A 913,453-nucleotide genomic window follows, 5' to 3' on the forward strand; every position below is an offset into this window, starting at 1 on the left:
AGCAACGTCTTCATCGTGTTCAACAGCGTGGAGAACGCGGCGGTGGAGCCCTTCGCGGCCCCGGTCCGCCGCCCGGAGTTCATCGGCGCGAGGGACTTCACGCCGGTGCGGTGACCCGCCGTCCGACGCTCACGGGCCCGCCTCCGCACGACGCGGGGCGGGCCCGTCGGCGTGCCGCGCGCCCGGGCGGGCCCGGCGCACCGCGTCCGCGCCCGCGGCCGTTCCGTTCCCCCCGGACGGTCAGACCGCGCAGGCGCCGTCCGCCTCGCAGCCGGGTGCCGGGCCGGCCGCCGCGGGCTCCACGGCGCGGCCCTGCCACGCCTGCTCCAGGGCGCGGGTGAACACCTCGGCGGGCTGCCCGCCGGACACGCCGTAGCGGCGGTCGAAGACGAAGAAGGGCACCCCCGTCGCGCCGAGTTCGGCGGCCTCCCGCTCGTCGGCCCGCACCCGGTCCGCGTACGCGGCGCCGTCCGCGAGCACGGCGCGCGCCTCGGCCTCGTCGAGCCCCGCCTCGACGGCGAGCCGGACGAGGTCGCCGTGGTCGTACACGGAGCGCTCCTCCGCGAAGTTGGCCCGGTAGGCCAGGTCGAGCAGGGCCTCCTGGCGGCCCCGGTCCGCGGCGAGGTGGAGGAGCCGGTGGACGTCGAAGGTGCTGCCGTGCAGGCGCCCCTCCACCCGGTACGGCAGGCCCTGCCCGTGCGCGACGGAGGCGACGTGCTCCTCCATGGCGGCGGCCTCCTCGCGGGTGCGCCCGTACTTGGCGGCCAGCATGTCCACGACGGGCGCGACCTCGCCGCGGGGGCGCTCCGGGTCGAGCTCGAAGGACCGGTACACCACCTCGACCCGGTCCCGGTGCGGGAACGCGGCCAGCCCCTCCTCGAAGCGGGCCTTCCCGATGTAGCACCAGGGGCAGGCGATGTCGCTCCAGATCTCGACGCGCATGACGGGGTCTCTCCAGGTCGTGGGGGTACGGAAGGCGAACGGGTGCGGAGGGCCCCTCCGCACCACCGGCTCCCAACACCGCCGACCCCCGCCGCATTCCCGTCCCCCGCAACCGCCCGGCGCCCCGGGCCGGGGCCCGACCGGCGCCCGGGCGGAGACGCAGGGCCCCCGCGGCGGCGGTGGTCAGGGGTGATCGAGCCGGATCCGGGCCGCGGCGGTCGCCGCACGGGGCCGGACCGGTGCTCAGCCGCGCCCGGCCAGTGCGGTGAGGACGTCCAGCGCGCGGTCCACGTCGGCGGCCGAGTTGTAGAGGTGGAACGACGCCCGCAGGTTCCCGGCGCGCCCCGCCGTGACGACGCCGGCCTCGGCGAGCCGCGGCACCAGGTGGCCCAGCCCCCGGACGCTGACGATCGGCGACTCGCCGCCCACGGCCTCGTACCCGGACGCGACCACTCCGTCGAGGAAGCGCCTCGCCAGCGTCGTGACGTGCGCGTGCACGGTGTCGACGCCGATCTCCCGGAGCAGGGCCAGCGACTGCTCGGCGCCGTGGTAGGCGAGGAAGGCCGGGGGTTCGTCGTAGCGCCGCACGTCGCCGGCGAGGTGCTCGACGGGGCCGTAGGTGCTGGCGTACGGGTCCTCGCCCGCGCACCAGCCCGCGTGGAGGGGGATCAGGGAATCCTGCGCCTCCTCGGTGACGGTCAGGAAGGACGCGCCGCGCGGGCACAGCAGGTACTTGAAGCCACCGGTGACGGTGTAGTCGTGGGCTCCGGCGTCCAGCGGCAGCCAGCCCGCCGACTGGGTCGCGTCGGCCAGCGTGCGCGCCCCGTGCGCGGCGGCGGCCTCGCGGATCGCGGCCAGGTCGGCGACCCGCCCGTCGGCCGACTGGACGGACGAGAACGCGACGAGGGCGGTGCCGGGCCGCACGGCGTCGGCCAGCCGCTCCAGGGGCGCGGACCGCGTCCTCAGGTCGCCGCGCACCGCGAACGGAGTCATGACCGAGCTGAACTCGCCCTCGGGGTAGAGGACTTCCGCCTCGGCCGGAAGCGATGCCGCGATCAGGCCGACGTGCACGGAGACGGAGCCGCCGACGGCGACCCGGTCCGCTCCGACCCCGGCGAGCCGGGCGAAGCCGGCGCGCGCGGCGGCCACCGCCTCGAAACTGCCGGAGCCGTCGGGTCGCCCGCTCGCGTTCTGCTCGGCGAGGAGCTTCACCGCCTCGACGGTCCTGCGGGGCAGCAGCCCACAGGTGGACGTGTTCAGATACGTCTGCGCGGGCGCGAACTCGGCGCCTCCCAGGGTGTCCATGCACTCACCCTGGGACACCCCCCGCCATAAGTCAATCAAGGGTTGATTCATTAATGACCCAAGCATCACTTATGAGTCACAGGGGTTCGTCGGGCTGGATGAGGTCCCAGCGGTTGCCGTACAGGTCGCGGAAGACGGCGACCGTGCCGTACGGCTCGCGGCGCGGGGCCTCCTCGAAGACGACCCCGGCGGCGCGCATCCGCTCGTGGTCGCGGTCGAAGTCGCCGGTGTGGAGGAAGAAGCCGACGCGCCCCCCGGTCTGGTCCCCCACCCGGTCCTCCTGGGCCGGGCCTGCGGCCCTCGCCAGGAGCAGGCCGGTCTCGCGGGAGCCGGGCGGCGCGACCACCACCCAGCGCTTCCCGCCGCCGAGGGGGGTGTCCTCCCTCAGCTCGAACCCGAGGTCCCGCGTGTAGTGGGCGATCGCCTCGTCGTAGTCGCGTACGACCACGGTGACCAGTCCGAGGTGGGGCATGGACCGATCATGCCGCGCCTCGGACGGGGGCGTGCCGGGGCCCGGGTGGCCGGGGGCCCGGGTGGCCAAAGGCCCGGGTGGCCGGGCGGGTCAGCGCTCCAGGACGCCGTCCACGCGGCGGGGGAGCTTCAGGGGGTTGTCGTCGCGCAGTTCCGCGGGGAGGAGGGCGTGGGGGGTCGACTGGTAGGCGACCGGGCGGAGCCAGCGGTCGATCGCCGTGCCGCCCACCGACGTGGACGGGGACGTCGCCGCCGGGTACGGGCCGCCGTGCTGCTGGGCGTACGCCACCGCGACGCCCGTGGGCCAGCCGTTGACGACGAGGCGGCCCGCGAGGGGGGTGAGCGCCGCGAGGAGCGCCGCGCCGGGGCCCTCGCCCGCCGCCTCCCCGGACGAGACGTGCAGCGTCGCCGTGAGGTTGCCGGGCAGGCGGGACAGCACGCGCGCGACCTCGTCCTCCGACGCGTACCGGGCGAGGACCGTGACCGGGCCGAAGCACTCCTCCAGCAGCAGGTCGTGCGGCCCCTCCTCGGTGAGGCGGGCGGCCGGGACGGTGAGGAAGCCCGCCGCCACGGTGCGCTCGCCGGCCGCACCGGGGGCGACGGGCGCCCCGACGTCCGGGAGCGCGGCCCGCTCGGCGACCCCGGCGACGAAGCCGTCCCGCATCCGCCCGTCGAGGAGGACGCCCTCGGGCACGGCCGCCACCGCCTCGGCGAGGGCGCCGGCCAGCCGGTCGCCCGCCGGGCCCGCCGGGGCGAGCACCAGGCCCGGCTTGACGCAGAACTGGCCGGTGCCCAGCGTCATCGAGCCGGCCAGACCGGTGCCGATCTCCTCGGCCCGCTCGGCGGCGGCGGCGCCGGTCACCACGACCGGGTTGAGGGAGCCCAGTTCGCCGTGGAACGGGATGGGCACCGGCCGGGCCGCCGCCGCGTCGAAGAGCGCCCGGCCGCCCCGTACGGAGCCGGTGAACCCGGCCGCGGCGACCAGCGGGTGGCGGACCAGCCCGACCCCGGCGTCGAAGCCGTGGACCAGGCCGACGACCGCCTCGGGCAGGCCGTGCGCGGCGGCGGCGTCGCGCAGCGCCGCGGCGGCCAGCTCGGAGGTGGCCGGGTGGTCGGGGTGCGCCTTGACCACGACGGGGCAGCCGGCCGCCAGGGCGCTGGCCGTGTCCCCGCCGGGCACGGAGAAGGCGAAGGGGAAGTTCGACGCGGCGTACACGGCGACGACACCGAGCGGCACCTTGTAGCGGCGCAGGTCGGGGACGGGCGGGGTCGCCGACGCGTCCGGGTGGTCGATGATCACGTCCAGGAACGCGCCCTCGTCGACGATGGCCGCGAAGGCGCGCAACTGGTAGCAGGTGCGGGCGAGTTCGCCGGTGAGGCGGGGCGCGCCGAGGGCGGTCTCGGCGTCCGCGGTCTCGACCAGCCGGTCCCGCGCCGCTTCGAGCCGGTCGGCCGCCGTGTGCAGGAAGGCCGCGCGGACGGCGCGGTCGGCCAGCGCGGCGCGCGCGTCGTGGGCGGCGCGGACGGCGCGGTCGACGTCGCGGGCGGACGCCTCCGCCGCGACGCGCTCCCGGCGCTCACCGGTGCGGGGGTCGAGACTCCAGACTTCTGCTGCGGACACTGCGGACGTCCTCTCCGGCTGTGCGCTTCCCGCCTGTTCGGTACTCTGAACGGCGTTCCTGATCGTGAATGCCCGGGAACTCTATTGACGCGCGTCCGAAGGGGTCAAGAGCCGATGTCCGCTGCCGAAACCGGCGGGGCGCAGGTCAAGTCGGCCGTGCGCACCGTGGAGTTGCTGGAGTTCTTCGCCGGGAGTCCGGGCATGCACACCCTGGCCGCCGTGCAGGAGGCGGTCGGCTACCCCAAGTCGAGCCTGTACATGCTGCTGCGGACGCTGGTGGAGCTCGGCTGGGTGGAGACGGACGCGACCGGCACGCGGTACGGCATCGGGGTGCGCGCGCTGCTCGTCGGCACCTCGTACGTCGACGGGGACGAGGTCGTCGCCGCCGCCCGCCCCGCCCTCGACCGGCTCTCCGGGGACACCGCCGAGACCGTCCACCTCGCCCGCCTCGACGGCACCGACGTCGTCCACCTGGCGACCCGCCGCTCCCCGCACCACCTGCGCCCCGCCACCCGCGTCGGGCGCCGGGTGCCCGCGCACGCCACCGCGCTCGGCAAGGCGCTGCTCGCCACGTACGACGACGAGCGGGTGCGGCGGATGCTGCCGAGGACCCTGCCCGCGCTCACCGAACGGACCATCACCGACCGCGAGGAGCTCATCGCGGAGCTCGGCGCGGTCCGCGCGCGCGGCTGGGCCGCCGACCGGGAGGAGAGCACGGTCGGCCTGCGCTGCTTCGCCGTGGCCCTCCCGTACCGCGTGCCCGCCCGCGACGCGGTGAGCTGCTCGGTGCCGGCCGCCCGGCTGACCCCCGCCCACGAACAGGCCGTCAGGGACGCGCTGCTCGACGCCCGCGAGCGACTCGCCCTCGCCACCAGGAGGCTCTGATGACCCCTGCCGCCGTGTCGCTGCGGCCCCTGCGCGCCGCCGACCTCGACTACCTGTTCGCCCTGATGCGGGAGCCGGAGGGGCGCCGCATGGCGGCCTTCGTCCCGGCGGACCCGGACGACAGGGCCGCGTTCGACGCGCACTGGTCGCGGCTGCTCGACTCGCCGGACGTCAACCGGATCGTGCTGGTGGACGGCGTACCGGCCGGGCACGCCGCCGTGTACGGGCCGCCCGGCGAGCGGGAGGTGACCTACTGGATCGACCGCGCGCACCGGGGCCGCGGGGTCGCCCGCGCCGCGCTGGCGGCCCTGCTGGACCTGGTGCCGGAACGCCCGCTGCACGCCCGCGCGGCGGCGGACAACACCGCGTCGTGCCGCGTGCTCACCGCCTGCGGCTTCACGGCGACCGGCACCGACCGCGGCTGGGCCCACGGGCGGGGGGCCGAGGTCGAGGAAGTGGTGTTCACGCTGCGGTGAGCTTGTCGGGCCGGTGCCGGGACCGCGCCGTGGCCGGTCTGCGGAGCCGGGCGTGCCGCGTGCGCGGGGGTGGGCGGAGCCGGGGCCGCGTCCACCGGGCGGAGCGGGGTCTCCCCCGTGCGGGGGAGGGGGATCGTCGGGGGGCAGGAGGTGCGGGGGCCGGACGGGCGGGAGGGTGGACGGCATGACCACGTCCACGACCACGCTCCCCGTGTCCGGGCCGCCCGGCGCCGCCGTACGCGTCCTGCGCGCCGCCGCGATCCTCGCCTGCCTGCCGTATCTGGGCCTCAAGTCCGCCTGGCTGGCCGGGAGCCGGGTCGGGATACCCGACGGGAGCGTGCTGCTGGAGCAGCCCCGGCTGATGGCCGTCGCCAACGCCGTGACGCTGCTGATGGACCTGTTCGTGATCGTGCTGGCGCTCCTTCTGACCCAGCGGTGGGGGCTCCGGGTGCGCGCCTGGCTCCTGGCCCTCCCCCTGTGGGTGGCGACCGGGCTGCTGGTCCCGGTCATGCTCGGCTTCCCGGTCGGCGCGGTGGCCGGGCTCCTGGGGGACGACGGGCACACGACCGCCGCCGGCTCCGTGCCGTTCCTGGACCCGTGGGTGTTCACGCTCGTGTACGGCGGGTTCATCGTGCAGGGTCTGTGTCTGGGCGCGCTGTTCGTCCGGTACGCCACCGGGCGGTGGGGCCGCCTGTGGCGGGGCACCGTGGGGGACCTGCCCGCGGGCGGGTCCGGGCCCGGGGTGCGGGCCGTCGCCGTGGCCGCCTCGCTGGCGCTGCTGCCGGCCGCCGCGCCGCACCTCGGCTGGGCGCTGGGGATGGCGGAGTGGCTGTCCCCGTCGCGGCCGGGCGCCCCGACGGTGGCCTTCCGGGCCCAGGAGGCGCTGCGGGTCCTGTACGCGGCGGCCGCCGTGACCGGGGTGGGGCTGCTGGTGTTCCGGCGCGGGCGGGCGCTGCCCGTACGGGTCCCGCTCGCGCTCGCCTGGACCGGGTCGGGCGCCGTGGGCTGCTGGGGCGGCTGGCAGTTCCTCACCGCCCTGGCGCCCGCCGCCGATCCGTCCATGGAGCCGACCGGCCTTCTCACGCCGGCCTACGCCGGCGAGATGCTCACGGGGATGGCGCTGGCCGGGTGCCTGGCCGTGTTCCTGCGCGGGCGTGCCGGATGAGCGCGCGGGGCGAGCGGGGCGGCGGGCGGCCGGGATGGGACCGGGCCGGGGGCCGGGCAGGGGGCCGGGCAGGGGGCCGGACTGGTGGGCGGCCCAGGTGGGCGCGGCCCGGTGAACGGACCGGCGCGGCCCGGCCCGGTGGGTGGCCGCGGGCGGCCCGGGCCGGTGGGTGGCCGCGGCGGGCCGCCGCCGCGCTGCTGGGGCGCCGGGCGCGGCTGCGCTGGACCCACCTCGTCCTGGGCGGCGCCCTGCTCATGCCGTACTGGCTGCTCTCGACGGTCGTCCTGTCGCCGTTCGCCGACGGCGCGGGCCCCTTCGCCGGAGGTTCCCCGTGGCCGCAGTTGGGGGCGTACCTGCTGGCGCTGCCCCTGGCGGCGGTCACCGGCCTCGTCCCGCTGGCCCGGCCGATGTCGGTGGCGGCGGCGCGGGCGCTGTGCGGCGTCGGGGCGGAGCGGTTCGCCGACGCCCCGTCGGCGTCCCGCGCCGCCCGGGCCCGCACGGCCGCCTGGTACACCCTGCACGTGGGGCTCGGCGGCCTGGTCGCCGGGGCCTCCCTGGCGCTGCCGCCGTTCGCGCTGACGACGATGGCGCTGCCCTTCTCGCGGGCCCTGCGCGAGGCGGAGCCGGTCCGCGCCTGGGGGCTGGACCACCGGTGGTGGCAGCTCCTCGGCGTACCCGCCGGGGCGCTCATGCTGCTCGCCCTCGCCGCGGCGGCCGCCGGAGCGGGGGCCCTGCTGGCGCGGTGGGCGCCGGTACTGCTCGGCCCCACCCCGGCGGACCGGCTGGCCGCCGCCGAGCGGCGGGCCGCCGAACTCGCCGTGCGCAACCGCCTCGCCCGCGAACTGCACGACTCCGTCGGCCACGCGCTGAGCGCCGTCACCCTCCAGGCGGGCGCCGCGCGCCGCGTCGCGTCCGCACCCGAGCCCGACCTGGCCTTCGTCCGGGAGGCGCTGACGGCCATCGAGGAGACGGCGCGGCGCACGGTCGGTGAACTCGACTCGGTCCTGGGCCTGCTGCGGCGGGGCGAGGACGACGGGGAACCGCCCGGACCCGGTCTGGAGGCGCTGGACACCCTGCTGGCGCACTGCGGGCTCACGGTCGCCTGCACGCTGGAGGGCCGACCGGTCGCGGACGTGCCGCCGCGGGTCTCGCGCGAGGCGTACCGGATCGTGCAGGAGGGGCTCAGCAACGCGCTGCGCCACGGAGGGGCCGCGCCGGTCGTCCTGCGCCTGCGCGCGGCCGAGGGAGAACTGGAGGTCACCATGGACAGTCCGCTCACCGGCCGCGCGCCGGTGGTGCGGCCGGGCGGCGGCCGGGGGCTGCGCGGCATCGCCGAGCGGGCCGCGCTGCTGGGCGGCCACGCGACGGCGGGCCCGGCCGAGGGGGGCGCGGCCGGCGGGGCCTGTACGGACGGGGCCTGCGTGGACGGGGCCTGCATGGGCGGGGCCTGCGCGGACGGGGCTGCGGTGTGGCGGCTGTCCGTGCGGCTCCCGACGGCGGGGGGCCGGCGGTGATCCGCGTCGTGCTCGCCGACGACGAGCGGATGGTCCGCACCGCCCTGCGGGCCATCCTCTCCGCCGAGCCCGACCTGGAGGTCGTCGGGGAGGCCGCGGACGGCGCCGAGGCCGTGTCCGTGGTGCGGGAGGCGCGGCCCGACGTGGTGCTGATGGACGTGCGGATGCCCGGCGTCGACGGCATCCGCGCGACCGAGCGGCTGCTGGCGGGCATGCCGGACCCGCCGCGGATCGTGGTCGTCACCACCTTCGAGAACGACCAGTACGTGTACGAGGCGCTGCGGGTCGGCGCGGCCGGGTTCCTGCTGAAGCGGGCCGGTGCGGAGGACCTCGTCGCGGCGGTGCGGCTGGTGGCGCGCAGCGACTCGCTGCTGTACCCGGCGGCGCTGCGCGGCCTGGCCGCCGCGTTCGGGCGGCGGGGACCCGCGGCGCCGCCCGCGCCGTGGGTGGCGCGGCTGACCGAGCGGGAGGCGGACGTGCTGCGGCTGATGGCGACGGGCCTGGCCAACGCCGAGATCGCCGCCCGGCTGGGGGTGGGCCCGGCGACGGTCAAGACCCATGTGGCGTCCGTGCTCGCCAAGGCGGGCGCGCGGGACCGGACGCAGGCGGTGATCGCCGCGTACGAGTCGGGGTTCGTCACGCCGGGGTGAGCGGGGTCGGTCGGGCGGCCGGGGCGGGTGCGCGGGCGCGGAGCGGCTGAGGCGGGAGGGCAGGCGCGGGGCGGCCGGGAGGCGGGCGGGCAGACGCGGGGCGGCCGGGAGGCGGGCGGGCCGGGCGGCGGGTGGGCAGACGCGGGGCGCGGGGCGGCCGGGGCGGGTGCGCGGGCGGCGGGGCGGCCGGGGCGGGTGCGCGGGCGGCGGGGCGGCCGGGGCGGGTGCGCGGGCGGCGGGTGGGGAGCGGGGGGAAGGCGGGGGCGGCCGGGAGCGGGCGGGTGGGGACTGCGAGCATCGACTCCCCTGCCGTTCGCGCTACTTGGAGGCTTCGTGCGCCGCCTGTCGTCCCGACCCCGTTCCCTGTCCGGCTGGACCATGGCCGTCTTCGGGCTGCTGGCCGCGGCGCTCGGCGCGGTGGGCCTGGCGGCCCCGGACGCCCTGCTGGCGGTGATGGGCTTCGCGCCGGTGCCGGACGGGGCGCGCGCGGAGGGTGACCACACCCTGCTGTTCCTGACCGCGTCGTCCATGGCGGCGGTCAACATGGGCGCGTACTACGTGCTCGCCGCCCTCTCCGACTGGCGGGCCTTCTACGGCTGGACGGTGCCGTTCCGGCTGCTGACGTGCACCGTGTTCACGGCGGCCGTCCTGGCTGGCCGCGCCCCGGCCGGGTTCCTGGGCGTGGGCCTCTGGGAGGGCGCGGGCGCGGCGGCGACCTGGGCGGCGCTGCGGTACGAGCGCCGGACCGGCCGCTCGGCCTGAGGGCCGGTTGGGGGGCGGGAGCGTGGCGCCCCGGTCGGGGGCGTCGTGCGGACGCTCCCGCCCCCGGCTCGTGGGGGCCGGTGAGCCGTGATGTCGGCGGCCCGGCGGGCGGGTCAGCGCAGGCGGCCCGCGCCCGCGTGGTGGGCGAGGAGGGCGGGCAGCACGCCCGGGTGGTCGACCCGGGTGCGCAGCGTCGGCCGCCAGCCCGCGTCGGCGCGCAGCGCCTCGTCGGGGAACCGCGCGTTGTGCGCCGCCAGCAGGTCCACCGGACGGCCGTTGACGTGGTTGCCCGCGACGGTGACCGGCGCGTCCTTCCACTTCTTGAGGATCCGCCCGGCCGGTACGCCCTCCGGCAGCCGGAACGAGTTCTTCTCCGCCACCAGCTGCGACTCGGCACCGATGCCGAAGCTGTAGGCGTACCCGTCGCGGGACACCACGTAGTGGTTGTTGTACACGTCGACCCTGCCGAACCGGACGCGGGGCGCCCGCTCGACCACGTGGGTGAAGAGGTTGTGGTGGAGGGTGACCCGCAGCCGGCCGCGGTCGGTGGGGCCCGCGCTGTCGCTGTTGCCGATCATCAGGGTCTTGTCGTGGTCGGCGAAGACGTTCCAGGAGGCCGTCACCAGGTCCGCGCCGCGCACGATGTCGAGTTCGCCGTCGTGCCGCTGGTACAGCTCGCCGTAGTGGCGGGGCAGGGTGCTGTCCGGGTGGCGCCCGTCGGTGAACGTGTTGTGGTCGATCCACACGTGCGTGGAGTTGTACACGACCATCGAGTCGTACTCGGAGTTCCACGCGCCGGTCGCCCCGTCCGTGGGGTCCCACTGCGGGAAGCAGTCGAGGGGGCTCTCCAGGGTGAGGTTGCGGACGATGACGTTGTCGGCGTCCTTGATCTGGAGGCTGCCGCCGGTGATCCCGGCGCCGCGGCCGACGCCGACGATGGTCGTGTCGGAGGGGACGTACGCCTTGACGGCCCGCTCCTGGTTCTTCGCGGAGGCGGCGCGCAGGTCCTCCTGGGGCCCGCTGACCTCCTTCTCGTACCCCCAGACGGCCGGGTCGTAGTCGGCCAGGTACCGGTCGAAGTCGTAGCCGGGGGCCTCGAAGACCTCGCAGCCGCCCTCGGTGGCGTCGAGCGTGCCGACCACGCGGATGACGCGCGGGCCGTCGCCGGCGGCGAGGGCGGCGCGGAACTGCGCCCACGTGGTGACGGTGTGGACGTGCGCCGCGTCCGCGGCGGCGCCGCCCGTGGTGCCGCCGTCGGCGGAGGCCCAGCCGTCGCCGGCGGGCAGGGTCTGCCGGTGGAGGTCGCGGCCGTGCGCCCACCCGGCGGCGAAGGCGGGTGCGCCCGCGGTGGCCGCCGGGGCGGCGCCGTCGGGGGCCGTCGGAGGCCCGGCGGGGGGTGCGGCGGGGGCGGCGGGGGCGGCGAGTCCGGTGAGGGTGAGCACCAGCGCGGTGCCGCCGGCCAGCGACACGGCTCTTCTGGTGACCTGCGCATGACACTTACGGGGCATTGCGGCTCCTGGGGAAGGGGACGGTGGTGGACGGAGGCGGTGGTGGGAAGGGGCGGTCGGGGGCGCGGTCAGGGGGCGGGCGGCCAGGTGATCCGGTCCGCCGGGACCTCGTCGTCGAGGCGGCGTACGTCACCGGGGGCCAGCACCCGCCCGGCGAGCAGGCCGCGGGCCACCATGCGGGCCACCTCCACGGCGCCCGCGGGACGGAAGTGGGTGTCGTCCCGGCGGCCGTCCGGGTGGGCGGGCGACTCGCCGGGCGCCAGCCAGGCGAAGTACGCCTTGGAGCCCTCCGGGCCCAGCCGCTGCCACTCGGCGAGCGACGCGGCCTGGACGTCCACGAGCGGCACGCCGTGCTCGGCGGCGAGGGCGCGTACGGCGGCCGGGTACTCCCCGTGGGTGGGCACCGCCCGGCCCGACGCGTCGAACCGGCGCCGCTCCACGGAGGTGAGCAGCACGGGCCGGGCACCGCGGGCGCGCGCCCCGGAGACGTACCGCAGGAGGTGCTCCCGGTAGGTGGTCCAGGGCTCGGTGTGGCGGGCCGGGTCCGCGGCCTTCTGGTCGTTGTGCCCGAACTGGACGAGCAGGACGTCGCCCGGCCGGACGGCCTCCAGGACGGGGCCGAGCCGCCCCTCGTCCAGGAAGCTCTTGGAACTGCGGCCGTTCACCGCGTGGTTGGCGACCCGCAGCCGGGGGGTGAGGAAGAGCGGCAGGGCCATGCCCCAGCCGGTCTCCGGCGCGGCGGGGGCGTACTTCTGGGCGGCCGTCGAGTCGCCCGCTATGTACAGGGTGATCCGGGGCGGCGGCGGGGCGGCCTCCGCCGCCCGGGCGGTGGCGGCCGTGCCCGCCACGGGGAGGGCGGCGAGCGCCGCCACGGTCCGTCTGCGGCTCAGGGTCACGTCGTCGTGCCTCGCTCTCGTGCGGGGTCTCGTGCGGGCGGGATCTCGTGCGGGGTCTCGTGCGGGCGGGATCTCGTGCGGGGTCTCGTGCGGGCGGGATCTCGTGCGGGGTCACGTGCGGGGCCGCACGCACCGGGGACGCACCAGGGCCGTACCGGGGGTGCGGTGCGGGGGTCACGGTGCGGGGGGTCACGGTGCGGGGGTGAGTGGCCGGCGGCGGGGCGCGACCCGGACCGCCGCCGGCCGGTCCGGGGGTCAGTCCTTGCCGAACTGCTCGTTCCACTCGGCCTGGGCCTCGTCGAGCTGCTGGGCGAGGGTGTCGAGGAACTTCTGCGCCGTCGTCGCGCCGAGCAGCAGCTTCTGGAAGTTCGGCTCGTTCTCCGACTTGCTGATCTTGTTCCAGTCGGGCAGGTAGTACGGGAGCTGGACGATCCTGGTGGAGCCGTCGGTGAGGGCCTGCGCGCCGAGCTTGGTCGCCTGCGCCTTCTCCAGCCACGGGTCGCGCGCCGCGTCCGTGTTGGCCGGTATGGCGCCGGCGGACTCGTTCCACCTGCTGTTCGCCTGGTGGGAGGCGGCGAACTCGATGAACTTCCACGCGGCGGCCTTGTTCTTGCCGGTGCGGAACAGGCTCAGCCCGTCGACCGGGTTCGACACCTGGACGCGGACCCCGCCCGGCCCGGTCGGGTTCGGGATGCCGGCGAAGCGGTCGGTGCCCAGGGCGTTCACGTGGTCCGTGTACGAGCCGAGGTTGTGGTTCATCATCGCGATGGAGCCCGCGTCGAACTGGGCGTTCATCTTCTTGAAGTCGTTGTTGACGTCCGCCTCGGGCGTCGCCTTGCGGTACAGGCCGACGTACTTCTCCAGGGCGGCGACGTTCTTCGGGTCGTTGACGGTGGTCTTGCCGTCCTTCCAGAACTCGGTGATCCCGGACTGCCCGTACATCGCGTCGAGGGCCTGCGCGATGGAGCCGGCGCCGCCGCGGATGGTGTAGCCGAACCGGTTCTTCCGGGCGTCGGTCAGCTTCTCCGCGGCCGTGTAGAAGGCGTCCCAGGTGGTGGGGGCGGGGAGGCCGGCGGCCTTGAACAGGTCGGTCCGGTAGTACAGGACGCCGTTGCTGGCGGAGGTGGGCACCGAGTACATCTCGTCGCCGCGCCCGCCCGCCGACTTCACGGACTCGACCATGCCGGGGACGAGCTTGCCCTTGAGGGACGACTCCTCGATGCGCTTCCCGACCGGGTCGAGGGCGTTCTGGGCGACCATGTTGGCGAGGTAGGCAGCGCCGACGCCGCCCACATCGGGCAGGCCGCCGCCCGCGATGGCCGTGTCGTACTTGGACTGGACGTCCTCGCTGGGGATGGGCACGTACCGGACCTCGATGCCCGGGTTCGCGGCCTCGAAGTCCTTGATGATCTCCTGCCACACGGCGGTCCGCACACCGCCGTTGTTGTCCCAGAAGGTGATGGTGCCCTTGCCCGAGCCCTCGGCCCCGGCCGCGCCGCTGCCGTCGTCGCCGCAGGCGGTGGCCGTGAGCGCGAGCACGGCGGTCAGGGCGACGGCCGTGGCGGCGCGTCCTCTCGGGCTTCCGGAGTTGGTCATGTCGGCTCTCTCTTTCGGGTGCGTGGTCGTGCGGGGTGTCGGGGTGTCCTCGGGGGAGGGCGGTGCGGGCGGCGCGGTGGGGGTGGTGCGGGCGCTGCGGCGCGGTGGCGGTGCGGTGGGGGTGGCGGCGCGGGCGGTGGAGTGGGAGGGGGCGTGCGGTGGTGGACCGGCTCGTACTCGGAGCGCGGGGCGCGGGACGCGGGTGAGGGCCGCCCCACCTGGGCGGGGCGCGGGTCCGGCCACGCCCCGGCGCCCGCCGTCAGGTGACGCGGAAGCCGGTGAACGCGGCCGTGCCCCCGCTCCCCCGCCCCGGTGGCGCGGCGGCGAACAGGCCCAGCAGCGCGCCGACCCAGCGCCAGGGCGTGGCGGCGAACACCGGGCCCGACGCCCGCCACCCGTCCCCGGTGTCCGCCTGGAACCGGCAGCGCGCCCCGGCCGACACCTCCACCCGCAGCCGTGCGCGCCCCTCGGGCGCCGTACGGGCGGGGGCCGCGTCCCGCTCGGCCCGCGCCACCGGCTCGGCGAAGCGGTGCACGAGCCGGACGGCCCCGTCGCCGCCCCGCTCCAGGCCGATCCAGGAGAAGGCGTCGCCCAGGACCGCCAGCCCGGCCCGCGCGCCCGGCTCGGTGCCCTCCAGTGCCAGGCCGACCTCGGCGGTGAACGCCTCGGCGGGCAGCCGCTGCGTCAGCACGTGCGGCAGCAGCCGCAGGTCGTGGGCGTCGGGGGTGCGGACGCAGGCCATGCGCAGCCCGTCGCCGGGGTGCTGGGCGGTCCAGCCGGGCCGGGGGTTGGCCGCCCACTGCCACTGGGGCCCGAACCGGCCGCCGGGGAAGGCGTCGTCGGTCGCGGGCGCCGCCACCGGCGGGGGCGGCCCGGCGGGCACGGCCGGTTCGCGGTGGCGCGCGACCGGCTCGCCCCGGTCGCCGATGACGGGCCAGCCGTCGCCGTCCCACGTCATCGGCTGGAGGTGGACGACGCGGCCGTAGGGGCCGCGCGACTGGAAGTGCAGGAACCAGTCCTCGCCCGCGCGGGTGCGCACCCAGCCGCCCTGGTGGGGGCCGTTGACGCCGGTGCGGCCCTGGGCGAGGACGATCCGCTCCTCGTACGGGCCGGTGAAGTCCCGCGACCGGAAGGCGCCCTGCCAGCCGGTCTCCACTCCCCCGGCGGGCGCGAGGATCCAGAACCAGCCGTCGTGCCGGTACAGCTTGGGCCCTTCGAGGGTGAACCAGCCGGGGATGCGGTCGCCGTCCACGATCGTGACGCCCTCGTCGAGGAGGGTGCGGCCGTCGCGGCTCATCCGGTGGCCGGTGAGCCGGTTCTTCACCCCGGACCGGGACCTGGCCCAGCCGTGCACCAGGTACGCCTCGCCGGTCTCGTCGTCCCACAGGGGGCAGGGGTCGATCAGGCCCTTGCCCGCCTTCACCAGGTGCGGGGCGGTCCAGGGGCCGGTGATGCGCTCGGCGCTGACCTGCTGGATGCCGTGGTCAGGGTCGCCCCAGAAGATCCAGAAGCGGCCGTCCGCACGGCGCAGGGCAGGCGCCCAGACGCCTCCGTCGTGGCGGGGCGCGGCGAACGCGTCGGCCGGTTCGAGGCGTTCGAGCGCGTGCCCGACGAGGGTCCAGTTGACCAGGTCGCGGGAGTGCAGCAGGGGCAGGCCGGGGGCGCGGCCGAAGCTGGACGCGGTCAGGTAGAAGTCGTCGCCGACCGCGATGACGTCGGGGTCTGACCAGTCGGCGGCGAGGACCGGGTTGCGGTAGGTCCCGTCGCCCTGGTCGGCCCGGTGCACGGGGGCGGCGGCACCTTCCGTACCGGCGTGGTGGACCGGGGTCGCCGCCTCTTCCGTACGGGCCCGGTGGGCTTGCGTGCAGGCCCGGTGGGCGGGGGCGGCGTCCGGCGTTCCGGTGCGGTGCGTTCCGGTCACGGCAGCGCCTTCCGTACCAGCGCGGCGGCCTCCGCCCGGTCGAGGGCGCCGTCCGCCACGACGGTGACGACACGGCGTACGGCGCTCTCCCCGGCGGGCAGGGGCAGCCGCGCGCTCCACGCGAGGGAGGAGCCGACGCCCGGGTACTCGCCGGTGCGGACGAACCACGGGTCGCGGCGGGTGTCGCCGGTCGCCCCGGCGAAGACGAGCGTCCAGCCGGCGCCGCGCAGCGCCAGCCAGCCGGCGGGGCGCCCGTGGACCGCCCCCTCCCCCTCGGCGTCGGCGGTGAACACGGCGGGCGGCCCGGCGGGGTGCTGGGGCGCGCGCCAGAAGAAGCCGCCGTAGCCGGCGCCGGGGCGGCCGTTGGTGGCCGGGGAGCCGATGGACAGGTCCTCATCGCCGGTGTTGGTGAGGGCGAAGACGGTGTCGAGCGCCCAGGCGGAGGCGGTGAGCGGGACGGCGGCGACGGTGCGGCGCTCCCGCAGCACCTCGGCGCCGCCGGCGGTCCAGACGAGGTCCTCCACGAAGCCGTCGGCGTCGCGCAGCTTCCAGCCGGTGTGCCGCTGCTCGCCGTGGTTGTCCAGCTCGACGGGGCCCCGGTCGCGGACGTAGGTGCGCCCGCCCCAGAAGTTGTGTCCGGCGACGTCGGGGACGGCGACGCTGACGCCCAGGTGGTGGAGGTGGTCGGCGGGCCGCGCCTCGGTGACGGGGGTGCCGCCGAGGGTGGTGACGGGGTGGAGGTAGGGCCGGGGGGAGAGCCGGGCGGGCAGGTCGTCCGGGTGGACGTACCGGGCGACGGGGCGGCCGTCGCAGCGCAGGACCAGCGGCTGGGGCACGGGCTGGGGCATCGGCTGGGTCATCGGGCGGTCGCCTCCAGCTCGGAGAAGAGGGAGAGAGTCTCGGCGCTCGCCCGGACGAGGTCGTCGACGCCCTTCACCACGCGGCGCCGGGCCCCGCCGGGGGTCGGTTCGGCGTACCAGGCGGAAGGGGGCAGCGGGCGGGGTTCGGGCGCGGTGCGGACCGCTTCGACGACGCGCGTGAAGGCGCCGGTCCGCTCGGGCGGTACGAGGAGTTCGTCGCCGTCCACGAGGTGGCGGACCAGGTTCTCCAGCAGGTCGGTCCGGCCGTGCTCGGTCTCGACGGGGCCGTGCCCGGCCCGCTGGAGCAGGACGCGGTCCTGCTTGTACCAGAAGGTGACGCGGCCGTGGCGGCCGTGGACGAGGACGTACGGCTCGCCGGGCCGCTCGGCGCAGAGGGTGACGGCGGCGGTGACACGGGTGCCGCGGGCGGTGGTGACGCGCAGGCAGGAGGTGTCGTCGGCCTCGATGTCGTTGGCGCGGGCCAGTTCCAGCTCGACGCCGGCGACGTCCTCGGCGAGCGTGCTGCCGTCGACGGCGAGGGCGGTGGCGACGGCGTGGGCGAGCGGGTTGGTGAGGACCCCGTCGACCACGTCGGCGCCGTCGAGGCGGCGCTTGCCGGCCCACGGGGAGCGGCGGAAGTACGCCTCGTCGCGGGCCCAGGCCCCGGCGGCGCCGATGCCGGTGACCTCCCCGATCGCGCCGTCCGCGACGAGTGCGGCGATGGCGGCCAGGGCGTGCGAGCCCAGCGACTGGAAGCCGATCTGGCAGGCGGTGCCGGCGCGGCGGACCCCTTCCGTCAGGCGCCGGAACTCGGCGAGGGAGGGCGTGGGCGGCTTCTCCAGGAGGAGGTGGACGCCGCGCCCGGCGGCGGTGAGCGCCAGGTCGGTGTGGGTGTCGATGGGGGTGCAGACGACGGCGATCCGGGCGCCGGTGGTGTCGAGGAGCGCGCCGAGGTCCGCGGACTGCGGGACGTCCGCCCCGCCCAGCTCGGCGGGGTCGAGGGGGCGCGGCTCGCAGACCCCGGCGAGGCGGACGAGTCCGGCGGCGGAGAGGCGGCGGATGTTGTCCAGGTGCCAGCGGCCGTGGCCGCGGGCACCGGCGAGGACGACGGGGAGGGGCGGCCGCGCGGCGCGGGCGGGAGCGGAGGCCGCGGCGGAAGCGGAGACGGGAGCGGAAGCGGAAGCGGGGACGGGAGCGGAAGCGGAGACGGGAGCGGAGGCGGCGGGCCGCGCGGCTTCGGGGGTGCGGTCCACGCGGGTCATCCCTTCACCGCCCCGGCGCTGAAGCCCGTGATCAGCCACTTCTGGATGAACGCGAAGACGATCACGACGGGGACGGCGGCGATGACCCCGCCCGCGGCGAGGGCGCCCAGGTCGGCGCTGTCGGCGCCGATGAGGGTGTTGAGGCCGACGGGGATCGTCTGCTTGTCCTGCTCGCTCAGGAACATCAGGGCGAAGAGGAAGTGGTTCCAGCTGTGGACGAAGGCGAAGGAGCCGACGGCGATGAGTCCGGGGCGCAGCAGCGGCAGGACGACGGCGCGGAAGGCGCGGAAGCGGGAGCAGCCGTCGACCCAGGCGGCCTCCTCCAGGGAGACGGGGACGTTCTTGATGAAGCCGCTGATCAGGATGATCGACAGGGGGAGCTGGAAGACGGTCTCGGCGAGGACGACGCTGCCCAGCGAGTTGATCATCTGGAGGTTGCGGAAGATCTCGAAGAGCGGGACCAGCATGAGCGCGCCCGGGATGAACTGCGAGCACAGCAGCGCCAGCATGAACGCGTTCTTGATCCGGAAGTCGAAGCGGGCGAGGGCGTAGCCGCCGGCGAGGGCGACGACGGTGGTGGCGACCAGCGTGGCGACGCCGACGAGCATGCTGTTCTGGAAGAAGACCCCGAAGCTGCGCTCGTTCCAGACCTTGTCGAAGTGCTCGAAGGTGACGGGCCAGGGGACGAGCGAGGTGGAGCCGGCGGGCCGCAGCGCGAACAGCAGCATCCAGTAGAACGGGACGAGCGTGAAGAGCAGGTAGAGCGCGAGCGGCAGGTAGATCTGCCAGCGCGGTACGTCGTCGAAGGCGCGTTCGCGCCCGCGGCGCCGGGGGGCGGCGGGAGGCGCCGGGGGGGCGGCGGGCACGGGCGCCGCGGCGCCCTTCTCCGCGAGTGCGGCGGTCATCGGCGGTCGCCTCCGAACTTGCTCAGGCGCAGGTAGAGGATGGAGCAGAAGAGGAGGATCACGAACGCGACGGTGGTCAGCGCGGAGGCGTAACCGAAGTCGTGGCCCTCGATGCCGGTGTTCGCGATCATGAGGGGGAGGGTGGTGGTGACACCGGCGGGGCCGCCGCCGGTGAGGGTGTAGAGCAGGTCGACGTTGTTGAACTCCCACACGGCGCGCAGCAGCGTGGAGAGGATGATGGCGTCCTTGAGGTGCGGCAGCGTGATGTGGAGGAACTGCCGGAGCCGGCTCGCGCCGTCGACGGAGGCCGCCTCGTAGAGGTCCTTCGGGATGGACTGGAGGTCGGCGAGGATGAGGATGGCGAAGAACGGGACGCCGCGCCAGAGTTCGGCGAGGACGGCCGCCCAGAAGACGGTGCCGGTGTCGGAGAGGACGGACGTGCCGTAGGTGCCGACGCCGACGTCCGCGAGGTAGCGGCTGATGCCGGTCGACGGGTTGTAGAGCAGCATCCAGATGGTCGTGGTGAGCACCCCGGAGACCGCCCAGGGCGAGAAGACCAGGGCGCGGGCGATGCCGCGGCCGACGAACGTCTGGTTCACCAGCAGGGCGAGCACGAGTCCCAGGGCGAGCTGGAGGCCGACCTGGACGACGACCCACTTGGCGCTGAAGACGAGCGTGGACCAGAAGAGGGGGTCCTCGGTGAAGGCGCGGGTGAAGTTGTCGAGGCCCGCGTAGCCGTTCTTCCAGGGCTTGGTGACGTTGTAGTGCTGGAGGCTGTAGTAGAAGACGCTGAGCACGGGGTAGGCGATGAAGCCGAGCATCAGCAGACCGGCGGGCGCGATCAGCAGGTACGGCAGGCGACGTGGATCGGCTCCCGTGCGGCGCCGACCGGCCCGGGGTTGCCTCGCCACGGCTGCGGCTTGGGCCATGACATGTCTCCGTTCATCGTGCGGTGCGGGTGGTACGGGGCGATGCGGGAGGTGCGGGGGTGCGGGGGTGCGGGTTCGTGGATGCGGGTTCGTGGATGCGGTACGCGGGGTGTGGTGCGGGGGCGGGGCGGGGTGCGGGGCGTGGATGCGGTACGCGGGGTGGTGCGGGGGCGGGGCGCCGGGGGCGGGGCGGCGGGGCCCCGTCGGCCGGGCGGAGGGTGCGGTGCGGTGCGGTGTGTGAAGCGCTTTCTTCCGCGTGTGCGGCGGCCTCGGGCGCGCGGCGGGCGCCCGCTGCGGTGGTGCGCCGGGCGGGCGGTCAGCCCGCGTACGGCTCCGGTACGGAACCGGGCCTGGACAGGAACGCGAAGTCGCAGCCCGTGTCCGCCTGGGTGACCTGCTCCTGGTAGAGGGCTCCGTAGCCCCGTTCGTAGGGGTGGACCGGGGCCGTCCACGCGGCCCGGCGCTCCGCCAGCTCCGCCTCGTCCACGTGGAGGTGGAGCGAGCGGGCGTCCACGTCGAGCGTGATGAGGTCGCCGGTCCGTACGAGGGCGAGGGGCCCGCCGACGTACGACTCGGGCGCGACGTGCAGCACGCACATGCCGTAGCTGGTGCCGCTCATCCGGGCGTCGGAGATCCGCACCATGTCCCGCACGCCCTGTTTCAGCAGGTGGTCGGGGATGGGCAGCATCCCGTACTCCGGCATGCCGGGGCCGCCCTTGGGGCCGGCGTTGCGCAGGACCAGGACGTGGTCGGCGGTGATGCCGAGGGCCGGGTCGTCGATGGTCCGCTGCATGGTGCGGTAGTCGTCGAAGACGACGGCGGGGCCGGTGTGGCGGCGCAGGTGCTGCTCGGCGGCGATGTGCTTGACGACGGCGCCGTCCGGGCAGAGGTTGCCGCGCAGGACGGCGAGCCCGCCCTCCTCGGCGAGCGGCTTGTCGCGGGGCCGGATCACCTCGGGGTCGTGGACGAGCGCCCCGGCGAGCTGCTCGCGCAGCGTGCGGTGGGCGACGGTCGGCCGGTCCAGGTGCAGCAGGTCCGTCAGCCGGGAGAGGAAGCCGGGCAGGCCGCCCGCGAAGTGGAAGTCCTCCATCAGGTACCGCCCGCCGGGGCGGAGGTTCGCGAGGACCGGCACGGTGCGGGCGATCCGGTCGAAGTCGTCCAGCGTGAGCCGTACGCCGGAGCGGCCGGCCATGGCGATGAGGTGGATGACCGCGTTGGTGGAGCCGCCGAGGCCGAGGACGGTCGTCACGGCGTCCTCGTACGCCTCGCGGGTGAGGATGCGCGACAGCCGCAGGTCCTCCCGTACGAGCTCGACGATCCGCAGTCCGGCGGCGGCGGCCATCCGGTCGTGGCCGGAGTCGACGGCCGGGATCGAGGAGGCGCCGGGCATGGTCACGCCGAGCGCCTCGGCGGCGGCCGTCAGCGTGGACGCGGTGCCCATCGTCATGCAGTGGCCGGGCGAGCGGGCGAGCCCGCTCTCCAGTTCGGCCAGCTCGCAGTCGCCGATGCGCCCGGCCCGCTTCTCGTCCCAGTACTTCCACATGTCCGTGCCCGAGCCGAGGACCTCGCCCCGCCAGTGGCCCGGCAGCATCGGCCCGGCCGGGACGAAGACGGTCGGCAGGTCGACCGAGGCGGCGCCCATGAGGAGGGCGGGCGTGGACTTGTCGCAGCCGCCGAGGAGGACCGCCCCGTCCACCGGGTAGGAGCGCAGCAGCTCCTCCGCCTCCATGGCGAGGAGGTTGCGGTAGAGCATCGGGGTGGGCTTCTGGAAGGTCTCGGACAGGGTGGAGACCGGGAACTCCAGCGGGAACCCGCCGGCCTGCCACACCCCGCGCTTCACGGCCTGCGCGCGGTCGCGGAGGTGGACGTGGCAGGGGTTGATGTCGGACCAGGTGTTGAGGATCGCGACGACCGGTTTGCCCAGGTGCTCCTCGGGGAGGTAGCCGAGCTGCCGGGTGCGGGCGCGGTGGCTGAACGAGCGCAGCCCGTCCGTGCCGTACCACTGGTGGCTGCGCAGGGCGCGGGGGCGCCCGGCGCGGTCGGGGGCGGGCGCGTCAGGGGCGGCGGGGCCGGTGCCGGTGCCGGGGGCGGTGGGGCCGGTGCCGGTGCCGGGGGCGGTGGGGCCGGTGCCGGTGCCGGGGGCGGTGGGGCCGGTGCCGGTGCCGGGGGCGGTGGGGCCGGGCGTGCCGGTACCGGGTGCTTCGGCGCTGCTCATGCGTCCCACTCCTTGACCATCTCGGCGATCTCGGCACGGCGCGGCTCGGGCAGCGGCCGGCTCGGCGGGCGGACGTCGCGGCGGCACAGGCCGAGCGCGGCCAGGGCCTCCTTGACGACGGTGACGTTGTTCGCGGACTGGTCGGCGGCGCGCAGGTCCTCGAAGCGGCGGATGCGCTCCCACACCTCCAGGGCGGCCGGGTAGTCGCCGCCGCGCAGCGAGCGGAGCATGGTGAGGGAGACCGCGGGCGAGACGTTGACCAGCCCGGAGGTGAAGCCGGTGGCGCCCATCGCCCAGTACGAGGGGGCGTACAGCTCGGCGAGCCCGGCGATCCACACGAACCGGCCGAGCCCGGCGTCGCGGGCGACGGCGGCGAAGCGGGCGGCGTCGGGGACGGCGTACTTGACGCCGATGACGTTGGGGCACAGCTCGCCGAGGCGGGCGACGGCCGCGCCGTCGAGGAGCGGGTTGCGGATGTAGGGGACGACGCCCAGTTCGGGCACGGCGTCCGCGATCTCGCGGTGGTAGTCGATCCAGCCGTCACGGGAGACGTAGGGGTGGACGGGCTGGTGGACCATGACCATCGCGGCGCCGGCGTCGCGGGCGTGCCGGGCGGCGGCCGTGGCGGTCGGCACGTCGTGGCCGACGCCGACGAGGACGGCGGCCCGCTCGCCCGCCTCCGCCACGGCCAGCTCGGTGACGAGGCGGCGCTCGTCGGGCGTGAGCGTGTAGAACTCGCCGGTGTTGCCGTTGGGGGTCACGGCCCGTACGCCGCCGTCGAGCAGCCTGCGCAGCAGGGCGCGGTACGTGTCCCGGTCGACACCGCCGTCGGCGCCGAACGGGGTCACGGGGATCGCGACGACGTCCGCGAGTGCCGCCCTCAGCGAGGAGTGGTCCATGCGTACCGGCCTTTCTGGTGACTGTCACGGGTGCGGGGGTGCCGGGGGCTCCGGGGCGCGGGGCCCGTTCCGGGGTGCGGCGGGCGGGCGGCCGGGGTTCCCGGGGGTGGGCCGGCCGGCGCTCCGGGCCGGGGCTTGAGCCCGGGGCGGCCCCGGGTGGTACGGAGGGTGCGCGCGGTGCGGGTGGTGCCGCGCGGGGGCCTTCGCGGGTGGTGCCGCGCGAGGGTCTTGCGGGTGGTGCCGCGCGGGGGCTTGCGGGTGGGGGTGCTCGGGGGTCTTGCGGGTGGGGCTGCTGCGGTGGGGCTTCGGGTGGTGCCGCCGTCGGCGCCGCTGGGTGCGTCGCCGCGGGACGGGCCGCGGGTCTACGGGTGGTGCGGTGCCTCGGCGGCCCGCTCCGGCACGGGCTCCGCCCCCGGCTCCCCGGGGAAGGCCCGCAGGACGAACCGGGCGATGTGCTCGTGCAGGGCCCGCGCCGCCGCCTCGCCGTCACCGGCCAGGGCGAGGCGCAGGATCTCGCGGTGCTCGTCGGCCTCGCGCCGCCAGGACGGGTCGGCGCTCCAGGCGACGGTGGAAACGAGCGCGGCCTGATCCCGTACCTCGTCGAGCATCCGGGCCAGCAGCGGGTTGCCGCACGGCAGGTAGAGCGCCCGGTGGAACGCGCGGTTGGCCAGGGAGCGTTCGGCCTGGTCGGCCGCCTCGTCCGCGCGTACCAGCGCCTCTCCCGCCGCCTCCAGCGAGGCGCGGCGGGCGATGGTGCGGCGCAGCGCCTCCGGCTCCAGCAGCAGCCGGACGTCGTACACCTCGCGGGCCATGGCGGCGTCGACGGTACGGACCGTGACGCCCTTGTACTGGCTCATGACGACGAGCCCGGTGCCGGCGAGCGTCTTCAGCGCCTCCCGGACGGGCGTCTTCGACACCCCGAACCGCGCCGCCAGCTCCGCCTCCACCAGCGGCCGGCCGGGCGGGAGCTGGCCGGTGAGGATGGCGTGCTTGATCGCCTCCAGCACGTACTGCGTGCGGGAGGGGACGGGACTGGGGGCGGCGAAGGTCATACGGGTCTCATATCTCGCGTATCGCGTCTCATATATGACGTACGAAGGACGACGGCGACGAACGTAAGACGGGCGCCGGGAATTCGTCAACGCTTCTGACAAAACTGGCCCGCCCCGGTCTCCCGAGGGGCGACCGGGGCGGCGGGGAGTCGGCCTGAGGGCCCGTCGGCCGCGCGCGCCGACGCGCGCAGGAGGCGACGGACCGTCAGGCGGGGGTGCGGAGCGCGGCGGCGACCGCCTCCAGGTCGGCCGCGGAGGCGAGGCCCGCGTGGTACAGGCGCAGTTCGGTGGCGCCGAGCTCGACGGCCCGCGCGGCGTCCTCGGCGAGCCTCGCGGGCGCGCCGCCCATGCCGGCGACGACGGTGAGGTTGGCCGCCAGGGTCGTGTCCGGGCGCGCGTGCGGGGCGAACGGCGGCAGCACGGCCTCGGCGCCGCCGCCCGTGCAGGGCAGGACCACCCCGTCCGCGACGCCCAGGACGTGCGCGGGGTCCACTCCGGGGTTGGCGCCCGTGCGGTACGGGGCGGGGTCGGCGTGCAGCAGGACGCGGAAGCCCGGCGGGGCGGCCGCCCGGACCGCCGCCACGGCCTCCTCCTGGAGGGCGCGGGCGGCCCGCAGGCGGTGGCCGAGGGTGGCCGCGGCGAGCGGGGCGCCCAGCAGTTCCGCGACGCCTGGCCAGCCTTCCGCGTACGCGGGCGCGTCGGGGGCCCGCCCGGACCAGAGGGGCTCCAGGGCGCGGCGCACGGCGGCGGCGACCTCGCCGGGGTCGGCGCCCTCCTCGGCGTACCCCTCCCGGCACACCCCGCAGAAGCAGAGCGACATCAGGTACTGGGCGGCGTCCCCGAGGGCGACCCCGCCGGTCTTGTCGTGGGCGTGCAGGTGCGCCGCGCCGTACCAGCCGCAGGACTCCAGTTCGGTGCCGCGCGCGCCGGGGCGGACGGCGGCCTCGGCGGCCAGCTCCACGAGGTACGCGCGCACCTCGGGCCGGCCGACGCAGGGCGCCCACGGGTAGCGGTCGCCGTAGGCGTTGACGACGCAGGTGCCGGGGTGCTCGGAGCCGAGCCGGGAGTTGTGGGCGAGGACGACCCAGCTGTGCACCTCCAGCCCGGCGCCCTCCAGCGCCTGCGCCGCCGCGCCGAACGCGTCGCCGGGGGCCCACTCCCCCGCCGGGTACGGGCGCAGGGGGCGCCCCGCCCAGCGCGCGGGGTCCGGCGGGTAGAGCACGGCGGCGTACTCGGCGGTGACGACCCGGTGGCGCGGGTGGCGGGGCGTCAGGGCGCGGGTGGAGTGGTACGCGGCGGCCAGCGTGACCTGCCGGACGCCGAGGCGGGCGACCCGTCCGGGCGCGCCGGGGTCGCCGACGACGTCCCAGGGGTAGAGGAAGGCGGACGCCCTCGGCGGTGCGGCGCAGGCGCGCGGGCCCTCGGAGGGGCGGCCCGCCGGGGGCGGCGGGGGCGAGGACGCGGTCGGGGGTGGGGGTGGGTTCACGGAAGCTCCCTGGGCGTGGCCGGCCGGGTGACGGCTGGCGGGCGGGCTGGGGGGGACGGCGGGCGGGACGGCCGGGCGGACCGGGCGGACGGCCGGCGGGGCGGCCGCCGAGGGGGCGACCGGCGGGACGGCCGTCGGCGGCCGACCGGCGAGGGCCTGTCAGCGGCAGAGCCGTCAGCGGGACCTGGGCCGAAGCACCCGCATGCCCCGCCGTCCATCCCTCCGAGTCCCGGCACGCTAGGCCCGCCCGAACGGACCGGTCAAGGCGAAGGCCACCGGCCGGCCGGGCACTTGACGCCCTCGCACCCCCTCCTTAGCGTGTCCACGCATGTGAACACCGTCCACACAGCCGACCATGAAGGGCCGGCCACCGCACGGGCCGCCCACTCCACGGCCGCCCACGCAAGCCCCCCCGCCCCGCACGGCCACCCACCCCCGGCCCCCGCCCGACCACCGCCCACCCGACCCGCCTCCGCACCAAGCCACCGCCCACCCGGCCCGCCCCGCACCAAGCCACTGCCCACCCGGCCACGGCCCGCCCGGCCCGCCCGGCCCGCCCGGCCCGCCATCCGACCTGGAGTCGCTGATGCCCGCTGCCCGCACCGTCCTGCTGACCGGCGCCGCCGGCGGCCTCGGCACCCTCATGCGCGAGCTGCTGCCCGCGTACGGGTACGAGCTGCGCCTGCTGGACATGCGCCCCGTCGAGGGCGCCCCCGACGCGCTCACCGCCGATCTCGGCGACCCGGCCCACCAGGGCGTGCTGCGCGAGGCGGTGCGCGGCGCCGACGCGGTCCTCCACCTCGCGGGCATCTCCCTGGAAGCCCCCTTCCCCCGCGTCCTGCGCGCCAACGTGGAGGGCGCGTACCACCTGTACGAGGCCGCCCGCGCGGAGGGCGTCCACCGGATCGTGGCCGCCTCCAGCAACCACGCCGTCGGCTTCACCCCGCGCCCCCGCGCCGGCGACCCGCTCGTCCCGGTCGGCACACCGCACCGCCCCGACACGTTCTACGGCCTGTCGAAGTGCTTCGGCGAGGACCTGGCGCAGCTCTACTGGGACCTGCACGGCGTGGAGACCGTCTCGGTGCGGATCGGCTCCTGCGTCCCCGAGCCCACGGACGTGCGGATGCTGTCCACGTGGCTCAGCCCCGGCGACGCGGCCCGCCTCTTCCACGCGGCGCTCACCGCCGAGGAGGTGGGGCACACCGTCGTGTACGGCTCCTCGGCCAACACGCGGCTGTGGTGGGACCTGGAACCGGCGCGCGCGCTCGGGTACGCCCCGCGGGACGACGCGGAGCGGTACGCGGAGAAGCTCGTCGGGGAGCTGGGGGAACTGGACGACGCGAATCCGGACCACGCCCACCTGGGCGGCCGCTTCTGCACCGAGCCCGCGCTCTGGCCGTACTGACGCGCGCGGGGCCCGTACGGCGCGTCCGTACCGACGGCCCCTCACCGGCCGCCGTGCGACCGGTCCGGGCAGGCACAGGCCCGGCCCGGTCTCACGGGGGGCGACCCGGGCCGGGCCTGTGCGGGGACGGGCCTACCCACGGGGGTCGGGTACGCCAGCGTCACAAAGTCACACTAAAGCCCACGCAAACCGGCACATGTCCGCGGAGCGCGGCCCCCTGTCCGCCGAACGCGGCGCACCGCGGCGCGCGGAAGCACGCCGGGGCGCACACGCGGGGCGGACCGGCGGCGCGTACGGCGGGGGCGCACCCGCCGACCCGCCGTCCGTTCAGGACCGCACCGGCGGCGGGGCGTTCAGGGTCTGCGACGGCGCCTCGCCGAACCGCTCCCGGTACCGCGCGGCGAACCGCCCCAGATGGGTGAAGCCCCAGCGCCAGGCGACCTCACTGACCGTCAGCCCGCTGCCCGGCTCGGCGTCCCGCAGCTCGTCGCGGACCCGCCCGAGGCGCACGTCCCGCACGTACCCCATCGGGGTCGTGCCCACGTGGGCCCGGAACGACTCCTGCAGCCGCCGGGGGCTCACCCGCGCGAGACCGGCCAGCTCCGTCGCGGTGTACGGGTGCTCGGGGCGCTCCCGCACCGCGTCCATCACCCGCTTCACCGGCGCCGGGCGCAGGGCGCGGGCCGGGGCCGCCAGCTCGTCGCGGTACGGGTGCGAGGCGGCCAGCAGCAGGCCGGTGAGGAGCGCGTCCTGCAGCGGCCCGGCGACCAGCGGGTGCTGGACCAGGCCCGCCGGGTCGGCCGCCTCGCGCGCGAGGCGCCGGACGAGCGCCGCCCAGTCCCGGCCCGCCCCGCGCGCCAGGTCCAGCGCCGGCTCCAGGAGGAGGGCGCGGGGCGGGGTGCGGCCCAGCAGCTCCTCCAGCCTGCGCCGCAGCGCGGCCGTCTCCACCTTGACGGCGACGACCCGGCAGTCGCCCGCCCACCGGTCCACGACGACCGGCCCGCCCGGGTTCAGCACCGTTCCGCGCTCCGGGGTGCCGGTCAGGGGGTCGCCCGCGCCCTGCCGCAGCTCCAGCCGCCCGGCCAGCGGCACGTTCACGTGGTAGGCCCCCAGGTCGCCGAAGCGCAGCCGCACGTCGGCGCCGCACCGCATGTCCCCCACCACGAGCGGCCCCAGGCGGACCGTCTCGAAACGGGCGTCGAACCGGCGTCCCCGCTCCTCGACGACGTCCATGAACGTGGAGTAGAAGCGCTCGCCGATCTCCCGGCGCGCTTCCTCCACGTCCCTTGTGCGGAAAACGGTCCCTGCGGTCACGGGGGGAGAGAATATGCCGGGCGCATGGGCGGGCCGCCGCCGCCGTCCTGTGACCGGTGTGGCGGAGGGTAAGGGAACGGTAAAGCCGACTCGCTCGTTACGGCAGTCATGACAGCTATGACCCCCGGCTCGAACATCCCCCTCTCCGCCGCCGGCGTGGCGGTGGACGTCGCCGCCCCCGTCCGGCTCGACGTCTCGGGCCTGCTGCTCACGGCCCACGGGAAGGTCCGTTCCGACGCCGACTTCGTCTTCTACAACCAGCCCGCGGGGCCCGGTGTCACCTACCGGTCCGGCGGCGGCGCGTCGCCCGACGCGATCACGGTCGACACGGCGGCGGTCCCGGCCGACATCGAGCGGATCGTCGTCACGGCCAGCCCCGACGAGGCGGGCCGGACCTTCCAGGGCGTCGAGCCGACCGCGACCGTCCGCGACGCCGCCACCGGCGCGGTCCTCGCCACCTTCACCCCGCCCCGGCTCGGTACGGAGACGGCGCTCGTCGTGGTCGAGGTGTACCGCAGGGGCGGCGCCTGGAAGGTGCGCGCGGTGGGCCAGGGGTACGCGAACGGGCTCGCGGGCATCGCCACCGACTTCGGTGTGACCGTGGAGGAGCCGCCCGCGCCCGCCGCGCCCCAGGCCGCCCCGCCGCAGCCGGCCCCGCCGCAGCCCGCCGCGCCGAGCGCCCCGCCCGCCCCGCCCGCCCCGCCGGAGCGCTCCCGTGCCGGGGCCGCCCCGGCGCCCGCGCCCGCCGCCGCTCCCCCGGCGCCCGCGCCGGCACCCGGCGCCGGGAAGATCAACCTGGACAAGGGCCGGGTGAGCCTCCAGAAGAACCAGACGGTGTCCCTGGTCAAGGGCGGCCGGCCGCTGCTGACGCAGGTCAAGATGGGCCTCGGCTGGGAGCCCGCGTACCGGGCGAAGGACATCGACCTGGACGCGTCCGTCATCGCGTACGGCCCGCAGCGCAACCACCTCGACAGCTGCTACTTCGGCAAGCTCACCGTCCTCGGCGGCGCGATCCGCCACTCCGGCGACAACCTGACCGGCGAGGGCGCGGGCGACGACGAGGTCATCACCGTCGACCTGGGGCGGCTGCCCGCCGAGGCGACGGGGCTGGTCTTCACGGTGAACTCGTTCTCGGGCCAGAAGTTCACGGAGGTCGCGAAGGCGTACTGCCGGCTGCTCGACGCGGCGACCGGCGAGGAGCTGGTCCGCTTCGACCTGACGAGCGCCGAGCCGCGGACGGGCGTCATGATGTGCAAGCTGATCCGCCAGTTCTCCGGCGAGTGGGAGATGACGGCGATGGGCTCCTTCGTCAAGGCCCGCACCGTCCGCGACATGGTCCGCCCGGCGGCGGCGGCCCTCTGAGAAGATGCAGGTCAGCCCGCTGGGTCGCCACTTCTCCCCCAGCGGGCTGACGGTGCAGCCGAGTAGCGACCGACGAACCACTCCTGCGGACCATCAGTCGCGCACTCGCTTCAGTTGGCTCTAGTTAGTCAGAGTTGAGCGCTAGTTACGCAGGAAGTTTCCCAGTTCTTTCCCACGGGAAGCCAGGGCGGGGACCACCTGGGGGGTGGATGCCCCCGCCCTGGCCCGCACCTCCGTCGCAACCCGACCGGAGGCCGAGGCTCAGCACCGCGGGGCGGGCGGCGCAGAGCCCCCACGGCGCAGCTAGGCCCCCTGAGCCCTCACTGCGCCGAGCTAGGTATACCTAGGCAAGGGCGTCACTCTTAAGTTCTGGATCAGCAGGTCACGAACGAGGCCAGGGGTCCGGATGCCAGCCGATGCGGCCTTCAGGCGCATCGCCGCCGACATCCGCCGCCGTATCGAAGCTGGCGAATGGCAAGTAGGTGACGCGCTACCATCCCGCACCCGCCTTGCAGCTGAGTACCGAGTCCACCCCGAGACGATGAGGCTCGCCTACGCCCTGCTACGCCGGTCCGGCACCCTTGAGGGGGAGAGGCGCCGGGCCGTCTACGTAGCCCATCCTCCTGCCATGCGCGTGCTCACCAACCCTGATGCAGCGTGGCCACACGGCCAGGAGATCACAGACAGCCGATCCTGTCGGGCGAGCCCCGGCCTGGCCGCCCGCCTTAGCATCGAGCCAGGGACGCGGCTCCGCTGCGAACGGGTCGAGTGCTTCGACCCGGGCGGGAGGTCGGCCATGGTCATCACTACGTGGTGGCGAGGTCGCCGTCGCCGGCACGTCCGCGCCGTCGCAGAGCTGGGAACCACCCAAGTGACGGACGAGGACGCGGCAGCACTGGGCCTCACGGTGGATACGCCTGCCTTCCTACTCATGCGGACACGCCTCGACGACCACGGCACACCCACTGAGACGGCTGACCTAGTGCTACCCATGGATCGGTGGCTAGTCAGAATCTCGCCAGGGGCATGACGCGTGTGGCGAGCATGCATCGATCAGATTCGAACATGCAACCCGCTTGCGTAACTATCTATCGCGCGTTTGACGCATGACATCGCGGGCAGCCGACCCTGTTGCGCACACCTGCGGCCCCTTGCCGTGACGTGCAGCATCGGAGCAGGTGGGCGGCTCGACGCCCTCGGCCGCCACCCCCTTGGGGCAGTCGACGGGCGCCCGCGACTACAATCGAACGCATGTCCGAGCTGCCACCCGACCTACCCCGTCTCGAGGTGCTGCGCACGTGGCTGCAGCTCACCCTCGCGCAGGTCGACGCGCGGATCACCCAGCTCCGTGCCGAGCAGGCCGCCCGGCAGCGCGCCGTCCCGGCGCCCGAGCCGGACTACCGGATCCAGCGCGGCCTCGACGCCGGCCGCACCCCCGTCAAAGTCCACCTCGGCGACTGCGGCCTCGCCCGCAAAGCGCCGGGCGTCTCGGAGGCGACAGCCCGGCAGGCGCTGGCGGAGGGTGTCGCGGCGTGCGAGGTGTGCAGGCCGGACACGGAGCTCGGCATCCTCGACGCGGGGTAGCGCTGGCGTGCTGCTGGCTAGGGCGAGGCGTGAGGGGCTTCGGAGGGTTGAGGGAACGTTCTTCGCCTCCCCCTCTTGAAACTATGCCGTACATACGGCATAGTTAGGGGTGTCGAGAGGGAGAGGAGCCCACGATGAACACCACCACCGCCGCCACCCAGGCCAAGGTCACCGTCGCCACCATCCGCACCTGGTGCCGCATCGGCGCCGTCGCCGCCGCCAAGGTCGCCGGCAAGTGGGTCATCGACACCGCCTCCCTCGCCCGCCGCATCGAGATCGGCGCCCGCCGCAAGGCCCGCAAGGCCCAGCAGGTCGCCCTCACCATCGAGACGATGACCGCGATCGGCGGCCGGCGCTGGCAGAAGAACGGCATGGACCGCGTCTACCTCAACGCATTCGAGACCGTCCCGGGACTGGAGCTGGACCACTACAAGTCCGGCAGCATCTCCGGCGCCTGGCTGGACGACGAGAAGGTCTCCAACGCCGAGGGCGGCCGGCTCGCCACGGCCGTTGACAAGGTCTACTTCGACGCCGCCGACGGCAAGGTCCACATCAAGTGGGGCTGGGGCACCCCCCGCTCCCTCGACCGCGACGAGATCGCCACGAGGATCTTCGCTGCCCTCCGTACCGCCGTCGCCGCCCTCTAACCCACCCGAAAGGACCCCACCATGACCACCACGACCACCTACGGCACCTGGTGCAACCGCGTCGCCCCCTACAGCACCAGCCCCGACGCCGACGTCATCGACTACATCAACGGCGGCGACGACGACTGGCGCCAGCTGATCCAGGACACCGGCGCGCTGGAGCAGATGCAGCGCGAGTACCGCGACGCGATCAACGAGGCCCTCCCGCCGAGCGTCTCCCTGTGCGGGGACGAGTTCATCGGCCCCGCCTACCCGGCCGACGACGAGTTCGACGGCTACCCCACCGACGAGGACGGCTACCTCGACTTCAAGGCGATGGTCGAGGACATCGACCTCGGACCGATCGTGGACCGCAACGACCCGCTCACCCTGGAATCCGTCGGCCGGTACGAGATGAAGTCCAGCGCGAAGGACCCGGCGAAGGCCGCCTCCAAGGCCATGTCCCGCCTCGGGGTCAAGCCCATGATCTACCTGAAGGACCCGGGCACCGGCCGGCCGCGGGCCTACTTCCGGGCCGGTGACGTCCGCGAGGCGCTCGCCGCCCGCCCCGGAAAGGGCGTCGGCGGCGGCCGACCGCCCAAGGACACCCCCACCGTCTGAAACACCCCACCCCCGCTCGCCCCCGACCCTCTACGGTCGGGGGCGACGCCGTACCGCAACCCGGAGGACCCCTGTGGGAAAGCCGCTCCTGACCGCCCGGCAGTTGCCGGAGATCCGCGCCGAACTCGCCCAGTGGCTCGACGACGACAGCCCCCACGGCGGGCCCGCGACCTGGGCACGCGGGTTCGACCCGGCCACCGCCGCCAGCGAACGGGCCGCCGCCCACCACTGGGCGACCGCGCTGCGCGCCGCCGAGCTGTTCTGCGTCTCCACCGACATGACCCGCCTGGCCGTCTCCGCCGGCCTGGCCCTGCCCGCCTACCGCCTCCACGCCGAGGATCTGCCCGCCCCGCACGGCCTGCTGCTGTGGGAGGAGCCGGTCACCGGCACCTACGAGAGCGACGAGACCACCGGCTGCCCGATCGTCGCCGTCACCTGGGCCGTCCACGGCGGCGCCGTCCACGTCCGGACCTGGGCGGGACGGGAGGACTGGCTGGCGTTCATGGCCCAGGGCAACCCCGACGGTGGAGTGAGGCAGCTGACCGGCGAGGAGGTACGCCTGCTGCGGATGCGTCACCCCCAGGCCCTGGTGTGCATGGCCTCGTCGCAGCTTCCGTTCGGCCATGTCCCGGGCTGGCTGGCCACCACCCCCGAGGACACCAGCACCATGACGATGGCCGAGCTGGAGGACCACACGCGTTCCTCCGACCGGCAGGAGCAGGCGGAACGGGCGCTGGTGGTCACGTGGCTGCTGATGGGCCAGACCCTGATCCGGGAGGAACGCCAGGAGGCGCCCCGCTCCGCGGTCCGGCACATCCGCCGCCTCGACCCCGGCCTGTTGACCGCGGTCCGGTACGTGCAGCTACGGCATCGGGGTGTGCCGCGGCAGGACGACGGGCCGGGCGAGGACGCCGGCCGCGGCTACCGGCACCGGTGGATCGTGCGCGGGCACTGGCGGCAGCACTGGTACCCCTCGCGCGGCGCGCACCGGCCGATCTGGATCGACAGCCACGTCAAGGGCCCGGACGGGGCGCCCCTCCTCGATCCGGGCAAGCTGGTGCACGTCCTGCGGCGGTGAACACCGGGCGCCGGGCCCGCCCGTTCGCCGTACACCGGGCGGGCCAGCAGGGGGCTTCGTTGTCTGTGCGGACGCGCGCCGTCCCTCCCGTGGGGAGGCCGGGAGGGATGGCGCGGCCCCGCCCGCGCGGCAGCACGAGGGCGGGGCCGAAGGGTCGCCCACCAAGGGGGTCGGTGGGGGCGGCGCCACACCCGAATCATGCACCCGATCCAGCCGCGAAGGTAGAGGCGTGGCCGGAATCGTTCCACCCTCCCGCCGCAGCGGCGCACAACGTTCCCTTATCGCCTACGCCACCGCGGCTGGCCGCCCTGTGGGGTGCTGATGTCGCGGTATCGGGGCCCCTTGTTCAGTTCACGTCGCTCGGCCACGAGCTCGGCATACAGCTCAAGGGCATGCCGTTGTGCCTGCTCGTGGCTCTCGGCGATATCCGTGAACCAGGTCTTTCCCGTCCCCATCTGGCTCCACAGCTCGGTGGACCAGTAGGGCTCGAGCACCGCGTCAGACGGGGTGTACCGCAGCTCGCCGATCTTCTCGTCTTCCTCGTACAGGTCGTAGCAGTGGGGCTCACCAGTGGGACGGAAGTCCATAGTCATTCCGTTTCCCCCTCAGGTCGGAGCCGTTCGGCGAGCCGGGCGGCGAGTGCGTAGGCGGGGTGGTTGTCGAGCTGGCGGCGGCGCCGGTTGTACCGCTGGGTGGTGCGCGGGTCGGAGTGGGAGACGGCGTCCTGGACGTCCTGGAGTGGGACGCCGTTGGCGAGGTTGTCGGTGATGAACTGGTGCCGCAGCGTGTGGGGCTTGATGGTGGCGGCCTGGGGGATGCCGGCGCGGCGGGCGAGGACGCGGAGATGCTTCCAGACTTCCGGCTGGGTCCAGCGCCGCCCGGCCTCGGTGGTGAAGAGGGGGCCGTCCTGGCGGTCGCCGAGGTAGGCGAGGAGCGCGTCGAGGGCGAGCGGCGGGACGGGCGCGGGTCGCTTCTTGCCGCCCTTCTGGGTGAGGGGCAGGGTGCGATGACCGCGGTCGTAGCCCAGCTGGTTGGCATTGAGGGAGAGGAGTTCATCGACGCGAGCACCGGTGAGGTAGAGGAGCGTGACGAGGGCGTTGGAGCGGGGCGCCCAGCCGCGCGCGGTCTCGATGAGCCGCATCGTCTCTTGCTCGGTCATGCCTTCGGTGGGCGAGTAGTCGGGGTCGACGTAGGGCCGGTTGACGCCGGCGAACGGGTCGGAGTCGACGGCGCCGAGCCGGGCGGCGTAGGTGTAGAAGCTCCCGGCCGCGGCGAGGGCTTGGGCCTGCGTGGTCTCGGCTGGCGGCCGTCCGTTGCGGGTGAGGGTCTTGGCGAGGTGCTTGGCGTAGGCGTCGGCGAGCGGCAGCTTGGCCTGGAGCGGGTGGATGCCGGTGGATCGGGCGTACTCCTCCCACGCCCTGAACGTCCGGACGTAGGCGCGCCGGGTGTGGCGGGACTTCTGGCGGGCGATCCATCCTCCGGCGATGGTGGGGAGCGGGTCGCGGTCGCCGTAGACGTCGGTGAGGTGGTCGGCGAGTTGGCGGGCTTCGTCCGGCCAGTCGTCGCGGGGGTCGTGCCGGTCGGTCGACAGCTCCGCCGACGGGCGTGGAACGAGGGCGGTCACCGCTGGGCGGCCTGAATTTCGTCAGCGGTAACGGTCTCGAAGTGCCACCACCGGCCGCCCTCCCACTGCATGATCTTCGCGGTGGTGGCGTCGCCACCACCGAGCTTCTCTCGCAGGAACGAGTACGCCTTGGTCTCGCTGGTGTGCGCGGTCTCGCTGGCCGATCGAATCAGGTCGGCAGGGCCACCGCTGAGGATCACGCGCCACGGCTTGCTGGGCTTGGCAGTCATGAAGACCATCCTCCTTGTATGGGATAACTGTCATTATCAACCATAGAGTTGCCCTACGTCCTGGGAATACGCAGACACGACGAAGCGCCCCACCGCATCTGCGGTGGGGCGCTGCTACTTCTCCCTCTTGCCGTGCTTGATCCAGGCGGCGATGGTGGCGACGGTGGTCTGGTCGAGCTGGGCGAGGCGCTGCACAGCATCCTGGTCGGCGGCCGTCGCGGGGATGCCCGCCTCCAGCAGGGCGCCGTCGAGCGCGAGCGTGTTCAAGGCCGCTTGCGCCGGGCTGGCCGACGCGGGCGCGGTGCCCGGCCTCGCAGCCGCGGATGGGGCCGGTGAACCGGGCGGCCGGCTGGGCGGCGGCTGCCACCCCAGCTCTACCTGTGTGCCGAGGTCCGCCAGACCAGGGTCGATGCGCTGCTCTGCGGGACGTTCCATCACACCCCCGTCCGGTTGTACTCGTCGACCAGCGGGTGCGGGTCCGGCGGTGCGCCGACTGGCTGGCGGGCCCACCGATACAGCTCGTCCACGGTCCAGGAGAACGCCCGCACCACGGACTCGAGCCGCAGCACCCTCCCCCGTAGTTGCCCGTTCTCCTCGTCCACGCGCCGCACCGTGGCCTCCAGCACGGCGAGGTTCGCCTGCTGCTGGGCCGGTGCGGCATTGGCGCGGGCGGCGGCCTCCGTCGCCGCAGCGGTGGCTTTGGCGGCGTCACGGGTGGACTTGGCGACGAACCAGCCGCCCCCTCCGAGCACGCTGCCGGCCGCGGTGATGATGGCCGCCCATTCGGCAATAGTCATGCGCCCTTGCCTCTCCGGGCAGGCCGCGCTGGAGGCACCGAGTACTCGGGCACCGTGGCCGCCCACATGATGACTCCCACGTGGGAGGTCAGGTACCAGATGGCGACCCACAGGCCACGCGAGTAGTCGCCGACGATGACGGCCGCCAGGTAGGCCACGGCCCACACGGTGGGTGGGATGAGGGCGGCGATGAATCCGATGCGGTCGCGGCCGATGCGGAGGAACGCGCTGGCGATGGTGACGAGTCCTGCCGTGATCCAGAGCCATGACCACTGCCGCAGTCCGCACATGCTGGTGAGGAGCTGTAGGCCGGTGGGCTCGGGCGGGTCGACGAGGAATGAGACGCCCCAGCACGTCTTGCCGATGCCGAGGATGAGGAGGAAGACGCCGCGGCGCCCCAGCAGCTTGAGTGCCCACCGGGACGCACGGCAGGTCATCACACCCCCGTGAGGGTGTGGGTGCGGCTGGCTGGGGCGACCTGGCCGCGGGTGATGAGGCCGAGCACCGCGAGCACGACCGCGTTGAGGGCGCCGACTGTCTCGGCGGTCACCTCGAGCCCGTAGGCGGCGAGGAGGGCGACGCCTGCGGCGACGAGTCCGGTGAACGCGCTGGGGGCGATGGGCCGGGTGACGGCGGCGGTGATCGCGGCGAACGCAGCCGAGATGGCGGCGACGATGGCGCCGGCCTGCTCGGCGGACATGCCGAACCCGAACGACACGAGGAGAGAGAGAGCGGCGCTGATGGTGGCGATGATGAGCGCCGGCTCGCGGCCGAAGATCTTCATGGATGATCACGCTTCCTGGGTGCCGGTGATGTCGACGTCGACGCGGATGACGGCGTCTCGGATGGCCTGCTGGACGGCGGCGACGACGGTGTCGGTGTCGACGTCGTCGCCGAGCTGTGCGGCGATGGCCTGGATGGCTGCGGTCTGCGCGGTGACCTGCTGGCGGAGGGCCTCGACGGTGCGGTTGGTGCTGCGCAGGATCTCGTAGGCGTCCCGCGTCTCGATCTTGGTGTTCTTGTAGGCCCAGACGTCGACTGCGGCCATGTCGTCCTCCTTGGGGGCTGTGCTGGTCTGGCCGGTGGCCCGGGCGACGATGCCGGGGAAGACGACCTCGCGGAACTGGCGGACGCGGGCATCGCCAGGGCATGCGGTGCCCGAGACAGCCCACTGGGAGTGGAGTCGGTGGTAGCCGTAGCCGGGGTCGTCGTGGGTGCGGCAGATCCGCAGCGGGAGCTTGTGCTGCTGGTGGAGCCACACGCCGAGCCGGATCAGCTGCTCGACCTGCTGTGCGGTCCACGGGTCGCTCGCGGCAGTGTTGGACGCGGTCTCGATGGACACGGCGCCGGTGCCGTCCGGCCGCCGGTTTGCTGCCGCGTTGGCGTCGGCGCGGGTCTCGGTGCCGATGTACTGGGCCAGGTCGCCGTCGTACCCGAGCCCGAAGTGCGACTCGAGGTTCGTCGAGTCGCGCCAGTACTCGTAGGTGCGGCGCGGCGACCAGGGGGCGACGATCGAGTGGACGATGAACTGCGTAGGCCGGATTGTTGGCTGTGCGTCCGACTCCGGTTGGAGCTCCATGCGCTGGGCTCCGGGGTACCAGGCCACGGCCGCCTCCGATCAGGGGTTCTTGACGATGACGTTGGCGGCGCCGGACTCGGCCCAGTCGAGGTCGGCCGGCACCGAGTGGCGGCCGATGGCGTAGGACTCGGGCGGGTGCCAGGCGCCGTAGCAGCGGCAGGCGGCCTTGGCCATCTGGCGGGCGGTCGCCGCGTAGGTGCCCGCGTCGTACTGGACGGCGCCAGCGACGGTGCCGATCTGGGAGCGGCGCACGACCCAGCGGGCGTCGGTGACCCGCCCGGCCAGCTTCAGGTTCCGCAGTGCGGTGCCGAGCGCGGCGTGGGTGGGGTCCGGGTCGGTCCAGTGCGTCGTGTAGTGGCCGGCTCCGGGGTGGAGCGCCTCGTGCTGGAGGATGAGCCGCTCGGCGTCGGCGACGGTGATGGTGGAGGACCGCTGCCCGACGCGTAGGTGGACCCGTTCGCGCGGCACGCCGAGCTGGACGGCGGCCTGGAGGAGTTCCCGGTCGCGGGCCTCGGCGAACGCGGTGTAGTCCAGCGGAGCCGGTATGCCCTCCCGCTGCGGGTAGTGGCTGCCGCCCCACCAGCCGTTCGACTCGATGCCGTTGAGGGCGTGCCGGATCGTGCTGGTGGACCCGTCCGAGCCGAGCACGATGTGGACCTCGCGGCCGACGAGGGCATGGTGGGCGAGGATCTGCCCGGCCCACAGGGACTCGTCGTCCTGGTGCGGGGTGTAGAAGAACAGCGCGCGGCCGGTGGCCAGGGGTACGGGGTCAGACAAGAGTGCTCCAGAGCATGAGAAAAGCCCCGGCCAGGCGGCTCGGGGCGTCGTAGACGGGGCAGGTCAGGTGCCGATGGCCCACCAGAAGAGTTGGATGTTGTCCCAGGTGGCGAGGGCGCCGTCCTGCCCGGACTGCAGGAACGGCCGGAACGTCGTCAGGGTGACGTCACCAGGCTTCGATGTCCATCGGGACGCTGCACCGGCGGTTGAGTGGATCTCCACTCCAACGATCGGGTTGGTGGAGTAAGGGATCGGGAAGGTCACCAAGTTCCCGAGGTGCTGGTCTTTGTTGGTGAAGCTCACGTTGACGCTGCCGTACTGCAGGAGCGGCGCGACGAGCCGCCAGGTGGAGCCTGTGTAGGTGTAGATGAGGTTGGTGTCGGCGAGGTAGGAGAGCATGCCCTCGACGGGGGCGCCCTCGCCGGCGAGGGCCGCTGTGCGGGCGGCGGCGGACGCGAAGCGCAGCACGGACCGGCTGGCGATGCCGTTGGCGATGTTCTTGGCCAGCGTCTCGGCGTCGGGCTTGTCGGTGAGGGACGAGATGCTGACGCCCTGGCCGTATGAGTCGGTGGTGGCCACGCGGCCTCCCCTCTGTCAGGTCAGCCGGTAGCGGCCGAACACGTCGAACTGGGCGTACTTGCTGCCGGTGCCGGGCAGGGCGGCATCGAAGTCCCCGAGGATGATCGTTCCGTCAGGCTGGATGGTCATGACGCCGTAGTAGCCGACCCCGGCAGCGGCAGCGACCTGCACCGTCGCCCTCACGCGGGATGCGGGCCGGGCCTCGGCGGGCAGGGTGGCGACGGTCGTGCCGGCGGCGAGGGAGCCGGACATGGACGCCATGCCGCTGAGGCTGGCGGTGCCGTCGCCGAGGAGCTGGTAGGCGGGCGTGTAGTAGCCGGCCGTCGCGGTCCAGCCGCTGGTGAGTGGAATGCCCGTCCAAGCGCCCGAGCCTGTGCCGAGGGGCCCGTCGCTGATCCAGTTGCCGGTGCTGGACTCGCCGACGCGGACGACCTGTCCCGCGGCGGCGCCGAGGTAGTCGGCGGTGCGGCGGGCGACAATTCCGTCGGTGGTGGTGATGGTGCCGTCCGTGCTGACGCTCGCCACCGTGGCGAGGCGCCAGTTCGCCCCGCGGATTGCCGGCTCCGCCGTCCCGGCATGGACGGCCTGCCCGCGGACCGCGTCGGCGAGTTGCCGGGCGAGCGACGTCATGTGCCCTCCTTCGCGGCGATCGTCTGGAGGGTGAACGCGCCGCCGAGGTCGAGGTCGATGGAGAACGACGCGACCTGGTGCAGCTCGGCGGTGCCGTCCGGGTAGACGACGCGCAGCACGTCACCGGTCTCCAGGGCCGGGTTGGCGAGCGCAGTGAGGTCTGCGGAGGCGTTGGGTGCGATGCCGGCCCGGAGCTTGAGCTGCCCGGCGAGCGTGGCCGCGGCGAGCGTGGTGATCGTCGGTGAGGAGTAGAAGCCCGGCCGGTGGCCGAATGGGCCAGACCAGTAGGTGGGTGATGTCGGGTCGGTGTCGACGACGAGGGCGCTGACCGGCGCAACGTTCGTCTCCGTGTTCTCCCCCCTGATCAGCCATCCGTTGCGGACGCCGTCGACGGACATGCCGCGGCTGGCCTGGATGTAGGCGCCGCCCTCCCCCGCTGAGATCGTCCACACCGGCAGTGCCGTCGCCAGGTCCGGCAGCGGGGCCATGGCGAACTGGCCGTCCGGGGTGGCGTACACCTCGGCGCCGACCGCGGACGCGACCTCCGCGACCGCTGTCCACGGGTCTCCCTCGACATCCCACGTGCGGGGCCCGATCGGAGCATCCGCCACAGCCGACGAGTCGAGGACGGCGTCGGGGATGGACCGTCGGAGCAGCGTCGTCACCGCGCTGACCGCGGTGCCGGTCGCCCGGTACGGGGCGGTGAACCGATCGTCGGCAACCGCGCACTCGAGCGACTTGCCGCTGATCGTCACAGGCCCTGCGTCGACATCACCGGACACCTCATCCACGCGGAACACACCGAGCGGGACCAGCTCGCGGTCGCCGTTGCCGTAGTCGACGCCGCGGCTGATGTGCAGCCTGGCTCCGTAGATCGCGAGCCTGTCGGTGGGGGTGCGCGGGATCAGGCTGGTGTCGGCGACCTGGACAGTGCAGGTGCGGTGCACGGTGCTGCCCCGGTCCACGCTGACGCTGCCGCCGATGTGCTCGAGCGTCTCCACTCCCCCGTCCGTCCGGAAGAGTTTGACCTCGGTGACAGGGGTGTGGCTCTGGAGGATGGCCTGCAGGAACCGCGGGGAGACCGGATACATCTACAGCCTCCGGTTGAACAGGACGTCCTCCCACGTGGCGTAGGAGGCGAGGACGTCAGCCCAGGTGGCATGCTCGGTGAGGATGTCCTGCCAGGTGCGGGACGCCGAGCCGGCCACCCCGATCGTGGTGGGCATGTCCACCTGCCGCAGCGGCAGCGTCCACGTCCGCCACGGGTCCGTCGCCACCCCGCCGCCGCGGGCCTCGGTGATCTGCCCGACCGCGACGTACATGTCGCTCACGCCATGACCCGGCGCCGCCTGCCACAGCAGGACGTTCCCGGAGTCGAGGAGCCAGTGCAGAGCCTCACGCTCATCGTCCGTGGCGGTGTAGATGACGAGGTCGCCCTCCAGCCCACCGCGCGTATCCGACAGGACGATGCTGTTGCGGCGCCCGCGGACGCGGTGCTCGACCTGCTGGATCGGCCGCTGCCAGTCCGGGCCCCGCGCCACCATGACCCGCGCGTTGCGCTGAGGGTTTCCGGGGTCCTTCAGCCACGCGTACTGCGGATCCCCCGGATCCAGAGTGACCGTGCCGGACTGGCGCGACGCTGACAACACGCCGGAGCCGTTGAGGGCCTCGGCGTAGTAGTAGACCGGCACGCCGAGCGGCGCCTCGTAGTCCTCGATGACCAGGACGTCCGACGTGAGGGTCGTGCCGTCGATGAGGCCGCCGGCGCCGCGGACGAGGGTGCGGGACCCGTCTGGGCCCACCCGCCACACGGTGATCGTGTGCCCGGCGGTCAGCTCCCGCAGCGTCACCGTGACGAAGGCACCGCCGTCGTCGGCGCTGATCTCCACGATGGGCAGCGACTCGAACAGAGCGACCCGGTCGACGCGCAGCACGGACGACGCCGAGGTCGCAGCCAGGGTCCACTCAATCGCCGCCTGCGTTGCCCCCGCGGGTGCCGAGCCGACGACGGTCAGGTACCACCAGTCAGGGGTCGGCACGGCCGAGGCGGGTGTCGAGATGGTGCCGATCTCCGTGTCAGCGGCGTCGTACCAGCGAATCGTCCGCGTCAGCGTCCACCCTCCCGCCGTGACCCTCATCCCGTACTCGCCGGTGAAGGTCTTGCCGGGTGCTCCGTCGCCGAGTGGGAATCTCTGGGAGCGGATGACGCTGGTCGTGGCGGTCGCCGAGGAGATCGCCAGCGCGTAGGAGCCCTCGAGCCCGTCCGTGCCCCACGGGGTGAGCCGGGCCAGGGTTGCCACGCCCGACACCACCGTCCATGCGCCGGTGTCCCGCTCGAACGACGCCTGCGAGTAGGGGACGACGGAGCCTTCGCGCAGCGGGGTGGCTGCGGCGATGACCGCCCCGTCCACCCGCACCACCTGGCCCGCGGACGCGCCGGTGATGCCCGCGGCGAGGACCGCATACGCCGTCCCAGCAGGCGCCACATCGGAGACCCTCTGCCGGTAGTAGCCGGTGCCCGGCGCCGCCAGGTTCGCCCGTGTCGCCTGCAGCTGCACATCCGACGCGTCGTAGAACCGGAGCTCCACCCACGTCGTCGACCCGCTCGTCGGGGGGTTGAGGTACGCGTAGGCCACGTACTCCACGCCCGGCGAGGCGCTCGGCTTCTCCGTCGTGCGGATCGACGCGTTGCCGGCGGCCGTGACCGTCAGGGCAGCCATGTGCCCGCCGCCCAGGTAGAAGTCGACCGACCACTGCAGCATCGGCACCTGCCGGGCCAGCGTCCCGTTCGACTCCACGGTCCAGCCGCTCAGGTCCCGCTCGAGCGACTCGGCGTCGAACGTCAGCAGGTTACCGACCGTCCTGATCGGCAGGCCGAGAAAGAAGTTCTCGAAGTTGCTGACCACCCCGGCCGAGGCCGGGGTCATCGCCGACACCACCACGTGCACGAACGCCGCCCCAGACGGGGCGACGTCCGCGACGCTGATGCGGTGCCACGACGAGGAAGCCGACGACGTGACCACCGACCACGACGTCGATATCGTCGCCCACGACGCATTCAGCCAGCGCAGCCCGATCCGCTCCGGCACCGTCGCACCGCTGGCGTCGCAGAACGCCTGATACTCCGTGCCAGACGTGATCTGGTACGGAGCAGCCGTGCGGGCCTGCATCTCCCCCGCCGCGCTGCTCGTGAGCCGCAGCGTCCCGTCGCCGTTCCGGCCGCCCGTGCCCTTGGAGAGCGTGCAGTTCGTCAGGGCCGTCCAGTTGCTGATCGCCGGATCGATCATCTCCGTCGCCAGCGACAGCATGTTGCCGGGGATCGCCACAGGTCACCTCCTTCGCGGAGTGCTGAGAGCGGAGCGGAGGGACTGCATGCCGGCAACCACGCGGCCGTCGGCCCGGTCGTCGACATAGGCGCGGAACTCCTGCCCGTCGACCACCAGCAGCAGCGAGTCCCCCGGCTGGAGGCTGCCCGCAGGGCGGGTGAGCGCGGCTTGCGCTACCTGCCACTGCCGTGCGGTGAGGACGGCTTCCGGCCGGCCTGTCGCGTTCACCGCTGCTGTCACGCCAGGCATGAGCCATCCGCCCTGGTCGTAGCCCTTCGGCGGCAAGTTGGCGTTCGCCTGCTGCACCCGCGTGATGTTCCCGTACCGGGCCACGATGTAGCGGATGGCAGCCGCCACGTTGCCAACCGGGTCGAGGATGCCGCGCGACCTGAGCGACGCCGGCACGTGCGCTGCCCACGTGGGCGGGATCGTCTGCGCCAAGCCCTGCGACGGGACGCCGTTCTTGGCGTTGATGTCCCACCGGTTGGTGGCCCGCGGGTTCCACCCCGACTCACGGGTGATCAGGGTGTTCATGCCGGCGAGCCACTGCGCCATGGTGCCCGGCGGCGGCACCCCCGCCGCGGCGAGAGCCTGCGAGATGATGGCGTGCCGTCGACCGGTCGGGATTACCCCGCCGATGTCGCCCAGCCCACTGCCGCCCTTCTCGTCGGCGCGCTTGCTGAAGCCGAAGATGCTGTCGAGGATCTTGCCTGGGATGCGGCGGATAACCCCGCCGAACCCGGTCGTCGGCAGCAGCCGCAGCAGCGGGTCCACCACCGCGTTCAGCCCCGCACGGGCAGACGCCTCGATGGTGTCCGCCAACCAGGAAGCGCCCGCCTTGACGCCGTCCCACGCCGCGCTGCCGGCTCCGGCGACCTTCTTGCCGATCCAGTCGAAGATGCCTCCGTCCGCGAAGGCCGGCAGATGCAGGGCGCGCTGCACGCCGCCCACGCCGCCGCGGCGTGCGGCTGCGTTCATCGCGTGGACGTAGCCGGGGCCGACCGCGCGCGTCCACTCCGGCCGCATCACGGCCTCACCACCAGAGAGGGCCGCCAGGTGCACGTCCCGTCCCGGCGTGTAGCCCGGCAGGACTCCGCCTGTGGCGAAGCCCTTGGGGATGCGCATCTCCCGCAGCTCGGGTGCGCCGAAAGCGCTCGCCACCTTGTTCCAGACGGGGACGATGCCCTTGTTGTAGACCGTCTCGATCAGGAACTTCACCGGCTTACGGGCGATCTCCTCCAGCTTGGACCAGGCCCGGCCGATGAAGTCCTTCGCGTCCTCGAAGGACTCGCCGACCTTCTTCACCCCGTCCATGGCGAAGTCGAAGGCCGGCTTGAGGGCCTTCTCCCACAGCCACTTCGCTTTGTCTCCGATCCAGACGAACACTGGGGATACCACGTTGGTCCACAGCCAGTTGAGCACCGTTGAGACGCCGCGGATGCCAGCGACGATACCGTCAAACGCGGGCTTGATGGCGTTGGACCACAGCCACTTTGCCTTGGCGGCGATGTTCTCGAATCCCGGCTTGACGGCGTTGTTCCAAAGCCATAGGACGACTGCGCCAGCGCCGCGGAAGATGGTCACGAGACCGTTGAAGGCCGGTGTGATGACGTTGGTCCACAGCCACATGGCGACAGCCCCGACCGCCCTGAAGATGGCCATGGCGGAATCGAATGCGGGCTTCAGAGCATTGGTCCACAGCCACATGGCAGCCGTGCCGATCGCGGAGAACACTGGCGAAAGGACGGACTGCCACAGCCATGTAGCGGTCGTCGCGATGAGCAGGAAAGCCAGATAGATCGGCCCGCCAACAACGATGGTGATAATGGTTGCCAGAATCCGGGCGGCAGTGGAGATGAATCCGAAGGCGGGCTGTATCGCATTCGTCCACAACCACATCGCCGCGTCCCCGATAGCACGCAACCCGGTCATGAAGCCGGCGAAGGCGGGCTTGAGGATGCTGTTCCAGGCGTATGAAGCAGCCACCTGGATGCCTTCCCAAGCGGCCATGACCACGTTCCGGAACGTCTCGCTGCGCTGCCAGGCGATGTACACGGCGGTACCGAGGGCGAGCAGCGCGGTGACGACGAGTCCGATGGGGTTCGCTGAGAGGACCGCGTTGAATGCGGCCTGCACGGCGATGGCGCCGCGCTGGACAGCGGCCCACGCCAGGATGGCCGCCCTGTACACACTGAACACAGCCGTGACCGCGCCGACCGCTATGGCCTGGGCCGTCATGGTCAGCGTGATGCCGGCGATGAGGATGCCCAGGGGAGCAAGCCAGATCCCCCACTCGCGGAACCAGCCAACGACTGCGCTGACAACGTCGTCGATACGCCTCACCCCGGCGATGAAGCTGTTCAGGGCGGGCAGGACCACGCTGGTGATGACCACGCCGAAGGCCCCGCTGATCTGCCGCTGCAGGACCGCCAGTTGGGTACTGGTGTTGCCTCGGATCGTGTCCCCGACCTGTTTCGCTGCGCCCGCCACCTTGCCGAGGTTGGCGGCGGCCGTGGAGGGATCCATGGCCAGCAACGCCGCGCCGAGGTCCTCTGCCTGGGTTCCGAACAGGGCCACGGCGGTCTGGCTCTGCTTGACGGGATCCTTGATGCCTCGCAGCTTCTGCAGCGTGAGGTCAAGGACACCGTTGGCCGCGGTGCCGCCCTGGGCGAACTTCTTGGCCATGTCGTCGGCGTTCAGGCCGAGTGCCTTGAATCCGTCCGAGGTCGACTCCGAACCGTCGATCGCTCGGAGGGAGAACTCCTTGATGGCGTCTGCGGCGACGTCAGCGTCACGGGCGCCGGCGCGGATCGCCTGGTTGAGCAACCCGATCGATGTGGCGCCGTCCAGGCCCGCCTTGCGGAACTGCGTGCCGTACTCGTTCATCGTGTCGACGAGGTCACCGGCCTTGTCAGCCGATGACTGAAAGCCCCGGGTCAGGAGGTCCAGCGCCTGCGCGCCGTCCTTGGCCAGGCCCGTGCGGATCATCTGCGACGCGGCGTTCGCGGTGCCCGTCAGGTCCTGATCGAAGGTGCCGGCGAGGTCGGCGACCTTCGCGGTGATCGACTCGATGGCCTTCGTCGTGGCCTTCTCCGGGATCAGGCCCGATCCCATGACCGCGCGAACCGCGGCGGCGCCATCCTCGAAGCTGTCCACCACTGCCTTCGAGTACAGGGTGCCAGCGACCTTGCCAGCATCCTTGGCGCCCTTGCCGGACAAGCCCAGCTGGGCAGACAGCCGATCGCTGATCTTCTCCTTCTCCACCGCCGAAACCGTGGCCGCGACGAGCACGGCGCCCGCCGCGGCACCGGCTGCCGCCAGGCCGGCCTTCCACCGGTCGCTGAAACGGCTCCCCGACTCCTGTCCGGCAGCCTCGGCAGCGTCAGCCGACGGCCCGACGAGCTGGCGCCGCAGCTCGTCGGAGATGCCCCGTACTGATGGGATGATCTGGATCGTTGCGTAGCCGACGTTCGGCACGGGCCACCTCCTGGTGCTAGGCGATGGCGCCGCGCCGGATGGCCTCGCGCCGCTCGTGCTGTCGTCGTCGTGCGTCCTCAATGCGGGCAACCCGCTCTGGGGACGGCGCCTTCTTACGGGCTTGCTGGTCTGCCTGCTCCCACCAGCGCGGATAGCGCTTCGGGGGTTTCGGCTTGGGCTTCTTCTCGTCGCTGTTGGCCGTCACGAAGTGCCAGTCGGCGGTGGCGACCGCGTCGAAGACATCAGCCAGGAGGATCTCCTCGCCGCTCGGCTCCGGTGTGCCGCCCCGTATCGCCGTGCGCACCGCGGCCTGCGGCGACAGGCCCGCGACCAGGCTGACTAGTTCCCGCCAGGTCAGCTCCCCGGTGAAGAGGTGCCGCAGCCTGACGCCGTACTCGCGCCTGAGGTCGGCCTCGAGCGCCCTGCCGTGCCTCCGGATCAGCTCCCGGAGGCGCCGGATTCCCCCGGCTCCAGCCCGCAGTGCTGCTGGTACGCCTCGAACAGGGCCTTCATCTTGTAGCGGGGCAGGCCGAGCTTGCGGAAGCCCTCCCACTGCTCGCCGAGGGCCTCCTCGAGGACCTTGATGATGAACTGGATGTCGCCTCGCTCGATCGACTCGGCGAGGTCCCAGACGTCGAGGGCCTCCATGTGGGTGAAGGTCCAGCGCTGACCGCCGAAGTGGACGCGGAAGGGGGAGAGGTCGACCTCGGCCTTGACAGCGTCGAGGTTGAAGTCGAAGGGCTCGTTGTCGGTCGGCTTGGTCGCGGTTCGGCTGGTCATGGCTACTCGCTCTCGGTTCGCGGTTCGGGCTTGAGTACCTGGATGCGGTCGGCCAGCAGTGTCATGCGGACGGTGCTGACGCCGTCGGGGTTGAGGTTGATCTCCATGGGCTGCTTGGCGATCAGCCAGGGGAACGGCTCACCATCCACGAGGACGGCCCCGCCCGGCTGGACGGTGATCTCTCGTGCCAGCTGCGGCCTGGCGTGCTCCTTGCCGGTGGTGCCGCTGTTCGTCTCCTGTACAAGGGCTGCTGCCGCGCGACTGCGGAGGTGTCGGGGCAGATCCTCTCCGTCCTTGATGAGGCCGAGATGGACGGCCTTGCGGCAGAGGTCGTCGTCGCTGAACTTCACGTGCACGTCGCGGCTCCTCGCGGTTCGGGATGGATGACACCGGGGCGCGGCCGAACCGCGACAGAACTCCCGCGCCCCGGCGGCTCAGGCGGTGACGGTCACGTCGCTGGTGTCGGACTGACCCAGGTAGGTGGCGGTCACGGTGGCCGAACCCGCGGCAACGCCGGTGACGAAGCCCGCCGAGACGGTCGCCGTGGCCGGGTCGGAGGACACCCAGGAAGCGGTCCCCGTGACGTCCGCGGTCGACGCGTCGTCGTAGGTGGCGGTCGCGGTCAGCGCGCCGATGGCTCCGTCGGCGACGGTCAGCGTCGCAGGGGCGACGGTGAGGGAGGCGAGGATCGGGGTGGCCTGCCGGTTGAAGAGGACGCCGGCGCCGGTCGGGAAGATGGTGGCGCTGAACGTCATGGACTCCAGGTCCGTCTCGTTCTCGCCGTGATCGCCGTCGAGGGTGACCTCCGCGTAGTTCGCGGTGATGAGGCGGCGCACCTTGTCGCCCTCGCGGGTCTCGAAGGCGACCATCACCTTCGCCGGCCGCGGGACGACGATCTGTGTGGCGGACGATCCGGGCCACAGCAGGCTGTAGGTGGTCTCGTTGTCCTCGAGCGCCGTGAACGACTTCGTGAGCTTGAAGTGGTTGCGTGAGGTGCGTACCAGCAGGCCGCCCCACGCGTACTTGTCATCGGTGTCCTCGTCGCGGGACTCGGGGAATCCCTCGTCGCCGTCGAGGAGGCCGACCAGGTCCCAGTCGACGCCGAACGGCGTGTTCGCGTCAGCGGGCAGGGTCGCGGAGAGGTTGGTGGAGATGTAGACGTCCGCGTCCGTCCACAGGTTTGCCTTCAGCGGGTCGCCGGCCACGGCGTCCTCCTCGTCTCGGGTGTAGGGGGGGCGTCGCGGTTCAGCGGGGGACGTCAGGCGGGCAGAGGCTGCGGCTTGACGTTGGCGAGCACCGTGAACGTCGACAAGTCGACGCCGGAGTCGCTGTCGATCGCAGGCAGCGGCCCGGCGCCGGGGCGCACTCCGCGGATGACGGGCCCGGAGTGGACCAGCAGCAGGCCCTGGCACAGCATCGCCAGGTCGTGCGCCTGGTCGGCGTCCTCGTGCCAGATGGTGACCCTCAGCGTGCACCGGGCGTTCGCCATCGACGGATGGGGCAGGTCACCGTCCTTGCGAACGAGGACGTAGGGCAGTGCTGGTGTCTCTGGGGACCGGTCACCTGGCACGCGCGTACCGACCACCGCCCCGAGCGCGTACTGCTCGGAGCGGCCCTGCAGAGCGGTGCGTAGCACGGCCGCCCCAGCCGCCTGCACATCACCGAACACGACGAGGGGCTTCACCGCTGCCACGCCCGCACTTCGAGGCCGGCGGAGGCTGCAGCCCGGGTGAGGATGCCGTCCCTCGCCTGCCAGGCCATGGCCTGCACGTCCGCCACCACCACCGTCGCGGCGCCGCGGTCCGTGGTGTAGCCGCGTACCTCGATGGTGGTACCAGCAGGGACTAGCGAGCGCACGTTCGCGGCGACGTCCTCGGCGAGCCCGTCGACCAGGGTCCGCACCTCGTCGCCGCGCAGGATCTCGCGCACACCCGCCGAGTCGAGCCGGAAGTCGGTCAGCATGCCGCCCCCTATCCCGTAGCTCGGTCCATCACGAACTCGATGTGGTGGACGGCATCGGTGAACAGCTCCGGCCAGACCGCGACCTCGCCGTCCACGTCGAACAGCTGGCCGCGCCACTCGATGCGGTCTGCCGCCCGAATGTCCGGCGCAGTGCCTTCAGCGGACTGCACCCGGTAGCCGGTGGTGGAGACGGTCCGCTCCTCCCCCACCGTCTCGGACTGACTGGCCGGCTGGATGTTCAGGCTCGATACGGTGAGCCGATCCGCACTCGACCAGTCCGGGATCGTGTTCCCGCCCCGGTCGACCTTCGTGCCGGCTCGCACCCGCACCGCGGTCTGGTTGAACATCATGGCCGGTCACCTCGGTTGAGCTGGTACCGCTCGACCGCAGCCGCCCACTGTGCGGTCACGCCGATCGCCGCCTGCACGCCGAACGTCACGGACTGGCCGCCGACCGTCCGGGTCTGCACTCCCGGATCGATCCGGTAGAGGGCCCTCGCCTGGTCGATGACGACCTCGGCGATGTCCTCTGGGATCGGGTCGTAGCCGTGCGTGTAGACGACGTCGATGCAGCGCAGCCGGTCCGGCCAGCAGCCGCCCAGGCGCCGCAGGTAACCGTCCGTCGACCAGTCGACATCGGATCCGACGGTCAGCACCGCGCCGTCGAGGGCGATCGAGCCGACCGCCGTGACCGGGGCTGCTGGCAGCAGCACCGACCGCTGGCCGTTGCCGTCCAGCGTGACCGTGTCGCCAGCCACCAGGGACACCGGGTGGCGGACCGCCCCGCGGAAGCGGCGGGACGCAGCGTTCAGCGCCCACAGCAGCTTCGGGTCCGTAGCGGGGACGCCCAGTGATGCGGCCAGCTCTTCCGGGTCGGCCAGAGGCTCAGGCATCGCCCTTGTCGGATGCGGTGCGGGCCTTGTTGCGGCTCGTCGTGCGGGACTTCGCCGAGGTGTCCTCGGCAGACGCCTCGCCGGCCGACTCCTGCCGGTCGCCGGAGGCCCCCTCGAGGACGCCGTACCGCTCCGCATCGGACGCGTTCAGCTTCATCGTGGTCTTCCTGCCGCCCGGCAGCGTGACCTCGTACTCCTGCAGCGGCTCGCCCACGGCGGCCACCTCCATTCGCTGGTCGAAGGGCACGGACCGCGAGGGCGGGCCGCATGCGACGTGCTCGCCGCCGCACACCGGGCACCGCCCCCGCACGCTCCGTGAGTTGATCAGGGTCACGCCGAGGTCAGATCGATCTCGACGAACGCAGACGGCTGGATGACGCCGAACGCCGCACGCATCTCGGCGAGGATCGCCACCAGGTTCCGAACGAAGAAGTCCGCGTGGGAGTCGGTGACGGTGATGGACGCCTGCTCGCGGTCCCACAGCATCGCCTTGCGGAAGTCGCCCACATAGCCCGTGCCGGCGGGGACGGCCTCGGTCTGGATGACCGGCAGACCCCACAGGGCCGTCGCCGTGCCGGCCGCGCCCGGCCCGCCGAAGTAGAAGTCGGCGTTGCCGTTCACGGACAGGTCGATCGACTCGACGTCGGACGGGTGCAGCAGGTAGGCGTTCGGCACGCTGCGACCCACCGTGTAGACCTTCGTTTTGGCCTTGCGCAGAGTGCGCAGGCGCTGCATGTCCTCACCCGTGCCGGTCGCGTCCCAGGCCTGCGTCTGGATGCCGGAGACGTTGGCCAGGCCCTCGAAGTTCTCCCCGGTGCCGTCACCGGAGATCATCTGGTCCTCGAGCTCCTCCTCCAGGCCGTAGCGCAGGAAGGAGTCGATGAGCGTGCGGATCTGCGCCGCGTCCGACAGCGCCCGCTTGGTGATCGGGATCCAGTGCGCGATCGTCCGCACCGGGGTCGTGACCTTCGCGACGGCCAGCCCGGACTCCGGCTTGTAGCCGCCGCCCGCCACCGTCTCCAGCGCGCCGGTCGTGGTGTTCGCCGTCGGCCCCGCCGACGAGGTGGCCTCCGCCACCGGGGCTGCGTTGTTCGTCGTCGAGGTGACGCGCACGTACTCGATGGTGTCCGAGCCGGTCGTGCCGTTCGCCACCACATCGCGCAGCCGCAGCGGGCGCTGGAACAGGTCCAGTCCGACCTGCAGGCCCCGCATGTCGTTGGTGACGAACGCCCCGCCGGACGTGTCGGAGGCGCCCGTCACCAGGGACTTGTAGCTGGCGGGCATCGACTGCACCCGCGACTTCGCGCCGAACCCGCCCCGCGGGGCGGTCGCCAGCAGCCCCCGGTACGCCTCCGACTTCACGAACGACTCGCCGAGGCTGCCCTTGGCGTCGGGGACGATCAGTCCGGACGGGGTGCGGCGCTCGCCGCCCTTCTCGTCCAGCTCCACGCCCTCGCCCAGGTCCGCGAGGGCCTGCCGCATCGTCGCGGACGCCTTGGCCTTCTCCAGGCCCTCCTTGGCCTCCTTGGCCTTGGCCATGTGCTCGGTGACCTGGCCGCGCTCGCTGTCGGTGAAGTCGCGGTCCTCGTCCTCGGCCTTCTTCGCAAGGGCCTGAGCCTGCAGCAGGTGGTGCTTGAGCTGTTCCTTCAGCTCCTCGATCTTGTCCATGACTCTCCTCAGTCCGTGAGCGTAGAGACCTCGACGCCCAGAGCGTTGAGGTCAGCGAGCAGACGGAGCGAGGCGGGGCTCGGGCCGGCCGGAGCTTCCTTGGCCGCAGGCTGCGGCGAGGGCGTCTCGGGCGGGTTCGGCGTGGCCTTCTCTTCGTCGTCCGTGCTGGAAGACAGGGAGTCCAGCAGCTCCTTCGCGAGGCGCGCGATCTCCTTCACACGCTCCTCGTTCTTCGCCGACAGGGTCCTGCCAGCCTTAGCCGCCATCGCCCCCGTCAGGGCCTGGCGGAGTTCGTCGGCCTGCGCGGCGGAGGCGCCTTCGACCGCGATGCGCATGGTGGCGCCGTCGCTGCTCTTGACGTCCAGCAGCTCCGTCGCCTGGTTCGCGCCGATCAGCGTAGGGCCGACCTCGTAGAGCCTGAGCTTGCGCAGCTCGTAGTAGCCCTCGCCGTCCTTCTGATCGACCCACGCGCCCTCCTCGACGTCGTAGGCGAAGCTGAACTGCGTGACCCGGCGGCCTTTGAGCAGCTTGTACACCTGAGCGGCCTTCGAGCCCGGTTCGGTGTCGATGCGGGCCTTCACCCACAGCCCCTCCGGGCGCTCCTCCGCCTCCAGGACCTCGCCGATGTGGTAGTCGGGGTCCTGCGACATGTGGGACCACAGCACCGGGATCGGGTCGCCGCGGCCCTTCCACTCGGCCAGGGTGTCCGCGAACGCTCCCGGCGTGATCTTGTCGCCGACGCTGTCCAGGTTGTACGCCGCGACGATCGCCTCGAACGTTCCCTCGTCGGTCCCCTCGTGCTCGCCCGCCGCCTTGATGCGCACGGGGCAGCTCTTGATTCGCATCGTCACTCCGTTGCGTAGTCGAGACGGCATTTGCAGTTCGCGGTTTCCTTGGCCTCGCCCTTGCCGTCGCCGGGCCACCGCAGGCCGTTGCTGAACACGTCGTCGAGGCTCACGGCCTCGCCGTCCTGGGCCCGGTGCGACGGCCGCGGGTTCGTCCCGCCCGTGCGCCAGATCTTCCGCTTCACCCCGGATGCGCCAGCCGCGTCGTGCGAGCCGAAACCGCGCGCCTCCGTCGCCGCGGTCGCGGCCCGCACCGTCGCCGCGACCGCCCACAGCCCGGCTGCATGCTCCAACCCGGCCCGCCAGTCGTCGCCCGGGTCCGCCTGCACCTCCGCGACCGCATCCCGGCCGGCCTGCTCGTGCTGAGCCGCGTGCGTCTCCGCCGCCGCCAGCAGCCAAGGCAGCATGACCTCCGGATCCCAGCCTGCAGCCTCCGGGTTGAACGCCTCCAGCACACCCCACGCGGCCAACTGGGCGATGCGATAGCCATGCCCGGCCAGCAAGGCCTGTAGCTCCGCCAGCCGGTCCTCGGCGCCCTCGTCCCACCAGGCCAGCAGATCCGGTACACCGTCCGTCTTCGCGCCCGCCCGGGACAGCAGACGCGCCGACTGCCGGGCCGTCCACCGCTCCAGCGCAGTCGTGAACGCCTCAAGCTCCTCGTCGAAGTCGCCCAAGTCGTCCGGCCTCGCTCCGGCCGCCTTCATCAGCACCAGGCGGCCCGGCCCTTTTGGGAGTGTCGCCTCCCCCGGCTGCGGCGCCGTGTCCGTGGGCGACGCCATGCCGCCGACCAGAACGTTCATCGGGGTGATGAGGTCGTTGCCGCCGTCGATCTGCGGCAGGTTCATCCGTGCCCGAGCCTCGTTCCGCGTCAGCCACGGCGCTCCGACCGCGGTCTGCAGCTGCTGTGCCTGCTCCTCGAAGGAGCCGCGGAGCTTCTCCTGCAGGTTGAACTCGACGTACACGCCTCCCGAGTCCGGCAGGTCGGGGATCAGCTGCAGCCCGATCTCCTCCTGGATCATCTGCAGCCATGGGCCGAGCGTGTCCTGATAGAGCTGCTGATGCTGCTCTCGAATGTTGGAGAACGTCGCGTTGTCGAGGATCCCGACCATGGGCAGCGGGATGTGGTAGGCCGCCGCGACCTCCTCCCGGGTGAGCTTCCGGGCCTCGATGTACTGGGCCTTCGCCGGATCGATCGCCAGCTGCTCGTACTCCATGCCGTCCTCGAGGATCGGCGTCCCGCCGACCTGCGTGTACGAGCGCCAGCCCTCCTTGAACCGGTTCCGGGCCGTCGGGTCCCACTTCGGGGCGTCCGCCGGGCGCTTCAGGACCCCGGACAGCCGGCCGCCGTTCCGCCACATCTGCTCGCGGGCCCGGTTCGCCTCGAACTCCTCCGCCAGCAGCGACCGCAGTGCGTCGATCGGCGACGAGCCATGTCGCAGATCCACCGGGTCGTAGCCGTGGAAGTGCACCACCTGGTCCGGGGTGAGTTTCAGGTCCCCCTTGGCGCCGTGGACCTTGAACATCTCCGGCTGGAGCCAGTTGTCGCCCTCGATCGTCATCCGCGACGGCGGGATCGGGATCACCCCGATCACCCCGCCGCCGTCGGCCTTGACCTTCACCCAGAACGCCACGTCGTAGATCGCGATGTCGGAGACGAGGCGCTCGATCAGCCGGTAGCGGGTCAGCTGGGCTCCTGGCGCCGCCAGGATCCGCGGCAGCGGGTGATCCGTAAGGCGCTCCCGGTCCGTGTCCGACACCCGCCGAAACGCGTGCAGGCCGAGCTGGGCGATGTTCCGGGCCAGGAAGCTGACGACGGTGCGGATCTGCGGCTGGCAACGGTACAAGTGCGCGTACTCGTGATAGATCCCGTCCGCGAGCTGGACGTAGGAGGCAGGAGCGGCCAGCGGCGCCACCGACACCGCAGACAGCTGCCCCTGGGAGACGACGAACGCCACGTCAGCCTCCCGTTGCCTGGATGAACTCCACCCGTGACCGCTCGACGATGACCTCGCCATCCATCGGGGTGTCCGCGGCGCCGTGCTGCATCAGCGTGACGTCCCGCAGGACCAGCAACGGGCCCCGCTTGGCCCACAGCACCCCCGCGAACGCCTTGTCCGCCAAGTTCACCACCACGCGCCGGCGCAGCGCGGTACGACGCCACGGAAACCAGCCCCACACGACGGCCACCCCCTCACACGACCTCCAGGCCGCCGTCCTCGTAAGCACTCTTCACGGGCTGCTCTCGCGTCATCGCCTCAGACAAGGCGGTCACGGCCGCCGAGACAGCGTCAATCTTCTCCGCGCTGCGGGCTTTGTCCGGCTTTACGTTGCCTGCGGGGTCCATCGCCACCGCGAGGTTGTCGACCATCCACGTCACCGCCGGATTGCCGCCGTGCCGGAACATTGGACGCTCCGGCGTGCCCTTCAGCAGCAGCCGCTGCAGCTCCTTCAGCGGCGGGGACATCGTCACGAAGCCTTGGCGGACCTTCACCATCGGAGCCTCGGACTCTGCCAGCTTGTTCGTCAGGGGCACCGCCGACCACGGGTCGAAGCCGATCGACCGGACATCGAAGGCATCCAAGTCCCGCTCGACCTGTAGCTGGATGTAGTCGTAGTCCGCGACGTTTCCTGGTGTCGCCACCAACAGGCCCTCGCGCACCCACACCGACGCCGCACCCGCGGTCCGCTGGTCAAGCGCATCGACGTTGTCCTCCGGCGTCCACAGGCGCCAGATCGCGTCGAAGCCGCCCCGCTCATCGTCGGGGAACAGCCAGCACAGCGCCAGCAGGTCAGAGGTGGCTGCTAGGTCGAGGCCGCCGTAAGCCTCCCGGCCGGCCAACTTCGACTCGTCCACCAACCCCGCGTTGCAATGCCACGACTCTAGCGTGATGAACTTCGTCTCCTGCTTCGTCCGGCGGCCCAGGTGCAGCCGCAGGAACTTCGCCAAGTCGGCCGGAGACTGCTTCGCCTCATCCGACTTCGACTGCAGGTACGAACGGGTCGGCGAGACCCCGTACCCGGGGTTCGCCTTCCGCCAGGTCTCCTCGACATGCGGATCGTCATCCCGATCCGCCGCCCACACCACGCCGTACACCGACGAAGCCTCAAAGACCCGGCGAGCCAGCTTCTCAACGCGTTGCCGCTTCCGGTCGTACACCGACTCCCGCTTGCCGGAGTCCGCGGTCGTGATGATGACTACGAGCGGCTGCCGGCGTGAACCGGTGCCCGTCTCGATCGTCTCCACCAACTCGGGCGTCTTATGCTCGTGCAGCTCGTCGATGATCGCGCAGTGGATGTTCGCGCCGTGCTGAGCGCCCGCCACCGACGAGATCGGCTTGAAGTACGAGCCGCTCTTCGGATGCAGAATCACACCCTTCAGCGGCTTCACGTGCCGTTTCAGAGCTGGGGCCGCCTCCGCCAGCTTCTTCACCGGCTCGAAGACAAAGCCCGCCTGCTCCTTCGTCGTCGCCGCCGTGATGCACTGCGCTCCGCTCTCCCCGTCCGCGCAGGTCATGTAGATCGCGAGACCGCCGGCCAGTGTGCTCTTGCCGTTCTTGCGGGGCACGTCCACGTACAGCTCGCGCACGATCCGGACGTAGGCGTCCGCGTCGTCGTCCCAGCGCACCCAGCCGAACACCGGCGCCAGAATGTAAGCCACCTGCCACGGGTCGGGCCGAAGCGGCTGACCCGCCCACTGCCCCTGCGTGTGCCGCAGCAAGCTGAAGGCCTTGATGACCTTGTCCACCCGGTCCGGGTCGAACACCGCGCCCGGCGCCTCACCCGGCGACGGCGTCTGGATCAGCGGCGGGCAGTCCGGCAACGGAATCCCGCGGTCCCGCAGGTACCAGGCGACCTCCGGGCTGAGCTTGAGACGCTCCAGCTCGTCGGCATCGGGCAGCTCAGCCGAACGGGTTGTCGTCCTCGTCGCCATCGTCGGCCCCCCTCGCCAGGGCCTGCTCCGTCGACGGCGTCAGCCCGAAGTGCGCCGCCCAAGACCGCATCTCCCGGCCGGCGGCCCGCGCGATCCCTACACACGGGTGCGCGAGCTTGCCCTGCCGGGCCTCGATGACCTGGCCCTCCTCCTGCACCGTCCGCGTCGCGGTGACGAACGTCGCCCACGCCTCGCAGTACGCCGCCAGCGCCGCCCGGTCCTCCGGCTTCAGCAAGTCCAGTCTCGACAAGCCGGGAACCACGCGCTTCCACTCGGCCGCCGCCTCACGCGACAACCACGAAGGCGGGTTCGGCGGCAACCGCTTGAAGGCCGGGCCGAGGTTGACCGGCCGGCCCGCGGTGTCCTTGCCCTCCCCGCGCCCCTTGATCAGCTTCAACGCGGCAGGCTGAGCAGTACGCCCCATGATCACAGACCCCCTATCGCGGATTCTGTGCAGGCGTGTCCCTCACTGACCGCGGCGGGCCCCCTGGCGATCACGTCAGCGATTCTGACTCCCCTACCCCCTGTTGGCCTGCCGGTTCTGGCTGCCGTCAGGGGCGTCGGCGGCGCAGCCTGTTCGCTGCTGCCGCTTCGGCCTTCGACTTGATGTCGTGGCAGGGCTGGCAGATCAGCCCGAGGTTCTCCATGTCGTCGGGCGAGCCGCCCTGACTGATGGGTCGCTTGTGCTCGAGGTCGAGGACTTCGTCGTCGTCTGCCTCGCGTCCGCACATGTAGCAGGTGTTGTGGTCGCGTGCGGTGACGCGCTTCTTCAGTGAGCGCATGGTGCCGGAGCTCATGCCGTAGCGGTCCTGTTTGCGTGGCCGGTTGGCCCACGGCTGGGGCTGGTGGTCGTCGCATCGGCCGCGCTTGGTGGCGAATGCGTGGCAGCCTGCGGCGCCGCATCGGGTGGGCGGGGCTGTGGGCATGGCCGCCTCCTCCCAGGGTGCCCATTGGGAGGAGGTCTACGTCCGTGGAGGGGTGCCGCTGGCTCTGGGGCCATAGGGTTGCCCCCCTGGCCTCTCCCCCACTTACTCCCCCCGGGGGCTAGTCCCCCTTGCTGACCCCGGTGGCTTCGCCGTTGATGATGGTGGCGAGGACACGTGCCGCGCCTTCCTTCGTGGCGGGGACGGGGCAGAGCATGACCTTGTCGCCGTTCTCGATGGTGATGAACAGCTGGTTCATGTCCTTCTTGATGAGCAGCGCGAAGAGCCCTGTGAGGAGGACGCGGGTGGCGGTGACGCGCTTGCCTGCTTCTTCGCCGCGTTCGATGGTGATGCGGGCGCCTTCGATGGGGACGGGTTCCTGGTTGGGGGCCCGGAACTTTCCTCCGATGACGGTGAGCCCGGCTGCTGCTGCGGCTGTGGTGATCTGCCGCTGGCGGGCTGCTGCTGCTTTCTCTTCGGGTGTCTTCTTGCTGCCGAACACTGGCCCCCCAGGTGTGGCGTGGATGGTCGCGCCATCCTGCCGTATCCCGGGTGAAGTTGCTACTTGGAGCCGTGGCCCGCTCCGGTTCGGTGAGGGACCGGAGCGGGTGTCCTGCCGCGGCGTGGGCTGGCGGGCAGGACGTTCAGGCGGCGCGCCGCGCGCGCTGCGGCATGGGCCGGTAGGTGCGGGCCTGTTCCTTGATCTCGGGGAGGGCGTACATGGTCTTGTACTCGTGCCCGTGGCCGGCGTACTGGCGGGGGTTGCCGGTGAAGCGCTGGATTTTGCCGCGGCGGGCCCATTGGCGGATGACGGGTCCGGGGACGCCGGTTGCGGCGACTGCTTCATGCTCGTAGACGAGGTCGTCGGGGTAGAGCTGGGTGGGGTGCATGGTGCCTCCCCGAGCATGCGAAAAGCCCCCGGCGGGAGCTGGGGGCTTGTTGGTCTGTGGGCACAGTTGTGTCCCGTTGGACGCACTGTGACATCTTCCGGCCAATAGTGTCAAGCGATCACGGCTTTGGCTGGGATAGGTGTGTCCTATGCGGGAGACTGCGCGCTATGGCGACGGTGTTCTCGGTGCAGGCGGATTCGCCGGAGGAGTGCGAGCGGGAGTTGGCTCGGCTGTGTGAGGTGCTGGGGTTGGTGCCGTCGCTGCGGCCGTGCCGGTCGGTGGGCACCGACCGGTGGATGGCGCGGGCGGCGGCCCCGCGGGCGGGGCTTGTGGCCGAGTGTGCGCCCGCCCCGTCGGGCGCTGTTCCGGCGGGGCGGGTCCGGTAGCCGCGTGCAGCCAGCAGCACGGATTGGGACTCGTCCACGGTACGCCTTGGGGCTGACAGTGCGGCGGCCCCGCCGCGACGGGGGGCGCGGCGGGGCCGGTCTCAGTGTGTCAGGCGTTCAGGTGGTGGGGCAGTCCTCGTCGTCGTAGGGGTTGTCGGCGGTTTCGCAGGCGGTGTTGCAGTAGGGGTACCCGCCGGGGGCTCCGCAGAGGATGCATTCGGTGGTGCAGCGGGGGTTTGTGCTGGGCTCTCCCCACGGGTTGTGTTCGGTCATCGGGTCAGCTCCAGATCCAGGTCTCGCCGCGGGTGGCGGCGGTGTGGGCGGCGGTGGCGAGGCGGTCGGCGAGGTCGACCCACTGACGGGGCATGAGCGGGTGTTGGGCGGCGGTGCGGAGGGCGGTCGCCATGCGGGCGGCGTCTCGCGGGCGGATGTGGATGGGGTCGCCGCTGGATGCCTGGAGGCACGGGGCGAGCTTCTTCCAGTCGCGGGCGGGGAGTACGTGGGCGACGTGCTGGGCGAGTTCGTCGATGGCGCCGTAGGGGCGGATGATGCGCGGGGTGCTGTGAGAGATGGTCCAGCCCATGACGGGGTCCTTTCAGAGGTGGTTGGTGGATGCGGTGCGTGCGGCGTGGGCGAGGGTGCGGAGGATGGGCCCGGCGCTGGTCTGCTGGTCGTTCCAGGCGGGGACGGTGGGGGTGTCGGGGAGTTGCTGCTGGATGACGTCGAGGAGGTAGGCGCACGCCTGGTCGGCGTGCCCGCTGCGGTCGGCGACGCGGATGGCTCCGACGGTGCAGAGGGCGCCGCGGGTGTTGCGCTGCTGGCGGGTGGTCCAGCCGTCGCGCTGGATGCGGTCGTGGGCGCGCTGCAGGAGGTCGGCGATGGGGGTGTCGTAGGTGGGGCCGGCGGCGGGTGCGGGTGCGGTGAGGGCGACCGACGTGACCGGCAGGTGGGCGGTGTTGACCTCGAAGGCGACGGCGGCCTGGTCGAGGCGGGCGGTCATGGCGGCGTCGGTGAGGGCGAGCCGGGCGTCGAGGTCGAGGGCGGCGGGCGCGCGCCGGGTGCGGGTGGTGGTTGTCATCGCGGGGCGCCGGCCTTCTGCCGCATCTCGGGGACGGCGCGGAGCGGGTCGGGCGTGTGGGTCTCGTGGCCGTGGTCGAAGAGGGGGCGGGCGCCGGCCGGGGGGTTGGTGTGGATGCCGCCCTCGTTGCTGAGGACGTACTCGGCGGATCGGCTGCTGCCGGCGGCGCACCAGCCGAGGATGCGGCGCTTCTCGAAGCGCCACTCGCGGTAGACGGTTTCGGTGCCGCCGGCGGGGTGGAGGGCCTCGGTCGCGGTGTAGTAGGTGACGCCCTCGCGGAGGTCGGCGAGGAGGCGCTTGAGGCCGGATCGGGTGGGCTCGTAGGTCGTCATGACGGGGTCTCCTTTGAGTCGGGGTCTTCTGTGACATTTAGGGCGTGACGGGGCGCGTGACGGCCCGTGACGTCGCAGGTCAGAGCGGTGGGGGTGGGCGTGACGGGGGCGTGACGCGTCACGGGCAGATCGGCCTCGTCACGCCCCCGTCACGGGGGGCGTCACGGCCTTGACCTGCGGCGTCACGCCCCCGGTTTGGCCGCTCAGGCGCCCTGAGGGGCCTCTTCGCCAGCCAGTTTGATCAAGGTGTCGAGGTAGTAGCCGCGGCCCCCGCGCCACTGCCGTGTCTTCATGTCGACCGCCGGGTCTATGGCGGCGGCGGCTTCGCGCAGGCCCTTGAGGTACCGGTCGCGGGCGGCCTCGGTCTCCTCGCCCTCCTTGGGCCCCCAGCTCTCCGGGGCGGCTGCGGCCACGTACTCGTACAGGTCATCGGTGGTCAGCCGCTCGGGGTCCCCGGCGGCGGTGAACGCGGACCGCGCCAGCTCGATCGGCTCGGGCAGCGCCTCGTGGGGCTGGACGGTGTCGAGGTCGTCGAACGAGACCCCGGCGGCCTGGAGGGAGACGGCGTCGATCCAGGGCCGCCCGGCGGCGGCGCGCTCGGCTGCACGCTGCTTGCCCTCGTTGGGGCTCATGGCGATGACCTTGTGGATCAGGGGTTCGGTGGATCCGGCGCCCATGATGTAGACCTTGCCGGCGTCCGCGGGGTCTTCGCCCTGGGCGGGGTGGAGCCGGTCGGGCCGCCATCCGTTCGCGCCGGCGCCGGCGCCGAAGACCTGCACGATGTCCTGGTGCCTGCTGGGGCCGACGATCTTCAGGGCGACGCTGTCGGCGATGGCCGCGCCGATCGCATCCTTGGTGGCCTCCTGGGCGGCCAGGCCGATCTGCACACGCGACTTGCGGCCGACGCGGAGGATCGCTACGACGAGGGCCTTGGCGCGCTGCGACAGCTGCGGGTACTCGTCGACGAGGGCGACGATCGCCGGATACTCCCGCGAGGGCACCCAGTTGTCGCCCATGCCCAGCTTCCCCAGCAGCGTGGCCCGCGCCGTCGCGATCTTCAGCAGCTTCTCGAGGACCGCTTCGATGACGTGCATCTGGTCGTGGCCGACGACCCGCACGCCGACCGCCTCGGCGAGGGGCTCGAGGCCGTTGCCGCCCGGGTCGAGGTCGATGACGACGACATCGTCGCAAGCGGTGAGGATGTCGCCGATGGTGCGCATCGTGACGGACTTGCCGCCGCCGGATGCGGCGATGTTCACGAAGTGCAGCCCCAGGAAGCTGACCTCGGTGGGGGCGCCGTCCATGCGCATGGCGATCAGGCTCTTGTCCCGCATGCGGATGCTGCGCGGCGGACGGTCGGGCAGGACGGGCATCCGCGCGAAGGGGTCGCCCTCGACGAGCCGCAGCACGACCTGGGCGCGCTTCTCCCTGCGCGGCTGGCACAGCAGCCCATCGGTCGGCAGGTCGAGGGGCGTCTCGAGCTCCGGGGCCTTGGCGATCAGCTCGGACGGGGTGCCCTTGCGCAGCCACACCGTGACCTCCCAGCCCCAGTCGTAGCGGCGCCCGGCCTCGACCTTGGCGACGGCGATGCCCTCGGAGACGAGGGCCCGGCGCACGCACTCGGCGGCCTCGGTGCGGGTGCGGGCATCGGAGATCGGGAACGGCTCGCCGTCAGCGGCGCCGATCTCGATGACCCCCGGGTCGTCCTGCTCGATGATCAGGGCGGGCCGGCCGCGCAGGGCGCCGTAGGTGATGGTGGCGAGCGCCATGACGAGGGACAGCCACAGTCCGCCCTGCGCGACGGCCACTCCCCCGGCGGTGAGGGTGGGTGTGGCGGCGGCGGCGGTCTTCGCCGCGTACATCTTTCGGTGGCTCGTGTAGTCGGCGCGGCGCCGGGCCAGCATGCGCCGGGCAGCGTCCTCGGCGGCGGCGTCGCCCGCGGCGGCGGCCAGCTCGGCGCGGGCGGTGCGGATCATCTGCGGGTGCCCGTCGCGCCAGCCGTCGGCCCAGCGGCGGGCGAGGCGTCCGTACCCGCGGAGGGTCCAGCCGATGTACAGCCGGTTGTCGACGGCGTGACGGCCGGCCTGCCGGGCGAGTTCCTGGGAGGAGAGGATCCACGCCGGCTGGGCCTTGCCGAGGTGCTCGACGATGGTGCCCTCGAGGGGCTCCTTGACGAGGGAGAGGTGCGGCCGGTCGTCGGTCGGCGTGGGGTGGGCGGCGGTGGTCATCAGGCGTCCTTCGCGGCGTCACGGGAAGCGTTCTTAGCGGTGATGGACGCCTGCTTCCGGGCAGCGGACACGTAGCGCGGGGTGTCTCCCTTACTGCGCCGTCCAGCCCTCGCAGGAGGGCTGTAGACGCGGGCCTTCGCCGAGGGGGGCATTTGCGATGCACGCTGGCCGTTTGTCGCCTTGACGGGGGTGTTTCCGGGCACTTCGGAGCGGGCTGCGGCGACACGTCGTGCGGCGGCGTTGCGGGAGCGGATGATGTCGACAGAGTCACCCGGCTCAACACCGTTGATGTCGGTGTAGGCACGCTGCCACACAGCCTCGGTGACGGCGGTCTCACCGAGCGCCGCAGCGAGCTTCTGCGCGTGCTCCCACTCTGTGGGGTACATCCCCGCGCGGTGCTCGGCGAGCTTCTGCGCGGCCTCCGCGGCAGCCTTCTCCGCTGCTTCCTTCTCGGCCTTCGCCGTGGCCTCTCGGGCTGCCTTCTCGGCGGCGGCCTTCTTCTGCGCCTTCCGCTCGGCGCGGCGCTGCCGCCACGTCTGCTTCCCGTCGCGGCGCCGGATCCGGCCGTGCTCGTGGAGGTCCCACACGCCCGGGCCGGCGAGCGACGCGAACGCCGTACCGATCGCCGTCGCCGGGTCGAACGCGGCGAGGCCGTGCGCGAGGTTGATGCCCGCAGCGATGAACGCGAGGACCCACGCGATGGTGCGGTAGTGCCAGTGCGGGCGGTGCTCGTCAACCGCCGCCGCGGCGCCCTTCAGGACGACCCACGCCCCACCCTCAAGAACGAGCGGAGCGACGAGAAGCCACGGGGCGTCCTTCGACCAGAAGGCTGACATCTGCACGGGGAGGGCGACGATCGCACACACGACCGCGAAGAACAGAGCGGCGGTGCGCCACGCCTTGGCGGACTCGCCGCGCTTCGCCTCCTCGGCCTGCGCCTGCTGCTTCTCGGCCTCGGCGGCCTTACGGGCTTCCGCCGCGGCGCGCTCGACCTCTTCGCGCTTCGCCTTCGCCTCGGCGATCTTCGCCTCTTCGACGGCCTTCTCACGGGCCAGGCGCAGGGCGGCACGCTCGTTGGCGATGCGCTGCTGCTCGGCCTCGGCCTCGGCCTTGATGCGCAGGGCGTCGGCTTCGGCCTGCGCCTTGATGCGGCGCTCCTCGACCTCGGCGGCGGCCAGGGCGCGGACCCGCTCGGCCTCGGCCTCGCTGATCGACGCCCGGGCCCACGACTCGGCCTGGGACATCAGGGGCACCTCGGTGCCGTTGACGTGGTCGGCGGTGGCAGTCATGGTCTTCCTTCCTTCACTGCAGGTGGTGGGCTAGGCGGCGGTGTCGTAGGGGCAGGGCGGGGGCTTGGCCCGGCTGGTGTGCTCGTCGACGACCGCGTCGAACAGCAAGGCGGCGAGGACGAGGACGGCGAGGGCTGCGCGGGTGGGCCAGGCGGGGACGAGACCGACGATCCACGCGAGCCCGGCGATGATCAGGGCGATGCGGGCCTTCGTCAGCCCGATCAGCAGGTCAGCAGACATGAGGAGTCCCTGCGGTTGGGGTTGGAGTTTGGTTGGGGCTGGCAAATCTCCTTGGCGCCCAGAGGCTGGGCTGGGCGCCGCGGGCATCTGTCAGGCCAGGGGGCTCAGGCGGGGCGGGGCAGGGCGCGGCAGCGCTCGGCGTGGGCCTGGGCCCAGCTGCGGGCGTCGTCCTGCGAGGCCCGCGCCCGGGCGTCGCCGCGGTAGTTGCGGTACAGGTCGTAGTCCCGCTCGTCCCGGGTCGCGCAGGCGCGGCAGGTGCTGCGGGTGGCGTAGGGGTCGTCGTAGTCGACGGTGGTCAGGGTCTCGACGTCGACGGTGAGGTCGTCGCGGCCGAGGGCGGCCCCGGCGACGGTGAGGTAGCGGGCGATGACGCCCTTGGGCCAGGCGGTGGTGAAGGCGGTGTTCTGCATGACGGGTCCTTTCGTGGTGGGTGGTCAGGCGGTGCGGCGGGCGAACTCGTAGTCGTCGATGGTGCAGCCGGCGGCCTCGGCGGCGGCCAGAGCGCGTTCGGCCAGGCGGAGGGCCTGGCGGGCCTCCTCGGAGCGCATGCCGTAGTTGAGGTAGGCGCGGTGCAGTTCCCGGTCGGCACGGATGGCGGCGACGGCGAGCTGCTGCTGCTTGGTGGTCATGTCGGGTTCTCCTTCAGGCGGGTGGTCAGTGGGTGCGGCGGGCGGCGGTGCCGTCGACGGCGGCGAGGATGTCGGCGTGGTCGAACGCCAACGGCGGCAGGTCGTCCAGGGGCCACCACTCGGCGCGGCGGGCGTCGTCGCCGGCCTTGATAGGCGTGTTGCGGATGACGGTGAGCTGGTAGGCGGCGGTGACGTACCGGCCGCGCGGGTCCCGGCCGGGGGCGTCGAACACGCCGACCAGGTCCATCTCGGCGGGCGTCGCGTAGATGCCGGTCTCCTCGGCCAGCTCGCGGACGGCCGCGGCGCGTGAGGTCTCGCCGGGGTCGACGTGCCCGCCGGGGAGCGCCCACTGGCCCTCGAACGGGGCCCAGCCGCGCTCGATCAGCAGAACGTACCCGTCGGTCCTGGTCACGATGATGTCGGCGGTGTAGCGGATCGTCTCGAACGTCTCGGTCATCTCAGCTCCTGATCAGCGGATGTGACGGGGCCGGCTTGTCTGGCTCCCCGCCCCGCCCGGGTCCGGCCCAGGCGGGACAGGCAGCCGTCAGGCCTCGGCCAGCTCGTCGAGGAGAGCGGCAGCCTCGGGGTCGCTAGTCCACTTCCGGTACTTCTCGACCAGCTCCGCCGCGTCCGCGGCCAGCCGGGTCGCGTTCGGGGCGCCGGCCTGGCGGGCCTTGACGGCCTTCACGACGACGGCGCGGGTCACCTTGCGTGCGGTCTCACGGTCCATGCGGGTCTCCTTCGGGTTCAGATGGCGTCGCGGAGTGCGGGCCACAGGTGGGTGTCGCGGGCCATCTGGTCGGGCAGCACGCGGGCGCCGATCAGGCCGCGGCCGGCGTCTTGATGGCCTCCAGCTCGTCGAGGAGCGACGAGCCGGGGTTGTGGGCGTCGTAGTCGGCGGCGAGCGCCTCCAGGCGGGCGATCTCCAGCGAGTCGCCGACGGTGAGGGCACGGGTGTAGGAGCGGATCCAGAGCTCGGGCATGACGGGTCCTTTCAGGGGCGGAGTGAAGGTGGGCTGGGGCCGGCCAGGAGGCCGCGGGGTTCAGGCGGTGGGGCCGTGCTGGTGGGCGAGGTCGGCGCCGGCGGCGAGGAGGGCGGCGATGTCGTCCCGGGTGCGGCCGACGCGCTCCGACCAGGAGTCGTGCGAGACGTAGCCGGAGCCGCCCGTGCGGGCCTTGATGAGGGCGTCCAGGACTCGCTCGGCGACCCGGTGGGTGTCGGAGTCGCTGAAGTCGCTGCGCGAGGCCTGCTTCATCGCGGACCAGAGGGTGAGGCGGGGGTCGCCGACGCTGACGAGGGTGCGGGCGATGCGCAGGACGGTGCGCAGCATGTCCTTGACGGTCATCGACTCGTCGTCGGCGATGTCCACGCCATCGCTGTCGGTGTCGCCGTAGGAGCGGACCCAGCCGTGCCTGGCGAGGAGGTCGGCGACCGTGTCGAGGTGACGGGCGACGGCCGCGCCGGTGACCGTCTCGCCGGACATGCCGGTCCAGGTGTCGGGCCGGTCGGCGAGCAGGGTAGAGGCGGCCTGGATGGTGTCGGTCCACGAGCGGCCGGCGGTGATGGTCTGCATGGCGGGTTCCTTTCGGGTGGTGGGTGGTCAGCTGGTGCGGGCTTCGCGCCGCCACTTCTGGCGCTCGGAGCGCTTCGCGCGGCGTCGGGCGGTCTTCCTGTCCCGCCCCGGCGCCTGGCCGCAGCACGGGCAGTCACGGCCGCCGGGGCCCTGCGGGCAGGCGGCACCGAGCATTCGAGGCATGACGAAACCTCCGAGAAGTACAGGCAGGTGTGAGAGGGGGTGCCGCCCCCGGCTGGGCGGGGGAATGGAATGCCGGGGGCGGCGGTAGAAGGGGCCCTCAGCGGGGCCGGGACTCGCTGCGCTTGTTCGCGTCGCGAACCTTGTCCGACAGCGCCTTGCGCTCCTCGTCGGTGAGCCTCGCCGTCACGACGCGACCCTCCCGTTGACCTCGACCGCGTAAGCGGTGGCGGAGGCCAGCAGGTCGGGCAGTTCGTCGGCCCCGGCGCCGCCCCAGCCGGCGAGGCACGCCCACAGCTTCGGCGCGTTGCTGTCCTCGAAGTCGGGGTCGGTGTCGTCGGGGGCCGGGAACCGGAAGGTGTTGACGTGGTAGCGGGCCCAGCGGCAGGCGGGCTCTTCCGTCGCGACGATGAGCACGTCACCGACACGCTGGACGTCGAGGATGCGGGCGGAGGAGGGGGTCTTGATGAAGTCGAGCGCACGGCGGGCGATCGACTCGCGCAGCGCCTGGATGCGGGTGCGGCGGATGCTCACGACAGCGCCCCCGGCTTCGTGTCGCCGGCCGGGCCGGTCGGGGTCTTGCTGCTGAGGATCTTGCCGATCAGGTAGCGGACCATCGTGTCCCGCTCCACGGCGCTCCGGCCGGAGGGGAGGACGATGCTGATCGGGCCGGACCGGTGCCGCATCACGGCACCGAGGAACGCGTCGTCCGTGATCGACGTGTCGACGATCCGGGCACCGCTCTCCGCCAGCAGCACGCGCAACGGCGCCGACGCCAGACGGGACGGGGACGGGGTCTTCGCGGCGGCGACGACGCCCGCGTTGGTACGCATGGCAAGATGGGCCATGACCACTCCTTGGGTGCAACAAGGTTTCGGTCGGCTGCCCCGAAATACCCGGTGTGTGGAAGCCCGGGTTCGGGGCAGTTTGCGTTCACCATCAGAGGCCGGTGGAAGGCGCCCCCTGGTGGAGTGCCACCACTCTGGCACAGTCGTGGACGGATGGCAATCCACCGTGCGAACATTCACCCATGCCTCACGGAGAGCACAGAATCCAAGCCCGGACCTTCCGGCCCGACCCTGCCCTCTACGCCAAAGCGCAGAAGGCCGTGAAGGCTGTCGACCCCAAGGCCACCATGAACGACTACATGGTTGCGTTCGTCCGATGGCTAGCACTCGAAACCGATGAGCTGCCTGAGCGTCCAACTCGTGAGGCACTGGACAGGGCTCTCGCTGAGGCGACGTAGCCCCTCCATGAGCCGACCGAATACTTGCGTTGCAGGTCTTGAGGCGGGCCGGTCCCGCCTTCGATGCCAGGACACCTCGAAGCGCCGATGTGAGGGCAGGCTGATCGCGGCTCACTCACACCTCACTCACACTCTCAGGGGGATGCGATGGCGGAGCGCGCCTTGATCGACGAGCGGTTCATTGCCGAGCTGAAGCGCTGGCGGGACGTGCGTGGCCTATCGCAGTCAGCGCTCGCTGCGAAGGTGGGCTACACGCCGTCCTACGTGTCGAAGGTCGAGAACGCCCAGCTGGCGCCGTCGGAGGCGTTCGCCCGCCAGGCTGACGACGTGCTGCGGGCGGGTGGGGCGCTTCGGCGCGCGTTTCGGGAGGCGGCCAGCGGCGCGCCCGCCCTCCCTGCGGCCCGGCCGGCACCAGAGCCTCAGCACGCGACGAGCTTGATCGTGGAGCACGAGGACACGGAGCTGCGCTACGACGGCCGGGCCTACCGGGCGACGCAACGCCGGCTCCTCTACAACGACAGCCCCGACCCGGTGACGAGCTACCTGATCCGGATCAGCGTCGACCGCTACCCGGGCGACCCGGAGCGGTCGAATCAGCACTACCGGCAGAACCCGCTCACCTGGGACGAGATCCAGCTCAAGGCCAGCATCGGCGGCGAGTCGATCGGGTGGCGCGTCCAGCACGACCGCGACGCGTTCAAGGAGCTGTGGCTGCTGTTCGAGAACGAGGACGGCCGCTATCCGCTCTACCCTGGCGAGTCGGCGTGGCTGGAGTACAGCTACACCGTCAGCGACGACAAGTGGGGCTCCTGGTTCCAGCGGGCAGTGCGGCTACCGACGAAGAAGCTGAGCGTTCGCCTCGACTTCCCGGCCGAGCTCGGGCCAGGGGTCTGGGGCACCGAGACGACCATGACCGCTGCGGCGTTCCCGTTCCGCCATCCGATCCGTTCCAGCGCCGAGGGGGACCGGCGCGTGTTCTCCTGGAGCACCGACGAGCCCCCTCTCCACGCCCGCTACCGACTGGAGTGGCGGTTCCGCACCAACCACACGGAGGAGACGAACCTGACCAGAACCCCCGACACGGCGAGCGGTCGCATGCAGGCCATCGGCATCGTCCAGGAGGGCGACCCGATCCTGACCACGCCGGCCCGCCTGTTCTCGCTTCCGGACGAGGCGGAAGACGCCCGCCGGGTGGTCGCCGAACTGAACTCCGCGGCGGACCGTGCCGCAACGGTGCACAACTTCGGCAAGGGCATGGGAATCGCTGCCCCGCAGATCGGCATCAACCGGTCCGCAGCGATCATCCGCACCCCGGAGGGCGAGTCGATCACGCTGTTCAACCCGCGGATCATCGAGGAGTCGGGCGGCTTCGACGAGCAGTACGAGGGCTGCTTGTCCTTCTTCGACGTGCGCGGGATGGTGCCGCGGCCCATGTCGATCAGCGTGGAGCACACCGACATCGACGGCCAGCAGCGCATCACGATCTTCGAGCGCGGTCATGCTCGGCTCGTCGCCCACGAGGTCGACCACCTGCACGGCCTGTTGTACCGGTCGAAGATGCGGCCCGGCGTTGAGCCGATCCCGGTGTCGGAGTACCGGGGAACAGGGAGCCGGTGGAGCTACTCGGAGAAGCGCCCGTAGCCCAGCCGGCCCTCGAACGCACAAAGCGCCCCCACCCATGCGGTGGGGGCGTTCTACGTCTCAACTGTGCAGGGCGTCGAGCGTGCGGATGTACACGCGTTCGATGGGTGGCCCGATGACGAGGAGGGTGACGGCGGTGTGCTGGAGGGTGAGGATCCTTTTGACGGGGCCGTCTGTGGGGTGGGCCTCGGTGGTGTTGTACGGGTCGAGGCAGACCTTGTGCAGGGCTTCGTCGAGCTCGTGTCTGGCCTGGTCGGCCAGGGAGTCCCACACGGCTTCGATCTGCGCGTTGTAGCGGAGTTTGTGCACAGGGTTAAGCGTGCCAGGTCAGGCGGCGCCGCGTGCCCGGTTCGCTGTAGCTGCGAGGCGGGCGTTGCCGTCGAGCCATTCGCCAGGGGGTTCCTCGCCGCGCTGGAGGTGGTCGATGATCTGCTGGTCGGTTTCGTCGGCGTTGAGCATGTTTTTGGCGATGCGTTCCCAGCGGGTGAAGGTGGCGAGGAGTTCGGGCGCTGGCGCTCGGTTGATCTCGGATAGGAACCGCTGGGTGAGGGTGGGGCTGCCCAGGGCTTCGCAGATGCGTTCGATGGTCCACGGTTCTGCGGTCATGCCTGCCTCCAGCACGGCTATCAGCCAGCTATCTCCCCGGTGTGTGGCCCACGGTAGCGCACCTGTGGGTGCGTGGGTTGGCGGACGCGTGAGGCGTCCGCCAACCCGGTGTCTCCCGTTGTCGGCGCCTCACTCTGTTCGAATGGTGGTGCGTTCGATGGCTCTGATGTCGAGGTAGTCGGCTTCGCTGTCGATGGCTGCGGCGGCGCCGAGGAGGTCGCAGTCGGGGTCGTCGGCGAGGTTGCGGCAGCTTTGGGCGATGGCGCGGAGGAGTGCGATGGCGGCTTCGGCGGGGATGTAGGGGTGGCCGTCGGTGCTGGTGACGATCGGGATCTTCGCGGCGGCGCGTTCCTGGGTCATGCCGCGTTCCTGGCGGCCATGGGGAGCTGGAGGACTTCGCTGTGGCTGTAGTGCTCGTGGCAGCTGGGGCAGGTCTCGCCGCGGGTGTCGAGGGTGATGCGGAGGGTGTGGCCGCAGGGGCATTGGACGGGTATGCGGCGGGGGGCGGGGTCGCCGGCGGTTTGGGTGCGGCAGGCGGTCCAGGCGCGGCGGATCTCGTGGGCGAACTCGCTGTAGGCGGGGTGCTGGGCGGCGGCCCACTGGTGGTTGAACCTGAGCGTGTTCACGGCGGCGTCGAGTTGCTGCTGGAGGGTGCCGCCGGGGACGGGGGTGGCGTGGCCGTAGGTGGCCCAGTCGTCGACCCAGGTGGCGAGGATGGTGACGATGCCGCCGCGGGCGGCGAGGGAGAGAGCTTCGAGACGGACCGGAATGGGGGCCGTGCGGCTCCCGGAGACCCTTCCGGCACTCCCAGTCCGGGCGGGGGCGAGATCGGCCGTCAGAGAGGCGTACAGGCCCTCCGGCCCGGCGAGTTCGGCGAGTTGCTGGTCGACGCGGGTGACGCAGGGCCGGCAGGTCTGGGTCTCGTCGTCGCGGAGGGTCCGGGTGCAGGCGACGCAGGTGGTCATGGCGGCTCCGATCAGGCGGGGTTACAGGTAGGTGCCGGCGGGGGCAATGTCGGTGACGCGCCGGCCGCGGGTGTAGCTGGCGCGGGGCCGGGTCGCGGGCCGAGCGTGGGCGTCGTACCGGTGCATGGGCCGCCGCCGCGGCCGGACGGTGGGGTGCCGCTGCGGTGTCTGGCGGGCGGGCGTTGTCGGCGTCGGCTCGTCCCACAGTGCGTCCTGCTGCCACGTGAGCGGGATGGCGGTCTGCCCGCGCAGGTGCACCGGTGGTGGTCCGGCGAGTTGCTGTGCTGCGGCCTGGAGGCGGCTGCGGGTGCGCGGTGTCACGAGGCTTCCTTCCTGGCGGTCAGGTGGTGCGGTGGCAGCGGCACACGCACGGGGTGCTGCAGAACTTGCAGACGGCCGGCGTCTTGGGTCCGGCTTGGCCGTGGCGGTTCTGGCAGTAGGCGTGGTCGCCGTGGAGGCAGCCGGTGGACAGGTAGTGGTGGTGGCCGGTGCGGTGGGCGAGGCGTGTGAGCGTGGTGGCGAGGCGTCCGATCACGGGATGCTCCTGGGTGGTGCGGCGCGCACGAGGTTGTGGCGGGCGTCGGCCAGCGCGTTATGTACCCCGGCCGGCTGCTCAGGCAGCTGCGTGGGCGAGGGCGGCCTCCAGCTCGGCGACGCGAGCCTTGACGGCGGCCATCTGGTCGCGCAGCTGGGCGAGGTCGTCGTCGTCGGTCATCTGGTCCGGCCGGAGGGCGGGACGGCCGGTCGGTGCCGGTCACAGGTACTCCGCGGGGGGTGTGATGGTCTCGACGGGGGCGGCCGGGATGCCGTGGAGGTCACGGAACGCCTGCTCGCCAAAGCCGTCGGGATAGGAGCGGGGCTCGCATTCGGGAGACCGCCCCGACCGGCAGATGGCGATGACGAAATCGATCTGCTCCCGGTTCTTCTCGTCGAAGTCGCGCTCGCGGGTGGCGTGGGGTGTCCTGCCGTCCATCAGGTGGAAGCGATGGGGTGTGGACATGCCGGCGGGCCACTCGCTGGGGTTGTGCCGGTCGTAGTGGTTGTCTCGCCATCGTCGGGCGAGCTCTCGGTGGGTCGGGCATAGGTCGTCGGGTATCCGGAAGGTCAGCATCAGCGGCTCCTTGGGTGGGACGGCTCGGACCGGGCGGGCCGGTCGCAGGCTCTTCAGGACGTCGTGGATGGGTCGGTCGCCGAGGGCCTGGTGGAGGTCGGTCCAGTGGAGGGCGATGTGGCGGAGGTGGTGCGCGGTGGTGGTCACGCGGGGCTCCTGGGTGGTGCGGCGGTACGGGTGCGGGGCCGGGGCGCCGGGGTGGGCGCCCCGGCAGGGGTCAGGGCTGCGGGCCGGGCCGGGCGGGCCCGTCGAGGGCGTCGCGGATGGCGAGGGCGGTCCTGAATCCGGCCTCGGTGCCGTCGGCCAGCCGGTCGGCGAGGGCGCACACGCGGTCGCGGGCGGCCTCCAGCGCGCGGGCGCGGGCCTCGGCGCGGTCGCCGCGTTCCTGCCACGCGTATCGCTCGGCGGCCATCTCCTGGCGCTGGGTGAAGAGGCGGCGGTTCACGTCCAGCTCGGCCTGCAGGTCGGCGGCGAGGCGGTCGGCGCGCTGCTCGGCGGCGGCCTCGGCGGCCTCCAACTCGGCGACGCGGGCGCGGTAGCGGGCGCAGGCCCGCAGCGCGCGGTCGAGCCGGTTGTGGGCCGCGCGCAGCGCGCCGAGGGAACCCTGGTCGCGGTGGTGTTCGAGGAGGCCGCGCAGGTTGCAGCGGCCCTGCTCCGACTTCGCGAGTCGGTAGCGGTAGCGGTCGGCGCGGTCGCGGTGCTGCTCGCCCCACTTCTGCCACTGCTCGGCGTGTGCCCGCCACTTCTGGACGGCGTCGCGGGCCTCGTTCCAGTCGGCGTCGCCCTTGGCCATGACCTGCGTGTCGATGGCGGCCTGCTGCTCCAGCTCGGCGACGCGGGCGCGGAGTTGCTGCGTCTCGGTCCGGTAGCGGGCGGCGCGCTGTCGGGCGTTGCGCCACGCGATCCGGAAGCGGGTGGCCCGGCGGGACATGCCGACCAGGCCGATGCGGTAGCGGTCAACGTAGGAACGCAGCCGCTGGATCTCGGCGTCCCCTGTGGCCAGCACCGAGTCGGCGATTTCGCAGACGGCCTGAACGGCTTCTGGGGTGTGCGTCCGGCGCGGGCGTCCGTGGAGGTCGAGGAGGGGAGGGCTGACGGCGGCGCCGAATCGGTCGCGGAGGGTGGCTTGCAGGTCGGTCATCGGGTCTTCCTTCGGGCTCGGGCGGCGGCGCGGCGGGTGGCTCGGTTCGGGCGGGGCGGGTCCGGGGTGTCGTCGTCGACGACCTCCTCGCCGGTCCAGCCGACGGTGGTGGTCCAGGTGATGCCGGGGCGCGGGGTGTGCTCGCCGCGCGGGGTGGAGGACGGGCCGGTCACAGGGTTCTCCAGATGCGGTCGGTGCAGGCGTGCGGGTCACGGCACTCGGGCTGGTTGTCCCACCAGCGGGCGCGGTCGGTGGTGAGGGGGATACGGCACCACCGGCAGACGAGCGGGCCCGCGGGCCGCGGGGCGGACGGGCCGGTCACGGCTGGGCTTTCTGGGCGTAGTCCCAGTCGAGGTGCCGCTGCTCCTGCTCGGCGGCCCAGGCGGCGGCGAAGTACGGGTCCGTCAGATCGTTCCCGGCTTCCTTCAGGGCGGCGTCGGTCTCGTACTCGGCGGCGATGGTCTCGCTGCTGAATCCGCAGTCATTCAGGTCACGGCGCGTGGTCAACGGTGTCTCCGGGTGTAGAGGTGGCGGAGGGTGGTGTAGGCGCCGGCGGTGGCGGCCGAGAGGGCCAGCCAGCCGCCAGCGACGTACAGGACGGTCGTCACCGCGGGGGCTCGGCGGTGCGGGCGGCGGCCAGGCAGGCCGCGATGATGACGGCTGAGGGCACGTCGCTCGGGAACTGGATGACGGCCCCGCCCGGGCAGTCCAGCCCCGAGTCGTCGGTGCCTCCTACGACGGCCCACACGGCGCCCGAGGGGTGGCGCAGGATGCTCAGCGGCATGTCCGCGTCGCCGATCCAGCCGTTCTCTTCCAGGGCCTCGACGACATCGAGTCGGCCCCACCAGTCGGCGGCCATCAGCGGGTCTCCTCGACGGGCCGGACGGCGGCCTGGGTGTGCGCCGGGTTCGCGGCGACCCACTCGCGGACGATCGCCTCGATCTCCAGCAGCGCGGCGTTGCCCTGCTCGATCGCCTGGTCGTTCTCCGTGCTGCCGGTCAGGGTCCGCCAGGCGCGGCGCAGGCAGCGGTTGTAGCGCACGCTGGGGTCCCTGAGCTTCTCCATGAGGCGCATGACGGCGAGGTGCTGGCTGGTGGTCATGGGGTGTCTCCTCGGGGTGGTGTGGTGGGATGGGTGCCGGGCCGCCCCGCCCTACCTGCGGGGCGGCCCTTCGCGCGTGGCCGGCCGGAACCGGATGGGCGGTCAGGCGGGTCAGATCCACTCGCCCCAGCGGCAGCCGGTGCACAACCACGCGTCGCCCTGGCGGTGGTCGGCGACGTGGTTGGAGGCGTGTTCGACGGGGGCGCCGCATTCGGGGCAGGCGTCGGGCTTGTCGGCGGGCTCGTCCGGGTCGGTGTCGTCGTCGTGGGCGGCGGGGTCGTTAACGGGGTAGTCGCTCTCCACCCAGTAGCCGCGCAGGGCGTAGCGCTCGAGGAGCTTCTCGACGTCCTGGCGGCCGCCTTCGGTGGACTCGCTGTTGCCGCCGTCGACGCGGACGGAGTAGCCGTCGGTCCAGAGGTCGATGGTGACGCGGTCGCCGGTGGGGTGGGTGAGGTTCCAGGTGTGCTGGATGTGGTCGGTGGTGTCGGTCATCGGGGTTCTCCTTCGTGCGGGGTGGGTGGGGCGGCCCTTCGCGCGTGGCCGGCCGGAACCGGATGGGCGGTCAGGCGGCGACGGCAGCCGTGGTGATCGCGGCCGCCGCGTGCTGGCCGATCCAGCGGGCGTAGGCCGGGGGAATGCACTCGCGGATCCCGTCGCGGGTCATCCACAGCACGCCGAGGTCGTCGCGGGCGGCCTGGACGCCGGAGAAGTTCCCGACGTAGTGGGCCATCTCGCCGTCCTTGCGGGGGCGGCCCATCTTGGTGATGGGCTTGTCGTGGCGGGGGTGGTGGGGCTGGGCGAGGGTGAGGCCGCCACCGGTCTCGAACCACCTGTCGCGGTAGGTGTTGAGGCCGAACATGGCGCCGCACAGCACGATCGGGTTGATGAGGTGCGGGAGGGCGCCGGGGACGTTCTCGATGACGTAGGGCCGCCCGGTGGCCTGCATGGCCTGGCGGGTGGGGGCGATGAGCATGGGGTGGGTGCGGCCCTGGATGACCTGGCAGTCGGAGTAGCCCTGGCAGGGCGGGGATCCGGCGATGAGGTCGTACTCGTGGCCGTGGGTGCGGATGTACTCCACAGCGTCGCCCTGGATGAACGGGAAGGGGTAGCGGGGCTGGGGGTGGAGGTCGACGCCGGTGACGTCGAATCCGGCGAGGTGGTAGCCCATGGAGGCGCCGCCCTGGCAGCAGAACGCGTCGAGGACGCGGAGGCCGTTGGGGGCGCGGGGCGGGAGGGTGTGCATGGGGTGCTCCTGTCGGGTGGTCGGGTCAGGTGGGTTGTCCGGTGGTCAGCAGCCGGTCGATCGTGTGGGCGACCTCGGCCGGGTGGGTGGTGTCGGTGAGGGGCTGCGGGTGGGTGGTGTGGGTGCCGTCGGCGGTGAGGCCCCAGTCGATGCCGGCGGGGTGCCAGCTGATGAGGAGGTAGGGCTGGGTGTCGGCGTGGAGGGTGCGGCGCTGCTGGGGGGTGAGGTGGATGGTGATGCCGGTAGGACGGGTCGTGTGGATGGGGTGGCCGTGGTGGGCGATGGCGTCGGCGACGGCGCGCACCCACTCGTCGGGCATCTCGTCGGCGAGCAGCTGGGCGGGCGGGGCGTTCTCGGCGGCGCGGGCGCGGGCGCGGGCGTGGCGGGCGGCCATCTGGGTGTTGTGGGTGAGGGCGGCGCCGATCGCGTCGCCGATGTGCGCGTAGTGCTCGGGCATGGGCGGGGCTCCTGTCGGGTGGTCAGGCGGCGCGGCGGCGGAGGCTGGCGGCCTGCTCGTCGGCGGCCGTCGGAGCCTGGATACGGAGTGCGGCCAGGACGGCGTTGAGGACGGTGCCGGGGTCGGCGTCGGGGTTGCCGACCGTGCCCTCGATGGCGTGCCAGGCGGAGTCGTGCTCGTTGGGAGTGAGGGTGCGGGCGGGGCGGGCGGCGGCCTGGGTGGCCTGCTGGCGTGCGTCGTCGATCCACTGGTTGATGTCGGCGCCGGCCGGGCGGGCGATGTGCTGGTCGAGCCAGTCGACGCCGTCGGTGAGGTCGGGGCCCTCGCCGAACGGGCCCTCGTACCAGGTGGTGATGTCGGCGGCCTGCTGCGGGTCGACGGCGGCCAGGGCGTGCAGGAGACGCGTCGCGAGGCCGGTGACGGCGGCGGTCTGCATCTGCCAGCCCATGACGGCCGGGTCGGCCGGCAGCGGGGAGGCGGTCGCGCGGAGGTGCAGGCGGGCCAGGTCGGTGAGGAGGGACTGCGGGGTGGTGTCCACGGTGGGCTCCTGTCGGGTGAGTGGTCAGGTAGTGGGCTGGCTGCCGCGGCAGGCCGGGCAGCGGAGGCCGGGGCTGGGGCCGCTGGGGGCGGTTCCACAGGGCCAGGCCCCGGGGCGGGCGATGTGGTAGCAAGGCGCCTCGACAGCCGACTGAGGCTGCTTCGGGACAGTCGGGGTGATGCCGGCGGCGAGGAGCAGCAGGGCGGCGAGGTCGCCCTCCTCACGGGCGGCGGCAATGTCCTCGGGCGTCAGGTCCGTCATGCGATGGCCATGTCGACGAAGCGCGCGTAGTGGCCCTGGAAGGCCACCGTGATGGTGCCGGTGGGGCCGTTGCGGTGCTTGCCGACGATCAAGTCGGCCTCGCCGGCGCGGGGTGACTCCTTCTCGTAGGCGTCCTCGCGGTGGAGGAGGATCACGATGTCGGCGTCCTGCTCGATCGATCCGGACTCGCGCAGGTCGGACACCATCGGCTTCTTGTCGGTGCGCTGCTCGGGCCCGCGGTTGAGCTGGGCGAGGACGACGACCGTGATGCCGAACTCCTTCGCGAGGAGCTTCAGCTGCCTGGACAGCTCCGACACGGCAACCTGCCGGGACTCGGCCTTGGGCGCCTGCATGAGCTGCAGGTAGTCGACGACGACGAGCCGCAGCCCGGCGGTGCGGACAAGGTTGCGGACGCGGGCACGCAGAGCAGCCACCGACAGGTTCGCACCGTCGTAGATGTGCAGCGGAGCCGGCTGGATCCGCTGGGCGTTCTTGGCGAGCCGGGCGACGGCCGCGGGATCGTCACCGAGGGAGCCCTGCTTGACGTGGTGGAGGGCGACCTGAGCTTCGGCGCAGACGATGGAGTTGCTCAGTTCGTCCTTGCCCATCTCCAGCGACTCGAAGAGGGTCGGGATGTTGTTCTTGATCGCTGCGGCGCGGGCGAGACCGAGGGCGAACGTGGTCTTGCCCATGGCGGGGCGGGCGCCGACGACGACGAGCTGCCCGGGCGCCCATCCTCCGGACATCAGCTCGTCGAGGTCGATGAATCCGGTGGGGATGCGGTCGTCGAGGGTGGGCGGGGTGACGGCGCGTTCCAGCACGCCGGCGAGGAGGTCGCCGACGAGGGCGCCGTCGTCGCTGTCGGTGGCGCGCACGACGCCGTCGAGTTCGGTCTGGGCGGCGGAGATGTCGGCGTCGGCGTCGAACGCGGCGGATCGGGCTCGGGTGATGCACGTGTGGCCGTGGGCCTCGAGGCGCCGGGCGACGGCGGTCCTGGAGATCTGCTGGGCGTGCCAGGAGGCGGAGCCGGGCTGGGCGTGGTTGTACAGGTCGGTGAGCTGGTCGAGGGTGAGCGGGATGGTGGGCATCCGCCCGTCGGCACGCCATGCCTGCAGTTGCCGGTCGACGGCGAGGTAGCGGATCTCGCCGTCGCGGAAGTGGGGGGCGAGGTGCTCGACGGCGTACCAGACCCACCGGTAGCGGTCGTCGGTGAAGTCGGCGGGGTCGAAGCCGTCGGCGTACAGCTCGTCGACCTGGGAGGGGCGGGCCATGACGGTGGCGGCGAGGATGCGTTCGGCGTCGAGGTCGGCGATGACGCTCGGCCCGGCGGGCGTCTCGTCGAGGGGGGCGTCCCACAGGTCGGTGCTCACGCGGCGGCCCCCTTGCGGCGGTCATCGCCCTCGAGGAGGAGCACTCCGCCGCGGAACATCTCTCGCATGCGGGACTGGACGCGCTCGCCGACGATGGCCTCGGTCTCGCCGGGCAGCACGTCGCAGGTGATGAGCACGGGCCGGCGGTTGATGTACCGCTCGTCGAAGATCTCGTAGAGGCGTTCCTGGGTCCAGCCGGACGGGGAGACGCGGGCCGCGGCAAGGTCGTCGATGTACAGCAGGTCGGTGCGCTGGAGCTGGGCGGTGAGGGTGCGGCCGTCGTAGTCGTGGTTGTTGGGCTGGAGCGCGTCGAAGAGGCGGGTGGAGCGCCACGTCTGGATGGTGGGCTGGCGGCCGGTGTTGGCGATCCGGCGGTCGAGCCAGAGGCGGGTGGCCTGCCAGGCGGTGTGGGTCTTGCCAACACCGATGGCCCCGGTGAGGAACAGGTTCTGGGGGGCGTCGTCGGCCTGGGCGGCCCAGTGGGCGGCAAGGGGGTGGAGCGGGATGTCGTGCTGGTAGATCACCGGGGTGCGGCCGAGGTACGCGGCGACGGCGTCCTCGCGGCGTTCGCGGTAGACGGACTCGCGCGGGTCGGGCTGGTCAGAAGTTGAGGGCACGCTGCTTCTCCTCTTCGGTCATGTGGTTCAGGTCGCGGGGGGAGGTGCGGGGGCCGGGGGTGCGCTTGCGCTGTTCGGCGACGGCTTGGCGGCGGAGGGTGTCGTACTTCTGGCGGAGCTTGGCGGGGCTGAGGATGTGCGCCTGCCAGAAGTCGTTGGTGTGGGCCCAGTCGATGGCGGCGATGGCCTGGTCGGGGGTGACGCCGTCCTTGTCGAGCAGGAGCCGGATGTCGCTTCGCCACTTCTTGGTGATGGCGGGCTTCTTGCTGCCGCCCTTCTCGATCACGGCGGCGAGGTGCCGGCAGATGCGCTCGACATCCGTCCGGGGAGGGGCATCGTCGGACGCCGAAGGCTCCGACTCCTCTTCTTTCCCTGCTCCCTGCTCCCTGCTCCCTGCTCCCTGCTCAGGGCGGATGGTTTCCGGAGTCCTCTGGAAGTCCTCCGGAGGGTTTCCGGAGTCGTCCGGAGGATTGGGGTTCTGCTGGTCAGAGGGGGTCTCGGCGTCGCGGAGCACCTGTTCGGGCCTGGGGTAGCGCGGTTTACGCGGGTGACTGACCTTCTGGTGCTCAGACCAGTTGGTGATGGCCAGCAGAGCCTTTCCGGAGGCTTCATAGAAGGTGACGAGGCGGTTCTCCTGAAGGCTCCGGAGATCCTCGCGAGTCCTCTGGAGGATGTCCGGAGCCTCTTCGAGGGGCCAGATTGCGGCCCGGATGAGGCGCGGGTCCGCCAGGCCCACGCCGTTGTCGTCGACGTAGGTCCACAGCCCGATGAAGGTGAGCCGAGCGGAGATCGGCAGGTCGGCGATCGTGAGCGAAGTGAAGAACTCCGGCTTGATCGAGCGGATGCGTGCCATGCGGCGGTCTTCTTCCTGATGGCGGTGGAGTCGGCGGGATGGTCTAGGTGGTGACGCAGGTCTGGAGGAGGTCGCAGCACGGGCCGGCGATGTCGGCGCGGATCTTCATGCGGCGGCCCGCCGTCCGTTGCCGCGCTCGGCCGCGTCCACGATGTGGTCGGGGGCCACGCACCGTTCCTGGCCACAGGTTGTGCGGATGGTTCCTGCGGCGCGCCGTCCACGCGACAGGTGGAACGCCAACTGCCACGGGGTGTAGCGCTGCCCTTGGACGTGAACCGCCGTCTTCCGGATCGTCCACCGGACGTGTCCACCCTCGAGGGACTCGGTACGGCGCTCGAACGCCTCCCTCAGCGGGTCCCGGAACAGCACCTCGTCCACCAGGTCCTCGAACGGGATGCGTTCGCGAAGCGACCGCATGTACAGGCTGTGCCGCTGCTTCGGGGTGCGCCCCGCGCGGACGCCGTGCCGGTTGCCGGTGCCGCGGCCCTGCTCGGTCTCCAGGGCGTCGAGGAGGCACATGGCCTTGACCGGGCAGGAGGCGCAGATGCCGCGTGCCAGCTCCAGATCGACGGCGTCGTTGTCGGGGAACATCGCGTTGGGGCGGGTGATGTCCGGCTTCGCGCAGACGGCGTGGTCACGCCAGGTGTCGCCGTGGCTGGTTGTGTCCGGGGCGTGGTGGTTGTGGACGATGTGGAGGGTCACGCGGCCCACCGCCGGTCGTAGTCGGTGCGGGCGGTCGCCTCGTTGGCGGCCTGGAGGGTGAGGATCTGCGCGTCGAGGCTGGCGCGGGCCCGCTCGGCCAGGCGCAGGCGGCGGCGCAGGTCGGCGAGGGTGGCCTGCTCGGGCCGCTCGGCGGCCAGGGCGCGGGCGCGGTCCTGTTCGGCGGCGAGGAGCTTCTCCAGCTCGCGGATGCGGGCGGCCTGCCCGGCGATTCGGGTGCGGGCCTCGGCGAGGCGGCGGGCGAGGAGGCGCATGTCGGGCTCCAATCAGGTTGGGGAGGCGGGGTTAGGCGGCGGCCCTGCGGGCGGCGGCGGTGCCCTTCCAGGTGCGGACGCCGGAGTGGTGGGCGGTGGGGCGGGGGGAGCAGGCCCAGCCGGCGGTGCGGATGTAGCCCTCGTCCTTGAGGAGGGTCATGAGTCGCCCCCAGTGGTGGGCCGGGTCGGGCGGCTCGGGGAGCTTGTGCTGGTCGGCGATCTCGTAGGTGGTGAAGGTGCGGCCGGTCGCGGCGGCGGCGACGAAGGCGGGCCACACGGCGTCGATCCACGTCTCGTAGTCGTCGGAGCGGGTGCGGGGCGGGGTGGGGACGGTGCCGTCGAGGGCGGGCTGTATCGCGGCCATGGGGATCGTCCTTCCGGTGTGCTGCACTGGGGTGGTGGGGCCGCCGCAGGTTCGGGCCGCGGCGGCCCCTGGGGCGCTACTGGGCGTTCTGCAGGGCGATGCCGCGGGCGCGGATGTAGTCGCCGAGAGTCGTGGCGGTGCCCGTCGAGGGGTCGAGGAGCGGGGTGGCCTGAAGGCCGCGGGAGTCGACCTCCGCGCGCAGGGCCCCCAGATGTTCGAAGGTGGCCGCGGGGTCGGTCGCACGGTCGATGTAGGTGGCCGGGTCGACACCGGCGGCGCCGTCGTTCAGCCAGTCCAGGAGCGTCGAGGCGATGGCCGCCCCATCGGGTCGCTCAACGGCCGCGCCATGCAGAGCGGGACAGCGGGACTTGATGACGGTGAGGCGGTTGTCGGTGTCCATCTGGGCGACGACGTCGAACTCGTACTCCACGCCGCGGCGCTGCTCGGGCCGGGTGCCGATCCGCTTCGGCTCCAGCTGGCCGCGGTCGTTGCGCTCCAGCGACCATTCGGTGTGGGCGCGCATCGTCGCCACCACATGCCCGGGGTACGACAGGAGGGCGTCGACCATCGCGTTCTGGAGGGGGGTGCCCTCCTTCCAACCGGCGAAGGTGTTGCCGCCGAAGCCCTTCTTCGCCGCACGGTCGACCTGCTCGAGGGTTCCCTCGGTGCCGGACCAGAAGTGCGACAGCGAGTCGACGAGGACGGCCTCGTAGCCGGCATTCGCAGCGGCGGCGAGGGCGCCGATGAGGTTCTGCGGGTGGAAGGTGTGCAACTGCAGCGTGTCGAAGGTGACGCCGTTGATGCCGGCGTACTTGGATGCGGCGCCGCGCTCGGTGTCGATGACGGCGAACCTGGCGGCAAGACCGTTGGTGAGGCGAAGGCCGGTCCAGGTCTTGCCGCTGCCGGATACCCCCATGAGGGCGACGCGGGCCTTCGCCTTCTCGCGAGTGGCCGGCGCGAACGAGTAGTCCTGCTGGGCGGCGGTGGCGGTGGTCGGGCGCTGCTGGTTGAGGTGGTCGCTGATGCGGGGCACGCGTGACTCCTATCGGGCGGGCTGGAGGGCGCGGGTCGAGCCGTCTTCGTGGGCGGTGCGGTAGGCGATGAGCCGGCCGAGGTGTCGGGCGTTGCGGCCGTTGCCGAGGGCGTCGAGGAGGAGGGCCTTGGCGTGGAGGTGCTCGGCTTCGGCGGCCTTGTACTGCTGGTGGGTGACCTCGTAGCGGGCGGCGATCGGTCCGGGGATCTCGACGTCGATGTCGTCGTAGCGGTCGGGCTGCCGGCGGATGGTCTGGTAGGTGGCGTCGCTGCTGTCGATGTCGGGCCGGTTGCCGTGGCGCACGTCGTCGAGGAACCGTTCGGCGGCTTCACGGAGGAGAGTCGCGTCGTCCTCGTCGTACTCGACGACGTACTCGCGGTAGTCCCAGCCGCCGATGAGGACGGCGACGTGGCACACCTTGAGGCCGAGGGTGTCGAGCTGCCACTGGATCTGGCAGCGGTAGTGGAGGGGGATTTCGTCGCTGCCGGACGGGCCCCATTCCTCTCCGAACGGGGAGGTCTTGATCTCCAGGAGTTGCGGGAGTTCGCCGGGGGCGATCTGCCAGCCGGTGAGGGGGGTGAAGATGCGGTCGGGGGTGGCTCGCTGCCAGTGGCGGTCGATGTGCCGCCATGTGCCGGCGTCGACGGTTTCGGTGGTGTCGGCGTGCTCGTCGTTCCACTTCTGGGCGACGGCGTCCTCGAGCCGGTTGCCCCACTCCATGGCCGGGTTCGGCTGGAAGGGCGGGGTGGGCAGGCCGGCCTTCTTGTGCCAGAGGCTGAAACGGGACTGCCAGGGAGAAAGGCCGACAACGGCGGCGATCTCGGTGGCGGTGATGCACAGTCCGCCGCGGGCCTGCTCCCACTTGGGGCTGCCGGGGGTGTAGGTGCCGAGGAGGACGCCGGTCGGTGTCTGGATGTCGTTCACGCGGCGGCCTGCTCGTCGGCGATGCGGCGGAGCTTGTCGAGGCCGTTGAGGTCGTACTTGGCGAGGCGGACGGCGGCGGCCTCGGCGGGGTAGACGATGCCGAGGCGGAGGCTGTTGGTCTCGTCGGCGCGGGCGAGGAGGCCGATGAGGGCCTCGGTGAAGCTGCCGGGCCGGTGCCCGCCGTCGCGGCCGAAGGTCCACAGGACGTGGCGGGCGGTTTCGGGCGGGATGGTCACGTTCTGGTCGGGCATTTCGGCCTCCTTGAGGGTGTGCTGAGGGGAGCCCGCGGCGGGTGGTGTGTGGCGCGGGCTGGGTGAGGGGGGTGGAGTCCCGTCGGCCGGGGGCCGGTGTCATCCGCCGGCCGACGGGCGGTCAGACGACCTTGTAGAAGTCGATGCCGGGGTCGAGCGTGATCGGCTTGGCGACCATGGCGTGGAAGGACGCGGAGATCTCGGGCAGCTCGTGCGCGTCGATCAGGTGGCCGATCATCTGGTCGACGGCCGTGTCGAGGGAGTCGGCCCGGAACGCGTGCCGGCACGTGTCCTTGGGGCAGCACAGGGCGAGCGTCACGAGGCGGGGACGGGTGGTCATCGGGTGCCTCCGGCAGCGGGGACGGCCGCGATCCAGTACTGGGTCCACGAGTAGCGCCGCTTCCCCTCGGGGCGGTGCATCAGCCGCCACTCGTTCGGCCCGTGCTCCTCCCACCTCAGCTCGCCTCGGCCCACGTACCAGTCGGCTCGCCCCTCCGTGTCGGCCTTCGCGGCGTCGAGGGACGCCGCTACCGAGAGCGGCTGGTGGCTGATGACGACGACGTAGTGCTGGCCGGTGTTCACGCGGTGGCTCCTTCGCGGGGCGGGCAGGCGGGGCAGCAGAAGCCGTCCGGGCGGCAGGCGCTGTCCGCGTCGAGGTCGAGGTACTGGTGGCGCTGCTCGGCGAGGGCGCCGTCCCGCAGCGTGAGGGCGCGCAGGTTCGCGGCCAGCCGGTCCAGCGGCACGTCCAGGCGGGCGATGTCGGCGGCGCTCATCGAGCACCCCCCTCGGGCTCGTCGGCCATGCGGCGGCCGGATCGGGTAGGCGCGGTCAGCCACGGTTGGCACCGCCCTCGATCACGTCGATGTGGGTGAGGCAGATGCCGCCCGCGTAGCCCTCGACGGACACGACCGGCTCGCCGTGGCCGAGCGTCCACGCGGGAGTGCGGGTGACGGTCGTCAGGCCCTCGCACAGCTCCACGCTGGCCGGGTCGACGTAGTGGCCGTCCCGCTGACGCTGACGGACGCGGATGGTGAGAGGGTCCTCGGGGCGGACACCGGGGTACGCCATCACGGGCGTACCGACGGGGTACTTCGCGTTGAACTCGTCGGCGGTGAGGTCAGCCACGGTCGGCACCGCCCTCGGGGAACGCCTCGTCGAGGAACTTGCGGATCTCCGCGGCGTCCCGGGCGTCCAGTTCGACGCGCAGCAGGTTGGTCGAGGAGCCGTTGTACTTGGGCCCGGCGAGCCGGTAGCCCCAGCCGCCGTCGTTCTCGTCCAGCTGGACGATGTTGAGCTGGAGCCGCTTGGTCCAGCCGTCACGGTCGACGTCGATCACGATGCGAGGACGGGTGTTCACGCGGCGTCTCCTTCGCGGCACGTCCAGGCGGGCGATGTCGGCGGCACTCATCGGGCACCTCCCGGGTGGACGACGAGGCGCGGGTCGTGGGCGGCGAGCATCTTGTTCGCGGCGGCCAGGCGGCCGAGGTTGTACTCGCGGGCCTCGCGGTACTGCTCGCCGCGGCACACGGTCACGCAGGTGGCGGCCTCCACGGCCGTCATCTCGGCGTGCAGCACGGCGACCGGCACCTGGGAGCCGATCAGCAGGGCCACCGCGTCGGGCACGGGGACGGGCACCACACTCGGGTGCATGGGTGATACTCGGATCATCGGGGTTCTCGTCTCTCTCGCAGATGGGTTGCGTGTGAGGGGTGGATCTCGGTAGGGGCGCCGGCGGAGGTCAGAGCCCGGCGGCGTCCCGCACAGCCGGCTAGGCGGCGGTCTGGAGCTGCTTCTTCGCGCTCTGGTTCATGCGGAAGTAGGTCTCGCGGACCTTCCGGTTGGTGACCAGGCGGCGTCCGGAGTAGGCGCGCAGCTTGGGGTTCTGAGCGAGCCACCGGCGGAGGTGGCTGACGCTGCACTTCAGGACGAAGGCGGACTCCTGGACGGACATGATGTCCGCGTTCGGGTCGTGGGGCGGTACCGGCCGGCCGTACAGCTCGTACTTGTCGCCGGGCATGTCACTCCTTTGTTCTGTGAGTCCTCGGTGTGGGGGCGAGGAGTCGGTCGTCGTTCACGTTCAAGGCGGTGCGGAGAGCGACGTACCGGCTCGGTCTCATGCGGTTGCGGGTTCCGTTCTCCAGGTGGGAGAGGTAGCGCCGGCTTATGTGGGCGCGCTTCGCCACCTCGGAGATTTCGAGTCCCGCACGCATGCGCTCCTCGCGGATCGCGTCCCCGTCAACCTCGAAGGTTGGGGGTTGGTGCATGCCCACAAGTTAGCCCTAGTTGGCTCCGCCTGTCTAGCTCTAGTTAGCTCTCGATGCGCACCGACCGCTCTAGATGGCGCGTTTGTGCCGGGCATCGCCGCCCTCGCATGCCTGGTGAGCTGCCGAATTAGGCTTACCTAGGTAAAGGTTTAGGCCCATCTGGGCCCCCGGCCCTGGCTGGCCCTAGCAGGCCCTGTCACCATGTCCCCATGAGCACTCGCGATCTCGACCGCCTCGCGACCGCCGTCAAAAAGCGCCGTCTCGAGCTGTACCCCTCCCGACTCGCCGCAGCGAAAGCCGCCGGCGTCTCGAAGGACACCTGGCGGAAGGTCGAGGAGGGCGACCCAGCCGTTCGCGAGACGAGCTACGCCAAGATGGACCAGGCGCTCCACTGGATGGTCGGCAGCTGTACCGCCATCCTCACCGGCGGTGAGCCCGTGGCAGTCGACCACCAGGACGGCGTCGACGTCGTCCACACACCCCAGTCGATGCTGCCCGAGGACGTGCGGATCGCCGTCACCGACGCAGCCATGGCCGTCACTCCCGGACTGACTCTCGGCGACGTCCAGGCGCTAAGCACTCAGGTCGTTGAAGAACTGCGCAGAAGAGGCATCCTGCCCCCCGCGCCACAGGGATAAGCCTTCTGCCGCACGGCTTCTCCCTTACGGTCGAACTGTTGCCCTACGGCAATAAATCTCCTTTCAACTACCTGTGGCAGTCGGGCATAGCTCCGTGTCATGGTGGTGTCACACCTGGGGGGTCTCTCGCACCACCAAGGGGGAGGCCTATGAGTACCGCCATCGCGCTCGACCTGGGTCCGGCGTTCTACTGCCACCGGGCCCAGATCAACGGCGAACCAGTGTGCGCCCTGACGCCGAGAGCCTTCGACGAGCCCGCTGTCCGGCAGCTCGTCCAGAACGCTCTCCGACAGCAGGGCATCGACTGTCGAGAGTGCCGCGGCTGCCCCGTTGGTACGGAAAGGTAGGACGATCACGTGCTGAGTCGGCGGCTGGGGCGGCCGTCGACCACGCACTCGTCGTCAAACCAGAGCCAAAGGGGAGCTCATGCCCTACGTGGAGCAGCGCGGCTACAAGTACCGGGTCAAGTGGTGGGCCGGCGAGTACCTCGACAACGGCAAGAAGAAGTATGAGAGCCAATCCGGCTTCGACGACTACGACATCGCCTACGACTACGGGCTCGACCGTGAGCACGACGTGCGGCACGCCAAGCACGTCCCCAAGAGCCGCGGCGACATCCTGTTCAAGGACTACAGCCTGCCGAAGTGGCTGCCTGATCAGGACCTGCGGCCGGAGTCCATCAAGACGTACCGCTCCATGATCCGGGCGCAGTTGGACCCGCACTGGGGACGCCGCCGGGTCGGGGAGATCACCACCGAGGACTACGTCACCTGGAAGAACAGGCTCAACAGGCGCGTTGAGGCGGGCGAACTGTCGCGCACCTACGTCGACGACGTCCTCATGGTCTTCGGGATGCTCATGTCCGACGCGGTGCAGCGCTACCGGTACCGGCAGGACGTGCCGATCCCTCCGGCCACGCCCCGCCGCGGCAAGTACGTGAAGAAGACGCAGAAGAAGAAGCGCCCCCTGACCATGGCGCCGGTCTATCAGCTGGCTGTGAACGCCTACGTGGTGTGGGGCTACACGGGGTGGGTCTACATCTGGCATGCCGCGTTCACCGGCATGCGGCCAGGTGAGATGTACGGCTTGCAGAAGTCGTTCTGCCATCCTGCGTGGCCCGCCTCGGACCCGGACCGCGATCGGCGTGAGGAATCCGAGGAGCGGTACGCGAAGATGCCAGCCGTGCGGGTCGAGCATCAGCTGCAGTGGGTGGACGGCAAGAAGCGCCTCACCGATCCGAAGTACCTGTCGCACAGGACGCTGGTCCTGCCGCCCTTCCTCAGCGACATGCACGCCCACCTGGCCGCGTCGCACGAGTCGCCCTGGGTGTTCCCCGCCATGAACGGCGGCGACCTCCTGGGCGCGCGCTTCGACCGGGACTACTGGGCTCCGATCCGGGACGGCTCGCCGGCACGGGAGGCGCGCCGTGACTACGCTCGGCCGGCCATCCCGGCGGTGGAGCAGTTCGAAGGCCTGCCCATCTACCGCTTGCGCCACTGGATGAAGGAGTGCCTGGACGAGGACGGGCACTCCGAGGTCGCGGTGGAGACGCGGATGGGCCACGAGGTGGCCGGCGTCAAGGGCCTGTACAGCAACCTGACGCCGAAGATGGAAGCTGGCATCATGGAGTCGCAGCAGGAGCGGTGGGAGTCCTTCCATCGGGCCGCGGGCGGGCTCTGGATGCCGCCGTTTCCCACTGTTTCCCCAGTCGATCATGGCAGGGCCGGGTAGCAGCAGGTCAACCGCCCCACTGGGCGCGACATCTGATGATGTGCAAGCTGATCCGCCAGTTCTCCGGCGAGTGGGAGATGACGGCGATGGGCTCCTTCGTCAAGGCCCGCACCGTCCGCGACATGGTCCGCCCGGCGGCGGCGGCCCTCTGACGACCGCGGCGACGACGCACGCCCCGCCCGGAGCCTCGGGCGGGGCGTGCGTCGAACGCGGCCACCCGCGAGGCCGGCGGCGCCCCGCGGGGCGGGGGCGCCCCGCGGGTGGCGGTTCAGCGCCGCGGGGCGCGGTGCCAGGGGCCGGTGATGGCGAGCAGCAGGCCCGGCTGCTGGATGTTGGCGTACAGCGTCCGCCCGTCCGGCGAGAAGACGACCCCGGCGAACTCGGAGTCGTTGAGGTCGTTGCGGGCGATCGGGTACGTCCGCCCGGAGTCCGTCGCGCCGAAGAGGTGCTGGATGCCGTCGCCGTCCTCGGCGATGACCAGCCCGCCGTACGGCGAGACGGTGATGTTGTCCGGCCCGTCGAAGGCGCCGTCCTGGTCGGGCGCGGCATTGACGCCGAGCAGCACCTTCAGCGTGAGGGTGCGGCGCTTGGGGTCGTAGAACCACACCTGCCCGTCGTGCGGGGCGCCCGGGCTCTCCGCACGGGCGAACGAGGAGACGAGGTAGGCGCCGCCGTCGGCCCACCACATGCCCTCCAGCTTCCGGGCCCGCGTGATGTCGCCGTCCCCGAACTGCTCGCGCACGGCCACCGTGCGGGCGTCCCGGTCGGGCACGTCCACCCAGTCGACGCCGTACACGGTGCCGGTGCGGGTCGCGCGGGAGAGGTCGTCCACGAACCGGCCGGACGCGTCGAAGCAGCGCGGCGCCTGCAGGACGCCGGCGTCGTCCGCGAGCGTGCGCAGCCGGCCCCGGCCGTGCCGGAAGCCCTGCGGCGGCACCCAGCGGTAGAACAGGCCGTTGGGCGAGGAGTCGTCCTCCGTCAGGTAGGCGTGCCCGCGCCGGGGGTCGATGACGACCGCCTCGTGGTCGAACCGGCCGAACGCCTTGATCGGCTTCGGGTCCCGGTTGGCGCGCCGGTCGTGGGGGTCGACCTCGAAGACGTAGCCGTGGTCCTTGGTCATGCCGTTCTCGCCGGCGCGGTCGGAGTTCTCCTCGCAGGTGAGCCAGGTGCCCCAGGAGGTGGCGCCGCCCGCGCAGTTGGTGGAGGTGCCCGCGATGCCCACCCATTCGGCGGTGGTCCCGTCCCGGTGCGCCTCGACGACGGTGCAGCCGCCGGCCGCCGCGGGGTCGTAGACCAGCCCCTCGGCGAGCGGCACGGGGTGGCGCCACTTGGCGCGCGGCCCCTTCAGCTCGTGGTTGTTGACCAGCAGGGTGACACCGCGCGGGCCGGGGAAGGCGGCCGTGCCGTCGTGCCGCTCCGGCGTGAACTCACCGCTCTCCAGGCGCGTGACGCCGCTGCGGGTGAGGACGCGGTACGAGAAGCCGGCCGGCAGGGCCAGCACCCCCGCCGGGTCGTCCAGCAGCGGGCCGTACCCGAAGCCGCCGCCCCGCTCCGGGGGCGCGGCGACGGCGCCGGGCGCGGTGCCGAGGGCGCCCACCGCGCCGGTGAGGGCGAGGGCGGCGCCGGTGGCGGCGGTGAACTCTCTGCGGCTGAGCGACATACGGGGGCTCCTGTGTCCGTCCTGGGTGTGCCCGCCCACGCTGGCCCCCCGGGCTGAACGGCGGCTGAACCCGGTCCGTACCTTCCGGGACACCCGCATGGCCGAAAACCGCCCTCACCCCGAGCCCGTGCGAAGAGGCCCGCAGGCTCAGCCCGTACGGGAGGCCGCAGCCCGGCACCCGTACCGGGGCGGATCGACCCGTGCGGGAGGCCCGCCGGCTCAGGCTCGGGCGCCCACCCGCGAGCGGGCCCTGAAGGCGGCCTTCCGGGCGTCCTTGGCGACCCGCCGGTCGCGGTGCAGACGCCCCACCGCCTCCAGCACCTCCGGCGTCGACGGGTGCTCCACCCGCCACACCTGGTCGAAGAACCCGCCGTGCCGCCCCGCCAGCCCCTCCACCAGGTCCCGCAGCGCGTCCGGGTCGCCGTCCGCGTCGAGGTGGGCGGCGATGGTGTCGACGGCCAGCCAGAAGACCATCGGCTCGGGCGGCGGCGGCACGTCGGCGGCGCCCCGCTCCGCCAGCCACACCCGAGCCAGGCCGCCCAGTTCGGGGTCGTCCAGCACCTCGCGCACGGCGGGCTCGGCCCCGTCGCCCACCAGGGCGAGCGCCTGCTGGCAGTGGAGGCGGCGCAGCGGCGAGCCGGAGTCGGCGCCCTTCGCCGCGGCGAGCAGCGCGCGGGCGGCGTCGAGCGGATCGCGCCCGGCGAGCCACCGCCCGGTCTCGGCGCGCGCGGCCTGCGGCGGGTAGCCGCCGACCGCCGCCAGCAGTTCACCGGCGTCCCGCCCCGCGAGGTCCCCGACCGCGGGGGCGGACACGCCCGAGGCCGACAGCCGCCGGCGCAGCCCGTACAGGCCGAGCGGGGTGAGCCGCACCATCCCGTACCGCGCCACGTCGTCCTCGTCCAGCTCGCCGGGCTCGGGCTCCTCGGGGGCCTCGTCGGCCAGCAGCGCCCGGTCGACGGGCCGGTACTCGACCAGCCCGGTCTCCGCCAGGGCCCGGAAGCAGCCGTCGAGGTGCGTCATGGCGCCCGAGACCTGCTCCAGCACGTCGTCGGTGGGCTCGCCCATGCCGTCCGGGACGATGACGGACGCGGCGAGCGCCGGCAGCGGCACCGGTCCGCCGCCGGAGCCGCCGGGGCCGTTCTCCGAGACCGTCAGCCGATAGAGGGCGGCCAGCACCTCGTCGAGGAACGCGGCCCCGGCACGCGGGTCCGGCCCGGCGGCCCCGGCACGCGGGTCCGGCCCGGCGGCCCCCGCACGCGGGACGCCGCCCCGCCCGGCCGGGGCGGGCGTCTCGGCGCACACCGCCTCCAGGGCGTCCGACCACAGACCGAGCACGTCGCGCGGACCGCCGCGGGTCACCAGCGGCAGCGCCTCCCCGGCCGCGACGACACCCCCCGCGCCCGCCCCGGGCAGCCCCCCGCGGACCTCCACCAGGCCCGCGCCGAGCGCGGCCCGCCAGGCCCGGCGCGCCCGCGCCTCGCCGTCCTCGTGCCCCGCCAGACCCAGGACCTCGACGGCCGCGGCCAGTTCGGCACCGGCCAGTTCGCCGCCCGCTCCGGCCGGACGCCCCGGGCCGGCCCAGCGGGCCAGCCGGACGGCGCGCGCCAGCACCGGGGCGGCCAGCGCGGCCCTGGCCAGCGCGGCGTCCGGGCGGAGCCGCACGGGAGGCAGGGGCGGGCGGGCTGAGGGCATCGGCGGTCTCTCCTCGGGACGGGCGGCGGCGGGCGCGCCGGACGGCCGCGCGGGCCGGGCCGCCGCGGCGCGGGTCCGGGCCGCCTCCAGCGTAGACGCACCCGCGGGCGCTCCGGACGTTCACGCGTCGGCCGGACGGCGTCCACCCGGAGGCCCTTGACAACTGCCCCGTCCACCCAAGAGATTGACGCGCGTAGAGCGGCCGTCGCAGCTTTCCGGCCACTTTCACGCACCCTCACCTCCCACCACCTCTTGGAGTTCCTCCATGGCTTCCTCCGTGCCGAGAACCGCCGCGGTCTCGGCGGTCGTCACCGCCGCACTGGCCGCCGGTCTGCTCGCCGGCGCCACCACCTCGGCGGCGGACACGACCGACGGCGTCCGCATCCACGACATCCAGGGCACCACGCGCATATCCCCGCTCGCCGGCCGGCAGGTCGCGGACGTCACCGGCGTCGTCACCGGTGTACGCGCGTACGGCTCGCGCGGCTTCTGGTTCCAGGACCCGCGGGGGGACGGCGACCCGGCCACCAGCGAGGGCCTCTTCGTCTTCACCGGCTCCGCGCCGGCCGTCTCCGTCGGCGACGCCGTCAAGGTGTCGGGCACGGTCACCGAGTACGTCCCCGGCGGGCCGAACTCCGGCAACCAGTCGCTCACCCAGATCTCCAGGCCGGCCGTCACGGTCGTCTCCTCCGGCAACCCGGTGCCCGCGCCGGTGACGATCAGCGCGGGGACCGTGCCCGGCGCGTACGCACCCGAGGGCGACCCGGCCAAGGGCGGCTCCGTCAACGACCTCCCGCTCAGGCCCGGTTCGTACGCCCTGGACTACTACGAGTCGCTGGAGGGCGCCAACGTCCGCGTCGGCCCCTCGCGGGTCGTCGGCCCCAGCACCCGGCACGCCGAGCTGTGGGTGACCGTCAAGCCGGGCGAGAACCCCAACCGCCGGGGCGGCACGGTCTACGGCTCGTACACCGCGCAGAACACCGGTCGGCTCAAGGTCAAGTCGCTCGCCCCGCTCACCGAGCGGCCCTTCCCGACCGCGAACGTCGGGGACGTGCTGACCGGCACGACCGAGGGCCCGCTCGACTTCGACCAGTACGGCGGCTACACGCTCGCCGCGCGCACCCTCGGCACCGTCCAGGACCGCGGCCTGGAGCGGGAGAAGACCCGTGCCCAGCGCCCCGGCGAGCTCGCCGTCGCCACGTACAACGTGGAGAACCTGGACCCGACCGACCCCCAGGAGAAGTTCGACGCGCTGGCCCGGGCCGTCGTGGAGAACCTGGCGTCGCCCGACATCGTGGCCCTGGAGGAGATCCAGGACGACAACGGCGCGAAGGACGACGGCACGGTCGCCGCCGGGGAGACCCTGCGGAGGTTCACGGACGCGATCGTCGCCGCGGGCGGCCCCGCGTACGACTGGCGGTCCGTGGACCCGGAGGACAAGAAGGACGGCGGGGAGCCCGGCGGCAACATCCGCCAGGTCTTCCTCTTCAACCCGCAGCGCGTGTCCTTCACCGACCGGCCGGGCGGCGACGCCACCACGGCGACCGGTGTCGTCAGGCAGCGCGGCAAGGCGGCGCTGACCCTCTCCCCCGGCCGGATCGCCCCGGCCGACGCCGCCTGGGAGAACAGCCGCAAGCCGCTGGCCGGCGAGTTCGTCTTCCGCGGCCGCACGGTCATCGTCGTCGCGAACCACTTCGGCTCCAAGGGCGGCGACGAGTCGCTCGTCTCCCACCGGCAGCCGCCGAACCGTTCCTCCGAGGTGCAGCGCCTGCGGCAGGCGAAGGTCGTCAACACCTTCGTCAAGGACGTCCTCGCCGTGCAGCGCGACGCCGACGTCGTGGTGCTCGGCGACATCAACGACTTCGAGTTCTCCGCCACGACCAGGGCGCTCACCGACGGCGGCGCCCTGCGCGCGGCCGTCACGAGCCTGCCGCGCTCCGAGCGCTACTCGTACGTCTTCCAGGGCAACAGCCAGGTGCTGGACCAGATCCTGACCAGCCCCGGCATCCGCCGCTTCGCGTACGACAGCGTGCACATCAACGCGGAGTTCGCGGACCAGGTCAGCGACCACGACCCGCAGGTCCTGCGCTTCCGCCCGTAGGGTCCCGGCGGCCGCCGCTACACGTCCGGGCCGAGGCTCAGTCCGGGCGTGTGGCGGCGCACCGTGCTGCGCACCAGCCCGGGGTACTCCCGCACCCTCCGCCACTGGGAGGTCGGCGCCCCGACGCCGTCGCCGGGCGCGGCCAGGGCGGCCTCGTGGGCGGCGGCGCTCTCCCACTCGGCGTAGTTGAGGACGCGGGCGCCGTCCAGCCCGAGGTGGAAGTGGCCGGAGACACCTCCCGGAGGTGGCGCCGGATCACTGTCGAGCGCCTCGAGCACGGCGTCCACCCAGCCGCGCCGACGCGCCGGGTCCGGCCCGTCGAACTCCACCTCGACGGTGACCACGCACCCCGGCACCCGCCCGTCGCCCTCGCCGGGCACGCGGCTGCGGTACGGCTCGTAGGAGTGGAGGGCGACCCGCTCGATGCCGGGCACCGCCGCGTCGATCTCCGCGTTCCGCGTGGCGCGCTCGGTGCGCACCAGCTCCCGGTAGTCCTCCTCGGAGCGCCACTGCGAGTAGTGCAGGAGGGTGTCGCCGTCCTCGCCCGGATGGACGGTGTACGACAGCAGGCCCTCGGTCGGCCAGGGCCGGCTCTCCCAGGTGCGGGCGATGGCGTCGAGGGCCGCCCGCTGCCGCTCGGGGGTGCCCACGCGCCAGGTGCTCGCCTTGACGAGGCCGACGCCGGGGCGGGTGAGGTCGGGGCGGGCGTGGGGCCGGGCGTACGCGCTCGGGCGGGTCGTGCGGGTCGTGCGGGTCATCAGGGTGCCTCCTCGGACGGGTGCCCGGCCGGACCCCCGTGGCCCGGCCGGGCACACCCCATCCTGGAAGCTCAAGCGGACTCGAGGTCAAGCCCCGGATCAGGAACCGCCGGGCCACGTGCCCGTGAGCCGTCGTACGCCGACGGCGCCGCCCCGGTCGACGGCGGCCCGCACCGCCGCGAAGATCGCACCCTGGAGGGCCGCGGCCAGCAGGATCTCCCGCCAGGTGCGGTCCTCGTCGAGCGCGTCGGGCGCGTCGCTGCCCCGGCCGACGGCCTTCCACGCCTGGCTGAACAGGGCGCTCGCGGCGGCGCCGCCCGCCAGGCCGAGGAGCAGCCCCACCGGCCGGTAGACGAGGCTCTGCTTCCGCTTCGACTTCGACCGGGGCATCGGCGGCTTCTTCGCGCTCATCGCTTGCTCCCTCCCGTCCGGCCGCTTCCCCGGCGCCCGCATCCCGCGCGCCCCCGCGCGAGCGCCCGTCCCCGCGCCCGGCGGGCGTGCGTGCGGGCGGCGCAGGACAGCGCGTGGGCGCGGGCCGCCCGGTCGGGGACGCGGACGTGGAGGCGGGCGCGGCGGCGGGCCGCCAGCACCACGCCGAGCACGGCCAGCGCGGCGGTGCCCGCCGACGCCGCCACCACCGGGCGCCGGTCGACGCGGGCGGCGCGGGCCCGCAGGTCCGTCTTCGCCATCAGCTGGTCGATCGTCTCGACCAGCTCCTGCCGTTTGCGCGCCGCTTCGAGGCGCAGTTCGTCCGGCCGTGTCATCGGTGGACCCTCTCCTTGATCTCGTCCAGGTCGGAGCGCATCCCGTCGATGGCCCGCTCGGGCAGCGGCGGTACGGCGCGGCGCATCTGCGCGCGCCCGGCGAGGCCCAGGACGGCGGCGACGACGAACAGCGCCCCGGTCACGATGAGGGCGGCCGCCCACACCTCCAGGACCAGGGCGAGCAGCGCCACGCAGGTCCCGGCGAGCGCCATGAGGCCGACGTAGGCGACGGCGGTGGCGCCCCCGATGAGCCCGCCGCCGACCCCGGCTCGCCTGCCCTTCTGCGCCAGCTCCGCCTGGGCGGTGCGCAGCTCGGCCTTGACCAGGTCGGTGAGTTGCTCCGAGGCGCGCTTGACCAGCTCGCCGACCGACGGTTCCGCGGTTCGGTACGCCACGGCGGTCGCCTCCCTCCTCGTTCACGTACGGGAGTCCCCCGAGTACCCAGACGGGTCGGCGCCATGCCACGTTGAAGCACGGCTTGACCGACAGCGCAAGAAGGTCTAAGTAGACCTACGACGTCCCCGAGGGCAAGACTGCCGGGCATGACGGACCACGACACGACGCCGCACCGCCCCTTCGGCCGCGCCCTGTGCGCCATGGTCACGCCGTTCACGCCCGACGGCGCCGCCCTCGACCGGGACCGGGCCGCGGCCCTCGCGGCGGGGCTGGTGGCGCGCGGCTGCGACGGGCTGGTCCTGAATGGCACCACCGGCGAGTCCCCCACCACGTCGGACGCGGAGAAGCGGGAGCTGATCGCCGCCGTCCGGGCCGCGGTCGGCCCTTCGGTACCGCTCGTCGCGGGCGTCGGCACCGCCGACACGGCGCACACGGTCGCGCTGGCCCGGCAGGCGGAGGCGGCGGGCGCCGACGGGCTGCTGGTGGCGCCGCCCTACTACAGCCGCCCGCCGCAGGCCGCCCTGGAGGCGCACTTCCGGCGGGTGGCGGACGCGACGGGGCTGCCGGTGATGCTGTACGACATCCCGGGCCGCACGGCCGTCCGGATCGAGCCGGACACGATGGCGCGGCTCGCCGAGCACCCGCGGATCGTGGCCGTGAAGGACTGCGCCTACGACGTGCTGGGCACGACCGGGCTCCTCGCCCGCACCCCGCTGGCCGTCTACTCGGGCTGCGAGGAGCTGAACCTGCCGCTGTGCGCGCTGGGCGGCGCCGGCTTCGTCAGCACGGTCGCGAACGCGGCGCCCGCCGAGGTCAGGGCGGTCGTCGACGCGTACGACGCGGGCGCCACGGCCGAGGCGGCCCGGCTGAACGGGCGTCTGCTGGCGCTGACGGAGCTGATGACGGCGTCCGGCCTGCCGGGCGCGGTCACCGCGAAGGCCCTGGTGGACGCGGGCCCCCCGCGCGAACCGCTGCAGCCCGCCGGCCGGGACGCGGTCGACGGGCTGCGCGGGGCGCTCGCGGAACTGGTCAGCCGACGATGACGTTGCGCCCGAGGACCGCCACGTGCTCCAGCACGTCCTCCATGGGGTCGTCGATCTGACCGGCGTTGATCAGCCCGACCCGCGGCCCGTTGTGCGCCTGGTTGTTGCTCTCGTCCGCGTGTGCGGCTCCGGCGCCGAACACCCCCGCCGCGGCGAGCAGCCCCACGAGCACAGCGGTCCTGGTGATCTTCATCTGAATCCCTCGCCTTGCCGTCCGATGTCACCCTGCGTCCCCCTGTCCATCGCCCGGACGGCCCAGAGGTCACGGTCTTTCACCCTTCCGCGCGGCGTGTCCCGTTGCGCGCCCGACGCCCGTGGACGCGCGCGTGCCCCGTCCCCGCCGCGTGGCGGGGACGGGGCACGCGTCGCGGCGCGGGGGCGTCAGTTGTGGCTGTGCAGGATGTCGTTGAGGCCGCCCCAGACGGCGTTGTTCGGGCGGGCCTCGACCGTGCCGGTGACCGAGTTGCGGCGGAAGAGGATGTTCGACGCGCCGGACAGCTCGCGGGCCTTCACGACCTGCCCGTCCGGCATGGTGACCCGCGTACCCGCGGTGATGTACAGGCCGGCCTCGACGACGCACTCGTCGCCCAGCGCGATGCCGACACCCGCCTCGGCGCCGATCAGGCAGCGCTCGCCGACCGAGATGACGACGTTGCCGCCGCCCGACAGGGTGCCCATGGTGGAGGCGCCGCCGCCGATGTCGGAGCCGTCGCCGATGACCACGCCGGCGGAGATGCGGCCCTCGACCATGGAGGTGCCGAGCGTGCCCGCGTTGAAGTTGACGAAGCCCTCGTGCATGACGGTCGTGCCGGCGGCGAGGTGCGCGCCGAGCCGGACGCGGTCGGCGTCCGCGATGCGCACGCCCTTCGGGACGACGTAGTCGGTCATGCGCGGGAACTTGTCCACGCTGGTGACCTGGAGGTGCAGGCCCTCCGCGCGGGCGTTGAGGCGGACCCGCTCGACGTCGTCGACGGCGACGGGGCCGAGCGAGGTCCAGGCGACGTTGGCCAGGAGGCCGAAGACGCCGTCGAGGTTCTGGCCGTGCGGCTTGACGAGCCGGTGGCTGAGCAGGTGCAGCCGCAGGTAGGCGTCGTGCGCGTCGAGCGGCTTGTCGTCCAGCGACGCGATGGACGTGCGTACGGCGACGACCTCGACGCCGCGCCGGGCGTCGACGCCGAGGGCCTTGGCGGCGCCCTCCCCCAGGAGGTTCACGGCCTGGTCGGGGGTGAGCCGCTCGGTCCCGGCGGGCCCGGCCTCCTCGGTCAGCTCGGGCGCGGGGAACCAGGTGTCCAGAACGGTGCCGTCGCCGGCGACGGTGGCGAGGCCGGCGGCCACGGCTCCGGTGGTGCGAGGTGCAGAAGTCATGCCCCGAACCTAGCCGCACGGGCGCCGCCGCCGCGAACCGGTCTCATGCGGCCGGCCGCCCCGGCCCCGGAAGGCCCCGAACCGGACGCGCGCCTGCGCACGCCTGCGGGACGCGCCCGGGAGGCCGCCGCCGAGCCGCACGCGCTTCCCGTAGGCGCCCTCCCGCGCCCCGCTCCGGCCGCGCTTCCGGCCGCGCCTCTCGTGAGCGCCGCCCCCGACCCGCCCCGGCCGCGCCCGGCACACCCGCCCGCCGAACCCGCCGGGAGCCCCGGCTACCGTGTCCCGGTTCACCCACCTGGCCTTCCCTCCGGGAGTACACCGCAGATGACGCACGACAGCGGCAGGCACGAGCCGCCCGGCGAGCCCGCCGGCCCCGGTCCCGGCGGCGGCTCCGGCCCCGGCCCCGCGCCGGGCGCCGCCCCGACCGGTCCCGCGGCCGAGCCGAACCCCCAGGCCGGCCCCACCAGCCCCACGGCCGGACCCGCCGGACCCACCGGACCCGCCGGACCCACCGGCCCGTACGCCCCGGGGGCCCTCCCGCACGTCCCGGGGGCCGTCCCGTACGGTCCCCCGGCCGGGGCCGGTGCGCCGTGGGCGGGGCCGCCCCCGGGGGGCTGGGGGTGGGGCGCGCCGCGCCCGCCGAAGCCGGGCGTGATCCCGCTGGCACCGCTGGGCGCGGGCGACGTCCTCGGCGGCGCGTTCGCCGCGCTCGGCCGCGCGTGGAAGCAGCTGCTGGGGGTGTCCCTGCTGGTCTTCGGCTTCCTGGGGCTGCTCGGCGGGGTGGTGCTGTTCACCGGCTACCAGGGCTTCGAGGAGGCCGTGCTGGAGCTGGAGGCGCGGAGCACGCCGCCCGGCACGGACACGGTGAGGTCGTTCCTCCTCGGCCTCGGCGCGCTCTGGTCGGGCATGAGCCTGCTGTTGCTGCTGGGCACGAGCCTCGTCCAGGCGGCCGCCGCGGCCGTGCTCCGGGGCGCGGTGCTGGGCCGGACCGTGCCGTTCGGCACCGTGTGGCGCCAGGCGTGGTCGCGGGTGTGGGCCGTGGCGGGCGGCAACCTCCTCGTCGCCCTGGCCACCGTCGTCCCGGTGTTCGGTCTGCTCGTCCTCGGCTGGCTGGCGCTGCTGGGCATCGCGTTCTCCTCGTCGCCCGACGCCCCCGAGCTGCCTCTCCTCCCGCCGGGCTGGCTGGCCCCGGTGGGGCTGCTGGGCGGCCTGGGCCTCGGCCTGGCGGGGATCTGGCTGTGGGTGCGGTTCAGTCTGGCCCCGGCCGCCGTGGTCTTCGAGGGGCTGGGCCCGGTGGCCGCGCTGCGCCGCTCCGCCCGGCTGGTGCGCGGCGCCTGGTGGCGGGTCTTCGGCATCGCGCTGCTGGCGGGCGTCATCGCCGCGTTCGCGACGTGGCTGCTGCAGCTGCCCTTCCAGTTCCTCGGCGCCGTGCCGGCGGCCTTCCCGTCCGACGGCCCGGACGGGACGGACCTGGCGCCCGTCCTGACCGCCGTGGCCGTCGCCCTGGCCTTCAGCCTGGTCGGGACGGTCGTGGCGCAGGCCGTGACGGCGCCGTTCTCCCCCCTGGTGCACGCCCTGCTCTACGTCGACCGGCGCATCCGCACCGAGGACCTCGCCCGGTCGCTGGCCGAGGCCGCCGCGCGCGACCCCTGGCCGCCGTACCACGGCGCACCGGCCCACCGGGCATGACCGGCCGACGCCGGTAGAGGACCGGCCGGGGAAGCGGCCGGAGAACGGCCGGCGGACACGGCGACGGCCACGCCCCGTCGGGGCGTGGCCGTTGCCGTGGGCCTGGGCCTGGGCCGGGCGGGAGCCGCCGGGCCCGGACCTCGCGGTCCTCAGACGTTGAAGCCGAGCGCGCGGAGCTGCTCGCGCCCGTCGTCCGTGATCTTGTCCGGACCCCACGGCGGCATCCAGACCCAGTTGATCTTCAGCTCGTTGACGATGCCGTCCGTCGCCGCCTTCGCCTGGTCCTCGATGACGTCGGTCAGCGGGCAGGCCGCCGACGTCAGCGTCATGTCCAGCGTGGCCACGTTGGAGTCGTCCACGTGGATGCCGTAGATGAGGCCCAGGTTGACCACGTCGATCCCCAGCTCGGGGTCGACCACGTCGTACAGCGCCTCGCGGATCTCGTCCTCGGAGGCGGGCTTCACCGTGACCGTCTCGTTCTCGCTCATGCCGTCTTTCCCTCCGCCTTCGCGGACTCCTCGCCCAGGGCCTGGGCGGTCGCGTCCTTCCACGCCATCCAGCTCAGCAGCGCGCACTTCACCCGGGCCGGGTACTTGGAGACGCCGGCGAACGCGACCGCGTCCTCCAGCAGCTCCTCCATCGCGTCGTCGGGCTCGATCCGGCCCTTGGACTGCATCAGCTCCAGGAACGTGCCCTGGATCCGCCGCGCCTCCTCCAGCTCCTTGCCCACCAGGAGCTCGTTGAGTACGGAGGCGGAGGCCTGGCTGATGGAGCAGCCCTGCCCCTCGTACGACACGTCCGCCACGCGGGAGCCGTCGTACTTCACGCGGAGCGTGATCTCGTCACCGCACGTCGGGTTGACGTGGTGCACCTCGGCGTCGCCCGGCCGCAAGCCCCGCCCGTGCGGGTGCTTGTAGTGGTCCAGGATGACGTCCTGGTACATCGAATCCAGCTTCACGAGTCGGTCAGCCCCTCATCCGAAGAAGTTGCGGACGTGCTCCAGCCCGTCCACCAGGGCGTCGACCTCGGCGGGCGTGGAGTACAGATAGAACGACGCCCGCGTGGTCGCCGGAATTCCGTACCGCAGGCAGACGGGCCGGGCGCAGTGGTGGCCGACCCGGACCGCGATGCCCTGCTCGTCGAGGACCTGGCCCACGTCGTGGGGGTGGATGTCGCCGAGCGTGAAGGAGATCGCGGCGCCCCGGTCCTCCGCCGTGGTGGGGCCGATGATCCGCACGCCGGGGACGTCCGCCAGGCGCCGGATCGCGTACTCGGTGAGCGCGTGCTCATGGGCGGCGATCCGGTCCATGCCGATGGAGGACAGGTAGTCCACCGCCGCGCCGAGGCCGACGGCCTGGGCGATCGGCGGCGTCCCCGCCTCGAACTTGTGGGGCGCGGGGGCGTACGTGGAGGAGCTCATCGAGACGGTCTCGATCATCTCGCCGCCGCCGAGGAACGGCGGGAGGTCCTCCAGCAGCTCCTGGCGGCCCCACAGCACGCCGATGCCGGTCGGGCCGCACATCTTGTGGCCGGTGAAGGCCACGAAGTCGGCCTGGAGGGCCTGCACGTCCAGCGCCATGTGCGGGGCGGCCTGGGAGGCGTCGACGCAGACCAGCGCGCCGACCTCCTGGGCGCGGCGCACGATGGCCTCGACCGGGTTGTAGGTGCCGAGGATGTTGGAGACCAGCACGAAGGAGACGATCTTCGTCTTCGGCGTGATGACCTCGTCGATCCGGGACAGGTCGAGGCGGCCGTCGTCGGTGAGCCCGAACCACTTCAGCTTCGCGCCGGTGCGCTGCGCGAGCAGCTGCCACGGCACGATGTTGGAGTGGTGCTCCATCTCCGTGATGACGATCTCGGTGTCGGCGTCCACGCGGTACGGCTCGTCGGCCCAGCCCAGCATGTTCGCCACGAGGTTCAGCGACTCCGAGGCGTTCTTGGTGAAGATCACCTCGTCGCGGCTGGGCGCGTTGACGAAGGCCGCCACCTTGTCGCGGGCACCCTCGTACAGCTCCGTGGCCTCCTCGGCGAGGACGTGCACACCACGGTGGACGTTGGCGTTGTGCTGCTCGTAGTACTCGTTGAGCACGTCGAGCACCTGGCGCGGCGTCTGGGACGTCGCCGCGTTGTCCAGGTAGACGAGCTTCTTGCCGTCGTGGAGGACGCGGTCCAGGATCGGGAAGTCCTTGCGGATCGCCTCGGTGTCGAGGAGGCCCGGAAGCTGTGTCACAGGGATGCGCCGCCCTTCGTGTACGCCTCGTAGCCCTCGGACTCCAGCTTGTCCGCCAGCTCGGGGCCGCCCGACTCGACGATCCGGCCGCCCGCGAAGACGTGCACGTGGTCGGGCTTGATGTAGCGCAGGATGCGCGTGTAGTGGGTGATCAGCAGGGTGCCGACCTCGCCGGACTCGCGGACGCGGTTGACGCCCTCGGAGACGATGCGCAGGGCGTCCACGTCGAGGCCGGAGTCGGTCTCGTCCAGCACCGCGATCTTCGGCTTGAGCAGTTCGAGCTGGAGGATCTCGTGGCGCTTCTTCTCACCGCCGGAGAAGCCCTCGTTCACGTTCCGCTCGGCGAAGGACGGGTCCATGTTGAGGCGCTCCATGGCCTCCTTGACCTCCTTCACCCAGGTGCGCAGCTTGGGGGCCTCGCCGCGGACGGCGGTGGCGGAGGTGCGCAGGAAGTTGGAGACGGAGACGCCGGGGACCTCGACCGGGTACTGCATGGCGAGGAAGACGCCGGCGCGGGCCCGCTCGTCGACGGACATCTCCAGGACGTCCTCGCCGTCGAGGGTGACGGTGCCGCCGGTGACCGTGTACTTCGGGTGGCCGGCGAGGGAGTAGGCGAGGGTGGACTTGCCGGAGCCGTTGGGGCCCATGATGGCGTGGGTCTCGCCCTGCTTCACGGTCAGGTCGACGCCCTTGAGGATTTCCTTCGTGGCGTTGTCGGCCTCGACGGAGACGTGCAGGTCGCGGATTTCAAGCGTTGCCATGGGTGACTCAGGACTCCTGGGTGACGGAGACGAGCACATCGTCCCCTTCGGTCTTTACGGGGTATACGGGGACGGGGCGCGTCGCGGGGAGGCCGGACGGCTTGCCGGTACGGAGGTCGAAGCTGGAGCCGTGCAGCCAGCACTCGATGGCGCAGCCGTCGACCTCGCCCTCGGAGAGCGAGACGTTCGCGTGCGAGCAGATGTCGTGGATCGCGAACACCTCCCCCTCGGTGAGGACGACGGAGACCGGCGTGCCGTCGATCTCCACCCGCTTGGGGGTGTCCTCCGTCAGCTCGCTCAGGCCGCAGACGCGGACGAAGGCCATCAGACCGACGCCTCCAGTTCCGCCTCGATCTTCTCGATGAGCCGCGCCTCGACGTCGGCGAGGCCGATCTGCTGGACCAGCTCGGCGAAGAAGCCGCGGACGACGAGGCGGCGGGCCTCGGTCTCCGGGATGCCGCGGGCCATCAGGTAGAACAGCTGCTCGTCGTCGAAGCGGCCGGTCGCGGAGGCGTGGCCGGCCCCGGCGATCTCGCCGGTCTCGATCTCCAGGTTCGGCACCGAGTCGACGCGGGCGCCGTCCGTGAGGACGAGGTTGCGGTTCATCTCGTAGGTGTCGGTGCCCTCGGCGGCGGCCTGGATGAGGACGTCGCCGATCCACACGGCGTGCGCCGACTCGCCCTGGAGGGCGCCCTTGTAGACGACGTTCGAGGTGCAGTGCGGGGTGTTGTGGTCGACCAGGAGGCGGTGCTCCTGGTGCTGGCCCGCGTCGGTGAAGTACAGGCCGAACAGCTCGGCCTCGCCGCCCGTGCCGGCGTACGCGACGCGCGGGTGGACGCGGACGAGGTCCCCGCCGAAGGTGACGACGACGGACTTGAAGGAGGCGTCGCGGCCGACGAGCGCGTTGTGCTGCGCCACGTGGACGGCCTTGTCGCCCCAGTCCTGGACGGAGACGACGGTCAGCTTGGCGCCGTCGCCGAGGACGTACTCGACGTTGGCGGCGAGGACGGCGTCGCCGGTGTGGTCGAGGACCACGACGGCCTCGGCGAACGCGCCGAGCTCGACGACGAGGTGACCGAAGGCGGTGCCGCCCTGCCCGTGCACGGCGATGCGGACGGGCTCGGAGAGCGCGGCCTCCTTGGGCACGGTGACGACCGTGGCCTTCTCGAACGAGGTGTACGCCTGCGCCGCGACCCGGTCGACCGGCTTGCCCGCGCGGCCGAGGCGGGTGTCGTCGCGGCCGACGGTCTCGACGGTGACGGCGTCGGGCGCCGTCACGTCGACGCGTACCCCTTCACCGGTGGCGGCGGCGGTGCCGTCGTGCAGCCCGCGCAGTCGCTCCAGCGGCGTGAACCGCCACTCCTCCTCGCGGCCGTGCGGGACGGGGAAGTCCGCGACGTCGAAGGACGGGGGGGCGCTCATGCGGGTGGCGACGGTCGACTCGGCCGCCACCGCGATGGAGCCGGCGGTGGTCGAACCCACCGGGATGTTCTCAGCCATGGCTGTCGTGGTTTCTCTTCCTACGTGCGTACGTCGTCGGGTCGTGCGGGTCCTAGCCGGGGTCAGCCGACCGAGCCCTCCATCTGCAGCTCGATCAGCCGGTTGAGCTCCAGGGCGTACTCCATCGGCAGCTCCTTGGCGATCGGCTCGACGAAGCCGCGCACGATCATCGCCATGGCCTCGTCCTCGGAGAGGCCGCGGCTCATCAGGTAGAAGAGCTGGTCCTCGGAGACCTTGGAGACCGTGGCCTCGTGGCCCATGGAGACGTCGTCCTCGCGCACGTCAACGTACGGGTACGTGTCGGAGCGGGAGATCGTGTCGACCAGCAGCGCGTCGCACAGGACGTTGGACTTGGAGCCCGGGGCGCCCTCGCCGATCTCGATGAGGCCGCGGTAGGAGGTGCGGCCGCCGCCCCGCGCCACCGACTTGGAGACGATGTTGGAGGAGGTGTTCGGCGCCATGTGGACCATCTTGGCGCCGGCGTCCTGGTGCTGGCCCTCGCCCGCGAAGGCGATGGAGAGCGTCTCGCCCTTGGCGTGCTCGCCCATCAGGTAGACGGCCGGGTACTTCATGGTGACCTTGGAGCCGATGTTGCCGTCGACCCACTCCATGGTCGCGCCCTCGTAGGCCACGGCGCGCTTGGTGACCAGGTTGTAGACGTTGTTCGACCAGTTCTGGATGGTCGTGTAGCGGCAGCGGGCGCCCTTCTTGACGATGATCTCCACGACGGCGCTGTGCAGCGAGTCGGAGGAGTAGATCGGCGCGGTGCAGCCCTCGACGTAGTGGACGTAGGCGTCCTCGTCGACGATGATCAGCGTCCGCTCGAACTGGCCCATGTTCTCGGTGTTGATCCGGAAGTATGCCTGGAGCGGGATGTCGACGTGCACGCCCTTCGGCACGTAGATGAAGGAGCCGCCGGACCACACGGCCGTGTTCAGCGAGGCGAACTTGTTGTCGCCGACCGGGATCACCGTGCCGAAGTACTCCTGGAAGAGCTCCGGGTGCTCCTTGAGGGCGGTGTCCGTGTCGAGGAAGATGACGCCCTGCGACTCCAGGTCCTCGCGGATCTGGTGGTACACGACCTCGGACTCGTACTGCGCGGCGACACCGGCGACGAGGCGCTGCTTCTCCGCCTCGGGGATGCCGAGCTTGTCGTACGTGTTCTTGATGTCCTCGGGCAGGTCCTCCCAGGAGGCGGCCTGCTTCTCGGTGGACCGGACGAAGTACTTGATGTTGTCGAAGTCGATGCCGGAGAGGTCGGAGCCCCAGGTCGGCATGGGCTTCTTGTCGAACAGGCGCAGACCCTTCAGCCGCAGCTTCAGCATCCACTCGGGCTCGTTCTTCTTCGCGGAGATGTCGCGGACGACGTCCTCGTTCAGTCCGCGCTTGGCGACGGCACCGGCCGCGTCCGGGTCGGCCCAGCCATATTCGTACCGACCCAGGCCCTCGAGCTCGGGGTGGCTGATCTCGGTGGTCATGCGGGGTTCCTCCCGGCCGTGCTTGCGGATGGTGATGAAGGGTTCTCGGGGTGTTTCGGGTGGCTGTGCGGGATGAACGTCGTGCAGACCCCGTCGCCGTGCGCGATGGTGGCCAGGCGCTGGACGTGCGTCCCGAGGAGGCGGGAGAAGATCTCCGTCTCCGCCTCGCAGAGCTGCGGGTAGCGCTCCGCGACGTGGGCGACCGGGCAGTGGTGCTGGCACAGCTGCTGGCCGACCTGCCCCACCGGCGCCTCGCGCGCCGTCGCAGCGTACCCGTCCGCGCTCAGCGCCCTGGCCAGCGCCTCGGCGCGCCGCTGGGGCGGCGCCGCCTCGACGGCCGCGCGGTACGCCTCCGCCTGCGCCTCCACCCGGTCGCGCGCGAAGGCCGCGACGGCGGCCTCTCCCCCGGCGTTCTGCTCGATCCAGCGCAGGGCGTCCACCGCGAGGGTGTCGTACGACTGGTCGAAGGCGTCCCGGCCGCAGTCGGTCAGCGCGAAGACCTTGGCGGGGCGGCCGCGGGTGCGGGCGCCGTAGACGCGCTGCTCGCGCGGGGCGACCACGTCGTCGGCGACGAGCGCGTCGAGGTGACGGCGCACGGCGGCCTGGGTGAGGCCGAGCCGCTGGGCGAGCTCCGCCACGGTGGACGGGCCGTGGTCCAGGATGGAGCGCGCGACCCGGTTGCGGGTGGACCGCTCTCCGGTCGCGAGCTCCTCTCCTGGAGCCGCGGAAGTCTCACCGACGTTTTTCACAACGCCATTGTTGCGTAATTCCGGAGAGGGTGACAAGCCGCGCCCCGAGGGCCCGCCGGTGCCGTGCGTCACTTAGGGAAACCTAACCTGACCTGCGGAAACGATCAGAGGGCCGGGCCGGGGCCGGCCGCGGGGGGCCGGACCGGCCGGTGGCCCCGCCGCCCAGGCGGGGGTTCGCGGCCCCTTGCGCGGGCCTGGCGCGTGCTTCTGCGGGACCCCGGGCGGGGCCGGGCGGGCGCCACCTCGGCAGGGCTCCGGGACGGGGCGCGGGCGGACCGGACGGTCCGGGCGGGGGGCGGTCCGCCGGGCGGAACGGGCGGCGGGGCGCGGTCCGGGGAGGCCGCGGACGGGGGCGGTCGGGGGCGGTCGGCGGGAGGGCGGTGGCGGTCGGGGGCGGTCGGCGGGAGGGTGGTGGGGCCGGGCGGGCTCGGCGCGGCCGTCGGGTGCCGGCCGTGGGGTGCCACGCTGCCGGGCCCTGGCGGTCCGCCCGGGCGGCGGCCTGTGGGGCGGTCGGGGCCGACGCGGCCGGGCCGGGCGGCGGGGGCGCCGCGGGGCGGCCAGGCGGCCGGTCCTGCCGCGCGGAGGGTCGGGCGGAGGCGGGCGGGGGAACACGGGCGGGTGCGTCCGGACGTGTCGGCGGTCCGCCGACCGGGGTACCGCGCCTTCGGCCGAGGGGGCGCCGGGGCCGGGGAGCCGGGCGGCGGGGGGCCCGCCTCGGCGGCGCCCGGTCGCGGGGGCGCCCGGTGGCGAGGGACCCGCGGCCCGTGGGCGCCCGGCGGCTGCCTAGACTTGGCTGCCATGCGAAACGAGTCCGCCGTCCGGGTACGGGGCCTGGTCAAGCGGTACGGGACCAAGACCGCCGTGGACGGGCTCGACCTCGACGTCCGCACCGGTACCGTCACCGCCGTCCTCGGCCCGAACGGGGCCGGCAAGACCACCACCGTCGAGACCTGCGAGGGATACCGCAGGCCCGACGCGGGCACCGTCCGCGTCCTGGGCCTCGACCCGGTCGCCGACGCGGCCCGGTTGCGCCCCCGCGTCGGGGTGATGCTCCAGTCGGGCGGGGTCTACTCGGGCGCCCGCGCCGACGAGATGCTCCGCCACATGGCGAAGCTGCACGCCCACCCCCTCGACGTGGACGCCCTGATCGAGCGCCTGGGCCTCGGCTCCTGCGGCCGCACGGCCTACCGGCGGCTGTCGGGCGGGCAGCAGCAGCGCCTCGCCCTGGCCATGGCCGTCGTCGGGCGGCCCGAGCTGGTCTTCCTGGACGAGCCGACCGCCGGACTCGACCCGCAGGCCCGCCGCTCCACCTGGGACCTGGTGCGCGAGCTGCGCGCCGACGGGGTGACCGTGGTCCTCACCACCCACTTCATGGACGAGGCCGAGCAGCTGGCCGACGACGTGGCGATCGTGGACGCCGGGCGGGTCGTCGCCCAGGGCAGCCCCGAGCGGCTGTGCCGCGGCGGCGCCGAGAACTCCCTGCGCTTCACCGGCCGCCCCGGCCTGGACCTCGGCGCCCTGCTGAAGGCGCTGCCGGACGGGACGGCCGCGGCCGAGACCGCGCCCGGCGCGTACCGGATCACCGGCGAGGTGGACCCGCAGCTCCTCGCCACGGTCACCAGCTGGTGCGCGCAGGCCGGGGTGATGCCGGACGGCATCGCGGTGGAGCGCCGCACGCTGGAGGACGTCTTCCTGGAGCTGACCGGCAAGGAGCTGCGCGGATGAACAGCGGTACGTACACCCCGCGGCCGGGGGCCGCGCCGGTCGGCCGGATGATCGCCGCCCAGGCGGCGCTGGAGACCCGGATGCTGCTGCGCAACGGCGAGCAGCTGCTCCTCACGGTGGTCATCCCGTCCCTGCTGCTGGTCCTCTTCTCCACCGTGGACATCGTCGACACGGGCGGCGGCGCGGCCGTGGACTTCCTCGCGCCGGGCGTCCTCGCCCTGGCCGTGATGTCGACCGCGTTCACCGGGCAGGCCATCGCCACCGGCTTCGAGCGGCGGTACGGGGTGCTGAAGCGGCTGGGCGCCTCACCCCTGCCCCGGTGGGCGCTGATGGCCGCCAAGACGCTCGCCGTGCTGGTCACGGAGGTCCTGCAGGTCCTGCTCCTGACCGCCATCGCGCTGGCGCTCGGCTGGTCGCCGCAGGGCAGCCCGTTCGCGGTGCTCCTGCTGCTGGTTGCCGGGACGGCGGCGTTCTCCGGGCTCGGGCTGCTGATGGCCGGGACGCTGCGGGCCGAGGCGACGCTGGCGGCGGCGAACCTGGTCTTCCTGCTGCTCCTGGTGGGCGGCGGGGTGGTCGTACCGCTGGACCGGTTCCCCGACGCGGCGCGGGCTGCGCTGGAGTGGCTGCCGATCACGGCGCTGTCCGGGGGGCTGCGGGACGTCCTCCAGGACGGCGCGGGCATGCCGTGGGGGGCGCTGGGCGTGCTCGCCGTGTGGGCGGCGGCCGGGCTCGGCGCGGCGGCCCGCTTCTTCCGCTGGGAGTAGCCCGGGGCGGGCCCGGCTCGTGGCGCGGGTGGTACGAGCCGGGCGGGCCGGCCGGGGGCAGCCGGGGGGCACCCCCTCGTGAAAGCGTGCACAAGCGGCGACCTACGATAGGTCCGTGTTGACCCCTCTCGCCTCTATCGCCCGGCGCTGGACGCCCTCCCCGCAGACGGTCCGGCGGGCCGCGCTCTCCGCGGTCGTCATGACCGTCGTCATCATCGTCACCGGCGGCGCCGTCCGGCTGACCGGCTCCGGCCTCGGCTGCGACACCTGGCCCAAGTGCACCGACGACAGCCTCTTCGCCACGCCCGAGCAGGGCATCCACGGCGCCATCGAGTTCGGCAACCGGCTGCTGACCTACGTCCTGTCGGCCGCCGTCGGCTGGTCGATCATCGCCACCCGGTCCACCAAGCCGTGGCGCCGCGGCCTGACCCGGCTCGGCTGGCTCCAGTTCTGGATCGTCGCGAGCAACGCCGTCCTCGGCGGGATCGCGGTGTGGACCGGGCTGAACCCGTGGACCGTCGCCGGCCACTTCATCGCCGCCAACGCTCTGCTGACCGTCACCGTGATCACCTGGGTCCGGGCCGGCGAGGGCGACGGCCCGCCGCGCCCGCGCGTCCCCGGCCCGGTGCGCAGGCTCGGCTGGGCGCTGGTCGCCGCCTCCGCCGTGCTGATCGTCGCCGGCACGGGCGTGACCGGCAGCGGCGAGCACGCGGGCGACAGCAGCGACGTCCCGCGCATGCCGTTCGACTACACGACCGTGGCGCAGGTGCACGCGCTGTTCGCGTGGGCCGTGGGCGCGGGCGCGATCGCCATGTTCGTCGTCCTGCGGGTGGTCGACGCCCCGGACGACATCCGCAGGCGCGCCCGCGACCTGCTGCTGGTCCTGGTCCTCCAGGGCGGCATCGGGTACGTGCAGTACTTCACGGGCGTCCCCGAGATCCTGGTGGGCGCCCACATGCTCGGCTCCGCCCTGATGTGGATCGCGGTGCTGCGCCTGGCCCTCAGCCTGCGCGAGCGGCCCGCGGTCCAGGCCCCGGTGCCAGCCCAGCCGGGTGACGCGGCGCTGACGGCGGCCTGAGGGCCGGCAGGGGGGACACACACGGCAGACGCCCGGGGGCGCCGCCGGTACGGACATCCGTACCGGCGGCGCCCCCGGGCGTTCGGCGGTGGGGCGGCACGGGGCGCTCAGCCACGGCCGCGAAGGGCGGGCGGAGCACCGCCGCGGGGACCATCGGGCGCCCGCCGGCCCGAGGCCGGACCGGCGGCCGCGGGCCGGGCAAGCCGCGGGCCCGCACGCCGATGCGGCCACGGACGGTACGGCCCGGCGGGTAGGGCACCGGCACGGCCCGGCGGGCACCCCGGCCGGCCGCCGGTGCAGCCCGGCGCGGGTCCGGCACCGGTGCAGCCCGGTGCGAGTACGGCACCGGTTCGGCCTGACGCGGGTACGGCACCGGTACGGCCTGGCGCGGGTACGCGCGGGCACTCGCGGGTACGGCCCGGCGCGGGCACGCGCAGGTGCGGCCGCGGGCACCCACCGCCGCCGTGAGGGCGGCCGGGGGTGCCCGACGGGGAGGAGCGGCGGGGTGCGCCCGCCACGCCACGGGGAGGCGGCGGGTGGCCGCCTCCCGTCACTTGGCGGCGCCGCCGCCGATCTGGATGCCGGCCATGCGGCTCCACTCGTAGGGGCCCGTGTGGACCTTGGCGGCGAGCTCGCCGTCGAAGGACTCCTGGAGGGTGAGGCCGGCCTTCTCGGCCGCGCCGCGCGCGATCTCGCCGTTGGGCGCGACCAGGTCGCCCCAGCCGCCGTCCTCGCCGACCAGCACGATGCGCGTGCCGGCCTGGCCGATGTAGGCGAGCTGGCCCTGGGCGCCGCCGTGCTCGGTGGCGAACGCGCGGATCTGCTTGGCGAGCTTCGCCGCCGTGCGCTCAGCCTGCTTCGTGGTGTCTGCCATGCACAGGATGCTACTGCCGGGTAGATCGACGTGCGACGGGCGGGTCGCGTGGCCTTGGCCACGCGACCCGCCCGTCAGGCGGCGCGGTCCGGCGCGGTCAGCGCAGGAAGGGGTCCACGGCGACCGCCACGAAGAGCAGCGACACGTAGGTGATGGACCAGTGGAAGAGGCGCATCTCCTTGAGCTTCGCCCCGGTCTCGCCGGCGCGGGCGCGGTGCTGGAGCGCGTGCGCCTCCCACAGCCACCAGCCGCCGGTGGCCAGGGCCACGGCCGTGTAGAACCAGCCGGTGTAGCCGAGCGGCTGGAGCAGCAGGGAGACGAGGACCATCACCCAGCTGTAGAGGACGATCTGCCGGGCCACGACCTTGTTGGAGGCGACGACCGGGAGCATCGGGACGCCGACGCGGGCGTAGTCCTCCTTCACCTTCATGGACAGCGGCCAGTAGTGCGGCGGCGTCCAGAAGAAGATGACGAGGAAGAGGATGACGGCGGCCCACGACATGGAGTCGGTGACCGAGGACCAGCCGATGAGGACCGGCATGCAGCCGGCGATGCCGCCCCACACGATGTTCTGCGCCGTGCGGCGCTTGAGGATCATCGTGTAGACGACGACGTAGAAGAGGAGCGCGCCGAGGGCGAGCCACGCCGACAGCCAGTTGACGAACAGGCCGAACCAGAGCGTGGAGACGACGGCGAGCCCGAGACCGAAGACCAGCCCCTCGCGCGGCGACACGACGCCGGTGACGAGCGGGCGCTGCGACGTGCGCTCCATGAGCGCGTCGATGTCCCGGTCGATGTACATGTTGAGCGCGTTCGCGCCGCCCGCGGAGAGGTAGCCGGCGAAGCACGTGTGGAGCACCAGCAGCAGATCCGGTACGCCCTGCTCCGCGAGGAACATCACCGGAACGGTGGTGATCAGCAGCAGCTCGATGATCCGCGGCTTGGTCAGTGCCACGAACGCCTTGGCGCGGACCCCGATCGGCCGGTGGACCGGGCTCGTACCGGGTACACCCTCCCCCAGAGCCTTGAGGGCCTGGGAGGTGTCCCCAGGACGGGATTCGACGGCCGTCACGCACACCCCTGACAGAGACATCCCTGCGAGCCCGCCCTTGACGTGATGGGCCGGTGAAGACTCGCGCGTACCACGCCACTGTAGACGTTGCCCATACTCCGCCCTTCGCGGGGGTGGGTCGTGTCCGCCCGGCCCGGTCCGGCAGGGGGGCCGCGGGGTGTCAGACGGGCGGATCCCCCTCTCGAACGAGCGCTCCGATGAGCGGCGTACGGGCGTGCGGGACACGGATGAGCGATCTGATGAGCGGCCCCGTATACAGCTGGTGCACGGGGGTGGTCGCGGGTGGCGGGACCCGGTGAAGAGCCGGAAAATCGGGCCTGGTGACGGGATAGGCTCGGCAGCGGCCGGTGCACCGTAGTCATCGGCATGCGACTTGTGGAGAGGAGCCCTGACCGAGGGTGAGCACCAAGCCGACCACCACAGACCTCGAATGGACCGCATTGGACCAGCGTGCCGTCGACACCGCCCGTGTCCTGGCCGCGGACGCCGTACAGAAGGTCGGCAACGGCCATCCTGGTACGGCCATGAGCCTGGCCCCCGCGGCGTACACGCTCTTCCAGAAGGTCATGCGCCACGACCCGGCGGACCCGGACTGGACCGGGCGCGACCGCTTCGTGCTGTCCGCGGGCCACTCCTCGCTGACGCTGTACACGCAGCTCTACCTGGCCGGCTTCGGCCTGGAGCTGGACGACCTGAAGGCGTTCCGCACCTGGGGCTCGAAGACGCCGGGCCACCCGGAGTACGGCCACACCAAGGGCGTGGAGACCACGACCGGTCCGCTGGGCCAGGGCGTGGCCAACGCCGTGGGCATGGCGATGGCCGCCCGCTACGAGCGCGGCCTGTTCGACCCCGAGGCGGCGCCCGGCACCTCGCCGTTCGACCACTTCGTGTACGTCATCGCGGGTGACGGCTGCCTCCAGGAGGGCATCGCCGCCGAGGCGTCCTCGATGGCCGGCCACCAGAAGCTCGGCAACCTGATCATGCTGTGGGACGACAACCACATCTCGATCGAGGGCGACACCGAGACGGCCGTCTCCGAGGACACGCTCAAGCGGTACGAGGCGTACGGCTGGCACGTCCAGCGCGTGGAGCAGCAGGAGAACGGCGACCTCGACCCGGCGGCGCTGTACGCGGCCCTCCAGGCGGCGAAGGCCGAGACCGGCCGCCCGTCGTTCATCGCGATGCGCTCGATCATCGCCTGGCCGGCGCCGAACGCGCAGAACACCGAGGCCTCGCACGGCTCGGCGCTGGGCGACGACGAGGTCGCGGCCACCAAGCGGGTGCTCGGCTTCGACCCGGAGCGGACCTTCGAGGTGTCCGACGAGGTCATCGCGCACACCCGCGAGGCCCTGGACCGCGGCCGCGAGGCCCGCGCCGCCTGGGAGAAGGACCTCCAGGAGTGGCGCGCGGCCAACCCGGAGCGCGCCGCCGAGTTCGACCGGATCTCCGCGGGCGAGCTGCCCAAGGGCTGGGAGGAGAAGCTCCCGGTCTTCGAGGCGGGCAAGGGCGTCGCCACGCGCGCCGCGTCCGGCAAGGTGCTCCAGGCGCTCGGCGCGGTCATCCCCGAGCTGTGGGGCGGCTCCGCCGACCTCGCGGGCTCGAACAACACGACGATCGACAAGGCGTCGTCGTTCCTTCCCGAGGGCAACCCGCTGCCGGAGGCCGACCCCTACGGGCGGACGATCCACTTCGGCATCCGCGAGCACGCGATGGCCGCCGAGATGAACGGCATCGCCCTGCACGGCAACACGCGGATCTTCGGCGGGACCTTCCTGGTCTTCTCCGACTACATGCGCAACGCGGTGCGGCTGTCCGCGCTGATGCACCTGCCGGTGACGTACGTCTGGACACACGACTCGATCGGCCTCGGCGAGGACGGCCCGACCCACCAGCCGGTGGAGCACCTGGCGTCGCTGCGCGCGATCCCGGGCCTGAACGTGGTGCGCCCCGCCGACGCCAACGAGACGGCCGTCGCCTGGCGCGAGATCCTCAGGCGCTGGACCAAGGAGTTCGGCAAGGGCGCCCCGCACGGTCTGGCGCTGACCCGCCAGGGCGTGCCGACGTACGAGTGGAACGAGGGCGCCGCCCGCGGCGGCTACGTGCTCCTGGACGCCGAGGGCGGCGAGCCGCGGGTCGTGCTGGTCGCCACGGGCTCCGAGGTGCACCTGGCCGTGGAGGCGCGCGAGCGGCTCCAGGCGGAGGGCGTGCCGACGCGGGTCGTGTCGATGCCGTGCGTCGAGTGGTTCGAGGAGCAGGACCAGGGGTACCGGGACTCGGTGCTGCCGCCGTCGGTGAAGGCGCGGGTGGCGGTGGAGGCCGGCATCGGGCTGACCTGGCACCGGTACGTGGGCGACGCGGGCCGGATCGTGTCGCTGGAGCACTTCGGTGCGTCGGCCGACGGGAAGCTGCTGTTCCGGGAGTACGGCTTCACCCCGGAGGCGATCGCCGACGCCGCGCGGGAATCGCTCGCCGCCGCGGCGCGCTGACGCCAACACAAGCACCTATAGGAGATGCAATCCTCATGACAGACGCACTCAAGCGCCTCTCCGACGAAGGCGTGGCGATCTGGCTCGACGACCTGTCCCGCAAGCGCATCACCTCCGGCAACCTGGCGGAGCTGATGGACGAGCAGCACGTGGTCGGTGTCACCACCAACCCGTCGATCTTCCAGAAGGCGATCTCCGAGGGCCACGGCTACGACGTGCAGCTGACCGACCTCGCGGCCCGCAAGGTGACCGTCGAGGAGGCCATCCGCATGATCACGACGGCGGACGTCCGGGACGCCGCCGACATCCTCCGCCCGGTCTTCGACGCGACGCAGGGCCAGGACGGCCGGGTGTCGATCGAGGTGGACCCGCGGCTCGCGCACGACACGCGGGCGACGGTCGCCGAGGCGAAGCAGCTCGCGTGGCTGGTGGACCGGCCGAACACGCTCATCAAGATCCCGGCCACCCAGGCCGGCCTGCCGGCGATCACGGAGGCGATCGGCCTGGGCATCAGCGTCAACGTCACGCTGATCTTCTCGCTGGAGCGCTACCGCCTGGTCATGGACGCGTACCTGGCGGGCCTGGAGAAGGCCAAGGAGCGCGGCCTGGACCTGTCGAAGATCCACTCGGTGGCGTCGTTCTTCGTGTCCCGGGTGGACACCGAGATCGACAAGCGGCTGGACGCGATCGGCACGCCCGAGGCGAAGGAGCTGCGCGGCAAGGCGGCCCTGGCCAACGCGCGCCTCGCCTACGAGGCGTACGAGGAGGTCTTCGGCTCCGAGCGCTGGGCGGCGCTGGACCGGGCGCAGGCCAACCGGCAGCGCCCGCTCTGGGCCTCCACGGGCGTGAAGGACCCGGCGTACAAGGACACGCTGTACGTGGACGAGCTGGTCGCGCCGGGCACCGTGAACACGATGCCGGAGGCCACGCTGGAGGCCACCGCCGCGCGCGGCGAGATCCGCGGCGACACGATCACCGGCACGTACGACCAGGCCCGTGCGGACCTGGAGGCGATCGGGAAGCTGGGCATCTCGTACGACGAGGTGGTCCAGCTCCTGGAGGACGAGGGCGTCGCCAAGTTCGAGGCGGCCTGGAACGACCTGCTGGCGTCGACCGAGGCGGAGCTCAAGCGCCTCGCCCCTTCGGAGGCGTAGACCCTTGCACAGCAGCAATCCGCTGCGTGACGCCGCGGACCGACGGCTCCCGCGTATCGCGGGGCCGTCGGGCCTGGTCATCTTCGGCGTCACGGGCGATTTGTCCCGGAAGAAGCTGATGCCGGCGGTGTACGACCTGGCGAACCGGGGGCTTCTGCCGCCGGGCTTCGCGCTGATCGGCTTCGCCCGCCGCGAGTGGGCGGACGAGGACTTCGCGCAGGTCGTCCACGACGCCGTCAAGCAGCACGCGCGCACCCCGTTCCGCGAGGAGGTCTGGCAGCAGCTCCTGCAGGGCATGCGCTTCGTCCAGGGCGACTTCGACGACGACGCCGCCTTCGAGCAGCTCAAGACCACCATGGACGAGCTGGACAAGGCGCAGGGCACGGGGGGCAACTTCGCCTTCTACCTGTCGGTGCCGCCCAAGTTCTTCCCCGTGGTCGTCCAGCAGCTCAAGCAGCACGGACTGGCCGAGCAGAAGCAGGGGTGCTGGCGGCGCGCGGTCATCGAGAAGCCGTTCGGCCACGACCTGGCGTCGGCCCAGGAGCTGAACGCGATCGTCCACGAGGTGTTCACCCCGGACCAGGTGTTCCGGATCGACCACTACCTGGGCAAGGAGACCGTCCAGAACATCCTGGCGCTGCGGTTCGCCAACACCCTCTTCGAGCCGATCTGGAACCGGTCGTACGTCGACCACGTGCAGATCACCATGGCCGAGGACATCGGCATCGGCGGCCGTGCCGGCTACTACGACGGCATCGGCGCCGCCCGCGACGTCATCCAGAACCACCTGCTCCAGCTGCTCGCGCTGACCGCGATGGAGGAGCCCGCCTCCTTCGACGCGGACGCGCTCGCCGCCGAGAAGACCAAGGTGCTGGGCGCCGTGCGGCTGCCGAAGGACCTGGGCGCCTCGACGGTGCGCGGCCAGTACGCGGCCGGGTGGCAGGGCGGCGCGCCGGCCGTCGGCTACCTGGAGGAGGAGGGCATCGACCCGGACTCCAAGACCGACACATACGCCGCGATCAAGCTGGGCATCGACAACCGCCGGTGGGCGGGCGTCCCCTTCTACCTGCGGACGGGCAAGCGCCTGGGCCGCCGGGTGACGGAGATCGCGGTCGTCTTCCAGCAGGCCCCCCACTCCCCGTTCGACCACACGGCGACGGAGGAGCTGGGCCACAACGCGCTGGTGATCCGGGTCCAGCCCGACGAGGGCGTGACCATGCGGTTCGGCTCGAAGGTGCCGGGCACCTCCATGGAGGTGCGGGACGTCTCGATGGACTTCGCCTACGGCGAGTCGTTCACCGAGTCCAGCCCCGAGGCGTACGAGCGGCTGATCCTCGACGTCCTCCTCGGCGACGCCAACCTCTTCCCGCGCGTGGAGGAGGTCGAGCTGTCCTGGCGCATCCTCGACCCGATCGAGGACTACTGGGACAAGAACGGCAGGCCCGCCCAGTACAAGGCGGGCACGTGGGGTCCGGTCGAGGCGGACGAAATGCTCGCACGAGACGGACGGAGCTGGCGCCGGCCATGAAGATCGACCTTACGGACACCACCTCCAGCAAGATCAACAAGTCGCTGGTCCTCGGGCGGCGCGCCATCGGCACCCCGGCCGTGGGCATGGTGCTGACCCTGGTCATCGTCACCGACGAGGAGAACGCGTACGACGCGCTCAAGGCCGCCAACGAGGCGTCCCGCGAGCACCCGTCCCGCAAGCTCGTCGTCATCAAGCGGGTATCCCGCTCGCCGCGCGACCGGGCGAAGGCGCGGCTGGACGCCGAGGTGCGGGTCGGTGCCGACGCCGGTACCGGCGAAACGGTCATCCTGCGGCTGCGGGGCGAGGTCATCGACCACGCCCAGTCGGTGGTGCTGCCGCTGCTGCTGCCCGACGCGCCGGTGGTGGTCTGGTGGCCGGTCAACGCGCCGACCGACCCGGCCGCCGACCCGCTGGGCGCCCTCGCCCAGCGCCGGGTGACCGACACCTACAACGCCGAGCACCCGATCCGGGAACTGGCGGATCGCGCCGAGGCGTACACGCCGGGCGACACCGACCTCGCCTGGACCCGGATCACGCCGTGGCGCTCGATGCTCGCCGCCGCGCTGGACCAGGTCGCCTGCCAGGTGATCTCCGCCGAGGTGGAGGGCGAGGAGTTCAACCCGAGCGTGGAGCTGCTGGCCATGTGGCTGGCGGGGCGGCTGGGGGTCACGGTGCGCCGTACCGCCTCCATCGGGCCGGGCCTCACCGCCGTGCGGCTGGAGACCGACTGCGGGCCCATCGTGCTGGACCGGCCGGACGGGTCGCTCGCGACCCTGTGCGTGCAGGGGCAGCCGGACCGGGCGGTCGCGCTCAAGCGGCGCGAGACGGCCGAGCTGATCGCGGAGGAGCTGCGGCGGCTGGACCCGGACGACACGTACGCGGCGGCGCTGCGGTACGGGGTGGAGCGGCTGGTCGAGGGCGGCCCCGCCTCGGACGCGGGAGGCTCGGGGGCGGGCGCCGGATCCGGCGCGGACTCCGGTGCCGGCTCCAGGGCGGACTCCGGTGCTCCGGACCCGGGCGCTGCGGACTCGGGCGCTCCGGACTCGGGCGCTCCGGACTCGGGCGACGCCGGGACAGGTGCCGCGGACAGTGCCGCGGACGGTGGTTCCGGTGCGGGCGCCGCCCCGGCGGCGAAGTCCGGCGGGAAGAAGGCCCCGGCGAAGAAGGCGGCGGCCAAGTGAACGCACCGCAGCTGATCGTCCACCGCGACAAGGAGCTGATGGCGCAGGCCGCCGCCGCCCGGCTCATCACCCGGATCGTCGACGCGCAGACCGCCCGCGGCACCGCCTCGGTGGTCCTGACCGGCGGGCGCAACGGCAACGGCCTGCTGGCCGCGCTGCGCACGGCCCCCGCCCGGGACGCGATCGACTGGTCGCGGCTCGACCTGTGGTGGGGCGACGAGCGGTTCCTGCCGGAGGGCGACCCCGACCGGAACGACACCCAGGCGCGGGAGGCGCTGCTCGACAGCGTGCCGCTGGACCCGGCGCGGGTGCACCCCATGCCGGCCGCGGGCGGCGCGCACGGTGCGGACGCCGACGCCGCGGCCGCCGCGTACGCGCGCGAGCTGGCCGAGGCGGCCCGCCCGGAGAACCGCGGGCCCGTCCCCCGGTTCGACGTGCTCATGCTGGGCGTCGGCCCGGACACCCATGTGGCGTCCCTCTTCCCGGAGCACCCGGCCGTCCGGGAGACGGAGCGGACGGTGGTGGGCGTGCACGGCGCGCCGAAGCCGCCGCCGACCCGGATCTCCCTGACCCTCCCGGCGATCCGGGCGGCGCGCGAGGTGTGGCTGCTGGCGGCGGGCGAGGACAAGGCGCAGGCCGCCGCCGTCGCCCTGTCCGGCGCCGGCGAGGTGCAGGCCCCGGCGGCGGGCGCGTACGGCACGGCCCGCACGCTCTGGCTGCTCGACGCCGCCGCGGCGGCCCGGCTGCCACGGGCGCGGCACCCGGAGGACCCCACCGCCTGACCGGTCCGCGAGGTCCGGCGGGGAACGACCGGAGGCCCGGTCCGCGAGGTGACGCGGGCCGGGCCTCCTTCGTCGGGGCCGGGCGCTGCGGGCGGCGGACCGGCGCGGGTCCGCTCCCGCCGCGGCGCGCGCCGGCCGCGGTACCTCAGAGCACGGTCTGGTCGGCGTCCGCGTGCAGCTTGGCGATGGCGGTGCGGCAGGCGCGGACGAAGTCCCAGTACGTCGCCGTGGTGCTGCCGGCCCGCCCGGCGCGGGTGTTGACGGTGAACATCGCGGCCCGCAGCTCGGTGGTGAGCTCCAGCTGGCCCCCCTTGCCGAGCATGGTGCGGTTGCAGGGATTGGCGGGGTTGACGCCGGCGAGGTCGCGCACCTCGGGGTCGTTGCCGTCCTTCCAGGCGATGCCCACCCGGTCGAACTCCGCCTTGAGCAGGGTCTTGAACCGCTCGTTGAGCCCGCCGACCACGACCGCCCGCGGGTCGGCCGTGTGCGCCTGGGCGGCGGTGCAGCCGTGCAGGCTGAGCACGTTGAGGCTGGAGCGGACCATCGACTGGCAGACGTGGTCGTCGTTGTTCTTGGCGGTGACGTGCAGCTCCCGGTTGTCGGAGCCGCGCAGCCCCTCGAACATCCAGTAGTCGTGGACGCCGAGCCCGTCGCCGAGGGGCTGGAGGTCGGCGGGGTGGTAGCCGGCTATGCCGAAGCACAGCTCGGACGTGCCCATCTCGATGCCGCCGCCGTGCATGGCGACGACCGTGGTGCGGTTGTACGGGTATCTGGCCGAGTAGCTGTGGTCGAGGAACTCGTGCCGCTTGTAGCGGCGGGCGAACTCGGTGCCCTCCTGTCCTGCGAGCGCCCGGTAGAGGTCGGTGTTGGAGGCGTAGAGGTCGCCCTCGGCGGTGGCGTGGGCCGGCGCCGCGGTCGCGGCGCCGAGCAGCGGCGCGGCGACGGTGGCGGTGGCGAGAGCGGTCAGGACGGTGCGTCGGCTGGTGTCGGTCATCCGGTCATGATCACCACCAAGGGGCGGAGGTGACCATTCCACCACCGTCGGGCCGCTCACTCCACCGGTTCGACGAACGGCTCCAGCAGGCCGGGGACGGCGGAGGCGGCGAACCGCAGGCCCTCGCCCTGGTCGGCGTCGTGCACGTCGTACGCGCCGTCGCCCGCCGCCGTGGTCGCGGTGAGCGTGACCAGGCCGGCCCGCCGCTGGGCGTACGACTGCCTGATCGTCCAGCCGATGACGCCGGCGCGCTGGAGGGCGACGGTCGACCGGCGCACCGTCCCGGACCGGGCCACCAGGTAGCCGCCGGATATGCCGTGCCCCAGATTGCGGTACGCGTCGAGCGCGAGTGCCACGGCGCACGGCACCAGCACCGCGCCGACCGCCCCGGCCGCGTACAGCAGGGCGGTGACCTCCAGGGCGGCTCCCAGCACGGTGAGCACCAGGGCGGGCAGCAGCGCCGCGCCGACCGCCCAGCGCAGCCGGCGCCCGCGGGCCGCACGGGGGTGCCGGGTGAGCGGCGCGCCGGTGGGCGCGGCGGGCTCCCGCAGGACGCGCGCGGCGACGTCCTCGGCGACCGCGCGGGGCACGACCGGCAGCAGCGACTTGTGGGTGTCGTGCTTGTCCTCGGCGCCCTGGGTGAGGCCCGTGGCGACGGCGTCTATCCGCGCGCCGCCGAGCAGCCGCACCCCGAGCGGCTCGACCAGCTCCACCCCGCGCAGCCGCCGCTCCTCGATGGACAGGGACCGGGCGGTCAGCAGCCCGCGCCGCACCCGGAGCGTGCCGCCCGGCTCGCGCTCCAGCCGGAAGCCCCACCACATCTCGACCCACAGCGCGAGCGCCCCGACCATGCCGACGAGGAGCGCCGACGCGGCCAGCGTGACGACGATCCACACCACGGGCGTCTCGCGGAACAGCTCCTCCGCCCGGTGGATGACCTCGCCCTGCAGACCGAACCACTCACTGACCTGCATCACGGCGCCGACCGCCGCGCCGCCGAGGAGCGGGGCGGCGAACGACACCGGCGCGTACCGGATCCAGGCCGGCCGGAACACGGCCAGCTCGCCGTCACGACGGGGTGCCCCGTCCGGTGAGGGGGCGCGGCGCAGCAGCTCCAGGCGCAGCCGCTCCCCCTCCGCGCGGCGCACGGCGTGCAGCTCCAGCGTCGACTCCGAGCCCCCGGTGCTCTCGCCCGTCCCTATGCTGACCTTCACCAGGCCGAGGAGGCGCAGCGGGAGAGGGGCCGTCAGGTCGACGCTGCGGATCCGCTCGCGGGGCAGTGACCTGCGCCGGTCGAGGACGAACAGCCGGGACTGCAGCTCGACCCGCTCGCCACCGACGCGGTAGCGGGTACGCCCGCAGCGGACGTACTCGAAGGCGATGCCGCACACGACGAGGAGCAGGAACGCGGCGGCGACGAGGAGCGCCGCCGCCACGGCACCGAGCGGGCCGGTCAGCCCGAGGAACGCCGGTACGGCGGCGCCCACGGCGAACCCGGCTCCGGTCGCCCCGGTCGCCACCGAGGTGCGCCGGTCGAGCCGCCTCCAGCCCTCCCCACCGCCGTCCTCCGCCCATGCGCCTCCCCGCACACCGGCCCCCGCCGAGGGGACGGCGCCCAAGACGCCGGAACCCTCCGAGGGACCAGGACCCGAGACGCCGGAACCGTCCGCAAGACCGGAACCCGCAGCGCCGGGAGCAGCCGACGAGACGGCGCCGGCCGGCGCGACGGCGGCCGCCCGGGGGCCGGGGCCCTGCGCAGGACCCGGACCCGCCGACGGGACGGCATGCGAAGGGACTCCCCCAGTGGGACCGGCCCCGGAGGGCGAGCCACCGGCCGGGGAGGCAGGGCCCGGCCCGGCGGCGGCACCGGAGGCACCGGGGCCCACGCCCGGCCGGCCCGGGGCATCCGGGGCGGGCCCTCCCGGCGCGGGCGCGGCGGACAGTCCGCGCCCTTCCGGGTGGTCCTCCTCCGGGCCGCTCGCCTCCGGGCCAAGCCCTCCCTCTCTACGCCTCTCCGGCCCGCGCGCGGCGTCCGGCCCGAGCCCGTCCGGCCCGAGCAGCTCAGGCCCGCGCAACTCAGCCCCGTCCAGCTCGGGCCCGTCCAGCCCGCGAGGTCCCGGCCCGGGCACGGCGCCGCGGCCAGGCCGGTCCCCGCCGCACCCGTCCGGCGCCCGCTCCTGCCCGTCGAGGCCCGGTACCTCGCCACCGGCGGGGCTCATGTCGCGTCCCCCGGTGTACCGCGGGTGATCAGCGTCAGACGCTCGGCGAGCTCGGCGGCCAGGCGGTGGTCCAGCCCCGCGATGGTGACCGCGCCCTTGGCGGACGCCGTCGTGACCGTCACCGTGGAGAGCCGGAACGCCTGCTCCAGCGGCCCCCGCACGGTGTCCACCGTCTGGATGCGCGACATCGGGGCGATCCGCCACTCCTGCCAGAAGAAGCCGGTCCGGACGTAGACCGCCTCCTCCGTGACCTCCCACCGGTGCACCCGGAACCACCAGCGGGGGAAGAACGCGGCGCAGCCCGCCCCCAGCACGGCCACCGCCACGGCGGCGCCGAGCAGCCAGGACCGGGCGGGCTCCAGGAACACCCCCAGCACGGCGAGGACGACCGCCGGCACGGCCGCGGTCAGCAGCCACTGCGCGCGCCACCAGGCCACCGCCCGCTCGTCCAGCGTGTTCCGCGGCGGCCTCAGCCGCACCGCGTTCTCCCCCCGCATCGGCTCACCCCGCCCGCAGCGCTCGGTAGGCGGCGGCCAGCGCGGCCGTCGACCCGTCGAGGCCCTCGCCGCCGACGCCCTGCGTCAGGACCGGCTCGATCCGCTTGGCGAGGACCTTGCCCAGCTCCACACCCCACTGGTCGAAGGAGTCGATGTTCCAGACAGCCCCCTGGACGAAGACCTTGTGCTCGTACAGGGCGACGAGCTGGCCCAGGACGGACGGGGTCAGCTCGTCGGCGAGGACCGTCGTCGTCGGGTGGTTGCCGCGGAAGGTCTTGTGCGGCACCAGCTCCTCCGGTACGCCCTCGGCCCGGACCTCGTCGGAGGTCTTGCCGAAGGCCAGGGCCTGCGTCTGGGCGAAGAAGTTGGCCATCAGCAGGTCGTGCTGGGCGGCCAGCCGCGGCGGCAGGTCGCCGACGGGCCTGGCGAAGCCGACGAAGTCGGCCGGGATGAGCTTGGTGCCCTGGTGGATCAGCTGGAAGTAGGCGTGCTGGCCGTTCGTGCCGGGCGTGCCCCAGACGACCGGGCCGGTCTGCCAGTCCACCGGCTGCCCGTCGCGGTCCACGGACTTGCCGTTGGACTCCATGTCGAGCTGCTGGAGGTACGCGGTGAACTTGGACAGGTAGTGCGAGTACGGCAGCACCGCGTGCGACTGGGCGTCGAAGAACGCGCCGTACCAGACGCCGAGGAGGCCGAGCAGCAGCGGCGCGTTCTCCTCCGGCGGGGCGGTGCGGAAGTGCTCGTCCATCAGGTGGAAGCCGTCGAGCATCTCGCGGAACCGGTCCGGGCCGATGGCGATCATCAGGGAGAGGCCGATGGCCGAGTCGTAGGAGTAGCGGCCGCCCACCCAGTCCCAGAACTCGAACATGTTGGCCGTGTCGATGCCGAAGTCCCCCACCTTGCCGGCGTTGGTCGACAGGGCCACGAAGTGGCGGGCGACCGCCTCCTGGCCGGCCTTCAGCTCGCCGAGCAGCCACTCGCGGGCGGAGGAGGCGTTGGTGATGGTCTCGATGGTGGTGAACGTCTTGGAGGCGATGACGAAGAGGGTCTCCTCGGCGTCCAGGTCGCGGACGGCCTCGTGCAGGTCGGCGCCGTCGACGTTCGAGACGAAACGGAACGTCAGGTCGCGGTGGGTGTAGGCACGCAGCGCCTCGTAGGCCATCGCGGGGCCGAGGTCGGAGCCGCCGATGCCGATGTTGACGACGTTCCTGATGGGCTTTCCGGTGTGGCCCGTCCAGGCGCCGGAGCGGACCCGCTCGGCGAAGTCGGCCATCCGGTCGAGCACGGCGTGCACGGCCGGGACCACGTTCTCCCCGTCGACCTCGACGGTGGCGTCCCGCGGCGCGCGCAGCGCTGTGTGGAGGACGGCGCGGTGCTCCGTCGTGTTGATCTTCTCGCCGCGGAACATGGCGTCCCGCAGCTCCGCGACGCCGGCGGCCTCGGCCAGCCGGCGCAGCAGTGTCAGGGTCTCGTCCGTGACGAGCTGCTTGGAGTAGTCCAGATACAGGTCGCCGACCCGCAGGGTGTAGTCGGTGCCGCGTGTCGGCTCGGCGGCGAACAGCTCGCGCAGATGGGTCGTGCCGAACCGCTCGCGGTGCTCCGCCAGGGCGGCCCACTCCGGCATCCGCGTCAGCCTCGGGCGGCTGCTTTCTGCGTTCATGTTGGACATCAGCCCACTTCTTCTCGTACCTGCCTGCTTGCCCCGCTGCCCCTCCAACCTAATTGATCTGGACCGCTGCCACCGACCTGTCCACAGGCCGGTGCCGGGCGGGTGACGGGGTTGTCCACAGGCGCATGGGAAAGGCCCTGCTCGCCGGGACCCGAGGGGGTCTCGCGTGCAGGGCCCTGTGCGGTGCCGCGGGGTGCCAGGTGTCAGATCTCGCCGCGCAGTTTGGCCAGTGCCTCGGCGAGGATCGCCTCGCCGTCCGCGTCGCTGCGCCGCTCGCGGACGTACGCCAGGTGCGTCTTGTACGGCTCGGTGCGGGGCGGGTCCGGCGGGTTGTCCCGGTCCTGGCCCGCCGGGAAGCCGCACCGGGGGCAGTCCCAGGTGTCCGGGACCTGTGCGTCGCTGGCGAAGCTCGGCTGGGTCTCGTGCCCGTTGGAGCACCAGAAGGAGATGCGGAGCCTGGGTGCGGATTCGCCGCGCTCCGCCTCCCCCATCGGCCCCGCCCCGACCCGGCTCCCCCGGATCGCGTTGCCACTTGCCACGGTCGTCACTCCCTGCGTGATGGTGCTCGAGGATGCCCCAGTCTACGTAAGGCCCAACGCGCGTCCAGTGACGGGAGTTACCCCGCCGCGCGGACGCGGCGGCCGTTACGGGGGACGGCCAGGACGCGCAACGGCGCGGTCAGCCGTCGAACTTGATGAGCAGGCCCACCACGACGATGCAGGCGACCCACAGCAGGCCGACGACGACGGTGATGCGGTCGAGGTTCCGCTCGGCGACCGAGGAGCCGCCGACGGAGGACTGCATGCCGCCGCCGAACATGTCGGACAGACCGCCGCCCTTCCCCTTGTGCATCAGCACCAGCAGCATCAGCAGCAGGCTGAACACGATCAGGGCGATCGAGAACCCCATAATCACGGCTGGACCCTACTTCCTGGCAATTCTCTGGACTGGATGGACGGCGGGGGCCCGGACGCTCCCAGAGCCCCGGGCCCCCGCAAGGGTACGACGATTCCGCCCTACCGCATACTCACTGGTCGCGGAAGCGGACGATCTTGACGAACTCCTCGGGGTCCAGCGAGGCCCCGCCGACGAGGGCGCCGTCCACGTCGGGCTGCGCCATGATCGCGGCGATGTTGCCGGACTTCACGGAGCCGCCGTACTGGATGCGGATCTTGTCGGCCACGTCCTGGGAGTACACCTCGGCGAGGCGGCCGCGGACGGCGCCGCACACCTCCTGGGCGTCCTCGGGGGTGGCGACCTCGCCGGTGCCGATGGCCCACACCGGCTCGTAGGCGATGACGATCGTCGCGGCCTGCTCGGCGGGGATGTCCTTGAGGCCCCCGTCGAGCTGGGCGAGGGTGTAGGCGACCTGGTCGCCGGCCTTGCGGACGTCGAGGCCCTCACCGACGCACAGGATGGGGGTCAGGCCGTGCCGGAAGGCGGCCTTCACCTTCTCGTTGCAGGTCGTGTCGGTCTCGCCGTGGTACTGGCGGCGCTCGGAGTGGCCCACGGTGACGTAGGCGCACTTCAGCTTGGCCAGCATGGCGCCGGAGATCTCGCCCGTGTACGCGCCGGAGTCGTGTGCCGACAGGTCCTGCGCGCCGTACTTGATCTTCAGCTTGTCGCCGTCCACCAGGGTCTGCACGGAGCGCAGGTCGGTGAAGGGCGGCAGGACGGCGACCTCGACGGCGTCGTAGTCCTTGTCGGTGAGGGCGAAGGCGAGCTTCTGGACGTGGGCGATGGCCTCAAGGTGGTTGAGGTTCATCTTCCAGTTGCCCGCCATCAGCGGGGTGCGGGTGGTCACGGTGTTCAGTCCTCCAGTGCGGCGAGGCCGGGAAGCGTCTTGCCCTCGAGGTATTCGAGGCTGGCGCCACCGCCGGTCGAGATGTGGCCGAATGCGTTCTCGTCGAAGCCCAGGGTCCGGACCGCCGCGGCGGAGTCCCCGCCGCCGACGACCGTGAAGGCCGGGGAGTCGATGAGCGCCTGGGCGACGGCCTGGGTGCCCTTGGCGTAGTCGGGGTGCTCGAAGACGCCCATCGGGCCGTTCCAGAAGACGGTCGCGGCGTCGGCGAGCTTCGCGGCGTACAGCTCGCACGTCTTCGGGCCGATGTCGAGGCCCTCCTGGTCGGCGGGGATCGCGTCGGCGTCGACCGTGGCCGGGTGGGCCGGGGCCTTCGTCTTCAGGTCCGGGAACTCGCCGGAGACCAGCACGTCGACCGGGAGGACGAACTCGACGCCGCGCTTCTCCGCGCGGGCCAGGTACTCCAGGACGGCCGGGACCTGGTCCTCCTGGAGCAGCGAGCGGCCGACCTCGTGGCCCTTGGCCTTGAGGAAGGTGTACGCCATGCCGCCGCCGATCAGGATGCGGTCGGCCTTCTCCAGCAGGTGGTCGATCACGCCGAGCTTGTCCGAGACCTTGGCGCCGCCGAGGACGACCGCGTACGGGCGCCGGACGTCGTCGGTGAGCTTCCTGAGGACGCCGAGCTCGGTGGCGATGAGGTGGCCGGCGTACGCGGGGAGCAGCTTGGGCAGGTCGAACACGGACGCGTGCTTGCGGTGCACGGCGCCGAAGCCGTCGCCCACGTACACGTCGGCGAGCGCGGCGAGGCGGGCGGCGAACTCGGCTCGCTCGGCGTCGTCCTTGGCGGTCTCGCCCGCGTTGAACCGGAGGTTCTCCAGGACGGCGACCTGGCCCGCCCGGAGGCCGCCCACCGCGTCGTGGGCCTCGCTGCCGATCGTGTCGCCGGCGAAGGCGACGGGCGCGCCGAGCAGCTCGGAGAGGCGCGCGGCGGCCGGGCGGAGCGAGAAGGCCGGGTCGGGGGCGCCCTTGGGGCGGCCGAGGTGGGAGGCGACGACGACCTTGGCGCCGGCCTCGGCGAGGGCCTTGATGGTGGGCAGGACGGCGCGGATGCGGCCGTCGTCGGTGATGGCGGTGCCGTCGAGCGGCACGTTGAGGTCGGCGCGGACGAAGACCCGCTTGCCGTCGACCCCCTGCGTGAGAAGTGTGTCGATCGTCTTCATCGGTTGCTGCTGCTCCTTGGAGAACTCGTGGCCGGGGCAAGCCTCGGGGCCCGTACAGCGCGGCGGTGCGCTGCCCGGGCCCCGTGCTCACATCGAGGTGCCCGCCCTGCTGTTTATCAGAGCCGGCTGCCCACGAAGACGGTCAGGTCCACCAGGCGGTTGGAGTAGCCCCACTCGTTGTCGTACCAGCCGACGACCTTGACCTGCTTGCCCTGGACCATCGTCAGCGACGAGTCGAAGGTGCAGGAGGCCGGCCAGTTCACGATGTCGGAGGAGACGATCGGGTCCTCGGTGTACTCCAGGATGCCCTTCAGCTGGCCCTCGGCGGCCTTCTGGAAGGCGGTGTTGATCTCGTCCTTGGTGACCTCGCGGTCGAGCTCCAGGACGAGGTCGGTGACCGAGCCGGTCGGGACCGGGACGCGCATGGCGATGCCGTCCAGCTTGCCCTTGAGCTGCGGGAGGACGAGCGCGGTGGCCTTGGCGGCACCGGTGGACGTCGGGATGATGTTCTCCGCGGCGGCGCGGGCGCGGCGGAGGTCCTTGTGCGGGAAGTCCAGGATGCGCTGGTCGTTGGTGTAGGCGTGGACCGTGGTCATCATGCCCTTGACGATGCCGAAGTGCTCGTCGAGGACCTTGGCCATCGGGGCCACGCAGTTGGTGGTGCAGGACGCGTTGGAGATGACGTGGTGGTGGGCCGCGTCGTACTTGTCCTGGTTGACACCCATGACGATGGTGATGTCCTCGTCCTTGGCCGGAGCCGAGATGAGGACCTTCTTCGCGCCGCCGGCGATGTGCTTCTCGGCGTCCGCCTTCTTGGTGAAGATGCCGGTGGACTCGATGACGATGTCGACGCCCAGCTCGCCCCAGGGGATGTCGGCCGGGTTGCGCTCGGAGAGCACCTTGATGGTGTGGCCGTCGACGGTGATGGTGTCGGCGGTGTGGGTGACCTCGGCCTTGAGGCGTCCCAGGATCGTGTCGTACTTCAGCAGATGCGCGGTGGTCGCGGTGTCACCCAGGTCGTTGACAGCCACGATCTCGATGTCTGCACCCTGCTCCAGCAGCGCGCGGAAGTAGTTACGACCGATGCGGCCGAAGCCGTTGATGCCTACGCGGATCGTCACGAACCGATCTCCTCGTCAGGTACGCCGGGGTGCGGCCCGGCGAGCTTTATTTGGGATGTCCCCGACCGCCTCCGACCCTACCTCTCCCCAGCGCCCGGAGTGACATCCAGCGCACCGTAAAGACCCGAACCGGAAAATCTACCGTCGGGTTAATCATTTGTCGGACCACTGGCCCATATGTGCAGACGACAAACCCCGCCGGGCCTGCGGAAACGGCGGCTCGGCGGGGTCACGCGGGGCAGCGGGCGGGCCGGTGGAAATCAGCCGACGAGACCGTCCGCCATCTCCTCCGTCAGATTCGATTCCGTCCCCGGAATACCCAGGTCCTGGGCCCGCTTGTCGGCCATTGCCAGAAGACGGCGGATTCGGCCCGCCACGGCGTCCTTGGTCAGCGGAGGGTCGGCGAGGGCCCCCAGCTCCTCCAGGGACGCCTGCTTGTGCTCCATGCGCAGCCGGCCGGCCGCCGCGAGGTGCTCGGGCACCTCCTCGCCGAGGATCTCCAGGGCGCGCTGCACACGGGCCCCGGCCGCGACGGCGGCGCGGGCCGAGCGGCGCAGGTTGGCGTCGTCGAAGTTGGCCAGCCGGTTGGCCGTGGCCCGGACCTCGCGGCGCATCCGCCGCTCCTCCCAGGCCAGTACGGACTCGTGGGCGCCCAGCCGGGTCAGCAGGGCGCCGATCGCGTCGCCGTCGCGGACGACGACCCGGTCCACGCCCCGCACCTCGCGGGCCTTGGCGGCGATGGAGAGCCTGCGGGCGGCCCCCACCAGCGCCAGCGCCGCCTCGGGGCCGGGGCAGGTCACCTCCAGGGAGGAGGACCGGCCCGGCTCGGTCAGCGAGCCGTGCGCCAGGAAGGCGCCGCGCCAGGCCGCCTCCGCGTCGCAGGTGGCGCCGGAGACGACCTGCGGGGGGAGGCCCCGGATCGGCCGGCCCCGTCCGTCGACCAGGCCCGTCTGGCGGGCCAGCTGGTCGCCGCCCGCCACCACCCGCACCACGAAGCGGGAGCCGCGCCGCAGCCCGCCGGGAGCCATGACGATCAGCTCCGACGCGTGGCCGAAGATCTCCGCGATGTCCCGCTTCAGGCGGCGCGCCGCCATCGCCGTGTCCAGCTCCGCCTCGATCACGATCCGGCCGCTCACCAGGTGCAGGCCGCCGGCGAACCGCAGGATCGACGAGACCTCTGCCTTTCTGCAGCAGGTGCGGGTGACGGGGAGCCGGGAGATCTCGTCCTTCACCGCTGCCGTCATCGCCATGGGCCGATCCTTCCATGCATCCGAAAAATACGGTCGTACGCGGCGGCCAGCAGCTCCGGGTCGTGCTTGGGCAGGCCGTCCTTCCTGGCCACCGGGGCCAGCTCGACCGCCGCTCCGAGCCGTTTCGCGGCATCCGCGAGCGACTCGCGGTCGGGCACGGCGGCCTCGTCGGCCAGCACCACGTCCAGGGCGAGTTTAGGGGCGTGTCGGGCCAAAACCTCCAAATGACGCTGCGGAGAGAACCCGGCGGTTTCCCCCGGCTGCGGCGCGAGGTTCAGCGACAGCACCCGCCGGGCCTTCGTCTCGACGAGCGCGTCCAGCAGCTCGGGCACCAGCAGGTGCGGGATGACGGAGGAGAACCAGGAGCCCGGACCGAGGACCACCCAGTCGGCGTCCAGCACCGCCGCGACGGCCTCCGGCACGGCCGGCGGGTCGTGCGGCACCAGGTGCACCGACTGCACCTCGCCGGGCGTGAGCGCCACGGTGGCCTGACCGCGCACGGTGTCCACGTCGTCCGGCCGGGCCGGGTCGTGGCCCTTGACCAGGGCCTGCAGCTCCAGCGGCACGGCGGACATGGGCAGCACCCGGCCCTGCGCGCCGAGCAGCCGGCCCACCAGGTCGAGCGCCTGCACGTGGTCGCCGAGCTGCTCCCACAACGCGACGATCAGCAGATTGCCCACCGCGTGCTCGTGCAGGTCGCCCCTGGACTGGAAGCGGTGCTGGATGACCCGCGCCCACGTCTGGCCCCAGTCGTCGTCGCCGCACAGCGCGGCGAGCGCCTTGCGCAGGTCGCCGGGGGGCAGAACGCCCAGCTCCTCGCGGAGCCGGCCGCTGGAGCCGCCGTCGTCGGCGACGGTGACCACGGCGGTCAGGTCGCCGGTGATCCGGCGCAGGGCGGCGAGGGAGGCGGACAGGCCCATGCCCCCGCCGAGCGCGACGACCTTCGGCTGCGCGCCGCGTCTGCGCAGCGTACGCGTGGACAGGGTGCTCACGCGCCGCCGGTACGGGCGCCTCACTCGCGCCCCATGTCCCGGTGCACGACGACGGTTTCGACCCCTTCCGAGGCGAGCCGGGCGGCGAGCTTCTCGGACATGGCGACGGAGCGGTGCTTGCCGCCCGTACAGCCGACGGCGATGGTGACGTAGCGCTTGCCCTCGCGGCGGTAGCCGGCGGCGATCAGCTGGAGCAGCTCCGTGTACCGGTCGAGGAACTCCTTGGCGCCCGGCTGGTTGAAGACGTAGCCGGACACCTCGTCGTTGAGCCCGGTGAAGGGGCGCAGCTCGGGCACCCAGTGCGGGTTGGGCAGGAAGCGGCAGTCGACCACCAGGTCGGAGTCGACCGGCAGGCCGTACTTGTAGCCGAACGACATGACCGTGGCCCGCAGCTCGGGCTCCTCGTCGCCGGCGAACTGGGCGTCCATCTTGGCGCGCAGCTCGTGCACGTTCAGGCTGGAGGTGTCGATCACCAGGTCGGCGTCGCCGCGCAGCTCGCGCAGCAGGTCCCGCTCGGCGGCGATGCCGTCGACGATGCGGCCGTCGCCCTGCAGGGGGTGGGGGCGGCGCACCGACTCGAAGCGGCGGACGAGGGCCTCGTCCGACGACTCCAGGAAGACGATCCGGCGCGTGACCTGCTTGGCGTCGAGGTCGGCGAGGGACTCCCGGAGGGCGTCGAAGAACTGCCGGCCGCGGACGTCGACCACGACGGCGATGCGGGCCACGTTCCCCTGCGAGCGGGCGCCCAGCTCCACCATGGTGGGGATCAGGGCGGGCGGCAGGTTGTCCACGACGAACCAGCCGAGGTCCTCCAGGCACTTGGCGGCGGTGCTGCGCCCCGCTCCCGACATGCCGGAGATGATCACCAGCTCGGGGATGGCCGCCTCGGCGGCCTCTCCCGCCTCCAACGTCGTGCCCGTACTCACGTCTGCTGCTCCGTCTTCTCGGTCGGCTGCGTGCGCCGTGTGGTCATTCATGTCCGGATCCCCGTCCATGCGCGGTACCCCCGTCGTCGTCTTCAATGATCTCTCCTGTCGCCGTGTTCACGGCGGGAGCGGCCGGGGCCGTCCGGGCGAGGGCGACGGCGACGGCTTCCGCGGTCTTGCGGCCGAGACCGGGGACCTCGCAGATCTGCTCGATTGTCGCCTGCCGGAGGCGTTTCACCGAACCGAAATGCTTGATCAACGCCCGTTTGCGCGCGTCTCCGAGGCCCGGCACGTCGTCCAGGGGGCTCGTCCTCAGCCGCTTGCCCCGCTTGCCCCGCTGGTAGCGGATGGCGAAGTCGTGAGCCGTGTCACGGATGCGCTGGAGGAGGTACAGGCCCTCGCTGGTGCGGGGCAGGACCACGGGGTCGTCCTCGCCGGGGAGCCAGACCTCCTCCAGGCGCTTGGCGAGGCCGCACACGGCGACGTCGTCGATGCCCAGCTCGTCCAGGGCCCTGCGGGCGGCGGCGACCTGCGGCCGACCGCCGTCGACCACGACGAGCTGCGGCGGGTAGGCGAACTTCCGGGGGCGGCCGTTCTCCTCGGCGGGGGCCGGGCCGGCCTCGCCCCCGGCGGATGGGTCCGCGCCGGCCGGCCGGGGCGACGCGGGGGCCTCGCCGCTCTCGGGCAGCCACTCCCCCGTCTGCTCCTTCTCGGCGAGGTAGCGCCGGAACCGGCGGCTGACCACCTCGTGCATGGAGCGGACGTCGTCCTGCCCCTGGCCGTGCCAGACCTGTGTGTCGCCGACGCGGCCCTTGATCTGGAAGCGGCGGTACTCGCTCTTGCGGGGCAGCCCGTCCTCGAAGACGACCATGGAGGCGACGACGTCCTCCCCCTGCAGGTGGGAGATGTCGAAGCACTCGATGCGCAGCGGGGCCGCGTCCAGCCCGAGGGCGTCGGCGATCTCCTCCAGTGCGCGGGACCGGGTGGTGAGGTCGCTGGCGCGCTTGGTCTTGTGGAGGACCAGGGACTGCTGGGCGTTGCGCCCGACGGTCTCCATCAGGTCCCTCTTGTCGCCGCGCTGCGGGACGCGCAGGGAGACCTGGGAGCCGCGGCGGCCGCTCAGCCACTGCGTGACCGCGTCGAGGTCGTCGGGGAGGGCGGGGACCAGGACCTCCCTGGGCACGGCGTCACCGCTCTCCTCGCCGTAGAGCTGCTGGAGGGCGTGCTCGACGAGGCCGGCCGTGTCCACCGCCTCGACCTTGTCGGTGACCCAGCCGCGCTGGCCCCTGACCCGTCCGCCGCGGACGTGGAAGATCTGGACGGCCGCCTCCAGCTCGTCCTCCGCCACGGCGATCAGGTCGGCGTCGGTGGCGTCGGCGAGGACGACGGCGTTCTTCTCCATGGCCCGGCGCAGCGCCTCTATGTCGTCGCGGAGGCGGGCGGCGCGCTCGTACTCCATGTCCTCGGCGGCCGCCGTCATGTCCTTCTCCAGACGGCGGATGTACGTCCCGGTCCGGCCGGCCATGAAGTCGCAGAAGTCCTCGGCCAGTTCGCGGTGCTCCTCGGGGGTGACCCGGCCGACGCAGGGGGCCGAGCACTTGCCGATGTAGCCGAGGAGGCAGGGGCGGCCGGTGCGGTGGGCGTTGCGGAAGACGCCGGACGTGCACGTGCGGACCGGGAAGACGCGCAGGAGCAGGTCGACGGTCTCGCGGATGGCCCAGGCGTGCGCGTACGGCCCGAAGTAGCGCACGCCCTTCTGCTTGTGGCCGCGCATGACCTGGACCCGGGGGAACTCGTCGCCGAGGGTGACGGCGAGGTACGGATAGCTCTTGTCGTCGCGGTACTTGACGTTGAAGCGGGGGTCGAACTCCTTGATCCAGGAGTACTCCAGCTGGAGCGCCTCGACCTCCGTGGAGACCACGGTCCACTCCACGGAGGCGGCCGTGGTCACCATGGTCCGGGTGCGCGGGTGGAGGCCCGCCAGGTCCTGGAAGTAGCTGGCGAGGCGCTGGCGCAGGGACTTGGCCTTGCCGACGTAGATGACGCGGCCGTGCTCGTCGCGGAACTTGTAGACCCCCGGCGAGTCGGGGATCTGTCCCGGCTTGGGGCGGTAGCTGGAGGGGTCTGCCATGCCTCACACCCTACTGGCGCCCACCGACAGCCCGGCCGGCCGCCGGAGGGGCCCCGACGGCCTGCCGGGTGGCCGCGGGGGCCGCGCCGGCGGGGTGTCCGGCCGGGCGCGGGTGCGCGGCGTCCGCGGGGCGCCGACCGGGGGCCGCGGGGCGGGTGGCGGGCGGCGGCTCGGTGGGCGGCGGGTGGTGGGCGGCGGCTCGGGGTGGCTGCCGGGCGGTGGGCCGCGTGTGGGGGTCCGTACGGGGCGGGGCGGGGCGCAGGGTGCGAGCGGGGCCGGGGCCGGGCGGTGGGTCCGGGGCCCGGTGCGCGGGCCCTACTGGGGGCCGGCGATCAGCTTGCCGTTCCTCACCGTGACGGGCACCTCGGGCAGCGGGACCGTCGCGGGGCCCTTGAGCGCCTTGCCGGTGGTGACGTCGAAGCGGCTGCCGTGGCAGGGGCAGTTGCCCTCCTGCTCCTCGATCTTGTCGAGGACGCACCCGGCGTGGGTGCACTGGGCGCTGAACGCCCTGTACTCGCCCTGGGCGGGGCGGTGCACGAGCAGGCGCTGCTCGCGGTAGAGCCGGGCACCGCCGACCGGCACCTCGTCGGCCGCTCCCAGGTCGACGGGCGCGGTGGGGGTGGGCGTCCGGGCGTGACCGAGCTTGGACTCGGTGGAACAGGCGGCGACCCCGAGCCCGGCGGTACCGGCGAGGGCGGCGCCTTTCAGCACGGTGCGGCGGGTGGCGGGCTGGCCGGACATGGGTGCTCCTGGATGGGCGGGTTCCGCTTGGTGTTCGGTACGGACCCGACGATACCGACGCAGACCTCCACCCCCTCCCCCGGGTCGGGCCTTTCGGCTCCGGCCGGGAGCGCGTCTCGGGGGCGGGGCTCTTCCGGGGCTTCCGGGGGCCGGGCCGGCGGGCGGTCCGGCCCGGCCCCCGAGGGAGGGGTCAGCGGCGGCGCCGCTGGCGGGCGGGCCTGACGGGCGGCGCGTCGCTGATGCGGGCGGGGTCCAGGATGTCCCGGAGGAACTTGCCCGTGTGGCTCGCGGGCACCCCCGCGACCGTCTCGGGCGTGCCCTCGGCGACCACGAGACCGCCGCCGCTGCCGCCCTCGGGACCCATGTCGACCAGCCAGTCGGCCGTCTTGATCACGTCGAGGTTGTGCTCGATGACGATGACCGTGTTGCCCTTGTCGACCAGGTCGGAGAGCACCTTGATCAGCTTGGCGATGTCCTCGAAGTGGAGGCCGGTGGTCGGCTCGTCCAGGACGTAGACCGTGCGGCCCGTGGAGCGCTTCTGGAGCTCGCTGGCGAGCTTCACGCGCTGCGCCTCGCCGCCGGAGAGGGTCGGCGCGGACTGCCCGAGCCTCACGTACCCGAGGCCGACCTCGTGGAGCGTCCGCAGGTGGCGGGAGATCGTGGGGACCGCCTCGAAGAAGTCCAGGGCCTCCTCGATGGGCATGTCCAGCACCTCGGCGATGGACTTGCCCTTGTAGTGGACCTCCAGGGTCTCCCGGTTGTAGCGGGCGCCGTGGCAGACCTCGCACGGGACGTACACGTCCGGGAGGAAGTTCATCTCGATCTTGATCGTGCCGTCGCCCGAGCAGTTCTCGCAGCGGCCGCCCTTGACGTTGAAGGAGAAGCGGCCCGGCATGTAGCCGCGCACCTTCGCCTCCGTGGTCTCGGCGAACAGCTTGCGCACGTGGTCGAAGACGCCCGTGTACGTGGCCGGGTTGGAGCGCGGGGTGCGGCCGATGGGCGACTGGTCGACGTGGACGACCTTGTCGACCAGGTCGTCGCCGTCCACGCGCGTGTGCCGTCCGGGCACGGACCTGGCGCCGTTCAGCTCGCGTGCCAGGTGGGTGTACAGGATGTCGTTGACCAGGGTCGACTTGCCGGAGCCGGAGACGCCGGTGACGGCCGTGAGCACACCGAGCGGGAAGGACACGTCGATGTCCCGCAGGTTGTTCTCGCGGGCGCCGTGCACGGTGAGCTGCCGAGCCGGGTCGACCGGGCGGCGGACGTCCGGCACGGGGATGGACTTCCGGCCGGAGAGGTACTGCCCGGTCGTCGACTGCTTGTTGCCGAGGAGCTGCTTCAGCGTGCCGGAGTGGACGACCTCGCCGCCGTGCTCGCCGGCGCCGGGGCCGATGTCCACGATCCAGTCGGCGACCTTGATGGTGTCCTCGTCGTGCTCGACGACGATGAGCGTGTTGCCCATGTCCCGCAGGCGCACGAGGGTCTCGATCAGCCGGTGGTTGTCGCGCTGGTGGAGACCGATGGACGGCTCGTCGAGCACGTACAGCACGCCCACCAGACCGGAGCCGATCTGGGTGGCGAGCCGGATGCGCTGGGCCTCGCCGCCGGAGAGCGTGCCGGCCGCGCGGTTCAGCGAGAGGTAGTCGAGGCCCACGTCGACCAGGAACCTCAGCCGCTCGTTGACCTCCTTCAGGACCCGCTCGGCGATCTTCTTGTCGCGGGCGCTGAGCGTGAGCCGGCCGAGGAACTCGGCGCACTCGCTGATCGACATGGCCGAGACGTCCGCGATGGACTTGTCCATGATCGTGACGGCGAGCACGATCGGCTTGAGGCGCGTGCCCTCGCAGGTGGGGCAGGGCACCTCGCGCATGTAGCCCTCGAAGCGCTCGCGGCTGGAGTCGCTCTCCGCCTCGCTGTGGCGGCGCTTCACGAAGGAGACGGCGCCCTCGAAGGCGGTCGTGTACGCCCGCTCCCTGCCGTAGCGGTTGCGGTACCGCACCTCGACCTGGGTCTTGTGGCCGTGCAGCAGGGCCTTCTTGGCGCGCTGGGGCAGCCCGGCCCACGGGATGTCCGTACGGAACCCGAGGGTCTCGGCGAGGCCGCCGATGAGCCGGCCGAAGTACTCCTTGGTGTGGCCGTGCGACCACGGGTGGATGGCGCCCTCGTCGAGGGAGCGCTCCTCGTCGGGGACGACCAGCTCCGGGTCGACCTCCATGCGCGTGCCGATGCCGGTGCAGTCGGGGCAGGCGCCGAACGGCGAGTTGAACGAGAAGGAGCGGGGCTCCAGCTCCTCGAAGGACAGGTCGTCGTACGGGCAGTAGAGGTGCTCCGAGTACATCCGCTCGCGCTCGGGGTCGTCCTCGGGGAGGTCGACGAAGTCGAGCACGACCATGCCGCCGGAGAGGCCGAGCGCGGTCTCCACGGAGTCGGTGAGCCGCCGCTTGGCGCTCCCCTTGACCGTGAGGCGGTCCACGACCACCTCGATCGTGTGCTTCTCCTGCTTCTTCAGCTTGGGCGGCTCGGTCAGCTGGACGGTCTCGCCGTCGACGCGGGCCCGGCTGTAGCCCTTGGTCTGGAGGTCGGCGAAGAGGTCGACGAACTCGCCCTTGCGCTCGCGGACCAATGGCGACAGGACCTGGAAGCGGCTGCCCTCGGGCAGCTCCAGGACCCTGTCCACGATGGCCTGCGGCGACTGGCGGGTGATGGGGCGGCGGCACTCGGGGCAGTGCGGCTTGCCGATGCGCGCGAAGAGGAGGCGGAGGTAGTCGTAGACCTCCGTGATCGTGCCGACCGTGGAGCGCGGGTTGCGCGAGGTCGACTTCTGGTCGATGGACACCGCCGGGGAGAGGCCCTCGATGAAGTCGACGTCCGGCTTGTCCATCTGGCCGAGGAACTGCCGGGCGTACGACGAGAGGGACTCGACGTACCGGCGCTGCCCTTCGGCGAAGATCGTGTCGAACGCGAGGGAGGACTTGCCCGACCCGGAGAGACCGGTGAAGACGATGAGCGAGTCACGGGGCAGGTCGAGCGAGACGTTCTTGAGATTGTGCTCGCGCGCGCCACGGACGATGAGACGGTCGGCCACGCCGGGTCCGCACCTTTCTTGAGAGAAGCTGGGGGCTACAGCCCCCGCCTCCGACCGCCCCGAGGCCGGGGGGCCGCCAGATGGATGACTGCCTGACTACCAAGGATGCCTCCATCGAGCGTATAGCACGCGCATTCGATTTCTGGCCGCTCCGGCCCACCTTCACCCGAACGAGTGGCGGCGCTACTGTCAGCACCATGATCGACCACACCCGTGACCTGGCCTCCGTGCACGAGGCGACCGAGCGGCTGCTCGCCGCCGCCACCACGCTCGACGACGCCGCGCTCGCCGCGCCCTCCCGGCTCCCCGGCTGGACCCGCGGCCACGTCCTGGCGCACCTCTCCCGTAACGCGGACGCCCTGGTGAACGTTCTGCGCGGGCTGCCGATGTACCCGAGCGCCCAGGCCCGCGAGGCCGACATCGAGCGGGACGCCGGCCGGCCGCTCGGCGCCCAGCTGGACGACCTGCGGGCCAGCGCCGAGCGCTTCCGGGCGGAGGGCGACGCTCCCGCCGACTGGGGCCGCACCGTCGAGCTGCGCAACGGGGTGACCGACCTGGCCGCCCGCGTCCCCTTCCGCCGCCTCGTGGAGGTCGAGCTGCACCATGTCGACCTGGGGGTCGGCTACGAGCTGGAGGACCTGCCGAAGGAGTTCACCGAGCGGGAGATCGACTTCCTGGCCGAGCGGTTCGCCGGCCGCGAGGACGTCCCCGCCACCACCGTCGTGGCCGAGGACGGCCGGACGTGGACGACCGGAGGCGGCGCGGACGGCGGCCCGGTCACCGTCCGGGGCGCCGCGGCCGACCTGCTGGGCTGGCTCGCCGGCCGCCGCGACGGCTCCGCGCTGGCCGTCCCGGACGGCACCCTTCCGGCGCTGCCCCCGCTATAGGCTGGTCCCATGACGTACAGCGGAGCGGTGAAGGTCGGCGGACCCGCGGACGTGCACGAGCTGACGGACCTGATCGTCTCGAAGGTCGCCGTCGGGCCGATGGACAACAACGCCTACCTGCTGCGCTGCCGGGCCACCGGCGAGCAGCTGCTGATCGACGCGGCCAACGAGCCGCGCACCCTGCTCCGGCTGATCGGTGACGACGGCGTCGCGGCCGTCGTCACCACCCACCGCCACCACGACCACTGGTACGCCCTGCCGGACGTGGTGGCGGCCACCGGTGCCCGCACCTACGCCGGGCGGTACGACGCCGAGGGCATCGACGTGCCGACGGACGTCCTCGTGGAGGACGGCGACACGGTCCGGGTGGGCCGGGTGGAGCTGACCGCGCGCCACATGACGGGGCACACGCCCGGCTCGATCGTGCTGGTCTACGACGACCCGCACGGCCACCCGCACGTCTTCACGGGGGACTGCCTGTTCCCGGGCGGCGTGGGCAACACCCACAAGGACCCCGAGGCGTTCGCGAGCCTGCTTCGCGACGTGGAGACCAAGCTGTTCGAGGCGCTGCCGGACGAGACCTGGGTCTATCCGGGGCACGGCCGGGACACCACCCTGGGCGACGAGCGCCCGCAGCTCCCGGAGTGGCGCGCCCGCGGCTGGTGACGCGCCCCCGGGCGGCGCGCGGGACGGCGCCCCGCGGGGGCCCGCGCGACGGGGCGGCTCGGGACCCGGCGCATCCCACGGCTCCGTGCACCCCGTGACTCCGTGCGCCCCGTGACCCTGGTGCGCCGGGTGCGGTTGGCGCGGCATGCGCCCTTTCCCGTACCGGCCTCTCCCCCGCCCGCGCGCCCGCCCCGACGGCTCGCGGAAGCACCCCGAGCGGTGCCGCGGGCGGTCCGCGGGCGGGCGCCCCATGAGGCGGCTCGCGGCGGCCTCCCTGGTCGGGACGGCCGTCGAGTTCTACGACTTCTACGTCTACGGGACCGCCGCCGCACTGGTCCTGGGCCCCCTGTTCTTCCCCACGTTCTCGCCGCTGGCGGGGACGCTCGCGGCGTTCGGGACGTTCGCCGTGGGCTTCGTCTCACGGCCGCTGGGGGCGGTGGTCTTCGGCCACGTCGGCGACCGGCGGGGACGGCGGCCCGTGCTGTTCGTGTCGCTGGCGCTGACGGGCGCGGCGACGGTCGCCGTGGGCTGCGTGCCGTCGTACGCGGCGATCGGGCCCGCGGCGCCGGCACTGCTGCTGGCGCTGCGGTTCCTGCAGGGCCTGGGGCTGGGCGGCGAGTGGGGCGGGGCGGTGCTGCTCGCCGGGGAGCACGCGCCGGAGCGGCGGCGGGCCCTGTGGGCGAGCTTCCCGCAGATCGGCCCGTCGGTGGGGTTCCTGCTGGCGAACGGGGTGATGCTGGCGCTCTCGGCAGGGCTGAGCGACGCGGCGTTCCGCTCGTGGGGGTGGCGGGTGCCGTTCTGGGCGGCCGAGCTGCCGGCCCTGTGCGGGCTGCTGCTGCGGTCGTCCCTGGCGGAGACCCCGCAGTTCCGGGAGCTGGCGGAGACCGGGGGGCGGACGAGTGCCCCGCTGCTGGAGGTGGTGCGGGCGCACTGGCGGCGGCTGCTGCTGACCGCGGGGGCGCTGTCGGTGGGGTACGCGGTCTTCTACGCGGTGTCCACCTGGGCCCTGGCGTACGGGACGGAGCGGCTCGGGGTGGGCCGTACGGCGATGCTGGGCTGTGTGATGGCGGCGGTGGCCGTCAAGGGCGCGGCGACGCCGTTCGCGGCGGTGCTGGGCGACCGGTACGGGCGGCGGCCGATGTGCCTGGCGGGGTGCGCCGCTTGCACGGTGTGGATGTTCCCGATGGTGTGGCTGCTGCACACGGGGCGGCCGGTGCTGATGTTCCTGGCGATCGTGGTGGCCCTGCTGGCGTTCGCCGCGATGTTCGCGGTGGTCGGCGCGTACCTGCCGGAGCTGTACGAGCCCCGTGTCCGGTGCACGGGGGCGGCGGTCGGCTACAACCTCGCGGGGGTGCTGGGCGGGGCGCTGACGCCCGTGGTGGCGACCGCGGCGTCGGGTGGTGCGGGGCCGCCGTGGGGTGTGGCGGCGTACCTGGCGGGGGTGTCGGTGGTGAGTCTGGGCTGCTTCGCGCTGCTCCCGGAGACCGCGCCGGGAGCGGTCGAGGCCGGGCGGCGCGCAGCAGGTGAACCCGCGCCGGTCTGAGGCCTGCGCGGCCGTGCCGGCCCGCCGTCGGTCGACGCGGCGATCCCGAGGGGCGGGCTCGCCGGCGCGGGGCGGGGCTCGCCGGACCGGGGGCGGGGGCGAGCCGCGGCCGGGAGCACGTCGCCGGCCGGGTCGTGGAACGACCCGGCCGGCGTGGGGGGGGCGGTACCCGTGGGGGGAGGTCAGATCTTCGCGGACTCCGAGTCGGCGTCCTTGCCGTCCGCCCCCTCCTCGGCCGCCTGCCGGCGGGAGGCGATGAGGCTGGTGATCGTGGTGATGATCAGAACCCCGCAGATGACGGCCAGCGAGAAGGGGATGGAGATCTCGGGGACGTGCACCCCGGACTCGTGCAGGGCGTGCAGGATGAGCTTCACACCGATGAAGCCGAGGATGACCGAGAGCCCGTAGCTGAGGTGGACCAGCTTCTTGAGCAGGCCGCCGATGAGGAAGTACAGCTGCCGCAGGCCCATCAGGGCGAAGGCGTTCGCCGTGAAGACGACGTACGGGTCCTGGGTCAGGCCGAAGATCGCGGGGATGGAGTCCAGCGCGAACAGGATGTCCGTGGTGCCGATGGCGAGCATGACCACCATCAGCGGAGTCAGCACCCGCTTGCCCGCGACCTGGATGGACAGCTTCGTGCCGTAGTAGCGGTCGGCGACGCCGAAGCGCTGCTCGATCGACTTCAGGAGGCGGTTCTCCTCGAACTCCTCCTCCGGCTCGTCGGAGGAGGCCTCCTTGATCAGCTTCCATGCCGTGAAGATCAGGAAGGCGCCGAAGATGTAGAAGACCCACGAGAAGCTGGCGATGATCGCGGCGCCCGCGGCGATGAAGATCGCGCGGAGCACCAGTGCGATGAGGACGCCGATGAGCAGCACGCGCTGCTGGAGGTGGGAGGGGACCGAGAACTTCGCCATGATCAGGACGAAGACGAAGAGGTTGTCGACGCTCAGCGACTTCTCGGTGATGTAGCCGGCGAAGAACTCCCCGGAGGCCTGCCGCTCGCCGGCGAGGAACAGACTCAGGCCGAACAGGACGGCGAGGACGACCCAGACGGCCGTCCAGATCCCGGCTTCCTTGATCGACACGTCATGGGGCTTGCGCCCGATGAGGAAGTCGACCCCGATCAGGGCGGTGAGACCGAGAACGGTCACCACCCACATGGTCATAGAAACGTCCATTGCGCCTCCGGCGTCGTACGGCTACTGATCAGCGTCGCCGCTGCCGGAGGTCTCTTCCACCCGTGCGCCACCGAGTGCTCGCGGGCGGCGTGCGGGCCGGCGCCCCGGGTCCGGTCCTCCGTCCGACCGGTCCGTACTGACGGGCACGCCGCTGTGTGGGAGTACTCCCCTCCGCGTAAAGGAACCGTACACGAAACCCCAAGAAGCGGTAAAGGGGCTGGCAAAGGCAAGCCCAAAGGCGCAGGTCACGGCCGTTGCTCCATGGTCGGCGGGACCCGCGGAGGCTTGCGCTGCGAGCGCGGCGAGCGTGGCGGCGCGCGGCGGACGGCGGGTCGGCGGAAGGAGCGGGGGCGGGTGCGGCGGACGGCGGGTCGGCGGAAGGAGCGGGGGCGGGGGGCGCGACAACGCCGTCGGCCGCGTGCGCGCGCGAGGCTTCCGTACCGCCCTGGTCAGCGGCCACGGGCGCGGCGGGCCTGCGCCACCCGCTCGAGCACCTGGTGCAGCACCTGGCTGCCGGTCGGCACCCGCGGCGGCTCGTACGTCCAGGCGTGCCCCACCCACGGGTCGGCCAGGTGGTCGTCCGGCACCGGCGTCACCCGCAGCAGCGAGCGCCACAGCGGATCGAGCAACGGCCCGTACGCGGCGGCGTCCTCGCGGTCCGCGACCATCAGCAGGTGCACGCCCACGGCCGGGCCCTCGTCGGCCAGGTACCGCAGCCGGGTGACGGCCCGGTCGTCGAAGCCGAGCGGGAAGTCGTTGACGACGAGCAGCTGTCGCGCCGTGTCCAGGTCCGGGGGCAGGGCGTCGTCGTCCGCGCCGCCGCGCAGGGCCATCTGCACGAGGTCCACGCGGCGCACCAGCCGCTCCAGGACCGCTTCCACTCCGCCCGGCCCGGCCGCCGGGGGCCCGGCCAGCACTCCGGAGGCGGTGAGCGGGGCGAACGCGGCGGCACCCGAACCGGCCGGGTCGATCACCTGGACGGTGAGGCCGCCGGGCGGGTGGGCGGCCAGGAGGCGCGCCGCGTGCGCGACGGCCGTGTCGAGGGCGAGGCGGCGCAGCCGGTCCTCGTCCATCAGGAGGGCCTGCTCCGAGCCGCCGCGGCCGGCGTCCACCCACAGGCCGCGCTCCAGGGGCAGTCTGATCAGCATCGGGATGCGCAGCTGCGGCCGCTCGGGGAGGTGGAGGTCGCCGAGGCGCAGCGCCATCGGAGGTTCGGTGGGCACGCGGTAGGCGTGCCAGACCGGGTTGTCCCAGCGGGCGAAGGCGGGCGGGAGCGCCGGCTCGACCACCTCCGACTCGGCGGTGAGCTGGGCGAGGTCCCGGTCGAGCGCCTCGCGGGCCCGGTCGGTGAGCTCCCGGCACCGGGCGCGGGCCTCGGCGCGGGCGGCGTCACCCGCCGTACCGAGGCGGCTGCGCGGGTCGGACAGGGCGCTGTCCAGCTCCTGCGCCATCCGGGACTCGGCGAAGTCGACGGCGCTGCGGTAGGCGGCCGTCGTCCGGGCCAGGTCCTCGAACATGCCCCAGACCTGGTTGTAGAGGCGCTCTTCCATGGACCAGCCGGTGGCGTCCCCGGCGACCGGCGCGGCGGGCGTTCCTGGCGGCGCGGGCGGCGCGGACGGGAGCCGTGGAGGTGGCGGGGCCGTACGGCGCCGGGGGTGGGTGTAGTCGATGGGCCCGCCGGAGGAGGCCGCCTGGGACGGCGCCTGGGACGGCGGCTGGGACGGCGGCGGGGGCACATGTTCGGCGGCCGGTGGTGCGGGAACGCCTGGGCGGGCCGGTTCCGGTGCGGCGGCGGGTGCCGCCGGCGTCCGGGGCGGGCGGGGGGCCGGGGCGCCGGCAGGCGGGGCGGGCAGGCCGGGGGCGGGCGAGGCGGCCGCTGGGGCCGTACGGCGGCCCGGGGCGTCCTGCCCGCTGCGCGGCGCGGGGGCGGGGGCGGCCTGGTCGGGGCCGGGCGCCACGGCGGCCCGTACGGCGGCGGCGAGCGCGGCGGCGCCGGGCACGCCCTGGTCCCGGAGGAGGGCGGCGAGGCCGCCTTCGTACCCCTGGCCGACGGCCCGGACCTTCCAGGCGCCCTGGCGCCGGTACAGCTCCACGGCGACGACGGCCGACTCGGTGGTGAGGCCCGTGAGGGTGTATGTGGCGATCCCGGTGCCGTCCGGCTCGGCCACGGCGACGAAGGGCGCGGCGACGGCGCCGAACCGGTCATGCCCGCCCGCGCCCTCGGGCAGCGCCAGATGGACGGCGACGCGGTGCACGTCGGCGGGGACGGCGCCGAGGTCCACGGTGAGCCGGTGCTCGGCCGCCGCCCGGCGGGGCACCTGGACACCGGGCAGGGACGGGGCGCCGGGATGGGCGACGCGGTCGGCCGCGGTGACGGTCCCGGCGGCGTCGCAGAGCGTGGCCCCCGCCGCCACCGGCACCCCGGCCGACACCCGGATCTCCAGTCGGGTGCCGGGCAGCGGGTGGTTCTGCCCCCGGACCAGCTCGGCGGTCATCGTCTGTCTCCCCCTCGGGTGGTCGCGCCGGTCGCGGACCCGGTGTCCGCGCGCCGGTGGCGGTGCGTCGCGGCGCGCGCTGGGCGCGCCGGCCGCCTGGTCGCGCTGTGCGTCCTGCCGCGCGGGTCGCCCACGCGGCAGCTCCCGGCGGCCGGGCGCCGGGAGCTGCGGTGCGTACGGGCGCGGACGCGGCGCACGAGGCGTACGGCCGCGGGCACGGGCGGACCGCCACCGCCCGCGGACGCGCAGGCCGCGCTCACGGCCGCTGCGGGCCGTGGGCGGCGCTCACGGCCCGCAGCCGTGCGCACGGCCGCCGCCCCGGGGCGGCGCGGTGTCCGGCCGCGGGCGCGCGGCGTGCGGCCGTGCCGCTACAGGTGGGGCAGGATCGCCGGCATCAGGTCCTGGAACGTCCGGCCGTTCGACGGGGCGCCGATGGCCGTCATGGTCCAGCCGCCCCCGGTGCGGTGCACCTTCGCCATGATCTGCGCGGTGTACTGCCCGCCGCCGGCCAGGGTGTAGCGGGCGAGCTCCTGGCCGTTCGTCTCGTCGACCAGGCGGCAGAAGGCGTTCTGCACCTCCTGGAACGACTGGCCGGTGAAGGAGTTGACCGTGAAGACGATCTGGTCGATGTGGACCGGTACGCGCTGGAGGTCCACGAGGACCGCCTCGTCGTCACCGCCCTGGCCGGCGCCGCCCACCAGGTTGTCGCCGGTGTGGCGGACCGAGCCGTCGTCGCTCACCAGATGGCGGAAGAAGACCACGTCGACCGGCTGCTTGCCGGCGAACAGCACCGCCGACGCGTCGAGGTCGATCTCCCGGGTGCGCGAGCCGAACAGACCGCGGCGCGGCGCCGCCTGCCACCCGAGCCCCATCCGCACCGCGGTCAGGGTCCCCCCGTCGCTCTTCTGCAGGCTGATGGCCTGGCCCTTGGTCAAGTTGACCGACACGCGCTGTCCCCTCTCGTAGCCTTCCCCGCCGCGGCCCGCCCTGTTCGAGTGGGGTGCGGTTCCCAGCACCCTATGCGGGGTCCCAGCGCCGGGATGAGGGCCGGACCCGCTTTGTATCGGTGTTGCAACACACCGCCCGGCGCCCTCCCGGCCCGGCTCCCGCCCGCCCCTGCGAGGGGCGGGCGCGGGGGCCGGCCGGACGGCGGGGGCCGGGCGTCAGGAGATGCCCGCCTCCTTCATCTGGCGCAGCTCCTTCTTCAGCTCGCTCACCTCGTCGCGCAGCCGGGCGGCGACCTCGAACTGGAGGTCGGCCGCTGCGGCCCGCATGCGCTCCGTCATCTCCTCGATGATCCCGGCCAGTTCGGCGGCCGGCCGGTCGCTCGTCACGGCGCCCGTGCGGGCCGCCGCCCTGCCCTTGGCCGGCTTGGCGGCGGGCTTGCCGCCGTCCTTGGCGGCCTTCGCGGCCGTGCCCAGGGACGGAACGGGGGTCTTGGCGCCCTTGCCGTCCTTCTGCTGGCGGTAGCCCGTGCCCAGCAGCTGCTCCGTGTCGACCTCCTCGCGCGCGATGGTGGCGACGATGTCGTTGATCTTCTTCCGGAGCGGCTGCGGGTCGATGCCGTTGGCCTCGTTGTAGGCGATCTGCTTGGCGCGGCGGCGGTTGGTCTCGTCGATGGCCTGGGCCATCGCGGGCGTGACGGTGTCCGCGTACATGTGGACCTGGCCGGAGACGTTGCGCGCGGCGCGGCCGATGGTCTGGATCAGGGAGGTGCCGGACCGCAGGAAGCCCTGCTTGTCGGCGTCGAGGATGGCGACCAGGGACACCTCGGGCAGGTCGAGGCCCTCGCGGAGCAGGTTGATGCCGACCAGCACGTCGTACTCGCCGGAGCGCAGCTCGCGCAGCAGCTCGATGCGGCGCAGCGTGTCCACGTCGCTGTGCAGGTAGCGCACCTGGATGCCGAGCTCCAGGAAGTAGTCCGTGAGGTCCTCGGCCATCTTCTTGGTGAGCGTCGTGACGAGGACGCGCTCGTCCCGCTCGGTGCGCAGGCGGATCTCGTGGACCAGGTCGTCGATCTGGCCCTCGGTGGGCTTGACGACGACCTCCGGGTCGACGAGGCCGGTGGGCCGGATGATCTGCTCGACGAACCCGTCGGAGCGGGACATCTCGTAGGCGCCGGGCGTGGCCGACAGATAGACGGTCTGCCCGATGCGCTCCTTGAACTCCTCCCACTTCAGTGGGCGGTTGTCCAGCGCCGACGGCAGCCGGAAGCCGTGGTCCACCAGGGTCCGCTTCCTCGACGCGTCGCCCTCGTACATGGCACCGATCTGCGGGACCGTGACGTGGGACTCGTCGATGACCAGCAGGAAGTCCTCGGGGAAGTAGTCGAGGAGGGTGTTGGGCGGGGAGCCCGGCTCGCGCTGGTCGAAGTGGAGCGAGTAGTTCTCGATGCCGGAGCAGGAGCCGATCTGGCGCATCATCTCGATGTCGTACGTGGTGCGCATGCGCAGCCGCTGGGCCTCCAGCAGCTTGCCCTGCCTCTCCAGCTCGGCGAGGCGCTGCTCCAGCTCCGCCTCGATGCCGGTGACGGCGCGCTCCATGCGCTCGGGGCCCGCCACGTAGTGGCTGGCGGGGAAGACGTACAGCTGCCGGTCGTCGCTGATCACCTCGCCGGTGAGGGGGTGGAGCGTGGAGAGGGCCTCGATCTCGTCGCCGAACATCTCGATGCGGACGGCGAGCTCCTCGTACACCGGGAAGATCTCGATCGTGTCGCCACGCACCCGGAAGGTGCCGCGCGTGAACGCGAGGTCGTTGCGCGTGTACTGGATGTCGACGAAGCGGCGCAGCAGCTCGTCGCGGTCCACCTCGTCGCCGACCTTGAGGGAGACCATCCGGTCGACGTACTCCTGGGGCGTGCCCAGGCCGTAGATGCAGGAGACGGAGGCGACGACGACCACGTCGCGGCGGGTCAGCAGGGAGTTCGTCGCGGAGTGGCGCAGGCGCTCCACCTCCTCGTTGATCGAGGAGTCCTTCTCGATGTACGTGTCCGACTGCGGGACGTACGCCTCGGGCTGGTAGTAGTCGTAGTACGAGACGAAGTACTCGACGGCGTTGTTCGGCAGCAGCTCGCGGAACTCGTTCGCCAGCTGGGCGGCGAGGGTCTTGTTCGGCGCCATGACGAGGGTGGGCCGCTGGAGCCGCTCGATCATCCACGCCGTGGTGGCCGACTTGCCCGTGCCGGTCGCACCGAGCAGGACGACGTCCTTCTCCCCCGCGCGGACGCGCCGCTCGAGGTCGGCGATGGCGGCGGGCTGGTCACCGCTGGGCTGGAAGGGGCTGACGACCTCGAAGGGCGCCACCGAGCGTTCGATCTGGGTTACGGGCCGCATGACTCCACCGTACGACCCGGCACTGACAGCCGGGGCCGGTCAGCGGTGGGCGTCGCGCTCGCGCTGGCGGGGCGCCGGGACGCCGGGCAGGTGGGGGCGCGGGTCGGCGGGGTGCCGGCCCGGCCCGTCGCCCGTGACGAGGGCCGGGTCGAACAGCACCGCCACGCCCGCCAGCAGCAGGAAGGCGGCCGGGCCGACGAGCAGCGGCACCAGCGCGGGCGCGCCGGCACCGCCCGCCGTCACGGCCGCGTCGAAGGCGCCGCCCACGGCGTCGGCGGCCCCCGCCCCGACGGCGTCCACGGCCTCGGCCGCGCCCGAGGCGTCGACCGCTCCGGTGAGCCCTCCGGGGACGGGCCCGGCGGTCGCGGCGGGCCCCTGCGCGGCGGTGACCCCACCGTGCAGGTGGACGTCGGCGGCGGCCATGCCGGTGTAGTGCATCCCGGTCACGGCCGCGCCGAGGACCAGGCTGGCGCCGACGGTCGCCGGGAACCCTCGCACGCTGACCGCCGCCCACAGCGCGGCTGTGGCCGCGACGACGGCTATGGCCACGGAGAGGACGACGGTCGGGGTGTCGTACTCGACCCGGCCGGGCAGCCGCATCCCGGCCATGCCCAGGTAGTGCATGGTGGCGATGCCCAGACCGGTGATCGTGCCCCCGGTGACCAGGGCCATGGCGGTCCGGCCGCGCAGGCCGACGACGTAGATCCCGACGCCGACCATGAGGACGGCCACGGCGAGGCTGGCGAAGGTGACCGTCCGGTCGTGGGTGATGGTGGCGTTCCCGACGCGGAAGCCGGTCATCGCGACGAAGTGCATGGTCCATATGCCGGCGCCGAGGGACACCGCGCCCAGCACGAGCCAGCCCATACGCGGTGGTCGGGGCGTGCGCAGGGATCTGACGGTGCAGCGCAGGCCGAGCGCGCCCCCCAGGCAGGCCATGAGGCAGGCCACCACGGGCGTGACGAGTTCGTGGCTGAATCCTTCGACTGTGCCCCGCATGTCCGTGTGCCCCTCACCCCTCGTGTTCCGCCGGGAACCTGAGCGTGGAGGGTAGTGCACCGGTGCGCCGCCGTCTCGTGCGGGCGGGGTGGGTGGTGCCGGGGGGACCAGCGGGGCTATTGGGGGTGGAGGTGCTCGCGTCCGATGTCAGTGGGGGCGCTTACGGTGGCGGCATGGACAGCGCACAGGGTGAGGGGCGGACCGTGGAGTGGGCGGTCGTCTCCGGCGGCATCGGTCCGCTGCTGCTGGCGGCCACGGCCGACGGGCTGGTCGGCGTGGTCTTCCATGCGGGCGAGGAGGTCCGGCGCGAGGCGCCCGGACGGATCGCGGCGCGGCTCGGGGCGGAGCCGGTCGAGACGGCGACGGGGCGCCTGGCGGAGCCGATACGCATGCTGGAGGCGTACTTCGCGGGACGCCTCCGGGAGTTCCGCCTGCCTCTGGACTGGTCGCTGACCAGCGGGTTCAACCGGCAGGTGCTGCGCGAACTGGCGTCGGGGGTGCCGTACGGGACGGTCGTCGGCTACGGGGAGCTGGCCGCCAGAGTCGGGCAGCCGGGCGCGGCGCAGGCGGTGGGCGCGGCCATGGGCGCCAACCCGCTGCCGGTCGTGGTGCCCTGCCACCGCGTGGTGGAGGCCGACGGCGGGCTGGGCGGGTTCGGCGGCGGGCTGGAGACCAAGCGGCGGCTGCTGGTGCTGGAGGGGGTGCTGCCGGAGCCGCTGTTCTGACCGCCGGGGAGGGCCACCGGGCGCGGGCGGGGGGTGCGCGGGGCGTACTGGACGGCGGCGGGCGGCGTACGGGTCGGGCGGGGTGCGCGGGTGCGGGCGGTGCCGGAGTCCGCGAGCGGACGGGGCGGGGTCGGGCGGGTCAGGTGCGGGCGGTCATGAGCGGCTGGAGGAAGCCGATGCTGTCCGGCTCGTGCCAGGCGATGTCGTGGAAGCCGGCCTCCGCCGCCAGGTCGGCCAGCTGCCGCCGGGTGACCGCCCAGTAGGAGGCGCGGCGGACGGTGGTCGTCCAGTGGTCCGGGGCGGGAGCCGCCCCCTCGTCGGCGGACGGGCGGAGCTGGAACAGCTCCAGGTCGTAGCGCTCGCCGTCGTCGTGCCAGTGCCAGAGCTGGAAGCTGACCGTACGCCCCCCGGGGCCGGTGCGGACGGAGGGCGGCGTGGACAGGGGTCGTTCGGCACGCAGTTCGTCGTACGGGCGGGTGCCGGCGAGCAGCAGTCCGCCCGGCCGCAGCACGCGGCGCATCCCCGCCAGCGCGGTGCGCACGTCGTCGGGGGTGAGCAGGTGGGGCAGCGAGTTGCCGGCGCACACGACCACGTCGAACGCCGCGTCCCGCAGCGGCAGGGCGCGCATGTCGGCGGCGGCCGCGGTCAGGGCGAGCCCGCGGCCGGCGGCCTCGCGGGCGGCGCGGGCGGCGGCGACGGGGCTGAGGTCCGTGCCGGTGACGCGGTGGCCGAGCGCCGCGAGGCCGAGCGCCTGGGTGCCGATGCCGCAGGCGCAGTCCAGCACGTCGTGCGGGCCGGGGCCCAGCGCGCGCGTGACGCGGTCGTCGAGCGCCGTGCCCTGGCGGGCGACGCTCGCGTCCCAGTCCGCGTACAGCAGGTCGTAGTCGGCCGCGAGGTCGTCGTAGAAGTACCGGGCGGTGGGGGTGCGCATGGGGGCAGCGTACGGGGAGGGGGCCCGTCGGGCCGGGGATGTTTGGGCGCGGGGCCGGCGCGCCAGGGATGGGTCATGTCTTCTCGGACCGCGGTGGTGGTGTCGGATGAGGTATGGGAGGCGCTGGCCGCGCGCCGCCCGGTGGTGGCCCTGGAGTCGACGATCATCGCGCACGGGCTGCCGCGCCCGCGCAATCTGGCCGTCGCCGGGGAGCTGGAGGCGCTCGTACGGGCCGGGGGCGCCGTCCCGGCCACGGTCGCCGTGCTGGACGGGGTGCCCCGGGTCGGGCTGGACGCGGCGCAGCTGGAGAGGGTGGCGACGGACCGTTCGCTGCGGAAGCTGGGCCACCGCGACCTGCCGCTGGCGGTGGCGGCCGGGACCTGCGGGGCGACGACCGTGTCGGCCACGGCGTTCCTGGCGGCGCGGGCGGGCCTGCGGGTCTTCGCGACGGGCGGCCTGGGCGGGGTGCACCGGGAGTGGGTGCGCGGGCAGGACGAGTCGGCGGATCTGCGGCTGCTGGCGCGGACGCGGATCACGGTCGTCTGCGCGGGGGTGAAGTCGATCCTCGACGTGCCGGCGACCCTCGAGCGCCTGGAGACGCTCGGCGTGGGCGTGGCCGGGTACGGGACGGACCGCTTCCCCGGCTTCTACCTGGCGTCGTCCGGCGAGCCGGTCGACTGGACGGTCGGCTCGCCCGAGGAGGTGGCGGCCGTCATGCGGGCGGGTGACGCGCTGGGCGGGCCGGACGCCGCCCTGGTCGTCGCCAACCCCGTGCCGGAGGGCGAGCAGCTGGACCCCGCGCTGCACGACCGGGTGCTGGCGCAGGGGCTCGCGGAGTGCCGGGAGCGGGGCATCGCGGGGCAGGCGGTGACGCCGTTCCTGCTGGAGTACCTGGTGCGGCACACGGACGGGGCCGCGCTGGAGGCGAACCTCGCGGCGGTGCGCGGCAACGTCCGGCTGGCGGCGCGGATCGCGGGGGCGTGGGCGGGGAGCGGGGGCGACGGTGGTGGCACTGGGGCGGGCGGGGCCGGGGGTGGGGCCGGCGTCGACGGGGGTGCGGGTGGGACCGGGGGTGGGGCCGGCGTCGACGGGGGTGCGGGTGGAGGCGGGGCCGGTTCCGGCGGCGGTGGCGGCGCGGATGGCGGAGCGGGTGCCGCCGGTGGGGTGGTGGGGCGTCACGGCGGGGATGCGGGCGGGGCCGGCGGAGTGGGCGGCAGTGGGGCGGCGGGGGTTTCGTGAGCGGCCTGCTGCTGGTGGGGGATGCGGTCACCGACGTGGTGGCCCGGTACGACGGTCCCCTCGCCCCCGGCACGGACACCGCCGCGCGCGTGCGGATCCTGCCCGGTGGCGCGGCGGCCAACGCGGCCTGCTGGGCGGCCCGCTCGGGGTGCCCGGACGTACGCCTGCTGGGGCGGGTCGGTGCGGCGGAGGCGGACTGGCACGCCGCGGCGCTGCGCCGGGCCGGGGTGCGTCCGCTGCTCGTCCGGGACGCGGAGGCGCCGACCGGGACGGTGGTGGCACTGGTGGACGGCCGGGCGGGCGGGGAGCGGACGTTCCTCACCGACAGCGGCGCGGTGCTGCGGCTGGCGCCGGCCGACTGGTCGCCGCGGCTCCTCGACGGGGTGGCTCATCTGCACCTGTCGGGATACCTGTTCTTCGCCGCGACCAGCCGGGAGACGGCCCGGCTCGCGATGGCGGCGGCGCGGGAGCGGGGTGTTGCGGTGAGCGTCGACCCCGCGTCCGCGGGGTTCGTCCGGGAGCTGGGCGCGGAGCGGTTCCTCGCCGCCGTCGACGGCACCGACGTGCTCTTCCCCAACGCCGACGAGGCGGTACTGCTGACGGGGCTCCCCGAGCCGGAGTCGGCCGCCGCCGCGCTGAGTCGCTGCCACCGGATGGTGGTGGTGACCCTGGGCGGGCGGGGGGCGCTGGTCGCACGGGCCGGCGAGGTGGTGGCGCGGATGCCCGCCCGGCCCGCGCGACCGGTCGACACGACGGGCGCGGGCGACGCCTTCGCGGGCGCCTTCCTGGCCGCGCGGCTGGCCGGGGCGACGCCGGCCGAGGCCGCGGAGGCCGGGTGCCGCGCGGGAGCCGAGGCGGTGACGGTGGTGGGCGGCCGCCCGGTGTAGGGCCGGCGGAGCGGGGCGGCGGACGGCGTACCGGGGCGTCCGCGCGGGGCGGGCGGCTGGAGGGGGCATCTGCCGGTGCCGCGTCCGCCGCGGGCCACGTCCGCCGCGGGCCACGTCCGCCGCGGGCCGCGCGCCCGGGCCGCGCGTGCCCGGCGCACGTCGGTGGTGCGGTCCCGCCGGGGGCCCCTGGGGCTCCGGCGGGTGCCCGGCCGCGCCTACGGCAGGCCGGCCCAGGCCGGGCGGCGGGGGTCGTCGGCGCGTACGACCACGTCGGCCGCGTCGGCCGGGGCGACCTCCGCCTCGTACCGCTCGAAGGCGGGCAGTGTCCAGCGCTCGGGCGTGCGCCGCGCCAGTGCGGCGCCCGACAGCCGCAGGTGCACGGTGAGGTCGAAGGGGAACCAGTGCCCCAGCAGGAACGGCCCGTGCAGCAGCAGGACACCGCCCGGTGCGAGCCTCCGGTACGGGCTGCGGGTCGCGCGGTCGGCGACCGGGTCCCACAGGTCCGGCAGGAACCGACCGGTGCCGTCCGCTTCCAGCGGCCCGAACACCTCCCGCCACAGCGCGCCGGTGTCGAACCAGCCGCCGTAGTACGCGTCGGGATCCTCCTTGCCGTACTCGAACCGCAGCGACGCCGGACGCAGGAACCCGGACGTGGCGACAGCCGCGACGTCCCGCCCCCGCAGCCGCAGTTCGGACGCCACGCGCTCGGCGAGGTCGCCGGGGCGCGCGGCGGGAGCGCCGTCCACGGCGACCTTCAGCCACGGACCCCCGTCGGCGGGGGCCAGGGCGTCCAGATGCGCCGCGAGCGCGCCGGTGAGCCGTTCCCAGGTGATCGGTTCCAGTCGCACGCCCCCATCCTGCCAAGGCGGCCCTGTCGGCGGCCGGCTCGCGAGGCGCTCTGGCGCTGCGGATCGCACGACGCCAGACTGTGCCCGACCCGGCGTAACCCACTCGTCACACTACGGAGTCGATGAGGTATGAGCATGCTGTCGGCTGATCCGCGGACCCTGGCCCGCGAGGCGTACACCTATCTCTACCCGCTGGTCATGATGGACGTCACCCGCCGACAGGCCACCTCGCCCCTCGCAGCGGGGAGGCCGGGCTACGGTCCGCCGAACGAGTTCCACCACATGCGCGAGTTCCCGTCGGCGGACTTCCGTGCCGTGGTGCGGCCGAACTTCGACACGCTGTATTCGACAGCCTGGCTCGACCTGACCGGCGGCCCGGTGGAGCTGCACGTCAGCGACACCGCCGACCGGTACTTCATGCTCCCGCTGATGGACATGTGGACCGACGTGTTCGCCACCATCGGCCAGCGCACCACCGGAACCGGCGATCAGGACTACCTCGTCGTCGGACCCCACTACTACGGCACTCCCCGGGACGGTGTGACGGTGCTCCGGGCGCCCACGCCGTACGTGTGGGTCATCGGCCGGACGCAGACCAACGGCCCCGCCGACTACGAGGCCGTCTGGAAGGTCCAGGACGGTTACACCCTGACCGCGGTTCCTCCGCGCGGGTACGACCTCGACGGCGACATCGACGTGACGGCCGACGCGCTCGCCCTGGTGAACGGGCTCAGCACGGTCGACTTCTTCCGGTGGGCCGCCGACGCGCTGGCGGTCAACCCGCCCCATGCCGCGGACTTCTCCACCCTGGCCCGCATCGCGCACCTCGGTATCGTGCCGGGCCGGCAGTTCGACCCGGGCCGGTTCACCGAGGCCGACCTGGCCGAGATCGACGCCGGCGCGCAGGAGGCGCGCGCGGCGATCCTCGGCTCGATGGCGACCTTCGGCGTCGGGGCGAACGGCTGGCGGACCTCGCTGGACACCATGGGCGTCTACGGCAACAGCTACTTCAAGCGCGCCGGGGTCGCCGCGGGCGGTCTCGGCGCCAATCCTCCCGAGGACGCCGTCTACCCCGTCCTGGCCGCCGACGCCGACGGCGAACCCGTCAACGGCGACAACGACTACCTCCTCAGGTTCGACGCCGCCGCGATGCCCCCGGCCAGCGCCTTCTGGTCGGTCACCATGTACGACGCCGAGGGCTTCCAGGTCGCGAACGAGATCAACCGCTTCGCCCTGGGCGACCGCGACGACCTGGTCTACGACGAGGAGGACGGCTCGCTCACCCTCTACATCTCGCGGCACAACCCCGGTCCGGAACGCGAGCCCAACTGGCTGCCCGCCCCGTCCGGCCCGCTGGGAATCACCATGCGCCTCTACGCCCCCGAGCCCGACGTGCTCGACGGCACCTGGAACCCGCCGGCGGTCACCAAGGCGTGACGGGTCGTTCCACGAGGAGTCGTCCCGCGGGACCGGTACCCCCGCCGACCGTCCACCGCCGGCCCCCGCCCGCCGTCACGCCCACGGATGGCCGGCGAAGGCCCTGGCGAGCGTGTCGACCGCCTACACGCGGCACATGATCGCGGCGGATGGTCATGAGGAGCGGATCAGTCGTCACCAGGAGCCGCGCCTGTCCCGGCATCGGCCTGGTGCACGACCGCGTCTGGGCCGCCGTCCAGCGAGGCGAACGTGCGGTTCCACGTACGCCTCGGCTTCCAGGTCACCGCCGAGGTCCGGCTCCCCGACGACGGTCCCCGCACGCGGCGCATGCGCAGGAATCGCCGCTGAGAGTCCGAGGATCCGGCCGGCGGGGCTCAGACCGCCTCGCCGTCCTCGCCCGGCCCCGGCGCTTCCGGATCGGGCGGCGGGCGCGGGGCGTCGCCGCCACCGGGCGTGCGGCGGACCGTTCCCACCCCCGGTGTCCCGACCGCGAACCGGCTCCGCCCCGGTGCTCGGCGACGGGCGTGCACGCGCTCAGCCCGGCCGCTGCCCCCTCGCCGGCCGCGTCCACGTCGGGCCCCTCCAGCCGTACCGATGACCCGCGGCCGGCTGCGGGGGGGGCGGGGCGCAGCCGACGGCAGTACGGCGGCCACCGGGGACTGTGGCCACCGGGGCGGCACGGCGGCCACCGGGCACCGTGGTGCCGCCCTCCCGGCCGCGATACGCCGGTCCTGGCGGCGGCCACCGGGGAGCGCGGGGCCCTCAGCCCGTCCCGGTCTCCCCCCGGAGCGCGGCGGCGAGCGGGCTCTCCCCCGCCACCTCGACACGCCCCGCCTTCACCCCGGCCGCCAGGCTCAGCCCCCCGCCGCCGACCTCGGCGCAGGTCGCCGCGTCCATGCGCAGCCGGGCGTCGGGCCCGTCGGCGGGCCCGTCCCCGTACGCCGGGGCTCCGCCGCCCAGGCGGACGTGGAACACGCCCTCGTCGAGCCGCACCTCCACCACCCCCGGCTCGCCCGCGGCCTCCAGGGCGTCGAGCAGCGGCACGGCGAACCAGTGGGCCCGCACGGCGTCCGTCGGGCGGGGACCGGCCAGCTCGGGGGCGCCCCACCGGGCGAGTGCGCGCAGCACCGGCAGCAGCCCTCGGCCCCGGTCGGTCAGCTCGTACACGTACGCGGAGGAGGGCGGCGGAAGGCGGCGGCGGGTGGCCAGGCCGTCGCGCTCCATGTCCCGCAGCCGCGTGGCCAGCATGTCGGTGCTGACGCCGGGCAGGTCGGCGTGGAGGTCGGTGTAGCGGCGGGGGCCGGCGAGGAGTTCGCGGACGATCAGCAGGGTCCAGCGGTCGCCGGCGGCGTCGAGGGCGCGGGCGGCGGCGCAGTACTGGTCGTAGCTGCGGCGGCGGTCGGCGGAACGCGTGCTCGGACGTGGCATGCGACGCAGTCTAGACGTCTTGTTGGACTTTCCAAGCTCCAGCTTGGTAAAACCAAGCAACACTCATCCCGTGGAGGTCGCCGTATGGAGTTCCGGCAGTCGAGCAAGCTGAGCGAGGTCTGCTACGAGATCCGCGGCCCGGTGATCGAACACGCCAACGCCCTGGAGGAGGCGGGCCACAGCGTCCTGCGCCTCAACACGGGCAACCCGGCGCTGTTCGGGTTCGAGGCGCCGGAGGAGATCCTCCAGGACATGATCCGGATGCTGCCCCGCGCGCACGGCTACACCGACTCACGCGGCATCCTCTCCGCCCGCCGCGCGGTCGCGCAGCGCTACCAGGGCATGGGGCTCACCGGCGTCGGCGTGGACGACGTCTACCTCGGCAACGGAGTCTCCGAACTGGTGTCCATGGCCGTCCAGGCACTGGTCGAGGACGGCGACGAAGTGCTCATCCCGGCACCGGACTTCCCGCTCTGGACGGCGGCCACCACCCTCGCCGGGGGGCGGCCCGTGCACTACCTGTGCGACGAGTCGTCCGACTGGTACCCGGACCTCGACGACATGGCCGCGAAGATCACCGACCGCACCCGCGCGGTGGTCATCATCAACCCCAACAACCCCACGGGCGCCGTCTATCCGCGCGAGGTCGTCGAGGCCATCCTCGATCTCGCGCGCCGCCACCACCTGATGGTCTTCGCCGACGAGATCTACGACCAGATCGTCTACGACGACGCCGTCCACCACCCGGCCGGCGCCCTCGCGCCGGACCTGGTCGTCCTCACCTTCGGCGGCCTGTCGAAGACCTACCGGGTGGCGGGCTTCCGGTCCGGCTGGCTGGTCGTCAGCGGCCCCCGGCAGCACGCCCGCGACTACCTGGAGGGCCTGACGATGCTGGCCTCCATGCGGCTGTGCCCCAACGCCCCGGCGCAGTACGCGATCCAGGCGGCGCTCGGCGGCCGGCAGTCCATCGGGGAGCTGACCGCGCCCGGCGGCCGGCTGTACGAGCAGCGCGACCGGGCGTGGGAGAAGCTCAACGAGATCCCCGGCGTCTCCTGCGTGAAGCCGCGCGGCGCGCTGTACGCGTTCCCGCGCCTCGACCCCAAGGTCCACCCGATCCACGACGACGAGAAGTTCGTCCTGGATCTGCTCCTGCGCGAGAAGATCCAGGTGGTGCAGGGCACCGGCTTCAACTGGCCGCGCCCCGACCACTTCCGCATCCTCACGCTGCCGTACGCCGACGACCTCGACGCGGCGATCAGCCGGATCGGCCGCTTCCTGAGCGGCTACCGGCAGTAGGGCGGGCGGCGCCCGCGCGCTCCGCCGGAGCCGGTCCGCACCGGAGCAGGTCCGCCGGAACCGGGGCGCCGGAACCGGGGCGCTGGAACCGGGGCGCTGGAACCGGGGCGGGTGGGGCGCCGGGCGGGAGCGGGCCGGGGCGTGGGACCGCGCGGGGCGGTTTCGGGGCGGGAGCGGGGCGGGGATGACCCCGACGACGTACGGCTTCCCCCAGGGAGGTGCCCCGTGGCGGTGGAACCGGAGGTGGTGGAGCCGGTCGTCGTGGTGGAGCCGCTGCGCCCGCGCGCACGCTGTGCGCGGTGCCGCACGGGCCCGCTGCGGCGCCTGGTGCTGGAGTCGTCGGCGCCGCTGTGCCTGCCGTGCGCGGGGCTGGCGCACCTGGTCTACCTGCCGCGCGGCGACGCGGCCCTCACCCGGCGCGCCCGCGAGGCGAGCGTCCTGTGGGCGGTGGTCGTACGGCACGACCGGCGCCGCACCCGGTACGAGCGCCAGGGCGTCCTCGTGGAGGAGGCGGCGCTGGCCCGTGCGGAGGCGGCGTGCCGGGCCGACGCGGCGGCGCGGGCCCGCCGCCGGGCCAGGGACGCGGAGCGGCGCGCGGCGGAGGACGTGCGGTTCACGGCCGAGCTGGAGGCGGAGATACGGCGCCTGTTCCCCGGCTGCCCGGCCGACCGGGCCGCCGGGATCGCCGCGCACGCCTCGGTGCGCGGCAGCGGACGCGTGGGCCGTACGGCGGCCGGGCGCGCCTTGGACGAGGGCGCGGTCACGGCGGCGGTGCGCGCCTCCGTACGGCATCGGGACACCCCGTACGACGCGCTCCTCGCGGACGGGGTGGCGCGCCGCCAGGCCCGTGCGCGGGTGGCCCCGGCCATCGCGGCCGTGCTCGCCTCCTGGCGCCCCGGCGGCGATGCCGGGCACCCCGCCGTGGACGGTGGTGCCGGGCACCCCGCCGGGCACCGGGCCGGGCGCGCGGCGGGTCAGGCGCGGGCGGCCGACGGGCGCGAGCGGCGGTAGAGCAGCGCGCCGGCGAGGACCAGGGCGGCGGCGGGCAGGCCGATGCCGACGAGGTCGCCGCTGCCCGTGACGGCCAGGGACGGCGCGTGCGCCGGCGCGGGCGCGGGGGCCTCCTCCGCGGGCTTCGGGGCGGCCGGCTCGGCCGGCTCGGCCGGTTCCTCGCTCTTGGGCGGTGTGGTGGGCTCGGCGGGCTTCGGCGGGGTCGTGACCGTGGGCGGCGTGCCGCCGCCGTTGACGGAGGAGTTGCCGAAGACCGGGTTGCCGATGCCGACCACGTCGACCGAGTTGCCGGAGACGTTGGCCGGCAGGTCGACCGGAAGCTGGACGCCGTTGCCGGAGATCACGCCGGGCGAGCCGACCGCGGCGCCGTCGGCGGTCGCGCCGCCGCCCCCGTTGCCGCTTCCGCTGCCGCCCGCCCCGTGACCCGAGCCGCCCTGGCCGGAGCCGTGGGGCGTACCGGGCTTGTCCTTGTGCGAACCCTGGGCGCCGCCGCCCTTGTTGGCGCACGCGTTGCCGAACGCGGGGTTCAGCAGCCCGACCACGTTCACCGTGTTGCCGCACACGTTGACCGGGACGTGCACGGGAAGCTGCACCGTGTTGCCCGAGATCACGCCGGGCGAGCCGACCGCCGCGCCGGACGCGCCGGCGTCGGCCTGCGCCGAGCCGGCGGCCAGCGCGAGGGCGCCACTCGTGGCCATCAGAATGACCAGACCATTTCGGCGACTGTGCCTCATGGCTTCCTGCCTTCCGGAGTCGTTCACGGGCGATCGCCCGCACTCCGGTTAACGCGTCGGCGGCGTACGGGTTATGACGCAGCCCGCTTTCACCCGATCGAGCGGGTTCCTCAGGCCCCCAGCAGACCGGAGAGCGCGCCGACCGGGTCCGTGTCGGGGATGCCGCGCGGCCACCAGTCCTCGCGGCCCGCGTCGGACTCGTACCCGTACCAGAGGCCGTCGCGGCCGTAGCGGAGCTGGAGCGTGGCCGTGGAGAGCCGGTTCCGCCACGGGCGGAAGTGCGGGAAGTCGGCGGCCGCCAGCGCGGGCCTGGCCCGGTCGAAGGGCCCGGCCGGCGGGTCCCACGCCTCTTCGAGGACGACGAGCCCCGCCGGGCCGCCCTGCCGCCAGGCGGCCACGGCACGGGCCAGGTCGGCGGGGGCGCGGCCCACGGCGGCGGCGAGGTCCCGGTACAGCGCGCGGGTGGAGGCGGTCAGTCCCGAGCCGGGATGGGCGGCGGCGAGCCGGACCGCGTCCTGCCACGGGGTCAGTCCGGCGACCGGGTCGCGGCCGGTGGTCAGTTGGGTGTGCGCGCGGGCGGCCGCCTCGGTGGCGAGGAGTTCCAGCGCGAGCGGGTCGGGCGCGCCGGGGGCCTCGGGACAGGCGGGTGGGCGGCCGGGGTGCGCCGGGGCGGGCAGCGGAGGGGGCAGGGCGGCCGTCGGCACGGCCGTGACGGCTTCGCGGGCCGGGACGGTCGGCACGGGCGGGGGCGGCGCCGCACCGGCCTCGGCGGCGGAGCGGGCGGCGCTGCGGTGGCCGAGCGCGGCGAGGATCTCCTGCTCGCCCCGGCCGCGCATCAGGAAGAGCGTGAACGGGTCCTCGTCGAGGAGGCGGGCCGCCTGGTAGCAGAGGGCGGCGGCGTGCTTGCAGGGGTACCCGTCGTCGGGGCACGAGCAGTCGGGGACCAGGTCCCCGGCGTGCGGGAGCAGTCCGGTGAGGTCGGCCAGCGCGTGCGGGACGTCCTTGTCGAGCAGGGCCGCCATGTGGTCGGGCCGCGCCGCGGCGGCGTCCAGGAAGGTCTCCCATTCGTCGTCGCCGAGGACGTGGAGCCGGATCTGCGTGCGGTACGGGCGCGCGCGGCTGCCGTGGACGTACGCGGTGACCCGGCCGGGCGTGACGGTGATCGCGTCCACCAGGCCACGGCCGGCGTAGGCGCGCCCTCGGGCGAGGCGGGCCGGGTCGAGGGCGGTCTCCTCCAGGGCGGCCACCCAGGCGTTGCCCCACCAGGTGGCGGCGAACGCGCCGTCGGCGGCGGTGACGGCCGGGAGCTGCGGGAAGGTGCGCCGCCGGTCGTCGTGGTGGGGCAGCCCGGAGCGTGTCCCTCCCCCGGGCCGCCGCGCGGCGGGCGGACGCGGACCGTGCCGGCGCGCGTCCCGTGATCGGCTGTCCCGGCCGTACGGGCTCGCGGGGCGGCCGTCGCCGGCGGCGTGGCTCCCGGCTGGGGCGTGGCTCCCGTCTGCCGCGCGGCCCTGGCCGGCGGGGTGGTGCGGGTCGGCGGCCGGGCGGGGGGCGGTGGGGCGGCCGTCCCGGCTGGACGGGTCGGCGGGGAGGGCGGGATCGGCGGGGCGGTGCGGGTCGGCGGGGTCGGGGATCACGACGGCCTCCTCAGGGACACGAGGTCCGCCAGTTCCCGGTCCGTCAGCTCGGTGAGAGCGGCTTCGCCGGAGCCCAGCACGGCGTCGGCGAGAGCGCGCTTGGCCGTGAGCAGCTCGGCGATGCGGTCCTCGACGGTGCCCTCGGCGATCAGCCGGTGGACCTGGACGGGCTGGGTCTGGCCGATGCGGTAGGCGCGGTCGGTGGCCTGCTCCTCGACGGCCGGGTTCCACCAGCGGTCGTAGTGGACGACGTGGCCGGCGCGGGTGAGGTTGAGGCCCGTGCCCGCCGCCTTCAGGGAGAGGACGAAGACGGGGACCCCGCCCGACTGGAAGCGGTCGACCATCCGCTCGCGCTCCGCCACCGGGGTGCCGCCGTGCAGGAGCTGGGAGGGGATGGCCCGGGCGGCCAGGTGCGCGGTGAGGAGGCGGGCCATCGACACGTACTGGGTGAAGACGAGCACCGAGCCGTCCTCGGCCAGGACCGTGTCCAGCAGCTCGTCGAGGAGGGCCAGCTTCCCGGAGCGGCCGGCGAGCCGGCGCGTGTCCTCCTTCAGGTACTGCGCCGGGTGGTTGCAGATCTGCTTGAGCGAGGTCAGGAGCTTCATGATCAGGCCGCGTCTGGCGATGCCCTCGGAGCCCTCGATGGCGGCCATCGTCTCGCGGACGACGGCCTCGTAGAGGGACGCCTGCTCGCGGGTGAGGGAGACCGGGTGGTCCGACTCGGTCTTCGGGGGCAGCTCGGGGACGATGCCGGGATCGGACTTGCGCCGCCGCAGCAGGAAGGGGCGGACCAGCCGGGCCAGCCGCTCCACCGCCTCCTCGTTCTCGATCTCCTCGCCGTTCTCGACGGCTCGCGCGTGGCGGGCGCGGAACGCCTTCAGCGGGCCGAGGAGTCCGGGCGTCGTCCAGTCGAGCAGCGCCCACAGCTCGGACAGGTTGTTCTCGACGGGTGTCCCGGTGAGCGCGACGCGCGCCGGGGCGGGGATGGCGCGCAGCGCCCTGGCGGTGGCGGAGAACGGGTTCTTCACGTGCTGCGCCTCGTCCGCGACGACCATGCCCCAGGGGTGCGCGGCGAGCTGCGCGGCGCTGGTGCGCATCGTGCCGTACGTGGTGAGGACGAATCCGCCGTCGCTCCCGCCGAGCGTGCGGGCCGTGCCGTGGAAGCGGCGGACGGGGACGCCGGGGGCGAAGCGGCGGATCTCCCGCTGCCAGTTGCCGAGGAGGGAGGCGGGACAGACCACGAGGGTCGGCTCGCGGCGGGCCCGGCGCAGGTGGAGGGCGATGAGCGTGACGGTCTTGCCCAGGCCCATGTCGTCCGCGAGGCAGCCGCCGAGACCGAGCGAGGTCATCAGGTCGAGCCAGGCGAGACCGCGCAGCTGGTAGTCGCGCAGCGTCGCGTCGAGGCCGGGCGGCGGGGCGGTCGCCGCGGGCCCGGCGACGAGCCGGTCGCGCAGCTCGGCGAGTGCTCCGACGGGCACGGCCGGAACGGTCTCGCCGTCGACCTCGGCCGCCCCGGTGAGCGCGGCGGCGAGGGCGTCGACCGGCTCCAGCAGGCCGAGCTGCCGTTTGCGGGCCTTGCGGACGAGGGCCGGGTCGACGACGACCCAGCGGTCGCGCAGCCGTACGACGGGCCGGTGGGCCTCGGCGAGGGCGTCCATCTCCCGCTCGGTCAGCGGGTCGCCGTCGAGGGCGAGCTGCCAGTCGAACCGGAGCAGGCCGGCACCGTCGAAGAAGGCCGTGCCGTCCGTCGCCGAGCCGGGGGCGGGCCGGACGACGGCGGTAGCGGTGAGGGAGCGGGCCAGCTCGCGCGGCCAGTGCACGGTGACGCCCGCGGCGTCGAGCTTGGCGGCGGCGGGACCCAGCAGCTCGTACAACTCGTCCTCACCGAGCGCCAGCACCGCGGGGACGGGAAGCTCCAGGAGACGGCCGAGCGGGGGCCACACACGGGCGGCACGGCGCAGCGCGAGGACGGCGTCGACCCGCGCGCGGGGCCCGAGGCGGTCGTCGTCCGCGCCGGCCCACAAGGCTTCGGCGTCGATGACGAGAGCGGGGTCGGCGAGGCTGTGCACCTGGACGATCGCCGCGGCGGCCCGCCGCTCCCCGGTCCGCTCGGGGTCGGTGTCGAACAGCTCGTACGAGGAGAGGTCCAGGCGCAGCGAGACGCGCACGCCCGCGTCCATCCCGGCGGCCGCCTCGGCCGCCCACGCGCGCGCGTGGGGCAGCCGCTGCGGTGCCCACGCGGCGAAGGGCGCCCCCGCCGCGTGGGCGGCGGCAGGCGTGCGGGGCAGGCTGTCGGCCACGGCGTCGAGGAAGGCCCGCACCAGCGCCTCGGGCTCGGGCAGCCGGAGCGGCCGTCCCGGCACGGGCACGGCGTGCGCCTCGAACGGCATGGCGGCGGCGATCGCGCGCAGGTGGGCGATGTCGTCGGCGTCCAGCGGGCCGGCGCGCCAGGCGTCGAGGTCGTCGCCGGTGAGGCCGGGCAGGAGCCGGCCGCGTGCGAGCAGGTGCAGCCCGTGCAGGGCGGCGGCGCCCCAGCAGGCGGCGGCGGGGTGGGCGTGCGGGTCGTGCCGTGCGGCCGCGAGCAGCGGCAGGGCGTCGGCGACGGGCAGCAGCACGGCGGGCACGCGATGGCTGCGGGCTCCGCCGCCGTGCCGCCGGACGACGGTGAGCGTGCCGGGCTCCCCGGCCGTGCCGGGCTCCCCGGGCGCGGCGGTCTCCCCGGCGGCGCCGGGCACTCTCCTCGGGCCGGGCGGCGCACCGGTCCCGACGGACGGGGCGCCCGCCACGCCGGTCCCGCGCGCGTCTCCGGGCGTCTCACCGGGCGTACGGAGCGCGTCGGACCGGGCCGGGGCGGGAGGCGGCGCCGGCAGGGGGCCGCCACCGGGCGACCAGAAGGCGACACGGCCGTCGCGGGGCAGGGCCGCCGGGAGGAACACGGCGGCGCAGCCGTGCGGCACCCGCGGGCGCTGCGGATCGTCGATCATGGCCGGTCACCTCCCTGACGTGTTCCCCGGCGGTCGGGTCCTCTGCTCACCGACCTTACGGCGGGGGTCTGACAACGGGCTCCGCGCGCCCGCGTCAGGGGGCGCTCCACGGGTACCCGCGCGCGGGAGGAGGGTGCGTATGCGCACGGGGAACGAACCGGTCACCGCCCGCAGTCCACTGCGGCTGCGGCTCGGGCTGGGTGTGTGGGGTCTGCTGTGGGCCCTCGCCGGGACCGTCGCCTTCGCCCTGGTGGGGCGGACGGGCTGGGCGATCGCCTGCGGGGTGCTGCTTCTGATCGTGGCGACGGACGTGGTGATGATCGTGCGCCACATGCGGCAGGGCGCCCGCTACCAGCCGGGGCGGGACGTGCCGCCCTTCGAGCCGTCGCGCCCCGGTCGCGACGGGCGCCCGTGGCGGCGGCGCGGCGGTCCGCCCCCGCAGCCGTGACGCCGTGACCGGCGCCGGTGCCTGCGCCGGCCGACGTGTGGCGCCGGGCAGGCGGGCAGGCGGGCGGGCTCGATGGGCGGGACGGGCGGCTGGGGCGGCTGGGCCGGCTGAGGGCAACCGGTGGGCGGGCGCTACGGAGGCTGAGGGCGCGCGGCCGGGCGGGACGCGTGGCCGGGGGCGCGTGGCTGGAGGCCCGCCGTGCGGGGCGGGACGGGTGCTGTACGCGGGGGCGGCCTGCCGCGCGGGCGGATGGTGGGGCCCCGCCGGATGCCTGAAGGCGCCGGGCATGCGACCGCAAGCCGGGCGGGCCGCGGACGGTGAGGAGACGCGGGTGAGGGCACCGGGGCGCGACGCCGGAGCCGGGGCGGGGCCGCGGGCCGGGGCGGGCGGCGCGGGCCGGGGCGGGCGGCGCGCCGGGGGTCGCTCCCTGTCAGGCACCGGCCGGCGCGCGAGGGCACGGCCTCGACCAGTGGGCGGGCGCCGCGGGCCCGGGTCGTCACCCGCCGAGGCCGTAAGCCGGCCGGCGCCGGTGAAAGGGCGTCCCGCTACGGCAGGCGGGCCCAGGCACGGGCGGGGTTCCGCCGGGACGGCGTCCGTCAGGCGGAGCCGTCGTCGAACCGGGCCGCCTCGACGTACTCGGGCTTCGGGTCGAGGGCCGCGGCCAGTCGGAAGTGCCGCTTGGCGTGCTGGGGGCGACCGGCGCGCTGGAGCGTGCGGGCGAGCCCGAAGTGGGCGAAGGCGTTGTCCGGCTCGCGCTCCAGGACGATCTCGAACTCGAGCTCGGCCGGGCGCAGCTGCGCCGCCGCGAAGAAGGCGCGGGCGCGCAGCAGGCGCGCGGCGGTGTTCTCCGGGTGGGCCGCGATCACGGAGTCGAGCAGTTTGACGGCGCCGCGCGGGTCCCGTGCGGCCAGCAGCTGCTCGGCCGCCCGGTAGTCGATGACGTGGGTTTCCGGGTTGCTTTCGGGCACGGTCGGTTCCTTCCCCTCGCTGGGGGCGTTCAACAGTCCGCGCGGCGCGCCTATTCCACCGCGGTGCGGGCCGCGCGGGCCGCCAGCTCCTCCCACACGGCCCGGACCTGCCGCTCCAGCGCTTCCAGGGGGCCGTCGTTGTCGACGACGTAGTCGGCGATGGCGCGGCGCTGCTCGGCGGTGGCCTGGGCGGCCATCCGGGCGCGGGCCTCGGACTCGGTCATGCCCCGGAGCCGTACGAGGCGGTCGAGCCGGGTCTCCTCGGACGCGTCCACGACCACCACCACGTCGTAGAGGGGCGCGAGGCCGTTCTCGGTGAGCAGCGGCACGTCGTGGACGACGACCGCGCCGGGCTCGGCGGCGGCCTGGAGCTCGGCGGAGCGGGCGCCGACGAGGGGGTGGACGATGCCGTTGAGCGTGGCGAGGCGCTCGGCGTCGCCGAAGACGATGGCGCCGAGCTTGGGCCGGTCCAGCCTGCCCTCCGCGGTCAGGACGCCGGGGCCGAACGCCTCGACGACGGCGGCCAGCCCCGGTGTGCCGGGCTCCACCACCTCGCGGGCGATCCTGTCCGCGTCGACGAGGACGGCGCCGTACGAGACGAGGAGGCGGGAGACCTCGCTTTTGCCGGCGCCGATTCCACCGGTGAGACCTACGGTCAGCATGAGCGGAAGCTTACGTACTCCGCTGCGGCCCGGCACAGGGCGGGCCCGGCCCTGGCCGGTGCGGGCCGCCCCGGAGCCGGTGGCCGGCCGGCGCGGGGCGCCCCGGAGCGCGGGGTCGCCCCGCGGTGGTGCCGGGCCGGGAGGGACGCGGCGCGTCGTCGACGGACGGCGGCCCCGGCGGTTGGAGTCGCCGGGGCCGCCGTCCGGTCCGGCTCGACGCCCGTCCTACGGCGTGTCGCCCTCGCGCTCGGCGAGGAACCGCTCGAACTCCTGGCCGATCTCCTCGGCGGACGGCAGGTCCACCGGCTCCGCGACGAGGCTGCCGCGCGTCTCGGCGCCCGCCATCGCGTCGTACTGGTGCTCAAGCCCCTTCACCAGGGCGACCAGCTCCTCGTCGCCCTCGCCGATCTGGCGCTCGATCTCCGTCTGCGTGCGCTGTGCGGCGGTGCGCAGATTGTGCGCGACGGTCGGCAGGACCAGGCCCGTCGCGGAGGTGATCGCCTCGACGGCGGTGAGCGCCGCGTCGGGGTACGTCGAGCGGGCCACGTAGTGCGGGACGTGCGCGGCGACGCCGAGGACGTCGTGCCCGGCCTCCATCAGCCGGTACTCGACCAGCGCGACGGCACTGCCCGGCACCTGTGCCTCGTCGAAGGCGGTGCGCTGCCCCGGTACGAGGTCCGCGCGGTTGCCGTGCGGGGTGAGGCCGACGGGGCGGGTGTGCGGAACGCCCATGGGGATGCCGTGGAAGTTGACGGTGAGGCGGACGCCGAGCCGCTCCACGATCTGCCGTACGGCGGCGGCGAAGCGCTCCCACTCCACGTCGGGCTCCGGCCCGGAGAGCAGGAGGAACGGGGCCCCGGTGGCGTCCTGGACGATCCGCAGCTCGATCGCCGGCGTCTCGTAGGCGGTCCAGCGGTCGCGGCGGAAGGTGAGCAGCGGGCGGCGCGCCCGGTAGTCGACCAGGCGGTCGTGGTCGAAGCGGGCCACGACCTGGTGCGGCAGGGTCTCCAGCAGGTTGTCGACGATCTGCTCGCCGGTCTCGCCCGCGTCGATGTATCCGTCGAAGTGATAGAGCATGATCAGGCCGGCCGACTCCTGGGTCATCGCCATGTCGGCGACGGCCAGGCCCTTCGGCTCCCATGCGTACAAATCCTGCGGATCAAGCACGATTACCGCTCCTCCTCGTGTTCCCAGGGAACAACGTGCCACGAGCCGCTGACATTCCCGCCGGGTGCCTCCGCCCCGCCGAACCCGGCCCCGGTCCGGCGGGGGCGGTGAGTGGGGGCGACGAGCGGATGAGCGGGGGGCGGGGGGCGGGGGGTGGCCCGTGCGAACGCATCGAGGCCCACCCCCGTCGGGGGTGGGCCTCGATGTCACCGGCTAGGAACTAGCGGGTCGGTCCTGAGCCGTTCAGCTCTGGCCGCCGGCCAGCTTCTCGCGGAGGGCGGCGAGCGCCTCGTCCGACGCCAGGGCGCCGGAGTTGTCGTCCGACTCCGAGGAGTAGGAGCCACCGGTCGGCGCACCGGCACCGGCGGGAGCGGCGGAGCCACCCTCGGCGGCGGCAGCGGCGTCGGCCTCGCGGGACTTGATGACCTGGGCCTGGTGCTGCTCGAAGCGCTGCTGCGCCTCGGCGTACTGGGTCTCCCACGCCTCGCGCTGGGCCTCGTAGCCCGGCAGCCAGTCGTTGGTCTCCGGGTCGAAGCCCTCGGGGTAGATGTAGTTCCCCTGGTCGTCGTAGGACGCGGCCATGCCGTACAGGGTCGGGTCGAACTCGACCGACGCCGGGTCGGCACCGAAGGACTCGTTGGCCTGCTTCAGCGAGAGGCTGATGCGGCGGCGCTCGAGGTCGATGTCGATGACCTTGACGAAGATCTCGTCGTTGACCTGGACGACCTGCTCCGGGATCTCCACGTGGCGCTCGGCCAGCTCGGAGATGTGGACCAGACCCTCGATGCCCTCGTCGACGCGGACGAACGCACCGAACGGAACCAGCTTCGTGACCTTACCCGGGACGACCTGGCCGATCTGGTGGGTCCGGGCGAACTGCTGCCACGGGTCCTCCTGCGTCGCCTTCAGCGACAGGGAGACGCGCTCGCGGTCCATGTCGACGTCCAGGACCTCGACCGTGACCTCCTGGCCGACCTCGACGACCTCGGACGGGTGGTCGATGTGCTTCCAGGACAGCTCGGAGACGTGGACCAGACCGTCGACGCCACCCAGGTCCACGAAGGCACCGAAGTTGACGATCGAGGACACGACGCCGGAGCGGACCTGACCCTTCTGGAGGGTCGTGAGGAACGTCTGGCGGACCTCGGACTGGGTCTGCTCCAGCCAGGCACGGCGGGACAGGACCACGTTGTTGCGGTTCTTGTCCAGCTCGATGATCTTGGCCTCGAGCTCCTTGCCGACGTACGGCTGGAGGTCGCGGACACGGCGCATCTCGACGAGGGAGGCCGGCAGGAAGCCACGGAGGCCGATGTCGAGGATGAGACCACCCTTGACGACCTCGATGACGGTGCCGGTGACGATGCCGTCCTCTTCCTTGATCTTCTCGATGGTGCCCCAGGCACGCTCGTACTGGGCGCGCTTCTTCGAGAGGATCAGGCGGCCTTCCTTGTCCTCCTTCTGGAGGACGAGGGCCTCGATCTCGTCGCCGACCTTGACGACCTCGTTCGGGTCGACGTCGTGCTTGATCGAGAGCTCGCGGCTCGGGATGACACCTTCGGTCTTGTAACCGATGTCGAGCAGGACCTCGTCCCGGTCGACCTTCACGATGACGCCGTCGACGATGTCGCCGTCGTTGAAGTACTTGATCGTCTCGTCGATCGCGGCGAGGAAGGCTTCCTCGTTACCGATGTCGTTGACCGCAACCTGCGGGGTGGTGGCGGTGGTCTCGGTGCTGCTCGTCATGTGGGAAAGGGCTCCGGTACGGACATTGAAGTCGTAGGCACTGCTACGCCGAGAGCCCGTATCGCAGCTGCAGAAGCCGGACAGCCAAGGAAGCGCCGATCCCGTGGACCGGGAGGCGCCTCGACAACCGAGGGGACATACAACAGATGCGAGCGCGGCCTGCTCCGTCTGAGGCGCGCAGGCCCGCAGCGCAACCTTTAGCATACGGGCGCCGTGGGGCAGGGTCAATGCGCGAAGGCGCCCACCGGGGGCGCAATCCCGCATACCCGGCACAACTAAGCTGGACCGAGGCCATCCTGGCCGCCGCCCGCCGGCGACACGCCGGGGCGCACGCCCCCGCGCGGCGCGGCCGTCGAGCGCCGGTCGCGGCGTCCGGGCTCGCGCTGTGCGCAAACTACAACGACGGACGAGATGATCCAAGAGTACGAGCCCGAGGCGACCCGCCGCGCGACCGGGGACGCGGAGAGCAGCCGGGCCAGCCGCGGCTGGTGGGACCGGAACGCCGACGAGTACCAGAGCGAGCACGGCGGCTTCCTGGGGGACGACCGCTTCGTGTGGGGACCCGAGGGGCTGGACGAGGCCGAGGCCCGGCTGCTGGGCCCGGACGGTTCGCTGCGCGGTCTGGACGTCCTGGAGATCGGCGCGGGGGCGGCGCAGTGCTCCCGCTGGCTGGCGGCGCAGGGCGCCCGTCCGGTGGCGCTGGACCTCTCCCACCGCCAGCTGCAGCACGCGCTGCGCATCGGCGCGGACGGGCTGCGGCCGGTGCAGGCCGACGCGGGCGCGCTGCCGTTTCGCGACGGCTCCTTCGACCTGGCCTGCTCGGCGTACGGGGCGGTGCCCTTCGTGGCCGACCCGGTGCGGGTGTTCCGGGAGGTGCGGCGGGTGCTGCGCCCCGGCGGCCGGTGGGTGTTCTCGGTGACGCACCCGATCCGCTGGGCGTTCCCGGACGAGCCGGGGCCCGAGGGGCTGACGGTGGCCGCCTCGTACTTCGACCGCACCCCGTACGTGGAGCAGGACGAGCGGGGCCGCGCGGTGTACGTGGAGCACCACCGGACGCTCGGCGACCGGGTGCGCGACGTGGTGGCGGGCGGCTTCCGGCTGGTGGACCTGGTGGAGCCGGAGTGGCCGTCCTGGAACGGCCAGGAGTGGGGCGGCTGGTCCCCGCTGCGCGGCAACCTCATCCCCGGTACGGCGGTGTTCGTGTGCGAGCGGGACGAGCGCGGCCCCCGCGGCGGGGCGGTGTGACCGGGTGATCCGCGAGGAGGAGCGGGAGCGCCTTCCCGTACGGCACGCCCTGCCCGCACTGGAGCGGGCGCTGGACGGGCACGGGGCGGCGGTGCTGTGCGCGCCGCCCGGCACGGGCAAGACCACGCTGGTGCCGCTGGCGCTGGCGGAGCGGGGCGCGCGGGTGGTCGTGGCGGAGCCCCGGCGGATCGCCGCGCGGGGAGCGGCCCGGCGCATGGCGTGGCTGCTGGGCGAGGAGGTCGGCGGCCGGGTCGGGTTCACCGTGCGGGGCGAGCGGGTGGTGTCGCGGGAGACCGCCGTCGAGGTGGTGACGACCGGCGTGCTGCTCCAGCGCCTCCAGCGGGACCAGGAGCTGTCCGGGGTGGACGTGGTCGTCCTCGACGAGTGCCATGAGCGGCATCTGGACGCGGACACGGTCGCGGCGTTCCTGCTGGACGTGCGGGCGGCGCTGCGGCCCGAGCTGCGGCTGGTGGCCGCCTCGGCGACGACGGACGCCGAGGGGTGGGCGCGGCTGCTGGGCGGCGCGCCCGTCGTGGCGGCGGCGGGTACGGCGTACCCGGTGGAGGTCGTGTGGGCCCCGCCGGGCAAGCCGGTGCGGCCGGCGCACGGGATGTTCGTGGATCCGGCGCTGCTGGCGCATGTGGCGGGGGTGGTGCGGCGGGCGCTGGGCGAGCGTGACGGTGACGTGCTGTGTTTCCTGCCGGGTGTGGGTGAGATCGCCCGTGTGGCGGGGCTGCTGTCGGACCTGGGCGGGGTGGAGGTGCTCCAGGTGCACGGCCGGGCGCCCGCCGCGGTGCAGGAGGCGGTGCTGTCGCCGGGCCGGGGGCGGCGGGTGGTCCTGGCGACGGCGGTCGCCGAGTCGTCCCTGACGGTGCCGGGGGTGCGGGTCGTGGTCGACTCGGGCCTGGCCCGTGAGCCGCGGGTGGACCACGCGCGGGGGCTCGGCTCCCTGGCGACGGTACGTGCGTCGCGCGCGTCGGCGCGGCAGCGGGCCGGGCGGGCCGGGCGTGAGGCGCCGGGCGCGGTGTACCGGTGCTGGGCCGAGGCGGAGGACGGGCGGCTCCCGGCGTATCCGGCGCCGGAGATCCGGGTGGCGGACCTGACGGGGTTCGCGTTGCAGGCCGCGGCGTGGGGCGACCCCGACGCGTCGGGGCTGGCCCTGCTGGACGCTCCCCCGGCGGGTGCGATGGCGGCGGCGCGTGCGGTGCTGGAGGCGGTCGGCGCGGTCGACGCGCGGGGCCGGGTGACCGGGCGGGGTGCCCGGATGGCCCGCCTGGGCCTGCATCCCCGGCTGGCGCGGGCCCTCCTGGACGGTGCTCCGCTGGTGGGGACGCGCCGGGCGGCGGAGCTGGTGGCGCTGCTGGGCGAGGAGCCGCCGCGCGCGTACGGCGACGACGTGGCCGCGGCGTGGCGGGCCGCCCGGCGGGGCGGGGACGCGTACGGGGCCCGCTGGCGCCGCGAAGTGGGGCGGCTGGAGCGGCAGGTGGCGGGGCGTGGCGGTGGAGCGGGTGGGGGCGGTGGGGGTGACGCGGTGGCCGGTGGTGGGGTCGGGCGCGGTGGCGATGGCGCGGTGGCCGGTGGTGGGGTCGGGCGCGGTGGCGATGGCGCGGTGGCCGGTGGTGGCGGCAGGGCCGTGGCCGGTGGGTTCGGTACCGGAGGGGCGGTGGGGGGCGGCTCGGGTGGGGCCGGTGGGGCCGGTGGTGGTGGCTCGGTGGGGGCGGGGGGTGTCGGGGACGACGTGGCCGCCGGGATCGTGGTCGCCCTCGCGTTCCCGGAGCGGGTGGCACGCGCGCGGGGCGGCGGGTCCTTCCTGATGGTGGCCGGGACCGGGGCGGAGGCGGGCCGCGAGTCGGGGCTGCGCTCGGCCGAGTGGCTGGCGGTGGCCGTGGCCGACCGGCCCGCGCACTCCGCGTCGGCGCGGGTGCGGCTCGCCGCCGTGTGCGACGAGGACACCGCACGGCTCGCGGCCGGGCACCTGCTGGAGGCGGGCGACGAGGTCCGGTGGCGGGACGGTGACGTCGTGGCCCGGTCGGTGGAGCGGCTCGGGGCGGTGGAGCTGGCCGTGCGGCCGCTGCGCGAGCCCGCGCCGGAACTCGTGCGGGAGGCCCTGCTGGAGGGTCTGCGCCGGGAGGGCACGGGGCTGCTGCGCTGGTCCCCGGACGCGGTACGGCTGCGGGAGCGGCTGGCGTTCCTGCACCGGGTCGTGGGGGCCCCGTGGCCGGACGTGTCGGACGCCGCGCTGGTCGAGCGGGCCGGGGAGTGGCTGGAGCCGGAGCTGTCGGGGGCGCGGCGGCGGGCCGGGCTGGCGCGGATCGACGCCGGTGAGTCGCTGCGGCGGCTCCTGCCGTGGGCGGGCGGCGAGGCGGCGCGGCTGGACGAGCTGGCGCCGGAGCGGATCGAGGTCCCGAGCGGCTCGCGGATCCTGGTCGGTTACGGCGGTGAGCAGCCGGTCCTCGCGGTGAAGCTGCAGGAGATGTTCGGACTGGCGCGGACGCCCCGGGTGGCCGGGGTGCCGGTGCTGGTGCACCTGCTGTCGCCCGCGGGGCGCCCGGCGGCGGTCACGGCCGATCTGGAGTCGTTCTGGCGGGACGGCTACCGGGCGGTGCGGGCGGAGCTGCGCGGGCGCTACCCGAAGCACCCGTGGCCGGAGGACCCCGCGGCGGCTCCTGCGACGCGGCGGACCAACCCCCGGCGCTGAGGCGGGGCTGCCCGGCGGGCGGCGGTCGCTCCGGGAGTCCGGTCGGTACGGCCGACGCGGCGCCCACGCGCGTCGGCGCGGTACTCCCGCCCGCGCCGACGCGTGCGCGCGCTTCCGGGAGCGGGGCAGGCCCCGGTTCAGCGGCGGCCCGTCGAGGCGCGTACGCGGCGGTGGGCGGGGCCGCGGCCCGGCGGACAGCTGTGCCCCGCCTACGCACTCGGAGGGACTCCGGCTCGGGCGGTTGTCTCGTGCCTCTCACACCCGGGGGCCGGTGCGGCGTCCCGGGCGGCTCAGACCCGGGGGCCGCTGCGGGGTGGCGTGCCGGCCCGCGCGGGGCGGCCTCGCACGGCGGCGGCCCGCCGGCCTCCGGTGGGTGAGGCGGGCGGGCCGTACGGGAGGAGCCGGCCGGGCGGGTCAGGCGGCGGCGACGGACAGGGTCACGGTGAGCGTCGCGCCGCCCCGGGTGGTGAGGCGCAGCTGCCACGTGCCGGTCAGGTCGTCCGCGTACAGGGGCGGCAGCTGGAGGACGCCGTTCTCGTCGGTCGTGAGGCCGGTGAGGGTGCGGACCGGCTCGTCCCGGACGCCCTTGAAGTACGGGCCCTCGGCGGCGGTCGTCCGCGTGCCGTCGGCGGCCTCCGCGACGACGGTGGCGGTCAGCTCGGCGCCGGGGACGGGGGCGCCCTTGCGGGTGGCCTTCACGGTGAGCCGCTGGGCGAACTCGCCGCCGGGGGCCGCCGTCAGCGGGGCCTCGCCGCTCTGCGCGGCGAGCGTGTCGGCCGCGCCGGTGGTGACCGTCGCGGTGAAGGCGAGGGGGTCGACGGCCGGGCGCCCGGCGACGACGGCGCGCACGGTGAACTCGCCGGTCCGCTCCCCGGCCCGCAGCGCGGGCGCGGTGGCGGTGCCGTCCTCGCCGGTGGTGACCGTGACGGCGGAGGCGCCGTCCGCGAAGCGGGCGTCCGTGTCCCCGGCTATCTCGAATCGGATCGCCACCCGCTCCACGGCCTTGCCCTGGGCGTCGCGGGCGACGACGGACACGCGCCCGGCGAACTCGGTGCCGGCCGGCGCGGTGAGCGCGTCGGTCCCGGCGTCCGCGAGGCGGTGGACGCGTTCGGCGGGGGTCGGCGGCTCGGACGGCTTCGTGGGCGTCGGGGTCGGGGCCGGGGTCGGCTTCGGAGCCGTCGGCTTCGGGGAGGGGGTGGGCTTCGCCGGGACGGTCTCCACGGGGGCCGGGGTGGGAGACGGGCTGCCCGCGCCGGGGCTCGGGGCGGGTGTGCCGGTGCCCGCGCCGGGCCTGGCGCCGGGCTTGGCGCCCGGCTTCGGGGCGGTGCTCGGGGACGACGGCCGGGCCGACGGGGCCGGGAGGGCACCGGGCCGGATACGGGGCCGGGTGTCGCTGCGCTCGCCGGGCTGCACACCGGTGCCGTCGGGCACCTGGTGCGTGCCGCGCTTGTAGAACTCGAACCAGGACAGGACCGTGCGGAGGTACTCGCGGGACTGGTTGTAGCTGAGGATGGCCCGGTCGAGGTCGGCCTTCACCGCGAGGTCGCGGTTGTTGGCGCACAGGTACATGCCGGCCGCCTGGGCGGCGTCGTAGATGTTGTTGGGGTCCTTGCGGCCGTCGCCGTTGGCGTCCTGGCCCCAGGAGGCCCAGGTGGACGGGATGAACTGCATGGGGCCGACGGCCCGGTCGTGGCGGGTGTCGCCGTCGTGGACACCGCCGTCGGTGTCGGTGATGTTGGCGAAGCCGTTGCCGTCGAGGACGGGCCCCAGGATGCGCGACAGGGTCGTGCCGTCGGCGTCGACGCGTCCGCCGCGGGCCTGGCCCGACTCGACCTTGCCGATGCCTGCGAGGAGTTGCCAGGGCAGGTTGCAGCCGGGCCGGGTGGTCCTCAGATGCTGCTCGGCCCGCTTGTAGGCGTCGAGGACCGTGGCGGGGATGCCCGCTTCGGCGGGGCCGGTGACGACGGGGCCGTCGCCGGGGCCCAGCGGGTTCGGGGTGTTGAGCGGCGGGAGGTCGGTGTAGTAGGGCGAGTCGCCGGTGGCGGTGGAGCCGGACGAGGTGGGCGGTGTCGCGTCGCCGGCCGGCTGCCCGCCGGCGGCGACGGGGGTGGCGCCCGGTGCCTGCGATGCCGAGAGCGCGGCCACGGCCGCGGCGGCGACCGCCGTGGTGGTGGCTCCCTTGCGCAGTCGACGGCGGATGTGCGCTGCCATGCGTCTGTCCCTCCCCGACAGGCGCCCGTCGGCGCCGAAGACCTCTGCCGCGCGCCCCGGTGCGCGGCTCAGGCGACCTTACGTCAACCGGCGGCTTGACCACACCGCGCGTTGACCGCTTTTCACGCTTTCGACACCGCTCGTCCGCGTCGTCGTTTCGGAGCTGACGGTGCCACATGTCGAGCAGCCGATGACCGATACTGACCGAGTTCGGATCAGGGGAACGTAAGGATCGAAGCCGGGGGGCCGCACGCTCATGCCGTTCACTCTCAGCCATGCCGCAGCGGTGCTGCCGGGGATACGCCGGACGGGCGCGGGCCGGGGCCCGCTGGTCGCGTCGGCGCTCGTGGCGGGGTCGATGTCGCCCGACATGACGTACTTCGCGGACAGCCTCGTACCGGGCGCCATGACGTTCGGGGACGTGACGCACGGCCTGCCGGGGGTGCTGGTCGTGGACCCGCTGATCGCCGTGCTGCTGACGGCACTGTGGCTGATGGTCCGTGAGCCCCTGGTGGCGCTGGTGCCGGGGCGGTGGCGGGGCCGGGTCTACGCGGTGGTGCGCGGCCGGCCGTGGCGAGAGTGCCGGCCCGCTGCGCTGGCGGTGTGGTTCTACCTGTCGGCGGTCGCCGGGGCGGCCACGCACGTCGTGTGGGACCTGTTCACCCATGCCGACCGGTGGGGCACGCGCGTCGTGCCGGCGCTCGGCGAGGTCGTGGCGGGCTTCCCGCTGTACGTGTACGCGCAGTACGGCGGGTCCGCCGTGGCGCTCGCGGTCCTCGTGTGGTTCGGGTACGGGGCGGTGCGCCGGGTGCCCGACGGCGAGGCCGCGGCGGCGCGGGAGGCGGCGGACGCGGTGCGGCCGGAACCGACGCGGCGGGGCCGGTGGCTGGCGGGCGGCCTGCTGGCGGGGTGCGTGGCGGCCGGGGTCGTCCACCGCTGCCTGCGGTGGTACGCGTACTGGGGGCGGATCGAGACGCCCCTGGACATCATCCCGACCGCCTGCTTCGGCGCGGGCGCCGGGCTGGCCGTGGGGGTCGTCCTGTACGGGGTCGTGGTGCGCCTGCGGTCAGGCGCCGGCGCCCGCGCCTGACAGGCCCGCGGGCCGCCGCACGGCACGGTGGGCCCGCACGGCTCGCGTGCACGGCTCGCGTGCACGGCTCACATGGACGGCTCACATGGACGGCGGGCTTCACGTGCACGTCTCGCGTGCACGTCTCGCGCGGAGGGCGGGGCCGGAGCGGCCGCCGTACGACCGCCCCGCCCCTCTCCCGCGTCCGGCGCACGCCGAACGGCCCGGCCCCGCGGCCGTGTTCGGGACGTGCCCCGTCGCGAGAGCGCGCGGTCAGTGCGCGGCGGACTCCCAGTCGCGGCCGACGCCCACGGACACGTCCAGCGGGGCCCGCAGCTCGACCGCCGACGCCATCTCGCGGCGCACGATCTCCTCGACCCGCTCCCGCTCCCCCGGCGCGAGCTCCAGCACGATCTCGTCGTGCACCTGGAGCAGCATCCGGGAGTCCAGCCGGGCCTCGGTCAGCGCCCGGTCGACGTTGAGCATGGCGACCTTCACGATGTCGGCGGCCGTGCCCTGGATCGGCGCGTTGAGCGCCATCCGCTCGGCCATCTCGCGGCGCTGCCGGTTGTCGCTGTTGAGGTCCGGCAGGTACCGGCGGCGGCCGAGCATCGTCTCGGTGTACCCGGTGGCGCGGGCCTCGTCGACGACGCGCCGCAGGTAGTCCCGTACGCCGCCGAACCGCTCGAAGTACGTGTCCATCAGGGCCCGCGCCTCGGCGGCCTCGATGTTCAGCTGCTGGGACAGACCGAACGCGGACAGCCCGTAGGCGAGCCCGTACGACATCGCCTTGATCTTGCGGCGCATCTCGGCGTCGACCGCGGACTTGTCGACGCCGAACACCTGGGAGGCGACCGTGGTGTGCAGGTCCTCGCCGGAGGTGAACGCCTCGATCAGGCCCGCGTCCTCCGACAGGTGCGCCATGACCCGCAGCTCGATCTGGCTGTAGTCCGCGGTCATCAGCGCGTCGAAGCCCTCGCCGACGACGAAGCCCCGGCGGATGGCGCGGCCCTCGTCCGTGCGGACCGGGATGTTCTGCAGGTTCGGGTCGGTGGACGACAGGCGGCCGGTCGCGGCGACCGTCTGGTTGAACGTGGTGTGGATGCGGCCGTCGCCCGCGACCGTCTTGATCAGGCCCTCCACCGTGACGCGGAGCTTCGCCTGCTCCCGGTGGCGCAGCATGAGCACGGGCAGCTCGTGCTCGGTCTGCGCGGCGAGCCAGGCCAGCGCGTCCGCGTCCGTCGTGTAGCCGGTCTTCGTCTTCTTGGTCTTCGGCAGGTTCAGCTCGCCGAAGAGGACCTCCTGGAGCTGCTTGGGCGAGCCCAGGTTGAACTCGTGGCCGACCGAGGCGTGCGCCTCCTTGACGGCCTGCTGGACCGCGCCGGCGAACTGCTGCTCCATCGCCTCCAGGTGCGGCCGGTCCGCGGCGATGCCGTACCGCTCCATGCGGGCGAGCAGCTCGGACGTGGGCAGCTCCACCTCGTGCAGCAGCCGCGTCGCCCCGACCTCCTCCAGGCGGGCCGTGAACGCCTCACCCAGGTCGAGGACCGCGCGGGCCTGGGTCATCAGCGCGTCGGCCTCCGCGGTCTCGTCCGCGCCGAAGGCGAGCTGGCCGTCGGCGGACGGCGGGGCGAGCTCCCGCCCCAGGTACTCCACGGCGAGGGCGTCCAGGGCGAAGGAGCGGCGGCCCGGCTTCACCAGGTACGCGGCGAGCGCCGTGTCCATGGTGACCCCGGCGACGTTCCAGCCGTGCTCCGGGAAGACCCGCATGGCGGCCTTCGCGTTGTGCAGGACCTTCGGGCGGGCCGGGTCCGCGACCCACGCGGCGAAGGCCCGCTCGTCGCCCTCGTCCAGCTGCGACGGGTCGAACCAGGCCGCCGCCCCGTCCGCCGTCGCGAGGGCGACCTCGGAGACGCTGCCGACGCCCAGGGCCCAGCTGTCGACCGTGGCCATGCCCAGCGGCCCGGCCCCGTGCCGCTCCAGCCAGGGCGCCAGCTCGCCGGAGCCCAGCACCGCACCGTCCAGCTCCACCCCGGCGGCCGGGGCGGGGGCGGCCTCCTCCTCGGCGCCCGGGTCCACGGCGAGCAGCCGGTCCCGCAGGCTCGGGTTGCGGATCTCCAGGACCTCCAGGAAGCCCTTCAGCGCCGTCCGGTCGTACGGGGCGCGCTCCAGCTCGGCCACCTGCTTGGGCAGCTCCACGTCCCGCACCAGCTCGGTGAGGTGGCGGTTGAGCTTCACCGCCTCCAGGTGGTCGCGCAGGGCCTGGCCGACCTTGCCCTTCACCTCGTCGGCCCGCTCGACCAGCTCCGCGAACGAACCGAACTGGGTGATCCACTTGGTGGCCGTCTTCTCGCCCACGCCGGGGATGCCCGGCAGGTTGTCCGACGGGTCGCCGCGCAGCGCGGCGAAGTCCGGGTACTGGCTCGGGGACAGCCCGTACTTCTCCTGCACCTTTTCCGGGGTGAAGCGGGTCAGCTCCGAGACGCCCTTCGTCGGGTACAGCACCGTCACGTGGTCGGTGACCAGCTGGAAGGAGTCCCGGTCGCCGGTGACGATCAGCACCTCGTAACCGGCCGCCTCGGCCTGCGTGGCGAGCGTGGCGATGATGTCGTCCGCCTCGAACCCCTCCACGGCGAAGCGCACGGCGTTCATCGTGTCCAGCAGCTCGCCGATCAGCTGCACCTGGCCCTTGAACTCGTCGGGCGTCGACGAGCGGTTCGCCTTGTACTCCGGGAAGTCCTGCGTGCGCCACGTCTTGCGGGACACGTCGAACGCCACCGCGAAGTGGGTGGGCGCCTCGTCGCGCAGCGTGTTCGCCAGCATCGACGCGAAGCCGTAGACGGCGTTGGTCGTCTGCCCGCCGGACGTCGTGAAGTTCTCCGCGGGCAGGGCGAAGAACGCCCGGTACGCCAGGGAGTGCCCGTCCATGAGGAGCAGGCGCGGACGGTCTTGCGCGGTCTTCTTCGATGCTGTCTCAGCCACGCCCCCGATCCTGCCACGCCCCACTGACAACCGCGGACGGGCCTGCCGCGCCGTGGGTGCGGCGTGACAGGATCGGATGCGTACCCGCGTACACACGCGTACGGCGAAACGAGGGAGTGCGCCATGGTCAGCAAGCCGCCCGCCGAGGACCCCGTCCAGGACGCCCCGCAGGTCACGGCCGTCCAGCACGCCGCCGCCGGCCTGCCGGGAGTCGTCCACGGGCTGCGGGCCTCCACGGCGCAGATGGGCCTGGGCCGCACGGCCCGCACGCTGCTCAGGGTGAACCAGAAGGACGGCTTCGACTGCCCCGGCTGCGCCTGGCCCGAGGGCGGCAAGCGGCACCTCGCGGAGTTCTGCGAGAACGGCGCCAAGGCCGTCGCCGAGGAGGCCACGGTGCGCCGGGTCACCCCGGAGTTCTTCGCGGCGCACCCGCTGCCGGACCTCGCCGGGCGCAGCGGCTACTGGCTGGGGCAGCAGGGCCGCATCACGCACCCCGTGTACCTGCCGGAAGGCGGCGACCGGTACGAGCCGGTCAGCTGGGAGCGCGCCTTCGCCATCATCGCCGAGGAGCTGACCGCGCTGGACACGCCCGACGAGGCGCTGTTCTACACCTCCGGCCGCACCAGCAACGAGGCGGCGTTCCTGCTCCAGCTGTTCGCGCGCGAGTTCGGCACGAACAACCTGCCGGACTGCTCCAACATGTGCCACGAGTCGTCCGGCTCCGCCCTCACCGAGACCCTCGGCGTCGGCAAGGGCAGCGTCTCCCTCGACGACCTGCACCGGGCCGACCTGATCATCGTCGCCGGGCAGAACCCGGGCACCAACCACCCCCGGATGCTGACCGCCCTGGAGAAGGCGAAGGCGGCGGGCGCCCGCATCATCTCGGTGAACCCGCTGCCGGAGGCCGGCCTGGAGCGGTTCAGGAACCCGCAGACCGCCAGGGGGCTGGTGAAGGGCTCCGCCCTCACCGATCTCTTCCTCCAGATCCGCATCGGCGGCGACCAGGCCCTGTTCCGCCTCCTGAACAAGCTGGTCCTCGACACGGAGGGCGCCGTCGACGAGGAGTTCGTCCGCACCCACACGCACGGCTTCGAGGAGTTCGCCGCGGCCGCCCGCGCCGCCGACTGGGACGAGACGCTCGCGGCGACCGGGCTGACCCGCGACGCGATCGAAAGCGCCCTGCGCATGCTCCTCGCCTCGCGCCGCACCATCGTCTGCTGGGCCATGGGCCTGACCCAGCACAAGCACTCGGTGCCCACCATCCGCGAGATCGTCAACCTGCTCCTGCTGCGCGGCGCGATCGGCCGCCCCGGCGCCGGGGTCTGCCCGGTCCGCGGCCACTCCAACGTGCAGGGCGACCGCACCATGGGCATCTTCGAGCGGCCGTCCGAGGCGTTCCTCGACGCCCTGGACGAGGAGTTCGGCATCACCTCGCCCCGCCACCACGGGTACGACGTGGTCCGCTCCATCCAGGCGCTGCGCGACGGGCGGGCGAAGGTGTTCTTCGCCATGGGCGGCAACTTCGTCGCCGCCTCCCCCGACACCCTCGTCACCGAGGCCGCGATGCGCCGCGCCCGGCTCACCGTGCACGTCTCGACCAAGCTCAACCGGTCCCACGCGGTGACCGGCACGCGCGCGCTGATCCTGCCCACCCTCGGCCGCACCGACCGCGACGTGCAGGCGTCCGGGCGCCAGTTCGTCACCGTCGAGGACTCGATGGGGCTGGTCCACGCCTCACGCGGGAACCTGCCGCCCGCCGGCCCCCACCTGCTGTCCGAGCCGGCCATCGTCGCGCGCATGGCCCGTGCCGTCCTCGGGCCCGACTCCGCCACCCCGTGGGAGGAGTTCGAGAAGGACTACGCCGCGATCCGCGACCGCATCGCGCGCGTGGTGCCCGGCTTCGAGGACTTCAACGCCCGTCTCGCGGCCGACCCGGGCGGCTTCGCCCTGCCCCACGCGCCCCGCGACGAGCGGCGCTTCCCCACGGCGACCGGCAAGGCCAACTTCACCGCCGCGCCCGTCGAGTACCCGGCGGTCCCCGAGGGCCGGCTGCTGCTGCAGACGCTCCGCTCGCACGACCAGTACAACACCACCGTCTACGGCCTCGACGACCGCTACCGGGGCATCAGGGGCGGCCGCCGCGTCGTCCTCGTCCACCCCGACGACGCCCGCGAGCGGGGCCTCGCCGACGGCTCGTACGCGGACCTGGTCGGCGAGTGGACCGACGGGGTGGAGCGCCGCGCGCCCGGATTCCGCGTCGTGCACTACCCGACCGCCCGAGGCTGCGCCGCCGCCTACTACCCCGAGACGAACGTCCTGGTCCCCCTCGACGCCACCGCCGACGTCAGCAACACCCCCGCCAGCAAGTCCGTCGTCATCCGTCTGGAACAATCACCGGCCGACTGAGCGTTCGCTCAGCAGCACCACCGCAAGCGCCACCGAAAGCGCCACCGGAAGCACCACCGACAGCTGCCGGGCCGCCGCACCGGCGGAACCCACCCGCGGATGCGCCGGCGCAGCGACCGGCGGGCCGGCGGCACGACCGGCAGCAGCAGGACAGCCGTACGACGACGAACGGAGATCCGGCCCCATGGGCGAGCAGACCGCAACGAAGTTCCCGCAAGAGGTCATCGACGAGTACGCCGCGCTCGGCGTCGACCTGCCCGCCCTGTTCTCCGCAGGCCACCTCGGCAACCGCATGGGCGTGCAGATCGTGGAGGCCGCCGCCGAGCGCGTCGTCGGCACCCTCCCCGTCGAGGGCAACACGCAGCCCTACGGCCTCCTCCACGGCGGCGCCTCCGCCGTCCTCGCCGAGACCCTCGGCTCCGTGGGCGCCATGCTCCACGGCGGCTCCGGGAAGATCGCCGTCGGCGTCGACCTGAACTGCACCCACCACCGCGGCGTCCGCTCGGGTCTCGTCACCGGCGTCGCCACCCCGGTCCACCGCGGCCGCTCCACCGCCACGTACGAGATCGTCATCACCGACGAGCAGGACCGGCGGGTCTGCACCGCGCGCCTCACCTGCATGCTCCGCGAGGCCGCCCCCAAGGACGCGGAGAACCTCCCCGGCACGGCCTGACGACGCCGGAGCGCCGGGCCCCTCGCGGGTGCCCGGCGCTCCTCGTCACGCGTGCCGGCGGGTCAGGCCGCGCCCTCGCCGAGGTACGCCGCCCTGATCCGGCTGTCCGCGAGCAGGTCGCCCGCCGGACCGGACATCGCCACGGAGCCCGTCTCCAGGACGTAGCCCCGGTCGGCGAGACCGAGCGCCTGCGTGGCGTTCTGCTCCACCAGCAGCACCGTGGTGCCCTGGTCGTTGATCTCCTTGATGATCTCGAAGATCTGCTGGACGATCAGCGGCGCCAGGCCCATCGACGGCTCGTCGAGCAGCAGCAGCTCCGGTCGGCCCATCAGCGCGCGGCCGATCGCGAGCATCTGCTGCTCGCCGCCCGACAGGGTGCCGGCCTGCTGGGAGCGCCGCTCGGCCAGCCGCGGGAAGAGCGTGAAGGCCCGGTCGAGGTCGCCGGAGTCCACGGAGGAGAACTTGTACGCCCCCATCTCCAGGTTCTCCAGCACCGTCATCGTCGCGAAGACCCGCCGCCCCTCGGGCACGTGCCCGATGCCGAAGCGGACCAGCTCGTGCGACTTGATGCCGTCGATCCGCTCGCCGCGCAGCAGTACCTCGCCGTGGCGGGGCTGGAGCATGCCGGAGACGGTGCGGAGCGTCGTCGTCTTCCCGGCGCCGTTGCTGCCGAGCAGGGCCACGATCTCGCCCTTGCCGACCGTCAGGTCGATGCCCTTCAGCGCCTCGATGGCACCGTAGAACACCCGCATGCCCCTCAGTTCGAGCAGCGGGGCGTCCGGGGTGCCGGCCTCGCCGGACTCCTCCCGCAGCTGTGCCGTCGTGCTCACTTGCCGCTCTCCTCGTCAGTCCGCGCCGCACGGCCCGCGCCGCCCGGTTCCTCGGCCTCCGCCGCGTCGGCGGTCCCGGCCGCGTCGGCGGCTTCGGGCGCGTCGGCGGCTTCGGTGGTGCCGGCCGCGTCGGCTCCTCCGTCCGTACGGGACGGCTCACCGGCTTCGGCGGCCTCGCCCGTGCCGGTGTCGTCCGCACGGGACGGCTCCTCGGCGACCGGCTCCGCGTCCGCTCCGGTGTCCGCTCCGGTGTCCGCCGCACCGGACGGCTCGGCGGCGCCCTCGGGCTCCGCGTCGGCGGCCTGCTCGGCGGTCCCGGCCTCCGGCGCCGACGGCTCCCGGGCCTCCTCGGCCTCCCCGGCCTCCTCGGCGTTCCCGGCGCTCCCGGTGTCCGCCACCGTCGCCGCCGGCCGTGCCGCCTCCGCGGCTGGTGCGGCTTCCGTACCGTCCCCGGCATCCTCGACCGCGTGCCGGACGGCCTCCGCGTCCTCCGCCGACGAGCCCAGGTACGCCTCGATCACCGCCGGGTGCTGCTGGACCTCACCGGGTGTCCCCTCGGCGATCTTCTTGCCGAAGTTCAGCACCATCACGCGGTCCGCCACCGACATCACCAGCCGCATGTCGTGCTCGATCAGCAGCACACTCACGCCCAGTTCGGAGTTGATGCGCCGGATCAGCTGCTCCAGCTCCACCTTCTCCGTCGGGTTGGTGCCCGCGGCCGGCTCGTCCAGCAGCAGCACCTGCGGATCCGTCGCCAGCGCACGGGCGATCTCCAGGCTCCGCTGGTCGCCGTAGCTGAGGCTGCCCGCGATCTCGTTGAGCTTGTCCTCCAGGCCCACGAACCGCAGCAGCCGGTGCGCCCGCTCGTCGCTCTCCCGCTCCGCGCGCCGCGCGCTCGGCAGACCGAGCATGATCGACACCGGGCCGGCCTTGAGCCGGGTCTCGGCGGCGATCTTCACGTTCTCCAGCGCGGTCAGCGCCCTGAACAGGCGGATGTTCTGGAACGTACGCGCCACGCCCACCCGGTTCACCAGGTGCGGCTTGCTGCCCAGCAGCGACTTCTCGCCACCGCCCTTCGGCAGGAACGAGATCCGTCCCTCCTGCGGCGTGTACGCGCCCGTCAGCGAGTTGAAGAAGGACGTCTTCCCGGCACCGTTCGGGCCGATCACCGCCAGAACCTCGCCCCGGCGCATCGACATGTCGACCTTGTCGAGCACCGTCAACCCGCCGAAACGCAGCGTCACATCCGTCACCCGGAGAACCAGGTCCTCCGTGGGCGCACTCGTCACTTCAGTGCTCATCAGGCCTTGCCTCCCGCCGGCTCGGACATCGCGTCCGCGTCACCGAGGCCCTCCTCCGCCATCTTCAGCTCACGCTGACGACGACGTGAGGGCCAGATGCCCTGAGGCCGGTAAATCATCATGATCACAAGCAGCGCGCCCAGGTACAGGTACCGGTCCGAGGGGTCCACGTAGTCCTTCAGTGCCTCCGGCAGCCACACCAGCGCCGCGGCGCCCAGCAGCACACCCGGGATCGAGCCCATGCCGCCGAAGATCACGTACGCCAGGATCAGGATCGACTGGAGCAGCGGGAAGACCTCGGGGTTGATGTAGCCGTACTTGCTGGTGAAGATCACCCCGGCCACGCCCGACGTGGACGCGCCGATCGCGAATGCCATCAGCTTGAACCGCACCGTGTCCACGCCGTTCGCCGCCGCGGCGATCTCGTCCTCGCGGATCGCCGTCCAGGCCCGGCCCACACGCGAGTGCTCCAGCCGGGAGAACAGCACGATCACCAGCACGATGAAGAACACCAGCAGGTACCAGTACGGCAGCGGGTCGATGGACCACTTGTACTGGATGCCGGCGAAGTCGAACGAGAAGTCCGGTATCAGCCGGGCGCCCTGCGGGCCGCCCGTCACGCCGTCCGCGTTCTTCGCGACCAGGTAGATGATCTCGTGGAAGCCCAGCGTCACGATCGCCAGGTAGTCACCGCGCAGCCGCAGCGTCGGCGCGCCCAGCAGCAGACCCGCCACGAGGCAGGTCACGACCGCGATCGGGATCACCCAGAAAGGATTCAGCACCACCGGCGGCTCGATCGGCAGGCGTCCCGTCCAGAACGCCGTCGAGTACGCGCCGACCGCGAAGAAGGCGAAGAAGCCCAGGTCCAGCAGACCCGCCCAGCCGATCACGACGTTCAGGCCGATCGCCAGCAGCGCGAAGATCGCGATCTGGTCCACCAGCACCGTCTGCCACATCCGCGGCAGCGTCGACGGCACCACGAGGGCGAGCACCAGCGCCAGGCCGATCAGGCCCCAGCGCAGTCGCGCGTCACCCTGCACCCGGTCGCGCAGCGCGCCGCCGGGCCGCCCCACGGCCGCCTTGACCTGCCCCGCGACGCCCTTGATCGGCGTCGCCGCGAACTCGCGCAGCGCCCACACGCCCACGGTCAGCGCCAGGCACACCCACAGGTTGGGGCCGAGCAGCGACCCCTCGATCGAGTAGAAGACGTCCCGGGTCGTGCCCTGCTCACCGGTCACCAGCGCCAGCAGCACACCGAGCGCCAGCATCGCCCACAGCCTCGTGTACCGGGGCTGCTGGTACCAGGCCGTTCGGCGCAGCCTGCTCGCCGCGGACGCCACGTCCTTCGTAGAAGACCGCACCGCGCTCATGCCGCCCTCCCCACTTGCTTGCCGAGGATGCCCATCGGACGGAACATCAGCACCAGGATCAGAACCACCATCGCGGAGACGCTCCGCCACTCGTCGCCGAAGATCGGCACCGTCATCGTCTCCACGACACCGATCAGCACACCGCCGGCCATCGCGCCGCGGATGTTGCCGATACCGCCCACCACGGCCGCGGCGAAGGCCGTGATGCCGGGGATGAAGCCCATCGTGTACGACACCTGGTTGAGGTTGGCGAAGAGGAAGCCGGCCACACCGCCGAGCACACCGCCGATCACGAACGTCCGGGAGATCACCCGGTCGATGTCCACGCCCATGAGCGACGCCACCTCGGCGTCCTGCGCCACCGCCCGGATGCCCTTGCCGAGCTTCGTGCGGTTCACGAGCAGGTCCAGACCGATCATCATCACCACGGCGGTCAGGAACTGCAGCATCTGCGTGATGTTCACGCCCGCGCCGAAGAGGCTGAAGACCTCGTTGTTGTCGTACATCTCCGGCAGCGTCATCGGGTCGCGCCCGAACAGCTTGCCCGCGAGGTTGTAGAGGAAGAACGACGCGCCGATCGCCGTGATCAGGAAGATCAGGCGCGGGGCGCCCCGGCGGCGCAGCGGCCGGTAGGCCACCTTCTCCAGGCCGTACGCCGTCACCCCGCCGAAGAGCGCGGAACCGGCCATGGCCATCGCCACGAAACCGATCGACGCCAGAGCGGTCGGGTTCTCGCCCGGATCGAGCAACTGCAGAACGATGAGGCTGCCGTACGCGCCCAGCATGAACACCTCGCTGTGCGCGAAGTTGATGAGCTGGAGGACGCCGTAGACAAGCGTGTAACCGATGGCGATGACGGCGTACAACGAGCCGAGCATCACGCCTAGGACGAGATAGTCCCAGAATTCCTGAAGGGACATGGAAGAGACTTCCTTGTGGGAACCGGGCGGAACCGGGCGCTCATGGCGCGGCAGCGGACCGCGGCGGAACAAGTGGATCGAAGAAGCGGGGAAGCCCGGCGGAGAAGGGGGCCCCGGTACCGGACGGGGGTCGGGAGACCAGCGTCTCCCGACCCCCGATCACCCGGCTTTCAGCCGTTCTCCGGACTCAGCCGGCCAGCTGGTTGATGTTGCCCTGGTAGGCGATCTTGCCGCCCTTCACCTGGTACAGGTACACGTCCGTACCCTTGAACTCACCGTTCTCGTCGAAGGAGAACGTCTTCGTCAGACCCTTGTAGGTGGCCTTCGCGAGGGCGTCGCGCAGCGACTCGCGCTCCACCTTGCCCTTGGCGGCCCGGATCTGCTCGATGATCATGTTGGTGATGTCGTACGACTCGGCCGAGTACGTACCCGGCGCCCGGTTGAACGCCTTCTGGTACTCGGCGGCGAACTTCTTCGTACCGGCCTCGACGTTGGCGTCGGTGCACGGGCAGGTGAGGAACCAGTTCTCCGAGGCGGCACCCGCCAGCTCGATGAACTTCATGTCGTTGGTGCCGTCACCGGAGATCGCCGCGCCCTTGTAGCCGGCTTCCTTCAGCTTCTTCGCGAACGGGGCGGCGTCCTGGTAGTAGCCGGCGTAGATCAGCGCGTCGGCCTTGGAGTTGACGACGTCCTTCGCCGTGGCGCTGTAGTCCGGCGTCTTCTGCGGGACCGACTTGCGGACCACCGCTATGCCCGCGTCCTTCAGGCCCTTCTCCGCCACACCGGCCAGGCCCGCGCCGTAGTCGGTCTTGTCGTCGATGAGGTAGACCTTCTTCGCCTTCAGCTTCTTGGCGTAGTAGGTCGCCATGCCCGCGCCCTGCATGCTGTCGTTGGGCACACCGCGCAGCAGGCTGGTGAAGTTGTTCTTCGGGTCCGTCAGCGTCGGGTTGGTCGCCGAGGGCGAGACCGTGACCAGGCCCGCCTCCGCGTAGAGCGGGGACGCCGTGTTCGTCGCACCGGAGAACGCGGGGCCGACCACCGCGACGACGCTCTCGTCGTCGATCACCTTCTGCGCCGCGGCCGTGGCCTTGTCGGGCAGGCCCTGGTCGTCCGACGCCACGTACTCCAGCTTGAAGCCCAGGTCGCCCTTGGCGTTCGCCTGGTCGATGGCCAGCTTCACGCCGTTCTGCTCGTTCTCGCCGAGGGCCACGTTGTCACCCGACAGCGGCCCCTGGAAAGCGATCTTCACCGTGTCATCGCCGCTGCCCGAGCTGCTGCAGCCCGTCAGCGCGAGAGCACCGACCACGAGCGGGACCGCAAGCCTGACGATGGATTTGTTCAGCACAAAGCACTCCCTGGAGCCGCCCGAACGATCTTGTGTGAGCAGGAAGTTCGAACAACTTCCCCACATGACACCGCTTGTCCGTGCGGTGTGCGGGGAATGTAATCGTCTGTTCCGGCCACCGGATAGGTGGCCGACAGATGTGTGATCGCCCTGTGACCTGGGTCATGTGCCGGAAACAGAACACTCCTTACCGGCCAGCGGACAACCCGGCGACACGCACATGATCTTCACAAGTGGTCATGACACGGCTGAAAACCACCCCTGAGCTGCGTCGCGACTCCATGGAAAAGCCCCCGCCCCGGCACACCGCCCCCACACAGGGGGGCGGGCACCGAGTCGGGGGCTGACCCACGGCTCACATGGCGAACACGACGCACACCGGCGCGGGGCGGCGGGGAGCCGGAGTGGCGGAGGGCGCGAGGCAGGGCGCATTCGGACGCGCCGGGCACGCGTCGGCCGGCGCGCCGACCACGACGGGCGCGGCCCACCCGGTGGCGCAGGCGGCGTGAGGCGCTGCGGGTGCGGGGGCGCGCCGGCGCGCGAGCCGGCCGCGGGGAGGGTACGCGGCGGGCGCACGGAGCTCGGCCCGCCGCCCGCGCCCCCGCCCCCGCCCCGGGGACCTCACAGGCCGGGGGTCACTGGCCCTTCGCGGCCTTCTTCTCCTCGGCGTCCTCGATGACCGCCTCGGCCACCTGCTGCATGGACATGCGCCGGTCCATCGAGGTCTTCTGGATCCACCGGAACGCCGCCGGCTCACTCAGGCCGTACTGCGTCTGCAGGATGCTCTTGGCCCGGTCCACCAGCTTCCGCGTCTCCAGCCGCTGCGCGAGGTCCGCGACCTCCTTCTCCAGCGCCCGCAGCTCGGCGAACCGCGACACGGCCATCTCGATGGCCGGCACGACGTCGCTCTTGCTGAACGGCTTCACCAGATACGCCATCGCGCCCGCGTCCCGCGCCCTCTCCACCAGCTCCCGCTGCGAGAACGCGGTCAGCATCAGCACCGGCGCGATCGACTCGCCGGCGATCCGCTCGGCGGCGGAGATGCCGTCGAGGACGGGCATCTTCACGTCCAGGATGACCAGGTCGGGCCGGTGCTCACGGGCCAGCTCGACGGCCGTGGCGCCGTCGCCCGCCTCGCCGACGACGGTGTACCCCTCCTCCTCGAGCATCTCCTTGAGGTCGAGGCGGATGAGGGCCTCGTCCTCGGCGATGACGACGCGGGTCGTCAGCGGCGGGACGTGCGACTGGTCGTCGTCGGCGACGGGCTGGGGCGACTCGGGGGCGGTCACGGAGGCTCCTCGTTGGGTCCAGGTACAGCTCCCCATGAGCCTACCTAGCTGCGGCGACCTCCGGTGAACCGATACACTCCTTGCGCGTACGCGAGCCGGGTTGATGGAATCGGCAGACATGATCGCCTCAAAAGCGATTGCCCGAAAGGGCGTGCGGGTTCAAGTCCCGCACCCGGCACTCACAGCGAGCGGAGCCTCACGTTCTCGTGAATCTCCGCTCTTTTGCTACCCAAAGTGACTTCGATCACGCAGAGTGTTCAACAGGGATCGATACCGGAGATCGGGGCATCAAGGATCCGGTATCGGAGATCCCGCATCGGAGATCCGGTATCGGAGATCGGGGTGCCAGAGATCGCGGCACCAGGGTGGCGACACCGGAAAGGCGTCCGTCGCGTCGAGGGACGCCTGGGCCGGAGCGGTCGCCCGCGGGTGGTTCAGCGGACCGCCTCACCGATGCGGTGGGCGCGGAGCATGTTGGTGGTGCCGGGCACGCCGGGAGGTGAGCCGGCGGTGATGATGACGACGTCTCCGGGGCGGCAGCGGCCGCTCCGCAGCAGGTGCTCGTCGACCTGCGCGACCATCGCGTCCGTGGAGTCGACGTGCGGGCCGAGGAAGGCCTCCACACCCCAGGTGAGGTTGAGCTGGGCGCAGGTGGCGGGGTCGGGGGTGAACGCGAGGAGGGGAATGGGTGAGCGGTAGCGGCTGAGGCGGCGGACGGTGTCGCCGGACTGGGTGAAGGCGACGAGATAGGAGGCGCCGAGGAAGTCGCCGAGCTCCGCGGCGGCGCGGGCGACGGCGCCGCCCTGGGTGCGGGGCTTGCCCCGCTCGGTGAGGGGCCGCAGGCCGTCGGCGAGGACGTCCTCCTCCGCCGCGGCGAGGATGCGGCTCATGGTGCGCACGGTCTCGACGGGGTACCGGCCGACGCTGGTCTCGCCGGAGAGCATGACGGCGTCGGTTCCGTCGATGACGGCGTTGGCGACGTCGCTGGCCTCGGCACGGGTGGGGCGACTGCTGTCGACCATGGAGTCGAGCATCTGGGTGGCGACGATGACGGGCTTGGCGTTGCGCCGGGCCAGCTTGATGGCGCGCTTCTGGACGACGGGGACGTGCTCGAGGGGCATCTCGACGCCGAGGTCGCCGCGGGCGATCATGAGGCCGTCGAAGGCGGCGACGATGGCGTCGAGGTTCTCGACGGCCTGAGGCTTCTCGATCTTGGCGATGACGGGGACGCGGCGGCCTTCCTCGTCCATGATCCGGTGGACTTCCTCGACGTCCCGGCCGCTGCGGACGAAGGAGAGGGCGACGAGGTCGGCGCCGGTGCGAAGAGCCCAGCGGAGGTCGTGGACGTCCTTGGCGGAGAGGGCGGGGACGGAGACGGCGGCGCCGGGGAGGTTGAGCCCCTTGTGGTCGGAGACGAGACCGCCCTCGACGACGCGGGTGTGGACGCGGGGCCCGTCGACCGCGGTGACGAGGAGGGCGACACGGCCGTCGTCGACGAGGACGCGGTCGCCGGGGGCGAGGTCGCCGGGGAGGTTCGGGTGGGTGGTGCCGCACCGGTGGCGGTCGCCCTCGACGGGCTCGGTGGTGATGGTGAAGTCGTCGCCGCGTTCAAGGAGTACGGGGCCCTCACGGAAGCGGCCGAGGCGGATCTTCGGGCCTTGAAGGTCCGCGAGGACGCCGATGGTGCGGCCGGCCTCGTCGGCGGCCTTGCGGACGTGGGTGTAGCGCTCCTCGTGTTCGGCGTGGGTGCCGTGGCTCAGGTTGAGGCGGGCCACGTCCATGCCGGCTTCGGCGAGGGCCTTGATCTGGTCGTACGTGGTGGTGGCGGGTCCCAGGGTGCAGACGATTCTGGCTCGGCGCATGGATCGAGCGTAGGGCTTACCGATGGGTAGGGGCCGGGGTGTGGCGGGTGGTTCAACTGCCTTTCGCCTGTTCGTTGTTGACAGGTGTTGAAGTGTGCGGAGGGGTGCTCTGATGAGCGGTCGGCAGGGGCCGGAGGCGGCCTCAGAGGGAGGGCGGGTGGAGACCGAAGCGAGCGGTGACGTAGGCGCTGGCGGTCTGGCGCTGCGGCTGGAGGTCGAGAGGAGGCGGGGCCCCTTCCGCGCTCTCGGTGGCGAAGGCCATGCGGGACGCGGGGGCGCCGAAGGGGGTGTGGTCGGGGGTGGTGGTGTCCAGCTCCAGGAGGGCGTCGAGGCGGGTCCCGAGGGCGTGGGCGTAGTCGCGGGCGCGCTGGACGGCGTCCTGGACCGCCTGGTGGCGGGCCTCGCTGTGGGCGGGGCTGGTGGGGCGGAGGCTCCACCAGGGGCCGTCGACACGGGTGAGGTCGAGGTCGGCGAGGCGGGTGGTGAGCTCGCCGAGGGCGGTGAAGTCGGTGAGCGTGGCCGTGAGGTGGACGGTGCCGTGGTGGGTGCGGACGTGTTCGCCGCGACCTCGGCGGGTCAGCTCCGGGGCGAGGGTGAGCGGGCCCGTCTCCAGGGCGTCGAGGGCGGGGCCGTACTCGCGGACGAGGGCGACGGCGGCGTCGTTGCGCCGGGCGAGGTCGGCCAGGGTGGCGCGGCGGTCGGTGCCCCGGGCGGTGAGGGTGATGCCGATCCGGGCGAGGTCGGGGGCGGTCTCGACATGGGCTTCGCCGCGGACGGTGAGGCGGGGGCGGGAGGTGTCGGGGAGGGTCATGTGGTGTCTTTGACACCGGGCCGGCGCCGTGAAACCTGCCGGGGCCGGCCCGGCTCGCCCACGCTGTGCGGGTGGCCGCGCCCGAGGCCGGGGCCGTTTCCGCGCAGGGGGCCGTTTCCGCGCAGGGGGCCGTTTCCGCGCAGGGGGGCCTGGCCATGGCCGTGGAGCGGGCCGACGGGAGCGCCCCCGGTGGCCGGGGCCGCCGGGGGCGCCTCGTCGGGGCTCGGCGGTTCAGCTCTCGCGCACACGCAGGGCGCGGCGGAGGTCGTCGAGGCGGTCGACGAGCTGGCGGCGCAGGGCGGGGGTGAGGTCCGCGGTGGCGAGGTGCTCGTCGCCGCGGCGGAGGTTGTCGCCGGTGACCGCGTAGACGGGGAACGCCTGGCGGCCGGCGGCGGTGGCGATGGCGGGCCCTCGGCGGGCGGCGAGCGCGGTGGCCTCGGGGTAGTAGCGCGCGACGTACGGGGTGAGGAGGTCTGCCTGGCCGGGCTGCCAGAAGCCCTCGGCGGTGGCGTTGAACAGGTAGTTGGAGAGGGTGTCGTCGTGGAACATGCGCTCCCAGGCGGTGGCCTTGGCCTCGGGTGTGGGGAGCGCGGCGCGGCAGCGGGCGGCGCCCTCCTGGCCGGTGGCGCTGGGGTCGCGGTCGAGTTCGGCGGCGATGGACGCCTCGTCGGTGGCGCCGAGGACGGCCAGGCGCCTGAGGACGCGCCAGCGCAGCTCGGGGTCGAGGTCGGGGCCGCCGGGGACGGCTCCGTCGGCGAGCCAGCCCTGGAGGGTGCCGGTGCGGTCGGTGCAGTCGATGAAGTGGCGCACGGCGGTGAGGCGGAGGCCGGGGCTCTGGCCGTCCTCGGTGCGGCGGATGAGGTCGCGGGTGAGGTCGGTGAGGGTGGCCCTGGCGGCGGCGCGCTCCCCGTCGGGGACGTAGCGGTCGGCGATCTGGTGGAGGGCGAAGCCGATGACGCCGTCGACGAGGGAGACGTCGGTCTCCTCGGGGAGGTGCGCGTGGGCGGCGGCGAGGTAGTCGGCGGGGGCGAGGTCGCCGTCGCGGACCATGTCGCGCAGGGTGTTCCACAGGACGGCGCGGGTGAGCGGGTCCGGGACACCGGAGAGGGCGCGCAGAGTGGTCTGCAGGGAGACGTCGTCGAGGCGGATCTTGGCGTAGGTGAGGTCGTGCTCGTTGGGGACGACCAGGGCGGGGCGGGTGCCGGGGCGGGTCTCGGGCGCCTCCTGCGGGACGTCGGTCTCGTGGCGTTCGCGCAGGACGAGGGCGCGGCCGTCGGCGAGGTCGCGGTCGTAGACGCCGACGGTGGCGCGGTGGGGGCGGCTGCCGTCGCGGTGGAGAGCGAGGGTCCAGCGGCCGGGCTCGCCCGTGACGTCGGCGGTGAGGGTGTCGATGCCGGTGGTGCGGAGCCAGGCGTCCGCCCACGCGTGGACGTCGCGGTCGGTGGCGGTGGCGAGGTTGTCGATGAAGTCGGCGAGGGTGGCGTTGCCGAAGCGGTGGCGGGCGAAGTGGTTGTTGATGCCCGCGAGGAACTCCTTCTCGCCCATCCACGCGACGAGCTGGCGGAGGGCCGAGGCGCCCTTGGCGTAGGAGATGCCGTCGAAGTTGAGGAGGGCCGAGGCGGTGTCGGGGACGGCCTCGGGGTCGGGGGCGACGGCGTGGGTGGAGGGCCGCTGGTCGGCGTCGTACCCCCAGGACTTGCGGGCGATGCCGTATCCGATCCAGGTGTCGGGGTAGCGGGCGGTCGCCTCGTTGATGGTCTGGTAGCCCATGTACTCGGCGAAGGACTCGTTCAGCCAGATGTCGTCCCACCACTTGAGGGTGACGAGGTCGCCGAACCACATGTGGGCCATCTCGTGGGCGATGACCATGGCGCGGGTCTGGCGCTCGGCGACGGTGACGGCGGAGCGGAAGACGAACTCGTCGCGGAAGGTGACGAGGCCCGGATTCTCCATGGCACCGGCGTTGAACTCGGGGACGAACGCCTGGTCGTAGGAGTCGAACGGGTAGGGCTCGGTGAACTTCTCGTGGTACCGGTCGAAGCAGCGGCGCGTGACGTCGAGGATCTCCGCGGCGTCGGCGTCGAGGTGCGGGGCGAGGGAGCGCCGGCAGTGGATGCCGAACGGCAGTCCGGCGTGCTCGGTGCGCACGGAGTGCCAGGGGCCGGCGGCGACGGCGACGAGGTACGTGGAGATGCGGGGGGTGGTGGCGGCCTTCCAGCGGCCGTCCTCCCGGCGCTCGGTGACGCCGTTGGCGAGGACGGTCCAGTGGTCGGGGGCGGTGACGGTGAGGTCGAAGACGGCCTTCAGGTCGGGCTGGTCGAAGGCGGCGATGACCCGCTGGACGTCGTCGAGGAAGAGCTGGGTGTAGGTGTACGTCTCGCCGTCGGTGGGGTCGGTGAAGCGGTGCATGCCCTCGCCGGTGCGGGAGTACCGCATGGCGGTGTCGACGCGCAGTTCGTGGCGGCCCTCGCTGAGGCCGGTGAGCGGGAGCCGGTTGTCGTCCAGGGTGGCCGGGTCGAGGGGCTGCCCGTCCAGGGTGGCGCCGCGCAGGACGGCGGGCTTCAGTTCGACGAAGGTGTCACCGGCGGCGAGGGCGGTGAACTCGATGACGGTGGTCGAGTCGAAGGTGTCGTCGCCGGTGGTGAGGTCGAGGTCGATGGCGTAGCGGTGGACGTCCAGGATCCGGGCTCGGGTCTGCGCCTCTTCGCGCGTCAGTACGGGCATGGGGGTCATGCTGCCCGATGGCGGGCGTGCGGGGGAGCCGGTTCCGCTGTAAGCGTCGGCCGGGGGGCGCGTCAGCCGCGGGGCGCGCCCGGGGCGGCGCCGCCTGTGCCGCCGGTGGGGGTGGTGCCGCCGGTGCGGCCGGGGTCGCCGGTGCCGGTGGTCGCCGCGGGGCCGGGCCGGTCGGTGAGCGTGGTGGTGGTGTGGGGGGCGCTGTGCTGGGCGGTGTCGCTGTCCACGGCCATGCGCTCGTGGTGGCGGATGACTTCCGCGATGATGAAGTTGAGCAGCTTCTCCGCGAACGCCGGGTCGAGGCGGGCGGTCTCGGCGAGCTGGCGGAGGCGGGCGATCTGCCGGGCCTCGCGGGCGGGGTCGGCCGGGGGCAGGTGGTGCCGGGCCTTGAGCAGCCCGACCTGCTGGGTGCACTTGAACCGTTCGGCCAGCATGTGGACGACCGCGGCGTCGATGTTGTCGATGCTCTCGCGCAGACGGGTCAGTTCGGCGAGGACGGCGTCGTCGACGCCGTGCGTCTCGTGCGTGTCGTGCGTGTCGCTCGGGCTCATGCCCGCGAGCTTAGACGGGAGGCGGCGGCGGGGGCGGCGGTGTTCGGGATGCGGTCAGGGCCGGGGAGGGCGACGGAGGGCGCGGTGGCTTGTCCGGGTCGGGGAGGGCGACAGGGGGGTGCGATGGCTTTCCGGGACGGGGCCCGATCGGCGGGGGTGGTGGTGCCGCCCGGTGGGCGGGGGCGGTGGCGCGGGCAGGGCGGAGGCTGACGACGGTCACGACCGGCGGGGGTGGTGCTGCGGGCGGGGGGGGGAGGCTGGGGGCGGTCGGGGGGTGGTCTGGGGGCTTGGGGGACCTTGGGGGGTGCGGTCGGGGGGCTCGGGGGGCGCGGTCGGCCGGCGGAGACGGCGTGCCGCGGTGCCTCGGGATGTGGCCGGTGGGGGGCTTGTGCAGTGCGGGCCGCGGACGGTATGGGGACGGGGCCGACGTGGCGGATGTACGCCGGGTCGATACGGCGGACGGCGGCTCGGGCGCCGGTGCCCGTCCCGCGGCCGGGGCCGCCGCGTGCGGGGGCCGGGGGATGGCCGGCGGGGGTGGCCGGCGGGGGAGGCCACCCCTTACGGGGGGCCGGACCATCCCGCGGGCCGGCTGGGGCGCCTGCGGGGGGGGCGGGGTGCACTGCGGGGAGGCGGGGGTGCGTCCCGCGGGCCGGCGGGGGTGCTCTGGTGGGAAGGCGGGGGTGGACCGTGGGCCGGCGGGGGCGCCTGCGGGGTGGCGGTGGTGCGTCCCGCGGGTCGGCGGGGGTGCCTGCGCGGGGGCGGGGTGCCCTGCGGGGGGCGTCCCGCGGGTGGGGTGCCCTGCGGGCTGGCGGTGTGCGTTTCCCGGGGTGTGGGGGTCGGGGCCCGCGATGTGCGGGAGATCGGGCCCCGTGGACGGGCGGCACGGGCCGGTACCGATGTGGCGCTGACGGGCGCCGGAGCACCGGCGGGGCCCGCGAGAGGGGCGAGGGAGGGCCGGGCACCGGGAAGGCGGGCCCGCCGTGGTGGCGGGCCCGCCTCGGGTGGGGCGCGTACGGCTCAGCGCCGCCGCGCCGCGTACACGCCGGGGGTCACAGTGTCGCGGCCGCCGACTTGATGGCGGAGGCGAAGGTGGACACCTCGGTGTAGACGCCCGGGTAGTTCGGCCGGGCGCAGCCGTAGCCCCAGCTCACGATGCCGACCTGGATCCAGGCGCCGGCCGCGTCGCGGCGGAACATGGGACCGCCGGAGTCGCCCTGGCAGGTGTCGGTGCCGCCGCTGGTGTAGCCGGCGCACATCTCCTCGGAGGGGATGAGCTCGCGGTACGACTGCTGGCAGGTCGCGTCGGACACGAACGGGACCTGGGCCTTGAGCAGGTACCGCTGCTGGCTGCCGCCCTCGCGGTTGGCACCCCAGCCGGCGACGGTGAAGGTGCCGCTGTTGTAGGCGGTGGTGGTGGCGATGTTGAGGGTGGGCAGGTTGATCGGCTGGGCGAGCTTGATCAGCGCCCAGTCCTTGCCGGAGCCGTTGTAACCGGGCGCCTGGAGGACCTTGGTGGAGCGGACCTTGATGGCGGAGCCGCTCTGCAGGTCCACGACGCCGGCGGTGGCGGTGATGCTGGTGTTGTTGCCGGAGCCGCTGACGCAGTGGGCGGCGGTCAGGACGATCTGCGGGGTGAGCAGGGAACCACCGCAGCCCATGGAGAGCCGGACCATCCAGGGGAACTCGCCCTGGGCCGCGCGCGTGCCGCCGACGACGGGGGCGGGCGCGGCGGACGCGGAGGTGGGCTGGAGGCTGACGGCGGCGAGGACGACCGCGCCGACGGCGGCGAATCTCTTGAGGGCGCGCACCAGTGTGTTCTTCAACTGCATGCCTTCCGTGGGGGGTTGACACCTCATGCAGCGCGGGACCGCATGGCGCATGACATGGGCCCGTCAAAGCATGGACGGGATTATCCGGAGGTCGGCCGTGGGGCCACAAGGCCGCTCTTTCGGCCATGCGCGGCCATGCGCGGCCATGCGAGGAGACCCGGTGCGGCCCCGGCGCGGCCCCGGCACGGCCCGTGCGCGACCGGCGGGGCAGCCCCCGACACGGCTGCCGGGCACGGCTTCCGGGCACGGCTTCCGGGTACGGCTTCCGACGGCCGCGACGCGGACGCGCGGGCCCCCTCCCCCGGACCCTGCCGGAGGGGCCGCGGGGCCTTACCGTGGAGGGGGCGTCGTGCTTGGGGGTGCGGGACATGGCGAACGGCGGCGCGGGAGCGGCGGGCGGCGACGTCGTCCACGGTTTCCCGCACCTGGAGACGGTACGGGCGGCGATCACGGCCCTGTACCGGCGGCTCTCACCCGAGGGCCTCTACGCGTACGCGTCCGCCGTCTCCCCCGCCGACGTGGCCTTCGCCGACACGGACGACCTGCATCTGGGGGCCCACCGGGTGGCAGGCGCCCTCGTACGCCAACTGCGGCTGCCCGAGGCGCGGATCATCGTCGGCTTCCGGCCCATGGAGCACGCGGCCAGCGTGGAGCTCACCGCGGGGCCGGAGTACTTCATCGAGCTGAACGACCGCTTCCGCACGCACCGGCGGGACATCGGCGCGGCCCTCGCCCACGAGATCACCCACGTGCTGCTGCACCGTCTGGACCTCGCCTTCCCCGGGACGCGGGACAACGAGATCCTCACCGACACCGCCACCGCCTATCTGGGCGCGGGCTGGCTGCTGCTGGACGCCTACCGGGAGGACGCGCTCTCCAGCCAGAAGCTGGGCTACCTCACCCCGGAGGAGTTCGGGTACGTGCTGGCCAAGCGGGCCCGGGTGTTCGGCGAGGACCCGTCGCCGTGGTTCACCAGCCCGCAGGCGTACCGGGCGTACGAGCGCGGCCGGGCGGAGGCCCTGCGCGACGAGGCGCGGCCGCCCCTGGCGGCGGCGGGGTGGGCGGGGCGGCGGCGGTACGCCAGGGACCGGCGGCGCTACGCGCAGGGCGACGCGTCGGCGGGGACGCCGCAGGCGTCGGGGTACGCCTTCGAGGGGGCCACCGGACCGGGCGGGCCCGGTGGCGGCCCCGGCGGTACGGGTCGCGCGGAAGGCGGACTGCGGGTGTCGTTCCCGTGCCCGACGTGCCGGCAGCGGGTGCGAGTCCCGGTGCGGGGCCGGGTGCGGGCGCGGTGCGGGCTGTGCCGGACGGTGCTGGAGTGCGACACGTGACCGGGTGAGGGGTGACCGGGCAAGGGCCCGGCGAGGGGTCTGTTCGGGCGTGCCCGTGCTTGCGGGTGGGCGGCGGCCGGGCGAGGGTCGGGGTATGACGATGGTGCCCGCCCCTGTTCACGAGGATCTGTTCGAGGCCGTCCGCGGAGGTGACGAGGACGCCGTGGTGCGGCTGCTCCGGTCCGGCGCGCCCGCGGAGTCGACCGACGAGGACGGCGGTACCGCGCTGTACACCGCGGCGGTGGCGGGGCACGCCGGGGTCGTGCGGCTGCTGCTGGCCGCCGGAGCCGACCCGGAGCGGGGCAGCGGCGAGGGCGGCGGCGACCTGCCGCTGTGCGGCGCCGCGTGCAACGGCCACACGGAGGCGGTGCGGGCGCTGCTGGCGGCCGGCGCGTGGCCGGACCGGCCGGAGGGGCTGGGGTTCACCGCGCTGGCGTGGGCGGTACGGCAGGGGTACGCGGACACGGTGCGGGCGCTGCTGGAGTACGGGGCCGACGCGGGCGCGGCCGGGCCGGACGGGGCGGCGCCCCTGGTGGCGGCGGCTCGGCGCGGTTCGGTGCCGGTGGTGCGGGCGCTGCTGGAGCGGAAGGCGCCGGGGCGGGCCGAGGCGCTGGCGGAGGCGCGGGGGTGGCTGGGCCGGGACGTGGCGACGGTGCTGCGGGACGCGCTGGTGGAGACGTACGGGGACGGGGTGGAGACCGTGGTGCGGCGCATCCCGGAGGACGGGGGTGTGACGGTGGCGGTCGAGGTGGTGCGCGGCGGGGTGCCCGTCGCGGGGCGGGAGCAGCAGACCGGGCACGGGGCGATCGCCACGCTGCTGGAGGAGTCGCTGGGCGAGCGTCCCCCGTTCGAGGAGACCGCGGGGCGGGCGCTGCGGTGCGCCGACCCGTCGCTGGACGACTGGACGGAGGCGGCGCAGGCGCTGGGGCGGCGCGGGGACGAGGAGACGTTCGCGGCGGCGGCCGGGTGGTGCGGCAGCGGGGAGCCGCTGCGGCAGGCGTTCGGCGCGGAGGTGCTGGCGCGGCTGACGGCGTCGGGGAGCGGAGCGGCAGGGGTGTTCGCGGCGCGGGCGGTGCCGGTGCTGCGCGAGCTGGCGCGCGAGGTGCGGGAGGCGGATGTGGTGCTGGCGGTGGTGCGGGCGCTGGGGGCGCAGGGCGACCCGTCGGTGCTGCCGGACGTGCTGCGGCACGCGGTGCACCCGGACGCGCGGGTGCGGCGCGGGGTGGCCGTGGCGGTGACGGGCCTGGTGCCGGAGGGGCACCGGGAGGCGGTGGCGGCCCTGGCGGCGCTGGCCCGCGACGGGGACGCCGGGGTGCGGGCGGCGGCGGTGCACGCGCTGGCGGTGGGCCCGGACGACTCCCCCACCGTGCGCGGCGCGCTGGCCGCCCGGCTGGAGGACCGGTCGCCCGACCCGGCGGTGGCGGCGGAGGCGGCGCGGGGGCTGGCGGTGCGGCAGGACGAGCGCGCCGTGGCCGCGCTGGAGGAGCTGCTGGTGTCGGCGGACCCGGACGGACGGGCGTACGCGCTGGCGCTGGGCGCGCTGGACCACGTCCGCGACGAGGCGGTGCGCCGCCGCCTGGAGTCCGCCCTCCCCCGCCGCCGCTGATCGCCCTGATGGCGGCCGGGCGGCTGCGCCGGGCGCCGTTCCCGCCGCCCCTCCGCGGCCGGGCGGTCAGGACGGGCGTTCGGCGATGCCGCGTTCGACGCAGAACTCGTTGCCCTCGACGTCCGCGAGGACCACCCAGCCCGTGCCGTCCGGGCGGCGGCGGTCGGCCACGAGGGTGGCGCCGAGGGCGAGGAGCCGGTCGACCTCCTCCTCGCGGGTGCGGTCCTGCGGCTGGAGGTCCAGGTGCAGCCGGTTCTTGACGGTCTTCTCGTCGGGGACCGTCACGAAGAGGAGGCTGACACCGGGCGCCAGCACGGTGGCCTCAGGGTCGCCCGGGTGGTCGTCGTCGGCGAGGGGCGCCTCCAGGACGGCGGCCCAGAACGAACCCAGCCGGTGGGCGTCGGCGCAGTCGACGGTCAGGTGGCGTATCAGTGAACTCATGCGGCCACTCTGCCACTTCAGGCCGCCGGCCGGGGCGCAGGCAGGATGCCGCGGGCCCGCGCGGCGGCGAGCCACGCCGGGAACTCCCCCACCAGCCGATCGTACAGCACGTCGTCGGGGACGCGGCGCGGGTCCTTCCCGGCGTGGAAGAAGCCGGCGTTGTCCACGGGTCGCCGCTGCGGTACCGGCAGTTCGTCGAGGCGGCGCAGGAAGTCGAACTGGCTGCTGTGCGGGTCGCCGAAGCCCACGAACTGCCAGAAGAGCGGCAGTCGCGCCGCCTTGCACACGTACTTCTCCGTCAGCGCCCGGTCGCCGGGCCCACCGTCGGTCTGGAAGACGACGAGCGCCGGGGCGTCGGCGCCGCTGTCCAGGTAGTGGTCGATGACGGCGTCCATCGCGGTGTGGTAGTTGGTCCGGCCCATGTGGCCGAGGGTCGCCGTGATCCGGTCGATCCGGCCGTGGTGGTCGGCGAGGTCGATGTCGCTGACGGCGTCCACGTCGGTGGAGAAGAAGACGACCGGGACGCGCCCGTCGTCGTCCAGCTGGGCGGCGAGGCCCAGGACCCGGTCGGCGAGGGCCTGGACACTGCCGTCCCGGTAGTACGGGCGCATGGAACCGGAGTGGTCGACCACCAGGTAGACCGCCGCCCGCTGCCCCCGCAGCCCGTGCTTGCCGAGGGAGACTCCCGCGCGCTTGTACAGGTCGACCAGCGCCGGGGCGGTCTGCTCGATCTTGCGGAGGTCGATGGCCATGAGTGCTCCCCCGGGTGCGCCCGTGCCCGCGCGCACCGTTCGCGTGGGCCGTGTGTGCCGTGTGTGCCGTGTGTGCTGTCCGCTGGCTGCGTCGTGCACCTGTGCTGCGTACACCTGTGCTGTGTGCCGCGTGCGTCGAAAGTACGGCACGGGGGCGGCGCCGGGCGACCGGGACCCGGGGAAGGGCACGGACGGACGGGCGGACGGGCGCGGGCGGACGGGCGGACGGGCGCGGGGCAGAAAGGGCGCAGCGCCCGCCTGGTGTCCGGTCGGGGACGAGGCGGGCGCTGCTGTGTTCCGTACGCCGTTGTACGGGACGCTGTGGGGCGCGGACGGTCAGACCGTCAGCGCGCGGTCGGTCGGCCGGATCGGGGCCGGCAGCTCGCTGGCGCCGGTGAGGAACCGGTCCACTCCGCGGGCGGCGGAGCGGCCCTCGGCGATGGCCCAGACGATGAGCGACTGGCCCCGCCCGGCGTCGCCGGCGACGAAGACGCCCGGCACGTTGGTCTGGAAGTCGGCGTCGCGGGCGATGTTGCCCCGCTCGTCGAGCTCCAGGCCGAACTGCTCGACCAGGCCGTTCTGCACGTCCGTGCCGGTGAAGCCCATCGCGAGGGTGACCAGCTGGGCGGGGATCCTCCGCTCGGTGCCGGCCTTCTGCGTCAGCTTGCCGTCGACGAACTCTACCTCGATCAGGTGGAGCCACTGCACGTTGCCGTCCTCGTCGCCCTCGAAGCGGGTGGTGGAGACGGAGTAGACCCGCTCGCCGCCCTCCTCGTGGGCCGAGGTGACCTTGTACAGCATCGGGAAGGTCGGCCACGGCTGGTGCGGGGCGCGCTTCTCGCCCGGCCGGGGCATGATCTCCAGCTGGGTGACGGAGAGGGCGCCCTGGCGGTGGGCGGTGCCGACGCAGTCGGCGCCGGTGTCGCCGCCGCCGATGACCACGACGTGCTTGCCCTCGGCGGTGATCGGCGGGGTGACGAAGTCGCCCTCCTGCACCTTGTTGGCGAGCGGCAGGTACTCCATCGCCTGGTAGACGCCCTTGAGTTCGCGGCCCGGCACGGGCAGGTCGCGGGCGGTGGTGGCACCCGCGGCGATCACGACGGCGTCGTACCGCCTGCGCAGGTCGGTCGCCTTGAGGTCGCGGCCGATCTCGACGCCGGTCCGGAAGCGGGTGCCCTCCGCGCGCATCTGCTCGATGCGCCGGTTGATGTGGCGCTTCTCCATCTTGAACTCGGGGATGCCGTACCGCAGGAGGCCGCCGACGCGGTCGGCGCGCTCGTACACGGCGACCGTGTGGCCGGCGCGGGTGAGCTGCTGGGCGGCGGCGAGCCCGGCCGGGCCCGAGCCGATGACGGCCACGGTCTTGCCGGAGAGCCGCTCCGGGGGCTGGGGGGCCACGTTGCCGGACTCCCACGCCTTGTCGATGATCGAGACCTCGACGTTCTTGATGGTGACGGCCGGCTGGTTGATGCCGAGCACGCACGCCGCCTCGCACGGGGCGGGGCACAGCCGCCCGGTGAACTCCGGGAAGTTGTTGGTGGCGTGCAGCCGCTCGTAGGCGGCGCCCCAGTCCTCGCGGTAGGCGAAGTCGTTCCACTCGGGGATGAGGTTTCCGAGGGGGCAGCCGTTGTGGCAGAACGGGATGCCGCAGTCCATGCAGCGGGACGCCTGCTTGCTGATGATCGGCAGCAGGGAGCCGGGGACGTAGACCTCGTTCCAGTCCTTGACGCGCTCCTCGACGGGGCGGGACGCCGCGCCCTCGCGGCCGTGGTGCAGGAAGCCCTTGGGGTCAGCCATTGGTCGCCGCCTCCATCATCTTCTCGGTGGTCTCGGTCTCGGAGAGACCGGCCCGCTCGGCGGCGTCCTTGGCGGCGAGCACTGCCTTGTACGTGGTCGGGATGATCTTGCTGAAGCGGTCCGCGGCGGCGGCCCAGTCGGCGAGGAGCTTCTCGGCGACGGTGGAGCCGGTCTCCTCGTGGTGGCGGCGCACCACGTCGTGCAGCCACGTCTTGTCGGCGTCGTCGAGGGGTTCGACGGCCGCCAGGTTGCCCGCGTTGACGTTGTCCGGGTCGAGGTCGACGACGTACGCGACACCGCCGGACATGCCGGCCGCGAAGTTGCGCCCGGTCTCGCCGAGGACGACCGCGTGGCCGCCGGTCATGTACTCGCAGCCGTGGTCGCCGACGCCCTCGGACACCACCAGGGCGCCGGAGTTGCGGACGCAGAAGCGCTCGCCGGTGCGGCCCCGCAGGAAGATCTCGCCGCCGGTCGCGCCGTACGCGATGGTGTTGCCCGCGATGGTCGAGTACTCGGCCAGGTGGTCGGCGGCCCGGTCGGGGCGCACGACGATCCGGCCGCCGGACAGGCCCTTGCCGACGTAGTCGTTGGCGTCGCCCTCCAGGCGGAGGGTCACACCGCGCGGCACGAACGCGCCGAACGACTGGCCGGCGGAGCCGGTGAAGGTGACGTCGATGGTGTCGTCGGGCAGCCCCGCGCCGCCGAACCGCTTGGTCACCTCGTGGCCGAGCATGGTGCCGACCGTGCGGTTGATGTTGCGGATGGCGAGCTGGGCGCGGACGGGCCGGGCGTCCTCGGGGCTCGCGGCGCCGAGCGCGTCGGCGGCCAGCTCGATCAGCTGGTTGTCGAGCGCCTTCTCCAGGCCGTGGTCCTGGGCGACGACCTGGTGGCGGACGGCGCCCTCGGGCAGCTCGGGCACGTGGAAGAGCGGGGCCAGGTCGAGGCCCTGGGCCTTCCAGTGGTCCACGGCGCGGTCCGTGTCGAGGAGCTCGGCGTGGCCGACCGCCTCGTCCAGGGTGCGGAAGCCCAGCTCGGCGAGGAGCTCGCGGACCTCCTCGGCGATGAACTCGAAGAAGTTCACGACGAACTCGGGCTTGCCGGAGAACCGCTCCCGCAGGACCGGGTTCTGCGTGGCGATGCCGACCGGGCAGGTGTCCAGGTGGCAGACGCGCATCATGACGCAGCCGGAGACGACGAGCGGCGCGGTCGCGAAGCCGAACTCCTCGGCGCCCAGCAGCGCGGCGATGACCACGTCGCGGCCGGTCTTGAGCTGGCCGTCGGTCTGGACGACGATCCGGTCCCGCAGCCCGTTGAGCAGCAGGGTCTGCTGGGTCTCGGCGAGGCCGAGCTCCCAGGGGCCGCCGGCGTGCTTCAGCGAGGTGAGCGGGGAGGCGCCGGTGCCGCCGTCGTGGCCGGAGATGAGCACGACGTCCGCGTGGGCCTTGGAGACGCCGGCCGCGACCGTGCCGACGCCGACCTCGGAGACCAGCTTCACGTGGATGCGGGCGGCCGGGTTGGCGTTCTTCAGGTCGTGGATCAGCTGGGCGAGGTCCTCGATGGAGTAGATGTCGTGGTGCGGCGGCGGGGAGATCAGGCCGACGCCGGGCGTGGAGTGCCGGGTCTTCGCCACCCACGGGTACACCTTGTGGCCGGGGAGCTGACCGCCCTCGCCGGGCTTGGCGCCCTGCGCCATCTTGATCTGGATGTCGTCGGCGTTGACCAGGTACTCGGAGGTCACGCCGAAGCGGCCCGAGGCGACCTGCTTGATCGCGGAGCGGCGCGCCGGGTCGTGGAGGCGGTCCGGGTCCTCGCCGCCCTCGCCGGTGTTGGACTTCGCGCCGAGCTGGTTCATGGCGATGGCGAGGGTCTCGTGCGCCTCCTTGGAGATGGAGCCGTACGACATGGCGCCGGTGGAGAACCGCTTGACGATCTCGCTCGCCGGCTCGACCTCCTCGATCGGGATCGAGGGCCGGTCGGACCGGAAGCCGAACAGGCCGCGCAGCGTCATCAGCCGCTCGGACTGCTCGTTCACCCGCTCGGTGTACTTCTTGAAGATGTCGTACCGCTTGGAGCGCGTGGCGTGCTGCAGGCGGAAGACCGTCTCGGGGTCGAACAGGTGCGGCTCGCCCTCGCGGCGCCACTGGTACTCGCCGCCGATCTCCAGGGCGCGGTGGGCCGGGGCGATGCCGCTGGCCGGGTACGCCTTGGCGTGGCGGGCGGCGACCTCCTTGGCGACGACGTCGAGCCCGGCGCCGCCGATCTTGCTGGAGGTGCCGTTGAAGTAGGTGTCGACGAAGCCCTGGTCCAGGCCGACGGCCTCGAAGACCTGGGCGCCGCGGTAGGAGGCGACGGTCGAGATGCCCATCTTCGACATGACCTTCAGCACGCCCTTGCCGAGGGCGTGGATCAGGTTGCGGATGGCCTGCTCGGGCTCGACGCCCTCGATGAACGTACCGGCGCGGACGAGGTCCTCGACGGATTCCATGGCGAGGTACGGGTTGACGGCGGCGGCGCCGTAGCCGATGAGCAGCGCCACGTGGTGGACCTCGCGGACGTCGCCGGCCTCGACCAGCAGGCCCACCTGGGTGCGCTGCTTGGTGCGGATGAGGTGGTGGTGGACGGCGGAGGTGAGCAGCAGCGAGGGGATCGGCGCGTGCTCGGCGTCGGAGTGCCGGTCGGACAGCACGATCAGGCGGGCGCCGTCCTCGATGGCGGCGTCGGCCTCGGCGCAGATCTCCTCGATCCGGGCGGCCAGCGCGTCGCCGCCCCCGGAGACCCGGTACAGGCCGGAGAGGGTGACGGCGGTCATGCCGGGCATGTCGCCGTCGGCGTTGACGTGGATGAGCTTGGCCAGCTCGTCGTTGTCGATCACCGGGAACGGCAGGGTGACGCTGCGGCAGGACGCGGCGGTCGGCTCCAGCAGGTTGCCCTGCGGGCCGAGGGAGGAGAGCAGGGAGGTGACCAGCTCCTCCCGGATGGCGTCCAGCGGCGGGTTGGTGACCTGCGCGAACAGCTGCGTGAAGTAGTCGAAGAGCAGGCGGGGCCGGTCGGAGAGCGCGGCGATCGGCGAGTCGGTGCCCATGGAGCCGATCGGCTCGGCGCCGGTGCGCGCCATCGGCGCGAGGATGACGCGCAGCTCCTCCTCGGTGTAGCCGAAGGTCTGCTGGCGGCGGGTGACCGAGGCGTGCGTGTGGACGATGTGCTCGCGCTCGGGCAGGTCGCCGAGCGTGATGATCCCGGTCTCCAGCCACTCCTGGTACGGGTGCTCGGCGGCGAGCTTCGCCTTGATCTCGTCGTCCTCGATGATGCGGTGCTCGGCCGTGTCGACGAGGAACATCCGCCCCGGCTGGAGGCGGCCCTTGCGGACGACCTTGCCGGGCTCGACGTCGAGGACGCCGACCTCGGAGGAGAGGACGACGAGGCCGTCGTCGGTGACCCAGTAGCGGCCGGGGCGCAGCCCGTTGCGGTCGAGGACGGCGCCGATCTGGGTGCCGTCGGTGAAGGTGACGCAGGCGGGGCCGTCCCAGGGCTCCATCATCGTGGAGTGGTACTGGTAGAAGGCGCGCCGGGCCGGGTCCATCGAGTCGTGGTTCTCCCACGCCTCGGGGACCATCATCAGCACCGCGTGCGGCAGCGACCGGCCGCCGAGGTGGAGGAGTTCGAGGACCTCGTCGAAGGAGGCGGAGTCGGACGCGTCCGGGGTGCAGATCGGGAAGATCCGCTCCAGCTCCCTGTCGCCGAAGAGGTCGGAGACGAGCTGGGACTCGCGGGCGCGCATCCAGTTGCGGTTGCCCTTGACCGTGTTGATCTCGCCGTTGTGGGCGACGAAGCGGTACGGGTGGGCGAGCGGCCAGCTCGGGAAGGTGTTGGTGGAGAAGCGGGAGTGGACCAGGGCGAGCGCGCTGGCGATGCGGCGGTCGGAGAGGTCCGGGAAGAACGGCTCCAGCTGCCCGGTGGTGAGCATGCCCTTGTAGACCAGGGTGCGGGCGGAGAGCGAGGCGAAGTAGACGCCCAGCTCGATCTCGGCGCGCTTGCGCAGCACGAACGCCTTGCGGTCCAGGTCGATGCCGGTGCTGGCGCCGCCGTCGGAGACGAAGAGCTGGCGGAAGGCCGGCATGGTGGCGCGGGCGGTGGCGCCGAGGAGGTCCGGCGTGACGGGGACCTCGCGCCAGCCGAGGACGGTGAGGCCCTCCTCGCCGGCGAGCGTCTCGATCCGCGAGACGGCCTCGTCCGCGGTGTCCTCGGGGAGGAAGGCGGCGCCGACGGCGTACGCGCCGGGCTCGGGGAGCGCGAATCCGGCGACCTCGCGCAGGAAGGCGTCGGGCACCTGGATGAGGATGCCCGCGCCGTCGCCGGAGTCGGGCTCGGAGCCGGTGGCACCGCGGTGCTCCAGGTTGCGCAGTACGGTCAGCGCCTGCTCGACCAGCTCGTGGCTGGGGACACCGGTGAGGGTGGCCACCAGGCCGACGCCGCACGCGTCGTGTTCGTTGCGGGGGTCGTACATCCCCTGCGGAGCGGGGCGACTGTCCATGGGCGACCAGGCGTCGGAACGCATCGGCTCTCCCGTCGTCGTCGTGGCATGTGATGTGCCGAGGGACGACGTTGGCCCTCGCGAAATTTCGTGCAGGTTACATGATGGAACGCTTCTCGGAAACCGGAAGCTTCATTCCAACATGCGGACACCACAGGGATGTACAGCCACTGTGCGAGTCTGGGGAGACAGAGCGGGAGGGACGCGGATGGGCGTCCTGCGGCCTGCCGGGGGAAGCGGGCTTCGTTGCCCGCGGCGCTCACGACTCATGCCCGAGGTGAGGGGAGTCGAAACCGCCGGGTCCGCCGGATATCGGCTACCTATGTGGTGCTCCGCATAGTGTCCCACCCGTCGGCCGATCCGGCTACCGGGACGTACGTCACAACGTCCCGGTCATCCCACGGTAACCCGCGCCCCCGCCTCCCGCACCGCGCGCGTCGGGCCCCGCGCACGTGCTGAGCACCGCGCGTCAGAGCACCGCGCCGAAGGCCGTGCCCAGCGCGTACGTCACGGCCGCCGCCGCGCCACCCAGCGCGAGCTGCCGCAGGCCGCTGTACCACCAGCCGCGCGCCGTGACCCGCGCCACGAGCGCCCCGCAGGCGAAGAGACCGGCCAGCGCCAGCGCCACGGCGGGCCACAGCGCGGTCGCCCCCAGCAGGTACGGCAGGACCGGCAGCAGCGCGCCCAGGGCGAACGAGCCGAACGACGAGGCGGCGGCGACCAGCGGCGACGGCAGGTCGTCCGGGTCGATGCCCAGCTCCTCGCGGGCGTGGATCTCCAGCGCCTGCTCCGGGTCGCGGGAGAGCTGCATGGCCACCTCGCGGGCGAGCTCCGGCTCGACGCCGCGCGCCGCGTACAGCGCGGCCAGCTCCTCCATCTCGTCCACCGGGTGCTTGCGCAGCTCCCGCCGCTCCACGTCCAGCTCCGCCTCGACCAGCTCCCGCTGCGAGGCGACGGAAGTGTACTCGCCGGCCGCCATGGAGAAGGCGCCCGCGGCGAGACCGGCCAGGCCGGTGATGACGAGGGTCTGCTGGGAGGCGGCTCCGCCCGCGACGCCGGTCATCAGCGCCAGGTTCGAGACGAGGCCGTCCATCGCCCCGAACACCGCCGGGCGCAGCCAGCCGCCGTTGACGTCGCGGTGGGTGTGGTTGTCGCGGTGGGCGACGTGCAGCGCGGCCTCGTTCTCGATGATGGACACAGAGCTCTCCCCTGACTCGCACGCGGATGGCCCGCGCCGTTCCGATCTGGCCTCGAAAGTACGCGCGATGTAAGGGTCGCGCCAGCAAGGCAGGCTTTACTTAGTAAGGGTCGCTTCACCTGGGGCGCACCGCTCGCGGCGCGTGCGCTCCCCATGCTCGCGGCGCGTGCGCGCCCCTTCGCCGGGCGTGCGCTCCCCTTCGCGGGGGAGAATCCCGGCATGACGCGCACCACCCCCGCCCCGCCCCGCATCGCCGTGCTCGGCAGCACCAACATGGACCTCGTCGCCTACGTCCCCCGGGCGCCCCGGCTCGGCGAGACCGTGACGGGGCGGGCCTTCCGCACGGTCCCGGGCGGCAAGGGCGCCAACCAGGCCGTCGCGGCGGCCCGCGCGGGCGCCCGCGTGTCGATGCTCGGCGCGGTCGGCTCCGACGACCTCGGGCCCCGCCTCCGGGCCGCCCTCGCGGAGTCCGGCGTGGACACGACCCTGCTGCGCACGGCCGACGGGCCGTCCGGCACCGCCCACATCGTGGTCGACGACGACGGGGGCAACGCCATCGTGGTGGTGCCCGGCGCCAACGCCTCGGTCACCGGCCTGACGCCCGAGGACGAGGCCCGCATCGCGGCGGCCGACGCGCTTCTGCTCCAGCTCGAACTGCCGCTCGACGCCGTGATCGCCGGCGCGCGGGCCGCCCGCCGCCACGGCGTGCGCACGGTGCTGACCCCGGCTCCCGCCCGGCCGCTGCCGCGCGAGCTGCTCGCGCTGGTCGACCTGCTGGTGCCCAACGAGCACGAGGCGAACGCCCTGAGCGGTGCCGCCGATCCGCGTGCCGCCGCCGACGGGCTGCTGCGGGACGTCCCCGAGGTCGTCGTGACGCTCGGCGCGGCCGGGTCCCTGTACGCGGCCCGCGGCGCCCGCCCGGTGACGGTGCCGTCCCGGCCGGTGCGGGCCGTGGACACGACGGCGGCCGGGGACACCTTCACCGGGGCGCTCGCGGTGGCCCTCGCGGAGGGCAGGCCCGTACCGGACGCGCTGGCGTGGGCGTCGGCCGCGGCGGCCCTGTCGGTGGGGCGGGCCGGGGCGTCGTCCTCGATGCCCTACCGCGAGGAGATCGACGCCCTCACCGGCGGGCCGGGGACGGCCTGAGTCGGCGCGGCGGCCGCCCGGACCCTCACGGTCCCGGCGGCCGCCGCTCGTATACGCCCGAGGTCAGCGCTTCGGCGACGCCTCGGCCCCGGCGTCCGCCCCGTCGGCGTCCGCCCCGGTGCCGGGCCCCTCCGAGCCCTTCCCACCGACGGCCTTCCCGTCAGCGCCCTCAGATGCCTTCCCGTCAGCACCGTCAGCGCCCTCAGCACTCTCAGCGCCCTTCCCGTCGGCACCGTTCCCGGCGGCGGGGCCGTCCGCGGTGGCCTCGCCCCCGACCGGGGCGGCCTTCCGCGCGGGCTCCACGACCGCCTCCCGGCCCGGCCGCTTCCGCGCCGACACCACGATGTAGGCCACGGCGAGCAGGAAGACGAGCATCGCGGTCCACACGTTGAGGCGCAGGCCCAGGATGTGGTGGGCGTCGTCGACGCGCATGTACTCGATCCAGCCGCGCCCCGCGCAGTACGCGGCGACGTACAGGGCGAAGGCCCGGCCGTGGCCCAGGGTGAACCGGCGGTCCGCCCACACCACCAGCAGCGCGACACCGACGCACCACAGCGACTCGTACAGGAAGGTCGGGTGGTACAGCCCGCCCTCGCGGTTCACGCCCTCGCTGATCCGCAGCGCCCACGGCAGGTCCGTGGGGCGGCCGTACAGCTCCTGGTTGAACCAGTTGCCCCAGCGGCCGATCGCCTGGGCGAGCGCGATGCCGGGGGCGATGGCGTCCGCGTACGCGGGCAGGGGGATGCCCCGGCGGCGGCAGCCGATCCAGGCCCCCACCGCGCCGAGGGCGACGGCGCCCCAGATGCCGAGGCCGCCCTCCCAGATCTTGAACGCGTCGACCCAGTTCCGGCCCTCGCTGAAGTAGAGCTGGTAGTCGGTGACGACGTGGTACAGCCGGCCGCCGACCAGGCCGAAGGGGACCGCCCAGACGGCGATGTCCGCCACCGTGCCGGCGGTGCCGCCGCGGGCGATCCAGCGCCGGTTGCCGTACCAGACGGCGACGAAGACACCGATGATGATGCAGAAGGCATAGCCGCGCAGCGGAACCGGTCCGAGATTGATCACACCGGTCGACGGGCTGGGAATGTAGGCAAGGTCCATGGCACGACCGACGCTACCGTGCCGGGCCCGGGACCGGGCCATCCGCCCGACAAAGACTGCATAACACCGGACCCGCTCCCCCGAGCGGCGGGCGGAACGGGTCCGGCGGGCGTCAGGCCGTCAGTACGCCGTGTCCGCCCCGAAGCCCGGTCCGGAGCCCGTGTCGGACTCCGCGGAGCCGCCCGGCGAGGACTCCTTCGGCCCGGTCTCCTGCCTCCTCGGCTCCCCGGACTGCTGACCGGACGCCGCGCCCGACTCGGCCCCGGGCTCCTCGCCCTGGCCGGAGCCCTGCTCCGAGCCCTGCGGGGACGCCGACGCGGAGGCGGACGGACCGGCGGACGGGGTGAGCGTGCCGGGCTTCTTGCCCTTGTTCGCCTCGGCGACCCACTCCTTCAGCTTCTCCGGGCTGATCTGCTCGTTCCCCTTCGTCGGGAAGATCGACTCGCCGTTGAGCAGCACGGTCGGCGTGCCCCGGAAGTCGCCCTCCTGGAACGCCGCGTTCGACGCGTTCACCCAGCCGTCGTGGGTGCCCTCGGCGACGCAGGAGCGGAAGGCCGGTGTGTCGAGGCCGGGCACCTTCGCCGCCAGCTCGAACAGCTTGGCGTCGTCGGCGAAGGCGTCGTCGGACTCCTGCGGCTGGTTGGCGAAGAGCACGTCGTGGTAGGCGGTGAACTTCCCCGCGTTCTGCGCGCACGCCGCGGCGTTGGCCGCGTTGAGCGAGCCGCTGCCGCCCATGTTGCCGTCGATGATCGTCGCGAGCCGGTACTCGGTCCTGAGCTGCCCGGCGGCCTCCAGCTCGTGGATGGTGTCCCGGAAGGCGTTCTCGAACATGGCGCAGGCCGGGCAGCGGAAGTCCTCCCACACGGTCAGCGTGGCGGGGGCGTCCGACGCGCCGACCGGGATGACGAGCTGGTCCTCGCCGGTCGCGCCGGTCGGCGCGGCCACCGGGCCCTTTCCGGAGGTGTCTCCCCTGCCGCCGCTGTTGGCCGCGATCACGCCGACCACGGCGGCCAGCCCCAGCACGCCGACCACGGCGGCCGACACCAGCACCATCCGGCGCCGCTTCTCCCGCGCCCGCTCGCGCTCGCGTTCCATCTGGAGCCGCTCGCGCGCGCTCCGCTTCCCTGCCCTGTTCTTCTCGTTCACGCTCAGGCAACGAACCGGGGAGGCACGTACGCGCCTCCCCGGTTCCACATCCACCCGTACGGGTTACGGGGTGCGCCGCACGCCGCGGGCCAGTTCGCCCGCCAGTTCCCGTACGGCGGCGATCCCGGCCGCCTGGTCCTCGGCGTCGAGGAGCCGCTTGACGAAGGCCGAGCCGACGATGACGCCGTCCGCGAAGGAGGCGACCTCGGCGGCCTGAGCGGCGTCCGACACGCCGAGCCCGACGCAGACCGGCAGGTCCGTGGTGGCGCGGGTGCGCCGCACCAGGTCGGCGGCCTGCCCGCCGACGGACTCGCGGGTCCCGGTGACCCCCATCAGGGAGGCGGCGTAGACGAAGCCGCTGCCCGCCGCGGTGATGGTGGCGAGCCGCTCGTCCCTGCTGCTGGGCGCGACGACGAAGACGGTGGCCAGGCCGTGCTTCTCGGCGTGCTCCCGCCACAGTCCGGACTCCTGCACCGGCAGGTCGGGCAGGATGCAGCCGGCGCCGCCCGCCTCGGCCAGCTCGGCGGTGAACCGCTCCACGCCGTAGCGGTCGACCGGGTTCCAGTACGTCATGACGAGGACCGGCTTGCCGGTGGCCTCGTACGCCTCGCGAACCGTGCGCATCACGTCGGCGATTCGGACGCCGCCGCGCAGGGCGACGTCGTCGGCGGTCTGGATGACGGGGCCGTCCAGGACGGGGTCGCTGTGCGGCAGGCCGACCTCCACGACGTCGGCGCCGCCGTCGAGCACGGCCTTGACCGCCTCGATGCCGCCCTCCACGGTGGGGAAGCCCGCCGGGAGGTACGCGACGAGCGCGGCCCGGTCCTCGGCCCTCGCGGCGGCGAGGGTGTCGCTCAGCAGCCGGATGTTCCCGCTCACTTGGCGTCCCCCTCGATCTCGGCGGCGCCGGCCCCGTCGGCGGCGACCTCGGCGTCCGTGTCGTACAGCCCGAAGTAGCGGGCGGCGGTGTCCATGTCCTTGTCGCCGCGGCCCGACAGGTTGACCACGATCAGCCCTCCCTGGCCCAGCTCGCGGCCGACCTCCAGGGCTCCGGCGAGCGCGTGCGCGGACTCGATGGCCGGGATGATGCCCTCGGTGCGCGAGAGCAGGCGCAGGGCGTGCATGGCCGCGTCGTCGGTGACCGCGCGGTACTCGGCGCGCCCGGTGTCCTTGAGGTGGGCGTGCTCGGGGCCGATGCCCGGGTAGTCCAGGCCGGCGGAGATCGAGTACGGCTCGGTGATCTGGCCCTCGTCGTCCTGGAGGACGTACGAGCGGGAGCCGTGCAGGATGCCCGGCTCGCCGGCGGTCAGGGTCGCCGCGTGCTCGCCGCTCTCCACGCCGTGCCCGGCCGGCTCGCAGCCGACCAGGCGGACGCCCTCGTCGGGGAGGAAGGCGTGGAACAGGCCGATGGCGTTGGAACCGCCGCCGACGCAGGCCACGGCGGCGTCGGGCAGCCGTCCGGCGCGCTCCAGGAGCTGGCGGCGCGCCTCGACGCCGATGACCCGGTGGAAGTCGCGGACCATGGCCGGGAACGGGTGGGGCCCGGCGACCGTGCCGAAGAGGTAGTGGGTGCTGTCGACGTTGGCGACCCAGTCGCGGAACGCCTCGTTGATGGCGTCCTTCAGGGTGCGGCTGCCGGACTTCACCGCGACGACCTCGGCTCCGAGGATGCGCATCCGGGCGACGTTGAGCGCCTGGCGGCGGGTGTCGACCTCGCCCATGTAGATGGTGCAGTCGAGGCCGAACAGGGCGCAGGCGGTGGCCGTGGCGACGCCGTGCTGCCCGGCGCCGGTCTCGGCGATGACCCGGGTCTTGCCCATGCGCCGGGTGAGCAGGGCCTGCCCCAGCACGTTGTTGATCTTGTGGGAGCCGGTGTGGTTCAGGTCCTCGCGCTTGAGGAAGATCCGGGCGCCGCCGGCGTGCTCGGCGAACCGGGGCACCTCGGTGAGGGCGCTCGGGCGGCCGGTGTAGTGGGCGAGCAGGTCGTCGAGCTCGCGGGCGAACTCGGGGTCGGACTTGGCCTTCTCGTACTCGACGGCGACCTCGTCGACGGCGGCGACGAGCGCCTCCGGGATGAACTTGCCGCCGAACGCGCCGAAGTAGCCCTCGGCGTCGGGGACGCGGCCCTCCGGATCGGGCCGGAAGAACTGGCTGGACATGCGGAAACCTCACGGTGAGTGTGGATGGACACCAGACGCCGTGGGGGCGGGGCCCGCCGCCCGGCCGGGTGGCCGGGCGCGGTGCGTCACGCGGTCGTGCTCCCCGCGCCCCGCGGGGGGCGCCATCGCATGCCGTTGACCTGGCCGGGCTCCGAGCCGATCACGTACCGCACCCGCCGTCCGTGCACCCGGCGGGCGGGCGCGCGGCAACCCCGCGGACGGCAGCCGCGGGCGAGCCGGGCGTACGCCTCGGGGGGCGTGGCCAGGACCGCGCGGGGCCGCCGGGACGCGGCGGGCCGGACGGGGGCGGTGGACTCGGGCACGGGCGGGCTTCAGTCCCTTCCGTGCCGCAGCGCCGGGTGCGCCCCGGCGGCGACCAGGTCGGCCACGGCGGCCTTCGGGTCGCGGCCGGTCACCAGCGACTCGCCGACGAGGACGGCGTCCGCGCCCGCGTTCGCGTAGGCGATCAGGTCGTGCGGGCCGCGGATGCCGGACTCGGCCACCTTGACGATGTGGTCCGGGATCTCCGGGGCGACCCGCTCGAAGGTGGAGCGGTCCACCTTGAGGGTCTTCAGGTTGCGCGCGTTGACGCCGATGACGCGGGCTCCCGCGTCGACGGCGCGCTCGGCCTCCTCCTCGTCGTGGACCTCGACGAGCGGGGTGAGGCCGATGGACTCGGCGCGCTCGATCAGCGAGACCAGCGCGGGCTGGTCCAGGGCGGCGACGATCAGCAGGGCGACGTCCGCGCCGTACGCGCGGGCCTCCCAGAGCTGGTACGCCGTGACGATGAAGTCCTTGCGCAGGACCGGCACGTCGACGCGGGCGCGGACGGCCTCCAGGTCGGCGAGGGAGCCGCCGAAGCGCCGCTGCTCGGTGAGGACGGAGATCACGGCCGCGCCGCCCGCCTCGTAGTCCGCGGCCAGCCCCGCCGGGTCGGCGATGGCGGCCAGGGCGCCCTTCGACGGGCTGGAGCGCTTGACTTCGCAGATCACCTTGACGCCCTCGCCGCGCAGGGCGGCGGCGCCGTCCCGGGCCTGGGGGGCCTTGGCGGCCCGCTCCTTGAGTTCGTCGAGGGAGACCCGCGCCTGTCGCTCTGCGAGGTCGGCGCGGACGCCTTCGATGATCTCGTCGAGCACACTCACGCGAGAGGCCCCCTTCCGGGAGGGTGATGTTTTGATCAAGCCAGTCACCCTCGATGGTATCCGCAGCCGGTGACAACGGCCGCATCCGGTTGACGATCCGGCGCGGAACCCCGGACTCAGGCCGTCCCGGGGCGTCTCCGGGCGCCTCAGGGGGCGAGCGCCGCGCCGGCCGGCAGGTTGCGCACGACGCAGAAGACCGCCCAGATCCCGCCGACCGCCCACAGCAGCGCCGGGCTCGGATTGAGCCGTACGGGGACGCCGCGCACCGCCCGGACCAGCCAGAAGACCATGAACACCGCGAAGGCGGCGTATCCGGCGACGGCCATGGCGTTGGCGCCGAGGGCGGCGGCCAGGTCGCCGTGGACGAAGGCGTGGGCGCTGCGCAGGCCGCCGCAGCCGGGGCAGTACAGGCCCGTGTACCGCAGCAGGGGGCAGACGGGGTAGTGGCCCGGCTCGTTCGGGTCGACGGCGCCGACGTACGCGAAGGCCGCGGCGGCCCCGGCGAGGGCGCCCAGCGGCGCGAGCAGCCGCCTGCGCAGCGGGGGCGGGGCGTACGGCGCGGGCGCGGGGCCCGCGGAGTGCGGCGGGGCCGCGCACAGCGCGGGGCCCTCGTGGCCCGCCCGGGCCGCGGACGACGCGGGGTCCGCGGAAGACTCGGGGCCCGCAGAGGACTCGGGGCCCGCGGAAGACGCGGGGGCCGCAGAGGACTCGGGGTCCGCGGAAGACGCGGGGGCCGCGGAAGACTGGGGCCCCGAAAGGCCCGCGTGGGGCGCGAGGGGCGGAGGGTCCGCGTACGGCGCGGGGGGCGGAGGGCTCAGGGGCGGCGCGGGGGGCGGTGTCGTGGCGTCCACGCGCCGATTGTCCCCGCTCATACGGGAAGGCGCAGCCCGGAGCGACCGGACCGCGCCTCGCGCCCGGCCGGGGGCCGGGGCCGTACGGGTGTCAGGAGGCGGCCTGCGCCCGGCCCGCGGCGGTACGCGCCTCGTGCTGCTCGCGCGACTCCTTCGGCTGGCCGAGACCGGCGGCCTTCATCGCGGCGCCGACGACGCCGCCGATCAGGACGACGGCGATTCCGGCCCAGAAGCCGAGCGGGTTGGCCGCCACCATGAAGACACCGGCGACGCAGAAGCCGATGAAGGAGATGGTGACACCGGTCCAGGCGGCCGGGGTGTGTCCGTGGGCGCTGCCCGCCATGAGTTGCTCCTCGTTGAATGTCGCAGTGTCGCGCTGTGAGGCCCCGCCGAGTGCGGACGCTCGGGACCATTGTTCCGCACCCGCACGTGCCGGGTGATCCGGGGGTGCGCCGCGCGGGTCGGAACGCGCCGGTCAGGGCCGGGGCGCCGCCGTGCCCGGCCCGTCCGTGGGGTCCTCGCCCCGGTCCAGGGCCTTCCACAGGTCCTCGGGCCGCTCGGGGTCCTCGGGGCGGCGGGCGCTGCGCGCGCGGGGGCCCCCGTCCCGCTCGTAGCGGCCCGACATGGCGGGCCAGGCGGGTCCGAAGCGCAGCGCGATCAGCCCGGCGGCGAGGATCAGCAGGGCGGCGCCGGCCGTCACGTAGGGCCACGCCGTCTGGGTGAGGCCGACGGCCCGCGCGGCGGTGTCGCCGGTGGTGAGGGCGGCCCGCTCGTCGAGGGCGGCGCCGTCCCCGGCGCCGACGAGGGCCGCCGCGGCGGCTCCGGCGCCGCTCAGCGCCAGCAGGACGGCGACGACGCGGCGGCCGGCGCCGCGGGTGGCGAGGACGGCGACGAGGGCGGCCAGCCCGACCACGGCCAGGGCGGTGGGGGCGCCGGTGACGTCACCGCCCGAGGCGCTGAGGGTGACGGTGCCGCCGACGCCGGTCACGCGCCCCTCCGTCCAGGTGCGGCCGGAGGCGAGCAGGACGACGGCGGCGCCGAGCGCGCCGAGGAGCAGGGCCGCGGCGAGGCTGCGGCGGCCGCTGCGGGCGGTCGCCGCCTCGCCCTGGCCGGCGGCGCGGGGCTGGGGTACGGATGCGGCACTCACGCACCCACTATCCCCCATGCGCCTCAGACGCGGTTCATCCGGTTGGCGGTGTGGACGGCGCGGAGCACGGCGGCCGCCTTGTTGCGGCACTCGGTGTCCTCGGCGACCGGGTCGGAGTCGGCGACGACCCCGGCGCCCGCCTGCACGTACGCCGTGCCGTCGCGCAGCAGGGCCGTGCGGATGGCGATGGCCGTGTCCGAGCCGCCCGCGAAGTCCAGGTAGCCGACGGCGCCGCCGTACAGGCCGCGGCGGCTGGGCTCCAGCTCCTCGATGATCTGCATGGCGCGCGGCTTGGGCGCCCCGGAGAGCGTCCCGGCGGGGAAGCAGGCGGTCAGCACGTCGAAGGCGGTGCGTCCTGCCGCGACGCGGCCGGTCACCGTGGAGACGATGTGCATGACGTGCGAGTACCGCTCGATGGACATGAAGTCGACCACCTCGACGGAGCCCGGTTCGCACACCCGGCCGAGGTCGTTGCGGCCGAGGTCGACGAGCATCAGGTGCTCGGCGCGCTCCTTGGGGTCGGCGATCAGCTCGTCGGCGAGGGCCTGGTCCTCCTGCGGGGTGGCGCCGCGCGGCCGGGTGCCGGCGATGGGGTGGACCATGGCGTGCCCGCCCTCGACCTTGACCAGCGCCTCCGGGCTGGAGCCGACGACGTCGAACCCGTCGAGGCGCAGCAGGTACATGTACGGGGACGGGTTGGTGGCGCGCAGGACCCGGTAGACGTCGAGGGCGCTCGCCTCGCAGGGCGTCTCGAACCGCTGGGAGGGCACGACCTGGAAGGCCTCGCCCGCGCGGATGCGCTCCTTGATGTCCTCGACGGCCTCCTGGTAGGCCGCGCCGCCCCAGCGGGCGGTGTACGGGGGCAGCTCGGAGGGGGGCAGCACGGCGGGGCCGGACTCGGCGGGCCGGGTGAGGTCGGCCTGCATGGCGTCGAGCCGGGCGACGGCGTCCGCGTACGCCTCGTCCACGCCGGTGTCGAGGTCGTTGTGGTTGATCGCGTTGGCGATCAGCAGGACCGTGCCGTCCCAGTGGTCGAGGACGGCCAGGTCGGAGGTGAGGAGCATGGTCAGCTCGGGCAGGCCCAGCTCGTCGGCGCCGTGGTCGCCGATGCGCTCCAGGCGCCGCACGATGTCGTAGCCGAGGTAGCCGACCATGCCGCCGGTGAAGGGCGGCATCCCGGAGCCCGGCTCGCCGGCGCCTGCCGGGCCGTCGGGCATGGGGGGCGTCTGGAGGGTGTCCACGGTGGCGCGCAGGGCCTGGAGCGGGTCGCCGTCGACGGGGACGCCGACGGGCGGGGTGCCCAGCCAGTGCGCCTGCCCGTCCCGTACGGTCAGGGTGGCGGCGCTGCGGACGCCCACGAAGGAGTAGCGGGACCAGGAGCGGCCGTTCTCGGCGGACTCCAGGAGGAAGGTCCCCGGCCGCTCGCCGGCCAGCTTGCGGTAGAGGCCGACCGGGGTGTCGCCGTCCGCGAGGAGGCGGCGGCTGACGGGGATCACTCGGCGGTCGGCCGCCAGCTTGCGGAAGGTCTCGAGGTCCATGGCGCCCGACCCTACTGCCCGAGCGGCAGCACGTCGGCGTCGAAGCAGGTCCTGGCCCCGGTGTGGCAGGCGGCGCCCACCTGGTCGACCTTGACGAGGAGGGTGTCCGCGTCGCAGTCGAGGGCGACCGACCTGACGTGCTGGACGTGCCCGGAGGTGTCGCCCTTGACCCAGTACTCGCGGCGGCTGCGCGACCAGTAGGTGCAGCGGCCGGTGGTGAGGGTGCGGTGCAGGGCCTCGTCGTCCATCCAGCCGAGCATCAGCACCTCGCCGGTGTCGTACTGCTGGGCGATGGCCGGGATCAGTCCGTCGGGGCTGCGCTTGAGGCGGGCGGCGATGGCCGGGTCGAGATCGCTGGTCATGACGCCATTGTGCCGCGCGCCGGGGGGCGCCTCGGGCCGTGTCCACTGGGCGGACCGGAGCCGGTCCCCGTACGCTGGCGGACATGTCCACCCATGCCAAGCGTGAACGACTGCTCCTGGCCGATCTGTTGGAGGCGGCGGGTCCCGACGCGCCGACGCTCTGCGACGGCTGGACCACCCGCGACCTCGCCGCCCACGTGGTGGTGCGGGAGCGCCGGCCGGACGCGGCGGCGGGCGTGCTCCTGGGGCCGCTGCGGGACCGGCTGGAGCGGGTGCAGGCGGAGTTCGCCGCGAAGCCGTACGAGGAGCTGGTCCAGCTCGTCCGCTCCGGGCCGCCGCGGATGTCGCCCTTCTCCATCAAGCAGGTCGACGAGGGCGCCAACACCGTCGAGTTCTACGTGCACGCCGAGGACGTGCGGCGGGCGCAGCCGGACTGGACGCCCCGCGAGATCGACCCGGTGTTCGCGAACGCCCTGTGGGCGCGGCTGGAGAAGACGGCCCGCCTGGTGGGCCGCCGCTCCCCCGGCGGCCTGGTGGTGCGCCGTCCGAACGGGCAGACCGCCGTCGCGCACCGTGGCACGCCCGTGGTGACGGTGACGGGCGAGCCCGGCGAGCTGACGCTGTTCCTGTACGGGCGGCAGGCGGCCGCCCGGGTGGAGCTGGACGGCGACGAGGGGGCCGTCGCGGCCGTCCTGAAGGCGCGGCTGGGAGTGTGAGGCCGTGATCAGGATCGCGATGACCAGCGTGTACGTGGACGACGAGGAGAGGGCGCACGCCTTCTACACGGACGTCCTGGGCTTCGAGACCCGCACCCGCATCGACCTGGGCGGGGCGCTGTTCATCACGGTCGGCGCGCCGGGGCAGGACGTGGAGCTGCTGCTGGAGCCGGGCGACAGCCCGATCGCGCGGCAGTACACCAGGGGCCTGCGGGAGGCGGGACTGCCGTGCATCGTCTTCGGCGTCGACGACCTGCGGGCCGAGTACGAGCGGCTGCGGGGGCTGGGCGTGGTGTTCCCGCAGGAGCCCACCGAGCAGGGGCCGATCCTCACGGCGGTGCTGGACGACACCGTCGGCAACCTGGTCCAGCTCGCCCAGCCGCTGGGCTGACGCCGCCCGGCCCCGGTCGCCCGGCCCCTGCCGCCCGGCCCGGTGTGCGGGTACGGGCGGCCGGGGCCGGCGCGGGTCGGCCGGTACGGCGCGGTGGCCCGGCCGGCGGGCGCCGAGGCCCGGGCGGGGCCGGCGAGGCCGACCCGGGCGGGCCGGGCGGCCGGCGGACCGGCCCTGTTTCACCCGGCCGTGGCCGGGCGGCTCCGCGGACGAGGCGGCCTCGGCTCCCGGGGCGGGCGGCACCGGCCAGGAGCCGCAGGGGGCCGGGCGGCCCCAGCGGGCCGAGTGGTCCCAGCGACCGGGTGGTCTCAGCGGACCGGGTGGCCCGCCGCGCGGAGGGTGGCCTTGACCTCGCCGATCCGCAGGTCGCCGAAGTGGAAGACGGACGCGGCCAGCACGGCGTCCGCACCGGCGTCGACGGCCGGCGGGAAGTGGTCCAGCTTCCCCGCGCCGCCCGACGCGATCACGGGCACGGAGACCTGCGCGCGGACCGCCCTGATCATCTCCGTGTCGTAGCCGTCCTTGGTGCCGTCGGCGTCCATCGAGTTCAGCAGGATCTCTCCCGCGCCCAGCTCGGCGGCGCGGTGCGCCCACTCCACGGCGTCGATGCCGGTGCCCCGGCGCCCGCCGTGCGTGGTGACCTCGAAGCCGGACGGCGTGCCGGTGCCCTCCGGGCAGCGCCGGGCGTCCACGGACAGGACGAGCACCTGGCTGCCGAACCGCTCGGAGATCTCCCGGATCAGCTCGGGCCGGGCGATGGCGGCCGTGTTGACGCCGACCTTGTCCGCACCCGCGCGCAGCAGCCGGTCCACGTCGTCGGCGCTGCGGACGCCGCCGCCGACGGTGAGCGGGATGAACACCTGCTCGGCGGTGCGCCGCACCACGTCGTAGGTGGTCTCCCGGTTGCCGGACGAGGCGGTGATGTCGAGGAACGTCAGCTCGTCGGCGCCCTCGGCGTCGTACAGCCTGGCCATCTCGACGGGGTCGCCCGCGTCGCGGAGGTTCTGGAAGTTGACGCCCTTGACGACGCGGCCGTTGTCCACGTCCAGGCAGGGGATGACTCGGACCGCGAGGCTCATGACGCGGCACCTCCGTTCGTGCGGTACGCCTCGACCTCGACCTCGACGACCAGCCGGGAGTCGACGAAGCCGGAGACGACGAGCATCGACGCGGCGGGGCGGACGGCGTCGAACAGGTCCTTGTGGGCGCGTCCGACCTCCTCCACGTCGCGGGCGTGGGTGATGTACATGCGGGTGCGGACGACGTCCGCCGGGCCGAGGCCGAGCTGCCGCAGTGCGTCGAACGCCACGTTGAAGGCGTTGACGGCCTGCTCGTACGGGCCCGCGTCCACGACGGCGCCGTCCACGACGGACGTGCAGCCGGAGACGAGGACCAGCCCGTTCGGCAGCTCCACGGCGCGGGAGTAGCCGAACTGCTCCTCCCACGGCGCCCCGGTGACGACCCTGCGGGGCGTCCCGGTCATCCGGACACCACCGCGAGCGCCTCCTCCAGGGTGAACGCCTTCGCGTACAGGGCCTTGCCGACGATGGCGCCCTCGACGCCGAGCGGGACCAGCCCCGCGATGGCGCGCAGGTCGTCCAGCGAGGACACCCCGCCGGAGGCGACGACGGGCCGGTCGGTGGCGGCGCACACGTCGCGCAGCAGGTCCAGGTTGGGGCCCTGGAGCGTGCCGTCCTTGGCGATGTCGGTGACCACGTAGCGGGCGCAGCCCTCCCGGTTCAGCCGCTCCAGCGTCTCGTACAGGTCGCCGCCGTCGCGGGTCCAGCCGCGCCCGCGCAGGGTGGTGCCGCGCACGTCGAGGCCGACGGCGATCTTGTCGCCGTGCTCGGCGATGACCTTGGCGACCCACTCGGGGGTCTCCAGGGCGGCCGTGCCGAGGTTGACGCGGGTGCAGCCGGTGGCGAGGGCGGCGGCGAGCGAGGCGTCGTCGCGGATGCCGCCGGACAGCTCGACCTTGATGTCCATGGCCCCGGTGACCTCGGCGACCAGGGCGCGGTTGTCGCCGGTGCCGAAGGCGGCGTCGAGGTCCACCAGGTGGAGCCACTCGGCGCCCGCGCGCTGCCAGGCCAGCGCCGCCTCCAGCGGGGAGCCGTAGGACGTCTCCGTGCCGGACTCGCCGTGGACGAGCCGGACGGCCTGGCCGTTCCTGACGTCGACGGCGGGGAGGAGTTCGAGCGTGGTCATCTCAGCGGTCCTGGCCTCTCAGCGGAATGGGGCGGTGGTTCAGAAGGTCTTGAGCCAGTTGGTCAGCAGCTGGGCGCCGGCGTCCCCGGACTTCTCCGGGTGGAACTGGGTCGCCCACAGGGCGCCGTTCTCGACGGCGGCGACGAACCGCTCGCCGTGCGTGGACCAGGTGACCGCCGGGGCGCGCAGGGCGGGGTTGGCGGTCTCCAGGGACCAGTCGGTCACGGCGTAGGAGTGGACGAAGTAGAACCGCTCGCCGGGGTCGACGCCGGCGAACAGCTCGGAGCCCTCGGGCGGCTCGACCGTGTTCCACCCCATGTGGGGGATGACGGGCGCCTTGAGCGGGCCGACCGTGCCGGGCCACTCGTCCAGGCCCTCGGTCTCGACGCCGTGCTCGACGCCGCGGGCGAACAGGATCTGCATGCCGACGCAGATGCCCATCACGGGCCGGCCGCCGGAGAGCCGGCGGCCGACGATCCAGTCGCCGCGGGCCTCCTTCAGCCCGGCCATGCAGGCGGAGAAGGCGCCGACGCCGGGCACGAGGAGGCCGTCGGCGTTCATGGCGGTGTCGTAGTCGCGGGTGATCTCGACGTCGGCGCCCACGCGCGCGAGGGCGCGTTCGGCCGAGCGGACGTTGCCGAAGCCGTAGTCGAGGACGACGACTTTCTTCGCGGTCTTCATGCGGGTCATTCCCAGATTCCCTGGATCCTCAGGACGCCGGCGAGGAGACACATGCCGGAGGCGACGGCGAGCAGGACGATGACGCCCTTGGGCATCTTCTGCCGGGTGAAGGAGTACACGCCGCCGGCCAGGAAGAGGCCGACGACGATCAGGATGGTCGACAGCCCGGTCACAGGGCGCCCTTCGTGGACGGCAGGATGCCGGCGGCGCGCGGGTCGCGCTCGGAGGCGTAGCGCAGGGCGCGGGCGAGGGCCTTGAACTGGCACTCCACGATGTGGTGGGCGTTGCGCCCGTACGGGACGTGGACGTGCAGCGCGATCTGGGCCTGCGCGACGAACGACTCCAGGATGTGCCGGGTCATCGTGGTGTCGTACGCGCCGATCATCGGCGCCATGTTCTCGGGCTCGGTGTGCACGAGGTAGGGGCGGCCGGAGAGGTCGACGGTGACCTGGGCGAGGGACTCGTCGAGCGGGACGGTGCAGTTGCCGAAGCGGTAGATGCCGACCTTGTCGCCGAGGGCCTGCCGGAAGGCGGCGCCGAGGGCGAGGGCGGTGTCCTCGATCGTGTGGTGCGAGTCGATGTGCAGGTCGCCGTCGGTCTTGACGGTGAGGTCGAACAGCCCGTGGCGGCCGAGCTGGTCGAGCATGTGGTCGTAGAAGCCGACGCCGGTGGAGACGTCGACCTTGCCCGTGCCGTCGAGGTCGATCTCGACGACGACGGACGTTTCCTTGGTGGTGCGCTCGACCCGTCCTACGCGGCTCATGAGCTCTGCTCCTTCCGAATGGCGCGAACCGCGTCCAGGAACGCGTCGTTCTCTTGCGGCGTGCCCGCGGTGACCCGCAGCCAGCCCGGTACGCCGTTGTCGCGGACCAGGACGCCGCGGTCGAGGATGGCCCGCCACACGGCGTGGCTGTCCTCGAAGCGTCCGAACTGGACGAAGTTGGCGTCGGAGTCGGTGACCTCGTAGCCGGTGGCGCGCAGCTCGGTGACGAGCCGGTCCCGTTCGGCCTTGAGGTGCTCGACGTACCCCAGCAGCGTATCGGTGTGCTCCAGCGCGGCGAGCGCGGTGGCCTGGGTGACGGCGGACAGGTGGTAGGGCAGGCGGACGAGCTGGACGGCGTCGACGACGGCCCGGTGGGCGGCGAGGTAGCCGAGGCGCAGCCCCGCGGCGCCGAACGCCTTCGACATGGTGCGGGAGATCACCAGGTGCGGGCGGCCCTCGATGAGGGGCAGCAGCGACGGGCGGTGGCTGAACTCGACGTACGCCTCGTCCACGACCACCAGGGACGGCTTCGCGGCCTGGGCGGCGTCGTGGAGGGCGAGCACCGTGCCGGCGTCGACGGCGGTGCCGGTGGGGTTGTTGGGGGAGGTGATGAACACCACGTCGGGGCGGTGCTCGGCGATGGCCGCCGACGCGGCCGCCACGTCGATCCCGAAGTCCTCGCGGCGGGGCCCGGAGATCCAGCCGGTGCCCGTGCCGCGGGAGATCAGGCCGTGCATCGAGTACGAGGGCTCGAAGCCGAGCGCGGTCCTGCCGGGGCCGCCGAAGGTCTGGAGCAGCTGCTGGAGGACCTCGTTGGAGCCGTTGGCCGCCCACACCTGCTCCGTGCCGACCCGGTGGCCGGTGGTGCGGGTGAGGTAGCGGGCCAGCTCGGTGCGCAGCTCCACGGCGTCGCGGTCGGGGTAGCGGTTGAGGTGCCGGGCGGCCTCGCGGACGCGCTCGGCGATGCGCTCCACCAGCGGCTCGGGCAGCGGGTAGGGGTTCTCATTGGTGTTGAGGCGCACGGGGACGTCGAGCTGGGGCGCCCCGTAGGGGGACTTGCCGCGCAGCTCGTCGCGGAGGGGCAGGTCGTCGATGCGTACGTCGGTCACGGCCGCGGCGCCTTCCCGTCGCCGTTCTCCCCGGCGAAGCGGACCCTCACGGCGGCGCCGTGCGCCGGGAGGTCCTCCGCCTCGGCGAGGGTGACCACGTGGTGGGCGACCTCGGCGAGCGCCTCGCGGGTGTAGTCCACGATGTGGATGCCGCGCAGGAAGGACTGGACGGACAGGCCCGAGGAGTGGCAGGCGCAGCCGCCGGTGGGCAGGACGTGGTTGGAGCCGGCGCAGTAGTCGCCGAGGGAGACCGGCGACCAGGGGCCGACGAAGATCGCGCCGGCGTTGCGGACGCGCTGGGCGACGGCGGCGGCGTCGGCGGTCTGGACCTCCAGGTGCTCCGCGCCGTACGCGTCGACGACCCGCAGGCCCTCCTCCACGCCGTCGACCAGGACGATGGCGGACTGCTTGCCGCGCAGGGCGGGAAGGACGCGGTCGTCCACGTGCTTGGTCGCGGCGATCTGCGGCTCCAGCTCGCGCTCCACGGCGTCGGCCAGCTCGGCGGAGTCGGTGACCAGGACGGCCGCGGCGAGCGGGTCGTGCTCGGCCTGGCTGATCAGGTCGGCCGCGACGTGCGCCGGGTCGGCGGTGGCGTCGGCGAGGACGGCGATCTCGGTCGGGCCGGCCTCCGTGTCGATCCCGATGCGGCCGGTGAAGTACCGCTTGGCGGCGGCGACCCAGATGTTGCCGGGGCCGGTGACCATGTCGGCGGGGGCGCAGCTCTCCGTGCCGTACGCGAACATGGCGACGGCCTGGGCGCCGCCGGCCGCGTACACCTCGTCGACCCCGAGCAGGGCGCAGGCGGCGAGGATCGTCGGGTGCGGCAGGCCGCCGAACTCCTTCTGCGGCGGGGAGGCGAGGGCGATGGACTCGACCCCGGCCTCCTGCGCCGGAACGGCGTTCATGACCACGGAGGAGGGGTAGACGGAGCGGCCGCCCGGCGCGTACAGGCCCACGCGCCCGACGGGGACCCACTTCTCGGTGACCGTGCCGCCGGGGGCGACCTGGGTGGTGTGCGTGGTGCGGCGCTGCTCGCGGTGGACGATCCGGGCGCGCCGGACGGACTCCTCGAGGCCGGCCCGGACGGCCGGGTCGAGCTCCTGGAGCGCGCGGGTCAGCGCGGCGGCCGGGACCCGGACCTGGTCGAGGGTGACGCCGTCGAACCGCTCCGCGTAGTCGATCAGCGCCGCGTCGCCCCGATGGTGGACGTCCTCGCAGATGGGCCGCACCTTCTCCAGGGCGGCTTCCACGTCGAACTCGGCACGGGGCAGCAGGTCGCGCAGGGCGCCGCCCGTCGGCAGGGCGTCGCCTCGCAGATCGATTCGTGAGATCACAGGTCAATTCTCTCAGACGCGTTCGCGGCCCCGGCCGTCCGTATCACTGACTGATACACGCCACATCACCCCTTGGCCGTCACACCTGACCGTCAGCGTTCAGGCCGTCACTCAGCGGGAAGAACAGCAGTACGACCAGCGGAAGCGAGGGGGGCGGCAGTGACCGAGCCGCACGACGACCGCGACGGCCAGGGCGGCCGCCGGGTGGGCCGCCAGGGCGGCCGGCGGGACGCGTTACCGGCCGTCCCGCGGGACGCCTCCCAGGACGGGCGGCGGGACGGGGACGGCGGCTCCCGGGGCGGCACCGGGGGCGGCGGCCTCGGGGGCGGCGGCCTTCCGGGCGGTGCCCAGGACGGCGCTCCCGGGGGCGGCACCGGCGACGGCGGCCTCCGGGACGGGGCCGGGGACGGGGCCCGGGGCGACGCTCTCCGGGGCGGCGCCGGGGAGGGCCCGCGGGACGCCGCCGGGGACGGCGACGACGTGCCGGGGGACCTGACGGCGTCGGAGCTGGGGATGTGGCAGGCGTTCCGGATCGGCGCCTGGTACGACCTGCGCTCCGGCCATCCGATGCTGGACGACCCCTTCGTACCGCGGGCGTGGCCGCCGGAGCGGTCCATCCGGGCGCGCGTCGTGGCGCGGCTGCTGCTGGACGGGCCGCCCGCGCTGGCGGGGCGCGTCTCGGCGCTGAAACTGCGCGGGGCGCGGATCACCGGGCGGCTGGACCTGGCCGGCGGGACGGTCGGGCCGTACGTGGAGCTCCAGGGCTGCGTCTTCGACGACGAGGTGGTGCTGCCGGAGACCCGGTTCACCACGCTGCGGATGGCGGGCTGCGCGATCCCGCGCCTGGAGGCCGCCCGGCTGCAGACGGAGGGCGACCTGCACCTGCCGCGGTGCCGGGTGGAGCGGGGGGTGCGGCTGACGGACGCGCAGATCGGCACGGACCTGCTGATCAGCCAGATCCACGTGCAGCCGGACCGGCTCGGCCGGGCGATCGTCGCGGACGGCCTGTCGGTGGGGCAGGACCTCCAGGCCGAGCTGATCGAGACGTACGGCGAGTTCAGCATGCGCGGGGGGAAGGTCGGGGTGTCGCTGAGCCTGCGCGGCAGCCGGCTGCGCGGCGCGGAGGGGCGGCGCGCGCTGAACGCCCCGCAGCTGAGCGTGGAGCGGACTCTGTACCTGACGAGCGCGTGGGTGAGCGAGACGGCGGGCGGAGCGGGCGACCACCCGGGCGCCGCGCCGCCGTACGGGCTGATCGACGTGAACACCCCGGTGCGGGGCACGCGGATGCGGCCCTTCGAGTGCCGGGGCGGGGTGCGGCTGGACGACGGGCGGTTCGGTGACGCGGTGGACCTGCACCAGGCGCGGTTCGTGATGGCGTCGGCGCGCCGGGAGGAGCTGTCGCTGCGCAGGATCGTCACGCCGGAGCTGCGCTTCGCCTGCGAGCGGCCGGAGGAGGGGCGGGTGGTGCTGAACGGCGCGAAGGTGGTGACCCTCGTCGACCAGGCGTCGAGCTGGCCGGGTCCGGGCGGCCTCGCGATCGGCGGGTTCGTCTACGAGAACCTCGTGCCGTACGGGCACTTCCCGCTGGCCCGGCGCCTGGAGTGGGTGGCGGCGGCGACCCCGGAGTACGCCCCGGAGCCGTACGAGCGGCTGGCGGCGGTGCTGCGCGGGTGCGGCGAGGACGCCGACGCGCGGGAGGTGCTGCTGGCCAAGCAGCGGCGGCGCCGGGAGACCCTGCCGCTCGCCGCCAAGCTGTGGGGCCACCTCCAGGACTGGACGGTCGCCTACGGCTACCGGCCGGGCCGCGCGGCGGTGTGGATGGCCGTGCTGTGGGCGGCGGGGGCGCTGGCGTTCTCCTTCTACGAGCCGGTGCCCATCAAGGCCGACGAGTTCCCCCGGTGGGACGCGGTGCTGTACACGCTCGACCTGCTGCTGCCCGTGATCAACCTGGGGCAGGAGGGGTACTGGCGGCTCTCCCCGCCCTGGCAGTGGCTGTCCACGGCGCTGATCCTGGTGGGGTGGATTCTGGCCACGGCGGTCGCGGCCGGCGCGTCCCGGCTGCTGCGGCGGAACTGATGGCCGCCGGGCCGGGGAGCGGGCGGCGGGGCGTCCGGCGCGGCGCCCGCGCCGCCGCTTTCTTTACCTTCTCTTGACGTTCGCCAGGACAACCTTCCCACCGCTACGAAAGCTTCACAGACTGCTACTGGCGCGGCTCCGACCTGCGGTTTTCAATGGTCGGCACGATGTCTCTGCTCCGCGCCCTGCTGGGCAACGCGCGCACGGCCCGACCCGGTCAGCCGCCTCGCGACGGGCTGCCGCCGGACGGCTCCGTGCTGCTGGACGCCCCGGACGACCGGCTCGGCCCGGCCCTGGTCGCGGCCGCGCTGGGGGATCACATTCCGGCCGCGCGGCTGCTGGCCGAGACCCGGCGGGCCGCCGAGTGGGAGTACCGCGACCGGTACGCCGTGCGGCTCGCCGCCTTCGCGCACCGCCGGGAGGACTGGCTGACGGCGTGGCGGGCCGAGGCGCCCGGCGACCCGGACGGGCTGCTGGTCGCGGCGCAGCTGGCCGTGGACCGCGCCTGGGCGTCGCCCGCCCGCGCCGAACGGCTGCGGGAGGTCGAGCCGCTCCTGCACGCGGCGGCCGAGGCGGCGCCCCGCGACCCGGTGCCGTGGCGCGTCCTGCTGGACCACGCGCGGAGCGGGGGCGCGCCGACCGCCCTGTTCGAGGCGCTCTGGGAGCAGGCCGTGCGCCGCTCCTCGCACCACCACGGCTGCCATGTGTCGGCGCTGGAGTACCTGTCGGCCCGCTGGCACGGCTCGCACCGGGTCTGCTTCGACTTCGCGGAGGCCGCCGCCTTCGACTCGCTGCCGGGCTCGCTGGTGCGGGCGCTGCCGCTGCGGGCCGCGTACGCCCAGCTCGTGAGCGGCGCGGCGGGCGACGGGGGGCCGGTGGGCGCTGCCAGGGTGGGGCCGCGCGCTTTGCGCGGCGCTCCCGCGGGTGTGCCGGGCGGCGTTCCGGGGGGCGTGCCCGGCGGCGTTCCGGGGGCCCGGGTGGACGCGGCGGCGGACCTGGCGGCCGAGCTGTCCGCGCGGTATCCGGTGGGCGACCCCTGGCCGGCGGAGGTCCGCAACCTGCTGGCGTACGTGCTGATGGCGCGGCAGCGGTGGGGGGCGGCCCTGGAGCAGTTCCGGCTGATCGGCGCGCGGGCCACGTCCTTCCCGTGGTCGGCCGCGGCGGGCGAGGGCGGCGACGCGCTGGGGCGGTTCCTGGAGGCCCGCGACCTGACGCGGCGCGCGCTCGTCCGCGGGGGGCGGTGACGGGCGGGCACCCCGCGCGAGGGCGGCGCGGCGAGGCGGTACGCCGCGGGCCGTACGCGAGGGCGGCGCGGCGAGGCGGTACGCCGCGGGCCGTACGCGAGGGCGGCGCGGCGAGGCGGACGCCTCCGTACGCCGCGGCTGGACGCCGCCGGGCGGGGTGCCGGAGACGGGTGCCGGGCGGTGTGCCGGGACCGGTGCGCGGACGGCCGGACGCGCGGGGCCCGGCGGCCATTAGGCTTGACCGCTGTGACCACCGCTCGCCTGCCCCTCTTCCCGCTGAACGCGGTGCTTTTCCCCGGCCTCGTGCTGCCGTTGAACGTCTTCGAGGAGCGGTACCGCGCCATGATGCGCGCCCTGCTCGCGACGGACGAGTCGCAGCCGCGCCGCTTCGCCGTCGTCGCGATCCGCGACGGCCACGAGGTGGCGCCGACCGCACCGGGACTGCCCGACCCGACGGCGCTTCCGGAGCGTGGTCCCGCCGCGGGCTTCGGCCCCGACCCGGCCCAGGCGTTCCACCGGGTGGGCTGCGTGGCCGACGCGGCCACCATCCGGGAGCGCCCCGACGGCACGTTCGAGGTCCTCGCCACCGGCACGACGCGGGTGCGCATCCTGTCGGTCGACGCGAGCGGCCCCTTCCTCACCGCCGAGGTGGAGGAGCTGGACGAGCCGCGGGGCGAGGGCGCCGGAGCGCTCGCCGAGGGGGTGCTGCGGGCCTTCCGCGCGTACCAGAAGCGGCTGGCCGGCGCACGGGAGCGGACGCTGGCCGCCGGCTCCGAGCTGCCCGACGAGCCGTCCGTCGTGTCGTACCTGGTCGCCGCGGCCGCCGTGCTGGACACGCCGGCGAAGCAGCGGCTGCTCCAGGCGCCCGACACGGCGACCCGGCTGCGCGAGGAGCTGCGGCTGCTGCGCTCCGAGACGGCGGTGCTGCGCCACCTGCCGTCGCTGCCGGCGGCCGAGCTGACGCGGACGCCGACGAGCCCGAACTGACGCGGAGAGGGGCGAGGGATGGCGAAGAAGACCAGGAAGCAGACGGGCGGCACGCCCGCGACGGTGGCGCTCACCGCCGCGGGCACGCCGTTCACGGTGCACGAGTACGCCCATGACCCGGCGTCCCCGTCGTACGGGGAGGAGGCCGCCGAGGCGCTCGGCGTCACGCCCGAGCGGGTCTTCAAGACGCTGGTCGCCGACGTCGACGGCGCCCTGACGGTCGCGGTGGTGCCCGTCGCGGGCCAGCTCGACCTGAAGGCGCTGGCCGCGGCGGTCGGCGGGAAGCGCGCGGCGATGGCCGACCCGGCCGCCGCCGAGCGGACGACCGGCTATGTGCGCGGCGGCATCTCGCCGCTGGGCCAGCGCAGGAGGCTGCCGACCGTGCTGGACGCCTCGGCGCGGCGGCACGAGACCATCTGCGTGTCGGCGGGGCGGCGCGGCCTGGAGGTCGAGCTGTCCCCGGCGGACCTGGCGGAGCTGACCGGCGCGGTCGTCGCGCCCATCGGCCGGGCGTAGCGCACGCGCCCCGCGGTCAGGCGCGGGGGGCGTCCCCGGGCGGTGGGGGCGGCGTGCCGTAGGCGCCGGGGTCCCACTCGGGCTCGGGGTCGCGCGGTCCGAACAGCGCGGTGAGCGCCAGGTGGGCGATCATGGCGGCGACCGGCCAGGCCAGCAGCGCGCCGTACGCGTGCAGCTCCAGCGGCGCGTCGAAGCGGACGCCCTCGCCGACCTCCCGCGCGCGGGCCACCACGTCGTGCGTCGGGCCCAGCAGCGTGCCCGTGCCCCAGCCCAGCAGGGAGCCGATCACCCCGCCCAGGGCGAGGCCCACCACGACGGCGATGCCGCCCTGCCGGTGGAACAGGAACACCCCGAGCGCGCTGACCGCGCCGAACGCCAGGCCCAGCAGGATGAAGACCCCGTCCACGCCGACCGCGTGCTCCGCCTCCGACTCCAGCAGCAGCACCGACCGGCCGTCCGAGACCAGCGGCACGCGCGGCGCCAGCCACAGCCACAGCAGGCCGAGGGCGAACCCCGCGACCCCGACCGCGAGCAGCACCACGGCGCCCCGGCGCACCTCCGCGGCCGTCTCCGGCGCGTCCTTCCCGTCCTCTCCGCCCGTGGAGTGTGCCGACGAGCGCGGCGGCCACGCGGACGCGCCCGGCGCGTCGCCGTCGGAAGGGGTGCTGGATGCGGCGGAGTCGTTCGGCACGTGCTCACTCGGGGGCTGCTGGGACGGGGGAAGGGGTGCGGTCACGGTGTCATCGTGCCAGTCCGGGCCGGGCACCGCCTCACCGGACGGCCGCGCGGCGGTACGCCCAGGTGGCCGCGGCCAGGGAGGCGACGCCGACGGCGGCGCACACCGACAGGTCCAGGGCGACGGCCGCCCAGTTCGGGCTGGCGTCGAAGGTGCGGGCCAGCGCCTCCACCCCGTACGTCGAGGGGAGCAGGTCCCGCGCCCAGCCCACGGGGCCGGGCAGCCGGTCGGCCGGCAGGACGCCGAGCAGCAGCGCCGCCGACATGCCGAGCTGGCCGAGGAGGGTCGCCAGCTCCTGGCGGGGGGCCAGCAGGCCGAGCGCGGCGCCGACTCCCGCCAGGGCGGCCCCGGAGAGCGGGACGACCGCCGCGACGATCCACAGGTGGGTGAGCGGCAGCTGGAAGAGGAGCGAACCGGTGACGGCCGTGACGACCGTGCCGGGCAGCGTGAAGGAGGCGTACGCCCCGGCCGCGCCCAGCACCACGGCGGCCGGTGGCACGGGCAGCGTCGCGTAGTGGTCGAGCCCGCCGCTGGCGCGGAGCTGCCCGAAGTACTGGGCGAGCAGGTTCAGCGCGACGAACGCCACGACGAGGACGGACGACCCGGCGACGACCGCGCGCGCCTCGGCGCCGCCGTCGACCACGCCCCGCATCAGGACCATGATCCCGATGGACTGGAAGGTCGCGACGAACAGCAGCGGGATGCGGGCGACCCGGGCGCGGGAGAGCTGCGCCCGGTACACGGCGGCGAGCGCCGGCAGCAGCCGGGCACGGGGCGCCAGGGGCGCGGCGGTCCGTTCGCCCGCCCCGGCGGGCGCCGTCCTGACGGCGCCCGCAGAGAGCGCCTCCGCAGGCAGGGTGCTCACCGTTTCCCACTCCCGTCCTCGCCGGGGACGCCGATCGGCGTGCCGCCCGACTCCACCGCACGAACCACACCGACCACGCGCACCTCGCGTACCTCACGCCTCACGTGTCCTACAGAAGCCGCGGTGCCGGGGCGAGCCGGACCGCCGCGAGCCGCAGTGCCGGGGCGAGCCGGACCACCGCGAGCCGCGGTGCCGCGGCGAGCCGGACCGCCGCCCTGAGCCGCGGTGCCGTCGCGGCCCGCCGCCCGTCCCCGGGGCGCCGCGGCCCGGCACGTGCCCCGGCTCACGACTTGACCAGCCCCTTCGCGTCCCCGCCGAGCGCCAGGTAGACGTCCTCCAGGCTCGGCGTCGCCAGCGTGAAGTCGTCCAGCGCCGCGAACGCCTCGCCGCCCGTCACCGCCGCCACCGCCGCCCGGGCCTCGTCCGGGGCGAGGCGGAGCACCCAGCGGCGGCCCGACTCGTGCGCAAAGGCCCGCAGCGCGGCCACCTCCGGCACGTCCAGCGGCGCCCGCTCCCGCCACACCAGGTCGACGCGCACCTCGCCGGCCACACGCTCCTTCAGTCCGGCCGGGGTGTCGCAGGCGATGACCCGGCCGCGCTCCAGCACGGCGACGCGGTCGAGGACGGTCTCCGCCTCTATCACGTTGTGGGTGACCAGCAGCACCGTCGCGCCCTGTTCGGCGCGACGGCGGTCGACGGCGGCCCAGACGGCCCGGCGGGCCACCGGGTCCATGCCGGTCGTGGGCTCGTCCAGCACGAGCAGCGGCCGCTCGCCCACGAGGGCGGCGGCGAAGCAGGCCAGCCGGCGCTGCCCGCCGGAGAGCTTCTTGAGGGGGCGCGCGGCGAGTTCGCCGAGGCCCAGTTCGTCGAGGACGGCGTCGCGCGCCGCGCGGGCGTCGCGCGCGGTCAGACCGCGCAGCCGGCCGGTCGTCTCGGCGGCCAGCGCGACGGTCATCTCGTCGAGCGCCGTCGACTCCTGGCCCAGGTAGCCGATGAGCCGCGCGGCGCGGTCGGGGTGGCGGACCAGGTCGTGCCCGAGGACCTCGACGGTTCCGGAGTCGGGGCGCATCAGCCCGGTGAGCTGCCGTACGAGGGTGGACTTGCCGGCGCCGTTGGGGCCGAGCAGCCCGAAGATCTCGCCGCCCCGCACGTCCAGGCTGATCCCGTCGGTGGCCCGCACCTCGGGCGTCGGGGGCCGGCCGCGCCCGCCGCGCGCGGCGGGGTACGTCTTCACCAGATCCCGCACCACGCACACCGTACTCACGAGGGATGAGCCTAAGGGGTCGCGGCCCCCGGATCGCGCCCGGGGCACCGCCGCGCGGCCCGGCACCGGCGCCGCTACTCCCCCGCCGCCGGGCTCCCGGCCGCCGCGCGGACGTCGATCTCCCGCCAGAAGCCGGCTCGGATCGCGTACCGGTCGTGCTCGTCGATCTGGTCGTCCTTGTGGGTGAGGAGGCCGAACCTCGCCGCGTAGCGGAGCAGTTCGCCGTCGATGCGGTGCGGGATGCGCGGGTACATGGCGGAGAGCCGGTCGACGTGGGCCTGCTCGGGGAGCCGCTCCATCCAGCGGCGGGCGAAGACCTGGCCGACCTCGAACGGGTCGCCGCCGACCGTGGTGATGTCCTCCTCCCGGTCCGCCCACCGCTGTTCGGCGCTGGTGAGCTGGGCGAGCGTGGGGAGCGACGCGGTCTCGGGGGGTTCGCCGACGGGGCCGCCCGGGCGGTCGATCCAGCCCCGGTCGGACGACCAGCGGAGGGTGGCGTTGGCGGGGCCGGCGGTGTGGTGGGTGTTCTGGTGGGCTGCGGCGCGCAGCCCGGCGAGGTCCTTGGGGGTGGGTACGCCGCGCGACGGGCCGGAGGGGGCGGCGGCCGGGTGGGCCGGGCCGCCGTCGCCGGGCGCGGATGCCGGCCGGGCGGTGGTGGCGGAGGCGGCGGCCGGGGCGGGGGCGGGCGCCGCACCGTCCGGAAGCGGTCCGGAGCCCGTACCGGAGGAGCGTTCGGCGGCGGCGAGGGCGGCCTCGGGCAGGGGCGCGGCGAGGATGGCGGCGATCTCGGGACGGGGGGCGGGCGGCGGGGCGCACTGCCCGGTGAGGTCCTTCGCCCGTACGGCGCGGGTGATCCAGGCGCGGTCGAGGACGCGGCGCTCGTCCGCCTCGGCCACGAGGTCCTCGGACTGGTTGTAGTCGCCGTCGGCGGCCTGGACGGCCCACAGGTGGACGGCGACACCGTGTTCCTTGGCGGACATCAGGCCGGGCAGCAGGTCGCCGTCGCCGGTGACGAGGACGATGTCGGAGCAGGCGCGGTTGCGGGCCAGTTCGGTGAGCTCGGCGTGCATGGCGGCGTCGACGCCCTTCTGCGCCCAGCGCCCGTCGCTGCGGGTCAGGGCGCCGAGCCGGACGGTCACGCGGGGCATGACGCGGAGCCTGCGGTGCTCGGGCTGCGGGACGCGGTCGGGCGCTCCGTCGAACCAGTAGATGCGCAGCAGCGGCTGGTCCGTGTCGGCCTCGGCGCGTTCGCGCAGCCCCTGGATGAGGGCGGAGTGGTCGACGGTGATCCGGGAGCGGGCGGGCTCCCCGGCCAGCAGGCTGGCGGCGGCGCCGAGCAGATAGCCGGCGTCCACGAGCACGACGCAGCGGTCCACGTGTTCCACCCTCTTTCGGGAACCTCGGGATCGGAGTTGCTTCGGGTTTCCTTGGAGTCTGCCCGACTGCCGGGTTGTTAACGGCCGGAGCGCGATCATCGGCGTGGCGCCTCACCGTAGTACCTCCGGCGCGTTCTGACCACGGGCCGTGGCGGCGGCAGGCGACTACTGTCCGCAATGATCCAACATGCGCCGTGCATACCGGTATGTGAGTCTGGTCGCGGTCCTGGCCCCCACATCCCACAGGAGGCATCCCCATGGCCAAGAACAAGAAGAGCGAGCGCCAGCAGCGGCAGGGCGAGCGCGGCGCGCAGCAGTCCCACGACACGTCGATGGAGCGGCAGGCGGAGCAGCGGGCGAGCCAGGTGACGCCGGCGGACGTGGCGCAGAAGGGCCGGCAGAAGAGGTTCGGCCACAACTGACGCGTGGCCGTGTGACCGCTCACGTCACACGGAAGGGGCGCGCCCGTGACGACGGGCGCGCCCCTTCCGTGTGGCGCCTTCCGTGTGGCGCCTTCCGTGCGCACGCCCCTCGCGGGGGGACGCGTGCGCGACCGGCGGGTGCGGCGCACGGCGGCGGGGCGTTCAGGCCCCGCCTCGCGCGCCGCGCCGCTCAGCCGGCCAGGCAGGACGGGCCGAGGAGGACCTTCAGGTCTCCGTAGAGTGCCGGGTCCGGCTGGACGCGGTGCCGGTCGAGGCGGAGCACGGTGGTCTTGCGCGGGCCCTGGAGCTTGATCCGCACCTCGGTGTTGCCCTTGTGGTGGCTGAGGATCTCGCCGAGGCGGCTGACCATGGGCGGGGTCACCTTCACCGTGGGGATGGTGAGGACGACCGGCGCGTTGGTGCCCGCCGAGGACAGGTCGGGGACCATCAGCTCCATGGCGACCAGCCGGGGCACGTCCTCGCGCTTGTCGAGGCGCCCCTTGACGAAGACGACGGTGTCCTCGACGAGCTGGGTGGAGACCAGCTGGTAGGTGGCGGGGAAGAACATGCACTCGATGGAGCCGGCCAGGTCCTCGACGGTGGCGATGGCCCAGGCGTTGCCCTGCTTGGTCATCTTCCGCTGGAGGCCGGAGATGATGCCGCCGATGGTGACGACCGCGCCGTCCCCGTGCTCCCCGCCGGTGAGCTGGGAGATGGCCGCGTCGGTCTTGTCGGACAGGACGTGCTCGATGCCGAAGAGCGGGTGGTCGGAGACGTACAGGCCGAGCATCTCCCGCTCCTGGGCGAGCAGGTAGGACTTCTCCCACTCCAGGTCGGAGAACTCGACGTCCAGCCCGAAGCCGGGCTCGTCGGCGCCCTCCTCGCCCATCCCGCCGAAGAGGTCGAACTGGCCCTCGGCCTCCTTGCGCTTGACCGCGACCACGTTGTCGATCATCGGTTCGTGGTGGGCGACGAGGCTCTTGCGGGTGTGGCCCATCTCGTCGAACGCGCCGGCCTTGATCAGCGACTCGACGGTGCGCTTGTTGCAGACGACGACCTCGACCTTGTCCAGGAAGTCGGGGAAGGAGGAGTACTTCCCCTTCGTCTTGCGGCACTTGATGATCGACTCGACCACGTTGGTGCCGACGTTCCGCACGGCGGAGAGGCCGAAGAGGATCACGTCGTCGCCCTGGGCCGCGAAGTTCGCCTCGGACTCGTTGACGTTGGGCGGGAGGACCTTGATGCCCATGCGGCGGCACTCGTTGAGGTAGACCGCCGACTTGTCCTTGTCGTCCTTGACGGAGGTCAGCAGGGCCGCCATGTACTCGGCGGGGTGGTTGGCCTTGAGGTAGGCCGTCCAGTACGAGACGAGTCCGTACGCGGCGGAGTGGGCCTTGTTGAAGGCGTAGCCGGCGAAGGGGACCAGCACGTCCCACAGCGCCTGGATGGCCTCGTCGCTGTAGCCGTTCTTCTGCGCGCCGGCCTGGAAGATGGTGAAGTTCTTCGCCAGCTCGTCGGGCTTCTTCTTGCCCATGACGCGGCGGAGGATGTCGGCCTCGCCGAGCGAGTAGCCGGCGATGATCTGGGCGGCCTTCTGCACCTGCTCCTGGTAGACGATCAGGCCGTAGGTGACGTCCAGGACCTCCTTGAGCGGCTCCTCCAGCTCGGGGTGGATCGGCGTGATCTCCTGCTGCTTGTTCTTGCGCAGCGCGTAGTTCGTGTGGGAGTTCATGCCCATCGGGCCCGGCCGGTACAGGGCCGACACGGCGGAGATGTCCTCGAAGTTGTCCGGCTTCATCAGCCGCAGCAGGGACCGCATGGGGCCGCCGTCGAACTGGAAGACGCCGAGGGTGTCGCCCCGCTGGAGCAGTTCGAACGTCGTGGGGTCGTCGAGCGGGAGGCCGAGGAGATCGATGTCGATCCCCTTGTTCGCCTTCACCATCTTGACGGCGTCGTCCATGATCGTGAGGTTGCGCAGGCCCAGGAAGTCCATCTTCAGCAGGCCGAGCGACTCGCAGCTCGGGTAGTCCCACTGGGTGATGGTGACGCCGTCGGTGTGCCTCACCCAGACGGGGACGTGCTCCGTGATGGTCTCGCTGGACATGATCACGCCGGCGGCGTGGACGCCCATCTGCCGGACCAGGCCCTCGACGCCCCGCGCGGTGTCGATGACCTTCTTCACGTCCGGCTCGTTCTCGTACATCCCCCGGACCTCGCCCGCCTCGCTGTAGCGCGGGTGGGAGGGGTCCGTGATGCCGGAGAGCGGGATGCCCTTGCCGAGGACGTCGGCGGGCATGGCCTTGGTGATCCGGTCGCCCATGGCGTACGGGTAGCCCAGCACGCGCGCGGAGTCCTTGATCGCGTTCTTGGCCTTGATGGTGCCGTACGTGCCGATCATGGCGACCTTGTCGGCGCCGTACTTCTCCGTGACGTACCGGATCACCTCGACGCGCCTGCGCTCGTCGAAGTCGATGTCGACGTCGGGCATGGAGACGCGCTCGGGGTTGAGGAACCGCTCGAAGATCAGGCCGTGCGGGATCGGGTCGAGGTCGGTGATGCCGAGCGCGTACGCCACGATCGAGCCGGCCGCGGAGCCTCGGCCGGGGCCGACCGCGATGCCCTGGTTCTTCGCCCACATGATGAAGTCGGCGACGACGAGGAAGTACCCCGGGAACCCCATCTGGATGATGACGTCCATCTCGTACTCGACCTGCCGCCGGCGGTCGTCGGGGATGCCGCCGGGGAAGCGGCGGTGCATGCCGCGCTGGACCTCCTCGCGGAACCAGCTGACCTCCGTGTGCCCCTCGGGGATGTCGAACTTGGGCATGAGGTCGCGCTTCTCGAACATGCCGGCCGGGTCGACCATGTCGGCGATCAGGCGCGTGTTGGCGCACCCCTCCTGCCAGGCGTCCGAGGAGTCGATGGCGTACATCTCCTCCGTGGACTTCAGGTAGTAGCCCGTGCCGTCGAACTTGAAGCGGTCCGGGTCGGAGAGGTTCTTGCCGGTCTGGATGCACAGCAGCGCGTCGTGCGCCCCCGCCTCGTGCGCGTAGGTGTAGTGGGAGTCGTTGGTGACCAGCGGGCGGATGCCGAGCTTCCTGCCGATCTCCAGCAGGCCGTCGCGGACCCGGCGCTCGATCTCGATGCCGTGGTCCATCAGCTCCAGGAAGTACCGCTCCTTGCCGAAGATGTCCTGGTAGTCGGAGGCCGCCTTCAGCGCCTCGTCGAAGTGGCCGAGCCGCAGCCGCGTCTGCACCTCGCCGGACGGGCAGCCGGTCGAGGCGACGAGCCCGTCCGACCACTGGGCGATCGTCTCCTTGTCCATCCGGGGCCACTTCTGCAGCCATCCCTCGGCGTACGCGTCGGAGGAGAGGCGGAAGAGGTTGTGCAGGCCGGTGCTGTTGTACGCCCAGATCGTCTTGTGGGTGTAGCCGCCGGAGCCGGAGACGTCGTCGCGCTTCTGGTGCGGCTGGCCCCACAGGACCTTGCGCTTGTTGCGCCGGGACTCGGGCGCCACGTACGCCTCGATGCCGATGATCGGCGTGACGCCCGCCTTCTTGGCGGAGTGGAAGAAGTCGTAGGCCCCGTGCAGGTTGCCGTGGTCGGACATGGCGATGTGCGTCATGCCCATCTCGTTGCACGCGTCGAACATGTCCTTGAGCCGCGCGGCACCGTCCAGCAGGGAGTACTGGGTGTGCACGTGGAGGTGCGTGAACGGCGGCTTCGACACGGTTGCGGCCTCCGGGGTCGGGAGCGTCGGGAGGGAAGGGGGTCGACTCGGAAGTCTACGGCTCCCCACTGACAACCGGGTCCGCCACAGGGCGGCGCGGCGCGGGCGCTCGCGGGGGTGGGGCGGGGGTGTCCGCGGCAGTGGCGCGGGGGGGGCGGGGCGGGCGCCCGCGCGGTGCCGGCGTGTGGGCGGCGCGGGCGGTCGGGGCGTGCGCGCCCGCGGTGCCGGCGCGCGGGCGGGGCCGCGGGCTCCCGGGTGCCGCCGCTGGGCGCGGGGCGCGGGCACTCGGGAGCGGGCTCGCACGTTGGAGCCGTCGGAAGTCCGTCCCATGTGTCATGCACGCCACGCTGTGGCGTGCGCGTGTCAGGAGGCACCCCGCGATGCCGGTCCCGCAGCCCACCCCCCAGGAGCGCGGCGAGCAGATCCTCGCCGTGTTCGACACCGCCTTCGGGCAGCTCCTGGCGGCCGACCCCGCGGCCTTCCGGGTCAAGTTCCGGAAGATGGCGCACTCCGCGTTCGCCTTCTACCGGGGCTCCGCCTGCCTCTTCTACGCCGACCTGGAGGGGGAGCGCGAGGACGGCCCGTTCCTGGACGAGCGGACCGGCCGGGTGTGGATCCACGGGGACCTGCACGCGGAGAACTTCGGCACGTACATGGACGCCAACGGACGGCTGGTGTTCAACGTCAACGACTTCGACGAGGCGTACGTCGGCCCCTTCACCTGGGATCTGAAGCGCCTCGTCGCCTCCCTGGCGCTCCTGGGGTACGCCAAGGCGCTGAGCGACGACCAGATCACCGCGCTGGTGCGGCTCTGCGGGGCGGCGTACCGGGAGCGGATACACGCCCTGGCGGCCGGCGCCCGCGACGAGGAGGTGCCGCCCTTCACGCTGGACACGGCGGAGGGGGCGCTGCTGGGCACGCTGCGGGCGGCCCGGTCCCTGACCCGGTTCGGGCTGCTCGCCTCGATGACGGAGATCCGTGCGTACGAGCGCCGCTTCACCTCGGGGGGCGGCGCCGTCGACCTGGACGCGGCGACCCGGTACAAGGTGCTGGCCGCGTTCGACGGGTACCTGGAAACGCTGCCGCCGTCCAGCAGGAGGCGCCCGGACTCGTACCGGGTCAAGGACGTGGTGGGACGGCGCGGCATCGGCATCGGCTCGGCGGGCCTCCCGTCGTACAACGTCCTGCTGGAGGGCAACAGCGACGCCCTGGAGAACGACGTGGTGATCTACATGAAGCAGGCGCAGGTCCCGGCGGTCTCCCGGCACGTGACGGACCCGGCGGTACGGGACTACTTCCGCCACGAGGGGCACCGGACGGTGATCTCGCAGCGCGCCCTGCAGGCGCACGCGGACCCGTGGCTGGGGTGGGCGGAGCTGGACGGCGCGGGTCAGCTGGTCGCGGAGATATCCCCGTACGCGGTGGACCTGGACTGGTCGGACATCGACGACCCGGAGGAGATGGCGGCGACCGTCGCGGACCTGGGCCGGGCGGCGGCCACGATGCACGCGGCGGCGGACGACGAGAGCGGTCACTCGCTGGTCCCTTTCAACACGGAGCGCGCCATCGACGCGGCCATCGCCGCCGACGAGGAGGGGTTCACGGAGATGCTGGTGGACTTCGCCCACGTGTACGGGGCGCGGGCCAGGGCGGACCACCAGATCTTCGTGGACCTGTTCCGTAACGGTCGGATTCCGGGGCTGCGCTGATCATCATCTTTTAGGGACCGCTTACGGGCGGTCATGGCACACTCTCGGACGATGGACGACATGACCGGGACCCGGCTCAGGGGGGTGCGGGCAGCGATCTTCACGGCTCTGGTCGTGACGCTGTCCGCCGCCTCCCATGTGCTGCTGTCCAGGGTGCCGCTGCCGCTGACCGCGGTCCTGGCCGTCGCGGGCGGCGTCTTCGCCGTCGCCTACGCGCTGGCCGGCCGGGAGCGGGGCTTCTGGCCGATCGCCGGCCTGCTCGTCCCGCTGGAACTGGCGGCGGACACGGTCTTCACCGCCGGCCAGCACGCCTGCTACGGGCCGTCCGGCGGCCCCGTCGCCGGGTCGCTGCGCGCGGTCGGCGTGGACGTGCTGTGCGGTGACGCGGTGGGTACGCCCCTGCCGGGCGTCGCCGTGCCGGGCGTCGCCGCGCCGCAGAGCGCGGCGGCCTCGCTGCTGCACTCCGGCGACCCCGCGGTGCCGTGGCTGCTGCTCGCCGCGCACGTCACGGTCGGCCTGGTCGCCGCCGCCTGGCTGCGGCGGGGCGAGGCCGGGCTGGCGCGGGTGCTGCGGGCGGCCGGCGCGTCCGCCTTCCGTCCGCTGCTGGTGGCGTGGGCGGCCCTGACGGCGCGGGGGCTCACCCCCCGGCTGCTGCCGCGCGCGGGCGCCCGCCGGCGCGCCGCCCACCGCGCGCGCCTCCTGGTGCACTACGTCGGCCGGAGGGGACCGCCGTGCAGGGCCGCAGCGGCCTGACCACAGCACCCTTCGAGCACTGATCACCACCGGGTGATCCCCCCATATACGACGGAGAAGCAGAACACCATGAGCGCACGCAACAGCAAGGCCAACAAGGCGGCGGCCCGCGAACGGCTCCGGGCGGAGCGCGAGCGCCAGGCCAAGCGGGACAGGATGCGGCGGCGGCTGACCGTCGGCGCGTCCGTCCTGGCCACGCTCGCCCTGGCCGGCGGCATCGGCTACGCGGTCGTCCAGGCCAACAAGCCCTCCCAGTGGGAGTCGGCTAAGGAGGTCAAGGACGTCAAGGCGCCGAAGAACACGACGGGTGAGAACGGCACCACGGTCGTCATAGGCAAGCCGACCGCGAAGAAGACGCTCCAGGTCTTCGAGGACTCCCGCTGCCCGGTCTGCGCGGTCTTCGAACAGCAGGTCGGCCCGGTGATCGAGAAGGACCTCGAGGCGGGCAAGTACAAGGTCCAGTACGTGGGCGCCACCTTCATCGACGACGTCGCCACGGGCGAGGGCTCCAAGAACGCCCTCTCCGCCCTCGGGGCGGCGCTCGACGTGAGCCCCGACGCGTTCATGAAGTTCAAGGCCGCGATGTACTCGGCCAAGTTCCACCCGGAGGAGTCCAAGGACGACCTCGCCAAGGACTCCTACATCCTGAAGATCGCCGACAGCGTCCCGGAGCTGAAGGACAACAAGGAGTTCGAGAAGAACGTCGAGGAGGGCACCTTCGACGCCTGGGCGCTGAAGATGTCGAAGACCTTCGACGAGAGCGGCGTCACCGGCACCCCGTCCCTGAAGATGGACGGCAAGCCGGTCACGGACGCGGGCGGCAAGAACGCCCCGATGACGGCACCGGAGTTCACCGCCGCCGTCGAGAAGGCCCTCAAGGGCTGACCCGCCCACCCTGGACGCCCCCGCCCCCCGCGGCCGGGGGCGTCCCCCGTTCCCGAACCGCGCAGGGGGGACATGCGCACAGGAACCCGCCGGGCAAGGGCACTGACGGCCGCCCTCACCATCCTGGCCCTGACAGCTGGCGCCCTCGCCTACACCCACTTCTTCACCAGAGGAATCGACCGCCTCCCGGACCGACCGTGTGGGGGCGCGGTCGACCGGGCGCTCGTGGCGAGCGCCCTGCCGGACGCCCGATCGGCGAGTGAGCGTGGCCTGCTGCGAGAAGGCAGCAACGGCTTCACGTTCTTCTGCTACGTGCGGACCAGCGGTGACTCCACCATCTCCGGCGAAGCGGAAACCATGGATGGCGACGCGCGGTCCTGGCGCGCGTACTTCGCACCCAAGAGCAGGGAAGGGGATGCCGTCGAAGTCTCCTCCGGAGATGTCCGGGCACTCTCCATGGCCCCTCACTACGCCACCGCCTACGTGTCGTGCACGCCGCCCAGGGGCGAGCAACGAGGCAACGCTCTGATCGTGGATGCCCGCACCATCGGCCCCACCCGCGCGAAAGGCGACGAGTTGCGGCAGGTGGTGGTGGACTTCGCGTACCAGTTGCTGCGGCACGCCTACGAGGCCGGCGGGTGCGAGGAGGCCCGTGACTTCCCCGACGCGTTGCCGCGCCTGACCGAGGGACGCGTCGTCGAGGAGCCCGTCGGCTGAAAGGCGACCACCCCGCGCACCGGCCCGCTCCCCCCGGAGCGGGCCGGTGTACGTGTCTGCGAGGAGCGACATTCTCGCCACGGTCCGTGAGAGCGGTCCGTCCTCTGCCACAAGAATGACCCGTGCGACGAGCCACACAGGTAGGGGGACCCGCATGGCGTGGGATGAATGGGAGCAGTTGAAGGCAGAGGCACGCGCAGGTTCCGCGCGCATGCGGCTGAACCAGCTCGAACCGCAGCCGTCAGGTGGCGGGACTGAGGGCGACCTGCGGGTCGACCAGCAGGACCTCGCCGCCGTGGGGGACAGTGCCTTCAGGCTCTTCGAAGACCTGAGCAGGCATGGACGCGGCGCCGACTCCAGCACGCAGACCGCGGCGAGGGACCTCACGACCCAGGAGTTCGAGCTGGGAGCCGCCCTGGCCACGGTCCAGAAGCGCTGGGAGAAGCAACTGCGCACGCTGCTGGACGCCTGCGCCCACATCTCCAACCACATGGACTACACCCAGAACGCCCACGCAGGCGACGAGTACTTCATCGCCTCGACCGTCAGCAGCATCGAGGCGCTCGACAAGGGCTTCGACAAGGGAGCGCGGTGACATGGACCTCGAAGCCCTGAGGCACGGCAACTTCGCCACACTGGGCACGGCGATCAACGACTGGTCGACCATGCACAAGCAGCTCAAACAGCTGGAGACCAGAGCACGGGACGACCTACGGGCGAAGGCGTACCGGGCGAAGTGGGCGGGGGTGAACGCCACGGTCTCCCGCGAGTTCATCGGCAAGACCGCGGACGAGTTCGGTGACGCCGTCAGTCAGGCAGCCAGCATCCTCGCCATCCTGCGCGACACGCGCGACGAATTGGCCAAGTACCGCGACGAACTCAACGAGGCCATCGACCGTGCCTGGAACAAGAAGCTGACCGTCGTCGGCGTGGCGGGGGGCGGTTTCAAGGTCTATGTCAACGCCCACCCGGAGCCGCCCGGCAGCGAGCAGGCGATGAAGGACACGGTGGACGAGCTGCAGGGCATCCTGGACAAGGCGACCACCAGCGACTCCACAGCGGCCCGAGCCCTCACAGCCCTCGCCAACCAGGCGGACCACGGCTTCTCGGGCGCCAGGTACGGCGATCGCGACGCCGCGGCGAACGCCCTGAAGAAGGCGGACGAGATGGCCGCTCTCGCCAAGGACGCCAGGAAGCTCACCCCCGAGCAGCTGGCCGACTTCAACCGGACGCTGGCGCAGTACAAGAACGACGAGCTGTTCTCGGCCCAGTTCGCCACGAGCCTGGGCGCGAAGGGCACCCTGCAGTTCTGGACGGACATGTCCAGCCTCCACCTGGGAGCGAGCGGTTCCGAACTGCAGCAACTGCGGGAGTTCCAGAAGAACCTGAGCACGACGCTCGCGACGGCGACCCTGTCCGACAGCGACGGCATGACGGCCTGGAAGCAGACGGTCATCGACGAGAGCAGCAAGGTATACAAGTCCGACAACCCTGCATACCCGATGCGGGGGCCGATGAACGCCATGGGCTTCCAGGTGATGAGCAGCCTGATGGGGCACGGCAGGTACGACACCGAGTTCCTCGACGCGTACGGGAAGAAGCTCCTCAAGGTCGACATGGCACCGGGCGGCGGACCGGGCATGAGCACCAACGACGTCTGGAAGGCCCCCAACCAGCTCACGGACCTGGTCTTCGGCGACGAGGACGGTCAGGACCCGATGGTCGGCTTCATGAAGGCCCTCTCCCACAACCCGGAGGCCGCGACCAACACTTTCGCCGACAAGCAGGTCTTCGAGCACACCCTCGAGAGCATCCGGTACACGGACCGCGACACGGCGGTGGCAAGCGCCCTTGAAGCCGCTGTCACCGGAGTTCCGGAGGGCGAGAAGCTCACGGGTCCAGTGCAACCACACAGTCAGGCACAGGTGGGAATCATGCGGAACGTGATGGCTGCCGTAGCCGACCCTGATGGTGGTGCTTCCCTGGTGACCAAGGAGACAGCGGAGTCCTTCGGCGACATGGCCGCCGCCTACATGCCAGAGATCAGCAATACCCTTGCCGGGAACGGGGCGGAGTCAATCTTTCGAACCACCAGTGAGGACCCTGGAGGCCTTGAGCGCACCGATGTGCAGCGCTTTCTGTACGAGACAGCGAGATACGCGCCCGGACGGGCCGCCATCATTCTCGGCGAGAGTATCTACACGTCGAGTGTCATGGAGGCCCACATTGCCAATCCGGACCTGTACAAGGGTAACGGACACGATAAGGACGCGCTCCTCAAGACGATCGGACACAACGCGGGCCTGATTGAAGGAATCGTTGGCCGCTCCGTCGCAGACGCTCACATCGAGGGCGAGATAAAGGGGCAAAACGACGAGAACGACGCCTTGAAAAGGAAGGGGGACCTGATGAAGTCCTTCGTCGCGGCGGGCGTCGGGGTCGGGACCGTCGCCCTCGTGGGAGCCCAGACCTCGGCTCAAGCGATGACAGGGGCCGCCGCCAGCGGGTTCTTCGGCGGTGTGGCCGGCATGGCGATCGATCGAATCACCGAGGGACGCCAGCTGAGCGGAGCGCTGGATAGCGCGCTTTACCACTCGGCTAAGGACCTGGACAACTCTCGGGATTCAGTGATCACACAAACACAGCAGGCAGCGGTCGACTCCATCAATCGACACAAGTCGAACCTGGACGTCGAGCATGCACGAAACACCGTTCGCATGGCCGTGGAGGGAGGTTGGCTACAGAGCGACGGAGACCTGGAGAGCAGCCATGTTCGACCGAGCGCCTGAATAACGAGGACGAGAAAGCAACCATGACGAAACCAACGCGAAGACACGGGATGATCGCTTTCGGCATCGTTCTCGCCTCTTTGGGAGGCGTGTTCGGGTACTCCGAGATCTTCACCAAGGGAATCGACCGGCTACCGGATCGTCCGTGCGGGGGCGCCGTGGCACGAGACCTCGTGGCGCGAGCCCTGCCGAGCTCTCGAACTGCGGAGGAGCGGGGACGGCTGGTGCCCACGTCGAAGGACCTGGCGTTCTACTGCTCCGTCAGCACCAACGACTCAACCTTGTCCGGAGAAGTCAGAGGAACCGACTCTTCGGTGAGTACGTGGCGCGATCACTTCGCCGGACCGCTCGCCGGAAGGTCGGTCGAGGTGGCTGCGGCAGACATCAGGGCCATCTCGACACCCAAGCTCGCCACCGTGTACGTCCCCTGCACGCTTCCGCAGCAGAAGAAGGGCTCGGCGGCTGAGGCGTACTCGCTGACCGCGGAAGCCCGCACCATCGGCCCCACCCGTGCGAAAGGCGACGAGTTGCGGCAGGTGGTGGTGGACTTCGCGTACCAGTTGCTGCGGCACGCCTACGAGGCCGGCGGGTGCGAGGAGGCCCGTGACTTCCCCGACGCGTTGCCGCGCCTGACCGAAGGACGCGTCGTCGAGGAGCCCGTCGGCTGAAACCCGACCACCCCGCGCACCGGCCCGCTCCCCCCGGAGCGGGCCGTTCCGTTCTCAGCGCGGGAACAGATGGCATCTTCCCGCCAAACAGCGGGACTTGCCGCTTACCAGTCGGTAACGTGATCGGTAGTCTGCTCCGCCGTGACCAGTCGAAACCTCGTTCCCACCGCGCCCAGCCGACGCACCGTCGTCAAGGCCGCCGCCGTCTCCGCCGTCGCCGGGGCCGCGCTCGTCTCGGGTGGCGCCGCCTCGGCCGCGACCACCTCCGCACCCGCTTTCCTCCACGGCGTCGCCTCCGGCGACCCGCTTCCCGACGGGGTCCTGCTCTGGACCCGTGTGACCCCCTCCCCCGACGCCCTGCCCGGCTCCGGCAAGGGCGCCGACACCGCGGTGAGATGGGAGGTGGCCGAGGACAGAGGCTTCACCCGGACCGTCGCGCACGGCTCCGTCACCGCGAGCGCCGCAACCGACCACACCGTCAAGGTGGACGTGCGCGGGCTGCGGCCGGCGACGTCCTACTGGTTCCGGTTCACCGCCGGGGCGCCCGGTGCCGAGGCGGCCTCGACGGTCGGGCGGACGCGCACGACCCCCGCGTACGACGCCGCTCCGCCCAACATCCGGTTCGGCGTGGTGTCGTGCGCCAACTGGGAGGCCGGCCACTTCGCGGCGTACCGCCACCTCGCCGCCCGCGCCGACCTGGACGCCGTACTGCACCTCGGCGACTACATATACGAGTACGGCAGCGGCGCCTACCCGGCGACCACCACCGTCCTGCGCCCCCACGAGCCGCGCCACGAGATCGTCACCCTGGCCGACTACCGCCTCCGGCACGCCACCTACAAGTCGGACGCCCACCTCCAGGCGCTGCACGCCGCGCACCCGGTCATCGCCATCTGGGACGACCACGAGTTCGCCGACGACACCTGGTCGGGCGGCGCGGACAACCACACGCCCGGCGCCGAGGGCGACTGGGCCGACCGGGTGGCGGCGGCGAAGCGCGCGTACTTCGAGTGGATGCCCGTCCGCACCTCCACCGGGGGCACGGTCTACCGGCGGCTGCGCTACGGCAGGCTCGCCGACCTGCACCTGCTCGACCTGCGTTCCTTCCGCTCCCAGCAGGCGTCCACCGGCAGCGGCGCGGTCGACGACCCGGACCGTACGATCACCGGCCGCGCCCAGCTCGACTGGCTCAAGGCGGGCCTGGCCTCCTCGGACGCGACCTGGCGGCTGGTGGGCACGTCCGTGATGATCTCGCCCGTGGCCTTCGGCTCCCTCCCGGCGCACCTGCTCAAGCCCGTGGCCGAGCTGCTCGGCCTGCCGACCGGCGGACTGGCGATCAACGTCGACCAGTGGGACGGCTACACGGACGACCGCCGCGAGCTCCTGGCCCACCTCCGGGAACGGGCGATCCGCAACACCGTCTTCCTCACCGGCGACATCCACATGGCGTGGGCCAACGACGTACCGGTGACCGCAGCCACCTATCCGAAGTCACCCTCGGCAGCGACCGAGTTCGTCGTCACCTCCGTCACCTCGGACAACCTCGACGACATCCTGAAGGTCCCCGCCAACACCGCCTCCCTGGTCGCCTCCACCGCGCTGAAGGCCGCCAACCGGCACGTGCACTGGATCGACATGGACCACCACGGATACGGCGTGCTGGACGTGACGTCCGAGCGCTCGCAGATGGACTACTTCGTGCTCTCCGACCGCACGAAGCCGGACGCCTCGGCGAAGTGGACCCGCTCGTACCGGACGCTCGACGGAACACAGAAGGTCGAGCGCGTGTACACGCCGGTCGGATGAGATGACCACACGACGACAGCATGGGTGATTTTCAGCCAAGATCATCACACTGACTGAAGGTCACGACCAGGGTGCGGGTGGCGCGTTCCACCGATCGAATCCGGACACACCACCCGCCCGCGTCACCTCGCTCGTTACGTTCGGATCTCAACCACCGGGACGGACCGAAGGATTTCGCCCGTCCGCCTCCACCTCCTCAAGGATCGATTGGGCCGGAACACTCCTCCTCGACTTCTGACATGGCCACGTAATGTCCCGGCGTGGCGAGGAAGGGCCTCCCCACCACCCTCACGAGGAGTCACATATGCGCGCTCTCGTCCGGATATCCCCGAGAACGCACCGCCGGGTGCTCGGCACCGCGATGCTGGCCGGAACCCTGGCCCTGTTCCCGTTCTCCGCCCCGACGGGTGCCGCGGCGGCGACCGCGCCGCTCGCCGCCGCAGAGGAGTGCGTCGAGGAGACGGGCGCGAGCGCCCACGCGCGGGAGTCCCGCCCCTCGGGCGGCGTCCACGAGCACGAGCCCAACGAGGTCTCCGCCGCCAAGGCGCAGGCCATGGAGGCCGACCTCCAGAAGAAGCTGAAGGCCGCCAAGAGCAGGAACCTGGACAGCGGCCGCTTCGGCGCCTCCGCCGCCTCGGTGAGCATCCCGGTCTACTTCCACGTCATCCACGACGGCGCCAAGGGCAAGCTGTCGGCGACGGACATCGGCAACCAGATGGCCGTCCTCAACTCCGCCTTCGGCGGCCAGGGCACCGGCAACACCGCCTCCGGCTTCCAGTTCACGCTGGCCGGCACCACCTACACGGACAACGCCGCCTGGTACAACCTCTCCTCCGGCTCCGCCGAGGAGAAGGCGATGAAGACCACGCTCCGGCAGGGCGGCGCGAACGCCCTGAACTTCTACACCGCCAACCTCGGCGGCGGCCTCCTCGGCTGGGCGACCTTCCCGTCCTCGTACAAGTCCAACCCATCCATGGACGGTGTCGTCGTCCTCGACGCCTCGCTGCCCGGCGGCTCCGCCGCCAACTACAACCAGGGCGACACCGGCACCCACGAGGTGGGCCACTGGATGGGCCTCTACCACACCTTCCAGGGCGGCTGCAACGGCCAGGGCGACTACGTCGCCGACACCGCCGCCGAGAAGTCCCCGGCGTACGAGTGCCCGACGGGCCGCGACTCCTGCGCCCGCCAGGCCGGCGCGGACCCGATCCACAACTTCATGGACTACACGTACGACTCCTGCATGTACCAGTTCACCGCCGGCCAGGTGCAGCGCATGCAGGACCACTGGACCGCGTACCGGGCGGGCTGACCCCCCCCGGTCCACGGGCGGCCGTGAGGGCCGCCGGCACGGAGGCGACGAGGGGCACGGTGGGGCGGAGGACGCCGGCACCGTGCCCCTCGGCACGTTCCCGCACGGCGCGCACGGCGCGCACGGCTCCCAGCCGGTCCGCGGACGGCTCCCCGGCCGGCCCGCGTCCCGCCACCCTGCCGGCCCGCGGACGGCACCCCGGCCCACCGCCCGCCGTCAGAGCCCGCCGAGGAACTCCAGCGACGCCTCCCAGGTCCGCTCCGCCGCCTCCGCGTCGTGGTCGTCCAGGTCCGGGTCGGTGTACAGGTGCCCGGCGCCCCGGTACCGGTGCACCTCCACGTCCGCTCCCACCCGGGCCATCGCCAGGTACCAGGTGTTCAGCCAGTCGTCCGGCTCGAAGGGGTCCGGGTCGGCCACGTGCAGACGCACCGGCAGACCGTCCACCGACGCGTCCTCCGGCACGTCGTACGTACCGTGCAGGAGCAGCAGGCCGCGCGCCTTCTCGTCGGCGACCGCCAGCACCTGGGCGAGCGCGGCGCCCATCGAGAAACCGGCGTACACGAGCCCCCGGCCGGAGTGCGGCGCGGCGGCGGCCACGGCCCTCCTGACCAGTTCGTCCCAGCCGATCCGGTCCTTGATCTCCCGGGCCTCCTCCACGGAGGCGGCGGTTTGCCCCTCGTAGAGGTCGGGCACGTGCACCTGGTGCCCGGCGGCACGCAGCCGGTCGGCGGCCGCGTGGACGGCCGGGCGAGGCCCGTAGACCGAGTGGAACAGAATGATCTCCATCCGGTCATCCTGCCACTCGTCCCACTGTCACACATGAGTTCGGAGCCATGGAGAACGCACTGCGCCCGTTGATCGTCCTCGGTGGGTCGGTCGTGCTCACCCTGCTCGTCGTCTGGGTGGCCGACGTCCTGCTGCGGCGCGCCGACCTCCGCCACCCCGAGACGCCCCTGTGGGGGCTGCTGCGCCGCTGCCGGGTGCCCCTCCGGCTGGTCATGCTGGCCGGGCTGCTGCGCGGCGCGTACCGGGAGACGGCCTGGCAGATCATCCAGGACCACGAGGTGGGCATAGGCCGGACGCTGACGCTCGTCCTGATCGGGGCGAGCGCCTGGCTGATCGTGCGGATCGCCTCGGCCGTCGTCGAGGCGACCTACGCGCGGTACGCCGCGACGACCCGCCACGCCGACCGGCTGCGCCGGGTCCGTACGCAGGTGACGCTCATCATGCGGATCGTCACGGCCGTCGTCGGAGTGGTGGCGGTGGCGGCGATGCTGCTGACGTTCCCCGACTTCCGGGCGGTCGGCACCTCGATGCTGGCCTCGGCGGGCCTCATCGGCATCGTCGCCGGTGTGGCGGCGCAGTCGACGCTCAGCAACATGTTCGCCGGGTTCCAGATCGCCTTCGGCGACATGGTGCGGATCGGCGACACGGTGGTGGTGGACGGCGAGTGGGGCGTGGTGGAGGAGGTCACGCTGACCTTCCTGACCGTGCGGACCTGGGACGAGCGGCGGCTGACGATGCCCGTCTCCTACTTCACCAGCAAGCCGTTCGAGAACTGGTCGCGCGGCGGCGCGCAGATCACCGGCACCGTGTACTTCCACCTCGACCACGCCGCCCCCGTCGCCCTGATGCGCGAGCGGCTGCGCGAACTGCTGGAGAAGACCTCCGCGTGGGACGGCCGCGCCTGGTCGCTGGTGGTGACGGACACGACGCCGAGCACGATGGTCGTCCGGGCCGTGGTCACCGCGCGCAACGCGGACGACGTGTGGACCCTGCGCTGCGAGGTGCGGGAGCAGCTCATCGCCTGGCTGTACGAGCACCACCCCTACGCCCTCCCCCGCGTGGCCACCACGACCGCGCCCGACCGCGACCGGGACCTGGTCCCGGAAGACGACCGCGCCCCCGTACGGGACGACGACCACCGCCCCCCGCGGAGCGACGAGCGCCCCGCCGCCCCCGGCCCCGGCGGCGGCCACCGCGCCCACGCGGACGCCCGCGCCCGTCGCGACGACGCCCCGGCCGCCGGCCGCGGCACCCCGCGCCGCTTCCCGCGCCCCCGGGGCTGAACCCGGACGGCGGCCACCGGTCGGGCCGGGCCCGGCCCGGCCGGGAACCCCGCCCCGCGGCTCCGCCCTGCGCGCCGGCCCGGGAGCCGCGCCGGCCGCCCGGTCTCAGCGCAGGCTGCGGATGTCCAGCTGGTGCAGCACCCGGTCGACGACCTCGGGGTCGGCACCCGGTTCGGCGCGGGCGGCGAGCACCTCGTGGCGGGCCGCCGACAGCATCTCCTCCTGCACCCGGTGGGCGGTCGCCATCCGCCGCGCCCGCTGCTCGTACGCCGCCCGCCGCTCCTCGTCGAGCATGTCGGGGCTGATCCGGGCGCCCAGGTCGAAGGCCAGCCGCCGCATCCGCTCCACCAGATCGTCGGGCAGCTCCTCGGTGCTCCGCAGCTCGTCCAGGCGCCGTCTCGCGGCGGACGTGGCCCGCAGGGCGAGCCGCCGCTCCAGCCGCCGTTCGGCGTCGCTGTCGGCGCGCACCCCGAGCCGCCCCACCAGCCAGGGCAGGGTGAGCCCCTGCACCACCAGCGTCGCCATGATCACGCAGAAGGCGAGGAACAGGATCTCGTCGCGCCCCGGGAACCCCTCCCCCGCGTCCGTGGTGAGCGGGATCGCCAGCGCGAGGGCCACCGAGGCGACGCCCCGCATGCCCGACCACCACATGACGACGGTCTCCCGCCAGCTCATCGGGATCTCCTCGGCCGACGAGGAGGAGCCGGGCCGGTGCAGCCGCTTCGCCAGCCAGGTGGCGGGCAGCAGCCACAGCAGCCGCACCCCGACGACGGTCGCGGCCACGAGCGCGCCCCAGCCGAGCATCCGCGCCTCGCGGCCCTCCGCGAGCCGCACCACGGCGCTCAGCTCCAGCCCGACGAGGCCGAAGGCGACACCCGTGACCAGGGTGTCGACGATCTCCCAGAAGGTGCGGCCCGTCAGCCGCCCCGTCACGTCGTCCGCGTCCAGGGTGTACCCGGACACGGCGAGCGCCGTGACGAGGACGGCGAGGACCCCCGAGCCGTGCAGTTCCTCGGCGAGGGCGTACGCGGCGAACGGCAGCAGCAGCGACAGCCCCGTCCGCAGCGTCGGGTCGTCCAGCGCCACCGCGAGCCTGCCGCCCGCCTTCCCCAGGACCAGACCGGTGGCGACGGCGACCACGGCCGACAGCAGCAGCTCGACCCCGGCGCCCGGCCACGAGAACGCCCCGGCGACGACGGCGCCGACCGCCACGTGGTAGACGACGATGGCCGTCACGTCGTTGAACAGCCCCTCGCCCTCCAGGATGGAGACCAGGCGGCGCGGCAGGCCCACGGACCCGGCGACGGCGGTCGCTGCCACCGGGTCGGGCGGGGCGACGAGCGCGCCCAGCGCGACGGCGGCGGCGACCGGCAGGCCGGGGACGACCGTGTGCGCGACGGCGGCGACGGCGGCCGTCGTCACCAGCACCAGCGCGACCGCGAGCAGCAGGATGGGCCGGACGTTCACGGTGAACTGCCGCCAGGAGGTCCGCTGCACGGTCGCGTACAGCAACGGCGGCAGCACCAGCGGCAGGATCAGCTCGGGCGGGACGTCGACGTCCGGTACGAACGGCAGCAGCGCCAGGACCGCGCCGAGGAGCGTCATCAGCACCGGCGCGGGCAGCCGCAGCCGGTCGCCGAGCGGCACGGAGAGCACGGCGCCCAGCATCAGCACGAACAGCAGGGCCAACTGGTCCACGGTGCGGCGCCCTCCGCCCCCTCACGAACACGCGACAGGGCTCCCACCCTGCCACGCGCCGCCGCGGATCAGAGGACGCGGCGCATCGCCAGGTGGGGTATTCCCGCGTCGGGGAACTCGGAGCCGTACGCCTCGTAGCCGAGCCGCTCGTAGAAGCCCAGCGCGTGGGTCTGCGCGTGCAGGTCCACGGCCTTGAGGCCGCGCGCCCGCGCCGCCTCCTCGATCGCCCGTACGAGCGCGGCGCCCACCCCGAGGCCGCGCGCGGCCTGTGCCACGGCGAGCCGGCCGAGCGCGCCCACGCCCTCGTCGCCGCCCGTGTGGCAGGCGGCGTCCGGCCCGTGCAGCAGCCGCCCCGTGCCCAGGGCCGCGCCGTCGGCGGAGCGGACGGCCAGGAGGTGCACCGCCGTCGCGTCGAGCGCGTCGTACTCGATCTCCTCCGGGACGCCCTGCTCGACCACGAAGACCTGGCGGCGGACCGCGAAGGCGGCGGCGCGGTCCTGCTCGCCCACCGCCTCCCGCACGGTGTAGGCGCTCACGCGCTCTCCGCCGCGATGGTGTCCAGCGCGTGCTGGAGGTCGGCCGGGTAGCCGCTCTCGAACTCGACCCACCGGCCGTCCGACGGGTGCTCGAAGCCGAGGCGCACGGCGTGCAGCCACTGGCGGGTGAGGCGAAGCCGCTTGGCGAGCGTGGGGTCCGCGCCGTACGTCAGGTCGCCGACGCACGGGTGCCGGTGCGCCGCCATGTGGACGCGGATCTGGTGCGTGCGCCCCGTCTCCAGCTTGATGTCCAGCAGGGACGCGGCGCGGTAGGCCTCTATCAGGTCGTAGTGCGTGACGGAGGGCTTGCCCTCGGCGGTGACCGCCCACTTGTAGTCGTGGTTCGGGTGGCGGCCGATGGGCGCGTCGATGGTGCCGCTCATCGGGTCCGGGTGGCCCTGCACCAGCGCGTGGTACCGCTTGTCGACGACCCGCTCGCGGAACTGCGCCTTCAGCAGCGTGTACGCCCGCTCCGACTTGGCGACGACCATCAGCCCGGACGTGCCCACGTCGAGGCGGTGGACGATGCCCTGGCGCTCGGCGGCGCCCGAGGTGGAGATCCGGTACCCGGCGGCGGCGAGGCCGCCGATCACGGTGGTGCCCGTCCAGCCGGGGCTGGGGTGGGCGGCGACGCCGACCGGCTTGACGATCACGACGATGTCGTCGTCGTCGTGGATGATGTCCATCCCCTCGACCGGCTCGGCCACGATCTGCACCGGCGCGGGGGCACCGGGCATCTCGACCTCGAGCCAGGCGCCGCCCGTCACCCGCTCGGACTTGCCGACGACGGCGCCGTCGACCAGGACCTTCCCGGCGGAGGCCAGCTCGGCCGCCTTGGTGCGGGAGAACCCGAACATGCGGGCGATGGCGGCGTCGACGCGCTCGCCCTCCAGGCCGTCGGGAACGGGCAGCGTGCGGATCTCGGGAATCGTGCTCACCCGTCGAGTATGCCTTGTCGGCGGCCGTCCCCGGTCGGGCCTGTGGACAACCGGGCATCCGGGGGCCGACGGGCCTGTGGACGACCGCCCCGGGAAGCGGCCCGGTGCCGGGCGCCCGGGGCCGGAGCGCCCGGGGCCGGAGCCGCCTGGGGCGAGGACCCGGCCGGGCCGGGCGGTGCGCGCTCAGTCCTTGTGGACGGTCCCGTCGGGGTCGAGCCCCTTGAAGGACAGGATCACGATGAGGAAGCCACCGCAGACGATCGCCGAGTCGGCGAGGTTGAACACCGCGAAGTGCGCCGGCGCGATGAAGTCGACCACCGCGCCCTCGAACACGCCGGGGGCGCGGAAGATCCGGTCGGTGAGGTTGCCCAGCGCGCCGCCGAGCAGCAGGCCGAGGGCGACCGCCCACGGCGCGCTGTACAGCTTGCGCGCCAGCCGGATGATCACCACGATCACGGCGGCCGCGATCACGGTGAACACCACGGTGAAGGCCTCGCCGAAGCCGAACGCCGCGCCCGGGTTCCGTACGGCCTCGAACTTCAGCACGCCCTCGATGAGCACGATGGGGTCGCGGTGCTCCAGCTTCGCCACGACCAGCATCTTGCTGCCGAGGTCCAGCAGGTAGGCGACGATCGCCACGGCCAGGAGCGCCGCGACCCTGCGCGGACCCCTGGTCCGCTCGGCGGGCGCCCCGGCCTCGTCGTCAACGTCCGGCGTACCGATGCCGTGCTCCGCCTCTGCCACGTGAGTCCCTCAACCTAGGTACCTGACTGTGACGAGGGTACGGCACACGCGTGCGGATCAGCCGCGCCGCTCCTGCTTCTGCTTGTCCTCCACGCACAGGGTGGCCCGCGGGAACGCCTGCATGCGGGCCTTGCCGATGGGCTTCCCGCAGACCTCGCACAGCCCGTACGTCCCGGCGTCCAGCCGCTGGAGCGCGTGCTCGGTCTGCTCCAGGGTCGCGCGGGCGTTCGCGGCGAGCGCCATCTCGTGCTCGCGCGTGATGTTCTTGGTGCCCGTGTCGGCCTCGTCGTGCCCGGCGCCCTCGCCGGAGTCCCGCATCAGCCCGGACAGGGCCGCCTCGGAGGCGGCGAGCTCGGCCTGCAGGCGGCTGACCTCGCCCTCCAGCTCCGCGCGGGCCTCCGCGACCTCCTGCGGCGTCCACGGTTCCTCGCCCGGCCGCACGGCGAGCTCCCCGGGCGCGGCCTCGGCGAGCCCGGGGGCCGCGGAAACGGCGGCCCCGCCCGCGTCGGCCGCCGTGGTCACGTCCGCCGTCTTCTTCGCTGCCACCGTTCTGGCTCCTGTCTGCTCGGCATCGGCCGCACGCGCGGCGGCCGTCTTCCCACCCGTACGAGCGGCCCAAGCCGCTCTACCCGCCCGAGCGCCCTCGGACACCCCGGCCGGCTCCCTCTCCGGCCCCGCCCCCTCGGGACCGGCCGCCCCGGTGGCCGCTTCCCCGGCCGCCAGCTCCTTGGGGCCCGGCTCCGCCAGGGGCGGTGCCGCCGCCTTCCGGCTCCGGACCCGCCCGGCCGGGGCGCTCCCGGACGCCATCTTCGCGACCGCCTTCTTGGCCGGGGTCTTCTTGGCCGCGGTCTTCTTGACCGGGGCCTTCTCGGCCTCCGCCTTCTTCGACGGGGCCTTCTCGGCCGCCTTCTTCGACGGGGCCCGCTTCGCCGCCTTCTCCCCGGCCGTCGCCTTCTCGGACGTCTTCTTCGCCGCCGCCTTCTTCGCGACTGACTTCTTCGCGACCGCCTTCTTGGCCGGGGCCTTCTTGACCGGCGCCTTCTTCGCGACCGCCTTCTTGGCCGCGGTCTTCCTGACCGGGGCCTTCTTGACCGGCGCCTCGCCGGCGGGCGCGCTCGACGCCCGCTTCCCGGAGGCCGCCCCGGCGACCGGCACCCTGCCGGGGCCGGGCTCCGCTGCATCCCCCACGGACTCCTCCGCGGTCGCCTCGGTGGTGGCCGTCTCGCGGGGGGACCGCTCCTGCCGGGACGCCGTCTTCCCGACGGCGGTCTTCTTCGCCACCATGCCGCGGCCCCTTCACATATCGTGACCTTGCACGCGAATCGTTCTGGGACGATAAATCGACTCCGACCCGGCGGCAACGGGGCACGCCGCCCGTACCGGCCACCCGGTACCCGACCAGGCGAGCCCGCGCGTCCGCCGGCCGGGTCCCACCCGCACCCGCGCGCCCTGCGCCCCGTACCGGACGCGGCGCGCGCCCCCGTGGCCGTTCGGGGCACCCCCGTCACGGCCGCCCGCCGGCAAACCGGTCGGCCGGTGCCGGTGCGGGCCCTTACACTGGGCGCAGCGAAAGGCGTGGATGGGGACGAGTAGCGTCGTACGCGGCCGTGAGCGACCCGGGGACGGTGAGAGCCCGGGGGCGAGCCCGACGTGAAGCATCACCCCGGAGCCGCCGGAAGAACGCCTCGGACGTGGGCCCGCCCACGGGCACGAGGTCAGTAGAACCGGCTTCGCGACCCGAATGAGGGGGCTCCGGGCCGAGTGCCCGGCGCCAAGGAGGGTGGTACCGCGGGAGCACGCGCTCTCGTCCCTCCGACGGAACGACGAACCTGTCCGCCGGAGGAACCGATGTCGCAGTACCGCCAGGTACCCGCCCAGGTCGACCTGCCCGCGCTCGAGCACGCCGTGCTCGATTTCTGGCGCGAGAGCAAGGTCTTCGCCAAGAGCCTCGAACAGTCCGAGGGCCGCCCCGAGTGGGTCTTCTACGAGGGCCCGCCCACGGCCAACGGCATGCCGGGCGCCCACCACATCGAGGCCCGCGTCTTCAAGGACGTGTTCCCCCGGTTCCGGACCATGCGCGGCTACCACGTGGCCCGCAAGGCCGGCTGGGACTGCCACGGCCTGCCGGTGGAGCTCGCCGTCGAGAAGGAGCTCGGCTTCTCCGGCAAGAAGGACATCGAGGCGTACGGCATCGCCGAGTTCAACGCCAAGTGCCGCGAGTCCGTCACCCGGCACACCGACGCGTTCGCCGAGCTGACGACCCGCATGGGCTACTGGGTCGACCTGGACGAGGCGTACCGCACGATGGACCCCGAGTACATCGAGTCCGTGTGGTGGTCCCTCAAGGAGATCTTCGGCAAGGGCCTGCTGGTCCAGGACCACCGCGTCGCCCCCTGGTGCCCGCGCTGCGGCACGGGCCTGTCGGACCACGAGCTGGCGCAGGGGTACGAGACGGTCGTCGACCCGTCCGTGTACGTCCGCTTCCCGCTGACCTCCGGGCCCCTCGCGGGCGAGGCGTCCCTCGTCGTCTGGACGACGACGCCGTGGACGCTCGTGTCCAACACGGCGGTCGCCGCGCACCCCGACGTGACGTACGCCGTCGCGACCGACGGCCGGGAGAAGCTGGTCGTCGCCCAGCCGCTGCTGGAGAAGGCCCTCGGCGAGGGCTGGGAGGCCACGGGGCAGACCTTCACCGGCGCGGAGATGGAGCGCTGGACCTACCGGCGCCCCTTCGAGCTGGTGGAGTTCCCCGAGGCCGCGCACTTCGTGGTGAACGCCGAGTACGTCACCACCGAGGACGGCACGGGCCTCGTGCACCAGGCGCCGGCCTTCGGTGAGGACGACCTCAAGGTGTGCCGCTCCTACGGCCTGCCGGTCGTCAACCCGGTCCGCCCCGACGGGACCTTCGAGGAGGGCCTGCCGCTCGTCGGCGGGGTGTTCTTCAAGAAGGCCGACGAGGCGCTCACCGCCGACCTGGACGCGCGCGGCCTGCTGTTCCGGCACATCGCGTACGAGCACAGCTACCCGCACTGCTGGCGCTGCCACACGGCGCTGCTGTACTACGCGCAGCCGTCCTGGTACATCCGCACCACGGCCGTCAAGGACCGGCTGCTGGAGGAGAACGAGGCGACCAACTGGTTCCCCGACTCCGTCAAGCACGGCCGCTTCGGCGACTGGCTGAACAACAACATCGACTGGGCGCTCTCCCGCAACCGCTACTGGGGCACGCCGCTGCCGATCTGGCGCTGCGAGGAGGGCCACCTCACGTGCGTCGGCTCCCGGGCGGAGCTGACCGAGCTGACCGGCACGGACCAGTCGGACCTGGACCCGCACCGCCCGTACATCGACGACGTCGTCTTCGGCTGCACCCACGAGGGGTGCGCGCTCACCGCGACGCGCGTGCCGGAGGTCATCGACGCCTGGTACGACTCGGGTTCCATGCCGTTCGCGCAGTGGGGCTACCCGTACAAGAACAAGGAGCTGTTCGAGAAGCGCTACCCGGCGCAGTTCATCTCCGAGGCCATCGACCAGACCCGCGGCTGGTTCTACACGCTGATGGCGGTCGGCACGCTCGTCTTCGACAAGTCGTCGTACGAGAACGTGGTGTGCCTGGGCCACATCCTGGCCGAGGACGGCCGGAAGATGTCCAAGCACCTGGGCAACATCCTCCAGCCGATCCCGCTGATGGACCAGCACGGAGCGGACGCGGTGCGCTGGTTCATGGCGGCCGGCGGCTCCCCGTGGGCGGCCCGCCGCGTCGGTCACGGCACGATCCAGGAGGTCGTCCGCAAGACGCTCCTCACGTACTGGAACACGGTCGCCTTCCAGGCGCTGTACGCGCGCACGGCGGGCTGGGCGCCGTCCGCCGCCGACCCGGCCCCGTCCGAGCGCACGGTCCTCGACCGGTGGCTGCTGAGCGAACTGCACGCGCTGACCGACCAGGTCACGCAGTCGCTGGAGGCGTACGACACGCAGCGCGCCGGCAAGCTGCTCTCCGCCTTCGTGGACGACCTGTCGAACTGGTACGTGCGCCGCTCGCGGCGCCGGTTCTGGCAGGGCGACAAGGCGGCGCTGCGCACCCTGCACGAGGTGGTCGAGACCGTCACGCGCCTGATGGCCCCGCTGACCCCGTTCATCACCGAGCGGGTCTGGCAGGACCTGGTGGTGCCGGTGACGCCGGACGCCCCCGAGTCGGTGCACCTGTCGACCTGGCCGGAGGCGGACCGGGCGGCGATCGACCCGGCGCTGTCGCAGCAGATGGCGCTCGTCCGGCGGCTGGTGGAGCTGGGCCGCGCCACGCGCGCGGAGTCCGGTGTGAAGACCCGGCAGCCGCTGTCGCGCGCGCTGGTCGCGGCGGCCGGCTTCGAGGCGCTCTCCCCCGAGCTGCGCGCGCAGATCACCGAGGAGCTGAACGTCTCGTCGCTGGCGTCGCTGTCCGAGGTGGGCGGCTCGCTGGTCGACACGACGGCGAAGGCGAACTTCCGCGCGCTGGGCAAGCGGTTCGGCAAGGGCGTGCAGGACGTCGCCAAGGCGATCGCGGGGACGGACGCGGCGGGCCTGTCGCTGGCGCTGCGCGCGGGCGAGGCGACGCTCGACGTCGGCGGCGAGACGATCACGCTCACCCCGGAGGAGGTCATCATCACGGAGACCCCGCGCGAGGGCTGGTCCGTGGCCTCCGACGCGGGAGCGACCGTCGCCCTGGACCTGGAGATCACCCCGGAGCTGCGGCTGGCCGGTCTGGCACGCGACGCGATCCGGCTCATCCAGGAGGCGCGGAAGAACAGCGGCCTGGACGTCGCGGACCGGATCGCCCTGCGCTGGGAGGCGACGGACGGAGAGGTCGCCTCCGCCCTGGAGGAGCACTCGGGGCTCATCGCGGAGGAGGTCCTGGCCACCGACTTCGCCCGCGGCGAGGGCGACGGGGCGTACGGCGAGGCGTTCACCGACGAGGCGCTGTCCCTGACCTTCCGCCTCCGCAAGGCGTAGGCCGCCGCGGGGCACCGCCCCGCCCGCCAGAAGCCCCGGCCGTACGCGGCCGGGGCTTTCCGGCGTCCCGGCCCCCGGCCCCGTCCGCGTCGCACCCGCCGACGCGCCGCTCCGGCCCGCCGGCACCCCCGTGGCGGAGGCCGCCCCGCCGAGAGCCGACGTCCCGGTGGCCGCCCCAGGCGTACGGGCCCACCGGCAGCGGCACCGGGCGGCGTCGGCCGCGGGAGCGGGGGCAGGAGCGGCGGCGGGCACGGCCCCGGCCCACCGCCGCGCGCCCGCCCGACCGCCCGCCCGGCACGGGAGGCACGGCCGTACCGCGGGGACGGCAAAGGGCCGGGCCCGGGACGTCGTGTCCCGGGCCCGGCCCTCGCCGACTGCCTTCGGCTTTAGTTGTCGTCCTCGTCGATGAGGAAACCACGCATCGGCGACGGCGCCTGCTGCATCGGCTGCGGGGCCTGGGGCCGCACCGGTGCCATCGGCTGGGTCATCGCCGGCGACATCTGCTGCTGGCCGCCGTACGACGGGCCGCCGCCCATCGACGGGGAGCCGCCCATCGGCTGGTTGCCGCCGTACGACGGGCCGTTCGCACCGGCCGACGCCATCGACGGGGACGGCGGCAGCGACGGGGCGGCGGACGGCGTGCGCGGCGGGGCCAGCGACTCGTCGCCCTGGCTCTCCAGCTGACGCAGCTGGCTCTCCAGGTACGACTTCAGACGCGTGCGGTACTCGCGCTCGAAGCCGCGCAGGTCCTCGACCTTGCGCTCCAGCGTGGCGCGGGCCGACTCCAGCGAGCCCATCGCGACGCGGTGCTTCTCCTGCGCGTCCCGCTCCAGCGCGTCGGCCTTGGCGCGGGCGTCCCGCTCCAGGCCCTCGGCGCGCGACCGGGCCTCACCGACGATCTTGTTGGCCTCGGAGCGGGCCTCCGCGATCGCCTGGTCGGCAGTCTGCTGGGCCAGCGACAGAACGCGCGCAGCGCTGTCGCCGCCGGGCCCCTGCTGGGGCATCCCCGGACCGTGACCACCCATGGGTCCGCCCATCGGGCCGCCCATGGGGCCGCCCTGCATGGGGCCGGGGCCGTGCGGACCCTGCGGTCCGCCGTGGCTGGGACCGGCCGGCAGCTGGGGAGCACCACCGGGCAGCTGGGGGGGACCCATCTGCGGGGGCTGCTGCTGGACCGGCGGACCGGATATGGCGGCGGGCACCGGGCCCCCCGGACCGCCGGGGCCGACCGGGCGCTCCTGCTGCTGCTCCGGCGGTTTGCGCATCGCCTGCTGCTGGCTCTGCGCGGCGGCACGCGTCGCGGCGGCCAGCTTCGCGCGCAGGTCCTCGTTCTCTCGGAGCAGGCGGGTCAGCTCGGCCTCGACCTCGTCGAGAAAGGCATCGACCTCGTCCTCGTCGTAGCCCTCTCGGAGACGGACGGTCGTGAACTGCTTGTTCCGCACGTCCTCGGGGGTCAGCGGCATCTCTTCTTCACCTCTACGTAGTCGTCGGCAGTCGGCAGGACCGTATCGCTCACACCCTCATCGCGAAGGTACCCACGATGTTGAGCAGGATGTAGACGATGATCATCAGAACGAAGAAGGACAGGTCGAGTGCCACGCCCCCGAGACGCAGCGGTGGGATGAACCGCTGCAGAAGCTTCAGTGGTGGATCGGTGACAGTGTAGGTGGCCTCCAGGACGACCACCATCGCCTTGCCGGGTTGCCATGAACGGGCGAACTGGAAGACGTACTGCATGACCAGCCGGAAGATCAGCAGGATCAGGAAGCACATCAGCGCGATGTAGATCACCTGTAGTGCGATACCCATCCCGCGTTCCCTCTCCCCTGGCGCTCTGTACCGGCCTGTCGGCCGGGCCGTTCCCGGTGTCGTGTCTCAGCTCTGGTTGAAGAATCCGCCCTCTGCGATGCGGGCCTTGTCCTCCGCCGTGACATCGACGTTAGCAGGCGACAACAGGAACACCTTCTGCGTCACTCGCTCAATGCTGCCATGCAGCCCGAAGACGAGACCGGCCGCGAAGTCGACAAGTCGCTTCGCGTCCGTGTCGTCCATCTCCGTGAGGTTCATGATCACGGGCGTGCCCTCGCGGAAGTGTTCCCCGATGGTACGGGCCTCGTTGTAGGTCCGCGGGTGCAGCGTCGTGATGCGGTAGGGCTCCCGCTCGGACACGACCTTGGGCATGATCACCGGTGCGCTCTTCTCCAGGCTCGGGCGTTCAGGTGTGATGGACGCCACGGGGGCGATTCGGGCGGGTCGTCCGCTTTCAGCGGGAAGCGCAACAGGCTCGCGCTGGGCTGGGGGTTGCGCCACCGGCGCACGGACCGGCTCCTCACGCTCCACCTGCCGGGGGGGCTGGTGGTGGCGCCGGTCACGCTCGGGCTCCGGCTCGAGCTCGGGCTCGAAGTCGTCATCGGGGTCGAAGCCCCGCCCGTCGTACCCATCGTCCTCCACGAGGCCGAGGTAGACCGCCATCTTGCGCATCGCGCCGGCCATTCTCCGATTCCTCCGCTCTGTGGTGGATCGGCAACGTCAGGTCGCGCCCGCGATCCACTGGGCCTGTCCGCTATTTGGCGGAAATGACCATATTTTCTGCTGTGGTCCGACTTGCTTCGCGACGTTACCCGAGCCGGGGACGGACTCCGAGCACCGCCGTACCGATGCGCACATGTGTCGCCCCGGCCGCCACGGCGTCCTCGAGGTCCGCGCTCATCCCGGCCGACACCATGGTCGCAGCCGGGCGGGTCGCGCGCAGGCGCGACGACAATTCCATCAACCGGTCGAACGCCGCGCGTTGACGGCCCGCGTACGGCCCGGCCAGCGGCGCGACCGTCATCAGCCCGCCGAGCCGCAGTCCGGGCGCGTCGTCGACGGCCGCCGCCAACTCGGCGATCCCCTCGGGCGCGACGCCCCCGCGCGCGCCCCGCCCGGTCGCGTCGGCGTCGAGCGCCACCTGGATCAGGCAGTCCAGCTCCCGCCCGGTGCGGGCGGCGGCGGCCGAGAGGGCGGAGACCAGCCTCAACCGGTCGACCGACTGCACGACCTGGGCGTAACCGGCCACGGAACGCACCTTGTTGGTCTGGAGCTGACCGACGAAGTGCCACGTCAGATCGAGGTCGGCGCAGGCGGCGGCCTTGGGTGCGGCGTCCTGGTCGCGGTTCTCCGCGACATGCCGGACGCCGAGTTCGTGGAGGATGCGGACGTCACCGGCCGGGTAGGTCTTGGTGACCACGATGAGAGTCACGTCCTCGCGCGGGCGCCCGGCCGCCGCGCAGGCCGCGGCGATACGTTCCTCCACCCGCGCGAGGTTCGCGGCGAGTTCGGCCCTGCGGCCCTCCGCGTCCGTCATACCTGTCCCGCCTGCCTCGCCTGTCCCGCCCGCCATGCCTGTCACACCCGTCACGCCTGCCCTGCCCTGTCTTTCCCGGCCTCCGGCCGGGCGGTGGTGCCGCCGTCGAGCCAGACGTATCCCGCGAGCCGCCCCGTCGTGCGGTCGCGGCGGTACGAGAAGTGGTCGCCCGACTCGCGGGTGCAGACCGCGGAGGCGTGCCGGTCCCGGACGCCCAGCCGCTCCAACTGGGCGTGCACCCCGGCGACGACGTCGATCGCCGGCGTACCCCAGGACGTCTCCGCCGCCGCGGCCGGTTCCCGTGCGGCGACCTCGTCCCGCAGGGCCGCCGGGACCTCGTAGCAGCGGCCGCACACGGCGGGGCCGGTCCGAGCGACGGTCCGGGACGGCTCCGCGCCGAGCGCGGCCATGGCCTCGACCGCGGCGGGGACGACCCCGGCGGCCATGCCGGGCCGTCCCGCGTGGACGGCGGCCACGACCCCGGCGACCGGGTCGGCCAGCAGGACGGGGACGCAGTCCGCGGTGAGGACCGCGAGCGGCAGGCCCCGCCGGGCGGTGACGACCCCGTCGCCTTCGGGGACGTCCGCCCCCGCGGGCCAGGGACCGTCGACCACGTGGACGGCGCGCCCGTGCACCTGGCGCATCCAGACGACCCGCTCCGGGTCGAGCCCCAGCCGCCCGGCCGCGATGCCCCGGTTCCGCCGTACGGCGCCGGGGTCGTCGCCCACGGCGCCGCCGAGGTTCAGCTCCTCGTACGGAACGGCGCTCACCCCGCCCCACCGGTCGGTGAAGGCGAAGTGGGCGCCGTCCTCGGTGTCGTGCCGCTCTATCACGTCAGGTTCGCTTCGCGGCCGTCACTTCAGGAAGTCCGGGACGTCCAGCTCTTCGGCCTGGCTGTCCGGGTACGGGCGCGTCGTCGGGATCGACGGCGGGGCGACCGTCGGGAGCGGGGCCTCCGCGACCGGGGCGGGCTCGGCCGGGGCGGCCGGGGCCTCCTCGCGGACCGGGACGGTGCCGAGGCCGCTGCCCGCGGGGCGGGCGGACTCGGAGGGGCGGGGCGCCGGGGCCGCGGGCTCCTCGCGCTTGGCCGCCGAGGCGCCGAGCACGTTGTCCCGGCGGGCGGGCGGCTGGCCGCCGTCGAAGCCGGCCGCGATGACCGTGACCCGCACCTCGTCGCCGAGGGCGTCGTCGATGACGGCGCCGAAGATGATGTTGGCCTCGGGGTGGGCGGCCTCGCTGACGAGCTGGGCGGCCTCGTTGATCTCGAACAGGCCGAGGTCGGAACCGCCGGAGATGGACAGCAGCACCCCCCGCGCGCCGTCGATGGACGCCTCCAGGAGCGGCGAGGAGATCGCCATCTCGGCGGCGGCCACCGCGCGGTCGTCGCCGCGCGCCGAGCCGATGCCCATGAGCGCCGAACCGGCCTCCGACATGACCGACTTGACGTCGGCGAAGTCGAGGTTGATCAGGCCCGGCGTGGTGATGAGGTCCGTGATGCCCTGGACGCCGGAGAGCAGCACCTGGTCGGCGGACTTGAACGCGTCCAGCACGCTGACCTGGCGGTCCGAGATGGACAGCAGCCGGTCGTTGGGGATGACGATGAGGGTGTCGACCTCTTCGCGGAGCTCGGCGATGCCGTCCTCCGCCTGGTTGGCGCGGCGCCGGCCCTCGAAGGTGAAGGGGCGCGTGACCACACCGATGGTCAGCGCGCCGAGGGAGCGCGCGATGTTGGCGACGACGGGCGCGCCGCCCGTTCCGGTGCCGCCGCCCTCGCCGGCGGTGACGAAGACCATGTCGGCCCCCTTGAGGACCTCCTCGATCTCCTCGCGGTGGTCCTCCGCCGCCTTGCGGCCGACCGCCGGGTTGGCGCCGGCCCCGAGGCCGCGGGTGAGTTCGCGGCCGACGTCCAGCTTGACGTCGGCGTCGCTCATCAACAGCGCTTGCGCGTCCGTGTTGATGGCGATGAACTCGACGCCCTTGAGACCGACCTCGATCATTCGGTTGATGGCATTGACACCACCGCCGCCGACACCGATGACCTTGATGACTGCGAGGTAGTTCTGCGGTGCTGCCACGTCGAAGGCCTCTCGCCTCGAGTTACGTGCCGCCGCTGCGCGCTGCGTGGCGCGCCGCGTCGGCGGATGCCGAAGGGTCGGTCCGAATCGCCGACCCGAACCCTAACGTTCAAGTTTAGGGTTACCAGTGTGCCTGCTCCCTGGACTCTTCCGAACAGGACACTAGGTCGACGAGTGGCGCGCGTTCAACGAACACGCCGAACCTCCCGTTTTTCTTTTCACCCTATGTGATCACCCACGGCGCTGACCAACCAGGGTGCTGGCCAGGGCTTATGCACGTCAACTCCGCGACGCCGCCGGGGCGGTCGGGGCGCTGACGTCGAAGTGTCCCGCTTTGGGCGCCGCCTTCATCAGCGCGAGGAGCGCGCGCCCCTTCGCCTCGCCCTCCTCGCCGCTCCCCCAGAACACCGTGCGGTCGCCCGACAGCTCCAGGGTGACGGAGTCGTACGAGCGGACGCGGACCGCCCGCAGGTCGCGGCCGATCCGTTCCGGGAGCCCGGCCGCCACGGCCACCGCCTCGCGGGCCAGCCGGTCCGCGCCGAAGCGGCGCAGGCTGGGCGAGCGCCCCGCGTCGAGGCGGAGGACCGGCACCCCGGCGGGCGCCGTGGCGACCGTGGCGTAGCGGACCCCCTCCGCGTCCACTTCGACGTACTTTCCGCCCTGCCGGGCGATCAGAACCGGTTTCCGCTCGGTCACTTCGAGACCGATTCCGTGCGGCCACGAACGGACGACGTCGACCGACTTGATCCTCGGCAGGGCCCGGCGCAGCCGCGCCTCGATGGCGCCGGTGTCGACGGAGGCGAGCGGCTCACCGAGCGGGACGGCCGCCGCCGAGCGGACCTGCGACGGCGTCAGCACCCGAGTGCCCGACACGGACACCTGCTCGACCCGCAGCCAGGAGGAGCCGTACAGCAGCCAGCCGGTCCCGGCGGCGAGCGCGAGGACGGCGAGGGCCAGGAGCAGGACGCGGGGGCGCACGCGAAGGCGCCGTACGCCCTTGTCCCGCTCCGGGCCCCTGCCGGCGGCCGGCCGGCCCGGCGACGCGCCCGCGGGCCTCCTGGCGCCGCGCTCGGCGGTCGACGGTCCGGCCATGCTCCCTGCCCTCCTGAGCCGGGCGCGCCCCTAGCGGCGTGCCGCGATCGCCTCGTGGACCATGCCGACGAGCAGCTGGTCGGCGTCCCTGCGGCCGAACTCGGCGGCGGCGCGGGACATCTCGTACAGCCGGTGCGGGTCGGCGAGGACGGGCAGGACGTTGCCCTGGACCCACTCCGGGGTCAGCTCGGCGTCGTCGACCAGCAGGCCGCCGCCGGCCTTCACCACCGGCTGGGCGTTGAGCCGCTGCTCGCCGTTGCCGATGGGCAGCGGGACGTACGCGGCGGGGAGCCCGACGGCGGAGAGTTCGGCGACGGTCATCGCGCCCGCGCGGCAGAGCATCATGTCGGCCGCCGCGTACGCGAGGTCCATCCGGTCCACATACGATACCGGGACATACGGCGGCATCCCGGGCATGTTGTCGACGCGCGGCACCTCGTTCTTCGGCCCGACCGCGTGCAGGATCTGGATGCCGGACCGCTGGAGGACCGGAGCCGCCTGCTGGACGACCTCGTTGAGGCGGCGGGCGCCCTGCGAACCGCCGGAGACCAGCAGCGTGGGCAGGTTGGGGTCGAGGCCGAACGCCGCGCGGGCCTCGGGGCGGACCCGGGCGCGGTCCAGGGTCGCGATGGAGTGGCGCAGCGGGATGCCGATGTACCGGGCGTTGCGCAGCTTGCTGTCGGGGGTCGCCACGCCGACGGCCGCCGCGTACCGGGAGCCGATCTTGTTGGCCAGGCCGGGCCGCGCGTTGGCCTCGTGGACGACGATGGGCACCCCGAGCCGCTTGGCCGCCAGATAGCCGGGCAGGGCAACGTAGCCGCCGAAGCCGACGACGCAGTCCGCCTTGGTGCGCTCCAGGACCTGCTCGGCGGCCTTGATCGTGCCGCGCAGCCGCCCTGGCACGGTGATCAGCTCGGGCGTGGGCTTGCGCGGCAGCGGTACGGCGGGGATGAGCGCCAGCTCGTAGCCCCGCTCGGGCACGAGCCGGGTCTCCAGGCCCCGCTCCGTGCCGAGGGCCGTGATCCCCACGGTCGGGTCCTGCCTGCGCAGGGCGTCCGCGAGGGCGAGCGCGGGCTCGATGTGGCCGGCGGTCCCCCCGCCGGCGAGTACGACATGCACCGAAATTCACCGCTCTCCGGACGGGCGCTTCTTGACGCGCCGTCGCATCGACTTCCAACTCACCCCGGCCCGGCCGCCGGAACGGGGCCCCCGGCCGGCCAGGGCCGCTTTCGCGGCGGGCTCGTCACGCGCGAAGGCGATCAGCAGCCCGACGGCGAACATGGTCGGCAGCAGGGCGGAGCCCCCGTAGGAGAACAGCGGGAGGGGGACACCGGCGATCGGCAGCAGGCCGAGCACCGCACCGATGTTGACCACGGCCTGGGCCGTGATCCAGGTGGTCACACCTCCCGCGGCGTACCTCACGAAGGGGTCCTCCGTGCGTCCGGCCACGCGAATACCCGCATAGCCTAGAGCCGCGAACAGGGCGAGCACCGACAGCGTCCCCGCCAGCCCCAGTTCCTCCCCGGTGATGGCGAAGATGAAGTCGGTGTGCGGTTCGGGGAGTTGACCCCATTTTTCCACACTCGCCCCCAGCCCGGATCCGAACCATCCGCCGGACGCCAGAGCATAGATGCCGTGCACGGCCTGCCAGCAGGCGTCCCCCGGGCCCGGGTCCGTGGCGCCCAGGCAGGCCACCCGGGACATGCGGTTGGGGCTGCTGCGGATCAGCACCACGCCGATCACGGCGGCGACGCCCAGGACGCCCGCGAAGAGGCGCGTGGGCGCGCCGGTCAGCCACAGCAGGCCGAACAGGATGGCCGTCAGGATGATCGCGGTGCCCATGTCGCCGCCGAGCATGATCAGGCCGAGCAGCAGCAGCGCGCCCGGCACCAGCGGCACGAGCAGGTGCTTCCACTGGGTGAGCAGCCGCTTGTCCTGCTTGCGGGCGAGCAGGTCCGCGCCCCACAGGATCAGCGCCAGCTTGCCGAACTCGCTGGGCTGGAGCTGGAAGGGGCCGCCGAGGTACAGCCAGTTCTGGTTGCCGTTGACCGCGTGCCCTATCCCCGGCACCTGCACCAGGACCATCAGGAAGACGGTGACGACGAGCAGCGGGTAGGCCAGGGCCCGGTGCAGCCGGACGGGCATGCGGGAGGCGAGCAGCAGCAGGGCGGCGCCGATGGCGGCGGCGAGGAACTGCTTGCGGAAGAAGTACGTGGCGGGCAGGGACAGCTCCAGCGCCTTGATGATCGACGCGGAGTAGACCATGACGAGGCCCAGCACGGTGATGAGCATGCTGGCGCCGAGGATGACGTAGTACGCCGTGAGGGGCCGGTCCCAGGCGCGGCGCGCCCGCTCGTACAGCCCCCGCACTCCCCCGCCGCGCGGCGGCCGGGTCGAACCGCCGGGGGTCCGGGGGCGGGGCGCCCGGCCGCGCGCGGCGGCGGCGCTCTTGCGGGGGCCGGTCGTGCGGGTGCGCAGGGCGAGGCCGGGCGGCGGGGCGGAGCCGGGCACCGGGGCGGAGCCGGGCACCGGGGCGGAGCCGGGCGGCGGGACGGAGCCGGGCGGCGGGGCGTGGGGCTCCAGCCGGGCCGCGGGGCCGGGCCGCCGCGGGGTCGGGCCCGGCAGGGGACGCGGGCCGGGGGCGGGCCTCCACGCGCCTGGTGCGGGAGGCGCGGCGCTGCGGCGCCAGGGGGCGGCGGGCGGCCGGGCGGCCGGGTGCCAGGCCGGACCGCCCGCGGGCAGTGCGGCGGCCGGCGGGGGCGGGACGGCGCGCGGGAGCAGCTCCGCGAGGCGCCGCCCCGCGGTGGCGAGCCGCGCGGCGAGCGTGTCGGCGGCGGCCCGTGCGCGGACGGGCGCCGGGCCCGCGGTGTCGTCGGCCGGCATGGTCGCTGTCCCCTCCAGTCGTGTCCGGCGCCGCCGGACCCGGCGGCTCGGTCAGGCGTCCCCGGCGGCGAGGGCGCGGACGGCTTCCTCGAACGCCTCGCCCCGCTTGTTGTAGTTGACGAACATGTCCATCGAGGCGCAGGCCGGGGCGAGGAGCACGGTGTCCCCCGGCCGGGCCAGCCGCGCCGCCTCCCGGACCGCCGCCGCCATCGCCCCAGTGTCGGTCCGGTCGAGGTCGACCACCGGCACCTGCGGGGCGTGTCGCGCGAGGGCTTCGCGGACCAGCGCGCGGTCGGCGCCGATGAGGACGGCGCCCCGCAGCCGCCCGGCGGAGCGGGCGACGAGCTCGTCGAAGGCGGCGCCCTTGGCGAGGCCGCCGGCGATCCACACGATCGGGTCGTACGCGGCGAGCGACGCCTCGGCGGCGTGGGTGTTGGTGGCCTTGGAGTCGTCCACGTACGCGACCCCGTCGACCTCCGCGACGAACGCGATGCGGTGGGCGTCGGGCCGGAAGTTCCGCAGGCCCTCGCGGACGGCCGCCGGCTCCACGCCGAAGGCGCGGGCGAGGGCCGCCGCGGCGAGCGCGTTGGCGATGTTGTGCGGGGCCGGCGGGTTCACGTCGGAGACCTGCGCGAGCTCCTGCGCCTGCTTCTGGCGGTTCGCGACGAACGCGCGGTCCACCAGGATGTCGTCGACGAGGCCGAGCTGGGAGGGGCCGGGCGTGCCGAGGGTGAAGCCGATCGCCCGGCAGCCCTCCTCCACGTCGGCCTCGCGGACCAGGTCCTCGGTGGACGGTTTGTCGGTGGCATCGGCGTTGTAGACGCAGGCGACGGTGTTGCCCTCGTAGACACGGCCCTTGTCGGCGGCGTACGCCTCCATGGAGCCGTGCCAGTCGAGGTGGTCCGGGGCCAGGTTGAGCACGGCCGCGGAGTGGGCGCGCACGCTCGGCGCCCAGTGCAGCTGGTAGCTGGAGAGCTCGACGGCGAGGACGTCGTACCGCTCGTCGCCGAGGACGGCGTCGAGCAGGGAGACGCCGATGTTGCCGACGGCGGCGGTCCGCAGGCCGGCCGCCTCCAGGATGGAGGCGAGCATGCGGACCGTCGTCGTCTTGCCGTTGGTCCCCGTGACGGCGAGCCACGGGGCGGGCGCGCGGCCGTCGAGGTCCCGCAGCCGCCAGGCGAGTTCGACGTCGCCCCAGACGGGGACGCCGGCCGCGCCGGCGGTGGCGAACAGCGGGTGGTCCGGGCGCCAGCCGGGCGCGGTGACGACCAGCTCGGCGCCCTCGGGGAGCCGGGCCGGGGAGCCGTCCTCGCCGAGGCGGACCTCGATGCCCTCGGCCTCCAGTTCGGCCGCCTGGGCGCGGGCGCGCTCGTCGGCGCCGTCGTTGACGACGGTGACGTGCGCGCCCAGGCCGTGCAGGACGCGGGCGGCGGGGATGCCGCTCACGCCCAGTCCGGCGACGGTGACCCGCCTGCCCCGCCAGTCCGCTGCGCTGCTGCTCACTTGTCGGCTGCCCATCCCGCGTAGAAGAGGCCCAGGCCCACGATGACGCACATGCCCTGGATGATCCAGAAACGGACCACGACGAGCACTTCCGACCAGCCCTTGAGCTCGAAGTGGTGCTGGAGTGGCGCCATGCGGAAGACGCGCTTGCCGGTCAGCCGGAAGGAGCCGACCTGGATGACCACGGAGAGGGTGATCAGGACGAAGAGGCCGCCGAGGATCGCGAGCAGCAGCTCCGTGCGGGAGCAGATGGCGAGACCCGCGAGGGCGCCGCCGAGCGCGAGCGAACCGGTGTCGCCCATGAAGATCTTGGCGGGCGAGGTGTTCCACCACAGGAAGCCGAAGCAGGCGCCCATGAGGGCGGAGGCCACGACGGCGAGGTCCAGCGGGTCGCGCACCTCGAAGCAGGCGTTCGGGTTGGTCAGCGTCTCGGCGTTGGCGCAGGACTCCTGGAACTGCCAGAGCCCGATGAAGGTGTACGCGCCGAAGACCATCACCGACGCGCCGGTGGCGAGGCCGTCCAGACCGTCCGTCAGGTTCACGCCGTTCGACATCGCCAGGATCATGAACAGCGCCCAGACGACGAACAGCACCGGGCCGATGGTCCAGCCGAAGTCGGTGATGAACGACAGCTTGGTCGACGCCGGGGTCAGTCCGCGCTTGTCGGAGAACTGCAGCGCGAGCACGGCGAAGGCGATGCCCACGATGAGCTGGCCGGCCATCTTGGCCTTGGCGCGCAGACCGAGCGAGCGCTGCTTGACGATCTTGATGTAGTCGTCGAGGAAGCCGACGAGGCCCATGCCGGCCATCAGGAACAGCACCAGCAGACCCGAGTACGTCGGGTCCTCGCCGGTGATGACCTTGGCCAGGGCGTACGCGATGAGCGTGGCCAGGATGAAGGAGATGCCGCCCATGGTGGGCGTGCCCTTCTTGCTGCCGTGCGTGCGCGGGCCGTCGTCCCGGATGAACTGCCCGTATCCCTTGCGGGCCAGGAGCTTGATCAGCAGCGGCGTACCGATCAGGGTCAGGAAGAGCCCGATGGCCCCCGCGAAGAGGATCTGCCTCATCGGCCGGCGACCTCGCCCTCGGTGGTGTTCCCGAGCAGTGCCTGGGCGACCCGCTCGAGCCCGACCGACCTGGAAGCCTTCACCAGCACGACGTCACCCGGACGCAGTTCACTGCGCAACAGGTCGATCGCCGCCTGCGCGTCGGACACGTGCACCGACTCCTCACCCCACGAACCCTCGTTGTATGCGCCCAGTTGCAGCCAGGACGCTTCCCTGCCCCCGACCGCGACGAGCTTGCCGACATTGAGTCGGACGGCGAGCCGTCCGACCGCGTCGTGCTCGGCGAGCGCCTCGTCGCCGAGCTCGGCCATCAGGCCGAGCACCGCCCACGTGCGGCCCCCCCTGGCCCGTGCGGCCTCGCCCATGGCGGCGAGCGCGCGCAGGGCGGCCCGCATGGACTCGGGGTTCGCGTTGTAGGCGTCGTTGACGATCGTCACACCGTCCGGACGCTCGGTGACCTCCATGCGCCAGCGGGAGAGGGAGCCCGCCTCGGAGAGCGCGGCGGCGATCTCGTGCACGGGCATGCCCAGCTCATGGGCGACGGCGGCCGCGGCGAGCGCGTTCGACACGTGGTGCTCACCGTACAGGCGCATGGTCACGTCGCTGCACCCGGTGGGTGTGTGAAGGCGGAAAGCGGGCTGTCCGGCCGGGGTGAGACGGACGTTTTCGGCGCGTACGGACGCTTCCGCGGACTCCCCGAAGAAGACCACGCGCGCCTCGGTGCGGGACGCCATGGCCTTCACCAGGGGGTCGTCGGCGTTGAGGACGGCCACCCCGCCCCGCTCCGCGGACGGCAGGGACTCGACCAGCTCGCCCTTGGCCAGCGCGATCTGCTCCCGGCCGCCGAACTCGCCGATGTGGGCGGAGCCCACGTTGAGGACGAGGCCGATGCGGGGCGGGGTCAGCTGCGCGAGGTACCGGATGTGGCCGACGCCGCGCGCGCCCATCTCCAGGACCAGGTGGCGGGTCTCCTCGGTGGCGCGCAGCGCGGTCACCGGGAGGCCGATCTCGTTGTTGAGGTTGCCGGCCGGCCAGACCGTGGGGCCCACGCGCTGGAGGAGCTGCGCGATGAGGTCCTTGGTGCTGGTCTTGCCGGCCGAGCCGGTGAGGGCGACGACGGTGGCCCCGAGCCGCTCGACGACGCTGCGCGCGAGGGCGCCGAGGGCGGCGGTCACGTCGGGCACGACGACGGCGGGGACGCCGACGGGCCGGGTGGCCAGGACGGCCACCGCTCCGGCCGCGACGGCGCCTTCGGCGTAGTCGTGCCCGTCGACGTTCTCACCGGTGAAGGCGGCGAAGAGACTGCCGGGCTCGACCTGGCGGGAGTCGTAGACCACGGAGCCGGTGACCTGTACGTCCGGATCCGGTATGTCGTACGTCCGCCCGCCGGTGATGTCGGCGATCTCGCTGAGGGAGAGGGCGATCACTTCTTCATCCCTGACTGTTCTGGATGGCTTCCCGCAGGACCCGGCGGTCGTCGAAGGGCCGTACCACGCCTGCGATGTCCTGGCCCTGCTCGTGGCCCTTGCCCGCGACGAGGACCGTGTCGCCCGGCCGGGCGCGGGCGACGGCGGCGGCGATGGCGGAGGCCCGGTCGGCGTCGACCAGGACGGTGCCCCGCTCGTGGGCGGGGACCTGGGCGGCGCCGGCGAGCATGGCGGAGAGGATCGCGAGGGGGTCCTCGGAGCGCGGGTTGTCGGAGGTGAGCACGGCCGTGTCGGCGAGGCGCGCCGCGGCGGCGCCCATCGGGCCGCGCTTGGTGACGTCGCGGTCGCCGCCGCAGCCGAGGACGAGGTGCAGGCTGCCCTCGGTCACCTTGCGCAGGGAGCGCAGCACGGACTCGACGGCGTCGGTCTTGTGGGCGTAGTCGACCACGGCGAGGTACGGCTGGCCGGCGTCGACGCGCTCCAGCCGGCCGGGCACGCCGGGGACGGCGGCGACGCCGTCGGCGGCGGTCTGCGGGTCGATCCCGGCGACGGCGAGGGTGACGACGGCGGCGAGGGTGTTGGCGACGTTGAACGGGCCGGGCAGCGGCGCCTTGGCGGCGATCCGCTCGTCCTTCGGGCCGACGATGGTGAAGGTGCTGCCGAGGGGGCCGCTGCGGACGTCCTCGGCGCGCCAGTCGGCGTCCGGGTCGCCGTCGGCGGAGAAGGTGACGACGGGCACGGTCGCCTCGGTGACCAGCCTCCTGCCGTACTCGTCGTCGAGGTTGACGACGCCCTGGCGGGAGCGGCGGGGCGTGAACAGCTGCGCCTTGGCCTGGAAGTAGTCCTCCATGCCGGAGTGGAACTCCATGTGCTCCGGGCTGAGGTTGTTGAAGACGGCGACGTCGAAGACGCAGCCGTCGACCCGGCCGAGCACCAGGGCGTGGCTGGAGACCTCCATGGCGACGGCGTCGGCGCCGCGCTCGCGCATGACGGCGAACAGGGCCTGGAGGTCGGTCGCCTCGGGCGTGGTCCGCTCGGACTTGACGCTCTCCTCGCCGATGCGCGTCTCGACGGTGCCGATCAGCCCGGAGGCGCGTCCGGCGGCCTTGAGGCCGCCCTCGACGAGGTAGGCGGTGGTGGTCTTGCCGGACGTGCCGGTGATGCCGATCTGGAGGAGGTCGGCGCCGGGGCGGCCGTAGATCTCGGCGGCGAGTTCGCCCATCCGGCCGCGCGGGTCGTCCACGGTCAGGACGGGCAGGCCGGTCGCGGCGGCGCGGTCGGCTCCGGTCGGGTCGGTGAGGATCGCGACGGCGCCGAGGCCGGCGGCCTGCGCGGCGAAGTCGGCTCCGTGGACCCGGGCGCCCGGCAGCGCGGCGTACACGTCTCCGGGGCGTACCGCCCGCGAGTCGTGGGTGATGCCGGTGACCTGCCCCTCGTACGGCCGGTGCGGCTCGTGCGGAGCGGGGGCGCCCAGGCGGGCGGCCAGTTCGCCGAGGGGCGTGGGGCGGACCTGGACCGGACGGGGCGCTCCCGGCTGTTTCGCGGGCGCGCCCTGGTCGGTTGCTGGGGACTGATCAGGGTGTGGCACGGCGGTGAGCGTACCGGGCGCACCCGTGATCGGGCTAAATGAGGCCGCCGGGGCGCGGTCGGCGCCGGATCGGTTCCCGGGGTCGGGCGTGATGGTTGTCACTGGGGGCTCCCCTCGGCTCGGTCGCCGGGTGTGAAGGTGACCGGCATGCGCGGGGGCGGTGCTCCGGTCGGCGCGATGTGCAGGGTCTTCAGGGCGAACTCCATGACCTTCTTGTAGACGGGGCCGCAGATCTGGCCGCCGAAGTAGCTGCCCTGGGTGGGGTTCTGGATGGCGCAGTAGACGGTGATGCGGGGGGCGTCGGCGGGTGCGAAGCCGGCGAAGGAGGCGGTGTACCCCTTGTAGCGGCCGAGTCGCGGGTCGACGCGGTTGGCCGTGCCGGTCTTGCCGGCGACGCGGTAGCCGGGGATGGCGGCCTTGGTGCCGGTGCCCTCCCGGTCGTCGACGACCGATTCCAGCATGGCGGCGAGGGTCTGGGCGGTCTTCTCGCTGACGACACGCGTCCTCGCCGGTTCGGGCGCGGGGGTGAAGCGGCCGTCGGGGCCGCGGGTGCCGCGCACCAGGGTGGGTTCGACGCGGACGCCGCCGTTGGCGACGGTGGAGTAGACGGAGGCGGCCTGCATGGCGTTGAGGGACATGCCCTGGCCGAAGGGGATCGTGTACTGCTGCGAGGTGTTCCAGTCCTTCGGGTCGGCGAGGATGCCGGAGGTCTCGCCGGGGTAGCCGAGGCCGGTGGGGCTGCCCATGCCGAACTTGCGCAGGTAGGAGTGGAGGACCCGGTTGGCCTCCGCCTGGTTCTTCCCCAGCTGACCGGTCGCCAGGATGGTGCCGATGTTGGACGACTTGGCGAGGACGCCGTTGAGCGTCAGGTACCAGGTGGGGTGGTCGATGTCGTCCTTGAAGAGGCGGTCGCCCCGGTGGAGGCGGTTGGGGACGACGACGTGGGTGGAGGGGGTGGCGGCGCCTTCCTCCAGGACGGCGGCGATCGACATGACCTTGGCGGTGGAGCCGGGTTCGAAGGCGTCCTGGAGCGCCGCGTTGCCCATGGCGGCGGAGTCGGCCTGGGAGAGGTCGTTGGGGTCGAAGCCGGGCGCGTTGGCCATGGCGAGGACCTCGCCGGTGCGGGTGTCCTGGACGATGACGTATCCGCGGTCGGCGCGGGAGGCGGCGACCTGCTCGCTGATGGCCTTCTGGGCGGCCCACTGGATGTCGCGGTCGATGGTCAGCTCGATGTCGGAGCCGGGGACGGCGGGGGTCTCGCGGGCCTGGGCGGTGGGCACGCGGCGGCCGCCGGAGTGGGCGTACGTGATCTTGCCGTCCCGGCCGGCCAGTTCCTCGTCGAGCATCGACTCCAGGCCGCCGGCGCCGCGGCCCTCGGCGTTGACGTAGCCGAGTATCCCGGCGCCGAGGGAGCCGTTCGGGTAGACGCGCTTGGTGCTCTTCTCGCTGAGCACCCCGGCCAGGACGCTGACGCCGGGGCCGCCCTGGGCCCGGTCCTCGCGGGCCTTCCTGGCGAAGAGCGCCTTGAGGTCCTTGATCTGGTTCCAGACCTGGGGGGTCTGCTTGCGGGCGAGGACCGCGTACCGGGGGGAGGGCGGGGACTTGAGGGTGCGCACGAGCGCGGCGGGGTCCTTGCCGAGGATGGGCGCGAGGAGGGCGGCGGCCTGCTCGGGCGCGTCGGGGACCTTGCTCTCCTGCGGGGTGAACATCTTCGGGTCGGCGGTGATGTCGTACGCGTCGACGCTGGTGGCCAGGGCGATGCCGGCGCGGTCGGTGATCTCGCCGCGCTCGGCGGCGAGCTTGTGGCTCAGGTAGCGGTTCTTCTCGGCCTTGGCCGCGTACGCGGCGGCGTCGACGGCCTGGACCTGGAGGAGGCGCACGACGAAGGCCAGCATGACCAGGGTGAGCCCGACGCTGACCAGGCGGAGCCGGGGGCGGGGGCTGCCGAGCCGGAGCGGGCGGGCGGCCGGCGGCCGGGGCGGCGCCTGGCGCGGCCGGCGGGGCGTGGGGCGGCCGGCGGCGGGGCGGGGGCGGCCGGTGGCGGTGTCGCGGGGGGCGCGGGCGCCGCGGGTGCGGCCCGCAGGGTGCCGGGCGCCGCCGGCGGGGCGGGGGACGCGGCGGTGCGGAGGTTCCTGGGAGGGCACTGCTCACCTGCCGGGGGGCGTCGGGTCGGGGGCGGGGGCGGGGGGCGCGGGGGCGGCCGGGGGCGCGGGGGCGGGGGCACCGGTTCCGGGCGCGGCGGGGGCGTGCGGGGCGGGCGGGACCTGCGCCGGGCCGCCGTTCGGGGGCTGGGCGTACGGGGGCGCGTCGTACGGGGGCGCGTCGTACGGGGTGCGGGCGTACGGGTCGGGGCCGCTCGGGGGCTGGGCGCCGCCGGGTGGGAGGGCGTGGGGTGCGGGGGCGTTCGGCGCGGCTCCGTTGCCGGGAGCCGGGGCGTTCGGTACGGAGCCGTTCGGGGCCGGGGCGTTCGGGGCCGCCGCCGGGGACGGGTCGGCGCCGTGGGGGGTCTCGCCGGGGAGGGGCTCCGGGTCCGGCTCCGGGGTGGGGGCCGGGGAGGGGAGGCCGCGGACCGTGCCGTCCGGCTCCAGGAACGCCGGGCCGCCGCCGGGGACCATGCCCAGCTCACGGGCCCTGCGCTCCAGCGCGTCGGGGGCCGACCGGGCGTCGACGTCCCGCTGGAGGGCCTGCTCCTCGTCGGTGAGCTCGGTGGTGCGCTTCCTCAGCTCGGACAGCTTGAAGGACCCCTGGCTGAGGGAGGTGTTGAGGAGCAGGAGCCCGATGAGCCCCCCGCCCAGGAGGACGACGACGAGCAGGACGAAGGGGGTCCGGGCGGCGGTGGCCGGGCCGGACGGCATGAACCGGGCGAGCCGGGCCGCGCGCCCCTTCGGGTCTCCCGCCTTCGTCACACGTCCTCCCTGATCCGTTCCGCGCCGCGCAGACGGGCCGGCGCGGCCCTGCGGTTCTCGGCGACCTCCTCCTCGGTGGGGAGTTCGGCGCCGCGCGTCAGCAGCTTGAGGCGAGGCTGGTACCGCTCGGGGACCACGGGCAGCCCCGGCGGGGCCGTGGTGGCGGCGCCCGCCGCGAAGACCTGCTTGACCAGCCGGTCCTCCAGCGAGTGGTACGAGAGGACCGCGACGCGCCCGCCGACGGCGAGGGCCTTCACCGCGGCCGGGATCGCCCGCTCCAGCACGGCCAGTTCGCCGTTGACCTCGATACGCAGCGCCTGGAAGGTGCGCTTGGCCGGGTTGCCCCCGGTGCGCTTGGCGGCCTGCGGCAGGGCGTCGCGGATCAGCTCGACCAGCCGGGCGCTGCGGGTGAACGGCTCCTTCTCCCGCTCCCGCACGATGGCGCCGACGATCCGCTTGGCCTGCTTCTCCTCGCCGTACGCGCGCAGGATGCGGACCAGCTCGCCGGGCGGGTAGGTGTTGAGGACCTCGGCGGCGCTGATGCCCGCCGTCTGGTCCATGCGCATGTCGAGCGGGGCGTCCTGGGCGTAGGCGAAGCCGCGGTCGGCCTCGTCGAGCTGCATGGAGGAGACGCCGAGGTCGAACAGGACGCCCTGGACGCGCGGCACGCCGAGCCGGGCGAGGACCTCGGGCAGCTCGTCGTAGACGGCGTGGACGAGCGTGGCGCGGTCGCCGAAGCGGGCCAGGCGCTCGCCGGAGAGGCGCAGCGCCTCGGTGTCCCGGTCCAGCGCGACGAGCCGCGCCCCGGGGAAGCGGGTGAGCAGGGCCTCGCTGTGGCCGCCCAGGCCCAGGGTGCAGTCCACGACGACCGCTCCGGGCCGCTCCAGTGCGGGTGCGAGGAGGTCCAGGCACCGCCGGAGCATCACGGGGACGTGCCGGGTGTTGCCGTCCGGCCGCTCGCCGCCGTCGTTGTCGGGGAGCCGCACCGGGTCGGTACCGGCGGCACCCCCATCGCGCCCTGTCATCTTCCCTCTCAGGTCCGGCTCGGCGCACGTACCACCGGCCTCCGGCGCCGGGGAGGGCGTCGGCCGACCGGCGAGCGGAGGGGCCGAGCCGTACGTGCCACCGCACACGCGGAGGAGAAACCGCGGAAATCGCTCGGAATTCGCTCAATGTCTCCGTGAACTTCGCGCCACTCTAGTCGACTCGCCCGCCCGGTCAATCAACCGGCCAGCGCGTCGCCCGGCCCGCGCACACCCGGGAGCAAACCGGACAGATCACCCTTCCGGGTGCCGCTCCCCTCCGCCCTGTGGGTTACCTCACAGCCCGCGTCATTGACGTTCTTTGTCCGCTCTCACGGCGAGCCTCCCGCGGGCGTGCCCGTTAACGTCATAGCCATGTCGACTTCCGCACCCCTCCCCGCCGAAGCCCAGGGCGAGACGGTCACCGACCGGCTGGTCGAGGCCAACCGCAGCTACTCCGAGCAGTTCACCGACCCCGGCATGGACGCGCGCCCCGTGCTCAAGGTGGCGGTCGTCGCCTGCATGGACGCCCGCCTCGACCTGCACGCGGCCCTCGGCCTGCACCTCGGCGACTGCCACACCATCCGCAACGCCGGCGGCGTCGTCACCGACGACGTGATCCGCTCGCTCACCATCAGCCAGCGTGCGCTCGGCACCCGCAGCATCGTGCTCGTGCACCACACGGGCTGCGGCCTGGAGACCCTCACCGAGGGCTTCCGCGACGACCTGGAGCAGGAGGTCGGGCAGCGTCCGACCTGGGCCGTGGAGGCGTTCCGCGACGTCGACCAGGACGTGCGGCAGTCGATGCAGCGGGTGCGCACCTCGCCGTTCCTCCAGCACACCGGCGACGTGCGGGGCTTCGTCTTCGACGTGACGACCGGCCTGCTCCGCGAGGTCGACCCGGCCGCCTGACCCTCCCCGCACGGCCCCCGCCGGGCACGCCGACGACCTCGCGGGGACCACCGGACGGCCGCGGGCGGGCGGGACCGACCCGCCGAAGCACTGACATATCGCCCGCGGTTGTCCGGAGCCGAGTGACACCGCGCCGCACGGCAACAAGAATGCGGGGTGACACCCCTCCCGGGCCGCAGGAGACGCTCCGCGGGCGGTGTTGCACATCTCTGGGTGGGCCGTGCCGTCCTGCATCGCACCGGCCCGCGATCGAAAGGGCCGAGGAGGGCCGGGTGACCACCTATGACGACCGAGCGAGCCTCACAGACCTGACCACCACCGCGGAGTTGGTCCGCCGGTCGGTGGAGGGTGTGATCGAGGGCAAGCCCGAGGTCGTACGGGTCTCGCTGACCGTGCTGCTGGCCGAGGGGCACCTCCTGATCGAGGACGTGCCCGGCGTCGGCAAGACGATGCTGGCGAAGGCGCTGGCCCGGTCCATCGACTGCTCCGTGCGGCGCATCCAGTTCACGCCCGACCTGCTGCCATCCGACGTCACCGGCGTGTCGGTCTACGACCAGCAGCGCCGCGAGTTCGAGTTCAAGCCGGGCGCGATCTTCGCGCAGATCGTGATCGGCGACGAGATCAACCGGGCCTCGCCCAAGACCCAGTCCGCGCTCCTGGAGTCCCTGGAGGAGCGCCAGGTCACCGTGGACGGGCAGTCGTACGAGCTGCCGTCGCCGTTCATGGTGGTGGCCACGCAGAACCCGGTGGAGATGGAAGGAACGTATCCGCTCCCCGAGGCCCAGCGGGACCGCTTCATGGCGCGCGTCTCGATCGGCTACCCGAGCGCCGACGCCGAGCTGCGGATGCTGGACACGCACGGCGGGGTGTCACCGCTGGACGACCTCCAGCCGGTGGCGCACGCCCACGACATCGTGAAGCTGATCGACGCGGTGCGCGGTGTCCACGTCGCCGACTCGGTCCGCAGGTACGCCGTCGACCTGGTCGGCGCCACCCGCGTCCACCCGGATCTGCGCCTGGGCGCCTCGCCGCGCGCGACGCTGCACCTGCTGCGCGCCGCGAAGGCCTCCGCCGCGCTGGCCGGCCGCGAGTACGCCCTCCCGGACGACGTGCAGGCGCTGGCCGTGCCCGTGCTGGCGCACCGGCTGCTGCCGACCGCGCAGGCGCAGCTGGACCGGCGCACCGCCGAGCAGGTCGTACTGGACATCCTGCAGCGCACCCCCGTGCCGGCGGTGGCGCAGCGGCCGGCCGGGGAGGCGTTCCTCGCCCAGCGGCCCGGCCTGCGGCGGCTGTGATGACGGCCGCGACTCCCGCCGCCGCGGACGGGGCGGTCCGGGGCGGGCTGCGGGGCGCCTTCGCCGGGCTCACCACGCGGGGCCGGTCCTTCCTGGCGGCCGGGGTCGCGGCGGTGGCCTGCGCGTACGTGCTCGGCCAGCCGGACCTGCTGCGCGTGGGCCTGCTGCTGGCGGTGCTGCCGCTGGTGTGCGTGGCGGTGCTGTACCGCACGCGCCACCGGGTCGCGGCGAGCCGGCGGCTGGCGCCGCAGCGGGTGGCCGCGGGCTCGGAGGCGCGGGTGCGCCTGCGGCTGGACAACGTGTCGCGGCTGCCGACGGGGCTGCTGATGCTCCAGGACCGCGTCCCGTACGTGCTGGGGCCGCGGCCCCGGTTCGTGCTGGACCGGGTGGAGCCGGGCGGGAAGCGCGAGGTGTCGTACCGGGTCCGCTCGGACCTGCGCGGGCGGTACCCGCTGGGCCCGCTCCAGCTGCGGCTGAGCGACCCGTTCGGGATGTGCGAGCTGACGCGTTCCTTCGGCGCCTACGACCTGCTGACGGTCGTGCCGCGCACGGAGCCGCTGCCGGCCGTGCGGCTGGCCGGCGAGGCGCCGGGGTACGGCGACGGGCGGCACCGGGCGCTGGCGCAGGTGGGCGAGGACGACGTCATGCCGCGCGAGTACCGGCACGGGGACGATCTGCGGCGGGTGCACTGGCGCTCCACGGCCCGGTACGGGGAGCTGATGGTGCGGCGCGAGGAGCAGCCCCGCCAGGCGCGCTGCACGGTGCTGCTGGACACCCGCGCGGAGGCGTACGGGGGCGGCGGGCCGGACGCGGCGTTCGAGTGGGCGGTGTCGGGCGCGGCGTCGGCGGTGGCGCACATGCTGGGGCGCGGGTACGCGGTGCGGCTGCTGACGGACACCGGGGACACCCTGCCGGGCGACGGCTCGGACGGGTACGTGGCGCCGGGGCACGAGGCGGGGGACGCGGCGGGGATGCTGATGGACGCCCTGGCCGTGGTGGACCACTCGGACGAGCCGGGTCTCGGCCGGGCGCTCGACGTGCTGCGCGCCGGGGGCGAGGGTCTGCTGATCGCGTTCTTCGGTGAACTGGACGGGGCGCAGGCGGAGCTGGCGGCCCGGATGCGGCGGCGCAGCGGTGCGGCCGTGGCGTTCGTCCGGGACACGGGCGGCGGGGCCTCCGGCGGCGGGGCTTCCGGGGCGGGTGGGGACGGCTCCGGTGGTGCCGGTTCCGGCTCGGGGGCCGGTGGTGCCGGTGGGGCGGCCGGTGGCTCCGGTGCGGCGGCCGACGCGGTGCGGCGGCTCCAGGAGGCGGGCTGGTCGGCGGTCCCGGTGCGGCCGGGCGACTCGCTGGCCGGGCTGTGGCGGCACGCCGCGCGGGGCGCGGGCGCGGTCGCCGGTGGTGGTACGACGGGCTTCTCGGGGGGTTGGTCATGAGCGGCGGCGGACGCCTGACGGTGTGTGCGCTGGTCGCCACCCTGGCGGCGGCGTGCGCGCTGCTGCCGCTGGTCGGCGAGGTCGGCTGGATCGTCCAGGCGGCGGCGCTGCTGGCGGCCGTGGCGGGGGCGGGCGCGGCGGCCCGGCGGGTGCCGGCGGCGCGGTCGCTGACCGTGGCGGCGCAGCTCGCGGTGGGCCTGGTGCTGCTGACGCTGCTGTTCGCGCGGGAGCAGGCGGTGGCCGGGGTGCTGCCGACGCCCGAGGTGTTCCGCCGGTTCGGGGCGCTGCTGGAGGCCGGCGTGCGGGACGTGGGGCAGTACGCCCCGCCCGCCCCGGCCACGGACGGCATCCGGCTGATGCTGGTCGGCGGGGTGCTGCTGATCGGGCTGGCCGTCGACGTGCTCGCCGTGACGCTGCGCAGCGCGGCCCCCGCGGGGCTTCCGCTGCTGGCGCTGTACTCGGTGGCGGCCGGGCTGTCCGGCGGCGGCGCGAACTGGCTGTGGTTCCTGGTGGCGGCGACCGGCTACCTGGTGCTGCTGCTCGCGGAGGGCCGCGACCGGCTCGCCCAGTGGGGCCGGGTGTTCGGCGGGCCGAAGCCCCGGCCGGGCGGCCCCGGCGCGTTCGAGGCGGCCGACGGGTCGGCGCCCGCGCCGCTGCGCACCGGGCGGCGGATCGGCGCGCTGGCGCTGGGCATCGCCCTGGTCGTGCCGAGCGTGCTGCCGTCGCTGGACGGGGGCCTGCTGGGCGGCGGCACCGGCGACGGCGCGGGCGGCGGCACGATCTCGGCGGTGAACCCGCTCGTCTCCCTGAAGGACAACCTGAACCAGGCGCGGGACCGGGAGGTGCTGCGCTACCGGACGAACGCGCCGGACGGCCCCGGCCTCTACCTGCGGCTGGTGTCGCTGGACCAGTTCGACGGCACGTCGTGGCGGACCTCCGTACGGGGCGTGGAGGACATACCGGAGCGGCTGCCGGCGCCGGTCGGGCTGGACGGGCGGACCGGTGTCACGGAGATCCGCACCAACGTCTCGGCGTCGGGCTCGTACCAGCAGAAGTGGCTGCCGATGCCGTACCCCGCGACGGACGTGGAGATCGAGGGCCGCTGGCGGTACGAGCCGGTCGGGCGGATGGTCGTCGGCGACGACGGGCAGACCACGGGCGGTGCGCAGTACTCGGTGAGCAGTCTGGTCGTCCAGCCGACGCGGGAGCAGCTCGCGGCGGCCCCGCCGGCGCCGGGCCCGCTGCTGCGGGAGTACACGCGCGTCCCGCAGTCGCTGCCGCGCGACGTGCGGACCACGGCGCTGGAGGTGACCGCGGGCGCGAAGAGCGACTACGAGCGGGCCGTCCGGCTGCAGGACTGGTTCGCCACGGAGGGCGGCTTCCGGTACGACACGGAGGTGTCGTCGGGGACGGGCGTCACAGCGATCTCCCGGTTCCTGAAGGACCGGAAGGGCTTCTGCGTCCACTTCTCGTTCGCCATGGCGGCGATGGCCCGCACGCTGAACGTGCCGGCCCGCGTCGCGGTCGGCTTCATGCCGGGCACGCCGTCCGGGGGCGGCACGGTGTCGGTGGGCATCAGGGACGCGCACGCCTGGCCCGAGCTGTACTTCGAGGGCGTGGGGTGGACCCGCTTCGAGCCGACGCCGTCGCGCGGCTCGGTGCCCGAGTACGCGATGCCGGAGGCGCCCGCCGGTGCCGACCCGGGCGCGGAGGAGCCCCTGCCGAGCCCGTCGGCGGCGCCGTCGGCCGCTCCGTCGCAGCGGGCCGACTGCGCGCCGCAGCTCGCCGGACCGGAGGGGTGCGGCGGGTCCGCGTCGCCCGCCGGGCCGTCCGCCGGCTCCGGCCCGGCGCTCTGGCCGGTAGTGGCGGCCGTGGCAGGGGGCGTGGTGGTGGTGCTCCTGCCGCTGGCGCCGATGCTGTGGCGGCGGCGGGTCCGGGCGCGGCGGCTGCGGGGCGGGGAGCCCACGGCGGTGTGGGCGGAGGTCGTGGACGCGGCCTGGGACCTGGGCGTCCCTCCGGACGAGTCGCTGACGCCGCGCCGCACGGCCGCGCGGCTGGTGCGGGAGGGCCCGCTGGAGGGCGCCGCAGCGGAGGCGGCCCACCGGCTGGCCGGCGCCGTGGAGGAGGCGCTGTACGCGCGGGCGCCGCGTCCGGTGGAGGGCCTGGCCCGGGACGCGGCTGCGGTCCGCGCGGGGCTGGTGGCGGCGTCCGGCCGCGGGGCGCGGCTGCGGGCGGCGCTGGCCCCGCGGTCGGCGGCGCGGCTGGTGTGGGCGGCGTCCCGGCGCCGCTCGGCCGCCGCGGCGCGGTGGTCCGCCCGGTGGGCCGCCCTGACGCGCCGGCGGCCCCGGCCGTCCCGCCCGCGCGGCTGACGCCGGGACGCCGCCCTGCTTTGCGGCTTGCGCGGCTGCGCGGCTGCGCGGCTGCGCGGGGAGCCGGGCGGGCGGTGCCGGGCCGGTCTGTGCCTACCGGACGGTGCCCTGGCGGGGCGGTGCCGCGCCGAGCGGGGCCCGTGCCGGGCGGGCGATGGCGTGCGGGCGGCGGTGGTGCCGGGTGGGCCGCATCCGATGGGGGCCGGGCGGTGTCCGTACCGCCGCCGGGCCGGTGGGTGCGGGCCGCGACGCGCTCCGGCGGGCGGCCGGGGCGACGCGGGGCCCCCGTGGGCCGCGGCAGGGGGATCGGTACGGGGCCGGGGCGCCCTCGCGCCGGCGCGGGGCCGGGTGCGGGGCACACGGTGCGCCGCGGGGCGCGGCCTGGCGGCGGAGCCGGGCGGGTGACGGGGCGGACGCGGGAGGCCGGCGGGGGCGAGGAGCGGTGCGTGCGGGGCCGGGCGGCACGGGGACCGCGGCGGAGGCCAGGGGCAGCGGGGGCGGGACCGGGGACGCCTAAGGGGTGACCGCTGCTGCGGTCACCCCTCCGGCGTCGTGTGTGTCAGTGGCCCTGTTCGTCCTGGCGGCGCTGCCAGCGCTGCTCGATGCGGTCCATCATCGAACGGCGCTGCTGCCGGGTGCCCCGGCCTTGCGGCGCGGCTCCTGGAAGGGGCTGCTCCCCGGGCTTGGGTGCCTTGCGCCAGCCGGTGACGGCCAGGACCGCGCAACCGAGCATGACGAGGAACCCGACCACGCTGATCCAGATCTGCTGGGCGACCATTCCGGCCATGAGGAGCGCGATACCCACCAGGAATCCTGCGATCGCCTGGTAGACCCGTCGTCGGGTGTACGTACGCAGCCCGCTTCCCTCGAGCGCTGTCGCGAACTTGGGATCTTCGGCGTACAGCGCTCGCTCCATCTGCTCGAGCATTCGCTGCTCGTGCTCCGAGAGCGGCACGGAGTCCTCCTCATCGTCGGTCGCGGGGGCGACCGGTATGCGGCCCTTTCAGGATAGGCAGGGATTCGTCCCCGTGAAACCCGCCCTCAGTGCCAATTCGCCGATCGGACCGCCATGCCGGTTCACTGGTGAGGCGTTGATTCCCCGTCCTCCGAACCGTCATGCCGGATGGTGTCCTTCGATCATACGGGGATCCTGGCGCGATCGGGGCGGCTGTGGCGTACTCCATGTGCCGCTGCGGCGCTGTTCAGGCCCCTTCGCGGGGTCACTCCCGCTTCTCGCCCAGCACGTGCAGCTGCGAGGCCACCGAGTGGAAGGCGGGCAGCTCCGCCGCGGCGGCCTCCAGCCGGTTCAGGGCGTCGAGGGCGCCGGGCTCCGCGTCGACCAGCACGCCGGGCACGAGGTCGGCGAAGACCCGTACGCCGTGCACCGCGCCGATCCGCACACCGGCCGCCCCGACGGCCTCGGTGAGCTGCTCGGCGGTGAAGCGGCGCGGCACCGGGTCGCCCTCGCCCCAGCGGCCCGCCGGGTCGGACAGCGCGTGCAGGGCCTGGCTGAAATGGCCCGCGAGCGCGCGGGCCAGGACGGCGCCGCCGAGACCGGCCGCGAGCACGCTGAGCACACCGCCCGGGCGCAGGGCCTCCACCGCGTGGCGCACGCCCTCGCCGGGGTCGTCCACGTACTCCAGGACGCCGTGGCACAGCACCGCGTCGAAGCCGCCGCGCTCCGCCACGTCGAACAGGTCGTGGATGTCGCCCTGGACGCCGTGCACGCGGTCGGCGACACCGGCCTCGGCGATCCGGCGCTCCAGGGCGAACAGGGCGTTCGGGCTGGGGTCGACGACGGTCACCCGGTGGCCGAGACGGGCGACGGGCACGGCGAAGTTGCCGCTGCCGCCTCCGGTGTCGAGCACGTCGAGGCTCTCTTTGCCGGTCGCCTCGGCCCTGCGGTTCAGGGCCTCCTCAAGGACGTCCCACACGACGGCGGTACGGAGGGAGGCACGGGGGCGCTGCGGGTCGGACACGGCACTTGACTCCTCGGTGGCGTTGCGAACGGTCCCAGCCTATGGCCTCGGGCGCCGTCCCCGACCGCCGCGTGGGCCCCGGGGCGGGCCTCCGGGCGGCCCTCGCCCCGCCGTTCGCCGTTTTGCCTCGGGCGCCGGCCGCGTTATAGCTTTTGAACTGACTGGTCAGTTCAAAAGAGTTGGGGGAGGTTCGTGAAGAGCGCGGACAACCGGACCGGCGCGGGGCGGGCAGAGACGTCCCGCCCGGGAGCGGCCGTGAGAGCGGAGGGCTTCGGCGTGAAGGGCCCGCGCGGGTGGGCTTTCCGGGGCGTCGACGTGGCGGCCGGGCCCGGCAGCCTGGTCGCCCTGGCGGGACCCTCGGGCTCGGGCCGCACCTGCCTGCTGCTGGCGCTCACCGGGCGGATGAAGGTCCGTGAGGGGCACGCCGAGGTCGGCGGGGTGCGGCTGCCGCGGAAGATGGCCGCCGTACGGCGGTTCAGCGCCCTCGCGCACGTACCCGGTGTGAGCGACCTGGACCCGGCCTTCACCGTGGCCGAGCACCTGCGGGAGGCCGCGCTGCTGCGCCGCCGCTTCGCGGGGTCGCCGCTGGCCCTGCTGCGGTCGCGCTCCACGCGTACGGCGGAGAACCGGCGCCGGGTGGACGCCGCACTGGAGGCGGCCGGGCTGGACCCGCTGACGCTGCCCAAGGGCGAGCGCACGGCCGTCCGCGACCTGGAGCGGCTGGAGGCCCTGCGGCTCACCGTGGCGATGGCCCTGCTGGGCGAGCCCCGGCTGCTCGCGGTGGACGACACCGACCTGAAGCTCGGCGACGCGGAGGCGGCGGCCGCCTGGTCGATGCTGCGCTCCGTCGCCGACGGCGGGGTGACCGTGCTGGCGGTGTGCAACGAGGTGCCGGCCGAGGCGGACGTGGTGGTCCGCACCGGCGACGCGCCCGGCGGGGGTACCGCCGCCGGGTCGGCGGGCGCCGACGGGGCTCGGGGGGCCGACCGGGCCGGTGAGCCCGACCGGGGCGGCGGGTCGGACCGGCCCGGCGGGGCGGGTGACGCCGACGGGGCCGCACCGGCCGGGGACGGCGGGGACACCGGCGGGAAGGCCGGGCCCGGCGGGACTGCCGGGGGCGCCGCGGACACCGGGAGCGCCGGGGGCGCCGCGGACACCGGGGACACCGGGAGCGCCGGGGGCGCCCGGCGGGACGTGAACCACGAGGACGACGAGGAGGGGGCGGCCGATGCGTTCGCCGAGACTGGCCGCGCTTGAGCTGAAGCGGTTCGGGCGGGGGAAGCTGCCGCGCGCCGCGCTGGTGGCGATCCTGCTGCTGCCGCTGCTGTACGGCGCGCTGTACCTGTGGTCGTTCTGGGACCCGTACAGCAGGCTCGACCGGATACCCGTCGCCCTCGTCAACGAGGACAAGGGTGCCACCGCCGACGGCAAGAAGATCAACGCCGGTGACGACATCACCGAGAACCTGCGCGAGAGCGCGGTGTTCGACTGGCACGAGGTGAGCGACGCCGAGGCGCGCGCGGGCGTGGAGGACGGCCGGTACTACCTGTCGCTGACCATGCCCGAGGACTTCAGCGCCCGCATCGCGTCCAGCTCCGGCGACGCCCCGGACACCGGTGCGCTGCGGGTGCGGACGAACGACGCCAACAACTACATCGTCGGCCAGATCTCCCGGACCGTGTTCTCCGAGGTGCGGACCGCCGCGTCGACCAAGTCGTCCCGCTCCTTCCTCGACAAGATCTTCATCTCGTTCTCCGACATCCACGACGCCACGGAGAAGGCCGCCAAGGGCGCCAACGACCTCAAGGACGGCGTGGGCGAGGCCAAGAAGGGCTCCAAGACCCTCGCGGACAGCCTCGCGAAGGCGAAGAAGGGCACCTCCGACCTCGCCTCCGGCCTGAAGAAGATCGACTCGGCCGCCGGGGAGCTGAAGGGCGGCACCCGCAAGGTCGCGGACGGCACCCAGCAGCTCGCCGACCGCGTCAACGGCGTCGCGCCCAAGGTCCGCCCGTACCTCCGCGACAACGGCAAGCAGATCGGCGACACCGCCAGGCTCGTCGCCGACACCTCCAAGGCGGCCCGCAACAGCCTGGACTCCATCGTCCGCCTCGGCCCCGGCGCGCGGACCGGCGCCCACAAGGCGTCCGAGGGCCTCGACGGCCTGTACACCAAGCGGTGCGAGGGCCAGCCGGCCCCGGACGCCGAGGTGTGCGCCGAGCTGAAGAAGGCGAAGACGGCCGCCGCCGACGTCGCGGTCATCGCGGACGACATCCACGTGCTGGCGCAGGACTCGAACGGGGACCTGAAGAAGCTGGACGCCCACCTCGCCGACCTCCAGCACAAGGCCGAGGAGCTCGGCAAGCGCGCTCCGACCCTCAGCCAGGACGTCGACTTCGCGATCTCCCGCATCAACGAGCTGAACAGCGGCGCCCAGCGCGTCGCCAAGGGCATGTCCGAGCTGCACAAGGGCATCACCAGGAGCAAGACCGGCGCCGTCGACATCGACTCCGGCCTCGGGAAGATCAAGAAGGGCGCCAACGACCTCGACGGCGGGCTGTTCAAGCTCGCCGACGGCTCCACCGAGCTGGCCACCGGCCTCGACGAGGGCGTCGGGAAGATCCCCGACTACGACAAGCAGGACCGCGACCGCCGCACCGAGGTCATGGCCGACCCCGTGAAGCTCGCCTCCCAGTCCCTGCACAAGGCGGACAACTACGGCACCGGCTTCGCGCCGTACTTCATCCCGCTGTCGCTGTGGGTGGGCGCCATGGTGGCGTACATGCTCATCCAGCCGATGAACCGGCGGGCCCTCGCCGCGGGCGCCTCCGCCTGGCGGATCGCCTTCGCCGGCTGGCTGCCGGTCGCCGCGATCGGCCTGGTGCAGGTGGCGGCGCTGATGGCGGTACTCCACTGGGGCCTCGGCCTGGAGATGGCCCGCTCCGCCGGGACTGTCGGCTTCCTGGCCCTGGTGACCTGCTGCTTCGCCGCGATCATCCAGTGGCTCAACGCCCGCTTCGGCGCGGCGGGGCGCATCCTCGTCCTCGCGCTGCTGATGCTCCAGCTCACCTCGGCCGGCGGTACGTACCCCGTGCAGACCAGCCCGGGCTTCTTCAACGCGGTCCACCCGTACCTGCCGATGACCCACGTCGTCGAGGCGCTGCGCCGGCTCATCACCGGCGGCGGGCTGGAACCGGTGTGGCTGGCGTGCGCGGTGCTGGGCGCCTTCACCGCGGGCGCGCTGGCGCTGACGGCCCTGTCGGCCCGGCGCAAGCAGGTGTGGACGTTCGACCGTCTGCATCCCGAGCTGAGCCTGTAGGCGTGGAAGGAAGGTCCGGACCTGTGAGAATCGACGCCATGGACACCCAGAGCACCCGACGGCAGGCCACCCGCACCAAGCTGTACGAGGCGGCCGTCACCCTCATCGCGGAACAGGGATTCTCGGCGACCACGGTCGACGAGATCGCGGAGCGGGCAGGGGTGGCCAAGGGCACGGTCTACTACAACTTCAAGAGCAAGACCGAGCTGTTCGAGGAGCTGCTGCGGCACGGCGTCGGACTGCTCACCGCCTCGCTGCGCGACGCCGCCGACGAGACGGCGGCGCGCGGCGGGACGCGGGTCGAGGCGCTGGACGCGATGATCCGGGCCGGCCTGGTCTTCATCGACCGGTACCCGGCCTTCACCCAGCTCTACGTGGCCGAGCTGTGGCGCACCAACCGGGCGTGGCAGTCCACGCTCCTGGTGGTGCGGCAGGAGGCGGTCGCGGTCGTCGAGACGGTGCTGCGGGACGCGGTGGCGGGCGGCGAGCTGAGCGAGGAGGTCGACATCCCGCTGACGGCGGCGGCGCTGGTCGGGATGGTGCTGGTGGCGGCGCTCGACTGGCAGGCGTTCCAGCGGGAGCGGTCCATCGACGACGTGCACTCGGCCCTGTCGCTGCTGCTCCACGGCCGGGTCAGCGGACGCTGAGGCGCGGGGCGGTCCCCAGGGGCGTCCCCGGCGGGGCGTCCTTGGCGGGGTCAGGCCCGGCGGGGCCGTGCCCGGCGGGTGGGCCCGGCGCGCGGGCGGGCGGCCCGGCGTACGGGGGCGGTCCGTGGGAGGGCCGTCCCGTACGAGGTGGTCCGCACGGGGCGCCTGTGAAGGGCGGCCCCGTACCAGGGCGGTCTCCGTGCGGGCACGGCAGAAGCGCGGGACCGGTGAGGCTCGATCCCCCCGAGCCCCACCGGTCCCGCGCGTGCACCCCCGTGCTCTCCCCCGTGGTCCCCCCGTACGTCCCCCGTACTCTCCCCCGTGCACGGGCGGGTGCGCGGCGCCGTTCCGCGGCCCCGTGTCCGCGGTGCCGGCGGCGCGCCCCCTTCCGTGGCCCCCACTCTTCCTTCCGGGGCCGCGCCGGCCCATCCGCGTGGCTACTCATCCGGCGCCCTGAGTACGCGTACTCAGAGGCCGGCGCCCGGCCCCGGCGCGCGGGGCCGGGCGGTGCCGGCACGGGGAGCCGGCGGGGCCCGGAGGGGCTGCCGGAGGGCTCGCGGAGGGGGTCCCCGAGGGCTCTCAGGGGGCTTATAGAGTCGCCGCATGGCACGGATTGCGGTACTGGGCGCGGGCATGGGCGCCATGGCGGCGGCTGCCCGGCTGGCCGTCGCGGGGCACCGGGTGACGGTGTACGAGCGGACGGAGACGTACGGCGGCGCGGTACGCCGCCTCACACGGGAGGGCTTCGGCTTCGACACCGGGCCCGGACTGCTGCACCTGCCGGCCGTCTACCGCGACCTGTTCGTCAAGACCGGCAAGGAGCCGCTGGAGCGGTCCGTCGAGCTGACCCAGGTCGACCCGGCGAGCCGGCACGTCTTCGCGGACGGCACGGCCGTGTCCCTGCCCAACGCCTCGCGGGCCGGGGTCGTCGCCGCCCTGGACGAGGCGCTCGGCCGGGGCGCGGGCGAGCGGTGGGCGGCGTTCCTGAACCGGGCGCGCGACGCCTGGGACCGCTCCCGGCGGCCGCTGCTGGAGGAGCCCCTGCCGGCCGACACGGCGCCGTTCGCCCGCGACCCGTACCCGGCGCCGAGGACCGGGCTGCTGCGCCGCACCGCGACCTCCCTCGCCGAGGTGGGCCGCCGGGAGCTGGGCGACGCGCGGCTGGCCGCGCTGCTGGACGGGTACGCGCTGGCGTACGGGCTCGACCCCGCCGCCGCTCCCCCGTCGGCCGCGGTCCTGCCGTACATGGAGCAGACCTTCGGCACCTGGTACGTCGCCGGCGGGCTGCGGGCGCTGGCGGACGCGGTGTACGAGCGGTGCCTGGCGCGGCGGGTGGAGTTCGTCTTCGGCACCCCGGTGACCGGTGTGGTGGAGCGGGACGGGCGGGCCGCCGGCGTCGAGCTGGCCGGCGGGCGGACCGCCGAGGCCGACCACGTGGTGGCCGGGGCGCCGGTGCCCGCGCTGTACCGGGACCACGTGGTGGCGTGGGAGCGGCAGGACGCGTGGCCGCGCCACCAGACGGGCGTCGCGTCGGGCCGGGTGACCGTGTGCCTGGCGCTGCGCGGCGCGCGGGAGGAGGGCGCGGCGCACCGGACGGTGGTGCACTCCGCCGACCCCGCCGGGGAGCGGGCGGCCCTCGCGGGCGGCGGGCCGCCGTGCGCCCGGCCGACCGTGGTGGTGCTGCGGCCCGGCGACCCGGCCCTGCTCCCGGACGGGGACCACGAGGCGGTCACCGTGACGGCGGCGGTCCCCGCGGGGGACGCGGGCCGGACGGGCGACCCGTGGGGCGACGCGGCGGCCGTCGAGGCGTTCGCCGACCGGATGGTGGAGGCCGCCGGGGCCGCCGTGCCGGGCCTGCGGGAGCGGCTGCTGTGGCGTGAGGTGCGGACGCCGGCGCACACCGAGGCGGAGACCGGCAGCCGGATCGTGCCCGGCCCCGCCCTGGCGGGCGCGGGCGGCGCCTTCCTGCCCGCCGCGAACCCGGCACCGCTGCCGGGCCTGTACTTCGCCGGGGGCTGGGCGCACCCGGGCGGCGGGCTCGCCCACGCCGGGATGTCGGGCGCGCTGGTGGCGGGCCTGGTCGTGGAGGGCGCGGACTTCCGCGGGTCCCGCTAGGGCGGGGTCCGGCTGGGCGGGGTCCGGCCGGGGCGCGGCCGCCCGGCCGCCGGTGTCAGTAGGGCGCGCGGCCGCTCGGGTCGTAGCCGTGGGCGGCCGGGGGCTGCTGCGGGGGCGGCGGGAACTGCGGCTCGCCGTCGCGCTGGGGCGGCACCCACACCCCGCCGGGCGGGGTGTCGGCGGCGTACTGCTGGGCGTACGGGTCCGCGGGGTACGGGTCCGCCGGGTACGGGGCGGCGGCATACGGGTCCGCCGGGTACGGGGCGGCGGGGTACGGGTCCGCGGGGTGCGGCTGCCGCCCGTGCGGCTCGTGTCCGCCGTACTCACGGCCGCCGTCGGGGTCCGCGTACGGATCGGCGTACGCGGCGTACTGGTGGCCGGGGTCCGCGGCGGGCTCGTGGCCGGGGGCGTAGGCGGCCGGGTCGTACGCCGGGTAGTCGCCGTACGCGTCCCGCGGGGCGGACGGGGCCGTACCGGCGGGGTGCCCGGCGCCGCCCGTTCCGTACGCGGCGTACCCGCCCGTGTCGTCGGGCAGCGGCAGCGGCTCGTGGACGGGCGGGGTGCCCGGCACCGGCGGGGCCTGCGGCTCCTCGTACGGCGGCTCGGCGGCCTCGTACGGCGGCTCGGCGGCCTCCTCGTACGGCTGCTCGGCGGTCTCCGGGGACGGGGCCTGCTCCCGGCCCGCCTTCCGCACGGTCCTGCGGCGGCGGCTGGCACCGGGCTTGCCGCCGAGCGCCCAGCCGGTGGAGAAGCCGCGCAGGAAGGAGAGGGTGACGAGCGCCTGGCCGACGCCGAACGCCAGCGCACCCGCGATGATCAGGGCGCGCGACGACAGGACGAAGCCGACGACGACGCCGAGGAAGCCGAAGAAGGCCAGCAGCCGCCACCGCAGCCGCGCCTTGTACTGCAGGAGCACCTCGCCGAGAAGCCAGAGCGCCACGACGCCGAACGCGATGTAGAGGACCGTCCACCAGCTCCAGTCCATGCCCGCCCCTCTCGTCGGCCGAACCTCGGGACTTGAGGGTACGGCCGGTCAGGACTGCTGATGCAGTCCGAGATTCTCGTAGATCTCGAGCGTCGCCGTGGAGTTGTTCAGCGTGATGAAGTGCAGTCCGGGCACGCCTTCGGACAGCAGCCGCGCACAGAACTCCGTCGCGAACTCGATGCCCAAGGAGCGTACAGCGGTCGCGTCGTCCTTGACCGCGAGGATCCGGTCCCGGACCGCGGCGGGGAAGTGCGCGTTGCTCAGCTGCGGCAGCCGGTCCAGCTGGCGCACCGCCGTGACGGGCATGACCTCGGGGATGATCGGCGTGTCGCAGCCCGCCGCGGCGACCCGGTCGCGCAGCCGGAGGTAGCTCTCCGGCTCGAAGAACATCTGGGTGATCGCGTAGTCGGCGCCGGCGCGGCACTTGTCGACGAAGTGGCGGACGTCGGTGTCCCAGTCCGTGGACCGGGGGTGCATCTCGGGGAACGCGGCGACGCCGACGCAGAAGTCGCCGGCCTCCTTGATCAGGCGGACCAGGTCGGCCGCGTAGTCCAGGCCCTGCGGGTGCGCCACCCACTCGGCCATCGGGTCGCCGGGCGGGTCGCCGCGCAGGGCGAGGATGTTGCGGATGCCGACGTCCGCGAACTGGCCGACCATGTTGCGCAGTTCGGCGACCGAGTGGCCCACGGCGGTCAGGTGCGCGACGGGCGTCAGCGTGGTGTCGGCGGCGATCTGCTCGGTGGCCCGCACGGTCCCGGTGCGGGTGGAGCCGCCCGCGCCGTACGTCACGGAGACGAAGCTGGGGGCCACCGCCTCCACCCGGCGCAGCGCGTTCCAGAGGTTCCGCTCGCCCTTCTCGGTCTTGGGCGCCCAGAACTCGAAGGAGTACGTGGTGCCGTTCGCGAGCAGGTCACGCACCGTGCGCGCGCGGTCCGTCCTGGTGGAGGGGGTGCCAAGGGCCATACCGGCAGGTTAGCCACCCCGGTAAGGGTCACCCAACCGGAGCGCAGCTTTTCGGGCTCTTTGTCGGAATCTTGTCCAGGGTGCGGACAGCTCTGGGGGTGAAGTGCCGATTCGTCCCGGCTTCCGTCCCAGCATGTGGACGGTGGGTGGCTGTCGGCCGGCCGGTCCGCGTCCGGCCGGTGGTCAGCGGGCCGCCGCGGCGGCGGGCCCGCGCCCGGGGGCGTCGGCGGTGGGGTCGGCGGGGGCGTCGGCGGGGGCGTCGGCCGCGACCCGCTCGCGTACGCGGCGGGCCAAGTCGGCCGTCGCGGCGGCCGGGTCGTCCGCCTCCGTGATCGCGCGGACGACGACGATCCGGCGGGCCCCCGCGTCCAGGACCTCGTCCAGGGTCCCCGCGTCGACGCCGCCGATGGCGAACCACGGGCGGTCCTGGCGCAGGGAGGCCGCGTACCGCACGAGGCCGAGGCCCGGCGCGTACCGCCCCGGCTTGGTGGGCGTCGGCCAGCACGGGCCCGTGCAGAAGTAGTCGACGCCCGGCTCGGCGGCGGCCGCGTCGACCTCGGCCTCCGCGTGCGTGGAGCGGCCGATCAGCACCCCGCCGCCGAGGATCGCCCGCGCGGCGGGGACGGGCAGGTCGCCCTGGCCCAGGTGGAGCACGTCGGAGGCGGCGGCGTGCGCCACGTCCGCCCGGTCGTTGACCGCCAGGAGCCGGCCGTGCCGCCGGCAGGCGTCGGCGAGGACGGCGAGGTGCTCCAGCTCCTCGCCCGCCTCCATGCCCTTGTCGCGCAGCTGCACGATGTCCACGCCGGCGGCGAGGACCGCGTCGAGGAACTCCGGGAGGTCCCCCTGGCGCCTGCGCGCGTCCGTGCACAGGTACAGCCGGGCGTCGGACAGGCTCGCTCGGGCGCTGGTGGGCATGCGGGGCTCCCCCGGTTCGGTGCGGCTGCGGCGCGCGGCCGGGGCTTGCCTCCCCGGTCCGCGCACCGCCGGTGTCGTACGGTCGCTCGGTGTCGTGCTCGGTCGCCGCGGTCAGACGGCGAGCGCCTGGGCGCGGCGCTTCACCTCCGTGCCGCGGTTCTCCGCCAGGGCCTGCGCGGGCGTGCCCGGCAGGGACGGGTCCGGCGTGAAGAGCCACTCGAGCATCTCCTCGTCGGTGAAGCCGTCGTCCCGCAGCAGCGTCAGGGTGCCGGAAAGGCCCTTGACGACCTTGCCGTCCTTGATGAAGGCGGCGGGCACCTGGAGCGCCCGGTTCTCACCGCGGCGCACGGCGATCAGCTGGCCCTCCCTGACGAGCTGGCGCACCCGCGTCACCTCGACGCCGAGCAGCTCGGCGATGTCCGGGAGGTAGAGCCAGTCGGGGACGAGCGCGTCGGTCTTCGTGTCAATCTCGGTCACACCCCAAGCCTGCCATCCCGCGCTGACAGTGGGTAGCCGGGCCCGCCGTACGGGCCGGTCACCCGGGTCCGGCTCAGGCGCGGACGGCGGCTTTCAGCGGCACCTCGGGGTCCGCGACCAGCGCCGGGTCGACCGGCGTGGCCGCCTCGATGAGCCGCCGCCCCTGCGCCAGGTCGCGCGGCCGGCCCACGGCGAGCACCGCCACCGGGGCGCCGTCCCGCAGCCACACGAAGGCCCACGCGGGGCCGGACGGGTCGCCGCGCCGCACGGCCGTGTCGGCGGACGTGTGGTCCCCGGCGTACTGGACGAAGCGGCCGAACTGCTCGGACCAGAAGTACGGCACCGGGTCGTACGGGCGGGACTCCGCGCCCACGACGGCCGCGGCGACCGTGCGCGGCCCCTGCAGGGCGTTGTCCCAGTGGTGGACGTGCAGCCGCGAGCCGTAGCGGGCCGACGGGAACGAGGCGCAGTCCCCGACCGCGTACACGTCCGGCACCGAGGTGCGCAGGTGGTCGTCGGCGACCACGGTGCCGTCCGGGCCGAGGGCCACGCCGGAGTCGCGCAGCCAGCCGGTGGCGGGCCGGGCGCCGATGCCGACGACGACGGCCCCGGCGGGCAGCTCGCGCCCGTCGGCGAGGACGACCCGGCCGGGCTCGACCCGCTCCACGCGCGCGCCGGTGAGCAGCCGGACGCCGCCCTCCTCGTACCAGGCGGCCATCGGCTCGGCCGCCTCGGCGGGCAGTGCCCCGGCGAGCGGCCGGTCGGCGGCCTCCACGACGGTGACCGCGCAGCCCGCCTCGCGGGCGGCGGTGGCGAACTCGGCGCCGATCCAGCCGGCGCCCACCACGACCACGTCGTGCCGCCCGGCGAGGACCGGGCGCAGCCGCTCGGCGTCGTCCAGGGTGCGCAGCAGGTGGACGCCGGGGACGCCCTCCGTGCCGGGCAGGGTCAGCGGGACCGCGCCGGTCGCGATGACCAGCACGTCGTACGGGACGGGGCCGGCCTCCGTGTCGACCTCGTGGTCGCCGGGGCGCAGGCCGGTCACCTCGACGCCGAGGCGCAACTGGACGTCGAGGGAGTCGAAGTCCACCTCGAACGCGGCGCCCTCGGCCTTGCCGAGCAGGTACGCCTTGGACAGCGGGGGCCGGTCGTACGGCTGGTGCGGCTCGGCGCCGAGCAGCAGGACCGGGCCGTTGAAGCCCTGGTCGCGCAGGGCGACGGCGGTCTGGACCCCGGCCATCCCGGCCCCGACGACGACCACGCGCCGCCCGTCCGCCGGGGCGCCCCGCTCCGCCGGACGGCCCTCGTCCGCCGGGGTGCCCTCGTCCGCCGGGGTGCCCTCGTCCGCCGGGGCGCCCGAGGGGGCCGAGCCGTCCGGCGGGGCGCCCGTGGCCGAAGGGGCGGCGGCGGAAGCGGCCGGGGCGCCCGGCGGGGCGGCGGCCGAGGGGGACGGGACGCCCGGCGGGGCGGCCGGGGCCGCGTCCTCGCGCGCGGGTGCGCGGTCCTCGCCCGCCGGGGTCCGCCGGCGGTCGGTGGGCCGGCGGCCCGCCCGGTCCTCGTGCTGCTGCTCGCTCACGCGGTCACCTTACGCAGCCGCCGCACCGTCAGGAAGCCGCCGAGCCCGCCGCCCCGGCCGCGGCGGGCTCCCTTACCGGCCATCCGGGGGTGGGGTTAGTCTGGCCACGCCAGAACATCGCGGGAGCCCGGCGCACCGGGCTGAGAGGGAGGCTGGGCGGCCTCCGACCGTACGAACCTGATCCGGGTCATGCCGGCGAAGGGAGGGGCTGGACGCCCATGTCACGGAGCACGTCGGACGTCCTCGTCGTCGGGGGCGGGATCATCGGCCTGGTCACCGCATGGCGGGCGGCGCAGCGCGGACTGCGGGTCGCCGTGGCCGACCCCGAGCCGGGCGGCGGGGCGGCCCGGGTGGCGGCGGGGATGCTGGCCGCCGTCACGGAGCTGCACTACGGGGAGGAGACGCTCCTCGGGCTCAACCTGGCGTCGGCCGCGCGCTATCCGGACTTCGCCGCCGAGCTGCGGGAGGCGACCGGCCTGGACGTCGGCTTCCGGACGTCCGGCACGCTCGCCGTGGCGCTGGACGCGGACGACCGGGCGCACCTGCGGGAGCTGCACGCGCTGCAGCTGCGGTGCGGGCTCGCCTCGGAGTGGCTGACCGGCCGGGAGTGCCGCCGCCTGGAGCCGATGCTGGCACCGGGCGTGCGGGGCGGCCTGCGCGTGGACGGCGACCACCAGGTGGACCCGCGGCGGCTGGCGGCGGCGCTGGTCGCGGCCTGCGAGCGGTCCGGGGTGGTGTTCCACCGCGCGCGGTCGGACCGGCTGGCCGTCGTACGGGGCCGGGCCGCAGGCGCGGTCCTGGAGGACGGCGCGGAGATCGCGGCGGGCCAGGTGGTGCTGGCGGCGGGCAGCCTGAGCGGCCGGCTGGGCGGCGTACCGGAGGAGGTCCTGCCGCCGGTGCGGCCGGTGAAGGGGCAGGTGGTGCGGCTGTCGGTGCCGGGGGCGTACGCGCCGTTCCTGAGCCGGTCGGTGCGGGCGGTCGTGCGCGGCGGCCATGTGTACCTGGTGCCGCGCGAGAACGGCGAGCTGGTCGTGGGCGCGACGAGCGAGGAGATGGGCTGGGACACGACGGTCACGGCCGGCGGCGTGTACGAGCTGCTGCGCGACGCCCACGAGCTGGTGCCGGGCATCACGGAGCTGCCGCTGACCGAGACGTGCGCCGGGCTGCGGCCCGGCTCCCCCGACAACGCCCCGCTGCTGGGCCCCTCCGGGCTGCCGGGGCTCCACATGGCGACCGGCCACTACCGCAACGGCGTGCTGCTGACGCCCGTCACCGGGGACGTGATGGCCGACGTCCTGACCACCGGGGAACTGCCCGAGGTCGCCCGCGCCTTCACGCCCGCCCGATTCCGTCCCGTAGGAGTGTCATGACGAACCAGCCAGGCGCAGCCGTCACCGTCTCGGTGAACGGCGAGCCGCGCGAGCTGGCCGCGCCCGTCGCCCTCGACGCGCTGGTGGCCACGTTGACCGCCGCGCCCTCCGGGGTGGCGGCGGCGGTCAACGAGACGGTCGTCCCGCGCGGCGCGTGGGCGTCCACCGTGCTCGCCGACGGCGACCGCGTCGAGGTCCTGACCGCCGTGCAGGGGGGCTGACCGGTGGCAGACGACCGCCTCACCATCGCCGGGACCTCCTTCGACTCCCGGCTGATCATGGGCACGGGCGGGGCGCCCAGCCTCGACGTGCTGGAGCGGGCGCTCACGGCGAGCGGCACGCAGCTGACGACCGTCGCGATGCGGCGGATCGACCCCACGGTGCACGGCTCGGTGCTGTCCGTCCTGGACCGGCTGGGCGTGCGCGTGCTGCCGAACACGGCCGGCTGCTTCACGGCGGGCGAGGCCGTGCTGACCGCCCGCCTCGCGCGCGAGGCGCTGGGCACGGACTGGGTGAAGCTGGAGGTCGTGGCGGACGAGCGGACGCTGCTGCCGGACCCGGTGGAGCTGCTGGACGCCGCCGAGACCCTGGTCGACGACGGCTTCACGGTGCTGCCGTACACCAACGACGACCCGGTCCTCGCGCGGCGGCTGGAGGAGGCGGGGTGCGCGGCGGTGATGCCGCTGGGCTCCCCCATCGGCTCCGGTCTCGGCATCCGCAACCCGCACAACTTCCAGCTCATCGTGGAGCAGGCGCGCGTGCCGGTGATCCTCGACGCGGGCGCGGGGACGGCGTCCGACGCGGCGCTGGCGATGGAGCTGGGGTGCGCGGCGGTGATGCTGGCGTCGGCGGTGACGCGGGCCCAGGAGCCGGTGCTGATGGCGGAGGCGATGCGGCACGCCGTGGAGGCGGGGCGGCTCGCGTACCGGGCGGGGCGCATCCCGCGCCGCCACTTCGCGCAGGCCTCGTCCCCCGCCGAGGGCCGGGCCGCCCTCGACCCGGAGCGGCCCGCCTTCTGACCGGCCCTCCCCGGGGGCGCACGCGCGGGCGCCGTACGGGGCGGGCCGCCGCCGGCCGTCTCGGACGATCGCGGAGGACGCACACGGGCCGGAGGCGCCCCCGGGCACCCGTGCCGAGGCGCACCCGGGCGCCGCGCGCCGGGGCGGGACGGGCGCCGCGCGCCGGGGCGGGACGGGCGCCGCGTGCCGGGGCGGGACGGGCGCCGCGTGCCGAGGCGGGACCGCGCGGCCCGCACCCGGGCGCCGCGTGCCGGCCCCGTACGCCGACCGGTGGCGGGCGCCCGTGGGCCCGGAGCCGGACCGGGCGGGCCGTACCCGCGCACCGCGGGGCCGTACGCGCGAGGCGCAGGTCACGCGCCGGTGCGGCGCCGGTCGGGCGGGTGTGTCACAGGTCGGCTGCACCGGTGAAGCGGTCATGTACAGGGCGACGGGCGGGCGCGGCGGGGCTCGTAGACTCGACCGCGTGGATACGACCCTGCACGACCCGCTCGTCGGCCGGCTGCTCGACGGCCGCTACCGCGTCGACGCGCGCGTCGCCGTCGGCGGCATGGCCACGGTCTACCGGGCGGTGGACACCCGCCTCGACCGCGACCTCGCCCTGAAGGTGATGCACCCGTCGCTGGCGACCGACGCGACGTTCGTGGAGCGGTTCATCCGCGAGGCCAAGTCCGTGGCGCGGCTGTCGCACCCCAACGTGGTCGGCGTCTTCGACCAGGGCGCGGACGGGCCGTACGTGTACCTGGCCATGGAGTACGTCGCCGGGTGCACCCTGCGCGACGTGCTGCGCGAGCGCGGGGCGCTCTCCCCCCGCGCGGCGCTGGACGTGCTGGAGCCGATGCTGGCGGCCCTGGGCGCCGCGCACCGGGCCGGGCTCGTCCACCGCGACATCAAGCCGGAGAACGTGCTGATCGGCGACGACGGCCGGGTCAAGGTCGCCGACTTCGGGCTGGTCCGCGCGGTCGGCACGGCCACGCAGACGACCGGCGCGGTGCTGGGCACCGTGTCGTACCTGGCGCCCGAGCAGATCGAGCACGGCACCGCCGACACCCGCACCGACGTGTACGCGTGCGGGGTCGTGCTGTACGAGATGCTGACCGGCGGCAAGCCGCACGGCGGCGACACCCCCGCGCAGGTCCTCTACCAGCACCTGAACAACGACGTCCCGGCCCCGTCGGACGCCGTCCCCGGGCTGGCGCCCGAGCTGGACGCGCTGGTGGCCGGGGCGACCGCGCGGGACGCCGGGGAGCGCCCGCGCGACGCCGTGGAGCTGCTCTCCCGGACCCGCGCCGCGCGGTCGGTCCTCGGCGACGCCGCGCTGGACCTGCTGCCGCCCGGCGCGCGCGGCGGGGCCGGGGCGGGCACGGGCGCGGCGGCGGACGGGGCGGGCGCCGGGCCGGAGGACGTGACGAGCGTCATCGCCCGCCCGGCGGCGCCCGGCCCGGCCGAGGCCGCGCCCGGCTCCGGGGACGTCGAGCACACCAGCCGCCTCGATGTGCCGCCGGACTCCGGTACGCGCCCGCAGCCGCGCCCCGAACCGCCGGCCGGGCCGGCCGGACCCGGCGGCGCCCGCCGCCGCCTGGCCGCCCTGGCGTACGGCCCCCGGCGGGGGCTCGTGGCCGCCCTGGCGGCCGTGGCTCTGGTCCTCGGGCTGGGCGCGGGGGTCTGGTACATCAACTCCGGCCAGTTCACGCGGGTGCCCACCACGGGCGTGCTCGGCAAGAGCCCGGCCGACGCGGAGCGGCGGCTCGCGGACGAGGGCCTCGCGGTGGGCGCGACGCGCGAGGAGTTCAGCGGCGCGTACGAGCGGGGCACGGTCATGGCGACGGACCCGGCGCCGGGCGAGCGCATCCGGGGCAACGGCTCCGTGGACCTGGTCATCTCGCGCGGTCCGGAGATCGTGAAGGTCCCGGACGTGCGGGGCGAGCCGCTGGAGGCCGCCCGGGAGCGGCTGCGGGAGGCGGGCCTGGCCCCCGGCGTGGTCACCCACCGGTTCGACGCCGGGGTCGAGAAGGGCTCCGTCGTCGTCAGCGACCCGCCGGCCGGCACGGAGCGGTCGCCGGACGCCGCCGTGGCGCTGGTGGTCAGCAGGGGCGCCCCGATCGAGGTGCCCACCGCGGTCGGGCGCCCGCTGGAGGAGGCCCGTGAGACGCTGACGGACGCCGGGTTCGCGGTGCGGGTCGCCGAGGAGCGCGTCCACGCGCCCCACCCGGCCGGATCGGTCGCCGCCCAGTCCCTCCCGGCGGGCGCCCGCGCGGCCCAGGGTGACACGGTGACCCTGACGCTCTCCAAGGGCCCGCGCATGGTCGCCGTACCGGACGTGACGGGCAAGAGCACCGACGAGGCCACGCGGGAGCTGGAGGCGGCGGGCTTCGAGGTGAAGGCCGAGAAGACCTTCCCGTACCTCGGGGACACCGTCGGCGGCCAGTCGGTGCCCGGCGGCGAGACGGCCCCCGAGGGCAGCACCGTCACCATCAGGATCAAGGGGATCTGACCCGCCGTGCTCCCTGCCTCCGACCCCTCCCCCACCGCGGCGGCCCCGTCCTCCACCGGAACGGCGACCCCCACCGCGGCGGCCCCGCCCTCCACCGGAGCGGCGACCCCGACCGCGGCGGCGCGGCCGGCCACCGCGGCGGCGACCGCCGCCGTGCCGGCGCCGCGGCCCGCCGGGGCGGCGCCCCGTCCCGCCCGTGCCGGCTCCGGGCGGCGCCTCGTGGGCGCCCATGTCGCGGTGGCCGGCGGGCTGGCCACCACCGGTCTGGCCGCCGCCCGGCGGCTCGGCGCCGAGGCCGTGCAGGTCTTCGTCGCCAATCCGCGCGGCTGGGCGACCCCGGCCGGCGACCCGGCGCAGGACGAGCTGTTCCGCGAGCGGTGCGCCGAGGCGGGGATCCCCGCGTACGTGCACGCCCCGTACCTGATCAACTTCGGCTCGCACACCGAGGCGACCGCGGAGCGGTCCGTGGAGTCGCTGCGGCACTCGCTGCGCCGGGCCCGCGCGATCGGCGCGCTGGGCGTGGTCGTGCACACCGGGTCGGCGACCGGCGGGCGGCCTCGCGAGGTGGCGCTCGCACAGGTGCGGGAGCGGATGCTGCCGCTGCTGGACGAGCTGACCCACCCCGGCGACCCGTTCCTGCTGCTGGAGCCGACGGCCGGGCAGGGGTCGTCGCTGTGCTCCCGGACCCGGGACCTCGGGCCGTACTTCGAGGCGCTCGACCGCCACCCGATGCTCGGCGTCTGCCTGGACACCTGCCACGTGTTCGCGGCGGGCCACGACCTGGCCGCGGCCGACGGGGTGGGCAGGACCCTGGACCTGCTGGTGGAGGCGGTCGGCGAGGGCCGGCTGAAGCTCGTCCACGCCAACGACTCGAAGGACGTGGCCGGGGCGCGCAAGGACCGGCACGCCAACATCGGCGCCGGGCACATCGGCGAGGAGCCGTTCCGGGAGCTGCTGCGGCATCCCGCGACCGAGGGCGTGCCGCTGGTCGTCGAGACGCCCGGCGGCGAGGAGCGGCACGCCGAGGACGTGGCGCGGCTGAAGCGGCTGCGGGACGAGCCGGACCGCCCGCGCCCCGCCGGCGCCCCCGCGGCGGCCACCCGGCCCGCGGGGCACCCCTGCTGAGGGGTACGGGTCAGAGCTCCGGGCCGTCGCCCGGCTCCTCCTGGTACGAGTAGCGCTGCTCGGCCCAGGGGTCGCCGATGTTGTGGTAGCCGCGCTCCTCCCAGAAGCCCCGGCGGTCGGCGGTCATGTACTCGACGCCGCGGACCCACTTGGGGCCCTTCCAGGCGTACAGGTGGGGCACGATCAGCCGGAGCGGGAAGCCGTGCTCGGCGGTGAGCAGCTCGCCGTCCTTGTGGGTGGCGAAGATCGCCTGCTCGGAGGCGAAGTCCGCCAGCCGCAGGTTCGCGCTGTAGCCGTACTCGGCCCACACCATCACATGGGTGACACCGGGCGCCGGGGGCGCGAGCTCCAGCACCGTGCGCGCGGGGACACCCCCCCATTCGGCCCCGAGCATGCTGAACTTCGTGACGCAGTGCAGATCGGCGACGACGGTCGAGAACGGGAGCGCCGTGAACTCCTCGTGGCTCCAGCAGTGCTTCCCGCCGTCCGCCGTGGCGCCGAAGACCCGGAACTCCCACCGCTCGGGCCGGAACTTCGGCACGGGCCCGTAGTGGGTGACCGGCCAGCCGCGCTGCAGACGCTGCCCCGGCGGAAGCGTGGACTCCCCTGCTGCCCGGTGTTCCGCGCTCTCCGGCTGACCCATGGCTCAATGGTGACAGACCGGGAGGGGTGGTCACGACCGGGGTGTGGGGCTAATCGGGCATGTCCTACTAAGCATTGACTTACTGGACGGCCTCCGCCGGCGGTGCGAGGATGCGCCCATCCAGCCCTTCGCCCGTGGAAGGAGCCTCTGCGATGCAGGGCGACCCCGAGGTCATCGAGTTCCTCAACGAGCAGCTGACCGCCGAGCTGACCGCGATCAACCAGTACTTCCTGCACGCCAAGATGCAGGAGAACAACGGGTGGACGAAGCTCGCGAAGTACACCCGCGCGGAGTCCTTCGACGAGATGAAGCACGCCGAGGTGCTCACCGACCGCATCCTGTTCCTGGAGGGCCTGCCGAACTACCAGCGGCTCTTCCACGTCCGCGTGGGCCAGTCGGTCACGGAGATGTTCCAGGCGGACCGCGAGATCGAGGTCGAGGCGATCGACCGGCTGCGGCGCGGCATCGAGGTGATGCGCGCCAAGGGCGACATCACCTCGGCCAACATCTTCGAGTCGATCCTCGCCGACGAGGAGCACCACATCGACTACCTGGACACGCAGCTGGAGCTGGTGCAGAGGCTCGGCGAGTCGCTGTACCTGTCCACGATCATCGAGCAGCCGGAGGGGTAGGCGGCGACGCCCCGGGCAGCCGGACCCCGCAGGACCCGCGGGACCGCCGCCGGACCACAGGGCCGCCCGGCCCTTGGGCCGGGCCTCCCTGGGGGCGCTACGCCGCTTCCGGGAGCCCGGACAGGACGGGCTCGCCCCGGCCCGCGAGGTCGTTCGCGCCCGCCAGGCCGCCCTGGAGCGCGGGCTCGCGCCGCGGGGAGGCGCCCCGGCCGAGGATGGCCTGGATGCGGCGGACGCACGAGCCGCAGTCGGTGCCCGCTTTGCAGGCCGACGCGATCTGGCGCGGGGTGCAGGCGCCCGCCTCCGCGTGTTCCTTGACCTGCGTCTCGGTGATACCGAAGCACGAGCACACGTACACGCGGGCCACCTCCCTGCAGGTCGTCGGGCCGAAGCCCCCCGCTTGGTCGGTGAGGCTAACCTAACCTTACCCACCGGGTGCGGTGCGGGAAAGGCCGGGTGGGCCGGAAGAGCGCGAAGGGGCGCGGATCACATGGATCCGCGCCCCTCCGCGCTGTGCACGGCGCCTTCCGGCCGGGATCACCCCCGGCCGGCGGCCCGGGAGGTCACTGGGACCGGTACATCTCGGCCACCAGGAACGCCAGGTCCAGCGACTGACTGCGGTTGAGCCGCGGGTCGCAGGCCGTCTCGTACCGCTGGTGCAGGTCGTCGACGAAGATCTCGTCGCCGCCGCCCACGCACTCGGTGACGTCGTCGCCGGTCAGCTCCACGTGGATGCCGCCCGGGTGGGTGCCGAGCGCCTTGTGGACCTCGAAGAAGCCCTTGACCTCGTCCAGCACGTCGTCGAAGCGGCGCGTCTTGTGGCCGGAGGCCGCCTCGAAGGTGTTGCCGTGCATCGGGTCGGTGACCCAGGCGACGGTCGCGCCGGAGGCGGTGACCTTCTCGACCAGCTCGGGCAGCTTGTCGCGGACCTTGTCGGCGCCCATGCGGACGATGAAGGTCAGCCGGCCGGGCTCGCGCTCCGGGTCCAGGCGGTCGATGTAGGTGAGCGCTTCGTCCACCGAGGTGGTCGGGCCGAGCTTGATGCCGATCGGGTTGCGGATCCGGGACGCGAACTCGATGTGGGCGTGGTCGAGCTGGCGCGTGCGCTCGCCGATCCACACCATGTGGGCCGACGTGTCGTACAGGTCGCCGGTGCGCGAGTCGACGCGGGTCAGCGCCGTCTCGTAGTCGAGCAGGAGCGCCTCGTGGGAGGCGAAGAACTCGACCGTGCGGAACTCGGCCGGGTCCGTGCCGCACGCCTTCATGAAGTTGAGGGCGTTGTCGATCTCGCGGGCCAGCTGCTCGTACCGCTGCCCGGACGGCGACGACTTCACGAAGTCCTGGTTCCAGGCGTGCACCTGGCGCAGGTCGGCGTAGCCGCCGGTGGTGAAGGCGCGGACCAGGTTCAGCGTCGAGGCGGACGCCTGGTACAAGCGCTTGAGGCGCTGCGGGTCCGGGACGCGGGCCTCCTCGGTGAACTCGAAGCCGTTGACGGAGTCGCCGCGGTACGTCGGCAGGGTCACCCCGTCGCGGGTCTCGGTGGGCTTGGAGCGCGGCTTGGAGTACTGGCCGGCGATCCGGCCCACCTTCACGACGGGCACGGAGGCGGCGTACGTCAGCACGGCGCCCATCTGGAGGAGCGTCTTCAGCTTGGCCCGGATGTCCTCGGCGCCGACGGCGTCGAAGGACTCCGCGCAGTCGCCGCCCTGGAGGAGGAACGCCTCACCCCGGGCGACGGCCCCCATGCGGGCGCGCAGCTGGTCGCACTCGCCCGCGAAGACGAGCGGCGGATACGACTCGAGGTCGGCGATCACATCGCGCAGAGCCTCGGCATCCGGGTACTCGGGCTGCTGCGCCGCGGGCAGGTCTCGCCAGGTCGCCTTGGCGGCGACGGCGTGGGTGTCAGCGTTCACGGTCACCCCGACAACATTACGCGCTCGGGACAGATGGCCACGTACACGATCAGAAAGTGAGACGGCGGGCTCCGCGGGCCGGTCGTCCGCCCCGGCCGGCCCCGCCCCGGCCGATCACCCGCCCCGGTCGCCCGCCCCGGTCACCCGCCGTCCGGCCGCCGTCCGGCCGCCCACCCGCCCGGTGGGCGGCCGGGCGCGCGCCGTCGCGGCGAGCCGGGCGAACCACTCGCACACGGGTTTGGTAACGTCACGCGTCCTTGAAGCTTGAACCGTACATGCAGCCTCCAACTGCGCATCCAGGGGTGGGACTTGAGCGTCGGCCAGCGAAGAGAACGCAAGAAGAGAAGGATCCTGGTCCACACCGTCGCCGCGGCCGTCGCCGTCGCGGCGACCGCCGGGACGGTCGCCGCGGCGCCGCCCGGCCTCGTCGGCACCGCGCGTGCGCAGGCCGCCGCACCGGCGGCGGAGCTGCAGCGGGACTTCGCCGAGGCGGCCCGCGAGTTCGACGTGCCGCAGAGCGTGCTGATGGCGGTGTCGTACCGGCAGACCCGCTGGGAGAGCCACGACGGACTGCCGAGCACCACCGGCGCGTACAACGTGATGGGGCTCACCCAGGTCGACCCGGAGGACCTGGAGGACGGCCACGACGACCACGACGGCCACGGCCACGAGGGCGAGGAGGGCGACCACCGCCTCGCGCACATGAACCGCAGCGGCGACCCGGCCGTCGAGAAGCACTTCGACGCGCGGGAGGCGCTCCGGTCGGTCCGCGAGAAGCCGGTCGACACGAGCGACCCCCGGCTCCACACGCTGGACGAGGCCGCCCGGCTGATCGGCGCCTCCCCCGACGCGGTGCGCGAGGACCCGGCGCAGAGCGTGCGCGCGGGCGCGGCGCTGCTCGCCGCGTACCAGCGGCGGGCCACCGGGAAGCTGCCGGACGACCCCGGCGCCTGGTTCCCGGCCGTCGCCCGCTACAGCCAGGCGCCCGACCGCAAGGGCGCGCGGCTCTTCGCCGACCGCGTCTTCGAGTCGATCAGGAACGGCGAGCAGCGCGTCACCTCCGACGGCCAGCGGCTGGTCCTGCCGGCCGACCCGTCCGTGCAGCCGGCCCGGTCGGCGAAGGCGCCGCTCGCGGCCGCCGCCACCGGCACCGCCGCCACCTCCGCCGCCGCCCCGGCGCCGGAGTGCCCGGCCGGCCTGAACTGCGACTTCCGCCCCGCCGCGTACAAGCAGAACAGCGGCCCGGACGACTGGGGCAACTACAACGTCGCCTCCCGCCCCTCCGGCGGCCACGACATCCGGTACATCGCCATCCACGACACCGAGGGCAGCTACGACGGGGCGCTGGCCGTCTTCCAGAACTCGAACACGTACGCCAGCGCCCACTACATGGTCCGCGCCTCCGACGGTCTGGTCACCCAGATGGTGGAGAACAAGAACGAGGCGTGGCACGCGGGCAACAAGACCCTCAACATGCACTCGATCGGCATCGAGCACGAGGGCTACGCCATCAAGGAGGGGAGCTGGTACACCGAGCCGCAGTACGAGTCCTCCGCGGCGCTGGTGAAGTACCTGGCGGGCCGGTACGGCATCCCGCTCGACCGCGAGCACATCATCGGCCATGACGAGATTCCGGGCGTCCTGGACTCCAAGGTCCGCGCCCAGCACTGGGACCCGGGCCCCTTCTGGGACTGGAACCACTACATGTCGCTGCTGGGCGCCCCCACCGGGGCCGGCGGCGCGGGCGGCCCGGTCAAGGCCGGGCAGCTGGTCCGCTTCGTCCCGCCGTTCACCTCGGCCAACCAGCCGAAGCTGACGAACAACGGTGCCCCGGTCCCGGCCCAGCCGGCGAACTTCGGCTACCTGTACACGTCCCCGTCGACCACCTCGGCCACGATCGGCGACCCCTACCTGGGCACGCAGACCTGGTCCGAGGGGTGGAACTGGGGCAACAAGCTCGTCGCGGGCGGCACCTTCGTCGTCGCCGAGGCGCGCGAGGACTGGACGGCGATCTGGTACGGCGGCCAGAAGGCGTGGTTCCACAACCCGGGCGGCCAGTACACCGTGCCCGCGTCCGCCGGGACGGCGCTGCGGGCGAAGCCGGGCGTGAGCGTGAAGGTGTACGGGCGCAGCTACCCGGCCGACGCGGCGTACGCGGGCACCGGCGTGCCGGTGCAGGACCAGAACAGCGCGTCCCTGACCAAGTACACGCTCCCGGCCGGGCAGCTGTACACGCTCGCCGGGGACGCCGTGCCGGGCACGTACTACTACGGCGGCCTGATCGACGGCTCGGGCGCCGGCTCGCGGACCCTGGTCCAGGGCGGGACCCTGTTCTACCCGATCCGCTACAACCACCGCTTCGCGTGGGTCAGCGCCGACGAGGTGGAGCAGGTCCCCGGCACCGCCCCCGATCCGGCGACCGACCGCCACAACACCCTGGCCCGCGACGGCTCGGGCGTCCTGTGGCAGTACCAGGGCACCGGTGACGCGGCCTCCCCCTACCTCACCCGCTACCGGATCGGCAGCGGCTGGGACGCGTACGACGCGATCACGTCCATGACGGCGCTGCGCGCCGACGGCACCGGCGACGCGGTGGCCCGCGACGCCTCCGGCGGCCTCTGGTACTACCAGGGCAGCGGCATCCCGTCGGCGCCCTTCAAGGCCCGGCTGTACGTCGGCCGGGGCTGGCAGATCTACGACGCGATCACCGGCGCCGGCGACCTCACCGGAGACGGCCGCGCCGACCTCGTCGCCCGCGACACCGCCGGCTACCTGTGGCTGTACGAGGGCACGGGCAACCCGGCCGCGCCCTTCGCCGCCCGCACGTCGGTCGGCCGGGGCTGGCAGATCTACGACTCCCTGACCGCCCCCGGCGACGTCACCGGCGACGGCAGGGCGGACCTCGTCGCCCGCGACACCTCCGGCGGGCTGTGGCTCTACCAGGGCACGGGCGGCGCGGCGGCTCCGTACTCCGCCCGCTCGTCCATCGGCACGAGCTGGCAGATCTACGACGCGCTCATCGGCCCGGGCGACCTGAACCGGGACGGACGCCCGGACCTGGTGGCCCGCGACGCCCACGGCCAGATGTGGCTCTACCAGGGCAGGGGCAGCGCCACGGCGCCGTTCGCCACCCGCGCGGCGGCCGGCACCGGCTGGCAGGGCTACGACCTGTTCGTCTGACCCCGCCCCCGACGCGGTACGCGCGCGGCCCGTTCCACCTTCCGGAACGGGCCGCGCGTGCGCCGGGGGATGCGCTAGGGTCGGCGCCATGTTCGCGCAGACGACCCAGATCCAGTGGTGGACCGCCCATCCGGCGGCCCACTGATCGACGCGCGCACACCACGCGAAGGCCGCCCGGGGGGCGGCCTTCTCCCGTTTCCGGCGGGCCGTCCCTCCCCACCACGGAAGGAACCCGCCGATGGACCTCCGCTCCCTGCTCGACCCGTCAGGCCCCCCGTTCGCCCTGCTCCGCCGCCGCACGCCGGGCCGCGACCACGACACCGTCGAGGTGCTCACCGGCCCCGTCCAGGAGGTGGAGCGCCTCGCCGACCTGCCCGTCGGGGAGCGCCCCGCCCTGGCGCTCGTGCCGTTCCGTCAGCTGCGGGAGCGCGGCTTCGACGTCCGCGACGACGGCACACCGCTCAGCGTCCTCGTCGCCGAGGAGGCGCACGAGCTGCCGCTGGGCGAGGCCCTGGAGCGGCTGCCCGCGCACGGCGTGAGGGTGGAGGACGGCGGCTTCGACGTCCCGGACGAGGAGTACGCGCGGATCGTGCGGCGCGTCCTGGACGACGAGATCGGGCGCGGCGAGGGCGCCAACTTCGTGATCCGCCGCACCTACCGGGGGCGGGTGCCCGGCTTCGGCCGCGCCGACGCGCTGGCGCTGTTCCGGCGGCTGCTCGCCGGGGAGCGGGGGGCCTACTGGACGTTCGTCGTCCACACCGGCGGGCGCACCCTCGTCGGGGCCAGCCCGGAGGTGCACGTGCGGATGTCGGGCGGCACGGTCGTGATGAACCCGATCAGCGGCACGTACCGCTACCCGGCCGGCGGGCCCACCCCGGAGGGGCTGCTCTCGTTCCTCGCCAGCCGCAAGGAGACCGACGAACTGTCGATGGTCGTCGACGAGGAGCTGAAGATGATGTGCGCCGTCGGCGACATGGGCGGGGTCGTCGTGGGGCCCCGGCTGCGGGAGATGGCCCACCTCGCCCACACCGAGTACGAGCTGCGCGGGCGGTCCACCTGGGACGTGCGGGACGTGCTGCGGGAGACCATGTTCGCCGCCACGGTCACCGGGTCCCCGCTGCGCAACGCCTGCCGGGTCGTCGAGCGCCACGAGCGCGGCGGGCGCGGCTACTACGCGGGCGCGCTGGCGCTGCTCGGCACCGACGCGGGCGGCGCGCAGACGCTGGACTCGCCCATCCTGATCCGTACCGCCGACATCGGCGCCGACGGGGAGCTGCGGGTGCCGGTCGGGGCGACGCTGGTGCGCCACTCCGACCCGGAGGGGGAGGTCGCGGAGACCCACGCCAAGGCGGCGGGCGTCCTGGCGGCGCTGGGGGTGCGCCCCGGACGGCCGCGCGAGGAGGCCGCGCGGGCGCCCCGGCTGGCGGACGACCCGCGGGTGCGGGCCGCCCTGGACGCGCGGCGCGCCGACCTGGCGCCGTTCTGGCTGCGGATGCGGGGGTCGGGGCCGGCGGCCGGGGCGGCGGGGGCCGGGCCGGGCGCGGGAGGGGGCGCGGCGGCCGGGGCCGTGGCAGGGTCGTCGGCGGCCGGGGCGGCGGAGCCGGCGGGGCATGCCCTGGTGGTCGACGCGGAGGACGCCTTCACCTCGATGCTGGCGCACCTGCTGCGGTCCACGGGGCTGGAGGTGACGGTCCGCCGGTACGACGAGCCGGGGCTGCGCGGGGCCGCGCTGGAGCACCCCGGCCCCGTGGTCCTCGGGCCCGGCCCGGGCGACCCGGGCGACGGCGGCGACCCGCGGATGCGGCTGCTGCGGGACCTCGCCGCGCGGCTGCTGGACGCGCACCCGCACCCGCTGCTCGGCGTGTGCCTGGGCCATGAGCTGATCGCCGCGGAGCTGGGGCTGCCCATCGTGCGCAAGCGGGTGCCGCTCCAGGGCGCGCAGCTGGACGTGGACCTCTTCGGGGCGCGCGAGCGGGTCGGCTTCTACAACAGCTTCACCGCGCGCTGCGACGACGCGGCGGCGGCGCGGCTGGCGGGCCGCGGGGTGGAGGTGAGCCGCGACCCGCTCACCGGGGAGGTGCACGCGCTGCGCGGCGACGGCTTCGCCGGGGTGCAGTTCCACCCCGAGTCGGTGCTCACGCTCAACGGGCTCGCGCTCCTGCGGGGGCTGCTGCGTCAGCCGGCCGGGACGAGGACGTTCTCGCTGCGGCGGCCCTCGGCGTAGTCGGTGACGTTGCGCAGGGTGGCCGCGACGATCTCGCCGACCGCCTCCTGGGTGTAGAAGGCCTGGTGGCTGGTGACCAGCACGTTCGGGAAGGTCATCAGCCGGGCCAGGGTGTCGTCGTCCACGCCCGTCAGGGACCGGTCGACGTGGAACAGCCCGGCCTCCGCCTCGTACACGTCGAGGCCGACACCGGCGAACCGTCCGGCGCGCAGTGCGGCGACGAGGGCGTCGGTGTCGACCAGGCCGCCCCGGCTGGAGTTGACCAGGATGGCGTCGTCCTTCATGGCGGCCAGCGCGTCGGCGTCCAGCAGGTGCCAGGTCTTCTCGGTGAGCGGCACGTGCAGGCTGACCAGGTCGGAGGCGGCGAGCAGCTCCTCCTTGCCGACGTACGCCATGCCCAGCTCGCGGCAGGCCGGGTTCTCGGCCAGGTCCCAGCCGAGCAGGCGCATCCCGAAGCCGTGCGCGATCCGGGTGAACGCCTCGCCGATCTTGCCGGTGCCGAGCACGCCGACCGTGCGGCCCTGCATGTCGCGGCCGAGGAGGCCGTCGAGGCGGAAGTCGAAGTCGCGGGTGCGGTGGGCGGCGCGCACGACGCGGCGGTTCACGGCCATGGCGAGCGTCCAGGCGAACTCGGCGACCGAGTAGGGCGAGTAGTACGAGACGCGGGCCACGGTCATGCCGAGCTCGCGGGCGACGTCGAGGTCGATGTTGTTGAAGCCGGTGGAGCGCTGGGCGACCAGCCGGGTGCCGCCGGCGGCGAGGGTGCGCAGCACGCGCGCGCCGAGGTCGGCGTTGACGCTGGTGGAGACGGCCTCGTGGCCGGCGGCGAGCGGGGCGGTGTCCTCGGTGAGGAACACGTCCAGGCAGTGGAGGCCGTGGTGCCCGGCGAAGGCCCTCTCCAGCAGCGGCTTCTCGTCGGTCTGCACGCCGAAGGCCAGGACGTCCACGGTGCCTCCCCGGTGGTCGGTGTCCCGATGGTCGAGTCTCCCCGCGCACTATACGACCGCCCGCCGCGCCCCGCCCGGCGGGCGGCACGGGGCGCCGGCGGGACGGGACGGGGCGGGCGGGACGGCGCGGGGCGTCCCGGCGGCCTGGTCACCCGGTGGGCTGGTCACCCGGTGGGCTGGGGACCAGGCGGCCTGGGGACCCGGCTGCCTGGCTGCCTGGGGACATCCGGTGACCCGGCGGCCCGGTGGCGGGGCGTCAGACGTCGTCGAGGCCCGCCTCGATGGCGTAGCGGACCAGCTCGACGCGGTTGTGCAGCTGGAGCTTGCCGAGGGTGTTCTGCACGTGGTTCTGCACCGTGCGGTGCGAGATGACCAGCCGTTCGGCGATCTGCTTGTAGCTCAGGCCCTTCGCCACCAGCCGCAGCACCTCGGTCTCGCGGTCGGTCAGGCGCGGCGCGTTCGGGTCGGCGGTGCCCCGGTCGGGCGCGGGCTCGGCGGCCAGCCGCCGGTACTCCCCCAGGACGAGGCCCGCCAGGCCGGGCGTGAACACCGCGTCCCCGGCGGCGGTGCGGCGCACCGCGTCGAGCAGCTCCGCCGTGCTGGCCGACTTCAGCAGGTACCCGGTGGCGCCGGACTTGACGGCCTCCAGCACGTCGGCGTGCTCGCCGCTGGCGGAGAGCACCAGGACCCGCACGGCCAGGTCCCCGCCGCCGACCAGCTCCTTGCACACCTGGACGCCCGGCCTGCCCGGCAGGTTCAGGTCCAGGACCAGCACGTCGGGCGCCGTCGCGCGGGCCCGGCGCACGGCCTGGTCGCCGTCCCCGGCCGTCGCCACCACGTCGAACCCGGCCTCCGCCAGGTCGCGGGCGACGGCCTCGCGCCACATCGGGTGGTCGTCCACCACCATGACCTTGACCGGCTGCTCTGTCATCGTCGTTCCGCCTTCTTCCCCCGTGGGACCTTCAACTCGACTTCCGTGCCCTGGCCGGGCACCGAGACCAGCTCCGCCGTCCCGCCCAGGTCGCGCAGCCTGCCGCGGATGGACTGGGCGACACCGAGCCGGCCCTCGCTCTCCGCCTGGGCCAGACGCCCCTCGGGGATGCCGGGCCCGTCGTCGCGCACGGTCACGACGACCTCGTCCGGCCAGTCCTCGACGAGTATCCACGCGCGGGCGCCGTCCCCGGCGTGCCGGCGCACGTTGTCCAGGGCGGCGCCCACGGCCGACGCCAGCTCGGCCGCCGCCGGGCGCGGCAGCAGGACCGGCGCGCCCGGCTCGGCGAACGTCACCCGCGCCCCGGCGTGCGGCGCCAGCAGGGTCCGCAGGTCCAGCTCGCCGTCGCCGCTCCCGGCGCCGGGGCCGTCCTCCACCTCGACCAGGCGGACCACCGCGCCCTGCGAGGCGTCCTCGCACACGTGGGAGGGGCGGTTCAGGCCCCCGGCGACCAGGGTGCGCAGCGCGACCTCCTGCTCCCCCGCCATCCGGCCCAGCTCGGCCGCCTCGCCGCCCAGCGCGGTGGCGCGCCGCTGCACCATGGCCAGCACCTGGAGGACCGAGTCGTGGATGTCGCGCGCGAGGCGCTCCCGCTCGCGCGTGGCGGCCTCGATCTCCAGGGCCCGCGCGAGGGTCCGCTCGGAGGCGCGGGCGACCTCCACCACGTACCCGATGGCGATCGACGCCACCCAGACGAGCAGCACGTTGTGGAGGGTGTCCCGGCTGGGCTCCCCGCGCTGCACGATGTTGGCGACGGCGACCAGCGAGGAGGCGAAGCCCGCCCAGCGCCAGCCGCCCTTGATCGCGTACGCGAGGACCGCGCCGGCCGTCCAGATGGTCGGCAGCGTCGGCCCGTCCTGGAGCTGGGCGTGGCTGTCGGCGTACGGGGTGAGCAGGATGCCCGCCAGCGCGAGCGCGAGGTCCACGGCGAGGAACGGCCTGGTGCAGCGGGCCGCGCCGGACACCTGCGGCAGGGTCGCCAGCGTCCAGGCGCTCATCACGGCGAGGAACGCGGCGCCGGCCCAGGGGCGTTCGTAGTCGTCGCGGTTGAACGCGAACAGCAGGTCCGCGTAGAGCATGGTGAGGACGCGGTACGCGGTGAGCGCGCGCCACAGCGGCTGCTCCACGGACATGCGGACCACCCGCTCGCGCCTGGCCATCTCCCCACCCCCCGCCCGCGCGTGCCGGACGCCCGCCGTGCGGGGCGCCGGGTGCGCGTGGTCGCCTGTTCCCGTCCCTGTCCGCGTCCGCGTTCCCGGCCGCGCCGTCGCCGTGCCGGTGCCGTGCCGGTGCCGACGCCGCCCGGCCGTCCCCGTCAGCCGGAGGTGTGCCCCGTGGTGTCGCCGGGCGTTCGCTCCTGGCCGTCCCCGCTCGCCCCGCCGGGCGTCGTGCGCTCCGGCTCGGGGGCGGGCCGCGCGGCCTCGGACCGCGCGGCCTCGGGCGTCGTGCGCTCCGGCCTGGGACCGTGGTGGCCGTGCCTGCCGGCCGCCTTCTGCTCCGCCTTGGCGGCCTTCTCCGCCTCGGCGATGCGCCGCTTGGCGACCGTGGCGTAGATGTCGACGTACTCCTGGCCCGACAGCTTCATGATCTCGTACATCACCTCGTCGGTGACCGAGCGGAGGATGAAGCGGTCGTTGTCCATGCCCTGGTAGCGGCTGAAGTCCAGCGGCTTGCCGATGCGGATGCCGGGGCGCATCAGCTTGGGGACGACCTTGCCGGGCGGCTGGATCTTCTCCGTGTCGATCATGGCGATCGGGATGACGGGCGCGCCCGTCGCCAGCGCCACGCGCGCGAGGCCGCCGGTCTTGCCCCGGTAGAGCCGCCCGTCCGGGGAGCGGGTGCCCTCCGGGTAGATGCCGAACAGCTCACCGCGCCGGATGACCTCGATCCCGCTGCGCACGGCGGCGTCGCCGGCGCCCCGGCCGCCCGAGCGGTCCACGGGGAGCTGGCCGACGCCCTTGAAGAACGCGGCGGTGAGGCGGCCCTTCACCCCGGGCGAGGTGAAGTACTCGGCCTTCGCGATGAAGGTGACCTTCCGGTCGAGGACCGCCGGGAGGAAGAAGGAGTCGGAGAAGGACAGGTGGTTGCTCGCGAGGATCGCCGGCCCCTCGGCGGGAATGTTCTCGAGGCCCTCCACCCAGGGCCTGAAGGCGAGCTTCAGCGACCCTCCGATGGAGAACTTCATAGCGCCGTAGATCAACTCGTGTTCCTCCCGTGTTCCGTCGCACAGACCTTAACCCGTGCGCCGCTCCGGGCACCCGCCCGTCCGCCGCGGACCGCGGCCGTCCGCCGCGGGCCGCCCTCCGTCCGCCGTGGCCCCCGCCATCCGCCGCGGGTCGCTCTCGGGCCGCCGTGGGACCGTCCCGGCGCCGCGCGGGCGCCCGTTGTCGTGCCGGGGGCCGGCGGGCCCGGCGGGGGCGCGACGGCCCTGGTCGGTGTCACCCCGGTCGCGTACGGTGAAGTACACGCGTGTCGTGACGCATGTCGTGACACGCGTCCGACGCTTGTCGCGTCTCACGTCGTGTCCCGCGTCGTATCCCAGTCGTATCCCACCGAATCCGAACGGGAGACCTTCCGTGCCGGTCCTTCCTGGAGCCGAGCCGTACCGCCACGAGGGCGGCGACGTCGGCGTACTCCTCTGCCACGGCTTCACCGGGTCGCCCCGGTCGATGCGCCCCTGGGGCGAGTACCTCGCGGAGCACGGCCTGACCGTGTCGGTGCCCCTGCTCCCCGGGCACGGCACCCGCTGGCAGGACATGCAGGTCACCGGCGGGGAGGACTGGTACGCGGAGGTCGACCGGGAGCTGCGCGCGCTGCGCGCGAGGTGCGCCCGCGTCTTCGTGTTCGGCATGTCCATGGGCGGCGCGCTGACGCTGCGGCTGGCCGCCCGGCACGGCGACGCGGTGTCGGGCATCGTCCTGGTGAACCCGGCGAACAAGGTGCACGGCGTGGCCGCGCACGCGCTGCCGGTCGTCCGCCACCTGGTGCCGACGACGACCGGCCTCGCCAACGACATCGCGAAGCCCGGCCAGGACGAGGTGGCCTACGACCGGGTGCCGCTGCACGCCGCGTACGAGCTGCGCCGGTTCCTGCGCCGGGTCGACGGCGAGCTGCCGCAGGTGACGCAGCCGCTCCTGCTGCTGCGCTCGCCGCAGGACCACGTCGTGCCGCCCGCCGACTCGGCGCGCATCCTCGGCCGCGTCTCCTCCACGGACGTCACGGAGATCCTGCTGGAACAGAGCTACCACGTGGCGACGTTGGACCACGACGCGGAGCGGATCTTCGAGGAGAGCCTGGCGTTCGTCGGCCGACTCGCTCCGGGGGCCGGCGGCACGGCCGTCCCCGGCGGGACCAGAGGAGGGGGCACGACCGGTGGCTGAGCAGCACGACGCGGACGCGGGCGCGGACCGCGGGGAGAGCGTGGACCGGCCGGGCGGCCGGGAGGACCGGCCGGACCCGGCGCCCGCGCCCCCGCCGGGCGGGACGCCCCTCGACGAGGAGGCGGCCTGGGCGGCGATCGTCGCGGCGTACGGGGAGGAGCCGCCGGACCCGCCGGGCGCGAAGCCGTTCCGGCCGGTGGAGGACCTGGCGCTGCCGGAGGACGGCGCGCCGGGCGGGGACGCGGTGCCGGACGGCGGTGCGGGGCGCGGGAGCGGCCTCGGCGGGGCCGCCCCGGAGCGGACCGGCGGAGAGCGGGACCGCGCCACCGGTGGCGGCGACGGCGACCGGGACGGCGGCGGTGTCCGGGACGGCGGCGGTGTCCGGGACGGCGAGCGCGAGGGCGCGGCGGGCGACGGCGCCCCCGCGCGGGAGGCCGGGGCCGGGGACGGCGGCCGGGACGGCGGCGCCGGAGGCCGGGACCGCCCCACCGGTGGCGGCGACGGCGGCCGGGAGGACGACGGGGGCGGCGGGCCGGTGGGCAAGCCGTCCGTGCTGGGCGGTTCGGTGGTCTTCGCGCCCGGTGTCGGCCCGCGTCCGCGCGGCCCGCGCGACTACGAGCTGGCGGACCCGGACGACGCCGCCGAGGACGGCACGGGCGGCGGTCCGCGCCGGGGCGGCGCCGACGACGACGGCGAGGGCCACTTCGTGCCGCCGGAGCCGCCGCCGCTGCCGGAGGCGGACCCGGCGGTGAAGTTCGGCTGGCTGGGCGTCGTCGGCGGGCCGGTGCTGATGCTGCTCGCCGTACTGCTCCAGTGGGACATGACCTGGTGGCTGACCACGCTGTGCGTCGGCGGCTTCCTGGGCGGCTTCGCGACGCTGGTGGCGCGGATGCGGCCCGGCGACGAGGAGGACGACGACGATCCGGGGCGCGGCGCGGTCGTCTGACCCGCCGGGCCACGGGCCGTCAGGCGGCGGCCGGTACGCGGAGGGCGGCGAGCACGGGCAGGTGGTCCGTCGCCGCCCTCAGGTCCGCTTCGGCGACTCCGGGCAGGCCGGCGGGTACGCCGCAGCCCAGCACCTCCACGCCCCGTGTGGCGAAGACGGCGTCGATCCGCTGGTACGGGTCGGCGGGCGTCCAGGTGTGCTCGCCGCCCCAGGGACGTACGGCCCGGCAGTCCTGGAGCGCGGCGGCGAGCCTGCTGAACGACCGGCCGCCGGGCCGTTCGTTGATGTCGCCGCCCGCCACCGCGTGCGGCACGTCGAGGGCGGCCAGTTCGTCGAGGAGCATGCCCGCCTGCGCGTACCGCTCGTCGCCGCGCAGGCTGAGGTGGCAGCTCAGGACGCCGAACCGGGCGCCCCCGACCCGGACGACGGCGGTGGCGAAGCCGCGCCGGTGCTGTCCGGGGGTGAGGGGCAGCAGGACGTCGCGGGTGCGTTCGACGGCGACGCGCAGGGAGCACAGCAGCAGCGGCCCGGCCGCGGGGGCGCCGCCGCCGAGGACGACGAGGTCGCTCTTGGCCGCCAGCCGCGCGGCGTGCTTGCGCCAGCGGAAGAAGCGGGGGGCCTCCTGGACGAGGACGACGTCGGGGGCGCAGGCGCGCACGACCCGTGCCAGGGCGTCCTCGTCGTCGCGCAGCGAGCGGACGTTGTAGGTGAGCACCCGGATCACGGCCGATCCGTCCGGCTCGGTGCGGGAGTCGGGCAGTGCGGTGAGCGCCATGCGGGCACCCTACGGCAGCGCCCGCCGCGTCCCCGGGGGGACGCGGCGGGCGAAGTCCCGCGGCCGGCGCGGGCACCGGCGGGGTGCGGCGCCGGCCGGGGGAACGGCACGGGGGCGGGGCCGGGCGAGGGCGCCGCCGCCCCGGACGGCCCGGGGGCCGGTCCGGAGTCGGCCGGGGGTCAGCCCTGGCGGGCCAGGTCGGCGGCGCCCACCAGGCCGGCCTTGCCGCCGAGCTGGGCGGCGAGGACCTGGGCGTGCGGACGGTACCGGCCGCCCACCAGCCAGCGGCGGAACGACTTGCGGATCGGGTCGAGGACCAGGTCGCCCTCGTCGGAGACGCCGCCGCCGACGATGAACGCGGACGGGTCGAACAGCGACGCCAGGTCCGCGAGGCCGGCCCCGGCCCAGCGCGCCAGCTCGCGGAAGGAGTCGACGGCCACCTTGTCGCCCCGGCGGGCGGCGTCGCTGATGTGCTTGCCCTCGATGCCCTCGGGCGTGCCGTCGCCGAGGGAGAGCAGGATCTCGGCGTTCTCCGGGGTGGCGTTGGCGCGCTGCTTCGCGTACCGGACGAGGGCGCGGCCGGAGGCGTACTGCTCCCAGCAGCCCTGGCTGCCGCAGCCGCACAGCAGGCCGTCCGGGACGACCCGGATGTGGCCGAACTCGGCGGCGACGCCGAACCGGCCGCGGCGCAGCTTGTTGCCGATGATGATGCCGCCGCCCAGGCCGGTGCCGAGCGTGATGCAGATGACGTCCTCGTGGCCCTGCCCGGCGCCGAAGCGGTACTCGCCCCAGGCGGCGGCGTTCGCGTCGTTCTCCACGACGACGGGGAGCCCGACGCGCTGCTCGACCTTGTCCTTCAGCGGCTCGTGCCGCCAGTCGATGTTGGGCGCGAACAGGACGGTCGCGCGCTTGTCGTCGACGTAGCCGGCGGCGCCGATGCCGACGGCCTCGATGTCATGGCCCTTGCCCGCCGCGGAGACCGCCGCGCAGATCGCGTCGACGATGCCCTCGGGTGTCGAAGGGGTCGGCACCTTGTGGGTGTCGAGGATGGCGCCCTCTTCGTCGACCACGCCCGCCGCGATCTTCGTGCCGCCGATGTCGACGCCGATGGTGAGTCCCATGTGTCCCTCAGTATTCGGTCGAGCCCCGCTACGCCCAACCGTACCCGAGGGCGGGCCCCCGGCCGCCCGCTCCGGCGTCAGTCGAGGTCGATGCGGTGGCTGCCCGCCGGGCCCTCGTCGTCGCCGCCCCGCTCGTGCGCGGCCGGGCCGTCCGCGGGCGGTCGCGCGGGCCCCTCGGCCGCCTCGCCGCGCGTCCAGCGCCGCTCCTGGCCCTGCACGGCGGAGCGGTAGGCGGCCAGCAGTTCACCGCCGGCGGCGGCGAGGTGGTCGAAGACCTCGGGGTTGCGCTCGACGACCGGCTCGATCGCGGACCTGGCCTGTGCGACGGCCTGCCGGACGGCGCTCTGCGCACCGGCGCCCAGCAGCGGCGTGCCGAGCGAGGAGACCTTGTCGGCGACGGCGTCCACGAGCTTGCGCAGCTCCTCGGCGGCGGAGCCGGGCGGAGGGCCGCCGTGGCCGCGGCGGCGGGCGCGCTCGGCCGCCAGGTCCTCGGCGCAGGCCCGCGCCCAGGCGTCGTCCTCGGGAGGGCCGGGGCGGTGGGTGGCATCGCTCATGCCATCGACGGTACCCGACCGGCGGCCGGGTGTTCAGGGCGTACGCGGTGGCCGTCAGGGCGTGCGGGGCCACAGCCCCGGATCGGGGGCGAAGCGTACGCGCAGCTCGCCGTCGCGCAGGGCGGCGCCGGTGACCGTGCAGCGGCGCAGCGCGGAGGGGAGCGGGACGAGGCGGCGGAACGGGCCGACGGTGAGGGCCAGTTCGTCGCCGCGCCGGACGAGCCCGAGGTCGGACTTGACGGCGCCGGGCAGGGGCACGCGCCAGACAAGGGCGCCCTCGGTGGCGCGGAGGTCCTCGACGGGCCACGGCGGCGCGGGCGCGGCGGCGTCGGCCGGGTCGGGGGCGAGCGGGCCCAGGAGGGCCAGGTCGGCGGGGGTGCGGGGGTCGCGGCCCAGGTGGGGCACCTCGCGCACGGGGGCGCCGTCCTCGTACAGCTCCTTGAGGTGGGCGCGCTGCCGGTCGGCGAGGTCGGCGAGCCAGGGGTCGGGGGACGCGGTGGGCAGCAGGCGGTTGGCGACGACCGCGTCGAGGGGGAGGCGGTGCAGGGCGAGTCCGGCGCGAGCGGTGCGCAGGGCGCCGGCCGCGGCGGGGCCGGGTTCCACGACGAGGCGGACACGGGTGGTGGGTGCGGCGAGGAGGTCCGTCACGGCGGCGAGGTCGGCGTCCTTGCGGGCGGCCGCCTCGTACAGCCCGTCGGGCGGCATGGGCACGCCCGCGAGCTGGGCCAGCATCGGGCGCAGGGCGCGGGCGGCCCGCCGCTCGGGCGGGAGCAGGCGGCGCAGGTAGCGGCGGAGCTGCTCGGGCAGGGCGAGCAGGGCGACCGCGTCGGGCAGCGCGGGCAGGTCGGCGACGACGAGGTCCCACTCCTGGCGGGCGGCGTCGCGCAGGGCCGCCAGGTACGTGAAGGGGGCGCCGCCGGGGAGGGGGGTCAGCTCGTCGTCGTCGAGCGGGGCGGCGCCCAGCAGGTCGAGGGCGGGACCGGCATGGACCTGGAGTGCGAGCAGCTCGCGGCGGAAGTGGGCGGCGGGGTCGAGGCGGCGCACGGTGAGCCCGGCCGGGGCGGGCGGGGCGTCCGTGGCGGCCGGGGAGCCGTGGGCCGGGCCGGGTCCGGGGGCGGAGCCGGGACGGGCGCCGGCGGCCGGGGCGGGGAGCGGGTCAGGGTCGGAACCGGGGCCGGGGGCGGGACCGGCGGGGAGGCCGGGGGCCGGGTCGGTGGTCAGGAGGAGGACCCTCCGGCCGTCACGGGCGGCTTCCAGGGCCGTCGCGGCGGCGATGGTGGTACGGCCGGACCCGCCGGGCCCCATGACGAGAAGGGTGCGCATCCCCGCACGGTAGCGGGCCGCGCCGACAGCTCCGAGGGCCGGGCCGCCGGGCCGGCGTGCGACGGGGCGGCCCGGCCGGGCGGCGGACCGTCCGGCGTTCCGCCGCCGCCCCGCGGGCACCTCAGGACGGGGCCAGGGGCCGACGGGTCAGGGCCCGACGGGGCCAGGGGCCGTCAGGCGCCCGGCGCGGACTCGACGCGCTTCTTCAGGCCCGCCAGCGCCCGGTCGATGATCACCTTCTCGGCCTTGCGCTTGATCATGCCCAGCATCGGGATCTTGACGTCCACGGTGAGCTGGTAGGTGACCTCCGTGCGGGCGCCGCCCGCGAGGGGGGCGAGCCGGTACGAGCCGTCGAGGGCGCGCAGCATCTGCGACTTCACCAGCGTCCAGCTCACCTCGCGGTCGCCGGTCCAGGTGTACGCCAGGGTGTGGTCGTCCTTGATGGCCCCGGCGTCCAGCAGCAGGCGGACCCGCTCGGCGCGGCCGGCGGCGTCCTCGGACAGCACCTCGGCCTCCTTGACCTCGCCCGTCCACTCCGGGTAGCGCGCGAAGTCGGCGATCACCCCCATGACCTCGGCGGGCGCCGCCTCGATCGTGATGCTCGAGCTGGTGTGTTCCGCCATCGCTGTGGCTCCTCCGGAGGGCTCGGTACGTCGGGGGAAGGCTATCGCGTGCCCACCGGTCACCACTCCAGGGCCCACGGCCGCCCCGAGGAGGCGAAGTGGCCCACGTTCACGCACTCCGTTGCGCCCACCCGCATGCGCCGCACCAGCGGCTGGTGGACGTGCCCGAAGAGCGCGTAGCGGGGCCGTACGCGGCGGATCGCGTCCAGCAGGGCGGTGGAGCCGCGCTCGAACCGGCGGGCGACCGTGTCGTACGTCAGCTCCGGCAGGTCCGGCGGGATGTGCGAGCACAGCACGTCGACCTCGCCGAGCGCCTCGACCTTCGCCGCGTACTCCTCCTCCGGGACCTCGTACGGGGTGCGCATCGGGGTGGGCAGCCCGCCGCCGACGAAGCCGAAGACGAGGCCGCCGATCTCGGCGCGCCCGCCGTCCAGCACGGTGGTGCCGGGGCGGGCGTACTCGGGCCACAGACGCGGGATGTCGACGTTGCCGTACGTCGCGTACGTCGGCGCGGGGAAGGCGGCGAACAGCTCGGCGTACTGGGCGCGGACCGCCGACTCCACCGCGGTGGCCTGGTCGACGCCCCGCTCGGCCAGCTCGGCCCACAGCCCGCGGGCGAGCACGCGGGCCTCGTCGAAGCGGCGGTCGGTGCGCAGGGCGACGTAGCGGCGGGTGTTCTCCTCGCCGAACAAGTCCGGGAAGATCCCGCGCGCGTGGTCGGCGTAGTCGAGGAAGAGCACCAGGTCGCCGAGGCAGAGCAGGGCGTCGGCGCCCTCGCCGGCCGCCGCCAGGTCGCGGGCGTTCCCGTGGACGTCGCTGACCACATGAATGCGCATGGCAGACCACCCTAGGGCCCCGGAGGGCGTCCGGGGCAGGGGTCCCGCGCGGTGCGCGGGCCGGGAGCCGGGGACCGTGGGGCCGGGGGCCGTGGGGCCGGGGGCCGCCGGGGGCGGACCTGCGGTTACTTCCAAGTCGTGACGAGAGTGGACTACTGTGCGCGAAGTAGTGCCAAAGACGTGTGACGCAGCGAACATCTGGCCAGGACCCCCTATCGGGAACCAGGTACTCGTGGGTAACGTCCGGGCAGTCCAGTCGTGCTCACCCCACTGAGCACGTGACCGTTTGGACCGCGAACCGACGCATCACACAGAGCCGTGGCGTCGGCGCCCGATGAGGAGCAGCAGTCTTGCGCGAGTTCAGCCTTCCGGCCCTGTACGAGGTCCCCGCGGACGGCAATCTGACGGACCTCGTCCGCCGCAACGCCGCTCAGCATCCAGACGTGGCCGTCATGGCCCGCAAGGTCGAGGGCGGGTGGCAGGACGTCACCGCGCGGGAGTTCCTCGCCGAGGTGCGCTCCGCCGCCAAGGGCCTGATCGCCGCCGGCGTCGGGCCGGGCGACCGGGTCGCGCTGGTCTCGCGCACCCGCTACGAGTGGGTGCGGCTGGACTTCGCGATCTGGAGCGCGGGCGCGGTCACCGTGCCGGTGTACGAGACCAGCTCGCCGGAGCAGATCCAGTGGATCCTCGGCGACTCGGGCGCGGTCGCCGTGGTGGTGGAGAGCGAGGCGCACGAGAAGGCGGTGGAGTCCGTACGGGACCGGCTGCCGGAGCTGCGCCACGTGTGGCGGATCGACGCGGGCGCCCTGGACGAGCTGGCCGAGGCCGGCCGGGACGTGCCCGACGCCACGCTCGACGAGCGCGGCGGCACCGCCGGGGCCGACGACGTGGCCACGATCGTCTACACCTCGGGCACGACCGGCCGCCCCAAGGGCTGCGTGCTCACGCACCGCAACTTCTTCGCCGAGTGCGGCAACGTCGTCGAGCGGCTGAAGCCGCTGTTCCAGACGGGCCGCTCGTCGGTGCTGCTGTTCCTGCCGGCCGCGCACGTCTTCGGCCGCATGGTCGAGGTCGCCTCGGTGCTGGCGCCGATCCGGCTCGGCTGCGTCCCCGACATCAAGAACCTCACGGACGACCTGGCGTCGTTCAGGCCGACGCTGATCCTCGGTGTGCCGCGCGTCTTCGAGAAGGTCTACAACTCGGCGCGGGCCAAGGCCCAGGCGGACGGCAAGGGCCGGATCTTCGACCGGGCGGCGCAGACCGCCATCGCCTACAGCCGGGCGAAGTCCTCGCCGGGCGGCCCCTCGCTCGGGCTGCGGCTGAAGCACAAGCTGTTCGACGTGCTGGTGTACTCCAAGCTCCGCGCGGTGCTGGGCGGCCGCTGCGAGTTCGCGATCTCGGGCGGCGCGCCGCTGGGCGAGCGGCTCGGCCACTTCTACAGCGGCATCGGCTTCACCGTGCTGGAGGGGTACGGCCTGACGGAGTCGTGCGCGGCGACCGCGTTCAACCCGTGGGACCGGCAGAAGATCGGCACGGTGGGCCAGCCGCTGCCGGGCTCCAAGGTGCGGATCGCCGACGACGGCGAGGTGCTGCTCCACGGCGAGCACGTCTTCACCGGCTACTGGGGCAACGAGGCGGCGACGGCGGAGGCGCTGTCGGACGGCTGGTTCCACACCGGCGACATCGGCACCCTCGACGAGGACGGCTACCTGGCCATCACCGGCCGCAAGAAGGAGATCCTGGTCACGGCGGGCGGCAAGAACGTCGCCCCGGCGGTGATCGAGGACCGCATCCGCGGGCACGCCCTGGTCGCGGAGTGCATGGTCGTCGGGGACGGGCGTCCCTTCGTCGGCGCGCTGGTCACCCTGGACGAGGAGTTCCTGGCCCGCTGGGCGGCCGAGCACGGCAAGCCGGCCGGTTCGACGGCGGCCCAGCTGCGGGAGGACCCGGAGCTGCTGGCGGAGGTCCAGCGGGCGGTGGACGACGGCAACGCGGCGGTGTCGAAGGCCGAGTCGGTGCGCAAGTTCCGCGTGCTGCCCTCGCAGTTCACGGAGGAGGCCGGCCACATCACGCCGTCGCTGAAGCTGAAGCGCAACGTCGTCGCGAAGGACTTCGCCGACGAGATCGAGGCCATCTACCGGGGCTGAGCCCCCCGCTGGAGCGGCGCGGTGCCCGCCGAGACCCACGCGGTCCGGCGGGCGCCGCGCGTACGAGGGTCCGGCGGGCAGACGGTCGTCCTCCAGACCACGGAGGGGGCCGGGCGCCGCACGTACGAGGGTCCGGCACACGCGCACCCCACCGCACACAGCGCAGCGCACGCACTCCGCCGCAGCGCACGCGCCGCGCCCCGCAGCAGCGCCCCACCGGGCACGTACTCCGCGGGACAGGGGGGCGCCCCGCACGGCGCACGGACTCCCGCCCGGGGGACGCGGACACGACACCCCGCAGGGGCCCAGGCCCCCGCACGGACACGACACCCCGCACGGGCCCCGCGCACCGACGCGCCCCCACCAGGCGCCGCGCCCCCACCGGGCGCCGGGCACCCCACCAGGAGCCGGCACCCCGCCGGGGCCGCCCGGCCGCCACGGGCCGCGCCCACCCGGCGAGGGCCCGCCGCCTACAGCAGGTCCCTCAGGCGATCCGCGAGGAGGTCCCAGCGCCACGTCTCCTCCACCCAGAGACGCCCCCGCTCCCCCATGCGGCGGCGCAGCTCCGGGTCCTGGAGCAGCGGCACGATCCGCTCGGCGGCCGCCGCCGGGGAGCCGCCGCGCACCACCCAGCCGGTCTCCCCGTCGAGCACCGCGTCGGGGGCGCCGCCCGAGTCGCCGGCGACCACCGGGAGGCCGGTCGCGGACGCCTCCAGGTAGACGATGCCGAGCCCCTCCACGTCGAGGCCGCCGCGCCGGGTGCGGCACGGCATGGCGAACACGTCGCCCGCCCCGTAGTGCGCGGGCAGCTCCTCCCAGGGCACGGCCCCGGTGAACCGCACGGAGCCGGCCACCCCCGTCTCGCGGGCGAGGCGGTGCAGGTCCTTCGCGTAGGGGCCGCCGCCGACGATCAGCAGCACGGCGTCCGGGACGGCGGCCAGCACCTCGGGCATGGCCCGGATCAGGGTGTCCTGGCCCTTGCGCGGCACGAGGCGGGAGACGCACACGACGACGGGCCGGTCGGCGAGGCCGAGCCGGGCGCGCACCTCGTCGCCCCCGGAGCCGGGGTGGAAGGTCTTCTCGTCGACGCCCGGCGGGAGCCGCACCATGCGCGCCGCGGCCTGCGGGGTGAGGGCGCCCGCGATCCGGGACCGGGTGTACTCGCCCAGGTACGTGAGGGTGTCGGTGTCCTCGCCGATGCGCCGCAGCAGCCGCCGCGCGGCCGGCAGCTGCGCCCAGCCCGCCTCGTGGCCGTGGGTGGTGGCGACCAGCCGGCGGGCCCCGGCGCGGCGCAGCGCGGGCGCCATCAGGCCGAGCGGGGCGGCGGCGCCGAACCAGACGGAGGTGCAGCCGTGCTCCCGCAGCAGCGCGGCGGCCCGCGCGGTCACCCGCGGGGTGGGCAGCAGCATCGTCGTACGGTCCCGCACCACCTGGAACGGCTGCTCCGCGTCGAACCGCGCGGTCGCCTCCGCGCCCTCCCGCCCGCGCTTCCACGTGGAGGCGTAGACGACGACCCGGTCCGGGTCCAGGCGCAGTGCCATGTTGTGCAGGAACGCCTGGATCCCACCGGGTCGGGGCGGGAAGTCGTTCGTTACGATCAGCGTCTTGTGCATCGTGGCCGACAGTACCGAACGGCCCGGCCGCACCGCTCGCGCCCCGTACCGCCCCACCCGCAGACCACCACGAACCCGGACGAGGTACCGATGAAGCTCACGAGCGGACCGCGGCCGACCCTGGCCGCCCTGTGGCTGCTCACCAGGGCCGTCCTGCTGCTCTACACCTTCAGGGTCGTCTTCGTGCCCGGCCCGGACGTCACCACCGACGTGTCGGTGATCTACCACGGCTGGTACGAGGTGCTGCGCGGCGGCACGTACCCGCTCGACGACGTGACGTGGCAGTACCCGCCGGCCGCCGCGTTCGCGATCCTCTCCCCCGGCCTGCTGCCGTTCCTCCAGTACGCGCACGCCTTCTTCCTGCTGGCCCTGGTGTGCGACGCGGTGGTCTTCGGGCTGCTGGTGTACGCGGGCGGGCGGCCCGGCAAGAGCCACGCGGGCGCCTGGGTGTGGCTGGCGGGGGTCCCGCTGCTGGGGCCGACGGCGTACGCCCGCTACGACATCATGGTCACCGCCGTCGCGGTCGCCGCGCTGCTGGCCGGGGCGGGCCACCCGCGCACGATGGGCGTCCTCACCGGGGTCGGCGCCCTGCTGAAGGTGTGGCCCGCGCTGCTCCTCGCGGGCACCGCGAAGGGCCGGGTCACGCGCCGGGCGTGGGCCGCCGCCGCGGCGGCGGGCGCGGCGGTGCTGGCGGCCTGCGTCTGGGCGGCGCCGGGCGCGCTGGCGTTCCTGACGTTCCAGCGGGACCGGGGCACCGAGGTGGAGTCGCTGGGGGCGATGGTCTTCCACGTGGCGCGGTTCCTCGGCGCCTGGGAGGGGGAGGTGCGGCTGAACTACGGGTCGGTCGAGTTCCTCGGCCCGTACGTGCCGCTGGTCAGCAAGGCCGCGATGGCGCTGTCGGCGCTGGCGCTGGGCTGGCTGGCGCTGTGGCGGCTGCGGGCGCGGGTGTTCGGCCCGACGGCGCTCGCCGACGCGGCGTTCGTGGCGGTGCTGCTGTTCACGACGACGAGCCGGGTGATCAGCCCGCAGTACATGCTGTGGCTGGTCGGGCTGGCGGCGGTGTGCCTGGTGTGGCGGGGCAGCCGGATGCGCCGGGCGGCGGTGATGGTGGTGGTGGCGACCGGGGTGACGCTGCTGGAGTTCCCGCTCTGGTTCTCGCACGTGGTGGCCAGCGACGGGCTGGGGCTGGCGCTGCTGTTCGTCCGCAACGGGCTGCTGGTGGCGGCGTCGCTGGAGGCGGCGCGCCAGCTGTGGCGGCGGACGGTCACCGAGCCCCGGCTGCGCGCCGGCGGGCCCGGGGCGCGGGTGCCCGCGCAGGATCAGCGCGACGGGGCGCTGCTCAGCTCCTGACGCAGCCGCTCCCGCCAGGCGCGGGTGAAGTCCTCCTCGGTGGTGCCGAGGACGTCCTGGAAGGCGCGGGGCGCGCCGGTCCCGCCGGCGGCCCGGTAGAAGGCGGCGAGCCGGTCGCCGCCCCACCGGTCGGCGATCAGCTCGCAGGCCAGCCAGGCGCCCTCGTAGGCGCGGGCCGCGGCGGCGGGGTCGCCGCCGAACGCGAAGTCCCGGTCGGCGGGCAGGGCCGCCGGGATCCGACCGGCGCGCACGGCCCGTGCCAGTGCGGGCGCCGCGTCGGCGGCGGCGCGGCCCGTGCCGGTGTGGGCGATCCGGTCGGCCAGGCCCTCGGAGAGCCACAGCGGGGTGGCGGCGGTGGTCGCGGCGCGGGTGGCGACGTGGGCGGTCTCGTGGGTGAGGACGAAGGTCCGCCCGAAGTCGCCGAGCCCCCGGTACGCCTCCGGGTTGAGCACCACGCGGTCGGCCGCCCCGCCCCCGGTGCGGCCCGTGGTGACGGCGGCGACGCCCCGGAAGGCGGCGGGCGCGTCCCCGAGGAGGGCGGCCATCGCGTCGAGCCCGGCCGGTACGAGGACGACGACGGTGCCCTGCCAGGTGGCGTCCCGCCAGGCGCCCGCCACGGCGGGGACGGCCCGGTCGGCGAGGGCGGCGACCTCGCGCAGGCGCGCCTCGGGCTGTCCGGCGCCCAGGACGAGGCTGCGGGCGCCGCGCACCGCCCGTACCGGGCCCTGGTCCCACAGTTGGGGCGGGTGGCCCTCGGCGGGCCGGTCGGCGGTGACGCTCCACCGGCCGTCGCGCAGCGCCAGGTCGAGGCGGCGGCGGGCGGTGGCCGGCGCGGTGTCGTGGCCGTCGAGGGTGTAGGCGAGTTCGGCGTCGGCCGTGGCGCGGTCGGGGCCGTCGCGGTGTACGGCGAGCGTCCGGTACGACCAGGACCGCAGCGGCGCCCCGCCGAGGAGGCCGGGCAGCAGGTCGGCGCGGGCGGCGACGGCCTCCCGGACGCCGTCCCCGGCGCCCGCGGGGCCGCCCGGCCGGGGGGCGCACCCGGCGACGGCGACCGCCACGGCCAGGGCCACGAGGGCGGCCCACCGCCCGAGTACACGCATCCGCCGATGGTAGGCGCCCGCCGCGGCCCCCGGCACGCCTCCGGTCGCGGCGGGAGGCGGCGCCCCCGGCCCGGCGCGGGTCCGGGCACCCTGCACTCCGCGGGACGCGTCCCCGGGCCGGGCCGTCGGCACTCCGCCGGACACGCCCGGAAGCCGGCCATCCGGCACACTCCCGGACACGTCGCGAAACCGGGCACCCGGCACGCTCCCGGACGTGACCCGAGGCCGGCGCCCCGCCACCGCGGCCGACCGGGCGGCCCGCGGCCCGGCAGCGGCGGGGTCGGCGGCGGGCGCCGGCACGGCCCGCGCGCCGTCCGCAGCCGGCCGGGCACCGGGCACTCCCCCGCTCACGGCTCCCCACCGGGGGCCCGCGTCCGCCCCACGCGGCGCCTCGTGGCCCCCGGGCCCCGCAGCGCCCACCGCGGGCCGGGCCCCGGGCACGGGCCGGGCACCGGCCTGGGCTGGCCCCGGGCACCGGCCGGGCCGGGCCTCAGACGCGGGTCACCGCCGAGATGGGCATCATCCCCACCGGGTCGTAGCGGACCGGGGCGCCCGGCCGGGGGGCGTGGATGACCTGGCCGCCGCCGACGTACAGGGCCACGTGGCTGGCGTCGGAGCGGTAGGTGACGAGGTCGCCGGGCCGGGCCTGCGCCAGTGGCACATGGCGTCCGGCGTTCCGCTGGGCCTGGGAGGTGCGCGGCAGCCCGACCCCGGCGCGGGCGTACGCCCACTGCACGAGTCCCGAGCAGTCGAAGGCGTCCGGCCCGTTGGCGCCCCACACATACGGCTTGCCGAGCGCCGACCGGGCGGCCCGCACGGCGGCGGCGGCGCGGGCCGAGGCGGCCCCGTCGGCGGACGGCGGCGGTGCGGCGCCGTCGCGGCCCGAGCGGTCCGCGCGGTCCGCCCGGTCGAGGGCGGCCCGCTCGGGCGACGTCAGGGAGCCCAGGAGCACCCGCGCGGCGGCGAGCCTGCGCTCCACCTCCCGCTTGTGCCGGGCCACGGCCGCGCGGCTGCGCTCCAGTTCCGCGAGGGTGCGGGTGGCCTCGGCCCGCTCCTGGGCCAGCCTCCGCTGCGCGAGGCGCAGTTCGCTCAGGGCGGCGGCCTGCCGGTCGCCGAGCCGGTCGAGGAGGGCGGCCTTGTCGAGGTACGCGTCGGGCTCCTCGGAGAGCATCAGGGCGAGGGCCGGGTCGATGCCGCCGGAGCGGTACTGGGCGCCCGCGACGGCGCCGAGGGCGCCGCGCATGCGGTTGATGCGCTCCTGGCCGCGCGCCACGCTCCTGCGGGCGGCCCCGGCGGCCGCCCGGAGGGTGTCGGTGCGCTCGTCGGCGGCGTTGAACTCCTCGGTGGCCCGCTCCGCCTCCACGTAGAGCCGGTCGACGCGGGCGCGTACGGTGTCGGCGGGGCCGGCCGGGTCGGCCCGCACCGGGGCGGCGCCGAGGGCGGCCACCGCCGTGGCCACCGCGGCGGACAGGACGGTGGCGCGGGTGGCACTCCGGGTGGGGCCCGGTACGGGGGGACGGCGGTGGGACGCCACGGGCCGCGCTCCCTTCAGCTGGTCGAGGGGTGGTGCGCGGCAGACAGTAGCCGGGCGGTCACAGCCTGACCAAAGACCTCGGGGGCGCCGGGCGGGCGGCGCCCCGCCGGGAACCACAGGTCACCGGCGGGGCGAAGCGTCAGCACGGGCGGCGGGAGTTCCCCCGAACGGGCGCGTGTGCGGGGCGGCTCGTCTTCGGCTCGCCGCGCCTCCGGACGCCCTGGACGCGCCCCCCGCTCGCGCGCCGGACCCGCGACGGGCCCGGCGCGTCGCGCCCACGAGACGCCCTGGGGCGCCGGGCGCGGCCGGGACGGGGCACGGACGCCGCGGGGCACGGACGCCACGGGACCCGGCCGGCGGGTTGCCGGAGGGGGACCCGGACGCCGGGCCGGGCGCGGGCGCCGCCGGCGCGCGGCCGGGGTGGCTCAGATGCGGACGCCGAACTGGAACGTACCGAGGTAGTTCATCGACTCGTAGCGCACGTTCGCACCCGGCTTCGGGGCGTGCAGGACGGTGTTGTTGCCCGCGTACAGGCCGACGTGCGCCAGGTTGTTGAAGAAGACGAGGTCGCCCGGCTTGAGCTGGCTGCGGCCGATCTTCACGCCGTCGTTGTGCTGCGTGAAGGTGGTGCGGGAGATCTGGACGCCGGCCTGGCGGTAGGCCCACTGCGTGAGGCCGGAGCAGTCGTAGGAGTTGGGGCCCTCGGCGCCGGAGACGTACGGCTTGCCGATCTGCGTGGCGGCGGCGCTGAGGGCGGCGGCGCCGCGCTGCGAGGCCGGGACCTCGTTGCCGAGCTCGACGCGCTCGGTGGCGTCGCGGCTGGCGCGCTGCTCCTCCTCCTGCATCTTCCGCCGCTCCTCGGCGGTGAGGGTGTTGAGCAGCTTCTGCGCCTCGGCGAGCTTGGCCTGGTACTTCTTCTTCTTCTCGCCGAGGGACTTGCGGACGTCCTCGAGGTCGGTCAGCTTCGACGTGGCCTCGGAGCGCTGCTGGGCGAGCGTGCGCTGCTTGGCCTGGATGGTGCGCAGCGTCGCGGCCTGCTTCGCGGAGAGCTGGTCGACGGCGGACGCCTTGTCCAGGTAGTCCTCCGGGTTGGAGGAGAGGAAGAGCTGGAGCGAGGGGTCCATGCCGCCGTTGCGGTACTGGGCGCTGGCGACGGCGCCGATGCTGTCGCGCAGCTCGTTCAGCTCCTCCTGGCCGCGGGCGACCTGGTCCTGGAGGGCGGTGACCTCCTGCTGGAGCTTCTCGCGGCGCTCGTCGGCGAGGTTGAACTGCTCGGTGGCCGCCTCGGCCTCGTGATGGAGCTTGTCGACCTTCTCCTTGACCTGGTCCTTGGTGGGCTGCGGCGTGGCCGAAGCGGTCTGGCTGGTCAGGGCGACGGCAGCGGCGGCGGTCGCGGTGAGCACGGTCACACGGGCGCGGCTCGGCTGCTTGGGTCGACGGTGGGACGCCACGGAGGCGAGCTCCTCTTCCTCGTTCGAGCCGCCTGCCGGGTCGACGGTCAACTGCCCCGGTTGCGCGCTGGGCGTCCGGACACTCCCCCGTGTTCCACATCCGAACAGCACGGTTCAGGCGGTGCCTTCGCTGCCGCCCCCGATGGACGGTCAACCGCGCGAAGGTTCGAGCCCAGACCCTAGTGACCACATTGTGATCAGTTCAAATCCTCATGAGAAAAATCTCGCCCGCCGGGCACTTTCTTTACCGTGATCGCACCGTGGGTCATGCGCGGTTGACGTTGCGTTCACCGGACGGACCGCCAAACCGGGCATGACGCCCAGGAGTTACGAGAGCCGCGAAAGCCGCTTCAGCAGCATCACGGACGCGACCGGCCGGGCCCCGGACCTGGCGACCCCGTCGGCCACCTCGCGGTCGCTGGAGACCACGACCACCGGCCGCCCCGGCGGCTCGGCGCGCACCAGCTGCCGGATCAGCTCGTCGGCCGTCACGCCCGGCTTGGAGAACAGCACCCGCACCCCGCGGGGCGGGGCGAGCAGCACCGGCGCGGCCAGTTCGGCGCCGTCGAAGACGCAGGTGACCTCGGCGCCGGTGCGCGCGGCGAGCGCGGAGAGCCCGCCGAGGAGCCGCAGCCGCTGCTTCTCCAGCGGCATGGTCGGATAGCCGGTCTTGGTGACGTTGTAGCCGTCGACGACCAGATGGGCCTGCGGCAGCGCGAGGAGCTGGTCGAGGAGGGCCGGGTCGGTCTCGGACAGCGCGCGGGCGGCGATGTCCTTCGGCGACATCCGGCCGGGCTCCACCGCGTCCACCGAGTCGGCGGGCCGCACGGAGACGGGCGGCAGGGCCAGCTCGCGGCGCAGCCCCTGGGCGGCCTCCAGGACCGTGTCCAGCAGCAGCCGCAGGCGTACGTCCTCCACCGAGCGGCCCTCGCGGGCGGCGCGGCGGCTGGCCTCCAGGGCGGCCTCGACCTCCCCGAGGCGGGACCTGAGGCGGCGCGTCTCGCTCTCGGCGGCCGAGGCGCGGGCGGCGCCGTCCGCCCGGACCGCGTCGATCTCCTCGCGGGCGCGGCGCAGGGCGGCCTCGCCCCGCTTGACGTCGCTCTGGGCGCTGCGCAGCTTGCGGTGAAGCGATTCGGCTTCCCTGCGGGCGGCCTCCAGCTCGGCGCGCAGCCGCTCGGTCTCGTCGCGGGTGTGCGCGCGGGCCTCGGCGAGCTCCTCGCGCAGCCGCTCCAGTTCGCGGCGGCCCGCCTCGTCGGCGCGCTCGGCGTCCGCCCGCTGCACCTCCTCGCCCGCCGCGGCGACCAGCTTGACCCACCCGGCGGGGCGCAGCACGTACGCGGCGGCCGCCACGTCCACGGGGTCGGCGGCGGCCGGCGGCGCGCCCGACTCGACGGCGGCGGCCAGCTCGGGCTGGCCGGAGCGCAGCCGGTCGCCGATGCGCCCGCGGAACGCCGCGTCCGCCTCCAGGGCGGCGGCCATCGCGTTGCCCGCGAAGCGGGCCCGCCGGGTGGGGGTGAAGCGGGCGTACTGGCGGAGCTGGGCCGGCAGCTCGGCGACGGTCAGGCCGCCGAACGCCTCCGCGACGAGCGCGACGACCCGGCGCCGTACCGCCTCGGGCAGCGGGCGGTCGAGCGCCTCGGCGGCGTCACCGGCCGCACCGGCCGACTCAGCGCCGCTTGCCGGCTGCGCCACGATCCGTCACCCCACTACCCGTCGTTCTCACTGTGCCGGGACGCCCGCCGGCCCCGGGCGGGCCTCAGGAGCCGGCGCCCGGCCTGTCCACCAGCTCGATCTGGTCCACCGCGTTGCACCAGCGGCAGCGGACCGACTCGATGGTCTCACTGACCACCTCGCGCTCCTCCACCGTGGGCTCGCCCGCGAGGTCCAGATGGACGTACTCCACGACCTTGGAGGAGCGCGTCACGTCGAAGCGCGTCAGGTTGCCGCAGAGCGCGCAGCGCCAGCGGGTCTCGGCGGTCGGCTGGGGAACCGTCGTCATGGTGCCGTCCTTGTCATGGTCCGGTTGTGCCAGTTGTTCGACCCGCGGTGCGCCCTCGGACTGCGGGTGCCCCGGGAGCGGCCCGGGCACGCCCGTTACCCTACGGCCTCCCCCCTCGCGCCCGTGCGGACGGCCGGGGAAGACCGCGGGAGGGTGCACCCGGCCCCGGCGAGGCGCTCTGCCCCGCTCGCACCCCGTACGTCATGATCTGTGCGTGATCGCTTGGCGTGGAGCGTTGCGGCGTGCCGCCACCGGGCCGACGGTGACGTACGGCGTCATCGGGGTGTGCGCGCTGGTCTTCGTGGTCGGCCCGGCGTCCGGCCTCGCGGCCTCGTACGGCACCGGGGAGGACCTGGTCGCCGCCCAGAGCGCGTACTTCCGGCGCTGGGGGGTCATCCCGGCGGACCTGCTGAGCGGCGCCCCGCCCGCGCTGCTCACCCCGCTCAGCGCCCTGTTCGTGCACGGCAACTGGCTGCACCTGCTGGGGAACATGCTGTTCCTGTTCGTCTTCGGCGCGATGGCCGAGGAGCGGATGGGACACCTTCGGTTCGGGGTGTTCTACGTGGTGTCCGGCTACCTGGCGCTGGCCGGGTACGCGATGGTGCACGCGGACAGCGCGCAGACCCTGGTGGGGGCGTCCGGCGCGATCTCCGCGGTGCTCGGGGCGTTCCTGTACCTCTTCCCCAGGGCGCGGGTGACCAGCCTCTTCCCCTTCCTGTTCTTCCTGCCGCTGCGCTTCCCGGCCTGGATCGTCCTGGTCTTCTGGTTCGTGCTCCAGTGGCTGGCCGCGCGCGGGGCGGGCAGCGGGCCGGGGGTCGCCTACCTCGCGCACCTCATCGGCTTCGCGCTGGGGTTCCTGTACGCGTGGGCGCGCTACCGGGGCATTAGAGTGAAGGCCCCAGCAGCGGCCACCGAGGGAGAGGGACAGCCGTGATCACCGCGATCGTGCTCATCAAGACCAGCGTGGACCGCATCCCGGAGATCGCGGAGGCCATCGCCGCGCTCGACAGCGTGAGCGAGGTCTTCTCCGTCACCGGGACGTACGACCTGGTCGCCATGGTCCGCGTGCCCAAGCACGAGAACCTGGCCGACATCATCCCCGGCCGCATCAGCAAGATCCCCGGCGTCGTCGCCACGGACACCCACGTCGCGTTCCGCACGTACTCGCAGCACGACCTGGAAGCGGCCTTCGCCATCGGGCTCGACGCCTGACCGACCCCCACCGATTCACCCGAACGGGGGAGGGGGATTCGGCCACGGCACGGCTCCGCCCCGCGGCCCCGGCCCTCCGCCCGGCACGCGCCGCCCTGGACGGCCCCGTCCGGTACGCGCCGGCCCTCGGCCCCGGCCGCCCCTCGGCCCCGGCCGGCCCCGGTCCGGCGCCGCCGCACCCTGGCGCTCCGGTCCGGTGCGTCCCGCCCTCAGCCCCGCTCCGGCACGCAGCGCCCGTCCTCCGTGCGGTAGCTCCACCGGGCGCCGTCCGCGACCAGCTCGCGCACGGCCCGCAGGAAGCGGTCGACGTGTTCGTCCGGGGTCCCCGCGCCGAAGCTGACCCGGACCGCGCCCGCCGCCCGCTCCCCCGAACCGGCCCGCGGCGCCCCGCACTCCGCCGGCTCCCGCTCCGACCCGCCCAGCAGGGCCCGCACCAGCGGGTGCGCGCAGAACAGCCCGTCGCGGACCCCGATGCCGTACTCGGCGGAGAGCGCCGCCGCGAGGTGCGCGCCGCTCCAGCCCTCCACCGTGAAGGACAGCACCCCCACGCGCGGGGCGTCGTCGCCGAACAGCGACAGCACCCGCACCCCCGGCACCCGCGCCAGCCCCTCGCGCACCCGCTCGACCAGCTCCCGCTCGCGGGCCACCAGCGCGTCGAACCCGGCCTCCCGCAGCGCCCGGCACGCCGACGCGACGGCGTAGGCGCCGATCACGTTGGGCGAGCCGGCCTCGTGGCGGGCCTCCGTCGTGTGCCAGAGCGCCTCCACCCCGCCGTCCGCCCGCCGCGCCACCGACCGGGACGCGCCGCCGCCCGCCAGGTAGGGCTCGGCCTCCCGCAGCCAGTCGGCCCGCCCGGCGAGCACCCCGGCGCCGAACGGGGCGTAGAGCTTGTGCCCGGAGAAGGCCACCCAGTCCACGTCCAGCTCCGCCACGTCCACCGGGTGGTGCGGCGCGAGCTGGGCGGCGTCCAGCACGATCCGCGCCCCGTGGGCGTGCGCGGCGGCCGCCAGCTCCCGTACCGGCCACAGCTCGCCGGTCACGTTCGACGCGCCCGTCACGCACACCAGCGCGGGCCCGTACGGCTCCCGGTGCACGAGCGCCCGCTCCAGCGCCTCCACGGCCGCCGCCGGGGTGCGCGGCGCCTCCAGGTACGTCACGCGGGCCCCCCGCCACGGCAGCAGCGCCGCGTGGTGCTCGGTCTCGAAGACGAAGACCTCGCAGCCGGCGGGCAGGGCGCGGGCGAGCAGGTTGAGCGAGTCGGTCGTCGAGCGGGTGAAGACCACCTGGTCGCCGGGGCGGCAGCCGAGGAACTCCGCGACCGTGCGGCGGCTGTCCTCCAGCAGCTCGGTGGAGAGCCGCGACAGGTACCCGGCGCCCCGGTGGACGCTGCCGTAGTACGGGGCGTACGCGGCGACGTCGTCCCACACCCGCTGGAGCGCGGGGGCGCTGGCCGCGTAGTCGAGCGCGGCGTAGACGGCCTCCCCGCCGGTGACGAGCGGCACGGTCACGTCCCGGCCGAGCACGGGCAGCGGCAGGACGGCGGCCGGGGCGGGGACGTGCCCCGCGGGGGCGCCGGCCGGAGCGGCGGCCGGGCTGTCGGCGCCGGCCACCACCCCCGCCGGGGAGGCGGCACGGGCGGCACCGTCGACGGCGGCGGAGGCGGCCGGGGCGGAAGGGGCAGAGGAGACGGCCGGGGCGGAGGGGGCGGCGGAGACGGCCGGGGCGGAAGGGGCGGCGGAGACGGCCGAAGGGGCCGGGGCGCAGGCGGTGTTCGGGTACGCGGGCATGGCGGAATCTCCTGGCGGGAACGCGGCGAAAGGGGTGTGCGGGCCCGCGGGGACGGCTCGACGGCCGTACCGCACGCGGGGTGACGCCTCGACGCACGGCGACGACGACGGCCGTGCGGAGGGGGGAAGGGCCCGGGGCCCTAGCGCATTCGCTTGCTCACGAGACTGCTCCCTCGGGACCAGGACCCCAGGGTGTGCAGGGGTCCGCGCTTGCCGCGGACCTCGCTGCCCGCGGCCTGGTCTTCACCCGGGGCACCCCGCCACGGACGGAGGGTTGCCGGACAGCGGGCCGGGGCCGTAATCGCTGTCACTCATGACCTTGCCGAGCATCCTGCCACACGCACCCGCCCCCCACGCAAGACGGGTGGCCCGTACGGCGGACGGACCGTACGGCGGGCGGACCGCCGGACGGGCGGGCCCGCGGCGCCGACCCCGGGAGCCGGCGCGGCGGGCCCGCCGGCTCACCTGTGGCTGGCCCGCACCCAGCGGTCCAGGACGTCGCGGGCCGCGCCCGAGTCGATGGACTCGGCGGCCTTCGCCATACCGGCCCGCAGCTGCTCGGCCAGCGGCGCGTCCGCAGGCTCCAGCGCCACCAGCGCCGCCGCCGAGTTCAGCAGCACCGCGTCCCGCACGGGCCCGGTCTCCCCGGCGAGCAGCCGCCGCGCCACGTCCGCGTTGTACGAGGCGTCGGCGCCCCGCAGCGCCTCCACCGGCACCACGTCGAGGCCGACGTCGCGCGGGTGGAACGCCTCCTCGCGGACGGTCCCGTCCCGGACGACCCACACCCGCGAACCGGCCGTCGTGGTCAGCTCGTCCAGCCCGTCGTCCCCCCGGAAGACCAGCGCCGACGAGCCGCGCTCGGCGAGCACACCGGCCAGGATCGGCGCCATCCGGGCGTCGGCCACACCCGTGGCCTGGGCCCGCACGCGGGCCGGGTTGGTCAGCGGGCCCAGGAAGTTGAACGTGGTCCGGATGCCCATCTCCTTGCGGGCGCGGGCGACATGGCGGAGCGCCGGGTGGAAGGTGACGGCGAAGCAGAAGGTGATGCCGGCCTCCTCCGCCACCTCGGCGACCCGCTCCGGGGACAGCCCCAGGTCGACGCCCAGCTTCTCCAGCACGTCCGAGGCGCCGGAGGCGGACGACGCGGCGCGGTTGCCGTGCTTGACGACCTTCGCGCCCGTACCGGCGACGACGATCGCCGACATCGTGGAGACGTTGACGGTCCTGGCGCCGTCGCCGCCCGTGCCGACGATGTCCACCGAGGGGCCCGGCACCTCGATCGTGCGGGCGTGCTCGTACATGGTGCGGACGAGGCCGGAGATCTCCTCCACGGTCTCGCCCTTGCCTCGCAGCGCCACCGCGAACCCGGCGATCTGCGCGTCGGTGGCCTCCCCGCTGAGGATGCGCTCCATCGCCCACGCGGTCGTGTCCGCGTCGAGGTCCCGCCCCGAGAGCAGGGTGTCGAGGACGGCGGGCCAGGAGCGGCCCGCCGCGGTAGAGCCTCCAGCGGGTGGCACAGCGCTCATGGTCGCTCCCGGTTCCGTGACGGATGATGACGGGTCCAGCCTAGCGAGCCGCCGGGGACGGCGAAGAGCCCCGTCCGTGGACTGGACGGGGCTCTCACCGTGGCGACTCTCAGGGCTCACCCCCCGGGGCGGGGCCCCGGGGGTGAGGGCGATCAGTGGTGGCCGTGGCCCGCGCTGATCTCCTTGTACTCCTCCACCGTGGCCTTGGGGACCTGGTTCCCCTCGCCGTAGTAGCCCTTGCTGAGCTTGGCGCGCAGCTTCTGGGCGGCGGAGGGCTTGCGCTCGACGCCGTTCTCGTCGACCGTCGGGCCGATCTCCGCCGGGACGTACTGCTCGTGCGCGGTCAGCGCGTGCAGCTGCGCCTGGCTGAGCGGCTCGTGGACCTCGACGAACTCACCGTGCGGCAGCCGCTTGATGATGCCGGTCTCGCGGCCGTGCAGCACCTTGTCGCGGTCGCGGCGCTGGAGGCCGAGGCAGATCCGCTTGGTGATGACGAAGGCGAGGACCGGTCCGGCGAAGAACGCGATGCGGACGAACCAGGTGACCGCGTTGATCGACAGGTGGAAGTAGGTGGCGACGATGTCGTTGCCACCGCCCACCAGCATCACCATGTAGCCGGTGACCCAGGCGACGCCGAGGCCCGTGCGGGTCGGGGCGTTGCGCGGGCGGTCCAGGATGTGGTGCTCGCGCTTGTCGCCGGTGATCCACGACTCGATGAACGGGTAGACCGCGATGGCGGCCAGCATCACACCGAAGATCACGAGCGGGATGAAGACGCCCAGGACCAGGGTGTGGCCCCAGAGGGTGATCTCCCAGCCGGGCATGGCGCGGATGAGACCCTCGGCGAAGCCCATGTACCAGTCGGGCTGGGCGCCGGTGGACACCATGTCCGGGCGGTACGGGCCGAGGGCCCACACCGGGTTGATGGTGAACAGCGCGGCGATGACCGCGATGACACCGAACACCAGGAAGAAGAAGCCGCCGGCCTTGGCCATGTACACCGGCAGCAGCGGCATGCCGACCACGTTCTTGTTGGTGCGGCCGGGGCCCGCGAACTGCGTGTGCTTGTGGTAGAAGACCAGGATCAGGTGCGCCACCACGAGGCCGAGCATGATGCCCGGCAGCAGCAGGATGTGGATCGAGTAGAACCGGGCGACCATGTCGTGGCCGGGGAACTCGCCTCCGAAGAGGAACATCGAGATGTACGTGCCGACGATCGGCACGGACAGGATCGCGCCCTGGGTGAAGCGGACACCGGTGCCCGACAGCAGGTCGTCCGGGAGCGAGTAGCCGGTGAAACCGGTGAACATGCCCAGGACGAGCAGCAGGAAGCCGAACAGCCAGTTGATCTCGCGCGGCTTGCGGAACGCGCCGGTGAAGAAGACGCGCATCATGTGCACGAACATGCCGGCGATGAAGATCAGCGCCGCCCAGTGGTGGATCTGCCGGATCAGCAGACCGCCGCGCACGTCGAAGCTGATGTCCAGCGTCGAGGCGTACGCCTCGGTCATCCGGACGCCCTGCATCGGCACGTACGAGCCGTGGTACACGATCTCGTTCATGCTCGGGTGGAAGAACAGCGTCAGGTACACACCCGTGAGGATGATGATGATGAAGCTGTAGAGGCAGATCTCACCCAGCATGAAGGACCAGTGGTCCGGGAAGATCTTGCGCATGTTGGCCTTGGCCAGGGAGTAGATCCCGAGCCGGCCGTCCGCCCAGTCGGCCACCCGCTCACCGGCGGGCGCCTTCCGCGTCGTGTCTTTTGCGGTGCTCATCCGCGCTCCCAGAATGCAGGCCCGACCGGCTCCTCGAAGTCGCCGAGCGCTTCGAGGTTGCCCTTGTCATTGACGCCGATCCGCAGCTGCGGGAGGGCGTGACCGGCAGGGCCGAAGATGACGCGGGCGCCGTCGGAGAGGTCGAAGGTGGACTGGTGGCACGGGCAGAGGACGTGGTGGGTCTGCTGCTCGTACAGGGAGATCGGGCAGCCCACGTGGGTGCAGATCTTGGAGAAGGCGACGATGCCCTGGTGCGACCACTCCAGCTCGCGCTTGTCCTTGATGTCCTCCGGCTGGAGCCGGACGATCATCAGGGCGTCCTTGGCGATCTTGGTGTTGAAGTCGTGGTCCTCCTCGCTCAGGCCCTCCGGCATGGCGAAGGTGAGCGAACCGACCGTGACGTCCTCGGGACGCAGCGGCTCCATCGTGTTCATGTTGATGAGCTGCTTGCCCTTGGCCCACGAGGTGTGGAAGAGCTTCTTCTCCGGCAGCGGGCCCAGCTCGCGCAGGAGCACGATGCCGGAGAGCGGCACCATGGCCAGCGCGCCGAACATCGTGTTGCGGATGAGCTTGCGCCGGCCGAGCGCGGACTCCTCGGCGCCCGCCGCGAAGTCGGCCATGACCTTGGCCTTGACGTCCGGCGCCGCCTCGATCGGGTGGCGGTCGTCGGCGACCTCCTCGTCCGACATCAGCGTGCGGGCCCAGTGGACCGCGCCGGCGCCGATGCAGAAGAGGGCGATGCCCAGCGTGAGGCCGAGCGACAGGTTGGTCGCGCTCACGTGGCCGAGCGGCCACACGTACACGATCTTGTCGACCGGGAAGATCACGAACGAGGCGATGAAGGCGACGGTGGCCAGCATCGAGGTCGTGAACAGCAGGGCGACCGTGCGCTCGGACCGCTTGGCGGCCCGCTCGTCGAGGTCCTGGATGCGCGGCTTGTGGGGCGGCAGCCCCGGGTCGGCGAACGGGTTCTCGGCGACCGCCGTGCCGTGCGCGGTGTCCTGCTCGCTCGGCAGGCTCTTCTCGGAAAACTCTTGGCTACTCATGACTTCTTGGCCTTAGCGGTGTGGGCCGCGACCCAGACGGCGACGGCGATCAGCGAACCCAGCCCGAAGATCCAGCCGAACAGGCCCTCGCTGACCGGTCCCAGGCCGCCGAGCGCGAAGCCGCCGGGCGACGGAGTCTCGTCACCGTTCACGGCCTTGATGTACGCGATGATGTCCTTCTTCTCCTGCTCCGGCATCGTCGTGTCGGGGAAGGAGGGCATGTTCTGCGGGCCGGTCTGCATGGCCTCGTAGATGTGCTTCTCGCTGACGCCGTCGAGGCTGGGCGCGTACTTGCCCTCGGTCAGCGCGCCACCCTTGCCGGTGAAGTTGTGGCACTGGGCGCAGTTGTTGCGGAAGAGCTCACCGCCCTTGGCGATGTCGGCGCCTTCCACGCTGTACTGCTTCTCGGTGGGGGTGACGGGACCCGGGCCGAGCGAGGAGATGTACGCCGCCAACTGGTCGATCTGGGCCTGCGTGTAGATGTTCTTCTTCCGCGGGACCTGGGCGCCCGGCTGCTGCGCGGGCATGCGGCCGGTGCCGACCTGGAAGTCGACGGCGGCGGAGCCCACGCCGACCAGGGACGGGCCGTCGGAGGTGCCCTGACCGCCGGTGCCGTGGCAGCTGGCGCAGCCGACGGTGTAGAGCTTCTTGCCCTCCTCGATGGCGAGGGACTGGGCGGTCTCGTCGGCCTGTGCCGTGCTCGCGGGCGCGAACGCGGCGTACAGCCCCCCGGTGGCCGCCAGCGCGAGAAGTAGGACGACGACCGCCGCCAGCGGATGGCGTCGTCGTGCGGAGAGCTTTTTCACGGATTACCCCGGTGTCAGGATCTTCTGCGTCGATGCTTGCTGGATGGTCGGGCCGAGCCCGACTACTTGATCATGTAGATCGTGGCGAAGAGGCCGATCCAGACGACATCGACGAAGTGCCAGTAGTAGGACACGACGATGGCGGCGGTTGCCTGCTCGTGAGTGAACCGCTTCGCGGCGTACGTCCGGCCGAGTACCAGCAGGAACGCGATCAGGCCGCCCGTCACGTGGAGGCCGTGGAAGCCCGTGGTCAGGTAGAACACGGAGCCGTACGGGCCGGAGGACAGGGACATGCCCGCCTCCTTGACCAGCTCGGTGTACTCGAGGACCTGGCCGCCGATGAAGATCGCGCCCATGATGAACGTCACGATGAACCAGGCGCGCAGCTTCTTCACGTCGCCGCGCTCGGCGGCGAAGACGCCGAGCTGGCAGGTGAGGGAGGAGAGCACCAGGATCGTGGTGTTGGTCGCCGAGAACGGGAAGTTCAGGTGGTCCGCCTGCTCGGACCAGTATTCGGCACCCGTTACCGATCGCAGGGTGAAGTACATCGCGAAGAGGGCCGCGAAGAACATCAGCTCGGAACTCAGCCAGATGATGGTTCCGACGCTGGTGAGGTTCGGTCGATTGACCGACGGGTGCGCGTGCCCGGTATCTACTGTCGTTGCTGTCGCCACGACCGACATTATGTCGGTCGCTTATCCCGCCCTCACTCCGGGGGTGCCGTTCGGAGTGTCCCGGCCCTCCGAGGGCCCCTCCAGGGCACCCGAACGGCCCAGCGAGGGGCCGCCCGCGGCGGTGTCGGGCCGCTGTCGACGGGCTGTGGGACGGAGTAGCATCCGCCGCATCGGTTACCGAGCACTGCCCGCGACGATCTCGGAGGAACCATGCAGTCCAGCGCCACCGTACTGGTCTACAGCGACGACGCGAACACCCGAGCGCAGGTGCGGCTGGCGGCCGGGCGGCGCCCCGCGGCCGACGTCCCCCCGGTCGAGTACGTCGAGTGCGCGACGCTGCCGGCGGTCCTGGAGCGGCTGGACGCGGGCGGCGTCGACGTGTGCGTGCTGGACGGCGAGGCCGTGCCGGCGGGCGGCATGGGCGTGTGCCGGCAGATCAAGGACGAGGTCTTCGAGTGCCCCCCGGTGCTGCTGCTCATCGGGCGGGCGCAGGACGCCTGGCTGGCGACCTGGAGCCGGGCCGACGCGGCCGTGACGCTGCCGGTGGACCCGGCGGAGCTCCCGGAGGCCCTGGCGGCGCTCCTGCGCAGCCGCCTGGCCGTGGAGGCCTGACCGCCGCCTGGCCATGGAGGCCTGACCGCCGCCTGGCCGTGGAGGCCTGACCGCCGCGCGGTCCTCCGGGGCCGCCCGGCCTCGGGCCTTGGACGGCGCCCCGGCCTCGGGGCTTGAACGGCGCCGGGCCGCCTGGCGCGGGGCCGGGCGGCGGCGGTGGTCTTCGCCGGCCGGTGTCCCGGCCGGTACCGGTCCGCCGTGACCGGTCGTGAGGGCCGCCGGGCCGGGGACCCGCGTACCGGCGGCCCGGCCCCCGGCCCGCGCGGGGGCGGGACGGTGGGCCGGGCCGCGGGACGGGGGCCCGCTACCGCGGGAGGGGGCTCAGCCGGGCGGGGCCCGCGCGGCCGGTGTCGGCCTGGACGGCGCTGCCCTGCTGCCACCGGTCCCAGGTCATGTTCCACTCCCCGAAGCCGTTGCCGAACGGGGTCATGTCCTCGCCGTGGCTGTTGACGACCTCGACGATGTCGCCGCGCCGGAAGTTCTCGAAGAACCAGGCGGCGTTGGAGGTGGACATCCCGACGCAGCCGTGGCTGACGTTGGCGTACCCCTGCGAGCCGACCGACCAGGGCGCGGCGTGCACGTACTCGCCGCTCCAGGTGACGCGGGTCGCGTAGTGGACGGGCAGGTCGTACGACTCGCTGCTGCCCGCCGCGATGCCGACGGTGGTGCTGCGCATCCGCACGAACGGCTGCTTCTCCAGCACCACCTTGACGCCGTTGCGGGTCTCGAAGCCGGGCTTGCCGGTGGTGACCGGGATGGTGTTGATCACTTCGCCGTTGCGCCGGACGACCATCGTGTGGGTGGAGGCGTCGGTGACGGCCTCGACCCGGTCGCCGATGTCGATCTTGAGTGGTTCGGTGGGGGCGCCGTAGAGCCCGCCGCCGATGTGGGCGCCGCCGAGGGTGCTGGTGAGGGTGACGGAAGCGCCGGCGGGCCAGTACTCCTTGGGCCGGAAGTGCAGCTTCTCGTCGTCCACCCAGTGCCAGCCGCCGGTGACCTCGGGCGTGGAGTCGACGCGGAGGGCGCGCTCGACCGCCGCGCGGCCCTCCTTGCTCTTCACGGGGGCGCTGAGGGTGGCCGTCAGGGGCTGTCCCACGCCGTACGTGCCCGCCTCCGGCCCGAACTCCACCTTCAGGAGCTTGCGGGCGGGGGCCGTGCGGAACGTCATCGTGCGCAGGCCGGGGGCTCCGTCGCCGTTCTCCGTGGCGACCCTGACGGTGTAGCGGGCACCCGCGGCCGGCGCGCCGGTGGAGCGCCAGCCGCGGCCGTCGGCGGAGAGCTCGCCCGCCAGGTGGCGGCCCGCCTCGTCGACGGCGGTGACGTCCGTGATGCGGGCGTCGTCGTCGCGGGCGGTGATGGCGAGGGGCTTGTCGAGGGGGACCTCGCGGTCCTCGGCGAGACCGGTGAAGCCGACCTGCCGGGCCGCGTCGTAGGGGCGCGCGGAGAGCGGATGGCCGTCCGGTCCCCCGCAGCCGGCCAGGCCGGCACCCGCGGCGGCGACCAGCAGGGAGCAGCTCAGGGCGATGCGGAAGCTCGGCGTGTTGCTCATAAGCACACCGTAGGAACGGCTGTCGAGCGCGGCACGCCGGATGCATGCAAAAGAGTGACCCGGCGGACTCCTTCCGGAGCCGCCGGGTCACCTCACCGCTGAGGGGTCGTCACTGGTTCTGGTTCTCGCCCCGGTAGTACTCGAAGACCCAGCCCCAGATACCGATCAGGATGACCGGCAGGGAGAAGAACATCAGCCACCAGTCGAGGGCGACGGCGAGGAAGGCGAGCGCGCCGCCGATCGCCAGCGAGAGCGGCTGCCAGCTGTGCGGCGAGAAGAAGCCGAGCTCACCGGCCTCGTCCGCGACGTCCGCCTCCTTGTCGTCCTGCGCCATGGCGTCCACCCGCCGGGCCGTGAAGGCCAGGTAGTAGCCGACCATGATCGCCAGGCCGAAGGCCATGAACAGCGCGGTGGTGCCGACCGGCTCCTTCGACCACAGGCCGTACAGGACGGCCATGGCCAGGATGAAGAAGCTCAGCCAGATGAACATCTTGCCCTGGATCTTCACTTGCCGGCCTCCTTGCCGCCGACCAGCGCGGTGTCCTTGCGGCCCTGGTTCTCGAGCTGGTCGATCGCGGAGATCTCAGGGTGGTGCAGGTCGAACGCCGGGGATTCCGAGCGGATGCGCGGCAGCGTGAGGAAGTTGTGGCGCGGCGGCGGGCAGGACGTGGCCCACTCCAGCGACCGGCCGTAGCCCCACGGGTCGTCGACCTCGACCTTCTTGCCGTACTTGGCGGTCTTCCAGACGTTGTAGAAGAACGGCAGGATCGACAGGCCCAGCAGGAACGAGGCGATCGTGGAGATCGTGTTCAGGGCCGTGAAGCCGTCCGCGGCGAGGTAGTCCGCGTACCGGCGGGGCATGCCCTCGGCGCCCAGCCAGTGCTGGACGAGGAAGGTGCCGTGGAAGCCGATGAACAGCGTCCAGAAGGTGATCTTGCCGAGGCGCTCGTCCAGCATCTTGCCCGTGAACTTCGGCCACCAGAAGTGGAACCCGGCGAACATCGCGAACACCACGGTGCCGAAGACGACGTAGTGGAAGTGCGCGACGACGAAGTACGAGTCGGAGACGTGGAAGTCCATCGGCGGCGACGCCAGGATCACACCGGTCAGGCCACCGAAGGTGAAGGTGACCAGGAAGCCGATCGTCCAGAGCATCGGGGTCTCGAAGGACAGCGAGCCCTTCCACATGGTGCCGATCCAGTTGAAGAACTTCACACCGGTCGGGACCGCGATCAGGAAGGTCATGAAGGAGAAGAACGGCAGCAGCACACCGCCGGTGACGTACATGTGGTGCGCCCACACGGTGATCGACAGACCGGCGATCGCGATGGTCGCGGCCACCAGGCCGATGTAGCCGAACATCGGCTTGCGGCTGAAGACCGGCACGATCTCCGAGACGATGCCGAAGAACGGCAGCGCGATGATGTACACCTCCGGGTGCCCGAAGAACCAGAAGAGGTGCTGCCAGAGCAGGGCACCGCCGTTGGACGGGTCGAAGATGTGCGAGCCGAACTTGCGGTCGGCCTCCAGCGCGAAGAGCGCGGCGGCCAGCACCGGGAAGGCGAGCAGGACCAGGACACCGGTCAGCAGCACGTTCCAGGTGAAGATCGGCATCCGGAACATCGTCATGCCGGGGGCGCGCATGCAGATGATCGTGGTGATGAAGTTGACCGAGCCGAGGATCGTGCCGAAGCCGGAGAAGGCCAGACCCATGATCCACATGTCGGCGCCGACACCCGGCGAGCGGACGGCGTCCGACAGCGGGGTGTAGGCGAACCAGCCGAAGTCGGCGGCGCCCTGCGGGGTGAGGAAGCCGGCCACGGCGATGAGCGAGCCGAACAGGTAGAGCCAGTAGGCGAACATGTTCAGCCGCGGGAACGCCACGTCGGGCGCGCCGATCTGCAGCGGCATGATCCAGTTGGCGAAACCGGCGAACAGCGGCGTCGCGAACATCAGCAGCATGATCGTGCCGTGCATCGTGAACGCCTGGTTGAACTGCTCGTTCGACATGATCTGCGTGCCGGGCCGGGCCAGCTCCGCGCGCATGAAGAGCGCGAGCAGACCGCCGATGCAGAAGAAGGCGAACGAGGTGACCAGGTAGAGCGTGCCGATCGTCTTGTGGTCGGTGGTGGTCAGCCACTTGACGACGATGTTGCCGGGCTGCTTGCGCCGGACGGGCAGCTCGTTCTCGTACGGCTCCTTCGAGCCGTCAGCTGCCGTGGCGGCACCCTGAGGTTCGTTGAGGATGCTCACAGTTGGTTCTTCTCCGCATTCCTGGCCGGGTCCGTCTGCTCAATGCCCGACGGGATGTAGCCGGTCTGCCCCTTCTCGGCCAGCTCCTTGAGGTGCTGCTGGTAGCGCTCCGGGGAGACGACCTTGACGTTGAAGAGCATCCGGGAGTGGTCGACGCCGCACAGCTCGGCGCACTTGCCGAGGAAGGTGCCCTCCTGCGTGGGGGTCACCTCGAAGGCGTTGGTGTGGCCCGGGATGACGTCCTGCTTCATGAGGAAGGGGACGACCCAGAAGGAGTGGATGACGTCGCGGGAGGTCAGGACGAACCGGACCTTCTCGCCCTTGGGCAGCCACAGCGTCGGGCCCGGGTTGCCGGTCTGCGGGTTCCGCGTCCCCGGGATGCCGAAGTCGTGGACGCCCTCGGCGCCGGCGGGGAACTGCTTCTGCCACTTGTCCGGGACGGCGCCGAGCTCCTTGGGGACCTCGGCACCCGTGGCGGCGTCGCCGTCCACGTTCTCGATGTAGTTGAAGCCCCAGCTCCACTGGTAGCCGACCACGTTGATGGTGTGGGCCGGCTTGTCGGAGAGGGCGAGGAGCTTGGACTCGTCACGCGCGGTGAAGTAGAACAGCACCGAGACGATGATGAGCGGGGTCACCGTGTACAGCGCCTCGATGGGCATGTTGTACCGGGTCTGCGGGGGAACCTCGACCTTGGTGCGGCTACGCCGGTGGAAGATGACGCTCCACAGGATCAGGCCCCACACGAGCACGCCCGTGGCGAGCGCTGCCGCCCACGAGCCCTGCCAGAGGGAGAGGATCCGCGGGGCCTCCTCCGTCACCGGGGTGGGCATACCGAGGCGGGGGAAGTCCTCCCAGTTGTACGAGCAACCGGAGGCGGTAGCCAGGATCAGGCCCGCAGTCAGCACCTGCGGCAGCTTCCGCCGCATCGGGCGCCGCGACGAGCGGTCGGAGCCGTTGGGACTCACGTAGCGCCTTCCCGAGAGTCTCGCCCGCGGCTCGGCTGCGGCCGTCTCGCTGGTCGGTCGCCGCCCTGACGCGGGCAGGGGTTTGGATGTTTATGCGGACCAAACCCTACTGGACGCCATTTCGCGTCGCGCGGGGAGGGTGCCCAACGCGCCGCCGGACCCCTCTTTCGGGTTGTGTCCGCAGGTCGCGGGCCCGTTCGGCACCCTCGGGGGCTACGGAGTTAGCGTGGCCGCGTGGCCTACTTCGACGTCGCTTCCTCCGCTCCCCTGCACCCCGTCGCCCGCCAGGCGCTCCAGGCGTCCCTGGACGAGGGCTGGGCCGACCCCGCGCGCCTGTACCGGGAGGGCCGGCGCGCCCGGCTGCTGCTGGACGCCGCCCGCGAGGCGGCGGCCGAGGCGGTGGGGTGCCGCCCGGACGAGCTGTCCTTCACCCCGTCCGGGACGCACGCGGTCCACTCGGGCGTCGCGGGCGCCCTGGCGGGGCGGCGCCGGTCCGGCCGCCACCTGGTCGTGTCGGCGGTGGAGCACTCCTCGGTGCTGCACGCCGCGCAGGCGCACGAGGCGGCCGGCGGGGCGGTGGCGCGGGTGCCGGTCGGGCGGACCGGGGCGGTGGACCCGCGGGTGTACGCGCAGGCGCTGCGCGCGGACACGGCGCTGGCCTGCCTCCAGTCGGCCAACCACGAGGTGGGGACGGTGCAGCCGGTCGCCGAGGCGGCCGAGGCGTGCCGGGCGGCGGGTGTGCCGCTGCTGGTGGACGCGGCGCAGTCGCTGGCGTGGGGGCCGGTGGAGGGCGGCTGGTCGCTGCTGGCGGCGAGCGCCCACAAGTGGGGCGGCCCCGCGGGGGTGGGGCTGCTGGTGGTGCGCAAGGGGACGCGGTTCGCGCCGGCGGGGCCGGCGGACGAGCGGGAGGCGGGCCGGTCGGCCGGGTTCCCGAACCTCCCGGCGATCGTGGCGGCGGCGGCGTCGCTGCGGGCGGTGCGGGCGGAGGCCGCGACGGAGGCGGAGCGGCTGCGGGGGCTGGTGGCGCGGATCCGGGCGCGGGTGGCGCAGGCGGTGCCGGACGTGGAGGTGGTGGGCGACGCGGAGCGGCGGCTGCCGCATCTGGTGACGTTCTCCTGCCTGTACGTGGACGGGGAGGCGCTGCTGCACGAGCTGGACCGGTCGGGTTTCTCCGTTTCGTCCGGTTCGTCGTGCACGAGTTCGACGCTGACGCCCAGCCACGTCCTGCGCGCGATGGGCGTGCTGTCGGAGGGGAACGTCCGGGTCTCGCTGCCCCACGGGGTGGCGGAGGCGGACGTCGAGCGGTTCCTGGAGGTGCTGCCGGGCGTGGTGGCGGGCGTGCGGGAGCGGCTGGGCGCGCCGGCGGGCGGGACGGCGGAGGGCGTGTCCGGCGAGGGCGGGGAGCTGGTGGTGGACGCGCTGGGCAGGCGGTGCCCGGTGCCGGTGATCGAGCTGGCGAAGGTGATCGGCGACGTGCCGGTGGGCGGGACGGTGCGGGTGCTCGCGGACGACGCGGCGGCGCGGCTGGACATCCCCGCGTGGTGCGGGATGCGGGGCCAGGAGTACGTGGGCGAGGAGCCGGCGGACCGGGGCGCCGCCTACGTGGTCCGCCGGCTCGTCTGACCGCGCGCCCCGGGACGGGGCGGCCCGCCGGCTCCGGGGGCCGGCGGGCCGCCCGGTCCGTGCGGGCGGCGGGTCACGCCAGGTGGGCGCGGACCTCGGTGGCGGCGTCGTCCCCGTACGCCTTGGTGAAGCGCTCCATGAAGTGGGCGCGGCGCAGGGTGTACTCCTGGGTGCCCAGGGTCTCGATGACGAGCGTGGCCAGCATGCAGCCGACCTGGGCGGCGCGCTCCATGCCGACGCCCCAGGCGAGGCCGGAGAGGAAGCCGGCGCGGAAGGCGTCGCCGACGCCGGTGGGGTCGACCTTGGCCTCCTCGTCGGGGCAGCCGACCTCGAAGGCGGGCTCGCCGGCGCGCTCGATCCGGACGCCGCGCGCGCCGAGGGTGGTGACGCGGTGGCCGACCCGGCCGAGGATCTCCTCGGCGCTCCAGCCGGTCTTGGTCTCGATGAGGCCCTTCTCGTACTCGTTGGAGAAGAGGTAGGTGGCGCCGTCGAGGAGGGTGCGGATCTCGTCGCCGTCCATGCGGGCGATCTGCTGCGAGAAGTCGGCGGCGAACGGGATGCCGCGGGTGCGGCACTCCTCGGTGTGGCGGAGCATCGCCTCCGGGTCGTCCGCGCCGATGAGGACCAGGTCGAGGCCGCCGACGCGGTCGGCGACGGCCTTGAGCTCGATGAGCCGGGCCTCGCTCATCGCGCCCGTGTAGAAGGAGCCGATCTGGTTGTGGTCGGCGTCCGTGGTGCAGACGAAGCGGGCGGTGTGCAGCACCTCGGAGATGCGCACGGAGCCGGTGTCCACGCCGTGCCGGTCGAGCCAGGCCCGGTACTCGTCGAAGTCGTAGCCCGCGGCGCCGACGAGGATCGGGCGGGCGCCGAGCTGTCCCATGCCGAAGCAGATGTTCGCGCCGACGCCTCCCCGGCGGACGTCGAGGTTGTCGACGAGGAAGGAGAGGGAGACCGTGTGGAGCTGGTCGGCGACGAGCTGGTCGGCGAACCGGCCGGGGAAGGTCATGAGGTGGTCGGTGGCGATGGAGCCGGTGACTGCGATACGCACGGCGGGATGCTCCTGCGGGGAGACAGCATGGACAGTTCACGCTACCGGGTCGTAGGGCGCCGGCGAACAGCGGAAACTACCCGATAGTAGGACCTTCTCGGTCCGGGGGCGGGCTGCGTACGGTGCCGTCATGGCGAACGACATCACGGCGCGTGAGCGGCTGGAGCCCGATCTGACCCTGGCGGAGCTGTGCGGGGCCTCCGCGCGGATGGTTCCGCACTGGCCGGCCGCGCGGGCGGCCTCGCCCGTGCCGGTCCCGCCCTCGCGGATCCTGGGGGTGGTCGTGGAGCCCTCGTCCGTCCGGCTGATCGCCGGCGCCCCCGAATACGGGGTCTGACACCCGTACGGCCCACGGAACCGCTCGGCCGTCCGCTCCGTCCCACCGGTGTCTCCCGCCCTGCGGGGATACGACTGGTGGTGTGGACCGACGAAGGAGCCTTGCGGTGAGCGACACGGAGACCAGCACGGACGCAGGACCGGGCCGGCGCCGGCCGCTCGCGGTCGCCCTGGTGGCGGCGGCGGTGCTGGCGGCGGGCGGCGGGACCTACCTGGCGGTGGGCGGGCCGGACGGCGGCGCGCGGACGGTGGCGGGCGCCGCCGACGACGGGCGCGGCGGCCCCGGCGCCACGCCCTCGCCGGGCGGCACCGCTCCGGGGGGTACGGCGCCCGGCATCGCGCCCGGCGAGCCGGACCCGTCCGGGGGTGAGCGGTACCGGGTGGCGGGCCCGCTGCCGAAGGCGCCGGAGAAGGGGCACGCCTACCGGGCGCCGGAGAAGGTGACGGCGGCGGACGCGGCCCGGCTGGCGAAGGCGCTGGGCTTCCCGGGCGCCCCGGTGAAGGCCCCGCTGGGCTGGCGGGTCGGCCCGGAGCGGGACGGCTCGGGCCCCTCGCTCCACGTGGACGAGGCGGGCCACTGGCGGTACGAGGCCCAGGGACCGGTCACGGACGACTGCCCCAAGGGCAAGCGCTGCCCGGGTGATCCGACCGACCGGCCGGTGGACGACGAGACGGCCCGGCGGGCCGCGGCGCCGCTGCTGGAGGCGCTGGGGCTGGCGGACGCGGTCGTGCGGTCGGAGGCGCGGGGCTCGGTGCGCACGGTGACCGCCGAGCCGCGGGTGGACGGGCTGCCGACGCGCGACTGGGGCCCGCGGATCACCGTGGACGCCGGCGGCGGCGTGGTCTCGGCGGAGGGGCGGCTGAGCACTCCGGCGCGCGGCGAGGCGTACCCGCTGATCAGCGCCGAGCAGGCGGTGCGGGAGCTGAACGCGACGGTGGGCGCCACCTGGCCGCGCGAGGGCGTCGGCGGCTGCGCGACGGCCGTGCCGCACCTGGACGGCTCGGGCCCGGCCACGGCGGACGGCGACCGGGCGGGGGCGGACCCGAGCGGGCCGTGCAAGCCGGGCACGACGGTCCCGAAGCGTCCCGCCGAGCCCGAGGTGACCATCCGCACGGCGGTCCTGGGACTCTCGCCCGCGGTGGGGCGGACCGGGGCGACGCTGGTGCCGGCCTGGCTGTTCGACGGCGAGCGGGACGGGCGGCCGTACCGCTTCTCCTACCCGGCGGTGCCGCTGGAGCGGCTGTACCCGACCGCCGAGCCGTCGAACCTGGCGGTCGCGCCGTACGGGCCGGGCGACCGGCGGCTGCGGGTGTCGTTCACGGGCGGTGCGTGCAGCCCCTACCTGGTGCGGGCGTACGAGACGGACACGCGGGTGCGGCTGCGGGTCTTCGAGATCCCGGGCGGCCCCGACCGGATGTGCGCCGCTATCGCCCTGCCGGTGGAGGCGACGGTGGTGCTGGAGGCGCCGGTGGGCGAGCGGGCCGTGGTGGACGCGGCGACCGGGCGGCCCCTGCCCCGGAGCGGCTCGACGCCGACGAAGTGACCGGGTGCGGGGCCGGGTCGGTGACCGGCGCGGTGGCTCGGTGGGTGACCGGGTGCGCTGACCGGCGCGGTGGCTCGGTGGGTGACCGGGAGTGGTGGGAGAGGTGGGGTGCCGGGACGGCGGGGCACGGGAGGGTGAGCCGCGCCGGGACGGCGGAAGGCGGCGGCCCCGCGGACCGGGAGGGGTCCGGGGGCCGCCGCCTTGCGTCCGTCACGTCCGGCCGGCTCCGGGCCGGGCGGGCCGCCCGGCGGGGCCGGCTTCCGCTCGGCCTGGGCGGATCAGCGGATCAGCTGAAGGAGTCGCCGCAGGCGCAGGAACCCGTGGCGTTCGGGTTGTCGATGGTGAAGCCCTGCTTCTCGATGGTGTCCACGAAGTCGATGGAGGCGCCGCCCAGGTACGGGGCGCTCATCCGGTCGGTGACGACCTTGACGCCGTCGAAGTCCTTGACGACGTCGCCGTCGAGGGAGCGCTCGTCGAAGAAGAGCTGGTAGCGCAGGCCCGAGCAGCCACCCGGCTGAACGGCGACGCGGAGCGCCAGGTCGTCGCGGCCTTCCTGGTCGAGCAGGGCCTTGACCTTGGCGGCGGCGGCGTCCGTCAGGATGATGCCGTCACTGACAGTGGTCTTCTCGTCCGATACGGACATCTGCTTCTCTCCCGGGTTGTTCGGAGACTGCTTGCCGACGGTTGCAACCGGCGGGGTCGCCGATTCATTCCGGGCCGCGCCCGGTCGTACCCCTTCATGCTCGCACACCGCCTCCGGCGCAAGCACCGGCCTGTGGGACGGCGAACTCGTCACATCGACACTATGGACATCGTCAAAGTGACGTGAACCAGTTATGATAGATAGCGTCAATTAGACGAAAAGGCTCAGTAGAAAGGGTGCGTGTCGTGACCACCGCCCAGCCCCTGGATGTCCAGCCGACGCCGCTCGCCCTGCTGCTGCTCGGCCGCGAGGCCGACGCCAAGAGCGAGCGGGGCGTCGAGTGCCCCGGCGACCTCCCCTCGCCGTCCGACCCGGACCTGGTGGAGCGCGCCCGCGCCGCCAAGGCGAAGCTCGGGGACAAGGTCTTCGTCCTCGGCCACCACTACCAGCGCGACGAGGTCATCCAGTTCGCGGACGTCACGGGCGACTCCTTCAAGCTCGCCCGGGACGCGGCCGCCCGGCCCGAGGCGGAGTACATCGTCTTCTGCGGCGTGCACTTCATGGCGGAGTCGGCGGACATCCTGACCGGCGACGACCAGAAGGTCGTCCTGCCCGACCTGGCGGCCGGCTGCTCCATGGCCGACATGGCCACGGCCGAGCAGGTCGCCGAGTGCTGGGACGTCCTGACCGAGGCGGGGATCGCGGACACCACCGTGCCCGTCTCGTACATGAACTCCTCCGCCGACATCAAGGCCTTCACCGGCAAGCACGGCGGCACGATCTGCACCTCGTCCAACGCCAGGCGCGCCCTGGACTGGGCCTTCGAGCAGGGCGAGAAGGTGCTCTTCCTGCCCGACCAGCACCTGGGCCGCAACACCGCCGTCCGGGACATGGGCATGTCCCTGGACGACTGCGTCGTCTACAACCCGCACAAGCCGAACGGCGGGCTGACCGTCGAGGAGCTGCGCGCCGCGAAGATGATCCTGTGGCGCGGGCACTGCTCGGTGCACGGCCGGTTCTCGCTGGAGTCGGTCCGGGAGGTCCGCGAGCGCGTTCCGGGCGTCAACGTGCTGGTGCACCCCGAGTGCCGCCACGAGGTCGTCGCCGCCGCCGACTACGTGGGCTCGACCGAGTACATCATCAAGACCCTGGAGGCGGCGCCCGCCGGGTCGAAGTGGGCCATCGGCACGGAGCTGAACCTGGTACGGCGGCTGGCGAACCGTTTCGCCGACGAGGGCAAGGAGATCGTGTTCCTCGACCGGACCGTGTGCTTCTGCTCCACGATGAACCGCATCGACCTGCCGCACCTGGTGTGGGCGCTGGAGTCCCTCGCGGAGGGCAACCTGGTCAACCGCATCCAGGTGGACCGCGAGACCGAGGACTTCGCGAAGCTGGCGCTGGAGCGGATGCTGGCCCTCCCCTGACCCGGCCGGACCACGGGGCCCCGTCCACCGGGCCGGCCCCGGTCGGCCTCCGGGCCGGTCGCGGGTCGCCGGTGCGAACCACCGGGCCCCGGTCGGCTGCGCCGGGGGCGGTCACGGCCGCACCCGACGCGTACGAGGGGCGCCCCCGCCGGGGGCGCCCCTCGTCGTTCTCCGCCGCGCGGCGCCGCTACTCGCGGGCGCCCGCGCGGGCCGGCGTGCCGTCCGCGGTGGTCCCGTCCGCGGGGGCCTCCCCCGGTGCCGTCGCGGTCTGCGCGGCGGGGGCCGCCTCCCGGCGGGCGGCGCGCCTGGCGGCCCGGCGCTCCTTGCGCAGCTCCACCATCGCGTACAGCGTCGGCACCAGGAGCAGGGTCAGGAGCGTGGAGGTGATCAGGCCGCCGATCACCACGACCGCCAGCGGCTGCGCGATGAAGCCGCCCTCGCCCGTGATGCCCAGCGCCATCGGGACCAGCGCGAAGATCGTGGCCAGCGCGGTCATGAGGATCGGGCGGAGCCGGTGGCGGCCGCCCTCGACGACCGCCTCGACCACGCCGAGGCCCCGCTCCCGGTACTGGTTGATCAGGTCGATCAGCACGATGGCGTTGGTCACGACGATGCCGATCAGCATCAGCAGGCCGATCATCGCCGGGACGCCCATCGCCGTGTCGGTGACGATCAGCAGGCCGATCGCGCCCGTCGCCGCGAACGGCACCGAGACCAGCAGGATCAGCGGCTGGACCAGGCTGCGGAAGGTCGCCACCAGCAGCATGAAGACGATCGCGATGGCCGCGAGCATGGCCAGGCCCAGGTTGGCGAACGCCTCCTGCTGGTCCTCCGAGACGCCGCCGATGGACGCGGTCGCGCCCTCCGGCAGGTCCAGGGCGCCGATCCGCTTCTGGAGCTCGGCGCTCACCGCGCCCGTGTTGTCGCCGGTCGGCTTCGCGCTGACCGTCGCGGCCCGCGCGCCGTCGATGCGGGTCATCGACACCGGGCCGGGCACCAGCCGTACGTCCGCGACGTCGCCCAGCCTCACCGGGCCGAGCGGCAGCGCCCGCAGCTCCGCGAGGGTGCGGGCGGGCCGCGCCGACGTGATCACCACGTCCCGCTCGGCGTCGTCCAGGACCGCCTTGCCCGCCGGGGTGCCGCGCACCGCCTGGGCCACGGCCATGCCGAGCGCCGCATCGCCGAACCCGGCTCCGGCCGCCTTCGCGGTGGCCCGCACCGACACGCGCGGCACGGACTGGGCCAGGTCGCTCTGGACGTCGGTGACGTCGTCCAGCCCGGCGACCTCCTCGCGCACCGCCTCGGCCGCCGCGCGCAGGGTCGCGGCGTCGGGTGCCTTGACGACGACGCTCAGGTCCTGGTTGGCGAAGCCGTCGCCGGCGGCGATCGACGTCTCGCCGACGCCCTCCAGCCGGTCCAGCGCCGCGTCGATCCGGTCGCGGACCTCCGCGGACGACGCCGACTCCGCGAGCTTCACCTGGTACGACGCCTGGTTGGCGCCCGTACCGCCGCCGAACGCGGCCATGAAGCCGGACGAGCCGACCGTGACCTGGTAGTCCTCGACGCCGTCGGCCGACGCCAGGACCTCCTCGACCTTCCTCGCCGCCGCGTCCGTCGCCTCCAGGCTCGTGCCGGGCGGCAGCTTCTGCTTCACCGACAGGACGGTCTGCTCGCCCTGGTCGAAGAAGTTCGTCTTCAGCAGCGGCGCCATCCCGAAGGTGCCGACCAGCACGACCGCGGCGATGCCCAGGCTGGTGAGGCGGCGGCGCGTCGCGAACCGCAGCACCGGCACGTACATCCGCTGCAGCCGGCTGCGGCTCTCCTTCTCCTCGGCGGCCCGGCGGGCCTCCTCCGGGTCGGCCGACGTGCCCTTGGGCGCGCGCAGGAACCAGTACGAGAGGACCGGCACCACCGTCAGCGACACCAGCAGCGACGCCAGCAGGGCCGCCGTCACGGTCAGCGAGAACGAGCCGAACAGCTCGCCGACCATGCCGCCCACCAGGCCGATGGGGAGGAACACGGCGACGGTGGTGAGGGTGGAGGAGGTCACCGCGCCGGCCACCTCGCGGACCGCCGTGAGGATCGCCTCCCGGCGCTCCTCGCCGTAGCCGAGGTGCCGCTTGATGTTCTCCAGCACGACGATCGAGTCGTCCACGACGCGGCCGATGGCGATGGTCAGCGCGCCCAGCGTCAGCATGTTCAGCGACAGGTCGCGGCTCCACAGCACGAGGAGCGCGAGGACGACGGAGAGCGGGATCGACACCGCCGTGACCAGGGTGGAGCGGATCGACGCCAGGAAGACGAGGATCACCAGGACCGCGAAGACCAGGCCGAGCGAGCCCTCCGTGGTGAGGCCGGAGATCGACTTGGCGACGGCCGGGCCCTGGTCGGAGACGACGGTCAGCTCGGCGCCCGCGCCGAGGCCGCGCCGCAGCTCGGGCAGCTTCTCCTCGACGGCCTCGGAGATGGCGACGGCGCTGCCGTCCTTGTCCATCGTGGCCATCACGGCGAGGCTCGGCTTGCCGTTGGTCCGGGTCAGGGACGTACGGGCGGACTCCTCCTGCTTCACGGTGGCGACGTCGCCGAGGCGGACGGCACCGCCCTTGCCGGGCGCGGCCGGCGGGATGCGCAGCTCCTCGATCTGCCGCAGCGCGGTGAAGGCGCCGCCGACCTGCACGGTGCGGCTCTGCCCGCCCTCGGAGAAGGAGCCGGCCGGGACGGTGGCGCCGCCCGAGCGGAGCGCCTCCGCGAGCTGCGCGGTCGTCAGGCCGGCCGCGGCGAGCTTCCGGTCGTCGGGCGTGACGGAGACCTGGAGGTCCTGGACGCCGCTGACCGAGACCTGCCCGACGCCGTCGATGTCCTCCAGGGCCGGGACGACGGTCCGCTCCAGCAGGCCGGCCAGGGCCTGCTGGTCCTTGCCGGTGGAGGAGGCGGCGAGGACGACGGTCGGGATGTCGTCCGTCGAGCCGGCGACCACCTGCGGGTCGACCCCGGCGGGCAGCACGGCGCGGGCGCGGTTGACGGCCTGCTGGACGTCGGCGACGAGCTGCTTGGTCGACTCGTCGCCGTAGTCGAAGGTGGCCATGATCAGGGCGTTGCCCTCGCTGGCCGTGGAGGTGACGCCCTTGAGGCCGTCGACGGCCTCCAGGGAGTTCTCCAGGGGCTCGACGACCTGCTTCTCGACCACGTCGGGCGAGGCGCCCTGGTACGGCGCGAGGACCGACACCATGGGCAGCTCGATGGAGGGCAGGAGCTGCTGCTTGAGCTGGGGTATCGCGATGGTGCCGAAGACGATCGCGACGATCGACATCAGGCCGACGAGGGCCCGCTGGGCGAGGCTGAATCTGGACAGCCAGGACATGGCGTCGTGGTTCTCTCTTCCGGGGTGTGGCTCGGCGTGGTCGCGCTCGGCACGGTGCGCCGGGCGCGGAGGCTCGGCGCGGTGCGCCAGGCGCGGTGGGCTTGGCGTGGTGGTCTCGCTCTGTGCGGTGTGCTTGGCGTGGTGGCTCGGCGCGGGTGGGCTCCGTGCGGTGGCTCGGGGCGGGTGGGCTCCGTGCGGTGGCTCGGCGTGCGTGGTCCGGTCGGCGGCCGGGCGGGGCCGGGGCGCGGTCCGGGCGGCCGGGTCGTACGGCCCCTCACACCATCCGCCATCGAGGAGGGCCCTTCCCTCGCCCGCAGGTCCCTTCCTGCCCCGCCCCGACTACCGCGTTCGGAGTACTCGGGCGGGCCGCTCAGTCCACCCTCGGGCGTACCAACCCCGACTCGTACGCGATGACGACCAGCTGGGCGCGGTCGCGGGCCCCGAGTTTGGCCATGGCCCGGTTCACATGGGTCTTGACGGTGAGGGGGCTGACCTCCAGCCGCGCGGCGATCTCGTCGTTGGAGAGCCCCGCGGCCACGTGGACCAGGACCTCCCGTTCCCGGCCGGTCAGCCCGGCCAGCCGTGCGGCGTGCGGGGCGGATCCGCCGGGGGGCGCGCCGCCCCCGGCCGTGCCCCCCGGCCCGTGCGGGCCTTGCGGGCTCTGCGCCAGGAACGTGGCGATCAGCCCCTTGGTGGCGGCCGGCGACAGCAGGGCGTCCCCCGCGGCGGCGACCCTGATGGCGCTCAGCAGCTCCTCCGGCTCGGCGCCCTTGCCGAGGAAGCCGCACGCCCCGGCGCGCAGCGACTGCACCACGTACTCGTCCACCTCGAACGTCGTCAGCATCACGACGTGGACGTCGCCCAGGTCCGGGTCGGCGGAGATCTCCCGGGTGGCGGCCAGGCCGTCCGTGCCCGGCATGCGGATGTCCATCAGCACCACGTCGGGCGAGGTCGCGCGGGCGAGCGCGACCGCCTCGGCGCCGTTCGCCGCCTCCCCGACGACCCGCATGTCCGGCTCCGACTCGACCAGCACCCGGAACGCGCTGCGCAGCAGGGCCTGGTCGTCGGCGAGCAGCACCTTGATCGGCTCGGGGACCGGTGCGGGGATCGGTGCGGGGGTCGACCCGAGGGTCGGTGCGGGGGCCGGTCCTGAGGCCGGTGCGGTGGTCGGCCCTGGGGCCGGTGCGGTGGTCGGCCCTGGGGCCGGTGCGGTGGTCGGTCCGGTGATCGGCTCGGTCGTCGTCATGGGACCAGGTCCTCCCCGGAGCGTGTGGTGAGGGGAAGTATCGCCCGCACCCGGTAGCCGCCCCCGTACCGGGGCCCGGTCGTGAGGGCCCCGCCGAGCGCCGCCACCCGCTCCCGCATCCCGACGAGCCCGTGCCCGCCGCCCGTGGGGGCGGGGCCCTCGGGGGTCCGGGCGTCGGGGGCCGCGCCGGTCCCGGACGCCGGGCCCGCACGGAGGGCGCTCCGGCGGGCCGGGGTGCGGGCGGCGGGGGCGGTCCCGCCGGCCGGGGTGGTCCTGGCCCCGCCGGCGGGGCGGGTGGAGACGGTCGCGACGGCGGGGGCGGTCCGGTCGGCGGGCGTGCGGTCGGCGGTGGTGCGGTCGGCGGGCGCGGGGCGGGGGGCGGGGGCGCGTACGCCGGGCCGGTCCGGCTCCCCGCGGGCGGGGGCCGGCCCTTCGGCGGGGGCGGCGGGCGCGGCGGTGCCCCCGTCGTCCAGGACGGTGACCTCGACCGTCCGGCCCACCCGCAGCACGCTCACCTCGGCCGTGGCGCCCGGACCCGCGTGCTTGCGGACGTTGGTCAGCGCCTCCTGGACGATCCGGTACGCGGCGAGGTCCACCGCCGCCGGGAGGTGGGTGTCCTGGTCGGTGCGGGCCACCCGGACCGGCAGGCCCGCGTGCCGGAACCCCTCCAGCAGGTCGTCGAGGACGGCCAGGCCGGGCGCGGGCTCGGTGGGGGCGGCCGGGTCCCCGGACTGGCGCAGCAGCCCCACCGTGGCGCGCAGCTCGTCGAGCGCGCGGCGGCTCGCCTCCCGGACGTGCGCGAGGGCCTCCTTCGCCTGGTCGGGACGGCGGTCCATGACGTGCGCGGCGACCCCGGCCTGGACGTTGACGAGGGCGATGTGGTGGGCGACCACGTCGTGCAGGTCGCGCGCGATGCGCAGCCGCTCCTCGGCCACGCGGCGGCGGGCCTCCTCCTCGCGGGTGCGCTCGGCCCGCTCGGCGCGCTCCCGTATGGCGTCCACGAACGCCCGCCGGCTGCGGACGGCGTCGCCCGCCGCGGCGGCCATGCCCGTCCAGGCGAAGACGCCCAGGTTCTGCTGGGTGTACCACGGCGCGGAGCCGAAGGACATGGCGGCGGCGGTCAGGACCGCCATCGTGGCGAGGCCGACCCGCCACGTCGTGGGCCGGTCGGTGCGGGAGGCGACCGTGTACAGGGCGACGACGGTGCTCATCGCGACCGGTGCGTGCGGGTCCCCGGCGGCGAAGTCCGAGACGGCGGCCGCGCCCGTGCAGACCAGGACCCGCACGGGCGCGCGGCGGCGGGCCACCAGCGCGGCGGCGCCCACCACCATGAGCACGACGCTCAGGGGGCGCGGGGTGCGCGCGCTGAAGGTGGGGCCGGTGCCGTCGCCGTGCGGCTCGACGAAGGACCCGAGGACCATCGCCCCGAGTACGGCGGCGGCCAGCACGGCGTCGCAGGCGAGCGGGTGCGCGCGCAGCCAGTCGCGGCAGCGCGTGAGGGCGTTTCCTTGGGCCGGCACACCGAGAGGGTAGCCAAGGCGGCCCGCCGCCCGGCCGCCCCGGACAGGGGGCGGGCGGACGGGGCGGGCGGCCAGGGCCCTGGGTGCCGGGCGGTGCCGGGGCAGTACCGGGCGGTGCCGGGCGGTACCGAGGTGGTGCCGGGCGGTACCGAGGTGGTGCGGGGCGCTACCGGCCGGGGATCAGCCCGTCGTCGGAGAGGAGGGAGCGCACTTCCTCCAGCGTCGCGTCCGGTGCCGGGAGGATCAGCTCGGACGGCTCCAGGGAGTCGTCGGGGAGCGGTGTGCCCAGCTCGCGGACGCGGTCCAGCAGGGCGTGCAGGGTGCGGCGGAAGCCGGCGCCGTCACCGGCCTCCATCTCCGCGAGCAGTTCGTCGTCCAGCTCGTCCAGCTCGGGGAAGTGGCTGTCGGCCAGTCTCACCTGGCCCTCCCCCATGATCCGCACGATCATGACGCCGCCTTTCAGCTCTTGTCGAACCTCGGTGCCTGCCGGCCCTCGCCCTGCGCCTGGCCCTGCTGCTGCGCGCCGTCGCCGCCCTCGATGGCCTGCTGCTGCGCGCTCGTCCCGCCGGCCAGCTCGGCCTTCATGCGCTGGAGCTCCAGCTCCACGTCCGTACCGCCCGACAGGCGGTCCAGCTCGGCCTGGATGTCGTCCTTGGCGAGACCCGACTGGTCGTCCAGGGCACCGGAGGCGAGCAGCTCGTCGATCGCGCCCGCGCGGGCCTGGAGCTGCGCCGTCTTGTCCTCGGCGCGCTGGATGGCCACGCCCACGTCGCTCATCTCCTCCGAGATGCCGGAGAACGACTCGGCGATGCGGGTCTGGGCCTGCGCGGCCGTGTACGTGGCCTTGATGGTCTCCTTGCGCGTGCGGAAGGCGTCCACCTTGGCCTGGAGGCGCTGCGCGGCGAGCGTCAGCTTCTCCTCCTCGCCCTGGAGCGTCTGGTGCTGCGTCTCCAGGTCGGTGACCTGCTGCTGGAGCGCGGCCCGCCGGGACAGCGCCTCGCGGGCGAGGTCCTCGCGGCCGAGCGCCAGCGCCTTGCGGCCCTGGTCCTCCAGCTTGGCGGACTGGCCCTGCAGCTGGTTGAGCTGGAGTTCGAGGCGCTTGCGGGAGGTGGCGACGTCGGCCACGCCGCGCCGCACCTTCTGGAGCAGCTCAAGCTGCTTCTGGTAGGAGTAGTCGAGGGTCTCGCGCGGGTCCTCGGCCCGGTCCAGGGCCTTGTTCGCCTTCGCGCGGAAGATCATCCCCATACGCTTCATCACACCGCTCATGGGCTTCGCGCGCCCCCTTCTGAACCGTCTCGGCTGCAGCTCTCCGACAGAACCCACCCTACGGGCCCTGCTTCCATTACCGCACTGTTCGGGCGCCGATGCGCTCCTCCCCAAGGACGAGTGGCCGCGCCGTTCCCTCCGGCGCAAGGAGTAGAGGACCGCGGATTCCCCCAGGGATGGCACGGGGTGCCCGTAGGGCGGGCACGGGGTGCCCGTCGGGGTCGCGCGGGCGCGGGGCGCGGGCCGTTGCCGGATCGTTCCCCGCCGGGGTCGGGTCCAGGCGCGGCACCCCGTACCCTTGGGCCTTGTGTTCCGTAGCCGTTCGAAGGATGAGAAGGCCCCCACCGGCAAGGTGACGGCGGACCTCTCCAAGCAGCCCCGCGACCCGCAGGCCCCCAAGGGCCGCCCCACCCCGAAGCGGAGCGAGGCCCAGTCCCAGCGCCGCCGCGCGGTGACGCCGACGCTCGACCGCAAGGAGGCGATGCGCCGCCAGCGCGAGGCCCGGCGTGCCGACCTGGCCCGCCAGCGCGAGGCCCTGGCCACCGGCGACGAGCGCTTCCTGCCCGCCCGCGACCGCGGCCCCGTCCGCCGGTTCGTGCGCGACTTCGTCGACTCCCGGTTCTTCGTCGCCGAGATGTTCCTGCCGCTCGCGGTGGTCATCCTGGTCCTGTCGGTGATCCAGGTCGGTCAGATGCAGACGATCGCCACGGTGCTGTGGCTGGGCGTCATCGTCCTGATCGTCGTCGACTCCATCGGCCTGGCGATCCGTCTGCGCAAGCAGCTCAAGCAGCGCTTCCCGGACACCCCGAAGCGCGGCGCGGTGGCGTACGCCCTGATGCGCTCGCTCCAGATGCGCCGCCTGCGGCTGCCGAAGCCGCAGGTCAAACGGGGAGAGCGGCCCTGAGTACCGCGGTCTCGGGGGGCGGGGGCGCGGCCGCCGAGGTACTGACGACGGGTCCCGGCGGACTGCGCGACACGGTCCGCCAGGAGATCGTCGCCCGCCAGCTCGACGAGCAGATCGGCGCCCGCTACCCGGTGGGCCAGCGGCTGCGGATACTCGACGTCGGCATGGGCCAGGGCACGCAGGCCCTGCGGCTCGCGCGGGCCGGGCACACGGTGACCGGACTGGAGTCCGACCCCGAGCTGCTGCGGGCGGCCCGCGAGGCCCTGTCCGGTGAGCCCGCCGGGATCCGGGAGCGGTTCCGGCTGATCGAGGGCGACGGCCGGGAGACCGGCGTCCACTTCCTGCCGGGCAGCTTCGACGTCGTGCTCTGCCACGGCGTGCTGATGTACGTCGACGAGCCCGACGCCATGCTCGCCGGGCTCGCCCGCATGCTGGCCCCCGGCGGCCTGCTGTCCCTGGTGGTACGGAACGCCGACGCGCTGGCCATGCGGCCGGGGCTGGCCGGGGACTGGGCGGGCGCCCTCGCCGCGTTCGACGCGGACACCTGCGCGGGAGAGCGGGGGGTGCCCGCGCGCGCCGACCGGCTCGACACGCTGACGGCCACGCTCGCCGGCATCGCGGCGCCGCTGCAGGCCTGGTACGGCGTGCGGGTCTTCACCGAGACGGTGCCCGGCGACGAGGGGCTGCCCGCGGCGCAGGAGCTGGACCGGCTGCTGGCCGCCGAGGACCGCGCGGGGCGCACCGACCCGTACCGGCGCGTGGCGTCGCTGCTGCACCTGTGCGGCGTCCGGGGCTGACGGGGCTGAGCGGCGTCCGGGGCTCGGACGGGCGGGTACGGCCCGCGGGACCGACGGCGGGCGCGCGGGGCTGACGGGCCTGTGCTGCGTCCGGGACTGACGGCGGGGCGCCGACGACGCCCGATCCGGCGAGGCCCGCGAGCGCAGAGGGCCCGCGGTCGGCCGCTTCGCGGGCGGGGCCGGGCGGGCGCCGTGCGGAGGCCGGATCGTACGCCCCCGGATCGGCCGGAATCCGCGCCCCGGCGGGACAGGTGCGGACCGGGTCCGCGGCGTCCTAGCCGGTGTGAGTAGTGAGAGCTCTGTGGACAAGGGCGCCGCGACGCCCCGGCTGCCCGCGCGGGAGACCTGGCGGGCGCTGTACCGGCACTTCCGGCCGCACCGCGCGGTCGTCGCCCTCGGCACGCTGCTGGCGCTGGTCGGCACCGTGGCCGGACTGGCGCAGCCACTCGCCGCCAAAGCCCTGGTCGAACGGCTCGGCCGGGAGGAGTCGATCACGGGCGTGCTGCTCGCTCTGACCGCGCTGGTGGTCGCCGGGACGGCGGTCCAGGCGGTCGGCTCGTACGTCCTGGAGCGCACCGCCGAGTCGGTGGTGCTCGCCGCCCGGCGGTCGCTGATCGGGCGGCTGCTGCGGCTGCGGCTGGCGGAGGTGGAGCGGACCCAGCCGGGCGACCTGATGTCGCGGATCACCTCGGACACGACGCTGCTGCGGGCCGTGACGACCCAGTCGGTCGTCTCCGCGGTGACGGGCGGGGTCGGCTTCCTGGCCACGCTGGTGATGATGCTGCTCATGGACGCCGTGCTGCTCGGCGTGACCCTCGGGGTGATCGTGCTGATCGGCGGGGCGTTCGCGCTGGCCATGCCCAGGATCGCGGAGGCGACGCGGCGCTCGCAGGAGGCGGTCGGGGAGATATCCAGCCGTCTGGAGCGGGTCTTCGGGGCGTTCCGCACCGTGAAGGCGTCGGGCGCCGAGGAGCGGGAGACCGCCGCCGTGGAGGCCGCCGCGCAGGAGGCGTGGCGGCACGGGGTGAAGGCCGCGAAGTGGCAGGCGCTCGCCGGTTCGTCGGTGGGGCTCGCGATCCAGGTGTCGTTCCTGGCGGTGCTCGGCATCGGCGGGGCGCGGGTCGCGTCCGGGGCGATCACCGTCGCCGAGCTGATCGCGTTCCTGCTGTACCTGTTCTACCTGATGGAGCCGGTGTCGCAGCTCGTGGAGGCGGCGACGCAGTACCAGAAGGGGTCGGCGGCCATCGCCCGCGTCGAGGAGGCGGAGCGGCTGGCGGTGGAGGACCCCGCCGGGGCGGCGGGCGGCTCGGCGGCCCGGGTTCCGGCCGGGGCGGCGGGCTCGGCGGCCGGGGCGGCGGGCTCCCCGGTCGGAGGGGCGGGCTCGACGGCCGGAGGAGGGGCGTCGGCCGGAGGAGGGGCGTCGGTCGTCTTCGAGAACGTCGCCTTCCGCTACCGGGACGACCTGCCGTACGTCCACCACGGGGTGTCGTTCGAGGTGCCCGGTCCGGGCATGACCGCCTTCGTCGGCCCGTCGGGCGCCGGGAAGACGACCGTCTTCGGTCTGGTCGAGCGGTTCTACGAGGCGACCGGCGGCCGGGTCCTGGTGGACGGCAGGGACGTGCGCGACTGGCCGGTCGCCGAGCTGCGGGCCTCCATCGGGTACGTGGAGCAGGACGCCCCGGTCCTGGCGGGCACGCTCCGCGACAACCTGCTGTTCGCCGCGCCCGACGCGACGGAGGGGGACATCCGCGAGGTGCTCGTCCGGGCGCGGCTGGACGCGCTCGTGGAGCGCTTGCCGGAGGGGCTGGACACCCTGGTGGGGCACCGCGGCTCGAAGCTGTCGGGCGGCGAGCGGCAGCGGGTGGCCGTCGCCCGCGCGCTGCTGCGCAAGCCCCGGCTGCTCCTGCTGGACGAGGCCACCTCGCAGCTCGACGCGGTGAACGAGCTGGCGCTGCGGGACGTCGTCGCCGAGGCGGCGCGGGACGTGACCGTCCTGGTGGTGGCGCACCGGCTGTCCACGGTGACGCTGGCCGACCGGATCGTGGTGATGGACGCCGGCCGGGTGCGGGCGGTGGGCACGCACGACGAGCTGGTGGCGGGCGACCCGCTGTACGGGGAGCTGGCCGCGACCCAGTTCCTGGCGGCTCGCGCGTAGCGGTCGGGCGTGCCCGGCCGGCGGGGCGGATGCCCCCTGATCGGGTGCGCTGCGCGGGCAGGGGCGCGCGGACGAAAGGGATACTCCGGACATGGATGCCCTCCCGCCGCGCCCCCGCACGCCGCTGCCGCCCCTCGCCGCCGTGGCCGTCGCGGCCACGGCCGCCCTGCTGGGCGGCTGCACCGCCGCCCCGCTCCCCGCGGGCCCCGCGGCGGCCGGGCCCCGCGTCCCGGCGACCGCGCCGACCCGGGCGGCGGCCGAGCCGCGGCAGCCGGGCGACCTGCAGAGCGAGTACCAGACCGTCATCAAGAACGTCCTGCCGTCGGTCGTCACCATCGAAGCGGGCGACAGCCTGGGCTCGGGCGTCGTCTACGACGCCGAGGGGCACATCGTCACCAACGCCCACGTCGTCGGCTCCGCCCGCAGCTTCCGCGTCACCATCGCCACCCGCGAGCAGCCCGTCGCCGCGCGGCTGGTCTCCAGCTACCCGGAGCAGGACCTCGCCGTCATCAAACTGGAGGGCGCCCCGCCGGAGGGGGTGCGGCCCGCCCGGTTCGGGGACTCGGCGAAGGTGGAGGTCGGGCAGATCGTCCTCGCCATGGGCGCCCCGCTGGGGCTGTCCGGCTCCGTCACGCAGGGCATCGTCTCCGCGATCGGCCGCACGGTCAGCGAGGGCGACTCCGGCGGGGGGACGGGCGCGACGATCGGCAACATGGTGCAGACCTCCGCGCCGATCAACCCGGGCAACAGCGGCGGCGCGCTCGTCAACCTGGACAGCGAGGTCATCGGCATCCCGACCCTCGCGGCGGCCGACCCGGAGCTGGGCGGCGGGACGGCGCCGGGGATCGGCTTCGCCATTCCCGTGTCGATGGTGCGGACGGTCGCCGACCAGATCGTGAAGTACGGGAGCGTACGGGAGTCGGGGCGGGCCGCGCTCGGGATCTCGGGGCGGACGGTGCTGGACGACGACTACCGCCCGGCCGGGGTCGCGGTGGAGCGCGTCACGGAGGACGGCGCCGCGCAGGCGGCGGGGCTGCGGGTGGGCGACATCATCACGCGGGTGGGCGGCGACGAGATCACCACGATCACCTCGCTGCTGGAGGCCCTGGCGTCGATGCAGCCGGGGCAGCGGGTGCAGGTGCGCTACCTGCGCGAAGGCAAGGGGCGGACGGCGCAGGTCACCCTGGGCGAGATGTGACGGCCCGCGGGACGCGACGGCGTGCCGGCGGGGTGCGCCCGGCGTGCGGGCGGATGCCCGGCGTAGGGGCGTGACGCCCGGCGTAGGGGCGTGATGCGTACCGGTGTACGGAGTGCCCCGGGCGGAGCGCCCCGGGGGACGGGACCGGTCCGTCCTTCCCGACCCGGCCGCGCCCGGCCGGTCCGGGGAGGGGCGGCGGCCCGCCCTGGCGGCGGGCCGGCGCGGCCCCGGCCGGTCGGGACCCGGTGAGCCGGACCCCCGCCGGCCCCCCGGAGACCGGGACCCGGAGACCGGGACCCTGCGGTCAGGACCCGGCGGTCACGACTCGGCGTTCAGGTCCCGGCGTTCACGACTCGGCGTTCACGACTCGGCGTTCAGCGACATCGGGCCGTAGATCTTCGTGTCGTCCTCGTAGAGGCTGGCCTGCTGCGCGCCGCCCTCCAGCAGGTCCCGCCAGGTCTCGCCGATCCAGGACTCGGCGTCCCCCTGCGTGGTGAACTCCTCCGGCCGCACCGCCGGCTCCACCTCCGTGCCGTCGGCACTCTCGAACCGCCACGTCCACGCCATGTGCCCCTCCAAGGGTTCCCGCACCAGTGCTGGTTCCTGCCCGCAGCGTAGCCGGGCGCGCAGCCGCGCGGGGCTCACGGGAAGATCGGGTACGTGGAACTGACTCTGCTCGGCACCGGAGCCCCGGCCGGGCTCCCCCGCCCCGGCTGCCCCTGCGCCGCGTGCGCCACCGCCCGCGGCCCCTACGCGCGCAGCGCCGCCTCGCTGCTCGTGGACGGCGCGCTGCTCCTGGACCTCACCCCCGGCGCCGCCCTGGCCGCCGCCCGCGCGGGGCGCACCCTGACGGGCGTACGGCAGGTGCTGCTCACCCACCCGCACGACGGCCCGCCCGTGGAGCTGCCCGCCGGGCTGCCGACGGCCGGCCGGGTGCCGGACGGCCGGGAGCTCACCCTCATCAGCGGGCACCGGGTCCGGGCCGTGGCGCTGGACGCGCCCGGCACCGGGTACGAGGTGGCGTCCCTGGAGGGGGCCCGGATGCTGTACCTGCCGCCGGGCGGCGCCCCCGCCGGGCCGGCCGCGCGGCAGCGCCCGTACGACCTGGTCGCGCTCGACGTGACCGGCCGGCCCGACGCGCTGGCCCGGCTCCGGGCGGTGGGCGCGGTCGGGGCGGAGACCGACGTGCTCGCCGTGCACCTGGACCACGACGCGGCGCCCGGCCCCGCGCTGGACCGGCGGCTCGGCGCGGCCGGGGCCAGGGCCGTGCCCGACGGGACGACGCTGACGGTCGGCGCGTACCGGGAGGCGCCCGCGCCGCCCCGGCGCACCCTGGTGACCGGCGGCGCCCGGTCGGGCAAGTCGCTGGAGGCCGAGCGGCGCCTGGAGGCGTACCCGGACGTGGTGTACGTGGCGACGGGCGGGGGCCGGGACGGCGACGCCGAGTGGGCGGCCCGCGTCGGCGCGCACCGGGAGCGCAGGCCCGCCTCCTGGCGCACCGAGGAGACCTGCGAGGTCGCGGAGCTGCTCGCGGCGGACGGGCCGCCGCTGCTGGTCGACTGCCTGTCGCTGTGGCTGACCGACGCGATGGACCGGGTCGGCGCCTGGGACGACGGGACCTGGGCCCGCACCGGTGAGAAGGCGCTGCGGGAGCGGGTCGCGGAGCTGGTGGCCGCCGTCCGCGCGACGCGCCGCACGGTGGTCGCCGTCACCAACGAGGTGGGCTCCGGCGTCGTCCCCGCGACGGCCGCCGGGCGGCGCTTCCGGGACGAGCTGGGGCGGCTCAACGCGGCCTTCGCCGACGAGTGCGAGCAGGTGCTCCTCGCGGTGTCCGGGCAGGTCCTGGTGGTGCGCGGCTGACCGCCCGGCCGGGCCGCTCCGGGGATCCGGCCGGCCCGGCGCCGGCCTCCCCGCCGGCCCGGCACCGGCCGTCTCGCCGGGCCGGTACTGTTCCGCGAATGAGCAGGCTGAATCTCGACGACTTCTCCGAACTGATCGAGCGCCCGGACAGCGGCACCCGCAGGGACGCCGAGGAACGCCGGGAGCGGCTCTCCGTGCCGCCCGGCGCGCTCGGCCGCCTGGACGAGCTCGGGGAGTGGCTCGCCGCGGCGCAGGGCGCCGTGCCCGTACGGCCCGTGGAGCGGCCGAAGCTGGTGCTGTTCGCCGGGGACCACGGGGTGGCCGCGCTCGACGTGTCGGGCCGCCCGGCCGGGGCGGCGCACGTCCTCGTACGGCGCGTGCTCGACGGCGCCAGTCCGGCCGCCGTGCTGGCCCGGCGCGCCGGGGTGCCGGTGCGGGTCGTGGACGCGGGCCTGGACTGCGACCCCGCGCTGCTCCCCGACGACGTCGTACGGCGCCGGGTGCGGCGCGGCAGCGGGCGGATCGACGTGGCGGACGCCCTCACGGCGGAGGAGGCCGAGCGGGCGGTGCGGCTCGGTGTGGCCGTCGCCGACGAGGAGGCCGACTCGGGCACGGACCTGGTGGTCCTGGGCGACCTGAGCGTCGGCGGGACCACGGTGGCCGCGACGCTGATCGCCGCGCTGTGCGGCACCGACGCCTCGGTGGTGACCGGGCGGGGCGGCGCCGGCATCGACGACCTGGCGTGGATGCGCAAGTGCGCGGCGGTCCGCGACGCGCTGCGCCGGGCCCGGCCCGTGCTGGGCGACCAGCTGGCGCTGCTGGCGGCGGTGGGCGGCGCGGACTTCGCCGCGATGACCGGCTTCCTGCTCCAGTCGGCGGTGCGGCGGATGCCGGTGATCCTGGACGGCGTGGTGTCGGCGGCGTGCGCGCTGGTCGCGCAGCGGGCGGCGTTCCGGGCGCCGGACTGGTGGCTGGCCGGGCAGGTCAGCGGGGAGCCCGCGCAGGCGAAGGCGTTGGACCGGATGGCGCTCAACCCGCTGCTCGACCACGGCGTCACTGTGGGCGAAGGAACCGGGGCGCTGCTCGCCCTGCCCCTCGTCCAGGCCGCCGCGGCGCTCGCGGCGGAGCTGCCGGTACGGCCCGACCAGCCGGAGCCGCAGGACGCGGGCGGGACGGGCGGCATGGACTGACGCACGCACCGGTGCGGCCCGCCCGCCAGGGGCGGGCCGCACCGGTGCGCGACGTGGCCGCGCGCCCCCGGACGACCGCGCCGCACGCGCCTCAGGGGGAGCCCATTGACCGCCGAAGGAACAGCCCTGCCACGGATCGCCGCCGTGGCCCCGCCGGACCGGCGGACCGCGCCCGCGCTCCGGCCGCTCTCCGCGCCCCGGCCGGGGGCGGGCCGGTGAGCCCGGCCGTACGGGCGTTCGCGCGCCGGGAGTGGGGGCCGCTGTTCGGTGCGGTGCGGGCGGCGCTGGCCGCGCGCGGGCCTCGGGCGGTGCCCCTGACGACGGCCGCGGTGTGTCTGACGGGGCTGTTCCAGCTCGTGCAGAACCAGCCGTGGGGGTACGGGCCGGTCCAGGCCGTCGGGTCGGTGCGGGCGGAGGACCCGCTGTGGGCGGCGCTGGCGCGCACGCCCCTGTCGCTGTTCGTCCCGGCGCTCGACCTGCCGGTGTGGGGCGCGCTCGCGCAGGTCCTCGTCGTCTTCGGGATCGCGGAGATCTGCCTGGGCCGGACCCGGACGCTCGTCGTCGCGTACGTCGCGACGCTGGCCGGGACGACGTACGCCCGGGTCGGCATCGCCCTGGGGCCCGGCACGCCGCTGCTGGGGCTGCCCGCCTCCGACGCGCGCGTGGTGGACACCGGTCCGTCGGCGGCCGTGGTCGGGCTGGCGGTGTTCGTCTGCTGGCGGTACCGGGCGCGGCTCACCGGGTGGCTGGTGATCGCCGCCATGGTGGTGGAGGCGGTGGTCAAGCCGAACCTGGCGGGCAAGGAGCACCTGGCGGCCCTGGTGGCCGCGGTGGCGGCGTACGGGCTGGCGCGGTGGCGCCGGGGGCGTGCGCTCCCGCGCGCGGCTCAGGGCCGGGGGCCCTCCGACGGGCCGGGGGGCGACTCGTCCGGCGGCCCGGGGGGCGGCGCTTCCGGCCGGGCGGTGGGCGGCCTCCCCGGGGCGGCGCCGGGCGGGGCGGCGCCCGGCGGGGCGGCGCCGGTGCCGGGCGAGGGGTCTTCCGGAGCGGCGGACGGGCGGGGCGCGGAGCCCGGCGGGACCGTCGGCGGTACGGACGGCGGGGCGCCCGCCGGGGCGCCGGAGCCCGTGCCCGGCGAGGCCCCGTCCTGAGGGGCGCCCGGAGCCGTCGTACCCGGCGGAGGCCCGCCCCGGCCGGTGGCGCCGTCCGCGCCGGGCGGGGACGCACCCGTCCGCGCGCCGCCCGAACCGTCCGGGCCGCCCGCGCCGTCCGCGCCGCCCGCCTCGACCGCGCCGCCCGCGTCGTCCGCCCCGTCCGGGGGCCTGGCCGGCCGTACGGGGTCCGGGGTGCCCGCGATCAGTTCCTGGAAGCCGCGGCCGAGCCACGCCCAGCGCCGGTCGTGGCGGTCGGCGCGCCGCCGCGCGCGGGAGCGGGCGCGCGGCCTGCGCCGGTAGAAGCGCCGCGCCCAGGGCGAGTCCGGGCGGGCCAGCCGCACCGCGCCGACCACGGCGACGAGCGGCACCAGCGTCCCGATGACCGCCGTGCGGAGCTTGCCCTTCACCAGGGCGACCACCACGAAGAGCAGGTTCACCACGACGGTGAGGAGCACGTTCAGCCGGTCGCGCCGCTCCTCCGGCGTCAGCTCGTCGACGCCCAGCGGCGCCGCGCCGCTCAGGACCAGGGCCACCAGCGCGGTGGTCAGGACGACCGCCTCCACGCTCTGGCGGCCCTGCTCGGTCCAGTACACGTCGGCGAGGTGCAGGATCAGCGCGAACTCGTCCAGCACCAGCCCCGCCCCGACCCCGAACACCACCGCGCAGACGGCGGCGGCCACCTGCCCCTGCGCGCCGATCGCGCCGAAACCCCCGATCAGGGTGAGGACGACGCCGGGCACCACGTGGTGGATGTGGACGCCGCCGGTGCTGACGTCGCGGAACGGGCCCCGCCCGGCGCGGATCAGGCGGGTGACGGTGCGGGTGACGAGGAAGGTCGCCACGAAGGAGGCCAGCGCCAGCAGCAGCGGGAGCTTGCCGGGCTCCACGATGTCCCGCATGAACCAGTGACCCATGCCACCCCGTCCGCGATGAGGCGTTTTGCGGCAATCTACCGGGCCGGGCGGTGCCCGGCAGCGGCTAGTGTGCGCGCGGTGACCACCACCGACCCGCTCCCCCGCTTCCACGGACCGCGCTTCGCCTTCGGCACGCTCACCGTCCTGCCCGCGCGGGTCGCCCGCTGGGACCGGGACGCCGCCCGGGGCGGGATGCTCTGCGCGCCGTTCGCCGGGCTCGTCGTGGGCGGCTGCGCCGCGGCGGCCGGCGTCCTGCTCCTGCTGCTCGGCGCGGGCCCGCTGCTCGCCGCCGTCGCCTCGGCGGCCGTACCGGCCGTGCTGACCCGCGGCCTCCACCTCGACGGCCTGGCCGACACGGCCGACGGGCTGGGCAGCGCCCGGCCGGCCGAGGAGGCGCTGCGGATCATGAAGCGGTCGGACATCGGGCCGTTCGGCGTGGTCACCCTGGTCTTCGTCCTGCTGGCCCAGGTGGCGGCGCTGTACGAGCTGTACGGGCAGGGGTGGGCGCGCGGCGCGGTCGCGGCCGTGGTGGCGGGCACCGTCGCGCGGCTGGCGCTCACCCTCGCCTGCCGCACCGGTGTCCCGGCGGCCCGCCCCGAGGGGCTGGGCGCGGTGGTGGCGGGCACCGTGCCGGCGCGGGCCGCGCTGGCGGCCGGGGTGCTGGTGGCGGCGGGGTGCGCGGGCGCCGGGGCGCTGGCGGGGGCGCCCGCGACCGCGTACGGCGCCGGGGCGCATCTGGGGGGCGCGCTGGTGGCGCTCGCCGCGGCCGAGGCGCTGCTGCGCCGGTGCGTGCGCAGGTTCGGCGGGGTGACCGGGGACGTCTTCGGCGCGGTCGCGGAGACGGCGGCGACCGCCGCCCTGGTGGTCCTGGCCCTGGGCTGACGGCCGGCCGGGCGGCCGTCGGCACGGCCGCCGACGGCTGTGCGTACGGCTCCCGGCGGCACCACGCCCGCCGCGCGGCCGCCACCGCCCGGCCGGGCTTCCGGCGGCAACCGCGGGGCGTTCCGGGACCGTGCCGGAGAACGCAGGCGCCTCGTCCGGGAGGAGCACGCCCCGGTGCGCGCGGTGCGGCGGGCGAACGCGGCGGCCCGGCGCGGGACGCGGCACGGGCCCGGCCCTGCGGGCGGCTCCCCGGGAGGTGGGCCCGGACCGGCCCCGGCGGGCCCGGACCCGCCCGCGCGGCCGGCCCCCGGACGGGTGAACGCCCGCCCCCGTGAGCGGAGCGTCTACGCGCGCGTAGGCTCGTCCCGCCACGCGGGAGGGGCGGACATACCATGCGGCGGGCACGGTCGGCCCACCCCTCGACCGCCAGACGACTCAACGGAAGCGAGAATTCACCACCGTGACTGCTCTCACTCTCAGCACCACCGGTGCCGCGACGCTGCGCGCCGACGCCCTCGTGGTCGGTGTCGCCAAGGCCGCGGACGGCGGCAAGGGCCTCGTCCTCGCCCCGGGCGCCGAGGCCGTGGACTCGGCGTTCGACGGGAAGCTCGCCGCCGTCCTGGAGACCCTCGGCGCGGCCGGCGCCGAGGGCGAGGTGACCAAGGTGCCCTCCCCGAGCGGCCTGAAGGCCCCGCTCGTGCTCGCCGTCGGCCTCGGCCAGGCGCCGGAGAAGGACGAGGCGTACGGCGCCGAGGCGCTGCGCCGCGCCGCCGGCTCGGCCGCCCGCGCCCTGTCCGGCGTCAAGAAGGCCGGCTTCGCGCTGCCCGTGGAGGCGGCGGAGGACGTCGCCGCGGTCGCGGAGGGCGCGCTGCTCGGCGCGTACGCCTTCACCGCGTACCAGGAGCGCGGCAAGGACGCCAAGGGCCCCCTCGGCGAGGTCGCCGTGCTCGGCGCCAAGCCGCGCGACAAGGCCGCCAAGGCCGCCGCGGAGCGCGCGCTCGCGCTGGCGGAGGAGGTCAACCGCGCCCGCGACCTGATCAACACCCCGCCCAACGACCTGACCCCCGAGGCGTTCGCCGCCGTCGCCACCGCGGCGGGCAAGGAGAACGGCCTCAAGGTCCAGGTCCTGGACGAGAAGGCGCTCGCCAAGGGCGGCTACGGCGGCATCCTCGGCGTCGGCGCCGGCTCCGCCAACCCGCCCCGCCTGGTGAAGCTGGCCTACACCCACCCGGACGCGGAGAAGACCCTCGCCCTGGTCGGCAAGGGCATCACCTACGACTCGGGCGGCATCTCCCTGAAGCCGGCCGGCCACAACGAGACCATGAAGTGCGACATGAGCGGCGCCGCCGCCGTGTTCGCCGCGGTCGTGGCCGTGGCCCGGCTGGGCCTGCCGGTCAACGTCACCGGCTGGCTGGCCCTCGCTGAGAACATGCCGTCCGGCACGGCCACCCGCCCCGGTGACGTGCTGCGCATGTACAGCGGCAAGACCGTCGAGGTGCTCAACACCGACGCCGAGGGCCGCCTGGTCCTGGCCGACGCGCTGACCCGCGCCTCGGAGGAGGCCCCGGACGCGATCGTGGACGTGGCGACCCTGACCGGCGCCATGGTCCTCGCGCTCGGCAACCGCACGTTCGGCGTCATGGCGAACGACGACGCGTTCCGCACCGCGGTCCACGAGACCGCCGAGGAGGTCGGCGAGCAGTCCTGGCCGATGCCGCTCCCGGCGGACCTGCGCAAGGGCATGGACTCCCCCACCGCCGACATCGCCAACATGGGCGAGCGCATGGGCGGCGGCCTGGTGGCCGGCCTGTTCCTGAAGGAGTTCGTCGGCGAGGGCATCACCTGGGCGCACCTGGACATCGCCGGCCCGGCCTTCAACGAGTCCGGCCCGTACGGCTACACCCCGAAGGGCGGTACCGGTTCGGCGGTCCGCACCCTGGTGCGGCTGGCGGAGCGCACCGCCGAGGGCGACCTGGGCTGACGCCCGGACGGTCCCGGGGAGGGCTGCCGGGCCTCAGGGGAGGGCCGGCAGCGATGGGACCACACGGCGAGGCCGCCGGGAGCACATCCCGGCGCGGCCCCGGAAGAGCGGCCCCGGACGTCACCCGTCCGGGGCCGCCCGCGTGCCGGCGGCACGTCTCAGGGACCGGCCCCGCGTCCCGCACCGCCGCGACAAGTGCGAAGATGGGTGACCGGCAGGACAGGGCCCCCACCACAGGGCCGAAGAGACAGCGGCCGAACACCAGCCGCCGCCAGTCATCGAGGACCGGCGACCGGCGCATATGCATGGAGGACGTGACGTGGCGAACGACGCCAGCACCGTTTTCGACCTAGTGATCCTCGGCGGTGGCAGTGGCGGTTACGCCGCGGCTCTGCGAGGTGCGCAGCTTGGCCTGGACGTCGCACTCATCGAGAAGAACAAGCTCGGCGGCACCTGCCTGCACAACGGCTGCATCCCCACCAAGGCCCTGCTCCACGCCGGGGAGATCGCGGACCAGGCCCGCGAGGCGGAACAGTTCGGTGTCAGGACCTCCTTCGAGGGCATCGACATCAAGGGCGTCCACAAGTACAAGGACGACGTGATCGCCGGCCTGTACAAGGGCCTGCAGGGCCTGGTCGCCTCCCGCAAGGTGACGTACATCGAGGGCGAGGGCCGGCTGTCCTCCCCGACCTCCGTGGACGTGAACGGCCAGCGTGTCGAGGGCCGCCACGTGCTGCTCGCCACGGGTTCCGTGCCGAAGTCGCTGCCCGGCCTGGAGATCGACGGCAACCGGATCCTGTCCTCGGACCACGCGCTGACCCTGGACCGCGTCCCGGAGTCCGCGATCATCCTCGGCGGCGGCGTCATCGGCGTCGAGTTCGCCTCCGCGTGGAAGTCCTTCGGGACCGACGTCACGATCGTCGAGGGCCTCAAGCACCTGGTCCCGGTCGAGGACGAGAACAGCTCGAAGCTGCTGGAGCGCGCCTTCCGCAAGCGCGGCATCAAGTTCAGCCTCGGCACGTTCTTCCAGAGCGCCGAGTACACCGAGAACGGCGTCAAGGTCACCCTGGCGGACGGCAAGACGTTCGAGGCCGAGGTGCTGCTGGTCGCGATCGGCCGCGGCCCGGTCTCCCAGGGTCTGGGCTACGAGGAGCAGGGCGTCGCCATGGACCGCGGCTACGTCCTGGTCGACGAGTACATGCGCACCAACGTGCCGACGATCTCGGCCGTGGGCGACCTCGTCCCCACCCTCCAGCTCGCGCACGTCGGCTTCGCCGAGGGCATCCTGGTCGCGGAGCGCCTGGCCGGCCTGAAGCCCGTGCCGATCGACTACGACGGCGTGCCGCGGGTGACGTACTGCCACCCCGAGGTCGCCTCCGTGGGCATCACCGAGGCGAAGGCCAAGGAGGTCTACGGCGCGGACAAGGTCGTCGCGCTGAAGTACAACCTCGCGGGCAACGGCAAGAGCAAGATCCTGAAGACCGCGGGCGAGATCAAGCTCGTCCAGGTCAAGGACGGTGCCGTGGTCGGTGTCCACATGGTCGGTGACCGCATGGGCGAGCAGGTCGGCGAGGCCCAGCTCATCTACAACTGGGAGGCCCTGCCCGCCGAGGTGGCGCAGCTCATCCACGCCCACCCGACGCAGAACGAGGCGCTCGGCGAGGCCCACCTGGCGCTCGCGGGCAAGCCCCTCCACTCCCACGACTGACGCCAGTCACCGGGCGCGACCACTTACCGCACACGTTTCGTTAGGAGCAAGTGAAACCATGCCGGTTTCCGTAACCCTGCCGGCGCTCGGCGAGAGCGTCACCGAGGGCACCGTCACCCGCTGGCTGAAGGCCGAGGGCGAGCGGGTCGAGGCCGACGAGCCGCTGCTCGAGGTCTCCACCGACAAGGTCGACACCGAGATCCCCGCACCCGCCTCCGGCGTGCTGACCTCCATCAAGGTCGCCGAGGACGAGACCGTCGAGGTCGGCGCCGAGCTGGCCGTCATCGACGACGGCTCGGGCGCCTCCGCCGAGGCCCCGGCCGCCGAGGAGGCCCCGGCCCAGGCCGCCGCCCCCGCGCCGGCCGCCGAGCAGGCCCCGGCCGCCGCCCCGGCCCCGGCGCAGGAGGCCCCGCAGGCCGCCCCGTCGACCGAGGCCGCCGCCCCCGCCCCCGCCCCGACCGCCGAGGCCGCCTCCGGCGGCGCTTCGGCCGAGGGCACCGACGTCGTCCTGCCCGCGCTGGGCGAGTCGGTCACCGAGGGCACCGTCACCCGCTGGCTGAAGCAGGTCGGCGACTCCGTCGAGGCCGACGAGCCGCTGCTCGAGGTCTCCACGGACAAGGTCGACACCGAGATCCCCGCCCCCACCTCCGGCACCCTGCTGGAGATCACCGTGGGTGAGGACGAGACCGCCGAGGTCGGCGCCAAGCTGGGTGTCATCGGTGCCGCCGGTGCCGCTCCGGCCGCCGCCCCCGCCCCGGCCGCCCCGGCGCCCGCCGAGGCCCCGGCTCCGGCGCCCGCCCCGGCCCCGGCCCCGGCCGCCCCGGCCGAGGCTCCGGCGCCCGCTCCGGCCCCGGCCGCCCCCGCGCAGCCGGCCCCCGCGGCCCAGCCCGCACAGCCCGCCCCGGCCCCGGCCGCCCCGGCCCCGGCCCCGGCCGCTGCGGCTCCGGCCGCCCCGGCTCCGGCCGCCTCGGCGCAGGCCGCCGCTCCCGCCGCCGCCCAGGCGACGGACGAGGGCGCCTACGTGACCCCGCTGGTGCGCAAGCTCGCCTCCGAGCACGCGGTCGACCTGGCGTCCGTCAAGGGCACCGGCGTCGGCGGGCGCATCCGCAAGCAGGACGTCCTGGCCGCCGCCGAGGCCGCCAAGGCCCCCGCCCCGGCCGCTCCGGCCGCCGCCGCGGCCCCGGCCGCCAAGGCCCCGGCGCAGGAGGCGTCCCCGCTGCGCGGCCAGACGGTCAAGATGACCCGCATGCGCAAGGTCATCGGCGACAACATGATGAAGGCGCTGCACGGCCAGGCGCAGCTCTCCTCCGTCGTCGAGGTCGACATCACCAAGCTGATGCGCCTGCGCGGCCGTGCGAAGGACGCCTTCGCCGCCCGCGAGGGCGTCAAGCTCTCCCCGATGCCGTTCTTCGTCAAGGCGGCGGCCCAGGCGCTGAAGGCCCACCCGGTCATCAACGCCCGGATCAACGAGGACGAGGGCACCATCACGTACTTCGACTCGGAGAACATCGGCATCGCCGTGGACTCCGAGAAGGGTCTGATGACGCCGGTCATCAAGGGCGCGGGCGACCTGAACATCGCCGGCATCGCCAAGGCCACGGCCGACCTGGCCGCCAAGGTCCGGGCCAGCAAGATCACCCCGGACGAGCTGGCGGGCGCGACCTTCACCATCAGCAACACCGGTTCGCGCGGCGCGCTGTTCGACACGATCATCGTCCCGCCGAACCAGGTCGCCATCCTGGGCATCGGCGCCACGGTGAAGCGCCCGGTCGTCGTCGACCACCCGGAGCTCGGCGAGACCATCGCCGTGCGCCACATGACGTACCTGACCCTGTCGTACGACCACCGCCTGGTCGACGGCGCGGACGCCGCCCGCTACCTGACCGCCGTCAAGGCGATCCTGGAGGCCGGCGAGTTCGAGGTCGACCTCGGCCTGTAGGCCCCACCGGCAGGCCGTACGTCCAACGCGGCGCCCCCGCCCGGCAGTTGCCCGGCGCGGGGGCGCCGTCGTCGTGCCGGGCGGCCCGCGCCCGGCGGGTGCGCGGGACCGGGCGGAATAATGGCGGCACGGCGTCGACCGCCTCGGCAGCGAAGGAGCCCCCTCCCATGACCACCCCGTCCCCCGTCGTGCACTCGCTGCGGGAACAGATCCGCGAGCACATCGTGGAGGGCATCGTCAGCGGCCGCTGGAAGCCGGGAGAGCGGATCGTGGAGCGCCGGATCGCCACGGAGCTGCAGGTCAGCCAGACGCCGGTACGGGAGGCGCTGCGGGAGCTGGAGAGCCTGCGGCTGATCGAGTCGGCGCCGAACAAGGGCGTCCGGGTGCGCAACCTGACGGCGGCGGACCTGGAGGAGTCGTACCCGGTGCGGGCGGGCCTGGAGCAGATCGCCGCCGAGCTGGCGGCCGAGCGGCTGGCGGAGGACTGCTCGGCGCTGGAGCCGCACGTGGCGGCGCTGTACGAGGCGGACGCGCACGGCGACGGCACCGGGCAGGTGCGGCACACGGTGGCCTTCCACCGGGAGCTGGTGCGGGCCGCGCACAACGCGGTGCTGCTGCACACGTGGGAGGGGCTGGGCATCGAGGTGTTCACCGCCCTGTCGATCCGCTGGCTCGGCACGGTGCAGAAGGAGTACGCGCAGGAGCACCAGGACCTGGTGGAGGCGTTCCGGCGGCGCGACCCGGAGATCGGCGCGCTCGTCAAGGCGCACGTCCTCGGCTGCGCGCCCCGCGCGTAACCCGACGCGACCGGCCGGGCCCGGCGTCGCGGCCCCCGCGCCCACCCCGGACCGGACAGGCGGCCCCCGTACGCGCCCCCGACCGGACAGACGGTCCCTGGACGCGCCCCGGACCGGACAGACGGCTCTGGCGGGCCCCGGCGCCGTGCGATGGACGGCGCCCGAGCGAGGCCCGGACCAGACGGACGGGACCCGTCGGCGACCGCGGCCAGACGGACGGGACTCGTCGGCGACCCCGGCCAGACGGACGGCCCCGCACGTGGCCCCGGCCCGGACGGACGGCCCCCGCGCGTGGCCCCACCGGCCGGACGGGCCCCGCGCACCGCCCGGCTGGGGCGGACCTCGGCGCCCCGCCGCACCGGCGCCCCCGCCCGGCAGCGCGGGTGGACGGCCCCCTCGGACGCCGCCCCGGCGCAGCGGCACACCCCGCTCATCCTAGGGTGAGCGCGCTCACACGATCACTTTCACCTAAGAAAGCACGGCACCCGGTGCCCGAAAGTATGGCACCCGATGCCTACTTTGCCCCGTGGCATAAGATTTTGCCGTTGACCCTTTGATCGATCATCGATCACGGCCTTACAGTCGTCGGCGGGCTCCACCAGAGTCCCCCTCGCCCTGTCCTGCCAAAGACCAAGGGCTCCACCCCTTCGACTCCGGAAGGCGGCGACTATGACCGACCCCACCCGCATCCAGCCGAGCGAGCTCGACCAGCTCCCGGACCGCGACCCCGAGGAGACCGCCGAGTGGCGGGCCTCGCTCGACGCCGTGGCCGCCGCGGCCGGGCCGCACCGTGCCGCGTACCTGATGCGCCGCACCCTGGAGCGGGCCCAGGACGCCGGTCTGGCGCTGCCGAAGCTGCTCGAGACGGACTACGTCAACACCATCCCGACCGCCGCCGAGGCCGGTTACGGCTTCGACGGCGACGACGAGCTGGAAGCCCGGATCACCGCGTGGAACCGGTGGAACGCCGCCGCCATGGTGACCCGCGGCTCCAAGTACGGCGTCGGCGGCCACATCGCCACCTTCGCCTCCGCCGCCTGGCTCTACGAGACGGGCTTCAACCACTTCTTCCAGGGCAAGGAGCGGGACGGCTCGGGCGACCAGCTGTTCATCCAGGGCCACGCCTCCCCCGGCATCTACGCCCGCGCCTTCCTCGACGGCCGCCTCACCGAGGCGCACCTCGACAACTTCCGCCAGGAGGCCGCCGGCAACGGCCTGCCCTCCTACCCGCACCCGCGGCGCCTGCCGTGGCTGTGGGAGTTCCCGACCGTCTCCATGGGCCTCGGCCCGCTCTCCGCGATCTACCAGGCGCGCTTCAACCGGTACCTGACCCACCGCGGCATCAAGGACGTCTCCGCCTCGCACGTGTGGGCGTTCCTCGGCGACGGCGAGATGGACGAGCCCGAGTCGACCGCGGCCCTCGCCCTGGCCGCCCGCGAGGGCCTGGACAACCTGACCTTCGTCGTCAACTGCAACCTGCAGCGCCTCGACGGCCCGGTCCGCGCCAACTTCAAGATCGTGCAGGAGCTGGAGGCCCAGTTCCGCGGCGCCGGCTGGAACGTCGTCAAGACCCTGTGGGGCACCGCCTGGGACGAGCTGTTCCGGCTCGACACGACCGGCGCCCTCGTCCGCCGCCTCCGCGAGGTCCCGGACGCGCAGGTCCAGACGTACCAGACGCGTGACGCGGCCTACATCCGCGAGGACTTCTTCGGCAAGGACCCGGCGCTCGCCGAGATGGCGAAGCTGCTGTCCGACGACAAGATCATCGAGTGCTTCCACTCCTCGCGCGGCGGCCACGAGTCCCGCAAGGTCTTCGCCGCGTACAAGGCCGCGCTGAGCCACAAGGGCGCGCCGACCGTGATCCTCGCCCAGACCGTCAAGGGCCACACCCTCGGCAAGGGCTTCGCGTCCAAGAACGCCAACCACCAGATGAAGAAGCTGACGGTGGACGAGTTCAAGGAGATGCGCGACCGCCTCGGCCTGCCCATCCCCGACAGCGCCTTCGCCGACGGCCGGGTGCCGTACGGCCACCCCGGCGCCGACGCCCCCGAGGTGCGCTACCTGCACGAGCGCCGCGCCGCGCTCGGCGGCCCCGCCCCGGCCCGCCGCGTCCACCCGGCGGCGGCGCTGCCGGCCCCGGCGGAGAAGGCGTTCACCGCGTTCGACAAGGGCTCCGGCTCGCAGTCCGTCGCCACCACCATGGCGTTCGTGCGCCTGGTGAAGGACCTGGTCCGCGACAAGGAGACCGGCAGGCGCTGGGTGCCGATCGTCCCCGACGAGGCCCGCACCTTCGGCATGGAGTCGCTCTTCCCGTCGCTCGGCATCTACTCGCCGAAGGGGCAGACGTACGAGCCGGTCGACCGCGACCAGCTGATGTACTACAAGGAGGCCGTCAACGGCCAGATCCTGAACGAGGGCATCACCGAGGCCGGCTCCATGGCCGACTTCATCGCCGCGTCCACCGCGTACTCCACGCACGGCGAGCCGATGATCCCGTTCTACATCTTCTACTCGATGTTCGGCTGGCAGCGGACCGCCGACCAGATGTGGCAGCTCGGCGACCAGCTCGGCCGCGGCTTCCTCGTCGGCGCCACCGCCGGCCGCACCACCCTGACCGGTGAGGGGCTCCAGCACGCGGACGGCCACTCCCCCGTCATCGCGGCGACCAACCCGGCGGCGCTGACGTACGACCCGGCCTTCGCCTACGAGGTCGCGGTGATCGTCAAGGAGGGTCTGCGCCGGATGTACGGCGAGGGCGCCCCGGGCGAGGACCCGAACGTCTTCTACTACCTGACCGTCTACAACGAGCCCATGCCGCAGCCGGCCAAGCCGGCCGTCCCCGGCATCGACGAGGGCATCGTCAAGGGCCTGTACCGGTTCAAGGAGGGCTCGGGCGCCGAGGGCGCGCCGCGCACCCAGCTCCTCGCCTCCGGCACGGCGATCCACTGGGCGCTGGACGCGCAGCGGATGCTGGCCGAGGAGTGGGGCGTCACCGCCGACGTGTGGTCCGCGACCTCCTGGACGGAGCTGCGGCGCGACGCGCTGGAGGCCGACGCGGCGCTGCTGCGCGGCGAGGAGCGCGTGCCGTACGTACGCCAGGCGCTGGCCGACGCGCCGGGTCCGGTACTGGCGGTCAGCGACTACATGCGGCAGGTCCCGGACCAGATCGCGCAGTGGGTCGAGCAGGACTACTCGTCGCTGGGTGCCGACGGCTTCGGCCTGTCGGACACCCGCGAGGCGGCCCGCCGCCACTTCGGGGTGGACGCCCCGTCGATCGTGGTGGCCGCGCTGGCCCAGCTCGCCCGCCGCGGCGAGGTCCCGGCCTCCGCGGTGAAGGACGCCCGCGAGCGGTACGGCCTGTAGGCCCCGGCCCGGGGGGCCGCCCCCGGACCTCGTGCCCGCCGGCCCCCGTGCCCGCCGGCTTTCGTGCCCGCCGGCTTTCGTGCCCCCGGTCGCCGTCGTGTGCGGCGGCCGGGGGCACGGCCGTATCCGGGGCCGTCCCCGCGCGGACGGCGGGGCATCATGGCGGGATGCGTGCCGCTCGTCTGATCCGGATGGTGCTGTTGCTCCAGTCCCGGCCCTCCATGACCGCCGCCGAACTCGCCGCCGAGCTGGAGGTCTCGGAGCGCACGGTGCTCAGGGACGCGCTGGCGCTCTCCGAGGCGGGCGTCCCCGTGTACGCGGACCGGGGGCGCGGCGGCGGCTACCGGCTCGTGGGCGGGTACCGGACCCGGCTGACCGGGCTGGCCCGCGGCGAGGCGGAGGCCCTGTTCCTGTCGGGTGTGCCGGGGGCGCTGCGGGAGATGGGGCTTCAGGACGCGGCGTCGGCGGCCCGGCTGAAGGTGTCGGCGGCGCTGCTGCCGTCGCTGCGGGACGCGCCGGAGTCGGCGGCGCAGCGCTTCCACCTGGACGCGCCGGGCTGGTACCAGGAGCCGCAGGCGCCGCCGCTGCTGCCGGCCGTGGCGGAGGCCGTGTGGGGCGACCGGCTGCTGGACGCCCGCTACCGGCGCGGCGACGCCGAGGTGGAGCGGGTGCTCGCCCCGTACGGGCTCGTGCTGAAGGCGGGGGTCTGGTACCTGTGCGCCCGGTCCGGGGATGCGGTGCGGGTGTACCGCGTGGACCGGTTCACGCGGGTGGCGGCGCGCGAGGAGCGGTTCGAGCGGGACGCGGCGTTCGACCTGCCGGGGTTCTGGGAGGCGAGGGCCGCCGAGTTCGCGCGGTCGCTGCTGCGGGCGTCCGTCGTGGTCCGGCTGACGGAGGCGGGGGCGCGCGCCCTGCCGTACGTGACGGACCGGGCGGCGGCGCGGGAGGCGCTGGAGGCGGCCGGGCCGCCGGACCCGGCCGGGCGGGTGACGGTGGCCCTGCCGGTGGAGTCCGAGGACGTGGCGTTCGGGCAGCTGCTGGGCCTGGGGCCGGAGGCCGAGGTGCTGGAGCCGCCCTCGCTGCGGGAGCGGTTCGCGGGGGCGGTGGCGCGGATGGCGGAGCTGTACGGGGGGCGCGGGGCGGGGCCGGGAGCCGGCTGAACCGGGCACCCCGGCCCCGCCCCCCGTACGCCGGCACCCGGCCAGCCTCGGCACCCGGCCGTCCTCGGCACCCGGCAGTCCTCGGCACCCGGCCGTCCTCGACATCCGGCCGTCCTCGGCGGGGTGCCGAGGGTCCCGCCGTCCTCGGCGCCCGGCCGCCGTCAGCGGTCAGCGGTCACCGATCCGGTCACCGGTAGTCGTCGGCGGACCCGTCCTTGCCGCCGTGGACCACGTCCCGGAAGTAGCCCCAGGCGTCGGGGCGCGACCCGTCGGCGTCGGTGAAGCCGTACTCCCGCGCGAGCTGCCCGCTGTTCAGCGACTGCCCGTTCCAGCGGTGCCTGTCCGGGTCGGCGGCGAGCGCGGCGACGGCCCGGCCGACGTAGACGGGCGACTCGGCGATGGCGAAGTGCGGCTCCCGCGCGCACGCGTCGCGCCAATTCTCCTCCCGTACGCCGAAGTGGTCGAGCATCTCCTCCGAGCGGAGGAACCCGGGCGTGAGGGCGACCGCCGTGCCGCCGACGTCCTCCAGGTCGTGGGCGAGGCCGAAGGCCATCCGGAGGGGGGCGGTCTTGGCGAGGTCGAAGTAGAACTGCTCGCGGAAGCGCTGGTTGTACTCGGCGGTGCCGTCCGTCATCTCCACGACGAGCCCGCCGGGGCGGCGCACCAGCAGCGGCAGGGCGACGCTGCTGGTGATGGCGTGGGTGCGTACGCCGAGGTCGAGCATGTGCAGGCCCGTGTCGAGGTCGATGTCCCACATCTTCGCGTCCCACGTGGGGAGGAGCAGGTGGTCGCCGCCCCAGCAGCTGTTGACCAGCACGTCGAGGCGGCCCTGCTCGGCGTCGATCCGGGCGACCAGCGCGCGGACCCGGTCCGGCACGAGGTGGTCGGTGGGGACGGCCACGCCCCGGCCGCCGGCCGCGGTGACCAGGTCGGCGGTGTCCTCGATGGTCTCGGTGGCCCTGCCGACCTCGCTGACGCGGTCGCGGGTGGTGCGCCCGGTCACGTACACGGTGGCGCCGGCGGCGCCGAGCTGCACGGCGATGGCGCGGCCCGCGCCGCGGGTGGCACCGGCGACGAGGGCGACGGTACCGGCGAGGGGGCGGTTCTCCTGCTGGGTGGTGGTGTTCGTCGTCATGGGGCCGACCGTGCCACCCAAAGGCGACATCCTCTGTCGGGATTCCCGTGCCGCCTTCGAGCGTCCTTCCTTCGGCCGGTCGTTGCCTCGGCGGTACCCACGCCGGTGGGCCCCCGCCCCCGGCCCTCCCCTGCCCCCCCCCCCCCCCGGTCCGCCCCCGGTGCTCTGCCGTTGCTCCCGCTGCCTCCCGGTGCTCCCGGTGCTCCCGTGCTCTCCCGCCTCTGCCGGCCGCCCCCGGCCACCCCGGCCGCTTCCTCGGCATGCGCGGTCCCCCGTCACGCCGGATGCTGGTCCCGTGATGGACGAGACGGAGTTCTGGGAGATCGTCGACTCGACCCGCGAGGCCGCCGAGGGCGACCCGGACGACCACGCCGAGCTGCTGGTGGAGCACCTGGTGCGGCTCGACCCGGACGCCGTGCTGGACTTCGCCCGCCACTTCGAGGCCCGCTTCCAGCGCACGTACACCTGGGACCTGTGGGCGGCCGCCGCGGTCCTGCTGGGCGGGGCCGGGGAGGACGCCTTCGACGCGTTCCGGTGCTGGCTGATCGGCCGGGGCCGGGAGGTGTTCGAGGGCGCGGTGCACGACCCGGAGGCGCTCGCCGAGCTGCTGGAGGACTTCGACCCGGCGGTGGACGGGGACGGGGAGGAGATCGGCTTCGCGGCGGACGAGGCGTACGAGGCGCTGACCGGCGTGGAGACACCCGACCTGGGGCTCGCCCCGCCGCCCCCCGAACCGGTGGGCGACCCGCTCGACGTGACCGACGACTCCACCCTGGCGGAGCGCCTGCCCCGCCTGTGGGACCGCTTCGGCGGGTAGGCGCACCGGGCCCGGGCGCCGCACGGGGCCCGGAGTCCGGCGTTCCGGGGGTCCGGCCCCGGACGCGGGCCGGCACGTGCCATGATGCGGATCCGTGCCCCCGGCCGTGCGGGGCCGGCCGCCGCCCCGCCAGCGAGGAGCCCGACATGACCACCGGTCCCGCGGACAGCCCCGCGTCCCTCTACGGTCCCGTCTCCCTCGTCATGGGCGTGCTCGCCCTGGCCGCCGCCGTGTTCGCCGGCTTCGTCGGCATCTCGATCCCGTTCCTGTTCGGCGCCCTCGCCGTCACCTTCGGGCTCCTCGGCCTGGCGCGCGGGCTCCACCGGGGTCAGTGCGCCGCCGGCTCGGTCACCGGGGCCGTGGCCGTGCTCTACCCGCTCGTCCTCGCAGGCGCGCTGGGCTGACCCGGTTCACGGACCCGCGCGGGCGCCCTCCCTCCGCCCGGAACGCCGGAGCGCCGGAGCGCCGGACCCGCCGTCACGTCGTGAGCGACCGCCCCATGAACACGTCGTCCACGTAGGCCCCGTCGAGCAGGAACTCCCCCGGCAGGACCCCCTCGACGGCGAAGCCCTCGGAGGCGTACAGGGCGCGCGCGGGCGCGTTGTGCCCGAGGACGCGCAGGGTGAGGCGGGTCGCTCCCCGGCGGCGCGCCTCGTCGCAGGCGGCGCGCAGCAGGGCGCGTGCCAGGCCCCGCCCGCGCGCCTCCTCGGCGACGGCGAGGCCCTGGATCTGCCGTACGTGCCTGTTGCAGGCGAGGCGGGTGGGGAAGCCGAGCCTGATGTACCCCACGGGCCCCGCGCCGAGGTCCGCGACCAGGTAGTCCTCGGGCCGGTGGTCGGCGTCGAAGAACGGGTCGAACGGCGGCTGCGGGCGCGGCGTCACGGCGTGCCGCGTCGACCAGGTGGCGTGGTCGAGCAGACTCAGGGCGTCGGCGTCGTCGGGCCGCGCGGCGCGTATCGGAGACGGGATCATGGCCGCCACTGTGCCACGGGGGCAGGATGTGGTCATGTCTCTTTCCGCGGGCCCGTCCCGCCCCTCCCCGTCCCCCCGCCCGCGGGTCGCCGTCACCGGCGCGGGCGGACTGATCGGTTCCGCCCTGGTGCGCTCCCTGCGGGCGGACGGGCACGAGGTCGTACGGCTGGTGCGCCGCCCGCCGCGCGGCGCCGACGAGGTCGAATGGGACCCGAAGCGGCAGTACGTGGACGTGGCCGGGCTGGCCGGCTGCGACGCCGTCGTCCATCTGGCGGGCGCCGGGGTGGGCGACCGGCGCTGGTCGGAGGCGTACAAGCGGGAGATCCGCGACAGCCGGGTGCTCGGTACGGCCGCCATCGCCGAGGCGGTGGCGGCCCTGGACGTACCGCCGCGCGTCCTGGTGTGCGGGTCGGCCATCGGCTACTACGGCGACACGGGCACCCGCGCGGTGGACGAGTCCGCCCCGGCGGGGCACGGGTTCCTGCCGTCGGTGTGCGTGGAGTGGGAGGAGGCGGCCGCGGCGGCCGAGGAGGCCGGGATCCGCGTCGCCTTCGCCCGTACGGGTCTGGTGGTCGCCGCGCGGGGCGGCGCGTGGGGGCGGCTGTTCCCGCTGTTCCGCGCGGGACTGGGCGGGCGGCTGGGGGACGGCCGCCAGTACTGGAGCTTCATCGCCCTGCACGACGAGGTGGCCGCGCTGCGGCACCTGGTGGACACCCCGGACCTGGCGGGCCCGGTGAACCTCACCGCTCCGGAGCCGGTCACCAACCGGGAGGTGACGGCCGCGATGAGCCGCGTCCTGCACCGCCCGGCCGTGCTCCACGTCCCGGCGCCCGCGCTGCGGCTGGCGCTCGGCGGCTTCGCCGAGGACGTGCTGGGCAGCCAGCGGGTCCTGCCGCGCCGCCTGCTGGAGTCGGGCTTCCGCTTCGCGTTCCCGACGGTGGAGTCGGCGATCCGCGCCGCCGCGTGACGAGGCCCGTCCCGCTCCGGGTTCCCTGATCCGGACCGAGCGGCCGGCTCCCGCTCGCGCTCGGCAGGGCCGGGGCGCGGGCCCGCCGGTCGCTCCGGCCTGGCGGGCCCCCGGCCACGCCCCCGGCCGGGCCGGGCCACCGCACCAGGCAGGCCCTCCCCCCGGGCCCACCAGTCCGCCCCACCAGCCAGGCCCCCCGGCCCCATCAGGCAGGCCCCCCGGCCAGGCCGTACCCGGCCGCCTCCGGCCGGACGGAGCGGCTCCGCCCCGGCGCACCCTCCACGCGGGGGGCGCGGGGCCCCGCCGAACACGCGCTCGGGCAGCACCGGGGCTCCCGCCTCGACCGGCCCGCCCCGGCCGCCCCACGGGTGCCGCTTCCGCCGTCCCGCCCCGGCCGGGCGCGGCCGGGCGCGCCGGGGCGGGCCCCCGGCGACGTGAGACCACCCCACCGCTCCAGCCCGGGCCAGGGGACCGGACCCGGTACGCCGTGCAACGCGCGTCTTGCGCCGTGCCCCGCGCGCCGTGCGCCGGCCCGAGGAACCGGGCTCGCCTCGGTGCCCCTCGCGCCCATCCGGTGGCCCCCGCCCCGCCGCCGTCGCCCTCCCCGGCGCCTCGGCCGGTCGGCGCGTAGGCCGGTCGGCGCGTAGGCCGGTCGGCGCGTAGGCCGGGCCGCGCGTAGGCAGGGCCGCGCCTCGGCCGGTCGGGGGCACGCCTCCTCCGGCCGCCCCCGGCCGTGAGCCCCCTGCCCGGCCCCGGTGCCGTCGTCGGCCCAGGGCCCTGCCGGCACCACCCGCCTCGCCGGGCACCCCGGCCGTGGACGCGCCCGTTCGGCGCGCTCCCTCCGCACCCGCATCGGTGCGCCTCCCCCGCCCGCGCGGTGCGGCCGGTGCTTCCGGCGCACGCCTTCGCCCCTCCCCCTCCGGGCGGGTGCCGCGGGTCCCGCCGGAACGGCACGGGTGTGCGACCTCCGTGCTCCGGTGACCCCCGGCACGCGCGACTCCCGTTCTCCGGCGGACGGGCCTAAGCTCTGGCCCCGCCCCGGCCGCCGGGAGGCGTGCCCGGGCAGGGTGCCCGGGCATTCCGGCGGCCCGTCCAGGGCATGAGCCACCCACACACCGAACCGTCACCCGGGGAGGGTCACGTGCTCAGTACCGCAGACCACGCGGACGTCGTCATCGTCGGAGCCGGCCTCGCGGGGCTGGCCGCGGCTCACCATCTGACCGGTGCGGGACTCTCCGTGCGGGTCCTGGAGTCCGCCCCGCGGGTCGGCGGGCGGATGGCCACCGACGACGTCGACGGGTTCCGGCTCGACCGCGTCGGGCCGCTGCTCACCGCGCCGTACCCGGAGCCGCTGCGCGTCGCCGGGGTGGACGCGGGCGCCCTGCGCCGGTTCCAGCCGGGCGTGCTGGTGCACAGCGCCGGGCGGCTGCACCGCACGGGGGAGGTCCGCGGCGGCCCGCGGGGGCCGCTCACCCGCGCGCGGGCGCTCGCCGGCGGCCCCCGGCCGCTGGACCAGGCGCGCCTCGGCGCCTCGCTGGCCCGCCTCGCCGGGACCCCCACGGACCGGCTGCTGGCCCGCCGGGAGCGCCCCGCCTCGGAGGCCCTGGCCGCCCGCGGGCTGCCGGCGCGCACGGTCGCCACGTTCGTACGGCCGCTGCTGAGCGCCCTGCTCGGCGACCCGGAGCTGACGACGTCCAGCCGGTGCGCCGACCTGGCGCTGCGCGGGTTCGCGCGGGGGCGGCTGTGCGTACCGGCGGGCGGGGCCGCGCGGCTGCCGGAGCGGCTGGCGGCGGCCCTCCCGGCGGGGACGGTCCGCACCGGGGTGCGGGTCAAGGACGCGTCGATCAGTCGGGTCGTCACGGCGGAGCACGGCGAGATCACCTGCCGGTCGCTGGTCGTCGCGACGGGCGCGCGGGCGGCGGCGGAGCTGCTGCCGGGGCTGCGCGTGCCGGGCTTCCACCCGGTGACGGTCCTCCACCACACCGCGCCCGTCACCCCGCTGGCGGCGCCGGCGCTGGTGCTGGACGCCGACCGGTCGGGACCCGTGTCGCACACGGCGGTGATGAGCGAGGTGGACCCGGCGCGGGCGCCCGGCGGCCGGGTGCTGATCACCTCCACGGTGCTCGGCCCGCCCCCCGAGGAGCTGGAGGCACGCGTACGGCTCCACCTGGCGGCGCTGTACGGGACGGGGACGGGCGACTGGGAGCTGCTGGCGGTGCGCCACGACCCGGAGGCCGTGCCCGCCATGCCGGCCCCGCACGACCTGCGGCGCCCGGTGCGGCTGCTGGCGGGCCTGTACGTGTGCGGCGACCACCGGGACGTCAGCTCCCCGCAGGGCGCCCTCCGCTCCGGCCGCCGGGCGGCCCAGGCGATCCTCCGGGACCTCGGCGTGCCCCCGGCCGCCCCGGCCGCGGAGGACGGACGGGCGGCCTGACCGGGCCCGCGCGCCCCGCACCGCGCCGGGCGCGCACGGCCGGACACGCCCGGCTGGACCGGGAGCGCGCCGAACTCGCCGCCGTACGCGAGGCCATGGGCGCCCTGCCGGCCGGGCGGCTCCCCGCCCAGGGCGTGCCCCGGCACCCGCTGCGCATCGGCGAGGCCGCGCGCGCCCTGGGGGTGAAGCCGCCCGTCCTGCGGCTGTGGGAGGCCCGCGGACTGCTGCGCCCTCACGGGGGGGACGGGCGGTCCGCCCATGCGGCCGTGAGCCCGGTCCCGCCCCGGGCTGACCCCGCGGTGGGGCCCCGGCCGACCGCCCGGACGCCTGTGCACGGAGGAGCGCCGGGCCCGATCCCGCGCGGTGCCCCCAGCACGTTCCGCGGAGTCCCGCTCCCGGGCCGGCGGGGGCCGAACCGCCCGGTGCCCCACGTGTTCGGGACGCCCTCTTCCCGGGCGCCTTGTGTGCGAGCACCCCGCCAGGCCCTCGCTGGAGGCGCCCCGCGGCCTCACCGGCCCGCCCCGCCACATCCGTACGCGTCCCCGCGTCCGCGCCGTCCCGGCCGCCCGCGACACCGGCTCCGCTCCCGCCCCGGCCCGTACGCGGGGCCCACAGGCAGCACCCGCACCACCCACCCCGCAGCGCACGGGCCGCCGGGCCACCACCACCCCGCAGGCACGGGCCGCCGGGCCGCCGGGCATCCGCACGGGGCCGCCTCCGCCCACCGGGGCGCCCCTCAGCGGAGCGCCCCGGTGCACCGGATCAGTCCAGCGCGGCCACGCGCTCGCGGTAGGTCCGCACCGGAACCGCGTCCCGGTGGGCCTCCAGCCGCCGCTCGAAGTCCCGCACGTACTCGTCGGCGCGCGCGGACCGCATGTCCGCCGCCTGCCGGGCCGCCTCCGCGCCCAGCACGCACGCCTGCTCCAGCTCACCCAGCGCCAGCCGGGCCGTGGCCAGGACGGCCTTGCAGAAGGCGCGGCTGCGGGCGTGCCCCGGCGGGTACAGCCGCAGCGCCCGCTCCGCGTACTGCGCGGCGGCCCGGTGCTGCTGGAGGTCCCGGTGGCAGTGCGCGGCCTCGTCGGCGAGCTGGGCCTCGCCGAAGGCCCGCGCCCACGGCGGCACCTCCTCGCCCGGCCGGGTGGCCTCCAGCGCCCGCTCGGCCCGCACGAGCGAGGACGCGCAGGCCCGCCCCTCCCCCAGGACGGCGTGCCCCCGCGCCTCCACCGCGTGCAGCAGCGCCTGGACGGCCTGGGGCGCCGCCTGCCCCGCGCCCTGCTGGGCGACGCGCGCGAGCTGCACGGCCTCCCGCCCGTGGCCCAGGTACACGGCCTGGCGGCTCATCGTGACCAGGACGTACGAGCCGTAGGCCCGGTCGCCCGCCGCCTGCGACAGCCGCAGGGCCTGCACGAAGTACCGCTGGGCCAGCCCGTGCGCGCCGATGTCGTACGACGTCCACCCGGCCAGCCGGGTCAGGTCGGCGACCGCGCCGAAGAGCCTGCGCCCGATCACCTCCCCGTAGCTGCCGCGCAGCATGGGCTCGGCCTCGTGCTCCAGGTACCGGACGAGGGCCTGCCGCGCGTGCCCGCCGCCGTAGGCGTGGTCCAGGGTGCGGAACAGCTCGCCCACCGAGCGGAGCGCGGCGATGTCCCCCGCGGTGACCCGCATCCCGGGACCGCTCTCGCCGCCGCGCCGGCGGGACGCCGGGGCGGGGTCGCCGGCCGGGTCGGGGGCGGCGGGGCCGTGGTGCCCGGACCGGGCCGCGGGGACGGTCCGGCCGGCCGTGCCCGCCTGCGGGTACCCGCCCGCGGCCGGCGTCCCACCAGGGACGCCCGGCAGACCGCCCGAGCCGCCCGAGCCGCCCGGACCGCCCGGCAGACCGCCCGAGCCGCCCGGACCGCCTCCCGGGCCGACGCGGTGCGGGCCGGCCGCCCGGCCCGCACCGGGCCCGCCGAGGCCACCGCCGCCGGGCCCGCCGAGGCCCGGCGGGCGCCCCTGGGCGGGGACGCGGCCCGGCGCGAGGGGCGCGCCGGGGGCGGGCGGGGCGGCGTCCGCCCGCTCCCCGCGGCCGACGTGCTCGTCGGCCCGGCCGATGAGCCAGTCGCGGCTGGGCACCACCAGCCCCGCCGGTGTGAACGCGATCTTCCGCAGCTCGGTGTGGCTGCCGGAGTCCTTGCGCCACAGGCCGCTGACGATGTCGACGGCCTCCTCGGGCGTGGCGGCGAACTCCAGGCCCGCGTAGACGGGCGCGCAGGCGTCGAGGCCCAGGTCCTGGGCCGACAGCCGCCGCCCGAGGCGCCGGGTGAAGACCTCGGCGATCAGCGCGGGGGTGGTGCCGCGCGGCTGCTGGCCGCGCAGCCACCTCGTGACGGAGGTCTTGTCGTAGCGGAGGTCGAGTCCGTGCTCGAGGCCGAGCTGATCCACCCGTCTGGCAAGACCTGCGTTGGAGAACCCGGCTTCCGCGATCAGGGCGGCGAGCTGGCGGTTGGGGTTGCGCTGCGGGGGTCGATCCGTCATCAGCTGTGCGGTCTCCTGCCTTCCGGGCCGGGGTCGGCCCCGTTGGAACGGCGCGAATTTAGCCGTCCCCGACGCCGTTACCACCGCCTTCGCCCCACGTTCATCCGTTCGTGTGAGGCTCCCTCCCGGCGGTGACGCCGGACCCCTCTCCCCCGCGGCCCGGCGCGCTTCCGCCCCGCGCCCCCGCACACCGCCCCCCTCGGCCCCCGCGCACCCACCGGCGCGCGCCCCGCCGCCACCCCCGCGAACCGGCCTGACCAGCGCCTCACCGCTCCGGCGCGGGCGGCGCGCCGCCCCCGCGCCCGCCCGGCCCCGAAGCCCGCCGGAGCCGCTCCCCGGCGGCGGCCGTACAGTGGCAGGGGCGTGACGCGCATTTCTAGGGAGACGGTGCCGTGAGCGAGCTGCGATTCGTCCATCTGGGGTTCGGAGAGGACGCCGTGGACTACCGGGAGGCGTGGGAGAAGCAGCGCGAGGTCCACGCCGCCCGCTTCGCGGACGAGGTCCCCGACACCTGCCTGCTGCTGGAGCACCCGCCCGTGTACACGGCGGGGCGGCGCACCGAGGAGAGCGAGCGCCCCCTCGACGGCACGCCGGTCGTGGACGTGGACCGGGGCGGCAAGATCACCTGGCACGGCCCCGGCCAGCTCGTGGGCTACCCGATCCTGAAGCTGCCCCGCCCGGTGGACGTCGTCGCGCACGTGCGGCGGCTGGAGGAGGCGCTGATCCGCACGGCGGCGGAGTTCGGCCTGGCCACCACCCGGATCGAGGGCCGCAGCGGTGTGTGGGTGCTCGGCGACCCGGTGGAGGAGCGCCCCTCCTACGGCGGGCTGTCGCTGGACTTCGACCCGAGGCTGACCGACGAGGAGTTCGACCCGCGCCTCAGCGGCCCCGAGTACGCCCCGTCCAACGCCGGGCAGCGCCGGGAGGACCGCAAGCTGGCGGCCATCGGCATCCGCGTCGCGAAGGGCGTCACGATGCACGGCTTCGCGCTGAACGTGAACCCGGACAACACCTGGTTCGACCGGATCGTCCCCTGCGGCATCCGGGACGCGGGCGTCACCTCGCTCGCGAACGAGCTGGGCCGCGACGTCACGATCGCGGAGGTCCTGCCGGTGGCGGAGCGCCATCTGCGGGAGGTGCTGGAGAACGCGGAGCCCAGGCCCCGCGAGGTCGACCGGACGCCCGGCGTGCCCGTACGCTCGCCCGGCGGCGCACCGGCGGACGCCGTGCCGGCCGCGGCGGCCGCCGGGGGGACCGGGGCAGCCGATGCGGCCGGGCCGGCGCCGCGGGGGGCGGTCACCGCCTGACCACCGCAGACGTGGGGGAATGCGTCCCGCTGGCCGGAGGTTGGCCAGTCGTAAGGCCGCACTTTTGACGGGCGTACCCTGGTGTTCGCCGAAGAATCGAAGCCGTAGGAGCCAGCCGTGTCCGCAGTCGCACCCGACGGACGCAAGATGCTGCGCCTGGAGGTCCGGAACAGCCAGACCCCCATCGAGCGCAAGCCCGAGTGGATCAAGACGCGGGCGAAGATGGGCCCGGAGTACAACCAGCTCCAGAAGCTCGTCAAGAGCGAGGGCCTGCACACGGTCTGCCAGGAGGCGGGCTGTCCCAACATCTTCGAGTGCTGGGAGGACCGCGAGGCCACGTTCCTCATCGGCGGCGACCAGTGCACGCGGCGCTGCGACTTCTGCCAGATCGACACCGGCAAGCCGCAGGCCCTCGACCGCGACGAGCCGCGCCGCGTCGGCGAGTCCGTCGTGGCGATGGACCTGAACTACGCCACGATCACCGGCGTCGCCCGCGACGACCTGGAGGACGGCGGCGCCTGGCTGTACGCGGAGACCGTGCGGCAGATCCACGCGATGACCGCCGACCGCGAGGGCGGCCACACCAAGGTCGAGCTGCTGATCCCCGACTTCAACGCGGTGCCGGAGCAGCTCGCCGAGGTCTTCTCGTCCCGCCCCGAGGTGCTCGCGCACAACGTGGAGACGGTGCCCCGCATCTTCAAGCGGATCCGCCCCGGCTTCCGCTACGAGCGGTCGCTGGAGGTCATCACGCGGGCGCGCGAGGCCGGTCTGGTGACCAAGTCGAACCTGATCCTCGGCATGGGCGAGACCCGTGAGGAGATCAGCGAGGCGCTGCACGACCTGCACGAGGCCGGTTGCGAGCTGATCACCATCACCCAGTACCTGCGTCCGTCCGTGCGCCACCACCCGGTGGAGCGGTGGGTGAAGCCGCAGGAGTTCGTGGAGCTGCAGGAGGAGGCCGAGGAGATCGGCTACTCCGGTGTCATGTCGGGCCCGCTGGTCCGCTCCTCGTACCGCGCCGGCCGGCTGTTCCAGCAGGCCATGGAGGCGCGCGGCGCGTCGGCAAAGGCCGCCCCGGCGGTGTGACCCCGCGCCGCGGGGCGGTACGGCCGCCGCGGCGGTGCGATACGGCCCGGTGGCCGATGCGTGGGCCGGGGTCCGGCGGGCGGAGGCCCGCCGGACCCCGGCGTACGGACGGCGCCGGGCCGTCCGCGTACGGGCCCCGCGGCCCCCGCGGGGCCGTACGGGAGGCCGCGGCGAGCCGGGCGGCGCCGGACACGTAAACTTCAGAGCATGGCGAGGAAGTCGAATTCAGACAGCGGTGACGCCGCTGCGAACCCCGGGCGACTGAAGCAGATCGCTCTGACGTACAAGATGACCCGGCGGAGCGACCCGAAGGTCGGGCTCGTCATCGCGGGCGTGGGTATCGTCGTGTTCGGCGCCCTCCTCGGGATCGGCTTCCTGATCGGGCACCCGGTCTACCTGGGCATCCTGGGCTTCCTGCTGGCCTTCCTCGCGATGGCGATCGTCTTCGGGCGGCGGGCCGAGCGGGCTGCCTTCGGGCAGATGGAGGGCCAGCCGGGCGCCGCCGCGGCCGTCCTGCAGAACGTGGGCCGCGGCTGGACGACCACCCCGGCGGTGGCGATGAACCGCAGCCAGGACGTGATCCACCGGGCGGTCGGGCGGGCCGGCATCGTCCTGGTCGCCGAGGGCAACCCGAACCGGCTCAAGAGCCTGCTCGCGGCCGAGAAGAAGCGGATGGCCCGGATCGTGGTGGACGTGCCGGTGCACGACATCGTCGTCGGCGACGGCGAGGGCCAGGTGCCGCTGAAGAAGGTCCGCACGACGATGCTGAAGCTGCCGCGCGTGCTGACCGCGGCGCAGGTCACGTCGGTCAACGACCGGCTGCGGGCCATGGGCGACCTGATGAGCAACATGCCGATTCCGAAGGGTCCCATGCCGAAGGGCATGCGCATGCCGCGCGGCGGGAAGATGCGCTGACACGATCCGACCGGAAAGGGAGGGGGCGACCGCGATGACGCGGTCGCCCCCTCCCCGCTCGCACGCCCGTACGCGCGTATTCCCGTACGTGTCTGCACGTCCTTCGGGCACCGCCGTGCGCCGGGCCGACCGGCGCCGCGTCCGGTGCCGCTCGCGCGCGCAGGCCGCCGTCCGGCCCGTGCCCCCGTCCTCCGGTACCGCGTCCGGCACCCGGCCGACGGGCCGACCGGCACCCGGCCGACGGGCCGTCCGGCGCCCGGACCGGCACCCGGCCGGAGGGCCGGCCGGGCTACATCATCCGCACCTGGACCGCGCGGGCGAGCCGGTCGTGGAGGCCGCGGCCGTCGCGGTCCCAGATCAGGGCCGGGATCGCCAGGCACAGCAGGGCCGTGCGGACGGCGGCGCGGCCGAAACCGAGGCGCTGCCCGTCCTCGGCGATGACGCGCAGCCCGAGGAGCCGCTTGCCGGGCGTGCTGCCGACGGTGCCCACGGTGAGGAGGCCGAGGACGAACAGCACGCCCAGGGCCCAGTTCCCCGACGCGCTCCAGTCACCTCGGGTGATCAGCCCGTATGCGATGAGCATGCACAGCGACCAGTCGACGAAGAGGGCGCCGAAGCGCCGCCCGAGGGGCGCGACGGAACCGGGGCCCTCCTCCGGCAGCCCGAGCCGCTCGCCGCGGTAGCCGAAGTCGGCGCCCATCTCCTCGGCCGCCGCGCGGGGGCCGGAGAGCCACGATCCGATGACATGCCTGTTGTCCACCCGTACACGGTACTGCGGCCCTCCGCGATCACCGCGGGCCGGGCCGGGCCGTCCCGCGGCACGCTTCCCCCGCGTCGCCCGCGGGTACCCGGGGGCCGACCGGTTAACTTGTGCGAAACAAATGGGTCATGCCTGAGAAATGCCCCGTCCCTAGGGTCGGGACCAGCGTGGGCCACCGCACTGGCACACGGACGAGCTGCAACCCCGCCCTCCCCCAGGGTGGGAGTAGGAGGAGTTGGATGTTCCAGAACGCCGACGAAGCCCAGAAGTTCATCGCGGACGAGGACGTCAAGTTCGTCGATGTCCGCTTCTGCGACCTGCCTGGCGTGATGCAGCACTTCACGATCCCGGCCAAGGCTTTCGACCCGGCCGAGGAGCTGGCCTTCGACGGCTCGTCGATCCGCGGTTTCCAGGCCATCCACGAGTCCGACATGGCGCTGCGCGCGGACCTGTCGACGGCGCGTCTCGACCCGTTCCGCCGGGACAAGACGCTGAACATCAACTTCTTCATCCACGACCCGATCACGGGTGAGCAGTACAGCCGCGACCCGCGCAACATCGCGAAGAAGGCGGAGGCCTACCTGGCCTCCACCGGCATCGCCGACACCGCGTTCTTCGGTCCCGAGGCGGAGTTCTACGTCTTCGACTCGGTCCGCTTCAGCACCTCCGCGAACGAGGGCTTCTACCACATCGACTCCGAGGCGGGCGCCTGGAACACCGGCGCGCTGGAGGACAACCGCGGGTACAAGGTCCGCTACAAGGGCGGCTACTTCCCGGCCCCGCCGGTCGACCACTTCGCCGACCTGCGCGCGGAGATCTCCCTGGAGCTGGAGAAGGCCGGCCTGGAGGTCGAGCGCCAGCACCACGAGGTCGGCACCGCCGGCCAGGCGGAGATCAACTACAAGTTCAACACGCTGCTCGCCGCGGCCGACGACCTGATGCTCTTCAAGTACATCGTGAAGAACGTCGCCTGGCGCAACGGCAAGACCGCGACCTTCATGCCGAAGCCGATCTTCGGTGACAACGGTTCGGGCATGCACGTCCACCAGTCCCTGTGGTCCGGCGGCCAGCCGCTCTTCTACGACGAGCAGGGCTACGCCGGCCTGTCGGACATGGCCCGCTACTACATCGGCGGCATCCTGAAGCACGCCCCGTCGCTGCTGGCCTTCACCAACCCGACGGTCAACTCGTACCACCGCCTGGTGCCGGGCTTCGAGGCGCCGGTGAACCTGGTGTACTCGCAGCGCAACCGCTCGGCCGCGATGCGCATCCCGATCACCGGCTCGAACGCGAAGGCCAAGCGCGTCGAGTTCCGCGCGCCGGACCCGTCCTCCAACCCGTACCTGGCCTTCTCGGCCCTCCTCCTCGCGGGCCTGGACGGCATCAAGAACAAGATCGAGCCGGCGGAGCCGATCGACAAGGACCTGTACGAGCTGGCCCCCGAGGAGCACGCGGGTGTCGCCCAGGTCCCGACGACCCTCTCCGCGGTCCTCGACGCCCTGGAGGCCGACAACGAGTACCTCCAGGCGGGCGGCGTCTTCACGCCCGACCTGATCGAGACCTGGATCGACTACAAGCGCACCCACGAGATCGAGCCCATCCAGCTCCGCCCGCACCCCCACGAGTTCGAGCTGTACTTCGACCTCTGACGGTGCCCGCGGGCGCCTTGCAGGCCGCCCCGCACCGCCTCTCGGCCGCCGGCCGCGCCCTCCTCGGGGCGCGGCCGGCGGCCGTTCGCCGTCCCCGCCCCGCCCGCGGCGGGGCGGGGACGGGGGCGGGGGCGGGGGCGGTCAGAGGCTGGAGCGGATCAGGGCGCGGACCATGCGGCACGTCGTGGCGGACGGCGGGTGGATGCCGAGCTCGTGCGCGGTCGCGCGGATCGTCCTGTCGTCGGCCCTGGCGGCGAGGTAGACGCCCGAGTCGAGCAGGGCTATCGCCAGGCGCATGGCCTTCAGGCGGCGGTTGTGGGAGACGTACCACTCGCGCGGCCGGCCGGCCGGGAGCGGCTTCTTCCGCAGGGGCGTCCAGGGTTCGAGGGGCAGTGGCGTGACGGTGGCGACGGCCATCGGCGACCTCCCGGTGCGGGGTGTGAGAGCCCTCCCCCGGGCCCTCACCGAATACCTCGATTCTACCGGCGGGCACTGACAATCGACCCTGGTCGGAGGGGGTTTGCGGGGGCCGGCGGGTACGGTTGCGGCATGGAGATCTGGATCAATCCCGCCTGTTCCAAGTGCCGGAGCGCGCTGCGCCTCCTCGACGAGGAGGGCGCCGAGTACACCGTCCGCCGGTACCTGGAGGACGTGCCGTCCGCCGACGAGATCCGCGCGGTGCTGGACCGCCTCGGGCTGGAGCCGTGGGACATCACGCGCACCGGGGAGCAGGAGGCGAGGGAGCTGGGCCTCACGGCGTGGCCGCGCGACGCGGCCTCGCGCGACCGGTGGGTGGAGGCGCTCGCCGCGCACCCGAAGCTCATCCAGCGGCCCCTCATCACCGCCGACGACGGCACGGCGGTCGTCGGCCGCTCCGAGGAGGCGGTACGGGACGCCCTGTCCCGCTCGTAGCTCCCGCCGCGCGGGACGCGTCACGCCCCGGGACCGCCCCCGTCCCCGCCGCTCAGGAACTGCGCCACCCGGCGGTCCGTGCCCGGCGGCGGCGCCAGCGGGAGGGTGTGGTGCGTGGCGTCGGGGAGCGTCCCGACCGTGACGGCCGGGACCTTCCCGGCCGCCGCGGCCACCCTGCGTACGGCGTGCGCACGCGACCGTCCCGCCAGGAGCACCAGCGTCGGCGGCAGCGGCCCGTTCGGCGCCCGCAGGTCCGGGCGGGGGCCCGTGACCGGTCTCGCGGCCGGGAAGCGTGCGGTGTGCCCCTCCAGCCTCAGCCACGTCTCGTCGAGCGCCGCCCCGGCGGTCTCCCACCGCAGGAAGGCGCGGGTGCGGGCGGGGGTCGGACGCAGCAGCGTCGGCAGGGCGCGCAGCAGGTAGCGGGGGCTGAAGCCGGTGAAGCAGTTCGTCGGGTCGAGCAGGACCAGCCGGTCGACGCGCGACGGGGCGTGCACGGCGTGGTGCAGCGCGATCCACGCCCCGTAGGAGTGCCCGCACAGCGACACCCGTCCGGCGCCGAGGCCGTCGAGCACCGCGTCCAGCCACGCCGTGAGGTCCGCGACCGTCCGCACGGGCGGGTCGCCGGGACCGGGCACGCTGCGGCCGGGGTCGCCGATCAGGTCGACGGCGTGGACGCGCCGGGTGCGGCCCAGCGCGGCGGCGGTGCCGAACCAGACCGTGGAGGTGGTGCCGCCCCCGTGGAGCAGGACGACGGGCGGCGCGTCCCGTGGGCCGTGGCTGTGGACGTACGTGGGTCCGTACCGCGTCGGCACGGTGGACCCGGTGGTGCCGGCGGGCCAGCGGGCGGCGACGACCGCGTCGTACGCCCTGAGGAACTCCGCCCGGTCGAAGGGCCGCCCGCGGTCGCGTCGGCGGCCGGTACGGTCTCGCGCTGCCGGCATGGTCCACTCACCTCTCCGCCGCTCGCCCTTCCGGCACCCTCTCGCTGGACGATAGTCTCGCCCAGCGAGAGATTCCAGGGGTGGAGGTGCACCGGATGGAGCCCGAGGGCGAGGAACTGCGGATCTTCCATCTGCTGAGGGCCGTGACCGTCGAGTACGGCCTGCGGCAGGCGGAGTTCGCCGCGCGGAACGGCATGCACACCACCGACGTGCGGGCCCTGATCTGCCTGCTGGACGCGGAGCGGAACGGGGAGGACGCCACCCCGGGGCTGCTCGGCGCGCGGCTGGGGATCAACTCGGCCGGGACCACCGCCGTGATCGACCGGCTCGAACGGCTCGGCCACCTCGCACGGGTGCGCGACGCCGGGGACCGGCGACGGGTGCTGCTGAGGGTGCGCGAGGGGGCCAAGGTGCTGGGCCGGGAGCACTTCGGGCCGCTCGTCGACGGCACCGTGGAGCTGCTGCGCGGCTTCGACGAGCGGGACCGGGACGCGGTGCGGCGGTTCCTGCTGGGCGTGGGCGGGCTCCTGGCGGAGACCGGGGAGGACGGCGCCCGCGGGCGCGCGCGTCCGGACGGCGGCGGGAGTACGGGCGGCTGACGCCAGGGTGGGGGGATCGGCCGGGGGCTGCGGGAGGCGGGGGGCTGCGGGAGGCGGGAGGGGGCGGTCACGGGACGCGGAGGCACGGGGAGCCGGCCGCCCGGATCCGGCGGGGCGGTCCCGCGGGCCGGGTTCGGTGGGCTGCCGGACGCGCACGCGGTGGGCCGGCGGGTGCGGGCGGCGCGGGGGGAGGCCGGGTAACACGGGGTTCACACACGGGCAACGGACGGGTAATCCCGTGTTGCCAAGCTGCGCGGCATACCGCTGCACCGCGCGAAGGACGGGACCCGTGAGCATCAAGGCCGAGTACATCTGGATCGACGGCACCGAGCCGACCGCCAAGCTCCGCTCCAAGACGAAGATCCTGGACGGCTCGGTCGCCGGCGTCGCGGAGCTCCCGCTGTGGGGCTTCGACGGGTCCAGCACCAACCAGGCCGAGGGCCACGCCTCCGACTGCGTCCTGCGCCCCGTGTACTCCTGCCCGGACCCGATCCGCGGCGGCGAGCACATCCTGGTGCTGTGCGAGGTCCTGAACACGGACATGACCCCGCACTCCACCAACACGCGGGCGGAGCTCGCCGAGGTCGCCGAGCGGTACGCCGGGCAGGAGCCGATCTTCGGCATCGAGCAGGAGTACACCTTCTTCAAGGGCCACCGCCCGCTCGGCTTCCCCGACGGCGGCTTCCCCGCCCCGCAGGGCGGCTACTACTGCGGTGTCGGCGCGGACGAGATCCACGGCCGCGACATCGTGGAGGCGCACCTCGACCACTGCCTCGCGGCGGGCCTGGGCATATCCGGCATCAACGCCGAGGTCATGCCGGGCCAGTGGGAGTTCCAGGTGGGCCCGCTCGACCCGGTCACCGTCGCCGACCAGCTGTGGATCGCCCGCTGGCTGCTCTACCGCACGGCCGAGGACTTCGAGGTCTCCGCGACGCTGCACCCCAAGCCGGTGAAGGGCGACTGGAACGGCGCGGGCGCCCACACCAACTTCTCCACGCGCGCGATGCGCGAGGGCTACGACGCGATCATCACCGCGTGCGAGGCGCTCGGCGAGGGCTCCAAGCCGCTGGACCACGTGAAGAACTACGGCGCGGGCGTCGACGAGCGCCTGACCGGCCTGCACGAGACGGCCCCGTGGGACCGGTACAGCTACGGCGTCTCCGACCGCGGCGCGTCCGTCCGCATCCCGTGGCAGGTGGAGAAGGACGGCAAGGGGTACATCGAGGACCGCCGCCCCAACGCGAACGTCGACCCGTACGTGGTGACCCGCCTGCTGGTGGACACCTGCTGCGCGGCGCTGGAGAAGGCCGGGCAGGTCTGATCCCGCCCGCACGCACGGGGGCGCCCCCGGCCGGAACGTTCCGGCCGGGGGCGCCCTGTCGTCGGTGCGGGAGCGGGCGGGGGGCTTGGCGGTGGGCGGGGGTCCGAGGCGGGGCGGTCGGGCGCCGGGCGGGGGCGGGTGGCGCGGGCGGGAGGCGTGTGGGCGGTCGGAGGTCGTGGTGCCGGGTGTTCCTCCGGTAGCGGAAGCGCTGCGCGCGGTGGCGGCGGCGGGGCAGGCTCGGAGGCATGAGGCTTCTGATCCTGGGTGGTACGGAGTTCGTGGGGCGGGCCGTGGCGGAGGCGGCGCTCGCCCGCGCATGGGACGTGACGGTGTTCCACCGGGGGCGGCACGAACCGCCGCCCGGTGCGGCGGTGCTGCGGGGCGACCGGTCCCTGCCCGACGGGGCGGGCCTGGAGGCGCTGCGCGAGGGCGGGTGGGACGCGGTGGTCGACACCTGGTCGGGCGCGCCGTCGGCGGTGCGGGACGCGGCCCGGCTGCTGGCCGGCCGGGCCGGCTGGTACGGGTACGTGTCGAGCTGCTCGGTGTACGAGTGGCCGATGGTGGCCGAACTGCGGGAGGACAAGCCGGTGGTGGAGGCGTCGCCGGACGACGGCGGCGACGTGCCGTACGCGCGGGCCAAGCGGGGCGGCGAACTGGCGGCGATCGGCGCCTTCGGCCCCGAGCGGTCCCTGCTGGCGCGGGCCGGGCTCATCCTCGGCCCCGGGGAGAACGTGGGCCGCCTGCCCTGGTGGCTGACCCGGATCGCGCGCGGCGGCCCCGTCCTCGCGCCCGGCCCGCACGACCTGCCGTTGCAGTACATCGACGCGCGGGACCTCGCCGGCTGGCTCCTGGACGCCGCCGAGGGCGGGCTGGCGGGGCCGTACGACGTGGTGAGCCGGCCGGGGCACACCACGATGGGGGCCCTGCTGGAGGCGTGCGTGCGGGTGACCGGCTCCGGCGCCGAGCTGCGCTGGACGCCGCCCGCCCGGATCCTCGCGGCGGGCGTCGAGCCGTGGACGGGGCTGCCCGTGTGGATTCCGCCGGGCGAGACGCACGACGCGATGCACGGCGCCGACGTGAGCAAGGCCCTCGCCTCCGGCCTGCGGTGCCGCCCCGTGGAGGAGACCGTCGCCGACACATGGGCGTGGCTGTGCGGTCTGGGCGGCACGGCGCCCCAGCGCCCGGACCGCGACCCGGTGGGCATCAGCCCCGAGGTGGAGGCGAAGGTCCTGGAGCTGTAGCCGCGCGGGGGTGGCCGGCCTGGGGGTGCGGGCGTGGGGGCGCGGCGGCTGAGGCAGGCGCCGGGGCGCGGCGCGCGGACGCGCGGCGCGTGCACGGGGCGGGGGGTCAAGGCCCGTGGACGGGGCGCGTGGTGAGGCCGGGAGGCGGGGGCGGGCGGTGACTTGTCCCAGCGTCGCTCGTTGCGCTGGGCGTGAGCACCCAGGAAGCCCAGCACAGCGTCAAGACCGCGGAGTCCCGCGCGGTGGCCGCCGCCCCCGTGGACGTGGAACAGGCCGAGGCGGCGCTCGTCGAGCACTATCCGCGGCTGGTCCGCATCGCCTATCTGGTGCTGCCGCCGTCCCTCGGCCGCAACCGGCGCGTCCTCACCGCCCACGCGCTGGTGCAGCGCTCGCTGCCGCGACGGCGCACGGCGGTGGGCGACGAGGCGGGGATGCCGGCGCAGCGGCGGCGGCCCGAGGACGCCGTCGACCCGGGGTACGCCTACGTGCGCGGCCGGGTGCTGCGCCAGGCCCTGGAGGCCGGGCTGCCGCTGCGCCGCCGGGCCTGGCCGAAGCGGGCGCAGCTGCCGCCGCTGCTGCCCCTCGTGTGGGGGCTGCGGCTGTTCCCCCGCTCGGGCGGCGCCGAGGAGCTGGCGCTGGACCAGCGGCTGGCGGACCTGTCGGGCGCGGGCCGGGCCGCGTACGTGCTGCGCCGCCTGGAGCGGCAGGGCGACGCCGAGGTGCGGCGGATGCTCGTCGCGGCGGGCGCCTCCGACCCGGACGGGGCCCTGGCGGAGGCCGACCGGCTGGCGGCGGACGGGCCGGGCGGGGCGCTGCTGGAGTCGCCGGAGTTCGACCCGTGCTCCCTCCAGGCGCGGCCCACGGACCTGATGCGGCGGCGCCAGCACACGAGGGCGGCGCTCGCGGCGGGCGCCGCCCTCGTGGTGTGCGGGGCGCTGCTGGGCCTGCCGGGCGGGGGCTGGGGGCCGGACGGCGCGGCGGCCCCGCCGTACGCGCGCAACCCGGCGTCGGAGGCGGCGCTGGACCCGGCGAAGCTGCGGCGGGTCGCCCCGGCCGCGTGGCAGCGCTCGTCCCGCGCGGACTTCTCGGTGTGGCCGGCGCGGGGCGCGCTGGTGGACGACGCGGCGCTGCTGCGGCGGGCGCTGGCGGTGTGGGCGCGGCCCGGCGCGCAGGTGCGGGCGTCGGCGACGCCGGGCACGCTGCCGGGACCGCCGATGGGCCCGCCGCAGCTGCTGTACGCGGGCGAGGTGGACGGGGCGCGGGTGGTGCTCTTCCACGACGGGCTGCGGGCCGTGCGGTACGCGGAGCCGGTGGACGGCACGGAGGCGGCGGCGCTGGACTTCGCCCGTACGGACGGCGCGGACACCGCCGCGTCGGCGGCCCTGGTGGTCGGCCGCACCCATGCCAACGTGCGGTATCTGACGGCGCCGTGGGTGCGGGGCGTCGCCGTGCGGGACCTGCTGCTGCCGGACGCGGAGGCCCGGCCGCTGGAGCGGAACGCGGCGGGCGTCACCGCGCCGTCGCAGACCCCGGCCGCGGCGAGCGACTGCCGCTCGTGGGACGTGCTGGAGGTCAGGGACGGGGACGGTACGCGGGTCCTCACCGACCTGGGCGAGATCGTCCCCGTACGGCTCACGTCGGGCGCTCCGGGCAGGCCGGTGGACGTGGCGGGCGAGGCGGCGCGGCGGGAGTGGGCGCGCACGGCGTGCATGCTGCCGTCGATGCGGGCGATGGGCGTGCGGTCGGTCAACTCGTGGCGGTACGCCGAGCAGGAGCTGCCCGGCACGGGCACCGGCACGGCGACGTGGCTGTGCACCCGCGCCGAGACCTGGCGGGGCCCCGGCAGCAGGGTGCTGGCGCAGTTCCAGCCGCCCGCTCCGGACGCCGCGCCGGGCGAGCCGCTGACGCCGGGCGCCGTCGCGGCGAGGGCGGAGGACTCCCCGGCCTGCGGGCCGCGCGAACCGCGCGTCCTGGCGGGGGTGCTGTGGAAGGACCCGGCGGGCCGCTGGTACGTACTGGCGGCGGGGAGCCCGGGCGTCGCGTCGCTGGCCACCTCGGGCGGGGTCGAGGGCGAGGCCGACGGGCGGCTGCTCGCCGTCGAGGCGGAGCGGGGCGCGAAGGCGGAGCTGACCGGTGAGCTGGAGGACGGGACGCGGATCGACGCGCTGCGCTGAGCCGGCGGCGGTGGCCGTGCCGGGTGGGCGGCGCCCCGGCACTCCGGCGCCCCGGCACTCCGGCGTCACCGGTCGGCCGACGCCGGTCGCGTACGGCACGCCCCCTTACGGCGGCGGCCGCCACGGCGGTATCCGTTACGGCGGTACCCGGTACGGCGGCGCCCGTTACGGCAGCAGCAGCCAGTCGGCGGCGAGGGCGGCCAGCAGACCGGTGCCGAGCAGCCATGTGCCGAGGCGGGTGCGGCCGTGGCGGCTCAGCTCGATCACCACGCCGCACAGGATCATCGCCAGGCCGTACACGCCGACGACGAGGACCGAGGTACGGCTGGCGAGCCGCAGGGCGAGGACGACGGCGAGGCTGACCAGCACGACCGTCGCGACGGCGACCCGCAGCCGCCTCGCCTGGCGGGGCGTCAGCCCGTCGGGCGCGTCCTCGGCTTCCTCGACCGCCTCGCCCTCTTCGGCCGCCTCGCCCTCGGCGTCCGCGGACTGCCCGGGGGCTTCGGCGCTCCCGGCGTCCTTCCCGCCCCTCGGGTCCTTCCCGCCCTCCGGGTCCTTCCCGCCCTCCGGGTGCCTGGCGTCCCCGGTCCGCGCGCCGTCCACGGCGGTGGCCCCGCCGTCCCCGGCGGCGTCCTCGGCCGCATCGCCGGTGCCGGCGTCCGCCGGGCCGGAGGTCCTCTGGTCCGCTGTGGTCATGCCCCGGAGCGTAACCGACCGTACGGGCACCGCCGTTCGAAGGGCCGCCGCTACCCTGTTCGCATGACGACCGGGGTGCGCAGGCGGATGGGCGTCGAGGAGCGCAGGCAGCAGCTCATCGACGTCGCGCTGGAGCTGTTCGGCAGCCGGTCCCCCGACGAGGTGTCCATCGACGAGATCGCCGCCGCCGCGGGCATCTCCCGGCCGCTCGTCTACCACTACTTCCCCGGCAAGCACAGCCTGTACGAGGCGGCGCTGCGGCGGGCCGCCGACGAGCTGACCGCCCGGTTCGCGGAGCCGCGCGAAGGCCCGGTCGGGGCGCGGCTGCTGCGGGTGATGGGCCGGTTCTTCGACTTCGTGGAGGAGCACGGGGCCGGTTTCGCGGCGCTGATGCGCGGCGGCCCGGCCTGCCCGGCCGACGCGTCCCGCCCGGCCGGGCGGGTGCCGGCGGCGCACGCGGTGATCGACGGGGTGCGGCAGGCGGCGTACGACCACGTCATGGACCACCTCGGGGTGCGCGGCCGGCCGCCCGCGCGGCTGGACCTGGTGGTGCGGTCGTGGGTGGCGCTGGCCGAGTCGACGGCGCTGATCTGGCTGGACGGGCGGCGCATCCCGCGCGCCGAGCTGGAGCGGCAGCTCGTGCACGACTTCGGCGCGCTGGTCGCGGTGAGCGCCGCGTACGACGGGGAGATGGCCGGGTTCGTCGCCGGGATGCTCGCGGACGAGCCGGCCGACGGGCCGTTCGGCGAGCTGGTCGGGCGGCTGGTCACCCTGGTCGCCGGGGCCGGTTCCGGAGCCGGGGCCGGTTCCGGGGGCGGTTCCGGGGGCGGTGCGGGTGCGGGGGCCGGGGACGACGCCGGTCCGGAGGCCGTGGCCGGTCCGGACGGCCGGGGCGGGGCGGCTCAGGCCGTGCGGTAGGCCGGGGCGAGGTCCCGCACCTCCGCGGAGACGTGGACGGTGAGCCCGTCCACGGGCGCGAGGTGCTCGCGTACGAGCGCGGCGGCGGCCCGCGCGAGGCGGTCCTTCGCCTCGCCGGTGCGCCCGGCCGCCAGGGCGATCTCCACATGGACGACGGCGTCGCGGCCGGTGCCGTCCCCGACGGCGTACTCCTCGACGGGGCGGATGCGGGTCTTGCACGCCTCGGGGCGGGCGGCGACGGCCGCCACGACGACGGGGTGCAGGGCCGTGGCGTAGCCCCGGCGGTCGAAGGCGTCGCGGAGGTCGGCGGAGTAGTCGACGGTGATCTGCGGCATGCCCCACCTTCACCCGCCCCCGGCCGCCCGGGCAAGCCCGCCGAACGCCGCGGCGCCCCCTCCCCGGTCCGGGAAGGGGGCGCCGCGTCCGTCGGGGGCGGGGGGTCAGCCCGCCTTGTAGACCGCCACGGACCGGGCCGGGACGGTGAAGGTCCCGGTGGCCTTGTCGTACGCGGCCGTCCGGATCGCGGCGTCGGCGCCGCCGGCCTGGACCGGGTGCAGGGCGTACCCCGTGCCGGAGAGGGCCGGTACGGTCTGCTTCTGCCGGTCGGGCGTGGCGTTGAAGACGACGACCAGGTCGCCGAGGCGCATGGTGATGACGCCCGGCGTCTCCCGCGGCCCGGACAGCGGGAACGACAGGGCCGACTGGACCTGCTCCGCGGTGGCGAGGGAGAACGCCGGCTCGGTGGTGCGGATCGTCAGCAGGTCGCGGTAGGCGGCCGAGGCGCCGTCGATCTGCGCGCAGCCGGCCTTGAGGGACGGCGAGGCGAGCAGCGGCCGGGCGTACTCCCACTTGTCCTCGTTGTCGGCGGCGGGCGGCAGTCCGCGCCCGAAGCCGTTGCCGAGGCGGCAGTCCCAGTGCAGGGCGTTGAACCAGTCGCCGCTGTCGTAGGAGTTGCGGTCCAGGGACTTGGAGCGCAGCAGGTCCGTGCCGGCCTGGGACAGGGCGGGGCCCTGGGAGAGCGCGGCGGTCGCCATGGCGAGGACCTGCATCCTGGCCCGGTCGTCCGGGGACGTGGCGGCCGGGAGCTTGAAGGCCAGCGCGTCGTACAGGGTCTCGTTGTCGTGGGCGTCCGCGTAGGCGACGGCCTCGCCGGGGGCGGCGGCGTACCCGGCGGGGGCGCCGTTGTAGTCGACCTGGGCGCCCTTGACGCGCTTGCCGCTGGTGTCGGTGAAGGTGTAGTCGGCGAGGTTGCCGGTCAGGCCGACCTTGATGAGGTCCTGGTAGTGCAGGAGGCGGGCCTTCTGCTCGGCGGCCGTGCCGTTGGCGGCGGAGCCGTTGGGCTCGGTGTACAGCCCGGAGGCGAAGCCCTGCACGCCGGGGTCGGCGTCGAAGGGGCCGCCGCCGCGGACCGCGTCGCGGGCCCGGTCGGAGAAGGTGGCGATGCCGGTGCCGGCCATGTTCTTCTGCGTGGCCTGGACGAAGCGGGCGTCGTCGGCGACCTCGCCGAAGTTCCAGCCCTCGCCGTACAGGATGATCTTCTTGCCGTCGACGCCGTCCTTCTCGACGGTCAGGGCGTCCAGGGCCGCGCGGACGGCGAGGATGTTCTCCTTCGGGTGGTGCCCCATCAGGTCGAAGCGGAACCCGTCGACCTTGTACTCCTTCGCCCAGGTGACGACCGAGTCCACGACGAGCTTGCCCATCATGGTGTTCTCGGGCGCGGTGTTGGCGCAGCAGGTGGAGGTGGCGACGGAGCCGTCGGCGAGGAGCCGCTGGTAGTAGCCGGGCACGATCCGGTCGAGGACGGACTTGTCGTCCTGCCCGGCGGCGACGGTGTGGTTGTAGACGACGTCCATGACGGTGCGCAGACCGGCGCCGTTGAGGGACTGGACCATGCGCCGGAACTCGACGGTGCGGCGGGTCCCCTCGGGGTCGGAGGCGTAGGAACCCTCGGGCACGGTGTAGTGCAGCGGGTCGTAGCCCCAGTTGAAGGCGTCCTTGGCCGCGGCCTTGGTGACGCACTCCTGCTGCTCGGCGGAGTCGGCGGGGTGCGCGGCGAGGTCGCAGTCGGGGGTGGTCTGGTCGGACTTCCGCTCGGGGATGGTGCCGATGTCGAAGGCCGGGAGCAGGTGCACGTACGAGGTGCCGCTGCGGGCGAGCTTCGTCAGGTGCTTCATCCCGGCCGAGTCGCGGTCGGTGAAGGCGAGGTAGCCGCCGGGGTGCTTCGACGTGGGGTCGGAGGCGGAGAAGTCGCGGACGTGCAGTTCCTGGATCTGCGCGTCGCGCAGGGGGACGGCGGCCGGCTTCCGCAGCCGGTCCCAGCCCTTGGGGGCCAGTTCGGGGGCGGTGAGGTCGACGACGAGGCTGCGCGCCGAGTCGGTGGTGAGGGCGGTGGAGTACGGGTCGGTGACCCTGTTGGTGACGATCTTGCCGACGGTGGGCGCCCAGACCTTGACGACGTACCGGTAGGGCTTGCCCGTCCAGGACTTCGCGCCCTTCACGGACCAGACGCCCGTCGTGTCGTCGCGCCGCATGGGGACGGTGCGGCCGTCGAGTTCGAGGGCGACGGTCTGGGCGGTCGGCGCCCAGACGGACAGGGTGGGCGTGCCCTTCCTGAAGACCGGGCCGAGCGCCTTCGTCCTGGCCTTCTCGCCGTACAGGGCGTCGAGGGCGCCCGCGGTCTGCACGCCGGTCGCCGTGAGCAGGGCGCCGTTGGCGGCGCGCTGGGTGGCGACGAGCTGGCCGCGCAGGGCGGTGCGGATCCGGTCGCGGTCGCGCGGGTCGACGGAGTACGCGGTGTACTTCGCCAGGTGCGGGAAGGCGGCCTTCTGGGCGTCGGTGAGCGCCGTGCGGTTCAGGCGGAGCCAGTGGGCGCGGTCCTCGCCGGTGAGGACGCCGTCCTTCACGGCGAGCGTGCCGGTCGGCGAGTACACGAGCTGGCTGGAGGCCGCGGTGGGCGAGCCGTTCCAGGCGACGGTCGTCCCGTCGATCCACACGGCCGCGGACTTGCCGAGGTCGAGGGCGGCGCCGCCGCCCTTGGGCTGCGGCAGCAGGTACTTGGGCTGCCCGGCGAGCATCCACACCTCGCGGCCGTCGGAGGCGATGTCGAGGGACTGGTCGGTGGGCAGGTCCTTCTCGTCGCCCTTGTGGAGGATGTAGCTCAGCGACGTGGCGCCCTGGGCGAGCGGCACCTCGTACACGGCGCCGTAGGCGTCGGTGCGGACGGGCATCAGCGGCTTGGACCAGTCGGTGGGCGTCGCGGCGCCGGTCCACACGTGCAGGCCCCAGCCGTCGTAGGCGCCGTCGGGGCGGTGGTAGTGCAGGACGGCCTTGGAGGTGTCCTGCGGCGGGTAGGCGCCGGCGGGCGGCTCGTCGAGGGCGGCGTCCTTGCCCTGCTCGATCCAGACCTGGCCCGTCTTCGACAGGTCGATGGTCCGGTCGGTGGAGACGTCCTTGTTGCCGTCCTTGTCGATGACGAGGTAGCCGACGCTGGAGGCGCCCGGCTTCAGCTTGACGTAGGCGAAGGCGCCGTAGGCGTCGCGGCCGGTGAAGGGCTGCCCCTCCGGCCAGGGCTTGGCCTCGCCCTCGGCGATGTCGCCCCAGGTGTACAGGCGCCAGTCGGTGTAGTCGCCGTCGGCGCGCTTGTAGTGGACGATCGCGTAGTCGCGCTGGGTGGCGCTCGGAGCGGGGGTGGCGGGGGCCTGGCCGGCGGTGGTGGCGGCGAGGTCGCTCGCGGTGCGGCCGGCCGTGTCGACGGCGACGGCCTTGTAGCGGACCGGGGTGCCGGCCGGGGCGGTGATCTTGTGGGTGACGGTGTACGGGGCGTGGTCGGCGGAGCCGAGGACCTGCCACCTGCCGTTGCCCTGCTGGGCGGCGAAGACGACCCGGTTGAGCTGTCCGCCGTCCACGTCGGCGGTGACCCGCACGGTGCCGGAGGCGCCCGCTGCGGGGGCCTTCAGGTCGACGGTGGGCGGGGCGGCCGGGGCGGCGAGGGGCTTGGCGGCCTTGAGGACGACGGCCGACAGGGCCGGGACGGTGACCGTGATCTTCCGGTCGGTGCCGCTGGTCACCGCCTTCGCGTCGCCGTGGACGGGCCGGAAGGCGGTGCCGGCCGACTCGGTGGCCAGCTCGACGGTCTTCGCCGCGGTGGCGTTGTTGACGGCGACGACGTACTCGGTGCGGGCCTTGGCGTCGACGCGGGAGAACGCGTACACGCCGGCGCCCTGGTCCGCGTACCGCTCGATCTGCGTGCCGTCGGCGAGGGCCGGGTGGGCCTTGCGGAGCTGGGCGAGCGCGGCGATCCGCCGGTACAGGGGGTGGCGGGCGTCGTACGCGTCGGCGGCGTGGGTGCGGTCGGTGCCGATCTGGTCGTCGTCCAGGTAGTCGGCGACCCGCGAGGCGAAGAGGGTCTGGCGGGCGTCCTTGTCGCCGCCGGGGCCGGTGAAGCCCTGCTCGTCGCCCGCGTAGACGACCGTGTTGCCGCGGCTGAGGAACATCAGCTCGTTGGCGAGGGTGTACCGCTTGAGGAGTTCGGCGTCGGACGCCTTGGCGTTGTCCTGCTTGAGGAACGCGCCGAAGCGGCCCATGTCGTGGTTGCCGAGGAAGTTGACCGTCTCGTAGGCGTTGGCCTTGTCGGTCGTGTACTTGTGGTCGTCGCCGAACAGCCCGGCGAGCTTCGCCGCGGAGCCGCCCTGGGAGGCGTACTGGCGGGCGGCCTCCTGGAAGGGGAAGTCCAGGGTGGCGTCGAGGCGGCCCTCGCGCACGTAGTGCGAGGTGATGTCGGTGTCGGAGGAGTACACCTCGCCGAACATGAAGAAGTCCTCGCGGCCCCGGTCCGCGGCGTACTTGTCGAGCGCCGTGGCCCACTGGGTCCAGAACTCGGTGTTGACGTGCTTGACGGTGTCGATGCGGAAGCCGTCGATGCCGAAGTCGCGCACCCAGCGCTGGTAGATCTTCTCCATGCCCTCGACGACCTCGGGGCGCTCGGTCCACAGGTCGTCCAGGCCGACGAAGTCACCGTGCGTGGAGGACTCCCCGGCGAAGGTGGAGTCGCCCCGGTTGTGGTACATCGACGGGTCGTTGAGCCAGGCCGGGACCTTGGCGTCCTTCTTGCCGGGGGCGACGACGGGCGTGCGCGGGAAGGAGTCGAGGTCCGTCCTGGGGAAGCGTCGTGTCCCGTCGGCGTAGTCGGCGTCGTCGAAGGGCCGGCCGTCCTCGGTCAGGTAGGGGAAGGCTCCCTTGGAGAGGTACTCGTAGGACTTCTCCTCGTAGTCGATGACGTCGGCGGTGTGGTTGGTGATGACGTCGAAGAAGACCTTCATGCCCTTGGCGTGGGCCTTGTCGATCAGGCGCTCCAGGTCGGCGTTGGTGCCGAAGTGCGGGTCGACCTGGGTGAAGTCGGTGATCCAGTAGCCGTGGTACCCGGCGGAGGCGTTCTCGCCCTGGCCCTGCACGGGCTGGTTCTTGAAGATCGGGGCGAGCCAGATGGCGGTGGTGCCGAGGCCCTTGATGTAGTCGAGCCGGTCGGTGAGGCCCTTGAGGTCACCGCCCTGGTAGAAGCCCTTGTCGGTGGGGTCGTAGCCGGTGGTGAGCCGGGTGCCGGTGAGACCGCCGCGGTCGTTGCGCGGGTCGCCGTTGGCGAACCGGTCGGGCAGCACGAAGTAGAACTGCTCGCGGGTCAGGTCGTGCCGGGCGGGCTCCGCGGCCAGCTGCCGGTCGGACGGCGGCGCGGGCGGCCGGGGCGCGGCGCTCGCCTGGACGGCGGGGACGGCCAGCGCGGTGAGCGTCGCCGCCGCGAGGGCGGCCACCGCTCTGCGCGTCGGGCGCCGCCGCCGGTGGCGTGCCGGGAGGCTCGGGCGTGTCAAGGCGGGTTCTCCTCGGTGAGGGTCGTACGGGAGGAGGCCCCGCACCCGGGCCGGGTGCGGGGCTCGGTGGTGGCGTGGGGGCGCGGGCCCCGCACCCCCCGTGGGCGCGGGGCCCGCTGGTGGCGGGCTCGCGGCCCGGTGCGGGGGCCGGTGGTGCCGGTCCTGCGCGGGGAGGCGCGGGGGCCGGTGGTGCCGGTCCGGCGGTCAGCCGCGGGGGCCGGTGGAGGGCCGGCCCCGCACGGGGAGGTGCGGGGCCGGGTCGGTGCGGGTCAGTTCCGCCAGGTGTCGGTGAGGGTCACCTTGCCGCTGGCCGGGACGGTCGCGACGCGGTTGGCGCCGCTCTCCCAGGTGACGTTGCCGGCGGCGTCCTTGCGGACGTACTTGTACTCGAAGGTGGTGCCGGCCGGCAGGGTCAGGTCCAGCTTCCACACCGGGTAGGCGGACGGGTCCAGCTTGGGCGCGGCGGCCGGGTTCCAGTTGCCGAGGGCGGCGTGGTTGCCGGTGACGTGGATGTTCTGGCCGAGGCTGGTGGTGGCGTCGACGTTGAACGACGCGCCCGAGCCGTCGGCCGGCGGCGGGGTGACGGGGCCGCCGCCGCAGGAGGTCGCGCCGACGTGCAGGGCGAGGGCCGTGCGGGCGCCGAGGGTGGCGGTGAAGCGGCCGGAGCCGTCGACCGTGACCGGCGTGTTGCTCTGGACGTCGCAGTACGTGCCCGCGGGCAGCGAGGTCTGGAACGTCCGGGTCAGCGAGCCGCCCTCGTGGTTGATGGCCACGTACGCCTTGGTGCCGCGCCCGAAGGCGATGGCGTTGTTGCCGTTGTCCCACCAGTTCGTGACGCCCTGACCGCGGGCCACGTTCCGGAAGCCGACCATGGACTTGATCTCGCGCCAGTCGTGCTGGCACTTCCAGCCGTCCTGGTAGCAGGCGTTGACCTGGTTGCCGTTGGGGGCGCCGGCGTCCTTGTTCGACCACTCGTAGCCGGAGTGGACGTCCGGGGAGCCGTACGGCCAGGCGAGCATGAAGACGTTCGCCAGGGTGTAGGCGGCGCCGCTCTTGTAGTTGAGGGTGTCGCCGACGCGCTCGGTGTCGTGGTTGTCGACGAAGACGCCCGACTGGCCGGAGGACATGAAGCCCCACGCCTCGCCGAAGTTCTTCAGGTACGCGAGCTTGTCGCCGGTGAACATCCGCTTCAGCTCGCGGGCGTAGCGGAACTCCTGCACGTCGCCGTTGCCGAGGTACTCGTCGGGCGAGACGGCCTCGCCGGCGCCGTGGATGACCTCCTGCTTCCAGTAGACGTTCGGGTTGCTGAGCCGGGACTTGATGTTGGCCAGGTCGGCGGCCGGCATGTGCTTGGCGGCGTCGACGCGGAAGCCGTCCACACCGAGCGACAGCAGGTCGTTCATGTACGCGGCGATGCGGCCGCGCACGTACTCCTCGCCCGTGTCCAGGTCGGAGAGGCCGACCAGCTCGCAGTTCTGGACGTTCCAGCGGTCCCGGTAGTTGTTCACCTCGGACGTGCAGTTGTCGAAGTCGGACGCCGAGTAGATGCCGGGGTAGTTGTACTTGGTGTACGACGACCCGCCGGTGCCCGTGCCGCTGCCGGCCGACATGTGGTTGATGACGGTGTCGGCGACGACCTTGACGCCCGCCGAGTGGCAGGTGTCGATCATGCTCTTGAAGGCGGCGCGGTCGCCGAGGGGACCGGCGATGCGGTAGCTGACGGGCTGGTAGGCCGTCCACCACGTGGAGCCCTGGATGCGCTCCTGCGGGGGCGAGACCTGCACGTAGCCGTACCCGGCGGGGCCGAGCGTGTCGGTGCAGGCCTTGGCGATCGACGAGAACTTCCACTCGAACATCACCGCGGTGACGTCCTTGTCGCCGGGCGCGGCCGCCTGTGCGGTCTGGCTCGGCGCCGTGACACCGACTGCGGCTCCCGCCACGAGGGCGAGTGCGGCTGCCACGGTTCTTCTGGCCATGTTTCCTCCTGGGGAGGGGAGGGGAGGTGCGGATGCGGTGGGGGCAGCCTCGTACGGCAACGCGCCATGCCCGCAAGGCCGATGGAACCTCTTGCTGCAAGACGGCAGCAACAGTTTTCGGACGTGACCGTACGAGCCCCCCGGCGCGAGGTCAACCCCTGCGACAGACTCCGCTCACATGGTGGCCATCACGCTGAAACAAGCCGGATTCCGTGCCCTGCAAGGGCTTTCGCAAGATATTGCAGTGGTGTTACGTTCAACCACGCCGGTCCGGCCGGCGGAGGGTCGGTCCCGGCACCGCGCCCCGCGCGGCGCCGTGCCTCCCCCACGCGCCCACCGGCCGGACCGGTCTCCATCCCTCCTTGCCCGGCCCACCGCCGGGGCCACGCCGTTCACCCAAGGTCGAGCAGCATCACGTCATGCAGGCCGGCACCCGGCCACGGCCGCGCCTCCCCGACCTTCCGGTATCCCCAGGCCCGGTAGGCGGCGGATGCGGCGCGGCTCTCCGGGTGGACGTTCAGCAGCACCCGCTCGGCGTCGAGACCGCCGAGCAGCGTCTCGTGCAGCCTCCGCGCGACGCCCTGCCGCCGCCGGCACTCCCGTACGGCGAGCTCCAGCAGCCCGAAGGTCCGGTGACCGTCCTCGCGGCGCATGTCCTCGGACACGGGCTCCACGAGCTGATCCCACCAGCCCGTGTTCGCGCCCAGGTGGTGGCCGTACGCCATGCCGATCGGCTCACCGTCCTCGGCTTTGGCCAGGGCGGCCCTGAAGGTCTCTCTGCGGATCTGGGCCCGGAAGCGCCTGAAGGCGGCCGCCACGTCGTCCGTGGTCTCCTCGTATGGCGGGTCGGCGAACACCTCCGCGTAGATCAGCCTGAACGCGGCCTCCGCGCGCATGGCGGACTCCCCACCCAGGCGCACGACGGTGACAACCCCCTGCCGGGTCATGTCCTGCTCCCTCGGACGGTTTCACGAAGGCGCTCACGGCACGCACGCGTCGCAGCGCCGTCGACCTCGGCGGCAGCCCGCTGAAACGCTCGCATCTTGGCGAGCAAGCGGGGAGACGAGATACCTCCGCAGCCGTCGAGCACCGCGCACATCTCCGCGCACGCTTCATCCACCTCCCCGGCGGTGAGGAGTACCTGGGCCAGCCTGACCCGGTAGGAAGCGCTGTTGCGAGCGAGGTCGCCGCCCATTCCGCGCACTGCCGACCGCAGGAACGGCACGGCTCGCCTCGGTTGCCCGGCCCTCGCGTACATGTCCGCTGTCGCGTAGTCCACTTCGAACGGGCCTACGAACCGCGCCCATCTAGGCACATCCACGTCCGTGTCCGTCTTCCCCAGATGCCGCAAGGCGCGGCTCAATGCCCGCCGGGCGCCTGAAGAATCACCGGCGTGCGTGGCCACGTTGGCGTCCCTCAGGGAGAGCAGCAGATGGACGGTTGGTCCCGCGCCCACGCGTGTGGCGAGCCGATGCGCCTGCTCCACCGCGCTCGCCGCCTCCCAGGTCCTTCCGCTCCTGACCGCGAGCAGTACGAGCGTCTCGAGTACGGATACTTGGAGCAGCGGACTATCGACGAGCTGAGCCGCCGCCAGCGCCTCCGCACAGGCGGCACGCCCTTCCTCGATACACCCACCGTCATAGCCGTACCAGGCGCGGTGGCCGTGCAACTCAGCCAGCATGGTCTGCAGTTCGCGACCCACCCCATCGGTGTACCTCGCGTTCCCCAAGGCGTTCGTGATCTGCTCTTCGAGTCTGCGTGACTGCTTCAGGGCGGGCATACTGCCCGCCTTGTGATCCGTCCGGTAGAGGTCGTCAAGCCTTCCCCGGAGGTGAGCCACGTCGGCCGAGCCGAACCGGGGGCCCGGCCCGGCGGGCGCGAGTGCGGCTGCGGCCAGTGCGCCGACGTCGGCGACGAACGTCCTTCGCTTCACTTCTCCAGCATCGCTGACGGGTGCGGAAACGCTCATACGGTGCGGAGGTACAGCGAATCCCATCTCAGCCAACGGCATGCCGAACAGCGCCTCCAGGACCGTCTGCTGGCTCTCGTGAGGCAGCGGTGGCGGGTCCTCGCACTCCCAGCGCCGGAGCTGTCTCACGCTGATCGAGGCGTGGACGCGCAACCGTACCGCCTCCCGCCCGAAGGCAGTGACGAACGACCTCTGTGTGTACCCCGCCTCGCGTCGTAACGCGGCCAGTCTCTTCACACCCCGCCCCGTCATCCGTGCCGCTGCACTCCGTCACCGTAGTGCCGTCACGGCCGGCGGAGCGGGGAAACGTCCGCCGAAACGTCCGCTTCCCCGGTCTCCTGAGTGCCCTCTGAGCCGCTGAACTTGTCCTGCACCCCCCTCCACCAACCGCTGTGAGCTGTGGAAAGGACACAGAAGTGGTGATGACCCTGCGTGTGTACGACGTCGACAGAAGGACAGGACGAGTCGTCAGAGAGCGCGGTCGGATCGTGACCCCAATGGGTGACCAGTCCCTCGCACCGCCCCTGACGAACGCGTACCCACCCTGCGAGTGCCCTCGATGCGGAAGAGACGGGGCCTCGCACGAGCGGACCGACGGCATGGGGGTGGAGAACGCGTGAAGGAGACGGAATCCAGCACCGAGGTGCGCCTGCTCCCTGGGGTCGGCGCCGACGGCCGGACATGCATCCTCGTCACCGATGAAGAAGGCGGGACCGTCTCCCGCTACGCAGACCGGCTCGAAGCCATCCTGCTCGGTCATGCCGCTCACTCGCTGGCGCGGGCACGCAGCCTGGCTCCCGCTGCCTCTGCGGCGGACCTGCGCACGCTTGTGGAATGCCTGGCAGACCACCTGTCGGACGTGCTGCGCGTAGCGGAGAGCCGCCGCAGGCCCCTCCGTGAGTGATCGCGAAGGGACGCACCACCCGTACGGCGGGCGATGCGTCCCTCGGTCGTCCTCGTCCTCGCCCCCGCTTGGAGCGGGTGGGCGGAAGACCGGGCCGACAGGCTCGCGGCGAGTGGGGACGGACCAGACGGACCGGGTGACGAGGACGCCCGGGCCCTACAGCCGTGGTGCGGACGTGGAGCCGCGGACGACCAGGTCCGGTTGGAAGACGAACTCCGTGCGCTGGACCGGGTTGCCCTCCATCTCCTCCAGGAGGGCGTCCACCGCCGCCGTGGCCATCGCGCGGACCGGCTGGCGGACCGTGGTCAGGGGCGGGTCGGTGAAGGCGATGAGCGGGGTGTCGTCGAAGCCGACGACCGACACGTCCGACGGGACGTCCAGGCCCCGGGCCCGGACCGCGCGGATCGCGCCCAGCGCCATCAGGTCGCTGCCGCACACGATGCCCGTGCAGCCCTGGTCGAGGAGGACGCTCGCCGCCGCGTGGCCGCCCTCCACGCCGAACAGGGTCGGCTGGACGTACGCCTCCGCGCGGTCGCGGGGCACGCCCAGGGTGCGGTGCAGCGCGGAGACGAAGCCCTCCGCCTTGCGGCGCGACGGCACGTACCGGGTGGGTCCGATGGCGAGGCCGATCCGCTCGTGGCCCAGCTCCACCAGGTGCTGGACGGCCATGCGGGCGGCGGCCCGGTCGTCGGGCGACACGAAGTGGGCGTCGATGCGCTCGTTGAACCCGTTGATCAGGACGAACGGCACCCCGCGGGCGGTGAGCCGCTCGTACCGGGAGGGGTCCGCGGTCGTGTCGGCGTGCAGCCCGGACATGAACACGATGCCGGTGACGCCGCGCTCCTCCAGCTGCTCCACCAGCTCGTCCTCGGTGGCGCCGCCCGGCATCTGCGTGCACAGCACCGGCGTGTAGCCGTGCCCGGCCAGGACCTGCTCGATGACCTGCGCGAACGCCGGGAAGATCGGGTTCGTCAGCTCGGGGATGAGCAGCCCGATGAGGCCCGCGCTGCGCTGCCGCAGCCGTATGGGCCGCTCGTAGCCGAGCATGTCGAGCGCGGCCAGCACCCGGTGGCGGGTGTGCGGGGCGACGCCGGCCTTGCCGTTGAGGACGCGGCTGACGGTCGCCTCGCTCACCCCCGCCTGGGCGGCGATGTCCGCGAGCCGCGGGGCGCCGGCGGCCAGGTCGCCGGCGGCCCGCGGCAGGGGGATGGTCACACCGCCCACCAGACGGTCGTGTCGGCGGGCAGTTCCGTCGTGCCGTCCACGCTGGTGCGGACCTGCCGGCTGGAGAGCAGCATCCGGCCGGGCACGTCGACGCGGACCGGCTCGCCGGTGGTGTTCGCGGTGCACACGAACCCGTCGCGGCGGAAGGCCAGCACGCCCTCGGGCGCGTCCAGCCACTCCACGCCCTCGCCCGCGCCGAGGCCGGGCTGCTCGCGGCGGACCCGCAGCGCGGCGCGGTACAGCTCCAGGGTGGAGCCGGGCACGCCGGTCTGCGCCTCCACGGACAGGTCGCCCCAGGTGGCGGGCTGCGGGAGCCAGCTGCCGCCGGTGCCGAAGCCGTACGAGGAGCCCTCCGCCGTCCACGGGATCGGCACGCGGCAGCCGTCGCGGAAGCCGTCCTGGCCGGTGGCGCGGAAGAACGACGGGTCCTGGCGCACCTCGTCCGGCAGGTCGGTGACGTCGGGCAGGCCCAGCTCCTCGCCCTGGTAGACGTAGGCGGAGCCGGGCAGGGCCAGCATCAGCAGGGTCGCGGCGCGGGCGCGGCGCAGGCCCAGCTCGCGGTCGCCGGCCTGCCGCAGCTGGGTGCCGAGGCCGGGCGGGTTGGCGAAGCGGGTGGCGTGCCGGGTGACGTCGTGGTTGGAGAGCACCCAGGTGGTGGGGGCGCCGACGGGGCGCATCGCGGCGAGCGACGCGTCGATGACCTTGCGCAGCTCGGCGGCGTCCCAGTGGGTGCCCAGGTACTGGAAGTTGAACGCCTGGTGCATCTCGTCGGGGCGCACGTAGTTGGCGGTGCGCTCCACGGTCGGGGTCCACGCCTCGGCGACGAGGACGCGGTGGCCGTCGTACTCCTCCAGGACCTTGCGCCAGCTGCGGTAGATCTCGTGGACGCCGTCCTGGTCGAAGAAGGGCATGACGTCGTTGCCGAGGAGCTTCAGCTGGTCGTGGGCGCCGATGTCGGGCAGGCCGGGCGCCTTGACCAGGCCGTGGGCGACGTCCACGCGGAAGCCGTCGACGCCCATGTCGAGCCAGAAGCGCAGGATGGAGCGGAACTCGTCGCGGACGGCCGGGTGGTCCCAGTTGAAGTCGGGCTGCTCGGGGGCGAAGAGGTGGAGGTACCACTCGCCGTCGGCGACGCGGGTCCAGGCGGGGCCGCCGAAGATGGACTCCCAGTCGTTGGGCGGCAGTTCGCCCGACTCGCCCTTGCCGGGGCGGAAGTGGTAGCGCTCGCGCAGCGGGGAGCCGGGGCCCTCGCGCAGGGCGCGCTGGAACCACTCGTGCTGGTCGGAGGAGTGGTTGGGGACGAGGTCGACGATGATGCGCAGGCCCAGTGCGTGGGCCTCGCGCACCAGGGCGTCGGCGTCGTGGAGGGTGCCGAACATCGGGTCGATGGCCCGGTAGTCGGCGACGTCGTACCCGGCGTCGGCCTGCGGCGACGCGTAGAAGGGGCTCAGCCACACGGCGTCGACGCCGAGGTCCCTCAGGTACGGCAGACGGCTGCGGATGCCCTGGAGGTCGCCCATGCCGTCGCCGTTTCCGTCGGCGAAGCTGCGCGGATAGACCTGGTAGATCACCGCTTCTCTCCACCAGCCGGTGTCCGTGCCGGTGGTCGGGGCGGCGGGGGCGGCAAGGTGCTGAGTCATGTCTTCCCTGGGTGAGTGGGATGGGGGACGGCGCCGGGTCCGGCTGCGGGGCTTGTCGGGCCGGACCGGCGCCGCCGTTCTGGGGCGCGTGGGGGTTGCCTGGTGCGGTGGGCGCGTCCGCGACGGGTCGTGCGGGCGCGCCCGGCGGGTTCGGGCGGGCGCTCGGGCCGTGCTCAGCCCTTGGTGCCGCCCGCCGTGAGGCCGGCGACGAGGTTGCGCTGCACGAGGAGGAACACCAGGCCCGCCGGGATCGTGATGATCACCGCGCAGGCCGTGAGGTAGCCCCACTCGGCCTTGTGCTGGCCGATGAAGCTCTGCAGGCCGACGGAGAGCGTGAGCATCGAGTCGGTGGAGAGGAAGGCGCGCGCGAAGGCCACCTCTCCCCAGGCGGTGATGAAGGAGTAGAAGGCGGTGACGGCGAGGCCGGGCTTCGCCAGCGGCAGGATCAGCCGGTAGAAGGTGCCGAAGGGGGTGAGCCCGTCGACGCGGCCGGCCTCGTCGATCTCGTGCGGGATGGTGTCGAAGTAGCCCTTCATCATCCAGGCGCAGAAGGGAACCGACACCGAGCAGTACGTGAGGATCAGGCCGACGTACGAGTCGAGGAGGCCCATGCTGCCGAGGATGTTGTACAGGGCGACGATCAGCACGGCGACGGGGAACATCTGCGTGACGAGCAGCACCCACATCAGCGACCTGTGGCCGGGGAAGCGCATCCGGGAGATGGCGTAGCCGGTGGAGGCCGCGACGAAGACGCCGATCACCGTGGTACCGGCGGCGACGAGCAGCGAGTTGGCGAACCAGCGCGGGAACTCGGTCTCGGTCAGCACGTACGTGTAGTTGCTGATCTCCAGGCCGCCCTCGGCGCTGGTCGGCCTGGTCCAGCCGTCCCGGCCGCGCAGCGAGATGAAGACCATGTACACGAGCGGGAACACCGCGACCAGGCTGGCGGCGACGAGCGCGCCGTGCAGTCCGGCCGAGGCGATCGGGGAGCGCTCCTCGCGGCTGCGGACCTTGCGGGCGCGGCCGGTGCCGGAGCCGGCGCCGGCCGCGCCGTGGGCGGCGGAGCGGCGGGCCACCGGGGTGTCCTTCCGGGATTCGGTCACCGTGCTCATCGGGCGGCCTCCTGACGGTTGAGCAGCCGCCGGTAGAAGACGGCGAAGACGAGGAGCATGGAGAGGATGATGATCCCGTAGGTGGCGGCGCCCGCGTAGTCGCGCACGGAGCCGAAGGCGAGCCGGTAGGCGTACGTCACGAGGATCTCGCTGTTCAGGGCGTTCGCCTCGCCGAGCATCAGGTAGATGATCGGGAACATGTTGAACGTCCAGATCGTGCCGAGCATGATCACCGTGGCGCTGACCGGGCGCAGGCCGGGCAGGGTGACGTGGCGGAACCGCTGCCAGGGGGAGGCGCCGTCCATCTCGGCGGCCTCGTACTGCTCGCTGGAGATGGCCTGGAGACCGCCGAGGATGGCCACCATCATGAACGGCACGCCGAGCCAGACGTTGACGCCGATGACGGCGACCTTCTGCATCAGGGAGTCGCCGAGCCAGTCGACCGGGCCGAAGCCCAGTTTGCCGAGGACGGCGTTGAAGATGCCGGACTCGGAGTTGTACATCATGCGCCACACGTAGGTGGCGACGAAGGGGGGCACCGCCCACGGCAGGATGAGCAGCACGCGGTAGACGGAGCGGCCCTTGAGCCTGCGGTTGAGCAGCATGGCCAGGGCGAGGCCGATGGTGTAGTGGAGGACCACGCACGAGACGGTCCACACCACGGTCCACCAGAGCTTGGGGTAGAACTCGCCGTCGGCGCCGGACAGGACCCGCCAGTAGTTGTCGAGGCCGACGAACTGGTAGGTGGCCGGGATCTCGGTGGCGCCGAGCTGCTTGGCGACGTTCAGCTCGTTGGCGTCGGTGAACGACAGGTAGACGCCGCGGCCCAGCGGGTAGGCGATCAGCACGCCGATGACCAGCACCACCGGCAGCACCATGGCCCAGGCGTACCAGTGCCGGTCGTACGAACGCTTCATGCGGGTGAGCAGCCCGGTCCGGGCAGGCCGCGCGGCCGTGGCGGGATCTGCGGTGGCTGTCTTCATGGAAGTTGGTTTCCCTCAGTGCGTACGGGTCCGGCCCGGACCGGCCGCCGCGCCTTCGCGGTGCCGGTCCGGGCCGAAGGGGCTCAGTCGACCGAGTACTCCTTGAGGGAGTTGATGTTGGTCTTCCACTTCTCGGCGGTGGCGTCGAGGCCCTTCTCGACGGTGGTGTTGCCCTTGAGGGTCTCGATGTACTGCTTGGTCCACTCGGTGAACATGTCGCTCACGCCGGCGACGGCGGGGCGGGCGGTGGAGTCGGCCAGCACGTTCTTGAAGGCGGCGCGGATCGGGTCGGCGACGACCTTGACGGTGTAGGCGTCGTCACGGGTCGGCAGGACGCCGGTCTCGATGGCGGCGGACTCCTGCGAGGCGGCGGAGGTCATGAACGCCACGAACTTCTGGGCGGCTTCCTTGCGGGCGGCGTCGGCGCCGTTGTAGACGACGAGGTTGTGGCCGCCCGTGGGCGTGCCGGCCTTGCCGGCGGAGCCGGACGGGACCGGGGCGACGCCCAGGTTGTCCTTGTTCTTGAACGCCTTGCCGGTGAGGTCGTCGGCCGTGGACCACGGGCCGTTGATCACCATGGCGACCTTGCCGTCCTTGAAGGCGGCCTGCATGTTGTTGTAGCCGTCGGTGAAGTCCGGCTTGACGGCGACACCGCTCTTGATCATGTCGACGACGGTCTGGACGCCCTTCTGGCCGGCCGCGTCGTTGACGGTGATCTTCTTGGTGTCGGTGTCCACCATCGTGCCGCCCTCGCCGTACAGGAACGGCAGGGCGAAGTAGCTGTCCGGGTTGAGGTAGATGCCGTCGACGCCGGTCTTCGTCTTGATGGCCTTGGCGGCGGTGGTCAGCTCGGCCCAGGTCTTCGGCGGCTGGACGCCGGCCTTCGTGAAGAGCTCCTTGTTGTAGAGGAGCGCGAGGGCGTCGGTGACCTGCGGGACGCCGTACAGCTTGCCGTTGACCTTCGCGCCCTCGACGAGGCCCTTGTTGAAGGCGTCGAGCTCCTTGACGGCGGGGGTGCCGTCGAGGGGGGCGAGGTACTGGTTCTCGGCGAGGCCGGCGGTCCAGCCGACGTCGGCGCGCAGCACCTCGGGGGCGTTGCCGGCCTGGGCGGCGGTCTTGTACTTCTGCTCCGCCTCGGCGAAGGGGACGTTCTGGTACTTGACCTTGACGTCCTTGTTGGCCGCCTCGAACTTGGCGATCAGCTTCTTGTAGGTCGGAGCCTCGTTCGTGGCGTCCGAGGTGTCCCACCACGTGATGGTGACCGGGCCCCCGGTCGACGCCTTGTCCTCACTACCGCCGCCGCAGGCCGTCGCCGCGAGGGCCAGGCTCGCGACCAGCGCGGTGGCCGCTATGCCACGCCGCATGTGAACTCCTTCAACTGATCCCGGGAAAGACCGAGGCGGAAGATCTTGCGATGACTTGCCACCTGCCGACCGCTCCTTCGCGGCGCGCCGGGTTGCCAGGAACGTAACAGGGATGAAAACGAGCCGAAAGAGCTTGCGGCAACTTTCTGCAAGGAGGGGGGATCGTTACATCCGCGTGTCCCTACGGTTGCCGTCGCATCGCTTGACACACCAGGCACAGCCGCTCCACGGACGCTTCCGCGCGCCCCCCGAGACGACCTTGCGGCACGGCGGCGCGCTCTGCAAGCCTTTTCACGCCGCTTGCAGAAGGTCGTGTTCCGGACGGGAGGCCGCACCGCCCATGGCCCACGAGCTGACCACCCCGGCCCCGGCACCGCGGGGCCCGCGCCCCGCTCCGCCCGACCGCCCCGGATGGTGGCGGGACGCGGTCATCTACCAGGTGTACGTCCGCTCGTTCGCCGACGCGGACGGCGACGGCATAGGCGACCTGCGGGGCGCGCGCGAACGGCTGCCGCACGTGGCCCGGCTGGGGGCCGACGCGGTGTGGCTGACCCCGTTCTACGCCTCCCCGCAGGCGGACGGCGGCTACGACGTGTCGGACCACCGGGCCGTCGACCCCGTCTTCGGGGACCTGGCCGACGCCGACGCGCTCGTGCGGACCGCCCACGAGCTGGGCCTGCGCGTGATCCTGGACGTGGTGCCCAACCACACCTCGGACCGGCACCCGTGGTTCCAGGCCGCCCTGGCGGGCACCGGGCGCGACCGGTACCACTTCCGTCCCGGCAGGGGCCCGGACGGCTCGCTGCCGCCCAACGACTGGGAGTCCGTCTTCGGCGGCCCCGCCTGGACGCGGGTCGCGGACGGCTCCTGGTACCTGCACCTCTTCGCGCCCGAGCAGCCCGACCTGAACTGGGAGCACGAGGAGGTGCGGGCCGACTTCGCGTCCGTGCTGCGGTTCTGGCTGGATCTGGGCGTCGACGGGTTCCGGTTCGACGTGGCGCACGGGATGGTCAAGGCGCCCGGCCTGCCCGACGTCGGCCACCGCGAGCAGGCCCGGCTGATCGGCGCGCAGGAGCTGCCCTTCTTCGACCAGGACGGCGTCCACGAGATCCACCGCGAGTGGCGCCGCCTCCTCGACGCGTACGCTGCGGGGCCGGAGGGGCCGACGGGGCCGGGCGGCGGCGCGGAGCGCGTCGGGGTCGCCGAGGCGTGGGCCCCGACGCCGGAGCGGCTCGCCCTGTACGTGCGCCGCGACGAGCTGCACCAGGCGTTCAACTTCCACTACCTGCGGTGCCCCTGGGACGCGGCGGCGCTGCGCCGGGTGATCGACGAGTCGCTGCGGGCCACCGGGACGGTGGGCGCCCCGGCGACGTGGGTGCTGTCCAACCACGACGTGGTCCGGCACGCCACCCGGCTGGGCGGGGTGCGGCAGGCGCGGGCGGCGGCGCTGCTGATGCTGGCGCTGCCCGGCTCGGTCTACCTGTACCAGGGGGAGGAGCTGGGGCTGCCGGAGGTCGCGGACCTGCCGGACGGGGCGCGCCGGGACCCGGCGTTCCACCGCGGCGACGGCCAGGACGGACTGCGGGACGGCTGCCGGGTGCCGATCCCGTGGACGCGGGAGGGCACGTCGTACGGGTTCGGGCCGGGCGGGAGCTGGCTGCCGCAGCCCGCGGGGTGGGGCGGCCTGTCCGTGGAGGCCCAGACCGGCGACCCGGACTCGGTGCTGGAGCTGTACCGGGCGGCCCTGGCCCTGCGGCGGGCCCACCCGGCGCTGGGCGCGGGTCACGGGGTGGAGTGGCTGCCCGCGCCGCCCGGGGTGCTGGCCTTCCGGCGGACACCGGAGGCCGGCGGTGGGGCGCCGGGCCGGGCGGTGGACGGCGGGGCGGTGGGGGGCGCCCCGGCGGGTTCCGTGGTGGGCCGCTCGGCGGGCGGCGGCCCGGCGGGGAGCCGCGCGGCGGAGGGCCCGGCCGTGGAGGGCCCGGCGGGGAGCCCGGCCGTGGAGGGCCCGGCGGGGAGCAGCGCGGCGGAGGGCCCGGCCGTGGCGGGCCCGGCGGCGGGGGGTGCGGCGGAGGGCGGCCGGGCCCCGCTGGGCGGCGCGGGGGGCGCGGGGGGCGCGGGGGCCTTGGGGGGCACGGGCGGCGCCGTGGTGTGCGTCGCCAACACCACCGGCCGCGCGGTCCGGATGCCCCGCCCCGGCGGGCCCGGCGGGCGGCTGCTGCTGGCCGGCCACACCGGCGAAGACCCCGCCCCCGAGGGCCCGGACGGCACCGTCGCCATCGCCCCGCACTCCTGCTCCTGGTGGGCAATCTGACGTGCGCCCGGTACAGTCCCACCACATGACCGCGCGGCTCGCCGACATCGCAGCCCAGGCGGGTGTCAGCGAAGCCACAGTCAGCCGCGTGCTCAACGGCAAGCCCGGCGTGGCCGCCACCACCCGCCAGTCCGTGCTGGCCGCGCTCGACGTGCTCGGCTACGAGCGTCCCGTACGGCTCCGCCAGCGCAGCGCCGGGCTCGTCGGGCTCATCACGCCCGAGCTGGACAACCCGATCTTCCCGGCGCTCGCCCAGGTCATCGGCCAGGCCCTGACCCGCCAGGGGTACACCCCGGTGCTGGCCACGCAGACGCCCGGCGGCTCCACCGAGGACGAGCTGACCGAGATGCTGGTCGAGCGCGGCGTCTCCGGCATCATCTTCGTCTCCGGCCTGCACGCCGACACGACCGCCGACACCCAGCGGTACGACCAGCTCCGCGGCAAGGGCGTGCCGTTCGTCCTGATCAACGGCTTCTCGCCGCGCGTCCAGGCGCCGTTCGTCTCCCCCGACGACCGGGCGGCGATGAAGCTCGCCGTCACCCACCTCGCCTCGCTCGGGCACACCCGGATCGGCCTCGCGGTCGGCCCGAAGCGGTTCGTGCCCGTGCAGCGGAAGATCGAGGGCTTCCACGCCGGGATGCGGGAGCGGCTCGGCCTCTCCCCCGAGCAGACCGAGGAGCTGATCCAGCACTCGCTGTACACGCTCGAGGGCGGCCAGGCCGCGGCGGGCGCGCTGATCGAGCGGGGCTGCTCGGCGATCGTGTGCGCCAGCGACATGATGGCGCTCGGCGCGATCCGCGCCGCCCGGCAGCGGGGCCTGGCCGTACCGCGCGACGTGTCGGTCGTCGGCTTCGACGACTCCCCGCTCATAGCCTTCACCGACCCCCCGCTGACGACGATCCGCCAGCCGGTCCAGGCCATGGGCCAGGCGGCGGTGCGGGCGCTGCTGGAGGAGATCGGCGGCACACCGACCCCGCACAGCGAGTTCGTCTTCATGCCGGAGCTCGTCGTACGCGGCTCGACGGCCTCCGGGCCCCAGGGGCAGCGGTCCTCCGAAAGGCGGACCAACGGCGGCGAGAATCCGATTGAAGGATGATCGAACAGCAGCACCTTTCTGGCAGACTCTCCGCTCATGGGTGACAGGATTCTGACCACGCCGGAGGGCCTGCCGGCACCACGCCAGGCCACGTGGCACCGGCTGCGGACCCCGCGCCATCCGCGCATCTGGTTCGAGATCCTGCTCATCGCCGTCAGTTACGGCGTGTACTCGCTCATCCGCAACGCGGTACCGGAGCAGAAGGCGCAGGCCCTGCGCAACGCCGACTGGATCTGGCGCGCCGAGCACAGCCTGGGGCTCGCGTTCGAGAAGACCGTCAACCACGCGGCGGACTCCGTGGGCTGGCTCATCGTGTCGATGAACTACTACTACGCGACGCTGCACTTCGTCGTCACCATCGGTGTGCTGGTGTGGCTCTACCGCCGGCACCCCGGCCGCTACGCGGCGGTCCGGATGATCCTCTTCCTCACCACCGCCGTCGCCCTGCTCGGCTACTACCTGTACCCGCTGGCTCCGCCCCGGCTGATGGAGAGCGAGGACTTCATCGACACGGTGCTGGTCCACCAGACCTGGGGCTCGATGGCGTCAGGCGACCTGAAGCACGTGTCGAACCAGTACGCCGCGATGCCGTCCATGCACATCGGCTGGTCGCTGTGGTGCGGCTTGGCCATCTTCGTACTGGCCAAGGCGCCCTGGGCGCGCGTCCTGGGCCTGCTGTACCCGGCGGCCACGCTGGTCGTGATCGTGGCGACCGCCAACCACTTCTGGCTGGACGCGGTGGGCGGCGTCGTCTGCCTGGGCTTCGGCACGGCCGTGGTGTGCGCCTGGTACGGCGCGCTGCCGCACCGGCTGCCCCGGTACGCGCACGGCGGCGCGCCCGGCACGAGGCGGGACGGGGCGGACGGCACGGGGTCGAGCCCGGGGGCCTCCGCGGGCACGGCCGGTGCGGCTACGGCCGGTGCCGGAGCGGGCGGTACGGGGGCCGGTGCCGGGGTGGGCGGTGCCGTTCCGGCGCCCGCCGCCGAGCCCGCGCTGGCCTCGGAGCACCCCGGCGACCCGGCGGCCCCGGTCGCGGCGCCCGTCTCCTGAGCCCCGCGCACCGACCCGGCCGGGTGCCCGGCGCCGACCGGGTGGCGGGCGGCGGTCCCGGCAGCGGCGTGCGGGCCCCGGCCCCCGGCGCGGGCGGGCGGCGCCCCCGCGAGGACGGCCGGGCCCGGTACGGGCGCGCGGCGCCCCGCCGGGCGCGCCCCGCGCGGGGCGGCGACCCGTGCGGCCCTCACGCCCCGTAGAACAGCTGCTCCACCACGGCGCGGGCGCGGCGCGTGGTACGCCGGTAGTCGTCCACCATCTCCCCCGCGTGACCGGGCCCGTACCCCAGGTAGCGGCCGACGGCGGCCAGTTCGCGCGCGTCGGCCGGGAACGTGTCCCCGGCCCGGCCCCGTACGAGCATCACGCCGTTGCGGACGCGGCTGGCCAGCACCCACGCCTCGTCCAGGATCCGCGCGTCCTGCTCCCCGATCAGCCCCGCGTCCCGCGCGGCGGCGAGCGCCTCGCGCGTCCGGGTGGTGCGCAGGCCCGGCACCTCGTGGGCGTGGCGCAGCTGCAGGAGCTGCACCGTCCACTCGACGTCCGACAGGCCGCCCCGGCCCAGCTTGGTGTGGAGGGTCGGGTCGGCGCCGCGCGGGAGCCGCTCGTTCTCCATGCGGGCCTTGAGGCGGCGGATCTCCCGCACGGCGGCCTCGTCGAGGCCCTTCGCCGGGTACCGCAGCCGGTCGGCCAGCTCGATGAACCGGCGGCCCAGGTCGGGGTCGCCCGCCATCGGCGCGGCGCGCAGCAGGGCCTGGCTCTCCCAGCCCAGCGACCAGCGCCGGTAGTACGCCTCGTACGACTTGAGGGTGCGCACCAGGGGCCCGCTGCGGCCCTCGGGGCGCAGGTCGGCGTCGATGGGCAGCGGCGGATCGGTGGTCGGCAGCTGGAGCAGGCGGCGCATCTCGGCGACGACCCGGTTGGCGGCGCGGGCCGCCTCCTCCTCGCCGACGCCGTCCCGCGGCTCGTGGACGAACAGGACGTCCGCGTCGGAGCCGTACCCCTGCTCGCGTCCGCCGAAGCGGCCCATGCCGATGACGGCGAACCGGGTGGGGAGGGTGTCGCCCCACTCGGCGCGCACGGCCGCGCGCAGGGCGCCCGCGATCGTCGCCGCGTTGAGGTCGGTGACCGCCCGGCCCACCTGGTCCACGAGCGCGCCCGCGTCGGGGTGGGCGGGCGCCTCCTCCGTGCCGTACGAGGCGACGATGTCGGCCGCCGCCGTGCGGAACAGCTCCCGGCGGCGGACCCCGCGCGCCGCGGCGACGGCCTGCTCCGGGGTGTCGGCCCGGCCCACCGCGGCGAGGACCTCCGGCTCCAGGTGGTCGCGCCCGCGCGGCTCCAGTCCCTCGGGGGCGCCCAGTATGGCGACCGCCTCGGGGGCGCGCAGCAGCAGGTCGGGGGCGAGGCGGCCGGCGGACAGCACGCGGGCCAGGTTCTCGGCGGCGGCGCCCTCGTCGCGCAGCAGCCGCAGGTACCAGGGGGTCGTGCCGAGCGCGTCGGACACCTTGCGGAAGCCGAGCAGTCCGGCGTCCGGGTCGGCGGAGTCCGCGAACCAGCCGAGCAGCACCGGCAGGAGGGTGCGCTGGATGGCGGCCTTGCGGCTCACCCCGGAGGCCAGGGCCTCCAGGTGGCGCAGGGCCGCCGCCGGGTCGGCGTAGCCGAGCGCTTCGAGCCGCTGCCCGGCCGCCTCGGGGCTGAGCCGGATCTCGCCGGGGGCGAGCTGGGCGACGGCGTCGAGCAGCGGCCGGTAGAACAGCTTCTCGTGCAGGCGCCGCACGACGGACGCGTGCCGCTTCCACTCCCGGTTCAGCTCGGCGACCGGGTCGGCGCGCAGGCCGAGCGACCGGCCGAGGCGCCGCAGGTCCTCCTCGGCCTCCGGCACCAGGTGGGTGCGGCGCAGCCGGTGGAGCTGGATGCGGTGCTCCATGGTGCGCAGGAACCGGTAGGCCGCGTCGAGCTGGGCGGCGTCGGACCGGCCGACGTACCCGCCGGCGGCGAGGGAGGCCAGGGCGGAGAGGGTGGTGCCGCTGCGCAGCGTGCCGTCGCTGCGGCCGTGCACGAGCTGGAGGAGCTGGACGGCGAACTCCACGTCCCGCAGGCCGCCCGGCCCCAGCTTCAGCTCCCGGTCGAGATGGGCGCGCGGGATGTTGTCGACGACGCGGCGGCGCATCTCCTGCACGTCGGTGACGAAGTTGTCCCGCTCGGCGGCCTGCCACACCAGCGGGGCGAGCGCGTCGACGTAGGCGGCGCCGAGCTCCGGGTCGCCCGCGACGGGGCGTGCCTTGAGGAGGGCCTGGAACTCCCAGGTCTTCGCCCAGCGCTGGTAGTAGGCGACATGGCTGGAGAGGGTCCGTACGAGGGGGCCGTTGCGGCCCTCGGGGCGGAGGTTGGCGTCGACGGGCCAGATGGTGCCCTCGACGGTGGTCTCGGAGCAGATCCGCATCATGTGCGAGGCCAGGCGGGTGGCGGCCTGGAGGGCGTCGTGCTCGCCGGCGCCGTCGGCGGCCTCCGCCACGAAGATCACGTCCACGTCGGAGACGTAGTTCAGCTCGTGGCCGCCGCACTTGCCCATCGCGATCACCGCGAGCCGGCAGCGCGCCGCGTCCTCGGGGGCGGCGGCCCCCGCGAGGCCGAGCGCGGCGCGGAGGGTGGCCGTGGCGAGGTCGGCCAGCTCGGCGGCGGCCTGCGCGACGTCGGTGGTGCCGCACACGTCGCGGGCGGCGATGGACAGCAGGCAGCGGCGGTAGGCGACCCGCAGGGACACCGGGTCGCCGGCGTCGGCGAGGTCCCGCTCGAAGTCCGCGACGCCGGGGTGGAGGTCGGCCGCCTCGTACGTGACGAGGGCCCGCCAGTCCAGCGGGTGCCGCGCGAGGTGGTCGGCGAGCGCCTCGGACGCGCCCAGCACGCCCAGCAGCCGGTCGCGCAGCGGCTTGGCGGTGACCAGCGTGGACAGCAGCTCCTGCGGCCCGTCGGGCTGCGCCTCCGCGAGCCGCACCAGGCCGCGCAGGGCCAGGTCGGGGTCGGCGGTGGCGCCGAGGGCGTCGAGGAGGACGGGGTGGGAGCGGACCGGGGCCAGGGCGGGGCCGTCGAGGAGCCGCTCGGCGGCGGACGCGTCGGTGAAGCCGTGCCGCAGCAGCCGTGTGAAGGTGCTGCTCCTACGCCCCGGCGCCGTCGTCATGTCGGCCTCTCCCTCCACACGTCCACGCTCGCCCCGAGCCTATCGGCCGCCGCGCCCCGGCACGCGCGGCGGACGGCCGGAAGGCCGGAAGCGCTGCCCGGCCGGGCCCGCGGGCGGGGGGTGCGGCCCGGTCCCGGACGGGGGGTGCGGCCCGGTCCCGGGCGGGGGCGGCCGCGGGCTCGGGCGGGCCGCCGTGGCCGCCGTGGGCCGCGTACGACGCCGCCGCCCCGCCCGTGGCGGGGCGGCCCGCCGACGGCCCGAGGCCCGAGGCCCGAGCGGCCTGCCACCGCTGCCCCGGCCGGGGGGCCGGGGGCCGGGGGCCGGAGTGACGGGCGGCGGCGGGACGGCGCTGACCTGCGCTTACAGCACCGGCAGGTTCTTGCGGAGCTCGTAGGCCGTGACCTCGGAGCGGTACTCCTCCCACTCCTGCTTCTTGTTGCGCAGGAAGAAGTCGAAGACGTGCTCGCCGAGGGTCTCGGCGACCAGTTCGCTGCGCTCCATCAGGGAGATCGCCTCGCCGAGGTTCTGCGGGAGCGGTTCGATGCCCATCGCGCGGCGCTCGCCGTCGGAGAGGGCCCACACGTCGTCGTCGGCGCCGGGGCCCAGCTCGTAGTTCTCCTCGATGCCGCGCAGGCCCGCCGCGAGGAGCAGCGCGTACGCGAGGTAGGGGTTGCAGCCGGCGTCGAGGGAGCGGACCTCGATGCGGGCCGAGCCGGTCTTGCCGGGCTTGTACATGGGGACGCGGATCAGCGCGGAGCGGTTGTTGTGGCCCCAGCAGATGTACGAGGGCGCCTCGCCGCCCGACCCCGCGGTGCGGGACGAGCCGCCCCAGATGCGCTTGTAGGAGTTGACCCACTGGTTGGTGACGGCGGAGATCTCCGCCGCGTGGCGCAGCAGGCCCGCGATGAAGGACCGGCCGACCTTGGAGAGCTGGTACTCGGCGCCGGACTCGTAGAAGGCGTTGCGGTCGCCCTCGAAGAGGGAGAGGTGGGTGTGCATGCCCGAGCCGGGGTACTCCGAGAACGGCTTCGGCATGAACGTGGCCTGCACGCCCTGCTCCAGTGCCACCTGCTTCATGACCAGGCGGAACGTCATGATGTTGTCGGCCGTCGACAGGGCGTCGGCGTAGCGCAGGTCGATCTCCTGCTGGCCGGGGGCGCCCTCGTGGTGGGAGAACTCCACGGAGATGCCCATGAACTCCAGCATCGTGATGGCCTGGCGGCGGAAGTCCATGCCCACGTTCTGCGGGGTGTGGTCGAAGTAGCCGGAGCTGTCGGCGGGGGTCGGGCGCGAGCCGTCGACGGGCTTGTCCTTGAGCAGGAAGAACTCGATCTCGGGGTGGGTGTAGAAGGTGAAGCCGAGGTCGGAGGTCTTCGCGAGGATGCGCTTGAGGACGTAGCGCGGGTCGGCGAAGGACGGGGACCCGTCGGGCATGAGGATGTCGCAGAACATCCGGGCCGTGCCGGGCGACTCGGCGCGCCACGGCAGGATCTGGAAGGTGGCCGGGTCCGGCTTGGCGATCATGTCGGACTCGTAGACGCGGGCGAAGCCCTCGATGGCGGAGCCGTCGAAGCCGATGCCCTCGTCGAACGCCTGCTCAAGTTCGGCGGGGGCGACGGCGACCGACTTGAGGAAGCCGAGCACGTCGGTGAACCACAGGCGCACGAAGCGGATGTCGCGCTCCTCGAGGGTTCGGAGCACAAATTCCTGCTGCTTGTCCATTTCCACACCCATCCTCGCTGATCACGGCCAGCATGCCACCACTCGGTTTCGTGCGCGTTGCCAACCCATAGTGCCCGGCCCGGTGTGATGCGCGTAACGCGAAGCGGGGGCGGGCGCCCCGGCCGGGCGCGGGCGGCGGTGCCGGGCGGGCGGGCGGCGGGCGGGGCGCGCAGACTGAAAGCCATGGACCGCGTCCCGAGGGAACTGCCCGGCGCCCGGGCCCCCCACTGGCTGCGGGCGCTGCCCTGGGCGCTGCTGGTGGTCGTGGAGACCGCGCAGTTCCTGACCCCCGAGACGGTGCAGCTCGGTTTCGTGTTCGCCGTGCTGCCGATGCTGGCGTCGCTGGCGTACGGGATGGCCGGGACGCTGCTGGTGTCCACGGCGATCATGCTGCTGCTGGCCCTGCCCGAGGCGCGGGCCGAGCACATCAGCTCCGGCGACCTGCTGGCGCTCGGGCTGATCGGCGCGGTGAGCACCCTGCTGGCCTGGGTGCGCGGGCGGCGCAACGCCCAGCTGGTGACGGTCCGGACGGTCGCGGAGGCCGCCCAGTACGCGGTGCTCCCGCCGCTGCCGCCGCGCGTGGGACCGGTGCGGTGCGGGGCGCTGTACCAGGCGGCGGTGCATACGGCCCTGGTCGGCGGCGACCTGTACGACGTGCAGCCGGGCCCGTACGGCGTGCGGGCGGTCGTGGCGGACGTGAAGGGGCACGGGCTCGGGGCCGTCTCGACGGTGGCGGCGCTGCTCGGGGCGTTCCGCGAGGCGGTGCTGGACGAGCCGGAGCTGGCGGGGGTGGCCGCGCGGATGGACCGGCGGCTCGTGGTCGACGCGGCCCGGCGGGAGGACGAGGAGCTGTTCGCGACCGCGCTGCTGCTGGAGTTCCCGACGCGCGGCGGGGGCGGACGGGGCGCCGGGGAGGGGGCGGAGGCGTTGGCGGGGACGGGCGGGGGGCCGGGCGGGGCTGGGGCGGAGGCGTTGGCGGGGACGGGCGGGGGGCCGGGCGGGGCGGGGGCGGAGGCGGGCAGGGGTGCGGAGGCGGGCGGGGCGGATGTGGTCGGGGGGCCGGGCGGGGCTGGGGCTGGGGCGGAGGCGGGTGGGCCGGGGGGTGGCGGGCCGCGCCCCGACGGGGGCCCGCCGGTCGAGGCGCGCCTGCTGAGCTGCGGGCATCCCCCTCCCTTCGTCGTGGGGCGGGCCGGGGCGCGGGAGGTCGCGATGGAGTCGGGGCCGCCGCTCGGACTCGGGTTGACGCGGTCCGCGGCGCCCGAACCGCTGACCGTCGCGCTGGAGCCGTCGTGCGTGCTGCTCGCGTACACGGACGGGGTGACGGAGGCGCGGGACGCGAGCGGTCGGTTCTACCCCCTGGGGGAGCGCGTCCGCCCGGAGCGCGAACCCGTGGCGCTGGTGAGGGCCGTGTGGCGGGACCTCTCGGCGTACACGGGCGAGATCGCCGACGACGTGGCCCTGCTCGCCCTGCGGGTCGACCCCGGCGAGTGACCGCCCTCGGGGCGGCTCGTGACGGGTGGGTGGAGCGGGGCGGTGGGTGGACCGGCGACGGGTGGGTGGTCCGGCGGGGGGTGGGGCTGGCGGGTGTCCGGCGGGGGGCGGTGGGAGACCGGTGGCGGCAGAGAGCCGGGCGGGGCGGAGGCGGGCGGGATGGAGGGGGCGGGGGGTGGCAGGGGGGCGGGGGCGGCGGATTACCATCACGCCCATGGAGGGCCTGCGGTTCACACGCGTCACGCGCCCCGCGCGCTTCGTGCGTCCCATGGCCCTGGTGAGCGCCGTGGTGGCGCTCCTCGCCGCGCTGCATCTCTGCTCCGGCCCCGTCGGGCACCCGTCGGCGTCCCCGGCGCACCACGCGCTGGGCGGCTCCGCGGCCTCCGCCGCCGGGCACGCCCCGGAGCACGCGCGGGCCCGGCCGGCGGCGGTCGTCCCCGCGTACGGACCGGCGGCCGCCTCGGCCTCCGGCCAGGTACACGGACCGGGGTACGGGACCACGGCGTCGGGACCGGTTCCGGCCGGTCCGGCGGCCGCCGGCCCCGCGGCGGTGCCCGTGGACCGGTACTCCTGCCCGTACGACGACGCCGAGTGCGACCTGGTGCCGCCGCTGGAGCCGGCGGTGCTGACCGCCACGCCGCCGGACCCGCCTCCCGCCGGCGACGGGCCCGTCCCGCTCGGCCCCGTGCCGGGCGCGGTCCGGCCGGACGGCGTACGGCCCGTGCCGCGCGCCCCCGACCTGCACGTCCTTCAGGTGCTGCGGACCTGACGGGCCCCTCCGGAACGCCCGCCGTGCCGGTTCGGTGCCCCGCAGGTCTCCCGCGCTCCCCTTCGGGGGCGCTCGCACAGAAGGATCGATTCACCATGTCCGCACACCGTTCCGCCTCCGCCGACCGCCGTGCCCGGGTCGAGCAGATGCGCAAGGCCGAACAGGCCCGCGAGCGCCGCGCCCGCGTCCTCACGCTGACCGTGAGCGCCGCCGTGGTCGCCGGTCTCGTGGGCTTCGGCGCGTACGTCCTCAACGAGGAGTCGGAGGAGAGGCAGCGCGAGGAGGCCGCGGCGAAGGCCCCGGTCAGGGACGAGAAGTCCTGGGACGCGAAGGAGCTGGGCCGCGACCACGTCACGCAGACCGTGGCGTACCCGATGAAGCCGCCGGTCGGCGGCGACCACCACCAGGCGTGGATGGACTGCGACGGCGCCGTCTACAAGGAGCCCGTCCCCGAGGTGAACGCCGTCCACTCGCTGGAGCACGGCGCGGTGTGGGTGACGTACAACGCCAAGGCGCCGAAGGACGCGGTCGAGACGCTGGAGAAGAAGGTCGCCCGGACGCCGTACACGATGATGAGCCCGGTCGGGGAGCAGACCGGCGCGATCATGCTGACGGCGTGGGGCAAGCAGGTCACCGTCGACAGCGCCGACGACCCGCGTGTGAACCAGTTCCTCGCCAAGTACGTGCAGGGCCCCCAGACGCCCGAGCCGGGGGCGGCGTGCACGGGCGGCCTGAACGGCACCGGGAAGTGACCCCCCGTACGGGGCCGGGGCCGGCCGCCGGGCGGGAGCCCGAGTCCGGGGCCGAGGTCGAGTCCGGGGCCGGGGCCGAGTCCGGGGCCGGGGGTGCCGGGTCGCCGGTGGGCGCCGTCACCCGTACGGGCCCCGGCGGCCGGACCCTCTGGTTCGCCGCGGGTGCGGTGGCCCTGGCGCTGCTGTTCGCGGGCTGGGCCACCGTCACGGCGCTGGGCCGGGACGGCGCCGGGCCGTCGGCGGCGTCCGCCGTGCCGGGCGCCGACTCGGCGGACGCCGGGTTCGCGCGGGACATGTCGGTCCACCACCAGCAGGCGGTGGAGATGTCGTTCGCCGTACGGGACCGCACGGACGACGAGGAGGTGCGGCGCCTCGCGTACGACATCGCCAACACCCAGGCGAACCAGCGCGGCATGATGCTGGGCTGGCTGGACCTGTGGGGCCTGCCGAAGGCGGCGCCGGACCGCGAGCCGATGGCCTGGATGGGCGGCGGACACGGAGCGGCGCACGGCGGCGGTGACGGCCACGGCGGTCACACGAGTGGCGGTGCCACGGGTGGCGGCCCGGAGGGCGGCCCGGCCGGCGGCGGGGCGCTGATGCCCGGCATGGCCACCAGGGCCGAGCTGGAGCGGCTGCGGGCGGCGGACGGTGTGGCGGCCGAGGTGCTCTACCTCCAGCTGATGATCGACCACCACGAGGGCGGCGTCGCCATGGCGCGCGGCTGCGTCGACGCGTGCCGCGTGGACGTGCAGCGCGGGCTGGCGCGGGGCATGGTCGACGCCCAGCAGTCGGAGATCGACCTGATGACCGGCCTGCTGGCGGCGCGGGGCGCCCGGCCGCGCGGCTGACCCCGCCGGGGGCGGGCGGCTCCCTCCCGCGCGGGCGGGGGCCGCCCGGACGGGGGGGCGCCGCCCGCTGGGGCGCCGCCCGGTAGGCCGCCGCCCGGTACGTAGGGCCCGGCCGTCGGGGACCGGTAGGGGAAGCCGGCCGCAGGGCCGCCGCCCGCCGAAGCCGGGGGCGGGGCCGTCCGGTGGGCCCGTGCCGCCCCCGTGCCGATCCGGTGCGGTCGCCGGGGCCGGTACCGGGTCCGGGGACGTCCGCCGGGTCCGGGGACGGGCCGCCGGAGCGGGGCACGGGCCGTCGGACCACGGGTGGGCCGACAGGGGGGCGGCGGGCGCCAGCGGTCGCGCGGGGGTGGGGGCGCGGCCAGAATGGAGGGGCTCGGGGAGACCACGTATGCCCTTTACGGAGGTACGCGCCTGATGACCACCGCCCGAGACATCATGCACACCGGTGCCCACTGGATCCCGGCCCACGAGACCCTGGACCGCGCCGCCCAGCTCATGCGCGACCACAAGGTGGGCGCGCTGCCCATCGCCGACGAGAACGAGCGGCTCTGCGGCATCGTCACGGACCGCGACATCGTCGTGAAGTGCGTCGCGGCGGGCCACGACCCGTCCCGCGTGACGTGCGGCGACATCGCCGAGGGCACCCCCCGCTGGATCGAGGCCTCCGCAGACGTCAGCGAGGTGCTCAACGAGATGCGCGGCCACCAGATCAAGCGCCTGCCGGTCATCGAGAACAAGCGGCTGGTCGGCATCATCAGCGAGGCCGACCTCGCCCGGCACCTGCCGGACGACCAGGTCGCCGAGTTCGCCCAGAGCGTGTACGCGAGGGCCTGACCCGGCCCGCGACGCGCCCGCCCGCCCGGCCGTTCACCGGCCGGGCGGGCGCAGGACCGCCTCGGCGACCGCGCCGGGGCGGTCCAGCATGAGCAGGTGCCCCGCGCCGGGGACGAGGCGGAGCCGGGCGCCCAGCGCGGCGGCGAGCGCCCGCTGGCGGGCCGTCCAGCGGTCGGTGCCGTCCGGGGAGTCCGGGGCGGCCAGCACGGTGACCGGCAGCGCGCCGGGCAGCGGGTGCCGGGCGCGCAGGGCGAGGAGCCCGGCCGCCACGGTCCGGTAGTGGGCGTTCTCCAGCAGGGCGCCGTCCACGACGCGGCGGGTGCGGTAGCAGCGGCGTACGCGCGCGGGGTCGGCCGGGTCGGGCGCGTACCCGGCACGCGAGAGGCGGACCAGCGCCCGGCGGGCGTGCGGGCCCAGCGCGGCGGGCAGCCCCGCGGCGGTGAGCAGCGCCCCGGTGGCGCGCGCCGCGGCGGTGCGCAGCGCGGCGGCGCGCGGGCCCGGCGGGCGGGCGTCCGCCTCCACGGACGCGTCGGCCAGGACCAGCGCCGCCGTCCGGCCGGGGTGCAGCCGGGCGAACGCCTCCGCGTGGAGGCCGGCGAGGGAGTGGCCGACGACGGTCACCCGTTCGCCGCCCCGGCCGAGCGCGTCCAGCAGGGCGGCGATCCGGTGCGCCTCGCCGCGCGCGGTGGGCGCCGTCCGGGCGGGGCCGCTCAGCCCGTGGCCCGGCCGGTCGAAGCGGACGACCGTGCGGTGCGGGGCGAGCAGCGGCACGACCGGGTCCCAGTCGAACCAGCTCAGCGCCAGTCCGGCGCTCAGCACGCACACCGGCCCCGAGCCCTCGACGACCACGTGGTGTGGCACGCCCCCGACCCGTACGAAGCGGCTCGCCGTCCCGCCGCTCACCGCCCCGCCGCTCACCGGCCCCTCCCGGACCGGCCCCCGGCCGGGCCCCCGGGCAAACCCCCGGACCGGCCCCCGGACCGGCCCCCGGGCGGGCCCCCGGACGAACGGCCTCCGGGCCCGGCCGGGGCCTCCGCCCGCCGCCGTCCGGCCCGGAGCCACCGCCCTCCCCCGCCGTCGCCCCGGCCCGGCCCCCGCCACAGGGACCACGCCAGCACCAGGAGCCACACCGCCAGCAGCAGCAGTTGCGCGCGCTGCCCCGCGCCGAGCCCCCAGTGCCCGCGCTCCGCCTCGAACGCGGCGACCCCCACCAGCGTCCAGGCGGTGGCGGCGAGCTCCAGTACGACGAGGAGCGGCCCCGTACGGGCGAGGGGCGGCCACCAGCCGTAGCGGCGGGCGGCGACGGTGAGCGCGACGACCGCCGTGACGGCACCGGTCGTCGCGAGGCCGGAGCTCACGGCGTGCGCGGTGTGCCCGAACGGCACGAGTCCGGCGTCCTCGCGGGCCGCGCACAGGGCGTCGACGGTGGGCGCGCAGCTCAGCGGCAGCCGGGAGTCGGCGGCGGTGGCCGCGCCGAACAGGGCCAGCGCGGCCCATCCGCCGGCCGCCCAGAAGCGGCGCCGGGCCGCGAGCAGCCGGGGCAGCGCGGCGGCCAGCAGCAGGAGTCCCGCGAGCAGGTCGGTGGCGCGGAAGAGGGCGCCGAACGGCTGGTCGGTGGCGGCCAGCTCGCTCACGTACGACTGGACGGGGTCCAGTCCGGTGGCCAGGGGGCCTTCGAGGAGCCACACGCTGTACGTGAGGGCGCCCAGGGCGAGCAGCACGGCGACGAACCGCCCGCCACCGGGCCCGGCGGGGTCCCGCTCCTCGGGTACGTCCCGCTCCTCGGATACGTCCCGCTCCTCGGATACGTCCCGCTCCTCGGATACGTCCCGCTCCTCGGATACGTCCCGCTCCTCGGATACGTCCCGCTCCTCGGATACGTCCCGCTCCTCGGATACGTCCCGCTCCCGGGCCATCGGGGCGCGCCCGTCCACCGCCGGGCACCGCGAGCCCGCCGCCTCCCGCTCCCCCTTCGCCGGGGGCCGCTGCGCGGCCGGGCCGGGCACTCGGGCGGCCGGGTCAGGCTCCCGCGTCACCGGGCCCGGCCCGCCCGCCCTCGCCTCCCGCTCGCCCGCAGCCGCGTGCCGCCGACCGGCCCCGCTGTCCCGCTCCGACGCGGCGGGGGCGCCCACGTCCCGGCGCCCCGCCGGGCCGCCCGCCCGCCGTCCGGTCACCGGGTCGCCGCCCGTCCGGCCACGGGAGCGCCGGCCGCCGGAGCGCCGGCCGCCCGTTCGCCGGTCTCGCGCCCGGTCACCCGATCGCAGGCCGCCCGCCCCGCCGCCGGGGCACCGGCCGGCCGCCGGGCTCTCGCCGTCCCGGTACCCCGCGGGGGTAGGCTTCGGCGCATGGTCGACAGGGTGAGCGGGCGGCGCGCCGACAGCGCGTCGGGTCTGGGGCGGCTGCTGCTGCTCGCCGCTCTGCTGTTCGGCATCGTGACGATGCACACGTGGGGCCACCCTTCGGAACATGCGGGCGCGCACTCGGTGGCGGCGCCCGCCCACGGCTCGGCGGCCGCGGATCACTCCGGGCACGCGGCCGTGCACGGCGCCCCGGCGCCTGTCGTCCCTGAAGACGCGCCGCTGAGCGGTTTGGATGCGGCCTCCATGTGCCTGGCGCTGATCGGCTCGGCCGGCTTCGGCCTGGCCGGGGTGGCGCTGCTGCGGCTGCCGCGGCGCGGTCGGCGGACCGCGCGCGGCCCGGACGTCGGCTCCCCCGCCGGGCGGGTACCCGGCGGTCTGTGGCCCCCGCCCACGCCGCCACCGACGCGTGTGGCCCTCGCGGAACTCTCGGTGCTGCGGATCTAGGAGCGGATCGGCACGGCGACCGGCCGTGCCCCTCCGTGCCTCCGGCGTGCCCGCGCGGCGCCCGGCTTCCTACCGATCCGCACCACTTCACACCGATACGAGGTGTTCGCCATCATGCGTGCTTCCCGTACGCCGTCGTCCCCGTCCACCCCCTCGACCCCGTCGGCTCCGACGGCCCCGTCCGCCCCGCCCCTGGACCGCGCCCCCGCCCCGGCGGCGACCCGCCGTGCCCTCCTCGGGGTCGGGCTGGCCGCCGCCGGTACGGCCGCCCTCTCCGCCTGCACCGGCTCCGGCGGCTCGGCCCACGGCGGCCACGGCGGCCCCCACGGCCCGTCCGCCTCCGGGGCGCCCGCCCCGCAGGGGTTCGTCGCCCCGGACGGTCCGGAGGTCGCCGCCGCGGAGGCGGCGCGCGGCAAGGGCCCCGTCCGCGCCGTCCGCCTCACCGCCACGGCCGCCGCCCTCGACCTGGGCGCGGGCCGCACGGTGCGGAGCTGGGCGTACGGCGGCGAGCTGCCCGGCAAGGAGGTGCGGGTCACGGCGGGCGACACGCTGGCGCTCACCCTCGCCAACCACCTGCCGCAGGCCACGAGCCTGCACTGGCACGGTCTGGCCCTGCGCAACGACATGGACGGGGTCCCCGGCCTGACGCAGCGGGACATCGCGCCCGGCACGGAGTTCACGTACCGGTTCGCCGTGCCGCACCCGGGCACGTACTGGTTCCACCCGCACTCGGGCACCCAGCAGGACCGGGGCCTGTACGCGCCGCTGATCGTGGAGGACCCGAAGGAGCCGCTGGCGTACGACGCGGAGTGGGTGGTCGTGCTGGACGACTGGCTGGACGGCGTGGACGGCTCCACCCCGGACGCCGTGCTGGCGGAGCTGAGCCGGGGCATGGGCGGCGGCCACGCGGGGCACTCCGGGGGCCACGGCGGCGGCCACGAGGGCCACGCGGCGGGCGGCGGCGACAGCGGCGACGGCACAGCCGGTACGGGGGGCGCGGGCGGCCACGCGGGGCACGGGCCCGCCGCCTCCCCGGCCTCGCCGGCCCCGGCGGGGTCCGGCGGTCCGTCCCGGATGATGATGGGCGCCACCAGCGACCTGCTCGGCGGGGACGCCGGGGACGTCGCCTACCCGTACTACCTGGTCAACGGGCGTACGGCGGAGGCGCCCGCCGAGTTCCGCGCCAAGCCGGGCGACCGGGTGCGGCTGCGGATCGTCAACGCGGGCGGCGACACCGCGTTCCGCGTCGCGCTCGGCGGGCACCGCATGACCGTGACGCACACGGACGGCTTCCCGGTCCGGCCCGTCGAGACCGGGGCCCTGCTGATCGGCATGGGCGAGCGGTACGACGTGCTGGTCACCGCCGGGGACGGGGTGTTCCCGCTGGTCGCCGCCGCCGAGGGGAAGAAGGCCGCCGCGCTCGCCGTGCTGCGCACCGGCCGGGGCGCGGCGCCCGCCGCCTCCGTCCGCCCGAAGGAGCTGGCCGGACCGGTGCTCGACGCCGCCCGGCTGAAGGCGGCCGAGCCGGTGGCGCTGGCCGCCCGGAAGCCGGACCGCACGGTGCGGATCCGGCTGACCGGCGGGATGGCCCGGTACGACTGGGCGTTCGACGGCAGGCCCTACACGCCGGACCAGCGGCACCCGGTGAAGGCGGGCGAGCGGGTCCGGCTGGTGTTCACCAACGCGACGGAGATGTGGCACCCGCTGCACCTGCACGGCCACACGTTCGCCCTGGGCGGGCCCGGCGGACCCCGCAAGGACACGGCGGTGATCCTGCCGGGCGAGACGCTGACGGCGGACTTCGACGCCGACAACCCGGGCCTGTGGATGCTCCACTGCCACAACGTCTACCACGCGGAGGCGGGCATGATGACCGTCCTCGGCTACCGCCGCTAGCGCCTCGCGCGGGGCGGCCCGCCCGCCCCGCTCAGCGCCTGCCGGGCGCCGGCGGGCGGCCCCGCCCGTCGGCGCCCCCGGCCCGGCGGGCCCTCGGGGCCGCCCCGCACCCGCGTGCCGTCCCGCCCCCGCATCCGCCCCCGCCCACCCTCTCCGCCCTCCGTTCGCGAGGACGAACGGCCCCCTCCCCACGACATAGCGTCGATCTGACGATTAGACTGGGCGCGTGCCTCGACTACGCCTCGCCCTGAACCAGATCGACTCGACCGTCGGCGACCTCGCCGGGAACGCCGAGGCGGTCGTCCGCTGGACCCGGCACGCCGCCGAGCGGGGGGCGCATCTCGTCGCGTTCCCCGAGATGGCGCTGACCGGCTACCCCGTCGAGGACCTCGCGCTGCGGTCCTCGTTCGTGGAGGCGTCCCGCGCCCGGCTGCGGGAGCTGGCCGCCCGGCTCGCCGCCGAGGGCTTCGGGGACCTCCCGGTGGTCGTCGGCTACCTGGACCGCTCCGAGCGGGCGCAGCCCCGGTACGGCCAGCCCGCGGGCGCCCCGCAGAACGCCGCCGCCGTGCTGCACGGCGGCGAGGTCGTGCTGGCCTTCGCCAAGCACCACCTGCCGAACTACGGCGTCTTCGACGAGTTCCGCTACTTCGTGCCGGGCGACACGCTGCCGGTGCTGCGGGTCCACGGCGTGGACGTGGCGCTGGCGATCTGCGAGGACCTGTGGCAGGACGGCGGCCGGGTGCCCGCCGCCCGCAGCGCCGGTGCCGGGCTGCTGCTGTCCGTGAACGCCTCCCCGTACGAGCGGGACAAGGACGACACCCGCCTGGAGCTGGTGCGCCGCCGTGCCCGCGAGGCCGGCTGCGTGACGGCGTACCTGGCGATGACCGGGGGGCAGGACGAGCTGGTCTTCGACGGCGACTCGATCGTGGTCGACGCGAGCGGCGAGGTGATCGCGCGGGCCCCGCAGTTCGCGGAGGGGTGCGTCGTCCTCGACCTCGACCTGCCCGCCGCGTCCGCCGAACCGGCCCGCGGCACGGTGGACGACGGGCTGCGGATCGACCGGGTGGTCCTGTCGGAGGAGCCGCTGCCCGCCGGTCCGCCCGAGCTGACCGGCGGGCGGGCGGACCGGCTCGACGACGACGAGGAGGTCTACTCGGCCCTGGTGGTGGGGCTGCGGGCGTACGTCGCGAAGAACGGCTTCCGGTCGGTGCTGATCGGCCTGTCGGGCGGGATCGACTCGGCGCTGGTGGCCGCCGTCGCCTGCGACGCGCTGGGCGCGGCGAACGTGTACGGCGTGTCGATGCCGTCCCGGTACTCGTCGGAGCACTCCCGGACCGACGCCGCCGAGCTGGCGCGCCGCACCGGGCTGAACTTCCGCACCGTGTCGATCGAGCCGATGTTCGACGCCTACATGGCGGCGCTGGACCTGAGCGGGCCGGCGGAGGAGAACCTCCAGGCGCGGCTGCGCGGCACGCTGCTGATGGCGCTCTCCAACCAGGAGGGCCACCTCGTCCTCGCGCCGGGCAACAAGTCCGAGCTGGCGGTCGGCTACTCGACGCTGTACGGCGACTCGGTCGGCGCGTTCGGGCCCATCAAGGACGTGTACAAGACGGGGGTGTTCCGGCTGGCGCGGTGGCGCAACCGGGTGGCCGCGGAGCGCGGCGGGACGCCTCCGATCCCGGAGAGCTCCCTCACCAAGCCGCCCAGCGCCGAGCTGCGGCCGGGCCAGGTCGACGCGGACGCGCTGCCCGACTACGACGTGCTGGACCGCGTCCTGGAGCTGTACGTGGACCGGGACCAGGGCATGGACGCGATCGTCGCGGCGGGCTTCGACGAGGAGCTTGTGGCCCGGACGCTGCGGATGGTGGACGCCGCCGAGTACAAGCGGCGCCAGTACCCGCCGGGGACGAAGATCTCCGCGAAGGGCTTCGGCAAGGACCGCCGCCTGCCCGTCACCAACCGCTGGAGCGAGACGGCCGCCACCCGCCCGGTGTAGCGCCGCGGCACGCCCCGTGCAGCGGCGCGGCCCGGCCGCCGAGGCGGGGCGGCCCCCGGCCGCCGAGGCGGTGGCGGCGGCGCCGCCCGTGCGGGAGCCACCCGCCACCCGGGGGGGGCAGCCCCGCCCCCGTACCCGCCGGGTCAGAACGTCACGCGGGCGGCGATCGGCAGGTGGTCGCTGCCGGTGCGCGGCAGCGACCAGGACGCGGCCGGCTCGACGCCCCGCACCAGGATCTGGTCGATGCGGGCCATGGGGAAGGAGGCCGGCCAGCTGAAGCCCATGCCGTCGCCCGCCGCGCCCTGCGTGGAGCGCATCTGGGAGGTGACGGCGTTCAGGGAGCGGTCGTTCATGGTGCCGTTGAGGTCGCCGAGGAGGATCACCCGGCGGTTCGGCTCGGCGGCGATGGCCTCGCCCAGCCGGTCGGCGCTGCGGTCCCGCTGGTTGGCGGTGAAGCCGGCCCTGAGCTTGACCCGCACGGACGGCAGGTGCGCCACGTACACGGCGACGGGGCCCTGCGGCGCGGACACCGTGGCCCGCATGGCGCGGGTCCAGCCGAGCCGGATGTCCACGGGGCCGCTGTCCCCGACCGGGTACCGGCTCCACAGGCCGACCGTCCCGCGCACCGAGTGGTACGGGTAGGCGGCGGCCAGCGCCTTCTCGTACACCGGGACCATCCCGGGCTTCAGCTCGACCAGCGCCACCACGTCCGCCCCGGACGCCGCGACGGCCGACGCGGTGCCCTGCGGGTCCGGGTTGTCGGCGTTCACGTTGTGCGAGACGACCATCAGGTCGCCGCCGGGGCCGTTCTTGTCGGTGACGAGGCCGCCGAAGCTGCCCACCCAGACGAGGGCCGGGACGAGGACGGCGATCAGCGCGGTCGCCGAGCGGCGCAGCAGCGCCAGGACCGCGAGCACCGGCACGAACAGGCCGAACCAGGGCAGGAACGTCTCGATGAGGCTGCCCAGGTTGCCGACGTCGTTGGGGACGTGGCGGTGCAGGACCATCAGCAGTGCCAGCAGGATCGCGCACACGGAGAGCACGGCGCCGCGCCGCCAGACACCGGGGTCGCGCAGCCGGCGGACGGCCGCCGAACGGAGCCGGGACCCCGTGCGCCGTTCCTCCCCGGCGCCGTTGCCCGTCCCCGTCATGTCGTCCACCCGCGCCATCGCGTCTTCCTCACCTGCTGCTGGTCGTTCCCGTGCCGGAACCCGACCCTAGGGGATCACCGGAGGGTCGCGGCACGGCCGTACTGGTGGAGGGACGACGGGTGTCACGGGCGGGGTTCCTGGGGGGTGCGGGCGCCGGGCGGGTTGTGACGAAACGCGCACACTCGCCCGGGCGTTCGGTGCGGCACCCCCCGGGGCCGGTGCGGCACCCTCCGGGGCCGGTGCGGCGGCCGCCCGGCCGTTCAGTCCGAGCCGAGCGGCCCCCGGCCGGCGACGGGCTCGCGCGGGGCGTCCCGCGCCTCCGGTGCCCGGCCGCCCTCCGGCGGGCGGCGCCCCGGCAGGAACGCGGCCACCACGACGGCGCCCGCCACCGCCGCCCCGGCCGCGCACAGGACCGTGACGTGCATCGCGGAGAGGAACGCCGACTGCGCCGGGGCGACCAGCGCCTCACCCGCCGGCCCCAGCCGCCGCGCCGCCGCGAGGGTGGCCTCCACGGACTCGCCCGCCCGCTCCCGCGCGCCCGGCGGCAGGGCGCCCAGGTGCTCCTCGACGCTGCCCCGGTAGACGGCGGACAGCAGCGAGCCGAGCACCGCCACCCCGAGCGCCCCGCCGATCTGGCGGAACGTGGTGTTCACCGCCGACCCGGAGCCGGCCTTCTCGCGGGGCAGCGCCTGCATCACGGCGACCGTCACGGGCGGCATGACGTGGGCCATGCCCGCGCCCTGGGCGAACAGCACCAGCTCCACCGCCCACACCGGCGTGCCCGTGTCGAACGCGGCGAACGCGGCCAGGCACGCCGCGACCGTGAGCAGCCCGGCCGCGCACACCGTGCGCGCCCCGAACCGCCGCACCAGCAGCCGGGAGCGCGGCGCGAACAGCAGCTGCGTCACGGCGAGCGGCAGGAGCAGCAGGCCCGCCTGGAGCGGGCTGAAGCCGCGTACGGACTGGAGGTAGAAGACGGAGACGAAGGTGACGCCCATCAGGGCGAAGAACACGAGGGTGATCCCGCCGACCGCCGCCAGGAAGACGGGCTGGCGGAAGTACGCCATGTCGAGCGCCGGATGGGGGGTGCGCCGCTCGTGGACGACGAACGCGGCCAGCACCAGCAGTCCCCCGGCGGCGGGCAGCAGCGCCGTGGGGTGGGTGAGGTCGGCGAGTTCGCCGCCCCGGATGATGCCGAAGACGAGCAGGACGAGGCCGAGGATCGACAGGGCCACCCCGACCGGGTCGATCCGCCCCGGCGCGGGGTCGCGGGACTCGGGGACGATCAGCGCCACGGCGGTCAGCGACACCGCGACGACCGGGACGTTCACCAGGAAGATCGAACCCCACCAGAAGTGCTCCAGGAGCAGCCCGCCGAGCACGGGGCCGATCGCGATGGCCACGCCGACCGCGCCGACCCACACGCCGATGGCCTTGGGCTGCTCGTCCCGTTCGAAGACGTTCATCAGGATGGCGAGCGTCGCGGGCATGACGAACGCCGCCCCGAACCCCATCACCGCCCGGTACGCGACGAGCTCGACCGGCGAGTCGGCGAAGGCCGCCAGCGCCGAGGCGGCGCCGAAGACGACGGTGCCGAAGACGAGCGTCCTGCGGCGGCCGATCCGGTCGCCGAGGAGCCCCGCCGTGAACAGCAGACCGGCGAAGACCAGGGAGTAGGCGTTGATCGCCCACTCCAGCTGGCTCTGGGTGGCGCCGATGCCGACGGGCGGCGGGCCGGCGATGGTCTTGACGGCGACGTTCAGGATCGAGTTGTCCAGCACCACGAAGAGCAGGCTGAGCATCAGCACCGCCAGGATGGCCCAGCGCCGCCGGTGCACCTCCGGCGGCACCTCGCGGACCGGCCCGCCGGGCGCGCCGCCGGACGGCGGCGCCCCGTCGTCCGGTGCGCCGTCGGGCGCGGGGCGCGGGGCGTGGGGCGGGGGCCGGTCCATGGGCTCACCGTAGGCCGGAAACCGGAAGGGCGCCGTCCGCTGTTACTCCTCCCCGGTACTCCCCCTCGGCCCCCTCCCGCGTCTCCCCGGTCTCCGCCCGGCTCCTCCCCCCACTTCCCCCCGCACGGCACGAAGTGCCACCATGGACGTGGTCCGGGGACGCCGTCAGGGCGCCTCGAGATGACGAAGGAGCCGTTCACATGACGCTTCAGCCTGCCCCGAAACAGAACGGCGCCGGCGGCCCCGGCGCGAGCGGGGAGCAGGGCACCACGCATCCGAAGGCGCTGTACGGCGGGAAGGGCACCCGCCGGGTCACCGTCCACGACATCGCCGCCGCCAAGGAGCGCGGCGAGAAGTGGCCCATGCTCACCGCGTACGACGCGATGACGGCGTCCGTCTTCGACGAGGCCGGCATCCCGGTCCTCCTCGTCGGCGACTCCATGGGCAACTGCCACCTCGGCTACGAGACGACCGTGCCCGTCACGATGGACGAGATGGCCCTGCTGTCCGCCGCCGTGGTGCGGGGCACCAGGCGCGCCCTGGTCGTCGGCGACCTGCCGTTCGGCTCCTACCAGGAGGGCCCCGTGCAGGCCCTGCGGTCGGCGACGCGCCTGGTCAAGGAGGCCGGGGTCGGCGCGGTGAAGCTGGAGGGCGGCGAGCGCTCGCTGCCGCAGACGCGGATGCTGGTCCAGTCGGGCATCCCGGTCATGTCCCACCTCGGCCTGACCCCGCAGTCGGTGAACACGATGGGCTACCGGGTGCAGGGCCGCGCCGACGAGGACGCCCACCGGCTGCTGCGGGACGCGAAGGCCGCGCAGGACGCGGGCGCGTTCGCGGTCGTCCTGGAGCTCGTACCGGCGGAGCTCGCCGCCGAGGTCACCCGCTCCCTGCACATCCCGACCATCGGCATCGGCGCGGGCCCCGACACCGACGCGCAGGTCCTGGTGTGGACGGACATGGCCGGGCTGACCGGCGGCAAGGTGCCGCGCTTCACCCGGCAGTACGCCGACCTGCGCCGGACCCTCGGCGACGCGGCGCAGGCGTTCGCCCAGGACGTCGCGGGCGGTGCGTTCCCCGCCGAGGAGCACACCTTCCACTAGCGGCCCGGCCGCGCCGACGGCCGTGCCGCCTCGGCCACCCGCGTGCCGGCCGGCCCTCCCGCCGGCCGGCGCCGAGCGGCCGGTGGCGGACGGCCGAAGGGGCCGGGGCGGACGGCGGTACGGCCGGGGCGGTACGGCGGTACGGTCGGGGCCGTCGCCGTGAAGGAGGACCGCCCGTGGCCGTCGACGCCTCGCGCCGGATCAGCCCCGTGTTCCTGGGCATCGCCGCCGTCACCGGCGCCGCCGGCTGGGCGGTGTGGCGCGGCGGGGCCGGGACCGGCCTCGCCGAGGGCGCGGCCGTCTTCGTCTTCGTCACCGGGGCGTGGGTCGTGTCGCTGTGCCTGCACGAGTACGCGCACGCCCGTACCGCGCTGCACGTCGGCGACCTGTCGGTGGCCGACAAGGGCTATCTGACGCTGAACCCGCTGCGGTACACCCACGCCGTGCTCAGCGTGCTGCTGCCGGTGCTGTTCCTCGTCATGGGGGGCATCGGACTGCCCGGCGGGGCCGTGTTCATCGAGCGGCACCGCATCCGGGGCCGTCTGCGGCACAGCCTCGTCTCGGCGGCGGGGCCCCTGACGAACGCGCTGTTCGCCCTCGTCTGCACGGCGCCGTTCTGGCTGGGCGCGCTGGACGGCGTACCGGCCGGGTTCCGGTTCGCGCTGGCGTTCCTGGCGCTGCTCCAGGTGACGGCGGCCCTGCTGAACTCGCTGCCCGTGCCGGGGCTCGACGGGTACGGGGTGCTGGAGCCGTGGCTGTCGGAGCGGGCGCGGCGGCGCGTCGAGCCGTTCGCCCCGTACGGGCTGGTCGCGGTGTTCGTGCTGCTGATGGCGCCGGAGGTGAACCAGGTCTTCTTCGGCCTGGTCGACGGGGTGCTCGGCGCGCTGGGCGTCGGCGACGCGGAGTCGGCGTGCGGTCGCGACCTCTACCGCTTCTGGCGGGCGGCCGACCCGGTGTGCGCCTACGCGGCCGGGCTCGGCGTCACTCGCTGACCGGGCGCGAGCGGCGCCGGTAGTACAGGCTCATGTTGGAGGAGACACCGGCGAGCAGCACCCAGACGACGCCGAGCCACCAGGGGCCCCGGACGAAGGAGACCACGGCGGCGGCCGTCGCGAGGAGACAGACGGCGAGCGAGTAGAGGGCGAGGCGGGGCATGGGGCTCTGCTCCTGTCGGTGCGGGGGTCGTGCCCGTCCAGTGTCCCCCATGCGCCCCGGTACCCCGCCGGGCGGCCCGCCCCGGCCGTCCGCCCGGCGCAACCGTCGGCGCGGCGGCCCGGCACCCCCGCGACCCGGCGGACGGTGACGCACGCGCGGGCGGCCCGGTGGCCCGGTGGTACGGGCACCGGGCCCGCGGCGGCACGGGGACGGGCCCGGCAGGACGGGGGACCCGGCGGTACGGGGACGGGGGACCCGGCGGTACGGGGACGGGCGCCCCCGGTCAGCGGCCTCCCGGCCCGTCGGCCTGCCCGTCGGCCGGGCCGTGCACGTCGGTGAGGCGCAGTCCGGCGTGGGCCTTGTAGCGGCGGTTGACGGAGATCAGGTTGGCGACCAGGGCCTCCACCTGGTGGGCGCCGCGCAGCCGCCCCGCGAAGACGCCCCGCATGCCCGGGATGCGGGCGGCGAGCGCCTGCACCAGATCGGTGTCGGCGCGCTTCTCGCCGAGGACCAGCACGTCCGTGTCGATCTCCTCGACCGTCTCGTCCTGGAGCAGCACCGCCGACAGGTGGTGGAACGCCGCCGTGACCCGCGACTCGGGGAGCAGCGCGGCGGCCTGCTGGGCGGCGCTGCCCTCCTCGGGCTTGAGGGCGTAGGCGCCCTGCTTGTCGAAGCCGAGCGGGTTCACGCAGTCGACGACGAGCTTGCCGCGCAGCTCCTCCCGGAGCGCCGTGAGCGTCGCGGCGTGGCCCTCCCACGGCACGGCGACGATCACGATGTCGGCGCGGCGGGCGCACTCGGCGTTGTCGGCGCCCTCGACGCCGAGGCCGATGGCGCCGGCGGCCTCGCGGGCCCGCTCGGCGGCGCGCGAACCGATGATCACCTTCTGGCCCGCGCGGGCCAGCCGGTAGGCGAGGCCGCGGCCCTGGTCGCCGGTGCCGCCGAGGACCCCGACGACGAGGCCGGACACGTCGGGCAGGTCCCAGGGGTCGCGGGCGGGCTTCTTGGTCTCCGTCTCACTCATGGTGCCGACACTACGTGCAGGGCCCCTCGTTGGGGTGACGGGGCGGTGAAGCGCGGCGCGGGGCGCGCCGGGGCGGGCAGGATGCCGCCCCATGGATGCCGTACGGGTCGCCCTGCTCCGCGACGTGCTCGCCGGGACGGCGTGGCCGTCGGCCGCGCGCTCCTTCGCCGGGGCGCTGCGGTCGTCGGTCGTCCGGCACGGCGGGGGCCTGCTGCTGGTGGGAACCGCCGGGTACGAGCCGTGGCACCTGGCCGCGCACCTGGGGGACGAGGCGCGGTGGGCGGGGCTCCCGGAGCTGTCCCCCACCCTCGTACGGCACCGGGTGCGGCCGGGCGACCCGCCGCACCTGGCGGTGGGCCCCGGGCGGCTGGAGGTGGCGGGGCGCGGGGCGACACTGCTGGTGGTGGCGCCGGACCGGCTGGGCGGCGGGCTGCTGGAGCGGGTGCACGGGGCGCGCCGGGCGGGCGCCACGGTACTGGCCCTGGGCGGCGGCGACGGCGAGGGGGAGGTGCGGGGCCTGGCGCACGAGGCGCTCACCGTGGACCCGGCGCGGGACGGGGGCGTCGACCTCGACACGGTGCAGCACCTGGTGAGCGCGGCGGCCGGGGAGGCCGGCCCGTCGCCGCGGGGCGGGGGCCGCGGCCGGTTCCGGGACCGGCTGTCCCGGCTGGCCGACCACCTGACGTCGCCGCCCCCGCCGGAGCGCTGGTAGGCAGGCCCCACGAACGGGCACGCGCCCTACGCGGCACGGCCGGGTGGCCGGCGCGCGTACCGGGTAGCCGACGCGCGGACGACCGGACGACCGGACCACCAGGCCCGGCAAGCACCGGGGGCCGGGGGCCGGGGGCCGGTACGAAAATCCGCTTGCCGCCGGTGACGGGGGGCGCGCAGCATGGCACGCCGTGACGTCGAAGCTCGCCGCGATCCTGCCGGACCTGTCCCCGTGGAGGTCCTCCCGTGACTTCCGCCTCCTGTGGGTGCAGGGGCTCATCGCCTACTTCGGCAGCTTCACCGCCCTGGTGGCGCTGCCGCTCCAGATCAAGGAGCTGACCGGTTCGCCGTTCGCGGTCGGCGCCATGGGCGCGGTGGAGCTGATCCCACTGGTGGTGTTCGGCCTGTACGGGGGCGCGCTCGCCGACGCGGTGGACCGGCGCCGGGTGATCCTCGCCACGGAGGCGGGCATGGCCGTGCTCGCCGGAATCCTGCTGGTCAACGCGCTGCTGCCGGAGCCGCTGCTGTGGCCGCTGTACGTGGTGGCGGCCGGGGTGTCCGCGCTGGCGGGGCTCCAGCGGCCGGCGCTGGACTCGCTGATGGCGCGGATCGTGCCGCACGACCAGCTCCCGGCGTCGGCCGCGCTGAACGCCCTGCGGTGGCAGGTCGGCGCCATCGCGGGGCCCGCGGTGGCGGGGCTGGTGGTGGCGTTCGCCGGGCACGGCGCGGCGTACGCGGGGACCGTCGGCTGCTTCGCGGTGTCGGTGCTGCTGTGCCTGCGGCTGTCCCCGGCGCCGCCCGTGAGCGGCTCCGACAGGCCGTCGCTGCGGGGCATCGTGGAGGGGGCGCGGTACGCCTGGTCGCGGCCTGTGCTGCTCGGCACGTACGCGGTGGACCTCGCGGCGATGCTGCTGGCCTACCCGCCGACCCTGTTCCCGTTCCTGGCGGACGAGCTGGGGGCGCCGTGGGCGCTGGGCCTGATGTACGCGGCGGAGTCCGCGGGGTCGGTGCTGCTGAGCCTGACCAGCGGCTGGACCTCCCGCGTGCGGCGGCACGGGCTGATGGTGGTGGTGGGCGCGGCCGGGTGGGGGCTGGCCGTGGCGGGCGCGGGCTGGTTCGACAGCCTGTGGCTGGTGCTGCTGTGCCTGGCCTTCGCGGGCGCGGGCGACATGCTGAGCGGGCTGGGCCGCTCGACGATCTGGAACCAGACGATCCCGGACGAGCTGCGGGGCCGCCTGGCCGGCATCGAGGTGCTCTCCTACAGCGTGGGCCCGCAGCTCGGACAGGTGCGGGCGGGCACGATGGCCGGCTGGACGGGCACGCGCGGCGCCATCTGGGGCGGTGGCCTGGCGTGCGTGGCGGCGGTGGGGCTGCTGGCGGCGGCGCTGCCGAAGCTGGTCTCGTACGACGCCACCACCGACCCGGACGCCCGGCGCCGCCGGGAGGCCCACGAGCAGGCCGGGTAGCCGGCCGGTCCCGGCGCCCCCGCGGCGCGGGGGCGGCGGGCCGGGCCTGCCGGGGTCAGCGTTCGGGGTCCTGCGGGGTGTCGTCGTGCCAGCGGGGGTCCGTCTCCCAGTCGGCGTTGCGCTCGCGGGCCGTCTCCATGGCGCGGCCGGCCTCCCCCGCCGTCCGGTAGGGGCCGAAGCGGTCCTTCGCCGGGCACTCCGGGCCCTCCTCCACCTTCCGGTGGTGCAGGCAGTAGTACCACTCGCCCGGTTTGCCCACCGCGCGCTTCTTGAACAGGGCCATGTCGCTCCTTCCTCTGTCCCATGGTGCCCCGCGCGCCCTGGTTAGACTCGCCGCATGTCTGGCCAGTCGCTGCTCGTCCCCGGGGTGCAGTCCCCCGTCCGTTCCGTCCCCGGTTCCATCCGCCGGCCCGAGTACGTCGGAAAGCCCGCCCCGAAGCCGTACGACGGCCCCGAGGTGCAGGACTCCGACACCATCGAGCGGATGCGCGTCGCGGGCCGCATCGCCGCCCGGGCGATGGAGGAGGCCGCCAAGCACATCGCGCCCGGCGTGACCACCGACGAGCTGGACCGGATCGCCCACGCGTACATGTGCGACCACGGGGCCTACCCGTCGACGCTCGGCTACCGGGGCTTCCCGAAGTCGCTGTGCGCCTCCGTCAACGAGGTCATCTGCCACGGCATCCCCGACTCGACCGTCCTCAAGGACGGCGACATCGTCAACCTGGACGTGACGGCGTACATCCACGGCGTCCACGGCGACAACAACGCCACCTACCTGTGCGGCGACGTCGACGAGGAGTCGCGGCTGCTCGTGGAGCGCACGCGCGAGGCCCTGGCGCGGGCGATCAAGGCCGTCCGGCCGGGCCGGCAGATCAACGTGATCGGCCGCGTCATCGAGTCGTACGCCAAGCGCTTCGGCTACGGGGTGGTGCGGGACTTCACGGGGCACGGCATCAACACGTCCTTCCACTCCGGGCTGATCATCCCGCACTACGACTCCCCGCACGCCACGACCGTGATGCGGCCGGGCATGACCTTCACCATCGAGCCCATGCTGACGCTGGGCACCCACGAGTACGACATGTGGGAGGACGGCTGGACGGTCGTGACGAAGGACCGCAGGCGGAGCGCGCAGTTCGAGCACACGCTCGTGGTGACCGACAGCGGGGCCGACATCCTCACCTTGCCCTGACGCCGGCGAGGGGTACCGTTTTTACCGACAGGACGTCGGAAAGCAGCTGACCCGGGTGTCCCCGAGCACGAGGACCGGGTGCGGTGGCGCCCGGTGCGCCCGCGCGTGACAGGGCGCGCCGGCACAGCCGCCCCACCCGCCCGCCTCGCGGCTTTCCGCCCCATCGGCCCCCGGAGGACCGCCTTGGACGCCAGCGCCACCGCCACCCCGTTCTCCACCCTCATCCGCACCGCGTCCCACGACGCGCACACGGAGGCCGAGACCTCGACGTTCATGGGCGACCTGCTCGGGGGCCGCCTCGGCCTGGACGCCTTCGCGCGGTACACCGAGCAGCTGTGGTTCGTCTACCGGGCGCTGGAGGAGGCCGCGGACGGCCTGGCGGACGACCCCGTCGCCGGCCCCTTCATACGGCCCGAGCTGCTGCGCACCGCCGAGCTGGAGCGGGACCTCGCCCACCTGATGGGGCCCGGGTGGCGGGAGCGCGTCTCCCCGCTCCCGGCGACCGCCGCGTACGCGGCCCGCGTCGAGGAGTGCGCCCGCACCTGGCCCGCGGGGTACGTCGCCCACCACTACACGCGCTACCTGGGCGACCTCTCCGGCGGCCAGGTCATCCGCGACCGGGCCGAGCGCCGGTGGGGCTTCGCGCGCAAGGGCGACGGCGTCCGCTTCTACGTGTTCGACGCCATCGACAACCCGGCCGCGTTCAAGCGGGACTACCGGGCGCTGCTCGACGCGGTGGACGCCGACGACCTGGAGCGGCAGCGGATCGTGGACGAGTGCCGGCGCGCCTTCGCGTTCAACACGGCCGTCTTCCGCGAGCTGGGCGAGGAGTACCCGCTGAGCGCCTGACCGGCGTGCCGGGCACCTGACCGTCTCCCCGCCGGAGGGCCGGGCGCCGGGCCGTGCGGCGGACGCCGGGCCGGGCGCGGGGCCGGGCGGCGGACGCCGGACGCGGGGCCGGGCGGCGAGCCCGTCCGGCGCGTGGGGCGGGGGGCAGCCCGCGCGGCCCCTCAGGCGAGGCGCGGCCCACGGGGGGCGGGCGGCCGACGCGGGGCGAGCGACCGGCGCGGGGCGGCCGATCGGCCCACGGCCGGGCGGGTCAGCCGGCGAGCGGGCCGTGGCCCAGGCTGCGGACCCGGCCGCCCAGTTCGATGACGCCGTCCGGGCCGGGCGCCGTCATGATCTGCGGGCCCTCCCCCTGGGCGATGTTGAGCGCCCGGCCCAGCTCCGCCGTCAGCAGCAGCGCCGCGGCGCCCGTCGCCTCGTCCTCGTCGATCCCGTCGCCCCGCCCCGGGAAGGCCCGCGCGCGCACCCGTCCGGCGGCCTCGTCCTCCCACGCCCACGCGTACAGCCACTCCCCCGGCGGCGGCACTTCCAGCGCCTCCACCTCGGCGGCCGAGCCGTACCGGCGCAGGGTGCGCGGCGGCGCCCACTCGGCGCGCGCCTCGATCCAGGTGAACTCGCCGTCCTGGCGCACCCACACCTCGCCCACCGGCAGGTCCAGCACCTCCAGGTCCAGCAGCCAGGCGGCGCCGACGACCGGGTGCCCGGCGAAGGGCAGCCGCACGCCGGGCGTGTAGATGTCGAGGGCGCCGCGCTCGGGGTCGTCCACGAACACCGTCTCGCTGAAGCCGAGTTCCTTGGCGAGCGCCTGCCGGGCCGCCTCGTCGGGGCAGGCCCTGCCCTCCCGTACGACGCCGAGCCGGTTGCCGTGGCGTCCGTCGGGACCGCAGAAGACCGCCAGGACGTCGTACGCAGTGTTCACCGGATTCACCGGGGCATTCAAGCACGGCCGCCGGGGCCGGGGATGGTGTGACCGGCCGGTACGGTGGCGGGGCCCCCTCGGGCCCGTCCCGGACCTCTCCGGCGGGCCCCTCGGGTCCGTGCCGGAGCGCGTCCGGCGGGCCCGTGCACCGGACCGACGGAAGGCCGCCCCTGTGCTCGGCTCCCATCTCGCGGGTCTGCGCGGCGGCTTGGAGGCCGCCCTGCTCGTCGGCGTGCTCGCCGCGTGGTGGGGCGCGGGCCGCGGCGGCGCGCGGGCGGCGGGCCGACGCGGCGTCGCCGTACGGGGGTTGTGGATCGGGGCCGCCGCGGCGGGGCTGGCGGCGCTGGCCGTCGGCTGGGTCTTCACCTACGGGACGCGGGAGTTGACGCCCGGGGCGCTGAAGGTGCTCGGCGGCGTGCTGTCCGTGGCGGCGGCCGGGTGCGTGACCTGGGCGGTGCTCCGCCCGGACGGGGCGCGGGCCGGGGCGGCGGGCGCGGCCGGGTTCCTGGTGGTGGCGCGGGAGGGGACGGCGACGGCGCTGTTCCTGTGGGCGGCCGTGTCGGCGGCGCGGGACGAGGCCGGGTCGGCGGGGCCGCTGGGCATGGTGCTGCTGGGCCTGGGGGTGGCCGCGCTGCTGGGCTGGGGGGCGCACCTGGGCGTGCGGCGGCTGCCGGAGGCCCGGCTGCGCGCCGTGGCGGGCGGGGTGCTGGCGGTCGTCACGGCGGGGGTGCTGGCGCGGGGGGTGCGCGACCTCCAGGACGGCGGCCCGCTGGGCGGGCTGCTCGCGGGGCGGGCGGTGGACCTGGGCGGCGCGGTGGCGCCGGACCGGTGGCCGGGGGCCCTGCTGGAGGGCGTCTTCAACGTGTCCCCGGAGCCGACGGTGCTCCAGGTCGCGGTGTGGGCGCTGTACCTGGTCCCGGCGCTCGCGCTCGCCCTGGCCCCGGTAGGGTTCGGTCGGTCGGTGCCGGTCGGGGTCGAGGAGCAGAAGAGAACCGATGCGAGGGCTGGGGCTGGTGGAGGGGCGGGGCCGGACGCGGGTCCGGGCGGGCCGCGGAGCGCTGGCGGCCGTCGCGGCGGTGGCGGCGCTGACACTGACGGCGAGCGGCTGCGTGACGGTCCGCGGCGAGCTGGCGGTCGTGCCGACGGCGACCCGCGATGAGGCCGCGCGGGCGCTGAAGGACTTCACCGAGGCGTACAACGCCGCCGACAAGGCGTACGACCCGACGCTGGACGCGCACCGGGTGACGGGTTCGCTGGGCGCGATCAACCAGGCGGGGCTCAAGGCCCGTTCGGTGACCGACCCGGACGGCAACCCGAAGCACCGGCCGCTGGAGCTGAGCGACGTCGAGCTGGTCATCCCCAAGAAGGCGGGCTGGCCGCGCTGGTTCGTCGCCGACGCCGACTCCAACACGGACACCGACGGCGGGCCGGACGACAACCGGTGGCTGCTGCTGTTCGTCCGCGAGGGCGCCGACGCGACGTGGGAGGCGGCGCACCTGGCGATCCTGCCGCCCGACCGGGTGCCCGCGTTCCGCACCGACGCCGACGGCTGGGCCGAGCCCGCCCCGGCGGACGGCGGGTCGCTGGCGGTGGCGCCCGCGCGCCTGAGCCGGGACTACGCCGCGTACATGGAGTCGGGTGAGCCGAAGGTCTTCGCGGACGGGCCGCACACCTCCGGGCTGCGGGCGGAGCGCGACAAGATCTCCCGCCGTCCGGGGCTGGCGCTGCAGTTCGCCGACCAGCCGCTGGACTCCGGGGCGTTCGCGCCGGTGGGGCTGGTCACCGAGGACGGCGGGGCGCTCGTGTTCTTCTCGAACCGGATCTACGAGCGGGCCACCACCGCCCACGGCTACCGGCCGAAGGTGACCCCGCAGGAGAAGCCCCTGCTCACCGGAGAGGTCCGCAACACGCTCACCAAGGAGTGGGTGTCGAGCCTGACCGCCCTGGTCAAGCCCGCCCCGGCCGACGAGGACCAGGTCGTCGTGCTCAACCGCTTCCAGGGTGTGACGGGGCTCAAGGGCTCCTGACCCCGGACGGCGGGGCGAGCCGGGCGGCGGCCGGCGCCGCGTACCGGCCGGGCGGCGGGCGGCCGGCGCCGCGTACCGGCCGGGCGGCGGGCGACCGGCGCCGGTACGGCCCTGGGCGGCGGTGCCGCCACCGGCGCCGACCGGGCGGGGTCGGGCGAGGACGGGCGGGGACGAGCCGGGCAGACGGCGCGGGCCGGGCGGGGCCTGCCCGGTCGGGCGGGCCGGGCAGGCCGCCGGCTCAGCCGGTGAGGGGCCAGGCGGCCCGGCTCAGCGGGTGAGGGGCCAGGCGACCGCGTGGTGGCCGTGCTCGTCGTCGTACTGCTCCGCGTGGCGGGCGCAGGCGTCCGTGAGCGTCTCCAGCAGGGTCAGCGGGTCCGGCAGCGGGTGCTCGGGCCCCCGCACCCACTCCACGGCGTGGTCGCCGGGCAGCCGCGCCGGGGGGACGAGGACGTAGCTGCCCCGGCAGTGCCAGCGCAGGCCCGGGTGCTCGTCCATCGTCTCGGGGTGGCAGTCCAGCTCGCACGGCCACCACTCGTCCTCGTCCTCGGGCGTGCCGCGCGTGGCCGTGAAGAACAGGGCGCGCCCCCCGCCCAGCGCGTCCCCCGCCTCGGCCACCGGGCCCACCTCGACGCCCTCGGCGAGCAGGCGCTCCAACGCGGCGCGACCGGCCTCCAACGGAACGTCCAGGACGTCGTGGACCATGCCGGTCGCGGTGATGAAGTTGGCCTGCGGCTGGCTGCGCGCCCACCGCTCGATCTGCTCCGGGTCGGTGGCGCACTGCGTCTGCCAGGCGAAGGAGAGCGGATGGCGGGCCGGGGTGGGACAGCCGATGCGCTCGCAGGAGCAGCGGTAGCCGACGGGGTGGGCGGCGGGGGCGAGCGGCAGACCCGCGGCGGCGGTGGCCAGGAGCAGGTCCTCCCGGCTCGGCGTGTCGGCGGCGGGCTTCCTCGGGCGCCGGCGCAGCCACTGCGCGAGTTTGCTCTCCGTGCCGCGGTAGCGGCCGATACCGTCGCCCATCTATCCCCTCACACCTGAATACGAGCCCCTGTGGTCCCTGCCATGGTCGCACCATCCCGGCCCTCAGGTGACAGGAGTCCGCAACCCGGTGGCGGGCCCGGTGGCCGGAACCTCCCCCTGTCCCCTCGGCTTGCCGGATTTCGTCCCGGTATGCCGGGGGTTCGGGCGCCGTTCACCGTGAGCAGCTCCACGCGGGGCGCGGGAACCTTCCGGGGACGGCCGGGGGACGGCCCGGCGACTGTCGGGGCGCCGGAGCGGCGGGCGACCCGGAGTCTCGGGCTCCGGTTCGCCTCAGCGCGGCGCGATGCCCTGGAGGACGTGGTCGACCAGCTCGTCGGCGTAGGCGTGGGTGAGCGGGCGGGTGCGCATCAGCCAGCGGTGGGTGAGCGGCCCCACCAGCAGCTCGACGGCGACGCGGAGGTCGGCGCCCGGCCGCAGGAGGCCCGCGTCCCGCGCGGCGGCGAGGCGCCGGACGTACAGCCGGAGCTGCGGTTCGAGGAGCCGCTCCACGAAGCGGGCGCCCAGCTCGGGGTCGATCACGCCCTCGGCGGTGAGGGCCCGGGTGGGGGCCTCGAAGCGGGGGTCGTTGAGCTCGTCCACGGTCGCGCGGAGCACGGCCTTGAGGTCGGCGGCGAGGTCGCCCGTGTCGGGCAGCCCGGCGGGCTCGGTGGGCCCGGTGGCCCCGGTGGGCTCGGTGGGCTCGGCCCGCTCCTCCCCGCCCTCCCGTCCTGCCTGGGCCTCCTGCCCGGCCTGGCCGGTGAGGTCGAGGTAGGCGTCGAGGAGGACGGCGGACTTGGAGGGCCACCACCGGTAGATCGTCTGCTTGCCCACGCCCGCGCGGGAGGCGATGCCCTCGACGGTCGTCCTGGCGTACCCGACCTCGACGACGAGGGCGAGCGCCGCGTCGTAGATGGCGCGGCGGGAGCGCTCGCTGCGGCGCGTCGCGTCGGGCGTCCGGGAGGACGCCGCCTTGGGTGTGGGCATGGCGGCAATCTACCAACCGCCCGTGCCGCCCCGGCCGGCCCGGCGCGACGCCCCGCCCCCGGCGCGCGGCGGCCCGACCGCCCCGGCCGCTGACCCCCGGGCCCCGGTCAGGCCGGGGGCCAGGCGTCCCCCCACTGCGCGTCCCGCGCCTCCTTGTAGAGGCCGCCGTGGCGCTTGGTGACGGTGTCGCGGCGCAGCCCGTCGCCCTCGGTGCACAGGTCGAGCAGGACCTGGCCCTTGCGGATCTGCGGCCTGCGCGTCACGCGGGCGGCGGCGGGCTCCGCGGGGAAGCGGACCGCGGCGACGTAGGCGAACTTCTCGTCCTCGTACGCGAGGGAGCCGCCCTTCACCTGCCGGTGCAGCGACGAGCGGCTGACCCGCGCGGAGAAGTGGCACCAGTCGCCGCCCGGCTCGATCGGGCACGCGGCGCTGTGCGGGCAGGGCGCGGCGATCCGCAGGCCCGCGCCGATCAGGAGGTCGCGGGCGGCGATGATCCGCTCGTACCCGTCGGGGGTGCCCGGCTCCACGATCACCACGGCCTGGGCGGCGCGGGCGGCGGCGCCGACGAGCGCGGCACGGTCGGCCTCGGTCAGCTCCTTGAGCACGTACGAGACGGTGACGAGGTCCACCGGGTCCAGCGTCAGCGCCCCTCCGATGCGGGCGCGGCGCCACTGTGCGGTGCGCAGTCCGGGCACGCCGGAGGCGGCGGCCAGCTCGCGGCCCAGGGCGAGCGCGGGCTCGGCCCAGTCGAGGACGGTGGTACGGGGGGTCTGGGGGGCCTGCCGGGCCCGGTCGGCCTCCCCTCCCGCCACGTCCGCGCGGCCCCCGTCGCGGCCCGGCTCGTCGGCGAGCGGCTCGTCGGCGAGCGGCTCGACGGTGCCCGGCTCGTCGGCGCCCCACGCCTCCGCGACCGCCCAGCTCGCCGCGCCCGTGCCGCCGCCGACGTCGGTGTGGGTGGCGGGCCGCCAGGCGGGGGCGGCGTCGCGGAGGGCGGCCAGCGCGGACCGCACCGCCTCGAAGGTGGCGGGCATCCGGTAGGCGGCGTACGCGGCGACGTCGGCGCGGTCCCGCAGGACGGGCGCGTCGGTGGGCGTGGTGCCCCGGTAGCTGGCGATGAGCCGGTCGACGGCCTGCGCGGCCTTGGTGGGCGGCAGCCCGTCGAGCAGCCCGGCGAGGGCGGCGCGCAGGGCGTCCGGGGTCGGGAGGGTGGCGTTCACCGGCCCATGGTAGGCGGCCCGGCGGGGGCGGCGGCCCGCTGCCAGGGGCGGCACAGCCCGAGGAAGCAGCCGACGGCGGCGAGGGCGCAGACGAGCTGCACGAGGGCCATCGGCACGGCCGTGTGCTCCCCGGCGATGCCGACGAGCGGCGAGGCGACCGCGCCGACCAGGAACGAGCAGGTGCCCAGCAGCGCGGAGGCGGAGCCGGCGGCGTGCGGGGTGCGCATCAGCGCCTGGGCGTTGGTGTTCGGCATGGCCAGTCCCATCGCCGACATGAGGACGAACAGCCCGGCCGCGACCGGCACGAGACCGACCGGCCCGAAGACGCCGCCGGTCATCAGCAGCAGCGCGGCGGAGGCCAGGGTGATCACGGCGAGGCCGGTGGCGAGGGCCTTGTCGAGGCTGACGCGCCCGACGAGCAGCTTGCCGTTGATCTGCCCGACGGCGACGAGGCCGACCGAGTTGACCCCGAAGAGGAGGCTGAAGGTCTGCGGCGACGCCCCGTAGATCTCCTGGACCACGAACGGGGAGGCGCTGATGTAGGCGAAGAGGGCGGCGAAGGCGAAGCCGCCGGAGAGCATGTAGCCGGTGAAGACGCGGTCGGCGAGGAGGCCGCGCATGGTGCGCAGGGCGGAGCCGACCCCGCCGTCGTGCCGGCGCGCGGGCGGCAGCGTCTCGTGCAGCCACTTCCACACGACGAGGGTGAGGAGCAGGCCGACGACGGTCAGGACGTGGAAGACGCCCCGCCAGTCCGTGACGCGCAGGATCTGCCCGCCGATGAGCGGCGCGACGACGGGGGCGACGCCGGAGATGAGCATGAGGGTGGAGAAGAAGCGGGCCATCTCCACGCCGTCGTACAGGTCTCGGACGACGGCGCGGGCGATGACGATGCCCGCCGCGCCCGCGAGTCCCTGGAGCAGCCGGAAGGAGACCAGCAGCGCGGCGTTCGGCGCGAGGGCGCAGGCGGCGGTGGCCAGGACGTAGACGACCATGCCGATGAGCAGCGGGCGGCGGCGGCCCCACTTGTCGCTCATCGGCCCGACGACGAGCTGGCCGAGCGCCATGCCGGCGAGGCAGGCGGTCAGGGTGAGCTGCACGGTCGCGGCCGGGGCGCCCAGGGAGCCGGTGACCTCGGGGAGGGCCGGGAGGTACATGTCCATGGAGAGCGGCGGGAGCGCGGTCAGCCCGCCGAGGACGAGGGTCACGAGGAGCCCGGCGCGGCGCGCGGCGGGGACGGCGGGCGCAGGCGCCGTACGCCCCTCGCGCTCCGTACGGGCGGCCGTCCGGGTGCCGGAGGCCCCGCTCTCGGGGGTCCGGGTCTCGGCGGTGCGGGTCTCCGGGGCCGGGGCGTCCTGGGCCGGGGCGTCCTGGGCGCGGGTGCCCCGGGTCCCGATGTCCGGGGTCCGCGTGACCGGGGTGCCGGCGCCCGGGGGCCGGGGTTCCGTGCGGGGGGTCGGTATCGGTCCGTGGGTGGTCTGTCCCTGGCTCGGGCCGGATTCCGGCATGACGTCTCCTGTCCTGGGTGGCGCCCCCTATGCTCTCAGCTCGACCTGGGTGGTTTAAACCTCAATCGAAAGGGCCGGGCCGTGGGGCGGAAGGTGCGCTGGGGCGTGCTGGCGACGGGCGGCATCGCCGCGTCGTTCACGCGGGACCTGCTGGACATGCCGGACGACGCCGAGGTGGTGGCCGTGGCGTCGCGTACGGCGGCCTCCGCGCGGGCGTTCGCGGAGCGGTTCGGGATACCGCGCGCGTACGGGTCGTGGGCGGAGCTCGCCGCCGACGACGGGGTCGACGTGGTGTACGTGGCGACGCCGCACGCCGCGCACCGGGCGGCGGCGGGCCTGTGCCTGGAGGCGGGGCGGGCGGTGCTGTGCGAGAAGCCGTTCACCCTCAACGCGCGGGAGGCGGGTGAGCTGGTGGCCCTGGCGCGGGAGCGCGGGACGTTCCTGATGGAGGCCATGTGGATGTACTGCAACCCGGCCGTGCGGCGGCTCGTCGAGCTGGTCCGGGACGGGGCGATCGGCGAGATCCGCACCGTGCACGCCGACTTCGGGCTGGTCGCCCCCGACGACCCGGGGCACCGGCTGCGGGACCCGGCGGCGGGCGGCGGGGCGCTGCTGGACCTCGGGGTCTACCCGGTCGCCTTCGCCCAGCTCCTGCTCGGCGAACCGGACCGGGTCGCGGCGAACGCGCTGCTGTCGCCGGAGGGCGTCGACCTCAACACGGGGGTGCTGCTCGGCTGGGATTCGGGGGCGGCGGGGCTGCTGTCCTGCTCGGTCGTGGCGGACACCCCGCTGACCGCGTCGGTGACCGGGACGGCGGGGCGGATCGAGTTCCCGCGCGGCTTCTTCTTCCCGGAGGGCTTCACCCTGTTCCGGGACGGGCGGGAGCCGGAGGAGGTCCGGGTCGAGCTGCGCCGGGACAGCTACCAATACCAGGCGGCCGAGGTGATGCGCTGCCTGCGGGCGGGCGAGAGCGAGTCGCCGCTGGTGCCGCTGGACGGCACGCTGGCCGTGATGCGGACGCTGGACGCGGTCCGGGAACTGGTCGGCGTCCGCTACCCGGGCGAGTAGCGGACCCGGCCGTGGTGGGTGGCGGGCCGGTGGCGGGTGGGCGTGGCGCCGGGCACCCGGGCACCGCCGGGCGGCCGTCGCGGGACGGCGAGCCGCCCACCGGCCACCCCACCGCCCCATCGGCCACCGGCCCATCGGCCCATCGGCCACCCCACCGCCCACCACCGGCCCACCCACCCCCGCCGCTACGCGGGCCGCAGCCCCGGGGCGCCGGCCTCCGTGACGAAGGAGGCGGCCGTCGCGACGGGCGCGCCCGGCGTGGTGACCGCGCCCACCGTGCGGTAGTCGGCGCGGGCCTGCCGCTCGTCGAAGGTGACGCGCAGATAGCCGCGCCGCCCGTTGTAGTACCGCAGGTGCGGGTTGGCGGCGGTCAGATCGCCCCAGTTGGCGGGCCGGTCGGCGCCGTCCTTGCCGCTGCTGATGGAGGTGGCGACCAGTTCGGTGCCGACGGTCCGCGAGCCGGGGTCGTCGAAGTCGGCCTTCAGGTCGAGGGCGTATCCGACGTGGACGTCGCCGGTGAGCACGACGAGGTTGTCCACCCCGGCCGCCTGGGCCCCGTCGAGGAGGCGGGCGCGGGCGGCGGGGTAGCCGTCCCAGGCGTCCATGGAGACCTTGAAGTCCGGGCGGGGGACGTTGCGCCGCCGGGCGAGGACGACCTGCTGCGGGACGACGTTCCACAGGGCGTCCGAGGCGCGCCAGCCGTCGAGGAGCCACCGCTCCTGCTCGGCGCCGAGCATGGTGCGCGACGGGTCCTGCGAGTCCGGGCCGGGGACGCGCCAGCCGTCGCCGTACGCCTGGTCGGAGCGGTACTGGCGGGTGTCGAGCACGTCGAACTGGGCGAGCCGCCCGAACCGCAGCCTCCGGTACACCCGCATGTCGGGGCCGGTGGGCCGCTGGGGCAGCCGCAGCGGCTGGTTCTCCCAGTACGCGCGGTACGCGGCGGCGCGCCGCAGCAGGAACTCCTCGGGCGGCACGTCGTTCTCCGGGGTGCCGCCGGCGTAGTTGTTCTCCGTCTCGTGGTCGTCCCAGGTGACGACGAAGGGGTGCGCGGCGTGGGCGGCCCGCAGGTCCGGGTCGGTCTTGTAGAGCGCGTACCGGAGGCGGTAGTCCTCCAGCGTGACCGTCTCGCGGTTGAAGTGGGCGGGCAGGCGGCGGTCGGTGTAGGCGCGGGCGCCGCCGGTGGCGTTGACGGCGTACTCGTACAGGTAGTCGCCGAGGTGGACGACGGCGGCGAGGTCCGGCTCGTCGGCGAGGTGGCGGTAGGCGGTGAAGTAGCCGTCGTGGTACGCCTGGCAGGAGACGGCGGCGATGCGCAGCGCGGCCGGGCGGGCGCCCGGGTGGGGGGCGGTGCGGGTGCGGCCGGCGGGGCTGGTCCAGGTGCCGGTGCGGAAGCGGTAGTGGTAGACGCGGCCGGGCTGGAGGTGGCCGACCTCGACGTGCACGGTGTGGTCGAACTCGGGGTGGGCGGTGGTGCGGCCGCGCCGCACGACGCGGCGGAACCGCTCGTCGTGGGCGATCTCCCAGTGCACGGGGACGCGCTGCGCGGGCAGTCCGCCGCCGGGCTCGTACGGGCGGGGCGCGAGGCGCGTCCACAGCAGGACGGACGTGGGGTGCGGGTCGCCGGAGGCCACGCCGAGGGTGAACGGGTCGTCGGCGACGCGGCGTTCGTCGAGCTCGGCGGCGTGGGCGGCGCCCGCGGCCGGGAGGCCGACGGCGAAGGCGAGCGCGGCGGCGGCGCCCGTGCCGATGAGGCCCCGTCTGCCGAAGTGGCGGGCCGCTGCGCGGAGTTCGGAGGTGTCGGACGTCATGCCCTCAGTACACCGGGCGGGCTTGTCCGACACACCACATCCACATGGCGGGCACGTGAGGTCCGCGTGCCGGACACCCCCGGCCCTGCCCCGCCACCGCACCCTTCGCCCCCACCTCCACCACCTCCCCCACAGGAACAGATGACCGATGAGGCACACGGGAACAAGCGCCCGGCCCAACGGAGTTGTGGGAACCATGACGAACGACGCCCCCGAGGCCACCCCCGAGATCCTGCACTACACCGCGTTCTCCGCCGATCCGGGAGGCGGCAACCCGGCGGGCGTCGTCCTCGACGCCTCGGGCCTGGAGCCCGCGGACATGCTGGCGATCGCGGCGGAGGTCGGCTACAGCGAGAGCGTCTTCCTGACGGCGCCGCCGGAGGGCCTCGGCGAGGCGGGGCGGGCGTACACCGTGCGGTACTTCAGCCCGCTGGCGGAGGTGCCGTTCTGCGGGCACGCCACGATCGCGGCGGCCGTGGCGCTGGGCGAGCGGATCGGTCCGGGCGACCTGGTGTTCGCGACCCGCGCCGGCGAGGTCCCCGTCTCGGTGACCGTACGGGACGGGGCGCCGCGCGCGACGCTGACCAGCGTGGAGCCGTACGTCGCCGAGGCCGCCGACGAGGACGTGGCGGAGGCGCTGGAGGCGCTGGACTGGCCGGCGGAGGACCTGGACCCGGCCCTGCCCCCGCGCATCGCCTTCGCGGGCGCCCGGCACCTGGTGCTGGCGGCGGGGTCACGGGAGCGGCTGGCGGACCTCTCGTACGACTTCGAGCGGCTGAAGGCGCTGATGCTCCGCCTGGACCTGACGACCGTGCAGCTGGTGTGGCGGGCGTCGGACACGGTGTTCCACGTGCGGGACCCGTTCCCGGTGGGCGGGGTGGTGGAGGACCCGGCGACGGGCGCGGCGGCGGCGGCGTTCGGCGCGTACGCCCGCGCCCTGCGGCTGGTCCCGGAGGCGTCGGTGCTCACCCTCCACCAGGGCGAGGACCTGGGCCGCCCGGCGGAGCTGACGGTCGAGCTCCGCACCGGCGACCCGCGCGTCCGGGTCTCGGGCACCGGCGCCCGGATGCGCTGAGCCCGCGCCGGCGGCCGGGCCCGCGCCCTCGGCCCGGCCCACGTGCGACGGCCGGGCCCGCGTGCGGCGGCGCCCGGCCGGGGAGCCTTCCGGCATGGACAGCACCTGGAAGACGGTCGAGGAACTCCGCACCTGGCTCGACGGCCACGCCCCCGGCCCTCCCGAACACACCGCCCTGCTGCGGGTCCTGAAGCTCTCGGAGGAGGTCGGCGAGGTCGCCGAGGCGGTGATCGGCGCGCACGGGCACAACCCCCGCAAGGGCCGCAGCCACACCTGGACCGACGTCCAGGCGGAGCTGTGCGACGTCATCGTCACCGCGATGGTCGCCCTGCGCACTCTCACCCCCGACGCCCCGGCCGTCTTCGCCCATCACCTGAACCGCGTCCACATCCGCTCCCGCCCGCCGGGCGCCCGCCCCTCCGAGCCGCCGGGGGAACCCGGCACGTCCGCGCCCGGAAACACCACCGAGCGGTCGCCCGCGTCCCCCTGAACGCGCCGCCCGCCCCCGAACGGCGCCGGCGGCCCGCACCCCCGGCCGGTGGGGCCACTCCTCCGCTGTCGCCCACCGCGTCCCGTCACGCGAGGTCACGCCCGGGTTTCCCGCTCCGGGGCCCCGAGGGCGACGGGAAACCCCTGCCCGGCATGGCACACCTCGGCGACGCTGGGACCGCCGGCCTCTCGGGGCACGGCGCCGGTGCCGTCCAGTGAGGGCGCTTCCGGCCGAGGGGGACTCACGTGGCTCACAGGGGGCGGGGAACACATGAGACGGGGACTGACGTCCTGGTGCACGGTCCTGATGGCGGCGGCCGTCGCGGCCGGCTGCGCCCCCGGCGGCGGCACCGGAGCGGACCGGCCCGGCCCGGCCGCCGCCACGGCGGCCGCCTCTCCCTCCGCGTCCGCGTCCGCGTCCGACGGTCGAAAGCCCCTGACCTGGCGGCAGGAACTGCGCATCACCGACGCCCTGCAGCGCCTCACGAAGCAGTGCATGAACCGTCAGGGCTTCGAGTTCCACGAGGAGCGCGCCCTGTCCCTGGACGAGAGCCGTCCTGTGACCTACGTCCAGGACGACGTGGCGTGGGCCCGCACGCACGGCTACGGCAGCCGGATCGACGCGAAGGCCCAGCGCGCCCGGGAGGCCAACCCGATCGGCACCTACCGCCAGGGCCTGCCCGCACCACGGCGGACCGCCTTCGACCTCGCCCTCGACGGCGGCGGCGACGCCCGGGTGCTCACCGCACCGCTGCCCGCCGGCGGAGAGATCCGCAAGCGCCTCGGCGGCTGCACGGAGGAGGCCGAGCGCACCCTGTACGGCGATCCGGCCGAGTGGTTCCGCACCAGCAAGATCGCCATGGGGATCGGCGGCCTCTACCGCGACCGGCTCCTGCGGGACCCGGAGCTGACCGCGGCCCTACGTGCCTGGTCCCGCTGCATGCACGCGGCAGGGTACCCCTACAAGGATCCGCAGGCGGCCCGCGACGCCACCCGGGCCCGCGGCCTCCAGCCGGGCGCGGACGGCTCCGGCGAGGCGTTCGCCACCGAGCGGAGAACCGCCGCCGCGGACGCGACCTGCGCCCGCCACACCTCCCTGCGCGCCGTCACCACGGCCCGGGAGACGTACCACCGAGACCGCCTGCGTGACCGGTTCGGCAAGGACCTCGACACCCACCTGCGCCTCGGTCACCGGGCCTACGGCAGGGCGGTGCGCATCGTTCCCGAGCGGGACTGACCCCTCTCGCGGTCCGGCGCTATCCGCCCCGCCGTCGACGGACCGGGCCCTCGGCCCCGCGCCCGTCACGCACCACCCGCACCACCCGCACCACCAGGCAGGCACCATCTGCACCATCTGCACCAAGAGCACCAAGAAGCGCCACGACAAGACGACACACCATCATCACCACGAAGGGATCCATCATGCGCAAGTTCGCCGCCGCGGTGGCCGTCCTCGGGCTCAGTGCCCTGGGCGTCGCCGTCCCCGCCACCACCGCCCAGGCCGCCGGCGAGTCCACCACCGGTGCGATCTGCGACAGCAAGTGGGGGCCGCGCAACGGCAACATGTACGCCTGGGAGCACTACGACTGCCAGGGCACCCTTCTGATCTCCACCCCGGGCAACAGCTCGTGGTGGGGGACCAGCGCGCAGGACAAGGCCACGTCCGTCATGAACCGCGGGTACACCGGCAGCCTCGCCGTCGTCAAGTTCTACGAGCACGTCAACCACGGCGGTGGTCACGGCTGCCTCCTGCCCGGTGAGCTCTACGCCGACAACCTCACCGACAACCGCCTCAGCAACGGTGTCGGCGCCAACGACAGGATCTCCTCGCACAAGTGGGTCAACTCGACGGACTGCAGCACGCTGCTGACCTGACCTGACCTGACCCGGCCCGGCCCGCGCCACCCGAGCGCCCGGAACCGCACCGTGCGGTTCCGGGCGCTCGGGTGGCGCCTCTCCTCCCGCCGCCTCTCCCCCTCCCTCTCGCCACACCGGCGAAACCCTTGCCCGCCCCGGGCCCCCCGGTACTAGCCTGAGCGCCGCCTGCTCCACGGCCGCTTTGCCAGGGGGATGCCTTGACGAACCCGCAACACGGACACGCAGCAGACCACCGCAGCAGCGACGACCAGGACGCGCACGGCGCGGAGACCTTTCCCGCGCACCTGCGACGACTGAGACGGGAACGCGGCCTGTCTCTCGCCGACCTCGCTCGGCGCACCCACTACAGCAAGGGCTACCTCAGCAAGATCGAGACGGGGGCGAAGCGGCCGACCGCCGACGTCGCCCGGCTCTGCGACGAGGTGCTGCGCGCCAGGGGCGGACTCCTGAGGCGGATGGCCCCGCCCACCGGGCCGTCGCCCGCCCCCGGCCGGCACGCTGCCGCCACCGCGCCCCGCGATCGGAACGACGTCTGCCCCTACCGGGGCTTCCAGGCGTTCACCCCGGAGGACTCGCAGTGGTTCTTCGGCCGCGACCGGGTCACGGCCGCCCTGGTCGAGCGGACCTTCGAACGGATCGGCCGCGGCCCGCTCGCGCTGGTCGCCCCCTCGGGCACGGGCAAGACATCCCTGCTCAACGCGGGGCTCGTACCCGCCCTCAAACGCGGTGAACTGCCGATGCCCGGCGCCGACCGCTGGCCGGTCGTCACCCTCACCCCCACTTCCCGCCCCCTCGACGAGCTGCTGGAGCGCACCGCCAAGACCGTCGGCTGGGACCCCGGCGTCACCACCGAAGCGCTGCGGGAGGATCCCGCCGTGCTTCTCCACGGCGTGGGCGACCCGCGGGACGTCGCATCCGGCTCCCCCACGGGCGGGACGCCCCCGCCGGCCCGTCCGGTCCTGATCGTCGACCAGTTCGAGGAACTGTTCACCCTCTGCTCCGAGGAGGAGCAACGACGCGCCTTCGTCCGGGTGCTCCTCACCCTGGCCGGGACCCCGCCCGCACACGACGCTCCCGAACCCGCCGTGGTGGTGCTCGGCATCCGCGCCGACTTCACCGACGACTGCCTGAGGTTTCCGGACCTTGCCGAGGCCCTCGCGGGAGGCGTCTTCGTCCCGCCGCCGATGTCGGTGGCGGAACTGACGGAGGCGATCACACGTCCGGCCGAGCTGGCCGGGCTCACCCTCGAACCCGGCCTCGTGCCCCTGCTGCTACGGGACGCCGGGCCGGGCGACACGCCCCTGCCCGAGGACCCCGCGGCCGCGCACCACACCGGGACGGGTCCGAACCCGCAGGCCTGGGCGGGTTCGGCGCCCGGGGCCGGGGAGGCACCCGGCTTCGCCCTGCCGTTCGTCTCACACGCCCTGCTCGCCACCTGGCGGCGGCGCGAGGGACCGGCTCTGACCGTCCGGGCATACGAGCGGACCGGCGGCGTCCGGGAAGCCGTCGCCCGGACCGCGGAGAACGTCTTCGCGGGGCTGCGCCCGGCCGAGCAGAAGGCCGCCCGGCTCCTCCTGACCAGGCTGGTCCATGTCGCCGAAGGCGTCCGTACGACCCGTCGCCGGGTCGGCCGGGCGGCACTGACGGAACAGCTCGCCGGCACGGCCGGAGCCGCCGTCGCATGGGAGGCGCTCGTTCGGGCACGGCTCGTCACCGTCGGCGGTGACACGGTCGAGATCTCGCACGAGGCCCTGCCGCACGCCTGGCCCCGGCTCCGCGCGTGGCTCGACACCGACCGGGCCGCCCTGCTGCTGCTCCAGGAGCTCTCCCGGGCCGCCGCGGTATGGCGACGTGAGGGCCGCGACCCGTCCGCCCTGTATCGGGGCAGCCGCCTGGAAGCCGCGTCCGCCCTGGCCGCCGGCCCGGGCGGAGGGCGGCTGCTGAGCGCGTTGGAGGAGGAGTTCCTGACGGCCGGCCGCGAGCGGGAGGACCTTCTCCGGGCCCGCGCTCGGTGGCGGGTCCGAGTACGGCGGTCCCTGCTCGCCGCCCTCCGCCTTCCGCCGGCGCTCGCCGCGACCGCCCACCGCCTCGCCCACCGCCTCGTCCACCGGCGGCGGGCCCGGCGTCGCCGCCGGGCCTCCGGTCACGGCCGTTCCCCGGGCGGCTCGACGGACCCGGTCCCGCGGCTCCCGCTCCGGCCGGCCGACCGGCCGACCACCACGTGTACCACCACGGGGTGGGAACGGCATCCGTTCCCACCCCGCGTCCGCCGGATCTCCACGCCCCACAGCGCAGGCCGGCTCGAACCTGACGGCACGACGACGTCAGGAGAGCCGAGGAGCAGTACTCGGCGCCCGGGTGTCGACCGGGATGTCGGGGTCAGTCACGGACGGACGCGGCCCTGGCGCCTGAGTACCACCGCGGCTCACACGCCGCTGGCTATCTGGCCGATGCCGCTCCAGCCGTTGACCATGCCGTTGCCGATCCAGGCGCTGTAGGCGGTGCTGGTGCCACTACCCCGGAGCAGGAGGTCGGCGTGGACATCGCCGGTGAAGTCGGCGAAGTGGACGCGGCCGTGCTCCGTGGTGACTCCCGAGGCGACTTGTCCGACCGTGCTCCAGCCACCGCGTCCGTCTCCGCCCGTGTTGACGTGGACGTTGAACGAGCCGTTGGAGTTGATCACCCAGTAGTCGGTCTTGCCGTCGCCGTCGTAGTCGGCTAACCGCACGCGCGAGCGGTCCAGAGTGGTGCCGCTGGCGACCTTGCCGACGGCCACAAAGGCATTGGGGCCGCGGTTGAGCCACACGCTGACGTTGCCGTTCGCGGCGATGCTGACGTAGTCGGGCCCGCGGTCACCGTCCCAGTCGGCCCACCGGATCTGATCGCTGCCGCCCACCTCGTTCACGGCGGCGGAACGCCGCGGCTTGGTGGTCTCGGTGATCCACTGGGCGAGGCCGTCGGTGCGGGCGGCCACGGCGCTCGTGCGGGTTTCGGCCGGGTCGGTGCCCAGGCAACCCCCCTGCCAGGACCGGCTGTTGACCCCGACGATCTCACCCGCGGCATTCAGGAGGGGACCGCCGGCGTCTCCCTTGCAGATGGCGTCGGTACCCGTACCGGTGACGGCCAGCGTGGTCGCGTCCGCGGAGTCGAGGGTGAACGTGCCGGTGTGGGCCTTGTCCGGCACCCACTCGGTCTTCGTCCGGCCGTAGCCGACCGCGCTGAGGCTCGTACCGGCCGCCGGGGTCGCGGTCGCGACCCTGGCGGTGGCCGCGCCCCTGGCCGGCAGCATGAGACGGGCCAGGACCAGGTCGCGCTCGGCGCGAGGGGCGAGTTCGGTGACGTCGCGCGTCTCACCGCCGGCCAGGGTGACGATGGTCCGCAGAGCGGGCTTCCCCGCGGGCACCTGCTGGCCCGCCGTGGGGGGCGAAGCAACTGGCTGCGGTGGCGACCCACCACTCGTCCACGAGCGTGCCGGTGCAGGCGCGGGTGTTCGGCTCTTCCCCGATGTTCCGCTTCACGACGGAGGCGTGCTGACCGGGCAGCGCTTCGGGCCCCTCGAGGGCCAGGGCGGAATCGGCCGAGGCCAGGCTCGCAGCGACCACGGTGGCTGCTGCCAGCAGGCTGGTAATCCGCACTGAGCCCGGACGGACATCCGACATGCGGCTTTCTTCACGATGGGCTCCACGACAACGCCCGCTGCCCATGTCACCTGGCCACGCCTTGAGTTGAGGCCGACCCCGGAGTGGACAACGGGTTGCGTACGACGTGTGACAGCGTACGCGAACCATGATCAGTTATGGTTCGGAATCGGCCCTCGCGGGAGGTGGTCGAGTGGTCGGGCTCGCGCCGACACCCCGGTAGGGACCCGGAGTTCGACGTGCCCCCTGGGACGACGAGCGACGCCCGCCGTTCCGTGCGGAGTCGGATGCCGCCCTCCACCACCTTTACGGCGTTGAGCGCCACGGCGTTGACTACTTCCCGGAGACTCTCCCCGTCGCCACACGCAAGGAGGACGCCGCCCACGACACCAACCGCGCCAAGGACCTGTTCCTGGACTTCCACGACCGCCTGGCCGAGACCCAGCGGCACCGGCACCTCCTGCCCCACGGACCTCAGCCCCACCTCCCGACCAGGACCACCGCCACTCGGCGTGACCCTGACCGCCCCGCCTGAGCACCCCCCCCCACCAGCGCGCCCCTCCTCGGACGGCGCGCCGTACTCGGCGCAACCTCCGCCCGCCCACCTCACCGCACAGGCAGCCGCATATGGAACCACGCAACTACCGCATGGCCGTCTCGACCGCGCAGGACTTCGTGACCACCTCCGCCGAAGCCGACCGCCAACTGCACTACTGGCTAGGCACGATGAAGCGGTACGACACCTCCGCCCTGGACGAGGGCCGCAACGAGATAGGCGAGGGGGTGACCCTCGACCACGACGCGTCGGCGGGCCGGCACGGCTCGTACTCCCGCTGGCGCCTGCGCGAGAACCGGCCCGACAACCAGGGCACCTGGCAGTCCACCCTCGTGGTCCGCTCGGACAACGGCAAGGACTCCCAGCGCACCTGGCTCCAGGTCGACATCGAGCACCATCCGTCCGACGCGCAGCTCAGGCCCACGCGGGCCAACACACCGGGCATAGCCAGGTTGCTGCTCGACTCCCTGCGCGCCCGGGACGGGCTCGCCGATGTCACCTCGGATCCCCGGTTCATCGAACCGGACGACGTCGAGGAGGTCATCGAGGAACTCTGCGACCAGGACCGCCGGCTTCCGCTCATCGTGGCGAGCGTCCCCTACGGGAAGAAGGCCGACACCTGGACCGACGAGGTGGTCGTACCGGCCTTCCGCAACCTTCCCGGTCTCGCCGTCATGTACGTACTGACGCCGGAGGCACAGACCCTCTTCAACACCAAGCTGGACTACCACCCCGTCTTCGGTGGCGGCATCCGCACCTACCTCCCCGGTGTCGACCCGGCCTGGCAGCCCGATGCCCAACGCCACCCCGTGATGTCCCGGACCAAGATCGAGACGAGTCCGCGAAGGGCAGCGGCGATCCTCGCCTCCCTCCCCCAACGACAGGCTCTCCGCCTCTCGCTGCCCGCTCCGCTGGACACCCTCCCCGTCCAGCGCACGCGCCCCCGCCCTGCGGGGCACGACTCCGGCCTCACCGACCTCCGTGCGGAGAACCGCACCCTCGGCAACATGCTCGCCGAGGCCGAACAGCGCGAGAACGCCAACGCGGACCTCCTGCGCGACCTGCGCCAGCAGCTCCAGATCGCGGAGGAGCTGGAGTTCGACCAGGCGGCCGAGAACCAGGATCTGTACGCCAGGCTCAAGCACGCCGAGCGCCAGGTCCGCGCCCTTCAGATACAGCTGGGGAAGGCCGGCCGGAACACCCACGCCCTGACCGCCGCGCCCGCCGACGCGCCCACCACCTTCGCGAAGATCCTGGACCGCATGGGCGAGTTCTCCCACCTCCGCTTCACCGGCGACAAGCGGAAGACCAGAGATCTCGACGCCCAGTCCATCGGCAACTGGGTCGAGGTCGCCTGGGACGCCCTGTGCGCCCTCGACACCTACGCCGCCGCCTCGGCCGCCGGCACGGCGGGGGGCGACTTCCGCTACTGGTGCGCCCACCTGCCGGACGACTGCGAGTACCCGTTCCCGGCAGGCAAGGTGAAGATGAAGGAGTCCAAGACCGTCGGCAACCGGGACGACTGGCGCCGCGAACGCACCTTCCCGGTGCCCGAGGCCGTCGACCCGAGCCGAAAGCTGTTCATGGAAGCCCACCTCCGCATCGGCGGCGGCAACACGGTCTCCCCGCGGCTGTACTTCTACGACGACGGCCCCAACACCGGGCTGGTGTACGTCGGCTACCTGGGCCCGCACCCGACCAACACGAAGACCTGATCGGGTGCGACCCGAGCGGAGTGGGTCAGCGTTCCCCGGCGAAGCGGACGAACGCGGCCCACTCCGCAGCGGTGACGATCAGTTGGGCGCGGGACGGCGCCTTGGAGTCGCGGATGTGGATGGCACGGGGCGTGACGGCGACTTCGAGGCATTCGCCGCCCTCGTTGCCGCTGTAGCTGCTCTTGAACCAGGCGAGAGGAGCGGATTCCGCACTACTCATAGCTCTGCCACCATCTTCTCGATCAAGGCAAGGGACTCCTGCATCGTAAGCGCCTGCGCCCGGATGCTGCCGTACCGTGCGGCCATGATGCGAGCTTCCTCGGCGTCCGTGACCAGTCGGCTGGAGCTCTGTGCCTCGACATAGCCCAGTTGGGGCTTCCCCTTGGGGGTCAGCAGGATGAAGGAGCCGCCCATCCCCGCGTGCTGGGTACGCCCGGTCGGCATCACCTGGAGTTCCACGTTGCGCAGCCGGGCCAGCCGGAGCAGCTGCTCCAGTTGCTCCCTGTGAACGTCCCGCTCACCCAGCGGACGTTGCAGGACCACTTCCTCGACCACAGCGGTGATCATCGGAGGCGGCCACTGAGTGAGGATGTCCTGCCGCGCCAGGCGGGACACGACCCGCTGCTCCACCGTCTCCTCGTCCAGCAACGGCTTGCGCATCTCGTACAGGGCTCGGATCCGCCGCTCGGTCTGGAACAGCCCGGGGATGTCATGGCAGTTGTAGAAGTTGATCTCCACCGCCTCCCGCTCCAACCGCGCATAGTCCCGGAACCACGCCGGATGCCGGACCCGCGCCTTCGCCTTGGCCCTCTCCACGTCCTCGATCGTGGCGCGCAGCAGCCCGCCCGCGTCCAGCGCGTCATCGGCCGCCTCCAGGAACTCCCGCTGCGGTGTCCGCCTCCCCCGCTCCAGCGAGGAGACGAGGTCCTCGCTGTACCCGAGCCGGTCCCCCAGCTCCCGCTGGGTGAGCCCGGCCCGTTCCCGGAGCAGTTTGACCTGTTTGCCCACCGCCCGCATCAGGTCGCCGCTCAGCTCCCCCTCGTCGTGGACCCCCTGCGGCTCCACCGCTGCCTCGGACACCACTGCCCCCTTCTCAGGTCACGGCCGACACCCCGCACACGGCACCTTCCGTACCGGTACCAGCACCCTCCGTACCGAAGGATGTCCTGGTCAGAGTAGAGCGGGCCCACCACGCTCAGTGACATGAAGACGCAGATCTCCTCCCTTCGATTCAGCCGGCTCCTCAGCGCCACCCCGCGCGGCGCCCGGCTCGCCCGCCTACTGACCGTGCAGCAGCTCGACGCGTGGGGTTGGCCGCCGGCCTGCGCGGCGAGCGAGTACGCCGCTGTGGTCGCCGCCGAGCTGGCGGCGAACGCGGTGACCCACGGGCGCGCACGGGGCCGCGGTTTCCGGCTCACGCTCATCAACGAGGCGTCCGACTCCGGCACGCTCCGTGTCGAGGTCACCGACGCACGGGGCGACCGGGTGCCGCCTTCCCTTGCGACCACCCCCGAACCCACCGCCGAATCCGGCCGCGGCCTGCTTCTCGTCGCGGCCCTCGCCACCCGGTGGGGGTGGGAGCCGGACCCGCCCTCCGGGAAGACCGTCTGGGCGTGTCTTCCGCTCACCTGACGGCTGGTGCGAGACGGCCCGTCCGGCGGCCTCCGCCGATTCCCGCTGGTCGCATCCGAGGGGTGGGGCTGAGGCCCGGAGGGAGCCCTGCACCATGGGCGGTGGGGGGCGAAGCCTGGGAGGGGCAGACGAGTCGGGCTGTACGCCGGGTTCTGTGCCCCGGGACCTCGCGGTCGTCGGGGTGACGGCCATCCATCTAGGACCGGCGTTGCCGCCGGCCTCGTGCGGTCTACCCGCGGACTCGGGCGGGCAGCCCTCGAACGTCCGCGCAGAGACACCGGGGTGTCTCCTTTTGACCTTGCTCCGGGTGGGGTTTACCTAGCTGCCCAGGTCACCCTGGGCACTGGTGGTCTCTTACACCACCGTTTCACCCTTACCGCGGGCCGAGGCCCCCGGCGGTCTGTTTTCTGTGGCACTGTCCCGCGGGTCACCCCGGGTGGCCGTTAGCCACCACCCTGCCCTGTGGAGCCCGGACGTTCCTCGGGAGGGCCCTCGAAGGGTCCCCACGCGGCCGCCCGCCCGGCTCGTCTGCCGTGCCGACCATGGTACCCGCCCCGCCGGAGCGCTTGACCTTGCCGCAACGTCAGGGTTTCTCCTGGTCGCATGAGGATCGGAGAGGTCGCCCGGCTCGCCGGGGTCACCACGCGGGCCGTACGGCACTACCACCATGTCGGGCTGCTGCCCGAGCCGCCCCGGCTCGGCAACGGCTACCGGGCCTACGGGCTGCGGGACGCCGTGCTGCTGGTGCGGGTCCGGCGGCTGACCGAGCTGGGGCTGTCCCTGGACGAGGTGCGGGACGTGCTGGCCGACGACGCCGGGCGGGACCTCGCCGAGGTGCTGGAGGAACTGGACACCGACCTGGCCCGGCAGGAGGCCGAGGTGCGGGTGCGGCGGGAGCGCCTGGCGGTGCTGCTGGAGCAGGCGCGGGAGGGCCGGCTGCCCGCCGAGGGGCCCCTGTCGCCGGAGCTGGCCGCGCTCTTCGCGGACATGGCGCGCGCCCGTGGCGGGCGGGCGGGGCCCGAGCCCAGGACGGCGGTGCTCGACCGCGAGCTGCTGACGCTGATGGACGGCGTCCACGCCGGGGAGGAGGGGACCCGCATGGTGGCCGCGATGAGGGGCGCGGTGGCCTCCCCTGAGGGGATGGAGCGGGCCTACGACCTGTACGCGCGGCTCGACGAGCTGGCGGACGCCGACGAGGACGACCCCGGGGTGGCCGCGGCGGCCGAGCTGCTGGCGGGCCTGCTGCCCGACGAGGTCGCGGCGGCGGTACGGGACGCGGGCGGGGACGCGGGTGCGGACGTGGTCGAGGCGTGGGGCGGCGACGCCTTCGCGGGCGCCTTCCTGGCGGAGTTCTCGCCCGCGCAGGCCGAGGTGGTCCGGCGGGCGCTGCGCCTCGCCGCCGACCGTGCGGGCACGGCGGCGACGGTTGGGGACGGGGAGCACGCGGAGGGGGGCGTCGGCACGGCACCCGGCACGGAGGGCGAAGGCACGGGCCCTGCGGGCGGCTCGGATGCGGGGGGCGCGGGCCCCGGGTGCGGCCCCACGGGCGGCGCGGATGCGGGCGGCGCAGGCGCGGGCGGCGCCTCGTGAAGCGGCTGCGGACGGTACTCGGGTACGCCGCGCTGCCCGCCGAGGTCGTGCTGGTCGTGTGCCTGGCCGCCGGGGTGCCGGTGCCCGCGCCGCTCCTGTACGCGGTGGAGCTGTGCCTGGCCGGCGCCGTGCTGCTCGGCGTCCTCGTCTACCGGCGGGCCCGCCGGGCCGGCCTCCCGCCGGGCGACGCGCTGTACGAGGTGGTGCCCGAGCCGGTCGTACGGCTCGTCCGGCACGAGGCCGGCCTGCTCGCGAGCCTCGTGCGGTGGGTGCTGCGCCGGCCGCACGGGACGGGTGGGGGCGCCGAGGCGTTCGGGTACGCCCGCGACCAGGCCGCGCTCATGTACGCCTTCGCGTTCGTCTGCGTCGTGGAGACCGCCGGGGTGTACTGGCTGCTGCGGAACGTGCCGGTGGTCCACGAGGTGACGCTGGTGCTCGACGTGTACGCCGTGCTGTTCGTGCTGGGCCTGCACGCCGCCTCCGTCACCCGGCCGCACCTGCTGGACGGGCGGGTGCTGCGGCTGCGGCAGGGCTGCCACACGGACCTCGCCGTACCGCTCGGTGCCATCACCGCCGTACGCCGCGAACCGCTCCACGCCCACGAGCGGGCCGACGGCGTACTGGACCTGACCGTCGCCGCGCAGACCTCCCTCACCCTGGAACTGGCCGAGCCCGTCGAGGCCGTGGGCCTGCTCGGCGGGCGGCGCGCGGTGCGGGTCGTACGGTTCCACGCCGACGACCCGCGCGCCCTGCACGCCGCGCTCACGCGGGCGCTCACGCGGGCGCGAACAGCGCCTTGTCCCGCCCCGGATACGCCCGCCTGAGCCGTACGTCCAGCCGCTCCCCCAGCGGCAGCGGCGGCCCCGGGCTCTCCAGCCGGGCCACCACGGCGGGGTCCTCCAGGTGCACGGTGCCCGTCGCCGGGTCGTCCTCCCGCACGTCCACCACCGTCCCGGTGAACACCTCGCCCACCCGGTTCATCAGCAGCGCCGCCTCGACGACGTCCACGCTCTCCCGCTCCACCCCGCCCGCCCGCCGGGCCCCGTCCGCCATCTCCCCCGGCAGCGCGGCCAGCGCGGCCCGCACCCACTCGGGCGCTTCCCGGCCCTCCACCGCGGCGACGCACAGCTCCCCCGCGTACCGGTCGGCGAGGCGGCGCAGCGGCGCCGTGCAGTGCGCGTACTCGTCGGCGACCGCCGCGTGCACGGCGTGCTCGGGGAGCCGCCCGTCGGTGAACACCGTGTACCCGGCGCCCCGCAGCAGCGTCGTGCAGTCCTGGAGGAACGCCGCGTGCCGGGGCAGGCGCGGGTCCAGGCTCCTGATCAGCGCCGCGTACGAGACGTGGGGCGGCCAGTCGACGCCGAGGGCCAGCGCGGAGCGCCGCAGCCGGGCCACGGCGCCGTCGGGTGCGGTGGGCAGGGTGCGGAGGATGCCGGTGCCGGCGGCCGTCATCAGGTCGGCGGCGGCCGTACCCGCGAGGAGGGAGATCTGCGCGTTCCAGGCGTCCGCGGGACGCGGGGCGCGGTAGACCAGCCGGTACGAGCCCTCCGCCTCGACGATCTCCTGCTGCGGCAGGTTGAGGGAGACGCCGCCCCGCTCGACCTCCAGCTCCTCGCGGAGGCGCCCGATGTCGCGGAGCAGGGCGAGCGGCTCCTCCGCGGTGCCCTCGTCGATCAGGCGCTGCGCGGTGGCGTAGTCGAGGCGGGCGCGGCTGCGGACCAGGGAGCGGCGCACCTCGGCGGCGACGCGGCGCCCGTACGCGTCGAGGTCGATCCGCCACAGCAGGGCGGGGACCGGCCGGCCGGGCAGCAGGCTCGCGGCGCCCTCCGACAGGACGGGCGGGTGCAGCGGGACGCGGCCGTCGGGGAAGTACAGGGTCAGCACCCGGCGGTGCGCCTCCGCGTCGACGGCGCCGGACGGGGTGACGAAGGCGGCGACGTCGGCGATGGCGTAGTGCACCCGGTACCCGCCGTCGGCGCGGCGCGCCAGGTGCATGGCCTGGTCCAGGTCGGTGGAGCCGGGCGGGTCGATCGTGAACAGCGGCAGGTCGGTGTCGTCCCGTCCGGGCAGCCGCGGCGCCTTGGCGGCGGCCTCCGCCTCGGCGAGCACGTCGGGCGGGAAGTCCCCGGGGATGCCGGGCGCGTTCCGCAGCGCGCGCAGGGCGGTCCGCAGGGGGTCTCCGGCGGCACGGGACACGTGGAGCTGTCTGCGGGGCATACGCCGAGCGTAGGCCGGGGACGGCCGCGCGGCACTCCGGGGCGGGGCGCGCTGCGGGGAGAGGGGAGGGGAGGGAGTGGGGCGGGTGCGCTGCGGGAGGAGGGGTGGGGCGGGTGCGCTGCGGGGGGGGGAGGCGGTGAGGCGGGGCGGGGTGCGCTACGGGGGGAGGCGGTGAGGCGGGGCGGGGTGCGCGGCGGGCAAGGCGGTGGGGCGTGCGCCGGGGGCGGGGCGGGGCCTGCGGGCGTGCGGCGGGGGCGGGCGGGGTGCGCGTGGTTTGTACGCTGGCTGGTCGGGGCCCGGCCCCGCTCGTGGACGTACGTGAGGAGAACCACCGTGCTCGTGCTGTTGCCGCCCTCGGAGGGCAAGGCCGCCTCGGGGAGCGGCGCGCCGCTCGACCCGGACGCGCTGTCGCTGCCCGGCCTGGCCCCGGCGCGGGCCGCGGTCCTCGCGGAGCTGGTGGAGCTGTGCGCCGCCGACGAGGAGAAGGCGCGCGAGGTGCTCGGGCTCAGCGAGGGCCTGCGCGGCGAGGTCGCCAAGAACGCCGCCCTGCCGACCGCCGGGGCCCGCCCCGCCGGGGAGGTGTACACCGGCGTCCTCTACGACGCGCTGGACCTGGCCACGCTGAGCGCGGCCGCCCGCGAGCGGGCCCGGACGTCGCTGCTGGTGTTCTCCGGGCTGTGGGGCGCGGTGCGGATCGACGACCGCATCCCGTCGTACCGCTGCTCGATGGGGGTGCGGCTGCCGGGGCTCGGGGCGCTCGGCGCGTACTGGCGCGGGCCCATGGCGGACGTCATGCCCGGTGCGGCCGGCGACGGGCTCGTCCTGGACCTGCGGTCGGCGGCGTACGCGGCGGCGTGGAGGCCGAAGGGCGACGTGGCCGGGCGTACGGCGACGGTACGGGTGCTGCACGCGCCGACCCGGAAGGTGGTCAGCCACTTCAACAAGGCGACGAAGGGCCGCGTCGTGCGGGCCCTGCTGGAGACCGGGGCGGCGCCCGGCACCCCCGCCGAACTGGTGGAGGCGCTGCGGGACCTCGGGTACGCGGTGGAGTGCGAGGCGCCGGCCCGTGCCGGGAAGGCGTGGTCGCTGGACGTCCTGGTGGACGAGGTCCACTGAGGGCCGCGCCCCGACGTGGATCGGGGCGTGCTGAGGGGCGCCGCCGCCAGACTGTTGCATGCTGCGCAACGGTCGTTGCGGTGTGTGGCGGCGCCGGGCAGGATGCCGGGCATGACGCCGGTACCGCTGTCGCAACCGCTGCTGGCCGCGCTGTCCTCGGCGGCCGTGCCCGTCCTGCCCGTGGTGGTCCTGGAGGACGCCGCCGACGCCGTGCCGCTGGCGCGGGCGCTGGTGGCGGGCGGACTGCCGGTGCTGGAGGTGACGCTGCGGACCCCGGCCGCGCTCGACGCGATCCGGGCCGTCGCCGCCGAGGTGCCCGACTGCCTCGTCGGCGCGGGGACGGTGGTGTCGGAGCGGGGCGTGGCGGACGCGGTGGCGGCGGGCGCGCGGTTCCTGGTGAGCCCCGGTTCGACGCGGCGGCTGCTGGACGCCATGGACGATTCCGGGGTGCCCTGCCTGCCGGGTGTCTCGACGGCGTCCGAGGCGGTGGCCCTGCTGGAGCGGGGCGTTCGCGAGATGAAGTTCTTCCCGGCCGGGGCGGCGGGGGGCCCTGCGTACCTGGCGGCGCTGGCCGGTCCGCTGCCGGAGGCCCGGTTCTGCCCGACCGGCGGGGTCACCGCCGAGTCGGCACCCGGCTACCTGGGGCTGCCCAACGTGGGCTGCGTGGGCGGTACGTGGGTGGCGCCGCCCGCCGTACTGGCGGACCGGGACTGGGCGCGGGTCGAGTCCCTGGCGCGGGCGGCCGCGTCGCTGGCGGGGGCGCCCCGCCGGCCGGTCAGCGCAGGTGCGAGGTGTCGTTGAGGAGCCGTACCGAGGCGTTGCCGTCCCGGTAGTACGCCACCGCCGACAGGGACGCGGCGGACAGCTCCATCCGGAACAGCGCCTCCGGCGGGGCGCCCAGCGCCAGCCGTACCAGCGTCTTGATCGGCGTCACATGCGTCACCAGCAGCACCGTGCGCCCCGCGTGGCGCTCCGTCAGCCGGTCGCGGGTGGCGGCGACCCGGCGGGACACGGCCGCGAAGGACTCGCCGCCCGGAGGCGCGGCCTTCGGCGACGCCAGCCAGGCGTCCAGGTCGTCCGGGTAGCGCTCCCGCACCTCGGCGAAGGTCAGGCCCTCCCACGCGCCGAAGTCCGTCTCGCGCAGCCCGTCCTCGATCCGTACGTCGAGGCCCAGGCGCTCGGCGATGGTGAGCGCGGTCTGGCGGCAGCGCAGCAGCGGCGAGGAGACGATCTCCTGCACGGTGCCGCGCGCGGCGAGCGCCGCCGCGACGGCCTCGGCCTGGCGGAGCCCGGCGGGCGACAGCTCGGGGTCGGTGCCCCCGCTGCCGGAGAACCGCTTCTGCGGCGTGAGCGCGGTCTCCCCGTGCCGCAGCAGCACGAAGGTGGCGGGTGCCCCCAGGTCCGGGGCGCCCCACCCCACGGAGGGCGTGGCGGACGCGGCCGGGGCCACGACGTCGGAGGGCTCGGCGGCGGCGGAGAAGGCGGGTTCGGGCGCCGGAGCGGGTGCGGGTGCGGGGGCCGGTGCGGGGGCGGGGGCCGGCGCGGACGCGGGGGCCGGCGCGGACGCGGGGGCCGGTGCGGACGCGGGGGCCGGTGCGGACGCGGGTGCCGGTGCGGACGCGGGTGCCGGTGCGGGGGCGGCCGTGGCCGGGGCGGCACCGGCGGGGGCTGCGGCCCCGAAGGCCGGCGCCGCGTCCGGCGCCGCCTGCGCCGCGTGGGACCGCGCCGCGTGGGCGAGGGCCGCGCGGGCCTTCGCCGCGCCCGCCGTCGCGTCCCCGACCACCCGGGCCGCGCCCGCGTCGAGGGCGGCGCGGGACGTGGACGGCTGCCACCGGCGGCCCTCCCGGCCCGCGTCCATCGCCTCGTTGGCGAGCCGGTCCGCGTGCTTGTTGCGCTCGCGCGGGATCCACTCGTACGTCACGCGCCCCGCCGGGAAGACGCGGGCGGCCTCCGCGGCGAGCGGCTTCATGTCCGGGTGCTTGATCTTCCAGCGCCCGGACATCTGCTCCACGACCAGCTTGGAGTCCATCCGGACCCGCACCGACGCGTCGGGCGCCAGTTCGCGGGCGGCGCGCAGCCCGGCGACGAGGCCCTTGTACTCGGCGACGTTGTTGGTGGCCACGCCGATGTACTCGGCCGTCTCCACCAGGGCCTCGCCGGACACCGGGTCCAGCACCACCGCGCCGTACCCGGCCGGGCCCGGATTGCCCCGCGAACCGCCGTCGGCCTCGACGACCAGCTCACGCGGCAGGGACGTCGCACCGCTGCTCATTACAGGCCGGACTCCGCCGTGCGGACCAGGATGCGGCGGCAGTTCTCGCACCGCAGCACGGCGTCGGCCGCGGCGGCCCGGACGTCGTTCACCTCGGTGATGTTCAGCTCGATGTGGCAGCCCTCGCAGCGCCGCTGGTACAGCCGGGCCGCGCCGACGCCGCTCTGCTGGCCGCGGATCTTCTCGTACAGCTTCATCAGGTCGTCCGGCACCGAACCGGCCACCAGCTCGCGCTCCTTGGTGACGGCGGCGGCCTCGTCGTCCAGCTCGCCCTGCGCGCGGTCGCGGCGGGCCGTCGCGTCGTCCACCTTCGCCTGCACGGAGGCGACGCGCTCGGTCAGCTCCTCCACCCGCTCCTGCGCGGACTCGCGGCGCTCCATGACCTCCAGGACGACGTCCTCCAGGTCCCCCTGGCGCTTCGACAGGGAGACGATCTCCCGCTGGAGGTTCTCCAGGTCCTTCGGGGAGCTGACGGCGCCCGAGTCGAGGCGCTGCTGGTCGCGGACCGCGCGCTGGCGGACCTGGTCGACGTCCTGCTCCGCCTTCTTCTGCTCGCGGGCGCAGTCGCTCTCCTCCGTCTGCGCGGCGACGAGCAGGTCCCGGAGCTGGCTGAGGTCCTTGGTCAGGGACTCGATCTCGGCGTGCTCGGGCAGGCTCCGGCGCTTGTGGGCGAGCTGCGCCAGGCGCGTGTCGAGGGCCTGGACGTCGAGGAGTCGGATCTGGTCGGCGGGCGCGGCGTTCAGTTGGGGGCTCCAGGAGAGGTGTGGTGAGCGGAAGAGGAGGTGTGGTGGGCGGCCCACGGGTCGGTGACCGTCTTCGAGACGTGCACCCGCAGGTTCCAGCCGCGGCGGTCGGAGATCTCGTCGAGCTGGGCGGCGGCCAGTTCGCACCAGGGCCACTCGGTGGCCCAGTGGGCCGCGTCGACGAGGCCGAGCGGGGAGTACTGGACGGCCTCGGAGGCCGGGTGGTGGCGCAGGTCGGCGGTGAGGAACGCGTCGACGCCCGCCGCGCGCACGGCGTCGAACAGGCTGTCGCCGGAGCCGCCGCTGACGGCGACCCGGCGGACCGTCGCGTCGGGGTCGCCGGCGACGCGGACGCCCTGCGCGGTGGCCGGCAGCCGCTCGGCGGCGCGGGTGGCGAAGGCGGCGAGGGTCTCCGGCGGGTCCAGCTCGCAGATCCGGCCCAGGCCGTTCTCCGGTACCAGGGGGCCGATCACGCGCAGGCCGAGGGCGCCCGCGAGGGCGTCGGAGACGCCGGGGTCGGCGGTGTCGGCGTTGGTGTGCGCGACGTGCAGGGCGATGTCGTGCTTGATGAGGGTGTGCACGACACGGCCCTTGAAGTGGGAGGCCGCGACGGACGTCGTACCGCGCAGGTAGAGGGGGTGGTGCGTGACGACGAGCTGGGCGCCGAGGCGGATGGCCTCCTCGGCGATCTCCTGGACCGGGTCGACGGCGAAGAGGACGCGGTCGATCTCGGCGTCGGGGTCGCCGCAGACGGTGCCGACGGCGTCCCACTGCTCGGCCCGCTCGGGGGGCCAGAGGGCGTCGAGCTCGGCGAGGACTTCGGTGAGGCGTGGCACGGGCACAAGGCTACCCGGAAGACCGCCCCGCCCCTTCCGTCCCGCCCTTGGTCCCAATCCTCCGTCCCGCTCTTCGTCCCGCTCCTCCGTCCCGCCCTTCCGTCCCGGTGCCCCGGCACCGCGCGGGGGCCGTGCCCGGCACACGGGCTCCACCGGTCGCCGCCCGGTGCCCGGCGCGGGCGGTCCGCCCACGCCGCCGCCCCGCCTCCGGACGAGCACACCTCCCGCTCCCCGCACAGCCGAACGGGGCGGCGGCCATCCTTACGTGTGAAGCGCGGTGACTCGTGCCGTTTCGGTCGATGGCGAAAACTAGCGTCGGTGGCCGGAGGTGACGAGCCATGACAGCCTGTGCCATCGAGGCCACCGCTCCCGCTCGGGACGGCGCCGGGACGGGCCCGCCCGACGCCCGGACGGGCACGGACGGAGGACCGCCCACCGGGCCGGGAGCCCCCCTGGCCGGGGCGCGAACCCTCGCCGGGACGGGACCCTTCGCCGCGGGGACGGGAGCTCTCGCGCGGACGGGCGGTGCGGGCCTGCCCGCCGGGGCGGTACCGCCCGCCGGGACGGCGGCCCCCGCCGGGGCGTTCGCGCCGGACGGGGCGTCCGCGCCCGCCGACACGGGGGCGCCCGCCGGGACCGGCGCCCTCCCCGGCACGGGCCCGCACGACACGGGCCCGCACGACACGGGCCCGCACGGCCGGGACGCGCACGGCCGGGACGCGCACGGCACGGACGCGCACGGCACGGACGGGCACCGCGCGGACGGGCACGCCGCAGAGGCGTACCCCGCATACCCGCCCGCCTCGGACGCGCACCGCGCGGATCCGCCCGCCCCGCGTGCGCACCGCGCCCCCGCGTACCGTACGGACGCGCACCCCACGGACGTGCACCGCGCGCGTACGCACCCCGTGGGCACGCCCGCCCCCGGCGTGCACGGCCGCAGCGGCTTCGCCATCGCGGCGGACGGCTCCTACGCGGCCCGCCTCGCCGGGCGGGGCGAGGCGCTGTTCCCCGAGCGCTGGACCCTCGCCGGACCGGAGCCGTACGCCGTCCCGCTGCCGCTCGGGCAGCCCGAGGACCCGCACGCCCAGGTACTGCCGCTCACGGACGGGCGGGTGCTCATCGCGCGGCGCGTCGGGGAGCGGTGCACGTTCTCGCTGCTGTACCCGACCGGCCCGGAGACCGGCGAACTGCCGCTGGGGGCGGTCGGCGCCGCCGCGGTGCGACTGCTGCCGCCCGCGCCGGACGGGGTGTGCGTGTACGCGCTGGCGGTGGGCCCCCGCGCGACCAGCGTGTGGCGGGTCGCGGGCGGCGGGGCGGGCGCCGGGCCCGAGCACGTCGCCGAGGTGCCGGGGCGGTGCTCGGGCGGGGCGTGGCTGGACCGCGAGGGGCGGCTGCTCGCCCTGGACCGGCAGGCCGGGGGCGGCCCCGTCAAGACCGTCGCGGTGGACCTGCGGCGTGGCGGGGAGGTCACGCCGCTGCTCCAGATCACGGAGGAGAGCCGGGACCGGCTGCTGCTGGCCGACCCCGACAGCGGGCTGCTGCTCATCGCCTCCGACGCGCCGTCACCGGGGCGCGAGCGGCTGGGCTGGGGCGTGCTGGGCAGCACGCGGCCGGTGCGGTTCCCGCGGTGCCTGCGGCCGGCGGACGCGGCCCTGACGCCGTTCGCGGTGCAGCCGGGCCAGGTGCTGACGCCGGAGGCGTGCGCGGTCGCGCTGCGCGTGGACGGGCCGGCCGGAAGCCTGGTCGGCGTGTGGCGCCCGGCGGCGCGGCGGCTGCTGCGACTCCCGGCGCCCGCCGGGTGGTTCGCGGGCGCGGGGGTGTGGTCGGCGGACGGCGTGCTGTCGCTGCCGTACGCGAACGCCTCGGTGCCGTGCGGGCTGGCCCGCGTCGCGGTCGCCGCTGACGCACCCGCGGGGGACGCGGCGGGCGGGGGCGTACGGGGCGTCGGTGGGGACGAACAGCCGGGCGCGGAAGGAACCGTACGGGACTCCGGCGGCGCCGTACGGGCGGGCGCGCACGGCGCCGTACCGGACGGTCCGGCGGCCCCGCGGGGAGCGGCGCGGGCCGCGGGCGGCGGGGCTCCGGGCGGTGCCGGGGCGGCCGGGGTGCGCAGGCCGGTGCCGTTGCAGCAGGCGCCGCTCACGGGGCGGTCCGTGCCCCGTTAGACTCACGCCCCGCACGGACAACAGCGATCATTACGGGGTGACTTCACCACATGTCTGAAGCCAGCACCGACACGACCCAGGCGACGCGGGCGCACGGGGACGCCGGCGGCTCCGGAAAGCACCGCGGGGGCCCGGCGGCGTCGGAGGACACGTCGGCCCGGCCGCACGGCAGGCACCGCAGGGAGCAGATGGGCGGCGGCGAGGCGGCGTAACGTCCCACCACGCCACCGGCCGAGCCGGAAGAGGGCCGTCCCGGACGACCGGGGCGGCCCTTCGGCGTTCCCGGCGGCCCGCCCCTCCCGCCGGTCAGCGCACGGCCCGCCGGTCAGCGCACGGCGCCGCCCGCCGCGCGGGTGGCGGCGGTGGCCGGCCGGGGCAGCCACAGCAGCATCAGCAGGGCCGCCGCGAGGAGGACACCGGCGCCGGTGCGGAAGGCCAGGGCGTACCCGGCGGTGAGGGCCTCCGGCGTGGCGGCCCCGGCCGCCCCGGCGGCGGCGACGGTCGACAGGACGGCCAGGCCGACGGCGCCGCCCATGGTGCGGGAGGTGTTGACCAGGCCGGACACGAGGCCCGCGTCGCCCGGCGCGGCGCCGGACGTGGCCATGGCGGCGAGCGGCGTGAGGAGCAGCCCGACGCCGGTCATCATCAGGATGCCCGGCCCCAGCACGTCGGTGAGGTACGCGCCGTCCGGGTCCATCAGCGACTGCCAGGCGAAGCCGGTCGCGGTGAGGAGCGCGCCGCCCACCGCGAGCCTGCGCGCACCGAGCGCCGGCATCAGGCGGGGGGCGAGCTTGGCGCCGAGGATGACCCCGGCGGAGCTGGGCATCAGGGCGGCACCGGCGGCCAGCGGGGCGTAGCCGAGGACGTTCTGCGCGTACAGGGTCATGAAGAACCAGGAGGCGAAGGTCGCCGAGCCGACGACGAACAGGGCGACGTTCGCCGAGGCGACGGCCCGCGACCGGAACACCTTGAGCGGCATGAGCGGTTCGCGGGCGCGGGACTCCACCGCCACGAACGCGGCGAGCAGCAGCACCCCGCCCAGCAGCGGCACCAGGGTCCGCGCCGCCGCCCACCCGGCCTGCTCGGTCTGCACCACCCCGTACGCGAAGGCCGCGAGCCCCGTGGTCACGAGCACCGCGCCGGGCAGGTCCAGGCGGCGGCCCGCGCCGGACCGGGCCTCCGGTATCCACAGCGCGCCCACGATCAGCACGGCCACGCCGACGGGGACGTTGATGAGCAGGACCCAGCGCCAGTCGAGGAGGTCGGTGAGGAGGCCGCCGACCAGTCCGCCGGCGGCGCCGCCGCCCGCGCCGACCGCCGACCAGGTCCCGATGGCCCGCGTCCGGGCGGAGCCCTCCGGCACGGCGCTGGTGACGATGGTGAGCGTCGCCGGGGACAGCACGGCGGCGCCCAGCCCCTGGGCCGCCCGCGCGGCGAGCAGTTGCCAGCCCTCCTGGGCGAGTCCGCCCGCGACGGAGGCGAGCGTGAAGACCGCCAGCCCCAGCAGGAACATCCGCTTCCGCCCGAACAGGTCGGCGGCCCGCCCGCCGAGGAGCATGAACCCGGAGAAGGCTATGGAGTACGCGTTCACCACCCACTGCAGCGCGAGCGCGGACATGCCGAGGTCGGCGCGCATCGAGGGGAGGGCGACGTTCACGACGGACACGTCGAGGACGACGAGGAACGTCCCCGCACAGGCCGCGAGGATCACCGCCCAGGGGCGCGCGGGCAGTTGGGGGGCGGCGGCGGGGACGGACACGGCGTTCTCGATACGGGGCTGGGCCATGCCCGTCATGGTCGCAGCCGACGGGAGCCCCGTACATCCCGATATCGGGGTACGGGGCGTGCGCCTCGGGACCTAGGTCTTCGGGCGCCGGGCGCCCGCACGGCGACCGCCGCCGCGTGCGCCTCCGCGCCCCGGCGCGGGACCGCCCGGCCGACCGCCGGCCCGGTCCCCGCCGCGTCCGGCCGGGGTGCCGGTGGCGGAGGCACCGGGGTGGGGGACGATAGGGGGCCCTCGATCATCCGTACGACCTGGAGGACCCCGATCATGAGCGCCGCAACCACCCCGGAGCAGACGCCGGTGCCGGCGGCCAAGACGCTGGCCGCGTTCGAGGCGGCCAAGGGGTTCATGCCCGTGCGCGAGGGGCTGGCGCTGTACGCGGCGGCCGTGGAGGCCGGACGGCTCGGGCTGCCGCTGCTGGAGGTCGGCACGTACTGCGGGCGCTCCACGATCCTGCTGGCCGACGCCGCGCGGGCGGCCGGGACCGTGGCGGTCACGGTCGACCACCACCGGGGCAGCGAGGAGCAGCAGCCCGGCTGGGAGTACCACGACCCCTCCGTCGTGGACCCCGAGGTGGGCCTGATGGACACGCTGCCGACGTTCCGGCGCACCCTGCACGCCGCCGGTCTGGAGGAGTACGTCATCGCGGTCGTGGGGCGGTCGCCGCGGGTCGCGCGGGTGTGGGGGGCGCCGGTCGGGCTGGTCTTCGTCGACGGCGGGCACACCGACGAGCACGCCTCGAACGACTACGAGGGATGGGCGCCGCACCTCGCGGAGGGCGGGCTGCTCGTCATCCACGACGTGTTCCCCGACCCCGCGGACGGCGGGCAGGCCCCGTACCGGATCTACCGGCGGGCGCTGGAGTCGGGGGCGTTCACCGAGGTCGGCGTCACCGACTCGCTGCGGGTACTGCGCCGAACGGCCCTGGCAGGACGGGCCGGAACGCCCCTCACCGCCTAGGCTCGCCCGCGTGTACGACGACGACACGCATGACACCGATGACAGCCGTGACGCCCATGACGCGCGGGACACGCGGGACACGCGGGACGCCCCCCGGCGCTCCCGTGTCCGCAGGGCCGTACTGACGGCCGTCGTGCCGCTCGCCGCGGCCGGCCTGCTCGCCGGGGGCTGGGCCCTCGCCGGGCCGGGCGGCGCAGGCCCCGGCGGGCCGCCGGACGGCGGCGACGCACGCGGGGGCGGGCCCGCCGGCGCGTCGCCCGGCACGTCGGCACCGGGCGGTGGCGAGCCGGGGGCGGCGCCCTCCGGCGGGCTGCCCGGCCAGGCCTCCGCCGATCCGTCCGCCGATCCGTCCGGCGGGCCGCTCGCCGGGAAGGTCGTCGTGATCGACCCAGGTCACAATCCGGGGAACTTTCGGCACCCTGACGAGATCAACAAGCAGGTCGACATCGGGACCAACCGCAAGGAGTGCGACACCACCGGCACTTCCACGCGGGACGGCTACGCGGAGGCCGCGTTCACCCTCGACGTCTCGCACCGGCTCCGCGACGCCCTGCGGCGCCTCGGCGCGACCGTGGAGCTGACCCACGACGCCGACCGGCCCTTCGGGCCGTGCATCGACGAGCGGGCCCGCATCGGCAACCTCGCGGGCGGCGGCAAGGGCGCCGACGCGGTCGTCTCCGTGCACGCCGACGGCTCGGCGGTCGGCAACCGGGGCCACCACGTGATCCTTCCCGGGCTGGTCAAGGAGGGTGCGGCCGACACGGCGCCGATCGTCGCGCCCTCCCGCAGGCTCGGCGAGCGCATCGAGGCCGAGTTCGCGCGGGCGACCGGCTCCGCCCCGGCCAACTACCTCGGCGGCGGTACGGGGTTGGACGTGCGGAAGGACCTCGGCGGGCTCAACCTGTCGACGGTGCCCAAGGTCTTCGTCGAGTGCGGGAACATGCAGGACCCGAAGGACGCCGCACTGCTGTCGGACGCGGCGTGGCGGCAGAAGGCCGCCCAGGGGATCGCGAACGGGGTCGGCACCTATCTGCTCGGGTAGGCCGTACGGACGATACATTCGTCCGTACGATGGGCGCCCCCCGTGCTTCGCGCCACCCCCGACGACACTGAACCGACGAAGGACTTCTACACGTGAACATCCGCTCCCTCACTCGAGGCGATGGCGTGGTGATCGGAGCAGCGGTGGTGCTGTTCATCGCCTCGTTCCTGAGCCTGGCAAGCATCGACTGCCCCGCCGGAATCAACTGCTCCGACTACGACACGCCCAACGCCTGGGACCGGCTCGGCCTGCTGATGAGCATGTACCTCGCGGGCATCATCGGTGCGGCGCTCATCGTCGTGGCGCGGCTCCTCCCCGGGCGCAGGGTGGCCGGTCTCGACCTGGGCCAGTTCGGTGTCGCCTTCACCGTCTTCTCGCTGTGGACGGCGTTCTGGACGATCATCGACGTCAGCTCCGCGGGCGCCGGTCTGATCCTCGGGCTGCTCGCCACGATCGTGCTCGCCGCGGGCGCCGTGGCCTCGCCGCTGCTCCCGCCCCTGAAGGCGCCGCTCATGGGCGCGCCGAAGCCGCAGACGCCGCAGCCGTACGGCGCCCAGCCGGGCGCGACGGGCGGCGCGGGCTACGGCTACCCGGGCGGCCAGCAGTTCGGCCAGCAGCCGGGCGGCACGGGCGGCTACGGCTACCCGGCCGGCGGGCAGCCCGGCGCGGTGGACGGCGGCCAGCAGCAGCCGCAGCCGGGGCAGCAGGGGGCCCCGGCCGCGGCCCAGCAGGCGGCTCCCGCCGGGGACTTCTCGCCGTTCTGGTTCGCCGTGCCGGTGGCCCGGCCGCTGTACGGCGAGGACGGCTCGCCGACGCCGATCGCCGAGCTGGCTCCGGGCACCTGGTACCTGGCCGTCGAGCAGCGGGGCGCGGCCCTGGTCGCGCAGACGCAGGACGGCCGCCGCGGTGTCCTCCAGGACACGACGGGCATCCAGCGCGGCTGACACCGCGCCCGCCACGGGGGAACGGGCCCGCCCACCGCGCCGCAAGGCCGGCGGGCGGGCCCGTCCGCGTACGGGAGGGGTGTGCGCGGGGGCGGGTGCCGGTCGGCGGGCGGTGCCGGCCTTCCCCGGACGCCGTGGGTCCTGCCGCCCCGTCCGCGTACGGGAGCCGCGGGGCGTGCCCGGTGCCCGGCCGGGCCCGGCGGCCCGGAGCCCCGCACGGGCTCGGCGCGAGCCGCCGCCGGGCGGGCCCCGCGGGCGGGGGGCGCCCGGCCCCGTACCGCCCGGCCCGCCGGCGAGTCAGCAGCAGTCGGGGGCCAGGCCCCTGGGGAGGGACTCGCCGCCGAAGACCGCCGCGGTCGCCTCGTCGCCGCCGAGGGCCGCCACCGCGAGGAGCAGCGAGCCGGCCGTCCAGGTGGTCAGCTCCTCGGGCCAGACGGCGCGGTCGCCCTCGAAGACGTACCCGGTCCAGTACAGCCCGCCCTCGGCGCGCAGGTGGCCGATGGAGCGGAGGATGTCGACGGCCCGGTCGGACTCGCCCATCGCCCAGAGGGTGAGGGCCAGTTCGCAGCTCTCCCCGCCGGTGACCCACGGGTTGGGGACGACGCACCGCACGCCGAGGCCCGGTACGACGAAGTCGTCCCAGCGGCTCTCGATGCGCTCCTTCGCCGCCGGGCCGGTGACGGCGCCGCCGAGCACCGGGTAGTACCAGTCCATCGAGTAGCGGCTCTTGTCGAGGAACCGCTCCGGGTGGTGGGCGACGGCGTGGGCGAGGGCGCCGGTGGCCAGCTCCCAGTCCGGCTGGGGCTCCTCGCGGTGCTCGGCGACGGCGAGGGCGCAGCGCAGCGCGTGGTGGATCGAGGCGCTGCCGGTGAGCAGGGCGTCCGCGACGGGCGTGCCGTCCTCCTCGCGCTTCCAGCCGATCTGCCCGCCGGGCTGCTGGAGGGCGAGGACGAACGCGACGGCGGCGCGGACCACGGGCCACATGCGGTCGAGGAACGCCTCGTCGCCGGTGGTCAGGAAGTGGTGCCAGACGCCGACGGCGACGTAGGCGCAGAAGTTGCTCTCGCGGGCGCGGTCCGTGGGCCGGTCGGCTTCGCCGTCGTGGTAGGCGGCGTACCAGGAGCCGTCGGCGTTCTGGTGGCGGGCCAGCCATTCGTAGGCGCGGGCGGCGGCGTCGTGCTCGCCTGCGGCGTCGAGGGCCATGGCGGCCTCGGTGTGGTCCCACGGGTCGAGGTGGTGGCCGCGGAACCAGGGGATGGCGCCGGACTCCCGCTGCGCGGCGAGGATGGCGGCGACGGTCTCGGCCGCCTGCCCGGCGGTCAGCACGCCGGGCAGGGTGAGGTGTTCGGTGCGCTCGGGCGGGGTCACAGCGCGGTGTCCGCCGGGAGGTGGGGCTTGGTCGCGTACACCACGAAGCTCTTGCCGAGGACGGGGTTGAGCGCCCGCTCGGCGAGCCGGGTGGCGAGCGGCTTCTTCATGATGTCCCAGACGAGGAGCTTGTGGTACGCGCGGACGGGCAGCGCCTTGTCGTTGTCGACGCCGAACGCGCACTTCAGCCACCAGTACGGGGAGTGCAGGGCGTGCGCGTGGTGGCTGCCGTAGGGGCGCAGGCCGGCCGCGCGGACCTTGCCGAGCAGTTCGTCGGCCTTGTAGATGCGGATGTGGCCGCCCTCGACCTCGTGGTACGCGTCGGACAGCGCCCAGCAGACCTTCTCGGGGCCGTAGCGCGGGACGGTGACGGCGATGCGGCCGCCCGGCCTGAGGACGCGGACCATCTCGGCGAGGACGCCCTCGTCGTCGGGGATGTGCTCCATCACCTCGGAGATGATGACCACGTCGAACGAGGCGTCCGGGAAGGGGAGGTTGAGGGCGTCGCCCTCCATCGCGGTGGCCGTGGCGCCCGCCGGGGCCTCCCCTGCCTCCTTCATCGCGGCGAACCAGGTGGCGACCTCGCGGATCTCGTCGCCGTTCCGGTCGAGCGCCACCACCCGCGCCCCGCGCCGGTAGCACTCGAACGCGTGCCGCCCGGCGCCGCAGCCCAGGTCGAGCACACGGTCGCCGGGGGCGATCGGGAAGCGGGTGAAGTCGACGGTCAGCACGTGCGGGGCCTGCTTTCACGGTCCGTGGCGGGAGCGGGGGTGGCGGAAGCCGGGGCGGGGGCCTGCGCGGGGGCTCCGGAGGCCGGGGCGGACCCGAAGGCTCCCACGACGGGGGCGGAGGTGCCGGCGGACGCCGCGGTGACGGCGGGGGCCGGGGTGACGGCCGGGGCCGCGGTGGCCGCCGGGGCCGGGGTGACGGCCGGGGCCGCGGTGGCCGCGGTGGCCGCGGTGGTCGTCATCGGCGGGCTCCGTGCGCGGCGATGGCCTCGCGGTAGCGGTCCGCGGTGCCCTGGGCGGCGCGGGCCCAGGTGAAGCGGTCCAGGACGCGGGCGCGGCCGGCGGCCCCGAGGCGGGCGCGCAGCTCGGCGCCGCCGGGGCCCAGGAGGCGGCCGAGCGCGGCGGCCAGGGCGCCGGAGTCGCCGGGCGGTACGGCGAGGCAGGTCTCGCCGTCGGGTCCGGCGACCTCCGGGATGGCGCCGCCGGTCGTGGCGACCAGCGGCGTACCGGTGGCCATCGCCTCCGCGGCGGGCAGCGAGAAGCCCTCGTACAGGCTGGGCACGCAGGCCACCTGGGCGCCGCGCACCAGGTCCACCAGCTCGGCGTCGCTGATGCCCTTGACGAACCGGACGGCGCCGTCGAGGCCGTACCGCTCGATGGCGCGCGCGACGGGCCCGTCCTCGGCGCGCTTGCCGACGACGACCAGGTGCGCCTCGGGGACCTCGGTGCGGAGCTTGGCGAGCGCGTCGACCAGGTGCACCAGCCCCTTCAGCGGCACGTCGGCGCTGGAGGTGGTGACGATCCGGCCGGGCACCTCGGGAACGGACGCGTCGGGGGACCACAGCGAGGTGTCGGCGCCGATGGGCACGACGTGCACCCGCTCGGGGCGGACGCCCAGGTGGTCCACGATCTCCCGGCGGGAGGAGCCGGAGACGGTGAGGATCGACGGCAGGCGGCGCGCGACGCGCTTCTGCATGCGGGTGAAGGCGTACCAGCGGCGGACGGACAGCCGCCGCTTGGCGTCGCGGGCGGCGTCCAGCTCCAGCCGCCGGTCGACGGTGACGGGGTGGTGGACGGTGGTCACCAGCGGCGCGCCGAGCGGGGCGAGGAGCCCGTACCCGAGGGTCTGGTTGTCGTGGACGACGTCGAAGTCGCCGCGGCGGGCGGCCAGCAGCCGCCGGGCGCGCAGCGAGAACGTCAGCGGCTCGGGGAAGCCGCCGGTCCACATGGTGGCGACCTCCAGCGCGTCGATCCAGTCGCGGTACTCGTCGCGCCCCGGGGTGCGGAACGGGTCGGGCTGGCGGTACAGGTCGAGGCTGGGCAGCTCCGTGAGGGTGACGACGCCGGGCGCGGGACCCCCGGCGGGCGCGTCGCCGACCTCGTCGAGCACCGGGTACGGCTGGGAACCGATCACCTCGACGGTGTGGCCCAGGCGGGCCAGCTCACGGGAGAGGTGCCGTACGTAGACGCCCTGGCCGCCGCAGAACGGGTTCCCCTTGTACGTGAGGAGCGCGATGCGCAGCGGACGCCCGGCGTCGGCTGCCGCACCTGATCGGGGGCCTGCTGCTACGGCCTCGGCGGTCACTCGCGGCCCCTTCCATCCCTGCGTTTCGGCGGAGCGTAACCGGTGGCGCTAATCTAGAACAAGTTTCAGAGTTGATCGTTCTCGGGCGCTCGGAGAAGCTTCGAATCTACCGGCAGGTAGCGCCGCTGTGACGGCCGGAACAGGTGATTCACGCCACGGCCGGCGTGGGGGCGGGGCCATACTGTCGCCCGTCGGGGCACGGCGCCACGGAATCGTTCGACGCACGGATCGACGGGGACCTATGACAGCGGAAGGCAGGCCGGCGTCGCCGCCCCTGACGGAACGGCAGGAGGCGCGCCGCCGCCGCATCCTCCACGCCAGCGCGCGCCTGGCGGGCCGGGGCGGGTTCGACGCCGTGCAGATGCGGGAGGTCGCCGAGGCGGCGGGGGTCGCACTCGGCACGCTGTACCGCTACTTCCCGTCCAAGGTGCACCTGCTGGTGGCGACGATGCAGGACCAGCTCGACGGTCTCCACGCGACGCTGCGCAAGCGCCCCCCGGCCGGGGAGACCGCCGCCGAGCGGGTCGCCGAGACGCTGATGCGGGCGTTCCGGGCGCTCCAGCGGGAGCCCCAGCTCGCGGACGCGATGGTGCGGGCGCTGACGTTCGCCGACCGGAGCGTGAGCGAGGAGGTCGACGCGGTCTCCCGGCAGACGACGGCGATCATCCTGGACGCCATGGGGCTGGCGGACCCGTCGGCGGAGCAGCTCGCGGCGGTGCGGGTCATCGAGCACACCTGGCACTCGGCGCTGATCACCTGGCTCTCGGGGCGCGCGTCCATCGCGCAGGTGCGGACCGACATCGAGACGGCGTGCCGGCTGATCGAGCGGCAGCCGTAGGCGTCCGGCCGGAGGGGCGGGGTACGCCGGACAGGCCGGGCACTCCGGGTACGCCGGACAGGCCGGGTGCGCCGGACAGGCCAGGTGCGCCGGACAGGCCAGGTGCGCCGGGCAGGCCGGGCAGGCCGGGCAGGCCGGGCAGGCCGGGCAGGCCGGGCAGGCCGGGCAGGCCGGGCAGGCCGGGCAGGCCGGGCAGGCCGGGGGAAGCGTCCTGGGGGCCGCCGGTGACCCGCGGGTAGAGTGTCGCCGTCGTTTCAAGCCCGTACGAGGGGAAGCCGGTGCGAATCCGGCGCTGACCCCGCAGCCGTGAGCCGCCCCGCGCGGTGAGCCGGAATGCCTCGTCACGGGTCTGACCGGCTCGCGTCCCCGGGAACGGCCCGGTGACCGGCACCGTCGAGGAGTTGCGGAGCCGAGCCTGGTGCCTCCGCGCGCCGGTGCCCGGCCCCCGGAGAGAGGCATCCCGCCATGACCACCGTCCGCCGCGGCGCCACGGCGCTCGCCGCCACCGCCGTGCTGTGCGCGGCCGGCGCGGGAGCAGTGGCCCCCACCGCGCTCGCCGCCCCGTCGCCCGCCCCGTCCGCCCCGTCGTCCCCGGCGGCCTCCCCCGAGGCGTCCGCTCCGGACACCTCGGAAGCCCCCGCCGCCCCCGCCGCCCCCTCGTCGCCCGCCGCGCCGGCCGTGCCCGCCGGGCTGTACGGCACCAAGGACCCCACGTACGACGGGGTGTGGCGGCAGTCGCTGGCCTTCCTCGCCCAGCAGTCGACCGGTGTCGAACCGGCCCCGCAGGCCGTGGCGTGGCTCCTGGGCCAGCAGTGCGCCGACGGCGGCTTCCCGTCCTTCCGCGCCGACACCACCGGGCCCTGCCCCGCCGGCGTGCCCCTCGACACCAACGCCACCGCCGTCGCCCTGCACGCCCTGAAGGGCGTCGACAGCCACGCGGACAAGACCGTCAAGGCCCGCGAGAACGCCCTCGCGTGGCTCAAGCGGGCGCAGAACGCGGACGGCGGCTGGGGCTACAACCCCGGCTCCCCCAGCGACGCCAACTCCACCTCCCTCGTGATCGGCGCCCTCGCGGGCACCGGCGAGGAGCCCGGCCAGGTCCGTCCCGCCTCCGGCAAGACCCCGTACGACGCCCTGCTCACGTTCGCGCTGCCCTGCACCGCGAAGCCGGGCGGCGGCGCCTTCGCCTACCAGCCCGAGAAGGACGGCACCCTCCGCGCCAACGGCGACGCCACGGCCGCCGCCGCCCTCGCCGGGCTCGGCAAGCACCTGCTGGTGCGCGGTGTCACCCCGGAGCAGAAGCCCGCCTGCGAGGACGCGGAGCGGCCGACCGCCGAGCGGGCCGCCCGCAACGGCGCCGCGTACCTGGCGGGGGTCATCGGCCGGAGCGGCCACCTCACCCTGCCGCCCATGCCCGGCGCGAGCGCCCCGGCCGACCAGCCCGACGTGGGCAACACCGCCGACGCCGTCCTCGCCCTGGCCGCCGCCGGGCACCGCGAGGCCGCGTCCACGGGCCTCGCGTGGCTGGAGAAGAACGGCGCCGCCTGGGCGAAGGAGGGCGGGCCCGCCGCGTACGCCCAGCTCATCCTGGCCGCGCACACCGCCGGGGGCGACCCGCGCGACTTCGGCGGCGCCGACCTCGTACGGCAGCTCAACGCGACCGGCCCGGCGCCCGCCTCCGTCCCCGACGCCGCGCCGGAGAAGGCCGAGGAGCGGCAGGAGGGGCAGGAGGAGTCGTCCGGCTTCCCGGCCTGGCTGCTCGTGGCGGTGTTCCTGGTCGCGGGCATAGGCATCGGCTTCCTGCTGAGCGGACGCAGGAAGCGGCAGCCGTGACCGGCCTCCCCCGGCGCGCGCACGGCACCTCCCCGCACACCGCCCACCCCGCACCGCGCACGGGCTGCGCGCCCCGCGTGGCGCCCCCGGCGGCCGGCACCGCCCCGCACGCGCCCTCCGCGCACGCCCCCTCCAGGACCGCGCCCGCGCCCTCCGCGCACGCCCCCTCCGCGCGCGGCACGGCCCCGCGCCGGTACCGCCGCCCCGGCGCCCTCGCCGCCGCCGCGTGCCTGGCCGTGCTGGCCGGGGTGCCCGCCGCGGCCGGCACCGCGCACGCCGCCGGCTACCGGTACTGGTCCTTCTGGGAGGGCGGCGACGGCAAGTCCGCGACCTGGGCGTACGCCACACAGGGCCCGGCCACCCTCCGCCCCGCCGACGGCGCCGTCAACGGCTACCGGTTCGCGGTCAGCACCGACGGCGCGGACGCCGACCGGCCCCGGCAGGCACCCGACTTCGCGGCGATCTGCGCCGGCACCCCGGCCGCACCGGGCACCAAGCGGGTCGCGCTCGTCGTCGACTTCGGCGTCCCCGCCGACGCCCCGGCCGGGGAGGCACCGCCCGGCCCGCGCACCGCCTGCGCGCGCGTGGCGCCCGACGCGACCGCCGCGGAGGCCCTGGCCGCCGTCGCCGCGCCGCTGCGCTACAACAGCCAGGCCCTGCTCTGCGGCATCTCCGGCTACCCGAGGCAGGGCTGCGGCGAGCAGGTGGACACCGCGGCCCGCCCCTCCTCGCCGCCCGACCCGGCGTCGTCCGCACCGGGCGCCACGGCCGGAGCCGGCACCACCGCCGGGCCCGGTGCCACGGCCACGCCGGACGGCGCCACCGCCTCCGGCGGCCGGGGCCCCTCCCTGGGCCTGTACGCCGGGGCCGCCGCCGTCGTGGCGCTCGGCGCCGCCGCCCTCGTACGGGCCCGGCGGCACGGCCGCCGATGAGGCTGCGCGCCCCCGAGGCCCACCGCTCCAACGCCGTGCACGCGGGCGCCTGGTGGCTGTGGGCCCTCGGCCTCGCCGTCGCCGCGTCCCGCACCACCAATCCGCTGCTGCTCGGCCTCGTCGTCGGCGTCGCCGGGTACGTGGTCGCCGCGCGCCGCACCGACGCGCCCTGGGCCCGCTCGTACGGGGCCTTCCTCAAGCTGGGCCTGGCCGTCCTGGTGGTGCGGGTGCTGTTCTCCACCCTGCTCGGCTCCCCCATCCCCGGCGCGCACGTGCTGTTCACGCTGCCCGAGGTGCCGCTGCCCGACTGGGCGCGCGGGGTGCGGCTCGGCGGCCGGGTCACGGCCGAGCAGCTGGTCTTCGCCCTGTACGACGGGGCGAAGCTGGCGGCGATGCTCGTCTGCGTGGGCGCCGCGAACGCGCTCGCCAGCCCCGCGCGGCTGCTGAAGTCCCTGCCGGGCGCGCTGTACGAGGCGGGGGTCGCCGTGGTCGTCGCGATGACGTTCGCGCCGAACCTGGTCGCCGACGTGGCGCGGCTGCGGACCGCCCGGCGGCTGCGCGGGCGCCCCACGGGCGGGGTGCGGGCGGTCCTCCAGATCGGGCTGCCCGTCCTGGAGGGCGCGCTGGAGCGGTCGGTGGCGGTGGCCGCGTCGATGGACGCGCGCGGGTACGGGCGTACGGCCGCCGTCCCGCCCGCCGTACGGCACGTGACGACCGCGCTCACGCTGGGCGGCCTGCTCGGGGTGTGCGCGGGCATGTACGGACTGCTCGCCGTCGAGGGCGCCGGGTACGGGGTGCCGCTGCTGGCCGGGGGCGTCGCGGCGGCGCTGGCCGGGCTGTGGCTGGGCGGGCGCCGCACGCCCCGCACCCGCTACCGGCCCGACCGGTGGGGCCCGCGCACCTGGCTGGTCGCCGCGTCGGGACCGGCGGTGGCCGCGCTGCTCGTGTGGGCGTCCACCGGGCCGGCGGGGGAGGCGCTGCGGCCCGGCGTCACCCCGCTGACCGCGCCCGAGCTGCCCCTGTGGCCCGCCCTCGCCCTCCTGGCCGGCCTGCTGCCCGCGTTCGTCGCGCCCGTACCGCACACACCGGGCGCGCCGCCGCACGCACCGGGCGCGCCGCCGTCCGCACCCGACGCCCCGCACACCCGCAAGACCGCCGAGGAGCCCCGGTGATCCGCTTCGAGAACGTCACGGTGACCTACGAGGGCTCCGCCGCGCCGACCCTGCGCGACCTGGACCTGCACGTCCCGGAGGGCGAGCTGGTCCTGCTCGTCGGCCCGTCCGGCGTCGGGAAGTCCACGCTGCTGGGCGCCGTCTCCGGGCTCGTCCCGCACTTCACGGGCGGCACCCTGCGGGGCCGTGTGACGGTCGGCGGGCGGGACACCCGCACGCACCGGCCGCGCGAGCTGGCCGACGTGGTGGGCACCGTCGGCCAGGACCCGGCCGCGCACTTCGTCACCGACGTGGTGGAGGACGAGCTGGCCTACGGCATGGAGTCGCTGGGCCTGCCGCCCGCCGTGATGCGGCGGCGCGTCGAGGAGACCCTCGACCTGCTGGGCCTCGCGCCGCTGCGGGACCGGCCCATCGCCACCCTGTCGGGCGGGCAGCGGCAGCGCGTGGCCATCGGCTCCGTCCTCACCACGCACCCGCGCGTCCTCGTGCTGGACGAGCCCACGTCCGCGCTCGACCCGGCCGCCGCCGAGGAGGTGCTGGCCGTCCTCCAGCGGCTCGTGCACGACCTGGGCACGACCGTGCTGATGGCCGAGCACCGGCTGGAGCGGGTGGTGCAGTACGCGGACCGGGTGGTGCTGCTGCGGGAGCCGGGCGCCCCGCCGGTGGTGGGGCCTCCGGCGGAGGTCATGCGGGTGTCGCCCGTGTACCCGCCGGTGGTCGGCCTGTCCCGGCTGGCCGGCTGGACCCCGCCGGCCCTGACGGTCCGCGACGCGCGCCGCCGGGCGGGCGCCCTGCGCGAGCGCCTGGCCGACCGGGTGCGGGAGACGGCACGGGAGCCGGTACGGGAGGCGGTACGGGCGGGGGCGTGGACCGGGACGGCCGGGTCGCCGGACGTCGCGGAGGCGGCGGGCCCGGGTACGGCGGCGGTCCCGGCGGACGGCACGGCGCCCGGTACGACCGGCGCGGCAGCCGGTACGGCCGACGCGGCGACCAACGCGGCAGCCGGTACGGCGACCGGCACGGCCGGCAGCGGCGCGGCCGTACCCGCCTCGTCTCCCGCCCCGCCTCCGTCCCGCGTGCGGCGCCCCTCCTGGTGGCCGCCGCGCCTCCGTGCCGGGGCCGGCGCGGACCCGGACCGGGCGGCCGGTGGGCGCGCCGGCGACGCGGGCCCGGACCTGGCGCGCGTGGACCGGCTCGTGGTCACCCGGGGGCGCGTGGAGGCGCTGCGCGGCGTCGACCTGGGCGTGCGGCCCGGCGAGACGGTGGCGCTCATGGGCCGCAACGGGGCGGGCAAGTCGACCCTGCTCGGCGCGCTCGTCGGCATGGTCGCCCCGGTCTCCGGCCGCGTCCTCGTGGCCGGTCTCGCCCCGCACCGCACCCCGCCCGCCGAGCTGATCCGGGAGGCCGGGCTCGTCCCGCAGGAGCCGCGCGACCTGCTGTACGCCGACACGGTCGCCGCCGAGTGCGCGGCGGCCGACGCGGACGCCGAGGCCGAGCCGGGCACCTGCCGCGCCCTGGTGGCCGGGCTGCTGCCGGGCGTACCGGACGACACCCATCCGCGGGACCTGTCGGAGGGGCAGCGGCTCGCCCTGGCCCTGGCCGTCGTGCTGACCGGCCGGCCCCGGCTGCTGCTCCTCGACGAGCCGACGCGGGGGCTGGACTACGCGGCGAAGGCCCGGCTGGTGGAGGTGCTGCGGCGCCTCGCGGCCGAGGGGCACGCCATCGTGATGGCCACGCACGACGTGGAGCTGGCGGCGGAGCTGGCGCACCGGGTGGTGATCCTCGCCGAGGGCGAGGTGGTCGCGGACGGGCCGACGCACGAGGTGGTCGTGTCGTCGCCCGCGTTCGCCCCGCAGGTGGCGAAGGTCCTGGCCCCGCAGCCGTGGCTGACCGTCGCCCAGGTGGAGGCGGCGCTGTGACCGCCCCCGCGCCCGCCGCGCCCGCCGCCCGTGAGCGGCGCGCGTCGCGGCCCGTGCGGCTGGGGCCCCGGTCGGTCGCCGCGCTGGTGCTGATCAGCGCCGTCGGGGTGGCGGCGTTCGGCTGGCCGCTGCTCGCGGACGGCGGGTCCGGCCTGGCGGAGGCGCACGCGGCGCTCGCGCCGTGGCTGTTCGCCGGGCTGCTGCCGCTGCTCGTGGCGGTGGTCGTGGCGACCATCGCCGACTCGGGCATGGACGCCAAGGCGGTCGCGATGCTCGGCGTCCTCGCGGCGGTGGGCGCCGCGCTGCGCCCGCTGGGCGCGGGGACGGCGGGCCTGGAGCCCATGTTCTTCCTGATGGTGCTGAGCGGGCGGGTGCTGGGGCCGGGCTTCGGCTTCGTGCTGGGGGCCGTGACGATGTTCGCGTCGGCGCTGCTGACGGGCGGGGTCGGGCCGTGGATGCCGTACCAGATGCTGTCGATGGCGTGGTTCACGATGGGCGCCGGACTGCTGCCGGGGTCCGGCGAGGCCCGCACGGGCCGGCGGGGGCGCACCGGGTGGCGGGGGCACCTGGGCCGGAGGGTGCGCCTGGGCCGCAGGGGCGGCCCGGACCGGCCGGGCCCGGCGGCGACGGGGCCACGGGGCCTGCGCGGCCGGGGCGAGCTGCTGATGCTCGCCGCGTACGGGGCGGTGGCGTCGTTCGCGTACGGGACGGCGATGAACCTCCAGGGGTGGGTGCTGACCCTGCCGGAGGGCTCCAGCGGCATCGCCTTCCACGCGGGCGAGCCGGTCCACGAGAACCTGGTGCGGTTCGCCGCGTTCTGCCTGGCCACGTCCATGGGGTGGGACCTGGGGCGGGCGGTGCTCACCGTGGTGCTCACGCTGACCATCGGATCGTCGGTGCTCAAGGCCCTCCGGCGTGCGACTCGACGGGCGGCCTTCGAGGCCCACGTCACATTCGAAGGCAGCGAAAAGCCTCATCCTGCGCATTCCGGGGTGAGGCGCCCCACAGGACCTACCTCACATACGACCCCGCCTAGTGGGCTTCCGGCCCCCTCGGCCGGGGGCCCCTCTTCCCGCGGCGACCTGCGCTGACGGGCCGCGGCCGGGCCGCGCCGCCCCGCCGGGTCTCCGGCCTCGCCTCGTAGCGGGGGGCGTTGCCGCGGCCCGGCCGCCCTGCTTTGGTGGATGACGTCGCCGGGCACCGACGGCAGCGCGACCGCCACGCGGTCCGGCCGAAGTGCCCCTGGGCACACCCGTGAGCCACCACCGGGGGTCTCCCCCGCCCGGTTCCGGCATGCCCGCGGCCCCCCTGTCCCCGACGTGAGGTCATCCACGTGTTCCGCTCCATCGCCAGCCGCTCCTCCGCCCTCAGCAAGTCCGCCGCCGCCGCAGCCACCGTGCTGCTGGGCGCCTCGGGCGCCGTGATGGCGGTGACGGCCCCGGCCTCGGCCGCGCCCGCCTCGGCGGAGGCCGTCGCCAAGAAGATGGTCCCGGCCGGCCAGTACCAGTGCTTCAGCAAGATCGTCGAGCGCGAGTCCGGCTGGGACCACACCGCGACGAACGCCTCCTCCGGCGCGTACGGCCTGGTCCAGGCCCTCCCGGCGTCGAAGATGGCGACCGCGGGCTCCGACTGGAAGACCAACCCCGCCACGCAGATCGAGTGGGGCCTGGACTACATGAACGACCGCTACGGCAGCCCCTGCGCCGCGTGGGACTTCTGGCAGAAGAACCACTGGTACTGATCCCGGTAGCGGCCCGGTAGCGGCCCCGCCGCAGGGGTCCGCCGCACCACTCGCCGTACCGGTGCCCTCGTACCCCTCCGCCGTACCGGTGCCCTCGTACCGGCCCGCCCCGCCGCCCACCGCCCGCCCGGCGGCCGCGGGTGCGACACTCCGGCGACCAGCCCCCGGTGCCTACGCCCACCGGGGGCTTCGCCGTGCCCGCGGCGCGGCCGGGCCGACGAACACCCCCGCGCTCGGGGCGGTCGTCGACTACGTTCCTGACCATGACTCAGCACACGCACCGCGCCCAGGCCCCCGAGGACCTCCAGGCCGGCTGGACCGCCGTCGACGCGTACCTCACCGACCAGCTCGCCCCCGGCGACGAGACGCTCGACGCCGCCCTCGCCGCGAGCGACGAGGCGGGCCTGCCGAAGATCGCCGTCGCCCCCAACCAGGGCAAGCTCCTGCACCTGCTGGCCCGCGTCCAGGGCGCCCGCACGATCCTGGAGATCGGCACGCTCGGCGGGTACAGCACCATCTGGCTGGCGCGGGCGCTGCCGCCGGACGGCCGCCTGATCTCCCTGGAGTACGACCCCGCGCACGCCGAGCTGGCCCGGCTCAACCTGGACCGCGCCGGGCTGAACGAGGTGGCGGCGGTCCGCACGGGCGCCGCCCTCGACACCCTGCCGAAGCTGGAGGCCGAGGGGGCGGGCCCCTTCGACCTGGTCTTCATCGACGCCGACAAGAAGAACAACCCGCGCTACGTCGAGTGGGCGCTGCGCCTGACCCGGCCGGGCAGTGTGATCGTCGTCGACAACGTGGTGCGCGGCGGCCGGGTCGTGGACGCGGAGTCGTCCGACGAGGCCATCCTCGGCACGCGCGAGATGTTCGACCTGGTCGCGCGCGACCCCCGGCTGGACGCGACGGCGATCCAGACGGTCGGCTCCAAGGGCTACGACGGCCTGCTGATCGCCCGGGTGGTGTCCTGACGCCATGCCCGCGCACACCGCCGGCGCCGCGAAGACGGCTGCCGCCATACCCGCGCACCCCGCCGGAACCGGCCCCGCGCACCCCGCCGAAGCCGACCCCGCGCGGACCTCCCGCGCCGCCTGGGACATACGCCCCGAGCGGTACGACACCCCCGACGCGACCGCGCTGCGCCGCGCCTACTACGGCGACGTGGCCGGCCGCTACTGGCGCCGCCCGGCCACCCCCGAGGAGATCGACGAGGGGCTGGCCGGGGACGGCGTGGAGGCCCTGGAGCCGCCGACCGGGCGGTTCCTGGTCGGCCGGTACGGCGGGGAGCCCGCGGCCTGCGGCGGGGTGCTGCTGCTGGACGCCGAGCGGGCGGAGCTGACCCGCGTGTTCGTGCGCCACGCGCTGCGCGGCCGGGGCGGCGCGGCGCTGCTGCTGGCCGCGCTGGAGGAGGCGGCCGTCGAGCTGGGCGCCCGGCGCATGGTGCTCAACACCCGGCTCGACCTGGTGGAGGCCCGCGCCCTGTACACGCGCCACGGCTACCGGGAGATCCCGGCGTACTGCGAGGGGCCGTACATGGAGGTCTGGTACGGCAAGGAACTGGTCCCGGCCGGCTGAGCCGGGCGGGGGGCGGCCCTGCCCCTCGGGGCGTCGGGCGGCCCGGGTCCTCGGCGCGGGCGGGCGGCCCGGCACCCCGGGCGGACGCCGCTTGGCACCCGGGGCGGTCGCCGCTTGACCCCCGGGGCGGACGCCGACCGGCGCATCGGGCGCTCGGGCCGCCCGTCACGCCCGGTGGTCCGGGGGTGGCGGCGCGGTCCTGGGGCGCTCGCGGGTCGAGCCGCACAGCTCGGCGGTCAGCTCCTCCACCAGGTGCGTGAGGTCGGTCGGCCGGTCCGGCCCCCACCAGTCGCCCAGCAGCTCGGCCAGGGACTCCTCGCGGGCGTGGGCCAGCCGGGCCGCCGCCTCCACGCCGTCGTCGGTGAGCATGAGCTGAAGGCCCTCGCGGCGGGCCAGACCCCGCTCCTCCACCTGCCGGGTCGCCTCCGTGACCGCCCTGATCGGCACGTTCGCGGCCTCCGCGAGGCGGGCGGGCTCCACGGTGCCGTGCTTGCGGATGCGCAGCACCAGCCAGCTCGACGCGGGCAGCAGGTCGAGCCCCGCGCGGGCGGTGATCGTCGCGTACACCTCCTTGCGGCCCTCGCGGGAGCCGAGCACCGACAGGGCGCGGGCGACCTCCTCGTACGAGGAGCGCTCGACCGGGTTGGAGGCGAGGGTCTCGCTCGGGTCGGGCGCGGTGACGGAGCCGCGCAGCGGGTCCTCGCGCAGCAGCCAGGCGATGGCGAAGGCCAGCAGCACGACGGGTGACGCGTACAGGAAGACGTCCGTGATGGCGGTGGAGTACGCGTCGAGCGCGGCCGGGCGCAGGGCGGGCGGCAGTTGCGCGATGGCGCGCGGGTCGGTGGCGACGGTGTGGGCGTCCACGCCGGGCGGGAGGTCCTGCCCGGACAGGGCGGCGTCCAGCTTCCCGGTGAGGCGGCCGGTGAAGACGGTACCGAAGACGGCCACGCCGAAGGACGCGCCGATGGAGCGGAAGAAGGTGGTGCCGGAGGTGGCGACGCCCAGGTCCTCGTAGCCGACGGCGTTCTGCGCGACCAGCACCAGGACCTGCATGACCAGGCCGAGCCCGGCGCCGAAGACGAAGAAGTACAGGCTCGTCTCCCAGGTGGGGCTGGCCGGCTGGAGCCGGTGCAGGAGCAGCAGCCCGACGGTGGTGAGGGCGGTACCGGCGAGCGGGAAGACCTTCCAGCGGCCGGTGCGGCTGACGATCTGCCCGGACGCCGTGGAGGTGATCAGCATGCCGAGCACCATCGGCAGCAGGTGCACCCCGGACATGGTGGGGCTGACGCCCTGGACGACCTGGAGGAAGGTCGGCAGGTAGGTCATGGCGCCGAACATCGCGAAGCCGATGACGAAGCTGATGGCGGAGACGAGGACGAAGGTGCGGTAGCGGAACAGCCGCGGCGGCAGCACCGGTTCGGCGGCCCGCCGCTCGACGCGGACGAACAGCGCGAGGAGCACGGCGCCGAGGACGGCCAGGCCGATGATCCGCGCGTCGCCCCACGCCCAGGTGGTGCCGCCGAGCGAGGTGACGAGGACGAGGCAGGTCGCGACGGACGCGATGAGGAAGGTGCCGAGGTAGTCGATGCGGTGCGGGGTGCGGTGGACCGGGATGTGCAGCGCGGCGGCGATGACGAAGAGGGCGACGACGCCGACGGGCACGTTGACGTAGAACACCCAGCGCCATGTCAGGTGTTCGGTGAAGACCCCGCCGAGGAGCGGCCCGAGGACGCTGGTCGCCCCGAACACGGCGCCGAAGACGCCCTGGTAGCGGCCCCGGTCGCGGGGCGGGACCAGGTCGCCGACGATCGCCATGGAGAGCACCATCAGCCCGCCGCCGCCCAGCCCCTGGACGGCGCGGTACGCGATGAGCTGCGGCATGTCCTGCGCGGCGCCGCACAGCACGGACCCGGCGAGGAAGATGACGATCGCCGTCTGGAACAGCTTCTTGCGCCCGTACTGGTCGCCGAGCTTGCCCCACAGGGGGGTGGCGGCGGTGGCGGCCAGCATGTAGGCGGTGACGACCCATGACAGGTGGTCCATGCCGCCGAGTTCGCTGACGATCGTCGGCAGGGCGGTCGACACGATGGTCTGGTCGAGCGCGGCGAGCAGCATGCCCAGCAGCAGCGCCCCGATGGGCACCAGGACGGCGCGCCGGTCGAACCCCTCGCCGGGTGCGGGGCCGGTGGCCGGGGTGGTGACTGGCCGCGTCATGGGCGCCTCCCTCACTGCTTTTCCGTCCATCGTGGGCGTTCCGGACGGATATGGCCTGCCGGGACGGTGCTCGGTGTTGGGCTCGTCACGTCGTGGCTGCATAATCACTGCCAGTTCATGGGGGCGGAATCCAGCCAGTACCCCTAGGGGAGGGAATCACAGTGGCCGCATCGGTGTGCCCTGAGTGCGGCACGCCCGCCGAGCCGCGGGGCGCGGGATGCGCCTGCGGCACGCGGGACGCCGTGCCCGGACCTGGCGCGTTCGACCCCCTGCGGATACGCCCGTACGTGAACCTCCAGCCGCCGCCGGCCACCGGGACCCCGCCTCCGCCCCCGCCGGACCCGGCTGCCGGCGGGTACGGCGCGCAGGCGTACGGCGCGGGGGGCGGGACCGGCGCGGAGGCGTACGGCACGGCACCGGGCGGGACGGCTCCGCACGGGCCGGGCCGGGGCGGCCCGGCCTCCGGCGGGGTGCCGCTGCCCCCGCAGGCCCCCCTGCCGCACGGCTGCCTCCGCCCGGCGCCGGACGTGGAGACCACGGCCCCGCTGCACCTCGGGGCGGTCGCGGCGGCCGGCTCCGGGCAGCCGGGGGCGTATCCGGGCCCGGCGCACCCGGACCCGGCGGGCTTCCCGGGCACCACCGGAGGTACCGGCTTCCCGGGCCCCACCGGAGGTACCGGCTCCCCGAGTCCCGCCGGCGCCACCCGCTTCGCGGACACGGAGGCGTACGGCACGGACATCACACCCGGCACCCCTCTCACGACGGGCGCGCCCGTCGTGCCCGGCCCGCGCCGTTCGCGGCGGCGGGAGGACGTACGGCGGCGGGGCGGGCGCGGGCGCCCGGGCGCGGTCGTCGCGGCGGTGGCGGCGGTCGTCGCGGTGGCCGGCACGGTGGCGTTCGTGGGCGGCCTGTTCGACGGGGACGGCACCTCCGACCGGGTGGCGCCGAACCCGAGCGCCCCGCCGTGGCCGTCGCCGGACGGCGTGACGAGCCCGTCGCCGGACCCCTCCGCCAGCGTCCCGCCCCGCACCTCCGAGGGCCCCACCGCCGCGCCCACCTCGCCGGACGGCTCCGCCTCCCGGCCGTCCGCGGCGCCCTCGCCGTACGCGACACGGACGGTGAGGCCCTCGACGGCGCCGGCGCCCCGGACGGAGGAGAGCGCCCCGGCACGGCCGGGCCCCCGCCCCGAGGACTCGCGCCCCGGAGCGGGCGCCGACACGGACGACGGCACGGACGGCGCCACCCTGAGCCGGGGGGACCGGGGCGAGGAGGTGCTGGGGCTCCAGCAGCGGCTGCGCTCGATCGGCTTCTACGACAACGCGATGAACGGCCGCTACGACAAGAACGTCGAGCGCGCCGTCGCCGCCTACCAGCAGCGGCGCGGGATCGGGGGCGACTCCCCCGGCGTGTACGGCCCGGAGACCCGCAGGGCGCTGGAGGGCGAGACGGGCGGCTGAGCGCCCGGCCCGGCGGCGGCAGCCCCCGTGGGCCCGGCGGTTCCCGGACGGCTCCGGGGGCGGATTGGCGCTGCACGCCCCCTGTTTTGTATCGTGCAAGAACAAAGTGGTCCCGCCCGTACTCCCTGACCGGCGGGCGGGTCCACTGCGTACGACTTCCCAGCCCCTGGAGTGCCCATGCCGGCCACCGCTTCCGCCCCGAACGACCCGAACGTCCTGACCGCCCACGCGCTGCTGCTCGACATGGACGGGACGCTCGTGAACTCGGACGCGGTGGTGGAGCGCGTCTGGCGGCGGTGGGCGCTGCGCCACGGGCTGGACCCGGACGCGGCCCTGAAGGTGGTGCACGGCCGCCAGGGGTACGCCACGATGGCGCTCCTGCTGCCCGACCGCCCGATGGAGCAGAACCACGCGGAGAACCGCGAACTGCTGGCCGAGGAGACCGCCGACCTCGACGGCGTGGTCCCCGTGCCGGGTGCGCCCGCGTTCCTGGCGGCCGTCGCCGCGCTGCCGCACGCCCTGGTGACCTCGGCCGACGCCGCGCTGGCGGCGGCCCGGATGGGCGCCGCGGGGCTGCCGATGCCGGAGCTGCGGGTGACCGCCGAGTGCGTGAGCGCCAGCAAGCCGGACCCGGAGGGCTTCCTGAAGGGCGCGGCGGAGCTGGGCTTCGCCCCGGCCGACTGCGTGGTGTTCGAGGACTCCGAGGCGGGGGTCGCGGCCGGGCGGGCCGCGGGGATGCGCGTCGTGGGCGTGGGGCCCCGCGCCGCGGCCTACGCCCCCGACCTGCACGTACCGGACCTGACGCGGCTGCGCGTCGAGGTGACCGCGGACGGCGTGATCCGGCTCGGCGCCACGGCCTGACCCGGCAGGCCCCGCCCCGCCGCCCCACACCACGAGGGCCCCGCCACCCGGCGGGGCCCTCGCGCGTCCGGACCACCCGGCCACCGGCCGGCCGGACAACCCGACCAGACAGCCCGCCACCGGCCGGCCGCTCAGCCGCCAGCCGGTCAGCCGGTCAGCCGCTCAGTCGCTCAGCCGCTCAGCCGCTCAGCCGCTCAGCCGCTCACGGCCTCGTACAGGCTGAAGCCCGCCAGGGCGAGCATCAGGGCCGCCGCGACCTTGGTGATGAGCCGCAGCGGCACGTACTTCATCAGCGTCCGCCCGCCGAGGATGCCGATCCCGGCGACGGCCCACAGGGCGAGGACGGCGCCGAGTCCGACGGAGAGCGGGTCGTCGTAGCGGGCGGCCAGGTTCGCGGTCATGATCTGCGTCAGGTCGCCGAACTCCGCGACGAGGATCAGCATGAAGCCCGCCCCGGAGACCTTCCAGAACGACTGGTCGGCCGGGGCCTTGATCTTCTCGTCCTCGTCGTCGTCCTTCTTCAGCAGCAGCATCGCCGCGCCCGCGAGGAACAGCACGCCGACGAACGCCTGCACCAGCCGCTGCGGCAGCAGGGTGAGGACGCTGCCCGCGGCGACGGCGAGGGCGACGTGGACGACGAAGGCGGCGGCGACGCCCGCGAAGACGTACGAGGCGCGGTAGCGGGTGCCCAGCATGAGGCCGGCGAGGGCGGTCTTGTCGGGCAGTTCGGCGAGGAAGACGACACCGAAGGTGATCGCCATGATCGTGAGGCTGAGCACGGACTGGGTTCCTCAATCGGTCGGGCTCCGCCCTGCCGAGAGACCTTCGCCCGCGTCCGCGTTCCGGGGTCGCTTCGGCACGGCAGGGCCATGGATACGTGGATACGCAGAAACATGGACTGCTGGTGCCGAAGGTCTCGCTGGCGGGCCTCCGCGAGGCCGCCTCCGGGCGCCGGCCGGGCACGAGGCCCAGCAGTATGTCGACGGTCCGGCGAAGAGCTACTCCCCTTCTGCTCCGTCCAGGGTACGCGATCCCCGCCGGCGCCCTCCTCCCGGTACGAGACCGCCCCCTCCCGGCACGATGCCGCCCCCTCCCGCCCCGGGGCCCGCCCCCACTCCCGGGGCCACCCCCTCCCGCTCCAGGGCCGCGAGCCCCCCGTGCGACGCCTCCCCCACGGCCGCCCCGGCGCACGCGCGCCGGCCGCCGCGACGCGTCAGGGCATGGTGCGGCGGTCCCGCGCCCCTCTTGTCAAGAACTTGACACACCCCTTGATGTGACGTGTTCATGTCGTCAGGCTGTTACCTGGCGCCCGCCCGCACGACACCCGGCGCCACCACGATGACCGGGGCCGCCCGGAGCGGCGCACCGGCCACCACCCGTATCTCGCAAGGGAGCTCGCATGTCCCGTGTCTACGCGCGTCGACTGGCGCGCCGCGTCACCGTGCTCGCCTCGACCGCCGCCCTCGCCCTCACCGGCCTGCTGGTCACGGCGCCCGCCGCCCAGGCGGCCCCGCCCACCCCGGTCAGCGCCGCCACCGCGCGCTCCTACCTGGGCCAGCTCACCGTCCGGGCGGAAGGTTCCTCCAGCGGCTACAGCCGGGACATGTTCCCGCACTGGATCACCCAGTCCGGCACCTGCAACACCCGCGAGGTCGTCCTGAAGCGCGACGGCGTGAACGTCGTCCAGGACGCAAACTGCGCCGCCACCAGCGGCAGCTGGTACTCCCCGTACGACGGCGCCACCTGGTACGCGGCCTCCGACGTCGACATCGACCACGTCGTCCCGCTCGCCGAGGCGTGGCGCTCCGGGGCCTCCTCCTGGACGACGACGCAGCGCCGCTCCTTCGCCAACGACCTGACCCGCCCGCAGCTGATCGCCGTGACGGACAACGTCAACCAGGCCAAGGGCGACAAGGACCCGGGCGACTGGATGCCCCCGCGCACGGCCTACCACTGCACGTACGCGCGCATGTGGGTGCACGTGAAGTACGAGTGGAACCTCGCGGTGGACTCCGCCGAGAAGAGCGCCCTCCAGTCGGTGCTGAACGGCTGCTGACGAAACGTCCCTCCGCGAGGGTGGGCACCCCGGCCGGGCGCCCGCCCCGCCGATCGCGGAGGGCCGCGGGACACATGCGACCCACCGGGACGGGGGCACCCCCTGCCGGGACCGGACCCGCCGAAAGCGCGGCGCCCCGGCGAGACCAGGGCGCCTCGCCGGGCGCCGGGGCACCGGCTCCGGCACCGGGGCGCCCGGCCGCCGGGAGTGCCCGGCCACCGGGGTGCCCGGACGCCTCCACGCCGCCCCGCCCGTCCCGGAGGGCACACAGGAGTGCCCCCGCCCCCTGTCCCGCACGCGTCATCGCGCGTAGATTGTTGTCACGGACATGCCACACTCGCGCCACCCCACCTCCCCCTCTCCCGGTGAAACGGAGTCCACATGTTCAGACGGTTCGCAGCCGTCGCGCGCACGTCCACCCTCGCCGCCGCCCTGGCCCTCGGCGTGACAGCCCTCCCGGCGAGCGCCGCCACCGCCGCCGCCCCCGCTCAACCGGCCTCCCCCGCGCGGCCCGCGGCCGACCACGGCCCCGCGCCCGCCGTCACGGAGCACCTGCGCGGCAAGGCGCGCACGGCCATGAGGGCCGGCACCGCCACCGAGCCCCGCGTCGGCGTCAAGCGCCGGGCGGGCGACTGGGCCTTCGGCACCGCCGTCCTCGCCACGGCACCCGGCTCCCCCGAACTGCCGCAGGGCTGGCTGTTCGTCGCGCACCGCGACAACGGCGCGTGGAAGGTCGCCCTGGAGGGAGAACCGGGCTTCACCGGCCTGGCCGCCGAGGCCGAACCGGTCCTCAAGGCCGCCGAGCGCCGCGCCCTCGCCGCCACCGGCTCCACCGGCCCCGGCGCCCCCGACCCCGACCCCGGCACCACCGGCACCACCGGCACCACCGAGGGCGGCATGACCCCCCAGCTCGCCGGCGGCGACTACCGCACCGGCATGGCGCTGCCCTTCACGGTCGGCCAGACCTGGTACATGACCAGCGGCCCGCACGGCTGGTCCGGGTCCGGGACGCCCTGGAGCTCCCTGGACTTCGCGGGCGGCGACCAGGTCGTGCGCGCGGCGCGCGGCGGCACCGCGTACACCATGTGCAAGGGCTGGGTCCGGGTCGTCCACGACCGCGGCTACGCCACGGACTACTACCACCTGGTGAGCAACATCAACGTGGACGGCGCCGCCGTCGCCGCGGGCGCGTACCTCGGCTACACGGGCAACGACGTGACCTGCGGCGGCTCCTCCACCGGCCGCCACGTCCACTTCGCCCTGCGGCAGAACGGCGCCTACGTCGGCATCGCGGGGCACGACTTCGGCCGCTGGCGCCCGGAGAACGGCGGCTCCGCCTACGCCGGGTCCGCGCTGCACGGCAGCCGCCGCGTCGCCGCGGGCGGCCAGCTCTACAACTACGGCGCCCTCGGCTTCAACCAGGGCATCATCGACACGAACGGCAGCGGCACGACGCTGAACAAGCGCAGCGGTCCGGGTACGGGCTACGCCGTCGTGGGGTCGGTCGCCGACGGCGTCGGGGTCACGGTCTCCTGCTCCAAGAACGGCACCACCCACACCGGCCGGTTCGGCAGCACCGCCCTGTGGAACCGGCTCTCCGACGGCACGTGGGTGAGCGACGCCTACATGTGGACCGGCGTGAACGGCCCCGTGAGCGGCTACTGCTGACGCGGGCGGCACCGGGCGGGCGGGGCCGGGCGGGCGGTGGGCCACGGGGGTGCCGGGCGCACGCCCCACCCCCGCCCGCCTCGGTGCTCACCGGGGGCCCCGCCGCCCGGTGCGCCCCTCGCGCCCCGGGTGCGCCGCAGGCTCCCGGCGCAGTTCGGGGAACCGCCGTTCCAGGTCCAGTCGTACGGCCTCCATGGTCGGGTCCGTGACATGCCACGAGTGGGCGCCGGGGTGACCCCGGAACAGCATGCAGGCGTCGCCGTCCGCTCCCCCGGCGACCCCGCACCAGGGCAGTCGGACGAGCCACCCGCCGAGCCCGCCCCAGCGGAACCAGACCGCCCCGCCAGACGCGTCGTCGTCCCGGCAGAACTGCGCGTGCTCGCCCCCGTGCTCCTCCCCGAGTTCGCACATCGGGTAGCCGACCTCGCCCCACCGGGACAGGACCGCGCTGAGAGCGGTGCACTGCCGTACGGGCGGCCCCGCACGGCGGGAGGAGAAGCGGGCGAAGGGCAGGAAGCGCCTCACAGGACCTCACCCCTGCTGCGGGCGTTCCACCGTTCGATCTCCGCGTGCAGCCTCTCCTTGCGGGTCGCCCGGCGCACCGCCGCCGGCTCGGCCTCCCACCCCGCCCCGCCCCGGACGGGGCGCAGCGACCAGTACGGCCCGGCCACCCCCCGGAACTCCCCGAGCCGGTCGTCCCGGCTGGTGTCCACCATGAGTGTGCCGGGGACCGGAACGGCCGCCGGACCTCGCGGGTTCGGTTGTACGGTTTCTCCGGGCACCGAGGACTCCTCTCCGTAGTCGCTTCGCTACGCGCTGCCTCAGCGTGGCGCGGTGCCGCACCCGCTTCAACGTGTCGGGAAAGGACGGAAGGTCGGTGGTGGGTCGTTGAACATCAAGGAGTTGGACCCGGACAGCTCCCCACAAGCGGCGTTCGGGGCCCGTCTGCGCAGGCTGCGCGGTGAGCGCGGCTGGACGCAGGACGAGTTGGGCGACCGGATGGGGTACTCCAGCACTGGTCGCAAGATGCCGACCTTGCGCCTCGCGCGCCGCGCGGACGCGGCGTTGAGCACGGGCGACACCTTCGAGCGCGAGTGGCGCGAGATGCGGCACGGCTCGCTGCTGGAGGGGTTCCCGGAGTTCCTTGAGCATGAGAGCCGCGCAGCGGAGATCCGGTTGTACGAGGTCGGTGTCATGCCGGGCCTGTTGCAGACCCCTGACTACGCCGCCGTACTGGCGGATAGCGCCGTGCGGCGCGGCTCGATCACCCCCGAGCAAGCGGAGGAGCGTGTCGCACTCGTCGCGGAGCGGCAGGCTTCGCTCAATCGGACACCACCGCCCATGGTCTTCGTAGTGCTGGACGAAAGCTGCCTCCGTCGGCCGGTCGGGGAACCGGCAGTCATGAAAGAGCAGGTACAGCGGCTGATCGAGTTCGCCGAACAGCCGAACACCGTCCTTCAAGTGGCCCCGTTCGACATGGGAACACGACGCCCGTTCGATCTGCCGATAACGCTGCTGACCCTGCCGGACCGCTCGCTCGTGTCGTACGCGGAGTCTGCTCAGCGAGGCCACCTAGAACGCGAAAGCACCTCTGTCGTACCGCTGTTGACGGCCTACCATCAACTGCAGGCCGAGGCGCCGTCGCAGGCGTCCTCCGTAGCCATGATCAAGACGTTACGAAAGGGCACCCCGTGACGACCGAGTCCCCCCACTGGTTCAAGTCCTCCTACAGCAACAACGGTGGCCAGTGCATCGAGATCCGCAGCGACCTCGCCGCCTCCCACGGCCTCGTCCCCGTCCGCGACTCCAAGAACCCCACCGGCCCCGCCCTCACCGTCCCCACCCACGCCTTCGCCGCCTTCGTTGCAGGCGTCAAGGACGGCCGGATCGGAACGTTCTGACCCCAGCGGCCCTTGCCGAGTCCCGTGGCACCACGGCGGCAAGGGCTTCGGCGGCACGTCGAGCAGTCCCGATCGAACGGATGCGAAAGGGCACCCAGTGACGACCACGACCGATTCGCCCCACTGGTTCAAGTCCTCCTACAGCGACAACGGTGGCGCCTGCATCGAGATCCGCAGCGACCTCGCCGCCTCCCACGGCCTCGTCCCCGTCCGCGACTCCAAGAACCCCACCGGCCCCGCCCTCACCGTCCCCACCCACGCCTTCGCCGCCTTCGTGGCGGGCGTCAAGGGCGGCACCGTCTGACCAAGACCCGCGCCCGGTGGTCAAGTTGGGCCGCCCTCCGTCACGCCGGACCGTCCGGTTCCCGTACCGTACGGCTGGGGTGACGGAGGGGGTCGGGCATGGGCACCGGACTGCGGCTGGGACCGCTGCTGAGATACGTGGAGTGGCCGGACGCGACCGGGGTCGCGTACCGCCCCGCCGCGACCGTGTGGGTCGAGGCCGACGGGCCCGGCACCGCCGAGGTGCGGTGCGCCGACGGCGCGGGCGGGAGCGCCCGTACGTTCCAGGTGGCCGGGCACCACTACGCGCTGGTCCCGGTCACGGGCCTGACACCGGGCACCACTACGGCGTACGAGGTGCTGCTCGACGGGCAGCGGGTCTGGCCGCTGCCCGACTCACCGTTCCCGCCGAGCACGGTGACCGTGCCGGAGGGGCCGGGGGCGCCCCTGCGGGTCACGTTCGGCTCGTGCCGCTGGGCCGCCACGGGCGCCGTGGGCCGCCACCCCGCCGGGGCCGACGCCCTCGGGGCGCTCGCCGCCAAGCTGGCCGCCGACCCGGCCGCCGAGCGCCCCGACGTCCTGCTCCTGCTGGGCGACCAGGTGTACGCCGACAAGCCGTCCGAGGCGACCAGGGAGTGGATGGCCGGGCGGCGGGACCTGGCCGAGCCGCCGGGCGAGCAGGTGGCGGACTACGAGGAGTACACCCGGATCTACCAGGAGTCCTGGCTCGACCCGCAGGTCCGCTGGCTGCTCTCCACCGTGCCCAGCATGATGATCTTCGACGACCACGACGTGATCGACGACTGGAACACCAGCGCCGCCTGGCTGGCCGGGATGCGCGCCATGCCCTGGTGGCGCGAGCGGCTGCTGAGCGGCCTGATGGCGTACTGGGTCCACCAGCACCTGGGCAACCTGTCGCCGTCCGAGCTGGCCGTCGACCCGCTGTACGCGCGGGTGCGGGCGGTGCCCGACGGCACGGCGGCGCTCCGCCGGTTCGCCGCCGAGGCGGACGCCGACCCGGCGCGCGTGCGGTGGAGCTACCGGCGGGACCTCGGCCGCACCCGCCTGGTGATGGTGGACACCCGCGCGGCCCGCGTCCTGGACGAGCAGAAGCGGGCCATGCTCGGCGAGGAGGACGCCCGCTGGGTGGGCGAGCAGATGCTGGAGGGCCGCGAGGGCCGGGACCACCTGCTGGTCGGCAGCTCCCTGCCGTGGCTGCTGCCGCCGCTGGTGCACGACGCCGAGCGGTGGAGCGCCGCGCTCTGCCGGGGCGAGCGGGGCGAGCGCTGGGCGCGGACCGGGGAGTCGCTGCGCCGCCTGTCGGACCTGGAGCACTGGGCGGCGTTCCCGGAGTCGTTCGCGTGGCTGACGGGGCTGCTGACCGAGGCGGGGCGGGGGCCGGACGGCCCGGCGACGGTGTCGGTCCTGTCGGGGGACGTGCACCACGCGTACGTGGCGGAGGCGGACCTGCCCGGTACGCGGGCCCACGTGCTCCAGATGACGTGCTCGCCGATCCACCAGCGCATCCCGTACGCCCTGCGGCTCGGCTTCCGCTTCGGCTGGAGCCGCGCGGGGCGGTGGCTCGGGCGGGCGCTGGCGCGGCACGGCCGGGCGGGTGGCTCCGGACCCGGATGGAGCAGGGCCGGCGGGCCGTGGTTCGGCAACCAGCTGATGACGCTGACGCTCCAGGGCCGTTCGGCGGGGCTGCGGGTGGAGCTGGCCCGCCGGGACGGGCGGCTCGTGACGACCCACGAGCGCGCCTGGGGTTGATTTCCGGCCATTGAAGGGCCGCTGAGGGCCCACCGGGAGGCCCGGCCCACCCGGCCCCGTACTCCGGGGGGCCGGCCCGTGCGCCGCCACGGCCGGGGCGGCGCACCGACGGCGGGCCGCCCTCCCGGCACCACCGGCCGCCGGGGCGCCCGCCCTGCGTACCCCGGTCGGGGCCTCCGTACCGGGCCGGGGCCTTCGCCCCCGCGGCACAGGCCGGCGCACCCGCACCAGCGCGCCCACGGCGGCTTCCGGGGAGCGTCGCCGTGGCGGTGACCCGCCACCATCAGGGGGGCGCCCAGCGCGCGGATCACCGCGCCCACCCCCGCCGACCTGCGCATCTCGCCCCCGGTTCCGGAGGGCGATCGACTGACCGCTTTCCGCCGGGGTATCTCCACACGCCTGAATGTTGAACTTGCAAGTAATGGTGAGGGGTGCCTAACGTGGACCCGCAACCGGTTCAGTCCCCCGCCGAAGGAGCCCCCCGTGTCCCCTGCCTCCTCCATGCCTTCCCCGTCCTCCGCCTCTTCCGTCACCGCGCGCCTCGATCGGGCGCGTCCGTACGCGCTCGCCCTCTTCCGGGTCGCCATCGGCCTGCTGTTCCTGTGCCACGGCGCCGCCAAGCTGGCCGGCGTCCTCGGCGGGGCCGACGGCTCGGGCGGCACGGTCCCGGCGGGCACCTGGCCGTACTGGTACGCGGCGGTGATCGAGCTGGTGGGCGGCGCCCTCGTCCTGGTGGGCCTGGGCACCCGCGCGGCGGCCTTCGTCTCGTCCGGGGCCATGGCGTACGCCTACTTCTCGGCCCACCAGCCGGAGGGCCTGTTCCCCATGGAGAACGGCGGCGAGGCCGCGGCCCTCTTCTGCTGGGCGCTGTTCCTGCTGGTCTTCACCGGTCCGGGCGCCCTGGCGGTGGACGGCCTGTTCGGTGCGGGCCGCCGGGCGGCCGAGCGCGAGCAGTCGACGCTGGCGGCGTAACCGGCGCGGCCGCGGCGCGGCCGACGCGCACCGGGGGCGCCCGGTGCCGGGCCGGCCGACGGGGCCCCGTGCCCCGGCCGTTCAAGCCCCGGCCCATGCCCCCGGCCGGGCGCCCCTCCCCTCCCGCCACGCCGTCCCCGCTCCCGCACCCTCCCTCGCCCCACCCCCTGGCCGAAATCCATCCCTCACTCCGGCCACCCTCCCCGCGCGCCGGTCGCCGCGTAAGGCGTACGCTGTTGCGCGTTCTCAGGGGTGGCAGGGGTGGAGGCGGGGAGACAAGGTGCTGGAGAGCGTGAGGTTGCTGGCCGGAAGTCCATGGATCTACGCCGCGGTGGCCGCCTCCGTGGTCCTGGACGTGTTCCTCCCCATCCTGCCCAGCGGCGTCCTGCTGATCTCGGCCGCGACGGCGGCGACCGCGGCGACGGCGACCGCCGCCCCTGGCGGGATCTCGCTCATCGCCCTCGCCCTGTGCGCGGCCTCCGCCTCGGTGCTCGGCGACCTGGTCGCCTACCGCCTCGCCTGGCGCGGCGGGCCCCGCCTGGACCGGGCCATCGCCCGCTCCAGGCGCCTGACCACAGCGCAGGAACGTCTCGGCACGGCGCTCGGGCGGGGCGGCGGCGCCCTCGTCGTCATCGCCCGGTTCGCCCCGGCCGGGCGGTCCGTCGTGTCGCTGGGCGCGGGCGCGGCCCGGCGGCGGGCGCGCGAGTTCGTGCCGTGGTCCGTCCTGGCCGGGGTGGCCTGGGCCTCGTACAGCGTGGGGGTGGGCTACTTCGGCGGGCAGTGGCTGGGCGCGACCTGGTTCAGCGTGGCCGTGTCGGTGCTCGCGCTCTGCCTGGCCGGGAGTGTCGCCGCGTACGTCGTGCGCCGCCCGGCCCCCGAACCGCCCGCGGCCGCGGCGACGGCCGCCTAGGACCGGCCAGAGGCATGATCGCCGGACAGTGAGGGGGGGCGATCGCATGTCCGCGAGACGGACGGAGCTGGTGGACCTGCCGGTCTCCTTCGGGCGGCCCGTGCGCCTCTTCGCCTGCATCGTGGGGCACAGCCACGACTGGCGCGCGTTCATCCTGGAGCCCGGCCCCGATTCCAGCCCCGGCCCCGGCCCCGGTCCCGGCAACGGCCACGTGGTCGCCGGTGGGGTCTTCTGGGCGGAGAGCTCCGCTCCGATCGGCCACAGCAGCTTCCTGGCACCCGCCTACGACCTGCCGCGGTTCCACCCGGACCGGCCGGTGCCGCCGGAGCCGCCCCTCGTCCGCACCACCTATCCGCGGCGCTGAGCGCCCGCCCGCGGTGGGCCGGCCTGCCCCCGCGCGGCGGCGCCGCGTACCTCCAGGCCGTCGAGGAGCGCCCGCGTCGCCTCGGCGACGTCGGCCACCGCGCGCTCGAACACCTCCCGGTTGTGGGCGGCGGGCGCGCGGAAGCCGGACACCTTGCGCACGTACTGGAGCGCGGCGGCGCGGATGTCGTCCTCGGTGGCCTCCTCGGGCAGCGCGGGAGGGCGGAGGGTCTTGATGCTGCGGCACATACCGGTCCTCGCGGGGTCGGGCGAACGGCCGGCCGGGCTGCCGGCCGCGGGTTTCCCCACTGCCAGGATGCACCCGCCCGTCGTGTGATCAGATGAACTCCATGATCAAGGCGAGGACTCTGTATCTGTTCTGCTCGGCCGCTCCCCCCGTGTTCGAGGTGGCGAGCGTGATCGAGGAGGCGCAGGCGCGCGGCTGGGACGTCTGCCTGGGGCTGACGCCGAGCGCCGCGCGGTGGCTGGAGCCGAGTCTCGACGGGCTGGCCGTGCTGACCGGGCACCCGGTGCGCAGCGCGTACAAGCGTCCGGGCGACCCGGACGTGTGGCCGCCCGCCGACGCGATCCTGTTCGCCCCGGCCACGTTCAACACGGTGAACTCCTGGGCCCTCGGGCTGACCGGCGCCTTCGTGGTGGGCGTCGCGGCGGAGGGCCTGGGCAAGGGCCTGCCGATCGTGGCGATGCCGTGCGCGAACGCCGCGTACGTACGCCACCCGCAGTTCGACCGGTCGGTCGAGACACTGCGGGCGGCGGGGGTGGCGGTGCTGTACGGGGAGGGCGGCTACGTCCCGGACCCGCCCGGCCGGGACTGGCCGGAGCGGTTCCCTTGGGCGGTCGCCCTGGACGCGGTGGACGCGGCGCACGCGGCACGCGAGGCCGGGTGAGCCTGCCGCACCGGGACGGTGCGGGGGTGGGCCGCCGGGGCGACGCGGGGTGAGCCGCCGGGAGGGCACGAGGCGGGCGACGCGGGACGGTGGTCCGTCAGGCGTTGGGCCGCTTGCCGTGGTTGGCCTTCTTGCCCTTGCGGGCACGGCGCTTGTTGCCGCGCTTCGACATGGGGTCACTCCCTTCGAGGGCCCGAACTGGGGCGTTCGGGGGCATTACGGGCATGGTCAGTCTAGGCGCGCCGGCCGCACCCCGCACGGGCGGCCCACCTGCCCCATGGGCGGCCGGCTGCCGGGCCGGGCCGGTGATCCGCCCACCCGGCCAGGCAGCCGACCCTCTCTCCCCCACCCCATCCCCGCCCTCTCCCGCCCCTGGGCACACCCCTACGAGCCCCCGGATGCAGTCGGCCTCGACGACGATGACGACGACCGCGACGTGTGAGCCGTGGGCGGCACTGCGCCCGGCCCTCGCTGCACGCCGAGACATTCGCCGCACCGCGGCTTGCCTGATCACGGCGGGTGCAGAGATGCGGCCGTCGGGGCAACGGCTCGGCGCCGGCCGCGCTGCAGTGCCTCCTGAGTCGCCGTAAGGACACTGTGGGGACGGTCGGCGGCGGGAGTCACTCAGTGAGGGCCTGGCCGTAGAAGGCAGCGAGAGCATGTACGTCAGGCTCCCCGAACGTCTTGCGGAGCAGGGTGAAGGCGTCGACCTTGTCGTGCCCGAAACGGCTGACGTAGGTGGCGTAGGCGTTGGCGGTGAGGAACTTCGGCGGGGTGGTTTTGCTGTGGAACTTGTCGGCGTACATCACCAGCTTCTCTTCCTCGGTGATGGCGAGGTAGTCGGCCGGCGGCAGGGGGAGTTGCTGGCAGAGCACGTCGTCTCTCGTCAAACCCACACCGGTATGACAGGAGCAGAATCGGCACAGGGTCTCGGGGAGCCCTTCGGCCGCGAGGATCTCATGGCCGAGGAGCCCATGACGGACATACTTCTTGTGGTCGAGGTTTCCATCAGTGCCGTAGAGGCGGTAGACGCCGATGTCGTGAAGGAGACTTCCGGCTCGGACGAGATCTCTATCGATGTCTGTGTCGTTCCGGGAATTGAGGAGCTCCTCCGCAATGCGCCAGACGATCTCACTGTGACCGTAGACGGCTTCGAACGCTTCGAGTGAGGGTGCGTGGCGTTCGTGGAGCGCGCGAATTTCTTCCGCTGTCGGAGAACTCATCAAAGCAAGAGTAGCAATGTGGCGCTCAGCGCTGTACGGCGGTCGGGCGCTTCGGCCATCTGCCGCCCGACAGAGGGTGACACCCCCGCACCCCTAGAGCACAGGCGCCGGCGCCGAGTGCGGACAACCCTTGCGGGGTCAGGTGGTCGGCCCTCCGCCTGAGCGCCCGTTGCCCGGTCCGCGGTGTTGTCGTTGTCTGAGGGAGGGGCGCGCAAGGAGGCGGCCGGCGCGCTCCTGTGCCTTCTATGCCTCCTATGCCTCCTGAGCCTCGGAAATGCGCCTTTCCTCGGCGGCGACGGGGGTGGATTCTGTTTCTCCCGGTAAGCGCACCAAGGTTGGTACCCGTGACGACGAGCAGCACCAGCGACGACTCCGCGATGTCCCCCGAGCCCGAGTCGCAACCGCCCACACGCGGTGGGCGGAGAAGGCGCAACAGCGCGACGAAACTGGCCTACGCCGTGGCCATCGTCAGCGCCGTGGCAGCTGCCTTTGTGACCCCTCTCGGAGATCACCTGATGAAGGGATTCCTCGACGAGCCGACCTGTCCGGGTGAAGCCTGCGAGGGAAAGAACCCGCAGAATCAGGGATGCGGCGAAGACGCGCGCACCCACAAGCCCGCCGTCGGCAACCCCGCCCTTCTCCAGCTCCGCTACAGCGAGGACTGCCAGGCGGTATGGGCGCGCGTCGAGCGCGGGAGCCCAGGGGATCTGGTCACGGCGGAGGTCACAGGGGGAGCCAAGCGCGCTGCCCAGATCGAATACGGAGACGACCAGTTCACCAGCATGGTGAGCGTGGGTGACGGCGAGTTCCAGGTCACCGCCTGTGCGGTACCCAAGGCCGGTGGTGAGAGCACCTACGAGCGCTACTGCATCCACGCAACCGAGGCGACGGCGTGGCGGTGACCTGGGAAGCGCGTCATCAGGACCGGGTGCGCGGCCTGAGATGACACCCCCAGGTGACCCGCGGCCGCCGCTGAATTCCGCGGGCACCGCCGCCAGTCGACCGCGCCCGTGGGACGCCCGCTCGCCGCCCGCGTGCGGTACCGGCCGCGGGCCCGTACCAGGATCGAGCGCTTGGCGCCGGCGGCGGTACCGACGGCCCCCGAGGCCCATCCTCGGGGCGGGCCCGTCCCACGGCCGGGCGGCGGGCTCAGTGGAGCCGGTGCACGGCCTTGGCCGTCGTGCCCTTGAAGGCGGTCACCGGCGCGTCCGTCAGATCGCCCATCCGCGCCCACTGCACGAACGTCACGGTGCGCCCGTCGCGGCCGACGCCGATCAGGTGCGCGCCCGGCTCGGAATCCGGCACGGAGGTGTGCACCCCGTACACGTGCGCCCCGTCCCCGGCGGCGACGCGCCCGTAGTCGGCCCAGGAGGCGGTGCCGCCCGGCGTGGCGCGCAGCCAGTCGGCGGCGCAGCCGGCGGCGGCCCGCTCCCCGGCGGCGGCGAGCCGGCGGGCGGCACCGGTGCTGGGCGCGGTCACGGAGACCTGCACCGCCCAGGTGTCCAGGTCGGTGTTGAACGCCCGGTGCCAGGTCGCGCCGCCCTTGGCCGGCAGGACGCCCTCCAGGCAGAACGGCGTCCACTCCGGCATGCCCGCCGTGACGGGCCCCGCCGTCCAGGAGGTGCCGGGGGCGGGCGGCAGGTCGGCGGCGCCGAGGAAGCCGGGCGCGGTGGCCTTGGCGGCCGCCACGACATGGGCGGTGACGGCGGGCGCGGGGCCGGGCGTGGCCTGGGCGGCGCCCGCGAGGGGGACGAGGAGGGCCGCGGTGGCGGCGGCGCCCACGAGGGCGGCGACGCGGCGGGTGGTGCGGTTGCTGAGGTCCATGTGGGTACGCCCCGTTTCGTTGAGTCGGTGCGGTCAGCGTCGGCGGGCCGGTGGCGGTGCGGCAAGGGGCGGGCGGGCGAACGGGACGGCGGGACGGGGCGCGTACGCTGGCCTGGGGAAACGTCACCCGCCCGGGACGGTGGGCGGGACGGCGCGGGACGGCGCCGGACGCGTGGGACGCCAAGGGGGCGGCGGGGTTGGCGGAGGTGGACGAGGTCGCGGTGCTGGCGGCGCACCTGCGGGACCTGAAGGACCGTACGGGGCTCAGCTACACGGCGCTGGCGGCCAGACTGCACGTGAGCCGGTCCACGCTGCACCGCTACTGCCTGGGCGAGACGGTCCCGCCGGACCACGCCCTGGTGGCCAACCTCGCCCGGCTGGCGAGCGCCCCGCGCGAGGAGCTGCTGGAGCTGCACCGCGAGTGGATCCTGGCGGACACGCGCCGCGACGGCCGTCCGCAGCCCCCCACGGCGACGACCCCGGCCCCCACCCCGGCAACCCCCACCCCAACCCCCACTCCCGCTCCGACCCCCCACGAAGACACCGCACCGCCCACCCCACCCACCCCACCCCACACGCCCCCTCCATCGGACTCCGGGCAGCCACCCTCCCCAGCCCCGACCCACCCCCGCAGGCGGCGCACCGGGGCGGCGGTCGCGGCGGTGGCGGCCCTGGTACTGGGCGGGGGCGCGGTCGCGGCGAAACTGGCGTACGAACCGGCCACCACGCCCCCCACCACCGCCCCGGCCGCCCCTGCCACCGTCACCACCCCCCGGACCCCCCGCACCCCCACCGCTCCCGAAGCCCGCCCCGGCGCCCCCCTCACCTGGACGGCCGACTCGCACGTGTGGGCCCACGAGTGCGACCACCGCTACCTGGTGGACCGCCCGCCGCACACGGTGCCGGCGCCACCGGTGCAGCAGGACGCGCAGCGGTGGGCGCGGTCGCTGGGCGCGGTGCACGGCGGTACGACGATCGTGCGGGCGACGCTCAGCGCGGCCCGGCAGGACGCGACCGCGGTCGTGGAGCGCCTCACCGTGCGCGTGGTGGAGCGCCGAACGCCGCCGGGGTGGCCCGCGTACGCGATGAGCAGCGGTTGCGGAGGGATGCTGTCCCCCGCGTTCCACGCCGTGGACCTGGACGCGCCGCGCCCGCTGGTGCGGCCCGTCGAGGGCTTCGACGGGGAGCGCCCGCTGCCGGCGACGCGGCTGCCGTACCGGGTGCGGGCCGGCGACCCGCTGGTGGTGCGGGTCGAGGCGACGGCGGTGCGGTGCGACTGCGCGTGGGTGCTGGAGGCGGAGTGGTCCAGCGGGGAGCGGCGCGGCACGGTCCGGATCGACGACGGGGGTCGCCCGTTCCGTACGAGCGGCGTCGCCGCGGGGCGGGAGTACGCGTACGACGACGGTGCGAAGGCGTGGCGTGGCTGAAACGCCGTGATTTCACTCGTCCTTGGCAACTGCACGCCGCGCCGAGTGACCACGCTCCGTACCGGGCAACCAACTGTCAGGTGCCCGCACGGCGTCCGCTCCGCGCCCCGCCCGAGGCACCCCACGCCCCGAGGAGGAACGCATGGCCTGGTATCCGGGGGCTACGCGCATGGAGCTGCAGCCGGAATCCGACGCCCAACCGGCGATCCGGCCCACGCAGTTCATCCTGCACAGCATCGCCGCCCCGTGGACCGCGCGCCGGATGTACGAGTACTGGCGCGACTCATCGAGCCTGGAGTCGCACTTCGGACTCGGATTCGAGGGCGATCTCGCCCAGTACATCGGCACGGAGACGCGCGCCGACGCCAACTACAAGGCGAACAGGCGGCCAGACGGCACCGGCGCGGTCTCCATCGAGACGGCGTCCAACCTGAAGCACACCGACCCGTGGACGGACCGGCAGATCGAGCAGCTCATCGAGCTGGGGGTGTGGCTGCACCAGCACCACGGCCTGCCGCTGCGGATCTGCCGCACCCACGACGACCCCGGGTACGGCTACCACCGACTGCACTCCGCCTGGTCGTCGGGCGGCACCGCCTGCCCGGGGGACGCCCGCGTGAAGCAGTTCCGCGAGATCGTGTTCCCCGGCATCGTCAACCGGGCCAACGGCCAGACCGCACCCGCACCCGTGGAGGACGACCCAGTGCCGAACATGCTGAACGAGGCCAACACCGCCGACATGGAACTGCAGTCCGGCAACTGGGCGGGACTGTCGTTCCGCACCGCGATACTGCTGGTCGGCCCGGTCCGCCACCACACGGTCGTCCACCTGCAGTTCGGTGACGACACCCCGTCCGACACGGTGATCGAGGGCTGCTTCTACACGACGGACAAGAACGGCGGGGACCGCTCCCTGTACCTGCCGATCCGCGCGTACGGGCCGGGCGGGCACCAGTTCACGTCCTCGGCCGACGTGGGGGCGGGCCGCCATCTGCGGTTCATGGTCCGCGCGAGGACCACCGACCACCGGTCGGTCCGGCTGCTGCACCGGGCGGTGACGGGCCCGTTCTGGAAGCTGTGACGGGCGGCCGCGGCGGGCGCCCGGCAATTCGATTGCGGGGCGGACGCGGCGGCTGCGAGGCTGCCGGCATGTCCGAGCACCGTACGTCGCACGACGTGTCCGCCCTCTTCGACGGCGAGGGCCGCCTCACCGCCATCCCGCGCAAGGCGGCCCGCCGCGAGCAGCTCCTGTCCCACCTGGCCCGGACCCTGTTCGAACCGGGCCGCGCGTACACGGAGCGGGAGGTCAACGAGGCGCTGCGCGGCGTCCACGACGACTGCCCGGCGCTGCGCCGCTACCTGGTCACGTCCGGTCACATGACCCGTACCAGGGACGGCAGCGCCTACCACCGCGCCTGCGCCGCCTGATCCCGCCCCGCACCGGGGCCCGGGGGCGGCGCTCCGTCCCGGCGCGCACGACGCGCCGGGACGGACGTCCGTATCCGGCCCCTACCCGGCCCGCCGCTCGGTCTCCCGGTAGATCTCGCGCTCCCCGGTGGTCAGGGTGCCGTCGTGCTGCTCGTAGTGGGAGAGCGCCAGGCCGAGGCCGAAGAGGGTGGGCGCCCATTCGCCGACGAAGATGCCCCACCGGTCGGCGCGGTCGAGCCCGGCTCCCGGCTCCGCTCTGAGGGACGTGGCCCAGGCTGCGATGGACAGGCCGATGGACAGGAGGGCCGCGGTGTACGCGTGTTCGCTGCGCAGGCCCTTCTCGTGGAGCTTCTGGATCATCGTGGATCTCCCTGGTGTCCGGGGACAAGCACTTCCACGAGTGTCACGCCCCCGACGGCCCCCCGCATCCGGAGCGGGTCCGGAGCGGGTCGGGCCCCGGTCCGGAGCGGGACCGGCCCCGATCCGGCGCCGGTCCGGCCCCGATCCGGCCCCGGGAGATCGCCCCGGACGGGTCGTGGGACATCGGGCACGCCCGGCAGGCGGGCAGGACCGCCCCGGCTACGGCCGCCCGGCGACCGGCAGGGCCCGCACCCACGTGCGGTCGCCGGTCAGGTACGCGTCGACGGCGAGCCCGGCCTCGCCCAGGGCGAGTTCGAAGGCTCCGGCGGTCAGGGGGCGCGACAGGAACGTCTGGGTCCACCGGGCGTCGGGGAAGACGTACTCGACGTGGACGGACCGCACGCCGGGGCCCACCGGGTCGGAGGACAGCACCCGCACGAAGCCGTCGCCGGCCCTCCGCTCCCGCGGCAGACCCTCGTGCCGGCCCTCGTCCTCCCGCTGGATCAGTACGCATCCGCCGTCCGCGACATGCCGCCGGCAGGTCCGCAGCAGCCCCCGCCGCACCTCGGGATCGCCGGCGTGCACGAGGAACGACCCCAGCAGCACCACGTCGAAACGCTCGTCGAGCTCCAGCTCCTCGATGGCACTGCGCACGGTCCGGGCGCCACGGACGCGCTCCAGCATGCGGGGTGACTCGTCGACGGCGGTCACGGAGAAGCCCCGCTCCACCAGCGGATGCGTCACACGGCCCGCGCCGCAGCCCAGTTCGAGGATCCGGGCCCCCGCGGGCACCGCCCGCTGGATGACGTCGGGCTCGTCGCCCACGGGCAGCCGCGCGTACAACTCGACCGCACACCCGTCCGGCGTGATCGCCCCCGGCCCGGTCCCGCCGTACCCCTCACGCGTCCATCCGTCCATACCCCAGGGGAACACACCACGGACCGCGTGCGAAAGACCGCGCGCGTGGCCTCCACATGGACATCGATCACGGCATCCGCACAGCGCGGAGCCCCGTGCGCCGGCGCCGTGGCCGTTCGTCTTCTCGTGGCTCCTCGTCCGGTCGGGCGCGGCCGGAGCAGGTCGACCACGGGATATCGAGGCTCTTGGCAGGTCCACCCCGCACCTGGCTCCTCGTCCGCCGGGCTCCGCTCCCCACCGCTTCTGTTCGCAGCCGTTGGTGCCGGACGCTGATGCCGGTGCATCAGGGAGCGCAGGACACACGGTGCTGCGGCATGGAAACCACGGCGTACAGCAAGCTGACGAAGACGACCAGGCAGAACCGCCGACATCTGCTGTGTGAGTCCGTCCGGGAGCCTGCTTGCGTCTCCACTGCCGCCGGTCCCGTGAGGAGACGAGCACGCCTGCCGCTGTCCACCGCTGTTGATGTCGGCTGTGGATGTCAGTTCCTCGTCCACCTCACTACCGCCGCCGGGTGCTGTCACTCGTCGTCGCTGCGCTCCAGGACCAAGCCGACGGATCCGTCCTCCAGACCGTTGCTGTCTTCGAGGTGCAGGTGACTTCCATCCGGAACTCCATCGCAGGCCAACGCGAGAAGATGCCCGGCGAGCGTCCTGAGGCCCGCGGCGTTCGCCTCGATGACGACCTCTCCCCCGAGGTCTCGCACCTCGATGCGCGCGTCCGCCTCCCACGTGAAGGTTTGCGCGACGCCATCGGTCGCGGCCGTGACTCGGGTGCCCTCAGCGGGAGCGCTGCCGTATTCGGAGGTCATGGCGAACATGATGCCGCTCAGGCGGATGGAGCCCCTGCTGCCGGGTGCTGACGGCCGTGGACGGCGTGGCGGGATCACCGGCAGGTGATCAACGGGGCGGAGTGGCGGTTGCGGACCGGTGCCGCGTGGCGTGACCTGCCGGAACGCTGTGGGCCGTGGCAGACGCTCTACGAGCGGTTCGCCCGTGGGGAGGCGCCACGGCCGCAGGTGACCGGCGCCGTTGGTGTCAAAGCCGGATGTCAAAGGCCCCCGCAGCAATGTGCTGCGGGGGCCTTTCCGCTGGTGGGCGCGGACGGTTTCGAACCGCCGACATCTGCTTTGTAAGAGCAGCTTGACGACTTCTGGCGGTGCTGGTGACGGCGCTGTCCATGCTGTGACCTGCTGCGCGCCGCACCGTACACGCTTGTTCACGTCACTTCACGTCGATTCACGTCGACTCGATGCGGGAGGCTGACTCCCATCTCGCTCCCACCCGCCCCCCGCATCCGTGCTGGTCACGGCACGACGACGCCCCGAGACGCGTCTGCATCCCGGGGCGTCTGTGCCGGGGCTCGACGAGGGGGGCTAACCGCTCCGATCCCCGGCACGCTTGCTTGCGACTGCCCGACTGCCCCGAGAGGGGGCGAGCACTCGCCGGTTCACCCGAAAGGGTGAACGCCTGTTCGATGGGTGGACAGTACAGCCACATGCTGCACCAGGCCAGGGGCCTGCATCGCCACCCCCACAGCTTGCCGCACATCGTGACCGTTTGGGTACTGACACAAGATCGACACGCACACAGCGTCAGCCTTGTGCCAACCCGCCGCCACCCCTACCCCGACTGGGCCCTCGCCCGCCGCGCCCTGCTGGGCCATCGGATCGCCTCTCTTCGCCGCGCTGCCGGCCTCTCCCAGGACGACCTGGCGACCGCCGCATACGTCGACCGGCGCAGCATCATGCGGTGGGAGAACGGCGTCCGCGACCCGCGATACCTCGACCTCGTGATGGTCGCGCACGCTCTCAACGTGGAGGTGGCGGAGCTGGTGGCGCCGGACGAACGCCGCTGAGGAGTGACCCGGCCGGAGCCCACGGGGGAAGGCCCCGGCCGGGAGATCAACGGTGGCGCCGTTGCAGCCACGGGTCGCGGCGGCGGAGCGCGGCCGGCGCCCAGTAGCTGCCCGGCGAGTAGCAGCCCCGGTGGTAGTACACCGTCGGCGCGGCGCCGGACCCGCTGTCCGGGGTGTGCGAGTCGGCGGGCCCGTCGATGATGCGCTGGCACACCGCGCAGAACCGCGGCATCGGCGCGGTCATCGGGTGGCCTGCTGGTGGCAGGGGCAGGAGCAGCGGATCGTGAACACCGGGCCGATCCGGGGCCGGCCGGGCAGCTGCACGTACACGTCCTGGGGGTGGCAGAACTCGTGCCCGCCCTCGCCGCAGTACGGGGAGCGGCCGGTGTCCCGGCCCGTCGCGGCCAGCGCGGTCACCGGGCGCCCTCGTACGCGTCCTCGATGGCGGCCTGGAGCGCGCTCGGGTCCGTGTGCCAGCGGTCGCCCGGACACACCCGCCAGTACGGGCCGGGCCCGGTGACGCGCCGCGACGGCGGAATGGTGATCGGCCGGTCCAGCAGGGCGGTCCCGGCGACATCCCACGCGGTCCCCGCCGGCACGAAGAAGTGCAGCGCCATGTCTGCGGGGTCGTCGATGACGGCGCCGCAGCGGGCCCCGAGGATCTGCACCGCCGTCAGTCCGATGCTGCGGGGCACGCGGACGATGCCGGACTCGGCGGGCGCGGTGGCTCGCGCGGGCGGTAAAGGGCGCGTGCTGGTGCGCATGGCGGCTCCTCGGGCTGGGCGTCCTGACCACTCACAGACTGGCCGCGACACCCGTGAGGAACGAGGACTTTCAGAGGACACCTTGCGGGCGAGATGAGGACTTTCGTGCAGCCGCACGGGTGACGGGTAGCCTCCGGGCGGACCTACTGGCGACACTGTCCCCATCGCCCACCGCCGGAGGACCCCATGGGGAACGCCCGCCTCAAGGCCGCCCGCATCGCGGCCGGTTACCGCTCGCAGCAGGACCTCGCCGACGCCCTGTCCCGGCTCGGCCCGCCCGTCGGCGTCCGGCAGGTCCGCCGCTGGGAGTCCGACACCCCGCCCCTGCCGCACCCCGACCTCGCGCGGAGCCTCACCGACCTGCTCGGGCAGCCACTCGACGCGCTCGGCTTCACCGTCCCCGCCGACAGCGCTACTCGCGGTCCGGCCGGTCCGCCGCTCGCGGTGATGCGAGCCGCCGTCCGGACGCAGGCCGCACCGGCGCGGCAGCCGGCCACCGCGGCGGTCGACTACGCGGCCGTGACGGCCGCTCACCGCCGCCTGTACTGGTCGGTCGCCCCGGCGGTCCTGCACCCGCCGGTCACCGCGCACGCCACGCTCGGCTGGGCGCTGCTTCCGGAGACGGCCGGCGCCACCCGGCGCGGCCTGGCCCGCGCCCTGGCGGAGACGTGCCTGCTGGCGGGCCGGGTCGAGTTCTTCGACCTGCGCGAGCCCGACCACGCCGCCGACACCTACGTGCGCGCCCTCCAGGCGGCGGGCGAGGCCGACGACCCGCTGCTGGGGGCCGCCGTCCTCGCGCACATGGCGTTCATCCCCGGCTGGGCCGGGGACCGGGACGCCGCGGCGGAGCGGATGACCGCCGCGAGGACGTACGCGCGGCGCGGGCCGGCGTCGGCGGGGCTGCTGGCGTGGCTGGACGCGGTCGAGGCGGAGTGCGAGACGCGGTGCGGGAACACGCGGACGGCGCTGCACCTGATCGGGCATGCCGAGGACGTCCTTGCCGACGGCGGCGACCACCCGGACCCGGCGTGGCTGGACTGGTTCAGCCCGGTCCGGCTGGCCGCTTTCAAGGGCAACACCCAGCTCAAGGCGGGCCACCACCCGCAGGCCCGCGCCACGCTCCAGGGCGTCCTCGAGGATCTGCCCGCCGACGCGGACAAGCAGCGCACGGTCGTGCTCGGCGACTTGGCGGCCGTCGAGGCGGCGGCCGGGCGCCCGGACGAGGCGTGCGCGTACGCGTCGCGGGCGCTCGACCAGCTGGACGTCACCTGGTACGCGATGGGCATGGAGCGGGTGCGGGAGGTGCGGCGGGCGCTGGCGCCGTGGCAGCACGAGCCGTGCGTGCGGGCGCTGGATGAGCGGCTGTACGGGTGGGGGACGACGCTCAGCGCCCTCGCGCGTTGAACCCCTGGATCAGCTGCGGCAGGTCCGTGAGGCTCTCGACCCGGAAGGTCGGGAGCTTCTCGGCTTCCTGGGTGTCCCACTGGATCGTCGCCCAGGGGCCGCGGCGGATGAGCGCCGTGTGCATGCCTGCCGCGGCGGCCGGGCGGATGTCGTTGTCGACGCGGTCGCCGACGTACAGGATCTCGTCGGCCGCGTAGGGGACGGCGTCGGCGACCCGCACGAAGAACTCGGCGGCGGGCTTGCTGGCGCCCCAGTCGTCCGAGGTGCCGATCAGGTCCACGTCGCCCGTGAACAGCTCCCGCAGGATCGTCCCGGCGCGGACAGTCTGGTTCCCGGCGATCCCCAGCCACAGCCCGTCCGTACGGAGCTGGGCGAGCGCGGGCCGGACGTCCGGATACAGGTCGTCCTCCCCGAAGTGCTCCGGCTGCCCGGCCTCCGCCCGGTGCTCCCGCTCGGCGTACAGGTCGAACCCGGGCCGGAACTCCTGGAAGGTCTCGCGGTAGTCGCGGCCCTGCGCGATGACGGCGCCGAACATCGCCGCGAAGGTGTGGCGGGGCACGCCGAGCCAGTCCGCCCACGTGCCGTACTCGCGGGTCTCGTCTACCAGGCACTCACCAACGTCGAACACCACAGCGTGAATCATGTCGGCCAGCGTAGACGCCCCGGGAGCTTCGGAGTTGAGCCGGTGGGGTATGGCATCGCCACCGACCACGAAGGGGGACATCGTGAACTGTCAGCGGTGTGGGGCGCCCGCGTTACAGCAGGGCGCCGGGTGGGTGTGCAGCCAGCTGTGCGGCTGGTCGTCGACCGCGCCCCCGCCGGCCGGGCTACGCTCGATCCAGCCCGCCGAGGAGGGACCGGACCGATGACCACGCCTGCGCGTATCCCCGAGATCACGACGACGATGTGCCGCGGCTGCGGGTCACAGGTGTCCGGGCTGAACGGCCGGTACGCGTGCGGGGTGTGCGGCTGGGTGAACAACTGGGCGGAGGGTCACACGGCGCTGCCGACCGCGGAGGAGGATCCGGACTGGCCGGGCCCCGACGCGGCGGCCTGACCCCGGGCATGACGAAAGCGCCCCCTGCCGGCCCGAAGGCCAGGCAGGGGGCGCGGTGCGTGGGTGCTAGTCCGCGTCGATGGACCTCGTGTCGGTCGGGTCGTCCAGGGCGGCGCGAGCCCGCACGCTCTCGCCGTCGACGGGGAGCAGGCACGTGAGCGCGTCCAGCACGGCGTCAAGCTGCTCGGCGGCCGTCGCGCGGGCCCATGCTCGGGCGGTCTCGGTCCGGGTCATCTCCGGGTCCGTCGCGTCCGCCTGCACGTAGGCGTCGTTCGCTTCCTGCTGGGGCAGCGTGTCCCGGAGCGCGCTGATCATCGTGCGCATCTCGTAGAGGGTGCCCGCGTAGCGCTCCGCCGCGATGTTCCGTTCCTCTCGGGATGCCTCCGGGGTCAGGGCCCACTCCCGCAGGTCCGCGTGGCTGTCGATGGCGCGCAGGGCGTCGGTGAGGGGGAGGCTCTCCGAGTCGGTGAGCGGGCAGGAGAGGCCATGCTGGGCGGCGGCGCGCAGCCATCGGGCGCGGTCGATGCCGTGGCGGGCGGCCTCGCTGTTGATGCGGGTCAGGGTGTCGGCGGGGACACGGGTTTCGATCTTCGGGCCGATCGAGGGGCGGCCGCCGGCGGGTGTGGTCATGAAGGTCTCCTGGGTGGGGTGGTCAGCGGGCGTCGAGGGTCGCGCGGATGCGGGCGCCGCGCGCGGACAGGACGTAGTAGTGGCGGCCGTTGATCTCGACGGTGTCGAGGAGGCCCTTGCTCCGCCAGACGTTCACGCCGAGGAACGTGGAGGGCCAGCGGTAGGTGCCGATCGGGAAGGCGAGGACGTAGCGGTCGGCGAGGGCCGCCCTGTCGGCGCGGCGGGGGGTGTAGCCGAGGCGGGCGCGGCGGATGCTGCGGAGGATCGTGGGGTTCAGGTCGCTGGTGTCGGCGGGCTCGGGCATGCGGCGGGCGCCGATCTCGATCCGGCGGGCGAGAGAGGCGGCGTCGATGATCCAGCGGCCGGCGGCCTTGACGGCGGCGATGACGCCGCGGCGGCACCAGGTGCGGATGGTGGCGACGGTGACGCGGGCCTGCGCGGCTGCTGCGGTGGTGTTCATCGTTCCCCCTCCCTGCGGACTTTCCGCATGCGTTAACTCTAGCGGAGGGTTTCCGCATGCGTCAACTGGGTGGTGCGGGAAAGACGAAACCGCCCCCTGCCCTCCCCGAAGGGAGAGCAGGGGGCGTCGTCGTCTCAGGACACGTCCGGGTCCACCGGCGGCAGCGGCGCGGGCTCCGGCGGCGGCTCCACCCACCCCAACTCCACCAACGTCCCCACGTCCGCCGCACCCTCATCACGCCGCGGCACCACCGGCCGCGGCTCCGGCACCTCCACCATCACACCGCCTCCCGATCCCGCCGCTCATGCTGCGCCCGCAGCACCATCCGCGTCCGCTGCACCATCAGCCCAGCGATCGCCACCACCACCGCCGTCCGCACACACCGCAGCACCGCCGCCGGACAGCCCTGCGGCCACACGTTGATCGCCACCGTGTACCCGAACAGCAGCGTCAACGTCACGCCGACGGCCATGAGGTGCCGGCCCGTCGCCGACCGCCACCACGCGGCCCGCACGTGGTACACCACCACGAACCCGGCACACACGATCGCCGCCATCGCGGACGCGGCCACGTTCAGCCACATGTCGATGCCCCACTCCCTCACTGCGCCCCTCCCTCCAGCGCGTGGCGGATGCGCTCGGCGAAATGGTTCTCCTGCCGCTCCGCCCGCAGCCGCTCCACAGCCGCCCGCACAGCGGGCCGACGTGCCTCCGCCGCCTCGCGCGCCTCCCGCGCCCGGTCCAGCGCGCCCTCCGCCGCGCGCTGCCCCGGCGTCGGCTCACCGCGGCGGACCAGCCGCCTGATCCACCCGACCATCCGGCGTCACCTCCCCCCGACCCTTGGGGCGGGGCAGGCTGTTGAGCAGCTGGTTCCCGAGGCGGGCCATCTCCAGCAGCTCCTCCACCTGCTCCCGCTCGGCCTGCCGGGCCCGCTCCGACTCCGTATGCGCGGCCCGCCACATGTCCCGCTCGTCCCGCATGTCGGTCAGCGTCGAGCGGGGCACGAGACGGCCGGTCAGCACCAGCAGCACCACCAGCGTGAGAACCGCGGTCGGGCCCGCCTCGGCCACGGAGAGGCCGAACACCTCAGCACCCATCGGCCCGGCCTCCCCTCGTCGTGCGTACGGTCACAGGGTCAGGCCACCGGCCCCGCCGTGCCGCGCCGCGTGGGCGCCTCCGTGACGCCGGGCCCGGCCGGGCCGACACCGGACGTGACGATCGCGGTGAGCAGCGCGAGGACCGCGGCGAGCGCGCCGACCGAGGCCGCCTCGCCCCAGTCGACATCGAGGATGCCGAGCCCGTCGGCGCCGACAGCGGCGAGGACGGCCTGCGCGAACGTGCGCACCATCCGCTCCAGGGTCGCCTTCCAGAACGCTGAGGTGGTCATGTGGGTCTCCGATCTGAGGGGTCTGCTGTTACTCGGCGAGGCGCGCGGCGAGCTTCTCCGCCACCAGCTCCGCGATCCGGTCAGCGAGCGCCGGGGCCGCGGCGAGCCGGTCCGCGATCGCCGCGACGTGCGCGTCGGTCAGCTCCGGCGCGCCCACCTCGGCCACCCGCGCGCCCAGCTCGCCGAGCCCGGCCACCGCCGCGGCGCCGTTCACCGCCGAGGTCTTGCTGTGGTTGGCGGCGTCCGCGACGAACTGCCGCATGTCCCGCCCGTCCAACGCCTGGTTCCGCCAGGCCCACACGGCGTGCGCGACCTTCTGCACGTCCTCGCTGGTCAAGGGCATGTCGTCCTCCTTGCCGCCGGCCGCCCGGCGCTGAATCTCGGGGAACAGCTCCTGCCGGAACTGGGTGATACGGGCCGCGCCGGGGCAGGCCGTGCCGCCCACCGACCACGCCGCGTGCAGCGAGTGGTAGCCGAACCCCGGATCAGCCGCAGACCGGCAGATCCTGAGCGGGATGCCGTGCCGCTGATGCAGCCACACCCCCAACCTGACCAGCTGCTCCAGCTGCGCGTCGGTCCAGGGGTCGGAGTGCTTCAGGTTCGATGCGGTCTCGATGGACACCGCGCCGGTTCCGTCCGGGCGCCGGTTCGCGCCGGCGTTGGCGTCGGCGCGGGTCTCGGTGCCGATGTACTGGGCGAGGTCACCCTCGAAGCCCAGCCCGAAGTGCGATTCGAGGTTGGAGCTGTCCCGCCAGAACTCGTACGTGCGCCGCGCCGTCCACGGCGCCGCCAGGCTGTGCACGATGAACTGCGTCGGCCGGATCGCCGCCTGCGCGTCCGACTCCGGCTGCAACTCCATGCGGGTGGCGCCCGGGTACCAGGCCATGGGGAGCCCTCCGATCAGGGGTTCTTCACGATGACGTTGGCGGCCCCGGACTCCGCCCAGTCGAGCTCGGCCGGCACCGAGTGGCGGCCGATCGCGTACGACTCCGGCGGCGCCCACGCCCCGTACGCCCGGCACGCCGACCGGGCCATGTGCCGCGCCTGCGCCGCATACGTGCTGGGCACCGCGTACTCCACCGCCCCGGGCACCTTGCCGATCTGCGAGCGGCGCACCACCCACCGGCCATCCGTGATCGTCCCCGCCACGACCAGATTCCGCAGCGCCTGGCCCAGCGCCGCGTGCGTCGGGTCCGGGTCCGTCCAGTGCGTCGTGTAGTGCCCGGCGCCCGGATACTGGGCCTCGTACTGGAGGATCAGCCGCTCCGCCTCCGCGACGGTGATCGTGGAGGATCGTTCCGGCACCCGCAGATGCACCCGGCCCGCCGGCACCCCGAGCTGAGCGGCCGCCCGCAGCAGCTCCCGGTCGCGCGCCTCCGCGAACGCCTTGTAGTCGAGGGGCGCCGCTATGCCCTCCCGCTGCGGGTAGTGGTAGCCGCCCCACCAGCCGTTCGGCTCCGTCCCGTTCAGGGCGTGCCGGATCGCGCTGGTGGACCCGTCGGAGCCCAGCACGATGTGCACCTCCCGGCCGACCAGCGCGTGGTGCGCGATGACCTGCCCGGCCCACAGGGACTCGTCGTCCTGGTGGCCGGTGTAGAAGAAGAACGCCCGGCCGGTGGCCAGGGGTACGGGGTCAGACAAGGGTGCTCCAGGGCATAGAGAAAGCCCCGGCCGGTCGGCGCGGGGCGGGCAGGAAGAGGGGGGGTCAGGCGGCGACGGCGAAGTACCAGAGAGGCACCGCCGACCAGTTCGCGGTGGCGCCGTCCACGGACGACTGCACGAGCACGGAGAACCCGGTCGGGCTCGCGCTCGGCACGCGCGGTATCCACCGGCTACTCGCCCCGCTGGACGTGGCCAAGTTCACGAACACGTACGGCGTCGAGGACATCGCGGACGAGAACGTCACGTTCGCGGTGTACTGGTCCAGGCCGGACCCCGACACGGTGAACGCCCCGAACCGAAACTCCGGCACCACCGCCACCCACTGCGACGTCGTGCCGTTGTACCGGTACAGGCGCTTGTTGTCCGCCAGCGTCGAGAACATGCCGTCCACAGGACTGGGGACGGCCGCCGCCCGCGCGGACGCGGACGCGAACCGCAGCACCCCATGGCTGATCGACTGCTCGATCGCCGTGGACAGCGCCTCGACGTCCGGGACGTCGAGGAGGTTGGGCAGGTCGATGGACTGCCCGTAGACATCGGATCGGGGCACGGGCCCTCCACAAGGGGTCAGGTCAGCCGGTAGTGGCTGAGCACGTCGTATTCCGCGTACTTGCTGCCGGTTCCGGGCAGCGCGGCGCTGTAGTCGCCGAGGGTCACGGTGCCGTCGGGGTTGATCGTCATCACGCCGTAGTAGCCGGTGCCCGAGGCGGCGGCGACCTGCACCGTCACCCGCACCCTGTTCGCGGGCCGCGCCTCGGCCGGCAGTGTCGTCACCACCGCGCCGGCGGCGAGGGTCCCCGACATCGACGCCATGCCGCTGAGGCTCGCCGTGCCGTCGCCGTTGAGCCGGTACGCCGGCGTGTAGTACCCGGCCGTCGCCGACCAGCCCGAGGCGAGCGTCAGCGGCACCCAGCCCCCGGCCGACGCCGCCGCCATCCGGCCGTGCGCGTACCAGCCGCCCGGCCCCGGCGAGATGAGCACCAGGTCCCCCACCGCCGGGCCGGTGTAGGTGGCCAGGCGGCGGGCAACGAACCCCTCCACCGTGGTGACCGTGCCGTCCGTCCCCACGGTGGCGACGGTCGCCTGCCGCATGCCGACCGGCGTGTCGGTGGCGATCGCGGCCTGCGCCTGCACGGCGGCGGCCATCTCCTGCCCGATCCTCATCGCCGTCGGCCTCATGTGCCCTCCTTCGCGCTGATCGCCTGCACCTCGAAATCCCCGGCGTTCACGCCGAGGTCGATGCCGAACGCGGCGGCCTGGACCAGGTCGGGCGGCCCGGACGGGTACACCACGCGGATGATGTCGCCGGCCTCCAGCGCCGGGTTCGCCAGGGAGCGCAGGTTCGCGGTGGCGTTCGGCGCCATCAGCTGCTTGAGCCGCAGCGACGCTGCCGCCTCGCACGCCGCCTCCGTCGTCAGTGCCGACGAGGAGATGAACGCCGGACGGCGTCCGAACGGCCCACCCCACCGCGTCGGGCTGCCGGGGTCGGAGTCGACGACGAGCTTCGCGACGGGCGCGGTGCCGGTCTCCGCGGACTCCCCGCGCGCCAGCACCCCGTTGTGCACGCCGCGGCTGGCCATGCCGCGTTTCGCCGACACGTACACGCCGCGTTCGCCCGCGGCGACCGTCCACGCGGGCGGGGTGGTCAGCAGGTCCGGCAGCGCGGCGATGACGAACTGGCCGGCCGCGTCGCAGTACACCTCGGCGCCCACCACGGCGCCCAGCTCCCGCACCGCCTCCCACGGGTTGGCCTCGATGTCCCACGTGCGGGGGCCGATCGCCGCGTCAGCGACACGGCTGACGACCACGGCGTCCGGGATGGAGCGGACGATGAGCGCGGTGATCGCGCCGATGGCCGTGCCGGTCGCCCGATACGGCGTCACGAACCGATCGTCGGCGATGATGCATTCCAGGCTCTGCCCGGTCAGGGACACCGGCCCGGTGTCGACGTCGCCCTCGATCCCGTCGAGCCGGAACACCCCCACCGGCACCAGCTCCCGGTAGGCGCCGGCCTGCACGCCGCGCGCGATCCGCAGCTGGGCCCCGTACACGCTGAGCTTGTCGGCGGCGGTGCGCGGGATCAGCGCCGGGTCCGGGACGGTCACCGTGCAGGTGCGGCGGCACGCCTGCGACCGGTCCACCGGCACCGACCCGCCGATGATGTCCAGCGTCTCCACCCGCCCGTCGGTCCGGAACAGGGTGACCTCGGTGATCGGGGTGTACGACTCGGTCAGGGTGGTGAAGAACCGCGCGCTGGCCGCGTACATCAGGCGTCGCCTCTCTCATCCAGCAACACGCCCTCCCACGAGGCGTACGCCGCGCGCACCGCGTCCCACGTCGCGAACACCGTGAGCACGTCCTGCCACGTGCGGCCCGCCGACCCGGCCACCCCCACGGTGGTGGGCATGTCCTGCTCGATCAGCGGGAGCGTCCACTCCCGCCAGTCCTCGTGCCGGTCCGGGACGATCCTCGGCAGCGTGACGGCGCCGACGGACACGTACCGGTCCCGCTCGTGGGTGTCCGGGCCGGTCTGCCACAGCAGCACCGCCCCCGAGTCCAGCAGCCAGTCCAGCCGGTCCGTCTCGTCATCCGACCGGGTCCACACCACGAGGCTGCCCTCGTAGCCGCCGCGCGTCCCCGAGTAGACGACCGGGTTGCGGCGGCCCTGGACGCGGTGCACGGACTGCTCAATGGGCCGCTGCCACTCCGGGCTCCGCACCACCATCACGCGCACGTTGCGGCGGGGGTTGCCGGGGTCTTTCAGCCAGCACATGTCCGCATCCGCGACCGTCAGCGTCACCGTCGAGGTGTTCCGCCACGCCGACAGTGCCCCGGCCGACGTGCGGGTCTCCCCGTAGTAGCGGACCGCGACCCCAAGCGGCGCCTCGTAGTCCTCCACGCTCACCACGTCCGCGGTGAGCGGCACCCCCTCGATCAGCCCCGACGCGCCACGCACGAGGGTGCGCTGCCCGTCCGGCGTGATCCGCCACAGCGTCAGCAGATCACCCGCCGGGAGGTCCCGCAGCGTGACCCGCACGTGCGCGGTCTCGTCCACCGCCACCACCTCGGCGGTGGCCTTCACCTGTGTGAGCGCCGCCCGGTCCAGGCGCAGCACCGACGATGCGGCGGTCGCGGTCAGCGTCCACTCAACCGCGGCCTGCGTCGCGCCCGCAGGCGCGGCGATGTTGACGCCGAGGACCCACCAGCCAGGCGACGGGACCGCGCTGGACGATGTCGGCGAGGCTCCCAGGTCGGTGTCGGCCACGTCGTAGAACCGGATCGCCCTGGTGAGCGTCCAGCCGCCGGCCGTGACCTTCGCGCCGATCTCCGCCAGCCACGTCAGACCGCCCGCGCCCTCCCCCAGCGGGAACTTCGCGGACCGCAGCACGGACGTGGACGCGGTCGCCGACGTGAGCACCGCCGCATACGAGCCGTCCAGCCCGTCCGTGCCCCACGGGGTGAGCCGCGCGAGCGTCGCCGTCCCGGACACGACCTGCCACCCGGCCACGCCCTGCTCAAAGCTTGCGTCGGCGTACGGCAGCACCGACCCGGTACGCATCGGGTACGGCACGGTGATGACCGCCCCGTCGATGCGCAGCACCTGACCGGCCGTGCCGCCGGTGATGCCCGCGGCGAGCCCGACCGTCGCCGTCCCGGCCGGCGCGATCGCAGACACCCGCTGCCGGAACGTGCCCGTGGTGCCGGCGTCGAGGGTGGAGCGGGTCGCGCTCAGCTGCACCCCGGCCCCGTCGTAGAACCGCATCTCCACCCAGCAGTTCGACGACGGGCCGGTGGGCGGTGACAGGTAGATGTGCCCGTAATACTCGGCGCCCGGCTCGGCCGCGGGCCGCTCCACCGTCCGCACGCTCGCGTTGCCGGACGCAGTGACCTGCATCGCCAGGGTGTGGCCGCCACCCAGGTAGTAGGTGGACGCCCACGTGAACACCGGCACCTGCCGGGAGATCGTCGCGTTGGCGTCGACCTCCCACCCGGACGAGTCCCGCTCCACCGACTCGACGTTGAAGCTGAGCATGTTGCCGACCGTGCGGTGCGGCAGGCCCAGGTAGACGTTCTCGAAATAGGAGATCACCCCGGCTCCGGCCGGGGTCACGGCCGACACGACGACCTGCGCCTGCGTCGCCCCCGCCGGCGCGATCCCCGCCACGGAGATCCGGTGCCACGACGCCGACGCGGACGCCGTGGTCACCGACCAGGTGACCGACACCTCCGTGCCGGTCGACGACAGCCACCGGATACCGATCCGGTCCGGCACCGTCGCCCCGGACGCGTCCGCGAACGCCTGGTACTCGGTGCCGACCGTGACGGGGTACGCGGCGACGGTCCGGGCCTGCATCTCCCCGGCCGCCGCCGAGGTGAGGCGCAGGCAGCCGTCGCCGTTCCGGCCGCCCGTGCCCAGCCCGATCGTGCAGTTGAGCTTGGCCACCCAGCCGCTGGTGTTCGGGTCGACCGACTCGGTGACCTGCGACAGCAGGTTGCCCGGGATCGCCACCGTCTCACCCCCTCATGCCGGCGATCGCCGCAGCGACCGGCCGCATCGTGTCCTCGACCACCGCGTCGGCGATCTCCTCCAGGTACGCGTCGAACTCCCGGCCCCCGACCACCAGCCGCAGCCGGTCACCAGGCCGGAGCCCGCCCCCGGAGCCGGCCGAAGACGCCGTTGGCGCCGTGTATGACGGAGCCCCGGACGGCGCCATGGCTGCGGCGGCGCGCGCGGCGGCCATGCCCGCGGCCATCCGCACCGACTTCTCGTGGGGATAGACCGTGGCTGGCGAGCCGAACCGGATCAGCTCCGGCCCCTGCTCGCCCACCCACGCCCACTCGCCCGCCCGCGGGCGGCCGCCGCTGGCGTAGCCGAGCAGCGGCTCGGGGTTGATCGTCCGGCCGCCGCGCCGCGCCTCGAAGTGCAGGTGCGGGCCGGTGGTGTTGCCGGTGTTGCCGACCGCACCGATCCGCATCCCCTTCAGGACCCGCTGGCCGGCGCGCACCGACATGGACGACAGGTGCGCGTACAGCGACGACAGCCTGCCCCCGTGGGTGAGGGTGATGTGGTTGCCGTACGGGCCGCCGGAGAGCGCCGCCTGCACAACGCCGTTCGCCGCCGCCCGCACGGCGGTGCCGGTCGGAGCGGGGAAGTCGGTGCCGGTGTGGTACCCGGAGGACCACATGCGGCCCCGCACGCCGTACCGGGTGCCCAGCGCCGCCGACACCGGCCGCGCCCACGAGCCGCCCCCACCGCCCCCGCCGAACAGGCCGGTAACCGCGTTGACGATCTTGTCCTTGAGGCCGCCCAGCATCTTGCCGGGGACCTTGGCGAGCATCTGCGCCATGTCCGACTGGCCGATCTCTCGGACCTTGTCGCGGATGAACGCGGTCGCCTTCTCCCACATCGCGGCCGGGTCCGACAGGAAGTCCACGCCCGACATGACGGCGCCGCCGATCTTCTGCGCCGCGCCGCCGAGCCAGTCCAGCGCCCCTCCGACCACGCCGCCCTTGGCCATCAGCTGCGTCCCGGCCGCCTCCCACAGCGCCAGGGCCCGGCCCCGGTACTTCGGGTCGGTCGGGATCACGAACTCCGGGTGGGCGGGGTTGCCCTCGCCGACGATCGCCGTCGGCCGGTTGACCTTCATCGGCGCGGCCGGGCCCCAGCCGGGGCCGACCGTGCCGCCGGCCGCCAGCAGCTTGGGCGCGGCGGGGAGCTTGCCCAGCCCGACGAACCCGGCGACCTTGTCCCAGGTGGCCTTGATGCCCTTGGTGTAGACCCACTCGATGATGAAGTTCACGGGGGTCTTGGCGATGTCCATGACCTGGGTCCACGCCTTGCCGATCGCGTCCCGCGCGGCGCCGAACCCGGCACCGAACAGACTGACCGCCTTCGCGCCCGCGTCCAGGGCGGGCTTCAGCGCGCGTGTCCACAGCCACCCCGCGAGGTCGCCGATCGCCTTGAACGCGGGCTGTACGGCGTTGCTCCACAGCCACGACACGACCGAGCCGACGGCGCGCAGCGCCGTCATCACGCCGCCCATGGCCGGCTGGATGGCGTTGGTCCACAGCCACGACGCGAACGAGCCGATCGCCTGGAAGCTGGGGCGGATCGCGTTGGTCCACAGCCACATCACGAACGAGCCGACTGCCCGGAACACGGCCAGCGCCGCGTCGAACGACGGCTTGAGCCATGCGGTCCACAGGACCTGGGCGGCCAGCCCGATCGCCGAGAACACGGGCTGCAGCACCGTGGTCCAGAGCCATGACGCGATCGCGCCGAGCATCTGGAACAGGGCGATCACCGGCATGATCAGCACCACTGCGAGGATCGCGATGAGGATGCGCGCCGCCAGACCGATCGCCGAGAACACCGGGCTCAAGATGGTGGTCCACAGCCACGACGCGGCATCGCCGATCGCCCGCAGACCGGTCATCAGCGCCGCGAAGCCGGGCTGCAGGTACCCGGTCCACAGGGCCGACCACGCAGACTGGATGCCCGACCAGGCAGCCATGACGATCGCCCGGAACGTGTCCGACTTGTTCCACGCGACGGCCAGCAGCGTCACAAGCGCCGCGATACCGGTGATGATCAGACCGATCGGATTCGCCGACATGACCGCGTTGAGGAGACCCTGCACGATCGCGTAGCCGCGCGTCACCGCCGCCGCCGCCAGGATCACCGCACGGTACGCGCTGAACACCGCCGTCACCGCCGCCGTGGCGATGGCGTTGGCGCTCATGGTGATCGTCAGACCGGCGATCGCCACCCCGAGCGGCAGCAGCCAGGCGCCGTAGTCGCGCAGCCACTGCACCCCAGCCGAGAACGCCTCACCGACCGCGATGACCGCCGGAACGAGCGTCGCCCACAGCAAGCTCCCCGCCGCCCGTGCGGCCGGCACGACGTGCGTGTTGAGGAACTGCCCGAACGCGAGGACCGCGGGCAGCACCTCGCGGGTGATGAAGTCTGAGAGGCCCTGGAGGATCTGCCGCTTGAACGTCTCGAACGACGCCGCGACGCTGCCGTGCAGGGTCTTGCTCGTACGATCCGCCGCGCCCGACACGGCGCCCAGCGCGCCGACCGCCGCCGACGGGTCGAGCGCGTACAGGGCGTTACCGAGGTCCTCGGACTTCGTGCCGAACAGCTCGAACGCGACCGCGTTGCGGCGGGCCGGGTTCTCGATGGCGCGGAGCCTGTCCAGCACCGTGTCCAAGGCCGCGGCTGCGCCGGGGCCGCCCTTGGCGAGGGCGGCGACGGTCTTGTCGGCATCCAGCCCGAGGTTCTTGAAGCCCTCCTTGATGCCGTCGGCGCCCTTGACCGCCTCGATGCTGAACTCCTTGATCGCGTCGGCCACGACGTCGGAGTCACGGGCGCCCGCGCGCAGGCCCTGCGTCATGAGGCCGACCGCCTGGGCGCCGGTCAAGCCCATGTTCCGGAACTGGGTCGCGTACTCGTTCAGGGTGTCGATGAAGTCGCCGGACTTGTCGGCGCCCTGCTGGAACCCGACCGTGAGCAGGTCGAACGCCGCCTTGGCGTCCTTCACCAGCCCCGTGCGGATCAGCTGCCCTGCCGCGGTGGCCGCAGCTCCGACCTCGACGTCGAACGCCTCCGACAGCGTCAACGCCGACGCGGTGAGCGCCTCCACTTCCTTGCGGGGCCCGCTCACGGACAGGATGCCCGCCTGCGACAACGTCCGCAGCGACTCGTTGACCTGGTCGATGCTCTCGCCGTAGCCCTTGGAGAACACCGCCCCGGCGATCTCACCGGCCGCCTTGGCGTCCTTCGCCGACAGCCCGAGTTGCGCGGCGAGCTTCACGTTCGAGGTGTCCTGCTCGACCGCCTGCGCGAACCCTGCCGCGAACAGCGCGCCCGCGCCAGCGGCAGCCGCCAGGATGCCGGTCTTCAGGTGGCCGGTGAGCGAGGTGATCATGCGGCGGCCGGCGGTCTGCCCGGCCTCGTCGCCCACCTGCTCGCCGATCTTCTCGGCGGTCGGGGACATGTTGATCGACGCCAGGGCGCCCCGGAACGCGTCCGTGAAGCTCTCGCCCGCGTCCTCGCCCGCACGGTCCCCGGCCCGCCCGGCCGGAGAGACGAGCTGGCGGCGCAGCTCGTCGCCGATGCCGCGCACCGAGGGGATGATCTGCAGGGTCGCGTAGCCGACGTTCGCCATGGACGCCCCCTCGGTGCCGGGTGGTTAGGTGATCTCGCCTCGGGCGATCGCTGCGCGCCGCTCGGCCGCCCGCTGCCGGGCCGCGTTGCGCTTGGCGATCCGCTCGGGGCTGTTCTTGGTGCGGCGCTTCCTGGTGCCCGGCCGCTCGATGGGCGGCGGCTGCTTGGTCTGCTTGCCGCGCTTGACGCCCGTGTTCGACCGCTGCCAGTTCGCGATGCGCAGCTCGTCGATGGTGAGGGCCTGCAGGTGCTCTCCCAGCCCCCACAGCCCGTCCGTGTCGCCCTGCGCGAGGCGCGTCCGGGCGGTGGCCGGGAGCTGGCGCACCAGCACGCCAAGCTCCCGCCACGTCAGCCGCCGGCGCCCGGCCTCGTCCCGGATGAACAGGTCGGAGAGCCGGACGCCGTAGGTCTCGCGCAGGTCTGCCTCGACCTCGTCGCGGTGCTTGCTCAGGAGCCGGACGAGGCCGCCGATTCCCCCGGCTCCTGGACACCCGAGTGCTTCCGGTAGGCGTTGAACAGGGCCTTGAGCTTGTACTGGGGCAGCGGCGTGGCGCGGAAGTCGGCCCACTGCTCCTGGCCGAGCGCCTCGCGGAAGATCGCGGCCATGGCGCCCGCGTCACCGCCGTCCGCGGCGGCCAGGAGCGGCCACACGTTCAGGGCCTCCAGGTGCTGCATGGTCAGGCGCCGGTTGGGGTTGTCCTCGCTCGCCCACAGGAACCGGAAGGGGCGCAGCTCAGTCTCGGCCTGCACCGTGTTCAGGTTGAAGTCGGCGACCTCGTGGTCGGCGGGCGTCGCGGTTCCGGTCATGCTGCTACTCGCTTTCACTCTTCGTGATCTCGACGGACTGGGTGGGGATCGTCAGGCGGACCAGGCCGGACCCGGACGGGTCGAGGACGACCTCGATCGTCTCGGCCTGGATCAGCCAGGGGAACGGCCGGCCGTCGATCTCGACGCCGGTACCGGGCTGGACGCGGATGGACTGGGCGAGCGGCACGTCGGCCGCCGCCCGGACCCGCGGTGTCTGCTCCTGCAGAAGCGCGGCCACGACCCGGCTGCGCAGGTGCGCCGGGAGTACCTCGCCTTCCTTGAGCAGGCCGAGCTCTCGGGCCTTGCGGGCCACGTCCGCGTCGGTGACGGTCAGGCGCATGTCGCGGTTCCCTTCCCCTTGATCGCGGTTCGCTGGTACCGGGGCGCGGGCGAACCGCGACGAACTCCCGCGCCCCGGCGCTCTCAGGAGACGGTGACGGTGCTCGTGTCGGTCATCCCGCCGTACGAGCCGGTGACGGTCGCCGTGCCGGCCGCGATGCCGGTGACGAACCCCGACGACACGGTGGCCGCCGCCGGGTCGGACGACGACCAGGAGCACGCCGAGGTGACGTCCTGCGTGGAGGCGTCGTCGTACGTCGCGGTCGCCACCAGCGCACCGATCTCCCCGACCGTCAGTGGCAGCGACGCCGGCGTGATGGCGAGGGACTGCAGCACCGGTGTCTCCTGCCGGTCGAACAGCACCCCGTCCGAGGTGGGGAAGATCGTCGCGGCGATCGTCGCCGACTCCAGGTCCGTCTCGTTCTCGCCGCGGTCGCCGTCGAGGTTGCACTCGGCGTACTGCGCGGTGACCAGGCGCCGCTTCTTGGTGCCCTCGCGGACCTCGAACGCGACGAGGACCTGCTTCGGGCGGGGGACCTTGAGCTGCGTGGCGGTGCTGCCCGGCCACACCAGGCGCCGCACCGTCGCGTTGTCCTCCAGCGCCGTGAAGGACTTGGTCAGCTTGAAGTGGGTGCGGCTCGTCTTCACGAGGATGCCGCCCCACGCGTACTTGTCGTCGGTGTCCTCCTCGCGCGACTCGGGGAATCCCTCGTCGCCGTCGAGGAGCCCGACGAGTTCCCACTGCGGGCCGAACGGGGTGTCGACGTCGGCGGGCAGGGGCGCGGACAGGTCGAAGGACACGTACACGTCAGCGTCGGTCCACAGGTTCGCCTTGGTGGGGTCGCCGGCCATGGCGCCTCCTTCGGGATCAGAAAAGGGGGGAGAGAGGGGGGCGTCGCGGTTCGGCTACAGCAGCACGGGCCGCACGTTCGCGAGGACCGTGAACGTCGACAGGTCGATGCCGGTGTCCGGGTCGACCGCCGGGAGCGGGCCGGTCGCCGGCCGCACCCCGCGGATCACGTCACCGGAGTGGACGATCCACAGGCCCTGGCAGAGCATCGCCAGGTCGTGGGCTTGGTCCTCGTCGACGTGCCACACGGTGCAGCGCAGCGTGCAGCGGGAGTTCGCCATCGAGGAGTGGGGCAAGTCGGAGTCCTTGCGGACCAGCACATACGGCAGACGCGGCGTCTCCGGGCTCCGGTCGGTGGGCACCCGCGTGCCCACCGTGGCGCCCGCCGCGTGAGGCTCCGGCCGCCCTGCCAAAGCCTCACGCAGCACCCGCGCCGCCGCGGCCTGCACGTCCGGGAACGCGGTGAGCGGCTTCATCGGCCCGCCCGCCAGTCCCGGACCTCGATCCCGAGCTCACCCGCCGCCCGGGTCAGTACGCCGTCGCGCGCCTGCCAGCCCATGCCGCGCACGTCGGCGATCGTGACGCTCGCCGCGCCACGGTCGGTGGTGTACTTCCTCGTCCGCACCAGCGTGCCGGGCGGCAGCTTGGCCCGGACGCGGGCACGGACGTCCTCGGCGACGCCGTCGACCATCGCCCGCACCTCGGGCCCGCCGAGGAACTCGCGGATGCCCCGCGCGTCGAGGACCAGCCGCTGCAGCATCGGCGCCTCCTATCCGGTGACCCGCTTCAGGTTGAACTCGACGTGGTGGACGCCACCGACCACGGGGTCCGGCCAGCGGGCGACATCGCCGTCGACCTGGTAGACCTCGCCGCGCCACTCAATGCGGTCCCGCGCGGTGACGTCGAGGTCGACGCCCTCGTCGGACTGCACCCGCAGCCCGGTGATGACCGCGTTCCGGTCGTCGTCGGTGCTCTCCGCCTGCACGCGCGGCTGAACATTCAACCCGCTGAGGGCCAGCCGGTCGACCGCGCCGGGCGACCAGTCCTCCACCCCGTCCGGGTTGCCGCGCGTCGGCGTCCGGCCGGCGCGGATCCGTACCGCGGTCTCGGTGAACCAGCCCATCACAGGTCCCCGCTCGTGCGGACCTTGTGCCGCTGCACAGCCTTGTCCCACTGGTCGGTCACGCCGATCGCCTGCTGCGCCCCGTAGGTGACCGACTGCCCGCCGACCGCCTTGGACGCCACCCCGATCGGGATCTTGTACATGGCGGCAGCCTTGTCGAGGACCGCCTCGGCGATGTCCTCAGGCACGACCGCCCAGCCGTGGGAGTACACCACCGTCGCGCACCGCAGCCGGTCCGGCCATCGTCCGCCGCCCGCCCGCCGCAGCACCCCGGAGGGCGACCACTCGTAGTCGGCGCCCTCGGCCAGCAGCACCCCGTCGAGGGTGACGCTGGTGACCGCGGTGGTGGGCCAGACCGGCAGCAGCAGCGAGCTGCGTCCCGTCCCGTCCAGCACGACCGTGTCGTCCTCGACCAGCGTCACCCGGTGGCCGACGGCGCCCCGGAACCGGCGCGAGGCGTTACGCAGCTGCAGCAGCAGCCGCGGGTCGTCGGCCGGGGCGCCGACCAGCACAGCGAGCTCGGCCGGGTCGGCGAGGTAGTCGTCAGCCGGCACCGCCCGGCCCGCCGTCCGTGCCGGTGGAGTCGCCCGCATCCCCGCCGCCGCCCGCAGCGCCCGTGGTGGGCGTGCCATGGGTGGTGACGACGGTCGTCGACGGCGGGATCTCCGTACGGCGCCGACGGCCGCCCTTGTTCGCGGAGGCCGGACGGGCCTTGTTCTGCGCCGTGCCGGCCTTGGCCTCGGACGCGTCGTCGGGCAGCTCGACCGTCTCCACGGGCGGCGCCTCGCCGAGCACGTCGTCTTCGCCGAGCCCGAGCCGCTGTGCGTCCTGGCTGGTCAGCTTCAGCACCGTCCCGCGGTACCGGTACTTCCTGAGCGGTCCGCCCACGGCGGACACCTCCCTCATGTTGGCGTCGACAGGGACCGTGTCCGACGGCGGCCCGCACACGGCGTGGGTTGCGCCGCATGCGGGACACCGGCCGGACGGGGTCCGCTGCGTGAACAGGGCCACCGCGGATCAGGCGGCGAGGTCGACCTCGACGAACGCGTTCGGCTGGATCACACCGAACGCGGCGCGCATCTCCGCCAGGATGACGACGAGGTTCCGCACGAAGAAGTCCAGGTGGGAGTCGGTCATCTGGATGGTGGCCTGCTCGCGGTCCCACAGGATCGCCTTGCGGAAGTCACCGACGTAGGCGGTGCCGACCGGCACGGACTCGGTCTCGACGATCGGCATGTTCCACACCGTCTGCGCGGAGCCGACGCTTGCCGGGCCACCGAAGTAGAACCGGCCCTCCAGGTCCTGGGTGAGGTCCAGGGTCTCCAGGTCGGTCGGGTGCATCAGCACGCCGTTGGGGTTGGACCGGCCGACGGTGCGGACCTTCGTCTTGGCCTTGCGGAGCGTGGTGAGCAGGTTCGTGTCGAACGCCTGCGCCTGCACGCCGCTGACGTTGGCGATGCCCTCGAAGTTCTCGCCGGTCCCGTCGCCCTGGACCATCTGGTCTTCGAGCTCCTCCTCCAGGCCGTAGCGGAGGAACGCGTCGATCAGGGTCACGACCTGCGCGGCGTCGGACACCGCGCGCTTGGTGATCGGCATCCAGTGCGCGATCGTCCGCACGGGCGCCTGGACCTTGACCGCGGCGAGCGCCGACTCCGGCTTGTAGCCGCCGCCGGCGGGCTGCACCAGGGCGCCGGCGGTGCCCGGAGCGGTCGGGGCGTCTGCGGTCGTCGCCTCGGCGACCGGCGCCGCGTTGTTCGTGAACGACGTCATGCGGACGTACTCGACGCTGTCGGACGTGGTCGTTCCCTGCGTGACGAGCTGCCGCAGACGCAGGGGCCGCTGGAAGGCGTCCAGGCCGACCTGCAGGCCGAGCTGGTCCGGCACGACGAACGCGCCACCGGACGTGTCGGACGCGCCGGTCACCAGCGCCTTGAACCCGGCCAGGCCCGACTGCACGCGCTGCTTCGCCCCGAACTGACCGTTCGGCGCGGTGGCCAGGAGGGACTTGTACTCGGCGCTCTCGATGAACTGCTGACCGATCGACTTGCCCCGGGACGGCAGCTCGAACCCCGACGCCGTCCGCCGCTTGCCGTCGTCGTCCGTCTTCGCGTTCAGGGCGATGTCGTCGCCGAGCTCCATCAGGGAGCGGCGCAGCTCCTCGTTGCCCTTGAGCTTCTCGATCTCGGCCTTCGCCGCGGTGGCCTTGGCCATGTACTCGCGGAGCTGGCCGGCTTCCTCGGCGGTGAAGTCGCGGTCCTCCTGCTCGCACTTCGCGGCGACCTTCCGGGCCTCCATCGCCCAGTGCTTCGCCTCGTCGATCCAGTCCTGCATGGTCTTGCTGGGCATGTGCTACCTCATCTCCGTGAGCGCGTCGTCGAGCAGGAACAGCTCGACCTCGGTTCGCAGACGTGAGGCGGCGGCGGCCTTGGCGGCGTCCTCGGGGGAGGGCGCTTCGCGGAGGTCCGGCGTGGTCTCGTCAGTGCTGCTGTCGGTGGTGCGGTTGGCGGCCGGCTCGCTCTTGGTGAGCTCGGCGGCCACGAGCCGGGCGACCAGGGCCCGCAGCTCGTCGTCGTCCGGTAGTCCCTTGGCGGGCGAGGACTGAGGCTCGGCGGACGGCGTGGTGCCGTCGGCCGCCGGTCCCGGCCGGCCGGTCTGGTCCGGAGTCGTGTGCTTCTCGGGGGTCGCGGACGCGAGGACCTCGCCGATCGCGTCGTGCGCCGACTTCAGGGTGTCGTAGTTGGCCTGGGACAGGACCCGGCCGGCCTTCGCGCCGCGCACGAGCCCGGCAGCCTTCGCGGCGAGGAGCTCGGTCTCCTGGTTCGCGCCGACGAGGCACGGCCCGACCTCGTGCAGCCTCAGCTTGCGCAGCTCCCAGTACCCGCCCCACCGGTTCTCGTCGTCCTTCACCCACGCCGATTCGATCTCGTCGTACGCGAAGGAGAACTGCGTGACCCTGCGCCCCTTCAGCAGCCGGTACACCTGATCGGCGGTCGGGTTGACGCCGAGGTCATCGATCTGCCCGAGGACCTCCAGGCCCTCCAGCGTCTCCGTCGCCCGAACGACGGTCCCGATGTGGGCGAACGGATCACCCCAGTTGTGCGACCAGATCACCGGGATCGGGTCGCCCTTCGCCGACCACTCGGCGAGGGTCTCGGTGAACGCGCCCGGCCGGACGACGTCCCCCATCGAGTCCTCGTTGCCGAACACCGAGACGAGCGCGAGGAACTGTCCCTCGGCCAGCCCGTCGGCGACGCCCGCGGCCTTCACCCGAGCGGTGAAATCCTTCGTGCGCACGTCAGCCCTCCTTCGCATAGTCGAGAGTGCAGTTGCAGTTCACGAGCTCCTTGACCCGGCCCGACCCGTCGCCCGGCCAGCGCAGCCCGTTGGAGAACACGTCGTCGATCGCGACCCGCTCCCCGTCCATCGCCCGATGCGACGGCCGCGGGTTCTTCCCCCCGGTCCGCCACACCTTCACCGTCAGCCCGGACGCCCCGGCCGCGTCGTGACTGCCGAACGACCGGGTCTCCGTCGCCGCGGTCTCCGCCCGAGCCGCCGCCGACGTCGCCCAGTCGGCGCCCGCCGATACCAGGCCCGCCCGCCAGTCGCCGCCCTCCGTCTGCACGGCCGCGACCGCCAGCCGCCCGGCCTCCTCGTGCTGCTCGGCGTGCGACGCGGCCGCCGCGAGGATCCACGCGAACATCACGTCCGCCGACCAGCCCTCAGCCTCTGGATTCCACACATCCAGCACCGCCCACGCCCCGAGCTGCGCCAGCCGGAACCCGTACTCCGCCAGCAGCGCGGTGAGCTGCGCGAGACGGTCCTCGTGCCCCTCCGCCCACAGCTCCAGCAGTGCCGGCACCCCGTCCGCTTTCGCGCCCGCGGCCCGCTGCAGGGCCTCGGTCTGCCGCTCGGTCCAGCGCACCAGCGCATCCGCGAACTCCTCGCGCGCCCCGGCTTCCGTGCCCAGCCCTTCCGGCCGGGCGCTCTTGACGGCACGGCGCGGCAGCCGGGCCTTCGGCGCCGTGTCCCGCGGCGACGCCAGACCGCCGGCGGTCACGTTCAGCGGCACGATCAACTCGTCGCCGCCCTCCACCCGGGGCAGGTTGTTCCGCGCGCGGATCTCGTTGCGCGTCATCCACGGCCCGCCCGCCGCAGTGGACGCCGCAGCCGCCTGCTCCTCGAAGCTCCCGCGCATCTTCGCCGCGATGTTGAACTCCACGTACACGTCGTCGGGGTCCTCCAGGTCCGGCAGGACCTGCGCGACGAACTCCTGCTCCAGCATCGCCAGCCACGGCCCCAGCGTGTCCTGGTACAGGTGGGCGTGCTGCTCCTTGATGTTGGAGTACGTGGCGTGGTCGAGGATCCCGATCAGCGGCGGCGGGATGAAGTAGGCCGCGGCGCACTCCTCCCGCGTCAGCTTCCGGCTCTCGATGTACTGGGCCTGCTCCGGGTTGAAGCCGACCGTCTCGTACTCCATGCCGTCCTCGAGGATCGGCGTGCCGCCCTCCGACCCGCCACCGTCAGCGAACGCCCGCCACATCTCCCGGAACCGGCGCTTCTCCTCCGGGCTCCAGTCGGGCGCGTCCGCCGGCCGGGTGATGACCCCGGTCATGCGGGCGCCGCCCTTCCACATCTTCGCCCGGTGCTTGGCCGCCTCGTCCGCTTCGAGGAGCAGCTCGCGCAGCGACTCGATCGGCGAGTCACCGGCGACCAGGTCGTGCGGCGAGTAGCCGTGGATGTGCACGACCTGATCAGGAGTGAGCTGCTGGCCGCTCGCCGTCTCGAACACCTCCGGAGCGATCCAGTTCCCGCCGTACGGGCGGATCAGCGTCGGCGGCACCGGCAGGATCCGCAGCCGCCCGTTCAACCGCAGCTTGATCCCGTACCACGTGTCGTACAGGGCGATGTCCGACACGATCCGCTCGACGAACCGGTACTGCGTCAGCCCCGGCATCGGCTCCGCCAGCAGCCGCGCCATCTCATGGTCGTGCAGCCGCTCCCGGTCGGTGTCGGACAGCCTGCGGAACGTGTGGATGCCGAGCTGGGCGACGTTCCGGGCGAGGAACCCGATCACCGTCCGCACCTGCGGCTGACGCCGCCAGATCTCCGCGTACTCCCACGGCGCCGCCCGGATCAGCGGCGGCGCATACCCGGTGCTGACGCCGGCGCCCGTGACGGCGAGCTCACCGGAGGACACGACGAACGACATCAGCCACCCCCGCCCGCCAGCACCTGCGTGAACTCCACCCGCGACCGCTCGATGACGACCTCGCCGTCCACCGGCTGCGGCGCCCGCCCGGCCTCCAGCAGCTGCGCGTCACGCAGCACGAGGAGCGGGCCGCGCTGCGCCCACAGAATCCCGTTGAACGCCTTGTCGGCGAGGTTGACGACCACGCGGTGCCGGACCGCGGTACGGCGCCATGCGAACCACCTGAACACGAGCGCCCCCAACCTTCCGGCCGCTCACACGACCATGATCTCTTCGTCGTCCGTGTACTTCGACTTCCGCCGCGGCGGCCGCGCGAGCACCTCGGACATCGCCGTCGCCAACGCCGACACTCCGTCGATCTTGTCGCCGCTGCTCGCCTTGTCCGGCTTCACGTTCCCCGCCGGGTCCATCGCCACCGCCAGGTTGTCGACGCACCACCGCACCACCGGGTGCCCGCCGTGCCTGAGCGCCGGCGACTCCGGGGTGCCCTGCAGCACGAGCCGCTGAATCGCCTTCATCGCAGGCGACATGGTCAGGAAGCCTTGCCTCACCTTGACCATGGGGGCCCGCTCGGAGACGAGGTCGTTCGTCAGCTGCGACGCGTTCCACGGGTCGTATCCGATCGACCGGACCCGGAACGCATCCCGGTCCCGGCGGATCTGCTCCCGGATGAAGTCGTAGTCAGCGACGTTCCCCGGCGTGGCAACCAGGTAGCCTTCGCGCACCCACCGCGACGCGGCGCCCGCGGTCCGCTTGTCCAGCGACTTGAGGTTCGCCTCCGGCGTCCAGAACCGCCACAGCGCATCCACCGTGCCGGTCTCGTCGTCCGAGAACAGCCAGCACAGCGCGCACAGGTCGCTGGTGCTGGCCAGGTCGAGTCCGCCCCACGCCTCGCGCCCGGCGAGCGCCGCCTCGTCGACCAGCCCCGCGTTCGCGTCCCAGTCCTCCATCCGCAGGTACCTGGTGCTCTGCTTCGTACGGAGCCCCAGGTGCAGGCGCAGGAACTTCGCCAGGTCCGCAGGCGACTGCCGCGCCTCGGCCGCCGCGCCCCGCAGGTACGCCGCCGACGGTGACACCCCGTAGCCGGGGTTCGCCTTCCGCCACGTGGCCTCCGCGAACGGATCGTCGCTCTCGTCCGCGCCCCAGATCACCCCGTAGGTGTCCGGGTCGGTGAGCACCCGGCGCGCCAGCTGCTCGACGTACTGCCGCTTCCGGTCGTAGATCGACTCTTGCTTGCCGTCGTCCGCCGTGGTGATCGTCGCCACGAGCGGCTGCCGGCGAGAGCCGGTCCCGGTCTCGATCGTCTCCACCAGGTCCGGCGACCTGTGGACGTGCAGCTCGTCGATGATCCCGCCGTGAACGTTCGCGCCGTGCATCGCCTCAGCGACACTGCTGACCACCGTGAAGTACGAGCCGGACGCCGGGTGCGTGATCTTCTTCGTGAACGCCCGGACGTTCCCCTTCAGCGCCGGAGCCCGCTCGGCGATCTGCCGGATCGGGTCGAACGTGAACCGGGCCTGCTTCTCGCTGGTGGCCGCGGCGTACACCTGGGCGCCCGGTTCGCCATCCGCCGCCATCAGGTACACGGCGATACCGCCGCTGAGCGTGGTCTTCCCGTTGCGTCGGGGCACGTCCACGTACAGCTTCCGGACGATCCGCACGTACCCGCCGGCCTCGTCGTCCCACCGCACCCAGCCAAACACCGGCGCCAAGATGTACGCCACCTGCCACGGGTCCGGGTCCAGAGGCTTCCCCGCCCACTTGCCCTGCGTGTGCCGAAGCAGGTGGAACGCGCGCAGCACCCGATCGACACGGTCCGGGTCGAACACCGCGCCCGGCGCCTCGCCCGGACTGGGGGTCATGGTCTTCGGCGGGCAGTCCGGCAGCGGGATTCCCCGCTCGGCCAGGTACCACGCCACCTCGGGAGACAGCTTCAGCCCCGCCAGCAGCTCCTCGTCGAGGTGCGCCGCCGGCGCCACCGTGGCGTCAGCCGGAGCCCGCGAACGGGTTCGCTTCGTCCCCATCGTCGTCTCCCTGCCGGGCGACCTTGCCCTCCGCGCTCGGGGTCAGCCCGAACTCGGCGGCCCACGCCCGCAGCTCCTTGGACGCCGACTCGATCACCGCCACCGCCGGATGCCGAACCCGGCCCTGCGAGTTCTCCGACAGCACCGAACCGTCCGCGTCCATCTCGCGCTGCGCCTGCACCAGCCGGTCCCACGTCAGGCAGTACGCCGTGAGCGCCGACCGGTCGACCGGCTTGAGCAGGTCCAGCCGTGCCAGTTCGGGGACCACCCGATCCCACTCGGCGCGCGCTTCCTCGGGCAGCCACTCCGGCGCCTCCGGCGGCAGCCGCTTGAACGCGGGCGGCTCGGTCACCTTCCGGCCGCCCGAGTCCCGGCCGGGGCCCCGGCCCTCGATGAGCTTGAGACCAGCAGGGCGGGGCTTCGGAGACGCCATGGGGTGTGCACCGCCTTCCGGGCCAAGGGGGGTCACTGGGTTGAGCGTGCGTGCTTCCAGTTGACCGCGGCGGGCCCCCTGGCGATCAGTCTCGTGATTCCGACACCCCTACCCCCTGCTGCGGGGTGCTCGGGGTCGTGGTCTTGACGTCGTCCGTCGGGGCGGGGAGGAGGTCAGCGAGGAGCAGCGGGTCACGGCCGGCGTCGGTGACGAGTTGGTGTGCGGTCTCGTGCGGGAGGCCGTGCTTGATCAGCTCGTGGTAGTAGTCCGCGAGGGCCTGTGCGAGCTTCTGCGCGATCATCGCGTCCTCCTGCGGGTCTTGTGCCTCAGCGGGCGCGACGGCGTCTGACGTTGGCGCGTGCGGCTTCGGCCTTGCTCTTCTCGGCGTGGCAGGTCGCGCAGGCGAGGCCGAGGTTGTCGAGGGAGGTTGCCGCTCCGCCTTCGCTGATGGGGATGACGTGGTCGAGTTCGTGTGGCCAGGTGGCCGGGTCGTCCTCGTTGTACGCGTCGGGGTTGGGCTGCTCGGCGCCGCAGATGTAGCAGCAGCCGTTGTCTCGGTCGGTGACTCGGCGCTTGAGGGTGCGCCAGCGGCCGGAGCTGATGCCGTACCGGGCGGCCTTGTCGTCGCGCCCCCGCCAGGGGGTGGGTTGGTGGGTGTCGCAGCGGCCGCGTGTGGTGGCGAGGTGGTGGCATTCGGGGTCGGTGCAGCGGGTGGGTGGGGTGGTGGGCATGGGTGCCGCCTCGTGGTGGGCGTGACCGGGTACGACGAAGCCCCGCACTCTGGCGGGGCTGGTTGTTTCCGGGCATGCCGGATCTGCCTTGGACTGTAAGACGATCCGTTTCGTCTCGTCAAGCTGCTCGTGTCTCGGCTGGGTGCTCAGGTCGCGGCCACGGCGAGGGCGTTGACTTGGTGGTCGGGCAGGGTGGTGCCCAGTTCGTCGCGGGCCCAGTTGGCGAATCGCCATCGGGCGGTGGAGCGGAGTTCTTCCCGGTCGGCTTCGGTGACGTCGTCCCAGCACTGGCGGGGGTATCGCATGGTGACGACGCAGAGTTCGGCTCCGACGAAGCCGGTGACGGTCAGGGTGGTGTGCTCGTGCATGGCGCATCCTGGCGTGTGCCCGCCCCGCGCGGGCGCTGTTCCGGGCGGGGCGGGTCCGAGTGCCGCACGGCAGCCAGTCGCGCGGATGGGGACGTGTCCACGGTACGGCCGGGGGGTGACAACGGCGAGGGCCCCGCCGCGTCTCGGGGTGCGCGGCGGGGCCGGGTGCCGGGCGCTACCCGGCGTGAGGGTCCAGTGTGGCAGGCGGTCAGGCATACCAGCGATCGAAGTCGATGGCCTCCGTGCCCAACGCGGCGGCGGCCAGCAGCGGCGCGTCCGGCGCGCCCGCGGCGATGGTGGCCAGCACGTCGAGGTGAAGGCCGTCGGTGAGCTGGTGGGCGGCCTCGCCGTCATCGCGGGCGTCGCGGATTTGAGTGAGACGGCGAGCGATGTCCTCGACGGTCAGGTGTGCGCCGGGCTGGTCGGGCTTCGTCATGTCCTCCATCATCTCTTCTCCTGCGCGCCGGGGACGGGCTTGTCCTTGGGGCGGATCCAGCCGCCGCGGCTGCTGTGGTAGTCGGTGGCGTGCTGCTGGCGCTGTTCGGGGGTCAGGCGGTCGCGGAGTTCGTCCTGGGGGATGGTCTTGCGGAGTGCCATGATGGGGTTCCTGTCTCTGTGGGGATGGGGTCCGGGCGCCCCCGCTTGCTTGGCGGTAGGAGGGGGCGCTCCGGCGTTTCTGGGTGGGCGTCAGACCGTGAGGCGGGCCCACAGGGTGAGGGCGAGCACGGCCGCGAGGGCGGCGTACGCGAGGTAGTGCAGGGGTCGGGTCGGCTGTCCGGGCCGCGGGGGCGGGGTGTGGGTCTGGATCTCTTCGCCGTCCGGGATGTGTCCGGCGTGGGCCCGGTCCCGGTGCCGGTCTCGCTCGGCCTCGACCTCGTGCCGGGTGTGGGCGGTGGGCGAGGTGGTGCGGCACTGGGTGCAGCGGTAGCGGTACACGTGGGGGCTCCGGGGCGGTAGGCGGGTAGGTAGGCGGGGGTAGGCGGCCGGGTAGTCGTGGTGCTGACCTGCGACGACTACCGGGCTACCTGTGCCCCTGGGAGGGGGCTGCGGGTGTGGTTGGGGAGGGTTCGGCGGGCGCTTCGGCGGCCGGTTCGCCGGGGGGTGCGGGTGGGGTGCCGGGCGGGGGCTGGGAGGGCACCGCGGCGAGGGTGCGGGCGGGGGGCTCGTCGGCGTCCGGGGTGGGGGCCGGCGGGAGGTGCCGCAGGCGCACCCCGTCGCGCACTCGCTGGCGCTTCCCGTCGGGGGTCTGGAAGAGGAGCTTGAAGCTCTCGACGGGCAGGCCCCAGTCGGTGAGCGCCGACTTCAGCTCGGCCTTGTCCCAGCCGGTCAGGAGCGGCTCGTCGAGGAGGTCCTCCAGGTGCGCGCCCTGGTGCCCGTGCCGGGCGGCGACCTCCCGGATGAGTGCGGCGATCTCGTCGGGCCCGACCGTCTCCGGGGCGTCGTCGGGGTGCTCCGGCTCGTCGTCCAGGTCCTCGACGGCCGGGGCAGTGTCCGGGGCGGGCTTCGGCTTCTGGCCGGGCCGGGGCGGGGCGGCGCGCTTGGCCGCGATGCAGCCGCCAACCACGGCGGCGGTCGGCACGAACGCGGCGTACGGGCCGGTGACGTCCTGGACGACGGTCCAGGCCGCGGGGAGGCCCACGTAGACGCCGCCGGCGACGGCGCCCAGCTTCGTCCACCCGTCCCAGACCCACCCGTCCTTGGCGATCCAGGCGCAGCCTCGCCGGACCAGGACGCGGGCCCCGGCCCCTACTCCGGCGAGCGGGGCGCGCAGGTCGGTGCGGGTAGGCAGGTAGGGCCGCAGGTCAGGCACGCGAGGGGCCGTCCTACCGGGTGCGGGGACGAGCTCCAGGTGGGGCCGGTCGTGGCCCTCCTCGGGCGCGGCCTCGGCGGGGAGTTCGGCGGCGGTCACAGCAGGCCGAGCTTCTGCGCGAGGAGGAGCAGGAGGAACTCGGGCAGGCCCCAGATCCCTCCGGCCGCCGAGAAGATACCGGCGGCCAGGATGCCGAGGAACGCGGCCCAGCCGGGGCGCGGGGCCCGGTAGAAGAGGTACGCGGAGAGGATCAGGGCGACGCCGCCGAGCCCCGCGTGGCCGAAGGCGCCGCTGGTGAAGATGGACGCAAAGCCGTTGGAGACTTCCTTGCCGACGGTCCAGATGGACCCGGCGGTGATGTAGAAGGTTCCGGCGATCAGGCCCATGGCGCTGGCCTCGGTGCTGTTGAGCTTGCGGCGCTGCTTGCCGGCCTTCTTGCCCTCGGCGGCCTTGGGCTCCTTGATGCCGGCGAACATGGCGACGGTCAGGGCGGTCGCGATGGCGCCGGCGCCGACGGAGCCGAGGAGCCTGCCGCCCACGGAGAACGTTTCGGCGGCCATCTGGACGTACTGGGCGTGCTCGTACATCGGGTGTCTTCCTTGAGGGTCAGGGGTGGGCGGCGGGGGCGTAGAGGGCGAGGGCGGTGATGGCGGAGGCGAGGGGGATGCGGGCGGCCCAGGCGAGGGGCCGGTACCAGTGGCGGGTGCGGCGGTCCCAGAAGGCGGCGATGCCGCAGATGCCGCCGCCGAGGATCAGGGCGGCGCTGATGGAGTAGGTCTGGCCGCATTCGGCGATCAGGCTGCCGAGGGTGGGGGTGAGGCCGACCGCGTATCCGGCGGCACCGGCGCCGACGTTGCTGAGGAAGCGCTTGGTTCCGTCGCTGAGGGAGGGTTTGGGCAGGGCGGGGGGTGTGGGCCAGTACGCGGGCTGGGGGGTGAACCAGGGGGGTGGGGGCGGGGTGTGGTCCGGCTCGTCGTGGGTGTCGTCGTCGGGGTCGGGTTCGGGCTGTGGGGTGGGGGTGAAGTCCTTGGTGGTGGCGTCCCACAGCTGGTCGAGCCAGTCGGGGCCTTCGGCGGCCGGGGCGGGTTCGGCGGCTCGGCGCCAGGGCGGGAGGTCGGGTGTGCCGGGGGGCGCGGGGGGGCCGAGGGGCGGTGCGACGGGGCGGGTGGGCTGGGTCATCAGGGCCTCCACAGGGCCGCGGTGAGGGCGGCGAGGATGACGAGGAGGAGGGGGAGGAGCGCGGGCGCGGCGGGGCGGTGGCGGCAGGCGTAGAGGCCGAGTGCGGCGGCGACCGCGCACAGGGGCCACAGGGCGGCCATCAGGCGTAGCCGCCCTTCATGGGGTTCTTCTTGCGCTCGCGGCGGACGGCGGCGGCGACGGAGTCGCGGTTGGCGTTCGGGATGATCGCGAGCACGCGGGTGATCGCGTCGTCGGTGCTCGCGGTGTTCGCGAGCTGTTCGCGGACGATCGCGGCCATGCTCGGCTGCTCGCGATCGGGGTTCGGCCTGTTCAGGGGTGTGTTCGGGGTGATCGTGCTCGGGGTGTTCGCCGGGTTGCTCGGGGTGTTCGCGAACTGCTCGCTCGGCTGCTCGCGGGTGATCGGGTTCGGGGCGTACACGGGTCCGCTCGTGAGCGCGAGGGGTGAGCGGCGCTCGATCTGCGCGCGCTTCTCCATGCGCTCCAGGGCGATCTCGAAGTCGGCGTCGTCGCGGGCGAGGGTGATGCGGGCTTCGGCGCGGATGCGGGCGATCTCGGCGTCGGCCGCTCGGTCGATCCGGTCCCGCTCGGCCTGGTTGAGGCGGGCGGTGTACTCGCTGTCGCGCATCACCTCGTGGATGGCGGCTTCCTGCTCGGCGGTGAGCGCGGCCGGGTCACGGAGGGAGGCGACGGCGATGGTGCCCACGCACTTGCTGACGAGGACGACGAACGGTCCGGCGATGCCCTGGCCCCAGCTGTTCGCGTCGTGTCCGTGGAGGGCGAGGAGGACGGCGACGCCGAGGGCGATGGCCCATCCGGCTGCGGGGGCGACCCAGGTGCGGCCGGCGATGGCGATGCCTCGGTACTCGGCCCAGAGGATGGTGAGCCAGCCGATGTCGCCTGCGATGGCGACGGAGAGGCCGAACTTGCCGGCCTGCATGAGGTCGGTGATGGCGTAGGCGGACCAGATGAGGGAGAGGGCGGCGAGGAGGAGGGCGCCGATGAGGACGGGCGGGACGCGGTGGCGCGTCGTGGTCATGGTGCTGCTCCGGGGCGGAAGGGGGCCGGGCCCGCGGGGTGCGGGCCCGGCCGGGGCGGCGGGCGGGTCAGGCGGGGCGGGGCAGGGCGCGGCAGGTCTCGGCGTGGGCCTGGGCCCAGCTGCGGGCGTCGTCCTGCGAGGCCCGCGCTCGGACGGCCTCGGCACCGTAGTCGCGGTAGTTGCGGTACTGGTCGTAGTCCCGCTCGTCCCGGGCCGCGCAGGCGCGGCAGGTGCTGCGGGTGGCGTAGGGGTCGTCGTAGTCGACGGTGGTCAGGGTCTCGACGTCGACGGTGAGGTCGTCGCGGCCGAGGGCGGCCCCGGCGACGGTGAGGTAGCGGGCGATGACCCCGGCGGGCCAGGCGGTGGTGAAGGCGGTGGTGGTCTGCATGGGGTGCTCCTCAGCGGGCGAAGTGGGCGGGGGTCGTCTCGGCGCCGTGGTTGATCTGGTCGCGGTTGGTCTGCCAGGCGCGGTGCTCCTGTGCGCGGGCGTAGTTGATGGCGTCCTGGGCGCGCGGGTCGTCGGCGCGGACGGGCTCGCGGGTCTGCGGCTCGCTCATCGGCCGGCCTCCGTCTCGCCCGTGTGCCGGTAGCCGGTCGGCGGGTGTTCGGCGAGCCGGGCCCGCAGGTAGTCCGTGGCCCACTGCGTGTCGGCGCCGTGGGCGAGGGCCTGATCGATGACGACCTCCGCGTACATGGCCCGCGCGGTGAGAAGGCGGGCGCGGGTCTCCGCGTCGGCGAAGGTCGCGGGGTGCGGGAGGGCGATGGCGTCGCGGACGACGGCCAGGAGGGCGCGCAGCTCGTCGGCCGTGGGCTCGGGCGTCTGGTTGGTCATCAGAGGCTCCGGGCGGCGGCGCGGAGGCGGAGGGCGTACTCGCCGTTCGTCTCGCCGGGGCGGGGCGCGGGCCGGGCGGTGAGCGCGATGACGACGGCGTTGTTGGCGGTGTGCTCGCACAGGCCGTGGAGGACGCGGCGGACGGCGGTGGAGCAGGCGCGCAGCCACAGGTCGCCGGCGAACACCTGGTGGGAGGTGCGGCGGTCGCCGATCTGGTCGGCGATGGCGGCGAGGAGGACCGCGGCGTGGGAGGGGCGGGCGTCGGCGAGCGCCTGGGCGCGGCGCAGGGCTTCGTCCTGCTGAGACAGGTAGGTACGCTTCACGGGTCTGCCCTTCTGGGATCGCAACTTCGGAGGGCGGGCAGGCCCCGGCCGGCGGTGCAACGCCATATGGCCGGGGCCGTTCCGTTGTGCTGGTTCGACCGTAGCGAGAAGTGTGGACATTGTCCACACCTCGCGGGAGGATAGCCCTATGCCCGAGACCCCGGAGAGCGAGGAGCCGAGGGAGACCATGACCATCCCCAAGCTGGCAGCGCGTGTCGGCAAGAGCCGTACGCTGATTCACCGCCTCGCGACCAACCCGGCAGAGGGCTGGCCAGCGCCCACGTTCAAACCGGGGTCGTCGCGCCCGGAGTACCCGGTTGACTGGTTCGATGCGTACTGGGAGGAGCGGCAGGCTCGAATCACACAGGGACGCCGCACCGACCTGGAGCCCCCTGCCGCCGAGTAGCCCCGGAACGCCGTGAAGCCCCCACTCCGCCGTTGTGGCGGGTGGGGGCTTCGTCGTGCCCTACGCGACGGCGGGTTCGGGGGTGTGCCAGGTGTGGCCGCAGCCGGTGCAGCGGGCGAGCGGCGGGGTGCCGGCGCCGCCGTGGATTTCGATGACCCCGCAGCACTTCGTGCACCGCTGGGTGAGGGTGGCGGTGGCGGCGCTGGTGTCGAGGGTCGTCTCGATGCGGTGGAGGGCTCCGGCGGCGACGCGGCCTATGCGGGCCCTGTGTGCGTCTGTGAGGGGCCGCCACGGGCCGGGGCGCCCCTCCACCAGGGCGCAGAGCCAGAGGGCGGCGTGGGGGGCTGTGCGGCGTCCGGTGTAGCGCCAGCGGCGGGGGTCGGTGGCGTCTGTGTCGGCGAGGGCGTCACGGCGGGCCCGGTCCGGCGCGGGCCAGTGGCGGGGGGCGCGGGCCATGGCGGGTCGCTGGACGTCGGCGGCGGTCTGGTCGGCCAGCTCGATCAGGGCGCTCTCGACGGTGCGCATGGTCTCGTACACGCGGAGGGAGATGGGGACGGGCCGCTCGCCGATCTGGGCCGGGTCCCGCTCGAGCGCCCGGAGCGCGGCGACTTCTTCGCGGTCGTACTGCTCCAGGGTGCGGAGATAGTCGCGGAGTCCGCGGCCGAACGCGCCGTGGATGGGTCGGTCGCCGAGGGCCTGGTGGAGGTCGGTCCAGTGGAGGGCGATGTGGCGGAGGTGGTGCGCGGTGGTGGCGGTGGTGGTCACGGGGTGCTCCTGGGTGGTGCGGCGGTACGGGTGCGGGGCCGGGGCGCCGGGGTGGGCGCCCCGGCAGGGGTCAGGACTGCGGGCCGGGCCGGGCGGGCCCGTCGAGGGCGTCGCGGATCGCTTGGGCGGTGCCGCGGCCCCACGGGCCGCCGAGGGCGATCTGGTCGGCGATGTCGCGCACGCGGTCGCGGGCGGCCTCGGCGGTTTCGGCTCGCTGGACGGCCTCGCAGGCGCCGTCGGTGTGGAGCTGGGTGGCGTCGGCGTCGGCGAGGGCCTGCTCCAGCTCGGCGACGCGGGCATTGGCGGTGGTGAGCCGGGCCCGGTAGCGGGCGGCGCGCTGTCGGGCGTTGCGCCACGCGATCCGGAAGCGGGTGGCCCGGCGGGACATGCCGACCAGGCCGATGCGGTAGCGGTCAACGTAGGAACGCAGCCGCTGGATCTCGGCGTCCCCTGTGGCCAGCACCGAGTCGGCGATTTCGCAGACGGCCTGAACGGCTTCTGGGGTGTGCGTCCGGCGCGGGCGTCCGTGGAGGTCGAGGAGGGGAGGGCTGACGGCGGCGCCGAATCGGTCGCGGAGGGTGGCTTGCAGGTCGGTCATCGGGTCTTCCTTCGGGCTCGGGCGGCGGCGCGGCGGGTGGCTCGGTTCGGGCGGGGCGGGTCCGGGGTGTCGTCGTCGACGACCTCCTCGCCGGTCCAGCCGACGGTGGTGGTCCAGGTGATGCCGGGGCGCGGGGTGTGCTCGCCGCGCGGGGTGGAGGACGGGCCGGTCACAGGGTTCTCCAGATGCGGTCGGTGCAGGCGTGCGGGTCACGGCACTCGGGCTGGTTGTCCCACCAGCGGGCGCGGTCGGTGGTGAGGGGGATACGGCACCACCGGCAGACGAGCGGGCCCGCGGGCCGCGGGGCGGACGGGCCGGTCACGGCTGGGCTTTCTGGGCGTAGTCCCAGTCGAGGTGCCGCTGCTCCTGCTCGGCGGCCCAGGCGGCGGCGAAGTACGGGTCCGTCAGATCGTTCCCGGCTTCCTTCAGGGCGGCGTCGGTCTCGTACTCGGCGGCGATGGTCTCGCTGCTGAATCCGCAGTCATTCAGGTCACGGCGCGTGGTCAACGGTGTCTCCGGGTGTAGAGGTGGCGGAGGGTGGTGTAGGCGCCGGCGGTGGCGGCCGAGAGGGCCAGCCAGCCGCCAGCGACGTACAGGACGGTCGTCACCGCGGGGGCTCGGCGGTGCGGGCGGCGGCCAGGCAGGCCGCGATGATGACGGCTGAGGGCACGTCGCTCGGGAACTGGATGACGGCCCCGCCCGGGCAGTCCAGCCCCGAGTCGTCGGTGCCTCCTACGACGGCCCACACGGCGCCCGAGGGGTGGCGCAGGATGCTCAGCGGCATGTCCGCGTCGCCGATCCAGCCGTTCTCTTCCAGGGCCTCGACGACATCGAGTCGGCCCCACCAGTCGGCGGCCATCAGCGGGTCTCCTCGACGGGCCGGACGGCGGCCTGGGTGTGCGCCGGGTTCGCGGCGACCCACTCGCGGACGATCGCCTCGATCTCCAGCAGCGCGGCGTTGCCCTGCTCGATCGCCTGGTCGTTCTCCGTGCTGCCGGTCAGGGTCCGCCAGGCGCGGCGCAGGCAGCGGTTGTAGCGCACGCTGGGGTCCCTGAGCTTCTCCATGAGGCGCATGACGGCGAGGTGCTGGCTGGTGGTCATGGGGTGTCTCCTCGGGGTGGTGTGGTGGGATGGGTGCCGGGCCGCCCCGCCCTACCTGCGGGGCGGCCCTTCGCGCGTGGCCGGCCGGAACCGGATGGGCGGTCAGGCGGGTCAGATCCACTCGCCCCAGCGGCAGCCGGTGCACAACCACGCGTCGCCCTGGCGGTGGTCGGCGACGTGGTTGGAGGCGTGTTCGACGGGGGCGCCGCATTCGGGGCAGGCGTCGGGCTTGTCGGCGGGCTCGTCCGGGTCGGTGTCGTCGTCGTGGGCGGCGGGGTCGTTAACGGGGTAGTCGCTCTCCACCCAGTAGCCGCGCAGGGCGTAGCGCTCGAGGAGCTTCTCGACGTCCTGGCGGCCGCCTTCGGTGGACTCGCTGTTGCCGCCGTCGACGCGGACGGAGTAGCCGTCGGTCCAGAGGTCGATGGTGACGCGGTCGCCGGTGGGGTGGGTGAGGTTCCAGGTGTGCTGGATGTGGTCGGTGGTGTCGGTCATCGGGTTCTCCTTTGGTGGGTGGGCGGGTCAGGTGGGCTGTCCGGTGGTCAGCAGCCGGTCGACCGTGTGGGCGATGTCGGCCGGGTGGGTGGTGTCGGTGAGGGGCTGCGGGTGGGTGGTGTGGAGGCCGTCGGCGGTGAGGCCCCAGTCGATGCCGGCGGGGTGCCAGCCGATGAGGAGGTAGGGCTGGGTGTCGGCGTGGAGGGTGTGGCGCTGCTGGGGGGTGAGGTGGATGGTGATGCCGGTGGGGCGGGTCGTGTGGATGGGGTGGCCGTGGTGGGCGATGGCGTCGGCGACGGCGGTGATCCAGGTGGTGGGCATCTCGTCGGCGAGGGGCTGGGCGGGCGGGGCGTTCTCGGCGGCGCGGGCGCGGGCGTGGCGGGCGGCCATCTGGGTGTTGTGGGTGAGGGCGTCGCCGATCGCGTCGCCGATGTGCGCGTAGTGCTCGGGCATGGGCGGGGCTCCTGTCGGGTGGTCAGGTGGTGGGGGTGTCGGTGCTGGCGGGGCGTGGGCGGGGGTGTGGGGCGCGTATGGCGTCGGCGAGGGCCTGGAGGTGGGCGGCCTGCTCCTCGCGGGTCCAGCGGGGCGTGACGGTCCCGCGGGGGCGGCTGTAGGGGCGGGCGCCGCCGAACGTGCCGTCGGGGATGGTCTCCGCGGTGAGGGGGTCGGTGTAGACCTTCATGCGGCGGTCCTCGCTTCCTGCGCGGCGGCGGTCCGGGACGGGTGCGGCTTCGTACGGCGGCCGTTCGCGGGGATCACGCACGCCTGGCCGGCGGCAGTCCGGCAGTGCGGGCACGCGACGGCGAGGGCGGGGTCACGGCGCCCGCCGAGGCCGGCCGGGCGGGGCGCGCCGGTCACGACGCCCTCAGCTGCTGCTGGAACTCGGCGAGCTGGGCGCGCTCGGCGTCGGTGAGGCTGGCCAGGTGCGCGGCGGCGGCGGCGCGGCGCTGGGCGGCCTCGTCCTCGATGCCGGGGGTGGTGAGGGGCTCCCCTGCCGCAGCACGGCGGCGCGCGGTGTGGGGCCGGGCGAGGGGCACGCCGAGCGGGTGCTTCTTCGTGCCGCGGCCGGTCTTGCACGGCCGGCCAATCTCGGCGGCGCAGGTGGGGCACTGGATGCCCAGCGGCCCGGACCGGCGGACGGCGTCCTGGAGGGGCTCGTCGTCGGGCATGGGGCGGGTGCCCTGCCAGCCGTGGGCTTCCAGCTCGCGCATGAACGTCTTGGACGGGCCGCCTTCCAGGGCCGGGCGCTGGGTGGGGGCCGGGGCGCGGCCGGAGGCGATCGCGGCGACCTGGCCGCGGTAGCGGGCGAGGTACTCGCGGGTCGTCTCGTTGGGGAGCGGTTCGTACTGGAAGTTCTCCAGCCGGGCGTTGCGGATCTTCGTGCGGAGGGTGCGGACGTGGTGGGGCAGGATCCACAGCTTGGCGTTCGGGTCCTGGGGCGGGGTCGTGTAGTAGGCGGCGACGGCGGCCTTGGCGTCGGCGTCGAGGGGGACGTTGTGGAGGGCGGAGGCCCAGGCGATGGCGGCGGCCGTGGAGGGCTTGCGGTTGTCGAAGGCGGCGGCGTGTCCGAGGAGTTCGGCGGCCTCGGTGGGGTTCATGCGGGGTCTCCGTTCTGGGCGAGTTGGTGGGCGAGGGCGGCCCAGCCGGCGACGGTGGCGTCGGTGCCGGTGAGGGTCTGGCCGGTGGGGAGGTGGAAGACGTTCGTGGCGCGCTCGCTGGCGTACTTCGCGGAGCGACGGACCCACTTCTGCCACTCGGCGGGCCAGTTGCTGCGGCGGGCGCCGTTGGCGCGGAAGTGGTCGAGGAACTGGGCGGTCTCGTAGTCGATGTTCAGGTGGGAGCCGAAGGCGCGGATGGCCCAGGCGCGCATCGAGTCGCTGACGGTGAAGCCGTCGGTGTCGATGGGGGCGAGGGCGGCCAGCTCCTGGGAGGGGTAGCTATCCCCACCTACCTCAGCCACAGGTGTTGCTGGTGGTTGTTCTGACGGTTGATTGGTGGTTAGGGCGGCGTTGAGTGCGTGACGTGCGGACGCAGAGTGCGTGACGTCACGGACTTTGAGTGCGTGACTCACGTCGTTGGAGTGCGTGACATCGGCCTGCGTCACGTCGTTGGAGTGCGTGACCGTCACGGACGCAGACTGCGTGACACGCTTCGCGCGAGACCGGCGCTGACGCTCCGCCGCGGCCCGCCGCTCCTCCTCCTCACCGCGCTCCAGATCCGCCCAGTCCGACGCCGGACGCTTCAGATGCAGGCTCAGCTTCCACACCGTGCGGCCGTTCACCTGCCCAGCGGCGGCGATCAGCCCGCCGGCCTCCAGCCGCTTCAGCGCGCGCTGGACGGTGCGCCGGTCGAAGCCGGTCCGATACTGGATCCGCAGCACGGAGGGGTGAGCGTTGCTGCCGTCCTTATGAGCGTGCTCCCCGAGGACCTGGAGGACGTTCCGGGCGGTGGTGTCCGGCTTGCCCTTGTCGGTGAGCAGCATGGGCGCGTCGTCCATGGCCCAGGTGACTGCTTCCGTGCTCACGCGGCCTTCTCTCTCCGGTCGTTCGGTTGGTGCAGGGGTGGGGGCCCGGAGCGCGTGGCCCCGGGCCAGGGGCGGTCAGGTGGCCGGTACGGGCTGCGGACTGGGCGGGACGGTCACGGTCCGCGCGGGCTGGTAGTCCTCGCCGAGGACCGCCTCCGCGACCATCGCGAACAGGTCCCGGGCCGCGGGCGGGGTGACGGCGTTGCCCGCCATCCGCACCCGCTCCCGCTTGTTGCCGAGCCAGATGTACGAGGTGGGGAACTGCATCGCCGCGGCGTACTCGTGCGGTTCGAGCATCCGGAAGCCCAGCTCGTCCACCGTCGCGACGGTTCCGCCGGCCAGGAGCCCGTGCCGGTCGACCGTGGTGACGGTCGGGATCGGCTCGACGGCCGGGCGGGCGGTGGCGTTGCCGTAGTACGGCACGACCAGGTCCGGCACGGTCAGACCGTGGTGGTTGCCGGAGGCGCACACCGTGGCGAGCGGGTCGGTGACCGGCCGGTGCGTGGACCCGCCTCCGCGCAGCTCCACGACGTACGGCGGGACGGCCACCCCCGTCTCGTTCCTGGCGGTGCAGGTGCGCATCGGCTCGTCCGCCGGACGGGCGGTCTTCCCCTCCCGTCCCTCGACCGGGACGAGGAGCGGCCGGGCGTACGCGGCGAAGCCGTCCCGCACCCGCTGCATCGTCTTCGCGGCGAGCGGCCGGGCCCGGTCGGCGATCCGCTGCGCGGGGATCGCCCAGTCGATCGCGTCGGCGGCCGGCCGGACCGCGGGGAACACCTCTGCGTGGCAGCGCGCGGTGGCGCAGCGCCACACGTACTGGGCGCGGTACTTGCCGTACTGGCGGTCGGGGTTCTTCCATCCCTGGATCGCCCGGCCCGTGCGGTCGCACCGGGGGCAGTGGGCGGTGGGGCGGGTCCAGCGCTCGAAGTCGGGGGCGCGTTCGCCGTCGAGCCACGCCACCACGTACATGCGGTCACGGGACTGCGGGGCGCCCTGCCCGAGGGCCTGGGCGTGCATGGAGTTGAGGTAGACGACGCGGAACCGGTAGCGGAGTGCCTGGAGCGCGGCGATCCAGGCGGGCCACAGGACCCACTGGCGGGCGTCGACGACGTTCTCCACGATGATCGCCCGGTAGCGGTGGTACTCGGCGAACCGGATGACGTCCCACATCGTCGCCCGCGACCGCTCGGCGGCCTCGTCGGGCAGGGCCTCCCCGAACAGGTCCGGGGTGGCGTCGGCGTGGCGGCTGCGGCCCTTCGCGATCGAGTGGTTCGTACACGAGGGGGAGAACCATGCGAACGTCGTTGTGGGGTAGCGGCGGGGGTCGACCTGAGAGATGTCGGCGCAGTCGTGGAGGGTGTCGGGGTGGTTGGCGTTGTGGACGTCGACCGCGAGGCGCCAGTGGTTGAGTGCGGTTCGGACGCGGATGCCGGCCTGGACGGCGCCCGTGGAGGAGCCGCCCGCCCCGGCGAAGCCGTCGGTGGTGTCCGCGGCGAGGGTGCGGAGGTTGACGAGGGTCATGCTTCGGTCTCCTGGGCGTGGCGCTCGGTCGGGTGGTCGGGGGTGTTGTGCGGAGCCGGGGCCGGGGTGGGGAGGTCTGCGGCGAGCTGGCCCGGCACGTGCGGCGGGGGCGGCTCGTCGAGCAGTCGCCGCGCCCGCTCCAGCGCGCTCACGACGCCGTCCTGCGCTGCCGACGGCGGTGCAGCAGCCGCTCGTGCGACGTCATCCCGCCCGCCACGCCCTCTTCCAGGCGGGTGTCCAGTGCCCAGTCCCGGCAGGTTTCGAGGACGGGGCAGCGGGCGCAGATGGCCTTGGCCTCAGCGGCCTGCGCGAGCGCGGGGGCGGACTTGCCGATGGGAAAGAAGAGGTCCGGGTCCTCGTCGCGGCAGGCGCCCTGCTCGCGCCAGTCCGGGGCGCGGTCGGTGGAGGGGGCGTAGCTCCAGTGGGTGGCCCAGTGCATGCTCACGCCGCCACCGCCTCGGGCCACGCGCACCCGGCCAGCGCCTTGGCGTTCCGCTCCGGGACGGCGGCCAGCTGGTGGCCGGCCCAGTCCATCCCGGCGGCCATCGCCACGTAGGCGTCAGCCTCGTCGTAGCGGGCGGCGCCCTCGGTGTGGATGCCGTACCGGTCGGCGACGGCGCTCCGCACCTCGCCCTTGGTGGCGTTGCCCCGCCCGGTGGCGTACATCTTGAGCGACGACGGGGGGATGACCGCGTACGGGATCTGGTGGCGCCAGCAGTAGCGGCGCACCAGCACCCGCAGCCCGGCGAGGTCCTCGTGCCCGGCCAGAGCGGCGTGCCCGTAGGAGGGGCCCTCCATCACCACCAGGTCGGCGGCCCGGATGAATGTGGCGATGCCGGTGAGGAGGTAGTCGAGGCGGGCGTCCCCGCGGGTCTTGGTGCGGAGGTGGTCGGTCCAGCCGTGCCCGGCGATGCCGGTGGAGGTGAGGGACAGGTCCAGCCCGACGATGAGGGGCTGGCCCCCCGCGGCCGGGGGCAGTGCCGGCCCGGCCGCGGGGGTGATCTGGGTGGCGGTCACGCGGCCCACCGCCGGTCGTACTCGATGCGGGCGGCCTGCCCGGCGATGCGGTTGCGGGCCGCAGCGAGGCGACGGGAGAAACGGCTCATGTCAGGCTCCGTTCTGCTGGTGCGGGATCAGGGGCCACTCGGGCGGGCAAACCGCGGCCGGGTCCTTGCGGCGCAGGTACTCCTGGAGAGAGGCGGCCTGCTCGGCAGCCCACCCGGCCTGCACGGCGTGCAGCTCGCCCAGGCCGTACGCGGCGATGTGCGGGTGGAGGGTGGCGATCCGCCACGCGACTCGGCACGCGGCGATCGCGTCGGCGTCCGCGGTGTGCGCCTCACCGATCGGCACCTTGTAGTGCGCGCACAGGGCGGTGAGCTTGCGGGAGCCGGGCCGGTACGGGGCGACGGCCTTGTCCAGCACCAGCGGGTCGACCACGCACAGTCCCTCGCGCCTGTCGGGTAGCGGGGTGTGGCCGTGGCGGCGGGCCTCGCGGTCGAGCATCGTCAGGTCGAACCGCGCGTTCATCGCGACGACTGGCAGCCCGTGCGCGATGGCCTGGCGGAGCGCGGCGAGCACGTCGCCGACGACCTCGCCGGCGGGCTTGCCCTCGGCGCGCGCCCTCTCGGTGGTGATGCCGTGGACGGCGGCGGCGCCGTCGGGGATCGGCACGCCGGGGTCGGCGAGCCACGTGGCGGACTGGGTGGGCTGGTCGCCGCCGCAGTGGACGACGCACGCGGTGACGATGCGGTCGGTCTCGACGTCGACGCCGGTGGTCTCCAGGTCGAAGCCGCACAGGCGACCGGTGTGCCAGGTCACTGCTCACCACCGCTGATCTGCGGGATGGTCAGGTGGGCCAGCGCGCCCGTCCGCCACGCCTCGGCGATCGCCTCCCGGCCCCCGTCGACCGGCCGTACCGAGTGCCCGCGGGACCGGGTCGCCCGGATCTCCACGCCCGGCACCTCCTCCACCACGCCGGTCTCCTTGTCGGCGACCTCGGCGACACCGGCCGCGGTCATCTCGGCGAGGAGGGCGGTGGTGTAGGCGGGCCGGACCTCGGTGACGAGGCGGGTGACGACGTTGTGCGGGGAGTTCTCCCGCACCCACGCCAGGAACTTGTCGGGGTCGGTGACGACGGCCGTTGGCTTCGGCGACGTCGCCGACACGGTGGCGACCTTCGTGCCGTCGGGGAGCTTCGCCTCCACGCGGCTCGCGCCGCTGGTCTCCAGCGCCTCCTGCATGGCGGCGCGGACTTCCTTCTGCCGCTCGGTGATCGCGTCGCCGAGGGCCTTCAGCGCGGCGCTCTCCAGCGCCAGCTGCTGCATGTCCATGTGGTCTCCTTAGGGGTGGGGCCGCCGCAGGTTCGGGCCGCGGCGGCCCCGGTTGTGCGGGTGGTCAGGCGGCGGTGCTGGCGCGGAGCTGCGCGAGGAGCGCGCGGATCGCGTCGGGCGACACGTCGTCGAGGGGCGCGCCGAGGGCGGTGTAGGCGTCGGCGTCGATGTCGGTGATGCGGTGCTCGGCGGCGAACTGGCGGAGTTCGGCGACGGCGGTGGTGTGCTCGTCCTCGACGACCTCGCCGTCGACCACCTCGGCGGCGGCCTGCCGCGCGGGCTCCTGCTGCCACCCGGCCTCGCCCGCGGCGTCGGTCACGTCCTCCACGGCAGCCTTCATCCGGCCGACCTCGACGATCCCGTTGAGCGTCGGCGCGGGCATCCCGGCCTGCTTGGCGTCCTGCCAGATCCGCCGGACCGTGTCGGCGTCGGGCGCGGCCTCTGCCTCGGCGAGGAAGTCCCGCGCGGGCTGCGTGGCCCACGGGTCCGCCTCGCCCGGCTGGACGCGGCGCAGGTGCCGGCCCTCGGCCGAGGGGTTGTCCGCCTGGCCCATCTCCTCGGTGGTGTAGACGCCGGCCAGGTCGTGCGGGAAGGCCTTGCGGAGAGCGAGCGCCTCGGCGCACTTGCCCAGCTGACCGGCGGGCATCTTCGCCCACAGGCCGATGGGCTTGCCATCCCGGTTCGTCTGCACGTACTCGCGGTACAGGGCCACCGCCGAGAACCGCAGACCGTCCCGGAGCACGGTCACCTTCGCGGCGGCGGGCGGCTCGTCGGCGAGCCAGACGTCCCGCCACCGGCCGGACGGGTCACACCACAGCGTGTCCTCGTAGCCGTAGCTGCCGCCGGACTTGGCGACGGCGCGGCGGGCGACGACGCGGTACCCGTCGATGCCGGTCTGCGGGGTGTACACCTCACGGCCGGCGCGCTTGTCCCACCGGCCGATGAGGTAGATCTGCCGGGAGAACGGGTCGAGCCCGGTCCGCTGGCAGAGGTGGAGGAAGCCGTCGAGTTCGGCGCGGGTGACGGTGTCGCCGATGCCGGACTGCCGCAGGACGGTGGCCTGCTGCTCGGTCCACTGGGTCTGGTCGGGGCGGATGGCGAGGGCGCCGCCGGTCTGGACGAGGTCGGTGCTCATCGGGTTCCGTTCGTGGTGGTGGGGCGGGGCGTCGGGTAGCCGTCTTCGGCGGCGGCGAGGGCCGGGAGGTCGGCGGTCGTCGCGAGGCGCAGGGTGCGGTGGGTGCAGCCGGGGGCGTGGGCGTACGGCGTGCAGTGGGCGCCGTCGCAGAACCGGTCAGCCACGGTCGGCACCGCCCTCGATCACGTCGATGTGGGTGAGGCAGATGCCGCCCGCGTAGCCCTCGACGGACACGACCGGCTCGCCGTGGCCGAGCGTCCACGCGGGAGTGCGGGTGACGGTCGTCAGGCCCTCGCACAGCTCCACGCTGGCCGGGTCGACGTAGTGGCCGTCCCGCTGACGCTGACGGACGCGGATGGTGAGAGGGTCCTCGGGGCGGACACCGGGGTACGCCATCACGGGCGTACCGACGGGGTACTTCGCGTTGAACTCGTCGGCGGTGAGGTCAGCCACGGTCGGCACCGCCCTCGGGGAACGCCTCGTCGAGGAACTTGCGGATCTCCGCGGCGTCCCGGGCGTCCAGTTCGACGCGCAGCAGGTTGGTCGAGGAGCCGTTGTACTTGGGCCCGGCGAGCCGGTAGCCCCAGCCGCCGTCGTTCTCGTCCAGCTGGACGATGTTGAGCTGGAGCCGCTTGGTCCAGCCGTCACGGTCGACGTCGATCACGATGCGGGGACGAGCGGTCATCGGGTGCCTCCGGGGCGGTAGGTGAGGAGGAGGGCCAGCCACACGAGGGCCAGACCGAGGGCGGCGAGCGCGGCGCACAGCCAGGGCCACGTCACGCGATCACCCCCGGGTCGGCGAGCGGCGGGATACCGCGCTCGGCACGAAACTCGTTGACCGCGGCCTCGCAGCACACGGGCTCGCCCTCGACGCTGTGCTCGTCGGGCAGGAGCCCACCGCGCGCCACGTCGTCGGCGGTCAGCACCTCCCAGACGCAGCCGCAGTGCGAGCACTCCTCGTGTGTGTCCCACAGCGACACGACCTGCTCGACGCCGTTCACGTGCCGCTGTACGGCGCGCTCGATGTCGGCGAGGAGCCTCTGCATGGCGTTGTGGTCCTGCTGGCCCTTCCGGCCCAGAGCCCAGGTGTCGGGCGTGATCTCGATGCGGTAGTTGTCGCGGATCGTCTTCTTCACGCGGTCACCCCCGAGCCCGGCGCGAGCCGCTCCAGGCGGTGGTCGAGCGGGTCCAGCAGGTGCCGCTGCTCCGCCAGCTCCCCCCGCGACGGCCCGGCGGCGAACTCCCGGCAGGTGCACGGCTCCAGCGGGCCCCACGGCCCGCCCGGCTCGTGCCGGCGCGGCAGCATCGCCCCGCAGGACCGGCCCGCGTGGTGGTGGTCGGCGCCGGTGTGACCGCAGCGGCAGAGCACCGGCCCGGCGGGCAGGTCACCGACCCACGGCGTGGACGCCTCCGCCAGCACCTCGGCGGCCGCCATGTGCTTCCGGAACTCGCACTGGGTGCACGGCTGCCCGTGCTCGTAGCCAGCGCCGCAGACCGGGCACTCCTGGAACCGGGCGAGCTTCACCGCCTCCAGCGCGGCGATCCGGTCGCGGTTCGCCCGCAGCGCCTCCGCCGCGTCGGACAGCGCCTCGTTCGTCTCGTGCCGCTCCGCCTCCAACTCGGCAACCCGCGCCACCAGCCACCGCACCGCCGGGAGCAGCGACTCACCCAGCTCGAACGGCACCGCGCGCGGCCCGCCCATCGGGGCCAGCTCGACCCGCAGCGCGAGGTCCTCGCTACGGCGCCGCGTCAGCTCGACGGCCGACTCCGGCGACTGCAACAGGCCCGCCGCGTTCACACGTCGGGCGTTCATGCGGCACGCTCCGGGGCCGTCGCCAGCATCTCCAGCAGCGCAACCGCGTCGTCCGTCGAACGGCCGATCGCGTCGTTCCACTCGTCGACGTGCGCCTCCAGCGAGAACACGTCCCCGTACTCGGGCCCCCCGTCGATCGACAGCGCCACGAACCCGATCGCCATGTCGCCCAGCTGCGACGACCGGTGCGGGTCCCCGGTCGACGCGCACTTCAGGGCCGCGACGATCGACATCGGCCGCATGGCGTGCGGCACCTCAACCGGGCTGATCTCCCGGTCGCACGGGTCCACGACGTGGTCGCCCTGCCACAGGCCGTTCGCCTGGATGATCCGCGCCGCGGCCAGCAGCACGGCCGACACCGTCGACGGGCGGGGCTGCTGCTTCTCCCGCCAACGTCGGGTGAACTCCCGGCGGCACGCTCGACACACCCGCGCGTTTCGGTTGGAGGGCCGGTAGGTGTTCACCTCGTCGTACTGGTGACCCTTCGGGCAGTGCGTCCTCCCTCCTGGGCCCCTCCCTCGCGAGTCCCGGTCGTGCATGTTCTCTTTCTGCGTCCCCGGGCGCAGGTGCGCAGGGTTGACGCAGGCCGGCGTGTCGCAGGAGTGGAGGATGAACAGGCCCTCGGGGATCGGACCGACGTGCACTTCGTACGAGGCTCGGTGGGCGTAGAGGTACGAGCCGCTCAGCTTGAACTTGCCGTAGCCGTCGGCGGTGCGTCCGCGGGTCCACAGCCAGCACGTCTCCGTGCGGTCCGTTCGCTCGTTGAGCAGGGCGAGTGCCCGCTGCCTCCCGTCGAGGACATCGAAGATAGAGTTCGACTTCACGGTGAGCTCCAGTTCTCGAGTGTTGGGGTGAGCCGAGGGGTCGCGCAGGGCCTGGCCCGGCCCGGCGGCCCCGATTCCGTTGGTCAGGCGGCGCGCTTGCGCGTCATCCGCTCGCGGCGGTGCGGCCGGTGCGAGGTGCCGGCGACGATGTCGCGGATGTGCTGGGCGCTCCAGCGCGGGAACCGGCCGACGTACGTGTGCTGGATGCGGTCGGCCGCGGCGGCGCGCTTGAGCCAGTTCGCCGACATGCCGGTGTACAGGGCGGCCTCGTCGGCCGTGTACAGGCAGTCGTCCCGCAGGGGCGGCAGGTCACTCTTCTGCCTGATGCCGATGACGGCAGTCGTCACAGCTCCTCCTTGTTTATGGCTTCGGGCGGCACATCGAGGGCGCGGGCGATGAGGAGCACCGTTTCCGGCGATCCGCCGCGCTCTCCGCGTTCGAGTCGAGAGAGATAGCCCCTGCTCAGGCCGGTCTTCTCTTCCAGTTCGCGCAGGCCACAGCGTTTGGCCGTTCTCAGAGCCCGGATCGCAACTCCGTTGGGCTTCATCCCTGCTTACGTTAGACATTCCTTTGACATTGCGCAACACCTGAGCTGACTTAGGCGACATCGAATCGACTTTGGTTCGACTGGACGGGCGCGAACGGACGCGAAACGGCGCAACGGGCAACCACGTGATGGCGTCAGGCGCTCAAAAGCGCTGGTGCGAGGCTTGAACCGCACGCGCAGGGTTGCCTAAACGTGCGGCATGATGTGTCCCATGAATCGGGACTGGGCGCGGCTGGGGCGCGCCATCAAGGCGAGGCGGGAGCAACTGGGACTGACCACCCAGCAGGCACTCGCTGACGCTGCGGGCGTCACCAGACAGACCGTGCAATCACTGGAGTCCGGTAAGCCGCGCTCCCGCATGCCGGCGACAGTTGCGGCTGTGGAGAAGGCCCTCCAGTGGGACCCTGGCGAAGCGTCCCGCATCCTCACCGAGCCGAGCAGCCCGGTGGAGAAGTACGCCGAGGGGATGCCCTCGCGCGTGCGCCGAGAGCTGTCGGATGGCGAGGTCGTCGACACGGAGGTGCTGGACCTAGGCATCCCGGGGTCCGGGTCGCGCCTGGTGGTCGTGTTCAAGCGGGACTCGCCCGCAGGAGACATGGACCCGGCGGAGCTTCAGCGGCAGGTGGAGGAGTGGACCCGCATCCAGCGCGCCATGCGGCACCTGGCCGCCCAACCTGACGACGATTCACGTTGATCGGCGCTAGTTGAAGGCTGTCCGAAGACTTTCACGGCGTGCCCCTGTGTGACACAGTGATCACTCAACCGCGAGGGGGGCTAACCGCGTAGGGGTTGAGGGGGCCGCATGCTGGTCCGCGTCATCAGGATGCCCAGGCTGCCTGCCGGGACGTCCGCGATTCTCGATGTCCAGTCAAGCCCGCCTGTTCTCTGGCTACAGGAGGACGAGTTCCCTGCCAATGCCACACAGGCGGTGAAGAGCAAACTCGAAGCGCTGCTCAACGACGACGATGACGCCAGCGAGCAGCGCTAGGCCCCGCACCTGAGCACTGGAGGTGCCATGGCATACGCAGAGAAGCGCGGCACGGGCAAGAACCCCTGGCGCGCCCGTTACAAGAAGCCCGACGGCAGCCTCGGCAGCGAGCCGGGCTTCCGCACCAAGAGGGCAGCTGAGGAGTGGGGAGAGGACCAGGAAGCCGCCATCAGGGCCGGCCGCTGGCGCGACCCGGACAAGGCCCGTACCCTGTTGAAGGACTTCGTGCCGATCTTCATGGAGGCACAGAAGGTTGCGCCATCCACGGTGATCAAGCGCAAACGTCTGCTCACCCGGCATCTGCTGCCTGCCTTCGGAGACACCCCGCTCTGCGAGATCAACGTCTTCACCGCGCGCGCCTGGGGCAACAAGCAGACATGCTCGCCGGTGACGGTGGGACACGCCCTCACCTTGTTGAGCATGATTCTCACCGCAGCAGCTGACGCGGAGTACCTCCTCGCGAACCCGATGTACGGCCGACGGCGCCAGTCGACGGACCGGGCCGTACACGACGCGACGCAGCGGCAGGGCGCCGTCGAGCATCATGACGAGGACGAAGAGGTATGGGCCCAGCCTGACCAGGCGTATCGGCTGTACAAGCGACTCGGCGGCGTTCAGGGGCTCATGGTGCTCTCCGACTGCTACCTGGGCCTGCGGTGGGGTGAGCTGGCCGGGCTGCACCGACGGCTGGCGCTCATCCCGAAGACCGAGATGCTCGACGGCGAGCCGTGGGAGCGGTGGTGCCTGCGCATCGACGCGCGGGTGGGCGCCCTGCACGAGGTGGAGTTCGAGCTGTCACCCGAGGAGCTGATCGAGTGGCACCGCGCCGAGGACGCCCGGCTGGAAGCGTGCCGGGAGAAGGGTTGGAAGGCCAACCGGCGCAAGGAGCCCAAGCACCAGGTGCGGCTGTACCTCGGGCCGCCGAAGAACCGCACCAGCGCCCGTGACGTCGACCTGCCGCCGTTCCTGGTCGATCTGTGGCGGGCTCACCTGGAGTCGTGGCCGCACCCCTACCCGTTCTCCACGCCGAGCGGGGAGTGGTGGCGGCGGGGGAACTTCGGGAAGGGGCTGCGGGCCGCGGCGGACGGGCGGGACGCGATTCCGCGCAAGCGGGGCTTCGCCGGCCGGGAGGAGTGGAAGCCGATCTTGACCGGCTTCACGATGCGGGGGGCTCGGCACACGCACGACACGTGGATGAAGGAGGACCGCGTCGACCGGGCTCTGAGGTTCGAGACTATGGGGTGGGCCGTGCGGGGAGACATCGAGGGGACGTATGAGCACGTGACGCCTGCGATGCGGAAGCACCGCCTGGACGCGCTGGAGGCGCGGTGGCGCCGCGGGGTCGAGCTGGCGGCTCGGGCGGAGGAAGCCCCTTCGGGAAGTTGATCTCCCATTCTGCTCCCATTCGACGCCGAAGGCCCCCCGGTTGGGGGGCCTTTTGGCTGGTGGGCGCGGACGGTTTCGAACCGCCGACATCTGCTTTGTAAGAGCAGCGCTCTACCCCTGAGCTACGCACCCGTGGAGTGAGCCAACAGCGTACATGGCTTTCCGGTGGGGTTCGCAAACCGTTGCGGGGGTTAGCCCCACCCCCGGCGGGGTGGGTCGCCGGATCGCCCCGCGGGGGCGGGGGTACGTAGCGTGAGCGGGTCGCAGGGGTTCTGCACGTGGTTCCGTACCGGGGGAAAGCTCGTGGTCGCTCAGGATGTCCGTCGCCGTACCGTCCGTTCCGTCGCCGTGGTGGCGGCCGTGGTGCTGGGGGCCGGCGGGTGCGGGAGCGCCGACGCGGCGCGGGCGCCGCAGGAGCGGAAGGTGTTCCCGTTCGACGGTGACGTGCTGACCGTCGACTCCGGGGACAGCGACGTCGTGCTCGTCCCCGCCGACGTGGAGGACGTGGAGGTGACCCGCCGGGTCGACGGGTGGGTGGTGCTGGGCAGCGGGCCCGAGGCCCGGTGGCGGATGGAGGGCGGCACCCTCACCCTCGACGTGGTGTGCGACGCCGTCGTGCAGAACTGCGAGGCCATCCACGAGGTGCGCGTCCCGCGGGGCGTCGGCGTATCCCTGCGGGGCGACAGCGGCGACGTGTCGGCGAGCGGCTTCGCCTCGGCGCTGACGGTGCGCACCGACAACGGCGACGTCACGGTGTCGGGCGCCCGCGGCCCGCTCGACCTCGCCACCGACAACGGCACCCTGCGCGTCGACGGCGCCACCTCCGCGAAGGTCGCCGCCCGCAGCGAGAACGGCGACATCCGCCTCGGCCTGCGCGGCGCCCCCGCGAAGGTGGAGGGGCGCAGCTCCAACGGGACCGTCGTGGTCGAGGTGCCCGCCGCGGCCGGGCCCTACGCCGTGGACGCGGGCTCCGACAACGGCACCGTCACCACCGACGTGCCCCGCGAGGAGGGCAGCCCCCGCTCGATCACCGCGCACAGCGAGAACGGCGACGTGACGGTACGCACCGCGAACTGATCCGCTCTCCCGTTCGTCCTACCTGGTGGAAGAATGAACCGGGCCAGCTCGGACACGGACGGACGCAGCGGGGAGCGGATGTGACGGGGACACGCGGCGCACGGTGGCGGGACGCGGCGGACGTGCTGGCCCTGGTGCTGCTTCCGCTGCCCCTCCTCGCCGCCGCCCGCGCCGGGCTGCTCGCCAACGCGGGCGCCTTCGCCGGCGGCGGGTCCGGGGGCGGGGCGCGCCGCTGGTTCGGCGGCGGGCGGGCCGAGAGCCAGCGTGCCGAGGCGCAGGCCGCGAAGGACGCCGCGGCGGCCGCGTTCTACGACCTGGACACGGCCCAGCGGGGCCTGCGGATCTCCATGGAGACGATCGCCGCCGTCGACAGCTCGCCCGACGCCGCCCGCGCCGCCGAGGCGTTCACCGCCCTGGGGCGGCGCATCGACGAGGTCAGCCACACGTACATCGAGGCGGTCGACCGCTACGACCTGGACCGCGTCGACCTGGACGCCGCGACGGCGTCCGGCGCCCGCACGGAGCTGACCCGCGCCAAGGACGAGCTCGTCCGGGTCCGCGGCGAGCTGGACCGGTTCGAGCAGGGGCTCGGACCCCTGCTGGCCACCGCAGAGTCGCAGCTCGCCCGCCTCGCCCCGGCCGTCGAGCGGGCCAGGGCCGCCCTGCTCGCGGCGAGCCGGGCGCTGGACGCCGTACGGGACACGGGACTGCGCGCCGACGACCTGGCCGCGCGGCTCGCCGCCCTCGCGCCCGAGCTGACCCGGCTCAACGAGGGCGCCGGGCGGCACGGCGTGCCCCAGACCCTCCAGCGGGCCGACCGGGTGCTGCGCGAGGCGGAGGCCGTACGGGCGGAGGCGGAGCGGCTGCCGGAGCGGGCCGCCGAGACCGACCGGCGCCTGGTGTCCCTCCGTACGCGCGCGCAGGCCCTCGCCAACCGGGCCGCGTCGGTGGAGCCGGTGCTGAGCGAACTGCGGCGCCGGTTCAGCGCGGCGTGCTGGCAGGACCTCCAGCCGGTGCCCGCGCGGGCGGAGCGGGACGTGCGGCGCGCCGAGGAGAAGCTGGCGGAGGCGGGCCGGGCGCGGGAGGAGCAGCGGTGGGCGGACGCGACGGCGCTGCTGGGCACCGTGCGGGCGCTGCTGAACGCCACGGACGAGGCGGTGTCGGCCGCCGGGGACCGGCTCCGGCGGCTGGACGCCGTGTCGAAGGACCCGCAGCGGGAGATCGACCGCACGCGCTTCACCATCCGGGACGCGCAGCGGCTCGCCATGGACGGCCGCCACACGCCGGACCCCCGGCACGCCGGGCCCCTCGACGAGGCGGTGGCCCGCCTGGAGCGGGCGGTCGGCGGCCTGGAGGGGCGGCACCCGGACTACTGGCACTTCCTGGCGGAGACCGAGGCGGTGCGCGCGTCGGTCGGGCGGGTGGTGGAGCGGATCCGTGAGGAGCGGGGCGGGGGCGCGCGGTAGGGGGCGGGTGAGGAGGTGTGTGGCAGGGGGCGGGTGAGGTGTGCGGTAGGGGTGGATGCGCTTGCGGGTGCGGCGGCCCCTGACCTCCGGGCCCTGGGTGGGTGGGCAGGGGCGTGCCGGGCGGGAGGGTGCGGGGGCGGGACGTGCTCTGGGTGTGTGGGCGGGTTCCCGGTATGCGGGGGACGGGGTGCGCGGCGGTCGTTAACCTGTGCGTATGCCTCGCTACGAGTACCGCTGCCGCACCTGCGGCGACACGTTCGAACTGAGCCGTCCCATGGCGGAGTCCTCCGCCCCCGCCGCCTGCCCCGCCGGGCACGACGACACCGTGAAGCTGCTGTCGGCCGTCGCGGTCGGCGGCGCCGCGTCGGCGGCCCCGGCCGCGCCCGCCGGTGGTGGCGGCGGGTGCTGCGGGGGCGGCTGCTGCGGCTGACGAGCCCTGCGGCGGTGCTGCTCACCGGGCCCGGGGCCCGGCTCCCCTCCGAGCCGGGCGCCTGGGCGTACCGGGCCGCCTGGCCGCGCCGGGAGCCTTGCCGCGCCAGGAGCCTTGCGGCGTCGGGGCCTTCTCCGGCCGGGGGCCGGCCGGAGCGCGGGAGCCCCGCTGCGGGAGCGGGCCGAGGCTGCTCGGCGCCCACCCACCGGCTCCCGGCCCGGCCCCGGCAGGACGGCGTGGGCCGGGGCGCCCACCCCAGGTGACCGTGGCCGGTCCGGATGGCCGCAGCCGGGCCGGGGCCTACGCCTCCGCCGCGCCCGCCGCGGCCAGGAAGCGGCGCAGGATCTCCTCCCCCGCCGCGACGCCCCGGTGCGCGAGCACCTCGACGTTGGCCGCGCGCCAGTCCGTGTCCGCCAGCTCGCCGTGCCCCGGCCGCCACGCCCGGTCGGCGGCGAGCAGCAGGTCCGCGTCGAGCAGCGAGTCGCCCGCCGCGAGGACGGTGCGGGCGCCGGTGCGGCGCGCCACCTCCCGTACCGCGGCGCTCTTGGTGAGCGGCCTGGGCACCGCGTACACCTTGCGGCCCTGCAGGGACACCGTCCAGCCGCGTGCCCCGGCCCAGTCGGCCAGCTCCTCGACCCAGCCGTCCGGCAGCAGGGCCCGCTCCACCACCAGGTACGCGAAGAGGTCCTCGGCGACCCGCTCCTTCAGCAGCCACGCCGGGTCGGCCGCCGCCAGCAGGTGCGCCCGCACCTCGTCCAGCGAGGCGCACTCGTCGGCGAGGCGCGCCCCGACGGCCGCCCGCCAGGCCGGGTCGGACTCGCCGTCGACCAGCAGGTGGCCGCCGTTGGCGCAGATCGCGTACCGGGGCGGCGGGCACGGCAGCCGGACGCGCCGGTACTGCTCGCGCGTCCGGGTGGTGACCGGCATGAACGCCGCCGTGCCGGCCAGCCGGCCGAGCAGTCCCGCGGCCGCCTCGGTGACGTACGAGAGCGGTTTCCCCCCGTACACCTCCACGCACAGCAGGCGCGGCGCCTGCGCGTCCGGGACGGTCAGCGCGAGCGCGGCCGACGAGTAGATGAGCGTGCGGTCCAGGTCGCTGGCGACCAGCACGGGCCGGGCCGTCACGGCGCCGTCACCGCCCCGTTCCCGGCGGCGGCCGGCCGCGCGACCGCCCCGCCTCCGGCTTCGGTACCGGCCACGGCACCCGCACCACCTCCGGCCGAGGCCGACTGGACCGCCGCCCCGCCTCCGGCACCGGGACCGCCCGCGGAAGCGGCCGCGCCCCCGGTACCGCCTCCGGCCGGCTCCGCGGCCGTCGCGCGGCCGTCGGTGCCGGTCGCGCCGCGCGTGTACTTCGGGTGGATGAGCCCGACGCACGTGTACGGCAGGCCGTCCACCTCCTCGACGGGCACCCCGCGCTGCTCCGCGAGCAGCCGCACGTGGTCCAGGTCGGCGCCCGCGCCGCGCTGGGCGAGGACCTTCCACGGGACGCGGCGCAGCAGGACGCGGGTGGTCTCGCCGACACCGGGCTTGACCAGGTTCACGTCATGGATGCCGTACTCCTCGCTGATCCGCTCGACGGCCGCCCACCCCTCCCAGGTGGGCGTCCGGTCGGTGGCCAGGAGGCGGGCGGTGTCGTCGGCGACCTGGTCCGCCACCTCCCCGAACCGCTCCGACACCGCGTCCAGGAAGTCCCCGGACACGTCGGCGCCCGCCAGCTCGCGGTAGAACTTCGCGCCGTGGTAGTCGTGCGGGCCGATCAGGTCGGCGCGCAGCACGGTGCGGGAGACCAGGCCGGAGACGGTGGAGTTGAGGCAGGCGGACGGGATGAGGAAGTCCTCGCGGGTGCCGTGGGTGCGTACGCACGAGCCGGGGTCGGCCAGTACGGCGATCTCCGGGTGGAAGTCCGGGAAGTCCGCGAGCGCGGCGGTCAGTTCACGGGTGATGGCGCCCTTGCCGGTCCAGCCGTCCACGAACACGACGTCCGCCGGGTCGTGGTGGGCGCGCAGCCAGCGCAGGGCGTTGGTGTCGATGCCCCGGCCGCGGACGATGGACACCGCGTAGTGCGGCAGGTCCAGGCCGTGGCGGTGGCGGGCCCAGCGGCGCATCAGCACGCCGACGGGGGTGCCCGCGCGGGCGAGGGAGACCAGCACGGGGCGCGGGGAGCGCTCGGCGAGCACCGTCTCCGTGACGGTGCCGACGGCGCGGGCGATCCGCGCGGCGGAGGCGTCCAGGGCGGCGTGGAACAGCTTCTGGTAGTCGTCGCTCGGCTGGTACTCGACGGGCAGCGACTCGGCGTAGTGGGCGCCGCCGCTCTGGATGGCCTCCTCCCGCTCCTCGGTGGGGGCCTCCAGTTCGACGGCCGACAGGTCCTTCAGGAGCCAGCCGACCTCGTCGGGGGCGTAGGAGGAGAAGGCGGGTCCGCGTAGCGGCTCGGGCAGCATGCCGGCTCTTTCCGGTACGTACGAGGGGACGGTGGCCAGCACGACGCGCGGGACGTGCGCGGTGAGCTGGGCGAGCAGGCCCCGCGGGGCGTGCAGGGGCGGGGTGTCGGCGGCCGAGTCGACGACGACGGCGACCGCGTCGAAGCCGCCGCCCGCGACGTTGTAGGCGTAGCGGTCGCCGGGGCCGTCCGCCGGGTCGTCGTGCGCGGGGAAGACGAGGCGGGTGCGGATGGCGTAGCCGGGGTCGTCCACGGCGAGGACGGGCGAGCGGGTGGTGGTGGAGAACCGCACGTCGGCGTGGGGGGCGAGCTCCTCCAGGGCGGCCGCCAGGGCGAGCGGCGCGTACATGAGCTCCTCGCTGCCGAGTACGAGGACACGGGGCCGTCCGTCGTCCGCCGCGGCGCCGTCCCCGGTCGTCACTCCCGCCCGGCCGGCGCTCCCGGCCGCTCCCGCCCGGTCGGCGCCGCTCCCGGCCGCTCCCCTCCGGCCGGTGCCGGCCGCCGCCGGCAGTCCCAGCGCGTCCGCCAGGCGGGCCGCCATCGCCGGCAGCGCGGCGTCCAGGCGGGCGCGGTGCTCCGGGGTGAAGCCGTGGCGGCCGCCGTCGGGCAGCCTCGCCGGCCAGCCGAGGTCCACGCGCCGCACGGCGGACGCGTCGCCGCACAGGTCCGGCGCGGGCCGCTGGTGGGCGGCCACCAGGGCGCGGCCCTTCTCCAGCACGCCGTCCGGCAGCCGTACCGTCCCTGCGGCGAGGGCGACGAGGTCCACCCGGGCGCCGATCTCGGCGGCGAACTCCGCGAGCCGCCCCCGGTCGCCGGCCGACCGCATGTCGACGAGGGCCACGATCACGTACCGCTCGCGCGGATACCGCCCGTGCAGCGCCCGCACGGTGTTCAGCACGGTGTTGCCGGTCGAGAACTCGTCGTCCACCAGCACCAGCGGCCCCGGCCCGGCCAGCAGATCCGGGTCCTCCGGGAGCAGCAGGTGCGAGGTGTGGTGGGAGTGCGACTCCTCGAACCCGGCCGCGCGCGGCACCCCGGGCACGGGGCGGCGCGTGGAGTGCAGGTACGGGGCGAGGCCGAGGCCGTCCGCCACGCAGTGGCCCAGGCCGGTCGCCGTCTCGGCGTACCCGACGACGACCGCGCGCCGCGCCTCGGCCTCGCCGAGCAGGGCGCGCACCCGGCGCCCCAGCTCGTGTCCGCAGCCGCGCACGAGGGCGGGGCTCTGCGGCACGTGCTTGCCCAGCACGCGTGAGACGAGGAGGTGGGCGCGCTTGGGGTTGTCCCGCAGGGCGAGCCCCAGCAGGTCCCGCACCCCCGCGCCCCCGCCCGTCCGGCCTGCGGCTCCGGGGGCTCCGGTCACCTCACCGGGGGCCTCTGCGCCGAGGCCCACTCCACCGCGGGCCCCGGGCCCGGAGGGGTCCTGGCCGGAGGAATCCGGGCCGGGAAGTCCCGGACCGGCAGGTCCCTGCCCGGAAGGTTCCGGACCGGGGAGACCCGGCCCGGAGAGATCCGCACCGCGAAGCTCTACGCCCAGCCGTTCGGCGACCCATGTCCCCGTCCACACCGTGCCGTGAATGACGTGCCTCTTCTCTCTCGGATGTCTCGGATGCCTCGGATGCCTCAGGCGGGCGCCGCAGGCCCCTCAGGTCGCTGAGGCCCCTGAGGTCTCTGGGGCTCCCGGCCTCGCAGACCTCTCACGTCCCCCAGACCTCTCACGTCCCCCAGACCTCTGACGTCCCCAGACCTCTGAGGCCCCTGTGGCCTCGCAGGCCACGTCCGTCAGGTCCCTCAGGCCCCCAACCAAGGTCCCTCCCGGCGCCGCTCACGGCACCGCCAGGCCCGCGGCGAGCAGGTCGACGAAGCCCACGTCCGCCTTGGCGACGCCGAACACCTCGGCCCGCTGGAGCGTGCGCTCCGCCCACGCGCGGTGCGGCTTCACCTCGTTCATCTTGTTGGTGTACGCCGAGCGCAGCACCCCGCCCCCGTCCTGCTCGGGGCGCAGGATGTCCCGGGCGTCGCTGTACTCCTCGTGACTCACCACGGACAGCGCGTGCACGGGCTGGACGTGGGAGGGGTGGATGCAGGTCTTGCCGAGCAGGCCGTTCGCCCGGTCCAGCTCGATCTCGCGGAGCAGCCCGTCCAGGTCGTGCTCGATCAGCGCGGTGCGCAGGGCCTCGGCCCGGCCCTCCAGGAAGGGGCTGCGGCGCAGCATCGGCTTGAACATCCGCTCCTGGAGCCGGAAGTACTCCCACACCGGACCGGTGATCGTGAAGCCGGTGCCGTCGGCCCGGCCCAGGATGTTGACGACGTCCGCGATGACATGGGCCACGATCTTCACGTCGTACGCGGTCATGTCAGGCGAGCGGCGCAGCCCGTACGCGGAGCAGAAGTCGGTGACGCCGAGGCGCAGCGCGAGGACCCGGTCGCGGTGGGCGGCCACGGAGCGGGCTATCCCGGCGAGGGTGTCGGCGCGGGTCTCCAGGTGCAGCAGGTCCGGGGACTCCAGGACGGGCATCGCGTACAGCGGCCGTCCGCCGAGCGCGTCGGCCGCCTCGGGCTCCGCCTCGGCCTCGGCGACGGCCTCCAGGAAGGGCGTTCCGCGCTTCTCGGTGAATTTCGGCAGTACGAATCCGGACAGCAGGCGCACGGTCGGGCCGAGGCGGCGGACCAGGTCGGGTATCTGCTCGGGTTCGCGGACGCGGATGAACAGCAGCGGCGGCTCGCCACCGCGCCCGGACAGCTCGGCGAACTGGCGTACGAGGTTCTCCTCGCCCTGCGCGACGTCCCCGTCGCCGATGGAATCCTCCAGGCAGAGCACCATGGAGACCACCCCGCGCCCGACCTGCTTGCACACGTCGTCGGCGAGGGCGGGCCGGGTCGCGGGGCTGTAGAGCGTCGCCCCCAGGGCGGCCGAGAGGACACCGGCCGGCGAGTGGGCGTTGAACGCGCGCGGCTCCCGATGGAACAGCCCGGCCCGGGCAGCGGGCGAGATATGCCCGAAATGACGCATACGGTTTCCCCGAACTGCTGTGACGTACTGCCTCCGGTTCGAAGACATGTGGCCGGTAATAGTACGTATGGACAGGTGTCGCCGGTTCCCCGGCGATGTGAACGGCAGGTGACGCGGGGGCCGCATCCGGGTGTCGCGGCGGCCGGTCGGCGCGCCCGGTAGCCGCCCCCGCGTTGTCCCACGGGCGGGCGGCCAGGCAGGATGACGGGCATGACGCACGAGATGCTGAAGGGCTCGAACGTCCCCCTCGACGCCGCGGCCGTACGGGCCGTACTGCGCTGGTCCCCTGGCCCGGGGGTCCCCGACGTGGACGCCTCGGCCCTGCTGCTCGGCGCGGACGGCCGGGTGCGCTTCGACGAGGACTTCGTCTTCTACAACCAGCCCTCCCACCCGTCCGGCGCGGTGCGCATGCTGCCGAAGCGGCGCGAGGACGACGCGCTCACCGACACGGTCGAGGCGGATCTGTCGGGTCTGGAGGCGTCCGTCGACCAGGTGGTGCTGGCGGCGTCCTCGGACGGCGGCACCTTCGCACACGTGCCGGACCTGCGGATCGTGCTGTACGACGCCGCCGCGGGCGAGGACGCCCAGGCGCTGGCGTCGTTCCACGTGCGTCCGGAGACGGGCGAGGAGACCGCCATGATCTGCGGTGAGCTGTACCGCAGGGGCGAGGGGTGGAAGTTCCGCGCGGTGGCCCAGGGCTATCCGACGGGGCTGCTCGGGCTGACCACGGCGTTCGGCATCTCGGTCGAGGAGGACGGGCTGGAGGAGGCCGGGCCCGAGGCGGCCGGCGCGGAGCCCGGCACCCCCGGCGCGGAGCCCGGCGCCTCGGGCGGGCCGGCCGCGCTCTCCGTACCGGTCCAGGCCACGGCCCCACCGGCTTCCCTCGACCCGCCCCGGCCTCCCGCCCGGAGCCCGCAGGACCCGGCCCGGAGCCCGGCCGAGAGCCCGGCCCCGGTTCCCGAGGACGCCACCCAGGCGATATCCGCCCCGGCCGCCGCCGCGGCGTTCCCCGCCGCTCCCCCGGCGCCTCCGCTCCCGCCCACCGCCCCGCCCGCGTACGGCTACCCGCACCCGGGCGGGGCGCAGCCCGCCTACGGGTACCCGGGTCCGCCGCCGGCGCCCGCGTACGGCGACCCCGGCGGCGGGCCCGCGTACGGCTACCCGCATCCGGCGCCCCAGCCGGTCCCGGCGGGCGCGGGGGCACCCGTACCGGACCCGGAGTTCCGGCTTCCGCCGATGGGGCCGCAGTTCCAGCGCTGACCCCGTACGGGGCCGGGGCGGGCCCCGGGCGCCGGGGCACGCGCCCGCACCCGTACGGCGCGACCGCCGCCACATCTCGGCGGGGCGGGCACCCCGGCACGAGCCGTCAGGACGCGTCGGCCTTGAAGCCCCGGCCCCACTGCATGCCCCAGCCGTACATCCGGTCCAGCTCGCCCTGGAAGCCGTAGACGAACTTCACCTCGCGCCGCACCAGCAGCTCGCCCTTCACGTTCTCCAGCAGGAAGACCGCGCAGGACCGGGCCTCCGGGGCCCGCTCGTCGAGTTCGATCTCGACGCGCGGGCCGTTGCCGGGGTAGAGCGTCATCTTGGCGTGCGTGCGGTCGAAGGCGGGCGTCTGGTCGTAGATGTAGACGAAGAACAGCAGCCGCCTGATGTCGTCGCGGTGGTCGAGGTTGACGAAGATCGTCTCTCCGGACGGCGAGCCGAACCGGTCGTCGCCGCTGAGCTTGACGTACGGCGGGTCGTTCAGGTCCCCGAGGTAGCCGCCGAGCGGCTGGACGACGCCCTTGGAGCCGTCGGCCAGCTCGTAGAGGCAGCCGATGTCCAGGTCGACGTTGGCCACCGCCCTGGTATGGGCCTGGACCGGTTCGGGTTGGAAGAACTTGAGCGGATGCCGCAGCAGCCTGCCGCTCTGCCGGGGCCTGCCGTCGAAGTCGGACGTGCGCATCTTCCACGAGAGGTTGACGCGCAGGTTGCCGCTCACGGCGCCCTGCTTGGTCAGCGAGACGGTCGGACGCCGCCGGGTCAGTTCGATCGCGTTGCTCGCGGCGCTGCCCGAATCGAACTGCGCCGCCCTGTTCTGCCGCAGGCTGTCCCAGAAAGCCATGCCACCCCCCAAAGGTGTACGGATACGCGGCGGGGCGGCCGGGAGCACCCGGCCGCCCCGCACAGAAGCGTTCCGCATCGCCGGGGCTGTCACACCCCGGTCTCGTGCAGTGACCGTCACACCGCCGAGGTGACCTCGGTCTTGTCTCCTTCCCCCTTGCCCACGGCGGCGTTCTCGGCCGCGGCGATCCGCTTGTTGCGGCGGACCGAGGAGAGGAAGGAGGCGGCGATGAGGATGATGCCGACCGTGCCGGTGATGAGCTCGTGGATCTCGTGCTGGATGGTGATGAGCAGGATCGCGGCGAGGGCGCCGATGGCGTAGTGCGCGCCGTGCTCCAGGAACACGTACTCGTCGAGCGTGCCCTGGCGGACCAGGTAGACGGTGAGCGACCGGACGTACATGGCGCCGATGCCGAGGCCGAGCGCCATCCAGAAGATGTGGTTGGTGATGGCGAAGGCGCCGATGACCCCGTCGAAGGAGAACGAGGCGTCGAGGACCTCCAGGTACAGGAAGAGGAAGAACGCGGCCTTGCCGGCGAGGCCGACCGCGGATACCTGCTTGCCCTGCTGCTTGGCCTGCTCCTCCGCCTCGTGCTCCCGCTCCTCGTCCTCCTCCAGCTTGTTCTCGAAGTAGCCGGAGAGGCCGCCGACGACCAGGTACGTGATGAGGCCGGCGACGCCGGAGAGCAGCACCGTCGCGGACTTGTCGGCGTGGCCGGCACTGGTGTGCGCCTGGGTGGCGAAGGTGGTCGCGGTCACGAGGAGCACGATGAGCGCGATGCACACCGAGAGCATGTCGATCTTGCCGAGCTTGGCGAGCGGGCGCTCCAGCCAGCCCAGCCACTTGAACTCGCGCTCCTCGAATATGAAGTCGAGGAAGATCATGAGGAGGAACATGCCACCGAAGGCGGCGATGGACGCGTGCGCGTCGGTGACGAGCGCCTCGTACTGCTCCGGCTGGTCGAGGGCCAGTTGCACGGCCTCGATGGGACCGACCTTGGCGCTGATCGCGACGATCACGACCGGGAAGACCAGCCGCATACCGAAGACCGCGACCATGATGCCGATCGTCAGGAAGATCTTCTGCCAGAAGGCGTTCATCTTCTTGAGGATTCCGGCGTTGACGACCGCGTTGTCGAAGGAGAGGGAGATCTCGAGGATGGACAGGATCAGTACGATCCCGAACGCCTCCCACCCCCACTGCCAGGCGGCGAAAGCGAGGCCGAGCGCCGTGACGGCGAACGACCAGCCGAAGGTTTTCAGAACCACTGACTACCCAATCGTGTCGGGGTCCTCGCCGGCGAAGGCTGCCGGAGCATCTCCGCCACGCCGATTGCGCCGGTGCTTGACCGAACCCTGGGACGAGCTTCAGGAAACATTGACCCCGAAGTCTAGAGCGATGCCCCGCAGTCCCGACGCATACCCCTGGCCCACCGCCCGGAACTTCCATTCGCCGTTGTAGCGGTAGAGCTCGCCGAAGATCATGGCGGTCTCGGTCGACGCGTCCTCGCTGAGGTCGTATCGGGCCAGCTCCTGGCCGTCGGCCTGGTTGACGACGCGGATGAACGCGTTGCTGACCTGGCCGAAGGTCTGGCCGCGGTTGTCGGCCTCATGGATGGAGACGGGGAAGATGATCTTGTCGCAGTGGGCGGGTACCCGGCTCAGGTCGACGACGAGCGACTCGTCGTCGCCGTCGCCCTCGCCGGTGAGGTTGTCACCGGCGTGCTCGACGGAGCCGTCGGGGCTGGTGAGGTTGTTGTAGAAGACGAACCACTCGTCGCCGAGAACCCTGCCGGACTGGCAGAGCAGTGCGCTGGCGTCGAGGTCGAAGGGGGCCCCGGTGGTGGAGCGCGCGTCCCAGCCGAGACCGACCAGCACCTGGGTCAGGTTGGGTGCGGCCTTGGAGAGGGAGACGTTGCCTCCCTTGGCGAGCGTGACGCCCATGACGATGATCCTCCCCGATGACGTACTGCTGCTGTCCGCATACTGCGCCGCGCGGTGCCCGTACGGACCTCCACACGCGGTGCGCCGCGCAGGTGCGCCGCGTGGGGTGCGCCACATGCGCGCGCCTCGTGCGATGCGCCACAAGCGGTGCGCCGCACACGGCCGGCTGTGCGGTCGCCATGTGCGGTGCCCGCGCCCGGTGGCTCCGTGCGCGCCCGGCGCCGTCGCACGCGGTGTGGCACGTGCGCGTCCGGCGCCGCACGGGCGGGGCGGCGCCGGACGGTGCTTCGTACGGCTCAGACGTTGACGCCGAAGTCCTGCGCGATGCCGCGCAGGCCGGAGGCGTAGCCCTGGCCGATGGCGCGGAACTTCCACTCCGCGCCGTGGCGGTACAGCTCCCCGAAGACCATCGCGGTCTCCGTCGAGGCGTCCTCGCTCAGGTCGTAGCGGGCGAGCTCCTCGTTGTTGGCCTGGTTGACGACGCGGATGAAGGCGTTGCGCACCTGGCCGAAGGACTGCTGGCGGGTCTCGGCGTCGTAGATCGAGACCGGGAAGACGATCTTGTCGACGTCGGCCGGGACCGTGGCGAGGTTGACCTTGATCTGCTCGTCGTCTCCCTCGCCCTCGCCGGTGAGGTTGTCACCGGTGTGCTCGACGGAGCCGTCCGAGCTCTTGAGGTTGTTGAAGAAGACGAAGTTGCCGTCGGTGGCGACCTTGCCCTGGGCGTTCAGCAGCAGAGCGCTCGCGTCCAGGTCGAAGTCCGTACCGGTGGTGGTGCGGACGTCCCAGCCGAGACCGACCGTGACCGCGGTCAGGTTGGGCGCGGCCTTGGTCAGCGAGACGTTGCCGCCCTTGCTGAGGCTGACTCCCACGAGTCCCTCCATTGGTTTCCAGGGGCAGCGCCCCCGTCGTGCGTTGGCATCGGATCAACGACTGGATCCTAGTGAGGGGTTCCCGTCGTGAGCACGCTGTTGTACCGATCGGTCGGGCGTTTCGGCCGCGCCGGGGCGCGTCCGGGGCGGCGCGGGGCACCGCACGCGGGGGGCCGGAGTCCCCCACGTCACGGCGGCGTCCCCGCGCCCCGGGCGCATCAGAGGGCGTCGAGGGCCTTGATGTAGTCGTTCAGGTCGCGGGCGTCGGGGAGGCCGTTGACCACCGTCCAGCGGACGACGCCCTCCTTGTCGATCACGAAGGTGCCGCGGACCGCGCAGCCCTTCTCCTCGTCGAAGACGCCGTAGGCGCGGGAGACCTCGCCGTGCGGCCAGAAGTCCGACAGCAGCGGGTACTCCAGGCCCTCCTGCTCGGCGAAGACGCGCAGGGTGTGGATGGAGTCGTTGGAGACGGCCAGCAGCTGGGTGTCCTCGTTGACGAAGCGCGGCAGCTGGTCCCGGAGCGCGCACAGCTCGCCGGTGCACACGCCGGTGAACGCGAACGGGTAGAACAGGAGCACGACGTTCTTCTCACCGCGGAAGTCGCCGAGCCGCACGGTGCGCCCGTGGTTGTCCTTCAGTTCGAAGTCCGGAGCCTTGGTGCCGACCTCGATCGCCATGGCAGAAGCATCCCTTCGGTGGACGGATCGCTGAGGTCCCACCCTACGCAACGGGGCCCCCGCCGATGTCCTCGGCGGGGGCCCCGGTCGGCTTCGGGAGCCGGCGGTCAGCGCTTGGGCTTGCCCGCCTTGGGGCTGACCAGGCGGCTGCCGACCCAGTCCTTGCCCGCGTTGATGCTCCGGGTCTGGGAGAGGCCCGCGGTCTGGGCGGCCTCGTTGATGTCGCTGGGCTCGATGTAGCCGTCACGCCCGGTCTTGGGCGTCATCAGCCAGATCTGGCCGCCTTCCTCGATCAGGCCGATGGCGTCGACCAGCGCGTCCGTGAGGTCGCCGTCCTCGTCGCGGAACCACAGCACCACGACGTCGGCGACGTCGTCGTAGTCCTCGTCGACGAGTTCCTGGCCGATGACAGCCTCGATGTCCTCACGGAGCTCCTGCTCGACATCGTCGTCGTAGCCGATCTCCTGGACCACCTGTCCGGGCTCGAACCCCAGCCTTGCGGCCGGGTTGGTCCGCTCCTCCGCGTGGTCCGCGGTCGCGCTCACGGCTTGCCTCCTGATCATGAATGGGAAAGTGCTCGGGCCGCGCGCGTACGCGTGGCATGGGGCGTAGTCCACACGTGCTGGACGGATCGCGCAAGTACCCGGCGACCTAGACCGCCGAAACGGTGACTTTTGGGGCCGTCCTGCCGCAACTCCGGGTACCCGCCCTTCTGTGGTCGTGACACACACGACACCTCTTGACCCACTTTAGGGGGTTGTAGCCGCCACATGCCCGCCGGGCCTCCACGCCGACGCCACCGCATCCGCGGAACAGGCCGGGAAATCCGGGTTACCCCTCGGTAGAGATGACGCGGGCGCCCACGGGGTACACGATGGTGGCGACGCGACCGCAAAGCCGACACACCGTCTCGCATGCCATCAGCCGTAGACACATCGAACAGCGAAGGAACAGCGTGGCTTCCGGATCCGATCGCAACCCGATCATCATTGGCGGCCTTCCCAGCCAGGTCCCGGACTTCGATCCGGAGGAGACCGGGGAATGGCTCGACTCCCTCGACGCCGCCGTGGACGAGCGGGGGCGGGAGCGGGCTCGCTATCTCATGCTCCGCCTGATCGAGCGGGCCCGCGAGAAGCGCGTGGCCGTGCCCGAGATGCGCAGCACGGACTACGTCAACACCATCGCCACCCGCGACGAGCCGTTCTTCCCGGGCAACGAGGAGATCGAACGGAAGATCCTCAACGCCACGCGCTGGAACGCGGCCGTGATGGTCTCCCGCGCGCAGCGCCCCGGCATCGGCGTCGGCGGGCACATCGCCACCTTCGCCTCGTCCGCCTCCCTGTACGACGTGGGCTTCAACCACTTCTTCCGCGGCAAGGACGAGGGCGACGGCGGGGACCAGATCTTCTTCCAGGGCCACGCCTCCCCGGGCATCTACGCCCGCGCCTTCCTGCTCGACCGGCTGAGCGAGGCACAGCTGGACGGCTTCCGCCAGGAGAAGTCCCGGTACCCCGACGGGCTGTCGTCGTATCCGCACCCTCGGCTGATGCCGGACTTCTGGGAATTCCCGACGGTCTCCATGGGCCTGGGCCCGCTGGGCGCGATCTACCAGGCCCGGATGAACCGCTACATGCAGGCGCGCGGCATCGCGGACACCTCGCGCTCGCACGTGTGGGCGTTCCTCGGCGACGGCGAGATGGACGAGCCGGAGTCGCTGGGCCAGCTCACCCTGGCCGCGCGCGAGGGCCTCGACAACCTGACCTTCGTGGTCAACTGCAACCTCCAGCGCCTCGACGGCCCGGTCCGCGGCAACGGCAAGATCATCCAGGAGCTGGAGTCGGTCTTCCGGGGTGCCGGATGGAACGTGATCAAGCTGATCTGGGACCGCTCCTGGGACCCGCTGCTGGCCCAGGACCGCGACGGCATCCTGGTCAACCGGATGAACACGACCCCGGACGGCCAGTTCCAGACGTACGCCACCGAGACCGGCGCGTACATCCGGGAGCACTTCTTCGGCGACGACCACCGGCTGCGCGCGATGGTCGAGGGCATGACCGACCAGCAGCTGCTCCACCTGGGGCGCGGCGGCCACGACCATCGGAAGATCTACGCGGCGTACGCGGCGGCCAAGGCCCACAGGGGCCAGCCGACGGTGATCCTGGCCCAGACGGTCAAGGGCTGGACGCTCGGCCCGAACTTCGAGGGCCGCAACGCCACCCACCAGATGAAGAAGCTGACGGTCGACGACCTGAAGCGCTTCCGCGACCGCCTGCACCTGCCGATCCCCGACAGCGAGCTGGAGTCCGGCCTGCCGCCGTACTACCACCCGGGCCCGGACTCGGAGGAGATCCAGTACATGCACGACCGGCGCAGGGCGCTGGGCGGGTACGTCCCGACGCGTGTCGTGCGGTCGAAGCCGCTGGCCCTGCCCGGCGACGCGGCGTACGCGGCGGTGAAGAAGGGGTCGGGCCAGCAGTCGATCGCGACGACGATGGCGTTCGTACGGCTGCTGAAGGACCTGATGCGGGACAAGGAGATCGGCCGGCGGTTCGTGCTGATCGCGCCCGACGAGTACCGCACCTTCGGCATGGACTCGTTCTTCCCGAGCGCCAAGATCTACAACCCGCTGGGGCAGCAGTACGAGGCCGTGGACCGGGAGCTGCTGCTCGCCTACAAGGAGTCGCCGACCGGGCAGATGCTGCACGACGGCATCTCGGAGGCCGGCTGCACGGCGTCGCTGACCGCGGCCGGGTCGGCGTACGCCACGCATGGTGAGCCGCTCATCCCCGTGTACGTCTTCTACTCGATGTTCGGTTTCCAGCGGACCGGCGACCAGTTCTGGCAGATGGCCGACCAGCTCGCGCGCGGCTTCGTCCTCGGGGCGACCGCCGGGCGCACGACCCTGACCGGTGAGGGGCTGCAGCACGCCGACGGCCACTCGCAGCTGCTGGCGTCGACCAACCCGGCGTGCGTCGCCTACGACCCGGCCTTCGGGTACGAGATCGCGCACATCGTGAAGGACGGCCTGCGGCGGATGTACGGGGCGTCGGAGCGGCATCCGCACGGCGAGGACGTCTTCTACTACCTGACCGTCTACAACGAGCCGATCCAGCACCCGGCGGAGCCCGCGGACGTCGACGCCGAGGGCATCGTGAAGGGCATCTACCGGTTCAGCGCGGGCCAGGCCGGGGCGGTGCCGGCGCAGATCATGGCGTCCGGCGTGGCCGTGCCGTGGGCCGTGGAGGCGCAGCGCATCCTGGCGGAGGAATGGAACGTCCGGGCGGACGTGTGGTCGGCGACGTCGTGGAACGAGCTGCGCCGCGACGCGGTGGAGGCGGAGGAGTACAACCTGCTGCACCCGGAGGAGGAGCCCCGCGTCCCGTACGTGGCGCGGAAGCTGTCCGGCGCGGAAGGCCCCTTCGTGGCCGTCTCGGACTGGATGCGGTCGGTTCCGGACCAGATCGCCCGCTGGGTGCCGGGCCGCTACACCTCGCTCGGCGCCGACGGGTTCGGTTTCGCGGACACGCGCGGGGCGGCTCGTCGCTACTTCCACATCGACGCCCAGTCGATCGTGCTGGCGGTGCTGACGGAGCTGGCGCGTGAGGGGAAGGTGGACCGCTCGGCGCCGAAGCAGGCGATCGACCGGTACAGGCTGCTGGACGTGTCGGCGGCCGACCCCGGCGCGGCCGGCGGCGACGCCTGACGCGAGCCCCCGGGAGTCCGGGTGGTGTGTTGACGGACGCTCCACGCCCTCCGCCCGGACTCCTGGCGGCGGGTCCGCGTCCACCGCCCCGACGCCTCGTGGTGGATGCGCGGGTCCCTCTCGGGCGCGTCGTCGTGGAGGGTGGCCGCCGGCCGCCTCACGGGGCGGCTGCGGTCGGCGGCGTCGCGCCGGGTCTTCGTCGTACGGGCTCATCGGCTCGGCTCCGGGCGGTGGTGGGTGTGGTCCGGCCGCCGCTGCGGCGGCCGGTCTCGACGAGGCGCCCGTGTCCGCGTGCCCCCGTGGCACGCGGACACGGGGCGTCAGTTCTCCCAGATCTTGAACGCGCGTACCTGGTAAGGCGAGCGCGGCACCCAGGTGCCGCTGCCGGGATAGGTCTCGAACTCCCCGGTCTCCGCGCAGGTCGCCGACTGGTAGGTGGTGACGGGCCGCCCCGCACGGTTGGCGAGAGCGGCGGCGGTCGTCCCGGCCGGGAGCGCCACACAGCTCTCGACGTCCGTCGCGGCCAGCTCGTGTGTCTGGCGCTTGCCCTTGAACGCCTCCTTTCCCCAGAGGCACAGTTGCCCGCTGTCACACGGGCCGAGCGTGGGTGGAGCGGGCGGTGCGGCGTCGGCGGGCGCGGCCCAGGTGGACAGTACGGCGATCGTGACCGCGCTCATCGTGAGCGCGGCGGCCGCGAAGAGGGAACGCGAGGACGTAGGCATAAGGAATCAACCCCCGGTCGGTGACACTGCGTATCGATGTCTGACCTCAGCTTGACTCTGAGTGACCGCAGAAGGGAAGGGTTGCCGGGCCGATCCACCCGGAAGAGTGATGGCGCCGAAGGGGCGACCGGCATGGCCGGGCACGCCGAAGGCCCCGGCGCCGGGCGGCGACGGGGCCTTCGACCCGGTGTTCCGCGTACGTCCCGGGGTGTCAGATGTGGACGCCGCCTCCGGCGCCGGCGTTGGCGCCACGCTTGGTGAGGGTCGCGACGAAGGCCGCGACGACCGCCACGGCACCGGCGACCGTGAAGGCGAGGCCCATGCCCGACATGAACGTGTCGTGGATGACCTTGCTGATGGCGCCCAGCATGTCCGGCGTCATCCCCGGCGCCTTGGCGAGCTCCGGCGGGACCATGCCGAACTCGGCGGCCTGCTCCAGCTCCGGGGCGGGCGGGACGGGGATGCCGGCGTCCTTCCAGTTGTCCGCGAAGTCGGCGTTGACCTTGGAGGACATCACCGCGCCGAGCACCGCCGTACCCAGCGCTCCACCGACCTGCATCGCGGCCTGCTGCAGACCGCCGGCGACGCCGGACAGTTCCAGCGGGGCGTTGCCCACGATCACCTCCGTGGCGCCCACCATGACGGGAGCGAGGCCGAGGCCGAGCAGGGCGAACCACAGGGACGTGGCGAGCGTGCCGGTCTCCGGCGCCAGCGTGAGCATGCCGAACATCGCACCGGCGGTGCAGACCATGCCGCCGACCAGCGGGATGCGCGGGCCGAACCGGGTGATCAGCGCGCCGGCGAGCGGCGAGGAGACGATCATCATGGCGGTGAGCGGCAGCAGGCGCAGACCGCTGTCGACGGGGCTGAGGCCCTTGACGCCCTGGAGGTAGAAGGTCACGAAGAAGAGGCCGCCCATGAAGGCGAAGGCCATGAGGACCATGAGGACGACGCCCGCCGAGAGCGGGACGGAGCGGAAGAGCGCGAGCGGGACGAGCGGCTCACGGACCCGCTGCTGCCGGAAGGCGAAGAGGGCGAAGAGGACGAGCGCGCCGACCAGGAAGCCCCAGGTTTTGCCGCTGTCCCAGCCCCAGCTCTCGCCGGCCTTGATGATGCCCCAGATCAGCGCGGCCATGGCGGCGGAGAGCAGGACGATGCCCACGACGTCGAAGGAGCGCGGCGCGTTCTCCGCCCGGTGGTCCTTGAGGATCACGAAGCCCAGGACGAGGGCGAGGACGCCCACCGGCACGTTGATGAAGAAGACCGACTGCCAGCTGACGTGCTCCACGAGCAGGCCGCCGACGATCGGGCCGCCCGCCGTCGAGGCACCGATGACCATGCCCCAGATGCCGATGGCCATGTTGAGCTTCTCGGCCGGGAAGGTGGCACGGAGCAGGCCGAGCGCGGCGGGCATGAGGAGGGCGCCGAAGAGGCCCTGGAGGACACGGAAGGCGATGACCAGGGCGATGGAGTCGGACAGGCCGATCGCGGCGGAGGAGACCGCGAACCCGGCGATGCCTATGAGGAAGGTCTGGCGGTGGCCGAACCGGTCACCGAGCTTGCCCGCGGTGATGAGCGCGACCGCCAGGGCGAGCAGGTACCCGTTGGTGATCCACTGCACGTCGGAAAGGGACGCGTTGAGATCCTGCTTGATCGCCGGGTTGGCGATGGCGACGATCGTGCCGTCGAGCGCGACCATCATCACGCCGACGGCGACACTGAACAGCGTGAGCCAGGGATGGCCCCGGAGCCCCTTGGCCGGTGCGGGCTCGGGATCGGGGCTCTGTGGCGCCTTGCGGATGGCGGTCTGACCAGTCATACCGGTGAGGCTAATGTCAGCCACTGACAATTGACAAAGCTTTTCAGACGCCGGTATCTGCCACGCGGCTCACATCCTTGACCGGGCCGGTGACGAGCGGGAAACGAGGACATGAAGTGACGGTTGGGCGGTCGGCCGGTGCGGAGAACCCCTCCGGGCTGCGCGAACGCAAGAAGCGGCGCACCCGTGCCGCTCTGCTGCGCACCGCGCTGGAGTCCTTCATCACCAAGGGGTACGAGGAGACGACCGTCGACGAGATCGCCGACGCCGTCGAGGTGTCGCAGCGGACCTTCTTCCGCTACTTCGCCAGCAAGGAGGACGCCGCCTTCGCGCTCCAGCAGATGATGGAGCGGCGGTTCGTGGAGGCGCTGCGCGCCCGGCCCGCCGAGGAAGGGCCCTTCGACGCCCTGCGCAACTCCGTCCTGGGCACCTGGGACGCGATCGGCGAGGCCATCACCGAGATCGTCCCCGCCGACGTCCATCTGAGGATGCTCCAGGTGATCGAGTCCACACCGACCCTGCTCGCGGCCCACCTGCGGCGCTCCCTCGACGTGGAGGAGTACGTCGCCCGGCTGATCGCCGCGCGCGAGGGCCTCGACGTGGACGCCGACCCCCGGCCGCGCGTCGCCGTCGCCTGCTTCGGCGGCGTCATGCGCGTCGCCGGTCAGCTCTGGGTCCGGGGCGACGACCCGAGCCTCCGCGCCCTGCGGAGCCTTACCGTCGCCCACCTGGACCACCTCGCCCCGGCGCTCGCGATGGATTGGCGTGGAACCGCCGCCTCGCCGACAGCCCGCGACCCGCAGGGCGGAGACGCGGCGTAGCCGGCGGCCGTTCCCCGGGCACCGCTCTGTGATCCCACCCGGCCGACCGGCCGGCCATGCTCCCCCTCCGCACCCGCCAAACCGTGATGTGCGTCACGCCTGCCGCCGGTCGGCGTCGACGTCTCCTAGGGTGTCTCGTAGTGACTCCCTCCATCGCCCCCTCCTCGCTCACCGTCTGGCGCACCCTGCTCGCCCTCTCGGTGATCTTCGTTCTCCTCGCCACATCCGGCTGGACGGGACCGCCCCGCGCGCGTGCCGCGTCGCCCGACGCGTGGGAGGCGGCGAGGGCGGCATGGCAGGCCGTTCGGGTCGACGGCCGCACACCACCCGATCCGCTGTCGCCGCCGGCGGCCGTGGCGGCGTTCTTCGCCGCGCTCCGCCCGGCGCAACGGGCTCGGCTCGCCCGGCAGCACCCGCTGGTGGTCGGCAACCTGAACGGCGCGCCCGTCGACCTGCGCTACCAGGCCAACCGGCGGACGCTCCGGCGGGCACTCGCCACCGAGCGCGCCCGCGTCGCCGATCCCCGGCTTTCCCCGGACGGGCGCCGGGAGGCGGCGCGCCGGGTGCACCGGTTCACCTCCCTGATCTCCACCGAGCGCCAGGTCCTCGCCTTCGACCCGGAGGGGCGGGGCCGGGTCGCGGAGGTGCTCGGCGACCTGGAGCGCGCCGAGCGGGTCTCGGTCGTCGTGCCGGGCGTCGACACCCACCTGCTCACCTACCAGAGGACGGCCCGCCGCTACACGGCGCCGTACGGCATGGCGGAGGCCCTGTACGCCGCCGAGCGGGAGGCGGAGCCGGAGGTGCGGACCGCCGTCATCGCGTGGGCCGACTACACCGCTCCGACCGGTGTCGGCGTGGACGCGGTGACCGGGCGGCTCGCCGCGGAGGGGTCGGTGCGGCTGGCCTCCCTGGTGGACGCGCTGCCCGGCACCTCCCGCGTCACGCTGTTCTGCCACAGCTACGGCTCCGTGGTCTGCGGACTCGCCGCACGCCGCCTCCCCCCTCGGGTCGCGGACATCGCCGTCGCCGGCAGTCCCGGCATGCGGGCGCAGACCGCGGCGGCGCTCGGCACGCGCGCGCGGGTGTGGGCGATGCGGGACGACGAGGACTGGATCGCCGACGTGCCGCACCTGGACGTCGGCGGGCTGGGGCACGGCGCCGACCCGGTCGAGCCCGAGTTCGGGGCGCGGCTGCTTTCGGCCGACGGCGTGGCGGGCCACGGCGGGTACTTCGTGCCGGGCACGGAGAGCCTGCGGAACTTCGCGGTGATAGGCGTGGGCTCGTACGGCGACGTGCGCTGCGCCGGTGCGGCGGACGCCTGCCGGAGCGGAATCCACGGCGCGACGCCGGTCTGACCCGCTGAGAAGTCGGGCAGCGCAGTCCGTTTCCGCTTGTCTTCCGGGGGGCGACGCGCGGACGCCCGCCGCATACGATGAGGCACATGGGTGATGTGCTGGCCGGAATTCATGCCACCTGGGAGTTCGAAACCGACGCCGTGCTCATCCGCTTCGAACGGGGGATCCGTGCGCCGAAGCTGTTCCAGGCGCTGCGCGAAAGACGCGTCCCGCACGAGGCGCTGGCATCGGTGACCCTCTCCCCGGGCAAGCGGGGCACGGTCGTGCTGCACGCCGTGCCGCGTCCCGGCGCCGACCCTCTGATGGCCGTGGCGGACGGCCAGTTGAAGGAGGGCTGCGACCCGTACCGGCTGGTGCTGCCGGCCGATCGGGAGACGCTCGCCGAGTACTACGCGGACGAGTTGCGCGCGTGTCTCGGACCGGGGCGCGATGAGCCCGCCGAGCGGTTCCTGGTGGCCGCGCCGAAGCCGCCGCTGCAATTCAAGGCGTACGACGGCAAGGCGTCCTTCGATGGCCAGAATGTGTCCTTCCGCTGGTTCTGGACGGGTGCCTCGTCCGCCAAGTGGAAGGCCGGCGACCAGTCGTTCGCGGTGAGTGCGCTGAGCGGCGTCGAGTGGCGCTCGCCCGACGTGCTCGACGGGTGTCTGCGGCTGGTACGGCGCGACGGCGGGCCGGGCCCCGTCCCGCCGGACCAGGACCCGGCGGCGGTCCTGTTCGGCCTGGGTTACGGCCCCGTCCACGAGTCGCTGCCGTTCGCCGCCTCGGTCCTGCAGGCGGTACGGGACGCCGATCGCGCGGCGCCCGTGCCGGTGCCCGTGGGGGCGGGGCGGCGCGACCCGGCCGACATCGCGGAGCGGATCAGGCACCTCGGCGACCTGCACCGGGCGGGCCTGGTGACGGATGAGGAGTTCACCGCGAAGAAGGCGGAACTGCTCGCCGAGCTGTGAGGGCGGGGAACGGACCTGCCGCACCGCCTCATACCGGGGTATGAGGCGGCGAACTGGCTCCCTGGTATGACGCCGGGGCGAGGGGGCGTGCCTAGGCTGGCAGGACCATGAGCAGCCTTCCCCCTCCCCCCGTCCCTCCGGGTGAACGGCCCGGCCCGCCTCGGGAGGAGCCGTTCCCGTTCCCGCCCCGCCCCTGGGGCTCCCCCGCACGGGAGACCGCCGCACACCGTGCGCGGCGCCTCGTGGGGGAGGCGGCGCGCGCGCTCAGCACCGCACTGTCGACACCCACGGAGCCGGGGGCGGCACTCCTCGGCCAGGCCGCTTCCCGATGGGTGCGGCTCGTGCCGCACGTGGTGGCGCTGGCACTGGTCGCGTCTCTGCTGCCGGTCACGGTCGTGGTGCTCGTCGGCGACTACGGGGTGAACGGCGGCATCGCCGGACTGCTGGCCACCGCCCAGACCGCCCCGCTGTTCATGGCGGTGTCACGGCCGCTCCAGGCATGGTGGGTGGTCTTCGCCGCCGATGTCCTGGGGGCCGTGGTGATGATGAGCGGGGCCGCCGCCGAGGGCCGGCCGTGGCCGTGGACGCCGATGGTCGTCGTCGGCTACCTGGGACTGATGCTCGGCGTGGGGCTGCGCGAGCAGCGGCGCACGCTGGTGAGTGTCTGGCTGGTGACCGGCGCGGCCGGTTTCGTTCTGGAGCTGTTCGGCGGCCAGGCCGGGGGCAACGCCGTCCACCTGCTGCTGTTCGTGCTGAGCGGGGTCGTCCTGCTGATAACCGGCATGCTCCGGGAGCGCGGTGACGCGCAGCGGCGGCTCGTGGAGCAGGAGACCATCAGCGAGGCCGAACGGTCACGGCGGACCCTGCTGGAGGAGCGGGCCCGCATCGCCCGCGAGTTGCACGACGTGGTCGCCCACCACATGTCGGTCATCACCGTGCAGGCCGACTCGGCGCCCTACCGGATCGACGGGCTGCCGGAGGCCGCGCGGGAGGAGTTCGCGTCCATGGCCGCGTCCGCACGGGAGTCCTTGACGGAGATGCGGCGGATGCTGTCGGTCCTGCGCAGTGAGAACGCGGAGGGCGAGCGGGCACCTCAGCCCGGCGTCGACCGGGTGCCGCAGCTCGTCGAGGCGACGATACGGGCGGGCCTGCCGGTGGAGCTGTCGCTCGCGGCCGACCTGGGCACGGTTCCACAGGCCGTGGACCTGTCGGCGTACCGGATCGTCCAGGAGGGACTGGCCAACGTGGTGCGCCACGCCCCGGGAGCCCGGACGCGGGTGTCCGTGTCCCGCTCGCCCAATCTGGAGTGGCTGATCGTCCTGGTCGTCAACGGGCCTCCGGCAAAGCCCACTGCGCCGCTGGAGACCTCCGGGACGGGACACGGTCTGGTCGGTATGCGCGAGCGCGTACGGTTGACCGGCGGGATGCTCGACACGGGGCCGCTGCCCGACGGCGGCTTCCGGGTGGCGGCGCGGCTGCCCCTGTTCGCTCGGCTTCCCTGACCGTCGAGAAGGGGGACCTCGTGACCATCCGCGTGATCATCGTGGACGACCAGGCCATGGTGCGGGCGGGTTTCGCCGCACTGCTGTCGGCGCAGTCCGACATCGACGTGGTGGGTGAGGCACCCGACGGGCGGGCGGGCGTCGAGGTCGGCCGGTCCGCACACCCCGACGTGGTCCTGATGGACGTGCGCATGCCCGAGATGGACGGGCTCGCGGCGGCGCGCGAGCTGCTGAACCCACCGCCCGGTGTGACGCACCGGCCGAAGGTCCTGATGCTGACGACGTTCGACGTGGACGACTACGTGTACGAGGCGCTGCGCGCCGGGGCGTCGGGTTTCCTCCTCAAGGACGCCCCGCCGGCGGACCTGATCGCCGCGGTGCGGGTGGTGGCGGGCGGTGAGGCGCTGCTCGCGCCGTCGGTCACACGCCGGCTCATCGAGGACTTCGCCGCCCAGCGGCCCGCGCCGCGCCGGGAGCGTTCGGTGCGGCTCAACGGGCTGACGCCGCGTGAGACGGAAGTGCTGGAGCTGGTCGCGCGGGGCCTGTCGAACCAGGAGATCGCCGCGCATCTGGTCCTCGCCGAGCAGACGGTGAAGACCCACATCGGTCGGGTTCTCGCCAAGCTGGGGCTGCGCGACCGGGCACAGGCCGTGGTCTTCGCCTACGAGTCCGGGCTCGTCACGCCCGGTGAGACCGTCTGACCTCCGGCCCCTGGTCCTGTCGAGGCGGCCCGCCGTCCGCCGCGCGACGTTCCGCGACCTCGCACGCCCCTTTCCACCGGCGCGACGCGTCGTCGTAGGACACCCCCTACCCAGGTATCACCCGGTAGTTGGCTCCGCAGGGTGACGATCGTCCGGGTGCCGTCCTCCTACCTTCCTCTCCGTCACACCGCGTCACATCGCACAGGACGGAAGAGGGGGGCGCATGCGCCGATACACGAGGACCGTGGTGGCCGCCGCACTGGCGGTCGGCATCGTCACCGGGACCACCGGCTGGGCGTCGGGGGGCGCCCGGCAGGCGGCGGCCGGTCCCCCGCCGGGAAGTTCGGCGTGGAGGGCCGACACATCGCTGGGGCGGCCACTGCCCGACCCGGTCGAAGCGGCACCGACCGAGGTGGCCGCGTTCTTCCGGAGCCTCGACGGGGTGCAGCGGCAGCGGCTGGCCCGCCGCCATCCCGGAGTGGTGGGGAACCTCGACGGGGCGCCGGTGTCGCTGCGGTACGAGGCGAACGCCCTGACCGTCTCCCGTGACGCCCGGTACGCACACCTGGCGGGGCGCCGTCTCCTCGCATTCGACCCCCGCGGCCGCGGTCTGGTCGCGGAGGTGTTCGGGGATCTGGAGCGCGGCCGCCATGTCGCCGTCGTGGTGCCGGGATCGGACATGGACGCCGGATCGTACGACCGGGCGCGTTCGCCGCACGGCACCACGGCCGGGATGGCGCGGCAGCTGCGGTCGGCGGCGGGGCGGGACACGGCGGTGATCGCCTGGGTCGGGTACACGACACCGGTCGGGGTGGGACTGGACGCGGCGACCGGCGGCCTCGCCGAGGCGGGCGCGGAGCGGCTGGCGCGCTTCACGGGTGGTCTCGCGGCGACGGGCACGGCCGCTCCCTCGGTGTTCTGCCACAGCTACGGATCGGTGGTGTGCGGGCTGGCCGCGGCCGAGATGAAGGCGAAGGACCTCGTGGTGTTCGGATCGCCCGGCATGCGCGCGGCGAACGCCGGAGAGCTGGGAACGGCCGCGCGGGTGTGGGCCGCGAAGGACCCGACCGACTGGATATCCAAGGTGCCGAACGTGGCCTTCCTCGGCCTCGGGCACGGCACGGACCCGGCGTCCGAGGCGTTCGGCGCCCGGCGGGTGCCGGCCGGGGACGCCCGCGGCCACGACGGCTACTTCGCATCCGGCACCAGTTCGCTGCGCGCCTTCGCCGCGATCGCCAGGGGGGAGACCGTATGAGGCTCGTCGAACGGATCGAGCGGCGCACGCCCGCACACCGCGACCGGGCCGTGGACGGACTGCGCGCGCTGGCCCTCCTGGCCGTGCCGGTCGGGCACTGGATGCTCGGTGGGTTCACGCTGGACGGCGAGGGCGCCCTCCACAACGCCAGTCCGTTGTCGTCGTTCGGGTTCCTGGCGCCGGCGAGCTGGGTCCTGCAGATGCTCGGGATCTTCTTCCTGGTCGGCGGCTACGCCTCGGTGCTGTCCTACCGGCGCGGGCGCGGCGGTACCGGGGAGTGGCTGCGCGGCAGGGTCGTGCGGCTCGGGCGGCCCGTGCTGGGGGTGACGGCGGTGTGGGCCGCGCCGGCGACCGCCGGCTTCCTGGCGGGCATACCCGGCGACACGCTGCGGACGGGGGCGACGCTGGTGATCCAGCCGCTGTGGTTCGTCGGGGTGTACACGGTGGTCACCGCGCTCACCCCGTGGTGCGTGCGGGCGGCGGACGCCGTGGGTGTCTGGGCGGCGGCGGCGCTGCTCGGCTGGGTCGCCGTCGTGGACCTGCTGCGGTACGGGCCGTACGCCGACGCGGTGCCCTCCTGGCTGGGCCTGCTGAACGTGCTGCCGGGCTGGCTGTTCGCCTACCAGCTCGGGGTGGCGTGGGGGGAGCGGCGGGTCGGCCGGCGGGAGGCGTGGGCGCTCCTCGCGGGCGGAGCGGCCCTGTTCGCGGTGCTGCTGGCGGTGTTCGACTACCCGGCGTCGATGGTGGGCGTGCCCGGTGAGGCGCGAACCAACTCGCATCCGCCGTCGCTGCTGGTCCTGGCGCTGGCGTCCGCGCAGAGCGGCGCGGCGATCCTGTTGCGGGACCGGCTGGGGGCGCTGCTGCGCAGGCCCGCCCTGTGGGCGCCGGTGGTGGTGGTCAACCTGTCGGCGATGACGGTGCTGTGCTGGCACCAGACGGCGATGCTGGCCGCGGCGGTGCCCGCGTCGCTGACCGCCGGGGCGGTGCCGGGGCTGACGACGGCGCCGGACACCCTGGGCTGGATAGCGGCCCGGGCGGCGTGGCTGCCGGTGTTCGCGGTGCTGCTGGTCCTCATCGTCCGCTACGCGCGGGTCTTCGAGGCTCCGTGGACCGGGGCCACCAGGACGCGGCGCGCGGTGGCGGGCGTCCTGGCGGCCGGCTTCACGGCTTTCGCCCTCGGTCTGACGTGAGGGCGGGCAACGGTTGGGGGGAACCGGTGAGCATGGCCCGGCCCTGGACTGCGCCTTGGGCCTGGCCTGTCCGTTCGGAGCCTGGGCGCCGGCCCGGCCCGTGGCCCGGACACGGGTCGCGCCCCGTCTCCGGGGCTGGTCGGGCCCCGGTCCGAGCGCTGCGTCGCGGCTGGATCCCGGGGCCGCCCCCGGCCCTGGTGTCGTCCGGGGCGCCGGGCCCGGACCGGGCGCCGGGCAGTGTGGACGGGGCCCGGAGCCCGGTGTCCGGGTGGGAGCTTGAAGGGGGTGAAGCCCAGACGGGGACCGCTTGGGCGCCGCGCCATCGCGCCGCCGAAGGCATCGGGGCTGCCAGGGAGCCGAGGGCGTGCGGGGCGGAGGCACCCCGGCGTCGGGAGGGGATCCGCGTGGTCAGGAGGCGGCGGTCAGCTCTCTCGGGCGGCGGAGGTGGTGGACATGTCGGGATAGCGGGCGCCGGCCACCTGGGTGGCGATCGGTTCGAGGAGGTCGAGTTCGGATGCGGTGAGGACGATGCGGGTGGCAGCGGCGTTCTCCAGCAGGCGGCTGCGCTTGCGGGTGCCGGGGATGGGGACGACGGTCAGGCCGTGCACGGCCGCGCGCTGGTGGACCCAGGCCAGGGCGATCTGCGCGAGGGTGGCTCCGTGGGCGGCGGCGAGGGAGCGGACGGGTTCGAGGAGCGCGGCGTTGCTGCGGGCGTTGTCGCCCGAGAAGCGCGGCTGGGTGCGGCGGAAGTCGTTCTCGGGGAGGTCACGTGCCGCGTCGGCGAACGCTCCGGTGAGGAAGCCGCGGCCGAGCGGGGAGTAGGGGACGAGGGCGACACCGAGCTCCGCGGCGGCGGGGACGGCGCTGACCTCCACGTCGCGGGAGAACAGCGACCACTCGGACTGCAGGGCGGCGATGGGGTGGACGGCGTGGGCCTCGCGCAGCTCCGGGCCGGTGACCTCGCTGAGACCGAGGTGCCTGACCTTGCCCTCGCGGACGAGTTCGGCCATGGCGCCCACGGACTCGGCGAGCGGGACGGCCGGGTCGCGGCGGTGCATGTAGTACAGGTCGATGACGTCGACGCCGAGCCGGCGGAGGCTGCCCTCGACGGCGGCCTTGACGTAGGCGGGGTCGTTGCGGACGCCCCGGTAGGCGGGGTCGTCCGTACGGACCATGGAGAACTTGGTGGCCAGGGTGATCTCGTCGCGGTGGGCGGCGACGAACGGGGCGAGGAACTCCTCGTTGGCGCCGCGCCCGTAGACGTCGGCGGTGTCGATGAGGGTGACGCCCGACTCGAGGGCGGCGTCGAGCGTGTCGCGGGCGGCTGCCTCGTCGGTGTCGCCGTAGAACTCGCTCATGCCCATGGCGCCCAGGCCCTGGACGCCGGTCGTCGGGCCCGTCGCGCCCAGTCGCACCTGGGGAAGCGGGGCGTTCGTCTCGTCGGAGGTCATCGTGCGGCCCTTTCCGGCGCCGGCCGGGCGCCCGTGTAGATGTCGATCTTGTAGTCGAGTACGGCGAGGGTGCCGTGGAGTTCGGAGATGCGCGCGAGGACGTCGCGGCGGGTGGCTTCGAGGAGTTCGCGCCGTTCGTGGAAGGTGTGGTCACCGGCACGGACCAGTTCGGCGTAGCGGACCATCGCGGCGACGGACATGCCGGTCAGGCGGAGCTTGCCGACCAGGGTGAGCCAGTCCAGATCCCGGTTGGTGAAGCGGCGCTGGCCGGTCGCGGACCGGTCGACGTGCGGCATCAGGCCGATGCGCTCGTACCAGCGGAGGGTGTGGGCGGAGAGGCCGGTCCAGGCGGCCACCTCGCTGATCGTGTACTGGTCCTCTCCGTCGGGTCGGGGGTGGCGGGCCGGTGGGGCGGCGCAGGCGTCGGTGGTCCGGGCGGCCGCCGGAGTGGTCTCGATCACCGTCATGCCCCCACGCTAGGACCCTGGAGCGCACTCGAAGCAAGCGCCGCGACGAGCAAGTACGCTCGTCCGCATGGAGAGCCTGGCGATGATCGAGAACTGGCCCGTGCCCGCGGCGGCCGCCGCGGTGGTCCGCGCGGACGGCACGCTCGCGGGGGCGCACGGGCCGACGGACCGGCGGTTCCCGCTCGCCTCCGTGACGAAGCCGCTGGCCGCGTACGCGGTGCTCGTCGCCTACGAGGAGGGCGCCGTCGAACTGGACGAGCCGGCCGGCCCGGAGGGGTCGACGGTGCGGCACCTCCTGGCCCACACCTCGGGCCTCGCCTTCGACGAGAACCGGGTGACGGCGGCGCCCGGCACGCGGCGGATCTACTCCAACACGGGCTTCGAGGTGCTGGCGGACCACGTGGCGAAGGCGACGGAGATCCCGTTCGCGGAGTACCTGCGCCAGGCCGTGCTGGAGCCGCTCGGGATGGCGTCGACGACGCTGGAGGGCTCGGCCGCGAAGGACGGGGTGTCCACGGTGGACGACCTCGCGCGGTTCGCGGCGGAGGTGCAGGCGCCCCGGCTGCTGGACGCGCGGACGGTGCTGGAGGCGATGACGGTCGTCCATCCCGGGCTGACCGGCATCCTGCCGGGGTACGGGCACCAGCGGCCCAACGACTGGGGGCTCGGCTTCGAGATCCGGGACGGCAAGGCGCCGCACTGGACCGGTGGTTCGTCGTCGCCCCGGACGTTCGGGCACTTCGGGCAGTCGGGCACGTTCCTGTGGGTGGACCCGGAGGCGGGGGCCGCCTGCGTGGCGCTGACGGACCGTCCGTTCGGCCCGTGGGCGATCGAGGCGTGGCCCCCCTTCACCGACGCGGTCCTCGCCGAGCTGCGCCGCGGCCCGGCCGCCTAGGACCGCCTGCCCGGCCCTGTCCTGGCCCGCCGAGGACCCGACTGCCCGAAGGCGGCCCCCGGGGCCGGTACCCGGACCCGGCCCCTCCACGGCAGCCCGTCCGGACCCGGAGTCCGCGACCGGTTGCCTGGGCCCGGCCTTCCGGACCGGCCGCCCGGCCCGACGGCACCAAGCCGCTCCACACGCCGGTGGGGCGCCGTTTCGACCCGCTCACCGACGGCTCGGCCGCCGATCCGGCTTTGCTGCGGCTCCTCGGGGCGGGTCGCGGGCGCCCGCGAAGCCACCGAGCGGCGGAGGCGGTGTTCTGAGCCCGATCGTCCGGGCCGGCCGCTCGAGGCCGGGCGCTCGGACCCTGCCGCTCGGGGCCGGGCGCTCGGACCCTGCCCTCCGGAACCGGTTCCCTGAGCCCGCCCCGGCCCCCGGCCGCCCTGACCGAGCGGCCCCCTGACGGAGCCGCCCAGGCCGAGCCGCCCAGGCCGAGCGGGCCGCCCGGCCGTGCAGGCTCCTCAGTCGGGGCGGGTCATCCGCCAGATCAGGACCTCGGCGGCCGTGACCGCGGTCAGCTCCGCGCCCCGCGCCCCGGTGAGGCGGGCGGCGTCGCCCGCCGACAGCCCCGCCACCTCTCCCGCGCAGGTCAGCCGGACCTCGCCGCGCACCACGTGGACGTACACGAAGTCCCCGTCCGGGACGGCCGCGCGCTGCCCCGCCTGCGGCCGCCGCACGTGCAGCACGGCGCCCGCCGCGGGCACGGCGTACGAGACGGCCTCCCCGGCCTCGCCGGCCGGGCGCCGGACGAGCCCGTACGACGGTTCGCCGCCCGGTTCGAGCGGGGCGAGCCACATCTGCACGAACACCAGCGGCGCGGCGCCGTCGTTGCGCTCCACGTGCCGCACCCCGCCCGCCGAACTCAGGTGCTGCACGTCGCCCGGCCTGACGACGGTCGCGTGCCCGGCGGAGTCGCGGTGCGTCAGCTCGCCCTCGACGACCCAGGTGACGATCTCGGTGTGGCTGTGCGGGTGCTCGTCGAAGCCGGCGCCCGGCGCGAGCCGCTCCTCGTTGCAGGCGACGAGCGCGCCGAAGCGGACGTTGCCCGGGTCGTAGTGCGGGCCGAACGAGAAGGCGTGCCGGGTCTCGATCCCGGCGGCCGGGTCACCGCCCGGATAGCGGTCACCGGCTCTGTGTAGGGACATCACGGCCACAACGGTAGACCGGCTGGGCGGTCCGCCGTCCCGATAAGGCAGTCTTGTCCCGTGCCTGATCCCGCAGTGAACGACGCCCACCCGCACGCAGCGACCCTGAAGCGACTCGAGCAGTCCTCCGGGCGGCTCGCCGCCAGCGCCATCGCACGCATGGACGAGACACTGCCGTGGTACCGGGCGATGCCCCCGGAGAACCGTTCCTGGATCGGCCTGGTCGCGCAGGCCGGCATCGCCGCGTTCACCGAGTGGTTCCGGCACCCGGAGACCCCGCAGGCGATCTCCACCGACGTGTTCGGGACGGCGCCGCGCGAACTGACCCGCGCGATCACGCTGCGCCAGACCGTGGAGATGGTCCGCACGACCATCGAGGTCATGGAGTCGGCCATCGAGGAGGTCGCCGCCCCCGGTGACGAGTCGGTGCTCCGTGAGGCGCTGCTCGTCTACGCGCGGGAGATCGCCTTCGCGACGGCGCAGGTGTACGCGCAGGCCGCCGAGGCGCGGGGCGCGTGGGACGCCCGCCTGGAGTCCCTCGTCGTGAACGCGGTGCTGTCCGGCGAGGCCGACGAGGGCGCGGTCAGCAGGGCCGCCGCCCTCGGCTGGAACTCGCCCGAGCACGTGTGCGTCATCCTCGGCACCGCCCCGGACGGTGACAGCGAGCTGACCGTGGAGGCGATCCGCCGGGCGGCCCGCCACGCCAAGCTGCAGGTCCTCACCGGGGTGCTCGGCGACCGCCTGGTGGTGATCGCGGGCGGCAGCGACAACCCGCTGGCGGTGGCGAAGGCGCTGATCGGCCCGTACGCGGCGGGGCCCGTCGTGGCCGGTCCGGTCGTCCCGGACCTGCTGGCGGCGACCCGGTCCGCGCAGGCGGCGGCGGCCGGCCTCAAAGCCTGTTCCGCCTGGCAGGACGCGCCCCGGCCGGTCCTCGCGGACGATCTGCTGCCGGAGCGCGCCATCGCCTCGGACCCGTCCGCGCGCGAGCAGCTGGTGGAGGAGATCTACAGACCGCTGGAGGAGGCCGGGTCGGCGCTGCTGGAGACGCTGAGTGTGTACCTGGAGCAGGCGAGCAGCCTCGAGGGCGCGGCCCGCATGCTGTTCGTGCACCCCAACACCGTGCGCTACCGGCTGCGACGTGTGACCGATGTCACGGGCTGGTCGCCGTCCGATGTACGGTCGGCCTTCACGCTGCGGATCGCGCTGATCCTGGGGCGTCTGGCCGACGCCGAGACGCAGTCCTAGGGTTTTTGTCGGGGACCAACAATTCGCCCGACGGTTCTTCGTCCTAGTCCCCACGGGCCTCCAGGACCGTCCACAAGAGAGAGTGTGAGGGTGCTCGTACTCGTCGCTCCCGGCCAAGGCGCTCAGACGCCCGGCTTCCTGACCCCCTGGCTCGACCTTCCGGACGCCGCCGACCGCGTCGGCGCGTGGTCGGAGGCGATCGGCCTGGACCTGGTCCACTACGGCACGAAGGCCGACGCGGAGGAGATCCGCGACACGGCGGTCGCCCAGCCCCTGCTGGTCGCCGCCGGCCTGCTCTCCGCCGCCGCGCTCGGCGGGCCCGCCCCGGACGCGGTCGCCGGCCACAGCGTCGGCGAGTTCACCGCCGCCGCGCTGGCCGGTGTCCTCGACGACACGGCCGCGCTGCGCCTCGTACGGGCCCGCGGCCTGGCGATGGCCGAGGCCGCCGCCGTCACCCGCACGGGCATGTCGGCCCTGCTCGGCGGCGACCCCGAGGTCACCGTCCCGCACCTGGAGAAGCTCGGCCTGACCGCGGCCAACGTCAACGGCGCGGGCCAGATCGTCGCCGCCGGCACCATGGAGCAGCTGGCCGCGCTCGCGGAGGACAAGCCGGAGGGCGTGCGCCGCGTCGTCCCGCTCCAGGTCGCCGGCGCGTTCCACACGCAGCACATGGCGCCCGCCGTGGCCCGGCTGGAGGAGGCCGCGCGGGACCTCGCCCCGGCGGACCCGAAGGTCGCCTACGTGTCCAACAAGGACGGCCGGACCGTCGCCACGGGTGCCGATGTCGTCACCCGGCTCGTGGGCCAGGTGGCCAACCCGGTCCGCTGGGACCTGTGCATGGAGACGTTCCAGCGGCTCGGTGCCACCGCGCTGGTCGAGGTGTGCCCGGGCGGCACGCTGACCGGCATCGCCAAGCGGGCCCTCCCCGGCGTCAAGACGCTCGCGCTCAAGACACCCGACGACCTCGACGCGGCACGCGCGCTCATCGCCGAGCACGCCGGCGCCGCCTCCTGACGGAGCAAGGAGCCGTAGAGCATGGCGAAGATCAGGCCCAGCAAGGGCGCCCCGTACGCGCGGATCATGGGGGTCGGCGGCTACCGCCCCACCCGTGTCGTGCCGAATGAGGTGATCCTCGAGAAGATCGACTCGTCCGACGAGTGGATCCGCTCGCGCTCCGGCATCGCGACGCGCCACTGGGCGTCGCCCGAGGAGACCGTGACCGCCATGTCCGTCGAGGCGGCCGGCAAGGCCCTCGCGGACGCCGGGGTCAGCCCCGAGCAGATCGGCGGCGTCATCGTCTCCACGGTGTCGCACTTCAAGCAGACCCCGGCCGTCGCCACGGAGATCGCGGACCGACTCACGTCGAGCAAGCCCGCGGCGTTCGACATCTCGGCGGGCTGCGCGGGCTTCGGCTACGGGCTGACGCTCGCGAAGGGCATGGTCGTCGAGGGCTCCGCCGAGTACGTCCTCGTCATCGGCGTGGAGCGGCTCAGCGACCTCACCGACCTGGAGGACCGGGCCACGGCCTTCCTCTTCGGCGACGGCGCGGGCGCGGTCGTGGTCGGCCCGTCCGACGAGCCGGCGATCGGCCCGACGGTCTGGGGCTCGGAGGGCGACAAGTCCGAGACCATCAAGCAGACCGTGCCGTGGACGGACTACCGCGACGGCGTGGTGGAGCGCTTCCCGGCCATCACGCAGGAGGGCCAGGCGGTGTTCCGCTGGGCCGTCTTCGAGATGGCCAAGGTCGCCCAGCAGGCCCTCGACGCGGCCGGCATCACCGCGGCCGACCTGGACGTCTTCATTCCGCACCAGGCCAACATGCGGATCATCGACTCGATGGTGAAGACGCTGAAGCTGCCGGAGCACGTCACGGTCGCCCGCGACGTGGAGACCACCGGCAACACCTCGGCCGCCTCGATCCCGCTCGCGATGGAGCGGCTCCTGGCGACCGGGCAGGCGAAGAGCGGTGACACCGCGCTCGTCATCGGCTTCGGGGCGGGGCTCGTCTACGCCGCGACGGTCGTTACCCTCCCCTAGGCGGCCGTTCCGGTCTTCCGTACCGGACCGACCGCCGTCCCATCCTCTGACAAGCACAGAGCTACCCACTGAAGGAGCGCCACATGGCCGCCACCCTGGAAGAGATCGTCGAGGGTCTCGCCGAGATCGTCAACGAGATCGCCGGCATCCCCACCGAGGACGTCGAGCTCGACAAGTCCTTCACGGACGACCTGGACGTGGACTCCCTGTCCATGGTCGAGGTCGTCGTCGCCGCCGAGGAGCGCTTCTCGGTGAAGATCCCGGACGACGACGTCAAGGGCCTCAAGACGGTCCGCGACGCTGCCGAGTACATCCTCAAGCACCAGGCCTGATCGGATCGCCACCCGGCGGTGGCGCCGTTTTCACGCATACCTCATACACGTGGAGAAAGAATTCCTGTGAGCCCGACCAATCGCACCGTGGTCGTCACCGGTATCGGCGCAACCACACCGCTGGGTGGCGACTCCGCCTCGACCTGGGAGGGGCTGCTGGCCGGGCGTTCCGGCGTCAGGCCCCTCGAGGGCGAGCGGTTCGCCGACCTGCCCGTCCAGATCGCGGCCCGCGTGGCCGTGGAGCCGCTGGAGGTCCTGCCCCGGCCGCTCGCCCGCAAGCTGGACCGCTCCGCCCAGTTCGCCGTCATCGCCGCGCGCGAGGCGTGGGCGGACGCGGGCTTCTCCGGCTCCGCCGGCGAGGAGGGGCAGATCCGCCCCGAGCGCCTGGGCTCCGTCATCGCCTCCGGCATCGGCGGCGTGACGACCCTGCTGGACCAGTACGACGTACTGAAGGAGAAGGGCGCCCGGCGGGTCTCCCCGCACACGGTGCCCATGCTCATGCCGAACAGCCCCTCCGCCAACGTCGGTCTGGAGGTGAACGCCCAGGCGGGCGTGCACACCCCGGTGTCGGCGTGCGCGTCGGGCGCCGAGGCGATCGGCTACGCCATCGAGATGATCCGTACCGGCCGCGCCGACGTGGTCGTGGCGGGCGGCACCGAGGCGGCCATCCACCCGCTGCCCATCGCGGCGTTCGCCAACATGATGGCGATGTCCAAGAGCAACGACGAGCCCGAGAAGGCCTCGCGCCCGTACGACAAGGGCCGCGACGGCTTCGTCCTCGGCGAGGGCGCCGGTGTCGTCGTCCTGGAGTCCGCGGAGCACGCCGCCGCGCGCGGCGCCCGCGTGTACTGCGAGGCGCTCGGTCAGGGCCTGTCCGCCGACAGCCACCACATCGCGCAGCCCGAGCCGACCGGCCGCGGCATCGCCGCCGCCCTGCAGAACCTGCTGGACGACACGGACCTCAAGCCGGCCGAGGTCGTGCACCTGAACGCGCACGCCACCTCGACGCCGCAGGGCGACGTCGCCGAGGTGAAGGCGCTGCGCAAGGTCCTCGGCGACGACCTCGACCACGTCGCGATCTCCGCGACCAAGTCGATGACCGGCCACCTGCTGGGCGGTGCGGGCGGCATCGAGACCGTCGCGACGGTCCTGGCGCTGTACCACCGCACGGCCCCGCCGACCATCAACGTCGACGACCTCGACGAGGAGATCGACGCGGACGTCGTGCGCGGCGAGCCCCGCACGCTGCCCGAGGGCACGATCGCGGCGATCAACAACTCGTTCGGCTTCGGCGGCCACAACGTGGTCCTCGCCTTCCGCACGCTCTGACGCCGTAAGCGGCACGAACGTTCGAGCGGGGCGGAGGCGCCCGGCCCGTACGTCATGGAGGGGCCCCCATCCCGGAGACGGGACGGGGGCCTCTTCCCGTGCGCGCGGGAGGCGGGAGGGGGCGGGCCGGCGCGTCACACGACGGGACGGCGGGGCGAAACGGCGCGCGGGCGGGCGGGCGGGCGCGCGGGCGCGTCGCCGGCCGCGTCGCCGGCCGGGGCGTGGGGGCGCGGGGCGGGGCGGGGCGTGCGGTCAGACGACCTGGTGGAGCCAGCGGACCGGGGCGCCCTCGCCCGCGTACCGGAAGGGCTCCAGTTCGTCGTCCCAGGGCTTGCCGAGGAGCTTGGCGACCTCGGCCTCCAGCAGGGTCTCGCCCTGCGCGGAGCGGGCGAGCGCGGCGCGCAGCCGGTCCTCGGGGATCATGATGTCGCCGTGGATGCCGATGACCGCGTGGAAGATGCCCAGGTCGGGGGTGGCGCTGTAGCGCTCGCCCTCGGCGGTGGAGCAGGGCTCGGCGGTCACCTCGAAGCGGAGCATCTGCCAGCCGCGCAGGGCGGAGGCGAGCTTGGACGCGGTGCCCGGCTGCCCCCGCCAGGAGAACTCGGCTCTCCACGTGCCCGGTGACGCAGGCTGGCGGATCCAGTCGAGCTGGGCCCTCGTGCCGAGCACGCCCCCGACCGCCCATTCGACGTGCGGGCACAGCGCGCGCGGCGCGGAGTGGACGTACAGGACTCCACGTGTCGTCACCGGGACCTCCAGTGTGGGACGAGGTTCGCCTTTTCCCAGCGGCCTCAGTAAACAGCATCGGGAGCGAAACTCCGCAAAACGGACAGCTTGTGACGTGATGTAATTTACCGGAGCCGGTCGGCCGGGCGCCTCTGGTTCGACGGGGAAAAGCTACCGTGCGCCGGGCCGCTTGGGATGACGTACGGTCGGTCCCGTGGCCCGTCGACACCAAGCATTCACCCGCCAGGGCGCCGCCGCGCCGCCCGCCTCCGGCGTCCGCCCCCTCCGCCGTGCGGCGGCTCTCGCGACGGCCGCGGCGCTGCTCTGCGGGGCGGCTCTGTCCGGGTGTGTCGGGTCCCCCGAAAGCAGCAACGGCGGGGACGCGGTACGACGTCCCCCGTCGGTGCGGCCCAGCCCCTCCCCCACGCCCGCGTGGAACCCGCGGCCCGCCTCCGTCGCCGCCGTCGGGGACTCCATCACGCGCGGCTTCGACGCCTGCGGCCTGCTGACGGACTGTCCGGAGGTGTCGTGGGCGACCGGCTCCGACACCGGGGTGAACAGCCTGGCGCTGCGGCTGCTCGGGGCGCCCGCGCTGGCGTCCCGCAGCTGGAACCTGGCCCGGTCGGGGGCGCGCGTCGCCGAGCTGCCCGAGCAGATGGGGCTGGCGGCGCGGCACCGGCCGGGGCTGGTGACGGTGATGGTCGGCGCGAACGACGCGTGCCGGCCGCACGCCGGGCTGATGACGCCGGTCGACGAGTTCCGGGCGTCGTTCGAGGCGGCGATGGCCCGGCTGCGCAAGGAGTCGCCGGCCACGCAGGTGTACGTGGCGAGCATCCCCGACCTGCGGCGGCTGTGGTCGCAGGGGCGCGACCACCCGGTGGGGCAGCGCGTGTGGCGGCTCGGGGTCTGCGCGTCGATGCTGGCCGACGCCCAGGACCTGGGCACGCAGGCGCGGGAGCGCCGGGACCGGGTGCGGGAGCGGGTCGTCGCGTACAACGGGGTGCTGCGCGAGGTGTGCGCGCGCGACAAGCGGTGCCGGCACGACGGGGGCGCGGTCTTCTCGTACCCCTTCGACGGGACCCAGTTGAGCCCCTGGGACGTGTTCCACCCGAGCAGGGACGGGCAGGGGCGGCTGGCCGAGATCGCCTACCGCACCGTCACGGCCGCACGACCGTCCGCGTAGGCCCGCGCAGGCCCGCGGCGTGCCCGCCCACGTGGGGCGGGAACACCTGGGGCGGGGCCACGTGGGGCGGGGCCACGTGGGGCGGGAACACGTGGGGCGGGAACACGTGGGGCGGGAACACGGAGGGCCGTGTCCGCCGGGTGCTCGGCGGTGCGGCGTCCCGGCCGGTCGCGGCCGGTCCCGGACGGTCGCGGTCGGTCCCGGCCGGTCGCGGTCGGTCCCGGCAGGTGCGGTGGCGTCTCGCGGTCGGCCGCGCCTCCGGGCGGTCAGTCCAGTTCGAGGGTGACGGTGAGACGGGTGTCCGTCAGGGAGCGGCCCGCGCGGATCTCGTACTGGCCGGGTACGGCGGTCCAGGCGCCCGCCTCCTCGTCCCAGACGTCGAACGGGCGGGGCGCGAACCTGATCTCCGCCTCCGCGCGGGCACCCGGCCCCGCCGTCACGCTCGCGAAGCCGACCAGCCAGCGGGCGGGGCGTTCGGCCAGGTCGGCGCGGGGCGCGACGTAGAGCTGGATCACCTCGCGGCCGGGGCGGGTGCCGGTGTTGCGGACGCGGACGCGGGCGGTGGCGGGGGTGACGACCAGGGACTCGTACTCCCAGGTCGTGTAGCCGAGGCCGTGCCCGAAGGGGTACGCGGGGGCGGGGCCCCCGGGGGCGCGGTCCCAGGCGCGGTAGCCGATGAACGGCCCCTCTTCGTAGCGCAGTTCGCCGTCCACGGGGGTGACGGCCGTGACCGGGGCGTCGGCGAGGGCGGCCGGCCAGGTGGTGGGCAGGCGCCCGCCCGGCTCCTCGGCACCGAGGAGCACGTCGGCGAGGGCGGCGCCGCCCTCCTGGCCGGGGAACCAGGTGAGCAGCACGGCGGCCACGTCGTCGCGCCACGGCATCTCGACGGGGGCGCCCGCGTTGACGACGACGACCGTGCGCGGGTTGGCGGCGGCGACGGCGCGCACCAGGTCGTCCTGGCGGCCGGGGAGGCGCAGGTCGGCGCGGTCGAAGCCCTCGGACTCGACGCGCTCGGTGGTGGCGACGACCACGACGGCGGCGTCGGCGCCGCGGGCCGCCTCGACGGCCTCGGCGATCAGCTCGTCGGGGTCGCGGCGCGGCGGCCGGTGCAGCAGCGAGAAGACGACGGCGGGCAGCGGCGCCGGCCGGTCGCGGTCCACGGTGTACCGGAGTGACACCTCGACGGGCACGCCCTCGGCGAGGTCCGCGCCGCCGTGCTCGGCGGGGGTGCCGGCGAACGCCTCGAACGGGTCGCCCGCGGGCTCCGCCTCCCGCGTCCCGTCGTACAGCACCCGCCCGCCGACGGTGAGGGTGAACGCGCCGACCCCGCGCGTGCCGAAGCCGTGCGCGCCGCCCTCCCGCGGGGTGTACGTGCCGGTCACCTCGACGGTGTGCAGCGCCTCGTGGGTGACCCCGCCGGGCAGGTCGGCGCCGATCCACTGGATCTGCCCCGAGGGCAGCGGGACGTCGGCCAGCACGGTCCCCTCTGCGTCGCGGCAGACGGCCCGCAGGGCGAAGCCGGGCCCGGCCGGTGCGGGTTCGCCGGACAGGTCGGCGCCCCGCGCGTGGACGAGCTCCGTGCCCTCGGGCAGGGCGGCGGCCAGGCCGTCGAGCGGCGACACCGTGCGGGCGGGGAAGACGTGGGCGGAGCCGCCGCCGAGGACGCGGGCGTCGCGGGCTGCGGCGCCGACGAGCGCCACCCGGCGGCTGCGGGCCGGGTCGAGGGGCAGGGCGCCGCACTCGTTGCGCACGAGGACGAAGGAGCGGTGCGCGATCTCGCGGGCCAGGGCCTCCCCGTCGACATGCGCCGGGGGGCTCGGCACGGCCGGTTCGGCCCCTTCCAGGGCGCCGACGCGGGCCGCGAGGCGCAGGACGCGCCGTACGGAACGGTCGACCAGCGCCTCGTCGACGTCCCCGGCCCGGACGGCCGCGGCGAGGGCGTCGCCGTACACGGTGTGCGGGCCCGGCATGGCCACGTCGAGGCCGCCGACGAGCGCGCCCATGGTGGAGCGGGCGGCGAACCAGTCGGACACGACCACCCCGTCGAAGCCCCACGCGTCGCGCAGCACCTCGGTCTGGAGGTGCCGGTTCTCGGTCATCGTCACGCCGTTGACCTGGTTGTACGCGGCCATGAGGGCCCAGGGGCGGGCGCATCTGACGATCGCCTCGAACGGGGCGAGGTACAGCTCGCGCAGTGCGCGGGGCGGGACGGTGTTGTCGACCGTGAAGCGGTCGGTCTCGGCGTCGTTCGCGACGAAGTGCTTCACCGTGGCGGCGACCCCGCCGTCCTGGATACCGCGCACGCAGGCGGCGCCGGTCTCGGCCGTGAGGTAGGGGTCCTCGCTGTACGCCTCGAAGTGGCGTCCGCCCAGCGGGGAGCGGTGCAGGTTCACGGTCGGGGCCAGCACGACGTGGACGCCCTTGCGGCGGGCCTCCTGGGCGAGGAGCCGTCCGGCGCGGCGGGCGAGCTCCGGGTCCCAGCAGGCGGCGAGCGCCGTCGGGGAGGGCAGGGTGACGGACGGGTCGTCGGCGGTCCAGCGGACGCCGCGCACGCCGACGGGGCCGTCGGACATGACGAGCGAGGCCAGGCCGACGGCGCGCACGGCGGGGAGGGTCCACATGTCCTGGCCCGCGAGCAGCCGGGCCTTGGTGTCCAGGTCCAGCGCGCCGAGCGCCGCCTCCACCGCTTCGTCGGCCGTCATGGTCGCGGTCCCTCCCTGTCGCCCTGTGGCGCCTGCTGCGTCGTGCGGCGCCTGCTGCGTCGTGCGGCGCCCACTTCGTCCGGGTCGCACGCGGCGCCCGCCGGCGGGTGGCGTCCATGGTGAACCGGTGTCTGGCACACGGTAGGTGTTGTCACCCGCTCGTTATCCCATGGCGGGGCGCGTCGCTCGCTGCGGTCGCCGAACGCGCGGTCCTGGACGGGTTGCGGTACCAGTGGCTGCTGGACCCGGAGGCGGTGGACATGGCCGCCCTGTTCCGGGACTTCCCGGACCTGCTGGGGGCGGGCGGTGCGGGGGGCGTCCGGGACCGGGGCCGGCGGGCGGGGACGGCGCCCTGGGGGTCAAGTGGCGGCGTGGTGGCGGGAGTCGGGGACGGCCGGGATACTGCCGGGACCCGACGGAAGGACTCCCGTGCCCCGGATACGCACCGCCGCGCTCGGTCCGGCTCTCGCAGCCCTCGTCGCCTCCCTCGCCCTGGGCGCCCCGCCCGCCTCCGCCGCCCCCGGGGCCGCCGCCGGTGCCGCCTCCGGTGCCGCCTCCGGTGCCGCTCCCGGTGCGACGGCGTCCGGGGCCGCCGCCGGGTGGGCGGGGGCGGAGGGAGGCGCCGGGGAGCCCGCCGCCGAAGGACCTGCCACCGAAGGGCCCGCCGTCGAGGAGGCACGGCTCGACCGGGACGTGCCGCGCGAGATCCTGCGGCGCTCCGGGTTCGCCGGCGAGGCGCCCCGCTTCGCCGGAGCGCTGCGCGGCACGGGATCGTACGCGGCGGCCGAGCGGGTCGCCGTACGGCACGGGGCGGCGCTCTGGCGGCGGGCCGTGGACCGGGTGCAGGGCCGCGGGCCCGCGGGCGGCGACCTGGCGCGGGACGACGACCGGCCGCTGTACTGGGCGCGGCTCGCCCTCACCCGGGAGCTGCGCGCCTGGCAGCCCCGCTTCCGGCTGGCCGAGGAGGCGCGGGCGCGGCTGCTGGACCGGCTGGAGTCCGCGTCACGCGGCCAGGACGCGATCCGCTTCCCGCACGGACGGGGCGTCAGGCGGGTGCTGCTGACCGGCTTCGACCCGTTCACGCTGGACCGGGACATCCGGATCGGCAACCCGTCCGGCGCGGCGGCGCTCGCCCTGGACGGCACCCTGGTGCGCACCGCGGACGGCGGCTGGGCGCGGGTGGAGACCGCCGTGTTCCCGGTGAGGTGGCGGGACTTCGCGAACGGCACGGTGGAGCGGGTCCTGCGACCGCACCTGGCGCGCGTGGACCTGTTCACCACCGTGAGCCAGGGGCGCGTGGGCCGGTTCGACCTGGAGCGCTTCAACGGCGCCTGGCGGGGCGGCTTCCCCGACAACGAGAACGTCTCGTCCACCGGGCCCGTGCCGGTGGCCGACCCGGGGTCGACGCCGCAGTGGACGGTGACCAGCCTGCCGTACGGGGCGATCACGGCGGCGGCCACGGGGCCCTTCCCCGTGTACGACAACACACAGGTCACCGAGGTGCCGGTGGGTGGCGGCGCGCCCGTGGTGCGGGCGGACGGGCCGTCACCGGGCTCGCACTCCCGCGCGGGCGGCGGGGGCGACTACCTGTCGAACGAGATCGCCTACCGGGCCACGCTGCTGCGCGACCGTCTGGGGCTCGCCGGGCTGCCGGGCGGCCATCTGCACACGCCGGTCCTGCGGTTCGGGGCGGGCAACACGGACGCGGTGGAGGACCCGGAGCTGGTCCGGAACCGGGAGGCGATCACCGCGCAGGTGCGTGCGGTCGTCGCGGTCGCGGCCGGGGCGACCGGGAAGGCCGGCAAGGTCAGGGAGGCCGGAGCGGCCGGGGAGGCCACGGAAGCCCGGGAGGCCGCGGGAGCCGCGGGGCGCTGAGGCCGCCGGGGCCGCCGGGGCCGCCGGGGGATAATCGGCCGGTGATCGTTGCAGCGGGCCAGTTCTGTGCCGTCCCCGGGGACGTCGGCGCCAACGTCGGGACGATGGCGGCGCTGGTCCGCGCGGCGGAGGCACGGGTGGTGGTCTTCGCGGAGCTGGCGCTGACCGGCTACGAGCCGGCCCTCGTCGCCGCCGACCCCGGCCTGTGGGTGGGAGGCGGTGACCCCCGTCTTGATCCGCTCCGGGAGGCGTGCCGTACGGCCGGCACGGCGGCGGTGGTCAACGGGCCCGCCCCCGGCGGGGAGCCGGGCGGCCGGCGGCCGTACCTCACCTCGTACGTGATCGGGCCGGACGGCTCCACCCTCGCGCGCTACGACAAGCGGCACCTCTTCGAGGCGGAGGCCGAGGTGTTCGCCGCGGGGACGGCCGACGGGCGCTTCACGCTGGACGGGCGCCGGTTCGCGCTGGCCACCTGCTTCGACAGCCACTTCCCCGAGCCGGGCGAGCGGGCGGCGGCCGACGGGTGCGCGGTGTACCTGGCGAGTGCCCTGTACGGGACGGGCGGCGGGGTGCGCGAGCGGGCGGAGGTGTACCCGGCCCTCGCCCGGCGCAACGGCCTGCCCGTGGTCCTCGCCAACCACGTGGGGGCCGCCGGGCCCTGGACGGCCTGCGGGCGCAGCGCGGTGTGGGGGCCCGACGGCCGGCTGCTGGCCGAGGCGGACCCGGCCGCGCCCGGAGTCGTACGAACCGATCTCGGCTAGCCGGCCGGGCACCCGGCGGGACCGGGCGGCCACCCCGCCGGGCGGGCCGTCCGGCCACGGTGCCGTCCGGCCAGGGCGGGGCCGGGTGGCGGGGGAGCCTTCAGCGCTTGTCGAAGCCGTACGGGGCCGGGGCGGGCGCGGCGGGGGCCGCGGGGGCCGCGGGGTCGTCCGCGGCCGGCTCGGGGCGCGGCTCGCCCTCGGTGTCCGGCGCCAGTTCGCGGGCCATCAGGGTGGCACCGGCGACGGCACCCGGCATGAGGAAGACGGCGACGAACGGCACCAGGTACGCCAGCGTCAGGGGCACGCCGAAGCCGAGGACCATCATGCGGCGGCCGCGCAGCAGCCGCAGCCGGTCCCTCAGGTCGAGGCGGCGGCGCTGGAGGGCGACGGCGGTCAGCTCCTCGGTGAGGAAGTACCCGGAGACGCAGAAGCCGAGCGCGGGGACCACGGTCTGGCCGATCACCGGGACGAACCCGAGGGCGAACAGCAGGACGCCGTAGCAGGCGACGCGGACGATGATGCGGAGGCTGTCGCGGGCGGAGATCCACAGCTCCCGCCAGAAGGGCAGCCCGGACTCCGGGACACGGCCCCCCTCGGAGCGGTCGACCGCCTCGGAGAGCGACTCGTAGAAGGGCTGGCCGACCAGGAGCGTCACCGCGGTGAACGTGATCACCGCGAGGAACAGGCCGAGCGCGAAGACCAGGGCGGTGAGGAAGCCGCGGAACAGGCCCAGCCAGGGCGACGACCAGTCGTCGGCGAACGGGGTCGCCCACGCCGTGAGGTCGTCGGCGCCCCAGGCGAGGCCGAAGAGGGCGCCCGCGTACAGGACGAGGGTGACGAGGCCCGGCAGCAGGCCGAAACCGAACCAGCGGCCGTGCCGACCGACCCACCGCTGCCCCTGCAGGAGGAAGCCGAATCCCTTGCCAAGATCACGCATGGGCTCACCCTATCGGGGAGGTGGGCCGGGCCGGGAGGCCCGCGCCCCCGCTCCCCGGCGCGGGGGCGCACGGGACGCGGGGGGCCCGGGGGCCCGGGGGGCCCGGGGGCCCGGGGGGCCCGGGGGCCCGGGGGCCCCTCGACGCCGACGACCCGCGCGGAGTGCTCCACGTGCGGGGTGTCGTCGGCGACGAGGGGGCCCGGGGGCGCGGCGGACGCCCCCCGCCTCCACGGCGCCCCCGCGCCACGGCGCCACGGCGCCACGGCGCCACGGCGGGATCGTCGCAGGGGCTTCCTCGCCGGGCCCAAAGCCGCTCCGCCGGGCTGCCGGGTCCTAGCGGGCCAGCGACACGATCATCTTGCCGGTGTTCTCCCCGCGCAGCAGGCCGAGGAAGGCGTCCACGCCGTTCTCCATGCCCTCGACGACCGTCTCGTCGTACTTGAGCTCGCCGGAGCGCAGCCAGCCGGAGACCTCCTCCACGAACCGCGGCTGGAGGGCGGCGTGGTCCCTGACCATCATCCCCTGGAGGCGCAGCCGCTTGCCGATGACCAGCGCCAGGTTGCGCGGGGCCGGCGTGGGCTCCGTCGCGTTGTACTGGGCGATCATGCCGCAGACGGTGACGCGGCCGTGGACGTTGAGCACGGAGATCGCGGCCTCCAGGTGCTCACCGCCCACGTTGTCGAAGTAGACGTCGATGCCGTCGGGGGCGGCGGCCTTGAGCTGCTCGGCGACCGGGCCGTTCTTGTAGTTGAAGGCGGCGTCGAAGCCGTACTCCTCCACCAGCCGCTTGACCTTCTCGTCCGAGCCGGCGGAGCCGATCACGCGGGAGGCGCCCTTGAGGCGGGCGATCTGGCCGACCTGGCTGCCGACCGCGCCGGCCGCGCCGGAGACGAAGACGGCGTCGCCCTCCTTGAAGGAGGCCGTCTCCAGCAGGCCCGCGTAGGCGGTGAGGCCGGTCATGCCGAGCACGCCCAGATACGCCGTGAGGGGCGCCGCGGAGCCGTCGACCTTGACGGCGCGCCCGGCCTCCACCTCGGCGTACTCCCGCCAGCCCAGGCCGTGCAGGACGTGGTCGCCGACCTCGATCCCCTCGGCGTTCGACGCGATGACCTCGCCGACCGCGCCGCCCTCCATCGGCTGGTCGAGCTGGAACGGCGGGACGTACGACTTCACGTCGTTCATCCGGCCGCGCATGTACGGGTCCACCGAGAAGTGGAGGTTCCGGACCAGGACGCGGCCCTCGCCCGGGGCGGGGACCGGGGCCTCGCGGAGCGCGAAGTCCTCGGGCACCGGCCAGCCGTTCGGACGGGAGACGAGGTGCCATTCGCGGCCGGACGTCGGGAGTGCGGACATGCTGCGACCCTCCAGAAGATGTTTCAGTACCTGAAACAACCATGCTCCCGATATTTCATCCTGTCAAGCAAGTCGGTACGCTTGTGGACATGGCCAGTACACGCGCGGAGCCGCTCACCCTCGAGGTCGTCGAACTGATCGGGACGGTGGTCGCCCGCTACCACGAGGAGTACGAGCACGCCGCCGCCCAGCACTCCCTGACCGGCGCCCAGGCGCGCGTACTGAGCCTGCTCGCGCTGGAGCCGCTGCCGATGCGGCGCATCGCCGTGTCGCTGCGCTGCGAGCCGTCGAACGTGACCGGCATCGTGGACCGGCTGGAGGCGCGCGGGCTCGTCGAGCGGCGCCCCGACCCCGCCGACCGCCGCGTCAAGCTGGCCGCCCCCACCGAGGAGGGCCTGGCCACCGCGCTCAGGCTGCGCGACGCCCTGGACTTCGCGCGGGAGCCGCTCGCCGGGCTGTCCGTCGCGGAGCGCACCCTCCTGCGGGACCTGCTCCGCCGGATGCTGGGCGAGCCGGCCGGATCGTGACCGCGCGGCCGGGGAGGCGCTGAGGCCGCAGCGACGGCGCCGCGGCACCCGGCCGGAGGCGGCGCGGCCGGGCCGAAGGCGGCGTCCGGGCCCGCATGCCTCCGGGGCCCGCACGCCTCCGGGGCCCGCCGGCCTCCGGGGCCCGGACGGCAGTCAGGCCGGGAAGCAGCCGGATGGGCAAGCGCCCGGACCCGGAAGCGGCCGGGCGGCCGGCAGTGCGGCCGGGCCCGGAAGCGGCCGGGCGGGCTAGAAGCACCACCAGAGCAAGCGCTTGCACTCCTCCTGCGGCGGCTCGGGGTCGGGTGACGCGCCCGACGGCGACGGGGCGGGTCCGCCGGTCGTCGCGGTGGGCGGCTCCGGCTCCCCGCCCGGCGGCGGGCCCGGCGGTACGGCCGTGGCCGTCGCCGACGCGGGGGCGGTCGGCTTGCGGCTCACCGGGTTCTTCAGACCCGCCTTGCCGGGCCCGCCCTCCCCTCCCCCGTCTTCCCCGTCACCGGAGCCGGGCGCCGGTTCCGTCCCCCCGGCGCCCGAACCCGCGGACGCGGAGGCCGTCGGCGCGCCCGGGCCCCCGCCGTCGCCGGGCGCCCCGGTGGCGGAAGGGGCGTCCGGGGCCTTCGACGCGGACGGCGACGCCCCGACCGCGCCCGGGTCCGCCGCGCCGGCGCTCCCCGAGGGGTCCGGCAGCGGCTCGGGCAGGGCCAGGTCCACCTGCTGTACGGAGGTCGCCGCCCCGCCGCGGTCGTCCTCCAGGGCCAGCGACGCCAGGCTCAGTACGCCGGCCGTCAGCACGAGACCGGTCACCGACAGCAGGACGGCGCGCCCTCGGCGGCGCCGCGCCCGACGGCGCCCGTCCGCCGCCCGCGCGGCCCGGCGCGCACCCGCGCGGCCGGGCGCCCCGGCGCGGCGGCCCGCGGGGCGGGGTCCTCGCTCGTCGCGGGCCAGCTCGAAGACGTCGCCCGCGTCAGTCGGTACCGGTTCGTCGTGCCGCACGACCTCGGCGGGCCTGCCGCACCCGGCGCAGGCCAGAGCCCCGTTGAGGTGCCGCTGGCACAGGTGGCAGTAATCCATGGCGCCCCGCAGATTATGCGGCGGACCGGCCCGGAGCCGGGATCCAGTGTGAGGATCTTGTGTGGAAGGCGCCCTCCCCGCGGCGGCGGGTGGCGCGGATCCTCCGCTTGCGCGGGGGCCGGGGCGGACGCGCCCGCGCCGGGCCGCCCCCCGCTGACCCCCCGTCAGCTCCGTACGCCGACCGGCTCAGCTCAGCGCGCGCGGGGCTCCCGGCGGCCGGACGATGCAGACACACACCGCTCTCGGGAGGATCCGCCGTGACCGTCAGTCTGGAGCAGCTGCGCCGCTGCCACGTCGCCGTCGACCTCGGGGCCGCCAGGACCCGCGTCTACGTGAAGGGGGCCGGGCTCGTCGTGGACGAGCCGAGCGTGGCCGCCGTGAACACCCGTACCGGCGCGCTGATCGCGGTCGGCGAGTTCGCCGACCGCATGACCGGCCGCACCCCCGGCTACATCCGGGTCGCACGCCCCGTGTCGGGCGGCAGCGTCGTGGACGTCGACATGGCGCAGCGGATGCTCCGCACCCTGCTCGGCGAGCGGCTCCGCCGCCAGCTGCGGCGCAAGCCGCTGCTGCGCGCCGCCGCCTGCATCCCGCACGACTGCGACCCGCTCGCCCAGCGCGCGACGGTCGAGACCCTGGTCGGGCTGGGGGCCCGGCGGGTGGAGCTGGTGGACACGCTGATCGCTGCGGCGGTCGGCTGCGGGCTGCCGGTCGCCGAGCCGACGGCGACGATGATCCTGGTCTGCGGCGCCGCGACCACGCAGGTGGCCGTCCTGTCGCTGGGCTCCATCGTGACGGCCGAGCGCATCCCGGTCGGCGGGCACGCCATCGACCACGCGGTCATCCAGTTCCTGCGCCACCAGCACCAGCTGATGCTGCCCAGCCAGTCCGTGCGGCCGCTGCACCTGGCGCTGCACGGCAACGGGCTCACAGCCGAGGGGCCGTCCGCCACGGAGATCCACGGCCGGGACGTGGCGACGGGTCTCGCCCGGTCGGTCGTGGTGGAGACCGCCGCGGTGCGCCAGGCCATCCACACGCCGCTCACCGCCGTGCTCGACGGCATCGGCAGGGTGCTGCGGGACTGCCCGCCCGACCTGGTGGCCGACCTGGCGGAGCGCGGCATCGTGCTGGTCGGCGGCAGCGCGCGACTGCCCGGCCTGGACCAGATGCTGCGGGACGCGACCGGGATGCCCGTGCAGATCGCGGACCGCCCGGAGGTGTGCGCGGTGCTGGGGCTCGGCGAGATGCTGGAGGGCCGGGTCGAGCCGCTGACGCTCGACCCGCTGGCGGGCGCCCGCTGAACCGGGTCCGGCCCTCCGGCGCGGCGTCCGCCCCGCCCCTCCCTGCGGCTCCGGGTGCGGCTCCCCGGCCCGCCCCTCCGCGCGGCTCCCCGGCCCCGCTCCTCCGTGGCGGCCCCGGCTCGTCCTCGCGTCCCCGCCGGACGACGGATGCGGCACCGCCGTGCGTCGCCCTCGGCCCGGCTGCGGCCCCCGCCCCGGCCCCGCTCCCGCGAGGCGCCCCCGGCACGGTCCCGGCGGCGACCGGGGAGGCCCGGGAGCGGGCGGGAACCGTCCCGGACGCGGCGCTGTCGGTGGCGGCTGGGACCATGGCGGGACAAGCCCCGTGCAGCGATGCGAGGAGGACGACCCGTGAGTTCCCTCTTTCCGGCGCTCGCCGCCGGACCGGACGACGCCCGGCCGGCCCTGCGCTTCGGCGAGCGCTCCCTGACGTACGGCGGGCTGCGCGCCGCCGCCGCGGCCCTGGCGCCCCGCATCGCCGGGGCCGCGCGGGTCGCCGTGTGGGCGACGCCGTCCGCCGAGACCGCCGTCGCCGTGGTCGCCGCGCTGCTGGCGGGCGTCCCCGCCGTACCGCTCAACCCGCGCACCGGGGAGCGCGAGCTGACCCACGTCCTCACCGACAGCCAGCCCGCCCTGGTCCTCGCGGCGCCCGGTGACGACCTGCCCGCCCCACTCGCGGGTCTGCCCCGCGTCGACGTCGGACTCCACGCGCGCGAGGGCGGGTGGCCGGCGGACCCGGCCGCGGCCGCGCAGGTGGGCGGCCCGGTGGGCGGCGCGGACACGGGAGGCGCCCCGCCGGACGCCGGGGCGGACCCCGAGGCGCCCGCGCTGATCGTCTACACCTCCGGCACGACCGGCCCGCCCAAGGGCGCCGTCCTCCCCCGCCGGGCCCTCGCGGCGAGTCTCGACGCCCTCGCCGACGCCTGGGCGTGGACCGCCGACGACGTGCTGGTCCACGCCCTGCCGCTGTTCCACGTCCACGGGCTGGTCCTCGGCGTCCTCGGTCCGCTGCGCCGGGGCGGCAGCGTCCGGCACCTCGGCCGGTTCACCGCCGAGGGCGTGGCGCGCGAGCTGGCGGACGGCGGGACCGTGCTGTTCGGCGTGCCGACCATGTACCACCGCCTCGCGGAGGCGCTCGGTACGGACGAGGCGCTGGTCAAGGCGCTCGCGGGTGCCCGGCTGCTGGTCTCCGGCTCCGCCGCGCTGCCGCTGCCCGTCCACGAGCGGATCACCGCGGCGACGGGGCGGCGGGTGGTCGAGCGGTACGGCATGACGGAGACGCTGATGAACACCAGCGTCCGCGTCGGGCAGGACCCGCACCGTCCGGGCTCCGTCGGCACCCCGCTGCCCGGCGTCGCGCTGCGGCTGGTGCGGGACGACGGGACGCCGATCACCGCGTACGACGGGGAGACCATCGGCGAGGTGCAGGTGCGCGGGCCGAACCTGTTCAGCGGCTACCTGAACCGCCCCGACGCGACGGCCGCCGCCTTCGACGGGGACTGGTTCAGGACCGGGGACATGGCCGTGCGGGACGCGGACGGCTCGCTGCGGCTCGTGGGGCGGCGGGCCACGGACCTGATCAAGAGCGGCGGCTTCAAGATCGGCGCGGGGGAGGTCGAGAACGTGCTCCTGGCCCACCCCGGCGTGCGGGAGGCCGCCGTGACGGGCGAGCCGGACGCGGACCTCGGGGAGCGGGTGGTCGCCTGGGTCGTCCCCGCGGACCCGGCCGCTCCCCCGTCCCCCGGCGACCTGGCCGGCCACGTGGCGGCGCAGCTCGCCCCGCACAAGCGGCCCCGCGCCGTGCGCTACCTGGAGGCGCTGCCCCGCAACGACATGGGCAAGGTCATGAAGCGGGCCCTGCATGGCTGAGGCGGCGGGCAGGCTGACGGCCCGCGCGGCGATCGCGCTGGTGGCCGACGCGTTCACGGAGCACGCCCCGCCGCCTGCCGCGGCCGGGCGGCCGGACGAGCACGACGGGCCGCTCGCGTGGGAGGGGTACGGCGAGGCGCGGGCCCGCGCGGCCGAGCGGACCGGCGAGAGCGAGTCCGTCGTGTTCGGCGAGGCCGAGGTGGGGGGCGTGCGGTGCGCGCTGCTGGCGTTCGAGTTCGGCTTCCTCGGCGGCTCGCTGGGCCGGCGCACCGGCGACCGGCTGTGCGCCGCGTACCGGCTGGCGCGCGAGCGCGGGGTGCCGCTGGTGTCCCTGGTGGCGACGGGCGGCAGCCGGATGCAGGAGGGCATGGTCGCGCTGACGCAGCTGCAGCGGGTGGCCCGCGAGTCGGTGCTGCTGCGGGAGGCCGGGGTGCCGCACGTGGCGGTGCTGCGCGACCCGGCGACCGGGGGCGGCTGGGCGACGGTCGGGGCGGGCGCGGACGTGGTCCTGGCGCTGCCGGGCGCGCAGGTCGGCTTCGCCGGGGCGCGGGTGCGGCCCGCGGACGCGGACCCGGCGGCGTACACGGCGGAGGGCCAGCTCGCGGCGGGGCACGTGGACGCGGTGGTCCCGCCCGGCGGGCTGCGGGCCGTACTGGGCCGGTGGCTGACGGCGCTGACGCGGCCCGCGCCCGCGGCGGTGCCCCCGCCGGTCCTGCCGGGCGGCGGCGAGGGGCTGCCGGGCAGCGGGTGGGAGGCGGTGACGCGGGCGAGGGACCCGCGGCGCCCGCGCGCGGAGGCGTACCTGGACGCCTGCTTCGAGGAGCGGCTCCCGCTGACCGGTGACCGGTGCGGCGGCACCGACCCCGGCATGCTGTGCGGGGTCGGGCTGCGCGACGGGTACGGCGTCGTGTACGCGGCGCAGTGCGGCACGGCGACGCGGCCCGCCGGGTACCGCACGGCGGCGCGGGCGGTGCGGCTCGCGGACCGGCTGGGCCTGCCGGTGCTGACCCTGGTGGACACGCCCGGCGCGGCGAACGACGCGGAGGCGGAGCGGGCCGGCGCGGGGCCCGCCATCGCGGAGATGTTCGCCGCGGTGGCCGGGGCGCGGGTGCCGGTGACGACGCTGGTCGTCGGGGAGGGCGGCTCGGGCGGCGCGCTGGCGCTGGCGGCGCCGGGCAACACCTGGGCGACGCGTGACAGCTACTTCTCGGTGATCGCCCCCGAGCTGGCGGCGGCGATACTGAAGCGCCCGCCGCAGGACGCCCCGCGCACGGCGGGGCAGCTGCGGCTGCGTCCGCAGGACCTGGTGGAGCTGGGGGTCGTGCGCGGCATCGTGTGAGCCGGCGGGCCCGTCCGCCGTGACGGTCGTTCGGCAGCCCTCAGCCGCCTCCCCGTGACGGTCGTTCGGCGGCCCTCACCCGCCTCCGCCCCGGCCTCCGGCCGCTACCGGCCGCCGGGGCCGTCGCCGGGGGCCTCCAGCGCGCGGGCCGCCTCGTCCAGGGCGGTGGCCAGGTCGCGCAGGCGGGTGCGCAGGTCGCGGGCCTCGTCCAGGTCCATCCCCGTCGCCCGCGCCATCCGGCGTGGCACGTCGAGCGCCCGCTCCCGCAGGGCCGTGCCGGACTCCGTGGGACGCACGGTGACGGACCGCTCGTCCTCCGGGCTGCGGCGGCGCTCCACGTAGCCGGCCGCCTCCAGCCGCTTCAGCAGCGGCGACAGCGTGCCGGAGTCCAGGCGCAGGTGCTCCCCGATGTGCTTCACGGGCAGTTCGCCGTGCTCCCACAGCACCAGCATCACCAGGTACTGGGGGTAGGTGAGGCCCAGCTCCTTGAGGGCGACGCGGTAGACGCCGTTGAAGGCGCGGGTCGCGGCGTGCAGCGAGAAGCAGACCTGCTGGTCGAGGCGGAGGAGGTCCTCGTCCCGGACGCCCGCGTGCGGCTCGGTGTGGTGCATGCCACCAGGCTACCTCCACCCAATTCAGTTGTGCACAACTGAATTGCTTGCTACAAATAGTGCGCAGACCCCACCACCGAGAGACGGGACCCCCATGGACGCGCTCTACACCGCCGTCGCCACCGCCAACGGCCGCGAGGGCCGCGCCGTCAGCTCCGACGGCCGGATAGACCTCCCGCTCGGCTTCCCGAAGGCCCTCGGCGGCAACGGCCAGGGCACGAACCCGGAGCAGCTGTTCGCCGCCGGCTACGCCGCCTGCTTCGCCAGCGCCATGGGCGCGATCGGGCGGCAGGAGAAGATCGACGTCAAGGACGCGTCGGTCACCGCCGAGGTGAGCATCGGCAAGGACACGGACGGCGGCTTCGGCCTCGCGGTCGTGATGCGCGTGGAGCTGCCGGACCACCTCCAGGGCGAGGCGGGCCGCGAGCTGCTGGAGAAGACCCACGCGTACTGCCCCTACTCCAAGGCGACGCGCGGCAACATCGACGTGGAGCTCGTCGTCGAGTGACGCCGCGGTGCGGCGCCCTGGCCGGGGCGCCGCCGCAACCGGTGGGGCCCGCACCCGGAGGGGGGCGGGCCCCGCGCCGTCGGCGCGCCGATCCTGCGGGCACCGCGCTCCGCGCCCGCGCCCACCCGCCGCGCCCACCCCGCCCCGCCCCGCCCCACCCCGGTGACCCGGGACCCGGGACCCGACGCGCACCCGCCCCGGCCCACGCCCCCCGCCCGCGGCGGGGCGCCGGCCCGTTGCACCGCCCCGGCACACACGCCGGCCGACGCCATCGCGCCATCGCGCCACCGCGGCTCCGACGCGCCCCTACACACCGCGACACACCGCGACGCACCGCGACACGCCGCGACACACGCCGATGTCCTCGAACGCGCTCCGGCACGCCCTCCCCCACCCGGCGCATTCTCCGGCCGGTCCCGCCGAGGTCGCCGCCGCACCCCTTCCCGTCATCCCGGGGTCATCGCGCGACGGTGCTTGCCGATGCTCGATGTCGCCCGCCGTTCACCCAGCTCAGAGCCGACCTGACGAGAAATCGGCCCTCCCCGCGGCCGGGACTTGACCGGCTCGTTCGCGGGCCGGTCATGATGGGCGCCGCATCCGCGGAAGCCGGGGAAGCGGCGGGGAACCGCGCACCGCCTCGCCCGCGCAGACCGCTGCTCCCGCCGGTCGAACGGCACGGCGGACGGGCGTTCACGGAGAGGGGCGGACGTGGGAGAGGCCGGCGGGAAGGGCGGGAGCGGCGGCTCGGGGGCCGGCGCCGCCGTGAGCGTGGCCCTGATCACCGTACTGACGTCCCTGCCGCTGTTCCTGGTGGGGGCGACGAGCACGCTCGTCAACCGGGAGCTGGGCTGGGACGCGGGCGACACGGGGCTGCTGCTGGCCGCGTACTGGCTGTCCTCGCTGTCCGGCGCCTATCTGAGCCGGCGGATCGACACACCGGTGTCGGCCGAGGCGACGGTCGGCTCGGCGGCGCTCGTGACCGCCGCGGCGCTGTCGCTGTCGGCCTGGGCGGGCGACGGGGGCCTCGTCGCGGGCACGGCCGTCGGCGGGCTCGTCTACGGCTACACCCAGCCCCACACCAACTCCCTGCTGATGCGGCGGTGCCCCCCGTCCGTCCAGGGCTTCGCCTTCGGCCTGAAGCAGGCCGCCATCCCCGCGTCGACGCTGCTGGGCAGCCTGGCCGTGCCCGCCGTGGCCGTGCCGTTCGGCTGGCGGGCGGTGTTCACCGCGTCGGCGGCCGTCTGCGTGGTGTATGCCCTGCCCGGCCTGGTGCGGCGCCACCGGTCCTCCGGCGGGCGGCGGACCCCGGCCGCCCCGGCGCCGCCGCTGCGGATGAACGCGCACCTGCTGGGCCTCGCCGTCGCGGGGCTGTGCGGGGCGATGGTGGGCAACGCGATCGGCGGGTTCCTCATCGCCTCCGGCGTCCACCAGGGCATGACGCTGACCTGGGCGAGCATGCTCGCCGCGGCCGGTTCCGTGACGAACATCGCGGTCCGCCTGGTGGCCGGGGTGGTCGTCGACCGGGGCCGGTACGCGCCGCGCTCGCTGCTGTGGCAGCTGTACCTCGCCGGGGCCGTCGGCACGCTGCTGCTGGCCGCGGGCGGCGGGCCGTGGGTGACCACCCTGGGCGGCCTGCTCGCCTTCGGCGGCGGCTGGGGCTGGGCGGGGCTGCTGCACTACGTGGCGGGCGCGGCCTTCCCCGGCCGGGCGGCACGCGCGACGGCGGTCACGCAGATGGGCGTCTCACTGGGCGGCGCCACCGGCCCGATGCTGTTCGGCCTGCTCGTCGACCACGCCGGGTTCGGCGCCGCCTGGCTGGCGCTCACCGCCGTCGGCGCGGTCGCCGCGGTCGTCGTGCGCCTCCTGCGCGAGCCCCCCGCCGAGGCCGCGCCCGACACCGCCGGGGCGCCGTCGCCCACCACGTACACGAGGAAGTGAGGCACAGCCATGAGCACCGCCATGAGCACCGCCACCACCGAACCGTCGGCCCCGCCGCTGGTGACGAGCCGCAGGGAGCGCGCGCTGCGGGACCTCACCGCGGAGCAGCGGCGGAGCCAGATATCCGACGGGCACCGGCTGATCCGCGCCGTGCGCACCCGCCCCTTCCAGCTCTACTCCGCCCGCCGGCACGCGACGCGCGCCGTGACCGTCGACGCGGAGGAGTGGCTGGCCGCGGTGATGCCGGCGCTGCGCGCGGCGGTCAGCCGGACGGCGTCGGCCCGGCTGGACACGGCGCTGGCCCGCGCCCGCAAGCGGATGAACGAGTACGGGGTGCGGCGCGTCGGCTCCGCGGAGGCCGTGGCGGAGGCGCTGTCGGACGGGAAGTGGTTCCGCACGCAGCGGGCGCACATGGGCCGGGCGGAGCTGCGCGACCGCGTGGCGCGGGCGCTGCGGCACGGCGAGCCGGTGGAGCTGGTCTTCCCGGTCTTCTCCCGCAAGCCGTTCTCGCCCGTCAAGAACCGGGGGGTCGCCCCCGACACGGCGGAGCTGCACTCGCTGGCCCGCTGCGCGGCGCTCGCGCACACCGTGGCCGCCCTCTCCCCCACCGGCTGCCGCTTCACCGTCCTCGCGGACGGCCGCAAGTACAACCGGGCCTGCGGTACGCCCGGTCCGGTCGTCGCCGCCTACCAGGACACGCTGCGCCGATGGGTGACCGACCTGGGCGCGGACGGCGTCCTGCGGATCGTCGACTACGAGGAGTGGGTGGCCCGCGGGCTCGGCGCGGCCGACCTGGGCACCCGCGAGGAGTACTACCAGCGGCGCGCCGCCGCACTGGCGGACCGCTACGGGCGGCTGTTCTCGGCCCACGCGCCCCGCGAGAGCCTGGAGCGCCTGGCCGGCCCGGCCGACCCGCACGACGCACGCGGCCCGCACGACGCACCCGGCCCGCGCGGGACACCCGCCCCGCACGGCCGCCACGACCCGCACGGCGCGCACGGCGCGCACGACCCGGGCGGTGTCGGCGGGCAACTGGCCCACACCTTCTGGTCGATCGCGACGTCCGTCCACTACACGGCGCTCGGCACCGGCCACCAGGACCTGCCGGACGGGCCGTGCTACCCCGACGCGTACCAGGAGGCGTACGCGCTCTACGTCGCCCACCTGGGCCGGCCGCTGACCGGCCCGGGTGCGGGCGGCCTGCTCCCGGCGGCCCCCTACGGGAGGGCCGCCACCGACCCGGACCTGCACCTGGCGCTGCGCGAGGAGGCGTGGGAGGCGGCCTGCCGGTACGTGGCGATCTCGCTGACCGACCGGGACCTGAACCTGGTCAGGGAGACCGCTCCGCGCGCGGTGAAGCTGACCGTCCACGGCAAGCCGGGCGAGCTGCACTTCACCACCGCGGCGTCCCGTGACGCGAACATGACGGCCCAGCACTCCACGGGCGGCTACGCTCTGCGGGACGGCCGGGCCCGCCCCACGTTCCGCTACCGCATCGAGCGCGAGGCAGCCGGGGAGACGCCCGTACTGCTCCACGGCGCGGCCGGGCGCGGCGGCGACGGGCCCCATCTCCTGCCGCAGGCCCGGCTGGAACGGATGCAGCAGCCCATCGCGTACGTGGACGACCCGGCGCCCTTGCTCGACGGCACCTTCCCCCGACTGCTGGAGGACCTGGAGATATGACGGCCACCACCACGACCCCGCCCTACCGGCCGGACCGGATCGTGAGCGGCAGCGGACTGCCCGCGCTGCTCAGGGAGAGCCCCGACGCCGTGCCGCTCTTCCCGCACTCCCCCGAGCCGGTCGCCTTACTGACCCCGCGCCAGCTCCACGACGAGCTGCTGCCCCGCTGGCGCGAGGGCGTCGAGCGGCAGGCGAGGGCCCTGGTGCGGCGCTCCCGCGGCACGCTGGAGGTGCTGGCCGAGGAGACGCTGTACGACGGCCTGGACGACCCGGCGCTCCGGCGCGCCGCCCTCGTCGCGGAGCTGTTCCGCAACCACCAGATCAGCGCCAACGCCGGCCGCCTGGACACGCGGGGGCTCCAGCGCCGCATAGCCGGGGCCCTGGCCGCGGACGGGGCGCCGCGCCTCGAACTGGCCTGGGGGCAGTCCAAGCGGGACGTCGGCGGACTGAAGACGGCCGGCCGGTGGGCGGACCTGGCCGAGGTGTACGCGGTGGGCCGGCTGGTCGCGCTCGTGCTGGCCGCCCGCGAGCTGTCCGGGGACGGGCGGATCGGCATGACGGTGTACTCGGGCGGCAACCGCTTCGCGGCGGCGCTGTTCGCCGAGCCGGAGCTGCTGCTGGAGTACGACGCGCAGCGGTGCCGCATCGCCGACGCGCTGGGCGCGCCCGGAGCGGTGGACTTCCAGGACTTCGCCGCCGCCAAGCGGTCCGACCCGGCGGAGCGGGCGGAGCACGAGGAGCGGGTGCGCGAGCAGCTGGCCGCGCTGACCGACGCGGACGTCGACGCGCAGATGCCCGTCATGCTGTTCAACGTGGACTGGCCGCGGGTGCTGCCGGCCGCCGCCGCGGGCGAGGCGCCGCACGGGGTGGCGATGGCGCCGCACGTCGCCGGCTGGCTGCGCGAGTCGCCGGACGACCGTACGCCGCTGCTGACCCGCGCCGCCGTGAGCTGCGCGGTGTCGCCCGCCCTCCAGGCGCGCTGGCTGGAGGTGTTCGGCGACCAGCCGGAGGTGCTGGAGGACGCCGTGTCGTTCGTCCTGGCGGTGGGGCGCGCCTCGGCCGCCCGGTACACGGCGATCGCGCGGGCCGACCGGAACGCGCCGGGGCTGGCGGGCGGGCCGCACACCGTGCGGCTGACCGTCCACGAGAAGCGGGACCGGCCGGAGGTGCCGGCGCTGCTGACGCTGGGCGTCCGGGGCGGCGGCCAGCTCTCCCAGCACGTGGTGGCCCGGGTGCCCGCGGAGGGGCCCATCGCCTTCGGCTCCGTCGCGGAGACCCTGGTCCAGGCCCCGGACGCCGCGCCGGTGCTGCTCGCGCCGGACGAGGGGGCGCCGCGCCTCTTCGACTGGCTGGCCCGCGACGGGCAGCCGCTGTGCTTCGCCTCCGGGCCCGAGCCGAGCGTCCGCCGGGCGCTCGCCCACGTCCTCGACCCCGAGCACGGGTGACACCATGACCTCACCCACCACCGGCGCCACCGGCACCACACCCGCCACCACCAGCCCCACCGCCACCACCCGCACCACCGGCGCCGCCCGCCCCGCCGCCGCCGCCACGGCCGAGCGGGTACGCGCGGACTACGCCGCCCTGAAGGCGCGGGGCCTCGCCCTGGACCTGACGCGCGGCAAGCCGTCCCCGGCCCAGCTCGACCTGTCGACGGGCCTGCTGGACATCGGCGCGGCGGAGCTCGGCCCCGCCGGGGCGGGCGCGGACCACCGCAACTACGGGGGCCTCACCGGCCTGCCGGAGCTGCGCGCGATCTTCGCCGAGGTCCTGCGGGTCCCCGTCGAGCAGCTGCTGGCCGTCGGCAACTCCAGCCTGGCGCTCATGCACGACACGCTCGTCCACGCCGTGCTGTTCGGTGTGCCCGGCTCCGCGCGGCCGTGGGGAGCCGAGCGGACGGCGGTGCTGTGCCCGGTGCCCGGCTACGACCGGCACTTCGCGCTGTGCGAGAAGTTCGGCCTGGAGATGATCCCCGTGCCGATGCGCGACGACGGGCCCGACATGGACGAGGTGGAGCGCCTCGCCGCCGCCGACCCGGGCATCCGCGCGATCTGGTGCGTCCCGACCTACAGCAACCCGACCGGCGCCGTGTACGGGCCGGAGACCGCGCGCCGCCTGGCCGCGCTCCCCGCCGCGGCGCCCGACTTCCGCATCCTGTGGGACGACGCGTACGCGGTGCACCACCTCACTGACGAACACGGCGAACACGGCGAGCACGAGCAGCACGAGCAGCACGAGCGCGACGAGCACGGCGACCACACCCCGCCCGGCGCACCCGGCACCACCCCGCCCGGCGGAGCCGCGCCCGCGCCCGGCATCCTGGCCCTGTGCGCCGAGCACGGCCACCCGGACCGGGCGTTCGTCTACGGCTCCACCTCGAAGATCACGTTCGCGGGCGCCGGGGTCGCGTTCCTCGGCTCCTCCCCCACCAACGTGGAGTGGTTGACCGGCCACCTGTCCCGCCGGACCATCGGCCCGGACAAGCTCAACCAGCTCCGCCACGCCCGCTTCCTGCGGGACGCGGCGGGACTGCGGGCGCACATGGCGCGCCACCGGGCCCTGCTGCGGCCCCGCTTCGACCTGGTCGAGCGGGTGCTGCGGGAGCGGCTGGGCGGCCTCGACGGGGCCACCTGGTCGCGGCCGCGGGGCGGGTACTTCGTCAGCCTCGACGTGCCGGACGGCTGCGCGCGGCGCACGGTGGAGCTGGCGGCCGAGGCGGGCATCCGGCTGACCCCGGCCGGCGCCACCTTCCCGTACGGGAGGGATCCGCGCGACCGGAACATCCGCATCGCCCCGACGTACCCGGCCCTCGACGAGCTGGAGACCGCGATGGAGGGGCTCGCCGTGTGCGTGCTGCTCGCCGCCCTCGAACGGTCGTAGACGGGCGCGCGTCCAGGATCGTCCACGAAGTCGGACGGGCCGCTTCCCGGCACGGATGCTGGGGAGCGGCCCGATCAACCGACCAAGGAGAGCGGACATGCCGACCGACCGCGACGAGTTCCGCGACCAGCTCGAGCGCACGCTCCACGAGAAGCTGACGCTGAACCACCCGATGTTCGACATCCTCTTCGACGCCGAGAAGCGGGACCTGCACACGCTGCAGAAGGTGGCGCTCCAGGGCTACCAGCTCACGAAGCACTTCCTGGACTACATAGAGACGCTGTTCTACTTCTGCCCGAAGGAGGGCAAGCACAAGCGGCGCCTGCTCTTCAACCTCTACGAGGAGGAGACCGGCCGCATCTCCAAGACGAAGAACCACGTCGAGCTGATGCAGGACTTCATCCGCGCCATCGGCGTGGACGACGCCACCCGCGACGCCGAGACGGCCCTGCCGAACACGCAGGAGCTGATCGACTACCGCATGAAGGCGTGCAAGAACCCCGAGACGTACCACATCGGCGCCGCCGCGGTGATGATCGCCAGCGAGGGGCAGAACCTGGAGACCCGCGGCGCCGAGGCGCGCGACGGCATCTTCAAGCGGGTCTACGGCCTGAAGGACGAGGACCTGCTGTTCTTCTCGGTGCACCAGGCCGAGGACGTCCACCACGTCCGGCACGGCCTGGACCTGGTCGCCGACATCTGCGTCACGGACCGGATGCAGGAGGAGGCGCTGTACGCGGTCTCGCACACCTGCGACCTCTTCTACGGCATGTACGAGGGCATCTACCAGGAGTACAAGGCCGGCCGGCTCTGACCGCGGACGACGGAGGAGCACCAGTGCCCGTGAACCAGCCGTCCCGGCCGTACGCGCTCGCCACGCGCGCGGTGCGGACGGGGCAGTACCAGGACCTGTCGGATCTCCACAGCGAGGGGCTCGCGCTGACCGCGAGCTATGTGTTCGCGGACGCGGAGGACGCCGCGGAGCAGTTCGCCGGGCGCAGGCCCGGACACGTCTACGTCCGGTTCGGCAACCCGACGACGGCCGCCTTCGAGCAGCGGATCGCCGCCATGGAGGGCGCGGACGGCGCCGTCGCGGTCGGCTCGGGGATGGCGGCGTACACCGCCGTGGCACTCGGCCTCCTCTCCGCAGGCGACCACGTGGTGCTGGGCGACGGGATGTTCGGCACGACGCCCCGGTTCTTCCGGGCGTACATGGAGAAGTTCGGGGTGCGGGTCAGCGTCGCGGACGTGCGCGACCTGGACCAGTGGCGGGACGCGGTCCGCGACGAGACCGCGATGTTCGTCCTGGAGACGCCCACCAACCCGATGATGCACGTCGCCGACGTGCGCGCGCTGGCCGCCCTCGCGGCGGAGCGGGACGTGGTGCTGCTCGTCGACAACACGCTGTGCACACCCGTCCTGCAGAACCCGCTGGCGCTCGGCGCCGACCTCGTCGTGCACTCCGCGGCCAAGTACATCGACGGCCAGGGGCGGTGCGGGGGCGGTGTGGTCGCCGGGCGGGCGGACCTCCTCAAGCCGGTCTCGGAGGTGCTGCGCACCGCCGGGCCCAGCCCGAGCGCCTTCAACTCCTGGGTGTTCCTGAAGTCCCTGGAGACGCTGCCGATCCGGATGCGCGAGCACTCGCGCAACGCCACGCTGCTCGCCGAGTGGCTGGAGGGCCATCCGGCGGTGGAGGAGGTGCACTACACCGGTCTGGCGTCGCACCCGCAGCGCGCGCTGGCCGACTCCCAGCAGTCCGGCCACGGCGGGCTGCTCGCCTTCACCGTGCGGGGCGGGCGCAGGGAGGCGTGGAACGTGGTCGACGCGCTGTCGCTCGTCTCGGTCACCACCAACATCGGCGACACCAAGTCGATGATCACCCACCCGGCGACCACGACGCACGGCCGGATGGCGCCGGAGGAGCAGGCGCGCGCCGGGATCGGGCCGAACCTGCTGAGGCTCTCGGTCGGCCTGGAGGACGTGGAGGACCTCAAGGCCGATCTGGACCGGGCGCTGCGCGCCGCGGGGGGCCGGTCCCGGTGAGGGCGCTGCGCATCGGGATCGCCGACCTCTTCTCGCCGTCCCCCGACAGCTGGGCCCGGTACATGTTCGCGTCGGCCGTGACGGACGCGGCGGACCGGCTGGGCCTGGCCGTGGAGGTCGCGGCGTACGGGGCCGACCTGACCCGCCCGGTGGCGGAGTGCGGCATCGCCTGGGACGAGCTGCCGGGTCTCGACGGGCTGGTGGTGACCGGCGGGGAGCCGACCCGCGCCGCCGTCGCCGAGGAGCCGGCCCTGGCGGTGGTCGACCGCATCCTCACCCGCACGGCGGACCGGGTCGCCTCGACGGTGTACTCCTGCCAGTCGGCGCACGCCGCGCTGCACCTGCTGCACGGGCTGGAGCGCAGCCGGCTGCCGCACAAGCGGCAGGGCGTCTTCGGCCACCGGGTGCGCGGCGCCGGGCCGCTCACCGCCGGCCTGCGCGGCCGGGTGCTCGTACCGCACTCGCGGTGGAACACCGTGCCGGCCGAGGCGCTGCGGCGGGCGGGGGTCACGGTCGCCCTGGAGTCCGAGGACGGCGCCTGGTCCCTGGCGACCGGCGACGACGGGCTGCGGCACGTCTTCAGCCAGGGGCACCCCGAGTACCTGCGGGAGACCCTGCTGAGCGAGTACCGGCGGGACCTGCGCCGGTACGCCGCCGGGCAGGCCGCGCACCTGCCGGACCTGCCGCGGGGCTATCTGAGGGCGGAGGCGGAGGAGGCGCTCCTCGCCTTCGCCGAGAAGCTCCGGGAGCAGCGCGACCCGCTGCTGCTGGAGAGCTTCCCCGACCGGGCCGCCGCCGACGGCGTGGACGACGGCTGGCTGGCCGACTCCCGGGCCTTCTTCGCCAACTGGCTGGGGGCCCTCGACGACACGAGCAAGCGGAGGCTTGAGCACCGTGCTGAACTGGCACTGGCCCGACGACGTGCGGGCCGTTGAGAAGGACCTCGCCCGGATGCTGGCGGCGAGCGCCGCGGACGACGGCATCCTGGGCTACGCCGAGGCCCCCTCGGACGCGCAGCTGGAGGGGTTCGTCTCCGGGGTGGAGCGGCTGGTCGCCGAGGGCGCCGGGCACCTGCTGATCGGCGAGGACGCGGAAGGGGTGGCCGCCATGTGCCTGATGAAGACCAACTCCATGCCGAACTGCCGCCACCTCGCCGAGGTCATGAAGGCGTACCTCGACCCGCGCGTGCGCGGCACGTCCGCCGTGTTCCAGCTCGTCGCGCAGGTCTGCGAGCGGGCCGCCGGGGCGGGCGTGGAGACGCTCGTCATCGACGTGCGGGAGGGCTCGAAGGCGCACCGGGTGTGGTCGCGGTTCGGCTTCACCTCGTACGGGGTGCTCGACGACTACGCGCGCGTGGACGGGGTGTCGTACCGCGGCCACTACATGCGGCACGGGGTGCGCGAGCTGGCGGCCTCCGTCGCCGACCGCACGCGGGAGCGGGCGGGTACGCCGCCGAAGGGCTGACCGTCCATCAGGTGAACGTCCACTGGCCGGAATCGCCGGGCGGCCGTGTACTGAACGCGTACCCTCACTTACCCATCGGAGTCCGGCGCGCCGGCGATGACACACAGGCAGGGAGAGAGATGCCGCCCTTCGAGGAAGAGACGAGTGCGCGTACCCCCGAAGAGCCCGGCCCGCCCGACCCCGCCGGCACCGGCCCCGCCTCCCGCGCGGGCGCCGGCGCGGGCGCGGGCGCCGATGCCGGCGCGCCCGCCCCGGCGGCGGCCCCCGGCGGCGCGAAGGCGTCCCGGCACGGGCGGACGCTGCTGCTCGTGGCCGTCTCGCTGGGCTTCGTCATCGCGCTCCTGTCCTCGTCGATCAAGAACACGCTGACCGCGTTCTACGTCTCCATGACGGAGGACTTCGGCGTCTCGCGCGGCACGTTCGCCATCGCGCCGTCCGCGTTCATGCTGACGTACGCCATCGCGTCGCCCGTGATGGGCTTCGTCGCCGACCGGTTCGGGGCGCGCAAGTCCCTGGCGGGCGGGCTGGTGCTGGGCGGTGTGCTCTTCCTGGCCGGCGGCCTCACCGAGTCGTTCGCGGTCTTCACCCTGGTGTACGGGGTGGGTCTGGCCGTCTCGTACACGGCCGTCTCGTACGTGCCGCTGGGCGTGCTGGTGGACGAGATGTTCCCGCCGCACCGGCGCGGTCTCACCTACGCCATCCTGATGAACGGGACGGCGGTCGGCTTCATCGCGCTGCTGCCGCTGTGGATCCACCTGGACGAGGGCACCGTGTGGCGCTCGGTGTTCCAGTGGCTCGGCGTGACCCTGCTGGTCGTCACCGTGCTCGCGCTGCTCCTGCTGCCCAAGGAGCCGTCCGCCGCGGCGGAGGCCCCGGGCGGCGCGGCGCCGGAGCGGAAGTCGAGCGCGGGCATGCTGTCGGAGGTGCTCGGCTCGCGGGTGTTCTGGACGGTCAGCCTCGCCTTCTTCGGCTGCGGCGTCACCATGGCCTTCGTCGACGTGCACCTGGTGGCGCACCTGGACCACATCGGCCTCGGCGGTTCGGTGGCCGGTACGACGGTGGCGCTGCTGGGCGCGGCGGAGATCGTGGGCGCGCTGATCGCCGGCTACTACTGCGACCGGGGGCACGGGCTGAAGGTGCTGGCCGGCAGCTACCTGGTGCGGTCGCTGTCGCTGGTGGTGCTGATGGCGGCGCCGACGGCGCTCGCCGCGAACGTCTTCGGCCTGCTGTTCGGCATCACCTACCTGGGCACGGTCGTCGCCAGCTCCATGTACCTGATCAACTCGCTGGACGCGCGGGCCAAGGGCCTGGCGCTGGGCCTGATGTGGTTCATCCACCAGATCGGCGCGTTCGTCGCCAGCGAGGGCGGCGGCATCAGCTACGACACGCTGCGGTCGTACGACCCGGTGGTCGTCGGCTCCGCGGTCATCGCCCTGGTGTCCACCGTGATCGTCGCGGTCTGGCTGCCGAAGGCGCTGCGCGCGGCGCGGGACGGTGCCGGGGACCCGACCGGAGGCGGCCCGGCGGGCGGGGGCAGGGCCGAGGCCGCCGCCGAGCGCTGAGCACCGCGCCGCCCGGCCCCGCGGCCGGGCGGCCCGGCCGCGTACCGGGCCGCCGGCCGATCAGCGGACCGCACGGCTGATCACCGGGGCCGGCCGGCTCAGATGCCGTGGCCGTGCCCGCCCCGCTGCTCCTGGGCGGGGCGGTCGCCGCGCTCGCCGGTCTCCACCCCGCCGGGGCCCAGTCCGGGCGCCACCCTGCCGGCGAGGACCCCGGCGTAGTACGCCCAGAAGAACAGCAGCACGAGCAGCGCGACGAAACCGAGCAGATGCCGCGGCGGCGCCCAGCGGGAACCCGCCATCTCTCCCCCTCGCAGTATGCGGCCGGGCCGTTCCCGGTGCCGCGATGGTAAGCATTCCGGGAGGGCGGGCGGAACAGCGCCCGCCGCCTTTCCCGCGCACACCCGGCGCGGCCTGGCGGACGGCCCCGCGCAAAGGCGGAACCGGACGGCGGGACGCCCGCGGACCGTATACGAAACCGCGCGGGCGAAACCGTCCGGGTGTTCCCGGGAACAACCCGAGAACATCCCGGGAAGCCCTCGCGCAAAGCCGCGCAAAGGATCGGGAAAAACTCCCGGCACACGGGAACCAGACCCCTCCGGAAACCGACCCCCCGACCGTCGGCCGGGGACCGGAACACGCCAACTCCCTTCTCAGCATGCGGAATCATCGTTGACGGCACCGGCCGACCGTACGGTACGGTGACGCGCACAGCGCATCACCCACCGACCTTGGGACTTCGGGGGAGGGAGCGGGCAGCGTGCCGGACACGGCGGAACTCGACGGAATTCGGACACTGGACGAGTTCGTCCTGCATCTGCGCGCGCTGAAGACGCGGACGGGAAATCCGTCCATCACCGAGATAACGCGGCGCGTGCACCGCGACTGGCGCCGCGAGGGCCGCCCGAGAAGCGAACTCCCCGCCCGTTCGACCGTGGGGAACTGCTTCCAGACGGGCCGCCGGCGGCCGAATCCCGATCTCCTGCTCGCGGTCGTCAGGGCCCTCACCGGCGACGACCGCGCGGTGGTGGCCGCCTGGAGCCGCGCCCTGCACCACGCCCTGGGCGAGGCGGCGGCCGGCCCCGGCGTCCGGGTCACCGACCGGCTCGCGCCGCCGCCCGACGGCCCGCTCGTCCACACCGCCGTCGTGGCCGAGGCGCTGCGCCTCGCCGACCTCCCCGGCAGTGGCCGCACGGTCGTCCTGGAGGGCCCGGCGGGCACCGGCAAGACGACCCTGGCGCACGCGCTCGCCCGCCGCCTGGCCGCCGCCCGGCGCGCCGACGGCCCCGTCCTCGTCGTCGACCTGCACGGCACCCACCCGCAGGCGCCTCCGGCGAGCCCGTTCACCGTGCTCGGGCACCTGCTGGGCGCCCTCGGCGTGCCCCCGGCCCGCGTGCCCTCCTCCACGGACGGCCGCTCCGTCCTGCTGCGCCGCCTCCTGGCCGGTTCCGGCACCGTGCTGCTGCTCGACGACGCGTACGACGCCGCCCAGGTCCGGCCGCTGCTGCCGGGGCCCCGCGCCGGCCACACCCTGGTCACCACGCGGCGCCTCCCGGCCGCCTGGCCGGAGCTGGGCGGCCGGGTGCGGGTGCCGCCGTGCGACCCCGCCGACTCGCTGCGCGTCCTGCGGGGCGTGGCGGGCGCCGCCCGGATCGACACGGACCCGCGGGCGGCGCGGCTGATCGCCGAGGCGGTCGGCCATCTGCCGCAGGCGCTGACCCTGGTGGCCCACCACGTCGCCGCCCACCCGGACTGGCCGCTGGCCGACTACCACGAGCACGTCGTCGCCTCGCTGGTGCTGCGCGGCGGCATGGGCCGGTCCTTCGCCGCGTCCGAGCGCTCGGTGTCCCCCGAGGCGCGCCGGCTGCTGCGGCTGCTGACCCTCCAACCCGCCGCGCACGCCGCGCACGCCGACGTGACCGCCGCCGCCCGGCTCGCCGGCACCGGGCCCGCGCGGGCGCGGGCGCTCCTGGCCGAGCTGGTCGCGGCGGCGCTGGTGGAGGAGGTGGGGCCCGGCCTGTACGCGCTGGGGCGCATGGTGCACGCCTACGCCCGCGCGCGGCTGCGCCTCGACGAGCCCGTCAGCCGCGTCCAGGAGGCCCTGGCCCGCCTGCACCGGCCCCCGGCACGCAGCGCGCAGACGGTGGGCAACTGACGGGACGTCGCCCCGAGGTGCGCCGCCCGGCGGTGGCGCACGGGGACGGGGGCGAGGGAGGAGGCGGGGTGTGGCACGGATCACCCGCGGACCACCTGCGGACCACCGGCCGGCGGCCACGGCCGGGTGCGGGCGGCTCCGCGGGCGCGGCATGAGGGTGACGCGGGCGTGTCGCGACGCCGGTGCCCGGCGGGGGCTCCACACACTGGGAAGGGCGCCGGGGCCACCGCCTCCGGCTCGCGCGGGCGTCCCACGGACCGGCGAAACCGCTGGTCAGATCGTTCCTGCCAGGAGACCGCTGGTGGGGCGGGTGGGACTCGAACCCACGGCCGACGGATTATGAGTCCGCTGCTCTAACCGGCTGAGCTACCGCCCCGTGCGGCGCGTCGCGCACATTTGTGCGCGCCGTCTGCCGCAGCATAGCCGCTCATACGATCTCCTGCTTCGGATGGTCGGCAACGCACGCCCTGAAGGACGGAGCCCCGCGCCGGATGGTTCCGGAAGCGGTGCGGAACGGGCCCCGGGGGCGTCGGCGGACCGCCCCGGGAACGCCGAAGAGGGCCCCGCTCGGGGCCCTCCTCCGGTACCGCTCCCCCGACTGGACTCGAACCAGTAACCCTCCGGTTAACAGCCGAATGCTCTGCCAATTGAGCTACAGGGGATCGCGCTCCCCCGACTGGACTCGAACCAGTAACCTGCCGGTTAACAGCCGGCTGCTCTGCCAATTGAGCTACAGGGGATTGCTGCGTTGCACCGAACGTACCCACCTGGGGTCTCCCGGGCGGCGCTCGCTCGCTGCGACACATACATTAGCGCAAGCTGGGGGGTGCTCCGCCAATCGGTATCGCCCCGGACCCGGGTGTGACCTCCGCCCCCGCGGGCAGGCGGCCGGCACCGAGGCCTACGGAGAAGGGTGACAGCCATGCGGTACAAGCTCACGTTCGTCGTCGGACTGGCCGTCGGGTACGTCCTGGGGACGCGGGCCGGGCGCGAGCGGTACGAGCAGCTGCGCCAGTCGGCGCGGCAGCTCTCGGCCAACCCCGCCGTGCGCAACGCCGCGGAGTCGGCCGCGCAGACCGGCCGCCAGGTCGCCGGCCGGGCGTACCACGCGGTCAGCGAGAAGGTCGGCGACCGGATGCCGGAGTCCGTCACCGAGCGGGTGCGCTCGCTGCGGGAGCAGAACCGGGGCGCCGAGGACGACTGGGGCACCTCCAACACCTGACCGGCGCCCCGCGCTCACCGGAGCCCCGCGCGCCCCGCGCGCCGGGGCTCCCGCCGTCTTCCGGCCCGGTCGGGAACGGGCCGGAGTACGGCAGAATCTCCTTCATGGGGATAGTCGCCGGGTTGGACAGTTCGTCGGGTTTCACGCGCGTCGTCGTCTGCGACACGGACACGGGCGCCGTCCTGCGCCAGGGGTACGCCGCCCACCCCGTGGAGCCGAAGGCCGCGGACGTCGATCCGCAGGCGTGGCTCCTCTCGCTCGGCGAGGCCGCCGCGGGCGGGCTGCTGGAGGGCGTGCAGGCGATCGGTGTGTGCGCGCAGGCGCACGGCCTCGTCGCGCTCGACCAGCAGGGCGCCGCCGTGCGGCCCGCGATGGTCGGCAACGACAAGCGGGCACAGGTCGCCGCCGCGGACCTGGTCGAGGCGCTGGGCGGCCGGCAGGCGTGGGCGGACGCCGTGGGCTGCGTGCCGCAGGCGGCCCAGCCGGTGGCGAAGCTGCGCTGGCTGGCCCGCACCGAGCCGGAGGCCGCGCGGCGGGTGGCCGCCGTGCTCCAGCCGCAGGACTGGCTGGTGTGGCAGCTCCTGGGGCGGCCGGCGCGGCGCACCACGGACCGGGGCGGCGCGTCGGGCACGGGCTACTGGTCGGCGGCCACGGGCGCGTACCGGCCTGACCTGGTGGAGCTGGCGCTCGGCTACCGGGTGGCGCTCCCCGAGGTGCTGGGCCCCGCCGAGCCGGCCGGGGTGACCCCGGAGGGGCTGCTGATCTCGGCGGGCACCGGGGAGACGATGGCCGCCGCGCTGGGCCTGGGCCTGGGACCGGGCGACGCCGTGGTGTCGCTGGGGGCGTCCGGGTCCGTGATGGCCGTGCACCACGAGGCCACGGCCGATCCGCAGGGCCTCGTCTCGGCGTTCGCCGACGCGGTGGGGACGCATCTGCCGGTGGTGTCCACGTCGAACGCGGTGCGGGCGCTGCGCGGGACGGCGGAGATGCTGGGCGTGGAGGGACTCGAGGAGCTGTCGGCACTGGCGCTGAAGTCGACCCCCGGTGCCTCCGGGCTGGTGCTGCTGCCGTACCTGGAGGGCGAGCGGACGCCGCCGCTGCCGCACACCGCGGGGACGCTGAGCGGGCTGCGGCGCGAGTCGATGAAGCCGGAGCACCTGGCGCGGGCGGCGTTCGAGGGGATGCTGTGCGCGCTGGCCGACGCCATGGACGTGCTGCGGCGGCGGGGCGTGGCGGTGCGCCGGGTGTTCCTGCTGGGTGCGGCGGCGGAGCTGCCCGCGGTGCAGGCGATCGCGCCGGCGGTGTTCGGGGCGCAGGTCGTCGTCCCGCAGCCGGCGGACTACACGGCGCTGGGGGCCGCGCGGCAGGCCGCGTGGGCGCTGGGCGTGGCCCACGGGACGCTGGCGCCGCAGGCGCCGCCGCCGTGGCGGGGCGCCGCGGCGCAGGTCTTCGAGCCGGGCGACGAACTGGCGGTGGGCCAGGCGGTGCGCCAGCAGTACGGGGCGACGCGGGACCAGCTGCACCCGGGCGCTTTCGGCGGGTAGCCGACGGCGGGTGGCCGACGGCGGGTGGCGCGAGGCGGGTGGCCGACGGCGGGTGGCGGGAGGCGGACGGCGGACGGCGGGTGGCGGCAGGGGGGTGGCCCGACGGCGGGTGGCGGACGGCCGGGGAAAACCCCTCGTAACGATCCGGGCCGGGCGGCGATAGTTGAATCCGTGCTTCGACAACTACTCCGCATCCATCTGGCACCGTACAAACGGGCCATAGCCTTACTGGTGGCGCTCCAGCTCGTGCAGACGGGCGCCACCCTCTATCTGCCGACGCTCAACGCCGACATCATCGACAAGGGCGTCGTCACCGGCGACACCGGCTACATCCTGCGGTACGGCGGTCTGATGATCGCCGTGTCCGTGGTGCAGGTCGTGGGGAACGTCGGCGCGGTCCTCTACGGCGCCCGGACGGCCGCGGCGCTGGGCCGGGACGTGCGGGCGGCGGTCTTCGACCGGGTCCAGTCGTTCTCGGCGCGGGAGCTGGGCCACTTCGGCGCGCCGTCGCTGATCACCCGGACGACCAACGACGTCCAGCAGGTGCAGATGCTGGTCCTGATGGCGTTCACGCTGATGGTGTCGGCGCCGATCATGTGCGTGGGCGGGGTGGTGCTGGCGCTCGGGCAGGACGTGCCGCTCTCGGCGGTGCTGCTGGCCGTGGTGCCCGTGCTGGGCGTCTCGGTGTCGCTGATCGTGCTCCGCATGCGGCCGCTGTTCCGCCTGATGCAGGAGCGGCTGGACACGGTGAACCGGGTGCTCCGGGAGCAGATCACCGGCAACCGGGTCATCCGCGCGTTCGTGCGGGACGCCTACGAGCGGGAACGGTTCAAGGGCGCCAACACCGAGCTGACCGACGTGTCGATGTCGGCGGGCCGGCTGATGGCGCTGATGTTCCCGACCGTGATGACGGTGGTGAACTTCTCCAGCGTCGCCGTGGTGTGGTTCGGCGCGCACCGGATCGCCGACGGGGAGATGCAGATCGGCGCGCTGACGGCGTTCCTGGCGTATCTGATGCAGATCGTGATGGCCGTGATGATGGCCACCTTCATGTTCATGATGGTGCCGCGGGCCGAGGTGTGCGCCGAGCGCATCGAGGAGGTGCTCCGCACGGAGACCAGCGTGCTGCCGCCCGCGTCGCCGGTGCGGGAGCTGCCGCGCGGCGGCCGGCTGGAGATCCGCGGCGCCGACTTCCGCTATCCGGGCGCCGAGGAGCCGGTGCTGCACGGCGTCGACCTGGCGGCCGGGCCGGGCGAGGTGACCGCCGTGATCGGCTCGACCGGCAGCGGCAAGTCGACGCTGCTGGGGCTGGTGCCGCGGCTGTTCGACGTGACGGGCGGCCGGGTGCTGGTCAACGGCGTCGACGTGCGCGAGCTGGACCCGGCGCTGATCGCCCGCACGGTGGGCCTCGTCCCGCAGCGGCCCTACCTGTTCTCGGGGACGGTCGCGACGAACCTCCGCTACGGCCGGCCGGACGCGACCGACGAGGAGCTGTGGCGGGCCCTGGAGACGGCCCAGGCCGCCGACTTCGTACGGGAGCTGGAGGGCGGGCTGAACGCCCCCGTCTCGCAGGGCGGGACCAATGTGTCCGGCGGGCAGCGGCAGCGGCTGGCGATCGCGCGGACGCTGGTGCAGCGGCCGGAGATCTACCTGTTCGACGACTCGTTCTCGGCGCTGGACTACAGCACCGACGCGGCCCTGCGGGCGGCGCTGGCGCGGGAGACCGCCGACGCGACCGTGGTGATCGTCGCCCAGCGGGTCTCCACGATCCGCGACGCCGACCGGATCGTCGTCCTCGACGAGGGCCGGGTCGTGGGCGTCGGACGGCACCACGACCTGATGGCGGAGAACGAGACGTACCGGGAGATCGTGCTCTCCCAGCTGACCGAGGCGGAGGCAGCCTGATGGCCGGTCCTGGAATGATGCGGCCCGGCGGCGGTCCCGGTGACCGGTCGGCCGACTTCAAGGGGTCGCTGCGGCGGCTGCTGCGGCAGCTCCTGCGGGAGCGGGCCGCGCTGTGGGTGATGGTCGCGACCGGGGTGCTCAGCGTGGCGCTGTCGGTGGTCGGGCCGAAGATCCTCGGCTGGGCGACGGACCTGGTGTTCGCCGGGGTCGTCGGCCGCGACATGGAGGAGGGCCGCACCAAGCAGGAGGTCGTGGCGGCGCTTCGCGAGAAGGGCGACGACGGGCTCGCCGACATGCTGTCCGGCGTGGACTTCACGCCGGGCCGGGGCATCGACTTCGACGCGGTCGGCGAGGTGCTGCTGCTGGCGCTGGCCGTGTACACGGTCGCCGGGCTGCTGATGCTGGTGTCGACCCGCATGTCGATCAAGGTGATCAACCGGACGGTGTACCGGCTGCGCGAGGACGTGCAGGCGAAGCTGGAGCGGCTGCCGCTGTCGTACTTCGACCGCGCCCAGCGCGGCGAGGTGCTGAGCCGGGCGACGAACGACATCGACAACATCGGCCAGACCATGCAGCAGACCATGGGCCAGCTGATCAACTCGGTGCTGACGATCCTCGGCGTGCTCGCGATGATGTTCTGGATCTCACCGCTCCTGGCGCTGGTGGCGCTGGTGACCGTGCCGGTGTCGGTGGTCGTGGCGGCGCGGGTCGGCAAGCGCTCGCAGCCGCAGTTCGCCCGGCAGTGGAAGGCCACGGGCGCGCTGAACGCCCACGTCGAGGAGATGTACTCGGGCCACGCGCTGGTGAAGGTGTTCGGCCGGCAGGAGGAGGCCGCGCGGGAGTTCCGCGAGCAGAACGAGGAGCTGTACGAGGCCGGGTTCCGGGCGCAGTTCAACAGCGGGATCATGCAGCCGCTGATGTTCTTCATCTCGAACCTCAACTACGTGCTGGTGGCCGTCGTCGGCGGTCTGCGGGTGGCGTCCGGCACGCTGTCCATCGGCGACGTGCAGGCGTTCATCCAGTACTCGCGGCAGTTCTCGATGCCGCTCACCCAGGTCGCGTCGATGGCGAACCTGATGCAGTCCGGGGTGGCCTCCGCCGAGCGGGTCTTCGAACTGCTCGACGCCGACGAGCAGCCGAGGTCGCCCGCGCTGGAGCGGCCCGCCGAGGTGCGCGGGGCGGTGCGGCTGGAGAAGGTCTCCTTCCGCTACGAGCCCGACCGGCCGCTCATCGAGGACCTGTCGCTGGACGTGGCGCCGGGTCAGACGGTCGCCGTCGTCGGGCCGACCGGTGCGGGCAAGACCACGCTGGTCAACCTGCTGATGCGGTTCTACGAGGTGACCGGCGGCCGGATCGTGCTGGACGGCGTCGACGTGGCGCGGATGTCGCGGGAGGAGCTGCGCTCGTCCATCGGCATGGTGCTCCAGGACACCTGGCTGTTCGGCGGGACCATCGCGGAGAACATCGCGTACGGCGCCGCCGCGGGCCGTGCGGTGACCCGCGAGGAGATCGAGGCGGCGGCGCGGGCCGCGCACGCCGACCGGTTCGTGCGCACCCTGCCCGACGGGTACGACACGGTCATCGACGACGAGGGCGGCGGGGTCAGCGCGGGCGAGAAGCAGCTGATCACGATCGCGCGGGCGTTCCTGTCGGACCCGGTGATCCTGGTGCTGGACGAGGCGACCAGCTCGGTGGACACCCGTACGGAGGTGCTGATCCAGAAGGCGATGGCGCGCCTGGCCCACGGGCGGACGACGTTCGTCATCGCGCACCGGCTGTCGACGATCCGCGACGCGGACGTGATCCTGGTGATGGAGAACGGCTCCATCGTCGAGCAGGGCACGCACGAGGAGCTGCTGGCGACCGGGGGCGCGTACGCTCGCCTGTACGCCGCGCAGTTCGCGGAGGCGGTGGCCGAGGTCGACTGACCCACGGTCCACTGACGTACGGTCCACTGACGTACGGTCGACTGACGCGCGGCCGACCACCGCGCGGGAGAGCACGGGAGACGGGGGAAGGCATGACGGAGGGAACCGCGCCGGACGGCGGCGCGCCGGGGAACGCCCCGGAGAACGCGCCGGGGAGCGCCCCGGAGAAGCGGCGCGGCGGCCTCGGGGTCGCGGTGGGCCTGCCGATCGGCGTCGCGATCGGCGTCGTCTACGGGGCGGCCACCGGGGACATGGCCATGGGCGTCGCCTTCGGGGTGCCCATCGGCATGGTCCTCGCCATCGGGCTGGGCCGGGGCTCCGGCGGGGCCGGCGGCTCCGGCGGGCAGCAGGCTCAGTCCAGGTAGCCGCGCAGCTGCTCGGCGTAGGCGTGGTCCCGCAGCTTGCCGAGGGTCTTGGACTCGATCTGGCGGATGCGCTCGCGCGTCACGCCGAAGAGGCGTCCGATCTCCTCCAGGGTGCGGGGCCGCCCGTCGGCGAGCCCGTAGCGGAGCTGGACGACCTCCCGTTCCCGCTCGCCCAGGATGGACAGGACCGCCTCCAGGTGCTCCCGCAGCAGCAGGAACGCCGCGCTCTCCGCCGGGGAGGCGGCGTCGCCGTCCTCGATGAGGTCGCCCAGGGCCACGTCGTCCTCACCGCCCACGGGCGTGTGCAGGGAGACGGGCTCCTGGGCGAGCCTCAGCACCTCCCCGATCCGCTCGGGCGGCAGGCCGAGGCGGGCGGCGACCTCCTCGGCGGTCGGCTCCCGCCCGCGCTCCTGGAGCAGGCCGCGCTGCACCCGCACGACGCGGTTGATCAGCTCCACCACGTGGACCGGCACGCGGATCGTCCGGCCCTGGTCCGCGAGGGCCCGCGACATGGCCTGGCGGATCCACCAGGTGGCGTACGTGGAGAACTTGTAGCCCCGCGCGTAGTCGAACTTCTCGACGGCGCGGATCAGCCCGAGGTTGCCCTCCTGGACGAGGTCCAGCATGGTCAGGCCCCGGCCGGCGTACCGCTTGGCTACGGAGACGACGAGCCGCAGGTTCGCCTCGATCAGGCGCCGCTTGGCCATCCGGCCGCGCACGACGAGCCGGTCGAGGTCGAGGGCGAGGCGGGTGTCGAGGTCCGGGGTGCGGGCCAGCTTCTCCTCGGCGAACAGCCCCGCCTCCACACGCCGGGCCAGCTCGACCTCCTCCGCGGCGGTCAGGAGCGGGATGCGGCCGATCTCGCGGAGGTACTGGCGGAACAGGTCCGACGCCGGGGCCGCCGCCCGGTCGGCGGCGGTGGCGGCGGTGGCTGCCACCGAGGAAGGCGCGGGCTCCGCTTCCGGCTCGGGCCCCGGCCCGTCACCCCGGCCGGGCTCCGGCTCGGGGAGGGCGCCGGGGTGGTCCTGGAGGGCGTCCGGGCCCGTCCCGCCCGGCGCGGTCCCGCCCCGGGCGGGGTCGCCCTGGACGGGGACGCCCTGGACGGGGTCGCCCTGGACGGGGACGCCCGCGAGCGCGTCCCGCACGGGGGTGTCCGGCACGGGGGCGACATCGGTCAGGGTCTGGGTCTGCACGGGGCGACCTCCAGGGTGATCGCTGCCGGTTCGGTCCGTCACCGCCACCAGTGTGGGGTACGGCACATCACCGCCACGAGGGTCGTGCGCCCACTTTTTGCGACCGGTGCGTGACGGCGCGACCACCCGCCGGTACGGCGGACGGGGGGCGCGGCGCCTCAGAGGGCGGAAGCGCCGTGGTTGCGCAGCGACTGGGCGTACTGCTGGAGGACCCACAGCTCGTTCTGGACGGCGGCCAGCCGCTCGGGGTCGCCGTGCGCGCCCAGCCGGGCCAGCGAGCCCTGCACCTCGCGGACCCGGCGGTCGACGGCGCGGAGCCGGACCTGGACCAGCTGCTCCCCGGCGTACGCCTCGTCGACCGCGCGGGTGAGGACGGCCTCCACGGCCAGCTCCGTGACGAGCGCGCGGACCGTGTCGTCCGCGGCGGCCTCACGCACCCGCGCCAGGTAGTCGGGGGCGTTGTCCACGCCCTGCGCGGCGCCGCCCGCCTCGGCGATGGTGCGGCGCACCGCCGCGTACGGGGGGGCGGTGAACTCGTCGGCGCCGTAGGCGTCGAAGGCCGGGGACACCAGCGCCGGGTACTGGAGGGCGAGCTTCAGCAGCTCGCGCTCGGTGCGGTGGGCGGGGCTGCGCAGGTTGAGGGCCGGGCCGGTGAAGGACGGCTGCGCGGGGCCGAGCGCGGCGGGCCCGGCGGGCTGCCGGGGGCCGGGGCGGGGGCCCGCGCCGGGGCGGGCGCGGCCGTCGGGGGCGCCGCCGCGCTCCCGCGCCCAGCGGGCGAGCTGGGCGACGCGCTTGACGACGAACTGGGTGTCGAGGATGCCGAGCATCCCGGCCAGCTCGACGGCCACCTCGTGCTGCGAGGCGACGTTCTTGATCCGGGCGACGATCGGCGCCGCCTCGTCCAGGGCGGCGGCCCGGCCGGCCGGGGTCTCCAGGTCGTAGCGGCCCACGATCTGCCGCAGCGCGAACTCGAACAGCGGGGTGCGCGGCTCCACCAGCTCCCGCACGGCGTCGTCGCCCTTGACCAGCCGCAGCTCGCAGGGGTCCATGCCGTCCGGGGCGATGGCGATGTAGGTCTCGGCGGCGAACTTCTGGTCGTCCTCGAACGCCCGCAGCGCCGCCTTCTGCCCGGCCGCGTCGCCGTCGAAGGTGAAGATGACGCGGGCCGAGCCGTTGTCCATCAGCAGCCGGCGCAGGATCTTGATGTGATCGCCGCCGAAGGCCGTGCCGCAGGTCGCGATGGCGGTGGTCACCCCGGCGAGGTGGCAGGCCATGACGTCGGTGTAGCCCTCGACCACGACGGCGCGGCTCGCCTTGGCGATGTCCTTCTTGGCGAGGTCGATCCCGTAGAGCACCTGCGACTTGCGGTAGATCGGCGTCTCGGGGGTGTTGAGGTACTTGGGGCCGTTGTCGTCGTCGCGCAGGCGGCGGGCGCCGAAGCCGACCACGTCGCCGCCGACGTCGCGGATGGGCCACATGAGCCGGCCGCGGAAGCGGTCGATGGGGCCCCGGCGGCCGTCCTGCGACAGCCCGGAGAGGATCAGCTCCTTGTCGGAGAAGCCCTTGCCGCGCAGGTAGCGCGTGAGGTGGTCCCAGCCGGCCGGGCTGTAGCCGACGCCGAAGTGCTCGGCGGCGGCCTGGTCGAAGCCGCGCTCGGCGAGGAAGCGGCGCCCGATCTCCGCCTCCGCCCCGGCCAGCTGCCCGGCGTAGTACGCGGCGGCGGCCTTGTGCGCCTCGATCAGGCGGATGCGCTCCCCGCGCTGGTGGGTGGGGTTGTAGCCGCCCTCCTCGTAGCGGAGGGTGATCCCCGCGCGGGCGGCGAGGCGCTCGACCGTCTCCGAGAAGGAGAGGTGGTCGATCTTCATGACGAAGGCGATGGTGTCCCCGCCCTCCTGGCAGCCGAAGCAGTGGAAGAGACCCTTGCTGGGGCTGACCTGGAAGGAGGGGGACTTCTCGTCGTGGAAGGGGCACAGGCCCTTGAGGTTGCCGCCCCCGGCGCTGCGCAGCTGGAGGTACTCGGACACGACGGCGTCGATCGGGACGGCGTCCCGTACCGCCTTCACGTCGTCATCGTTGATCCTGCCTGCCACGCGGGAATTCTACGGGGGCGCGCGGGGGTCGCCTCCCGCGAGGACACCGCACGGGGACGCGCTGGGGCCGCTCCCCGCTCGGGGCACGGCACGGGGACGCGCGGGGGCCGCTCCCCGCTCGGGACACGGCACGGGGGCCGTGGCCGGCGACGGCAGCACACGGGGGACGCGGGTTCGCGCCTGCGGGCCGGGGCGCCCGGGGGCGGTCCGGCCGCGGGCCCGCGGGGCCGGCCCCGGCGCGGGGCTGCCTCAGTCCCCCGGCGGGAGGGAGCCGAGCGGGGCGGAGGGGTCGGCGAGCGCGTCCGGGTCGACGGTGGCGCCCGCCGCGCCCGCGCGGACCAGCTCCTGGATGGACTCCGTGACGTCCCACACGTTCACGTTCATCCCGGCCAGGACGCGGCGCTCCTTCAGCCAGAAGGCGATGAACCGCCGCCGCCCCGCGTCACCGCGCAGCACCACCTGGTCGTACGAGCCGGGCGGCGCCCAGCCCGAGTACTCCAGGCCCAGGTCGTACTGGTCGGAGAAGAAGTACGGCACCCGGTCGTACGAGACGTCCCGGCCGAGCATGGCGCGGGCGGCGGCGGGGCCGCCGTTCAGGGCGTTGGCCCAGTGCTCGACCCGCAGCCGCCGGCCCAGCAGCGGGTGGTGGGCGGCGGCGACGTCCCCGGCGGCGAAGATGTGCGGGTCGGAGGTGCGCAGCGACGCGTCCACGGCGATGCCCCCGCCGTGGGCCCGGTCGGCGAGGGCGAGGCCCGCGGTCTCGGCGAGGGCGGTGCGGGGCACGGCGCCGACGGCGGCGAGCACGGCGTGCGCCGGGTGCTCGTCGCCGTCGTCGGTGCGGGCGGCGAGGACCACGCCGTCCTGGCCGACGATCTCGGTGAGGCGGGTGCCGAAGTGGAAGCGGACGCCGTGCTCGGCGTGGAGGTCGGTGAACATCTGGCCGATCTCGGGGCCGACGACCTGGTGCAGCGGGGTGGGGGCCGGTTCGACGACGGTCACCTCGGCGCCGTAGCCGCGGGCGGCGGCGGCGACCTCCAGGCCGATCCAGCCGGCCCCGGCGATGACCAGGTGGCCGTTGTCGCGGCCGAGGGCGGCGAGGACGCCCTGGAGCCGGTCGGCGTGGCAGAGGCGGCGCAGGTGGTGCACGCCCGCGAGGTCCGTTCCGGGGACGTCCAGGCGGCGCGGCTCGGCGCCGGTGGCGATCAGCAGCCGGTCGTAGCCGAGGACGGTGCCGTCGCCGAGGCGGACGGTCCGCCCGTCGCGGTCGATGGCGGTGACGGGCTGGCCGAGGTGGAGCTCCACGTCGTGGCGGGCGTACCAGCCCGGCTCGTGGACGAAGGCGCCGTCGCGCCCGTCCTTGCCGGTGAGGTAGCCCTTGGAGAGCGGCGGGCGCTCGTAGGGGCGCTCGCGCTCGTCGCCGACGAGGATCACGCGGCCGGAGAACCCCTCGGCGCGGAGGGCCTCGGCCGCCTTGGCGCCGGCCAGTCCCGCGCCCACGATGACGAAGGTCTCATCTGCGTCGACCACTTGTCGCCTCCTACCCCGGAATGCACGGTTCGTCCGTGCCCACGCTACGCCGCGCGCCGCCGTCCGGCCGTGACGCCCTACGGAGGGTCCCGCACCGGGCCGGGGCGCGGAAGAGGACCTAACGGATCCCGCCGGCGGCCCGCGGCGCGGTGAGCCGGGCGTGCAGGGCGCGGGCGGTGGCGTCGGTGTAGGAGGCGATCTGGTCGACGACGACCCGCTTGCGGGCCCGGTCGTCGGGCGCGGCGTCGAACAGGGCGCGGAACTGCGGGTCGAGGCCGTCGGGGGCGCGCCGGACGAGGGCGTCGGCCAGCTCGGCGATGACGACCCGCTGGTCGGCGCGGAGCGCCTCCTGTTCGGCGCGCTGCATCACGTACCGGTCGGCGACGGCCTTGAGGACGGCGCACTCGTGGCGGGTCTCGCGGGGGACGACGAGGCCGGCGCCGTACCGGGTGAGGCGGCCCGAGCCGTACGCCTGGCGGGTGGCGGCCTCGGCGGCGAGGCAGAAGCGGCCGATGAGCTGGCTGGTGGCGTCCTTGAGGCGGGCCTGGGCGAGGGCGGTGCCGTCGTAGCCGTGCGGCCACCACTCCTGGGCCATGAGCCGGTCCAGGGCGTCGGCGAGCTCCTGCGGGTCGGTGGCCGCGGGGACGTAGCGGCCGAGCGCGACGCGCCAGATCTCGGCGCGCTCGGCCTCCGCGAGGAGCAGGGCGGGGTCGATGTGCCCGGCGTGCAGGCCGTCCTCGAAGTCGTGGACCGAGTAGGCGACGTCGTCGGACCAGTCCATGACCTGGGCCTCGAAGCAGGTGCGGCCCTCGGGGGCGCCCTGGCGGGCCCACGCGAAGACGGGCAGGTCGTCCTCGTACACGCCGAACTTCGGCGCGTCCGGGCCGGCGGGGTGGGCGCCGCGCGGCCACGGGTACTTGGTGGCGGCGTCGAGGGCGGCGCGGGTGAGGTTGAGGCCGACGCTGACGAGGTCGCCGGTGGCCGGGTCGGGGACGAACCGCTTGGGCTCGATGCGGGTGAGGAGGCGCAGCGACTGGGCGTTGCCCTCGAAGCCGCCGCAGTCCTCGGCGAACTCGTTGAGGGCCTGCTCGCCGTTGTGGCCGAACGGGGGGTGGCCCATGTCGTGGGCGAGGCAGGCGGCCTCCACCAGGTCGGGGTCGCAGCCGAGCGCGGCGCCCAGCTCCCGGCCCACCTGGGCGCATTCGAGGGAGTGGGTGAGCCGGGTGCGGGGGCTGGCGTCCCACGCGGAGGCGGCGGGCCCGCCGGCCGGGGCGGAGGCGTCGACGCGGGGGGTGGTGCCGGGGGTGACGACCTGGGTCTTGCCGGCGAGGCGGCGCAGGGCCGAGGAGTGCAGGACGCGGGCCCGGTCCCGCTGGAAGGCGGTGCGGCCGGGTCGCTTGTCGGGCTCGGGGGCCCAGCGCTCGGTGGCGGCCGCGTCGTACGCGCTGTCTCGGGGGGTCGTGCCTGCCGTGCCGTTCATGGAGTGAAGGTAACCGCCGGGGGTGACGGTATGCGTGCGGTGGGGCGGGCGGGGGTGCGGGGGGTGTGGTGGTGCGGGCGGTGCGGACGGTGGGGGGCGGGGGTGGGGTGGTGCGGACGGTGGGGCGGTGCTCGGCGGTGGGGCGGTGTTCGGGGGTGGGGCGGTGTTCGGGGGTGGGGTGCGGGTGGGGTGGTCTGACGGGCCGGGGCGGGTTCGGCGGTGGGGGCGCGGGCCGGGGCTCAGGCGGTGGTGTGGAGCGCGGCTCGGGCGGTGGCGGGGCGGGCGGGGTCCTGCCCGGCGGCCTGGTCGTAGCGGTGCAGGACGAGGCGGGCGAGGGCGGGGTGCGCGCCCAGCGGGGCGGCGGCGATCCAGGGCGCGGCGGCGGCGCTGCGGGTGGCGAACAGGCCGGGCGCGGCGAAGCAGGAGGCCACGGCGATACGGGTCCGGCCGCGCGCGGCGAGCTCCCGCACCGCCTCGGGGACGGTCGGGGAGGCGGCGGAGGCGTAGGCGGGGACGACGGGCACGCCGTCGAGGCGTTCGCCGAGCAGGGCGGCGAGGCGCCGGGTGCCCGCGGTGGACTCGGGGTCGCGGGACCCGGCGGCGGCCAGGACGACCCCGGCGGTGCGGCGCGCACGGGGGCCGGGGCGCCAGCCGGCCTCGGTGAGCCGGTCGTGCAGGGCCTCGGCGAGCAGCGGGTGCGGACCGAGCGGGGCGGCGACGCGGACGCGCGTGCGGGGCGCCGCGGCCAGGGCGGCGCGCGGCAGGTCGTGCTTGACGTGGTGGCCGGGCCCGAAGAGAAGCGGGACGAGGACGGCGTCGCCGCCCGCCGGCAGGGCGTCGAGGGTGTCGGTGAGGAGGGGGGCGTTCAGCTCGACGTGGCCGAGGCGGACCGGCAGTCCGGGGCGCAGGGCGCGGACGCGGTCGAGGAGGGCGGCCACGGCGGGCAGGGCGCGGGGGTCGCGGCTGCCGTGGGCGACGGCGACCAGGGTGGGGATGCTCATGAACGGCCTTCGCGTTCGGCGGGGGCGGCGGATGCGGGGTGGGACGTGGGTGTGGGGGGAGGCGGGGCGAGACGGATGCGGACGGGAGGGGCGGGGGTGCCGGGGACTCGGGGCGGGGGCGGTGGGGCCGGGCGGGGCGGAGGCGGGTGGGGTACGCCCGCCGATCCTGGCGGGCGCGGATTGCGGGCGTGTTGCACGGCGGTGACGGGCCCTTTGGCGTCCCCTCACCTGGTGCGGCGGACCCCCGCCCTGGCGGACCGCGCGGCGCCCGGTGGCTCGGGGCGGGGCGGATGCGCGCGGCGGCGGGTGCGCGTCGCGGGGGGACTGAGCCCCGGTCCTAGGACCGGGACCGGCCCGTGACCGGGACCAGCGGCCGATGGTGGCGGGCCCGGCGGGTGGTGAGACTGGGGGCATGGACTCCCTGGACCCCCTGCCGCCCGAGCGGGTCGACGCGTACCTGCGCCGCATCGGCGCCGAGCGGCCCGACCGCCCCACCGAGGCCGCCCTGCGCGAGCTCCAGCTCCGGCACCTGGAGGCCGTGCCGTTCGAGAACCTGTCCGTCCACCTCCGCGAGGACGTCGTGCTGGACGCTGCGGCGCTCGTCGGCAAGGTCGTGGACCGGGGGCGCGGCGGCTTCTGCTACGAACTGAACGGCGCCTTCGCGGCGCTGCTGCGCGCCCTCGGCTACCGGGTGGAGCTGCTCCAGGCCCGCGTGTACGGCGACGACGGGCACCCCGGCATCCCGTACGACCACCTCGCCCTGCGGGTCCGGGCGGCCGACGGCGGCGGGCGGGCCTGGCTGACCGACGTGGGCTTCGGCGACCACAGCCACTTCCCGCTCGACCTGGACGAGCGCGGCGAGCAGGAGGACCCGGCGGGTGTCTTCCGGATCGTGGAGGCGCCCGGTCCGGGACCGGAGGACGGCGGGGGCGCCGAACCGGAGGACGGCGCGGGAGAGGGACCGGAGGACGGCGCGGGAGAGGGACCGGAGGACGGCGCGGGAGAGGACTCCGGCGCGGGTACGGGTACGGCGGCCGGCGCGGACGGTGACCTGGACGTCGTACGGGACGGGAGGCCCCGCTACCGGCTGGAGCGGCGCCCGCGCGCGCTCGCCGACTTCGCCGTCGGCGCCTGGTGGCACCGCACCTCCCCCGAGTCGCCGTTCACCCGCTCCCCGGTCTGCTCGCTCCTCACCGGACGGGGCCGCGTCACGCTGAGCGGTCGCCGCCTCATCACCACCGAGGACGGCTCGCGGACGGAGCGGGTGCTGTCCGGCGACGGTGAACTGCTCGCCGTGTACCGGGACCGCTTCGGCATCCGCCTCGACCGGCCGCCCGTACCGCTGCACCCGCGCCCCTGACCGGGTCCGCGCGCGGGGCGCCGGTGCCATGCTGGGGGCGGCGTACCCGAGGAGGAGGAGCGCGAGCGTGACCGACGAACCGACCGTACTGACCGTCCTGACCACCACCGACGCCGCCGGCAAGGCCGAGGAGCTGGCGCGGAGCGCGGTGGAGGCGCGCCTCGCCGCCTGCGCGCAGGTGTCCGGACCGGTGGCCTCCGTCTACCGCTGGGAGGGCGCCGTCGAGACGGCCCGCGAGTGGCAGGTGCTGTTCAAGACGGCCGCCGCGCGGTACGGCGCGCTGGAGGAGCACATCCGCCGCCACCACGACTACGACACGCCGGAGATCATCGCCGTGCCCGTGGTGCGGGGCGGCGCGGACTACCTGGCGTGGGTGGCGCGGGAGTCGGCCGGGTGACCGCCGCCGAGCTGCCCTTCTTCGTGTACGGCACGCTGCGGCCCGGCGAGCACAACCACGCCCGCTTCCTCGCGGGCCGCACGGCGGGCGGGGAGCCCGCGCGGCTGCCGGGCGCCGCCCTCCACGACGGCCCCGGGTACCCGTACGCGGTGCGCGACCCGCGCGGCGGCGAGGTCGTCGGGGAGCTGGTGCACGCGGCGCCCGGCGCGTACGCGGGGCTGCTGGCCGTGCTGGACCGGCTGGAGGACTTCCACGGGCCGGGTCACCCGCGCAACCTGTACGAGCGGCTGGTCCGCGAGGTGGTGCGGGTACGGGACGGGGCCCGGGTCGCCGCGTGGGTGTACGTGGCGGCGGCCGGGGCGGTGCCGGGGCCGCGCATCCCGGCGGGCGACTGGCTCAGCCGCGGGCCGGTTCGAGGCGCACCGCGCACACCTTGAACTCGGGCATCCTCGACGTGGGGTCGAGCGCCGGGTTGGTGAGCGTGTTGGCGCGGCCCTCCCCCGGCCAGTGGAACGGCATGAACACGGTGTCGGGCCGGATCCCCGCCGTGATGCGGGCCGGGGCGACGGCGCGCCCGCGCCGCGACACCACCGCGACCGGGTCGCCCTCCGCGACGCCGACCCGCTCCGCGAGCCTCGGGTGCAGTTCGACGAACGGCCCCGGGGCGGCGGCGTTCAGCTCCGCCACCCGCCGCGTCTGGGCGCCGGACTGGTACTGCGAGACGACCCGGCCCGTGGTGAGGACGACCGGGTACTCCGCGTCGGTCTCCTCGGCCGCCGCCCGGTGGGTGACCGGGACGAACCGGGCACGGCCGTCCTCGGTGGCGAACCGGTCGAGGAACAGCCGGGGCGTGCCCGGGTGGCCGGCGTCGGGGCACGGCCAGAAGACGCCGTCCTCCTGCGCGATCCGCCGGTAGCTGATGCCCGCGTAGTCGGCGAGGCCCCCGGCGGAGGCGCGGCGCAGCTCGTCGAAGACCTCCTCGGGGTCGGCCGGGAAGCCCTTCTCCCAGCCGAGCAGCCCCGCGAGACCGTGCAGCACCTCCAGGTCGGTGCGGACCCCGGCGGGCGGGGTGAGCGCCCGGCGGCGCAGCAGGACCCTGCCCTCCAGACTGGTGGTGGTGCCGGTCTCCTCCGCCCACTGCGTGACCGGCAGGACGACGTCGGCGAGCGCGGCGGTCTCGGAGAGCACCACGTCGGCGACGGCCAGGAAGTCCAGCGACCTCAGCCGCTCCTCGACGTGCGCGGCGCGCGGGGCGGAGACGACCGGGTTGGAGCCCATCAGCAGCAGCGCCCGCACGTCCCGGCCGAGCGCGTCGAGGAGTTCGTACGCGCTGCGGCCGGGTCCGGGCAGGCTGTCCGGGTCGACGCCCCACACCGCGGCGACGTGGGCGCGCGCGGCGGGGTCGTCCAGCTTCCGGTAGCCGGGCAGCTGGTCGGCCTTCTGGCCGTGCTCGCGCCCGCCCTGGCCGTTGCCCTGGCCGGTGAGGCAGCCGTACCCGGACAGGGGGCGCCCGGCGCGACCGGTGGCCAGGCACAGGTTGATCCACGCGCCGACCGTGTCGGTGCCCTTGGACTGCTGCTCGGGGCCGCGCGCGGTGAGCACCATGCCGGTCGGCGCGTCGCAGAACAGGGCGGCGGCCTCCCGCAGGAGGGGGACCGGCACGCCGGTGACGCGCTCGACGAGGGCGGGCCAGTGGGACATGGCGGCGGCGCGGGCGTCGGCCCAGCCGCTGGTGCGCGCGGCGACGAACTCCTCGTCCACGCGGCCCTCGGCGACCACCAGGTGGAGCAGTCCGAGCGCGAGGGCGAGGTCGGTGCCGGGGCGGGGCGCGAGGTGCAGGTCGGCGTGTTCGGCGGTGCGGGTGCGGCGCGGGTCGACGACGATCAGCTTGCCGCCGTTCTCGCGCAGTTCGGTGAGGTAGCGCAGGGCCGGGGGCATCGTCTCCGCCAGGTTGGAGCCGACGAGGATGACGCAGCCGGTGCGGGGGATGTCCTCCAGCGGGAAGGGCAGTCCCCGGTCGAGCCCGAACGCCCTGGTGTGCGCGGCGGCGGCGGACGACATGCAGAAGCGGCCGTTGTAGTCGATCTGCGAGGTGCCGAGGACGAGCCGGGCGAACTTGCCGAGCGCGTAGGCCTTCTCGTTGGTGAGCCCGCCGCCGCCGAACACGCCGACCCCGTCGGGCCCGTGCGCCTCGCGGGTGCGCCGCAGTCCGTCGGCGACGGCCCGCAGCGCCTCCTCCCAGCCGGCCGGTTCGAGCCGGCCCGTGGCGCGGTCGCGGACCAGCGGGCCGGTCAGCCGGACGGACGGGGAGAGCACGGCCGGGGCGGTGCGGCCCTTGCCGCACAGGGCGCCCCGGTTGACGGGGAAGTCCGTGCGCTCCACGACGTCGACCCCGCCGTCCTCGGTGGGCCGGAGGTTCATCCCGCACTGCAGGGCGCAGTAGGGGCAGTGCGTGGAGGTGATGGCGGTGGCGAGCATGCCGACGAGCGTGCGGCCCGCGTGTTACGGCCGTGGTCCCGGTGTATTACGCACGGGGTACGTCCCGCTCCGGGGCCCGCGCCGCGGACGGTGAGCGGCGCCCGCGCCGCGGACGGTGAGCGGCGCCCGCGCCGCGGACGGTGAGCGGCGCCCGGGCCGCGGGCCGTGCGCGCGGGGGCGCGCGTGGTCGCCCACCCGCACGCGGGTAGATTGCCTCGCACGACCCGAGGAGGGGTGCGATGCCCGACCGCCGCCGCGTCCTGTTCGTGACCGACCTCGCCTACCAGGCGCGCGGGCGGCGCTACTGCGACGAGGACGTCTTCCTGACCTCGCGGCTGCGGGACGCCTTCGACGTCGCCCTGTGCCACCCGCTGGACGCCGCCGCGCTGATGGACGCCTTCGACGGGGTCGTGGTCCGCAACAGCGGGCCCGTACTGCACTACCGCGAGCAGTACGACGCCTTCCGGGCGCAGGCGAGGGCCCGCGGTACCCGGGTCTACAACCCGTTGTCCGGCCGGGGTGACATGGCGGGCAAGCAGTACCTGCTCGACCTGACGGCTGCCGGATACCCGGTCATCCCCACCATCGACCGGCCCGAGGACGTGCGCCTGCTGCCCGAGGCCGGACAGTACGCGGTCAAGCCGAAGCTGGGGGCGGACTCCATCGGCCTGGCCTTCGTACCCGGCGAGCGGCTGGGCGACCTCGCCTACGGCGACGTCCTGGTCCAGCCGCGCGTCGACTTCCGCTACGAGGTGTCCTTCTACTTCGTCGACGACGTCTTCCAGTACGCCCTCAACGCCCCCGACCCCGAGCGGCGCTGGGTCCTCGAACCCTACGAGCCCACCGGCGCCGACCTCGCCTTCGCCCGGCGCTTCATCGACTGGAACACGATCGACCACGGGATCCAGCGTGTGGACGCCGGCCGCACGCGAGGCGGCGAACTGCTCCTCGTCGAGCTGGAGGACCTGAACCCCTACCTGTCCCTGGACCTGGTACCCGAGCACACCCGCGACTCCTTCGTGGAGAGCATGACGTCCTCCCTCCACCGGTTCCTGGACACCTCCGCCCGCCCCTGAGGCGGCGCCCGGCCTCCCGCCCCGACGGCGGCGGTGGGGGCGACCCCCACGGCACGCGCGGGAAGCGGGGCCCGGCGCGCCCGGCTACCCGGCGGACGCCAGGGCCTCGGTGACCCCGGTCTCCCGGCGGCCCAGGAAGACCGGGTCCGGCCGCAGCACCGCGTCGGCCGCGGCCTTCCCGGCGGCGGCGAGCTCGCGGACCGCCCCGTAGTACCAGACGCCGTCGAGCGGTTCGGCCACCCCCACCCCGTGCGACTCGATCCCGGCCGCGCGGCAGAGGGCGACCGCCCGGCGGATGTGGAAGCCCTGGGTGACCAGGACGGCCCGGTCCACGCCGAAGATCCTCTTGGCGCGCGCACAGGAGTCCCAGGTGTCGAAGCCGGCGTAGTCGCTGACGATCCGCTCGCCGGGCACGCCCCGCTCCACCAGGTACGCGCGCATGGCGTCCGGCTCGTCGTAGTCGGGGCGGCTGTTGTCACCGGTCACCAGGACCACCCTCGCCTTGCCCGTGCGGTACAGCTCGGCCGCCGCGTCGAGCCGATGCGCCAGGTACGGGGTGGGGCGGCCCCTCCACAGGCCGGCGCCGAACACGACCGCCACGTCCCGGGCCGGCGCGTCGGCGACCGTGCGCAGCTGCCCGGCGGTGCTCGTGTGCAGCCAGGTCGCCGGGGCGAGCGCCAGGACGCAGGCCAGCATCACGCCCTGGGCCAGCCGCCGCTGCCCCGTGCGCGTACCGGGCAGCAGCCGCCCCCCGCGTGCGCGGGGCAGCCGCCCCTCGCGCTTGCCCGGCACCGGCCGCCGTGTCCAGCCCCGCATGATCCGTCCCTCCCCTGCGCCCCGGCACGCGCCGCGCGTACCGCCCCCGCCCTGTCCGACGCGCCCGCCGCGCCGCCGGTTCGCCGGACGGCCGGGCGCGCGGTGTGACCTGCGTCCCGCCCGCGCCCGGCCGGCGGCCCGCTCAGCCGGCGTAGACCCGCCCTCGCCCGGCCGGCGGCCCGCTCAGCCGGCGTAGGGGTGCTCGGCGCGGGCGGTCCGCAGGGCGCGGCCCCACCAGCCGAGCTGGTCCAGCATCTTCTTGGCGGCGCCGTCGGGCCCGGCGGGGTCCAGCGGTTCGCCGTCGTCGCCGAAGAGGCCCCACGCCTGGTGGAACGAGACCGTGTCGCGGACGGTGACCGCGTGCAGTTCGGCGAAGACCTGGCGCAGGTGCTCGACGGCGCGCAGGCCGCCGGAGACCCCGCCGTACGAGACGAAGGCGACCGGCTTGGCGTGCCACTCGGCGTGGTACCAGTCGACGAGGTTCTTCAGGGGCGCCGGGTAGGAGTGGTTGTACTCGGGGGTGACGACGGCGAAGGCGTCGGCGGCGGCGAGGCGCGCGCCGACCTCCGCCAGCAGCTCCCGGTGGGCGGGCGACGGGTCACCGGTGAGGGCGGTCGGCAGTTCGGTCCGGGCCGGGTCGATCACGTCCACGGTGAAGCCGGTGTGCCGCCGGGCCCTGGAGGTGAACCAGTCGGCGACGACCGGGGCGAAGCGGCCCTCGCGGTTGCTCGCGACGACGACGGCCAGCTTCAGGGGCCGCCCGGCGGACGGGGTCCGGGTCGGGGACGGGGACGGGGACGGGCTGGGGGTGTGCGCGGTGGTCTCCATGCACGGGAGCCTCACACCTCAACCAAAGTCGAGGTCAAGCGCCGATCGTGTCACCCGTTCGCAGCGCCCCGCGGGAGAGGCCGAGTTCACGGGCCCGACCTGCGAAAACACCGCCCCGGACGGGCAGTTCTGACGGCCGGTCAGCAGGCGGGGAGGACGCACCCGGCCTTTCCTCGGAGACAGGACACCAGCTCCAAGCGACGCCGCCCGGAGGACCCCCATGCGCACCACTGCCCGTCCGCTGACCGCAACCGCGCTCGCGGCCCTGTGCCTCGGCGCCCTCGCCGTCCCCGCGGCGTACGCCGGGGACTACGGGACCCTGGACCTCTCCCCGTCCACGGCGAAGCCCGGCACGAGCGTCACGGTCAGCACCCGCGCCTGCGGGCCGGACGGGCGCGGCGTGGGCGACGCGCGGTCGCTGGGCGCGGGCGAGTTCAAGCTGCGCCCGGGCTCGCACAAGGACCTGGCGGTCGGCACCTTCCGCGTCCCGGAGCACACCAAGCCGGGCACCTACGGCATCGTCGTGGCCTGCGACAACGGCAGGACCGCCGCCGGCGACCTGGTCGTACGGCACGGCGGCGCCCCCACGCACCACCCGACCCACCAGCCGACCCACCACCCCACGCACCACCCCACGCACGTCGGGCCGCAGGGCCATGTGAAGACGGGCGTGGGCGGCAGCGTCGGCCCCGACGCCACCCGCGTCGCGGCGGGCGTGGCGGTCCTCGCCGGCGCCCTGGCGGCCGGCGCGTGGGCGATGCGCCGGCGGGCGAGCGGCGGCCACGGCTGACCCACCCCCCTACGGGAGCACCCGCCCGCCCCTCGGCGGGGCGCTCCTCCCCCGGCGGGCGGCCGCCGCCCCGCACCGCACCGGCGGCCGCCCGCCCCCACCCCCGGCCCCGCTCCCGCCCCGGACAGCCCGCACGGGGCGCCCCTCCCGGCACCCCGCACGCCCCCGGACACCGTCCCCCGGCCCCCGGCCCCCGGCCCCCGGCCCCCCGGATTGCCGGACTCCCGGGGCCGCCCCACCGCCCCCGGGACCCCCGGACACCCGGCTCCCGGGACCGCCCCACCGCCCCCGGTCCCCCGCCATCCCCCGCGTCCCGCCCCCGGCGACGCCCGGCACCCGCCTCTCCTCCCCCGAACTCCCCGCCTCCGCCGCGCGGCCCCGAGACCGCGGCGGGGGCGGGGTCCCCCCGACTCCCCGACCCCCGCGGCGCCCGGCTCCCGCGCGGCCCCCGGCTCCTCGCGGAACCCGGCCCCGCGCCCGCCCGGCCATCTGGAGGTCACCCCATGAGCGGCACCGCCGACCCGCAGACCCGCAGGCCCGGCTGGGGCATAGCCGTCGCCGCGTGTGTCGGCCTGTGGCTGGTGCAGAGCGGATCCGGCGAGGTGACCCCGCCCGTCCCGTCCGCCGCCGAGGCGTTCGCGGCGGGCCCCGGCTGGCACACCACCGAGGCCGCCGCGCCCCTGCCGCCCTCCCCTCCGGTACGCGTCCGCATCCCGCGCGTCGGCGTGGACGCGCCCGTCATGCGCCTCGGCCTCGCCGGGGACGGCAGCCTGGAGGTGCCGCCCGCCGGGGACCGGAACCTGGCCGGCTGGTACGAGGGGGGCGCCGCGCCCGGCGCCCGCGGCACGGCGATCATGGCGGGTCACGTCGACAACGAGCAGGGCCCCGCGGTCTTCTACGCGCTGGGCGCCCTGAAGAAGGGCGACCGCCTGGAGGTCGCCCGCGCGGACGGGCGGACCGCGGTGTTCACCGTCGACGCCGTGGAGGTCTACGACAACGACGACTTCCCCGACGAGAAGGTCTACGGCCCCTCCGACCGCGCCGAGCTGCGCGTGATCACCTGCGGCGGCGCCTTCGCCCCGGACACCGGCTACCAGGGCAACGTCGTCGCGTACGCCCATCTCATCGGCGCGCGCTGAGACGCCCCGTCACGCCCACTGGTCGAACGCCAGCTTGGCGACCAGCGAGAAGACCACCACCAGCAGCACCCCGCGGACGAACTCCGCGCCCCTGCGCAGCGCCATCCGCGCGCCGAGCATGCCGCCCGCCAGGTTGAACACCGCCATCAGCGCCGCGAGCCGCCACATCACGTTGCCCTGGTAGGCGAACATCGCCAGGGCGCCGGCGTTGGTGCACACGTTGACGACCTTCGCGGTGGCCGACGCGGTGACCAGGTCCAGGTGCAGCACCGCGGTGAGCGCCAGCACCAGGAAGGTGCCGGTGCCGGGACCGATCAGCCCGTCGTACAACCCCAGTCCCCCGCCGACCAGCACGACCGCCGTGACGACGCGGGTCCGCCGCACGGGCCCCTCCGGCGCGGGCCCCGTCCCGAACGACGGGCGCAGCAGCACGAACGCGGCGACGCACAGCAGCACGACCAGGATCACGGGCCGCAGTACGTCGCTGCTCAGGCCCGCCGCGAAGAACGCCCCGCTCATCGACCCGGCGAGCGCCGCCAGCCCGACCCGCACGGCCGTGCCGACGGGCACCCGCGCCCTGCGGACGTACGTCAGGGCCGCACCGGTCGTGCCGACGATGGACACCGCCTTGTTGGTGCCCAGGCACTGCGCGGCCGGCACGTTCGGCACACCGAGCAGCAGCGCGGGCAGCAGGAGCAGCCCGCCCCCGCCCACCACGGCGTCGATCCATCCCGCCAGCAGGGCGGCGAGGCAGAGGAGTACGAGCGCGGTCACCGATATGTCAGGCACCCCCCGACCCTAAGCGGCGCCCCCGCCACCGACCGCCCGGCCCCGCCACCGACCACGCAGCGCCCCACCGCCGACCGCCCGGCCCCGCCACCGCCACCGCCACCGACCACGCAGCACCCCGCCGCCGACCGGCCGACCCCGCCACCACCCGGCCCGCCCCGCCAGGCCCGCCGGGCCCGCCCCGCCGCCGACCGGTCGCGCCCCGCCCTCACCGTCGCGGGGCGCCCGCGCTGAGGGCGGCTTTCCGCGCGTGAAACACACGGGATGCCGCCGGGTAACACCGCCGACGCACGCTGCTGGGCATGAGTACACGGATCGTGGTGGTGGGCGGCGGAACGGCGGGCGCGCGGCTCGCCGAGCGGCTGCCCGTCACCCTGCTCGGCGAGGAGCCGCACGCCCCGTACAACCGGGTGCTGCTCGCGGACGTCCTCGCCGGCCGGTACGGGCCCGAGGTGATCGCCCTGCCCGCGCCGCGGGGCGGGGCGGTGCGGCGCGGGGCCCGCGTCACCGGGATCGACCGGGAGGCCCGCGAGGTGCGCTGCGCCGACGGCACCCGGGTCGGCTACGACCGGCTGGTCCTCGCCACCGGCTCCAACCCGGTGCTGCCCCCGCTGCGCGGCCTGGCCAACGGCCTGACCAACGGCGTGACCGGCGGCCCGGCCGGGAGCGAGGGCGACCGGCTGCCGGCCGGGGTGCACGCGTTCCGCACGCTCGACGACTGCCTGGCGCTGGGCGCCCGGGTGCGTCCGGGGGCGCGGGCCGTGGTCGTCGGCGGCGGCCTCCTCGGGGTGTCCGCCGCCCGCGCGCTGGCCGCCCGCGGCGCCGAGGTGGTGCTGGCCCAGCAGGGCGAGCACCTGATGGAGCGCCAGCTCGACGCCGAGGCGTCCGCGCTGCTCCGCGGCCACCTGGCCGGGCTCGGCGTGGAGGTGCACACGGAGTGCCGGGTGCGCGGGCTGCGGGCGCCGCAGGGCGCGGTCACCGCCGTGGAGCTGGCCGACGGCTTCGTGCTCGACGCGGACCTGGTGGTCCTCGCCTGCGGGGTGCGGCCGCGCGTCGGGCTCGCCCTGGAGGCCGGCCTGGACGTGCGGCGCGGCATCGTCGTGGACGACCGGCTGCGCACCTCCGACCCGTACATCCACGCGGTCGGCGACTGCGCCGAGCACGACGGCCGGCTCTACGGGCTGGCCGGTGCCGCCCTGGAACAGGCCGACGTGCTGGCGGAGGTCCTGGCCGGGGGCGACGCCGTCTACCGGGGGACGCGGGCGCTGACCCGGCTCAGCCTGGACGCGCTGGAACTCGCCGCGTTCGGCGAGCCCGTGCCCCGCTCCGGCGACGACACCGTGCGGCTGGCCGACGCCACCCGCGGCGCGTACCGGAAGGTCGTCGTCCGGGGCGGCCGGCTCGTCGGCGGCGTCCTCTACGGCGACCTCGGCGCGGTCGGGACGCTCGCCCGGGCGTGGGAGGGCGACGAAGCCCTCCCGGACGCGCCCCTGCTCCACCTGCTCACCCAAGACGGAGGCTCCTGACAATGCCGAACACGCGCGGGGCGGCGCACACGCCCACCATCGTCCTCGTCGGCCACGGCATGGTCGGCCAGCGGTTCCTGGAGGGCCTCGCCGAGCGCGGCGTGACCGGGCGGGCCCGTGTGGTCGTCCTGTGCGAGGAGCCCCGCCCGGCGTACGACCGGGTGCAGCTCACCTCGTACTTCTCCGGCCGCACCCCCGAGGACCTGTCGCTGGTGCCCGACGGGTTCATGGCGGAGCACGGGATCGAACTGCGCACCGGCGACCCGGCGGTCGCGATCGACCGGGAGGCCCGCACGGTCACCGCCCGCTCGGGGCTGACCGTCGCGTACGACACGCTGGTGCTGGCCACCGGGTCGTACCCGTTCGTGCCGCCCGTGCCCGGCAAGGACGCGGCGGGCTGCTTCGTCTACCGCACCATCGAGGACCTGCTCGCCATCGAGGAGTACGCGAGGACGGCGAAGACCGGCGCCGTGGTCGGCGGCGGCCTGCTGGGCCTGGAGGCGGCGGGCGCGCTGAAGGGCCTCGGGCTCGACACCCACGTGGTGGAGTTCGCGCCCCGGCTGATGCCGGTGCAGGTGGACGAGGGCGGCGGCGCGGCGCTGCTGCGCACCATCGAGGGCATGGGCCTGTCGGTCCACACCGGGGTCGGCACGCAGGAGGTGCTGGCCGGCCGGGACGGCGCGGTCACCGGCATGCGGCTGTCGGACGGCTCCGAACTGGCGGCCGACATGGTGGTGTTCTCCGCCGGCGTCCGCCCCCGCGACCAGCTGGCCCGCGACTGCGGCCTGGCGGTCGGCGAGCGCGGCGGCATCGCCGTGGACGAGCGGTGCCGCACCTCGGACCCGGCGGTGTACGCGATCGGCGAGTGCGCCCTCGCGGCGGACGGCCGGGTGTACGGCCTGGTGGCGCCCGGCTACGAGATGGCGCTGACGGCCGCCGACGCGATCGCGGGGCGCGAGTCGTCCTTCACCGGCGCCGACATGTCGACGAAGCTGAAGCTGCTCGGCGTGGACGTGGCGTCCTTCGGCGACGCCCACGGCACGGCCGAGGGGTGCCTGGACGTGGTGTACGCCGACTCGCGGGCGGGGGTCTACAAGAAGCTGGTCGTGGCGGCGGACGGGACGCTGCTCGGCGGGGTCCTGGTCGGCGACGCGGAGGCGTACGGCACGCTGCGGCCGATGACCGGTTCGGTGCCGCCCGTGGCGCCCGAGCAGCTGGTCCTCCCGGCGGGCGTGGGCGCGCCGGTGGCCCTGGGCCCGGAGTCGCTGCCGGACGAGGCGGTCATCTGCTCCTGCCACAACGTCACCAAGGGCGCGATCTGCGAGCACACGACGCTGCCCGAGGTGAAGAAGTGCACCAAGGCGGGCACGGGTTGCGGCAGTTGCGTCAAGGTCATCCAGCAGCTCCTGCCGAAGACCGGCGACGGCGGCCTGTGCGGCTGCTTCCCGCAGACCCGCCAGGACCTGTACGAGATCGTGCAGGTGCTGCGCATCACCTCGTACGCCGAGCTGCTCGACCGCTACGGGCGCGAGGAGGCCAGGGGCGGCGAGGGGTGCGAGGTCTGCAAGCCGACCGTCGCCTCGATCCTGGCGTCCCTGTCGCACGGCTACGTCCTGGACGGCGAGCAGGCCGCGCTGCAGGACACCAACGACCACTTCCTCGCCAACATGCAGCGCAACGGCTCCTACTCGGTCGTGCCGCGCGTCCCCGGCGGGGAGATCACCCCCGAGAAGCTGATCGTCATCGGCGAGGTGGCGCGCGAGTTCGGCCTCTACACGAAGATCACCGGTGGTCAGCGGATCGACCTGTTCGGCGCGCGCGTCGAGCAGCTCCCGGCGATCTGGGCGCGGCTGGTGGACGCCGGCTTCGAGTCGGGGCACGCGTACGGCAAGGCGCTGCGCACGGTGAAGTCCTGCGTGGGGCAGACCTGGTGCAGGTACGGGGTGCAGGACTCGGTGCGCATGGCGATCGACCTGGAGCTGCGCTACCGGGGCCTGCGGGCGCCGCACAAGCTGAAGTCGGCCGTCTCCGGCTGCCAGCGGGAGTGCGCCGAGGCCCAGTCGAAGGACTTCGGCGTGATCGCCACGGCGAACGGCTGGAACCTGTACGTCGGCGGCAACGGCGGCGCCACCCCGCGCCACGCCGACCTGCTGGCGAAGGACCTCTCGGACGCGGAGCTGGTCCGGCTGATCGACCGGTTCCTCATGTACTACGTCCGCACCGCGGAACGGCTGGAGCGCACCGCCCCGTGGGTGGAGCGGGTCGGCCTCGACCACGTCCGCGAGGTGGTGGTCGAGGACTCGCTGGGCATCGGCGAGGAGCTGGACGCGCTGATGGCCCGGCACGTGGCCGGCTACCGCGACGAGTGGGCGGAGACCCTCGCCGACCCCGAGCGCCTGGCCCGGTTCGTGTCGTTCGTGAACGCCCCGGAGGCACCGGACCCGTCGGTGCGGTTCGTGCCCGAGCGGGACCAGATCAAGCCCGACCTGACCGTCCTCACCCTGGAAGGTGTGTCCGCCCGATGAAGCTGGAGATCTCCCACGACGACGACTGGCTGCCCATCTGCGACACGGCCGCGCTGACGCCCGGCCGGGGCATGGCCGCGCTGCTGCCGGACGGCCGGCAGGCCGCGCTGTTCCGCGACCGCCGGGGGCGGCTGTACGCCATCGACAACCGGGACCCCTTCACCGGCGCGCAGGTGCTGTCACGGGGCCTGATCGGCTCGGCGGACGGGCGCACGTTCGTGGCGTCACCGCTGCTGAAGCAGCGCTTCGACCTCGAGACGGGCCGCTGCCTGGACGACGACGCCGTGGCGGTGGCGGTGTACCCGGTCCGCGCGAGCTGACCGGCACGGACCGGCCGGTACGGGGGCGGCCCGCCCGGTCCGCGCGAGCCGACCGGCACGGGGACGAGCCGGCGGTGAGGGGGCACGGGCCGGCCGGCCGGTACGGGGGTGGCCCGCCGCGCGGGCGGGCCGGACGGGGGCGGGGGCCGCGCGAGTCGCGGCCCCCGCCGCCGCGCGTCACCCCCGCCTCGCGCACCCCCGCCGTACGTGCCCCGCCCGGGGCGCGCCGGCTCAGCCCTGTGCGGCGGCGCCCTGCTCCCCCGCCATCTTCTCGACGTCCATCCACACGACCTCCCAGATGTGGTGGTCGAGGTCCTGGAAGGAGCGGCTGTACATCGCGTCACCGAACTCCTGCGGCTCGTTGGCCGGGGTGGCGCCCGCGGCCAGCGCCTTGTCGACGAGCGCGTCCACCTCCTCGCGGCTGTCCGCGCTCAGCGCGATGATGGCCTCCGTGCCGCTGGAGGCGTCGACGACGTCCTTCTTCGTGAAGTTCTTGAAGAACGGCTCCGTGAGCAGCATCGCGAAGATCGTGTCGCTGAAGACCAGGCAGGCGGCGTTCTCGTCGGTGAACTGCGGGTTGAAGGAGTAGCCCAGCTCCGTCCAGAAGCCCTTGGCCGCGTCGAGGTCCTTGACCGGCAGGTTCACGAAGATCATCTGTGCCATGGCGGGTTCTCTCCATCCTGGTGGGTGCTTACGGAGGGGTAGACCACGGCCGTCACCGGAACTCATCGCCGACGCGCGGACTTCTTCTCTCCCGGCCCCAGGACCACCCGAGCGGAGCAGCCGGCCCCGGGGTCCGCCCACGGCGCACGCCCCGCACCCCCGGCCCCGGCACCGCCCTCCACGCCCCGCGCCCCCGCCCCGCGCCCCCGGCCCCGGCGCGGCCTCCACGCCCCGCGCCCCCGCCTCCGGCCCCGGCCCCCGTCGCCGGCCCCGGGCCGCTCCCGTCGGCCCCGTCCCACCGGCCCCGGCACCCGCCTCCCGCCCCATCTGGACCCGGCGCAGGACCCCGCCGGAGAGCCGACCGGCGAACTCTTCTTCCCCTTCACCGTTTGTTGCTGCACCGTCAATCCGGGACTCCTAGGTTCCGGCAGCGCGCGACCCCGTCGCCGACCGGCGCGGCGGGGCTGTCACCACCCCAGTGGAGTGATGAAGTGGAACGTCGTGGTTTCCTGCGCGGAGCGGTCGCGGGCGGAGCGGCCGCCGCCTTCGGCTACACCCTGATGCGGGGCGCGGCCTACGCGGCCCCCGCCCAGCCCGGCCCCGGCCCCTACGGCGCGCTCGGCACGGCCGACGCCAACGGCCTCCAGCTCCCGGCCGGCTTCACCAGCCGGGTCGTCGCCCGGTCCGGGCAGCGGGTGGCCGGCACGTCGTACGTCTGGCACAGCGCCCCGGACGGCGGCGCCTGCTTCGCCGACGGCAGCGGCTGGATCTACGTCTCCAACTCCGAGATCTCCAGCACGGGCGGCGCGGGCGCGATCCGCTTCGACGCGTCCGGCGACATCACGAGCGCCTACCGCATCCTCTCCAACACCAACCGCAACTGCGCGGGCGGCGCCACCCCGTGGAACACCTGGCTGTCCTGCGAGGAGGTCAGCTCGGGGTACGTGTACGAGACCGACCCGTGGGGCGTGAAGGCCGCCGTCCGCCGCGCCGCGATGGGCCGGTTCAACCACGAGGCCGCCGCCGCCGACCCGGTCCGCAAGGTCGTCTACCTGACGGAGGACGCGTCGGACGGCTGCTTCTACCGGTTCGTGCCGAACACCTGGGGCGACCTGTCCGCGGGCACCCTCCAGGTCCTGAAGGCCGGCACGGCCACGTCGGGCTCGTACACCTGGGCGACCGTCCCCGACCCGGACGGCTCCCCCACCGCCACCCGCAACCAGGTCTCCGGCGCGAAGCGGTTCAACGGCGGCGAGGGCTGCCACTACGCGAACGACACCGTCTGGTTCACCACCAAGGGCGACGGCCGGGTCTGGCGGCTCAACCTGTCGGCGAGCACCTACGAGCTGGCCTACGACGACTCGCTGGTGTCCGGCAGCGCCCCGCTGACCGGCGTCGACAACATCACCGGCGCCTCCTCGGGCGACCTGTACGTCGCCGAGGACGGCGGCAACATGGAGATCTGCGTCATCACCCCGGACGAGGTGGTCGCGCCGTTCGTGCGGATCCTCGGGCAGTCCGGCTCGGAGATCTGCGGCCCGGCGTTCTCGCCCGACGGGCGGCGGCTGTACTTCTCCAGCCAGCGCGGCACGTCGGGCAGCTCGTCCGGCGGGATCACCTACGAGGTGACGGGGCCGTTCCGCGCGTAGCGGCGGCGCTCCCGTGCGGGCCGGGTGCCGCCGTGCAGCAGGGCGGCACCCAGGGGCGTCAGGGTGTGCAGCACGCTGCTGCCCTGGCGCAGGGTGACCACCAGCCCGGCGTCGCGCAGCACCCCGGCGTGCTGGCTCGCCGAGGCCAGGGACACCCCGGCCCGGCGGGCCAGCTCGCTCGTCGTGCCGCCCTGCCCGATCGCCTTCAGGACGGCCGAGCGGGTGTGGCCCACGAGCCGGCCGAGCGGCGCCCCGCCGGACTCGCCGGCGCCCGCCGGGGCGTCCGCGTGGGTCACCGGGTAGACGAGGACCGGCGGCAGCCCGGGGTCGCGGTACATGACGGCCGAGCCCCGGCAGAAGTACGACGGCTGGAGCAGCAGCCCGCGCCCGTCGAGCCGCAGGTCCCGGTCGACGGGGTAGTCGGCCTCCAGGACGGGTGCGCGCCAGCGCAGCATCGGCGGCAGGGAGGCCAGCAGCTCACCGGCGCCGCCGTCGAGCAGCGCCCGCCCGCGCACCGCCCGGTCGGCCTCCACCCGCGCCTGGATGTACGTCCAGTACGGCTCGACGGCCGCCCGGTGGTATCCGCGCAGGGCGCCGAGGAGGCGGCTGAACGGCTCCGGGCGGCCCTCCGCGAGGGCGGCCGTCCACGAGGGCGGGGACGCGGCGGCCGGGCGCTCCGAGGCGAGCACGGACAGCTCGGCGTGGATGCGGTCGGGCGGGGTGGCCCGGATGGCCTCCAGCGCGGTGTCAAGGCCCTGAAGTCCCTCGGGCGGGGTCAGGAAGTCCGGGAAATAGCCCCGTGTCGGCACCAGCGCCCCCAGCAGTCGCGTTTCACCGTTCAACCGCGTCCGCGTTTCCGAGCGCCATTCCCCGTAGACCGGCACGCCCCGCCGGTCCCGCAAACGGTGAAAGCTGAGAATCGTTTCCCACAGGGCGTCGGGGCGGGCCGCCATCCGGACCCCCGCGAGATCCGCGCCGGTGAAATGTATACGAAGCACTGAACCCCCACCTGTTGCATGCGCAATCACCCCCGCCAAGGAGTATGCATGTCATCACAGGTTGTTACCACGGCATTTCAGCCACAGTTGAAACGCCTCGCGGGCGGTGGCCGGGAACCGAAAAGCTGTACGCCGTCAGACGGGAAACCTTCGGGACCGAGGTGGCGTGCCGGAAGACCGTGGGGGGCTTCTCACGCCCGGCGGCGGGACCGAAAGGTTGCGGCTCTCCTGTCTGGCAGGGGTAATGGGGCGCGGTCGGCGGGTGGGGATCCGGTGGCCGCGCTCCGCCCGTTTGTTCGCTTCCGGAAGGGCCGGAATTGACGCGATGTCAATCTCCCGTAAAAGTCCGCTCTTCAACTGGCACGGAATTCAACCGGCCGCAATTCAACAGGAACGCGCTCGTCCGAACGGACCGGCGCACGAGGGAGCCCCGCGGCCCGAGCGGTCACCCGGCGGTACGCACGGGCTTGGGACGGTACGTCCCGGTACCGCGCACCCGCCCGACGCGAAACGGCGCCACACGGCGCGACGCCGCACAGGCACCGGGGAAGACCGGAGAACCGGGAGAGCCCACGGCGCCGGGAGAAGCCCGAGAGGCCAGGCGAGCCGAACGAGCCGGCTATGCCGGACAAGCCACACAAGCCCCATCGGCCGGCAAAAAGGAGGGACGGGACGGACACCTCCGCACAAAGGTGTCCGCCCCGTCCCTTCCACGACCCGGAGCCGCCGCCGATCGGTGAGGGTCGGGTGACAGACGGCGGCTCCGGTGCCTGTGCCGGTCCCGCCGCGGGGGCGCCGCGGCGGGACCGGACGGGTCAGCGGCTGTCGCTGCCGGCCGACCCGGCCGCGGCCCGGCCGGCCTCCAGGCGGGCCACCGGGATCCGGAACGGGGAGCAGGAGACGTAGTCGAGGCCCACCTCGTGGAAGAAGTGCACCGACTCCGGGTCGCCGCCGTGCTCGCCGCACACGCCGAGCTTGATGTCGGGCCGGGTGGCCCGGCCGGACTCCACGGCGCTGCGCACCAGCGCGCCGACGCCGTCCTTGTCGATCGTCTCGAACGGCGACACCCCGAAGATGCCCTTCTCCAGGTACGCGGTGAAGAAGCTGGCCTCCACGTCGTCGCGGGAGAAGCCCCACACGGTCTGCGTGAGGTCGTTCGTGCCGAAGGAGAAGAACTCGGCGCACTCCGCGATCTGCCCGGCCGTGACGGCGGCGCGCGGCAGCTCGATCATCGTGCCGAGCGCCAGCTTCAGCTCGACGCCGGTGCTCCGCCGGACCTCGGCGATGACCCGCTCGGCGTCGTCGCGGACGAGCTCCAGCTCCTGGACGGTGCCGACGAGCGGGATCATGATCTCGGCGCGCGGGTCGCCCTTGGCCTCGACGCGCTCGGCGGCGGCCTCCGCGATGGCCCGCACCTGCATGGTGAACAGGCCGGGGATGACCAGGCCGAGACGGACACCGCGCAGGCCCAGCATCGGGTTCTGCTCGTGCAGCCGGTGCACGGCCTGGAGCAGGCGCAGCTCGTTCTCGTGCGGCTCCTTGCGGGCCTCGGCGAGGGCGACGCGCACCGACAGCTCGGTGATGTCGGGGAGGAACTCGTGGAGCGGCGGGTCGAGAAGGCGGACGGTGACGGGCAGCCCGTCCATCGCCTCGAACAGCTCGACGAAGTCCTTCTTCTGCAGCGGCAGCAGGGCCTTGAGGGCCGCCTCCCGCTCCTCCTCCGTGTCGGCGAGGATCAGCCGCTCCACGTACTGGCGGCGGTCGCCGAGGAACATGTGCTCGGTGCGGCACAGGCCGATGCCCTGGGCGCCGAACCGGCGGGCGCGCGCGGCGTCCTCGGCGTTGTCGGCGTTGGCCCGGACCCGCAGCCGCCGGACGCGGTCGGCGTACGCCATGATCCGGTGGACCGCCTGGACCAGCTCGTCGGCGTCGTCGGCGCCGGCGTGCATGCGGCCCTCGAAGTACTCGACGACCGGCGACGGTACGACGGGTACCTCGCCCAGGTACACCTTGCCGGTGGAGCCGTCGATGGAGACGACGTCCCCCTCCTCGACGACATGCCCGCCGGGGACGGTCATCCGGCGCCGCTTGGTGTCGACCTCCAGCTCCTCGGCGCCGCAGACGCAGGTCTTGCCCATGCCGCGGGCCACGACGGCGGCGTGCGAGGTCTTGCCGCCGCGCGAGGTGAGGATGCCCTCGGCGGCGATCATGCCGTCCAGGTCGTCCGGATTGGTCTCGCGGCGGATCAGGATGACCTTCTCGCCGGAGCGGGACCACTTGACGGCGGTGTACGAGTCGAAGACCGCCTTGCCGACGGCGGCGCCCGGCGAGGCGGCGATGCCGCGGCCGACCTGCTCCACCTCGGCGCCCTCGTCGAAGCGCGGGAACATCAGCTGGGCGAGCTGCGCGCCGTTGACGCGCTGCAGCGCCTCGGCCTCGTCGATGAGGCCCTGGTCCACGAGCTGGGTGGCGATGCGGAAGGCCGCCGCGGCGGTGCGCTTGCCGACACGGGTCTGGAGCATCCACAGCTGGCCGCGCTCGATGGTGAACTCGATGTCGCAGAGGTCCAGGTAGTGGTTCTCCAGGGTCTCCATGATGCCCATGAGCTGGTCGTACGACTTCTTGTCGATCGACTCCAGGTCGGCGAGCGGCACGGTGTTGCGGATGCCGGCGACGACGTCCTCGCCCTGCGCGTTCTGGAGGTAGTCGCCGTAGACGCCCTGCTGGCCGGAGGCGGGGTCGCGGGTGAAGGCGACACCGGTGCCCGAGTCGGGGCCGAGGTTGCCGAAGACCATGGAGCAGACGTTGACGGCGGTGCCCAGGTCGTGCGGGATGCGCTCCTGGCGGCGGTACAGCTTGGCGCGGTCGCCGTTCCAGGAGTCGAAGACGGCCTTGACGGCGAGGTCCATCTGCTCGCGCGGGTCCTGCGGGAACTCGCGGCCGGCCTCGGCCTTGACGATCTTCTTGAACTGCTTGACCAGCTTCTTCAGGTCGACGGGCTCCAGGTCCGTGTCGACCGTGACCTGCTTCGCCCGCTTCGCCTCCTCCAGCGCCTCCTCGAAGAGGTCGCCGTCGACCCCGAGGACGGTCTTGCCGAACATCTGGATGAGGCGGCGGTAGGAGTCCCAGGCGAACCGCTCGTCCCCGGACTGCCGGGCGAGGCCCTCCACGGACGCGTCGGAGAGACCGATGTTGAGGACGGTGTCCATCATGCCGGGCATGGAGAACTTGGCGCCGGAACGGACCGAGACCAGCAGCGGGTCGTCGGCCTGGCCGAGCTTCTTGCCCATCTTCCGCTCCAGGGCGGCGAGGTGCGCGCTGACCTCGTCGCGGAGCGCCGGGGGCTCGTCGCCGCTCTCCAGGTAGACCTTGCACGCTTCGGTGGTGATCGTGAAGCCGGGAGGCACCGGGAGCCCGAGGTTGGTCATCTCGGCGAGGTTGGCACCCTTGCCGCCGAGAAGGTCCTTGAGGTCCTTGTTGCCCTCGGTGAAGTCGTACACGAACTTCTGATCTTTGTTTTCCGACACGGGTCTCGACTCCTCGAGGACGACGTGGCTGCCCTGACGGCGAGGAACATACCCAGATCGAAGGCTCCTGGGGAGGTACGCCTATCCGTCGTACGGCCTTATCCACCCGTCCGCCAGCAGATCGAAAGTAACGGCGGGGTCGCCGCAGGCGCGCCGGAGGATTCACCCCTTGAAGCGACATGGTCAAGAACACCCCAAGGGCCGCTCATGTGAGCAGCCACCCCTCACACTTGCCTTCACCTCCTGAAGACAGAAAGGGTGGCACTCAGTGCCACCCTTTGAGAAGTGCAGCCATCCCCTATGTGCTCATCTGAGCATGCATCCGATCAGGGGTGGCGAGAATCACGCCGCGAGGGCGTCCGGGATTCCACGATCCGGACGCCTCCCGTCCACCCGCGGGTCAGCCGCCGGAGGTGTCCAGTTCGGCGTCCGCGCTCACCGCCGAGCAGTCCCACGGGTCCTTCAGCCAGCCGTCCGGCAGGACGACCCGGTTGTTGCCCGAGGTCCGGCCGCGCGGCCCGTCGGCGCCCGCGGGCCACGGCTGCCCCAGGTCCAGCTCGTCGAGACCGGCCCTCAGCTCGTCCAGCGAGGAGGTGACGGCCAGGCGCCTGCGCATCTCGGAGCCGACGGCGAACCCCTTCAGGTACCAGGCGACGTGCTTGCGGAAGTCGATGACACCGCGTGACTCGTCGCCGATCCACTCGCCGAGCAGCCGGGCGTGCCGCACCATGACGTCGGCGACCTCCCGCAGCGTCGGCGCCGCCGCCGCGCCGGTGCCCTCGAAGGCGGCCACCAGGTCCCCGAACAGCCACGGCCGGCCCAGGCAGCCGCGGCCCACGACGACACCGTCGCAGCCGGTCTCGCGCATCATCCGCAGCGCGTCGCCGGCGGACCAGATGTCGCCGTTGCCGAGCACCGGGATCTCCGGGACGTGCTCCTTCAGCCGGGCGATGGCGTCCCAGTCGGCCGTGCCGCCGTAGTGCTGGGCGGCCGTGCGGCCGTGCAGCGCGATGGCCGTGACGCCCTCCTCGACCGCGATGCGCCCGGCGTCCAGGTACGTGAGGTGGTCGTCGTCGATGCCCTTGCGCATCTTCATCGTGACCGGCAGGTCCCCGGCGTTGGTCACCGCCTCGTGCAGGATCGCCCGCAGCAGCGGCCGCTTGAACGGCAGCGCGGAGCCGCCGCCCTTGCGGGTGACCTTCGGCACGGGGCAGCCGAAGTTGAGGTCGATGTGGTCGGCGAGGTCCTCGTCCACGATCATGCGGACCGCCTTGCCGACCGTGACCGGGTCCACTCCGTACAGCTGGATCGAGCGCGGCGTCTCGGTCGCGTCGAAGTGGATGAGCTGCATGGTCTTCTCGTTGCGCTCGACCAGCGCCCGCGTGGTGATCATCTCGCTCACGAACAGGCCCCTGCCGCCGGAGAACTCCCGGCAGAGCGTGCGGAACGGTGCGTTGGTGATACCGGCCATGGGGGCGAGCACCACCGGGGGCAGCACGGTGTGCGGGCCGATGGAGAGGGGGCTGAACGCGGTCATGCCCCCCATTGTCCCGCACCCCCGGCGGCCCCCCGCCCCGCCGGACCCGCCCCCGGCACCCCGCGGGACCGCCACCCGCCCCGACCGCCACGGGGCGGACGGGCACCCGGCGGACGGGGCGCGCGACAGGCGGGCGCCCGGCGGACGGGGCGCCCGGCAGGCCGGCGCCCCGCGGATGCGCGAAGGGGCCCGGCCGCCGGGGTGGCGGCCGGGCCCCTCGCGCGCGGGTCAGCTCTGGTCCTGCTCCTGGGCGCCGGTGCGCTCGCGCATCCTGCGGAGCAGCTCCGCCTTCGCGTCGGCGGCGTCCTTGACGCTGCCGCCTCCGCGCGGGGCGGCGCCCTGCTGCTCCAGGCGGGACAGCTTCCTGCGCTGTCCGCCCACACCGAGCAGGTTGTTGCGGCTCTTGGCCATGGGGGTCTCCCTCAGGGGTGAGAAGTGGTCCGGAAGGTCTGGTGGGGCGCCGCGGGCCCGGGGGCCCGGCGCACTCTCACTCGTAGATCGGGAGGAAGGACATGGGTACGACCGTACCGGCCGGACCGCGCGCGGTCACCCGGGTTTCCGCGCGGCTGGCCCGGCGCGGCGGCACCGGGTGCCGCCGGGCCGGCCCGTCGGGCTGCCCGCCCGAGCCGCCCGTCCCGTCCGGCGCACCGCCGCCCACCGTCTCCGGGGCACGGGGAAGCCCCCGGTCCCGCTGGGGGAGCCGGGGGCTTCGCGAGGTGCGCCGGGAGCGTCAGCAGCCGACCAGGCGGGTGGCGAGGTAGCCCTGGATCTGGTCCAGCGAGACGCGCTCCTGCTTCATCGAGTCGCGCTCGCGGACGGTGACCGCGTTGTCCTCCAGCGTGTCGAAGTCGACGGTGACGCAGTACGGCGTGCCGATCTCGTCCTGGCGGCGGTAGCGGCGGCCGATGGCGCCCGCGTCGTCGAACTCGATGTTCCAGTTCTGGCGGAGGTCCGCCGCGAGGCCCTTGGCCTTCGGGGAGAGCTCCGGGTTGCGGGAGAGCGGCAGCACGGCGACCTTCACCGGCGCGAGGCGCGGGTCGAGCCGCAGCGAGATGCGCTTCTCCATCTTGCCCTTGGCGTTGGGCGCCTCGTCCTCGACGTACGCGTCGAGCAGGAAGGCCAGCATGGTGCGGCCCACACCGGCGGCCGGCTCGATGACGTACGGCGTCCAGCGCTCACCGGCCTCCTGGTCGAAGAACGACAGGTCGGCGCCGGAGGCGCGGGAGTGCGCGGACAGGTCGTAGTCCGTGCGGTTGGCGACGCCCTCCAGCTCGCCCCACTCGCTGCCGCCGAAGCGGAAGCGGTACTCGATGTCGGCGGTGCGCTTCGAGTAGTGGGAGAGCTTCTCCTTCGGGTGCTCGTACCAGCGCATGTTCTCCTCGCGCAGGCCCAGGCCGGTGTACCAGTTCCAGCGCTGCTCCATCCAGTACTCCTGCCACTGCTCGTCCTCGCCCGGCTTGACGAAGAACTCCATCTCCATCTGCTCGAACTCGCGGGTGCGGAAGATGAAGTTGCCCGGAGTGATCTCGTTCCGGAAGGACTTGCCCATCTGCGCGATGCCGAACGGCGGCTTCTTCCGGGAGGTCTGCTGGACCTGGGCGAAGTTGGTGAAGATGCCCTGCGCGGTCTCGGGGCGCAGGTACGCCACGGAGCCGGAGTCCTGGGTGGGGCCGAGGTGCGTGGAGAGCAGGCCGGAGAACTGCTTGGGCTCGGTGAAGGTGCCCTTGTTGCCGCAGTTGGGGCAGTTCAGGTCGGCGAGGCCGTTCGCGGGCACGCGCCCGTGCTTCTCCTCGTACGCCTCCTCCAGGTGGTCGGCGCGGAAGCGCTTGTGGCAGGAGGTGCACTCGGTGAGCGGGTCGGTGAAGGTCGCGACGTGGCCGGAGGCCTCCCAGACCTCGGACGCCAGGATCACCGACGAGTCCAGACCGACGACGTCCTCGCGGGCCGTGACCATGTAGCGCCACCACTGGCGCTTGATGTTCTCCTTGAGCTCCACACCGAGCGGCCCGTAGTCCCAGGCGGCGCGCTGGCCGCCGTAGATCTCACTGCAGGGGTAGACGAAGCCACGGCGCTTGCTCAGGCTGACGATGGTGTCGATCTTGTCGGCGGCCACGGTGCTCTCTTCATACGACGGTGACGAACGGCGAATGCCTCAGATTAGCGGCGGGCGCGCCCCTGGGATCAAATCGGTGGGTGGCGAGGGCCACTTGGTCCCTTTGTTGACAATCGTTTCCAGAAAAGTTGAAAATGAGTGTCATGAACGTACGACGCTCCATATCCACCACCGCCGTCGCCGGAGCCGCTGTCCTCGGCCTGGTCTCCCTCTCCGCCTGCTCCGGCGCCTCCACGGGCGCGGAGAAGGGCAAGGACGGCAAACTGGACGTCGTGGCGTCGTTCTACCCCCTGCAGTTCCTCGCCGAGCAGATCGGCGGCGACAAGGTCTCCGTGACCACCCTGACCCGGCCCGGGGTCGAGCCCCACGACCTCGAACTCAAGCCGCGCCAGATCGCCGGTCTCCAGGACGCCGGGTTCATCCTCTACCTCAAGGGCCTCCAGCCCGCCGTCGACCAGGCCGTCGCCCAGGCCGGCGTGAAGAACACCGTCGACGCGGCCACGCTCACCTCCCTGGAGGCGCACGGCGCCGACGAGAAGGACACCGCCCACGAGGACGGGGCCCACGCCGGCGAGAGCCACGAGGCCCACGACGACCACGGGGCCCACGAGGGCGAGGCGCACGAGGGCGAGGCGCACGCGGAGGAGTCCCACGCCGGGGAGGCCCACGCCGCGGAGTCCGAGGAGCCCGGCGGCCACGACCACGCCCACGAGGGCGGCGACCCGCACGTCTGGCTCGACCCGGTCAAGTACGCCGAGGTCGCCAAGGGCGTGGGCGCCGGCCTCGCCAAGGCCGACCCGGACAACGCCGCCGCGTACGAGAAGAACACCGACGAGCTGGTGAAGAAGCTCGGCGCCCTCGACACCGCCTTCCGCGACGGCCTGAAGAACACCGCGACGCGCACCTTCATCACCTCCCACACCGCCTTCGGCCACCTCGCCGAGCGCTACGGCCTGGACCAGGAGGGCATCGCCGGCCTCGACCCCGAGTCGGAGCCGAGCCCCGCCCGGATCAAGGAGCTCCAGGAGATCGCGCGGAAGGAGAAGGTCACCACCGTCTTCTTCGAGACCCTCGCCAGCGACCGCACCGCCCGCACCCTCGCGAAGGACACCGGCCTGAAGACCGACGTCCTGGACCCGCTGGAGGGAATCACCGAGCGGTCCAAGGGCGCTGACTACCTGGAGGTCATGCGCGCCAACCTCGCGGCCCTGCAGAAGGCGCTCGGCGCGAAGTGACCCGCCCCTCCCCCGTCCGCACACCCCCTGGAGGCACGGTGAGCAGCGAGCCCGTCATCTCCGTCCGGGCGGCCACGGCCACGCTCGGCTCCCGTCCCGTGCTCCGCGGCGTCGACTTCGCCGTCCACCGCGGCGAGGTCGTCGCCCTCCTCGGCGCCAACGGCTCCGGCAAGTCCACCGCCGTCCGCTCGGTGATCGGCCAGGTGCCGCTCACCGGCGGCGGGGTCTCCCTCTTCGGCACCGAGCTGCGCCGCTTCCGCGACTGGTCGCGCGTCGGCTACGTGCCGCAGCGCACCACGGCCGCCAGCGGCGTGCCCGCCACCGTCCGCGAGGTCGTCGCCTCCGGCCGGCTCTCCCGCACCGGGCTGCGGTGGCCCTCGCGCGCCGACCGGGCGGCCGTGGAGCGGGCCATCGAGCTGGTCGGGCTCGCCGACCGGGCGAAGGACTCGGTGTGGGCGCTCTCCGGCGGCCAGCACCAGCGCGTGCTGATCGCCCGCGCCCTCGCCTCCGAGCCGGAGCTGCTGATCATGGACGAGCCGATGGCCGGGGTCGACCTGGCCAGCCAGGAGGTGCTCGCCGCCACCCTGCGCGAGCAGGTGGGGGACGGCACGACCGTCCTGCTCGTCCTGCACGAGCTGGGGCCTCTGGAGCCCCTGATCGACCGCGCGGTCGTCCTGCGCGACGGATGCGTCGTCCACGACGGTCCGCCGCCCGAGGCCGTCGGCCAGCACGCGCTGCCCGGCCACGACCACGTACATCCGCACGCGGCCGACGAGCCGCTCCGCACGGGACTGCTGACCTGACCATGGAAATCCTCGAGCACGCCTTCATGCAGCGGGCGCTCCTCGCCGCCCTCCTGGTCGGCGTCACCGCGCCCGCCGTCGGCATCCACCTGGTGCAGCGGCGCCAGGCCCTGATGGGCGACGGGATCGGCCACGTCGCCATGACCGGCGTCGGGCTGGGCTTCCTGATGTCGGCCAACCCGGTGTGGGTCGCCGGGCTGGTCTCGATCGTCGGCGCCGTCCTGATGGAGCTGATCCGGATGTACGGGCGGACGCACGGCGACATCGCGCTCGCCCTGCTCTTCTACGGCGGTATGGCCGGCGGTCTGCTGCTGACCAGCCTCTCCCCGGACGGCTCCACGGCCAACCTGGTCGGCTACCTCTTCGGCTCGCTGGCGACGGTGTCGCCGCAGGACGTGGTGGCGATCTGCGTGCTCGCCGCGTTCGTGCTGGCCGTGTCGCTGGGGCTGCGCCGCCAGCTGTTCGCCGTCAGCCAGGACGAGGAGTTCGCGCGGGTGACCGGCCTGCCGGTGCGGGCGCTGAACCTGCTCGTGGCCGTGACCGCGGCGGTCACCGTGACGGTCGCCATGCGCGTCGTGGGGCTGCTGCTGGTCAGCGCCCTGATGGTGGTGCCGGTGGCGGCGGCGCAGCAGCTCACCCGGAGCTTCCGCGCCACCTTCGCGGTGGCGGTGCTCATCGGCACGGCGGTGTCGGTGGCCGGCACGGTCACCACGTACTACCAGGACGTCCCGCCGGGCGCGACGATCGTGCTGCTGGCCATCGCCGTGTTCGTCGCCTTCGCCGTACTGGCCGCGCCGCTCGCCCGGCGGCGGGCGCGGGCGGCCGAGGCCGCCGGGGCGCACGACGGCGCGCGCCCCTCCCCCGGCACGGCCGACGACGTCAGGGTCTGATTCCGGCCGGGGGACGACAGCACGGCTGCGGGGCCCCGTCGCGGGGCCTGGCAGAATGGCCCGACGTAAGCGGACGCATGGCGTACGAGTGAGCGGGCCGAGGCAAGGAGGCACCTGTGGCGACGGCAGGATCCGGCGTACGCGCGCGGTCGACCCGGCAGCGCGCCGCCGTCGCGGCGGCACTGAACGAGGTGGACGAGTTCCGCAGCGCGCAGGAGCTGCACGACATGCTCAAGCACCGCGGGGACTCCGTCGGTCTCACGACGGTCTACCGCACGCTGCAGTCGCTCGCCGACGCGGGCGAGGTGGACGTGCTGCGCACCAGCGACGGCGAGGCGGTGTACCGCCGCTGCTCGACCGGCGAGCACCACCACCACCTGGTGTGCCGGGGCTGCGGCAAGGCCGTCGAGGTGGAGGGCCCCGCCGTCGAGGAGTGGGCGGAGTCCGTGGCCGCCGAGCACGGCTTCGTGAACGTGGCGCACACGGTGGAGATCTTCGGCACCTGCGCGGAGTGCGCGGCCGCCGCCGCCCGGTCCGGCGACTGACCCGCGTGCCCCCGGGGCACGGTGAAGAAGGGCGCGGCTCCCGCCCGGGAGCCGCGCCCTTCACGCATCCCAGGCCCGCGTCAGCCGGCGGCGCCGCCGGCCCCGGCCGCCTCCGCCTCGGTGCCGCGCATCGCCGCCTCCATCGCGAGCAGCTCCTCGTTCGGCACGGCCCCGCCGAAGCGGCGGTCGCGCTGGGCGTACTCCAGGCAGGCCCGCCACAGGTCGCGGCGGTCGAAGTCGGGCCACAGCACGTCCTGGAAGACCATCTCGGCGTACGCGCTCTGCCACAGCAGGTAGTTGGAGGTGCGCTGCTCGCCGCTCGGGCGCAGGAACAGGTCCACGTCGGGCATGTCCGCGTAGTACAGGTACTTCGCGAACGTCTTCTCGGTGACCTTCGACGGGTCCAGCCGGCCCGCCTTCACGTCCGCCGCGAGGGCCTGCGCCGCGTCCGCGATCTCGGCCCGGCCGCCGTAGTTCATGCAGAAGTACAGGGTGAGGCGGTCGTTGTCCTTGGTCTGCTCCTGGGCGATCTGGAGCTCCTGCGCGACCGACTTCCACAGCTTGGGCATCCGGCCGACCCAGCGGACCCGGATGCCCAGCTCGTCGAGCTGGTCGCGGGTCCTGCGGATGAAGTCCCGGTTGAAGTTCATCAGGAAGCGCACCTCGTCGGGTGAGCGCCGCCAGTTCTCGGTGGAGAACGCGTACAGGGAGATGCTGCCGACGCCCATCTCGATGGCGCCCTGGAGCACGTCGAGGACGCGCTCGGCGCCGACCTTGTGGCCTTCGGTGCGGGGCAGGCCGCGCTCCTTGGCCCAGCGGCCGTTGCCGTCCATGACGATCGCCACGTGCCCGGGCACCATCTCGCCGGGGATCTTCGGCGGGCGCGCGCCGGACGGGTGCGGCTCGGGGTCCCGGTACCGGCGCCTGGAGCGCCCGAGGATTCCGCGTCGTGCCATGGCCATGCGGCTCACATCTCCTAGTTCTCTTGCTTCTCCACGTAGCGCAGCGAGCGCAGTCCGCGCTCCAGGTGCCAGTGCAGATAGGCGGACACCAGCCCGCTCCCCTCCCTGACGTGGCGCGGCTCGCACGCGTCGGCCGTCGCCCAGTCGCCGGTCAGCAGCGCGCTGAGCAGACCGACGGCCTCCGCCGAGGGTACGACGCTGCCGGGCACCCGGCAGTCGCCGCAGACCACTCCGCCCGCGGCGACCGAGAAGAACCGGTTCGGCCCGTGGATGCCGCAGCGGGCGCAGTCCTCGAAGGAGGGGGCGTAGCCGTTGACGGCGAGGGAGCGCAGCAGGAACGCGTCGAGGACGAGGTGCGGGGCGTGCTCGCCGCGCGCGAGGGTGCGCAGCGCGCCGACGAGCAGCAGGTACTGCTGCACCGCGGGCTCGCCCTCGTGGTCGGTGAACCGCTCGGCGGTCTCCAGCATGGCCGTGCCGGCCGTGTAGCGGGCGTAGTCGGTGACGATGGAGCCGCCGTACGGGGCGATGGTCTCCGTCTGGGTGCACAGCGGCAGGCCGCGCCCGACGAGGTCGGAGCCGCGCGCGAAGAACTGGACGTCGACGTGGGAGAACGGCTCCAGCCGCGCGCCGAACTTCGACTTCGTGCGGCGCACCCCGCGCGCGACGGCCCGCACCCGGCCGTGGCCGCGGGTGAGGAAGGTGATGATCCGGTCGGCCTCGCCCAGCTTCTGCGTACGCAGCACGACGCCGTCATCCCGGAACAGACTCATGGGCCCATTGTCCCGTACGGGCCGGGCGGCCCGGTCCGGCCCAGGGCGGGCCGGGCCCCCGTCACCACCCCGGCTCCGGGTTTCGGCCGGTGTGCTCATAAGCTGGTGATCGCGGCCCGTCCGGGCCGTGAGCTCCAACCCTCACTTCGGGGACCCATAAGCGAGGCTTATGCGGTCATAGCTCCGAAGCGGGTACCGCTCCACCCCTGTGCTCGCGAGGCTGGCGGGTGAGAAGTGCTGACTGTCGAAGGGAACCTGCCATGCCCCGCCCCCTGCGGGTCGCGATCGTCGGTGCCGGCCCGGCCGGCATCTACGCCGCCGACGCGCTGCTGAAGTCCGAGGCCGCCAACGACCCGGGTGTCTCCATCGACCTGTTCGAGCGGATGCCGGCGCCGTTCGGGCTCATCCGGTACGGCGTCGCCCCCGACCACCCGCGCATCAAGGGCATCGTCACCGCCCTGCACCAGGTGCTGGACAAGCCGCAGATCCGCCTCTTCGGCAATGTCTCGTACCCGTCCGACATCACGCTGGACGATCTGCGCGCCTTCTACGACGCCGTGATCTTCTCCACCGGCGCCGAGGCCGACCGGGAGCTGAACATCCCCGGCGTCGACCTCGACGGCTCCTACGGCGCGGCCGAGTTCGTCTCCTGGTACGACGGCCACCCCGACGTGCCGCGCACGTGGCCGCTGGAGGCCGAGAAGGTCGCGGTGCTGGGCGTCGGCAACGTCGCCCTGGACGTGGCCCGCGTCCTCGCCAAGACCGCCGACGAGCTGCTGCCGACGGAGATCCCGGCCAACGTCTACGAGGGCCTGAAGGCCAACAAGGCGCTGGAGGTCCACGTCTTCGGCCGCCGCGGCCCCGCCCAGGCCAAGTTCAGCCCCATGGAGCTGCGCGAGCTGGACCACTCCCCCAGCATCGAGGTCATCGTCAACCCCGAGGACATCGACTACGACCAGGGGTCGATCGACGCGCGCCGCTCCAACAAGCAGGTCGACATGGTCGCCAAGACCCTGGAGAACTGGGCGATCCGCGACGTCGGCGACCGGCCGCACAAGCTGTTCCTGCACTTCTTCGAGTCGCCCGCCGAGATCCTCGGCGAGGACGGCCGGGTCGTCGGCCTGCGCACCGAGCGCACCGAGCTGGACGGCACGGGCAACGTCCGCGGCACCGGCGAGTTCACCACCTGGGACGTCCAGGCCGTGTACCGCGCGGTGGGCTACCTCTCGGAGGAGCTGCCCAAGCTGCCGTGGGACGCCGCGTCCGGCACGGTCCCGGACCGGGGCGGCCGGGTCGTGGAGGGCGGCGAGCACGTCACCTCCACCTATGTGACCGGCTGGATCCGGCGCGGCCCCATCGGCCTGATCGGCCACACCAAGGGCGACGCCAACGAGACCGTGGCCAACCTGCTGGAGGACCACCGCGAGGGCCGGCTGCACACGCCGGAGGCCCCGCAGGAGGACGCCGTGGTGGCGTTCCTGGAGGGCAGGGGCGTCGCGTACACGACGTGGGACGGCTGGTACCGGCTGGACGCCGCGGAGCGGGCGCTCGGCGAGGCCGAGGGCCGCGAGCGGATCAAGATCGTGGAGCGCGAGGAGATGCTGCGGGCCAGCGGCGTCGAGGCCTGACCGTCCGGCCCCGCCGCCCGGCCCCGCCGTCCGGCGCGCGCCCCGTTCGCCCCGCCCCTCCGGGCGGTCAGAACGGGGCGCGCGCCGCTTCCATGAGCCGGGCCGTGTCGTCGGGCCGCAGGAGCAGGGCGTTGCCCACGGTGGTGAGCACCTCCCGCTCGGCCTGGATGTAGGCGCCGTCGGCCAGGGCGATGCGGGCGCCCTGGAGGAGGACGGACTCCCGGCCGGCCGCCGCGAGGTGCGGGGCGAGCGGCTCCAGCGCCTCGTGCAGTTCGATGGCCAGGGCGGCGCCGCACGGCCCGTCCGCGTCCCCGAAGTAGCGTCCGGTGTCGGCGGCCAGCGCCTCCACGAGGCCGGTGAGGCTGTCGTCCGTGCAGTCGTCGTACCCGGCGGCCCGTACGGCGTGGACGGCGGTCCGCACGGCGGTGGGCGAGGACGTGCCGCCGGCGGCGAGGACCGCGAGGGCGACCGTGTGGACGGCGTCGCGGAGCATCGCGGAGAAGCGGGCCGTCGTCGGGTGGTCCAGCACCTCCGTGCCGAACCGGTCGTGGCAGGCGGCGCACTCGACGACCGGGCCGGCCAGCCCGCGCGGCAGCACCGGCACGCCCAGCACGGCGAGGCGGCGGCGGCCCGTGCGGCGCCGGTAGTTGCGGTCGCCGCCGCAGCCGGGGCAGAAGAACTCGCCGTCGCCGATGGTGTGCCACGCGGTGTGGACGGACCACATGCGGAGTCTGCGGCCACTCGATTCGCGTGTTCCCCGCGCTGGCAGCACCGTCGTACCTCCTGACGCCTCGGCCACCTTGCCGACGATGACGTGATGTTAGCCACATCCGCGAGGTGGCGTCAGCACCTCGTCGTGAGAACGCCAGGACATGGCCGAACCCCGCCCACGGCGGTGGGCGGGGTTCGGCGGGCCGGTGCGCGGCGGCGTCAGCGGGCGGAGCGGTTGACGGCCGAGATGACCGCCTTCAGGGAGGCGCGGGTGGTGTTGGCGTCGATGCCGATGCCCCACAGCACCCGGCCGTCGATGGCGCATTCGATGTAGGAGGCGGCCTGCGCCGAGGCGCCCTCGCTCATCGTGTGCTCCTGGTAGTCCAGCAGCCGGGCGTCGACGCCGACGGCGTTCAGCGCGTCGAAGAAGGCGGAGATCGGGCCGTTGCCGGTGCCGGTCAGGACGGTGTCGGCGCCGTCCACGACCGCCTCGACGGTCAGGGTGTCGGTGCCGTCCTTGTCGGTGGTGGTCTGCCCGGAGCGGAGCTGGATGCGGCCCCACGGGTTGTCCGGGTTGGGCAGGTACTCGTCCTGGAAGACGGCCCAGATGGCGGCCGGGGTGACCTCGCCGCCCTCGGCGTCGGTCTTCGCCTGGATGATCTTCGAGAACTCGATCTGCATCCGGCGCGGCAGGTCCAGCTTGTGGTCGTTCTTCAGGACGTACGCGATGCCGCCCTTGCCGGACTGCGAGTTGACCCGGATGACCGCCTCGTAGGAGCGGCCGACGTCCTTGGGGTCGATCGGCAGGTAGGGCACGGCCCACTCGATGTCGTCCACGGTCTTGCCGGCGGCGGCCGCGTCGGCCTCCATGGCGTCGAAGCCCTTCTTGATGGCGTCCTGGTGGGAGCCGGAGAAGGCCGTGTAGACCAGGTCGCCCGCGTAGGGGTGGCGCGGGTGGACCTCCATCTGGTTGCAGTACTCGGAGGTCCGGCGGATCTCGTCGATCTGCGAGAAGTCGATCTGCGGGTCGATGCCCTGGCTGAACAGGTTCATGCCCAGGGTGACCAGGTCGACGTTGCCGGTCCGCTCGCCCTGCCCGAACAGGCAGCCCTCGATCCGGTCGGCACCGGCCATGACGGCCAGCTCGGCCGCCGCGACGGCCGTGCCCCGGTCGTTGTGCGGGTGCGCGGACAGGCACACGAACTCGCGGCGGGTCAGGTGGCGCGACATCCACTCGAAGCGGTCCGCGTGGGTGGACGGCGTGGAACGCTCCACGGTCGCGGGCAGGTTGAGGATGATCTCGCGGCCGGCCTCGGGCTGCCAGACGTCGCAGACGGCCTCGCAGACCTCCAGCGCGAAGTCCAGCTCCGTGTCGGTGAAGATCTCCGGGCTGTACTGGTAGCCGAAGACGGTGTCGTCGCCCAGGATCTTCTCGGCGTACTCCACCACCAGGCGGGTGCCGTCCACGGCGATCTGCCTGATGTCGTCCCTGGAGCCGCGGAAGACGACCCGGCGGAAGACCGGCGCCGTCGCGTTGTACAGGTGCACGGTCGCCCGGTGGGCGCCGCGCAGGGACTCGACGGTCCGCTCGATCAGGTCCTCGCGGGCCTGCGTCAGCACCGAGATCGTCACGTCCTCGGGGATCGCGCCCTCCTCGATGATCGAGCGGACGAACGCGAAGTCCGTCTCGCCCGAGGAGGGGAAGCCGACCTCGATCTCCTTGTAGCCCATGCGTACGAGCAGGTCGAACATGGCCCGCTTGCGCGCGGGGGACATCGGGTCGATCAGCGCCTGGTTGCCGTCCCGCAGGTCGGTCGACAGCCAGCGCGGCGCCTTGGTGATGCGGCGGTCGGGCCACGTGCGGTCCGGCAGGTCGACGGCCTCGTACGGGCCGTACTTGTGGATCGGCATGCCGGACGGCTTCTGGGTGTGCGTCGCGTTGGTGACCGGCGTGCGGCGGCCGACGGAAGGGGCTGCGGTCTGGGACATCGCGTGGGGCTCCTCGGGTCCGGTGAGTGGACGGCCGACGGTTCGAAGCATCACCAGACTCCGCGGGGAGGGGGTCGGCCTAAGAACTACAGGCCCTCGCCGCGGCAGCTAAGGAGAAGCAGCCCGAAACGCATGATGCGCAGCAGCCTAGCCCAGCGCCCCGGGAAGCGGCGGTGCCGTTCCAGTATGCGGGATTCCGCTCCGACAACCCTCGAACGGTGAGGAATCACTCCTTTTCGTCAACCGTCGTCGCAACGAGTGACTTTGCGATGACACACTGCCACATTGCCAGACATGACCGCACAGCACTCCCCCACGCCCGTCTTCTGCACGATCGTCCCGCCGCACCTGCTGGACCGGCTGAGCCGCTCCGCCGACCCGGCGGTGGCCGCGGCGGCCCGCCGTACCCTCGTCGCCGACGAGGCGAACCGCACCACCCGCCGCCTGACCACGGTCACCGGCGTCCGCCCCGCCCCGAGCGGCGTCCCCGAACCGTCGGGCGCCCCCCGCCGCACCGTCCACGACGCGGAGAACCGCACCCGCCTGCCGGGCAGGAAGGTGCGCTCCGAGGGCGGGGAGCCCACGGGGGACGCCACCGTCAACCGCGCGTACGCCGGGCTCGGCGCGACGTTCGAGCTGTTCCTGGCGGCGTACGGGCGGGACTCCATCGACGGCGCCGGACTGCCGCTCGACGCGACCGTCCACTACGACCGGGACTACGGCAACGCCTTCTGGAACGGCGAGCGGATGGTCTTCGGCGACGGGGACGGCGAGATCTTCAAGGACTTCACCCTCCCGGTCGACGTGATCGGCCACGAACTGGCCCACGGCGTCACCCAGTACACCGCGAACCTGGCGTACTTCAGCCAGCCCGGCGCCCTCAACGAGTCCATGTCCGACGTCTTCGGCTCGCTGGTCAAGCAGTACACGCTCGGCCAGAGCGCCGGCGAGGCCGACTGGCTGATCGGCGCGGGCCTCCTCTCCGACCAGGTGCAGGGCGTGGCGCTGCGCTCCATGAAGGCCCCCGGCACGGCGTACGACGACGACGTCCTCGGCAAGGACCCGCAGCCGGCGAAGATGGCCGACTACGTGGACACCGCCGCCGACAACGGCGGGGTGCACATCAATTCGGGCATCCCCAACCACGCCTTCTACCTGGTGGCCACGGCGCTGGGCGGGCCGGCCTGGGAGCGGGCCGGGCAGATCTGGTACGACGTGCTGACCGGCGGCAAGCTCAAGGAGACGGCCGACTTCGCGGCGTTCGCCCGGCTGACGGTGGCGGCGGCGCGGGAGCGGTTCGGCGAGGGCGGCGCGGAGACCGAGGCGGTCCTCAAGGCGTGGTCCACGGTGGGGGTGCCCACCAGGGGGTAGAACGGGGCCATGCGGATCGAGGTACGGCGTACGGGTGGCTTCGCGGGCATCGAGCGCCGGGCGGAGGTGGACACGGCGGCCCTGGCCGACGCCTCCGTCTGGCACGCCCTGGTGGAGGCGGCCCTCGCGGAGGCGGCCCCCGTCGGGGCGGCCCCGGCGGAGGCGGCCCGCTCGGGGCCGGGCGGCGGGCCGTCCCGCATGCCGGACGGCTTCTCGTACGAGATCACGGTGGACGGGCGCACCGTCCGCTGCGCGGAGCCGCACCTGACCGGCGCGCAGCGGGAGCTGGCCTCCCGCGTGCTGCGGGAGGGCGCCTGACGGGCGCCCCCCAGAGGGCTCAGAAGCCGAGCTTGCGCAGCTGCCTCGGGTCGCGCTGCCAGTCCTTGGCGACCTTGACGTGCAGGTCCAGGAAGACCGGGGTGCCCAGCAGCGCCTCGATGTGCTTGCGGGACTTGATGCCGACCTCCTTCAGGCGCTTGCCCTTGGGGCCGATGATGATGCCCTTCTGGCTGGGGCGCTCGATGTAGACGTTGGCGTGGATGTCCAGCAGCGGCTTGTCGGCGGGACGGTCCTCGCGGGGCAGCATCTCCTCGACGACCACCGCGATGGAGTGGGGCAGCTCGTCCCGTACGCCTTCGAGCGCGGCCTCGCGGATCAGCTCGGCGACCATGACCTGCTCGGGCTCGTCCGTGAGGTCGCCCTCCGGGTAGAGCGCCGGGCCCTCGGGCAGCAGCGGGACCAGCAGGTCGGCGAGGAGCTGGACCTGGGTGTCGCCGACGGCGGAGACCGGGACGATCTCCGCCCACTCGATGCCCAGCTCCTTGCCGAGCCGGTCGACGGCCAGGAGCTGCTCGGCGAGCGCCTTGGAGTCGACCAGGTCGGTCTTGGTGACGATCGCGATCTTCGGGGTCTTCCTGATCCCGGCCAGCTCCTTGGCGATGAACCGGTCGCCGGGGCCGACCTTCTGGTCGGCGGGCAGGCAGAAGCCGATCACGTCGACCTCCGCCCAGGTCGTGCGGACGACGTCGTTGAGCCGCTCGCCCAGCAGCGTGCGCGGCTTGTGCAGGCCAGGCGTGTCGACCAGCACGAGCTGGGCGTCCGGGCGGTGCACGATGCCCCGCACGGTGTGCCGCGTCGTCTGCGGGCGGTTGGAGGTGATGGCCACCTTCTGACCGACCAGAGCGTTCGTGAGGGTGGACTTGCCGGCGTTGGGGCGCCCGACGAAGCAGGCGAAGCCCGCGCGGTGGGTCGCTTCGGATTCTGGTGTGCGAACGCTCATGGCAGCCATTCTCCCCGATCGCGGCCCGGCCACGAACCGCGCGGGGGCCGCTCCGGCCGCCCGCGTCCCGTGCCCGCCCCCGCGCGGGGGCGGGCACGGGACGCGGGAGCGGCGCACGCCGCGTCGGACGGGCACCCGACAGGGGGCGGGCACCGGCCCGTACGGGCGGGGCCTCGTCCGCCACGGGAACGACGCCGAGCAGGACGGACAGCCACCGGCCGGCGCCTCGGGGGCCACGTCCGCCACGGCATCGGCGCGCACCGGGCGTGAGGTCACGTCCGCCACGGGAGGCCGGCACGGCACGCGGCACGCGGGGCGGCGCGGGGCACAGGGGCGACGCGCGGCACGTGCGGCCGCACGCGGGCGCCGCAACGCCGCCGCGAGGCGGCGGCACCGACACGGTCGGTGGGGCCTGCCGGCCGCGCGTGCACGTGCGGCGGTACGCGGCACGTGGGCGCCGCAGCTCCAAGCGGCGGCACCGACAGGCACGATGGGGCCGGCGTCCCGCGCGGGGGCCGGACCCGTACCTACCGCACGGGGCCCGGCCGCCACGCGGGGAAGGGCGCCCCCGCGCGCCGCGGGGCTCAGCCCGCCGTCACGCGGGCGCGCACCTGCGCGTCGGGACCGGCGAGGAGGACCGGGACGGCGGGGCCGCCCAGGTCGCGGACGGCGGCGCGGTCGGCGGCGGCGAGGGTGTTCGCCTCGGAGACGACGGCCGCCGCCTCCAGGGACTTCGCCCCGCTGGCCACGGCCATCGCCACGGCCGTCTGGAGGGCGCTCAGCCGGAGCGACTCCAGCGCCACCGTCCCGGCGACGTACGTCCGGCCCGTCTCGTCCCGGACCGCCGCGCCCTCGGGCACGCCGTTGCGGGCGCGGGCGCTGCGCGCCAGCGTGATGATCTTGCGGTCCTCGGGGTCGAGTTCGGTGCTCTGCGTCATGCCCCGAGCATAAGCAGGGGCGGCCGGGAACTCCCCGGCCGCCCCGTCGCCCTGCCGGCCTCAGCCCTGGGCGCCCTTGACGAACTTGTCGCCGCCGCGCTTGGCCAGGTCCTCGAAGCCCGAGTGGTCGGGCTTCTCGCCCATCGGGACGTACGCCAGGCGCATCATCCCGGCGCCCTGGCGGGCGACCAGCACGTCGGACTCCAGCTTCATGCCGAGCTGGGGGATGTCCATGCCGAGCCGGAGGCCGACGGTCTCCTCGCCGACCTGCGGGGCGGTCAGCTTCTCGGCGGTGACCGTCATCTTCTCGCCGTCCTGGACGGTCGTGAAGGTGGCGCACGCGCCGACGGCGTCACCGACGCTCTTCACGAACGCCTTCGCGGCGGCGTCGTCGGCGTAGGTGAAGATCTGCTGGGCGAGGATGGCGCTGTCACCGTCCCGGCCGAACTCGCGCTCCCCGCCCTCCGTGGCGCCCTCGACCTCGTCGGACATGAGCTGCGCCAGCGGCTGGCACTCGGGCTTCTCCGCCTTCGGCTTGTCCTCGGACGGCGCGGCCGCCTCCACCTTCCAGCCGGTCGGCAGGTCGGCGACCTCCAGGAGGCCCGCCTTCATCTGGGCCTCGGTGAGCGGAGCCGCCGCGGGCTTCTGCCCGGCGCCGCCCTCCGGCGCCCCCTTGCCGCCCTCCTCGTCGGAGGAGCCGCCGCACGCGGCGGTCAGGAACAGGGCGGACGCGGTGAGTGCGACGACGGCGCCTCGGCGCATGCGGACGTACATGGTGTGGTGCCCACCATGGTTGTGGTGATCTCGGGGAGTCGGCTTCCCCGTCCCCGCCCTCGCGGGCCGCGGTGAGGATATCCGCCGCCCCCGGCATCCGGCCCCGCGGCCCCTACGGGCGGTCCAGGCGCAGGCGCACGGCCTTCGGCAGGCCGGCGACGACCAGGTCGTAGGAGTCCTCGATCATCTCCCTGACCAGGGGCTCCGGCAGCCGCGCGACGGACACCGTGTTCCAGTGGCGCTTGTTCATGTGGTAGCCGGGGACGACCACGTCCGGGTGGTCGGCGCGCAGCCGCAGCGCGTTCTCCGGCTCGCACTTGAGGTTCACGGTGAGCGGGTGCTCGTCGAGGTCGGCGAGCGCGAATATCTTCCCGGCCACCTTGAAGACCGAGACCTCCGGGCCGAAGGGGAACTCCTCCACGGCGTCGTCGAATTCCAGGCAGAACGCCTTGAGCTGCTCGGGGGTCACGCGGCCTCGTCCTCCGTCTCCGGCCGTACGGGCTCCGCCAGCACGGTCACGATCCTGTTGCGCCGGCCCGCCGGGGACTCGGCGGTCAGCCGCAGCCCCCGCCCGTCCGGCAGGTCGACCACGGCCGTGGCCCCGGCGATCGGGACGCGGCCCAGCGCCTTGGCGAGCAGGCCGCCGACCGTCTCCACGTCCTCGTCGTCGTACGCGTCGAGCCCGAACAGCTCGCCGAGGTCGCCGATGTCGAGGCGGGCCGTCACCCGGAAGCGGCCGTCGCCGAGCGTCTCGACGGGCGGCAGCTCGCGGTCGTACTCGTCGGTGATCTCGCCGACGATCTCCTCCAGGATGTCCTCGATCGTGACGATCCCGGCCGTGCCGCCGTACTCGTCGATGACGACCGCGCAGTGGTTGCGCTCCCGCTGCATCTCCCGCAGCAGGTCGCCGGCGTTCTTGGTGTCCGGGACGAACACCGCCGGGCGCATCGCCGAGGAGACCGGGTCGGCCTCCGCCTCGCGGTTGATGTGGGTCTTGCGGACCAGGTCCTTCAGATAGACGATGCCCACCACGTCGTCCTCGTTGTCCCCGGTCACGGGGATGCGCGAGAAGCCGGAGCGCAGGGCGAGCGTGAGCGCCTGCCGGACGGTCTTGTAGCGCTCGATCGACACCAGGTCCGTGCGGGGCACCATCACCTCGCGGACCAGGGTGTCGCCCAGCTCGAAGACCGAGTGCACCATGCGGCGTTCCTCGTCCTCGATGAGCGACTCCTGCTCCGCCAGGTCGACCATGGCGCGCAGCTCCGCCTCCGAGGCGAAGGGGCCCTTGCGGAAGCCCTTGCCGGGGGTGAGGGCGTTGCCGATGAGGATGAGCAGCTGCGGGATCGGGCCCATGATCCGGGCGAGCGGCAGCAGCACGTAGGCGGCGGCGGTCGCCGTGTTCAGCGGGTGCTGGCGGCCGATCGTGCGCGGCGAGACGCCCACGGCGACGTACGAGACGAGGACCATCACGCCGATCGCGACGACCAGCGCGCTCCACGTCTCCGCGAACTCCTCCAGGCACACGTAGGTGACGAGCGCGCCGGCCGCCGTCTCGCAGGCGACCCGCACGAGCAGGGCCACGTTGAGGTAGCGGGTGGGGTCGGAGGCCACCTGGACGAGCCGGGCCGCGCCGCGCCGCCCGGACCGCAGGGCCTCGGCGGCGCGGAAGCCGGAGACGCGGGCGATGCCGGCCTCCGCGCACGCGGCGAGCCAGGCGACCACGACGAGCGCGACCGCGCCCAGGACGAGCTGTCCGGTCATGAGAGGGTCGGCGCCGGGGAGGGGCCGGTGAGGCCCTTCTCCGCCCGCCAGCCGTCGATGATCGCCGCCTGGAGGCCGAACATCTCGGCCTTCTCGCCGGGCTCCTCGTGGTCGTAGCCGAGGAGGTGGAGCACCCCGTGGACGGTGAGGAGCTGCAGCTCCTCGTCCATGGAGTGGCCCGTGGGCGCCTCGCGGCCCTGCCGCTCGGCGACCTCGGGGCAGAGCACGATGTCACCGAGGAGCCCCTGCGGGGGCTCCTCGTCGTCCTTGGAGGGCGGACGCAGCTCGTCCATCGGGAAGGACATGACATCCGTCGGGCCCGGCAGGTCCATCCACTGGATGTGCAGCTGCTCCATCGCGTCGGCGTCCACGACGATCACCGACAGCTCGGACAGGGGGTGGATGCGCATGCGCGCGAGCGCGTAGCGGGCGACGTCGAGGAGCGACTGCTCGTCGACCTCGGTGCCGGACTCGTTGTTGACGTCGATCGACATGTGCTGTGGGGTCTCTCGCTCTGGTTCGTCAGCGCCCGTTGCGGCTGTCGTACTTCTCGTACGCGTCGACAATACGGCCGACCAGCTTGTGCCGTACGACGTCGTGGGACGTGAGGTGGGAGAAGTGGACGTCCGGGACGCCGTCGAGGATGTCCTGGACCTGCCGCAGGCCGCTCCTGGTGCCGTTCGGCAGGTCGACCTGGGTCACGTCACCGGTGATGACGATCTTCGAGTCGAAGCCGAGCCGGGTCAGGAACATCTTCATCTGCTCGGGGTTCGTGTTCTGCGCCTCGTCGAGGATGATGAACGCGTCGTTGAGCGTACGGCCGCGCATGTACGCCAGCGGGGCGACCTCGATCGTGCCCGCCGCCATCAGGCGGGGGATGGAGTCGGGGTCGAGCATGTCGTGCAGCGCGTCGTACAGCGGCCGCAGGTACGGGTCGATCTTCTCGTAGAGCGTGCCCGGCAGGAAGCCGAGCCGCTCGCCCGCCTCGACGGCGGGCCGGGTGAGGATGATCCGGTTGACCTGCTTGGACTGCAGGGCCTGGACCGCCTTCGCCATGGCGAGGTAGGTCTTGCCCGTGCCGGCCGGGCCGATGCCGAAGACGATCGTGTGCTTGTCGATCGCGTCGACGTACCGCTTCTGGTTGAGCGTCTTGGGGCGGATGGTGCGGCCGCGGCTGGAGAGGATGTTCTGGGTGAGGACCTCGGACGGCGTCTCGACGGCCGCTCCCCCGGTCTCCTCCTTGAGCATGGCGATCGAGCGTTCCACCGCGTCCTCCGTCATCGGCTGCCCCGTGCGCAGCACCAGCATCATCTCGTCGAACAGCCGCTGGATGAGGGCCACCTCGGCTGCCTCGCCCACCGCGCTGATCTCGTTGCCCCTGACGTGGATGTCGGCGCGGGGGAAGGCCCGCTCTATCACGCGGAGCAGGGAGTCGCCCGAGCCGAGCACGGTCACCATCGGATGCTTGGCGGGTACGGTGAAGTGGGCTCGTACCTGGTCTGTCGGTGTCTGAGTCATGGGCCGGCTCTGTGGCCTGCGCATACCTCCTGTTGCAGGGTTCTCGCCGCTCGACAACCTCTGCTGCCAGGGTACGGCGTTCGGGCGACAACCCCGAAGCGTTTTCGCTCAGCTCCCCGCCCGGCGCACGGTCTTGCCCCCCGGGGCGGCCTCGGGAGCATCCCTGGGGCGCGGCCTCGGGAGCGGCCGCTCAGGCGGAGCGGCCGAAGCCGATCGTCGGCACCGCGCGGCGCAGCGGCCACGGCCGGGTCGGCGCGGGCAGCAGCCGGTCGAGGAAGGCGTACCGGCGCAGCGCGGCCGGGTCCTGTCCGGAGCAGCCCCGCACGTACCCCCACCAGGCGGCGACCTCCACCCAGCCGGGCGCGGAGAGCGAGCCGCCGAACTCCTGCACGGACAACGCGGCGGTCAGCCCGGCGAAGGCCAGCCGGTCGGCGAGCGGCCACCCGGCGAGCGTGCCGGTGAGGAACCCGGCCACGAACACGTCCCCGGCGCCCGTCGGGTCCAGCGCGGCGACCTCGATGGCCGGCACCTCGGCGGTCTCCCCGGTGGCGGAGTCCACCGCGTACGCGCCCTGCGCGCCGAGCGTCACCACGGCGAGCGGCACCCGCTCGGCGAGGGCGCGGGCGGCGGCGCGCGGGCAGTCGGTGCGGGTGTAGCGCACGGCCTCCTCGGCGTTGGGCAGAAACGCCTCGCAGTGCTCCAGGCCGGGCAGCGCGGCCAGGTCCCAGCGGCCCGTCTCGTCCCAGCCCACGTCGGCGAAGACCCGCGTGCCGCGCCCGGCGGCCCCGGCCACCCACTCCTCGGCGCGGCCGGGTGCCAGGGAGGCCACGGCGGCCCGCGCGCGGGGCGGGCAGGCGGGGACGGAGCCCTCCGGCGGGGGCGCCTCGTGACCGTGCGACACCATCGTCCGCTCGCCCTCGTACGCCATGGACACCGTGACCGGGGAGTGCCAGCCGGGCACGGTGCGCGAGCGGCTCAGGTCGATGCCCTCCCCCTGTTCCAGCGCGTCCCAGCAGTACTCGCCGTAGTGGTCGTCGCCGAACGCGGCGGCCAGGGAGGTGCGCAGCCCCAGCCGGGCCAGGGCGGTCGCCATGTTGGCGACGCCGCCGGGGCTGGAGCCCATGCCGCGCGCCCAGGTCTCGGTGCCGCGCGCGGGTGCGCTGTCGAGGCCGGTGAAGACGATGTCGAGGAAGACCGTGCCGGTGAGGAAGACGTCGCACTCGGGGTCCGAGGGGGTGCGGAGGGTGCCCAGCGGGTCCACGCCCGCGGTGTGTCCGGTCCCGGGGCGCTGCGGGGCCCCGTGCGCGCCCCCGGAGCGCACGCCACCGGTGTGGTCGGCTCCGTGGTGCGGGGCCCCGGCGCGCGGGGCGCCCGGGCGGGGCGCTGCGGGGCCCCGGCTGCCGGCGGCTTCGGGGGCCCCGGGGGCGGCGTCGGGGCAGGGGGCGGGGACGGCGTCGGGTGTGGTCACGGCGGGCTCCCGGTCACGCGGTGCTGATCTGGCCAGTGTGCCGGATGGGGCCCGCCGGGGGCCGCGGTTCGGGAACTCCGGTCGCGGGAGCCGTGGTCAGGTGGCCGGGGCGCCGTCGTCAGGGGCCGGGGCGCCGTGGCCGGGGCGCCGGTGGGCCGGGGCGCCGGTGGGCCGGGGCGGCCCGGTCAGTCGAGGGGGTAGGCGTCCACCTCGGCGAGGTACCGGGCCCGCCGCTCCTCGTCGTCGTCGAGGAAGGCCGCCCGGAAGGAGTTCCGGGCCAGTCGCCGCAGGTCCTCGCCGGTGAGGGCGAGGGCGTCGCGCACGGCGCCGAGGTTGTCGCCGGCGTACCCGCCGAAGTAGGCCGGGTCGTCGGAGTTCACGGTGACCAGGAGCCCGGCGTCCATCATGGCCTTCAGCGGGTGGTCCGCCAGCGCGTCCACCGCGCGCAGCCGGACGTTGGACAGCGGGCACAGCGTGAGCGGCACCCCCTCCCGTACGAGCCGCTCGACCAGCTCCGGGTCCTCCAGCGCCCGCAGGCCGTGGTCGACCCGCTCGACCCCCAGGAGGTCCAGCGCCTCGCGGATGTACGACGGCGGGCCCTCCTCGCCGGCGTGGGCCACCCGGCGCAGGCCCAGCGCGGCGGCGGCCTCGTACACCTCGCGGAACTTGGCGGGCGGGTGCCCGACCTCGGCGGAGTCGAGGCCCACGCCGGTGATGCGGCTCAGGTACGGCCGGGCCTCCTCCAGGGTCGCCATCGCGGACTCGGCGGACTCGTCCCGCAGGAAGCACATGATCAGCCGCGTGGTGACGCCGTGCCGCTCCTCGGCGCCCTCCAGGGCCCGCGCCAGGCCCTCCACGACCGTGCCGAAGGGCACGCCGCGGGAGGTGTGGGCCTGCGGGTCGAAGAAGACCTCGGCGTGCCGCACGCCCTGCGCGGCGGCCCGCGCCAGGTAGGCGTCGGCGAGCTCGGCGAAGTCGTCCTCGGTGCGCAGCACGGCCATGAGCGCGTAGTACAGGTCGAGGAACGACTGGAGGTCCTCGAAGCGGTAGGCGCGGCGCAGCGCGTCGGTGTCGGCGTAGGGCAGGTCGACGCCGTTGCGGGCGGCGAGGGCGAAGGCCAGCTCCGGTTCGAGGGTGCCCTCGATGTGGAGGTGCAGCTCGGCCTTGGGCAGGTGCTCGGGGAGGTGCGCGCGGGCGTCGTTCACCCGGGCGTCGTGCACGTGGGGGCGGTTCATGGGGGCGGTCGTTCCTAGGGGCGCTTGGGGAGGGGCACGCGGACGAGGTCCTGGGCGATGGTCAGCTCGCCGTCGAACCCGGCGGCGCGGGCCTGCCGCTCGAAGGCGGACGGGTCGCCGTAGCGCTGGGAGAAGTGGGTGAGGACGAGGTGGCGCACGCGCGCGTCGCGGGCGACGGCGGCGGCCTGCCCCGCGGTCAGGTGGCCGTGCTCGACGGCGAGCGAGGCGTCCTCGTCGAGGAACGTCGACTCGATGACGAGCATGTCGCACCCCTCGGCGAGCGCGTGGACGCCGTCGCAGAGGCGGGTGTCCATGACGAACGCGAAGCGCTGGCCCGGCCGTACCTCGCTGACGTCCTCCAGCCGCACCCCGCGCAGGGCGCCCTCGCGCTGGAGGAGGCCGACGTCGGGGCCCTTGATCCCGTGCGCGGCGAGCCGCTCGGGCAGCATGCGGCGCCCGTCGGGCTCGGTGAGCCGGTACCCGAACGACTCGACGGGGTGCGACAGGCGGCGGGCCTCCAGGGTGTAGCCGGGGGTCTGCGCGACGGGTCCGTCGGCGGCCACGGGGACCTCCACGATGTCGGCCCGCTCGCGGTAGGCGGTGGCGTACCGCAGCCGCTCGAAGAACCGCTGCCCGGACGCCGGGTAGTGGGCGGCGACGGGGTGCGGGACCTGGTCGAGGTTGATGCGCTGGATGACCCCCGCCAGGCCCAGGGAGTGGTCGCCGTGGAAGTGGGTGACGCAGATCCGGTCGATGTCGTGCGCGGCGACCCCGGCCCGCAGCATCTGCCGCTGGGTGCCCTCGCCCGGGTCGAAGAGGATGCCCTCGCCGTCCCAGCGGAGCAGGTAGCCGTTGTGGTTGCGGTGGCGTGTGGGCACCTGGCTGGCGGTGCCCAGCACGACGAGTTCCCGTACGGACACGTGGGCTACCCGGGGGGCCATTCGAGACCGCGCCCGCCGAGGACGTGGGCGTGGGCGTGGAAGACGGTCTGGCCGGCGCCGGCGCCCGTGTTGAACACGATCCGGTAGCCGGTGCCGTCGGTCTTCTCCTGCTCGGCGACCGCGCCGGCCTCGCGCAGCACGTCGGCGGCGGCCTCCGGCGCGGCGGCGGCGAGCGCGGCGGCGTCCGCGTGGTGCGCCTTCGGGATGACCAGCACGTGGACGGGCGCCTGGGGGTTTATGTCGCGGAACGCGAGGGTGGTCTCCGACTCGCGGACGACCGTCGCGGGCACCTCCCCCGAAACGATCTTGCAGAACAGGCAGTCGCTGCGCGGCTCTCCGGCCATGCTGGCGGCCCTCTCTCCTCGGACGGCAGATACGTCCGTACCCTATCGCCGCCCCGTGCCCGGCCGGGGACGGCCGGGGACAGCCGGGGACGGCCAGGGACGGCCGAGTGGTCCGCCCGCGGGGGGGGGCGCGCCGAGCGCAACGCGCGCCGCGGGAGGACGCCGGGGGACGCCGGGCGGGCGTCGGGGGGACGCCGGGCGGGCGTCGGGGGGGGGGACGCCGGGCGGGCGTCGGGGGGGGGGGACGCCGGGCGGGCGTCGGGGAGGACGCCGGGAGGAGGCGCCGGGCGGGCCCGTCCCGGAGCGCGCGGGGTGCCCCGGCGGGACGGCCGGGTGGTCAGCCGGCGGCCGGGGAGGCCGGGCGGGTCAGGACCAGCGGCCGGTGCGGCCGAGGAGGAGCGCGGTCGCCGCCGTGCCGGCCGTGGAGGTCCGCAGGACGCTGCGCCCCAGCCGGTACGGCCTGGCCCCGGCCGCCGCGAACGCGGCCAGCTCGTCCGGGGCCACCCCGCCCTCGGGGCCGACGACCAGCACGATCCGGCCGCCCGCCGGCAGCGGCGCGGTGGCGAGCGGCTCGGCGCCCTCCTCGTGCAGGACGGCCGCGAAGTCGGCCTCGGCCAGCATCCGGACCACCTGCGCGGTGGTCGCGGCGTCCGCGACCTCGGGGAAGCGGAGCCTGCGGGACTGCTTGCCCGCCTCGCGCGCGGTGGCCCGCCACTTGGCCAGGGACTTCGCGCCCCGGTCGCCGCGCCACTGGGTGATGCACCGGGCGGCCTGCCAGGGCACGACCGCGTCGACCCCGGTCTCGGTCATCGTCTCGACGGCCAGTTCGCCCCGGTCGCCCTTGGGCAGGGCCTGCACGACCGTGATGCGGGGCGCGGGCGCGGCCTCGTCCCGCACCTCGGCCACGGCCACGTCGAGGCGGTCCCTGCCCTCCACGGCGGCGACCGTGCCGTACGCGCCGCGCCCGGCGCCGTCCGTGAGGACGACCTCCTCGCCGACGCGCAGGCGGCGCACCGACACCGCGTGCCGCCCCTCCGGTCCGTCGAGGGTGAGCACCGCGCCGGGCGCGGCGGCCGTCAGGTCGTCGGCGACGAAGACGGGGGCGGTCATGAGGCACCTTCCACGGCCAGCGCGGAGACGGCCGACCGGAGTTCGCAGTGGAGTACGTCGACGAGCTGCCCGGCGGGCAGTTCGCGGGCCAGCCGGTGGCCCTGCCCGGCCCACAGGGCCATGCCCTGCGGGTCCTGGGCGCGTGCGGCGGCCTTGCGCAGCCCGCTGGTCAGGTGGTGCACCTCGGGGTAGGCGGCCGGGGCGTACGGCCCGTGCTCCCGCACGAAGCGGTTGACCAGGCCGCGGGCGGGGCGGCCGGAGAACGCGCGGGTCAGCTCGGTGTGGGTGAACAGCGGATCGGTGACGGCCCGCTTGTGCAGCGGGTCGGCGCCGGACTCGGGGCACACCAGGAAGGCGGTGCCGAGCTGGGCGGCCTCCGCGCCCGCCGCGAGGACGGCGGCGATCTGGGCGCCGCGCATCAGGCCGCCGGCGGCGAGCATCGGCAGCCGCACCGCCTCGCGGATCCTGGTGATCAGCGTCAGCAGGCCGGTGCCGCACGTCCCGGCCTCCGGGTCGTCCCGGTGGGTGCCCTGGTGGCCGCCCGCCTCGACGCCCTGGACGCACACGGCGTCGGCGCCCGCGCGCTGCGCCGCGCGCGCCTCGTCGGCGCTGGTGACGGTGACGACCGTGCGGGTGCCCGCGCGCGCGAGGGCGGCCACCGTCTCGGGCGCGGGGCAGCCGAAGGTGAACGACACGACCGGTACGGGGTCGTCGAGGAGGATCGCCAGCTTGGCGTCGTAGCCGTCGTCCCGGCCGCGGTCCGGGTCGCCGAGCGGCGTGTCGTACCAGGTGGCCTCACCGGCGAGCTGCTGGCGGTACAGGTCGACGGCGGCGGCGTCCGCCTGGCCCGGCTGCGGCATGAAGAGGTTGACGCCGAAGGGGCGGGCGGTGAGCCCCCGGACCCGCTGCACCTCCTGGTACATGCCGTCGGCCGTCTTGTACCCGGCCGCCAGGAACCCGAGGCCGCCCGCCTCGGACACGGCGGCGACGAGCTCCGGGCAGGAGGCGCCGCCGGCCATGGGCGCCTGCACGATCGGGTACCGGCAGAGATCGGTCAGCGCGGAGGACATGGACGCATGGTGTCACGCCCCCGCGCCCCCATCGAATCCGCGCCGCGAAGCCCCGGGCGGGGTACGGGCGGGGCACCCGCGGGGGCTTCGGAGCGGCCCGCGGTGGACGGCCCGGACCACGGGGCGCCCCCCGTACGGGCGGGTGCCCCTGGCCGGTGCGGACGCTGCCGGCGCCGCGGCCGCGCGGCCGGGGCGGGTGCCGGCCGTACGGCGCGCAGGGCGGAGCCGTACGGCCGGGGCGGTCCGGGCGGGGGCCGTACGGCCGGGGCGGCCTGGGCGGGGCCGCGCGGTCGGGGCGGGCGCGCGTCGGCCCCGGCCTCGGGGGCCGGGGCCGACGGGGCGGCGGTACCGCTAGCGGCCGTTGAAGGCGTCCTTCAGGCGCGAGAACAGGCCCTGCTGGCCCGGCGCGAACTGGCCCAGCGGCCGCTCCTCGCCGCGCAGCTCCGCCAGTTCCCGCAGCAGGCGCTCCTGCTCGGCGTCCAGCTTGGTGGGCGTCTGGACCTCGACGTGCACGACGAGGTCGCCGCGCCCGCCACCGCGCAGGTGCGTGACGCCCCGCCCGTGCAACGGGATCGACTGGCCCGACTGCGTGCCCGGACGGATGTCGACCTCCTCCAGGCCGTCGAGCGTCTCCAGCGGCACCTTCGTGCCGAGCGCGCCCGCCGTCATCGGGATGGTCACCGTGCAGTGCAGGTCGTCGCCGCGCCGCTGGAAGACCGGGTGCGGCAGCTCGTGGATCTCCACGTACAGGTCGCCCGCCGGGCCGCCGCCGGGGCCGACCTCGCCCTCGCCGGCGAGCTGGATGCGCGTGCCGTTGTCCACACCGGCCGGGATCTTGACCGTGAGCGTCCGCCGGGAGCGCACCCGGCCGTCGCCCGCGCACTCCGGGCACGGCGTCGGCACGACCGTGCCGAAGCCCTGGCACTGCGGGCACGGGCGGGACGTCATGACCTGGCCCAGGAAGGACCGCGTCACCTGCGAGACCTCACCGCGCCCGCGGCACATGTCGCAGGTCTGCGCCGACGTGCCGGGCGCCGCGCCCTCGCCGGAGCACGTGGTGCACACGACGGCCGTGTCGACCTGGATCTCCTTCGTCGTGCCGAACGCGGCCTCGTCGAGCTCGATCTCCAGCCGGATCATGGCGTCCTGGCCGCGGCGGGTGCGCGACCGGGGGCCGCGCTGGGACGCCGTACCGAAGAAGGCGTCCATGATGTCGGAGAAGTTGCCGAAGCCGCCCGCGCCGAAGCCCGCGCCCGCGCCGGCCCCGCCGGACGAGGACATCGGGTCGCCGCCGAGGTCGTAGACCTGCTTCTTCTGCGGGTCCGACAGCACCTCGTAGGCGGCGTTGATCTCCTTGAACCGCTCCTGCGTCTTCGGATCGGGGTTGACGTCCGGGTGCAGCTCGCGGGCGAGCCTCCGGAACGCCTTCTTGATCTCGTCCTGGGACGCGTCGCGGCGCACGCCGAGTACGGCGTAGTAGTCCGTGGCCACTTACGACTCCGCCAGGATCTGTCCGACGTAACGTGCCACTGCGCGTACCGCTCCCATCGTTCCGGGGTAGTCCATGCGGGTCGGTCCGACCACGCCGAGTTTGGCGACCGCCTCGTCGCCCGAACCGTAGCCGACCGCGACGACCGACGTGGAATTGAGCCCCTCGTGGGCGTTCTCGTGGCCGATGCGCACGGTCATGGCGGGGTCCGTCGCCTCGCCGAGCAGCTTGAGGAGCACGACCTGCTCCTCCAGCGCCTCCAGCACCGGCCGGATGGTGAGCGGGAAGTCGTGCCCGAAGCGCGTGAGGTTGGCGGTGCCGCCGATCACGAGGCGCTCCTCGGTCTCCTCCACCAGCGTCTCCAGCAGCGTGGAGAGCACCGTGGAGACCGTCCCGCGGTCCTCCGGCTCGAAGGACTCGGGGAGGTCCTGCACCAGCCTGGGCACGTCGGCGAACCGCCGCCCCACGACCTGGCTGTTCAGCCGGGCGCGCAGGTCGGCGACGGACGTCTCGCCGAACGGGGCGGGGCAGTCGACCATCCGCTGCTCCACCCGCCCGGTGTCCGTGATCAGGACGAGCATCAGCCGGGCCGGGGCCAGCGACAGCAGCTCCACGTGGCGCACCGTGGACCGGGTCAGCGAGGGGTACTGCACCACCGCGACCTGGCGGGTGAGCTGGGCGAGCAGCCGGACCGTGCGGCCCACGACGTCGTCCAGGTCGACCGCGCCCTCCAGGAAGTTCTGGATGGCCCGGCGCTCCGGCGGCGACAGCGGCTTGACTCCGGCGAGCTTGTCGACGAAGAGGCGGTAGCCCTTGTCCGTGGGGATGCGTCCGGCGCTGGTGTGGGGCTGGGCGATGAAGCCCTCCTCCTCCAGCACCGCCATGTCGTTGCGGACGGTGGCCGGTGACACGCCGAGCTTGTGGCGCTCGGTGAGCGCCTTGGAGCCGACGGGCTCCTCGGTGCCGACGTAGTCCTGGACGATGGCGCGCAGGACCTCGAGTCTGCGTTCACTGAGCACGGCGCGCACCTCCAGTTCGTTCCGGTCCTGCTCCGGTCGGCTGACGTCTGCTGGCACTCACCGTGTCCGAGTGCCAATCATCCCCGCCGCCAGTGTACGGCGCCGGGGTCGATGCCTGGCAAGGGCGGCGTGGCGAGCGCGACGGCGAGCGGGGCCGCTCACCTGCCGTGCGGTGCCGGAAGCCACCTGCCGTGCGGTGCCGGAAGCGCGGTGCTGCCGGGCGCGCGGCGGCGTGCGGCCGGGCGCCACCGGGCGCGCGGCGGCGGTGGCCGGTCCCGTGGCGGGACGGGTGGCCGGTCCGCTCGCCCCACGCGGCGGCGGTGGTCGGCCCGCTCGCCGGGCGCGGCGGGCGGGTGCTTGCCGATAGCGTCGCGGTATGGACGTCGCTTGGGAAGAGTACGGGTGGGAGCGGCTCGCCCCCGGAGTGGGGCGCAGGAGGCTCCCCGGCTGGGACGCGACCGTCGGCCTGGTGGTGGGCGAGGACGCCGCGCTGCTGTTCGACGCGGGTTCCACGCTGCGGGAGGGGGCCGGGATCCGGGCCCAGACGCGGGGGCTGCTGGGCGGCCGGCGCGTGACGCACATCGCACTGAGCCATCCGCACTTCGACCACGTGCTGGGGGCGGCGGCCTTCTCGGGCGCGCAGGTGTTCGGCGCGGTCGGGCTGGACGAGGTGCTGGTGCGCGAGCGGGAGGAGCTGCGGGCGGACGCCGTGCGGTGGGGCGTCCCCGAGGACGAGGCGGGCGAGGCCGCGGACGTCCTGGTGCGCCCGCACCACCTGGTGTGCGCGGAGTGGACGCTCGACCTGGGCGGCCGGCAGGTGATGCTGGCCGACGCCGGTCCCGGCCACACCGGCCACGACCTGGTGCTGCTGGTGCCGGGCGCGGCCGGGGACGCCCCGCCGGAGGTGGTGTTCTGCGGGGACCTGGTGGAGGAGTCGGGCGAGCCCCAGGCGGGGCCCGACGCGTTCCCGGCGCTGTGGCCGGCCGCGCTGGACCGGCTCCTGGCGCTGGGCGGCGAGGACGCGGCGTACGTGCCGGGGCACGGCGCGGTGGTGGACGCGGCGTTCGTCCGCGCCCAACGCGATGAGCTGGCCCGCCGGTTCGCCGTGTCGTAGCGTCTGGTCGCATGCGCGCCTACGACTCCGACCTGACCCCTCCGTGGAAGAAGCCGGCCGCCGTGCCGGAGGTGCCCGCCGAGCCGGACCTGGTGGTCGAGGAGGCCGGTACCGGGTTCTGCGGGGCGGTGGTGGGGTGCGAGGCCGGCGCGGTGACGCTGGAGGACCGGTTCGGCAAGCGCCGGGTCTTCCCGCTGGCGCCGCGCGGCTTCCTGCTGGAGGGCCGCCCGGTGACCCTGGTCCGGCCGACCGCCGCCAAGCCGGTGCGGCCGTCCCGTACGGCCTCCGGGTCGGTCGCCGTGCCGGGTGCGCGGGCGCGGGTCGCGCGGGCGGGGCGGATCTACGTGGAGGGGCGCCACGACGCGGAGCTGGTGGAGCGGGTGTGGGGCGACGACCTGCGGATCGAGGGCGTCGTCGTGGAGTACCTGGAGGGCGTCGACGACCTGCCCGCGGTCGTCCGGGACTTCCGCCCCGGCCCGGACGCCCGGCTCGGGGTGCTGGTGGACCACCTGGTGCAGGGGTCCAAGGAGGCCCGGATCGCCGCGTCGGTCACCGACCCGCACGTGCTGGTGGTGGGGCATCCGTACGTGGACGTGTGGCAGGCCGTGAAGCCGTCGGCGCTGGGCATCCCGGCGTGGCCGGCCGTGCCGCGCGGCCAGGACTGGAAGACCGGGGTGTGCCGGGCGCTGGGCTGGCCCGAGAACACCGGCGCGGCCTGGCGCCACATCCTGGGCCGGGTCCGCTCGTACCGGGACCTGGAGCCGGAGCTGCTGGGCCGGGTCGAGGAGCTGATCGACTGGGTGACGGCGCCGCCGTCGTAGCCGGGGCCCTCGTGTCCGGGCCGGTCGCCGTGGCCGGGGACCTCGTGTCCGGGCCCGCCGCCGTGGCCCGTCCCGCGTGCGACGGCCGGACGTCCGGCCGCGTCGCCGGGCCCCGGTGGCGGCCCCCTCAGTCGACCAGGTCGCGCACCACCGCGTCGGCGAGGAGCCGGCCGCGCAGGGTGAGGACGGCCCGGCCCCCGGCGTACGGGCCCTCCTCCAGCAGCCCGTCCGCCACCGCGCGCCCCGCCGCCGCCAGCCCCGCCGGGCGGAGCAGCGCCAGGGGCGCCCCGTCGCGCAGCCGCAGCTCCAGCAGGACGCGCTCGACGCGCCGGTCCTCCTCCGTCAGCACCTCCCGCCCCGCGCCGGGCGAGCGGCCCTCGGCGAGGGCGGCGGCGTAGGCGCCGGGGTGCTTGGCGTTCCACCACCGGACGCCGCCGACGTGGCTGTGCGCGCCGGGCCCGGCGCCCCACCAGTCGGCGCCGCGCCAGTACAGCTCGTTGTGGAGGCAGCGGGCCGCCTCCGAGGTGGCCCAGTTCGACACCTCGTACCAGGTGAACCCGGCCTCGGCCAGCACGGTGTCCGCGATCAGGTACCGGTCGGCGTGCGCGTCGTCGTCGGTCATCGGCACCTCGCCGCGCCGGATGCGCCGGGCCAGCCCGGTGCCCTCCTCGACGATCAGCGCGTACGCGGAGACGTGGTCGGGTCCGGCGCCGATCGCGGCGTCGAGGGAGGCCCGCCAGTCGTCGTCGCTCTCGCCGGGGGTGCCGTAGATCAGGTCGAGGTTGACGTGCTCGAACCCGGCGGCGCGGGCCTCGGCGACGCAGCGCTCGGGGCGGCCGGGCGTGTGGGTGCGGTCGAGGACCTTCAGGACGTGCGGGCGGGCGCTCTGCATGCCGAAGGAGATCCGGTTGAAACCGCCCTCGCGCAGCTCGGCCAGGTAGGCCGGGTCGACGGACTCCGGGTTGGCCTCCGTGGTGACCTCGGCGTCCTCGGCGAGGCCGAACTCGTCGCGCACGGCGCCGAGCATGCGGACCAGGTCGCCGGCGGCGAGCAGCGTGGGCGTGCCGCCGCCGACGAAGACGGTCCGCACCGGCCGCGGGTCGTCGCCGAGGACCTTGCGGGCGAGCCGGACCTCGTCGGCGAGGGTCGCCGCGTAGTTGTCGCGGGAGGCGAGGACGCCGCCGGAGCCGCGCAGCTCGGTGGCGGTGTACGTGTTGAAGTCGCAGTAGCCGCAGCGGGTCGCGCAGTACGGCACGTGCAGGTAGAACCCGAGCGGCCGGTCCGCGCGCCCGTCGAGGGCGGACGGGGGCAGGGCCCCGTCCTCGGGCACGGGCTCACCATCGGGCAGTACGGAAGGCATGGGGTCCATTGTCCGTCACCGCCGCCGGTGCGCGGCGCGGCGGCGGTGACGGGCGGGCGGCGGTCGGCGGGCGGGGCGACGGGCCAGGCGACCGGCCGGGCGCCGGGGTGACGGCGGGCGCCCCCGGCCGGGCGCGCCATGCCTGGCGGGCGCCCCTCGGACGGGGACTCCGGCTCGGGCCTGGCGGACGCCCCTCGGGCGGCACTCCGGCTCAGGCCTCGCGGGCGCCCTCGTACATCTCCTCGATGAGGTGCTGGTACTCCCGCTCCACCACGGGCCGCTTCAGCTTGAGGCTCGGCGTCAGCTCGCCGTGCTCCACGTCGAGGTCGCGCGGCAGCAACCGGAACTTCTTGATCGTCTGCCACCGCTGCAGGCCCGCGTTGAGCCGGTCCACGTACCCCTGGACCATCCCCTGGACCTGCGGCGTCGCCACCAGCTCGGCGTACGGCAGGCCGCCGATGCCCTGCTCCTGCGCCCAGCCCTGCAGCGCCGCCTCGTCGAGCGCGATGAGCGCGGTGCAGTAGTTCCGGTCGGCGCCCAGGACGACGATGTTGGAGACGAACGGGCACAGCGCCTTGAAGTGGCCCTCGATCTCGGTCGGCGCGATGTACTTGCCGCCCGACGTCTTGAACAGGTCCTTCTTCCGGTCGGTGATCCGCAGGTACCCGTCCGGGGACAGCTCGCCGATGTCGCCGGTGTGGAACCAGCCGTCCGGCTCCAGCACCTCGGCCGTCTTGTCGGGCAGCTTGTGGTAGCCCTGCATGATGCCGGGGCCGCGCAGCAGCACCTCGCCGTCGTCGGCGATGCGCACCTCGCAGCCGGGCAGCGGCTTGCCGACCGTGCCGGTGCGGTAGGCCTCGCCCGGGTTCACGAAGGACGCGGCGGAGGACTCCGTCAGGCCGTATCCCTCGAGGATGTGGATGCCGGCGCCGGAGAAGAAGTAGCCGATCTCCGGGGCGAGCGCGACCGAGCCGGAGACCGCGGCGCGCAGCCGCCCGCCGAAGGCGGCGCGGAGCTTGGAGTAGACGAGGACGTCGGCGACCTTGTGCTTCGCGGTGAGGCCGAGCGGCGCCTTGGCCTGACCGGTGCGGCGGAAGCTGTCCTGGGTGGCCTTGGCGTAGTCGCGGGCGACTCCGGCGGCCCACTGGAAGATCTTGTACTTGGCCGGGCCGCCGGCCCGCGCCTTGTTGGCGACGCCGTTGTAGACCTTCTCGAAGATCCGCGGCACGGCGGCCATGTAGGTCGGCTGGACGACCGGCAGGTTCTCGATGATCTTGTCGACGCGGCCGTCGACGGCGGTGACGTGGCCGACCTCGATCTGGCCGGAGGTCAGGACCTTGCCGAAGACGTGGGCGAGCGGCAGCCACAGGTACTGCACGTCGTCCTCGCGGACCAGGCCGGTCGCCGCGATGGCCTTCGCCATGTACGACCAGTTGTCGTGCGGGAGGCGCACGCCCTTGGGGCGGCCGGTGGTCCCGGAGGTGTAGATCAGCGTGGCGAGCTGGTCGGCGGTGATGGCGCCGACCCGCTCGCGGACCGCCTCGGGGTGCTTCTCCAGGTAGGCCCGGCCCCGCTTCTCCAGGTCCTCCAGGGACAGCACCCAGCCCTCCGGGTCGCCCTCGGCGGGCGCGGCGGCGGCGGAGTCGACGACCACGACGTGGCGCAGCTGCGGCAGCTCGGCGCGGCGCTCGCGGGCCTTCGCCAGCTGGACGGCGTCCTCGGCGATCAGTACGCGGCTCTCGGAGTCGGAGAGGATGAACGCGGACTCCTCCGCGTTGGTCTGCGGGTAGATCGTCGTCGTGGCGGCGCCGGCGCACATGACGCCCAGGTCGCTCAGGATCCACTCGACGCGCGTGGCGGAGGCGAGGGCCACCCGCTCCTCGGGCTCCACGCCGAGGTCCACGAGCCCGGCGGCGATCGCGTAGACCCGGTCGGCGGCCTGGGCCCAGCTCAGGGACTTCCAGTCGTCCGGCCCCTGACCGGTGGAGGACGGCACCGGGTAGCGGTACGCCTCCGCGTCCGGGGTCTTCGCCACCCGCTCGAAGAGAAGGCTCGCCACCGTGGGCGGGCGGTTCTCGATCTGGGTCTGTGTGTCGCTCACGGCGTCCTCCGGCGGGCCTGGCAGATGCCGCACGCGGGCGTGCGGGCACTTCACTGCTGCGGGAAAAGCGGGTCAACGGCTGGTCTGTTTAACTCGCGAGTAACCACCGAGCGGGATCAGGGTAGAGCGCCGCCGTCCGCTGCGTAAGGGGCTGTGAAGGCGTGCTTCATACCCGGTTCATAACGAATGCGGGCGCCGGCGAAGACGGCGGGCGCCCGTCCGGCATCCGGACGGGCGCCCCCGTGCAGCGGACCACCGGGGGCGGGACCCGAAGGCCCCGGCCCCTCCGGCGGTCCTACTTCTTGCCCTTGCCCGCCGACTCGTCGCTGGACAGCACCGCGATGAAGGCCTCCTGCGGGACCTCCACGGAGCCGACCATCTTCATCCGCTTCTTGCCTTCCTTCTGCTTCTCCAGCAGCTTCCGCTTACGGGAGATGTCACCGCCGTAGCACTTGGCGAGGACGTCCTTGCGGATGGCGCGGATCGTCTCGCGGGCGATCACCCGGGAGCCGATGGCGGCCTGGATCGGCACCTCGAACGCCTGCCGCGGGATGAGCTCGCGCAGCTTGGCGACGAGCCGCACGCCGTACGCGTACGCCGCGTCCTTGTGGGTGATGGCGGAAAAGGCGTCCACCTTGTCGCCGTGCAGCAGGATGTCGACCTTGACCAGAGAGCTGCTCTGCTCCCCGGTCGGCTCGTAGTCGAGCGACGCGTAGCCGCGCGTCTTGGACTTGAGCTGGTCGAAGAAGTCGAAGACGATCTCCGCGAGCGGCAGCGTGTAGCGGATCTCGACCCGGTCCTCGGACAGGTAGTCCATGCCGAGCAGGGTGCCGCGGCGGTTCTGGCAGAGCTCCATGATCGAGCCGATGAACTCGGACGGCGCGAGGATCGTGGCGCGCACGACCGGCTCGTACACCTCGCTGATCTTGCCCTCGGGGAACTCGCTCGGGTTGGTGACGACGTGCTCGGTGCCGTCCTCCATGATGACCCGGTAGACCACGTTCGGCGCCGTGGCGATCAGGTCCAGGCCGAACTCGCGCTCCAGGCGCTCGCGGATCACGTCCAGGTGGAGCAGGCCGAGGAAGCCCACGCGGAAGCCGAAGCCGAGGGCCGCGGAGGTCTCCGGCTCGTACACCAGGGCGGCGTCGTTGAGCTGGAGCTTGTCGAGGGCGTCGCGCAGCTCCGGGTAGTCCGAGCCGTCCAGCGGGTAGAGGCCGGAGAACACCATCGGCTTGGGGTCCTTGTAGCCGCCGAGGGCCTCCGTGGCGCCCTTGGCCTGGCTGGTGATCGTGTCACCGACCTTCGACTGGCGGACGTCCTTCACACCGGTGATCAGGTAGCCCACCTCGCCCACGCCGAGGCCGTCGGCGGCGAGCATCTCCGGGGAGTTGGTGCCGATCTCCAGCAGCTCGTGGGTGGCGCCCGTCGACATCATGCGGATGCGCTCGCGCTTGTTGAGCTGGCCGTCGACGACCCTGACGTAGGTGACGACACCGCGGTACGAGTCGTAGACCGAGTCGAAGATCATCGCGCGGGCCGGGGCGTCGGCCACGCCGACCGGCCCGGGGACGTCCTTGACGACGCGGTCGAGGAGCGCCTCCACGCCGATGCCGGTCTTCGCCGAGACGCGCATCACGTCGTCGGGCTCGCAGCCGACCAGGTTCGCCAGCTCCTCGGCGAACTTCTCCGGCTGGGCCGCCGGGAGGTCGATCTTGTTGAGCACGGGCACGATGGTGAGGTCGTTCTCCATCGCCAGGTACAGGTTGGCGAGCGTCTGCGCCTCGATGCCCTGGGCGGCGTCGACCAGGAGGATCGTGCCCTCGCAGGCGGCCAGGGACCGCGACACCTCGTACGTGAAGTCCACGTGGCCCGGGGTGTCGATCATGTTGAGGATGTGCGTCCTGCCCTGCAGCTCGCCCTCGGTGGGCGCCCAGGGCAGACGGACGGCCTGGGACTTGATGGTGATGCCGCGCTCGCGCTCGATGTCCATGCGGTCGAGATACTGAGCGCGCATCTGCCGCTGCTCGACCACACCGGTCAGCTGGAGCATCCGGTCGGCAAGGGTCGACTTGCCGTGGTCGATGTGCGCGATGATGCAGAAGTTGCGGATCAGTGCCGGGTCGGTACGGCTCGGCTCGGGCACGTGGGTAGGGGTCGCGGGCACGCAGGGTCCTGATTCTCGAGACGCCCGGGCGTACGCCGGTGTCTCTGCTCGGGTCGACGTCGGATCGATACGTAGGCTCCATGGTCCCACGGGCGGGGACGGGCGCTCGGTTTGGGCCGCTCGAAGCGCTGCTGGTAGCCTGGGTAGCTGTGTCTCGTGGCCCTCTCAGCAGCGTGGCACACATCGAGGAATCCTTACGAACCTGAAAAGGCTCTTTCGTGGCGAACATCAAGTCCCAGATCAAGCGGAACAAGACGAACGAGAAGGCGCGCCTGCGCAACAAGGCCGTCAAGTCGTCGATCAAGACCGCGATCCGCAAGGCCCGTGAGGCCGCTGCCTCCGGCGACGTCGAGAAGGCCACCGCGGCCGCTCGCGAGGCGTCCCGCAAGCTCGACAAGGCCGCCTCCAAGGGCGTCATCCACAAGAACGCCGCCGCCAACAAGAAGTCGGCGCTGGCGTCCAAGCTGGCCGCCGTCCAGGGCTGAGCTTCCCCCATACCGGGGACACCGTTCCCGGAACCGGCCGGAACCCCACGGGCCTGCGCCCCGGGGTGACGGACCGGGCGACTTGATCGCCGGGAGGGATCCAGCGGGCCCTCTCAACCACGCTCCCACCCGGCACCCCCGAGCCCGTACGCGGCCTGCGTTCGCCACGCGGGTACGGGCTCACACCGAACGTCCCGAAGGCCCCGGCCCCGTCTTTCCCCAGACGGAGCCGGGGCCTTCGGCATGCGGACATCCGCCGGGGCACCAGGGCGCCGGGCCGTCCCCGGCGCCCCGGCGCCCCGCGGGGGAGGCAGGCCGGTCGCGGGGATGACGGCGGGATCACGGCGGGACGGCGGGCACCGCCGCCAGGACACCGCAGCTCGAACGGCCGCCCGACCGCGCTCGGGACCGCGACCGTACGGGCACCAGCGGCGGGGCGGCACCCCGCCGCGACCGCTCGGCACCGGAAGCCCTACGGCGTGGCGCACCGCGGCGAACGAGCCCGCCGGCGAACCGGCCGCACGGCGAAGGTCCCCGAAGGCGAACGAGCCCGCCGGCGTCGGTCACGCTGCGACGCCCACCCGGTATCGGCCGCCCGGCGACGGCGGCCCGGCGGCGGCGGCCCGGCGGCGGCGGCCCGGCGGCGACCGGGAGGCGACCGGGAGGCGACGGTGTCTGGCAGCCGGCGGCGTCACGCAAGCGGCGGCCGCACATCCCCACCCCACCGACCCCGAGCGGCGGCAGCCCCGCGCGAGCACGCGCGGCGCACGGACCACGAGGCATCCGCACGCGAGCCGGTGGACCGGAGGCGTCCACCCGCGAACCGGTGGACCGGACGAGACACCGCGCCCCGGTCCGAACCCCGCGCCCCCGGTCCGGCCCCCGCACCCCTGGTCCGAGTCCCCGCGCTCAGCGGCGCGAACGAGCCGCCCGCGCGATGGTGACGACGGCCTTCTCCAGGGCGTACTCGGGGTCGTCGCCGCCGCCCTTGACCCCGGCGTCGGCCTCGGCGACCGCGCGCAGCGCGACGGCGACCCCGTCCGGCGTCCATCCGCGCATCTGCTGCCGGACGCGGTCGATCTTCCACGGCGGCATGCCCAGCTCGCGCGCGAGGTCGGCGGGGCGTCCGCCCCGTGCGGAGGACAGCTTGCCGATGGCGCGCACTCCCTGCGCCAGCGCGCTGGTGATCAGCACGGGCGCCACCCCGGTCGCGAGGGACCAGCGCAGCGCCTCCAGGGCCTCTGCGGCCCGTCCCTCCACGGCCCGGTCGGCGACGTTGAAGCTGGACGCCTCGGCCCGGCCCGTGTAGTAGCGCCCGACGACCGCCTCGTCGATCGTGCCCTCCACATCGGCGGTGAGCTGGGAGACCGCACTGGCGAGCTCCCGGAGGTCACTGCCGATCGCGTCCACGAGCGACTGGCACGCCTCGGGCGTCGCCGACCGGCCCAGCGCCCTGAACTCCTGCCGCACGAACGTCAGTCGCTCAGCCGGCTTGGTGGTCTTGGGACACGCCACCTCGCGGGCACCGCCCTTGCGGGCGGCATCCAGCAGGCCCTTGCCCTTGGCACCGCCGGGGTGCACGAGGACCAGGCTGATGTCCTCCACCGGTGCGGCGATGTACGCCTTCAGGTCCTTGACCGTGTCCGCCGACAGGTCCTGGGCGTTGCGCACGATCAGGACCTTGCGCTCGGCGAACAGCGACGGGCTCGTCAGCTCGGCGAGCCCGCCGGGCTGGAGCTGGTCGGCGGTCATGTCGCGCACGTCCGTGTCGGCGTCGGCGGCTCGCGCCGCCGCCACCACGTGCTGCACGGCACGGTCCAGCAGCAGGTCCTCCTGGCCCACGGCCAGGGTGACGGGGGCGAGCGGGTCGTCGTTCGGGTTCTTGGCAGCCATCGCCCCCAGCATCCCACGCCCCACCGACACGCCGGCCGGCCGTGGCACCGTCCCCGGAGCGGTCAGGGCCCCCGGCGTACCCCACTGCGGAACTCCGTCACCGCGCGTATCCGACTCGTCTGGCCGGACAGCCGGCCCTCGGCCTTCCGCCCCGTCATGTTCTCCGCGGTCCTGCGAGAGGGCCTCCGGCCTCCGGGCACCCCTCCGGATCCCCCGCACCTCCGGTTCCTCGGCCGCCTTCCCTTCCTACGCCCCGCAGGTCCTACGCCCCGCAGGCCGGCTCGCTCGCTCTACGGCTCCTCGCGCCAGCCGTCCCACTCGGCGGCGAAGGCGTCGAGCTCGGCGGCGGACAGGCGGCCGTCCGGGTCCTCGATCACCAGGAGCCACTGGGCGTCCTCGGCGTCGTCCTCACCCGCGAGGGCGTCGCGCACGAGCTGGGGTTCCTCGTGCGTCCCGAACCGGGCGCCGAGCTCCTCGGCAGCCTCCTCGGCCGCGTCCCGGTCCGGCAGGACCAGCACGTGCCTGACGTCGTCGGCACGGTCATCGTCGTTCACTGCGTTCACGGCTCCATTCTTCAACCCCCGCTCCCCCGCCGGACCCGCAGGCCGGCCTGGTGCCCAGGCCCTGCGTCCGGCGCCCGAGGCGCGGCACCGGACCGGCCCCCTACCGTGCGGACGTGATCATCCGTGAACCGGTCCGGGACCGGCAGCAGCGCAGACGGGACGTCCCGCGGCGGCTTGAGGAGGACCTCGACGTGTGGGTGGCGACCGCGTCCTCCTCGGGGGAGCCCGCCCTGGTACCGCTGTCGTTCGTGTGGGACGGCGGCACCCTCCTGATGTCGACGCGGCGGACCAACCCGACCGCCCGGAACCTCACCCCGCGCGGCCGCGTCCGGCTGAGCCTGGGCCACACGCGGGACGTGGTGCTGGTGGACGGCCTCGCCGAGGCGGTCGAGGGCCGGGACCTGCCCGGCGCCTCGGCCGACGCGTTCGCCGCCACACCGGGGTGGGACCCCCGCGACCGCGAACCGCGGTGGGTCTCCCTTCGTGTGACGCCCCGGTCGGTGAAGGCGTGGCGCGAGGAGAACGAACTGCCCGGCCGGCTCCTGATGCGCGACGGCGCCTGGCTCGCCTGGGCCCCAGGCCCCGCCGGCCGGTCCGCGCCTACGGCGGGTGCCGGGCGACCGCCCGCAGGTCCCGCCCGGAGCCGGTCACGGCGACGGCGCCGTGCCGGTCGGTGCGCAGGACCGCTGCGCCCGCCTCGCGAAGGGCGTCGAGCGTACGGGGCGACGGGTGCCCGTACGGGTTGTCCCGCCCCACCGACACGAGGGCGAGCCTGGGCCGGGCCCGCCGCAGCAGTTCCGGGTCCTGGTGCGCCGAACCGTGGTGGGCGACCTTCAGGACGTCCACCCTCGGCAAGGCGGGATGGGCCCGGGACAGTCCACGCTGGGACGGCGGCTCCAGGTCGCCGAGGAGCAGCAGCGTCACTCCGCTCCGGGTGCGGACGAGCAGGGTGACGCTGGCGTCGTTGGCCCCCTCCGGGACGAAGCCCGTGGCGGGCGCGGGCCACAGCACCTGCCAGTCGAGCGGCCCCGCCCGGCGCCGCTCGCCGAGCGCCGCGGGCACGACGGGTACGCGGGCCGCGGCGGCGGTGCGGTGGACGAACGCGGCCTGACCCGGCGGGTCGAGCAGCCCGGTCGTCTGGATCTGCCCCACGGATCGTCCGCGCAGCACCCCCGGCAACCCCGCCACGTGGTCGGCGTGGAAGTGGGTGAGCAGCACGAGCGGCACACGGGTCACGCCCAGGTCCCGCAGGCAGCGGTCGACCGGCTCCGGGTCCGGCCCGGCGTCCACCACCACGGCCGTACCGTCCCCCGCGGCGAGGGCCGTGGCGTCGCCCTGCCCCACGTCGCACATCGCGAACACCCAGCCGGGCGGCGGCCAGCCGGTCACGACCCGCACCAGCGGCACCGGCCGCACCACGGCGACGACCAGCATCACGGCGCAGCCGGCGGCCAGCCACCGGCGGTACGGCAGCCGGCGCACGACCAGCAGCAGCGCCCCTGTGGCGACGGCGAGCAGCAACCCGCCCCGCCAGCCGTCCGGCCAGGCCGCCTCCGCGCCGGGCAGCGACGCCCCGGTCCGGGCGACGGACGCCACCCAGCCGGCCGGCACGGCAGCGCCATCCGCGAGCAGCCGGGCCAGGGGCATGGACAGCGGGGCCGCCGCCAGGGCGGCGAAACCGAGCACCGTGGCCGGTGCCACCGCCAGTTCGGCGAGCAGGTTGCACGGGATCGCGACCAGGCTCACCCGCGCGGCGAGGGCGGCCACCACCGGGGCGCAGACGGCCTGCGCGGCGGCCGCCGCGGCCACGGCCTCCGCGAGGCGCGGCGGGAGGCCGCGCGCCTGGAGGGCGGCGCTCCATCGGGGGGCGATCGTGAGGAGCGCCCCCGTCGCCAGGACGGACAGCAGGAAACCGGGGCTGCGGGCCAGCCACGGATCGTAGAGCACCAGCAGCAGTACGGCCCCGGCGAGTGCCGGGAGCAGGGACCTGCGGCGCCCGGTGCCGATCGCGAGCAGGGTGATCAGGCCGCACGCGGCGGCGCGCAGCACGCTCGGCTCCGGCCTGCACACCACCACGAACGCCAGCGTCAGCACTCCGCCCAGCAGCGCCGTCGTCCGCAGCGACACCCCCAGCCGGGGCGCCAGCCCGCCCCGTTCCGCGCTGGAAGCTCTTCCGGCCGGTCCGATCAGCAGGATCAGGACGATCGTCAGGTTGCTGCCGGATACGGCGAGGAGATGGGTGAGGTCCGTGGCCTCGAACGCCCTGCGCAGGTCCTCCGGGATCCGTGAGGTGTCGCCCACCACGAGGCCGGGCAGCAGTGACCGGGCGTCGGGCGGCAGTCCGTCGGTCGCCTCACGCAGCCCGGCGCGCAGGTCGCCTGCCGTTCGGTGCAGGGCACTGGGCCCTCCGACGGCGCGGGGCGGTCCGGTGTCGGCGTACAGCACGGCGGCGAACGGGTCGCCGGTGCCGCGGGGTGGCGACAGCCGCCCCGTCACCTGGAGCACCGTGGACGGCAGCAGCCGCAGCCAGGCCCCGTCCGAAGGGCCTTGCCCGCCCGTCCGCGCCATCAGGAGGACCGGGGTGCGCACGCGTGTCGCCGTCCCGTCCGGCGCCGTCACCCGCGTCACCTCGGCGTTCAGGACGATGGTCGGCGGGGCGGCCCGGCTGCCCCGCACGCGGGGGACGACCGGCCGCGGATCGGAGCGGACTGTCACCTCGGCCGTGACCCTCGCGTGCTCCCGCGCCAGGGCGGGGACAGGCCCCCTCCGCAGGTCCGCCCCGTGCAGCCCGGCCGACGCGGCCCCGGCGGCGGCGCAGAGCAGAACCGCGGCGAACGCGGTGGCGCCACCCCTCCACCGTCCGCCCGGCGCGGAGACGGGAACCGTCATCCCGGGTCCGCCCGGCGCCACCCGTCCCGTCGCGCCGCCCGCAGGAGCCGGTCCCATCAGACCCGCAGGAGCCGGAGCCGTGCCCGGCGCGGATGCAGAAGCCGGCCTCCCGCGCGACGCGGATGACGAAGCCGGCCTCCCGCGCGACGCGGATGACGAAGCCGGCCTCCCGCCCGGCGCGTACGGTGAGGTCGCTGCCCGCCGAGCGGACGTGATGTCCGGCCTTCCCGCCGAGCCGTGCGCACGAGCCCGGTCGGCTCCGGGCCCATCCACCACGAGGCCCCTCGTCCGCTCCGGCGCACGGGTGCGCCGGCTGCGTAGCAGGAGGGTCGCGGCCCCGACGCCGCACAGGAGGACGCCGGTCATGGTCCACCAGCCGGGAAGGCTCAGCGCGACCGCCGCCGCCGCCCACGCCGCCAGCGCCGGAACCACGAGCCGCAGGTCGACGGGGCCTTCAGCGGGGGCATCCACCACGCTCGCTCCGACCTCCTCGCCCACCGCCCCCGCTCCGACCTCCTCCTCGCCCACCGCCCCCGCACGGGGCGCCCCTTCGCCCACCGACCCCGCGCCGACCGCCGCCTCACCCGCGCTGCCCGCGTCCGGCGCCCCCCGGCTCACCGCCCCGCGAGCAGCGGCACGTGTACCGGGAAGCGGCGCGGAACCGGCCGTGCCGAGCGCGGCCGAGGGCGCCCGACGGCCCGTCACAGCCGTACGCGGGGCTGGAGGTCGGCGAAGCGGCGGGCGCCGATGCCGCGCACGTCCCGCAGCTCCTCCACCGACCGGAACCCGCCCTGCCGGGTGCGGTGCTCGACGATCTGGCGGGCGAGGACCGGCCCCACTCCGGGCAGTGTGTCCAACTGCTCGACGGTGGCGGTGTTGAGGCTCACCGGACCTTCGACCGCCGTGCCGTCCGCTGTCTGCGGGGCCGCCACCGGCAGGGCACCGGGTGGTGCGGCGGTCGCCGGGACTCCGACCAGTACGTGCTCCCCGTCCACGAGGAGACGCGCCCGGTTGAGCCCGGTCGTGTCCGTACCGGGCGGGACGCCGCCGGCCGCCTGGATCGCGTCGACGACGCGGGCCCCCGAGGGAAGCCGCAGGACGCCCGGCCGCCTCACCTTGCCGCTCACGTCCACGACGACCACCGCCGCGGGCGCGTCCGCGCCCGGCGGCGAGCCGGACGGCGGGACAGGCTGAGGGGCGGGCTGCCGGGCGGATGCCGACCCGGTCGCCCCCGCGGGGGCGGCCACCACGGCCGGGGGCTTCCCGACCACTTCGGGCGCGCGCACGGTCTCGGGCCGGCCGGCCCAGAACGAGCGGCCGGCGAACACGGCGCCCATGACCAGGACGACGGCCAGCGCACCCAGCGTCCGCCGTTCCAGTCCGCACCGGGACTGGACCCAGACGGGTAACCGGTCGCGCAGCGCGTACCGCCACTCCCGGATGCGCCCCGCCGGGGCGGGCGCGGGCGGCACCCGCGGGGCCGCCGGCGCCTCCCGGGACGGCGGCTCCACGGCCATCCGCCGGTACGGCGACGGGTCGCTCGCCGCCATCACCGCCTCCGCCCTGTCTCTCATCACCGCCTCCGCCCTGTCTCTCGGGTCCGGGGCGGGCGGTGCGGTGGTACGCGCCAGCGGGTCACCGGCCCGGTGCCTGCCCCGGCCCGCCCCCGTGGCGCGCCTACGCACCCTGCTGTCCGTGCCCCTGGCCCGGCCGGGCCCGCTCGTCGCTCCGGCCACCGTCCTCCGCCGGGGCGGTGGGGAGTCGTGTGGCCGCGAGGGCGCAGGCGTCCCCGGACGGTGCGGCGAACCCGTCGGACCGGCGGAGGAGTTCGGCGAACCGACGGCTCCCGAACCACTCCGTACACGAGTGGCCGCAGAAGTCCGGACGGCGCCGAGCGCCTCGAACGAGCCCGTCGCCGAAGTGGTCGCGGAAGGGATCGGGACAGAGGCCGGGGAAGCGGCCGAGGCGGGGTACCGGAAAGCGGCCGGGGAAGAGGTCGCGGAAGAAGCCGGGGAAGGGGCCGGGGTTGCCGTCACGGAGTGTGTTTCTGTCGTCATGGCATCGACGCTAGACACATCCGTGCGATTCCGGGGACCTGGGACGATTTCCGTGGATAACCCGGCAGTTGTGGATAACTCGGCCACTCGAACGAGTGAGATCGTGCGGTTACCGCTGGGAGACGACCACGCCGAGCAGCCCCGGTCCGGTGTGCGCGCCGATCACCGCACCGACCTCGCTGACATGCAGGTCGGCCAGGCCGGGGACGCGGTCGCGCAGATGTCCGGCCAGGGTGTCCGCCCGTTCGGCGGCGGAGAGATGGTGCACGGCGATGTCGACCGACGCGTGTCCGGCCCGTTCCACCGCGATCTCCTCGAGGCGGGCGATGGCCCTCGACGCGGTGCGCACCTTCTCCCTCGGTTCGATGCGCCCGCCGCTCAGCTCCAGCAGCGGCTTGACCGCGAGTGCCGAGCCGAGCAGCGCACGGGCCGGACCGATGCGCCCGCCCCGCCGCAGATAGTCGAGCGTGTCGACGTAGAAGTAGGCGGACGTCCCGGAGGCTCGCTTCTCCGCCGCCGCGACCACCTCGTCCAGGCCGCAGTCCGCCCGCGCGGCCTCGGCCGCGGCGACGGCGCAGAATCCGAGCGCCATGGCGACCATGCCCGTGTCCACGACCCGCACGGGCACGGGCGCCTCCCGCGCCGCGAGCAGGGCGGCCTCGTACGTGCCGGACAGCTCGGCCGACAGGTGCAGGGAGACGATTCCGGCCGCTCCCGCCTCGGCGATCTCCCGGTAGCGGGCGGCGAACGTCTCCGGGCTGGGCCGGGACGTGGTGACGGAGTGGCGCTTCTGCAGCGCCTGGGCGAGCGAGCGGGCCGAGATCTCGGTGCCCTCCTCCAGGGCCCGGTCACCGATCACGACCGTCAGCGGCACCGCGCTGATACCGTGCCGCTCCATCGCCTGCGGCGGCAGATAGGCCGTGGAATCGGTGACGATCGCGACATGGCGGGACATGACCGGGAGGTTACCCGCAGGCGGCGCCCGAGGGCAGCCCAGGGCTGGCTCACCCCGTCGCCGCTCCTGGCCGGGCGGCCCTCTCCGTGGCCGATCGGCACACCCCCGTGCCCGTCCGCCGGGCGCCCCCGCGCCCGATCCGCCGCGGCCCACGACGTCGTCCGTCCGCAGGACCCACGCGAGGGGCTTCCGCGTTCGCCAGGCTTGTCAGGTGGTGGTCTCGGGCCGTGCCGACTTCTGCCACGGGTAACCGGCGCCGAGGCGCGGGTCACGTGCGGTGATGGCCGGCCGGTCCGCGTCGTCCCGGCCGCTTCCGGAGGCAGGGCGCGCGTCCTCCGGGGCGTCCTCGCCGGTGGACTGCCCGGAAGGCCATACCTGGGTGGGCGTGTGTCCAGGGGCGGGGTCCGGCCACGGCGTACGCGACCGGTCGTGGGCGGACTGCGCGGTCGGCTCCGCGCCCGCCCGCCGGCCGGGGGCGGCGGCCGGCCCGTGCTCCCCGTGGTCCGCCCGCCGGGCAGGATCGGCGTCGGGGGCGGCGTCCGACCAATGGCGGAGGGCGCCGGCCTCCACGTCGATCTGGGCGCTGAGCACGTCCAGGTCGTCCTGGGCGAACCGCTGGGCGCGGTCCCTCGCGGCCCATCGCAGGGAGTCGGCCGAGTCCGTGATGCGGCGCGTGCGCTCCCGCAGCTCGTCCAGCCGCCGGGCGACCGTGGTCTTGTCGGGGTCCCGTTCCAGCCGCCTCAGCTCCTCGTCCAGCTCGTGGCCGTGGGCGCTGAGCCGTCGGAACAGGTCCAGCGACTCCCGGAGCGAGGCGTCCTCCGGCGCTCCCGCCTCCAGCGCGACCTGGGTGGCGCGCATGGAGGTGCGCAGGGACAGGCGCAGCTGTGCCAGCTCGCCCGCGACACCGCCCTGCCCGTAGCTCTTGGCGCGGAGCGTGGTGTCCTCCACCGTACGCCTGGCCTGGTCGAGGGTGCGGTCCACACCGCGCTTGGCCGCCTTGACGACCTTCACGCCGGCGTACACGCCGAGCGCGACGATGGCGACGAAAAGCAGAGCCAGGATCACGATCGCCTCTGTCATGGAGTCCCCTCGTCGTCATGTGCTGTCTCCACCGTAAACGCCGAGGGGCAGGCTGGGGGTTCCGGGAACCCCCCAACCTGCCCCTAGGGGACGAATCCGGGTCGCCGTCACGCGGCGCTCCCGGTGCCCGGTCAGGCCGGGACGACGTTCACCAGCTTCGGCGCTCGGGCGATGACCTTGCGGATGCCCGCGCCGCCCAGGGCCGCGACGACCGCCGGGTCGGCCAGCGCGAGGGCTTCCAGCTCCGCGTCCGTGATGGACGGGGAGACCTCCAGACGCGCCTTGACCTTGCCCTTGATCTGGACGACGCAGGTCACGGTCTCGTCCACGACGTAGGCGGGGTCGGCGACGGGGAAGTCCTGGTGGACCACGGAGTCCGTGTGGCCCAGCCTGCGCCACAGTTCCTCGGCGATGTGCGGGGCCAGCGGGGCGACCAGCAGGACGAGCTGCTCGGCGACCGTCCGGGGAACGGCGCCGCCCGCCTTCGTCAGATGGTTGTTCAGCTCGGTGATCTTGGCGATGGCGGTGTTGAAGCGCATCGCGGCCATGTCCTGCGAGACGCCGTCGATGGCCTTGTGCAGGGCCCGCAGGGTGTCCTCGCCGGGCTCGGCGTCGACGACGGTGACCTCGCCGGTCGACTCGTCGACGATGTTGCGCCACAGCCGCTGCAGCAGCCGGTACTGGCCGACCACCGCGCGCGTGTCCCAGGGGCGGGACACGTCCAGGGGGCCCATGGCCATCTCGTACAGGCGCAGGGTGTCGGCGCCGTACTCGGCGCAGATCTCGTCCGGGGTGACGGCGTTCTTCAGGGACTTGCCCATCTTGCCCAGGACGCGGCCGACCTTCTCGCCCTGGTACCAGAACGCACCGTCGCGCTCCTCGACCTCGGCGGCGGGGACGGCGATGCCGCGCGCGTCGCGGTACACGTACGCCTGGATCATGCCCTGGTTGAACAGCCGGTGGAACGGCTCGGCTGACGAGACGTGGCCCAGGTCGTAGAGGACCTTCGACCAGAACCGGGCGTACAGCAGGTGCAGCACGGCGTGCTCGGCACCGCCGACGTACAGGTCGACACCGCCGTGCGGCATGCCGTCGCGCGGGCCCATCCAGTACCGCTCGATGTCCGGGTCGACGAGCTTGCCGCCGTTGTGCGGGTCCAGGTAGCGCAGCTCGTACCAGCAGGAGCCCGCCCAGTTGGGCATCGTGTTGGTCTCGCGGCGGTACCGCTTGGGTCCGTCGCCCAGGTCCAGGGTGACGTCGACCCAGTCCTCGTTGCGGGAGAGCGGGGTCTCGGGCTGCGTGTCGGCGTCGTCCGGGTCGAAGGTGCGCGGCGCGTAGTCCTCCACCTCGGGCAGCTCCAGCGGCAGCATCGACTCGGGCAGCGCGTGCGCGACGCCGTCCTCGTCGTAGACGATGGGGAAGGGCTCGCCCCAGTACCGCTGGCGGCTGAAGAGCCAGTCGCGCAGGCGGTAGTTGACGGTGCCCTCGCCGATGCCGCGGGACTCCAGCCAGCGGGTGATCCCGGCCTTGGCCTCGACGACGCCCAGGCCGTCCAGGGACACCTCGTCGTTGGACGACGCGATGATCTTCGCGTCGTACGAGTCGAAGGCGTCGTCCCAGGCGGCCGGGTCCGTGCCGCGGCCGTCGCCCGGCTCGACGACGCAGCGCATGGGCAGGTCGAAGGCGCGGGCGAAGGCGAAGTCGCGGGTGTCGTGCGCCGGGACGGCCATGATGGCGCCCGTGCCGTAGCCCATCAGCACGTAGTCGGCGATGAAGACGGGGACCCGCTCGCCGCTGACGGGGTTGACGGCGTGGGCGCCGGTGAAGACGCCGGTCTTCTCCTTGGCGTCGGCCTGCCGCTCCACGTCGGACTTGGCGGCGGCCTGCTTGCGGTACGCGTCGACGGCGAGCGCCGGGGTGGCGTGCCCGCCGGTCCACAGCGCGGGGGTGCCGGCCGGCCAGGCGTCCGGGACGATCGTGTCGACCAGGTCGTGCTCGGGGGCCAGCACCATGTAGGTGGCGCCGAACAGGGTGTCGGGGCGCGTGGTGAAGACGGTGATCGCGTCCTCGCCGACCGGGAAGTCGACGCGGGCGCCCTCGGAGCGGCCGATCCAGTTGCGCTGCTGCAGCTTGATCGCGTCGGGCCAGTCCAGCGCGTCCAGGTCCTCCAGCAGGCGGTCCGCGTAGGCGGTGATGCGCATGTTCCACTGGCGCAGCTTCGCCTTGAAGACGGGGAAGTTGCCGCGCTCGGAGCGGCCGTCGGCGGTGACCTCCTCGTTGGCCAGGACGGTGCCCAGGCCGGGGCACCAGTTGACCGGCGCGTCGGAGGCGTACGCCAGGCGGTACCCGCTCAGCACGTCGGCCCGCTCGGCGGCGGTCAGCTCGCCCCACGCGCGCGTGGTGCCCGGTACGGCGCGCTCACCGCTCTCGAACTGGCCGACCAGGTCCGCGATGGGGCGGGCCTTGCGGGCGTCCTCGTCGTACCAGCTGTTGAAGATCTGCAGGAAGATCCACTGGGTCCACTTGTAGTAGTCCGGGTCGATCGTGGCGAACGACCGGCGCTTGTCGTGGCCCAGGCCCAGTCGGCGCAGCTGCGCCTTCATGTTCTCGATGTTCGCCTCGGTGGACACGCGCGGGTGCGTGCCCGTCTGGACGGCGTACTGCTCGGCGGGCAGGCCGAAGGCGTCGAAGCCCAGCGTGTGCAGGACGTTGTGGCCGGTCATGCGCTGGTACCGGGCGTAGACGTCGGTGGCGATGTACCCCAGCGGGTGGCCGACGTGCAGCCCCGCTCCGGACGGGTACGGGAACATGTCCATGATGAACTTCTTCGGCCGGGCGACCGTCTGCGGGTCGCCGGCCAGGTCACCGCTCGGGTTCGGCGCCGCGTACGTCCCCTCGGCGTCCCAGAAGTCCTGCCAGCGTGCCTCGATGTCGGCCGCCATGGCCGCCGTGTAACGATGCGGGGCCGCCGACTCGGCAGCCGGATTCGTCTCGGTCATGATTCTCTGAAGCTCCATCGATCGTCTCTGCGTCGCTGCCGTCGCCGCGCCCCGATCCCGTCGGCGCGGCGAAATGAAAAAGCCCCTCGCACAGGAGGGGACGCCGCGCCGATTCCGAGCGGATCTCTCATCCGCCGGCACTGATCAGCGCGGCTCGCTAAGCAGGAGGCGTACGGCACGCATGGCGTCAGGGTACAGCAGGGCCCCCGCACGACGCATCGCGCCGTCCGCCACCCGGACACGTACCGTCGCGCGGCTGTCGCCGTGCGCGCTTCCGCGCCCTCCGCGCCTTCCGCGGAGCGGCCGGCCGACGTCATGCGCCGGCATGCGGGAGACGGGTGCTGACATGCGAGAAGCGGGCCACCCGACCGGGTGGCCCGCTTCTCGGGCTGTGGAGCTAAGGAGAATTGAACTCCTGACCTCTTGCATGCCATGCAAGCGCTCTACCAACTGAGCTATAGCCCCTTGCGGTGTATCGCCTGCCGGGCTTTCCTTGCGGGCTTCCCTCGCGGCGACACAGAGAACACTACACGGTCCCCCCGGTGAATCACCAAATCGGTTCTCCCCCTCTCGGCCCGCCCGGTCGCGAGGGGCGGTAGCGTCGGCGCATGTGACCGCGACCGCGACCGCCCGCACCCGCGTCCGGAGCCTGCCGCTGGCCGCTCTGGGCACCTGTCTGCTGTCCTTCGCCTGCTTCTGGGTGGCGCAGCGGGCGGCCCATGTGTCGATGCTGGACCTGTCGGTGTACCGGGCCGAGGGGGCGACCGCCCTGGCGGGCGGCGACCTGTACGCGATGCGCGCCACGTCGGCGAACCTCCCGATGACGTATCCGCCGTTCGCCGCGCTGCTGTTCACACCGCTGACCCTGGTCGGCGTGCCGGAGATGCGGACGCTGGCCACGCTGCTGAACCTGCTGCTGCTGGTCGCGCTGGCGCGGCTGTCGCTGCGTCTGGTGGTGTCGCTCGGACCGGCCGCCCCGCTCCGGGGCGGGGCGTTCTGGACCCGGCCGGGGGCGGCCCTGTGGCTGGCGGCGGTCCTGGTGTGGTGCGAGCCGGTGTGGCAGACCTTCCGGTACGGGCAGATCAACCTGCTCATGGCGGTCGCGGTGCTGTGGGACCTGACGCGACGGGCGGACAGCCGCTGGGTCGGTGTGGGCCTGGGGCTCGCCACTGCGGTGAAGCTCACACCGGGGCTCTTCGTGGTGCTGCTGTTCGTCGTGGGGGTGCTGCGCGCTCGGGGCGACGGCTGGGCAGCGTGGTCGTCGTGGGCGTCGTGGCGGAACGAGTGGCTGCGCAGGGCCACGCGCGCGACGATGGCGTTCCTGCTGGTGACGGTGGTGTCCGCGGTGGTCCTGCCGGACGACTCGCGCCGCTTCTGGACCGAGATGATCTTCGAGACGGGGCGGGTGGGCCGCACCGAGGAGACCGCCAACCAGTCGCTGAGCGGGGTGCTGGCACGACTGCTCCACACGACCGACCCGGGGCTGTGGTGGGTGGTCGCGGCGGCCGTGGTGGGGGTCGCCGGGCTCGCCGTGGCGGCGCTGGCGGCGCTGCGCGGGGACCGGCCGGTGGCGGTGGTGGCGTGTGCCGTCACGGCCCTGCTGGTGAGCCCGATCTCGTGGTCGCACCACTGGGTGTGGTGCGTCCCGGCGCTGGTCCTTCTCGCCACGCGCGTGCGGCCCCGGTGGACGGCCGGGGTGGCGCTGGTGTTCGGGTCCTTCGCCCTGTGGTGGGTGCCGCACGCACCGGCTCCGGTGCGGCTCGAACTGCACCAGAACGGCTGGCAGATGCTCGCGTCCGGCCTCTACACGCTGCTGGGGCTGGCGCTGTTGGGCCTGTTCGCCGTATGGGCGGTCCGGACACCGGCCGGGGACCGGCGTGTTGACGCCGCACCGGCCGGTGGGGGTCGCGGATAGCGCGCCGGGCGCCGTCGGTGCCGCGGGCGCGGCGGGACGGATGGGGCTGGTACCGGTACAGGCCGGACCGGGTCGGCGGGCGGCCGTGCGGGACCGCCGGGCGGGCGGAACGCCGTCAGGCCGTGGCGAACGAGTAGAAGCGCTTGAGGGTGCAGTGCTCGTCGAGCAGGCGCCCGTAGATCGGCTCTCCCTCGAGCTCCCGGTACGTCTCGATGGGGTCACCCTTGATGATCAGCGCCCGCGCGCACTCCTCGCACCAGTACTGGTACTTGGGGTTGACCGGCTCCATGTCGCGGACGATCGGCGTGCCACTGCCACACCAGTCGCACTTCCGCCTGTGTGCACCCATTGATCAGCTCCAGCTGTGGCAGCGGGACGCGCGGACGGGGGTCACGCCGCCCTTGTCACCGGGCATCCGGGCGGCGTTCGGGAATCCGCGGTGGGAAGGGACGAGGCCGTCGCGCGCCCGTGTGGTGGCGAGCCGGGCGGTGGGTCCCCCGGTCCTGCTGGCGGCCATCGCGCACTCCCTCGTCCGGTCCGTAGCCCCCTCCGGCGGTCCGATTCTGCCATGGCCCTGACGTGGCGGGAGCGGTGTCGGGCGACAGGCGGGGGCGGGGGTTCCGGTACGGGTCACCCGGAGGCTGCCCCGGCGGTGCGGGGCGACAAACAGAGATCCCGCCCCCTGGTGGGGACGGGATCCTTGAGTGTGGAGCTAAGGAGAATTGAACTCCTGACCTCTTGCATGCCATGCAAGCGCTCTACCAACTGAGCTATAGCCCCTCGTGTTCTTCGCGCTCCGCGCTGCGAACAAGAAGAACTTTAGCCTGCCACCTGCCCGAAAGTGAAATCCGGGTCAGTCGTCGTCGCCGAGGACCGGCTCGGGGAGCGTGCCGGCGTTGTGCTCCAGCAGCCGCCAGCCCCGTGCGCCCTCCCCCAGGACGGACCAGCAGCAGTTGGACAGACCGCCGAGGCTCTCCCAGCTGTGCGGGGCGAGGCCGAGAAGCCGGCCGATGGTGGTGCGGATCGTGCCGCCGTGGCTGACCACGACCAGCGTGCCGTCCTCGGGCACCTTGGCCGCGTGCTCCAGGACCAGCGGCGCGGCCCGGTCGGCCACCTCGGTCTCCAGCTCGCCGCCGCCCCGCCGGACGGGCTCGCCGCGCTTCCACGCGCGGTACTCGTCGCCGTGGCGGGCGAGGATCTCCTCGTGCGTGAGCCCCTGCCAGACGCCCGCGTACGTCTCGCGGAGCGCGGCGTCGTGGGTGACCGGATGGCCGGTGATCGCGGCGAGCTCGGCGGCCGTGGCCGCGGCCCGCTTCAGGTCGGAGGCGATGATCGCGTCCGGCTTGAGGGCGGCGAGCAGCCGGGCGGCCCGACGTGCCTGGGCGAGCCCCGTCGCCGTCAGTTCGATGTCGGTGCTGCCCTGGAAGCGGCGCTCCAGGTTCCAGGAGGTCTGGCCGTGGCGCCAGAGGACGATGCGGCGGCCCCTGCCGCCCCCGGTGGCGCTCAGCGCAGCTCACCGCCCGTTTCCCCACCGGGCCGCCCGTCGGGGCCGGAAGCCTCGGCGCCGGTGAGCTCGGCGTGCTCGGCGGCCTTCCCGCGGGTCTTCACGGCGTCCTCCGGGAGCGGCAGCTCGGGGCAGTCCTTCCACAGGCGCTCCAGCGCGTAGAAGACCCGCTCCTCGCTGTGCTGCACGTGGACGACGATGTCGACGTAGTCGAGCAGGACCCAGCGGGCCTCGCGGTCGCCCTCGCGGCGCACCGGCTTGGCGCCCAGCTCCTTGTTCAGCCGCTCTTCGATCTCGTCGACGATCGACTTGACCTGGCGGTCGTTGGGCGCGGAGGCGAGCAGGAAGGCATCGGTGATGGACAGCACGTCGCTGACGTCGTACGCGATGATGTCGTGCGCGAGCCGGTCGGCGGCCGCCTGGGCGGCGGCGTTGACAAGCTCGATGGATCGGTCGGTGGCGGTCACAGGCAGGCTTTCGTCGGCGGTCAAGGACACCTCAAGGGTCTCACGTGCCGCCGACAGCCCGGCCAACCGTCATCCGGCCTCGTAGTCCTTGCCCAGGACGACGGTGACCTCGGCGTTCGGCGACGGCTCGCCCTTGCGGACGGCGCTCGGGGGCAGCCCGAGCGTCTTGGCGACCTCCTCGGCCTTGGCCCTCTTCTCCTCGTCCGCGTAGAGGACCTCGGAGGTGCCGGCCGTGCCCTTCGCCCTGCCACCGTCGATCACCGCGTAGCCGCCGTTGACCAGGACGATCCTGGCGGTCTCGGTGCTGTCGTCGTCGCCGCTGGCGTTGCGGACGCCGACCCGGACCACGGAGCCCGCCTCGGGTGCGGTGACGGAGCCGCCGAGGATGTCCTCGACCATGCCCCGGCCGGTGTCCTCGGTGAGCCGCCCGTCCCCCTCCACGGGCAGCAGCGCCGTCTTGTACGCACCGGTCTTGGCGTGCTCGGCGAGCTTCGCCAGCGAGGCCCCGAGGTCCTTCTCCGGAAGGGACGGGTCCAGGATCTGCGCCAGGGACTGCACGGTCACGGTGGCGCTCTCGGGGTCGTCCGACATCTTGCGGAGCACTCCCTGCACGACCTGGCCGAACCGCTGCAGCTGCGCGTCCTCCGACTCTCCCGGGTCCCGGTAGGTGGCGTAGGCGACGGCCGCGCGCCCGTCGAGCGTCTGGTTCTCGCCCTTCCGCACGACCGGCGGGTCGCCCTCCTTGGCCGCGGGCACCTCCGCGTCGGTGGTGAGGTCGACACCGCCGACGAGCTCGACGAGGTTCTCCAGGTAGGGCGTGTCGAGCCGCCAGGTGCCGGTGATCTTCGTGCCGAGGAGGGCGCCGATGGCCTCGCGCGTCCCGGACGAGCCGTCGTCCTCGACGGACTTGCCGAGGGTGGTGGTCGTCCCGTCGTCGTTGGTGACGGCGAGGGCGTTCGGCAGCAGGACGGTGGAGCCCTGCTTGGTGGTGGCGTTGTCGACCAGCAGCGCCGTGGAGGTGGCCTGGTCCTTGGTGTTGTGCAGGTGCAGGACGATCACGTCGCGCTTCTGCGGGCCGGTCGCGGCGGCGCCGCCCTGCTGCGCCTCCCCGCCGGACATGCCGGGCAGCATCCCCGCGTACCAGAGGTAGCCGACGCCGCCGACGAGGGTGAGCGCGAGGACCGCGCAGAGGGCGACGATCCGGTTGCGGCCGCGCCGCTTGGCCTCCTCGCGGCGCTCCGAGCGGCTCTCGGTGAACTTGAGCCAGTCGATGGCGTCCTCGGACTCCTCGTCGGACTCGTCGACGAAGGCGAACTGCTCGGTCCGGTACTCCCCGCCGTCGCTCTTGTCCCGCTCGTTGCGTGCGTCCCCGCGGTCGCGTGCGTCCCCGCGGTCGCCCGGGCGGTGCTCCGGCGGGGACTCGCCGTCGGCCGGTCCGTCCGGCCCGGGTGCGGCGCGGCGCTGCCCGGGCACACCGGCGGGCGCCGCCACCGGGGCGGGCCGCGCCTGCTGCCGGGCGCCGGCTGCCCGCCGGGACCGCGGAGGCGACGCCGAGGGGGCCGTGTCCGGGTCCCGGGGCGCCGGCGCGGTGTGCGGCGGGCCGGCGGACTCGGGCGCGTGCGGGGCCGTGGGTGCCGGCGACGAGGACCGCGGGTGCTGCTCGGTCTGCCACTGCCGGGCGCCGTACGGGTCGTGGACGTCGTGGCCGTGGTGCCCTGGGGGCTGGTAGGCGTAGGGCTGCTGGTCGGCGTGGGGCTGGTGGGCCTCGGGTTGGTGGGCCTGGGGCTGGTGGGCCTGCGGCTGACGCGCCTGGGGCTGGTGGGCCTCGGGTTGGTCGCCGTAGCCCTGGTACCGCTGCTCCTGGGGGTACGCCGACGAGTCGGGGTACTGCTGCGCCTGGGGGTACTGGGGCGCCTGGTGGTACTGGGGTGCCGCCTGGGCGTACGGGTCGTAGTCCCCGTATCCGCCGTGCCCCTGCTGCCGGTGCTCCGGCGCAGCCTCGGGCTGCTGCGCCTGCTCGTGCTGCCGGTACACCGGCTGCCCGTACTCGTCGTAGCCGATGATCTGCGGCTGCTGCGGGTAGTACGGGTCGTACTGGCTGTTCTGGTCCGTCACCGGTGCCCCTCTCCGTCGCTCACTGGCCCCGGTACAGCTGGCGCTTGTCGATGTAGCGCACCACACCGTCCGGCACCAGATACCAGACGGGGTCGCCGTGCGCGACCCGCTCCCGGCAGTCCGACGAGGAGATCGCGAGCGCCGGCACCTCGACGAGGGAGACGCCGCCCTTGGGCAGGCCGTCGTCCGACAGGTCGTGGCCCGGGCGGGTGACGCCGATGAAGTGCGCGAGCGAGAACAACTCCTCGGCGTTGCGCCAGCCCGGCATGATCTGCGACAGCGCGTCGGCGCCGGTGATGAAGAACAGGTCCGTGTCCGGGTTGAGGGCGCGCAGGTCCCGCAGGGTGTCGATGGTGTACGTCGGACCCGCCCGGTCGATGTCGATCCGGCTCACCGAGAACTGGGGGTTCGACGCCGTGGCGATGACCGTCATGAGATAGCGGTCCTCGGCCGGGGACACCGTCTTGTGACTCTTCTGCCAGGGCTGCCCGGTCGGCACGAACACCACTTCGTCCAGATGGAACAGGGCGGCCACCTCGCTGGCGGCCACCAGGTGTCCGTGGTGGATCGGGTCGAACGTCCCACCCATCACGCCCAGGCGGCGCTTGCCGGGACTTCTCGGCACTTCCTGCTCTCCCATGCGTGCAGAGCCTAACGGCACGGCGGTACGGCCTCGTCCCGGCGGTCGCCGGCTCAGCGGTCGCGGTTGAAGCGGGTGGTGATCCAGAGCAGGAGCAGCAGCGCGACGAGGGCGCCGGCGCCGGTCAGGTACGGGTTGAGGCTTTCGTGGTTGCCGCCGTGCTCGGAGCCCTCGGCAAGCGTGACCAGGTGGGCGGCGGCGGTGTGGAGGCTGCTCATCGTGTGTCGGACCTATCCATCGGAGTCGGAGCGGAGACTTCGCGCACATCGTATGCGGGCGGTGCGGGCACCCTCACGCCGACTCAGGCGTTGCGGTGCGCGGGGCCGTTGTCCACAGGCCGTTATCCACAGCCTCGGCGGACTCGGGACGCAGCGCCTAGGCTGAGGTCTGTCAGGGGGACGAGTCAGATCTCGTATGAAAGTGGGGGCAACCATGACAGAGACCGGTCGTGAGAACGTGCCGAGCCGGACCCGCCGGCGCTTCCCCGGCATCTCTTCCCGTGCCTACGAGCATCCCGCGGACCGTTCCGCACTCGTCGCCCTGCGCAAGCTCAGCGGCTTCGACACCGTCTTCAAGGCACTGAGCGGGCTGCTGCCCGAGCGCAGCCTGCGACTCCTCTACCTCTCCGACTCCGTGCGGGTGAGCGACGCCCAGTTCGCCCACCTGCACGACATGCTCCGGGACGCCTGCTACATCCTCGACCTGGAGAAGGTCCCGTCGATGTACGTCACGCAGGACCCCAAGCCGAACGCGATGTGCATCGGCCTGGACGAGCCGATCATCGTGGTCACCACCGGCCTGGTGGAGCTGCTGGACGAGGAGGAGATGCGCGCCGTCGTCGGCCATGAGGTGGGGCACGCCCTGTCGGGTCACTCCGTCTACCGGACGGTGCTGCTGTTCCTCACCAATCTGGCGCTGAAGGTGGCGTGGATACCGCTGGGTAATGTGACGGTCATGGCGATCGTCACGGCGCTGCGGGAGTGGTTCCGCAAGTCGGAGCTGTCGGCGGACCGGGCGGGGCTGCTCGTCGGCCAGGACCTGCAGGCGTCGATGCGCGGCCTGATGAAGCTGGCCGGAGGCCACCATCTCCACGAGATGAACGTCGACGCGTTCCTCGCGCAGGCCGAGGAGTACGAGGAGTCGGGCGACCTGCGCGACTCCGTGCTGAAGATCCTCAACGTGCTGCCGCGCACGCACCCGTTCACGACGGTACGGGCGGCCGAGCTGAAGAAGTGGGCGGAGAGCCGCGACTTCCAGCGGATCATGGACGGCCACTACCCGAGGCGGTCGGAGGACAAGGACACGTCCGTCACCGATTCCTTCCGCGAGTCGGCCGGTCACTACGCGCAGACGGTGCGCGGAAGCAAGGATCCGCTGATGAAGCTGGTCGGCGACATAGCCGGCGGCGCCGGCGACCTCGGCGGCAAGCTGTTCGAGAAGTTCAGCGGAGCGGCGGGCGGCCGATCGGGCAGGGACGGCGACGGCAGGGAGGACGGCGGCGGCAAGGGCACGGCCTGACCGTCCGGCGCGGCGGGAGCCGGTGCGGGCCCGCGGCGGCCCTCGCCCCGGCTGCGGGGCGCCGCCGCCCGAACCGCGCGCGAGGTGCTCATGCGCGGTCCTGCGGCTCTGCCGCCTCACCGGTTCTCCGGCTCCCGCGCCACGGCTCTGCGGTACTACGGCTCTGTGGCTCCACGGTCCTGCGGCTGGGGTGGGGCGGCGCCGGTGGGGAGGGTGGCGCACAGGGGCGTGGCCGCTGCCGGGGTGCCGGCGAACGGGTCGGCGGTCGGCGGGGTGGTCGACGTGGGGCGCTCCCCCGCGAGGAGGGGGCGAAGGGCGCCGGACAGGTCGGCGGCGCAGTCCACGGGGCCGGCCTGGACGTGGCTGGTGACCAGTTCCGCGCGGCGCATGCGCAGGTCGTCGCGGTCGAAGTGGAAGCGCACCTCGCGGCGGACGGTGAACAGCGAGGCGCGGTCCCCGGCGGCATCCGGCCCGGCATCCGGGCCGGCGGGCCGCAGCGCGTAGGTGTAGGTGTGGTCGGCGGTGACCTCCAGGACATCGGCGGATGCCTCGGATGCCTGGAGGGCTCCCCGGACGCGGATGCCGGGGTCGGCCAGGGCCACTCGGGCGGGGTCGAAGCGGATGAGCCATCCGCTGGTGGCATGGCGCCCGTCGGCGGACGGGGATTCCACGCTCCGGTCGAACTGCGTGAACTGGTCCGGGTCGACGAGGAGCCGCACGGGGCGGGTGCTGCCGCCGGTCACGGTGTCCGGGTCGAGCGCCGAGCGGACCAGGAAGGCCTTGGCGGTGTCGAGGGCGGCCATGACCTGGCCCTCCGTGAAGTGGGCGGTGCGCCGTACGGGCGGCAGGGTGATGCCGGCGGCACCGGGGCGGTACTGCGCGGCCGGGCTGCGGGCGAACAGGTCGGCGGGGCGGCCGCCGGACACGGGGCCGGTGGGGGCGAGCGCGACGAGGGTGACGCGCAGGGGTGCGGCGCGGGCGTCGGGGGGTGGCTGGTAGGGGTAGCGGGAGCCGAGGTGGATCGCGACGGCGAAGACCGTCGCCACGAGCAGCACGAGGATGAGGGCGCCCACGCGTGACCCGATCGCGTGCCGCGCGGCGCCCGCGCGACGGCGGCGGCCTCGGGAGCGGCGCCGGCTGGAGCGCCAGTGGCGGTGGTGCAGGTCGTAGGCGTACTCGTACTCGGCGTCCAGGTCGGGGACCGGCCCCGGGTCGTTCGCCTCGGCACCCGGGCGCCGGCGGACGGCGGGGGTGTCGTCGCCCATGCGCTCGTGGGCGGACAGCTCCTGGAGGCGGGCAGCACGGATGAAGGACTCGTCGAAGACGACGGGCCGGTCCTGGTCCTCGTCCCTGCCGGGGAGCCCTTCCGGTGTGCCGTCGGGCGTTCCGTCGGGCGGGTCGGCGCCTCCTGCCATACCTTCAGGGTGGGTCGGCCGGGGGCGAGGTAAACGCCCCCGACAGGGTCGTCGGATGGAGGGGCGGCCGACCGTACCGGAGGCTCACCGGTCCGACGCCGGGCGGGCCGGCTCGGTGCGGGCGTGGGGGGGGCGAGGTGGGGGCCGACGTGAGGAGCGGGGCGGGGCCGGGGGCGGGTCAGGGGCTGGGGGGTGGGGGGTGGGAGGCAGGGGTGGGGGGGTGGGGTGGAGTGGAGTGGGAAGCGGGAAGCGGGAAGCGGGGGGCGGGGGGCGGGGGGCGGGGGGCCGGGGGCGGGGGCGGGGCCCCGTGATGGCTGGTGGGGGACGAGGGCGCGGCGGGGTGGGGCCGGTCCGGTGGAGGGCGGGGTGCGGCCCTGTCTGCGCGGAGGCGGAGGGGACGCGTTTCGGCGGGGCGCCTGGGCGGCCGGGGATGCTCCGGGGCGGCGGTTCCGGGCGTGGGCCGGGGCGGCCATTCGGTTCCGGGGTGGGCCGGGGTGGCCGGTCAGTGGGGGGTCGGCGTGGCGAAGAGGGGCGGCGCGGGGTGGGCCGCGGAGGGGGGAGTTCCGTCGAGGTTGACGTCGCTGCTGGCGGGAGCGGGGATCTGCTCGTCCCGGTCGCCGGAGGAGCCGCGGTACACGGCGGAGAAGGCCAGGGCGACCATGCCGAGCCCCATCAGGAGGGCGACGAGCCAGGCGACGGGGCGGTACCAGCGGTTGCCGGGGCGGTACGGGCGGAGGGCGCCGCCATAGGGGCCGTACGGGTCGTCGCCGCCGTACGAGTCGTGTGCGTACTCGTCCTCGTCGGAGCCGTCACGCCGGGCGTCGCGCGCGCCGCGGCGGTCGGGGTCGTACGGGTCGTCTTCGGGGGGCGGACCGCCTCGGGCCCTCGCGGCGTCGGCCTCGGCGCGGGCCTTGGCGGCGGCGAGCAGTCTCTCGACGGCGGTCGGCTCGTGGACCCGGGCGGCCCGCACGAAGTCCTCGTCGAACACCACGGAGGCGAAGTCCTCGTCGGCGCCTCCGCGGTCGTCGTCGGGCTCCCAGCCGTCCTGGAACGGCCTGCCCCCCACGTCGTCCGGCACGGTCTCAGGGTAGACCCGGACGCGGTGGTTCGGCAGGGAGAGGACGGAACCTCCCCCTGCCGGACCGCACGGGACCGCGGGGGCCGTCCGGCCGGGCTCCTATCGGATGTGGCCGTCGCCGGTGACGATGTACTTGGTCGACGTGAGCTCCGGCAGGCCCATGGGACCGCGGGCGTGGAGCTTCTGCGTGGAGATGCCGATCTCGGCGCCGAAGCCGAACTGGCCGCCGTCGGTGAACCGGGTGGAGGCGTTCACGGCGACCGTGGTGGAGTCCACCAACTGGGTGAACCGGCGGGCGGCGGCCTGCGACGTGGTGACGATCGCCTCGGTGTGGCCGGACGTCCACAGGCGGATGTGGGCCACGGCGGCGTCCAGCGAGTCGACGACGGCCGCGGCGATGTCGTACGAGAGGTACTCGGTCTCCCAGTCCTCCGCGGTGGCGGGGACGACGGTGGCCTTGGAGCCCTCCGCGTACGGCAGGACCCGCTCGTCGCCGTGGACGGTGACGCCGGCCTCGGCGAGTGCCTCCAGGGCGCGCGGCAGGAACCGGGGGGCGATGTCCTGGTGGACGAGGAGGGTCTCGGCGGCGTTGCAAACGCTGACGCGCTGCGCCTTGGAGTTGATCAGGATGTCGACGGCCATGTCGATGTCGGCCTCGGCGTCGACGTACACGTGGCAGTTGCCGGTGCCGGTCTCGATGACGGGGACCGTGGACTCCTCCACGACCGTGCGGATCAGGGAGGCGCCGCCGCGCGGGATGAGGACGTCGACGAGGCCGCGCGCCCGCATCAGCTCGCGCACCGAGTCGCGGGACTCGCCCGGCACGAGCTGGACGGCGTCCGCCGGGAGGCCGGCGCCGCCGACGGCGTCGCGCAGGACCCGGACGAGGGCGGTGTTGGAGGCGTACGCCGAGGAGGAGCCGCGCAGCAGGACGGCGTTGCCGGCCTTCAGGCAGAGGGCGGCGGCGTCGACGGTGACGTTGGGCCGGGCCTCGTAGATGATGCCGACCACGCCCAGCGGGACGCGGACCTGCCGCAGGTCCAGGCCGTTGGGGAGGGTGGAGCCGCGGACGACCTCACCGACCGGGTCGGGCAGCGCGGCGACGTGCCGGACGTCGGCGGCGATGGCCCGGACCCGCTCGGGGGTGAGGGTGAGCCGGTCGACCACGGACTCGCTGGTGCCGGCCTCCCGGGCCTTCGCCACGTCCTCGGCGTTCGCCTGGACGATCTCGGCGGTGCGGACTTCGAGGGCGTCGGCCATGGCCAGCAGCGCGTCGTCCTTCGCCGCGCGCGGAAGCGGCGCGATATCGGCGGCGGCCGCACGGGCCCGGTAGGCGGCCTGCGCCACCGGCGACATGGCGTCGTACGGGTTCATGGACGGGGAGGCGGATTGCGAGGTCATGACCGCAGGGTAATGCGCCGCCCCCTGGGCCGTCCCCCGTATGTACCGCTCCGTCCCGCTCTGCGAGATGGAGCGGGAGGAGGGCGGGCTCTGCCTCTCGGGGCCCGGCGGTCTCGCGCTCGACCGGGGGGCGGCGGGCCAGCAGGGTGCATGGGTGGCGCCGGACGCGCAGGGGCAGCGGGGCGACGGCGTCGCGTCCGGCACCGGGTGGTGCCGGACGGGTGCCGGGCGCGTGCCGCCGGGTGCCGCTCCCCCGGCCGGGCAGTGTGGCCGAATCAGTACGGGTGCACGCCGACCGGGGCGGCCGGCGGCGGGCCGTACCCCTCCGCGATGCGCTGGTGGTACGTCTCGCGGTCGATGACCTCCAGGCCGACGATCTCCCACGGCGGGAGCTGGGCGCTCTGCCGGTGCTCGCCCCACAGGCGCAGGGCGACGGCGGCCGCGTCGTGCAGGTCGCGGGCCTCCTCCCAGTACCGGATCTCGGCGTGGTCGGTGGCGTATCTGCTGGTCAGCAGGAACGGATGGTCATGGGCGAGCTGTTCCAGCGCCCGCCGGACGTCCGCCAGCGGGGCCGCGCGGCCCGACACGCAGAGCGTGATGTGCCACAGCCTGGACAGCGGCCGCTCCGGCGTGCGGTCGGCCGTCCCCGGGCCCCTGCGCGTGTCCGTGCCCGCGGTCGGGCCCTCACCGGCCGCGGACCGGCGGGCGGCGTCGTCGAAATCGGCCCCCGGCCTCGACACTCGTCAAGGCACGTTCGGTCGTCCCGCGGGGCACAGCCCCTGGGCGCGCTCGTCTCACCGGCGGCCTCCTGTTGATGCGTTGTCGTGCTGTCACCCCGCTTACCCCCCTGACAAAGTTGACCAGTCACAGACGGCACTTGGGGCGGTTTTGGCGAAGGTTCCCGGGGGTTGACCCGACTTTCAGCCGTTCCAGGGGTGGAGGACGACCAGATCGTCCCTGTGTACGACCTCGCGCTCGTACGCGGAGCCCAGTTCCCTCGCCAGCTCCTTGGTGGAGCGGCCGAGCAGCTGCGGGATCTCCTTGGCGTCGAAGTTGACCAGGCCGCGGGCGACCGGGCGGCCGTGGGCGTCGCGCAGCTCGACCGGCTCGCCCGCGCCGAACTCGCCCTCGACGGCGGCGATGCCGGCGGGCAGCAGCGACTTCCTGCCGTGCACGACGGCCCGTACGGCGCCCTCGTCGAGGATGAGCGCGCCCCGCGGGGCGGAGGCGTGCGCGAGCCACAGCAGCCGCCCGGCGGAGCGGCGCCCGGTGCGGTGGAAGTACGTGCCGGTGTCCCGTCCGGCGAGGGCGTCGGCGGCGCGGCTGGCGGACGTGAGGACGACGGGGATGCCCGCGGCCGCCGCGATGCGGGCCGCCTCGACCTTGGTGACCATGCCGCCCGTGCCGACGCCGGCCTTTCCGGCGGAGCCGATCTCGATGCCCTCGAGGTCCTGCGGGCCGCGCACCTCCTCGATGCGGGAGGTGCCGGGGCGGCTCGGGTCGCCGTCGTACAGGCCGTCCACGTCGGACAGGAGCACCAGCAGGTCGGCGCGGACGAGGTGGGCGACGAGCGCGGCGAGCCGGTCGTTGTCGCCGAAGCGGATCTCGTCCGTGGCGACGGTGTCGTTCTCGTTGACGATCGGCATGGCGCCCATGGCGAGGAGCTGTTCCAGCGTCCGGTAGGCGTTGCGGTAGTGGGCGCGGCGGCTCATGTCGTCGCTGGTGAGGAGGATCTGCCCGACGCGCGCGCCGTACCGGGCGAAGGACGCGGTGTAGCGGGCGACGAGGAGGCCCTGGCCGACGCTGGCGGCGGCCTGCTGCCGGGCGAGGTCCTTGGGGCGCCGGTCGAGGCCGAGCGGGGCGAGGCCGGCGGCGATGGCGCCGGAGGAGACGAGGACGACTTCCCGCCCGCCCGCGTCGCGCACCTTGGCGAGTACGTCGACGAGCGCGTCGACGCGGTCGGCGTCGAGTCCGCCCGACGCTGTGGTCAGGGAGGACGAGCCGACCTTGACGACGATCCTGCGGGCTTCCGCCACGTACTGCCTTGCCTGTGTCACGGGGCGAGGCTATGCCAGCGGGGAGCGTCGGCGCGCGCCTGTTCCATCCGATGGACAGCTTTCTGGACACGCCGGGCGCGGGTCCCCGCCGGGTCGCGGGGGACCGCGGCGGAGGGGGGCCGGGCGGCCCGTACGCGCCCTCCGAGGCGGGTGCGGGCCCCCGGCGCCGTCGCCGGGGCGCGGGGATGCGCGGGGAGCCGGGGCGGGGCCGCGCCGGGAGCCGGGGGCGGGGCCGCGCGGCGGGCCGTGGCCCGGGGCCGGACCCCGGCACGGGCCTGGGCCCGCGGGCACGGGTGTGGTCAGCCGACCGCCGTCGGTTCGGCGGCGGCGCCGGTCTCCTCCGCCACGGCTTCCGGGCTGTCGTCGCCGACGCCCTGCGGCGCGGCGCCGTCCTCGCGGTCCAGCTCGCCGATGGTCTGCCCGGCGAGCCGCTGCGCCACGCCCTCGTTGCGGGCCACCGCCTTGGCGGTGAGCGCGCGTACGGCGGCGTTGAAGCGCTCCAGGGAGGTGGGTTCGTCCGGGCCGAGCAGGTACAGCTTCAGGGCGCGGCGCTCCGCGGCCGTCCGGTCGGCGGCCGGGTCGGCGACGGCGGCGAGCAGTTCGTCCAGTTCGGCGGCGCTGTTGGAGAGGACGACGGCCGCGCGTACGGCGGTGTTCTGGCGGCGGAACTCGTCCGCGCCGACGCCGGCGGAGTCGGTCACCGCGTACGGCTTGCCGCTGGCGATGAAGTCGGAGACGACGCTGGAGATGTCGGAGACCATGCCGTCGGACTCGTTGAAGCAGTCGTACAGGTGGGGCTGGGCGCCGGTGACGACGCGGTGCTCCCACCAGCCGAAGGAGCGCCAGTAGGCGTCGTTCCACTCGGCGCGCAGCCGCTTGACCTCGGCGAGGCGGTGCGGGTCGGCGAGGGAGACGCGGGAGGTCTCGGCCTCGTCGGTGCCCTTGCGGCCGGGGCTCGCGAGGGCGGCGAGGCGGGCCTCGACGCGGGCGAGTTCGGCGCGGGCGGCGGCCTGGCCGGCCTGCGCGGCGGCGGCCTCGCGGATCCAGCGCGGGTCGGCGGCGCGGCGGGCGGCGGCCTCGGTGATCATCGCGCGGACGCGCTCGTCGACGGCCTTGGCCTTCTTGTTCACCAGGCCGGTGAAGGGGTGCGGCTTGTAGACGAGGCGGACCGGCTCGGGGGCGTCGAGGAGCCGCCGGACGATGTTCTCGCCGGCGAGGAGGAGCGAGGTGTTGCCGGGGTTGCCGTCCCAGCCCTCCCAGGTGGGGGCGTACAGGATGGTCGGGATCGGGTTCTTCGGCGCGCCGGTCCAGGTCTGGATGGGGGCCAGCTGGGGGCGGCCGACCTCGGCGATGTCCTCGTCGCGGACGCCGACGTCGGCGAGGGCGTACCGGTCGCGGCCGGCGCGGCCGGCGGTCCACACCTCGTCGTACACCTTGGAGAACGGGTTGACGCTGGCGAGCTTGTCGCTGTCGCCGTGGCCGATGAAGACGTGCTTGGAGGTGGGCACGCGCAGCATGTGGATGTTCTTGCCGACGTTGGCCGGGTAGAGCGTGACGCGGAGCGAGGACCAGTCGCGGGCCATCATGTGCTGGCCGCCCGGGATGCACAGGACGGGCACGGCGGTGTCGCCCAGCTTCGGGACGAGGTTGCGCTCGCGCATGACGATGATGGGCCGTCCGTCGACCTGCTCCATGGTGTCCAGCCACATGTTGACCTGGTAGGCAGCGTCGTCGGAGCCGGAGAAGTAGAGGGCGACGGTCGGCTGGTACTCGCGCAGCCAGGTGTCGACGGCCTTGAGGACGGTGCCGGCGCCGGGGACGCGGCGCTTGCGGCGGGCGTACGGCAGGAGCAGCAGGATGGAGAGGACGGCGAGGCCCAGGGTGGTGGCGATGCCCGCGTACGCGAAGGCGGCGCGGCCGGTGACGACGGCGGTGACGACGCCCGCGACGGCGGGCAGGTCGAGGTGGAGCATCTTCTCGCCCGCCCGGTGCAGGAGGGCGCGCGGCGGGGCGTCGGGGATGCGCACGCCGTGCAGGTCGACGTTGCGGGTGACCACCGGCAGGGTGCGGCGGAGCCTGATGAAGGCGACGAGGGCGCCGTGCGGGGCCTGGAGTCCGTAGAAGAGGAGGAAGCAGGCGACCGCGGCGTAGAAGACCGGCTGCTCGGCGAGGTTCTCGCGGGCGAGGAGCAGGACGAGGAGCAGCTGGCGCAGGAGGAAGCGGATCGGCAGCCCCACGCGGACGCTGTTGAGGCGGTTGACGAGGTGGCTCTTCTTCTGGTGCAGGTACCAGTCGGCGGCGTAGGTGGCGGCGCCGGCTCCCGCGAACAGCCAGATGTTCGGGATCAGCGCGGCGAGCGCGAGGCAAGGGAACGCGAGTCCCAGGAGGACTGCCGCGGCCAGCTCCGACCTGCTGCCCACCCGGGCCAGTCGAATGACGGTCGAAATCACGTGGAACCTGCTCCAGACGGGGATGCCGGTTGTTTCCATAAGGCGTTTCGCTCTGTGAAGACGGGCTTCACCGAGCGGGCCCCCGCATTCGCGAATCACTCGCTGATGCGGGGGCCCGGGAATTCACATCCTGTGAGTATTACACATCTTCCTGACGGTCGAGCACGGCGGCCAGGGCCTGCTCGAAGCCGGACGCCTCGCCCGCCGCGCGGGTGGGGTCCTGCTGCCGTACGTCGATGACGTGGCCGGTCAGCTCGGAGAGGAGGACGTCGAGGGAGGTGCGGGCGACGGCCTCGGAGGAGAGCAGCGTACCGGCGGGCTCCTGGCCGAAGGCCTTGGTCCGCATGGGCGTGGCGGTGCGCTCCGGATTGACGCAATTCACGCGGATTCCGTCGGCCGCCCATTCGTCGGAGAGGGCCTGCGTGAGATTCACCATGGCCGCCTTGGTGGACGAATAGAGGCTGTACTCGGCGCGGCCCCGGGTGTAGCTGGAGGAGGTGTAGAGGAGAAGCTGCCCCTTGGTCTCCACGAGATACTTGTAGGAGGCTCGCGCGATCTGTACGGGCGCCAGGTAATTGACGTTCAGGGCTTCCTGGATGGTGGCGCTGTCGGTTTCCGCGAGCTTGCCGATGCGCAGGACGCCGGCGGTGTTGATGACGTAGTCGACGCGGCCGGTCTCGGCGTACGCGGTGGCGAGGGCGTCCTCGACGTGCTGCGGGTTCTCGACGTGGGTGCCGGTGGTGGAGCGGCCGAGCGCGTAGACGCGGGCGCCGTACCGCTCGGCGAGGACGGCGATGTCGGCGCCGATGCCGTAGGACCCGCCGAAGACGACGAGCGTGCGGCCGGAGAGGAGCTCGCGGTAGGCGTCCTCGCCGGCTTGGGCGGGGGCGGCGGTGGAGGCGAGCTGGAACAGCTTGTCGGCGATGAAGACGTCGACGGGCTGTGTCACCTTCATGTTGTACTCGTCGCCGGGCACGACGTGGATCGGCACGTCCGGGAGGTACTTGAGGACGACCGTGCAGTCGTCGGTCGCCTGGAAGTGGGGGTCGCCGGCCGCGATCTCGTACGCCCTGCGGATCGTGGAGAGCTTGAACGCCTGCGGGGTCTGGCCGCGGCGCAGCCGGGAGCGGTCCGGGACCTCCGTGATGAACTCGCCGTCCTCGCCGTGCGTGCGGGTCACGATGATCGTGTCGGCGGAGGGGATGGCGACGTCCACGGCCTGGTACCGGTCGAGGGCCGCCACGCAGTCCTCGATCACTCGCTGTGACAGGAGGGGGCGTACGGCGTCGTGGAAGAGGACGTTCAGGTCCTCGCCCTCGGCGAGGCCCTCACCGAGTGCGCGGATGGCCCGCTCGGTGGTCTCGTTGCGGGTGGAGCCGCCCTCGATGATCCGCGTGATCTTGGTCAGCCCGGCCTTGGCGACGATCTTCTCGACGTCGGCCACGAAGCCCGGCGCCATCAGGACGATGACGTCGTCGACGCATTCCGCCTGCTCGAAGATGGTGAGCGTGTGCTCGATGACCGGCTTGCCCGCGATCTTCAGCAGCTGCTTCGGGATGGACAGTCCCACGCGCTGGCCGGTCCCGCCCGCGAGGACGACGGCGGTGGTGCGGGTCTTGGCTTCACGAGGCGCGGACGAAGGCGCAGACACAGGGACGACCTACCTTGCTATGGCTCGGGGACGGGCTGATGGTCGCACCCTCCGTGACCGTCCCGCAAGGCGGGACGGAGGGGGCGGTTTCTTGCCGGACACCGGCAGTTCACCGTGTGGCCAGCCGGGTTGCGGGAGGCGGGAGCGGCGGCCGTGGTGACGGACGGCACACGGCCCGGCGGTGCGGGAGGGCTGGTGCACCGGGCGCGACCGGGGCGCGGGCGTCCCCGGCCGGACGCGCCGGGCCGGGGTCGGGCCGGGTCGGGCTGGTGGGCGGTCCCTCACCGGCCCTGGCGGGCGAGCCCTCACCGGCTGCGGCCGGTCACGCGTCGGTCACCTTGACGTACAGGGCGTTGTGGCCGTCGTGGCGGAGGGTGAGCTCGACCATGAGCTGGGGCTGCCGCCGCAGGGCCCGCAGCAGGCGGCGCGCCGGCAGCAGGGGGCGCCGCCTGTGGCGCCGTACGGGCCGGTACGCGAAGACGTCGGCCTTGGCGACGATGTCGTCGAGCAGCCGCGCGACCTTCACCGGCGCCCGGTCCGGGGCGTACCGCAGCCACAGCGCCCACGTGTCCTGCTCGCGGCGGCGGCGCCCGGCCAGCTCCTCCCACGGCAGGTCCACCCGGAACCGGTCGCCGGGCAGCCAGGTGCCGGGGACGGCGACCTCCTCGTGGCTGTCGTACCGGCGCAGGACCAGCTCCGGCCGGTCGGCCCGGTCCGTGGCGGGCCCGAGGAGCCTGCCGGTGACGGTGGCGTGGTCGCGGGTCAGCCCGACGGCGCCGGCCTCGGCGTGCACGGGCCGCACCCAGGAGCGCAGCTCCAGCAGGTGCCGCGGGGGGCGGCGGTAGGGGACGAGATGGCGCACGCCGTCGCCGGGGGCCATCCGGTCGGCGGGGCGCAGCGATCCGCGCTGGTCGACGGCGCGGGCGGTGAGCGGGGTGCGCGCGCCGGTCGCGGGCTGCTCGACGTGGCACACCCAGTTCCCCTCGGGGAGGTCCGCGCCCGCGGGGATGGTGAGGGTGGCGTCGGGCCGGAAGGCGTACGTCCGCTCGACCGGTTCGCCGCTCTGGTTTCCGCCCCGGCCCTGGAGTACGGCGACGAGGCGCAGGCCGCCGGGGCGGGCGGCCAGGGCGGGCGGGGAGATCACGGTGACGGTGAGCGAACCGTCCGCCTCGGCGACGCAGTCGGCGACGGGGGCGGGGTCCTCGTGGGCGGGGTCCCCGGGCGCGGGGTTCTCGGGGCCGGGGTCCTCGGGCACGGGGTTCTCGGGGGCGAGGTTCTCGGGGCCGGGGCGCTGTTCCCCGGCGTCGGCCGGGTGTTCGCGCGCGCTCTCGTCCGGCCCGGCCGTCGCTCCACCGTGCACGTCCCCGTGCACGTCCCCGAGCGCGTTCCCGTACGCGTCCCCGGGCGCGTCCCCGGGCGCGTCCCCGTGGCCGCGGGCACCGTCCGGAGCGCCGGCGGCGGCAGGCCGTGTCTCCGCCCCGGCAGTCGCCGTCGCCGCGGGGACGGGCCGGGGCCGGGCCCGGCCGCCCGCGCCCAGCTCCGCGAAGAGGTCGGCGTACCGCCGGGCGATGACCGGCGGGTCGAAGCGCCGCGCGTTGCGCCGGGCGGCCTCGCCCATGCGGCGGCGCAGCCCCTCGTCCTCGATCAGCCGCAGCAGCGCGGCGGCCACGGCGTCGGCGTCGCCGACCGGTACGAGCAGCCCGTCCTCGCCGTCCTTGATGATTTCGCGGGGACCGTAGTCGCAGTCGGTGCTGACCATGGGGACGCCGCAGCGCATGGACTCGACGAGCGTCATGCCGAAGGACTCGTGCCGTGACGTGGACGCGGCGATGGCGCCCTTGACCCATTCGGGCTCGATGGGCGAGCGGGGGCCCATGAGGAGGACGTGGTCGTGCAGGCCGAGGTTCTCGATGCGGCGGCGCAGCCTGTCCCGCTCGGTGCCCCAGCCGCAGATGCGCAGTGTCCACTCGGGCCGTACGGCGACGACCTGGGCGAAGGCGCGGATCAGTACGTCGTACTGCTTCTCCGAGGAGAGCCGCCCGGCCGCGACGACGGTCGTGCCGGACTGGTCGGACGGCGCGACCATGGGCTCGGGGACGCTGTTCGGTATGGACAGCACACGGGTGCCGGGCAGCTTCATCTGCTCGCGCCACACCTGGGCGTCGCCCTCGGAGACGGTCACGAACGCGTCGAGCGCTTCGAGGTGGGGCCGCATCTCCTCGCGCAGGGCGGGCTTGTGGTGGTTGTGCGTCATGTGCTCCTGGCCGATGAGCACCGCGCCGTCGGGGGCGAACTGCGCGACGTACGCGACCAGTCCGGGGCGGGTGCCGATCACCACGTCGGCGTCGGAGCGTGCGTAGTGGGCGCGGACCCGCTCGTCGGTGAGCCTGCTGTACTCCTTGTACCGCGCCTCGGTGCGGGGGAAGAACGCGGCGGGGGCGAGCTGGTCCGGGTGCTCCTTCTCGCACGTCGGCGACGCGGGGCGGGTGTCGACCAGGGGGACGACGGTGATGCGCGGGTCGATGGTGAAGAGGGGGATGTCACGGTGCCGGAAGACGGAGACGATCTCGACCTCGTGCTGGTCGGCGAGCTCCTCGGCGAGGTTGAGCGTGGTGCGGATGGTCCCGCCGATGCCGTAGACGGTGTGGATGAGGAAAGAGATCTTCACCGATGCCCCATGTGTGTACGTGAGGGCGCACCGCGCGGTCGCCCGGACAGCTAGACGGTGCCGCTCCGGAAAAGGTTGTACGGACCAGGCACCATTCTCGGGCCGAGGCCCGGACCGCGCGCGCCGGGCGGCGGCGCGCACGTGAACGGCGGGGCCGCCACCGGGCGGCCCCGCCGTTCACGGGCGGCCGAAGCCCCCCTGACGCGCCGTCAGTATCACCCGACGCGGCGTCAGAAGGGCGTCGGTCAGAAGGGGTTGAACTCGTCGTACTCGCGCTCCGCCTCGTCCCGCTCGGCCTGGCGGTCCTTGCGGCGCTGGGCGGCGGGCCGCGGAGCCTCGAAGCGGTGGTCCTCGCCGCGGCGGCCGAGCATCTCGGCACCCGCCATGAGCGTGGGCTCCCAGTCGAAGACGACGGCGTTGTCCTCGGAGCCGATGGCGACACCGTCGCCCGCCCGGGCACCGGCCTTCATCAGCTCGTCCTCGACACCGAGGCGGTTGAGGCGGTCGGCGAGGTAGCCGACGGCCTCGTCGTTGTTGAAGTCGGTCTGGCGGACCCAGCGCTCCGGCTTCTCGCCGCGCACCCGGTACAGGCCGTCCTCTTCCCGCGTGACGGTGAAGCCGGTGTCGTCCACGGCCTTCGGGCGGATGACGATGCGGGTCGCCTCCTCCTTCGGCTTCGCGGCGCGCGCCTGGGCGACGATCTCCGCGAGGGCGTACGACAGCTCCTTCAGGCCCTGGTGGGCGACGGCCGACACCTCGAAGACGCGGTAGCCGCGCGCCTCCAGGTCGGGGCGCACCATGTCGGCGAGGTCCTTGCCGTCCGGGATGTCGACCTTGTTGAGGACGACGACGCGGGGCCGCTCGCCGAGCCCGCCGTACTGGCGCAGCTCCTCCTCGATGACGTCCAGGTCGGACAGCGGGTCGCGCTGCGACTCCAGGGTGGCGGTGTCCAGGACGTGCACCAGGACGCTGCACCGCTCGACGTGGCGCAGGAACTCCAGGCCGAGGCCCTTGCCCTGGCTGGCGCCGGGGATGAGGCCGGGCACGTCGGCGATCGTGTAGACGGTGGAGCCCGCGGTGACGACGCCGAGGTTCGGCACGAGAGTGGTGAACGGGTAGTCGGCGATCTTCGGCTTCGCGGCGGACAGCACGGAGATCAGCGAGGACTTGCCGGCGCTCGGGTAGCCGACCAGCGCCACGTCGGCGACGGTCTTCAGCTCCAGGACGATGTCCTGGAAGTCGCCGGGCTCGCCGAGCAGCGCGAAGCCGGGCGCCTTGCGGCGGGCCGAGGCCAGCGCGGCGTTGCCGAGGCCGCCGCGGCCGCCCTGCGCCGCCACGTACCGGGTGCCGTGGCCGACCAGGTCGGCGAGGACCTCACCGTTCCTGTCGAGGACGACCGTGCCGTCCGGCACCGGCAGGACGAGGTCCTGGCCGTCCTTGCCGGAGCGGTTGCCGCCCTCGCCGGGCTTGCCGTTGGTGGCCTTGCGGTGCGGGGAGTGGTGGTAGTCGAGCAGCGTGGTCACGGACTGGTCGACGACGAGGATCACGTCCCCGCCGCGCCCGCCGTTGCCGCCGTCGGGGCCGCCGAGCGGCTTGAACTTCTCCCGGTGGACGGAGGCACAGCCGTGGCCTCCGTTACCCGCGGCGACGTGCAGCTCGACGCGGTCCACGAAGGTGGTCATGGTGGGGTGCCTCCAGCGGTGCGGAAAGAAAGAAACGTACGAGGTGTCTCAGCTGTAACACGCGAAAGGCGGACCCTCTTCCCGCACGGCGTACACCGTACGGGAGGAGAGGCCCGCCCTCGCGAAGCGTCCGATCAGGCGACCGGGACGATGTTCACGACCTTGCGACCGCGGAAGGTGCCGAACTGCACCGAACCGGCCTGCAGCGCGAACAGCGTGTCGTCGCCGCCGCGGCCGACGCCCGCGCCCGGGTGGAAGTGGGTGCCGCGCTGGCGGACCAGGATCTCACCGGCGTTGACGACCTGACCGCCGAAGCGCTTCACGCCGAGCCGCTGAGCGTTGGAGTCGCGACCGTTCCGGGTGGACGATGCGCCCTTCTTGTGTGCCATGTCTCCTCAGTCCCTTACTTCGCGGCCGTGGGGATCGCCGTGACCTTGATCGCCGTGTACTGCTGGCGGTGGCCCTGACGACGGCGGTAGCCGGTCTTGTTCTTGTAGCGCAGGATGTCGATCTTGGCGCCCTTGTGGTGGTCCACGACCTCGGCCTGGACCTTGATCCCGGCCAGGACCCACGGGTCGCTGGTCACGGCGTCGCCGTCGACAACGAGCAGGGTCGAGAGCTCGACCGTGTCGCCAACCTTGGCAGTGGAAATCTTGTCAACCTCAACGATGTCGCCGACAGCAACCTTGTGCTGGCGACCACCGCTGCGCACGATGGCGTACACGCGGATCTCTCCTCGCTCGTAACGGAAACCCCTGACGCCAGCCGCCCGCACGGGCCGGGGCCCGCGACTGAACCGGATGGTCGAGACGGCCTCCCCCGACCTGGGCCGGGAGGGAAGGTGCTCAGGAGCTGGCGCGCATGGAAACACGCCGACGGTCAAGACTAGGCGCCCCACCCTGACCGGTCAAACCGGGCCGGGGCGGGCGACGGCCGGGCCGCCGGGACCCCACCCGGCCGTGAGCCGCCCCCGGACCCGCCGCCACAACCGCGACCGCCCCATCACCGCCACCGAAGAGGGCTCACCCCGCCTTCGGGCACTCGACCGCCGCCTGGCCCTTGGAACGGGGCGTCGACCTCGCCGTGATCAAGGGGCCCCTCGGCCAAGCACATCGGCGCAACCGCCACCGTCGACGCCCACGTCCTCCTCCGCCTCCAGCGAGACGCCATCGATGCCCTCAGCACCGCGCTCAGCAGTGCTGGGATCACAGAGACGGCCTGCTTCGATGACGAAGAACCGCCGCCTTGCACCGCCCTCGTCCGCTGCCGTCAGTTACGGCCCTCACCCCGCGCAGAGGCCCCGCCAGGGCAAACCTGACGGGGCTTCACACCTGTGCTGGAATCCCAGGGAAATTGAATCCAGCTCCGAGAACTTCCCATTGCGCGAGCAGTTTCGAACTGGGCTAACCCTCTGGAAATGTGAACCCAGGACAAGCATTCAGTTCAGTCCCGGGAAGAATCGCTACATCGAACTCTCTGCCCCCTGGAGAGCCGCACAGATCGCCCACCCCACAGCCTGAACATTCTCACTGTAGAAGCCGTACCTGTTGTGAAACGCCTCTTCCGATGAGCGATTCAAGAAGGCGAACGCTAGGGCCCCATACAGCACCCGCAGATCGGAGTGACTCAACGGCACCTCAATGCTCGAGAGGGACTGGAAGTCCACCTCTCGGCCCCTCAGTTCGAGGAGTTCCGCCGACGCGTCACCGGCCACGACGCCCACCACTTCCAAGGAGTGACTGCCGCCATAAAGATCCACAAGCACCCTTCTGGCCAGTTCGAATTGGGCCGGAGTGAGGCTGAGTACGTAGCTTTCACCCGAACGCCTGAGGCGAACCCTCCTATACATGCGACCTCACCCCGGCTAATTGAAGATGCTGTTGAACTCGTCCAACGATTGGTGATAAGCGTGAACCATGTAGGAGTTTTGGACGATCGTCACGCCTCTACCCCTTGAATCCACCCTACTCTCATCGCGTCTGGCAGTTGTTCCCGGCTTCCTTCGGTCGACATGGGTCATACCCAAGTCGCGCTGACCAGCCAAGTACCGCCCCAATTCATCCGTGTTGCCGCCGATTCCACTAATGGTGTGATCCGCTGCATCGCTGGCCGAGTTGCAGGACGGACACATGCGCTGAACGTTATAGTCAACGCCATCGGCAATGTCATTCCCATGGCGATCCTGAAGTGCTGCGTGCGCATCGTCGTCGATCCCTCCGCAGTTGTGAACGAGGACCGACGCAGCCCCAGCCAGCACATAATACGTGTGGATGTCCGTCAGGGTCAGGTCGTGGGTGCGCTGGCGCTGGTCGAACGGGCGGACGGACTTCACCGGAGCCACGTCGCCGTCGGCCGTGCGCAGTTCCATGCCCGGCTTGAGGTCGCCGGCCTCGATCCAGCGGTTCTCGGACTCCACCCAGAAGGGGTGGGTCGTGGTGGAGATCAGGGCTTCCGGCCGACCCGTGCCGCCCTCGATCGTCAGGTCGACGAAGTGCTTGTCGTCCTCTGTGACGATGGTGCCGGCGACCTCGCGGACCGTGGTCTCGCCCGTCTCGGGGTCCGTCACCTTGAGCTTGTCGCCGAGTTCCACCTCCTCGATCGGCTTGGTGGTGCCGTCCTCGAGGAGGACCAGGGTGCCCGGCAGGAAGCTGTGGCAGCCGGTCTTCAGCCGGAGCTGCGCCGCCTTCTTTCTGGCCGCCGCCAGTTTGTCCTGCGCTTTGGCCAGGACCCCCCGGGCTCTGTCCACGGCCTTGCCGGCCTCGAAGTAGCCCTTCACGCCGTCGATGAGTTCGCCGACGAGGCCGACGATCCTCTTCCCGAGCGCGTAGCCCTTCTTGATGTTCCACGGCATGCCGTACTTCGCCAGGAGCTTTCCGGCGATACCGCCGGCGAAGCTGCCCGCGATGTTGAGCAGGGTCTCGCCGCACGCCCCAAGGTCGCCGCTGGAGACGCAGTCGAAGGCGGCCGTGATGCCGAGCTCGTCCTTGACGATCTTGATCAGCGTCTTGGCGGCCTTCTTGATGCGCTGCCGGGCGTCGGACTTCTGCTCCTCGGCCCCCGAGAAGATCTTCTTGGCCTCGTTGACGTCGCTCTCGGCGTCGTCGACCGGGTCGGACTTGCCCGTGGGGCGTCCGTGCCGGCAGTCGATCTCGCGGGTCATGCACTCGGCCGGCATCAGTCCGCTCGGGTCCGACAGCGTGACCGGGCTGTTGTTGGCGTAGGCGTAGCCGTTCATCTGCTGCGGCTGCGTGTAGTCGATGATCGGGTCGACGGAGATGAACTTGCCGATCACCGGGTCGTACTCGCGGGCGCCCAGATGTGTCAGCCCCGTGGACTTGTCGATCGTGCCGCCGACATAGCCCTTCTCCCCCGGCCATGTGCCCGTGGCCTGGCCGCGTTCGACGCCGTACGGGTCGAAGCGGCGCTGGGAGACGGCTCCGGTGGCGGAGTCGATCGCCACCTCGCCCGTGCCGTGGTGGTCGGAGGCGATGAAGGAGACCTTGTTGTCGTCGGTGCGGACCGCGACGGTCTGTCCGGCGAAGGTGTAGTACCGGGTCGCCTCGGTCTTCGTGCCGTCGGCGGAGAGCTTCAGCTCCATGCCGGGCAGGTAGACGGTGGTGCCGGTCGGGTCCTTGCGCTGGATGCGGTTGCCGCTGCCGTCGTACAGGTACGTCGTCTCGGTGCCGTTCGCCTCCGTGGCCTTGGCGAGCTTGCCCTGGTCGTTCCACTCCAGCACCTGGGCGTCGCCGCCGATGACGCGCTTGGTGGTGTTGCCGGCGGCGTCGTACTCGTACGTCGACTGGCGGTCGCCCGTCGGTGTCTTCTCGACGACCTTGGTCAGCTGGTGCGGCCCGTTCCCGGCCGCGCCCGCCGCGCCGTAGGTGTAGGTGCGGGTGATGTCCTTCGACGCGTCCAGGGACGTGTCGTGGACGGTCTCCGAGGTGCGGTTGCCGATGGCGTCGGTGACGTACGACTTCCAGTACGGCGCCGGGCCGCCGAGCGCGCTCGCGCCGGGCGCGGCCTGGCAGGCCGCGGGGCCCGAGCCCGACACCGGCGCGGTGGAGCCGATGGTTCCCGAGCCGGAGGCGTCCGTCGCCGTGGCCGCCGGGGTCCACGCCGCGGCGAGCCGCTGCCGGTTGTCGTACCGGAAGCACTGGACGTCGGGGGCGGCGGTGTTCGCCGTGTCGGCGACGGAGAGGACGTTGCCCGCCTGGTCGTAGGAGTAGGTCGACTCCTTGACCCGTGCGGGCGCGCCGTACACGTCCACCAGGGACCGGGTGAGGCGGTCGGTGCCCTTCTCGTAGGCGAAGGTGTTCCAGACCTTCTTCCCGGTGCCGGTGAAGAGTTCGAGCTGCTGCAGGTGGCTCTGGCCGCTGTAGACCGCGTCGGTGACGTAACCCGACATGCTCTTCGGGCGCTGCAGCTCGTCGTAGCCGTAGACCAGGCCCTCGGCGGGCAGGCCGCCGGCCGCGGGCAGGGAGCTGCCCTGCAGGGTGCCGTCCCTGTTGTAACTGGAGGTGTAGAGGTAGTTGCCGGCCAGGGCGCCCTGAGATTCCGGTACGACGTGCATCGTCTTGAGCGGCTGGTAGAACCGGTCCATCTCCTGCACGACCGACGCGAAGTACTCGGTCGGAGAGGTGTAGGTGAGGTTCGCCCACGCCTTGCCCAGCCAGCCCGCCTTGTCGTAGCGGGTCTCGCTGAGCTTCGTGCCGGTGTCGGGCGCGCCCTGCCAGGTGGCCGTGACGCGTCCCAGCTTGTCGTAGACGGTGGAGGTCCGCTTGCCGCGGGCGTCCGTCACCGCGACGGGACGGTCGAGCTCGTCGTACCGGGTCGTCGAGGTGCCGGCGTCGGGGTCGACGCTCTTGACCTTGCGGCCGAGCTGGTCGTACTCGTAGCGCCAGACGTTGTCCTGCGCGTCGGTGACCGTCTCCAGGAGGCCCTTCGGCGTGTACGTGTACGTCGTCGCGTCGTAGCCGAGGAGCTCGTTGGGCGCGTCGCCCCGGTAGTGGCGGACTTCGGTGGTCCGGCCGAGGGCATCCGTGATCGTGGTGGTGCCCGTACCGCCCTTGGGCGGGTCCACGTCGGTGCGCTCACCGGAGTAGGCGGTCGTCGTCCGCCACTGCTCCACGCCGGAGACGGCGAAGACCTGCGCGGTCTGGCGGCCCAGGCCGTCGTACTCCATGAGCGTCTGGGCGCCCACCTCGCCGTTGTGGACGAGCAGGAGTTCGTCGGAAGGGGCGCCCGCCGCGTTGTAGGTCGCGTTGGTCTTCTTCACCTTGCCGACGCCGTCGTAGAAGGTGTCGGCGACCATGCGGGTGCCGCCGGAACCCTCGGTCTGTATCTGCCTCGGGCGCAGGAGGCTGTCGTAGAGCGTGTGCTCGGCGCCGTACGAGCCGTCGTTCTCGACCTTCTCGGTCTTGATCGCGACGACCTTGTCACGGCGTACGTTGTACGAGTACCTGATGCTCGGGGTCTGCGCCGACGAGCGGTCGGGGAGCCACACGGAGGTGAGGCGTCCGAGTCCGTCGTAGGCGAGCTGGGTGCGATTGCCGTTCGGGTCGGTCTGGCCGATGGACGCTCCCCAGGCGGGGGCGTAGTCGGTGGTGGTGACGTGGCCGAGGGCGTTGGTGCGCTTCGTCTGGGAGATCAGACCGTTCGCCTCGGTGTACGCCGTGGTGGTCTTCGCTCCGGAGGCGTCGGTCTGGGAGAGGGGACGGCCGAAGGCGTCGTACGTCGTCGTGCCGGTCACCTGGTAGGTGGCGGTGGTGCCGTCGTGCGAGGTGAGGCGCTCGGTCCTGGTGGCGTCCCCCTTCTCCGGCGCGGCGCCGAAGGCGAGGCCGTCGTAGGAGGTGCGCTCGTCCGCGAGGACCTGCTTGCTCCGGTCCGGGGTGGTGGCGCAGCCGACCGAGACCGACTCGCTTCGTGACGGCAGGGACAGGATGTTCTTGGCCGGGTTGTCCGCGTACCAGGTCCTGGTGCAGGACTCGTCACCGGACTTCGACACGTCGCCGAGTTCCTCGACCTGGGTGACGCGACCGGTGCCGTTCGCCGTCTCGTAGGTCGTGGTGGCCTTGGTCTCGCGCCAGGTGCCGTTCGACAGGAGCGTGAAGCCGCGGTTCACCCGGGGCCGGACGATGGTCGCGTGGCTCGTCGCCCACGGCTGCGTCTGGGTGGCCGTGTGGTGCATCCACGGCTGGGAGATCGTCTTGGCGACGACCTCCCCCTTGTCGTAGGTGGCCGTTTCGAGCTGGTGGCCGGTGAATTCCTTCACGTCGGTGTACTCGGCGCCGGTGGAGTCGGCCACCTTGACCGAGCGCGTGCCGCCGGAGGGGTCCTTGTCGCCGTCCATGCCCTGCATGTACGTGTAGTCGATGCGGGTCTTCTGCTGCTCGGCGGTGCCGCTGGTGACGGTGACCTTGTCGTAGCCCTGCCAGCCGCCCCAGGTGAGGAACTTCTCCTGGGTGATGCCGTCCGGCTCGGCCTTGCGCCAGGCGCCCTTGCCCTTCGCGTAGTCGTAGCGGGTGACCAGGCTGTCGCTACCGCCGGTACGGTCGGTCTCGATGATCTCGGCCACCACGTACTTGTGGAACCAGTCCGTGATCGGCTCGATGGTGCCGGGCGGCGACCACTTCACGGGGTAGCAGCGCTTGGTGGACGAACCGGGGGCCGGAAGCGCGCCTGCGGTGCACTCCGCCGGGGCGTAGTTGACGTCGAGCTGTGCCCCGGTCTCGCTCAGGACCGTGGCGAGGCGGAAGCGGTGGAACGGCGCGATGTTGTCACCGGGCGCGTCGACCCGGTTGACGAGCTGCTCGCCGAAGAGTTCCAGGGAGGGCAGCTTGGCCGCGGTGGTGCCGGCGCGACCCTCGTGGTCGATCTTCGACAGCCAGAGCGTCTTCGAGTCGTCGCCGTTGTCGGTGAACAGATGGGTGAACGTCCAGGCGTCCACGTCCTGGTAGGTCGTGGCGTCCTTGCGCATCTGGGTGGTGACGCCCGTGAGGCGCTTGGTGGTCCAGAACGTCTGGCCGACCTTGCACTTGGTGTCGGGCTTGCACTCCTGGTCCACGGGGACATCAGGCCAGTGCGCGGCGTTCGCAGGGATGCGCTTGGCCTCCGCGCAGTCGAACGTGGCCGTGGGCAGGCAGCGTTCGGCGGTGGTGAAGACCACACGGGCCGGGGCCTTGGCCGCGTACACCTCGCCGTCGCGCTGACCGTAGTCGATGCGCTTGAGGTAGCCGCCCCGGTGGTAGGGGGTGCCGTTGACGTCGGTCTTGCCGCCCAGGGCGTAGTGGTTCGTCTCCGGCTGGTAGAAGTACGACATCACGTTGCCGTGGGCGTCCTTCACGTAGTCCAGGTTCCAGCGCCACGCCTGCTTGCAGTGGGCGTTGGCGAAGGTGGCGTTGTGGCAGGGCTCGCCCGCGTCGTCGCCGAAGACGGGCACCGTCCAGGTGGACGCGGTCTCCTCGTTGCCGCTCGCCCAGCCGGGGAGGCGGTTGAGACCGAAGTAGTACTCGGTGCCGTCGGTGGTGGTGACGCGCCAGTACTCGTTGTCGTTGTCGCCGTTGACGGTGTTCGTCAGCTTCTCGACCTTGGCGCCCTCGTCGGAGGCGAGGTGCCACTTGCCGGTCTTGTCGTCCTTGACGAGTTCGGTGGCGCTGCCGTTGAGGAGGATCGTGGCGTTGTCGAACGCCCAGCACTGCTCGCCGGATCCCGCGTGGCCGTCGTCGGAGCACGGCTTGTAGCGGCGCTCGATGTAGCCCGGGTCGTACGAGAAGCCCTCGCCGATCCAGGAGCCCTGGTTGTTGGTGGCCGAGGTGCGGCCGTCGGCGGACTGGGAGGAGTACCCGAGGCCGAGGCTCGGCACCTGGCCGCCGGGGGTCGGCACCGTGCGGAGCGGATAGCTCCAGGAGAAGCCGCCCGACGACGCGGAGACGTTCCAGCTGGCGGACGGCGAGAGCGCCGTGGCCTTGTACGTGCCCTGCGCGGAGGACGGACCCGACGTCACGGCGACCAGCGGGGCGCCGTCGACGGCCATGGTGGAGGGGCCGGCGTCGGCGGGCGCGGCCGTGACGTCGGCGGCCAGGGTCCGGCTCTTCGCGTCGTTGACCGTCGCGAGCGGCTTCGGCGCCTCGGGGCACTTCGCGGAGCCGGGCTGCGCGTACGCGGCGCAGGCCGGGAGCTGGACGAGGTGGAGGCGGGAGCCGTAGCTGCCGCCGTACCCCTCGGCGAAGGACGAGTAGCCGACGGTGACGCGGACCTCGGCCGCCTTGTCGCCGTCGTCCGCGCGCTCCAGCCGGAGGAGGCTGCTGACGCCGAGCTGCGCGGCGCGCGCCGGGTCGAGGACGTCGACCTTGACCTTGCCGGGGGTCGCGGGCGAGGCCTTGGCGGAAGGCGCGGCGGGGCCTGCCTTGGCTTGGGCCGGGGCCTGCGGGGCCGTGACGGAGACGGGGAGGCCGCCCGGTGTCGCCACTGCGGGCTTCTTCGAGCCGGCTGCCGCCACGGCGACTTCCGCGCTGCCCTGCCTGGGCCAGGACGCCCGGTCGAGCCCGGTGACCGCGGCCTTGCGGGCGGGGTCGGAGGGGCGGGGTGCGGCCTTGGCGTCGGTGCCTTCGGCGGGATCGCCGAAGTCCTGGACGCCGGGCCTGCCGCGGCCTCTGTCCTCTGCGTAGGCGATGGACTGGACGGTGGACGCGGTCAGTGTCAGGGAGAGGCCGAGGACGGTCGCGGCGACCGCGCCTCTCGGCAGGCGGTGGCGCAGCAGGCGGCCACGTAGAGACATCAGAGGGCTCCGAGGGTCGGATTCCGGATGGGGTGGAGCGTGAGGGGTGCGCCGACGCCGCCGTGGCGGTGTCGGCGCACCGGGAGGTGTCAGATGTCGGTCAGTGGCGCCAGAAGGGCCATCCTCTGGACGGCCGTCGTGTCGGCGGCACCGCTGTACACACGGACCTCGTCGAGGGAGCCGGCGAGGTACTCGCTGTCGCCGGTCAGGGACCGGCCGATCTGGAGACCGCCCGTCGCGGACCACAGCGTGTCCTCCATGCGGTCGGCGGCGGCCGCGAGTTGCCCGTTGACGTACAGCCGGATGTCGTTGGCGAAGGCGTCGTAGACGACCGCCAGGTGCTGACCGGCCCCCTCGTTGTCGGGCAGCTGCTGGTCGTCCCGGAAGACCCGCACCTCCGCCGTCGTCTCGTCGGACCGGGCGACGGCCAGTTCCCACGCCGGTAGTTCGGTCGCGGAGCCTGGTCGGTAGCGCACCACCGCGCGGTTGGCGTGGGTGCCGGGCAGCGACAGGACGGTCTGCGGGGCGGTCGCGTCGAGCGAGGTGAGCTGCACCCGGGCGGTCATCGTGAAGCTGGTGCCGCCCGTGATCGGCGGGGCCGCCGTCGCGGCGTGGTCGCCGTCTCCGTCGAGGACCAGGTGGCCGTCGCCGACGAGGGCGGCCTCGTCGAAGACCGGGTCCGCCGGGCGGTACACGTACGCGTCGCCGTGCAGCTGGAGCGGGGCGCCGCCGCCGGTCTCCGGGGAGGCGCCGTTCGTCGCCGTGTCGAGCTGCCAGTAGCCCTTGCGTACCGGCTTGACCGTCATCAGCTCCGCCACCTGCGCGGCGGGCAGGACGCGGTCGAAGACGCGGACCTCGGCGAGGTCGCCGGTGAAGTGGCCGCGGTAGCCGGTCTTCGCCGTGGAGCGGCCGATCTGGAGCGGGCCGTACGACCTCCATGCGGAGAGGCGCGGCGAGCTGCCCTTGAGCGTCTCGTTGACGTAGAGCTTCAGCTGCGCCTGCTGGGCGTCGTAGACGCCTGTCAGCAGGACCCACTGGTCCTTCACGACGGTGAGGCCGGTGGCCGCCGCGCGCCACTCGCCGACGCTCTGCACGTCGGTGCGCGGGACGGAGAACGCCCAGGTCCTGGCGACGGCGTTGTAGCCGAGTGTGAAGCCGGGCTCGCCCGTGCCGTCCTGGCTGACGACGGTCATGTCGCGGCTCAGGTCGGTGGGGCGCACCCAGGCGCTGACGCTGAAGCCGCCGGCGGTGTCGAGGACGGTCTGGCCGGCGTCCAGGTACGCCTCGGCGGTGCCGTCGAGGCGTACCGCGGAGTCGACCTTGCCGCCGGGTCCCTCGACGCCGAAGGTCACGCCGCCGCCGGCCGAAGCGGAGAACTTCTCCTGCTCGTCGTGGGCCTCGGTGCTGCCGGCCGGGTCGGCGAGGCTCCACTGGGCGGCGGCCGACTTGCCCTCGGTGACGTTGAACTCGTAGCGGTGCACGGTGCTCGGGTTCTCGGCCCTGTCGACGGCGACGACTTCCAGCCAGTGCGGGCCGGGGCGGCTCGGCATCCACTGGACGGACGCCGGGCCGCCGGGTGCGGCGGGGGTGACGGTGGTGGCGGGGGACGCGGTGGAGTCGAAGGCGTAGCGGTACTTGACCACGTCGGTGTCGGGGATGGAGTCGTTCCGGTTCGGCGAGAAGGTGAAGGTGCCGTACGTGCCGACGCCGTCGTGCCACACGCTGTCGGCCGGGTACTGCTCGGACAGGACGTTCGGCTTGCCGGGCAGGGTGGCGTCGTAGACGAACTCGCACTTGGTGGCCGACCAGGGCCCCCAGCCGTCGCCGTCGAAGGCGCGGGCGCTCCAGGAGACGACCCTGTTCTGCGGGATGGTGGAGTGGACCTGGTGCCAGAACCTGGTCCCGGCCACGGGCGCCATGTAGCCGGTGTCCGCGGTGTACGACTTGGCGACGCCGGCGGCGTCCGTCCACTCGACCTTGAACTGGACCTTCACCTTGTCGGTGAGGCCGCCCGCGTGGTCGGGGTCGCGGGCCTCGGTGTACAGCTTCGGGGGCACCTCGGTGTAGGGGCGTGCCGTGCCCGTCTTGCAGCTGCCGCCCGGGTTGCTCGACATCAGCGCACCGGTGATCTGCGACGGCAGGGTGTTGTAGCTGACGGAGAGGTAGGCGTTGCCGCAGACCCGCTTCCACTGGGAGAAGGTGCCCTCGTCCTGGGCGCGCAGTCCGAGCGACATCGCCGTCCAGCCGCCGTTGGCGGCCGCTCTGACCTGGTTGGTCAGCTCGCCGGTGGGGCCGCTCTCGAAGTGGAGGTTGGCCTGGCTGGAGCAGCCGGCGGGCGAGATCGCCTTGCTGACGGTCTGGAGGTGGTCGGCCCACTGGGTGCTGGTGTTGGACCAGTTGGTGCTCGCGGTGATCGTGTGGTTGGCGCCGCCGATCCGGTACAGCTGGATGGGCATGGCGACCGGCTGGGCCTGGTAGATGTGCGTGACGCGAGCGGAGAACGTCGCCCCGAGGATCTGCTTGCCCTTGTAGAAGGACGTCGGCATGGTGAACATCACACGCCGTACGCCGACGCCGTTGCAGGACACCGGGTTGTAGTCGGTGGGGCAGCGGCCCACACCGGCGCCGTCGCTGTACTTCCAGTCCTGTTCGGTCGGGAAGCCGGACATGACGCCGGTCCAGGCGCTGCGCGAGGTGGTGCGCTGGATGGGGTCGATGACGACCGGGAAGACCGTGCCGGGGCCGGTGAGGAGCGTGCGGTCGGGGATCAGCCGCAGCGTGTCCTCGGCGACCTCGACACCGAGCGGTGCCGTACGGCCGCCTCCGCCGGGACCCTCCAGGGCCGGTGCGGGCGCGGGGGCGTCCGCGGCGAGGGCGCGGGCGACGGCCTTGGCGCCCTGCGGCCTGGTGGCGGTCTCCTCCACGGAGGCGGAGTCCCACATGACCGGCTTGCCCGCCTGGAAGACGGTGCCGCCGACGGCGGCGTCCTCCGCCTTGAGGGCCCCGGAGGCGTCCTTCGAGACCTTCAGGCCCTTGGCCGTCATGCCCAGGTCGATCCGGGCGAGCCGGGGGTCCGCCGCGGCCGCGGGCGTCCTGACGACCAGGAGGTGGGCGAAGCCGTCGGCCTCGGCGCGGACCGTCAGGTCGACACCCGGCAGCGCGTCGGCGTACGTCGCCGTGTCGCCTTCCAACCGGGGCGCGGGAAGCTTGCCGTACGGCCACGTCAGGGCGAACGCGCGACCCGCCCGGCGGAGGGTGGCGAAGGGTTTGCCGGCCTCGCCGGACGAGAAGGCCAGGTCGACGGTGCTCGCCTTCGGCCCGAGGGTGCCGTCCGCGCGCCTGACGAGGGTCGTGTCGACCTCGGCCCACGCGCCGTCCCGCACGGTCCGCACGGGTTCGGTGTACTCGCGCGCCGTGAAGGAGCCGTCGGGTTCGGCGAAGACGTCGCGGCGCTCCCCGCGCAGGCCGAGCACCTCGACGCGCTTGCCGCTCTTACGCGCGGCGTCCTTGGCGGCCTCCTCGGTGGCGGCCTGGGCGGGCGCGGCCTGGGGGACGGCGGTCGTTGCGGTGGTGGCGGTCCGGTCGGGCTCGGGGAGCCCGGTCAGCCCGGCGGCGAGGACGGCGCCCGCCGTCGCGGCGACCGCCGCACCGCGCAGCAGACCGGTGCGGCGTATGCGGGTGGACACGTGGTTCCTTCCCCCGTCGGTTCTTCCGGTGGTGTCGTGGGCCGGGGTACGGGGCGGGGTCATCGGACCACCGCGCCGAACGCGCCGTCGCCCGCGGGGATGCCGTCCTGGCCGGGCTGCCAGGTCCGGGTGGGGGCTTGGCCGGTCGTCGCGTTCCACGGGAAGGCGTGGACGGCATGGCCCTCGGCGGGGCCGTACGGCATGCCGACGAACAGATCGGTGCGGGTCGCGCCGAGGCTGACGCCCGCGAGCTGCCGCGAGGCGGGTGGGGAGGGGATTCCGGCGCCGGGTTCGAGCCAGGCGTCGCTCGCGCCCGGAGCCCCGAGGAACGGGAAGATCTGGACACCGCCCTTGTCGACGTGTTCCTCGGTGGACTCCTCGCCGGGCACGCCCACGGCGAGCCGCATGGTGGCGGCCGTCCCCACCGAGGCCGGGTCGGTGTTGGTGGCGGTCAGCGTCTGACCGAAGAAGTCGCCGGGCTCGGCCTCGCCCTCGACGTCCGCGGTGTTCTGGTCGATCCAGCCGAGGTGGGTGACTCCGCCGGTGGCCGAGATCTGGTACGTCTGCACGGCCCCGGCGTCCATCACGTCGGCGAGGTCCTCTCCGGGGACCCCTACGGCCAGCAGGTACTCGGACGGCGAGGAGGCCGTGGAGGGCCGGTAGGGCACGAACGCCATCGACGTGCCGTACCGGTCGCCGGTCTCCGCCGACTTCTCCGAGCCGGCCGCCCGGAGCTGGCCCATGCCGAAGCTCGGCGCGGGGATGCCGTCGGTGTTGATGGAGGTGCGGAACGCCATGACGACTCCGGCGGACTGGTCGGTGTCGACCGATTCCCCGGGCACGCCGACGACGAAGAAACCGCCGGACGCGACGATGGCCGAGCCGAACTCGTCGTACGCCTCCCGCTCCTCCCAGACGCCGGGGCTGTCCTGGTCGAAGGAGACGGCGCGGAAGTCCGTGCCGTACACGGCGGAGACGAGGCCGCTGTCGGTCCTGCCGGAGACGTCCTCGCCGGGCGCTCCGATCACCAGGTACGGGACCCCGGTGGCCGACCGGGTCGCGGCGACGGCGTACCCGACCCGGTCCTCGGGCTCGGCGGTCTCGGCGAGGGCCGCGCCCTGCCGGAAGCCCTTGTCGGGCGTGCCCTGCCCGATGCCCAGCGGCGAGCCGTAGATCAGGTGGACGAGTCCGGCGTCGGGCACCTCGCCGACGTCCTCGTACGGGATGCCGACCGCCAGGTCGCTGCAGCCGTCGAGGTTCGCGTCGTAGACCGCGAGGGAGAAGCCGAACTGGTCGCCCGGCTCCGCGCCGTCGGAGACGTTCGGCATGGACTGGTGCACCTGCACCGTCCCTTTTCCGCCACCCAGGACGACGTGGACCTGCCCGGCCGCCGCCATCCCCTCCACCGTGGCCTGCGGGTCCGCGATGACCATGTCCCGCAGTCCGTCGCCGTTGAAGTCGCTCTCCACGCCGCCCGCGCAGGTCTCGGCGGCGGCGGCCGGCTGTCCGGCCACCGCCCCCGGTCCCAGCGCGAGACACGCGGCGGCCAGGGCCCCGGCGGCCAGACGCCGCCGGGGCCTTCCCGTGCCGGACATGTATGCCCCCACCCGAATGAATGTGCGTTAACGCGCTAGATCATTTCGGTAGCCGAGGGCGCACTCAAGGTGGTTTCGAGACACGATCACCACCCGACAGTCACGCTTTCATCACACACGGTCCGTAAATCACCGCTCTCCACCCCTACCCGGACAAGCCGCCCTGGCCCCGGGGGGTGCCGTCCCGACGCCGTATGCTCGGGGAAACCGCGCGGCCGTCCGACCCGCCGGCGGGATCCTGAGGTGAAGGTGCAGTGAACATCAACGAGCGGCGGGATGCGGGCGCGGAAGCGGTCCTGGTGATCATTCCGACCTACAACGAGGCCGACAACGTCGCAGCGATCGTCTCCCGCGTACGGGCCTCCGTGCCCCGCGCGCACGTCCTGGTCGCCGACGACAACAGCCCCGACGGCACCGGGAAGATCGCCGACGAGCTCGCCGACTCCGACGACCGGGTGCACGTGCTGCACCGGGCCGGCAAGGAGGGGCTCGGCGCCGCGTACCTGGCCGGGTTCGCCTGGGGCATCGAGCGCGGCTACGACGTGCTGGTCGAGATGGACGCCGACGGCTCCCACCAGCCGGAGGAGCTGCCCCGCCTGCTCGACGCCCTCGACGGCGGCGCCGACCTCGTGCTGGGCTCGCGGTGGGTGCCGGGCGGCAAGGTCGTGAACTGGCCCCGGTCCCGCGAGTTCCTCTCGCGCGGCGGCAGCCTGTACTCCCGCACCCTCCTCGGAGTACCGATCAAGGACGTCACCGGCGGCTACCGGGCCTTCCGCAGGCGGACGCTGGAGGGCCTCGGCATGGACCGGGTCGCGTCCCAGGGGTACTGCTTCCAGGTCGACCTGGCCTGGCGCACGGTGAAGGCCGGCTTCAAGGTCGTCGAGGTGCCCATCACCTTCGTCGAACGGGAGCGCGGCGACAGCAAGATGAGCCGCGCCATCGTGGTCGAGGCCCTGTGGCGGGTCACCGCGTGGGGCGTCGGGCACCGTCTCGGCCGGCTGCTCCCCCGGCGCTGAGCGCCGCCCCGTCCACTCCGGCGCGGCACGGGTGGCGCGGCCCCGCCCGGGGCCCCTCCCCCGGCGCCCGCCTTCCACGCGTCGACCCGCGGAGAGGCCGCCCATGCCCCCCGTCCACACCGAGCCGTCCCCCGCCCCGCAGGCGGGCGCACGGGCGCACCGCCGGCGCACCTCGCGGACGCCCACCGGCACCGAATCGTTTCTTCTCCGCCTGCGCAGCGCAGCGGCGCGGGCCTGGCCCGCTCTCCTCGCCTACGTGGCCGTGCGCTGCCTGGGCGTGGCGGCCGTGGCGCTGCGCGCCGGTGACGACGGCCCCGGCCTCGGCACGCTGCTGGCCGACAGGTACGACGCCGTCTACTACACGCACATAGCGGACTTCGGCTACGCCGCCCCCATGACCGACTCCTGCACGGTCCAGGGCCCCCTGTGCAAGTACGCGTTCTTCCCGCTCTACCCGGCGTTGATACGCGCGGGTTCGGCGCTGCTGCCGCTGTCCTCCGCCCAGGTGGCCTGGGGTGTGGCCGTCGTCGCCGCGCTGCTCGCCGCCTGGGGGGTATACGCGGTCGTGGAGCGCGTGGCCGGGCGGCGGGCCGCCGTCGTCGCCACCGTGCTGTGGGGCATAGCCCCGCACGCCATGGTCGAGTCCATGGCGTACACCGAGCCGGTCTTCACCGCGCTGTGCGCGTGGGCGCTGTACGCCGCGCTGAGCCACCGCTGGGTGGCCGCAGGGGTGCTGGCCTCGCTCGCCGGGCTCACCCGGCCCTCCGGGTCGGCGGTCGTCGCCGCGGTCGTGATCGCCGCGCTGTGGGCCCTGTTCACCTCGCGGCGGCGCGCCGCGCGGGGTGGTGACGGGCCGCGCAGCGACCGTACGGGGCCGCTGCTGGCGGCCGTGGCCGTCGCGCCGCTCGGGTGGTTCGCCTGGTTCGGGTGGGTCGGCTACCGGGCGGGGCACTGGCGCGGCTACTTCGAGGTGCAGGAGAAGTGGGGCAGCACCTTCGACGGCGGCTCCTTCACCCTGCACCGCGTCGCGGACGTCTTCCTGAAGCTGCCGCTCAACCTCAACACGGCCGTGGGCGCGGCCACCGTCGTGGCCTCCCTGGTGCTGTTCGCCGTCTGCGTGCAGCAGCGCCAGCCCGTCGTCCTGCTCGTCTACGCCGGGATGCTGCTGCTCATCGCCGTGGGCGGGGCGGGGTACTTCCACTCCAAGGCGCGGTTCCTGCTGCCCGCCTTCCCGCTGCTCGTGCCCCTCGCTCGGGCGCTCGCGGCGGCCCGGCCGTCGACCCTGTACACGGTGCTCGGGACGGCCGTCGGGCTGTCGACGGCCTACGGGGTGTACCTGATGCTCGTGTGGCCGCACTCGCCGTGACCCACCGCGGGCCGGAGGCCCGGGTCCCGGCGCGTATGCTCGGGCGCGAAGACTTCCGCCGTCCCCCGAAAGAGACAGCAGAGTGAACTACAGGGTCCAGCCCACCGCCCAGGTCGACGAGACCGCCGAGATCGGGGCCGGGAGCAGCGTCTGGGAGCTCGCGCAGATCCGTGAGAACGCCCGCCTCGGGGAGGGCTGCGTCATCGGGCGCGGCGCGTACGTCGGTACCGGTGTGCGCATCGGCGACAACGTCAAGCTGCAGAACTACGCGCTGGTCTACGAGCCCGCCGAGCTGGGCGACGGGGTGTTCGTCGGCCCCGCCGTGGTGCTGACCAACGACCACAACCCGCGCTCCGTGGACCCCGAGGGCAAGCTGAAGCGCGGCGGCGACTGGGAGGCCGTCGGCGTCAAGGTCGGCGAGGGCGCCTCGCTGGGCGCCCGCTCCGTGTGCGTCGCGCCGGTGCGCGTGGGCCGCTGGGCGATGGTCGCCGCGGGTGCCGTGGTGACGCGGGACGTACCGGACTTCGCGCTCGTCGTCGGCGTTCCGGCGAAGCGGATCGGCTGGGTCGGCCGGGCCGGGGTCCGGCTGGTCGAGCGGGACGGCGAGGAGGGTGTGTGGGAGTGCCCGCAGACCGGCGCCGTGTACCTGGAGAAGGACGGCGTCCTCGCCGAACGCGAGGGCTGACGGCGCCCCGGCCGCGTGCCGGGAGGCGGCACCTCCTTCGGTAGTGTGGTGCCGCCGCGCTGTATCTCCTTACCGAACCCCGTGGGGACGCTTCCGCCGCACGGGTGCGCGGCGTGCAGGTGAAAGGGCGAAGGGATCCAGATGAACAGCCACGTGCTCTATCTCGCGCTTGGCACATACCGAGTACGGGCGACACGCGAGCAGGTGAAGGAGCTCGCCTCCTCGGGGTCCCGCATCTCCCTGGTCGTGCTGGACGCTCCGGAGTGGCGCGAGGCGCTGGCCGAGCTGGGCCGGCTGGACGGCGTGAAGGTGATCCGCGTCGCCCCGGACAAGGACGGCACGGCCTGGGGGTCCGCCAAGAAGCTGGCCGCCGCCACGTCGGGGCCGTTCGCCACGGCCGACACGGTGGTCGCGGGCGACGCCCAGGCGCTGCCCGTCGCGTGGATCGCCAAGCGGCGCCGCCCCGGCGTCACGCTGGTGCTGGAGCCGCACGGCGCCGGCCGTGTGGTGGTCCCCTCCGACCTGGCGGTCCTCACCCCCTGGTACCCGTCGCCGAACAACCCGTACGCGGGATCGTTCGTGCGGGCCGCCACGGCGGCCGTCGCCGGGAGTTTCGGGCAGGTCACCGTCTTCCACACGGAGGACTGGTCCGGCCGCGCGTCCGCCCCGCTCAACGACGCCATCCGGGTCACCGTCGACCGCCTCCAGGAGCGCGGCGCCCTCGGCCACGTCATCGACACCGACGAGGCGACCGTCGTCCGCGTCCCCGTGCCGCTGATCCACCGCAGGAACTACGCCCCGTGGGTCGAGGCGCAGGTCAAGGCGTTGCGCAGCGCGCTGCCCGGCGGGGTCATCGAGGCGCCGGTCGTCCACGCCCACACCGGCATCTACGGCGGTGTGCTGGCCACCCGGCTGGCCCGCCCCGACGCCCGGATCGTGGTGACCGAGCACTCCTCGTTCCTCGACAAGGTCTTCTCCCAGGCCCCCGCCGCCCGCCTGTACGAGCAGGTGCTGGAGCGGGCCGACGCCTTCCTGTGCGTCAGCTCCGCGCTGCGCGAGCAGGTGGTGCGCCGCTTCCCCGAGTACGCGGACAAGGTCGGCGTCGTCCCCAACGCGATCGAGCTGGACCGGTTCACGCCGGGCCCCGAGCGCTCCCCGGAGCTGCTGCGCTGGCTGTACCTGGGCCGCCTCGTCCAGCCGAAGGGCGTCAAGGAGCTGCTGGAGGCGTTCGCGCTGGTCGCCGCCGAGGAGCCGCGCGCCACGCTCACCATGGTCGGGCACGGCCCGGCCGAGGAGGAGCTGCGCGCCCGCGCGGCCGAGCTGGGCCTCGGCGAGCGGTTCCGCATCCTGCCGCCCGTCGCCCCGGAGGCCGTGGGCGCGCTGATGCACGACTACGACCTGCTGGTGCACGCCAGCAAGCGCGAGACGTTCGGCATGACCGTCGTCGAGGCCGTCGCGTCCGGGCTGCCCGTGCTGGTCACCCGCAGCGGCGGCCCCGAGGAGACGCTGGCCGGCATCGAGACGCTGGCCGGCGCGCTCATGGACGTCAGCGACGACCCGCGGGTCATCGTGGACGCCTACCACGAGCTGCGCGCCCGCGCCGCCGAGCTGGACCTGCCGGCCGCCCGCGAGGCGCTGGAGGGCCGGGTCGGCCGCGAGGCGGTCGGCAAGCAGCTCGCCGAGGTGTACGGCGGGGCCCTGCCGCCCGTGCCGGACACCGCCGAGGACGCGGAGACGGAGCCGGCCGACGGTGCCGGGGCGCGGGCGGCCGACGGGGCCGAGGCGTCCGAGGCGGTGGCCGTGCGGCGTGCGGACGGCGAGCCCGTCGGGCGTGCCGTCGTCCTGGCGCTCACCCCCGCCAAGCCGCGCCGCATCGTCGACTTCGCCAACCACCTGGTCGCCAAGGGCGCCGAGGTCACCCTCGTCACCGCGCAGGCGCCCGCGCTGTGGGACCGGCTGGACCTCGACCCGAGCGTGCCGGTCGTCAGCGTCGCCGATGCCGAGAAGAAGCTGCGCATCCCGCGCGCCGAGCGGTTCCTCGTCTACCGGGCGCCGCGCGCCGTGCTGCGCCGGGCGCGCCGGATCGCCGCGCGGAACCGTGAGGCGATCGGCCCCGAGCTGGCCGTGGCGACCGTGCAGCGGGCGCACACGAAGGTCGCCAACGCCTTCCACAAGAAGGTCTTCAACCGGACCTACCGCGAGGTCAGGCCGCAGCTGTTCGCCCGGATCGCGCAGCGGCGGGTGCTGCCGGAGCTGGCCCTGGAGAAGATCGACACGGTCTTCGTCAGCGACATCAACTCCACGGTGACCGGCTGGAAGTGGGCCAAGTCCCACCCGCACCTGAAGGTGACGACCAGCCTGGACCGCACCGCCTACGACGCGGACTGACGGGCGTAAGGGCCACGGGCCAAGGGAAGGGCCCCGGCCGGATCGATGATCCGGCCGGGGCCCTTCCCCTTCTCACGGCGTTCCGCGCCTTCGCCACGCCCGGGGCCCGGTGGGCGTCTTCGACGCCAGGCCGGCCCGTGCGGGCCGGCCCCCGGACCCCGGGGCGGTCAGCTGCCGGCGACGATCTCCCGCAGCCGCCGCTCGAACGGGATGAGCGTCGCCTCACGGGTGTACGTGTCGGCGTGCCGCCGCGCCTCGGCCCGCTGCTCCGGCGTCAGGTCGCGGGCGGCCTTGCCCGCCGCCACCATCGACGCGGCCAGCTCCTCGACGTCGAGGCTGTCGGCGTTGAACCACAGCGGGTACCCGTCGAGCACGTCCTGCGCGGCGATGCCGGGCTGGTGCACGGAGACGATCGGGTGCCCGAACGCCATGTACTCGAAGATCTTGCCGGAGGTGACGTACCTGCCGCCGCCCGCCAGGAAGACCAGGACGTCGGACTCCTCGTAGACCCGGCCGACCTCGGTCTTGGAGACCGGGCCGCAGTAGCGCAGGCCGGTGTCCTCGACGCCTTCGGGGCGGGGGCCGTCCTGGAGGCCGAGGCGGGCCTTCAGGGTGCCCGGGCTGTTCTTGAAGAAGCCGAGGTGGCCGTGGATCTGGAGCTCCGCGTCGGCGAGGTCCGGGTGGCGGCGGGCGATCTTGAACGCCTCGGCCATCTCCTCCACCGGCTGCTTCGCCGTGAGCGTGCCCAGGTAGGTGAACTTCAGCGGCGCGCGCCGCTCCCCGGCCGGGGCGGCCTGCCCGCCGGGCGCCTCCGCGGCACCGGCCGCGGCGTTTGCGGCCTCCTCCCCGGACACGGTCGCCTCCCCGGACGCCTCCTCCCCGGACGCGGTCGCCGGAAGCCCGGCGGGGGCCACCCCGGCGGCCTGCTCGACGGCCTTCGGCAGGACGTCCGCGTCCCACCCGTTGGGCACGACCATCATGCGGTCGGCGACCTCCGGGTAGCGCTCGGCGTGCCAGCCGCGCAGGGCCTCGTTGACGAAGACCGCCGCGGACGCCTTGTCGAGCATGCGCTTCTCCCACTGCCAGGCGATGTGCCCCTCGGGGAAGGCCGGCTCGTCGTGGAAGAGGTCCAGCGTCCAGGAGTCGCGGTAGTCCATGACGTACGGGACGCCGGTGACCTTGTTGAACAGCCAGGCCGCGCCGAACGAAGCGAACGGGTTGCCGGTCGCCACGACCACGTCGAAGCGCTCCTTGGCGTGCAGCTTCAGGGCGCGCGTGACGGACGCCCAGGCCCAGGAGGAGTACCGCTCCGGGAAGAGCTTCGTCTGGCTGAACATGTAGACGCGCTTGGCCATCAGCGGGAAGCTGCGGCGCAGCCAGCTGTACTCGCGCAGGTCCTGCTGCCAGGTGTACTGGTTGAGCGACGGCCGCTCCACGCGGATGCGCGGGTCGACGGTCTTCGACAGCTCCTCGTCGACGGAGCCGATCACGTTGTAGAGGAAGTCGAGCGGGGCCGCGCAGACCGTGACGTCCCACCCCTTCTCCACCAGGTGGTTGGCGGTCGCCCGGGCGCGGTAGACACCGCTCGCCCGCGACGGCGGGAAGTAGAACGCCAGGTAGAGCACACGGGGGCGCCGTTCGCTACGGTTCTTCATCAGTCTTCCTCGATCGGTTCAGCGAGCGGCTGGGAGCTGCGCGGTCGTCCGGGTGACGATCGGCGGCACGACGGAGTCGACGCTGTAGGCGAGGCGCGGGGTGCCCAGGCCCTCGCTCTCCCAGGCGTCGACCAGCTCGGCGGCGGTCCGGGTGGACAGGGCGTCGGCGACGATCACGAGGTCGGGGCCGCCCCGCCGGCCGAAGCTGCGGCGCAGGATCATCCGTGCGACGGCGGTCGGCCACACCTTGCGGTGCAGGGGGGCGAAGACGCGGCGGTGCACACGGCCGGCGACCCGCTTCTCGTACGCCTTGAGGGCCTTCTTGGTCTTGGTGCCCAGCGGGCCCCGGCCCACCGCTCCGGCGACGCGGCGCGGGCCCTGGTAGAGGACCGCCCGCTCCAGCCGCTGCGGCAGGTGCGTGGACTCCAGCTCGGCGAGGGTCGTCAGCCGCACGCCGGGGGCGAACGTCTCGGACGCCCAGGGCTGCTTCTGGCCGACCAGGACGACCGCCCGGCCGCCGGCCGCGGCGACCGCGGCGGACTCTTCGACCACGGCCCGCTTGCGCGAGGCGCCAAGGGCCAGGAACAGAACCTGCATGTCACTCCATCACGGGGAGTCGGGGAACCAGAGTCGGTAGTGCGCCTGGGCCACGGCCTCGTAGCCGTAGTCGGCGGCCAGTTTCGCCTGGGCGCGCGCGAGGTCCAGTTGGCCGTCGAGGAAGCGGGCGCGCAGGCGCCGGTACCCCTCGCTGATCGACTCCGCGTTCTCCTCCACGTCGATGAGCTCGCCCGCGGCGTCCTCGATGCCGGCGAGCGTCTTCTCGGGGCCGCCGCAGCGGGTCACGAGGACCGGCATGCCGGCGGCGATGCCCTCGACGATGGTCATGCCGAACGTCTCGTACCGGCTGGGGTGGACCAGCAGGTCGTGACCGCGCATCAGCTCCAGCGCCTGCTCGTGCGGGATGGAGCCGGGCAGCTTCACGGCGTCGCCCAGGCCCAGTTCGGCGACGCGCTCGGTGAGCGGGCCGCGCAGCGGGCCCTCGCCCACGAGGGTCAGGGTGAGCGTCGGGTCCTCGGCGTGGCACCGTGCGAACGCCTCGACCAGCCAGGTGACGCCCTTGTGCTCGGTGACGCTGCCCAGGTACAGCCAGCTGCGCAGGTCCTTGACCGGCTCGGGGCGCGGCTCGTCGAAGGAGATCGGGTTGGGGATGCGCAGTATCTTGTCGGCGTGGTGCGGGAACTGACGCTCCAGCACCTCGGTGACCTTGTCACCGACGACGAGGAAGCCGGTGACGCCGTGCATCAGCTCGTCGTACAGCTCGACGGCCTCGGGGTCCTGGAAGACCCGCTCCAGGAAGGACGCGTGCTCGGTGACGAAGACCTTCGCGCCGGGACGGGCGTTCTTCAGCGCGGCCCAGCCGCTGGGCAGGCCGACGTGGGCGTGGACGACGTCCGCGTCGATCGGCTCGCCGCCGAGGAGGTTGCGGAGCTGGCGCTCGTGGTTGCGGGACTGGGCGCCGTAGTCCTGGCCGCGCGGGGTGGTGACGGGGAACGAGACCAGCTCGGCGCCTCCCGCGGTCGGCACGCGGTGCGCGGCGCGGGCCATCACCTTGGCGTTGGCCTCCTCGACCGCCTTCGTCGCCGCCGCGTCCATGGGGGCCACCCACGGGTCGCAGTGGTAGACGGTGAAGCTGTCGCAGCCGGGCGCGGTTGCCGCCACCATGGCCTGGACGAAGGACCCCCGGAAAGGCAACTCCCGTGTCGGATACCACGGCGTGACCACGGCTGCATCCCTGGATGCTGCCTGCTTCATGTCGACTTCCTTACGAGATTGCACGGCGACGCGCCACTTTATCACCGGCGCCCCTTCCCGCCGGGTGGCCCGAGGGGCCTGCGCACCGCCCGCGCCCCGGCCTTCGCGGGCGGGGGAACGGGCGGGACACGGGCGGGATACGGGCAGGTGAAGGGCGGGGTACGGGGCGCCGGAGGGGGGCCGGTCAGCCGTCGCTGCGGACGGTGCTCTGCCACTCCTCCAGGATGCGGACGACGTTGTGCGCGGCGCGTCCGTCGCCGTACGGGGTGCCCTTGTCCGCGGTCGGCGCGGGACGGGTGACCGTGGCGGCCCACTCGCCGGCGGGCAGCGCGTGCGGGTCGGGGACCAGGACGTTCCAGCCGGTGCCGACCGTCTCGACCCACTCGGTCTCGGGGCGGATCGTGGTGGTGACGCGCTCCAGCAGGAACGCCTCCTTCTGCAGGCCGCCGGAGTCGGTGACGACACCGGACGAGGCGAGCACGGCGGCGACGAGGCCGGCGTACGGCAGCGGGCGGCCCACGTGGACGGAGCCCTTCGCCAGCTCGATGCCGTGCTGCTGGGCGCGGGCGACCAGGCGCGGGTGGGCGAGCAGCGCCACCGGCAGCGGCAGCGCGGCCAGCGAGTCGACGATCGCGGCGAGCCGCTCGGGGTCGTCGGTGTTGTCCGGCCGGTGGATCGTGGCCAGCAGGAACGGCTGCGCCGGGTCGATGCCCTCGGGCAGCGCGGGCGCCGGGTGCTCGCCCGCGAGGACGGCGTCGCGGATGCGCAGGCAGATGTCGACCATGACGTCGCCGGCGAGGACGGCGCGGTCCTTCAGGCCCTCGTCGGCGAGGTGGCGCATGGCCTCCTCGGTCGGGGCGAGCAGCACGTCGGCGCAGTGGTCGGTGAGGACGCGGTTGTGCTCCTCCGGCATGCGCCGGTTGAAGGAGCGCAGACCCGCCTCCAGGTGCGCGACGGGCAGGTGCATCTTCACCGCGGACAGGGCGCCCGCGATGGTGGAGTTGGTGTCGCCGTAGACGAGGACCCAGTCCGGCTTCTCGCGCTCCAGGACCGGGTCGAGGGCCGAGAGGACCGAGCCGGTCTGCACGCCGTGGCTGCCGGAGCCGACCCCGAGGTGGACGTCCGGGTCCGGGATGCCGAGGCCCTGGAAGAAGACGTCCGACAGGTCGGCGTCGTAGTGCTGCCCGGTGTGCACGATGAAGTGCTCGTGCTCCGTCTCCGCGAAAGCGGCCGCGATGGGCGCGAGCTTCACCAGTTGGGGACGGGCGCCGACGATGCTGATGACTTTCACTGCGCACTCTTCTTCTGGGTCAGGTCGATGAGGGGCAACGCCATCGTATGCCCGGGGGCGCGGTGCTCCGTACCGGGTCCGCGGCGGGCCCGTACCGGGCCGGTACCGGGTGTGTGCCGGGCCCGTACCGGGGCCGTGCCAGGTCCGTACCGGGGCCTCGCGGGGCCCGCGCGGCGGGCCGGCGGCCGGTCCGTGCCGGGGTCGCGCCGCGATCGTGCCGGGCCTCGCGGTGGGTTCGTGCCGGGCCTCGCGGTGGGCCGGTGCCGCATCCGTGACGGGTCCGCACCGGGGCGTGCCGGGGCTGCGCGGTGGGCCCGTGGCCGGGCGGTGCCGGGGCGGTGCCGGGGCCTCGCGGGGGCGGGTGGGCCGCGGACCGGGCCTCCGCGGGGCCCTGGCCTCGCGGATGCGAGATGCTAGGGTCGCGCGCGCCTGCGGTGGAGATCACTCGCTCGCGGTCCAGGTACAGGGGAAAGGTCGACGTCAGCCATGGCGGTCTTGTTCACGCGGAAAGCCAAACGCCGGGCCGGCCGGCCCGTGCCCGCCGAGGAGGCGCCCCTCCCGGTCCTGGACCCGTCGGTGCCCGCGGCCACCGGCTGGCTGGTGCGCGGCAAGGACGGCCGGCTCACCGCGTACGCCCCCGGCGACGGCGGCGTGCTGCGCTGGACGGAGAAGCGGCCGGGCGGCCCCGACTGGGCCAGGCCCGAGCTGATCCCGGCGCCGGGCGTGCTGCCGTACGTGGCGGTCGCGCAGGGCGCGGACGGGTACGTCCACCTGGTGGGGCTGCGCCGGGAGCGGCTCGCGGACGGGCGGACCGGCACGGACGTGGTGTACGCGCTCCAGTACCAGACGGGGCGGCCCGTACGGGACTGGCGGCCCCTGGGCACGCCGTACCCCAACGACCCGTCGCTGGCCGGGCAGATAGGCCTGCCGACCGCCGTCGTCGACACGGACGGCTCCCTGAACGTCTTCGTCCGCAACGCGGGCGGCGGGGTGTGCGCCCGCAGCCAGGCCAAGACGGGCGCGTGGAACGCGTGGGCCGACCTCAAGGGCAGCGGTGTGCACGGCACGGTGTCGGCGGCGCTCGCCGGGGACGGCCGGGTGGAGGTGCTGGCGCCCACGTCGGCGGCGGTGCTGCGGTGGGAGCGGGAGAAGCCGGGCGTCCGCTTCGAGCGGGCCGACGACGTGCCGCTGCGGGCGGCGCCCGACTCGGCGAACGCCGCGGTGACCGGTCCGGACGGGGAGCTGACGCACTTCTGGCACGACGCCGCCGACCGCGCCGTACGGGCCTGGCGGCCGTCGCCGCCGGGCGGGGCGCGGCTCGGCGACGGGTCGGGCACCGGTCCGGTGGCGGTGGTGCGCACCGTCGTGGACGGGCACGACTGCACGGTGCTGGCGCACCGGGACGAGGAGACGGGCCGGGCGGCGCTCGCCGCGTACCCGACCGGGGACGAGGACGCCGGGGTGACCTGGACGCTCACCGGGAGCCCCTGCCTGGGCGCGCCGGCGCTGGCGCTGGACGGGGCCGGCCGGGTCGTCATGGCGGTGATCGGCACGGACGGCGCGCTGTGGACCGCCCGCCAGAAGGCCGAGAGCGGCCTGGCCCTGGGGGCCTGGACACGGGCCTGACCGCCCCCGGCGGCGGGGCGGGCGGCCCTGTGGCCTCGGCGCGGCGGCGCCTCCGGCGTCCGCCCGCCTCCGCCGCGAGGCCCCGCCCGTGTGCCGGGGCCACCGGCGGCGCGGGACCCTCCCCGTGCGGAGCGCGGCGGGGTCCGGACCCGCGGCCCGGCCCTCGCGTGGGCGGGGCGGACGGGGCGCGCACCGCGGAGCCGCGCCCCTGTCGGAGCGGAGCCACCCGGCCCGCGGGACCCGGCCCTCGCACGGGTCGGCGCCCGGCGGGCCTGCGGCGGCCTGACGACGGTTCGGTCCCGAAGGCCGGAACGGGCGCACGGGATTCCGGCGGCCGGGTGCACGGCCGGCCCCGGCGGCCGGGTGGGCGGACGGCCCGCCCCGGCGGCCGGTTGGGCGGACGGCCGGCCCCGCGGGCGCGGCGCGGCACGCCTCGCCGGGCCGGGCCCCCGTCAGGCCGGGTGGCGGAGGGTCCAGCCGCGCCAGGCGGACTCGACCATCTCGCGGACGCCGTACCGGGCCGTCCACCCCAGCTCCCGGTGGACGAGGTCCGCGGCGGCGACGACCCGCGCAGGGTCGCCCGGCCGCCGGGGGCCGATCTCGGGCGCGACGCCCGTGAGCCCGGTGACCTCCTGGATCACGCGGACCATCTCCCGTACGGAGACGCCCTCGCCGCGCCCCACGTTGAGCACGAGCCGCGCGCCCGGGTCGGCGGCGAGCCGCCGCGCCGCCGCGAGGTGGGCGGAGGCGATGTCCGCCACGTGGATGTAGTCGCGCACGCACGTCCCGTCCGGCGTCGGGTAGTCGTCGCCGAAGACCAGCGGCGCCCGCCCGGCCGCCAGCCGCTCGAAGACCATCGGCACCAGGTTGTGGGCGCCGTCGTCGGCCAGCTCGGGAGCGGCGGCGCCCGCCACGTTGAAGTAGCGCAGCGCGGCGGTGGCCATGCCGTGGGCCCGGCCGACCGCGGCCGTCATCCACTCCCCCGCCAGCTTCGTCTCGCCGTACGGGTTGATCGGCGCGCACGGGGTCCGCTCGGTGACGAGGTCCACGTCGGGCGAGCCGTACACGGCGGCCGACGAGGAGAAGAGCAGGCGGGACACCCCCGCGTCGACGGCGGCGTCGAGGAGGACGCGCATGCCCTCGACGTTCTGCCGGTAGTACAGGAGCGGATTCGCCACGGACTCGGCGACCTGCTTCTTCGCGGCGATGTGCACGATGCCGGTGACGGCGTGCTCGCGCAGGACGCGGTCGAGGAGGTCCCGGTCGAGGACCGAGCCCTTCTCCAGCGGGACCCCGGCGGGCAGCCGGTCGGCGCGGCCGCCCGTCATGTCGTCGACGACGACGACGCTCTCGCCCGCCCCGGCCATCGCCCGCACCACGTGCGAGCCGATGTATCCGGCGCCTCCGGTGATCAACCAGGACATCGTGGAACCTCCAGCAGGTCGGCCCTGCCCCGCCTGGCGGGGCGGGACAGGGCCTGGGTGTCGGCGGCGCGCCCGGGGCGCCGCGGGACCGCGGTGCGGAGCCGGTCAGCCGCCGATGACGACGCGGCGGACGCCCTCCCAGCGGGCCGGGTCGGTGGTGCGGCGGCCGTCGACCAGGACCTTCACGTCCGGCAGGTCCGAGGCCGCGAGCTCGCGGTACTCGGCGTGGTCGGCCTGGAGGATCGCCGCGGTGACCGTCTCGCCCTGGTGCGGGGTGAGGCCGTGGGCGGCCAGCTCCTCGTCGGTGTACATCGGGTCGGAGACGTACGGGACGGCGCCGCGCGCCTTGAGCGCCTCGACCGTGGGGAAGACGCCGGAGAAGGCGGTCTCCTTGACGCCGCCGCGGTAGGCGGCGCCCAGCACGAGCACGGCCGCGCCCTTCAGGTCGCCGTAGGCGGCGGCGAGCAGGTCGACGGCGTACTCCGGCATGGCGGCGTTGGCTTCGCGCGCGGAGCGGACGACGGTCGCCTCCGGGTCGTTCCACAGGTACATCCGCGGGTAGATCGGGATGCAGTGGCCGCCGACGGCGATGCCGGGCTGGTGGATGTGGCTGTAGGGCTGCGAGTTGCAGGCCTCGATGACCTTCTTGACGTCGATGTCGTTCTTGTCGGCGAAGCGGGCGAACTGGTTCGCCAGGCCGATGTTGACGTCGCGGTAGGTGGTCTCGGCGAGCTTGGCCAGCTCGGACGCCTCGGCGGTGCCGAGGTCCCACACGCCGTTCGGCCGGGGCAGGTCGGTGCGCTCGTCGAAGTCGAGGACCTGCTCGTAGAACGCGACGCCGCGGGCGCCGGACGCCTCGTCGATGCCGCCGACGAGCTTGGGGTAGCGGCGCAGGTCGGCGAAGACGCGGCCGGTGAGGACCCGCTCCGGCGAGAAGACCAGGTGGAAGTCCTCGCCGGCGGTGAGGCCGGAGCCCTCCTCCAGCATCGGCGCCCAGCGGGTGCGGGTGGTGCCGACGGGCAGCGTGGTCTCGTACGAGACGAGGGTGCCGGGCTTGAGGCCCTGGGCGATGGCCCGCGTGGCGGCGTCCATCCACCCGAAGTCCGGGGTGCCCTCGGCGTCCACGAAGAGCGGGACGACCACGACGACGGCCTCGGACTGCGCGACGGCGGCGGCGGTGTCGGTGGTGGCGGTGAGCAGTCCGGCGTCGACGGCCTTCTTCAGCTTGACGTCCAGGTCGTGCTCGCCGGGGAAGGGCTCGGTGCCGGCGTTGACCAGCTCGACGACCTTCTCGTTGACGTCGGCGCCGATGACCTTGTGGCCCTTGTCGGCGAACTGCACGGCGAGCGGCAGACCGATCTTGCCGAGCGCGACTACACAGATGTTCATCGGGTCAGTTTCCTCTTCACACGGGACAGGACGCGGCGCAGTCGCCGGGCGCCGCCGGGCGGGGGGCCCCACAGCGGGGCCGTGGTGATGACGAGCCGCCCCTTGGCGTTGGCGGTGGCGGAGACGCGGTACGGGACCTTCTCGCGCCAGCGCCGGGCCAGGGGCAGCGGCACCCCCTGGGTCTTGACGGGGATCTCGTACGTCGAGCCTGCCACATCGAGGTAGGCGCGGACGCCGAGCCTGGCCCGGACCGGGCGGAGCGGGACGCGGGCCCGCAGCACCGTCCCGTCGCCGTCGGCCGTCGGCTCCTGGCCGGACTGGCCGATGGACGGGGGCAGTTCGGTGCCGACGGGGACGCGCCGGCCGCCGGGCTTGTCGGCGCTCCTGGGCATGGCCCGGTCGGCGAGGCGCACGGTCGCGGACGCGGTGTCGCCGGTGACGGGGACGCGGACGGCGAGGCTGACGGCCATGTCGTCGCCGTTCTGCTCCCAGGTGGCGGACACCAGGCCGGTGCCGTCGGCGAGCTGGCCGGGCACGGCCTCGCCGATCACCTCGTAGAGCCGGTCGGGCAGGCCGAGGGCGGGGTCGCGGAAGCCGGGGTAGCGCACGTACGCGCGGCCGTCCTCCAGCAGCAGCGGCGGCGCGCCGTGCTCCGCCTCGTCCCGGATGGCGCGGATCAGCGGGTCGACGGCGCCGCGCTGGGCGAGGGCGATCCGCACCCGCCGCCTGACGTCCATCGCGTCGCGCAGCGCGTCGGTGAAGTACGCGTCGGCCAGCTCCGCGATGCCGGCGCACAGCTCCACCTGGACGGCCCGGTCCAGGGACGGGAAGTCGTCCTGGACGAGCTTGGCCAGCTCCCAGGTGAAGTGCCGCCTGAAGACGGCGTCCCGCTTCGGGCCGGCCTCGATCAGCTCCGCCGCGTGCTCCATGATCTGGGCGGTGCAGCGCAGCCGGGAGAGGTGGTCGGCGCGGTAGGTGATGTTCGACGCGTCGCCGCGCTTCACGGCGTAGTAGCAGGTGTAGTCCGCGACGACGGAGATCTTCCGGGCGCGGACGCACGCCTCGATGGTGAACGGCTGGTCGGAGCCGACCGGCATGTCCTCCGGGAAGCGCAGCTTGTGCTGCTCGACGAGGTCGCGCCGGAACAGCTTGGTGTTGGCGAGGGTGAAGGGCAGCGCCGAGTCGTACAGGCTGATGTCGGGGTCGCTCTTCTTGAAGAGCGCCTGGTGGACGTAGCGGCCGTTGGTGCCGACCATCTTGCCGACGACGACGTCCGAGCCGTGCTCGTCGGCGCACTTCACCATGCGCTCCAGGGCCTCGCGGCCGAGGTGGTCGTCGGAGCCGACGAAGTACACGTAGCGGCCGGTGGCCACCTCCAGGGCCCGGTTGCTGGGAGCGGCCGGGCCTCCGGAGTTGGCCTGGTGGAGGACCTTCACGACGCCGGGGTACCGCTCCGCGAAGCGGTCGAGCTCGGCGCCGCTGTCGTCGGTCGAGCCGTCGTCGACGGCCACGATCTCCAGGCGGCCCTGGCCGATGCTCTGCTTGACGAGCGAGTTCAGGCACTCCGTCAGGTACGGCATCGTGTTGTAGACCGCCACCACGACGGTGACATCGGGTCTGGTCAAGGGAGGCAGCCCTATCCCCGCGCGGCGCCGTCGAGACGGACGGTGTCGCCGGTCGCGGCGGACTCCAGGACGGCCGCGGCGACCTCCACCGTGCGCAGGCCCTGCCGCAGCGTGCAGATGTCGTCGGACTTGCCGAGGACCGCGTCGCGGAACAGCTCGTGCTCGACCAGCAGCGGCTCGCGCTTCGGGATGGCGTACCGGACCATGTCGCCCTCGGCGACACCGCGGAAGGCGCGCAGGGCCTCCCACTCGGTGGCGACGGCGGCGTTGGAGTGGAACGTCAGGTCGGCGGTGAGGGTGTCGGCGACGAAGCAGCCGCGCTCGCCGGTGACGGAGGTGAAGCGCTCCTTGAGCGGGCTCAGCCAGTTCACGAGGTGGCTGACCATCGTCCCGTCGGAGAGCTTGCCGACGGCGGACACCATGTCCTCGTGCGGGCGGCCCGACTTGGACACCGTGTGCGCGGCGATCGACGTGTACGTCTGGCCGGTGACCCAGCCGGTGAGGTCGATGTCGTGGGTGGCGAGGTCCTTGACGACGCCGACGTCCGCGATGCGGTGAGGGAAGGGGCCCTGGCGGCGGGTGACGACCTGGTACACGTCGCCCAGCTCACCGGCCTCCAGGCGGGTGCGCAGCGAGCGCAGCGCCGGGTTGCACCGCTCGATGTGGCCGACACCGGCGACGAGGCCGCGCGACTCGAACGCCTCGACCAGGCGGCGGGCGCCCTCGACGGTGTCCGCGACGGGCTTCTCGACGAGCGCGCACACGCCGGCCTCGGCCAGCTTCAGGCCGACCTCCTCGTGGAGGGCGGTCGGGCAGGCGACGACGGCGTAGTCGACGCCGAGGGCCAGCAGCTCCTCGACGGTGGCGAGGACGGGGGCGCCCTGCGCCCAGCCGTTGGTGTCGCCCATCGGGTCGACGACGCCGACGAGCTGGACGCCCTCCAGCCCGGCGAGGACGCGGGCGTGGTGGCGGCCCATGGAGCCGAGGCCGACGAGGCCGGCCCGGAGCGTTCCGGTGGCGGTCACAGGTTCTCCCCCAGGGCGTTCACGGCGGTGACGATCCGCTCCAGGTCGCTCTGGGTCAGCAGCGGGTGGACGGGCAGGGAGACCACCTCGGCGGCGGCCTTCTCCGTCTCCGGCAGGTCCCAGGTGCGCCCGGCCTTCTGGTCTGGCTCCCAGTACGGCTTCAGGCGGTGGATCGGCGTCGGGTAGTACACGGCGTTGCCGACGCCCGCCTCGGTGAGCTTCGCCATGGCGGCCTCGCGGTCGCCGCGGACGCGGATCGTGTACTGGTGGTAGATGTGGCGCGCGCCCTCGGCGACGACCGGGGTGACCACGTTCGGCGCGGTGATGTGCTCGGTGAGGTACGCGGCGTTGGCGATGCGCTGCTCGGTCCAGCCGTTCAGCTTGGCGAGCTGGACGCGGCCCACGGCGGCGGCGACGTCGGTCATGCGCACGTTGGCGCCGACGATCTCGTTGGCGTACCGCTGCTCCATGCCCTGGTTGCGCAGCAGGCGCAGGGTGCGGGCGAGCTCCGCGTCGGCGACCGTGATCATGCCGCCCTCGAGGGAGTGCATGTTCTTGGTCGGGTAGAAGCTGAAGGTGCCGCCCGCGCCGAACGCGCCCACGGGGGTGCCGTTCAGGGCGGCGGCGTGCGCCTGGCAGGCGTCCTCGACGACGGCCAGCTTGTGCTTGTCGGCGATGGCCGTGATCCGGTCCATCGCGGCCGGGTGGCCGTACAGGTGCACCGGCATGATCGCGGCCGTGCGCGGGGTGATGGCGGCCTCGACGGCGGCCGGGTCCACGCAGAACGTGTCCGGGTCGATGTCGACGAAGACCGCGTCGGCGCCGACCAGGCGGATCGCGTTGGCGGACGCGGCGAACGAGAACGAGGGCACGACGACCTCGTCGCCGGGGCCGATGTTCAGGGCCATCAGGAGAAGGTGCAGCGCCGAGGTGCCGGAGTTGACGGCGACGCAGTGGCGCCCGTCGACCAGGTCCGCGAAGCTCTCCTCGAACGCCGCGACCTCCGGTCCCTGTACGACGCGGCCGCTGCGCAGCACGCGTACGGCGGCCTCGATCTCCTCTTCACCGATGACCGGGCGGGCAGCGGGGATGGGCTGCTCGTTGACGCTCGGCATGGACGTCCTCCTTGAACACCGCAAGAGCTCTATGTGGCAGAGGTCCGGGGTGTGCGGACGACTCGTCGAGAGCGCGCGTCCACCCCTCCGGCGCGATGCCGACGCCCTACCGATGACGGCCGGGACGGGTCCGGCCCGGAACCGGGTCGTACACCGCTCCGACGCCCCGGTGGGGAACGGCGGACGGCATCGACCGGCGTCACATTATCAGGAACGACTCTGCCAATTTCCGGGCCGTTAACGGCCGGAAGCATCGGTTCTGAAACAAAATCCGTGTCCCGTCCCGCGGATATGCGAGACGGGACACAGATCATTTCGGCCAGGCTTCACCAGGCGTTCAGTCCTCCGTGACCGCCGTCACGGAGGGGGCGGACGGCTGCTCGGCCGCGGCGGTCTTCCTGGTGGCCGCCGTCTTGGCCGTCTTGGCCGTCTTGGCGGTCTTCGCCGTCTTCGCCGTGCCGGCCGTCTTCGACGCCGCCTTGGTGGCCGTGGCCTTCTTGGCGGTCGTCGTCTTCTTCGCGGCGGTCTTCTTGGCCGCCGTCTTCTTCGCGGCGGTCTTCTTGGCCGTCGCCTTCTTGGCCGCGGTCTTGCGCGCCGGCTTCTCGGCGGCCTCCGATTCGGCCACCTCGGCCGCGGGGGCCTCCTCGGCCTCCTCGGCCGCGGGGGCCTCCTCGGCCTCCTCGGCCGCGGGGGCCACCTCGGCCTCCTCGGCCGCGGGGGCCACCTCGGCCTCCGGCTCGGTCGCCTCCGCGGCGGGGGCCTCCGGCTCGGGGGCCGGCTGCTCCGCCGCCGGGGCGGCGGCCACGACGACGATCGCGGCCTCCTCGGCGCCCGACGGCGAACCGGCGGGAGCGGTGACCTTGCGGACCACCCGGCGGCGCGCCCTCGGCGGGGCCGCCACGGGGGCGGGCGCCTCGGCGGCGGGCTCGGCGGTCACCGGCGGCGCCTCGGCGGCGGACTCGGCGGCCGGGGCCTCGGTGGCGGCCGGGGCCTCCGGGGCGGGGGCCACGAGGACGGCGGCCTCGGCGCCCGACGGCGAACCGGCCGGCGCCGTCGCCTTGCGGGTGGCGCGGCGGCGCGTACGGCCCTGCGGCGCGGCCGGCTCGACGGGCGCCGCGGCCTCCTCGGCGGCGGGCGCCTCGGGGGCGGCCTGTGCGACCGGCTCCGGGGCGGTGACCGGCGCGGCGACCGGGGCGGCCGGCTCCGGCTCCGCGGCGGTGACCGGCTCGGCGACCGGGGGCACCGGGGCCTGCGCCACCGGCGCGGCCTCGGCGGTGCGCGGCGCACCGGCGGGGGCGGACGCCCTGCGCCCGGCCCTGCGGCGGGTACGGCCGCGGGACGCGGCGGCCTCGGCCTCGGCGGCGCTGGAGTACAGCTCCTCGTCCGGGGCGAACGCCTGCTGCGGCTCGGCGGCCGGGGCGGGCGCCTCGGCGCGGCGGGCCGCCACGGGGGCGGGCGCCTCCGCGGGCCGCCCGGCCTCGGCCTCGGCCGGCTCGTGCGCGTACTCGTGGGTGTGCTCGGCGTGCTCGGCCGGCTGCTCGGCGCCGCCGCGGCCGCGCTTGCGGGACTTCTTCCCACCACCGCCGCCGCCCGAGGTGGCGGGCTGCTCCATGTGCACGATGACACCGCGGCCGTTGCAGTGGACGCAGGTCTCGGAGAAGGACTCCAGCAGGCCCTGGCCGACCCGCTTGCGGGTCATCTGGACCAGGCCCAGCGACGTGACCTCGGCGACCTGGTGCTTCGTACGGTCCCGGCCCAGGCACTCCAGCAGGCGCCGCAGCACCAGGTCCCGGTTGGACTCCAGCACCATGTCGATGAAGTCGATGACGACGATGCCGCCCAGGTCGCGCAGGCGCAGCTGGCGGACGATCTCCTCGGCCGCCTCCAGGTTGTTCCTGGTGACCGTCTCCTCCAGGTTGCCGCCCTGGCCGGTGAACTTGCCGGTGTTGACGTCGACGACGATCATCGCCTCGGTCTTGTCGATCACCAGCGAGCCGCCGGACGGCAGCCACACCTTGCGGTCGAGCGCCTTCATCAGCTGCTCGTCGATCCGGTACGTCGCGAAGACGTCGACCTCGGAGGTCCAGCGCTGCAGCCGGTCCGCCAGGTCGGGCGCGACGTGCGACACGTAGCCGTGGATCGTCTCCCACGCCTCGTCACCGCTGACGATGACCTTGGAGAAGTCCTCGTTGAAGATGTCGCGGACGACGCGGACGGTCATGTCCGGCTCGCCGTACAGGAGCGTCGGGGCGTTGCCCGTCTTCGCCTTGCGCTGGATCTCCTCCCACTGCGCCTGGAGCCGCTCGACGTCGCGGCGCAGCTCGTCCTCGCTCGCGCCCTCGGCGGCCGTGCGCACGATGACGCCGGCGTCCTCGGGGACGATCTTCTTGAGGATGGTCTTCAGCCGGGCCCGCTCGGTGTCGGGCAGCTTGCGGCTGATGCCGGTCATGGAGCCCTCGGGCACGTAGACCAGGTACCGGCCGGGCAGGGAGACCTGGCTGGTGAGGCGGGCGCCCTTGTGGCCGATCGGGTCCTTCGTCACCTGGACGAGGACGGACTGGCCGGACTTGAGGGCGGTCTCGATGCGGCGCGGCCCGTGGGCCATGCCGAGCGCCTCGAAGTTGACCTCGCCCGCGTACAGGACGGCGTTGCGGCCCTTGCCGATGTCGACGAAGGCGGCCTCCATGGACGGCAGCACGTTCTGGACCTTGCCCAGATAGACGTTGCCGACGTACGAGGTGGCCTGCTCCTTGTTGACGTAGTGCTCGACGAGCACGTTGTCCTCGAGGACGCCGATCTGGGTGCGCTCGCCGCTCTGGCGGACGACCATGACGCGCTCGACCGCCTCGCGGCGGGCCAGGAACTCGGCCTCGGTGATGATCGGGACGCGGCGGCGGCCCTGCTCGCGGCCCTCGCGGCGGCGCTGCTTCTTGGCCTCCAGGCGGGTGGAGCCCTTGATGGACTGCACCTCGTCGGACGGCTCGCCCTTGTCCCGCGGCGGGCGCGGCTCGCGCACCTTCACGACCGTGCGGACGCCGTCCTCCTCGGCGGGCGCCTCCGCGTCGGCGGCCGGCTCCCCGCTGCGGCGGCGGCGACGGCGGCGACGGCGGGAGCTGCTCGTGCCGGCGGCGGACGGGGTGGCGTCCTCCTCGCCTTCCTCGCCCTCCTCCTCGTGCTCGTCGCCCTCGGACTCGTCCTCGCCGCCCTGCTCGGCGCCCTCGGCGTCGGCGGACTCGTCGTGGTCCTCGGCGTCGGCCGACTCGCCCCGGCGGCGGCGACGGCCACCGCGGCGGCGGCGCCGCGACGGGCGCTCCTCGAACTCGTCCTGCTCGTCGGTCTCGGCGGCCTGCTCGGCCTCCTCCTCGGCGGTCTCCTCCGCGAGGGGCGCGGCCTCGGGGGCCGGGGCCTGCGCGGCGGCCGCGGGGGCGGTCTCGGCGGGCTCGCCCCGACGGCGGCGGCGACGGCGGCCTCCGGTCTCGGCACGCTCCGCCGCGGGCTCGACGGCGGGGGCGGCGGCCTCGGCGGTCTCGGGGAGCTCCTCCTCCGCCTCCACCTCGGCGGTGGCCTCGCGGGCCTCGGCCGCGGCGGCCGCGGCGGCGGTCTCCGGCGTCTGGAACATCGGCTCGGCGAAGACCGGGGCCTGGAAGACCGGCACGGCGGGGCGCGACGGGCGGCGTCCGCGCTCGGGGGCGCGCTCCGGCTCGGCGGTGAACTGCGGGGTGCTGACACGGCGGCGTCCGCGGCCCCGGGTGGCGGCCTGCTCGGCGGCGGCGACCTGGCCGGACTCGTCGGCGCTGATGCGCGCCACGGTGGCGGCGGGCAGGCTTTCGCCACCGCCGGCCTCCTCGGCCTCGGGCTCGGCGGCCCGCGGCTCCTCGGCCGGGGCGGGCGCCGTCGCCTTGCGCGTGGCGCGGCGGCGGGTGCGGGCGGGGGCGGCGGGCTCCTCGGCGGGCGCGGCGGCGGCCTCGACGGGCGCGGCGGCCTGCGGAGCCTCCGCGGCCTGCGGCTCCTCGACGACCTGCGGGGCCTCCGCGGCCTGCGGCTCCTCGACGGGTGCCGGGGCGGTCGCCTTGCGGGTGGCGCGGCGACGCGGACGGGCCGGGGCGGCCGGCTCCTCGACCGGCGCGGGGGCCTCGGCGGGAGCGGCGGCCTCGACGGCCGGAACGGCCGCCTCAGGAACCTCGACGGCCTGCGGGGCCTCCGCCACGGCGGGCGCCTCCTCGACGGGCGCCGGAGCGGTCGCCTTGCGCGTGGCGCGGCGGCGGGTGCGGGCGGGGGCGGCGGGCTCCTCGGCGGGCGCGGCGGCCTCGGCGGGAGCGGCGGCCTCAGGCGCCTCGGCGGCCTGCGGGGCCTCCGCCGGGGCGGCCTCCGCGGCCGGGGCCTGCGGCTCCGGCGACGTCACCGGGGCGGTCGCCTTGCGGGTCGCGCGGCGACGCGGACGGGCGGGAGCGGCCGGCTCCTCGACGGGAGCGGCGGGCGCGGCGGCCTCGGCGGCCGGAGCGGCCTCAGGCGCCTCGACGGCCTGCGGAGCCTCCACCGCGGGCGCGGTGGCCTTGCGGGTGGCGCGGCGGCGCGGGCGCGCCGGAGCGGCGGCCTCGGTCGTGTCCCCCGCCTCCGGGGCGGCGGGCGCGTCGGGCGCGGCGGCGGGCGCCGCGGTGGCCAGCACGGTCTCGGCGGCCTCCGCGGAGGTGTCCGCGGCGGCCGGCGGGCCGGCGGGGCGCGACGCGGCGCGGCGCCTGCGGCGCGGCGGCAGCGTGTCGCTGGGGCTGTTGTTGTCCTCGTTGACACCGGCGTTGCCGGTCTCGTTCGGCTCGAGCATGCGGGCGGTTCTCCCGTCACGCTCCCGGGCGCCGCGCCTGGTTCCGGTCCGGCCGCGGCATCGCCGGATACGCGATGGCCGCCGTCCGGGGCGCGGGCGCCGCACGGGAGCTGTATGTCTGGCTCGCCGGTTCCGTACGCCTTGTGCGTACGGCCTGGCGAAAGTCTCCTGTGTCTGTACGCGGTCCGACCCAGGTGGCTCCCGAGTCCCAGGGCCGCGCTTCGACGACCGGTCCTACGCGGAACCTGCACCTTCCGGCGCCGTCGCGGCGGCGTGTCCGGCGGCCTCGGGTGGGGAGGCCGTGACTGCCTCGCGGTCGGGCGCGAGCGGGTCGGTCACCGTTCCGGACTCCTCGTCGAAGAGCCCCTGCGCCAGCCTGGTCACCGCTGCGGGGACCGGCGGCGCCAGGTCGGCCACAGCTCGGAGACCGGACAGGACGTCGTCGGGTCGGACGGCAGGTGTCACGTGCCGCACAACCAGCCGCAGTATCGCACAGGGGCCGTCCAGCGGCCTATCAGCCGGGGCGGGAGCGGTTTCCAGCCCCGCCACGGCCGCTCGGGCGTCGAAGGTGCGCAGACCGTTCTTGGTCATGCGCTGCACCTCCACCGTACCCGCCGCGAGGAACGCGGCGGCGGCCCGCTCGGCGTCGGCCGGGTCCACCCCGTCGAGCCTGAGCTCCCACACGGAGGCGGTGAGCCGGTCGGCCAGTCCGGAGGCGCGGGCCTCGACGGCGTCGACGATGTCGAGGCCGTCCGGCAGCGACTCGTCGAGCAGCGCCCGCAGCTTCGCGGGGTCGCGCGGCGCGGTGAGGGCGATCTCCAGGTACTCGGCCTCGGAGGCCGTACCGGTCGGGGCGGCGTTCGCGTACGACACCTTGGGGTGGGGCGTGAAGCCGGCCGAGTACGCCATGGGCACCTCGGCGCGGCGCAGCGCGCGCTCGAAGGCGCGCTGGAAGTCTCGATGGCTGGTGAACCGGAGGCGGCCGCGCTTGGTGTAGCGCAGTCGGATGCGCTGCACCGCCGGTGCGGGCGGCGGGCCTTCGGGCTGTCGCTTGCCCAGTGGTTCTTCTCCTCGGTGCGGGGCGGCGCGGGGGCGCGCCGCCCACCGGATGCGGTGGATGCCCCGGGGGGCCCGCCCGGATCACCCCCGCTGGTGCGGGGAGACCTTCGGAGGCGGGCGCCGCGCCGGGATCAGTCGTCTGTACCCAGGGTACGCGCCATGGCGGAGCGGTTTTCCACAGGCGGGACGCCGATGGGCCGGCCCCCGCCCCCGTCCCCCGCCCCCGGGCCGTACGGCGGGTCCCCGCTCAGAGCAGTGCGCGGCGCAGGGTGCGGCGCGCCGTGGACAGGGCGGCGCGGACCGCGTCGCGGGCCGGGCGCCACACCGCGTCGCGCGCGAAGTGGCCGAGGGGCGTGCACACCGACCGGTAGAACCAGCGCGCCGGGCGGCCCACGGTCTGCCACAGGGCCCACTTCACCGCGCGCCCCGCGGCACGGGACACGTACCCGGCCACCCGCCAGGCGACCGCGAACGCGGCGGCGACTTCGCGGCCGAGGAACGCGAGACCCCGGCCCAGCGGGACGAGAACCCACCGCCACAGCGTGACGAGCGGTACGGCGACGAGCGTCCGCAGCAGCCAGGCGGCACCCCGCCCCACCGGCACGAGCACCCATCGCCACCCCCACAGGGCCGGGGCGACGACGAGGTGCCGGACGAGCCAGGCGATGCCCGCGCCGGCCGGTGCCAGCACACCCCGCCACAGCCACCGGGCGGGGGCGACGACCAGGTACGTGAGGAGGGCGTCGGCCAGCCGTGCGAGCCCCCTCCCCACGGGGACCAGGACGCTCCGCCACAGCCACCGGGCGGGCGCGACGACCAGGTACCGCCACAGCCACCGGGCGGGCGCCACCACCAGGTACCGCCACCCCCACACGGCCGGCGCCACCACCAGGTACTGAACCAGCCGGCCGGCGCCCCGGCCGAGCGGGGTCAGGACCGCACGCCACAGCCACGTGAACGGGATCACCAGCAGGCAGCGGCCGAGGGGACGCAGGACCGTGCGGTGGAGCGTCCGGGCGCACAGCGCGAGGAGGTCCCACAGCATCCGGACGGGGACGACGACGACCAGTACGACGATCCGCACGGGCAGCCGGACGGCCGCGACCAGGCAGCCCTCCGGCTCACGCCGCGCGGGCCGCATCTCGGGTTCCATGATTCCCATGACGCGGTCGCCCGCCCGCGGGGTTCCGCCCGCCACGCGCGACGGGCCGGGTCCGGGCCCTGCGCGCCTCCGGGCCTGACGCGCGGACGGCCCCGGGGAGCGCACGACGGCCCGCTCCGGAGAACCCGGAGCGGGCCGTCGTCGGGGCGCCGCGACGCCTCGGCCGCTACTTCACCACGGTCAGCGGCAGGAGCTTCTTGCCGGTCGGGCCGATCTGGATGCTCGTGTCCATCTGCGGGCACACGCCGCAGTCGAAGCACGGGGTCCAGCGGCAGTCCTCGACCTCGGTCTCGTCGAGGGCGTCCTGCCAGTCCTCCCAGAGCCAGTCCTTGTCGAGACCCGAGTCGAGGTGGTCCCAGGGGAGGACCTCCTCGTAGGTGCGCTCGCGGGTCGTGTACCAGTCGACGTCCACGCCGTACTCGGGCAGCGTCTTGTCGGCGCACTCCATCCAGCGGTCGTAGCTGAAGTGCTCGCGCCAGCCGTCGAAGCGGCCGCCGTCCTCGTACACGGCGCGGATGACGGCGCCGACCCGGCGGTCGCCGCGCGACAGCAGGCCCTCGACGATGCCGGGCTTGCCGTCGTGGTAGCGGAAGCCGATCGAGCGGCCGTACTTCTTGTCGCCGCGGATCTTGTCGCGGAGCTTCTCCAGGCGGGCGTCGGTCTCCTCGGCGGAGAGCTGCGGCGCCCACTGGAAGGGGGTGTGCGGCTTGGGCACGAACCCGCCGATGGAGACCGTGCAGCGGATGTCGTTGGACTTCGACACCTCGCGGCCCTTGGCGATCACGTTCATCGCCATGTCCGCGATCTGCAGGACGTCGTCGTCGGTCTCCGTGGGCAGGCCGCACATGAAGTACAGCTTCACCTGCCGCCAGCCGTTGCCGTACGCGGTGGCGACCGTGCGGATCAGGTCCTCCTCCGAGACCATCTTGTTGATGACCTTGCGCATGCGCTCGGAGCCGCCCTCGGGGGCGAAGGTGAGGCCGGAGCGACGGCCGTTGCGGGTGAGCTCGTTGGCGAGGTCCACGTTGAACGCGTCGACGCGGGTCGAGGGCAGCGACAGGCCGATCTTGTCGTCCTCGTAGCGGTCCGCGAGGCCCTTGGCGATGTCGCCGATCTCGGTGTGGTCCGCGGAGGACAGCGAGAGCAGGCCGACCTCCTCGAAGCCGGTCGCCTTCAGCCCCTTGTCCACCATCTCGCCGATGCCGGTGATGCTTCGCTCCCGCACGGGGCGCGTGATCATGCCGGCCTGGCAGAAGCGGCAGCCGCGGGTGCAGCCGCGGAAGATCTCGACGGACATCCGCTCGTGGACGGTCTCCGCGAGCGGGACGAGCGGCTGCTTCGGGTACGGCCACTCGTCGAGGTCCATGACGGTGTGCTTCGACACGCGCCACGGCACGCCGGAGCGGTTGGGCACGACACGGCCGATGCGGCCGTCCGGCAGGTACTCGACGTCGTAGAAGCGCGGGATGTACACGCCGCCGGTCCTGGCCATCCGGAAGAGGACTTCCTCGCGCCCGCCGGGGCGGCCCTCCGCCTTCCAGGCGCGGATGATGTCGGTGATCTCCAGGACGGCCTGCTCGCCGTCGCCGATGACGGCGGCGTCGATGAAGTCCGCGATGGGCTCGGGGTTGAACGCGGCGTGGCCGCCGGCCAGGACGATCGGGTCGTCCAGGTCGCGGTCCCGCGCCTCCAGGGGGATGCCCGCGAGGTCGAGCGCGGCGAGCATGTTGGTGTAGCCCAGCTCCGTGGAGAAGCTGAGGCCGAAGACGTCGAACGCCTTGACCGGGCGGTGGCTGTCCACGGTGAACTGCGGCACGCCGTTCTCGCGCATCAGCTTCTCGAGGTCCGGCCACACGCTGTAGGTGCGCTCGGCGAGGACGCCCTCACGCTCGTTCAGCACCTCGTAGAGGATCATGACGCCCTGGTTGGGCAGGCCGACCTCGTACGCGTCGGGGTACATCAGCGCCCAGCGGACGTCGCAGCTCTCCCAGGGCTTCACCGTGGAGTTGAGCTCGCCGCCGACGTACTGGATCGGCTTCTGCACATGCGGGAGCAGAGCTTCGAGCTGTGGGAAGACCGACTCAGGCATTTCGGGGAACCTTCGTGAGCTGACGGGGGCGACTCTCAAGCGTAACCGCTCGGCGGTCGCCCCCGTCACGGCCGAGGACGGGCCCCGGAGGCCCGGCCCGCGGGGCCTGCCCTCGGGCCGGGCGGCCCCGGGTGCCGGGCGCCCCTCAGCGCTCCAGGGCGCGGGCCAGGCCCCGGGTGCGCACCGCCGCCCAGGCGTCCGGCAGCTCGCGCTCGCGGGCGGTGGCCTCCGCCTCCTCGCGGGCGTACAGCAGCCCCCAGGTGAAGGACGGCTCGCCCGCGCCGTTGGCCTGGACGGCCAGTTCCCGCAGGGCGCGGCGGGTGACGACGCTGTCCTGGTGGTCGCCGAGGAGGCGCTGGAGGCGCTTCATGTCCTTGGCGAGGCGCCGGGCGGGCCTGCCGAGGGCGGGCGCGGCCAGTTCGGCGGCGTACCGGGCGTGCTTGGCGGCCTTGCGGGTGGCGTGGAGGGCGGTGTCCCGGTCGGGTCCCGGGGGCAGGGCGAGGGCCCGTTCGAGGCGGGCGGCCACGCGGGCGTGGTCCTTGAGGGCGGCCTTGGCGAGGACCTTCTCGGGGGCCTTCGCGGCGGCGGGGCGCAGCGGCGGGTCGGCGAGGAGGGCGTCGAGGCGGTCGAGGAGGGCGAGGTGGCGGTCGCTGTCGAGCACCTGGAGGACGCGGCCCCGGGCGCCGGCGCCGCGGGCGGCGGACCAGCGGGTCAGGCGGCCGCGGACGGGGCCGAGCTGGAGGGTGCGCGGGACGGTGTGGAGGGCGGCGTCGATACGGGTGTCGAGGACCTCCTGGTCGCGGTCGAGCCCGAGTTCGCGGCCGAGGCGGCGCAGTTCGCGGGCGATCGGGTCGATGGCGGCGCGGTCGAGGACCTTGCGGTGGGTGCGCAGGGCGCTGCGCAGGCGGCGGGCGGCGACGCGCAGGTCGTGGAGGGCCTCGGGCTGGTCGTGGCGCAGGCCCGCGTCGTGGGTGGCCAGGGCGTCGGCCTGGGCGCGGAGGTAGGCGAGGACGTGGTCGCCGGCGGTGGCGTCCGGTCCGGGGGCGGGGTGCGGGGCGGGCGGCGGGGTGCCGGTCTCGCGCAGGGCCCGGTCGAGTTTGGAGGGGGAGGTGGCGGGGTGGACGCCGGCCTTGCGGAGCCGTTTGTCGACGGCGTCCAGCAGGGCGGGATCGGCGCCTTCGGCCAGTTCCACCTCGATCTCGGTCCACCGCGCGGTGCGGCCGCCGGGCCCGAGGCGTTCGGCGCGGACGGTGTCGGTGCTCAGTTCGGCGAGGAGGGTGCCGTCGTCGTCCAGGAGGTGGCGTACGTCCCGGGAGGAGCGCAGCCGTACCACGGGGGTGAGGGCGTCACCGCGGGTGTGGGCGCGGACCAGCGCCGCGAGGTCGGGGGGCACGTCGTCGGCGAGCGGTGCGCCGATCTCGTCGCGCACCCCGGGGCTGACGGGCAGTTTGAGGTGCCATCCCGGGTCCCCTCCCCCGGTGCGGCGGCGCAGGGTGACGGAGTGCGCGGCGAGGCGCAGCCCGGGGGTGTCGTAGTAGACGGCGTCGAGGTCCGCGGTGCCCGCGTCGGCGACGCGGGCGACCCCGCGGACCCGGGTGAGGTCGGGCACCCTGGTGTCGGTGGTGGCTTCGTACTTCCGCTCGATCTCTCGTTTCGTGTCCGACATACACCGAATGTAGTCCAGTGCGCCGTTGGACTGTCGTGCCCTTTCACCTCCCGGCCCGGGGCGGTGCGACCGGGGCGGTGCGACCGGGGCGGTCAGTCCCCACCGCCCGCGAAGATCCGCTCCAGGTGGGCGTCGAGCCGTTCCAGCGCCTCCTCGCCCGTCTGCACACCCAGCAGCGTGTACGCCGTCAGACCGTCCACCAGGCTGATCAGCAGCATCGCTTCGGTGTACGGGTCGAGCGACCGCCCCGCCGCCAGCTCCCCCCGCTCCCCGGCACTGCGCAGCAGACCGGCGAAGAACTCCGCGAGCCGGGGGATCCCCTCCACCGCCTCCCCGCGCAGGCGCTCGTCGTGGACGGCGCGGGCGAAGTACGCCGCCCCCACCAGGGCGCCCACCCTGCTCTTCCCGTCCAGGGGCAACATGCCCACCAGGCACTCGCGGAGGACCGCCCGCGGCGGCGGCTCCTGCCCCAGCCGCGCGGCGATCGCGCCGACGCGTCCGCGGATCCGCCGGTCCGCCAGGGTGTTGATGTGGCGCAGGGCGAAGACGAGCATCTCGTCCTTGGTGCGGAAGTAGTGCTGGAGCCTGCCCAGGGAGATGTCCGCCTCAGCCGCCACGTCGCGCAGGCTCACTCCGTCGAGGCCGCGCGTGCTCGCGATCCGCCAGAGCGCTTCCGCGATCTCCAGGCGCCTGGCCTCGTGATCCACCTTCTTCGGCACGCGCGACCACCCACTCTCCCTGCGGCGCGGCGGGAAAGCCACGCGCCATTTTCGCAAGTCACTTGTATCGTTGTAGCCTACGCCATCCAATACGGTTGACTTGGAAAGCGGTCCGTCCCATGTCCCTTCACTCCACCCCCCGGCTGAGGCCGCCCCGCCACCGCGTGGACCCGCTGGCCCGCCGCTGGTGGGCGGTCCAGGCCCTGCTCACGGTGAGCGGGCCGATGCTGCTCACCGCCCTCGCGCTCGGCCTCCTCTCCGCGCTGTTCTTCCCCGGCGCGTTACCGTGGCTCGCACCGCTGCTGCTCGTCACCCTCGTGGCACCGGCACTCGGCTACCTGCTCCTCATGCCGCGCCGGCGCTGCGCCACTCACGCCTGGGAGCTCGGCACGCACGCCGTCTACGCGGCGGGCGGCTGGATATGGCAACGGCGCCGGATCGCCCCCCTGTCCCAGGTGCAGACCGTCGACACCCTCCGCGGCCCGATCCAGCGGCGGTACGGCCTGGCGACGCTCACCGTCACCACCGCCTCCACGGCGGGTGCCGTCGAGATCGCCGGCCTGGCGGAAGCCGACGCCGAGGAGCTCTCACGGCTCATCGGCCGGGCGGCGTCCGACGCCCGTACCGCTCCCACCGGCCTCGCCGCCCCCGTCGGCGGCATCGGCGAGGCCGCGCCGGGGGGTGCCGCGTGAGCCGCCACGCCGACGCCTGGCGGCGGCCCGCCGCCCGCACCCTGCTGGTGCACTGCGGCTGGCTCGCCCCACCACTCGGATCGCTCGCCCTCGCCGTGCTCGCCACCGGCGGCAGGATCCCCCCGGGCGCCCTCATCACCCTGGCCGCCCTCGCCGTCTCGTTCGCCGTCGTCACGGCGGCCGGCCTGATCCGCTGGTCCCGCACCCGCTACCGGCTCACCACCGATGCGTTCGCGCTGCGCAGCGGGGTCTTCAGCAGGCGGCAGCGCACCGTCCCCCTCCCCCGCGTCCGGAACGTCGACCTGACGGCGACGCCGCTGCACCGGCTGCTCGGCCTCACCGTCGTACGGGCCGGCACCACCGCGACGGACGGCGAGCTGGGCGAGATCACCCTCAACGCGGTCACCGTCCGCGAGGCACACCGGCTGAAGACCGCCCTGCTCGCGCGGGCCGGCGCCCGGGCCGCCTCCGACGACGTCGTACTCGGCCGTCTCGACTGGCGCTGGCTGCGCTACGCGCCGCTCACCTTCTGGGTGTTCGGGGGCGTGGGCGTCGCCGCAGGAACGGCCTACCGGATCCTCGACGGCATCGGGGTCGACCTGTGGCGGGTGACCCTCGTCCAGGACGCGGTCGCCGAGCTCGGCGACCGCGCGCTGTGGCTGACCGTGCCCGCGGCGGTGGTCGCCGTGACGGCGCTCGGGTCCCTCGGCGCCCTGGCGGTCTACGCGGAGAACTGGTGGGGCTACCGGGCCGCCTGGACCGGCCCGGGCACCCTCACGGTACGGCGCGGGCTGCTGACCACCCGGTCGATCACCATCGAGCGGAGCCGGCTGCACGGCGTACTGCTCCGAGAGCCACTGCTGCTGCGGGCCGCCGGAGGGGCGAGCGTGACAGCGGTGGCGGGCGGCCTCGGCGACGAGGAGGAGTCCCACGCGCGCGGCGCACTGCTCCCACCGGCTCCTCGCCCCGAGGCCCTGCGCGTCCTCGCCGGAGCGCTCCGCGCACCCTCGGACCTCCTGGACTCGGTCCCGCTGGTCCCGCACCCCCGGGCCGCACTGCGTCGCAGGGCGATGCGGGGGCTGTGGTTCGCCGTCCTCCCGGCGACGCTCGCACTCCTCGCCCTCGGAGCCTCGCTCACTCCGGCGCTCCTGCACGCCGCCTGGATCCACGCCCTGGTCGCGACGGCGGCGACGGCGCTGCTCGCGCGGGACGCCCACCGAAGCCTCGGCCACGCCCTGCACGGCTCCCACCTCCTGGTCAGAGCCGGTACGTTCAGCCGGGACACGCTCGCCCTGGAACGCTCGGGCATCATCGCCTGGACGTTCTCCACCTCGCCGTTCGGCCGCCGCCACGGCCTCGTCACACTCACGGCGGCCGTGGCCGCGGGGGAACACGGCTACCACATACGGGACGTCGCGGCCGGCGACGCCGTGGCCCTCGCCATGGCGGCCCGGCCCGGAATCGTCGAGGACTTCCTCGAACCACCGGGCCGGCCCGAGCGGTCACCCGGGTGAGCCGGGCCGGGGACGTCCGGGTGAGGTCCGCGAGGCCGCGGTTCGTCCGGCCGGCCGCGGTGGGCCGACGAGTCCCCGCCGGTCCGGGCGGCGCTCAGGCCGCTATGGGCCGCTGGGAGCGGATGGACTGCAGGAGGCCGATGGCGATCCACACCGCGAACATGGACGAGCCGCCGTACGAGACGAAGGGCAGCGGCAGGCCGGCGACGGGCATGATGCCGAGGGTCATGCCGATGTTCTCGAACGACTGGAAGGCGAACCAGGCGATGATGCCGGCCGCGACGATCGTGCCGTACAGCTCGGTGGTCTCGCGGGCGATGCGGCAGGCCCGCCACATGACGAGGCCCAGGAGCGCGATGATCGTCCCGGCGCCGATGAAGCCGAGCTCCTCGCCCGCGACGGTGAAGATGAAGTCGGTCTGCTGCTCGGGGACGAACTGGCCGGTCGTCTGGTGGCCGTTGAAGAGGCCCGCCCCGTACAGGCCGCCGGAGCCGACGGCGATGCGGGCCTGGTTGGTGTTGTAGCCGACGCCCGCGGGGTCGAGGTCGGGGTTGGCGAACGCGGCGAAGCGGTTGAGCTGGTACTCGTCGAGGACGCCGAGCATCGCCACGAGGACGGCGCCCGCGACGCCGGCGCCGATCAGGCCGAAGACCCACCGGTTGGACGCGCCGGACGCGAGGAGCACCCCGAGCACGATCACGACCATGACCATCACGGAGCCGAGGTCGGGCATCAGCATGACGATCGCCATCGGCACGACGGCGAGGAGCAGGGCCTTGGCGACGGTCCGGTGGTCGGGGTGGACCTGGTCGCCGGCGTCCACGCGGGCGGCGAGCAGCATCGCCATGCCGAGGATGATCGTGACCTTGACGAACTCGGACGGCTGGAGGGAGAAGCCGCCGCCGAGGACGATCCACGCGTGGGCGCCGTTGATGGTGGCGCCGAGCGGGGTGAGGACGAGCAGGACGAGGACGACGGAGAGGGCGTAGAGGAAGGGCACGGCCCCGCGCAGGGTGCGGTGGCCCAGCCAGATCACGCCGATCATCAGGGCGATGCCGATGCTCGTGTTGAGCAGGTGCTTGAGGAGGAACGAGTACGGGTCGCCCTGGGTGAGCTCGGTGCGGTTGCGGGTGGCGGACCACACCAGGAGCGCGCCGACGAGGGACAGGGCCAGCGCCGAGAACATCAGCGGCCAGTCGAGCCGGCGCACCAGGGAGTCGCGGGCGGTGAGCCGCGCCCACACCCCGCCGGGCTCGGGGCCGTAGCTGGGGACGGAGAAGGAGTTGTCTGCGGGCATGGTGGTGGCTCAGTCCCTCCAGACCGGCGGGCCGGCGAGGCCCTGCTGTCCGTCGTCCTGCCCCTCGGCCTTCTTGGGCTTCAGCGCTTCGGGGTCGTACGGCTTGATGGGGGGCGCCTCGATGGAGCCGTCGGGCTGGATCTTGGGCAGGGTCTGCTGCGGCTTGGGCAGGAGGGCCCGCTTGAGGTCCTGGTTGCCCTCGTCGTCGAGTCCGTAGAGGGCGTCGTAGATGTTGCGGACGGCGGGGCCGGAGGCGCCGGAGCCGGTGCCGCCCTGGGAGATCGTCATGACGATCGTGTAGTCGTCGGTGTACGTGGCGAACCAGGAGGTGGTCTGCTTGCCGTACACCTGGGCGGTGCCGGTCTTGGCGCGCATCGGGATCTTGTCCTGCGGCCAGCCGCCGAAGCGCCAGGCGGCGGTCCCGCCGGGTTCGACGACGGAGCGCAGGCCCTTGTCGAGGTCCTTGATGGTCTGGGCGTCGACCGGGAGCCGTCCGCTGGCCTTGGGCTCGATCTGCTCGATCTTCTTGCCGTCGGGGCTGATCACGGCCTTGCCGACGGTCGGCTCGTAGAGGGTGCCGCCGTTGCTGATGGCGGCGTAGGCGGTGGCGAGCTGGACCGGGGTGATCAGGACGTCGCCCTGGCCGATGGCGAAGTTGATGCTGTCGAAGGCCTTGAGCTGGTTGCCTTCGAGGCAGTTCTCGTACGCGATCTGCTGGACGTAGTCGCCGCCCTTCTTGCCCTGCTTGCACCAGGCGTCCTTGTTGGCCTCCCAGAAGCGCTGCTTCCACTGGCGGTCCGGGATGCGGCCGGTGACCTCGTTCGGCAGGTCGATGCCGGTCTCGGAGCCGAATCCGAACTCGCGGGCGGTCCGGTAGAACCAGTCGTGGGCGTCCTTGCGGGGCTTGAGGCCGCCGTCGCGCTGCCACTCCTTGTGGCCGAGGGCGTAGAAGACGGTGTTGCAGGAGTACTTGAGGGCGTCGCCGAGGGTGATGGGGCCGTGGCCCTTGGACTCGAAGTTGGCGAAGCTGCGGCCGCCGAGGCTGTAGGAGGCGCTGCAGTTGTAGCGGTCGTCGAAGGGGTAGCCGGCGCGGACCGCGGCGCTCGCGGAGACGACCTTGAAGACGGAGCCGGCGGGCGACTGGCCCTGGATGGCCCGGTTGAGCAGCGGGTAGTTGGAGTCCTTGCTGGTGAACTTGGCGTACTCCTTGCCGGAGATGCCGCCGACCCAGACGTTGGGGTCGTAGTCGGGCTGGGAGGCCATCGCGACGACCCGGCCGGTCTTGGACTCCATGACGACGACGGCGCCGGCGTCCGCCTTGTAGGGGCGGCCGGTGACCCGGTCGACCTCCTTGCGGACGGTCTTCATCGCCTGGTGCAGCTCGTACTCGGCGACGGCCTGGACGCGGGCGTCGATGGAGGTGACGAGGGTGGAGCCGGGAACGGTCGGGTCGTTCTCGACCTGGCCGAGTACGCGGCCGAGCTTGTCGACCTCGTAGCGGGTGACGCCGGCCTTGCCGCGCAGCGCCTTGTCGTAGGTGCGCTCGATGCCGGAGCGGCCGACCTGGTCGGAGCGGAGGAACGGCGAGTCGGTGTCCTTGGCCTTCTCGATCTCCTCGTCGGTGACGGGTGAGAGGTAGCCGAGGACCTGCGCGGTGCGGGCCTTGCCGGGGGCCGGGTAGCGGCGTACGGCGGTGGGCTCGGCGGTGATGCCGGGGAAGTCCTCGGCGCGCTCGCGGATCTGGAGGGCCTGCTGGGTGGTGGCGTCGTCGGTGACCGGGATGGGCTGGTAGGGCGAACCGTTCCAGCAGGGCTGGGGGGTCTCGCTGTCGCAGAGCCGGACCTTGTCCATGACCTCCTTGGGGGTCATGCCGAGGACGCCGGCGAGGCGGGTGAGGACGCCCTTGCCGCGGTCCTTCATCCGCATCAGCTCGGTGCGGGAGGCCGAGACGACGAGGCGGGTCTCGTTGTCGGCGAGGGGCACGCCGCGGGCGTCGAGGATGGTGCCGCGCACGGCGGGCTGGACGACCTGCTGGACGTGGTTGCTGCGGGCCGCGTCGGTGTACTCGTCGCCGTTGCGGATCTGGAGGTACCAGAGGCGGCCGAGGAGGGTGAGCAGCAGGGAGAAGACGAGGACCTGGATGACGATGAGGCGGATCTGGACGCGCGGGGTCCGGCCCGTCTCGGGAATGTTGCTCACGACTCCCTCCCCTGGGTGTGTCGGTCGGCTCGTGTCGCGTGCCGCCGCCGGGGCGGCCGGGCCTGCCTCACAGCCGCTTGACCCCCTTGATGCGGGCGGCGCGGGTGGCCCTGTTGCGGGCCGCGCGGGCGCGCAGGCCGCCGCGCAGCCCTCCGCCGCGCCGGTCGCCGACGTTCAGGCCGGTGCCGCCGGCCGTCCAGCCGGCCGTGACGCTGCCGGCGGCGGGCGCCTCGGCGAGCGGGTCGTTGTCGGCGCGCCGGGCCAGCGCCATGATCCAGGGCACGGTGAACGGCGCGAGGACCAGGTCGTAGACGACGGCGGTGAGGATCAGCGAGACGAGGCCGACGTTGCGGGCGCCGGTGTCACCGACGAGGGCGCCGACGCCCGCGTACAGCAGGGTGGAGCCGATGGCGGCGGCGACGACCATCACCATCGGCCCGGCGGCCGACCGGGGCTGGCCCGTCTCGGGCTTGGTGAGGCCCGCGAGGTAGCCGATGACGCACAGGACCAGCGCGTACCGGCCGGCGGCGTGGTCGGCGGGCGGGGCCAGGTCGGCGAGGAGGCCGGCGGTGAAGCCGATGAGGGCGCCGCTCACGTGCCCGTACACCATCGACAGGGCGAGGACGGTGAGCAGCACCAGGTCGGGCACGGCGCCGGGCAGGTGGAGGCGGGCGAGGACGGAGACCTGGACGACGAGGGCGACGACGACCAGGGTGCCGGCGAGCAGGATCCGGTTGAGGCGCATGGGGCTACTCCTGCTCCTGCTCGTCGGTGCGGGGGGTCAGGCCCGGCACCGGCTGGGCGTTCATCTGCTCGTCGCGCTCGCCCTGCGGCTGCTCGCCGGGGGGCTGCTCGCCGTCCGGGGAGGCGGACGAGGAGGGGGTGACCGTGACGGTGACCGTCGGGGCGGGCTTCGGCCTGGGCGGCAGGACCGTGTCGCGCGGGTCGGTGCGGGGCGGCTGGACGACGACGCCGACGATGTCCAGGCGGCTGAACCCGGCGTACGGGCGGACGAACAGCCTGCGGGTCAGCTCGCCGCTGGACGGGTCGACCCGGATCACCTCGCCGACGGGGACACCCGGCACGAAGGGGCGGTCCGCCTGGGAGCCGAAGGTGACGAGCCGGTCGCCGGGCTTCACCTTCGCCTTGCCGTTGAGGAGCTGCACGGAGAGCGGGCGGTCGCCCTGGCCGGTGGCGAAGCCCAGCTCGTTGGTGCGCTCTATCCGCGTGCCGACCGTGAAGTCGGGGTCGCTGGCGAGGAGCACGGTGGAGGTGGAGGGGCCGACCGTGGTGACCCGGCCGACGAGGCCGGAACCGTTGATGACGGTCATGTCGCGGCGGATGCCGTCCTGCGCGCCGGCGTCGATGGTGACCGTCCAGGAGAAGCCCTGGGCCGCCCCTATGGCGATGACCTCGGCCGCCTTGATCCCGTACTGCCCCGCGCCCGCGGTCCGCAGCAGCGCGTCCAGCTCGCGCAGGCGGTTGCGGTTGCGGTCGTCGCTGCCGAGCCTGGCCTTCAGCTCGGCGTTCTCCTTCTCCAGCTGCGCGATGCGGCTGTGGCGCTCGCTCGAGTCCCGTACGGCCCCGACGGCGTTGCCGATCGGGTTCACCGCGGACGCGACGCCGCTCTCGACCGGGCCGAAGACGGCGGCGGCGGCGCGCCGCGCTCCGTCGACCGGCGACCCCTCGCCGCCGCGGATGTCCACCGTGATCAGCGCGAACGCCACGGCGACCAGAAGCGCCAGTAGCAGCCGGCTCTCTTTCGTGTCCCTCACGTGGGGCGGCCGTGCCTTCCTCGTAGGAATGTGTGTGCCGTTATACCAACGATCAGCCGCACGGGTCCGGCAGCACCCGTACGGCTGACCGCGTACGCGCTACCTGCGCGGCTGGGCGTCCAGCACCTGCTGGAGCGCCTCGAACTCCTCGACGCACTTGCCGGAGCCCAGCGCGACCGAGTCCAGCGGGTCCTCGGCGATGTGGATGGGCATCCCCGTCTCCTGGCGCAGCCGCTCGTCCAGGCCGCGCAGCAGGGCGCCGCCGCCGGTGAGGACGATGCCGCGGTCCATGATGTCGCCGGACAGCTCGGGGGGGCACTTGTCGAGGGTCGTCTTGACGGCGTCCACGACGGCGTTGACGGGCTCCTCGATGGCCCGGCGGACCTCGGAGGCGGAGATGACGACGGTCTTCGGCAGCCCGGAGACTAGGTCCCGCCCGCGGATCTCGGTGTGCTCGTCGTCGCCGATCTCGTACGCCGAGCCGATGGTGATCTTGATCTGCTCGGCGGTGCGCTCGCCGAGGAGGAGGCTGTACTCCTTCTTGACGTGCTGGATGATGGCGTTGTCCAGCTCGTCGCCGGCCACCCGGATGGACTGGGCGGTGACGATTCCGCCGAGGGAGATGACGGCGACCTCCGTGGTGCCGCCGCCGATGTCCACGACCATGTTGCCCGTGGCCTCGTGGACCGGCAGGCCCGAGCCGATGGCGGCGGCCATGGGCTCCTCGATGATGTGCACCTGCCGGGCGCCGGCCTGCGTGGACGCCTCGATGACCGCGCGGCGCTCGACGCCCGTGATGCCGGAGGGCACGCACACGACGACGCGGGGGCGGGCCAGGTAGCGCCGCTTGTGGATCTTGAGGATGAAGTAGCGGAGCATCCGCTCGGTGATCTCGAAGTCCGCGATCACACCGTCCTTGAGCGGCCGCACCGCGACGATGTTGCCAGGCGTCCGGCCGATCATCTTCTTCGCTTCCGCGCCGACCGCCAGGATGCCACCCGTATTGGTGTTGATGGCGACGACCGACGGCTCGTTGAGGACGATGCCGCGACCCCTGACGTACACCAGCGTGTTGGCGGTCCCGAGGTCGACAGCCATGTCACGGCCGATGAACGACATAGAGTTCCCCTTGTTTCCCATGAGGAGCGCCGGGCCTTCCCGCAGAGCGTTGACGGCTTCTCAGGACGGCGCGCTGGATCGTGTGGAGCGGAGGATTCCATCGTAGTGCCGCATGCGCGGACACGGCGCGGTGGTCCGCCTCTATACAGGTGACGAGGTGTCGGTGCGATGCGTTCCCGATCTGCCCCGTCATATGCCGCGGGGCGACCGGAATTCCACTCGGTCGCCCCAGGTCAACGGCTCATTCGGCTGACCGCAGGTCAGGAAAGGCCGGGGAAGAAAATCTTGAGTTCCCGAATGGCGGACTCCTCCGAGTCCGACGCGTGGATCAGGTTCTCCCGGACGATGGTGCCGTAGTCGCCCCGGATGGAGCCGGGCGCCGCGGCGATCGGGTCCGTCGGCCCAGCGAGCTGCCGGACGCCCTCGATGACCCGCTCGCCCTCGACGACCATGGCGACGACCGGGCCGGAGGCCATGAAGGCGACGAGGGGCTCGTAGAAGGGCTTGCCCTTGTGCTCGCCGTAGTGCTGCTCCAGCGTGTCCTGGTCGAGCGTGCGCAGTTCCAGCGCGCTGATGGTCCAGCCGGCCTTGCGCTCGATGCGGCCGATGATCTCACCGATCAGGTGCCTGCGGACGGCGTCCGGCTTGAGGAGGACGAGGGTGCGCTGGGTCATCGTGGAAGGGCTCCTTGCAGGCATGTACGTGCGGTGCACAGAGGCTACAGGGGTCCCCCGGGAACCGGGCACCCCGGGCGGCCCGGCCCACGGGCGGCGCGGGGGAGGCGCGGGAGGCCGTCGCACGGCGCACCCGGCCGGGGCGCGGCGGGCGGCGCCGCGGTACGGGCGGCGGTACGGCGGCACCGCCGGACGACCGACGCCGCGGTACCGCCGTGCGCGGCTACGCCGAGGAGGCACCCGCCTCGCTCTGCGCCGCCCAGCGGGCCTTCGCATCGTCGATCTTGCGGCCGAAGTGGAGGGACGCCCACCACAGGCCCCCGAAGACCGCGCCGAGGAAGAACATGATCGGGACGACGAGACCGCTCAGGACGAGCGCGACCTGCAGCGCCCAGCCCAGCGCGATCCCGCCCGGACGGGTGATCATGCCGCACAGCAGCACGCTCACCGCCATCAGGACACCGCACACCGCCCAGACGGCGCCCGGGTCCAGGGCCGGGTCCTTCATCGCCACCAGACCCGCGAAGCCGACCACGAAGAACTCGCCGATCAGCGTCGAGGCGCAGAGCGTACGCATGTGTGTCAGCCCTTCCGCAGGAGCAGCCGGGCTTCCCCGACCGTGATCACCGAACCCGTCACCAGCACGCCGGCGCCGGCGAACTCGCCCTCCTCCTCGGCGAGCGTGATGGCCGCCTCCAGCGCGTCGTCGAGGCGCGGCTCGACGACCACCCGCTCCTCGCCGAAGACCTCCACGGCGACGGCCGCGAGCGCGTCGGGGTCCATCGCACGGGGCGTGGAGTTCGCCGTGACGACGACCTCCGCGAAGATCGGCTCGAACGCCTCCAGCAGGCCCCGCACGTCCTTGTCGTCGCTGGCGCCGACCACCCCGATCAGCCGGGAGAACCCGAACGCCTCGCGCACGCCGTCGGCCGCCGCCCGCGCGCCGGCCGGGTTGTGCGCGGCGTCGAGCACGACGGTCGGGCTGCGCCGCACGACCTCCAGGCGGCCGGGCGAGGCGACGGAGCCGAAGGCCCGGCGGACCGTGTCGAGGTCCAGGGGGCGGGCGTGCTGGGCGCCGATCCCGAAGAACGCCTCGACCGCGGCGAGCGCCACGGCGGCGTTGTGCGCCTGGTGCGCCCCGTACAGGGGGAGGAAGACGCCCTCGTACTCGCCGCCGAGGCCGCGCAGGGTCAGCAGCTGGCCGCCGACCGCGACCTCCCGCGAGACGACGCCGAACTCCAGGCCCTCGCGCGCGACGGTGGCGGCGGCCTCCACGGCCTTCTTGAGCAGCACCTGCGCCGCGTCGACCGGCTGCTGGGCGAGGATGACGGTGGCGTCCGGCTTGATGATCCCCGCCTTCTCGGCGGCGATCTCGGCGGGCGTCGAGCCGAGCCGGTCGGTGTGGTCCAGGGAGATCGGGGTGACGACGGCGACGGAGCCGTCGATCACGTTCGTCGCGTCCCAGCTGCCGCCCATGCCGACCTCGACCACGGCCACGTCCACCGGGGCGTCCGCGAACGCGGCGTAGGCCATGCCGGTGAGGACCTCGAAGAAGGACAGCCGGTACTCCTGGGCGGCGTCGACCATCTCGACGTACGGCTGGATGTCGCGGTACGTCTCCACGAACCGCTCGGCGTCCACGGGCGCGCCGTCGAGGCTGATCCGCTCGGTGATCGTCTGGACGTGCGGCGAGGTGTACCGGCCGGTGCGCAGGTCGAAGGCGCCGAGCAGCGCCTCGATCATGCGGGCCGTGGACGTCTTGCCGTTGGTGCCCGTGATGTGGATCGAGGGGTACGCGCGCTGGGGCTCGCCCAGGACGTCCATCAGGGCGCTGATCCGCTGGACGGACGGCTCCAGCTTGGTCTCGCCCCAGCGGGTGGACAGCTCCTGCTCGACCTCGCGCAGGGCCCGGTCGACCTCGGGGTCGGTGGGGCGCGACGGCACGGGGTCGCCCTGCGGCGGGCCGGCCTGCGCGCGCAGGGTGCGGCTGCCGGCCTCGATCACCGCCAGGTCGGGGCCGGAGGTCTCCTCGGGCCCGTCGGGGTCGGGGGATCCGGGGAGGCTGGTCTCCGCCTGGACGATGTCGTCGAAGCCGGCGAAGTCGTCGCTGTCCGGGTGGTCGCTGGACGAGGGCTGCTCACTCACGCGTCCAGTCTACGGAGGCCCGCCGACACTCCCCGTCGCCGCCCCGCGGGCGGCCGGCGCGGGGCCGTGGGGTACGGAGCGGGGCGCGGGCCCCGCCCCGGTCGGCGGCCGGGCGCGCGGGCCGCGGGGGGACCGGCCGGCGGGCGGACCGGCCGGACGGGCCCCGCCCCGGCGGACGGCCGGGGGCACGGGCCGGCGGGCGGGTGACCCCGGCGGGCCGGCCCGGAGGAGCCGGACCGGACGGGTGGCGGGCCCGGACGGGTGGCGGGCCGGGTGCGGGCCGAGCCCAGTGCGAGCGCAAGCCCGAACCGGGCGCGGGCCCGAACCGGGCGCAAGCCCGAACCGGGCGCGGGCCCGAACCGGGCGCGGGCCCGAACCGGGCGCGGGCCCGAACCGGGCGCGGGCCCGAACCGCAGGCGGTCCGGGCCCGTCGGCGGGTCAGCCCTGGGGAAGGGCGGCCAGCTGGGCCTGGATGCGGGCGATGTCCTCGTCCGCCTTGGCGAGCCGCGTGCGGATCTTCTCCACGACCTGGTCGGGCGCCTTGGCGAGGAACGCCTCGTTGCCGAGCTTGCCCTCGGCCTGGGCCTTCTCCTTCTCGGCGGCGGCCAGGTCCTTGGCGAGGCGCTTGCGCTCGGCGGCGACGTCGATCGTGCCCGACAGGTCGAGCGCGACCGTGGCGCCCGCGACCGGCAGGGACGCCGTGGCCGCGAAGCCCTCGCCCTCCGGCTGGAGGCGCAGCAGCTGGCGGATCGCCGCCTCGTGCGGCACCAGCGCCGTACCGGCCAGGTCCAGGCGGGCCGGGACCTTCTGGCCGGGCTGGAGGCCCTGGTCGGAGCGGAACCGGCGGACCTCGGTGACGACCCGCTGGACCAGCTCGATCTCCCGCTCGGCCGCCTCGTCGCGGAACCCGGAGTCCTTCGGCCACTCGGCGACGACCAGGGACTCGCCGCCGGTCAGCGTGGTCCACAGCGTGTCGGTGACGAACGGCACGACGGGGTGCAGCAGGCGCAGCATCACGTCCAGCACCTCGCCGAGGACGCGCGCGGACACCTTCGCCTGCTCGCCGCCCGCGAAGAACGTGGTCTTCGACAGCTCGACGTACCAGTCGAAGACCTCGTCCCACGCGAAGTGGTACAGGGCCTCGCTGAGCTTGGCGAACTGGAAGTCGTCGTAGTACGCGTCGACCTCGGCGACGGTCTTGCCCAGGCGGGACAGGATCCAGCGGTCCGCGGCCGTCATCGCGGAGGCGTCGGGCAGCGGGCCCTCGACCGTGGCGCCGTTCATCAGCGCGAAGCGGGTGGCGTTCCAGATCTTGTTGGCGAAGTTGCGGGACGCCTGGACCCAGTCCTCACCGATCGGGACGTCGACGCCCGGGTTGGCGCCCTTCGCCAGGGTGAAGCGCAGGGCGTCGGAGCCGTACTTGTCCATCCAGTCCAGCGGGTTGACCGTGTTCCCGAACGACTTCGACATCTTCTTGCCGAACTCGTCGCGGACCATGCCGTGGAACGCGATCGTGCGGAACGGCGGCTGCCCGTCCATGGCGTACAGGCCGAACATCATCATCCGGGCGACCCAGAAGAACATCAGGTCGTAGCCGGTGACCAGGACGGAGTTCGGATAGAACTTCTCCAGGTCGGGCGTCCGCTCCGGCCAGCCGAGCGTGGAGAACGGCCACAGGCCGGACGAGAACCACGTGTCGAGGACGTCGGTGTCCTGGGTCCAGCCCTCGCCCGCGGGCGGCTCCTCGTCCGGTCCGACGCAGACCAGCTCGCCGTCCGGGCCGTGCCAGACGGGGATGCGGTGGCCCCACCACAGCTGGCGCGAGATGCACCAGTCGTTGAGGTTGTCGACCCAGTCGAAGTAGCGCTGCGCCATGTCGGCCGGGTGGATGTCGACCCGGCCGTCGCGGACGGCGTCCCCGGCGGCCTTGGCGAGGCTCTCGACCTTCACCCACCACTGCATCGAGAGGCGGGGCTCCAGCGTCGTCTTGCAGCGGGAGCAGTGGCCGACGGAGTGGACGTACGGGCGCTTCTCGGCGACGATCCGGCCCTCGGCGCGCAGGGCGGCGACGATCGCGGAGCGGGCCTCGAACCGGTCCAGGCCCTGGAAGGGGCCGTGGACGGTGATCACGCCGCGCTCGTCGAGGACCTCGATGGACTCCAGGTCGTGGCGCTGGCCGATGGCGAAGTCGTTCGGGTCGTGCGCCGGGGTCACCTTGACGGCGCCGGTGCCGAAGGCGGGGTCGACGTGGGTGTCGTCGACGACCGGGATGCTGCGGTCGGTCAGCGGCAGCTTGATCTGCTTGCCGATCAGGTGGGCGTAGCGCTCGTCGTCGGGGTGGACGGCGACGGCCGTGTCGCCGAGCATCGTCTCCGCGCGCGTGGTGGCGACGACGATGGCGTCCTCGCCCTCGCCGTACTTCATGGAGACGAGCTCGCCGTCGTCGTCCTGGTAGTCGACCTCGATGTCGGAGATGGCGGTGAGGCAGCGGGGGCACCAGTTGATGATGCGCTCGGCGCGGTAGATCAGGCCGTCGTCGAACATCTTCTTGAAGACGGTCTGGACGGCTCGCGACAGGCCCTCGTCCATGGTGAACCGGTCCCGGCTCCAGGCGAGGCCCTCGCCGAGGCGCCGCATCTGGCCGGCGATCTGGCCGCCGGACTCGGCCTTCCACTCCCAGACCCGCTCGACGAAGGCCTCGCGGCCCAGGTCGTGGCGGGACTTGCCCTCCTTGGCGAGCTCGCGCTCGACGACGTTCTGGGTGGCGATGCCGGCGTGGTCCATGCCGGGCTGCCACAGCGTCTCGTACCCCTGCATGCGCTTGCGGCGGGTGAGGGCGTCGATCAGCGTGTGCTCGAAGGCGTGGCCCAGGTGGAGGGAGCCGGTGACGTTCGGCGGCGGGATGACGATGGTGTACGCGGGCTTCTCGCTCTTCGCGTCCGCCTCGAAGTAACCGCGCTCCACCCAGCTCTCGTACAGCTTCCCCTCTACCTCGGCCGGCGCGTACTGGGTCGGCAGTTCGGGGACGGATGCTGGCTGATGCTGAGTGTTCTCGGTCACGGGCCCAGTTTAGGGGTGTCACAGCCCCGTACTGAAACGGGAATGTTCCGTGACAGTCCGCACCCCGCGGCCCCCGGTGGACGCTCCTTCGGCCAAGATGTGGGCAACGCACACACGTCTGATGGGGGACCCCACTCATGAGCTACAACCAGCCGGGCCCGTACGGCGGACCGCCCCAGCAGCCCGGCCCCTACGGCCAGCCGGGCCAGCCCGCGCAGCCGGGGCCGTACGGCCAGCCGGGTCCCTACGGCCAGCCGCAGGCGCCGCAGCCCGGCTACGGCTACCCGCAGCAGGCCCCGCCGGCGCAGCCGGGGTACGGCTACCCGCAGCAGCCGCCCGCGCCGTACGGCCAGCCGCCGCAGCCGGGCGCCTACGGGCAGCCGCCGCAGCAGCCCCCGTACGGCGCCGGGCCGGGCTACCCCGGGGGGCCGGTGCCGCCGCAGGCCCCCAAGAAGAAGACGGGCCTGATCATCGGCGTGGCGGCCGGTGTGGTGGCGCTGGGCGTGGGCGCGTGGTTCCTGTTCTCGGGGATGGGCGGCGGCAACGCGGCCGTGGCGGACGACACCAAGGGGTACAAGATCACCCCGGCGGAGACGATCGGCGACTTCAAGAAGACCGGCGGCGACCGGACGATCAAGCTGGACGCCAAGATGACGGCGAACGCGACCGCGATGGGCATCAAGAACCCGCAGATGGTCGTGGCCAACTACAAGGCGGGGGCCGTCTCGGGCACGACGCCGGGCCGCAGCATGAGCCTCAACGGCACGTGGGGCGAGATCGCCGACCCGGAGAAGGCCGTCGACGCGGGCTTCGCCAACTACACCAAGAAGGAGAACTCCCAGCTCGGCGAGTCGCTGAAGCTGGAGCCCGTGGGGTCTCCGGAGGAGAAGACCCCGGACGGCTTCGAGGGCGCCCTGATGAAGTGCCAGTACCTGAAGTTCAGCAACCCCGACGGCGACGGCAGCATGGAGAAGGGCCCGAAGGAGGCGCGGATCCCGACCTGCATCTGGGCGGACTACAGCACGTACGGCGTGGTCAACACGATCGACCTGCTGGCCGCCACGACCGGTCAGGCGCCGAGCCTGGACCAGGCCGCCGACCTGGCCGCGCAGCACTACAAGAACTCCCGCTCCAAGGCCTGACGGCCGGCCCCGGCAGCACAAGGGCGCCCGCCCGGTTCCACCGAACCGGGCGGGCGCCCTTCCCGCGTACGCCGGTGGGCCTACGCGCTCTTCTCGTGGCGGCCCTGGTCCTTGACGACACGGGGCACCAGGGTCGGGTTGACGTTGTTGTGGACGACGTCCTCGGTGATGACGACGCGGGCGACGTCCTTGCGGGACGGGACCTCGTACATCACCGACATGAGGACCTCCTCCATGATGGCGCGCAGCCCGCGCGCGCCGGTGCCGCGCAGGATGGCCTGGTCGGCGATGGCCTCCAGGGCGGGGCGGTCGAAGTCCAGCTCCACACCGTCGAGTTCGAAGAGGCGCTGGTACTGCTTCACCAGGGCGTTGCGCGGCTCGACCAGGATCTTGAGCAGGGCCTCGCGGTCCAGGTTGTGCACGGAGGTGATGACGGGGAGGCGGCCGATGAACTCCGGGATCATCCCGAACTTCACCAGGTCCTCCGGCATGACCTCCTGGAACTGGTCGCTCGCCTCGATCTCCCGCTTGGAGCGGATCGTGGCACCGAAGCCGATGCCCTTGGCGCCGGCCCGCGACTCGATGATCTTCTCCAGACCGGCGAAGGCGCCGCCCACGATGAACAGCACGTTCGTCGTGTCGATCTGGATGAACTCCTGGTGCGGGTGCTTGCGTCCGCCCTGCGGCGGCACGGAGGCGGTGGTGCCCTCCAGGATCTTCAGCAGGGCCTGCTGGACGCCCTCGCCCGACACGTCGCGGGTGATGGAGGGGTTCTCGCTCTTGCGGGCCACCTTGTCGATCTCGTCGATGTAGATGATGCCCGTCTCGGCCTTCTTGACGTCGTAGTCGGCCGCCTGGATGAGCTTGAGCAGGATGTTCTCGACGTCCTCGCCGACGTATCCGGCCTCCGTCAGCGCCGTGGCGTCGGCGATGGCGAAGGGGACGTTCAGCATGCGCGCCAGCGTCTGGGCGAGCAGGGTCTTGCCGGAGCCCGTGGGACCCAGCAGCAGGATGTTGGACTTGGCGAGCTCGATCGCGTCGTCCCTGCCCTGCGCGCCGCCGTTCTCACCGGCCTGGACGCGCTTGTAGTGGTTGTACACGGCGACGGAGAGGGCCTTCTTCGCCGGCTCCTGGCCGACGACGTAGCCCTCCAGGAACTCGTAGATCTCGCGGGGCTTGGGGAGTTCCTCCCAGCGCACCTCGCTCGTCTCGGCGAGCTCCTCCTCGATGATCTCGTTGCAGAGGTCGATGCACTCGTCGCAGATGTACACACCGGGGCCTGCGATGAGCTTCTTCACCTGCTTCTGGCTCTTTCCGCAGAACGAGCACTTGAGCAGGTCGCCGCCATCACCGATGCGTGCCACGAGGTGCTTCCCCTTCGCCTGGGAGCGGCTTGTTCGCAGCCGGCTCCTGGTGCCTCATATCCGACGGTACCTTGCCGGGCCCTTTGTTCGGGCCCCCCTTGGCACGGTTCGCGCCGACGGGGGTCCGCCGGGGCGCCGTGCCAAGGGAAGGTCGGGCGTCAGGCCGCCGCGGCCGCCGTGCTCTTGCGGGTCGAGACGATCTGGTCGATCAGGCCGTACGCCAGGGCGTCCTCGGCCGTGAGGATCTTGTCGCGCTCGATGTCGTCGCGGATCTTCTCGATCGGCTGCGTGGAGTGCTTGGCGAGCATCTCCTCGAGCTGCGTGCGCATCCGCAGGATCTCGTTGGCCGCGATCTCCAGGTCGGAGAGCTGCTCGCGGCCCGTGCCGCCGGACGGCTGGTGGATGAGCACGCGGGCGTTGGGCAGGGCCATGCGCTTGCCGGGGGTGCCGGCGGCGAGGAGGACGGCGGCGGCGGACGCGGCCTGGCCCATGCAGACGGTCTGGATGTCCGGCTTCACGAACTGCATCGTGTCGTAGATGGCCGTCAGCGCGGTGAAGGAGCCGCCGGGGCTGTTGATGTAGACCGAGATGTCCCGGTCCGGGTCCATCGACTCCAGGCACAGGAGCTGGGCCATGACGTCGTTGGCGGAGGCGTCGTCGATCTGGACGCCGAGGAAGATCACGCGCTCTTCGAAGAGCTTTGCGTAAGGGTCGTACTCGCGCACGCCCTGGGAGGTGCGCTCGACGAAGCGGGGGACGACGTAACGGCTGTCCACCTGCGGGCCGGTGTAGAGGCCGCTCGCGGAGAAGTTGCTCATGGGGTGTTTCACCATCCTGGTGGCGTTCGGCGGGCTGCTGAGGGCGGGGCTGTCGGTGCGGCGGGCGCTCAGGCGCCGGTGCCGCCACCGCCCGGAACGCCCGAGGCGGCGGAGATGATCTCGTCGATCAGGCCGTACTCCTTGGCCTCCTCGGCGGTGAACCAGCGGTCGCGGTCGCCGTCGCGGATGATCGTCTCCACGGTCTGGCCCGAGTGGCGCGCCGTGATCTCGGCCATGCGCCGCTTCGTCCGGAGGAGGTACTCGGCCTGGATCTTGATGTCCGAGGCGGTGCCGCCGATGCCGGCGGAGCCCTGGTGCATCAGGATGTCGGTGTTGGGCAGGGCGAAGCGCTTGCCCGCCGTGCCGCCGGTCAGCAGGAACTGGCCCATGGAGGCGGCCATGCCCATGCCGATCGTGACGACGTCGTTCGGGATGTACTGCATGGTGTCGTAGATCGCCATGCCGGCCGTCACCGAGCCGCCGGGGCTGTTGATGTACAGGTAGATGTCCTTGTCCGGGTCGGCGGCAAGGAGCAGCATCTGGGCGGTGATCTTGTTGGCGATGTCGTCGTCGACCTGCTGGCCGAGGAAGACGATGCGCTCGCCGAGCAGCCGGTTGTACACATGGTCGCCGAGGCCACCACCGATGGACGGCTCACCCGCGGCGTAAGGCATCAGATTCGTCACGTATCCACCTGCTCGTCTCTGACGGCTGCGGCCGTCTCAGCGTCTGTCGTACTGGGGGCGGGTACTCCCCTGCCCTCGTATTCATGGACCCTAACGCGCAGGTGGGCGGGCGCCATCCCGCTTCCCGAACTGTTCGCTGGGAGCGCAAGGTTCCGTGGATACGGCGGCGGGCCCCGGCCGCGCAGTGCGTCCGGAGCCCGCCGCGGAGCTCAGGGCGAGGCCCGATCAGGCCTCGGACTTCTCCTCGGACTTCTCGTCGGCCTTCGCCTCGGCGTCGTCGCCGGCCTCGGCGGACGCCTCGGCCGTCTCGGCCGTCTCGTCCTCGTCGTCGTCCAGGACGACCGGCTCGCCGTCGGTGTCGACGACCTTGGCGGCCTCGACCACGAGGGCCAGGGCCTTGCCGCGGGCGACCTCGCCGACGAGCATCGGGACCTGGTTGCCCTCGACGACGGCCTGGGCGAACTGGTCGGGGCTCATGCCGGAGGACGCGGCGCGGCGCATCAGGTGCTCGGTCAGCTCGTCCTGGTTGACGTTCAGCTTCTCCTTGGAGACGAGCTCGTCCAGGATGAACTGGGTCTTGATGCCCTTGACCGCCTGCTCCTGGGTCTCGGCGTCGAACTCCTCGACCGTCTTGCCCTGGAGCTCCAGGTACTTCTCCAGCGTGAGGCCCATCTGGCCGAGCTGGTGGTGCTCCAGGTTGTGCTTGCGGGTGTTGACCTCGTCCTCGAGGAGCTTCTCGGGGATCGGGACCTCGACCAGCTTGAGCAGCTCGTCCAGGACGCGCTCCTGGGCCTGGGTGGCCTGGTCGTACTGCTTCATGTTCTCGAGGCGCTTGCGGCTGTCGGCCTTCAGCTCGTCGAGGGTGTCGAACTCGCTCGCCATCTGGGCGAACTCGTCGTCCAGCTCGGGGAGCTCGCGGGCGGCGACCTGGGTGACCTTGACGGTGACCTCGGCCTCCTTGCCCTCGGCCGAGCCGCCCTTCAGCGTGGAGGTGAAGGTGGCCTCGCCACCGGCCTCCAGGCCGGTCACGGCGTCGTCGATGCCCTCGAGCAGCTCGCCGGAGCCGATCGTGTACTGCACGCCGGTGGCGACGCCGTCGGGGAGGACCTCGCCGTCGACCTTGGCCTCCAGGTCGATCGTCACGACGTCGCCCTCGGCGGCGGCGCGCTCGACCGGGGAGGTGGAGGCGAAGCGCTCGCGCAGCTGCTCCACGGACTTCTCGACGTCCTCGTCGGTGACCTCGACGGCGTCGACGGTGACCTCGATGCCGGAGTAGTCCGGGATCTCGATGGCCGGGCGGATGTCGACCTCGGCGGTGAAGGCCAGCAGCTCGCCGTCCTTCAGCTCCGTGATGTCCACCTCGGGCTGGCCCAGCGGGTTGACGTCGGCCTCGTTGACCGCCTCGGTGTAGAGCTTCGGAAGGGCGTCGTTGACGGCCTCCTCCAGCACCGCACCGCGGCCGAACCGCTGGTCGATGACCCGGGCCGGGATCTTGCCCTTGCGGAAGCCCTTGACCGTGACCTGCTGGTTGATCTTCTTATACGCCGCGTCGAGGCTGGCCTTGAGCTCCTCGAAGGGCACCTCGACAGTGAGCCGAACCCGGGTCGGGTTCAGGGTCTCCACGGCGCTCTTCACGGTTCGGTCTCCTTGGTGGCTGATTCTTGGGTTTCCGCCGGGGCGCTGACTGCGGCGGCCCGGCCGATCGGCCCGGTCAGGAAGACACACGGGCACGTAGCTTGCATAGTAACCGCAAGGAGTACGGGCCCCACAACGTGATCATGGTCGCGCGGACACGCGCGCCGGACACGCGCCGGACACGCGCCGGACGCGCGTGGTGGCCCGGTGGTGGTCGGGGTGGCGGGATTTGAACCCACGGCCTTCCGCTCCCAAAGCGGACGCGCTGCCAAGCTGCGCCACACCCCGTCGGTGCGACACGTAGGGTACATGGCCGCGGGCTCTGCGTCGGCACATTGAAGGGGTGTGCGACCAGGCGCGGGAACCCGCTACGATGCTCTACGTGGCGCGGCCGTCGCTCCCCGGGGTGACGCGCGGTGTGCCGCTCGCGGGCGTAGCTCAATGGTAGAGCCCTAGTCTTCCAAACTAGCTACGCGGGTTCGATTCCCGTCGCCCGCTCCGTATCGAAACCGGCCCGGCCGGGTGATCGCTCACCCGGCCGGGCCGGTTTCGTTCCCGGGCCCTCTCGCGCGCGGGCGGCCCGGCCACCGCGGCCCGGCGTGGGCGCCGTGGACGGATCCGGAGCCTCGGGAGCCGGGGGACCCGGAGGCCCTGGGCCCGGACGCCCGAGGTGCGGACGCCGGCGGACTCCCGGGGCCGGCGGGGGTGGCTAGAAGCTGATGCGGCTGATGGCCGCGGCTATGTCGTTGAGCACCTTGGTGATCGTCGGCCCCAGTCCGGAGGACGCGAGGAAGAAGCCGAAGAGCGCGGCGACGACGGCGGGCCCCGCCTTGATGGAACCGCCGCGGATCATCACCACCAGGACGATCAACAGCAACAGCACCACGGACAAGGAAATGGCCACGACTGATCCCCTCGGTCGGTCCGTCCGGACGGCCGGGGGCACACGGCCCGGCACACCCCCGTACGGCTCCATGGTGCCACCAACAGCCCCTCCGGCGCTGCCCCGTGACGGATCGTGGACGGACGGTGGGGATCCCCGCGGGAGCCCCGCCCGTCCGGCGCACCGGGCGGCGGGAATTCCGCAACGGAATTCGGGGTGATCTCCGCGCCCCGCCCACATGTCCGCCACAGGAAGTCCGCAGGCGATTCCCCGCCTGCGCGCGGAACGGGACGGGGAGGGGGCCTGGGGGGTGATACGGCGGGCACTATGCGGCTTATGTGGGGGATTTGTCGTGTCATTACGGGCATCGCGCCGGATGCCGTGAGGTCAATTCGCCGGTTCTCGGAGCGCTGCGGGACGGGGCTAGGGTGCCTCGAATGTTCCAGCCACTCCGGGAAAAGCAGAGTCAACGGGACCCCTTCTTCGACAACGCGAAATACCTGGCGATCGTGCTCGTCGCGGTGGGTCACGCGTGGGAGCCGGTCATGGAGGGCAGCCGGGCGACGCGCGCGCTGTACATGGTGGTGTACGCCTTCCACATGCCGGCCTTCGTGATGGTCTCCGGGTACTTCTCCCGGACCTTCGCGGCCCGGCCCGACCAGCTCAGACGGCTCGTGGGCGGGGTCCTCGTGCCGTACCTGGTGTTCGAGACGGCGTACACGCTCTACCGGCGGTGGGCGCAGGACGCCCCGCAGCAGGCGTTCTCGCTGACCGATCCCTTCTACCTGACCTGGTTCCTGCTGGCGCTGTTCGTGTGGCGGCTGTCCGCCCCGCTGTGGCGGGCCCTGCGGCACCCCGTGCCGATCGCCGCGGCCGTCGCCGCGCTGGCGTCGCTCACCCCGCGGATCGCGGCCGACCTGGACCTCCAGCGGGTCCTGCAGTTCCTGCCCTTCTTCGTGCTGGGCCTGTCGCTGCGCGAGGAGCACTTCCGGCTGCTGCGGCGGCGGGCCGCGCGGGTGGCGGCCGTGCCGGTCGCGGTGGCGGCGGTGGCCGGGGCGTACGCCGTGGCGCCGCACCTGCGGATGGGCTGGTTCTACCGGAACACCAGCGCCCAGGAGCTGGGGTACGCCTGGTGGGCGGGGCCGCTGGCGACGGTCGCGCTGGGCTCGGTGGCGCTGGCCCTGACGGCGGCGTTCCTCGCGTGGGTGCCGTCGCGGCGGACCTGGTTCACCGTGCTGGGCGCCGGGAGCCTGTGCGGGTACCTGCTGCACGGCTTCCCGGTGAAGGCGCTCCAGTACGGGGAGCTGGTGGACGCCCACCCGGTGCTGGCCACGCCGGTGGGGCGCGCGGGGCTGACGGTCGCGGCGGCCGTCGCGGTCACGCTGATGTGCGCCCCGCCGGTGCGGCGCGCGCTGCGGTGGGTGACGGAGCCGCGCCTGGAGTGGGCGTTCCGCCGCGGGGCGGAGGGCCCGGGGGCGGGCGGCGCGGGCGGCTCGGGCGCGGGGCCCGGGGTGGTGGCGGCAGGCGGTGCGCGGCAGGCCGGTGGCGGGGCGGCCGGGCGTGGGGCGGTCGACGGTGGGGCGGTCGGTGGGGTGGGGGCCGGTGGGGCGGTCAGTCGGAGGTGATGCCGAGGAGCCGCCGTACGTGCGCGTACTTGGCGGTCAGCCGGGCCCTGACCGCCTCGTCGAGGACGGCGAGCCGGCCGGGGTCGGCGTTGTGCGCGAGGTCGGCCTCCTTGACCAGGCGGGCGCCGGGCACGGCCAGGATGCGGTCCGCGTACCGCTGGAGGTCCTCGCCGGGGCGCTTGGTGAGGGCCAGCACGATCTCCTTCACCCGCCGGGGCAGCTCCGCCTCCGCGAGCCAGCTCTCCGGCAGGGCGCCGTCCTCGATCGCGTCGTGCAGCCAGGCCGCGGCGATCTGCTCGTCGTCGCCGCCCCGTGCCCGTACGCCCTCGGCGACGGCCTGGAGGTGCTCGGCGTAGGGGCGTCCGGCCTTGTCCGTCTGCCCGGCGTGGGCGCGGCGGGCGACGGCCTCGACCTGGGCGAGGGAGAGGTACGGCATGCGGCGACTGTACGCGGGCGGGACCGAGGGTGGCCGCCGGGGCGCGAGGGGCGTACGCGGGAGGGGGCGGGGGCGGCCGGGGCGGGGCCGGGCGGGGCGTCCGGGGCGGGACCGGGGCAGAGTCGGGCGGTGGGAGCCTGTCAGGCGTCGCGGGAGATGAGCAGCAGCGCGCGGTCGTCGTTGACGTCCTTGGCACACGCCTCGATGAGGTGCCAGGCCGCGCCGCGGAAGCCCGCCGTGACGTACCGGTCGGCCTCCCCGCTGAGCCGGTCCATGCCCTCGGAGAGGTCCCGGTCGGCGGCCTCGACCAGCCCGTCGGTGAACAGCATCAGCACGTCGCCGGGGCGCAGGGTGCCCTTCACGGGGTGGAACTCGGCGCCGTCGTAGACCCCCAGCAGCGGCCCGTCGCCGGCCTTCTCCTCCCACCGCCCGCTCCCCGCGTGGAGCTGGAGGGCCGGCAGGTGGCCGGCGGACAGCAGCTCGTAGTCGCCGGACTCCAGGTCGAGGACGAGGTGGATGGAGGTGGCGAAGCCCTCGTCCCAGTCCTGCCGCAGCAGGTAGCCGTTGGCGGCGGGGAGGAAGCCGTGCGGCGGCAGGGAGCCGAGCAGCCCGCCGAAGGCGCCGGAGAGCAGCAGGGCGCGCGAGCCCGCGTCCATGCCCTTGCCGGACACGTCGGTGAGGACGGCTTCGAGGGTGCGTCCGCCGTTGGTGCGGGCGGCGACGACGAAGTCGCCGGAGAAGGACTGGCCCCCGGCGGGGCGCAGCGCCATCTCGCGGTGCCAGCCCCTGGGCAGCGGCGGCAGGGCGCTCTGGGCGCGGATGCGCTCGCGCAGGTCGAACAGCATGGTGCCGCCGCGCCGCCAGGGCACGCCGACACGGGCCCGGAACTGGGCGATGAGCAGTCCGAACAGACCGCCCGCGGCGACGACGAGGACGGTGCCGGGGGTGACCCCCGCGCGGCGCCCTCGGTGTACGGGCCGAGCGCGGCGGACTCGACGATCAGCGCGGCGGCCGCAGCGGCGTACAGGCCGAGGAGGCTGGCGGGGCGCAGCACCAGGCCGCCGGCGACGATGGGCAGGACGAGCGCCTCGGGGGCGCACCACACGGGGGTGGCGATCGTGGCGAGCATGATCGCCGGGATGGTGAGGAAGAGGCCGGCGAGGGCGATCCAGTCGGACCCGTCGCCGCGGAAGTAGTCGACGGCGGACTTGCGCAGCCCGACGCGGGCCCGGTGCACCGCCTTGCGGTACCGGGCCGCGTACGTGTCCGTTCGTGGTGCGCTGCGGGCCATCGTCCCGGACCCTATCCATCCGGGCGGTCGGCGTGCAGGGGGACCCCCCGTGACATTGCGTTCGAAATCGGGTCGCACGTCGTCGCGGTGGGCTGATACGGATGGCATATGACGACAGAACCGAGGGTCCTGGCCCCCTCCGAATGGAACACCTGGTACGAGCAGTTGGAGCGCGCGTTCGGGGGTGTGGCCGAGGCGCCGGAGGAGCGCGCCCTGTGGGAGGCGCTGACCGAGCACGACCGCTCGCTGGGCGTGTGGGAGGGGGACGCGTGCGTCGGGACGGCGGGCACGTTCTCCTTCCGGCTGTCGGTGCCGGGCGGGGCCGTGGTGCCGGCGGCCGGGGTGACGATGGTGAGCGTCGCGCCGACGCACCGCAGGCGGGGGATCCTCACCTCGATGATGCGGCGGCAGCTGGACGATGTGCGTGGCCGGGGCGAGGCGCTGGCGGTGCTGATGGCGTCGGAGCCGGACATCTACGGCCGGTTCGGCTATGGCCTGGCGACGCAGCTCATGCGGGCCGCGATCGACACGGCGCGGGTGCGGCTGTCCGTGCCGGAGGGGACGGACGGCGTACGGCTGCGGCTGGCCCGGCCCGAGGACGCGGCGGAGGCGTGCGAGGCGGTGTACGCGCGGTCGGTGCCGCTGCGGCCGGGGATGACCGAGCGCCGGCCGGGGTGGGAGCGGCTGCCGCTGCTGGACCCGCCGTCGGGGCGCGGGAGCGCGTCGCCGCTGGCGTGTGTGCTGGCGGAGCGGGACGGCCGGGTCACGGGGTACGCGCTCTACCGGGTCCGGCCCGAGTGGGAGCCCGCCGGACCGGCGGGCGTGGTGGTGTTGGAGCACCTGGGGGCGCTCGACCCCGAGTCGTACGCCGCCCTGTGGCGGTTCCTGTTCGAGATGGACCTGACCTCGACCATCGAGGTCCGGAACCGACCGGTGGACGATGCGTGGCAGCACCTCGTGTCGGACGTGCGGCGGTGCGGGCTCGCGCTGCGCGACGGGCTGTTCGTCCGGCTCGTGGACGTGGGCGCCGCGCTGGAGGCGCGGACGTACCGGGCCCCGGTGGACGTGGTGCTGGAGGTCGCGGACGACTTCTGCCCCTGGAACGCGGGGCGTTGGCGGCTGACCGGGGACGCCGAGGGCGCCCGGTGCGTACGGACCGGCGAGGCGCCCGATCTGGCGCTGTCGGTGCGGGAGCTGGGCACGGCCTACCTGGGCGGCTTCTCGCTCGCGTCGCTGGCGGCGGCCGGGCGGGTGCGGGAGGCGCGGGAGGGCGCGCTGGCGGCGGCCTCGCTCGCCTTCGGCTCGGCCGCCGCGCCCTGGGTGCCGCACAGCTTCTGAGCGCTGCCGCCGGGTCCCGGCGCCCCGCGGGCCGGTGACCGCGGGGGCTGGGCGCGGGGTGCCGGACTCGGGGGCTGCGCGCGGGAGGCGGGGGCCAGGGGGACTGGGCGGGCCTGGGCCCGGGGGGCCGGCCCGGGGCGGGCCGGGACGGCCGGGTGTCAGCGGCGCTGGCAGCCGGGGCACCAGAAGAGGTTGCGGGCGGCGAGACCGGCGGTGCGGATCTCGCCGCCACACAGATGGCAGGGCTGGTTCGCCCTGCGGTACACGTACACCTCTCCGCCGTGGTCGTCGACGCGCGGCGGGCGCCCCATCGCCTCCGGGGTGTGCTCGGGGCGCACGGTGTCGATGCGGTTGGTGCGGACGCCCTCGCGCATCAGTGTGGCGAGATCCTGCCAGATCGAGGCCCACTCGCGCTCGGTGATGTCCTTTCCCGCACGGTACGGGTCGATGCCGTGCCGGAACAGGACCTCGGCGCGGTAGACGTTGCCGACGCCGGCGATGACCTTCTGGTCCATCAGCAGGGCCGCGATCGTCGTGCGCGACCGGGAGACGCGGCGCCAGGCGCGGTCCGGGTCGTCGCCGTCCCGCAGCGGGTCGGGGCCGAGCCGGTCGTGGACGGCCCGCTTCTCGGGCTCGGTGATCAGCGCGCAGACGGTCGGGCCGCGCAGGTCGACGTACGCCCCGGTGTGGGCCAGGCGCAGGCGGACCGTGTCGGTGGGCGGCGGGGCGGGGGCGCCGCCGAAGGCGACCTTGCCGAACAGGCCGAGGTGGATGTGGACCCACTCCACGGCGCCGGGGGCGGGCCCGGTGGGCCCGCCGGCGGGAAGCGCGGCGCCCGTGCCGAAGCCGAGGAACAGGTGCTTGCCGTGCGCCTCGGTGGCCTCCAGCACGGTCCCGTCGAGCAGCGCGGCGGCGTCGGAGAACTTGCCCTGCGGGCTGGTCACGCGAACGGCGCGGCCGCCGAACCGTTCCCGGTAGTCGGCGGCCAGCCGGTGGATCGTATGCCCCTCGGGCACGGGTCAGTCCTGCTGCGGGTGGTGGGCCGGGATCGGGGGGAGGTCGCCGGTCGTCTCGTACGCGGCGAGCATCTCGATGCGGCGGGTGTGGCGCTCGTCGCCGGAGTACGGGGTCGCGAGGAAGATCTCGACGAACTTCGTGGCCTCCTCCAGCGTGTGCATGCGGGCGCCGACGGCGACGACGTTGGCGTTGTTGTGCTCGCGGCCGAGGGCGGCGGTCTGCTCGCTCCAGGCGAGGGCGGCACGGACGCCCTTCACCTTGTTCGCCGCGATCTGCTCGCCGTTGCCCGAGCCGCCGATGACGACACCCAGGGAGCCGGGGTCGGCGGCGGTCCGCTCGGCGGCGCGCAGGCAGAACGGCGGGTAGTCGTCCTGGGCGTCGTAGATGTGGGGTCCGCAGTCGACGGGCTCATGGCCGTGGGCCTTCAGCCACTCGACGAGGTGGTTCTTGAGTTCGTAGCCGGCATGGTCCGAGCCGAGGTACACGCGCATGGCTCCGAGTGTGACACGGCGGGCGCGCGGGCCGCCGCCGGGGTGCGCCGGGAGGGCGGCGCACCGGGGCCGAGGGGGCGGGCGCGTGCGGGCCCGCCCGGGTGGGGACGGCGCGCGCGGCGGTCCGGGCCGGGAAGGCTTCCGGGGGCCGCGGGGATACGTGTTGAATACACGGGCTCGCGATCCGAGCACCCGAGAAAGCTGAGGAACTGCCCATGAACACCCAGACGGACCTCGCGGAGGAAGGCGGAAGGGCCGGCGAACCCGGTACTCCGCAGTCCGCCGACGGTCTCAAGGCGGGGCTCAAGAACCGCCACCTGTCCATGATCGCCATCGGCGGCGTGATCGGCGCCGGCCTCTTCGTCGGCTCGTCCGGCGGCATCGCCGCGGCCGGCCCCGCCATCCTCGTGTCGTACGCCCTCGTGGGCGCGATGGTCGTCTTCGTGATGCGGATGCTGGGCGAGATGGCCGCCGCCAGCCCGGACTCCGGCTCCTTCTCCGCCTACGCGGAGCGGGCGCTCGGCCGCTGGGCCGGCTTCTCCATCGGCTGGCTGTACTGGTTCTTCTGGGTGGTCGTGCTGGCCGTCGAGGCGACGGCGGGCGCCGTGATCCTGGAGGGGTGGGTCCCGGCCGTGCCGCAGTGGGCGTGGGCGCTGGCCGTGATGGTGGTGCTCACCGCGACGAACCTGGCGTCGGTCTCGTCGTACGGCGAGTTCGAGTTCTGGTTCGCCGGGGTGAAGGTGGTCGCGATCGGCGCGTTCGTCGTCATCGGGCTGCTGGCGGCCTTCGGGCTGCTGCCCGGCTCGGACAACCCGGGGGCCGGCCTGGCCCATCTGACGGACGCGGGCGGCTTCTTCCCCCAGGGCGCCGGGGCCGTGCTGACCGGTGTGCTGATGGTCGTCTTCTCGTTCATGGGCAGTGAGATCGTCACCCTCGCGGCGGGCGAGTCGGAGGACCCGCGCCGCGCGGTCACCAAGGCCACGAACAGCGTGATCTGGCGGATCGCCGTCTTCTACCTGGGCTCGGTCCTCGTCGTGCTGACGCTGCTGCCCTGGAACGACCCGTCGATCGTGGAGAAGGGCTCGTACGTGGCGGCGCTGGACTCGATCGGTATCCCGCACGCCGGGCAGATCATGAACGTCATCGTGCTGACGGCCGTGCTGTCCTGCCTGAACTCCGCCCTCTACACGGCCTCCCGCATGGCGTTCTCGCTGGGCGAGCGCGGTGACGCGCCGCAGCGGTTCGCACGGGTCAGCGCCAAGGGCGTGCCGGTGACGGCGATCTGGGCGTCCGTGGCCTTCGGCTTCCTGGCGGTCTACCTCAACTACGCGTTCAAGGACACGGTCTTCACGTTCCTGCTGAACTCGTCGGGCGCCGTGGCCCTGTTCGTGTGGCTGGTGATCTGCCTCACCCAGCTGCGGATGCGCGGCATCCTCATGCGGGAGGCGCCGGAGAGGGTCACCGTGCGGATGTGGCTGTTCCCGTACCTGACGTGGGCGACGGCCGGGATGATCCTCTTCGTGCTGGTCTCCATGCTGTTCGACGAGGCCAACCGGCAGGTGGTGCTGCTGTCGGTGCTGGTCGCGGCGGTCGTCGTGACCGTCGGCCTGGTGCTGGACCGCGGGCGGCGGACGGCCGCGCGGCCCTGAGCGGCGCGCCGCCGTACGGGGCGCCCCGTACGGCGGACGGCCGCGCCCCGTACGGCGGACGGCCCCTTCCGTTCCGGTGCCGGGACGGAAGGGGCCCTCCCCGTCGGGTCCGCCGCGCGGGGCGGGCGCGGGGGCCGCGGCTCAGGAACGGCCGCCGAGCAGCTTCCACGCGGTGGGCACCAGGCCCATGGCGAGCGCCGCCTTCACCGCGTCGCCGATGAGGAACGGCACCAGTCCGGCGGCGACCGCCTGGGAGAGGGACATCCCGGTGGCGAGGGCGAGGTACGGGACCCCGACCGCGTAGATGATCAGCGAGCCGACCGCCATCGTGCCCGCCATGCGCGCGACCGAGCGGTCGGCTCCGCGCCGGGCGAGGGCGCCCACGACGGTGGCCGCGAGGAGCATGCCCAGGATGTAGCCGAAGGACGGCATGGCGTACCCGGACGTGCCCTGCGCGAACCACGGCACGCCCGCCATGCCGACGAGCGCGTACAGCGCGAGCGACAGGAAGCCGCGGCGGGCGCCGAGCGAGGTGCCGACGAGCAGCGCGGCGAAGGTCTGGCCGGAGACCGGGACCGGGGAGCCCGGCACGGGGACGGCGATCTGGGCGGCGAGGCCGGTCAGGGCGGCGCCGCCCGCGACGAGCGCGAGGTCGCGGACGTGGGCGCGGCTGGAGGGGAGCAGGTCGGCGAGGACCGCTCCGGTACGGGCGGGGGCGGCGGCAGTGCTCATCGGGACTCCGGTACTCCGCGGTGCTCCGCGGTCGGGTGGCCAGGGACAAGGGCGACCGTAACCCGGCGGTGAACGCGCCATCACCGTCAGCCGACGACAAAGCCCCGCTCCACGCCTTGGTGGACTTCGGACAAAGACCGTCCGCGAACCCTCCGCGGACGTGATACGCGTCACTGGGGGCGATCGGCGGAACCGCCCGTTTTGCGCGGCGAGGCGATCTTCGGGGAGACTGTGGAGTCCCACCAAACACCGGACAGACCCCGCACCGCGTGCGCCGCCGCCGACCGCCCGGCGGCCGTCCCGGCCGGTCGCCCCGCGCCCGCGCGGCGGCCTCCGGCGGGAGGCGGGGCGGCCGGCGGAGGGGCCGCGGCGCACCTCCCCGTCTCCCGTGGCCGGAATTCCGCTTCCGCCCGCTCGGCTCCGCCGGGGCGCCGCGCACCCCCGCGGGGGCGCCGACCAGCCGGTGCGCCGGACCTCGTGACGTCGGCGGCCCCGGCGGGGACCGGGTGCGGGGCACGCCGGACGAGCGTTTCCGGACAACCGGTGATCATGTTCCGCTTGTGAGGGAGCCGTGGCTAAACCTTCACATTGTGTGAGCGCTGTGTCCGTATAGCGGAAACATGTTCCCTGTGGCCGGTGCACGCATCGACACTGTGGCGACCCTTCCACTCCCCCGATACGGAACAGGGCCCTCCCATGTCTCGGACCTCCGCGCCCGCGTCCGCCGAACCAACGGCCGCCGCCGACGCACCCCCGGCGCCGTCGAACGACGCGCCGCTCTCGCACGGGCTCAAGCAGCGCCACCTGTCGATGATCGCCCTCGGCGGCGTGATCGGCGCCGGCCTCTTCGTCGGGTCGGGCGCCGCCATCGCGGCCGCCGGCCCGTCGATCATCGTCGCCTACGCGATCTCCGGTCTGCTCGTCATGCTGATCATGCGCATGCTGGGCGAGATGTCGGCGGCCAACCCGGCCTCCGGCTCCTTCTCCGTCCACGCCGAGCGGGCCATCGGGCCCTGGGCCGGCTTCACGGCGGGCTGGGCCTTCTGGTTCCTCCTCTGCGTGGCCGTGGGCCTGGAGGCGATCGGCGCCGCCAAGATCGTGGTGGGCTGGCTGCCGGGCGTGCCCGAGTGGTCGATGGTCGCCCTGTTCATGCTGGTCTTCTGCGTGACGAACCTGGCCGCCGTGAAGAACTTCGGCGAGTTCGAGTTCTGGTTCGCCGCCCTGAAGATCGCCGCCATCGCGCTCTTCCTCGTCATCGGCCTGCTCGCCATCCTCGGCGTGCTGCCCGGCACCGACTCCCCCGGCATGACCAACCTGACCGGCAAGGGCGGCTTCCTCCCCAACGGCGTCGACGGCCTGATCGTCGGCCTCCTCGCCTCCGTCTTCGCGTACGGCGGTCTGGAGACCGTCACCATCGCCGCGGCCGAGTCGGAGCGCCCCGTCGAGGGCGTCGCCAAGGCGGTCCGCACCGCGATGTGGCGCATCGCCGTCTTCTACATCGGCTCGATGGCGGTCATCGTCACGCTGCTGCCGTGGAACAGCGAGTCGCTCGCCAAGGGTTCGTACGTCGCCACGCTGGAGCACCTGGGCCTGCCGGCCGCCAGCGAGATCATGAACGTCGTCGTCCTCATCGCCCTGCTGTCCGCGATGAACGCCAACATCTACGGCGCCTCCCGCATGGCCTGCTCGCTGGTCGCGCGCGGCCAGGGACCGAAGGGGCTCGGCAAGATCTCCGGCGGGGTGCCGCGCGTCGCCGTGCTGACCTCCTCCGTCTTCGGCTTCGCGTGCGTGCTGCTGAGCTACTGGCGCCCGGACGACCTCTTCATGTGGCTGCTCAACATGATCGGCGCCATCATCCTGGTGGTCTGGTTCTTCATCGCCGTCTCGCAGCTCATCCTGCGCCGCCGCCTGGAGAAGGACGCCCCGGAGAAGCTCGTCGTGCGGATGTGGGCCTTCCCGTACCTCACCTGGGCGGCGCTCGCCGGCATCGCGGCCGTCTTCGTCCTGATGGCCCGCGACCCCGGTACGCGTGAGCAGCTCTACTACACGGGCGGCCTCGTCCTGGTCCTCGCCGGTCTCGGCTTCGCGCACCAGCGGGCGACCGCCGACAAGCGCCCCGCCGCCGTCCCGGCCGCCGGGCCGGCCCCCGCCGCCGCGAAGGCGGAGGGCGGTCCCGCCGCGGACGCGCCCGAGGGCGCGGCCTCCGGCAAGAAGGCCGCCACCGCCGCGAAGGACGACTGACCCGGCCCGTCCTCGTCGCGAAGGCCCCGGCGCACTCGGCGCGCCGGGGCCTTCGCGTGTCCGCGGGCGGCTCCGGCGGGCCCGCGGCCGCCTGGGGACCTAGGGCAGAAGGCTGATCAACTCCGGACCCCGCTGCTGCTAGCCTGCACTTGCACATAGGTTGCAATAAGCAGTCGGAGGCTCGGCATGGCGCTCTACACCCTTCCGGAACTTCCCTACGACTACGCGGCGCTGGCGCCCGTGATCAGCCCGGAGATCATCGAGCTGCACCACGACAAGCACCACGCGGCGTACGTCAAGGGCGCGAACGACACCCTGGAGCAGCTGGAGGAGGCCCGCGACAAGGACCAGTGGGGCTCGATCAACGGCCTCCAGAAGAACCTGGCGTTCCACCTCTCCGGCCACATCCTGCACTCCATCTACTGGCACAACATGACCGGTGACGGCGGCGGCGAGCCGCTGGAGAAGGACGGCACGGGCGAGCTGGCCGACGCGATCGCCGAGTCGTTCGGCTCCTTCGCCCGCTTCAAGGCGCAGCTCTCGAAGGCCGCCGCCACCACGCAGGGCTCCGGCTGGGGCGTCCTCGCGTACGAGCCGGTCAGCGGGCGCCTCATCGTGGAGCAGGTCTACGACCACCAGGGCAACGTCGGCCAGGGCTCGGTGCCGATCCTGGTGTTCGACGCCTGGGAGCACGCCTTCTACCTGCAGTACAAGAACCAGAAGGTCGACTTCATCGAGGCCATGTGGCAGGTGGTCAACTGGCAGGACGTGGCCAAGCGCTACGCCGAGGCCAAGGACCGCGTGCCGCTGATCGCCCCCTGACCCCACGCCCCCCGACGGCGGCGGCACGCCGCCCCCAGGCGCCCCCTCGTGATCGTCTTCTCACCCTTCACGCGGCGGGCGGAACAGAGGAACGGCCCCTGCGATGACGGGAATCGCGGGGGCCGTTCCGGTGGTACGGGCCCGGTACGCACCCGGGCCCGGTCGCGCGGGCCTCAGTCGAAGACCGGGCCCTCGGTGCGGGTGCGCTTGAGCTCGTAGAAGCCGGGCGTCGAGGCGACCAGCAGCGTGCCGTCCCACAGCCGCCCCGCGGCCTCGCCCTTGGGCGCCGGGGTGACGACCGGGCCGAAGAAGGCGACCTCCGCGCCCTCCGGTCCGGGCACCGCGATCACCGGCGTGCCCACGTCCTGGCCGACCTTGTTGATGCCCTCCTTGTGGGAGGCGCGCAGCTCCGCGTCGTACGTGTCCCGCTCGGCGTACTCCAGCAGCTCCGCCGGCAGCCCGGCCTCGGCCAGCGCCTCGGCGATCGCCTCGCGGACCGGGCCCCGGCCCTCGTTGTGGAAGCGGGTGCCCATCGCGGTGTAGAGGCGGCCGAGGACCTCCGGGCCGTGCACCTGCTCGGCGGCGACGGCGACCCGGACCGGGTGCCACGCGGTGGTGCGCAGCGACTCCCGGTACTCCTCCGGCACCTCGTCCAGCTTGTCCTCGTTGAGCACGGCGAGGCTCATCACGTGCCAGCGCACGTCCACCGGGCGCACCCGCTGCACCTCCAGCATCCAGCGGGACGTCATCCACGCCCACGGGCACAGGGGGTCGAACCAGAAGTCGGCGGTGGTCCTCGTCTCGGACATGGGTCTCCTCGGATGCGGGGCCGGAAGCGGGGCCGGATGCGGGGTAGGACGCGGCAGGGGGCGGCGGGCGGCCGTCCCGAGGGCACAACGCCAGGGTCGGGCGAGGGCATTCCCGCTTATGGGGGCCGCACGGCGCGTGGGAGGATCGCGGGCGTACCAACGAGTCACGAAGGAGTGCCCGTGCCCGGTGAGAACCTGTCCCGCGACGAGGCCCGCGAGCGGGCGGCGCTGCTGTCCGTCGAGGGCTACGACGTCGCGCTCGACCTGCGGTCTGCCGTCGCGCAGAGCGAGGCGGAGCAGCGGACCTTCCGCTCGGTGACGACGATCAGGTTCCGCTGCGCCACCCCCGGCGCGAGCAGCTTCGCCGACCTCGTCGCGCCGTCCGTCACCGCCCTCACCCTGAACGGGCGCGCGCTGGACCCGGCGACCGCCTTCGACGGGACGCGGATCGCGCTGGACGGCCTCGCCGAGGAGAACGTGCTGGTCGTGGACGCGCAGTGCGCCTACAGCCGCACCGGTGAGGGCATGCACCGCTTCGTCGACCCGGAGGACGGCGAGGTCTACCTCTACACGCAGTACGAGCCGGCCGACGCGCGCCGGGTGTTCGCCAACTTCGAGCAGCCCGACCTGAAGGCCCCGTACCGCTTCGAGGTGACGGCGCCCGAGGGGTGGACCGTGTGGAGCAACGGCGCGGAGGAGTCCCGCGAGGGCGGGGTGTGGCGGTTCGCCGAGACGCGGCCGATCTCCACGTACATCACCTGCGTCGTCGCCGGCCCGTACCACCACGTCACCGACACCTACCGGCGCGGCGACCTGGAGATCCCGCTCGGCGCGATGTGCCGCAAGGGCCTGGCCCGGCACTTCGACGCGGACGACGTCTTCCTCGTCACCAAGCAGGGCCTCGACTTCTTCCACGAGGTCTTCGACTACCCGTACCCCTTCGGCAAGTACGACCAGGTCTTCGTGCCCGAGTACAACCTCGGCGCCATGGAGAACCCGGGCCTCGTCACCTTCCGCGAGGAGTTCGTCTACCGGGGCAAGGTGACCCGCGCCGCCTACGAGCGCCGCGCCAACGTCATCCTGCACGAGATGGCCCACATGTGGTTCGGCGACCTCGTCACCATGAAGTGGTGGGACGACCTGTGGCTCAAGGAGTCCTTCGCGGACTTCATGGGCACCTTCTCGATGGTCGAGGCGACCCGCTTCACCAACGGCTGGACGACCTTCGCCAACAACCGCAAGGCGTGGGCGTACCGCGCCGACCAGCTGCCCTCCACGCACCCCGTCACGGCCGACATCCGCGACCTGGAGGACGCCAAGCTCAACTTCGACGGCATCACGTACGCCAAGGGCGCCTCCGTCCTGAAGCAGCTCGTGGCGTACGCGGGCCGGGAGGCGTTCCTGGAGGGCGCGCGCCGCTACTTCAAGCGCCACGCGTACGGCAACACCACCCTCGGCGACCTGCTGGCCGTGCTGGAGGAGACCTCCGGCCGCGATCTGAAGGCGTGGTCCCGGTCCTGGCTGGAGACCTCCGGCGTCAACGCGCTCACCCCGGTCGTCACGTACGACGCGGCGGGCGACCGCGTCGCCGAGCTGGCCGTCGAGCAGGAGGGCGCCGAGGCCCGTCCGCACCGGGCCGTCGTCGGCCTGTACCGGCTCGAGGGCGGCGCCCTCGTCCGCTACGCCCGCGCCGAGACCGACATCACCGGCGCGCGGACGGTCGTGGCGGAGCTGGCGGGCGCCGAGCGGCCCGCGCTGGTGCTCGTCAACGACGAGGACCTGACGTACTGCAAGGTCCGCTTCGACGCGGACTCGCTCGCCACGCTCCGCGCCCACCTCGGGGACGTCACCGACCCGCTGGCGCGCGCCCTGTGCTGGTCGGCGCTGTGGAACATGACGCGCGACGCGCTGCTGCCGGCGCGGGACTTCGTCCGGATCGTGCTGGACTTCGCGGGCCGCGAGTCGGACATCGGCGTCCTGCAGATGCTGCACTCCTGGGTGCTGACCTCGCTCGTCCACTACGCGGCGCCCGAGTGGCGCGCCACCGGCGGGCCGCTGGTGGCGCGGACCGCCCTGGCGGAGCTGCGCGCCGCCGAGCCGGGCAGCGAGCACCAGCTCACCTGGGCGCGGTTCTTCGCGGCGGTCGCCGAGTCCGGCGAGGACCTCGCCCTCCTGGAGGGCCTGCTGGCCGGTACGGAGAGCGTGCCGGGACTCGACGTCGACCAGGAGCTGCGCTGGGCGCTGCTGGCGCCGCTCGCCGCGCACGGGCGGGCCGACGAGTCGGTGCTCGACGCCGAGCTGGCGCGGGACGACACCGCGTCGGGCAAGCGGCACCAGGTCCGGTGCCTGGCGGCGCGCCCGTCGGAGGCGGTCAAGGCGCAGGCGTGGGCGGACGTGGTCGAGTCCGACCGGCTGTCGAACGCGCTGGTCGAGGCGACGATCGCGGGCTTCGCGCAGCCGTCTCGGCGGGATCTGACCGCCCCGTACGCGGACAGGTACTTCGCGGCGATCGAGCGGGTGTGGGCCGAGCGGTCCATCCAGATCGGCATGGACGTGGTGCGGGGGCTGTTCCCGGCGCTCCAGGACCGCGCCGAGACGCTGGAGGCGACCGACGCGTGGCTGGCCGCGCACGAGGACGCCGCGCCCGCGCTGCGCCGGCTCGTGCTGGAGGCGCGGGACGACCTGGCGCGCGCCCTGCGGGCCCAGGAGTGCGACGCGTCGGCCTGACCCGGCGGGTGAGCGCGTGAGCGGGAGCGGTGGTCCGGTGGCCGGGCCGCCGCTCCCCTTCGTGCGGGCGCCGGTGTGGCCGGGGGCGTGAACCGCCCGTCATCGGCCGTCGAACGCCCCGGCTTGAGGACGGGCTTGTCCCCGTGTGTCGACGACCGTGTAACAGCGGTTAGCGGGCCCGCCTCCGACGGGCACCTCCCGGGCATGAACGACACCCCGCTCTCCCCCCTCACCCCGTCCGCCGCCGCCGACGCCTCCGGGCGCGTCCTGACCGCCGCCCAGCTGCGGGCGCGCGGTGTGTCCGCCGCCGTGACCGGTGCGCGGTCCCGGCCCGGTGGCCCTTGGCAGCAGCTCCTGCCGGGCGTGTACCTGCTGCACGGCGGACGGCCGACCCCCGGCGACCGGCTGCGCGCCGCGCTGCTCTACACGGGGCGGCGGTCCGCCGACGCGGACGCGGCCGGGTTCGGCGAGGCGATGATCACGGGGGCGGCGGCGCTGGCCCTGCACGGGCTCGCCGCCGCGGCCCCGCTGTCGGCGCTGGACCGGGTCGACGTGCTGGTGCCGCGCACCCGGCGGCTGCGGTCCACCGGGTTCGTCCGCGTCGTCCGGGCGGCGCAGGACTTCCCCGAGGCGCGCCGGGTCACGGAGCTGCCGGTGGCGCCCGTGGCGCGGGCGCTGGCGGACGCGCTGGCCGAGCCGGCCGACCCGCGGGCCGTGCGCCTGCTGCTTCGGGAGGCGGTGCGGGGCGGGCACTGCGAGCCCACCGCGGTCGTACGGGAGCTGAGCCGGGCGCGGCTGCTGGGGCGGCCGTACGTGATGGACGCGGTGGACGCGCTGCTCGCGGAGGGGCGGGCGGTGGCGGAGGAGCGGTTGTACGCGATGGTGCGGGAGCACGGCCTGCCCGAGCCGCTGTGGAACGTGGACCTGCGGCTGCCGGGCGGCCCGCACCTGGGGGGTGTGGACGCGTACTGGCCCGAGCAGGCCGTGGTGGTGGAGCTCGACACGAGGACGCCGCGCCAGGACGACGACGAGGTGTGGTCGCGCTGCACCCGCAAGCGCGAACACCTGGAGCGACTGGGGATCACGGTCGTCCACCTCACCCCGCGCAAGCTGCGCGAGGCGTGCGACCAGCAGGCGGTGGTGGTGCGGACGGCCCTGATGGCGGCCGGCGACAGGGAGCCGGCCGCCTATGTGGTCGTCCTGCCGAGGTGACGGCGGGCGGCCCGTGCGGACCGCCCGCCGCCGGGCGCGCCCGCGGTCCTGCGGGCTGCGCGCCCGCGCACCTGCGATCTACGGGCTACGGGCTACGGGCTACGGGCTACGGGGCCATGGGCGCCGCCGGGGCGGCGGAGGGGCCGGCCGGGGGCGTGCCGCAGAACTCGGCCTCGACGATCCGGTCCACACCGCCCGCCCAGTCGCCGTTGACGTTGGCGGCCAGGGTGTGGTCGCCGGAGCGGGTCGAGACGACGACGGAGCCCGAGCCGTGGATCCCGCCGGTGTGGCCCCACACCTCGGTGCCGCAGGAGAGCTTGCGGTTCACGAGCCCCAGGCCGTACCCCCCGCCCTGCGCCTCCGGGCCGCCGGGCACCGCCGTCATCATCTCCTTGAGCTGCTGCTGCGGCAGGAGCCGGCCGGTGAGCAGGGCGCGCACGAACCGCTGGAGGTCCGCGGTGTCGGAGATCATCTCGCCCGCGGAGCCCGCGATCGAGGGGTTCAGCTCGGTGACGTCGTGCACGCGGGTGGCCGGGTCGGCCGGGTCGGCGCCGAGCGTGGAGTAGGCGCGCCCGGAGGGGCGGGGCATCCGGTGGTCGGTGCCGGGGACGCTGGTGGCGCGCAGCCCGAGGGGCCTGATGATCCGGCGCTCGACGGCCTCCCCGTACGGGCGGCCGGTGGCCTTCTCGACGATCATGCCGGCGAGGACGTAGTTGGTGTTGGAGTAGCGCCAGGAGGTGCCGGGGGCGAAGTCCGGCTCGTGCTCCATCGCGAGCGCCACGAGCTGCTCGGGGGTCCACGTGTCGTAGCGGTGCCGCAGGAAGTCCGGGCCGAAGACCTTGGCCTGGAATCCGGGGTCCGCGGTGACGTTGTAGATGCCGCTGGTGTGGTTGAGGAGCTGGCGGACGGTGATCTCGCGGCCGTCGTGGCCGTTGCCCCGCACCACGCCGGGCAGCCACTCCTCCACGGTGTCGTCGAGGTCGAGGCGGCCCTCGGCGTCGAGCTGGAGGACGACGGTGGCGACGAACGTCTTGGTGATGGAGGCGATGCGGAAGCGGTCGTTCGGGAGGCGCTTGCGGCCGGTGGTGCGGTCCGCGACGCCCGCGCCGCCGTTCCACACGCCGTGCCGGTCGCGGGCCTGGGCGAGGGCGCCCGGCAGCCCGTCCCGTACGAGCTGCCGCAGGGCCTCGCGGGTCTCGGCGTGCCGGCCGCCGCCGGAGCGGTCCTCGGCGGCTGCGGGGGCGGCGGCCGGGGTGGTGGCCGGGGCCGGGGTGGCGGTGGCCGGGGCGGTGAGCGCGGTGGCGGTCACCGCTGCCGCGACGAGGGCGGCGGCGAGTGCGCCGCGCGCGGTCCGTACTGACATGGGGTCCCCTCCTGGTGGCCTGACTGGCTGCCTTCGCCGGAGGGGACCGCGCGGGGGCGCGGGGGGTTGAGCGGGATGTCCGCCCGGTCACGGGGGTTGAGCCGGTTTCAGCCGTGTGTGGCGGGTGGGGCGGACGGGGGGCGGGGCGTTACCGGGGCCGGGCGGCCGGGGGCCGGGCGGCCGGGCGGCCGGGCGGCCGGCGTTGGCGGGTCACGGGTTGGCCGGGGAGTACTCGGGGGCCGACCACCGCAGGGGGCCGGTGTGCCGGGCCTCGACGGTGCCGGTGACGGTGAAGCGGACGGTACGGGCACCGGGGGTGAACTCGGTGCGGGCCGTGCCGGTGAGCTGGAGGGTGGAGCCGGTGGACCAGTCGACGAAGAGGAGCCCGGCGCGGGCGTCGGCGGCCAGGTTGCCGAGGGTGAGGAACATGGCGTTGCCCGGGTAGTCGGGCCACGACACCTCGGTGGGCGAGTCGACGCGGACGAAGCCGGGGTTGCCGCCGCGGTGGCTCGCGTCGGCGGCGCCGTCGGGGCCGACGGTGGCGACGAAGAAGGTGTCGGCCGCCCGGACGGCCTCCCGCTGGGCGGGGGTGAGGCGGTCGCCGCGGTGGACGGCGGCGGGGGCGGTGGGCTCCCCGGCCCCGTACAGCTCGCGCTTCTGGAGGTACTTGGGGCAGTTGGAGAACACCTCCTCGGCCTGGACCGACAGACCGGCCGGGGTCGGGGCGGCGGTGCCGTTGAGGCGCATGCGGCGGCGGGTGCGCGGGTCGAGCGCGATGGTGCCCAGGGGGGTGCGGCGGTCCGCGGGGAAGGCGGCGGCGAGCGGGTCGTGGGCGGGCACCCCGCCGCGCACGGCGACCGTCGTGGGGCCGGTGGCCCGGACGAAGCCGGGCGGGCCGGTCAGCAGGGAGCTCCAGAGGCGCCCGCCGCCGTCCGCCGCGCCGATCACCAGCATTGGCTGGAGTTCCAGGAAGGCGGCGGCGACGGGGCGGATGCCCCGGCCGATGGAGCGTCCCACGTGCTCCGCGGCGGCGCGGACGCCGACGCGGGTCTGCACGGCGAGCGATCCGGGGTGGTAGGGGGCGTGCGGGGTGTCCATGCCGGGGCGCTCCTCGCGGTCGTCCGGTCGGGGGTCGTCTGCCCGGGGCCGGCCGGCCCGGCCCGGGTGGGGGCCGGCCGACCCGCAGGGGCGTGCGGGCGTGCGGCTTCGGAGCCGTCGGATCAGAAGAAGCCGCAGGTCGGCGCCGCGGTGTGGGGCGCCGGGGCGGTGTCGGCGCCGGCGGCGGCGTAGACCTCCAGGCGGGTGCCGTCCGGGTCGTGGAAGAAGATGCCGCCGGACGCCGCACCCTCCCCGTGGGCGACGACCCCGTCGTACGCGAACGCGACGCCCCGCGCGGCCAGTTCGGCCTCCAGGGCCCGGACCTCGTCCATCGTGTCCACCTGGAAGGCCAGGTGGTGGAGGCCGGCGCGGGCCGGGGCGTAGCCCTCCTCGGCCTGCTGCCAGAGGGTGACGGCGAGGCGGCCCTCCCGGCCGAGGAAGGCGTGGCGGTGGCCGCCCTCCCCGCCCTCCCCGCCCTCGGCGAGCACCTCGAAGCCCAGGAGGTCGCGGTAGAAGGCCAGGGAGCGGTCGATGCCGGTCACGTTGAGGCCGATGTGCCCGGTGCGGAGCGTGCTGTTCGCCGTCATGGCGGTCCCTCTCGTCGACAGGTTCGTCTAACCAGTGATCGTGACTTTAAGGGTTAGAGATCGTCGACGTCAACCGGTGACGTAACCTTGAGGGGTTAGCACCGGCAGGACCGTCCCGAGGAGGCCGGCGGATGACCGCGCCCGACCCGCGCCCGCTCGTCGGCGAGCCCCTCTCGCTCGACCTGCTGAACACCCGCTGGGTGCAGGACGGCGCCCTCCGGGACCTGCTGACCGACACCGCCGGGCTGGCCGTCTGGCTGGCCGCCACCGGCCTCGACGCGCGGTTCCGCGCCGACGCGGCCACCCTCGACCACGTACGCGAGGCGCGCGAGGCACTGGCGGCCGCGGTGGACGCCCCCGGCGACCCGCGGGGCGCCGCACGCGTGGACGCCGTCCTCGGCCACGGCCGCATCCGGGCGACCCTCACCGCGGAGGGGCCCGACGAGGAGGCGGAGTTCGCCGATCCCGCGTGGGGCCCGGCCTGGACCGCCGCGCGCGACTACCTCGACCTGCTGCGCCGCGCCCCCGACCGGATCCGCGCCTGCGCCCACGAGGCGTGCGTCCTGCACTTCTTCGACACCTCGCGCAACGGCACCCGCCGCTGGTGCTCCATGGCGGCGTGCGGCAACCGCGCCAAGGCGTCCCGCCACTACGCCCGCTCGCGCGACACCTGACGCACCCTCAACCCCCGGGCCCCCGAGGCGATCCCGTATCGGGCGGTTTGCTCCCGATGGCGGGCGCCGCACCATGGCGGATGTCCGCCAGCAGGGGACTTTCGCCTCCGGCAGCCCTCCACAAGACCCCGTCGCGTACGCAAGGCTCAGCGGTCATCCGGTACCGAATTCCGGACTTCCGGACCGTCCTTTCACTCGACAGGGATGCTGAATGACGCTCGAACCCTCCCGCTCCATACCCGGAGCGAGACGCGCGGCCCGCATCGCGGCCGCCGCGGGCCTGGTCGCCGCGCTCGCCGCGACCGGCGCCGCCCCCGCCTTCGCCACCCCCGCCGAACCGCCGGCCGCCAACCCGGAGCCGGCCAAGTCCGCTGCGGAGAAGCTCGGTTCCGAGGACGCCGCGCGACTCGCCGAGGCCGAGTCCCGCGGCGAGAAGAACATCACGCTCATGGTCGCCACCGCCCCCGGCGCCACCGAGCAGGTCGCCCGCCAGCTCGACGCGGTCAAGGGCGGCACGGTCGGCCAGACGTACGACAAGCTCGGCTACGTCCGCGCCACCCTCCCGACCGCCGAGGCCGGATCCGCCATCGCCGCGGCGGCCAAGCTGTCCAGCGTCCAGGGCATCGACCTCAAGCACGAGATCGTGCTGGACGACCCGACGCCGGCCGCCGACCGCGCGAAGGGCGCCGCCACCGGCCCCGCCGGCACCTCCCCGGCGCCCGGCCCGAACACCCCGGCGGTCAACCCGTACAACCCGTCCCACGAGACGGGCGCCGTCGACTTCGTGCGCAAGTGGCCCAAGGCGGACGGCCGCGGCGTCACCATCGGCGTCCTCGACTCCGGCATCGACGTCAGCCACCCGGCGCTGCAGAAGACCACCACCGGCGAGCGCAAGATCGTCGACTGGGTCACCGCCACCGACCCGGTGAGCGACGGCGACCAGACCTGGCGCCGCATGGACGTCGCCGTCTCCGGCCCCGCGTTCACCGCCGAGGGCCGCGACTGGAAGGCGCCCGGGGGCTCCTACCGGTTCCGCACCTTCGCCGAGGCCGCCACCAAGGGCGGCGACATGAACGGCGACCTCAACCGCGACGGCGACACCACCGACGTCTGGGGCGTGCTGTACGACCAGGCCGCCGGCACCGTCCGCGTCGACCTGAACGGCAACGGCGACTTCTCCGACGACGAGGCGATGAAGCCGTACAAGGACGGCTTCCAGATCGGCTGGTTCGGCACGGACGACCCGGCGACCGAGGTCGCCGAGCGCATCCCGTTCGTCGTCGAGATCCGCAAGGACGTCGTCTACAACGCCGCCGGCGCCAAGGCCGACTACGTCAACATCGGCGTCATCGAGGGCTCCCACGGCACCCACGTCGCCGGCATCACCGCCGCGCACAAGCTCTTCGGCGGCCGGATGGACGGCGCGGCGCCCGGCGCCAAGCTGGTCTCCTCGCGCGCGTGCACCTGGAGCGGCGGCTGCACCAACATCGCGCTCACCGAGGGCATGATCGACCTCGTCGTCAACCGCGGCGTGGACATCGTCAGCATGTCCATCGGCGGCCTCCCGGCGCTCAACGACGGCAACAACGCCCGCGCCCGCCTCTACACCCGCCTGATCGACGAGTACGGCGTCCAGCTCGTCGTCTCGGCCGGCAACAGCGGCCCCGGCGTCAACACCATCGGCGACCCGTCCCTCGCGGACAAGGTCATCAGCGTCGGCGCGTCCGTCTCCCGCGCGACCTGGGCGTCCAACTACGGCTCGGCCGTCCGCACGCCGTACGCGATGATGCCGTTCTCGTCCCGCGGCCCGCGCGAGGACGGCGGCTTCACGCCGACCCTCAGCGCGCCCGGCGCGGCCGTCAACACCACCCAGACCTGGTCGCCCGGCGGCCCGGTCGCCGAGGCGGGCTACCCGCTCCCGGCCGGCTACTCGATGATGCAGGGCACCTCCATGGCCGCCCCGCAGGCCACCGGCGCCATGGCGCTGATGCTGTCCGCCGCCAAGCAGCGCGGCATCGAGCTGACCCCGGCGAAGCTCCGCACCGCCGTCACCAGCCAGGCCCACCGCATCCCCGGGGTGCAGGCGCACGAGCAGGGCGCCGGCCTCCTGGACGTCGTCGACGCCTGGAAGGAGGTGCTCCGCGGCGCCCACGCCCACGAGTACACCGTCAAGGCGCCGGTCGACACCGCGATCGACCAGTTCCTCGCCGAGCCCGGCTTCGGCACCGGCCTGTACGACCGCGAGGGCGGCGCCAAGGTCGGCCAGGAGAAGGTCTACGACGTCACCGTCACCCGCACCACCGGCCCCGACCGCCCGGTGCTGCACACGCTGCGCCTCCAGAACAACCACGAGCGCACCTTCCGCGTCGTCGGCCGCTCCGTGGTGACCCTGCCGCTGAACAAGCCCGTCACGGTCAAGGTGGCCGCCAAGCCGCGCAGCGCCGGCGTGCACAGCGCCGTCCTGGAGATCGGCGACCCGCTCACCCGCGGCACCGACAAGCAGGTCATGACCACGGTCGTGGCCGCCCACCAGCTCGCCAAGCCCGCCTTCGGCCTCTCGGCCAAGGGCACCGTGCAGCGCAACAGCCACCGGTCGTACTTCGTGAACGTCCCGGCCGGCGCGAAGTCCCTGGAGATCGCCCTCGGCGGCCTCGCCCAGGGCAGCCAGACCCGCTTCGTCTCGATCCACCCGTACGGCGTGCCGTCCGACCCCACGTCGACGATCAACTGCTACCCGAACTACCCCAACCCGGCGAACACCTGCCGCCCCGACCTGCGCTCGTACGCGAACCCGCAGCCGGGCGTGTGGGAGATCGAGGTCGAGGCGCGCCGCACGTCGCCGCTCCTGGACAACCCGTACCAGCTGGACGTCTCGGTGCTCGGCGCCTCCTTCGACCCGGCCGTCCAGACCCTGCCGGAGGTCACCCCCGGCCAGGCCGCGCCGGTCGAGTGGACCGTCTCCAACGGCTTCGCCGCGCTCGACGGCACGCTGAAGGGCGGCGCCCTCGGCTCCGCCAAGGTGGCCCGCCCGACGCTCGCCCACCACGCGGTGCAGCGCACCACCGTGGAGATCGGCGAGGGCGTGGACCGCTTCGACGTGGCCATCGGCAACGTCTCCGACAAGGCCGCCGACCTGGACCTGTCGGTCCTGCGCGACGGCGTGCAGGTGGGCTCGTCGGCCGACGGCGACTCCGAGGAGTCGGTGTCCCTGGTGAAGCCCGCCCCGGGCACCTACACGATCGTGGTCGACGCCTACTCGGTCCCGGCCGGGGAGACGGCCTTCGACTACAAGGACGTGTACTTCTCCTCCGCGCTCGGTGAGGTCAAGGTCGACGGGGCCGCCGCGGTTCCGCTGCCGAACGGCGCCTCGGCCCGCTTCGCCGCGCAGGTGCTGGTGAACGGCGCCGCCCCCGAGGGCCGCCAGTTCTTCGGCGAGGTCAGCCTGGTGAACGCGCGCGGCACCACCGCGGGCACCGGCAGCGTCGTGATCGGGAAGGTCACTCCGTAATCTGGAGGGATACGGAGTGAGGGGGCGGGCGTCCGACCGGGCGCCCGCCCCCGCCCCTTTCCCGGCCCGGCCCCCCGCCCGCGGGGCGCCCCGGCACGGCCCGGCCTCCCGCCCGCGGGGGCGCCCACGGCGCGGCGCGGACGTGCCCCGGCACGGCGCGGGCGTGGCGCTTCTCACCCCCTGGACAATGGATTGGACAAGGCGCCCGGGGAGAGACACATCATGGTTCAGCGCCCCCAGCTCGTACGTACGGAGGAGTACCCGTGAAGGTAGGAATCGTCGGAGCCACCGGTCAGGTCGGCACGGTCATGCGCTGCATCCTCGCCGAGCGGAACTTCCCGGTCGACGAGCTGCGGCTGTTCGCCTCCGCCCGCTCCGCCGGCTCCACCCTGGAGTGGCAGGGCCGCGAGATCACCGTCGAGGACGCCGCGACGGCCGACTACACCGGCCTCGACATCGTGCTCTTCTCCGCCGGCGGCGCCACGTCGAAGGCGCTCGCCGAGAAGGTCGCCGGCCAGGGCCCCGTGGTGATCGACAACTCCTCCGCCTGGCGCCGCCACCCCGAGGTGCCGCTGGTCGTCTCCGAGGTGAACCCGCACGCGGTCAAGGACCGCCCGAAGGGCATCATCGCCAACCCGAACTGCACCACCATGGCCGCCATGCCGGTCCTCAAGCCGCTCCACCAGGAGGCCGGGCTGGTCGCGCTGGTCGCCACCACCTACCAGGCGGTCTCCGGCTCCGGCCTCGCGGGCGTCGCCGAGCTGGACGGCCAGGTCAAGGCCGTCGCCGGGCAGGCCACCGACCTGACGCACGACGGCGAGGCCGTCGAGTTCCCCGAGCCGGGCGTCTACAAGCGGCCCATCGCGTTCAACGTGCTGCCGCTCGCCGGCTCGATCGTCGACGACGGGTCCTTCGAGACGGACGAGGAGCAGAAGCTCCGCCACGAGTCCCGCAAGATCCTGGAGATCCCCGAGCTGAAGGTGTCCGGCACCTGCGTGCGCGTCCCCGTCTTCTCCGGCCACTCCCTCCAGGTGAACGCCCGCTTCGAGCGCCCGATCGGCGTGGAGCGCGCGTACGAGCTGCTGAAGGACGCCGAGGGCGTCGAGCTGTCCGAGATCCCGACGCCGCTCCAGGCCGCCGGCAAGGACGCCTCCTACGTGGGCCGCATCCGCGTGGACGAGACCGTGGAGCACGGCCTGGCCCTGTTCCTCTCCAACGACAACCTCCGCAAGGGCGCCGCGCTGAACGCGGTCCAGATCGCCGAGCTGGTCGCGCGCGAGCTGCGCGGCTGACCCGCGCCCGCGCCGCCGTACGCCGCCGCAGGGGCGGTCCCGCCGTCGGGCGGGGCCGCCCCTGCGGCGTGCTGCGGTTATGCGCTCGGCACCGCGGACGGCCCGTGGAAGGATGGCCCCCAAAGTCGTACATGGAGGAGATGACCGGGTGCCTGGCACAAACCTGACCCGTGAAGAGGCGCGGCGGCGCGCGGCGCTGCTGACCGTGGACGCGTACGAGATCGACCTCGATCTCAGCGGCGCGCAGGAGGGCGGGACCTACCGGTCCGAGACCTCCGTCCGCTTCGAGTGCGCCGAGGAGGGCGCGCAGACGTTCGTCGACCTGGTGGCCCCGGCGGTGCACGAGGTGGTGCTGAACGGCAAGCACCTGGACGTGGCCTCGGTCTTCCGGGAGTCCCGGATCACGCTGAAGCACCTGAGGCAGGGCGTCAACGAGCTGAGGGTCGTCGCGGACTGCGCGTACACCAACACCGGCGAGGGCCTGCACCGGTTCGTCGACCCGGTGGACGGCCAGGCGTACCTGTACACGCAGTTCGAGGTGCCGGACGCGCGGCGGGTGTTCGCCAGCTTCGAGCAGCCCGACCTGAAGGCCACGTTCCGGTTCACCGTGAAGGCCCCGGCGGGCTGGTCGGTCATCTCGAACTCGCCGACCCCGGAGCCGCAGGACGGCGTGTGGGCCTTCGAGCCGACCCCGCGCATCTCGACGTACGTCACGGCCCTGATCGTCGGCCCGTACCACGCGGTGCACTCGACGTACGAGGGCCCGGGCGGGCAGGTCGTGCCGCTCGGCGTGTACTGCCGTCCGTCGCTGGCGGAGTTCCTGGACGCGGACGCGATCTTCGAGGTGACGCGGCAGGGCTTCGACTGGTTCCAGGAGAAGTTCGACTACGCCTACCCGTTCGCCAAGTACGACCAGCTGTTCGTCCCGGAGTTCAACGCGGGCGCGATGGAGAACGCGGGCGCGGTCACCATCCGCGACCAGTACGTCTTCCGCTCGAAGGTGACGGACGCGGCGTACGAGGTGCGGGCCGCGACGATCCTGCACGAGCTGGCCCACATGTGGTTCGGCGACCTGGTCACCATGGAGTGGTGGGACGACCTGTGGCTGAACGAGTCGTTCGCCACCTACGCGGAGGCCGCCTGCCAGGCGTACGCGCCCGGCTCGAAGTGGCCCCACTCGTGGACGACCTTCGCGAACCAGATGAAGACCTGGGCGTACCGGCAGGACCAGCTGCCGTCCACGCACCCGATCATGGCCGAGATCCGCGACCTGGACGACGTACTCGTCAACTTCGACGGCATCACGTACGCCAAGGGCGCCTCGGTGCTGAAGCAGCTCGTCGCGTACGTCGGCACGGACGCCTTCTTCCAGGGCGTGCAGGCGTACTTCAAGCGCCACGCGTTCGGCAACACCCGCCTGTCCGACCTGCTGGGCGCGCTGGAGGAGACCTCCGGGCGCGACCTGAAGACCTGGTCGAAGAAGTGGCTGGAGACGGCCGGCATCAACATCCTGCGGCCGGTGATCGACACCGACGCGTCCGGCGTCATCACGTCGTTCGCGGTGAAGCAGGAGGCCCCCGCGCTGCCCGCGGGCGCCAAGGGCGAGGCGATCCTGCGGCCGCACCGCATCGCGATCGGCTTCTACGACCTGGACGACGCCGGCAAGCTGGTGCGCACCGAGCGCGTCGAGCTGGACGTGGACGGCGAGCTGACCGGGGTCGAGGCGCTGACCGGCAAGCGCCGCCCGGCGGTCGTCCTGCTGAACGACGACGACCTGTCGTACGCGAAGGTCCGCCTCGACGAGGAGTCCCTGCGCAACGTCGTCGCGCACCTGGGCGACTTCACCGAGTCGCTGCCGCGCGCCCTGTGCTGGGCGTCGGCGTGGGACATGACCCGCGACGGCGAGCTGGCCACCCGCGCGTACCTCGACCTGGTGCTGTCGGGCGTCGCCAAGGAGTCCGACATCGGCGTGGTGCAGAGCCTGCACCGGCAGGTGAAGCTCGCGCTCGACCTGTACGCGGCGCCGGACTGGCGCGAGACCGGCCTGGCCCGCTGGACCGAGGCCGCGCTGGAGCACCTGCGGTCGGCCGAGCCGGGCAGCGACCACCAGCTGGCGTGGGCGCGGGCGTTCGCGGCGACGGCCCGCACGGACGAGCAGCTGGACCTGCTCGGGGCGCTGCTGGACGGCTCGGAGACGGTGGAGGGCCTGGTCGTCGACACGGAGCTGCGCTGGGCGTTCGTGGAGCGTCTCGCGGCGACGGGGCGGTTCGGCGCCGACGAGATCGCCGCCGAGCACGAGCGGGACAGGACGGCCGCCGGTGAGCGGCACGCCGCCACCGCGATGGCGGCGCGCCCGACGGCGGAGGCCAAGGCGGAGGCGTGGGCGTCGGTCGTCGAGTCCGACACGCTGCCGAACGCCGTGCAGGAGGCGGTGATCGCGGGCTTCGTCCAGACCGACCAGCGGGAGCTGCTGGCGCCGTACACGGCGGCCTACTTCGCGGCGGTCAAGGGCGTGTGGGAGTCCCGCTCCCACGAGATGGCCCAGCAGATCGCGGTGGGCCTCTACCCGTCGGTCCAGGTGTCGGCCGCGACACTGGACGCGACGGACGCGTGGCTGGAGAGCGCCCAGCCGAACGCGGCGCTGCGCCGCCTGGTCTCGGAGTCCCGCGCGGGCGTCGAGCGCGCCCTGAAGGCGCAGGCCGCCGACAGGTGAGCCGGGGGTCGCCCGCGGGCGGGCCGGGGGCGGTGCGTCGCCGGCCGCCCGCGGGTGGGCCGGCGGCCCGGTCGCCGGTGGGCCTTCGGCGGGCCGCCGGTGGGCCACTGGCGGGTCGCCGTCGGTGGGACGGGGCAGGTCGCCGTCGGTGGGACGGGGGCGGGGTGCCTTGACGGGTGCTCCGCCCCCGCCCGTTTCCGGGCGCCCGCGCTCCCGCCGGTGCGGCGGCCTACGGGCGGGCCTGCGCCCGCGGGACGGCCCCGGCCGGGGGGACGGTCGGCGGCGGGACGGCCCCGGTCGGCGGGAGGTCCTCCACGGCGAGCGGCGGGCGCCGCCGGGGCGCCACCTGGCCGAGGACCGTCGCGGTGACCGCCACGGCCATGCCGACCACCTGGACCGGCCCGAGGGCCTGGCCGAGTGCCGCCCAGCCGACGACCGCCGCCGTGATGGGCGACAGCGGGCCGAGCAGCATCACGGAGGTGGCGGTCAGCCGCTCGATGCCCCGGAACCACAGCCAGTAGCCGACGGCGGTGTTGACCAGCGCCAGGTACGCGTACCCCAGCAGCGCCTCGCCGTCCAGCGCGGGCGGCGCGCCCTCCACCAGGAAGGCGACCGGCGCGATGAGCAGGCCGCCCGCCGTGAGCTGCCAGGCGGTCATCACGAGCGGCCCGACGCCCTCCGGGCGCCCCCACCGCTTGGTGAGGACCGTGCCCGCGGCCATCGAGGCGGACGACAGGAGCCCGGCCACCACTCCGACCAGGTCGAAGGCCGCGCCCGCGTTCAAGACGACGAGGCTCACCCCGAACACCGCCGCGACGGCCGCGAGCAGCGCCCGTGCGGTGGGCCGCTCCCCCAGCAGCAGGGTCGCCAGGCCGATGACGAACAGCGGCCCCACCGAGCCGACGACGGCGGCGACGCCGCCCGGCAGCCGGTACGCGGCGAGGAAGAGGAGCGGGAAGAAGGCGCCGATGTTGAGCGCGCCCAGGACCGCCGAGCGCCACCACCAGGCTCCGGTGGGCAGCGTCCGGGTGAGCGCCAGCAGGGCCAGACCGGCCGGCAGCGCCCGCATCAGGCCGGTGAACAGCGGCCGGTCGGCCGGGAGGAACTCGGTGGTGACCGCGTAGGTCGTGCCCCAGGAGATCGGGGCGAGCGCGGTGACGGCGATGACGGCGGCGCGGGACGGCACAACCATGCGGATCGCCCCTCCTCTGGATCGGCGGTGCACGGGCAGGCCGGGGCCGATCGGCTCGGCGGGGGAGAGGAATCGACGCCGATCGGCCCGGTGACAAATAGCTTAGCGCTAAGCTACTTATCCGCAAGTGGCTTAATGCCGAGCTTCTTTCTTGCGGGTCAGCGGGGGGAGGGCGAGACTGCCCCCATGACCGCGACCCCCCACCGCGCCACCGCCGCGCACGACGCCCCGGCCGGGTCACCCTCCGGCACCCCGCACGACACCACCGCCCCCGGCGCCCGGCGCGGCGGGCCCGCCTCCGGTGCCCCGGCCGGGGTCCCCGACCCCGTCGACGCCATCACCGGCCAGTGGGCGGTCGTCCGCCCCGACCTGGACACGGTGCCCATGGCCGTCTTCGGGCGCATCACCCGGCTCACCCTCACGATGGCCGAGCGGATGGACCGCGCCTACGCGCCGTTCGGCATCTCGCGCGGGGAGTTCGACGTGCTGGCGACCCTGCGCCGCGCCGGGGAGCCGTACACCCTGTCGCCGCGCCAGCTCTCGGCGACGCTGATGCTCACCACGGGCGGCATGACGGGGCGGCTGGACAAGCTGGAGCGCGCCGGGCTGCTCAGCCGCAACCCGGACCCGCACGACCGGCGGGCCCTGCGCGTGACGCTGAGCGACCGGGGGCTGGAGTTGGTGGACGAGGCGGTGGCCGCCGGGCTCGCCGTGCAGCGGGAGGCCCTGTGGGCGGCGCTCGACGAGGACGAGGCGGAGCAGCTCGCCGGACTGCTGCGGCGGCTGCTCAACGCGACGGGGGCATGAGGCGGGGCGACGGCTCGGGGCCTGGGGCGGGGCCTGGAGCTGGGCCCGGAGCGGCGCACCGGCCTCGGGCGCGCGGCGGGCCGGCGACCGGGGCGCCCGGCGGGGCGACGTGCGGCGGGCCGCCGAGCGGGGCGGCGGGCCGGCCGGCGGGGCGCCGGCCGGGGCCCGAGCGAGAACGCCGGAAGGGCCCGGGAGCGCGCGAGGGCGCCGCGCGGCGGGTCCGGGACCCGGCGCGCGGCGCCCTGGCGGAAGCGGGGTGGGCCGGGCCCTCGGGGAGGGTCAGGCCTTCTTGGACCGGTCGAGCACCATGACGAGGCCGGCGATGACCGCGAACAGCACGATCGGGGCCACCACGAAGAGGCCGAGGGTCTCCACGACGCTCAGACCGGGACCCGGGTCGTCGCCGTCGTCGCGGGTCAGCGCGAGCGCGGGGGACGACATGAGCAGCATCATCAGCGTCGTACCGGTCGCGACGGCGCCGGCGCGCAGGGCGTTCTTCTTGTCCACGGAGCAAACGTAGCGAACGCCTAACCGCGCCGCGCGCCCGGGGGTGCCGTACGGGCCCCCGGCTCCTCCCACCCGGCCATCAGGGCGCGCAGCCGGGGCGACGCGGCGAGGTCCTCCAGCGTCACCGGCCGGCCGTCCGCCCCGGCGACCGGCAGACGCCAGTTCGGGTACTGGTCGGAGGTGCCCGGCAGGTTCTGCGGGCGCCGGTCCCCCACCGCGTCGGGCAGCCACACCCCGGTCATCCGGGCGGGCGTGCGCCGCAGGAACCGGTACACGGCCCGGATCTCCGCCTCCTCGTCCCGCGCGGCGCCCTCCTCCAGGAGGCCGAGGCCCCGCAGGTACGCCAGCCACTCGGCGACGTCCCCGGCGTCCTCGGCGCGCTCCTCCTCCAGCGGCCGGGCCAGCAGCCCCAGCCGGTGGCGCAGCTCCACGTGCTCGCCGGTCAGCCGGGACGCCGTGGGCGGCAGGTCGTGGGTGGTGGCCGTGGCCACGCAGTCGGCGCGCCACGCCTCGGGCGGCAGCGGCCGGCGGGTGCCCTCCCAGTCGCGCTCGAACCACAGCACCGACGTGCCGAGCACGCCCCGGCGCCGCAGCACGTCCCGTACGCCGGGCTCGACCGTGCCGAGGTCCTCGCCGATCACGGCGGCACCCGCCCGGTGGGCCTCCAGCGCGAGGACGGCGAGCATCGCGTCGGCGTCGTACCGGACGTACGTGCCGTGCGTCGGCGGCAGCCCGGCCGGCACCCACCAGAGCCGGAACAGCCCCATCACGTGGTCGATGCGCAGGGCGCCCGCGTGCCGGAACAGGGAGCGCAGCAGGTCCCGGTAGGGCGCGTAGCCGGACGCGGCGAGCGCGTCGGGGCGCCACGGCGGCAGCCCCCAGTCCTGGCCGTGCGCGTTGAAGGCGTCCGGCGGGGCGCCCACCGACATCCCGTGCCCGTACGCCCCGGCCTGCGCCCAGGCGTCGGCGCCGTCCGGGTGCACGCCGACCGCCAGGTCGTGGACGACGCCGACGGCCATGCCGGCCTCGCGGGCGGCGCGGGCGGCGGCGGCGAGCTGCTCGTCCGTCAGCCAGGCGGCCAGGCGGTGGAAGGCGATCCGGTCGGCCAGCTCGGCGCGGGCCCGCGCGGTCGCCGCCGACCGGGGGTCGCGCAGGCCCTCGGGCCACTGGGCGCGGTCGGCGCCGTACCGCTCGGCGAGCGCGCACCAGGTGGCGTGGTCCTCCAGCGCCGTCCCCCGCTCCGCGCGGAACGCGTCGAACGCGGCGCGGCGGCCGGGGCCGGGCGGGACGGCGGCCAGGATCTCCAGGGCGCGGCGCTTGAGGACCCAGACGGCGTCCCGGTCGATCAGCTCGCCCTTGCGCAGCACGCCGTCGCGCAGCTCCCCGGCGCGCGCGGCGAGGGCGTCGAGCTCGGCGCGGGCGGCCCCGGAGGCGTACGCGAACTCGGGGACGTCCTCGATCCGCAGGTGGACCGGATCGGGGAAGCGGCGCGAGGAGGGGCGGTATGGCGACGGGTCGGTGGGCGTGCCGGGTACGGCCGCGTGCAGCGGGTTGACCTGCACGAAGCCGCAGCCGAGCACCCGGCCCGCCCAGCCGGCCAGCTCCCGCAGGTCGCCGAGGTCGCCCATGCCCCAGGACCGGGCGGACAGCAGCGAGTACAGCTGGACCAGCACGCCCTGGCAGGGCGCGGGCGCCGGCACCCGCGCCGGGGCGACGACGAGGGTGGCGCGGCCGGCCCGCCCGTCCGGGGCGTGGGCCTCCAGGGCGTGCACCCCGGGCGGGAGATCCGCCCAGGGCACGGGCGAACCGGCCGTGCCGCCGTCCTCCAGGGTGATCCGCAGGACCGATCCGTCGGGGAGCGCGGCGACCGGCCGGGGCCGCCCGGCGGGCTCGTCGCCCTGCCACACGACGACGGTGGGCGGCAGCAGCCGGGCGGCCCGCGCCTCCTCGGCGGTGGCGAGGGACGCCTCGGTGGCGGCGGGCGTGGCCGCGTCGACGTCCAGGGCGCCGAGGACGGCGACGACGGTCGCGTCGGGCACCGGGACCGTGACGCCCGGGGACGGGGAGTACGCGGTGGCGACTCCGTGCAGCGCTGCGAGCCGGGCGAGGGTCATACGGCCTCCTGGACGCTTCGGACCCCGAGGGGGTCCGCCGGGCCCCGCGGTGGCCGGTCGGCCCTCGGCGGGCAGGCCCTGGAGCAGGCCCTGGAGAGGCCCGGGGGCAGGCCCCCGCGGGGCGGGCCCCCGGGGGGCGGACCCTCGTGGGGTCTAGGGGTGGATGAGGGGGGACTCCGCTCCGCCGGCGGTGCCGCGCGCGGTCGGTTCGCTGGTCAGGGGCGTGGCGTCGGTGAGCGGCGGTTCGCTGGTGAGGGGAGCGGCGTGGGCGAGAGGGGGTTCGCTGGTGAGGGGGGCGGCGTCGGCGAGAGGGGGTTCGCTGGTGAGGGGAGCGGCGTCGATGAGCGGGGGCTCGCTGATGAGCGGCGCCGAGGCGTACCGCGCGGTGCGGCCGGCCGGCGCGGGGCCGTCGAGCCGGGTGGATTCGCCGGCCGGCGGCGCGGGAACGCGGGCCGGGGGACGTTTGGAGAGCGCGGTGAGCAGGAGCTGGGGGGACGCGGCCATGGTGGCCTCCCTGTACGAAACGACAGTGGGACCCCCGAAGCCCTACCCAGCCCGCCCGCGCCCATCCGCGGAACGTGGCGCTGCTCACACCTCGGGGGAGCGCCGGACGCGGGGCGGGTGCGCCCCGCCCCGGCGGCTCGGTGTGCAAATACGACACATCGGCCACGCACATTGACACCTTCGTCAGGGGGTGGTGGGCTCGGAAACCCATCAGTAGGACCGGCCTGCCCGACGACCCGTCCGACGGCCCCGCCCGACGACCCGTCCGACGCCCTGACGGCGACCAGCCCGACGACGGAGCCGAGGACGGAGCCGAGGACAGGACGGACCCGACGACCGGTCAGACGACAGGTCCCGACGACGAGTTCCGGCCACCGGCCGGAGTGCGGTACGGCAGTACGGCCACCGGCAAAGCTACCCACAGAACCACGCAGGACGAGGGGAGACGCGCGTGCAGTTCGGTCAGCTCGCGCAGTTCGGTCGCACCGGTCGCGGCAAGGGCACCGCGACCGCCGTCGCGGTGGCGGTGATCGGCGGTCTGCTCGGCGCGGCGCCGGGCGCCCTGGCCGCACCGGGCGGCCCCGCCACCCCCACCGCCACGGCGCCCGACCGGGACACCGCGTCGCCCGACGGGGACGCGCGGGCGCCGGGCACGAAGGCGCCCGCCGCCCAGGCCCCCGGCCGGGGCTCCGTGGCCGGTGCGCCGCCCGCCGTGTGGCCGCGCCCGCAGTCGCTGCGGACCGTGCGGGGCGCCGCCGTGCGGCTGGGAGACGAGGTGACCCTCGTGACCGCCCCGTACGCCGACCCGTACGCCGTGGACGCCCTGGAGGACGTGCTGCGGGCGGCGGGCGTGCGCGAGGTGCGCCGCACCGGTCCGGGCGGCGCGGACGGGGCGCGCGGGACGGTCGTGTGGATGGGCGGCACCGGCGCGCACGACGCGCTGCGCGCCCTGCGCGCCCCCGAGCGCGGCGACCTCCCCTCCGGCGGCTACCGCCTGGCCACCGGCCGCCACCTGGACCGGGACACCGTCGCCCTGGACGGCGTCGGCACGGACGGCCTGTTTCACGCCGTGCAGACGCTGCGCCAGCTCGTCGCGGCGGACCGCACCGTGCCGGGCGTCGTCGTCCGCGACTGGCCGGGCACGGCCGTGCGGGGCCTGTCCGAGGGCTTCTACGGCCGCCCCTGGAGCCACCGGCAGCGCCTCGCGCAGCTCGACTTCATGGGCCGCACCAAGCAGAACCGGTACCTGTACGCGCCGGGCGACGACCCGTACCGGCAGGCCCGGTGGCACGAGCCGTACCCGGCCGGGCAGCGCGCCGAGTTCCGGGAGCTGGCCGAGCGGGCCCGGCGCAACCACGTGACGCTCGCCTGGGCCGTGGCGCCCGCGCAGTCGATGTGCCTCTCCTCCGCCGACGACATGAAGGCGCTGAAGCGCAAGGCCGACGCCATGTACGCGCTCGGCGTGCGGGCCTTCCAGCTCCAGTTCCAGGACTCCGCGTACGACGAGTGGCACTGCTCGCGGGACGCGGAGGTGTTCGGCAAGGGCCCCGGCGCCGCCGCCCGCGCCCACGCCCGCGTCGCGAGCGAGCTGTCCCGGCACCTCGCCGACCGCCACCCGGACGTCGAGCCGCTGTCGCTGATGCCGACCGAGTTCTACCAGGAGGGCGCCACGGAGTACCGGACCGCGCTCGCCGGCGCGCTCGACGCGGGCGTGCAGGTCGCCTGGACCGGTGTCGGCGTCGTGCCCCGCACGATCAGCGGCGCCGAACTGGCCGAGGCCCGCCAGGTGTTCCGGCGCCCGCTGGTCACCATGGACAACTACCCGGTGAACGACTACGCGCAGGACCGGGTCTTCCTGGGCCCGTACACCGGCCGGGAGCCGGCGGTCGCGGCCGGTTCGGCGGCGCTGCTCGCCAACGCCATGGAGCAGGCGTCCGCGTCCCGCATCGCGGTCTTCACCGCCGCCGACTTCGCCTGGAACCCGCGCGGCTACCGCCCGCAGGAGTCCTGGCTGGCCGCCCTCGACGACCTGGCCGGGGACGACCCGGAGGCCCGCCGGGCGCTCGGCGCGCTCGCCGGGAACGACGCCTCGTCGCTGCTGAACCCGCAGGGCGAGTCGGCGTACCTGCGCCCCCTGCTCGCCGAGTTCTGGCGGACGCGGAGCGCGGCGGGCGTACCGCCGGCCGTCCGCGACCGGGCGGCGCGGGACCTGCGGGCGGCGTTCACCGTGATGCGGGGCGCGCCCAAGGCGCTGGCCGGCACGGACGGGGGGCGCCTGGACGACGAGCTGCGGCCCTGGCTGGACCAGCTCGCCCGGTACGGGCGCGCCGGGGAGACGGCCGTGGACATGCTCCAGGCGCAGTCGCGCGGGGACGGCGCGGCGGCCTGGCGGGCCCAGCTGGCGCTGGAGCCGCTGCGCGGCGCCCTGGCGGCGAGCCCCGCGAAGGTCGGCACGGGGGTGCTGGACCCGTTCCTGAAGCGCGCCGCGGACGAGGCGGCGGCGTGGACGGGCGCCGCCCGGCGGACCGGCGAGCCGTACCGCACGGAGACCTCGTACACGGTGGACCTCGGCCGGGCCCGCCCGGTGGAGGCGGTCACCGCGATGGCGGAGCCCGGCGCGGACGGCCCGGCTCCGGGGGGCTCGCCTTCGGGGGGCTCGCCTTCGGGCGGGGGCTCCGCTCCGGCGGGCGCCGTGGAGGTGCACGTGCCGGGCGAGGGGTGGCGGCGGCTGGGCCCGCTGTCGCCGACCGGCTGGACGCAGGCGCGGGTCGGCGGCGGGCTGCGGGTGGACGCCGTGCGGGTGACCTGGCCGGCGGGCGCGGAGGTGCCCGTACGGAGCCTGGTGCCGTGGTTCGCCGACGAGCCGCGCGTGACGCTGGACCTGCCGGACGACGAGACCGACGCGGTGATCGGCGGCGGCCCGCAGCGGCTGGAGGCGGTGCTGTCGGCGCGGCGGCCGGAGGCCGTGCGCGGCGCCCTCGCGGTGCGGGCGCCCAAGGAGCTGGTGGTGGGCGTCCCCAAGGAGACGACGGTGCCGCGCGGAGTGGCCGCGCGGGTGCCCGTGACGATCACGGTGCCGGAGGGCACCCCGGCCGGCTCGTACCCGGTGACGCTCTCCTTCGCGGGCGAGGAGCGGACGCTGACCGTCCGGGCGTACCCGGCGACGGGCGGGCCCGACCTGACCCGCTCCCCCGGCGCGGCGGCCTCCTCGTCGGGCGACGAGACGCCCGACTTCCCGGCGTCGGCGGCGGTCGACGGGGACGCGGAGACCCGCTGGTCCTCACCGGCCGAGGACGGCGCGTGGTGGCAGGTCGAGCTGCCCGGACCGGCGCGGGTGGGCCAGGTGGTCCTGCACTGGCAGGACGCGTACGCGAAGCGGTACCGCGTCGAGGTGTCGGCGGACGGCCGGACCTGGCGCACGGCGGCGACGGTCACCGACGGCGAGGGCGGCCGGGAGACGGTCCGCATGGACGCCCCGGACACCCGCTTCCTGCGCGTCCAGGGCGAGGAGCGGGCGACGCGCTTCGGCTACTCGCTGTTCGACGTGCAGGCGTACGCGGTGGCGGAGAAGGCCCCGGAGGCGGGCCGGCGGTAGGGGCGGCCCGGACCGGGCGGGGCCGCCGGAAGGAACGGGCGGCCCGGACGAGGGGCGGCCCGGACGAGGGGCGGCCCGTACGACCGGGAGGCCCCCGGCACGGCCGAGGCACCGCACGAACGCCCCTCCCCCGCTCGTCCGACCGGGGAGGGCCCCCGGCACGACCGAGGCACCTGCCGTAAGCCCCTCTCCGCCCCCCCTCAGGCGGATACGCCCTCCAGGCGGATACGCCCTCCAGGCGGATACGCCCTCCAGGCGGATACGCCCTCCAGGCGGATACGCCCTTCAGGCGGATATGCCGTCGATCCTGGCCAGGGCGTCGTCCGCGCCGTAGGGCTGGAGGTAGGGCAGCCAGCGGGGGTCGCGGTGGCCGGTGCCGATGATGCGCCAGGCGAGTCCGGTGGGCGGGGCGGGGGGCTGGTGCAGCCGCCAGCCCAGCTCGCGCAGGTGCCGGTCGGCCTTGACGTGGTTGCAGCGGCGGCAGGCCGCGACCACGTTGTCCCAGGCGTGCCGGCCGCCGCGGCTGCGCGGTACGACGTGGTCGACGCTGGTTGCGACGCCACCGCAGTACATGCAGCGCCCGCCGTCACGGGCGAACAGCGCTTTGCGGGTCAGTGGAACGGGCCCCCTGTAGGGGACCCGTACGAACCGTTTGAGACGTACGACGCTGGGGGCGGCCATCGCCCGGGTGGCGCTGTGCAGGAAGGCGCCGGACTCCTCAAGGCACACGGCCTTGTTCTCGAGGACGAGTACGAGCGCGCGGCGGAGCGGTACGACGCCGAGGGGCTCGTACGACGCGTTGAGGACCAGGACATGCGGCACGGGTGCCTCCTTGTACGCCGGCGGCGCGTGGCTCGCGCCGGGACGATCTGCTCACAGTCTCCCCTCCCGCCTGGTCGGAGCGCCACCACATGGGCGTAACGGGCCGGAGGTGTTTTCGACCACAGGGTGGTCATCCCCACATGAGACGAGGCTCTCCCTCGAACACGGCGACGAACCGCCCCACCCGCGCCGTTTAATGGAGTGACCCGCCCGTGATGCCAGGAGGTTCCCCGCCGTGCTGTGGTCGGCCCCGCCCGCTGTCCCCCCTTCCGCTTCCGACCCGTCCCCGTCGGCCGGGACCCCCGTGACCCTGGACGAGGCCGCCCGCCAGGCCGGGGAGGCCGCGGGCTGGGTGGAGCAGAACTGGGCCACGTGGGTCAACACCGGCCTGCGGATCGTGCTGATCCTCGCCATAGCGGTGACGCTCCGCTTCCTGATCCGGCGGGCGCTGACGAAGCTGATCGACCGCATGAACCGCAGCGCCCAGGCGGTGCAGGGCACGGCGCTGGGCGGGCTGCTGGTCAACGCGGAGCGGCGCCGGCAGCGGTCGGAGGCGATCGGCTCGGTACTGCGCTCGGTGGCGTCGTTCCTGATCATGGGTACGGCGGCGCTGATGGTCCTGGGCGCGTTCCAGATCAACCTGGCGCCGCTGCTGGCATCGGCCGGTGTGGCCGGCGTGGCGATCGGCTTCGGCGCGCGGAACCTGGTGACGGACTTCCTGTCGGGCGTCTTCATGATCCTGGAGGACCAGTACGGGGTGGGTGACTCGATCGACGCGGGCGTGGCGTCCGGCGAGGTCATCGAGGTGGGCCTGCGGGTGACGAAGCTGCGCGGCGCGGACGGCGAGATCTGGTACGTCCGCAACGGCGAGATCAAGCGGATCGGCAACCTGAGCCAGGGCTGGGCGACGGCGGGCGTGGACGTCACGGTCCGCCCGACGGAGGACCTGGACGCGCTGAAGAAGCTGATCGAGGGCGTGGCGGAGGAGCTGGCCGCCGAGGAGCCCTGGAACGAGCGGCTGTGGGGCCCCATCGAGGTGCTGGGCCTGACCGAGGTCATGATCGACTCCATGACGCTGCGGGTCTCGGCGAAGACGATGCCGGGCAAGGCGCTGGGCGTGGAGCGGGAGATCCGCTGGCGGATCAAGCGCGCCTTCGACGCGGCGGGCATCCGCATCGTCGGCGGCGTCCCCCTGGCGACGGACGACACCCCGCCGGCCGACCCCACGGCGGCCATGGCCGCCCCCTCCGCCTTCGCCTCCCCCACCACCCCCCAGTCCCTGGCCACCACCCCGATACCCCAGCCCTCGACAGGCCCCAACCTCGCCAAGCACTGACCCCACGCAGACACACAGGCGCCCCGCACCGGACGGTGCGGGGCGCCCACTGTTTGGTCCGGGCTGGCGCGGTCTACCGTTTTCCGCTATCTGTCACGGGCCGGTACCCGATGGACTTACCACCGCCCCGGCCTACCCTGAGTCACCCACATACCGCGCAGCATTCCGTCAGCACCTCTGCCGAACAGGAGATCCTTATCCGGCAAATCACTAACGGAGCCAGAAGCGGATCGCTGCGGCGATGACGGTGCGTGGAAGATGTAGACCCACTCACCTTGACAAGTAGCGACCACGCGGGCCCTCTTGAGCCGACAGACGGTCCGCTTCGACCTCGTTGCGGAGCCGGTCGCGGTCGCAGTGGAAGCCAGCAAGCCCGCCACCTTCTCTGCCTCTGCGTCGGCGGACCCAGCAGTTCCCACTCACGATTCGTCAGCCCCCGAACCGTGACCACACAAACGAGCGACTGGCCGGTAGGCACATGATCCGCTGGACGCTGCCCATTCACACGCGAGGCCGTTCACGCCTCTCCACGGCAGGCGGAGAGAACGTCGGGTGCCAGAGGGGCCCGAAGCCAAGACCGTAGCCAAAAGCCTCGAAATCTTCGACCGCTACCCAAAGACACCCCCACCCTAACCACTAAGCAGGTTGACGACAGTCGAAAGGAATGACCAGCCGGAGATGACACTTCAATCCGCCATCCGCTCCAGGACCAGATCAACCTCCCCCTCAATCTCTTGATCAGCAGTAAGATGAACATGCATCCCGTCACACACACCTCCTTGCGCAAGCGTGAGAAGATGCCGCGCCAATGAAGTCAGCCCCGCACGGTTGCCCTTAATAAGCACCTCAGAGCCAGCCACAGAGACCATGATTTCAAAGCCGTCATCCCACGAGAAATGCAGACCTTCACCAGGACGGTAATCGGGGGTAGTAATCACTTGCTCCATAGAGTCCTCCTAATTAGCCTCTTACACCCTCGCTCCCCAGCGCGAGACATAAACCCTGGGGGGCAAGCACCGCAAGCACCAAAGCTATTCCAGATATATGTGCCGATTCTCGACGATCATCATTTTGCCAGGCTTCTTCGGATTCGGAACAAGGCGCTCAAAGTTCATGTGAGGACCACCCGCGTGCTGCCCAGTGATGTCCTTTTCGCCCATTCTTGCAACGCGTGTACCGTCCTTCGACACATACCGACCGCTGCCCGGAATGATCTCCCTATACCCGGAGCCAACCCATCTCGCTGCTGACTCGAGCGCGTCGTTCGTCGGTATGCGAGTCCTGTCCACGGGGTGCCCATCGCCATCGTACTTGCGCACCGAGATCCAAGGATGACTCGACTTAGACGGTCCCGACTTAGACGGTCCCGACTTAGGAGAACCACCTCGACCGAATACGGCCGCAGCAAGCCCAGGAATCAGATAGCCGTCAGCGCCAGTATCGTAACCCTGCCCGGCGACCCAGCTATCGTACTGCGCCCCGTAGTCACAACCCTGCGCACCAGCCCCACCATGCCAGCAGTCACCGTCCACCAGCCAGCCGGCAAGTTCTGCGCTATAGGCCACATTCCGGAACAAGCCCAACCACACGGGTGCTACCGGGTCGTCTTGTGGAGCGAGTTGCTTGTGCACCTCGTCGCCCCCGCAGTGCGCCAGGAGCCCCGCACCCACGCACTGCAGGCCGGAGCCGCTGGACGCCGTGCCCGATGTTCCGCCCGTCGTGGCGCCGCCACCGCCACCGCCACCGCCACCGCCGCCGCCGCCGCTGCCACCGCGCACCCTGTCGGGCTGACCCTGGGTACCACCACTCGGGTTCTTTGGACAGTCCTCCCAGCCAGCGCGGCCGCAAGCGGCGCCCAAGCCAGAGGGGTCGGCGTTGGTTACCGGGTTCTGAGCGCCGTACGTGTATCCGTTCAGCGTCTGGTGGATGTCGAGCTGGAGCAGTGGGTCGACGCTGATGAACAGGCCGGTTGACGGGTCGTACTCGCGGGCGCCTATGTGGGTCAGGCCGGTGTTCTTGTCCTCCGGCTTGCCCAGGAAGGACTTGTCGTCCGGCCAGGCCGGGACCGACGGGCCGCGCTGCGCGCCGAAGGGCGTCGTGTAGCGCTTGGTGACCGCCATCGTCGTGGCATCGAGGGCCACGGTGCCCGTGCCGTGGTGGTCGGCAGCCAGGTAGCTCAGCTTGCTGCCCGTGACTCCCGCCGTAGCGGTGCGCACGGCAATCGTCTTGCCGGCCGCCGTGTAGTAGCGGGTGCCCGACAGGGTCTTCGCGGTGCCCTTCGTGGTGAGGCGGACCTCCGTGGAGCCGAGGTAGAGGACCGTGTCGCCGTCACCCGTGGCGCGGCGGATGAGCAGCTCGCCCGACGCGTCGTACAGGTAGCTCGTGCCGAGGGCGGGCTTGGTGCCGGCCGCCGGCTCCGTCGTGCCGACGAGCTTGCCCTCGCTGTTCCAGGTCAGCGTCTGCTGGGCCTGGCCACCGGGGCGGCTCGTGGTGTTGCCGGCCGCGTCGTAGGCGTACGTGGCGCTCTTGGCACCCGTCGTCTTGGCCAGCGGGTGGGGCTGACCCGCGGCGGTGCCGTAGGTGTACGTGCTGGTCTTGTCACCCGCGGTCGTGTGCTCGGTCTCCGTCGCACGCTGGCCGGCGGTGTTGTAGGTGTAGCTGTGCCAGTACGGAGCGGCGCCGTCGATGTTCGCCATGGCGCGGCCGCCGGCGGCGCAGTCGGCGGTCTTCGGCGTCCAGGCTTCGGTGAGACGGCGGTGGCCGTCGTACGTGAAGCACTGGAAGTCGGGCTTCGACGCGCCGCCCTGGGTGGTCTCGTCGAAGATCGAGGTGACATTGCCCGCGTCGTCCTGGCTGTACTTCAGATCTTGCGGCCTGTGATCGTGCACCGTATCGGTGACGTAGGCGCGGGTCAGTCGGCGGGTGCCCTCCTCGTAGTCGTAGTTGAGGTACGCCTTCTTCGCCTCATCGGTAGAGCTGGTGCCCAAGGCGAGCTGGCGCAGGTCGCCCTGAGGCGAATAAGTGGCCGCCAGGAGGTAACCAGTGCCGCTGGCCACCTTCTCCTCCTGGCCGAGGGCGCCGCGCGTGATGTTCACGGTCTCCGCAGCGAGGCCCGCTACAGCAGGTAGCGCCGTCCTGCGGACCGAGCCGTCCTGGTAGTACGTGATCGAGGCCGACAACGTCTTCGGCGTGCCGGCGGCGACGAGCGGATCGCTGTCCGGGAGTATCAGCTGGCTTCCAGTGGGCTGGTAGAGCGGGCTGTACCCCGTGACTTTCTGGATGTAGGACTTACTGGTCGTCTGGCCTACACCGTTCTCATACCTGATCGATGCATCCTGTTGCCCCTTGGCGAGGCCGTCGTAGGTCCATGCTGCGAGCTTCGTGGCGTCTGTCTTGACGTCGTCCCACAGGCCGGTCTTCCGTCCGAGGATGTCGTACTCGGTGATCAGTGTCTTGCCGCGCGTATCCGTCACGCTGATCGCCTGGTTGAGCTCGTTGTAGACGGTGGCGCTAGTGCCCTTGTCCGGGTCGGCCGCGGTGATCTGCCGACCGAACAGGTCATAGGAATAGCTCCACTTGGCCTGGTCGGGCCCGGTGACCATTCCCTGGCGTCCGCCGGGCAGGTACGTGTACGTGGTGGTGGTGTAGTCCGAGCCGGTGGGCTGGGGACCGCCGTACTCCCGGCGCTCCGTCGTCTGCCCGAGAGCATTGGTCACCACTGCCAGGGCCTGGCCGCCGACCGGGGCCGTGGTGGTGACGGTGTCGCCGGTGTAGGTGGTCTCGATGGTCCACCGAGGGGCATTCTGTGCCTTGGTGACCTTCTTGATCTCGCGACCCGCACCGTCGTACGTGACATCGGTCTGTGTCGGAGCCTGCCCGCCGTCCGTGGCGACGAGACCGCCGCCAGGAGGGTTCTTCGCGTCCCAGATGTCGGCGGAGGTGGTGGCCGGAAGTCCGCGCTCGTCGTAGAGCGTCTCACTGATGACACGACCGCCAGTGGGCGACGGGACCTGGGTCTGGCGGGATCGGAGCAGCGAGTCGTAGATCTCGTACGTGGTGTTGTAACCGCCGTCATCGCCCCGAATGGTGCTGGTCGACACCCACGGAAGCTTGTCACCCGAGTTGGTGATGCTGTAGGCGAAGACGTAGTTGGGCGGCATGCCCTCCAGCTTGCTGAGGTTGGGCAGCCACACCTTCGTCACACGACCGAGGGCGTCGTACTCCGAGTACGTGCTCTTGCCGTTCGGGTCGGTCACCTTGGTTGCCGACCCGTTGGCGAAGTCCAGGTGCGTAGTCGTCACGTGGCCCTTCGCGTTGGTGACCTTGGTGGCGGTCAGCGGGCCCGCGCCGGCCGGGGTGTAGGCGGTGGTGGCCGTCACCGTGTCGTTGGTGTCCTTGGCGGTGAGTACGCGGCCGAGACCGTCGTATGTCATCGTCGCCGTCTTCTGCCAGATCGGCTGGTCGTCGATCCCGTACCCCTTGGCACGGCCCGTCCACAGCACCTCGCCCACCGTCGGCGTCTGTGTCGCCGACCAGGTGGTGGAGTCGTAGGCGGTGGCCGTGTCGGAGATGACGGCGCCGGGGCGGCCGGAGTTCGGCGGCAGGTCGAGCTGGTCGTCGGCCACGCAGGTGCCGGCCGTCACCCGGGTGCGGGTGACCAGCTTGTTGATGCCGACGGCGTTGTTGCGGGCGTACCACGTGCGGGTGCACGTGTCGTCGGTCTGGACCGCGTTGTCGCCCTTGTCGTGGACCTGGTAGGCCATGCCGTAGGCGTCGTACAGCGTCTCGACGGTGCGGACGCGGTCACGGGCCGGTTCGCTGGACGTGATGCGGGTCCGGCTGTGCGTGGCCGCCGTGCGGATGAAGTGGGCCTCGGTGTCGGCGTACGACCGGTGCTGGGTCGCCGTGCGCTTGGACCAGGGGTCGTTGACCTGGCCCGACACCTCGTTCTCGGCGTCGTAGGTGACGGTCTCCCGGGTGAAGCCCGCGTACTGCGCCGAGTCCGTGAGCAGCGGGGCCGCGATGCCGGCGACGGTGGCCGTCTTCCGGGCCGTGGCGTGGGGGGTCTTGCCATCGGGGCCGAGGACGCGGTCGCCGTTCATGCCGCGCATGTAGACGGTGACGGTCCGCGACCGGGTCTTGCCGACGACACCGGTGTAGTGGGTGACCCTGCCGAAGCCGCGCCAGGTGGACCAGGTGCGTTCCTTGGCGGGGGTCATGGGGTCGTTGTTGTAGTGCCAGGCGCCGCCGCCCTCGTACACGTAGGTGTGCTCGACGGGCGCGGAGGAGCCGAGCCGGTCGCTGGTGGTGACCGAGCTGACCGGGTACTTGTGGAACCAGTCGAGCGTCGGCTCCTCGGCGCCGTTGGGCGACCAGTAGACCGGGTAGCAGCGCCGGGTGTTGGTGTCGACCTTGGGCTTGGTGTCGGATGCGAGGCAGTCGGCCTGCGCGTAGTTGACGATGGTCTGCGCGCCGGTTTCGGAGGTGATCGTGTAGAGCCGCGGCTTGTTCAGCGGGAGGATGTCGTCGCTGCCGCCGTCGACCCGGTTGGCGCGGAACTGGTGGGTGAACGTCACCGGGGGCAGCGTGATGGCGGTGCCGCGCCGGCCGGTCTGGCGGATCTCGTCGAGCCAGAGGGACTGGTCGGTCGAGTCGCCCGTGTCACCGGGGTCCAGGTACGTCTGCTTCAGGCTCCAGGAGTCCACCGCCTCGTAGGCGGGGGTGGCAGCGGCGGCGTTCCACGCCTCGGTGGTGACGCCGGTCATGCGCTTGCGGGTGTAGAAGGCAGGACCGGTGTTGCCCGTGCACTTCTGGTCCGCCTTGCACTCGGCGTCGAAGGGAACGTCCGGCCAGTTGTCGCGGGTGTCCTCGGTCAGCGAGTCGCAGCCGGTCCCGGAGGCGACGCAGCGCTCGGCGTGGGTGAACAGCACGCGGTTCGAGCCGGCCGGTGAGGCGAACAGGGCGTCCGCGCGCTGTCCGTAGCGGATCTCCTTGAGGATGCCGCCGCGGACGTAGGGCGTGCCCGTGTTGTCGTCGCCGAGCATGTCGTAGTGGTTGTGCTCGGCGGCGTACCAGTACGACATGGCGTTGTCGTGGGTGTCCACGACGTAGTCGAGGTTCCAGCGCCATGCCTGCTTCTCGGCCCGGCCGGAGAAGCTGCCGCTCTGTTCGTAGCCGGGCTCGCCCGCGTCGTCGCCGAAGACGGGGACGGTCCACACGGATTGGGTCGCCTGTGTGGTGGCGCCCGGCAGCTTGTTCAGGCCGAAGTGGTACTTGGTGCCGTCACCGGTGATGACGGTCCAGTACTCGCGGTTGTCGTCGCCGTTGTCCGCGCCGTTCGTACCGGAGTGGTGCAGGACGGTGGACGCGTCGTCGTTCTTGAGGCGCCACTGGCCGCTGGTGTCGTCCTTGACCAGTTCGGTCGCGTGGCCGTTGAGGACGAGGGAGGCGTTCTCGTACTTCCAGCACAGGTCGTTCTTGTCGTCCTGGCCGTCGTCGTCGCACGAGCCGTACTTCCGCTCGATGTAGGACGACGTGATGTCGAAGCCCTCACCGATCGCGGTGCCCTGGTTGTTGGTGGACGCCGTGCGGCCGTCGATGCTGCCGGAGTCGTACGAGATCTTCAGATCGGGCTTCGGGCCGGCCGCCGACGGCGGGACGCGCAGCGGGTACGACCAGGTGAAGGTGCCGGACGAGCCGCCGGCCTCCCAGGTGGAGGACGCCGCGAGCGGCGTGGCCTTGTAGTCGCCGGAGCCCGACTTCGTGCCGGCCGCGACGGCCAGCACCATCGTCTGCGCCGCCGCGGGCGCCGTCGCCGCGCGGGCGGCACGGGTCGGGGCGGCCCGGAACGTCAAGTCGGCCCTCAGCTCCTCGGCGCGGCGGTCGTTGGTGAAGGGCAGCGACGTGCGGGTGCGGCAGGCGGCGCTCGCCGGGCTGCTCAGCGCGCAAGCGGGCAGCTGTACGAGCTGGAGGCGTCCCGCCCAGTCGCCGCCGTAGGCGGAGGCGAAGGCCGAGTAGTCGAGGGCCAGGTTGGAGGTGCCACCCTGGGCCGGGCCGGTCACCGACATGACGAGGCCCTTGACGCCGAGCGCGGCGGCGCGCTTCTGGTCGAGGACGGTGACGGTGACGGACTCGGCGGCCTTCTTCGCCTTGCCGCTTCGGGTGAGGGTGACAGGGAGGCCGCCTGGTGCGGCCTCGGAGGCGCCCTTGCCGGGCAGCTTGAGTGTGGTGGTGCCGGCGCTCGGCCACGTGACGGACCTTGATCGGTCCTTGGCCGCCCGCTCTGCCGCCCGCTTGTCCGCTGCGGCGGCCCGCTGGACGGTCTCGGCCGTCCGCTTGTCCGCCTTGGCCTTGAAGGGGGAGACATCGGCCGACTGCGGTGCCTTCAGCTGCGGCCGGCCGAGCGGGTCGACGTCGTCCGCCCATGCGGGGGCGGCGAGGAGGCCCGGCAGCAAGGTAAGGCCACTGAGCGCGGCGACCTGCCGCACAAGCCATCTCTGCCTACGTCTTCCGTAGGCGACTCGTATGGTGGGTTTCATATTCCTTATCCGATTGGATTCATGACTCGGATGACGGGGGAGCTGAACGCGTGTGGCAGTGCTCGTCCAGCGGATGCCTGGGAAGCGAGCGGCCCGGAGGGGTCTGTCGTCCGGGCCGCATCTCCGTAAGGATCAGAAGTCGCCGGGGTTGCCGAGCACCCTGTTTGAGATCTGTTCCTCGATCATGGCTCCCGTCCATACCCGCAGATCGCTGAGAGCTCCGGGCAGGAAATGGCCGCTGGTGCCCTGCGCGGACCCACGGCCCGCCGTCAGCGCACCCGCCCCCTGGACGGCCGCGCCGAAGAAGGTGGGGGTGTACGACGCCTGCCCTGCGGCCCCTATGTAGAGCCGGACGTTGCCGTACCCCTCCTCCGTCTTCTCTGTGTGGTCGTACACCCCAGTCACCTGGACCCAACTGTCGAGCTCGGCCACGTCCTGAGAAGACGTCCACGTGTCGTGCGTCGCTTTCCCAACGGGATCAGTCGCCGTGCGACCGAACCGCCATCGGTACGTCTCTTCGGAGGTCTTTTCCACCCACAGCGCCCAGGACGACTCCGCACCCGCTGGGGTGGCCTGGCCCAGGACGTAAGAGCGGGAGCCGACCGGCTTGGTCGCCAGTTCGGCGCCGTCCAGCCGTACCCGCGCCGACACCGTGAACGATGCCGTCTCGTCGATCACGGGGCCGGTCGCCGAGGCGTGCCCCTTGGCGCCGTCAAGACGGAGCTCCGTGCCGTCGTCCCCCGCCACTAGCTGGGCGCCTTCGGCGGACAGGGCCAAGGCCGGCTTGCCGTAGCCGCTGCGCTCGCCGATCTGTGTGCCGACGGCACCCTCGGCGGTCCAGTGGGCGACCAGTTCGGCGCCCGGTGTCTCGAGGATCGCCGTCTCCCGGCCCCGCGACTCCTCGCGGACCTCGTCCGCGTTGAGGGCGCGCTGCCAGACGGTCGTCTCGTCGATGTAGCCGCGGAAGTACTGCTGGTAGACCCCACCCGACCTGGTCCGGCCGATCTGCAGGCCGTCGGGGGACATCCACGGCTCGTACGTGGCTGCCGTCGCGGACAGCCTCACCGGCTGCCCCTGGGGGCGGCCGTTGACGAACAGCTGGATGGTGTCGTCGGTCTTGTCGGTGTTCCCCTTCGTGTCGAAGACGCCGGCCAGGTGCGTCCACACGCGGGCCGGGCTGGTCGCGTCGGCGAGGGAGACGATGTCCGGCGTGGTGGCGAGATCCTGGGCGCCCCGGTTGAACGCCCACTTCCGGTTGTTGGCCGAGTAGTACAGCGTGAACGCGCTGTCCTGGTTGCCGGAGGAGGACAGGACGACCCGGTTGGTCGCGGTGTCCGTCAGGTAGGCCCAGGTGGACACCGTGAACGAGTCCCGCGTGTTCACCGCGGGGCCGGTCGTCGCGGCGTACGCCTGCTGCTTGGCGGGGTCGGCGCTGTTCAGGTCGAGCGAGTGGTCACCGGGGCCCCGGTGGGCGCGTGCCGACCAGGTGGCGCCGCCCGTGAGCGTCGCGTCGTGGCGGACGGTGCCCTCGGTGGCGGTGTCCTTGGTCGTGGTGCTCGTCGCCGTGCCCTCCGGACGGTCGGCGTACTGCCAGCGGCCGACGGGTGCCTGGCCCGGCGCGACCTTGAAGATGTACTCCGCCTTCTCCCCGTAGCGCTCCCGCACGTCCTTGGCGTCGACCGTGAGGACGTGCGTCCCCGCCAGCTTCGGGGTCACGGGCTGCGCGGCGGGTGAGCCTCCGTTCACGGTGCTCGCGCCGGTCTGGGTGATCAGCCGGTACCGGTAGCCGGTGATGTCGACGTCTCCCGGTGCGGGCCGGAAGGTGAACAGGCCGGACTGGCCGGGCGCTCCGGCGCCGGGGCAGTCATTGGGCAGGCAGGGGACGTACGGGCCGTTGCTGGTGATCACCGGCGCCTTCGGGGCCGTGGTGTCGGTCTTGAAGTAGCACCACGGGGTGTATCCCGAGGACAGGGAGGACGTCTTGCCCTCGTGCGTCCAGTAGGAGCGCGTCTGCATGCGCACCCGGTACATGATCTGGTCGGCCCGGTAGGACATCTCGACGGTCTCCAGATAGCCGTCGGGCCGGTAGCTGGGCGAGAGCGCGTCCCAGGTGTGGATCCACTTGCCGGTGCTGGGGTCGTAGCGCTCGGCGTCGAAGTAGGCGTGCAGGGAGCCCTTGAAGCCGTTGGACGCCGGCTGTACGAGGGTCTGGGTCCCGGCCTGGACGCGGGGCGTGGAGTCGGTGACGATCAGCGGGTCGCCGATGTGGGGGTTGCAGTACCGCATGGTGCCGTTGCCGGGGACCACGCCGTACGGGCTGGGCAGGCCGGGCTTGGGCACGTAGTTGATCTGCAGCTGCGCGTTGTCGTCGAACCGCTTCCAGGCGTCCGGGTTGCCTTCGTCGGTGGCGCGCAGCATCAGGGTGAGCCGGGAGAACTTGCCGTTCGCGAAGGAGCGCACGGTGGAGGTGAGGTTCTCGTCGGGCTCCGCCGGGTTGTCCTGGAACTCGATCCAGGAGTCCGGCTGCTCGGGGCTGCACGCGGTGCCCCGGCCGGCGGACACCTCGCGGTCGCCCATCAGGTCGAGCTGCGCCGGGCCGGGCCAGGTGCTGCCCTCGGAGATGTTGTTGGTGCGCCAGAGGTCGACCCCCTGCGGCGTACAGGAGAACGACCACGTCTCGTAGGCGCGGAACACCGCGTCGATCACGTGTTTGCCCGCCAGGTTGGTGGGCGCGAACTCGAAGTACATGCGGTTGGTGTGGTACTTGTCGCAGTACCAGGGGCCGAGCCGGCTGCAGTTGCCGACGCCGTAGTCTCCGTCGAAGTCGTAGAACCGGTCGCCGTCGGAGGAGAGCACGGTCCGCTCGTCGAGGGCGAGGCCCATGGGCGGGTCGATGTAGACGGGGAAGACCGTGTTCTCGCCCCGCAGCAGTGCCAGGTCCGGCTTGACCGTCACCGTGTGGGGTCCCACCGACACGGGCAGGGTCGCGCTGGCGTCCCCGGGCTTCGGGTGGGCGGCCTCCTTCCGGGACTCCGGGCCCGCTTCCCGTCCGGTCGCGGGGCTGGTCCCGGCGCCGAAAGCGGCTTTCGACGGGGCGGCGGCGAGGGTCTGCGGCCGGGAGCCGGTCCCGTCGTCTCCGGCGGAGTCCCACATCTGACCGGCCGGCCCCGCGTACACGGCGTTGCCGTCCTCGTCGACGGCCCTGATTCCCCCGCCCGCGCCGGCGACGAGGTCCAGCCCGTCCTCTTCGACCGCGAGGGCGATGCTCTGCAGCTCGGGGTTGGCGGCTGCCTCCGGGGTCTTGACGACCAGCACCTCCCGGTAGCCCTCGGCCGTCGCGGTCAGCTGGAGGTCCGTGCCGGGGAACACCTCGGCGTAGGTGGCCGTCGCGCCGTCGAGCACCGGCTGTGGCAGCGGACGCTGCCACCGCAGGGTCACGGAGCCGCCCTGCCGGGCGCCGAGCCTCAGCAGGTTCTCGTCTCCCCCGCCCGAGAACGCCACGTCCGCCACCGCGGCCTTCGGCCCGACGGTGCCGTCGGGACGGCGCTCCAGGGTGACATCGACGCTCCGCCAGGAGCCGTCGTGGCCGCGGACGCGCTGCGGTGTCGTCGACTGCGTCAGGGTGTACGTGCCGTCGGGATTGGCCGTCGTGGTCGTGTACTCGGTGCGTTCCGCGACGACCTCGACCGGTTCGCCGGTCTCGGCCGCCAGGGCCGAGGCGTCGCTCGCGGATGCGGCCGCTCCCGACCGCTGCGGCGGTCCGGAGGCGGCGACGGCGTCGTCCGCCGGGTACACGAACGTGTTCCCGGTCGCCACCACGGCCAGGCCGAGAGCCACGATGAGTCCGCGGCCACGTTGTCTTCGCCTGTGAGCAGGCATGGCTGAGTCACCCCCCGGAGGGGCCTCCCCAGACCCTCGCATTATCGAACTGTTGATCCATTTGGATTACTTTTCGACGCTACGCAGTCACAGAGGGGCAGGTCAACGCGTTATCGGCCACGTCACACGGCATTGCAAGAAGCTGACCCCCTCTCATTTGCCCCACGCTCGCCCATGCCTGTCGGTACATGGGCGAACGGAGTGCTCCCCTCGGGTGGTCTTGACGGGGGTGCGGGGGGTGCCTACGTTCGGGGAGCGGGACAGGAAAGTTTCCTTACAGTGCGCGGAGGAAGGCCTGTGGCGGGCGAGGTGGGTGGGGCGGCTCCGGGGACGCCGCGGGTGCTGCGGGCCATGAACGACCGGGCCGCGCTCGAGCTGATGCTGGAGCACGGGCCGCTCTCGCGGGCGCGGATCGGCACGCTGACCGGGCTGTCGAAGCCGACCGCCTCGCAGCTGCTCGCGCGGCTGGAAGCGGCCGGGCTCGTCGTCGTGACCGGCACCTCCGAGGGGCGGCCGGGACCCGGCGCGCAGCTGTACGGGGTGAACCCGCGCGCCGCGTACGCCGCCGGGCTCGACGTGAACCCGCGGCGGGTGCTGGCCGCCGTCGCGGACCTGACCGGCCGTGTCGTCGGGGAGTTCACGCTGCCCGTCCCCCGGCGGGAGCGGCCCGGTGCCGTGCGGCAGGTCACCGACGCGCTGGACGGCGCCGTGCGGGCGGCCGGGCTGGCGCGGCGGGACGTGCACCGGGTCGTCATCGGCACGCCCGGCGCGTTCGACCCGTCCACCGGGCGCCTCCGGTACGCCTCGCACCTGCCCGGCTGGCACGGCCCCGGACTGCTGGAGGAGCTGGCCGCCGCACTGCCGATGCCCGTCGAGTACGAGAACGACGTCAACCTCGTCGCCGTCGCCGAGCAGCGGCTGGGCGCCGCCGCCGGGTACCGCGACTTCGTGCTGCTGTGGAGCGAGGAGGGCCTGGGCGCCGCCCTCGTCCTGGGCGGCCGGCTGCACCGGGGGTTCACCGGTGGCGCCGGCGAGGTCGGGTTCATGCCCGTACCCGGCGCCCCGCTCGTCCGGAACGTGGCCAAGGCCGGGAGCGGCGGGTTCCAGGAGCTCGCCGGCGCGCGGGTGCTGCCCGCACTCGCGCGGGAGCTGGGCCTGGACGTGCCGGACCGCGGCTCCCCCGAGGCTGCTGTGCGGCTTCTGCGCGCCGCCGCCGCGGAGGAGGGCGGGGCGGTCGCGGGCGGTGAGGACGACGCCGGCGCGTACGGGCGCGGTAAGGGCGGGGGGTCGTACGGGCGCGGTGACGACGCCGGCGCGTACGGGCGGCTGCTCGACAGCTACGCCACGGGGCTCGCGACCGGGCTGGCCGCGCTCGTCGCCGTACTCGACCCGCAGCTGGTGGTGCTCTCCGGCGACGTCGCCCTGGCGGGCGGCGAACCGCTGCGGCGGCGCGTCGCCGCCGAACTGGCCGAGCTGGCCGCCGCCCGGCCCCGGCTCGCCCTCGGGGCCGTCCGGGAGCGGCCGGTGCTGCGGGGCGCCCTGGAGGCGGCGCTGGCCGCCACCCGGGACGACGTGTTCGACACCTTGGCGCGGTGAGGGGGGCCTGGCCGGGGGGAGGGCCTCGCGGCTGGGGCTGATGAGGGGTGTCGGGTGTGGGGTGTGGGGTGTGGGAGCGCTGGGTGACGGGTGCCGGGCCGGGGGTCGGGGGTCGGGGGTCGGTGACGGAGTGTCGGGGACGGCTGACGGGAGACGGGAACGATGGGTGACATGAAGCTGGTCGTCGTGGGGGGCGGGTCCACCTACACGCCGGAGCTGGTCGACGGGTTCGCGCGGCTGCGCGACACGCTGCCGGTCGGGGAGCTGGTCCTCGTCGACCCGGCCGCCGAGCGGCTGCGGCTGGTCGGCGGCCTGGCCCGGCGGATCTTCGCCAAGCAGGGCCACCCCGGAAGGGTGACCACGACGGGCGACCTGGACGCGGCGGTCGACGGGGCCGACGCCGTACTGCTGCAGCTGCGCGTCGGCGGGCAGGCCGCCCGCGAGCAGGACGAGACCTGGCCGCTGGAGTGCGGCTGCGTCGGGCAGGAGACCACCGGGGCGGGCGGCCTCGCCAAGGCGCTGCGTACCGTGCCGGTCGTCCTCGACATCGCCGAGCGGGTACGGAAGGCCAACCCCGGGGCGTGGATCATCGACTTCACCAACCCGGTCGGCATCGTCACCCGCGCCCTCCTCCAGGCCGGGCACCGGGCCGTGGGGCTGTGCAACGTCGCCATCGGCCTGCAGCGGAAGTTCGCCGCGCTGCTCGGCACGGCCCCGGCCGACCTGCACCTGGAGCACGTCGGGCTGAACCACCTGACGTGGGAGCTGGGCGTGCGTCTCGGCGGGCCCGGCGGGCAGGACGTGCTGCCGCGGCTGCTGGCCGAGCACGGTGACGCCGTCGCCGGCGACCTGCGGCTGCCGCGCGGCCTGCTGGACCGGCTCGGGGTCGTCCCCTCGTACTACCTGCGCTACTTCTACGCGCACGACGAGGTGGTGGAGGAGCTGCGCGGCAAGCCGTCGCGGGCCGCGGAGGTCGCCGCGATGGAGCGGCGGCTGCTGGAGATGTACGGCGACCCCGCGCTGGACGAGAAGCCGGCGCTGCTGTCGCAGCGGGGCGGGGCGTACTACTCGGAGGCCGCCGTCGACCTGGCGGCGGCGCTGCTGGGCGGGGGCGGCGGGACGCCTTCGCAGGTGGTGAACGTCCGCAACGCCGGCACCCTGCCGTTCCTGCCGGACGACGCCGTGGTGGAGGTGCAGGCCGAGGTGGACGCGGACGGCGCCCGGCCGCTGCCGGTGCGGGAGGTGGACCCGCTCCAAGCGGGGCTCATCGCGCATGTCGCGGCGTACGAGGACCTGGCGCTGGAGGCGGCGCTGCGGGGCGGCCGGGACCGGGTGTTCCGGGCCCTGCTCGCGCACCCGCTGGTCGGGCAGTACGCGTACGCGGACACGCTCACGGACCGGCTGCTCGCGCACAACCGGGAGCACCTGACGTGGGCGTGACCACGGCGGACGCCGTCCTGGCCGTCGACGCGGGCAACAGCAAGACGGACGTGGCCCTCGTCGGCGTGGACGGCACGGTGCTCGGTACCGGGCGCGGCGGCGGCTTCCGGCCCCAGGCGGTCGGCACGGAGGCGGCCGTCGACGTGCTGGCGGCGGCCGTCGCGCAGGCGATGCGGGGGGCGGGGGCTGTGGCGGACACCGGGGCGGGGGTCCTGCCGGGTGTGGGGGTGGGGGGCGTTTCCGGTGCCGGAGCGGGGGTCGGGGGCGGGCCCGGTGCGGGCACGGCCGGGGGCGGGCCCGGTGCGGGCGGTCACGGTGCGGGGCGTTCGGGGCGGGTGGTGCGCGAGGTGCATGTCTCCGCGTGCCTCGCCAACGCCGATCTCCCGGTGGAGGAGGACGAGCTGGCCCGCGCCCTGGAGGCGCGCGGCTGGGGCGGGTCCGTACGGGTGCGCAACGACACCTTCGCCGTCCTGCGCGCCGGGGTGGACGAGCCGCGGGGCGTGGCCGTCGTGTGCGGCGCGGGCATCAACTGCGTGGGCATGCTGCCGGACGGCCGTACCGCGCGCTTCCCGGCCCTGGGCCGGCTCTCCGGGGACTGGGGCGGCGGAGGGGGGCTGGCGGACGAGGCCCTGTGGCACGCGGCGCGGGCCGAGGACGGGCGGGGCGCGCCGACGGAGCTGGCCCGCGCGCTGCCCGCGCACTTCGGGCTGGACTCCATGTACGCGCTGATCGAGGCGCTGCACCTGGGGCGTGTTCCGGACGCGCGGCGGCATGAGCTGGCGCCCGTCGTGTTCGCGGTCGGCGCGGCCGGTGATCCGGTGGCGCGTGCCCTGGTGGAGCGGCTGGCGGACGAGGTCGTCACCATGGCGGTGGTCGTCCTGGGGCGGCTCGGTCTGCGCGACGCGCCCGAGCCCGTTCCGGTGGTGCTGGGCGGGGGCGTACTGGGCGCGGGGCACGCGGAGTTGAACGGGCGGGTCACCGAGCTGCTGCGGGAGCGGGCGCCCGGCGCCTCGCCGCGGGTGGTGGAGGCGCCGCCGGTGCTCGGCGCGGCGCTCCTCGGCCTCGACGACGTAGGGGCGCGCGGGGCGGCCGGGGAGGCGCTCAGGGCCTGGTTCACGCCGGGTCTGGAACCTTCGGGGAACCGGCGCTGTTCTCCTCGCAGGGGGATCGAATGAGGGTGCGAAGCGGACGCCGGGCACGATAAGAACAAGATCCAGTCAAGATCGTGCCGTAGCCGTCCCCCTACGGCCATACTGCTGGCCGGGCCGCCGCCCTCCCGCACCGGGAGCGCGCGGCCCGGCGCGGCGGGCGCGCGGCGGGCTCGCCGCCGCCGGAGACCGAGGGGGGAGGTCACGTGTCTGACGCGCGGAACGCGCGACCCGCGCCGACGGGTGCCTTGTCGTCTCCGGGCTCGCCGTCCCCTTCGGGCCCCCTTCTTTCCTCGGGCTCCCGCCCTTCCTCGGGCTCCCCCTCGGCGTCGGGCGCCCCTTCGGTGTCGGGCGCCCTCTCGGCCCCGGGCTTTCGGTCCTGCCCCGGGCCCGTGTCCTCCCCGGGCTTCCCGCCCTGCGCGTCGGGCACCGCAAGCACCGGGCTCGGCGGTCAACCGGCCCACCGGGCAGACGTGGTGGAGCGGGACCGGCCCACCGGGAGCAATGCCTCCGGTTCGGCGGCGCCCGCCTGCGCGACGCCCGTCACCGGCTGGCGACACGGCTGCTCCCGGCCACCGAGCGGCCGTACCCGGCCGAGACGGCCGGGCGCGCACGGGACGAGCGGGACCCGCGCGTGGCCGGTGCCCTTCCTCGCGGTGGGGCTGACGGTCCTGGGCGCCCTGGGACGGGCGCGGTGGCAGGACGTCCGGTACCCGAGACCGGGCCGTCGCCCGGGGGCTGCCGGTCGGGGCGTCATGGCTCGCGGGCGCCCGCGCCGCCGCGCGGGCCTCGCCGGAGGGGCACGGTCGAGCGGCCGGGATTCGCTCAAGGTGCTGAACGGGGGCCGGATCGGTGCCCCGCAGGCCCGCACGAACGAGAACCTGGCCCGAGCGGGAGGGGTTCGCCCGCGCCGCCGGGCGGGCACCCGGTGCGCCGGTGGCACCGCCCGCGGGGCCGCCGCGCTCACGGCTCCGGGCGCGGCCGGACCGGTGGCCGGTGCGCACCACGGGCTCGCGGAGCGGCGGAGTACCGGTGGCGTGCCGGGGGGAGGATGACGCGATGGACGGTCGTGAGGCGCGGCGGGAGCCTCTCGCCGCCGGGCGGGCACGGCGACCCGGTCCGCCCCGTCGGCCGCGTACCGGTGGCGTACCGTGCCGGGCCGCCGACACGCGCGTACGAGAAGTGGCCCCACGCGGACCGGCCCGGCGCATCCGGGCCGCCCGCGCCCGAGTACCGGACGAAACCGTCCCCCTGAGAGCGAGAGGTGATCGATGGCCGTCACGGGTCCTCCCGGTCCGGTGATGGACCAGGACGAGGTGGACCGGGCGCTCGCACGCCTCGGCGCCGAGCACAAGGCCGTCGAGGACTCGCTGCTCGCGCTGCAGGACCACGCGGGCCGCAGACTCCTCGAGGGCGCCGAGCTGACGGGGACCACGGCGGAGCGCTGGGCCACGACGGAGCGGACGATCGCGCTGCTGTGGACGTACTTCGACGTGTACACGGACGCCCTGCGAGCCGCCCGCGAGGTGCGCGCCCGGCACCGCTGGCCGGGGCCCGGAGAACTGGCCGAGCTGACGGAGCGTCTGCGCGGCGAGAGCGTCGCCGTACCGGGCCCGGCGGATCCCGGGGCGGTGGATCCCGGGGCGGCGGATCCCGGGGCGGCGGATCCCGGGGCGGCGGATCCCGGGGCGGTGGGGGCCGGTGCCGTGGGGGCCGGTGCCGCGCTGGAGGGCAGCGCGGTGGGGGTGAGTGCCGCGGCCGGGGCCGGTGCCGCGGAGTCCGATGTAGCGGGCTCCGGCGGAGCGGGGTCCGGCGGAGCGGGGTCCGGCGTGCCCGGGAATGGCGGGGCCGGGAATGGTGTCGCGGGGCCCGGGGCCCCGGTGGAGCCGCCTCCGTCCGGTGAGCGGTTCACGCTGGACCGGCTCGTCGCGCGGATCAACGAACTGTACGCGCGCTCCCTGGACGTCGTCGTCTCGGCGGACGCCGTGTGGTCGGCGCTGCCCGCCCGCATAGACCTCCTGGCGGCGGAGCTGCACCGCACCCGGTCGCTGGCCCGCTCGGTGGGGGTGCGGCCCGGTGAGCACCCGGCGGGCGACGACCTGGAGGCCATCACACGGGAGCTGGCGGCGCTGCGGGCGCAGGTCGTCAGCGACCCGCTGGCCTTCTGGCGCCCCGCGCCGCGGAGTTCGGCGCCCGGCGGCGGGCGCCCCGACACCGACCGGTACGACCGGGCGGCGCGGGCGCTGGAGGACGTGCGGCGGGAGATCGAGGCCGTCCTCCAGGTGCGGCAGGACTCCGAGTCGCGGCTGCTGAGGCTGCGGGACCTGCTGTCGCGGGCCGACCGGACCCTCGCCGAGGCGCGTACCGCGCGTACCGAGGTGCTGGCGAAGATCGCCGCGTCGGAGGTCCCCGTGGTGAGCGGCCCGCCCACCGCGCTGCACGAACGGCTGGCGGCCGCGGCCGAGTACCGGCGGCACGCCCAGTGGCACCGGCTCTCCCCGCTGCTGGACGCCCTGGAGCAGGAGGCCGAGGAGGAGCTGCTGCGGGCCCGCGAGTCGCTGACCGCCGTCACGGCGCCGCTCGCCGTACGCGCGGAACTGCGCGGGCGGCTCGACGCGTACCGGGCGCGGATGGCCCGGTACGGGCTGGCCGACGACCCCGTGCTGGCCGAGCGGTACGACGCGGCGCGGCGCCTGCTGTGGAGCGCGCCCTGCGACCTGCGCGCCGCCGAGCAGGCCGTGCTGCGCTACCAGCGGGCGGCGGGCGAGGTCCTGACGGCCGGGGGGCAGGGGTGACGGGTACGGAGGCGGGGCTGGGAGCGGGAGCGGGGCCCGCCTGCCTCCGGCGTGTGCGGGCGAGGGACGCGGGTCGCGTGGGCGCGGTGTTCGGGCCGGCGCGCGCCCTGCCGGCGCTGGGTGGCCGGGGCGGGGCGGTGCGTACGCTGGAGCCCGTGCCGGAGCCGTCGAGCCATCCCGCCCCCGCGTCGCATGGCGCGGCCGGACGGGCGCGGCTCCGCCACCGGGGCCCGCGGAAGGCGCTAAAAGGCCGACCTGCACCCGGCCGCCCGAGAGACCCAGGCGCCCGGCGGGCCGGGCCGGGGCCCGGTGCGCCGCGAACGGCCGTCGGCGGAACTCCCGGGCCAGGCCCCGGACCGGTGGCCCCCGGGGCATGTGGGCGGCCAGGCCCCGGACCACACGCCGCTCGGCGGCGAACCGGGCGGAGGCGGGCCGCGGGTCGGCCCGGAACGCTCGTACCGGGCGCTCGCCCGGCTCGCCCGGAGCGGCGAGGAACGGATCGAACCGGCGGAGCGGGCCGACCGCTTCCGCCCCCGGACGTGGGTGTGATCGATGTCGAAGACCCATCAGCTGTCGGCCTGCCCCGGCTGCTCGGAGCCGCTGGAGCCGGGTGACCGTTTCTGCGGGGCGTGCGGATACGCCCTGTCGGCCGTGCCGGAGCCCCCCGTGGACCGGCCGACCGTGGCCCTGACCGTCCCACCGCCCCCTCCCCCGCCGCCCGCGCCACCGGCGCCGCCTGCGGTGCGGGCACCCCAGGAGCCGTCCGCACCGCAGGCGTCCCAGACGGCACCTGAGTCCCCGGCACCGTCAGCGCACCCGGCACCTCCCGCGCATCCCGCGCCCCACGTACCGCTGGCGCCACCCGTCCCCCAGGAGCCACCCGCCCCCCAGGAGCCGCCCGCCCCGCAGGAGCCGCCCGCCCCGCAGGTGCACGGGACACCGCCCCCGCCCCAGACCCCACCGGCACCCCAAGGGCCGCCCGCCCCGCAGGCCCCTCCCGCGCCGCCCGCTCCCGCCCCGCAGGGGCCGCCCCCGCCTGCCCAGCCGCCTTCACCGGCTCCGGCCCCGGCCCCGGCGCCTGGGCCTTCCCCCACCCAGGCGACCACCCCGGCCGCCACCCCCCGGCCCACCCGACACGGAAACCCGCAGGGCGACTACGAGCTCGCCGCGCCCGACCCGCGGCTCGCCCCGCCCCCGGCCGGAGCCGCCGGGGCGCCGCGGTGCGTGGCCTGCCAGGGCGGGCCGGTCGCGGCTGACGGGCGCTGCCGCGACTGCGGGCACCAGCAGCCGCGGGAACGGGACCACATGGAGAGCGAGGTGGAGGCCGCCGTCGCCGCCGTCAGCGACCGGGGCCTTCGGCACCATCGCAACGAGGACGCGTACGCCGTCTCGACGGCACCGCTCCCCGACGGTTCGGCCGCCGTCGTCGCCGTCGTCTGCGACGGCGTGTCCTCCGCGACCCGTCCGGACGACGCCTCCGCCGCGGCGGCCCGCGCCGCCGACGCCTCCCTGCGGGCCGCGCTCCCCCGCGGCACGGAACCCCGGCAGGCGATGCACGACGCCATCGTGGCCGCCGCCGGCGCCGTCGACGCCCTCGCCGACGAGGCGGCGGGCGGCGTCTCGGGCCCCGACGGACACGTCGGCCACGACGGGCATGGCGGCGGCGATGGGCACGGCGGCGCCGACAGGCACCGCCACCGCAACGCCCCCGCCTGCACCGTCGTCGGCGCGGTCGTCGCGCGGGACCTCCTCGTCGTCGGATGGGTCGGCGACAGCCGCGCGTACTGGGTTCCCGACGACCGTTCCGCCCCGGCCGCCCGGCTCACCGAGGACGACTCGTGGGCCGCGCAGATGGTCGCGGCGGGCCTGATGGACGAGGCGCAGGCGTACGCGGACGAGCGCGCCCACGCCATCACCGGCTGGCTCGGCGCCGACGCGTACGAGGTGGAGCCGCACACGGCCGTGTTCCGGCCGGACCGCCCCGGTGTGGTCGTGGTCTGCACGGACGGCCTGTGGAACTACGCCGAGGCCGCCGGCGACATGGCGCGCGTCCTGCCGGTGGACGCCGCCGAGCGGCCCCTGCACGGTGCGCGCGTCCTCGTCGGGCACGCCCTCGACGGCGGCGGCCACGACAACGTGACGGTCGCGCTGGTCCCGTTCCCCGGGCCGCGCGCCTCCTGACACGCCCGGCGGGCGGGCCGCGACAGGGGGCGCGGGGCTGCTCCGGCGGCCCCCTCCACGAGCCCGGATGAGGCGAACCTCCTTTCGAAGGGGGTCGACGAGGCCGGTGGGGCGGCGGGTACTGTGCGACTGCGGTCCAGGCCGCGGGCGCGGCCGGCAGGGCGCCCCCGGGCCGGGCCGCCAAGGCGGTCCGTCCGGTCAGGGCGGGCCCGGAGCACAGGAAGAAGCCGTGACGACGGTCGCAGGGGCGGCCGGCGAGGAGAGGGGAAGGGCCGAGATGCCGACCTGCCCGAACGGACACCAGTCGGGCACCGCCGACTGGTGCGAGGTCTGCGGCCACCGCATGGCCGCCGGGGCGGGCGCGCCTACGGGTGCCGTGCCGCCGCCTCCGCCCCCGCCGCCCGCCACCGGGTACGGCCACCCGCGGCCCGCGGGTGGCGACCCGAACGCCACGCGGCAGGCCGAGGTGTGCCCGCAGTGCCGTACGCCCCGCGAGCCGGGCGCGGCGTTCTGCGAGGAGTGCCGGTGGGACTTCCTGAGCGGCAAGGCCACGTCGTACACGCCGATCGCCCCGCCGCCGCCCCCGTCGGAAACCGGCGGCGGGCTCAACCTGCCGCCCGGCTTCACCTCGGCGCCACGGCCTGCGGACCCGTACGCGTCCCAGGGCCCCCGCCCGTCCCCGGAGGACCGCCCGGCGGATCCGCCGCGGCCCGCGCCCGGTCCGGAGGGGCCCGGCTTCGCCGCGCGTCCCGGCCAGGACGCCCCGCCGTTCGCCGCGCCGCGCCAGGACGGCCCGGTGGACTCCGGCCAGGGCGCCCCGCCCTTCGCCCGCGACGGCGCCGCCGGGCCGGGCCCGGACACCGGCACGCCCGCCCCCGGCGCCCCGGCCGCGCCCGGCGCCCCCTTCGCTCCGGCCCCCGCCCCCGGGTACGGCCCCGGCTCGGCGCCCAGCGGCCCCTCGCTCGACGGCCCCTCGTTCGGCGGCAACCGGCCCGCCGGGCCGGGCAGCACCCCGCCCGCGGGCACCCCGACGGGCGGCGTCGCGACCGGCCCCGGCATGGACGGCACGGGCCCCGCGTCCGACGGCGCCCCGCGCTTCGACGACACGCCGCGCCCCTCCGGCGCCCCGCCCTTCGGCACCCCGCGTCCCGGTGATGACGGGCCCGTCGGCACACCCGGTCGCGCGCCGTCCGCCGGTCCTTCGGGCCCCGGCGGCCCGGCGGGTCCGGCCTTCGGCCCCGGCCCCGTCCCCGGTACAGCGCCCGGCCCCGTCCCCGGCGCGGACCCCGCCTCTCGGCAGGGCCCGCCGGCCAACCCCACCGGTACCGGCAACCCCTTCGGCGCCGGCGGCACACCCACGCCGGGCGGCCCCGCCGCGCCCGCCGCGCCCAGCGGACCCGGCGGCCCCGGCCCGAACACACCGGCCGGCCCCGACGCGCCCGCGCAGCAGGGGCCGCTCGGTGCGGCGCTGCCGCAGGGGCTCCGGCGGCGGCGCGCTGCCGGGGAGGACGACTGGCTGCTCACGCCGCCGTCCACCGCGCAGCCGCAACAGGGGACGCCCCCGCGGGGCCCCGCGCCGCAGGGCCCCGCGCCGCAGGGCCCGCCTCCGCACATCCAGCAGCCCCCGCTGGGCCGGGCCCCGCAGCCGCCCCAGGGCCAGGCGCCCGCCGATCAGCCGCCGCACGCCGCCCCGCCGCACGCCGCACCCCAGGCCACCCCGCCCCAGGCCGCCCCGCCGCAGGTCCCCACCCCACCGACCCACACCACCCCGCCCCACTCCCCCGCCCCGCCTCCGCAGGGCCTCCCGCACCCCCAGAGCCCACCGCCCCACGACCCGCAACAGCCCCAGGCACCCCACGACTGGCCGCAGCCCCCGCACGGGGCACAGGGGCAGCAGCCCCCGCGGACGGCGGCGCCCACGGGGTGGACGGTCGTCGTGCGCCCCGACCGGGACTACTTCGCGGCGATGATGCGCCGCAGCGGCCCCGAGGCGGCAGCCCTCAGCCTGCCCGCCCACGCCACCGAGCGGCGGATGCCGCTGACCGGGCAGCAGGTGACGGTGGGCCGCCGCCGCCAGTCCACGGGCGAGTCCCCGGACATCGACCTGTCGGTGCCGCCGGAGGACCCGGGCGTGTCGCACCAGCACGCGGTGTTCGTCCGGCAGCCCGACGGATCATGGGCGGTGATGGACCAGAACTCCACCAACGGCACCACCCTGAACGGCGCCGACGAGCCGATCCGTCCCTACGCGCCCGTACCGCTGCAGGACGGCGACCGGGTCCACGTGGGCGCCTGGACGACGCTCACCGTCGTACGGGGCTGACCGCACCGGCCGCCCCGCCACCACCCGGCAGGGCGGCCACCCCCAGCCCCACACCCCCGGCCCCGGCCCCGGCCGCCCCGGCCGGGGAGCAGTCCCCCTACCCGATCCCCAACCGCCCCTCTCCCCCCACCTCCCAGACGTACGGCCCCTCGGGGTCGTCGAGCCAGGCCCACTGCCGGCCGTCGCGCACGGTCACGCCGTACCGCTCGCGGGCGGGGCGCCCCTCGCGCTGCCACAGGGCGTACGCCTCGTACGGGTCGAGCGCGCCCGACGCCAGGGTCAGCAGGAACCGGAACAGTTCGCTCTCCAGCGCGCCCCTCGGCAGCCCGCCCGTGCGCGGCTCCGGCGGCGCGGGCAGGGAGCCGCGCACCGGGATGAAGTAGGCGGACGTGTGCAGGAAGCGGCCCTCCGCGTGCCGGGCGTCCTCGACGCGCAGCCGCAGGACGCCCGTGGACAGCGGCGTGACGACGACGGCGCCCGGCCGGCACTGGGCGAGCCACGCTCCGGGCACGGACGGCACGGCGCAGGTGGCGATGATCCGGTCGAAGGGCGCCCGGTCGGGGCAGCCCCGCGCGCCGTCGCCGGTGACGACGGCCGGGTGGTAGCCGGCCTCGTGGAGGCGGGCGCGGGCCGCGTCGGTGACGTCCGGGTCGATGTCCACGGTCGTGACGCGCGTGTCGCCCAGGCGGTGGGAGAGCAGGGCCGCGTTGTACCCGGTCCCCGCGCCGATCTCCAGCGCGGTGTCGCCGTCCCGTACGTCGAGGGCGTGCAGCATGTCCGCCATGAGGGACGGCTGGCTGGCGGTGGAGACCAGTTCGCCGCCGCGCAGCAGGGTGCCCAGCGGCCGGTCCTCGTAGGCGCCGTCCAGCCAGCGCCGCCGCGCCTCCGGTGCGGGGTCGTCGCGCCCCAGCCGTTCGTACCCGCCGTAGGTGCCGACGTGGTAGTAGGGGACGAACAGGTGCCGGGGCACGTCCGCGAAGGCCGCCCGCCAGGCCGGGTCGGGCAGCGCGCCCTCGGCGTCGAGCCCGGCCACGAGCCGCCGCCGCGCCCTGCCGGCGGCCTCGGCGAACGGGTCGTCCTGCGACGGATTCCGGGGCGGGTCCTGCCGCTCCCGCGAGACACCTTCACCCATATGTCCACTATCACCCCTTCCGTGTCGCCACGAAGGACGCGGCGGACCGGGAAGCCGGCGGAAGACCGGTGGAAGACCGGCGGAAGCCCGGGGAACACCAGGGCGGGCCGGGACGGAGCGGAGGCAGGGCACCGGAGGAAGGCCGGGTCCTAGGTGTATTGCCCTGTGAGGTTGGGGACGCGGCTGGCGGGTGGTTTGCCTGCGAGCGCGGTGTGTCCGCGGTGGTGATTGTAGGTATGCAGCCAGTCGGGGAAGGCATCGCGTCGTTCCTGCTCTGAGCGGTAGGGGCGGGCGTAGGCCCATTCGTCGAGCAGGGTGCGGTTGAAGCGTTCGACCTTGCCGTTGGTCTGGGGCCGGTAGGGCCGGGTTCGCTTGTGGGTGATCCCGGCCGCCGCCAGCGCGTCGCGCCAGGCGTGGGATCTGTAGCACGAGCCGTTGTCGGTCAGGACCCGCTGCACCGTGATCCCGCATGAGGCGAAGTAGGCGTGGGCCCGCTGCCAGAAGGTGGTGGCGGTCTCCCTCTTCTCGTCGGCCAGGATCTCGCTGTAGGCGAGACGGGAGTGGTCGTCGACGGCGGTGTGGATGTAGCTGTAGCCGACGCCGGACTTCGTCTTGCGGCCGGCTTGGCGGCCGAGGGTCTTGTGGCCGCCGCCGTCGGGGATGTTGCCGAGTTTCTTGATGTCGACGTGCACGAGTTCGCCGGGCCGGTCGCGTTCGTAGCGTCGTATGACACGGCCGGTGGCCCGGTCCAGGGAGGTCAGGCGGGCCAGCCCGAAGCGGGTCAGCACGCGGTGGACCGTGGAGGGCACCAGGTCCAGGAGGTGGGCGATGCGGGCCGGCCCCCACCGGCGGATGAGGCGGACCTTGATGATCCGGCGTTCGGTGCGGGTCGGGGTCCGGCGCGGGCTTGCGTGCGGACGGGAGGAACGGTCGCCCATCCCGGCCTCGCCCATGGCCCGGTAGCGGGCAGCCCATCGATGGGCGGTGGTGGGTGAGACCTGGAAACGTTCGGCGGCCCGCCGAAGCGGCCAGCCGTCCTTGACCACGCAGCGGGCCAGGCGCAGCCGTCCGGTCTCGGTCAGGGGTGCATTACGGTGGGGCACGAGGGCCTTTCTGGTCGCCGGTGCAGATGTCGCAATCCACACCAGGCCAGAAGGCCCTCACCCATTTCAAGATCCCTCAGCCGAGACCTGCATCACCCGTCCACAACCTCCCGGGACAGAACACCTAGGGCCCGGGTCCTCCGCCGCCGTGTCTGAGACGATGGACGGGTGAATGAGATTCCGCGCGGCACTCTCCAGGAGCAGACGTTCTACGAGCAGGTGGGCGGCGAGCAGACGTTCCGGCGGCTCGTCCACCGCTTCTACCAGGGCGTCGCCGAGGACCCGCTGCTGCGGCCGATGTACCCGGAGGAGGATCTGGGCCCGGCCGAGGAGCGGCTCGCGCTGTTCCTGATGCAGTACTGGGGCGGCCCCCGTACGTACAGCGACCGCCGCGGCCATCCCCGGCTGCGGATGCGGCACGCCCCGTTCGTGGTGGACCGGGCGGCGCACGACGCGTGGCTGAGGCACATGCGGGTCGCCGTGGAGGAGCTCGGGCTGTCCGAGGAGCACGAGCGGCAGCTGTGGGACTACATGACGTACGCGGCGGCGTCGATGGTCAACACCGCCGGCTGAGACCTCGCGCGGCCTCGGGGCCGGTCCCCGGCCTCAGGACCGGCCTCAGGACCGGCCTCAGGGCCGGTGGCGTACGGGGGTGACGCCCAGCGTCCCGAGGCCCGCCGCCCCGACGCCGGTCGCCGCGCGCACCGCCACGGAGCCGTACGGGGTGCGCAGCCGCAGCCATGGCCCGGCGGCGAGCAGCACCACCGGCACCTCGTGCGGGACCGCCCCGGCCGGCGGCAGGAAGCCCAGCGACTGGGCGGCGTGCGCGGCGCGCAGCGGCAGCCCCGTACCGGCGACGGCGCGGGACCATATCTCCCGGCCGATCCGGTCGCGTTCGGCGCGGGTGCGGTGCTGCGACGGCAGTCGCGCGTCGCGCGCGCGGAACTCGGCGACCGCCTCCGCGACGGCGCCGCGCAGACCGGCCGCGTCCGGCGCTCCGGGCACCTCGCTCCAGCCGCCGCGCGGCGGGAGCAGCCCGCTCCACGGCGGCCCGGTGACGGGTGCGGGCACGATCGCCTTGCCCGCCGCCTCGTCGACGCCGTCGAGCAGTTCGCCGGCGGAGACGGTGGTGTCGAGGGCCGTGCCGTCCTGGAGGGCCGCCGTGCGAACGGCGATCACCTCGAAGGACGGCGGGCGCCCGAAGACGGCCAGGGCGCCGGCGCCCGCCTGGAGGCGGACGGCGGCGGCCCGGTCGTAGTGGACGAGCCGGGCCAGGAAGGCGGCGATGCCCGCCGCCTCCCTCGGCTCGGCGAAGTGCAGGGGCGCCGTCATGCGACGGCACCCTCCGCGCGCATCCCGTCGTCGACGTACTCCTGGAGGAACGCCCGCTCCTCGGCGGTGATGCGGCGCGGGCGCTGCGCCTCCAGGTCGAAGGGGACGACGACGGTGGACGCGCGCACGTACACCTGGCCAGGGTCCTTGATCTCGTACGCGATCGTCAGGGACGCCGCGCCGATCTTGGTGACCCAGGACTCGATGGTCACCGGCTCGTGCCGGTGGACCAGCGGCCTGATGTAGTCGATCTCGTGGCGGGCCACGACGGAGCCGCCGGAGAAGGACGGGGAGCCGTCCCCCGGCGCCAGCCGGAACATGAAGTCGATCCGGGCCTCCTCCAGGTAGCGGAGGAAGACCACGTTGTTGACGTGCCCGAAGGCGTCCATGTCCGACCAGCGCAGGGGGCAGCTGTAGATGTGCCGAGCCACGTCGAGCGCCGCCTCAGCCCCGGGTGAGCTTCTTGTACGTGGCGCGGTGCGGGCGGGCCGCGTCCGGGCCGAGGCGCTCGATCTTGTTCTTCTCGTACGACTCGAAGTTGCCCTCGAACCAGAACCACTTGGAGTCGCCCTCGTACGCCAGGATGTGCGTGGCGACGCGGTCGAGGAACCAGCGGTCGTGGGAGACCACCACGGCGCAGCCGGGGAACTCCAGCAGCGCGTTCTCCAGGGAGGAGAGGGTCTCGACGTCGAGGTCGTTGGTCGGCTCGTCGAGGAGGAGCAGGTTGCCGCCCTGCTTGAGGGTGAGCGCCAGGTTGAGGCGGTTGCGCTCACCGCCGGACAGGACGCCGGCCGGCTTCTGCTGGTCCGGGCCCTTGAAGCCGAAGGCGGAGACGTAGGCGCGGGAGGGCATCTCGACCTGGCCGACGTTGATGTAGTCCAGCTCGTCGGAGACGACGGCCCACAGCGTCTTCTTCGGGTCGATGTTCTCGCGGCTCTGGTCGACGTAGCTGATCTTGACGGTGTCGCCGACGCGGATCTGGCCGGAGTCCGGCTCCTCCAGGCCCTGGATCATCTTGAACAGCGTGGTCTTGCCCGCGCCGTTCGGGCCGATGACGCCGACGATGCCGTTGCGCGGGAGGGTGAAGCTGAGGTCGTCGATGAGGACCTTCTCGCCGAAGGCCTTGGAGAGGTTCTCGACCTCCACGACGACGTTGCCCAGGCGCGGGCCCGGCGGGATCTGGATCTCCTCGAAGTCGAGCTTGCGCGCCTTCTCGGCCTCGGCGGCCATCTCCTCGTAACGGGCGAGACGCGCCTTCGACTTGGCCTGGCGGCCCTTGGCGTTGGAGCGGACCCACTCCAGCTCTTCCTTGAGCCGCTTGGCGCGCTTGGCGTCCTTCTGGCCCTCGACCTTCAGACGGGTCTGCTTCGTCTCCAGGTACGTGGAGTAGTTGCCCTCGTACGGGTAGGCGCGGCCGCGGTCGAGCTCCAGGATCCACTGGGCGACGTTGTCGAGGAAGTACCGGTCGTGGGTGATGGCGACGACGGTGCCCGCGTACTTGGCGAGGTGCTGCTCCAGCCACTGGACGGACTCGGCGTCCAGGTGGTTGGTGGGCTCGTCGAGGAGGAGCAGGTCGGGGGCTTCCAGCAGCAGCTTGCAGAGCGCGACGCGGCGCTTCTCGCCACCGGACAGCTTGGTGACCGGCCAGTCGCCGGGCGGGCAGCCCAGGGCGTCCATGGCCTGCTCGAGCTGCGCGTCGAGGTCCCAGGCGTTGGCGTGGTCGAGCTCCTCCTGGAGCTTGCCCATCTCCTCCATCAGCTCGTCCGTGTAGTTCGTGGCCATCTCCTCGGCGATGGCGTTGAACCGGTCGAGCTTGCCCTTGATCTCGGCGACGCCCTCCTGGACGTTCTCCAGGACGGTCTTCTCCTCGTTGAGCGGGGGCTCCTGGAGGAGGATGCCGACGGTGTAGCCGGGCGACAGGAACGCGTCGCCGTTGGAGGGCTGCTCCAGCCCCGCCATGATCTTGAGAACGGTGGACTTACCGGCGCCGTTCGGGCCGACCACACCGATCTTCGCGCCGGGCAGGAAGCTCAGCGTCACGTCATCGAGGATGACCTTGTCGCCGTGCGCCTTGCGCGCCTTGCGCATCGTGTAGATGTACTCAGCCAAGAGAAACCGTCCGGCAATCAGTAGGGGTCGATTCGCGGCTCCGCCGCATGAGGGCAGACACACCCATCTTGCCTGACCGCCACCCCGCAACAGAAATGCGTGCCCCGACCTCGCGCCGCCCCGCCCCCGCCCGGACCCGCACGCGACCGACATGTCCGCTTCATATCCGCTTCGTCGCGTCCGGCCCGGCCGGCGCGCCCGCCGCGAGCCCGCTCGCCACACCCGGCCCTCGCCCCTCGGCCCTTCGACCGCCTGGCCGCCTGGCCGCCTGGCCGTCTGGCCGTCTGGCCGTCTGGCCGCCTGACCGCTCGGCCGCTCGGCCGCCTGGCCGCCTGACCGCTCGGCCGCTCGGCCGCTCGGCCGTCTGGCCGTCTGGCCGCCTGGCCGCCTGGCCGCCTGGCCCAGAGTCGCCGACCGGGGCGGTGAGGGCGCAGGGCGGATGAGCGCGGCGCCGGGAGCCGCCCCGGGGCGGGGACTCGCCGGACGGGACGCGCCGCTCCAGGCGACGCGCCACGCGGGGGAACGCCGTCCAGGAGGACGCCTCGCGGGGAGGGCCCCGCACAGCAGGACGCCTCCCAGGAGGACGTCTCGCGGCAACAGCCCCGCGGGAAAGCCGGAGCGGCCCCGGACCTGGGGTCCGGGGCCGCTCCGCGGGTCATCGCAGGGGTCACTGACCGGCCGCGGCGCCCTTCTTCTTGCGGAGGATGAAGACCGCGCCGCCGCCCAGCAGGACGAACGCGACGGCGATGCCGGCGATCATCGGAGTGGCGTTGGAGGCGCCGGTCTCGGCGAGGTCGCCGGTGGTGTCGCCGCCGCCGGTGGTGTCACCGCCGGTCGAGCCGGAGGTGGTGCCACCCGACTGCGGGGTCGGGTCGGTGCCCGGCTCCTCGTCACCGTTGCCGCCGGTGGTCGGCGGGGTGGTGGGCTCGGCGCTGGTCTTGCAGTCCAGGACGCCCTTGAACGTCTTGGTCTCGCCGCCGGGCAGCGCGATGCTGAACTCGTACGGCTGGTCCTCGCCGACCGGGACGGTGACGGTCTTCGACTCGCCCGCGCCGACCTCGACCTTCTGGTCGGCCAGCTCGAAGGTGAACGCCTCGTCGCCCTCGTTCTTCGCGGTGACGTCGACGCCGCCCTTGGCGCAGTTCTTCTCGGCGGTCAGAGCCGGGATGGCACCCTGCTTCGCCCAGACGGCGCTGCCGGTCGCGGAGACGGTCGACTCGCTGGAGCCGGCCAGGATCTGCGTCTGGCTCTTGGAGAGGCTGGCGAAGGCGCGGCCCACGGAGACGGACGTGCTCGCCTGGACGTTGAACGTCGCGGTGCCGTCGGCGGTGCCGGCCGGCACGTCGACGTACAGCTCCGTGCCGTCCTTGGCCTCGGTGACCGGCGCGCCGTTCTTGTCGGTGACCTTGACACCGGCGGCGTCCGGGGCGGTGACGGTGGCCCGCTCGGCGTTGGTGCGGACGGTGATCGGGCCGAGCTTGCTTCCGGCCTTGCCGGAGACCGCGTTCGGCTCCAGGCTCAGCGACGCCTTGGGCTCCTGGAGCTTCTCGGCGCTCTTCTCCAGCCAGTCGGCGAGCTTCTCGGCGGCCGGGTCCTTCGCCTCGACGTCCGCACCGTCCGAGAAGCGCCAGATGGCGACCTGCGTACCGGCGGCGGCGGTCTCCTTGGTCAGGGAGCCGGCGTCGGCCTTCTTGGCCAGGTCAGCGAGGTCGTCGACCTGCGGGTAGGAGTTCTTCAGAACCCACAGGATCTTGCCGGCCTGCTCGTTGCTCCCGAGCGAGGTCTGCTCCCAGGGCGTCTCGAGGTACTTGGCCTTGGGCAGCGTCGGGTTGTGGATGTCGATGCAGTACGTCTTCAGCGTGCCGCCGCCGTCGACGGCCATCTCGAAGAGGCCGGCGGGCAGCTTCTTCGTCTTGCCGCCGTTCAGCTTGAGGACGGCGTCGTCATAGGTGGTCAGCCCGTTGAGGGTGGCGGAGGCACCACCCTGGTGCTGGGGGTTCTCGTCGGCGACGGCCACGGCCGTCCCGGCTATGGATCCTCCCGCGACCAGACCGGAGGTCAGGACCGCGGCGGCGAGCCGGCGGCCGAGCCGCTCCCGCCGCTGGACAGAAAGCGCAGCAAACACAGATTTCCCCTCTGGGCGAGTCCTCCGGTCGCAGGGCCCCGCGGCGCGGTGCACGTCGCGGGGGCACGTGGGAGGTGGAACTCGCCTGATGACTCAAGTGCCCCGTGAGTACCGGAATCCTAGAGAGGCGGACTCGGCGAGTCCCCTGTGATGCCCCCACTCAACCGTTTCGACTCGCAATCGTTATCGAAATCCAGGCATGAAAGCCGTGACTTTCGGCCAGGGGCCACCCAAGTCGCATGCCACATAGCCCGGTTCGCGGAGGTTTGGGCGGCCGGCTGAGGCCAGCTCAGGACGTGACCAACTCCGCCCGCCGCTGCGGCACTTCGGTGTGCCGCTCCGTCATCTCCTGTTCGGCGGAGCGTCTCCCCGCGCTCCTGCGGAACGCCGACGTGCCGCGTGTCAGGTCGTGGCCGACGGCCAGCGCGTCGATGTCGACGAACGTCCGGCGCGGCCCGTCCGCCGGTCCTCCGGCGGACGGCTCCTCGCGGACCCGCAGCCTGCCGTGCACCACGAGCGGTTCGCCGACCGCCACCGACGCCGCGAGGTTCGCGCCGAGCTGGCGCCAGGCGTTGACCGTGTAGAAGCTCGTGTGCCCGTCGGTCCACGCCGCCCGCTCGCGGTCCCAGCGGCGGGCGGTGGCGGCGAAGCGGAACCTCGCGACCCCGCCCGTAGGCGTCTCCCGGTACTCCACGTTGGTCGCCACGTTCCCCACGACCGTGACCAGGGTGTCGTTCATGACGGATGCTCCTCCCCGTTCGCGACGCTCCCCCGCGCCGCCCGTTGTGCTCCATCGTGGCCCCGTCCGCCGATTCCCGCTCGGCCCTGTGGACGGCGGGGCGGCCTGGGGACATCGCCGCCACCCGATCGGGCGATCGACCGCTGGGGCCGCCGGCCGGCCGCGCGGGAGGAGTCGGGTGCGTGACGGGCTGCGGCGGAGGACCCGGTCAGTACCGGGCGACGGGCCGCAGGGGCCCGGGCCCCGGTGAGCGCCGGCCCTCGGGACCGGCGGGCACCCGTCGCCGGTCCGGTTCCCGGGCCCGCCCCGTACCCACCTCCGCCCTCATGCCCGCCCCCGCCCCACCCCCGTACCCGCGCTGACCGCCGCCTCCGTACCCCCACCCGGGCCCGTGCCCACGCCCGTCAGCGGGTCGTGAGCCGTCCGCCCGACACCGTCGCGTACTGCTCCCGCACCTCGCGGTAGCGCATGAGCTCCGTGGCGATCGGGTCGAGGACCATCGCCCGGCCGCACCCGGCCGCCGCCTCGCGCAGTCGCCGCTCGGTCTCCTGCCCGTACCTGCGCGCGGGCCCCCGCGCCGCCGCCACGCACGCCCACTCCACGAGCGGCCCGCCGACGATCCCGGCGAGCATCACCAGGACGGGCGGCAGCAGGCGCGGCTCCAGTACGCCCGCGATCTGGCCCGCCAGCCACAGCGCGCCGAACACCTGAAGCAGCGTCATGGACGCCTGGGACAGCACGGCCACCGGCCACCAGGCCGGCCGCGGCGGCAGGCCGCCCGGCCTCCCACCCGCCTTCCCCCCGGCCCTCTTGCCCGCAGCGCCCGCAGCGCCCGCAGCCCCGCCCCCGGGCTTCCCGCCCACCGTGCCGCCCGCCGTACCGCCCGGCTTCCCGCCCGCCGTGCCGTCCCCCTTGCCGCCCGGCCTCGGGGCGCGGGCGTCGGCGGCCAGCTCGTCCAGCGCCTCCGGCAGCCCCCGCGCGCCGCGCGCCGCCGCCTCGCGCACGGCCTGCGCCCACGGGGCCGGCAATCCGTGCGCGGCCTCCTCCGCGACGACGCGCACCGCGTGCTCGACGCGCTGCCGGGCCGTGGGCTCCTCCTCCAACGGCGCCGAACCGGCCGGCTCGCCGCCGCCCGCGCCCGGTGTGCGCAGCCGCTCGTACCAGCGCCACAGCCGCAGCCACGGGGTGCCGCAGGCGCGTCCGGCGTTGCGGCGCCACGCGCGTTCGGCGGCCTCGCCCGCGGCGGCGGCGCCGACGGCGACGGCCAGCCGGGCGGTGAAGTCCTCCCGGGAGCGCTCCCCGAGGCCGGGCCGCCCCTCCCCCACGTAGACCGGGCGCAGGCGGGTCGCGGCCGCGTCGACGTCGGCGGAGAGACGGCGGGTCGCGGCCTGGTGGCCCCGCACGAACGTGCCGAGCGCCTCGCGCAGTTCGGGCAGGCCCTCGCCGGTGAGGGCGGAGAGGGCCAGGACGGTGGCGCCTGGCTCGCCGTGCTCGCCGAGGGCGACACCGTCCTCGTCGAGGAGGCGGCGCAGGTCGTCCAGCACCTGGTCGGTGGTGTCGCCGAGGAGGCGGTCGATCTGGTTGAGGACGACGAAGGTGACCTCCGCGTGCCCGGCGAGGGGCCGCAGGTACCGCTCGTGGAGGGCGGCGTCGGCGTACTTCTCCGGGTCGACGACCCAGATGACCCCGTCGACGAGGCCGAGGACGCGGTCGACCTGGTCGCGGTGGGCGGTGAGCGCCGAGTCGTGGTCGGGCAGGTCCACGAGGACGAGTCCGCGCAGCGCCTCGTCGCCGTCGCCGCCCGCGAGGGGCCTGCGGCACAGCCGGCCCGGGATGCCGAGCCGGTCCAGAAGCCCGGCGGCGCCCTCGGACCAGGCGCAGGCGATGGGCGCGGCGGTGGTGGGGCGGCGCAGTCCGGTCTCGGAGACGGGTACTCCGGCGAGCGCGTTGATCAGCGTCGACTTGCCGCTGCCGGTGGCGCCCGCGATGGCGATGACGGTGTGACGGGAGGAGAGCCGCTGCCGGGCGGCCGCTTCGGCGAGCACCCGGCCGGCCTCGGCGACGACCGGCGGGTCGAGGCGGGTGGCGGAGAGCCCGAGGAGGTCGCGGAGGGCGTCGAGGCGCACCTTGAGGGCGGCTCCCTCGCCTCCGCCGTCCCGCGGGTCGCGCCCGGGGCCTTTGGACCCGCCTCCGGACCCGTCCTCCCCTCCCCCGGGTTCGCCTCCGGCCCCGCCCTCCGCTGCGGCGCGGCGGGCGATCAGCCCGTCGTCCCACTTCCTCTGGCCCACGGCGTTCACCGCCGTCACCTCTCCTTCTGCAGTACGGACAGCGCGGCGATGAGTTCAGCCTGCGGTTCCGGGGTGACGCCGAGGGCGTCGACCGGGGCCAGGCGCAGGTCCCGTTCCTCCCGGAGGACCCGTTCGACGTACGCGTCGACGAGTTCGGCGCCCTTGTCGCGCAGGCGCAGCGCGCCCTGGGCGCCGACCAGCTCCGCGAGCCGCTCGCCCGCCCCCCGCGCGCGGTCCCCGCCGAGCAGGGTGGCCGCGAGCAGCGCGGAGACGGTGTCGGCGTCGGGGAGGGGGGTGCGTTCGGCGCGCCGTACCTCGTCCTCGGCCAGCTCCTCCAGGACGCGGCGCCAGCGGCGTACCGCCATGCCCACGCGCTCGCACGCCTCCCGGTCGCGGCCGGCGGGCGTGCCGTCGAGGGCGCGGGCGGCGGGTTCGCGCCGCCAGGCCTCCCTCAGCCGCTCGTCGGCGGCGGCGACGGCGCAGTGGAGGAGGGCGGCCAGGGAGTCGGCGAGGGCGTCGAGGAGTTCGGCGGGCGTGCAGTCGTCGGGGTGGGCGCGCCAGCGGGCGCGGGCGTCGCCGGAGAGGACGGCGCCGCGGCGCAGTTCGCGGCGTACGCGGTCGGCCTCGGCGGCGTACACGGTCTCGACGGCGCCGGTCAGGCGGAGCGCGGCGGCGCACTGGGCGGCGACGGCGCCGGCGAGTTCCGGCATGCGCACGCGCAGGGAGTCGATGACGCCGTTGGCGGTGCGGCCGGCGGTCTGGTGGCGGGCGGCGGGGTCCTGGGCGCGGTGGGCGAGCCAGGCCCGGAGGGGTGCGACCGCCGTGTCGGGCAGCAGGCCGCTGCCGCCCCCGGCGGACTCGGGCAGCTCGGGGACGGTGAAGCGGGGTACGGCGCCCAGGCCGGCGCGTACGAGCAGCGCCTCGTACTGGCGGGACACCTCGCCGATCACCTGGTGGGGGACGCGGTCGAGGACGGTCACGAGGGTGGCGTCGTACTCCTTGGCGGTACGGAGCAGGTGCCACGGGACCGCGTCGGCGTACCGGGACGCGGTGGTGACCATCACCCAGATGTCGGCGGCGCAGATCAGTTCGGCGGCCAGCTCGCGGCTGCCGGAGACGAGGGAGTCGATGTCGGGGGCGTCGAGCAGGGCGAGCCCGCGGGGCAGGGTGTCGGCGGTCTCCAGGCGCAGGGCGCGCCCCTCGGGCTCCTCGTCGGCGTCCTCGCCGGGGGTGCCCCACAGGCGGGTGAAGCGCGGCAGGACGCGGGTGCCGGAGAACCAGTGCTCCTCGTCGGGGTGGCAGACGAGCACGGGGACGCGGGTGGTGGGGCGCAGGACGCCGGCCTCGCTGACGGGGCGGCCGACAAGGGAGTTGACGAGGGTGGACTTGCCGGCGCCGGTCGATCCGCCGACCACGGCGAGGAGGGGGGCCCCGGGGTCGCGGAGCCGTGGGACCAGGTAGTCGTCCAGTTGGGCCAGCAGCTCCGCCCGCGTCTGCCGGGCCCTCGGCGCCCCCGGGATGGGCAGGGGGAGGCGCACGGCGGCGACACGGTCGCGCAGGGCGGAGAGTGCGTCGAGAAGCTGAGGCCGTACGTCCAAGGTCACCACATGTGAAGAATGCCCAATTTCAGCATCTTTTTGAAGCGTATGGCCCTCTCTGCGCGCCGGTCACACACAGGGACAGAGGGGATGAGTGGGGCTCAGGCATAACGAGTGCACAACACCCGGCCCGCGAGGCGCGAAAAGCGCTGCGTGAATCGCACCTGCCTGCGATTATCGGGTTCGCTTCACCGAACCTCCACATCGTGCCACGCAGGTGAAGCGGCCGGGCCAGGGTGATCGGAGCCCTATCCTTGACCCCGGCCAGGTCACGGAACAGCACGAGGGCTCCGGCGGCCGCCAGGCCGCCACCACCGGCCCCCGTAGCTCAGTGGATAGAGCAGGTGCCTTCTAAGCACTTGGCCGCAGGTTCGAGTCCTGCCGGGGGCGCAAGACCGGGACCCTCCTTCGGGAGGGTCTTTTTGCTGGTCAGGGCAGGTCTCGGGCGGCACGGTGAAGCCCCGGGCGCCCGCTTGATGATCATGGGCGGACTCCGGGGCCGTCCGGCTGTCACCGGGTTCTCGCGGGTGGCCGTGTCGAATACGTGTCGAAGTTTCCGCGCCGCAGGGTCAGCCGGCGCCGGGCGGCTCCAGCAGGTCGCCCGCGGCTTCGAGTCGCCGCTTCAGGTCCGGAAGCTGCCCGTCCACGCACCGTGCGTACGTCGCGAGGAGCACCGCCACGCTGTTCCCGGCCCACTCCGCCACCTGGGCGGGCGGGACGCCGTCGTTGAGCCACTTGGTCAGGCGCGTGTGCCGGTTGTCGTACACGCGCCGTCCGGTCGGCGACGCGAAGACGTGGGGCGGCAGCACGGCCTCGCGCGCGCCGCGCCATGCCCGGCGGATGACCGACCCGGCGAGGATGCCGCCCGACTCCCCCTGGAACAGCAGATCCCCCGGACGCAGCCGCTCGTCCCGGATGTGCTGCCGCAGAATGCGGGTGAGAGCCGGATGCCCCGGCACGGTACGCGTCTCCCCCTCCGCACGGCCCTTCAGGTCGCGCCGCTCATGAGTCTCCCCCGAGTCCGTCCACTGCTTGCCGACCTCAGGGGTCGCCGTGTGGATCAGCAGTTCGCACCACTGGTCCTCGGCGCCGGGGTCGGGCAGCGTGACGTCCTCCACCCGCATGGCCACGGCTTCCTCGGGTCGCAGACCGCAGTAGTAGAGCGTGGCGAAGAAGGCGTGGAGCCGCCTGCCGCCGCGCGGCCGGTGCCGTATCCAGTCGAGGATCGCCGCCGCCTGCTCGGGGTTCATCAGGGACCGCTTGTCCACAGTGTTCGTGGTCCTCGTGGCGGTCGTCGACTCCTTGCCCTTGGGCAGGGGATTGGCCCGCAGGACGCCCCGCCGGACGGCGTACTTCATGACGACGTTGAGGACCCGGCGGTTGCGCTTCCGGGACCAGGCCGCCGCCTGCGTGCCGTCGAGGCGGGTGTCGACGGCACGCAGGACCTGATCCACCCTCTCCGGCTCCTCCCAGACGGAGACGGGCGGGGAGTTCCGCTCCACCCACCTGAGGACGGCCACCACGTCCCGCGGCGCGTCCGGGCGCCGGCTGGTGTTGAACGCCCACTCCCGCAGGGCGGTGCGCACGGCCGCGGGCGTGAACCGGGTGGGCTTGGCCCGCAGCAGGGCGACGGTCGTCGCGGTGAGGGTCTTGGCGACGCTCTTGCGGCTGTTGCCGCCGAGCTGGTGCCAGCGGGCGTCCACGTACTCGACGGCGAAGCCGTACCAGCTCATGGCCGCCGCCTTCGAGCGGTGGGACACCGGAAGTCCGGTGGCGACGACGAACGCCTCGCCCCTGCCCGTGGCCCGGATCAGCTCGGAGCGGAAGCCCTCGGCGAGGGCGACCGTGTCGAAGGGCTCACGCCAGCGCTTGCCCGCGACCACCCAGCGCACGGTGTACGTGTTCTTCCGGGCGCCCTTGTACGGGAGGATCTTGTAGACCTTGACGTCGTACGTCGTCTCCATCAGACGGCGTCCTCACGGTCGTCGAGCCAGTGCTCGAGGTCGCTCCGACGGATCCGGAGGTCCCCGTTCGGGAGCTTGATGCAGCGCGGCGCACGGCGCTTGGCCCGCCAGTCGTAGAAGGTCGAGCGCGAGATGGCCAGTTCCTCGCAGACCTCCGCGAGGGTGAGCATGCCGCGTGCACGGACGGCCGTGGTCATGCCCTGCTCCCTTCGTCCAGGAGGGCTTCGCGCGCGGTCTCGCGGTTGTCCCGGAGGCCGCGGGCGATGGTGGCGGCGAGGGCGGCCTCACCCGGTGTGTGGCCGTGGCCTGCGTACTGCCAGTCGGCCAGGACCAGGACGGTGTCCGGCTCGCGGTCGTCGAGGCCGAGGGCGGAGGCTTCCTGCGCGGCGCGGTGGTCGGCGCGTGCCCGGCGGAGGGCGCCGAGGGTGGTGGAGTAGGCGCGCGACTTGGACGAGAAGTGCCCGCGGAATCCGAGCATGTGCGCCCAGGCCCAGAGGCGCCGGTCCGGGTAGAGGCGGTCCAGGTCGCGACAGGCCGTGATCAGGCGGCGGGTGTGGTCGGGGACTCGGTGCAGGTCGAGCTCGGCGAGTTCCCCGATGCGGCGGTCCAGGGTGCCGGTGTTCTCGGCAGCCTTGGTGGCGTACTTGGCGACGTACGAGGCGACGGCCTGTTCCGTGATGTCGGAGCCGTCGCCGAAGGCCTTGACCGGCCGGACGTCGAGTTGGTGCCCCCAGCGGAAGGTCCGCGTCGGCTGGTCGCCAGCGGCCGGGACGGAGACCGACGTGTACGCGTGCGCGGCGGCGGCTCGTAGCGCGTCCGTGAGGAGGCCGACCGTGGCCCAGGCGGGCGGTGGTGTAGCGGGCCCCGCCGGTCCGTCGAGGCGTACGACGGCGTGGAAGTGCAGGGCCCCGCGCTTCTGGAACTCGGCGACCTTGCCGTACGAGACCCGCAGGTGTGCGGCGAGTTCCCGGCGGGTCAGGCCGGCGCGGGCGGCGAGTTCGCGGCGGAGCCGCGTGGTGAAACGCTGCCAGAGCTGCCCGGCGTGGTTGTTGAACAGGACGGCGCCCGCGTAGTCGTAGGTCTCCGGGTCGAGGGCGGTGCCCAGCTCCGGGGCGTCCGGCGCGTGCAGGACGCCGCAGCGGCAGGTGCTGTGGTCGGGTCGGTTGTGGACCGGGCCGAACGACGGGGCCGTGAGGGTGGCGAAGACGCGCGGGTGGTCCCGGACGGTGGCGGGGACGTCGCGGCGGTCGTCTCCGGCCAGGCCAGCGCGGATCAGGTGGTAGGTGTCGCCCGCGTAGGTCCAGGCGCAGGACGGGCAGCGGGACGCGCGGCGGTTTCCGCAGGCGAGGCGGAGGCGGCCACCCGGCTCGTGCGCGGTGGAGTAGTGGTGCAGGGTCTCGCCGCTGGTCTTGTCCTTGTGGAGGACCCAGCCGGTGAGGTGGATCGGGTCGGAGCATCCGCCGGTGCGGCGGACCTGGTCCTCCCAGCGTGCGTAGTCGGAGGCGGAGGCCACCCGGAGCAGGTCTCCAAGGGTGATCGGGTCGAGCAGTGCCTGTGGCGCGGGCGCACCCGGTGTCGCGGATGAGGCGCGGTGGGCCATGCTGGATGTTCCTTCCGGTTGCGAGATCGGACAGGGACGGCGCCCGGGCGGCGGATGCTTGGCGGTATCGAGGCCGCCCGGGGGCCGGTCAACGGCGGTGCTGCGAGATCAGGGAGCGCAGGACGACGGCGCAGACGGCGACTGAGGCCGCGGTGACGGTGACGGCCAGGAGCATGGAGACCAGGACGGCGCCGACGACAAGGACGATGGCGGTGCCGCCGCCGACCAGGGCGAGCGCGGTACCGGGGGTGAGCTGAACCGCCGGTCGGGTCGAGGCCGGGACCGGGGCAGCAGGGGCGAGCGGGGACTGGGCGCCGGGGGTGACGGTGGTCGGCTGGACGACCGCGGGCGGGGCCGTGCCGGTGGGGTGGGGCATGGTCGGGAGCTTGGGCCGGAACATGAGCGGATCTCCTTTCGCGGGGCTTACTTCACGGCGGTGTCGATGACCGGGGCGAGGAGGCTGTCGGCGAGGAGGTAGCCGCCCAGCAGGAGCACGGCGACGAGCCACCAGGGCGGGCGGACGAGCTTGACGCCGAGGACTCCGACGCACAGCAGGGCGAACCAGAGTGGAACGTCCACGGGGCCTCCTAGCGGACCTTGCAGCGGTGGGTGCGGGCGGCGAGCTGGGCGGCGGACCGGCTGGAGTAGTCGGCGGACCAGCCGCAGCCGTCGGAGCCGCACACGGCGGCGTGCTTGGTCTGGCCGTTGCGGTCGCGGTGGGTGCCGATCTGCACGGGGCCGATCCGCATCAGGGAGTGGAAGAAGTCACGGGCGGGCATGTCAGTCGGTCTCCGTTCGGTTCGTGGTCGGGTCGGGGAAGGAGGCGCGGATACCGGCGGCGGTGGCCGGGTCGGCGGTACGGCGGGCGGCTTCCTCGGCAAGCAGGTGCGCCAGGAACGGCCGGTCGGCGGCGGTCATCTCACGGGCGCCGTCGAGGTAGTCGGCGGCGGTCAGGTCGGCCGGCTCGCAGGTCACCGGTGTCTCCTTCGTGTCAGGCGAGTCGGGCGGCGATGGCGTCGGCCAGCTGGGGCGGGACGCCGAGGCGGGCGCGCAGGGTCTCGGCGTCGATGGGCGCGCCGGTCCTTTCCTCGTGGTCGGCGGCGACCTTGCGCGCGTGGTCGACCAGCGCGGCCGGCACCGGCACTCCCGGGGAAGCCGGAAGCGGCGCGGCGGCGGGTACGAGGGGGACTTCCTCGGGCACCGGAACCGCGACGGGCTCGGGCACCGGGTCCGGCTCAGCGGCGGCGGGTCGGTCAGCGACCGGCTCGGAAACCTCCTCGGGTGCGGGCTCCTGGTCCGGCTCCGAGTCCGAGTCCGGGGCGGCAGGTACCGGCGGAGCCGAGGGCCGGTCCGCAGGGGCGTGGGCGAGGAGGGTGCCGCCCATGAAGGCCAGGGCGGGCCAGGCCGCGACGAGGATGCGCAGCCAGGCCGGGACGCTCCCCAGGTCGAGGAGCCCGGCGGTGGCGACATTGGCGCCGAGGGAGGCGACCAGGGCGATGAGGAACCAGCACCAGGCCAGCCGGGACGGCCCGTCGGTACGCAGCCGGCGCCAGGCGGCGACCAGGAGCAGGTCCACCGAGACGGGGTACGCCCAGGCCTTCCAGCCGTCCTGTCCGGCGGCGGCGGCGAGGTCGTGCAGGTGCGCGAAGGACAGCGCTCCGGCGATGACGGCCTGGACGAGCACGGCGTCCACGCGGAAGCGGGTCGTCACGGCTGCCCGCCGGGGTGCTGGGGGCCGTCATGGGGGTCGCAGCCGGACGGGAAGGCGTCGGGCGGCGGCTCGGGCAGGGAGACGGCCAGGGCGGGGCCGACGGCGTCGACGAAGTCAGGGTCGGCGCCGAAGGTGTGGGCGTACAGGGCCAAGGCGCTGAGCAGCTGAACCGTGCGGTGGAAGTCCTCACGGGCGTCCACGGGTTCACCTCCGGTTTCCGGCATGGGAGGGGTAGGGACCTGGCGCGAAGCGGTCGCGCCGACCGGGCGGTGGGTGTGGGTCAGGCGGTGGCGGGTGCCGTCTTGGACAGCGGTACCCGTGCCGACGGCAGCGCGGCGACCGCGGGCCGGAAGGGCGCGAGGGCGGGCACGTCGGGAGTGCGGTCGGCGTACTTGTTGCAGAGGTTCACGGCCTGGCGCAGAGAGGTGTGCGGGGCGCGGATGCGGTGCCAGCCGCCGGAGGAGTCCCCGGAGATGGCGAGCCCGCGGGTCTCGGCGGGGATCTGGATGGCGGCCAGGACGGCGTCCGGGGCGATGTCGCCGAAGGCCATGTTCGCGCTGGTCTCGTCGTTGACGCGGTGGGCGGTGCGGCCGGTGAGCTGGGCGCGGAGCATGGTGATGCCCTTGCCGAGTTCGGAGCCGAAGCGCTGCCCGCAGATCTCCAGGTAGATGCCTGCGGCACGGCCGAGCTGGGCGAGGCGGACCAGGGCCGTGATGATGCGGTCCCGGCGCTTCTCTTCCTCCTTGGAGGCGTACAGGGCGAGTTCGGCGACCTCGTCGACCAGGACCACCACCGGCACCGGACGGCGGTCTTCGGGCAGGTCCCAGATGTCGGCGGCGATCTCCGCATCCGGCACCGCGACGCTGATCCGCTGCTCGGCACGGATGAGCTGGTACACCTCCTGCATGTGCGTGACGAGCGCTTCCAGCAGCTCCAGGGCGGTGTCCGGGTTGTCGGCGAGCGCGGAGAACCGGCGTGCCAGCGGGAACAGCTCCACGCCTTGCTTGCAGTCGATACCGACCAGGGCGACATGTTGCGGGGCGAGGCCGGCGACGAGGTTGCGCTGGTAGACGGACTTGCCGGACTCGGTCGCCCCCAGGGTCAGGCCGTGCGGAACGGTGCGGTAGTCGCGGTAGTGGACGGAGCCGTCCGCCCGGAGGGCGACCGGGACGCGCATCGGGCGGGTGTCGAGCCGGGCGGGCATCTGCACCCGCTTGAGTACGTCGTAGCCGGTCATCCGCACTTCGACCACGCCGGAGCGCAGCTCGCGGGAGGTTACGCCGTACATGCCGAACGAGTGGCGCAGCCGGTCCGAGGCGGCGGCGACGTCGAAGGCGTCCTGCCCCGGACGGAGCTTGAGCCGGAGGACCACCCCGGTGCGGGCGGGAAGCAGCCGCAGAATGCGCGGCGGGCGGGAGTCCGGCGCCATCCGGTTCGTCATCCGGGCGAGGGCCAGGCGCCAGCGGGGCGGCGGAACCGTCAGGCCGCAGGCGTCCATGACCGAGGCGTAGCGGAAGAGGACCCGCAGGACGGCGAGGGTGACCCCGAAGGTCAGCCAGTACCAGGCGGGGCGCCGCCACCGCAGGAGACCCGCGGTAGCGACGACCACCAGCAGTAACACCGTCGGCCACGTCACGGCTCAGGCCGCCTTCGAGGCCGCGCCCGCGGCGGCCAGGGAGGTCACCGCGACCGCGCGGAAGGCGATCCCGTGCCGCTTCTGGCCGTTGAACTCGTTCTCCCACGGCCGCGCGACGAGCCCCGTGAGCGCGACCGGGGTGCCCATGGCCAGCTCCTCGGAGACGCCGGTCTCGGGGACGGTGAGGGAAAGGATCTCCACCTCGTTGTTCGCCGCGAACATCACGTCCACGGTCATCAGCTTCGCGCCGGTCTCGGCGTCCAAGGCGATCTCGCCGGTCCGGCGGTCCTTCACCTTGGGCTGCGGGGCCTTGGCCACCATCACGACGGCGCTGGAGGTGTCGACGGGGATCTGACGCATGACAGAGCACTCCTCTACAGGTGCGGATCTCCATCACTCATGTACATGAGTGACATGAAGAAGAGTGCATCACTCCTGTACATGAGTCAACCCGCCGCGACCCGGGAGTCTCGGCGGGTTGGGATGAGTTGATGTTGCGTCAGTCGGCGGCCGGAATGCGGTACTCGAAGACGAACTGGTCAGCCGCCATGAGCGTGTCGCAGACCTCGACCACACGCCCCTCGGTCGTACGAGCCTCACGGACCAGATGGACCACCGCGGAACCGGGGCTGAGCGCCAGCTCGGACGCCTCGGCCTTGGAGGCCGGCCGCGCCTGAAGCGTCTCGACGAACTCGGCGAACTCATGCCCGTGGTCTTCGAGCCGGGCGTAGATGCCACCGCCGCCAGGGTTCTCGGCGAACAACTCCGGGATCTCCTTCACCACATCCCACGGGAGGTAGGACGTGGCGGTCTCCACCGGAGTGCCGTTGCGGAAGTAGAGACGACGCCGGGCGAGCACCTGCGCGCCGACATCGACACCCAGGCGTCGGGCGGCGTCCTCGGGCGCCTCCATGGGCCCGATGAACAGGACACTGACCTTGGCGGTGGCGCCGGACTGCGCCGATTCGGCGAGGTAGGCGGCCTTGCCGCCACGCCGGTGCGATCGGCGGAACCGGTCGGAGGAGCGGTGCCGCACCGGCGGCCGGTCCTTCACAATCGAGCCCTTGCCGTGCCGGGTCTCCACCAGCCCGCTCGCGCGCACCTCGGCCATGGCCTTGCGGATCGTGCCGCCTGAGACCCCGTAGCGGTCGACCAGCTCGGACTCACTCGGCACCATGTCGCCGGGCTTGAGGACCCCGGCCCGGATCTGCTGCACGATCTCGTCGGCGATCTGCACGTACCGAGGTACGGCCCTCTCACCTCCTACTGCGGTTCCCATCGTCCTTCTCAGCCTCCTATGCTCCTGTACATGAGTGAATCACAGGGAGCCACGCCTGCACCGTTGCACTCGGTGTCCGTAGCCGGGGTGGTCGTGCGCGAGGACGGGCGGCTCCTGGCGATTCGCCGCGCCGACAACGGCACCTGGGAGCTTCCCGGCGGAGTGCTCGAACTCGACGAGACCCCCGAGGCCGGCGTAGCCCGCGAGGTCCTGGAGGAGACGGGCATCTACGTCGAGGTGGACGAGCTGACCGGCGTCTACAAGAACACGACGCGAGGCATCGTGGCCCTGGTCTTCCGCTGCAAGCCCTCCGGCGGCACCGAGCGCACGTCAAGCGAGTCGACGGCCGTCGACTGGCTCACCCCGGAGGAGGTCAGCGAGCGCATGGCCGAGGTCTACGCCATCAGGCTCCTGGACGCCCTGGACGGCAACGGCCCCCACGTACGAAGCCACGACGGGAAGCGGCTCATCACAGCGGGATAAGACTTTCCCTACTTCATCAAGGCGGCTCGCTCCGCTCACCGCGCGCGGCCCGGCCCCCGGCCGGGCCTGCGCTCCTGTCTCCGCCCCGCTCCAGCCCGGCCGGCGCCCGTGCCGCGCGCCCAGCGTTCAGCCGCCTGCTGCCAGAGAAGGGGTACGTCGTGGCTGGGGCGGTCGGCTCCACGGCTTTAGGCAGCCACTTTGGCGCGAGCCTCGAAGATCATGGCCCCAACGTCGTGCTTTACCGGGCAGGTCCACAGACTGCCCGACGCGCCCGAAGCTTACGGGGCCATGATCACTCGCGTCAAAGCAGCTCCAGCCCAAAGCCGTTCCGCCGACCTTTGCGCAGCGTTAACCCTTATTCCCGGTTGAAAGGAATCAGAAGCGCAATTCAACCGACTGCAATTATGCGCAGCCGTCTAGTAGTTGGACGCGTGAGCACTGAGATAGAGAGTTTCAGCATCACTCGCACTCGCCACCGCTTCACGAACCGACTGCTTCGTTAGATCCAAGACTCGCAGAACCCCGTCTTTTACTTCAGCGATTGCCTCAATCCGGTGAAATTCAGATCCGTAGGTTTCCGCGAAATTCGCCAACCCTCGCAGCTTAGGCATAGCATCCCCGAAATGGATGCCATGAGGATCAATTATGCTCGCTTTCACGTCACTGTCGTTACCTCTGCTGAAAAACAGGAAATCCGGACACATGCGACGCCATTTATCGCCTGCGTCTTTGTAGGCGATAGTCAGGGCATCCTGTGAGGCTCGACTAGGGTTCCTATACCAGCCCACAATGCCAGGACGGGCTAGCTCAGCGTCCACGACGCGAATCTCCCAGCCGTTTAGTTCTCCCACCGGAAAGTTACCGTCAGAATCACAGAGGAGGTGGAGCGGGCGGAAAGGAACGGGTTCGCCATCAGCAGTCTTCGTCGATTCCGTGCGAACCTTCGGTCGAGCTATGTCAATGCGCTGCGGATCCTTCGATTCAGCAACCAGGTCGTTGTAGATCGCCTGACGCTCGTGATTAAGGTCCTTAATAGCAACGCGATGCAAACTCAGCCAGTTAATGGCAATTTCGTCGGCTTCACGCTCAAGAGCATCCTTCACACCATCTACCAGCGCCAGGGCAGCCACCTGAAGGTAGGAATCACGAAGCCCATCGTCGTCTGACTCATCATCTTCCGGCCCCGCAAGGTATGCCGCATATCGACGGGCCAAGTCTAGTGTCAGGATCCTTCCTGCCGCCTTGAAGGCATCTTCGACTACTCGATCGTCAGCTAGCTCGGTGAAGGAGATATTTTCCATTCCGTGAGTGTTCAAGCCGGCGACAATCGTCTCGCCGCGCACTGTAAGGATCGATTGGGCTGATTCCTCGACCCGCGCCTTGTGCCTTGCCAGCAGCCCGTCCAAGACAGAGAACAACTCTTGGTATGCCTTCTTGCCAGCCTGGACCTCAATGCCATCCGCGGCCAGAGCGTGCGCCAGCGACATCAAGCGCTTGATGGGACGCGCCGTCTTCTTAGGGAGTGACTCAGAAGGCAAGCTGTCGAAACACTCCCAAATCTCAGCGGAGATCGCGGGATTTGCCTTCATGTCGACAGGTGCCACTAGCACTCGGCGTCCATTACCACCGCCCGAACCGCCGGTACCATCATCACCCTCGCTCTTATTGCCCAGCAGCACATCAGCGACGGACTTAGCGGTAGCTCGGTCAAAGAACGGGAGCAGGCAATCTACCCCGTTGAGACGATCATTACCCGGCACCCTCCTAGCCAACGGGGTACGCACCATGCGCCCTAGCAGCTGAGTAATGTGAGTCTCATCCCGGGCAGGCCTGAAGGAGATTAGGATTTCGGCACGGGGGCAATCCCAACCAGTTGAGATGGCGTCTTTCGCGAAAAGAATGCGCACGTTCGCCAGATCTTGCACTTGCTCGGGCTTAACGTACGGTACCTCAATATCGCCAAGCTCTAGGGTAGCTCGATCTCCGAATACATGAGCGAAGGCATCACGGGGAATGCTGGGCCATTCCTCAGTGATAGCATCGACGGCGCTGATCAGCATTTCGTGCGTTGGAGTATTGGGAACCTGCAGAACCATCAAAGGAACTACTGGTTCATTGATGTCTCCTTGGCTCTCCGCGTATTCGCGCCACAGCGTGGTCGACTCGACCAGCTTTCGCGTAGCTCGCGTTAGGAGCACCGTATCGAAACTGCCAGTCTCCGATGGAAAGTCGAGCCGTACGTCATCCTTCAGCAGACCAGATTCCTGGACTCGGGCGGGGTCCACGATCACGGGCGGATATGTCGTGCGCCCCTTGGATTCCTGCATGGCGACGTTGAACCGCTCGACGGTTGCGCTTATGCCCCACACAATAGGGACCGCAGGTACCCCGTTGGATCCATTAACGAGTCGCCTAACAATCGTCTGCTTCTCTGAAGCTTCCGCCTTCGACTGCCTCTTCATCCCTCTGTGAGCCTCATCAAGGATCACAATAAGCGTGAGATTGTCATCCTCGATTGTATTCCGGATTGTATCCCAAATGGTATACAAGCGGAGGTCCGGGCGGACAGAGAATTCGGCGAATGGAGTTGATCCGTCCTCCGGTTCTCCCTTAACCAACAAGGTGCCCTTGGCCAACTTCTGCCGGTTGAGGAAGTACACTTTTCCAGCTTCGAACTTCTCCTGATTGAAATTGTTTTCAATCACCTCGAAGCGAGCGTACGGGAGGCGATCGGCTGACTCAATCAACCTAAAGCGCGTCTGCTCGTTCAGCGAAGGGTCGTCCGTGAACCACAGGACGACTGCGGACTTGTCCCCCTCGAACTCGAACTCGTCGTTACCGTCGAAAAGGGCTTCGAGGACCGCAGCTGCCATAACGGTCTTTCCTGCACCCGTCGTGGCAGTAAGTGAAAAAGCAGTAGGGCGGCCCTTACGCCTATAGTCATCCATTGCGTCATGCAAGTTCGAGAGAACCTCGCCGACGGCATCCAGCTGATAGTCTTTTAGCGTGAACCTCACGAGTAATTACCCCCGGCCGGCGTTGATTTCGAAGTTGTTCAGATACGACTCATAAAGGCGCACCGGGGTAACCCTATGCGGCAGCTCCTTGCAGACCAGCTGAAATCGGCGATCATCATCAGTGACAATGTACGCCATCTCCACTGATTCCCGCTGCATAACTTTGGCGATAAACTCGGCCGACGTATCGAGGTCGAAAAGCACTCCATACGTATCGGCGACAGCGAAACTATCTGTGGCTTCCTCGATTTTCTGACCGCGAGCGCCAGCCTTTAGCCACAACAAGGGGCCAATCGATTCAAAGGCACGGTTATGGGCAACCCGCCGCGGAGACTCGTATGTCAGATCGAAGAACTCCACGTTCTCTTCAAATCCGTCTGCAATCGGAAACGGATCAGTGAATCGATAGTTGCCTTCGATGGCATTACCGTCAGAATCAATGCCTGTGAACGCTGCACGAATACGCGGCTTCGTGATGTACTCACAAATGCCGACCTTTTCCCATTCCGCGTCGCCAGGCCTATAACCCTGCGCTCTGAGCTCACCCTGCTCTTCTTCTGACACCTCATTGTTTGTAATGCAGATACAGCGTCGCTGGCCACCGTCCTGATGGTTCAGGCGTGCTACTGCATGCATCGTCGTACCGGACCCAGCGAAAAAATCAATTACTACGGCATCCGGCTTGTTGCCGATGTAGTACCGAAGAGCGTCTTCCACTGCGTAAAGTGATTTCGGGAAGGGGAAGGACCTGCGGGGAAGGAACTTCTTAAGAAGTGTGGACCCGTGTTCGGTGGCGCTGTAGGCCCCGTTAGTCCACATCGTTTTTCCTACCTGCGTACGCACCCTCCCTTCGGCGTTCTTGACGATCAGTGCTCCTGTTTCATCCCTCCCCTCCACAACCAGCTCGCCATTGCTGATCGCAGCCATATGACCCTTCGTGAGGAAAGACAATCCCCAGCGACCCGTTCTCGCGTTCCGGCGCCCAATACGGATTCGGCCCTCGGCTAGGTACTGGCGGAAGGTAGGAGCCGAAAGCTGCCAACAAGCCTCGGTACCATCCTTCTTGATCGGCCACTGAGCTATGCATCCCGGCGGTGCAGCCGGCGCATCACTTATGTCTACCTCAAGTGGCAAGTGATCTCCGCAGCCCGCAATTAGTCCAGTGTCCTCATGAATGTATACGGGAAAGAACTTGGCCTTCGTGTCTTGGCGTCGAGAGTTGCCACCCGATCGCTGGAAAGGCTCCCAAGTAAACGGCTTCGCCTCTCCATCCTCACGCAAGAAGGTAGAGGTGCCTGGGGTGGTATCAGTGATTGTGCGCGCTGGGCGAGCGCTTCCAATATGAACAAATAGAAGATGCTCGTCAACACGCGAGAACTGGTCAATGATGGACGCGCCAGCAGGGTTGATAAGCACAGTTACCATCTGCACCTTGCTTCCAGTGAACATTTGCTGGAGCAGCAGGGCGATTCGGTGTACCTCGTTTTCATCGATGGCCAGGATCAGGACTGAATTCCTGGGATTTAGCAATCGCTTGGCCAGCTTTAGCCTGCGCTCCATAAACGCGAGCCACTTAGAGTGCCTGTAGCTGTCGTCCTTATCTACGTAATTGTTGTTATACTTCCAGTCTTTTGCACCGGTGTTATATGGGGGGTCGATGTAGATTGCGTCTACCTTACCCTCGTGTGTGTAAAGCAAGGTCTGTAGCGCATGATAATTCTCCGCATTGATCACAGCATGGAAGGGCTTGTCCCCTCCCCGCTCGACCTTCCCCGTGGAACGCAGTCCGGGATAAATCGGGTCGCGGAAATTGCGACAACAACGAGGTCGTCCGTCTTTCTTTCGTCGGTGACGAACTCTCCGTTACGCTGGTCCACATACACAAGTGTCGCCATAGCCGAATCGCCATCGCGTCGAATGCCAGTAACACGCCAAATTCTATTGTCCGGGTGACGGAATGCCGAGGAAGAGCGCTCGGGAAGGAACCTTACTTTGTCACCTTTCCGGATAATCCGGCTCGGCAATTCGACGGTTTCGGGCGTGTGCCTCTCGAAGTGGAGACCGAACGATCTGCGGGCTGTAATCGCATTTACTTCTGCGGAGAGGTCTGCAGCCAAATTCGGGTTGCTCTGCTGCACCTGGCGCAGTAGTTCGGTCAGGCGTGACATCGCATTCTCCCCGGGCGTTGAGTTAGCGTGCTATCTAGCTGGTGGTGAGCAGGGTCATGCTACTCGCTCTTGGCGGGCAGCTAGCCTGGTTGGTCCACAGTGACCATCCGAGGCCGTCGCGAGCGCATCATCTCCGTCGCTCCTACAGGGCAGGCGCCTTTCAGGGCAGTCGGCAGGCGGACTGCAGTTCGCATGCCGACGTGTGCGGGGGTGCAGAGCTCCATGAGCAAGCTAGCGACGACCTCCCCTGCCCGACGAGTGCCGATGATGCGCTGTGGACTGTGCGTGGACAGATGCAGTGCAACTGGCACCTAGCAAGCCTCTGAGCTGCGGTGATGTTAGACCCGCGCTCGGCCTCCGGAGCCGTGTGCCCCTCCGCGCGCCGCGGAGGGGCTGGCCGGCAACAACGCGGCAGCGTGGCTGAGGCCGGTGGGGGTGCAGCCAGGCACACGCGCGCCTGGTCGGTCGGCGCGCCCGCCATCGTGGCTGACTGTCGTTGGCTGAGGTTCTTGCCACGACCGAGCTGGATGAAGCGGTCAGTCACGGTTACCCCCGGCGCCCTGTGGTCGGCGTCGCGGCACTGCTTCTCCGTAAGGAAACACGAAAAGAGGCGCCCAAACCATGGCCTGGGCGCCTCTCCCCAATGAGGTGGGACAACAGTCGGCTTGCAGCCGTCGCCGTGCGCCGACTGTCAGAGGTGGTGGGGCTCGGTCGCAGTCAAGCGGTGTCCTCGGCTGGTGGCGACGCGGAGTACGTCTCGCAGGGTTCGGGTCAGTTCTTGTGCCAGGTGGCGCAGGGCTTCCGTGCCTGCCTCTCCGGCGCCGAGGGTTTCCTCGGCTTCGTCCAACAGGTCGGCTGCCGTGCCCAGCTGGACCGCTTCGATGTTGTCGGCCAGGCGGGACATGTAGCTGTCCCTGTCGTCGGTGCTCAGGTAGCAGGGCTTGCCGCCCGGGCCGGACCACGGGAGGAGTCGTAGTTCGTTCGGTGTGGTCATGCTCGCGTCTGCCTCTCATAGGTCATGGCATGGGTGGTGAAGACGGCGTCAACGCGGTCCCCCGGAAACACCAGGAACGCCGCTTCGACGACCCGCCCGGCGGCGTCGGTGGCCACACGTGTGATCGCGAGGACCGGCGCGGTGGCGTGGGTCCGGAGGTTCGATGCTTCGTCCGGTGTCGGTGGGCGGGCGCAGACCGTCTCCCGCACCGCAGCCGGCGGAAGGCCGAGGACGGCGAATCTCGTGACCGCCTCGCGGCACAGTGGTTGCTGGTCGAGCACACCGGCCGGAGCCAGGTCCCGCGGAATGTAGATGCGTGCCAGTCCATGCGGCGCGTCCCCTGTGTGGCTGACGCAGACGAACTCCGCAAGGGGGCTTCCCGCCGGAAGCTTCAGTAGGGCGGCGAGATGCCCGCGCGCCTGAACCGTGGCGCTGCGCACGGTGACGTGCAAGGCCGCTTCGGCGGCCGTCCACGGGTCGAGCGTTCCCCAACCCCCGACGTACATGGCCTTGCGGAGCGGCCGACGGACGAAGTTGCCCTTGCCGTGGATCTTCTCGACGAGCCCTTCGCCCTGGAGGACCGCGAGAGCGCGGCGCAGGGTCACCGTGCTGACCTTGTACTGGTCCGCCAGGCCGGCCTCGGACGGCAGGCGTTCACCGGGCTTGATGCGGCCGGTCGTGATCTGGTCTCGGAGGTCGTTCGCGATCTCGTGGTGGCGCGGGGGCATGGGCCCGGTCACCGCCTTCCCATGCGCACGGCGACGAGCCGGGTGCGTGCGTGCATCGTCAACAACTCGCCCGACTCGAAGAGCAGTTGTTTGGCGCCTTGGGGCAGTTGGAAGAGGTCCTGCACCCGCCAGAAGAGGCCCCCGACCTCGATGACATCGCCGCGGCGCACCGTAGCCGCGGTCACGTCGATGCTGGCGGCCGGCACGCTCCTGAGAGTGCGGTCGATCACCGTTCCACCCCCGCACAAGTGGAACGGCCGGGCGTCGAGTGGCACAGGCAGTCGCACGTCTCGTAGACCACCGGGATGTCGATCGGCGGCGACAGCGGGGAAGTGTCCACGCACGTGCGGTGTGTGCCGATCCGGCATGCGGTGGATCGGTAAGGGATGGCGGCGGTGACGTGAGGCTGTCGGCGTGGGTTCATCCGTGAGCCCCCAGGAGCGTCGAGCAGGCCTCGGCAGGGAGGCGGGGAGCGACGATCACTGAGCGCGTCCGTACCCGCTGCTCCCAGGCCAGCAGATACGGACGCACGAGCGCGACGTCCTCACCGGCGAGCGAGTGCCCGTAGTCCTGGGCGTAGGGCGGGACCGGACGGGTTGTCGACCCGTCGGCGGGCTCGGGGGGTACCAGCTCCGTCGGCGGCCGGTACGGCGTTAAGGGGCGGCGGTGCCTGCCCTTGGGGAAGTACCGCGCTCTGGTGAGCAAGGCGGCACGGCGGATACGGTTGAACACGCTGCTCAGCTCCTATCGCTGATGGCTCGGTCCCCCGACATCGCCCGTCGTGGGGACCGTTTTGCGTACGACCGCCCAGAGGGTGCGGTCGTTCAGGCTGGTGGCCAGCAGCCCGAATTGGTCGGCCTCGGCCACCACTTGAAGGACCTCCCGCCATAAGTCCGCGGAGAGCGATCCCGGTACTTCCGCTTCGACCGTCGTGTGCCGGCCGTGCTCCCGCACGCGTGCGGGAAGCCCGAGGGCGGACAACCGGGCGGCGATGCCCGCCGCGCTAACTCCCGAAGCGGGCACAGGGCAGCCTCCGTCACCGGCAATCACTTTCAGTGAAGCTAGTTAACTAGATTAGAGCTAGTGGACTAGATTTTCCATATGCCTGAGCAGCCGCCCTATCTTCGCGTCGCTGACGAGCTTCGGCGGCGGATCGCGGAGCACGTATGGGAGCCGGGGGACCGCCTGCCGTCCCGCGCCCAGATCGGCCAGGAGTGCGGGGTCGGTGAGAACGTGGTCCGGCGCGCTCAGGAGCTCTTGATCTCCCAGGGAGTGCTGGAGGGCCGCGCCGGTTCGGGCACGTACGTCGCCGAACCCCGGCAGCGCGTGCGCATGGTGCGGTCGGCCGCGCGTGAGCGGCCCAACGGGTCGCCGTTCCGGGCGGACATGAAAGCCCTGGGCAAGCGAGGGGACTGGGAGAGCCGGACCGACGCCAAGGTGCCGGCGCCCGCGGACATCGCGGCACGGCTCGGCATCGCCCAGGGAGACCCGTGCGTCCGCACGGTGTACGAGTTCCTGGCCGACGGTAGGCCCATGCAGTTGTCGACGAGTTGGGAGCCGTACGACCTCACCAGCGGCACGCTCGTCGTCCTCCCCGAAGGCGGGCCGCACGCCGGGGCCGGTGTCGTGAACCGCATGGCCGCGATCGGCATCACCGTCAGCCACGCCGTGGAGCAACCGGAGCCGAGGCAGGCGACCGCCGAGGAGGCGTCACTTCTGGGCATTCAGAAGTCCGCGCTCGTCACCCACATCCGCCGGACGTACTACAGCGACGAGGGGCGACCGGTGGAGACGGCGGACATCGTTGTGCCCGCCGCCCACTGCGAGATCGTCTACGAGATT

Annotated in this window: 819 protein-coding genes, 10 tRNA genes, 1 other RNA gene, 12 pseudogenes and 3 riboswitches (2 of these 845 running past the window's edge); of the genes and pseudogenes, 288 read left to right on the forward strand and 554 right to left on the reverse strand. The window is 74.1% G+C overall.

Features of this window, described 5'->3' with window-relative positions:
* Positions 1–114 carry the 3' end of an ectoine hydroxylase gene (gene thpD / locus CP974_RS05660; protein WP_031134622.1) on the forward strand. Its footprint begins 747 nt before the window's first position, so the window shows 114 of its 861 coding nt (coding positions 748–861); its start codon lies beyond the left edge, outside the window; it ends in the stop codon at positions 112–114.
* Between the two features lie 126 nt (positions 115–240).
* Here the strand turns inward: thpD and CP974_RS05665 are convergent, their stop codons facing one another.
* The 4 genes from CP974_RS05665 to CP974_RS05680 all read right to left on the reverse strand — a co-directional run bounded on the left by CP974_RS05665 (position 241) and on the right by CP974_RS05680 (position 4,339).
* Positions 241–942 (reverse strand): DsbA family oxidoreductase, encoded by a 702-nt coding sequence (locus CP974_RS05665; RefSeq protein ID WP_031134624.1) that lies wholly within the window; start codon positions 940–942, stop codon positions 241–243.
* A 243-nt stretch (positions 943–1,185) separates the two neighbouring features.
* On the reverse strand, positions 1,186–2,247 hold the full coding sequence (locus CP974_RS05670) for an aminotransferase class V-fold PLP-dependent enzyme (RefSeq protein ID WP_031134626.1): 1,062 nt from the start codon (positions 2,245–2,247) through the stop codon (positions 1,186–1,188).
* Positions 2,248–2,323: 76 nt separating this feature from the next.
* Positions 2,324–2,719 (reverse strand): VOC family protein, encoded by a 396-nt coding sequence (locus CP974_RS05675; protein ID WP_031134627.1) that lies wholly within the window; start codon positions 2,717–2,719, stop codon positions 2,324–2,326.
* Between the two features lie 90 nt (positions 2,720–2,809).
* A complete protein-coding gene (locus CP974_RS05680) occupies positions 2,810–4,339 on the reverse strand; it encodes an aldehyde dehydrogenase family protein (protein WP_031134629.1) in 1,530 nt (509 codons plus the stop codon).
* Positions 4,340–4,453: 114 nt separating this feature from the next.
* Here CP974_RS05680 and CP974_RS05685 point away from each other — a divergent pair, with 114 nt between their 5' ends.
* From CP974_RS05685 to CP974_RS05710, 6 genes are all read left to right on the forward strand, one after another.
* Positions 4,454–5,224, forward strand: a complete 771-nt coding sequence (locus CP974_RS05685) for an IclR family transcriptional regulator (RefSeq protein ID WP_031134631.1) — start codon at positions 4,454–4,456, stop codon at positions 5,222–5,224.
* Complete coding sequence (locus CP974_RS05690) at positions 5,224–5,700, forward strand: GNAT family N-acetyltransferase (RefSeq protein ID WP_031134633.1); 477 nt, start codon at positions 5,224–5,226, stop codon at positions 5,698–5,700. Before CP974_RS05685 ends, CP974_RS05690 begins: the two co-directional genes overlap by 1 nt.
* A 184-nt stretch (positions 5,701–5,884) precedes the next feature.
* Entirely contained in the window at positions 5,885–6,865 is a 981-nt protein-coding gene (locus CP974_RS05695; protein ID WP_031134635.1) for a hypothetical protein, read from the forward strand.
* A 254-nt stretch (positions 6,866–7,119) separates the two neighbouring features.
* On the forward strand, positions 7,120–8,379 hold the full coding sequence (locus tag CP974_RS05700) for a sensor histidine kinase (RefSeq protein WP_078915939.1): 1,260 nt from the start codon (positions 7,120–7,122) through the stop codon (positions 8,377–8,379).
* Positions 8,379–9,029 carry a response regulator transcription factor gene (locus CP974_RS05705; protein WP_031137125.1) on the forward strand — a complete coding sequence of 217 codons (651 nt, stop codon included), beginning with the start codon at positions 8,379–8,381 and terminating at the stop codon, positions 9,027–9,029. The genes CP974_RS05700 and CP974_RS05705 overlap by 1 nt, the downstream gene beginning before the upstream one ends.
* A 333-nt stretch (positions 9,030–9,362) precedes the next feature.
* Positions 9,363–9,791, forward strand: a complete 429-nt coding sequence (locus tag CP974_RS05710) for a hypothetical protein (RefSeq protein WP_031137204.1) — start codon at positions 9,363–9,365, stop codon at positions 9,789–9,791.
* Between the two features lie 113 nt (positions 9,792–9,904).
* Here CP974_RS05710 and CP974_RS05715 read toward each other — a convergent pair whose 3' ends face one another.
* The 12 genes from CP974_RS05715 to CP974_RS05775 form a co-directional block, all read right to left on the reverse strand.
* Complete coding sequence (locus CP974_RS05715; RefSeq protein WP_224354470.1) at positions 9,905–11,299, reverse strand: pectate lyase family protein; 1,395 nt, start codon at positions 11,297–11,299, stop codon at positions 9,905–9,907.
* Positions 11,300–11,367: 68 nt separating this feature from the next.
* A complete protein-coding gene (locus CP974_RS05720) occupies positions 11,368–12,195 on the reverse strand; it encodes a rhamnogalacturonan acetylesterase (RefSeq protein WP_031135027.1) in 828 nt (275 codons plus the stop codon).
* 255 nt (positions 12,196–12,450) lie between these two features.
* On the reverse strand, positions 12,451–13,791 hold the full coding sequence (locus tag CP974_RS05725) for an ABC transporter substrate-binding protein (RefSeq protein ID WP_031135029.1): 1,341 nt from the start codon (positions 13,789–13,791) through the stop codon (positions 12,451–12,453).
* A gap of 259 nt (positions 13,792–14,050) precedes the next feature.
* Positions 14,051–15,577, reverse strand: coding sequence for a glycoside hydrolase family 43 protein (locus CP974_RS05735; protein ID WP_031135031.1), 1,527 nt, complete (start codon positions 15,575–15,577; stop codon positions 14,051–14,053).
* Positions 15,578–15,708: 131 nt separating this feature from the next.
* Entirely contained in the window at positions 15,709–16,572 is an 864-nt protein-coding gene (locus CP974_RS05740) for a DUF6807 domain-containing protein (protein ID WP_078915815.1), read from the reverse strand.
* Complete coding sequence (locus tag CP974_RS05745; protein ID WP_224354471.1) at positions 16,569–17,825, reverse strand: Gfo/Idh/MocA family protein; 1,257 nt, start codon at positions 17,823–17,825, stop codon at positions 16,569–16,571. Before CP974_RS05745 ends, CP974_RS05740 begins: the two co-directional genes overlap by 4 nt.
* Before the next feature lie 5 nt (positions 17,826–17,830).
* The gene (locus CP974_RS05750) at positions 17,831–18,739 is read right to left on the reverse strand and encodes a carbohydrate ABC transporter permease (RefSeq protein ID WP_031135037.1); all 909 of its coding nucleotides are present in this window, start codon (positions 18,737–18,739) and stop codon (positions 17,831–17,833) included.
* The gene (locus CP974_RS05755) at positions 18,736–19,668 is read right to left on the reverse strand and encodes a carbohydrate ABC transporter permease (protein WP_031135039.1); all 933 of its coding nucleotides are present in this window, start codon (positions 19,666–19,668) and stop codon (positions 18,736–18,738) included. The genes CP974_RS05750 and CP974_RS05755 overlap by 4 nt, the downstream gene beginning before the upstream one ends.
* Positions 19,669–19,984: 316 nt before the next feature.
* Positions 19,985–21,883, reverse strand: coding sequence for an L-arabinonate dehydratase (araD, locus tag CP974_RS05760; protein ID WP_224354472.1), 1,899 nt, complete (start codon positions 21,881–21,883; stop codon positions 19,985–19,987).
* A complete protein-coding gene (locus tag CP974_RS05765) occupies positions 21,880–22,782 on the reverse strand; it encodes a dihydrodipicolinate synthase family protein (RefSeq protein WP_031136211.1) in 903 nt (300 codons plus the stop codon). Before CP974_RS05765 ends, araD begins: the two co-directional genes overlap by 4 nt.
* A 362-nt stretch (positions 22,783–23,144) precedes the next feature.
* Positions 23,145–23,834 (reverse strand): GntR family transcriptional regulator, encoded by a 690-nt coding sequence (locus tag CP974_RS05770; RefSeq protein ID WP_051840019.1) that lies wholly within the window; start codon positions 23,832–23,834, stop codon positions 23,145–23,147.
* 205 nt (positions 23,835–24,039) lie between these two features.
* Entirely contained in the window at positions 24,040–25,320 is a 1,281-nt protein-coding gene (locus CP974_RS05775) for a hypothetical protein (RefSeq protein WP_224354473.1), read from the reverse strand.
* 586 nt (positions 25,321–25,906) lie between these two features.
* Between CP974_RS05775 and CP974_RS05780 the strand changes: the two genes are divergently transcribed.
* Positions 25,907–26,725, forward strand: coding sequence for an NAD-dependent epimerase/dehydratase family protein (locus CP974_RS05780; protein ID WP_031136907.1), 819 nt, complete (start codon positions 25,907–25,909; stop codon positions 26,723–26,725).
* A gap of 327 nt (positions 26,726–27,052) precedes the next feature.
* Here the strand turns inward: CP974_RS05780 and CP974_RS05785 are convergent, their stop codons facing one another.
* Entirely contained in the window at positions 27,053–28,039 is a 987-nt protein-coding gene (locus CP974_RS05785; RefSeq protein WP_224354474.1) for an AraC family transcriptional regulator, read from the reverse strand.
* 117 nt (positions 28,040–28,156) lie between these two features.
* On the opposite strand from CP974_RS05785, the gene CP974_RS05790 reads away from it, so the two are divergent.
* From CP974_RS05790 to CP974_RS05815, 6 genes are all read left to right on the forward strand, one after another.
* A complete protein-coding gene (locus tag CP974_RS05790; RefSeq protein WP_150485886.1) occupies positions 28,157–29,401 on the forward strand; it encodes a TerD family protein in 1,245 nt (414 codons plus the stop codon).
* A gap of 406 nt (positions 29,402–29,807) precedes the next feature.
* Positions 29,808–30,431: a GntR family transcriptional regulator gene (locus tag CP974_RS05795; protein WP_078915369.1), complete on the forward strand. Its 624-nt coding sequence runs from the start codon at positions 29,808–29,810 to the stop codon at positions 30,429–30,431.
* 221 nt (positions 30,432–30,652) lie between these two features.
* The gene (locus CP974_RS05800; RefSeq protein ID WP_086732064.1) at positions 30,653–30,985 is read left to right on the forward strand and encodes a DUF6233 domain-containing protein; all 333 of its coding nucleotides are present in this window, start codon (positions 30,653–30,655) and stop codon (positions 30,983–30,985) included.
* A 134-nt stretch (positions 30,986–31,119) separates the two neighbouring features.
* Positions 31,120–31,632 (forward strand): hypothetical protein, encoded by a 513-nt coding sequence (locus CP974_RS05805; protein WP_031129135.1) that lies wholly within the window; start codon positions 31,120–31,122, stop codon positions 31,630–31,632.
* A 21-nt stretch (positions 31,633–31,653) separates the two neighbouring features.
* Positions 31,654–32,232, forward strand: a complete 579-nt coding sequence (locus tag CP974_RS05810) for a hypothetical protein (RefSeq protein WP_051839008.1) — start codon at positions 31,654–31,656, stop codon at positions 32,230–32,232.
* Positions 32,233–32,305: 73 nt separating this feature from the next.
* Positions 32,306–33,310: a hypothetical protein gene (locus CP974_RS05815; RefSeq protein WP_031129137.1), complete on the forward strand. Its 1,005-nt coding sequence runs from the start codon at positions 32,306–32,308 to the stop codon at positions 33,308–33,310.
* 278 nt (positions 33,311–33,588) lie between these two features.
* Here the strand turns inward: CP974_RS05815 and CP974_RS05820 are convergent, their stop codons facing one another.
* From CP974_RS05820 to CP974_RS06035, 47 genes are all read right to left on the reverse strand, one after another.
* On the reverse strand, positions 33,589–33,903 hold the full coding sequence (locus tag CP974_RS05820) for a hypothetical protein (protein ID WP_140160856.1): 315 nt from the start codon (positions 33,901–33,903) through the stop codon (positions 33,589–33,591).
* The gene (locus CP974_RS05825) at positions 33,900–34,934 is read right to left on the reverse strand and encodes a tyrosine-type recombinase/integrase (protein WP_031129139.1); all 1,035 of its coding nucleotides are present in this window, start codon (positions 34,932–34,934) and stop codon (positions 33,900–33,902) included. The genes CP974_RS05820 and CP974_RS05825 overlap by 4 nt, the downstream gene beginning before the upstream one ends.
* Positions 34,931–35,164, reverse strand: a complete 234-nt coding sequence (locus CP974_RS05830) for a hypothetical protein (RefSeq protein ID WP_140160857.1) — start codon at positions 35,162–35,164, stop codon at positions 34,931–34,933. The genes CP974_RS05825 and CP974_RS05830 overlap by 4 nt, the downstream gene beginning before the upstream one ends.
* Before the next feature lie 114 nt (positions 35,165–35,278).
* Positions 35,279–35,431 carry a hypothetical protein gene (locus tag CP974_RS29465; protein WP_158100698.1) on the reverse strand — a complete coding sequence of 51 codons (153 nt, stop codon included), beginning with the start codon at positions 35,429–35,431 and terminating at the stop codon, positions 35,279–35,281.
* 167 nt (positions 35,432–35,598) lie between these two features.
* Positions 35,599–35,961, reverse strand: a complete 363-nt coding sequence (locus CP974_RS05835) for a hypothetical protein (RefSeq protein ID WP_031129141.1) — start codon at positions 35,959–35,961, stop codon at positions 35,599–35,601.
* The gene (locus tag CP974_RS05840) at positions 35,958–36,398 is read right to left on the reverse strand and encodes a hypothetical protein (RefSeq protein ID WP_031129142.1); all 441 of its coding nucleotides are present in this window, start codon (positions 36,396–36,398) and stop codon (positions 35,958–35,960) included. The genes CP974_RS05835 and CP974_RS05840 overlap by 4 nt, the downstream gene beginning before the upstream one ends.
* Positions 36,398–36,745, reverse strand: a complete 348-nt coding sequence (locus CP974_RS05845; RefSeq protein ID WP_031129143.1) for a hypothetical protein — start codon at positions 36,743–36,745, stop codon at positions 36,398–36,400. Before CP974_RS05845 ends, CP974_RS05840 begins: the two co-directional genes overlap by 1 nt.
* Before the next feature lie 6 nt (positions 36,746–36,751).
* Positions 36,752–37,540, reverse strand: a complete 789-nt coding sequence (locus CP974_RS05850; RefSeq protein WP_223844632.1) for a peptidoglycan recognition protein family protein — start codon at positions 37,538–37,540, stop codon at positions 36,752–36,754.
* A gap of 39 nt (positions 37,541–37,579) precedes the next feature.
* The gene (locus tag CP974_RS05855) at positions 37,580–38,317 is read right to left on the reverse strand and encodes a PIG-L family deacetylase (RefSeq protein ID WP_031129145.1); all 738 of its coding nucleotides are present in this window, start codon (positions 38,315–38,317) and stop codon (positions 37,580–37,582) included.
* Between the two features lie 63 nt (positions 38,318–38,380).
* Entirely contained in the window at positions 38,381–38,896 is a 516-nt protein-coding gene (locus tag CP974_RS05860) for a hypothetical protein (protein WP_031129146.1), read from the reverse strand.
* A gap of 15 nt (positions 38,897–38,911) precedes the next feature.
* Complete coding sequence (locus tag CP974_RS05865) at positions 38,912–39,526, reverse strand: hypothetical protein (RefSeq protein WP_031129147.1); 615 nt, start codon at positions 39,524–39,526, stop codon at positions 38,912–38,914.
* Positions 39,523–40,617 (reverse strand): DUF5047 domain-containing protein, encoded by a 1,095-nt coding sequence (locus CP974_RS05870; RefSeq protein ID WP_031129148.1) that lies wholly within the window; start codon positions 40,615–40,617, stop codon positions 39,523–39,525. Before CP974_RS05870 ends, CP974_RS05865 begins: the two co-directional genes overlap by 4 nt.
* Complete coding sequence (locus CP974_RS05875) at positions 40,618–42,852, reverse strand: hypothetical protein (protein WP_031129149.1); 2,235 nt, start codon at positions 42,850–42,852, stop codon at positions 40,618–40,620.
* 3 nt (positions 42,853–42,855) lie between these two features.
* Positions 42,856–46,329, reverse strand: a complete 3,474-nt coding sequence (locus CP974_RS05880) for a phage tail tape measure protein (RefSeq protein WP_051839010.1) — start codon at positions 46,327–46,329, stop codon at positions 42,856–42,858.
* Between the two features lie 16 nt (positions 46,330–46,345).
* Positions 46,346–46,633: a hypothetical protein gene (locus CP974_RS05885; RefSeq protein WP_051839012.1), complete on the reverse strand. Its 288-nt coding sequence runs from the start codon at positions 46,631–46,633 to the stop codon at positions 46,346–46,348.
* A 134-nt stretch (positions 46,634–46,767) separates the two neighbouring features.
* On the reverse strand, positions 46,768–47,109 hold the full coding sequence (locus CP974_RS05890) for a hypothetical protein (protein ID WP_031129152.1): 342 nt from the start codon (positions 47,107–47,109) through the stop codon (positions 46,768–46,770).
* Positions 47,110–47,111: 2 nt separating this feature from the next.
* Positions 47,112–47,465, reverse strand: a complete 354-nt coding sequence (locus CP974_RS05895) for a hypothetical protein (protein ID WP_031129153.1) — start codon at positions 47,463–47,465, stop codon at positions 47,112–47,114.
* A 78-nt stretch (positions 47,466–47,543) separates the two neighbouring features.
* On the reverse strand, positions 47,544–48,314 hold the full coding sequence (locus CP974_RS05900) for an Ig-like domain-containing protein (RefSeq protein ID WP_031129154.1): 771 nt from the start codon (positions 48,312–48,314) through the stop codon (positions 47,544–47,546).
* A gap of 53 nt (positions 48,315–48,367) precedes the next feature.
* Positions 48,368–48,745 carry a hypothetical protein gene (locus tag CP974_RS05905; protein ID WP_223844633.1) on the reverse strand — a complete coding sequence of 126 codons (378 nt, stop codon included), beginning with the start codon at positions 48,743–48,745 and terminating at the stop codon, positions 48,368–48,370.
* Positions 48,746–48,789: 44 nt separating this feature from the next.
* Positions 48,790–49,071 carry a hypothetical protein gene (locus tag CP974_RS05910; RefSeq protein WP_031129156.1) on the reverse strand — a complete coding sequence of 94 codons (282 nt, stop codon included), beginning with the start codon at positions 49,069–49,071 and terminating at the stop codon, positions 48,790–48,792.
* 8 nt (positions 49,072–49,079) lie between these two features.
* Positions 49,080–49,421, reverse strand: coding sequence for a head-tail adaptor protein (locus CP974_RS05915; RefSeq protein WP_031129157.1), 342 nt, complete (start codon positions 49,419–49,421; stop codon positions 49,080–49,082).
* Positions 49,418–49,963, reverse strand: coding sequence for a head-tail connector protein (locus CP974_RS05920; protein WP_031129158.1), 546 nt, complete (start codon positions 49,961–49,963; stop codon positions 49,418–49,420). The genes CP974_RS05915 and CP974_RS05920 overlap by 4 nt, the downstream gene beginning before the upstream one ends.
* On the reverse strand, positions 49,956–50,177 hold the full coding sequence (locus CP974_RS05925) for a hypothetical protein (RefSeq protein WP_140160858.1): 222 nt from the start codon (positions 50,175–50,177) through the stop codon (positions 49,956–49,958). Before CP974_RS05925 ends, CP974_RS05920 begins: the two co-directional genes overlap by 8 nt.
* Positions 50,178–50,293: 116 nt before the next feature.
* The gene (locus tag CP974_RS05930) at positions 50,294–51,631 is read right to left on the reverse strand and encodes a phage major capsid protein (RefSeq protein WP_031129160.1); all 1,338 of its coding nucleotides are present in this window, start codon (positions 51,629–51,631) and stop codon (positions 50,294–50,296) included.
* 8 nt (positions 51,632–51,639) lie between these two features.
* The gene (locus CP974_RS05935) at positions 51,640–52,476 is read right to left on the reverse strand and encodes an HK97 family phage prohead protease (protein ID WP_031129161.1); all 837 of its coding nucleotides are present in this window, start codon (positions 52,474–52,476) and stop codon (positions 51,640–51,642) included.
* A 2-nt stretch (positions 52,477–52,478) separates the two neighbouring features.
* On the reverse strand, positions 52,479–54,431 hold the full coding sequence (locus CP974_RS05940) for a phage portal protein (RefSeq protein ID WP_223844634.1): 1,953 nt from the start codon (positions 54,429–54,431) through the stop codon (positions 52,479–52,481).
* Position 54,432: 1 nt separating this feature from the next.
* Entirely contained in the window at positions 54,433–54,609 is a 177-nt protein-coding gene (locus CP974_RS05945) for a hypothetical protein (RefSeq protein WP_223844635.1), read from the reverse strand.
* Positions 54,610–54,667: 58 nt separating this feature from the next.
* Positions 54,668–56,407, reverse strand: a complete 1,740-nt coding sequence (locus CP974_RS05950) for a terminase large subunit (RefSeq protein ID WP_031129165.1) — start codon at positions 56,405–56,407, stop codon at positions 54,668–54,670.
* Positions 56,376–56,804, reverse strand: a complete 429-nt coding sequence (locus CP974_RS05955) for a phage terminase small subunit P27 family (protein WP_223844636.1) — start codon at positions 56,802–56,804, stop codon at positions 56,376–56,378. Before CP974_RS05955 ends, CP974_RS05950 begins: the two co-directional genes overlap by 32 nt.
* 154 nt (positions 56,805–56,958) lie before the next feature.
* A complete protein-coding gene (locus tag CP974_RS05960; protein ID WP_031129167.1) occupies positions 56,959–57,333 on the reverse strand; it encodes an HNH endonuclease in 375 nt (124 codons plus the stop codon).
* Positions 57,334–57,451: 118 nt separating this feature from the next.
* A complete protein-coding gene (locus CP974_RS05965; protein ID WP_031129168.1) occupies positions 57,452–57,832 on the reverse strand; it encodes a hypothetical protein in 381 nt (126 codons plus the stop codon).
* Between the two features lie 142 nt (positions 57,833–57,974).
* Complete coding sequence (locus CP974_RS05970; protein WP_031129169.1) at positions 57,975–58,220, reverse strand: hypothetical protein; 246 nt, start codon at positions 58,218–58,220, stop codon at positions 57,975–57,977.
* 503 nt (positions 58,221–58,723) lie between these two features.
* Positions 58,724–58,879: a hypothetical protein gene (locus CP974_RS29470; RefSeq protein ID WP_158100753.1), complete on the reverse strand. Its 156-nt coding sequence runs from the start codon at positions 58,877–58,879 to the stop codon at positions 58,724–58,726.
* Between the two features lie 4 nt (positions 58,880–58,883).
* The gene (locus CP974_RS29475) at positions 58,884–59,189 is read right to left on the reverse strand and encodes a DUF7739 domain-containing protein (RefSeq protein WP_031129172.1); all 306 of its coding nucleotides are present in this window, start codon (positions 59,187–59,189) and stop codon (positions 58,884–58,886) included.
* Between the two features lie 12 nt (positions 59,190–59,201).
* Positions 59,202–59,684 carry a DUF6197 family protein gene (locus CP974_RS05980; protein ID WP_031129173.1) on the reverse strand — a complete coding sequence of 161 codons (483 nt, stop codon included), beginning with the start codon at positions 59,682–59,684 and terminating at the stop codon, positions 59,202–59,204.
* The gene (locus CP974_RS05985; RefSeq protein WP_031129174.1) at positions 59,681–60,016 is read right to left on the reverse strand and encodes a hypothetical protein; all 336 of its coding nucleotides are present in this window, start codon (positions 60,014–60,016) and stop codon (positions 59,681–59,683) included. Before CP974_RS05985 ends, CP974_RS05980 begins: the two co-directional genes overlap by 4 nt.
* A 203-nt stretch (positions 60,017–60,219) precedes the next feature.
* Positions 60,220–62,244, reverse strand: a complete 2,025-nt coding sequence (locus CP974_RS05990) for a hypothetical protein (protein ID WP_031129175.1) — start codon at positions 62,242–62,244, stop codon at positions 60,220–60,222.
* Positions 62,244–63,533 (reverse strand): SPFH domain-containing protein, encoded by a 1,290-nt coding sequence (locus CP974_RS05995; protein WP_037936757.1) that lies wholly within the window; start codon positions 63,531–63,533, stop codon positions 62,244–62,246. The genes CP974_RS05990 and CP974_RS05995 overlap by 1 nt, the downstream gene beginning before the upstream one ends.
* Positions 63,534–63,563: 30 nt before the next feature.
* A complete protein-coding gene (locus CP974_RS06000; protein ID WP_031129176.1) occupies positions 63,564–63,773 on the reverse strand; it encodes a hypothetical protein in 210 nt (69 codons plus the stop codon).
* 104 nt (positions 63,774–63,877) lie between these two features.
* Complete coding sequence (locus CP974_RS06005; protein ID WP_150485772.1) at positions 63,878–64,183, reverse strand: hypothetical protein; 306 nt, start codon at positions 64,181–64,183, stop codon at positions 63,878–63,880.
* Positions 64,184–64,207: 24 nt separating this feature from the next.
* Positions 64,208–64,402: a hypothetical protein gene (locus CP974_RS06010; RefSeq protein WP_085921466.1), complete on the reverse strand. Its 195-nt coding sequence runs from the start codon at positions 64,400–64,402 to the stop codon at positions 64,208–64,210.
* Between the two features lie 25 nt (positions 64,403–64,427).
* Complete coding sequence (locus CP974_RS06015) at positions 64,428–64,859, reverse strand: NUDIX domain-containing protein (RefSeq protein ID WP_031129178.1); 432 nt, start codon at positions 64,857–64,859, stop codon at positions 64,428–64,430.
* A gap of 87 nt (positions 64,860–64,946) precedes the next feature.
* Positions 64,947–65,132: a hypothetical protein gene (locus tag CP974_RS06020; protein ID WP_031129179.1), complete on the reverse strand. Its 186-nt coding sequence runs from the start codon at positions 65,130–65,132 to the stop codon at positions 64,947–64,949.
* Between the two features lie 91 nt (positions 65,133–65,223).
* On the reverse strand, positions 65,224–65,385 hold the full coding sequence (locus CP974_RS29480) for a hypothetical protein (protein WP_158100734.1): 162 nt from the start codon (positions 65,383–65,385) through the stop codon (positions 65,224–65,226).
* 60 nt (positions 65,386–65,445) lie between these two features.
* On the reverse strand, positions 65,446–65,976 hold the full coding sequence (locus CP974_RS06025; protein WP_031129180.1) for a DUF6197 family protein: 531 nt from the start codon (positions 65,974–65,976) through the stop codon (positions 65,446–65,448).
* Positions 65,977–66,342: 366 nt separating this feature from the next.
* Positions 66,343–66,690 carry a hypothetical protein gene (locus tag CP974_RS06030; protein ID WP_031129181.1) on the reverse strand — a complete coding sequence of 116 codons (348 nt, stop codon included), beginning with the start codon at positions 66,688–66,690 and terminating at the stop codon, positions 66,343–66,345.
* A complete protein-coding gene (locus CP974_RS06035; protein ID WP_140160859.1) occupies positions 66,687–67,004 on the reverse strand; it encodes a hypothetical protein in 318 nt (105 codons plus the stop codon). The genes CP974_RS06030 and CP974_RS06035 overlap by 4 nt, the downstream gene beginning before the upstream one ends.
* 545 nt (positions 67,005–67,549) lie before the next feature.
* Here CP974_RS06035 and CP974_RS06040 point away from each other — a divergent pair.
* The gene (locus CP974_RS06040) at positions 67,550–69,043 is read left to right on the forward strand and encodes a peptide deformylase (protein ID WP_037936761.1); all 1,494 of its coding nucleotides are present in this window, start codon (positions 67,550–67,552) and stop codon (positions 69,041–69,043) included.
* Between the two features lie 60 nt (positions 69,044–69,103).
* On the opposite strand, the gene CP974_RS06045 is transcribed toward CP974_RS06040, so the two are convergent.
* The 34 genes from CP974_RS06045 to CP974_RS06195 form a co-directional block, all read right to left on the reverse strand.
* Complete coding sequence (locus tag CP974_RS06045) at positions 69,104–69,352, reverse strand: hypothetical protein (protein WP_031129184.1); 249 nt, start codon at positions 69,350–69,352, stop codon at positions 69,104–69,106.
* An 18-nt stretch (positions 69,353–69,370) separates the two neighbouring features.
* Positions 69,371–69,649 (reverse strand): hypothetical protein, encoded by a 279-nt coding sequence (locus CP974_RS06050; protein WP_031129185.1) that lies wholly within the window; start codon positions 69,647–69,649, stop codon positions 69,371–69,373.
* 129 nt (positions 69,650–69,778) lie between these two features.
* Complete coding sequence (locus tag CP974_RS06055; RefSeq protein ID WP_031129186.1) at positions 69,779–70,009, reverse strand: hypothetical protein; 231 nt, start codon at positions 70,007–70,009, stop codon at positions 69,779–69,781.
* Complete coding sequence (locus CP974_RS06060; RefSeq protein WP_031129188.1) at positions 70,006–70,614, reverse strand: hypothetical protein; 609 nt, start codon at positions 70,612–70,614, stop codon at positions 70,006–70,008. The genes CP974_RS06055 and CP974_RS06060 overlap by 4 nt, the downstream gene beginning before the upstream one ends.
* Positions 70,615–70,635: 21 nt before the next feature.
* Positions 70,636–70,935, reverse strand: a complete 300-nt coding sequence (locus CP974_RS06065) for a hypothetical protein (RefSeq protein ID WP_140160860.1) — start codon at positions 70,933–70,935, stop codon at positions 70,636–70,638.
* Between the two features lie 19 nt (positions 70,936–70,954).
* On the reverse strand, positions 70,955–71,149 hold the full coding sequence (locus CP974_RS06070) for a hypothetical protein (RefSeq protein ID WP_031129190.1): 195 nt from the start codon (positions 71,147–71,149) through the stop codon (positions 70,955–70,957).
* Positions 71,150–71,368: 219 nt separating this feature from the next.
* Complete coding sequence (locus tag CP974_RS06075) at positions 71,369–71,872, reverse strand: hypothetical protein (protein ID WP_031129192.1); 504 nt, start codon at positions 71,870–71,872, stop codon at positions 71,369–71,371.
* A 70-nt stretch (positions 71,873–71,942) separates the two neighbouring features.
* Entirely contained in the window at positions 71,943–72,866 is a 924-nt protein-coding gene (locus tag CP974_RS06080; RefSeq protein ID WP_085921468.1) for a hypothetical protein, read from the reverse strand.
* The gene (locus tag CP974_RS29485; protein ID WP_162887736.1) at positions 72,863–73,039 is read right to left on the reverse strand and encodes a hypothetical protein; all 177 of its coding nucleotides are present in this window, start codon (positions 73,037–73,039) and stop codon (positions 72,863–72,865) included. Before CP974_RS29485 ends, CP974_RS06080 begins: the two co-directional genes overlap by 4 nt.
* A complete protein-coding gene (locus tag CP974_RS29490; protein ID WP_158936036.1) occupies positions 73,036–73,188 on the reverse strand; it encodes a hypothetical protein in 153 nt (50 codons plus the stop codon). Before CP974_RS29490 ends, CP974_RS29485 begins: the two co-directional genes overlap by 4 nt.
* Positions 73,185–73,373 carry a hypothetical protein gene (locus tag CP974_RS06085; protein WP_031137411.1) on the reverse strand — a complete coding sequence of 63 codons (189 nt, stop codon included), beginning with the start codon at positions 73,371–73,373 and terminating at the stop codon, positions 73,185–73,187. Before CP974_RS06085 ends, CP974_RS29490 begins: the two co-directional genes overlap by 4 nt.
* Before the next feature lie 97 nt (positions 73,374–73,470).
* Positions 73,471–73,725 carry a hypothetical protein gene (locus CP974_RS06090; RefSeq protein ID WP_051840198.1) on the reverse strand — a complete coding sequence of 85 codons (255 nt, stop codon included), beginning with the start codon at positions 73,723–73,725 and terminating at the stop codon, positions 73,471–73,473.
* A complete protein-coding gene (locus CP974_RS06095) occupies positions 73,725–73,967 on the reverse strand; it encodes a hypothetical protein (protein WP_085921484.1) in 243 nt (80 codons plus the stop codon). The genes CP974_RS06090 and CP974_RS06095 overlap by 1 nt, the downstream gene beginning before the upstream one ends.
* Before the next feature lie 111 nt (positions 73,968–74,078).
* On the reverse strand, positions 74,079–74,459 hold the full coding sequence (locus tag CP974_RS06100; protein WP_150485773.1) for a hypothetical protein: 381 nt from the start codon (positions 74,457–74,459) through the stop codon (positions 74,079–74,081).
* Between the two features lie 70 nt (positions 74,460–74,529).
* A complete protein-coding gene (locus CP974_RS06105) occupies positions 74,530–75,210 on the reverse strand; it encodes a DNA cytosine methyltransferase (protein WP_037940367.1) in 681 nt (226 codons plus the stop codon).
* 25 nt (positions 75,211–75,235) lie between these two features.
* Positions 75,236–75,667, reverse strand: coding sequence for a hypothetical protein (locus tag CP974_RS06110; protein ID WP_085921483.1), 432 nt, complete (start codon positions 75,665–75,667; stop codon positions 75,236–75,238).
* Between the two features lie 22 nt (positions 75,668–75,689).
* Positions 75,690–76,205 carry a hypothetical protein gene (locus CP974_RS06115; protein ID WP_085921482.1) on the reverse strand — a complete coding sequence of 172 codons (516 nt, stop codon included), beginning with the start codon at positions 76,203–76,205 and terminating at the stop codon, positions 75,690–75,692.
* Positions 76,206–76,462: 257 nt separating this feature from the next.
* Positions 76,463–77,836, reverse strand: coding sequence for a replicative DNA helicase (locus CP974_RS06120; protein WP_051839912.1), 1,374 nt, complete (start codon positions 77,834–77,836; stop codon positions 76,463–76,465).
* Positions 77,833–78,453 (reverse strand): DnaA ATPase domain-containing protein, encoded by a 621-nt coding sequence (locus CP974_RS06125; protein WP_031135420.1) that lies wholly within the window; start codon positions 78,451–78,453, stop codon positions 77,833–77,835. The genes CP974_RS06120 and CP974_RS06125 overlap by 4 nt, the downstream gene beginning before the upstream one ends.
* Positions 78,437–79,306 (reverse strand): phage replication protein O, encoded by an 870-nt coding sequence (locus tag CP974_RS06130; protein ID WP_051839910.1) that lies wholly within the window; start codon positions 79,304–79,306, stop codon positions 78,437–78,439. The genes CP974_RS06125 and CP974_RS06130 overlap by 17 nt, the downstream gene beginning before the upstream one ends.
* A gap of 105 nt (positions 79,307–79,411) precedes the next feature.
* Entirely contained in the window at positions 79,412–80,008 is a 597-nt protein-coding gene (locus CP974_RS06135) for a WhiB family transcriptional regulator (RefSeq protein ID WP_158100722.1), read from the reverse strand.
* Positions 80,005–80,280 carry a hypothetical protein gene (locus CP974_RS06140; protein WP_031135416.1) on the reverse strand — a complete coding sequence of 92 codons (276 nt, stop codon included), beginning with the start codon at positions 80,278–80,280 and terminating at the stop codon, positions 80,005–80,007. Before CP974_RS06140 ends, CP974_RS06135 begins: the two co-directional genes overlap by 4 nt.
* A 31-nt stretch (positions 80,281–80,311) precedes the next feature.
* Positions 80,312–80,644, reverse strand: a complete 333-nt coding sequence (locus CP974_RS06145) for a hypothetical protein (RefSeq protein WP_031135415.1) — start codon at positions 80,642–80,644, stop codon at positions 80,312–80,314.
* Between the two features lie 76 nt (positions 80,645–80,720).
* Entirely contained in the window at positions 80,721–81,677 is a 957-nt protein-coding gene (locus tag CP974_RS06150; protein ID WP_031135413.1) for an AAA family ATPase, read from the reverse strand.
* Positions 81,678–81,686: 9 nt separating this feature from the next.
* On the reverse strand, positions 81,687–82,601 hold the full coding sequence (locus CP974_RS06155) for a YqaJ viral recombinase family nuclease (RefSeq protein WP_031135411.1): 915 nt from the start codon (positions 82,599–82,601) through the stop codon (positions 81,687–81,689).
* Entirely contained in the window at positions 82,598–82,852 is a 255-nt protein-coding gene (locus tag CP974_RS30005; protein ID WP_051839906.1) for a hypothetical protein, read from the reverse strand. The genes CP974_RS06155 and CP974_RS30005 overlap by 4 nt, the downstream gene beginning before the upstream one ends.
* Before the next feature lie 121 nt (positions 82,853–82,973).
* A complete protein-coding gene (locus CP974_RS06160; RefSeq protein ID WP_031135408.1) occupies positions 82,974–83,192 on the reverse strand; it encodes a hypothetical protein in 219 nt (72 codons plus the stop codon).
* Entirely contained in the window at positions 83,189–83,434 is a 246-nt protein-coding gene (locus CP974_RS06165; RefSeq protein WP_031135407.1) for a hypothetical protein, read from the reverse strand. Before CP974_RS06165 ends, CP974_RS06160 begins: the two co-directional genes overlap by 4 nt.
* On the reverse strand, positions 83,431–83,625 hold the full coding sequence (locus CP974_RS06170) for a hypothetical protein (protein ID WP_031135405.1): 195 nt from the start codon (positions 83,623–83,625) through the stop codon (positions 83,431–83,433). The genes CP974_RS06165 and CP974_RS06170 overlap by 4 nt, the downstream gene beginning before the upstream one ends.
* A 55-nt stretch (positions 83,626–83,680) precedes the next feature.
* The gene (locus CP974_RS06175) at positions 83,681–83,977 is read right to left on the reverse strand and encodes a hypothetical protein (protein WP_150485774.1); all 297 of its coding nucleotides are present in this window, start codon (positions 83,975–83,977) and stop codon (positions 83,681–83,683) included.
* The gene (locus CP974_RS06180) at positions 83,970–84,209 is read right to left on the reverse strand and encodes a hypothetical protein (protein ID WP_150485775.1); all 240 of its coding nucleotides are present in this window, start codon (positions 84,207–84,209) and stop codon (positions 83,970–83,972) included. The genes CP974_RS06175 and CP974_RS06180 overlap by 8 nt, the downstream gene beginning before the upstream one ends.
* 47 nt (positions 84,210–84,256) lie before the next feature.
* A complete protein-coding gene (locus tag CP974_RS06185) occupies positions 84,257–84,520 on the reverse strand; it encodes a hypothetical protein (protein ID WP_031131752.1) in 264 nt (87 codons plus the stop codon).
* 100 nt (positions 84,521–84,620) lie between these two features.
* A complete protein-coding gene (locus CP974_RS06190; protein WP_051839421.1) occupies positions 84,621–84,869 on the reverse strand; it encodes a hypothetical protein in 249 nt (82 codons plus the stop codon).
* 1 nt (position 84,870) lies between these two features.
* Positions 84,871–85,116, reverse strand: a complete 246-nt coding sequence (locus CP974_RS06195) for a helix-turn-helix domain-containing protein (RefSeq protein ID WP_031131749.1) — start codon at positions 85,114–85,116, stop codon at positions 84,871–84,873.
* 209 nt (positions 85,117–85,325) lie between these two features.
* Between CP974_RS06195 and CP974_RS06200 the strand changes: the two genes are divergently transcribed.
* Together CP974_RS06200 and CP974_RS06205 are read left to right on the forward strand one after the other, a co-directional pair.
* Positions 85,326–85,754, forward strand: a complete 429-nt coding sequence (locus CP974_RS06200; RefSeq protein ID WP_031131747.1) for a helix-turn-helix domain-containing protein — start codon at positions 85,326–85,328, stop codon at positions 85,752–85,754.
* Between the two features lie 426 nt (positions 85,755–86,180).
* Positions 86,181–87,485, forward strand: a complete 1,305-nt coding sequence (locus CP974_RS06205; RefSeq protein ID WP_085921481.1) for a site-specific integrase — start codon at positions 86,181–86,183, stop codon at positions 87,483–87,485.
* 268 nt (positions 87,486–87,753) lie between these two features.
* Here the strand turns inward: CP974_RS06205 and CP974_RS06215 are convergent, their stop codons facing one another.
* Together CP974_RS06215 and CP974_RS06220 are read right to left on the reverse strand one after the other, a co-directional pair.
* Positions 87,754–89,145 (reverse strand): alkaline phosphatase PhoX, encoded by a 1,392-nt coding sequence (locus tag CP974_RS06215; protein WP_031131741.1) that lies wholly within the window; start codon positions 89,143–89,145, stop codon positions 87,754–87,756.
* A 219-nt stretch (positions 89,146–89,364) separates the two neighbouring features.
* The gene (locus CP974_RS06220; protein ID WP_031131740.1) at positions 89,365–90,837 is read right to left on the reverse strand and encodes a hypothetical protein; all 1,473 of its coding nucleotides are present in this window, start codon (positions 90,835–90,837) and stop codon (positions 89,365–89,367) included.
* A gap of 265 nt (positions 90,838–91,102) precedes the next feature.
* Between CP974_RS06220 and CP974_RS06225 the strand changes: the two genes are divergently transcribed.
* Complete coding sequence (locus tag CP974_RS06225; RefSeq protein ID WP_031131738.1) at positions 91,103–92,938, forward strand: DUF8508 domain-containing protein; 1,836 nt, start codon at positions 91,103–91,105, stop codon at positions 92,936–92,938.
* 17 nt (positions 92,939–92,955) lie between these two features.
* On the opposite strand, the gene CP974_RS06230 is transcribed toward CP974_RS06225, so the two are convergent.
* The 4 genes from CP974_RS06230 to CP974_RS06245 form a co-directional block, all read right to left on the reverse strand.
* Complete coding sequence (locus CP974_RS06230; RefSeq protein WP_031131736.1) at positions 92,956–93,696, reverse strand: antibiotic biosynthesis monooxygenase; 741 nt, start codon at positions 93,694–93,696, stop codon at positions 92,956–92,958.
* 99 nt (positions 93,697–93,795) lie between these two features.
* A complete protein-coding gene (locus CP974_RS06235; RefSeq protein ID WP_078915600.1) occupies positions 93,796–94,107 on the reverse strand; it encodes a DUF4235 domain-containing protein in 312 nt (103 codons plus the stop codon).
* Positions 94,104–94,460 carry a hypothetical protein gene (locus tag CP974_RS06240; RefSeq protein ID WP_031131732.1) on the reverse strand — a complete coding sequence of 119 codons (357 nt, stop codon included), beginning with the start codon at positions 94,458–94,460 and terminating at the stop codon, positions 94,104–94,106. The genes CP974_RS06235 and CP974_RS06240 overlap by 4 nt, the downstream gene beginning before the upstream one ends.
* Positions 94,457–94,855 carry a phage holin family protein gene (locus CP974_RS06245; protein WP_031131731.1) on the reverse strand — a complete coding sequence of 133 codons (399 nt, stop codon included), beginning with the start codon at positions 94,853–94,855 and terminating at the stop codon, positions 94,457–94,459. The genes CP974_RS06240 and CP974_RS06245 overlap by 4 nt, the downstream gene beginning before the upstream one ends.
* Before the next feature lie 147 nt (positions 94,856–95,002).
* On the opposite strand from CP974_RS06245, the gene dapA reads away from it, so the two are divergent.
* Positions 95,003–95,899 carry a 4-hydroxy-tetrahydrodipicolinate synthase gene (gene dapA, locus CP974_RS06250; RefSeq protein ID WP_031131729.1) on the forward strand — a complete coding sequence of 299 codons (897 nt, stop codon included), beginning with the start codon at positions 95,003–95,005 and terminating at the stop codon, positions 95,897–95,899.
* Here the strand turns inward: dapA and CP974_RS06255 are convergent.
* Complete coding sequence (locus tag CP974_RS06255) at positions 95,886–96,092, reverse strand: hypothetical protein (RefSeq protein WP_031131727.1); 207 nt, start codon at positions 96,090–96,092, stop codon at positions 95,886–95,888. The genes dapA and CP974_RS06255 overlap by 14 nt on opposite strands.
* A 188-nt stretch (positions 96,093–96,280) precedes the next feature.
* Positions 96,281–97,264 (reverse strand): 2,3,4,5-tetrahydropyridine-2,6-dicarboxylate N-succinyltransferase, encoded by a 984-nt coding sequence (gene dapD, locus CP974_RS06260; RefSeq protein ID WP_031131725.1) that lies wholly within the window; start codon positions 97,262–97,264, stop codon positions 96,281–96,283.
* A 651-nt stretch (positions 97,265–97,915) separates the two neighbouring features.
* Between dapD and CP974_RS06270 the strand changes: the two genes are divergently transcribed.
* Entirely contained in the window at positions 97,916–98,953 is a 1,038-nt protein-coding gene (locus CP974_RS06270) for a DUF7847 domain-containing protein (RefSeq protein ID WP_031131723.1), read from the forward strand.
* 149 nt (positions 98,954–99,102) lie between these two features.
* Here the strand turns inward: CP974_RS06270 and CP974_RS06275 are convergent, their stop codons facing one another.
* The 8 genes from CP974_RS06275 to CP974_RS06310 form a co-directional block, all read right to left on the reverse strand.
* The gene (locus CP974_RS06275) at positions 99,103–99,441 is read right to left on the reverse strand and encodes a metal-sulfur cluster assembly factor (protein WP_031131721.1); all 339 of its coding nucleotides are present in this window, start codon (positions 99,439–99,441) and stop codon (positions 99,103–99,105) included.
* Positions 99,438–99,911, reverse strand: coding sequence for a Fe-S cluster assembly sulfur transfer protein SufU (gene sufU, locus CP974_RS06280; protein WP_031131719.1), 474 nt, complete (start codon positions 99,909–99,911; stop codon positions 99,438–99,440). The genes CP974_RS06275 and sufU overlap by 4 nt, the downstream gene beginning before the upstream one ends.
* 15 nt (positions 99,912–99,926) lie before the next feature.
* A complete protein-coding gene (locus CP974_RS06285; RefSeq protein ID WP_031131717.1) occupies positions 99,927–101,183 on the reverse strand; it encodes a cysteine desulfurase in 1,257 nt (418 codons plus the stop codon).
* Positions 101,180–101,944: a Fe-S cluster assembly ATPase SufC gene (gene sufC / locus CP974_RS06290; protein WP_031131715.1), complete on the reverse strand. Its 765-nt coding sequence runs from the start codon at positions 101,942–101,944 to the stop codon at positions 101,180–101,182. The genes CP974_RS06285 and sufC overlap by 4 nt, the downstream gene beginning before the upstream one ends.
* Before the next feature lie 7 nt (positions 101,945–101,951).
* Positions 101,952–102,269, reverse strand: a complete 318-nt coding sequence (locus tag CP974_RS06295; protein WP_031131713.1) for a non-heme iron oxygenase ferredoxin subunit — start codon at positions 102,267–102,269, stop codon at positions 101,952–101,954.
* A complete protein-coding gene (gene sufD / locus CP974_RS06300) occupies positions 102,269–103,444 on the reverse strand; it encodes a Fe-S cluster assembly protein SufD (RefSeq protein ID WP_031131711.1) in 1,176 nt (391 codons plus the stop codon). Before sufD ends, CP974_RS06295 begins: the two co-directional genes overlap by 1 nt.
* Before the next feature lie 62 nt (positions 103,445–103,506).
* A complete protein-coding gene (gene sufB, locus CP974_RS06305) occupies positions 103,507–104,922 on the reverse strand; it encodes a Fe-S cluster assembly protein SufB (protein ID WP_031131709.1) in 1,416 nt (471 codons plus the stop codon).
* Positions 104,919–105,671 carry a helix-turn-helix transcriptional regulator gene (locus tag CP974_RS06310; protein WP_031131708.1) on the reverse strand — a complete coding sequence of 251 codons (753 nt, stop codon included), beginning with the start codon at positions 105,669–105,671 and terminating at the stop codon, positions 104,919–104,921. Before CP974_RS06310 ends, sufB begins: the two co-directional genes overlap by 4 nt.
* A 798-nt stretch (positions 105,672–106,469) precedes the next feature.
* Here CP974_RS06310 and CP974_RS06315 point away from each other — a divergent pair.
* The 3 genes from CP974_RS06315 to CP974_RS06325 all read left to right on the forward strand — a co-directional run bounded on the left by CP974_RS06315 (position 106,470) and on the right by CP974_RS06325 (position 109,238).
* Positions 106,470–107,396, forward strand: coding sequence for an ABC transporter ATP-binding protein (locus tag CP974_RS06315; protein WP_031130069.1), 927 nt, complete (start codon positions 106,470–106,472; stop codon positions 107,394–107,396).
* Complete coding sequence (locus tag CP974_RS06320) at positions 107,393–108,160, forward strand: ABC transporter permease (RefSeq protein ID WP_031130068.1); 768 nt, start codon at positions 107,393–107,395, stop codon at positions 108,158–108,160. Before CP974_RS06315 ends, CP974_RS06320 begins: the two co-directional genes overlap by 4 nt.
* Before the next feature lie 115 nt (positions 108,161–108,275).
* Entirely contained in the window at positions 108,276–109,238 is a 963-nt protein-coding gene (locus CP974_RS06325; RefSeq protein WP_031130067.1) for a COX15/CtaA family protein, read from the forward strand.
* Between the two features lie 550 nt (positions 109,239–109,788).
* On the opposite strand, the gene CP974_RS06330 is transcribed toward CP974_RS06325, so the two are convergent.
* A complete protein-coding gene (locus CP974_RS06330; protein ID WP_031130066.1) occupies positions 109,789–110,112 on the reverse strand; it encodes a hypothetical protein in 324 nt (107 codons plus the stop codon).
* A 97-nt stretch (positions 110,113–110,209) separates the two neighbouring features.
* A complete protein-coding gene (locus CP974_RS06335) occupies positions 110,210–111,184 on the reverse strand; it encodes a heme o synthase (protein ID WP_037937313.1) in 975 nt (324 codons plus the stop codon).
* A gap of 398 nt (positions 111,185–111,582) precedes the next feature.
* Between CP974_RS06335 and tkt the strand changes: the two genes are divergently transcribed.
* The 5 genes from tkt to pgl are packed head-to-tail and all read left to right on the forward strand — an operon-like array spanning position 111,583 to position 118,318.
* A complete protein-coding gene (gene tkt, locus CP974_RS06340; protein WP_031130063.1) occupies positions 111,583–113,670 on the forward strand; it encodes a transketolase in 2,088 nt (695 codons plus the stop codon).
* Between the two features lie 35 nt (positions 113,671–113,705).
* A complete protein-coding gene (tal, locus tag CP974_RS06345) occupies positions 113,706–114,824 on the forward strand; it encodes a transaldolase (RefSeq protein ID WP_031130061.1) in 1,119 nt (372 codons plus the stop codon).
* Positions 114,825–114,828: 4 nt separating this feature from the next.
* Positions 114,829–116,352 (forward strand): glucose-6-phosphate dehydrogenase, encoded by a 1,524-nt coding sequence (zwf, locus tag CP974_RS06350; RefSeq protein WP_031130060.1) that lies wholly within the window; start codon positions 114,829–114,831, stop codon positions 116,350–116,352.
* Positions 116,349–117,536 (forward strand): glucose-6-phosphate dehydrogenase assembly protein OpcA, encoded by a 1,188-nt coding sequence (gene opcA, locus CP974_RS06355; RefSeq protein ID WP_031130059.1) that lies wholly within the window; start codon positions 116,349–116,351, stop codon positions 117,534–117,536. The genes zwf and opcA overlap by 4 nt, the downstream gene beginning before the upstream one ends.
* On the forward strand, positions 117,533–118,318 hold the full coding sequence (pgl, locus tag CP974_RS06360) for a 6-phosphogluconolactonase (protein WP_031130058.1): 786 nt from the start codon (positions 117,533–117,535) through the stop codon (positions 118,316–118,318). Before opcA ends, pgl begins: the two co-directional genes overlap by 4 nt.
* 145 nt (positions 118,319–118,463) lie before the next feature.
* Here the strand turns inward: pgl and CP974_RS06365 are convergent, their stop codons facing one another.
* From CP974_RS06365 to uvrA, 15 genes are all read right to left on the reverse strand, one after another.
* Positions 118,464–119,312 (reverse strand): poly-gamma-glutamate hydrolase family protein, encoded by an 849-nt coding sequence (locus tag CP974_RS06365; RefSeq protein ID WP_031130057.1) that lies wholly within the window; start codon positions 119,310–119,312, stop codon positions 118,464–118,466.
* A gap of 56 nt (positions 119,313–119,368) precedes the next feature.
* The gene (locus CP974_RS06370) at positions 119,369–120,901 is read right to left on the reverse strand and encodes a PH domain-containing protein (protein WP_031130056.1); all 1,533 of its coding nucleotides are present in this window, start codon (positions 120,899–120,901) and stop codon (positions 119,369–119,371) included.
* Between the two features lie 626 nt (positions 120,902–121,527).
* Complete coding sequence (locus CP974_RS06375) at positions 121,528–122,028, reverse strand: PH domain-containing protein (RefSeq protein ID WP_031130055.1); 501 nt, start codon at positions 122,026–122,028, stop codon at positions 121,528–121,530.
* Between the two features lie 4 nt (positions 122,029–122,032).
* A complete protein-coding gene (gene pgi / locus CP974_RS06380; RefSeq protein WP_031130054.1) occupies positions 122,033–123,688 on the reverse strand; it encodes a glucose-6-phosphate isomerase in 1,656 nt (551 codons plus the stop codon).
* Between the two features lie 212 nt (positions 123,689–123,900).
* On the reverse strand, positions 123,901–124,236 hold the full coding sequence (locus CP974_RS06385) for an RNA polymerase-binding protein RbpA (protein ID WP_003957010.1): 336 nt from the start codon (positions 124,234–124,236) through the stop codon (positions 123,901–123,903).
* A 139-nt stretch (positions 124,237–124,375) separates the two neighbouring features.
* Positions 124,376–124,606 carry a preprotein translocase subunit SecG gene (gene secG, locus CP974_RS06390; protein WP_031130053.1) on the reverse strand — a complete coding sequence of 77 codons (231 nt, stop codon included), beginning with the start codon at positions 124,604–124,606 and terminating at the stop codon, positions 124,376–124,378.
* 118 nt (positions 124,607–124,724) lie between these two features.
* Positions 124,725–125,501: a triose-phosphate isomerase gene (tpiA, locus tag CP974_RS06395; protein WP_031130051.1), complete on the reverse strand. Its 777-nt coding sequence runs from the start codon at positions 125,499–125,501 to the stop codon at positions 124,725–124,727.
* Between the two features lie 5 nt (positions 125,502–125,506).
* Entirely contained in the window at positions 125,507–126,718 is a 1,212-nt protein-coding gene (locus CP974_RS06400; protein WP_031130050.1) for a phosphoglycerate kinase, read from the reverse strand.
* A 116-nt stretch (positions 126,719–126,834) separates the two neighbouring features.
* Positions 126,835–127,839, reverse strand: a complete 1,005-nt coding sequence (gene gap / locus CP974_RS06405) for a type I glyceraldehyde-3-phosphate dehydrogenase (RefSeq protein WP_031130048.1) — start codon at positions 127,837–127,839, stop codon at positions 126,835–126,837.
* A 260-nt stretch (positions 127,840–128,099) separates the two neighbouring features.
* Positions 128,100–129,089 carry a DNA-binding protein WhiA gene (whiA, locus tag CP974_RS06410; protein ID WP_031130047.1) on the reverse strand — a complete coding sequence of 330 codons (990 nt, stop codon included), beginning with the start codon at positions 129,087–129,089 and terminating at the stop codon, positions 128,100–128,102.
* The gene (locus CP974_RS06415) at positions 129,080–130,105 is read right to left on the reverse strand and encodes a gluconeogenesis factor YvcK family protein (protein WP_031130046.1); all 1,026 of its coding nucleotides are present in this window, start codon (positions 130,103–130,105) and stop codon (positions 129,080–129,082) included. The genes whiA and CP974_RS06415 overlap by 10 nt, the downstream gene beginning before the upstream one ends.
* Positions 130,102–131,058 (reverse strand): RNase adapter RapZ, encoded by a 957-nt coding sequence (gene rapZ, locus CP974_RS06420; protein ID WP_051839209.1) that lies wholly within the window; start codon positions 131,056–131,058, stop codon positions 130,102–130,104. The genes CP974_RS06415 and rapZ overlap by 4 nt, the downstream gene beginning before the upstream one ends.
* Positions 131,051–133,138, reverse strand: coding sequence for an excinuclease ABC subunit UvrC (gene uvrC, locus CP974_RS06425; protein WP_031130044.1), 2,088 nt, complete (start codon positions 133,136–133,138; stop codon positions 131,051–131,053). Before uvrC ends, rapZ begins: the two co-directional genes overlap by 8 nt.
* A 315-nt stretch (positions 133,139–133,453) precedes the next feature.
* Positions 133,454–133,879: a Rieske (2Fe-2S) protein gene (locus tag CP974_RS06430; protein WP_031134599.1), complete on the reverse strand. Its 426-nt coding sequence runs from the start codon at positions 133,877–133,879 to the stop codon at positions 133,454–133,456.
* A 190-nt stretch (positions 133,880–134,069) separates the two neighbouring features.
* The gene (gene uvrA, locus CP974_RS06435) at positions 134,070–136,964 is read right to left on the reverse strand and encodes an excinuclease ABC subunit UvrA (RefSeq protein WP_031134597.1); all 2,895 of its coding nucleotides are present in this window, start codon (positions 136,962–136,964) and stop codon (positions 134,070–134,072) included.
* A 197-nt stretch (positions 136,965–137,161) separates the two neighbouring features.
* On the opposite strand from uvrA, the gene CP974_RS06440 reads away from it, so the two are divergent.
* The 3 genes from CP974_RS06440 (at position 137,162) to CP974_RS06450 (ending at position 140,060) form a co-directional block, all read left to right on the forward strand.
* Positions 137,162–137,851 carry a maleylpyruvate isomerase family mycothiol-dependent enzyme gene (locus CP974_RS06440; RefSeq protein WP_031134596.1) on the forward strand — a complete coding sequence of 230 codons (690 nt, stop codon included), beginning with the start codon at positions 137,162–137,164 and terminating at the stop codon, positions 137,849–137,851.
* Positions 137,852–137,860: 9 nt separating this feature from the next.
* A complete protein-coding gene (locus tag CP974_RS06445) occupies positions 137,861–138,517 on the forward strand; it encodes an MBL fold metallo-hydrolase (protein ID WP_031134594.1) in 657 nt (218 codons plus the stop codon).
* 250 nt (positions 138,518–138,767) lie between these two features.
* Positions 138,768–140,060 (forward strand): MFS transporter, encoded by a 1,293-nt coding sequence (locus CP974_RS06450; RefSeq protein WP_031134592.1) that lies wholly within the window; start codon positions 138,768–138,770, stop codon positions 140,058–140,060.
* A gap of 182 nt (positions 140,061–140,242) precedes the next feature.
* Here CP974_RS06450 and CP974_RS06455 read toward each other — a convergent pair whose 3' ends face one another.
* The 5 genes from CP974_RS06455 to CP974_RS06475 form a co-directional block, all read right to left on the reverse strand.
* The gene (locus CP974_RS06455) at positions 140,243–141,238 is read right to left on the reverse strand and encodes a TerC/Alx family metal homeostasis membrane protein (protein ID WP_031134590.1); all 996 of its coding nucleotides are present in this window, start codon (positions 141,236–141,238) and stop codon (positions 140,243–140,245) included.
* Positions 141,239–141,687: 449 nt separating this feature from the next.
* The gene (locus CP974_RS06460; protein WP_150485776.1) at positions 141,688–143,733 is read right to left on the reverse strand and encodes a TerD family protein; all 2,046 of its coding nucleotides are present in this window, start codon (positions 143,731–143,733) and stop codon (positions 141,688–141,690) included.
* Between the two features lie 368 nt (positions 143,734–144,101).
* Positions 144,102–144,680: a TerD family protein gene (locus CP974_RS06465; protein ID WP_031135495.1), complete on the reverse strand. Its 579-nt coding sequence runs from the start codon at positions 144,678–144,680 to the stop codon at positions 144,102–144,104.
* 216 nt (positions 144,681–144,896) lie between these two features.
* Positions 144,897–147,065: an excinuclease ABC subunit UvrB gene (gene uvrB / locus CP974_RS06470; protein ID WP_031135494.1), complete on the reverse strand. Its 2,169-nt coding sequence runs from the start codon at positions 147,063–147,065 to the stop codon at positions 144,897–144,899.
* Between the two features lie 39 nt (positions 147,066–147,104).
* Positions 147,105–148,064: an MHYT domain-containing protein gene (locus CP974_RS06475; RefSeq protein ID WP_031135492.1), complete on the reverse strand. Its 960-nt coding sequence runs from the start codon at positions 148,062–148,064 to the stop codon at positions 147,105–147,107.
* A 173-nt stretch (positions 148,065–148,237) separates the two neighbouring features.
* On the opposite strand from CP974_RS06475, the gene CP974_RS06480 reads away from it, so the two are divergent.
* Positions 148,238–148,789 (forward strand): methylated-DNA--[protein]-cysteine S-methyltransferase, encoded by a 552-nt coding sequence (locus CP974_RS06480; RefSeq protein ID WP_031135491.1) that lies wholly within the window; start codon positions 148,238–148,240, stop codon positions 148,787–148,789.
* 139 nt (positions 148,790–148,928) lie between these two features.
* Here CP974_RS06480 and CP974_RS06485 read toward each other — a convergent pair whose 3' ends face one another.
* Positions 148,929–149,720, reverse strand: a complete 792-nt coding sequence (locus CP974_RS06485; protein WP_031135489.1) for a class I SAM-dependent methyltransferase — start codon at positions 149,718–149,720, stop codon at positions 148,929–148,931.
* Positions 149,721–149,795: 75 nt separating this feature from the next.
* On the opposite strand from CP974_RS06485, the pseudogene CP974_RS06490 reads away from it, so the two are divergent.
* Positions 149,796–150,707 (forward strand): annotated as a pseudogene (locus CP974_RS06490) (pseudouridine-5'-phosphate glycosidase); the annotation flags it as partial.
* A 248-nt stretch (positions 150,708–150,955) separates the two neighbouring features.
* The gene (locus CP974_RS06495; protein WP_031134708.1) at positions 150,956–151,846 is read left to right on the forward strand and encodes a carbohydrate kinase family protein; all 891 of its coding nucleotides are present in this window, start codon (positions 150,956–150,958) and stop codon (positions 151,844–151,846) included.
* A gap of 215 nt (positions 151,847–152,061) precedes the next feature.
* On the opposite strand, the gene CP974_RS06500 is transcribed toward CP974_RS06495, so the two are convergent.
* Positions 152,062–152,694, reverse strand: coding sequence for a nucleoside/nucleotide kinase family protein (locus CP974_RS06500; protein WP_031134710.1), 633 nt, complete (start codon positions 152,692–152,694; stop codon positions 152,062–152,064).
* A gap of 129 nt (positions 152,695–152,823) precedes the next feature.
* On the opposite strand from CP974_RS06500, the gene CP974_RS06505 reads away from it, so the two are divergent.
* Positions 152,824–154,131 carry a DUF1254 domain-containing protein gene (locus CP974_RS06505; protein ID WP_031134712.1) on the forward strand — a complete coding sequence of 436 codons (1,308 nt, stop codon included), beginning with the start codon at positions 152,824–152,826 and terminating at the stop codon, positions 154,129–154,131.
* Between the two features lie 762 nt (positions 154,132–154,893).
* On the opposite strand, the gene CP974_RS06515 is transcribed toward CP974_RS06505, so the two are convergent.
* On the reverse strand, positions 154,894–155,559 hold the full coding sequence (locus CP974_RS06515; RefSeq protein WP_031134713.1) for a winged helix-turn-helix transcriptional regulator: 666 nt from the start codon (positions 155,557–155,559) through the stop codon (positions 154,894–154,896).
* Positions 155,560–155,643: 84 nt separating this feature from the next.
* Here CP974_RS06515 and CP974_RS06520 point away from each other — a divergent pair, with 84 nt between their 5' ends.
* Positions 155,644–156,855: a pyridoxal phosphate-dependent aminotransferase gene (locus CP974_RS06520; RefSeq protein WP_031134716.1), complete on the forward strand. Its 1,212-nt coding sequence runs from the start codon at positions 155,644–155,646 to the stop codon at positions 156,853–156,855.
* A gap of 225 nt (positions 156,856–157,080) precedes the next feature.
* Positions 157,081–157,866 (forward strand): DUF2293 domain-containing protein, encoded by a 786-nt coding sequence (locus CP974_RS06525; RefSeq protein WP_373276710.1) that lies wholly within the window; start codon positions 157,081–157,083, stop codon positions 157,864–157,866.
* Here the strand turns inward: CP974_RS06525 and CP974_RS30820 are convergent.
* The 3 genes from CP974_RS30820 to CP974_RS06540 form a co-directional block, all read right to left on the reverse strand.
* Positions 157,830–158,600 carry a chaplin gene (locus CP974_RS30820; protein ID WP_031134721.1) on the reverse strand — a complete coding sequence of 257 codons (771 nt, stop codon included), beginning with the start codon at positions 158,598–158,600 and terminating at the stop codon, positions 157,830–157,832. The genes CP974_RS06525 and CP974_RS30820 overlap by 37 nt on opposite strands.
* 110 nt (positions 158,601–158,710) lie before the next feature.
* Positions 158,711–159,946 carry an SWIM zinc finger family protein gene (locus CP974_RS06535; protein ID WP_031134723.1) on the reverse strand — a complete coding sequence of 412 codons (1,236 nt, stop codon included), beginning with the start codon at positions 159,944–159,946 and terminating at the stop codon, positions 158,711–158,713.
* A 284-nt stretch (positions 159,947–160,230) separates the two neighbouring features.
* Entirely contained in the window at positions 160,231–163,218 is a 2,988-nt protein-coding gene (locus tag CP974_RS06540) for an SCO1167/SCO6262 family helicase (protein ID WP_223844359.1), read from the reverse strand.
* Positions 163,219–163,357: 139 nt separating this feature from the next.
* On the opposite strand from CP974_RS06540, the gene CP974_RS06545 reads away from it, so the two are divergent.
* A complete protein-coding gene (locus CP974_RS06545; protein WP_031134174.1) occupies positions 163,358–163,666 on the forward strand; it encodes a DUF6343 family protein in 309 nt (102 codons plus the stop codon).
* Between the two features lie 596 nt (positions 163,667–164,262).
* Here CP974_RS06545 and CP974_RS06550 read toward each other — a convergent pair.
* From CP974_RS06550 to rpsA, 4 genes are all read right to left on the reverse strand, one after another.
* Positions 164,263–164,634, reverse strand: coding sequence for a tetratricopeptide repeat protein (locus CP974_RS06550; RefSeq protein ID WP_031134172.1), 372 nt, complete (start codon positions 164,632–164,634; stop codon positions 164,263–164,265).
* A gap of 50 nt (positions 164,635–164,684) precedes the next feature.
* Complete coding sequence (gene coaE / locus CP974_RS06555; RefSeq protein ID WP_031134170.1) at positions 164,685–165,296, reverse strand: dephospho-CoA kinase; 612 nt, start codon at positions 165,294–165,296, stop codon at positions 164,685–164,687.
* Positions 165,297–165,521: 225 nt separating this feature from the next.
* Positions 165,522–166,463 carry a PAC2 family protein gene (locus tag CP974_RS06560; protein WP_031134168.1) on the reverse strand — a complete coding sequence of 314 codons (942 nt, stop codon included), beginning with the start codon at positions 166,461–166,463 and terminating at the stop codon, positions 165,522–165,524.
* Positions 166,464–166,706: 243 nt separating this feature from the next.
* On the reverse strand, positions 166,707–168,206 hold the full coding sequence (gene rpsA / locus CP974_RS06565; protein ID WP_031134166.1) for a 30S ribosomal protein S1: 1,500 nt from the start codon (positions 168,204–168,206) through the stop codon (positions 166,707–166,709).
* 411 nt (positions 168,207–168,617) lie between these two features.
* Between rpsA and CP974_RS06570 the strand changes: the two genes are divergently transcribed.
* Positions 168,618–169,451 carry a class I SAM-dependent methyltransferase gene (locus CP974_RS06570; protein WP_031134164.1) on the forward strand — a complete coding sequence of 278 codons (834 nt, stop codon included), beginning with the start codon at positions 168,618–168,620 and terminating at the stop codon, positions 169,449–169,451.
* Positions 169,452–169,455: 4 nt separating this feature from the next.
* Positions 169,456–172,149 carry an ATP-dependent RNA helicase gene (locus CP974_RS06575; RefSeq protein ID WP_150485778.1) on the forward strand — a complete coding sequence of 898 codons (2,694 nt, stop codon included), beginning with the start codon at positions 169,456–169,458 and terminating at the stop codon, positions 172,147–172,149.
* 414 nt (positions 172,150–172,563) lie between these two features.
* On the opposite strand, the gene CP974_RS06580 is transcribed toward CP974_RS06575, so the two are convergent.
* Entirely contained in the window at positions 172,564–174,360 is a 1,797-nt protein-coding gene (locus CP974_RS06580; RefSeq protein WP_031130348.1) for a lytic transglycosylase domain-containing protein, read from the reverse strand.
* A gap of 256 nt (positions 174,361–174,616) precedes the next feature.
* Here CP974_RS06580 and CP974_RS06585 point away from each other — a divergent pair, with 256 nt between their 5' ends.
* Complete coding sequence (locus CP974_RS06585; RefSeq protein ID WP_031130349.1) at positions 174,617–175,450, forward strand: DUF4184 family protein; 834 nt, start codon at positions 174,617–174,619, stop codon at positions 175,448–175,450.
* A 252-nt stretch (positions 175,451–175,702) separates the two neighbouring features.
* Here CP974_RS06585 and polA read toward each other — a convergent pair whose 3' ends face one another.
* Positions 175,703–178,411 (reverse strand): DNA polymerase I, encoded by a 2,709-nt coding sequence (polA, locus tag CP974_RS06590; RefSeq protein ID WP_031130351.1) that lies wholly within the window; start codon positions 178,409–178,411, stop codon positions 175,703–175,705.
* Between the two features lie 123 nt (positions 178,412–178,534).
* On the opposite strand from polA, the gene CP974_RS06595 reads away from it, so the two are divergent.
* Together CP974_RS06595 and CP974_RS06600 are read left to right on the forward strand one after the other, a co-directional pair.
* Positions 178,535–180,817: an FdhF/YdeP family oxidoreductase gene (locus CP974_RS06595; RefSeq protein ID WP_031130353.1), complete on the forward strand. Its 2,283-nt coding sequence runs from the start codon at positions 178,535–178,537 to the stop codon at positions 180,815–180,817.
* Between the two features lie 184 nt (positions 180,818–181,001).
* Complete coding sequence (locus CP974_RS06600) at positions 181,002–181,490, forward strand: PaaI family thioesterase (protein ID WP_031130355.1); 489 nt, start codon at positions 181,002–181,004, stop codon at positions 181,488–181,490.
* A gap of 62 nt (positions 181,491–181,552) precedes the next feature.
* Here the strand turns inward: CP974_RS06600 and CP974_RS06605 are convergent, their stop codons facing one another.
* From CP974_RS06605 to CP974_RS06630, 6 genes are all read right to left on the reverse strand, one after another.
* The gene (locus tag CP974_RS06605; protein WP_085921430.1) at positions 181,553–182,242 is read right to left on the reverse strand and encodes an ABC transporter ATP-binding protein; all 690 of its coding nucleotides are present in this window, start codon (positions 182,240–182,242) and stop codon (positions 181,553–181,555) included.
* Between the two features lie 74 nt (positions 182,243–182,316).
* Complete coding sequence (locus CP974_RS30015; protein WP_223844358.1) at positions 182,317–183,621, reverse strand: ABC transporter ATP-binding protein; 1,305 nt, start codon at positions 183,619–183,621, stop codon at positions 182,317–182,319.
* A complete protein-coding gene (locus CP974_RS06615; protein WP_031130361.1) occupies positions 183,621–184,991 on the reverse strand; it encodes a branched-chain amino acid ABC transporter permease in 1,371 nt (456 codons plus the stop codon). Before CP974_RS06615 ends, CP974_RS30015 begins: the two co-directional genes overlap by 1 nt.
* Positions 184,988–185,911: a branched-chain amino acid ABC transporter permease gene (locus tag CP974_RS06620; RefSeq protein ID WP_031130363.1), complete on the reverse strand. Its 924-nt coding sequence runs from the start codon at positions 185,909–185,911 to the stop codon at positions 184,988–184,990. Before CP974_RS06620 ends, CP974_RS06615 begins: the two co-directional genes overlap by 4 nt.
* A 187-nt stretch (positions 185,912–186,098) precedes the next feature.
* Positions 186,099–187,256 (reverse strand): branched-chain amino acid ABC transporter substrate-binding protein, encoded by a 1,158-nt coding sequence (locus CP974_RS06625; protein WP_031130365.1) that lies wholly within the window; start codon positions 187,254–187,256, stop codon positions 186,099–186,101.
* Between the two features lie 635 nt (positions 187,257–187,891).
* Positions 187,892–188,545 carry an ANTAR domain-containing response regulator gene (locus CP974_RS06630; RefSeq protein WP_031130367.1) on the reverse strand — a complete coding sequence of 218 codons (654 nt, stop codon included), beginning with the start codon at positions 188,543–188,545 and terminating at the stop codon, positions 187,892–187,894.
* Between the two features lie 94 nt (positions 188,546–188,639).
* Here CP974_RS06630 and CP974_RS06635 point away from each other — a divergent pair.
* Positions 188,640–188,723: transfer RNA gene (locus CP974_RS06635), tRNA-Leu, on the forward strand.
* 256 nt (positions 188,724–188,979) lie between these two features.
* Here CP974_RS06635 and pyk read toward each other — a convergent pair.
* From pyk to CP974_RS06660, 5 genes and pseudogenes are all read right to left on the reverse strand, one after another.
* A complete protein-coding gene (gene pyk, locus CP974_RS06640; protein ID WP_031130369.1) occupies positions 188,980–190,407 on the reverse strand; it encodes a pyruvate kinase in 1,428 nt (475 codons plus the stop codon).
* A 142-nt stretch (positions 190,408–190,549) separates the two neighbouring features.
* Complete coding sequence (locus CP974_RS06645) at positions 190,550–191,218, reverse strand: SIMPL domain-containing protein (RefSeq protein ID WP_031130371.1); 669 nt, start codon at positions 191,216–191,218, stop codon at positions 190,550–190,552.
* 231 nt (positions 191,219–191,449) lie between these two features.
* Positions 191,450–193,951: an aminopeptidase N gene (gene pepN, locus CP974_RS06650; protein WP_031130373.1), complete on the reverse strand. Its 2,502-nt coding sequence runs from the start codon at positions 193,949–193,951 to the stop codon at positions 191,450–191,452.
* A 227-nt stretch (positions 193,952–194,178) separates the two neighbouring features.
* Positions 194,179–194,502, reverse strand: a pseudogene (locus CP974_RS06655) (chorismate mutase); the annotation flags it as partial.
* 1,049 nt (positions 194,503–195,551) lie between these two features.
* Positions 195,552–196,331, reverse strand: coding sequence for a serine protease (locus CP974_RS06660; RefSeq protein WP_031128468.1), 780 nt, complete (start codon positions 196,329–196,331; stop codon positions 195,552–195,554).
* Between the two features lie 368 nt (positions 196,332–196,699).
* On the opposite strand from CP974_RS06660, the gene CP974_RS06665 reads away from it, so the two are divergent.
* The gene (locus tag CP974_RS06665) at positions 196,700–197,662 is read left to right on the forward strand and encodes a hypothetical protein (RefSeq protein WP_031128467.1); all 963 of its coding nucleotides are present in this window, start codon (positions 196,700–196,702) and stop codon (positions 197,660–197,662) included.
* Positions 197,663–197,756: 94 nt separating this feature from the next.
* On the forward strand, positions 197,757–199,268 hold the full coding sequence (locus CP974_RS06670) for an ankyrin repeat domain-containing protein (RefSeq protein WP_031128466.1): 1,512 nt from the start codon (positions 197,757–197,759) through the stop codon (positions 199,266–199,268).
* Between the two features lie 66 nt (positions 199,269–199,334).
* On the opposite strand, the gene CP974_RS06675 is transcribed toward CP974_RS06670, so the two are convergent.
* The 5 genes from CP974_RS06675 to CP974_RS06695 form a co-directional block, all read right to left on the reverse strand.
* Positions 199,335–199,709 carry a VOC family protein gene (locus CP974_RS06675; protein ID WP_031128465.1) on the reverse strand — a complete coding sequence of 125 codons (375 nt, stop codon included), beginning with the start codon at positions 199,707–199,709 and terminating at the stop codon, positions 199,335–199,337.
* Between the two features lie 17 nt (positions 199,710–199,726).
* Entirely contained in the window at positions 199,727–200,461 is a 735-nt protein-coding gene (locus CP974_RS06680) for a vWA domain-containing protein (protein WP_031128464.1), read from the reverse strand.
* Positions 200,462–200,797: 336 nt separating this feature from the next.
* Positions 200,798–202,258 carry a glutamate synthase subunit beta gene (locus tag CP974_RS06685; RefSeq protein WP_031128463.1) on the reverse strand — a complete coding sequence of 487 codons (1,461 nt, stop codon included), beginning with the start codon at positions 202,256–202,258 and terminating at the stop codon, positions 200,798–200,800.
* On the reverse strand, positions 202,251–206,813 hold the full coding sequence (gene gltB, locus CP974_RS06690; RefSeq protein ID WP_037936412.1) for a glutamate synthase large subunit: 4,563 nt from the start codon (positions 206,811–206,813) through the stop codon (positions 202,251–202,253). The genes CP974_RS06685 and gltB overlap by 8 nt, the downstream gene beginning before the upstream one ends.
* Positions 206,814–207,258: 445 nt before the next feature.
* Positions 207,259–207,987: a VIT1/CCC1 transporter family protein gene (locus tag CP974_RS06695; protein ID WP_031128461.1), complete on the reverse strand. Its 729-nt coding sequence runs from the start codon at positions 207,985–207,987 to the stop codon at positions 207,259–207,261.
* A gap of 219 nt (positions 207,988–208,206) precedes the next feature.
* Between CP974_RS06695 and rbsK the strand changes: the two genes are divergently transcribed.
* The gene (rbsK, locus tag CP974_RS06700) at positions 208,207–209,133 is read left to right on the forward strand and encodes a ribokinase (RefSeq protein ID WP_031128460.1); all 927 of its coding nucleotides are present in this window, start codon (positions 208,207–208,209) and stop codon (positions 209,131–209,133) included.
* 63 nt (positions 209,134–209,196) lie between these two features.
* Here rbsK and lgt read toward each other — a convergent pair whose 3' ends face one another.
* The 11 genes and pseudogenes from lgt to hisI all read right to left on the reverse strand — a co-directional run bounded on the left by lgt (position 209,197) and on the right by hisI (position 218,579).
* Positions 209,197–210,234 (reverse strand): prolipoprotein diacylglyceryl transferase, encoded by a 1,038-nt coding sequence (gene lgt / locus CP974_RS06705; RefSeq protein ID WP_031128459.1) that lies wholly within the window; start codon positions 210,232–210,234, stop codon positions 209,197–209,199.
* A 330-nt stretch (positions 210,235–210,564) separates the two neighbouring features.
* A pseudogene (locus CP974_RS06710) lies at positions 210,565–211,380 on the reverse strand (DsbA family protein); the annotation flags it as partial.
* Between the two features lie 63 nt (positions 211,381–211,443).
* Positions 211,444–212,259: a tryptophan synthase subunit alpha gene (gene trpA / locus CP974_RS06715; protein ID WP_031128455.1), complete on the reverse strand. Its 816-nt coding sequence runs from the start codon at positions 212,257–212,259 to the stop codon at positions 211,444–211,446.
* Positions 212,256–213,539 (reverse strand): tryptophan synthase subunit beta, encoded by a 1,284-nt coding sequence (gene trpB, locus CP974_RS06720; protein ID WP_031128454.1) that lies wholly within the window; start codon positions 213,537–213,539, stop codon positions 212,256–212,258. The genes trpA and trpB overlap by 4 nt, the downstream gene beginning before the upstream one ends.
* A gap of 86 nt (positions 213,540–213,625) precedes the next feature.
* Entirely contained in the window at positions 213,626–213,805 is a 180-nt protein-coding gene (trpM, locus tag CP974_RS30825) for a tryptophan biosynthesis modulator TrpM (RefSeq protein WP_031128453.1), read from the reverse strand.
* 66 nt (positions 213,806–213,871) lie between these two features.
* Entirely contained in the window at positions 213,872–214,681 is an 810-nt protein-coding gene (gene trpC, locus CP974_RS06730; RefSeq protein WP_037936407.1) for an indole-3-glycerol phosphate synthase TrpC, read from the reverse strand.
* 146 nt (positions 214,682–214,827) lie between these two features.
* Positions 214,828–215,532, reverse strand: coding sequence for a DUF2752 domain-containing protein (locus tag CP974_RS30935; RefSeq protein WP_373276709.1), 705 nt, complete (start codon positions 215,530–215,532; stop codon positions 214,828–214,830).
* 91 nt (positions 215,533–215,623) lie between these two features.
* Positions 215,624–215,875: an HGxxPAAW family protein gene (locus tag CP974_RS06740; RefSeq protein WP_031128449.1), complete on the reverse strand. Its 252-nt coding sequence runs from the start codon at positions 215,873–215,875 to the stop codon at positions 215,624–215,626.
* A gap of 132 nt (positions 215,876–216,007) precedes the next feature.
* Positions 216,008–216,697, reverse strand: coding sequence for a TIGR02234 family membrane protein (locus CP974_RS06745; RefSeq protein ID WP_031128448.1), 690 nt, complete (start codon positions 216,695–216,697; stop codon positions 216,008–216,010).
* A 5-nt stretch (positions 216,698–216,702) separates the two neighbouring features.
* Entirely contained in the window at positions 216,703–218,217 is a 1,515-nt protein-coding gene (locus CP974_RS06750; RefSeq protein ID WP_031128446.1) for an anthranilate synthase component I, read from the reverse strand.
* An 11-nt stretch (positions 218,218–218,228) separates the two neighbouring features.
* Positions 218,229–218,579 (reverse strand): phosphoribosyl-AMP cyclohydrolase, encoded by a 351-nt coding sequence (gene hisI / locus CP974_RS06755; protein ID WP_031128445.1) that lies wholly within the window; start codon positions 218,577–218,579, stop codon positions 218,229–218,231.
* A gap of 83 nt (positions 218,580–218,662) precedes the next feature.
* Between hisI and CP974_RS06760 the strand changes: the two genes are divergently transcribed.
* Complete coding sequence (locus CP974_RS06760) at positions 218,663–219,295, forward strand: TIGR03085 family metal-binding protein (protein ID WP_031128444.1); 633 nt, start codon at positions 218,663–218,665, stop codon at positions 219,293–219,295.
* Positions 219,296–219,299: 4 nt separating this feature from the next.
* The gene (locus CP974_RS06765) at positions 219,300–219,686 is read left to right on the forward strand and encodes a VOC family protein (protein ID WP_031128443.1); all 387 of its coding nucleotides are present in this window, start codon (positions 219,300–219,302) and stop codon (positions 219,684–219,686) included.
* A gap of 308 nt (positions 219,687–219,994) precedes the next feature.
* Here the strand turns inward: CP974_RS06765 and hisF are convergent, their stop codons facing one another.
* Genes hisF through hisD form a run of 8 tightly spaced genes read right to left on the reverse strand, consistent with a single transcriptional unit; the run spans position 219,995 to position 225,778 of the window.
* Positions 219,995–220,765 carry an imidazole glycerol phosphate synthase subunit HisF gene (gene hisF / locus CP974_RS06770; protein WP_031128442.1) on the reverse strand — a complete coding sequence of 257 codons (771 nt, stop codon included), beginning with the start codon at positions 220,763–220,765 and terminating at the stop codon, positions 219,995–219,997.
* Complete coding sequence (locus tag CP974_RS06775) at positions 220,762–221,169, reverse strand: RidA family protein (RefSeq protein ID WP_031128441.1); 408 nt, start codon at positions 221,167–221,169, stop codon at positions 220,762–220,764. The genes hisF and CP974_RS06775 overlap by 4 nt, the downstream gene beginning before the upstream one ends.
* Positions 221,166–221,891: a bifunctional 1-(5-phosphoribosyl)-5-((5-phosphoribosylamino)methylideneamino)imidazole-4-carboxamide isomerase/phosphoribosylanthranilate isomerase PriA gene (priA, locus tag CP974_RS06780; RefSeq protein WP_031128440.1), complete on the reverse strand. Its 726-nt coding sequence runs from the start codon at positions 221,889–221,891 to the stop codon at positions 221,166–221,168. Before priA ends, CP974_RS06775 begins: the two co-directional genes overlap by 4 nt.
* Positions 221,892–221,930: 39 nt before the next feature.
* Positions 221,931–222,572, reverse strand: a complete 642-nt coding sequence (gene hisH, locus CP974_RS06785) for an imidazole glycerol phosphate synthase subunit HisH (RefSeq protein WP_031128439.1) — start codon at positions 222,570–222,572, stop codon at positions 221,931–221,933.
* Positions 222,573–222,577: 5 nt separating this feature from the next.
* A complete protein-coding gene (locus CP974_RS29495; protein WP_031128438.1) occupies positions 222,578–222,745 on the reverse strand; it encodes a CG2302 family histidine operon protein in 168 nt (55 codons plus the stop codon).
* The gene (hisB, locus tag CP974_RS06790) at positions 222,742–223,335 is read right to left on the reverse strand and encodes an imidazoleglycerol-phosphate dehydratase HisB (protein WP_031128437.1); all 594 of its coding nucleotides are present in this window, start codon (positions 223,333–223,335) and stop codon (positions 222,742–222,744) included. The genes CP974_RS29495 and hisB overlap by 4 nt, the downstream gene beginning before the upstream one ends.
* Positions 223,332–224,444, reverse strand: a complete 1,113-nt coding sequence (locus CP974_RS06795; RefSeq protein ID WP_031128436.1) for a histidinol-phosphate transaminase — start codon at positions 224,442–224,444, stop codon at positions 223,332–223,334. Before CP974_RS06795 ends, hisB begins: the two co-directional genes overlap by 4 nt.
* Positions 224,441–225,778, reverse strand: coding sequence for a histidinol dehydrogenase (gene hisD / locus CP974_RS06800; protein WP_031128435.1), 1,338 nt, complete (start codon positions 225,776–225,778; stop codon positions 224,441–224,443). The genes CP974_RS06795 and hisD overlap by 4 nt, the downstream gene beginning before the upstream one ends.
* 513 nt (positions 225,779–226,291) lie before the next feature.
* Here hisD and CP974_RS06805 point away from each other — a divergent pair.
* The 4 genes from CP974_RS06805 (at position 226,292) to ybaK (ending at position 230,601) form a co-directional block, all read left to right on the forward strand.
* A complete protein-coding gene (locus CP974_RS06805) occupies positions 226,292–227,854 on the forward strand; it encodes a hypothetical protein (RefSeq protein ID WP_051838881.1) in 1,563 nt (520 codons plus the stop codon).
* Between the two features lie 155 nt (positions 227,855–228,009).
* A complete protein-coding gene (locus CP974_RS06810; protein WP_031128433.1) occupies positions 228,010–229,098 on the forward strand; it encodes a hypothetical protein in 1,089 nt (362 codons plus the stop codon).
* A gap of 246 nt (positions 229,099–229,344) precedes the next feature.
* A complete protein-coding gene (locus CP974_RS06815; RefSeq protein ID WP_031128432.1) occupies positions 229,345–230,085 on the forward strand; it encodes an LON peptidase substrate-binding domain-containing protein in 741 nt (246 codons plus the stop codon).
* Between the two features lie 18 nt (positions 230,086–230,103).
* The gene (gene ybaK, locus CP974_RS06820; protein WP_031128431.1) at positions 230,104–230,601 is read left to right on the forward strand and encodes a Cys-tRNA(Pro) deacylase; all 498 of its coding nucleotides are present in this window, start codon (positions 230,104–230,106) and stop codon (positions 230,599–230,601) included.
* A gap of 16 nt (positions 230,602–230,617) precedes the next feature.
* On the opposite strand, the gene CP974_RS06825 is transcribed toward ybaK, so the two are convergent.
* The 4 genes from CP974_RS06825 to CP974_RS06840 all read right to left on the reverse strand — a co-directional run bounded on the left by CP974_RS06825 (position 230,618) and on the right by CP974_RS06840 (position 234,851).
* A complete protein-coding gene (locus tag CP974_RS06825) occupies positions 230,618–231,337 on the reverse strand; it encodes a DUF2567 domain-containing protein (RefSeq protein ID WP_078915310.1) in 720 nt (239 codons plus the stop codon).
* 34 nt (positions 231,338–231,371) lie between these two features.
* Positions 231,372–232,202: an ABC transporter permease gene (locus CP974_RS06830; RefSeq protein ID WP_031128429.1), complete on the reverse strand. Its 831-nt coding sequence runs from the start codon at positions 232,200–232,202 to the stop codon at positions 231,372–231,374.
* Positions 232,203–232,485: 283 nt separating this feature from the next.
* Positions 232,486–233,457 (reverse strand): ABC transporter ATP-binding protein, encoded by a 972-nt coding sequence (locus CP974_RS06835; protein ID WP_031128428.1) that lies wholly within the window; start codon positions 233,455–233,457, stop codon positions 232,486–232,488.
* A gap of 83 nt (positions 233,458–233,540) precedes the next feature.
* Positions 233,541–234,851: an NYN domain-containing protein gene (locus tag CP974_RS06840; RefSeq protein ID WP_031128427.1), complete on the reverse strand. Its 1,311-nt coding sequence runs from the start codon at positions 234,849–234,851 to the stop codon at positions 233,541–233,543.
* A gap of 248 nt (positions 234,852–235,099) precedes the next feature.
* On the opposite strand from CP974_RS06840, the gene CP974_RS29500 reads away from it, so the two are divergent.
* Positions 235,100–235,264, forward strand: coding sequence for a hypothetical protein (locus CP974_RS29500; protein WP_085921279.1), 165 nt, complete (start codon positions 235,100–235,102; stop codon positions 235,262–235,264).
* 190 nt (positions 235,265–235,454) lie between these two features.
* Here the strand turns inward: CP974_RS29500 and dnaE are convergent, their stop codons facing one another.
* On the reverse strand, positions 235,455–238,994 hold the full coding sequence (gene dnaE, locus CP974_RS06845) for a DNA polymerase III subunit alpha (protein ID WP_031128426.1): 3,540 nt from the start codon (positions 238,992–238,994) through the stop codon (positions 235,455–235,457).
* Between the two features lie 380 nt (positions 238,995–239,374).
* Here dnaE and CP974_RS06850 point away from each other — a divergent pair, with 380 nt between their 5' ends.
* The 9 genes from CP974_RS06850 (at position 239,375) to CP974_RS06890 (ending at position 249,633) form a co-directional block, all read left to right on the forward strand.
* Positions 239,375–240,703: a DUF2252 domain-containing protein gene (locus CP974_RS06850; protein ID WP_031136291.1), complete on the forward strand. Its 1,329-nt coding sequence runs from the start codon at positions 239,375–239,377 to the stop codon at positions 240,701–240,703.
* A 60-nt stretch (positions 240,704–240,763) separates the two neighbouring features.
* Positions 240,764–241,456, forward strand: coding sequence for a hypothetical protein (locus tag CP974_RS06855; RefSeq protein WP_223844360.1), 693 nt, complete (start codon positions 240,764–240,766; stop codon positions 241,454–241,456).
* A gap of 69 nt (positions 241,457–241,525) precedes the next feature.
* A complete protein-coding gene (locus CP974_RS06860) occupies positions 241,526–242,341 on the forward strand; it encodes a DsbA family protein (RefSeq protein ID WP_031136288.1) in 816 nt (271 codons plus the stop codon).
* 72 nt (positions 242,342–242,413) lie between these two features.
* Complete coding sequence (locus CP974_RS06865; RefSeq protein ID WP_150485779.1) at positions 242,414–243,058, forward strand: hypothetical protein; 645 nt, start codon at positions 242,414–242,416, stop codon at positions 243,056–243,058.
* Between the two features lie 154 nt (positions 243,059–243,212).
* On the forward strand, positions 243,213–243,653 hold the full coding sequence (locus tag CP974_RS06870) for a hypothetical protein (protein ID WP_031136285.1): 441 nt from the start codon (positions 243,213–243,215) through the stop codon (positions 243,651–243,653).
* Between the two features lies 1 nt (position 243,654).
* A complete protein-coding gene (locus CP974_RS06875; RefSeq protein ID WP_031136283.1) occupies positions 243,655–245,847 on the forward strand; it encodes a hypothetical protein in 2,193 nt (730 codons plus the stop codon).
* Positions 245,848–246,215: 368 nt separating this feature from the next.
* Complete coding sequence (locus CP974_RS06880; protein WP_150485780.1) at positions 246,216–246,515, forward strand: hypothetical protein; 300 nt, start codon at positions 246,216–246,218, stop codon at positions 246,513–246,515.
* 141 nt (positions 246,516–246,656) lie between these two features.
* Positions 246,657–248,321, forward strand: a complete 1,665-nt coding sequence (locus CP974_RS06885; protein WP_031136281.1) for an alkaline phosphatase D family protein — start codon at positions 246,657–246,659, stop codon at positions 248,319–248,321.
* Positions 248,322–248,625: 304 nt separating this feature from the next.
* On the forward strand, positions 248,626–249,633 hold the full coding sequence (locus CP974_RS06890) for a zinc metalloprotease (RefSeq protein ID WP_031136279.1): 1,008 nt from the start codon (positions 248,626–248,628) through the stop codon (positions 249,631–249,633).
* A gap of 216 nt (positions 249,634–249,849) precedes the next feature.
* On the opposite strand, the gene CP974_RS06895 is transcribed toward CP974_RS06890, so the two are convergent.
* Positions 249,850–250,419, reverse strand: a complete 570-nt coding sequence (locus CP974_RS06895; protein ID WP_031136277.1) for a dienelactone hydrolase family protein — start codon at positions 250,417–250,419, stop codon at positions 249,850–249,852.
* A 47-nt stretch (positions 250,420–250,466) separates the two neighbouring features.
* On the opposite strand from CP974_RS06895, the gene CP974_RS06900 reads away from it, so the two are divergent.
* Positions 250,467–251,702: a mechanosensitive ion channel family protein gene (locus tag CP974_RS06900; RefSeq protein ID WP_085921542.1), complete on the forward strand. Its 1,236-nt coding sequence runs from the start codon at positions 250,467–250,469 to the stop codon at positions 251,700–251,702.
* Positions 251,703–251,807: 105 nt separating this feature from the next.
* Here the strand turns inward: CP974_RS06900 and CP974_RS06905 are convergent, their stop codons facing one another.
* The 5 genes from CP974_RS06905 to CP974_RS06925 all read right to left on the reverse strand — a co-directional run bounded on the left by CP974_RS06905 (position 251,808) and on the right by CP974_RS06925 (position 256,902).
* Positions 251,808–253,400 carry a Na+/H+ antiporter gene (locus CP974_RS06905; protein WP_031131897.1) on the reverse strand — a complete coding sequence of 531 codons (1,593 nt, stop codon included), beginning with the start codon at positions 253,398–253,400 and terminating at the stop codon, positions 251,808–251,810.
* 68 nt (positions 253,401–253,468) lie between these two features.
* The gene (locus tag CP974_RS06910; RefSeq protein ID WP_031131899.1) at positions 253,469–253,936 is read right to left on the reverse strand and encodes a GNAT family N-acetyltransferase; all 468 of its coding nucleotides are present in this window, start codon (positions 253,934–253,936) and stop codon (positions 253,469–253,471) included.
* Entirely contained in the window at positions 253,933–254,874 is a 942-nt protein-coding gene (locus CP974_RS06915; protein ID WP_031131901.1) for an RluA family pseudouridine synthase, read from the reverse strand. The genes CP974_RS06910 and CP974_RS06915 overlap by 4 nt, the downstream gene beginning before the upstream one ends.
* A 183-nt stretch (positions 254,875–255,057) precedes the next feature.
* Complete coding sequence (gene lspA / locus CP974_RS06920) at positions 255,058–255,618, reverse strand: signal peptidase II (RefSeq protein WP_031131903.1); 561 nt, start codon at positions 255,616–255,618, stop codon at positions 255,058–255,060.
* A 57-nt stretch (positions 255,619–255,675) separates the two neighbouring features.
* Positions 255,676–256,902: a TraR/DksA family transcriptional regulator gene (locus tag CP974_RS06925; protein WP_078915609.1), complete on the reverse strand. Its 1,227-nt coding sequence runs from the start codon at positions 256,900–256,902 to the stop codon at positions 255,676–255,678.
* Positions 256,903–257,466: 564 nt separating this feature from the next.
* Between CP974_RS06925 and ileS the strand changes: the two genes are divergently transcribed.
* Positions 257,467–260,604 carry an isoleucine--tRNA ligase gene (ileS, locus tag CP974_RS06930; protein ID WP_031131905.1) on the forward strand — a complete coding sequence of 1,046 codons (3,138 nt, stop codon included), beginning with the start codon at positions 257,467–257,469 and terminating at the stop codon, positions 260,602–260,604.
* A 386-nt stretch (positions 260,605–260,990) separates the two neighbouring features.
* Here the strand turns inward: ileS and CP974_RS06935 are convergent, their stop codons facing one another.
* The 16 genes from CP974_RS06935 to rsmH form a co-directional block, all read right to left on the reverse strand.
* Positions 260,991–262,067: a DivIVA domain-containing protein gene (locus tag CP974_RS06935; RefSeq protein ID WP_031131906.1), complete on the reverse strand. Its 1,077-nt coding sequence runs from the start codon at positions 262,065–262,067 to the stop codon at positions 260,991–260,993.
* Between the two features lie 49 nt (positions 262,068–262,116).
* Positions 262,117–262,413 carry a YggT family protein gene (locus tag CP974_RS06940; RefSeq protein ID WP_023589137.1) on the reverse strand — a complete coding sequence of 99 codons (297 nt, stop codon included), beginning with the start codon at positions 262,411–262,413 and terminating at the stop codon, positions 262,117–262,119.
* Positions 262,414–262,479: 66 nt separating this feature from the next.
* Positions 262,480–263,097, reverse strand: a complete 618-nt coding sequence (locus CP974_RS06945; RefSeq protein ID WP_031131909.1) for a cell division protein SepF — start codon at positions 263,095–263,097, stop codon at positions 262,480–262,482.
* A 124-nt stretch (positions 263,098–263,221) separates the two neighbouring features.
* Positions 263,222–263,950: a YggS family pyridoxal phosphate-dependent enzyme gene (locus tag CP974_RS06950; RefSeq protein WP_031131910.1), complete on the reverse strand. Its 729-nt coding sequence runs from the start codon at positions 263,948–263,950 to the stop codon at positions 263,222–263,224.
* Positions 263,951–264,000: 50 nt separating this feature from the next.
* Positions 264,001–264,783 (reverse strand): peptidoglycan editing factor PgeF, encoded by a 783-nt coding sequence (gene pgeF, locus CP974_RS06955; protein WP_031131912.1) that lies wholly within the window; start codon positions 264,781–264,783, stop codon positions 264,001–264,003.
* A 21-nt stretch (positions 264,784–264,804) separates the two neighbouring features.
* A complete protein-coding gene (gene ftsZ, locus CP974_RS06960; RefSeq protein WP_031131915.1) occupies positions 264,805–266,025 on the reverse strand; it encodes a cell division protein FtsZ in 1,221 nt (406 codons plus the stop codon).
* A gap of 279 nt (positions 266,026–266,304) precedes the next feature.
* Complete coding sequence (locus CP974_RS06965; RefSeq protein ID WP_031131917.1) at positions 266,305–267,117, reverse strand: cell division protein FtsQ/DivIB; 813 nt, start codon at positions 267,115–267,117, stop codon at positions 266,305–266,307.
* A 30-nt stretch (positions 267,118–267,147) separates the two neighbouring features.
* Complete coding sequence (gene murG / locus CP974_RS06970; protein ID WP_031131919.1) at positions 267,148–268,236, reverse strand: undecaprenyldiphospho-muramoylpentapeptide beta-N-acetylglucosaminyltransferase; 1,089 nt, start codon at positions 268,234–268,236, stop codon at positions 267,148–267,150.
* Between the two features lie 6 nt (positions 268,237–268,242).
* On the reverse strand, positions 268,243–269,628 hold the full coding sequence (gene ftsW, locus CP974_RS06975; RefSeq protein ID WP_085921544.1) for a putative lipid II flippase FtsW: 1,386 nt from the start codon (positions 269,626–269,628) through the stop codon (positions 268,243–268,245).
* 423 nt (positions 269,629–270,051) lie between these two features.
* A complete protein-coding gene (murD, locus tag CP974_RS06980; RefSeq protein ID WP_031135362.1) occupies positions 270,052–271,518 on the reverse strand; it encodes a UDP-N-acetylmuramoyl-L-alanine--D-glutamate ligase in 1,467 nt (488 codons plus the stop codon).
* Positions 271,500–272,570, reverse strand: coding sequence for a phospho-N-acetylmuramoyl-pentapeptide-transferase (mraY, locus tag CP974_RS06985; RefSeq protein ID WP_031135364.1), 1,071 nt, complete (start codon positions 272,568–272,570; stop codon positions 271,500–271,502). Before mraY ends, murD begins: the two co-directional genes overlap by 19 nt.
* A complete protein-coding gene (locus tag CP974_RS06990) occupies positions 272,567–273,997 on the reverse strand; it encodes a UDP-N-acetylmuramoyl-tripeptide--D-alanyl-D-alanine ligase (RefSeq protein ID WP_031135366.1) in 1,431 nt (476 codons plus the stop codon). Before CP974_RS06990 ends, mraY begins: the two co-directional genes overlap by 4 nt.
* A gap of 4 nt (positions 273,998–274,001) precedes the next feature.
* Entirely contained in the window at positions 274,002–275,687 is a 1,686-nt protein-coding gene (locus CP974_RS06995) for a UDP-N-acetylmuramoyl-L-alanyl-D-glutamate--2,6-diaminopimelate ligase (RefSeq protein ID WP_031135367.1), read from the reverse strand.
* On the reverse strand, positions 275,684–277,729 hold the full coding sequence (locus tag CP974_RS07000; RefSeq protein ID WP_069976023.1) for a peptidoglycan D,D-transpeptidase FtsI family protein: 2,046 nt from the start codon (positions 277,727–277,729) through the stop codon (positions 275,684–275,686). Before CP974_RS07000 ends, CP974_RS06995 begins: the two co-directional genes overlap by 4 nt.
* A gap of 3 nt (positions 277,730–277,732) precedes the next feature.
* Positions 277,733–278,491: a cell division protein FtsL gene (gene ftsL / locus CP974_RS07005; protein WP_150485781.1), complete on the reverse strand. Its 759-nt coding sequence runs from the start codon at positions 278,489–278,491 to the stop codon at positions 277,733–277,735.
* Positions 278,488–279,414 (reverse strand): 16S rRNA (cytosine(1402)-N(4))-methyltransferase RsmH, encoded by a 927-nt coding sequence (gene rsmH, locus CP974_RS07010; protein ID WP_031133880.1) that lies wholly within the window; start codon positions 279,412–279,414, stop codon positions 278,488–278,490. Before rsmH ends, ftsL begins: the two co-directional genes overlap by 4 nt.
* Before the next feature lie 474 nt (positions 279,415–279,888).
* On the opposite strand from rsmH, the gene CP974_RS07015 reads away from it, so the two are divergent.
* The 4 genes from CP974_RS07015 to CP974_RS07030 all read left to right on the forward strand — a co-directional run bounded on the left by CP974_RS07015 (position 279,889) and on the right by CP974_RS07030 (position 285,522).
* Entirely contained in the window at positions 279,889–280,425 is a 537-nt protein-coding gene (locus tag CP974_RS07015) for a beta-class carbonic anhydrase (RefSeq protein WP_031133882.1), read from the forward strand.
* 272 nt (positions 280,426–280,697) lie between these two features.
* Positions 280,698–281,720: an AAA family ATPase gene (locus CP974_RS07020; protein ID WP_031133884.1), complete on the forward strand. Its 1,023-nt coding sequence runs from the start codon at positions 280,698–280,700 to the stop codon at positions 281,718–281,720.
* Positions 281,720–283,153: a DUF58 domain-containing protein gene (locus CP974_RS07025; RefSeq protein WP_031133886.1), complete on the forward strand. Its 1,434-nt coding sequence runs from the start codon at positions 281,720–281,722 to the stop codon at positions 283,151–283,153. Before CP974_RS07020 ends, CP974_RS07025 begins: the two co-directional genes overlap by 1 nt.
* Entirely contained in the window at positions 283,150–285,522 is a 2,373-nt protein-coding gene (locus CP974_RS07030) for a transglutaminase TgpA family protein (RefSeq protein ID WP_085921217.1), read from the forward strand. The genes CP974_RS07025 and CP974_RS07030 overlap by 4 nt, the downstream gene beginning before the upstream one ends.
* Positions 285,523–286,081: 559 nt before the next feature.
* Here CP974_RS07030 and CP974_RS07035 read toward each other — a convergent pair.
* Both CP974_RS07035 and CP974_RS07040 read right to left on the reverse strand, forming a co-directional pair.
* Positions 286,082–286,477, reverse strand: a complete 396-nt coding sequence (locus CP974_RS07035; RefSeq protein WP_031133324.1) for an SCO2097 family morphological protein — start codon at positions 286,475–286,477, stop codon at positions 286,082–286,084.
* A gap of 265 nt (positions 286,478–286,742) precedes the next feature.
* Positions 286,743–287,501, reverse strand: a complete 759-nt coding sequence (locus tag CP974_RS07040; RefSeq protein WP_031133326.1) for a methyltransferase — start codon at positions 287,499–287,501, stop codon at positions 286,743–286,745.
* Between the two features lie 255 nt (positions 287,502–287,756).
* Between CP974_RS07040 and CP974_RS07045 the strand changes: the two genes are divergently transcribed.
* From CP974_RS07045 to CP974_RS07060, 4 genes are all read left to right on the forward strand, one after another.
* On the forward strand, positions 287,757–288,758 hold the full coding sequence (locus CP974_RS07045) for an ATP-binding cassette domain-containing protein (protein ID WP_037938335.1): 1,002 nt from the start codon (positions 287,757–287,759) through the stop codon (positions 288,756–288,758).
* Entirely contained in the window at positions 288,730–290,817 is a 2,088-nt protein-coding gene (locus CP974_RS07050; protein WP_031133330.1) for a YhgE/Pip family protein, read from the forward strand. The genes CP974_RS07045 and CP974_RS07050 overlap by 29 nt, the downstream gene beginning before the upstream one ends.
* Positions 290,818–290,855: 38 nt before the next feature.
* Positions 290,856–291,464, forward strand: coding sequence for a TetR/AcrR family transcriptional regulator (locus tag CP974_RS07055; RefSeq protein ID WP_031133332.1), 609 nt, complete (start codon positions 290,856–290,858; stop codon positions 291,462–291,464).
* A 603-nt stretch (positions 291,465–292,067) separates the two neighbouring features.
* Positions 292,068–293,579, forward strand: coding sequence for a phytoene desaturase family protein (locus CP974_RS07060; RefSeq protein WP_031133334.1), 1,512 nt, complete (start codon positions 292,068–292,070; stop codon positions 293,577–293,579).
* A 55-nt stretch (positions 293,580–293,634) separates the two neighbouring features.
* On the opposite strand, the gene CP974_RS07065 is transcribed toward CP974_RS07060, so the two are convergent.
* The 5 genes from CP974_RS07065 to CP974_RS07085 all read right to left on the reverse strand — a co-directional run bounded on the left by CP974_RS07065 (position 293,635) and on the right by CP974_RS07085 (position 298,159).
* The gene (locus CP974_RS07065) at positions 293,635–294,564 is read right to left on the reverse strand and encodes a hypothetical protein (RefSeq protein ID WP_031133336.1); all 930 of its coding nucleotides are present in this window, start codon (positions 294,562–294,564) and stop codon (positions 293,635–293,637) included.
* Between the two features lie 48 nt (positions 294,565–294,612).
* Positions 294,613–295,527, reverse strand: a complete 915-nt coding sequence (gene metF, locus CP974_RS07070) for a methylenetetrahydrofolate reductase [NAD(P)H] (protein WP_037938338.1) — start codon at positions 295,525–295,527, stop codon at positions 294,613–294,615.
* A gap of 183 nt (positions 295,528–295,710) precedes the next feature.
* The gene (gene thiE / locus CP974_RS07075) at positions 295,711–296,442 is read right to left on the reverse strand and encodes a thiamine phosphate synthase (RefSeq protein ID WP_051839633.1); all 732 of its coding nucleotides are present in this window, start codon (positions 296,440–296,442) and stop codon (positions 295,711–295,713) included.
* A gap of 111 nt (positions 296,443–296,553) precedes the next feature.
* Positions 296,554–296,919, reverse strand: a complete 366-nt coding sequence (locus tag CP974_RS07080; RefSeq protein WP_031133341.1) for an Rv2175c family DNA-binding protein — start codon at positions 296,917–296,919, stop codon at positions 296,554–296,556.
* A gap of 73 nt (positions 296,920–296,992) precedes the next feature.
* A complete protein-coding gene (locus CP974_RS07085; protein ID WP_051839635.1) occupies positions 296,993–298,159 on the reverse strand; it encodes an NAD(P)/FAD-dependent oxidoreductase in 1,167 nt (388 codons plus the stop codon).
* Between the two features lie 445 nt (positions 298,160–298,604).
* Positions 298,605–298,716, forward strand: a riboswitch (TPP riboswitch).
* On the opposite strand from CP974_RS07085, the gene thiO reads away from it, so the two are divergent.
* From thiO to CP974_RS07110, 5 genes are all read left to right on the forward strand, one after another.
* Positions 298,714–299,865, forward strand: coding sequence for a glycine oxidase ThiO (gene thiO, locus CP974_RS07090; RefSeq protein ID WP_031136944.1), 1,152 nt, complete (start codon positions 298,714–298,716; stop codon positions 299,863–299,865). (Overlaps the previous riboswitch by 3 nt.)
* Complete coding sequence (gene thiS, locus CP974_RS07095) at positions 299,862–300,086, forward strand: sulfur carrier protein ThiS (protein ID WP_031136941.1); 225 nt, start codon at positions 299,862–299,864, stop codon at positions 300,084–300,086. Before thiO ends, thiS begins: the two co-directional genes overlap by 4 nt.
* Positions 300,087–300,089: 3 nt before the next feature.
* Complete coding sequence (locus tag CP974_RS07100) at positions 300,090–300,884, forward strand: thiazole synthase (RefSeq protein WP_031136939.1); 795 nt, start codon at positions 300,090–300,092, stop codon at positions 300,882–300,884.
* 463 nt (positions 300,885–301,347) lie between these two features.
* Positions 301,348–303,375, forward strand: coding sequence for a Stk1 family PASTA domain-containing Ser/Thr kinase (gene pknB, locus CP974_RS07105; protein WP_107426915.1), 2,028 nt, complete (start codon positions 301,348–301,350; stop codon positions 303,373–303,375).
* A gap of 153 nt (positions 303,376–303,528) precedes the next feature.
* Positions 303,529–304,500 (forward strand): deoxyribonuclease IV, encoded by a 972-nt coding sequence (locus tag CP974_RS07110; protein WP_078915801.1) that lies wholly within the window; start codon positions 303,529–303,531, stop codon positions 304,498–304,500.
* Positions 304,501–304,510: 10 nt separating this feature from the next.
* Here the strand turns inward: CP974_RS07110 and CP974_RS07115 are convergent, their stop codons facing one another.
* Complete coding sequence (locus tag CP974_RS07115) at positions 304,511–305,143, reverse strand: sulfite oxidase-like oxidoreductase (protein WP_031134828.1); 633 nt, start codon at positions 305,141–305,143, stop codon at positions 304,511–304,513.
* Between the two features lie 152 nt (positions 305,144–305,295).
* Here CP974_RS07115 and bfr point away from each other — a divergent pair, with 152 nt between their 5' ends.
* Positions 305,296–305,775 (forward strand): bacterioferritin, encoded by a 480-nt coding sequence (bfr, locus tag CP974_RS07120; protein WP_031134830.1) that lies wholly within the window; start codon positions 305,296–305,298, stop codon positions 305,773–305,775.
* A gap of 97 nt (positions 305,776–305,872) precedes the next feature.
* On the opposite strand, the gene CP974_RS07125 is transcribed toward bfr, so the two are convergent.
* Together CP974_RS07125 and CP974_RS07130 are read right to left on the reverse strand one after the other, a co-directional pair.
* Positions 305,873–306,142: a (2Fe-2S)-binding protein gene (locus CP974_RS07125; protein WP_037938881.1), complete on the reverse strand. Its 270-nt coding sequence runs from the start codon at positions 306,140–306,142 to the stop codon at positions 305,873–305,875.
* Positions 306,143–306,338: 196 nt separating this feature from the next.
* Positions 306,339–307,694 carry a class II 3-deoxy-7-phosphoheptulonate synthase gene (locus tag CP974_RS07130; protein WP_031134833.1) on the reverse strand — a complete coding sequence of 452 codons (1,356 nt, stop codon included), beginning with the start codon at positions 307,692–307,694 and terminating at the stop codon, positions 306,339–306,341.
* A 303-nt stretch (positions 307,695–307,997) separates the two neighbouring features.
* Here CP974_RS07130 and CP974_RS07140 point away from each other — a divergent pair, with 303 nt between their 5' ends.
* Both CP974_RS07140 and CP974_RS07150 read left to right on the forward strand, forming a co-directional pair.
* Positions 307,998–310,868, forward strand: coding sequence for an N-acetylmuramoyl-L-alanine amidase (locus CP974_RS07140; RefSeq protein WP_031134835.1), 2,871 nt, complete (start codon positions 307,998–308,000; stop codon positions 310,866–310,868).
* Between the two features lie 238 nt (positions 310,869–311,106).
* A complete protein-coding gene (locus tag CP974_RS07150) occupies positions 311,107–313,092 on the forward strand; it encodes an anthranilate synthase family protein (RefSeq protein ID WP_069976044.1) in 1,986 nt (661 codons plus the stop codon).
* Here the strand turns inward: CP974_RS07150 and CP974_RS07155 are convergent.
* The 4 genes from CP974_RS07155 to CP974_RS07170 form a co-directional block, all read right to left on the reverse strand.
* Positions 313,044–314,039 carry a 2-hydroxyacid dehydrogenase gene (locus tag CP974_RS07155; RefSeq protein WP_031131593.1) on the reverse strand — a complete coding sequence of 332 codons (996 nt, stop codon included), beginning with the start codon at positions 314,037–314,039 and terminating at the stop codon, positions 313,044–313,046. The genes CP974_RS07150 and CP974_RS07155 overlap by 49 nt on opposite strands.
* Before the next feature lie 256 nt (positions 314,040–314,295).
* Positions 314,296–314,970, reverse strand: a complete 675-nt coding sequence (locus CP974_RS07160; protein ID WP_031131591.1) for a response regulator — start codon at positions 314,968–314,970, stop codon at positions 314,296–314,298.
* Entirely contained in the window at positions 314,967–316,190 is a 1,224-nt protein-coding gene (macS, locus tag CP974_RS07165; protein WP_031131590.1) for a MacS family sensor histidine kinase, read from the reverse strand. The genes CP974_RS07160 and macS overlap by 4 nt, the downstream gene beginning before the upstream one ends.
* Positions 316,191–316,345: 155 nt before the next feature.
* Positions 316,346–317,215 carry a lysophospholipid acyltransferase family protein gene (locus CP974_RS07170; protein ID WP_051839391.1) on the reverse strand — a complete coding sequence of 290 codons (870 nt, stop codon included), beginning with the start codon at positions 317,213–317,215 and terminating at the stop codon, positions 316,346–316,348.
* 391 nt (positions 317,216–317,606) lie between these two features.
* Between CP974_RS07170 and CP974_RS07175 the strand changes: the two genes are divergently transcribed.
* Positions 317,607–318,410 (forward strand): alpha/beta hydrolase, encoded by an 804-nt coding sequence (locus CP974_RS07175; RefSeq protein ID WP_031131585.1) that lies wholly within the window; start codon positions 317,607–317,609, stop codon positions 318,408–318,410.
* 244 nt (positions 318,411–318,654) lie between these two features.
* The gene (locus tag CP974_RS07180; protein WP_373276755.1) at positions 318,655–319,356 is read left to right on the forward strand and encodes a hypothetical protein; all 702 of its coding nucleotides are present in this window, start codon (positions 318,655–318,657) and stop codon (positions 319,354–319,356) included.
* 19 nt (positions 319,357–319,375) lie between these two features.
* On the opposite strand, the gene CP974_RS07185 is transcribed toward CP974_RS07180, so the two are convergent.
* The 6 genes from CP974_RS07185 to CP974_RS07210 form a co-directional block, all read right to left on the reverse strand.
* A complete protein-coding gene (locus CP974_RS07185; protein ID WP_031131582.1) occupies positions 319,376–320,131 on the reverse strand; it encodes an endonuclease/exonuclease/phosphatase family protein in 756 nt (251 codons plus the stop codon).
* A 179-nt stretch (positions 320,132–320,310) separates the two neighbouring features.
* Positions 320,311–321,252 (reverse strand): ROK family glucokinase, encoded by a 942-nt coding sequence (locus CP974_RS07190; protein ID WP_031131581.1) that lies wholly within the window; start codon positions 321,250–321,252, stop codon positions 320,311–320,313.
* A gap of 77 nt (positions 321,253–321,329) precedes the next feature.
* Positions 321,330–321,806, reverse strand: coding sequence for a DUF5304 domain-containing protein (locus CP974_RS07195; protein WP_031131579.1), 477 nt, complete (start codon positions 321,804–321,806; stop codon positions 321,330–321,332).
* 54 nt (positions 321,807–321,860) lie between these two features.
* Positions 321,861–323,129, reverse strand: coding sequence for an ArsA family ATPase (locus CP974_RS07200; RefSeq protein WP_031131577.1), 1,269 nt, complete (start codon positions 323,127–323,129; stop codon positions 321,861–321,863).
* A gap of 173 nt (positions 323,130–323,302) precedes the next feature.
* Positions 323,303–323,752 carry an SRPBCC family protein gene (locus CP974_RS07205; protein ID WP_031131575.1) on the reverse strand — a complete coding sequence of 150 codons (450 nt, stop codon included), beginning with the start codon at positions 323,750–323,752 and terminating at the stop codon, positions 323,303–323,305.
* A 59-nt stretch (positions 323,753–323,811) separates the two neighbouring features.
* Positions 323,812–324,588 carry a metallophosphoesterase family protein gene (locus CP974_RS07210; protein WP_031131573.1) on the reverse strand — a complete coding sequence of 259 codons (777 nt, stop codon included), beginning with the start codon at positions 324,586–324,588 and terminating at the stop codon, positions 323,812–323,814.
* Between the two features lie 350 nt (positions 324,589–324,938).
* Here CP974_RS07210 and CP974_RS07215 point away from each other — a divergent pair, with 350 nt between their 5' ends.
* Complete coding sequence (locus CP974_RS07215) at positions 324,939–326,735, forward strand: AMP-dependent synthetase/ligase (RefSeq protein WP_031131571.1); 1,797 nt, start codon at positions 324,939–324,941, stop codon at positions 326,733–326,735.
* Positions 326,736–327,205: 470 nt separating this feature from the next.
* Here the strand turns inward: CP974_RS07215 and CP974_RS07220 are convergent, their stop codons facing one another.
* Positions 327,206–328,348, reverse strand: coding sequence for a glycosyltransferase family 4 protein (locus tag CP974_RS07220; protein WP_031131569.1), 1,143 nt, complete (start codon positions 328,346–328,348; stop codon positions 327,206–327,208).
* Between the two features lie 90 nt (positions 328,349–328,438).
* Between CP974_RS07220 and CP974_RS07225 the strand changes: the two genes are divergently transcribed.
* Complete coding sequence (locus CP974_RS07225) at positions 328,439–329,698, forward strand: glycosyltransferase 87 family protein (RefSeq protein WP_031131567.1); 1,260 nt, start codon at positions 328,439–328,441, stop codon at positions 329,696–329,698.
* On the opposite strand, the gene CP974_RS07230 is transcribed toward CP974_RS07225, so the two are convergent.
* From CP974_RS07230 to CP974_RS07250, 5 genes are all read right to left on the reverse strand, one after another.
* Positions 329,668–330,798, reverse strand: coding sequence for a hypothetical protein (locus CP974_RS07230; RefSeq protein WP_031131565.1), 1,131 nt, complete (start codon positions 330,796–330,798; stop codon positions 329,668–329,670). The genes CP974_RS07225 and CP974_RS07230 overlap by 31 nt on opposite strands.
* A 490-nt stretch (positions 330,799–331,288) precedes the next feature.
* Positions 331,289–332,332 (reverse strand): C40 family peptidase, encoded by a 1,044-nt coding sequence (locus tag CP974_RS07235; RefSeq protein ID WP_031129556.1) that lies wholly within the window; start codon positions 332,330–332,332, stop codon positions 331,289–331,291.
* A gap of 425 nt (positions 332,333–332,757) precedes the next feature.
* The gene (locus CP974_RS07240) at positions 332,758–333,783 is read right to left on the reverse strand and encodes a C40 family peptidase (RefSeq protein WP_031129555.1); all 1,026 of its coding nucleotides are present in this window, start codon (positions 333,781–333,783) and stop codon (positions 332,758–332,760) included.
* A 327-nt stretch (positions 333,784–334,110) separates the two neighbouring features.
* A complete protein-coding gene (locus CP974_RS07245) occupies positions 334,111–335,475 on the reverse strand; it encodes an NYN domain-containing protein (protein ID WP_031129554.1) in 1,365 nt (454 codons plus the stop codon).
* Between the two features lie 64 nt (positions 335,476–335,539).
* Entirely contained in the window at positions 335,540–335,782 is a 243-nt protein-coding gene (locus CP974_RS07250) for a hypothetical protein (protein ID WP_031129553.1), read from the reverse strand.
* A 214-nt stretch (positions 335,783–335,996) separates the two neighbouring features.
* Between CP974_RS07250 and CP974_RS07255 the strand changes: the two genes are divergently transcribed.
* Complete coding sequence (locus CP974_RS07255) at positions 335,997–336,716, forward strand: rhomboid family intramembrane serine protease (protein ID WP_031129552.1); 720 nt, start codon at positions 335,997–335,999, stop codon at positions 336,714–336,716.
* Positions 336,713–336,994: an Lrp/AsnC family transcriptional regulator gene (locus CP974_RS07260; RefSeq protein WP_031129551.1), complete on the forward strand. Its 282-nt coding sequence runs from the start codon at positions 336,713–336,715 to the stop codon at positions 336,992–336,994. The genes CP974_RS07255 and CP974_RS07260 overlap by 4 nt, the downstream gene beginning before the upstream one ends.
* Positions 336,995–337,203: 209 nt before the next feature.
* Here the strand turns inward: CP974_RS07260 and CP974_RS07265 are convergent, their stop codons facing one another.
* From CP974_RS07265 to ctaE, 6 genes are all read right to left on the reverse strand, one after another.
* On the reverse strand, positions 337,204–338,781 hold the full coding sequence (locus CP974_RS07265) for an aminotransferase class V-fold PLP-dependent enzyme (RefSeq protein WP_223844530.1): 1,578 nt from the start codon (positions 338,779–338,781) through the stop codon (positions 337,204–337,206).
* Positions 338,782–338,982: 201 nt separating this feature from the next.
* A riboswitch (SAM riboswitch) is annotated at positions 338,983–339,100 on the reverse strand.
* A gap of 142 nt (positions 339,101–339,242) precedes the next feature.
* Positions 339,243–340,307, reverse strand: coding sequence for an anthranilate phosphoribosyltransferase (gene trpD, locus CP974_RS07270; protein ID WP_031129548.1), 1,065 nt, complete (start codon positions 340,305–340,307; stop codon positions 339,243–339,245).
* 152 nt (positions 340,308–340,459) lie between these two features.
* The gene (qcrB, locus tag CP974_RS07275; protein WP_031129547.1) at positions 340,460–342,085 is read right to left on the reverse strand and encodes a cytochrome bc1 complex cytochrome b subunit; all 1,626 of its coding nucleotides are present in this window, start codon (positions 342,083–342,085) and stop codon (positions 340,460–340,462) included.
* Positions 342,082–343,131 carry a cytochrome bc1 complex Rieske iron-sulfur subunit gene (gene qcrA / locus CP974_RS07280; protein ID WP_031129545.1) on the reverse strand — a complete coding sequence of 350 codons (1,050 nt, stop codon included), beginning with the start codon at positions 343,129–343,131 and terminating at the stop codon, positions 342,082–342,084. The genes qcrB and qcrA overlap by 4 nt, the downstream gene beginning before the upstream one ends.
* Complete coding sequence (gene qcrC / locus CP974_RS07285) at positions 343,128–343,937, reverse strand: cytochrome bc1 complex diheme cytochrome c subunit (protein WP_031129544.1); 810 nt, start codon at positions 343,935–343,937, stop codon at positions 343,128–343,130. Before qcrC ends, qcrA begins: the two co-directional genes overlap by 4 nt.
* Positions 343,938–343,999: 62 nt before the next feature.
* Positions 344,000–344,620, reverse strand: coding sequence for an aa3-type cytochrome oxidase subunit III (ctaE, locus tag CP974_RS07290; protein WP_031129543.1), 621 nt, complete (start codon positions 344,618–344,620; stop codon positions 344,000–344,002).
* A 201-nt stretch (positions 344,621–344,821) separates the two neighbouring features.
* Here ctaE and CP974_RS07295 point away from each other — a divergent pair, with 201 nt between their 5' ends.
* Positions 344,822–345,223 (forward strand): DNA-binding transcriptional response regulator, encoded by a 402-nt coding sequence (locus CP974_RS07295; protein WP_031129542.1) that lies wholly within the window; start codon positions 344,822–344,824, stop codon positions 345,221–345,223.
* Positions 345,224–345,527: 304 nt separating this feature from the next.
* Here the strand turns inward: CP974_RS07295 and CP974_RS07300 are convergent, their stop codons facing one another.
* The 4 genes from CP974_RS07300 to ctaC all read right to left on the reverse strand — a co-directional run bounded on the left by CP974_RS07300 (position 345,528) and on the right by ctaC (position 349,990).
* On the reverse strand, positions 345,528–346,772 hold the full coding sequence (locus CP974_RS07300; protein WP_037937004.1) for a L,D-transpeptidase: 1,245 nt from the start codon (positions 346,770–346,772) through the stop codon (positions 345,528–345,530).
* 109 nt (positions 346,773–346,881) lie between these two features.
* A complete protein-coding gene (locus tag CP974_RS07305; protein WP_031129540.1) occupies positions 346,882–347,280 on the reverse strand; it encodes a cytochrome c oxidase subunit 4 in 399 nt (132 codons plus the stop codon).
* On the reverse strand, positions 347,277–349,025 hold the full coding sequence (gene ctaD, locus CP974_RS07310; protein WP_031129539.1) for an aa3-type cytochrome oxidase subunit I: 1,749 nt from the start codon (positions 349,023–349,025) through the stop codon (positions 347,277–347,279). The genes CP974_RS07305 and ctaD overlap by 4 nt, the downstream gene beginning before the upstream one ends.
* Positions 349,022–349,990 carry an aa3-type cytochrome oxidase subunit II gene (gene ctaC / locus CP974_RS07315; RefSeq protein WP_031129538.1) on the reverse strand — a complete coding sequence of 323 codons (969 nt, stop codon included), beginning with the start codon at positions 349,988–349,990 and terminating at the stop codon, positions 349,022–349,024. Before ctaC ends, ctaD begins: the two co-directional genes overlap by 4 nt.
* A gap of 234 nt (positions 349,991–350,224) precedes the next feature.
* On the opposite strand from ctaC, the gene CP974_RS07320 reads away from it, so the two are divergent.
* Positions 350,225–351,613: a cysteine desulfurase/sulfurtransferase TusA family protein gene (locus CP974_RS07320; protein WP_031129537.1), complete on the forward strand. Its 1,389-nt coding sequence runs from the start codon at positions 350,225–350,227 to the stop codon at positions 351,611–351,613.
* A gap of 73 nt (positions 351,614–351,686) precedes the next feature.
* On the opposite strand, the gene CP974_RS07325 is transcribed toward CP974_RS07320, so the two are convergent.
* Complete coding sequence (locus CP974_RS07325; protein WP_031129536.1) at positions 351,687–352,661, reverse strand: carbohydrate kinase family protein; 975 nt, start codon at positions 352,659–352,661, stop codon at positions 351,687–351,689.
* Between the two features lie 130 nt (positions 352,662–352,791).
* Between CP974_RS07325 and CP974_RS07330 the strand changes: the two genes are divergently transcribed.
* Positions 352,792–352,998: a hypothetical protein gene (locus CP974_RS07330; protein WP_031129534.1), complete on the forward strand. Its 207-nt coding sequence runs from the start codon at positions 352,792–352,794 to the stop codon at positions 352,996–352,998.
* A 106-nt stretch (positions 352,999–353,104) separates the two neighbouring features.
* Entirely contained in the window at positions 353,105–354,541 is a 1,437-nt protein-coding gene (locus CP974_RS07335) for a hypothetical protein (RefSeq protein ID WP_031129532.1), read from the forward strand.
* Between the two features lie 286 nt (positions 354,542–354,827).
* Here CP974_RS07335 and erpA read toward each other — a convergent pair whose 3' ends face one another.
* Complete coding sequence (gene erpA / locus CP974_RS07340; protein WP_023589056.1) at positions 354,828–355,184, reverse strand: iron-sulfur cluster insertion protein ErpA; 357 nt, start codon at positions 355,182–355,184, stop codon at positions 354,828–354,830.
* A gap of 245 nt (positions 355,185–355,429) precedes the next feature.
* Here erpA and nadA point away from each other — a divergent pair, with 245 nt between their 5' ends.
* Entirely contained in the window at positions 355,430–356,608 is a 1,179-nt protein-coding gene (nadA, locus tag CP974_RS07350) for a quinolinate synthase NadA (RefSeq protein WP_031129529.1), read from the forward strand.
* A 187-nt stretch (positions 356,609–356,795) separates the two neighbouring features.
* On the opposite strand, the gene CP974_RS07355 is transcribed toward nadA, so the two are convergent.
* From CP974_RS07355 to CP974_RS07375, 5 genes are all read right to left on the reverse strand, one after another.
* Positions 356,796–359,969 carry an efflux RND transporter permease subunit gene (locus tag CP974_RS07355; RefSeq protein WP_031129528.1) on the reverse strand — a complete coding sequence of 1,058 codons (3,174 nt, stop codon included), beginning with the start codon at positions 359,967–359,969 and terminating at the stop codon, positions 356,796–356,798.
* Between the two features lie 370 nt (positions 359,970–360,339).
* On the reverse strand, positions 360,340–361,215 hold the full coding sequence (locus tag CP974_RS07360; protein ID WP_078915410.1) for a response regulator: 876 nt from the start codon (positions 361,213–361,215) through the stop codon (positions 360,340–360,342).
* Entirely contained in the window at positions 361,212–362,735 is a 1,524-nt protein-coding gene (locus CP974_RS07365; RefSeq protein ID WP_223844531.1) for a sensor histidine kinase, read from the reverse strand. The genes CP974_RS07360 and CP974_RS07365 overlap by 4 nt, the downstream gene beginning before the upstream one ends.
* A gap of 166 nt (positions 362,736–362,901) precedes the next feature.
* On the reverse strand, positions 362,902–363,183 hold the full coding sequence (pspAA, locus tag CP974_RS07370; protein WP_031135896.1) for a PspA-associated protein PspAA: 282 nt from the start codon (positions 363,181–363,183) through the stop codon (positions 362,902–362,904).
* Between the two features lie 11 nt (positions 363,184–363,194).
* The gene (locus CP974_RS07375; RefSeq protein WP_078915865.1) at positions 363,195–364,001 is read right to left on the reverse strand and encodes a PspA/IM30 family protein; all 807 of its coding nucleotides are present in this window, start codon (positions 363,999–364,001) and stop codon (positions 363,195–363,197) included.
* 307 nt (positions 364,002–364,308) lie between these two features.
* On the opposite strand from CP974_RS07375, the gene CP974_RS07380 reads away from it, so the two are divergent.
* The 4 genes from CP974_RS07380 to CP974_RS07395 all read left to right on the forward strand — a co-directional run bounded on the left by CP974_RS07380 (position 364,309) and on the right by CP974_RS07395 (position 369,055).
* Entirely contained in the window at positions 364,309–364,905 is a 597-nt protein-coding gene (locus CP974_RS07380; protein ID WP_031135900.1) for a DUF3043 domain-containing protein, read from the forward strand.
* Positions 364,906–364,946: 41 nt separating this feature from the next.
* Positions 364,947–365,702 (forward strand): class I SAM-dependent methyltransferase, encoded by a 756-nt coding sequence (locus CP974_RS07385; RefSeq protein WP_031135902.1) that lies wholly within the window; start codon positions 364,947–364,949, stop codon positions 365,700–365,702.
* 283 nt (positions 365,703–365,985) lie between these two features.
* The gene (locus CP974_RS07390) at positions 365,986–367,857 is read left to right on the forward strand and encodes an ABC transporter ATP-binding protein (protein ID WP_051839982.1); all 1,872 of its coding nucleotides are present in this window, start codon (positions 365,986–365,988) and stop codon (positions 367,855–367,857) included.
* Between the two features lie 91 nt (positions 367,858–367,948).
* A complete protein-coding gene (locus CP974_RS07395; protein WP_069976077.1) occupies positions 367,949–369,055 on the forward strand; it encodes a S1C family serine protease in 1,107 nt (368 codons plus the stop codon).
* Between the two features lie 360 nt (positions 369,056–369,415).
* Here the strand turns inward: CP974_RS07395 and CP974_RS07400 are convergent, their stop codons facing one another.
* Positions 369,416–369,622 (reverse strand): hypothetical protein, encoded by a 207-nt coding sequence (locus CP974_RS07400; protein ID WP_031136345.1) that lies wholly within the window; start codon positions 369,620–369,622, stop codon positions 369,416–369,418.
* A gap of 93 nt (positions 369,623–369,715) precedes the next feature.
* Between CP974_RS07400 and CP974_RS07405 the strand changes: the two genes are divergently transcribed.
* The 3 genes and pseudogenes from CP974_RS07405 to CP974_RS29505 all read left to right on the forward strand — a co-directional run.
* Positions 369,716–370,915, forward strand: a complete 1,200-nt coding sequence (locus CP974_RS07405) for a bifunctional adenosylcobinamide kinase/adenosylcobinamide-phosphate guanylyltransferase (protein ID WP_031136343.1) — start codon at positions 369,716–369,718, stop codon at positions 370,913–370,915.
* Between the two features lie 98 nt (positions 370,916–371,013).
* The gene (cobT, locus tag CP974_RS07410; protein ID WP_037939687.1) at positions 371,014–372,105 is read left to right on the forward strand and encodes a nicotinate-nucleotide--dimethylbenzimidazole phosphoribosyltransferase; all 1,092 of its coding nucleotides are present in this window, start codon (positions 371,014–371,016) and stop codon (positions 372,103–372,105) included.
* 215 nt (positions 372,106–372,320) lie between these two features.
* A pseudogene (locus tag CP974_RS29505) lies at positions 372,321–372,939 on the forward strand (hypothetical protein); the annotation flags it as partial.
* A gap of 478 nt (positions 372,940–373,417) precedes the next feature.
* Here CP974_RS29505 and CP974_RS07420 read toward each other — a convergent pair.
* Positions 373,418–374,170: pseudogene (locus CP974_RS07420) on the reverse strand (hypothetical protein); the annotation flags it as partial.
* 69 nt (positions 374,171–374,239) lie between these two features.
* On the opposite strand from CP974_RS07420, the gene CP974_RS07425 reads away from it, so the two are divergent.
* From CP974_RS07425 to CP974_RS07455, 7 genes are all read left to right on the forward strand, one after another.
* Positions 374,240–375,052, forward strand: coding sequence for an adenosylcobinamide-GDP ribazoletransferase (locus CP974_RS07425; RefSeq protein WP_223844532.1), 813 nt, complete (start codon positions 374,240–374,242; stop codon positions 375,050–375,052).
* 460 nt (positions 375,053–375,512) lie between these two features.
* A complete protein-coding gene (locus tag CP974_RS07430; protein ID WP_031135946.1) occupies positions 375,513–377,033 on the forward strand; it encodes a leucyl aminopeptidase in 1,521 nt (506 codons plus the stop codon).
* Between the two features lie 319 nt (positions 377,034–377,352).
* Entirely contained in the window at positions 377,353–378,741 is a 1,389-nt protein-coding gene (lpdA, locus tag CP974_RS07435; protein WP_031135944.1) for a dihydrolipoyl dehydrogenase, read from the forward strand.
* Positions 378,742–378,799: 58 nt separating this feature from the next.
* The gene (gene sucB, locus CP974_RS07440) at positions 378,800–380,680 is read left to right on the forward strand and encodes a 2-oxoglutarate dehydrogenase, E2 component, dihydrolipoamide succinyltransferase (protein WP_085921205.1); all 1,881 of its coding nucleotides are present in this window, start codon (positions 378,800–378,802) and stop codon (positions 380,678–380,680) included.
* A gap of 167 nt (positions 380,681–380,847) precedes the next feature.
* A complete protein-coding gene (locus tag CP974_RS07445) occupies positions 380,848–381,477 on the forward strand; it encodes a GntR family transcriptional regulator (protein WP_031137543.1) in 630 nt (209 codons plus the stop codon).
* 669 nt (positions 381,478–382,146) lie between these two features.
* Entirely contained in the window at positions 382,147–384,840 is a 2,694-nt protein-coding gene (gene aceE / locus CP974_RS07450) for a pyruvate dehydrogenase (acetyl-transferring), homodimeric type (RefSeq protein WP_031137545.1), read from the forward strand.
* 167 nt (positions 384,841–385,007) lie between these two features.
* Positions 385,008–386,000, forward strand: coding sequence for a helix-turn-helix transcriptional regulator (locus tag CP974_RS07455; RefSeq protein ID WP_031137547.1), 993 nt, complete (start codon positions 385,008–385,010; stop codon positions 385,998–386,000).
* Between the two features lie 187 nt (positions 386,001–386,187).
* Here the strand turns inward: CP974_RS07455 and CP974_RS07460 are convergent, their stop codons facing one another.
* A complete protein-coding gene (locus CP974_RS07460; RefSeq protein ID WP_031137549.1) occupies positions 386,188–387,135 on the reverse strand; it encodes an SDR family oxidoreductase in 948 nt (315 codons plus the stop codon).
* A gap of 298 nt (positions 387,136–387,433) precedes the next feature.
* On the opposite strand from CP974_RS07460, the gene CP974_RS07470 reads away from it, so the two are divergent.
* Both CP974_RS07470 and CP974_RS07475 read left to right on the forward strand, forming a co-directional pair.
* On the forward strand, positions 387,434–387,952 hold the full coding sequence (locus CP974_RS07470; RefSeq protein ID WP_031137550.1) for a DUF4240 domain-containing protein: 519 nt from the start codon (positions 387,434–387,436) through the stop codon (positions 387,950–387,952).
* A 146-nt stretch (positions 387,953–388,098) separates the two neighbouring features.
* Positions 388,099–388,356: a hypothetical protein gene (locus CP974_RS07475; protein ID WP_031137552.1), complete on the forward strand. Its 258-nt coding sequence runs from the start codon at positions 388,099–388,101 to the stop codon at positions 388,354–388,356.
* 73 nt (positions 388,357–388,429) lie between these two features.
* Here the strand turns inward: CP974_RS07475 and CP974_RS07480 are convergent, their stop codons facing one another.
* Positions 388,430–388,924 (reverse strand): GNAT family N-acetyltransferase, encoded by a 495-nt coding sequence (locus CP974_RS07480; RefSeq protein ID WP_031137554.1) that lies wholly within the window; start codon positions 388,922–388,924, stop codon positions 388,430–388,432.
* 34 nt (positions 388,925–388,958) lie between these two features.
* Between CP974_RS07480 and CP974_RS07485 the strand changes: the two genes are divergently transcribed.
* The 3 genes and pseudogenes from CP974_RS07485 to CP974_RS30945 all read left to right on the forward strand — a co-directional run.
* Positions 388,959–389,891, forward strand: coding sequence for a TIGR01777 family oxidoreductase (locus tag CP974_RS07485; RefSeq protein ID WP_031137556.1), 933 nt, complete (start codon positions 388,959–388,961; stop codon positions 389,889–389,891).
* A gap of 1,141 nt (positions 389,892–391,032) precedes the next feature.
* Positions 391,033–392,325, forward strand: coding sequence for an NAD(P)/FAD-dependent oxidoreductase (locus CP974_RS07490; RefSeq protein ID WP_031137558.1), 1,293 nt, complete (start codon positions 391,033–391,035; stop codon positions 392,323–392,325).
* A 95-nt stretch (positions 392,326–392,420) separates the two neighbouring features.
* Positions 392,421–392,552, forward strand: a pseudogene (locus CP974_RS30945) (MerR family DNA-binding transcriptional regulator); the annotation flags it as partial.
* Positions 392,553–393,087: 535 nt separating this feature from the next.
* On the opposite strand, the gene CP974_RS07500 reads toward CP974_RS30945, so the two are convergent.
* Complete coding sequence (locus CP974_RS07500; RefSeq protein ID WP_085921478.1) at positions 393,088–394,839, reverse strand: NsdA family TPR-like regulatory protein; 1,752 nt, start codon at positions 394,837–394,839, stop codon at positions 393,088–393,090.
* A gap of 392 nt (positions 394,840–395,231) precedes the next feature.
* Between CP974_RS07500 and lipB the strand changes: the two genes are divergently transcribed.
* The 3 genes from lipB to CP974_RS07515 all read left to right on the forward strand — a co-directional run bounded on the left by lipB (position 395,232) and on the right by CP974_RS07515 (position 398,147).
* Positions 395,232–396,146, forward strand: a complete 915-nt coding sequence (lipB, locus tag CP974_RS07505; RefSeq protein ID WP_051839891.1) for a lipoyl(octanoyl) transferase LipB — start codon at positions 395,232–395,234, stop codon at positions 396,144–396,146.
* A 117-nt stretch (positions 396,147–396,263) separates the two neighbouring features.
* Entirely contained in the window at positions 396,264–397,232 is a 969-nt protein-coding gene (gene lipA / locus CP974_RS07510; protein ID WP_031135306.1) for a lipoyl synthase, read from the forward strand.
* 207 nt (positions 397,233–397,439) lie between these two features.
* Entirely contained in the window at positions 397,440–398,147 is a 708-nt protein-coding gene (locus tag CP974_RS07515; protein WP_031135304.1) for a DUF4191 domain-containing protein, read from the forward strand.
* A gap of 289 nt (positions 398,148–398,436) precedes the next feature.
* Here the strand turns inward: CP974_RS07515 and CP974_RS07520 are convergent, their stop codons facing one another.
* Positions 398,437–398,907, reverse strand: a complete 471-nt coding sequence (locus CP974_RS07520; RefSeq protein WP_031135302.1) for an RDD family protein — start codon at positions 398,905–398,907, stop codon at positions 398,437–398,439.
* Positions 398,908–399,146: 239 nt separating this feature from the next.
* Here CP974_RS07520 and glnA point away from each other — a divergent pair, with 239 nt between their 5' ends.
* Positions 399,147–400,556: a type I glutamate--ammonia ligase gene (gene glnA / locus CP974_RS07525; RefSeq protein WP_031135300.1), complete on the forward strand. Its 1,410-nt coding sequence runs from the start codon at positions 399,147–399,149 to the stop codon at positions 400,554–400,556.
* Positions 400,557–400,697: 141 nt separating this feature from the next.
* Here the strand turns inward: glnA and CP974_RS07530 are convergent, their stop codons facing one another.
* Positions 400,698–400,973 carry a hypothetical protein gene (locus tag CP974_RS07530; protein WP_031135299.1) on the reverse strand — a complete coding sequence of 92 codons (276 nt, stop codon included), beginning with the start codon at positions 400,971–400,973 and terminating at the stop codon, positions 400,698–400,700.
* 132 nt (positions 400,974–401,105) lie between these two features.
* Here CP974_RS07530 and CP974_RS07535 point away from each other — a divergent pair, with 132 nt between their 5' ends.
* Entirely contained in the window at positions 401,106–401,468 is a 363-nt protein-coding gene (locus tag CP974_RS07535) for an arsenate reductase family protein (RefSeq protein WP_031135297.1), read from the forward strand.
* A gap of 20 nt (positions 401,469–401,488) precedes the next feature.
* Here CP974_RS07535 and CP974_RS07540 read toward each other — a convergent pair whose 3' ends face one another.
* The gene (locus CP974_RS07540; RefSeq protein WP_051839889.1) at positions 401,489–402,409 is read right to left on the reverse strand and encodes an alpha/beta fold hydrolase; all 921 of its coding nucleotides are present in this window, start codon (positions 402,407–402,409) and stop codon (positions 401,489–401,491) included.
* A gap of 95 nt (positions 402,410–402,504) precedes the next feature.
* Between CP974_RS07540 and CP974_RS07545 the strand changes: the two genes are divergently transcribed.
* The 4 genes from CP974_RS07545 to CP974_RS07560 all read left to right on the forward strand — a co-directional run bounded on the left by CP974_RS07545 (position 402,505) and on the right by CP974_RS07560 (position 407,744).
* Positions 402,505–403,008 carry a MarR family winged helix-turn-helix transcriptional regulator gene (locus CP974_RS07545; protein ID WP_031135293.1) on the forward strand — a complete coding sequence of 168 codons (504 nt, stop codon included), beginning with the start codon at positions 402,505–402,507 and terminating at the stop codon, positions 403,006–403,008.
* A 289-nt stretch (positions 403,009–403,297) separates the two neighbouring features.
* A complete protein-coding gene (gene glnII / locus CP974_RS07550) occupies positions 403,298–404,329 on the forward strand; it encodes a glutamine synthetase (RefSeq protein ID WP_031129058.1) in 1,032 nt (343 codons plus the stop codon).
* A gap of 245 nt (positions 404,330–404,574) precedes the next feature.
* Positions 404,575–405,570 (forward strand): Rossmann-fold NAD(P)-binding domain-containing protein, encoded by a 996-nt coding sequence (locus CP974_RS07555; protein ID WP_031130281.1) that lies wholly within the window; start codon positions 404,575–404,577, stop codon positions 405,568–405,570.
* A gap of 191 nt (positions 405,571–405,761) precedes the next feature.
* On the forward strand, positions 405,762–407,744 hold the full coding sequence (locus CP974_RS07560) for a hypothetical protein (RefSeq protein ID WP_373276777.1): 1,983 nt from the start codon (positions 405,762–405,764) through the stop codon (positions 407,742–407,744).
* A 165-nt stretch (positions 407,745–407,909) separates the two neighbouring features.
* On the opposite strand, the gene CP974_RS30020 is transcribed toward CP974_RS07560, so the two are convergent.
* Positions 407,910–408,440 carry a hypothetical protein gene (locus tag CP974_RS30020; protein WP_223844614.1) on the reverse strand — a complete coding sequence of 177 codons (531 nt, stop codon included), beginning with the start codon at positions 408,438–408,440 and terminating at the stop codon, positions 407,910–407,912.
* A 63-nt stretch (positions 408,441–408,503) separates the two neighbouring features.
* Between CP974_RS30020 and CP974_RS07570 the strand changes: the two genes are divergently transcribed.
* The gene (locus tag CP974_RS07570; protein ID WP_078915512.1) at positions 408,504–409,358 is read left to right on the forward strand and encodes a TetR/AcrR family transcriptional regulator; all 855 of its coding nucleotides are present in this window, start codon (positions 408,504–408,506) and stop codon (positions 409,356–409,358) included.
* Here the strand turns inward: CP974_RS07570 and CP974_RS07575 are convergent.
* The 5 genes from CP974_RS07575 to CP974_RS07595 form a co-directional block, all read right to left on the reverse strand.
* A complete protein-coding gene (locus CP974_RS07575; RefSeq protein ID WP_031130285.1) occupies positions 409,343–409,693 on the reverse strand; it encodes a 5-carboxymethyl-2-hydroxymuconate Delta-isomerase in 351 nt (116 codons plus the stop codon). The two genes, CP974_RS07570 and CP974_RS07575, sit on opposite strands and share 16 nt — an antisense overlap.
* A 105-nt stretch (positions 409,694–409,798) precedes the next feature.
* Entirely contained in the window at positions 409,799–415,219 is a 5,421-nt protein-coding gene (gene pulA / locus CP974_RS07580; protein WP_051839259.1) for a pullulanase-type alpha-1,6-glucosidase, read from the reverse strand.
* Positions 415,220–415,488: 269 nt separating this feature from the next.
* The gene (locus CP974_RS07585; protein ID WP_031130287.1) at positions 415,489–417,195 is read right to left on the reverse strand and encodes a carbohydrate-binding module family 20 domain-containing protein; all 1,707 of its coding nucleotides are present in this window, start codon (positions 417,193–417,195) and stop codon (positions 415,489–415,491) included.
* Positions 417,196–417,587: 392 nt separating this feature from the next.
* The gene (locus CP974_RS07590) at positions 417,588–418,142 is read right to left on the reverse strand and encodes a GNAT family N-acetyltransferase (protein WP_031130288.1); all 555 of its coding nucleotides are present in this window, start codon (positions 418,140–418,142) and stop codon (positions 417,588–417,590) included.
* A complete protein-coding gene (locus tag CP974_RS07595; RefSeq protein ID WP_223844615.1) occupies positions 418,139–419,401 on the reverse strand; it encodes a tetratricopeptide repeat protein in 1,263 nt (420 codons plus the stop codon). The genes CP974_RS07590 and CP974_RS07595 overlap by 4 nt, the downstream gene beginning before the upstream one ends.
* A 379-nt stretch (positions 419,402–419,780) precedes the next feature.
* Here CP974_RS07595 and CP974_RS07605 point away from each other — a divergent pair, with 379 nt between their 5' ends.
* Positions 419,781–420,068 carry a hypothetical protein gene (locus CP974_RS07605; protein WP_031130290.1) on the forward strand — a complete coding sequence of 96 codons (288 nt, stop codon included), beginning with the start codon at positions 419,781–419,783 and terminating at the stop codon, positions 420,066–420,068.
* Between the two features lie 156 nt (positions 420,069–420,224).
* Here the strand turns inward: CP974_RS07605 and CP974_RS07610 are convergent, their stop codons facing one another.
* From CP974_RS07610 to CP974_RS07630, 5 genes are all read right to left on the reverse strand, one after another.
* Complete coding sequence (locus CP974_RS07610; RefSeq protein ID WP_031130291.1) at positions 420,225–421,292, reverse strand: LacI family DNA-binding transcriptional regulator; 1,068 nt, start codon at positions 421,290–421,292, stop codon at positions 420,225–420,227.
* On the reverse strand, positions 421,280–422,932 hold the full coding sequence (locus CP974_RS07615) for a glycoside hydrolase family 13 protein (protein ID WP_031130292.1): 1,653 nt from the start codon (positions 422,930–422,932) through the stop codon (positions 421,280–421,282). The genes CP974_RS07610 and CP974_RS07615 overlap by 13 nt, the downstream gene beginning before the upstream one ends.
* A gap of 173 nt (positions 422,933–423,105) precedes the next feature.
* Positions 423,106–424,044, reverse strand: a complete 939-nt coding sequence (locus CP974_RS07620; RefSeq protein WP_031130293.1) for a sugar ABC transporter permease — start codon at positions 424,042–424,044, stop codon at positions 423,106–423,108.
* Positions 424,041–425,027: a carbohydrate ABC transporter permease gene (locus CP974_RS07625; RefSeq protein WP_031130294.1), complete on the reverse strand. Its 987-nt coding sequence runs from the start codon at positions 425,025–425,027 to the stop codon at positions 424,041–424,043. Before CP974_RS07625 ends, CP974_RS07620 begins: the two co-directional genes overlap by 4 nt.
* 83 nt (positions 425,028–425,110) lie before the next feature.
* Entirely contained in the window at positions 425,111–426,391 is a 1,281-nt protein-coding gene (locus tag CP974_RS07630; RefSeq protein ID WP_031130295.1) for an extracellular solute-binding protein, read from the reverse strand.
* Between the two features lie 340 nt (positions 426,392–426,731).
* Here CP974_RS07630 and CP974_RS07635 point away from each other — a divergent pair.
* The 3 genes and pseudogenes from CP974_RS07635 to CP974_RS07645 all read left to right on the forward strand — a co-directional run.
* A pseudogene (locus tag CP974_RS07635) lies at positions 426,732–428,225 on the forward strand (glycoside hydrolase family 13 protein); the annotation flags it as partial.
* Between the two features lie 502 nt (positions 428,226–428,727).
* Entirely contained in the window at positions 428,728–429,798 is a 1,071-nt protein-coding gene (locus CP974_RS07640) for a LacI family DNA-binding transcriptional regulator (protein WP_031133153.1), read from the forward strand.
* Positions 429,799–429,834: 36 nt separating this feature from the next.
* Complete coding sequence (locus CP974_RS07645; RefSeq protein WP_085921307.1) at positions 429,835–430,848, forward strand: phosphatase PAP2 family protein; 1,014 nt, start codon at positions 429,835–429,837, stop codon at positions 430,846–430,848.
* 187 nt (positions 430,849–431,035) lie between these two features.
* Here the strand turns inward: CP974_RS07645 and CP974_RS07650 are convergent, their stop codons facing one another.
* Both CP974_RS07650 and glnA2 read right to left on the reverse strand, forming a co-directional pair.
* Entirely contained in the window at positions 431,036–434,023 is a 2,988-nt protein-coding gene (locus CP974_RS07650) for a bifunctional [glutamine synthetase] adenylyltransferase/[glutamine synthetase]-adenylyl-L-tyrosine phosphorylase (RefSeq protein WP_031136843.1), read from the reverse strand.
* A gap of 360 nt (positions 434,024–434,383) precedes the next feature.
* The gene (gene glnA2 / locus CP974_RS07660) at positions 434,384–435,745 is read right to left on the reverse strand and encodes a gamma-glutamylpolyamine synthetase GlnA2 (RefSeq protein ID WP_031137031.1); all 1,362 of its coding nucleotides are present in this window, start codon (positions 435,743–435,745) and stop codon (positions 434,384–434,386) included.
* 183 nt (positions 435,746–435,928) lie between these two features.
* On the opposite strand from glnA2, the gene CP974_RS30670 reads away from it, so the two are divergent.
* From CP974_RS30670 to CP974_RS07690, 5 genes are all read left to right on the forward strand, one after another.
* The gene (locus CP974_RS30670) at positions 435,929–437,236 is read left to right on the forward strand and encodes a PP2C family protein-serine/threonine phosphatase (protein WP_150485782.1); all 1,308 of its coding nucleotides are present in this window, start codon (positions 435,929–435,931) and stop codon (positions 437,234–437,236) included.
* 214 nt (positions 437,237–437,450) lie between these two features.
* Positions 437,451–438,005, forward strand: coding sequence for a hypothetical protein (locus CP974_RS07675; protein WP_031136413.1), 555 nt, complete (start codon positions 437,451–437,453; stop codon positions 438,003–438,005).
* 95 nt (positions 438,006–438,100) lie between these two features.
* On the forward strand, positions 438,101–438,757 hold the full coding sequence (locus CP974_RS07680) for a thioredoxin-like domain-containing protein (RefSeq protein WP_031136415.1): 657 nt from the start codon (positions 438,101–438,103) through the stop codon (positions 438,755–438,757).
* Between the two features lie 107 nt (positions 438,758–438,864).
* Positions 438,865–439,605: a DUF305 domain-containing protein gene (locus CP974_RS07685; RefSeq protein WP_031136417.1), complete on the forward strand. Its 741-nt coding sequence runs from the start codon at positions 438,865–438,867 to the stop codon at positions 439,603–439,605.
* Between the two features lie 414 nt (positions 439,606–440,019).
* Positions 440,020–440,439, forward strand: a complete 420-nt coding sequence (locus tag CP974_RS07690; protein ID WP_031136419.1) for a CBS domain-containing protein — start codon at positions 440,020–440,022, stop codon at positions 440,437–440,439.
* Positions 440,440–440,472: 33 nt separating this feature from the next.
* Here the strand turns inward: CP974_RS07690 and CP974_RS07695 are convergent, their stop codons facing one another.
* Both CP974_RS07695 and CP974_RS30950 read right to left on the reverse strand, forming a co-directional pair.
* Positions 440,473–441,300 carry an alpha/beta fold hydrolase gene (locus CP974_RS07695; RefSeq protein WP_223844487.1) on the reverse strand — a complete coding sequence of 276 codons (828 nt, stop codon included), beginning with the start codon at positions 441,298–441,300 and terminating at the stop codon, positions 440,473–440,475.
* Between the two features lie 233 nt (positions 441,301–441,533).
* Positions 441,534–442,160, reverse strand: a pseudogene (locus CP974_RS30950) (DUF998 domain-containing protein); the annotation flags it as partial.
* A 624-nt stretch (positions 442,161–442,784) separates the two neighbouring features.
* Between CP974_RS30950 and CP974_RS07715 the strand changes: the two are divergent.
* The 3 genes from CP974_RS07715 (at position 442,785) to CP974_RS07725 (ending at position 447,135) form a co-directional block, all read left to right on the forward strand.
* Positions 442,785–443,243, forward strand: a complete 459-nt coding sequence (locus CP974_RS07715) for a DUF6153 family protein (protein WP_031136933.1) — start codon at positions 442,785–442,787, stop codon at positions 443,241–443,243.
* Positions 443,244–443,357: 114 nt separating this feature from the next.
* Complete coding sequence (locus tag CP974_RS07720; protein ID WP_078915932.1) at positions 443,358–445,139, forward strand: multicopper oxidase family protein; 1,782 nt, start codon at positions 443,358–443,360, stop codon at positions 445,137–445,139.
* A gap of 226 nt (positions 445,140–445,365) precedes the next feature.
* Entirely contained in the window at positions 445,366–447,135 is a 1,770-nt protein-coding gene (locus CP974_RS07725; RefSeq protein WP_031133419.1) for an NAD+ synthase, read from the forward strand.
* 143 nt (positions 447,136–447,278) lie between these two features.
* On the opposite strand, the gene CP974_RS07730 is transcribed toward CP974_RS07725, so the two are convergent.
* Positions 447,279–448,304, reverse strand: a complete 1,026-nt coding sequence (locus CP974_RS07730) for an endonuclease/exonuclease/phosphatase family protein (RefSeq protein ID WP_031133417.1) — start codon at positions 448,302–448,304, stop codon at positions 447,279–447,281.
* 242 nt (positions 448,305–448,546) lie between these two features.
* Complete coding sequence (locus CP974_RS07735) at positions 448,547–450,238, reverse strand: DHA2 family efflux MFS transporter permease subunit (protein WP_051839649.1); 1,692 nt, start codon at positions 450,236–450,238, stop codon at positions 448,547–448,549.
* Between the two features lie 200 nt (positions 450,239–450,438).
* Here CP974_RS07735 and panB point away from each other — a divergent pair, with 200 nt between their 5' ends.
* Both panB and CP974_RS07745 read left to right on the forward strand, forming a co-directional pair.
* On the forward strand, positions 450,439–451,338 hold the full coding sequence (panB, locus tag CP974_RS07740; RefSeq protein ID WP_031133413.1) for a 3-methyl-2-oxobutanoate hydroxymethyltransferase: 900 nt from the start codon (positions 450,439–450,441) through the stop codon (positions 451,336–451,338).
* Positions 451,339–451,514: 176 nt separating this feature from the next.
* Complete coding sequence (locus CP974_RS07745) at positions 451,515–452,330, forward strand: site-2 protease family protein (protein WP_031133412.1); 816 nt, start codon at positions 451,515–451,517, stop codon at positions 452,328–452,330.
* Here the strand turns inward: CP974_RS07745 and CP974_RS07750 are convergent.
* Both CP974_RS07750 and npdG read right to left on the reverse strand, forming a co-directional pair.
* Positions 452,320–452,544: a hypothetical protein gene (locus tag CP974_RS07750; RefSeq protein ID WP_078915717.1), complete on the reverse strand. Its 225-nt coding sequence runs from the start codon at positions 452,542–452,544 to the stop codon at positions 452,320–452,322. The genes CP974_RS07745 and CP974_RS07750 overlap by 11 nt on opposite strands.
* A gap of 232 nt (positions 452,545–452,776) precedes the next feature.
* Complete coding sequence (gene npdG / locus CP974_RS07755; protein ID WP_037938363.1) at positions 452,777–453,517, reverse strand: NADPH-dependent F420 reductase; 741 nt, start codon at positions 453,515–453,517, stop codon at positions 452,777–452,779.
* Between the two features lie 91 nt (positions 453,518–453,608).
* On the opposite strand from npdG, the gene CP974_RS07760 reads away from it, so the two are divergent.
* Entirely contained in the window at positions 453,609–454,229 is a 621-nt protein-coding gene (locus CP974_RS07760; protein ID WP_031133408.1) for a hypothetical protein, read from the forward strand.
* A 190-nt stretch (positions 454,230–454,419) separates the two neighbouring features.
* Positions 454,420–455,694: an MFS transporter gene (locus tag CP974_RS07765; protein ID WP_031133406.1), complete on the forward strand. Its 1,275-nt coding sequence runs from the start codon at positions 454,420–454,422 to the stop codon at positions 455,692–455,694.
* A gap of 55 nt (positions 455,695–455,749) precedes the next feature.
* Here CP974_RS07765 and CP974_RS07770 read toward each other — a convergent pair whose 3' ends face one another.
* Entirely contained in the window at positions 455,750–455,977 is a 228-nt protein-coding gene (locus CP974_RS07770; protein WP_031133405.1) for a hypothetical protein, read from the reverse strand.
* A gap of 54 nt (positions 455,978–456,031) precedes the next feature.
* Here CP974_RS07770 and map point away from each other — a divergent pair, with 54 nt between their 5' ends.
* The gene (gene map / locus CP974_RS07775; protein WP_031133403.1) at positions 456,032–456,889 is read left to right on the forward strand and encodes a type I methionyl aminopeptidase; all 858 of its coding nucleotides are present in this window, start codon (positions 456,032–456,034) and stop codon (positions 456,887–456,889) included.
* Positions 456,890–457,072: 183 nt separating this feature from the next.
* Positions 457,073–457,738: a biliverdin-producing heme oxygenase gene (locus CP974_RS07780; RefSeq protein WP_031133401.1), complete on the forward strand. Its 666-nt coding sequence runs from the start codon at positions 457,073–457,075 to the stop codon at positions 457,736–457,738.
* Between the two features lie 250 nt (positions 457,739–457,988).
* Here the strand turns inward: CP974_RS07780 and CP974_RS07785 are convergent, their stop codons facing one another.
* Entirely contained in the window at positions 457,989–458,663 is a 675-nt protein-coding gene (locus CP974_RS07785) for a PhzF family phenazine biosynthesis protein (RefSeq protein WP_031136899.1), read from the reverse strand.
* Positions 458,664–458,826: 163 nt separating this feature from the next.
* Here CP974_RS07785 and CP974_RS07790 point away from each other — a divergent pair, with 163 nt between their 5' ends.
* Both CP974_RS07790 and CP974_RS07795 read left to right on the forward strand, forming a co-directional pair.
* Positions 458,827–459,813, forward strand: coding sequence for an FTR1 family protein (locus CP974_RS07790; RefSeq protein ID WP_031136897.1), 987 nt, complete (start codon positions 458,827–458,829; stop codon positions 459,811–459,813).
* Positions 459,731–460,681, forward strand: coding sequence for an SCO2278 family lipoprotein (locus CP974_RS07795; protein ID WP_031136896.1), 951 nt, complete (start codon positions 459,731–459,733; stop codon positions 460,679–460,681). The genes CP974_RS07790 and CP974_RS07795 overlap by 83 nt, the downstream gene beginning before the upstream one ends.
* Before the next feature lie 267 nt (positions 460,682–460,948).
* Here CP974_RS07795 and CP974_RS07800 read toward each other — a convergent pair whose 3' ends face one another.
* From CP974_RS07800 to CP974_RS07815, 4 genes are all read right to left on the reverse strand, one after another.
* Positions 460,949–461,698, reverse strand: coding sequence for a bifunctional DNA primase/polymerase (locus tag CP974_RS07800; protein ID WP_031130690.1), 750 nt, complete (start codon positions 461,696–461,698; stop codon positions 460,949–460,951).
* Between the two features lie 291 nt (positions 461,699–461,989).
* Positions 461,990–462,682, reverse strand: a complete 693-nt coding sequence (locus CP974_RS07805) for a TetR/AcrR family transcriptional regulator (RefSeq protein WP_031130688.1) — start codon at positions 462,680–462,682, stop codon at positions 461,990–461,992.
* A gap of 107 nt (positions 462,683–462,789) precedes the next feature.
* Positions 462,790–463,899 (reverse strand): small ribosomal subunit Rsm22 family protein, encoded by a 1,110-nt coding sequence (locus tag CP974_RS07810; protein ID WP_031130687.1) that lies wholly within the window; start codon positions 463,897–463,899, stop codon positions 462,790–462,792.
* Positions 463,896–465,404, reverse strand: coding sequence for a multidrug effflux MFS transporter (locus CP974_RS07815; protein WP_031130685.1), 1,509 nt, complete (start codon positions 465,402–465,404; stop codon positions 463,896–463,898). The genes CP974_RS07810 and CP974_RS07815 overlap by 4 nt, the downstream gene beginning before the upstream one ends.
* A gap of 81 nt (positions 465,405–465,485) precedes the next feature.
* Here CP974_RS07815 and CP974_RS07820 point away from each other — a divergent pair, with 81 nt between their 5' ends.
* Positions 465,486–466,472, forward strand: a complete 987-nt coding sequence (locus tag CP974_RS07820; protein WP_031130684.1) for a Gfo/Idh/MocA family protein — start codon at positions 465,486–465,488, stop codon at positions 466,470–466,472.
* Between the two features lie 185 nt (positions 466,473–466,657).
* Here the strand turns inward: CP974_RS07820 and CP974_RS07825 are convergent, their stop codons facing one another.
* Positions 466,658–468,280, reverse strand: a complete 1,623-nt coding sequence (locus tag CP974_RS07825; protein WP_031130682.1) for an alkaline phosphatase D family protein — start codon at positions 468,278–468,280, stop codon at positions 466,658–466,660.
* Positions 468,281–468,476: 196 nt separating this feature from the next.
* Here CP974_RS07825 and CP974_RS07830 point away from each other — a divergent pair, with 196 nt between their 5' ends.
* The 5 genes from CP974_RS07830 (at position 468,477) to CP974_RS07850 (ending at position 474,220) form a co-directional block, all read left to right on the forward strand.
* The gene (locus CP974_RS07830) at positions 468,477–469,355 is read left to right on the forward strand and encodes a PhzF family phenazine biosynthesis protein (RefSeq protein WP_031130680.1); all 879 of its coding nucleotides are present in this window, start codon (positions 468,477–468,479) and stop codon (positions 469,353–469,355) included.
* Between the two features lie 94 nt (positions 469,356–469,449).
* Positions 469,450–469,845 (forward strand): MazG-like family protein, encoded by a 396-nt coding sequence (locus CP974_RS07835; protein ID WP_051839302.1) that lies wholly within the window; start codon positions 469,450–469,452, stop codon positions 469,843–469,845.
* Positions 469,846–470,115: 270 nt separating this feature from the next.
* Complete coding sequence (locus CP974_RS07840; RefSeq protein WP_031130677.1) at positions 470,116–471,081, forward strand: hypothetical protein; 966 nt, start codon at positions 470,116–470,118, stop codon at positions 471,079–471,081.
* Between the two features lie 185 nt (positions 471,082–471,266).
* Positions 471,267–471,719 carry a peptidase inhibitor family I36 protein gene (locus CP974_RS07845; protein ID WP_031130675.1) on the forward strand — a complete coding sequence of 151 codons (453 nt, stop codon included), beginning with the start codon at positions 471,267–471,269 and terminating at the stop codon, positions 471,717–471,719.
* A 200-nt stretch (positions 471,720–471,919) separates the two neighbouring features.
* Complete coding sequence (locus tag CP974_RS07850; RefSeq protein ID WP_051839301.1) at positions 471,920–474,220, forward strand: nSTAND1 domain-containing NTPase; 2,301 nt, start codon at positions 471,920–471,922, stop codon at positions 474,218–474,220.
* Here CP974_RS07850 and CP974_RS30675 read toward each other — a convergent pair.
* Positions 474,148–475,125, reverse strand: a complete 978-nt coding sequence (locus CP974_RS30675; protein ID WP_051839299.1) for an FG-GAP-like repeat-containing protein — start codon at positions 475,123–475,125, stop codon at positions 474,148–474,150. The two genes, CP974_RS07850 and CP974_RS30675, sit on opposite strands and share 73 nt — an antisense overlap.
* On the reverse strand, positions 475,073–475,510 hold the full coding sequence (locus CP974_RS30955; RefSeq protein WP_107067011.1) for a trypsin-like serine protease: 438 nt from the start codon (positions 475,508–475,510) through the stop codon (positions 475,073–475,075). Before CP974_RS30955 ends, CP974_RS30675 begins: the two co-directional genes overlap by 53 nt.
* 477 nt (positions 475,511–475,987) lie before the next feature.
* On the opposite strand from CP974_RS30955, the gene CP974_RS07865 reads away from it, so the two are divergent.
* On the forward strand, positions 475,988–477,631 hold the full coding sequence (locus tag CP974_RS07865) for a hypothetical protein (protein ID WP_223844485.1): 1,644 nt from the start codon (positions 475,988–475,990) through the stop codon (positions 477,629–477,631).
* Between the two features lie 25 nt (positions 477,632–477,656).
* Here the strand turns inward: CP974_RS07865 and CP974_RS07870 are convergent, their stop codons facing one another.
* Both CP974_RS07870 and CP974_RS07875 read right to left on the reverse strand, forming a co-directional pair.
* Positions 477,657–477,851, reverse strand: a complete 195-nt coding sequence (locus CP974_RS07870; RefSeq protein WP_031130670.1) for a DUF397 domain-containing protein — start codon at positions 477,849–477,851, stop codon at positions 477,657–477,659.
* Positions 477,848–478,648, reverse strand: a complete 801-nt coding sequence (locus CP974_RS07875) for a helix-turn-helix domain-containing protein (protein ID WP_078915536.1) — start codon at positions 478,646–478,648, stop codon at positions 477,848–477,850. The genes CP974_RS07870 and CP974_RS07875 overlap by 4 nt, the downstream gene beginning before the upstream one ends.
* A 186-nt stretch (positions 478,649–478,834) precedes the next feature.
* Between CP974_RS07875 and CP974_RS07880 the strand changes: the two genes are divergently transcribed.
* The gene (locus CP974_RS07880) at positions 478,835–479,263 is read left to right on the forward strand and encodes an ATP-binding protein (RefSeq protein ID WP_031130666.1); all 429 of its coding nucleotides are present in this window, start codon (positions 478,835–478,837) and stop codon (positions 479,261–479,263) included.
* A gap of 125 nt (positions 479,264–479,388) precedes the next feature.
* On the opposite strand, the gene rnpB is transcribed toward CP974_RS07880, so the two are convergent.
* Positions 479,389–479,790, reverse strand: an RNA gene (gene rnpB, locus CP974_RS07885) — RNase P RNA component class A.
* Positions 479,791–479,866: 76 nt separating this feature from the next.
* Between rnpB and CP974_RS07890 the strand changes: the two genes are divergently transcribed.
* The gene (locus CP974_RS07890) at positions 479,867–480,853 is read left to right on the forward strand and encodes a MerR family transcriptional regulator (protein ID WP_078915535.1); all 987 of its coding nucleotides are present in this window, start codon (positions 479,867–479,869) and stop codon (positions 480,851–480,853) included.
* Positions 480,850–481,677, forward strand: coding sequence for a hypothetical protein (locus CP974_RS07895; protein ID WP_031130662.1), 828 nt, complete (start codon positions 480,850–480,852; stop codon positions 481,675–481,677). Before CP974_RS07890 ends, CP974_RS07895 begins: the two co-directional genes overlap by 4 nt.
* On the opposite strand, the gene CP974_RS07900 is transcribed toward CP974_RS07895, so the two are convergent.
* Positions 481,628–483,070 carry an RNB domain-containing ribonuclease gene (locus tag CP974_RS07900; RefSeq protein WP_031130659.1) on the reverse strand — a complete coding sequence of 481 codons (1,443 nt, stop codon included), beginning with the start codon at positions 483,068–483,070 and terminating at the stop codon, positions 481,628–481,630. The genes CP974_RS07895 and CP974_RS07900 overlap by 50 nt on opposite strands.
* A gap of 333 nt (positions 483,071–483,403) precedes the next feature.
* Here CP974_RS07900 and yaaA point away from each other — a divergent pair, with 333 nt between their 5' ends.
* The gene (gene yaaA / locus CP974_RS07905) at positions 483,404–484,186 is read left to right on the forward strand and encodes a peroxide stress protein YaaA (protein WP_031128235.1); all 783 of its coding nucleotides are present in this window, start codon (positions 483,404–483,406) and stop codon (positions 484,184–484,186) included.
* A gap of 111 nt (positions 484,187–484,297) precedes the next feature.
* Positions 484,298–484,987 carry a bifunctional 4-hydroxy-2-oxoglutarate aldolase/2-dehydro-3-deoxy-phosphogluconate aldolase gene (gene eda / locus CP974_RS07910; protein WP_078915292.1) on the forward strand — a complete coding sequence of 230 codons (690 nt, stop codon included), beginning with the start codon at positions 484,298–484,300 and terminating at the stop codon, positions 484,985–484,987.
* On the opposite strand, the gene CP974_RS07915 is transcribed toward eda, so the two are convergent.
* The 3 genes from CP974_RS07915 to CP974_RS07925 are packed head-to-tail and all read right to left on the reverse strand — an operon-like array spanning position 484,962 to position 488,037.
* Positions 484,962–486,458, reverse strand: a complete 1,497-nt coding sequence (locus CP974_RS07915) for a bifunctional RNase H/acid phosphatase (RefSeq protein ID WP_085921321.1) — start codon at positions 486,456–486,458, stop codon at positions 484,962–484,964. The genes eda and CP974_RS07915 overlap by 26 nt on opposite strands.
* Positions 486,458–487,201: a zinc ribbon domain-containing protein gene (locus CP974_RS07920; protein WP_031134736.1), complete on the reverse strand. Its 744-nt coding sequence runs from the start codon at positions 487,199–487,201 to the stop codon at positions 486,458–486,460. Before CP974_RS07920 ends, CP974_RS07915 begins: the two co-directional genes overlap by 1 nt.
* Complete coding sequence (locus CP974_RS07925) at positions 487,198–488,037, reverse strand: Nif3-like dinuclear metal center hexameric protein (RefSeq protein ID WP_031134734.1); 840 nt, start codon at positions 488,035–488,037, stop codon at positions 487,198–487,200. The genes CP974_RS07920 and CP974_RS07925 overlap by 4 nt, the downstream gene beginning before the upstream one ends.
* A gap of 908 nt (positions 488,038–488,945) precedes the next feature.
* Here CP974_RS07925 and CP974_RS07930 point away from each other — a divergent pair.
* Complete coding sequence (locus CP974_RS07930) at positions 488,946–490,205, forward strand: hypothetical protein (RefSeq protein ID WP_031134732.1); 1,260 nt, start codon at positions 488,946–488,948, stop codon at positions 490,203–490,205.
* 50 nt (positions 490,206–490,255) lie between these two features.
* Complete coding sequence (locus CP974_RS29510; protein ID WP_162887748.1) at positions 490,256–490,417, forward strand: hypothetical protein; 162 nt, start codon at positions 490,256–490,258, stop codon at positions 490,415–490,417.
* A gap of 113 nt (positions 490,418–490,530) precedes the next feature.
* Here the strand turns inward: CP974_RS29510 and CP974_RS07935 are convergent, their stop codons facing one another.
* Positions 490,531–492,000: a DHA2 family efflux MFS transporter permease subunit gene (locus CP974_RS07935; RefSeq protein ID WP_031134730.1), complete on the reverse strand. Its 1,470-nt coding sequence runs from the start codon at positions 491,998–492,000 to the stop codon at positions 490,531–490,533.
* A 255-nt stretch (positions 492,001–492,255) separates the two neighbouring features.
* Between CP974_RS07935 and CP974_RS07940 the strand changes: the two genes are divergently transcribed.
* The 3 genes from CP974_RS07940 to CP974_RS07950 all read left to right on the forward strand — a co-directional run bounded on the left by CP974_RS07940 (position 492,256) and on the right by CP974_RS07950 (position 494,934).
* Positions 492,256–492,948 carry a class I SAM-dependent methyltransferase gene (locus CP974_RS07940; RefSeq protein ID WP_031134728.1) on the forward strand — a complete coding sequence of 231 codons (693 nt, stop codon included), beginning with the start codon at positions 492,256–492,258 and terminating at the stop codon, positions 492,946–492,948.
* A gap of 121 nt (positions 492,949–493,069) precedes the next feature.
* Positions 493,070–493,990, forward strand: coding sequence for an N-acetylmuramoyl-L-alanine amidase family protein (locus CP974_RS07945; RefSeq protein ID WP_051839826.1), 921 nt, complete (start codon positions 493,070–493,072; stop codon positions 493,988–493,990).
* Positions 493,991–494,082: 92 nt separating this feature from the next.
* Complete coding sequence (locus tag CP974_RS07950; protein ID WP_078915791.1) at positions 494,083–494,934, forward strand: DUF5336 domain-containing protein; 852 nt, start codon at positions 494,083–494,085, stop codon at positions 494,932–494,934.
* A 297-nt stretch (positions 494,935–495,231) separates the two neighbouring features.
* Here the strand turns inward: CP974_RS07950 and CP974_RS07955 are convergent, their stop codons facing one another.
* Genes CP974_RS07955 through CP974_RS07970 form a run of 4 tightly spaced genes read right to left on the reverse strand, consistent with a single transcriptional unit; the run spans position 495,232 to position 498,615 of the window.
* A complete protein-coding gene (locus tag CP974_RS07955; RefSeq protein ID WP_031130378.1) occupies positions 495,232–496,302 on the reverse strand; it encodes a prenyltransferase/squalene oxidase repeat-containing protein in 1,071 nt (356 codons plus the stop codon).
* Positions 496,299–497,033, reverse strand: a complete 735-nt coding sequence (locus CP974_RS07960) for a class I SAM-dependent methyltransferase (RefSeq protein ID WP_031130380.1) — start codon at positions 497,031–497,033, stop codon at positions 496,299–496,301. Before CP974_RS07960 ends, CP974_RS07955 begins: the two co-directional genes overlap by 4 nt.
* Positions 497,027–497,272 carry a hypothetical protein gene (locus CP974_RS07965; protein ID WP_031130382.1) on the reverse strand — a complete coding sequence of 82 codons (246 nt, stop codon included), beginning with the start codon at positions 497,270–497,272 and terminating at the stop codon, positions 497,027–497,029. The genes CP974_RS07960 and CP974_RS07965 overlap by 7 nt, the downstream gene beginning before the upstream one ends.
* Positions 497,269–498,615, reverse strand: coding sequence for a glycosyltransferase family 4 protein (locus CP974_RS07970; protein WP_031130385.1), 1,347 nt, complete (start codon positions 498,613–498,615; stop codon positions 497,269–497,271). The genes CP974_RS07965 and CP974_RS07970 overlap by 4 nt, the downstream gene beginning before the upstream one ends.
* 241 nt (positions 498,616–498,856) lie before the next feature.
* On the opposite strand from CP974_RS07970, the gene CP974_RS07975 reads away from it, so the two are divergent.
* The 9 genes from CP974_RS07975 (at position 498,857) to CP974_RS08020 (ending at position 508,622) form a co-directional block, all read left to right on the forward strand.
* On the forward strand, positions 498,857–499,453 hold the full coding sequence (locus CP974_RS07975) for a TetR family transcriptional regulator (protein ID WP_031130386.1): 597 nt from the start codon (positions 498,857–498,859) through the stop codon (positions 499,451–499,453).
* Positions 499,454–499,722: 269 nt separating this feature from the next.
* A riboswitch (cobalamin riboswitch) is annotated at positions 499,723–499,791 on the forward strand.
* 127 nt (positions 499,792–499,918) lie between these two features.
* Complete coding sequence (locus CP974_RS07985; RefSeq protein WP_031130388.1) at positions 499,919–501,286, forward strand: SCO2321 family membrane protein; 1,368 nt, start codon at positions 499,919–499,921, stop codon at positions 501,284–501,286.
* 230 nt (positions 501,287–501,516) lie between these two features.
* Entirely contained in the window at positions 501,517–502,218 is a 702-nt protein-coding gene (locus CP974_RS07990; RefSeq protein WP_051839280.1) for an SCO2322 family protein, read from the forward strand.
* Complete coding sequence (locus tag CP974_RS07995) at positions 502,215–503,390, forward strand: CbiQ family ECF transporter T component (RefSeq protein ID WP_078915522.1); 1,176 nt, start codon at positions 502,215–502,217, stop codon at positions 503,388–503,390. The genes CP974_RS07990 and CP974_RS07995 overlap by 4 nt, the downstream gene beginning before the upstream one ends.
* Positions 503,387–505,309: an ABC transporter ATP-binding protein gene (locus CP974_RS08000; protein WP_031130391.1), complete on the forward strand. Its 1,923-nt coding sequence runs from the start codon at positions 503,387–503,389 to the stop codon at positions 505,307–505,309. The genes CP974_RS07995 and CP974_RS08000 overlap by 4 nt, the downstream gene beginning before the upstream one ends.
* Complete coding sequence (locus tag CP974_RS08005; RefSeq protein WP_223844483.1) at positions 505,306–506,400, forward strand: ECF transporter S component; 1,095 nt, start codon at positions 505,306–505,308, stop codon at positions 506,398–506,400. Before CP974_RS08000 ends, CP974_RS08005 begins: the two co-directional genes overlap by 4 nt.
* A gap of 242 nt (positions 506,401–506,642) precedes the next feature.
* Positions 506,643–507,050 (forward strand): aggregation-promoting factor C-terminal-like domain-containing protein, encoded by a 408-nt coding sequence (locus CP974_RS08010; protein WP_031130395.1) that lies wholly within the window; start codon positions 506,643–506,645, stop codon positions 507,048–507,050.
* A gap of 263 nt (positions 507,051–507,313) precedes the next feature.
* A complete protein-coding gene (locus tag CP974_RS08015; RefSeq protein WP_031130397.1) occupies positions 507,314–508,018 on the forward strand; it encodes an O-methyltransferase in 705 nt (234 codons plus the stop codon).
* 127 nt (positions 508,019–508,145) lie between these two features.
* On the forward strand, positions 508,146–508,622 hold the full coding sequence (locus CP974_RS08020) for a GNAT family N-acetyltransferase (RefSeq protein ID WP_031130399.1): 477 nt from the start codon (positions 508,146–508,148) through the stop codon (positions 508,620–508,622).
* Positions 508,623–508,787: 165 nt separating this feature from the next.
* Here CP974_RS08020 and CP974_RS08025 read toward each other — a convergent pair whose 3' ends face one another.
* Positions 508,788–510,836, reverse strand: coding sequence for an MDR family MFS transporter (locus CP974_RS08025; RefSeq protein ID WP_031130401.1), 2,049 nt, complete (start codon positions 510,834–510,836; stop codon positions 508,788–508,790).
* A gap of 242 nt (positions 510,837–511,078) precedes the next feature.
* Here CP974_RS08025 and CP974_RS08030 point away from each other — a divergent pair, with 242 nt between their 5' ends.
* Entirely contained in the window at positions 511,079–512,293 is a 1,215-nt protein-coding gene (locus tag CP974_RS08030) for a peptidoglycan-binding domain-containing protein (protein ID WP_140160807.1), read from the forward strand.
* A gap of 177 nt (positions 512,294–512,470) precedes the next feature.
* Positions 512,471–513,154, forward strand: a complete 684-nt coding sequence (locus CP974_RS08035) for an HAD-IA family hydrolase (RefSeq protein WP_031130405.1) — start codon at positions 512,471–512,473, stop codon at positions 513,152–513,154.
* Between the two features lie 194 nt (positions 513,155–513,348).
* Here CP974_RS08035 and CP974_RS08040 read toward each other — a convergent pair whose 3' ends face one another.
* The gene (locus CP974_RS08040; protein WP_031130407.1) at positions 513,349–513,933 is read right to left on the reverse strand and encodes a TMEM165/GDT1 family protein; all 585 of its coding nucleotides are present in this window, start codon (positions 513,931–513,933) and stop codon (positions 513,349–513,351) included.
* Between the two features lie 620 nt (positions 513,934–514,553).
* Here CP974_RS08040 and CP974_RS08045 point away from each other — a divergent pair.
* Entirely contained in the window at positions 514,554–515,210 is a 657-nt protein-coding gene (locus CP974_RS08045) for an HNH endonuclease family protein (protein WP_031130409.1), read from the forward strand.
* Between the two features lie 381 nt (positions 515,211–515,591).
* A complete protein-coding gene (locus CP974_RS08050) occupies positions 515,592–516,878 on the forward strand; it encodes a peptidoglycan DD-metalloendopeptidase family protein (RefSeq protein WP_031130411.1) in 1,287 nt (428 codons plus the stop codon).
* A gap of 87 nt (positions 516,879–516,965) precedes the next feature.
* Here the strand turns inward: CP974_RS08050 and CP974_RS08055 are convergent, their stop codons facing one another.
* Positions 516,966–517,403 carry a hypothetical protein gene (locus tag CP974_RS08055; RefSeq protein WP_051839275.1) on the reverse strand — a complete coding sequence of 146 codons (438 nt, stop codon included), beginning with the start codon at positions 517,401–517,403 and terminating at the stop codon, positions 516,966–516,968.
* A complete protein-coding gene (locus CP974_RS08060; protein WP_031130415.1) occupies positions 517,400–517,660 on the reverse strand; it encodes a hypothetical protein in 261 nt (86 codons plus the stop codon). The genes CP974_RS08055 and CP974_RS08060 overlap by 4 nt, the downstream gene beginning before the upstream one ends.
* A 106-nt stretch (positions 517,661–517,766) precedes the next feature.
* Here CP974_RS08060 and CP974_RS08065 point away from each other — a divergent pair, with 106 nt between their 5' ends.
* The 7 genes from CP974_RS08065 (at position 517,767) to CP974_RS08095 (ending at position 523,077) form a co-directional block, all read left to right on the forward strand.
* A complete protein-coding gene (locus tag CP974_RS08065; RefSeq protein ID WP_031130417.1) occupies positions 517,767–518,573 on the forward strand; it encodes a DUF5753 domain-containing protein in 807 nt (268 codons plus the stop codon).
* On the forward strand, positions 518,570–518,779 hold the full coding sequence (locus tag CP974_RS08070) for a DUF397 domain-containing protein (protein WP_085921339.1): 210 nt from the start codon (positions 518,570–518,572) through the stop codon (positions 518,777–518,779). Before CP974_RS08065 ends, CP974_RS08070 begins: the two co-directional genes overlap by 4 nt.
* 97 nt (positions 518,780–518,876) lie before the next feature.
* Positions 518,877–519,083 carry a DUF397 domain-containing protein gene (locus CP974_RS08075; RefSeq protein WP_085921338.1) on the forward strand — a complete coding sequence of 69 codons (207 nt, stop codon included), beginning with the start codon at positions 518,877–518,879 and terminating at the stop codon, positions 519,081–519,083.
* Positions 519,084–519,181: 98 nt separating this feature from the next.
* Positions 519,182–520,831, forward strand: coding sequence for an alkaline phosphatase D family protein (locus tag CP974_RS08080; RefSeq protein ID WP_031130420.1), 1,650 nt, complete (start codon positions 519,182–519,184; stop codon positions 520,829–520,831).
* 501 nt (positions 520,832–521,332) lie between these two features.
* The gene (locus CP974_RS08085; RefSeq protein WP_031130422.1) at positions 521,333–521,803 is read left to right on the forward strand and encodes a DoxX family protein; all 471 of its coding nucleotides are present in this window, start codon (positions 521,333–521,335) and stop codon (positions 521,801–521,803) included.
* A gap of 280 nt (positions 521,804–522,083) precedes the next feature.
* Positions 522,084–522,713, forward strand: coding sequence for a DedA family protein (locus CP974_RS08090; protein ID WP_031130424.1), 630 nt, complete (start codon positions 522,084–522,086; stop codon positions 522,711–522,713).
* Between the two features lie 46 nt (positions 522,714–522,759).
* Entirely contained in the window at positions 522,760–523,077 is a 318-nt protein-coding gene (locus CP974_RS08095; protein WP_031130426.1) for a hypothetical protein, read from the forward strand.
* Here CP974_RS08095 and CP974_RS08100 read toward each other — a convergent pair.
* Entirely contained in the window at positions 523,062–523,325 is a 264-nt protein-coding gene (locus CP974_RS08100) for a DUF2277 domain-containing protein (protein WP_031130428.1), read from the reverse strand. The two genes, CP974_RS08095 and CP974_RS08100, sit on opposite strands and share 16 nt — an antisense overlap.
* Before the next feature lie 101 nt (positions 523,326–523,426).
* On the opposite strand from CP974_RS08100, the gene CP974_RS08105 reads away from it, so the two are divergent.
* On the forward strand, positions 523,427–523,984 hold the full coding sequence (locus tag CP974_RS08105; RefSeq protein WP_031130430.1) for a flavoprotein: 558 nt from the start codon (positions 523,427–523,429) through the stop codon (positions 523,982–523,984).
* 97 nt (positions 523,985–524,081) lie between these two features.
* Here the strand turns inward: CP974_RS08105 and CP974_RS30960 are convergent, their stop codons facing one another.
* On the reverse strand, positions 524,082–524,156 hold the full coding sequence (locus CP974_RS30960) for a 50S ribosomal protein bL37 (RefSeq protein WP_099048249.1): 75 nt from the start codon (positions 524,154–524,156) through the stop codon (positions 524,082–524,084).
* Positions 524,157–524,604: 448 nt separating this feature from the next.
* Positions 524,605–525,207 (reverse strand): HD domain-containing protein, encoded by a 603-nt coding sequence (locus tag CP974_RS08110; protein WP_031130432.1) that lies wholly within the window; start codon positions 525,205–525,207, stop codon positions 524,605–524,607.
* A 344-nt stretch (positions 525,208–525,551) separates the two neighbouring features.
* Here CP974_RS08110 and CP974_RS08115 point away from each other — a divergent pair, with 344 nt between their 5' ends.
* On the forward strand, positions 525,552–526,109 hold the full coding sequence (locus CP974_RS08115; RefSeq protein WP_031130434.1) for a DUF2690 domain-containing protein: 558 nt from the start codon (positions 525,552–525,554) through the stop codon (positions 526,107–526,109).
* Between the two features lie 247 nt (positions 526,110–526,356).
* On the opposite strand, the gene CP974_RS08120 is transcribed toward CP974_RS08115, so the two are convergent.
* Positions 526,357–527,031: a hypothetical protein gene (locus tag CP974_RS08120; protein WP_031130436.1), complete on the reverse strand. Its 675-nt coding sequence runs from the start codon at positions 527,029–527,031 to the stop codon at positions 526,357–526,359.
* 206 nt (positions 527,032–527,237) lie between these two features.
* Here CP974_RS08120 and CP974_RS08125 point away from each other — a divergent pair, with 206 nt between their 5' ends.
* From CP974_RS08125 to CP974_RS08135, 3 genes are all read left to right on the forward strand, one after another.
* Positions 527,238–528,458 (forward strand): helix-turn-helix domain-containing protein, encoded by a 1,221-nt coding sequence (locus tag CP974_RS08125; RefSeq protein WP_223844488.1) that lies wholly within the window; start codon positions 527,238–527,240, stop codon positions 528,456–528,458.
* 142 nt (positions 528,459–528,600) lie between these two features.
* A complete protein-coding gene (locus CP974_RS08130; RefSeq protein ID WP_031129102.1) occupies positions 528,601–529,539 on the forward strand; it encodes a peptidoglycan recognition protein family protein in 939 nt (312 codons plus the stop codon).
* 68 nt (positions 529,540–529,607) lie between these two features.
* Entirely contained in the window at positions 529,608–529,886 is a 279-nt protein-coding gene (locus CP974_RS08135; protein WP_031129101.1) for a DUF2087 domain-containing protein, read from the forward strand.
* A gap of 81 nt (positions 529,887–529,967) precedes the next feature.
* Here CP974_RS08135 and CP974_RS08140 read toward each other — a convergent pair whose 3' ends face one another.
* The 3 genes from CP974_RS08140 to CP974_RS08150 all read right to left on the reverse strand — a co-directional run bounded on the left by CP974_RS08140 (position 529,968) and on the right by CP974_RS08150 (position 531,975).
* Positions 529,968–530,246 (reverse strand): hypothetical protein, encoded by a 279-nt coding sequence (locus CP974_RS08140; protein ID WP_031129100.1) that lies wholly within the window; start codon positions 530,244–530,246, stop codon positions 529,968–529,970.
* Between the two features lie 219 nt (positions 530,247–530,465).
* Positions 530,466–531,164, reverse strand: a complete 699-nt coding sequence (locus tag CP974_RS08145) for a class I SAM-dependent methyltransferase (RefSeq protein ID WP_031129099.1) — start codon at positions 531,162–531,164, stop codon at positions 530,466–530,468.
* Between the two features lie 520 nt (positions 531,165–531,684).
* The gene (locus CP974_RS08150) at positions 531,685–531,975 is read right to left on the reverse strand and encodes an Imm32 family immunity protein (protein ID WP_031129098.1); all 291 of its coding nucleotides are present in this window, start codon (positions 531,973–531,975) and stop codon (positions 531,685–531,687) included.
* 10 nt (positions 531,976–531,985) lie between these two features.
* Here CP974_RS08150 and CP974_RS08155 point away from each other — a divergent pair.
* Both CP974_RS08155 and CP974_RS08160 read left to right on the forward strand, forming a co-directional pair.
* Positions 531,986–532,170, forward strand: a pseudogene (locus tag CP974_RS08155) (transposase); the annotation flags it as partial.
* Positions 532,171–532,766: 596 nt separating this feature from the next.
* Positions 532,767–533,021, forward strand: coding sequence for a helix-turn-helix domain-containing protein (locus CP974_RS08160; protein ID WP_031129097.1), 255 nt, complete (start codon positions 532,767–532,769; stop codon positions 533,019–533,021).
* A 46-nt stretch (positions 533,022–533,067) separates the two neighbouring features.
* On the opposite strand, the gene CP974_RS08165 is transcribed toward CP974_RS08160, so the two are convergent.
* The 3 genes from CP974_RS08165 to CP974_RS08170 are packed head-to-tail and all read right to left on the reverse strand — an operon-like array spanning position 533,068 to position 533,785.
* Positions 533,068–533,265, reverse strand: coding sequence for a hypothetical protein (locus CP974_RS08165; protein WP_140160827.1), 198 nt, complete (start codon positions 533,263–533,265; stop codon positions 533,068–533,070).
* Positions 533,262–533,438 carry a hypothetical protein gene (locus tag CP974_RS29515; RefSeq protein ID WP_158100704.1) on the reverse strand — a complete coding sequence of 59 codons (177 nt, stop codon included), beginning with the start codon at positions 533,436–533,438 and terminating at the stop codon, positions 533,262–533,264. Before CP974_RS29515 ends, CP974_RS08165 begins: the two co-directional genes overlap by 4 nt.
* Positions 533,435–533,785: a hypothetical protein gene (locus CP974_RS08170; protein WP_031129095.1), complete on the reverse strand. Its 351-nt coding sequence runs from the start codon at positions 533,783–533,785 to the stop codon at positions 533,435–533,437. Before CP974_RS08170 ends, CP974_RS29515 begins: the two co-directional genes overlap by 4 nt.
* Before the next feature lie 186 nt (positions 533,786–533,971).
* On the opposite strand from CP974_RS08170, the gene CP974_RS08175 reads away from it, so the two are divergent.
* Positions 533,972–535,189 (forward strand): NsdA family TPR-like regulatory protein, encoded by a 1,218-nt coding sequence (locus tag CP974_RS08175; protein ID WP_031129094.1) that lies wholly within the window; start codon positions 533,972–533,974, stop codon positions 535,187–535,189.
* Here CP974_RS08175 and CP974_RS08180 read toward each other — a convergent pair.
* The gene (locus tag CP974_RS08180; RefSeq protein ID WP_031129093.1) at positions 535,170–535,832 is read right to left on the reverse strand and encodes an HAD family hydrolase; all 663 of its coding nucleotides are present in this window, start codon (positions 535,830–535,832) and stop codon (positions 535,170–535,172) included. The two genes, CP974_RS08175 and CP974_RS08180, sit on opposite strands and share 20 nt — an antisense overlap.
* Before the next feature lie 222 nt (positions 535,833–536,054).
* On the opposite strand from CP974_RS08180, the gene CP974_RS08185 reads away from it, so the two are divergent.
* A complete protein-coding gene (locus CP974_RS08185) occupies positions 536,055–536,246 on the forward strand; it encodes a hypothetical protein (protein ID WP_031129092.1) in 192 nt (63 codons plus the stop codon).
* 66 nt (positions 536,247–536,312) lie between these two features.
* Here the strand turns inward: CP974_RS08185 and CP974_RS08190 are convergent, their stop codons facing one another.
* The 43 genes from CP974_RS08190 to CP974_RS08390 all read right to left on the reverse strand — a co-directional run bounded on the left by CP974_RS08190 (position 536,313) and on the right by CP974_RS08390 (position 565,639).
* Entirely contained in the window at positions 536,313–536,876 is a 564-nt protein-coding gene (locus tag CP974_RS08190) for a hypothetical protein (protein ID WP_031129091.1), read from the reverse strand.
* 22 nt (positions 536,877–536,898) lie between these two features.
* Positions 536,899–537,336, reverse strand: a complete 438-nt coding sequence (locus tag CP974_RS08195) for a helix-turn-helix domain-containing protein (RefSeq protein WP_031129090.1) — start codon at positions 537,334–537,336, stop codon at positions 536,899–536,901.
* Between the two features lie 277 nt (positions 537,337–537,613).
* Positions 537,614–537,940, reverse strand: coding sequence for a putative phage holin (locus CP974_RS08200; RefSeq protein ID WP_051838997.1), 327 nt, complete (start codon positions 537,938–537,940; stop codon positions 537,614–537,616).
* Positions 537,937–538,152, reverse strand: a complete 216-nt coding sequence (locus tag CP974_RS08205; RefSeq protein WP_031129087.1) for a DUF7620 family protein — start codon at positions 538,150–538,152, stop codon at positions 537,937–537,939. The genes CP974_RS08200 and CP974_RS08205 overlap by 4 nt, the downstream gene beginning before the upstream one ends.
* Positions 538,115–538,432, reverse strand: coding sequence for a hypothetical protein (locus tag CP974_RS08210; protein ID WP_031129086.1), 318 nt, complete (start codon positions 538,430–538,432; stop codon positions 538,115–538,117). Before CP974_RS08210 ends, CP974_RS08205 begins: the two co-directional genes overlap by 38 nt.
* 38 nt (positions 538,433–538,470) lie before the next feature.
* On the reverse strand, positions 538,471–538,722 hold the full coding sequence (locus CP974_RS08215; RefSeq protein WP_031129085.1) for a holin: 252 nt from the start codon (positions 538,720–538,722) through the stop codon (positions 538,471–538,473).
* A gap of 28 nt (positions 538,723–538,750) precedes the next feature.
* Positions 538,751–539,608, reverse strand: coding sequence for a peptidoglycan recognition protein family protein (locus tag CP974_RS30060; protein WP_078915364.1), 858 nt, complete (start codon positions 539,606–539,608; stop codon positions 538,751–538,753).
* A gap of 14 nt (positions 539,609–539,622) precedes the next feature.
* On the reverse strand, positions 539,623–540,363 hold the full coding sequence (locus CP974_RS08225; protein WP_031129083.1) for a PIG-L deacetylase family protein: 741 nt from the start codon (positions 540,361–540,363) through the stop codon (positions 539,623–539,625).
* Positions 540,364–540,427: 64 nt separating this feature from the next.
* On the reverse strand, positions 540,428–540,934 hold the full coding sequence (locus CP974_RS08230) for an H-type lectin domain-containing protein (protein ID WP_031129082.1): 507 nt from the start codon (positions 540,932–540,934) through the stop codon (positions 540,428–540,430).
* Positions 540,935–540,951: 17 nt separating this feature from the next.
* Complete coding sequence (locus tag CP974_RS08235; RefSeq protein WP_140160826.1) at positions 540,952–541,563, reverse strand: hypothetical protein; 612 nt, start codon at positions 541,561–541,563, stop codon at positions 540,952–540,954.
* The gene (locus CP974_RS08240) at positions 541,560–542,651 is read right to left on the reverse strand and encodes a DUF5047 domain-containing protein (RefSeq protein WP_031129080.1); all 1,092 of its coding nucleotides are present in this window, start codon (positions 542,649–542,651) and stop codon (positions 541,560–541,562) included. The genes CP974_RS08235 and CP974_RS08240 overlap by 4 nt, the downstream gene beginning before the upstream one ends.
* Positions 542,651–544,894: a hypothetical protein gene (locus CP974_RS08245; protein ID WP_031129079.1), complete on the reverse strand. Its 2,244-nt coding sequence runs from the start codon at positions 544,892–544,894 to the stop codon at positions 542,651–542,653. The genes CP974_RS08240 and CP974_RS08245 overlap by 1 nt, the downstream gene beginning before the upstream one ends.
* A 4-nt stretch (positions 544,895–544,898) precedes the next feature.
* Positions 544,899–548,555: a peptidoglycan DD-metalloendopeptidase family protein gene (locus CP974_RS08250; protein ID WP_051838996.1), complete on the reverse strand. Its 3,657-nt coding sequence runs from the start codon at positions 548,553–548,555 to the stop codon at positions 544,899–544,901.
* A 24-nt stretch (positions 548,556–548,579) separates the two neighbouring features.
* Entirely contained in the window at positions 548,580–548,885 is a 306-nt protein-coding gene (locus tag CP974_RS08255; RefSeq protein WP_031129077.1) for a hypothetical protein, read from the reverse strand.
* Between the two features lie 116 nt (positions 548,886–549,001).
* Positions 549,002–549,361: a hypothetical protein gene (locus CP974_RS08260; RefSeq protein ID WP_031129076.1), complete on the reverse strand. Its 360-nt coding sequence runs from the start codon at positions 549,359–549,361 to the stop codon at positions 549,002–549,004.
* Between the two features lie 4 nt (positions 549,362–549,365).
* Entirely contained in the window at positions 549,366–549,701 is a 336-nt protein-coding gene (locus CP974_RS08265; protein ID WP_031129075.1) for a hypothetical protein, read from the reverse strand.
* 83 nt (positions 549,702–549,784) lie between these two features.
* Complete coding sequence (locus tag CP974_RS08270) at positions 549,785–550,552, reverse strand: Ig-like domain-containing protein (RefSeq protein WP_031129074.1); 768 nt, start codon at positions 550,550–550,552, stop codon at positions 549,785–549,787.
* Positions 550,553–550,606: 54 nt separating this feature from the next.
* On the reverse strand, positions 550,607–551,026 hold the full coding sequence (locus CP974_RS08275) for a hypothetical protein (protein ID WP_031129073.1): 420 nt from the start codon (positions 551,024–551,026) through the stop codon (positions 550,607–550,609).
* Entirely contained in the window at positions 551,023–551,310 is a 288-nt protein-coding gene (locus CP974_RS08280; protein ID WP_031129072.1) for a hypothetical protein, read from the reverse strand. Before CP974_RS08280 ends, CP974_RS08275 begins: the two co-directional genes overlap by 4 nt.
* 9 nt (positions 551,311–551,319) lie before the next feature.
* Positions 551,320–551,673 carry a hypothetical protein gene (locus tag CP974_RS08285; RefSeq protein WP_051838994.1) on the reverse strand — a complete coding sequence of 118 codons (354 nt, stop codon included), beginning with the start codon at positions 551,671–551,673 and terminating at the stop codon, positions 551,320–551,322.
* Complete coding sequence (locus tag CP974_RS08290; RefSeq protein WP_031129071.1) at positions 551,673–552,227, reverse strand: head-tail connector protein; 555 nt, start codon at positions 552,225–552,227, stop codon at positions 551,673–551,675. Before CP974_RS08290 ends, CP974_RS08285 begins: the two co-directional genes overlap by 1 nt.
* Positions 552,217–552,561, reverse strand: a complete 345-nt coding sequence (locus CP974_RS08295; protein WP_140160825.1) for a hypothetical protein — start codon at positions 552,559–552,561, stop codon at positions 552,217–552,219. Before CP974_RS08295 ends, CP974_RS08290 begins: the two co-directional genes overlap by 11 nt.
* Before the next feature lie 129 nt (positions 552,562–552,690).
* Positions 552,691–554,019 (reverse strand): phage major capsid protein, encoded by a 1,329-nt coding sequence (locus CP974_RS08300; RefSeq protein ID WP_031129069.1) that lies wholly within the window; start codon positions 554,017–554,019, stop codon positions 552,691–552,693.
* Between the two features lie 3 nt (positions 554,020–554,022).
* On the reverse strand, positions 554,023–554,967 hold the full coding sequence (locus tag CP974_RS08305; RefSeq protein ID WP_031129068.1) for an HK97 family phage prohead protease: 945 nt from the start codon (positions 554,965–554,967) through the stop codon (positions 554,023–554,025).
* A 1-nt stretch (position 554,968) separates the two neighbouring features.
* Entirely contained in the window at positions 554,969–556,882 is a 1,914-nt protein-coding gene (locus CP974_RS08310; RefSeq protein ID WP_031129067.1) for a phage portal protein, read from the reverse strand.
* The gene (locus tag CP974_RS08315) at positions 556,882–557,112 is read right to left on the reverse strand and encodes a hypothetical protein (RefSeq protein WP_031129066.1); all 231 of its coding nucleotides are present in this window, start codon (positions 557,110–557,112) and stop codon (positions 556,882–556,884) included. The genes CP974_RS08310 and CP974_RS08315 overlap by 1 nt, the downstream gene beginning before the upstream one ends.
* A 24-nt stretch (positions 557,113–557,136) precedes the next feature.
* The gene (locus CP974_RS08320; protein ID WP_051838991.1) at positions 557,137–558,906 is read right to left on the reverse strand and encodes a terminase large subunit; all 1,770 of its coding nucleotides are present in this window, start codon (positions 558,904–558,906) and stop codon (positions 557,137–557,139) included.
* Complete coding sequence (locus CP974_RS08325; protein WP_031129064.1) at positions 558,869–559,339, reverse strand: phage terminase small subunit P27 family; 471 nt, start codon at positions 559,337–559,339, stop codon at positions 558,869–558,871. The genes CP974_RS08320 and CP974_RS08325 overlap by 38 nt, the downstream gene beginning before the upstream one ends.
* Before the next feature lie 85 nt (positions 559,340–559,424).
* Positions 559,425–559,640, reverse strand: coding sequence for a hypothetical protein (locus CP974_RS08330; RefSeq protein WP_031129063.1), 216 nt, complete (start codon positions 559,638–559,640; stop codon positions 559,425–559,427).
* A 25-nt stretch (positions 559,641–559,665) separates the two neighbouring features.
* Positions 559,666–560,070 carry an HNH endonuclease gene (locus tag CP974_RS08335; protein WP_031129062.1) on the reverse strand — a complete coding sequence of 135 codons (405 nt, stop codon included), beginning with the start codon at positions 560,068–560,070 and terminating at the stop codon, positions 559,666–559,668.
* Between the two features lie 146 nt (positions 560,071–560,216).
* Positions 560,217–560,438: a hypothetical protein gene (locus CP974_RS08340; RefSeq protein WP_031129060.1), complete on the reverse strand. Its 222-nt coding sequence runs from the start codon at positions 560,436–560,438 to the stop codon at positions 560,217–560,219.
* Between the two features lie 208 nt (positions 560,439–560,646).
* On the reverse strand, positions 560,647–560,874 hold the full coding sequence (locus tag CP974_RS08345; protein WP_140160824.1) for a hypothetical protein: 228 nt from the start codon (positions 560,872–560,874) through the stop codon (positions 560,647–560,649).
* Between the two features lie 8 nt (positions 560,875–560,882).
* Positions 560,883–561,035, reverse strand: a complete 153-nt coding sequence (locus tag CP974_RS29520; protein ID WP_158100778.1) for a hypothetical protein — start codon at positions 561,033–561,035, stop codon at positions 560,883–560,885.
* 90 nt (positions 561,036–561,125) lie between these two features.
* Positions 561,126–561,374: a hypothetical protein gene (locus CP974_RS08350; RefSeq protein ID WP_037936697.1), complete on the reverse strand. Its 249-nt coding sequence runs from the start codon at positions 561,372–561,374 to the stop codon at positions 561,126–561,128.
* Between the two features lie 85 nt (positions 561,375–561,459).
* Positions 561,460–562,347: a hypothetical protein gene (locus tag CP974_RS30680; protein ID WP_150485785.1), complete on the reverse strand. Its 888-nt coding sequence runs from the start codon at positions 562,345–562,347 to the stop codon at positions 561,460–561,462.
* On the reverse strand, positions 562,344–562,835 hold the full coding sequence (locus tag CP974_RS08360; RefSeq protein ID WP_031137250.1) for a hypothetical protein: 492 nt from the start codon (positions 562,833–562,835) through the stop codon (positions 562,344–562,346). The genes CP974_RS30680 and CP974_RS08360 overlap by 4 nt, the downstream gene beginning before the upstream one ends.
* A gap of 19 nt (positions 562,836–562,854) precedes the next feature.
* A complete protein-coding gene (locus CP974_RS29525) occupies positions 562,855–563,427 on the reverse strand; it encodes a hypothetical protein (RefSeq protein WP_159311463.1) in 573 nt (190 codons plus the stop codon).
* A complete protein-coding gene (locus CP974_RS29530; RefSeq protein ID WP_158100763.1) occupies positions 563,427–563,567 on the reverse strand; it encodes a hypothetical protein in 141 nt (46 codons plus the stop codon). The genes CP974_RS29525 and CP974_RS29530 overlap by 1 nt, the downstream gene beginning before the upstream one ends.
* The gene (locus CP974_RS08375; protein WP_031137022.1) at positions 563,567–564,484 is read right to left on the reverse strand and encodes a hypothetical protein; all 918 of its coding nucleotides are present in this window, start codon (positions 564,482–564,484) and stop codon (positions 563,567–563,569) included. The genes CP974_RS29530 and CP974_RS08375 overlap by 1 nt, the downstream gene beginning before the upstream one ends.
* A gap of 67 nt (positions 564,485–564,551) precedes the next feature.
* Entirely contained in the window at positions 564,552–564,872 is a 321-nt protein-coding gene (locus CP974_RS08380; RefSeq protein ID WP_150485787.1) for a hypothetical protein, read from the reverse strand.
* A gap of 10 nt (positions 564,873–564,882) precedes the next feature.
* Complete coding sequence (locus tag CP974_RS29535) at positions 564,883–565,041, reverse strand: hypothetical protein (RefSeq protein WP_158100765.1); 159 nt, start codon at positions 565,039–565,041, stop codon at positions 564,883–564,885.
* On the reverse strand, positions 565,038–565,316 hold the full coding sequence (locus CP974_RS08385; RefSeq protein ID WP_031137018.1) for a hypothetical protein: 279 nt from the start codon (positions 565,314–565,316) through the stop codon (positions 565,038–565,040). The genes CP974_RS29535 and CP974_RS08385 overlap by 4 nt, the downstream gene beginning before the upstream one ends.
* Positions 565,316–565,639, reverse strand: coding sequence for a hypothetical protein (locus tag CP974_RS08390; RefSeq protein WP_031137016.1), 324 nt, complete (start codon positions 565,637–565,639; stop codon positions 565,316–565,318). The genes CP974_RS08385 and CP974_RS08390 overlap by 1 nt, the downstream gene beginning before the upstream one ends.
* Positions 565,640–565,826: 187 nt before the next feature.
* Between CP974_RS08390 and CP974_RS08395 the strand changes: the two genes are divergently transcribed.
* Entirely contained in the window at positions 565,827–566,045 is a 219-nt protein-coding gene (locus tag CP974_RS08395; RefSeq protein WP_051840141.1) for a hypothetical protein, read from the forward strand.
* Between the two features lie 60 nt (positions 566,046–566,105).
* Here CP974_RS08395 and CP974_RS08400 read toward each other — a convergent pair whose 3' ends face one another.
* The 27 genes from CP974_RS08400 to CP974_RS08505 form a co-directional block, all read right to left on the reverse strand.
* Positions 566,106–566,810 (reverse strand): hypothetical protein, encoded by a 705-nt coding sequence (locus CP974_RS08400; RefSeq protein WP_051840136.1) that lies wholly within the window; start codon positions 566,808–566,810, stop codon positions 566,106–566,108.
* Between the two features lie 70 nt (positions 566,811–566,880).
* A complete protein-coding gene (locus CP974_RS08405; protein WP_150485788.1) occupies positions 566,881–567,408 on the reverse strand; it encodes a hypothetical protein in 528 nt (175 codons plus the stop codon).
* A complete protein-coding gene (locus CP974_RS29540) occupies positions 567,405–567,581 on the reverse strand; it encodes a hypothetical protein (protein ID WP_162887736.1) in 177 nt (58 codons plus the stop codon). The genes CP974_RS08405 and CP974_RS29540 overlap by 4 nt, the downstream gene beginning before the upstream one ends.
* Positions 567,578–567,730: a hypothetical protein gene (locus CP974_RS29545; RefSeq protein ID WP_158936036.1), complete on the reverse strand. Its 153-nt coding sequence runs from the start codon at positions 567,728–567,730 to the stop codon at positions 567,578–567,580. The genes CP974_RS29540 and CP974_RS29545 overlap by 4 nt, the downstream gene beginning before the upstream one ends.
* Positions 567,727–567,915: a hypothetical protein gene (locus CP974_RS08410; protein ID WP_031137411.1), complete on the reverse strand. Its 189-nt coding sequence runs from the start codon at positions 567,913–567,915 to the stop codon at positions 567,727–567,729. Before CP974_RS08410 ends, CP974_RS29545 begins: the two co-directional genes overlap by 4 nt.
* A gap of 97 nt (positions 567,916–568,012) precedes the next feature.
* Complete coding sequence (locus CP974_RS08415) at positions 568,013–568,267, reverse strand: hypothetical protein (RefSeq protein WP_051840198.1); 255 nt, start codon at positions 568,265–568,267, stop codon at positions 568,013–568,015.
* Positions 568,267–568,509 (reverse strand): hypothetical protein, encoded by a 243-nt coding sequence (locus tag CP974_RS08420; protein ID WP_085921484.1) that lies wholly within the window; start codon positions 568,507–568,509, stop codon positions 568,267–568,269. The genes CP974_RS08415 and CP974_RS08420 overlap by 1 nt, the downstream gene beginning before the upstream one ends.
* 111 nt (positions 568,510–568,620) lie before the next feature.
* The gene (locus CP974_RS08425; protein ID WP_150485773.1) at positions 568,621–569,001 is read right to left on the reverse strand and encodes a hypothetical protein; all 381 of its coding nucleotides are present in this window, start codon (positions 568,999–569,001) and stop codon (positions 568,621–568,623) included.
* Positions 569,002–569,028: 27 nt separating this feature from the next.
* Positions 569,029–569,454, reverse strand: coding sequence for a hypothetical protein (locus tag CP974_RS08430; protein WP_150485789.1), 426 nt, complete (start codon positions 569,452–569,454; stop codon positions 569,029–569,031).
* Between the two features lie 22 nt (positions 569,455–569,476).
* Positions 569,477–569,683, reverse strand: coding sequence for a hypothetical protein (locus tag CP974_RS08435; protein WP_031135441.1), 207 nt, complete (start codon positions 569,681–569,683; stop codon positions 569,477–569,479).
* A gap of 172 nt (positions 569,684–569,855) precedes the next feature.
* Positions 569,856–570,599: a zinc finger domain-containing protein gene (locus CP974_RS08440; RefSeq protein WP_051839919.1), complete on the reverse strand. Its 744-nt coding sequence runs from the start codon at positions 570,597–570,599 to the stop codon at positions 569,856–569,858.
* Positions 570,596–571,525, reverse strand: a complete 930-nt coding sequence (locus tag CP974_RS08445) for a helix-turn-helix domain-containing protein (RefSeq protein WP_031135446.1) — start codon at positions 571,523–571,525, stop codon at positions 570,596–570,598. Before CP974_RS08445 ends, CP974_RS08440 begins: the two co-directional genes overlap by 4 nt.
* 75 nt (positions 571,526–571,600) lie before the next feature.
* The gene (locus CP974_RS08450) at positions 571,601–573,046 is read right to left on the reverse strand and encodes a DNA cytosine methyltransferase (RefSeq protein WP_051839921.1); all 1,446 of its coding nucleotides are present in this window, start codon (positions 573,044–573,046) and stop codon (positions 571,601–571,603) included.
* Positions 573,043–573,198: a hypothetical protein gene (locus CP974_RS29550; RefSeq protein WP_158935990.1), complete on the reverse strand. Its 156-nt coding sequence runs from the start codon at positions 573,196–573,198 to the stop codon at positions 573,043–573,045. The genes CP974_RS08450 and CP974_RS29550 overlap by 4 nt, the downstream gene beginning before the upstream one ends.
* Positions 573,195–573,485, reverse strand: coding sequence for a WhiB family transcriptional regulator (locus CP974_RS08455; RefSeq protein WP_031135450.1), 291 nt, complete (start codon positions 573,483–573,485; stop codon positions 573,195–573,197). Before CP974_RS08455 ends, CP974_RS29550 begins: the two co-directional genes overlap by 4 nt.
* Positions 573,486–573,487: 2 nt before the next feature.
* Positions 573,488–574,063: a RuvC family protein gene (locus CP974_RS08460; RefSeq protein WP_031135452.1), complete on the reverse strand. Its 576-nt coding sequence runs from the start codon at positions 574,061–574,063 to the stop codon at positions 573,488–573,490.
* A 90-nt stretch (positions 574,064–574,153) separates the two neighbouring features.
* Positions 574,154–574,864, reverse strand: a complete 711-nt coding sequence (locus CP974_RS08465) for a 3'-5' exonuclease (RefSeq protein WP_031135454.1) — start codon at positions 574,862–574,864, stop codon at positions 574,154–574,156.
* Positions 574,861–575,376: a hypothetical protein gene (locus CP974_RS08470; protein ID WP_031135456.1), complete on the reverse strand. Its 516-nt coding sequence runs from the start codon at positions 575,374–575,376 to the stop codon at positions 574,861–574,863. Before CP974_RS08470 ends, CP974_RS08465 begins: the two co-directional genes overlap by 4 nt.
* A 64-nt stretch (positions 575,377–575,440) precedes the next feature.
* The gene (gene bet, locus CP974_RS08475; RefSeq protein ID WP_051839923.1) at positions 575,441–576,511 is read right to left on the reverse strand and encodes a phage recombination protein Bet; all 1,071 of its coding nucleotides are present in this window, start codon (positions 576,509–576,511) and stop codon (positions 575,441–575,443) included.
* Complete coding sequence (locus CP974_RS29555; protein ID WP_158100679.1) at positions 576,508–576,675, reverse strand: hypothetical protein; 168 nt, start codon at positions 576,673–576,675, stop codon at positions 576,508–576,510. Before CP974_RS29555 ends, bet begins: the two co-directional genes overlap by 4 nt.
* The gene (locus CP974_RS08480) at positions 576,668–576,964 is read right to left on the reverse strand and encodes a hypothetical protein (protein WP_143660376.1); all 297 of its coding nucleotides are present in this window, start codon (positions 576,962–576,964) and stop codon (positions 576,668–576,670) included. Before CP974_RS08480 ends, CP974_RS29555 begins: the two co-directional genes overlap by 8 nt.
* Complete coding sequence (locus CP974_RS08485; RefSeq protein WP_150485790.1) at positions 576,957–577,196, reverse strand: hypothetical protein; 240 nt, start codon at positions 577,194–577,196, stop codon at positions 576,957–576,959. The genes CP974_RS08480 and CP974_RS08485 overlap by 8 nt, the downstream gene beginning before the upstream one ends.
* A gap of 91 nt (positions 577,197–577,287) precedes the next feature.
* Positions 577,288–577,647: a hypothetical protein gene (locus CP974_RS08490; protein WP_051839929.1), complete on the reverse strand. Its 360-nt coding sequence runs from the start codon at positions 577,645–577,647 to the stop codon at positions 577,288–577,290.
* Positions 577,644–578,324, reverse strand: coding sequence for a hypothetical protein (locus CP974_RS08495; RefSeq protein ID WP_140160862.1), 681 nt, complete (start codon positions 578,322–578,324; stop codon positions 577,644–577,646). Before CP974_RS08495 ends, CP974_RS08490 begins: the two co-directional genes overlap by 4 nt.
* Complete coding sequence (locus CP974_RS08500; protein WP_051839931.1) at positions 578,321–579,148, reverse strand: HNH endonuclease signature motif containing protein; 828 nt, start codon at positions 579,146–579,148, stop codon at positions 578,321–578,323. The genes CP974_RS08495 and CP974_RS08500 overlap by 4 nt, the downstream gene beginning before the upstream one ends.
* An 83-nt stretch (positions 579,149–579,231) precedes the next feature.
* Positions 579,232–579,495 carry a hypothetical protein gene (locus tag CP974_RS29560; RefSeq protein ID WP_031135504.1) on the reverse strand — a complete coding sequence of 88 codons (264 nt, stop codon included), beginning with the start codon at positions 579,493–579,495 and terminating at the stop codon, positions 579,232–579,234.
* A complete protein-coding gene (locus CP974_RS08505; RefSeq protein ID WP_078915843.1) occupies positions 579,492–579,695 on the reverse strand; it encodes a helix-turn-helix domain-containing protein in 204 nt (67 codons plus the stop codon). Before CP974_RS08505 ends, CP974_RS29560 begins: the two co-directional genes overlap by 4 nt.
* Positions 579,696–579,906: 211 nt before the next feature.
* Here CP974_RS08505 and CP974_RS08510 point away from each other — a divergent pair, with 211 nt between their 5' ends.
* The 3 genes from CP974_RS08510 to CP974_RS08520 all read left to right on the forward strand — a co-directional run bounded on the left by CP974_RS08510 (position 579,907) and on the right by CP974_RS08520 (position 582,069).
* Entirely contained in the window at positions 579,907–580,389 is a 483-nt protein-coding gene (locus CP974_RS08510; RefSeq protein WP_031135507.1) for a helix-turn-helix domain-containing protein, read from the forward strand.
* Between the two features lie 108 nt (positions 580,390–580,497).
* Entirely contained in the window at positions 580,498–580,683 is a 186-nt protein-coding gene (locus tag CP974_RS08515) for a hypothetical protein (RefSeq protein WP_031135509.1), read from the forward strand.
* Positions 580,684–580,710: 27 nt separating this feature from the next.
* The gene (locus CP974_RS08520) at positions 580,711–582,069 is read left to right on the forward strand and encodes a site-specific integrase (protein WP_051839933.1); all 1,359 of its coding nucleotides are present in this window, start codon (positions 580,711–580,713) and stop codon (positions 582,067–582,069) included.
* A gap of 57 nt (positions 582,070–582,126) precedes the next feature.
* On the opposite strand, the gene CP974_RS08525 is transcribed toward CP974_RS08520, so the two are convergent.
* Positions 582,127–582,201, reverse strand: a tRNA-Val gene (locus tag CP974_RS08525).
* A 171-nt stretch (positions 582,202–582,372) separates the two neighbouring features.
* Between CP974_RS08525 and CP974_RS08530 the strand changes: the two genes are divergently transcribed.
* From CP974_RS08530 to CP974_RS08540, 3 genes are all read left to right on the forward strand, one after another.
* On the forward strand, positions 582,373–583,146 hold the full coding sequence (locus CP974_RS08530; RefSeq protein WP_031135513.1) for a DUF4097 family beta strand repeat-containing protein: 774 nt from the start codon (positions 582,373–582,375) through the stop codon (positions 583,144–583,146).
* An 80-nt stretch (positions 583,147–583,226) separates the two neighbouring features.
* Positions 583,227–584,612, forward strand: a complete 1,386-nt coding sequence (locus CP974_RS08535) for a hypothetical protein (protein ID WP_031135515.1) — start codon at positions 583,227–583,229, stop codon at positions 584,610–584,612.
* A gap of 214 nt (positions 584,613–584,826) precedes the next feature.
* Complete coding sequence (locus CP974_RS08540; protein WP_031129026.1) at positions 584,827–585,042, forward strand: FmdB family zinc ribbon protein; 216 nt, start codon at positions 584,827–584,829, stop codon at positions 585,040–585,042.
* 300 nt (positions 585,043–585,342) lie between these two features.
* Here CP974_RS08540 and CP974_RS08545 read toward each other — a convergent pair whose 3' ends face one another.
* The 3 genes and pseudogenes from CP974_RS08545 to CP974_RS08555 form a co-directional block, all read right to left on the reverse strand.
* Positions 585,343–586,167 carry an HAD family hydrolase gene (locus CP974_RS08545; RefSeq protein WP_031129027.1) on the reverse strand — a complete coding sequence of 275 codons (825 nt, stop codon included), beginning with the start codon at positions 586,165–586,167 and terminating at the stop codon, positions 585,343–585,345.
* A gap of 185 nt (positions 586,168–586,352) precedes the next feature.
* Positions 586,353–588,845: pseudogene (locus CP974_RS08550) on the reverse strand (phosphoribosyltransferase); the annotation flags it as partial.
* 462 nt (positions 588,846–589,307) lie between these two features.
* Entirely contained in the window at positions 589,308–590,495 is a 1,188-nt protein-coding gene (locus CP974_RS08555; RefSeq protein ID WP_031129029.1) for an HpcH/HpaI aldolase/citrate lyase family protein, read from the reverse strand.
* A gap of 210 nt (positions 590,496–590,705) precedes the next feature.
* Between CP974_RS08555 and CP974_RS08560 the strand changes: the two genes are divergently transcribed.
* Complete coding sequence (locus tag CP974_RS08560) at positions 590,706–591,755, forward strand: TerD family protein (RefSeq protein WP_037936681.1); 1,050 nt, start codon at positions 590,706–590,708, stop codon at positions 591,753–591,755.
* Between the two features lie 106 nt (positions 591,756–591,861).
* Here CP974_RS08560 and CP974_RS08565 read toward each other — a convergent pair whose 3' ends face one another.
* The 6 genes from CP974_RS08565 to CP974_RS08590 form a co-directional block, all read right to left on the reverse strand.
* Positions 591,862–592,602: a TerD family protein gene (locus tag CP974_RS08565; protein WP_031129031.1), complete on the reverse strand. Its 741-nt coding sequence runs from the start codon at positions 592,600–592,602 to the stop codon at positions 591,862–591,864.
* A 116-nt stretch (positions 592,603–592,718) separates the two neighbouring features.
* Entirely contained in the window at positions 592,719–593,870 is a 1,152-nt protein-coding gene (locus CP974_RS08570; protein ID WP_031129032.1) for a DUF475 domain-containing protein, read from the reverse strand.
* A gap of 99 nt (positions 593,871–593,969) precedes the next feature.
* Entirely contained in the window at positions 593,970–594,545 is a 576-nt protein-coding gene (locus CP974_RS08575; RefSeq protein WP_031129033.1) for a TerD family protein, read from the reverse strand.
* Between the two features lie 296 nt (positions 594,546–594,841).
* The gene (locus CP974_RS08580) at positions 594,842–595,417 is read right to left on the reverse strand and encodes a TerD family protein (protein ID WP_031129034.1); all 576 of its coding nucleotides are present in this window, start codon (positions 595,415–595,417) and stop codon (positions 594,842–594,844) included.
* A 218-nt stretch (positions 595,418–595,635) separates the two neighbouring features.
* Positions 595,636–596,094 (reverse strand): peroxiredoxin, encoded by a 459-nt coding sequence (locus tag CP974_RS08585; RefSeq protein WP_031129035.1) that lies wholly within the window; start codon positions 596,092–596,094, stop codon positions 595,636–595,638.
* 107 nt (positions 596,095–596,201) lie between these two features.
* On the reverse strand, positions 596,202–596,639 hold the full coding sequence (locus CP974_RS08590; protein WP_031129036.1) for a DUF3052 domain-containing protein: 438 nt from the start codon (positions 596,637–596,639) through the stop codon (positions 596,202–596,204).
* Between the two features lie 410 nt (positions 596,640–597,049).
* Between CP974_RS08590 and aceE (CP974_RS08595) the strand changes: the two genes are divergently transcribed.
* Entirely contained in the window at positions 597,050–599,797 is a 2,748-nt protein-coding gene (gene aceE / locus CP974_RS08595) for a pyruvate dehydrogenase (acetyl-transferring), homodimeric type (RefSeq protein ID WP_031129037.1), read from the forward strand.
* Positions 599,798–600,117: 320 nt separating this feature from the next.
* Here the strand turns inward: aceE (CP974_RS08595) and CP974_RS08600 are convergent, their stop codons facing one another.
* Together CP974_RS08600 and CP974_RS08605 are read right to left on the reverse strand one after the other, a co-directional pair.
* Positions 600,118–600,519, reverse strand: a complete 402-nt coding sequence (locus CP974_RS08600; RefSeq protein ID WP_031129038.1) for a peptidase inhibitor family I36 protein — start codon at positions 600,517–600,519, stop codon at positions 600,118–600,120.
* A 211-nt stretch (positions 600,520–600,730) separates the two neighbouring features.
* Complete coding sequence (locus tag CP974_RS08605) at positions 600,731–602,338, reverse strand: MFS transporter (protein ID WP_031129039.1); 1,608 nt, start codon at positions 602,336–602,338, stop codon at positions 600,731–600,733.
* Positions 602,339–602,454: 116 nt separating this feature from the next.
* Between CP974_RS08605 and CP974_RS08610 the strand changes: the two genes are divergently transcribed.
* The 7 genes from CP974_RS08610 (at position 602,455) to CP974_RS08640 (ending at position 610,109) form a co-directional block, all read left to right on the forward strand.
* A complete protein-coding gene (locus CP974_RS08610; RefSeq protein ID WP_051838987.1) occupies positions 602,455–603,159 on the forward strand; it encodes a TetR/AcrR family transcriptional regulator in 705 nt (234 codons plus the stop codon).
* A 140-nt stretch (positions 603,160–603,299) separates the two neighbouring features.
* On the forward strand, positions 603,300–604,514 hold the full coding sequence (locus tag CP974_RS08615; RefSeq protein ID WP_031129041.1) for an alpha/beta hydrolase: 1,215 nt from the start codon (positions 603,300–603,302) through the stop codon (positions 604,512–604,514).
* Between the two features lie 86 nt (positions 604,515–604,600).
* Entirely contained in the window at positions 604,601–605,461 is an 861-nt protein-coding gene (locus CP974_RS08620) for a DUF4429 domain-containing protein (RefSeq protein WP_031129043.1), read from the forward strand.
* Positions 605,462–605,568: 107 nt separating this feature from the next.
* Positions 605,569–606,963: a sensor histidine kinase gene (locus tag CP974_RS08625; protein WP_078915362.1), complete on the forward strand. Its 1,395-nt coding sequence runs from the start codon at positions 605,569–605,571 to the stop codon at positions 606,961–606,963.
* Positions 606,964–606,983: 20 nt separating this feature from the next.
* Positions 606,984–607,664, forward strand: a complete 681-nt coding sequence (locus CP974_RS08630; protein WP_031129045.1) for a response regulator — start codon at positions 606,984–606,986, stop codon at positions 607,662–607,664.
* A gap of 223 nt (positions 607,665–607,887) precedes the next feature.
* Positions 607,888–608,919, forward strand: a complete 1,032-nt coding sequence (locus tag CP974_RS08635; RefSeq protein ID WP_031129047.1) for an alpha/beta hydrolase — start codon at positions 607,888–607,890, stop codon at positions 608,917–608,919.
* The gene (locus CP974_RS08640; protein WP_031129049.1) at positions 608,916–610,109 is read left to right on the forward strand and encodes an acyltransferase family protein; all 1,194 of its coding nucleotides are present in this window, start codon (positions 608,916–608,918) and stop codon (positions 610,107–610,109) included. The genes CP974_RS08635 and CP974_RS08640 overlap by 4 nt, the downstream gene beginning before the upstream one ends.
* A 422-nt stretch (positions 610,110–610,531) precedes the next feature.
* On the opposite strand, the gene CP974_RS08645 is transcribed toward CP974_RS08640, so the two are convergent.
* Positions 610,532–611,560, reverse strand: a complete 1,029-nt coding sequence (locus CP974_RS08645) for an aldo/keto reductase (RefSeq protein ID WP_031129050.1) — start codon at positions 611,558–611,560, stop codon at positions 610,532–610,534.
* A complete protein-coding gene (locus CP974_RS08650) occupies positions 611,557–612,027 on the reverse strand; it encodes a MerR family transcriptional regulator (protein ID WP_031129051.1) in 471 nt (156 codons plus the stop codon). The genes CP974_RS08645 and CP974_RS08650 overlap by 4 nt, the downstream gene beginning before the upstream one ends.
* 67 nt (positions 612,028–612,094) lie before the next feature.
* On the opposite strand from CP974_RS08650, the gene CP974_RS08655 reads away from it, so the two are divergent.
* A complete protein-coding gene (locus tag CP974_RS08655) occupies positions 612,095–612,922 on the forward strand; it encodes a serine hydrolase domain-containing protein (RefSeq protein ID WP_031129052.1) in 828 nt (275 codons plus the stop codon).
* Between the two features lie 506 nt (positions 612,923–613,428).
* Here the strand turns inward: CP974_RS08655 and CP974_RS08660 are convergent.
* A complete protein-coding gene (locus CP974_RS08660; protein WP_031129053.1) occupies positions 613,429–614,112 on the reverse strand; it encodes a pirin family protein in 684 nt (227 codons plus the stop codon).
* A 60-nt stretch (positions 614,113–614,172) separates the two neighbouring features.
* Between CP974_RS08660 and CP974_RS08665 the strand changes: the two genes are divergently transcribed.
* From CP974_RS08665 to fabF, 5 genes are all read left to right on the forward strand, one after another.
* On the forward strand, positions 614,173–615,357 hold the full coding sequence (locus tag CP974_RS08665; protein ID WP_031129054.1) for a PucR family transcriptional regulator: 1,185 nt from the start codon (positions 614,173–614,175) through the stop codon (positions 615,355–615,357).
* Positions 615,358–615,447: 90 nt separating this feature from the next.
* Entirely contained in the window at positions 615,448–616,371 is a 924-nt protein-coding gene (locus CP974_RS08670; protein ID WP_031129055.1) for an ACP S-malonyltransferase, read from the forward strand.
* Positions 616,372–616,392: 21 nt separating this feature from the next.
* On the forward strand, positions 616,393–617,394 hold the full coding sequence (locus CP974_RS08675; RefSeq protein ID WP_031129056.1) for a ketoacyl-ACP synthase III: 1,002 nt from the start codon (positions 616,393–616,395) through the stop codon (positions 617,392–617,394).
* A gap of 83 nt (positions 617,395–617,477) precedes the next feature.
* A complete protein-coding gene (locus CP974_RS08680; protein ID WP_010475373.1) occupies positions 617,478–617,726 on the forward strand; it encodes an acyl carrier protein in 249 nt (82 codons plus the stop codon).
* A 66-nt stretch (positions 617,727–617,792) separates the two neighbouring features.
* Positions 617,793–619,055, forward strand: coding sequence for a beta-ketoacyl-ACP synthase II (fabF, locus tag CP974_RS08685; RefSeq protein WP_031129057.1), 1,263 nt, complete (start codon positions 617,793–617,795; stop codon positions 619,053–619,055).
* Between the two features lie 252 nt (positions 619,056–619,307).
* On the opposite strand, the gene CP974_RS08690 is transcribed toward fabF, so the two are convergent.
* On the reverse strand, positions 619,308–619,802 hold the full coding sequence (locus tag CP974_RS08690; protein WP_031135254.1) for a DUF3145 domain-containing protein: 495 nt from the start codon (positions 619,800–619,802) through the stop codon (positions 619,308–619,310).
* 193 nt (positions 619,803–619,995) lie between these two features.
* On the opposite strand from CP974_RS08690, the gene CP974_RS08695 reads away from it, so the two are divergent.
* A complete protein-coding gene (locus CP974_RS08695) occupies positions 619,996–620,964 on the forward strand; it encodes a GDSL-type esterase/lipase family protein (RefSeq protein WP_031135252.1) in 969 nt (322 codons plus the stop codon).
* 266 nt (positions 620,965–621,230) lie between these two features.
* Here the strand turns inward: CP974_RS08695 and CP974_RS08705 are convergent, their stop codons facing one another.
* Complete coding sequence (locus tag CP974_RS08705; protein ID WP_031135250.1) at positions 621,231–623,666, reverse strand: beta-glucosidase family protein; 2,436 nt, start codon at positions 623,664–623,666, stop codon at positions 621,231–621,233.
* Positions 623,667–624,158: 492 nt separating this feature from the next.
* Between CP974_RS08705 and CP974_RS08710 the strand changes: the two genes are divergently transcribed.
* Positions 624,159–625,541: a PA0049 family protein gene (locus tag CP974_RS08710; protein WP_373366053.1), complete on the forward strand. Its 1,383-nt coding sequence runs from the start codon at positions 624,159–624,161 to the stop codon at positions 625,539–625,541.
* Between the two features lie 41 nt (positions 625,542–625,582).
* Positions 625,583–626,302 carry a carbon-nitrogen hydrolase family protein gene (locus CP974_RS08715; protein WP_031135246.1) on the forward strand — a complete coding sequence of 240 codons (720 nt, stop codon included), beginning with the start codon at positions 625,583–625,585 and terminating at the stop codon, positions 626,300–626,302.
* A 100-nt stretch (positions 626,303–626,402) separates the two neighbouring features.
* On the opposite strand, the gene CP974_RS08720 is transcribed toward CP974_RS08715, so the two are convergent.
* Both CP974_RS08720 and CP974_RS08725 read right to left on the reverse strand, forming a co-directional pair.
* Positions 626,403–627,239: an EI24 domain-containing protein gene (locus CP974_RS08720; protein ID WP_031135244.1), complete on the reverse strand. Its 837-nt coding sequence runs from the start codon at positions 627,237–627,239 to the stop codon at positions 626,403–626,405.
* 333 nt (positions 627,240–627,572) lie between these two features.
* Positions 627,573–628,592 carry an NADP-dependent oxidoreductase gene (locus CP974_RS08725; RefSeq protein WP_031134963.1) on the reverse strand — a complete coding sequence of 340 codons (1,020 nt, stop codon included), beginning with the start codon at positions 628,590–628,592 and terminating at the stop codon, positions 627,573–627,575.
* Positions 628,593–628,681: 89 nt separating this feature from the next.
* Between CP974_RS08725 and CP974_RS08730 the strand changes: the two genes are divergently transcribed.
* The gene (locus CP974_RS08730) at positions 628,682–629,119 is read left to right on the forward strand and encodes a MarR family winged helix-turn-helix transcriptional regulator (RefSeq protein WP_031134961.1); all 438 of its coding nucleotides are present in this window, start codon (positions 628,682–628,684) and stop codon (positions 629,117–629,119) included.
* A 246-nt stretch (positions 629,120–629,365) separates the two neighbouring features.
* Here the strand turns inward: CP974_RS08730 and CP974_RS08735 are convergent, their stop codons facing one another.
* On the reverse strand, positions 629,366–630,187 hold the full coding sequence (locus tag CP974_RS08735) for an SCO2400 family protein (protein ID WP_051839850.1): 822 nt from the start codon (positions 630,185–630,187) through the stop codon (positions 629,366–629,368).
* 257 nt (positions 630,188–630,444) lie between these two features.
* On the opposite strand from CP974_RS08735, the gene CP974_RS08740 reads away from it, so the two are divergent.
* The 3 genes from CP974_RS08740 to CP974_RS08750 all read left to right on the forward strand — a co-directional run bounded on the left by CP974_RS08740 (position 630,445) and on the right by CP974_RS08750 (position 634,693).
* Entirely contained in the window at positions 630,445–631,488 is a 1,044-nt protein-coding gene (locus CP974_RS08740; RefSeq protein ID WP_031134957.1) for a rod shape-determining protein, read from the forward strand.
* Positions 631,489–631,836: 348 nt separating this feature from the next.
* The gene (locus CP974_RS08745) at positions 631,837–633,354 is read left to right on the forward strand and encodes an acyl-CoA synthetase (protein WP_031134955.1); all 1,518 of its coding nucleotides are present in this window, start codon (positions 631,837–631,839) and stop codon (positions 633,352–633,354) included.
* Positions 633,347–634,693, forward strand: coding sequence for a carboxyl transferase domain-containing protein (locus tag CP974_RS08750; RefSeq protein ID WP_031134953.1), 1,347 nt, complete (start codon positions 633,347–633,349; stop codon positions 634,691–634,693). The genes CP974_RS08745 and CP974_RS08750 overlap by 8 nt, the downstream gene beginning before the upstream one ends.
* Positions 634,694–634,797: 104 nt before the next feature.
* On the opposite strand, the gene CP974_RS08755 is transcribed toward CP974_RS08750, so the two are convergent.
* Positions 634,798–635,304: a MarR family winged helix-turn-helix transcriptional regulator gene (locus CP974_RS08755; RefSeq protein WP_031134951.1), complete on the reverse strand. Its 507-nt coding sequence runs from the start codon at positions 635,302–635,304 to the stop codon at positions 634,798–634,800.
* Between the two features lie 94 nt (positions 635,305–635,398).
* Between CP974_RS08755 and CP974_RS08760 the strand changes: the two genes are divergently transcribed.
* From CP974_RS08760 to CP974_RS08805, 10 genes are all read left to right on the forward strand, one after another.
* Positions 635,399–635,812: an organic hydroperoxide resistance protein gene (locus tag CP974_RS08760; protein ID WP_031134949.1), complete on the forward strand. Its 414-nt coding sequence runs from the start codon at positions 635,399–635,401 to the stop codon at positions 635,810–635,812.
* A 708-nt stretch (positions 635,813–636,520) separates the two neighbouring features.
* Positions 636,521–637,750: an MFS transporter gene (locus tag CP974_RS08765; RefSeq protein WP_051839786.1), complete on the forward strand. Its 1,230-nt coding sequence runs from the start codon at positions 636,521–636,523 to the stop codon at positions 637,748–637,750.
* A gap of 9 nt (positions 637,751–637,759) precedes the next feature.
* Positions 637,760–639,433 carry an L-tyrosine/L-tryptophan isonitrile synthase family protein gene (locus CP974_RS08770; protein ID WP_031134447.1) on the forward strand — a complete coding sequence of 558 codons (1,674 nt, stop codon included), beginning with the start codon at positions 637,760–637,762 and terminating at the stop codon, positions 639,431–639,433.
* A complete protein-coding gene (locus CP974_RS08775; protein WP_031134446.1) occupies positions 639,430–640,878 on the forward strand; it encodes a hypothetical protein in 1,449 nt (482 codons plus the stop codon). The genes CP974_RS08770 and CP974_RS08775 overlap by 4 nt, the downstream gene beginning before the upstream one ends.
* 4 nt (positions 640,879–640,882) lie before the next feature.
* Positions 640,883–642,313: an aminotransferase class I/II-fold pyridoxal phosphate-dependent enzyme gene (locus CP974_RS08780; protein ID WP_107067036.1), complete on the forward strand. Its 1,431-nt coding sequence runs from the start codon at positions 640,883–640,885 to the stop codon at positions 642,311–642,313.
* Between the two features lie 97 nt (positions 642,314–642,410).
* Positions 642,411–643,127, forward strand: a complete 717-nt coding sequence (locus tag CP974_RS08785; RefSeq protein WP_031134442.1) for an iron-containing redox enzyme family protein — start codon at positions 642,411–642,413, stop codon at positions 643,125–643,127.
* A gap of 29 nt (positions 643,128–643,156) precedes the next feature.
* Complete coding sequence (locus CP974_RS08790; protein WP_196786093.1) at positions 643,157–644,356, forward strand: O-succinylhomoserine sulfhydrylase; 1,200 nt, start codon at positions 643,157–643,159, stop codon at positions 644,354–644,356.
* A complete protein-coding gene (locus tag CP974_RS08795) occupies positions 644,353–645,291 on the forward strand; it encodes a homoserine O-acetyltransferase/O-succinyltransferase family protein (RefSeq protein ID WP_051839785.1) in 939 nt (312 codons plus the stop codon). Before CP974_RS08790 ends, CP974_RS08795 begins: the two co-directional genes overlap by 4 nt.
* Positions 645,251–645,820: a GNAT family N-acetyltransferase gene (locus CP974_RS08800; protein WP_051839784.1), complete on the forward strand. Its 570-nt coding sequence runs from the start codon at positions 645,251–645,253 to the stop codon at positions 645,818–645,820. Before CP974_RS08795 ends, CP974_RS08800 begins: the two co-directional genes overlap by 41 nt.
* Before the next feature lie 119 nt (positions 645,821–645,939).
* Positions 645,940–647,382, forward strand: coding sequence for an MFS transporter (locus CP974_RS08805; protein WP_069976238.1), 1,443 nt, complete (start codon positions 645,940–645,942; stop codon positions 647,380–647,382).
* Between the two features lie 98 nt (positions 647,383–647,480).
* On the opposite strand, the gene CP974_RS08810 is transcribed toward CP974_RS08805, so the two are convergent.
* Positions 647,481–647,681, reverse strand: a complete 201-nt coding sequence (locus tag CP974_RS08810; RefSeq protein ID WP_031133585.1) for a hypothetical protein — start codon at positions 647,679–647,681, stop codon at positions 647,481–647,483.
* 458 nt (positions 647,682–648,139) lie between these two features.
* Here CP974_RS08810 and CP974_RS08815 point away from each other — a divergent pair, with 458 nt between their 5' ends.
* Entirely contained in the window at positions 648,140–649,534 is a 1,395-nt protein-coding gene (locus tag CP974_RS08815) for an AAA family ATPase (RefSeq protein WP_051839680.1), read from the forward strand.
* A gap of 299 nt (positions 649,535–649,833) precedes the next feature.
* Here the strand turns inward: CP974_RS08815 and CP974_RS08820 are convergent.
* From CP974_RS08820 to CP974_RS08830, 3 genes are all read right to left on the reverse strand, one after another.
* Positions 649,834–649,910 (reverse strand) — tRNA-Ile (locus CP974_RS08820).
* Between the two features lie 213 nt (positions 649,911–650,123).
* Positions 650,124–650,196 (reverse strand) — tRNA-Asn (locus CP974_RS08825).
* Positions 650,197–650,201: 5 nt separating this feature from the next.
* A tRNA-Asn gene (locus CP974_RS08830) sits at positions 650,202–650,274 on the reverse strand.
* Between the two features lie 182 nt (positions 650,275–650,456).
* Here CP974_RS08830 and CP974_RS08835 point away from each other — a divergent pair.
* The 5 genes from CP974_RS08835 (at position 650,457) to CP974_RS08855 (ending at position 656,498) form a co-directional block, all read left to right on the forward strand.
* Positions 650,457–650,756: a hypothetical protein gene (locus CP974_RS08835; protein ID WP_031133581.1), complete on the forward strand. Its 300-nt coding sequence runs from the start codon at positions 650,457–650,459 to the stop codon at positions 650,754–650,756.
* Between the two features lie 104 nt (positions 650,757–650,860).
* Complete coding sequence (locus CP974_RS08840) at positions 650,861–652,300, forward strand: FGGY family carbohydrate kinase (RefSeq protein ID WP_031133579.1); 1,440 nt, start codon at positions 650,861–650,863, stop codon at positions 652,298–652,300.
* A 171-nt stretch (positions 652,301–652,471) separates the two neighbouring features.
* On the forward strand, positions 652,472–654,205 hold the full coding sequence (locus CP974_RS08845) for an ABC transporter ATP-binding protein (RefSeq protein WP_031133577.1): 1,734 nt from the start codon (positions 652,472–652,474) through the stop codon (positions 654,203–654,205).
* Positions 654,205–656,133 carry an ABC transporter ATP-binding protein gene (locus CP974_RS08850; RefSeq protein ID WP_031133575.1) on the forward strand — a complete coding sequence of 643 codons (1,929 nt, stop codon included), beginning with the start codon at positions 654,205–654,207 and terminating at the stop codon, positions 656,131–656,133. The genes CP974_RS08845 and CP974_RS08850 overlap by 1 nt, the downstream gene beginning before the upstream one ends.
* 92 nt (positions 656,134–656,225) lie before the next feature.
* The gene (locus CP974_RS08855; RefSeq protein ID WP_031133573.1) at positions 656,226–656,498 is read left to right on the forward strand and encodes a hypothetical protein; all 273 of its coding nucleotides are present in this window, start codon (positions 656,226–656,228) and stop codon (positions 656,496–656,498) included.
* Here the strand turns inward: CP974_RS08855 and CP974_RS08860 are convergent.
* The 5 genes from CP974_RS08860 to CP974_RS08880 form a co-directional block, all read right to left on the reverse strand.
* The gene (locus CP974_RS08860) at positions 656,486–657,691 is read right to left on the reverse strand and encodes an RNA polymerase sigma factor (RefSeq protein ID WP_031133571.1); all 1,206 of its coding nucleotides are present in this window, start codon (positions 657,689–657,691) and stop codon (positions 656,486–656,488) included. The genes CP974_RS08855 and CP974_RS08860 overlap by 13 nt on opposite strands.
* A gap of 158 nt (positions 657,692–657,849) precedes the next feature.
* Positions 657,850–659,781: a DNA primase gene (gene dnaG / locus CP974_RS08865; protein ID WP_085921264.1), complete on the reverse strand. Its 1,932-nt coding sequence runs from the start codon at positions 659,779–659,781 to the stop codon at positions 657,850–657,852.
* 249 nt (positions 659,782–660,030) lie between these two features.
* Positions 660,031–661,308, reverse strand: coding sequence for an NAD(P)/FAD-dependent oxidoreductase (locus CP974_RS08870; RefSeq protein ID WP_031136498.1), 1,278 nt, complete (start codon positions 661,306–661,308; stop codon positions 660,031–660,033).
* Between the two features lie 118 nt (positions 661,309–661,426).
* The gene (locus tag CP974_RS08875; RefSeq protein WP_031136500.1) at positions 661,427–662,788 is read right to left on the reverse strand and encodes a deoxyguanosinetriphosphate triphosphohydrolase; all 1,362 of its coding nucleotides are present in this window, start codon (positions 662,786–662,788) and stop codon (positions 661,427–661,429) included.
* A gap of 239 nt (positions 662,789–663,027) precedes the next feature.
* The gene (locus tag CP974_RS08880) at positions 663,028–663,789 is read right to left on the reverse strand and encodes a sirohydrochlorin chelatase (protein ID WP_031137417.1); all 762 of its coding nucleotides are present in this window, start codon (positions 663,787–663,789) and stop codon (positions 663,028–663,030) included.
* Between the two features lie 412 nt (positions 663,790–664,201).
* Here CP974_RS08880 and CP974_RS08885 point away from each other — a divergent pair, with 412 nt between their 5' ends.
* Genes CP974_RS08885 through CP974_RS08895 form a run of 3 tightly spaced genes read left to right on the forward strand, consistent with a single transcriptional unit; the run spans position 664,202 to position 665,983 of the window.
* A complete protein-coding gene (locus CP974_RS08885) occupies positions 664,202–665,149 on the forward strand; it encodes an arylamine N-acetyltransferase family protein (RefSeq protein ID WP_191092841.1) in 948 nt (315 codons plus the stop codon).
* 28 nt (positions 665,150–665,177) lie between these two features.
* Positions 665,178–665,546: a divalent-cation tolerance protein CutA gene (cutA, locus tag CP974_RS08890; RefSeq protein WP_078915837.1), complete on the forward strand. Its 369-nt coding sequence runs from the start codon at positions 665,178–665,180 to the stop codon at positions 665,544–665,546.
* Complete coding sequence (locus CP974_RS08895) at positions 665,543–665,983, forward strand: gamma-glutamylcyclotransferase family protein (protein ID WP_031135392.1); 441 nt, start codon at positions 665,543–665,545, stop codon at positions 665,981–665,983. Before cutA ends, CP974_RS08895 begins: the two co-directional genes overlap by 4 nt.
* On the opposite strand, the gene CP974_RS08900 is transcribed toward CP974_RS08895, so the two are convergent.
* A complete protein-coding gene (locus CP974_RS08900) occupies positions 665,943–668,024 on the reverse strand; it encodes a molybdopterin oxidoreductase family protein (protein WP_031135394.1) in 2,082 nt (693 codons plus the stop codon). The genes CP974_RS08895 and CP974_RS08900 overlap by 41 nt on opposite strands.
* A 239-nt stretch (positions 668,025–668,263) precedes the next feature.
* Here CP974_RS08900 and CP974_RS08905 point away from each other — a divergent pair, with 239 nt between their 5' ends.
* Positions 668,264–669,100, forward strand: a complete 837-nt coding sequence (locus CP974_RS08905) for an ATP-grasp domain-containing protein (protein WP_031135396.1) — start codon at positions 668,264–668,266, stop codon at positions 669,098–669,100.
* 84 nt (positions 669,101–669,184) lie between these two features.
* Here the strand turns inward: CP974_RS08905 and CP974_RS08910 are convergent, their stop codons facing one another.
* Together CP974_RS08910 and CP974_RS08915 are read right to left on the reverse strand one after the other, a co-directional pair.
* Positions 669,185–669,916 carry a SanA/YdcF family protein gene (locus CP974_RS08910; protein WP_078915838.1) on the reverse strand — a complete coding sequence of 244 codons (732 nt, stop codon included), beginning with the start codon at positions 669,914–669,916 and terminating at the stop codon, positions 669,185–669,187.
* Positions 669,917–670,099: 183 nt separating this feature from the next.
* Positions 670,100–670,744 (reverse strand): NADPH-dependent FMN reductase, encoded by a 645-nt coding sequence (locus CP974_RS08915; RefSeq protein WP_031135400.1) that lies wholly within the window; start codon positions 670,742–670,744, stop codon positions 670,100–670,102.
* A 220-nt stretch (positions 670,745–670,964) separates the two neighbouring features.
* Here CP974_RS08915 and CP974_RS08920 point away from each other — a divergent pair, with 220 nt between their 5' ends.
* A complete protein-coding gene (locus CP974_RS08920; RefSeq protein WP_031135402.1) occupies positions 670,965–671,534 on the forward strand; it encodes a hypothetical protein in 570 nt (189 codons plus the stop codon).
* 503 nt (positions 671,535–672,037) lie between these two features.
* Positions 672,038–672,673: a class F sortase gene (locus tag CP974_RS08925; protein ID WP_031134741.1), complete on the forward strand. Its 636-nt coding sequence runs from the start codon at positions 672,038–672,040 to the stop codon at positions 672,671–672,673.
* Positions 672,674–672,682: 9 nt separating this feature from the next.
* Here the strand turns inward: CP974_RS08925 and CP974_RS08930 are convergent, their stop codons facing one another.
* Positions 672,683–673,462 (reverse strand): sulfite exporter TauE/SafE family protein, encoded by a 780-nt coding sequence (locus tag CP974_RS08930; protein WP_031134743.1) that lies wholly within the window; start codon positions 673,460–673,462, stop codon positions 672,683–672,685.
* Between the two features lie 302 nt (positions 673,463–673,764).
* On the opposite strand from CP974_RS08930, the gene CP974_RS08935 reads away from it, so the two are divergent.
* From CP974_RS08935 to nirD, 3 genes are read left to right on the forward strand one after another with little or no spacing between them, the layout of a single operon-like run.
* Positions 673,765–674,988, forward strand: a complete 1,224-nt coding sequence (locus tag CP974_RS08935; protein ID WP_031134745.1) for an NAD(P)/FAD-dependent oxidoreductase — start codon at positions 673,765–673,767, stop codon at positions 674,986–674,988.
* 2 nt (positions 674,989–674,990) lie between these two features.
* Entirely contained in the window at positions 674,991–677,513 is a 2,523-nt protein-coding gene (gene nirB, locus CP974_RS08940; protein ID WP_031134747.1) for a nitrite reductase large subunit NirB, read from the forward strand.
* The gene (gene nirD, locus CP974_RS08945) at positions 677,510–677,833 is read left to right on the forward strand and encodes a nitrite reductase small subunit NirD (RefSeq protein ID WP_031134749.1); all 324 of its coding nucleotides are present in this window, start codon (positions 677,510–677,512) and stop codon (positions 677,831–677,833) included. The genes nirB and nirD overlap by 4 nt, the downstream gene beginning before the upstream one ends.
* Before the next feature lie 231 nt (positions 677,834–678,064).
* Here nirD and CP974_RS08950 read toward each other — a convergent pair whose 3' ends face one another.
* Positions 678,065–678,496 (reverse strand): VOC family protein, encoded by a 432-nt coding sequence (locus tag CP974_RS08950; protein ID WP_031129590.1) that lies wholly within the window; start codon positions 678,494–678,496, stop codon positions 678,065–678,067.
* A gap of 491 nt (positions 678,497–678,987) precedes the next feature.
* Here CP974_RS08950 and CP974_RS08960 point away from each other — a divergent pair, with 491 nt between their 5' ends.
* Positions 678,988–680,145 carry an alkaline phosphatase PhoX gene (locus tag CP974_RS08960; RefSeq protein ID WP_031135537.1) on the forward strand — a complete coding sequence of 386 codons (1,158 nt, stop codon included), beginning with the start codon at positions 678,988–678,990 and terminating at the stop codon, positions 680,143–680,145.
* Here CP974_RS08960 and CP974_RS08965 read toward each other — a convergent pair.
* The 5 genes from CP974_RS08965 to CP974_RS08985 all read right to left on the reverse strand — a co-directional run bounded on the left by CP974_RS08965 (position 680,115) and on the right by CP974_RS08985 (position 688,320).
* Positions 680,115–681,143 carry an ArsR/SmtB family transcription factor gene (locus CP974_RS08965; RefSeq protein WP_031135535.1) on the reverse strand — a complete coding sequence of 343 codons (1,029 nt, stop codon included), beginning with the start codon at positions 681,141–681,143 and terminating at the stop codon, positions 680,115–680,117. The two genes, CP974_RS08960 and CP974_RS08965, sit on opposite strands and share 31 nt — an antisense overlap.
* An 815-nt stretch (positions 681,144–681,958) precedes the next feature.
* Positions 681,959–684,670 (reverse strand): pyruvate, phosphate dikinase, encoded by a 2,712-nt coding sequence (gene ppdK / locus CP974_RS08970; RefSeq protein ID WP_031135533.1) that lies wholly within the window; start codon positions 684,668–684,670, stop codon positions 681,959–681,961.
* 400 nt (positions 684,671–685,070) lie between these two features.
* The gene (gene dusB, locus CP974_RS08975) at positions 685,071–686,207 is read right to left on the reverse strand and encodes a tRNA dihydrouridine synthase DusB (protein ID WP_037939195.1); all 1,137 of its coding nucleotides are present in this window, start codon (positions 686,205–686,207) and stop codon (positions 685,071–685,073) included.
* Positions 686,208–686,435: 228 nt separating this feature from the next.
* The gene (locus CP974_RS08980; RefSeq protein WP_031128295.1) at positions 686,436–686,618 is read right to left on the reverse strand and encodes a DUF6243 family protein; all 183 of its coding nucleotides are present in this window, start codon (positions 686,616–686,618) and stop codon (positions 686,436–686,438) included.
* Positions 686,619–686,937: 319 nt separating this feature from the next.
* Positions 686,938–688,320, reverse strand: a complete 1,383-nt coding sequence (locus CP974_RS08985) for a glycine--tRNA ligase (protein ID WP_031128294.1) — start codon at positions 688,318–688,320, stop codon at positions 686,938–686,940.
* A gap of 143 nt (positions 688,321–688,463) precedes the next feature.
* Between CP974_RS08985 and CP974_RS08990 the strand changes: the two genes are divergently transcribed.
* The 4 genes from CP974_RS08990 (at position 688,464) to CP974_RS09005 (ending at position 691,793) form a co-directional block, all read left to right on the forward strand.
* Positions 688,464–689,555 carry a metal ABC transporter substrate-binding protein gene (locus CP974_RS08990; RefSeq protein WP_031128292.1) on the forward strand — a complete coding sequence of 364 codons (1,092 nt, stop codon included), beginning with the start codon at positions 688,464–688,466 and terminating at the stop codon, positions 689,553–689,555.
* Between the two features lie 38 nt (positions 689,556–689,593).
* The gene (locus tag CP974_RS08995; RefSeq protein WP_031128291.1) at positions 689,594–690,358 is read left to right on the forward strand and encodes a metal ABC transporter ATP-binding protein; all 765 of its coding nucleotides are present in this window, start codon (positions 689,594–689,596) and stop codon (positions 690,356–690,358) included.
* 2 nt (positions 690,359–690,360) lie between these two features.
* Positions 690,361–691,248 (forward strand): metal ABC transporter permease, encoded by an 888-nt coding sequence (locus tag CP974_RS09000; protein ID WP_031128290.1) that lies wholly within the window; start codon positions 690,361–690,363, stop codon positions 691,246–691,248.
* Between the two features lie 116 nt (positions 691,249–691,364).
* The gene (locus tag CP974_RS09005; protein WP_031128289.1) at positions 691,365–691,793 is read left to right on the forward strand and encodes a Fur family transcriptional regulator; all 429 of its coding nucleotides are present in this window, start codon (positions 691,365–691,367) and stop codon (positions 691,791–691,793) included.
* An 80-nt stretch (positions 691,794–691,873) separates the two neighbouring features.
* Here CP974_RS09005 and CP974_RS09010 read toward each other — a convergent pair whose 3' ends face one another.
* Both CP974_RS09010 and recO read right to left on the reverse strand, forming a co-directional pair.
* Positions 691,874–692,749 carry an isoprenyl transferase gene (locus tag CP974_RS09010; protein WP_037936348.1) on the reverse strand — a complete coding sequence of 292 codons (876 nt, stop codon included), beginning with the start codon at positions 692,747–692,749 and terminating at the stop codon, positions 691,874–691,876.
* A gap of 20 nt (positions 692,750–692,769) precedes the next feature.
* The gene (recO, locus tag CP974_RS09015; protein WP_031128287.1) at positions 692,770–693,525 is read right to left on the reverse strand and encodes a DNA repair protein RecO; all 756 of its coding nucleotides are present in this window, start codon (positions 693,523–693,525) and stop codon (positions 692,770–692,772) included.
* A gap of 260 nt (positions 693,526–693,785) precedes the next feature.
* Here recO and CP974_RS09020 point away from each other — a divergent pair, with 260 nt between their 5' ends.
* Positions 693,786–695,153, forward strand: coding sequence for an FAD-dependent oxidoreductase (locus CP974_RS09020; RefSeq protein ID WP_031128286.1), 1,368 nt, complete (start codon positions 693,786–693,788; stop codon positions 695,151–695,153).
* Between the two features lie 67 nt (positions 695,154–695,220).
* Here the strand turns inward: CP974_RS09020 and CP974_RS09025 are convergent, their stop codons facing one another.
* Together CP974_RS09025 and leuA are read right to left on the reverse strand one after the other, a co-directional pair.
* Entirely contained in the window at positions 695,221–695,925 is a 705-nt protein-coding gene (locus CP974_RS09025) for a TerB family tellurite resistance protein (RefSeq protein ID WP_031128285.1), read from the reverse strand.
* Positions 695,926–696,083: 158 nt separating this feature from the next.
* Positions 696,084–697,853, reverse strand: coding sequence for a 2-isopropylmalate synthase (leuA, locus tag CP974_RS09030; RefSeq protein ID WP_031128284.1), 1,770 nt, complete (start codon positions 697,851–697,853; stop codon positions 696,084–696,086).
* 294 nt (positions 697,854–698,147) lie between these two features.
* Here leuA and CP974_RS09035 point away from each other — a divergent pair, with 294 nt between their 5' ends.
* Both CP974_RS09035 and CP974_RS09040 read left to right on the forward strand, forming a co-directional pair.
* Positions 698,148–699,224 (forward strand): M4 family metallopeptidase, encoded by a 1,077-nt coding sequence (locus CP974_RS09035; protein ID WP_031128283.1) that lies wholly within the window; start codon positions 698,148–698,150, stop codon positions 699,222–699,224.
* 9 nt (positions 699,225–699,233) lie between these two features.
* Entirely contained in the window at positions 699,234–699,542 is a 309-nt protein-coding gene (locus CP974_RS09040) for a protealysin inhibitor emfourin (RefSeq protein WP_031128282.1), read from the forward strand.
* A gap of 19 nt (positions 699,543–699,561) precedes the next feature.
* On the opposite strand, the gene era is transcribed toward CP974_RS09040, so the two are convergent.
* The 15 genes from era to hrcA form a co-directional block, all read right to left on the reverse strand.
* Positions 699,562–700,512 carry a GTPase Era gene (era, locus tag CP974_RS09045; protein ID WP_037936326.1) on the reverse strand — a complete coding sequence of 317 codons (951 nt, stop codon included), beginning with the start codon at positions 700,510–700,512 and terminating at the stop codon, positions 699,562–699,564.
* A 575-nt stretch (positions 700,513–701,087) separates the two neighbouring features.
* Entirely contained in the window at positions 701,088–701,441 is a 354-nt protein-coding gene (locus CP974_RS09050; RefSeq protein ID WP_031128279.1) for a cytidine deaminase-like protein, read from the reverse strand.
* 60 nt (positions 701,442–701,501) lie between these two features.
* A complete protein-coding gene (locus CP974_RS09055) occupies positions 701,502–702,203 on the reverse strand; it encodes a sensor domain-containing protein (protein ID WP_158100749.1) in 702 nt (233 codons plus the stop codon).
* Between the two features lie 124 nt (positions 702,204–702,327).
* Positions 702,328–702,684 (reverse strand): MmcQ/YjbR family DNA-binding protein, encoded by a 357-nt coding sequence (locus CP974_RS09060; RefSeq protein ID WP_031128275.1) that lies wholly within the window; start codon positions 702,682–702,684, stop codon positions 702,328–702,330.
* Positions 702,681–703,976 carry a hemolysin family protein gene (locus tag CP974_RS09065; protein WP_031128274.1) on the reverse strand — a complete coding sequence of 432 codons (1,296 nt, stop codon included), beginning with the start codon at positions 703,974–703,976 and terminating at the stop codon, positions 702,681–702,683. Before CP974_RS09065 ends, CP974_RS09060 begins: the two co-directional genes overlap by 4 nt.
* Positions 703,973–704,470: an rRNA maturation RNase YbeY gene (ybeY, locus tag CP974_RS09070; protein ID WP_031128273.1), complete on the reverse strand. Its 498-nt coding sequence runs from the start codon at positions 704,468–704,470 to the stop codon at positions 703,973–703,975. Before ybeY ends, CP974_RS09065 begins: the two co-directional genes overlap by 4 nt.
* Before the next feature lie 28 nt (positions 704,471–704,498).
* Positions 704,499–705,494 (reverse strand): PhoH family protein, encoded by a 996-nt coding sequence (locus CP974_RS09075; RefSeq protein WP_078915298.1) that lies wholly within the window; start codon positions 705,492–705,494, stop codon positions 704,499–704,501.
* Positions 705,495–705,684: 190 nt separating this feature from the next.
* A complete protein-coding gene (locus CP974_RS09080; RefSeq protein WP_051838861.1) occupies positions 705,685–706,815 on the reverse strand; it encodes a PfkB family carbohydrate kinase in 1,131 nt (376 codons plus the stop codon).
* Positions 706,816–707,147: 332 nt separating this feature from the next.
* Positions 707,148–708,197 carry an adenosine deaminase gene (locus CP974_RS09085; protein ID WP_051838858.1) on the reverse strand — a complete coding sequence of 350 codons (1,050 nt, stop codon included), beginning with the start codon at positions 708,195–708,197 and terminating at the stop codon, positions 707,148–707,150.
* A 14-nt stretch (positions 708,198–708,211) separates the two neighbouring features.
* On the reverse strand, positions 708,212–709,117 hold the full coding sequence (locus CP974_RS09090) for a ribonuclease Z (RefSeq protein WP_031128269.1): 906 nt from the start codon (positions 709,115–709,117) through the stop codon (positions 708,212–708,214).
* Between the two features lie 5 nt (positions 709,118–709,122).
* Positions 709,123–709,482 carry a histidine triad nucleotide-binding protein gene (locus CP974_RS09095; RefSeq protein ID WP_031128267.1) on the reverse strand — a complete coding sequence of 120 codons (360 nt, stop codon included), beginning with the start codon at positions 709,480–709,482 and terminating at the stop codon, positions 709,123–709,125.
* A gap of 366 nt (positions 709,483–709,848) precedes the next feature.
* A complete protein-coding gene (locus tag CP974_RS09105) occupies positions 709,849–710,592 on the reverse strand; it encodes a 16S rRNA (uracil(1498)-N(3))-methyltransferase (protein ID WP_031128266.1) in 744 nt (247 codons plus the stop codon).
* On the reverse strand, positions 710,589–711,662 hold the full coding sequence (locus CP974_RS09110; protein ID WP_031128264.1) for a nitronate monooxygenase: 1,074 nt from the start codon (positions 711,660–711,662) through the stop codon (positions 710,589–710,591). Before CP974_RS09110 ends, CP974_RS09105 begins: the two co-directional genes overlap by 4 nt.
* A gap of 351 nt (positions 711,663–712,013) precedes the next feature.
* Entirely contained in the window at positions 712,014–713,153 is a 1,140-nt protein-coding gene (gene dnaJ, locus CP974_RS09115; RefSeq protein ID WP_031128263.1) for a molecular chaperone DnaJ, read from the reverse strand.
* Complete coding sequence (gene hrcA / locus CP974_RS09120; protein ID WP_069979618.1) at positions 713,154–714,170, reverse strand: heat-inducible transcriptional repressor HrcA; 1,017 nt, start codon at positions 714,168–714,170, stop codon at positions 713,154–713,156. It abuts the gene before it with no gap.
* A gap of 376 nt (positions 714,171–714,546) precedes the next feature.
* Here hrcA and CP974_RS09125 point away from each other — a divergent pair, with 376 nt between their 5' ends.
* Positions 714,547–715,284 carry an MBL fold metallo-hydrolase gene (locus CP974_RS09125; protein WP_031128261.1) on the forward strand — a complete coding sequence of 246 codons (738 nt, stop codon included), beginning with the start codon at positions 714,547–714,549 and terminating at the stop codon, positions 715,282–715,284.
* 11 nt (positions 715,285–715,295) lie between these two features.
* A complete protein-coding gene (locus CP974_RS09130; RefSeq protein ID WP_031128259.1) occupies positions 715,296–716,105 on the forward strand; it encodes a DUF3097 domain-containing protein in 810 nt (269 codons plus the stop codon).
* A 127-nt stretch (positions 716,106–716,232) separates the two neighbouring features.
* Here the strand turns inward: CP974_RS09130 and hemW are convergent, their stop codons facing one another.
* From hemW to lepA, 3 genes are all read right to left on the reverse strand, one after another.
* On the reverse strand, positions 716,233–717,465 hold the full coding sequence (hemW, locus tag CP974_RS09135) for a radical SAM family heme chaperone HemW (protein WP_031128257.1): 1,233 nt from the start codon (positions 717,463–717,465) through the stop codon (positions 716,233–716,235).
* A 211-nt stretch (positions 717,466–717,676) separates the two neighbouring features.
* Positions 717,677–719,566 carry an AMP-dependent synthetase/ligase gene (locus CP974_RS09140; protein WP_031128256.1) on the reverse strand — a complete coding sequence of 630 codons (1,890 nt, stop codon included), beginning with the start codon at positions 719,564–719,566 and terminating at the stop codon, positions 717,677–717,679.
* Between the two features lie 295 nt (positions 719,567–719,861).
* The gene (gene lepA, locus CP974_RS09145) at positions 719,862–721,730 is read right to left on the reverse strand and encodes a translation elongation factor 4 (RefSeq protein ID WP_031128255.1); all 1,869 of its coding nucleotides are present in this window, start codon (positions 721,728–721,730) and stop codon (positions 719,862–719,864) included.
* 218 nt (positions 721,731–721,948) lie between these two features.
* Here lepA and rpsT point away from each other — a divergent pair, with 218 nt between their 5' ends.
* Positions 721,949–722,215 (forward strand): 30S ribosomal protein S20, encoded by a 267-nt coding sequence (rpsT, locus tag CP974_RS09150; RefSeq protein WP_031128254.1) that lies wholly within the window; start codon positions 721,949–721,951, stop codon positions 722,213–722,215.
* 909 nt (positions 722,216–723,124) lie between these two features.
* Here the strand turns inward: rpsT and holA are convergent.
* Positions 723,125–724,108 (reverse strand): DNA polymerase III subunit delta, encoded by a 984-nt coding sequence (holA, locus tag CP974_RS09155; protein ID WP_037936347.1) that lies wholly within the window; start codon positions 724,106–724,108, stop codon positions 723,125–723,127.
* A gap of 290 nt (positions 724,109–724,398) precedes the next feature.
* Positions 724,399–724,626, reverse strand: a complete 228-nt coding sequence (locus CP974_RS09160; RefSeq protein WP_037936346.1) for a hypothetical protein — start codon at positions 724,624–724,626, stop codon at positions 724,399–724,401.
* Between the two features lie 158 nt (positions 724,627–724,784).
* Here CP974_RS09160 and CP974_RS09165 point away from each other — a divergent pair.
* Positions 724,785–725,237: pseudogene (locus CP974_RS09165) on the forward strand (pyridoxamine 5'-phosphate oxidase family protein); the annotation flags it as partial.
* Positions 725,238–725,271: 34 nt separating this feature from the next.
* On the opposite strand, the gene CP974_RS09170 reads toward CP974_RS09165, so the two are convergent.
* The 6 genes from CP974_RS09170 to CP974_RS09205 all read right to left on the reverse strand — a co-directional run bounded on the left by CP974_RS09170 (position 725,272) and on the right by CP974_RS09205 (position 735,116).
* Positions 725,272–727,560 (reverse strand): ComEC/Rec2 family competence protein, encoded by a 2,289-nt coding sequence (locus CP974_RS09170; protein ID WP_078915297.1) that lies wholly within the window; start codon positions 727,558–727,560, stop codon positions 725,272–725,274.
* 701 nt (positions 727,561–728,261) lie between these two features.
* Positions 728,262–729,134 (reverse strand): ComEA family DNA-binding protein, encoded by an 873-nt coding sequence (locus CP974_RS30075; RefSeq protein WP_162530968.1) that lies wholly within the window; start codon positions 729,132–729,134, stop codon positions 728,262–728,264.
* 592 nt (positions 729,135–729,726) lie between these two features.
* Positions 729,727–730,572: a DegV family protein gene (locus CP974_RS09185; RefSeq protein WP_031128249.1), complete on the reverse strand. Its 846-nt coding sequence runs from the start codon at positions 730,570–730,572 to the stop codon at positions 729,727–729,729.
* A gap of 207 nt (positions 730,573–730,779) precedes the next feature.
* Complete coding sequence (locus tag CP974_RS09190) at positions 730,780–731,652, reverse strand: hypothetical protein (protein ID WP_031128248.1); 873 nt, start codon at positions 731,650–731,652, stop codon at positions 730,780–730,782.
* 131 nt (positions 731,653–731,783) lie between these two features.
* Positions 731,784–734,651: a leucine--tRNA ligase gene (gene leuS, locus CP974_RS09195; RefSeq protein ID WP_031128247.1), complete on the reverse strand. Its 2,868-nt coding sequence runs from the start codon at positions 734,649–734,651 to the stop codon at positions 731,784–731,786.
* 392 nt (positions 734,652–735,043) lie between these two features.
* Positions 735,044–735,116, reverse strand: a tRNA-Ala gene (locus CP974_RS09205).
* A 145-nt stretch (positions 735,117–735,261) separates the two neighbouring features.
* On the opposite strand from CP974_RS09205, the gene CP974_RS09210 reads away from it, so the two are divergent.
* Positions 735,262–736,566: a glycosyltransferase 87 family protein gene (locus CP974_RS09210; RefSeq protein WP_031128246.1), complete on the forward strand. Its 1,305-nt coding sequence runs from the start codon at positions 735,262–735,264 to the stop codon at positions 736,564–736,566.
* A 115-nt stretch (positions 736,567–736,681) separates the two neighbouring features.
* Here CP974_RS09210 and CP974_RS09215 read toward each other — a convergent pair whose 3' ends face one another.
* The 8 genes from CP974_RS09215 to CP974_RS29575 form a co-directional block, all read right to left on the reverse strand.
* Complete coding sequence (locus CP974_RS09215; RefSeq protein WP_031128245.1) at positions 736,682–736,915, reverse strand: hypothetical protein; 234 nt, start codon at positions 736,913–736,915, stop codon at positions 736,682–736,684.
* Positions 736,916–736,918: 3 nt separating this feature from the next.
* Complete coding sequence (locus CP974_RS29570) at positions 736,919–737,083, reverse strand: hypothetical protein (protein WP_162887744.1); 165 nt, start codon at positions 737,081–737,083, stop codon at positions 736,919–736,921.
* 190 nt (positions 737,084–737,273) lie between these two features.
* A tRNA-Ala gene (locus CP974_RS09220) sits at positions 737,274–737,346 on the reverse strand.
* A gap of 73 nt (positions 737,347–737,419) precedes the next feature.
* Positions 737,420–738,073, reverse strand: coding sequence for a histidine phosphatase family protein (locus CP974_RS09225; RefSeq protein WP_031128244.1), 654 nt, complete (start codon positions 738,071–738,073; stop codon positions 737,420–737,422).
* Positions 738,070–738,537: a ribosome silencing factor gene (gene rsfS, locus CP974_RS09230; RefSeq protein ID WP_051838857.1), complete on the reverse strand. Its 468-nt coding sequence runs from the start codon at positions 738,535–738,537 to the stop codon at positions 738,070–738,072. The genes CP974_RS09225 and rsfS overlap by 4 nt, the downstream gene beginning before the upstream one ends.
* Before the next feature lie 69 nt (positions 738,538–738,606).
* Positions 738,607–740,652, reverse strand: coding sequence for an LCP family protein (locus CP974_RS09235; RefSeq protein WP_031128242.1), 2,046 nt, complete (start codon positions 740,650–740,652; stop codon positions 738,607–738,609).
* 19 nt (positions 740,653–740,671) lie between these two features.
* Complete coding sequence (gene nadD / locus CP974_RS09240; protein WP_031128241.1) at positions 740,672–741,292, reverse strand: nicotinate-nucleotide adenylyltransferase; 621 nt, start codon at positions 741,290–741,292, stop codon at positions 740,672–740,674.
* 53 nt (positions 741,293–741,345) lie between these two features.
* A complete protein-coding gene (locus CP974_RS29575; protein WP_031128240.1) occupies positions 741,346–741,510 on the reverse strand; it encodes a hypothetical protein in 165 nt (54 codons plus the stop codon).
* Positions 741,511–741,724: 214 nt separating this feature from the next.
* Here CP974_RS29575 and CP974_RS09245 point away from each other — a divergent pair, with 214 nt between their 5' ends.
* Positions 741,725–742,810 (forward strand): M48 family metallopeptidase, encoded by a 1,086-nt coding sequence (locus CP974_RS09245; RefSeq protein WP_031128239.1) that lies wholly within the window; start codon positions 741,725–741,727, stop codon positions 742,808–742,810.
* A gap of 155 nt (positions 742,811–742,965) precedes the next feature.
* On the opposite strand, the gene CP974_RS09250 is transcribed toward CP974_RS09245, so the two are convergent.
* The 15 genes from CP974_RS09250 to CP974_RS09325 all read right to left on the reverse strand — a co-directional run bounded on the left by CP974_RS09250 (position 742,966) and on the right by CP974_RS09325 (position 771,188).
* On the reverse strand, positions 742,966–744,225 hold the full coding sequence (locus CP974_RS09250; RefSeq protein ID WP_031128238.1) for an SCO2583 family membrane protein: 1,260 nt from the start codon (positions 744,223–744,225) through the stop codon (positions 742,966–742,968).
* Between the two features lie 502 nt (positions 744,226–744,727).
* Complete coding sequence (locus CP974_RS09255) at positions 744,728–745,303, reverse strand: SCO2584 family spore wall biosynthesis protein (protein ID WP_031136522.1); 576 nt, start codon at positions 745,301–745,303, stop codon at positions 744,728–744,730.
* A 99-nt stretch (positions 745,304–745,402) separates the two neighbouring features.
* Positions 745,403–746,704 carry a glutamate-5-semialdehyde dehydrogenase gene (locus CP974_RS09260; protein ID WP_031136524.1) on the reverse strand — a complete coding sequence of 434 codons (1,302 nt, stop codon included), beginning with the start codon at positions 746,702–746,704 and terminating at the stop codon, positions 745,403–745,405.
* A 275-nt stretch (positions 746,705–746,979) separates the two neighbouring features.
* Positions 746,980–747,444 (reverse strand): DUF8830 family protein, encoded by a 465-nt coding sequence (locus CP974_RS09265; protein ID WP_398654082.1) that lies wholly within the window; start codon positions 747,442–747,444, stop codon positions 746,980–746,982.
* A gap of 180 nt (positions 747,445–747,624) precedes the next feature.
* A complete protein-coding gene (gene proB / locus CP974_RS09270; RefSeq protein WP_085921314.1) occupies positions 747,625–748,761 on the reverse strand; it encodes a glutamate 5-kinase in 1,137 nt (378 codons plus the stop codon).
* Between the two features lie 299 nt (positions 748,762–749,060).
* On the reverse strand, positions 749,061–751,211 hold the full coding sequence (locus CP974_RS09275) for a hypothetical protein (RefSeq protein WP_051838902.1): 2,151 nt from the start codon (positions 751,209–751,211) through the stop codon (positions 749,061–749,063).
* Between the two features lie 139 nt (positions 751,212–751,350).
* The gene (locus CP974_RS09280; protein ID WP_031128569.1) at positions 751,351–752,862 is read right to left on the reverse strand and encodes a bifunctional cytidylyltransferase/SDR family oxidoreductase; all 1,512 of its coding nucleotides are present in this window, start codon (positions 752,860–752,862) and stop codon (positions 751,351–751,353) included.
* Between the two features lie 322 nt (positions 752,863–753,184).
* Complete coding sequence (locus CP974_RS30080; protein WP_031128571.1) at positions 753,185–755,530, reverse strand: glycosyltransferase family 4 protein; 2,346 nt, start codon at positions 755,528–755,530, stop codon at positions 753,185–753,187.
* A gap of 245 nt (positions 755,531–755,775) precedes the next feature.
* Complete coding sequence (obgE, locus tag CP974_RS09290; protein ID WP_031128573.1) at positions 755,776–757,212, reverse strand: GTPase ObgE; 1,437 nt, start codon at positions 757,210–757,212, stop codon at positions 755,776–755,778.
* Positions 757,213–757,346: 134 nt separating this feature from the next.
* Positions 757,347–757,601, reverse strand: coding sequence for a 50S ribosomal protein L27 (gene rpmA, locus CP974_RS09295; protein WP_010476314.1), 255 nt, complete (start codon positions 757,599–757,601; stop codon positions 757,347–757,349).
* Between the two features lie 14 nt (positions 757,602–757,615).
* The gene (rplU, locus tag CP974_RS09300) at positions 757,616–757,936 is read right to left on the reverse strand and encodes a 50S ribosomal protein L21 (protein WP_017944922.1); all 321 of its coding nucleotides are present in this window, start codon (positions 757,934–757,936) and stop codon (positions 757,616–757,618) included.
* 738 nt (positions 757,937–758,674) lie between these two features.
* Positions 758,675–759,061, reverse strand: a complete 387-nt coding sequence (locus CP974_RS09310; protein ID WP_031128574.1) for a hypothetical protein — start codon at positions 759,059–759,061, stop codon at positions 758,675–758,677.
* A gap of 15 nt (positions 759,062–759,076) precedes the next feature.
* Positions 759,077–765,988 carry a polymorphic toxin-type HINT domain-containing protein gene (locus CP974_RS09315; RefSeq protein WP_078915318.1) on the reverse strand — a complete coding sequence of 2,304 codons (6,912 nt, stop codon included), beginning with the start codon at positions 765,986–765,988 and terminating at the stop codon, positions 759,077–759,079.
* An 89-nt stretch (positions 765,989–766,077) separates the two neighbouring features.
* Positions 766,078–769,674 carry a LamG domain-containing protein gene (locus CP974_RS09320; protein WP_051838904.1) on the reverse strand — a complete coding sequence of 1,199 codons (3,597 nt, stop codon included), beginning with the start codon at positions 769,672–769,674 and terminating at the stop codon, positions 766,078–766,080.
* A gap of 59 nt (positions 769,675–769,733) precedes the next feature.
* Positions 769,734–771,188, reverse strand: coding sequence for an FG-GAP repeat domain-containing protein (locus tag CP974_RS09325; protein ID WP_223844446.1), 1,455 nt, complete (start codon positions 771,186–771,188; stop codon positions 769,734–769,736).
* 335 nt (positions 771,189–771,523) lie between these two features.
* Here CP974_RS09325 and CP974_RS09330 point away from each other — a divergent pair, with 335 nt between their 5' ends.
* The 4 genes from CP974_RS09330 to CP974_RS09345 all read left to right on the forward strand — a co-directional run bounded on the left by CP974_RS09330 (position 771,524) and on the right by CP974_RS09345 (position 776,724).
* Positions 771,524–772,285 (forward strand): polyprenol monophosphomannose synthase, encoded by a 762-nt coding sequence (locus tag CP974_RS09330; protein WP_051838906.1) that lies wholly within the window; start codon positions 771,524–771,526, stop codon positions 772,283–772,285.
* A gap of 103 nt (positions 772,286–772,388) precedes the next feature.
* Positions 772,389–773,651: a glycosyltransferase family 39 protein gene (locus CP974_RS09335; RefSeq protein ID WP_031128579.1), complete on the forward strand. Its 1,263-nt coding sequence runs from the start codon at positions 772,389–772,391 to the stop codon at positions 773,649–773,651.
* An 82-nt stretch (positions 773,652–773,733) separates the two neighbouring features.
* Complete coding sequence (locus CP974_RS09340) at positions 773,734–774,336, forward strand: acyltransferase (RefSeq protein ID WP_031128580.1); 603 nt, start codon at positions 773,734–773,736, stop codon at positions 774,334–774,336.
* A 141-nt stretch (positions 774,337–774,477) separates the two neighbouring features.
* Positions 774,478–776,724, forward strand: a complete 2,247-nt coding sequence (locus CP974_RS09345; protein WP_079140060.1) for a glycosyltransferase — start codon at positions 774,478–774,480, stop codon at positions 776,722–776,724.
* Between the two features lie 167 nt (positions 776,725–776,891).
* Here the strand turns inward: CP974_RS09345 and CP974_RS09350 are convergent, their stop codons facing one another.
* The 4 genes from CP974_RS09350 to wecB all read right to left on the reverse strand — a co-directional run bounded on the left by CP974_RS09350 (position 776,892) and on the right by wecB (position 781,482).
* Positions 776,892–778,379, reverse strand: a complete 1,488-nt coding sequence (locus CP974_RS09350; RefSeq protein ID WP_031128582.1) for a glycosyltransferase — start codon at positions 778,377–778,379, stop codon at positions 776,892–776,894.
* Positions 778,380–778,397: 18 nt separating this feature from the next.
* On the reverse strand, positions 778,398–778,976 hold the full coding sequence (locus CP974_RS09355) for a hypothetical protein (protein ID WP_031128583.1): 579 nt from the start codon (positions 778,974–778,976) through the stop codon (positions 778,398–778,400).
* Between the two features lie 9 nt (positions 778,977–778,985).
* A complete protein-coding gene (locus CP974_RS09360; RefSeq protein ID WP_037936463.1) occupies positions 778,986–780,191 on the reverse strand; it encodes a glycosyltransferase in 1,206 nt (401 codons plus the stop codon).
* Between the two features lie 184 nt (positions 780,192–780,375).
* Positions 780,376–781,482: a non-hydrolyzing UDP-N-acetylglucosamine 2-epimerase gene (gene wecB, locus CP974_RS09365; protein WP_031128585.1), complete on the reverse strand. Its 1,107-nt coding sequence runs from the start codon at positions 781,480–781,482 to the stop codon at positions 780,376–780,378.
* Between the two features lie 486 nt (positions 781,483–781,968).
* On the opposite strand from wecB, the gene CP974_RS09370 reads away from it, so the two are divergent.
* Positions 781,969–783,108 carry a DUF8189 domain-containing protein gene (locus CP974_RS09370; RefSeq protein WP_031128586.1) on the forward strand — a complete coding sequence of 380 codons (1,140 nt, stop codon included), beginning with the start codon at positions 781,969–781,971 and terminating at the stop codon, positions 783,106–783,108.
* 452 nt (positions 783,109–783,560) lie between these two features.
* Here CP974_RS09370 and galE read toward each other — a convergent pair whose 3' ends face one another.
* The 11 genes from galE to CP974_RS09425 form a co-directional block, all read right to left on the reverse strand.
* Positions 783,561–784,532, reverse strand: a complete 972-nt coding sequence (gene galE / locus CP974_RS09375) for a UDP-glucose 4-epimerase GalE (RefSeq protein WP_031128587.1) — start codon at positions 784,530–784,532, stop codon at positions 783,561–783,563.
* 105 nt (positions 784,533–784,637) lie between these two features.
* Positions 784,638–785,921, reverse strand: coding sequence for a nucleotide sugar dehydrogenase (locus CP974_RS09380; RefSeq protein WP_031128588.1), 1,284 nt, complete (start codon positions 785,919–785,921; stop codon positions 784,638–784,640).
* Positions 785,918–787,546, reverse strand: a complete 1,629-nt coding sequence (locus CP974_RS09385) for a glycosyltransferase family 2 protein (RefSeq protein WP_031128589.1) — start codon at positions 787,544–787,546, stop codon at positions 785,918–785,920. Before CP974_RS09385 ends, CP974_RS09380 begins: the two co-directional genes overlap by 4 nt.
* An 11-nt stretch (positions 787,547–787,557) precedes the next feature.
* Entirely contained in the window at positions 787,558–788,571 is a 1,014-nt protein-coding gene (locus CP974_RS09390; protein WP_031128590.1) for a Gfo/Idh/MocA family protein, read from the reverse strand.
* Positions 788,568–789,686: a DegT/DnrJ/EryC1/StrS family aminotransferase gene (locus tag CP974_RS09395; protein ID WP_031128591.1), complete on the reverse strand. Its 1,119-nt coding sequence runs from the start codon at positions 789,684–789,686 to the stop codon at positions 788,568–788,570. The genes CP974_RS09390 and CP974_RS09395 overlap by 4 nt, the downstream gene beginning before the upstream one ends.
* Before the next feature lie 337 nt (positions 789,687–790,023).
* Positions 790,024–794,505: an Rne/Rng family ribonuclease gene (locus CP974_RS09400; RefSeq protein ID WP_085921313.1), complete on the reverse strand. Its 4,482-nt coding sequence runs from the start codon at positions 794,503–794,505 to the stop codon at positions 790,024–790,026.
* Between the two features lie 234 nt (positions 794,506–794,739).
* On the reverse strand, positions 794,740–795,522 hold the full coding sequence (locus tag CP974_RS09405; protein WP_031131560.1) for a TIGR03936 family radical SAM-associated protein: 783 nt from the start codon (positions 795,520–795,522) through the stop codon (positions 794,740–794,742).
* A gap of 289 nt (positions 795,523–795,811) precedes the next feature.
* Positions 795,812–796,717 carry a hypothetical protein gene (locus CP974_RS09410; RefSeq protein ID WP_179959686.1) on the reverse strand — a complete coding sequence of 302 codons (906 nt, stop codon included), beginning with the start codon at positions 796,715–796,717 and terminating at the stop codon, positions 795,812–795,814.
* A 175-nt stretch (positions 796,718–796,892) separates the two neighbouring features.
* Positions 796,893–798,815, reverse strand: a complete 1,923-nt coding sequence (locus CP974_RS09415; protein ID WP_031131556.1) for a TIGR03960 family B12-binding radical SAM protein — start codon at positions 798,813–798,815, stop codon at positions 796,893–796,895.
* Positions 798,816–798,960: 145 nt separating this feature from the next.
* Positions 798,961–800,481, reverse strand: coding sequence for a CYTH and CHAD domain-containing protein (locus tag CP974_RS09420; protein WP_031131553.1), 1,521 nt, complete (start codon positions 800,479–800,481; stop codon positions 798,961–798,963).
* Positions 800,482–800,573: 92 nt separating this feature from the next.
* On the reverse strand, positions 800,574–801,200 hold the full coding sequence (locus CP974_RS09425; RefSeq protein ID WP_031131551.1) for a TetR/AcrR family transcriptional regulator: 627 nt from the start codon (positions 801,198–801,200) through the stop codon (positions 800,574–800,576).
* 119 nt (positions 801,201–801,319) lie between these two features.
* Here CP974_RS09425 and CP974_RS09430 point away from each other — a divergent pair, with 119 nt between their 5' ends.
* Both CP974_RS09430 and CP974_RS09435 read left to right on the forward strand, forming a co-directional pair.
* The gene (locus CP974_RS09430) at positions 801,320–801,892 is read left to right on the forward strand and encodes a PH domain-containing protein (protein WP_078915590.1); all 573 of its coding nucleotides are present in this window, start codon (positions 801,320–801,322) and stop codon (positions 801,890–801,892) included.
* Positions 801,889–803,406 carry a PH domain-containing protein gene (locus CP974_RS09435; protein WP_037937826.1) on the forward strand — a complete coding sequence of 506 codons (1,518 nt, stop codon included), beginning with the start codon at positions 801,889–801,891 and terminating at the stop codon, positions 803,404–803,406. Before CP974_RS09430 ends, CP974_RS09435 begins: the two co-directional genes overlap by 4 nt.
* 94 nt (positions 803,407–803,500) lie before the next feature.
* On the opposite strand, the gene rodA is transcribed toward CP974_RS09435, so the two are convergent.
* From rodA to CP974_RS09480, 9 genes are all read right to left on the reverse strand, one after another.
* On the reverse strand, positions 803,501–804,703 hold the full coding sequence (rodA, locus tag CP974_RS09440; RefSeq protein ID WP_031131545.1) for a rod shape-determining protein RodA: 1,203 nt from the start codon (positions 804,701–804,703) through the stop codon (positions 803,501–803,503).
* A gap of 9 nt (positions 804,704–804,712) precedes the next feature.
* A complete protein-coding gene (mrdA, locus tag CP974_RS09445; protein WP_031131543.1) occupies positions 804,713–806,902 on the reverse strand; it encodes a penicillin-binding protein 2 in 2,190 nt (729 codons plus the stop codon).
* A gap of 67 nt (positions 806,903–806,969) precedes the next feature.
* The gene (gene mreD / locus CP974_RS09450) at positions 806,970–807,647 is read right to left on the reverse strand and encodes a rod shape-determining protein MreD (RefSeq protein WP_031131541.1); all 678 of its coding nucleotides are present in this window, start codon (positions 807,645–807,647) and stop codon (positions 806,970–806,972) included.
* A gap of 4 nt (positions 807,648–807,651) precedes the next feature.
* On the reverse strand, positions 807,652–808,677 hold the full coding sequence (gene mreC / locus CP974_RS09455; RefSeq protein WP_031131539.1) for a rod shape-determining protein MreC: 1,026 nt from the start codon (positions 808,675–808,677) through the stop codon (positions 807,652–807,654).
* 99 nt (positions 808,678–808,776) lie between these two features.
* Positions 808,777–809,796: a rod shape-determining protein gene (locus tag CP974_RS09460; protein ID WP_031131538.1), complete on the reverse strand. Its 1,020-nt coding sequence runs from the start codon at positions 809,794–809,796 to the stop codon at positions 808,777–808,779.
* A gap of 260 nt (positions 809,797–810,056) precedes the next feature.
* Positions 810,057–810,470 (reverse strand): nucleoside-diphosphate kinase, encoded by a 414-nt coding sequence (gene ndk, locus CP974_RS09465; RefSeq protein ID WP_031131536.1) that lies wholly within the window; start codon positions 810,468–810,470, stop codon positions 810,057–810,059.
* Between the two features lie 223 nt (positions 810,471–810,693).
* Positions 810,694–811,047 (reverse strand): DUF4233 domain-containing protein, encoded by a 354-nt coding sequence (locus tag CP974_RS09470; RefSeq protein ID WP_031131534.1) that lies wholly within the window; start codon positions 811,045–811,047, stop codon positions 810,694–810,696.
* Between the two features lie 5 nt (positions 811,048–811,052).
* Complete coding sequence (folC, locus tag CP974_RS09475; protein WP_031131532.1) at positions 811,053–812,615, reverse strand: bifunctional tetrahydrofolate synthase/dihydrofolate synthase; 1,563 nt, start codon at positions 812,613–812,615, stop codon at positions 811,053–811,055.
* 438 nt (positions 812,616–813,053) lie between these two features.
* Positions 813,054–815,675: a valine--tRNA ligase gene (locus tag CP974_RS09480; protein ID WP_150485791.1), complete on the reverse strand. Its 2,622-nt coding sequence runs from the start codon at positions 815,673–815,675 to the stop codon at positions 813,054–813,056.
* A 137-nt stretch (positions 815,676–815,812) separates the two neighbouring features.
* On the opposite strand from CP974_RS09480, the gene CP974_RS09485 reads away from it, so the two are divergent.
* Positions 815,813–816,817 carry a flagellar basal body-associated FliL family protein gene (locus tag CP974_RS09485; protein ID WP_031129256.1) on the forward strand — a complete coding sequence of 335 codons (1,005 nt, stop codon included), beginning with the start codon at positions 815,813–815,815 and terminating at the stop codon, positions 816,815–816,817.
* Between the two features lie 80 nt (positions 816,818–816,897).
* On the opposite strand, the gene clpX is transcribed toward CP974_RS09485, so the two are convergent.
* From clpX to CP974_RS09510, 5 genes are all read right to left on the reverse strand, one after another.
* Positions 816,898–818,181 (reverse strand): ATP-dependent Clp protease ATP-binding subunit ClpX, encoded by a 1,284-nt coding sequence (gene clpX, locus CP974_RS09490; RefSeq protein ID WP_031129255.1) that lies wholly within the window; start codon positions 818,179–818,181, stop codon positions 816,898–816,900.
* 158 nt (positions 818,182–818,339) lie between these two features.
* Complete coding sequence (locus tag CP974_RS09495) at positions 818,340–818,999, reverse strand: ATP-dependent Clp protease proteolytic subunit (RefSeq protein ID WP_010470196.1); 660 nt, start codon at positions 818,997–818,999, stop codon at positions 818,340–818,342.
* 68 nt (positions 819,000–819,067) lie between these two features.
* Positions 819,068–819,673, reverse strand: coding sequence for an ATP-dependent Clp protease proteolytic subunit (locus CP974_RS09500; protein WP_031129254.1), 606 nt, complete (start codon positions 819,671–819,673; stop codon positions 819,068–819,070).
* A 237-nt stretch (positions 819,674–819,910) separates the two neighbouring features.
* Positions 819,911–821,320: a trigger factor gene (gene tig, locus CP974_RS09505; protein ID WP_031129253.1), complete on the reverse strand. Its 1,410-nt coding sequence runs from the start codon at positions 821,318–821,320 to the stop codon at positions 819,911–819,913.
* Positions 821,321–821,531: 211 nt separating this feature from the next.
* A tRNA-Pro gene (locus CP974_RS09510) sits at positions 821,532–821,608 on the reverse strand.
* 139 nt (positions 821,609–821,747) lie between these two features.
* Between CP974_RS09510 and CP974_RS09515 the strand changes: the two genes are divergently transcribed.
* Positions 821,748–821,818, forward strand: a tRNA-Gly gene (locus CP974_RS09515).
* A 211-nt stretch (positions 821,819–822,029) separates the two neighbouring features.
* Here the strand turns inward: CP974_RS09515 and CP974_RS09520 are convergent.
* Positions 822,030–822,224, reverse strand: a complete 195-nt coding sequence (locus CP974_RS09520) for a hypothetical protein (RefSeq protein ID WP_031129252.1) — start codon at positions 822,222–822,224, stop codon at positions 822,030–822,032.
* Between the two features lie 416 nt (positions 822,225–822,640).
* Here CP974_RS09520 and CP974_RS09525 point away from each other — a divergent pair, with 416 nt between their 5' ends.
* A complete protein-coding gene (locus CP974_RS09525) occupies positions 822,641–823,828 on the forward strand; it encodes an acyltransferase family protein (RefSeq protein ID WP_078915379.1) in 1,188 nt (395 codons plus the stop codon).
* Here the strand turns inward: CP974_RS09525 and CP974_RS09530 are convergent.
* Complete coding sequence (locus tag CP974_RS09530) at positions 823,815–824,264, reverse strand: HD domain-containing protein (RefSeq protein ID WP_031129250.1); 450 nt, start codon at positions 824,262–824,264, stop codon at positions 823,815–823,817. The genes CP974_RS09525 and CP974_RS09530 overlap by 14 nt on opposite strands.
* Positions 824,265–824,404: 140 nt before the next feature.
* A pseudogene (locus CP974_RS09540) lies at positions 824,405–825,555 on the reverse strand (PP2C family protein-serine/threonine phosphatase).
* 108 nt (positions 825,556–825,663) lie between these two features.
* Between CP974_RS09540 and CP974_RS09545 the strand changes: the two are divergent.
* Positions 825,664–826,893, forward strand: a complete 1,230-nt coding sequence (locus CP974_RS09545) for a GNAT family N-acetyltransferase (protein ID WP_031129248.1) — start codon at positions 825,664–825,666, stop codon at positions 826,891–826,893.
* A gap of 158 nt (positions 826,894–827,051) precedes the next feature.
* Here the strand turns inward: CP974_RS09545 and CP974_RS09550 are convergent, their stop codons facing one another.
* Positions 827,052–827,909 carry an Fpg/Nei family DNA glycosylase gene (locus CP974_RS09550; protein WP_031129247.1) on the reverse strand — a complete coding sequence of 286 codons (858 nt, stop codon included), beginning with the start codon at positions 827,907–827,909 and terminating at the stop codon, positions 827,052–827,054.
* A gap of 3 nt (positions 827,910–827,912) precedes the next feature.
* Complete coding sequence (locus tag CP974_RS09555) at positions 827,913–828,401, reverse strand: ribose-5-phosphate isomerase (RefSeq protein ID WP_031129246.1); 489 nt, start codon at positions 828,399–828,401, stop codon at positions 827,913–827,915.
* 215 nt (positions 828,402–828,616) lie between these two features.
* Between CP974_RS09555 and CP974_RS09565 the strand changes: the two genes are divergently transcribed.
* Positions 828,617–830,050 carry an amino acid permease gene (locus CP974_RS09565; protein WP_031129244.1) on the forward strand — a complete coding sequence of 478 codons (1,434 nt, stop codon included), beginning with the start codon at positions 828,617–828,619 and terminating at the stop codon, positions 830,048–830,050.
* 141 nt (positions 830,051–830,191) lie between these two features.
* On the opposite strand, the gene CP974_RS09570 is transcribed toward CP974_RS09565, so the two are convergent.
* Entirely contained in the window at positions 830,192–830,782 is a 591-nt protein-coding gene (locus CP974_RS09570) for a biotin transporter BioY (RefSeq protein ID WP_031129243.1), read from the reverse strand.
* A 696-nt stretch (positions 830,783–831,478) separates the two neighbouring features.
* On the opposite strand from CP974_RS09570, the gene CP974_RS09575 reads away from it, so the two are divergent.
* Positions 831,479–833,023, forward strand: a complete 1,545-nt coding sequence (locus CP974_RS09575) for an amino acid permease (RefSeq protein ID WP_078915378.1) — start codon at positions 831,479–831,481, stop codon at positions 833,021–833,023.
* 186 nt (positions 833,024–833,209) lie between these two features.
* The gene (locus CP974_RS09580) at positions 833,210–833,845 is read left to right on the forward strand and encodes a superoxide dismutase (RefSeq protein WP_031129241.1); all 636 of its coding nucleotides are present in this window, start codon (positions 833,210–833,212) and stop codon (positions 833,843–833,845) included.
* Positions 833,846–834,018: 173 nt separating this feature from the next.
* Here CP974_RS09580 and CP974_RS09585 read toward each other — a convergent pair whose 3' ends face one another.
* Positions 834,019–834,654, reverse strand: coding sequence for a mycothiol-dependent nitroreductase Rv2466c family protein (locus CP974_RS09585; RefSeq protein WP_031129240.1), 636 nt, complete (start codon positions 834,652–834,654; stop codon positions 834,019–834,021).
* 180 nt (positions 834,655–834,834) lie between these two features.
* Between CP974_RS09585 and pepN (CP974_RS09590) the strand changes: the two genes are divergently transcribed.
* Positions 834,835–837,381: an aminopeptidase N gene (gene pepN / locus CP974_RS09590; protein ID WP_031129239.1), complete on the forward strand. Its 2,547-nt coding sequence runs from the start codon at positions 834,835–834,837 to the stop codon at positions 837,379–837,381.
* 204 nt (positions 837,382–837,585) lie between these two features.
* Positions 837,586–838,593: a hypothetical protein gene (locus CP974_RS09595; protein ID WP_031129238.1), complete on the forward strand. Its 1,008-nt coding sequence runs from the start codon at positions 837,586–837,588 to the stop codon at positions 838,591–838,593.
* Between the two features lie 106 nt (positions 838,594–838,699).
* Here CP974_RS09595 and CP974_RS09600 read toward each other — a convergent pair whose 3' ends face one another.
* From CP974_RS09600 to CP974_RS09610, 3 genes are all read right to left on the reverse strand, one after another.
* The gene (locus tag CP974_RS09600) at positions 838,700–839,956 is read right to left on the reverse strand and encodes a serine hydrolase domain-containing protein (protein WP_031129237.1); all 1,257 of its coding nucleotides are present in this window, start codon (positions 839,954–839,956) and stop codon (positions 838,700–838,702) included.
* A 210-nt stretch (positions 839,957–840,166) separates the two neighbouring features.
* On the reverse strand, positions 840,167–841,054 hold the full coding sequence (locus CP974_RS09605; protein WP_031129236.1) for a pyridoxamine 5'-phosphate oxidase family protein: 888 nt from the start codon (positions 841,052–841,054) through the stop codon (positions 840,167–840,169).
* A 122-nt stretch (positions 841,055–841,176) separates the two neighbouring features.
* Positions 841,177–841,641, reverse strand: coding sequence for a VOC family protein (locus CP974_RS09610; protein ID WP_031129235.1), 465 nt, complete (start codon positions 841,639–841,641; stop codon positions 841,177–841,179).
* A 131-nt stretch (positions 841,642–841,772) separates the two neighbouring features.
* Here CP974_RS09610 and CP974_RS09615 point away from each other — a divergent pair, with 131 nt between their 5' ends.
* The 4 genes from CP974_RS09615 to pepN (CP974_RS09630) all read left to right on the forward strand — a co-directional run bounded on the left by CP974_RS09615 (position 841,773) and on the right by pepN (CP974_RS09630) (position 849,828).
* On the forward strand, positions 841,773–842,315 hold the full coding sequence (locus tag CP974_RS09615; RefSeq protein ID WP_031129233.1) for a CGNR zinc finger domain-containing protein: 543 nt from the start codon (positions 841,773–841,775) through the stop codon (positions 842,313–842,315).
* A 211-nt stretch (positions 842,316–842,526) separates the two neighbouring features.
* A complete protein-coding gene (locus CP974_RS09620; RefSeq protein WP_031129231.1) occupies positions 842,527–845,823 on the forward strand; it encodes a S8 family serine peptidase in 3,297 nt (1,098 codons plus the stop codon).
* A 263-nt stretch (positions 845,824–846,086) separates the two neighbouring features.
* Positions 846,087–847,115: an aspartate-semialdehyde dehydrogenase gene (locus tag CP974_RS09625; protein ID WP_031136047.1), complete on the forward strand. Its 1,029-nt coding sequence runs from the start codon at positions 846,087–846,089 to the stop codon at positions 847,113–847,115.
* Between the two features lie 148 nt (positions 847,116–847,263).
* Entirely contained in the window at positions 847,264–849,828 is a 2,565-nt protein-coding gene (gene pepN / locus CP974_RS09630) for an aminopeptidase N (RefSeq protein ID WP_031136045.1), read from the forward strand.
* A gap of 229 nt (positions 849,829–850,057) precedes the next feature.
* On the opposite strand, the gene CP974_RS09635 is transcribed toward pepN (CP974_RS09630), so the two are convergent.
* Entirely contained in the window at positions 850,058–851,020 is a 963-nt protein-coding gene (locus CP974_RS09635) for an EamA family transporter (RefSeq protein WP_031136043.1), read from the reverse strand.
* Between the two features lie 384 nt (positions 851,021–851,404).
* Here CP974_RS09635 and CP974_RS09640 point away from each other — a divergent pair, with 384 nt between their 5' ends.
* Positions 851,405–851,827: a MarR family winged helix-turn-helix transcriptional regulator gene (locus tag CP974_RS09640; RefSeq protein WP_223844555.1), complete on the forward strand. Its 423-nt coding sequence runs from the start codon at positions 851,405–851,407 to the stop codon at positions 851,825–851,827.
* Positions 851,828–852,106: 279 nt separating this feature from the next.
* Here the strand turns inward: CP974_RS09640 and CP974_RS09645 are convergent, their stop codons facing one another.
* From CP974_RS09645 to CP974_RS09655, 3 genes are all read right to left on the reverse strand, one after another.
* Entirely contained in the window at positions 852,107–852,334 is a 228-nt protein-coding gene (locus CP974_RS09645) for a hypothetical protein (RefSeq protein WP_023588684.1), read from the reverse strand.
* A gap of 20 nt (positions 852,335–852,354) precedes the next feature.
* Positions 852,355–854,448, reverse strand: a complete 2,094-nt coding sequence (malQ, locus tag CP974_RS09650; RefSeq protein WP_031130445.1) for a 4-alpha-glucanotransferase — start codon at positions 854,446–854,448, stop codon at positions 852,355–852,357.
* A gap of 153 nt (positions 854,449–854,601) precedes the next feature.
* Positions 854,602–854,952, reverse strand: a complete 351-nt coding sequence (locus CP974_RS09655; RefSeq protein WP_031130447.1) for a hypothetical protein — start codon at positions 854,950–854,952, stop codon at positions 854,602–854,604.
* Between the two features lie 451 nt (positions 854,953–855,403).
* On the opposite strand from CP974_RS09655, the gene CP974_RS09660 reads away from it, so the two are divergent.
* Positions 855,404–858,547 (forward strand): glycoside hydrolase family 84 protein, encoded by a 3,144-nt coding sequence (locus CP974_RS09660; RefSeq protein ID WP_031130449.1) that lies wholly within the window; start codon positions 855,404–855,406, stop codon positions 858,545–858,547.
* Positions 858,548–858,832: 285 nt separating this feature from the next.
* On the opposite strand, the gene CP974_RS09665 is transcribed toward CP974_RS09660, so the two are convergent.
* Complete coding sequence (locus tag CP974_RS09665; protein WP_031130451.1) at positions 858,833–859,369, reverse strand: HNH endonuclease; 537 nt, start codon at positions 859,367–859,369, stop codon at positions 858,833–858,835.
* Between the two features lie 235 nt (positions 859,370–859,604).
* Here CP974_RS09665 and CP974_RS09670 point away from each other — a divergent pair, with 235 nt between their 5' ends.
* The gene (locus CP974_RS09670; protein WP_031130453.1) at positions 859,605–860,705 is read left to right on the forward strand and encodes a mechanosensitive ion channel family protein; all 1,101 of its coding nucleotides are present in this window, start codon (positions 859,605–859,607) and stop codon (positions 860,703–860,705) included.
* Between the two features lie 686 nt (positions 860,706–861,391).
* Here the strand turns inward: CP974_RS09670 and CP974_RS09675 are convergent.
* The 3 genes from CP974_RS09675 to CP974_RS09685 all read right to left on the reverse strand — a co-directional run bounded on the left by CP974_RS09675 (position 861,392) and on the right by CP974_RS09685 (position 872,080).
* Positions 861,392–861,652 carry an Imm32 family immunity protein gene (locus CP974_RS09675; RefSeq protein WP_078915524.1) on the reverse strand — a complete coding sequence of 87 codons (261 nt, stop codon included), beginning with the start codon at positions 861,650–861,652 and terminating at the stop codon, positions 861,392–861,394.
* A gap of 84 nt (positions 861,653–861,736) precedes the next feature.
* Positions 861,737–868,243 (reverse strand): RHS repeat domain-containing protein, encoded by a 6,507-nt coding sequence (locus CP974_RS09680; RefSeq protein WP_078915525.1) that lies wholly within the window; start codon positions 868,241–868,243, stop codon positions 861,737–861,739.
* Positions 868,244–868,375: 132 nt separating this feature from the next.
* On the reverse strand, positions 868,376–872,080 hold the full coding sequence (locus CP974_RS09685) for a LamG-like jellyroll fold domain-containing protein (RefSeq protein ID WP_223844553.1): 3,705 nt from the start codon (positions 872,078–872,080) through the stop codon (positions 868,376–868,378).
* A gap of 339 nt (positions 872,081–872,419) precedes the next feature.
* Here CP974_RS09685 and CP974_RS09690 point away from each other — a divergent pair, with 339 nt between their 5' ends.
* The 6 genes from CP974_RS09690 (at position 872,420) to CP974_RS09720 (ending at position 883,605) form a co-directional block, all read left to right on the forward strand.
* Positions 872,420–873,718: an ROK family transcriptional regulator gene (locus CP974_RS09690; RefSeq protein ID WP_031130459.1), complete on the forward strand. Its 1,299-nt coding sequence runs from the start codon at positions 872,420–872,422 to the stop codon at positions 873,716–873,718.
* Between the two features lie 171 nt (positions 873,719–873,889).
* Entirely contained in the window at positions 873,890–875,158 is a 1,269-nt protein-coding gene (locus tag CP974_RS09695) for a 6-phospho-beta-glucosidase (protein WP_031130460.1), read from the forward strand.
* Positions 875,149–876,333, forward strand: coding sequence for an N-acetylglucosamine kinase (locus CP974_RS09700; protein ID WP_373276759.1), 1,185 nt, complete (start codon positions 875,149–875,151; stop codon positions 876,331–876,333). The genes CP974_RS09695 and CP974_RS09700 overlap by 10 nt, the downstream gene beginning before the upstream one ends.
* Positions 876,334–877,577: 1,244 nt before the next feature.
* A complete protein-coding gene (locus CP974_RS30090; protein ID WP_223844554.1) occupies positions 877,578–879,101 on the forward strand; it encodes a hypothetical protein in 1,524 nt (507 codons plus the stop codon).
* Between the two features lie 552 nt (positions 879,102–879,653).
* The gene (locus CP974_RS09715) at positions 879,654–881,282 is read left to right on the forward strand and encodes a PP2C family protein-serine/threonine phosphatase (protein WP_150485792.1); all 1,629 of its coding nucleotides are present in this window, start codon (positions 879,654–879,656) and stop codon (positions 881,280–881,282) included.
* Between the two features lie 229 nt (positions 881,283–881,511).
* Positions 881,512–883,605 carry an FHA domain-containing protein gene (locus CP974_RS09720; protein ID WP_373276761.1) on the forward strand — a complete coding sequence of 698 codons (2,094 nt, stop codon included), beginning with the start codon at positions 881,512–881,514 and terminating at the stop codon, positions 883,603–883,605.
* Positions 883,606–883,702: 97 nt separating this feature from the next.
* Here the strand turns inward: CP974_RS09720 and CP974_RS09725 are convergent, their stop codons facing one another.
* Together CP974_RS09725 and CP974_RS09730 are read right to left on the reverse strand one after the other, a co-directional pair.
* Positions 883,703–884,737 carry a methyltransferase domain-containing protein gene (locus CP974_RS09725; protein ID WP_031137328.1) on the reverse strand — a complete coding sequence of 345 codons (1,035 nt, stop codon included), beginning with the start codon at positions 884,735–884,737 and terminating at the stop codon, positions 883,703–883,705.
* Positions 884,738–884,886: 149 nt separating this feature from the next.
* Entirely contained in the window at positions 884,887–885,840 is a 954-nt protein-coding gene (locus tag CP974_RS09730; protein ID WP_031186440.1) for an IS481 family transposase, read from the reverse strand.
* 168 nt (positions 885,841–886,008) lie between these two features.
* On the opposite strand from CP974_RS09730, the gene CP974_RS09735 reads away from it, so the two are divergent.
* Positions 886,009–886,413 carry a globin gene (locus tag CP974_RS09735; protein WP_031135656.1) on the forward strand — a complete coding sequence of 135 codons (405 nt, stop codon included), beginning with the start codon at positions 886,009–886,011 and terminating at the stop codon, positions 886,411–886,413.
* Between the two features lie 57 nt (positions 886,414–886,470).
* Here CP974_RS09735 and CP974_RS09740 read toward each other — a convergent pair whose 3' ends face one another.
* The 7 genes from CP974_RS09740 to CP974_RS09770 all read right to left on the reverse strand — a co-directional run bounded on the left by CP974_RS09740 (position 886,471) and on the right by CP974_RS09770 (position 896,031).
* Positions 886,471–887,172, reverse strand: coding sequence for a DUF8010 domain-containing protein (locus CP974_RS09740; RefSeq protein ID WP_031135654.1), 702 nt, complete (start codon positions 887,170–887,172; stop codon positions 886,471–886,473).
* Entirely contained in the window at positions 887,169–887,603 is a 435-nt protein-coding gene (locus tag CP974_RS09745; protein ID WP_031135652.1) for an acyl-CoA thioesterase, read from the reverse strand. The genes CP974_RS09740 and CP974_RS09745 overlap by 4 nt, the downstream gene beginning before the upstream one ends.
* 13 nt (positions 887,604–887,616) lie before the next feature.
* Positions 887,617–889,281, reverse strand: a complete 1,665-nt coding sequence (ettA, locus tag CP974_RS09750) for an energy-dependent translational throttle protein EttA (protein WP_031135650.1) — start codon at positions 889,279–889,281, stop codon at positions 887,617–887,619.
* A gap of 667 nt (positions 889,282–889,948) precedes the next feature.
* Entirely contained in the window at positions 889,949–891,406 is a 1,458-nt protein-coding gene (locus CP974_RS09755; RefSeq protein ID WP_162530965.1) for a thioester domain-containing protein, read from the reverse strand.
* 289 nt (positions 891,407–891,695) lie between these two features.
* Positions 891,696–892,145: a single-stranded DNA-binding protein gene (locus CP974_RS09760; RefSeq protein ID WP_037939268.1), complete on the reverse strand. Its 450-nt coding sequence runs from the start codon at positions 892,143–892,145 to the stop codon at positions 891,696–891,698.
* A 404-nt stretch (positions 892,146–892,549) separates the two neighbouring features.
* A complete protein-coding gene (locus CP974_RS09765; RefSeq protein ID WP_085921434.1) occupies positions 892,550–894,442 on the reverse strand; it encodes a YfjP family GTPase in 1,893 nt (630 codons plus the stop codon).
* A 5-nt stretch (positions 894,443–894,447) separates the two neighbouring features.
* Complete coding sequence (locus tag CP974_RS09770) at positions 894,448–896,031, reverse strand: dynamin family protein (RefSeq protein WP_031130298.1); 1,584 nt, start codon at positions 896,029–896,031, stop codon at positions 894,448–894,450.
* A 317-nt stretch (positions 896,032–896,348) separates the two neighbouring features.
* Between CP974_RS09770 and CP974_RS09775 the strand changes: the two genes are divergently transcribed.
* Positions 896,349–896,421: transfer RNA gene (locus CP974_RS09775), tRNA-Arg, on the forward strand.
* Positions 896,422–896,600: 179 nt separating this feature from the next.
* On the opposite strand, the gene CP974_RS09780 is transcribed toward CP974_RS09775, so the two are convergent.
* The 12 genes from CP974_RS09780 to CP974_RS09835 all read right to left on the reverse strand — a co-directional run bounded on the left by CP974_RS09780 (position 896,601) and on the right by CP974_RS09835 (position 904,221).
* Positions 896,601–897,995 carry a tyrosine-type recombinase/integrase gene (locus CP974_RS09780; protein WP_031130299.1) on the reverse strand — a complete coding sequence of 465 codons (1,395 nt, stop codon included), beginning with the start codon at positions 897,993–897,995 and terminating at the stop codon, positions 896,601–896,603.
* Complete coding sequence (locus CP974_RS09785) at positions 897,995–898,192, reverse strand: helix-turn-helix transcriptional regulator (protein WP_031130300.1); 198 nt, start codon at positions 898,190–898,192, stop codon at positions 897,995–897,997. Before CP974_RS09785 ends, CP974_RS09780 begins: the two co-directional genes overlap by 1 nt.
* Positions 898,189–899,595 carry a replication initiator protein RepSA gene (gene repSA, locus CP974_RS09790; protein WP_031130301.1) on the reverse strand — a complete coding sequence of 469 codons (1,407 nt, stop codon included), beginning with the start codon at positions 899,593–899,595 and terminating at the stop codon, positions 898,189–898,191. The genes CP974_RS09785 and repSA overlap by 4 nt, the downstream gene beginning before the upstream one ends.
* 88 nt (positions 899,596–899,683) lie before the next feature.
* Entirely contained in the window at positions 899,684–899,995 is a 312-nt protein-coding gene (locus CP974_RS09795; protein WP_031130302.1) for a hypothetical protein, read from the reverse strand.
* A gap of 23 nt (positions 899,996–900,018) precedes the next feature.
* A complete protein-coding gene (locus CP974_RS09800) occupies positions 900,019–900,174 on the reverse strand; it encodes a hypothetical protein (RefSeq protein ID WP_085921433.1) in 156 nt (51 codons plus the stop codon).
* 8 nt (positions 900,175–900,182) lie between these two features.
* A complete protein-coding gene (locus CP974_RS09805) occupies positions 900,183–900,374 on the reverse strand; it encodes a mobile element transfer protein (protein ID WP_031130303.1) in 192 nt (63 codons plus the stop codon).
* Between the two features lies 1 nt (position 900,375).
* A complete protein-coding gene (locus tag CP974_RS09810; protein ID WP_031130304.1) occupies positions 900,376–900,570 on the reverse strand; it encodes a hypothetical protein in 195 nt (64 codons plus the stop codon).
* A gap of 16 nt (positions 900,571–900,586) precedes the next feature.
* A complete protein-coding gene (locus CP974_RS09815) occupies positions 900,587–901,306 on the reverse strand; it encodes a DUF2637 domain-containing protein (RefSeq protein ID WP_031130305.1) in 720 nt (239 codons plus the stop codon).
* Complete coding sequence (locus tag CP974_RS09820) at positions 901,303–901,506, reverse strand: hypothetical protein (RefSeq protein ID WP_031130306.1); 204 nt, start codon at positions 901,504–901,506, stop codon at positions 901,303–901,305. Before CP974_RS09820 ends, CP974_RS09815 begins: the two co-directional genes overlap by 4 nt.
* Positions 901,507–901,586: 80 nt before the next feature.
* The gene (locus CP974_RS09825) at positions 901,587–902,942 is read right to left on the reverse strand and encodes an FtsK/SpoIIIE domain-containing protein (protein WP_031130307.1); all 1,356 of its coding nucleotides are present in this window, start codon (positions 902,940–902,942) and stop codon (positions 901,587–901,589) included.
* Between the two features lie 3 nt (positions 902,943–902,945).
* On the reverse strand, positions 902,946–903,302 hold the full coding sequence (locus tag CP974_RS09830) for an SCO3933 family regulatory protein (protein ID WP_031130308.1): 357 nt from the start codon (positions 903,300–903,302) through the stop codon (positions 902,946–902,948).
* A gap of 139 nt (positions 903,303–903,441) precedes the next feature.
* Complete coding sequence (locus CP974_RS09835) at positions 903,442–904,221, reverse strand: GntR family transcriptional regulator (RefSeq protein WP_031130309.1); 780 nt, start codon at positions 904,219–904,221, stop codon at positions 903,442–903,444.
* Positions 904,222–904,239: 18 nt separating this feature from the next.
* Here CP974_RS09835 and CP974_RS09840 point away from each other — a divergent pair, with 18 nt between their 5' ends.
* A complete protein-coding gene (locus tag CP974_RS09840) occupies positions 904,240–904,704 on the forward strand; it encodes an NUDIX hydrolase (protein WP_031130310.1) in 465 nt (154 codons plus the stop codon).
* 416 nt (positions 904,705–905,120) lie between these two features.
* Here the strand turns inward: CP974_RS09840 and CP974_RS09845 are convergent, their stop codons facing one another.
* From CP974_RS09845 to CP974_RS30095, 7 genes are all read right to left on the reverse strand, one after another.
* Positions 905,121–907,721: a DEAD/DEAH box helicase gene (locus tag CP974_RS09845; RefSeq protein WP_078915514.1), complete on the reverse strand. Its 2,601-nt coding sequence runs from the start codon at positions 907,719–907,721 to the stop codon at positions 905,121–905,123.
* 6 nt (positions 907,722–907,727) lie between these two features.
* Positions 907,728–909,455, reverse strand: coding sequence for a site-specific DNA-methyltransferase (locus tag CP974_RS09850; protein WP_196786091.1), 1,728 nt, complete (start codon positions 909,453–909,455; stop codon positions 907,728–907,730).
* A gap of 1,125 nt (positions 909,456–910,580) precedes the next feature.
* Positions 910,581–910,883: a hypothetical protein gene (locus CP974_RS09855; protein WP_031130312.1), complete on the reverse strand. Its 303-nt coding sequence runs from the start codon at positions 910,881–910,883 to the stop codon at positions 910,581–910,583.
* A complete protein-coding gene (locus CP974_RS09860) occupies positions 910,880–911,611 on the reverse strand; it encodes a GntR family transcriptional regulator (RefSeq protein ID WP_031130313.1) in 732 nt (243 codons plus the stop codon). The genes CP974_RS09855 and CP974_RS09860 overlap by 4 nt, the downstream gene beginning before the upstream one ends.
* Before the next feature lie 8 nt (positions 911,612–911,619).
* Positions 911,620–911,841, reverse strand: coding sequence for a hypothetical protein (locus CP974_RS09865; protein WP_051839266.1), 222 nt, complete (start codon positions 911,839–911,841; stop codon positions 911,620–911,622).
* Between the two features lie 190 nt (positions 911,842–912,031).
* Positions 912,032–912,343, reverse strand: coding sequence for a hypothetical protein (locus CP974_RS30965; protein ID WP_031130315.1), 312 nt, complete (start codon positions 912,341–912,343; stop codon positions 912,032–912,034).
* Between the two features lie 12 nt (positions 912,344–912,355).
* Entirely contained in the window at positions 912,356–912,634 is a 279-nt protein-coding gene (locus CP974_RS30095; protein ID WP_031130316.1) for a hypothetical protein, read from the reverse strand.
* Positions 912,635–912,712: 78 nt separating this feature from the next.
* Between CP974_RS30095 and CP974_RS09885 the strand changes: the two genes are divergently transcribed.
* Positions 912,713–913,453: the 5' portion of a GntR family transcriptional regulator gene (locus CP974_RS09885; RefSeq protein WP_031130317.1), read on the forward strand. It continues 18 nt past the right edge of the window; 741 of the gene's 759 nt are visible here — the first part of the coding sequence; its start codon is at positions 912,713–912,715; its stop codon lies off the right edge, out of view.

Origin of the sequence: Streptomyces fradiae ATCC 10745 = DSM 40063, assembly GCF_008704425.1 — a bacterium.
Taxonomy (GTDB): Bacteria; Actinomycetota; Actinomycetes; order Streptomycetales; family Streptomycetaceae; genus Streptomyces; species Streptomyces fradiae.

Excerpts from the sequence above, each read along its gene's own strand:
- CP974_RS09395 (WP_031128591.1), bottom strand. The coding sequence starts at position 789,686 with ATGCCGAGCGTCAACGAGCAGCCCATCCCCGCTGCCCGCCCGGTCATC.
- repSA (WP_031130301.1), bottom strand. The coding sequence starts at position 899,595 with ATGGCCCACCGCGCCTCATCCGCGACACCGGGTGCGCCCGCGCCACAG.
- CP974_RS08130 (WP_031129102.1), top strand. The coding sequence starts at position 528,601 with ATGGCCTGGTATCCGGGGGCTACGCGCATGGAGCTGCAGCCGGAATCC.
- metF (WP_037938338.1), bottom strand. The coding sequence starts at position 295,527 with ATGGCCCTTGGCACCCCCTCCACCAGGACGGACCGCGCGCGCACGGTG.
- leuA (WP_031128284.1), bottom strand. The coding sequence starts at position 697,853 with ATGTCCCAGACCGCAGCCCCTTCCGTCGGCCGCCGCACGCCGGTCACC.
- CP974_RS08920 (WP_031135402.1), top strand. The coding sequence starts at position 670,965 with ATGCGCACCACTGCCCGTCCGCTGACCGCAACCGCGCTCGCGGCCCTG.
- CP974_RS08905 (WP_031135396.1), top strand. The coding sequence starts at position 668,264 with ATGCCCGACCGCCGCCGCGTCCTGTTCGTGACCGACCTCGCCTACCAG.
- thiO (WP_031136944.1), top strand. The coding sequence starts at position 298,714 with ATGTCACGGAGCACGTCGGACGTCCTCGTCGTCGGGGGCGGGATCATC.
- CP974_RS09610 (WP_031129235.1), bottom strand. The coding sequence starts at position 841,641 with ATGACGGCGAACAGCACGCTCCGCACCGGGCACATCGGCCTCAACGTG.
- CP974_RS08300 (WP_031129069.1), bottom strand. The coding sequence starts at position 554,019 with ATGCCCAGCAAGACCATGCAGGACTGGATCGACGAGGCGAAGCACTGG.
- CP974_RS08600 (WP_031129038.1), bottom strand. The coding sequence starts at position 600,519 with ATGCCTACGTCCTCGCGTTCCCTCTTCGCGGCCGCCGCGCTCACGATG.
- CP974_RS07870 (WP_031130670.1), bottom strand. The coding sequence starts at position 477,851 with ATGAGTAGTGCGGAATCCGCTCCTCTCGCCTGGTTCAAGAGCAGCTAC.
- CP974_RS09830 (WP_031130308.1), bottom strand. The coding sequence starts at position 903,302 with ATGCGTCAGATCCCCGTCGACACCTCCAGCGCCGTCGTGATGGTGGCC.
- CP974_RS30015 (WP_223844358.1), bottom strand. The coding sequence starts at position 183,621 with ATGAGCACTGAAGTGACGAGTGCGCCCACGGAGGACCTGGTTCTCCGG.
- CP974_RS05865 (WP_031129147.1), bottom strand. The coding sequence starts at position 39,526 with ATGACGTCGCTCGCCCGGCAACTCGCCGACGCGGTCCGCGGGCAGGCC.
- CP974_RS05870 (WP_031129148.1), bottom strand. The coding sequence starts at position 40,617 with ATGTATCCGGTCTCCCCGCGGTTCCTGCAGGCCATCCTCCAGAGCCAC.
- CP974_RS09420 (WP_031131553.1), bottom strand. The coding sequence starts at position 800,481 with ATGTCGGACACGAAACGAGAGATCGAGCGGAAGTACGAAGCCACCACC.
- uvrC (WP_031130044.1), bottom strand. The coding sequence starts at position 133,138 with ATGGCAGACCCCTCCAGCTACCGCCCCAAGCCGGGACAGATCCCCGAC.
- CP974_RS08680 (WP_010475373.1), top strand. The coding sequence starts at position 617,478 with ATGGCCGCCACCCTGGAAGAGATCGTCGAGGGTCTCGCCGAGATCGTC.
- CP974_RS06445 (WP_031134594.1), top strand. The coding sequence starts at position 137,861 with ATGACGTACAGCGGAGCGGTGAAGGTCGGCGGACCCGCGGACGTGCAC.
- rodA (WP_031131545.1), bottom strand. The coding sequence starts at position 804,703 with ATGCCCGCAGACAACTCCTTCTCCGTCCCCAGCTACGGCCCCGAGCCC.
- aceE (WP_031137545.1), top strand. The coding sequence starts at position 382,147 with ATGACCGACCCCACCCGCATCCAGCCGAGCGAGCTCGACCAGCTCCCG.
- CP974_RS05985 (WP_031129174.1), bottom strand. The coding sequence starts at position 60,016 with ATGACGACCTACGAGCCCACCCGATCCGGCCTCAAGCGCCTCCTCGCC.
- CP974_RS07900 (WP_031130659.1), bottom strand. The coding sequence starts at position 483,070 with ATGCCCCGCAGACAGCTCCACGTGTCCCGTGCCGCCGGAGACCCCCTG.
- CP974_RS06440 (WP_031134596.1), top strand. The coding sequence starts at position 137,162 with ATGATCGACCACACCCGTGACCTGGCCTCCGTGCACGAGGCGACCGAG.
- CP974_RS06295 (WP_031131713.1), bottom strand. The coding sequence starts at position 102,269 with ATGGCCTTCGTCCGCGTCTGCGGCCTGAGCGAGCTGACGGAGGACACC.
- CP974_RS09185 (WP_031128249.1), bottom strand. The coding sequence starts at position 730,572 with ATGTCCCGCCATGTCGCGATCGTCACCGATTCCACGGCCTATCTGCCG.
- CP974_RS07065 (WP_031133336.1), bottom strand. The coding sequence starts at position 294,564 with ATGGACTGGAGCTGGTGGACGGTCCTCTACATCGCGTTCGGCGTCGTG.
- CP974_RS08190 (WP_031129091.1), bottom strand. The coding sequence starts at position 536,876 with ATGACCACACCCGCCGGCGGCCGCCCCTCGATCGGCCCGAAGATCGAA.
- CP974_RS08555 (WP_031129029.1), bottom strand. The coding sequence starts at position 590,495 with ATGCGTCATTTCGGGCATATCTCGCCCGCTGCCCGGGCCGGGCTGTTC.
- CP974_RS08780 (WP_107067036.1), top strand. The coding sequence starts at position 640,883 with ATGACCTCACCCACCACCGGCGCCACCGGCACCACACCCGCCACCACC.
- CP974_RS06095 (WP_085921484.1), bottom strand. The coding sequence starts at position 73,967 with ATGACCACCAGCCAGCACCTCGCCGTCATGCGCCTCATGGAGAAGCTC.
- CP974_RS09035 (WP_031128283.1), top strand. The coding sequence starts at position 698,148 with ATGACCGCACAGCACTCCCCCACGCCCGTCTTCTGCACGATCGTCCCG.
- nirD (WP_031134749.1), top strand. The coding sequence starts at position 677,510 with ATGAAGCTGGAGATCTCCCACGACGACGACTGGCTGCCCATCTGCGAC.
- CP974_RS08275 (WP_031129073.1), bottom strand. The coding sequence starts at position 551,026 with ATGAAGCCGCTCACCGCGTTCCCGGACGTGCAGGCCGCGGCGGCGCGG.
- CP974_RS08915 (WP_031135400.1), bottom strand. The coding sequence starts at position 670,744 with ATGGAGACCACCGCGCACACCCCCAGCCCGTCCCCGTCCCCGTCCCCG.
- CP974_RS09605 (WP_031129236.1), bottom strand. The coding sequence starts at position 841,054 with ATGGACACCCCGCACGCCCCCTACCACCCCGGATCGCTCGCCGTGCAG.
- CP974_RS06620 (WP_031130363.1), bottom strand. The coding sequence starts at position 185,911 with ATGTCCCTTCAGGAATTCTGGGACTATCTCGTCCTAGGCGTGATGCTC.
- CP974_RS06665 (WP_031128467.1), top strand. The coding sequence starts at position 196,700 with ATGGCGAACGGCGGCGCGGGAGCGGCGGGCGGCGACGTCGTCCACGGT.
- CP974_RS06475 (WP_031135492.1), bottom strand. The coding sequence starts at position 148,064 with ATGCGGGGCACAGTCGAAGGATTCAGCCACGAACTCGTCACGCCCGTG.
- CP974_RS05800 (WP_086732064.1), top strand. The coding sequence starts at position 30,653 with ATGTCCGAGCTGCCACCCGACCTACCCCGTCTCGAGGTGCTGCGCACG.
- CP974_RS08380 (WP_150485787.1), bottom strand. The coding sequence starts at position 564,872 with ATGCAGACCACCACCGCCTTCACCACCGCCTGGCCCGCCGGGGTCATC.
- CP974_RS08785 (WP_031134442.1), top strand. The coding sequence starts at position 642,411 with ATGCCGACCGACCGCGACGAGTTCCGCGACCAGCTCGAGCGCACGCTC.
- CP974_RS09725 (WP_031137328.1), bottom strand. The coding sequence starts at position 884,737 with ATGGGTGAAGGTGTCTCGCGGGAGCGGCAGGACCCGCCCCGGAATCCG.
- opcA (WP_031130059.1), top strand. The coding sequence starts at position 116,349 with ATGAAGATCGACCTTACGGACACCACCTCCAGCAAGATCAACAAGTCG.
- CP974_RS06895 (WP_031136277.1), bottom strand. The coding sequence starts at position 250,419 with ATGGAGATCATTCTGTTCCACTCGGTCTACGGGCCTCGCCCGGCCGTC.
- hisF (WP_031128442.1), bottom strand. The coding sequence starts at position 220,765 with ATGAGCCTCGCGGTCCGAGTCATCCCCTGCCTGGACGTGGACAACGGC.
- CP974_RS08175 (WP_031129094.1), top strand. The coding sequence starts at position 533,972 with ATGGGGAACGCCCGCCTCAAGGCCGCCCGCATCGCGGCCGGTTACCGC.
- CP974_RS07185 (WP_031131582.1), bottom strand. The coding sequence starts at position 320,131 with ATGGCGCTCACCGCACTGCCCGACTCCCGCACCGAGCCGGACGGATCG.
- malQ (WP_031130445.1), bottom strand. The coding sequence starts at position 854,448 with ATGACCCTCGCCCGGCTCGCAGCGCTGCACGGAGTCGCCACCGCGTAC.
- glnA (WP_031135300.1), top strand. The coding sequence starts at position 399,147 with ATGTTCCAGAACGCCGACGAAGCCCAGAAGTTCATCGCGGACGAGGAC.
- CP974_RS08495 (WP_140160862.1), bottom strand. The coding sequence starts at position 578,324 with ATGAACGCCCGACGTGTGAACGCGGCGGGCCTGTTGCAGTCGCCGGAG.
- CP974_RS09260 (WP_031136524.1), bottom strand. The coding sequence starts at position 746,704 with ATGACCTCGCAATCCGCCTCCCCGTCCATGAACCCGTACGACGCCATG.
- CP974_RS05740 (WP_078915815.1), bottom strand. The coding sequence starts at position 16,572 with ATGACCCAGCCGATGCCCCAGCCCGTGCCCCAGCCGCTGGTCCTGCGC.
- CP974_RS07640 (WP_031133153.1), top strand. The coding sequence starts at position 428,728 with ATGACCGCGCGGCTCGCCGACATCGCAGCCCAGGCGGGTGTCAGCGAA.
- CP974_RS08375 (WP_031137022.1), bottom strand. The coding sequence starts at position 564,484 with ATGACCACGACGCGCCACCGCGTCCCGCCCGTCCTCATCGGCGCCCTC.
- CP974_RS09125 (WP_031128261.1), top strand. The coding sequence starts at position 714,547 with ATGGACGTCGCTTGGGAAGAGTACGGGTGGGAGCGGCTCGCCCCCGGA.
- CP974_RS30020 (WP_223844614.1), bottom strand. The coding sequence starts at position 408,440 with ATGACCACAGCGGACCAGAGGACCTCCGGCCCGGCGGACGCCGGCACC.
- CP974_RS30005 (WP_051839906.1), bottom strand. The coding sequence starts at position 82,852 with ATGCCCGACCAGAACGTGACCATCCCGCCCGAAACCGCCCGCCACGTC.
- CP974_RS06580 (WP_031130348.1), bottom strand. The coding sequence starts at position 174,360 with ATGGCAGCGCACATCCGCCGTCGACTGCGCAAGGGAGCCACCACCACG.
- CP974_RS08195 (WP_031129090.1), bottom strand. The coding sequence starts at position 537,336 with ATGAACACCACCGCAGCAGCCGCGCAGGCCCGCGTCACCGTCGCCACC.
- CP974_RS08280 (WP_031129072.1), bottom strand. The coding sequence starts at position 551,310 with ATGCTGCAGCGGCTGGTCCTCGACGCGCGGGGCATCCGCGAGTTCCTC.
- CP974_RS07800 (WP_031130690.1), bottom strand. The coding sequence starts at position 461,698 with ATGGGCGACGGTATCGGCCGCTACCGCGGCACGGAGAGCAAACTCGCG.
- CP974_RS07750 (WP_078915717.1), bottom strand. The coding sequence starts at position 452,544 with ATGGGGGACACTGGACGGGCACGACCCCCGCACCGACAGGAGCAGAGC.
- CP974_RS06255 (WP_031131727.1), bottom strand. The coding sequence starts at position 96,092 with ATGAAGATCACCAGGACCGCTGTGCTCGTGGGGCTGCTCGCCGCGGCG.
- CP974_RS05670 (WP_031134626.1), bottom strand. The coding sequence starts at position 2,247 with ATGGACACCCTGGGAGGCGCCGAGTTCGCGCCCGCGCAGACGTATCTG.
- CP974_RS09575 (WP_078915378.1), top strand. The coding sequence starts at position 831,479 with ATGTCTCGGACCTCCGCGCCCGCGTCCGCCGAACCAACGGCCGCCGCC.
- CP974_RS08440 (WP_051839919.1), bottom strand. The coding sequence starts at position 570,599 with ATGAACCCCACCGAGGCCGCCGAACTCCTCGGACACGCCGCCGCCTTC.
- CP974_RS05980 (WP_031129173.1), bottom strand. The coding sequence starts at position 59,684 with ATGACAACCACCACCCGCACCCGGCGCGCGCCCGCCGCCCTCGACCTC.
- CP974_RS09170 (WP_078915297.1), bottom strand. The coding sequence starts at position 727,560 with ATGACGGTTCCCGTCTCCGCGCCGGGCGGACGGTGGAGGGGTGGCGCC.
- CP974_RS09855 (WP_031130312.1), bottom strand. The coding sequence starts at position 910,883 with ATGACCACACCGAACGAACTACGACTCCTCCCGTGGTCCGGCCCGGGC.
- CP974_RS06605 (WP_085921430.1), bottom strand. The coding sequence starts at position 182,242 with ATGCGGGTGTTCTACGGTGCCATCGAGGCGCTGAAGGGCATCGACCTG.
- dapA (WP_031131729.1), top strand. The coding sequence starts at position 95,003 with ATGACGGACCACGACACGACGCCGCACCGCCCCTTCGGCCGCGCCCTG.
- CP974_RS08655 (WP_031129052.1), top strand. The coding sequence starts at position 612,095 with ATGGAGAGCCTGGCGATGATCGAGAACTGGCCCGTGCCCGCGGCGGCC.
- CP974_RS05795 (WP_078915369.1), top strand. The coding sequence starts at position 29,808 with ATGCCAGCCGATGCGGCCTTCAGGCGCATCGCCGCCGACATCCGCCGC.
- CP974_RS08100 (WP_031130428.1), bottom strand. The coding sequence starts at position 523,325 with ATGTGCCGCAGCATCAAGACCCTCCGCCCTCCCGCGCTGCCCGAGGAG.
- CP974_RS30670 (WP_150485782.1), top strand. The coding sequence starts at position 435,929 with ATGGACCGCGTCCCGAGGGAACTGCCCGGCGCCCGGGCCCCCCACTGG.
- CP974_RS08285 (WP_051838994.1), bottom strand. The coding sequence starts at position 551,673 with ATGGGCTGGTTCACCGAGACCGCGGTACGGATCCGCGCCGGCCGGACG.
- CP974_RS08875 (WP_031136500.1), bottom strand. The coding sequence starts at position 662,788 with ATGAACGGCACGGCAGGCACGACCCCCCGAGACAGCGCGTACGACGCG.
- CP974_RS05950 (WP_031129165.1), bottom strand. The coding sequence starts at position 56,407 with ATGGCGACGAGGACGACAACCCGTTCGGCTGAGCTGCCCGATGCCGAC.
- CP974_RS08085 (WP_031130422.1), top strand. The coding sequence starts at position 521,333 with ATGCCTTCCCCGTCCTCCGCCTCTTCCGTCACCGCGCGCCTCGATCGG.
- CP974_RS06205 (WP_085921481.1), top strand. The coding sequence starts at position 86,181 with ATGCCCTACGTGGAGCAGCGCGGCTACAAGTACCGGGTCAAGTGGTGG.
- CP974_RS06400 (WP_031130050.1), bottom strand. The coding sequence starts at position 126,718 with ATGAAGACGATCGACACACTTCTCACGCAGGGGGTCGACGGCAAGCGG.
- CP974_RS09785 (WP_031130300.1), bottom strand. The coding sequence starts at position 898,192 with ATGACCACGGCCGTCCGTGCACGCGGCATGCTCACCCTCGCGGAGGTC.
- CP974_RS30060 (WP_078915364.1), bottom strand. The coding sequence starts at position 539,608 with ATGGCCTGGTACCCGGGCGCCACCCGCATGGAGTTGCAGCCGGAGTCG.
- CP974_RS09095 (WP_031128267.1), bottom strand. The coding sequence starts at position 709,482 with ATGGCCGGAGAGCCGCGCAGCGACTGCCTGTTCTGCAAGATCGTTTCG.
- CP974_RS05765 (WP_031136211.1), bottom strand. The coding sequence starts at position 22,782 with ATGGACCACTCCTCGCTGAGGGCGGCACTCGCGGACGTCGTCGCGATC.
- bet (WP_051839923.1), bottom strand. The coding sequence starts at position 576,511 with ATGAGCACCGACCTCGTCCAGACCGGCGGCGCCCTCGCCATCCGCCCC.
- CP974_RS09315 (WP_078915318.1), bottom strand. The coding sequence starts at position 765,988 with ATGTCTCTACGTGGCCGCCTGCTGCGCCACCGCCTGCCGAGAGGCGCG.
- qcrB (WP_031129547.1), bottom strand. The coding sequence starts at position 342,085 with ATGAGCACCGCAAAAGACACGACGCGGAAGGCGCCCGCCGGTGAGCGG.
- CP974_RS08575 (WP_031129033.1), bottom strand. The coding sequence starts at position 594,545 with ATGGGCGTCACGCTCGCCAAGGGAGGCAACGTCTCCCTCTCCAAGGCC.
- CP974_RS08585 (WP_031129035.1), bottom strand. The coding sequence starts at position 596,094 with ATGGCGATCGAGGTCGGCACCAAGGCTCCGGACTTCGAACTGAAGGAC.
- lgt (WP_031128459.1), bottom strand. The coding sequence starts at position 210,234 with ATGGACCTTGCCTACATTCCCAGCCCGTCGACCGGTGTGATCAATCTC.
- CP974_RS06025 (WP_031129180.1), bottom strand. The coding sequence starts at position 65,976 with ATGCAGACCATCACCGCCGGCCGCTCGTGGACCGACACCATCCAGGCC.
- CP974_RS09715 (WP_150485792.1), top strand. The coding sequence starts at position 879,654 with ATGTCGAAGACCCATCAGCTGTCGGCCTGCCCCGGCTGCTCGGAGCCG.
- CP974_RS29530 (WP_158100763.1), bottom strand. The coding sequence starts at position 563,567 with ATGGCCGCCCTGTGGCCCCTGTGCGCGGTCGCCGCCGCACTCGGCCTC.
- CP974_RS06570 (WP_031134164.1), top strand. The coding sequence starts at position 168,618 with ATGATCCAAGAGTACGAGCCCGAGGCGACCCGCCGCGCGACCGGGGAC.
- CP974_RS07940 (WP_031134728.1), top strand. The coding sequence starts at position 492,256 with ATGAGCGCCGCAACCACCCCGGAGCAGACGCCGGTGCCGGCGGCCAAG.
- CP974_RS05995 (WP_037936757.1), bottom strand. The coding sequence starts at position 63,533 with ATGACTGCCACCGCCGACCACGTCAACGGCACCGAGGTGCCCCTGATG.
- CP974_RS07055 (WP_031133332.1), top strand. The coding sequence starts at position 290,856 with ATGGACACCCAGAGCACCCGACGGCAGGCCACCCGCACCAAGCTGTAC.
- CP974_RS09055 (WP_158100749.1), bottom strand. The coding sequence starts at position 702,203 with ATGCGCCGAGGCGCCGTCGTCGCACTCACCGCGTCCGCCCTGTTCCTG.
- CP974_RS07190 (WP_031131581.1), bottom strand. The coding sequence starts at position 321,252 with ATGGGACTCACCATCGGCGTCGACATCGGCGGCACGAAGATCGCGGCG.
- CP974_RS09525 (WP_078915379.1), top strand. The coding sequence starts at position 822,641 with ATGTTCCAGCCACTCCGGGAAAAGCAGAGTCAACGGGACCCCTTCTTC.
- CP974_RS09470 (WP_031131534.1), bottom strand. The coding sequence starts at position 811,047 with ATGCGTACGCTCTGCGCCTCGACGCTGATCGGCGAGTTCTTCGTGGTC.
- CP974_RS08925 (WP_031134741.1), top strand. The coding sequence starts at position 672,038 with ATGAGCGGCACCGCCGACCCGCAGACCCGCAGGCCCGGCTGGGGCATA.
- CP974_RS05695 (WP_031134635.1), top strand. The coding sequence starts at position 5,885 with ATGACCACGTCCACGACCACGCTCCCCGTGTCCGGGCCGCCCGGCGCC.
- ileS (WP_031131905.1), top strand. The coding sequence starts at position 257,467 with ATGTCGCAGTACCGCCAGGTACCCGCCCAGGTCGACCTGCCCGCGCTC.
- CP974_RS08805 (WP_069976238.1), top strand. The coding sequence starts at position 645,940 with ATGCCGCCCTTCGAGGAAGAGACGAGTGCGCGTACCCCCGAAGAGCCC.
- CP974_RS06090 (WP_051840198.1), bottom strand. The coding sequence starts at position 73,725 with ATGGCCGCCGACTGGTGGGGCCGACTCGATGTCGTCGAGGCCCTGGAA.
- coaE (WP_031134170.1), bottom strand. The coding sequence starts at position 165,296 with ATGCTGACCGTAGGTCTCACCGGTGGAATCGGCGCCGGCAAAAGCGAG.
- CP974_RS09675 (WP_078915524.1), bottom strand. The coding sequence starts at position 861,652 with ATGGAGCAAGTGATTACTACCCCCGATTACCGTCCTGGTGAAGGTCTG.
- CP974_RS07515 (WP_031135304.1), top strand. The coding sequence starts at position 397,440 with ATGGCGAGGAAGTCGAATTCAGACAGCGGTGACGCCGCTGCGAACCCC.
- CP974_RS08325 (WP_031129064.1), bottom strand. The coding sequence starts at position 559,339 with ATGGCGTCTCCGAAGCCCCGCCCTGCTGGTCTCAAGCTCATCGAGGGC.
- CP974_RS09805 (WP_031130303.1), bottom strand. The coding sequence starts at position 900,374 with ATGCCCGCCCGTGACTTCTTCCACTCCCTGATGCGGATCGGCCCCGTG.
- CP974_RS06645 (WP_031130371.1), bottom strand. The coding sequence starts at position 191,218 with ATGACCCTCCCCGACACCTCCCGCCCCCGCCTCACCGTCCGCGGCGAA.
- CP974_RS06480 (WP_031135491.1), top strand. The coding sequence starts at position 148,238 with ATGGACAGCGCACAGGGTGAGGGGCGGACCGTGGAGTGGGCGGTCGTC.
- CP974_RS06375 (WP_031130055.1), bottom strand. The coding sequence starts at position 122,028 with ATGCGGGGGGAGAACGCGGTGCGGCTGAGGCCGCCGCGGAACACGCTG.
- thiE (WP_051839633.1), bottom strand. The coding sequence starts at position 296,442 with ATGCCCACCAGCGCCCGAGCGAGCCTGTCCGACGCCCGGCTGTACCTG.
- CP974_RS08235 (WP_140160826.1), bottom strand. The coding sequence starts at position 541,563 with ATGAGGCCGACGGCGATGAGGATCGGGCAGGAGATGGCCGCCGCCGTG.
- CP974_RS06855 (WP_223844360.1), top strand. The coding sequence starts at position 240,764 with ATGACCGGGACCCGGCTCAGGGGGGTGCGGGCAGCGATCTTCACGGCT.
- CP974_RS07680 (WP_031136415.1), top strand. The coding sequence starts at position 438,101 with ATGTCCGCACACCGTTCCGCCTCCGCCGACCGCCGTGCCCGGGTCGAG.
- CP974_RS08360 (WP_031137250.1), bottom strand. The coding sequence starts at position 562,835 with ATGTACGAGCACGCCCAGTACGTCCAGATGGCCGCCGAAACGTTCTCC.
- CP974_RS07585 (WP_031130287.1), bottom strand. The coding sequence starts at position 417,195 with ATGGCCAGAAGAACCGTGGCAGCCGCACTCGCCCTCGTGGCGGGAGCC.
- CP974_RS07400 (WP_031136345.1), bottom strand. The coding sequence starts at position 369,622 with ATGGCGTGGACGTGGCGGTTCGAGAGTGCCGACGGCACGGAGGTGGAG.
- CP974_RS05850 (WP_223844632.1), bottom strand. The coding sequence starts at position 37,540 with ATGGAGCTCCAACCGGAGTCGGACGCACAGCCAACAATCCGGCCTACG.
- CP974_RS29520 (WP_158100778.1), bottom strand. The coding sequence starts at position 561,035 with ATGGCACTCCGCAAGACCATCCCCCAGGACGAACTCCGCGACCGCCTG.
- CP974_RS08215 (WP_031129085.1), bottom strand. The coding sequence starts at position 538,722 with ATGACCACCTCAGCGTTCTGGAAGGCGACCCTGGAGCGGATGGTGCGC.
- obgE (WP_031128573.1), bottom strand. The coding sequence starts at position 757,212 with ATGACCACCTTCGTGGACCGCGTCGAGCTGCACGTCGCCGCGGGTAAC.
- uvrB (WP_031135494.1), bottom strand. The coding sequence starts at position 147,065 with ATGCGGCCCGTAACCCAGATCGAACGCTCGGTGGCGCCCTTCGAGGTC.
- CP974_RS09380 (WP_031128588.1), bottom strand. The coding sequence starts at position 785,921 with ATGAACATCTGTGTAGTCGCGCTCGGCAAGATCGGTCTGCCGCTCGCC.
- gltB (WP_037936412.1), bottom strand. The coding sequence starts at position 206,813 with ATGCGTTCCGACGCCTGGTCGCCCATGGACAGTCGCCCCGCTCCGCAG.
- CP974_RS09355 (WP_031128583.1), bottom strand. The coding sequence starts at position 778,976 with ATGCAGGTTCTGTTCCTGGCCCTTGGCGCCTCGCGCAAGCGGGCCGTG.
- CP974_RS06430 (WP_031134599.1), bottom strand. The coding sequence starts at position 133,879 with ATGTCCGGCCAGCCCGCCACCCGCCGCACCGTGCTGAAAGGCGCCGCC.
- leuS (WP_031128247.1), bottom strand. The coding sequence starts at position 734,651 with ATGACCGAGACGAATCCGGCTGCCGAGTCGGCGGCCCCGCATCGTTAC.
- CP974_RS06485 (WP_031135489.1), bottom strand. The coding sequence starts at position 149,720 with ATGCGCACCCCCACCGCCCGGTACTTCTACGACGACCTCGCGGCCGAC.
- CP974_RS06220 (WP_031131740.1), bottom strand. The coding sequence starts at position 90,837 with ATGCCCTCAGCCCGCCCGCCCCTGCCTCCCGTGCGGCTCCGCCCGGAC.
- CP974_RS30820 (WP_031134721.1), bottom strand. The coding sequence starts at position 158,600 with ATGAGGCACAGTCGCCGAAATGGTCTGGTCATTCTGATGGCCACGAGT.
- pepN (WP_031130373.1), bottom strand. The coding sequence starts at position 193,951 with ATGACCCCCATGCCCGTACTGACGCGCGAAGAGGCGCAGACCCGAGCC.
- CP974_RS06060 (WP_031129188.1), bottom strand. The coding sequence starts at position 70,614 with ATGACCACCTGCGTCGCCTGCACCCGGACCCTCCGCGACGACGAGACC.
- CP974_RS06875 (WP_031136283.1), top strand. The coding sequence starts at position 243,655 with ATGGACCTCGAAGCCCTGAGGCACGGCAACTTCGCCACACTGGGCACG.
- CP974_RS05770 (WP_051840019.1), bottom strand. The coding sequence starts at position 23,834 with ATGACCTTCGCCGCCCCCAGTCCCGTCCCCTCCCGCACGCAGTACGTG.
- CP974_RS06130 (WP_051839910.1), bottom strand. The coding sequence starts at position 79,306 with ATGGCACGCATCCGCTCGATCAAGCCGGAGTTCTTCACTTCGCTCACG.
- CP974_RS09410 (WP_179959686.1), bottom strand. The coding sequence starts at position 796,717 with ATGGAACCCGAGATGCGGCCCGCGCGGCGTGAGCCGGAGGGCTGCCTG.
- CP974_RS06965 (WP_031131917.1), bottom strand. The coding sequence starts at position 267,117 with ATGGCCGGACCGTCGACCGCCGAGCGCGGCGCCAGGAGGCCCGCGGGC.
- CP974_RS07220 (WP_031131569.1), bottom strand. The coding sequence starts at position 328,348 with ATGCACAAGACGCTGATCGTAACGAACGACTTCCCGCCCCGACCCGGT.
- CP974_RS09760 (WP_037939268.1), bottom strand. The coding sequence starts at position 892,145 with ATGAACGACACCCTGGTCACGGTCGTGGGGAACGTGGCGACCAACGTG.
- CP974_RS05890 (WP_031129152.1), bottom strand. The coding sequence starts at position 47,109 with ATGACCAGCCGAACCGCGACCAAGCCGACCGACAACGAGCCCTTCGAC.
- CP974_RS05700 (WP_078915939.1), top strand. The coding sequence starts at position 7,120 with ATGCCGTACTGGCTGCTCTCGACGGTCGTCCTGTCGCCGTTCGCCGAC.
- CP974_RS08240 (WP_031129080.1), bottom strand. The coding sequence starts at position 542,651 with ATGTACGCGGCCAGCGCGCGGTTCTTCACCACCCTGACCGAGTCGTAC.
- CP974_RS07575 (WP_031130285.1), bottom strand. The coding sequence starts at position 409,693 with ATGCCGCAGATCACCGTCGACTACTCCGCCGACCTCCGCGACGCCTTC.
- CP974_RS07890 (WP_078915535.1), top strand. The coding sequence starts at position 479,867 with ATGAGGATCGGAGAGGTCGCCCGGCTCGCCGGGGTCACCACGCGGGCC.
- CP974_RS08775 (WP_031134446.1), top strand. The coding sequence starts at position 639,430 with ATGACGGCCACCACCACGACCCCGCCCTACCGGCCGGACCGGATCGTG.
- CP974_RS07620 (WP_031130293.1), bottom strand. The coding sequence starts at position 424,044 with ATGAGCACGGTGACCGAATCCCGGAAGGACACCCCGGTGGCCCGCCGC.
- CP974_RS09415 (WP_031131556.1), bottom strand. The coding sequence starts at position 798,815 with ATGCCTGAGTCGGTCTTCCCACAGCTCGAAGCTCTGCTCCCGCATGTG.
- pspAA (WP_031135896.1), bottom strand. The coding sequence starts at position 363,183 with ATGATCGTGCGGATCATGGGGGAGGGCCAGGTGAGACTGGCCGACAGC.
- CP974_RS07230 (WP_031131565.1), bottom strand. The coding sequence starts at position 330,798 with ATGCGTGTACTCGGGCGGTGGGCCGCCCTCGTGGCCCTGGCCGTGGCG.
- CP974_RS08605 (WP_031129039.1), bottom strand. The coding sequence starts at position 602,338 with ATGACTGGTCAGACCGCCATCCGCAAGGCGCCACAGAGCCCCGATCCC.
- CP974_RS06105 (WP_037940367.1), bottom strand. The coding sequence starts at position 75,210 with ATGCACACCCTCCCGCCCCGCGCCCCCAACGGCCTCCGCGTCCTCGAC.
- CP974_RS08260 (WP_031129076.1), bottom strand. The coding sequence starts at position 549,361 with ATGACCGGAACCGCGACGCCCGCCGACCACGAGGTCGCCGACTTCAAC.
- CP974_RS08910 (WP_078915838.1), bottom strand. The coding sequence starts at position 669,916 with ATGCGGGGCTGGACACGGCGGCCGGTGCCGGGCAAGCGCGAGGGGCGG.
- CP974_RS06515 (WP_031134713.1), bottom strand. The coding sequence starts at position 155,559 with ATGCCACGTCCGAGCACGCGTTCCGCCGACCGCCGCCGCAGCTACGAC.
- holA (WP_037936347.1), bottom strand. The coding sequence starts at position 724,108 with ATGGCTGCCAAGAACCCGAACGACGACCCGCTCGCCCCCGTCACCCTG.
- priA (WP_031128440.1), bottom strand. The coding sequence starts at position 221,891 with ATGACCACGCTCGAACTCCTCCCCGCCGTCGACGTCAGGAACGGCCAG.
- CP974_RS07030 (WP_085921217.1), top strand. The coding sequence starts at position 283,150 with ATGAGCGGCGGCGGACGCCTGACGGTGTGTGCGCTGGTCGCCACCCTG.
- CP974_RS06925 (WP_078915609.1), bottom strand. The coding sequence starts at position 256,902 with ATGGTGGCGAAGAAGACCGCCGTCGGGAAGACGGCGTCCCGGCAGGAG.
- CP974_RS06215 (WP_031131741.1), bottom strand. The coding sequence starts at position 89,145 with ATGTCGCTCAGCCGCAGAGAGTTCACCGCCGCCACCGGCGCCGCCCTC.
- CP974_RS29525 (WP_159311463.1), bottom strand. The coding sequence starts at position 563,427 with ATGACCCAGCCCACCCGCCCCGTCGCACCGCCCCTCGGCCCCCCCGCG.
- CP974_RS07555 (WP_031130281.1), top strand. The coding sequence starts at position 404,575 with ATGAGGCTTCTGATCCTGGGTGGTACGGAGTTCGTGGGGCGGGCCGTG.
- CP974_RS07455 (WP_031137547.1), top strand. The coding sequence starts at position 385,008 with ATGCGTGCCGCTCGTCTGATCCGGATGGTGCTGTTGCTCCAGTCCCGG.
- CP974_RS07840 (WP_031130677.1), top strand. The coding sequence starts at position 470,116 with ATGAGACGGGGACTGACGTCCTGGTGCACGGTCCTGATGGCGGCGGCC.
- CP974_RS06870 (WP_031136285.1), top strand. The coding sequence starts at position 243,213 with ATGGCGTGGGATGAATGGGAGCAGTTGAAGGCAGAGGCACGCGCAGGT.
- CP974_RS07540 (WP_051839889.1), bottom strand. The coding sequence starts at position 402,409 with ATGCCGGCAGCGCGAGACCGTACCGGCCGCCGACGCGACCGCGGGCGG.
- CP974_RS06185 (WP_031131752.1), bottom strand. The coding sequence starts at position 84,520 with ATGATCCGAGTATCACCCATGCACCCGAGTGTGGTGCCCGTCCCCGTG.
- CP974_RS07675 (WP_031136413.1), top strand. The coding sequence starts at position 437,451 with ATGGAGGGCCTGCGGTTCACACGCGTCACGCGCCCCGCGCGCTTCGTG.
- map (WP_031133403.1), top strand. The coding sequence starts at position 456,032 with ATGTCTGGCCAGTCGCTGCTCGTCCCCGGGGTGCAGTCCCCCGTCCGT.
- CP974_RS07825 (WP_031130682.1), bottom strand. The coding sequence starts at position 468,280 with ATGACGTCCGACACCTCCGAACTCCGCGCAGCGGCCCGCCACTTCGGC.
- CP974_RS07200 (WP_031131577.1), bottom strand. The coding sequence starts at position 323,129 with ATGCGCACCCTTCTCGTCATGGGGCCCGGCGGGTCCGGCCGTACCACC.
- CP974_RS05820 (WP_140160856.1), bottom strand. The coding sequence starts at position 33,903 with ATGACTATGGACTTCCGTCCCACTGGTGAGCCCCACTGCTACGACCTG.
- CP974_RS08140 (WP_031129100.1), bottom strand. The coding sequence starts at position 530,246 with ATGATCCAGAAGCTCCACGAGAAGGGCCTGCGCAGCGAACACGCGTAC.
- CP974_RS08620 (WP_031129043.1), top strand. The coding sequence starts at position 604,601 with ATGGGTGATGTGCTGGCCGGAATTCATGCCACCTGGGAGTTCGAAACC.
- CP974_RS06005 (WP_150485772.1), bottom strand. The coding sequence starts at position 64,183 with ATGCAGAACACCGCCTTCACCACCGCCTGGCCCAAGGGCGTCATCGCC.
- CP974_RS08415 (WP_051840198.1), bottom strand. The coding sequence starts at position 568,267 with ATGGCCGCCGACTGGTGGGGCCGACTCGATGTCGTCGAGGCCCTGGAA.
- CP974_RS05750 (WP_031135037.1), bottom strand. The coding sequence starts at position 18,739 with ATGACCGCCGCACTCGCGGAGAAGGGCGCCGCGGCGCCCGTGCCCGCC.
- CP974_RS08980 (WP_031128295.1), bottom strand. The coding sequence starts at position 686,618 with ATGGCCAAGAGCCGCAACAACCTGCTCGGTGTGGGCGGACAGCGCAGG.
- CP974_RS09500 (WP_031129254.1), bottom strand. The coding sequence starts at position 819,673 with ATGCCTTACGCCGCGGGTGAGCCGTCCATCGGTGGTGGCCTCGGCGAC.
- CP974_RS08735 (WP_051839850.1), bottom strand. The coding sequence starts at position 630,187 with ATGGATTACTGCCACCTGTGCCAGCGGCACCTCAACGGGGCTCTGGCC.
- CP974_RS08135 (WP_031129101.1), top strand. The coding sequence starts at position 529,608 with ATGTCCGAGCACCGTACGTCGCACGACGTGTCCGCCCTCTTCGACGGC.
- rsmH (WP_031133880.1), bottom strand. The coding sequence starts at position 279,414 with ATGCTCCGGCGGTGCCTGGACCTCCTCGCACCCGCACTGGAGCGGCCC.
- CP974_RS09075 (WP_078915298.1), bottom strand. The coding sequence starts at position 705,494 with ATGACTCAGACACCGACAGACCAGGTACGAGCCCACTTCACCGTACCC.
- CP974_RS07375 (WP_078915865.1), bottom strand. The coding sequence starts at position 364,001 with ATGAGCGGTGTGATGAAGCGTATGGGGATGATCTTCCGCGCGAAGGCG.
- CP974_RS06890 (WP_031136279.1), top strand. The coding sequence starts at position 248,626 with ATGCGCGCTCTCGTCCGGATATCCCCGAGAACGCACCGCCGGGTGCTC.
- panB (WP_031133413.1), top strand. The coding sequence starts at position 450,439 with ATGACGCTTCAGCCTGCCCCGAAACAGAACGGCGCCGGCGGCCCCGGC.
- CP974_RS08435 (WP_031135441.1), bottom strand. The coding sequence starts at position 569,683 with ATGAAGGTCTACACCGACCCCCTCACCGCGGAGACCATCCCCGACGGC.
- CP974_RS08520 (WP_051839933.1), top strand. The coding sequence starts at position 580,711 with ATGGCATACGCAGAGAAGCGCGGCACGGGCAAGAACCCCTGGCGCGCC.
- tal (WP_031130061.1), top strand. The coding sequence starts at position 113,706 with ATGACAGACGCACTCAAGCGCCTCTCCGACGAAGGCGTGGCGATCTGG.
- CP974_RS07835 (WP_051839302.1), top strand. The coding sequence starts at position 469,450 with ATGGACAGCACCTGGAAGACGGTCGAGGAACTCCGCACCTGGCTCGAC.
- CP974_RS09860 (WP_031130313.1), bottom strand. The coding sequence starts at position 911,611 with ATGCCCCCGCGCCACCACGAGATCGCGAACGACCTCCGAGACCAGATC.
- CP974_RS07720 (WP_078915932.1), top strand. The coding sequence starts at position 443,358 with ATGCGTGCTTCCCGTACGCCGTCGTCCCCGTCCACCCCCTCGACCCCG.
- CP974_RS05665 (WP_031134624.1), bottom strand. The coding sequence starts at position 942 with ATGCGCGTCGAGATCTGGAGCGACATCGCCTGCCCCTGGTGCTACATC.
- CP974_RS08640 (WP_031129049.1), top strand. The coding sequence starts at position 608,916 with ATGAGGCTCGTCGAACGGATCGAGCGGCGCACGCCCGCACACCGCGAC.
- CP974_RS09105 (WP_031128266.1), bottom strand. The coding sequence starts at position 710,592 with ATGACCGCCCCCGTCTTCGTCGCCGACGACCTGACGGCCGCCGCGCCC.
- CP974_RS08120 (WP_031130436.1), bottom strand. The coding sequence starts at position 527,031 with ATGGACCTCAGCAACCGCACCACCCGCCGCGTCGCCGCCCTCGTGGGC.
- CP974_RS07770 (WP_031133405.1), bottom strand. The coding sequence starts at position 455,977 with ATGGCCCTGTTCAAGAAGCGCGCGGTGGGCAAACCGGGCGAGTGGTAC.
- CP974_RS06145 (WP_031135415.1), bottom strand. The coding sequence starts at position 80,644 with ATGGCCGCGATACAGCCCGCCCTCGACGGCACCGTCCCCACCCCGCCC.
- CP974_RS09065 (WP_031128274.1), bottom strand. The coding sequence starts at position 703,976 with ATGACCGGACAGCTCGTCCTGGGCGCGGTCGCGCTCGTCGTGGTCGCC.
- sufC (WP_031131715.1), bottom strand. The coding sequence starts at position 101,944 with ATGGCAACGCTTGAAATCCGCGACCTGCACGTCTCCGTCGAGGCCGAC.
- CP974_RS09495 (WP_010470196.1), bottom strand. The coding sequence starts at position 818,999 with ATGAGCAACTTCTCCGCGAGCGGCCTCTACACCGGCCCGCAGGTGGAC.
- bfr (WP_031134830.1), top strand. The coding sequence starts at position 305,296 with ATGCAGGGCGACCCCGAGGTCATCGAGTTCCTCAACGAGCAGCTGACC.
- CP974_RS06685 (WP_031128463.1), bottom strand. The coding sequence starts at position 202,258 with ATGGCTGACCCCAAGGGCTTCCTGCACCACGGCCGCGAGGGCGCGGCG.
- CP974_RS07475 (WP_031137552.1), top strand. The coding sequence starts at position 388,099 with ATGACCACCGGTCCCGCGGACAGCCCCGCGTCCCTCTACGGTCCCGTC.
- CP974_RS09640 (WP_223844555.1), top strand. The coding sequence starts at position 851,405 with ATGGCCGTCTTCGGGCGCATCACCCGGCTCACCCTCACGATGGCCGAG.
- CP974_RS07845 (WP_031130675.1), top strand. The coding sequence starts at position 471,267 with ATGCGCAAGTTCGCCGCCGCGGTGGCCGTCCTCGGGCTCAGTGCCCTG.
- macS (WP_031131590.1), bottom strand. The coding sequence starts at position 316,190 with ATGGCCAGGCGCGAGCGGGTGGTCCGCATGTCCGTGGAGCAGCCGCTG.
- CP974_RS08015 (WP_031130397.1), top strand. The coding sequence starts at position 507,314 with ATGACTCAGCACACGCACCGCGCCCAGGCCCCCGAGGACCTCCAGGCC.
- qcrA (WP_031129545.1), bottom strand. The coding sequence starts at position 343,131 with ATGAGTAGCCAAGAGTTTTCCGAGAAGAGCCTGCCGAGCGAGCAGGAC.
- CP974_RS08625 (WP_078915362.1), top strand. The coding sequence starts at position 605,569 with ATGAGCAGCCTTCCCCCTCCCCCCGTCCCTCCGGGTGAACGGCCCGGC.
- CP974_RS08050 (WP_031130411.1), top strand. The coding sequence starts at position 515,592 with ATGTTCAGACGGTTCGCAGCCGTCGCGCGCACGTCCACCCTCGCCGCC.
- CP974_RS06545 (WP_031134174.1), top strand. The coding sequence starts at position 163,358 with ATGCGCACGGGGAACGAACCGGTCACCGCCCGCAGTCCACTGCGGCTG.
- CP974_RS09485 (WP_031129256.1), top strand. The coding sequence starts at position 815,813 with ATGAGCTACAACCAGCCGGGCCCGTACGGCGGACCGCCCCAGCAGCCC.
- npdG (WP_037938363.1), bottom strand. The coding sequence starts at position 453,517 with ATGAGTGAGACGGAGACCAAGAAGCCCGCCCGCGACCCCTGGGACCTG.
- CP974_RS29575 (WP_031128240.1), bottom strand. The coding sequence starts at position 741,510 with ATGAGCAGCCTCCACACCGCCGCCGCCCACCTGGTCACGCTTGCCGAG.
- CP974_RS08385 (WP_031137018.1), bottom strand. The coding sequence starts at position 565,316 with ATGACCAACCAGACGCCCGAGCCCACGGCCGACGAGCTGCGCGCCCTC.
- rpmA (WP_010476314.1), bottom strand. The coding sequence starts at position 757,601 with ATGGCACACAAGAAGGGCGCATCGTCCACCCGGAACGGTCGCGACTCC.
- CP974_RS08335 (WP_031129062.1), bottom strand. The coding sequence starts at position 560,070 with ATGCCCACCACCCCACCCACCCGCTGCACCGACCCCGAATGCCACCAC.
- CP974_RS08210 (WP_031129086.1), bottom strand. The coding sequence starts at position 538,432 with ATGGGTGCTGAGGTGTTCGGCCTCTCCGTGGCCGAGGCGGGCCCGACC.
- CP974_RS07935 (WP_031134730.1), bottom strand. The coding sequence starts at position 492,000 with ATGACGGGCATGGCCCAGCCCCGTATCGAGAACGCCGTGTCCGTCCCC.
- CP974_RS06050 (WP_031129185.1), bottom strand. The coding sequence starts at position 69,649 with ATGACCGCAGAACCGTGGACCATCGAACGCATCTGCGAAGCCCTGGGC.
- CP974_RS07170 (WP_051839391.1), bottom strand. The coding sequence starts at position 317,215 with ATGAAGTTCTCCATCGGAGGGTCGCTGAAGCTCGCCTTCAGGCCCTGG.
- CP974_RS08705 (WP_031135250.1), bottom strand. The coding sequence starts at position 623,666 with ATGACGGCCGACGAAGCGGTGGAGGCGGCGCTCGGCGCGCTGGACCTG.
- CP974_RS09570 (WP_031129243.1), bottom strand. The coding sequence starts at position 830,782 with ATGAGCACTGCCGCCGCCCCCGCCCGTACCGGAGCGGTCCTCGCCGAC.
- thiS (WP_031136941.1), top strand. The coding sequence starts at position 299,862 with ATGACGAACCAGCCAGGCGCAGCCGTCACCGTCTCGGTGAACGGCGAG.
- nirB (WP_031134747.1), top strand. The coding sequence starts at position 674,991 with ATGCCGAACACGCGCGGGGCGGCGCACACGCCCACCATCGTCCTCGTC.
- CP974_RS08835 (WP_031133581.1), top strand. The coding sequence starts at position 650,457 with ATGCGGTACAAGCTCACGTTCGTCGTCGGACTGGCCGTCGGGTACGTC.
- CP974_RS06810 (WP_031128433.1), top strand. The coding sequence starts at position 228,010 with ATGGTCGGCACGATGTCTCTGCTCCGCGCCCTGCTGGGCAACGCGCGC.
- CP974_RS06170 (WP_031135405.1), bottom strand. The coding sequence starts at position 83,625 with ATGAGCGCCGCCGACATCGCCCGCCTGGACGTGCCGCTGGACCGGCTG.
- CP974_RS08510 (WP_031135507.1), top strand. The coding sequence starts at position 579,907 with ATGAATCGGGACTGGGCGCGGCTGGGGCGCGCCATCAAGGCGAGGCGG.
- CP974_RS08145 (WP_031129099.1), bottom strand. The coding sequence starts at position 531,164 with ATGGACGGATGGACGCGTGAGGGGTACGGCGGGACCGGGCCGGGGGCG.
- CP974_RS08045 (WP_031130409.1), top strand. The coding sequence starts at position 514,554 with ATGTCCCGTGTCTACGCGCGTCGACTGGCGCGCCGCGTCACCGTGCTC.
- CP974_RS06900 (WP_085921542.1), top strand. The coding sequence starts at position 250,467 with ATGGAGAACGCACTGCGCCCGTTGATCGTCCTCGGTGGGTCGGTCGTG.
- CP974_RS06775 (WP_031128441.1), bottom strand. The coding sequence starts at position 221,169 with ATGACCGGGACGCCCCGCAGGGTCGTCACCGGGGCGCCGTGGGAGGAG.
- CP974_RS06860 (WP_031136288.1), top strand. The coding sequence starts at position 241,526 with ATGAGCGCACGCAACAGCAAGGCCAACAAGGCGGCGGCCCGCGAACGG.
- CP974_RS05810 (WP_051839008.1), top strand. The coding sequence starts at position 31,654 with ATGACCACCACGACCACCTACGGCACCTGGTGCAACCGCGTCGCCCCC.
- CP974_RS08430 (WP_150485789.1), bottom strand. The coding sequence starts at position 569,454 with ATGCCCGAGCACTACGCGCACATCGGCGACGCGATCGGCGACGCCCTC.
- CP974_RS09545 (WP_031129248.1), top strand. The coding sequence starts at position 825,664 with ATGACGACAGAACCGAGGGTCCTGGCCCCCTCCGAATGGAACACCTGG.
- ybeY (WP_031128273.1), bottom strand. The coding sequence starts at position 704,470 with ATGTCGATCGACGTCAACAACGAGTCCGGCACCGAGGTCGACGAGCAG.
- pyk (WP_031130369.1), bottom strand. The coding sequence starts at position 190,407 with ATGCGCCGAGCCAGAATCGTCTGCACCCTGGGACCCGCCACCACCACG.
- CP974_RS30090 (WP_223844554.1), top strand. The coding sequence starts at position 877,578 with ATGGCCGTCACGGGTCCTCCCGGTCCGGTGATGGACCAGGACGAGGTG.
- CP974_RS07535 (WP_031135297.1), top strand. The coding sequence starts at position 401,106 with ATGGAGATCTGGATCAATCCCGCCTGTTCCAAGTGCCGGAGCGCGCTG.
- CP974_RS09335 (WP_031128579.1), top strand. The coding sequence starts at position 772,389 with ATGCCCCCCGTCCACACCGAGCCGTCCCCCGCCCCGCAGGCGGGCGCA.
- CP974_RS09130 (WP_031128259.1), top strand. The coding sequence starts at position 715,296 with ATGCGCGCCTACGACTCCGACCTGACCCCTCCGTGGAAGAAGCCGGCC.
- CP974_RS07570 (WP_078915512.1), top strand. The coding sequence starts at position 408,504 with ATGACGACCGGGGTGCGCAGGCGGATGGGCGTCGAGGAGCGCAGGCAG.
- CP974_RS07865 (WP_223844485.1), top strand. The coding sequence starts at position 475,988 with ATGGAACCACGCAACTACCGCATGGCCGTCTCGACCGCGCAGGACTTC.
- sucB (WP_085921205.1), top strand. The coding sequence starts at position 378,800 with ATGCCGGTTTCCGTAACCCTGCCGGCGCTCGGCGAGAGCGTCACCGAG.
- CP974_RS07210 (WP_031131573.1), bottom strand. The coding sequence starts at position 324,588 with ATGCGCATTCATGTGGTCAGCGACGTCCACGGGAACGCCCGCGACCTG.
- CP974_RS07875 (WP_078915536.1), bottom strand. The coding sequence starts at position 478,648 with ATGCGGGCGGTGGGCAAACAGGTCAAACTGCTCCGGGAACGGGCCGGG.
- CP974_RS07965 (WP_031130382.1), bottom strand. The coding sequence starts at position 497,272 with ATGACGACCACCGCGGCCACCGCGGCCACCGCGGCCCCGGCCGTCACC.
- CP974_RS06680 (WP_031128464.1), bottom strand. The coding sequence starts at position 200,461 with ATGGCCATCGACCTCCGCAAGATCGAGCAGACCGCCCCGGCGCTGGTC.
- CP974_RS09010 (WP_037936348.1), bottom strand. The coding sequence starts at position 692,749 with ATGGCACGACGCGGAATCCTCGGGCGCTCCAGGCGCCGGTACCGGGAC.
- CP974_RS07060 (WP_031133334.1), top strand. The coding sequence starts at position 292,068 with ATGGCACGGATTGCGGTACTGGGCGCGGGCATGGGCGCCATGGCGGCG.
- CP974_RS30075 (WP_162530968.1), bottom strand. The coding sequence starts at position 729,134 with ATGAGAGACAGGGCGGAGGCGGTGATGGCGGCGAGCGACCCGTCGCCG.
- eda (WP_078915292.1), top strand. The coding sequence starts at position 484,298 with ATGACGCCGGTACCGCTGTCGCAACCGCTGCTGGCCGCGCTGTCCTCG.
- CP974_RS29535 (WP_158100765.1), bottom strand. The coding sequence starts at position 565,041 with ATGAGCGAGCCGCAGACCCGCGAGCCCGTCCGCGCCGACGACCCGCGC.
- CP974_RS07805 (WP_031130688.1), bottom strand. The coding sequence starts at position 462,682 with ATGCCCACACCCAAGGCGGCGTCCTCCCGGACGCCCGACGCGACGCGC.
- CP974_RS09680 (WP_078915525.1), bottom strand. The coding sequence starts at position 868,243 with ATGAAACCCACCATACGAGTCGCCTACGGAAGACGTAGGCAGAGATGG.
- CP974_RS07730 (WP_031133417.1), bottom strand. The coding sequence starts at position 448,304 with ATGGCGCGGGTGGACGACATGACGGGGACGGGCAACGGCGCCGGGGAG.
- hisB (WP_031128437.1), bottom strand. The coding sequence starts at position 223,335 with ATGAGCCGCGTAGGACGGGTCGAGCGCACCACCAAGGAAACGTCCGTC.
- CP974_RS06760 (WP_031128444.1), top strand. The coding sequence starts at position 218,663 with ATGTCCACCCATGCCAAGCGTGAACGACTGCTCCTGGCCGATCTGTTG.
- CP974_RS08250 (WP_051838996.1), bottom strand. The coding sequence starts at position 548,555 with ATGGCGAACGTCGGCTACGCGACCCTGCAGATCATCCCCTCGGTGCGC.
- CP974_RS09110 (WP_031128264.1), bottom strand. The coding sequence starts at position 711,662 with ATGTCCTCCGCGCTGACCGATCTCTGCCGGTACCCGATCGTGCAGGCG.
- CP974_RS08635 (WP_031129047.1), top strand. The coding sequence starts at position 607,888 with ATGCGCCGATACACGAGGACCGTGGTGGCCGCCGCACTGGCGGTCGGC.
- CP974_RS07265 (WP_223844530.1), bottom strand. The coding sequence starts at position 338,781 with ATGCCCGCGTACCCGAACACCGCCTGCGCCCCGGCCCCTTCGGCCGTC.
- CP974_RS08950 (WP_031129590.1), bottom strand. The coding sequence starts at position 678,496 with ATGGCACAGATGATCTTCGTGAACCTGCCGGTCAAGGACCTCGACGCG.
- recO (WP_031128287.1), bottom strand. The coding sequence starts at position 693,525 with ATGAGTCTGTTCCGGGATGACGGCGTCGTGCTGCGTACGCAGAAGCTG.
- CP974_RS07590 (WP_031130288.1), bottom strand. The coding sequence starts at position 418,142 with ATGACCCGGCAGGGGGTTGTCACCGTCGTGCGCCTGGGTGGGGAGTCC.
- CP974_RS08730 (WP_031134961.1), top strand. The coding sequence starts at position 628,682 with ATGGCCAGTACACGCGCGGAGCCGCTCACCCTCGAGGTCGTCGAACTG.
- CP974_RS08645 (WP_031129050.1), bottom strand. The coding sequence starts at position 611,560 with ATGACCTCCGACGAGACGAACGCCCCGCTTCCCCAGGTGCGACTGGGC.
- CP974_RS08205 (WP_031129087.1), bottom strand. The coding sequence starts at position 538,152 with ATGGTCGGGTGGATCAGGCGGCTGGTCCGCCGCGGTGAGCCGACGCCG.
- CP974_RS06945 (WP_031131909.1), bottom strand. The coding sequence starts at position 263,097 with ATGGCCGGCGCGATGCGCAAGATGGCGGTCTACCTCGGCCTCGTGGAG.
- CP974_RS09250 (WP_031128238.1), bottom strand. The coding sequence starts at position 744,225 with ATGGCAGGAGGCGCCGACCCGCCCGACGGAACGCCCGACGGCACACCG.
- CP974_RS07830 (WP_031130680.1), top strand. The coding sequence starts at position 468,477 with ATGACGAACGACGCCCCCGAGGCCACCCCCGAGATCCTGCACTACACC.
- ctaE (WP_031129543.1), bottom strand. The coding sequence starts at position 344,620 with ATGTCGGTCGTGGCGACAGCAACGACAGTAGATACCGGGCACGCGCAC.
- CP974_RS06750 (WP_031128446.1), bottom strand. The coding sequence starts at position 218,217 with ATGGACCTCGAGACCTTCCGCAAGCTGGCGGCCGACCGCCGAGTGATC.
- rapZ (WP_051839209.1), bottom strand. The coding sequence starts at position 131,058 with ATGAATGACCACACGGCGCACGCAGCCGACCGAGAAGACGGAGCAGCA.
- CP974_RS07545 (WP_031135293.1), top strand. The coding sequence starts at position 402,505 with ATGGAGCCCGAGGGCGAGGAACTGCGGATCTTCCATCTGCTGAGGGCC.
- CP974_RS08900 (WP_031135394.1), bottom strand. The coding sequence starts at position 668,024 with ATGCTCGCCACCGCCATCACCTCCACGCACTGCCCCTACTGCGCCCTG.
- CP974_RS07330 (WP_031129534.1), top strand. The coding sequence starts at position 352,792 with ATGGCGAACGACATCACGGCGCGTGAGCGGCTGGAGCCCGATCTGACC.
- CP974_RS09615 (WP_031129233.1), top strand. The coding sequence starts at position 841,773 with ATGACCGCGCCCGACCCGCGCCCGCTCGTCGGCGAGCCCCTCTCGCTC.
- CP974_RS08165 (WP_140160827.1), bottom strand. The coding sequence starts at position 533,265 with ATGACCGCGCCGATGCCGCGGTTCTGCGCGGTGTGCCAGCGCATCATC.
- CP974_RS06660 (WP_031128468.1), bottom strand. The coding sequence starts at position 196,331 with ATGCAGTTGAAGAACACACTGGTGCGCGCCCTCAAGAGATTCGCCGCC.
- CP974_RS06850 (WP_031136291.1), top strand. The coding sequence starts at position 239,375 with ATGCCGGTCCCGCAGCCCACCCCCCAGGAGCGCGGCGAGCAGATCCTC.
- CP974_RS05805 (WP_031129135.1), top strand. The coding sequence starts at position 31,120 with ATGAACACCACCACCGCCGCCACCCAGGCCAAGGTCACCGTCGCCACC.
- mraY (WP_031135364.1), bottom strand. The coding sequence starts at position 272,570 with ATGAGGCAGATCCTCTTCGCGGGGGCCATCGGGCTCTTCCTGACCCTG.
- CP974_RS07760 (WP_031133408.1), top strand. The coding sequence starts at position 453,609 with ATGGATGCCGTACGGGTCGCCCTGCTCCGCGACGTGCTCGCCGGGACG.
- CP974_RS09350 (WP_031128582.1), bottom strand. The coding sequence starts at position 778,379 with ATGAAGAACCGTAGCGAACGGCGCCCCCGTGTGCTCTACCTGGCGTTC.
- CP974_RS29570 (WP_162887744.1), bottom strand. The coding sequence starts at position 737,083 with ATGGCCGCCAGCAGGACCGGGGGACCCACCGCCCGGCTCGCCACCACA.
- CP974_RS05935 (WP_031129161.1), bottom strand. The coding sequence starts at position 52,476 with ATGCGAATCAAGAGCTGCCCCGTGCGCATCAAGGCGGCGGGCGAGCAC.
- CP974_RS05920 (WP_031129158.1), bottom strand. The coding sequence starts at position 49,963 with ATGCCTGAGCCTCTGGCCGACCCGGAAGAGCTGGCCGCATCACTGGGC.
- CP974_RS08650 (WP_031129051.1), bottom strand. The coding sequence starts at position 612,027 with ATGACGGTGATCGAGACCACTCCGGCGGCCGCCCGGACCACCGACGCC.
- CP974_RS09460 (WP_031131538.1), bottom strand. The coding sequence starts at position 809,796 with ATGTCGTTCATCGGCCGTGACATGGCTGTCGACCTCGGGACCGCCAAC.
- CP974_RS09370 (WP_031128586.1), top strand. The coding sequence starts at position 781,969 with ATGGCGGTCTTGTTCACGCGGAAAGCCAAACGCCGGGCCGGCCGGCCC.
- CP974_RS08025 (WP_031130401.1), bottom strand. The coding sequence starts at position 510,836 with ATGACGCGGCCAGTCACCACCCCGGCCACCGGCCCCGCACCCGGCGAG.
- CP974_RS06010 (WP_085921466.1), bottom strand. The coding sequence starts at position 64,402 with ATGACCACCAAGCAGCAGCAGCTCGCCGTCGCCGCCATCCGTGCCGAC.
- hemW (WP_031128257.1), bottom strand. The coding sequence starts at position 717,465 with ATGCCTTCCGTACTGCCCGATGGTGAGCCCGTGCCCGAGGACGGGGCC.
- CP974_RS07480 (WP_031137554.1), bottom strand. The coding sequence starts at position 388,924 with ATGATCCCGTCTCCGATACGCGCCGCGCGGCCCGACGACGCCGACGCC.
- sufD (WP_031131711.1), bottom strand. The coding sequence starts at position 103,444 with ATGGCTGAGAACATCCCGGTGGGTTCGACCACCGCCGGCTCCATCGCG.
- CP974_RS05970 (WP_031129169.1), bottom strand. The coding sequence starts at position 58,220 with ATGCACCCCACCCAGCTCTACCCCGACGACCTCGTCTACGAGCATGAA.
- CP974_RS07115 (WP_031134828.1), bottom strand. The coding sequence starts at position 305,143 with ATGGGTCAGCCGGAGAGCGCGGAACACCGGGCAGCAGGGGAGTCCACG.
- CP974_RS09835 (WP_031130309.1), bottom strand. The coding sequence starts at position 904,221 with ATGGGAACCGCAGTAGGAGGTGAGAGGGCCGTACCTCGGTACGTGCAG.
- CP974_RS29500 (WP_085921279.1), top strand. The coding sequence starts at position 235,100 with ATGGCCAAGAACAAGAAGAGCGAGCGCCAGCAGCGGCAGGGCGAGCGC.
- CP974_RS05725 (WP_031135029.1), bottom strand. The coding sequence starts at position 13,791 with ATGACCAACTCCGGAAGCCCGAGAGGACGCGCCGCCACGGCCGTCGCC.
- CP974_RS06330 (WP_031130066.1), bottom strand. The coding sequence starts at position 110,112 with ATGGCAGACACCACGAAGCAGGCTGAGCGCACGGCGGCGAAGCTCGCC.
- CP974_RS05990 (WP_031129175.1), bottom strand. The coding sequence starts at position 62,244 with ATGACCACCGCCGCCCACCCCACGCCGACCGACGACCGGCCGCACCTC.
- CP974_RS06865 (WP_150485779.1), top strand. The coding sequence starts at position 242,414 with ATGCGCACAGGAACCCGCCGGGCAAGGGCACTGACGGCCGCCCTCACC.
- CP974_RS08420 (WP_085921484.1), bottom strand. The coding sequence starts at position 568,509 with ATGACCACCAGCCAGCACCTCGCCGTCATGCGCCTCATGGAGAAGCTC.
- CP974_RS08470 (WP_031135456.1), bottom strand. The coding sequence starts at position 575,376 with ATGGACATGCAGCAGCTGGCGCTGGAGAGCGCCGCGCTGAAGGCCCTC.
- CP974_RS08455 (WP_031135450.1), bottom strand. The coding sequence starts at position 573,485 with ATGCACTGGGCCACCCACTGGAGCTACGCCCCCTCCACCGACCGCGCC.
- CP974_RS08770 (WP_031134447.1), top strand. The coding sequence starts at position 637,760 with ATGAGCACCGCCATGAGCACCGCCACCACCGAACCGTCGGCCCCGCCG.
- CP974_RS06505 (WP_031134712.1), top strand. The coding sequence starts at position 152,824 with ATGAGCATGCTGTCGGCTGATCCGCGGACCCTGGCCCGCGAGGCGTAC.
- CP974_RS09635 (WP_031136043.1), bottom strand. The coding sequence starts at position 851,020 with ATGGTTGTGCCGTCCCGCGCCGCCGTCATCGCCGTCACCGCGCTCGCC.
- CP974_RS06595 (WP_031130353.1), top strand. The coding sequence starts at position 178,535 with ATGGTCAGCAAGCCGCCCGCCGAGGACCCCGTCCAGGACGCCCCGCAG.
- CP974_RS08850 (WP_031133575.1), top strand. The coding sequence starts at position 654,205 with ATGGCCGGTCCTGGAATGATGCGGCCCGGCGGCGGTCCCGGTGACCGG.
- CP974_RS09400 (WP_085921313.1), bottom strand. The coding sequence starts at position 794,505 with ATGCTCGAGCCGAACGAGACCGGCAACGCCGGTGTCAACGAGGACAAC.
- CP974_RS06020 (WP_031129179.1), bottom strand. The coding sequence starts at position 65,132 with ATGGACCGTGAGACCGCACGCAAGGTGACCCGCGCCGTCGTCGTGAAG.
- CP974_RS05960 (WP_031129167.1), bottom strand. The coding sequence starts at position 57,333 with ATGCCCACAGCCCCGCCCACCCGATGCGGCGCCGCAGGCTGCCACGCA.
- galE (WP_031128587.1), bottom strand. The coding sequence starts at position 784,532 with ATGTCCTGGTTGATCACCGGAGGCGCCGGATACATCGGCTCGCACGTG.
- CP974_RS06940 (WP_023589137.1), bottom strand. The coding sequence starts at position 262,413 with ATGGGTATCGCACTACAGGTGATCTACATCGCGCTGATGTGCTTCCTG.
- dusB (WP_037939195.1), bottom strand. The coding sequence starts at position 686,207 with ATGACCGCGTTCAGCCCCCTCTCCATCGGCCCGCACACCGTGCTGCCC.
- CP974_RS07630 (WP_031130295.1), bottom strand. The coding sequence starts at position 426,391 with ATGCGGCGTGGCATAGCGGCCACCGCGCTGGTCGCGAGCCTGGCCCTC.
- CP974_RS08725 (WP_031134963.1), bottom strand. The coding sequence starts at position 628,592 with ATGTCCGCACTCCCGACGTCCGGCCGCGAATGGCACCTCGTCTCCCGT.
- CP974_RS05910 (WP_031129156.1), bottom strand. The coding sequence starts at position 49,071 with ATGCTGACCGACTTCCGGCTCGACTCGGCGGGTGTGCGCGAGATCCTG.
- CP974_RS08990 (WP_031128292.1), top strand. The coding sequence starts at position 688,464 with ATGAACGTACGACGCTCCATATCCACCACCGCCGTCGCCGGAGCCGCT.
- CP974_RS06520 (WP_031134716.1), top strand. The coding sequence starts at position 155,644 with ATGGAGTTCCGGCAGTCGAGCAAGCTGAGCGAGGTCTGCTACGAGATC.
- CP974_RS06080 (WP_085921468.1), bottom strand. The coding sequence starts at position 72,866 with ATGACCGACCTGCAAGCCACCCTCCGCGACCGATTCGGCGCCGCCGTC.
- nadD (WP_031128241.1), bottom strand. The coding sequence starts at position 741,292 with ATGGGAGAGCAGGAAGTGCCGAGAAGTCCCGGCAAGCGCCGCCTGGGC.
- secG (WP_031130053.1), bottom strand. The coding sequence starts at position 124,606 with ATGGGGTTCTCGATCGCCCTGATCGTGTTCAGCCTGCTGCTGATGCTG.
- CP974_RS08660 (WP_031129053.1), bottom strand. The coding sequence starts at position 614,112 with ATGTCCCTACACAGAGCCGGTGACCGCTATCCGGGCGGTGACCCGGCC.
- CP974_RS05715 (WP_224354470.1), bottom strand. The coding sequence starts at position 11,299 with ATGCCCCGTAAGTGTCATGCGCAGGTCACCAGAAGAGCCGTGTCGCTG.
- mreD (WP_031131541.1), bottom strand. The coding sequence starts at position 807,647 with ATGCGCCTCAACCGGATCCTGCTCGCCGGCACCCTGGTCGTCGTCGCC.
- CP974_RS05790 (WP_150485886.1), top strand. The coding sequence starts at position 28,157 with ATGACCCCCGGCTCGAACATCCCCCTCTCCGCCGCCGGCGTGGCGGTG.
- CP974_RS07880 (WP_031130666.1), top strand. The coding sequence starts at position 478,835 with ATGAAGACGCAGATCTCCTCCCTTCGATTCAGCCGGCTCCTCAGCGCC.
- CP974_RS06805 (WP_051838881.1), top strand. The coding sequence starts at position 226,292 with ATGTGGCAGGCGTTCCGGATCGGCGCCTGGTACGACCTGCGCTCCGGC.
- CP974_RS09620 (WP_031129231.1), top strand. The coding sequence starts at position 842,527 with ATGACGCTCGAACCCTCCCGCTCCATACCCGGAGCGAGACGCGCGGCC.
- CP974_RS06675 (WP_031128465.1), bottom strand. The coding sequence starts at position 199,709 with ATGAGTTCACTGATACGCCACCTGACCGTCGACTGCGCCGACGCCCAC.
- CP974_RS05840 (WP_031129142.1), bottom strand. The coding sequence starts at position 36,398 with ATGACCTGCCGTGCGTCCCGGTGGGCACTCAAGCTGCTGGGGCGCCGC.
- CP974_RS08515 (WP_031135509.1), top strand. The coding sequence starts at position 580,498 with ATGCTGGTCCGCGTCATCAGGATGCCCAGGCTGCCTGCCGGGACGTCC.
- rpsA (WP_031134166.1), bottom strand. The coding sequence starts at position 168,206 with ATGACGAGCAGCACCGAGACCACCGCCACCACCCCGCAGGTTGCGGTC.
- CP974_RS07975 (WP_031130386.1), top strand. The coding sequence starts at position 498,857 with ATGACAGCGGAAGGCAGGCCGGCGTCGCCGCCCCTGACGGAACGGCAG.
- pgi (WP_031130054.1), bottom strand. The coding sequence starts at position 123,688 with ATGAACGCAGAAAGCAGCCGCCCGAGGCTGACGCGGATGCCGGAGTGG.
- hisI (WP_031128445.1), bottom strand. The coding sequence starts at position 218,579 with ATGACCAGCGATCTCGACCCGGCCATCGCCGCCCGCCTCAAGCGCAGC.
- CP974_RS08170 (WP_031129095.1), bottom strand. The coding sequence starts at position 533,785 with ATGCGCACCAGCACGCGCCCTTTACCGCCCGCGCGAGCCACCGCGCCC.
- CP974_RS07735 (WP_051839649.1), bottom strand. The coding sequence starts at position 450,238 with ATGGACCGGCCCCCGCCCCACGCCCCGCGCCCCGCGCCCGACGGCGCA.
- CP974_RS06615 (WP_031130361.1), bottom strand. The coding sequence starts at position 184,991 with ATGAGCGCGGTGCGGTCTTCTACGAAGGACGTGGCGTCCGCGGCGAGC.
- CP974_RS07015 (WP_031133882.1), top strand. The coding sequence starts at position 279,889 with ATGTCGACTTCCGCACCCCTCCCCGCCGAAGCCCAGGGCGAGACGGTC.
- CP974_RS08405 (WP_150485788.1), bottom strand. The coding sequence starts at position 567,408 with ATGACCGACCTGCAAGCCACCCTCCGCGACCGATTCGGCGCCGCCGTC.
- whiA (WP_031130047.1), bottom strand. The coding sequence starts at position 129,089 with ATGGCGATGACGGCAGCGGTGAAGGACGAGATCTCCCGGCTCCCCGTC.
- CP974_RS06190 (WP_051839421.1), bottom strand. The coding sequence starts at position 84,869 with ATGCCCGGCGACAAGTACGAGCTGTACGGCCGGCCGGTACCGCCCCAC.
- CP974_RS29510 (WP_162887748.1), top strand. The coding sequence starts at position 490,256 with ATGTCTGAAGCCAGCACCGACACGACCCAGGCGACGCGGGCGCACGGG.
- CP974_RS09695 (WP_031130460.1), top strand. The coding sequence starts at position 873,890 with ATGAAGCTGGTCGTCGTGGGGGGCGGGTCCACCTACACGCCGGAGCTG.
- CP974_RS07915 (WP_085921321.1), bottom strand. The coding sequence starts at position 486,458 with ATGAGCAGCGGTGCGACGTCCCTGCCGCGTGAGCTGGTCGTCGAGGCC.
- CP974_RS08750 (WP_031134953.1), top strand. The coding sequence starts at position 633,347 with ATGGCTGAGGCGGCGGGCAGGCTGACGGCCCGCGCGGCGATCGCGCTG.
- CP974_RS08105 (WP_031130430.1), top strand. The coding sequence starts at position 523,427 with ATGATCAAGGCGAGGACTCTGTATCTGTTCTGCTCGGCCGCTCCCCCC.
- CP974_RS07205 (WP_031131575.1), bottom strand. The coding sequence starts at position 323,752 with ATGGCGGAACACACCAGCTCGAGCATCACGATCGAGGCGGCGCCCGCC.
- CP974_RS06110 (WP_085921483.1), bottom strand. The coding sequence starts at position 75,667 with ATGCCCGAGCACTACGCGCACATCGGCGACGCGATCGGCGCCGCCCTC.
- CP974_RS06055 (WP_031129186.1), bottom strand. The coding sequence starts at position 70,009 with ATGACCCAGGAACGCGCCGCCGCGAAGATCCCGATCGTCACCAGCACC.
- CP974_RS07300 (WP_037937004.1), bottom strand. The coding sequence starts at position 346,772 with ATGAGCAACACGCCGAGCTTCCGCATCGCCCTGAGCTGCTCCCTGCTG.
- CP974_RS06015 (WP_031129178.1), bottom strand. The coding sequence starts at position 64,859 with ATGACCGAGACGTTCGAGACGATCCGCTACACCGCCGACATCATCGTG.
- CP974_RS07050 (WP_031133330.1), top strand. The coding sequence starts at position 288,730 with ATGCGTTCGCCGAGACTGGCCGCGCTTGAGCTGAAGCGGTTCGGGCGG.
- araD (WP_224354472.1), bottom strand. The coding sequence starts at position 21,883 with ATGAGCAGCGCCGAAGCACCCGGTACCGGCACGCCCGGCCCCACCGCC.
- CP974_RS05830 (WP_140160857.1), bottom strand. The coding sequence starts at position 35,164 with ATGACTGCCAAGCCCAGCAAGCCGTGGCGCGTGATCCTCAGCGGTGGC.
- CP974_RS07645 (WP_085921307.1), top strand. The coding sequence starts at position 429,835 with ATGGGTGACAGGATTCTGACCACGCCGGAGGGCCTGCCGGCACCACGC.
- CP974_RS06100 (WP_150485773.1), bottom strand. The coding sequence starts at position 74,459 with ATGACCGACACCACCGACCACATCCAGCACACCTGGAACCTCACCCAC.
- CP974_RS30955 (WP_107067011.1), bottom strand. The coding sequence starts at position 475,510 with ATGGTTCGCGTACGCTGTCACACGTCGTACGCAACCCGTTGTCCACTC.
- CP974_RS07225 (WP_031131567.1), top strand. The coding sequence starts at position 328,439 with ATGAAGCTCACGAGCGGACCGCGGCCGACCCTGGCCGCCCTGTGGCTG.
- CP974_RS08720 (WP_031135244.1), bottom strand. The coding sequence starts at position 627,239 with ATGCGTGATCTTGGCAAGGGATTCGGCTTCCTCCTGCAGGGGCAGCGG.
- CP974_RS09565 (WP_031129244.1), top strand. The coding sequence starts at position 828,617 with ATGAACACCCAGACGGACCTCGCGGAGGAAGGCGGAAGGGCCGGCGAA.
- CP974_RS08320 (WP_051838991.1), bottom strand. The coding sequence starts at position 558,906 with ATGGGGACGAAGCGAACCCGTTCGCGGGCTCCGGCTGACGCCACGGTG.
- CP974_RS08565 (WP_031129031.1), bottom strand. The coding sequence starts at position 592,602 with ATGGCTTTCTGGGACAGCCTGCGGCAGAACAGGGCGGCGCAGTTCGAT.
- era (WP_037936326.1), bottom strand. The coding sequence starts at position 700,512 with ATGGCTGCCATGAGCGTTCGCACACCAGAATCCGAAGCGACCCACCGC.
- CP974_RS09555 (WP_031129246.1), bottom strand. The coding sequence starts at position 828,401 with ATGCGCGTGTACCTCGGCTCGGACCATGCCGGCTACGAACTCAAGAAC.
- CP974_RS05685 (WP_031134631.1), top strand. The coding sequence starts at position 4,454 with ATGTCCGCTGCCGAAACCGGCGGGGCGCAGGTCAAGTCGGCCGTGCGC.
- CP974_RS09345 (WP_079140060.1), top strand. The coding sequence starts at position 774,478 with ATGAACAGCCACGTGCTCTATCTCGCGCTTGGCACATACCGAGTACGG.
- CP974_RS07485 (WP_031137556.1), top strand. The coding sequence starts at position 388,959 with ATGTCTCTTTCCGCGGGCCCGTCCCGCCCCTCCCCGTCCCCCCGCCCG.
- CP974_RS09595 (WP_031129238.1), top strand. The coding sequence starts at position 837,586 with ATGAACGACACCCCGCTCTCCCCCCTCACCCCGTCCGCCGCCGCCGAC.
- CP974_RS09040 (WP_031128282.1), top strand. The coding sequence starts at position 699,234 with ATGCGGATCGAGGTACGGCGTACGGGTGGCTTCGCGGGCATCGAGCGC.
- CP974_RS06365 (WP_031130057.1), bottom strand. The coding sequence starts at position 119,312 with ATGACCGACACCAGCCGACGCACCGTCCTGACCGCTCTCGCCACCGCC.
- CP974_RS08840 (WP_031133579.1), top strand. The coding sequence starts at position 650,861 with ATGGGGATAGTCGCCGGGTTGGACAGTTCGTCGGGTTTCACGCGCGTC.
- CP974_RS08395 (WP_051840141.1), top strand. The coding sequence starts at position 565,827 with ATGACCATCCCCAAGCTGGCAGCGCGTGTCGGCAAGAGCCGTACGCTG.
- CP974_RS07295 (WP_031129542.1), top strand. The coding sequence starts at position 344,822 with ATGCAGTCCAGCGCCACCGTACTGGTCTACAGCGACGACGCGAACACC.
- CP974_RS06195 (WP_031131749.1), bottom strand. The coding sequence starts at position 85,116 with ATGCACCAACCCCCAACCTTCGAGGTTGACGGGGACGCGATCCGCGAG.
- CP974_RS07650 (WP_031136843.1), bottom strand. The coding sequence starts at position 434,023 with ATGACGACGGCGCCGGGGCGTAGGAGCAGCACCTTCACACGGCTGCTG.
- CP974_RS05930 (WP_031129160.1), bottom strand. The coding sequence starts at position 51,631 with ATGGACAAGATCGAGGAGCTGAAGGAACAGCTCAAGCACCACCTGCTG.
- CP974_RS08540 (WP_031129026.1), top strand. The coding sequence starts at position 584,827 with ATGCCTCGCTACGAGTACCGCTGCCGCACCTGCGGCGACACGTTCGAA.
- CP974_RS08760 (WP_031134949.1), top strand. The coding sequence starts at position 635,399 with ATGGACGCGCTCTACACCGCCGTCGCCACCGCCAACGGCCGCGAGGGC.
- CP974_RS07715 (WP_031136933.1), top strand. The coding sequence starts at position 442,785 with ATGGTCGACAGGGTGAGCGGGCGGCGCGCCGACAGCGCGTCGGGTCTG.
- CP974_RS06000 (WP_031129176.1), bottom strand. The coding sequence starts at position 63,773 with ATGTCTGCTGACCTGCTGATCGGGCTGACGAAGGCCCGCATCGCCCTG.
- CP974_RS08185 (WP_031129092.1), top strand. The coding sequence starts at position 536,055 with ATGACCACGCCTGCGCGTATCCCCGAGATCACGACGACGATGTGCCGC.
- CP974_RS09000 (WP_031128290.1), top strand. The coding sequence starts at position 690,361 with ATGGAAATCCTCGAGCACGCCTTCATGCAGCGGGCGCTCCTCGCCGCC.
- CP974_RS06585 (WP_031130349.1), top strand. The coding sequence starts at position 174,617 with ATGCCGTTCACTCTCAGCCATGCCGCAGCGGTGCTGCCGGGGATACGC.
- trpD (WP_031129548.1), bottom strand. The coding sequence starts at position 340,307 with ATGAGCGCTGTGCCACCCGCTGGAGGCTCTACCGCGGCGGGCCGCTCC.
- CP974_RS07395 (WP_069976077.1), top strand. The coding sequence starts at position 367,949 with ATGGATGCCCTCCCGCCGCGCCCCCGCACGCCGCTGCCGCCCCTCGCC.
- CP974_RS06320 (WP_031130068.1), top strand. The coding sequence starts at position 107,393 with ATGAACAGCGGTACGTACACCCCGCGGCCGGGGGCCGCGCCGGTCGGC.
- CP974_RS09795 (WP_031130302.1), bottom strand. The coding sequence starts at position 899,995 with ATGTTCCGGCCCAAGCTCCCGACCATGCCCCACCCCACCGGCACGGCC.
- CP974_RS06140 (WP_031135416.1), bottom strand. The coding sequence starts at position 80,280 with ATGCGCCTCCTCGCCCGCCGCCTCGCCGAGGCCCGCACCCGAATCGCC.
- CP974_RS09215 (WP_031128245.1), bottom strand. The coding sequence starts at position 736,915 with ATGGGTGCACACAGGCGGAAGTGCGACTGGTGTGGCAGTGGCACGCCG.
- CP974_RS08675 (WP_031129056.1), top strand. The coding sequence starts at position 616,393 with ATGGCGAAGATCAGGCCCAGCAAGGGCGCCCCGTACGCGCGGATCATG.
- cutA (WP_078915837.1), top strand. The coding sequence starts at position 665,178 with ATGCTGGGGGCGGCGTACCCGAGGAGGAGGAGCGCGAGCGTGACCGAC.
- CP974_RS07195 (WP_031131579.1), bottom strand. The coding sequence starts at position 321,806 with ATGAGCGATGCCACCCACCGCCCCGGCCCTCCCGAGGACGACGCCTGG.
- CP974_RS07160 (WP_031131591.1), bottom strand. The coding sequence starts at position 314,970 with ATGACAGAGCAGCCGGTCAAGGTCATGGTGGTGGACGACCACCCGATG.
- cobT (WP_037939687.1), top strand. The coding sequence starts at position 371,014 with ATGAGCAGGCTGAATCTCGACGACTTCTCCGAACTGATCGAGCGCCCG.
- CP974_RS07445 (WP_031137543.1), top strand. The coding sequence starts at position 380,848 with ATGACCACCCCGTCCCCCGTCGTGCACTCGCTGCGGGAACAGATCCGC.
- CP974_RS06600 (WP_031130355.1), top strand. The coding sequence starts at position 181,002 with ATGGGCGAGCAGACCGCAACGAAGTTCCCGCAAGAGGTCATCGACGAG.
- CP974_RS08485 (WP_150485790.1), bottom strand. The coding sequence starts at position 577,196 with ATGACCGCTCGTCCCCGCATCGTGATCGACGTCGACCGTGACGGCTGG.
- CP974_RS08885 (WP_191092841.1), top strand. The coding sequence starts at position 664,202 with ATGGACTCCCTGGACCCCCTGCCGCCCGAGCGGGTCGACGCGTACCTG.
- CP974_RS05690 (WP_031134633.1), top strand. The coding sequence starts at position 5,224 with ATGACCCCTGCCGCCGTGTCGCTGCGGCCCCTGCGCGCCGCCGACCTC.
- CP974_RS05835 (WP_031129141.1), bottom strand. The coding sequence starts at position 35,961 with ATGACTATTGCCGAATGGGCGGCCATCATCACCGCGGCCGGCAGCGTG.
- CP974_RS07360 (WP_078915410.1), bottom strand. The coding sequence starts at position 361,215 with ATGACGACGACCGAGCCGATCACCGGACCGACCACCGCACCGGCCCCA.
- CP974_RS09585 (WP_031129240.1), bottom strand. The coding sequence starts at position 834,654 with ATGTCCGAGACGAGGACCACCGCCGACTTCTGGTTCGACCCCCTGTGC.
- CP974_RS05675 (WP_031134627.1), bottom strand. The coding sequence starts at position 2,719 with ATGCCCCACCTCGGACTGGTCACCGTGGTCGTACGCGACTACGACGAG.
- ndk (WP_031131536.1), bottom strand. The coding sequence starts at position 810,470 with ATGACCCAGCGCACCCTCGTCCTCCTCAAGCCGGACGCCGTCCGCAGG.
- CP974_RS05915 (WP_031129157.1), bottom strand. The coding sequence starts at position 49,421 with ATGATGTTCAACCAGACCGCGGTGCGGGTGCGAGCCGGCACGAAGGTC.
- CP974_RS06225 (WP_031131738.1), top strand. The coding sequence starts at position 91,103 with ATGGCTTCCTCCGTGCCGAGAACCGCCGCGGTCTCGGCGGTCGTCACC.
- CP974_RS06240 (WP_031131732.1), bottom strand. The coding sequence starts at position 94,460 with ATGACACGGCCGGACGAACTGCGCCTCGAAGCGGCGCGCAAACGGCAG.
- CP974_RS09360 (WP_037936463.1), bottom strand. The coding sequence starts at position 780,191 with ATGAAGCAGGCAGCATCCAGGGATGCAGCCGTGGTCACGCCGTGGTAT.
- CP974_RS09310 (WP_031128574.1), bottom strand. The coding sequence starts at position 759,061 with ATGTATAGGAGGGTTCGCCTCAGGCGTTCGGGTGAAAGCTACGTACTC.
- CP974_RS08935 (WP_031134745.1), top strand. The coding sequence starts at position 673,765 with ATGAGTACACGGATCGTGGTGGTGGGCGGCGGAACGGCGGGCGCGCGG.
- CP974_RS09245 (WP_031128239.1), top strand. The coding sequence starts at position 741,725 with ATGACAGAGACCGGTCGTGAGAACGTGCCGAGCCGGACCCGCCGGCGC.
- CP974_RS08180 (WP_031129093.1), bottom strand. The coding sequence starts at position 535,832 with ATGATTCACGCTGTGGTGTTCGACGTTGGTGAGTGCCTGGTAGACGAG.
- CP974_RS08340 (WP_031129060.1), bottom strand. The coding sequence starts at position 560,438 with ATGCACGAGCACACCACCCTGACCGTCACCGGCTTCGTCGGAGCCGAA.
- CP974_RS08755 (WP_031134951.1), bottom strand. The coding sequence starts at position 635,304 with ATGCACCACACCGAGCCGCACGCGGGCGTCCGGGACGAGGACCTCCTC.
- CP974_RS09530 (WP_031129250.1), bottom strand. The coding sequence starts at position 824,264 with ATGCCGTACCTCTCCCTCGCCCAGGTCGAGGCCGTCGCCCGCCGCGCC.
- CP974_RS09840 (WP_031130310.1), top strand. The coding sequence starts at position 904,240 with ATGCTCCTGTACATGAGTGAATCACAGGGAGCCACGCCTGCACCGTTG.
- CP974_RS08330 (WP_031129063.1), bottom strand. The coding sequence starts at position 559,640 with ATGATCGCGCAGAAGCTCGCACAGGCCCTCGCGGACTACTACCACGAG.
- CP974_RS06460 (WP_150485776.1), bottom strand. The coding sequence starts at position 143,733 with ATGACCGCCGAGCTGGTCCGGGGGCAGAACCACCCGCTGCCCGGCACC.
- CP974_RS07985 (WP_031130388.1), top strand. The coding sequence starts at position 499,919 with ATGACCACCGTCCGCCGCGGCGCCACGGCGCTCGCCGCCACCGCCGTG.
- CP974_RS05845 (WP_031129143.1), bottom strand. The coding sequence starts at position 36,745 with ATGAAGATCTTCGGCCGCGAGCCGGCGCTCATCATCGCCACCATCAGC.
- CP974_RS05780 (WP_031136907.1), top strand. The coding sequence starts at position 25,907 with ATGCCCGCTGCCCGCACCGTCCTGCTGACCGGCGCCGCCGGCGGCCTC.
- CP974_RS06540 (WP_223844359.1), bottom strand. The coding sequence starts at position 163,218 with ATGATCGACGATCCGCAGCGCCCGCGGGTGCCGCACGGCTGCGCCGCC.
- CP974_RS07250 (WP_031129553.1), bottom strand. The coding sequence starts at position 335,782 with ATGACGACGGTTCCCCAGCCGACCGCCGAGACCCGCTGGCGCTGCGCG.
- CP974_RS08880 (WP_031137417.1), bottom strand. The coding sequence starts at position 663,789 with ATGAGCATCCCCACCCTGGTCGCCGTCGCCCACGGCAGCCGCGACCCC.
- CP974_RS08810 (WP_031133585.1), bottom strand. The coding sequence starts at position 647,681 with ATGGCGGGTTCCCGCTGGGCGCCGCCGCGGCATCTGCTCGGTTTCGTC.
- murD (WP_031135362.1), bottom strand. The coding sequence starts at position 271,518 with ATGGGCAGCCGACAAGTGAGCAGCAGCGCAGCGGACTGGCGGGGCAGG.
- CP974_RS06160 (WP_031135408.1), bottom strand. The coding sequence starts at position 83,192 with ATGACCACCCGTCCCCGCCTCGTGACGCTCGCCCTGTGCTGCCCCAAG.
- dapD (WP_031131725.1), bottom strand. The coding sequence starts at position 97,264 with ATGACTTCTGCACCTCGCACCACCGGAGCCGTGGCCGCCGGCCTCGCC.
- CP974_RS09740 (WP_031135654.1), bottom strand. The coding sequence starts at position 887,172 with ATGACGGCGCCCCTGCACTTCGCCGAGCCGAGGGAGGCGGCGGGCATC.
- CP974_RS08095 (WP_031130426.1), top strand. The coding sequence starts at position 522,760 with ATGTCCGCGAGACGGACGGAGCTGGTGGACCTGCCGGTCTCCTTCGGG.
- CP974_RS06200 (WP_031131747.1), top strand. The coding sequence starts at position 85,326 with ATGAGCACTCGCGATCTCGACCGCCTCGCGACCGCCGTCAAAAAGCGC.
- CP974_RS06315 (WP_031130069.1), top strand. The coding sequence starts at position 106,470 with ATGCGAAACGAGTCCGCCGTCCGGGTACGGGGCCTGGTCAAGCGGTAC.
- CP974_RS06230 (WP_031131736.1), bottom strand. The coding sequence starts at position 93,696 with ATGACCCGCACGACCCGCACGACCCGCCCGAGCGCGTACGCCCGGCCC.
- CP974_RS29470 (WP_158100753.1), bottom strand. The coding sequence starts at position 58,879 with ATGACCGAACACAACCCGTGGGGAGAGCCCAGCACAAACCCCCGCTGC.
- CP974_RS07530 (WP_031135299.1), bottom strand. The coding sequence starts at position 400,973 with ATGGCCGTCGCCACCGTCACGCCACTGCCCCTCGAACCCTGGACGCCC.
- CP974_RS07690 (WP_031136419.1), top strand. The coding sequence starts at position 440,020 with ATGACCACCGCCCGAGACATCATGCACACCGGTGCCCACTGGATCCCG.
- CP974_RS08270 (WP_031129074.1), bottom strand. The coding sequence starts at position 550,552 with ATGGCCGGCGACCCCACCAAGGCGAACCTGTGGACCGACGCTGACGTG.
- rbsK (WP_031128460.1), top strand. The coding sequence starts at position 208,207 with ATGACGCGCACCACCCCCGCCCCGCCCCGCATCGCCGTGCTCGGCAGC.
- CP974_RS06450 (WP_031134592.1), top strand. The coding sequence starts at position 138,768 with ATGAGGCGGCTCGCGGCGGCCTCCCTGGTCGGGACGGCCGTCGAGTTC.
- CP974_RS06040 (WP_037936761.1), top strand. The coding sequence starts at position 67,550 with ATGGCGGAGCGCGCCTTGATCGACGAGCGGTTCATTGCCGAGCTGAAG.
- erpA (WP_023589056.1), bottom strand. The coding sequence starts at position 355,184 with ATGTCCGTATCGGACGAGAAGACCACTGTCAGTGACGGCATCATCCTG.
- CP974_RS07615 (WP_031130292.1), bottom strand. The coding sequence starts at position 422,932 with ATGACTCAGCACCTTGCCGCCCCCGCCGCCCCGACCACCGGCACGGAC.
- CP974_RS06935 (WP_031131906.1), bottom strand. The coding sequence starts at position 262,067 with ATGCCGCTGACCCCCGAGGACGTGCGGAACAAGCAGTTCACGACCGTC.
- CP974_RS09020 (WP_031128286.1), top strand. The coding sequence starts at position 693,786 with ATGCCCCGCCCCCTGCGGGTCGCGATCGTCGGTGCCGGCCCGGCCGGC.
- ybaK (WP_031128431.1), top strand. The coding sequence starts at position 230,104 with ATGGCGAAGAAGACCAGGAAGCAGACGGGCGGCACGCCCGCGACGGTG.
- CP974_RS08310 (WP_031129067.1), bottom strand. The coding sequence starts at position 556,882 with ATGTCGTTCGTCGTGTCCTCCGGTGAGCTCGCCGTCACGGGCGCCGGC.
- CP974_RS09430 (WP_078915590.1), top strand. The coding sequence starts at position 801,320 with ATGTCCCTTCACTCCACCCCCCGGCTGAGGCCGCCCCGCCACCGCGTG.
- CP974_RS08080 (WP_031130420.1), top strand. The coding sequence starts at position 519,182 with ATGGGCACCGGACTGCGGCTGGGACCGCTGCTGAGATACGTGGAGTGG.
- CP974_RS06035 (WP_140160859.1), bottom strand. The coding sequence starts at position 67,004 with ATGGCCCATCTTGCCATGCGTACCAACGCGGGCGTCGTCGCCGCCGCG.
- CP974_RS08035 (WP_031130405.1), top strand. The coding sequence starts at position 512,471 with ATGCCGGCCACCGCTTCCGCCCCGAACGACCCGAACGTCCTGACCGCC.
- CP974_RS09190 (WP_031128248.1), bottom strand. The coding sequence starts at position 731,652 with ATGACAGAGGCGATCGTGATCCTGGCTCTGCTTTTCGTCGCCATCGTC.
- CP974_RS08265 (WP_031129075.1), bottom strand. The coding sequence starts at position 549,701 with ATGCGCCTGACCGTCACCGACGCGGACGTGGCCCGCAAGGCCCGAGAG.
- CP974_RS29480 (WP_158100734.1), bottom strand. The coding sequence starts at position 65,385 with ATGCCCGAGCTCTGGATCCGCTCCTACACCCGTGCCCTCACCGTCGGC.
- CP974_RS08450 (WP_051839921.1), bottom strand. The coding sequence starts at position 573,046 with ATGACCCTCGTCAACCTCCGCACCCTCGCCGCGGACACCACCGACGGC.
- CP974_RS08505 (WP_078915843.1), bottom strand. The coding sequence starts at position 579,695 with ATGAAGCCCAACGGAGTTGCGATCCGGGCTCTGAGAACGGCCAAACGC.
- CP974_RS07025 (WP_031133886.1), top strand. The coding sequence starts at position 281,720 with ATGACGGCCGCGACTCCCGCCGCCGCGGACGGGGCGGTCCGGGGCGGG.
- CP974_RS07085 (WP_051839635.1), bottom strand. The coding sequence starts at position 298,159 with ATGGCCGGGGTCCAGACCGCCGTCGCCCTGCGCGACCAGGGCTTCAAC.
- trpB (WP_031128454.1), bottom strand. The coding sequence starts at position 213,539 with ATGTCCAGCCAGTTCTTCCGGCCCGATCCGGAGGGCCGCGTCCCCGAC.
- CP974_RS07460 (WP_031137549.1), bottom strand. The coding sequence starts at position 387,135 with ATGACGACGAACACCACCACCCAGCAGGAGAACCGCCCCCTCGCCGGT.
- CP974_RS08560 (WP_037936681.1), top strand. The coding sequence starts at position 590,706 with ATGACGCACGAGATGCTGAAGGGCTCGAACGTCCCCCTCGACGCCGCG.
- CP974_RS07355 (WP_031129528.1), bottom strand. The coding sequence starts at position 359,969 with ATGTCCTGGCTGTCCAGATTCAGCCTCGCCCAGCGGGCCCTCGTCGGC.
- CP974_RS05755 (WP_031135039.1), bottom strand. The coding sequence starts at position 19,668 with ATGGCCCAAGCCGCAGCCGTGGCGAGGCAACCCCGGGCCGGTCGGCGC.
- CP974_RS07470 (WP_031137550.1), top strand. The coding sequence starts at position 387,434 with ATGGACGAGACGGAGTTCTGGGAGATCGTCGACTCGACCCGCGAGGCC.
- CP974_RS09050 (WP_031128279.1), bottom strand. The coding sequence starts at position 701,441 with ATGACGCAGAGCACCGAACTCGACCCCGAGGACCGCAAGATCATCACG.
- CP974_RS07995 (WP_078915522.1), top strand. The coding sequence starts at position 502,215 with ATGAGGCTGCGCGCCCCCGAGGCCCACCGCTCCAACGCCGTGCACGCG.
- CP974_RS09655 (WP_031130447.1), bottom strand. The coding sequence starts at position 854,952 with ATGGCCGCGTCCCCCCAGCTCCTGCTCACCGCGCTCTCCAAACGTCCC.
- CP974_RS08425 (WP_150485773.1), bottom strand. The coding sequence starts at position 569,001 with ATGACCGACACCACCGACCACATCCAGCACACCTGGAACCTCACCCAC.
- CP974_RS09085 (WP_051838858.1), bottom strand. The coding sequence starts at position 708,197 with ATGAACCGCCCCCACGTGCACGACGCCCGGGTGAACGACGCCCGCGCG.
- CP974_RS06950 (WP_031131910.1), bottom strand. The coding sequence starts at position 263,950 with ATGACGGACGCGGAGGGCCGCAGGGCCGAACTCGCCGCGAACCTCGCG.
- CP974_RS08345 (WP_140160824.1), bottom strand. The coding sequence starts at position 560,874 with ATGACGAAGCCCGACCAGCCCGGCGCACACCTGACCGTCGAGGACATC.
- CP974_RS06745 (WP_031128448.1), bottom strand. The coding sequence starts at position 216,697 with ATGGGGGATAGTGGGTGCGTGAGTGCCGCATCCGTACCCCAGCCCCGC.
- CP974_RS08110 (WP_031130432.1), bottom strand. The coding sequence starts at position 525,207 with ATGAGTTCTCCGACAGCGGAAGAAATTCGCGCGCTCCACGAACGCCAC.
- CP974_RS06455 (WP_031134590.1), bottom strand. The coding sequence starts at position 141,238 with ATGGACGTTTCTATGACCATGTGGGTGGTGACCGTTCTCGGTCTCACC.
- CP974_RS06670 (WP_031128466.1), top strand. The coding sequence starts at position 197,757 with ATGACGATGGTGCCCGCCCCTGTTCACGAGGATCTGTTCGAGGCCGTC.
- CP974_RS07625 (WP_031130294.1), bottom strand. The coding sequence starts at position 425,027 with ATGAAGACAGCCACCGCAGATCCCGCCACGGCCGCGCGGCCTGCCCGG.
- hisH (WP_031128439.1), bottom strand. The coding sequence starts at position 222,572 with ATGAAGACCGCGAAGAAAGTCGTCGTCCTCGACTACGGCTTCGGCAAC.
- CP974_RS09600 (WP_031129237.1), bottom strand. The coding sequence starts at position 839,956 with ATGTCAGTACGGACCGCGCGCGGCGCACTCGCCGCCGCCCTCGTCGCG.
- CP974_RS06275 (WP_031131721.1), bottom strand. The coding sequence starts at position 99,441 with ATGAGCGAGAACGAGACGGTCACGGTGAAGCCCGCCTCCGAGGACGAG.
- CP974_RS08855 (WP_031133573.1), top strand. The coding sequence starts at position 656,226 with ATGACGGAGGGAACCGCGCCGGACGGCGGCGCGCCGGGGAACGCCCCG.
- glnA2 (WP_031137031.1), bottom strand. The coding sequence starts at position 435,745 with ATGGACAAGCAGCAGGAATTTGTGCTCCGAACCCTCGAGGAGCGCGAC.
- CP974_RS07500 (WP_085921478.1), bottom strand. The coding sequence starts at position 394,839 with ATGACGGATCGACCCCCGCAGCGCAACCCCAACCGCCAGCTCGCCGCC.
- CP974_RS07815 (WP_031130685.1), bottom strand. The coding sequence starts at position 465,404 with ATGCCGGAATCCGGCCCGAGCCAGGGACAGACCACCCACGGACCGATA.
- CP974_RS06235 (WP_078915600.1), bottom strand. The coding sequence starts at position 94,107 with ATGAGCGCGAAGAAGCCGCCGATGCCCCGGTCGAAGTCGAAGCGGAAG.
- CP974_RS06740 (WP_031128449.1), bottom strand. The coding sequence starts at position 215,875 with ATGGCGGGCAGCGCCCACGGACACACCCCGGCCGCCTGGACCGGTGTC.
- sufB (WP_031131709.1), bottom strand. The coding sequence starts at position 104,922 with ATGACCACCGAGATCAGCCACCCCGAGCTCGAGGGCCTGGGTCGGTAC.
- CP974_RS29475 (WP_031129172.1), bottom strand. The coding sequence starts at position 59,189 with ATGGGCTGGACCATCTCTCACAGCACCCCGCGCATCATCCGCCCCTAC.
- CP974_RS07150 (WP_069976044.1), top strand. The coding sequence starts at position 311,107 with ATGGACCTCCGCTCCCTGCTCGACCCGTCAGGCCCCCCGTTCGCCCTG.
- CP974_RS08150 (WP_031129098.1), bottom strand. The coding sequence starts at position 531,975 with ATGACCTCCGAATACGGCAGCGCTCCCGCTGAGGGCACCCGAGTCACG.
- CP974_RS09580 (WP_031129241.1), top strand. The coding sequence starts at position 833,210 with ATGGCGCTCTACACCCTTCCGGAACTTCCCTACGACTACGCGGCGCTG.
- CP974_RS09780 (WP_031130299.1), bottom strand. The coding sequence starts at position 897,995 with ATGGAGACGACGTACGACGTCAAGGTCTACAAGATCCTCCCGTACAAG.